General features: G+C 63.2%; 865 protein-coding genes, 5 tRNA genes, 1 other RNA gene, 17 pseudogenes, 3 riboswitches and 1 other annotated feature (2 of these 892 only partly in view). Of the genes and pseudogenes, 465 read left to right on the top strand and 423 right to left on the bottom strand.

Features of this window, described 5'->3' with window-relative positions; all coding sequences use genetic code 11:
- Nucleotides 1–858, top strand: the 3' portion of a protein-coding gene (locus tag ACFB49_RS17465) for a hypothetical protein (RefSeq protein ID WP_380872564.1). It extends 84 nt beyond the left edge of the window; the window shows 858 of its 942 coding nt (coding positions 85–942); the start codon falls outside the window, past its left edge; the stop codon is at nt 856–858.
- A gap of 137 nt (nt 859–995) precedes the next feature.
- Here the strand turns inward: ACFB49_RS17465 and ACFB49_RS17460 are convergent, their stop codons facing one another.
- The 13 genes from ACFB49_RS17460 to flgB form a co-directional block, all read right to left on the bottom strand.
- On the bottom strand, nt 996–1964 hold the full coding sequence (locus tag ACFB49_RS17460; RefSeq protein ID WP_380872563.1) for a flagellar motor protein MotB: 969 nt from the start codon (nt 1962–1964) through the stop codon (nt 996–998).
- Nucleotides 1965–1967: 3 nt separating this feature from the next.
- Nucleotides 1968–2831, bottom strand: coding sequence for a flagellar motor stator protein MotA (motA, locus tag ACFB49_RS17455; RefSeq protein WP_380872562.1), 864 nt, complete (start codon nt 2829–2831; stop codon nt 1968–1970).
- 144 nt (nt 2832–2975) lie between these two features.
- Nucleotides 2976–3833, bottom strand: coding sequence for a flagellin (locus ACFB49_RS17450; RefSeq protein WP_380872561.1), 858 nt, complete (start codon nt 3831–3833; stop codon nt 2976–2978).
- Nucleotides 3834–3844: 11 nt separating this feature from the next.
- A complete protein-coding gene (flgK, locus tag ACFB49_RS17445; protein ID WP_380872560.1) occupies nt 3845–5203 on the bottom strand; it encodes a flagellar hook-associated protein FlgK in 1359 nt (452 codons plus the stop codon).
- A complete protein-coding gene (locus ACFB49_RS17440) occupies nt 5200–5553 on the bottom strand; it encodes a rod-binding protein (RefSeq protein WP_380872559.1) in 354 nt (117 codons plus the stop codon). Before ACFB49_RS17440 ends, flgK begins: the two co-directional genes overlap by 4 nt.
- Nucleotides 5550–6659, bottom strand: a complete 1110-nt coding sequence (locus tag ACFB49_RS17435) for a flagellar basal body P-ring protein FlgI (protein WP_380872558.1) — start codon at nt 6657–6659, stop codon at nt 5550–5552. The genes ACFB49_RS17440 and ACFB49_RS17435 overlap by 4 nt, the downstream gene beginning before the upstream one ends.
- Before the next feature lie 2 nt (nt 6660–6661).
- Complete coding sequence (locus ACFB49_RS17430; protein WP_380872557.1) at nt 6662–7336, bottom strand: flagellar basal body L-ring protein FlgH; 675 nt, start codon at nt 7334–7336, stop codon at nt 6662–6664.
- A 4-nt stretch (nt 7337–7340) separates the two neighbouring features.
- Complete coding sequence (gene flgG, locus ACFB49_RS17425; protein WP_380872556.1) at nt 7341–8129, bottom strand: flagellar basal-body rod protein FlgG; 789 nt, start codon at nt 8127–8129, stop codon at nt 7341–7343.
- Between the two features lie 24 nt (nt 8130–8153).
- Nucleotides 8154–8900, bottom strand: coding sequence for a flagellar basal-body rod protein FlgF (gene flgF / locus ACFB49_RS17420; RefSeq protein ID WP_380872554.1), 747 nt, complete (start codon nt 8898–8900; stop codon nt 8154–8156).
- 25 nt (nt 8901–8925) lie between these two features.
- Entirely contained in the window at nt 8926–10233 is a 1308-nt protein-coding gene (locus ACFB49_RS17415) for a flagellar hook protein FlgE (RefSeq protein ID WP_380872552.1), read from the bottom strand.
- 44 nt (nt 10234–10277) lie between these two features.
- The gene (locus ACFB49_RS17410) at nt 10278–10940 is read right to left on the bottom strand and encodes a flagellar hook assembly protein FlgD (RefSeq protein ID WP_380872550.1); all 663 of its coding nucleotides are present in this window, start codon (nt 10938–10940) and stop codon (nt 10278–10280) included.
- Nucleotides 10937–11341: a flagellar basal body rod protein FlgC gene (gene flgC, locus ACFB49_RS17405; protein ID WP_380872549.1), complete on the bottom strand. Its 405-nt coding sequence runs from the start codon at nt 11339–11341 to the stop codon at nt 10937–10939. The genes ACFB49_RS17410 and flgC overlap by 4 nt, the downstream gene beginning before the upstream one ends.
- 2 nt (nt 11342–11343) lie before the next feature.
- Complete coding sequence (flgB, locus tag ACFB49_RS17400) at nt 11344–11697, bottom strand: flagellar basal body rod protein FlgB (protein ID WP_380872548.1); 354 nt, start codon at nt 11695–11697, stop codon at nt 11344–11346.
- Between the two features lie 240 nt (nt 11698–11937).
- Here flgB and ACFB49_RS17395 point away from each other — a divergent pair, with 240 nt between their 5' ends.
- From ACFB49_RS17395 to ACFB49_RS17365, 7 genes are all read left to right on the top strand, one after another.
- Nucleotides 11938–12609 carry a MotA/TolQ/ExbB proton channel family protein gene (locus ACFB49_RS17395; RefSeq protein WP_380872547.1) on the top strand — a complete coding sequence of 224 codons (672 nt, stop codon included), beginning with the start codon at nt 11938–11940 and terminating at the stop codon, nt 12607–12609.
- Nucleotides 12606–13088 (top strand): OmpA family protein, encoded by a 483-nt coding sequence (locus ACFB49_RS17390; RefSeq protein ID WP_380872546.1) that lies wholly within the window; start codon nt 12606–12608, stop codon nt 13086–13088. The genes ACFB49_RS17395 and ACFB49_RS17390 overlap by 4 nt, the downstream gene beginning before the upstream one ends.
- 47 nt (nt 13089–13135) lie before the next feature.
- Nucleotides 13136–13669 carry a flagella basal body P-ring formation protein FlgA gene (locus ACFB49_RS17385; protein ID WP_380872545.1) on the top strand — a complete coding sequence of 178 codons (534 nt, stop codon included), beginning with the start codon at nt 13136–13138 and terminating at the stop codon, nt 13667–13669.
- 68 nt (nt 13670–13737) lie between these two features.
- Nucleotides 13738–14028 carry a flagellar biosynthesis anti-sigma factor FlgM gene (locus tag ACFB49_RS17380; RefSeq protein ID WP_380872544.1) on the top strand — a complete coding sequence of 97 codons (291 nt, stop codon included), beginning with the start codon at nt 13738–13740 and terminating at the stop codon, nt 14026–14028.
- A gap of 68 nt (nt 14029–14096) precedes the next feature.
- The gene (locus ACFB49_RS17375) at nt 14097–14342 is read left to right on the top strand and encodes a hypothetical protein (RefSeq protein ID WP_380872543.1); all 246 of its coding nucleotides are present in this window, start codon (nt 14097–14099) and stop codon (nt 14340–14342) included.
- Between the two features lie 139 nt (nt 14343–14481).
- Nucleotides 14482–16614 (top strand): flagellar biosynthesis protein FlhA, encoded by a 2133-nt coding sequence (gene flhA, locus ACFB49_RS17370; protein WP_380872541.1) that lies wholly within the window; start codon nt 14482–14484, stop codon nt 16612–16614.
- A 36-nt stretch (nt 16615–16650) separates the two neighbouring features.
- Nucleotides 16651–17379: a sigma-70 family RNA polymerase sigma factor gene (locus tag ACFB49_RS17365; protein ID WP_380872540.1), complete on the top strand. Its 729-nt coding sequence runs from the start codon at nt 16651–16653 to the stop codon at nt 17377–17379.
- Here ACFB49_RS17365 and ACFB49_RS17360 read toward each other — a convergent pair.
- The 3 genes and pseudogenes from ACFB49_RS17360 to ACFB49_RS17350 all read right to left on the bottom strand — a co-directional run.
- Nucleotides 17327–17935: a hypothetical protein gene (locus ACFB49_RS17360; protein WP_380872539.1), complete on the bottom strand. Its 609-nt coding sequence runs from the start codon at nt 17933–17935 to the stop codon at nt 17327–17329. The genes ACFB49_RS17365 and ACFB49_RS17360 overlap by 53 nt on opposite strands.
- A 112-nt stretch (nt 17936–18047) precedes the next feature.
- A pseudogene (locus tag ACFB49_RS17355) lies at nt 18048–18299 on the bottom strand (flagellin); the annotation flags it as partial.
- A 1350-nt stretch (nt 18300–19649) separates the two neighbouring features.
- Nucleotides 19650–19982: pseudogene (locus tag ACFB49_RS17350) on the bottom strand (flagellin FliC); the annotation flags it as partial.
- Between the two features lie 339 nt (nt 19983–20321).
- On the opposite strand from ACFB49_RS17350, the gene ACFB49_RS17345 reads away from it, so the two are divergent.
- The 17 genes from ACFB49_RS17345 to ACFB49_RS17265 all read left to right on the top strand — a co-directional run bounded on the left by ACFB49_RS17345 (nt 20322) and on the right by ACFB49_RS17265 (nt 34946).
- Nucleotides 20322–21596, top strand: coding sequence for a sigma-54 interaction domain-containing protein (locus ACFB49_RS17345; RefSeq protein WP_380872538.1), 1275 nt, complete (start codon nt 20322–20324; stop codon nt 21594–21596).
- Nucleotides 21597–21607: 11 nt separating this feature from the next.
- Nucleotides 21608–21967: a flagellar hook-basal body complex protein FliE gene (locus ACFB49_RS17340; RefSeq protein ID WP_380872537.1), complete on the top strand. Its 360-nt coding sequence runs from the start codon at nt 21608–21610 to the stop codon at nt 21965–21967.
- A gap of 3 nt (nt 21968–21970) precedes the next feature.
- Nucleotides 21971–23734, top strand: a complete 1764-nt coding sequence (gene fliF, locus ACFB49_RS17335; protein ID WP_380872535.1) for a flagellar basal-body MS-ring/collar protein FliF — start codon at nt 21971–21973, stop codon at nt 23732–23734.
- Nucleotides 23727–24761 carry a flagellar motor switch protein FliG gene (gene fliG / locus ACFB49_RS17330; RefSeq protein WP_380872534.1) on the top strand — a complete coding sequence of 345 codons (1035 nt, stop codon included), beginning with the start codon at nt 23727–23729 and terminating at the stop codon, nt 24759–24761. The genes fliF and fliG overlap by 8 nt, the downstream gene beginning before the upstream one ends.
- Nucleotides 24754–25395 carry a hypothetical protein gene (locus ACFB49_RS17325; protein WP_380872533.1) on the top strand — a complete coding sequence of 214 codons (642 nt, stop codon included), beginning with the start codon at nt 24754–24756 and terminating at the stop codon, nt 25393–25395. Before fliG ends, ACFB49_RS17325 begins: the two co-directional genes overlap by 8 nt.
- Complete coding sequence (locus tag ACFB49_RS17320) at nt 25392–26723, top strand: FliI/YscN family ATPase (protein WP_380872532.1); 1332 nt, start codon at nt 25392–25394, stop codon at nt 26721–26723. The genes ACFB49_RS17325 and ACFB49_RS17320 overlap by 4 nt, the downstream gene beginning before the upstream one ends.
- The gene (locus ACFB49_RS17315; RefSeq protein ID WP_380872530.1) at nt 26720–27148 is read left to right on the top strand and encodes a hypothetical protein; all 429 of its coding nucleotides are present in this window, start codon (nt 26720–26722) and stop codon (nt 27146–27148) included. Before ACFB49_RS17320 ends, ACFB49_RS17315 begins: the two co-directional genes overlap by 4 nt.
- A complete protein-coding gene (locus ACFB49_RS17310) occupies nt 27145–28806 on the top strand; it encodes a flagellar hook-length control protein FliK (protein ID WP_380872529.1) in 1662 nt (553 codons plus the stop codon). The genes ACFB49_RS17315 and ACFB49_RS17310 overlap by 4 nt, the downstream gene beginning before the upstream one ends.
- Nucleotides 28807–28819: 13 nt before the next feature.
- The gene (gene fliL / locus ACFB49_RS17305) at nt 28820–29404 is read left to right on the top strand and encodes a flagellar basal body-associated protein FliL (protein WP_380872528.1); all 585 of its coding nucleotides are present in this window, start codon (nt 28820–28822) and stop codon (nt 29402–29404) included.
- Nucleotides 29405–29456: 52 nt separating this feature from the next.
- Complete coding sequence (locus ACFB49_RS17300; RefSeq protein WP_380872527.1) at nt 29457–30389, top strand: flagellar motor switch protein FliM; 933 nt, start codon at nt 29457–29459, stop codon at nt 30387–30389.
- A 1-nt stretch (nt 30390) separates the two neighbouring features.
- The gene (gene fliN / locus ACFB49_RS17295) at nt 30391–30708 is read left to right on the top strand and encodes a flagellar motor switch protein FliN (protein WP_380872526.1); all 318 of its coding nucleotides are present in this window, start codon (nt 30391–30393) and stop codon (nt 30706–30708) included.
- On the top strand, nt 30705–30986 hold the full coding sequence (locus ACFB49_RS17290) for a flagellar biosynthetic protein FliO (protein ID WP_380872525.1): 282 nt from the start codon (nt 30705–30707) through the stop codon (nt 30984–30986). Before fliN ends, ACFB49_RS17290 begins: the two co-directional genes overlap by 4 nt.
- Nucleotides 30976–31797: a flagellar type III secretion system pore protein FliP gene (gene fliP, locus ACFB49_RS17285; RefSeq protein WP_380872524.1), complete on the top strand. Its 822-nt coding sequence runs from the start codon at nt 30976–30978 to the stop codon at nt 31795–31797. Before ACFB49_RS17290 ends, fliP begins: the two co-directional genes overlap by 11 nt.
- 145 nt (nt 31798–31942) lie before the next feature.
- Nucleotides 31943–32215: a flagellar biosynthesis protein FliQ gene (fliQ, locus tag ACFB49_RS17280; RefSeq protein ID WP_380880012.1), complete on the top strand. Its 273-nt coding sequence runs from the start codon at nt 31943–31945 to the stop codon at nt 32213–32215.
- Nucleotides 32212–32994 carry a flagellar biosynthetic protein FliR gene (fliR, locus tag ACFB49_RS17275; RefSeq protein WP_380872522.1) on the top strand — a complete coding sequence of 261 codons (783 nt, stop codon included), beginning with the start codon at nt 32212–32214 and terminating at the stop codon, nt 32992–32994. The genes fliQ and fliR overlap by 4 nt, the downstream gene beginning before the upstream one ends.
- A 70-nt stretch (nt 32995–33064) precedes the next feature.
- Nucleotides 33065–34201, top strand: coding sequence for a flagellar type III secretion system protein FlhB (gene flhB, locus ACFB49_RS17270; RefSeq protein WP_380872521.1), 1137 nt, complete (start codon nt 33065–33067; stop codon nt 34199–34201).
- A gap of 76 nt (nt 34202–34277) precedes the next feature.
- On the top strand, nt 34278–34946 hold the full coding sequence (locus ACFB49_RS17265) for an FABP family protein (protein ID WP_380872520.1): 669 nt from the start codon (nt 34278–34280) through the stop codon (nt 34944–34946).
- Between the two features lie 10 nt (nt 34947–34956).
- Here the strand turns inward: ACFB49_RS17265 and ACFB49_RS17260 are convergent, their stop codons facing one another.
- Nucleotides 34957–35712, bottom strand: a complete 756-nt coding sequence (locus ACFB49_RS17260; RefSeq protein ID WP_380872519.1) for an O-methyltransferase — start codon at nt 35710–35712, stop codon at nt 34957–34959.
- A gap of 295 nt (nt 35713–36007) precedes the next feature.
- Here ACFB49_RS17260 and ACFB49_RS17255 point away from each other — a divergent pair, with 295 nt between their 5' ends.
- The 3 genes from ACFB49_RS17255 to ACFB49_RS17245 are packed head-to-tail and all read left to right on the top strand — an operon-like array spanning nt 36008 to nt 39354.
- Entirely contained in the window at nt 36008–36868 is an 861-nt protein-coding gene (locus ACFB49_RS17255) for a beta-1,6-N-acetylglucosaminyltransferase (RefSeq protein ID WP_380872518.1), read from the top strand.
- A gap of 13 nt (nt 36869–36881) precedes the next feature.
- The gene (locus tag ACFB49_RS17250) at nt 36882–37859 is read left to right on the top strand and encodes a glycosyltransferase family 2 protein (RefSeq protein ID WP_380872517.1); all 978 of its coding nucleotides are present in this window, start codon (nt 36882–36884) and stop codon (nt 37857–37859) included.
- On the top strand, nt 37852–39354 hold the full coding sequence (locus ACFB49_RS17245; RefSeq protein WP_380872516.1) for a lipopolysaccharide biosynthesis protein: 1503 nt from the start codon (nt 37852–37854) through the stop codon (nt 39352–39354). Before ACFB49_RS17250 ends, ACFB49_RS17245 begins: the two co-directional genes overlap by 8 nt.
- Here the strand turns inward: ACFB49_RS17245 and ACFB49_RS17240 are convergent.
- Together ACFB49_RS17240 and ACFB49_RS17235 are read right to left on the bottom strand one after the other, a co-directional pair.
- Nucleotides 39351–40364, bottom strand: coding sequence for a polysaccharide pyruvyl transferase family protein (locus tag ACFB49_RS17240; protein ID WP_380872515.1), 1014 nt, complete (start codon nt 40362–40364; stop codon nt 39351–39353). The two genes, ACFB49_RS17245 and ACFB49_RS17240, sit on opposite strands and share 4 nt — an antisense overlap.
- Before the next feature lie 14 nt (nt 40365–40378).
- Nucleotides 40379–41311: a glycosyltransferase gene (locus ACFB49_RS17235; RefSeq protein WP_380872513.1), complete on the bottom strand. Its 933-nt coding sequence runs from the start codon at nt 41309–41311 to the stop codon at nt 40379–40381.
- 169 nt (nt 41312–41480) lie between these two features.
- Between ACFB49_RS17235 and ACFB49_RS17230 the strand changes: the two genes are divergently transcribed.
- From ACFB49_RS17230 to ACFB49_RS17195, 8 genes are all read left to right on the top strand, one after another.
- On the top strand, nt 41481–42167 hold the full coding sequence (locus ACFB49_RS17230) for a PEPxxWA-CTERM sorting domain-containing protein (protein ID WP_380872512.1): 687 nt from the start codon (nt 41481–41483) through the stop codon (nt 42165–42167).
- 146 nt (nt 42168–42313) lie between these two features.
- A complete protein-coding gene (locus ACFB49_RS17225; protein ID WP_380872511.1) occupies nt 42314–43039 on the top strand; it encodes a sugar transferase in 726 nt (241 codons plus the stop codon).
- A gap of 18 nt (nt 43040–43057) precedes the next feature.
- On the top strand, nt 43058–44194 hold the full coding sequence (locus tag ACFB49_RS17220; protein WP_380872510.1) for a glycosyltransferase: 1137 nt from the start codon (nt 43058–43060) through the stop codon (nt 44192–44194).
- Nucleotides 44191–45339 (top strand): glycosyltransferase family 4 protein, encoded by a 1149-nt coding sequence (locus ACFB49_RS17215; protein WP_380872509.1) that lies wholly within the window; start codon nt 44191–44193, stop codon nt 45337–45339. Before ACFB49_RS17220 ends, ACFB49_RS17215 begins: the two co-directional genes overlap by 4 nt.
- Complete coding sequence (locus ACFB49_RS17210; protein WP_380872508.1) at nt 45339–46337, top strand: glycosyltransferase family 2 protein; 999 nt, start codon at nt 45339–45341, stop codon at nt 46335–46337. Before ACFB49_RS17215 ends, ACFB49_RS17210 begins: the two co-directional genes overlap by 1 nt.
- A 16-nt stretch (nt 46338–46353) precedes the next feature.
- Nucleotides 46354–46917, top strand: a complete 564-nt coding sequence (locus tag ACFB49_RS17205) for a polysaccharide biosynthesis/export family protein (RefSeq protein WP_380872507.1) — start codon at nt 46354–46356, stop codon at nt 46915–46917.
- An 8-nt stretch (nt 46918–46925) separates the two neighbouring features.
- Entirely contained in the window at nt 46926–48212 is a 1287-nt protein-coding gene (locus tag ACFB49_RS17200) for an outer membrane beta-barrel protein (RefSeq protein ID WP_380872506.1), read from the top strand.
- 5 nt (nt 48213–48217) lie between these two features.
- Nucleotides 48218–50416, top strand: coding sequence for a GumC family protein (locus ACFB49_RS17195; protein ID WP_380872505.1), 2199 nt, complete (start codon nt 48218–48220; stop codon nt 50414–50416).
- A 21-nt stretch (nt 50417–50437) separates the two neighbouring features.
- Here the strand turns inward: ACFB49_RS17195 and ACFB49_RS17190 are convergent, their stop codons facing one another.
- Nucleotides 50438–50626 carry a hypothetical protein gene (locus ACFB49_RS17190; RefSeq protein ID WP_380872503.1) on the bottom strand — a complete coding sequence of 63 codons (189 nt, stop codon included), beginning with the start codon at nt 50624–50626 and terminating at the stop codon, nt 50438–50440.
- A 175-nt stretch (nt 50627–50801) separates the two neighbouring features.
- Here ACFB49_RS17190 and ACFB49_RS17185 point away from each other — a divergent pair, with 175 nt between their 5' ends.
- Nucleotides 50802–51932, top strand: coding sequence for an acyltransferase family protein (locus ACFB49_RS17185; RefSeq protein WP_380872502.1), 1131 nt, complete (start codon nt 50802–50804; stop codon nt 51930–51932).
- Nucleotides 51932–53278, top strand: coding sequence for a hypothetical protein (locus ACFB49_RS17180; RefSeq protein ID WP_380872501.1), 1347 nt, complete (start codon nt 51932–51934; stop codon nt 53276–53278). Before ACFB49_RS17185 ends, ACFB49_RS17180 begins: the two co-directional genes overlap by 1 nt.
- Here ACFB49_RS17180 and opgC read toward each other — a convergent pair.
- The gene (opgC, locus tag ACFB49_RS17175) at nt 53182–54294 is read right to left on the bottom strand and encodes an OpgC domain-containing protein (protein ID WP_380872500.1); all 1113 of its coding nucleotides are present in this window, start codon (nt 54292–54294) and stop codon (nt 53182–53184) included. The two genes, ACFB49_RS17180 and opgC, sit on opposite strands and share 97 nt — an antisense overlap.
- A gap of 171 nt (nt 54295–54465) precedes the next feature.
- On the opposite strand from opgC, the gene ACFB49_RS17170 reads away from it, so the two are divergent.
- The gene (locus tag ACFB49_RS17170) at nt 54466–55407 is read left to right on the top strand and encodes a glycoside hydrolase family 26 protein (protein WP_380872499.1); all 942 of its coding nucleotides are present in this window, start codon (nt 54466–54468) and stop codon (nt 55405–55407) included.
- Nucleotides 55408–55410: 3 nt separating this feature from the next.
- Here ACFB49_RS17170 and galE read toward each other — a convergent pair whose 3' ends face one another.
- The gene (galE, locus tag ACFB49_RS17165) at nt 55411–56400 is read right to left on the bottom strand and encodes a UDP-glucose 4-epimerase GalE (protein ID WP_380872498.1); all 990 of its coding nucleotides are present in this window, start codon (nt 56398–56400) and stop codon (nt 55411–55413) included.
- 288 nt (nt 56401–56688) lie between these two features.
- Between galE and ACFB49_RS17160 the strand changes: the two genes are divergently transcribed.
- The 4 genes from ACFB49_RS17160 (at nt 56689) to ACFB49_RS17145 (ending at nt 59760) form a co-directional block, all read left to right on the top strand.
- A complete protein-coding gene (locus ACFB49_RS17160) occupies nt 56689–56979 on the top strand; it encodes a hypothetical protein (protein WP_380872497.1) in 291 nt (96 codons plus the stop codon).
- The gene (locus tag ACFB49_RS17155; protein WP_380872496.1) at nt 56976–58301 is read left to right on the top strand and encodes a hypothetical protein; all 1326 of its coding nucleotides are present in this window, start codon (nt 56976–56978) and stop codon (nt 58299–58301) included. The genes ACFB49_RS17160 and ACFB49_RS17155 overlap by 4 nt, the downstream gene beginning before the upstream one ends.
- A gap of 63 nt (nt 58302–58364) precedes the next feature.
- Entirely contained in the window at nt 58365–58835 is a 471-nt protein-coding gene (locus tag ACFB49_RS17150) for a hypothetical protein (RefSeq protein ID WP_380872495.1), read from the top strand.
- A 46-nt stretch (nt 58836–58881) separates the two neighbouring features.
- Nucleotides 58882–59760, top strand: a complete 879-nt coding sequence (locus tag ACFB49_RS17145; RefSeq protein WP_380872494.1) for a caspase family protein — start codon at nt 58882–58884, stop codon at nt 59758–59760.
- 18 nt (nt 59761–59778) lie between these two features.
- Here the strand turns inward: ACFB49_RS17145 and ACFB49_RS17140 are convergent, their stop codons facing one another.
- Together ACFB49_RS17140 and ACFB49_RS17135 are read right to left on the bottom strand one after the other, a co-directional pair.
- Complete coding sequence (locus ACFB49_RS17140) at nt 59779–60075, bottom strand: hypothetical protein (RefSeq protein WP_380872493.1); 297 nt, start codon at nt 60073–60075, stop codon at nt 59779–59781.
- Nucleotides 60072–60521, bottom strand: coding sequence for a DUF983 domain-containing protein (locus tag ACFB49_RS17135; RefSeq protein ID WP_380872492.1), 450 nt, complete (start codon nt 60519–60521; stop codon nt 60072–60074). The genes ACFB49_RS17140 and ACFB49_RS17135 overlap by 4 nt, the downstream gene beginning before the upstream one ends.
- An 83-nt stretch (nt 60522–60604) precedes the next feature.
- On the opposite strand from ACFB49_RS17135, the gene ACFB49_RS17130 reads away from it, so the two are divergent.
- The gene (locus ACFB49_RS17130) at nt 60605–61978 is read left to right on the top strand and encodes a PLP-dependent aminotransferase family protein (RefSeq protein WP_380872491.1); all 1374 of its coding nucleotides are present in this window, start codon (nt 60605–60607) and stop codon (nt 61976–61978) included.
- Here the strand turns inward: ACFB49_RS17130 and ACFB49_RS17125 are convergent, their stop codons facing one another.
- A complete protein-coding gene (locus tag ACFB49_RS17125) occupies nt 61979–62605 on the bottom strand; it encodes a phosphatase PAP2 family protein (RefSeq protein WP_380872490.1) in 627 nt (208 codons plus the stop codon).
- 82 nt (nt 62606–62687) lie between these two features.
- Between ACFB49_RS17125 and ACFB49_RS17120 the strand changes: the two genes are divergently transcribed.
- From ACFB49_RS17120 to ACFB49_RS17095, 6 genes are all read left to right on the top strand, one after another.
- Nucleotides 62688–63953 carry a hypothetical protein gene (locus ACFB49_RS17120; RefSeq protein WP_380872489.1) on the top strand — a complete coding sequence of 422 codons (1266 nt, stop codon included), beginning with the start codon at nt 62688–62690 and terminating at the stop codon, nt 63951–63953.
- Nucleotides 63946–64470, top strand: a complete 525-nt coding sequence (locus tag ACFB49_RS17115; RefSeq protein WP_380872488.1) for a DUF2141 domain-containing protein — start codon at nt 63946–63948, stop codon at nt 64468–64470. Before ACFB49_RS17120 ends, ACFB49_RS17115 begins: the two co-directional genes overlap by 8 nt.
- Nucleotides 64471–64544: 74 nt before the next feature.
- On the top strand, nt 64545–65138 hold the full coding sequence (locus tag ACFB49_RS17110) for a TetR/AcrR family transcriptional regulator (RefSeq protein WP_380872487.1): 594 nt from the start codon (nt 64545–64547) through the stop codon (nt 65136–65138).
- A gap of 12 nt (nt 65139–65150) precedes the next feature.
- Entirely contained in the window at nt 65151–65642 is a 492-nt protein-coding gene (locus ACFB49_RS17105; RefSeq protein WP_380872486.1) for a hypothetical protein, read from the top strand.
- Nucleotides 65632–66159 (top strand): carboxymuconolactone decarboxylase family protein, encoded by a 528-nt coding sequence (locus ACFB49_RS17100; RefSeq protein ID WP_380872484.1) that lies wholly within the window; start codon nt 65632–65634, stop codon nt 66157–66159. The genes ACFB49_RS17105 and ACFB49_RS17100 overlap by 11 nt, the downstream gene beginning before the upstream one ends.
- A gap of 18 nt (nt 66160–66177) precedes the next feature.
- Nucleotides 66178–67587: an FAD-binding oxidoreductase gene (locus tag ACFB49_RS17095; RefSeq protein WP_380872483.1), complete on the top strand. Its 1410-nt coding sequence runs from the start codon at nt 66178–66180 to the stop codon at nt 67585–67587.
- 5 nt (nt 67588–67592) lie between these two features.
- Here the strand turns inward: ACFB49_RS17095 and ACFB49_RS17090 are convergent, their stop codons facing one another.
- On the bottom strand, nt 67593–69311 hold the full coding sequence (locus ACFB49_RS17090; protein ID WP_380872482.1) for a diguanylate cyclase: 1719 nt from the start codon (nt 69309–69311) through the stop codon (nt 67593–67595).
- 305 nt (nt 69312–69616) lie between these two features.
- Between ACFB49_RS17090 and ACFB49_RS17085 the strand changes: the two genes are divergently transcribed.
- Together ACFB49_RS17085 and bluB are read left to right on the top strand one after the other, a co-directional pair.
- Entirely contained in the window at nt 69617–71839 is a 2223-nt protein-coding gene (locus tag ACFB49_RS17085; RefSeq protein WP_380872481.1) for an EAL domain-containing protein, read from the top strand.
- Nucleotides 71840–72169: 330 nt separating this feature from the next.
- Entirely contained in the window at nt 72170–72817 is a 648-nt protein-coding gene (gene bluB, locus ACFB49_RS17080; RefSeq protein WP_380872479.1) for a 5,6-dimethylbenzimidazole synthase, read from the top strand.
- Nucleotides 72818–72838: 21 nt separating this feature from the next.
- On the opposite strand, the gene ACFB49_RS17075 is transcribed toward bluB, so the two are convergent.
- Nucleotides 72839–73309 (bottom strand): MucR family transcriptional regulator, encoded by a 471-nt coding sequence (locus ACFB49_RS17075; RefSeq protein ID WP_380872478.1) that lies wholly within the window; start codon nt 73307–73309, stop codon nt 72839–72841.
- Between the two features lie 226 nt (nt 73310–73535).
- Here ACFB49_RS17075 and ACFB49_RS17070 point away from each other — a divergent pair, with 226 nt between their 5' ends.
- On the top strand, nt 73536–74990 hold the full coding sequence (locus ACFB49_RS17070; RefSeq protein WP_380872477.1) for a CHAD domain-containing protein: 1455 nt from the start codon (nt 73536–73538) through the stop codon (nt 74988–74990).
- A gap of 54 nt (nt 74991–75044) precedes the next feature.
- Here ACFB49_RS17070 and ACFB49_RS17065 read toward each other — a convergent pair whose 3' ends face one another.
- Nucleotides 75045–75521, bottom strand: coding sequence for a MucR family transcriptional regulator (locus ACFB49_RS17065; RefSeq protein WP_380872476.1), 477 nt, complete (start codon nt 75519–75521; stop codon nt 75045–75047).
- A gap of 100 nt (nt 75522–75621) precedes the next feature.
- On the bottom strand, nt 75622–76842 hold the full coding sequence (locus ACFB49_RS17060; protein WP_380872475.1) for a TetR/AcrR family transcriptional regulator: 1221 nt from the start codon (nt 76840–76842) through the stop codon (nt 75622–75624).
- Nucleotides 76843–77007: 165 nt separating this feature from the next.
- Between ACFB49_RS17060 and ACFB49_RS17055 the strand changes: the two genes are divergently transcribed.
- Nucleotides 77008–79302: an arylsulfatase gene (locus tag ACFB49_RS17055; RefSeq protein ID WP_380872474.1), complete on the top strand. Its 2295-nt coding sequence runs from the start codon at nt 77008–77010 to the stop codon at nt 79300–79302.
- Nucleotides 79303–79308: 6 nt separating this feature from the next.
- Here the strand turns inward: ACFB49_RS17055 and ACFB49_RS17050 are convergent, their stop codons facing one another.
- The 3 genes from ACFB49_RS17050 to ACFB49_RS17040 form a co-directional block, all read right to left on the bottom strand.
- Nucleotides 79309–80136, bottom strand: a complete 828-nt coding sequence (locus ACFB49_RS17050) for a hypothetical protein (RefSeq protein WP_380872473.1) — start codon at nt 80134–80136, stop codon at nt 79309–79311.
- Nucleotides 80133–81869 (bottom strand): amidohydrolase family protein, encoded by a 1737-nt coding sequence (locus ACFB49_RS17045; protein WP_380872472.1) that lies wholly within the window; start codon nt 81867–81869, stop codon nt 80133–80135. The genes ACFB49_RS17050 and ACFB49_RS17045 overlap by 4 nt, the downstream gene beginning before the upstream one ends.
- 148 nt (nt 81870–82017) lie before the next feature.
- Nucleotides 82018–83364 (bottom strand): MFS transporter, encoded by a 1347-nt coding sequence (locus ACFB49_RS17040; protein WP_380872471.1) that lies wholly within the window; start codon nt 83362–83364, stop codon nt 82018–82020.
- Nucleotides 83365–83613: 249 nt separating this feature from the next.
- On the opposite strand from ACFB49_RS17040, the gene ACFB49_RS17035 reads away from it, so the two are divergent.
- The 3 genes from ACFB49_RS17035 to ACFB49_RS17025 are packed head-to-tail and all read left to right on the top strand — an operon-like array spanning nt 83614 to nt 88857.
- Nucleotides 83614–84747, top strand: coding sequence for a hypothetical protein (locus tag ACFB49_RS17035; RefSeq protein WP_380872470.1), 1134 nt, complete (start codon nt 83614–83616; stop codon nt 84745–84747).
- Between the two features lie 17 nt (nt 84748–84764).
- The gene (locus tag ACFB49_RS17030; RefSeq protein WP_380872469.1) at nt 84765–87116 is read left to right on the top strand and encodes a hypothetical protein; all 2352 of its coding nucleotides are present in this window, start codon (nt 84765–84767) and stop codon (nt 87114–87116) included.
- A 37-nt stretch (nt 87117–87153) separates the two neighbouring features.
- Entirely contained in the window at nt 87154–88857 is a 1704-nt protein-coding gene (locus tag ACFB49_RS17025; RefSeq protein WP_380872468.1) for a hypothetical protein, read from the top strand.
- Nucleotides 88858–88869: 12 nt separating this feature from the next.
- On the opposite strand, the gene ACFB49_RS17020 is transcribed toward ACFB49_RS17025, so the two are convergent.
- Together ACFB49_RS17020 and ACFB49_RS17015 are read right to left on the bottom strand one after the other, a co-directional pair.
- The gene (locus ACFB49_RS17020) at nt 88870–88995 is read right to left on the bottom strand and encodes a hypothetical protein (RefSeq protein ID WP_380872467.1); all 126 of its coding nucleotides are present in this window, start codon (nt 88993–88995) and stop codon (nt 88870–88872) included.
- Between the two features lie 671 nt (nt 88996–89666).
- The gene (locus tag ACFB49_RS17015; RefSeq protein ID WP_380872466.1) at nt 89667–90626 is read right to left on the bottom strand and encodes an MOSC domain-containing protein; all 960 of its coding nucleotides are present in this window, start codon (nt 90624–90626) and stop codon (nt 89667–89669) included.
- Between the two features lie 354 nt (nt 90627–90980).
- Here ACFB49_RS17015 and ACFB49_RS17010 point away from each other — a divergent pair, with 354 nt between their 5' ends.
- Together ACFB49_RS17010 and ACFB49_RS17005 are read left to right on the top strand one after the other, a co-directional pair.
- Nucleotides 90981–91346, top strand: coding sequence for a RidA family protein (locus ACFB49_RS17010; RefSeq protein ID WP_380872464.1), 366 nt, complete (start codon nt 90981–90983; stop codon nt 91344–91346).
- A gap of 31 nt (nt 91347–91377) precedes the next feature.
- Complete coding sequence (locus tag ACFB49_RS17005) at nt 91378–92223, top strand: LysR family transcriptional regulator (RefSeq protein ID WP_380872463.1); 846 nt, start codon at nt 91378–91380, stop codon at nt 92221–92223.
- 103 nt (nt 92224–92326) lie between these two features.
- Here the strand turns inward: ACFB49_RS17005 and ACFB49_RS17000 are convergent, their stop codons facing one another.
- A complete protein-coding gene (locus ACFB49_RS17000; protein ID WP_380872462.1) occupies nt 92327–93355 on the bottom strand; it encodes an MsnO8 family LLM class oxidoreductase in 1029 nt (342 codons plus the stop codon).
- Between the two features lie 560 nt (nt 93356–93915).
- On the opposite strand from ACFB49_RS17000, the gene ACFB49_RS16995 reads away from it, so the two are divergent.
- On the top strand, nt 93916–94383 hold the full coding sequence (locus tag ACFB49_RS16995; protein ID WP_380872460.1) for a hypothetical protein: 468 nt from the start codon (nt 93916–93918) through the stop codon (nt 94381–94383).
- A 200-nt stretch (nt 94384–94583) separates the two neighbouring features.
- Here ACFB49_RS16995 and ACFB49_RS16990 read toward each other — a convergent pair whose 3' ends face one another.
- Nucleotides 94584–95087 carry a CbrC family protein gene (locus tag ACFB49_RS16990; protein WP_380872459.1) on the bottom strand — a complete coding sequence of 168 codons (504 nt, stop codon included), beginning with the start codon at nt 95085–95087 and terminating at the stop codon, nt 94584–94586.
- 596 nt (nt 95088–95683) lie between these two features.
- On the opposite strand from ACFB49_RS16990, the gene ACFB49_RS16985 reads away from it, so the two are divergent.
- The 3 genes from ACFB49_RS16985 to ACFB49_RS16975 all read left to right on the top strand — a co-directional run bounded on the left by ACFB49_RS16985 (nt 95684) and on the right by ACFB49_RS16975 (nt 96714).
- Nucleotides 95684–95941: a type II toxin-antitoxin system ParD family antitoxin gene (locus tag ACFB49_RS16985; RefSeq protein WP_380872458.1), complete on the top strand. Its 258-nt coding sequence runs from the start codon at nt 95684–95686 to the stop codon at nt 95939–95941.
- A gap of 2 nt (nt 95942–95943) precedes the next feature.
- Nucleotides 95944–96258 carry a type II toxin-antitoxin system RelE/ParE family toxin gene (locus tag ACFB49_RS16980; RefSeq protein WP_380872456.1) on the top strand — a complete coding sequence of 105 codons (315 nt, stop codon included), beginning with the start codon at nt 95944–95946 and terminating at the stop codon, nt 96256–96258.
- A 135-nt stretch (nt 96259–96393) separates the two neighbouring features.
- Nucleotides 96394–96714, top strand: a complete 321-nt coding sequence (locus ACFB49_RS16975; RefSeq protein WP_380872455.1) for a hypothetical protein — start codon at nt 96394–96396, stop codon at nt 96712–96714.
- 92 nt (nt 96715–96806) lie between these two features.
- Here the strand turns inward: ACFB49_RS16975 and ACFB49_RS16970 are convergent, their stop codons facing one another.
- Both ACFB49_RS16970 and ACFB49_RS16965 read right to left on the bottom strand, forming a co-directional pair.
- Nucleotides 96807–97229: a hypothetical protein gene (locus ACFB49_RS16970; RefSeq protein ID WP_380872453.1), complete on the bottom strand. Its 423-nt coding sequence runs from the start codon at nt 97227–97229 to the stop codon at nt 96807–96809.
- Nucleotides 97230–97412: 183 nt separating this feature from the next.
- The gene (locus tag ACFB49_RS16965) at nt 97413–97808 is read right to left on the bottom strand and encodes an endonuclease domain-containing protein (RefSeq protein WP_380872452.1); all 396 of its coding nucleotides are present in this window, start codon (nt 97806–97808) and stop codon (nt 97413–97415) included.
- Nucleotides 97809–98446: 638 nt separating this feature from the next.
- Between ACFB49_RS16965 and ACFB49_RS16960 the strand changes: the two genes are divergently transcribed.
- The 3 genes from ACFB49_RS16960 to ACFB49_RS16950 all read left to right on the top strand — a co-directional run bounded on the left by ACFB49_RS16960 (nt 98447) and on the right by ACFB49_RS16950 (nt 101824).
- Nucleotides 98447–99085: a hypothetical protein gene (locus tag ACFB49_RS16960; RefSeq protein ID WP_380872451.1), complete on the top strand. Its 639-nt coding sequence runs from the start codon at nt 98447–98449 to the stop codon at nt 99083–99085.
- Nucleotides 99086–99623: 538 nt separating this feature from the next.
- Entirely contained in the window at nt 99624–100010 is a 387-nt protein-coding gene (locus ACFB49_RS16955) for a hypothetical protein (protein WP_380872450.1), read from the top strand.
- 872 nt (nt 100011–100882) lie between these two features.
- Nucleotides 100883–101824, top strand: coding sequence for a hypothetical protein (locus ACFB49_RS16950; RefSeq protein WP_380872449.1), 942 nt, complete (start codon nt 100883–100885; stop codon nt 101822–101824).
- Between the two features lie 277 nt (nt 101825–102101).
- Here ACFB49_RS16950 and ACFB49_RS16945 read toward each other — a convergent pair whose 3' ends face one another.
- Nucleotides 102102–102734 carry a tyrosine-type recombinase/integrase gene (locus tag ACFB49_RS16945; RefSeq protein ID WP_380872448.1) on the bottom strand — a complete coding sequence of 211 codons (633 nt, stop codon included), beginning with the start codon at nt 102732–102734 and terminating at the stop codon, nt 102102–102104.
- 934 nt (nt 102735–103668) lie between these two features.
- Between ACFB49_RS16945 and xth (ACFB49_RS16940) the strand changes: the two genes are divergently transcribed.
- The 7 genes from xth (ACFB49_RS16940) to ACFB49_RS16910 all read left to right on the top strand — a co-directional run bounded on the left by xth (ACFB49_RS16940) (nt 103669) and on the right by ACFB49_RS16910 (nt 108442).
- Nucleotides 103669–104499, top strand: coding sequence for an exodeoxyribonuclease III (xth, locus tag ACFB49_RS16940; RefSeq protein WP_380880010.1), 831 nt, complete (start codon nt 103669–103671; stop codon nt 104497–104499).
- Entirely contained in the window at nt 104480–105139 is a 660-nt protein-coding gene (locus ACFB49_RS16935) for a DUF6766 family protein (RefSeq protein ID WP_380872447.1), read from the top strand. The genes xth (ACFB49_RS16940) and ACFB49_RS16935 overlap by 20 nt, the downstream gene beginning before the upstream one ends.
- 48 nt (nt 105140–105187) lie before the next feature.
- Complete coding sequence (locus ACFB49_RS16930; RefSeq protein WP_380872446.1) at nt 105188–105793, top strand: hypothetical protein; 606 nt, start codon at nt 105188–105190, stop codon at nt 105791–105793.
- An 84-nt stretch (nt 105794–105877) separates the two neighbouring features.
- Nucleotides 105878–106126, top strand: coding sequence for a GlsB/YeaQ/YmgE family stress response membrane protein (locus ACFB49_RS16925; protein WP_380872445.1), 249 nt, complete (start codon nt 105878–105880; stop codon nt 106124–106126).
- 94 nt (nt 106127–106220) lie between these two features.
- Nucleotides 106221–107069, top strand: coding sequence for an SDR family NAD(P)-dependent oxidoreductase (locus ACFB49_RS16920; RefSeq protein ID WP_380872444.1), 849 nt, complete (start codon nt 106221–106223; stop codon nt 107067–107069).
- Nucleotides 107066–107989, top strand: a complete 924-nt coding sequence (locus ACFB49_RS16915) for a glycosidase (RefSeq protein WP_380872443.1) — start codon at nt 107066–107068, stop codon at nt 107987–107989. Before ACFB49_RS16920 ends, ACFB49_RS16915 begins: the two co-directional genes overlap by 4 nt.
- 282 nt (nt 107990–108271) lie before the next feature.
- Nucleotides 108272–108442 carry a CsbD family protein gene (locus ACFB49_RS16910; protein ID WP_380872442.1) on the top strand — a complete coding sequence of 57 codons (171 nt, stop codon included), beginning with the start codon at nt 108272–108274 and terminating at the stop codon, nt 108440–108442.
- A 261-nt stretch (nt 108443–108703) separates the two neighbouring features.
- Here the strand turns inward: ACFB49_RS16910 and ACFB49_RS16905 are convergent, their stop codons facing one another.
- Both ACFB49_RS16905 and ACFB49_RS16900 read right to left on the bottom strand, forming a co-directional pair.
- Nucleotides 108704–109519: a transglutaminase family protein gene (locus ACFB49_RS16905; protein WP_380880008.1), complete on the bottom strand. Its 816-nt coding sequence runs from the start codon at nt 109517–109519 to the stop codon at nt 108704–108706.
- 13 nt (nt 109520–109532) lie between these two features.
- Nucleotides 109533–110465 (bottom strand): transglutaminase N-terminal domain-containing protein, encoded by a 933-nt coding sequence (locus ACFB49_RS16900; RefSeq protein WP_380872441.1) that lies wholly within the window; start codon nt 110463–110465, stop codon nt 109533–109535.
- 17 nt (nt 110466–110482) lie between these two features.
- On the opposite strand from ACFB49_RS16900, the gene ACFB49_RS16895 reads away from it, so the two are divergent.
- From ACFB49_RS16895 to ACFB49_RS16875, 5 genes are all read left to right on the top strand, one after another.
- Nucleotides 110483–111262, top strand: coding sequence for an N-formylglutamate amidohydrolase (locus ACFB49_RS16895; protein ID WP_380872440.1), 780 nt, complete (start codon nt 110483–110485; stop codon nt 111260–111262).
- Nucleotides 111263–111420: 158 nt separating this feature from the next.
- Nucleotides 111421–111951 carry a hemerythrin domain-containing protein gene (locus ACFB49_RS16890; protein WP_380872439.1) on the top strand — a complete coding sequence of 177 codons (531 nt, stop codon included), beginning with the start codon at nt 111421–111423 and terminating at the stop codon, nt 111949–111951.
- Between the two features lie 48 nt (nt 111952–111999).
- Nucleotides 112000–112479 carry a hypothetical protein gene (locus tag ACFB49_RS16885; RefSeq protein WP_380872438.1) on the top strand — a complete coding sequence of 160 codons (480 nt, stop codon included), beginning with the start codon at nt 112000–112002 and terminating at the stop codon, nt 112477–112479.
- Nucleotides 112476–113252, top strand: coding sequence for a transglutaminase family protein (locus tag ACFB49_RS16880; RefSeq protein ID WP_380872437.1), 777 nt, complete (start codon nt 112476–112478; stop codon nt 113250–113252). The genes ACFB49_RS16885 and ACFB49_RS16880 overlap by 4 nt, the downstream gene beginning before the upstream one ends.
- A gap of 156 nt (nt 113253–113408) precedes the next feature.
- On the top strand, nt 113409–113819 hold the full coding sequence (locus tag ACFB49_RS16875; RefSeq protein ID WP_380872436.1) for a hypothetical protein: 411 nt from the start codon (nt 113409–113411) through the stop codon (nt 113817–113819).
- A 73-nt stretch (nt 113820–113892) separates the two neighbouring features.
- On the opposite strand, the gene ACFB49_RS16870 is transcribed toward ACFB49_RS16875, so the two are convergent.
- The 10 genes from ACFB49_RS16870 to ACFB49_RS16825 form a co-directional block, all read right to left on the bottom strand.
- On the bottom strand, nt 113893–115893 hold the full coding sequence (locus tag ACFB49_RS16870) for an ATP-binding protein (RefSeq protein ID WP_380872435.1): 2001 nt from the start codon (nt 115891–115893) through the stop codon (nt 113893–113895).
- The gene (locus ACFB49_RS16865; RefSeq protein WP_380872433.1) at nt 115886–116524 is read right to left on the bottom strand and encodes a chemotaxis protein CheX; all 639 of its coding nucleotides are present in this window, start codon (nt 116522–116524) and stop codon (nt 115886–115888) included. The genes ACFB49_RS16870 and ACFB49_RS16865 overlap by 8 nt, the downstream gene beginning before the upstream one ends.
- A complete protein-coding gene (locus tag ACFB49_RS16860) occupies nt 116521–116904 on the bottom strand; it encodes a response regulator (RefSeq protein ID WP_380872432.1) in 384 nt (127 codons plus the stop codon). Before ACFB49_RS16860 ends, ACFB49_RS16865 begins: the two co-directional genes overlap by 4 nt.
- Nucleotides 116905–116989: 85 nt before the next feature.
- Nucleotides 116990–117223, bottom strand: coding sequence for an STAS domain-containing protein (locus ACFB49_RS16855; RefSeq protein WP_380872431.1), 234 nt, complete (start codon nt 117221–117223; stop codon nt 116990–116992).
- Nucleotides 117220–119148: a chemotaxis protein CheA gene (locus ACFB49_RS16850; protein ID WP_380872430.1), complete on the bottom strand. Its 1929-nt coding sequence runs from the start codon at nt 119146–119148 to the stop codon at nt 117220–117222. The genes ACFB49_RS16855 and ACFB49_RS16850 overlap by 4 nt, the downstream gene beginning before the upstream one ends.
- Nucleotides 119148–119990 (bottom strand): CheR family methyltransferase, encoded by an 843-nt coding sequence (locus ACFB49_RS16845; RefSeq protein WP_380872429.1) that lies wholly within the window; start codon nt 119988–119990, stop codon nt 119148–119150. Before ACFB49_RS16845 ends, ACFB49_RS16850 begins: the two co-directional genes overlap by 1 nt.
- Nucleotides 119987–121081, bottom strand: a complete 1095-nt coding sequence (gene cheB / locus ACFB49_RS16840; RefSeq protein ID WP_380872428.1) for a chemotaxis-specific protein-glutamate methyltransferase CheB — start codon at nt 121079–121081, stop codon at nt 119987–119989. The genes ACFB49_RS16845 and cheB overlap by 4 nt, the downstream gene beginning before the upstream one ends.
- Nucleotides 121078–122469 carry a chemotaxis protein CheW gene (locus ACFB49_RS16835; protein WP_380872427.1) on the bottom strand — a complete coding sequence of 464 codons (1392 nt, stop codon included), beginning with the start codon at nt 122467–122469 and terminating at the stop codon, nt 121078–121080. Before ACFB49_RS16835 ends, cheB begins: the two co-directional genes overlap by 4 nt.
- 2 nt (nt 122470–122471) lie before the next feature.
- Nucleotides 122472–124403, bottom strand: coding sequence for a methyl-accepting chemotaxis protein (locus tag ACFB49_RS16830; RefSeq protein ID WP_380872426.1), 1932 nt, complete (start codon nt 124401–124403; stop codon nt 122472–122474).
- A 279-nt stretch (nt 124404–124682) separates the two neighbouring features.
- Nucleotides 124683–125414, bottom strand: coding sequence for a Crp/Fnr family transcriptional regulator (locus tag ACFB49_RS16825; RefSeq protein WP_380872424.1), 732 nt, complete (start codon nt 125412–125414; stop codon nt 124683–124685).
- A 177-nt stretch (nt 125415–125591) separates the two neighbouring features.
- Here ACFB49_RS16825 and ACFB49_RS16820 point away from each other — a divergent pair, with 177 nt between their 5' ends.
- From ACFB49_RS16820 to ACFB49_RS16810, 3 genes are all read left to right on the top strand, one after another.
- Nucleotides 125592–125879 (top strand): hypothetical protein, encoded by a 288-nt coding sequence (locus ACFB49_RS16820; RefSeq protein WP_380872423.1) that lies wholly within the window; start codon nt 125592–125594, stop codon nt 125877–125879.
- 113 nt (nt 125880–125992) lie between these two features.
- On the top strand, nt 125993–126643 hold the full coding sequence (locus ACFB49_RS16815; RefSeq protein WP_380872422.1) for a response regulator: 651 nt from the start codon (nt 125993–125995) through the stop codon (nt 126641–126643).
- A 429-nt stretch (nt 126644–127072) separates the two neighbouring features.
- Nucleotides 127073–127375, top strand: coding sequence for a DUF6894 family protein (locus tag ACFB49_RS16810; RefSeq protein ID WP_380872420.1), 303 nt, complete (start codon nt 127073–127075; stop codon nt 127373–127375).
- A 422-nt stretch (nt 127376–127797) separates the two neighbouring features.
- Here the strand turns inward: ACFB49_RS16810 and ACFB49_RS16805 are convergent, their stop codons facing one another.
- The 7 genes from ACFB49_RS16805 to ACFB49_RS16775 all read right to left on the bottom strand — a co-directional run bounded on the left by ACFB49_RS16805 (nt 127798) and on the right by ACFB49_RS16775 (nt 137353).
- Nucleotides 127798–127965, bottom strand: coding sequence for a hypothetical protein (locus tag ACFB49_RS16805; RefSeq protein WP_380872419.1), 168 nt, complete (start codon nt 127963–127965; stop codon nt 127798–127800).
- A 237-nt stretch (nt 127966–128202) separates the two neighbouring features.
- Nucleotides 128203–129483, bottom strand: coding sequence for a DUF1214 domain-containing protein (locus tag ACFB49_RS16800; protein ID WP_380872418.1), 1281 nt, complete (start codon nt 129481–129483; stop codon nt 128203–128205).
- Between the two features lie 185 nt (nt 129484–129668).
- On the bottom strand, nt 129669–131006 hold the full coding sequence (locus ACFB49_RS16795; RefSeq protein ID WP_380872417.1) for an erythromycin esterase family protein: 1338 nt from the start codon (nt 131004–131006) through the stop codon (nt 129669–129671).
- Nucleotides 131003–132625, bottom strand: coding sequence for a serine hydrolase domain-containing protein (locus ACFB49_RS16790; protein WP_380872416.1), 1623 nt, complete (start codon nt 132623–132625; stop codon nt 131003–131005). Before ACFB49_RS16790 ends, ACFB49_RS16795 begins: the two co-directional genes overlap by 4 nt.
- Complete coding sequence (locus ACFB49_RS16785; protein WP_380872415.1) at nt 132625–133659, bottom strand: DUF1611 domain-containing protein; 1035 nt, start codon at nt 133657–133659, stop codon at nt 132625–132627. Before ACFB49_RS16785 ends, ACFB49_RS16790 begins: the two co-directional genes overlap by 1 nt.
- The gene (locus ACFB49_RS16780) at nt 133656–135167 is read right to left on the bottom strand and encodes an amidohydrolase family protein (RefSeq protein ID WP_380872414.1); all 1512 of its coding nucleotides are present in this window, start codon (nt 135165–135167) and stop codon (nt 133656–133658) included. Before ACFB49_RS16780 ends, ACFB49_RS16785 begins: the two co-directional genes overlap by 4 nt.
- Nucleotides 135168–135196: 29 nt before the next feature.
- Entirely contained in the window at nt 135197–137353 is a 2157-nt protein-coding gene (locus ACFB49_RS16775; protein WP_380872413.1) for a TonB-dependent siderophore receptor, read from the bottom strand.
- 193 nt (nt 137354–137546) lie between these two features.
- On the opposite strand from ACFB49_RS16775, the gene ACFB49_RS16770 reads away from it, so the two are divergent.
- The 4 genes from ACFB49_RS16770 to ACFB49_RS16755 all read left to right on the top strand — a co-directional run bounded on the left by ACFB49_RS16770 (nt 137547) and on the right by ACFB49_RS16755 (nt 142698).
- Nucleotides 137547–138491 carry a MurR/RpiR family transcriptional regulator gene (locus ACFB49_RS16770; RefSeq protein ID WP_380872412.1) on the top strand — a complete coding sequence of 315 codons (945 nt, stop codon included), beginning with the start codon at nt 137547–137549 and terminating at the stop codon, nt 138489–138491.
- Nucleotides 138492–138580: 89 nt separating this feature from the next.
- Entirely contained in the window at nt 138581–139714 is a 1134-nt protein-coding gene (locus ACFB49_RS16765; protein ID WP_380872410.1) for a dipeptide epimerase, read from the top strand.
- A 140-nt stretch (nt 139715–139854) separates the two neighbouring features.
- Nucleotides 139855–140346, top strand: coding sequence for a VOC family protein (locus tag ACFB49_RS16760; protein ID WP_380872409.1), 492 nt, complete (start codon nt 139855–139857; stop codon nt 140344–140346).
- Nucleotides 140347–140397: 51 nt separating this feature from the next.
- Nucleotides 140398–142698: a TonB-dependent receptor gene (locus ACFB49_RS16755; RefSeq protein ID WP_380872408.1), complete on the top strand. Its 2301-nt coding sequence runs from the start codon at nt 140398–140400 to the stop codon at nt 142696–142698.
- A gap of 12 nt (nt 142699–142710) precedes the next feature.
- On the opposite strand, the gene ACFB49_RS16750 is transcribed toward ACFB49_RS16755, so the two are convergent.
- Nucleotides 142711–143157 (bottom strand): nuclear transport factor 2 family protein, encoded by a 447-nt coding sequence (locus tag ACFB49_RS16750; protein WP_380872406.1) that lies wholly within the window; start codon nt 143155–143157, stop codon nt 142711–142713.
- 28 nt (nt 143158–143185) lie between these two features.
- Here ACFB49_RS16750 and ACFB49_RS16745 point away from each other — a divergent pair, with 28 nt between their 5' ends.
- Nucleotides 143186–143647, top strand: coding sequence for a VOC family protein (locus tag ACFB49_RS16745; RefSeq protein ID WP_380872404.1), 462 nt, complete (start codon nt 143186–143188; stop codon nt 143645–143647).
- An 8-nt stretch (nt 143648–143655) separates the two neighbouring features.
- Nucleotides 143656–144390 carry a hypothetical protein gene (locus ACFB49_RS16740; protein ID WP_380872403.1) on the top strand — a complete coding sequence of 245 codons (735 nt, stop codon included), beginning with the start codon at nt 143656–143658 and terminating at the stop codon, nt 144388–144390.
- Here the strand turns inward: ACFB49_RS16740 and ACFB49_RS16735 are convergent.
- Nucleotides 144368–144883, bottom strand: coding sequence for a TetR/AcrR family transcriptional regulator (locus ACFB49_RS16735; RefSeq protein ID WP_380872401.1), 516 nt, complete (start codon nt 144881–144883; stop codon nt 144368–144370). The two genes, ACFB49_RS16740 and ACFB49_RS16735, sit on opposite strands and share 23 nt — an antisense overlap.
- 22 nt (nt 144884–144905) lie before the next feature.
- Here ACFB49_RS16735 and ACFB49_RS16730 point away from each other — a divergent pair, with 22 nt between their 5' ends.
- The 6 genes from ACFB49_RS16730 (at nt 144906) to ACFB49_RS16705 (ending at nt 150333) form a co-directional block, all read left to right on the top strand.
- Nucleotides 144906–145865, top strand: coding sequence for an SDR family NAD(P)-dependent oxidoreductase (locus ACFB49_RS16730; RefSeq protein ID WP_380872400.1), 960 nt, complete (start codon nt 144906–144908; stop codon nt 145863–145865).
- Nucleotides 145866–146829: 964 nt separating this feature from the next.
- Complete coding sequence (locus tag ACFB49_RS16725) at nt 146830–147117, top strand: co-chaperone GroES (protein ID WP_380872399.1); 288 nt, start codon at nt 146830–146832, stop codon at nt 147115–147117.
- Between the two features lie 48 nt (nt 147118–147165).
- Nucleotides 147166–148773: a chaperonin GroEL gene (gene groL, locus ACFB49_RS16720; protein WP_380872398.1), complete on the top strand. Its 1608-nt coding sequence runs from the start codon at nt 147166–147168 to the stop codon at nt 148771–148773.
- 86 nt (nt 148774–148859) lie between these two features.
- Nucleotides 148860–149048 (top strand): hypothetical protein, encoded by a 189-nt coding sequence (locus ACFB49_RS16715; RefSeq protein ID WP_380872397.1) that lies wholly within the window; start codon nt 148860–148862, stop codon nt 149046–149048.
- A gap of 158 nt (nt 149049–149206) precedes the next feature.
- Nucleotides 149207–149467, top strand: a complete 261-nt coding sequence (locus ACFB49_RS16710; RefSeq protein WP_380872396.1) for a hypothetical protein — start codon at nt 149207–149209, stop codon at nt 149465–149467.
- A gap of 5 nt (nt 149468–149472) precedes the next feature.
- Nucleotides 149473–150333, top strand: a complete 861-nt coding sequence (locus ACFB49_RS16705; protein WP_380872395.1) for a transglutaminase N-terminal domain-containing protein — start codon at nt 149473–149475, stop codon at nt 150331–150333.
- A gap of 210 nt (nt 150334–150543) precedes the next feature.
- On the opposite strand, the gene ACFB49_RS16700 is transcribed toward ACFB49_RS16705, so the two are convergent.
- The 4 genes from ACFB49_RS16700 to ACFB49_RS16685 all read right to left on the bottom strand — a co-directional run bounded on the left by ACFB49_RS16700 (nt 150544) and on the right by ACFB49_RS16685 (nt 154118).
- On the bottom strand, nt 150544–151632 hold the full coding sequence (locus ACFB49_RS16700) for a calcium:proton antiporter (RefSeq protein ID WP_380872394.1): 1089 nt from the start codon (nt 151630–151632) through the stop codon (nt 150544–150546).
- 947 nt (nt 151633–152579) lie between these two features.
- Complete coding sequence (locus ACFB49_RS16695) at nt 152580–152897, bottom strand: hypothetical protein (protein WP_380872393.1); 318 nt, start codon at nt 152895–152897, stop codon at nt 152580–152582.
- A complete protein-coding gene (locus tag ACFB49_RS16690) occupies nt 152894–153304 on the bottom strand; it encodes a hypothetical protein (RefSeq protein WP_380872392.1) in 411 nt (136 codons plus the stop codon). Before ACFB49_RS16690 ends, ACFB49_RS16695 begins: the two co-directional genes overlap by 4 nt.
- 229 nt (nt 153305–153533) lie before the next feature.
- Nucleotides 153534–154118: a DUF4142 domain-containing protein gene (locus ACFB49_RS16685; protein ID WP_380872391.1), complete on the bottom strand. Its 585-nt coding sequence runs from the start codon at nt 154116–154118 to the stop codon at nt 153534–153536.
- A gap of 761 nt (nt 154119–154879) precedes the next feature.
- Here ACFB49_RS16685 and ACFB49_RS16680 point away from each other — a divergent pair.
- Nucleotides 154880–155176 carry an SEC-C metal-binding domain-containing protein gene (locus ACFB49_RS16680; protein ID WP_380872390.1) on the top strand — a complete coding sequence of 99 codons (297 nt, stop codon included), beginning with the start codon at nt 154880–154882 and terminating at the stop codon, nt 155174–155176.
- Between the two features lie 828 nt (nt 155177–156004).
- On the opposite strand, the gene ACFB49_RS16675 is transcribed toward ACFB49_RS16680, so the two are convergent.
- Nucleotides 156005–156499: a hypothetical protein gene (locus ACFB49_RS16675; RefSeq protein WP_380872388.1), complete on the bottom strand. Its 495-nt coding sequence runs from the start codon at nt 156497–156499 to the stop codon at nt 156005–156007.
- Nucleotides 156500–156529: 30 nt separating this feature from the next.
- On the opposite strand from ACFB49_RS16675, the gene ACFB49_RS16670 reads away from it, so the two are divergent.
- Nucleotides 156530–156892, top strand: a complete 363-nt coding sequence (locus tag ACFB49_RS16670; protein ID WP_380872387.1) for a hypothetical protein — start codon at nt 156530–156532, stop codon at nt 156890–156892.
- On the opposite strand, the gene ACFB49_RS16665 is transcribed toward ACFB49_RS16670, so the two are convergent.
- The 3 genes from ACFB49_RS16665 to ACFB49_RS16655 are packed head-to-tail and all read right to left on the bottom strand — an operon-like array spanning nt 156886 to nt 160722.
- Nucleotides 156886–159207 (bottom strand): TonB-dependent receptor, encoded by a 2322-nt coding sequence (locus ACFB49_RS16665; RefSeq protein WP_380872386.1) that lies wholly within the window; start codon nt 159205–159207, stop codon nt 156886–156888. The two genes, ACFB49_RS16670 and ACFB49_RS16665, sit on opposite strands and share 7 nt — an antisense overlap.
- Before the next feature lie 14 nt (nt 159208–159221).
- Entirely contained in the window at nt 159222–159539 is a 318-nt protein-coding gene (locus ACFB49_RS16660) for a 2Fe-2S iron-sulfur cluster-binding protein (RefSeq protein WP_380872384.1), read from the bottom strand.
- On the bottom strand, nt 159532–160722 hold the full coding sequence (locus tag ACFB49_RS16655) for a cytochrome P450 (RefSeq protein ID WP_380872383.1): 1191 nt from the start codon (nt 160720–160722) through the stop codon (nt 159532–159534). Before ACFB49_RS16655 ends, ACFB49_RS16660 begins: the two co-directional genes overlap by 8 nt.
- Before the next feature lie 297 nt (nt 160723–161019).
- On the opposite strand from ACFB49_RS16655, the gene ACFB49_RS16650 reads away from it, so the two are divergent.
- Nucleotides 161020–161742, top strand: a complete 723-nt coding sequence (locus ACFB49_RS16650) for a helix-turn-helix transcriptional regulator (protein WP_380872382.1) — start codon at nt 161020–161022, stop codon at nt 161740–161742.
- Between the two features lie 132 nt (nt 161743–161874).
- On the opposite strand, the pseudogene ACFB49_RS16645 reads toward ACFB49_RS16650, so the two are convergent.
- Nucleotides 161875–162505: pseudogene (locus ACFB49_RS16645) on the bottom strand (tyrosine-type recombinase/integrase).
- On the opposite strand from ACFB49_RS16645, the gene ACFB49_RS16640 reads away from it, so the two are divergent.
- The 4 genes from ACFB49_RS16640 to ACFB49_RS16625 all read left to right on the top strand — a co-directional run bounded on the left by ACFB49_RS16640 (nt 162504) and on the right by ACFB49_RS16625 (nt 166707).
- The gene (locus ACFB49_RS16640) at nt 162504–162854 is read left to right on the top strand and encodes a type II toxin-antitoxin system ParD family antitoxin (protein ID WP_380872381.1); all 351 of its coding nucleotides are present in this window, start codon (nt 162504–162506) and stop codon (nt 162852–162854) included. The pseudogene ACFB49_RS16645 and the gene ACFB49_RS16640 sit on opposite strands and share 2 nt — an antisense overlap.
- Nucleotides 162851–163177 carry a type II toxin-antitoxin system RelE/ParE family toxin gene (locus tag ACFB49_RS16635; RefSeq protein ID WP_380872380.1) on the top strand — a complete coding sequence of 109 codons (327 nt, stop codon included), beginning with the start codon at nt 162851–162853 and terminating at the stop codon, nt 163175–163177. Before ACFB49_RS16640 ends, ACFB49_RS16635 begins: the two co-directional genes overlap by 4 nt.
- A 602-nt stretch (nt 163178–163779) precedes the next feature.
- Nucleotides 163780–164121 carry a hypothetical protein gene (locus ACFB49_RS16630; protein ID WP_380872379.1) on the top strand — a complete coding sequence of 114 codons (342 nt, stop codon included), beginning with the start codon at nt 163780–163782 and terminating at the stop codon, nt 164119–164121.
- A gap of 1542 nt (nt 164122–165663) precedes the next feature.
- Nucleotides 165664–166707, top strand: coding sequence for an IS110 family transposase (locus ACFB49_RS16625; protein ID WP_380872378.1), 1044 nt, complete (start codon nt 165664–165666; stop codon nt 166705–166707).
- 345 nt (nt 166708–167052) lie between these two features.
- Here ACFB49_RS16625 and ACFB49_RS16620 read toward each other — a convergent pair whose 3' ends face one another.
- Nucleotides 167053–167712 (bottom strand): sigma-70 family RNA polymerase sigma factor, encoded by a 660-nt coding sequence (locus ACFB49_RS16620; protein ID WP_380872377.1) that lies wholly within the window; start codon nt 167710–167712, stop codon nt 167053–167055.
- A 544-nt stretch (nt 167713–168256) separates the two neighbouring features.
- On the opposite strand from ACFB49_RS16620, the gene ACFB49_RS16615 reads away from it, so the two are divergent.
- A complete protein-coding gene (locus tag ACFB49_RS16615; protein WP_380872376.1) occupies nt 168257–168901 on the top strand; it encodes a response regulator in 645 nt (214 codons plus the stop codon).
- Between the two features lie 785 nt (nt 168902–169686).
- Here ACFB49_RS16615 and ACFB49_RS16610 read toward each other — a convergent pair.
- Entirely contained in the window at nt 169687–169959 is a 273-nt protein-coding gene (locus ACFB49_RS16610; protein ID WP_380872375.1) for a hypothetical protein, read from the bottom strand.
- 1039 nt (nt 169960–170998) lie between these two features.
- Between ACFB49_RS16610 and ACFB49_RS16605 the strand changes: the two genes are divergently transcribed.
- Both ACFB49_RS16605 and ACFB49_RS16600 read left to right on the top strand, forming a co-directional pair.
- On the top strand, nt 170999–171553 hold the full coding sequence (locus tag ACFB49_RS16605; protein WP_380872374.1) for an outer membrane protein: 555 nt from the start codon (nt 170999–171001) through the stop codon (nt 171551–171553).
- A gap of 360 nt (nt 171554–171913) precedes the next feature.
- Nucleotides 171914–172387: a hypothetical protein gene (locus ACFB49_RS16600; RefSeq protein ID WP_380872373.1), complete on the top strand. Its 474-nt coding sequence runs from the start codon at nt 171914–171916 to the stop codon at nt 172385–172387.
- A gap of 598 nt (nt 172388–172985) precedes the next feature.
- On the opposite strand, the gene ACFB49_RS16595 is transcribed toward ACFB49_RS16600, so the two are convergent.
- From ACFB49_RS16595 to ACFB49_RS16565, 7 genes are all read right to left on the bottom strand, one after another.
- Complete coding sequence (locus ACFB49_RS16595) at nt 172986–174191, bottom strand: MFS transporter (RefSeq protein ID WP_380872372.1); 1206 nt, start codon at nt 174189–174191, stop codon at nt 172986–172988.
- Between the two features lie 14 nt (nt 174192–174205).
- A complete protein-coding gene (locus ACFB49_RS16590) occupies nt 174206–175621 on the bottom strand; it encodes an aldehyde dehydrogenase family protein (protein ID WP_380872371.1) in 1416 nt (471 codons plus the stop codon).
- Complete coding sequence (locus ACFB49_RS16585) at nt 175618–177219, bottom strand: GMC family oxidoreductase (RefSeq protein WP_380872369.1); 1602 nt, start codon at nt 177217–177219, stop codon at nt 175618–175620. Before ACFB49_RS16585 ends, ACFB49_RS16590 begins: the two co-directional genes overlap by 4 nt.
- On the bottom strand, nt 177219–179372 hold the full coding sequence (locus ACFB49_RS16580; protein WP_380872368.1) for a TonB-dependent receptor: 2154 nt from the start codon (nt 179370–179372) through the stop codon (nt 177219–177221). Before ACFB49_RS16580 ends, ACFB49_RS16585 begins: the two co-directional genes overlap by 1 nt.
- Nucleotides 179373–179684: 312 nt before the next feature.
- On the bottom strand, nt 179685–180677 hold the full coding sequence (epsC, locus tag ACFB49_RS16575) for a serine O-acetyltransferase EpsC (protein ID WP_380872367.1): 993 nt from the start codon (nt 180675–180677) through the stop codon (nt 179685–179687).
- Between the two features lie 33 nt (nt 180678–180710).
- Nucleotides 180711–181643: a serine O-acetyltransferase EpsC gene (epsC, locus tag ACFB49_RS16570; protein ID WP_380872366.1), complete on the bottom strand. Its 933-nt coding sequence runs from the start codon at nt 181641–181643 to the stop codon at nt 180711–180713.
- A gap of 12 nt (nt 181644–181655) precedes the next feature.
- On the bottom strand, nt 181656–183026 hold the full coding sequence (locus ACFB49_RS16565) for a dicarboxylate/amino acid:cation symporter (protein ID WP_380880006.1): 1371 nt from the start codon (nt 183024–183026) through the stop codon (nt 181656–181658).
- A 461-nt stretch (nt 183027–183487) separates the two neighbouring features.
- Between ACFB49_RS16565 and ACFB49_RS16560 the strand changes: the two genes are divergently transcribed.
- The 3 genes from ACFB49_RS16560 (at nt 183488) to ACFB49_RS16550 (ending at nt 186117) form a co-directional block, all read left to right on the top strand.
- Nucleotides 183488–184678, top strand: coding sequence for an esterase-like activity of phytase family protein (locus ACFB49_RS16560; protein WP_380872365.1), 1191 nt, complete (start codon nt 183488–183490; stop codon nt 184676–184678).
- 127 nt (nt 184679–184805) lie between these two features.
- Nucleotides 184806–185624 (top strand): DUF1206 domain-containing protein, encoded by an 819-nt coding sequence (locus ACFB49_RS16555; RefSeq protein WP_380872364.1) that lies wholly within the window; start codon nt 184806–184808, stop codon nt 185622–185624.
- A 151-nt stretch (nt 185625–185775) separates the two neighbouring features.
- Nucleotides 185776–186117, top strand: coding sequence for a hypothetical protein (locus tag ACFB49_RS16550; RefSeq protein ID WP_380872363.1), 342 nt, complete (start codon nt 185776–185778; stop codon nt 186115–186117).
- A gap of 292 nt (nt 186118–186409) precedes the next feature.
- On the opposite strand, the gene ACFB49_RS16545 is transcribed toward ACFB49_RS16550, so the two are convergent.
- Both ACFB49_RS16545 and ACFB49_RS16540 read right to left on the bottom strand, forming a co-directional pair.
- On the bottom strand, nt 186410–186802 hold the full coding sequence (locus tag ACFB49_RS16545; RefSeq protein ID WP_380872362.1) for a hypothetical protein: 393 nt from the start codon (nt 186800–186802) through the stop codon (nt 186410–186412).
- A gap of 221 nt (nt 186803–187023) precedes the next feature.
- On the bottom strand, nt 187024–187647 hold the full coding sequence (locus ACFB49_RS16540; protein ID WP_380872361.1) for a response regulator: 624 nt from the start codon (nt 187645–187647) through the stop codon (nt 187024–187026).
- Nucleotides 187648–187997: 350 nt separating this feature from the next.
- Between ACFB49_RS16540 and ACFB49_RS16535 the strand changes: the two genes are divergently transcribed.
- Together ACFB49_RS16535 and ACFB49_RS16530 are read left to right on the top strand one after the other, a co-directional pair.
- The gene (locus ACFB49_RS16535) at nt 187998–188198 is read left to right on the top strand and encodes a hypothetical protein (RefSeq protein ID WP_380872360.1); all 201 of its coding nucleotides are present in this window, start codon (nt 187998–188000) and stop codon (nt 188196–188198) included.
- 230 nt (nt 188199–188428) lie between these two features.
- Nucleotides 188429–188716 (top strand): hypothetical protein, encoded by a 288-nt coding sequence (locus ACFB49_RS16530; protein WP_380872359.1) that lies wholly within the window; start codon nt 188429–188431, stop codon nt 188714–188716.
- Between the two features lie 374 nt (nt 188717–189090).
- Here ACFB49_RS16530 and ACFB49_RS16525 read toward each other — a convergent pair whose 3' ends face one another.
- From ACFB49_RS16525 to ACFB49_RS16510, 4 genes are all read right to left on the bottom strand, one after another.
- Nucleotides 189091–189735, bottom strand: coding sequence for a PEPxxWA-CTERM sorting domain-containing protein (locus ACFB49_RS16525; protein WP_380872357.1), 645 nt, complete (start codon nt 189733–189735; stop codon nt 189091–189093).
- Between the two features lie 619 nt (nt 189736–190354).
- On the bottom strand, nt 190355–191473 hold the full coding sequence (locus ACFB49_RS16520; protein WP_380872356.1) for an AI-2E family transporter: 1119 nt from the start codon (nt 191471–191473) through the stop codon (nt 190355–190357).
- A gap of 228 nt (nt 191474–191701) precedes the next feature.
- Complete coding sequence (locus tag ACFB49_RS16515) at nt 191702–191899, bottom strand: hypothetical protein (RefSeq protein WP_380872355.1); 198 nt, start codon at nt 191897–191899, stop codon at nt 191702–191704.
- A 136-nt stretch (nt 191900–192035) separates the two neighbouring features.
- Complete coding sequence (locus ACFB49_RS16510; protein ID WP_380872353.1) at nt 192036–192323, bottom strand: hypothetical protein; 288 nt, start codon at nt 192321–192323, stop codon at nt 192036–192038.
- A gap of 176 nt (nt 192324–192499) precedes the next feature.
- Here ACFB49_RS16510 and ACFB49_RS16505 point away from each other — a divergent pair, with 176 nt between their 5' ends.
- A complete protein-coding gene (locus ACFB49_RS16505) occupies nt 192500–193258 on the top strand; it encodes a Crp/Fnr family transcriptional regulator (protein WP_380872351.1) in 759 nt (252 codons plus the stop codon).
- 84 nt (nt 193259–193342) lie between these two features.
- On the opposite strand, the gene ACFB49_RS16500 is transcribed toward ACFB49_RS16505, so the two are convergent.
- The 6 genes and pseudogenes from ACFB49_RS16500 to ACFB49_RS16475 form a co-directional block, all read right to left on the bottom strand.
- A complete protein-coding gene (locus ACFB49_RS16500; RefSeq protein ID WP_380872349.1) occupies nt 193343–193801 on the bottom strand; it encodes a PA2169 family four-helix-bundle protein in 459 nt (152 codons plus the stop codon).
- A 443-nt stretch (nt 193802–194244) separates the two neighbouring features.
- Nucleotides 194245–194628 (bottom strand): VOC family protein, encoded by a 384-nt coding sequence (locus ACFB49_RS16495; RefSeq protein ID WP_380872347.1) that lies wholly within the window; start codon nt 194626–194628, stop codon nt 194245–194247.
- A 25-nt stretch (nt 194629–194653) separates the two neighbouring features.
- Nucleotides 194654–194788: pseudogene (locus ACFB49_RS16490) on the bottom strand (S-(hydroxymethyl)glutathione dehydrogenase); the annotation flags it as partial.
- A gap of 89 nt (nt 194789–194877) precedes the next feature.
- Nucleotides 194878–195045: a hypothetical protein gene (locus ACFB49_RS16485; RefSeq protein WP_380872345.1), complete on the bottom strand. Its 168-nt coding sequence runs from the start codon at nt 195043–195045 to the stop codon at nt 194878–194880.
- Between the two features lie 319 nt (nt 195046–195364).
- Nucleotides 195365–195838 carry a Fur family transcriptional regulator gene (locus ACFB49_RS16480; protein WP_380872344.1) on the bottom strand — a complete coding sequence of 158 codons (474 nt, stop codon included), beginning with the start codon at nt 195836–195838 and terminating at the stop codon, nt 195365–195367.
- Complete coding sequence (locus ACFB49_RS16475) at nt 195828–196217, bottom strand: MerC domain-containing protein (RefSeq protein ID WP_380872343.1); 390 nt, start codon at nt 196215–196217, stop codon at nt 195828–195830. The genes ACFB49_RS16480 and ACFB49_RS16475 overlap by 11 nt, the downstream gene beginning before the upstream one ends.
- 90 nt (nt 196218–196307) lie before the next feature.
- On the opposite strand from ACFB49_RS16475, the gene ACFB49_RS16470 reads away from it, so the two are divergent.
- From ACFB49_RS16470 to istB (ACFB49_RS16435), 8 genes are all read left to right on the top strand, one after another.
- Complete coding sequence (locus tag ACFB49_RS16470) at nt 196308–198347, top strand: TonB-dependent receptor domain-containing protein (RefSeq protein WP_380872342.1); 2040 nt, start codon at nt 196308–196310, stop codon at nt 198345–198347.
- A gap of 54 nt (nt 198348–198401) precedes the next feature.
- Nucleotides 198402–199145 carry a hypothetical protein gene (locus ACFB49_RS16465; protein WP_380872341.1) on the top strand — a complete coding sequence of 248 codons (744 nt, stop codon included), beginning with the start codon at nt 198402–198404 and terminating at the stop codon, nt 199143–199145.
- Between the two features lie 383 nt (nt 199146–199528).
- Nucleotides 199529–200116: a LemA family protein gene (locus ACFB49_RS16460; protein ID WP_380872340.1), complete on the top strand. Its 588-nt coding sequence runs from the start codon at nt 199529–199531 to the stop codon at nt 200114–200116.
- Nucleotides 200113–200898 (top strand): TPM domain-containing protein, encoded by a 786-nt coding sequence (locus ACFB49_RS16455; protein WP_380872339.1) that lies wholly within the window; start codon nt 200113–200115, stop codon nt 200896–200898. The genes ACFB49_RS16460 and ACFB49_RS16455 overlap by 4 nt, the downstream gene beginning before the upstream one ends.
- Complete coding sequence (locus ACFB49_RS16450; RefSeq protein WP_380872338.1) at nt 200898–201569, top strand: TPM domain-containing protein; 672 nt, start codon at nt 200898–200900, stop codon at nt 201567–201569. Before ACFB49_RS16455 ends, ACFB49_RS16450 begins: the two co-directional genes overlap by 1 nt.
- 338 nt (nt 201570–201907) lie before the next feature.
- Nucleotides 201908–202111, top strand: coding sequence for a hypothetical protein (locus tag ACFB49_RS16445; protein ID WP_380872337.1), 204 nt, complete (start codon nt 201908–201910; stop codon nt 202109–202111).
- Nucleotides 202112–202693: 582 nt separating this feature from the next.
- On the top strand, nt 202694–204259 hold the full coding sequence (istA, locus tag ACFB49_RS16440; protein WP_380871757.1) for an IS21 family transposase: 1566 nt from the start codon (nt 202694–202696) through the stop codon (nt 204257–204259).
- A complete protein-coding gene (gene istB, locus ACFB49_RS16435) occupies nt 204192–204926 on the top strand; it encodes an IS21-like element helper ATPase IstB (protein ID WP_380871756.1) in 735 nt (244 codons plus the stop codon). Before istA (ACFB49_RS16440) ends, istB (ACFB49_RS16435) begins: the two co-directional genes overlap by 68 nt.
- Here the strand turns inward: istB (ACFB49_RS16435) and ACFB49_RS16430 are convergent.
- From ACFB49_RS16430 to ACFB49_RS16415, 4 genes are all read right to left on the bottom strand, one after another.
- Complete coding sequence (locus tag ACFB49_RS16430; protein ID WP_380872336.1) at nt 204904–205374, bottom strand: transposase; 471 nt, start codon at nt 205372–205374, stop codon at nt 204904–204906. The genes istB (ACFB49_RS16435) and ACFB49_RS16430 overlap by 23 nt on opposite strands.
- Nucleotides 205375–205594: 220 nt before the next feature.
- On the bottom strand, nt 205595–206974 hold the full coding sequence (locus tag ACFB49_RS16425) for an ATP-binding protein (protein WP_380872335.1): 1380 nt from the start codon (nt 206972–206974) through the stop codon (nt 205595–205597).
- A 271-nt stretch (nt 206975–207245) separates the two neighbouring features.
- Nucleotides 207246–208730 carry an ATPase domain-containing protein gene (locus ACFB49_RS16420; RefSeq protein ID WP_380872333.1) on the bottom strand — a complete coding sequence of 495 codons (1485 nt, stop codon included), beginning with the start codon at nt 208728–208730 and terminating at the stop codon, nt 207246–207248.
- Nucleotides 208731–209338: 608 nt separating this feature from the next.
- Complete coding sequence (locus ACFB49_RS16415) at nt 209339–210631, bottom strand: Hsp70 family protein (protein ID WP_380872332.1); 1293 nt, start codon at nt 210629–210631, stop codon at nt 209339–209341.
- 313 nt (nt 210632–210944) lie between these two features.
- On the opposite strand from ACFB49_RS16415, the gene ACFB49_RS16410 reads away from it, so the two are divergent.
- The 9 genes from ACFB49_RS16410 (at nt 210945) to ACFB49_RS16370 (ending at nt 220067) form a co-directional block, all read left to right on the top strand.
- Nucleotides 210945–211340, top strand: coding sequence for a polyketide cyclase (locus ACFB49_RS16410; protein WP_380872331.1), 396 nt, complete (start codon nt 210945–210947; stop codon nt 211338–211340).
- Nucleotides 211341–211659: 319 nt separating this feature from the next.
- Nucleotides 211660–211872 (top strand): type II toxin-antitoxin system Y4mF family antitoxin, encoded by a 213-nt coding sequence (locus ACFB49_RS16405; RefSeq protein ID WP_380872329.1) that lies wholly within the window; start codon nt 211660–211662, stop codon nt 211870–211872.
- On the top strand, nt 211869–213083 hold the full coding sequence (locus ACFB49_RS16400; protein ID WP_380872328.1) for a type II toxin-antitoxin system HipA family toxin: 1215 nt from the start codon (nt 211869–211871) through the stop codon (nt 213081–213083). Before ACFB49_RS16405 ends, ACFB49_RS16400 begins: the two co-directional genes overlap by 4 nt.
- Nucleotides 213084–213295: 212 nt before the next feature.
- Nucleotides 213296–214051 carry a helix-turn-helix domain-containing protein gene (locus tag ACFB49_RS16395; RefSeq protein ID WP_380872327.1) on the top strand — a complete coding sequence of 252 codons (756 nt, stop codon included), beginning with the start codon at nt 213296–213298 and terminating at the stop codon, nt 214049–214051.
- A gap of 308 nt (nt 214052–214359) precedes the next feature.
- Nucleotides 214360–216648 (top strand): TonB-dependent receptor, encoded by a 2289-nt coding sequence (locus tag ACFB49_RS16390; protein WP_380872326.1) that lies wholly within the window; start codon nt 214360–214362, stop codon nt 216646–216648.
- An 11-nt stretch (nt 216649–216659) separates the two neighbouring features.
- Nucleotides 216660–217079 (top strand): nuclear transport factor 2 family protein, encoded by a 420-nt coding sequence (locus tag ACFB49_RS16385; protein WP_380872325.1) that lies wholly within the window; start codon nt 216660–216662, stop codon nt 217077–217079.
- A 20-nt stretch (nt 217080–217099) separates the two neighbouring features.
- Nucleotides 217100–217636, top strand: coding sequence for a nuclear transport factor 2 family protein (locus ACFB49_RS16380; protein WP_380872324.1), 537 nt, complete (start codon nt 217100–217102; stop codon nt 217634–217636).
- Nucleotides 217633–218889, top strand: coding sequence for a sulfotransferase family protein (locus tag ACFB49_RS16375; protein WP_380872323.1), 1257 nt, complete (start codon nt 217633–217635; stop codon nt 218887–218889). The genes ACFB49_RS16380 and ACFB49_RS16375 overlap by 4 nt, the downstream gene beginning before the upstream one ends.
- 2 nt (nt 218890–218891) lie before the next feature.
- The gene (locus ACFB49_RS16370) at nt 218892–220067 is read left to right on the top strand and encodes a DUF1214 domain-containing protein (protein ID WP_380872322.1); all 1176 of its coding nucleotides are present in this window, start codon (nt 218892–218894) and stop codon (nt 220065–220067) included.
- A gap of 193 nt (nt 220068–220260) precedes the next feature.
- Here the strand turns inward: ACFB49_RS16370 and ACFB49_RS16365 are convergent, their stop codons facing one another.
- Nucleotides 220261–220614: a hypothetical protein gene (locus tag ACFB49_RS16365; protein ID WP_380872321.1), complete on the bottom strand. Its 354-nt coding sequence runs from the start codon at nt 220612–220614 to the stop codon at nt 220261–220263.
- Between the two features lie 58 nt (nt 220615–220672).
- Complete coding sequence (locus ACFB49_RS16360) at nt 220673–222970, bottom strand: TonB-dependent receptor (protein WP_380872319.1); 2298 nt, start codon at nt 222968–222970, stop codon at nt 220673–220675.
- Nucleotides 222971–223287: 317 nt separating this feature from the next.
- Here ACFB49_RS16360 and ACFB49_RS16355 point away from each other — a divergent pair, with 317 nt between their 5' ends.
- A complete protein-coding gene (locus ACFB49_RS16355) occupies nt 223288–224001 on the top strand; it encodes a helix-turn-helix domain-containing protein (RefSeq protein WP_380872318.1) in 714 nt (237 codons plus the stop codon).
- Nucleotides 224002–224148: 147 nt separating this feature from the next.
- A complete protein-coding gene (locus tag ACFB49_RS16350) occupies nt 224149–224922 on the top strand; it encodes an SDR family NAD(P)-dependent oxidoreductase (protein ID WP_380872317.1) in 774 nt (257 codons plus the stop codon).
- On the opposite strand, the gene ACFB49_RS16345 is transcribed toward ACFB49_RS16350, so the two are convergent.
- The 7 genes from ACFB49_RS16345 to ACFB49_RS16315 form a co-directional block, all read right to left on the bottom strand.
- Complete coding sequence (locus ACFB49_RS16345; RefSeq protein ID WP_380872316.1) at nt 224879–225637, bottom strand: hypothetical protein; 759 nt, start codon at nt 225635–225637, stop codon at nt 224879–224881. The two genes, ACFB49_RS16350 and ACFB49_RS16345, sit on opposite strands and share 44 nt — an antisense overlap.
- Nucleotides 225638–225651: 14 nt before the next feature.
- Nucleotides 225652–225915, bottom strand: a complete 264-nt coding sequence (locus tag ACFB49_RS16340) for a hypothetical protein (protein WP_380872315.1) — start codon at nt 225913–225915, stop codon at nt 225652–225654.
- A gap of 10 nt (nt 225916–225925) precedes the next feature.
- Complete coding sequence (locus ACFB49_RS16335; RefSeq protein WP_380872314.1) at nt 225926–226087, bottom strand: hypothetical protein; 162 nt, start codon at nt 226085–226087, stop codon at nt 225926–225928.
- A 21-nt stretch (nt 226088–226108) separates the two neighbouring features.
- A complete protein-coding gene (locus ACFB49_RS16330; RefSeq protein WP_380872313.1) occupies nt 226109–226378 on the bottom strand; it encodes a hypothetical protein in 270 nt (89 codons plus the stop codon).
- Between the two features lie 373 nt (nt 226379–226751).
- Complete coding sequence (locus ACFB49_RS16325; protein WP_380872312.1) at nt 226752–227306, bottom strand: recombinase family protein; 555 nt, start codon at nt 227304–227306, stop codon at nt 226752–226754.
- A 29-nt stretch (nt 227307–227335) separates the two neighbouring features.
- A complete protein-coding gene (locus tag ACFB49_RS16320; RefSeq protein WP_380872311.1) occupies nt 227336–227740 on the bottom strand; it encodes a hypothetical protein in 405 nt (134 codons plus the stop codon).
- Between the two features lie 146 nt (nt 227741–227886).
- On the bottom strand, nt 227887–228297 hold the full coding sequence (locus ACFB49_RS16315; protein ID WP_380872310.1) for a hypothetical protein: 411 nt from the start codon (nt 228295–228297) through the stop codon (nt 227887–227889).
- A 75-nt stretch (nt 228298–228372) separates the two neighbouring features.
- Here ACFB49_RS16315 and ACFB49_RS16310 point away from each other — a divergent pair, with 75 nt between their 5' ends.
- Both ACFB49_RS16310 and ACFB49_RS16305 read left to right on the top strand, forming a co-directional pair.
- Nucleotides 228373–229014 carry a hypothetical protein gene (locus ACFB49_RS16310; protein WP_380872309.1) on the top strand — a complete coding sequence of 214 codons (642 nt, stop codon included), beginning with the start codon at nt 228373–228375 and terminating at the stop codon, nt 229012–229014.
- A 509-nt stretch (nt 229015–229523) separates the two neighbouring features.
- Nucleotides 229524–230153, top strand: coding sequence for a hypothetical protein (locus tag ACFB49_RS16305; protein ID WP_380872308.1), 630 nt, complete (start codon nt 229524–229526; stop codon nt 230151–230153).
- A gap of 144 nt (nt 230154–230297) precedes the next feature.
- Here ACFB49_RS16305 and istB (ACFB49_RS16300) read toward each other — a convergent pair whose 3' ends face one another.
- The 4 genes from istB (ACFB49_RS16300) to ACFB49_RS16285 form a co-directional block, all read right to left on the bottom strand.
- A complete protein-coding gene (gene istB / locus ACFB49_RS16300; protein WP_380871756.1) occupies nt 230298–231032 on the bottom strand; it encodes an IS21-like element helper ATPase IstB in 735 nt (244 codons plus the stop codon).
- Nucleotides 230965–232530 (bottom strand): IS21 family transposase, encoded by a 1566-nt coding sequence (gene istA, locus ACFB49_RS16295; protein ID WP_380871757.1) that lies wholly within the window; start codon nt 232528–232530, stop codon nt 230965–230967. The genes istB (ACFB49_RS16300) and istA (ACFB49_RS16295) overlap by 68 nt, the downstream gene beginning before the upstream one ends.
- Nucleotides 232531–232638: 108 nt before the next feature.
- The gene (locus tag ACFB49_RS16290; protein ID WP_380872307.1) at nt 232639–233022 is read right to left on the bottom strand and encodes an Arm DNA-binding domain-containing protein; all 384 of its coding nucleotides are present in this window, start codon (nt 233020–233022) and stop codon (nt 232639–232641) included.
- 164 nt (nt 233023–233186) lie between these two features.
- A tRNA-Leu gene (locus tag ACFB49_RS16285) sits at nt 233187–233273 on the bottom strand.
- 108 nt (nt 233274–233381) lie between these two features.
- Here ACFB49_RS16285 and ACFB49_RS16280 point away from each other — a divergent pair.
- The 5 genes from ACFB49_RS16280 to ACFB49_RS16260 all read left to right on the top strand — a co-directional run bounded on the left by ACFB49_RS16280 (nt 233382) and on the right by ACFB49_RS16260 (nt 241602).
- Nucleotides 233382–234314 carry a complex I NDUFA9 subunit family protein gene (locus ACFB49_RS16280; protein ID WP_380872306.1) on the top strand — a complete coding sequence of 311 codons (933 nt, stop codon included), beginning with the start codon at nt 233382–233384 and terminating at the stop codon, nt 234312–234314.
- Between the two features lie 81 nt (nt 234315–234395).
- Entirely contained in the window at nt 234396–235199 is an 804-nt protein-coding gene (locus ACFB49_RS16275) for an undecaprenyl-diphosphate phosphatase (RefSeq protein ID WP_380872305.1), read from the top strand.
- Nucleotides 235200–235358: 159 nt separating this feature from the next.
- Nucleotides 235359–236816: an NAD(P)-dependent oxidoreductase gene (locus ACFB49_RS16270; protein WP_380872304.1), complete on the top strand. Its 1458-nt coding sequence runs from the start codon at nt 235359–235361 to the stop codon at nt 236814–236816.
- Nucleotides 236817–236856: 40 nt separating this feature from the next.
- Nucleotides 236857–241401, top strand: coding sequence for a glutamate synthase large subunit (gene gltB / locus ACFB49_RS16265; protein WP_380872303.1), 4545 nt, complete (start codon nt 236857–236859; stop codon nt 241399–241401).
- A 124-nt stretch (nt 241402–241525) separates the two neighbouring features.
- A tRNA-Arg gene (locus tag ACFB49_RS16260) sits at nt 241526–241602 on the top strand.
- Between the two features lie 46 nt (nt 241603–241648).
- On the opposite strand, the gene ACFB49_RS16255 is transcribed toward ACFB49_RS16260, so the two are convergent.
- Nucleotides 241649–242800, bottom strand: coding sequence for a putative zinc-binding metallopeptidase (locus ACFB49_RS16255; RefSeq protein ID WP_380872301.1), 1152 nt, complete (start codon nt 242798–242800; stop codon nt 241649–241651).
- Nucleotides 242801–242886: 86 nt separating this feature from the next.
- Nucleotides 242887–244410 (bottom strand): hypothetical protein, encoded by a 1524-nt coding sequence (locus ACFB49_RS16250; RefSeq protein WP_380872299.1) that lies wholly within the window; start codon nt 244408–244410, stop codon nt 242887–242889.
- A 335-nt stretch (nt 244411–244745) separates the two neighbouring features.
- Here ACFB49_RS16250 and ACFB49_RS16245 point away from each other — a divergent pair, with 335 nt between their 5' ends.
- Entirely contained in the window at nt 244746–246338 is a 1593-nt protein-coding gene (locus ACFB49_RS16245; RefSeq protein WP_380872298.1) for a hypothetical protein, read from the top strand.
- Here ACFB49_RS16245 and ACFB49_RS16240 read toward each other — a convergent pair.
- Nucleotides 246335–247585 (bottom strand): dicarboxylate/amino acid:cation symporter, encoded by a 1251-nt coding sequence (locus ACFB49_RS16240; RefSeq protein ID WP_380872297.1) that lies wholly within the window; start codon nt 247583–247585, stop codon nt 246335–246337. The genes ACFB49_RS16245 and ACFB49_RS16240 overlap by 4 nt on opposite strands.
- 203 nt (nt 247586–247788) lie before the next feature.
- Nucleotides 247789–248109 (bottom strand): GIY-YIG nuclease family protein, encoded by a 321-nt coding sequence (locus ACFB49_RS16235; protein ID WP_380880004.1) that lies wholly within the window; start codon nt 248107–248109, stop codon nt 247789–247791.
- Nucleotides 248110–248390: 281 nt separating this feature from the next.
- Between ACFB49_RS16235 and ACFB49_RS16230 the strand changes: the two genes are divergently transcribed.
- From ACFB49_RS16230 to ACFB49_RS16210, 5 genes and pseudogenes are all read left to right on the top strand, one after another.
- A complete protein-coding gene (locus ACFB49_RS16230) occupies nt 248391–248864 on the top strand; it encodes a VOC family protein (protein ID WP_380872296.1) in 474 nt (157 codons plus the stop codon).
- A gap of 114 nt (nt 248865–248978) precedes the next feature.
- Entirely contained in the window at nt 248979–249554 is a 576-nt protein-coding gene (locus ACFB49_RS16225) for an OmpA family protein (RefSeq protein ID WP_380872295.1), read from the top strand.
- A gap of 415 nt (nt 249555–249969) precedes the next feature.
- Nucleotides 249970–250278 (top strand): annotated as a pseudogene (locus ACFB49_RS16220) (antibiotic biosynthesis monooxygenase family protein); the annotation flags it as partial.
- A 37-nt stretch (nt 250279–250315) separates the two neighbouring features.
- Nucleotides 250316–250663 (top strand): GFA family protein, encoded by a 348-nt coding sequence (locus ACFB49_RS16215; RefSeq protein WP_380872293.1) that lies wholly within the window; start codon nt 250316–250318, stop codon nt 250661–250663.
- On the top strand, nt 250660–251457 hold the full coding sequence (locus ACFB49_RS16210) for a DUF72 domain-containing protein (RefSeq protein ID WP_380872292.1): 798 nt from the start codon (nt 250660–250662) through the stop codon (nt 251455–251457). The genes ACFB49_RS16215 and ACFB49_RS16210 overlap by 4 nt, the downstream gene beginning before the upstream one ends.
- On the opposite strand, the pseudogene ACFB49_RS16205 reads toward ACFB49_RS16210, so the two are convergent.
- From ACFB49_RS16205 to ykgO, 3 genes and pseudogenes are all read right to left on the bottom strand, one after another.
- Nucleotides 251450–251887, bottom strand: a pseudogene (locus tag ACFB49_RS16205) (DUF1810 domain-containing protein). The gene ACFB49_RS16210 and the pseudogene ACFB49_RS16205 overlap by 8 nt on opposite strands.
- Nucleotides 251884–252459 carry an HAD-IA family hydrolase gene (locus tag ACFB49_RS16200; RefSeq protein WP_380880002.1) on the bottom strand — a complete coding sequence of 192 codons (576 nt, stop codon included), beginning with the start codon at nt 252457–252459 and terminating at the stop codon, nt 251884–251886. Before ACFB49_RS16200 ends, ACFB49_RS16205 begins: the two are co-directional and overlap by 4 nt.
- 65 nt (nt 252460–252524) lie before the next feature.
- Nucleotides 252525–252650, bottom strand: coding sequence for a type B 50S ribosomal protein L36 (gene ykgO / locus ACFB49_RS16195; protein ID WP_004210176.1), 126 nt, complete (start codon nt 252648–252650; stop codon nt 252525–252527).
- Between the two features lie 169 nt (nt 252651–252819).
- Here ykgO and ACFB49_RS16190 point away from each other — a divergent pair, with 169 nt between their 5' ends.
- From ACFB49_RS16190 to ACFB49_RS16180, 3 genes are all read left to right on the top strand, one after another.
- Nucleotides 252820–253419, top strand: a complete 600-nt coding sequence (locus ACFB49_RS16190) for a DUF4136 domain-containing protein (protein WP_380872291.1) — start codon at nt 252820–252822, stop codon at nt 253417–253419.
- 17 nt (nt 253420–253436) lie between these two features.
- Nucleotides 253437–254555, top strand: a complete 1119-nt coding sequence (locus ACFB49_RS16185) for a M14-type cytosolic carboxypeptidase (RefSeq protein WP_380872290.1) — start codon at nt 253437–253439, stop codon at nt 254553–254555.
- Between the two features lie 132 nt (nt 254556–254687).
- Nucleotides 254688–255188 carry a nuclear transport factor 2 family protein gene (locus ACFB49_RS16180; RefSeq protein WP_380872289.1) on the top strand — a complete coding sequence of 167 codons (501 nt, stop codon included), beginning with the start codon at nt 254688–254690 and terminating at the stop codon, nt 255186–255188.
- A 13-nt stretch (nt 255189–255201) separates the two neighbouring features.
- Here the strand turns inward: ACFB49_RS16180 and ACFB49_RS16175 are convergent, their stop codons facing one another.
- The 3 genes from ACFB49_RS16175 to ACFB49_RS16165 are packed head-to-tail and all read right to left on the bottom strand — an operon-like array spanning nt 255202 to nt 258337.
- Nucleotides 255202–255987 (bottom strand): TadE/TadG family type IV pilus assembly protein, encoded by a 786-nt coding sequence (locus ACFB49_RS16175; RefSeq protein WP_380872288.1) that lies wholly within the window; start codon nt 255985–255987, stop codon nt 255202–255204.
- Nucleotides 255984–256568, bottom strand: a complete 585-nt coding sequence (locus tag ACFB49_RS16170) for a TadE/TadG family type IV pilus assembly protein (RefSeq protein ID WP_380872287.1) — start codon at nt 256566–256568, stop codon at nt 255984–255986. The genes ACFB49_RS16175 and ACFB49_RS16170 overlap by 4 nt, the downstream gene beginning before the upstream one ends.
- Entirely contained in the window at nt 256568–258337 is a 1770-nt protein-coding gene (locus ACFB49_RS16165) for a pilus assembly protein (protein WP_380872286.1), read from the bottom strand. The genes ACFB49_RS16170 and ACFB49_RS16165 overlap by 1 nt, the downstream gene beginning before the upstream one ends.
- 130 nt (nt 258338–258467) lie before the next feature.
- Here ACFB49_RS16165 and ACFB49_RS16160 point away from each other — a divergent pair, with 130 nt between their 5' ends.
- Both ACFB49_RS16160 and ACFB49_RS16155 read left to right on the top strand, forming a co-directional pair.
- Nucleotides 258468–259109 (top strand): hypothetical protein, encoded by a 642-nt coding sequence (locus ACFB49_RS16160; RefSeq protein WP_380872284.1) that lies wholly within the window; start codon nt 258468–258470, stop codon nt 259107–259109.
- A 48-nt stretch (nt 259110–259157) separates the two neighbouring features.
- On the top strand, nt 259158–259622 hold the full coding sequence (locus ACFB49_RS16155) for an EF-hand domain-containing protein (protein WP_380872283.1): 465 nt from the start codon (nt 259158–259160) through the stop codon (nt 259620–259622).
- On the opposite strand, the gene trmFO is transcribed toward ACFB49_RS16155, so the two are convergent.
- Nucleotides 259619–260941, bottom strand: coding sequence for a methylenetetrahydrofolate--tRNA-(uracil(54)-C(5))-methyltransferase (FADH(2)-oxidizing) TrmFO (trmFO, locus tag ACFB49_RS16150; protein WP_380872282.1), 1323 nt, complete (start codon nt 260939–260941; stop codon nt 259619–259621). The two genes, ACFB49_RS16155 and trmFO, sit on opposite strands and share 4 nt — an antisense overlap.
- Before the next feature lie 51 nt (nt 260942–260992).
- Here trmFO and ACFB49_RS16145 point away from each other — a divergent pair, with 51 nt between their 5' ends.
- The 4 genes from ACFB49_RS16145 (at nt 260993) to ACFB49_RS16130 (ending at nt 262914) form a co-directional block, all read left to right on the top strand.
- Nucleotides 260993–261382, top strand: coding sequence for a VOC family protein (locus ACFB49_RS16145; protein ID WP_380872281.1), 390 nt, complete (start codon nt 260993–260995; stop codon nt 261380–261382).
- Nucleotides 261364–262002: a DUF2306 domain-containing protein gene (locus ACFB49_RS16140; protein WP_380872280.1), complete on the top strand. Its 639-nt coding sequence runs from the start codon at nt 261364–261366 to the stop codon at nt 262000–262002. Before ACFB49_RS16145 ends, ACFB49_RS16140 begins: the two co-directional genes overlap by 19 nt.
- Nucleotides 262002–262436: a DUF488 family protein gene (locus ACFB49_RS16135; protein WP_380872279.1), complete on the top strand. Its 435-nt coding sequence runs from the start codon at nt 262002–262004 to the stop codon at nt 262434–262436. The genes ACFB49_RS16140 and ACFB49_RS16135 overlap by 1 nt, the downstream gene beginning before the upstream one ends.
- Before the next feature lie 175 nt (nt 262437–262611).
- On the top strand, nt 262612–262914 hold the full coding sequence (locus tag ACFB49_RS16130; RefSeq protein ID WP_380872278.1) for a zf-TFIIB domain-containing protein: 303 nt from the start codon (nt 262612–262614) through the stop codon (nt 262912–262914).
- Between the two features lie 106 nt (nt 262915–263020).
- Here ACFB49_RS16130 and ACFB49_RS16125 read toward each other — a convergent pair whose 3' ends face one another.
- Nucleotides 263021–264643: an amidohydrolase family protein gene (locus ACFB49_RS16125; protein ID WP_380872277.1), complete on the bottom strand. Its 1623-nt coding sequence runs from the start codon at nt 264641–264643 to the stop codon at nt 263021–263023.
- Between the two features lie 91 nt (nt 264644–264734).
- Between ACFB49_RS16125 and ACFB49_RS16120 the strand changes: the two genes are divergently transcribed.
- The 3 genes from ACFB49_RS16120 (at nt 264735) to ACFB49_RS16110 (ending at nt 267306) form a co-directional block, all read left to right on the top strand.
- Nucleotides 264735–265037 carry a hypothetical protein gene (locus ACFB49_RS16120; protein WP_380872276.1) on the top strand — a complete coding sequence of 101 codons (303 nt, stop codon included), beginning with the start codon at nt 264735–264737 and terminating at the stop codon, nt 265035–265037.
- A 7-nt stretch (nt 265038–265044) separates the two neighbouring features.
- Nucleotides 265045–265710 carry a response regulator transcription factor gene (locus ACFB49_RS16115; RefSeq protein WP_380872275.1) on the top strand — a complete coding sequence of 222 codons (666 nt, stop codon included), beginning with the start codon at nt 265045–265047 and terminating at the stop codon, nt 265708–265710.
- A gap of 285 nt (nt 265711–265995) precedes the next feature.
- Nucleotides 265996–267306 (top strand): ATP-binding protein, encoded by a 1311-nt coding sequence (locus tag ACFB49_RS16110; protein WP_380880000.1) that lies wholly within the window; start codon nt 265996–265998, stop codon nt 267304–267306.
- 2 nt (nt 267307–267308) lie between these two features.
- Here ACFB49_RS16110 and ACFB49_RS16105 read toward each other — a convergent pair whose 3' ends face one another.
- Both ACFB49_RS16105 and ACFB49_RS16100 read right to left on the bottom strand, forming a co-directional pair.
- Complete coding sequence (locus ACFB49_RS16105; protein ID WP_380872274.1) at nt 267309–267539, bottom strand: hypothetical protein; 231 nt, start codon at nt 267537–267539, stop codon at nt 267309–267311.
- Between the two features lie 84 nt (nt 267540–267623).
- Nucleotides 267624–267746 (bottom strand): hypothetical protein, encoded by a 123-nt coding sequence (locus ACFB49_RS16100; protein ID WP_380872273.1) that lies wholly within the window; start codon nt 267744–267746, stop codon nt 267624–267626.
- A 209-nt stretch (nt 267747–267955) separates the two neighbouring features.
- Here ACFB49_RS16100 and ACFB49_RS16095 point away from each other — a divergent pair, with 209 nt between their 5' ends.
- Nucleotides 267956–269359 carry an aldehyde dehydrogenase family protein gene (locus tag ACFB49_RS16095; protein ID WP_380872272.1) on the top strand — a complete coding sequence of 468 codons (1404 nt, stop codon included), beginning with the start codon at nt 267956–267958 and terminating at the stop codon, nt 269357–269359.
- A gap of 222 nt (nt 269360–269581) precedes the next feature.
- Here the strand turns inward: ACFB49_RS16095 and ACFB49_RS16090 are convergent, their stop codons facing one another.
- The 4 genes and pseudogenes from ACFB49_RS16090 to ACFB49_RS16075 form a co-directional block, all read right to left on the bottom strand.
- Nucleotides 269582–270103: a CarD family transcriptional regulator gene (locus tag ACFB49_RS16090; RefSeq protein WP_380872271.1), complete on the bottom strand. Its 522-nt coding sequence runs from the start codon at nt 270101–270103 to the stop codon at nt 269582–269584.
- A 328-nt stretch (nt 270104–270431) separates the two neighbouring features.
- Nucleotides 270432–270770: a ferredoxin FdxA gene (fdxA, locus tag ACFB49_RS16085; protein ID WP_380872270.1), complete on the bottom strand. Its 339-nt coding sequence runs from the start codon at nt 270768–270770 to the stop codon at nt 270432–270434.
- 83 nt (nt 270771–270853) lie between these two features.
- A pseudogene (locus tag ACFB49_RS16080) lies at nt 270854–271142 on the bottom strand (RNA-binding S4 domain-containing protein).
- Nucleotides 271135–273678 carry a helicase-related protein gene (locus ACFB49_RS16075; RefSeq protein ID WP_380872269.1) on the bottom strand — a complete coding sequence of 848 codons (2544 nt, stop codon included), beginning with the start codon at nt 273676–273678 and terminating at the stop codon, nt 271135–271137. The pseudogene ACFB49_RS16080 and the gene ACFB49_RS16075 overlap by 8 nt, the downstream one beginning before the upstream one ends.
- Before the next feature lie 220 nt (nt 273679–273898).
- On the opposite strand from ACFB49_RS16075, the gene ACFB49_RS16070 reads away from it, so the two are divergent.
- The gene (locus tag ACFB49_RS16070; RefSeq protein ID WP_380872267.1) at nt 273899–275455 is read left to right on the top strand and encodes a M23 family metallopeptidase; all 1557 of its coding nucleotides are present in this window, start codon (nt 273899–273901) and stop codon (nt 275453–275455) included.
- Here ACFB49_RS16070 and ACFB49_RS16065 read toward each other — a convergent pair whose 3' ends face one another.
- Nucleotides 275456–275860: a DUF1761 domain-containing protein gene (locus ACFB49_RS16065; RefSeq protein ID WP_380872266.1), complete on the bottom strand. Its 405-nt coding sequence runs from the start codon at nt 275858–275860 to the stop codon at nt 275456–275458. It abuts the gene before it with no gap.
- Nucleotides 275861–276016: 156 nt separating this feature from the next.
- Between ACFB49_RS16065 and ftsE the strand changes: the two genes are divergently transcribed.
- The 4 genes from ftsE to ACFB49_RS16045 are packed head-to-tail and all read left to right on the top strand — an operon-like array spanning nt 276017 to nt 278827.
- Nucleotides 276017–276724: a cell division ATP-binding protein FtsE gene (gene ftsE, locus ACFB49_RS16060; protein WP_380872264.1), complete on the top strand. Its 708-nt coding sequence runs from the start codon at nt 276017–276019 to the stop codon at nt 276722–276724.
- A complete protein-coding gene (locus ACFB49_RS16055; RefSeq protein WP_380872263.1) occupies nt 276721–277605 on the top strand; it encodes a cell division protein FtsX in 885 nt (294 codons plus the stop codon). The genes ftsE and ACFB49_RS16055 overlap by 4 nt, the downstream gene beginning before the upstream one ends.
- Nucleotides 277602–278132, top strand: coding sequence for a YdcF family protein (locus ACFB49_RS16050; protein WP_380872262.1), 531 nt, complete (start codon nt 277602–277604; stop codon nt 278130–278132). The genes ACFB49_RS16055 and ACFB49_RS16050 overlap by 4 nt, the downstream gene beginning before the upstream one ends.
- A 5-nt stretch (nt 278133–278137) precedes the next feature.
- A complete protein-coding gene (locus ACFB49_RS16045) occupies nt 278138–278827 on the top strand; it encodes a lysophospholipid acyltransferase family protein (protein WP_380872261.1) in 690 nt (229 codons plus the stop codon).
- 164 nt (nt 278828–278991) lie between these two features.
- Here ACFB49_RS16045 and ACFB49_RS16040 read toward each other — a convergent pair whose 3' ends face one another.
- The 4 genes from ACFB49_RS16040 to ACFB49_RS16025 form a co-directional block, all read right to left on the bottom strand.
- The gene (locus ACFB49_RS16040) at nt 278992–279285 is read right to left on the bottom strand and encodes a GIY-YIG nuclease family protein (protein ID WP_380879998.1); all 294 of its coding nucleotides are present in this window, start codon (nt 279283–279285) and stop codon (nt 278992–278994) included.
- Nucleotides 279286–279557: 272 nt separating this feature from the next.
- Nucleotides 279558–280220: a PEPxxWA-CTERM sorting domain-containing protein gene (locus ACFB49_RS16035; protein WP_380872260.1), complete on the bottom strand. Its 663-nt coding sequence runs from the start codon at nt 280218–280220 to the stop codon at nt 279558–279560.
- Between the two features lie 233 nt (nt 280221–280453).
- On the bottom strand, nt 280454–282589 hold the full coding sequence (locus tag ACFB49_RS16030) for a sodium-translocating pyrophosphatase (protein ID WP_380872259.1): 2136 nt from the start codon (nt 282587–282589) through the stop codon (nt 280454–280456).
- A 352-nt stretch (nt 282590–282941) separates the two neighbouring features.
- Nucleotides 282942–283685 carry a TorF family putative porin gene (locus tag ACFB49_RS16025; RefSeq protein WP_380872258.1) on the bottom strand — a complete coding sequence of 248 codons (744 nt, stop codon included), beginning with the start codon at nt 283683–283685 and terminating at the stop codon, nt 282942–282944.
- Between the two features lie 277 nt (nt 283686–283962).
- On the opposite strand from ACFB49_RS16025, the gene ACFB49_RS16020 reads away from it, so the two are divergent.
- The 17 genes from ACFB49_RS16020 (at nt 283963) to ACFB49_RS15940 (ending at nt 296473) form a co-directional block, all read left to right on the top strand.
- Nucleotides 283963–284736 (top strand): hypothetical protein, encoded by a 774-nt coding sequence (locus ACFB49_RS16020; protein WP_380872257.1) that lies wholly within the window; start codon nt 283963–283965, stop codon nt 284734–284736.
- 183 nt (nt 284737–284919) lie between these two features.
- Nucleotides 284920–286422, top strand: a complete 1503-nt coding sequence (locus tag ACFB49_RS16015; protein WP_380872256.1) for an arylsulfatase — start codon at nt 284920–284922, stop codon at nt 286420–286422.
- A 278-nt stretch (nt 286423–286700) separates the two neighbouring features.
- A complete protein-coding gene (locus ACFB49_RS16010; RefSeq protein ID WP_380872255.1) occupies nt 286701–287048 on the top strand; it encodes a DUF2200 domain-containing protein in 348 nt (115 codons plus the stop codon).
- Between the two features lie 57 nt (nt 287049–287105).
- Entirely contained in the window at nt 287106–287432 is a 327-nt protein-coding gene (locus ACFB49_RS16005; protein WP_380872254.1) for a DUF1905 domain-containing protein, read from the top strand.
- Between the two features lie 83 nt (nt 287433–287515).
- The gene (locus ACFB49_RS16000) at nt 287516–288241 is read left to right on the top strand and encodes a sterol desaturase family protein (protein WP_380879996.1); all 726 of its coding nucleotides are present in this window, start codon (nt 287516–287518) and stop codon (nt 288239–288241) included.
- A complete protein-coding gene (locus tag ACFB49_RS15995; protein ID WP_380872253.1) occupies nt 288132–288599 on the top strand; it encodes a DUF2141 domain-containing protein in 468 nt (155 codons plus the stop codon). Before ACFB49_RS16000 ends, ACFB49_RS15995 begins: the two co-directional genes overlap by 110 nt.
- A gap of 202 nt (nt 288600–288801) precedes the next feature.
- Nucleotides 288802–288909: riboswitch (TPP riboswitch) on the top strand.
- 27 nt (nt 288910–288936) lie between these two features.
- Nucleotides 288937–290799 (top strand): phosphomethylpyrimidine synthase ThiC, encoded by a 1863-nt coding sequence (gene thiC, locus ACFB49_RS15990; RefSeq protein ID WP_380872251.1) that lies wholly within the window; start codon nt 288937–288939, stop codon nt 290797–290799.
- Nucleotides 290800–290868: 69 nt separating this feature from the next.
- The gene (locus tag ACFB49_RS15985; protein WP_380872250.1) at nt 290869–291336 is read left to right on the top strand and encodes a DUF1579 domain-containing protein; all 468 of its coding nucleotides are present in this window, start codon (nt 290869–290871) and stop codon (nt 291334–291336) included.
- Between the two features lie 368 nt (nt 291337–291704).
- Nucleotides 291705–292181 carry a RidA family protein gene (locus ACFB49_RS15980; protein WP_380872249.1) on the top strand — a complete coding sequence of 159 codons (477 nt, stop codon included), beginning with the start codon at nt 291705–291707 and terminating at the stop codon, nt 292179–292181.
- A 238-nt stretch (nt 292182–292419) separates the two neighbouring features.
- On the top strand, nt 292420–293154 hold the full coding sequence (locus ACFB49_RS15975; protein ID WP_380872248.1) for a hypothetical protein: 735 nt from the start codon (nt 292420–292422) through the stop codon (nt 293152–293154).
- Between the two features lie 195 nt (nt 293155–293349).
- Nucleotides 293350–293631, top strand: coding sequence for a hypothetical protein (locus tag ACFB49_RS15970; RefSeq protein WP_380872246.1), 282 nt, complete (start codon nt 293350–293352; stop codon nt 293629–293631).
- Between the two features lie 25 nt (nt 293632–293656).
- Nucleotides 293657–293884 carry an AbrB/MazE/SpoVT family DNA-binding domain-containing protein gene (locus tag ACFB49_RS15965; RefSeq protein WP_380872245.1) on the top strand — a complete coding sequence of 76 codons (228 nt, stop codon included), beginning with the start codon at nt 293657–293659 and terminating at the stop codon, nt 293882–293884.
- A 9-nt stretch (nt 293885–293893) separates the two neighbouring features.
- Nucleotides 293894–294295 (top strand): type II toxin-antitoxin system death-on-curing family toxin, encoded by a 402-nt coding sequence (locus tag ACFB49_RS15960; RefSeq protein WP_380872244.1) that lies wholly within the window; start codon nt 293894–293896, stop codon nt 294293–294295.
- 31 nt (nt 294296–294326) lie between these two features.
- Nucleotides 294327–294731 carry a nuclear transport factor 2 family protein gene (locus tag ACFB49_RS15955; RefSeq protein ID WP_380872243.1) on the top strand — a complete coding sequence of 135 codons (405 nt, stop codon included), beginning with the start codon at nt 294327–294329 and terminating at the stop codon, nt 294729–294731.
- Between the two features lie 125 nt (nt 294732–294856).
- Nucleotides 294857–295183, top strand: coding sequence for a LysR family transcriptional regulator (locus ACFB49_RS15950; RefSeq protein ID WP_380872242.1), 327 nt, complete (start codon nt 294857–294859; stop codon nt 295181–295183).
- Nucleotides 295184–295493: 310 nt separating this feature from the next.
- Nucleotides 295494–295853, top strand: a complete 360-nt coding sequence (locus ACFB49_RS15945; protein WP_380872241.1) for a hypothetical protein — start codon at nt 295494–295496, stop codon at nt 295851–295853.
- A gap of 71 nt (nt 295854–295924) precedes the next feature.
- The gene (locus tag ACFB49_RS15940) at nt 295925–296473 is read left to right on the top strand and encodes a 2'-5' RNA ligase family protein (protein ID WP_380872240.1); all 549 of its coding nucleotides are present in this window, start codon (nt 295925–295927) and stop codon (nt 296471–296473) included.
- A gap of 9 nt (nt 296474–296482) precedes the next feature.
- Here the strand turns inward: ACFB49_RS15940 and ACFB49_RS15935 are convergent, their stop codons facing one another.
- The 3 genes from ACFB49_RS15935 to ACFB49_RS15925 form a co-directional block, all read right to left on the bottom strand.
- Nucleotides 296483–296911, bottom strand: coding sequence for a VOC family protein (locus ACFB49_RS15935; RefSeq protein WP_380872239.1), 429 nt, complete (start codon nt 296909–296911; stop codon nt 296483–296485).
- 3 nt (nt 296912–296914) lie between these two features.
- Nucleotides 296915–297646, bottom strand: a complete 732-nt coding sequence (locus ACFB49_RS15930; protein ID WP_380872238.1) for a hypothetical protein — start codon at nt 297644–297646, stop codon at nt 296915–296917.
- 67 nt (nt 297647–297713) lie between these two features.
- Nucleotides 297714–298016, bottom strand: coding sequence for an alkylphosphonate utilization protein (locus ACFB49_RS15925; RefSeq protein WP_380872237.1), 303 nt, complete (start codon nt 298014–298016; stop codon nt 297714–297716).
- A 107-nt stretch (nt 298017–298123) separates the two neighbouring features.
- Between ACFB49_RS15925 and ACFB49_RS15920 the strand changes: the two genes are divergently transcribed.
- The gene (locus tag ACFB49_RS15920; RefSeq protein ID WP_380872236.1) at nt 298124–298477 is read left to right on the top strand and encodes a DUF1428 domain-containing protein; all 354 of its coding nucleotides are present in this window, start codon (nt 298124–298126) and stop codon (nt 298475–298477) included.
- 27 nt (nt 298478–298504) lie between these two features.
- Nucleotides 298505–298711: riboswitch (cobalamin riboswitch) on the top strand.
- Between the two features lie 97 nt (nt 298712–298808).
- Nucleotides 298809–299432 (top strand): cob(I)yrinic acid a,c-diamide adenosyltransferase, encoded by a 624-nt coding sequence (cobO, locus tag ACFB49_RS15915; RefSeq protein ID WP_380879994.1) that lies wholly within the window; start codon nt 298809–298811, stop codon nt 299430–299432.
- On the opposite strand, the gene ACFB49_RS15910 is transcribed toward cobO, so the two are convergent.
- Nucleotides 299429–300229: an ABC transporter substrate-binding protein gene (locus ACFB49_RS15910; RefSeq protein WP_380872235.1), complete on the bottom strand. Its 801-nt coding sequence runs from the start codon at nt 300227–300229 to the stop codon at nt 299429–299431. The genes cobO and ACFB49_RS15910 overlap by 4 nt on opposite strands.
- Before the next feature lie 53 nt (nt 300230–300282).
- Here ACFB49_RS15910 and ACFB49_RS15905 point away from each other — a divergent pair, with 53 nt between their 5' ends.
- The 5 genes from ACFB49_RS15905 (at nt 300283) to ACFB49_RS15885 (ending at nt 305318) form a co-directional block, all read left to right on the top strand.
- Nucleotides 300283–301269, top strand: a complete 987-nt coding sequence (locus ACFB49_RS15905; protein ID WP_380872234.1) for a FecCD family ABC transporter permease — start codon at nt 300283–300285, stop codon at nt 301267–301269.
- Nucleotides 301263–302039 carry an ABC transporter ATP-binding protein gene (locus ACFB49_RS15900; RefSeq protein ID WP_380872233.1) on the top strand — a complete coding sequence of 259 codons (777 nt, stop codon included), beginning with the start codon at nt 301263–301265 and terminating at the stop codon, nt 302037–302039. Before ACFB49_RS15905 ends, ACFB49_RS15900 begins: the two co-directional genes overlap by 7 nt.
- A gap of 21 nt (nt 302040–302060) precedes the next feature.
- Nucleotides 302061–302253: riboswitch (cobalamin riboswitch) on the top strand.
- A 133-nt stretch (nt 302254–302386) separates the two neighbouring features.
- Complete coding sequence (locus ACFB49_RS15895; RefSeq protein ID WP_380872232.1) at nt 302387–304348, top strand: TonB-dependent receptor plug domain-containing protein; 1962 nt, start codon at nt 302387–302389, stop codon at nt 304346–304348.
- Between the two features lie 12 nt (nt 304349–304360).
- Complete coding sequence (locus ACFB49_RS15890) at nt 304361–304909, top strand: hypothetical protein (protein WP_380872231.1); 549 nt, start codon at nt 304361–304363, stop codon at nt 304907–304909.
- 1 nt (nt 304910) lies between these two features.
- Nucleotides 304911–305318 carry a DUF1636 domain-containing protein gene (locus ACFB49_RS15885; protein ID WP_380872230.1) on the top strand — a complete coding sequence of 136 codons (408 nt, stop codon included), beginning with the start codon at nt 304911–304913 and terminating at the stop codon, nt 305316–305318.
- Nucleotide 305319: 1 nt separating this feature from the next.
- Here ACFB49_RS15885 and ACFB49_RS15880 read toward each other — a convergent pair whose 3' ends face one another.
- Nucleotides 305320–305889 carry a TMEM165/GDT1 family protein gene (locus tag ACFB49_RS15880; protein ID WP_380872229.1) on the bottom strand — a complete coding sequence of 190 codons (570 nt, stop codon included), beginning with the start codon at nt 305887–305889 and terminating at the stop codon, nt 305320–305322.
- A gap of 303 nt (nt 305890–306192) precedes the next feature.
- Between ACFB49_RS15880 and ACFB49_RS15875 the strand changes: the two genes are divergently transcribed.
- Nucleotides 306193–306849 (top strand): hypothetical protein, encoded by a 657-nt coding sequence (locus ACFB49_RS15875; RefSeq protein WP_380872228.1) that lies wholly within the window; start codon nt 306193–306195, stop codon nt 306847–306849.
- Between the two features lie 3 nt (nt 306850–306852).
- Here the strand turns inward: ACFB49_RS15875 and ACFB49_RS15870 are convergent, their stop codons facing one another.
- Together ACFB49_RS15870 and ACFB49_RS15865 are read right to left on the bottom strand one after the other, a co-directional pair.
- Entirely contained in the window at nt 306853–307968 is a 1116-nt protein-coding gene (locus ACFB49_RS15870) for a PQQ-dependent sugar dehydrogenase (RefSeq protein ID WP_380872227.1), read from the bottom strand.
- Between the two features lie 15 nt (nt 307969–307983).
- Nucleotides 307984–309270 carry a class I SAM-dependent methyltransferase gene (locus ACFB49_RS15865; protein WP_380872225.1) on the bottom strand — a complete coding sequence of 429 codons (1287 nt, stop codon included), beginning with the start codon at nt 309268–309270 and terminating at the stop codon, nt 307984–307986.
- Between the two features lie 210 nt (nt 309271–309480).
- Between ACFB49_RS15865 and rimP the strand changes: the two genes are divergently transcribed.
- The 5 genes from rimP (at nt 309481) to rbfA (ending at nt 315509) form a co-directional block, all read left to right on the top strand.
- Nucleotides 309481–310005 (top strand): ribosome maturation protein RimP, encoded by a 525-nt coding sequence (rimP, locus tag ACFB49_RS15860; RefSeq protein ID WP_380872224.1) that lies wholly within the window; start codon nt 309481–309483, stop codon nt 310003–310005.
- Between the two features lie 10 nt (nt 310006–310015).
- A complete protein-coding gene (gene nusA / locus ACFB49_RS15855; RefSeq protein WP_380872222.1) occupies nt 310016–311623 on the top strand; it encodes a transcription termination factor NusA in 1608 nt (535 codons plus the stop codon).
- On the top strand, nt 311610–312407 hold the full coding sequence (locus ACFB49_RS15850; protein ID WP_380872221.1) for a DUF448 domain-containing protein: 798 nt from the start codon (nt 311610–311612) through the stop codon (nt 312405–312407). Before nusA ends, ACFB49_RS15850 begins: the two co-directional genes overlap by 14 nt.
- A 21-nt stretch (nt 312408–312428) precedes the next feature.
- Nucleotides 312429–315044 (top strand): translation initiation factor IF-2, encoded by a 2616-nt coding sequence (gene infB / locus ACFB49_RS15845; protein ID WP_380872220.1) that lies wholly within the window; start codon nt 312429–312431, stop codon nt 315042–315044.
- Between the two features lie 69 nt (nt 315045–315113).
- Complete coding sequence (gene rbfA, locus ACFB49_RS15840; RefSeq protein WP_380872219.1) at nt 315114–315509, top strand: 30S ribosome-binding factor RbfA; 396 nt, start codon at nt 315114–315116, stop codon at nt 315507–315509.
- Nucleotides 315510–315554: 45 nt separating this feature from the next.
- On the opposite strand, the gene ACFB49_RS15835 is transcribed toward rbfA, so the two are convergent.
- Nucleotides 315555–316331, bottom strand: coding sequence for a PEPxxWA-CTERM sorting domain-containing protein (locus ACFB49_RS15835; protein WP_380872218.1), 777 nt, complete (start codon nt 316329–316331; stop codon nt 315555–315557).
- Nucleotides 316332–316496: 165 nt separating this feature from the next.
- On the opposite strand from ACFB49_RS15835, the gene ACFB49_RS15830 reads away from it, so the two are divergent.
- The 5 genes from ACFB49_RS15830 to pnp all read left to right on the top strand — a co-directional run bounded on the left by ACFB49_RS15830 (nt 316497) and on the right by pnp (nt 321239).
- Nucleotides 316497–317063 (top strand): GNAT family N-acetyltransferase, encoded by a 567-nt coding sequence (locus tag ACFB49_RS15830; protein ID WP_380879992.1) that lies wholly within the window; start codon nt 316497–316499, stop codon nt 317061–317063.
- Between the two features lie 21 nt (nt 317064–317084).
- Complete coding sequence (locus ACFB49_RS15825; RefSeq protein ID WP_380872217.1) at nt 317085–317483, top strand: DUF6491 family protein; 399 nt, start codon at nt 317085–317087, stop codon at nt 317481–317483.
- Nucleotides 317484–317548: 65 nt separating this feature from the next.
- Nucleotides 317549–318454: a tRNA pseudouridine(55) synthase TruB gene (gene truB, locus ACFB49_RS15820; protein WP_380872216.1), complete on the top strand. Its 906-nt coding sequence runs from the start codon at nt 317549–317551 to the stop codon at nt 318452–318454.
- Nucleotides 318451–318720, top strand: coding sequence for a 30S ribosomal protein S15 (gene rpsO / locus ACFB49_RS15815; RefSeq protein ID WP_380872215.1), 270 nt, complete (start codon nt 318451–318453; stop codon nt 318718–318720). The genes truB and rpsO overlap by 4 nt, the downstream gene beginning before the upstream one ends.
- Before the next feature lie 194 nt (nt 318721–318914).
- On the top strand, nt 318915–321239 hold the full coding sequence (gene pnp, locus ACFB49_RS15810) for a polyribonucleotide nucleotidyltransferase (protein ID WP_380872214.1): 2325 nt from the start codon (nt 318915–318917) through the stop codon (nt 321237–321239).
- A 74-nt stretch (nt 321240–321313) separates the two neighbouring features.
- Here pnp and ACFB49_RS15805 read toward each other — a convergent pair whose 3' ends face one another.
- The 5 genes from ACFB49_RS15805 to ACFB49_RS15785 form a co-directional block, all read right to left on the bottom strand.
- Entirely contained in the window at nt 321314–321583 is a 270-nt protein-coding gene (locus ACFB49_RS15805; RefSeq protein ID WP_380872212.1) for a hypothetical protein, read from the bottom strand.
- A 127-nt stretch (nt 321584–321710) separates the two neighbouring features.
- Nucleotides 321711–322091: a transfer-messenger RNA gene (gene ssrA / locus ACFB49_RS15800) on the bottom strand.
- A 5-nt stretch (nt 322092–322096) separates the two neighbouring features.
- Nucleotides 322097–324760 carry a pyruvate, phosphate dikinase gene (gene ppdK, locus ACFB49_RS15795; protein WP_380872211.1) on the bottom strand — a complete coding sequence of 888 codons (2664 nt, stop codon included), beginning with the start codon at nt 324758–324760 and terminating at the stop codon, nt 322097–322099.
- An 88-nt stretch (nt 324761–324848) separates the two neighbouring features.
- Nucleotides 324849–326867 carry a glycine--tRNA ligase subunit beta gene (gene glyS / locus ACFB49_RS15790; RefSeq protein WP_380872210.1) on the bottom strand — a complete coding sequence of 673 codons (2019 nt, stop codon included), beginning with the start codon at nt 326865–326867 and terminating at the stop codon, nt 324849–324851.
- Between the two features lie 121 nt (nt 326868–326988).
- Entirely contained in the window at nt 326989–327861 is an 873-nt protein-coding gene (locus tag ACFB49_RS15785; protein WP_380872209.1) for a glycine--tRNA ligase subunit alpha, read from the bottom strand.
- Nucleotides 327862–327983: 122 nt separating this feature from the next.
- On the opposite strand from ACFB49_RS15785, the gene ACFB49_RS15780 reads away from it, so the two are divergent.
- From ACFB49_RS15780 to ACFB49_RS15735, 10 genes are all read left to right on the top strand, one after another.
- Complete coding sequence (locus ACFB49_RS15780) at nt 327984–328889, top strand: TraB/GumN family protein (protein ID WP_380872207.1); 906 nt, start codon at nt 327984–327986, stop codon at nt 328887–328889.
- A 111-nt stretch (nt 328890–329000) separates the two neighbouring features.
- Complete coding sequence (locus ACFB49_RS15775; protein WP_380872206.1) at nt 329001–329618, top strand: 50S ribosomal protein L25/general stress protein Ctc; 618 nt, start codon at nt 329001–329003, stop codon at nt 329616–329618.
- 18 nt (nt 329619–329636) lie between these two features.
- The gene (locus tag ACFB49_RS15770) at nt 329637–330059 is read left to right on the top strand and encodes a hypothetical protein (RefSeq protein WP_380872204.1); all 423 of its coding nucleotides are present in this window, start codon (nt 329637–329639) and stop codon (nt 330057–330059) included.
- A gap of 39 nt (nt 330060–330098) precedes the next feature.
- On the top strand, nt 330099–330671 hold the full coding sequence (gene pth / locus ACFB49_RS15765) for an aminoacyl-tRNA hydrolase (RefSeq protein WP_380872203.1): 573 nt from the start codon (nt 330099–330101) through the stop codon (nt 330669–330671).
- Entirely contained in the window at nt 330668–331168 is a 501-nt protein-coding gene (locus ACFB49_RS15760; protein WP_380872202.1) for a GNAT family N-acetyltransferase, read from the top strand. Before pth ends, ACFB49_RS15760 begins: the two co-directional genes overlap by 4 nt.
- Nucleotides 331169–331232: 64 nt before the next feature.
- On the top strand, nt 331233–332243 hold the full coding sequence (locus ACFB49_RS15755; protein WP_380872201.1) for a CorA family divalent cation transporter: 1011 nt from the start codon (nt 331233–331235) through the stop codon (nt 332241–332243).
- 52 nt (nt 332244–332295) lie between these two features.
- Entirely contained in the window at nt 332296–332898 is a 603-nt protein-coding gene (locus ACFB49_RS15750) for a TIGR02466 family protein (RefSeq protein WP_380872199.1), read from the top strand.
- 71 nt (nt 332899–332969) lie between these two features.
- Complete coding sequence (gene ychF, locus ACFB49_RS15745) at nt 332970–334070, top strand: redox-regulated ATPase YchF (protein ID WP_380872198.1); 1101 nt, start codon at nt 332970–332972, stop codon at nt 334068–334070.
- Between the two features lie 11 nt (nt 334071–334081).
- Entirely contained in the window at nt 334082–334537 is a 456-nt protein-coding gene (locus ACFB49_RS15740; RefSeq protein ID WP_380872197.1) for a MaoC family dehydratase, read from the top strand.
- 67 nt (nt 334538–334604) lie between these two features.
- Nucleotides 334605–335036 carry an OsmC family protein gene (locus tag ACFB49_RS15735; protein ID WP_380872196.1) on the top strand — a complete coding sequence of 144 codons (432 nt, stop codon included), beginning with the start codon at nt 334605–334607 and terminating at the stop codon, nt 335034–335036.
- Here ACFB49_RS15735 and ACFB49_RS15730 read toward each other — a convergent pair.
- From ACFB49_RS15730 to ACFB49_RS15710, 5 genes are all read right to left on the bottom strand, one after another.
- Nucleotides 335008–335898 carry a diguanylate cyclase domain-containing protein gene (locus tag ACFB49_RS15730; protein WP_380872195.1) on the bottom strand — a complete coding sequence of 297 codons (891 nt, stop codon included), beginning with the start codon at nt 335896–335898 and terminating at the stop codon, nt 335008–335010. The genes ACFB49_RS15735 and ACFB49_RS15730 overlap by 29 nt on opposite strands.
- A gap of 268 nt (nt 335899–336166) precedes the next feature.
- Nucleotides 336167–337756: a bifunctional phosphoribosylaminoimidazolecarboxamide formyltransferase/IMP cyclohydrolase gene (purH, locus tag ACFB49_RS15725; protein WP_380872194.1), complete on the bottom strand. Its 1590-nt coding sequence runs from the start codon at nt 337754–337756 to the stop codon at nt 336167–336169.
- Nucleotides 337757–337960: 204 nt separating this feature from the next.
- Nucleotides 337961–339700, bottom strand: coding sequence for a heparinase II/III family protein (locus tag ACFB49_RS15720; protein WP_380872193.1), 1740 nt, complete (start codon nt 339698–339700; stop codon nt 337961–337963).
- A gap of 2 nt (nt 339701–339702) precedes the next feature.
- Nucleotides 339703–340365, bottom strand: coding sequence for a ribulose-phosphate 3-epimerase (gene rpe / locus ACFB49_RS15715; protein ID WP_380872192.1), 663 nt, complete (start codon nt 340363–340365; stop codon nt 339703–339705).
- Nucleotides 340366–340428: 63 nt separating this feature from the next.
- A complete protein-coding gene (locus ACFB49_RS15710) occupies nt 340429–340959 on the bottom strand; it encodes an NUDIX hydrolase (protein ID WP_380872191.1) in 531 nt (176 codons plus the stop codon).
- 63 nt (nt 340960–341022) lie between these two features.
- Here ACFB49_RS15710 and ACFB49_RS15705 point away from each other — a divergent pair, with 63 nt between their 5' ends.
- Nucleotides 341023–341442, top strand: a complete 420-nt coding sequence (locus tag ACFB49_RS15705; protein WP_380872189.1) for a hypothetical protein — start codon at nt 341023–341025, stop codon at nt 341440–341442.
- A 3-nt stretch (nt 341443–341445) separates the two neighbouring features.
- On the opposite strand, the gene ACFB49_RS15700 is transcribed toward ACFB49_RS15705, so the two are convergent.
- From ACFB49_RS15700 to ACFB49_RS15665, 8 genes are all read right to left on the bottom strand, one after another.
- Nucleotides 341446–341928 carry a hypothetical protein gene (locus tag ACFB49_RS15700; protein ID WP_380872188.1) on the bottom strand — a complete coding sequence of 161 codons (483 nt, stop codon included), beginning with the start codon at nt 341926–341928 and terminating at the stop codon, nt 341446–341448.
- A 79-nt stretch (nt 341929–342007) separates the two neighbouring features.
- Nucleotides 342008–343000 carry a type II secretion system F family protein gene (locus ACFB49_RS15695; RefSeq protein ID WP_380872186.1) on the bottom strand — a complete coding sequence of 331 codons (993 nt, stop codon included), beginning with the start codon at nt 342998–343000 and terminating at the stop codon, nt 342008–342010.
- Nucleotides 343001–343015: 15 nt separating this feature from the next.
- Nucleotides 343016–343990 carry a type II secretion system F family protein gene (locus ACFB49_RS15690; RefSeq protein ID WP_380872185.1) on the bottom strand — a complete coding sequence of 325 codons (975 nt, stop codon included), beginning with the start codon at nt 343988–343990 and terminating at the stop codon, nt 343016–343018.
- A gap of 5 nt (nt 343991–343995) precedes the next feature.
- A complete protein-coding gene (locus ACFB49_RS15685) occupies nt 343996–345270 on the bottom strand; it encodes a pilus assembly protein CpaE (protein WP_380872184.1) in 1275 nt (424 codons plus the stop codon).
- A complete protein-coding gene (locus ACFB49_RS15680) occupies nt 345270–345914 on the bottom strand; it encodes a CpaD family pilus assembly protein (RefSeq protein WP_380872183.1) in 645 nt (214 codons plus the stop codon). Before ACFB49_RS15680 ends, ACFB49_RS15685 begins: the two co-directional genes overlap by 1 nt.
- 8 nt (nt 345915–345922) lie before the next feature.
- On the bottom strand, nt 345923–347416 hold the full coding sequence (locus ACFB49_RS15675) for a type II and III secretion system protein family protein (RefSeq protein WP_380872182.1): 1494 nt from the start codon (nt 347414–347416) through the stop codon (nt 345923–345925).
- Nucleotide 347417: 1 nt separating this feature from the next.
- Complete coding sequence (gene cpaB, locus ACFB49_RS15670; protein WP_380872181.1) at nt 347418–348425, bottom strand: Flp pilus assembly protein CpaB; 1008 nt, start codon at nt 348423–348425, stop codon at nt 347418–347420.
- Between the two features lie 31 nt (nt 348426–348456).
- Nucleotides 348457–348948, bottom strand: coding sequence for a prepilin peptidase (locus tag ACFB49_RS15665; protein WP_380872180.1), 492 nt, complete (start codon nt 348946–348948; stop codon nt 348457–348459).
- A 54-nt stretch (nt 348949–349002) separates the two neighbouring features.
- Here ACFB49_RS15665 and ACFB49_RS15660 point away from each other — a divergent pair, with 54 nt between their 5' ends.
- From ACFB49_RS15660 to ACFB49_RS15610, 11 genes are all read left to right on the top strand, one after another.
- A complete protein-coding gene (locus ACFB49_RS15660; RefSeq protein ID WP_380872179.1) occupies nt 349003–349953 on the top strand; it encodes an alpha/beta fold hydrolase in 951 nt (316 codons plus the stop codon).
- Nucleotides 349950–351044 (top strand): NAD(P)/FAD-dependent oxidoreductase, encoded by a 1095-nt coding sequence (locus ACFB49_RS15655; RefSeq protein WP_380872177.1) that lies wholly within the window; start codon nt 349950–349952, stop codon nt 351042–351044. The genes ACFB49_RS15660 and ACFB49_RS15655 overlap by 4 nt, the downstream gene beginning before the upstream one ends.
- Nucleotides 351045–351121: 77 nt before the next feature.
- Nucleotides 351122–352120 (top strand): GDP-mannose 4,6-dehydratase, encoded by a 999-nt coding sequence (locus ACFB49_RS15650; RefSeq protein WP_380872176.1) that lies wholly within the window; start codon nt 351122–351124, stop codon nt 352118–352120.
- A gap of 102 nt (nt 352121–352222) precedes the next feature.
- A complete protein-coding gene (locus ACFB49_RS15645) occupies nt 352223–352666 on the top strand; it encodes a nuclear transport factor 2 family protein (RefSeq protein ID WP_380872175.1) in 444 nt (147 codons plus the stop codon).
- A gap of 162 nt (nt 352667–352828) precedes the next feature.
- Nucleotides 352829–353590: an SDR family NAD(P)-dependent oxidoreductase gene (locus ACFB49_RS15640; protein WP_380872174.1), complete on the top strand. Its 762-nt coding sequence runs from the start codon at nt 352829–352831 to the stop codon at nt 353588–353590.
- Nucleotides 353591–353606: 16 nt separating this feature from the next.
- On the top strand, nt 353607–354503 hold the full coding sequence (locus ACFB49_RS15635; RefSeq protein ID WP_380872172.1) for a TIGR03619 family F420-dependent LLM class oxidoreductase: 897 nt from the start codon (nt 353607–353609) through the stop codon (nt 354501–354503).
- 11 nt (nt 354504–354514) lie between these two features.
- Nucleotides 354515–355285 carry an SDR family NAD(P)-dependent oxidoreductase gene (locus ACFB49_RS15630; RefSeq protein WP_380872171.1) on the top strand — a complete coding sequence of 257 codons (771 nt, stop codon included), beginning with the start codon at nt 354515–354517 and terminating at the stop codon, nt 355283–355285.
- Between the two features lie 4 nt (nt 355286–355289).
- On the top strand, nt 355290–356999 hold the full coding sequence (locus tag ACFB49_RS15625) for an FAD-binding protein (protein ID WP_380872170.1): 1710 nt from the start codon (nt 355290–355292) through the stop codon (nt 356997–356999).
- Complete coding sequence (locus ACFB49_RS15620) at nt 356999–357910, top strand: TIGR03619 family F420-dependent LLM class oxidoreductase (RefSeq protein WP_380872169.1); 912 nt, start codon at nt 356999–357001, stop codon at nt 357908–357910. The genes ACFB49_RS15625 and ACFB49_RS15620 overlap by 1 nt, the downstream gene beginning before the upstream one ends.
- A 55-nt stretch (nt 357911–357965) precedes the next feature.
- Nucleotides 357966–358040 (top strand) — tRNA-Gln (locus ACFB49_RS15615).
- Between the two features lie 198 nt (nt 358041–358238).
- On the top strand, nt 358239–359567 hold the full coding sequence (locus ACFB49_RS15610) for a tyrosine-type recombinase/integrase (RefSeq protein WP_380872167.1): 1329 nt from the start codon (nt 358239–358241) through the stop codon (nt 359565–359567).
- 33 nt (nt 359568–359600) lie between these two features.
- Here ACFB49_RS15610 and ACFB49_RS15605 read toward each other — a convergent pair whose 3' ends face one another.
- Nucleotides 359601–359813 carry a helix-turn-helix transcriptional regulator gene (locus tag ACFB49_RS15605; protein WP_380872166.1) on the bottom strand — a complete coding sequence of 71 codons (213 nt, stop codon included), beginning with the start codon at nt 359811–359813 and terminating at the stop codon, nt 359601–359603.
- A 254-nt stretch (nt 359814–360067) separates the two neighbouring features.
- Nucleotides 360068–360274 (bottom strand): hypothetical protein, encoded by a 207-nt coding sequence (locus tag ACFB49_RS15600; RefSeq protein ID WP_380872165.1) that lies wholly within the window; start codon nt 360272–360274, stop codon nt 360068–360070.
- A gap of 119 nt (nt 360275–360393) precedes the next feature.
- On the opposite strand from ACFB49_RS15600, the gene ACFB49_RS15595 reads away from it, so the two are divergent.
- The gene (locus ACFB49_RS15595; protein WP_380872164.1) at nt 360394–360882 is read left to right on the top strand and encodes a hypothetical protein; all 489 of its coding nucleotides are present in this window, start codon (nt 360394–360396) and stop codon (nt 360880–360882) included.
- A complete protein-coding gene (locus tag ACFB49_RS15590) occupies nt 360875–361210 on the top strand; it encodes a sigma factor-like helix-turn-helix DNA-binding protein (protein WP_380872162.1) in 336 nt (111 codons plus the stop codon). Before ACFB49_RS15595 ends, ACFB49_RS15590 begins: the two co-directional genes overlap by 8 nt.
- Nucleotides 361211–361242: 32 nt before the next feature.
- On the opposite strand, the gene ACFB49_RS15585 is transcribed toward ACFB49_RS15590, so the two are convergent.
- Both ACFB49_RS15585 and ACFB49_RS15580 read right to left on the bottom strand, forming a co-directional pair.
- Nucleotides 361243–361461: a conjugal transfer protein TraD gene (locus tag ACFB49_RS15585; protein WP_380872161.1), complete on the bottom strand. Its 219-nt coding sequence runs from the start codon at nt 361459–361461 to the stop codon at nt 361243–361245.
- A 31-nt stretch (nt 361462–361492) separates the two neighbouring features.
- The gene (locus tag ACFB49_RS15580; protein WP_380872160.1) at nt 361493–361801 is read right to left on the bottom strand and encodes a conjugal transfer protein TraD; all 309 of its coding nucleotides are present in this window, start codon (nt 361799–361801) and stop codon (nt 361493–361495) included.
- 171 nt (nt 361802–361972) lie between these two features.
- On the opposite strand from ACFB49_RS15580, the gene traA reads away from it, so the two are divergent.
- The 3 genes from traA (at nt 361973) to ACFB49_RS15565 (ending at nt 366813) form a co-directional block, all read left to right on the top strand.
- Nucleotides 361973–364885, top strand: a complete 2913-nt coding sequence (gene traA / locus ACFB49_RS15575) for a Ti-type conjugative transfer relaxase TraA (RefSeq protein ID WP_380879990.1) — start codon at nt 361973–361975, stop codon at nt 364883–364885.
- A 9-nt stretch (nt 364886–364894) separates the two neighbouring features.
- Nucleotides 364895–365515 (top strand): DUF6118 family protein, encoded by a 621-nt coding sequence (locus ACFB49_RS15570; RefSeq protein WP_380872158.1) that lies wholly within the window; start codon nt 364895–364897, stop codon nt 365513–365515.
- Nucleotides 365516–365796: 281 nt separating this feature from the next.
- A complete protein-coding gene (locus ACFB49_RS15565) occupies nt 365797–366813 on the top strand; it encodes an IS110 family transposase (protein ID WP_380872157.1) in 1017 nt (338 codons plus the stop codon).
- A 566-nt stretch (nt 366814–367379) separates the two neighbouring features.
- Here the strand turns inward: ACFB49_RS15565 and ACFB49_RS15560 are convergent.
- The 12 genes from ACFB49_RS15560 to ACFB49_RS15505 form a co-directional block, all read right to left on the bottom strand.
- Nucleotides 367380–368608 (bottom strand): IS3 family transposase gene (locus tag ACFB49_RS15560; protein WP_380872155.1). Its coding sequence is split into 2 segments (ribosomal slippage): nt 367380–368320 and nt 368320–368608, totalling 1230 coding nucleotides; the frame shifts between segments, so codons are not numbered across the junction.
- Nucleotides 368211–368327 (bottom strand) — a sequence feature (AL1L pseudoknot). Its footprint overlaps the gene before it by 117 nt.
- 596 nt (nt 368609–369204) lie before the next feature.
- Nucleotides 369205–369573 carry a monovalent cation/H(+) antiporter subunit G gene (mnhG, locus tag ACFB49_RS15555; RefSeq protein WP_380872154.1) on the bottom strand — a complete coding sequence of 123 codons (369 nt, stop codon included), beginning with the start codon at nt 369571–369573 and terminating at the stop codon, nt 369205–369207.
- Entirely contained in the window at nt 369570–369851 is a 282-nt protein-coding gene (locus ACFB49_RS15550; RefSeq protein ID WP_380872153.1) for a K+/H+ antiporter subunit F, read from the bottom strand. The genes mnhG and ACFB49_RS15550 overlap by 4 nt, the downstream gene beginning before the upstream one ends.
- Complete coding sequence (locus ACFB49_RS15545) at nt 369848–370336, bottom strand: Na+/H+ antiporter subunit E (RefSeq protein ID WP_380872152.1); 489 nt, start codon at nt 370334–370336, stop codon at nt 369848–369850. The genes ACFB49_RS15550 and ACFB49_RS15545 overlap by 4 nt, the downstream gene beginning before the upstream one ends.
- A complete protein-coding gene (locus tag ACFB49_RS15540) occupies nt 370333–371922 on the bottom strand; it encodes a monovalent cation/H+ antiporter subunit D (RefSeq protein ID WP_380872151.1) in 1590 nt (529 codons plus the stop codon). Before ACFB49_RS15540 ends, ACFB49_RS15545 begins: the two co-directional genes overlap by 4 nt.
- 1 nt (nt 371923) lies before the next feature.
- Nucleotides 371924–372262, bottom strand: a complete 339-nt coding sequence (locus tag ACFB49_RS15535) for a Na+/H+ antiporter subunit C (protein WP_380872150.1) — start codon at nt 372260–372262, stop codon at nt 371924–371926.
- Entirely contained in the window at nt 372262–375177 is a 2916-nt protein-coding gene (locus ACFB49_RS15530) for a monovalent cation/H+ antiporter subunit A (RefSeq protein WP_380872149.1), read from the bottom strand. The genes ACFB49_RS15535 and ACFB49_RS15530 overlap by 1 nt, the downstream gene beginning before the upstream one ends.
- Before the next feature lie 165 nt (nt 375178–375342).
- Complete coding sequence (locus tag ACFB49_RS15525; protein ID WP_380872148.1) at nt 375343–376302, bottom strand: universal stress protein; 960 nt, start codon at nt 376300–376302, stop codon at nt 375343–375345.
- 63 nt (nt 376303–376365) lie between these two features.
- A complete protein-coding gene (locus ACFB49_RS15520) occupies nt 376366–376584 on the bottom strand; it encodes a hypothetical protein (protein ID WP_380872147.1) in 219 nt (72 codons plus the stop codon).
- A gap of 366 nt (nt 376585–376950) precedes the next feature.
- Nucleotides 376951–378210 carry a Glu/Leu/Phe/Val dehydrogenase gene (locus tag ACFB49_RS15515; RefSeq protein ID WP_380872146.1) on the bottom strand — a complete coding sequence of 420 codons (1260 nt, stop codon included), beginning with the start codon at nt 378208–378210 and terminating at the stop codon, nt 376951–376953.
- 31 nt (nt 378211–378241) lie between these two features.
- Nucleotides 378242–378655 (bottom strand): nucleoside diphosphate kinase regulator, encoded by a 414-nt coding sequence (gene rnk / locus ACFB49_RS15510; protein WP_380879989.1) that lies wholly within the window; start codon nt 378653–378655, stop codon nt 378242–378244.
- Between the two features lie 242 nt (nt 378656–378897).
- The gene (locus tag ACFB49_RS15505; protein WP_380880141.1) at nt 378898–379215 is read right to left on the bottom strand and encodes a hypothetical protein; all 318 of its coding nucleotides are present in this window, start codon (nt 379213–379215) and stop codon (nt 378898–378900) included.
- Between ACFB49_RS15505 and ACFB49_RS15500 the strand changes: the two genes are divergently transcribed.
- On the top strand, nt 379111–380046 hold the full coding sequence (locus ACFB49_RS15500) for a rod shape-determining protein (protein ID WP_380879988.1): 936 nt from the start codon (nt 379111–379113) through the stop codon (nt 380044–380046). The genes ACFB49_RS15505 and ACFB49_RS15500 overlap by 105 nt on opposite strands.
- Here ACFB49_RS15500 and ACFB49_RS15495 read toward each other — a convergent pair.
- The gene (locus ACFB49_RS15495; protein ID WP_380872145.1) at nt 380015–380287 is read right to left on the bottom strand and encodes a hypothetical protein; all 273 of its coding nucleotides are present in this window, start codon (nt 380285–380287) and stop codon (nt 380015–380017) included. The two genes, ACFB49_RS15500 and ACFB49_RS15495, sit on opposite strands and share 32 nt — an antisense overlap.
- A 431-nt stretch (nt 380288–380718) precedes the next feature.
- Between ACFB49_RS15495 and ACFB49_RS15490 the strand changes: the two genes are divergently transcribed.
- Nucleotides 380719–381120, top strand: coding sequence for a hypothetical protein (locus tag ACFB49_RS15490; protein ID WP_380872144.1), 402 nt, complete (start codon nt 380719–380721; stop codon nt 381118–381120).
- A 715-nt stretch (nt 381121–381835) separates the two neighbouring features.
- Here ACFB49_RS15490 and ACFB49_RS15485 read toward each other — a convergent pair.
- Nucleotides 381836–382522: a uroporphyrinogen-III synthase gene (locus ACFB49_RS15485; RefSeq protein WP_380872143.1), complete on the bottom strand. Its 687-nt coding sequence runs from the start codon at nt 382520–382522 to the stop codon at nt 381836–381838.
- Nucleotides 382523–382541: 19 nt separating this feature from the next.
- Nucleotides 382542–382892, bottom strand: coding sequence for a hypothetical protein (locus ACFB49_RS15480; protein WP_380872142.1), 351 nt, complete (start codon nt 382890–382892; stop codon nt 382542–382544).
- A gap of 710 nt (nt 382893–383602) precedes the next feature.
- On the opposite strand from ACFB49_RS15480, the gene ACFB49_RS15475 reads away from it, so the two are divergent.
- Nucleotides 383603–383854: a hypothetical protein gene (locus ACFB49_RS15475; protein WP_380872141.1), complete on the top strand. Its 252-nt coding sequence runs from the start codon at nt 383603–383605 to the stop codon at nt 383852–383854.
- Between the two features lie 319 nt (nt 383855–384173).
- Here ACFB49_RS15475 and ACFB49_RS15470 read toward each other — a convergent pair whose 3' ends face one another.
- The 5 genes from ACFB49_RS15470 to ACFB49_RS15450 all read right to left on the bottom strand — a co-directional run bounded on the left by ACFB49_RS15470 (nt 384174) and on the right by ACFB49_RS15450 (nt 390523).
- Nucleotides 384174–384347: a hypothetical protein gene (locus ACFB49_RS15470; RefSeq protein ID WP_380872139.1), complete on the bottom strand. Its 174-nt coding sequence runs from the start codon at nt 384345–384347 to the stop codon at nt 384174–384176.
- Nucleotides 384348–385319: 972 nt separating this feature from the next.
- Nucleotides 385320–385499, bottom strand: coding sequence for a hypothetical protein (locus ACFB49_RS15465; protein ID WP_380872138.1), 180 nt, complete (start codon nt 385497–385499; stop codon nt 385320–385322).
- Nucleotides 385500–386047: 548 nt separating this feature from the next.
- Nucleotides 386048–388144 (bottom strand): TonB-dependent receptor, encoded by a 2097-nt coding sequence (locus ACFB49_RS15460; RefSeq protein WP_380872137.1) that lies wholly within the window; start codon nt 388142–388144, stop codon nt 386048–386050.
- A 360-nt stretch (nt 388145–388504) separates the two neighbouring features.
- Nucleotides 388505–389848 carry an SRPBCC family protein gene (locus tag ACFB49_RS15455; RefSeq protein WP_380872136.1) on the bottom strand — a complete coding sequence of 448 codons (1344 nt, stop codon included), beginning with the start codon at nt 389846–389848 and terminating at the stop codon, nt 388505–388507.
- 21 nt (nt 389849–389869) lie between these two features.
- Nucleotides 389870–390523, bottom strand: coding sequence for a nuclear transport factor 2 family protein (locus ACFB49_RS15450; protein ID WP_380872135.1), 654 nt, complete (start codon nt 390521–390523; stop codon nt 389870–389872).
- Nucleotides 390524–390646: 123 nt separating this feature from the next.
- On the opposite strand from ACFB49_RS15450, the gene ACFB49_RS15445 reads away from it, so the two are divergent.
- Nucleotides 390647–391309, top strand: coding sequence for a TetR/AcrR family transcriptional regulator (locus ACFB49_RS15445; RefSeq protein WP_380872134.1), 663 nt, complete (start codon nt 390647–390649; stop codon nt 391307–391309).
- A gap of 188 nt (nt 391310–391497) precedes the next feature.
- Nucleotides 391498–392318, top strand: a pseudogene (locus ACFB49_RS15440) (IS110 family transposase); the annotation flags it as partial.
- Nucleotides 392319–392734: 416 nt separating this feature from the next.
- On the opposite strand, the pseudogene ACFB49_RS15435 reads toward ACFB49_RS15440, so the two are convergent.
- Both ACFB49_RS15435 and ACFB49_RS15430 read right to left on the bottom strand, forming a co-directional pair.
- A pseudogene (locus tag ACFB49_RS15435) lies at nt 392735–392893 on the bottom strand (IS30 family transposase); the annotation flags it as partial.
- Between the two features lie 37 nt (nt 392894–392930).
- Nucleotides 392931–393995: a helix-turn-helix domain-containing protein gene (locus ACFB49_RS15430; protein WP_380872133.1), complete on the bottom strand. Its 1065-nt coding sequence runs from the start codon at nt 393993–393995 to the stop codon at nt 392931–392933.
- Between the two features lie 130 nt (nt 393996–394125).
- Here ACFB49_RS15430 and ACFB49_RS15425 point away from each other — a divergent pair, with 130 nt between their 5' ends.
- Both ACFB49_RS15425 and ACFB49_RS15420 read left to right on the top strand, forming a co-directional pair.
- The gene (locus ACFB49_RS15425) at nt 394126–395313 is read left to right on the top strand and encodes an epoxide hydrolase family protein (RefSeq protein ID WP_380872132.1); all 1188 of its coding nucleotides are present in this window, start codon (nt 394126–394128) and stop codon (nt 395311–395313) included.
- The gene (locus ACFB49_RS15420) at nt 395310–396107 is read left to right on the top strand and encodes a metal-dependent hydrolase (RefSeq protein WP_380872131.1); all 798 of its coding nucleotides are present in this window, start codon (nt 395310–395312) and stop codon (nt 396105–396107) included. The genes ACFB49_RS15425 and ACFB49_RS15420 overlap by 4 nt, the downstream gene beginning before the upstream one ends.
- Nucleotides 396108–396346: 239 nt before the next feature.
- Here ACFB49_RS15420 and ACFB49_RS15415 read toward each other — a convergent pair whose 3' ends face one another.
- Both ACFB49_RS15415 and ACFB49_RS15410 read right to left on the bottom strand, forming a co-directional pair.
- Complete coding sequence (locus ACFB49_RS15415) at nt 396347–397207, bottom strand: SDR family NAD(P)-dependent oxidoreductase (protein WP_380872130.1); 861 nt, start codon at nt 397205–397207, stop codon at nt 396347–396349.
- A 161-nt stretch (nt 397208–397368) separates the two neighbouring features.
- Entirely contained in the window at nt 397369–397956 is a 588-nt protein-coding gene (locus ACFB49_RS15410; protein ID WP_380879986.1) for a TonB-dependent receptor domain-containing protein, read from the bottom strand.
- Between the two features lie 29 nt (nt 397957–397985).
- On the opposite strand from ACFB49_RS15410, the gene ACFB49_RS15405 reads away from it, so the two are divergent.
- Nucleotides 397986–398456, top strand: a complete 471-nt coding sequence (locus ACFB49_RS15405) for a hypothetical protein (protein ID WP_380872129.1) — start codon at nt 397986–397988, stop codon at nt 398454–398456.
- Here ACFB49_RS15405 and ACFB49_RS15400 read toward each other — a convergent pair.
- The 4 genes from ACFB49_RS15400 to ACFB49_RS15385 form a co-directional block, all read right to left on the bottom strand.
- Nucleotides 398449–398862: a hypothetical protein gene (locus ACFB49_RS15400; protein WP_380872128.1), complete on the bottom strand. Its 414-nt coding sequence runs from the start codon at nt 398860–398862 to the stop codon at nt 398449–398451. The genes ACFB49_RS15405 and ACFB49_RS15400 overlap by 8 nt on opposite strands.
- A 245-nt stretch (nt 398863–399107) precedes the next feature.
- Nucleotides 399108–401531 (bottom strand): TonB-dependent receptor, encoded by a 2424-nt coding sequence (locus ACFB49_RS15395; protein WP_380872127.1) that lies wholly within the window; start codon nt 401529–401531, stop codon nt 399108–399110.
- Between the two features lie 189 nt (nt 401532–401720).
- A complete protein-coding gene (locus tag ACFB49_RS15390) occupies nt 401721–402107 on the bottom strand; it encodes a helix-turn-helix transcriptional regulator (RefSeq protein WP_380872126.1) in 387 nt (128 codons plus the stop codon).
- Between the two features lie 107 nt (nt 402108–402214).
- A complete protein-coding gene (locus ACFB49_RS15385) occupies nt 402215–402769 on the bottom strand; it encodes a hypothetical protein (RefSeq protein WP_380872125.1) in 555 nt (184 codons plus the stop codon).
- A 222-nt stretch (nt 402770–402991) separates the two neighbouring features.
- On the opposite strand from ACFB49_RS15385, the gene ACFB49_RS15380 reads away from it, so the two are divergent.
- From ACFB49_RS15380 to ACFB49_RS15365, 4 genes are read left to right on the top strand one after another with little or no spacing between them, the layout of a single operon-like run.
- Nucleotides 402992–404269 (top strand): phytanoyl-CoA dioxygenase family protein, encoded by a 1278-nt coding sequence (locus tag ACFB49_RS15380; RefSeq protein WP_380872124.1) that lies wholly within the window; start codon nt 402992–402994, stop codon nt 404267–404269.
- 29 nt (nt 404270–404298) lie between these two features.
- Nucleotides 404299–404913: a nuclear transport factor 2 family protein gene (locus ACFB49_RS15375; RefSeq protein ID WP_380872123.1), complete on the top strand. Its 615-nt coding sequence runs from the start codon at nt 404299–404301 to the stop codon at nt 404911–404913.
- Nucleotides 404910–405143 (top strand): hypothetical protein, encoded by a 234-nt coding sequence (locus ACFB49_RS15370; protein ID WP_380872122.1) that lies wholly within the window; start codon nt 404910–404912, stop codon nt 405141–405143. Before ACFB49_RS15375 ends, ACFB49_RS15370 begins: the two co-directional genes overlap by 4 nt.
- Nucleotides 405143–407269, top strand: a complete 2127-nt coding sequence (locus ACFB49_RS15365) for an FAD-dependent oxidoreductase (protein WP_380872120.1) — start codon at nt 405143–405145, stop codon at nt 407267–407269. Before ACFB49_RS15370 ends, ACFB49_RS15365 begins: the two co-directional genes overlap by 1 nt.
- Nucleotides 407270–407756: 487 nt before the next feature.
- Here ACFB49_RS15365 and ACFB49_RS15360 read toward each other — a convergent pair whose 3' ends face one another.
- Nucleotides 407757–408779: an IS110 family transposase gene (locus ACFB49_RS15360; protein ID WP_380872119.1), complete on the bottom strand. Its 1023-nt coding sequence runs from the start codon at nt 408777–408779 to the stop codon at nt 407757–407759.
- Nucleotides 408780–408986: 207 nt separating this feature from the next.
- Between ACFB49_RS15360 and ACFB49_RS15355 the strand changes: the two genes are divergently transcribed.
- The 6 genes from ACFB49_RS15355 (at nt 408987) to ACFB49_RS15330 (ending at nt 413963) form a co-directional block, all read left to right on the top strand.
- Nucleotides 408987–410024, top strand: coding sequence for an IS110 family transposase (locus ACFB49_RS15355; RefSeq protein WP_380879984.1), 1038 nt, complete (start codon nt 408987–408989; stop codon nt 410022–410024).
- 694 nt (nt 410025–410718) lie between these two features.
- Nucleotides 410719–411867: a 3-keto-5-aminohexanoate cleavage protein gene (locus ACFB49_RS15350; protein ID WP_380872118.1), complete on the top strand. Its 1149-nt coding sequence runs from the start codon at nt 410719–410721 to the stop codon at nt 411865–411867.
- Nucleotides 411868–411945: 78 nt separating this feature from the next.
- Nucleotides 411946–412134: a hypothetical protein gene (locus ACFB49_RS15345; RefSeq protein ID WP_380872116.1), complete on the top strand. Its 189-nt coding sequence runs from the start codon at nt 411946–411948 to the stop codon at nt 412132–412134.
- Between the two features lie 62 nt (nt 412135–412196).
- Nucleotides 412197–412856: a carboxymuconolactone decarboxylase family protein gene (locus ACFB49_RS15340; RefSeq protein WP_380872115.1), complete on the top strand. Its 660-nt coding sequence runs from the start codon at nt 412197–412199 to the stop codon at nt 412854–412856.
- A complete protein-coding gene (locus ACFB49_RS15335) occupies nt 412853–413263 on the top strand; it encodes a DUF1622 domain-containing protein (RefSeq protein ID WP_380872114.1) in 411 nt (136 codons plus the stop codon). The genes ACFB49_RS15340 and ACFB49_RS15335 overlap by 4 nt, the downstream gene beginning before the upstream one ends.
- 505 nt (nt 413264–413768) lie before the next feature.
- Nucleotides 413769–413963 (top strand): hypothetical protein, encoded by a 195-nt coding sequence (locus ACFB49_RS15330; protein ID WP_380872113.1) that lies wholly within the window; start codon nt 413769–413771, stop codon nt 413961–413963.
- 639 nt (nt 413964–414602) lie between these two features.
- Here ACFB49_RS15330 and ACFB49_RS15325 read toward each other — a convergent pair.
- The 6 genes from ACFB49_RS15325 to ACFB49_RS15300 form a co-directional block, all read right to left on the bottom strand.
- On the bottom strand, nt 414603–415373 hold the full coding sequence (locus ACFB49_RS15325; RefSeq protein WP_380872112.1) for a DUF2971 domain-containing protein: 771 nt from the start codon (nt 415371–415373) through the stop codon (nt 414603–414605).
- 266 nt (nt 415374–415639) lie between these two features.
- Entirely contained in the window at nt 415640–416194 is a 555-nt protein-coding gene (locus ACFB49_RS15320; RefSeq protein WP_380872111.1) for a toll/interleukin-1 receptor domain-containing protein, read from the bottom strand.
- 7 nt (nt 416195–416201) lie between these two features.
- The gene (locus tag ACFB49_RS15315; RefSeq protein WP_380872110.1) at nt 416202–417653 is read right to left on the bottom strand and encodes an SIR2 family protein; all 1452 of its coding nucleotides are present in this window, start codon (nt 417651–417653) and stop codon (nt 416202–416204) included.
- A 19-nt stretch (nt 417654–417672) separates the two neighbouring features.
- A complete protein-coding gene (locus ACFB49_RS15310) occupies nt 417673–418170 on the bottom strand; it encodes a TIR domain-containing protein (RefSeq protein WP_380872109.1) in 498 nt (165 codons plus the stop codon).
- Nucleotides 418171–418408: 238 nt separating this feature from the next.
- On the bottom strand, nt 418409–419578 hold the full coding sequence (locus ACFB49_RS15305) for a hypothetical protein (RefSeq protein ID WP_380872108.1): 1170 nt from the start codon (nt 419576–419578) through the stop codon (nt 418409–418411).
- Between the two features lie 123 nt (nt 419579–419701).
- Nucleotides 419702–420178, bottom strand: coding sequence for a hypothetical protein (locus ACFB49_RS15300; protein WP_380872107.1), 477 nt, complete (start codon nt 420176–420178; stop codon nt 419702–419704).
- A gap of 496 nt (nt 420179–420674) precedes the next feature.
- Here ACFB49_RS15300 and ACFB49_RS15295 point away from each other — a divergent pair, with 496 nt between their 5' ends.
- From ACFB49_RS15295 to ACFB49_RS15265, 7 genes are all read left to right on the top strand, one after another.
- Nucleotides 420675–421388: a type IV toxin-antitoxin system AbiEi family antitoxin domain-containing protein gene (locus ACFB49_RS15295; RefSeq protein WP_380872105.1), complete on the top strand. Its 714-nt coding sequence runs from the start codon at nt 420675–420677 to the stop codon at nt 421386–421388.
- Nucleotides 421381–422244 carry a nucleotidyl transferase AbiEii/AbiGii toxin family protein gene (locus ACFB49_RS15290; RefSeq protein ID WP_380872104.1) on the top strand — a complete coding sequence of 288 codons (864 nt, stop codon included), beginning with the start codon at nt 421381–421383 and terminating at the stop codon, nt 422242–422244. Before ACFB49_RS15295 ends, ACFB49_RS15290 begins: the two co-directional genes overlap by 8 nt.
- Entirely contained in the window at nt 422241–426284 is a 4044-nt protein-coding gene (locus tag ACFB49_RS15285) for a hypothetical protein (protein ID WP_380872103.1), read from the top strand. Before ACFB49_RS15290 ends, ACFB49_RS15285 begins: the two co-directional genes overlap by 4 nt.
- Nucleotides 426285–426298: 14 nt before the next feature.
- On the top strand, nt 426299–427333 hold the full coding sequence (locus ACFB49_RS15280; RefSeq protein WP_380872102.1) for a hypothetical protein: 1035 nt from the start codon (nt 426299–426301) through the stop codon (nt 427331–427333).
- A 168-nt stretch (nt 427334–427501) separates the two neighbouring features.
- The gene (locus ACFB49_RS15275) at nt 427502–428344 is read left to right on the top strand and encodes a hypothetical protein (protein ID WP_380872100.1); all 843 of its coding nucleotides are present in this window, start codon (nt 427502–427504) and stop codon (nt 428342–428344) included.
- A 920-nt stretch (nt 428345–429264) separates the two neighbouring features.
- Entirely contained in the window at nt 429265–430479 is a 1215-nt protein-coding gene (locus tag ACFB49_RS15270; RefSeq protein WP_380872099.1) for a tyrosine-type recombinase/integrase, read from the top strand.
- A gap of 388 nt (nt 430480–430867) precedes the next feature.
- Nucleotides 430868–431419 carry a MucR family transcriptional regulator gene (locus ACFB49_RS15265; protein ID WP_380872098.1) on the top strand — a complete coding sequence of 184 codons (552 nt, stop codon included), beginning with the start codon at nt 430868–430870 and terminating at the stop codon, nt 431417–431419.
- 293 nt (nt 431420–431712) lie between these two features.
- Here ACFB49_RS15265 and ACFB49_RS15260 read toward each other — a convergent pair whose 3' ends face one another.
- From ACFB49_RS15260 to ACFB49_RS15250, 3 genes are all read right to left on the bottom strand, one after another.
- A complete protein-coding gene (locus ACFB49_RS15260; RefSeq protein WP_380872097.1) occupies nt 431713–431961 on the bottom strand; it encodes a hypothetical protein in 249 nt (82 codons plus the stop codon).
- A gap of 879 nt (nt 431962–432840) precedes the next feature.
- Nucleotides 432841–435159 (bottom strand): TonB-dependent receptor, encoded by a 2319-nt coding sequence (locus tag ACFB49_RS15255; protein WP_380872096.1) that lies wholly within the window; start codon nt 435157–435159, stop codon nt 432841–432843.
- 52 nt (nt 435160–435211) lie between these two features.
- Nucleotides 435212–436273 (bottom strand): nuclear transport factor 2 family protein, encoded by a 1062-nt coding sequence (locus tag ACFB49_RS15250; RefSeq protein ID WP_380872095.1) that lies wholly within the window; start codon nt 436271–436273, stop codon nt 435212–435214.
- A 143-nt stretch (nt 436274–436416) separates the two neighbouring features.
- Here ACFB49_RS15250 and ACFB49_RS15245 point away from each other — a divergent pair, with 143 nt between their 5' ends.
- The 6 genes and pseudogenes from ACFB49_RS15245 (at nt 436417) to ACFB49_RS15220 (ending at nt 442233) form a co-directional block, all read left to right on the top strand.
- Nucleotides 436417–437424, top strand: coding sequence for a helix-turn-helix domain-containing protein (locus ACFB49_RS15245; protein ID WP_380879982.1), 1008 nt, complete (start codon nt 436417–436419; stop codon nt 437422–437424).
- A gap of 309 nt (nt 437425–437733) precedes the next feature.
- Nucleotides 437734–438273, top strand: a complete 540-nt coding sequence (locus tag ACFB49_RS15240; RefSeq protein WP_380872093.1) for an RNA polymerase sigma factor — start codon at nt 437734–437736, stop codon at nt 438271–438273.
- A pseudogene (locus ACFB49_RS15235) lies at nt 438270–438404 on the top strand (FecR/PupR family sigma factor regulator); the annotation flags it as partial. The gene ACFB49_RS15240 and the pseudogene ACFB49_RS15235, both read left to right, overlap by 4 nt.
- A 123-nt stretch (nt 438405–438527) precedes the next feature.
- A complete protein-coding gene (locus tag ACFB49_RS15230; RefSeq protein WP_380879980.1) occupies nt 438528–439256 on the top strand; it encodes a FecR family protein in 729 nt (242 codons plus the stop codon).
- A gap of 68 nt (nt 439257–439324) precedes the next feature.
- On the top strand, nt 439325–441766 hold the full coding sequence (locus ACFB49_RS15225) for a TonB-dependent receptor domain-containing protein (RefSeq protein ID WP_380872092.1): 2442 nt from the start codon (nt 439325–439327) through the stop codon (nt 441764–441766).
- Nucleotides 441767–441777: 11 nt separating this feature from the next.
- A complete protein-coding gene (locus ACFB49_RS15220; RefSeq protein ID WP_380872091.1) occupies nt 441778–442233 on the top strand; it encodes a nuclear transport factor 2 family protein in 456 nt (151 codons plus the stop codon).
- 249 nt (nt 442234–442482) lie between these two features.
- Here the strand turns inward: ACFB49_RS15220 and ACFB49_RS15215 are convergent, their stop codons facing one another.
- Nucleotides 442483–443091, bottom strand: coding sequence for a TetR/AcrR family transcriptional regulator (locus ACFB49_RS15215; protein WP_380872090.1), 609 nt, complete (start codon nt 443089–443091; stop codon nt 442483–442485).
- Nucleotides 443092–443369: 278 nt separating this feature from the next.
- On the opposite strand from ACFB49_RS15215, the gene ACFB49_RS15210 reads away from it, so the two are divergent.
- The 3 genes from ACFB49_RS15210 (at nt 443370) to ACFB49_RS15200 (ending at nt 452400) form a co-directional block, all read left to right on the top strand.
- The gene (locus tag ACFB49_RS15210) at nt 443370–445307 is read left to right on the top strand and encodes a serine hydrolase (RefSeq protein ID WP_380872089.1); all 1938 of its coding nucleotides are present in this window, start codon (nt 443370–443372) and stop codon (nt 445305–445307) included.
- Nucleotides 445308–445347: 40 nt separating this feature from the next.
- Entirely contained in the window at nt 445348–446922 is a 1575-nt protein-coding gene (locus ACFB49_RS15205) for a serine hydrolase (protein WP_380872088.1), read from the top strand.
- 582 nt (nt 446923–447504) lie between these two features.
- Complete coding sequence (locus ACFB49_RS15200; RefSeq protein WP_380872087.1) at nt 447505–452400, top strand: autotransporter domain-containing protein; 4896 nt, start codon at nt 447505–447507, stop codon at nt 452398–452400.
- Here the strand turns inward: ACFB49_RS15200 and ACFB49_RS15195 are convergent.
- Nucleotides 452387–452563 (bottom strand): P-loop NTPase fold protein, encoded by a 177-nt coding sequence (locus ACFB49_RS15195; protein ID WP_380879978.1) that lies wholly within the window; start codon nt 452561–452563, stop codon nt 452387–452389. The two genes, ACFB49_RS15200 and ACFB49_RS15195, sit on opposite strands and share 14 nt — an antisense overlap.
- Before the next feature lie 674 nt (nt 452564–453237).
- Here ACFB49_RS15195 and ACFB49_RS15190 point away from each other — a divergent pair.
- A complete protein-coding gene (locus tag ACFB49_RS15190; protein WP_380872086.1) occupies nt 453238–454068 on the top strand; it encodes a hypothetical protein in 831 nt (276 codons plus the stop codon).
- Between the two features lie 311 nt (nt 454069–454379).
- Here ACFB49_RS15190 and ACFB49_RS15185 read toward each other — a convergent pair whose 3' ends face one another.
- The gene (locus ACFB49_RS15185) at nt 454380–454799 is read right to left on the bottom strand and encodes a hypothetical protein (protein ID WP_380872085.1); all 420 of its coding nucleotides are present in this window, start codon (nt 454797–454799) and stop codon (nt 454380–454382) included.
- A gap of 28 nt (nt 454800–454827) precedes the next feature.
- Between ACFB49_RS15185 and ACFB49_RS15180 the strand changes: the two genes are divergently transcribed.
- Together ACFB49_RS15180 and ACFB49_RS15175 are read left to right on the top strand one after the other, a co-directional pair.
- Nucleotides 454828–455583 carry a hypothetical protein gene (locus ACFB49_RS15180; protein WP_380872084.1) on the top strand — a complete coding sequence of 252 codons (756 nt, stop codon included), beginning with the start codon at nt 454828–454830 and terminating at the stop codon, nt 455581–455583.
- Between the two features lie 439 nt (nt 455584–456022).
- Nucleotides 456023–457303 (top strand): MucR family transcriptional regulator, encoded by a 1281-nt coding sequence (locus ACFB49_RS15175; RefSeq protein WP_380872083.1) that lies wholly within the window; start codon nt 456023–456025, stop codon nt 457301–457303.
- 97 nt (nt 457304–457400) lie between these two features.
- Here ACFB49_RS15175 and ACFB49_RS15170 read toward each other — a convergent pair whose 3' ends face one another.
- The 3 genes from ACFB49_RS15170 to ACFB49_RS15160 form a co-directional block, all read right to left on the bottom strand.
- Nucleotides 457401–457616 carry a hypothetical protein gene (locus ACFB49_RS15170; RefSeq protein WP_380880140.1) on the bottom strand — a complete coding sequence of 72 codons (216 nt, stop codon included), beginning with the start codon at nt 457614–457616 and terminating at the stop codon, nt 457401–457403.
- Nucleotides 457617–457805: 189 nt separating this feature from the next.
- Complete coding sequence (locus tag ACFB49_RS15165; protein WP_380872082.1) at nt 457806–461474, bottom strand: FecR domain-containing protein; 3669 nt, start codon at nt 461472–461474, stop codon at nt 457806–457808.
- A gap of 24 nt (nt 461475–461498) precedes the next feature.
- A complete protein-coding gene (locus ACFB49_RS15160; protein WP_380872081.1) occupies nt 461499–462824 on the bottom strand; it encodes a tetratricopeptide repeat protein in 1326 nt (441 codons plus the stop codon).
- Nucleotides 462825–463169: 345 nt separating this feature from the next.
- On the opposite strand from ACFB49_RS15160, the gene ACFB49_RS15155 reads away from it, so the two are divergent.
- Complete coding sequence (locus tag ACFB49_RS15155; protein ID WP_380872080.1) at nt 463170–466220, top strand: CHAT domain-containing protein; 3051 nt, start codon at nt 463170–463172, stop codon at nt 466218–466220.
- A 53-nt stretch (nt 466221–466273) separates the two neighbouring features.
- Here ACFB49_RS15155 and ACFB49_RS15150 read toward each other — a convergent pair whose 3' ends face one another.
- From ACFB49_RS15150 to ACFB49_RS15115, 8 genes are all read right to left on the bottom strand, one after another.
- Nucleotides 466274–466828, bottom strand: a complete 555-nt coding sequence (locus ACFB49_RS15150) for a hypothetical protein (protein WP_380872079.1) — start codon at nt 466826–466828, stop codon at nt 466274–466276.
- Nucleotides 466829–467058: 230 nt separating this feature from the next.
- Entirely contained in the window at nt 467059–467214 is a 156-nt protein-coding gene (locus ACFB49_RS15145; protein WP_380872078.1) for a hypothetical protein, read from the bottom strand.
- Between the two features lie 173 nt (nt 467215–467387).
- A complete protein-coding gene (locus tag ACFB49_RS15140) occupies nt 467388–468305 on the bottom strand; it encodes an MBL fold metallo-hydrolase (protein WP_380872077.1) in 918 nt (305 codons plus the stop codon).
- Between the two features lie 126 nt (nt 468306–468431).
- The gene (locus tag ACFB49_RS15135) at nt 468432–470456 is read right to left on the bottom strand and encodes an ATP-binding protein (protein WP_380872076.1); all 2025 of its coding nucleotides are present in this window, start codon (nt 470454–470456) and stop codon (nt 468432–468434) included.
- The gene (locus tag ACFB49_RS15130; RefSeq protein WP_380872075.1) at nt 470453–470854 is read right to left on the bottom strand and encodes a response regulator transcription factor; all 402 of its coding nucleotides are present in this window, start codon (nt 470852–470854) and stop codon (nt 470453–470455) included. The genes ACFB49_RS15135 and ACFB49_RS15130 overlap by 4 nt, the downstream gene beginning before the upstream one ends.
- Nucleotides 470855–470938: 84 nt before the next feature.
- The gene (locus tag ACFB49_RS15125) at nt 470939–471586 is read right to left on the bottom strand and encodes a response regulator transcription factor (RefSeq protein WP_380872073.1); all 648 of its coding nucleotides are present in this window, start codon (nt 471584–471586) and stop codon (nt 470939–470941) included.
- Between the two features lie 220 nt (nt 471587–471806).
- Nucleotides 471807–472205, bottom strand: coding sequence for a hypothetical protein (locus tag ACFB49_RS15120; RefSeq protein WP_380872072.1), 399 nt, complete (start codon nt 472203–472205; stop codon nt 471807–471809).
- 109 nt (nt 472206–472314) lie between these two features.
- The gene (locus ACFB49_RS15115; RefSeq protein ID WP_380872071.1) at nt 472315–473526 is read right to left on the bottom strand and encodes an NAD(P)/FAD-dependent oxidoreductase; all 1212 of its coding nucleotides are present in this window, start codon (nt 473524–473526) and stop codon (nt 472315–472317) included.
- Nucleotides 473527–474174: 648 nt separating this feature from the next.
- On the opposite strand from ACFB49_RS15115, the gene ACFB49_RS15110 reads away from it, so the two are divergent.
- Nucleotides 474175–475182, top strand: a complete 1008-nt coding sequence (locus tag ACFB49_RS15110; RefSeq protein ID WP_380872070.1) for a serine hydrolase domain-containing protein — start codon at nt 474175–474177, stop codon at nt 475180–475182.
- Nucleotides 475183–475191: 9 nt separating this feature from the next.
- Here the strand turns inward: ACFB49_RS15110 and ACFB49_RS15105 are convergent, their stop codons facing one another.
- Genes ACFB49_RS15105 through ACFB49_RS15095 form a run of 3 tightly spaced genes read right to left on the bottom strand, consistent with a single transcriptional unit; the run spans nt 475192 to nt 477086 of the window.
- Nucleotides 475192–475563 (bottom strand): limonene-1,2-epoxide hydrolase family protein, encoded by a 372-nt coding sequence (locus tag ACFB49_RS15105; protein ID WP_380872069.1) that lies wholly within the window; start codon nt 475561–475563, stop codon nt 475192–475194.
- A gap of 19 nt (nt 475564–475582) precedes the next feature.
- The gene (locus tag ACFB49_RS15100) at nt 475583–475900 is read right to left on the bottom strand and encodes a hypothetical protein (protein ID WP_380872068.1); all 318 of its coding nucleotides are present in this window, start codon (nt 475898–475900) and stop codon (nt 475583–475585) included.
- A 1-nt stretch (nt 475901) separates the two neighbouring features.
- Nucleotides 475902–477086 (bottom strand): cytochrome P450, encoded by a 1185-nt coding sequence (locus ACFB49_RS15095; RefSeq protein ID WP_380872067.1) that lies wholly within the window; start codon nt 477084–477086, stop codon nt 475902–475904.
- A 121-nt stretch (nt 477087–477207) separates the two neighbouring features.
- Here ACFB49_RS15095 and ACFB49_RS15090 point away from each other — a divergent pair, with 121 nt between their 5' ends.
- A complete protein-coding gene (locus tag ACFB49_RS15090; protein ID WP_380872066.1) occupies nt 477208–478296 on the top strand; it encodes a helix-turn-helix transcriptional regulator in 1089 nt (362 codons plus the stop codon).
- On the opposite strand, the gene ACFB49_RS15085 is transcribed toward ACFB49_RS15090, so the two are convergent.
- The 5 genes and pseudogenes from ACFB49_RS15085 to ACFB49_RS15065 all read right to left on the bottom strand — a co-directional run bounded on the left by ACFB49_RS15085 (nt 478297) and on the right by ACFB49_RS15065 (nt 484070).
- Nucleotides 478297–478785 carry a YbaK/EbsC family protein gene (locus ACFB49_RS15085; RefSeq protein WP_380872065.1) on the bottom strand — a complete coding sequence of 163 codons (489 nt, stop codon included), beginning with the start codon at nt 478783–478785 and terminating at the stop codon, nt 478297–478299.
- 60 nt (nt 478786–478845) lie between these two features.
- Nucleotides 478846–479967, bottom strand: a complete 1122-nt coding sequence (locus ACFB49_RS15080; RefSeq protein WP_380872063.1) for a glycosidase — start codon at nt 479965–479967, stop codon at nt 478846–478848.
- A gap of 162 nt (nt 479968–480129) precedes the next feature.
- Nucleotides 480130–481854 (bottom strand): annotated as a pseudogene (locus ACFB49_RS15075) (amidohydrolase family protein); the annotation flags it as partial.
- 10 nt (nt 481855–481864) lie between these two features.
- Nucleotides 481865–482785, bottom strand: coding sequence for an alpha/beta hydrolase (locus tag ACFB49_RS15070; RefSeq protein ID WP_380872062.1), 921 nt, complete (start codon nt 482783–482785; stop codon nt 481865–481867).
- A gap of 136 nt (nt 482786–482921) precedes the next feature.
- Nucleotides 482922–484070, bottom strand: a complete 1149-nt coding sequence (locus ACFB49_RS15065) for an LLM class flavin-dependent oxidoreductase (RefSeq protein ID WP_380872061.1) — start codon at nt 484068–484070, stop codon at nt 482922–482924.
- 112 nt (nt 484071–484182) lie between these two features.
- Between ACFB49_RS15065 and ACFB49_RS15060 the strand changes: the two genes are divergently transcribed.
- Complete coding sequence (locus ACFB49_RS15060; RefSeq protein WP_380872060.1) at nt 484183–484851, top strand: TetR/AcrR family transcriptional regulator; 669 nt, start codon at nt 484183–484185, stop codon at nt 484849–484851.
- Here ACFB49_RS15060 and ACFB49_RS15055 read toward each other — a convergent pair.
- Nucleotides 484817–485410, bottom strand: coding sequence for a TetR/AcrR family transcriptional regulator (locus ACFB49_RS15055; RefSeq protein ID WP_380879976.1), 594 nt, complete (start codon nt 485408–485410; stop codon nt 484817–484819). The genes ACFB49_RS15060 and ACFB49_RS15055 overlap by 35 nt on opposite strands.
- The gene (locus ACFB49_RS15050; RefSeq protein WP_380872059.1) at nt 485407–486567 is read right to left on the bottom strand and encodes an LLM class flavin-dependent oxidoreductase; all 1161 of its coding nucleotides are present in this window, start codon (nt 486565–486567) and stop codon (nt 485407–485409) included. Before ACFB49_RS15050 ends, ACFB49_RS15055 begins: the two co-directional genes overlap by 4 nt.
- A gap of 142 nt (nt 486568–486709) precedes the next feature.
- On the opposite strand from ACFB49_RS15050, the gene ACFB49_RS15045 reads away from it, so the two are divergent.
- The 4 genes from ACFB49_RS15045 to ACFB49_RS15030 all read left to right on the top strand — a co-directional run bounded on the left by ACFB49_RS15045 (nt 486710) and on the right by ACFB49_RS15030 (nt 490302).
- Nucleotides 486710–487744: a zinc-binding dehydrogenase gene (locus ACFB49_RS15045; RefSeq protein ID WP_380872058.1), complete on the top strand. Its 1035-nt coding sequence runs from the start codon at nt 486710–486712 to the stop codon at nt 487742–487744.
- Nucleotides 487741–488187 carry a cupin domain-containing protein gene (locus ACFB49_RS15040; RefSeq protein WP_380872056.1) on the top strand — a complete coding sequence of 149 codons (447 nt, stop codon included), beginning with the start codon at nt 487741–487743 and terminating at the stop codon, nt 488185–488187. The genes ACFB49_RS15045 and ACFB49_RS15040 overlap by 4 nt, the downstream gene beginning before the upstream one ends.
- Complete coding sequence (locus ACFB49_RS15035) at nt 488184–489440, top strand: MFS transporter (protein ID WP_380872055.1); 1257 nt, start codon at nt 488184–488186, stop codon at nt 489438–489440. Before ACFB49_RS15040 ends, ACFB49_RS15035 begins: the two co-directional genes overlap by 4 nt.
- A gap of 208 nt (nt 489441–489648) precedes the next feature.
- Nucleotides 489649–490302 (top strand): choice-of-anchor C family protein, encoded by a 654-nt coding sequence (locus tag ACFB49_RS15030; RefSeq protein ID WP_380872054.1) that lies wholly within the window; start codon nt 489649–489651, stop codon nt 490300–490302.
- A gap of 71 nt (nt 490303–490373) precedes the next feature.
- On the opposite strand, the gene ACFB49_RS15025 is transcribed toward ACFB49_RS15030, so the two are convergent.
- The 9 genes from ACFB49_RS15025 to ACFB49_RS14985 all read right to left on the bottom strand — a co-directional run bounded on the left by ACFB49_RS15025 (nt 490374) and on the right by ACFB49_RS14985 (nt 500905).
- Nucleotides 490374–490925: an NADPH-dependent FMN reductase gene (locus tag ACFB49_RS15025; RefSeq protein ID WP_380872053.1), complete on the bottom strand. Its 552-nt coding sequence runs from the start codon at nt 490923–490925 to the stop codon at nt 490374–490376.
- 11 nt (nt 490926–490936) lie between these two features.
- Complete coding sequence (locus ACFB49_RS15020) at nt 490937–492337, bottom strand: efflux transporter outer membrane subunit (RefSeq protein WP_380872051.1); 1401 nt, start codon at nt 492335–492337, stop codon at nt 490937–490939.
- A 5-nt stretch (nt 492338–492342) separates the two neighbouring features.
- Nucleotides 492343–493458, bottom strand: coding sequence for an ABC transporter permease (locus ACFB49_RS15015; RefSeq protein WP_380872049.1), 1116 nt, complete (start codon nt 493456–493458; stop codon nt 492343–492345).
- Nucleotides 493458–494582 (bottom strand): ABC transporter permease, encoded by a 1125-nt coding sequence (locus ACFB49_RS15010; RefSeq protein WP_380872047.1) that lies wholly within the window; start codon nt 494580–494582, stop codon nt 493458–493460. Before ACFB49_RS15010 ends, ACFB49_RS15015 begins: the two co-directional genes overlap by 1 nt.
- A 256-nt stretch (nt 494583–494838) precedes the next feature.
- Nucleotides 494839–496548, bottom strand: a complete 1710-nt coding sequence (locus tag ACFB49_RS15005; protein ID WP_380872046.1) for an ATP-binding cassette domain-containing protein — start codon at nt 496546–496548, stop codon at nt 494839–494841.
- A 1-nt stretch (nt 496549) separates the two neighbouring features.
- Nucleotides 496550–497551: an HlyD family efflux transporter periplasmic adaptor subunit gene (locus tag ACFB49_RS15000; RefSeq protein ID WP_380872045.1), complete on the bottom strand. Its 1002-nt coding sequence runs from the start codon at nt 497549–497551 to the stop codon at nt 496550–496552.
- Nucleotides 497548–498207 carry a CerR family C-terminal domain-containing protein gene (locus ACFB49_RS14995; RefSeq protein WP_380872044.1) on the bottom strand — a complete coding sequence of 220 codons (660 nt, stop codon included), beginning with the start codon at nt 498205–498207 and terminating at the stop codon, nt 497548–497550. The genes ACFB49_RS15000 and ACFB49_RS14995 overlap by 4 nt, the downstream gene beginning before the upstream one ends.
- Before the next feature lie 62 nt (nt 498208–498269).
- Nucleotides 498270–499211 carry a copper resistance protein B gene (locus tag ACFB49_RS14990; protein WP_380872043.1) on the bottom strand — a complete coding sequence of 314 codons (942 nt, stop codon included), beginning with the start codon at nt 499209–499211 and terminating at the stop codon, nt 498270–498272.
- Nucleotides 499208–500905 (bottom strand): copper resistance system multicopper oxidase, encoded by a 1698-nt coding sequence (locus ACFB49_RS14985; protein WP_380872042.1) that lies wholly within the window; start codon nt 500903–500905, stop codon nt 499208–499210. The genes ACFB49_RS14990 and ACFB49_RS14985 overlap by 4 nt, the downstream gene beginning before the upstream one ends.
- A 185-nt stretch (nt 500906–501090) precedes the next feature.
- Between ACFB49_RS14985 and ACFB49_RS14980 the strand changes: the two genes are divergently transcribed.
- The 6 genes from ACFB49_RS14980 (at nt 501091) to ACFB49_RS14955 (ending at nt 505432) form a co-directional block, all read left to right on the top strand.
- Nucleotides 501091–502236 (top strand): epoxide hydrolase family protein, encoded by a 1146-nt coding sequence (locus ACFB49_RS14980; RefSeq protein ID WP_380872041.1) that lies wholly within the window; start codon nt 501091–501093, stop codon nt 502234–502236.
- A gap of 21 nt (nt 502237–502257) precedes the next feature.
- Nucleotides 502258–502662, top strand: a complete 405-nt coding sequence (locus tag ACFB49_RS14975; RefSeq protein WP_380872040.1) for a RidA family protein — start codon at nt 502258–502260, stop codon at nt 502660–502662.
- A gap of 16 nt (nt 502663–502678) precedes the next feature.
- The gene (locus ACFB49_RS14970) at nt 502679–503476 is read left to right on the top strand and encodes an SDR family NAD(P)-dependent oxidoreductase (protein WP_380872039.1); all 798 of its coding nucleotides are present in this window, start codon (nt 502679–502681) and stop codon (nt 503474–503476) included.
- Between the two features lie 77 nt (nt 503477–503553).
- The gene (locus tag ACFB49_RS14965; RefSeq protein ID WP_380872038.1) at nt 503554–504918 is read left to right on the top strand and encodes an OprO/OprP family phosphate-selective porin; all 1365 of its coding nucleotides are present in this window, start codon (nt 503554–503556) and stop codon (nt 504916–504918) included.
- Nucleotides 504919–505004: 86 nt separating this feature from the next.
- Nucleotides 505005–505199, top strand: coding sequence for a DUF5818 domain-containing protein (locus tag ACFB49_RS14960; RefSeq protein ID WP_380872037.1), 195 nt, complete (start codon nt 505005–505007; stop codon nt 505197–505199).
- A 29-nt stretch (nt 505200–505228) separates the two neighbouring features.
- Nucleotides 505229–505432, top strand: a complete 204-nt coding sequence (locus ACFB49_RS14955; protein WP_380872036.1) for a hypothetical protein — start codon at nt 505229–505231, stop codon at nt 505430–505432.
- Nucleotides 505433–505527: 95 nt separating this feature from the next.
- Here the strand turns inward: ACFB49_RS14955 and ACFB49_RS14950 are convergent, their stop codons facing one another.
- Both ACFB49_RS14950 and ACFB49_RS14945 read right to left on the bottom strand, forming a co-directional pair.
- Nucleotides 505528–505794 (bottom strand): DUF2171 domain-containing protein, encoded by a 267-nt coding sequence (locus ACFB49_RS14950; protein WP_380872035.1) that lies wholly within the window; start codon nt 505792–505794, stop codon nt 505528–505530.
- 12 nt (nt 505795–505806) lie between these two features.
- The gene (locus ACFB49_RS14945) at nt 505807–506415 is read right to left on the bottom strand and encodes a DUF4142 domain-containing protein (RefSeq protein WP_380872034.1); all 609 of its coding nucleotides are present in this window, start codon (nt 506413–506415) and stop codon (nt 505807–505809) included.
- Between the two features lie 512 nt (nt 506416–506927).
- Here ACFB49_RS14945 and ppk2 point away from each other — a divergent pair.
- Nucleotides 506928–507737, top strand: coding sequence for a polyphosphate kinase 2 (gene ppk2, locus ACFB49_RS14940; RefSeq protein WP_380872033.1), 810 nt, complete (start codon nt 506928–506930; stop codon nt 507735–507737).
- Between the two features lie 5 nt (nt 507738–507742).
- On the opposite strand, the gene ACFB49_RS14935 is transcribed toward ppk2, so the two are convergent.
- The 6 genes from ACFB49_RS14935 to ACFB49_RS14910 all read right to left on the bottom strand — a co-directional run bounded on the left by ACFB49_RS14935 (nt 507743) and on the right by ACFB49_RS14910 (nt 516433).
- Nucleotides 507743–508924: an acetate/propionate family kinase gene (locus ACFB49_RS14935; protein WP_380872032.1), complete on the bottom strand. Its 1182-nt coding sequence runs from the start codon at nt 508922–508924 to the stop codon at nt 507743–507745.
- A gap of 49 nt (nt 508925–508973) precedes the next feature.
- The gene (locus tag ACFB49_RS14930; RefSeq protein ID WP_380872031.1) at nt 508974–509942 is read right to left on the bottom strand and encodes a phosphate acetyltransferase; all 969 of its coding nucleotides are present in this window, start codon (nt 509940–509942) and stop codon (nt 508974–508976) included.
- 65 nt (nt 509943–510007) lie between these two features.
- Nucleotides 510008–511447, bottom strand: coding sequence for an efflux transporter outer membrane subunit (locus ACFB49_RS14925; protein ID WP_380872030.1), 1440 nt, complete (start codon nt 511445–511447; stop codon nt 510008–510010).
- Between the two features lie 12 nt (nt 511448–511459).
- A complete protein-coding gene (locus tag ACFB49_RS14920; RefSeq protein WP_380872029.1) occupies nt 511460–512587 on the bottom strand; it encodes an ABC transporter permease in 1128 nt (375 codons plus the stop codon).
- Between the two features lies 1 nt (nt 512588).
- Nucleotides 512589–515333: a ribosome-associated ATPase/putative transporter RbbA gene (gene rbbA, locus ACFB49_RS14915; protein WP_380872027.1), complete on the bottom strand. Its 2745-nt coding sequence runs from the start codon at nt 515331–515333 to the stop codon at nt 512589–512591.
- The gene (locus tag ACFB49_RS14910; RefSeq protein WP_380872026.1) at nt 515333–516433 is read right to left on the bottom strand and encodes an HlyD family secretion protein; all 1101 of its coding nucleotides are present in this window, start codon (nt 516431–516433) and stop codon (nt 515333–515335) included. The genes rbbA and ACFB49_RS14910 overlap by 1 nt, the downstream gene beginning before the upstream one ends.
- A 288-nt stretch (nt 516434–516721) precedes the next feature.
- Here ACFB49_RS14910 and ACFB49_RS14905 point away from each other — a divergent pair, with 288 nt between their 5' ends.
- The 6 genes from ACFB49_RS14905 to ACFB49_RS14880 all read left to right on the top strand — a co-directional run bounded on the left by ACFB49_RS14905 (nt 516722) and on the right by ACFB49_RS14880 (nt 524342).
- A complete protein-coding gene (locus tag ACFB49_RS14905; protein WP_380872025.1) occupies nt 516722–518296 on the top strand; it encodes an L-serine ammonia-lyase in 1575 nt (524 codons plus the stop codon).
- Nucleotides 518297–518306: 10 nt separating this feature from the next.
- Nucleotides 518307–519569, top strand: a complete 1263-nt coding sequence (locus tag ACFB49_RS14900) for an MFS transporter (RefSeq protein WP_380872024.1) — start codon at nt 518307–518309, stop codon at nt 519567–519569.
- A 29-nt stretch (nt 519570–519598) separates the two neighbouring features.
- Entirely contained in the window at nt 519599–521854 is a 2256-nt protein-coding gene (pflB, locus tag ACFB49_RS14895; RefSeq protein WP_380872022.1) for a formate C-acetyltransferase, read from the top strand.
- Nucleotides 521855–522697: a pyruvate formate-lyase-activating protein gene (gene pflA, locus ACFB49_RS14890; protein ID WP_380872020.1), complete on the top strand. Its 843-nt coding sequence runs from the start codon at nt 521855–521857 to the stop codon at nt 522695–522697. It abuts the gene before it with no gap.
- Between the two features lie 32 nt (nt 522698–522729).
- A complete protein-coding gene (locus ACFB49_RS14885; RefSeq protein WP_380872019.1) occupies nt 522730–523266 on the top strand; it encodes a CYTH domain-containing protein in 537 nt (178 codons plus the stop codon).
- 71 nt (nt 523267–523337) lie between these two features.
- Nucleotides 523338–524342, top strand: coding sequence for a hypothetical protein (locus ACFB49_RS14880; protein WP_380872018.1), 1005 nt, complete (start codon nt 523338–523340; stop codon nt 524340–524342).
- A 91-nt stretch (nt 524343–524433) separates the two neighbouring features.
- On the opposite strand, the gene ACFB49_RS14875 is transcribed toward ACFB49_RS14880, so the two are convergent.
- From ACFB49_RS14875 to ACFB49_RS14785, 19 genes are all read right to left on the bottom strand, one after another.
- Nucleotides 524434–524733, bottom strand: a complete 300-nt coding sequence (locus ACFB49_RS14875) for a DUF1330 domain-containing protein (protein WP_380872017.1) — start codon at nt 524731–524733, stop codon at nt 524434–524436.
- Nucleotides 524734–524898: 165 nt separating this feature from the next.
- Complete coding sequence (locus ACFB49_RS14870) at nt 524899–525615, bottom strand: class II aldolase/adducin family protein (protein WP_380872015.1); 717 nt, start codon at nt 525613–525615, stop codon at nt 524899–524901.
- 23 nt (nt 525616–525638) lie between these two features.
- Nucleotides 525639–526796, bottom strand: a complete 1158-nt coding sequence (locus ACFB49_RS14865; RefSeq protein ID WP_380872014.1) for an LLM class flavin-dependent oxidoreductase — start codon at nt 526794–526796, stop codon at nt 525639–525641.
- A gap of 13 nt (nt 526797–526809) precedes the next feature.
- Nucleotides 526810–527754 (bottom strand): LLM class flavin-dependent oxidoreductase, encoded by a 945-nt coding sequence (locus ACFB49_RS14860; RefSeq protein ID WP_380872013.1) that lies wholly within the window; start codon nt 527752–527754, stop codon nt 526810–526812.
- Complete coding sequence (locus tag ACFB49_RS14855) at nt 527751–528359, bottom strand: nitroreductase family protein (RefSeq protein WP_380872012.1); 609 nt, start codon at nt 528357–528359, stop codon at nt 527751–527753. Before ACFB49_RS14855 ends, ACFB49_RS14860 begins: the two co-directional genes overlap by 4 nt.
- Nucleotides 528359–529207: an ABC transporter ATP-binding protein gene (locus ACFB49_RS14850; RefSeq protein WP_380872011.1), complete on the bottom strand. Its 849-nt coding sequence runs from the start codon at nt 529205–529207 to the stop codon at nt 528359–528361. Before ACFB49_RS14850 ends, ACFB49_RS14855 begins: the two co-directional genes overlap by 1 nt.
- 14 nt (nt 529208–529221) lie before the next feature.
- Nucleotides 529222–530001 carry an ABC transporter permease gene (locus tag ACFB49_RS14845; protein WP_380872010.1) on the bottom strand — a complete coding sequence of 260 codons (780 nt, stop codon included), beginning with the start codon at nt 529999–530001 and terminating at the stop codon, nt 529222–529224.
- Nucleotides 529998–530756 carry an ABC transporter permease gene (locus tag ACFB49_RS14840; RefSeq protein WP_380872009.1) on the bottom strand — a complete coding sequence of 253 codons (759 nt, stop codon included), beginning with the start codon at nt 530754–530756 and terminating at the stop codon, nt 529998–530000. The genes ACFB49_RS14845 and ACFB49_RS14840 overlap by 4 nt, the downstream gene beginning before the upstream one ends.
- A complete protein-coding gene (locus tag ACFB49_RS14835; RefSeq protein WP_380872008.1) occupies nt 530753–531934 on the bottom strand; it encodes an MFS transporter in 1182 nt (393 codons plus the stop codon). The genes ACFB49_RS14840 and ACFB49_RS14835 overlap by 4 nt, the downstream gene beginning before the upstream one ends.
- Nucleotides 531931–533058, bottom strand: coding sequence for an ABC transporter substrate-binding protein (locus ACFB49_RS14830; protein WP_380872007.1), 1128 nt, complete (start codon nt 533056–533058; stop codon nt 531931–531933). Before ACFB49_RS14830 ends, ACFB49_RS14835 begins: the two co-directional genes overlap by 4 nt.
- Before the next feature lie 60 nt (nt 533059–533118).
- A complete protein-coding gene (locus ACFB49_RS14825) occupies nt 533119–534168 on the bottom strand; it encodes an ABC transporter substrate-binding protein (protein WP_380872006.1) in 1050 nt (349 codons plus the stop codon).
- Nucleotides 534169–534179: 11 nt separating this feature from the next.
- Entirely contained in the window at nt 534180–536597 is a 2418-nt protein-coding gene (locus tag ACFB49_RS14820; protein ID WP_380872004.1) for a TonB-dependent receptor, read from the bottom strand.
- Nucleotides 536598–536686: 89 nt separating this feature from the next.
- Nucleotides 536687–537727 (bottom strand): ABC transporter substrate-binding protein, encoded by a 1041-nt coding sequence (locus ACFB49_RS14815; RefSeq protein WP_380872002.1) that lies wholly within the window; start codon nt 537725–537727, stop codon nt 536687–536689.
- Nucleotides 537728–538239: 512 nt separating this feature from the next.
- Nucleotides 538240–539829, bottom strand: coding sequence for an ATP-binding protein (locus tag ACFB49_RS14810; protein WP_380872001.1), 1590 nt, complete (start codon nt 539827–539829; stop codon nt 538240–538242).
- Entirely contained in the window at nt 539820–540533 is a 714-nt protein-coding gene (locus tag ACFB49_RS14805; protein WP_380872000.1) for a response regulator transcription factor, read from the bottom strand. Before ACFB49_RS14805 ends, ACFB49_RS14810 begins: the two co-directional genes overlap by 10 nt.
- A gap of 25 nt (nt 540534–540558) precedes the next feature.
- The gene (locus tag ACFB49_RS14800) at nt 540559–541071 is read right to left on the bottom strand and encodes a hypothetical protein (RefSeq protein ID WP_380871999.1); all 513 of its coding nucleotides are present in this window, start codon (nt 541069–541071) and stop codon (nt 540559–540561) included.
- Nucleotides 541068–541853 (bottom strand): archaeosortase/exosortase family protein, encoded by a 786-nt coding sequence (locus ACFB49_RS14795; RefSeq protein WP_380871998.1) that lies wholly within the window; start codon nt 541851–541853, stop codon nt 541068–541070. Before ACFB49_RS14795 ends, ACFB49_RS14800 begins: the two co-directional genes overlap by 4 nt.
- Nucleotides 541850–544228, bottom strand: a complete 2379-nt coding sequence (locus ACFB49_RS14790; RefSeq protein ID WP_380871997.1) for a VIT domain-containing protein — start codon at nt 544226–544228, stop codon at nt 541850–541852. Before ACFB49_RS14790 ends, ACFB49_RS14795 begins: the two co-directional genes overlap by 4 nt.
- 75 nt (nt 544229–544303) lie before the next feature.
- Complete coding sequence (locus tag ACFB49_RS14785; protein WP_380871996.1) at nt 544304–544525, bottom strand: hypothetical protein; 222 nt, start codon at nt 544523–544525, stop codon at nt 544304–544306.
- A gap of 49 nt (nt 544526–544574) precedes the next feature.
- On the opposite strand from ACFB49_RS14785, the gene ACFB49_RS14780 reads away from it, so the two are divergent.
- Nucleotides 544575–546533, top strand: a complete 1959-nt coding sequence (locus ACFB49_RS14780; protein WP_380871995.1) for an amidohydrolase family protein — start codon at nt 544575–544577, stop codon at nt 546531–546533.
- A gap of 66 nt (nt 546534–546599) precedes the next feature.
- Here ACFB49_RS14780 and ACFB49_RS14775 read toward each other — a convergent pair whose 3' ends face one another.
- From ACFB49_RS14775 to ACFB49_RS14710, 14 genes are all read right to left on the bottom strand, one after another.
- Nucleotides 546600–549635: a Dyp-type peroxidase gene (locus tag ACFB49_RS14775; RefSeq protein ID WP_380871994.1), complete on the bottom strand. Its 3036-nt coding sequence runs from the start codon at nt 549633–549635 to the stop codon at nt 546600–546602.
- On the bottom strand, nt 549632–550849 hold the full coding sequence (locus ACFB49_RS14770; protein WP_380871993.1) for a cytochrome P450: 1218 nt from the start codon (nt 550847–550849) through the stop codon (nt 549632–549634). Before ACFB49_RS14770 ends, ACFB49_RS14775 begins: the two co-directional genes overlap by 4 nt.
- A gap of 434 nt (nt 550850–551283) precedes the next feature.
- Complete coding sequence (locus ACFB49_RS14765; protein ID WP_380871992.1) at nt 551284–552942, bottom strand: M28 family metallopeptidase; 1659 nt, start codon at nt 552940–552942, stop codon at nt 551284–551286.
- A 115-nt stretch (nt 552943–553057) separates the two neighbouring features.
- Entirely contained in the window at nt 553058–555247 is a 2190-nt protein-coding gene (paoC, locus tag ACFB49_RS14760; RefSeq protein WP_380871991.1) for an aldehyde oxidoreductase molybdenum-binding subunit PaoC, read from the bottom strand.
- A gap of 3 nt (nt 555248–555250) precedes the next feature.
- Nucleotides 555251–556201 (bottom strand): FAD binding domain-containing protein, encoded by a 951-nt coding sequence (locus tag ACFB49_RS14755; RefSeq protein ID WP_380871990.1) that lies wholly within the window; start codon nt 556199–556201, stop codon nt 555251–555253.
- Nucleotides 556198–556833, bottom strand: coding sequence for an aldehyde dehydrogenase iron-sulfur subunit PaoA (gene paoA / locus ACFB49_RS14750; RefSeq protein ID WP_380871989.1), 636 nt, complete (start codon nt 556831–556833; stop codon nt 556198–556200). Before paoA ends, ACFB49_RS14755 begins: the two co-directional genes overlap by 4 nt.
- A 195-nt stretch (nt 556834–557028) precedes the next feature.
- A complete protein-coding gene (locus ACFB49_RS14745) occupies nt 557029–558723 on the bottom strand; it encodes a DUF4166 domain-containing protein (protein ID WP_380871988.1) in 1695 nt (564 codons plus the stop codon).
- Nucleotides 558681–559112, bottom strand: coding sequence for a thiol-disulfide oxidoreductase DCC family protein (locus ACFB49_RS14740; RefSeq protein ID WP_380871986.1), 432 nt, complete (start codon nt 559110–559112; stop codon nt 558681–558683). Before ACFB49_RS14740 ends, ACFB49_RS14745 begins: the two co-directional genes overlap by 43 nt.
- On the bottom strand, nt 559109–560353 hold the full coding sequence (locus ACFB49_RS14735) for an FAD-dependent oxidoreductase (RefSeq protein WP_380871985.1): 1245 nt from the start codon (nt 560351–560353) through the stop codon (nt 559109–559111). The genes ACFB49_RS14740 and ACFB49_RS14735 overlap by 4 nt, the downstream gene beginning before the upstream one ends.
- 340 nt (nt 560354–560693) lie before the next feature.
- Complete coding sequence (locus ACFB49_RS14730) at nt 560694–562235, bottom strand: cation:proton antiporter (protein ID WP_380871983.1); 1542 nt, start codon at nt 562233–562235, stop codon at nt 560694–560696.
- Complete coding sequence (locus tag ACFB49_RS14725) at nt 562232–563452, bottom strand: flavin monoamine oxidase family protein (RefSeq protein WP_380871982.1); 1221 nt, start codon at nt 563450–563452, stop codon at nt 562232–562234. The genes ACFB49_RS14730 and ACFB49_RS14725 overlap by 4 nt, the downstream gene beginning before the upstream one ends.
- A 37-nt stretch (nt 563453–563489) precedes the next feature.
- Complete coding sequence (locus tag ACFB49_RS14720) at nt 563490–564308, bottom strand: VOC family protein (RefSeq protein ID WP_380871981.1); 819 nt, start codon at nt 564306–564308, stop codon at nt 563490–563492.
- A gap of 142 nt (nt 564309–564450) precedes the next feature.
- A complete protein-coding gene (locus ACFB49_RS14715) occupies nt 564451–564753 on the bottom strand; it encodes a UBP-type zinc finger domain-containing protein (protein ID WP_380871980.1) in 303 nt (100 codons plus the stop codon).
- Nucleotides 564750–566393, bottom strand: coding sequence for an FAD-dependent oxidoreductase (locus tag ACFB49_RS14710; RefSeq protein WP_380871979.1), 1644 nt, complete (start codon nt 566391–566393; stop codon nt 564750–564752). Before ACFB49_RS14710 ends, ACFB49_RS14715 begins: the two co-directional genes overlap by 4 nt.
- 539 nt (nt 566394–566932) lie before the next feature.
- On the opposite strand from ACFB49_RS14710, the gene ACFB49_RS14705 reads away from it, so the two are divergent.
- The 9 genes from ACFB49_RS14705 (at nt 566933) to ACFB49_RS14665 (ending at nt 579159) form a co-directional block, all read left to right on the top strand.
- Nucleotides 566933–569281 carry a TonB-dependent receptor gene (locus ACFB49_RS14705; protein WP_380871978.1) on the top strand — a complete coding sequence of 783 codons (2349 nt, stop codon included), beginning with the start codon at nt 566933–566935 and terminating at the stop codon, nt 569279–569281.
- A gap of 44 nt (nt 569282–569325) precedes the next feature.
- Nucleotides 569326–570588 carry an MFS transporter gene (locus ACFB49_RS14700; RefSeq protein WP_380871977.1) on the top strand — a complete coding sequence of 421 codons (1263 nt, stop codon included), beginning with the start codon at nt 569326–569328 and terminating at the stop codon, nt 570586–570588.
- Between the two features lie 126 nt (nt 570589–570714).
- On the top strand, nt 570715–571905 hold the full coding sequence (locus ACFB49_RS14695) for an amidohydrolase family protein (protein WP_380871976.1): 1191 nt from the start codon (nt 570715–570717) through the stop codon (nt 571903–571905).
- 121 nt (nt 571906–572026) lie between these two features.
- The gene (locus tag ACFB49_RS14690; protein WP_380871975.1) at nt 572027–572962 is read left to right on the top strand and encodes a LysR family transcriptional regulator; all 936 of its coding nucleotides are present in this window, start codon (nt 572027–572029) and stop codon (nt 572960–572962) included.
- 132 nt (nt 572963–573094) lie between these two features.
- A complete protein-coding gene (locus tag ACFB49_RS14685) occupies nt 573095–574093 on the top strand; it encodes a Rieske 2Fe-2S domain-containing protein (RefSeq protein WP_380871974.1) in 999 nt (332 codons plus the stop codon).
- A gap of 83 nt (nt 574094–574176) precedes the next feature.
- The gene (locus ACFB49_RS14680) at nt 574177–574983 is read left to right on the top strand and encodes an acetoacetate decarboxylase family protein (RefSeq protein WP_380871973.1); all 807 of its coding nucleotides are present in this window, start codon (nt 574177–574179) and stop codon (nt 574981–574983) included.
- The gene (locus ACFB49_RS14675) at nt 574983–575849 is read left to right on the top strand and encodes an SDR family NAD(P)-dependent oxidoreductase (RefSeq protein WP_380871972.1); all 867 of its coding nucleotides are present in this window, start codon (nt 574983–574985) and stop codon (nt 575847–575849) included. Before ACFB49_RS14680 ends, ACFB49_RS14675 begins: the two co-directional genes overlap by 1 nt.
- A gap of 11 nt (nt 575850–575860) precedes the next feature.
- Entirely contained in the window at nt 575861–577219 is a 1359-nt protein-coding gene (locus ACFB49_RS14670; protein ID WP_380871971.1) for an MFS transporter, read from the top strand.
- Nucleotides 577220–577428: 209 nt separating this feature from the next.
- The gene (locus ACFB49_RS14665) at nt 577429–579159 is read left to right on the top strand and encodes an amidohydrolase family protein (RefSeq protein WP_380871970.1); all 1731 of its coding nucleotides are present in this window, start codon (nt 577429–577431) and stop codon (nt 579157–579159) included.
- Between the two features lie 896 nt (nt 579160–580055).
- Here the strand turns inward: ACFB49_RS14665 and arsH are convergent.
- From arsH to copC, 10 genes are all read right to left on the bottom strand, one after another.
- Nucleotides 580056–580796, bottom strand: coding sequence for an arsenical resistance protein ArsH (gene arsH, locus ACFB49_RS14660; protein WP_380871968.1), 741 nt, complete (start codon nt 580794–580796; stop codon nt 580056–580058).
- Nucleotides 580796–581227, bottom strand: coding sequence for an arsenic resistance N-acetyltransferase ArsN2 (arsN2, locus tag ACFB49_RS14655; RefSeq protein WP_380871966.1), 432 nt, complete (start codon nt 581225–581227; stop codon nt 580796–580798). The genes arsH and arsN2 overlap by 1 nt, the downstream gene beginning before the upstream one ends.
- Nucleotides 581224–582300: an ACR3 family arsenite efflux transporter gene (gene arsB / locus ACFB49_RS14650; RefSeq protein WP_380871965.1), complete on the bottom strand. Its 1077-nt coding sequence runs from the start codon at nt 582298–582300 to the stop codon at nt 581224–581226. The genes arsN2 and arsB overlap by 4 nt, the downstream gene beginning before the upstream one ends.
- A complete protein-coding gene (arsC, locus tag ACFB49_RS14645; protein WP_380871964.1) occupies nt 582297–582737 on the bottom strand; it encodes an arsenate reductase (glutaredoxin) in 441 nt (146 codons plus the stop codon). The genes arsB and arsC overlap by 4 nt, the downstream gene beginning before the upstream one ends.
- Entirely contained in the window at nt 582734–583270 is a 537-nt protein-coding gene (locus tag ACFB49_RS14640; protein ID WP_380871963.1) for an arsenate reductase ArsC, read from the bottom strand. The genes arsC and ACFB49_RS14640 overlap by 4 nt, the downstream gene beginning before the upstream one ends.
- Before the next feature lie 12 nt (nt 583271–583282).
- Nucleotides 583283–583621 carry an ArsR/SmtB family transcription factor gene (locus tag ACFB49_RS14635; RefSeq protein ID WP_380871962.1) on the bottom strand — a complete coding sequence of 113 codons (339 nt, stop codon included), beginning with the start codon at nt 583619–583621 and terminating at the stop codon, nt 583283–583285.
- A 60-nt stretch (nt 583622–583681) separates the two neighbouring features.
- Complete coding sequence (cueR, locus tag ACFB49_RS14630; RefSeq protein ID WP_380871961.1) at nt 583682–584068, bottom strand: Cu(I)-responsive transcriptional regulator; 387 nt, start codon at nt 584066–584068, stop codon at nt 583682–583684.
- Nucleotides 584065–586446 carry a heavy metal translocating P-type ATPase gene (locus ACFB49_RS14625; RefSeq protein ID WP_380871960.1) on the bottom strand — a complete coding sequence of 794 codons (2382 nt, stop codon included), beginning with the start codon at nt 586444–586446 and terminating at the stop codon, nt 584065–584067. The genes cueR and ACFB49_RS14625 overlap by 4 nt, the downstream gene beginning before the upstream one ends.
- Before the next feature lie 75 nt (nt 586447–586521).
- Nucleotides 586522–587454: a copper homeostasis membrane protein CopD gene (gene copD / locus ACFB49_RS14620; RefSeq protein ID WP_380871959.1), complete on the bottom strand. Its 933-nt coding sequence runs from the start codon at nt 587452–587454 to the stop codon at nt 586522–586524.
- A gap of 3 nt (nt 587455–587457) precedes the next feature.
- A complete protein-coding gene (gene copC / locus ACFB49_RS14615; protein WP_380871958.1) occupies nt 587458–587844 on the bottom strand; it encodes a copper homeostasis periplasmic binding protein CopC in 387 nt (128 codons plus the stop codon).
- A 132-nt stretch (nt 587845–587976) separates the two neighbouring features.
- On the opposite strand from copC, the gene ACFB49_RS14610 reads away from it, so the two are divergent.
- The 15 genes from ACFB49_RS14610 to ACFB49_RS14540 all read left to right on the top strand — a co-directional run bounded on the left by ACFB49_RS14610 (nt 587977) and on the right by ACFB49_RS14540 (nt 602289).
- Complete coding sequence (locus ACFB49_RS14610; protein ID WP_380871956.1) at nt 587977–588255, top strand: hypothetical protein; 279 nt, start codon at nt 587977–587979, stop codon at nt 588253–588255.
- The gene (locus tag ACFB49_RS14605; RefSeq protein WP_380871955.1) at nt 588252–588692 is read left to right on the top strand and encodes a periplasmic heavy metal sensor; all 441 of its coding nucleotides are present in this window, start codon (nt 588252–588254) and stop codon (nt 588690–588692) included. The genes ACFB49_RS14610 and ACFB49_RS14605 overlap by 4 nt, the downstream gene beginning before the upstream one ends.
- A complete protein-coding gene (locus ACFB49_RS14600) occupies nt 588689–589252 on the top strand; it encodes an RNA polymerase sigma factor (protein WP_380871954.1) in 564 nt (187 codons plus the stop codon). The genes ACFB49_RS14605 and ACFB49_RS14600 overlap by 4 nt, the downstream gene beginning before the upstream one ends.
- A gap of 51 nt (nt 589253–589303) precedes the next feature.
- The gene (locus ACFB49_RS14595; RefSeq protein ID WP_380871953.1) at nt 589304–591142 is read left to right on the top strand and encodes a copper resistance system multicopper oxidase; all 1839 of its coding nucleotides are present in this window, start codon (nt 589304–589306) and stop codon (nt 591140–591142) included.
- A complete protein-coding gene (locus ACFB49_RS14590; protein WP_380871952.1) occupies nt 591139–592284 on the top strand; it encodes a copper resistance protein B in 1146 nt (381 codons plus the stop codon). Before ACFB49_RS14595 ends, ACFB49_RS14590 begins: the two co-directional genes overlap by 4 nt.
- 50 nt (nt 592285–592334) lie before the next feature.
- Complete coding sequence (locus tag ACFB49_RS14585; RefSeq protein ID WP_380871951.1) at nt 592335–593000, top strand: hypothetical protein; 666 nt, start codon at nt 592335–592337, stop codon at nt 592998–593000.
- A gap of 53 nt (nt 593001–593053) precedes the next feature.
- A complete protein-coding gene (locus ACFB49_RS14580; RefSeq protein WP_380871950.1) occupies nt 593054–593497 on the top strand; it encodes a DUF305 domain-containing protein in 444 nt (147 codons plus the stop codon).
- 133 nt (nt 593498–593630) lie between these two features.
- Nucleotides 593631–594077 carry a DUF411 domain-containing protein gene (locus tag ACFB49_RS14575; protein WP_380871949.1) on the top strand — a complete coding sequence of 149 codons (447 nt, stop codon included), beginning with the start codon at nt 593631–593633 and terminating at the stop codon, nt 594075–594077.
- Nucleotides 594078–594088: 11 nt separating this feature from the next.
- Entirely contained in the window at nt 594089–595057 is a 969-nt protein-coding gene (gene dmeF, locus ACFB49_RS14570) for a CDF family Co(II)/Ni(II) efflux transporter DmeF (protein ID WP_380871948.1), read from the top strand.
- A gap of 76 nt (nt 595058–595133) precedes the next feature.
- A complete protein-coding gene (locus ACFB49_RS14565; protein WP_380871947.1) occupies nt 595134–595508 on the top strand; it encodes a hypothetical protein in 375 nt (124 codons plus the stop codon).
- A gap of 103 nt (nt 595509–595611) precedes the next feature.
- Nucleotides 595612–595896, top strand: a complete 285-nt coding sequence (locus ACFB49_RS14560; protein WP_380871946.1) for a hypothetical protein — start codon at nt 595612–595614, stop codon at nt 595894–595896.
- 135 nt (nt 595897–596031) lie between these two features.
- Entirely contained in the window at nt 596032–597261 is a 1230-nt protein-coding gene (locus ACFB49_RS14555; RefSeq protein ID WP_380879974.1) for a TolC family protein, read from the top strand.
- A complete protein-coding gene (locus ACFB49_RS14550; RefSeq protein ID WP_380871945.1) occupies nt 597258–598748 on the top strand; it encodes an efflux RND transporter periplasmic adaptor subunit in 1491 nt (496 codons plus the stop codon). The genes ACFB49_RS14555 and ACFB49_RS14550 overlap by 4 nt, the downstream gene beginning before the upstream one ends.
- Nucleotides 598745–601882: an efflux RND transporter permease subunit gene (locus ACFB49_RS14545; protein WP_380871944.1), complete on the top strand. Its 3138-nt coding sequence runs from the start codon at nt 598745–598747 to the stop codon at nt 601880–601882. The genes ACFB49_RS14550 and ACFB49_RS14545 overlap by 4 nt, the downstream gene beginning before the upstream one ends.
- Before the next feature lie 17 nt (nt 601883–601899).
- Nucleotides 601900–602289: a copper-binding protein gene (locus ACFB49_RS14540; RefSeq protein WP_380871943.1), complete on the top strand. Its 390-nt coding sequence runs from the start codon at nt 601900–601902 to the stop codon at nt 602287–602289.
- Between the two features lie 136 nt (nt 602290–602425).
- On the opposite strand, the gene ACFB49_RS14535 is transcribed toward ACFB49_RS14540, so the two are convergent.
- Entirely contained in the window at nt 602426–602764 is a 339-nt protein-coding gene (locus ACFB49_RS14535) for a hypothetical protein (protein ID WP_380871942.1), read from the bottom strand.
- Nucleotides 602765–603575: 811 nt separating this feature from the next.
- On the opposite strand from ACFB49_RS14535, the gene ACFB49_RS14530 reads away from it, so the two are divergent.
- A complete protein-coding gene (locus tag ACFB49_RS14530; protein ID WP_380871941.1) occupies nt 603576–605510 on the top strand; it encodes an FTR1 family protein in 1935 nt (644 codons plus the stop codon).
- On the opposite strand, the gene ACFB49_RS14525 is transcribed toward ACFB49_RS14530, so the two are convergent.
- Genes ACFB49_RS14525 through ACFB49_RS14510 form a run of 4 tightly spaced genes read right to left on the bottom strand, consistent with a single transcriptional unit; the run spans nt 605496 to nt 607790 of the window.
- Nucleotides 605496–606041 (bottom strand): MAPEG family protein, encoded by a 546-nt coding sequence (locus ACFB49_RS14525; protein WP_380871940.1) that lies wholly within the window; start codon nt 606039–606041, stop codon nt 605496–605498. The two genes, ACFB49_RS14530 and ACFB49_RS14525, sit on opposite strands and share 15 nt — an antisense overlap.
- 12 nt (nt 606042–606053) lie before the next feature.
- Nucleotides 606054–606698, bottom strand: a complete 645-nt coding sequence (locus tag ACFB49_RS14520) for a class I SAM-dependent methyltransferase (RefSeq protein ID WP_380871939.1) — start codon at nt 606696–606698, stop codon at nt 606054–606056.
- Nucleotides 606695–607330 carry a cation transporter gene (locus tag ACFB49_RS14515; protein WP_380871938.1) on the bottom strand — a complete coding sequence of 212 codons (636 nt, stop codon included), beginning with the start codon at nt 607328–607330 and terminating at the stop codon, nt 606695–606697. Before ACFB49_RS14515 ends, ACFB49_RS14520 begins: the two co-directional genes overlap by 4 nt.
- 55 nt (nt 607331–607385) lie before the next feature.
- The gene (locus tag ACFB49_RS14510) at nt 607386–607790 is read right to left on the bottom strand and encodes a helix-turn-helix domain-containing protein (protein WP_380871937.1); all 405 of its coding nucleotides are present in this window, start codon (nt 607788–607790) and stop codon (nt 607386–607388) included.
- A gap of 75 nt (nt 607791–607865) precedes the next feature.
- Between ACFB49_RS14510 and ACFB49_RS14505 the strand changes: the two genes are divergently transcribed.
- The 14 genes from ACFB49_RS14505 to ACFB49_RS14440 all read left to right on the top strand — a co-directional run bounded on the left by ACFB49_RS14505 (nt 607866) and on the right by ACFB49_RS14440 (nt 622128).
- The gene (locus ACFB49_RS14505; protein ID WP_380871935.1) at nt 607866–608528 is read left to right on the top strand and encodes a cation transporter; all 663 of its coding nucleotides are present in this window, start codon (nt 607866–607868) and stop codon (nt 608526–608528) included.
- 18 nt (nt 608529–608546) lie between these two features.
- Nucleotides 608547–608882, top strand: coding sequence for a hypothetical protein (locus ACFB49_RS14500; protein ID WP_380871934.1), 336 nt, complete (start codon nt 608547–608549; stop codon nt 608880–608882).
- 65 nt (nt 608883–608947) lie between these two features.
- The gene (locus ACFB49_RS14495) at nt 608948–610213 is read left to right on the top strand and encodes a TolC family protein (protein ID WP_380871932.1); all 1266 of its coding nucleotides are present in this window, start codon (nt 608948–608950) and stop codon (nt 610211–610213) included.
- A 122-nt stretch (nt 610214–610335) separates the two neighbouring features.
- Nucleotides 610336–611502 (top strand): efflux RND transporter periplasmic adaptor subunit, encoded by a 1167-nt coding sequence (locus ACFB49_RS14490; protein ID WP_380871931.1) that lies wholly within the window; start codon nt 610336–610338, stop codon nt 611500–611502.
- Complete coding sequence (locus ACFB49_RS14485) at nt 611499–611921, top strand: hypothetical protein (protein WP_380871930.1); 423 nt, start codon at nt 611499–611501, stop codon at nt 611919–611921. Before ACFB49_RS14490 ends, ACFB49_RS14485 begins: the two co-directional genes overlap by 4 nt.
- Complete coding sequence (locus ACFB49_RS14480; RefSeq protein WP_380871929.1) at nt 611918–615175, top strand: efflux RND transporter permease subunit; 3258 nt, start codon at nt 611918–611920, stop codon at nt 615173–615175. The genes ACFB49_RS14485 and ACFB49_RS14480 overlap by 4 nt, the downstream gene beginning before the upstream one ends.
- A gap of 14 nt (nt 615176–615189) precedes the next feature.
- A complete protein-coding gene (locus tag ACFB49_RS14475) occupies nt 615190–615549 on the top strand; it encodes a DUF190 domain-containing protein (protein WP_380871928.1) in 360 nt (119 codons plus the stop codon).
- A complete protein-coding gene (locus ACFB49_RS14470) occupies nt 615546–618080 on the top strand; it encodes a heavy metal translocating P-type ATPase (protein WP_380871927.1) in 2535 nt (844 codons plus the stop codon). The genes ACFB49_RS14475 and ACFB49_RS14470 overlap by 4 nt, the downstream gene beginning before the upstream one ends.
- A complete protein-coding gene (locus tag ACFB49_RS14465) occupies nt 618073–618558 on the top strand; it encodes an SRPBCC family protein (RefSeq protein ID WP_380871926.1) in 486 nt (161 codons plus the stop codon). Before ACFB49_RS14470 ends, ACFB49_RS14465 begins: the two co-directional genes overlap by 8 nt.
- 69 nt (nt 618559–618627) lie before the next feature.
- Complete coding sequence (locus tag ACFB49_RS14460; protein ID WP_380871925.1) at nt 618628–618972, top strand: hypothetical protein; 345 nt, start codon at nt 618628–618630, stop codon at nt 618970–618972.
- 20 nt (nt 618973–618992) lie between these two features.
- The gene (locus tag ACFB49_RS14455) at nt 618993–619679 is read left to right on the top strand and encodes a ZIP family metal transporter (RefSeq protein ID WP_225011152.1); all 687 of its coding nucleotides are present in this window, start codon (nt 618993–618995) and stop codon (nt 619677–619679) included.
- Nucleotides 619680–620148: 469 nt separating this feature from the next.
- Nucleotides 620149–620787 (top strand): RNA polymerase sigma factor, encoded by a 639-nt coding sequence (locus ACFB49_RS14450; protein WP_380871924.1) that lies wholly within the window; start codon nt 620149–620151, stop codon nt 620785–620787.
- 310 nt (nt 620788–621097) lie between these two features.
- Entirely contained in the window at nt 621098–621577 is a 480-nt protein-coding gene (locus ACFB49_RS14445; protein WP_380871923.1) for a helix-turn-helix domain-containing protein, read from the top strand.
- Nucleotides 621578–621636: 59 nt separating this feature from the next.
- Entirely contained in the window at nt 621637–622128 is a 492-nt protein-coding gene (locus ACFB49_RS14440) for a MucR family transcriptional regulator (protein ID WP_380871922.1), read from the top strand.
- A gap of 91 nt (nt 622129–622219) precedes the next feature.
- Here ACFB49_RS14440 and ACFB49_RS14435 read toward each other — a convergent pair whose 3' ends face one another.
- From ACFB49_RS14435 to ACFB49_RS14410, 6 genes are all read right to left on the bottom strand, one after another.
- Nucleotides 622220–623848: an RNA-directed DNA polymerase gene (locus tag ACFB49_RS14435; protein WP_380871921.1), complete on the bottom strand. Its 1629-nt coding sequence runs from the start codon at nt 623846–623848 to the stop codon at nt 622220–622222.
- A gap of 150 nt (nt 623849–623998) precedes the next feature.
- Nucleotides 623999–625711, bottom strand: coding sequence for an ATP-binding protein (locus ACFB49_RS14430; RefSeq protein WP_380871920.1), 1713 nt, complete (start codon nt 625709–625711; stop codon nt 623999–624001).
- 140 nt (nt 625712–625851) lie between these two features.
- Nucleotides 625852–627123 (bottom strand): SIR2 family protein, encoded by a 1272-nt coding sequence (locus ACFB49_RS14425; RefSeq protein WP_380871919.1) that lies wholly within the window; start codon nt 627121–627123, stop codon nt 625852–625854.
- Nucleotides 627124–627515: 392 nt separating this feature from the next.
- Nucleotides 627516–628430 (bottom strand): nucleotidyltransferase, encoded by a 915-nt coding sequence (locus tag ACFB49_RS14420; RefSeq protein WP_380871917.1) that lies wholly within the window; start codon nt 628428–628430, stop codon nt 627516–627518.
- Nucleotides 628431–628483: 53 nt separating this feature from the next.
- On the bottom strand, nt 628484–629044 hold the full coding sequence (locus ACFB49_RS14415) for an RES family NAD+ phosphorylase (RefSeq protein WP_380871916.1): 561 nt from the start codon (nt 629042–629044) through the stop codon (nt 628484–628486).
- Nucleotides 629045–629050: 6 nt separating this feature from the next.
- Nucleotides 629051–629593: a hypothetical protein gene (locus tag ACFB49_RS14410; RefSeq protein ID WP_380871915.1), complete on the bottom strand. Its 543-nt coding sequence runs from the start codon at nt 629591–629593 to the stop codon at nt 629051–629053.
- A gap of 244 nt (nt 629594–629837) precedes the next feature.
- On the opposite strand from ACFB49_RS14410, the gene ACFB49_RS14405 reads away from it, so the two are divergent.
- A complete protein-coding gene (locus ACFB49_RS14405) occupies nt 629838–630371 on the top strand; it encodes a hypothetical protein (protein ID WP_380871914.1) in 534 nt (177 codons plus the stop codon).
- Here ACFB49_RS14405 and ACFB49_RS14400 read toward each other — a convergent pair.
- From ACFB49_RS14400 to ACFB49_RS14300, 21 genes are all read right to left on the bottom strand, one after another.
- Complete coding sequence (locus tag ACFB49_RS14400; RefSeq protein ID WP_380871913.1) at nt 630368–634093, bottom strand: conjugal transfer protein TraG N-terminal domain-containing protein; 3726 nt, start codon at nt 634091–634093, stop codon at nt 630368–630370. The two genes, ACFB49_RS14405 and ACFB49_RS14400, sit on opposite strands and share 4 nt — an antisense overlap.
- A gap of 14 nt (nt 634094–634107) precedes the next feature.
- On the bottom strand, nt 634108–635535 hold the full coding sequence (locus tag ACFB49_RS14395) for a conjugal transfer protein TraH (RefSeq protein ID WP_380871912.1): 1428 nt from the start codon (nt 635533–635535) through the stop codon (nt 634108–634110).
- Nucleotides 635536–635588: 53 nt separating this feature from the next.
- Nucleotides 635589–636170 (bottom strand): hypothetical protein, encoded by a 582-nt coding sequence (locus tag ACFB49_RS14390; RefSeq protein WP_380871911.1) that lies wholly within the window; start codon nt 636168–636170, stop codon nt 635589–635591.
- Nucleotides 636167–637036, bottom strand: coding sequence for a conjugal transfer protein TraF (locus ACFB49_RS14385; protein ID WP_380871910.1), 870 nt, complete (start codon nt 637034–637036; stop codon nt 636167–636169). The genes ACFB49_RS14390 and ACFB49_RS14385 overlap by 4 nt, the downstream gene beginning before the upstream one ends.
- Nucleotides 637037–637071: 35 nt before the next feature.
- Nucleotides 637072–637677 carry a S26 family signal peptidase gene (locus ACFB49_RS14380; RefSeq protein ID WP_380871909.1) on the bottom strand — a complete coding sequence of 202 codons (606 nt, stop codon included), beginning with the start codon at nt 637675–637677 and terminating at the stop codon, nt 637072–637074.
- Nucleotides 637649–638506 carry a type-F conjugative transfer system pilin assembly protein TrbC gene (locus tag ACFB49_RS14375; protein ID WP_380871908.1) on the bottom strand — a complete coding sequence of 286 codons (858 nt, stop codon included), beginning with the start codon at nt 638504–638506 and terminating at the stop codon, nt 637649–637651. Before ACFB49_RS14375 ends, ACFB49_RS14380 begins: the two co-directional genes overlap by 29 nt.
- A complete protein-coding gene (traN, locus tag ACFB49_RS14370) occupies nt 638478–639584 on the bottom strand; it encodes a conjugal transfer protein TraN (RefSeq protein WP_380871907.1) in 1107 nt (368 codons plus the stop codon). The genes ACFB49_RS14375 and traN overlap by 29 nt, the downstream gene beginning before the upstream one ends.
- Nucleotides 639581–641443, bottom strand: a complete 1863-nt coding sequence (locus ACFB49_RS14365; RefSeq protein ID WP_380879972.1) for a hypothetical protein — start codon at nt 641441–641443, stop codon at nt 639581–639583. Before ACFB49_RS14365 ends, traN begins: the two co-directional genes overlap by 4 nt.
- A gap of 266 nt (nt 641444–641709) precedes the next feature.
- On the bottom strand, nt 641710–642726 hold the full coding sequence (locus ACFB49_RS14360; protein ID WP_119749715.1) for a TraU family protein: 1017 nt from the start codon (nt 642724–642726) through the stop codon (nt 641710–641712).
- Nucleotides 642723–643421, bottom strand: a complete 699-nt coding sequence (locus ACFB49_RS14355) for a conjugal transfer protein TraW (RefSeq protein WP_380871906.1) — start codon at nt 643419–643421, stop codon at nt 642723–642725. Before ACFB49_RS14355 ends, ACFB49_RS14360 begins: the two co-directional genes overlap by 4 nt.
- On the bottom strand, nt 643411–643644 hold the full coding sequence (locus ACFB49_RS14350) for a hypothetical protein (protein ID WP_380871905.1): 234 nt from the start codon (nt 643642–643644) through the stop codon (nt 643411–643413). The genes ACFB49_RS14355 and ACFB49_RS14350 overlap by 11 nt, the downstream gene beginning before the upstream one ends.
- A complete protein-coding gene (locus tag ACFB49_RS14345) occupies nt 643641–643973 on the bottom strand; it encodes a hypothetical protein (RefSeq protein ID WP_380871904.1) in 333 nt (110 codons plus the stop codon). The genes ACFB49_RS14350 and ACFB49_RS14345 overlap by 4 nt, the downstream gene beginning before the upstream one ends.
- Complete coding sequence (locus ACFB49_RS14340) at nt 643973–646495, bottom strand: TraC family protein (protein WP_380871903.1); 2523 nt, start codon at nt 646493–646495, stop codon at nt 643973–643975. The genes ACFB49_RS14345 and ACFB49_RS14340 overlap by 1 nt, the downstream gene beginning before the upstream one ends.
- Complete coding sequence (locus ACFB49_RS14335; protein ID WP_380871902.1) at nt 646492–647103, bottom strand: TraV family lipoprotein; 612 nt, start codon at nt 647101–647103, stop codon at nt 646492–646494. The genes ACFB49_RS14340 and ACFB49_RS14335 overlap by 4 nt, the downstream gene beginning before the upstream one ends.
- A 35-nt stretch (nt 647104–647138) precedes the next feature.
- Nucleotides 647139–648344 (bottom strand): TraB/VirB10 family protein, encoded by a 1206-nt coding sequence (locus ACFB49_RS14330; protein WP_380879970.1) that lies wholly within the window; start codon nt 648342–648344, stop codon nt 647139–647141.
- 104 nt (nt 648345–648448) lie between these two features.
- Nucleotides 648449–649231, bottom strand: coding sequence for a type-F conjugative transfer system secretin TraK (locus ACFB49_RS14325; RefSeq protein WP_380871901.1), 783 nt, complete (start codon nt 649229–649231; stop codon nt 648449–648451).
- Nucleotides 649215–649850, bottom strand: coding sequence for a TraE/TraK family type IV conjugative transfer system protein (locus ACFB49_RS14320; RefSeq protein ID WP_380871900.1), 636 nt, complete (start codon nt 649848–649850; stop codon nt 649215–649217). The genes ACFB49_RS14325 and ACFB49_RS14320 overlap by 17 nt, the downstream gene beginning before the upstream one ends.
- A 5-nt stretch (nt 649851–649855) precedes the next feature.
- Nucleotides 649856–650122: a type IV conjugative transfer system protein TraL gene (locus ACFB49_RS14315; protein WP_119749732.1), complete on the bottom strand. Its 267-nt coding sequence runs from the start codon at nt 650120–650122 to the stop codon at nt 649856–649858.
- 112 nt (nt 650123–650234) lie between these two features.
- Nucleotides 650235–650552 (bottom strand): hypothetical protein, encoded by a 318-nt coding sequence (locus ACFB49_RS14310; RefSeq protein WP_119749734.1) that lies wholly within the window; start codon nt 650550–650552, stop codon nt 650235–650237.
- 223 nt (nt 650553–650775) lie between these two features.
- Nucleotides 650776–651552: a DsbC family protein gene (locus ACFB49_RS14305; protein WP_380871899.1), complete on the bottom strand. Its 777-nt coding sequence runs from the start codon at nt 651550–651552 to the stop codon at nt 650776–650778.
- Nucleotides 651536–651838, bottom strand: coding sequence for a hypothetical protein (locus ACFB49_RS14300; protein WP_380871898.1), 303 nt, complete (start codon nt 651836–651838; stop codon nt 651536–651538). Before ACFB49_RS14300 ends, ACFB49_RS14305 begins: the two co-directional genes overlap by 17 nt.
- A 290-nt stretch (nt 651839–652128) precedes the next feature.
- On the opposite strand from ACFB49_RS14300, the gene ACFB49_RS14295 reads away from it, so the two are divergent.
- The 6 genes from ACFB49_RS14295 (at nt 652129) to ACFB49_RS14270 (ending at nt 656647) form a co-directional block, all read left to right on the top strand.
- On the top strand, nt 652129–652635 hold the full coding sequence (locus tag ACFB49_RS14295) for a hypothetical protein (RefSeq protein WP_380871897.1): 507 nt from the start codon (nt 652129–652131) through the stop codon (nt 652633–652635).
- 130 nt (nt 652636–652765) lie between these two features.
- Nucleotides 652766–653185, top strand: coding sequence for a helix-turn-helix domain-containing protein (locus ACFB49_RS14290; RefSeq protein ID WP_225011178.1), 420 nt, complete (start codon nt 652766–652768; stop codon nt 653183–653185).
- A complete protein-coding gene (locus ACFB49_RS14285; RefSeq protein ID WP_380871895.1) occupies nt 653185–653826 on the top strand; it encodes a GntR family transcriptional regulator in 642 nt (213 codons plus the stop codon). The genes ACFB49_RS14290 and ACFB49_RS14285 overlap by 1 nt, the downstream gene beginning before the upstream one ends.
- A gap of 172 nt (nt 653827–653998) precedes the next feature.
- Entirely contained in the window at nt 653999–654139 is a 141-nt protein-coding gene (locus ACFB49_RS14280) for a benenodin family lasso peptide (RefSeq protein WP_182914057.1), read from the top strand.
- A 55-nt stretch (nt 654140–654194) separates the two neighbouring features.
- Nucleotides 654195–654863, top strand: a complete 669-nt coding sequence (locus ACFB49_RS14275; protein ID WP_380871894.1) for a lasso peptide biosynthesis B2 protein — start codon at nt 654195–654197, stop codon at nt 654861–654863.
- Nucleotides 654864–655024: 161 nt separating this feature from the next.
- Nucleotides 655025–656647 carry an asparagine synthase-related protein gene (locus ACFB49_RS14270; RefSeq protein ID WP_380871893.1) on the top strand — a complete coding sequence of 541 codons (1623 nt, stop codon included), beginning with the start codon at nt 655025–655027 and terminating at the stop codon, nt 656645–656647.
- Here ACFB49_RS14270 and ACFB49_RS14265 read toward each other — a convergent pair.
- The 8 genes from ACFB49_RS14265 to ACFB49_RS14230 all read right to left on the bottom strand — a co-directional run bounded on the left by ACFB49_RS14265 (nt 656644) and on the right by ACFB49_RS14230 (nt 666301).
- Entirely contained in the window at nt 656644–658722 is a 2079-nt protein-coding gene (locus ACFB49_RS14265; RefSeq protein ID WP_380871892.1) for an Atxe2 family lasso peptide isopeptidase, read from the bottom strand. The two genes, ACFB49_RS14270 and ACFB49_RS14265, sit on opposite strands and share 4 nt — an antisense overlap.
- Nucleotides 658723–658760: 38 nt before the next feature.
- Complete coding sequence (locus ACFB49_RS14260) at nt 658761–661367, bottom strand: TonB-dependent receptor domain-containing protein (protein ID WP_380871891.1); 2607 nt, start codon at nt 661365–661367, stop codon at nt 658761–658763.
- Between the two features lie 92 nt (nt 661368–661459).
- Nucleotides 661460–662515, bottom strand: a complete 1056-nt coding sequence (locus ACFB49_RS14255; RefSeq protein WP_380871890.1) for a FecR family protein — start codon at nt 662513–662515, stop codon at nt 661460–661462.
- 7 nt (nt 662516–662522) lie between these two features.
- Nucleotides 662523–663065: an RNA polymerase sigma factor gene (locus ACFB49_RS14250; RefSeq protein WP_380871889.1), complete on the bottom strand. Its 543-nt coding sequence runs from the start codon at nt 663063–663065 to the stop codon at nt 662523–662525.
- Between the two features lie 284 nt (nt 663066–663349).
- Nucleotides 663350–663697, bottom strand: coding sequence for a MarR family winged helix-turn-helix transcriptional regulator (locus ACFB49_RS14245; RefSeq protein ID WP_119750458.1), 348 nt, complete (start codon nt 663695–663697; stop codon nt 663350–663352).
- Nucleotides 663698–663748: 51 nt separating this feature from the next.
- The gene (locus ACFB49_RS14240) at nt 663749–664654 is read right to left on the bottom strand and encodes a phytanoyl-CoA dioxygenase family protein (RefSeq protein ID WP_380879968.1); all 906 of its coding nucleotides are present in this window, start codon (nt 664652–664654) and stop codon (nt 663749–663751) included.
- A 16-nt stretch (nt 664655–664670) separates the two neighbouring features.
- Complete coding sequence (locus ACFB49_RS14235; protein ID WP_380871888.1) at nt 664671–665297, bottom strand: acyl-homoserine-lactone synthase; 627 nt, start codon at nt 665295–665297, stop codon at nt 664671–664673.
- A gap of 77 nt (nt 665298–665374) precedes the next feature.
- Nucleotides 665375–666301, bottom strand: a complete 927-nt coding sequence (locus tag ACFB49_RS14230; protein ID WP_380871887.1) for an autoinducer binding domain-containing protein — start codon at nt 666299–666301, stop codon at nt 665375–665377.
- 356 nt (nt 666302–666657) lie between these two features.
- Between ACFB49_RS14230 and ACFB49_RS14225 the strand changes: the two genes are divergently transcribed.
- The 10 genes from ACFB49_RS14225 (at nt 666658) to ACFB49_RS14180 (ending at nt 678488) form a co-directional block, all read left to right on the top strand.
- On the top strand, nt 666658–667293 hold the full coding sequence (locus ACFB49_RS14225) for a toprim domain-containing protein (protein ID WP_380871886.1): 636 nt from the start codon (nt 666658–666660) through the stop codon (nt 667291–667293).
- Nucleotides 667294–667325: 32 nt separating this feature from the next.
- Nucleotides 667326–667565 (top strand): hypothetical protein, encoded by a 240-nt coding sequence (locus ACFB49_RS14220; protein ID WP_380871885.1) that lies wholly within the window; start codon nt 667326–667328, stop codon nt 667563–667565.
- A 146-nt stretch (nt 667566–667711) separates the two neighbouring features.
- Nucleotides 667712–669754: a ParB/RepB/Spo0J family partition protein gene (locus ACFB49_RS14215; RefSeq protein ID WP_380871884.1), complete on the top strand. Its 2043-nt coding sequence runs from the start codon at nt 667712–667714 to the stop codon at nt 669752–669754.
- Between the two features lie 221 nt (nt 669755–669975).
- Entirely contained in the window at nt 669976–674295 is a 4320-nt protein-coding gene (locus ACFB49_RS14210; RefSeq protein ID WP_380871883.1) for a strawberry notch-like NTP hydrolase domain-containing protein, read from the top strand.
- Nucleotides 674296–674446: 151 nt separating this feature from the next.
- Nucleotides 674447–674752: a hypothetical protein gene (locus ACFB49_RS14205; RefSeq protein ID WP_380871882.1), complete on the top strand. Its 306-nt coding sequence runs from the start codon at nt 674447–674449 to the stop codon at nt 674750–674752.
- Between the two features lie 72 nt (nt 674753–674824).
- Nucleotides 674825–675286 carry a hypothetical protein gene (locus ACFB49_RS14200; RefSeq protein ID WP_380871881.1) on the top strand — a complete coding sequence of 154 codons (462 nt, stop codon included), beginning with the start codon at nt 674825–674827 and terminating at the stop codon, nt 675284–675286.
- Nucleotides 675279–675782: a hypothetical protein gene (locus ACFB49_RS14195; RefSeq protein ID WP_380871880.1), complete on the top strand. Its 504-nt coding sequence runs from the start codon at nt 675279–675281 to the stop codon at nt 675780–675782. Before ACFB49_RS14200 ends, ACFB49_RS14195 begins: the two co-directional genes overlap by 8 nt.
- 320 nt (nt 675783–676102) lie before the next feature.
- Entirely contained in the window at nt 676103–676396 is a 294-nt protein-coding gene (locus ACFB49_RS14190) for a hypothetical protein (protein WP_380871879.1), read from the top strand.
- A 92-nt stretch (nt 676397–676488) separates the two neighbouring features.
- Entirely contained in the window at nt 676489–677679 is a 1191-nt protein-coding gene (locus ACFB49_RS14185) for a DUF932 domain-containing protein (RefSeq protein ID WP_380871878.1), read from the top strand.
- A 56-nt stretch (nt 677680–677735) separates the two neighbouring features.
- Nucleotides 677736–678488 carry a sigma factor-like helix-turn-helix DNA-binding protein gene (locus ACFB49_RS14180; protein WP_380871877.1) on the top strand — a complete coding sequence of 251 codons (753 nt, stop codon included), beginning with the start codon at nt 677736–677738 and terminating at the stop codon, nt 678486–678488.
- A 216-nt stretch (nt 678489–678704) separates the two neighbouring features.
- Here ACFB49_RS14180 and ACFB49_RS14175 read toward each other — a convergent pair whose 3' ends face one another.
- Both ACFB49_RS14175 and ACFB49_RS14170 read right to left on the bottom strand, forming a co-directional pair.
- Nucleotides 678705–679031 carry a YnfA family protein gene (locus ACFB49_RS14175; protein ID WP_380871876.1) on the bottom strand — a complete coding sequence of 109 codons (327 nt, stop codon included), beginning with the start codon at nt 679029–679031 and terminating at the stop codon, nt 678705–678707.
- The gene (locus tag ACFB49_RS14170; RefSeq protein ID WP_380871875.1) at nt 679031–679474 is read right to left on the bottom strand and encodes a helix-turn-helix domain-containing protein; all 444 of its coding nucleotides are present in this window, start codon (nt 679472–679474) and stop codon (nt 679031–679033) included. The genes ACFB49_RS14175 and ACFB49_RS14170 overlap by 1 nt, the downstream gene beginning before the upstream one ends.
- Before the next feature lie 104 nt (nt 679475–679578).
- Between ACFB49_RS14170 and ACFB49_RS14165 the strand changes: the two genes are divergently transcribed.
- Both ACFB49_RS14165 and ACFB49_RS14160 read left to right on the top strand, forming a co-directional pair.
- Nucleotides 679579–679941, top strand: coding sequence for a hypothetical protein (locus ACFB49_RS14165; protein ID WP_380871874.1), 363 nt, complete (start codon nt 679579–679581; stop codon nt 679939–679941).
- On the top strand, nt 679938–680297 hold the full coding sequence (locus tag ACFB49_RS14160; RefSeq protein WP_380871873.1) for a hypothetical protein: 360 nt from the start codon (nt 679938–679940) through the stop codon (nt 680295–680297). The genes ACFB49_RS14165 and ACFB49_RS14160 overlap by 4 nt, the downstream gene beginning before the upstream one ends.
- Nucleotides 680298–680345: 48 nt before the next feature.
- On the opposite strand, the gene ACFB49_RS14155 is transcribed toward ACFB49_RS14160, so the two are convergent.
- Both ACFB49_RS14155 and ACFB49_RS14150 read right to left on the bottom strand, forming a co-directional pair.
- Nucleotides 680346–680573, bottom strand: coding sequence for a GDCCVxC domain-containing (seleno)protein (locus ACFB49_RS14155; protein ID WP_380871872.1), 228 nt, complete (start codon nt 680571–680573; stop codon nt 680346–680348).
- Nucleotides 680566–680934: a mercuric transporter MerT family protein gene (locus ACFB49_RS14150; protein WP_380871871.1), complete on the bottom strand. Its 369-nt coding sequence runs from the start codon at nt 680932–680934 to the stop codon at nt 680566–680568. Before ACFB49_RS14150 ends, ACFB49_RS14155 begins: the two co-directional genes overlap by 8 nt.
- A 73-nt stretch (nt 680935–681007) precedes the next feature.
- Between ACFB49_RS14150 and ACFB49_RS14145 the strand changes: the two genes are divergently transcribed.
- On the top strand, nt 681008–681436 hold the full coding sequence (locus ACFB49_RS14145; protein ID WP_380871870.1) for a helix-turn-helix domain-containing protein: 429 nt from the start codon (nt 681008–681010) through the stop codon (nt 681434–681436).
- A gap of 429 nt (nt 681437–681865) precedes the next feature.
- On the opposite strand, the gene ACFB49_RS14140 is transcribed toward ACFB49_RS14145, so the two are convergent.
- Nucleotides 681866–682894 carry a hypothetical protein gene (locus ACFB49_RS14140; protein WP_380871869.1) on the bottom strand — a complete coding sequence of 343 codons (1029 nt, stop codon included), beginning with the start codon at nt 682892–682894 and terminating at the stop codon, nt 681866–681868.
- Between the two features lie 138 nt (nt 682895–683032).
- On the opposite strand from ACFB49_RS14140, the gene ACFB49_RS14135 reads away from it, so the two are divergent.
- Nucleotides 683033–683644 carry a hypothetical protein gene (locus ACFB49_RS14135; protein WP_380871868.1) on the top strand — a complete coding sequence of 204 codons (612 nt, stop codon included), beginning with the start codon at nt 683033–683035 and terminating at the stop codon, nt 683642–683644.
- Entirely contained in the window at nt 683641–684105 is a 465-nt protein-coding gene (locus tag ACFB49_RS14130; RefSeq protein WP_380871867.1) for a hypothetical protein, read from the top strand. The genes ACFB49_RS14135 and ACFB49_RS14130 overlap by 4 nt, the downstream gene beginning before the upstream one ends.
- On the opposite strand, the gene ACFB49_RS14125 is transcribed toward ACFB49_RS14130, so the two are convergent.
- The gene (locus tag ACFB49_RS14125) at nt 684102–685013 is read right to left on the bottom strand and encodes a DUF4238 domain-containing protein (RefSeq protein WP_380871866.1); all 912 of its coding nucleotides are present in this window, start codon (nt 685011–685013) and stop codon (nt 684102–684104) included. The genes ACFB49_RS14130 and ACFB49_RS14125 overlap by 4 nt on opposite strands.
- Before the next feature lie 239 nt (nt 685014–685252).
- On the opposite strand from ACFB49_RS14125, the gene ACFB49_RS14120 reads away from it, so the two are divergent.
- From ACFB49_RS14120 to ACFB49_RS14085, 8 genes are all read left to right on the top strand, one after another.
- Nucleotides 685253–686140 carry a hypothetical protein gene (locus ACFB49_RS14120; RefSeq protein WP_380871865.1) on the top strand — a complete coding sequence of 296 codons (888 nt, stop codon included), beginning with the start codon at nt 685253–685255 and terminating at the stop codon, nt 686138–686140.
- The gene (locus ACFB49_RS14115; RefSeq protein ID WP_380871864.1) at nt 686130–690362 is read left to right on the top strand and encodes a HEAT repeat domain-containing protein; all 4233 of its coding nucleotides are present in this window, start codon (nt 686130–686132) and stop codon (nt 690360–690362) included. The genes ACFB49_RS14120 and ACFB49_RS14115 overlap by 11 nt, the downstream gene beginning before the upstream one ends.
- A gap of 553 nt (nt 690363–690915) precedes the next feature.
- Nucleotides 690916–691431: a DUF736 family protein gene (locus tag ACFB49_RS14110; RefSeq protein ID WP_380871863.1), complete on the top strand. Its 516-nt coding sequence runs from the start codon at nt 690916–690918 to the stop codon at nt 691429–691431.
- Between the two features lie 83 nt (nt 691432–691514).
- Nucleotides 691515–692564 (top strand): DUF2493 domain-containing protein, encoded by a 1050-nt coding sequence (locus tag ACFB49_RS14105; RefSeq protein WP_380871862.1) that lies wholly within the window; start codon nt 691515–691517, stop codon nt 692562–692564.
- A gap of 13 nt (nt 692565–692577) precedes the next feature.
- The gene (locus ACFB49_RS14100; RefSeq protein ID WP_380871861.1) at nt 692578–692808 is read left to right on the top strand and encodes a DUF6117 family protein; all 231 of its coding nucleotides are present in this window, start codon (nt 692578–692580) and stop codon (nt 692806–692808) included.
- A gap of 137 nt (nt 692809–692945) precedes the next feature.
- Nucleotides 692946–693152, top strand: coding sequence for a hypothetical protein (locus tag ACFB49_RS14095; RefSeq protein WP_380871860.1), 207 nt, complete (start codon nt 692946–692948; stop codon nt 693150–693152).
- Between the two features lie 17 nt (nt 693153–693169).
- Nucleotides 693170–693427 (top strand): hypothetical protein, encoded by a 258-nt coding sequence (locus ACFB49_RS14090; RefSeq protein WP_380871859.1) that lies wholly within the window; start codon nt 693170–693172, stop codon nt 693425–693427.
- A 130-nt stretch (nt 693428–693557) separates the two neighbouring features.
- The gene (locus tag ACFB49_RS14085) at nt 693558–694754 is read left to right on the top strand and encodes a DUF2493 domain-containing protein (protein WP_380871857.1); all 1197 of its coding nucleotides are present in this window, start codon (nt 693558–693560) and stop codon (nt 694752–694754) included.
- Nucleotides 694755–694953: 199 nt separating this feature from the next.
- Here ACFB49_RS14085 and ACFB49_RS14080 read toward each other — a convergent pair whose 3' ends face one another.
- Entirely contained in the window at nt 694954–695193 is a 240-nt protein-coding gene (locus ACFB49_RS14080) for a hypothetical protein (RefSeq protein WP_380871856.1), read from the bottom strand.
- Nucleotides 695194–695636: 443 nt separating this feature from the next.
- On the opposite strand from ACFB49_RS14080, the gene ACFB49_RS14075 reads away from it, so the two are divergent.
- The 5 genes from ACFB49_RS14075 to ACFB49_RS14055 all read left to right on the top strand — a co-directional run bounded on the left by ACFB49_RS14075 (nt 695637) and on the right by ACFB49_RS14055 (nt 703545).
- Entirely contained in the window at nt 695637–695939 is a 303-nt protein-coding gene (locus ACFB49_RS14075; RefSeq protein ID WP_119747601.1) for a hypothetical protein, read from the top strand.
- Entirely contained in the window at nt 695936–697981 is a 2046-nt protein-coding gene (locus ACFB49_RS14070; RefSeq protein WP_380871855.1) for a type IV secretion system DNA-binding domain-containing protein, read from the top strand. Before ACFB49_RS14075 ends, ACFB49_RS14070 begins: the two co-directional genes overlap by 4 nt.
- Complete coding sequence (gene mobF / locus ACFB49_RS14065; RefSeq protein WP_380871854.1) at nt 697978–700932, top strand: MobF family relaxase; 2955 nt, start codon at nt 697978–697980, stop codon at nt 700930–700932. Before ACFB49_RS14070 ends, mobF begins: the two co-directional genes overlap by 4 nt.
- Nucleotides 700910–701500 carry a lytic transglycosylase domain-containing protein gene (locus ACFB49_RS14060; protein ID WP_380871853.1) on the top strand — a complete coding sequence of 197 codons (591 nt, stop codon included), beginning with the start codon at nt 700910–700912 and terminating at the stop codon, nt 701498–701500. The genes mobF and ACFB49_RS14060 overlap by 23 nt, the downstream gene beginning before the upstream one ends.
- A 473-nt stretch (nt 701501–701973) precedes the next feature.
- Nucleotides 701974–703545 carry a recombinase family protein gene (locus ACFB49_RS14055; RefSeq protein WP_380871852.1) on the top strand — a complete coding sequence of 524 codons (1572 nt, stop codon included), beginning with the start codon at nt 701974–701976 and terminating at the stop codon, nt 703543–703545.
- Here ACFB49_RS14055 and ACFB49_RS14050 read toward each other — a convergent pair.
- The 3 genes from ACFB49_RS14050 to moaA form a co-directional block, all read right to left on the bottom strand.
- Nucleotides 703529–703603 (bottom strand) — tRNA-Asn (locus ACFB49_RS14050). The two genes, ACFB49_RS14055 and ACFB49_RS14050, sit on opposite strands and share 17 nt — an antisense overlap.
- A 90-nt stretch (nt 703604–703693) precedes the next feature.
- Nucleotides 703694–704470, bottom strand: a complete 777-nt coding sequence (locus ACFB49_RS14045; protein WP_380871851.1) for an NAD kinase — start codon at nt 704468–704470, stop codon at nt 703694–703696.
- A complete protein-coding gene (moaA, locus tag ACFB49_RS14040; protein ID WP_380871850.1) occupies nt 704467–705486 on the bottom strand; it encodes a GTP 3',8-cyclase MoaA in 1020 nt (339 codons plus the stop codon). The genes ACFB49_RS14045 and moaA overlap by 4 nt, the downstream gene beginning before the upstream one ends.
- 248 nt (nt 705487–705734) lie before the next feature.
- On the opposite strand from moaA, the gene ACFB49_RS14035 reads away from it, so the two are divergent.
- Nucleotides 705735–707402: a putative bifunctional diguanylate cyclase/phosphodiesterase gene (locus ACFB49_RS14035; RefSeq protein WP_380871848.1), complete on the top strand. Its 1668-nt coding sequence runs from the start codon at nt 705735–705737 to the stop codon at nt 707400–707402.
- A 60-nt stretch (nt 707403–707462) separates the two neighbouring features.
- Nucleotides 707463–708137, top strand: coding sequence for a hypothetical protein (locus ACFB49_RS14030; protein ID WP_380871847.1), 675 nt, complete (start codon nt 707463–707465; stop codon nt 708135–708137).
- On the opposite strand, the gene recN is transcribed toward ACFB49_RS14030, so the two are convergent.
- The 7 genes from recN to ACFB49_RS13995 form a co-directional block, all read right to left on the bottom strand.
- Nucleotides 708134–709795: a DNA repair protein RecN gene (recN, locus tag ACFB49_RS14025; protein WP_380871846.1), complete on the bottom strand. Its 1662-nt coding sequence runs from the start codon at nt 709793–709795 to the stop codon at nt 708134–708136. The genes ACFB49_RS14030 and recN overlap by 4 nt on opposite strands.
- A 36-nt stretch (nt 709796–709831) precedes the next feature.
- Nucleotides 709832–710611, bottom strand: coding sequence for an outer membrane protein assembly factor BamD (locus ACFB49_RS14020; protein ID WP_380871845.1), 780 nt, complete (start codon nt 710609–710611; stop codon nt 709832–709834).
- Nucleotides 710612–710700: 89 nt separating this feature from the next.
- Nucleotides 710701–711084: an MTH938/NDUFAF3 family protein gene (locus ACFB49_RS14015; protein ID WP_380871844.1), complete on the bottom strand. Its 384-nt coding sequence runs from the start codon at nt 711082–711084 to the stop codon at nt 710701–710703.
- A 7-nt stretch (nt 711085–711091) separates the two neighbouring features.
- Nucleotides 711092–712069 (bottom strand): protein translocase subunit SecF, encoded by a 978-nt coding sequence (gene secF, locus ACFB49_RS14010; RefSeq protein WP_380871843.1) that lies wholly within the window; start codon nt 712067–712069, stop codon nt 711092–711094.
- 14 nt (nt 712070–712083) lie between these two features.
- A complete protein-coding gene (gene secD / locus ACFB49_RS14005) occupies nt 712084–713682 on the bottom strand; it encodes a protein translocase subunit SecD (protein WP_380871842.1) in 1599 nt (532 codons plus the stop codon).
- Between the two features lie 8 nt (nt 713683–713690).
- Nucleotides 713691–714026: a preprotein translocase subunit YajC gene (gene yajC / locus ACFB49_RS14000; protein ID WP_380871841.1), complete on the bottom strand. Its 336-nt coding sequence runs from the start codon at nt 714024–714026 to the stop codon at nt 713691–713693.
- A 114-nt stretch (nt 714027–714140) separates the two neighbouring features.
- A complete protein-coding gene (locus tag ACFB49_RS13995; RefSeq protein WP_380871840.1) occupies nt 714141–714623 on the bottom strand; it encodes a PaaI family thioesterase in 483 nt (160 codons plus the stop codon).
- Between the two features lie 135 nt (nt 714624–714758).
- Here ACFB49_RS13995 and ACFB49_RS13990 point away from each other — a divergent pair.
- The 4 genes from ACFB49_RS13990 (at nt 714759) to ACFB49_RS13975 (ending at nt 718190) form a co-directional block, all read left to right on the top strand.
- Nucleotides 714759–714835: transfer RNA gene (locus tag ACFB49_RS13990), tRNA-Pro, on the top strand.
- Between the two features lie 267 nt (nt 714836–715102).
- Nucleotides 715103–716284: an acetyl-CoA C-acyltransferase gene (locus ACFB49_RS13985; RefSeq protein WP_380871838.1), complete on the top strand. Its 1182-nt coding sequence runs from the start codon at nt 715103–715105 to the stop codon at nt 716282–716284.
- A 22-nt stretch (nt 716285–716306) separates the two neighbouring features.
- Nucleotides 716307–717068 carry an SDR family NAD(P)-dependent oxidoreductase gene (locus ACFB49_RS13980; protein ID WP_380871836.1) on the top strand — a complete coding sequence of 254 codons (762 nt, stop codon included), beginning with the start codon at nt 716307–716309 and terminating at the stop codon, nt 717066–717068.
- Nucleotides 717069–717098: 30 nt separating this feature from the next.
- Complete coding sequence (locus tag ACFB49_RS13975) at nt 717099–718190, top strand: branched-chain amino acid aminotransferase (protein ID WP_380871835.1); 1092 nt, start codon at nt 717099–717101, stop codon at nt 718188–718190.
- 54 nt (nt 718191–718244) lie between these two features.
- Here ACFB49_RS13975 and ACFB49_RS13970 read toward each other — a convergent pair whose 3' ends face one another.
- Nucleotides 718245–718841 (bottom strand): M23 family metallopeptidase, encoded by a 597-nt coding sequence (locus tag ACFB49_RS13970; protein ID WP_380871834.1) that lies wholly within the window; start codon nt 718839–718841, stop codon nt 718245–718247.
- A gap of 291 nt (nt 718842–719132) precedes the next feature.
- Between ACFB49_RS13970 and ACFB49_RS13965 the strand changes: the two genes are divergently transcribed.
- The 12 genes from ACFB49_RS13965 to ACFB49_RS13910 all read left to right on the top strand — a co-directional run bounded on the left by ACFB49_RS13965 (nt 719133) and on the right by ACFB49_RS13910 (nt 733018).
- On the top strand, nt 719133–719936 hold the full coding sequence (locus tag ACFB49_RS13965; protein WP_380871833.1) for an aldolase/citrate lyase family protein: 804 nt from the start codon (nt 719133–719135) through the stop codon (nt 719934–719936).
- 61 nt (nt 719937–719997) lie between these two features.
- Nucleotides 719998–720822 carry an inositol monophosphatase family protein gene (locus ACFB49_RS13960; RefSeq protein ID WP_380871832.1) on the top strand — a complete coding sequence of 275 codons (825 nt, stop codon included), beginning with the start codon at nt 719998–720000 and terminating at the stop codon, nt 720820–720822.
- Nucleotides 720823–720851: 29 nt separating this feature from the next.
- Nucleotides 720852–722792 (top strand): SLBB domain-containing protein, encoded by a 1941-nt coding sequence (locus ACFB49_RS13955; RefSeq protein WP_380871831.1) that lies wholly within the window; start codon nt 720852–720854, stop codon nt 722790–722792.
- Complete coding sequence (locus ACFB49_RS13950) at nt 722789–723913, top strand: capsule biosynthesis protein (RefSeq protein ID WP_380871830.1); 1125 nt, start codon at nt 722789–722791, stop codon at nt 723911–723913. Before ACFB49_RS13955 ends, ACFB49_RS13950 begins: the two co-directional genes overlap by 4 nt.
- 19 nt (nt 723914–723932) lie before the next feature.
- Nucleotides 723933–724868, top strand: coding sequence for a glycosyltransferase family 2 protein (locus ACFB49_RS13945; protein WP_380871829.1), 936 nt, complete (start codon nt 723933–723935; stop codon nt 724866–724868).
- Complete coding sequence (locus tag ACFB49_RS13940) at nt 724865–726196, top strand: hypothetical protein (protein ID WP_380871828.1); 1332 nt, start codon at nt 724865–724867, stop codon at nt 726194–726196. Before ACFB49_RS13945 ends, ACFB49_RS13940 begins: the two co-directional genes overlap by 4 nt.
- Entirely contained in the window at nt 726193–727254 is a 1062-nt protein-coding gene (locus ACFB49_RS13935) for an NAD-dependent epimerase/dehydratase family protein (RefSeq protein WP_380871827.1), read from the top strand. The genes ACFB49_RS13940 and ACFB49_RS13935 overlap by 4 nt, the downstream gene beginning before the upstream one ends.
- Nucleotides 727251–729071: a thiamine pyrophosphate-binding protein gene (locus ACFB49_RS13930; protein WP_380871826.1), complete on the top strand. Its 1821-nt coding sequence runs from the start codon at nt 727251–727253 to the stop codon at nt 729069–729071. The genes ACFB49_RS13935 and ACFB49_RS13930 overlap by 4 nt, the downstream gene beginning before the upstream one ends.
- Complete coding sequence (locus tag ACFB49_RS13925) at nt 729068–729535, top strand: GtrA family protein (RefSeq protein WP_380871825.1); 468 nt, start codon at nt 729068–729070, stop codon at nt 729533–729535. Before ACFB49_RS13930 ends, ACFB49_RS13925 begins: the two co-directional genes overlap by 4 nt.
- Nucleotides 729523–730293: a glucose-1-phosphate cytidylyltransferase gene (gene rfbF, locus ACFB49_RS13920; protein WP_380871824.1), complete on the top strand. Its 771-nt coding sequence runs from the start codon at nt 729523–729525 to the stop codon at nt 730291–730293. The genes ACFB49_RS13925 and rfbF overlap by 13 nt, the downstream gene beginning before the upstream one ends.
- Nucleotides 730257–731390, top strand: a complete 1134-nt coding sequence (gene rfbG, locus ACFB49_RS13915) for a CDP-glucose 4,6-dehydratase (RefSeq protein ID WP_380871823.1) — start codon at nt 730257–730259, stop codon at nt 731388–731390. The genes rfbF and rfbG overlap by 37 nt, the downstream gene beginning before the upstream one ends.
- Complete coding sequence (locus ACFB49_RS13910) at nt 731387–733018, top strand: ArnT family glycosyltransferase (protein ID WP_380871822.1); 1632 nt, start codon at nt 731387–731389, stop codon at nt 733016–733018. The genes rfbG and ACFB49_RS13910 overlap by 4 nt, the downstream gene beginning before the upstream one ends.
- A 126-nt stretch (nt 733019–733144) precedes the next feature.
- On the opposite strand, the gene ACFB49_RS13905 is transcribed toward ACFB49_RS13910, so the two are convergent.
- The 3 genes from ACFB49_RS13905 to ACFB49_RS13895 all read right to left on the bottom strand — a co-directional run bounded on the left by ACFB49_RS13905 (nt 733145) and on the right by ACFB49_RS13895 (nt 735818).
- Complete coding sequence (locus ACFB49_RS13905) at nt 733145–733705, bottom strand: DUF4272 domain-containing protein (RefSeq protein WP_380871821.1); 561 nt, start codon at nt 733703–733705, stop codon at nt 733145–733147.
- Between the two features lie 489 nt (nt 733706–734194).
- Complete coding sequence (locus tag ACFB49_RS13900; RefSeq protein WP_380871820.1) at nt 734195–734542, bottom strand: DUF5076 domain-containing protein; 348 nt, start codon at nt 734540–734542, stop codon at nt 734195–734197.
- A gap of 394 nt (nt 734543–734936) precedes the next feature.
- Nucleotides 734937–735818: a class I SAM-dependent methyltransferase gene (locus ACFB49_RS13895; RefSeq protein ID WP_380871819.1), complete on the bottom strand. Its 882-nt coding sequence runs from the start codon at nt 735816–735818 to the stop codon at nt 734937–734939.
- Nucleotides 735819–735928: 110 nt separating this feature from the next.
- On the opposite strand from ACFB49_RS13895, the gene ACFB49_RS13890 reads away from it, so the two are divergent.
- The gene (locus ACFB49_RS13890; protein ID WP_380871818.1) at nt 735929–737509 is read left to right on the top strand and encodes a winged helix-turn-helix domain-containing protein; all 1581 of its coding nucleotides are present in this window, start codon (nt 735929–735931) and stop codon (nt 737507–737509) included.
- Here ACFB49_RS13890 and ACFB49_RS13885 read toward each other — a convergent pair.
- The 6 genes from ACFB49_RS13885 to ACFB49_RS13860 form a co-directional block, all read right to left on the bottom strand.
- Nucleotides 737504–738256 (bottom strand): Crp/Fnr family transcriptional regulator, encoded by a 753-nt coding sequence (locus tag ACFB49_RS13885; protein WP_380871817.1) that lies wholly within the window; start codon nt 738254–738256, stop codon nt 737504–737506. The genes ACFB49_RS13890 and ACFB49_RS13885 overlap by 6 nt on opposite strands.
- Nucleotides 738253–738618 (bottom strand): response regulator, encoded by a 366-nt coding sequence (locus tag ACFB49_RS13880; protein WP_380871816.1) that lies wholly within the window; start codon nt 738616–738618, stop codon nt 738253–738255. The genes ACFB49_RS13885 and ACFB49_RS13880 overlap by 4 nt, the downstream gene beginning before the upstream one ends.
- Before the next feature lie 8 nt (nt 738619–738626).
- The gene (locus ACFB49_RS13875; protein ID WP_380871815.1) at nt 738627–740516 is read right to left on the bottom strand and encodes a PAS domain-containing protein; all 1890 of its coding nucleotides are present in this window, start codon (nt 740514–740516) and stop codon (nt 738627–738629) included.
- 137 nt (nt 740517–740653) lie between these two features.
- Complete coding sequence (locus tag ACFB49_RS13870; protein WP_380871814.1) at nt 740654–742192, bottom strand: methyl-accepting chemotaxis protein; 1539 nt, start codon at nt 742190–742192, stop codon at nt 740654–740656.
- 77 nt (nt 742193–742269) lie between these two features.
- Complete coding sequence (locus tag ACFB49_RS13865; protein WP_380871813.1) at nt 742270–743727, bottom strand: UdgX family uracil-DNA binding protein; 1458 nt, start codon at nt 743725–743727, stop codon at nt 742270–742272.
- On the bottom strand, nt 743724–744968 hold the full coding sequence (locus ACFB49_RS13860; RefSeq protein WP_380871812.1) for a putative DNA modification/repair radical SAM protein: 1245 nt from the start codon (nt 744966–744968) through the stop codon (nt 743724–743726). The genes ACFB49_RS13865 and ACFB49_RS13860 overlap by 4 nt, the downstream gene beginning before the upstream one ends.
- Nucleotides 744969–745095: 127 nt before the next feature.
- Between ACFB49_RS13860 and ACFB49_RS13855 the strand changes: the two genes are divergently transcribed.
- From ACFB49_RS13855 to ACFB49_RS13810, 10 genes are all read left to right on the top strand, one after another.
- On the top strand, nt 745096–745545 hold the full coding sequence (locus ACFB49_RS13855) for a pyridoxamine 5'-phosphate oxidase family protein (RefSeq protein ID WP_380871811.1): 450 nt from the start codon (nt 745096–745098) through the stop codon (nt 745543–745545).
- A gap of 89 nt (nt 745546–745634) precedes the next feature.
- Nucleotides 745635–747740, top strand: a complete 2106-nt coding sequence (locus tag ACFB49_RS13850; protein WP_380871810.1) for a BamA/TamA family outer membrane protein — start codon at nt 745635–745637, stop codon at nt 747738–747740.
- Nucleotides 747740–751951: a translocation/assembly module TamB domain-containing protein gene (locus tag ACFB49_RS13845; RefSeq protein ID WP_380871809.1), complete on the top strand. Its 4212-nt coding sequence runs from the start codon at nt 747740–747742 to the stop codon at nt 751949–751951. The genes ACFB49_RS13850 and ACFB49_RS13845 overlap by 1 nt, the downstream gene beginning before the upstream one ends.
- A gap of 82 nt (nt 751952–752033) precedes the next feature.
- Nucleotides 752034–752804 carry a molybdate ABC transporter substrate-binding protein gene (gene modA, locus ACFB49_RS13840; protein ID WP_380871808.1) on the top strand — a complete coding sequence of 257 codons (771 nt, stop codon included), beginning with the start codon at nt 752034–752036 and terminating at the stop codon, nt 752802–752804.
- A 9-nt stretch (nt 752805–752813) separates the two neighbouring features.
- Nucleotides 752814–753509, top strand: coding sequence for a molybdate ABC transporter permease subunit (gene modB, locus ACFB49_RS13835; RefSeq protein ID WP_380871807.1), 696 nt, complete (start codon nt 752814–752816; stop codon nt 753507–753509).
- Entirely contained in the window at nt 753499–754134 is a 636-nt protein-coding gene (gene modC, locus ACFB49_RS13830) for a molybdenum ABC transporter ATP-binding protein (RefSeq protein WP_380871806.1), read from the top strand. Before modB ends, modC begins: the two co-directional genes overlap by 11 nt.
- Nucleotides 754135–754186: 52 nt before the next feature.
- Nucleotides 754187–754393 (top strand): molybdopterin-binding protein, encoded by a 207-nt coding sequence (locus ACFB49_RS13825; RefSeq protein WP_380871805.1) that lies wholly within the window; start codon nt 754187–754189, stop codon nt 754391–754393.
- A gap of 3 nt (nt 754394–754396) precedes the next feature.
- Nucleotides 754397–754786: a winged helix-turn-helix domain-containing protein gene (locus ACFB49_RS13820; protein ID WP_380871804.1), complete on the top strand. Its 390-nt coding sequence runs from the start codon at nt 754397–754399 to the stop codon at nt 754784–754786.
- A gap of 231 nt (nt 754787–755017) precedes the next feature.
- On the top strand, nt 755018–757435 hold the full coding sequence (locus tag ACFB49_RS13815) for a TonB-dependent receptor (RefSeq protein ID WP_380871802.1): 2418 nt from the start codon (nt 755018–755020) through the stop codon (nt 757433–757435).
- 65 nt (nt 757436–757500) lie between these two features.
- On the top strand, nt 757501–758571 hold the full coding sequence (locus ACFB49_RS13810; protein ID WP_380871801.1) for a cupin domain-containing protein: 1071 nt from the start codon (nt 757501–757503) through the stop codon (nt 758569–758571).
- Nucleotides 758572–758761: 190 nt separating this feature from the next.
- On the opposite strand, the gene ACFB49_RS13805 is transcribed toward ACFB49_RS13810, so the two are convergent.
- Nucleotides 758762–759922 (bottom strand): aminotransferase class V-fold PLP-dependent enzyme, encoded by a 1161-nt coding sequence (locus ACFB49_RS13805; protein WP_380871800.1) that lies wholly within the window; start codon nt 759920–759922, stop codon nt 758762–758764.
- 26 nt (nt 759923–759948) lie between these two features.
- Nucleotides 759949–761334, bottom strand: coding sequence for a sodium-dependent transporter (locus tag ACFB49_RS13800; protein WP_380871799.1), 1386 nt, complete (start codon nt 761332–761334; stop codon nt 759949–759951).
- A 119-nt stretch (nt 761335–761453) separates the two neighbouring features.
- Between ACFB49_RS13800 and ACFB49_RS13795 the strand changes: the two genes are divergently transcribed.
- From ACFB49_RS13795 to ACFB49_RS13780, 4 genes are all read left to right on the top strand, one after another.
- Complete coding sequence (locus ACFB49_RS13795; RefSeq protein WP_380871797.1) at nt 761454–761948, top strand: MarR family winged helix-turn-helix transcriptional regulator; 495 nt, start codon at nt 761454–761456, stop codon at nt 761946–761948.
- 28 nt (nt 761949–761976) lie between these two features.
- Nucleotides 761977–762384, top strand: a complete 408-nt coding sequence (locus tag ACFB49_RS13790; RefSeq protein WP_380871796.1) for a VOC family protein — start codon at nt 761977–761979, stop codon at nt 762382–762384.
- A gap of 108 nt (nt 762385–762492) precedes the next feature.
- A complete protein-coding gene (locus ACFB49_RS13785) occupies nt 762493–763878 on the top strand; it encodes an amidohydrolase family protein (RefSeq protein ID WP_380871795.1) in 1386 nt (461 codons plus the stop codon).
- Nucleotides 763875–765299, top strand: a complete 1425-nt coding sequence (locus tag ACFB49_RS13780) for an amidohydrolase family protein (protein ID WP_380871794.1) — start codon at nt 763875–763877, stop codon at nt 765297–765299. The genes ACFB49_RS13785 and ACFB49_RS13780 overlap by 4 nt, the downstream gene beginning before the upstream one ends.
- 30 nt (nt 765300–765329) lie before the next feature.
- Here ACFB49_RS13780 and ACFB49_RS13775 read toward each other — a convergent pair whose 3' ends face one another.
- Nucleotides 765330–765785, bottom strand: a complete 456-nt coding sequence (locus ACFB49_RS13775) for a cupin domain-containing protein (RefSeq protein ID WP_380871793.1) — start codon at nt 765783–765785, stop codon at nt 765330–765332.
- Nucleotides 765786–765939: 154 nt separating this feature from the next.
- On the opposite strand from ACFB49_RS13775, the gene ACFB49_RS13770 reads away from it, so the two are divergent.
- The 7 genes from ACFB49_RS13770 to ACFB49_RS13740 all read left to right on the top strand — a co-directional run bounded on the left by ACFB49_RS13770 (nt 765940) and on the right by ACFB49_RS13740 (nt 775341).
- A complete protein-coding gene (locus tag ACFB49_RS13770) occupies nt 765940–767394 on the top strand; it encodes a diguanylate cyclase domain-containing protein (RefSeq protein ID WP_380871791.1) in 1455 nt (484 codons plus the stop codon).
- Nucleotides 767395–767473: 79 nt separating this feature from the next.
- Nucleotides 767474–769156, top strand: a complete 1683-nt coding sequence (locus tag ACFB49_RS13765) for an amidohydrolase family protein (RefSeq protein ID WP_380871790.1) — start codon at nt 767474–767476, stop codon at nt 769154–769156.
- A gap of 91 nt (nt 769157–769247) precedes the next feature.
- On the top strand, nt 769248–770804 hold the full coding sequence (locus tag ACFB49_RS13760) for a hypothetical protein (protein ID WP_380871789.1): 1557 nt from the start codon (nt 769248–769250) through the stop codon (nt 770802–770804).
- A 132-nt stretch (nt 770805–770936) separates the two neighbouring features.
- A complete protein-coding gene (locus ACFB49_RS13755; protein ID WP_380871788.1) occupies nt 770937–772001 on the top strand; it encodes a phosphotransferase in 1065 nt (354 codons plus the stop codon).
- A gap of 170 nt (nt 772002–772171) precedes the next feature.
- Nucleotides 772172–772960 carry a formate dehydrogenase accessory sulfurtransferase FdhD gene (fdhD, locus tag ACFB49_RS13750; protein ID WP_380879966.1) on the top strand — a complete coding sequence of 263 codons (789 nt, stop codon included), beginning with the start codon at nt 772172–772174 and terminating at the stop codon, nt 772958–772960.
- 10 nt (nt 772961–772970) lie between these two features.
- Nucleotides 772971–773966: a porphobilinogen synthase gene (hemB, locus tag ACFB49_RS13745; RefSeq protein ID WP_380871787.1), complete on the top strand. Its 996-nt coding sequence runs from the start codon at nt 772971–772973 to the stop codon at nt 773964–773966.
- Between the two features lie 245 nt (nt 773967–774211).
- Nucleotides 774212–775341 (top strand): IS3 family transposase gene (locus ACFB49_RS13740; protein WP_380871376.1). Its coding sequence is split into 2 segments (ribosomal slippage): nt 774212–774473 and nt 774473–775341, totalling 1131 coding nucleotides; the frame shifts between segments, so codons are not numbered across the junction.
- Nucleotides 775342–775446: 105 nt separating this feature from the next.
- Here the strand turns inward: ACFB49_RS13740 and ACFB49_RS13735 are convergent.
- Both ACFB49_RS13735 and ACFB49_RS13730 read right to left on the bottom strand, forming a co-directional pair.
- Nucleotides 775447–777543: a malate synthase G gene (locus ACFB49_RS13735; RefSeq protein WP_380871786.1), complete on the bottom strand. Its 2097-nt coding sequence runs from the start codon at nt 777541–777543 to the stop codon at nt 775447–775449.
- A gap of 8 nt (nt 777544–777551) precedes the next feature.
- On the bottom strand, nt 777552–777980 hold the full coding sequence (locus ACFB49_RS13730; protein WP_380871785.1) for a heme-binding protein: 429 nt from the start codon (nt 777978–777980) through the stop codon (nt 777552–777554).
- 166 nt (nt 777981–778146) lie between these two features.
- On the opposite strand from ACFB49_RS13730, the gene ACFB49_RS13725 reads away from it, so the two are divergent.
- Nucleotides 778147–779067, top strand: coding sequence for a LysR family transcriptional regulator (locus ACFB49_RS13725; RefSeq protein WP_380871784.1), 921 nt, complete (start codon nt 778147–778149; stop codon nt 779065–779067).
- 162 nt (nt 779068–779229) lie between these two features.
- Here ACFB49_RS13725 and fdhF read toward each other — a convergent pair whose 3' ends face one another.
- The 6 genes and pseudogenes from fdhF to ACFB49_RS13695 form a co-directional block, all read right to left on the bottom strand.
- Entirely contained in the window at nt 779230–782085 is a 2856-nt protein-coding gene (gene fdhF, locus ACFB49_RS13720) for a formate dehydrogenase subunit alpha (protein WP_380871783.1), read from the bottom strand.
- Between the two features lie 86 nt (nt 782086–782171).
- The gene (locus tag ACFB49_RS13715) at nt 782172–782303 is read right to left on the bottom strand and encodes a formate dehydrogenase accessory sulfurtransferase FdhD (RefSeq protein WP_380879964.1); all 132 of its coding nucleotides are present in this window, start codon (nt 782301–782303) and stop codon (nt 782172–782174) included.
- A gap of 142 nt (nt 782304–782445) precedes the next feature.
- Nucleotides 782446–782514: pseudogene (locus tag ACFB49_RS13710) on the bottom strand (hypothetical protein); the annotation flags it as partial.
- Between the two features lie 140 nt (nt 782515–782654).
- Nucleotides 782655–784133, bottom strand: a complete 1479-nt coding sequence (locus tag ACFB49_RS13705) for an NADH-ubiquinone oxidoreductase-F iron-sulfur binding region domain-containing protein (RefSeq protein ID WP_380871782.1) — start codon at nt 784131–784133, stop codon at nt 782655–782657.
- On the bottom strand, nt 784130–784579 hold the full coding sequence (locus ACFB49_RS13700) for an NAD(P)H-dependent oxidoreductase subunit E (protein WP_380871780.1): 450 nt from the start codon (nt 784577–784579) through the stop codon (nt 784130–784132). Before ACFB49_RS13700 ends, ACFB49_RS13705 begins: the two co-directional genes overlap by 4 nt.
- Nucleotides 784580–784649: 70 nt before the next feature.
- On the bottom strand, nt 784650–785555 hold the full coding sequence (locus ACFB49_RS13695; protein WP_380871779.1) for a LysR family transcriptional regulator: 906 nt from the start codon (nt 785553–785555) through the stop codon (nt 784650–784652).
- A gap of 62 nt (nt 785556–785617) precedes the next feature.
- On the opposite strand from ACFB49_RS13695, the gene ACFB49_RS13690 reads away from it, so the two are divergent.
- Entirely contained in the window at nt 785618–785755 is a 138-nt protein-coding gene (locus tag ACFB49_RS13690; RefSeq protein WP_380871777.1) for a hypothetical protein, read from the top strand.
- A 57-nt stretch (nt 785756–785812) separates the two neighbouring features.
- Here ACFB49_RS13690 and ACFB49_RS13685 read toward each other — a convergent pair whose 3' ends face one another.
- Entirely contained in the window at nt 785813–786739 is a 927-nt protein-coding gene (locus tag ACFB49_RS13685; RefSeq protein WP_380871776.1) for a MucR family transcriptional regulator, read from the bottom strand.
- A gap of 429 nt (nt 786740–787168) precedes the next feature.
- Between ACFB49_RS13685 and ACFB49_RS13680 the strand changes: the two genes are divergently transcribed.
- Complete coding sequence (locus ACFB49_RS13680; protein ID WP_380871775.1) at nt 787169–787714, top strand: hypothetical protein; 546 nt, start codon at nt 787169–787171, stop codon at nt 787712–787714.
- An 826-nt stretch (nt 787715–788540) separates the two neighbouring features.
- Here the strand turns inward: ACFB49_RS13680 and ACFB49_RS13675 are convergent.
- The 7 genes and pseudogenes from ACFB49_RS13675 to ACFB49_RS13645 all read right to left on the bottom strand — a co-directional run.
- A complete protein-coding gene (locus ACFB49_RS13675; RefSeq protein WP_380871774.1) occupies nt 788541–788705 on the bottom strand; it encodes a type II toxin-antitoxin system RelE/ParE family toxin in 165 nt (54 codons plus the stop codon).
- Between the two features lie 126 nt (nt 788706–788831).
- A complete protein-coding gene (locus ACFB49_RS13670; protein WP_380871772.1) occupies nt 788832–789080 on the bottom strand; it encodes a type II toxin-antitoxin system ParD family antitoxin in 249 nt (82 codons plus the stop codon).
- Nucleotides 789081–789330: 250 nt separating this feature from the next.
- On the bottom strand, nt 789331–789657 hold the full coding sequence (locus ACFB49_RS13665) for a hypothetical protein (RefSeq protein WP_380871771.1): 327 nt from the start codon (nt 789655–789657) through the stop codon (nt 789331–789333).
- Between the two features lie 242 nt (nt 789658–789899).
- Nucleotides 789900–790202 carry a hypothetical protein gene (locus tag ACFB49_RS13660; protein ID WP_380871770.1) on the bottom strand — a complete coding sequence of 101 codons (303 nt, stop codon included), beginning with the start codon at nt 790200–790202 and terminating at the stop codon, nt 789900–789902.
- Between the two features lies 1 nt (nt 790203).
- Entirely contained in the window at nt 790204–790473 is a 270-nt protein-coding gene (locus tag ACFB49_RS13655; RefSeq protein WP_380871769.1) for a GlsB/YeaQ/YmgE family stress response membrane protein, read from the bottom strand.
- A gap of 567 nt (nt 790474–791040) precedes the next feature.
- Entirely contained in the window at nt 791041–791541 is a 501-nt protein-coding gene (locus ACFB49_RS13650; RefSeq protein ID WP_380871768.1) for a hypothetical protein, read from the bottom strand.
- 156 nt (nt 791542–791697) lie between these two features.
- Nucleotides 791698–792138 (bottom strand): annotated as a pseudogene (locus ACFB49_RS13645) (hypothetical protein); the annotation flags it as partial.
- Nucleotides 792139–792788: 650 nt separating this feature from the next.
- On the opposite strand from ACFB49_RS13645, the gene ACFB49_RS13640 reads away from it, so the two are divergent.
- A complete protein-coding gene (locus tag ACFB49_RS13640; protein WP_380871767.1) occupies nt 792789–794087 on the top strand; it encodes a methyl-accepting chemotaxis protein in 1299 nt (432 codons plus the stop codon).
- A 626-nt stretch (nt 794088–794713) separates the two neighbouring features.
- Here the strand turns inward: ACFB49_RS13640 and xth (ACFB49_RS13635) are convergent.
- On the bottom strand, nt 794714–795532 hold the full coding sequence (xth, locus tag ACFB49_RS13635) for an exodeoxyribonuclease III (protein WP_380871766.1): 819 nt from the start codon (nt 795530–795532) through the stop codon (nt 794714–794716).
- Nucleotides 795533–795801: 269 nt separating this feature from the next.
- On the opposite strand from xth (ACFB49_RS13635), the gene ACFB49_RS13630 reads away from it, so the two are divergent.
- The gene (locus tag ACFB49_RS13630) at nt 795802–795996 is read left to right on the top strand and encodes a hypothetical protein (protein WP_380871765.1); all 195 of its coding nucleotides are present in this window, start codon (nt 795802–795804) and stop codon (nt 795994–795996) included.
- Nucleotides 795997–796101: 105 nt separating this feature from the next.
- Here ACFB49_RS13630 and ACFB49_RS13625 read toward each other — a convergent pair whose 3' ends face one another.
- The 3 genes from ACFB49_RS13625 to ACFB49_RS13615 are packed head-to-tail and all read right to left on the bottom strand — an operon-like array spanning nt 796102 to nt 796998.
- Nucleotides 796102–796368 (bottom strand): DUF5985 family protein, encoded by a 267-nt coding sequence (locus tag ACFB49_RS13625; RefSeq protein ID WP_380871764.1) that lies wholly within the window; start codon nt 796366–796368, stop codon nt 796102–796104.
- Nucleotides 796368–796640, bottom strand: a complete 273-nt coding sequence (locus ACFB49_RS13620; RefSeq protein ID WP_380871763.1) for a DUF5985 family protein — start codon at nt 796638–796640, stop codon at nt 796368–796370. The genes ACFB49_RS13625 and ACFB49_RS13620 overlap by 1 nt, the downstream gene beginning before the upstream one ends.
- Nucleotides 796641–796644: 4 nt before the next feature.
- The gene (locus ACFB49_RS13615) at nt 796645–796998 is read right to left on the bottom strand and encodes a hypothetical protein (protein WP_380871762.1); all 354 of its coding nucleotides are present in this window, start codon (nt 796996–796998) and stop codon (nt 796645–796647) included.
- 169 nt (nt 796999–797167) lie between these two features.
- On the opposite strand from ACFB49_RS13615, the gene ACFB49_RS13610 reads away from it, so the two are divergent.
- Complete coding sequence (locus ACFB49_RS13610; protein ID WP_380871761.1) at nt 797168–802270, top strand: HAMP domain-containing protein; 5103 nt, start codon at nt 797168–797170, stop codon at nt 802268–802270.
- A complete protein-coding gene (locus tag ACFB49_RS13605) occupies nt 802267–804372 on the top strand; it encodes a response regulator (RefSeq protein ID WP_380871760.1) in 2106 nt (701 codons plus the stop codon). The genes ACFB49_RS13610 and ACFB49_RS13605 overlap by 4 nt, the downstream gene beginning before the upstream one ends.
- A 29-nt stretch (nt 804373–804401) precedes the next feature.
- Here the strand turns inward: ACFB49_RS13605 and ACFB49_RS13600 are convergent, their stop codons facing one another.
- Nucleotides 804402–805139, bottom strand: coding sequence for a BON domain-containing protein (locus ACFB49_RS13600; RefSeq protein WP_380871759.1), 738 nt, complete (start codon nt 805137–805139; stop codon nt 804402–804404).
- A gap of 315 nt (nt 805140–805454) precedes the next feature.
- Between ACFB49_RS13600 and ACFB49_RS13595 the strand changes: the two genes are divergently transcribed.
- The 3 genes from ACFB49_RS13595 to istB (ACFB49_RS13585) all read left to right on the top strand — a co-directional run bounded on the left by ACFB49_RS13595 (nt 805455) and on the right by istB (ACFB49_RS13585) (nt 808641).
- Complete coding sequence (locus tag ACFB49_RS13595; RefSeq protein WP_380871758.1) at nt 805455–806300, top strand: cation diffusion facilitator family transporter; 846 nt, start codon at nt 805455–805457, stop codon at nt 806298–806300.
- Nucleotides 806301–806408: 108 nt separating this feature from the next.
- The gene (gene istA / locus ACFB49_RS13590) at nt 806409–807974 is read left to right on the top strand and encodes an IS21 family transposase (protein ID WP_380871757.1); all 1566 of its coding nucleotides are present in this window, start codon (nt 806409–806411) and stop codon (nt 807972–807974) included.
- Complete coding sequence (gene istB, locus ACFB49_RS13585; protein WP_380871756.1) at nt 807907–808641, top strand: IS21-like element helper ATPase IstB; 735 nt, start codon at nt 807907–807909, stop codon at nt 808639–808641. The genes istA (ACFB49_RS13590) and istB (ACFB49_RS13585) overlap by 68 nt, the downstream gene beginning before the upstream one ends.
- Nucleotides 808642–808919: 278 nt before the next feature.
- Here istB (ACFB49_RS13585) and ACFB49_RS13580 read toward each other — a convergent pair whose 3' ends face one another.
- Nucleotides 808920–811457, bottom strand: coding sequence for a CheR family methyltransferase (locus tag ACFB49_RS13580; protein WP_380879962.1), 2538 nt, complete (start codon nt 811455–811457; stop codon nt 808920–808922).
- On the opposite strand from ACFB49_RS13580, the gene ACFB49_RS13575 reads away from it, so the two are divergent.
- The 11 genes from ACFB49_RS13575 to ACFB49_RS13525 all read left to right on the top strand — a co-directional run bounded on the left by ACFB49_RS13575 (nt 811446) and on the right by ACFB49_RS13525 (nt 818078).
- The gene (locus ACFB49_RS13575; RefSeq protein WP_380880138.1) at nt 811446–811667 is read left to right on the top strand and encodes a hypothetical protein; all 222 of its coding nucleotides are present in this window, start codon (nt 811446–811448) and stop codon (nt 811665–811667) included. The two genes, ACFB49_RS13580 and ACFB49_RS13575, sit on opposite strands and share 12 nt — an antisense overlap.
- A 49-nt stretch (nt 811668–811716) precedes the next feature.
- Nucleotides 811717–812136 (top strand): DUF6894 family protein, encoded by a 420-nt coding sequence (locus ACFB49_RS13570; protein WP_380871755.1) that lies wholly within the window; start codon nt 811717–811719, stop codon nt 812134–812136.
- A gap of 254 nt (nt 812137–812390) precedes the next feature.
- On the top strand, nt 812391–812654 hold the full coding sequence (locus ACFB49_RS13565; protein WP_380871754.1) for a hypothetical protein: 264 nt from the start codon (nt 812391–812393) through the stop codon (nt 812652–812654).
- Between the two features lie 359 nt (nt 812655–813013).
- Nucleotides 813014–813193: a DUF3008 family protein gene (locus ACFB49_RS13560; RefSeq protein WP_380871753.1), complete on the top strand. Its 180-nt coding sequence runs from the start codon at nt 813014–813016 to the stop codon at nt 813191–813193.
- A 696-nt stretch (nt 813194–813889) separates the two neighbouring features.
- Nucleotides 813890–814213, top strand: a complete 324-nt coding sequence (locus ACFB49_RS13555; RefSeq protein ID WP_380871752.1) for a polyhydroxyalkanoic acid system family protein — start codon at nt 813890–813892, stop codon at nt 814211–814213.
- A 299-nt stretch (nt 814214–814512) separates the two neighbouring features.
- Complete coding sequence (gene xth, locus ACFB49_RS13550) at nt 814513–815340, top strand: exodeoxyribonuclease III (RefSeq protein ID WP_380879961.1); 828 nt, start codon at nt 814513–814515, stop codon at nt 815338–815340.
- Nucleotides 815321–815980, top strand: coding sequence for a DUF6766 family protein (locus ACFB49_RS13545; RefSeq protein ID WP_380871751.1), 660 nt, complete (start codon nt 815321–815323; stop codon nt 815978–815980). The genes xth (ACFB49_RS13550) and ACFB49_RS13545 overlap by 20 nt, the downstream gene beginning before the upstream one ends.
- A gap of 148 nt (nt 815981–816128) precedes the next feature.
- On the top strand, nt 816129–816659 hold the full coding sequence (locus ACFB49_RS13540; protein ID WP_380871749.1) for a hemerythrin domain-containing protein: 531 nt from the start codon (nt 816129–816131) through the stop codon (nt 816657–816659).
- Nucleotides 816660–816748: 89 nt separating this feature from the next.
- Complete coding sequence (locus ACFB49_RS13535) at nt 816749–817354, top strand: hypothetical protein (RefSeq protein ID WP_380871747.1); 606 nt, start codon at nt 816749–816751, stop codon at nt 817352–817354.
- A 97-nt stretch (nt 817355–817451) separates the two neighbouring features.
- On the top strand, nt 817452–817637 hold the full coding sequence (locus ACFB49_RS13530; RefSeq protein WP_380871746.1) for a hypothetical protein: 186 nt from the start codon (nt 817452–817454) through the stop codon (nt 817635–817637).
- A 192-nt stretch (nt 817638–817829) separates the two neighbouring features.
- A complete protein-coding gene (locus ACFB49_RS13525; RefSeq protein WP_380871745.1) occupies nt 817830–818078 on the top strand; it encodes a GlsB/YeaQ/YmgE family stress response membrane protein in 249 nt (82 codons plus the stop codon).
- 17 nt (nt 818079–818095) lie between these two features.
- Here the strand turns inward: ACFB49_RS13525 and ACFB49_RS13520 are convergent, their stop codons facing one another.
- The 3 genes and pseudogenes from ACFB49_RS13520 to ACFB49_RS13510 form a co-directional block, all read right to left on the bottom strand.
- Nucleotides 818096–818533, bottom strand: coding sequence for a DUF3597 family protein (locus ACFB49_RS13520; RefSeq protein ID WP_380871744.1), 438 nt, complete (start codon nt 818531–818533; stop codon nt 818096–818098).
- Between the two features lie 151 nt (nt 818534–818684).
- Complete coding sequence (locus ACFB49_RS13515; protein WP_380871743.1) at nt 818685–819260, bottom strand: DUF4142 domain-containing protein; 576 nt, start codon at nt 819258–819260, stop codon at nt 818685–818687.
- A 776-nt stretch (nt 819261–820036) separates the two neighbouring features.
- Nucleotides 820037–820226 (bottom strand): annotated as a pseudogene (locus ACFB49_RS13510) (integrase); the annotation flags it as partial.
- Nucleotides 820227–820325: 99 nt separating this feature from the next.
- On the opposite strand from ACFB49_RS13510, the gene ACFB49_RS13505 reads away from it, so the two are divergent.
- From ACFB49_RS13505 to ispH, 3 genes are all read left to right on the top strand, one after another.
- Nucleotides 820326–820787, top strand: coding sequence for a pyridoxamine 5'-phosphate oxidase family protein (locus ACFB49_RS13505; protein ID WP_380871742.1), 462 nt, complete (start codon nt 820326–820328; stop codon nt 820785–820787).
- Between the two features lie 14 nt (nt 820788–820801).
- The gene (locus ACFB49_RS13500) at nt 820802–821311 is read left to right on the top strand and encodes a DUF2945 domain-containing protein (protein WP_380871740.1); all 510 of its coding nucleotides are present in this window, start codon (nt 820802–820804) and stop codon (nt 821309–821311) included.
- 146 nt (nt 821312–821457) lie between these two features.
- The gene (gene ispH / locus ACFB49_RS13495) at nt 821458–822387 is read left to right on the top strand and encodes a 4-hydroxy-3-methylbut-2-enyl diphosphate reductase (protein WP_380871739.1); all 930 of its coding nucleotides are present in this window, start codon (nt 821458–821460) and stop codon (nt 822385–822387) included.
- On the opposite strand, the gene ACFB49_RS13490 is transcribed toward ispH, so the two are convergent.
- Nucleotides 822384–823025, bottom strand: coding sequence for a PAS domain-containing protein (locus tag ACFB49_RS13490; RefSeq protein WP_380871738.1), 642 nt, complete (start codon nt 823023–823025; stop codon nt 822384–822386). The two genes, ispH and ACFB49_RS13490, sit on opposite strands and share 4 nt — an antisense overlap.
- A gap of 404 nt (nt 823026–823429) precedes the next feature.
- On the opposite strand from ACFB49_RS13490, the gene ACFB49_RS13485 reads away from it, so the two are divergent.
- From ACFB49_RS13485 to ACFB49_RS13465, 5 genes are all read left to right on the top strand, one after another.
- Nucleotides 823430–823909, top strand: a complete 480-nt coding sequence (locus ACFB49_RS13485) for an Hsp20 family protein (RefSeq protein ID WP_380871736.1) — start codon at nt 823430–823432, stop codon at nt 823907–823909.
- 135 nt (nt 823910–824044) lie between these two features.
- Complete coding sequence (locus ACFB49_RS13480) at nt 824045–824230, top strand: YdcH family protein (protein ID WP_380871735.1); 186 nt, start codon at nt 824045–824047, stop codon at nt 824228–824230.
- 66 nt (nt 824231–824296) lie between these two features.
- On the top strand, nt 824297–824545 hold the full coding sequence (locus ACFB49_RS13475) for a hypothetical protein (RefSeq protein ID WP_380871734.1): 249 nt from the start codon (nt 824297–824299) through the stop codon (nt 824543–824545).
- Nucleotides 824546–825038: 493 nt separating this feature from the next.
- On the top strand, nt 825039–825593 hold the full coding sequence (locus ACFB49_RS13470) for a hypothetical protein (protein WP_380871733.1): 555 nt from the start codon (nt 825039–825041) through the stop codon (nt 825591–825593).
- Nucleotides 825594–825707: 114 nt separating this feature from the next.
- Complete coding sequence (locus tag ACFB49_RS13465) at nt 825708–825863, top strand: hypothetical protein (RefSeq protein ID WP_380880136.1); 156 nt, start codon at nt 825708–825710, stop codon at nt 825861–825863.
- Between the two features lie 32 nt (nt 825864–825895).
- On the opposite strand, the pseudogene ACFB49_RS13460 reads toward ACFB49_RS13465, so the two are convergent.
- Nucleotides 825896–826144 (bottom strand): annotated as a pseudogene (locus tag ACFB49_RS13460) (DUF6894 family protein); the annotation flags it as partial.
- Nucleotides 826145–826150: 6 nt separating this feature from the next.
- Here ACFB49_RS13460 and ACFB49_RS13455 point away from each other — a divergent pair.
- The 4 genes from ACFB49_RS13455 (at nt 826151) to ACFB49_RS13440 (ending at nt 828994) form a co-directional block, all read left to right on the top strand.
- Entirely contained in the window at nt 826151–826768 is a 618-nt protein-coding gene (locus ACFB49_RS13455) for a class I SAM-dependent methyltransferase (RefSeq protein ID WP_380871732.1), read from the top strand.
- A gap of 80 nt (nt 826769–826848) precedes the next feature.
- A complete protein-coding gene (locus ACFB49_RS13450) occupies nt 826849–827769 on the top strand; it encodes a Ku protein (protein ID WP_380871730.1) in 921 nt (306 codons plus the stop codon).
- A 3-nt stretch (nt 827770–827772) separates the two neighbouring features.
- On the top strand, nt 827773–828030 hold the full coding sequence (locus ACFB49_RS13445) for a hypothetical protein (protein WP_380871729.1): 258 nt from the start codon (nt 827773–827775) through the stop codon (nt 828028–828030).
- Nucleotides 828031–828082: 52 nt separating this feature from the next.
- Nucleotides 828083–828994: a GNAT family N-acetyltransferase gene (locus ACFB49_RS13440; RefSeq protein ID WP_380871728.1), complete on the top strand. Its 912-nt coding sequence runs from the start codon at nt 828083–828085 to the stop codon at nt 828992–828994.
- Between the two features lie 105 nt (nt 828995–829099).
- Here ACFB49_RS13440 and ACFB49_RS13435 read toward each other — a convergent pair whose 3' ends face one another.
- Nucleotides 829100–830341 carry a DUF763 domain-containing protein gene (locus ACFB49_RS13435; protein ID WP_380879959.1) on the bottom strand — a complete coding sequence of 414 codons (1242 nt, stop codon included), beginning with the start codon at nt 830339–830341 and terminating at the stop codon, nt 829100–829102.
- A 354-nt stretch (nt 830342–830695) separates the two neighbouring features.
- Here ACFB49_RS13435 and ACFB49_RS13430 point away from each other — a divergent pair, with 354 nt between their 5' ends.
- The 5 genes from ACFB49_RS13430 (at nt 830696) to ACFB49_RS13410 (ending at nt 834680) form a co-directional block, all read left to right on the top strand.
- On the top strand, nt 830696–831271 hold the full coding sequence (locus tag ACFB49_RS13430) for an SRPBCC family protein (protein WP_380871727.1): 576 nt from the start codon (nt 830696–830698) through the stop codon (nt 831269–831271).
- A gap of 4 nt (nt 831272–831275) precedes the next feature.
- A complete protein-coding gene (locus ACFB49_RS13425; protein WP_380871726.1) occupies nt 831276–832487 on the top strand; it encodes a zinc-dependent alcohol dehydrogenase in 1212 nt (403 codons plus the stop codon).
- A complete protein-coding gene (locus tag ACFB49_RS13420) occupies nt 832477–833265 on the top strand; it encodes an SDR family NAD(P)-dependent oxidoreductase (RefSeq protein WP_380871725.1) in 789 nt (262 codons plus the stop codon). Before ACFB49_RS13425 ends, ACFB49_RS13420 begins: the two co-directional genes overlap by 11 nt.
- 99 nt (nt 833266–833364) lie before the next feature.
- Nucleotides 833365–833616, top strand: a complete 252-nt coding sequence (locus ACFB49_RS13415; protein ID WP_380871724.1) for a hypothetical protein — start codon at nt 833365–833367, stop codon at nt 833614–833616.
- A gap of 164 nt (nt 833617–833780) precedes the next feature.
- Nucleotides 833781–834680, top strand: a complete 900-nt coding sequence (locus ACFB49_RS13410; protein WP_380871723.1) for an iron-containing redox enzyme family protein — start codon at nt 833781–833783, stop codon at nt 834678–834680.
- 194 nt (nt 834681–834874) lie between these two features.
- Here ACFB49_RS13410 and ACFB49_RS13405 read toward each other — a convergent pair whose 3' ends face one another.
- Nucleotides 834875–835051, bottom strand: a complete 177-nt coding sequence (locus ACFB49_RS13405; protein ID WP_380871722.1) for a DUF3606 domain-containing protein — start codon at nt 835049–835051, stop codon at nt 834875–834877.
- 253 nt (nt 835052–835304) lie between these two features.
- Between ACFB49_RS13405 and ligD the strand changes: the two genes are divergently transcribed.
- From ligD to ACFB49_RS13390, 3 genes and pseudogenes are all read left to right on the top strand, one after another.
- Nucleotides 835305–837092 carry a DNA ligase D gene (ligD, locus tag ACFB49_RS13400; RefSeq protein ID WP_380871721.1) on the top strand — a complete coding sequence of 596 codons (1788 nt, stop codon included), beginning with the start codon at nt 835305–835307 and terminating at the stop codon, nt 837090–837092.
- Nucleotides 837089–837913: pseudogene (gene xth, locus ACFB49_RS13395) on the top strand (exodeoxyribonuclease III). Before ligD ends, xth (ACFB49_RS13395) begins: the two are co-directional and overlap by 4 nt.
- Nucleotides 837897–838556, top strand: a complete 660-nt coding sequence (locus ACFB49_RS13390) for a DUF6766 family protein (RefSeq protein WP_380871720.1) — start codon at nt 837897–837899, stop codon at nt 838554–838556. Before xth (ACFB49_RS13395) ends, ACFB49_RS13390 begins: the two are co-directional and overlap by 17 nt.
- A gap of 444 nt (nt 838557–839000) precedes the next feature.
- Here the strand turns inward: ACFB49_RS13390 and ACFB49_RS13385 are convergent, their stop codons facing one another.
- The 12 genes and pseudogenes from ACFB49_RS13385 to ACFB49_RS13330 all read right to left on the bottom strand — a co-directional run bounded on the left by ACFB49_RS13385 (nt 839001) and on the right by ACFB49_RS13330 (nt 850459).
- Nucleotides 839001–839174 (bottom strand): hypothetical protein, encoded by a 174-nt coding sequence (locus tag ACFB49_RS13385; RefSeq protein WP_380871719.1) that lies wholly within the window; start codon nt 839172–839174, stop codon nt 839001–839003.
- Nucleotides 839175–839326: 152 nt separating this feature from the next.
- Complete coding sequence (locus ACFB49_RS13380) at nt 839327–839641, bottom strand: hypothetical protein (protein WP_380871718.1); 315 nt, start codon at nt 839639–839641, stop codon at nt 839327–839329.
- A gap of 3 nt (nt 839642–839644) precedes the next feature.
- The gene (locus ACFB49_RS13375; protein WP_380871717.1) at nt 839645–839833 is read right to left on the bottom strand and encodes a DUF3606 domain-containing protein; all 189 of its coding nucleotides are present in this window, start codon (nt 839831–839833) and stop codon (nt 839645–839647) included.
- A 141-nt stretch (nt 839834–839974) separates the two neighbouring features.
- Nucleotides 839975–841111: pseudogene (locus tag ACFB49_RS13370) on the bottom strand (glycosidase).
- Nucleotides 841108–841863 (bottom strand): SDR family oxidoreductase, encoded by a 756-nt coding sequence (locus tag ACFB49_RS13365; protein ID WP_380871716.1) that lies wholly within the window; start codon nt 841861–841863, stop codon nt 841108–841110. Before ACFB49_RS13365 ends, ACFB49_RS13370 begins: the two are co-directional and overlap by 4 nt.
- A complete protein-coding gene (locus ACFB49_RS13360) occupies nt 841860–844100 on the bottom strand; it encodes a hypothetical protein (protein ID WP_380871714.1) in 2241 nt (746 codons plus the stop codon). Before ACFB49_RS13360 ends, ACFB49_RS13365 begins: the two co-directional genes overlap by 4 nt.
- A 159-nt stretch (nt 844101–844259) precedes the next feature.
- Nucleotides 844260–844460 carry a hypothetical protein gene (locus ACFB49_RS13355; RefSeq protein ID WP_380871713.1) on the bottom strand — a complete coding sequence of 67 codons (201 nt, stop codon included), beginning with the start codon at nt 844458–844460 and terminating at the stop codon, nt 844260–844262.
- Between the two features lie 286 nt (nt 844461–844746).
- The gene (locus tag ACFB49_RS13350; protein WP_380871712.1) at nt 844747–847860 is read right to left on the bottom strand and encodes a TRCF domain-containing protein; all 3114 of its coding nucleotides are present in this window, start codon (nt 847858–847860) and stop codon (nt 844747–844749) included.
- Nucleotides 847857–848411, bottom strand: a complete 555-nt coding sequence (locus ACFB49_RS13345; RefSeq protein ID WP_380879958.1) for a PRC-barrel domain-containing protein — start codon at nt 848409–848411, stop codon at nt 847857–847859. Before ACFB49_RS13345 ends, ACFB49_RS13350 begins: the two co-directional genes overlap by 4 nt.
- A 294-nt stretch (nt 848412–848705) precedes the next feature.
- Nucleotides 848706–849251, bottom strand: coding sequence for a hemerythrin domain-containing protein (locus tag ACFB49_RS13340; RefSeq protein ID WP_380871711.1), 546 nt, complete (start codon nt 849249–849251; stop codon nt 848706–848708).
- A 252-nt stretch (nt 849252–849503) separates the two neighbouring features.
- Complete coding sequence (locus tag ACFB49_RS13335) at nt 849504–849710, bottom strand: hypothetical protein (RefSeq protein WP_380871709.1); 207 nt, start codon at nt 849708–849710, stop codon at nt 849504–849506.
- Nucleotides 849707–850459, bottom strand: a complete 753-nt coding sequence (locus tag ACFB49_RS13330; RefSeq protein WP_380871708.1) for a Crp/Fnr family transcriptional regulator — start codon at nt 850457–850459, stop codon at nt 849707–849709. The genes ACFB49_RS13335 and ACFB49_RS13330 overlap by 4 nt, the downstream gene beginning before the upstream one ends.
- 263 nt (nt 850460–850722) lie before the next feature.
- Here ACFB49_RS13330 and ACFB49_RS13325 point away from each other — a divergent pair, with 263 nt between their 5' ends.
- Nucleotides 850723–852951: a catalase gene (locus tag ACFB49_RS13325; protein ID WP_380871706.1), complete on the top strand. Its 2229-nt coding sequence runs from the start codon at nt 850723–850725 to the stop codon at nt 852949–852951.
- Between the two features lie 9 nt (nt 852952–852960).
- On the opposite strand, the gene ACFB49_RS13320 is transcribed toward ACFB49_RS13325, so the two are convergent.
- From ACFB49_RS13320 to ACFB49_RS13275, 10 genes are all read right to left on the bottom strand, one after another.
- Nucleotides 852961–853890, bottom strand: coding sequence for an NAD(P)/FAD-dependent oxidoreductase (locus ACFB49_RS13320; RefSeq protein WP_380871705.1), 930 nt, complete (start codon nt 853888–853890; stop codon nt 852961–852963).
- Between the two features lie 64 nt (nt 853891–853954).
- Complete coding sequence (locus ACFB49_RS13315) at nt 853955–854485, bottom strand: hemerythrin domain-containing protein (RefSeq protein WP_380871704.1); 531 nt, start codon at nt 854483–854485, stop codon at nt 853955–853957.
- A gap of 738 nt (nt 854486–855223) precedes the next feature.
- Complete coding sequence (locus ACFB49_RS13310; RefSeq protein ID WP_380871703.1) at nt 855224–855772, bottom strand: hypothetical protein; 549 nt, start codon at nt 855770–855772, stop codon at nt 855224–855226.
- Nucleotides 855773–855877: 105 nt separating this feature from the next.
- Complete coding sequence (locus ACFB49_RS13305; RefSeq protein WP_380871702.1) at nt 855878–857068, bottom strand: tyrosine-type recombinase/integrase; 1191 nt, start codon at nt 857066–857068, stop codon at nt 855878–855880.
- A gap of 576 nt (nt 857069–857644) precedes the next feature.
- Nucleotides 857645–857884 (bottom strand): hypothetical protein, encoded by a 240-nt coding sequence (locus ACFB49_RS13300; protein ID WP_380871701.1) that lies wholly within the window; start codon nt 857882–857884, stop codon nt 857645–857647.
- A gap of 231 nt (nt 857885–858115) precedes the next feature.
- Nucleotides 858116–860212 carry a malate synthase G gene (locus ACFB49_RS13295; RefSeq protein ID WP_380871700.1) on the bottom strand — a complete coding sequence of 699 codons (2097 nt, stop codon included), beginning with the start codon at nt 860210–860212 and terminating at the stop codon, nt 858116–858118.
- Between the two features lie 8 nt (nt 860213–860220).
- Complete coding sequence (locus tag ACFB49_RS13290; protein WP_380871699.1) at nt 860221–860649, bottom strand: heme-binding protein; 429 nt, start codon at nt 860647–860649, stop codon at nt 860221–860223.
- Nucleotides 860646–861956 (bottom strand): glycolate oxidase subunit GlcF, encoded by a 1311-nt coding sequence (gene glcF, locus ACFB49_RS13285; RefSeq protein ID WP_380871698.1) that lies wholly within the window; start codon nt 861954–861956, stop codon nt 860646–860648. Before glcF ends, ACFB49_RS13290 begins: the two co-directional genes overlap by 4 nt.
- A 3-nt stretch (nt 861957–861959) precedes the next feature.
- Nucleotides 861960–863120 (bottom strand): glycolate oxidase subunit GlcE, encoded by a 1161-nt coding sequence (gene glcE / locus ACFB49_RS13280; RefSeq protein WP_380871697.1) that lies wholly within the window; start codon nt 863118–863120, stop codon nt 861960–861962.
- Nucleotides 863120–864613: an FAD-linked oxidase C-terminal domain-containing protein gene (locus ACFB49_RS13275; protein WP_380871696.1), complete on the bottom strand. Its 1494-nt coding sequence runs from the start codon at nt 864611–864613 to the stop codon at nt 863120–863122. Before ACFB49_RS13275 ends, glcE begins: the two co-directional genes overlap by 1 nt.
- A gap of 108 nt (nt 864614–864721) precedes the next feature.
- On the opposite strand from ACFB49_RS13275, the gene ACFB49_RS13270 reads away from it, so the two are divergent.
- The 3 genes from ACFB49_RS13270 (at nt 864722) to ACFB49_RS13260 (ending at nt 867455) form a co-directional block, all read left to right on the top strand.
- Nucleotides 864722–865615 (top strand): LysR family transcriptional regulator, encoded by an 894-nt coding sequence (locus ACFB49_RS13270; protein ID WP_380871695.1) that lies wholly within the window; start codon nt 864722–864724, stop codon nt 865613–865615.
- A gap of 282 nt (nt 865616–865897) precedes the next feature.
- On the top strand, nt 865898–866440 hold the full coding sequence (locus ACFB49_RS13265) for a TetR/AcrR family transcriptional regulator (protein WP_380871694.1): 543 nt from the start codon (nt 865898–865900) through the stop codon (nt 866438–866440).
- A gap of 46 nt (nt 866441–866486) precedes the next feature.
- Nucleotides 866487–867455 (top strand): quinone oxidoreductase family protein, encoded by a 969-nt coding sequence (locus ACFB49_RS13260; RefSeq protein ID WP_380871693.1) that lies wholly within the window; start codon nt 866487–866489, stop codon nt 867453–867455.
- Here the strand turns inward: ACFB49_RS13260 and ACFB49_RS13255 are convergent.
- A complete protein-coding gene (locus tag ACFB49_RS13255; protein ID WP_380871692.1) occupies nt 867445–868419 on the bottom strand; it encodes a LysR family transcriptional regulator in 975 nt (324 codons plus the stop codon). The genes ACFB49_RS13260 and ACFB49_RS13255 overlap by 11 nt on opposite strands.
- Nucleotides 868420–868547: 128 nt before the next feature.
- On the opposite strand from ACFB49_RS13255, the gene ACFB49_RS13250 reads away from it, so the two are divergent.
- The 4 genes from ACFB49_RS13250 to ACFB49_RS13235 are packed head-to-tail and all read left to right on the top strand — an operon-like array spanning nt 868548 to nt 872525.
- Nucleotides 868548–869708 (top strand): acyl-CoA dehydrogenase family protein, encoded by a 1161-nt coding sequence (locus ACFB49_RS13250; RefSeq protein WP_380871691.1) that lies wholly within the window; start codon nt 868548–868550, stop codon nt 869706–869708.
- Nucleotides 869708–870823, top strand: coding sequence for a CaiB/BaiF CoA transferase family protein (locus ACFB49_RS13245; RefSeq protein WP_380871689.1), 1116 nt, complete (start codon nt 869708–869710; stop codon nt 870821–870823). The genes ACFB49_RS13250 and ACFB49_RS13245 overlap by 1 nt, the downstream gene beginning before the upstream one ends.
- On the top strand, nt 870820–871665 hold the full coding sequence (locus ACFB49_RS13240) for an acyl-CoA dehydrogenase (protein WP_380871688.1): 846 nt from the start codon (nt 870820–870822) through the stop codon (nt 871663–871665). Before ACFB49_RS13245 ends, ACFB49_RS13240 begins: the two co-directional genes overlap by 4 nt.
- Nucleotides 871662–872525, top strand: coding sequence for an HpcH/HpaI aldolase/citrate lyase family protein (locus tag ACFB49_RS13235; protein ID WP_380871687.1), 864 nt, complete (start codon nt 871662–871664; stop codon nt 872523–872525). The genes ACFB49_RS13240 and ACFB49_RS13235 overlap by 4 nt, the downstream gene beginning before the upstream one ends.
- Before the next feature lie 154 nt (nt 872526–872679).
- Here the strand turns inward: ACFB49_RS13235 and ACFB49_RS13230 are convergent, their stop codons facing one another.
- Together ACFB49_RS13230 and ACFB49_RS13225 are read right to left on the bottom strand one after the other, a co-directional pair.
- Nucleotides 872680–873543, bottom strand: coding sequence for a MaoC/PaaZ C-terminal domain-containing protein (locus ACFB49_RS13230; RefSeq protein ID WP_380871686.1), 864 nt, complete (start codon nt 873541–873543; stop codon nt 872680–872682).
- A gap of 196 nt (nt 873544–873739) precedes the next feature.
- Nucleotides 873740–874648: an alpha/beta fold hydrolase gene (locus ACFB49_RS13225; protein WP_380871684.1), complete on the bottom strand. Its 909-nt coding sequence runs from the start codon at nt 874646–874648 to the stop codon at nt 873740–873742.
- Between the two features lie 162 nt (nt 874649–874810).
- On the opposite strand from ACFB49_RS13225, the gene ACFB49_RS13220 reads away from it, so the two are divergent.
- The gene (locus tag ACFB49_RS13220) at nt 874811–876103 is read left to right on the top strand and encodes an MFS transporter (protein ID WP_380871683.1); all 1293 of its coding nucleotides are present in this window, start codon (nt 874811–874813) and stop codon (nt 876101–876103) included.
- A 273-nt stretch (nt 876104–876376) separates the two neighbouring features.
- On the opposite strand, the gene ACFB49_RS13215 is transcribed toward ACFB49_RS13220, so the two are convergent.
- Both ACFB49_RS13215 and acs read right to left on the bottom strand, forming a co-directional pair.
- Nucleotides 876377–877054: a TetR/AcrR family transcriptional regulator gene (locus ACFB49_RS13215; RefSeq protein ID WP_380871682.1), complete on the bottom strand. Its 678-nt coding sequence runs from the start codon at nt 877052–877054 to the stop codon at nt 876377–876379.
- A 121-nt stretch (nt 877055–877175) separates the two neighbouring features.
- Nucleotides 877176–879116 (bottom strand): acetate--CoA ligase, encoded by a 1941-nt coding sequence (gene acs, locus ACFB49_RS13210; RefSeq protein ID WP_380871681.1) that lies wholly within the window; start codon nt 879114–879116, stop codon nt 877176–877178.
- 210 nt (nt 879117–879326) lie between these two features.
- Here acs and ACFB49_RS13205 point away from each other — a divergent pair, with 210 nt between their 5' ends.
- The 3 genes from ACFB49_RS13205 to ACFB49_RS13195 all read left to right on the top strand — a co-directional run bounded on the left by ACFB49_RS13205 (nt 879327) and on the right by ACFB49_RS13195 (nt 882046).
- A complete protein-coding gene (locus ACFB49_RS13205) occupies nt 879327–879683 on the top strand; it encodes a hypothetical protein (RefSeq protein ID WP_380871680.1) in 357 nt (118 codons plus the stop codon).
- Between the two features lie 157 nt (nt 879684–879840).
- Nucleotides 879841–880860, top strand: a complete 1020-nt coding sequence (locus tag ACFB49_RS13200; protein WP_380871679.1) for an acyl-CoA dehydrogenase family protein — start codon at nt 879841–879843, stop codon at nt 880858–880860.
- A 10-nt stretch (nt 880861–880870) separates the two neighbouring features.
- Nucleotides 880871–882046: an acyl-CoA dehydrogenase family protein gene (locus tag ACFB49_RS13195; RefSeq protein WP_380871678.1), complete on the top strand. Its 1176-nt coding sequence runs from the start codon at nt 880871–880873 to the stop codon at nt 882044–882046.
- An 88-nt stretch (nt 882047–882134) separates the two neighbouring features.
- On the opposite strand, the gene ACFB49_RS13190 is transcribed toward ACFB49_RS13195, so the two are convergent.
- Both ACFB49_RS13190 and ACFB49_RS13185 read right to left on the bottom strand, forming a co-directional pair.
- On the bottom strand, nt 882135–883601 hold the full coding sequence (locus ACFB49_RS13190) for an aldehyde dehydrogenase (protein WP_380871677.1): 1467 nt from the start codon (nt 883599–883601) through the stop codon (nt 882135–882137).
- A 62-nt stretch (nt 883602–883663) separates the two neighbouring features.
- Nucleotides 883664–885064 (bottom strand): MFS transporter, encoded by a 1401-nt coding sequence (locus tag ACFB49_RS13185; protein WP_380871675.1) that lies wholly within the window; start codon nt 885062–885064, stop codon nt 883664–883666.
- A 380-nt stretch (nt 885065–885444) separates the two neighbouring features.
- On the opposite strand from ACFB49_RS13185, the gene ACFB49_RS13180 reads away from it, so the two are divergent.
- The 12 genes from ACFB49_RS13180 (at nt 885445) to ACFB49_RS13125 (ending at nt 898374) form a co-directional block, all read left to right on the top strand.
- Nucleotides 885445–886659, top strand: a complete 1215-nt coding sequence (locus tag ACFB49_RS13180) for an LLM class flavin-dependent oxidoreductase (RefSeq protein ID WP_380871674.1) — start codon at nt 885445–885447, stop codon at nt 886657–886659.
- Between the two features lie 7 nt (nt 886660–886666).
- Nucleotides 886667–887653, top strand: a complete 987-nt coding sequence (locus tag ACFB49_RS13175; RefSeq protein WP_380871672.1) for an alpha/beta hydrolase — start codon at nt 886667–886669, stop codon at nt 887651–887653.
- A 15-nt stretch (nt 887654–887668) separates the two neighbouring features.
- The gene (locus ACFB49_RS13170) at nt 887669–888874 is read left to right on the top strand and encodes a cytochrome P450 (RefSeq protein ID WP_380871671.1); all 1206 of its coding nucleotides are present in this window, start codon (nt 887669–887671) and stop codon (nt 888872–888874) included.
- A 40-nt stretch (nt 888875–888914) separates the two neighbouring features.
- On the top strand, nt 888915–889706 hold the full coding sequence (locus tag ACFB49_RS13165) for an SDR family NAD(P)-dependent oxidoreductase (protein WP_380871669.1): 792 nt from the start codon (nt 888915–888917) through the stop codon (nt 889704–889706).
- 20 nt (nt 889707–889726) lie between these two features.
- Complete coding sequence (locus tag ACFB49_RS13160) at nt 889727–890473, top strand: SDR family NAD(P)-dependent oxidoreductase (RefSeq protein ID WP_380871668.1); 747 nt, start codon at nt 889727–889729, stop codon at nt 890471–890473.
- Nucleotides 890474–890517: 44 nt separating this feature from the next.
- Nucleotides 890518–892035 (top strand): class I adenylate-forming enzyme family protein, encoded by a 1518-nt coding sequence (locus ACFB49_RS13155; RefSeq protein WP_380871667.1) that lies wholly within the window; start codon nt 890518–890520, stop codon nt 892033–892035.
- Nucleotides 892036–892070: 35 nt separating this feature from the next.
- A complete protein-coding gene (locus ACFB49_RS13150; RefSeq protein WP_380871666.1) occupies nt 892071–892856 on the top strand; it encodes a SirB1 family protein in 786 nt (261 codons plus the stop codon).
- A 120-nt stretch (nt 892857–892976) separates the two neighbouring features.
- Nucleotides 892977–894137 (top strand): acyl-CoA dehydrogenase family protein, encoded by a 1161-nt coding sequence (locus tag ACFB49_RS13145; protein ID WP_380871665.1) that lies wholly within the window; start codon nt 892977–892979, stop codon nt 894135–894137.
- 13 nt (nt 894138–894150) lie between these two features.
- The gene (locus ACFB49_RS13140; protein WP_380871664.1) at nt 894151–895221 is read left to right on the top strand and encodes an acyl-CoA dehydrogenase family protein; all 1071 of its coding nucleotides are present in this window, start codon (nt 894151–894153) and stop codon (nt 895219–895221) included.
- A gap of 66 nt (nt 895222–895287) precedes the next feature.
- The gene (locus ACFB49_RS13135) at nt 895288–896094 is read left to right on the top strand and encodes an SDR family NAD(P)-dependent oxidoreductase (RefSeq protein WP_380871663.1); all 807 of its coding nucleotides are present in this window, start codon (nt 895288–895290) and stop codon (nt 896092–896094) included.
- A 151-nt stretch (nt 896095–896245) separates the two neighbouring features.
- The gene (locus tag ACFB49_RS13130) at nt 896246–897163 is read left to right on the top strand and encodes an SDR family NAD(P)-dependent oxidoreductase (protein WP_380871662.1); all 918 of its coding nucleotides are present in this window, start codon (nt 896246–896248) and stop codon (nt 897161–897163) included.
- A 14-nt stretch (nt 897164–897177) separates the two neighbouring features.
- Nucleotides 897178–898374, top strand: a complete 1197-nt coding sequence (locus ACFB49_RS13125; protein ID WP_380871661.1) for an acetyl-CoA C-acetyltransferase — start codon at nt 897178–897180, stop codon at nt 898372–898374.
- 287 nt (nt 898375–898661) lie between these two features.
- On the opposite strand, the gene ACFB49_RS13120 is transcribed toward ACFB49_RS13125, so the two are convergent.
- From ACFB49_RS13120 to ACFB49_RS13110, 3 genes are read right to left on the bottom strand one after another with little or no spacing between them, the layout of a single operon-like run.
- A complete protein-coding gene (locus ACFB49_RS13120) occupies nt 898662–899450 on the bottom strand; it encodes an SDR family NAD(P)-dependent oxidoreductase (protein WP_380871660.1) in 789 nt (262 codons plus the stop codon).
- 28 nt (nt 899451–899478) lie between these two features.
- The gene (locus ACFB49_RS13115; RefSeq protein WP_380871659.1) at nt 899479–900264 is read right to left on the bottom strand and encodes an enoyl-CoA hydratase/isomerase family protein; all 786 of its coding nucleotides are present in this window, start codon (nt 900262–900264) and stop codon (nt 899479–899481) included.
- Between the two features lie 47 nt (nt 900265–900311).
- Complete coding sequence (locus ACFB49_RS13110) at nt 900312–901742, bottom strand: aldehyde dehydrogenase family protein (RefSeq protein ID WP_380871658.1); 1431 nt, start codon at nt 901740–901742, stop codon at nt 900312–900314.
- A 292-nt stretch (nt 901743–902034) separates the two neighbouring features.
- On the opposite strand from ACFB49_RS13110, the gene ACFB49_RS13105 reads away from it, so the two are divergent.
- The 3 genes from ACFB49_RS13105 to ACFB49_RS13095 are packed head-to-tail and all read left to right on the top strand — an operon-like array spanning nt 902035 to nt 905073.
- Nucleotides 902035–902832 (top strand): enoyl-CoA hydratase/isomerase family protein, encoded by a 798-nt coding sequence (locus tag ACFB49_RS13105; protein ID WP_380871657.1) that lies wholly within the window; start codon nt 902035–902037, stop codon nt 902830–902832.
- Nucleotides 902833–902854: 22 nt separating this feature from the next.
- Nucleotides 902855–903298 (top strand): nuclear transport factor 2 family protein, encoded by a 444-nt coding sequence (locus ACFB49_RS13100; RefSeq protein WP_380871656.1) that lies wholly within the window; start codon nt 902855–902857, stop codon nt 903296–903298.
- 56 nt (nt 903299–903354) lie between these two features.
- Nucleotides 903355–905073, top strand: coding sequence for a tannase/feruloyl esterase family alpha/beta hydrolase (locus ACFB49_RS13095; RefSeq protein WP_380871655.1), 1719 nt, complete (start codon nt 903355–903357; stop codon nt 905071–905073).
- Nucleotides 905074–905079: 6 nt separating this feature from the next.
- Here ACFB49_RS13095 and ACFB49_RS13090 read toward each other — a convergent pair whose 3' ends face one another.
- Together ACFB49_RS13090 and ACFB49_RS13085 are read right to left on the bottom strand one after the other, a co-directional pair.
- A complete protein-coding gene (locus ACFB49_RS13090) occupies nt 905080–906189 on the bottom strand; it encodes an NADH:flavin oxidoreductase (protein ID WP_380871653.1) in 1110 nt (369 codons plus the stop codon).
- A 113-nt stretch (nt 906190–906302) separates the two neighbouring features.
- Nucleotides 906303–907517 carry an amidohydrolase family protein gene (locus ACFB49_RS13085; protein WP_380871652.1) on the bottom strand — a complete coding sequence of 405 codons (1215 nt, stop codon included), beginning with the start codon at nt 907515–907517 and terminating at the stop codon, nt 906303–906305.
- Between the two features lie 294 nt (nt 907518–907811).
- Between ACFB49_RS13085 and ACFB49_RS13080 the strand changes: the two genes are divergently transcribed.
- On the top strand, nt 907812–908474 hold the full coding sequence (locus ACFB49_RS13080) for an SDR family NAD(P)-dependent oxidoreductase (RefSeq protein ID WP_380871651.1): 663 nt from the start codon (nt 907812–907814) through the stop codon (nt 908472–908474).
- 36 nt (nt 908475–908510) lie between these two features.
- Here ACFB49_RS13080 and ACFB49_RS13075 read toward each other — a convergent pair whose 3' ends face one another.
- The 5 genes from ACFB49_RS13075 to ACFB49_RS13055 form a co-directional block, all read right to left on the bottom strand.
- Nucleotides 908511–910139, bottom strand: a complete 1629-nt coding sequence (locus tag ACFB49_RS13075; RefSeq protein WP_380871650.1) for a GMC family oxidoreductase — start codon at nt 910137–910139, stop codon at nt 908511–908513.
- Between the two features lie 99 nt (nt 910140–910238).
- Nucleotides 910239–910589 carry a putative quinol monooxygenase gene (locus ACFB49_RS13070; protein WP_380871649.1) on the bottom strand — a complete coding sequence of 117 codons (351 nt, stop codon included), beginning with the start codon at nt 910587–910589 and terminating at the stop codon, nt 910239–910241.
- 147 nt (nt 910590–910736) lie between these two features.
- Complete coding sequence (locus tag ACFB49_RS13065) at nt 910737–912224, bottom strand: MFS transporter (protein ID WP_380871648.1); 1488 nt, start codon at nt 912222–912224, stop codon at nt 910737–910739.
- A gap of 20 nt (nt 912225–912244) precedes the next feature.
- The gene (locus tag ACFB49_RS13060; RefSeq protein WP_380871647.1) at nt 912245–914614 is read right to left on the bottom strand and encodes a TonB-dependent receptor; all 2370 of its coding nucleotides are present in this window, start codon (nt 914612–914614) and stop codon (nt 912245–912247) included.
- A 318-nt stretch (nt 914615–914932) separates the two neighbouring features.
- Nucleotides 914933–916147 (bottom strand): amidohydrolase family protein, encoded by a 1215-nt coding sequence (locus tag ACFB49_RS13055; protein ID WP_380871646.1) that lies wholly within the window; start codon nt 916145–916147, stop codon nt 914933–914935.
- A gap of 274 nt (nt 916148–916421) precedes the next feature.
- Between ACFB49_RS13055 and ACFB49_RS13050 the strand changes: the two genes are divergently transcribed.
- Together ACFB49_RS13050 and ACFB49_RS13045 are read left to right on the top strand one after the other, a co-directional pair.
- Entirely contained in the window at nt 916422–917336 is a 915-nt protein-coding gene (locus ACFB49_RS13050) for an alpha/beta hydrolase (RefSeq protein WP_380871644.1), read from the top strand.
- Nucleotides 917337–917414: 78 nt separating this feature from the next.
- Nucleotides 917415–918005: a TetR/AcrR family transcriptional regulator gene (locus ACFB49_RS13045; RefSeq protein ID WP_380871643.1), complete on the top strand. Its 591-nt coding sequence runs from the start codon at nt 917415–917417 to the stop codon at nt 918003–918005.
- Here the strand turns inward: ACFB49_RS13045 and ACFB49_RS13040 are convergent.
- The 3 genes from ACFB49_RS13040 to ACFB49_RS13030 all read right to left on the bottom strand — a co-directional run.
- Nucleotides 917990–920110 carry an acetate--CoA ligase family protein gene (locus ACFB49_RS13040; protein WP_380871642.1) on the bottom strand — a complete coding sequence of 707 codons (2121 nt, stop codon included), beginning with the start codon at nt 920108–920110 and terminating at the stop codon, nt 917990–917992. The two genes, ACFB49_RS13045 and ACFB49_RS13040, sit on opposite strands and share 16 nt — an antisense overlap.
- 141 nt (nt 920111–920251) lie before the next feature.
- Nucleotides 920252–922600 carry an enoyl-CoA hydratase-related protein gene (locus ACFB49_RS13035; RefSeq protein ID WP_380871641.1) on the bottom strand — a complete coding sequence of 783 codons (2349 nt, stop codon included), beginning with the start codon at nt 922598–922600 and terminating at the stop codon, nt 920252–920254.
- A gap of 99 nt (nt 922601–922699) precedes the next feature.
- Nucleotides 922700–922746: the 3' end of a FadR/GntR family transcriptional regulator gene (locus ACFB49_RS13030; protein ID WP_380871640.1), read on the bottom strand. It continues 754 nt past the right edge of the window; only the last 47 of its 801 coding nucleotides appear in the window; its start codon lies beyond the right edge, outside the window; its stop codon occupies nt 922700–922702.

Raw genomic sequence — 922746 nt, 5'->3', positions numbered from 1 at the left:
CGCACCGGCGCGGACTTCACCTATCTGCTCAACCAGGCCAAGAGCGAGAGCGGCCTCAACCCCTACGCCAAGGCAAGCACCTCTTCGGCGGGCGGGCTTTACCAGTTCATCGACCAGAGCTGGCTCGGCGTGCTGAAGCAGCACGGGACCGAGCATGGCTATGGCTGGGCCGCGGATTCGATTCAGTGGCGCGGCGGGCGCTGGCAGGTCGATCCGTCGGCGCGACAGGCGGTCTTCGGCTTGCGCAACGATGCAGATGCCTCGGCGCTGATGGCGGGCGAATTCGCGAAAGACAATGAAGCCGGGCTGGAAGCGGCGCTGGGCCGCAAGCCGACATCGGGCGATCTTTATTTCGCGCATTTCCTGGGCCTTGCCGGTGCCAAGAAGTTCCTGAAGGCCGCGCAGTCGAGCCCCGACGCGGCGGCCGCATCGGTCTTCCCGCGGGAAGCCGCGGTCAACCGGTCGATCTTCTACACGCGATCGGGCGAGGCGCGCAGCCTGGCGCAGGTCTATGCGCTGATGGCGAAGAAGGTAAATGGCCCGAGCGAGATTGCACCCACCGGCACACGGATGGATGCGCCGTTGCAGATGGCGGCCCTCGATACCTCGGTCGCGATGACGGGGACGCCACTGTCGGCGACGCCGCCCTCCGACGTGCGGCTGGTCGACCTGCCGGCTTCGACCGCGAAGCAGGCTCCGTCGCGCGAGACGACATCCGACACGATGATGGCGCTCGCCGACCGCGCCGGCGCGGTCAATGTGCTGCGGCCCAATCCGCAGTTCGCGACGCTCGCTTATCTGCTGGTGGCATCGCCCTTCGACACCGATACCGATCGCGACAACGAGCGGGCGATCTAAACCGCCTTCTGTCATGCTGAACTTGTTTCAGCATCCATGTGGGCGCCTACTACGGCGATCGATGCCCGACTTCGATTTTGGCGACCGGCGCGGGCGGCGCACATGGACCCTGAAACAAGTTCAGGGTGACAGCCAAATCAATGCCCCGCTTGCGCCAGCTCGGTCTCTGGCTGCGGGCCGTCGAAAAATGGGCGGTCCTCCTCCGGTTCGGGCGCGGGCAGATCCGAGCCGCCCGCCGTCCAGGCGAGCGTGACCGACATGCGGCGGTTGCGCGGATCGTAGAGGTTCGACGGGATATAGGGCTCGCGCGAGGCGACGCCTTCGATGCGGGCGAAGCGATCGTTCGCGATCCCCGAATCGCCGAGCGCCTGGCGCGTCGCTTCCGCCCGCGCGGTAGAGAGCGTCCAGTTGTTGACGCTGCGGCCCGCGGCATAAGGCAGCGCATCGGTATGGCCGCGGACGATCACCTCATTCGGCACGCCTTCGATGACATGCGCCACTTCACCCACCAGCTTGCGGGCATCGGGCAGCAGCGCATTGGTGCCGAGCGAGAACATCGCGAAATCGGCCTCGTCGACCAGATCGATGCGCAGCCCCTCGCGGGTTTCGACCATGCGGATATTCTTGCGCAGCTTGGCGAGCCGCGGATCGCTTTTCATCCGCGCTTCGAGCTGCTTCTTTAGCGCCTGGAAGCGCGCACGATCACGCGAACGGATCGCGGCCGCGCCTTCCTTGGCGCCGCCGGTCGCATCCTTCGGGATCGTCATGCTGCGCGTGCCGGTCTGCGTCGCGGCGTGCGGATAATTGTCCTTGGAGACGATGGAATCGCCGCCGAACGGGCCGTTGGAACCCGCACTCTTCTGCCGCATCTCGACCAAGGTGGGCGAGAAATAGTCGGCGATGCCCTTGCGCTGCTTCTCGGTCGTGGCACCCAGAATCCAGAGCAACAGGAAGAAGGCCATCATCGCGGTCACGAAATCGGCATAAGCGACCTTCCATGCACCGCCATGATGACCGCCATGGCCGCCATCGACGATCTTCTTGACGATGATGACGGGCCGCGGTTCGGGCTCGTTCTTGCCGCGCTTGGGGGCTGCGCTCGCCATGGATCAGCGCCCGCGCATGCCATCGAACACGTCGGCGAAGGCCGGCTGGTTCGAATGGCTGATGCTGGACCGCGCGGCTTCGATCACCAGCGGCAGCGGATGGCCGTGGAGCGAGGCGATGATGATCTGCTTGACGACATGATAGATGGCGGCGTCGCTTTCGATCACCTGGCGGCAGCGGCCGGCGAAGGGACCGACGATGCCATAGGCGAGAAGCACGCCGAGGAAGGTGCCGACGAGCGCTGAACCGATCATGCCGCCGAGGATCGACGGCGGCTTGTCGATCGAGCCCATCGTCTTCACGACGCCGAGCACGGCGGCGACGATGCCGAGCGCGGGGAGCGCGTCGGCAAGGTTCTGCAGCATGTCGGCCGGGCGGATCTCGTCATGATGATGCGTCTTCAGTGCATTATCCATCACCTCCTCCACCGCGTGCGGATCGAGCGTGCCCGACGACACGACCACGAGGCGCAGGGTATCGGTGATGAGGTGGACGAGCGTGTCGTCCTTCAGGAGCTTGGGATATTCCTGGAAGATCGTCGAGGACTTGGCATCCTCGATATGCGGTTCCAGCGCGACGGGGCCGTCGGTGCGGAGCATCTTCATCAGCTTCGAAACCAGGAAGATGACGTCCAGGAAATCCTTCTTGTTGTATTTCGGGCCCTTGAACACCTTGCCCAGCCCGCCGCCGAGCTGCTTCAATTCCTTCATCGAATTGCCGGCGATCACGGCGCCGATCGCGGCGCCGCCGATGATGAGCATTTCGTGGGGAATGGCGTGGAGGACCGGTTCCAGATCACCGCCGGTCATGGCGAATCCGCCGAACACCATCACCAGGAGGACGACCAGACCGATTGCCGCGAACATGCATACCCCCACGAAGCCGAAGAAGAACACAGGAGACGGCGGTGAATCCTGGTCCTTTCAATGAGGGTTAACGGCGCGATTTTCGAAGGCTTTATGCTTAAATTCGCGTTAGCCAGAAAATAGTCGCGCAGGCTGTCTTCACGGTCAGCCGAGCAGATCGAACAGCGTCTGCTTGTTGATCCGCGTGAACACCGCCTGCGCAGCGTCCAGCGACAATTGCTTGGCCTGGAGCTTGGCGACGGTTTCAGGGATGTCGGTGCCGACCAGCTTGCCGGCCTCCTCGGAATTGAGGAGAGCCGAACTGGCAAAGCGTTCGCGGGCCGTGTCGAGACGGGCCGCGCGGACGCCCTGATCGCCGCGGACGATGGCGGTATTGTCGACCGCGAGGACGACTTCATCGAGCGAGGCGGCGCTTGCCAGCTCGCGCTCGGCCTTGTCGGTCAGCTCGATCGCGTCGGCGGCGTCGTTGATGAGCTGCGCCAGATCCTTGGGGCCGGCGGCCGTCTGGATATTGGTGAAGAGGCCATCGCTCGACACGGAGGGCGATACGAACACGCCATTGCCGATCGGCACGGCCAGCGAAGGGCCGGCCGGGAACAGCAATTGCCCACGCGAATCCTTGGTCTGCGACAGATCAGCAATCTCCGCCGCCATGGCGCGTAGTTCGACCGCGAAGGCCTTGCGATCATTGTCGTTATAGGTGCCGGTCGTGGCCAGGGTCATCAGTTCGCGAACGCGATCCATCGTGGTGGTGACGCCATCAAGGGTCGAATCCGCGCGCGTGGCGAGGGCCGAGGCGACATCGATATTCTTCGTCCACACATCCTCGTTCGCCTGAGCGCGACGGATGTCGGCGTAGCGGGCCGTGGCGGCGGGATCGTCCGACGCGCGCTGAATGCGGGTCTCGTTCGAAATATCCGACTGGGCGCGGGCGATCTGCGCGGCCAGCTTCTGCTGGCGGGAGATTTCGGCCGAAAGGTGATAGCGGGTGCTGTTGATCATGGCCGGACGCCTCAGAACAGATCGAGGATGGACTGCATGGTCTCGCGCGCGACCTGAATGATCCGCGCCGAACCGTTATAGGCTTGCTGGAACCGGATCAGTTCGGCCGCTTCGCGATCGAGATCGATGCCGGTGATTTCATCGCGCGAGGAAAGCGCGGAGTCGCGGCGCGTGCCGGTGACATCGGCCTCGGTCCGCGCCGATGCGGTCAACTGCGCATGACCTGCGATCAGCGCCGCCATCCGGTCTTCCGCTCCACCGGCGCGCAAGCCTTGCAGCGCGAGAAGATTGCCGTTGGCGGTGACGGTGGTGCCATCGGTGCTGGCGGCAGGAACCGCATCGGGATCGGTGACGGCGAGGGTTAGCGAGGATGCGCCGGCGGCGCCGATCGTCATCAGCGGCTGGCCGGGATTGCCGGCGGTGTCGATGCCGCCCGCCGACCAGGTGTTGATCGTCGTCGCGAAATCCGCGGCGATGGCGTCGAGGCTGGCGCGGCGATCGGCGACGGTGGCCGCGACATCGATCAGCCCGCCGATCTTGCCGCCGGGTAATGCCACCGTCTGGGTGCCGCCATCGACCGAGGCGAACAAGGTCAACTGGCCGTTCGCAGCCTGCGCGACGGCGATCGGATTGGAGATCGGCCCTTCGACCAGCGAGGACAATTTGTTGCGGGCAAGTTTCAACGTGACTGTGCCGTTCTGGCCGAAGCTCGCGTCCACATCGAGATGCTGGGAAACCTCGTCGACCAGCTTGTCGCGCTGATCGAGCAGGCTGGCATGCGATGCGGTGCCGGGATCGGAACGCAGCAAGGCTATATTGAGCTTGGCAAGCGCGTCGATGGTGCCGTTGACGGTGTCGACGCTCGCCTGCGCATCCTTGGAGATACCGTCGGCGGTGCGGGCGAGCCCCTGTGCGGTGGTGCGGAACGCGGCGGCGGTTTCGTCGAGCGCGTTCAGGAAGGCGCGGCGCGGCATCTGATTGCCGGGATCGGCAGCCAGCGTATCGGCGGCATTATAGAACGCCGTGATCCGCGCGCCGACACCATAATCGCTGTCGTCGAGCGCGTTCTCGGCCGTCTCCAGCCATTTGGCACGCACCTCCGCCCGGCCGGATTCGGCGCTGGCGGCGTGAACCTCCTGATCGCGGAACTGATCATAAGCGCGCGTGATCGAGGTGATCTGCGTGCCGGAGAAGACCGTGCCCGGACGATAGGTGGCATGCATCGGCAGCGATGCGACCTGCTCGCGTTGGGTCGTCCCACGGCGGGCGAAGCCGGGCGTTTCCGAATTGGCGACATTGTCGCTGATCGCGGAAAGGGCCGTCTTATAGGCCGAGATGCCCGAGGCGCCGATGCTGAGGAGATCGCTCATTTGTCAGTCTTTACGACGCTGGCCGTCAAACCTTTAGAAAGTGTTGCCGGGGCCAGCGGATCGTCGGTCTTGCCGACCTGGGGCACGAACTGCTTCATCAGCATTTCGGCGATGCCGAGCGCGCCCTTTTCCGCCATGGAATCGGCCGTGCGGGCGTCGCTCATGTCGCGGAACTGATCGCTGGCGGAGGATCCGAGTATGTCCTCGCCGAGGCTTGCCGATCGCATCGACGAGATCATCTGGCGAAGGAAGACCGCCTCGAACTGCTGCGCAGCCTTCTTGAGACCCGCCTGATCCGCCTGCTTGGGCGCAAGGCTAATGGCGTTTGAAAGGGCGATGGGCGTCGTCATAGCACGATCAGCTCCGCTTTCATGGCGCCTGCCTGCTTCAGCGCCTCGAGGATGGCGACGAGGTCGGCCGGCGAGGCGCCGATCGCGTTCACCGTCTTGACGATGTCGGCCAGGCTGGCGCCGGGGCGGAAATCGAACATCGGCTTGCGCTCCTCCTCGACGGCGATGGTGCTCGCCGGTTCGAGGGCGGTCTGGCCGCGTGAGAACGGCGCTGGCTGGATGATCGCAGGATCTTCATCGACGCGGACCACGAGCTTGCCGTGGCTGACGGCCGCCGGCGCGATCCGCACCGCGCCGTTGATGACGACGGTGCCGGTGCGCGCGTTGACGATGACGCGCGCGGGCGCATCCGCCGGGTCGACGGGCAGATTTTCGATCTGACCCATCAATGCGGTGCGCGCCTCGGCACCCGCCAAAGCGCTGATTTCGATCGTGACGGCATCGGTGGCGCGCGCGCGACCGGGCCCGACCGCAATATTGATGGCGTTGGCGACGCGGCCGGCGGTGGTGAGATCGGCCTCGGCGAGGTTGAAGATCAGATAGGGGCTGCTGGCGAAGCCGGCATCGACTGCGCGTTCCACCGTTGCCCCACCCGGAATCCGGCCCGAGGTGGGGATGTTGACGGTGAGCTTGGAGCCGTCGGCCGCATCGATGCCGAGGCCGCCGACCGCGAGATTGCCCTGTGCCATCGCGTAGATCTGGCCATCGGCGCCCGAAAGCGGTGCCATCAGCAGCGTGCCGCCGCGCAGCGACTTGGCCTTGCCGAGCGCCGAGACGGTGATGTCGAGCCGCTGGCCGGGCTTGGCGAAGGCGGGCAGCTCCGCCGTGATCATCACCGCGGCCGCATTCTTGAGCTGCGGGTTCACGCCCGCCGGAAGATTGAGGCCGAAGCGTGAAGCCACGCCCTTCATCGCCTGCGTCGCATATTCCAGGCTGTCGTCGCCGGTGCCCGCCAGGCCGACGACGATGCCGTAGCCGGTAAGCTGGTTGGGACGGACGCCCTGGAAGGTGCCGAGATCCTTGATCCGCTCGGCATGCGCCGGGGCGACGGAAAGAACCAGCGCGGCGAGCGCGGCGAAGATGAAACGGATCATGAGATCAGGCATCCTCAAAAGGGGCTGATGATCGAGAAGAAGGAATTCAGCCAACCCGGACGGCTGGCGCGTGCGACATCGCCCTTGCCCGAATAGCTGATGCGGGCATCGGCAACGCGAGTGGAAAGCACGCGATTGTCGGTGCTGATGTCGGCGGCGCGGACCATGCCGGAGATGCGGATCATCTCGTCACCGCGGTTGAGCGTCAGCAGCTTTTCGCCGCGCACCAGATAGGTGCCGTTGGGATAGACCGCGGCGATCGTCACGCTGATCTCACCCGAAAGCTGGTTCGACTGGGTGGACTGGCCCTTGCCGTCGAAGCCCTGAGCGCCGCTTGAAGCGATGTCGGTGGGTTCGAAGAGCGACAGCGGGCCAGTGGTCGGCGGAGTGATGCTGATATTGCCCGAACGCTGGGTGTTGCCGGCCGCGCTCTTGCTGGCCTGGGTGCGTTCGACGAGCAGGATCGTCAGCACGTCGCCGACCATCGAGGCACGGGCGCCGCTGGTCAGCGGAGCATAGCCGTTCACGGCCTGAAAGATCGCGCCATTGGCCGGCGCCGGCATCGGCGCGGGCGCCACCGATGGCGTATAATCGGGCTTCGGCTGCTTGGACCCGAACAGCCCGGCCGAGGCCGGCGCCGCGGCGAGGCCGATCGTTGCGATCATGCCGAGGAGAATGGAGGCGCGCATCGGCTTAGAGCTGCTGGTTGACATATTGCAGCATCTCGTCGGTCGCCGAGATCATCTTCGAATTGACCTCATAAGCGCGCTGCGTCTCGATCATGTCGACCAGTTCCTCGACGACATTGACGTTCGACGATTCGAGCGAGCCCTGGCGGATCGCACCGCGGCCATCGAGACCGGCGGTGCCGACCTGCGGCTGGCCGGACGCCGGCGTTTCGGCCATCAGATTGTTGCCCAGCGATTCGAGACCCTGGGGATTGGTAAAGCGCGCCGTTTCGATGCGGCCGAGTTCCTGCAGTTCGGACTGGCCGGGGAGCTGCGCGGAAACGGTGCCGTCGGTGCCGATGGTGATCGACTGGGCGCCTTCCGGAACCTGGATCTGCGGCACCAGCGGCATGCCATCATCGGTGACGATCGTGCCGTCGGCGGAAAGCTTGAAATCGCCGGCGCGGGTGTAGGCCGTGCGGCCGTCGGGCGTCTGCACCTGAAAGAAGCCGGCGCCTTCGATCGCCAGATCAAGCGCGCCGCCGGTGGTGTTGAGCGTGCCTTGCGTGTCGATCTTGGCGGTGCCCTTCACCTGCACGCCCGAACCGAGCGAGGTGCCGGTCGCATATTTATTGTCGGCCGAAGACGGCGCGCCGGGCGCGGTCATCGACTGATAAGCGAGCGTCTCGAAGCTGGCGCGGTCGCGCTTGAAGCCGGTGGTGTTCACGTTCGCGAGGTTGTTCGCGATCACGCGCATCCGGAGATTCTGGGCGTCCAGCCCGGTGCGGGCGACGTGGAGAGCGGCGTTGGTCATCGGATCCTATCCTTGGTCCAGGGCTCAATCGGGCAGGCGCATCAGATCCGCCGCCGAACTGTCCATGTCCTTGGCGGTGGTGACGAGCTTGATGTTCATTTCCCAGGAGCGGCTGGCGTCGATCATGTCGACCAGCGCTTGGGTGGCGTTGACGTTGGAACCTTCGAGGCTGCCGGCCTTGAGCCGCGCCTGCGGATCGGAGGGCAATGAACCGCCGTCACGGACGCGAAACAGGCCGTCGAGGCCCTTTACGATCTGCGAGCCGACGGGGCTGACCAGCTTCAGCCGATCGAGTTGCTGCATCGGTTGGATCGGGTCCGCGCCCTGCGGCCGATACCAGATGACGCCCTGGTCATCGATCTTGACCTCGTCGGCCGGCGGCATCGTGATCGGGCCGGTATCGCCGAGCACGGGCGCACCATCGCCAGTGGTGAGGAGGCCACTCGCCGCGATCGTCAGATCGCCGCGGCGAGTATAGGCTTCCTCGCCCTCTTCGGATTGGACGCCGAGCAGGGCATCGCCGTCGAGCGCGACATCGAGGCTGCGCCCCGTCTGGGTGATGGCGCCAGCGCGCATGTCCGCCGCCGTCACTTCCTCTGAAGAGGGAGCGCGGCTCTCGAAACCCTCGCCCTTGAGCCACAACGGGCGGACCGACGCCATTTCAGCGCGGAAGCCCGTGGTGTTGGCGTTGGCGAGGTTGTTCGCCGTCGTCGCCTGGCGCGCCATCGCGCCACGCATCGCCGAAAGCGAACTGTAGATCAGACGGTCCATGGCGCTATGCCCCTAGTCCCCGGTCTTAGTTGCGCAGGTTGATGATCGCCTGGGTCATCGTGTTCGCGGTCTCGATGGCCTTGGCGTTCGCCTGGAAGTTGCGCTGCGCGGAGATGAGCGCGACGAGTTCCTCGGTGATGTCGACGTTCGAGCGTTCGAGCGCGCCCGACTGGATCGTGCCGAAGCCGTCCGCCGATGCGGTGCCAACGATCGGATCGCCCGAATCGCCCGTTACCGTCCACTTCGCGTCGCCGATCTGGCGCAGGCCCGACGGGTTGGCGAAGTTGGCGAGGATCAGCTTGCCGAGCGGCTGCGTTTCGCCGTTCGAGAAGCTGGCGGTAACCAGACCGTCGGGCGCCACGGTCACGCCATCGAGCTGGCCGGCGGCAAAGCCGTCCTGACTGACCGACGAGATGGTGAAGGGCGCCGAAGCCTGCTTGGTGGAGAGGCCGAAATCGATGCTCATCGACAGGGGCGCGATGGCGCCGACCGGCTGCGCATCGGCATAGAGCACCGGATTGAGCGGCGTCTGGATCTGGCCGGCATCATTGAAGGTCAGCGTGAGCGGCGTCGGCGGGGTGGGGTTCGCCGGATCGGAGCTGATTTCCTGATCGCCGATGAACAGGCGCGCTTCCCACTGGCTGGTGGGATCGGCCGAGGTCGGCAACTTGGTGCGGGTAAAATAGAGCGTCGCCGGCAGCGCGTTGCCGACCGCGTCGTAAACGGTGGTCGCGGTCGACTGGTTGTAGCTGTTGGCGTCGAAGCGGCTGAACTCATAGGGCGTGTCAACGGTATACATCGGACGCGAAGAGGGCACGTCCGCGCTTACCGGCAGCGTCACTGCCATCTTGAGCAGGCTGGTCGCCTTGGGCTGGCCCGAGGTCAGCGGCAGCTGGAGATTGCGGGTGGCGTCGAGGCTGGTCGCGGTGACCGAGCCGCGGCTGTCGACCGGGAGCACCTGCAGGAAGGCGCCCGACGAGTCAGTCACGAACCGTTCCTTGTCGACCGAGAAGGTGCCGTTGCGGGTGAAGGCGACCTGGCCGCCGGTGATGCCCGAACGCGTGACGAAGAAGCCCTGACCCGACAGCGCAAGATCGAGCGCGCGATCCGAGGTTTCAAAGCCGCCCTGCGTGAACTGCTGGGTGATAGCGCGCAGGCGCGTGCCCTGGCCGGCGATCGACGAGGACTGGAGCGGCGCGGCCGAGATGATGTCGCCGAATTCGGTCTTGCTCTTCTTGAAGCCCGTGCTGCCGACGTTGGCGACGTTGTTCGAGACGACCGAAAGATCGGTCTGCGCTGCCTTGAGGCCGGAAAGCGAGGTGTAGAAGGACATTGCGGGTCTCCGTGTCGAATTTCTTGAAAAGGGTCAGCGGCGGGTCAGGCGATGCGCATCGCCTCTTCGGGCTTGACGATGCCGAGTGGAGTGATGAGTTGGGCGGCGCCGCCGGCGGCGGGCGACTGGACGCCGTTGATCATCGTCCAGCTGGAAATGGTCGGCTGCATCGCGCCGCTCGCGCCATAGGCACTGATCATCACCTTGAGCGGACCCGTGGCGAGCGGCTTGCCGTCGGCATCCTGGGCGTCCCAGGTGTAGCCGACCGTGCCCTTGGCCTCGTCACCGAGATTGGCCGAGTGGACGACGGCACCCGACGCATCGACCAGATCGATCTGGACGTTGGTCGCGTCCTCGGGAAGTTCGGCCTCGAAGGCGTAGCTGCCGTCGGCGAGCGGCGTCGCGGTGGACGAACCCACCAACGCGGCCTTGCCGATCCAGGTGGCGACATTGCCGATCCGCGCCGAGGCGAGGTCGGTCGCCATCGACTTCAGGCTCGAATTGATCTCGGCAATGCCCGAGACCTGCGAGAATTGCGCCATCTGCGCGACCATCTGCGTGTTGTCGACGGGATCGAAGGGATCCTGCGTCTTCAACTGCGTGGTCATCAGCGTCAGGAACGAGTTCTGGTCGAGCGTGCCGTTCGGCGCCGCCTTTGTGGTGCTACCCAGCGTCTCGAGATAGCCTTGTCCGGTGATAGACGTCATTTGCCGAGCCTCAATGTATCGAGAGTGAGGGTCTTGGCGGTCTGCAAGACCTGGACATTGTTCTGATAGGCGCGCGCCGTCTCCAGCATCTCGACCATCTCGGCCGCGCTATCGACATTGGCTTCCCACACATCGCCATTGGCATCCGCGAGCGGATGATCCGGCGAATGCTTCTTCACCGCCTCGTTCTGGGAGGTGAGGATCGAGCTCACCTTGACGGTGGCGACGCCGGCGCGATCGGTGACCGGCATGAACACCGGCTTCAGCGCCTTGAACGCGCTTTCCTTGGTGCCCGACACCGAGCCGGCGTTCGCAAGGTTCGACGCGGTCGTGTTGAGGCGCACCATCTGCGCGGACATCGCGCGGCCGGCGATGTCGAAAACGGAGAGCGGGTTCGCCATGGTCATTCGCCCTTAAGCGCCGTCATCAACGTATTGATGCGGCCGTTGAGGAAGGAGAGCGTGGTGCGATACTGCACGGCGTTCTCGGCGAAGATCGTCTGTTCGGTGGAAAGCTCGACGGTGTTGCCGTCCTGCGTGGGCTGCAGCGGCACGCGATAGCCCGTGGCGGTGCCGGCGGCGGCATCGGTGGCGGTGCCAGCCTGGGCCATGTCCAGCGCCTTGGTGAAATCCAGGTCGCGCGCCTTGTAGCCGGGCGTGGAGGCGTTCGCGATGTTGGAGGCGAGCATGGCGAGCCGCTGGCTACGCAAGGCCAGCGCGTCTCCATGCACCCCAAAAATCGTATCGGACGTCACCATGACGAACTTTTCCTCTAAAAGTATCGGAGAAGCGGCCGTTCCTTCAGGTGTCGGACAGCGCCTTTCCGGGCGTGCCGGTATCAGCAAGGGGCGTGCCAGTCCGGGAAAAGCCCGGAAATCTGCGGGTCTTTGCTGCAAGCGTGGGGGCGACCGGCAAGCTTTTGCCGGGGGCGGCAATTTTTTGCCGCTCGACCGGCAATGCGTTCGCGCGGGCCGGATCGGGCGGGCGGGACCGGATCAATGGCTTTGCTCGACCAGATTGGCCGCTTCTTCGATCCGATATCGATCCTGATCGTTTTTGGCGGCGCGCTGGCCATCGCGGTAGCGCGGTCGGCCGCGGGCGATGTCGCCCGCGCCTTTGCCGCATTGGGGCCGATGGTCCGCAACGATCCCGACGCCGATGCCGCCGCGGCGACGCGCGCCGCCAATGCGATCGAGGCGGTGGCCCAGGTCAAGGGAATCGCCTGCGCCGATCGGGTGCAGACCGCGGGCCGCTTCCTGCGGCGCGCGGCCTTCCAGCTTTCCAACGCCAGTTCGCCCGAAAGCTTCGCTTTGTGGGCGCGCACCGAGATCGAGGAGCGCCGTCGCCGTCATGCCGGCGCGATCGGTTTCTGGAACGCGGTGGCCGATGCCGCGCCGGCCATGGGCATGATCGGCACGATCACCGGCCTGGTCGGCATGTTCGCGCAGATGGACGATCCCGCGCGGATCGGCCCGCCGATGGCGATCGCCTTGCTCACCACGCTTTACGGCATCGCGCTTTCCAGCGTCATTGCCGGGCCGATCGCGGCGCGGCTGGAGCGCCTGTCCGAAGTCGAGCTCGCCTGGCAGCGCCGCGTGCTCGACCGCTTCGAAATGCTGGCGCGCGCCGAGTTCACCGAGGTGCGGCCGATCCTGCGGGTGGCGATATGAGGACGGCCCGCACGCCGCGCTGGGCCGTCAGCTTTGCCGATCTGTGCCTGCTGCTGCTCGGTTTCTTCATCCTGATCCAGGCGCAGGGCGGGCGGCCGGAGCGGCTGGCTGCGGGTCTGCGCGCCGCCTTTGGCGAGAATGAAGGCGAACAGCGGCGCGACAATGCGTTCCGCGCGGCCGGCCTGTTCCAGTCGGGCGAGGCCGTGTTGACGCCGGCGGCGGCCGCGACGCTGCGCAAGATCGGCGCCCGTGCGCGGGCGGAAAATGCCGCCGTGATCGTGATCAGCGAAGGGAGCGATGCCGGCGCGCATCGTTTCGACCGGTGGGAACTGGCGGCGGCACGCACCGCCGCGATCGGCCGCGCCATCCGCGAAGGCGGGGTGGACGAGGCTCGCATCGATATTTCGATCCCCTCGGTCAGCGGTGCGAATGCCGGAAAAGGCCAGGAAATCACGGTTAGATTGGTGGCTGCGCGATAATTGGCGCGCTTCTTGCTTTTATCCTGTCGAATAACAGGATTTGATCGATGCGACCCAGTTACATTCTCATTTCCGGGCTTTTTGCGGCCTCGACCTGTCCCGCACTTGCACAGGTGGGGCAGTTGCAGAACCTCGATGCGCTCGAACGCCGGCTGGTGATTGCGCTCGGCGCCGATATTGGCGAGCCCGGCGGCCCGATCGCGCCGATCGACCGGCGGATGAAGCTTTCGGCCTGTCCCGGCGCGGTGGCCATCGAGCCGCCGGTTGCCGGCGCCGCGGTGCTGCGCTGTGCCGAAATCGGCTGGCGCATCCGCGTGCCCGTGGCTGCCGGCGGCGCCGTCCAGCAGGCGGCAGCGCATATCGCGGCGCCCGTCCGCACGGTGCGCGCCGAGCCGGTGATCCGCCGCGGCGATCCCGTCGAGATCCGCGCGACCCAGGCGGGTTTTTCGATTTCGAACCAGGTAATCGCGGAGCAGGATGGCGCCCCGGGCGACCGGATTCGCGTGCGTTCGGACCCGAAAAGCCGGCCGATTACCGTCGAAGTTGTCGATTCTGGCGTGGTTCGCGTACCGGGTATTTAAAGAAATCTGAAACCTGCCGTTAAAAGCAGATAGTAGATGAAGGTTATGAGCACCCGAAGGATGGAAAGATGATCAACAGCATCGGACCGAAGACCACGGGAAGGGTTGATTCCAGTCGCGCTGGGGGGATTCAGCGCGGCACGGCGGGCGAACAGGTCGCTGCGGTTCCGGGTGTCACCGGGGCCGAGGAGGCGCCTGCGCCGGCGAATCCGGCCAAGGATCTCGCCGCTGGTGGGGCGCCGATCGATTTCGCGCGCGTGCAGGAAGTGCGCGCCGCCATCGCCAACGGTGCCTATGCGCTGGAGGTGAAGGCGATCGCCGCCAAGATGATCGCGCTCGATCTGCCGCCGCGCGGATGAGCATCGCCCTTGTCGATCGCTTAACGGAATCCGGGCGCGCGTTGGTTCGCGCGCTCGATTCACATGATGTGGACGCCATCGAAGCGATGTCCGCTGCCTTCAACGACGCTACCATCGCCGTGCGGAACGCCGGCGGCTGGCATGCCACCCCGGACCTCAAGGCGCGCGTTGCCGAGGCGATGGCGCAGACCGAAGCGGCGCGGCTGCGCTGCGCTTATTATGGCGATGCCGCGCGCCGCCGGCTGGAAGGGCTAGCTGGACTGGGTGCCAATGTGACCCCCGCCATTGCTTATGGGCGCCAAGGCAAGATCTGATTGCCTGCCGCCGCGGGCGGCCTTTCCCATGATCGCCCAAAAATAATGCCGGCTTCTGCCGGCATTATTTTTGTCTTTCGCCGCGCAAAAGTTGGCACGACCCTTGCTTCTTTATGCCCGAATATTCGTGGGAAGAAGCATGGCGACCAACGCTTTGAATAAGACCATCTGGGCCAATGCGGGCAAGGGCGCTATCCTGCCCTTCGCCACCCTGATGCTGGTCGGGCTGATGATCGTGCCGGTGCCGTCGCTGGTGCTGGACATCGGCTTCATCACCAATATCATGATCAGCCTGGCCGTGCTGATGGTCGCGCTCAATGCCGCCAAGCCGCTCGACTTCTCTTCTTTCCCCACGGTGCTCCTGTTCGCGACATTGCTGCGCCTGTCGCTCAACGTCGCATCGACACGCGTCGTGCTGGTCGACGGGCATGAGGGCTCGGACGCCGCCGGCCATGTCATCGAAGCCTTTGGTCACTTCCTGATCGGCGGCGACTGGGCGGTTGGCATCTTCGTCTTCGCGATTTTGATGATCATCAACCTGGTCGTCATCACCAAGGGCGCGGGCCGCGTGTCGGAAGTGTCGGCGCGCTTCACCCTCGATGCCTTGCCCGGCAAGCAGATGGCGATCGACGCCGATCTCAACGCCGGCCTGCTGACGCCGGACGAAGCCAAGGCCCGCCGCGTCGAGGTGACGACCGAAGCCGACTTCTACGGATCGATGGACGGCGCGTCGAAGTTCGTGAAGGGCGATGCCGTCGCCGGCATCCTCATCCTCGTCATCAACATTCTCGGCGGCCTTGTGCTCGGCGTGATGAGCCACGGCATGACGATGGCGGACGCCGCGCAGACCTATGTGATGCTCGCGATCGGCGACGCGCTGGTCGCACAGATCCCGGCGCTGCTGCTGTCGATCGCTGCCGCCGCCATCGTCACCCGCGTCTCCTCGCCCTTCGATCTGTCGGGTCAGATCACCAGCCAGTTCGGTTCGGCCAAGGCCTGGGTGCCGGTTGCCGGCATCCTGTTCCTGCTCGGCGTGATGCCGGGCATGCCGCACCTCATCATCCTGCCCGCCGCCGGCATTGCCGGCTGGATCGCCTGGCAGCTCCGCAAGCAGCCGGCCAAGGAAGCCGCGGCGATGGCCGCGGCCGAAGCCGAGGCTGCCGAAGCCGCCGCCACCAGCGATCCGGTGCCGGCGACAATCGGCTGGGATGAGGTTTCGGACGGTGCCGTGCTCGGGCTGGAACTTGGCTACGGCCTCATCGCCATGGTCGACGAGCGCAAGGGCGCGCCGCTGATGGCGCGGATCACCGGCATCCGTCGCCAGTTGAGCCGCGAGCTCGGCTTTGTCGTGCCGATGGTGCGGGTGCGCGATAATCTGTCGCTGGAACCCAACGCCTATCGCATCACCGTCGCCGGCGTGATCATGGGCGAGGACGAATGCTGGCCCGAAGATCTGCTCGCGCTCGACAGTGGGGCGCTGGAAGGCACGGTCGAAGGGCGCAATGTCCGCGATCCGAGCTTCGGCCTCGAAGCCGTGTGGATTTCGCCCGACAAGCGCACCGAAGCGGTGGTGGCTGGCTATACCGTCGTCGATCCGGCGACGGTGATCGCGACGCATCTCAACCAGATCATCGCCAATGCCGCGACCGACCTGTTCGGCATGGACGAAGCGCAGAAGCTGCTCGACGCGCTGAAGGATGCCGCGCCGCAGCTCGTGCAGGGCCTGACCCCGCAGCCGCTGTCGCTGGGCCAGATCACCGGCCTGTGCCGCGGGCTGCTGGCCGAAGGCGTCCCGCTCAAGGATTTCCGCCGGATCGCCGAAGCCATGGCCGAATCCGCGCGCGAGGAAAGCGATCCTTCCGCGATGCTGGAGGCGGTGCGCATGCGCATCGGCCCGATCATTATCCAGACATTGGTGCCGATCCGCATGCCGTTGCCGGTGGTGACGCTCGACGGCGGACTGGAGGCGCTGCTCGCCCAGGCCGTGCGCGCGGGGCCCAATGCGACCCATCCGTTCGAGCCGGGGCTCGCCAATCGCGTCGTCAGCGCCGTCAGCGAAGCGGCCCAGCCGCTGCTGGCCGAAGCGCGCCAGTTCGCGATCGTGACCTCGCCGCTCGCGCGCCGACCGCTCGCGCGCCTGCTGAAGCCGCATCTCGCCGATGTGCCGATCCTCTCCTTCCTGGAGATACCAGACGGCAAGCCGGTCGAAGTGGTGGCGGTGGTCGGTGGTGCGAATGCGTCACCCCACCAAGAACGCGAACTGGTGCGGTGATGATGTTTATAGCGACTTTCGTGAAGGGGGCAGAATATGGCCTTCGGTAACGCCGCCGCCAGCCAGACCTATCAGCGGCGGCCTGCAAAGACCGCTCCGGGCGAACTCGCGCGCGAGCATATGCCGCTCGTCCGCCGTATCGCCTGGCACGTCCATGGCCGCGTCTCGAACGCGATCGATGTCGAGGATCTGATCCAGATCGGCATGGTCGCGCTGGTCGAGGCGGCGAACAATTTCGAGGATCGCGGCTTCGCTTTCTCGACCTATGCGACGATGCGCATCCGCGGTGCGATGATCGATCATCTGCGCCGCCACGCCACGATCTGCCGATCGGCGATGGGCCGACGCCGTGAGATCAGCGCGATGCGCGCAAAGGTGGAGCAGACACTGGGCCGCCCGGCGACCGACGCCGCGATGGCGGATGCCATGGGCATGACCGCCGACGAGTATCGCGAGGCCGTCGACAGCACCGAATCGATCCGCCAGGAATCGCTCGACGAGGTTTATTCAGACCAGTCGATGTGGTTCGCCGATGTCGAGGAGCGGGTGGACCAGACCCTGGAGCGCGATGAGCTCCGCGATCTGCTGGCCGGCCATATCGCCGACCTGCCCGAGCGCGAGGCGCTCGTCCTGCAGCTTTATTTCGTCGAGGAAATGAACCTCGACGAAATCGGCATGACGCTTGGCGTCGGCGCGGCGCGCGTCTGCCAGATCAAGAAGGCCGCGCTCGATCGCCTGCGGGGGAAGCTGGCCGACTACCGTTGATGCGGCGGTCGATCCGGTCGACCTTCTCGGCAATAGCGTTCAACCGGTTGGCGAGTTCGCCCTGGCCGTCACGGATCGCGTCCACCCACAAGGCGTTGCCGCCCATATTCTGATAGCGCGCCAGATCCTTGCGGAAATCATCGAAAGCGGCGCGGACATCCTGTGCCGTCGCAGCGCCGCCGGTGGGCGAAACAGCCGCCGGCACGCCATGGGATTGCGCCGGAAGGACCTTGGGCGCAGCCGCTGCGCGCTCCACCACCTTCTCAAGAGCCGCGATGCGCTGATTGGCTTCGGCGACATTGCGGCTGGCGACCAGCAGACCGATCGTGGCGATCAGGCTGGTGAAGATGCCGAGCGTGGCGATCACCATCGGCAGATTGTTCTTGAGGCCGGCCAGGGGATTGCGCTTGCGGCGCGGGGTGGCGGCGGGTTGGTCGCCGGCTTCGGCCTTCTCTTCACCCTCGGCGGCCGGCATTTCGGCCTGGACGGCATCCTCGGCGGGATCGGTGAAGTCCACGGCGTCGTCGAACGCTTCGGCTTCCGGTTCCTTGTTCATGCCCGATCCCTTCCCAGCCAAGCCCCCACCGGCTTCCAAAAAAGTTGAGGCTCCCGGCGCGTGGGGGTTGCGCCGGGAGCCCCGTTTTTGCCCATTAAGGAGGACCAGTTCCTTAGCGGAGCAAGCTCAGCACACCCTGGGCGCTCTGGTTCGCCTGGGCGAGCATCGCGGTCGCGGCCTGGCTCAGGATCTGAGCCTTGGCGAGCGAAGTCGTTTCCTTCGAGAAGTCGGTGTCCTCGATGCGCGACCGGGCTTCGGTGATGTTGGTCTGCGACGAGGTCAGCACGTTCACGCGGGTCTCGAGGCGGTTCTGGATCGCACCGAGGTCACCGCGGGTCGCGGAAACCTTGTCGATCGCCTTGTCGATCGCCTTGAGGGCGTTCTGCGCGCCTTCCTTGGTCGTGATCGACAGGCTGCCGGCGAGCAGCGCGTCATCGCCACCCTGGGTAGCCAGGCCGACCTTGGCCACCGAAGCCGAGCTGCCTTCGACGCGGATGGCGGCGCCATCGGCCGAAGCGAGCGTGATACGGCCACCGATGGTGATGCCACCGCCGCCGAGCGTGCCGGTGCCGGCTTCACCTTCGAAGGAGGTGACGCCCGTGATCATGCTGTTGGCGTCTTCGACGGTGATGTTCGCACCCTGATCCGAAGTCAGGATCAGCGCACCATTGTCGTCCGAGGTCGCACGGACGCCGTTGATGCCCGCGCCGTTGATCGAGGTGACGACATCCGCGAGGTTGACGGCGGCCGAAAGATCGACGGTCGCGCCGTTGATCACGACACCGGCGCTGGCGGCAGTCAGATCGACCGCAACCTTGACGACGGTCTTGGCAGTGGCCTGGACACCGGTCTGCGAGGACACCGCGTTGATGGCGGCAGCCTTCGACAGGGCCGAACCATCGGTGGACTTGCCGACGGCGACGCCGTTGATCTTGACGTCGTCGGTGGTGGCAAGCGCCGCCGTGGTGTCGACCGCCGAGCTCGAGAATTTGGCGCCGTCCGACGTTTCGTTCAGGCCGAGAGCCTTGACGTCGGCGAGCGTGCCGGCGCCGCCGACGAAGCCGTTGGCGTCGTTCTTGGCCTGGACCTTGATGTCCGAACCGTCGACGCTGCTCAGCGCCACATAGCCACGATAGGTGTTGGCGGTGAAGCCCGCGCTCGTCGGCGCCGTACCGGCGATGACGATATCCGCACCCGTGTCGTTCGACAGCGAGATCGTGCCGTCGTCGTTCAGCGCGGCCGTGACGCCCGAGGCATCGCGGTTGATGTTCTTGACCAGCTCTTCAACGCTGCCCGAGGCACCGATGCTCTGGCCGTTGACGGTGAGCGCGCCGGCCACGAACGTCGTCGCGTTGGGCTGTGCGCCCTTCAGCGTGTTGTAGGCAGTCGCCTTGACGTTGGTGTTCGACGTGTTGGTGTTGATCGCGGTGGCGAGCGCCGTCGCGGTGTTGGCAGTCGGTGCGGTGGCGAAAGCCGCCTTGCCGTTGATCAGCACGTCATCGGTGGCGAGGCCCGAAACGGTGCCGACGCGGCCGGTGGTGAGCTGGCCATCGACCTTGTAGCCGTTGAGGCCGAGATCCTTGGCAGACGTGCCACCGATCGAGAAGCTGACCGTGTCGCCCGCCTTCGTGCCGGTCTGCAGCTGGACGTTCTTGGAAGAACCGTCGAGCAGCTTGATGCCGTTGAACGAGGTGGTGGCGGCAACGCCGTTCACTTCGGAGACGAGCTGCGTAAGCTCGGCCTGGAGGGTCTCGCGGTCGCTGGCGGAGTTGGTGCCGTTGGAGGACTGGACGGCCAGTTCGCGCATGCGCTGCAGCATGTTGGTGACTTCGCCCAGCGCGCCTTCAGCCGTCTGCGCCATCGAGATGCCGTCATTGGCGTTGCGGATGGCGACGGCGAGGCCCTTGACCTCGGAGGTCATGCGGCTGGCGATGGCGAGGCCGGCGGCGTCGTCCTTCGCGCTGTTGATGCGCTTGCCGGTCGACAGGCGCTCCATCGCGGTCTGAAGAGTCTGGTTCGCTACCCGCGAACCGTTCTGGGCGCGCATTGCGCCAACATTGGTGTTGATGACAGTCACGGTCGTTCCTTTCCCGCTTCGATAAGCTAGGCTGTCCGACCACTGGTCCATGGCAGCCACGATCCGGATAACGGCGGGCCCGGGAGGAGTTTTAGGGGAGGGGGGCAGCAATTTTTTCAGGCGCTGCGACCGGATGGACGAACAGTGTCCTACGCGCGTGTTCGCGCCTCACATGCGGGCCTGCGTAGCGGCGCGAGCGCGGAAACAAAGCTAATTAACGAAATTAAGTCGTTGGTAACCATCTGAGCTTATTTTTTCTCCTGTGAGGGAAGCGCCATCAGGTCGATGGCCGACACAGGGGGTTCGCGAATGCGGATGATCGGTCTCAGCGAAAGAGCGGCGGAAGCCAATCCCACGCTGGCGAGCTGGCTCCAGGGGGTCGGTTTCGACGCGGCGATCGTCGCCGGTGGCGAGCCCCGCGAGCGCGACGAGATCCGCATCCTCGACGCCGGCGAAATCGCCGTCGCCACGCATCGCGACCTGATGGTCGAATTCACCCCCGGATCGCCCGAATATCACCCCGCCGCCAACGGCATGCCGGCACGGCTGCGCTTCGGCTTCGAGGACATGGCGTTCGGCCATGCGTTGATCGCCGAACTGGTCCGCCCGGCCTCGCGACCTGCGTGCGGCGAGCCGGAAAGCGCGAAATTCCTGGCACTTGCCACCAAGGTCGCCCGTTCGGACGCGACCGTGCTGGTGCTCGGCGAAACCGGCACCGGCAAGGAAGGCGTCGCCCGTTATATCCATGCGGTCAGCCCGCGCGCGACCAAACCGTTCGTTGCGGTGAACTGCGCTGCGCTCCCTGAAACCATGCTCGAAGCGATGCTGTTCGGGCACCAGAAGGGCAGCTTCACCGGCGCCGGTGCGTCGGGCGAGGGTCTGTTCCGCGCCGCCGATGGCGGCACGCTGCTGCTGGACGAGGTGGCCGAGCTGCCGCTCGCGCTCCAGGCGAAATTGCTGCGTGCGCTGCAGGAACGCGAAGTGCTGCCGGTCGGCGCCACCAAGAGCGTGTCCGTCGACGTCCGCATCATCGCCGCCGCCAACCGCGATCTCGCTGCCGAAGTCGCCGCCGGCCGCTTCCGCGCCGATCTTTACTGGCGGTTGAACGTCATGCCGCTCAACCTGAAGCCGCTGGGCGAGCGTCGGCTCGACATCCGCGCGATCAGCGCCGCGCTGCTGGTGCGCCATGTGCCGGCCGGCGACGCCTTCGCCTGGCCGACCGCCGCGGCGCTGGATCGGCTGATGGCGCACAGCTGGCCGGGCAATGTCCGCGAGCTTGAAAATGTCCTCCAGCGCGCGCTGCTGCTGCGCGAGGGTGATCGCATCGAAGCCGACGATCTCAGCATCGAAGTGGCCGTGACCGAGCCGGTCTGCGCGCCCAGCCTGCACAGCCTGGTCGTGCAGGAAGCCATTGCCGAAAGGCCTATCCGCCGCCTCGCCGACATCGCCCGTTCGCTGCAGGCGAAGGCGATCGAGGACGCGCTGGCTGCGACCGGCGGTCACCGCGTCCGCGCTGCCGAGCGGCTGGGCATCAGCGAGCGCACGCTCCGCTACCGCCTCGCCGACATGCGCGTCGCGGCCTGAGGGAATAGGGCATGAGCCGTATCGACAGTTCCAGCCTGCTGCAGATGCGCAGCGCGATCCTGCAGCAAAATGCTGCACTTCAGCGCGCCGCCCAGAAGCCGGCTGATGCCGCTCCGCTCGCCGCGCCCGGCGTCGGTGATCCGCAGAAACCCGCGGATTTCACCAGCGCGATGGGCAAAGCGCTGTCGGCGGTCAACGATCTCCAGTCGAAAGCCGGTGCCGCTTCGGAATCCTTCGAACGCGGCGAGACGACCGATATTGCTGCGGTCATGCTGCAGCGCGAACAAGCCAACCTGGGTTTCCAGGCCACCCTCCAGGTCCGCAACAAGCTCCTTGCTGCATACAAGGACATCATGAGCATGCCGGTATAATCCATGGCCGAGATCGCAGCCCCCGCCGCCGCCGCCATTCCTGGTCGCGCCCTTGCCATTCCCGCCGCCGGGCGCCCGCCTGCGGGACAGATGATCGATCGGCTGAAGGGTATGATCGATCAGCCCGCCGTGCAGCGCAGCCTGCCGATGATCGGGCTGATCGCGATGCTCGGCCTCGCCGCGCTCGCCTGGATGGCCTTTTCGCAGGCGCCGCAGCGCGATCTGTTCCGCGGCCTCGCCGATGCCGACAAGGCCGCCGTCGCCGATGCGCTGACGTCCGCCGGTGTCGACTATGCGATTGACCGCAACACCGGCACGCTCACCGTTTCCGACGCCGATTTCTACCGCGCCAAGATGCTGCTGGCCCAGCAGGGCCTGCCCAAAAGCGCGCCCGACGGCGATGCCATGATCAGCTCGCTGCCGATGGGCGCGAGCCGGGCCGTGGAAGGCGAACGTCTGCGCGGCGCGCGCGAGATGGATCTTGCCCGCACCATCGAACAGATCGATTCGGTCGCCGCGGCGCGCGTCCATCTTGCGGTCGAGCAGCCGAGCGTATTCCTGCGCGATGCCAAGCAGTCGGCCGCGTCGGTGATGCTGCAGCTTCAGCCCGGCCGCTCTTTGGGCGATGCTCAGGTGCGCGCGATCACCCATCTCGTCGCATCCTCGGTTCCGGGGCTCAGCCCCGACGATGTTTCGATCGTCGACCAGACCGGCAAGCTGCTTTCGGGCGCTGGCGGTGATTCGGCGACCGATGCCAGCGAGCGCCAGATCGAGATCCAGGCCAAGATGGAGCAGCGCTATCGCGAAGCGCTCGACAAGTTGCTGATCCCGATCGTCGGGGCCGGCAACTATACCGCCGAGGTTCATGCCGATCTCGATTTCGCGGAAGTGCAGGCGACGCGCGAAAGCTATCCCAAGGATCTCGGCACGGTTCGCGCCGAACAGGGCGGCTGGACCAAGGAAGGCGGCCCCGCCGGCCCCGAAGCTGTCGGCGGCGTGCCCGGCGCCATCTCCAATACTCCGCCCCCGGCCTCGCAGGTTGCGGCTGCGCCCAATGGCGCGGTGACCCCGCCGGTGCCTGGTGCGCCCGATGCCGCCGCCGCGACCGCAACCGGCGCGCGCGACCGCACCAACGAGAATTACAGCCGCACCTTTGAAGTGGGCCGCGAGGTTTCCGTCACCCGCAATCCGGTCGGCACCGTCCGCCGCCTTTCGGTCGCGGTCGCGCTCAAGGATTTGAACGGGAAAACGCGCCCCCGTGCCGAGCTCACCGCGATCGAGGATCTGGTGAAGGGCGCGGTCGGCTTCGACCAGAACCGTGGCGACACCATCGCTGTCAACAGCCGCAAGTTCGCCGACGTCAATGTCGAGGCGGCCGGCAGCAACTGGTGGGATGCCCCCTGGGTGTCGCTCGCAGCCCGTAACCTTTCCGCGCTGCTGATCGCCGCGCTGCTGGTGTTCGGCGTCGGCCGTCCGCTGCTCAAGCGCCGCGCTGCCGTTGCCACCCAGCGCGCCGAGCAGGCTGCGGTCAGCCGGGAAGCGACGCGTGGCCAGGTAGGCCGTGAAATCGCCGCCGCGGTTGCCCAGGAAACCCGCATCGACCCGAGCCGTCCGGTGACGCTCGACATGATCGAGGCGACACCGGGCTATGCCGATCGCGCCGAACTGATCCGCAGTTTCGTTCGCCAGGATCCGTCGCGCGCCGCGCTCGTCGTCCGCGACCTGATCCGTACCGACACCCCCGCAGGAGACGCCCGCAATGGCTGAGGCCGATACCCTTTCGCGTGAAGCCAGCGAACGTATGCCCGCTGGCTGCGAAGCCGCGGCGATCCTGCTGATGCTGCTGTCGGAAGAGGAAGCCGCCGACGTGCTGGCCCGCCTTGATCCCGAAGAGGTACAGGCGTTGGGCGGCGCGATGTTCGGCGTGGCCGACGTGACCGAGCATCAGGTGAACGGCGTGCTCGACCTGTTCGTCGATCGCGCCCGCGCCCGCACCACCATCGGCTTCGCCGCCGATCGCCATATCCGCGGCATGATGGAACGCGCGCTGGGCAATGACCGCGCCGATAATATCATGGCCCGCATCACGCCGCCGACGCGGACCAACACGCTCGACGCGCTGAAGTGGATGGACCCGCGCACGATCGCGACGCTGATTGAAAGCGAGCATCCGCAGATCGGTGCGCTGGTGCTCGCCCATCTCGATCCGCCGATCGCGGCTGACGTGCTGCAACTCGTCGACGAGGAGGCGCAGACCGACCTCATCTATCGCATCGCCAAGCTCGGCCCGGTGACGTCCGAAGCGCTGGAGGATCTCGAGCGCGTTCTGCTTCGCCAGCTCGGCGCGACGATGCGCGGCGGCACCACGTCGCGTCGTGGCGGCGCGAGCGAGGCCGCGAAGATCGTCAACAATACGCGGACCACCGCAGAGCAGCGGATCATCCGCTCGCTCAACAAGCTCGACAAGACGCTCGCGCGGACGATCGAGGACGAGATGTTCGTGTTCGACAATCTCAACGCGCTCGACGAGAAGAATCTCGGCACGCTGCTGCGCGGCATCGACAATTCGATCCTGGTCGTGGCGCTGAAGGGCGCGGACGAGAAGCTGCGCAACAAGATGCTCGGTTGCATGTCGAGCCGCGCCGCCCAGTCGATCGTCGACGAAATGGCCGAACGCGGCCCGATGCGCCTGGCCGATGTCCAGGACGCGCAGAAGGAAATGCTCGGCATCGCCCGCCAGTTGGCGGCAGCCGGCACGATCAGCCTCGGCGGCAAGGGTGACGACTATGTCTGATATGTGGAGCGCCGCCACCGGCATCGCCGCCGCGCGTCTGGGCGATTTTGCCCGCGACGCGAACCCGACAAGCTTCACGCCCTGGGCGACCTCGCGATCGGCCGCGCCGCGCGTGATCGAGCCGATGGTGCGTCATGCCGCTGCGCCGGAACCTGTCGAAGATATGGCCACGATCGAGGCCGAGGCTTTCGCCGCCGGCTTCGCGGAAGGGCGCCGGACGGTCGAAATGGAGTTCGCCGCCGAACGCGACGCGATCCTGCGCCTCGCCGAGACGCTGGAGGTGCTGCGCCCCGAGCCGCATCACGAACTGGGCCTGCTGCTGGCGGAAACCGTCGAACGGCTGGTCCGCCAGATCGTCGGCGAAGTGACGCTGGACAACGACATCATCCTCGCCCGGGCCAATGCCGCGGCCGAGCTGATCGCCGAAGAATCCACGCCGGCCCGGATGCGGCTGTCGCCGGACGATTTCGAGCGGCTTCAGGGCGCAGACCTGCCGGTCCAGATGGTTGCGGACGAGAATATCGTGCCGGGCATGGTGCTGGTCGAAACCGGTGAGGGCTGGATCGAGGATGGCCCCGAAGTCGGCCTGGAAAAGCTGCGCATCGCGCTCGACAAGATGGGCGTTCCGCGGTGACGGGCGCGCTCGCCAGCCATGCGGCGTCGCTGCTCGGCAGCATCGACATCACCCATATGGGCCCGCGCCGGATCGGCAAGCTTGCGGCCTATGACGGGCTGATGCTGGAAGCGACCGGCTTCCACCAGCCGATTGGATCGGGCGCGCGCGTGATCGATGCCGACGGCAATGCGTGTCGCGCTGAAGTGGTCGGCTTTCGCGGCAACCGCACGCTGATGATGGCGCTCGACAGCGATGCGCCGCACATCACCGGCGCGCGGGTCGAGCCGGACAGCAAGGGCGGATCGGTTGCGGTCGGCGTCGAACTGCTGGGCCGCGTCATGGATGCGCTGGGCGAGCCGCTCGACGGCCTCGGGCCGATCACCACCGGCCACCGCTGGCCGCTGGCTGGTCGACTCGGCAATCCGCTCGATCGGGCGCGCGTGACCGAGCCGTTCGACATGGGTGTCCGCGCGATCAACGGCCTGCTGACCGCTGGTGTCGGCCAGCGTATCGCGATCGCGGCGGGATCGGGCGTCGGCAAGTCGGTGCTGATGGGGCAGATGATCGCCGGCGCGGAATGCGACGTCATTGTCGTCGGCCTGGTCGGCGAGCGCAGCCGGGAGGTTTCGGACTTCCTGGCGACCAAGCTTTCGGGGCCGGTGCGGCAGAAGAGCGTCGTCGTGGCGGTGCCGGCCGACCATCCGCCGCTGCTGCGCCTGCGCGCCGCGATGCGCGCGACCGCGATCGCCGAATTCTTCCGTGAGGCGGGCCTGCGCGTCCTGCTGCTGATCGACAGCCTTACCCGCGTCGCCCATGCGCAGCGCGAAATCGGCCTGTCGCTGGGCGAGCCGCCGACGATGAAGGGCTATCCGCCCTCGGCGCTCGGCCTGATCCCGCGTCTTATCGAGCGTGCGGGTGCGGATGCGCGCACCGGTGGTTCGATCACCGCACTCTATACGGTGCTGGCCGATGGCGACGATACCGACGATCCGATCGTCGATACCGCACGCGCCATCGTCGACGGGCATATCATCCTGTCGCGCAGCCTGGCCGAGCAGGGCGTGTTCCCCGCGATCGACGTCGGCAAATCGCTGAGCCGTGTCATGTCCGACATCGTTGAGCCCGAGCATCAGCGCGCGGCGGCCAATCTGCGCCGGCTGTGGGCGGTCTATGAGGAGAATCGCGATCTCATCCTGATGGGCGCCTATCGCGAAGGCAGCGACGCCCAGATCGACGAGGCGATTGCGCGCCATCACGATATCCACGCCTTCATCAAGCAGGGCCAGAAGGAACGCGTCGATTACGCCCAGTCCGGCGCCATGCTGCAACATGGGTTCGGCCAGTGAAGTCGGTCGTCAAGCGCCGCCAGCGGATCGTCCGCGTCCGCCGCGTCCAGCATCTGCAGGCGCAGGCGGTCGTGGCGCAGGCCGAGGGGCGACTCGCGTCGCTGGAAAACAGTTCGGACCGGCTGCGCATGCTGCGCGACAGCCTGGAGATCGAGCCGGGCATGGTTTCGGGCGCGAATCTCGCCAATGCCGGCGAAATGGCGATGCGGCTGGATAGCGCCCGCGCGGGCCTGACCGATGCGATCGTCGGCGCGAAGGCGGCGGTCGACAAATCCGCGGCGCTGCGGCTCGAAGCCCGCATCCGCCAGGAAAGCGCCGAGCGGCTGGGGGAAAAGGCCGCGCGCGCGCTCGAAGCCTATCGTGAGCGCCGCGCCGCCGGCGCCGGCCGCCGCCGCACGCTGGGGGTTGAGGGGAAAAACGCATGATCGGCAACGCCTCCACCGCACTCGGCAATTTGTTCGCCGGCCTGCGCCTCACGTCTTCGGGTGCGAAGCAGGGGGGCGAGGCGGGCGCGATCGATTTCGGTTCGGTGGTTGCCGGCCTTGGCCAGCCCGAAGGTGGCGAGCAGGCCGCGATTCTGCTCGGCGATGCGGGTGTGGTTCCGGGTGCGATTGCGGTCTCTGCCGCACCCGTCGATGGATTGTCGGTCGAAGGCGCGCCGACGGCTGCGAACGACGAGGCGGCGGCGCCAGAGCTGCTGTCGCTGATCGAACAGCTTCAGGGCAAGCCGGTGGCACCGCCGACGATCCTGCCGGTGGCCGAAGGGCTTCCGGCCGGCAATGCCGCACCGGTTTCGCCGGAAACGCTGCTGCCCGCTCCAGTCAAAGGCAAGAAGCTGCTGGCGGTCGAACCGACCGAGCTGCTTGCCGAGGGTTCCGTGGAGGTGACGCGTGGGGGCGTCATCTCCACGGAAAACGAGAGTGCTGCGGACAGCGATGAAGCAGACGCGGACCCGATTGCTACCTTGGCGGTGCAGGCCGACGTCGAGCCTGCGCCGGCTGTGGTCGCGCTGTCGGTCGCCCCGACGATCATCGCGCCGTTGCGTGCCGGGCGCACGATCTACACGACCGCAGCGCCGGCTCCGGCGACGCCGGCCGATCGGGCCGCGCCGAGTGCGCAGCCCGTTCCCACGCAGCCCGCAGCCGCGCCGATTACTGCAGCGGCGACGCAAGCCGTGGATTTCGTTCTGCCTGGCGATCAGGCGTTGCCCGCCACGGCGCAGGCGACCCCGGTGGCGCCCGCCGCGACGCCGGAGAGCACCACCAGCGACGGCATAATCTGGGAGCCCGTGCCCGCGCGGCCCATCTTCGCCGCCGCGGCTTTCGCACCGCCCGCCCCGCTCGCCGTCGATCAGAACGGCGCCGTCATCGCGCCGCCGGTCGACCAGCCTGTTACGGTGCCGGTGGATGTAATAACGGCGACCGCGGCTGGTATCGAGCCGTCCGGCGACTCCGCTGCGACGCAGGATGCCGCCGCCCCCGCAGCAGCGCCGGCCCGCACCGATTCGCTGCTCGCCATGGCGAACCAGCCCGCGCCTACCCCCGCGGTGGTGGCATCGCCGGCTCCGGTGGTCGATCTGCAGGCGATCTCCGCCGCGACTGTTCCCGCCAACACCGATATGACCCAACAGGTCATCGGTCATCATCTCGATCTGGCGCGGGACAGCGCCTGGCTCGACCAACTCGCCCGCGACATCGTTTCGGCTGGCGCGAACGACGCCAAGCTGCAGTTCAAGCTCAATCCCGAGCATCTCGGATCGCTCCATGTCGAGCTGATCCGGGGAGGCGACGGCGCTTCGGTGCGGATGACCACTGAAACCGAGGCGGCGCGATCGGCGCTGTCGGACGCGCAGGGCCGGCTGATTGCCGAAGCCCGCGCCCAGGGCATGAAAATCACTGAGACGCATGTCGATCTCAGCCAGCAGGGGGGGCGTGACCAGGGGCAGCGCGGCTGGGCGGATGGCCAATCGGGCCAGTCGCAATCGCAGCCGCAATCGTCACGCGTAAACGCGACGGTAACCATGAAGGCGCTAGACGCGGAACTGGCCGATCGCCGTGCCGCCTCCCACGAACGATATGCATGACGGGAATTGAAACGTGAGCGACGACAGCAAGCAGGCGCCCAAGAAGAAGGGCAAGCTGAAGACGATCATCATGGTGCTGCTGGGCGGCGCGATCCTGGCCGGCGGCGGCGTCGGCGCGGGCCTCTATGCGGCTGGCGCGGGCCTGGCCGGAGGCCACAAGGCCGAGCCGGAAGACCCCAACAAGCCCAAGCTGGTGCCCAAGGATGAAGCCGCCGGCGAAGGCGGCCATTCGGGCGAGAAGGCGCCGCGCGCGATCGAGGAAGCCATCGATCCGGGCAAGTATAAGGCGAGCTATTACGACCTGACCCAGAACTTCACGTCCAATCTGCGCGATTCGGACGGGTTCATGCAGGTCTCGCTCGGCATCTCGACCTTTTATGACCAGCGGGTGATCGATCGCGTCAAATCGCATGAGATGGCGATCCGCTCCGCCGTGCTGATGACGCTGGCCGATCAGGACTCGTTTGTGATTTCGACGCCCCAGGGCAAGAAGGAGCTTCAAAAAGCGTTGAAGAACGCGATAAACGAGGTCCTTGTCCAGAAAGAGGGCTTCGGGGGCGTGGACGACGTGTATTTCACCAATTTCATCATCCAGTGACGTCATGACGGACGAAAACTCCCTCCTCGGAGACGACGCCCTCGGCGCCCTGATGGCCGAGTTGACGGAGGTCGAGAGCGGCGGCGCCGGCAATGGTGCGGCCGGGGATTCGGTCGTCCGTCCCTTCACCTTCGGGCAGGACAGTTTCGCCTCTGCCGATCGCCTGTCGGGGCTCGAGCGGATGGCCGAACGGCTGGCGCGTCATTTGCGCACCGTGATCGAGCCGTTCGCGCGCACCAAAGTGCAGGTAACACCGGAACATCATCAGACGATGCGGTTCGATCGGTGGCGTGCCGACCTGCCGAGCTTCACCAGCCTCAGCCTCTATCGCCTGCGCCCGTTGAAGGGTGGCGTGCTGGCGATGATCGAGCCGGAATTCGTGACCGCGATGGTCGATGCCTTTTACGGCGGCAGCGGCACGGCGGTGAAGCATCGCGCGCGGGAATTCACGCCCACCGAGGAACGGCTGCTGAGCCGCATGGCGGATGGCGCGATGGAAGGCGTCGTCCAGGTCTGGTCGGATGTGACGACATTGTCGCCCAGCTTCGTGTCACGCGAGACCAATGCCGCTTATGCGAGCCTGGTTCGCGCCGATGAGCCGGTGGTGGTGCAGCGCTTCATCATCTCGCCAGGCACGGGCCGTTCTTCCAGCCTGTCGATCGTCTATCCGTTGGCCTCCCTGCGTCCCTATGAGACGCAGCTTGCCGCCAAGGTACATGCCGATCATGGGCCGGCCGACAGCGAATGGCGCGGCCGCATGGTTCACGCACTGGCCAATGTCCGGTTGCCCGTGCGCAGCGTGCTGGCGCGGCCCGAACTCACCGTCGCAGACCTGATGGCGCTGAAAGTGGGTGACGTCATCCCGATCACTTTGGCGCCCAAGGTTCCGCTGATTGTCGCGAACCGCAGGCTGGCCTATGGGACGATCGGGGAACAGGAAGGCCGGGCCGCTTTGATGGTCGAACATGTCGAACAGGGACAGTGAGATGAGCGAGACGAGCGAAGCCATGGCGGTCGCCGCCGATCCGCTCGCGGGTCGCAATCTGCGGATGCTCGCGGATATTCCGCTGCGCCTGTCGGTCGAGGTGGGGTCGACCTCGCTGAAGCTCAGCGAATTGCTCGACCTGGCCGAAGGCAGCGTCGTCGAACTCGATCGCCAGGCGAATGAATTGCTCGACATCCTCGTCAACGGCACCTTGGTGGCGAAGGGCGAGGTGGTGACGGTGAACGGCCGCTTCGGCATTCGCATCGTCGATGTCGTCGCCGCGGATGCGCGGCTCGCGGGGCTCGAACGCCGGGCATGATGACCGCTTATATCCTGCGCCTGCTGATCCTGCTGCCGCTGGTCGCAGGCATGGCCTTTGCAACCCTGTGGCTGTGGCGGAGGCTCCAGCCCGGCATGACGATGGGATCGCGCGAGCGCGCGGTGAAGGTGGTCGATGCGGTGCCGATGGGCACGATGGGCCGGCTCGCCGTCGTCGAATTTTCCGGCAAGCGCTATCTGGTCGGCGTATCGCGCGGCCGGATGGATCTGATCGCCGAAGGCGAGATCCCCGAGGGTGCGGCAGACAATGCCGGCTAAGGCGCGCCGCCGTTCCGGCCTACTAGCGCTGCTGATCCTGTTTGCCGCGCTGGCGGCGGCGTTGCTGTTCGCACACCCCGCTTTCGCGCAAGCCGTTCCCGCGGTCCCGCCGACCGTTCCGCCACCGGGTGGCCCCGGCGCACTCGATCGCGCGCTGAACACGATTTCCGGCGACGGCCGCCCGCTCTCGCTGTCGCTCCAGATCCTCGTCCTGATGAGCCTGCTGACGGTGCTACCGTCGCTGGTGCTGATGATGACGAGCTTCACCCGCATCATCATCGTCCTGTCGATCCTTCGTCAGGCGCTGGGCCTGCAGCAGACGCCGCCCAACCAGGTGCTGGTCGGCCTCGCGCTGTTCCTGTCGTTGTTCGTGATGCGGCCGGTGATCGAGCAGATCAACACCACCGCCTATACGCCCTATGGGGCCGGCCAGATCGGCATCGAGGATGCGATCAAGCGGTCCGGCACGGCGCTCCATGGCTTCATGGTCAAGCAGACGCGGCAGACCGACCTCAAGCTTTTCGCAGACCTTGCCGAAGCACCGCCCTTTGCCAAGCCGGCGGACATCCCCTTCACGATCCTGCTGCCGGCCTTCGTGACGAGCGAGCTCAAGACCGCCTTCCAGATTGGCTTCCTGATCTTCCTGCCCTTCCTGATCATCGACCTTGTCGTCGCATCGACCTTGATGGCGCTCGGCATGATGATGCTGTCGCCGTCGATCGTGTCGATGCCCTTCAAGCTGCTGCTATTCGTGATGGTCGATGGCTGGGCGCTGACGATGGGGTCGCTCGCAGGGTCGTTCGTCACATGATCGTAGCCGCCAACTTCTCCACCACCGTTTGTGTCGAGCGCAGTCGAGACACGTCTTCGAGCGAAGTCGAGAAGCCCTCGACTTCGCTCGGGCGGTCCCTCGACTTTGCTCGGGACAAACGGGTGGTGGCGGAGCCGGCAAGATGATGGCGAGCCCCGATTATTTCGTTGGGGTGGCGCAGCAGGCGCTGTGGGTGCTGGCGCTCGCGTCCGCGCCGATCCTGATTCCGGCGCTCGCCGCCGGCCTGATCCTCGGCATGATCCAGGCGGCGACCTCGATCAACGAGCAGACCTTGAGCTTCGTGCCCAAGCTGATCATCGTCGGCATCGCGCTCGCCATCTTCGGCGGGGCGATCCTGCTGCTTGTCGCTGATTTCACGCGGGACATGTTCGCCCGCATCCCGGATCTGATGCGATGATCCCCACCGGCTTCGCCGGGGTGGAGGCGCAGTTGTGGTTGTGGATGCTGGCGATGATCCGGCCGGGTGCGGCCTTCATCGCCGCGCCGGTGTTCGGCAGCCCGCAGGTTCCGGTCCAGCTCCGGCTGATCGTGGCGCTCGCTGTGGGTATTCCGGCGACGGCGGTGGTGCCTTTCGGCCTGCCCGATGCCGGCATTGTCTCGATCGAAGGTTTTGCGCTGGTCACGGGCGAGATCCTGATCGGCCTCGCCATGGGCTTTGCCGTCCAGATCGGCTTTTCGGCGGCATTGCTCGCCGGCGAAACGATCGGCAACGCCATGGGCCTTGGTTTTTCGAGCATGATCGATCCGCAATCGGGCCAGGCAAGCCCGGCGCTCGGCCAGTTCCTGTCGATCCTCGGCACCTTCCTGTTCCTGTCGATCGGCGGCCATCTCGCGCTCGCGGCGCTAGTGTTCGAAAGCTATGTCGCGCTGCCCCCCGGACAGGCCTGGCTTGGCGCGGCGAGCCTGAAGGGATTGGTCGATTTCGGCGGGATCGTCTTTTCGGCTGGCGTTGCGATCGCGCTGCCGGTCGCCTTCGCCATCATACTCGTCCAGGTGGTGATGGGCATGCTGTCGCGCTCGGCGCCGGCGATGAACCTCTTCTCGGTGGGCCTCCCCGCAGCACTGCTCGCCGGCATCATCCTGCTCGCCATCGCTGCGCCGGTGATGGCCGAAGCGATCCTGGCGGCGATCCAGCGCGGCCTTGAAATGGCCGGCGAACTTGCCCGCGGCGGCTGATGTCGATCGCATTTTAGCGCTTCGTTAACCATCCTGGCGCACTGCTGTTTCTCCATTTGCGGAGGAACGGGTGTCCGAGGGCGCCGACAAGGACCAGAAAACCGAAGCCCCGACCGACAAGCGCAAGCGCGAGGCGGTCGAGAAGGGTGACGTCCTTCAGTCCAAGGAATTGGGCACCGCGCTCGTCGTGCTGGCAGGCGCGGCGTGGATGGCGCTGGCCGGGCCATGGATGGTCGGCGCGCTGGAGGAGATGCTCCGCGCCTCGCTCACCTTCAACAGCTCCGCTGTTACCGATTTCGATCCCGGCCGCGCCGTGCTTTCGATGCTCGGCATCGTCGCTTTGCCGGTGGTGGTGCTGTTCGGCCTCACCCTGCTGGCGGCGATCGGCACGCCCGCCGCCCTGGGCTCGCTGGGCTTCCGCTGGGGGGCGGTGGCGTTCAAGGGCGATAAGCTCAACCCGCTCAACGGCGTGAAGCGCATCTTCGGCGCGCAGGGGCTGATCGAGCTTGGCAAGTCGCTCGCCAAGGTGATCGTGCTGGGCGCGGTCGGCTGGTGGCTGCTGTCGCACCAGGCCAATGCGATCGGTGCGCTGGGATCGCAGGATATCCGCCAGGCGATTCAGGATCTCGGTGGAAGCTTCAGCTTCGCCGTGCTGGTCATGGCGCTGGCGCTGGTTGCGATCGCGGCGATCGATATCCCCGCGCAGATCATGCAGCGCGGCGGCCGCCTGCGCATGACCAAGGACGAGGTGAAGCGCGAGCATAAGGAGAATGAAGGCTCGCCCGAACTAAAGGCGCAGCAGCGGCGCAAGGCGCATGAAATGGCTACGTCTGGTCGCAAGGCGATGTCGGAGGCGACGGTCGTGCTGACCAACCCGACCCACTTTGCCGTCGCATTGCGTTACCGCCCCGGCTTCGACACCGCGCCGGTACTGGTGGCGAAGGGCCGCGGTGTGACCGCAGAAGCGATCCGCGAGCTGGCCCGCGAAAATGCGGTGCCGATGCTGAGCTATCCGCAACTCGCCCGCGCCATCTATTACACGACGCGCACCAACCAGTTGATCCGCGACGATCTCTATCTGGCGGTCGCGACCATTATCGCCTTCGTGTTCAACATCGATCGCGCCATGGCAGAGGGCATCGCGCAGCCAGAGATCAGCGTGCCCGAAGGTGCCCGCTTCGACGAAGAGGGGCGCGCGACCGGTTGAGGTGCCAATGGATCGCGTTGGCCATCGACCGCTCTTGCCCTAGCTTGGCCGCATCGACCGGGTGCAGGAGGCCAGCATGAACCCCTTTCCGCAGGACATCTTCACCGAACCGAGTGACGTGGACCCGGACACGCTGGCCAATCTGGGGCCTCTGGCGCGGCTGGCCGGGCGGTGGGAAGCCGAGAAGGGGGTCGATATCAATCCCAAGGCCGACGCGCCCGAACGCCGGGTGTTCGTCGAGCGGATCGCGTTCGATGCGATCGACCCGCAGGCCAATGGGCCGCAACTCTTCTACGGTCTTCGCTATCATATCCACATCACGACCAAGGAGGAGGACATCACCTTCCACGATCAGGTCGGCTATTGGTTGTGGGAACCCGCCACCGGATTGATCCTGCAGACATTGGCGATCCCGCGGGGGCAGGTGGCGCTTGCTGCGGGCCAGGCCAAGATCGGCGACGACCAGCTGACGCTGACCGCGACACGCGGGCAGACCCAGGACGGCATCTGCTCGACCGCCTTTCTGGAATATGGCTTCCGGACCGACAATTACCGGATCGACGTGACATTCCATGGCGATGATGCGTGGAGCTACGACATTCGCACCACGCTGATGGTCCATGGCCGTTCCGAACCGTTCGAGCATCATGACCAAAACAGGCTGAGGCGCGTCGCCGCGGGCAAGCCCAACCCGCTCAAGCAGATATTGGATCGGCGCGCGAAGCAGGCCCCGCCAATATCATAACGCCGGCCGCTTACGGCCTGCTGCCGCCGAGTTCCACCAGTCCGACCCGGTCGCCAAGCTGATAGCTCGACACGATTTCAGGACGATAGGCCAGGTCGCGCCAGCACTCGCCCATGTCCGGTGAAAAATCGACGTCGTCGAACAGGACGAGGGCGTCCGCCTTCAGATAGGGTTTCAGCTTGTCATATTGCGCATAGACGAAATCCGAAGTGTGGATCGCGTCGATGAAGGCGATGTCTACCGATGCTTCGGCCAGCGTCGCGGCGGCGCATTCCTCGAATATGCCGCGGGTGAGGGTGAAGCGGTCGGAAATCGCGCGGAGATTGCTTTCGGCGATATCCGCCCAGATGAGATTCGGTTCATAGGTGAACAGCCGGCCACGCCCGCCCGCGAGCGCGAGGCCGGTCAGCCAGAACATGCCCGATATCCCGAACGCGGTGCCGAACTCGACGATCATGTCCGGCCGGCGCCTACTTACCAGCCAGGCGTAGAAGGCGCCCATATCCTCGGCCGTGCGCACCTGTTCGGACGTGCGGTTGCCGCTGGTGGCGTATGGATAATCCTTGACCTCGCTATAGCCCTCCCAAAGCGGCTGTTCGCCGAGCCGGCCGGTCTGTTCCGCACGGATGCGGACGCCCGACACGTCGATTTGCGACGGCGAAAATGTGGGTGGCAGCGTTGACTGCAACCAGCCGGCGCCCTGCTTCATGGGCCTGAGGCTGATGTCGCGCCGGCCAAGCAGTCGTTCTCGAAACTTCCTGAACATCGCAGTCTCCCGGCCTGGTCGCGGGGGTGGACGGACATTGTGTGAAATCGAGCGATGCAACGGCCGGCTAATCGAGTCGAGGTTGCACGAGGGAAGCTGACATAAGTTGCCGCGCTGCGCCATGGGCGGAAACGGCGGGAAGCCCCAATGTCGCGATGATGTGTCGGCAATAAATCTCGGTTTCGCATGCGTAATGCGGGCCGGGTTGCAGCAATGCGACGACGGGCCGATACGCTCCATGTTGCGACGCAGCGAACCGGGGGCTATCACGTAAGCGGGGCCAACATGGGTCGCGATGGCGAAGATAGCTTATTTCATCATGGTTCATCAGAAGCCCGCCCAGCTCAACTGGCTGATGCGGGCTATCGATGACGAGCGTGATCTGTTCCTGATTCATGTCGATGCGAAATCGGTGTTGGGCCTGCGCCCTCAGTGGCGCGGCATCTGGGGCGATGTGAAGCGCATCGTTGCTGGCAATCGCAATGTGCGGATGATGCGACCGCGCTTCACCAACTGGGGCGGGTGGACGCTTTCGCGCATCCAGCTCGACGCCATCCGCCAGGCTCTTCGTGCCGACCCGGACTGGACCCATTTCGTCAACCTCAGCGGCCAATGCTATCCGATCAAGCCGATGGCGGAGATCCGCGCGGCGATGGATGCGGCGGGCGACCGGCCGATGGTGGAGATGCGGCCCTTCGCTTCGCTGCCGCAGGATGACTGGCACCTGCGCTGGCACCCGATGTTCGAAACGCCGGTGAAGGCCTATATCCGCAAGGGCCGCAAGACGCCGCCCACCACGTTCCGACTGGAGCATAAAGGATCGCAATGGTCGATCCTGCCGCGATCCTTCTGCGAACAGGCGATCGCCAATCCGCTGTTGCCGGAGATCAAGCGCTATTTCCGCACCCTGCTGCTGACCGACGAACTGTTGATGCAGACGCTGGTCGCGAACGGCCCAGGCGCTGATGCCGTCACCCCACATTATGGGCGGGAGATCATCTGGCCCGGCCCCAAGGTGCTGGACATGGGCGATCTGCCCCGCCTGCGCGCCAGCCCCGGCCTGTTCGCCCGCAAGTTCGATCTCGATACGGATGCCGCGCTGATGCAGGCGATCGCCGGCGAATGCGGCTTCCGCCCCGGCCCGATGCCGGCATGAGGCGCGGCGGCTGATGCCCCTCGTCTCCATCATCGTACCGGCGTTCGACGCCGAACCCTTCATCGCAGCGACACTGGCGAGCGCATCGGCGCAGACGCTTCGCGATATCGAGATCATCGTCGTCGACGATGTTTCGCATGACAGGACGCCGGAGATCGTGGCGGCGGCCGCAGTGCAAGACCCGCGCATCCGCTTGATCCGCCAGCCGCGCAACGGCGGCCCATCCGTGGCGCGCAACACCGGCATCGCTGCCGCCACCGGAACGTGGATCGCGCTGCTCGATGCCGATGACCGTTATGAGCCCGATCGGCTCGAGCGCATGGTCGCCTGCGCCGAACGCCATGACGCGGACCTTGTCAGCGACAATCTGCTGCTGGTGCCGGAGGAACGGCCGGACGACACGCGGCCGATGATCCCGCCTGCCATCCTTGATAGCGAACGGACGCTTGGCATTGCCGAATTTGTTCGCCGCAACATCGCCGATCCCGAGGCGCCCGACGCCAATTATGGCTTCCTGAAGCCGCTGATGCGGCGCGCTTTTCTAGCGGAACATGCGATCCGCTATGACGAAAGCGTGCGCTTTGCCGAGGATTTCGCGCTTTATGCGCACTGCCTGCGCGCGGGCGCGCGCTGGTGGATGATGCCGCAGCCGCTCTACCGCTATCTCGTCCGCAAGAACGGGCTGACGCAGGTCCAGACCGTGCATGATCTGGGCAAGCTCCGCTCCGTGCAGCGGGTAATGCTGGACGAGGCGAGCCGGGCGGCGGATGCCGGGCTGGTCCGCCTGATCCGGCAGCATATGCGCGTGGTCGATCGCTGCTACCATTATCGCGCCTTCACCGATGATCTGAAGGCGCGCCGTTTCGGCCCGGCCATGCGCCGTGTATTGGCAGGGCCGCGCACGGCGGGGCTGATCGCGGAAGAATCGCTGCGTCAGGTGCCCATCATCGCGGCAAAGGCATTGCGTGGCGGCTACCGATCCCATGGCTGAGGCGGAGGCCGAAGGCGCCGATCGCTTCACCCCCACCGGCACCGCGAGCGAGCTCAAGCGGCGCTCGGCGATGGGAGCGCTGATCACGCTGGCCGTTCAGGGCGCCAAGATGGTGCTGCAGTTCGGCGCGCAAGTGGCGCTGGCGCGACTGCTGATGCCTTCGGATTTCGGCCTGGTAGCGATGGTGCTGCCGCTGATCAGCGCGATCCAACTGCTCAACGATCTCGGACTTTCCGCCGCGACCGTGCAGCGCAAGACGGTGACGCACGAGCAGCTTTCCGGACTGTTCTGGGTCAACACCGTCGCGGGCTTTTCGATGATGCTGCTCGCGGTTTTGCTGTCGCCGCTGGTCGGCGCCTTCTATGGCCGGGACGAACTGGTGTGGATCGTCATCGCCATGTCGGCGACCCTGCTGCTGTCGGGCCTGACATCGCAGCAGATGGCGATCCTGACGCGCGGCATGCGCTTCGGAGCCCTGTCGATCATCGATTTCGTCAGCATCCTTGCGAGCATCATTGCCGGCATCGCTGCGGCGTTGGCAGGCTGCGGCTATTGGTCGCTGGTGATCATGCAGGTGGTGAACAGCCTCACCATGCTCACGATCTGCTGGTCGATTTCGGGCTGGCGGCCTTCGTTCCCGCGCCGCGGCGTCGGGCTGAAACAGATGCTGGCCTTTGGCGGGCATGTCACCGCCTACAATATCCTCGGCTATCTCATCACCAACCTGCACAGCGTGCTGATCGGCGCGAAGCTGGGCCCGGCAGCGCTCGGCCTCTACGACCGGTCCTATCGCCTGGTCTTCCAGCCTTTATGGCAGACGACGACGCCAATCCTGCGCGTCGCGGTGCCGCTGCTCAGCCGCTTGAACGGGCAGGACGCGGAATATCGGCGATCCTATCTGTCGTTGCTGGGCGCGATGCTGATGCTGACCACGCCGGGCATCGTCGCCGCGATCGCGCTGTCGCATCCGTTGATCGTGGCGCTGCTCGGCGAGCGATGGGCGGAAGCGGCGCCGATCTTCGCCTGGCTCGGCGTGGCGGCGCTGACCTTGCAGTTGCGGCAGGCGGCGACCTGGCTCTACCAGAGCCAGGACCGCACGCGCGAGCAGCTCCATTGGGGCGGGATTGGATCGCTGGCGATCATATTATCCTATCCGATCGGCCTTCATCTGGGCGGCGTGGTCGGCGTGGCGATGGGCGCGGCGCTGTCGGGCCTGCTGATCCAGACGCCGCTTTTGTGGTGGAACGTGACCAGCAAAGGGCCGGTGCGGCTGGGCGATTTCCTCAGGCTTTCGGTCAAGATCTTTGGCGGCGCGATTCTGGGTGGCTTGGCTCTCCACTGGTTGCAGGCGGAGCTTGGCTGGACGGCGCTGTGGCAGATGGTGCTGCTGGTCGCCGCGTCCTACTTGATCTTCGGCCTGCTGACGGTGCTGTTGCCGTCCGGCCGCCGTTCGATCCGCGATATGGCGGCGTTCGCGCGCAAGCTTCGCGCCTAGCTGGCGACCGCCTGGCGGAAGGTGTCGACGGCCGCCTGCAACTGCTCCACCTTGTCCTGGAAAATCGTCTCGGCGCTCAGCCATTGCGGCCCTTGTGCAACCGCTCGCAACGCCTTGGCGGCGCGATCGGTGGCGGGGCCATCGAACAGAGGAATGATGCGCTTCACTACAGCTTTCACGCCTGCCGACGCGGGCACGCTGTCGATCAGCTTCACCTCGCCGGCATAGCGTTTCTGGAAATCGGCGATCAGCGCGTCATCGTCGCTGTCGCTGGAAAGCGATCCGCTCGGCACCTGGCCATCGGTCTCGGTCAGGCGTGTGATGCGATCGTAGCGGAAAGCTTCCAGTCGCGCGGTCGGCGGCAGGTTGACCGGGCGGTAGGGCAGACCTATCGACCCCAGCCAGTCGCGCCACTTGAAGACGCTTACCTCGGGCGAGATGATGACGGGAATCCAAGGGATGCGCAGCGTATCGGCGACGATCGCGCCGTGCATCGCCTCTGTCACCACCAGCCGGGCGCGGCCATAGGCTTCGAGGATGCGTTCGGGCCGCCCGCACGGATCGACGAACTCCATTCCCGCGCGCTCGGCCGCCTTCTGCCAGTGGCTGTTCACCAGCGTCCGATGGTGCGGCATGAACAGGATGGCGTCGCGCTTTGCCGCACGCGGGGCGAGCTCTGGTAGGGTCGCCAGCAAGGCCGCGCTGTCGGTAATGGCGGCTTCCGGCCGATGGATCAGCTTGCCGGTCAGCGGGCCGCGCACCGCGAGATAGGTCCAGTCCTGATACCCATCCGGCAGCCGCCCATAGGCGGCTCCCGAGCCCAGCACGAAGACGCGCTTGCCGGCCGTGTCGACGTCGCGGAAGCGATCGGTGTCGAGCAAACTGCCTATCCCGACCAATATGACGTCGTCGGGCACCTGGGCCGTTTCGGGGATCAGGCGCGGCCAGATCAATTCGTTGAGGTCATCGCCGAAATTGCCGACGGGATCACGATAATAAACGATACGCATGGTGCGGAGCCTATCTATTGCACCTGCGAACGGAAATATCCGATCAGCAGTAGCAGTCGCAAAAAAAGGTCGTCCGATCGCCGCGCGCGCCGAAAGCCGGCGGCGGAGACCGAAGCGAGGCGCTCGGCGAGGCTGCCGTCGGCCGCGCGGATGAAGCGCTCGATCCGCGCGCGGTCTGCCACGGACATGCGCTCGCCATAACGCCGATGAAGCTCGCGCACCTGCGACAATAGCGGATGCTGCCCCCGAAGCCTGCGGATCCGCGCCAGCCGATCCCGCCAGATACGGAAGTCCGAAGGCGCGCCGATCATGTTCGCACCATGCTGGCGGTAATGAAGCACGACGTCCTCGACGCGGATGATGGTGCCGGTGAAGGCGATCACCTGTTCGACCCACCAGTCGTGCATGAAGATGCGGTCGGCGGGTGGCAGATTGGATGCCACCAGCTTGTGCGCCGCCTGGTTCATCACCATCGTGCAGCCGGGCACCTGGTTTTCGCTGAGCAGGGCACCTTTGTCCGGCAGCGGCGGGAGTACGGGATCGCCGTCGATCGGTGCGCCCCTGGCATTGACGCGCAGGAAGGCGCCGAAGCAGAGCGCGGGCTGATCTGCCGGCAGGGCGGACAGCGCGGTCAGCTGCCGCGCCAGGCGGCCGCGCGGCCAGATATCGTCATGGTCGGCAAAGGCGATGAACGGGGCTTCGGCCGTCTGCTCCGCCTTCAGCAGTTCGAAGACGCTGCCGACGACGCCGAGATTTTTTCCCCGAATCAGCATGATCCGCGAATCAGTCGCGGCCAGCTCTTGCAGCATGGACATCGTATCGTCATCGGAACCATCGTCCCGGACGATCAAACGCACTTCCACCTCATCCTGCCCCACGATGGATTCGAGCTGCTCGCGGATGAAATCGCGACTGCGAAAGCTGGAAAGCAGAACGATTGCCTTCACAGGAAGCGTTTCTTTTCCATGACTTGTCCTTGTACGGCGACCATGCGGTGTGTCAGCGGAGACGACGATTTGTTGCATGTGCACAACGCACTTGCAACAAAGCTGGTTAATGTTACCTTCATCCTATTCGACGGCCCTTTACCCCCTCTGGTTGAAAGGAAAGTCTCGAATGAGCAGGGTTATTACCGGAACATTGGTCAGCCTCTTTCTTGGGGCATCGGCCGCCCATGCGGCAACTTTCGTCACTTCCTTCGCAGGTGCACCAGATCCCGGCGCGATCGGAACGGTGCTTTTCGATTTCGAGACGCCGGTCGTTGCCGGCCAACTCGGCCACGGCGTCACGATCGCCGGCGAATATCAGATCTATACCGGTGATGCGCCGCCCAATGCGGCCGCCCCTGCCGGCGATGCAACGGCTTATCTGGCGGTGCCCGGCACCAGCTATAGCGGCTTCGCCACGCTCGACTTCACCGGCCTGACTTATGGGCCGGGCATCGGCGGTTTCGATTTCTATTGGGGCTCGATCGACAAGGGCAACCGGATGGCCATTGTGACCAGCACCGGCACCTACACTTTTACGGGCGCGGACATTATTGGCTCCGGCCTGGGATCGACGACTACGGCGCAGGCGAACCGTCGGGTCATATTCGATCTCGGCCCTGGCGAGATCCTCCAGCAGATCCGCTTCTATTCCGATCTGCCGGCATTCGAGCTGGATGATTTCGCGGTCGTCGCGGTGCCCGAGCCTTCGACCTGGGCGATGATGCTGGTCGGATTCCTGTCGATCGGTAGCATGCTGCGTCGGCGAGATTCGGCGCGCCGAGGTGGCGTGACGATGCCGAAACTGACGTCATGAAGGCAGTCGTCCCGGTTTCCCGGTCGGCTCGTCGTTTATTGTGCGAAGCGACATAGAAACGCAGTATTCATAGTCTGAAACGGCAGTTAGCAGGTTCCGCAATGACGAGGGGAGGCGTCGTTGCAGTGCAATAGATGGGGTGTACCATGTCATCCAGCAGCAAAGTCCCCCAGGGTATGTCCTTCCTGAACGATTTCACTGCCGACGATCCCGACCGGGGCCTTCGGGTGCTCGCGGAACCCGCGGCTCCGGCCCGGCCGGAGAGCGAATTGCTAGGCCGTGCGCTCGATATAAGCGTCGCGGCGCTGATCCTGCTGGCGGTGCTTCCCGTCTTCCTGATCCTGTGCCTGGCGATCTGGGCGCATGACGGCGGCGCCCCCATCTTCATGCACCGCCGCATCGGCCGCGGTGGCAAGATGTTCCCCTGCCTCAAGCTGCGGACGATGGTGGTGGATTCGGAGCAGCGTCTGCAGGATCTGCTGAAATCAGATCCGGCGGCCGCGTTCGAATGGCATGTCAGCCAGAAGCTGCGCAATGATCCGCGGATCACGCCGCTTGGCGCCTTCTTGCGCAAATCGAGCCTTGATGAACTGCCGCAGCTCATCAACGTCCTGTTCGGCCAGATGAGCCTGGTCGGCCCACGCCCGATCGTCATGGCGGAAGCCACGCGCTACGGCCGCTATTTCAAATTCTATTGTGCGGTGCGGCCGGGCATTACCGGTCTGTGGCAGGTCAGCGGCCGCAACGATGTGAGCTATCGCCGCCGCGTGGCGCTGGACACGCTCTATGCCCGCTCGCGCAGCGTTGCCATGGATCTGGCGATCCTCACCCGCACCGTGCCCGCTGTCCTTTCCGCCCGGGGGTGCTCCTGAACCAAGTCGGGAGCACCTATGACCATTCTCAAAGGCCTGCTGGTCGATCCGTCGCTGTTCACGGCGCCTTATGACGGCGCTCTGAGCGAAGGGCTTGAAGCCAATGGTGTGACACCGTTGTGGCTCACCCGCCGCCTGCGCATCAATGAGGCGCCGGAGATTTCGGCCGCGAACGTCCGCCCGATCTTCTACGGGCTGACCGATGGTCCGCGTCGGCGGCAGGGCAAGCCGTGGCAGTTGCTGAAAGGCGTCGAGCATATTGCGGGCCTTCGCCAGACCGCGCGGATCGCACGCAGCGGCTATGACGTCGTCCATTTCCAATGGGCCGTGCTGCCGCGCATCGACGTGCGCGCGATCAACGAGATGCGCCGGCATGTGCCGGTGGTGCTGACGGTGCATGACACGACACCGTTCAACGGCAAGGCGGTCAGCCGGATGCAGACCGACGGGCTGCACGGCGTGATGCACGCCGTCGACGCGCTGATCGTGCACACCGAGGGCGGGCGCGAGACGTTGCGCGCGGAGGGTATCGACGCGCGCCGCATCCATGTCGTGCCGCACGGGCCGCTTCGGCTGCGCGGATCGAGCGGCGAGCCGCGCCGCGCGGGTCGCTGGCGGATCGTCATGTTCGGCCGGCTGCAGGCCTATAAGGGTCTCGACGTGCTGATCGAAGCCGCCGGGTTGCTCGACGCCGAGACGCGGGCCCGCATCGAAATCATCATTGCCGGCGAGCCGATGATCGACCTGGCGCCGCATTGTGCGCGGGTGGCGGCGCTCGGGATGGACGACCTGTTCGATTTTCGTCCTCAGCGCCTAGATGACGACGCCATGTCGGCGCTGCTCCATTCCGCCGACACCTTCGTCTTTCCCTATCGCGCGATCGAGGCGAGCGGCGTGCTGTTCCTGGTTGCCGACCTCGGCAAATGGATGGTGGCGAGCGACCTTGGCGCCTTTCGCGAGATGATTTCGGACGGCGGCAACGGGACGCTGGTCGAACCGGGCGATGCTGTGGCGTTGGCCGGGGCGCTCAAGGCTTCGATCGGGCGCGAAGTGAACGAAGGGCCGGCAAAGGCGCCGGACTGGGCCGAGATCGGCGGGATGACGCGCGCAATCTACGAACGGCTGATCCATGACCGGCGGGAGCTTGCGGCATGAGCGGCGGTCGGCTCCTGATGCTGCATGACAGTCCGCAATTCGGCGGGCATGAACTGATGCTGCTGAACCTGTTGCCCGGCGTGATCGAGGCAGGGCATTTCGACGAGATCATCGCCTGCTTCCCCGAAGGCAATCGCCGGCTGGCAGATGGGCTGGCGGCATTGGGCGGACCGATCCGGCTAAAGCCGTGGAATTTCGAAAAGCGCTGGGCAGAACCCTATCTCGGCTACCTGCGGCGCGATTATGCACGGGCAGCGCGTCGCATCATCGCGGAGGAGCAGCCGACATCGACATTGCTGGTGCAGGGCCGGATCGAGAATCTGGTCGTGCCGATGCTGGCGATCCCGCGCGACCGCTTCGTCGTCAGCTATGTGCCGATGGCGCATCGGCTGGCGGATATCGGTCGGAACGGCTGGGTGGGCGATACCGCGCGGCGGCCGCTCTACCGCCGGCCGGATCGCTTCATCGTGCCGTCGCGTTCGGTCGCGCGCCAGATCGTGGCGGCAGGCGGGCGGGGCGAAGCGGTCGTCGCCGACAATTTCGTGAATGTGCCGCCACGGGTGGATCAATCGGACGCGCGCCGCGCGCTCGATCTGCCGGAAGGGCGCAAGATTGCGTTGTTCCTGGGTCGTCTCGACGTCACCCAAAAGGGCCTCGACATCCTGGCCGATGCGCTGCGCCGGAATAGCGCGCATCTGGGCGACTGGCTGTTCCTGTTCGTTGGCGATGGCGAGGGGCGCGGCACGATCGACGCGCTGGCGCAGGACGAGGCGGGCCGCCTCGACATCCGCACCGTGCCGTGGACCGACAAGGCGCATCTTTATCTTGCCGCGGCAGACCTGCTGCTGATGCCGTCGCGCTGGGAAGGCGTGCCGCTGGTGATGCTGGAAGCGATGGCCTGCGAATTACCGATCCTCGCGTCCGACATCGATGTGTTTCGCGAATATCTGCCGGCTGAAAACTGTGTCGACTTTACCGCAGCGGATATGCCGGCGCGGATGGAATGGCTGGCTGGCCCCGAGGGCCGGGCCTGCTTCGCCCGCGCCGTCTCTGGCCGCGGCGGAGAGTCGGTTCGCGAGCGGGCTCGCGCCTGTTTCGCTGCCGCCCTGGTGCCCGGCGCCATCCAGATCGAGGGACACGCCTGATGCCTCGCACCGCCGTGATCATCCCGACCTTCAACGAGGAAGCCCATATCGGCGGCCTGCTGGACCAGCTTGTCCAGCAACCCGAAGCCGTGATCGCGGAGATCATCGTCGCCGATGGGCGCAGCATTGATGCCACGCGCGCGATCGTCGGTGAGCGTTCGATGCGCGATCCACGCATCCGCCTGGTCGACAATCCCCAGCGGTTGCAGGCGTCGGGCGTCAATCTCGCGGTGAAGGCGCTGCCTTTCGCGATCGTCCGCATCGTCCGCATCGACGCCCATTCGCGCTATCCGGAAGATTATGTGCCGCGGCTGATCGATGCGATGGACCGCAACGAGGCGGACAGCGTCGTCGTCCGGCTCGACAGCATCGGCGGCGGGGCGACGCAGCGCGCCATTGCCGCGGTATCGAACAGCCGGATCGGCACGGGCGGGTCGGCGCATCGCGTCGGTGGCTATTCGGGCTTTGTCGATCATGGCCATCACGCCGCCTTCCGCCGCTCGGTGTTCGAGGCGGCCGGTGGTTATGATCCCAATTTCGAGGCGAACGAGGATGCCGAACTGGATGTCCGCATTCGCCGCATGGGCGGGCGCATCTGGCTCGCCGGCGATATCGAGGTGGGCTATTTCCCGCGCACCACGCTGACCGGGCTGGCGCGCCAATATTTCCGCTATGGCAGCGGTCGTGCGCGCACCTGGCTGAAACATCGTGAGGCGCTGCGGTTGCGCCAGATGGCGGCGCCGGCGCTGGTGGTGACGATGGCGCTTGCGCTGATTCTGGCGCTTTTCACGCCATGGGCGCTGCTGATTCCGGCTGCCTATCTCGCGATCCTCACGGTCTATGGCACTGCTCTTGCGATCCGGCGCCGAAGCGCCTGCCTGTTGCTCGCGGCGCCCGCTCTGACCGTGATGCACATCGCGTGGGGCGCCGGATTCATTCATCGCCTGCTGCTGGGACGGCCCAAGGCCAAGGTCCGCTATGGCGCGGCGGTGCAATAAGATGGAGAGGCAGACAATGTTGTCCCGATTGCTGGCCCTGTTGATGGCCGTGGCTTTGCTGATCCCCACCGCCGGCGTGGTGGCGGCCGATCCCGTGCCCACCCCGACGGCATCGCAAGTGCCGGTCTATCGCCTTGGCGCCGACGACAAGGTGCGCATCAACGTCTATGGCGAGGATGCGCTCAATGCCGAATATCTCGTCGGTAGCGACGGCAATATCTCCTTCCCACTGCTTGGCATGGTCGAGGCCAAGGGGCTGACGATCGCCGAACTGCAGGCGCTGCTCACCCGGCGGCTCGCCGAAACCGCGATCAACGATCCCAAGGTCAGCGTCGATGTGGTGGAATATCGGCCCTTCTATGTGCTGGGCGAGGTGCAGAAGGCCGGCCAATATCCCTATCGCACCGGCATGACGGTGATGGCGGCGATCGCCACCGCCGGCGGCTTCACCTATCGCGCCAATGAAAAGACGGTGATGATCCAGCGTTTCGGCGAGACGGTGGAAAAAAGCTTCCCGCTTTCTCCCCAGACGATCGTGCTGCCCGGCGACACGATCCGCGTGAAGGAGCGTTACTTCTGAGCGCGCGCATGAAGGCGAGGCCGCCCCGGGCGGTGCTGCTGGCAGCGGCGTCGATCGGCTCGATCGCCGCCGGCAGCGCGCATGCGCAGGTCTTGCCGCCGCAGGGGCCGTCGCTCACCGAGCGCTACACTGCCGTCCGCGACCGCCGTCATCCCGACCTGGAGGCGCCGGGCGTGCCGGTGGCATCGTTCGTCCTGCGGCCGTCGCTGGGCGTGGCCGGCATCTATGACGACAATGTGCTGGCGACCGAGACGGAAGAGCAGGACGACGTAGCGATTCGCATATCGCCGCAACTTCTGTTCCAGTCGAACTGGGGCGGCGATAATCGCATGAACGTCCGCCTGGCCGCGCAGGCCGAGCGCTACGCCGATCTTACGACCGAGAATGGCACCGATCTTGATGCCGCGACCGACGGCATCGCCGCGGTGGGGCCGGATACTACCGTGCGCTTCGCGGCGCGCTGGCAGCGGCAGCGGGAATCGCGGCGATCGCAGGATGTGTTCGTGCAGACCGAAAAGCCCGTGCGCTTTTCGACCACCGGCGCGGGCTTCGGCGTGACGCACAACTTCTCCAGGCTTTCGCTTTCGGGCGAAGCCTCGATGCAGCGCTTCGATTATGAGGATGCGCGGCTGGCCGATGGCACGCCGATCGACGAGGATTTCCGCGACAGCGATCTGCTCCGCCTGCGCGGCCGCGCGACCTATGCGCAGTCGCCGGCTTTGAGCTGGTTCGGCCAAGTCACATACGACCAGCGCGACTATCGCCAGCAGACAGCCGGCGTTCAGCAGCGCAATTCCGATGGGTTCGAGATATTGGGCGGCGTCGTGTTCGAGCCCGCTGTGCTGGCGCGTGGCGAGATCGGCGTCGGCTATCTCACGCGCAACTATGACAGCCCGGTGTTCGAGGATTTCTCCGGCTTCGCCATCAACGGCAAGGTCGAATTCTTCCCGACCCAGCTCACCACCGTCACCGTCACCGCGAAGCGAGAAGCCAATGACGCCGGCATCCCGCAGTCGACCGGCTATATCACGACGGGCGGCGAACTGACGGTCGATCACGAACTATTGCGATCGCTGATCCTGTCCGGGTCCGTTTCCTATGAGACCGACAATTTCAACGGCATCGACCGCAAGGACAAGCGCTGGGCTGCGCGCGCGGTCGCCGATTACAAGATGAACCGCACCTTCTCGCTGCGTCTCAGCTACGACTATCTCGATCTGAAGTCGGACGGGGTCGATCGCTACAAGGCGTTCAAGGACAACCGTATCCTCTTCGGCATCACGGCAAGGCTATGAACGATATGAGCGAACATCCGCTTGACCTGCCTGGTCCGTCGCCCATTTCGCGCAGGCAGACGATGATCCGCACGCCCGTGCGCGAGGATGCCCATAGGCCCGATCGCGGTGGCGAGGTGCGCCGGCTGTTCGCCATATTGCGGCGGCGCTGGATGGTCTTTGCTGCCGTCTTCCTGTTCGTCGTCTTCATGGTCGGGCTGTTCACGCTGCGGCAGACGCCGCTTTACGCCGCAACCGCAAACCTGATCGTCAATAGCCGGCTGGTGAATGTCGCGACCAAGGAAAAGGAGGTCGTGCCCAGCGCATCGACCGACGAAAGCGCGGTGGACAGCGAGATCCAGATCCTCAAATCCCCCGCGGTCACCAACCGCGTCGTCGAGGATCTGCAGCTCGATCGTCGGCCCGAATTCGCCAAGGACGTGCAGCAATTGTCGCGCGAGGACGCCATCGCGGCGATCGGCGGCATGCTGCGCAGCCAGCTTCTCGTCGAACGTCCCGGCGGCACCAACGTGCTGGCCATAACCTATACCTCGCCCGATCCGGTGCTGGCGGCGCGCGTTTCCAATTCGGTCGCGCGGCAATATCTGGCGGTGAAGGCCAATACCCGCGTGCAGGCGGCGCAGATGGCAGGGTCGGGGCTCGGCAAGGAGATCGATCAGCTCCGCGGCAAGCTGGAGGCGGCCGAACGCGATGTCGCCAGCTATCGCGCCGCCAACAATCTACTGAGCGCGGATGGCGTGACGCTGACCGAGCAGGAGATCGCGCTCTACAAGCAGCAGGATGCGCAGGCGCGCGTCGCGCTGGCTGAAGAACAGGCGCGGCTTAATACCGCGCGCAGCCAAATGGCGCGTGGTTCGCGTGGCGACGATGTCGGCGAGGCGCTGAACTCGCCGGTGGTCGAGCAGTTGCGCGGCAAGCGGGCGGAGACCAGCGGCAAGCTCGCCGAACTGCAGGCGCGGTATCGCCCCACCCATCCCGATGTCGTGAAGGCGCAGCGTCAACTCGAAGATATCGACGCCGCCATCCAGGCCGAGATCGGGCGCGTCGTTTCCAATCTGGAGGCGCGCGTTTCGGTTGCCCAGCAGCGCGCCGGGACGGTCAGCGGCATTTCCAGCGGTGCGCGTGGCCAGCTTGCCGCCAGCAATGCGGCATCGGTGCGCTTGAACGAACTGGAGCGCAGGGCCGAGGCCTATCGCTCCAACTATGCGGCGATGCTGGAACGGCAGAATGCGGTTTCGACGCAGGCGCTGGTTTCGGATGATGATGCGCGCCTCTTCTCGCCGGCGCTGGTGCCGCAGCAGCCGAGCTTCCCCAACAAGAAGCTCAACCTGCTGCTGGGCGCACTCGCCGGCCTGATCGCCGCCGGATTGACGGTGTGGCTGCTGCATTTCTTCGATCGCGGCCTCGCCAGCTCGCATGATGTCGAAGAGAAACTGGGAATCCCGCACGTCGCCAATCTCGCCGAGGTGCGGACGATCGCGGAGCGCGAAGATCGTGATATGCCGCCGATCGATTTCGTCGTCGAGCGGCCGATGGCGTTGCTGGCCGAAGCCGTGCGCGGCCTCAGGCTGCATATCGAGAAATGGGAACATGAGGGGCCGGGCGGCCAGGTGATCGGGCTGACATCGGCCTCGCCCGGCGAAGGCAAGTCGACGCTGGCGGTGATGCTGGCGCGCGTCTCGGCTCTGGCTGGCCGCCGCACCTTGCTGATCGACGGCGATCTTCGCCGGCCGAGCATCGCCAAGCTGCTCAACCTCAAACCGAAGCTCGATCTGGAAGATGTGCTGAACGGCAAGGCGTGGATTGAGGAAGCCTGCGTGCTCGACGAGAAGAGTGGCGCCTGGGTGCTGCCGACCATAGCCAAGCCCTTCACCCATGCCGAGATCGTCGGGCGCGAGGTGATGGAGGTGCTGCTGCTGGAGGCGCGCCGCCGGTTCGACCTTATCATCATCGATGCCGCGCCGGCGCTGGCCGCGGTCGATGCGCGTGCGCTGCTGCAGCATGTCGATGCGATGCTGATGGTGGTGCGCTGGAACGTCACGCCGCTGCCGATGATCCGCGCCGCACTCAAGAAATTGCGCCCGCTCGGGATCGAGCCGGCCGGCATCGTGCTCAGCCGCGTCAATATGAAGGCGATCGCGGCTTATGGCGTCGACGATGTCGACTATCATTACCGCTCTTATGCCAATTATGGGGCAACCTGAGCCGTGGTCGCCGCGCCGTGTTTAGATCAGGCCCAGGCCGTAGGCGATGCCCGCCCAGATCGCGCCGCCCACGATGATCGCGGCAAGCCAGAAGCGGAACATGATTCGCTTCTTGCCGATGGGCAAAACCTGGCTGACCGCCGCTTCGCCATAGTCGCGAGCAGCATTGGCGGCCGGCGGTGGATTCGGCCCAAGGTGTTGATCATGCATAGGCATTGTTCGTCGATACATAGGAACACTTAAGGAATTTACCACCGATGGAAGGCTGCCCCCGGCCCCGGCGAGAAATTCGGAACGCCCTGCGGCGCTCCTTCCGATTTATCGTTAATTTAGCACAGCCCATCGTTCCCGCAAGCGCGCCCGCTTCAGACGGGAGCGTTGGCCGATGAAGCCTGGCAAGGCCCTCAATCCCAACGTCCATGGCGCGCGCGGGCTGTTCGCCTTCGCCGTGTTCGTCTTCCATGTCGTCAATTCGGGCTTGCCGACCTTCCCTGGGCTCGCCGGTTCCTGGTTCGAAACCTATCTGCTCGAAAGCCTGAAGTTCGGCGTCGAACTGTTCTTCGGCATCAGCGGTTATGTGATCGTCGGTGCGCTCGCCCGCGCGCCGACCTTGCGCGCCTTTGCCTGGGATCGGGTCACGCGGATTTATCCGGTACTGTGGGCATCCTTGCTCGTCATCACGCTGCTGGCGCTGGTGACGGGGCGTTGGCGGCCCTCCCTTGGGGACTGGCTGCTCAACTTCGCGGCCCCGCCGCCCTTCATCCATGTTCCCCAGATCAATCCCGCCGCTTGGTCGCTCGGCTATGAGATGACCTTCTATGCCCTGTGCGCGGCGGCTTGGTGGCTCAAGGGCAAGGGCGTGCGCTGGTGGCTGCCGATCGCGATCGCAGTCGGCGCGCTGCTGGTCGTCTTCTTCCCGCGCGCGATCCTGATGGGTGCGGGCGTCGCCATCGCCGCCCACCATCTCGATGGTCCGCGCTGGCGCTGGGTGGGCGCGCTGCCGCTCACCAGCCTGATCCTGTTCCTGATCGTGTGGCGCGCGATCGAGGCGCAGTGGGGCACGCCGATGCTCTATGTCTCGCCGGCACTGCTGCCGTTCGGGCAATGGCTGACGATGGTGCCGGCGATCCTGCTGGGGGGCCTGTTCGGCACGATGGCGCTGAAGGGCATTGTCGATGGTCGTGGGCCGTTCGTGGCGATGCTGAGGACGCGACCGATGCTGTGGCTCGGCACCGTCAGCTACAGTTTCTACCTCTGGCATCCTGTGGTGATGGCCGGCGCAAAGCAGGCGATGGTGAAGTTCGGGCTGGTGGCGCAGGCGGGTCCGGCGAGCCAGTTGCTGTTCGCGCTGATCGCGATCGGGCCGACCCTGGTCGTTTCGCATTACAGTCAGGTCTATCTGGAAGCGCGGCTGACCCGCTGGCTGCGGCGGCGGGTGGAGAAGGATGCGGCGCATGCGCCGGTGACCGCCGATGCGGACTTCTCCGAAACGGTGGCGCTGGACCGCGCCGGCTGATGGCGACGATCGCGCCCGGCGCTGCGGCGCCAGCCACGAGCCGTATCGGCACGGCCTTGCCGGACAGCACAGTCGATCGGCGCCGTAGCCGGCTGTTCGTCCATCTCGCGCTGATTTCCTGCCTGTGCCTCCAGCGCTTCGGCCTGGTCATCGGCGGCGGCACAATCTTCTTCAGCCTGCCCTTGTTCCTGGCGCTGATCGGGCTGATGCTCGTGTCTGGCTATGGCCGTATCCGCATGGTGCCTCTGTTCGTCTTCGGGCTGTTCGCGCTCGAGGGGCTGATCGCCACGCTGGTCGCGATCAACGTGCCGGAGACGCGCCAGCAACTCAGCATCTTGTCGCTCTTCTCGCTGCTTTCGATCTATCTCTGCCTGCTGGTCGGCCCGTCCGGCCGCTTCAACCGCGACGATGTGATCGACATCTTCCTATTTTATGTCCGGCTGTGTGCGGTGCTCGGCATTGCGCAATATCTGCTGCAGTTCGTCGGGGTCCGCATATTCTCGTTCATGCTGACGTTTCCGGCGCTCAATCCGATCCTGATCGAGTCGCTCTACAACTATAATCCGATCCTGAGTTACGGTTCGAGCATCATCCGATCGAACGGCTTCTTCCTGATCGAGCCCAGCGTTTTCTCCCAGCTTCTCGCGCTCGGCATGGCGGTGGAGTTTTTCCTCAAGCGCCAGCTCAAATATCTGCCGCTTTATGCGGTCGCCTATCTCTTCAGCTTCTCGGGCACCGGCCTGCTGGCGCTGGGGCTGAGTATCGGCATCCTGATGCTGGCGGACCGTCGCTATACGGTGCGCGTGCTGTTGTTCGTGCTTGCGCTGGCAGCGCTGGCGACGATCGCCGCCTTCGTCTTTCCCGATCAGTTCGCCTCGCTCGCGGGGCGTGCGGGGGAGGCGAGCTATAGCGGCAGCAGCGGCTATGCCCGCTATTTCGCCCAGTTCGAATTTATCGGCCAATATACCGACAAGACCCGGTCGCTGATCGGCTTCGGGCCCGGATCGATGGAGCGATCGGGCTTTTTCTTCACGGGCAGCGGCAACCCGGCGCTGAAGCTGTTCATCGATTACGGGATCATCGGATCGATCCTGTTCGCCACCTTCATGGTGATATCGTGCTGGCGGCGCGACATCGCGATCATATCGATCTTCTGCCTGGTCAATTTCCAGATGGGCGGCGGCAACCTGCTGTTCCCGCCGTTGATCATCTTGATCGCGATACTGTGCGTGTGGAGCGGCGATCCGGATCAGGCGGCCGCGCGCCAGGGCTCGGCCTTGAACCATCCGAAAAGCCGGGCGGCCAGAAGCTCGGCGCCGATCAGGCCGGTCAGCACCACCCAGTAAAGCGGCATGGATTGCGGCGCATGGCCCATCAGATGCGCGCCGAGATAGACGAGCACATTGCTCAGGCAGAAGCATTCGAGTGAGTTCTGCCCCACCGCGATCACCGCGCGCGTCAGCCGGAACCGGCCCAGCCATTGTGACGACGGCAGCAACAGCAGCGCCGCCCACAGCACCAGTGCGGCATGGATCAGCCGGAGCGGTCCGACGTCGGTCTTGTTCGCGCCAGGGACAAGCTCGGCGTGGAATTGCGGAAAGACGATCAGCCGGAAGGCGAAGGCGCCCGCCAGCAGCGCAAGACAGATCGCGATCTGCACATTGTGGCGGGGGAATTGCCATTCCGGCAGCGGCTTCCAGATCGCGATCGTAGCCCCCAGAAAGAACAGGAACTGCCAGGCGAACGGGTTGAAGGTCGGATAGGAGAGATGCGTCGTGAGCCCGGTCTGGTGGGCGAGCCACACCACGAAGCTGATGAGCAAAGGTAGCCACACCCGGATCCGCGCAAGCCACAGGAAGATCGCGACCAGCGGGATGAAGAAGATATAGTTTCGCAGGATCTCGAAGAACGCCAGATTGTCCTGGAAGGTCATGAAATCCCGCATGAAACGCGCGGGGTTCTCGACCAGCCGTTCGACCCCGCTGACGGCGTAGAGCTTCGATTGCGGATCGAACAGGAAGCCGACGCAGGCGGCGACGACCGCGAACGAAAAGACGTTGAAGATATAGAGGCTCCACGCGCGGTCGAGCGTGCGGGCCTGGGTCAGCCAGAAGCCGATCTTCTCCGTGTGCCGCGCCAGCACCAGCGCCATGACATAGCCCGAGAAGAAGACGAAAAACTCCGCCGGGCTCGACAGGCCGACGCTCGGCAGGCCGTAGAAGCGCAGCGGTGATTTGAACCCCGCGACATCGGCGAACCAGGTGAAATGGGTGCCGCAAAGATGCAGGATGAAGAAGCCGCGGAGGAAGTCGATCCGCAGGTCCCGCGGCGGCCGAATTGCTGCTGACTCGCCGGTCGCCATCGATCTCGGGTGACTGACCGACAAATCATGCTCCAAAACCAATGGCTTCGCCGACCGAGCGAAACGGGTTGCCGCAACCATATTGCGGCGCACAAGGTTTCGATAGACGCATATTGGCATCAGGCCGCGCAAATCGGTCAACCGGTCCCCGATGCTGCGAAGGAGGCCGCCATGGCTTCTCGACCCTTATTCCTGATTGCCCTGACGCTTGCCGTTGCGGTCCTGCCATCGGCTGCTACGGCGGCGGAGCTTTTCGTCTATCGCGGCGGTGGTTGCACGGGCCGGGATCGGTTGCCCGCCTTCATCGCGATGGCGGGACGCGAGCCTGACGGCGTGGTTGCCTTCACCGAGCGGACGAGTTGGCAGAACATGCTCAATTCGGTGACGTGGAGCATCAATTGCTGGGCGGGCACGCCCTATCGCGTGTCACAGGCGGTGCCGATGCTACTCGACAAGGGCACTACCCTGAAAGAGGGCGCCGACGGGGCCTATGACGCGCATTTCGCGCAACTTGGCCGCAACCTCGTCGCCAAGGGCCGGGCCAATGCCTATCTGCGCATCGGCTGGGAATTCAACGGCGACTGGTATGCCTGGTCGGCGGCGAAGGATCCGGAATCCTTCGTCCGCTATTTCCGTCGCATCGTGAAGATATTCCGCAGCGTGCCCGGCCAGCAGTTCCAGATCGTCTGGAACCCGGCGCGCGGTCAGCAGAAGATCGCACCCGACAGGGTCTATCCGGGCGACGACGTCGTCGATGTCATCGGCCTCGACCTCTATAATTCATCCTGGCGGAAGGAAGATGTCGACCCTGAGATACGGTGGCAGAACCACCTTACCCAGCCCTACAGCCTGAACTGGCTGAAAGAGTTTGCGGCCCAGCACAACAAGCCGATCGCCCTGCCCGAATGGGGCACCGGCACCTCGCCCAACGGGCAGGGCCAGGGCGACGATCCGCTGTTCATCCGCCGCATGGCGGAATGGATCAAGGCGAACAATGTCGCCTATCACGCTTATTGGGATTATGCCGCGCCGGACTATAATGCCGAGCTTTCCGGCGGGCGGCAGCCGCAGAGCGCCAAGGCATTCCGCGAGGCGTTCGGCCCCGCGGAATAAAGCTCAGCGCGCTCTGCCATTCCTTTCCCAGGCAAGCGCATGGGCGACGATCGTCGCCAGATCGTCATGGCGCGGCGTCCAGCCCAATGCTGCGCGGATCTTGCCGCTGTCGGCGACGAGCGCCGGCGGATCGCCTGGTCGTCGCCCTTCGAGCCGGCGGTTGACCGACGTGCCGGCGACCTGCTCCACCGCGTCGAGCACTTCGGTCACCGAGAAGCCGTTGCCATAGCCGCAGTTGAACAGCAGCGATTGGCCGGGTGCGTCGAACAGCCGGTCGAGCGCCAGCACATGCGCATCGGCGAGATCGGAGACGTGGATATAGTCGCGGATCGCGGTGCCGTCGCGCGTCGCATAGTCGGTGCCGAACACGGCGATGCCGTCGCGCTTGCCGGCAATCACTTCGGACGCGACCTTGATCAAATGGGTGGCGCCGGCGGTGGACTGGCCGGTGCGGCCCTTGGGATCGGCGCCTGATACGTTGAAATAACGCAGCACCGCATAATCGAAATCATGGGCCGCGGCGGTATCGCGCAGCATCCATTCGGTCATCAGCTTCGATGAACCATAGGGGTTGATCGGCTGCTTCGGTGTGTCCTCGTCAATCGGTGTCCGGTCGGGCTCGCCATAGACTGCCGCGGTGGACGAGAAGACGAAGTGGCGGACATTGTGCTCGACGGCCTGGGCGATCAGGCTGCGACTCTTCACCGTATTATTGTCATAATATTTGAGCGGGTTGGTAACGGATTCGGGAACGATGATCGATCCCGCGAAATGCATGATCGCCTCGATCCCGCGCTCCCCGATGATCCTTTCGACAAGCGCGCAGTCCGCTATGTCGCCCTGGTAGAAGGCGCACGTGTCCGGCACGGCGGAGCGAAACCCGGTGGAAAAATCGTCGATCACCGACACGCTGTAGCCTGCGTCCAGCAGGGCCAGCACGGCATGACTGCCGATATAGCCGGCCCCGCCGGTCACCAGCACGGATCTCGCCATCTTCGCTCCTTGGGAATGGGTTTCGATTCAATCGCCTGCCAAGGTGCGCGACCATGTTGCGTCGCACAAGCCCGGACTTCGACGATATGAGATGAGCTTGCGATAAAGGGTTTTGGCGAATTCGGTTCGAGTTTTTGACGGTTGGATCGCCGATTTTCTAAATAAATCAGCAAAAACGCCAAGTCGACTTAATCAAATTCGGGATCAGCACTCCATTTTGAACCAGTCTCCCGACGCTGATCGATACTGAGGCGATATATCCGGCCGGTATTGGAGCGGGAGGATGCAATGGCTGATCCGGAGCAGATTTATGCCTGGGCCGAAGAGGCGGTGGGGCGCGAAATCGCGAAGGCCAGGCCGGACCTGCAATATAAATGGCGAGCCGTCGCCCCCAAGAATCTGGGGCTCGACGTGGACAACTGGCTGATACTTTCCCAGAAGATGATCAAGCGCTTCAATGCGCTTGCTGCCGATATACCGCATATCTGGATGTCGGAGCCGTCGCGTGCGTCCTTTCATGGATCGCCGCTCATCAGTTTCGTTACCGCCATCGCCGATCTGGCAGATCAGATTCCGTGAGGGGGCGTTGGGGGCTGGCCGGCCTGCACCTCTTCGGCAGCATTGCGGTTATGCCGCTTGCTGCGGCGCAGGCGCAGGAACCGACGGAAATCGAAATAGCGACGCGCGGCGTGGAACGTGCCTGCCAGGACATGGCAGGTCGGACAATCCAGCGGGTCAGGCTCGAACAGGCACTCCGAACGGAGGCGCGCCTGAACGAACTGGCGCCAGACGTTGTCGCGCTTTCAACGCCCGACTTCGCCGAAAGGCTCAGCGATCGCAGCAATCGGTTGCGGGGCGCCACGGCCTTGCTGCAGGAGCAGCTCGCGCAATCGGACACGGACCTTGCCAATGCTTTGCAGGTGAGCCCCAAGCCCCCGCCAAGGGGAGAAGCGGGTTTCAACAATTGGCTTTTCCGGCTCGAAGGAGGCCCGCCTTATAAATTGACCTGCGCACCGGCCAGCCCGGAGAAGCCCGCGCGGTTCACCAGGCTCAACCCCGTGGTCATTCGCGGTTCGGTGGACGAACTGGACGATGTCGGCGATGACCGGCTGGCGGCGTCTGCGGCCCGGGTGGGCTGGGACAAGTTGCGCAGCACCAATCTGAAGGGCGAAACTACAAGCACGACGACGGTGACGATCGATGCCGCTGCCGCCATCGCGTTCGGCAATATCGACCGCTACGGCATGGTTTACGCCGACTATAGCTACAGCCGCGTTCGCACGAAGACCTCGCCGGTGGCTACGCCCGCGGAGGATGATGGACGCGCGGATGACGTCGATGCGCTGGAACTGGGCGCTCTCGGCACGATACGGCCGGCAAGCTGGCTTCGGGCAACAGGGCGGATCGGCGCGACCTTCGATTATGTTACCGACGCCAAATTCCTGCATGGCGCGGCGAGCCTCGTCCCGATCACAGGCGGGGTGCCTGATTTCGGTTTCTGCAATCTCAACATGTTCAAGGCGATCGGCTTCGGCATTGAGGGGCGCTGCAACGTCGCTGCCGAAGCCGACATACGCTATGTCTTGAAACGGGGCTCCGCGGACCTGGACGAATCCGACACGCTCTTGGGCCTTGGCGGGCTGATCGGCGCAAGCTTTCGGCGGTCGCTGGATGCCAACGGCAATCCCCAGGACGGCCTCGTCGCCAGCGTCAACTACCGCTATCTGCCGCTCGTCGATGGCGACGGTCCGGACATCGACCGGATCGATGCGTCGCTCGGTTATCGCTGGTGGGCGGGCGAGATCGGCTTCGAACTCGGTCTCACTTATGCCGACGGCACCGAAATCAAATCTCTCGCCGACGAACACCGCGTCGGCATCACCTTCGGGGTCATCCACTGATGAGCGCCGCCTGGCGCGGCTGATTGCGAGGAAGCGAAGATGCCAAGGTTGAGACCGCGTGCCGTGTTGACCCCGACGGACCTGCCCCAGGTGCAGGTCGCTATCGAGACGCAGCCAAAGACTGTCGGACGGGCGGCGCCAACGGCGGCGCCACCGCAAACCGATCCGGGTGCTGGCGGCTATCTGGGGCGGCTAATCACCTACATACCCGGCGAGGTCATCGCGGCCTATCAGGTGCTGATCGGGTTATGCGAGGGAAATATCGGCGCTCAGAAATGGGTCGGTGGCCTGCTGGTCATTGCCACGGCACTCTGGGTCGCCTTCGCCACGCGCGAGCCGGGCGAAGCCGTCCCGATCCACCAGGTGATCAATTCGACGCTTGCATTCATGGCCTGGCTTTACGCCACGAAGAGCCCCTTGGTCGAAGCGCTGGGGCTGACATGGTCGGCGCAGGTTTCGGCCCTGCTCCTCGCCGGATGCGTGCTGCTGCTCTTCCCGCTGGTGGAGGCGATCGTGAAGCGCGTCTTCCCATGATCGGGACAAGCTGAAGTCCCGACAAGACCGGCAACAGGAGGTCGGAATGGCAAAAGCGAAAGAGAATGCGGCGGCGGGGCCCCGCGGACAATCGCTGCATATCGGGCTGAACTTCGTCGACCCGGCCCATTATGCCGGGTGGGACGGCGAACTGAATGCGTGCGAATTCGACGCCGAGGATATGGAAGCTCTGGCGAAACAAGCCGGCTTCGCAACGAGTAACCTGATTCGCGGAGCGGCGACGCGGGCTGCGGTCGTCGCCGCCATCGGCAATGCCGCTGCGGTGCTCAAGGGGGGCGATATCTTCCTGATCACCTATTCCGGCCACGGCGGCAGCATTCCCGATCCGAGCGGCGACGAGCCCGATGGGAAGGATGAGACCTGGTGTCTGTATGACGGTGAATTGATCGACGACGAGCTTGGTGAACTATGGACGAAATTCGCTGCGGGTGTGCGCGTGCTGCTGATTTCCGACAGTTGCCACAGCGGGACGATCTACAAGACGCAGGGGGCAAGCAAGCTCGTGCTGACCGCCGACGAGGTCAGCGAAGATTGGCGAGCGACTCCACGGGCGATGCCGCTGTCCATCGCAGGGCGCACCTACAGGCAGAACCGCGAATTCTATGACGAGTTACAGCGGGGTTTGGCCGAACGTGGTGCTCGCGATGTCGCGGCCCAGATTGCCTGCACGGTCCGGCTGATCTCCGGCTGCATGGACAATCAATATTCCTATGACGGGGTAGCGAACGGGCTATTCACCGAAGAATTGTTGCGGATATGGGCGAACGGCCATTTCAGCGGCGATTATGCGCTGTTTTATCAACGCATCCTGGCCAAGATGCCGAACGAGCAATCTCCGCAGCACAATGTGATCGGGGTGCCTAATGGCGGTTATGACGCACAGAAGCCGTTTGCCATCGCCTGAGGGCCGGTTGGATCGGCGTCAGTGCGTTGCGAGGGCGGCGCGGGCGATGGCGCCGCGGTCGGTGAGGGCGGGGGACAGGTCCGCGCCGGCTTCATCCCAGAAATCCGCGTCGGCATAGGCGGCGAGCGCCTGTGTCTGGCGCTGGCGGTCGCGGGCCTCTGTGTCCAGCAGATTGAGCGCGATGCGGACTTCGGCGAAATCGTCGCCTTCGCCGGCGAGCACAATCGCCGCCTCGCGATCATAGCCCCGATCGCGCAGCAGCTTTCCGGCGGCCCGGCGGGCAGCCTCGATAGGAGAGGGCGTCATCGCGCTCACCAGAGCCGCTTGGGGGACGTGACGCCGGGGCCGTCGGGGCCATAGGGATACCAGGTGCCGACGATCCGCGCCTCACGCGCCTTGAAGAAATATTGGCTGCATACGAGCCAGCCCTTGAGCGGGCGGAGCGGCAGCAGGCAGGTCACCAGCAGGAAGGGCAGGGATGTCAGCAGGTGGACCCACCAGGGCGGATCGAAGGCGATCTGGATGCCCAGCGTGAAGATCACCGCCGGCACGCAGCCGAAACAGATGACGAAGAAGGCCGGCCCGTCGGCGGGATCGGCAAAGGCGTAGCTCAGCCCACACACCTCGCAATCGTCGCGCAGCTTCAGGAAGCCGTCGAACAAATGGCCCTGTCCGCAGCGCGGGCAGCGGCCGCGGATGCCCGTGGGGATGGGGTCCAACTTCGGCCATTCCCGGTCCGTATCAGCTTCCGGCACGTCCATGATTCGGCTCCAGCAGCATTGCCTGGCGCTCAGATATGCCGCATATATCCATACAACAACCATACATAATGCGACGTTGATCCATGCAAAACTGGTTGCCCGATCTGGGCGCGGAATCCGGTCCCAAATATCGCGCCATTGCCGATGCGATCGGTCGCGCGATCCGCGGCGGCGTGCTGCGCGCCGGAGAGCGTCTGCCGCCGCAGCGTGACCTTGCCCGTCTGCTCGGCGTGGACCTGACCACGGTCACGCGGGGCTATGGCATCGCACGGGAGGCGGGGTTGATCGAAGGTGCCGGGCGGCTCGGCAGCTATGTCCGCAATTCAGCGGCGCCGGTTGCGGATGGGGCTTCGGACGATACCGGCATGAACATGCCGCCGCAGCCTGGTTTCGGCCTGCTCGACGAGGCGATCCGCACGGGCACCGCGGCATTGCTCCGCGCCGGCGGCCGATCGCCGCTGCTGCAATATCAGCCGAGCGGGGGTAATGCGCACGATCGCGCGCAGGCGGCCGAGGCGCTGGTGGCACGCGGCATTGCGACGACGGAGGATCAACTCGCCATCACCGCGGGCGGACAGAATGCCCTCCATGCGATATTGGGCACGACGCTTTCTGCCGGCGACCGGATCTGTACCGGCGCCCATACCTATCCCGGCCTGTTGGCACTCGCTGCGCGGCTCGGCATCCAGCTATCGCCGGTCGAAATGGATGCGCAAGGCATGGACCCCGCCGCACTCGAACAGGCGATCGCGGGCGGGGCGAAGGCGATCTATCTAGTGCCGACCAACGACAATCCGACGGCGGCGACGCTGGGCATCGAGCGGCGCCACGCAATTGCGGAGATCGCCCGCCGTCATGGCGCGACGATCATTGAGGATGATGCTTATGGCCAATTGCCGTCGCAGCCATTGCCATCGCTCGCCAGCCTCATCCCCGAACGGACCTGGCATATTGCCAGCACGTCGAAGGTGATCTCGCCGGTGCTGCGGGTGGCGCATCTGCGCGCGCCGACGATCGGTGACGCCTGGCTGCTCGCCAGGCAAGTTCATGAGACGGCGGTGATGGCGCCGCCGCTCAATGCCGCGTTGGTCTCCGCCTGGCTGCGCGACGGGACATTTGCCGAACTGGTCGCCGGGGTGCGGGCGGAAGCGGTCGCGCGCCAGCGCATCGCCGCGCGCCATTTGACGGGGCTCAACTATGCAGCGCATCCCGAAGGCTATCATATCTGGCTGAAGTTCGATGGCGAGCGTGTCACGGGCGCGGAACTTGCGGCCGGGCTGCGCTCGACCGGGCTGTCGATCGTGCCCGGCGAGGCGTTTTCGCCACGCAAGGACAAAGCGGTCGCCGCGGTCCGCATATCCATCGGCGGAGCCATTGATCATGACCGGCTGGGGCGCGCTTTCGAGCGGGTGGCGGCACTCCTCCACGGTCGCGCCAGCGGCAGCGCCTGGATCTGATCAGGCGCGACGCTGCCGGGCGAAGGCAAGGCATAATGCCAGCCAGGCGACACCGACGCTCCAGCCCGCAACCACGTCGGTCAGCATGTGGACGCCGAGATAGATTCGCGTCAGCCCGATGATTCCAACGAGCAGGATGACGAAGGCCATCGCGCTGCGCCTGTAGCGATCGTCCATGCAACCGATCACGATCGCCAGCGCGCCATAAGTGACGGTCGCGCCCAGTGCATGGCCGCTGGGAAAGCCGGTCGACGTCACCTGTTGGAGGTGCGGCATCAGATCTGGCCGGGGCCGCGCGAAGATCAGTTTGAGCAGGCCGGTAAGGATCAGTCCGCCCGTGACCGCAACCGCAATGAACCAGGCGGCGGGGAAGCGCCGAACAGCGCAGAGCAAGGCGACGGCAACCAGCGCCACCGGCAGCCGCACGATGCTGGCGCCGATATCGGTGATCGCTGTGATTGCGCTGACGGTGGTGGCCGCAGGCTCGCCGCCGCGGAGCGCCAGCATCGAAGCACGGTCCAGCCCATCCGTCACGCCGGTGGCGACACAAACCGCCGTCGCCGCGAAGATGATCGTGGCGCTGATCCCCCAGACCTTGAGGTTCGCGGCCCCCGCCTTTCCCGCCATCCTGTCTCCGGTTTCGGCCTAAATTGTTTGTTGCGGCCGATTCATGGTAGGTTCGCTGTGCGCAGTGGGCAAGGAGTGCCGGATGTCGAAGCCGTTTTGGCCGTTCGGCAGACCACGCTTTCCAAGAAGATCATCGGACAATTCCGATCGCGATGTCCAATTGTTCGACACCTATGCGAGGTCGCTTCACGCCATGGCGGTCGGTGCCGATCGGGACGATCCGCGCATGCATGAACTCACCGACCGGATTGCCGCTTTGTTCGACGGGCGGAACGGCGTGGCACGCGCGACGGCCGACTTCTCCCAACTCGTGGCCTGCGAGATGGAACTGGTGCGGCTGCTGCCCAAGGAAATGAAGATCCGGGCTTGCTGGAATATCCGTGAGCGGTTCGAACGGGTGGCGTCGGCACGTTCGGTCGATCAGTATCGCGCGTCCAAGCCGCCTTCGCTCGCCAATCCCGATCGACTGTCCGACGAGGCGATGACGTTGGTGGAAGCCGACGCCATCACGCTGCTGGGCCAGATCAACCGCATCTTCCTGATGAACCGCGAAGGGGAACGCACGATCAACGATCTCCAGCGCTGGGTGGGCTGGACGATCGTCAGGGACATTTCGATCTTCCTTGTGTTCGTCGCCATCACCTACGTTCTCATCAAGGCATTGTTCGGCCGCGGCAGCGATATGTCCTCGGTCCACTTTTCGAAGATCTTCCTCGTCGGCCTGATCATGATCATGTTCATGGGCTATCTGGGCGCGGCGATGAGCACCATCCGCCGCCTGCAGGCCGCGGTGGGCGAAGGGAACCGGCGCCCCGATCCCTATTTCGAACTGGCGCCGCTGCGCTTTGGGCGGCGCGGCATCCGGCTGGGCATGATCAGCGGCAGCATCTTTTCGCTGCTGCTCTATTTCATCTTCGTTTCGGGCGCGGGTGAGATGCTGGGGGTGAAAGGCGGCATCTTTCCGCGCCCCGTCGATGCCGAGGCCAATCAGGTGCTGGCCGCAAAGCTGAGCTTTAACCTGGCCGCAGCGCCGGAGGGCGGGGTGCGGGCAGATGGGCAGGCGACGCCGATCGCCATCTCCCGCCGGCCCGACAAGGACAAGGTCGAAAAGGGTGTCGAGCCCGAGCCGATCAAGGATTGTTACACCGCCGCCGGCCCCTCCTGCGGCTGGTTCGCCTTGCTGGCCGGCCGAATGGGCTTTGCCGAGCCGGGCGACTTCTTCAAGATGCTGATCTGGGCGTTCATCGCGGGCTTTGCCGAACGGCTGGTGCCCGATGCGATCGACCGGCTGGTGAGCCGATCGGCGCCGGGTCGTCCGCCACCGCCGGAAGGGAGCGGCAATGAATAGACCGACCTGTCTTGCTCTGACCACCGCATTGCTTTTCGGCAGCAGCGCTATTCCGGCCCAGGGGCTTCGCGAAGGATCGCAGCCGCCCGACACCCAAGCCTGCGTGGCGGGGGCTTCCGGCCCCGCGGTTCGCCTTCGCATCCAGGGGTTCAAGAACCGCGCGGGCGGGCTGATCGTGCGCCTCTACAGCGATCGGAAGGAGGATTTCCTGGCCAAGGGACGCAAGCTCAAACGCATCGAACTGCCGGTGCCGCCTTCGGGCGATGTGGATGTCTGTGTCGCGCTGCCGGGGCCGAACCGTTATGCGATTGCTGTGCTGCATGACGCCAATGGCGATACCGATCTTTCGACCAGCACCGATGGCGTCGGCTTCACGAACAATCCGAAGCTGGGGCTGGGTAAGCCGCCACTGGCCAAGGTGGTGTTCACCGCGCAGCCCGGCGTCAGGACCATGCCGGTGATCCTCAATTACAAGACCGGCTTTTTCAGCGTCGGGCCGATCGCGAACGCACGCTAGGCGCACGCGTTGACAGGACGGGCACCGGCATTTACAGAACAATCATTCTGAATTGAGGGCGATGCGAACCCATCATGTCCCGGCCGATAGCTTATGATCGCGAAGCGGTGATCGAACGTGCGACGTTCCAATTCTGGGAGCACGGTTTCGCCGACTGCGATGTCGATACGCTGACGCGATCGGCCGGCGTCAATCGTCACAGCCTCTACAAGGCGTTCGGCGGCAAAGCGGGCCTCTTCACCGACGCGCTGACATTCTACATCGCCCACATCGCGGCGCCCTATATCGCGCTGATCGAGAAAGGCGACGGGCTCGACGCGATCATCGCCTATTTCGAGGCGGCGACCGGCGCTGCGAACGATGCCGTCGTGCAGGGCTATGATCTGCGCGGCTGTTTCATCACCAACACGGTTGCCGAACTCGGCCGCTCCGATCCGCAAGTCGCCGCGATCATCGACGGCTATTATGCCCGTATGGAGCGTGCCTTCGCGGCGCTGATCGAGCGTGGGCAGGCCGGCGGCTCGATCCGCGCTGACCTCGATCCCGTTGCGACCGCGCGATGGTTGTTGCTCACCACCCAGGGCATCAGCGTTTCGGCGCGCATGGGCGCACCCGCCCCCGATTTCCCCGGCGTCGTCCGCGCCGCTCTTGCCCCGCAATCCGCCTGAAAGGAAGCGCCGATGACGGATGTCATAACCAGTATCAGCCTCGACGATGCCCTCGCCAAGGCCGGGCCTGCCGCTGCCAGTTTTGCGCGGCTATGGGCCAGCCTGTGGAAGCAGGATCATGTGCCGGTCGAACTGCTCGAACTGTGCCGGCTGACCTTTGCGCGGCTGCACCAGAGCGGCGCGGAAATGGCCGCCACCAATCCCTTGCTGGTTTCGCCCGTGACGGCAGGTCGTCGTGCCGCGGTGCTAGCAGGTGCTGCGCTCGACGATCCGGCCTTCTCGCCGAAGGACAAGGCGATCCTGCTCTTCGCCGAATATTATTGGGTCGATCCCCAGTCGATCACCGATGAGGTGGCCGATGCGGTGAAGACGCATGTCGGCGAGGCCGGCTTTGTCTTCCTGATCGAAGCACTCGGCTGCATCGACGGCCGTATCCGCGCGGCACGCTGCCTCAGCGACATGGCCGTTTATGTTCCAGCCAAGGAGGTCGCTTATGTCGGCTAAGCCCCGCGCCAACGGCCCCGGCACCCAGACCGGGAATGTGATCCGTGATAGCGCCCTCGGCCTCGTCGGCGAGACGGTGGACGAGGTGATCGCGCTAAACGGCCACGTCTGGAAGGACAGCCTGGTCTCGCCCTCGCTGCTGGAGATATTGCGCCTGCGCAATGCCCGCACCGTGAACTGTGTGTTCTGCAAGGCTGTGCGCTACGATGTTGCGCGCGCCGACGGGCTTTCCGAGGACCGCGCTGAAATGGTGGCCGATGGCTATCAGGACAGCGCGCTTGCCGATCGTGAGAAACTCGCGATCGCACTCGCCGATTCCTATCTCGGTTTCCCGGCGGGCATGGATGCGGAGACTGCGCGCCGCCTCAGCGACGAATATGATCCGGCCGAGATCGCGTCGATGCTGGTGGCGCTGATGACGTTCAACTTCACCTCGCGCGGAGCCGTGAGCATCGGCGGCATGCCCGAAGATCCGTTGCCGATCATGGAAGTGTCGGTCGCGATTTCGACGGGTTGAGGGTGTATAGGGGTGGGCATGACGACCCTTCTCGATTCTCCGCCCGCGACATGCCTGCCCGAAGCCGCGGTGGCCGCCCTCTCTGATCGGTTCGGCGACCGCTTCACCCAGAACCAGGCGCTGCGCGACCAGCATGGCAAGGTCGAAACCTATCATGCTGCGCGCAGCCCCGATGCGGTGCTCTTCGCGCAATCGACTGAAGAGGTGGCGGCGGCCGTGGCGATCTGCGCCGAGCACAGCATCCCCGTGATCGCTTATGGCGCGGGCACCTCGCTCGAAGGCCATATCGCGGCGGTGCGCGGCGGCATCACCATCGACATGACGGGCATGAACCGCATCGTCGCGGTGAACGAGGCGGATCTCGACTGCACGGTTGAGGCAGGCGTCACCCGCGAGGATCTCAACCTGTTCCTGCGCGACAAGGGCCTGTTCTTCCCGATCGACCCCGGCGCGAACGCTACCCTGGGGGGCATGGCCTCCACGCGCGCATCGGGCACCAATGCAGTGCGCTACGGCACGATGCGGGAAAATGTGCTGGCGCTGAAAGTGGTGACGCCCGATGGCCGCGTCATCACCACCGCGCACCGCGCGCGCAAGTCCGCCGCCGGCTACGATCTCACGCGGCTGTTCGTCGGTGCGGAAGGCACGCTGGGCATCATCACCGAAGTGACGCTCCGGCTCTACGGCATTCCCGAAACCATATCGTCGGCGGTGTGCGCGTTCGACGATCTGGAGGGCGCGGTCGCTACCGTGGTCCAGGCGATCCAGATCGGCGTGCCGCTGGCGCGTGTGGAACTGCTCGACGACGTCCAGATCCGTGCCGTCAACCAATGGGCCAAGACCGACCTTGCCGAAAAGAACACTTTGTTCTTCGAATTCCACGGCACCGAGGCCCATGTTCGCGAGCAGGTGGAGATTGTCGGTGCGATCAGCAGCGACCATGGCGGCGGCGAGCTCAACTGGGCCTCCTCGACCGAGGAACGCAACCGGCTGTGGAAAGCGCGCCACCAGGCCTATTATGCCGCGCTCGCGCTTCGCCCTGGCGCGACGGGCTGGTCGACAGACGTCTGCGTGCCGATCAGCCGGCTTGCCGAATGCATCCTCGCCACCAAGGCGGACATCCAGGCGAGCGCTATCCCTGCGCCGATCGTGGGGCATGTCGGCGATGGCAATTTCCACGTCGTCTTCGTGGTCGATCCCGATCGGCCCGAGGAACTGGCGGAGGCCAAGCGTCTCAACAGCGTCATGGTCGAGCGCGCCTTGGCGATGGGCGGCACCTGCACCGGCGAGCATGGCATCGGCCTCGGCAAGATCGATGCGCTGGAGGCGGAACTGGGCGACGCCGTCGATCTGATGCGCGCGGTGAAGCTGGCGTTGGACCCGCGGAACATCATGAACCCTGGAAAAATCTTCCGCCTGCCGGCTTAGCAGGATCAGGCGCGGCTGGCTGCCTTGCCGGGCGATGCGGTAGCCGCTGCCTTGCCGTGCGCCACCCGGTTGCGACCGGCGCGCTTCGCTTCATAGAGCGCCCGATCGGCCGTCTTGTAGAGCGCCTCGAAACTGTCGCCGGAACGCGCATCCGCGATGCCGATGCTGACGGTCACCCCCGCGCCGTCGGGTAGCAGATCGGCATAGCCATGATCGGCGATGCCGATCCGCACGCGATCGGCGAATTTGCCGAGCGGACCGGCGCCGAGGCCGCGGACGGCGAGGATGAATTCCTCCCCACCGAAGCGGCCGGCGATGCAGATATCGCCTTCCCATTGCCGCAGCCGATGGGCGATTCGTTGCAGAACCGCATCGCCGATATCGTGGCCGAAGCGATCGTTGATCGTCTTGAAATGATCGACGTCGATCAGCAGCAGCCCGAACGCGGTGCCCTGCTCCTCATCGTCATTGAGTGCGTCGCTCGCCGCATCGATGAAGCCGCGGCGGTTGAGCAGCCCGGTCAACGGATCGCGCCGGGCGAGTTCGTCCATCTCTGCCTCGGCGGCGCGGGCAGCATCGCGTTCGGCGCGCAGCCGCGCGAAACGCAGCGTCACCGCCAGCGACAGCCAGGCGGTCTGCAGGGCCGACGCGATCAGCACCGCGATCTGCGGGCCGCCGCCGAGCAGGCGATCGCCGATGTCGATGAACTGGGTGAGCGCCAACGTCGCCATCGGCGGGGCCCAGGCGAGCGCGAAATCCCGCGCCTCGGGGCTGCCGCGGCGCCAGGCCGAGATGATGCAGATCGCCACCAGCAGCAGATCGGCGATGATAAGGATGCCAAGCACCGCGCCCACCATGTCGATCGCGGTCGTGCGGATGAACGCTGCCACCAGGCCGAGCAGGCTGATCGACACGCCAAGCATCAGCCCGCCGATGCGCACCGCCTGCGGCAGCAAATGCCGTTCCAGCGAGGTGATCGCGCTGACCGTCGCAAAGGTGATCGCGAGCGTCGAAAGGAAGGTGCAGAGTTGCGCTGCCGGCGCGCCCGCCACCTGCGGAACGACGAGCAGCGCGAGTTGCGACCACAACAGGCCCCACAACAGCACGCAGGCGGCCCAGGCGCCGTGCCAGGCGATGAACTGCCGCCGCACCGCACGCGCGAGCGACAGATTGTAGAGTGCACCCAGCAGCAGCAGCGTCAGCGCCCCACCGATAAGGGCCGCCACCACAGAGCTTTCGGTATCGGCGGCGCCCTTTTCCATGATTCGGATGCGCAACAGGTTGTGGCTGGCCAGCTTGTCGATGCGCATCGTCATGCCGACGAGTGCGACATTCCGGTCGGGCGCCTCGAACGCGATCTGGCCGCCGACGCGCCAATGCGTGCCGAACGCGCCCTCGCGCACTTCGGCCGTCCGCGTCGAGCCGTCGGCATAAGCGAAGGTGACGGCGAGCCGTTCGAATCGGGTCTGGTGGACGAGCAGTGTCAACCCGTCGTCCTTGTGCGGCGTGGCCTGCAGATCGGTGCGCAGCCACAAGGTGCCCGTGGAATAGCCGGCAGGATCGCCTTCGCAGTGGAATGATGTTGCGGCGGGCGCAACTCCGACGGCGCTCTCCGCCGAAACGGCGTGGCACAGCGGCTCGTTGATCCGGAGGATGACGGGCGCGGCCGCAGCCGGGCCGAAGAGACCGCAAAGCAGCAGCAAGGCGACGAGAATCACGCGCACTTTCAATGCCTACCCCTTTCCCCTGCTGTGCATCGGCATCCGCGGAACGCGTTACGGTTATCCTATTATAGTAATCAAAGCCTTGCGGGCACGCTGCCTATCAGACGGTTCCGCCCCTCGCCACCCCGGGAAAGTGCGGTTCCGGACGGTGTCGTTTCCGTTTCGCTAAGGATTTTTGTTCAAGAATGGATTGAAAGGTCAAAGACACAGGCATGGGGTCGACACCATCCTCTCAACACGCGCCGTTTAAGGGGCGAAATCTGCGCATAATTTGCGCCGCGCTCCTCTTTGGCCTGGTGGTTGGCGTGGTCGGCCTGCTCGAACCGCTCGAATTTGCCGGCAAGACGGTGCGGGCCAAGATGCACAGCGGCCCCGCCAGCGGCCAGTTCGTCGTGGTCGGGATCGACGACCTCAGCCTCGCTGAAATCGGTCCCTGGCCGTGGCCGCGCGCGCGGCTGGGCGAGATCGTCACCAGGCTCCGCGAAGCCAAGGCCAAGCATATTCACCTCGGCGTCGATCTCTTCGCGGCTGGCACACCGGCGGATGATGCGAAGCTTGAAGCGGCGTTGCGTGCATCGCGAGGGCTGGTGTCGCTGCCCGGCCGACTTTCGGTCGACATGGTTTCAGGCGCGGAAGCGGACAGCCGGCCGATCGCCCGATTCTCCCAATATGCCCGCACGGCGAACACCAATTTGTGGGTGCTGCGCGACAGCAAGGTTTGGGAGCATCCCTATGCGCTGGCGCTGGCCGACGGAAAGATGCCGTCGCTGGCCAGCTTGCTGAGCGGTGTGCCTGGCGAACCGGAAACCCGCTTCCCGATCGACTATTCGATCGATGTGCGCTCGATTCCCGTGGTCAGCGCCCGTGACATATTGTCGGGGCTCGGCAATGAGAAGGCGATCGCCGGCAAGACCGTCATCATCGCGCAGACGTCGGGCAGCGTGGACCATTATTTCGCGCCAGGTTACGCCTTCGTCCCGGCCATCTTCTTTCATGTCCTCGCTGCCGAAACGCTGAGCGCCGGGCGTCCGATCATGCTTGGCTGGCTGCCGCCGATGATGATCGCCACGGCGCTCGCGGCGGCCTTCCTGACGATCCGCAACCGTCCGGCGGCACGAATCGCCTTGGCAAGCGGTTATGCCCTCTTCCTGCTCGGTCCGGTCATCCTGGAGATCCGGCATATCTTCCTTGAAGTCACACCCGCGCTGAGCGTGCTCACGGTCGTTGCGGGCGTTCGTCTCTATGGCAATGTCCGGCGGAAATATCAGGTCCGCGGGCTGACCAACCCGATATCGGGACTGCCCAATCTCAACGCGCTGCGCCAGGAAGGCGCGGGTGCGCAGGGCACGATCATCGCGGCGCGCGTGCAGAACTTCGCCGAGATCACCACCGCGCTGCCGGAAGATTATGAAAAGGAACTGGTCGAGCAGATTGCCAGCCGGTTCAGCTTCGGCGCGATCGGCTCGCCGATATATCAGGCCGATGAGGGCATCTTCATCTGGCTTGCGCCTGCGCAGCGGGATGAAGCGCTGGTCGAACAGCTCAACGGCCTGCATGCGCTGTTCCGCAGCCCGGTGATCGTCTCGACGCAGCTCGTCGACCTCTCCGTCACCTTCGGGCTCGACAATGATCCGTCGCGGCCGCTGATGCAGCGCGTGTCGAGCGCGCTGGTCGCCGCCGACGAGGCTGCGAAGGAGGGCCAGCGCTGGGCGACCTTCGACCCCGCTACGCTGGAGGATGCCGAATGGAAATTGTCGCTGCTCGGGCGCCTCGACCAGGCGATCGACCGCGGCGAGATCTGGGTCGCCTATCAGCCCAAGCTCGACATCAGCGACGATAGCATCATCGGTGCCGAGGCTCTGGCGCGCTGGAAGCATCCGGAAAAGGGTGAAATCTTTCCCAGCCAGTTCATCGTCGCGGCGGAGCGGAGCGGGCGGATCGAGAATCTGACCGCGCATATCCTGGACTCTGCCGTCGCAACTGCTGCCCACATCAATCGTCGCGGCCAGCGTTTCACCATCGCGGTGAACCTGTCGGTGCGACTGCTCGACAAGCCGGGACTGGTGGGAATGGTGGAGCGGACGCTCAGCCGCCATGGTCTCGCGCCGGAACTGCTCACGCTTGAGGTGACGGAGACCACTGCGATCGCGAGTGCCGACGAATCCTTCGCGAATCTCCAGCGGTTGAGCGCGATGGGGGTTCAGCTTTCGATCGACGATTATGGCACCGGGCTGTCGACGCTCGAATATCTGAAGAAGATTCCGGCGGGCGAGATCAAGATCGACCGCAGCTTCATCGGCATGCTCGATAAGTCGCAGAGCGACCGAATCATGGTGCACTCGACGATTCAGCTCGCTCATTCCCTGGGTCGCAAGGTGGTTGCCGAAGGCGTCGAGAACGCGGCGACGCTGGCCGAGCTTCGCCGCATGCAGTGCGATTATGTCCAGGGTTACCATACCGGCCGGCCAATGCCGATTGCAGCGCTGCTGAGCTTGCTGATGCCAGGGGAGATCGAGTCCGCCGCCTGATATGATTATCGCCTTGTTAACTATTACCATTAATGGTAAATGCCCTCTCGCGGGAGCCGTTGGCTCGCCCGCGGAACACGGGGGATATCATGGTAAACAAGACGGGTCAGGTTCGCGGTACTCAGCCGGTTCGCAGCATCTGGGATTGGATCTTCGGTGGCGGCCAGTGGCGCTGAAATCGGTTTGACCGAATCGATTTGATGGAAGCCCCGCTCCGGCGGGGCTTTTTTTTGCCCGCCGCCGGCGTGGATTTGCGTCGTTAGATGGCGCTTGCCGGCGGCCGGAATATCGTGTTGCGCTGCCTTTGCACGCTGCTCACGAGGTTCGAAATTGCCGCCCCACGCACCCGAATTCAGTGACGACTTCCGGGCGGATCTCGCCAGATTGTTCGCATGGCGGCGGGACGTGCGGCATTTCCGCACCGATCCTTTGCCGGACGGAGCGTTGGAAGAACTGCTCCATTTGGCATCACTGGCGCCCTCGGTCGGCAATGCTCAGCCTTGGCGATTCGTTCGCGTCAAATCCGCCGTCTTGCGTGAGACGTTGGCCGGACATGTCGATGCGGAGGCCGAACGTGCCGGCGCTCGTTACGCGCCGGGCGATCGCAAGACGCTCTACCACTCGCTCAAATTGCATGGATTGCGCGAAGCGCCCGAGATCGTCGCGGTCTATTCGGACGAAGCGCCAGGAGCAGGTTTCGGCCTCGGCATCGCGACCATGCCGGAAGCACTGCGTTACTCGACGGTGATGGCAATCCACAGCCTTTGGCTTGCCGCCCGCGCGGCCGACATTGGCGTCGGTTGGGTGTCGATCGTCGATCCTGCCAAGGTTTCCGAACTGCTCTCCGTGCAGCCCTCCTGGCACTTCATGGCTCTGCTTTGCATCGGTTACGCAGATGCAGCATCGACCGTGCCCGAACTGGAACGGCGCGGATGGCAGGGGCGCGACGATTGGCCCGGCAACATCATCGACCGCTGATACGTTGCCGGTCCTTCGCGATCAGTTCGGTGTGGCGGGCTTTCGCGGGCGTCGTGAAGTGGTCGCCTTCGCGGCAGGGCGCTGGCCCTTCTTGCGGCCGAGGCCGAGTTCCTTCGCGACCGCGCGGCGGCGCTCGCTATAGGCCGGAGCGACCATCGGGTAACTGGCCGGCAGGCCGAAGGCCTCGCGATAGCTTTCGGGCGTATAGCCGTGGCGGGTGATATGCCGCTTGAGGCTCTTATAGGGCTTGCCGTCGATCAGGCTGATGATGTGCTCCGGGTTCGACAGCGACTTGCGGATCCCGACCACGGGCACCGGCCGATCCGCTTCGCCGCCTGCAGCGCCATTTCCGCCGGCAGCCTTGGCCAGCGCGTCATGCACCGAACGAATCAGCACCGGCACATCGCCTGCGGCAACATTGTTGTTCGACAGATGTGCCGAGACGATATCTGCTGTAAGTTCGATCAGCGCTGCATTGCGGTCGTCAGTCATGCCATTCTCCAATGTCGATGCTGCCGAGAGTCGGCTCGCGGGGCCGAATAGTTATTTTCATTCTAACGCGATTCCGCTCATAATACTATGATATTCCAGCCATGATGAGTCACGATGCCTTTCTGGCGTCCCGTTCCGCTGAGAACTGATATTGGCGAACCGCGTGCGCTGCGGCTTGACATGCGTTAAGTGATGTGTGCCCTCGCAGAGGAGGAGGCCGGGCCTCGTGATCTACAACGACGAGCTCGAACTGAAACTTGATGCTGCGCCGGATGCGGCGGCGGCAATCGAAGCGTCGCCTCTGCTTGCCGAACTCCCGTCGCAACAGAAAAATCTCCATTCAATCTATTTCGACACCCGCGACCATGCCTTGCGGAGCGTGGGGCTTTCCTTGCGCGTTCGCCATGACGGCGAACGATATATACAGACGCTGAAGGCTACCGACGCGCCCGCAGTCGGTCTGTTCGCGCGAAAGGAATGGGAGCGGGAAATCCCGGACAACGCCATTGTGATCGACGACGTCTTGCCGCTCGGCGCCTGGCTCGACGGCTTCGATGCGGCGGCGGTGGGGCCGCTGTTCGAGGTTGTGGTCAGTCGGCGAATCTACGACGTCGAGCAAGGCGGTGCCAGGTTTGAACTCGCCATCGATCACGGATCGGTGAGCGCCGAAGGCTCCACCCGATCCTTTTGCGAGTTGGAACTCGAACTCAAGGACGGGCCGCCGGCCGCCTTGTTCGAATTTGCGCGGCGTCTGGATGCGATCGCGCCGTTGCGCTGTGGCGTTCTCAGCAAGTCCGAACGCGGTTACCGGCTCGTCGATCAGGAGGATTGCAAGGCCAGCAAGGCCGGGCAATTGAATCTGGCGGCCGGCACGACGGCGGGCGAGGGGTTCGCGGCCATCGTCAAGGCCTGCATCAAGCAGTTCCGGTTGAACGAAGCCCTGTTTCTGGCGAACCGCAATGCGCGGGCACTTCATCAAGCGAGGGTCGCACTGCGGCGGTTGCGCTCGGCCCTGTCGACCTTCAGGCCGATGCTAAAAGGTGTCGAACGTCGGAAAGAACTGGCTGACGGACTGCGCCGTCTCGGCAATGCATTGTCGCAGGCGCGCGGTCTGGATGTCTTGCTGGATGGCTTGCCCGAGGAGGATCGCGCGTCGCTGGAGCGGACGCGCCGGGCGGCCTATGACGCCGCGGTTGCCGCATTCGATTCCGCGCGCACGCGCGGCTTGATGATCGATCTGGCGGAGTGGATCGCGACGGGCGCCGCAATGTCGTCGCCAAGGGCGGCAGCGCCGCTCTCGCCTTTGGCGGTGGATGCTCTCGATCGCTTCCGTCGGCAGATCAAGCGTGCCGGCAAGCTGGATGAACTCGACGACGAAGCGCGCCATCATGTGCGCATTGCTGCCAAGAAGTTGCGCTATGCGAGCGAATATTTCTGCGGGCTGTTTGCGGGCAGGAAAGCCGGCAAGCGATATGACAGGTTCATCGCCGCGCTGGAAATTCTGCAGGACCGGCTGGGAAGGCTGAACGACATGGTCACCGCGCCGGATCTGCTGCGCCAGATCGGGATGGACGAGTTCGAGAAGCTTGTGCGCATCGACCCGGTACGATGCGCCGATCTGATCGCCGAGGGCGAGGACGCGCGCAAGAAGTTGCTGGATCGCAATCGCTTCTGGCGGTGAGCGATCACCGGCAGCCTTCCCCGCAACCGTCGGCAGCGGGGAAGGCGAGACGGATTATTTGGCGCGCGGCGCGGGCTTGCGCGGCTTGCGCACGGCCTTGGCGGGAGCGACGACTTCAGTCTTTTTGCGGCCCAGGCCGAACTGCTTGGCGACGGCGCGGCGATGTTCGCTATAGGCGGGTGCCACCAGCGAATAGTTCGCGGGCAGGCCGAAAGCTTCGCGATAGCTTTCCGGCGTATAGCCATGACGACCGATATGGCGCTTCAGGCTCTTATAGGGCTTGCCGTCGATCATGCTCAGGATATGCGCGGGATTTGATGTCGACTTGCGAACGCTGACGGCCCCAACGGGCTTCTCGGCAACTTCCGGTTCGGCCTGGTGCGTCGCACCACTGGACAGTTTGGCAAGAGCGCCGTGAACGGCTTGAATGAGCTGCGGCACATCAGTGTTGCTGACGACATTGTTCGACACATGCGCGGAAACGATATCGGCGGTAATTTCCACGAGAGTACGGTTGAATTCGTCGGTCATTCGGGGCTCCGGAACGCTTGACTGATTGGGCAGTACGATTCTGTTGGAATCGGCCTTGCAGTTTAATCTCTAACCAGATCATCGAGTTTCCTGCACCTGACTATTTTAAGTCGGTTGTACCGAACTGGTACGGAATTAGGCCGCGACATATAATGATGGCGGCCTGCCGCGACACAACTTCTCTTTCGTTGGAATGCACTGGTCGCGGCGCCGCAATGTAACGGACGCCGGATGTTACCAGTGTATGGACACAACGCAGAACTGCTGGCGTCGGCCGATCAACTCCTTCTGTTGCGAGAATCGCAACAAATGGATCAGCGACGCTCCTCACTTGCGTAGCGTAAAAGGCGCGCGCTACTTCGGGGAATGCCTCCGCCTCCTCGACGAGCAGGTGATGAAGCGCGATCGAGCGGGGTTCGAGATGTCGATCGAGCGCCGTCCGCGTCAAGATTGCGATGCGCTGTTCCAGATTAGGTGCAACAGGCATCGGCAGTGGCTGCTGCGCGATCCGATGGATCTCGCATTCCATGACATGGCGGAACAGGCCATGCTTGTTGCCGAACTGGCGATAGATGGTCGATCGGCTGACTCCTGTCGTCGCGATGATCCGGTCGAGGCTCGCGCTTTCGAAGCCATAAGCGAGAAACTCGTCCGCGGCCGCGGTACAGAGCGCCGCAAAGCGCTCCGGCTTCAGGCGCAATTGCACGCCCCCGGCGGCGGCGGGTGGTGCCGATGGCAGAGGGGCGTCGTCGGGCAGTTGCGATCCATCGGCTTTGCGCCAGCCATGTAGATAGATTTCCACCGCAAGCCGCGCCTGTGCCTGGCGTTGTGCGCGCGTCGGCAGCGGATAACCCAGGAAATGGCGACTGCCTTCCACCGCCATCGCGCCGAGCCGGGTGGCGAGATCCAGCGGATCGCCTTCGATCGGCTGCAACCGGCCGTCCGTCGCCAGGTCGTTAAGATAGGTGGAGAGCCCGCGGCTGGCGCTGCGGCGATAATCGTGGAGCGCGGCCGCAAGCTCCGGGAAGGCGCGCGTCGCCATGATACTGGCGCGAAACAATCCGTAGTTGCGCGGCGTCGCGAAACTTTCGACCAGCAGGATGGCGAACTGCTCCAGTGTCGCCTGCACATCGCCCTGCAGCGGCAGTCCGTCCGAGAAATTCTCGAGCAGTTCGGCGCGCACGACCTGTTCGAACAGATCCCCCTTGCCGCGGAAATATTCGTAGATGGCTTGTTTGCTGACCTTGGCCGTGGCGGCGATGCGATCCAGGCTGGTTCGCTCGAAGCCGTCGCGCAGGAAATGCACTGCGGCTTCCGCCATGATCCGTTCTCGGCGATCCTGCTCCTGTCGCATTCCGGCGCGCGTCATCCCGTTGGCTCAATGTCCGTCTTTAACGCGCGATGCCCGTTCCGCACGTCAAATCCGCTTGCAACTCACATCATACGGTACTGTATAGTATCGTACGAAACAACGGAGGATAAGTGCGTGGGCAATAAGGCGATACGGATGGGCGCGTCGGTCGGTGCGTTGGTGATTGCAACCTGGGGCAGCGTCGGAATGGCGCAATCGGCAACGCCCGCGGCGCCCGCGGTTCCAACCTACCAGCGCACGGCTCCCGCCGGCGCGCCCAATATCGTCCTCGTGCTTCTTGATGATGTCGGGTTCGGTGCGACCGCTACCTTCGGCGGCCCTGCCGCAACACCGGCGCTTGATGCTCTCGCGCATGAAGGGCTGCGCTACAACCGCTTCCACACCACCGCGATCTGCTCGCCGACGCGATCCTCGCTGCTCACCGGCCGCAACCCGCACGCCACCGGTATCGGCGCGGTGATGAATGGCGTCGATGCACGGCCGGGCTATTCGGGTTTCCACACCAAGGACACCGCCACCATCGCGGAGATCCTTCGTGAGAACGGCTACAGCACCGCCGCCTTCGGCAAATGGCACCAGACGCCCGATTGGGAAGTGTCGCAAAGCGGCCCGTTCGATCGCTGGCCGACGGGCGAGGGCTTCGACAAATTCTACGGCTTCCAGGGCGGGGAGACCGACCAGTTCGAACCGACGCTCTATGACGGGACGACGCCAGTGCTGCGGCGTCCGGGCAAGAATTATCACCTGACCGAGGATCTCGCCGATCGCAGCATCGAATGGATGCGCTCGCAGCATTCGGTGACGCCCGAGCGGCCCTTCTTCCTTTATTTTGCGACCGGCGGCATCCATGCGCCGATCCAGGTGCCGGAGCCGTGGATCGAGCGCTATCGTGGCAAGTTCGATCAGGGATGGGACAAATTGCGCGAGGAAATCTTCGCGCGCCAGAAGAAGCTCGGCGTGATCCCCGCCAACACCAAGCTGACGCCGCGCCCGGAGGGACTCCCCGCCTGGGACAGCCTGACCCCCGACCAGAAGAAGATCGCGTCGCGATTGATGGAATCCTATGCCGCCTTTCTCGCCCACACCGACGCCCAGGTCGGCCGGCTGGCGCAGGCGCTGAAGGATAGCGGCCAGTTCGACAACACGCTCTTCGTCTATATCGTCGGCGATAATGGCGCGAGCGCTGAGGGCGGGCTGGGCGGCAGCCTCAATTATATGGGGCCGCTCCAGGGCATTCCGGAATCGGAGGCGACCAAGCTCGCCGGCATCGACCGGATCGGTGCGGCGGACAGTTACGCGCATATCAATTCCGCCTGGGCCTGGGCGACCAACGCGCCTTTCCAGTGGACCAAGACGATCGCATCGCATCTCGGCGGTACGCGCAACGCGATGGTCGTCACCTGGCCGAAGAAGATCACCGACAAGGGCGGCCTGCGCAGCCAGTTCGGTCATGTGAACGATATCGCGCCGACCATCCTCGATGCCGTGGGCATCAAAGCGCCGGAGGAGGTGAACGGCGTGCACCAGAAGCCGATGAACGGCGTCAGCCTCACCTACAGCTTCAACGACGCCAAGGCGCCCGAGCGGCACACGACCCAATATTTCGAGGTCTTCGGGCACCGTGCCATCTACCATGACGGCTGGATGGCGTCGGCCTTCCACAGCCGCCTGCCCTGGGGCATCGGCATGGACCTCAGCGCCAAGCCGTTCGAGGCCGACAAGTGGGAGCTTTACAACCTGCGCACGGATTATTCCCAGGCGAATGACCTTGCGGCCAAGCAGCCCGCCAAGCTCGAGGAGATGAAGGCGCTTTTCATGCAGGAGGCGGCGGCGAATAATGTTCTGCCGCTGAAGGGCCAGCAGATGAGCCAGAAGGGCCTGCCCGATCTTTCGGAAGGGCTGAAGCGCGCGACCTATTATGAAGGCACCGTCAGCGTGCCGGAAAAGGCGGTGCCCCGCATGACCAACCGCTCCTGGTCGCTGGAGTCTGCTGTCGACGTCACCGACAAGGCCAGCGGCGTGATCGCCACGATCGGCGGCACCGCGGCGGGTTGGTCGCTTTATATCGATGCGCAACGCCGTCCCGTCTTCACCTATCGGCTGTTCGACGTGAAGACCGTCGATCTCGTGGGCCAACCCCTCGCGGCCGGCCGCAACACGCTGCGCGTTGATTTCAACTATGACGGCCTCGGCTTCGCCAAGGGCGGTCAGCTCAACCTGCTGGTCAACGGCACGCAGGCGGCGGCGGACACCATTCCGGCCAGCCCACCGGCCTTCTTCTCGATCAACGAAACCTTCGATGTCGGCGTGGACACCGGTTCGCCCGCGGGGCGCTATCCGGAAGGCGCAGCGCTTGGCTACGCGATCTCCGGGGCGAAGATCGACGGGGTGACGATCGAGCAGCGCTGAGATTTGTCAGGTGTGGGCGGCTTCCCGTCCCGCCCACACCATCGACGGGCCGGTCGTGTCGACGAACTCGGCCTCATGGACGTCGAGCGCGAGCCGCGCTTCTTCGAGCGGCAGGTGGAACACGGGCTCATATTTCGCCATGAACAGCGGGCCCGATGCGTGGCCGCATTTCATGCCGCGCTCCACCGCATTCTGGCAGGTCTGCCACACCGTCGGATAATGCAGCAAAGTGCGGATCGAATAGCGCATCGTCACGAACAGATAGCTTAGCGACACCTCGGTCGCGAGTTCGGGGCTCAGATGCTTGAACTGGTTGGTGATGCGGAACCAGGCCGGCACCAGCTCACCCATATAATTGAAGTCGCCGCCGGTCAGGATATGCTCCAGATCGTGGTTCTGGCCCGAACGGAAGAGGAAATATTCGAACTGGGTCTTCGGCTGCGGCTTCTCGTAGATGATGATCTCGAAATTCTTCTCGATCACGTCGCGATAGAAGATGTTGCCCAGCGTGCCTTCGGCGAACTGCTTGAAATAGTCGGCGTCATAGTCGGACAGGTGCCACTCGTTGAACCAGGCGTCGAGCGCCGGGTTCTTCGTGCGCTCCGCGGTGAACATCTCCTCGATGCGGTCCTTGTCCTGCAACTCGTCGAGCAGGCCGATCAGCGGATACATCTCTGCCTGCGCCGGCATGTCCGGCCCGTTGCGCTTGAGCGATATATTGGCGATCCATTCGCGCAGCCGCGGATCGTTCAGATATTTGGACGAGCTGACCAGCACCGAGCTTTCGGTGGTCATGGGTTGCACGCCGCGCAGCAGATAGGGGACGTCGTTCATTCAGCGGCCTCCAGCACGGGTGCAGCCTGGGTGCCGCGGACCAGCTTGCCGGGCCTGGCGTCGGTCGGCGTGTCCCTTTCGGCGATGATCGCGCCCGATACGATGGTCAGGTCGAAGCCTTCGGCCCGCTGATCGAGCCGGCGGCCGCCGGCCGGCAGGTCGTAACGCACCTCCGGCTTGCACAGCCGCACGCGATCAAGGTCGATGACATTGATGTCCGCCTTATATCCGGGGGCGATCAGCCCGCGATCCAGCAGCCCCACGACATGGGCCGGATCATGTGCGAGCATCTTCACCGCTTGGCCCAGTGGCATCCGCGATCCCGAACGATCGCGCACCCAATGCTGCAGCGTGAAGGTGGGGAAGCTTGCGTCGCAAATCACCCCATAATGCGCGCCGCCATCGCCAAGGCCGACGACGACATTGGGATGATCGAGCATCTCCTGCACCGCATCGAGCCGCCCTTCAAAGAAGTTGCCGAGCGCGATCAGCAGCATCGCATGGCCGTCATCTTCCAGCAGCAGATCATAGGCGACCTCTTCCGGCGTGACGCCGCGCGCCTTGGCGATCGCCGATATACTCTTGTCGAGCGACGGCTCGTAATCGGCTTCCTCGGTCAGCAGGAACATCCAGTCCCAGGCGCGGCCCATCTGGGTCAGCGGATGGCCATCGGCCGGCGCCTCGCTCACGAGTTTCGCGCGGAGTGCCGGATTGCGCATCGCCGCCACCTTTTCCGCCAGCGGCAGGCCCGCGATCGGCTGGAAGCTCGGGCACAGGCAGAAGGGGTTGGTCGAAAGCTCCAGCCCCGCGATCATGCCGATCGGACGCGGGAAGACCTGCGCGCTCAGCTTTTGGCCTTCGGCACGGGCGTCGTCGAGCATGGCGAGCACCGGTTCCCACAGGCGCGGCCCCTGGTTGGGCGCAGCGAGGGTGAAGGTGGCGGGCCGGCCGGTGCGGCGCATCACTTCGCGCAGCATCCCGATCTCGTCGTCCCAGCTTCGCGTCGGCACGTCGAGCACCGCCTGGATGATCCCGTCGCCGGCATCCGCCAACCCCATCGCCACCGCTTCCAGCTCTGTCTGCGAGGCATCGAAACTCGGGATCAGTTGGCCTGCAGCAGTACGGTGAATGAAGGTCCGTGACGTGGCGAAGCCGAGCGCGCCGGCCTCGATCGCCTCCTTGGCGATGCTCCGCATCCGCGCCAAGTCATCGTCATTGGCGGCTTCGCGCGCGGCGCCGCGATCGCCCATGGCGAAAACGCGCAGCGGGCTGTGCGGCAGATAAGCGGCGATATCGATGTCGCGCGGTTTGGCGTCCAGCGCGTCGAGATATTGTGGGAAGCTCTCCCAATGCCAATCGAGCCCTTCGGCCATGACGACGCCGGGGATGTCCTCCACGCCCTCCATCACGTTGATCAGCAGGTCATGGTCGCCCGGCCGACAGGGGGCGAAGCCGACGCCGCAATTGCCGACCACCACCGTTGTCACGCCATGCTGCGACGATGGGTTCAACCGGTCGGACCAGATCGCCTGCCCGTCATAATGGGTGTGGATGTCGACGAAGCCGGGGGTGACGACGCGGCCGGCAACATCGATCTCGCGCGCCCCTTCACCTTGGAAGCTGCCCACCGCGGCGATGCGATTGCCGACGATCGCCACGTCCCCACGGACGGGTTCGCCACCGCTGCCATCGGCGATCAAGCCGCCACGCAGCACCAGATCGAAATCAGCCATACTCTCTCACCCATGTTGCCGAAGTCGGGCGTGCCCGCTTCGTTCTTTGTCGGGGGAGTATGCCGGATGGACGGGTGACTAAGCGATAGTCCTAAGCCGTCATATTTGTTCGCAGCGACTCAATTTCGCGCGACAGGTCGCGAACATGTCAGATCTCGCTCTGTGCCAAGCCCTCACCGCCGGCCGCCATTCGCCGGCCGGGCATGTGCCGATCGACCAGCATCACGCCGACGCACAGCAGCAGCAGAGCGGCGCCGACCATCAGGAAAAAGAACAGGCTGCCTTGCGGCAGGCCAAGGATGATGCCCGCGCCGAATGCGCTCAATATCGCACCGATCCGGCCGATGGTTATCGAATAGCCGATCCCGGCCGATCGACATTCGACCGGGAAGACATGCGCGGAAAGGGTCAGCAAATGCACCTGCAAGGACAGCACGGTCGCGCCGGTCAGCGCCAGGCCGATCAGGATCGCACCCGGCGAAGCGCCGGGCATGTTGAGCAAGGTCGCCCAGATCGCCAGTGCCACCAGTCCGGCGCAGATCGTGCCGATCAGTGTCGCGCGCGAACCGACACGCAGGCTGATCGCGGCAAGCCCGAACGACGCGAGCACCCCGCAGAGATTGAGTATCATCGCGCCACGGATCGCCTGGTCCATCGGGAATCCGGCCTTGGACAGCAGCACCGGCACCCAGCTCAGCAGGGTATAGACCGCCATCAGCGAGGCGAAGAAGGCGACGCCCATGCCGATCGCCGACCGTCGGAGCGCGCCGCTATAGACGCGGCCGCCGCCGGGCAGTTCGGGCGGCGGCACGAACGGGCCGGTTGCGGTGCCGCCCGCCTTGGCGAGCAGCCGGGCGATCCGCGCATCCTCGCCGCCGCGCCGGGCGAGAAGGGCGGGCGATTCCGGGAGGCTCCAGATCAAGGCGACCGCGAGCAGCAGCGGCAGCGCGCCGCCCAGCAGGAAGGCCGATGGCCAGCCATGAGCGGGGATTAGCCAGGATGCGATGCCCGCACCGATGATGCCGCCGCACGGCACGCCCACCGAGATCAACGTCACAGCATAGTTGCGGGTCCGCACCGGCATCCATTCGGCGACGAGCGCCGTCGCGTTCGGAACCGCGGCGCCGAGACCGATACCGGTGATGAAGCGCAGGATGGTCAGGCTCGTCACATCCCAGCTCAGCGCGGTGAACATCGCCAGCACGCCGAACCACAGCACCGCGCCGATCAGCGCGAGACGGCGACCAAGCCGATCGCCGATCCTGCCGCCGACACTGGTGCCGATCGCCATGCCCATCAGCGACGCGGCCATCACCGGCGCCAGCGCGTCCGGCCCCACCTTCCAGTCGGCCAGAATAGCGGGGCCAGCAAAGGCGGCCAGCTGGATATCGAAGCCGTCGAGCAGGATGATCGCCATCACCAGCGCCAATAGCCGCCAGTGGAATCCCCGCACGGCCAGGCCGTCCACCACGTCCTGAACCGGAACAGCCCCCATTTTCCCTCCGCCGACAATCGCCCCGTTGCGGGGCTAGGCCTAGCTGACATTGCACCGCCCGTCGACAGAGCCGCGCGTAGAGGCCGTCGGGTGTCGTTCCGCAATCTCCCCGCCCCGCCGTCAAACAATATCCATATCCGTTCATTCAACATCGTTTCTGGATAGATATGATGTTGATGCAGTCGCGATTAGCTGCCTAAATCCGATGGCATTCACTTTCGACGTAAGAACAATCGACGGAGGGGCGCTGTGCGTATATTGGCACTGGGCATTCTTTGTCTTGTTCTTGCCAGCTGCGGTATCCCGCGCCATTCCATCCTGCTGTTTCCAGGCGAACCGCCATCGTCGATCCACGGGCATGACATATCGGCGGAATGGAAGGGCCGTTTGGTCCGGATGCGTGCCGCGGACCAGCCCAACGCCTTGGGCGGCGCGGACACCCACGTCCACGTCCTTGCCCATCAGCATCGCGCGGAATCCCTGGCGACGCAGGATCTTCGCAAGCCGCTTGGCGTCCGGAACGTGACGGCGGACGCGACCCACCGCCACCAGGTCGAAAGTCTGGATACCACGCCCGGCGACACGCAGCCGGCGGAGCATCTCCCTCCGGCCTTCGGGCTCAACGCCGTCATGCTCGATCGCGGGTTACAGAAGCCGGTTCCGGGCCTGGTCGCCGGCTATGTCGGCATCGCCCTTCCGGAAGGCTGGCTATGGTGTGACGGTGCCGATGGCACGCCGGACCTGCGCGATCGATATATTCTGCTCGATGGCGCGGCTGGCGCTTCCGGCAAAGCCGAGCACAGCCATCAGGCGTCGCACGTCCACCATTGGGCGACGGCCGCCAATGCCGATCATCCCGGCTATTTCGGTGACATCGCGACGCCCGTCGATCCGGTCCTGCATGCGGCCAGCCGCGTTCATCGCCATTCGGCCGGAGCGGAGACGGTTTCCGAAGGCATCACCACCGCCGCGGCCAATGCGCCGCCGGCGGTCGGCATGCGCTTCGTCATGGCTACCGCGGCCGCGCGCAAGCTGCCGGATGGCATCGTCATCGCTTATACGGGCAACCGCGTCCCCGCGGGCTGGCGCACCCTGGGCGGCGACGCGTCGAGCGAACTATTAGGGCGGTTGTGGAAGGGCGAGGCGACCGGCGAAAGCTATCGCTTGTCCGGCAGCGCGGCGCACGATCATGTGCTGCACTCGGGCCATGTTTTCGACTTGCTGGCCGCCGAGGGCGAGGCGGGACGGGATCGTATCGGCCAAGGCCCTGACGTGCCGATCGCCGGCCATCGCCACAGGGTGGAGATAGACGAGCAGACCCCGGTGGCCGCATCGGCCGCGATGCCCCGCCATGTCGATCTGCTTCTCATCGTCAAACACTGATCAATCGGGAGAGAGCCATGCCTTCTGGCCATATTTCCTATCGGTCCGATTTCGGTGTCGCGCTTCACGAAACGGGGCTCAATAGGCTCAGCGCCGGGCTGCGTGCGGAGAAGCCGGAGCTGTTCGCTTTCTCGACCGAAATTCCGATCGTGCGGCCTTCCCCGACCGATCCGGGCCACGTCCTTACCCTCTATGCCGTGGCGGACGAGCCGATCGCCTTCAACCTTTACCCCGTTCAGCAAACGCCGGCGATCCAGCAGGACGGCTTCTTCATTTCGGCCAATATATTGTTCACCTTGACCGATAGTCGACTGGGCGCCGTCACCCGCATCAGAATCCATGTCGAAGCGGCGGGCCAGGTCGTGCGGGCGAAGGATCAACTCAAGGTCCGGTTGCTGGCCAAACCGGATGGCTCGCCCTGGTTCGACATCACCAGCATCGAAGGCGAGCATCCCGCGGCACTGAAACTGTTGGAAGGACGTGTCGACGGGGACCTGTCGCTCGAGGCGGTTTTTCCGTCCCGTGGCGACGATGAGACGGCGCGCAGTTTCCGCGCGATCATGAACTATCTGATCACCCTGTTCCTCAAGGAAGGGCTGACCAAGGTGGTGACGGAATTTCCGTTGCCGAGCCTCGCCAAGCTTATCGAGGCCGGCCCGCTCGGCACGATAGCGGGGCGCGAACTCTACGTCCGCAATGACGCGATCTATCTCACGCTGGGTGACGAAAATCCCGGTCCCGGCGGCTTTCCGGTGCCATTCCCGCCGGCGGATATCGCGATCGGCGTCAGCGAGCGCGGGCTGCAGCGCATCATGGACGCCATGTCGCCTATGGCCATTCCCATCGACGTTGGCACCGATGATACGTCCTTCCGCATGCGATCCAGCAATTTCCGGATCCGCACGATCAAGACCAACCTGCTCCCCGGGCACGACCATCTTTTCGGGCAGGTCTATTTCGGTGGCACACTGGATATCCGCCTGCAGTTCAAGGCTTTCGGTCATTGGGTCCGCACGCCCTGGCTGCCGCTGCCGATCGACGACACCTTCAGCCAATATGCCGGCCTGATCCGCCCCTATATCGGGCGATCGAACATCGGCGCGCCCAACGAGAAGTTCGAGCTTCGCATGGAGCCCGATTCCAAGTTCATCGAGCTTTGGGCCATCCTGATCGTCACCAACTATCGCGGCTATTTCCGGGATCTGTTCCGGCGGATGGTGGAGTCGGTCAAGGATCAACTGATCTACAAAAAGCTGAAGAAGATCCCGATCATCGGCTGGATCATCGATGCGATCATCGATCTGACGGGCGACATATTGGCGTGGGCGCTGGGCAGCTTGTTCGACATGTTCATGTCGACCACGTTGACCGCGATCATCAATACGGTCGGGCGCATCGCCTTGCAGTTCATGAAGCGGCAGGAGTTCGTCGCGCTCAAGATCGAGCAAGCCATGGTCAAGAGCATGACCGGCCTCGAGATCAAGAGCGGCGATGTGCTCCAGCTGGAAGATGGGCGGGGTGGCGAACTGTTTGTCGGGCTGTCCTTCGCCCAGGGGCAGTTCCCGCCGCCGCCCGCGCCGACCCCCATTCCGCCGGCACCGGGGCCGCAGCCCTTGCCTGATCCGCCGCTGCCTGGCCCCCAATTGCCTTCACTGCCCGAATATGGTGCCGGCGATTTCACGCCTCCATTCGCCTTGGGGCAGCCCGACTGGTCGGACGGAGACGTCCAGCGGTATGAGGTGGAGATCAAGACCAGCCGGCCGATGCGCGGCGAAATGACGCTCCGCTTCGAGAGCGTCGCCGGCGGGTGGCGGATCACCAAGAGGCTCGCCATCCAGGGCCTGCCGGCGGATGTCGTCGCAGTTGCGGAATATACGGCTGAGGGTCTGCCGATCCGGGCAAACTATCATCAGGAGGGGGGCCTGAATACCGGTGCTCCCACCGTGGAGTTCACCCAGGTCGCGGATTTCTCGGCGCCCGGCACGGCATTGACGTCAACCGCGCTGGGTCCGCTGGCATCCTTTGAACGCCGCATCGCGGTCATGGATCGCGCTAGGCTCGATTTCGATGAGTTCTGGCCGTTCAGGCTGGCGCATATGATATTGGCTGACGGAGCCGCGGGCGTGTTCGGGCGGATCGAGTTCGCGGACCCGATGGAAGTGGAGAACTGGTCGCGGCAGGTTCCGGTACGGCTGAGCGTTGCCGCGACGGGGATTTCGCTGCCGGGTCAGCCTGGTCCCGTCCAGGGCTTCGCCATCACCGCCTCGGACGAGGATGGAAAGACGAGCGTTGCGGTCGCGCCGGGACGAGGCGTCGTAGAAATGCGTGCGCAAGGCAAGGAAACCGAGGTCGTCCTGCGTAGGGTATGACGTTTGCGATGGGTGGGAGCCGGAAGGGGGCATGAGGATGAAAGATTGGAGTGTCGAGCGGCGGGAATTTCTTGCGACCGGTCTTGCTGGTTTGGCTGCCGTTCCGGCAAGCGCCGAGGGGCAGGCCCAAAAGGAGGGCGAGACGCGTATCGATATTGCCGATGCGCACGCCCATTTCTTCAACGGAGCGGATCTGCCCGCCGCAGCCTTCATCCGCTATGTGGTGGCGCCGGTCTATCTCGCCAACGCGCCGGACGTGCTGTTGGCGATCATCGACATCGGCGTCAACGTGCTCAAGCGGCTGTCCATTACCGCGGACGACGAATTGCGGCGAATGTCTCCGCCCTGGCGCGATGGCGACGATGTCTCGATCAAGGACTTTGCCGAAGGAATGGTGGCCGCGGCAGAGGCGCAGATCAACCGTCGCGGCTTCGTCGGGGAACTGAAGCGGCGTCCATTGGATGATGTCGCCGATAGCTATTATGCGCTGGCGACGCTGATCGAGGACGAGCGTGCACGGCTGGGCGGCCTGTCCAAACCGGCCGAGAAAGCCTTGAGCGCGTCGGCGGAACAGCAACGCTTCGAAGTCGCGCGCAGCATCGATCAACCGACGCTCGAACGGATCCTTGCCGAAGGGGGTGACCTCCTCGACACAGGACCGCATTGGTATCTGGATCGCGGCCTGAGCCCGGCCGACATCTGGGCGGTGCTCAAATGGGCGCGTGTCATGGCGCAGTCGCGTTCGGCGCATGTCCGCCGTTACCTGGAAACGATGACGAGCGACCGCACCCGCACGACGCTGGCCGTCAATCTGCTGATCGACTTCGATCAATGGCTCGGCGAGCGGCCGAAAGACGGTTCGGATCAGGAACGGCAGGTGGCGTTCTGGAGCGCTTATGCGCGGGCGGCCGCCGGCCGCATCCGCATCGAGACATTCGCCGCTTATGATCCGTTGAAGCATGTCGAACAGATGCTCGCGGGCGGGCCAACCAGCTTTGAGGCGTCAAAGGGCTGGGCGCTGGCCGGGCCGCAGGCGACGCATCGCGTTACCGGTTTCAAACTCTATCCGCCGATGGGCTTCAATGTGTCAGCGAACCAGCCGCTGCCTTCCGGCGATGCCGCGGGCGGCGCCAGGATCGTTCGCGACCGCTGGAAGCAGAAGGGGTGGGACGTGGATCGGCTGCCCGCTTTGCTCGACGATGCGCTCGACACATTCTTCGCTTTCTGTGTCGAGCATGACATTCCGCTCTTCGCGCACGCCCGCGACAGCAACATGTCCTTCCCCGGCGGCGGCCTGAACGCCCATCCGCAATATTGGCTCGATCGCGCGAAGAGGATGGCTGACGCGAATCCGCGGCGCCCCGTCCGCGCCTGCCTTGGCCATTATAGCCCCGAAGATTTCGGCTTCGACGACGCGATGGAGAAGATCCTCGATCTCAATGCCGCGGGGCGGGCGCGGATCTATTTCGATCTGTCCTTCGACGAGCATATCTTGAAGGATGTCGCCACGGCGGCCGAACGGCTCAAGCATGTCGAGCGCATCTGCACCGCGCACAAGAATGGCGCGGACTATATGATGTTCGGCACCGACTGGATCATGCTTGGGCAGCGGCCCCGCCACCAGAAATATGTCGCCAATCTGATGGCCGCGATCGACGGCAATATATTCTGGAAAGAACGGCGCGAAAAATTGCTCGGAGGCAATCTGCGCACCTTCCTGACCCGCATCCCGCCAGGCTGATCGAGCGAAGGGTCAGGCGGCCGCGCTGGTCGCGCTTGCCATGCGCCCGCTGATCACGTCGGCGGTGCGCTGCGCCAGCGCCAATATCGTCAGCGTCGGATTGGTCCAGCCCGATGTGGGAAATAGCGAACTCCCCACGATGCAACTCACCGTAGCAAAAAAAAGGGCCTCATCAATGGCAGTTTTCCGGGATTTTCCGCCCGATGATGGGCCATTTTTCCCGTAGCAGTTTGCTGTAGAAAACGCCCTCTGGGGACCGTCTCTTCGACGATCCCCGAGCATTTTCAATGCTTTGAGAGTAGCTGGTGCCCAGAAGAGAACTCGACCATCAATCCCATGAAATTGATAAGAAAAATCTATATCGATTCACGGAAATTCAAATATCCAAAAAAATATCTAGTGATATAATTTGGGACTGGATGCGGGTCCCTAACGGGTGGATTTTTTCGTTTCTGTCCGACCGAATATATATAGGGGAGCGACATCGTTAAGTCCAGTATAGATTGCAGCCGTCCACTGACATTTTCAGGATTCCGATGTCACACTATTGCCTGCGTCGCGAGGCCGCGACCCTCTCGCGGGGTTACTTCGGCTGAGGGAGACCAGGGGCGGTCGATGTAGTCGGCCAAGCTCACGCTGGCCTGTGCCAAAAAGGGGTGCCGACGGGACTAGTGAGTTGTTTGTTCCGGCACGCGTCGCCCGGAGTCATTGGGCAGGAGCCGCCCACATAGCGGTCATCCACGGGTGCGGACTTAAGGCCTGATATCCGACGTTCATTAAGGTTCGGGCCACGATGATCGAAAATCCGGCTAGGTGACCATTTTGGCGACGTCGCCAACTCTAACGCGTCCCGGCGTAGCAACGGTGCAATACGCACTCATCAGCTGACGCATCTCCTTCACGAGCGTGCGGGTTATGCTGCTGTTCTTGGCAATCCCGCCATGTTGTTCCGCTGCAATGATCGTGCAGCGCGGGGATTCCATCACGGCATCGAAACTCGCCTTCCCAAGCGCGATGGTCCGCCCGATCCACTCGCGTTCGCGTATGGCATCCGACGCACCGGCGTCGTCCACGAGAAAATTCGGGCGGAACCTGCGCACTTCGAGATTCACGTCGGGAAGAAAGCGCTGGAGATAGCGGATCGAGGATGTCGTCAGAATGTCGATCGGAAACGCGTCGAAATAGGTGCCGCGCGGCGCGCCCAACTCGCTGAGTTCGCGCATCAGCGCGGGTGGAAGTTGGCTCATGTCGGGAAGCGGCTCATTGTCTGTCAGTCCGAAGAGCATGCGTATCTCCGTCTCCATGCTTCCGGTTACGAGTGCTTCCGGCCCGAGGCGGAGATGATCGATCTCATCATCCGGTTTGAGTGACATGAGGGTCAGATCCTTACCCATCGCATCCGACAGCCGGTGATGAACCCTGTCGTCATCGGAGTTGATGGTTGATCCGTCAGGCAGGGTAATGGCGACGTGGGGCACCAGGCCGGCGCTGGTTCCCGGCAGGTAGCGTGCCGAACAGAGCAACAACCGCGGGATGTAACGGGCGCTGCGAATGGCGCCGGCCTTGTTGTCGCGAACGGCCCATCCGCGGTCGCCATAGATGCCGCGCGGACCTACGTCGGCCTGGTCGATCCGTTCGCCGCCCATCGACTTCACGGGGTAGCGCCATATCTCCGCTACGCGGAGCTCCTCATCGTTCGACATCAGTTGGCCACACCGGCTCTTGGCATCGATGCCGATGGAATGCTGGCTGATGGTCCAGTTGGCCAATTGGTCCAGATGAAGATCAGTTCATCTCGGGATGGACGATGATGCGCACCGATCATTCCGGCCTCTCCTCCAATGTTGGCTTTGACTTGCGATGACTGCCTTGGCCGACGCGACGTATCCAGCAATTGAGCCTGATTTCCTTCTCGCCTCGCCCCTGTCAACGCGTGTTCCCGCACGGTGGGGTGCGGGAATAATCATTTTGCAGACGTGGAGACCGCCTTATCTCCACGGCCGGCGGCGTGTCGTATCGCCGGCATTTATCGAGGTCCGTGTACCGACCAAATCACGCTACGGCAGCACGCATCCTGGCGTGCGGTTGCCGTCGACTTAAAGAGCGAGCCTAAGGAGGAGCATTTGAACAGCAACATCGAAACGTCACCACCATTCGCCAATGCCGTTCGTGCAGGGGATCTGCTGTTTTGCTCGGGGATGATCGGGCTCGAAGCCGATGGGACCGTTCCTTCGGAACCGGCCAGGCAATTCGCTCTCGCCTTCCAGGCGCTGCGTGAAACTCTGGCGCACCATGGCTGCGGAGCGGAAGACGTCGTCGACCTGACGACCTTCCATGTCGACTTCCCCACCGACATGGATCGCTTCATGCTTGCCCGCAGCGCTTTCCTCGATGAACGCAGCTCGGCGTGGACCGCGGTCGGCGTGGCCGCGCTGGGCTATCCGGGCTCAATCGTTGAAATCAAGGCGATCGCGCGCGTCAGGGGATGACAGCCACCCCCGAGACTTGCGAATAGGCGCAATGCTCGATTGGGATGATCTCCGTTTCTACCGCGTGGCCGCTCAGGCTGGAACGGTCACGGCCGCGGCCGAAATGCTGCGCGTGAGCCGGACAACGGTGACGCGACGGGTGGAATCGCTGGAGCGGAGTCTGGGCATCACCCTTTACGAACGAACCGCCACCGGGCCGGGCAGCACGGATGCCGGCAGGCTCGTTCTCGCATGCGCCCGCGATGTCGAAAGCCGCATCGACGAACTCCTGCGCACCCTTGCGCCCGATGCGCCGGAACCCGCGCCGATACGGGTATGTGTCCCGGCCGAACTCGGTCTCGATTTGGTCGATCTCGGTGCAGGCATGTCTCGTGACGTATCCGGGACGATACTCGAATTCGTGCAAGCGGCCCGACCAGATGTTGAACTTCACGAACGCCGTTCGCTGATCGGTTTATGTATCGCTGATGATTTGCCACCCCACATGAATGGACGTGTGCTGTCATCCTTGACCCAGCGCGTCTACCGCGCAGCGGCGGTCGACGCGCCCTCCAGCGATGCCTGGCGCTGGATAGGCTGGGGACGGGACCTGGATCATGCAGCATCCGCCCGGTGGATCGATGCGCATGTCGAAAGCAGCCAGGTGGCGATGCGCGTAAACTCGGCCATCGACCTCAAGGAGGCAACGCGTCGTGGTCTGGGTGTCGGTTATCTCTGGGATCAGCTTACGGAGGATGTCGACTTGCTTCCCGCGGAGGACGCCGGCCCTGTATTCAACAGCAAATTGTGGCTGTGCATGCATGAAGATGTACCGCCGGCCCCGCACGTTCGCGCCGTACTCAAACTCCTCGGAGATTATGTAAGCTCCAGGTTTTGACGGAAGTGCCGCCAAACGCGACAATCGTAGAGTTGTGGGCTATTCCCAATTGCGGACGCCAAAGCTGGTTCTGGCGTCAACCAGAGATAGCTCGAGCGGAGCCTCACGGACCAATGTCCTGGGCAAGGCCAAACGCCTTCGCCAACCTTTCGTGCGATCGATGGCGGTCGGTTGGGTCAGCCATCATGTCTTGAACGATCAACTCGTTGGCGCCGCTCTGGTCGATCATTTGCTCAAGCGTCATTCTGACCTCTTCGGCGCTGCCGGCGACGAAGCGGGGCCAGCGCTCGCCCACGATTTGCGTGGGTTCGGCCCACTCCGCCTCACCAAGCTCACGCTCAGCTTCTTCGATGGTGGGAACGAAAGCCGTGGCGCCTAACCTTGCGAGGCGCTGGTAATACCCCTTGACGCACAAAGCGAGGCGCCGGCCATGCTCAGCATCTTCTCCCACACTGACGTTGACCCCCAGCATCGCGCGCGGCGCGCCTGATCCGAATGGTGTCGCGACGAAATGTTCGCGATAGCTGCGCAAGGCGAAAGCCGCGGCCTGCGGATTTATGAAGCCGGCGAATGAATAGCCGATACCGATCCGGGCTGCCAGTTGAGCTCCGCCGGGGCTCGATCCCAGCAACCAGCTTTGGGGCAATGTGTCGACGGTTGGCATCATCTGCTTGCCTGCGAACGGATGACCGGCCGGGAAAGCCTGATGCAGCCAGGCTACGGCTTCAGAAACTTGTGCGGCATGATCGTCGCCAGGCTGCACATTGCGGTCCCGACGCAGGGCCATGTCGATGACCGGTCCTGCCGTGGCCCGGCCCATGCCAAGGTCGATGCGTCCCGGGAACATCGCATCCAGCTGTTTGAACATTTCAGCCACCTTGAACGGGCTGTAATGGTTCATCAGCACCGCACCGGATCCGAGCCTGATGCGCCCGGTCTGCGTTCCTGCCGCGGCGATCAGCAATTCCGGATGGTGCGATGCCTGGGCCGGCGCCATGTGATGTTCAGCGAACCATATCCGGTGATAGCCCAGTGCATCCGCGCGGCGAGCCGTCTCGAGGGATTGCGTCAATGCATCGCTCGCTGTCTCGCCGGGCTTGATGGTGGATAAATCAACGATCGACAACTTCATGGGGCCATCCTGGCTTGCTCGAGCAGCGCGGATTGAAACAGCTAGCGGAGTTTGATGGTAGAGCCGACAGCCTCCATCAAGTTTGCAGCCCGTTTCCACAACATCGGCTCGACGTGCTGGCTCAGGGCGAAGATGCTAAAATTGGAATTGCCGGAGAGACACGCCAGCGAGCTCCGCCTGCGCAGGTGACCAATTGAAGGCTCCTTACTGCGGTGACGGCAGGCGCCGCCAAAGCCGCCTTTCCGCGGACAATTTTGGCCGCCTGACAGCTTCCGTTCGTTCAAATTTGGAACGGAGGCCGCTTTCAGGCGGTCCCCTTCTCCGCGATCGCGTCGGCCTTGTCGGGGTGTCCGGATAGGCCGTTTCCAGACGGTGAACGCGCGATAGATGCCGTCAGTGCACGGGCGCGCAGGCCAACACTTGCTGCGGTTAGGACCGGCGCGTAGCTTTCGTCCGATCACAAGCGGAGAGGGCGAACAGACAGGCTCGCAAGGTGGCGGATGTTTGGTTTTGGGCGACTGAGGCGAACAGCCACCATTCAGGCCGAAGCAGCGGCACGGATGGGGACGATGCCGTTTTTTTTTGATCCTCTGACAAGAGAATACGACTCCCGCATTTGGAATGACCAGTACGTCCTCGGCGTGATCCACGGCATGGTGAGTGGAAGCCTGGTCATTGGCGGTTACAGCCTCAGCACAAAAGACAAAGGCCGTGTCGTCATCGACGTGTTTGCTGGACTTGGCGCGGAGCCTTGGGTGGCGCGGTTTGCGACAGAAATGGTGCTGAATGGTGATGCCGACTTTCAGCGGGGTAGTGATGATGCGGTGTGTTCGGTGATGATCGGTGCGTCACGCCTCAAATCGGACTTGTACGCGCAACCAGACATCGCAAACGCATTGGCTGATGCGCCGGCATTTCAACGTGAGATGCAGGCGTATTCAGATAGCCGTATGGTGCCTCTCGAAGAAGCGCACGCAGCCGCGTTCCTCTTCAGGAAAGTGCGCGCGCACCAAGGTACAAGCTATTGAGCTTGGGAAATCCGTCTTTCGAAAGCTCGGGCGCTGTCCGCTGTCCCCAATCGTTTATGTGAAGGAGCGTCGGCCTTCGGGATGCTTCGTTTTCGCATCCAATGAAAGCTCAGTCGGTGTGTCCTGACAGGCAGGATTTTTCCAGCCTTGCTGGCGGTTATGGCGGAAAAGTCGGGGGAAGCGGACTTAGCAACTAGCGTTTAATCATGATCAATAACCACGCGATACCGTGGACCATCAACCTCTTTGAAGATGAGGGCATATGGGCTTGGCGCGCATTTTAACCCGAACCCCTCAAAGGCTTCCGACATAGCGGCTCGTACTTCTGGCAACGCAATCAGGTCCTTTTCGTTGCCGTATCCCATGAACGCCAAGGGAATACCGTCGAGTACCGGCCAACTGAATGGATTAAAACACGCAACGCCGGGGGTTCGTTTGAGCAGTTCCTGTTCCAGCGATGGGTCCGCACCGTCGATTTCAATGTCGTGCAACGTGAAAAAATCATCGCGGAGGAACGCCTCGAGTTCCCCATCTGCTATGCAGCGCGCACAAACAGTCGGCGTCGTCAGCGAATAAATATTTCCAGTGTACGTCCACACACAAGGCTTTGAGCAAACCTCGCAAATCTCCTGCGACGGTTTCAACGAGCGTTTTTCGTCGTAAGCGCCGGGATTGAACCGGAACAACGGTTGATCGGCGGTCATCATCTCTCAATGCCCGCAGTGGGATATGTCCGCAAAGTCGGCGGGTCCGGACAGTCCGGATTTTTTGTCGCCGCAGGGTTTGCCGCCGTACCGGTATCTCAAGTGAGCATCGCTCGACTCGCGCGCGAGAGGAGGGCGTAGCGGAGATGCAGCGGCGTGAATCACCCCCGAATCACTAGCCAACTTCGTGTTGACGAACGAGCGGTCCGCCATCAAAATGTGTCCTGACAGTGCGATCGGACTTCCGATAAGCTCTTGAAAATACGCCTTTTATGGTCAGAACGGGTGCGTATGGTGAAAGACACGTGCGCTAGGTGCATGACGACCACGCTCGCCTCTTCGTCCAGATGAATTTCGGATGGATACCCCATATGCTGGGCGCGCTGCCCTACCATTGCACCTCGGCGAGGTGACAAGTCCGCGAATGCGACCAGGCCAGGACTGGCCGAAAAATACCCCGGATCTGGTAGCGCACTGCCAACGGCTGAGCCGTTAAAAATGGCGGCAAACATCCGTGTGGGAGCGGGTGGCGAAGACGCGAACCCACCTTGCATTTGTCCACAATATTCCATATTATCTGGACAGGAGAATGGTCTATGAACAAGCCGCTTACATTGAATGTCCGCATCGGTGGCGCGCTCAGCGATTTCGTTTCGGCCAACGTCGGCGAGCACGGCAGCTACGAAAACGTAAGCGAATATGTCCGCGATCTCATTCGCCGCGACAAGGAGCGTGTGGAAGCGGGGCAATTTGAACGTCTGAAAGCCGAACTTACCCGCGCTTTCGCGGCCGACGAGGCGAGCTTTGCGGTTCTCGACGCGGGTAGCGTGATCGCACGTAACGCCCGAAACTGACCATGACGACCTTTCTGGTTTCCGCTATCGCCGGCCAGCGGCTCGACGAGATATTTGCCTATACCCGCGAAACTTGGGGACAGGATCAGGCGGAAACATACATCCGCGATCTCTTTGCATGCTTTGAGCGCATCGCGAGCCGAGCCCTGGTCTGGCGCACGGTGCCGGCCGAATTCGGCGTCGAGGGCTTCTATACACGGTGCGAGCAGCACTACGTATATTGGCGCATCCTCTCGAACGGTGCTGTGGGTATTGTCACGGTGCTTCACGAACGCATGCACCAGATTTCCCGTTTTCGCGAGGACGACGGAGGCTAATTGCATCCCTCGACGGCTACCGCCCGCTTTGCTGCCCTTGCGCCTTGCCACGCCTGAAAAATCCGGACTGTCAGGACACGCCGACATTGCGGACGCTCTTCCAGGTCGTAAAAGGCTCCATGGGGAGGGTTCTGCATGGCGTGGTTTCGGAAGAAAATAAAAGAGAGCAACTTGCTATTGGGCCGTTGGACCATCGACCCGTCTCACCTCGAAACTCAGCAAAATCTCGGCAATGTGAGCATGGAATTCGATGCTGACGGCAATCTAATATACATCATCAAATCATCCGGAAAAAACGAGGCGATCTTGATGACCTATCGTCTAGACGGGGCGTCGATCATCACAGATCAGCCTTCCCATCCAGGCCCCCAGCGGACCGCTTACAGTTTGTCCGACGACGGAGTTCTCACACTCGCCTTCGGAGGAGAAACTTCCCGATTTGTGCGAGTGGGGTGAACCCAAACGTCCGCTCCCCCCGACTTCTCGGCCTTTCCCCATCGCATCGCCGAAAAATTCCTGACTGTCCGGACCCGCGACATAGCCGACCTTCAGCTTTCCGGCTGAATGATCGTGCTCATGGCCCTCGCGATTGCGGCATCCGCCTCCGTCAGGAGCGCCGCCATCGCTTCGTTCAAATCCCTGGGCGAGGGTTTGTCCCAAGCCAGAGGCCAGCTACCTTGCTGTCGAAAGTTGTCCGCGCTCACGCCGCTCCACATCCGTGCCTGCCAGCGCCCTTCGAACAAGGAGGGAACCCCCGGCGCCGGTGCGTTTAGCGCGACTTCCGCGGTCGTGCGCCGCTTTTCCGACCCGTCTTCATAGGATCGCTCAATCTGGATGCTCCACCACGGCCAATCTCGATCGGACCGATTGGAGGTGTCACGGACAATTCCGACGGCGAACACTCCCTCGCCCCGACACTGCTCTACAATTGCGTCAAGATCAGCCATCCGAGAAAAGAAAGCATCGGTCATCGCTCATCCGCCGAGTGTAATTACCGCGTTGGTTGATAGCATTGCGAGCAGGCTCAGCAATGACCGCTCTCCCCGACGTAGCGGACGATCGCTGGCCGGCGGAGACGTCCCAATTGCTGACGGTCGGGAATCAGGCGCGCCGAACCGGCCACGGTAGGTCCGGTATGTCGGGGGAAGCGGACGTTAGCCCCTCTTCCTCCCCTCCCTGGAAGGGAGGGGCTGGGGGTGGGGCCCGCCGAGGCACTCGGCGGTCTTTGCAAGGATTGCCTCAGCCACACCGTCGGGATTGGCGAGAACCTCGCCGTTCCAGAAGCGAATGACGGTCCAGCCATTGTCCGCCAGCAATTGGGAGCGCCGCGCATCATAGTCCTCGGCGCCGAGGTGCTGGCTACCGTCGAACTCGACCGCCAGTTTTACCGATCGGCAGGCGAGGTCGAGAATGTCGGGGCCAACCACCAATTGCCGGATGAAGCGCGGTCGAAAACGTGACAGCCGTCGCCAGATCATGCGCTCGGCTTCGGTTTGGCCGTTGCGCAGGGCACGCGCATTGGCTGTCATATGCTCGGGCACCCGCGACATGACGCAATGTTAGTAAGGCGCGCTCCGCACGCCAACCCACCCCCAACCCCTCCCTTTCAGGGAGGGGAGTAGAAGGTCCGCTATGTCGCGTGTCCGGAATGGCCGGAAATTTTCGGGGGATCGGGTTAGCAGGCGTCCCGATTGCGCAGCGAGGCGATCGCCGCTCTTAACGTCCAGACCGTGAACAGAGGCCAAGCCAAGGCGCTGGCGCCTGCGACCGCCGCGAAAGGGTAAACGATGGCCGGACGCTCCATAACATGACCGAATAGGAGCATGATCAAGCAGCAAGCCACGAATGTCCCGCCTGAAATCGCGAGACCGATCAAAGAAGTCTTTAGCTTCACGAGCGGCGTTCTGATGAACGAGCCTGGGTTCGTCAATGTCGGCTTTGTCCGCGTGTCCCGACAAACCGCTTTTCGATGCCAGGCGGAGTGAGCGGACGCTCTGGACCCCGAATTCTCGATGGTTGCGATAACGGCCAACTCGGACGCGAATCACTTACCGAACTGCCCGTTATCGTAAATATCGCCAGCGTGACGGCGAGGCGTGCAGTGCGGCACGCAGAAGGCCATTGCCGAGGCGGATCGAGCGAACTAGCACCGTCGCCGACCAAGGGGGTCACAGGGGGGATTATCGAAATGAAGGCAGCTATTCTGCCGGCATTTATGCTGGCTATCGTCACACCTGCATTGGCGCAGGACGCTCAAGTTCAGCAAGCTGTCGCCACGGCTCCGCAAGGAAACGTTTGGATCTTGCCGGCGAATACCGAGCTAACCGTCACGCCAAACAGCGGTGTGTCGTCCAAAACCATGAAGGAAGGCGACGTTTTTACGATCAGCACGGTCTATGACGTCCTGATGAACAACTATATTGTGCTGCCCAAGGGCACCCGTGGCCAAGGTAAAGTTACGTGGCGCACAGGCAAGGGTGCATTCGGTAAGTCTGCCAAGATGGATATCGCGTTCGAGTGGATCGAAATCGGCGGCCGGCGGATTACGATCGAGGGGAAACACCGTCAGGAAGGTCAGGGCAACACAGCCGCGACGATCGGTGCCGTTGTGGCCGTCGGCCCATTTGGTGCGTTCGTCACGGGGAAATCGGCGGAAGTGCCAAATGGCATGCAGCTGAAGGCCTTCACGGCCGAGCCTATTCAGTTCCAGGCGAATGGATTGCAGGCGGCACCGCAGCAGGCTTCCCTTGTTGCAGGCGGACCGGCGGTTTCTCAGGGGACATCGCCGTTGGTGACGCCCGTGGCGTCCGGAGATCACGCTCAGTGAAAGAAGCCATGTCCGCCAGATTATTGGCGGACATGGCAACCAAGTTCCCTAGTGTCCAAAACCGCATCGCGAAGACGGATGGTCCCTAAGACGTCGCGGTCGACGGATGAGAGGAAGGCGCTCCTACCCAGCGCGCTGTAGGACTCGAAGGAGGGGGGCGATCCAACGATCGCCCCCCAATTTTTTGAGCAGCAATGTCCAATTCGATTGTGAATCGATCGGCGAACTGGCTGTTACCGTAGGTTCACGGCGGCGAGCGAATGGCAGCTAGCGCACATTGCTGCCTGTCGGGACACGCCGACAAAGCGGACATTCTGGCCGTTCTCGCCCGTGGACATGCGGTTGTCGAAGAGGCAAAAAAATGGTGTGATACGGCATGAATAATTATGCCGCGCTAATTTCGCTGACGATAATCGGTGCTTCGCTCTCTTCGGCGCCGACTAACGCGCAGCCAGCCGTAAAGATAGTGCCTGTAGAGCCGCCGCCGTCCCCGACTCCCGCTAGCCTAACTGAACCTATATTTACGCTGGAATGTGACATGGTCGGTGAAAACCGACGCTGGTTCAATTCTAAAATAACTTTCACTGGACGCAGAGGATACTATATCATTCGGAAGAACGGGCGAAAAAACCTATCTCAAACGAACGTCAAGTACGAGATATCATCAGAAAACCCATTGTTCTCTAAGTGGCATCAAGTCAAAAATCTCAGCGGCATGAGCGGGGTTACATTTAGCGGCTTGAACGGCCTCGCTGCCACTCTTCAGGTCGACGAAGACATGATAAGGTCTAGGTACGGCGAATTGATGGTAAATATCTATGTCTCTGAGAACTTGCGCGCTACGCGCTTCACCCGCTTTACAGGTTTCTGCAGCGTATCAAAGCATAGCCAGCTTCCCGCTCCAGATATTCAGGCAGATTATTGATCAACTGCATGGAGTGGTCCTCGCGCCCGCTTCCCCCGACATTTCGGTCGTTCGGCACTGGCCTTCGCTCGCCTAATTCCTGCCAGTCCGGATTCAGGGTGTCGCTGCCGCCGCTGGAACGACCGAAAAGTCGGGGTTTGCGGACGGGCGGATTTTGGAACAGAAGCTAGATACCTGTCGCGCGGATGGTGATCCAAAATGAAATTGTTGCTCGCAATGCTGCTTTTGATGCAGTCGCCAGCTCCAGAATGTGCATCGACGCTCACGCTGCGGGGGGTTGGCTCGACCGCCGCTCGCCAGGTTGGCCCCTACGTGGACTGCCTAAACTCGAAAATCGCGACGGCAGAACACATTAGCGCAGCTTGTAGTGGAGCACGCGAGAAAGCAGCCGGCTATCACGGCTCCACTGGCACGAAATCGAAAGTAGATCGAGCTATACATTGGCTCGATGCAATGGTGCGAGAGCGAGCTACTTGCGAAACTCATCTCGAGGTTAATGCGTGAATGCCGGAAGGCGTCCGCTTTCAGCGGAGATAGCGGTAAGTGCAACTTCCGTAACGTTGCGCGTCCCGACCGGCAGCTCAGTGAACAGAAATTTGGAAAGCTGCCGTTAGCCCCCTCCGGCCTGCGTTGGAAACCGGCCAGGCCCTCCCGATCGGCAATATCGCGGCGTGATATTGTGCCTACGACAACGATGTTTTCGAACAGGCCGTGTTGAAGGCAACTGAGCCATTCGACACGATTTGAACTTGCTCCAAGCAAACGCGGAAATTGATATGTCGACAGCACCGGACAAGCCGATCTTCCTGGAAGGCGCTCACATCTCAAGGCCGTGATCGCCGAGGCAGGGGCGCCCCCAGGACGTTATACGAATGCGCGTTTATTTCGTAGACCACCAACCTGAGAAGCTGGACGGCATTCTGCCCGAACTGAGCGCATCTAACGCTGACGGACCGCCGCCGCCGAACTTGATCATCGGCGTTGCGACGTTCGCGCTGTCCATTCCTCAACGAGATCCAGGTCACGGTGACGCTGCGATGACGGCACTTCCCAACGATCTTCCACCGTCGACGCTTTCCAATGAAAGGCACCGCATAATGCGTTTTTCCCTCGCCAAAAAACTCGCCCTTTCCCTGATGATGCTCGCAGGCGTCGCGAGTGCTGCCGGCGCGGCGGGGCCGACAGCCACAACAAGCACTGATGTCGAGGGCCTCTGGCTGTATACTGGCCTCGTTTCCAAGGGCAGGGACATGCCGCTAACCGGCGTGTTCCTGTTCAAGGGTGGTGAGCTGCTGCAGCAGGCGGTGTTCAACGGCGAACCTGCCGACCAGCAAGCGGCGATGGCGCATGCGGGCACCTACGCACCGACGCCGATCGGAGTGAACCTCGTGACCGAGCAGCTGATCGGCATCGCTCCGACGGCGGCAATGCCGCTAACCTTCAAGCCCGACGTCAAGCATACCCTCAAGGTCGAGCGCGCGGCGGACGATCTGAAGATCACCTTCGGAAGCGGCACCGTCCAGACCTTGCGGCGCGTCGGATCGGGCAACGGCAAGGTTTATAAGGTGCCGAATGGACGCTTCGCCTTTACCGATGGCTATTTCGTGATCGTGGCCGGTGACGGAAGCGCAGCGGTGACCGGCTATGGCCAATATGAGGCGGCCGGCAACGATTATCGCCTAAAGGTCATCCGCTGGGCCGAAGTGGCGGACGGCAAGGTCGCCTATCGTGCCGAGGGCGAGACCGTAAAGGTGCGCTTCGACGGAACGACGCTCACCCTTCCTGGCGGCCAGCACAAGACGGTGACCAAGTAAGCGACGGCGGCGGATATGCGGGCAGCGCCTCCTTCAAATGCTGCCCAAGCAACTGACAGGTAAGGGCAGGATGGTAGCGAAGCGGTATGAGCAAGGCCGCCGCCAACCCCTTTCGCTACTTCAATTCATCGCCGGATTTGATCTGTCTGGTGGCGATGAGGTACGTTCGCTTCCGCGCCGTTGCTGCCATTCAAGTGGGCTTGAGGGATGCCGAAAAGCGGACGCCTGTTCATTGCGCCGTGGATCGGCTCCTCGCCGGAGTGAGGAGCCGCCCAGGTTAGATCTCGGTGCGCTCGGCAAGGATCAGGGCGTCATCGATATCGACACCGAGATACTTGACGGTGTTCTCGATCTTGCTGTGGCCGAGCAGGATTTGAACGGCCCGCAGATTGCCGGTGGCCTTGTAGATCATCGAAGCCTTGGTCCGGCGCAGCGAATGGGTGCCATATTCTGCGCCGTTCAAACCGACCGCAACGACCCACTCGTCGACCAGACGTGCATATTGGCGCGTGCTGAGATGGCCGGTGTAGTCGACCCGGCTTGGGAACAAGTAATCGCCAGCCCGACCACGGCGCTGCTCCAGCCATGCCGATAGGCTTGCCCGAGCATTGGTCATCAGCTCGAACTGAACAGGTCGCCCGGTCTTCTGCTGAACGACGGTGGCTCGATCCCTGATGCTGTCCCCGGCAAAGAGATCGCAGATTCTGATTTTCACGATGTCGCAGCCGCGCAATTTGCTGTCGATCGCCAGGTCGAATAGGGCGCGATCGCGTAGGCGCCGGTGTTCGTCGAGAAAGAAGCGTATGGCCCAAACATCCCTCGCTTTCAGAGGGCGCTTGGGGCCGACAATCAGCCCCGCGTTCCAGGCGCGCCGCTCGCGCGGGGGCGGATCCAGATCTGAATGTCCCATGGTTCATCTCCTTCGGCCGGAACCGGCCGCAGAGATTCTCGCTCCATTTCCGAACGCGGGCTCGTTCAAGGATCTTGCCAACCCAGCGTGACATGCCAATCATGGATGACCCAACCAGGAAACTGAACGGCATACGCCGACAAAGCGGCCGACCGCGTCTTCAATTTGGCTTCCCCAAAGCGGCCATTCCGTAAGCTCGATTTTTGGCGTTGCACGGCAAGTCCAGCCAACCACTGTCACCGCAATATGCTGCGGACCTCGGCGGCGCGGTCCAACCAGACTCAAAGGGACGATCGGTTTCCGGGCGGCGATGCAGAAAGAGAGTGCGGGAGCGCGCTAGGAGATGGGGGGTAGAGCGCTCCCGCTTTCAACCGGTCGAGGGGGGCATCGATCGGATGATCTTGTCTTGTCGGTCGGTTGGCCGGTGAATGCCATTAGGTAAAAACCGAATCGTGCGGGTGGTGATCAAAGCAAAACATATAATCATTACGCTGATTATTATTGTGTCTCTAGTGCCGCACAGCCATCACACTTCATTCGATATTGATCCAGATCATGTTCCTGCTGCTGGACGATCCTCGTCCGGCATGAAATGACGCACCTGGGTTCCGGTGTGGGGTGAGCCCAACGAGCGGCGCCCCGACCAGAGGCGCCGCTCGTTTTACGTCGGGAACTGGGAAGCCGACACATGGGTGGATCCGCCAGGATATCCCAGGCCGGACGAAGGCTCGACTACTCCACACGTTCAATGATCGAGATCTCCGGAACGACTTCTGCCCTCGCAGCGTCTGGGAGACATGGCAAAAACAGATTTTCCAAGGCGGCGGAACCAGGCAGTCAGGCCAGTTTCTCGTCTTGGAGCGATCAGATTCCCGCTTTTCTGGCTCGAGAGGCTTGCCCGATGGGAGCGCGCCGATCAGGCGCCGCCCCGCCGGTGAAGATCGCCACCTATAATGTGAACGGCGTGAACGGCCGACTGCCTGTCCTTCTGCGCTGGCTGGAAGAAAGCGCGCCAGACATTGTCGTCCTACAGGAGCTGAAGGCGCCCCACGAGAAATTTCCGGAACGAGCGATCCGCGACCTTGGCTATGACGTCATTTGGCACGGCCAGAAGAGCTGGAACGGGGTCGCGATGCTAAGCCGCGTGGGCGAGATCCACGAGACACGGCGCGGACTGCCACTGGACCCGGACGAAACGCAGAGCCGCTATATCGAAGCCGCGGTCAACGGCATCCTGATCGGTGGTCTTTATCTCCCCAACGGCAATCCGCGGCCGGGCCCGAAGTTCGACTACAAGCTGCGCTGGCTCGACCGGCTGATCGACCAAGCGGCCGACCTGCTGGGTTCGGGACTTCCGGTGATCCTTGCCGGTGACTTCAATGTGATGCCGACCGACCTCGACGTCTACAAGCCCGAGCGGTGGCTGGACGATGCCCTGTTCGCGCCAGAGGTGAAGGCCGCCTATGCCCGGCTGCTCGAGCAGGGCTGGACCGATGCGCTGCGTGCGCTCCACCCAGGAGAAGCGATCTACACCTTCTGGGATTATTTCCGGAATGCCTATGCACGCAACGCAGGCCTGCGGATCGATCATCTACTGTTGAGCAATTCCCTGGCAGGGCGCCTCGTCTATGCCCAGGTCGATACGCATGTGCGCGGTTGGGAGAAGACCCGCGACCATGCTCCGGTCTGGGTTCAACTGGCCGACAAGCCAAGAAGGAAGCGATCACGGAAAGAGAGCAACGATCATGCGGTGGCTTCGCGATAACGGACTGACGATCGTCCTGCTTCTGCTCTTCGGCGGAAGCATTCTGGGACAATGGGTGGCGGGCTGGCATGTCGCCAACGACGACGCGCTTCGCCACAATCTCCCGCTCATGAGCCTGTCGGCCTATGCGGTCAGCCCGGAATTCCTGTCGTCGGTCTTCGAGAACTGGGAAAGTGAATTCCTGCAGATGTCGGCCTATGTCGTCCTGACCGCAATCCTGGTCCAGCGCGGCTCCGCGGAATCGAAAGACCCCGACGAGCACGATCCGCGCGACGACAATCTGGAGGGGCAGGCGCACAAGCCGGGCGCGCCATCGATCCTGCGCTGGGGACCGATCTGGCGCGCACTTTACGCGCGCTCGCTCGGGATCGCCCTTGCGCTGTTGTACCTGGCCTCATTCGTCATCCACTGGACGCAAAGCGCGAAGGTCGCAGCACAGGAGGCGCTCGCTCATGGCGAAGTGGCGCCGACGACTCTCGCCTATCTCTTCGATGCCCAGCTCTGGTTTGAGTCTCTCCAGAACTGGCAGAGCGAGTTCCTGTCGACGGCGGTATTGGTCGTGCTGTCGATCTTCCTGAGACAACGGGAATCGCCAGAATCCAAGCCGGTTGCAGCACCGCATGCCCAGACCGGCGCCTGAGAAGAGCCCGGATGTACTCGCCTTGCTTTCATCGGTTGGCGTGACCCGATGACGCGCCGGCAGAAACTCAAAGTCTATCGGACGCCTATCGGCTTCCACGATGCCTATGTGGCGGCTCCCAGCCAGAAGGCTGCGCTGGCTGCGTGGGGAAGCGACAACAATCTTTTCGCCCAAGGGTTGGCTGAAGAGGTCAAGGATCCTGAACTCATGGCAGAGCTCTTGGCTTCGCCGGGGGCGGTGATCCGTCGCTCTCGCGACTCGTCACAGGAACAATTGGCGGCGATTGGAAGAGCGTCCCCTCGTTCCAGGTGCCCAGAGCAACGAGTTCGAACCAGGCCAGCGCCGGAAAAGGAGCGCCCCGTCGAGAAGGCTGCTCTACAGCAGAAGGCAAGGCCAACGTCGCGTCCACGCAGTGCGGTGCCGCCACGACCCTCCCGAGCTGCCGTCGAGGCGGCGGAGGCGGCGCTCGCGGAAAGCGAGCGTCTTCATGCGGAAGAGCGGCGGGAACTCGCCCGTCGGCAGGCAGAGCTCGCGGCGGCAAAGCGAACTCTCGAGCGAAGACAGGGCGCGGAGCATGCCCGATTGGAACGCGCGGTCGAGAAAGCGCGGGAGCGCTACAGGCAGGCGCTGAGCAACTGGAGCAAGAAAGGCTAGTCGGTCTTGACTGGTCTTTCGTTACGGAACCGGTGCCGCACCGAGAGCGTCTAACTGCGATATAGAAACTCGACGGAGGACATCATGGGCCTGATCATCATTCTGATCGTGGGCGCGCTCGTAGGTTGGATCGCCGGCATGATCATGCGCAGTGGCGGTGGCATCTTCTTCGACATCGCGATCGGCATAGTCGGGGCCGTCATCGCAGGCTTTCTGTTCGGTGGCGGTGCGTCAATCATCAATGCGCCGCTCAACATGGTCGCGATCCTCTATTCGCTGGTGGGCGCCATCATCCTCCTGGCGATCGTGAAATTGATCCGTCGAGCTGCGTAGATTTCGGTTCGCAAGGCGGGGCGGTCGTCGGTACCGAGGTCGTATGCGCGAACTTGCCTGTCATTGGATGTCCGCCCGGCGCTTCACACACTGAATGACCACGGAAGAGAGCGCCGGCGGGGAACCACGGGCAACTCAGGGTTCGCAACCAATTGACGAGCTTTCGCGTTCCACAGCTGTGGATCATTGCGCAATCGTCACCGGAGGAGAGTCCGGAATTGGCAAGGCTTGCGCGCTGGCACTCGGCAAACGCGGCGCGGCAGTTACGCTCAGCTGGTTCAAGGATGAGCAGGCCGGCCAGGCAGTAACAGCAGAAATTGCCCGTGCCGGAGGTCGAGCCATTTCCCGGCAAACGGATGTCGGCGACGAGGCGGCCGTCGAGGCACTGTTTGCCGCTGCCGAGGCAGCGTTCGGGCCAGTGCGATTGCTGGTCAATTCGGCCGGTCTCAATATGACCGGGACACCTGTCTCCGACATGAGCCTGGCTCAGTTCGATCGCGTGCTGCGCGCAGATCTCTACGGGCCGTTCCTGACCTGTCGACGCTTCGTGCGCGGTCTCAAAGACAGCCCGGGCGGCGGAAGGATCGTCAATATTTCGTCGATCCATGAGCGCTCACCGCGTCCGGGCGGTGCCGATTATGACAGCGCCAAGGGCGGCTTGGCTCAACTCACGGCAACCCTCGCGCTGGAACTCGCGCCTCAGCACATCGCCGTGAACAGCGTCGCCCCAGGCATGATCCTGACGCCGATGAATCAGCGCGCGCTCGACGATGCGGAAGAATTGCGGCGCAAGGAGGCCGCGATCCCTTGGGGGCGTGCCGGAACTGCCGAGGAGGTTGCCGAGCTCGTGATGTTCCTGCTGTCGGACAAGGCCGATTATATTACAGGGGCGACGATGACGATTGATGGCGCGCTCTCGCTGACGGTGGCGCAAGGGGCATGAGGAAGATGCTGCTCGATTATGCCGTCGAACGTATCGACGTGGTGCAACTCGACATCGCCCAGCGACCCGACGGATTGCTTGCCGGCCACGACCTGATGAGCCCCTATGTCTGGGAGGCCGAGGGCCGCATGCATCTGCTCGTCCGAGTGCTCGACAACCCGCTCGGTCCCAGCGATGCAACCGGAACCATCTATGCGGGCGAATCGAGCGATGGTTTGTTCTTCAAAATGAAGTCCTCGCCCGCCATCGCCCCCGGGCCGGACGCTGCCGATGCCGGCGGGGTCGAGGATCCTACCGTGGTAATCGACCACAAGCCGCACCTGCTCGTATTCTATACGGGCGTGGACACCAGGCGCAAACAGGGATCGCTCCTGATCGCCGCCGGAGCGGATTTGCGGCACCTGACGAAGAAAAAGGTCCTGCTCAAGGCGCCCGAGGGCGAAGGCAATATCAAGGAGGCGACGGTCGCGCAGGGTGCCGACGGCCGCTACCGGATGTTTTATGAATACGCGAAGGACAACGCCTCGCGCATCGGGCTGGCGCTGGCCGATCGATCAACGGGGCCTTGGAACGTCGTCGAAGACCCCTTCTCGATCCGCCCCGATCTCTGGGATTCATGGCATCTCTCGACGGGCCCGATACTCTCGCGTGAAGGTAAGCCGCCCGTGATGTTCTATAACGGCTCGACCGCCGATGCCCGCTGGCGCATCGGCTGGATTGCGTTCGATGAGAATTTCACGAAAGTGGTCGATCGCTGCATCGAACCGCTTCTTGTGCCGCCGCCGCCAAAGGAGCGCGCGGGGATCGATATCGCATTCGCCGCTTCATTGCTCGATCATCAGCCGGACATCTTCATTTACTACTCGCTTGAGGACCGGCTGCTTCGACGTGCCCTCGTGCGCGAGCTGCGCCCGATCTGAATAGCGGATTCCGTTCATAAATCGGACCTCGACCAACCAATGCTGACCAGGGCTGCGAAGCGCGCGGACAGCCGCAGCTCGGAGATGCCCGACGAAATCCGAACGGGACAAGGGAAAGCGCCACCACCCAGGTGGAAAGGCGTGTGCTGTCTCGAGCGCCGCTTGCACAACCGTCGCCGGCAACTCGTCCTTTCCGGTTAAATCCTTGGGCACCGGAGTGGATTTTCAGGAACGGTCAGGTCCCACAATTCGTTTCAGGAAATACCACAAAGGAGATGTTCGATGGGTGAACTTACTGACAAGATCAAAGGCAACGTCAACGAGGCGATCGGCAAGGCCAAGCAGAAATCCGATAATCCCGAAACGCGCGATGAAGGCGCCGCCCAGGAGGTGAAGGGCAAGGCTCAGCAGCTTGAAGGCAAGGTCAAGGGCGCACTGGGCGACGATATCTGATCGGCAAACGGCAGAATTGTTTCGGATCGCCGAGACACACTGAACTGATGCCGCATTGTGCCCTCGCAAATGGGCATACACGGCATCAGTTTCCGCCGCGAAGAGCGTGCTTCGTGACGGTCGTTCACTTGTTACCCGCGTGCTCCCCGTGGATCCATTCAACCGGGGTTGAGTTGTATTCGGCAACAATTAATCCGGCGGCGGATAGAATAGCGGACTGGCGAGATAGCCGCATCCCGCAAGACGATGACGGATACGGGTCTAAGTGACCGTCTCGACCTCTTCGGTATGCACCTGGAAAGATACCAGTTCGGCAGGCCCAAAGGCGGTGGTCAGCGCCGTGTCGATGGCGTCCCGTCCGCACGCCATAAGGATGCGACCGATCCGACGCCGATTGTGGCGAGCATCGAAAGTGTACCAGTCGCCATCAAGATACGCTTCGAACCAGGCACTGAAATCCATCGGCGCGTCGACCGGAGGGACGCCGATATCGCCGAGATAGCCCGTGCAATAACGGGCCGGGATGTTCATGCATCGGCACAGCGTGACCGCCAGATGGGCAAAGTCCCGGCAGACCCCTTCCTGCTCCTGGTAGACATTCCACGCCGTCTTGTCGGACCGGGCATGCTCATAGTCGAAGCGGATATGGTTATGGACATAGTCGACGATCGCTTCCACGCAGGCACGACCGGACGGGAACCCTGCGAATTGTGCCCAGGCAGCGTCCATCAGGCGGTCGGTTTCACAATATCGGCTGCCCAGGAGATAGACGAGGATGTCGTCGGGAAGCGCCTCCACAGGCTCTTGCGGGACATAGGCCGGCTCCGCATCGGGTTGGCCGTCGTCCTCTATCGTAAAGTCAGTGGTAAGCGTCACACCGCCAGCAGGCACGGTCAGCCGCGAGCAGATGTTTCCATAAGCATCGACATAATCGTAGATCGGGATGTCGGGGGAAACCTCGATCCGATGCGGCGACTGCAGGTCCTTGTTGCGGGAAGGGTGAATGCTCAGCATGGCGAGCATTGCTGTCGATGCTTCGGCTTCGAAGCGGATCTCATAACCGGCGCGGATGAGCATCAGGGCAATTTCCTCAAGGGGCGCCGTTACGGCTGTTGACGGCGAGCGGCGCAATGGAAACGCCGGAGAGAGCCGTCGGGTCCAGACGGATCTCGACGTCGAGCTTCATGCCGATATAGCTGCCGGGAAGACCCATGAACGTGCCCGACAAGGGGATAGCCTGATAGGGATCGCGCGCGACTGCCACCCGGACTAGGCCGCGATTGCCGACAATCCCGTTGGTGGGGTCGAACTCCACCCAGCCAGACCCCGGCAGAAAGATGCGGACCCAGGCGTGCGTGTTGCCGCCGCCCACCCGACCTTCGCCGCGCGATGGATTATAGACATAGCCGGATACGAACCGCGCCGCGAAGCCGAGCGCGCGGACGGCCTCAATCATCAGCACAGCAAAATCGCGGCACGTGCCCTGGCGCTTTTCGAGCGTCTCGATCGGTGTCTGCGTCCCCTTGGCGTGCCGGGGGACATAGGTGAAGTCTCTTTTGATGCTCGCAGCAATGTCGCCGAGCATGGCGAGCGTTTCGGTCTTGGCATCATCCCGCACGAAGTGCCGGGCCCATGTGTCGATCTTGCGCGAGGGGTCGAGATAATGGCGCTCGATCGAACGCAAAAGGTCTGGCATGTCCTCGGACGAATAGGTGAAGGGAAAGCAGCGGGCGTAGTCCTCGATGTCGATCTGGTCGCCTGCGAGCGGGGCATGATCGAGCCGGACATGGCTCGCCACGCACAATTTCGTGGCGCGGTGATTGAACCGGGCGATCGCCACTGAGTTTCCAAAGACATCATGGAGCCAGCGCAGCTCGGATGGCTCGGGGTCGATCTCGAGCCGGGCATGGATCAGATGCTGGTCATAGCTCTCGCGCGGCCGCGCCATGATGCGATGCTCGCCGAAGGAAACGGGTTGGCGATACTCATATTGGGTGACGTGACGGATGCTCAACAACGGCATGACGAGGTGATGTCCCGATGACGCGGCATGGCCGCGAGGGGCTGCTCGGTGCCGATGACCCTGCACCCGTGCAAAGTCTGAACTCAGGCGGCCGCTCTCCGTTCCTTCTGATCGGTGACCATGCCGGGCGGGCCATTCCTAAAAAGCTAGCGGATCTCGGCCTCAGTCTGTCGGACCGGACGCGACATATTGCTTGGGACATCGGCGTCCAAAGCCTGGGAGAGCAAATGGCGGCACGTATCGATGCAGCCTTCCTCTACCAGGCCTATTCGCGGCTGGTAGTTGACTGCAATCGGGATCCCAAACGCACGGACGCCATGCCGATATGGTCCGACGGAACCTTCATTGCCGGCAACGACGGGCTCACGGCCCATGATCGGGCCGAGCGCGTTGCAGCCATCCACGAGCCCTATCACCTCGCCATCGCCGCCGAGATCGATCGCCGTGTGGCGGGCGGGTACACCCCCGTGCTGGTGTCGTTGCACAGCTTCACACCCCGGCTTTCATCGATTCCTCGGCCGTGGTCGGTTGGGGTCCTCCACGATGGCGGGGAGACCGGCTTTGCCCATCGCGTCCTCGCCGGGCTTCGTCGGGAGTTTCGTGACGCGATCGGCGGCAATGAGCCCTATCGGATGGACCGAACGGATCACACAGTGCCGCGCCATGCCTATCCGAGGAAACTTCCTTACGTCGAACTCGAAGTCCGGCAGGACGTCATCGAAGTCGATGACGGACAGGCGCGATGGAGCGCCATCCTCGCACGAGCCCTGACGGCCGCCCTCCGCTATCGTCCCTGAGATAGCAAAAGGATCTCTCCTTCGTTCGCTCGGCCCCGACAGGACAAAAATGCCGCCTCGTGCTGAAAGTGATTCCAGTACCGGCACCAAAGCCTGCGCTCGCGGGTTGTGGGGTGAAGGCAGGGACACTCCCGACCCACTCTGAGAAGGAATGACGCATGGCCAAATCCGGTCAGGATGCGATCGCGCTGTTGAAAGCCGATCATCGCGCGGTCGAAGCTCTGTTTGAGGAGTTCGATGCGACCAGCTCGAAGCCCAAGCAGAAGAAACTCGCGACCCAGATCTGTACCGAACTCGTCATCCACACGATGATCGAGGAGGAGCTCTTCTATCCAGCGCTCAAGGGCAAGATCGACGACGACACCCTCGACGAGGCCTATGTCGAGCATGATGGCGCCAAGTTGATGATCGGCCAGATCATCAACGGCGAGCCGGGCGAGGATTTCTTCGAGGCCAAGGTCACGGTGCTCTCCGAAGAGATCGACCACCATGTCGAAGAGGAGGAAAGGCCGAAGGAGGGCATGTTCGCACAGGCGCGTGACACGGATGTCGACCTGGTTGCGCTCGGCGCGGCAATGGCGGAGCGCAAGGCGGCGCTCAAGAAGGAGTTCGACGCGAACGGCCTTCCGACACCCAAGGCGCGTACCCTTTCTGCCGTCGAGATCGAGCTCGGAGAGCCGGTCGCCTGACGGTCACCAATGCCGAAAATTCCATACCGCGGCCCCGAGGATCCGAGCATGATCAATCCCTATGCCAGCTGGTCGCGCGTGATGGCCGCCGGCCTCGACATGCAGCAAACCTGGATCCGCGCGGTCGAGACGCTGGGGGCCTCGGCGACGGTCCTGGATGCGCGTACGGGTCTGATCGCCAGCGCGGCACGGTCACCCATGACCGCCGATCTCGCCGAGCTGTCGAAGATGGTGCCGGAGAAACTCGAGGCGTTCGGCCGAAGCGGCCATTCGGTGCTGGCCGACATGGGCAAGATCCAGACGGCCTGGTGGGCGCAGGCCCAGCGCATGGGTGGCATGATGATGGCCGGACGAATGCTGACACCGGCCGAGTTTGCTGCCTTTGCCGCGGGCGTCGGCGACTATGCGCTGGATTCCGCGGATGCCAGCGCGCGGATGAGCGGCTCGGCGCTGGCGCCGGTTCACAAAACGGCGACTGCCAATGCGCGACGCCTTGGCCGCACCCGGTCCAAGCGCAAGAGATCATGACTCTCAGGATCCGCGCCCAGCTCGATTATGCGTTCGAGCAGCCCACCGACATCCTACTGCACATCGAGGCTGCCCTGATCCCGGAGCAGACGGTAGAGAGCGCCAATATCGAGATCAGCCCGACCGAGCATTTTGCGAGGGTCCCCGCCCAGGACATGATCGGCGAGCGCATCTGGCTGCGTGTCCAGGGTCAGTTGCTCGTCGATTATCAGGCCACCGTTACGATCGAGCGCCTGCTTGGCGACTGTGCCAATCTGGATGTCATCCCTCCCCATCAGTTGCCCGGCGAGACCGTCCAGTATCTGATGGCGTCGCGCTATTGCCCGTCGGACCAGTTCCAGCCCTTCGTGGATGCTGAATTTGGCGACCTCACCGGCGGAGCCAAGGTCGTTGCCATGCGCGACTGGATTGCGGGCCATATCGCTTACGTTTCGGGTTCCAGCAATTGCGGCACCACCGCGCTCGAAACCTTCGTCAAGCGACAGGGCATTTGCCGGGATTATGCTCACGTCATGATCACGCTGGCGCGGGCCGCCGGGATTCCCGCGCGCATTGCTAGCGTATACGCGCTTGGCGTGGATCCACCGGACTTTCATGCGGTTGCCGAGATTTTCCTCGGGGGCGCCTGGCATCTGGTCGATGCGACCGGCATGGCCAGGGAGCGGGACATGGCCAAGATCGGCGTAGGACGAGACGCCGCCGATATTGCCTTCATGACCGCGTTCGGGCGGACGATGCTGAATAGCCAGAGCGTGTCGGTGGAGCGCGTCTGATCGCGCCCCGTGGCCCTTCGGCTGTTGCCCCCCCTTGCTGGCATAAGCGCGCCGGACCACGCTTCCTAAATCGGGACCGTCCGCTTTTATTGCCGAGCATCGCTTAGTGTAAAAGCCCAACATCCTCCTTGCCTTGAGCCGCATTGGAAGCTCCACTTGATGCGGTACGCTTGTTATCGTCGCTTCTCTCGCGAACATAAAAAAAGAACAAAGCTGGGCGCAATATCCTCGATGACCTGCCGAATTTTCATCAGCGGCGAAATCCGGATCATCCTTAATTGTCCCGACGAATATCGGGATATGGAACTCGGACTATCCTGCCGAGTTGGCGAAGCGTCGATGGCGAACGAAAGTGGGACGTCTGCAATGGTCGAAGTTCTTCGTTTGAACTTTCTGGAAAGGCGGGAAGCCGAATGCCGGGCAATGGCTGCCGATATAGCAGAGCCCTCGATCAGGACCGAGTATCTTCGCTTTGCCGATCAATATGCACAGGAAGCAAGAGGCCTTCGCGATCGCTTGGTCGTACAGGACCGTCAGGCGGCGCGGCTCGCAGCAATCGCTACTTAGCGCGCATACCGTTTGACGGGCTACGGTACCGTGCCATGGGGCCGGCAAGCGTCTCGATGGATAATGTCATTTATCAGAGCGCTTGGCGTACGTCACTATCCCTACGATCAAGCAGCTCGCGAACCTTTGCTGCTAGCGTCGCGTAGGTGAAAGGCTTCGAAAGCAGGTCCACGCCCGCCTCGAGCCTGCCGTCGCGCATGATCACGTCGCGCGTGTACCCGGACGTGAACAGGACCTTCAGACCAGGGGTTAATTGGAGTGCGGTACTTGAAAGCTCGCGACCCGACATCTTGGGCATGACCACGTCGGTCAAAAGGAGTTGCACTGCGCGCTCCCGACGCTCGAGCAGACGGATCGCGGTGGCGCCGTCATGCGCCTCGATCACCCGGTATCCCAATTCGCGCAGGACGCCGACGCTGTAAGCCCGCACGTCATCATCATCTTCGACAACGAGGACGGTTTCCGAAGGCCGAGCCAGTTCGGGTTTTTGATCCTGCCCTTCAGCCTCTTGCCGTGTGCCGGGCAGCGTGCGCTCAAGGAACAAGCGTACGGTCGTGCCCTCGCCCTCGACCGATTCAATTGCGACATGGCCGCCCGATTGCTTGACGAAGCCATAGACCATCGAGAGACCAAGGCCCGTGCCCTTGCCCACTTCCTTGGTCGTAAAGAAGGGGTCGAACACCTTCGCCACGGTCTCGGAGGACATGCCCGTTCCCGTGTCCGAGACGGAAATCATGACATGATCCACACAAGCCAGATTGGTGACCATCCCGGCATCGTCGGCGGGCAGATTGCGGGCATCGATTGTCAGCGATCCGCCTTCAGGCATTGCATCGCGGGCATTGACGGAGAGATTGAGAATCGCATTCTCGAGCTGATGCGGATCGGCCTCGATGGTCCATAGATCAGGCGCTGCCTCGATCTGAATGGCAATGGCTTCGGGAATGGAGCGTGTCAGTAGATCCGACATCCCCGAGAGCAGCTTTGCCGCATCGATCGTCTTTGGATCGAGCGGTTGCTGACGCGAGAAGGCAAGAAGCCGCTGCGTCAGCGACGCAGCGCGCTCCGCCCCCATCATGGCATTATCAAGCGACCGGCGAATTCGCGGCTCGCCGGCACCGTCAAGCCGGCGAAGCACCGTGTCGATACTGCCGATGATCACGGTCAAGAGATTATTGAAATCATGCGCGATTCCACCGGTCAGCTGGCCGACGGCTTCCATCTTCTGTGCCTGCCGCAATGCATCTTCCGTCGCCCGTCGCCGCGAAACTTCCCGCTCGACCCGCATTTCCAGGGTGTCGTTGAGCTCGCGGAGGCGCGCTTCCTGTTCCTGCGATGCGGTAATGTCGTAAATCACGCCGATCAGGCGATATCCCGTGCCCTCGCGGACGATTTCGCCGCGACGTGCGATCCAGCGATCGGCGCCGTCATCGCCTCGTGCAATCCTGAAATTTCCATCCAGTGTTTCGGGCGCAAGCCGGTCGCCTGGCAGAGGTATGAGCGGGCCAAATCCGTCTTGAACGACATTGTTGATGGTGCGGACCGGTAGCGCCGGGGCAGGATGAAGGCCGAGCAGGCGACAGAACTCGCTTGAGACCGTCGCGGTGGCAAATCCGTCCGTATACTCAAACGTCCCAATTCCGCCGGCCGATTGTGCAACCCGAAGCCGCTCTTCGGTGCGCTTTCTTTCCGTGACATCGACGAGCAGGCCGGAGAAGCGCACCGGCTGCTCGTTGGTATCGAAATAGGATCGCCCGCGGCCGTGCATCCACGATATGGATCCATCCGGCGTGATGACACGAAATTCCTTGGAAAAGAGTTCCGCGCCGGCAAGCATGCCAGCGACCGCGATACGCATCCGTGGCTGGTCGTCGGGATGTATGGCGGAATAGAAAGTCCGCGTAGGCACACCGGCCAAGGCCTGTTCGGGGTCGAGGTTATAAAGCGCAGCGAAACGCGCATCGACATGCAGCAGGTCCTTGACGATGTCCCAGTCCCAGGCACCGCTGGCGCCGTCAGTCGCGACGACCGACCAGGGTCGCTCGGCCGTTCCGGCTGTCGGATCGTCAGTCATCGGTTCCCACGACGCGCTCGATAAATTCGGCGAGCAGCTCCTTGAGGATCGTCAACGACGGCAAGTCGAGGATCATCGCAATGTAACCGCGAATATCCCGCTTGCGGACCGCGAAATCGATATAGAGGAACAGGACCAGCCCGTCCGCAGCGCTCGCCTCGTCAATTTCAAATAGCTTTGCGCCGTCGCCGCGCAATACTTCCGGAATTGTCATAGACAGCGAGCGCTTGAGCATATTGGCCATCGTGGCGAGGCAGGAATTGAGGATGATGTTGCCTGTCTCGGCCAGCGCCTCGCTCTCGATATCTATGACTTCGTCGGCACTCAGTTCGTCGCCGGTTACCGCCCGGACCAACTCGAGGCTGTTGGTTTCCGGAAAGATCAGAAGCGCGCGCCCTGAGAAGGGGCCTGTAAAATCCTGCCGCACGGCGACGAGCTCGGCGACTTCCCGCTCGCTGATCAGCCGGGCTGCGCGTCGCTGGCTGACGACATCGATCGAAGGGACCGAGAGCGTCACATGGTCGCCAATCATCTTGCGCAAGCTCGAGGCCGCGCGGCTGACGCCGATGTTGACGATTTCGGTCAGCGCGTCGCGCTCGAGCTCCCCGAGAGCGATGGCCTCGGGTCTCATGCCTTGGCTGATCGCAACTGTAAGGCGGCGCCCGACAGAAAGCCTTCCAGACTTTCCGCATTGACCGGCTTGGCGACAAACGCGGCACCGATCTCTCGTGCGCGCGAAACGATCTCGTCCTGGATGTTGGCGGTGATGATTGCGATCGGCATGTCGGGTCTAAGAGCGCGCAGTTCGGCGGCGAGTTCCAGACCGTCTTTCTCCGTCATGTTAAAATCGATCAGCGCCAAGTCGACATGTTGGCTGGCGACGATGTCGCTGGCCTGCGCAGCACTCCCGGCCTCGACTTTTTTCCACTCCGGCTGAAGCTGGGCCAAGGCCTTGCCGGCCACGATGCGCGCAAGCTTGCTGTCGTCCACGATTAGAACGGTAACCGACATTCGCAACTCCAGGGAGAAAAATGGTTCGAAACAGCGCGCAGGGCGCGGCCCTTGGGCCAAGCCTTAGCGCGTTCCGGCCCGGCTGTCATGGCAGCAGCGTGCTCAGGTGATGTGCAATGACCGGATTGTCCGGCGTGCCTCGAACGGGCCGTCCGGTGGCCAGCAGGATCTGCACGACTGCCAGATGCAGTTTCTCGACGCCATCCACGTCTACGACACATTCCGGACCTTCCCGAAGTGCCGTGAGCAGCAACTCTGCGTCCTCGGCAAGACAGCGCCCCGACAATCGGATGATATTTCCGTCTAGATGAACGGTCATGCGGTCAACTCGGGTAAATCAAGGACCAGCAACACGCTGCCATCGCCCAGCAGCGCCGACCCGCTGACCATGGGAATGGTGGCGAGAAGACCGCTCGGCGGGCGCACGATTGTGTCGATACGATCGGCAAAGCCATCGACACGCAAGGCCACGCGATCTCCTCCCGATCGGGTGACGAGGAGCTTGGCATTCGGGCCGGGCTGCTGGTCATCGCCAAGCAGTTTCGCAAGACTCAACACCGGCACCGTCTTGCCGCGCAAAATGCAGGCCAGGCCTTCGCCGACGGGTATCAAGGCATCGTTTGCGACGCGAACCGTCTCGACGATCTGGTCGAGAGCTACACCATATCGATGCTCGCCGACGGCGACGACAAGCAATCGCGTAGTCAGCGAAGTGGCAGGCAGCCGCAAGCGAAAATGGGTGCCAACCCCGCTCGTGCTCTCGATTTCGATGCTGCCCCGCAGTTTCTCGACTGCGGTCTCGACAGCATGCATACCAATGCCACGCCCGGAAATCGGCGTGATCTCGGTCGCGGTCGAAAAACCTGCAGCGAAGATCAGGCGGAGAGCCGCCCGATCGTCCAGTTGCGCTGCCGCATCAAGGGTCAGCACGCCGCGAGCAATCGCCACCTCGCGCAGGCGGCTGGGGTCGAGCCCCGCGCCATCGTCCGAGAGGGTGAGTAAGATACCGTTGCCGTCACGCTGCACGCCAAGCGAAACTTTGCCCTCGGCGGACTTTGCTGCCGCACGCCGGCCATCACTGTCTTCGATTCCATGGTCGATGGCGTTGCGAACCAGATGGAGCAGCGGCTCAAAGACGCCGTCGGCGATTTGCTTGTCGACCTCGATCGCATCGCCCGTCATTGCAAAGACCACGCGCTTGTCTAGGCTCTCGGCGATCTCACGGACCATCCTGGGCAGACGGCGGAGAGTGGGTGCGAGCGGCACGAGGCGGACTTGGCCAATGCTGCGATGCAGATTGGCGATCTGGCCCTCGATTCTGGCCTGGGCGGCGCGAATGCGCGATGCAAGTGCGCCATCCATTCGCGCTGCATCCTCGGCAAGCGACGCCAGTGCATTCGCCGAAACGACCAGTTCGCCGAGTCCATCCGCAAGGGCATCGATCCGACCGACGTCAACACGCAGCACGGTCGCCGCACCGGCATTCGGGTTTCCGGCCTCACCAACATGTGCGTGGGGTTCAACGAGCTCAAATTGTACCTGATCGGATACTAGGCGAAACGCCGCGCGGACCTCGTCGAGCGGCGCAGCACTCAGGCCTTCGAGGATCGACACACAAATAAAAGGCTCGATCCCGTCCAGCCCGGGCCACGCGCCGTCGCGCGGAAGGATTTGGAGCGAAACCAGCCCGGGGACGGCTGCTGCGATGGCCAGTGGATCATCGCCGCGAAAGAAGCAATCAGCATGCGGGGCATAATGGAACGCGACGAGCCGCGACGACGCCTCAAGTAGCGGCTCCGCAGAGCGATCGACCAATGCGTCGAGCCATGTGGCCGCCCCGTTGGTTGTTGTTTCCGTGAACTCGCCGTCCGTTCCCAGTAGCGCCGCGATGGCCATGGCCGCTGCGCGGTCCGCTTCAGGGCCTACGGTACCGGACTGCTCAAGCTCATCGATCCAGCGATCGACAAGATCGACACATGTGACGAGACCGAAGACGGCATCCTCGTCCAGCGGCAGGGTACCTTTGCGCGCCTGCTCGAGAACATCTTCGGCGGCATGGAGCACGCGCTCGGCGGGACCCATTGGGAAGATGCCGACAGACCCCTTGAGCGTATGAATGGCGCGAAACGCGCTGTCGATCACGGGTCGTGCGCCGGGGTTGTGCGCAAGATCCGCGAGGTCGGCCGACGCTTGGGCGACAAGATCGCGGCCCTCGATGAGAAATTGCGCCAGCAGCTCGTCCATCACGGCCTACGATATACGATTGCGTCTTCAAGGCGAGCCATTGTGAAACGGTCGCTCATCCGGGCCATCGACTCACTGTGACCAAGGCAGACATAGCCACCAGGCGCAACACAAGCGTAGAGATTCTCCGCAGCAATCCGCCGCGATTCGTCATCGAAATAGATGAGCAGGTTGCGACACAGGATGACGTCGAAGCGGCCAAGGGGGGCAAGGCTCGGCCCGTCAATTATATTCGCCGGCGCGAAGTGCACGGATTCGCGGAGATCCTCGATGATCTGGCGCCGATGATTGCGCTCGGGTTCGAAATAGCTTTCGGCCACCACAGCAGGCAAACGGGCGAGCGCGCGTTTGCCATATCGTCCTTCGCGGGCCTGGGTGAGCGCATGCGTGTCGATGTCCGAACCCACAATCTCGATATGATAGGCGTCGACCAGCGGCCAATTTTCGAGCAGCCAGATTGCGATGGAGTAGGCCTCTTCGCCGGTTGAGCACGGCATCGACCATATCCGCACAAGATCGCCCGGACGTTTGGTGCGGACAATTTCGGGCAGGATCTCGCGGGCGAGGGCCGCAAGCTGATGCTTCTCACGATAAAAGTAGGTCTCGTTGATCGTGAAGGCGTTGATCAGGGCCTCGCGTTCGCCCGTATGGCCAGAGACGAGGCTAAGATAAGTCCGCGCGTCGGCGATTTGGTTGCGCGCCATTCGCTCGCCGACACGACGCTCAATATAATAGCGCTTCTTCTCGCCGAAGATCATGCCGGTCCAGCGATAGAGAAGGTCGCCGATTCGCTTGAGTTCCTCGGTCGTCAGCGTGATCGCAGGGGTGAAAGCATCGTTCATTCCGCGAGCAGGGCCATCAGCTCGCTCGCGACGCGACCGAGCGGGGCAATGATCGACGCTCCGCCGGCCGCAACCAGCGCACCGGGCATACCCCACACGATCGCGGTTTCCTGCGCTTCGGCTATTGTGGAGCCGCCATTCTGCTTCAATGCGCTCATGGCTTTCGCTCCGTCTGCCCCCATGCCGGTCAACAACACTCCAATCAGGCGTTCGGGTGCGACCACGCGCATCGCGGTGGTGACGAGGCGGTCGACACTTGGATGCCAGAAATAGTCTTCGCTGGCAGGTGCGGCGAGCGCGGTCAAAGTGCCCGCGCGACGAGAAATGATAAGGTCTGCGTCGCCCCGGCCAATATAAGCGTGGCCCGGCAGCAACGGCGCCGCAGTCGTGACTTCGGAGATGTTCAAGGCGCTGAGCCGGTCGAGCCGCCGCGCGAGCGGTCCGGTGAAGCTAGCGGGCATATGCTGGGCAATGACGATCGGCCAGGGGAAATTCTCAGGAAGCGGCCCGAGCAGGGCGTCGAGCGCCGGCGGGCCACCGGTTGAAGACCCGACCAGGACCAATCCTTCGCCTTTGACCTGTCGCGGCATGGGGAGCCTGGATGGCGGTTGTGCGCGCCGCGCCTTGGACGAGGAGCCTGGTATGGTTCCTTCGACACGCGCACGCACCCGGTCGCGCAGCCGCGTCGTTCGCGAAATTCGGGCGCCCGCGGCCGCACGAACCTTCTCGACGAGAGCGGGCGCCAGCGCATCAATCTCCAGCGACACCGATCCGCGTGGCTTGGGGATGAAGTCGACCGCGCCGAGGGCCATTGCCTCAAGCGTCTCGTCCGCCCCTTCGGCGGTGAGCGAAGATACCATTACCACCGGGCAGGGCCTTATCAGCATGATCTGGTCAAGGCAGGCCAGACCATCCATCCCCGGCATGTGGATATCCAGCGTCACGACGTCGGGCGCGAAATTGGGGATGCGCTCGATCGCCTCGGCGCCATTGCGTGCGACTTCGATCTCGAAATCGCCGGCTGCGGCGAAGATCTCGGTCAGCAGCCGTCGCATCAACGGCGAGTCATCGACGATCAAAAGCTTGATCACGAGGGCGCCACACCTCGTGCGGCGAGGTCAAGAACCAGGTCACGCTCAACCCCGTCGAGCAATTCGCGCGGGCTGACGATCAGGACGATGCCGGCATCCACCCCGCCCGCCACGACCCGTTCGAAGACACGAGTCTCGTCGACGCCGAGCTCGGGCGCCGGATGGAGCGCCGATGGCGCCAGCCGACGCACCTCGGACGCGGCATCGACGAGAAAGCCGACGCGATACTCACCTGCTCGGACGATCAAGACCCGTTGCTTGCTGCCTGACGCAGCCGCCGTCCCAAATCGTCTGGATTGCTCAATGATCGGGACGGCATGTCCGCGCAGGTTCATCACACCGAGAACGAAGTCCGGGCTTTTCGGAAGGCGCGCGAGCTTTGCCGGGAGATTTGCCACCTCCTCGATGGCCTTGATCGGCAATCCGAATTCGCCTTCGCCGACTCTGAATAGAAGGAATTGCTCCCATGTTTGGGATGGCCCGTTTGGAGAGCGACTTCGCTCCGCCGCGCCGCCAAGGAGCAATTGCGCGGTGATGTCGCCGCGCACCAAATGCGCTGGGGCGAGCACCGAGACCAGCCTGCCGTCGCCGATTCGGCAAATTGCCTGGATGACAGCTTCTGCGTCTCCTCGCGTAAGGACGATCGGCACCGGATCTACATCATCGTCCGAAACGCGCGCGATCGCTTCCATCGCATCGACCGCCAGCCCAATCCAGTGACCACCAATCCTTGTGACCACAACGCGCGACCGCCTCGACGTGGCGGCGGCCGGCAGCCCCAGCAGCGCTGGCAGCGAAAGGAGCGGCAGCAGCTCTCCGCGAACCTCGAAGCTCCCCAGAACCACGGCGTCACTGCGCGGCATCACGGCGATGGCGGACGGATAATGCAGGACTTCATCGACCGAATTGGCGGGTAAACCAAATAGCTGTCGACCGATTGCAAACGTGACCAGCGAGAGTCTGTCGGTCGCGATTGCCGCCGCGGCACTCTCATGGGTTCTCGAGAGCAACCGGGAACGCTTGTGCTTGGACGCGACGGTCCTCGCGATCAGTGCCGGCGCGTCGACCAGTTCCATCGCGACCTTGGTGGTTTCCTGCGGGTCGAACAATTCACCGATGCCATCGACCGCCAGCGCTACGGGTTCATCTTGGGCCAGGACCAACAACCGCCGCTCGTTCCCCGCCGAGCGCTTCATCAAGGTTGCGAGTGACAGCACGGGAATGACCGACCCGCGTACATTCGCAAGTCCCATGATCTCGGGCGGCGCATTTGGCAGCGGGGTCAAACGAGGCAGCCGGGCAACCTCACGGACGAGCCTCGCTGGAAGGCCGTATCGCTGCCCATCGGCGTCCACGGCCAGCAATTGCCCGGTGGCGGTGGACCCCACGATCAGCCCGCCTTGTCCACCAATATGGCGGCGATGTCGGCGATCTCTTCGATAGCCGCCGCGAGGGCTTCAGCAGCCTGAGCTTGCTGCCGGGCGGCCGCACTCGCTTCTCGCGCCGCGTTCGATGCAATATCGGCGGCCTCGGCGATCTGGCCTGTGCCGCCACGGATCTCGCGTGCCGACCGAAGGATATCCTCCGACCCGGCCTGGATGGCCTGGTTGGCTGCCCTGGCAACCTCAAGGTCGTCGGCGATCCCGGCGAAGCGGGCGACAACGGCGCGATTGCGCCCAATCTCGCTCTCGGCTGCACCCGCAATCTGCTCAAGATCCCGGCGGATTGTCGCCACCTGATCCTGCATCGAGCGAACGCCGTCCTTGGCATTTTCGCCGTTTGCGGCGGCGTCGCGGGAAAGCTTGCGGATATCACTCGCCACCGTGGCGAACCCGCGCCCTGCTTCGCCCGCCCGGGTCGCCTCGACCAGCCCACTGACGCCCAGCATGCTGGTCTGAACCGAAACGAGGGCCAGATTGTCGGTGATCTTTTCCATGCGCCGCGCGGTGTCGTTGAGGATGGCGAGGAGTCCGAGAACCTCCCGCACCTCGGAAAGATTCGCATCGACCCCCTTGGCCAGTCTATCGATCGTGGCGCTGCTCTCGACGACATTTGCCGCAATCGCCGCGATCCGGTCCGTTGCGCGCGTCGCGCGTGTCATGGCGAGTTCCGCCGATGTCTCGATCTGCCCCATCGCGGCATTTGCCTCAGCGGTCGCCGAGGCCTGAATCTGGGCACCCCGACCGATCTGCTCGAGTGCGACCAAGATCTGTCCCGAAGCGCCGGACAGCTCCTGGACAGTTGCCGACAATTCCTCGGCAGCGGCGGCCACCTGTTCGACGGCCTGCTGGTCGCGTTCATTACCGCGCAGATCCTGCGTGAGGCGGCCCAATGCTTCGGCTGTCTGCTGGCTTTGTTCCAGCGAGGCACTCTGTTGCTCGACAGCATGCTGGGCCTCGGCCGCTGCGGCCGATTGCTCCTCTGCCGCGCTTGCGATGGACTCGCCTCCTTTCTCCGCCTCGCGCGCGGCAATTTCGGCCTCGATGGCCGCGACGACGATCTGCTGCGCCCCTTCGTTAAGTTCGCCAAGGGCTTCTGCAGCCTCGCCGAGTTCTGCGATGACGCGTCGCGCGATGGACGCCTCATCGATGGACAGGGTGGAGGCTCCGCGAAACCGGGCGGCTATGGCCTTGATTTCCAACGTGACAGACCGAGCCAGTTCCTGCATCTCGCCGGCACTTGCTTCGGATGCTTCCGCGAGCACCCTGACCTCATCAGCGACTACCGCAAAGCCTGCGCCGATCTCGCCTGCACGCTCGGCCTCAATGGTTGCATTGAGCGCGAGCAGGCTCGTCTGGTCCGAAATGTCGGCAACCGTTCCCCCTATCCCGCTGATCATGTCCGCATTCACTTCGAGCGAGGAAATGACTTCGAGGGTCGCAAGCTGGCGCTGCGCGTTTAGTTCGATAGCCGCGACCGAGCTGTCGATCTGGGCGCCGACCTCTGCAAATCCCGATCGGGCGGCTTCGGCCTGACGCTGCGCTCCTTCGGCGCGCTCGCGTGCTTCCCTGAAGCGGCTATTGAGAACACCAATTAGGCCCATGGATTCCTGTGCGGCACCAGCCGCTTCCTCGGCGCCTGACGAAATCTGGTCCATCGACCGTTGGAGCTCGGATGCAGCAGCCGATGCCTCGCCGATGCCCGAGGCCAGTTCCTGTGCTGCCTGGTCGATCCGGTCGATCGAATTGGTCGAACGTTTTGCCAGCGGTTTGCTGGGTACCGTAGCCTTTGGAAGCCGGGGTCCCTCATTCGGGGTCATTTGGGCGCTTTTCGCTCGCGCGGCGGCACGCGATCCTAAGGTGGACTTTTTCACAAGCGCCATCGGGATCCTCGGCTGTTCGCGGCTTCGATCGTCAAGCTGTAGTCGAAGGCGATCGGATGCGCCATCGGCCTTCGTGCCGAGACGTGCGCTGGGGCAGGAAACGTCGAAGCAAACGTCTTGGGCCGCTACACGACCGCCCCACCGACTTTCCGGACATAACGCTCCTGCTCATACTGCCCAATAGCCGGCCTTGGTTCATCGACGTCGTTGCGTCCCCTTGTCGCTCCCTTGAAAAGCTTGCCTGCGGGCGAAGTCAGCGCTTGGATCTCGAGAGTTTGCCTAGGAGTCAGCATTGGTAGATCGCAGCCGGCGGTGCAGGTAATTCTCGTCAAAGCCAGCGATATGGACCAGTTTCGCCGGATCGGTGATCAGCAGGCTGCCGCGCTTGAGCGTCATGGCGCCGGCGGACCGGAGCGTCTTCAGGACCCGATTGAGATGAACCGGGGTCATGCCCAGCGAGTCCGCAAGCAAGGCCTGGGATAAGGGCAACTCCAATTGGGAAGCCTGTGTCAGGCCGATATTGCGGGCTCGCAGATACAGTTCGCACATCAGATGGGCGACGCGCTCGATGCTTGTCCGTCGTCCCATGCTGGTGATCCACGCACGCATCGTGCCTTCGTCGATCAGCTGTGAGACATACATCGCGTTCGCGATACCACGATGGCGAGCCATCAACGCGTCCATGTCACCGCGTGAGATCGTTGCCACCTGAGCCGGCACGATTGCCTGGATGCTGTGATCCATCTCCGCGATCAGCCCGGTGTGAAGGTCGCAGGCGTCGCCGGGCATAAGGAAGGCAAGCACCTGCCGGGTGCCGCTCGGCAGGATCTTGTAGCGGCATGCCCAACCTTCGAGGACGACGAAGACCGGCCCTGGCCGGTCGCCTTCGCGGATCAGGTCCTGGCGCGCGGCAAGCGTTCGCGGCGTCGACGTGGCGGCGAGAAGCGCTTCGATTTCAGCTGCATCGAGCGCTGCAAAGCCGCGCAGCTTTTGGATGAAGCGGTTGGACATCGCGTCACCATTCCACGGCAAACTGCATTTTAATATTGTCCAAAGTTAATGTCGAAAGTTGATTTGGGTGATGGACGTCCTCGCCGATTGCGCTATCCCTTTCCGATCGTCGGTGAAATCCAGGCTCCGGCGGCTGAGAGACCGGCACGCGCTCTCGCCTGATGCGGAGTGCGGGTCATGGATGAGTTCCCAAACGACAATGGCGAGCAGCGCGACGACCGAAATCGGCTCGAGCCGGATGCGCACGGTCAGGCTGCTCTGCTGCTCGTCGAAAGTCTGATTCACAGCCTGGTCGCGCGCTCCATCATCAGCGTGGCGGATGCGATAGAAATCGTGGAGGTGGCTGCAGACGTCGAGTCCGATTTCGCTGCCGACGCCGGGGAGCCTTCGACGAACGTTTCGCCATCGCTCGCGCTGCTCAACGCCCTGGGCAGCAGCTTGAAGTTCGATCTCCCGAAAGACTGAGCGGCCCGGGTCGGATTGGATGATGACGGCATCGGATGCTTCGCGGGTGGTGAACCAGGCTTCTCCAGTGATCGGCAGCACCAATGCTCGCTGCAGCTTTTGCGTGAGAAGCTATGAATAGGAAACTCCTCAAGATCCTGATCGCGGATGATCACGGCGCCATGCGGCGTGGCCTGAGCGATTTGCTGGTCGACAACCCGCACGGGCGCGTTGTTGCCGAGGCCGCCGATGGCAGGGAGGCGCTGGAGCTGGCGCGGGCGAAGCGGCCCGACATTGCGATCGTCGATTACTCCCTGTCATTGCTGAACGGGCTCGACCTGACGCGCGCCCTGATTCGCGAAATCGCCGGTATTCAGATCCTGATATATACCATGCATGATCGGGAGGAGATCCTGGCCGATTTGCTGCGTGCGGGTGCGCGTGGATATGTGCTGAAGTCGGATCCTGAAACGCACCTGAAAGCCGCCATCGCGGCTCTTGCCGAGGGACTCCCCTATTTTTCAGGCAAGGGTTCGGAGGCGCTTCTCAAACATTATCTCAACGGCAAGACGTCACCCACGGGGCTCAAGGTCCTGACTTCTCGCGAACGCGAGATCGTTCAGCTCATTGCCGAAGGCCAGATCAACAAACAGATCGCCCGCAAACTCGACATCAGCACGAAGACGGTGGAAACGCACCGTGCCGCTGCAATGCACAAGCTTCACTTGAGGACGACCGCGGAGCTGGTTCGCTACGCTCTGCGCAACAACATCGTCGAGGCCTGAAGCTGGCTAGTCTGGCGGCTGCCCATGCTTATCCCAATGCGTTGAGGCATTCATATCTGTTTGCGTGCTGCAGGAGGTATTTCACCACCTCCCGTTTCCGGACGGCGGGGCGAGGGACCTTGCCGGTCCCGCTACCCGCAGCGTTGCCTCCTGACCATGCGCGTCCGGGGCCAGTCGGATGAGGCTGGAACGGATCGTCGTTATCGTTGAGATATTTCCCCGACGTCTGATCTCCACGAGGGTAGAGCGCTCCGTGCTCCAGCCGGGGGAACCCAAGCATGCGCGACGGTCAGGTATCCACGAGCGTAAAAACGCGCCTCGGTTAAATGAACTTTCGATATTAACTTCAGACAATGATCTTGATGCAGGTTGCTGGCGGTGCGCGTGGATTTCTGCTACGCTCCGCGGCGCATCGAGGAGCTATGTCCAATGGCCATGTTCTTCTTCCACCTCACGGAAGGGGATGAAGTCATCCCCGACACGGAAGGGCTCGATCGCGCCGACCTTGCTGCCGTCGAAAAGGAAGCCGTCGCGGGAGCGAGTGCGCTCGTCGCCGAAGCTGTCCAGAATGGCGAGACTGATTATTGGGGGCGGCTGGACGTGGAAAATGTCAGTGGGGAAAGATTACTCAGCCTGACTTTCGCCTGCTCGATCCACATTGACAACGTGCGGGCACAGCCGGGGTGCACTGAGTCGCCCCGGGCTCACAGGCAAGCAGATCGGCTCTGCTGACGTCCCTGCGGCCAAAATCGCATCCGATTCTTGATGTTTACCACGAACACCTCGAGACCCGAGCATAAAGGGAGCGATAGCGGCGGCAGCCGCCGACATAGCAGTCGTCCACGCCATCTCGCGGTCTCCCCGAAACCCGCCCTCTGTTCATGCCGGATCCTGTTCGGCATTGTTCTTCTGCTCGTGATCGACATTGAGCGACCCACGTCGGGCGGAATCGCTGAATCGCAGGTGCCGATGATGCAGCTTCGCGATTTCATGAGTCACAGCCGCCGGCATCGTTCGACCGCTTCAATCTGGGCGGCCCACTACCCACCTCCGCGCGATAGCGGTGTGTCATGGAGCGGGTGTGATCGCCCGTTGATCGCAAAAAAGGGAGCCGGCCATGAGAGGGGGGGTAACTCATGGCCGGCGTCAGGCTGTCACGCGGGCACCGATAGAACCCGCCCCTCTTCTATCGCTTGAATTTTCCGTTCAAATTGCCGAGCGAGCTGCCGGTGGATCTCGCGCGCTTCGAGGCATGTGGACGCCTCGACTGCGGCCTGTTCTTCACGAAGACGGCGCTCCAGATATGCGCGGTCATCGAACATCGCTACCTCCATCATTCCAAATGGCAGGAGCGCCGTCCTGGTCACGGCACTCCCACCGATCCCCACGTCGAAAAACTAACGCGGTCTGCGGCCGATTCGCAAGAATGTGGATCAAACACATCGACTGCTGCCGCCCACATAACGGTATCCACACCGTCTGGCGGGCTCCCCGAAACCCGTCCACTGTTCATGCCTGATTCCTTACAGCCCACGTGCCGACAAGTGCTGCGACATTCCTCAGCGCTTGATCAGCGACGGCGGAAAATAGCTGCCATCCGCGACACCCCCGCGGGGGCCATAGAAACGGAAGGTGAGGCTCCAGGGTTTGCCTTTGGTGGGGAGCCAGTTGCCTTGTGGTGCGACGGTCGGCTGGTCGGGCGCAAAATAGAGGGTCAGGGAGCCGTCGTCCGAATAGGTCAGCTTCGACTCCTTGTTCAGAAGAAAGCGATCAAGCGGGTTGGGCAGAACGCGGCGGTGAAGCCGATCGACCGCGATCACCGACCAGAAATATTTGGCATATTTCGACGGCAAATCGTCGGCGGGGAAGGTGAGCGTGTAGGTTCCGTCGGCCTCCAGATCCTTGCCGTCGCTATCCAGCGCGCCGCGATAATAGAGCACTTCCTCAAACACGTTGGCCCAGATGCCACCATAATTGACGGTGGTGCGCGTCAACCAGTCATCACCCCAATGGCCGCAACATGCTGGACGGGCCCAACCGTTCCGGATTGATCCACGGCCGATATAGGGGGCAGCAGCGGCGAAATCCCGGTGTGCTTTTTGCCGAACGATCCGGTCGATCCGTTCGCGCTCGACCGGATCTTCGATAGCGGCGGCGATCGCCCGGCTATTGGCCTGGAGCGTTTCCATACCGGGGCTCAGATCTCGTTCGGTATCGAGCGCGAGCGCGGCGGAATCGAACGCCTCGACGCCGGGGAGCGCTGCCATGTCGAAGATCACCGTTCGCGGGATGGCCGGCAGTTCGGGATTACCATGGATCCTGAACTTGAACTGGTGCTGGAGCGCGATGGCCTCATCCCAATTGGCACCGAGCTCCACCCGGAGAAGCACGCGTGAGACTTTTACAGGCACATCTACGCGCTGCGCGCCGATAGGAATCTCGACATTGCTGCCCTCGAGGCAAACCGCGAACAGGCCGTTCGGGTGATCGGGATAAACGCGCTCGTTGATATTGGCGACGGTCTCGCCCCAGCCGTTCAGAAATTCGACGACATAATAGCGGCCCTCGATGACGGGCACCGTAACCAGCAGGAAACTGTGCGCGTCGATCGCCACCCACGCCTCGGAATAAGCGACGTCGAGATTAGGGTTGGGCCAATCGACCTGGCCGGGTTTGCGATGGAGCAGCTCGTTCCAGACAAAGCCTTCCTCGTCGAAATCTACCTGTTGCTGGCGGGTGATCAGGAGGCGGCCGAGCAGGTAGATCCAGGCGTCGCTGATGTCCTGATCACTGAGCCGGGCAGCCACCGACTGCGTGGGCTGGCGTTCGACGGTGGTCATCACTGGCGCTCCGATCCGTACAAGGAGAGTTCGGAACCGTAAGATGACAGGCGGATCCGTTTCTTCACTCCTATCGGGCTGCAGTCATGCTTCAATCGGGCGTGTCACTGAGATCGGGCAGGGATTTCCCTTACACGCTCACCGTCCTGCTTCGCCGACAGAACGGAGGCTTTATCGTCTCCGGGTCACTGTCGGGTAGCGTTCAGGCGCTCGAAGAAGACGACTGCGTCAATCGCGGATTCCGGAACAATAATATTCTCGCTTGTGAAATTTGAACGTAAAGTCTGCTCTTGCTCGATCCACCCTGCTGCGGAACTCTCGGTTCCGGCCCGGAGGTCGAGCAGGAAGTGCTCGATCCCGGTTGCTTCGAGCGCCCGGTCGACAGTTCCGGCCTCTCTATCATCAGGCGGAAGCCCCGGGCCATTGCGCCCGGCTGAGGTGCCGAGGATCATTATGCTCTGCTTCAGGCTCACGCGCAGATGCTGGCCCATTGATTTTGGTGGGTGGCGATAGATCGACCAAATGCCCCCCCTAGTGGGTGCATTCACGATATGCCCGTTATGGGCGAACAGCAGCACGCGCCCAGTTTTGCCTTCCTGTTCCAGTACCCATTCGAGATTGTCCGCCATCGCCGTGTCGCGCACGGCATCGGCTTTGTAATCGTCGGGCTGCAGGTCATCGCCGGTTGATGGCACGCGCGACACGCGGAACATGGCCTCGAGCTGTCGCGCGAGCACCAGATTACGCCTTGCCCAAGCCCAATCTCTTTCTGACGATGCGGCCACGAGGCCGGCCTTTTCGCGGTCGAAGAAGCGTGTCAAATTGAGGATGGCAGATTGCAGCCTCACCTGCTCTGCTGCTGGGAGAGCCGTATAACCGGGCTGGGTGAACCGACCGACAAAAGGCTTGATCGCCTCGACACTGCTCGCGGAGAGCTGCGGCGCTACACGCATGAGATAGGCGATACTGTCGTCCAGCGTGACCCGCGCATTGCGCCATTCGCCGCTGCGCTCTCCACCGCTCATATCGATACCATAGAGGTGGATCTTCCGCTCATGCCTGGGATCGGCATTGTAGACGTGGATCCACTCGATCAGCTCGACATTCTCGCCGAACCGCCAGAAGCCCCAACTCAAGCCTTCGCGAGCAAGCTGGCGGGCATCGCCGGCACCACCTGACAGATAATCCTGCAGCCGGCGGGATTCGTTGAGGCCGGATTCGATCGCGATCGCGGTGAAGCCGTGATGTTCGACCAGATAGCGGAACAGGCAGTTACGAAAGGCGAGCGGCTCATGCGCGCCGTGTGCCGGCTCGCCCAGCGCGACGACACGAGCGTTGCCTACGATAGCGCCAGTGGCCTGAAGGGCATTCGACGCCGATTGCGGGCTGCACTCGGGCAACGGCACGGCATGTTCGCGCGCCCATTCGATGAAGGCATTCGCATCCGAGGCCGAAGCCCGCTGAGCCAGCGCCGGCGTGGCAAGCAGGCTTGCGGCCAGCGGCGCGAACCACGCCCACTTCAAGGCAGATCGATCCGGTACAGCGGCACGCCGCTCAGCATCAGCCGCTGGGCCTGCCCGTCGATCATGGTGTCGACGCTGAGCCATTCCGGCGCGAAAGCCGGTTCGGCAAAGCGGAACCGGCCTGGCTTGTCCTCCACCAGCGCCGTCGGCGGCGCGTTCGAATCCGCATAGATCATCATCAGCTGCCCGTTGCGCACGAAGATCCGCACGCCGGGACCTTCCTCGCCATGGGCCATGTAACGGCCGGTCAGCGGCCGCCAGCTTTCGGGCTCGCGAGCGACGTGGGTACCGTCCTTGACGAAGCTCGATATGCCTTCGGAAACGTCTGTCACCGTTCCCGCAGCATCACGAAAGAAGTGGAAGGTGCGCGGGCCGCTTGTCGCCAGATAGGCGCCCCAGAGATCCCTCGCCAAACGGGTCAATGGTAGCGAAGCACCTCCTTCGCGAAGGACCAGCCCACCGCCCGGACCGGTCTCGAACACGAGTTCCTTGCTCTCGCCGCCTGCGAAACGCCCTGCGAAACTCGTGGCCGGTGCGAACGGGCGTGGTGCCGTTTCCCGGCTTTTGCGCGGTTGGCCGCTCGCACCCTCGGTCAAGCGCGCAATGATGCGGTCGCGCAAGGTCCGGTCGATCGGCCCGTTGCCGAGGAAAATCACGGCGAAGCGATTGGCGAGATCTGCGTTCAGATAGGCTTGAAATCCCGCGATCGATCCGCTGTGCGCGAGCACCCGACCACTATCGAGCACATCCACGCCATAGCCGTAATCGTCAAGAACCGGCGTCGAGAACCGGTCGAACGCCCGCGCCGAGATCAGTCGGCCGGAGGGCGTCTCACCCCGGCCGAGCAGCATCCGCGCATAGCTCCCCATGTCCGCCGCCGTGGAGACGATGCCGCCGTCCGCCGAGAGATAGGAAAACCACGGCGCATCGCGACGACTGCCATCGGGTGCCCGGACATAGCTTCTCGCGATATGGCCGATCAGCCGATCGTCAATCTGGGGGCTGGTGGCAGCCATGCCCAGCCTGTCCAGCACCCGTCGTTGCAGGATAACCGGAAAGGGCTGACCATCAATCCGCTCGGCGGCATAGCCAAGGAGTTGATACCCGGCATTCGAATACCAGAAATGCTCGCCCGGCGGATAACGCAGCTCGCAATCGTTCAGCGCCGCGATCAGGAAGCGCATTGATGCCAGATGATGCAGATAATTGGGCAGGCCCGACGTGTGCGTCAGGAGCGCATGACCGGTGATCGACGGAAAGGCCGATCGCGGCCGGAAACCGAGCAGATAATGCGCGATCGGCGCCGAGGGATCGAACCGCCCCTCATCCGTCATCTGCATCAGGGCGATGGCCGTAAACGACTTGGATATGGATCCGATCGCAAAGCGGGTGTCGGCAGTGACGGGCAGGCGCCGATCGATATCGGCATAGCCATGTGTTGCCACCATGCGCATCCGGTCGCGATCGGTGACGGCGACCACCAGCCCCCACTCGTCCGGCACCGCTTCCACCATTGCGCGAACATCGGCGAGCGCGGCCTCGAAGCGCGCTGGTTCGGCGGCGTGCACTGCATCGGTGCCGAAACCCAGCACCAGCAAGAAGGCGAGAAGGGTGCGCATCAGCCGATACAGGCCTCCACCAGCCGATCGAAATGCGGGCTGGGGCGCATCGGATCGGCGACCGGCAATCCCCATTCATCGATGCGACGGGCAATCAGTGCGGTGGCATCCTCATCGGACAGCCCTGCGGTGTTGAGTGAAACGCCGGCACAACGCACGTCCGGGTTCGTCAGTCGCGCAAGCCTGAGCGATAGCGCCACGGCTTCCTCGATCGACGGCAGAGGATAACCATCCAAGCCGACGATAAGCTCGCGCCCATGAGCGTGGCAGAGCACCAGCATGTCGGGCTGCGATCCGTGCATCAGCCCCAGCGACACGCCGGCATAGGACGGATGGAAGACCGATCCCTGTCCCTCGATCACGTCCCAATGGTTGGGAGCGGCGTCCGGGCTCAGCGCCTCCGCCGCACCCGCGACGAAGTCGCTGACAACGGAGTCGATCGGAATGCCTGATCCTGCGATCATGATGCCCGTCTGCCCTGTCGCCCGGAAATCCACGGCAAGCCCGCGCGCCCGGAACGCGCCAGTGAGGGCGAGCGCGGTATATTTCTTGCCCAGCGCGCAATCGGTGCCGACCGTCAGCAGCCGCTTGCCCGATCGGCGACGTCCGGTGGCGATTGGCAGACCTGGGGGTGGAGTACGCACGTCGATCAGGCGCCGGCCAAGCGCGTCGGCGGCCGACCTCAGACGCGGATCGGCGGAAAGCCGGTCATGCGCGCCGCTGATGATATCCAGGCCCGCCTCCAGCGCTTCGACGAGGCACGGAATCCACGCCGGCCGGATCCTGCCACCGATCGAGGCCGCCGCAATCACCACTGAGCGCGCGCCGGCGGCATAGGCCTGTCGTGGGTCCATAAGCGGCAGCCCCAGCGTCGCACGGGCGCCGTCGCATTTATGTTCCGCCACGCACAGGTCCGGCGCCCAGTCGCGTAGGCCCAGTCCCGTCTTCAGGAAGGTGGTGTCGTCGGCATCGCCGACGAAGAGAAGATAGGGGCGCGGTAGATCGAGCACCACGGTCAGGGGCGCGTCACTCACGGCTTGATCTCCGAACGGATCGGCCGGCCAGGCCGTACATCGGGTACGAGTTTCCCCTGATCGACGACCAGCACGCCATTCACCATCACGTAGTTGAATCCTTCGGAATAGCGCGCCGCATCGCCATACGCCGCCCGCGCGCCAACCTTGTCCGGATCGAACAGCACGATATCCGCATCCGCACCGGCCTGAAGCCTGCCCTTGCGACGCATCGCAGGCACGAAGGCCTCCAACCGCTGCGCCGGCATCAGCGCCATCCGGCGGATCGCTTCGCTCCAGGCCAACACGCCTGTCTCGCGCACATAATGGCCGAGTATGCGGGCGAAGGTGCCGGCGGAGCGCGGATGGCTGTTGGGGCCGGCGATATCGCCGCCGTCGCTCGCGACCATCACCATCGGATCGCGCAGCAGGGCTGTGATCGTCGCCTCGCTGTTCATGTGCATGATGACGCCGTCGTCAGCCGTGCCGCCGCGCAGCGCATCGAACTCCGCCTGGGTCAGCCGCTTGCCGGTACTGCGGGACTGCAGGTCGCCGACGGTGACGCCCCAGCGTTTCTCCCAGCCGGGATCGAAGATGACGCTGCGGATCGAATCCACTGACCCGCCCCACGGGTAGATCTCGGTCGAAACGTCGACACCACGGTCGCGCGCCCCGCGCATCAGGTCCACCATCAGCGGCGCATCCGACATCGCCATGCTGTTGATGTGGACGACATGGACACAGGCGCCGGTCGCTGCGGCATTGGCGATGCTTTCCTGCACCGATTCCAACGTGCTGTCCGGTTCGACCAGGCTGCCGTAGCGGACATGCGTGAAGACGCAGGTGTGCGCCTTGCCGGCAACCCGGGTAACGTCCAGCATCTCCTTGTAGGTGATGCCGGGCGCATATTGCGTGCCGCTGCCGATTCCGATCGCGCCCTCGCGCAGCCCTTCCTGCAGCAGCGGTGCCAATTGACCATAAGCGGCGTCGGGAATGGGTCGGTCGATCTCCGGTCCAGAGAAGAAGGCTTCCCTTCTGCCGAGGGCTTCAAGTCCCGCTGCACCGCCGCCCTTCTGCAGGAAATAGCGGATCGGCGTGTGTCCGACGCTGGTGCCGTAGTTCAGGAGTTCGCGGCCCTGCCGCACCTCGTACCAGCGCCTGACGGGATAGGCGCCGATCTCCAGTTCCAGCCGCGTGGTGACGCCGTCCTTCGCCTGATAGCCAGCCGCTTCCGCATTGGTGGCGTGCGAATGCAGATCGATGAAGCCGGGCGCGGCGATCAGCCCGCGCGCATCGATCATCCGCCGCCCCTTGACCGGATCGGCGGTGATGGTGGTTATCCGGTCGGCATCGACCGCAATGTTGCGAACGGCATCGAGCCCGGTCTCCGGATCTATCGCCCGCGCGCCGATATAGACGACGTCGTGGACGATCGCCGATGCGGGAGGCGCCGCGAATGCGGGCTGCACGGACAGCCACGCCGCCGAGAGCGCTGCGAAGCCGGGCAGGTGGCACTTGTGCACCGTCATCACACGCTCTCCCACGCCGCCCGCTCGCCCTAGAAGTTCGCCCGCACGGACACCGCGAAACTGCGCGGTTCACCGACGACATTGCCGTAGAAGAGCGTCTCGTAATTGTTGATGTAATAATGCTCGTCGAAGATGTTCTTGACGTTCAGCTGGACCCGATAGCGATCGAAATCATAGCCGATCGACCCATCGACCAGGAAATAGGACGGCAGATCCTTGGTCACGCGATCGAAATCGGTTTTCACCGAATCGACATAGCGAATGCCGCCGCCCACAAAGGCACCGCCGCCAAACTCATAGCTGGTGTAAAGGCTCGCCGTGCTCTTCGGCAGGAAGGGTACGGTCTTGTCGATGACGTCCGGATTGTCATCGCGGGTGATCTTGGGGTCGAGCAGCGCGAAACCCGCATGGATCTGCCAGGCCGCGGTGATCTGCCCAACGGCTTCCAGTTCGAGCCCGCGATGCCGCGTCTTGCCCACCGCCTTGTAGCGATCGGTGCCGTCGGGGCCCTGCTCGACGAACAGCCCCTTATTCTTCTGGTTGAGATCGAACAGCGCCGCGGTCAGTAACAGGCGCCGGTCGGGCGATACATATTTCACGCCGATCTCATACTGACTGCCCGTCAGCGGCGGCAGCACCGCACCATCGACATCGACGCGCAACTGCGGCTGGAAGGATTCGCTGTAGGACGCATAGACGTTGAGCCCGCTGATCGGCTCAACCGTGATCGCGCCGCGATAGCTCATCTCGCCGCCGCGGCTGTAATCGACCCATGGTCCGTCGAGCCGGCTGCTGACGTCGGGCTTCGACCAGGAAAGCCCGGCAAGGAGCGTCACCGGATCTGCGACCTTGATCACCGCCTGGCCCGAAAGCGTCAGATATTCGAGCCGCTGGCCATATTCATACGTGAAGCCCGGCAGCTGGGCGGTGTTGATGATCGCTTCGATCGCCTTCACGCCGTCGAATATGTTCGCCTCGGCAACGGGCCCCTCCGGAAAATCAGGAAGGCCGCCGACCGTGGTGAGTTCGGTGTCCTGATAGAGCGCGGAGACAGAAATGAAGCTGTCCATGAGCCCGGTCTCGTCGAGCTTGTAGATCGAGGAGAGGCCGACACTGAAATCCTCGCGCTTGTTCTTGAGGAAATTCTGCGCCGCGATCAGGAAATCGCCATCTTCCTCAAGCCCGAAACCGAAGGCTGAGGGGCCGTCCGTATCGGTGTTCTGGTAGTTTGTCTTCAGGCTGATCGACCAGACCGGCGAAACTTCCCAGTCGAGTCCCGCACTGACGCGGCCCACCTTGCTGGTGAGGTTGAAATCGTGCGAGCCGATGAAGAAGGAGCGGCCGACCGGCGCTGGCGAGCCATCAGGCAGGGTCGGAATCCCGTCGAATGCCGAGCGGCGATAGCGGTCATAACCGCCATGGACATAGCCGGTGAACCCGTCGGCAATGTCGAAGTCGAGCCCGGCATAGATCACCGTCTTCGACGAATTGGCGATCTTCATGAAGCTGTCAGCTTCCTCGTGCGCCGCGATGCCGATCGCGCGCACCGTGCCTTCCGCATTGAGTGCGCCGGCAAGCTGTCCTTCGATCCGCCACCGGTCCCACGAACCGCCGAGCGCCTCGACATAGCTTGCCGTATCGGCTTTCGCCGACTTGGTGACGAGGTTGATAAGCCCGCCTGGGCTGGCCGCACCATAGACGACCGATGCCGGCCCCTTGACGATTTCCATGCGCTCGATCGTCGCATAATCGGGCTCATAATCGAGCGAGCCGACCGTCAGGCCGTCGATCGCGGTACCGCCGGTGAAACCGCGCAGCTTGACGACCGATCCGAACCCTTGCGGATTTCCCGCGAAGATCGCACCCGGCGTGTGCTGGGCAACCTCGCCCAGCGTGCGAAGATCGGCCGCCTTCAAGAAATCCTCGCTCACGAGGCTGATCGCCTGCGGCACCTTTTCTACCGGCAACGGGAGATTGGTCGTGCCGCTCGTATCCTCGCTCAGATAGCGATAGCCGGTGACGATGATATCGCCGTCCGCGGCGGTGGACGGCTGGGTATCCTGGGCATGCGCGGTTCCGGCGAGCGCGGCCTGCGCAGCCATCCCGCCGGTCGCCAGCAACCGCGCCAGCCGGCCCATCCGCGGCCACGCGTTCGCCATGCCGGGATTTCCATCGAACATCTTCATCGCGTGGCCCCTCGTCTTCGATCGAAACTGGAAAGAGCCCCTCCGGCTCGTCCGCCTTCGACACCCCTTGCCCCGATGTCCCCCCAGGGCACCGCGAATGAAGCGCCATGTGACATATTTCTGTCAATTGATAGTTTGATTGAAAAAACTAACATTCCGCGCTAGTCGATGTTCGCAGAACGGGAGGCAGCGAATGATCGACGATCAGGATGCACGGAACGGCGGAACACAGGTGATGCCCGCAATCCCCAATGTGCCGCTGCTGCGGCGACTGCAGACGGAGATCGACAGCTACACGGCGGCCGACCGGGCCGTCGCGGCCTATATCCTCGCTCATTGTGCGGTGCTCGGCTTCGAGACTGGGGATTCGCTGGCGGAGAAAGTGGGCGTCAGTGAAATCACCATCGGCCGCTTCGCTCGCAAGCTCGGCTACCGCAACTTCAAGGCGCTGAAGAACGAACTGAAGGACAGCACGGCGGAGGCGTTGCCCTGGCTGATTGGCGAAGAGTTCGTCGAGTTCGTCGACCGTCCAGGGCATCCGAGCGAGCATGACAGCAACTGCCAGCGGGAAATCAACGCGCTGCTCGCAGTCTATCGACTGGCAGAGACGCCCGGCTGGACGCAAGCGGTGGAGCTGCTCGCGCACGCCCGCACCGTCCATGTCGCGGGCTTTCAGAGCGAGCGCGGCATCGCGATGCTGCTCGCCAATCGGCTCCAGTATATGCGGGATGGCGTGCAGCTCGTGGATCTCGGCGCCGGCAGCTATGCGGACGTGTTTGCTGGCGACGGGGAAGATCGCTGCCTCGTCATCGTCGATGTTCGGCGCTATTCCCGTCAGTCCTGGCTGATGGCCGAACAGGCGAGCCAGCATGGCATCCCAACGGTCATTCTCACCGACGTCTATTGCGATTGGGCGTCGCGGTTCACCCCGCATGTTATCGCGGTGCCGACGCAAACGGGCATGTTCTGGAGCTCGCCGGTCACCCTCGTCACTGCCGTTCACCTTTTGCTGAACAATGTGGTCAAGCTGATCGGAGCGGATGTCGAACAAAGGCTCGACAAGCTGACGCGCCTGCACAAGATCTTCACCGGCTATGCGGGCCACCAGCCTCCGCGCCCGCGGCGATCGACGTCCTGATCTGCCGATTCGCGAAACAGGCAGGTATGACAGTTTTGCGATATCACTCCATCATAGACAGAAAAGCTAACGTCGCTTAGCCCGGGCCTATGACAGACACCGAATCCATTCGAGCGCCGGCGCCCGATCTCGATGCGGTGCTCGCCCGGCTGGAGCCTTGCCGACCCCGCATGGAGGTCGGCCGCATCCGCCTGCCGCTGCGCGAACCTTTCCGGATCAGCGATCATGTGTTCCACGATGTGGAAACGATCGAGGTCCGGTTGGAATCGGATGGCCATGTCGGCGTGGGCGAGGCAGCCGGCGTCTTCTATCTGGGCGACGATCCGGAACGGATGACGCGCACGCTCGATGAAGCACAAGACTGGATCCGGAACGGGCTGGATCACAATATTCTCACCGCACGAATGCCGGCCGGCGGCGCGCGCAACGCGCTCGACTGTGCATTGTGGGATTTGCAGGCGCGGCGGGCCGGTGCGCCGGTATGGCAACTGCTCGGCATGCCGCAGCCAAGACCGCTCCTGACCACCTTCACGGTTGGAAGCGCGAGCCCGGCGGCAATGGCAGAGAAAGCGCTGGCTTATACGCAGGCTCGCGCGATCAAGATCAAGCTCATTGGCGACGGCGACGACGCAGACCGCATTTTCGCCATTCGCGCCGCCCAACCGGACGCGTGGCTCGGTGTCGACGCCAATCGCAGCCTGACAGCCGAAACGCTGCAACAGTTGATGCCGGCTCTGATAGCGTCTGGCGTCCAGCTCATAGAGCAACCCTTCCCGGTCGGCCGCGACGCGCAACTGGCCTCGCTGGATCTCCCTATTCCCGTCGCGGCCGACGAGAGCATCCAGATCGCGGCCGATATCTACCGGCTCGCCCCTTTCTACCGGGTCGTGAACATCAAGCTCGACAAGTGCGGCGGCCTTACCGAAGCGCTGCGGATGATCGCCCGCGCCCGGACGCTCGGGCTGGAAGCCATGGTCGGAAACATGATCGGTAGTTCGCTGGCAATGGCGCCGGCATATCTGGTCGGCCAGTTCTGTTCGATCGTCGACCTCGACGGCCCGGTCTTCCTCACCGCCGACCGGACACCCGGCGTCGAGTATTGCGACGGCCTCATTCATGTCCCGGAAGCGGTTTGGGGCGGGAGGCGCTCGCATGAGGAACAGGTCCGGCGTCGCCGACAGAAGCAGACGGTCGGTGTCCGATTTCGGTTACCCAATCCCTGACGTTCATTCAGATTTATGGGGATGCGTGGTTCGCGATGGCAGCGACTTGGAGCACCTGGAAAACGGAACTGACCATAATTATATTGTAATTGACCAAAAACGATGATTTACTCCAATCGCACTTAGACTGGAGGTCGCTCATGGTTGAGCCTGTCGTCCGATTGGGACCGGTTTCGCATATTGGCATCGCCGTGGAAGATGTGGACAAGGCCGCGGCCTTTTATGAGCGCGTCTTCGGCATGGGCCCGTTCCACATCCAGGATTATGAGATGGGGGAGACGGCCGAATATTATCTGGTCGATGGCAAGCCCGCGAAACCGTCATTCCGGGCGGCGCTCGCTTTCTACGACAATTTCTTCATCGAGATCGTCCAGGTCACCAAGGGCGAGACCACCCACACGCGGTTCCTGAAGCGGCATGGCGAAGGTCTCCAGCATCTCTGCTTTCTGGTCGAGGATACGCAGTCCATTCTCGAGAAACTCAAGGCCGAGGGCATCGAACCGGTCATCGACTACCAGTTTATCGGCACGCATGACGGCAAGAAGACCAAGATACACGAGGTGTATCTCAACACCGACATGATGCCCGGCGGCACAATGATCCAACTGCTCGAATATATACCCGTAGAGTAAGCATGAAATCCATCGGACCCATCGAAACGATGGGCCAAGGGGAGAGGCGCCATGAGGAACCGGGGTCGGCCATTTTGGCCGGGCGTTCTTGCGCATGCGCTGGCTTCGGTAGCGACCTGCTGCGCGCTATCGACGACGGCATCGGCCCAGACTGCGCAAGCGCCTTCGGGTGAGCGCGCGATCGAAGCTGAAGGGGCCGACATCGTCGTCATCGCGCAGAAGCGCGAGCAGGCATTGCAGGACGTGCCGATCGCTATCACGGCTTTCAGCGGCGATGCGCTGGAGGACCGCAAGATCCAGACGGCCGAAGACCTATCGCTATTCGTTCCGAACCTGACACTGATCCCGCAGGCTTCGGGCAATACGACCTATGCGATCAGCATGCGCGGTATCACCCAGACGGATTCTGTCATCACTGCCGACAGCCCGGTCGCCGTCTATATCGATGGCGTGCTGGCGCCCAAGCTTGCCGGTGGGATCTTCGATTTCATTGATCTTGAACGGGTCGAGGTGCTCCGCGGCCCGCAGGGGACGCTCTATGGCCGGAATACGCCGGCGGGCGCGGTCAATCTGGTGACGCGCAAGCCGAGCGGCAGCTTCCATGTCGATGCCATGGTTGGGCTGGGCAATTATGACTCGCGGGAGTTGAGGTTGGGTGTCGACTTGCCATCGGCCGATCTCGGCGGGCTCGGCACGTTGGCGGTGCGCCTGGGCGGGCGCTATTTCGATCGCGACGGTTGGGTCAAGGATCTGGGTGCGGACCGCACGGCCGACAGCCGGCACCGCTATGGTGGACGCGCAGCCTTGCGATGGATGCCGGGGCCGGACTGGACGATCGACTATACGTTCGACCGACTCCACATCCGGGAGACGCCGCCCGCCAATCAGCTAGATACCGACTTCACCGGACTGCTTACCCAATATCAGACCGACAGCCGGCAAAAGGAACTGACCTTCGGCTATAATGCCGATCCTGCCGCCTTTGCGGACGGCACCAAGACCGAACTGGACGTCTGGATCCATGCGCTGACCGCGGAGTGGCGCGCGTCAGAGAATCTGACGCTGCGATCGATCACCGCGCAGCGCAAGGTGCATGATAACGAACCGACCGATTTCGACGGCACGCCGCTCGCGATGGCCGACTTCGGCAAGATCAACAAGCTGAAGACCTTCACGCAGGAGATACAGGGCGTCGCGAGCTTGCTCGACGACCAACTCTCAATCGTGGCGGGCTTCTTTTACTATGAGGAGGATGGCTTCACCCATGCGACGGGCGTGTTCGGCGCGGGAACCGTCAAGCAGGACAGCACCTTCAGCATCGATAACAAGGCCTATGCGGTTTATGGTCAGGTTGAATGGAAGCCGGCCTTCCTGGACGGTCGCGCCACCATCGCCGCTGGCCTGCGCTACACCACTGAGAAAAAGATTCTCGAGGATGTCACCGTCCTGATCAACGACGTGTTTCCGATTGCGTCGCTCGATCGCGCGTCCGAGACGTTCGACAAGCTCTCGCCAAGTGCCTTCCTGAGCTACGAACTGACGGACGATCTCACCGCCTATTTCCGTTACGCCCAGGGATGGCGCAGCGGCGGCTTCAACGGCACGTCGGCGACGAGCGAGCAGTTACGCACGCCTTTCGACGACGAAACGGTCGATTCCTATGAGCTGGGGCTGAAAGGAAGTTTCTGGGATCGGCGCGCGACGATCGCGCTGGCCGGTTTCATCAGCGATTATAAGGATCTCCAGACCGTCCTGACCGAGCCCAGTGTCGGTGGAGTAGGCTTTCAGACGACCAATTCGAACATCGGCAAGATCCGCATCAGCGGCATCGAACTGGAGGCTTCGGTCCGGCTAATCCCGATCCTGCAGCTCAATGGCTCCTATGCCTATCTCCACAATGACGTGAAGGATTTCACCCTGTGCGTGCCGGTCGGCCAGCCCGGCTGCGAATTCACCAATGTCGGCAATGCGCGGGTCCAGCCGCTGACGCCCAAGCATAGCGCCAGCTTCGGCGCCGAGCTCACTTTGTTAGACAATGATTCGGGCCGCCTGACGGCGCGCACCGACGTGGCATGGCGCGGGGACTCCATCGGTGGTGGCCAGGCGCTCGCCAAGAGCCCGTTGAGCAGCGACCTGAGTTTCATCCCCGATTATACGCTTGTGGATGCGCGCCTTGCCTGGGGCAATATCGCGGTTGGCGGCGGCACTATTGAATTGGCCGCCTGGGCCAAGAATCTGTTCGACGCCGATGGCCCGCAATTCTCGCTCGACCTGTCCAACTCGCTCGGTATCACCACCAAGCGCTATCTGACGCCGAGGACATATGGGCTCGACCTCACCTACCGTTTCTGAGCCGCCCTCCGCTCACAGCGAGATATTGAGATGATGCGACACGTCGCCGACCAAGCCGACCTCGATATGCTTGACCGCGTAGCGCCAGTCTCTGTCACCGCGCGTGAAGCGATCGACATATCGGCCGCAGACGATCGGCTGAAGCGGCAGTTCTGGCCGCTGCTGAAGGACGACGAAGCAGGAGCGCACGATGGCCGAGGCGTTCGTGAGCTCTTCAAATTCCAGATTGGTGACGATGTGCAGCGTCGAAGCCCCGCTATCCCCATAACTTTTGTTCGTCCGGCCGTAGAATTCGGCGATGGCGCCCGCGCCGCGCAGGGGCTCGCCACCGCGATTGGCGGTGATCTCGCCGGCCTCGAACATGGCGCCCAACTCGTCATAGGCCGCCAGGTCCACAAGGCGGGTGTAACGCGCAATGAGCGCGGATATGGCAATATAGCTTTCAAAGGCTGCGTCCACGGCCCTCTCCTCAAAGGTGAGAATGAAAATGGATAATGGCTTTCTATCACTGGCAAAACAAATTGGCTATGCAGTTCGTGATATAGATGAACAAATTGGCCGAATTTCAAAATTCGGTGTAGATGTTGGCAAATTCAATATATTTGAGGTCAGCCTTAATTCTGGAGACGGATATAGATATAGAGGAATCAATTCAGATTGCCTTCTCAAGATCGCACTGGGAAACTTCGATGGCATGGATCACGAATATATCCAGGTGCTCGATGGCGATCATCCCGCCCGCGATTTCCTTGAAAGCCATGGCGAAGGGATCAACCACCTCGGCTTCTATGTCGACGATATCGCTCCCTGGGTCCGCCGCATGACCGATGCCGGCTGCGATACCGTGATCAACGGCGGCTTCCATCTGCCGGACGGACGGCGGGGCAGTTTCGCCTATCTGGCCCTTCCGTCGAGCCCGTCGCCGATGTTCGAGTTCATAGCCATGTAGGGAGCGACATGGAGAAGCTGTGCTTCGTGTTCCGGCATGACGACGGGCCATCGCCGGATCGGCTGGCGAAGGCCAGGTCGTTCGCCGAGGTCGCGCGGGATCTGGCGCGGGCGGTGACCCTTCACGTCGCCGATCCGCCCCTTGCCACCCCGTCGGCGACTTTGGGCTCGGACGATCCGGCGGACATGGCGATCTTCGATCCGGCGCTCTATGCGCTGGCGTCGATCTGGATCGACACTATCGACGATCGAGCGCCGCTGGAGGCTGAAGCAGCGCTGCTGCCAGGGCAGTTTGGCGTCTATCTCGTCACCGAATCCGCGGTGCTGGATTATGATTCCATGTCGTGGGCTGTCGGGGAGCCGAGCCCGGGCAAGACCCTGGTCGCGCTGTTTCGTCGCCACCCCGCTTTGACGCCCGAGCGCTTCCGTCAGCGCTGGGCGGCGCATAGTTCGATGTCGTGCACGATCCATCCGCTGAGTCGCTATCTGCGCAACGATGTCGTCCACTCACTGGCGGGGGATGCAATCTGGGACGGCGTCGTCGAGGAGCGCGTTGCCGACGTGCGCGATCTGGCACCCGAACGATTCTATATCGGCGAAGGAAGCCGCGAGTTGGCGGCAAAGGACATCGCCGAGTTCATCGATGTCGAGAATGGTATGAAATGCAGCTTCATGACCGAGATCATCTACAAGCCGCCGCCCTGGCTCGCACAGGACCCACCTAGCGAGGCGTTATGCCGTTGAACAGCACCTCGATCGCGCCATCGACAAGGTCTTCCAGGTTCTTCTGCTTCGGCGCCCAGGACAATCTGTCGTTCTGGGCATGGATCAGCGTGTCGTGGGTGGCACGCCACATCAGGATCAGCGTGTCGAGATCGAGATCGTCGCGGACGCTGCCTTCCTCGATCGCTTCCGCAAGCAGGCGGCGGAAGCCTTCATCGTTCAACCGCCGGATCTCGGCGCGGACGCGCTCGCTGTCAGGCAATATGACATTGCTGTCCTGGGCCATGATTGCGCGGCAAATCGGATCATGAGCCGAATAGAGAATGGAATATTTGAACGCCTTCTTGAGCGACAGGATCGCCGGTTCGTGATCCGTATCAAGATGGGCGAGCGTGGCTTTCAACCAGCGATCCACCGCTCGGAGGTGAACTCCGTCAAGCAGGTCCTGCTTGGAGGGGAAATAGACGTAAGGCAGCCCCTTGCTCACGCCGGCGGCGGCCGCGACCTGGGACATGGTGGTTCGCGCGAAGCCTTGCGTGGCGAAGAGATCCGATGCGGCGGCAAGAATTTGCTCAGCAGAGGCCGGTCGGGTCATTTCGTCCCTATCGCTTGGTCAATATCTGGCCACGAAGATTCAGTTTGGTCGATATGCCCTTGCCGAAGGACAGGCAAGTACCGGCGCTCACGGCGATGGCCATCAAGTGCGGAGATTTAATATGGTTGACGGAAGGGTCGCGATCGTCACCGGCGCTGCGAGCGGAATGGGCAAGGCGATCGCCGCAAGACTGGACCGGGAAGGCGCGATCGTCATAGCGACCGATCGCACGATCGACGGCATCGCAAGCCCGATCGGCACCGGTTCGCACGGCCTGTTCGAAAAGCTGGACGTCACCAACCAGGATGATTGGTCGCGCGTGGCGGAACTGGCAAACGCTCGCTTCGGTCCGCCGAGCATCCTCGTCAACAATGCCGGCATTCTCCATTTCAGCGCATTGCTGGAAACGACGACGGAGCAGCTCCGCGCCATCATCGACGTCAATCTTATCGGCGCATTCATCGGAATCCGGACGATTGCTCCTTTTATGGCGGCCAAAGGGAGCGGTTCGATCGTCAATATCTGTTCGATCGATGCGACGAAGGCGACCAATGGGGCGTCCGCCTATGTCGCCAGCAAATGGGGATTGCGCGGCCTGACGAAGGCGGCAGCGCTGGAATTGGGGCCGCTCGGCATCAGGGTCAATGCGATCCACCCCGGAGGGATTAGCACGCCGATGGTACGGGATGCGGCAATGACAGACGAAGCCTTCGATGCCATCTACCACGACATTCCGCTTCAACGTGCCGGCTTGCCTGAGGAGGTGGCGGAGGCCGTTTTATATCTCGCCAGTGATCGATCATCCTACTGCGCCGGCACGGAAATTCTTGTAGATGGCGGCGCTACAGCGGGAAAATACTATGCCCAGCTGCCCGGTGCGCCCCCGTTTGCGAGCCCTTGAACGGATTTTGGCCACGATCTCCGGACATGCTGCGCGCGAAGGCTCGAAGATCTGTAATGACCAATGTTAGATATGATTTGAATTCACCGTCCGTCAGACCAAACGTCAGGCTATTATTGTCGCAATCGTCCATGGCGGACCTCGCTTGGCGAAGCGCATTTCAAACCAGAGGCTGTGTTCCGGTTTCCCTGACTTCAGGGGACTGTCCCGGACCTGAACACCGTCTTCGTGGGGTTGCCAATGCGAGCCATTCCGTGTTGGATTTGCGACGTTTCGCGCCGCGTGGATTTTTATCGAAGTGGGTGCATCGGCGCCATCTGGCTTCGAACCGTCGGCTTCCCGACGAAATAGGGGTGTCAAGGAACAGGCCGGGCTGAATCACTGCCAGCCGCCGCCGCCTAAGGAGACGTTAGGATAGACTTGCGAGCTGCCCGAAAGCGGCCCTTCGGTCATGTCTGCAAAAATGACGTCGAATTGATGGTCTGCGTAATCAGCCTTGCCGGTCGCGGCTATTCCAGCGGACGCTCGCTCTGGTGCAATTCAATTGCACCCGCGTACAGGGGCGCAAGTTGTTCGTGGGCCAGCGCGCCTCGCCTGATTTTGCAGCCTCCGCACGCATGAGTGAAATCTGGCGGCGGCGATATAGGTAATTATAGCCCGCTGGCCTGCTCCTGCGCGCTGTAAGCGGGAGCACATGTTGCGCCTCAGCCGTCGGCGCCTGCTGATCACAAGCGTACGATGATCGTTCATCACACAGATGCGAGATTTCATGGCGGGAATCTCGCTTTGTTGCCCGCGCCGCTCGTTCATGCGTGGGGGGCGTCCTTGATTATCGCTACCCGCCCCCCATCTAGAGCTGGTTGGCGCTCGCTTGTACGGAGTGCCAGATCGCAATAGGCAGCGCTGGCTCCCCGCTTGTGAAAGCGACGATTTCGTCGCGGCCCAGCGTGAGGAAAGCTGCCCCATGACATTCCGTCCCTTGCATGATCGCGTGCTCGTACGCCGTATCGACGCCGCCGAGAAATCCGCGGGTGGCATCATCATTCCCGACACCGCCAAGGAGAAACCCCAGGAGGGCGAGATCGTCGCCGCGGGTACGGGAATCCGCGCCGAGGACGGCTCGATCACGCCGCTCGACGTCAAGGCTGGTGACAGGGTTCTGTTCGGAAAATGGTCGGGATCGGAAGTGAAGGTCGATGGAGAAGACCTCATTATCATGAAGGAAAGCGACGTTCTCGGCATCGTCGGCTGATCCTACGGAGCAGTCCCACCGCATACCGAACAGAAGGAATTGCAGACCATGCCGGCCAAGGACGTCAAATTCGCCCGCGAGGCCCGAGAGGGCATCGTGCGTGGTGTCGATATTATCGCCAATGCGGTCCGTGTGACCCTCGGCCCCAAGGGCCGCAATGTCGTCATCGACAAGGGCTACGGCGCTCCGCGCATCACCAAGGACGGCGTCACCGTCGCCAGGGAAATCGAACTCAAGGACAAGTTCGAGAATATGGGTGCGCAGATGGTGCGTGCTGTCGCTTCGCGGACGCACGACCATGCCGGCGACGGCACTACGACTGCGACCGTGCTTGCGCAGGCGATCGTGCGCGAGGGCATGAAATCCGTTTCAGCCGGGGTCAACCCGATGGATCTGAAGCGCGGCATCGACCTCGCCGTCATCAAGATTGTCGACGATCTCAAGGCACGATCCAAGCCCGTCGCCAACAATGAGGAAATCGCCCAGGTCGGCATCGTTTCGGCGAATGGCGACGAGATCGTTGGCCGCAGGATCGCTGAAGCGATGGAAAAGGTGGGCAAGGAAGGCGTCATCACCGTCGAGGAAGCCAGTGGCGTGGAGTTCGAGTTCGACGTGGTCGATGGCATGCAGTTCGACCGCGGGTATCTCAGCCCTTACTTCATTACCAATTCCGAGAAGATGACGGTGGAACTCCAGGATCCCTACGTCCTGATCCACGAGAAGAAGCTCTCGAACCTCCAGGCGCTGTTGCCGATCCTCGAAGCGGTGGCTCAATCGGGCCGTCCGCTGTTTATCATTGCCGAGGATATCGAGGGGGAAGCGCTCGCGACGCTGGTCGTCAACAAGCTGCGCGGCGGCCTGAAGGTTGCGGCGGTCAAGGCACCCGGCTTCGGTGATCGCCGCAAGGCGATGCTGGAAGACATCGCGATCCTGACGGCGGGCCAGGCCATATCGGAAGAGCTGGGCACAAAACTTGAGAATGTGACGCTCGACATGCTCGGCACCGCCAAGCGCGTGATCATCGACAAGGACAACACCACCATCGTTGATGGAGCCGGCTCTCCGGATACGATCAAGGGTCGGGTCGATGTGATACATGCGCAGATCGAGAACAGCACCGGCGATTATGACAAGGAGAAGCTCCAGGAGCGCCTGGCCAAGCTTGCTGGTGGCGTCGCCATCATCAAGGTCGGCGGCTCGACCGAGGTGGAGGTCAGGGAGCGCAAGGACCGTGTCGACGACGCACTGCATGCAACCCGTGCTGCGGTCGAGGAAGGCATTGTCGCCGGTGGCGGCACTGCATTGCTCTATGCGTCAAGGGCACTGGATGATCTCAAGGGGATCAACGACGACCAGACGCGCGGCATAGATATCGTCCGCAAGGCGCTGCAGGCACCGCTCCGCCAGATCGTCGAAAATGCGGGGCACGATGGCGGCGTGATCGCGGGTCGGCTGATCGACGGCAACGACCAGAATTTGGGCTTCAACGCCCAGACCGAGCAATATGAGGATCTGGTCCGTTCAGGCGTGATCGATCCCACAAAGGTCGTCCGATCCGCATTGCAGGATGCGGCGTCGGTTGCCGGACTATTGATCACGACTGAGGCCGCGGTAGCTGAATGCGGGGAAGAAAATATGCTCATACCGAGCATCTGAGCCGTCGACATGAACTTCAACGTAGAAAACCGACCGGACGACGGTTTTCCGGGGGGCGGGCGGGCCAATCCATCGAGGAGCAGCACATGGGCATTCTTCTTGCGCAGACAGAAATTGAGGCCGCCGAACTTATGACTAACCTCGGCATCACCCGCGTCCCTGCGGATCAGTACCACTACAAGGCCTGGCGATATTCCAACCTGGGCGACGCGGTCGCCCAGGCAAAGCGAGATCTCTTGTCGCCGAGCCTCAATCAACCGAAGGATACTGCATGAGCACAAGTCAACGCAGAGGAAACAAGGAAGCCCGAAAGCCGAAGAAGCTGGCGCCGGCGAAGGTCAACGCGTCTCAGCCATCCCTGAAGGGTATTGTCACCACTCTGGCCAAGGGCTGATGGCACAGCACACCTGTCTTATTGGGAAAGGAGAACGCCATGAATCCATCCTCTGTCTTCTGCCGAGCTCAGGAAGCGCTTCAGCTTGAACGCGCCGCCGGTGCTTCACTTGCAAATGTACGGTTGATTGCCGAGAAGGCGGCCGCAAGTTGGAAAAAGGAGGCCCTCAACGCCGACAAACGCGAGCAACGCTTTGATCGACGTTTGATTGCGACAGGCATGGCGAAGGAGCAAGTGTCGCAGGGCCAGGGCGATCGAACGTCCAGCGAGAACCCGGATCGCGGCTTCGCGAGCACCTGATCCCGATGGCGCGGCTCTTCATACGGCACCGGACATCTTATCGCTATCGTCAGCCGGTGAGCCTGGAGCCCCATCGGTTGATGCTGCGCCCCCGCGAAAGCTGCGACGTCAGGCTCGTTGCGTTCGACATGACCATCACGCCCGCGGCCATCGTCTCCTGGGCGCACGACGTCTTCGGCAATGCTGTCGCCACAGCGACATTCACCGACAAGACCGAGCGTCTCGTCATCGAGACCGTCGCGGAACTGGAATTGGAGGCGGTCGCCTGGCCGGTCTTCGACATTGCGGCCTCGGCTATCTCCTATCCTTTTCGCTATTCCGACGAGGAAAGAATCGACCTCGGCGCGCTTGTTGAACCGCTTGATGCCGATCCGAGCGGACGATTGCGCGATTGGGCCCAGGCGTTCGTAGCCGGCAACCCCACCAACACGCTTTCCTTGCTCAAGGACCTGAGCGTGGGCGTGCCAGGATGGATCGGTTATCAACCTCGCGATGAGGAAGGTACCCAGACGCCGTTGCAGACGCTCGATCGGGGATGGGGTTCATGTCGGGATTTTGCCGTATTATTTGTGGAAGCCGCACGCAGCCTCGGTTTTGGCGCACGGATTATCTCGGGCTATCTTCATAATCCCGAGGGCGACTTGATGGGCGGGAAAATCGATGGGACGACTCATGCCTGGGCAGAAGTGTATATTCCAGGCGCCGGCTGGATCACCTTTGACCCAACCAATCGCGGGGTCGGAGGTTTTAACCTTGTTCCCGTAGCGGTCGCCCGAACCATTGACCAGGCGGCGCCGGTCGCGGGCAGCTACGTTGGAAATCTGAACGCGTTCGAATCCATGACTGTGGAAGTGTCGGTCTCGTGAATCCCGCATGCGGTTAGAGCCTTGCCCGATTTTCAGCTCGCGCATGTTCGAGAACCACTTGAAAGCATCGGCTCTACAATCCCAGGGGAGAGACCCACGGGCTCGCGATCGACTCAACGGTGGATATGGGGTCTCGCCCGACGGAAATGCGCCTTTAGAGGCGTTGCACGCGCCGAGGCGGCGGCCAAATCCACCCCGCACCTTGCACCGTTACGGGCTGAACACCAGTACCAGATAGACCAGGAACAAGGATAGGTGCGTGGCACCCTCCAACATTGTTGTCCTGGTGCCGGAAAAGGTCAGCGTGTTCAGCATCAGTGTCACCGCCAACAACACCATATTGGCGGAAGACAGGCCGAGAACGATCGTTTGGTCGGTCAGCAAGCCTATCAGCAGGATCGCCGGCACCGTTAATCCGAGGGTCGAAGTTGCGGCGCCGAGACACAGATTGATCGCGCGGGTGAGCTCGTTTGCGGCCACCGCTTTGAGCGCTGATATTCCTTCGGGCGTGAACACGATCATGGCGATAACGATGCCGCCGAGCGCGGGTGGTGCGCCGGACTGCGTGATGCCTTGATCCAGTATTGCGGCAAGGCTCTTGGAGAGGATGATGATCGGGAGGATGTTAGCGAATAGCAGCACTATCCGGCTGGCTGTGCTGCCTATGGCACGAACATGTTTTGGCAGCGCATGCTCGACAGCATCGCCGGGAATGCCCGGTGCAGCTACGAAAAAGCCTCGATGTCGCCCTGCCTGGAGGCACAGGAAAAGGCCGTAGAGGGCGATGGTGAACATCGAGAAGAACGCTGCCTGGACGACGGAAAGCTTGCCGCCGACCGCCGAGGTCGTGAAATTGGGAAGAACCAGCGCAATCACGCTGAGTGGGATTATGAGCGCGAGATAGGCGCCGGCGCCCTGGAGATTGAAGCTCTGCAGACGATAGCGCAGACCGCCGATGAGCAGGCATAGCCCTACGACACCATTCAGCACGATCATCAGCACCGCGAACATGGTATCGCGGCCGAGCGTAGGAACGCCGTTGTGGCCCAGCATCACCGCGGCGATCAGCGCGACCTCGATGATCACAATCGAGAGCGTCAGCACCAAGGTGCCGAAGGGCTCGCCGAGCCGCTCGGCAATCTCTTCGGCTTCCTGGACGACCCCAAAGGCGGCCCACACAATCACCGCCAGCAACCATGCGAACAGGAAGCAAGTGCCGAGCGGATGTGTACCGGCGATCATCGCGTCGCCAATCAGGAGGAAGATAATTACGCTGGTCCATCCAGCGACGAGGCGCAATACAGGTGTCATTCGGACATATCGCTCAGCTCAGCCTCGTAAGTGTGCAACGACGATCGCGATCCAACCGCTAGAGGATCCTTCGGCTCCCACAGCCGTCGCGACAAAGCCGTAAGGGTTGCCCTTGATCGGGACAGCCAATTTCAAGCACCCGCCGACGCAGGGGGGCCGCCGACGGGTGCCCGGCGAGGCAGCGGTTGGCGCGCCCCACACCTCAATTGGTGCTGTTGCTCGTAGCCGAATTGGGAGGCGAGAAGTGACCCATCGGCCGCGAAGAGACGATGGGTCACAACCGGCGCTGGCGATCCCCCACGATCACCAACTGCACTCGCATAAGCGACAAAAGATCAGTCAGCGCGACGGCCTCCCTCATTCTCCCATCGGTCGATCGCGGGATTGAGCCGGGTTCGTTGCGGTTCAGGAAGCCTAGGCCTCAGCGCATCGCGAGCAGGATTGTTCCGGTCCAGATGGGCTGCGTAGGCTTTTGCCAGACGTTCGTGGACGATGCGCACGGAAGAATGCGCCGCCGCATTTGCGGCTGCTAATTCAGTCCGGAGCCGATGGGTAAAATATGGGACATCCATGACGCGACTCCACTACGAGCGGGAGCGCGAAGGTCTCTCAGTCACAGGATGCTCGGGGCGAGTCCGGTAATGCACCTCTATACCACCGACCATGTCCTTCCCCTAATGATCGGATGGCACGAGGCAGGAGCCGCCGGCGTTGCGGCCGTAACGTGGTGGCGGACCGCCGCCCGAAAGCCGCCATTTGGTCGTGGGACGGATATCGGCTGTATGATCAGGTTCGACGGGTCCGCGCTTGCCACGGCAGGCCTGGGAGCTTCTCCATCGCGCAGCCGCACACGGAACATCGGCTGACAAAGTAGCCGCGGTCCCAGCGATTGCAGGCCACGTCCGCCACATGAGCGCCAAAGAGCTTGTGGATGATCATACCCGCGCTCCATCGGGCGCCGTGACTCTCACGAGAATTGCGCCAGACGTAGCGCTTGCATGGTTGCCCATAGCCTCTTTCCCTGGATCCTCATCACGATCGTCCTCAAGCTTGAATTCCAGTGCTATCGCCGCGTCAGCCTCGTTCAGGATGCATCCCGATCCGGCGTCGCGCGCTTCGGCATCTTCGGCCGCGAGAGCCCATGCCGCCGCCGCCGCTAGTGCCACTCTGCGGACATTTTGCAGACCTGCATCCATTGCAATCTGACGATGAAGCGTCTCCTGCTGTCGGCACATGATGGCGGAATTGATCATCGGTCTTTCCGATCGAGGCGATCCCTCGCCACTGTCCGGATCCACATCGGTATGGAGCGCCATGGTGAAATGCCCGCCACTCCGTGCGGTGCCGCGGTCGGCGGATCTGCTGAGGTGTCGACTGATCCGAATAGCGTGGTGGGGATCACATCCGTGGAGGCCATCCGGATCTCGCGATCCCTTTCGAGGGCTGCGGCAAGTTCGGTCGGATCAACCGGATGATGCTCTATCTCGGTAGCGGTTTGAACGCGCAGTGTCGTGGCGACACGGCGATAAACCGCCCGGCTCGCGGTTTCGATCACGTCCTCATCGGTCTCGACATGATATTTTCCGGCCGGCAGATTCAATCCCCCAACGCTGAATGGTGCGTCAAATTCCACCGTCGACGACGTGGTACGAATAGTCATGAAGAAGTCGCCCTGTTACGGGCGGGATCAGCTGCTGTGAAAGACATCGCTCCATCTCCCGATTTGCAAGCGGGAGCACGATGGTCTCTCTGTCACGATTTGCCTGCGGCACAATAAGAGTGATGAACCCTTTTAGCACATCAGAGGCAATGTCGCATCTATTTCCCGCCATCACGCCGTGGGAGTGAGAGGCCGGGCAAGGCTTCACACGAGTCCGGCCTCTCATCGTTCAGTCGGTCGAAAGCGATGCGGGCAGGAGCGCATGTCCCTGACGAAGCTGCTGCTCGATAAGCGCTACGCCGTTGCCCGCCACCTGCTTGAGCGGCTGATCGGTGCCATCCTGGGAATAGCCCTTGTAACTCGCCCAAGCCGACTGCTGAACTTGCGCCGACTGCCTGAGGTAAAGATTGTCGAACGATCCCTTTGGCGTCTTTTCGAGCATCCTGAGCATGGACGCGCGATCGGCGGACAGGCTGGACGTCGGTTTGGCGATCTTGCGCTGGTCGTTGCTCAACGAGGCCATCAGAGTCTTCTGCGCGACCTCGGATTGCGAGATGATGCCCTTGGCATAGTCCTTCACGTCACTTCGCTCCGAACGCGTCAGACTGAGGCGGCCTGCCGCAATCTGGAACTGGTTGGCGTCGGAGGCAGCAGCCGAAAAAGCCGGTGCGTCAAGCCCCTGAACGGGACTGATCTTCACGTCCGTCCCTGTATATACAACCGCGACGTCGGATGCTGTGGTCTGGGCAGCCGCGGCAGTGGCGGCACCAATTGCTGCCGTACCCAGCAGGGCGCCAAGAATAATGCGTTTCATGGGGTGGATCCTTCGTCGCGCGTCGCACGGGAAATTCCCGTCAGAAAAACACGCAGGCCCTTCGAAGTGAGACATGCCGCATGTGTTGGCGAATGATCACTGAGCCGACATCAAACGAAATTGTTCGATCAATGTTCCAAAATATTGCGATCTTGCGAAATATATTATCTAAGTATATTTGAAGTGGTCATTTTTATTATCATTAATCTGACATGTAATCACTTTGACTGGCTATCCTGAGGGGAAGCAGATCGACGGGCGCGGCAGTGGTCGTCATTGTCGGCGCGCATCGGCCGATATGTGCACGTATCACACGAGTTGCACCGGGTTATGACAGGTGGGCGGCGTGCGATGACATTCCTTCAGGTTAGTAGTTCCAAGCACCCGCCGACGCAGGGGGACGGCGACGGGTACCCGGCGAGGCAGCGATTGCCGCGCCCCACAAGGCGGAATCGCGATTGATGGTGTGGCCCCGGGGCGAGTTGGGAAGTGGGAAGTGACCCATCGGCGCTCTCAGGGGGCTAATGGGTCACGACCGGCGCTGGTGATCCCCCACGATCACCAACTGCACTCGCATAAGCAACAAGACATCAGGCGGCGCGACGCCCTCCCTCATTCTCCCATCGATCGATCGCGGGATTGAGCCGGGTTCGTTGCGGTTCAGGAAGCCCAGGCCTCAGCGCATCGCGAGCAGGATTGTTCCGGTCCAGAAGGGCTGCGTAGGCTTTTGCCAGACGTTCGTGCACGATGCGCACGGAAGAATGCGCGGCCGCATTTGCTGCCGCCAATTCAGTCCGGAGCCGATGGGCAAAATAGGGAATTCCATAACGCGTCTCCACCACGAGCGGGAGCGCGAAGGTCTCTCAGTCAAGCGCGGCCTGCGCAGCATCCGGGGCGGTCAAGTCGAACTGCTTGAGAAGCTGGGTCGCAACGATCCTTGCCCCTGCCTCTCGGGCAAGAGACTTCAAGCTTTGTTGCATGAAATTGCACAACCGCCGACACCTCTTTCAGAAAACGCCCACATTGCCGCCATTCAGAGCTCGCTTTTGACTGCCTAATAGCTGCCCTCTGTGCAGATTGAGAACGATGGCCGGTCGCGGGAAGCATTCAGAGGCGGAAAGCCGTCAGCCTTGGTCGGGGGCTCCATACCGTCCGGCCTGTGGCGATGGGGCGGCTTTTACGCCGTTCAGTCTCCGCCTATCATCCCGCGCCTAGCCGGGGGACGAGCGTGTATCGCATTATGATCGAATGTGATGGATCAGTGACGATCTCGGTCCGGCGGCTGCGAGCGACATAGAACGGGAGTTTCGCGAACACCGGCCTTGGCAATCAGAGCCTCATTGCGAGTATCGGAATGGTAAGCTCATCCTTTCAACAACGAACGATTTCGATATTAATGGGAAGGCGCTGCTGGACGAATTTTGGGACTGTCTCGCGGCATATGTGGGAGCGCATGGAGGAATGAAGATCCGGAGCCTTCAGACCGTTTAATCCCGCCTTCCCAGTGTCAGCTTTCAGGCAAGCCAGTTCGGACCTGAATGGTAGCAAAGTCGGCGACTCCCGAACGGCGGCTCTGGTGCCGAAAATGCGAGGCGCCGAACCCGCCGACTAATGCCTTCGTGTTGAAGTCTGCGACAGACCGCCCACACGACATCGGTCCGGTTTTTGGGAGTTTTGAAAACGAACGCTCAGTGTCCGCTATGTCGCACTCCTGAACGGCTGCTTCGTGTGCAGAAATGTTGAAACCGGACCATGGCGCCGCACCGTCCCGTCCGCTGGGCTCCAGGAAGCAGCAGCCGCCATTGCAGACGATGAGGGATTGATGCGGCATACCTAAAAGCTGCCAAAGGCGGCAGTGATCCCGTTGGCGCGCGGCCGGCGACGAACTATGTGCGACTGCAAACTTCGGCAAAGACTGTCCGGCCAATATCGACGAGATAGCCCGCCTGTTGCCATCGATCGCCCGTTTCGATCTCAAGGCCCTCGGCGTTCCTTTGGGTCGGCGCGAAATATAGATGCTGCGCGATACCATTAAAGTCCGCGATCCACGGCAGGAGCTCGGGCGCGAACGCAATCTCTTCGGCCGGATCGGCGTGCGCCAGAAAACCGAAAAAGCACTCCCGCCACAGTCGCCGATAGTCGTCGACGAATGGCCGGGCGTCATCGGCTCCCGTCAGATTTACTTGCATGCAGGTCGGTGTTCCTATCCGTCCCTGGATCAGCCTCACTCGCTCGAAGAATGGCGAGAGAAATGCCGCCTTCGCGTCGAAGTCACCGCTTGGCAGATCATGACCGACATACCAGGGTGAAAGATCGGCCGTGAAGCGCAGTTCAGGAAAGCGATAGATCGCATCGATTGTCCTGCGGATATTCTGCGTCATCGATGCGCGGTGCGTCTCGATTAGCAGTGGATGGCCGTATCTTTCGGCGGGCTCGACGATGGCAGCACACAGGCCATCCACGTCGCCATCGGCCTCCAGTCCGTGGCCCGCGATCAACGTTGTTGCGGCGAAGCCGGCGTCGCGTTGCGTGCGGGCTATGGCATCGGCCTCATGCGGCTCAGTCAGGCGCGCGACCCCGAAAGCTGCCATTCCTGCCGCCGCGGCACCTTCCGACGAAAGTCCCTGAATCGCGGCATAGCCAGCCGCCTTGAGCTTGGTCAGCAGGTCCGGGGCGTCCATCTCAGGGCCCGTGGAATAATCGGGCAGCCCCCACAGGCTGAACAGGTTCAGGCAAGGAACGAAGCGATCGGAAGCCTGCCCATCCATCAGTAGGCAATCTTGAGATCGACGCCGAAGCGGCGTGGCATTCCGAATACCCGACCGGCAAAACCGAGTGCGCCGAAATCGATTCCGGAGGCGACATTGTTGCGATCGGTGAGATTCTCCCCCCACAGCGCCAGTTCCGCCCTGGCATTGCCCAGGGGGATATCCGCCAGGGCAACGCGCGCGCTCAGCCAGCGTTGGCCGGGATCGGCGATCAGATCGCTCAGGGGGTTGGCGTTCGGCAGGTTGAGCGGATGGAAGTAGCGCTTGCTCTGGGTCGAATAATCCGCCCGCACGTTCAGCTGGCCGAACGCGAACGGCGCGAAGGCGTAGGAAGCCCCCGTGTGCGTCGTCCACTTCGGCACATAAGGGAATTTCGCCACATCCTTGAAGTCGCCGACGGTTGCGCCGGTCGGATCGGCGGGATCTGCATAGGGAAATTTGGTGTAGCTGGGATCGACATAGCCGATGCTGCCCTCAAGCCGCAGACCTTCGACCGGCGCCGCAAGGATTTCGACCTCGAACCCGGGATAGCGGGCATTGGCATTATCGGTCACACCATTGGTGCCGGTATATTGCGCCACCTGCAGGTCGCGGTAGCGCGTATAGAAAGCGGCGGCATTGATCCTCAACCGGCGATCGAACCAGTCGGACTTGATGCCGGCCTCGAAGCTGAGCGCCTTTTCGGGCTCGAAGGTGAAATTGCTTTGCGCGGCCGACGCGCGGGCATTGAAGCCGCCGGAGCGATATCCGCTGCCGATACGCGCGTAGAACAGCAAGTCTTCCTGCGCCTTGAAGCTTGCGGAAACATTGAACGCCAGATTGTCGAACGTGTCCCTGGCGGCGCGGTTCAGCGGCGCGGAGGTTGGCGTCGAAGGGTTGTGCTGGTCGACGGATTTCCGATCCTCGGTATAGCGCAGGCCTGCCGTCAGCTCGAGCCGATCGCCCAGCATCGCGGGCGTAAAGCTCGCCTGGCCAAATGCCGCATAGGATTTTGACGTGCCGTCATAGGCCTGTGTCGCGGTGAGGTTGAGGCCGGCCTGTCCGCCGGGAAGCGCGACGGTGTAGAAATTGGGCGTTTCCTCCGCGACATTCTCCTCGAAATAATAGAGGCCGGCGACATATTTGAACCGGTCGCCGTGACCGAGGATCTGAATTTCCTGCGAGAACTGGTCCTGATCGAGCGTCGAGGCGCCGCCGAACAGGCTGACGGGGCCGACACCCGCAGGAGCGAAGCTGACCGGATCGAGCAGAAAACCGAGCAGACCGGGCGGGCTGGTGTGGAGCGGCTGATAGGCGTTCCACTTGCGCCACGCCGTGATGGATTTCAGGGCCGTTGCGTCACCGAGTTCGAATTCACCCGTCAATGAATGGCCAGAGGACCGGCTCTTTTGCTGAATGTCGGGATCGACGTAAGTGATGCTGCCGAGCCGATCGAGCGAGACTCGGAGTGTGCTTCCGCCGAAAAAGGGAGAGGTGCCGAAATAGGCCGCGGAATCCGAGGATTGAACTGCCGGCTGGAAGGCGGGCTCCATGCCCTCCAGATCGGTATAGTCGTAGGAATAGGTGAGCCGCAGTCGGCCCCACTCGCCAACGACCTTGGCCCATATCGCATCGCTGACGAGTGCGCCCGGATCGTGCGAGTCCCGCGCGAGTGGATTATCGACATAGCCGTCGCGTTCGCGATGCTGATAGACGAGCGTCGCGCGAAGGCCCGTGCCGCCGAGTTCTCCGGTATCGACACGCGTGCGGGACGACCATTCGTCGAAGCTCGCATAGCTGAGCTTCGCCTCGAAGCCGAGTGCATTGGTGGGATCGCGTGTCACGATGCTGACTGCGCCGCCGGTTGTGTTGCGGCCGAAAAGCGTACCCTGTGGGCCACGCAGCACCTCGATCCGCTCAACTTCGGCAAGTTCGATATTGGATGATGCCTGCCGGCCGAGATAGACCCCGTCGAGATAGACACCGACCGGCGTGTCGATCGTCGTCAGCGGATCCTGATTGCCGATACCGCGGATGAACGGGGCGAGACCCGTCAGCCCGCCCGGTAACTGGGTTAACGATACGTTCGGCGTGAATTTGGCAATCTGACTGAGCTCAACGACGTTCAGTTGATCGAGCAGTTTGCCGTCGAGTGCCGAGATCGACACGGGCACATCCTGCAACTTTTCTTCCTGTCGCCGCGCGGTAACCACGATGTCGCCGAGGCCGTTTTCGGCCCCGGCGACACCCGCCTCCTTTTCCTGTGCGTTCGCCGGCATGGCGGTGGATGCAATGGCAAGCATGGAACATGCGGCCAGGTGCGCGCGGACACGCGTCGTCATGATATTCCCCCCGATTATTTCTGGTCTGGTAGATGAATGATCAGCCCTGCGTGCTCGTCCGCGATACGGATCTGGCACCCCAGCCGACTGTTGGGTCTTCGATCGGCGACAAGCTCGAGCATTTCGGCCTCTTCGTCGCTCGGCGGATCGATGCGCTCCACCCAGGCGTCGTCGACATAACAATGGCATGTCGCGCAGGAGAGAAGCCCGCCGCACATGCCGTCGATGCCCGGCAGCATGTTGAGGAGCGCACCTTCCATGACGGTCTGGCCCGTCAATGCATCCACGCGATGGCTGGAGCCGTCCGGCTCGACATAGATGACCTCAGCCACCGGTGATCTCCCCCAATGCTGTGGATGGCGCGAAGTTTACGGGAAGGTGGCTGTAGCCCCGCACGTTGGCGGAATGGACGCGCCGTGCCCCGGCTTCGTCCACCACATAGTCCGGCATCAGCGCCAGCAATTCCTCGATCGCAATCCGCGCTTCAAGCCTTGCGAGCGGGGCGCCGAGGCAACTGTGAAGGCCATAACCGAAGCCAATATGATCGCGCGCGTTGCGGCGGATGTCATAGGTTTCCGCATCGGCATATTTGCGGTCGTCCCGGTTGGCCGAACCGAACAGGATGGCGACCCTGGCACCGGCAGGAATTGTGCGCCCGTGCATTTCGAAATCGCTCAGCATGGTGCGCGCCTGAAGCTGCACCGAGGTGTCGAAACGGACGGTTTCCTCGACGGCGGCCGCGATCAGTGACGGATCGTCCAGCAGCCATTGTCGTTGCTCCGGATGGCGGAACAACTGGTAGATCATGTTGCCGATGAGCTTGGTCGTCGTCTCGTGCCCGGCGAAGGACAGGATCTGCATATAGCCCATCGCCTCGACATGGCTGAGGCGACCTTCACGTATCGCCGCGATCAGCGCGCCGACCAGATCATCGCGGGGCGGTCCGTCTGCCCGCCGACGCAATACCGCGTCATTGTAGTTGTTGATGCTGGTGAGCGCCTCCAGGCCCGCTGCTGGAAGCGCCTGAACCCCTTCGTCGCGATGGATCGTGGTGTTCGTCCAGTTGAGGAGCATTTCGTCATCCTCGGGCGGATGGCCGAGCATCCGGCTGATGACGAGCATCGGCAGGCGGCAGGCGAAATCGTCGATGATGTCGATGCGACCGATCTCGGCATGGCAGGCGAGGAGCGAGCGTGTGGCGGCGCGCACCATATCTTCCAGCCTTGCGATCTTCGTTGGCTGGAAGAGTGGGCTCATCACATGGCGCAGGCGTGTGTGATCCGGTGGATCGCTGCTCAATACATCCTGCAAGGCGGGAGTATCTTCCAGCGTAGTGCCCGATGCATTCGAGAAGGCAGAGAAGTTGCGAAGGGCGGCCCGGCAGTCGTCGTAACGTGAAACGACCCAAAATCCTCGCTGCTCGTTGAAATAGAGAGGCGCCTCATCCCTCAACCGTCGATAAACGGGATAGGGATTGTCATGGGTCGCATAACTGTACGGATCGAACTCAACCAACTCGCTTCTCCTCTCGGGCGGAATTTGCGCGAGAGGTGGCGAGGACGGCAATGCGTGCGGATGGCGCCATTCGGCCAATAGATGCTGCACGATGGCCAAATCGCATCCCGCGGCGCGGCGCACCTTGATTCAGACATGGATTATGCGGAAGCTGCAGCCACAGCGGCGAAAAGAGCGCGAATGGAGAGGAACTGGCAGGTAGAAGGCGGCCTTTCGGCCGGCGGCTTCGCCTTCGAGCTGCGGCGCTATCAGTGGCCGTCGCCGAACGAACTCGTGCATGAACAGCCGGCGCCCATATTGGGCCTGGCGATCGGCCCACCCCCCGTAGGCGAGAGCCGGCTGCACGGAGCGGGTTCGCGCGCGCGTTTCCGCAAGATCGGGCGGCTGGTGTTCACGCCGGCAAGTGTGCCCTTCGATATCCGTGGCAGCGGTGGCGAAGTTCTGGTTGCAGCCTGTTCGATTTCGGGCGGCCTGTTTCGGCGCCTGTCGGGCGATCTTGCCTGGGACGAGAGGCTGCTCGAAGCATGTAGCGACATTTACGGAACGCCCATCGAAGCGGCGATGACGCGTCTGCTGGGAGAGGCATCGTCGCCCGGATTTGCCAGCGACATCATGCTCGAGGCTGGCGGCGCGATGATTGCTGTCGAACTGACCCGATTCTTGCGCAGGCCAGGGTGCGGCGAACGTCCAAAGGCGCGTCGACTCTCCGCGCAACAGATTGCGCTGATTGAGGAGCTTGCTGATGAAAGCGCGACGACGCTGGAGGAAATCGCTGCCCGGAGCGGGCTCAGCATCCGGACGCTGACACGCAACTTCAAAGCCACCACCGGACGAACAATAAGCGCGCTGATCGAGGAAGCCCGCATCCGGCGGGCACGGGCATTGCTGAGCGATCGCTCACTGCCTCTTAAAGTTGTGGCCCACCGTAGCGGCTTTGCCAATGCCGGGAGCTTCGGAGCTGCGTTCCGGCGTGCCACGGGGCAAACGCCAGGGCAATTTCGCAGCGGCGCGATCTCATGATCGAGGATCCAATCGAGTGCCTGGAGCCGCCGACATAGCCGACATTCAACGTCCCTGGAGTGAGCCCGAAAAGCGGACGCCTGTTCATTGCGCCGTGGATCGGCTCCTCGCCGGAGTGAGGAGCCGCCCAGGTTAGATCTCGGTGCGCTCGGCAAGGATCAGGGCGTCATCGATATCGACACCGAGATACTTGACGGTGTTCTCGATCTTGCTGTGGCCGAGCAGGATTTGAACGGCCCGCAGATTGCCGGTGGCCTTGTAGATCATCGAAGCCTTGGTCCGGCGCAGCGAATGGGTGCCATATTCTGCGCCGTTCAAACCGACCGCAACGACCCACTCGTCGACCAGACGTGCATATTGGCGCGTGCTGAGATGGCCGGTGTAGTCGACCCGGCTTGGGAACAAGTAATCGCCAGCCCGACCACGGCGCTGCTCCAGCCATGCCGATAGGCTTGCCCGAGCATTGGTCATCAGCTCGAACTGAACAGGTCTCCCGGTCTTCTGCTGAACGACGGTGGCTCGATCCCTGATGCTGTCCCCGGCAAAGAGATCGCAGATTCTGATTTTCACGATGTCGCAGCCGCGCAATTTGCTGTCGATCGCCAGGTCGAATAGGGCGATCGCGTAGGCGCCGGTGTTCGTCGAGAAAGAAGCGTATGGCCCAAAAATCCCTCGCTTTCAGAGGGCGCTTGGGGCCGACAATCAGCCCCGCGTTCCAGGCGCGCCGCTCGCGCGGGGGCGGATCCAGATCTGAATGTCCCATGGTTCATCTCCTTCGGCCGGAACCGGCCGCAGAGATTCTCGCTCCATTTCCGAACGCGGGCTCGTTCAAGGATCTTGCCAATTTTTGCCAAACACGCTATTTACGGGACATGAGCACGATGAACATCTCGCTGCCTGAGGCGCTCAAGTCATTCGTTGACCAACAGGTCTCGGGTCGTGGCTTTGGGACGAGCAGCGAGTATGTCCGGGAACTGATCCGGAAGGACCAGGATCGCCAGTATCTGCGAGGGCTCCTGCTGGACGGTGCGGCTTCAGCGCCGACGGAAGCGGTGGATGCCGGATATTTCGATCGCTTGCGTGATCGCGTTCGACGTCGCGTCACGAAGTGACTGCCAAGCCAGTGATCCCGCGCGCGTTGGCGGCGCGGGATGTCGATGAAGCTGCGGACTATTATGCGGACGAGGCAGGCGGGGATGTTGCCCTGCGCTTCATTGATGCGCTTGAGCAAGCATATCGACTGATTTCAGCAAGGCCCGCGACAGGTTCGCCGAGATACGCCCACGAGCTGGATCTGCCGGGATTGCGCAGCCGCCAGCTGGCAGGCTTTCCGTATCTCGTTTTCTATCTTGAACGGCAAGATCACATTGACGTCTGGCGCGTGCTTCATGCCCAGCGTGACATCCCATCGTGGATGACCGAAACGGGTAGCTGATAGGCGCTACCGCCGCCAAAGCCGCCTTTCCGCGGTCAATTTTGACCGCCTGATAGCTTCCGTTCGTTCAGATTCGGAACGGTGGCCGCTTTCAGGCAGTCCCCTTCTCCGCGATCGCGTCGGCCTTGTCGGGGGAAGCGGTCATTGCGGGATAGGTCACGCTCCGGCATTGTTTCGTCATGAACTTGCCAATCCGAGCAATCTTAATCGCAGCCTTTCCATTCGTCGTGGCCGGGTGCGGAGGCCAAAAAGCAGCCACACCATTTAATGTGGTCGTTCGCGGACCTGCCTCGTCATGCACCATCGAAGTTGAAGGCCGCAAAGTCACAACAGATGAACTGCTAGCGATCGCTCGCCCGGAAGCGAAATCAGGACGGTGCGCCCACGTCGATTCGGATATGGCAGAGACGCCCTATCGATGCTTGGGCGGCGTGATTTTCACGTTACAAAGGGCGGGTTTCGAAAACGTTGGATTTGTTGCGGAGCCACCTCCTCAACAACCTTAGAAAAACGTCCGCAATGTCGGCGTGTCCCGACAGGCAGGATTTTTCCAGCCTTGCCGGCGATTATGGCGGAAGTGTCGGGGGTAGCGGACATCGCCCTTGGCAGCGGTGCTCGAAGTCTGCAATTATCGAAGAATGCCTGAAATTGTAACACTTCACCTAGCGCAAGCCGTTGCCGCGGATGTCAAAGGCTATCGTGCGGGCGCTCGTCACGCGATGCTGATATTCATTCGTGGCGAGCCTTCAGATCAGGATAATGCACGCGCTCGCGAGGTTGCTGGTAAAGCTGGGTGGATCTTCGTTGAAATTCAGAGATCCAAGGAGCTTGGCGGCGACGTAGAATTGATCGAGGACGATACACTGCGAGACGCCGCTGAACATGCTCTACAACATGGACAGTGTATCGTCACCTATCGAGACGAGTTGCCGCCGGACAGCTAAGGAATGTCCGCAACGTCGGCGGGTCCGGACTGGCAGGATTTATTCTGGCGATGGGCGGGCGATACCGCCCAAAAGTCGCGTGCGGTCGCTAGTTCAGCAGCATGATGGTGCCCTGCACGCGCTCCAAGCGGTTTCCGGCACCTGTGGACCAAGATACGACCCAGCTTACTCCGCCCACGCCTTCCCAACTCTGCCATTCGCCACAGCGCTGATGATCGCACCCGAGCGTCGGGCCAATCCTAAACCCCTGCTGCTTAAGAGTGGCAACGACACGGCTCTCGGGTGTTCCCGCCGGAAACTGACTTTGCAGGCGCGCCTGCCAAACAGCATGATCTTCCACTCCAGCAACGAGTGGCGGGGGCTCGTGCCTGCCGCAACCCAGCAGGATCATCGGCAGCAACGCAAAGGCCAAGTATCGCTTCCGGATCATACGCGAACAATAGCGTCTCTTTTGGCGTCCGCTATGTCGGCGTGTCCGGAAAGGCGGCTCTGGCGCCGAGAATGCGAATAGCCGACCTTAAGAGGCACGCCAGCAGCCAGAGTCTCACTAGTCGGGAGAAACGGTCATTGGAGTGAAACCATCCTCACGATAGGATGGCCAAGTGGGCAGTCGACTAGCGAGATTTCATAAAGTTGCGGCGCTCGCTGAAGAGCCGACGCCACTCCGCAGATTTGTCGCCGCTGCCGTTGCCGGGGTTGGCGCCCTCATTTCAACTCAACTTGTCTTGGGCATAATTTGGGGCGCCGGTTGGGGCGCCGTGCCGTTCGCGACGGTGGCGATGGCTGTGGCAGCTGCCATCGCAGCTTGGACCACGAAGCGTGCGATGGCGATCGTTTTTGGGATCCTCGCCACCATTTGGCTGCTCCTTGAAGGATTGATCTTGTTGATTGTCTGCGTTGCCGCGGCCTTAAGCTAGGGCGAGTCCAGAAGGTCCGCGCCGACTTTCCGCGTAACCGCTTGCCTGCCATCGGAGACAGCCTTGTGATCGGTGGCGCCGCCTCTTGAATGGCTAAAAGGTAACGACGCTCCACGACTTGAGAGGGGCGCCTATTTCTTCGGTCATGCCACCTCATCCTGAGGCGCAGCCCTAAATCCTCGAATGATCCATGACGTCGCGACCACAGCAATGACGAGTGCCACAGACAATCCTGTAAAGCTCGTAATCCCATCAACCATGCTCAGAAACGCTCGGCGCCTTGCTTCCCAAGCGACATCCGCGTCATTGCATGCCATCGCATTTGGATAATACAGCGAGATTCCACGGAGGCACGTGAGGACCGAGTAAGTTCCCCACAGACCCAGCGACGAGACGGCAGCAACAAGTGCGATACGCTTGCTGCCACGTTTCACGTTTCTTTTCATCATGACGTTCTATCATGAAAATTGGAAAGCAAATGCCAGTCGGTTCCGCACCCGCCGACAAAGATGGTGTATCGCGGCGGCTGCGATTTTTAGCGCAGGCGAAGTTGCAGCCCCTTTACGTACGATGCGGTAGTCGGGGTCGATCCTGACCTCGTGCATCGAGGGAAGGAGTGATGGCGATGGCGCAATTCGCAGGTCTGGATGTCTCGGTGAAGGAGACGTCGGTATGCGTGGTGGACGATGCCGGCACGGTTCTTTGCGAGCTGAAGGTAGAGACCGAGCCCGACGACATTGCCACCCTGCTGGCATCAGTCGGCGATGACTATGTTCGGGTGGGGGTCGAGGCTGGCCCTCTATCGCAATGGCTGGTGAGCGCTCTGATCGAGGCAGGCTTACCCGTGGTGTGTGTCGCGACCAGGCACATGAAGGCACTCCTCAAGGCCCAGCAGATCAACAAATCCGATCCCAATGACGCCCGCGGCATCGCGCAGATGATGCGCGTGGGGCTGTTCAAGCCGGTGCACGTCAAGACGCTGGCCGCTCAGGAGCACCGGATGCTGCTGACAAGCCGCAAGCTCGTTCAGCGCAAGTTGCTCGACATCGAGTGCGACCTGCGGGGCACGCTGCGCAATTTCGGGTTGAAGGTCGGCCCCATCAGCCCGAGCGGATATGACGCTCGTATTCGGGACTTGGTCGAGAACTTCCCCATGCTTGCCGCGATCGTCGAGCCGTTGCTGAGCGTTCGGCGCGTGATGCGCGAGCAACTCGCCGTCCTCCACAAGATGGTGCTCGAATTGGTTCGCCATGACCCGGTTTGCAGGCGCCTCATGACCGTACCCGGTGTCGGCCCCCTTGTGGCGCTTACCTATCGGGCGTCGGTCGATCAGCCGCACCGGTTCGTTCATTCGCGGGAAGTGGGCGCGCATGTCGGATTGACGCCCAGGCGACATCAGTCGGGCGAGATCGACTACAACGGCGGCGTGTCGAAATGCGGCGATACCATGCTGCGTGCGGTGCTTTACGAAGCGGCGCAGTCGATGCCCTGTCACAGCCAGAAATGGTCCTGGCTGAAGGCATGGGCTGTGCGGGTCGCCCAGCGCCGGGGCATGCGCCGCGCCACCGTGGCGCTCGCCAGGCGGATCGCCGCCATCCTCCATCGCATGTGGGTTGACGGAACCGACTTCCGCTGGAGCAACGATACCGTGCTCGCACCGACGGCCTGACTTACCGCAATACGAAACGAAAGGTTCTGCCTCGGCAGGATGATGTCCTCACGGGGACGACGGGTGGGTGAGTTCGTAACGTCCGCAGATCCTGCCGCTCCGGAGGCAAGGGCGCGACAAAGATTGAACCGCTCCATCCTTCTTACCCCATCATGAGGCGGCCCGGTGCCGACCTCGAAGAGAAGCGAGAGCCTCGTGGGACAACGTCGGCCGGTACTGACCCAAACACGGAGGTCACCTCATGCCGTGAGCGAACCCCCTTGACCTCGGCCGCGATAGAGAAGCGGTCGTTGACGGGGCTATCCGAACTTCCCTTTAGCGGACTTCCATTCAGGTCGGGATCTATCAGATGGCAAGGGCTTCTGGATCTGGCGAGGGCATGTTGGCGCGAGCGCCGCTTCGAGCTCGACCTTCCTCGACTTCGGCGGCCAATAGAAGGATTGGATCACCGCAGTTCTCCTTGAATGACCGCGGCGACGAGAATCTGCCACTGGCAAGAATTTCCTCCAGTGCCTTCCGTGCCCGAGTGAGCCGACTTTTCACTGTGCCGAGGCACACGTTTATTACCTCCGCGGCCTCTTCGTAGGAAAGTCCGCCCGCTCCTATGAGAACGATCGCCTCGCGCTGTGTCGCGGGTAATTGCTGGAGTGCGCGATAAACATCCTGGAGTTCGATCACGCGTTCCTGCGAGGCCGGGCGCGCAAGCGCTATTTCGGCGGCGAGATCGTTCCATTCCCCAACGAAACGTTTCCTGCGCATCTGGCTTAGGAATGAGTTGCGGAGAATCGTGAAAATCCAGCTCTTGAATTGCCGCCGGGACTCGTAGCTCCGGCGGGCAGCCCAGGCTTTCAGTAAGGTGTCCTGCACAAGGTCATCAGCCAGCGCTCGATCTCCGGACATGCTGCGCGCGAAAGCGCGAAGATCTGGAATGACCGATGTTAGATCTGCTTTGAACTCACCGTCCGTCAGACCAGATCTCGGGCTATTATTCTCGCAATCGTCCATCGCGGACCTCGCTTGGCGAAGCGCATTTCAAACCAAAGGCTGCGTTCCGAGTTCCCTGACTTCAGGGAACTGTCCCAGACCTGAACACTGTTTTTGTGGGGTTACCAATGCGCGCCATTCCGTGTTGGATTTGCGACATTTTGCGCCGCATGGATTGCATGTACGAGGAAAGCGCATGGCTACGTGGAAGCGACACCGCCCCCGATCGGCATTTGAATCCCCATGCCAAGGTTGCCACGGAATAGGCGTTGTTAGGGGGATTGCACCCGAGACCATGAGGTTCCTGCGCCAGGCGGATGACCGGTGGCTCGAGTGGACCGGCTCTGATGGCCGTAGTCGCTTGCTGTCACTTGAAGTCGTGAAAAGATATTGCTGTGTCGGGCGATATTTTCCTCTTCATTTGTGATATATCCCAAATCGTCGGGATATAGTTTGTTTTGGAATCGCAGTCTGGCGCGGCAGGAGCGATGGATAAGAGGTGCCTATTCAATTCCTTCAGGCCAAGGCATTGGCGCATTCCACTTCGCCGGCGCAGGCTTAGATCATGCCGACGGGGCTCAGAATTCTTATCGCGGAAGATCATGATCTCATGCGTTGTGGCGTGCGAGCGCTGATCGAAACGCGTGCGGGATGGGAGGTCGTCGCGGAAGCATCAGATGGTCACACGGCGATTGGGCTCGCGGCCGCGACGTTGCCAGATCTCGTTATCACTGATTATTTGCTGCCGAGGTTGAATGGCCTCGAGCTTACGCGGCGCCTGAAACAGGCATTTCCGGACATCCCGGTGCTGATCTACACCATGCACGATCGGGAGGACATCGCGCTTGAGGCCCTTCGCGCCGGCGCGCGCGGCTATGTGTTCAAGACAGATACGGCTGCCCAATTGATGGAAGCGATCGAAGTGCTTTCGACGGGCAGCCCGTATTTCACCGGATCAATTGCCGAGAGCCTGCTCGACCAATTCCAATCATCCGCACGTGCCGAATTGTCCACGCCGCTCACTCGGCGAGAAGTCGAGATCGTTGAGCTTGTCGCCGCGGGCAGGACCAATCGGGAGATCAGTGGGCTTCTCGATATTCGGCTTAAAACCGTCGAGTCGCACCGACTATCCGCAATGGATAGACTGAATGTAAAGGGGACAGCTGAATTGGTTAGGTACGCGGTTCGCAACGGGTTGATTGAAGCCTAAGACGCCGACGATCCGCGGTGGCGCGAGAATAGCCTTCTTAATACGGCGATGATGTCGCGAGACTGGCCAACCAACGGCCGTCAGCCTGGACGCTCAAGCTGATACTGTTTGTCTCGGCACCAAACTTGAGAATGGGCGTTGAGGCCGCAGGGAGACAAGCCCTGCGCTGCGTATCATGCGCGAGCGGGTCGCCACCCCCCCCGGCGGCCCGCTCATCCATCCTGCACGCTAGAGCACCAATCTGCATGGCGGTTGCCGCCGACATAGCTGCCATCCAAGGTTCGAACACGCCTGCCCAAAACCCGTCGCTCATTCAGATTAAATGACGGGTGACTCCGTTATTGACCAGCCAGCAGTGGGCACGGCCAAAGCTGAATTCGCGCGCGCTGAGAACTTTCACGGCTATATGACGCCCCGAGTTCGGTTATGTTCGTCCGCCAGCCTGCGGGTATAGTGCTTGGCGAATTCGTGATGAATCCGCCCAATGGCAGGATCGATTGCGGCGCGAGCCTTCTCTTCGGACGTGCGACGGCGATTTTCGAGATAATCTCGTTCACTTTGCTGGGGCATGAAAGAGTCCGGCTCAAAGCGGCAGCTCTCCAATTGCTGTCAGGCGGCGCATCGCTTTAGGATTGAAAGCGCCGATAAACGGGACATACACCAAAACTTTGTGCCCCTGCGCTGATGCACATCAACCCTCATTGACCACCACGAAACCCATTCGGGCGCCGTCATGCCGTCTGCCGATCACGGAATTGAGATAATATGCTCGGCATTCGGAGGGATCATGGTTCGCTTCCCGCGCTCGTCTGAGCAGCGCCGAGGAAATGCCCCTTGCGGTCGATCTCACATTGAAATCCAATCGGGACAGCGCCCGGGCGCTCGAGGGTGCCCGTGATCGCCCAGCTTCCATCCGCGCGACGGGCAGGCGGCCGTAGTTTCAACCGCTCGGCGCTTGTCTCGAATTGTTCGAGAACATGGGTCTGGCAAGTCTCGACCATCGAGACAGTGGTATCTGAAGGAGCGGCCAGCAAAGCAACAAGCCCGAAGATGTACATCCGAAATCCTTATTAATGCGCCACTGAACATGTGCCGCTAAACGAGCAAGCCCGTTCGCAGGTCCGCTCGGGCACGCCGTCCACCAACAAGCAATCCACCGCGAGGGCCGTTTTGCCCCGTACCCTCTTGTCAGTCTGCCACCAGAACCGGGGCGTCCAGGGTTGCCACCAGCAGATGTGACGCGCAGATGTCAGCGGTCGCGTCGGTGTGGATTGGGGCCGGCTGGTCTAAAAGCCCAATTAATGAACTGCTTGCACGCAGGGCGTTGAGGAAAAAGGGCCATCGGGGAGCGGCGTGATGTCTGAAAGAAAATCATCCGCCAGCCCTGCGACGAGGTCCAGCGATGTCCGGTTTGCCCATATACGAGATGCGCTCCAATCCTGCTTTTCGTCAGGATCGTTCAACCAGGAACTGGACGCGCTTGTTTCGGTACTCAACGACATTCCGATCAGTAGCCTGGACAGGAAGATCGACCCGGACGCGTGGAAGGATTAGGCTCGGAACAATTCAACCCATGCCTGGCGCGGCGTAGAACCGACGCGCCCGGCTCTCACACGCGCCGCATCCGGTTTGGCAATAAAGGGGCTCAGGTAGTCGTTCACCGCGTTAACGGCCAATGGGCATCACTGCGGTAATCGACGCCCATCGGTGGCATTTTGACGCGACAGCGAGATCACGGTTCGAACGAGCTGTCCGACAATCTTTTCGTTCTTAGCTCCTGGCTGATTCGGGAGGTCGGAACCCGAGGATGGGTTCGAGCGCTTATAGTGAACTCTGCGGCAGTCACCCCCCTTTGCCCGGAGATATTTCGGCCCGCCGACACCCCCCCGTCGGCGGGCCGTTCCATTTCCGCATGCCCTCCTAAGTGCGGTGAACACTCTCGGAAACAGGCCGTCGCGCGATGGCCTGTGTCTATTATGTCACTGATAAGATTAGCTTTGGCCGGATGAAACTCCGAGAATAAGCGGATGGTTATCGCAGTCCCGCCTGTTGCGGGAGACAGCCCGGCTCGCCGGGATCATCTGTGGAGAGTACCCAATGAAATTTGCCCTTATCGCGGCCGCTTTCGCGGCATCGATCGGCAGCGCCGCCGTCGCCCAGTCTACCTCACCTGACGGCAGCGAACCCGCCGTCGGCTTCGAGCCCTATGTCGGGGTGCTGGGCGGCTACCATAATTTCGACCGCAGCAGCGAGTTCGGAACCGTCGGCTCGCGCGGCAAGATGGACGGTGCCCTGATCGAGGGCGTTGCCGGCGTCAACATACCCTTGGGACCCGTCTTTGTCGGCGTGGAGGGCAATGTCGCCAAGGGCTTCAAGGACATCGACTGGGAATATGGCGTTCGCGGTCGTGCCGGCGTTCGCGCAGGCCAAAGCGGCCTGATCTATGCGTCGGCTGGCTATCAGTGGGTCAATGGCCGGAAGGGCTTCTCGGACGAGAAGGCCTGGACCTATGGTCTCGGCGTCGAAGTTGGTCCGAAGGAAATCGGCATGGCCGGGATTTTCGGCGAGGCTGGCCCGAGGCTCCGTCTCCAGGCAGACACCTATGACTTCGACAGCATCCGCCCGATGGCGGGTGTGGTTTTCGCCTTCTAATCGCTCGGTTCCGCGCCTTATGCGAGGCGTGGAACCCCTTGATCTATAGGTTACCGGCAGCGGCCAATGGCATTTGGAAGCGATCAGCCGACCGGTCCATGTGGATGTTGCCGGCTCCTGCGACTAAACGAACAGCCAAGCCCGATGAGACATTCAACGGTTTTCAGGTCGAGCCGCTTGGTTGCGAAGGCGAGGCAGATTGTGCTGGCGACCAATCTCGTGAAGACTGCGGCGCGCATATTCTCCAGCAAGCTCGCGCGGCGTTTCATGTCGCTCTTGCCGCAAAATCGCGTCTTGCGGAGCGATTTCCAGATTGACCATCGTGCCCGCCGCATGACCTTCTTGCCATAGGAGTGAAGCATGGCATTGATCGACGCCGATGCGCAGGTTCCCCAGGTTGTAGACCTTCCGTCTGACCTAGCGCAGCGCGCGCTGCACGCGATCAGGCACATATATCTTGAATCGCACGACGATCTGGAAGGGACGCTTGGTACCCTTGTTCAACACCCCGTTTATGAGCTCCACCCGATCGGGCTCAAAATGCAGGGTAAGGCGCTCGTCCGTCGCTATTATGAGCATTTCTTCGGCGAAGCGCGACGGCACGTCGTGGACTATGTGGTTCATGGCTATTGTTATGGCGAAACATCGATGACCGTGGAGGTCACAATAAGCTGGCGCTACGACGACGGTGTGATCCGGAATTTCCGCAATCTGACCGTGCTGCCCTATGGTTCAAATGGCATCACCGGGGAACGCATGTATGCCGAGGACGAGTTTTTCCGTGTCCTGTTCGGACCTATTCTGACGGAACTTGAACATCTCCACGTCGATTGATCGGCCCGAGCCTCGCAGCCGCTGTCGCCGACATTCCGGTCGTTGAAGTCGCGCATTCGGCGCCCTAATTCCTGCCGGTCATTCAGCTTAGCCCGATCGGCCTCCGGCAAAGACAGAGTCGTTGCGCCTGAATCAACTTGGAAAGAGTGAGGGGTGGCCAATGGCCACCCCTCTTCCGTCGCGAACGAAGCATGGGTAGTGCCTCTCTTGTTCCGCCGATGGCGCACGATCCTTAGGGGGACGATAGGCCATGGTTGGCGGCAATTCTCGCGCTGGAATTCGTGCTATTGATTGGCCGCCGGACCTGTTGGAGCAAGGGCGGTCGACGCCGGGGCTGATACCGGGGTGACAACCGCAGTTGGAGCAGCCTCGACAGTCAAAGGCTGAGTGGTGGCAGAGGCGAACGCGAGCTGCACGTCCTCGTCAACGAAACCCTTAACCGCCGCCCCGACGGGATCCGACTACGTGCCAACATGCCCCGATTTACTGCTTGCATCCGAAGGGGCGTCCACAGATGTCGTTTGTTCGCGCCGCGCTCGGGGGGAGCGTCCCTACCGCAAGACCGCAGAAGGCGCCTGATGGGGTCAATCTGGCGAGATCATTGTGGATCGGTAGCTTCAACTCGCCAGCCCGGACATTCATCGCCACGCCGGGAGGCTTTCCGCCGCAGGAATATGAGCGGCAGGCCATAAGCGATGACGACAGCCAATATCAGCGGCAGGCGCGATGGCTGCGCGAGGATGAAGAACATGAAGGACGGGCCGATCGCCATCCCGAGGTAGAGCAACTGGCTGACCGCGCCGCCTGTCGCACCGACGCGCGACGGATCGGGCGCGACCTTGGGAATGTTGGTGGTGATCCAGGCGAAGAGCAGGCCGCCGCTCACCGCACCGACGAACTGCGCAGCAAGCGCGAACGAGGTCGGCATCGATGGCGCATAAACCAGGAGCGTAGCGACTGCCGAGACCAGGGCGCCGGAGGTTGCGACCAGCTTCACATTGGCGCCGCGGTTGAACAGGAAGCCGGCGATGATCCCGCCTCCGACCGAACAGGCGATGCTGCCTGCCGAAATCACGCCGATCCAGGCGGGCGGGACGCCATGTTCGTTCATCAGGAAGGTCGGCAGTGCCGAGCCCGCGCCGAGCTTGAAGATCTGCAGGAAGATGATCGCGCCGAGGAAGCCGAGCACGGCGGGGTAGCTGTAGATCGACAGCGCCGAGCGGATCGGTTCCCGGACGACGGGCCGCGCCGGTGCCTCGGGAAGAAACGGCGTCAGGAACAACGCTACGAGCAGCAACACGGCGTGGCCGGCAAACACCCACTGCCAAAGTGGCGTCCCTGCGATCGGCGATACGGCTGCGATGGCGAGGGCGCCGCCCATCGGTGACGCGACCGACCAGAAGGCGAGGGCGGTCGTCTGGCGTTGACCCTCGGTCGTACGGATCAGCAGTGCCAGCGCGCCAAGCACGACCGCGATATAGCCGATCCCTTCGAACAGGCGGCAGGCGATCAGCACGTCGAAGCGGGTGGCGAAGAAGCCGGCGGCGCTGCCCGCGGTTGCAATGACGAGGCCGAAGCGAATGGCGCGAAGTTCACCCAGTCGGTCGATCAGCCAGCCGCCGACTGGCGCCGAGATCGCGGCGACCACGGCGACGGCCCCGATCACCCAACTGGCCGTCGGCGCATCGACGCCGAAGGTCCGCACCACGTCCGGCACCAGCGCCAGACTCTTGCCGTGGCATGCCGCGATAAGCTCGGCATAGAAGAAGATAAGCAGAATCGAACGCCAGCTTCCCGCCTGCATCCTGGCCTCCCTGATCAATTTGCCGAAGGCGCGGGGCGCGCAAGGGCGGTTTGTGCCCGCACGAAGCGCTCATAGCCCCATCGGCCGCCTTCATAGCCGATGCCGCTTTGCTTCCAGCCGCCCTTGGGCGTGCCGGGAAAGACTTCCATGTGGCTGTTGGTCCAGACGAGTCCGGCGTCGAGCTGGCGCGCAACCGCTGCACCTGCTGCCGCGTCGGCGGTCCACACGGATGCACCCAGGCCGAACTCGGTATCGTTGGCAGCGGCGATCGCATCCTCGACCTTGCTGAAGCTCAGGATCGGCAGTGCAGGGCCGAACTGTTCTTCCACGACGAGACGGGATGCCGGATCGACATGAGTGAGAAGTGCCGGCCGGAGGAAGTTGCCCTCGGCCAATGGCCGCCCGCCGCCGACCCGTCTCGCGCCGCCCTGCTCCGCTTCAGCAACCAGTTGCTCGACCCGGTCGCGCTGCGCGGTGACGGTGAGCGGGCCGAGTTCGGTCGCGGGATCGAGGCCATTGCCGATCACGGTGCGATCGATGCGGTCCGCGAGATGCCGGACCAATTCATCGTGCCGGCTTTCATGGACATAGAGCCGCTTGATCGCGAAGCAGATCTGGCCACTATTGGCGAAGGCCGCCCAGAATAGGGCTTCGGCGATATCCTTTATGGGGGCGTCGGCCAGGATGATCGCGGGATCGTTGCCGCCCAGTTCCAGCGTGACGGGGGCGAAATTGGCCGCGGCGGCGGTTGCGATCTTGCGCCCTGTCGCGACGCTGCCGGTGAAGCTGACATTCGCGACCTTCGGGTGCGATGCCAGCAGCGCGCCGGTGATGCCGCCACCAGCGATGACGTTCAGCACGCCGGGCGGAAAGACTTCCGCCAGCAGTTCCACGACCCGCAGGGTGGAGAGCGGAGTATGTTCGGAAGGCTTGACGACGACGCTGTTGCCGGCCCGCAGCGCCGGGGCAATCTTGTGGAAGAGCAGCAGCAGCGGCACGTTCCACGGCGTGATGGCCGCCACCACGCCATAGGGGCGCTCGATCACCTGAACCGATCGCCCGGCATCCGCGGCGAAGGATTCTGGCTGCCGCTCGAACCGGGCCATGGCGTCGAGGATGCCGGCGCTGTGGGTGACTTCCGCCACAGCCTGCCGCAGCGGCTTGCCCTGCTCGCGGGTCAGCAGCTCCGCAATCTCGCTTTCGTGCGCGCGCAACCGAGCGGCGGCGGCTGCCAGCACTGCACGGCACCCCGCTTCATCGGCAGCCCATGCGGGAAAGGCGGATGCTGCCGCATCGACGGCCGCGTCCACCTCGGCCTCGCGGGCGCGGGCTGCGAAGCCGATCAGCTTGCCCGTGGCGGGATCGACCACGGCATCGCTGGTTTCGGTCCTGACCGGCTGGCCGGCGATCAGCAGCGGATAGACGGTCATGCGGCTTCCTTCACGACAAGATCGGCGATCCGCTCCGCAGCCATGATGACCGGAAGCATGATGTTGGCCGTTGGTATGGTTGGAAAAATCGAAGCGTCGACGACCCGGAGCCCGGCTATGCCGTGCACCCGCCCGGCACCGTCGACGACAGCTAGGGGATCGGATACGCGCCCCATCCGGGCGGTGCCGCTGGCGTGCCAGACACCCTTGGCGCTGGTTCGCAGAAATGCGGTGAACCCATCCTCGTCAGCCAGCAATTCCCGCAGCGGAACGGAATCGCCGACGCAGACGATCCCGGTCAGGGAGGCGCGCGGATTGGACACCAGGGGGCGCAAGGGCGGCTGATCGATCAGGGCGGCAATGAAGCGGAAGCCGTTCTTTACGGCGTCCACATCCCGTTGCTGTTCCAGAAGATTGAATGTCGCATGTGCGGTGATGCCGTCGTCCACCGGTCTGAACTCAAGGCTGCCCAGCGAAGCCGGTTTGTTGAGCCAGAGTCCGAAAGAGGCGCCCGCACCGTCCGGAGTCGTTCCGAAGACATGGTAGAGATCGGAGGCAGGGGCGGACGCGGCCGATGAGGAACGGCGGAGAGCGATCTGGTGCGGCGTGTCGATCTCGGGGCGCGCCGCCGCGCCGACGGCGAGGTCGACGGCTATTCCGAAGGCGGCATGGTCCATCAGGTTCCGGCCGACGCCGGGCCGATGCGCGGTGACCTCTATTCCCAGCCGATGCAGGAGCGCGCCGTCGCCGATGCCGGCGGCAACCAGCAGCGCGGGCGATCGCAGCGCGCCGGCGCTCAGGATTGTCTCGCGACCGTGGACATGGCGTTCACCGGCTTGGGCGTCGCGCAACACGACGCCGCGGACGGTGGCGCCGTCAATGATGAGGCGCAGCGCCTCGCTGTTGGTCAGGATGGCAAGATTGGGCCGGGCGCGGACGGAGCCATCGAGATAGCCTTCCGCCGTGGATACCCGCCTGCCATTCTCGCTATTGTTGGCCGGCGCGAAATAGCCGTCGTCGAAGACGCCATTCTGGTCGGCGATGTTGCGATATCCCAGCGCTTCCGCCGCCCCTGCGACGGCATGAGCGAAGCCCGACCAGTTGCGTGAGCTGCCCCGCAGGATCGGCAGGGGGCCCTCGTCGCCATGGAGTGGGCCGGAATGATCGCAGTCGCGCTCCAGCCGCCGGAAATAGGGAAGGACGCCGTCCCAGTCCCATCCTTCAAGGCCGAGCTCCGCCCATTCGGCATAGTCGCGCGGGAGGCCGCGATTGGCCGATGTCATGTTGATGCTGGTGCCGCCGCCCAGCACGCGGGCCTGCTCATAGGCGCGCGCTGCCGGCTGGCCGTGGCCCAGCACAGCTTGATGCCCTGGCCAGATGAAGCGGTCGCCCGCCTCCAGCGGCCGGCGCGGGCGCAGACCGTCGAGGATTTCGGGCGGGCCGCTTTCGGGCGGCGTGTCCTCGCCCGCTTCGATCAGCAGCACGCGGCGCCGGCCGTCTTCCGACAGCCGGCTGGCAAGGACGCAACCCGCGGCACCGCCGCCGACTATGATGATGTCATAGTCGGCGGCCGCCACCTGTCCTCCGGCCCTGGCCATCAGAAGCGCACCGCTACCGAGCCGCCATAGGTCCGCGGCTGGCCGTAGACATAGGTGTAGAAGCCCGAGAGATAGGGCAGGCCGAGCAGCAGATATTTCTCGTTGCCGACATTCCGCACGAAGCCGGTGACGCGGATCCTGTCATCCCGCGTCAGGAAGCTCAGCGAGAGATTGCCGATGCCATAGCCATCCTGGGCCTGGTTCGGATCATTCTGCGCATTCGACGTGAAATAAGTCGTGCTGCGATAGGACCAGTCGGCCTGGGGCAGGATCGCGTGGCCATCGCCGATGTCGATGCGATATTCGGCGCCGAGGCTGGCGGTATAGCGGGGCGCATTGGCAAAGGAGTTTCCGTTGGCCGGCGCGCCCCCGGTTTCGAAATCGGTATATTTGGAATCGAGAAAGCCGAAATTGCCGTAGAGCGACAGGCCCTCGATCGGCGTCGCCTTCAGCTCGACCTCAAAGCCCTTGGCGCGGCCCTTGCCGGCATTGCGCAGCCGCGACACCAGGCCCGCGGGGCCGGTGGTGAGCACGTTCGCCTGGATATTTTCATAGTCGTAATAGAAGGCCGTCAGGTTGGCGATCAGCTTGCCGTCGAACAATGTGCTTTTCAGGCCCGCCTCATAATCGGTGACGGTTTCGGGATCGACCGTTGCGACCGCGGACTGGATGAAGGCGCCGCCATTGAAACCGCCCGAACGGAAGCCGCGCGCAAAGCGCAGGAAAAGGAGCGCGTTGTCCGCCAGGTCAAACTGCGGCGTGAGGTCCCAGGTCGTCCCATCCCAGCTCTTCTTCTCATCCTGAGTGGCGCCGACCACCAGCGGCGTGGTGACCGCATCAGTGCCGAGCCGCGGATCGAAGCGGGAGAAGCTGGGATTGCTGCCGACATAGGCGTTGAGATCGATCTTCTTCGTTTCCCACGTCTGCCGCAGGCCCGCGGTTATGCGGAGACGATCGCTTATCGACCAGGTGGCATTGCCGAAGATCGCGTAGCTGTCAGTCTTCTGATCGATCTGGACGCTGCGATAGGATTGGGTGTTGCTCGGGTTGGGGAAGATGGCGCGATTATTCTCGGCGCCCAGATTCTCATGGAAATAATGCGCGCCGACGATCCAGTTGAATGTGCCGCGCTCGTCCGACACGAGGCGGAATTCCTGGCTGAACTGGTTCTGGTCGATCCCCGCAAAGGCGCGGACGGTATAGTTGAACGCATCGACATTCTGGAGCGCTGCGCGGTCGAGATCGTCATAGGCGGTGATCGAGATCAGCGAAACGCCGCCCAGATCGGCATCGACCTGGATCTGACCGCCGAAATTCTCGACATTGTCGTAATTGTCTGCCGCGGAATCGCCCACCGTGTAGCGATCGATATGGCCGACATCGCCGGGCTTGGTCACGCCCGTCGGCGCCGCGACGCCGATGAAATAGGTGTTCGGTCCACGATAGTTGCGATAGCGGCCGATGGCGGTCAGTTGCACCGTCTCGCTCAGGTCCGCCCGCAGCGAAAGGCGCAGCGCATCGTCGTTGAGCTTGCCCACATCCTTGCGGGTGGTGGCGCTTTCGACCCAGCCACCATTTGCCTCCGATCGCCCGGCAATGCGGATGGCGAGCTTGTCCGGGATGACGGTGACGTCGGTGGCGCCCTCGAAGATCCGGCTCTGATAATTGCCGATCTCGACCGAGGCATAGCCGTCGCTACGATAATCGGGCTTGCGCGAAACGAAGTTGATCGCGCCGCCGGTGGTGTTCTTGCCCCACAACGTGCCCTGCGGGCCGCGGACGACCTCGACGCGTTCCAGATCGAACAGCGGAAAACCCTGAGCGTAGGGCGAGTTCAGATAGACGTCATCGACATAGACGCCGACCGGGCTGACGACGAGAACGCCCGGATCCTGCGATCCGACGCCGCGGATATACCAGCGCGGCTGGACGCGGCCGGTGACGCCGTTGGCGATGAGGTTGGGGACGACCCGCTCGATGCTCCCAGCCGATTGGATGCCCTGCAGGAGAAGCGCGTCACCGCCGACAGCGGTCACTGCCGCAGGCACGCTCTGGATATTCTCCTCACGGCGATTGGCGGTGACGACAATATCTTGCGAATCTATTGAGGCATCGCTGCTGCTTTCGGCTTCTATCTCGGCGGAAAAGGCCATTGATGGTGCGGCGAGTGAAATTGAAGCAATGATAGCCAGCGAAGAAACGTGAACGACCCCCAGATTTTTCACCACTTATACTCCTTAGAGAAACAAAGGACGGTTCCGTTTCACGAGCGAGCGAAACGGTGGCGGGAATCGCGTCCCGCGGTTCATGCGTAATATTCAGAGCTCCCGGCATGTCGGGTGCGCTTAAAACTCTACTAGATTAGTAGAGTTTTAAGCGCAAAGGAAGCTAATCTTTGGGAAACAATAGGTTGCCTTGGTGCGGCGATCCGCACGGGCGGGGCGGATCAACGGCGTGCGTGCAGATCAGGCTTCGCCGCCGTTGATCTTGCCGACCGGGAGCGTGCTTCGCCTCACCTTCCAGGGGGGCACGCTGCGTGCGGCGGGGTCTCGCGTCAGGCTGGCCTGGGTGACATGGCTTCCCGGTGGCAGGCTTTCGGTGAGCCAGACATTGCCGCCGATCACCGATCCCGCGCCGATGATGACGCGGCCCAATATGGTGGCACCGGCATAGACGATCACATCATCCTCGATGCTGGGATGGCGCGCCTCGCCCTTGCGCAAGGAACCGTCGGCCTCCGCGGCGAAGCTCTTTGCGCCGAGTGTCACGGCCTGATACAGCCGGACCCGATCGCCGATCACGGCGGTCTCACCGATAACGACTCCGGTGCCATGATCGATGAAGAAGCTCCGGCCGATCCGTGCGCCGGGGTGAATGTCGATCCCGGTTCGCGAATTGGCGATCTCGGACATCAGCCGGGCAATCAGCGGCGCGCCGAGATCATGAAGCCGATGGGCGAGGCGGTGATGGATGATCGCCGAAACGCACGGATAGCAAAGCAGCACTTCGTCAACGCTCCGTGCCGCCGGATCGCCGGCATAGGCCGCCTCGACATCGCTATCCAGAATCTCGCGGATGGCGGGCAAGGAGTCGGCGAAATCCCGTGCGATCACCCGCGCACGAATCTCGATTTCCTCGGGCCGATGGCCTGCCTCGCGCATGCTGTAGCGAAGCTCCAGCCGGAGCTGGCCGAGCAGGCTGTTGAGCGCTCCGTCCAATATGTGGCCAACATAATAATCTTCCTGGTGAAGCCCCAGGTCTGGCGGACCGAGCCGCTGGGGAAACAGCGCACCGCTGATGTCGGCGGCCAGCCGCTCGACCTCCGCCCGCGAAGGAAAGCCTCTTGGCCCGAGTTCGCGATGGCGGGCCTGCTTGTGTCGCCACGCCTCCCGCGACGAACGCAACTCATCCACCAGCCGTTCGATCTGCCAATGCGGTTCCGCACTATCCGTGCTCATCGGAATTGCCCCCAATGGTGAGATGATTCGCCTTCAGCGATGACTTCGGATCACGGGCTCGGGCGCCTCGACGATGGTGTCGGCAGGCACGTCCCGCCGCAGCCAGACATTGCCGCCGATCCGTGATCGCGCGCCGATCGTAATCGGGCCCAGCAGCACGGCCCCGGCAAAGACCACTACATCATCGTCGATGGCCGGGTGTCGGCGCCCTTCCGGCGAAGCTTTCGTGTGGGCGGCGCCGGGCTCGATCGGCTCGCCGCCCAGCGTGACGCCCTGATAGAGCCTGACGCGATCGCCGATCACCGCGGTCTCGCCGATGACGATGCCGGTGCCATGATCGATGAAGAAGCTTCGGCCTATCCGTGCACCGGGATGCATGTCGATGCCGGTTTCGGTGTGGGCATGTTCGGTGATGACGCGCGCAACGAGCGGAGCGCCCAAGGCGTGCAGGCGATGGGCCAGCCGATAGTGGATGATCGCGACAAGCGATGGATAGGAAAGCAGCACCTCATCGACGCTGCGGGCGGCCGGATCATTGGCGTAGCCGGCCTCGACATCCTGATCGAGCATGCGCCGGATAGAGGGGAGGCTGGCGGCGAATTCGGCGATGATACGCTGAGCCTCAAGACCCTCTTCGGCCGGACTGATGCCGGGCCGCGCGATCCGCAGCTCTAGTGCGATCTGTGCCGCAAGTTGCGCCAGCACCAGCTCGAGCGTTGCTTCGACCCAGGCATTCTCATTTCCGACGGTCAGCTCGGGCGGGCCGAGCCTCAGCGGAAACAGGGCCGCGCCAAGCTCTTGCAGGATGCGGCCGAGCGCCCGGCGGGAGGGGAACTGGATACCGCGCTCGGCATGGCGCTCATGGCCCGCGCGCCAGTCGAGCCGCGCCTGCCGCAGCCCTTCAAGCACGACCTCCAGCTCGCGCGGGAAAGCGATGGCCGGTGCGGATTCAGTCTTATCTGTCATGTTCGGGGTCCATCAATGCGTGGCGAGCGAAGGGGCGAGGTCGTTGTCCGCTTCGGCGTTTCCCCGCCCAGTCCCGTTGGGAAATTTTGAACGGTCGAGAATGCCGGCGCGCTTTGCCACGATGGTTGGGACAAGCGCCTGGCCGGCGACGTTCACGGCGGTCCGCCCCATATCGAGGATCGGGTCGATCGCGAGCAGCAGCCCCGCGCCTTCCAGCGGCAGGCCGAGTGTCGACAAAGTAAGGGTCAGCATCACCGTCGCGCCCGTCAGGCCGGCGGTGGCAGCCGATCCGATCACCGAAACGAAGGCGATCAGCGCGAAATCCGCGAGATGGAGCGGTAGGCCGTAGAATTGCGCGATGAATATGGCGGCGACGGCGGGATAGATGGCCGCGCATCCGTCCATCTTGGTGGTGGCCCCCAGCGGCACCGCGAATGCCGCATAAGCGCGGGGCACGCCCAGGCGCTGTTCCACCACATCTTCTGTTACCGGCAATGTGCCGATAGAGGATCGTGAGACGAAGCCGAGCTGGATCGCCGGCCACGCGGCGCTGAAGAAACGCATCGGGCTGAGCCCGTTCAGCGCCAGCAGCGCCGGATAGACCAGCAACAGCACCAAGCCCAGGCCGAGATAGACGGCAAGCGCGAACGAGCCCAGCGCCGAGAGCGCGTCCCACCCGTAGCGAACGACCGCGTCACCGATCAGCGCGGCGGAACCGATAGGCGTCAGCGCGATCACCCAGTGCAGCAGGCGCCGGAAGATCGCCAGGGCCGAGGCATTGAAGGCGAGAAAGGGCGCGCCCGCTTCGCCGGAACGCACTGCCGCCGTGCCTAAGGCAATCGCGACGACGATGATCTGGAGCACGTTGAACGAAAGGGCGGTGGTGGCCTTGCCGTCGCTCATCGTAGTCACGGCGGCGATCCCGGCAAAATTTGCTGGCACCAGACCTTTCAGGAAATCGAGCCAATTGCCGGCGGCCGACGGTGCCACGGCCTTTGCCGGATCTACTCCGGCGTGGAGGCCGGGCTCAAGCAGGAGGCCCAGCGAGATACCGATCAGGACGGCGATGAGCGCCGTCAGCGCATACCAGCCGAGCGTGCTGAGGATGAGCCGGGTCGCGTTTTCGAGATCGCGGAGGGCGGCGATCGACGCGACGATGGCGGTAAAGACCAATGGGGGGACAAGCGCCTTCAGGAGCTGGATGAAGATTTGGCCGATCGTGCGCAGCCCTTCCGCGGCGAAGGCCGCAGCTGGTAGGTCATGGCCCGCGCCGCGGATCATGAGCCCGAGAACGAGGCCCGTAACGAGGCCGAGCGCGACGCGGGCGCCAAACCCCGACCACCAGGGCAGGGGTCTAGACGTGCAGGTGGTTGAGGCTGCGATGCTCGCGTTTGGCGACTGAGTTGATCCCGGGGATAGGCGTCCAATGAAAGGCATGTGTGGAAAGATATTCAATCTCATCGATAGACAAAGAAACATCTTCTTCGCGCCGCCGATCCAGAAATTGAGCCGTACGCAGTGCGCGGCTCGGCTGCCTCAAGAGCGCTCTGCGATTCTGAACAGACCGGCTGGACTCTTCGGTCGGGACCCGCCGCCATTGCCGCCATGGGAGCGGGCTTTTGCATATCCCGTTGCTGCCGGTGGTTCAGATTGAGGACGATACCCAGTTTCAGGAGGCCCCCACCGTCCGGTGGGTAGCTGCGCGTCCATCAGCGATGTCATTGAAGGTGACCGCGGCGAAATAGCTTTAGCCGATGGGGGATTGGGTTAGACTTGCCTCCATGAAGCAGCGGAAGAAGCGTCGACCAAAATGCAAGGTCGTGCGGCTTGCCTGGGCGGATCCAGTGCTCGGCTCATTCGACTTTCCCAAGGCCTGCATGACGGTGCGCGCCGGGTTCGGTTCGGGACTGGCGCGCCGGCAGGGGGATCCCGAGGGGAGGATCTGGGCGATCGGTGATCGCGGCCCCAATCTCAAGGTCGAGGCCGCGGTTGAAATATATGGCTTGGAAGCCCTCGCACCGCTTTCGAAGGTGGATGGGGCGAAAATCATGCCGCGGCTTGATCTCGGGCCGATGCTTGCCGAACTTCAAGTGCTCGAGACGACTGTCGAACTCGTACAGACCGTTCGGATTGCCGGGGAAGACGGGACGCCGGTCTCCGGCGTTGCCATACCTGCCAGCGACCATGTTCTCGCCGAGCCCGTGTTCGACCTGGAAGGCAATCTCATACCATCGGACCCGAACGGCCTCGACACCGAGGGCGTAGCGGTCACCCGGGATGGCCAGTTCTGGGTCGGCGATGAGTTCGGACCGTCCCTCATCCGGCTCAACGCGCAGGGAAGGGTGATCGAGAGGCTCGTCCCACATGATGGGGCCGTCGCCAAGGATGATGCGCCCGGAAGGACACTTCCGGCTATTGCGGCCAAGCGTCGATTGAACCGCGGGTTCGAGGCCATCGCCTTGTCGAAGGACGAGCTGAGCTTGTTCCTGGCTTTCCAGAGCCCGCTCGCCCATCCGGACGACGAAGCCTTTAGGAAGGCCCGACATGTCCGGATCTGGAGGCTAGATAGGGCAAGCGGTACGGTTGGCGCCCAGTTTCTCTACCCGCTGGATCCGCCGAAAAGCTTCAAGCGTGACAATGCAAAGGGCAAATTCGAACGCAGCGACATCAAGGTAAGCGAGATCGTCTGGCTGGCCGAAGATGCATTGCTCGTGCTCGAACGCGGCTCGGCAACGACCAAGATCTATGTCTGCGATCTCGATGAGGCCGCAGCACTGTCGGCCCCGCATCTCGACATTGCGACCCGCCCGACGGTCGAGGAGCTGAGCGGCGCCCGCAAGGCGTTCCCGCTGCCGGTGCTTGAAAAACACCTGTTGTTCTCGACGGACGATGTGCCCGAAATCACTGCCGATATCGAGGGCATGGTGATCTTGTCCCCGACAGAATTGCTGCTCGTCAATGATAATGATTTCGGGGTCGAGGGCGCCGAGACCAGCTTCTGGAAGCTCGTGTTCGAGAGGCCGGTTCTCCGCTGAGCCCCATATCCGTGCCCGTGGGCTCATTCTCGCGCCGGTGGCCCGCGAGCGCGCGCGAACGCCGGAGCATGCCGAAGGAACCGGCCGGCTCGCGAACCATTGAGGGGGAACGGAAAGGCGGCGCTTCATGCATGCTTCGCATCGACTGACGCTATTGGCCCGTCTCGGCTTCGCGGCGAGAGGAGTGGTCTATATCCTCGTCGGATGGTTTGCCCTCGAAGCGGCGCGCACCGGCGGCCAACCAGTAGATAATCAGGCGGCGCTCGCCAGCCTGGTCGACGAACCGCTTGGGCGCGCCCTTCTGCTGGTGATAGCGCTTGGACTGCTCGGGTACGCCATGTGGCGGCTACTCGAAGCAGCTCTTGATCCGGAGCAGCGATCCAAAAGCACCAAGGGGAAGCTCGAGCGCGCCGGTTCTGCCATCAGCGGCATCACCCACCTGATGCTGGCCGTCTATGCGGTTCGTCTCGCCATGCACGACACCGTCGCGGGTGGCGCAGCGCCGGGCGACAGCAGTGCCCAGGGTTGGTCGGCCTGGCTGATGGCCCAGCCCGGTGGAACACTGCTGTTGATCCTCGTCGGTGTGGTCCTGTTCATTGTCGCGGCCGCGCAAGCCACCAAATCCTGGAAAGCGACGTTCATGCGCGATCTGGACGGCGGCGCGCCCGTTCCGGGTTATGTGCGGATCGCAGGCCGTATCGGTTATGGGGCTCGTGCTTTGGTCTTCGCGCTGATCGGCTGGTTCTTCATCAGAGCCGCCTTGCACGCGAACCCCGACGAAGCCGGCGGAATGGGGCAGGCCCTGCGCGAACTTCAAGGGCAGCATTATGGGCCGGTGCTGCTCGGCCTCGTTGCTGTCGGCCTATTCCTGTTCGGGCTGTTCAGTCTTGTTGAAGCACGTTTTCGGCGGCTCAAGGTCGTGGCTCCGACGAGCGGCATCGGCTGATCAGCTGAACGATTATGGTGCGGAAGAGGCTCCTTACGCCGACAAAGCCGCCATTCCGAGCTCGATTTCGGCTGCCTGAGAGCGGCCACCCGTTCAGATTGAGAGCGATGACGGCTTTTAGGAGGCGTCTCGTGGGGCCTGAATATCAGCCTTGTCGGGATTCCAGTCAGACAGCTTTGACGCTATCAAAGGCTGGAAGCGGACGAAAACGACTGAAGAGAAAATCAAAATGAGCAACATGGATTGGCCGGCACTTCTGATCGCAATGATCAGCGGAGTGTGCTTTGTGGGCGGTCTATTTTTTGCTTTTAAATATCGTGAAGAAATGGAATCGGACCGCAGTAAATCAAGTCAATCAAAAATGTCTGCATTCATTGATGGCTATCCAGATCCGAAGAATCGGCCGGGTGGATTCTGGCTCATTCAATCATGCTTTGCGCTCATTTTTGCTATGGCGGCTTGGCGCGTCGCCGGAAGTCCAATTTTGATCTAATCGTAGGTTAGTTCGGCCGCTTTCGGGGTTCGACATTACAGCGACGAACGGCACGAGTGTCGGCGACTCCGGAAAGGCAACTCGGCGGGTGAAATTGCGAAAAGCGGACCTTAGCGCCGGCCTAGCGCACCCGGCGGTCATCAGGCGGAAGCCGCCGCCGTAGCGGTCATGCACTTCATCTCGTCGGTTTCCCGAAACCTGTCGCTCCGTCATGTGCGAGGCGTCGACAACAAACAGACAGAGGCGAAGAGGTGTCCGTCGCTCGGCGCGTTCGCTCGGTGGGGCTTTGGGCTTAGTCGGCTTTTTTAGGCCGCGTATAGGGCACGAAATCGCCAAGGAAGACGACACCCGAGAACATCTGGCTAGATGAATCGACGAGTTGGACGGTGTCGATATTGCAGAGCTGGTCCGAATAGTTGCGGGTGACCAGCGTGTCGGACGTCTCGAGGCTGGTCTGTCCCGCGCGCGGGCGGTTTACATAGATCGTGCGGCCGGCGTCATAGAGAATCGCGGTGCGATCGATGATGCGCTTATTGCGGACCTCGCGCAGATAAATGCAGTCGACGGGCTCGCCGGCCACCCGACCCTGGAGGGCGCGGGCCAGCTTCTCCTCGGGATCGCGCGGTGCTGCCGTCGCGGTTCCGGCGATTGACACCATCACGGCGCCCAGCCAAGACCCGGTCAATGCAACCTCCTCGACGATATCCTGGATCTTCTATCACCTGTTCGGTCTGAACATGGGCTGAGGATCAACGAGCGGACATGGCATGCCGGCGCGTCGCCCCTGCGGTCTAGGGGAAACCGGGGGCGATGCGGTGGCTACCGTTGCCGCCGCAAGAGCCGACATCGCCGTTGGGAACACCGTCCCAGGAAACTGTCCCGCGCTGTCGCGTGCTGGCCGGAAAGTCACGGCTCCACGAGATTGTGGCGCATGGCATAGCGAACCAATTCGGCCGTCGATCGCAGCTCGAGCTTGCTCATCGCCATGGACCGGTGCGTTTCGACAGTTTTGGCGCTTATGCCGAGCAGTCCGGCTATATCCTTGTTGATCCTGCCCTCGGCAATCAATTGCACGACCTCCCGTTCACGCGGCGTGAGGTGTGACGGGCTCATGGCCTGGTCATGGCGCAGCACGCGTTCAAGCAGGCTTTGGGAGACCACACTCGAGAAATAGGGCTTGCGCGCCGAGAGCGCGTGGATCGCAGCCAACAAATGCTGCGCTGGCTCGTGCTTGAGGACATAGCCGCGAATGCCGGCATGCATTGCCTCGGCAATCGTGTCCTCCCGATCGTGCATGGTATAAATCAGTATCTCGATGTGCGGCAGTTCGCGTTTCAGCCTTCGCCCAAGCTCGATGCCATTCATGAGTGGCAGCGAATAATCCAGGACGGCGATGTCGGGTGTGGTCTCGCGAGCAAGCTTGATTGCCTCCTGGCCAGAGGCGGCTTCTCCTACGATATGCCAGTCGGGACGCTCCTCGATCATCCGACAGACGCCACGGCGCATCACCTCATGGTCATCGGCAACCATGATCCAGTGACCTCGCGGGTTCAGATCATGCCCTTTTGGGCGACTTGGGACAGTTGAAACATTCACGCCTGCAACATCCCGATCGAACTCGGCACCGGACCGCGGTGAACCTCAAGGATCTCGAGGATTTCACAGGAAGAATGCGCTTTGCATCCGGGATAACCCCCATATTCGGCCAATTTTCTGGAAAAATGGCATTGATCCCGCACACCGACGGCGGTCGCTTTGCCCACTTAGCCTAAGTCCGCTGAGGACGGCCCCTCAGCCTTGCCTCGACAACGCAGCCGCGAATTGAACGATTGGCACAACAACAGGTGCGAACCGCTTGCTGAATAGCGTAGGAGATGAAAATGGCGGCGGACCGTGTGGTCAGCGTGGGATTTCTTACCGCCCAGGATTTAATGATCCTTGGAGCCGGATTCCGACGCCATTTTCCTGTGCCCCACGACGACGTCTTTGAGCGACTTCTTGAGCAACTCGACAGGCTTGAAGCGACACCCTTGGCCGACGGCGTCGTCCTCAAGGCTGCTCCGCCGAAACCCGTGACATGACATTCCTGGTCCCAGCTGCAGACCCAACACGCGGAATCGAGCAGCTCATCGACGATCGGGCTGGGGGTCTCACTGATCAATGCCGGTTAGAATGCGGGAAGCGGGCCAAAGGACGGCGGAGGCTGCTGACATTCAAAAATGTTTAGGACGCTTGCCTGCAGCGCGCCAGGTGGACAGGCTTGTAGAGAACGTCCACCATCAGCGCGGACAAGGTTGTGAGACATTGAGCCATGCCGATCTATTTCGAGCTGGGATCCGGCCGCGAGGCGGATGGAGAAATCATTACGTTTCAGGGCACCTACTTCGACAAGCCCGTGCTCGACTCTATCACCCGTGAAGCCGTCGAGGAGCTGTGGGGATCGGATCCACTGACCGATAACTGGGTCGATATGTTCGCGGTTCTCGAAAAGCAGGTCTTCGACCTCACTGGAGCGAAAATCCGGCGCGGCATGGTTGAGCCTGATGGCTCCGTTGTCGTCCGCATCGGCGACCGCCAGTTGTTGCAAGCCAGTGGATGACTTCACATCGGCACGACCACAAATGATGTTGGCGCCCAATTTATCGGCTGATCTCGCCGACATAGCGGTCGTTTAACGCTCAAGATGGCATTCCTAATAGCTGCCGATCATTCACGGGACGGCAAAGGTGGTGGCGCGCTCGGCCGCTTCGCGCGAGTTCATGACGACGTATCAGACCTCCAGCCTCCGCTAACATCACGATCGTTGCAGGAAAGTTGCTCCCGTAGCCAGATCGCGCCTTGTCATATATGCGATATTGCTCTCGTCGCTTTCAATCGGCCGACCGAAACCGCAGTCAAGGCTAAGCGGTTAGGCGCCGAAAAGCGACAGCGCCACCGGATCAAGGGCCGGTGGCGCTGTCGATTCAAAACGTGTCAGGCGAAGCTGGTCTTCGAGGGGCGCCGACGCATAGACGATCCAACGACCCCGAACCCGATCAGCATCATTGCCCAGGTGGCCGGCTCTGGAACCGCGACGATATCGGCGGGCGTCAATCGAATCTGGCGAACGTCCTGAAGATCCAGGGCCGAGGTGATCACGACTTTGGATATGATGGTCGAACCATCCGCGATGGCGGAAACCCAGTCGCTGCCCTGACCCAATTGGAAATCGACTAGCGAGGTGGCCACGCCGAACTGATCGTAAAAATCGATCGTGGCGGTGCCGTGGGTCGGCCCGTTTGGATCGGTGAGATCGAATTCGACCTCGCTCATGCCCTGGGTAAGATCGGTAAGGAAGAAGGTGAGCGACGTCAGCCCGCCATCGTCTCCAGTGATCCTGGCCTGCCCGCTCGAAGGGGTGAACAGCAGTTCATCAGAGGTGAAAGTTATGCCCGTGTCCTGGTTGGTCAGCGCCAGAAGAGGGTTGGCGGGATTGGGCAAACCATCGTTGAATTGCACGTTTTCGCTGGGCTGAACGGCGCCGGGGTCGTCAGCAAAAATTGTGATCGCGGCCGACGCTGACGTCGTTGTCCCAAGGACCGCGGCGACAGCCGCCCCTGCAAGCAATAAGTTTCTCATGTCGCAACTCCAACACTCATCGGGAGATCTGGATCGCGCGTTCCCGACGGCACGCAGCAGGGTGCTACAGCAATTATGGGGCGATAGCATAAACTATGATAAGATTATTAAATTATAATCGTCCATTTATCACAATTTATATGATAAATTACTACACAGCGCCGTTTTAAATATTTGACGATAGCCGCAGCAAACTATTTAAAATAGGCAGTGCCCCATTTTAGGACGATTATTATGTAGAAAGGCTGATCGTCGAACCTCTCAAGTTGTTGATGACCAGGCTATCTATTTGAGGTTTATTTTTCATTTGAAATCAATGGGCTCGGAATCGGTTTGCTAGTGATCGCTCCATAGGCCTCTGTCTGGATTGTTGCCTGAGGGGTGCCGGCGCGCGGTGGCGAGGCGGACTGAACCCCGCTGGCTCAGCTTGAGATGATCACTTTCAAGCGGGGCATGCCATGATCAAGTGCCAGTTGGCGATCCTTGAGAACGGGCAACAGGTTTTCGCGGTCCAGATTAGCACTCCTCCGCCTCTTGTATACGGTTCGTCTAACCATGAACGGGCATCAGCCGCGCAGATACCATTGAGCCCGATTTTTGGATTGCCATCGAGCAGCCTTCAGGCCGCACCGGATGACCAGCCAGGCGGATTGTCCCCGCTCGCCAACACCTCCTGCTTGTCCTCATGGAGGTAGAGGCGACGGATGAGAACGAGCACTACGATCGTCAGCGGCGTGGCGAGAAGAACGCCCGGCACCCCGAACAGGATGCCCGATGCGATGATGCCAAAGATTGTGATTGCCGGGGGCAAGTCGACCATCCGGTTCTGGAGGACAGGCATGACCAGATTGCCTTGCAACTGCTGGACCGCGATCAACACGCCCATTGTCCAGAGCCCGGTACTGGTGCCTTGGCCAAAGCCGAGCACGACAGCCGGAATTGCAGCAAGAAAGATGCCTGCGTATGGAACAAACTCAGCCAGGCCCGCCACCAGTCCGATAGCCCATGCTGCCGGCACTCCGACAAACCACAAGCCTGTTCCGGTCGCGACCCCGACGAAGAGCATGCCCAGCGCTTGTCCCTTGAGCCAGTTGCGCAGCGATATGGCAACCGCATCGAGGGTCTCCGCTGCAGGCCCACGCGCACGAGCGGGAATCATGCGGAGCAGTCCGATGGAGTAGAGCGTTGGCTGCGCGGCAAGATACAAGCCACCAACAAGGACGATAGCCAGCCCCGACAGCGCTCCGCCGACAGCGGCGAGTGCGGTCGTCGCAAGGTTGACAATGGCCTGCCCACTGGGTGCCAGCTCCTGCGCTTTCAGGAGGACAGCAGCTCCGAGAGGCGACATCTGCATCCTTTGCTGCACGCTGGCCCACGCATCCGGCAGGCGGTTCGCAAGTTCCGCGAATTCTCCCTGTATTGTCGCTCCAAAGAAGGTGACGGCCGCCCCGAGAAGACCAATTATCGCCAGCACGACCAGGCCAAGGGCTATGGCGAAGGGCAGATTGCACCGTCGCCGGAGCGCATGGGTCAGGGTCAGCAGGATCAGCGAAACCAGCGCGCAAGCGAACAGCAACAACAAGAGGTCTATCAGCATCCACACCACGTAGGTGGCCGCACAGGTTGCGATAACGACGGTACAGATGCGAAACACACGGCGTTCGAGACTGTCACGCGTTGCGGAAGGCGGAACCTCTCCGGCCTTCATGGCCTCCGACTGTTCGGCAAAGTTCGACATGGGTGGTCCTTGACTGCCCGCCGGATGGTATGATGGCGACGATGGCGCGGGCGCCTCATCAGGAATAACGCGCTGGGAGGCGCAGAAGTCCCGGCCCCGTCAAGCACCAGCCGACGTGATAAGCAGGAACACGGATAGCGGAGTGCCGCGGCCATCCTGCCTCAGCGCCGATATCTAGTGAGGCAAATTCCTGTGACTTGAGCGATCAATCGCGCCCGGCGCGTTGCATCATGCGCGAACCCGCCACAGCTTTGCACTGACGAAATCATCGCGAGAAGCCGCTCGTCCTCTCAATGTCCTGAGCCGGCGTTCAAATGCGATGCCGAGTTGTTGGAGTGCGGTCCGGGCTCCCGGACAATTCGCTGCTTCGGCGGCATCGGCTTCCTGTTCGATCCGACGCAGCAGATAATCGCGGTCGGCGGGCATTTCGAATTCCTTCCATTCGGCGGGCGGCTCCCGGTAGGCATTGGACGCCGCCCGCCGACAGCCCCACGCACAGGCCGCTATGCGGCACGGCGATCGCGCTTTCATTCACATTGATCAATAATGGCGGGTGTGGCTGTCAGCTACGCGGAAGATCCAGCTTCAGGCTGGCGCTGACCGCGTCGAGCATCGCAAGCGACCGTCTCATGGTCGAAGGCGAGTCACCGAGATCGGCAGCGATCTCCGCTTTGACCTCGGCCGCTATGTCCACAATCTCAACCGCGTCAGCTACGCTGATAATCGAACGCGCGAGCAGGCCATGGATCAGGCTCTCGACCAGCAGCATCGCCGCCTGACCATGCGCATCCGGTTCAGCTCGGTTTTCCCGGGGGCGGGCCGCTTCATTGTCGTTGAGGGTTTCATCCACCACGCGCACTCCGCAGGAGGCGAGAGCGCACCACGTCTCCCAGCCGCCGGAGCCTGAAACGTGCCGACGATCAGGCAATGATAGTCGAAATGCGAGCGGCGACCATCATTCAAATCAACTTTCGACATTAACTTTGAACAATATTAAAATATGGTCTCGCGTGAAATGGTGGAGATATGTCCAACCGCTTCATCGATAAGCTGTGCGGCTTTGCACCGCTGGATGAGGAGGAAATCCAGGCCCTCCTCTTCGCGACTGCCGCACCGCGGAAGATAGCCGCACGGCACGATCTGATCCGGGAAGGTGATAGACCCGGGCCGGTATTCGTTATGCTTGAGGGCTGGGCGTGCCGATACAAAATCCTGCCGAGTGGCACGCGACAGGTGCTGGCCTATCTGATGCCTGGGGATTGCTGCGATCTTCACACCGGGCTTCTTGCGGAAATGGACCACAGCATCCAGACGATCGCACCCGCTTCGGTCGCAACGATCTCGCGCGCCGATATGAACGCGCTGATGGACCGTCATCGCGGCATCGCAAACGCCATGTATATCGCCCAACTGATCGACGAGGGCATCATGCGCGCCTGGATCACCAGCATGGGGCGCCGCACGAGCATCGAGCGCGCTGCTCACCTGATGTGTGAGCTCTATCTAAGAGCCCGCAATATCGGCCTGACGGTAGATCCCGAACTGGAATTGCCCCTATCTCAGGCGCTGCTTGCCGACTCACTTGGCATGACCCCGGTTCATCTCAACCGGATCCTGAAGAAGCTTCGATCTGCTGGTGCCATGACGCTTAAGCGCGGCAGCCTTCTCATCACCGACCCGGCGAAGCTGGTTCAGATCGCCGGCTTCGATGAGAACTATCTTCATCGCCGGCTGAGGACTCCCGGCCCGATCATCAAGGCAAGGACGTCCGGACCAAGGTTGTGACTTTCACAAGCGGGCTCCGGACCCGGCATCTGCGAGCCGGATCCGGAGCCCAATATACGCCTGGTCGAACAGCGCGCGAGCGCACTAGGCCGGCGTGTCAAGTGAGTGCTTCAGATCGCGCATCTGGTCGTGCCCCTGCCTTACCGAAGCGTAGGCCCGTTCGATAGCGCCTCGGGTTTGAGGCGTCAGTTGACCGTCCTTAAGCGCATCCTCGAATTTCGCCTTTATGTGATCTTCGCCGCGCTCGACCTCATTGACGATGGCCTTGTCGTCCTTGCCCGTCACAGCAGACTTCAGATTAAGAAAGGCGCGGTGCGCTCCTGCCAGCGCGGTACCATCGTCCTCCGGGTTGCCGCCGAGGCGAACTACTTCGGCCTGCAAATCAGTGGCGCACTGGCGGCGTTCTGTGGCCCGGCTGGAGAAAATGGAGCCGAAACGTCCACTTTCAGTGTCGCTGGCGGCTTCGGAATAGCCGTTGATGCTGTCAATCGTTGTTGCGATGAGCGAATTGAGCGTGCGGATGTCGTGGCTGGTCTCGGTCATGGAACGCTCCTTATTGGGAAGGTGCTCAACGGTTCGAGGCTTCCGAATATCCAACGATATTTTCAGAAGGCGGATCTCGCGCCCCACGGCGTGTGTCACTGGGCAGATGGTAATACGCGCGTGCCAACGGCTCGCTGCATACTTCCGGAGATCCGGTATAAAAGCCGGGGCGCCAACTCCGGCCAAAATTTAACGGTCAGGAGCCGCCGACACAGCTGTCATTCCGAGCTCGATTTCGGCTCCCCGAAACCTTCCCTACATTCATTTTCTTGAGAGTGGCGGGTTATAAGTGGCGCCGTGAGGACGGTATAGGAGGGTTGGTGCCGGAGCATCGGGGTTCTCGAAGGATCTGCCTGAACGTCCATAGTGGTTTTGGCTTATTGATTCCCGCTCATGACATTCCGATGGAAAACTGCCCCGGCCAAAGCCGGGGCTTTGGCATCTCACTGCTCCGGGCGGTGCAAGGCGCAGAGCTTGTTGCCGGCAGGATCGCGCAGATAAGCGAGATAATATTTGCCGAACGGCGCCTCGCGATAGCCGGGTGCATTCTCGCAGGTCGTACCGCCATTGGCGACGCCGGCGGCGTGCCAGGCGTCGATCTGTTCAGGCGACATCGCACCGAAGCCGATCGTGCCGCCATTGGCATGAGTCGCGGGCTCGCCGTTGATCGGACTGGTGATCATGAACATTGCATTTTCGTGCACGTAGATCACCCGGCCCTTGTCGTCAGCGAAGCCGGGCTTCGCGCCCAGCGCGCCCAGCACCGCATCGTAAAAGGCCTTCGACTGGTCAACGTCGTGCGCGCCGACCATTACATGGGAAAACACCGATATCTCTCCTTGGCCTGTTGTATCAGAACATTACGACGGATCGGACGCTCTCGCCCGCATGCATCAAGTCGAAGCCCCTGTCGATCTCTTCCGGGCTCATGACGTGGGTGATCATCGGATCGATTTCGGTCTTGCCGTTCATGTACCAGTCGGCGATCGCAATCGTACGGGCGATGCAGGACATAATCGAGAACCGGCCGGCGCTTTCACGCTGGTACCTCGATTATCAGCAGGCCTTTGCAGATTTCATGACGCGCCAGGCGAAGCGTACTCCAGGCTGACCGCCTGATTTTCAAACTCGCATGCCCGATTCTCATATCGACGTTCTTCTGTCTGGTTCGCCGCCTGGGACGCCCGGCGGCGTTCTTCATCGGCCCTCAACCGGAAATACGCCCGGTCAATTTCGTCGAACATGATACGCCTCCTAAGCAACGCCGGGCATTGTTTTGCCCGGTCTGTTCAGGTCACCGAACAAGATGTGGACGCGACTGAAAACGCCACAGGCATACCGTTCGGAAATCGACCCTTACGACCTCCACATTGCAGAACTGCGGCATTTCTGCGCTGATCGAGGTTATTCTCCAGACTATCTTAGGTAGTAGTGGTGCGATTGTGAGCGTAGGCGTGGAGCAAGCCGCTTGGGTGCGGGTAAGATAGTGCCGGGGGCCGCCGACGTTCCGGCCGTTCAAGCCGCGCATTCGTCGCCCCAATACCTGCCGGTCATTCAGCTTGCTCATCGAGCTTCGCCGTTCGCTTGCCGGCCTTCCGCTGATCGCTGGGTGCAGTCGAAGCAAACTCCGACTGCCTCAATGAACGGCCGGGACTCGGCAAACCCAAGCTTGGAGGCAAAGTCTTCAAGCTCGAGCATGAGGGTATCGCCGGGCAGCTCCGCGATCGAACGACATGCCTTGCAAACGAGGAATATCGGCCGTTCGCATTCCGTTATTACATAGGCGGACAGGCATTCGATGCGACGAACCCGGCCTTCCGCGATCAGCCGATCGAGGACGCGATATACCTGCATGGCGCTCAACGACTTCCCTAGCGCCTCGCTCGTGGCCGCGATTTCATATGCCGTTGCTGGCTCTGGCATCTGGCTCATCAGGGCGATGACGAGTTCGTTCAGCGCGGCGGGAGTGCGATGCTGCTTCTTGCGGTGATGGCCTGGACTGGCAGTTTGATCGATCGGCAGCACTTCACGCGGCATGGACGCGCAGCCTCCAATTTCGCAGATGACCGGCAAACAGCAACAGACTTCCGACGACAGTTAGGAATGTCTGGACAGCCGGCGGGAACGGCGAGATCCCGGCGGCGAGACAGCCGATGCCAGCTACACCGAGAGCTGCCGGAACGCGGTGCCCATGATGCTGGTAGCCGATCCAGAAGGCCGCGAGGGCGAACGGAGTCACGCTCGTAAGCAGCAAGACGTGAACCTCTTCCGAAAGGGCAAAGGTGGCCAGCGCAGCGGGAAGGGTGAGAAGGAGCAGCGGGAGCGCAAAGCAGTGGAGGAGGCACAGGATCGACGCCGATGCGGCCGTTCCCTCGATAAGGTTGGCGAAGACAGATCGGATGCGTCCTCGACCCAAGTGATTGTTGCGCAGCGTTCATCTCCGCCGGTTGCATGATGATATAACGTCTCCTATAGCGACGCCCTCCGTTGTGAAAAGGGGTCCGTCGTGACAATTCGTTTCTTCCTGTTGTCTGCCACTTCGCTGCCTGCGCTTGCCCCCGAGATCGCCTTCGCGGCACAGGCCGGCAGCAACGCCACAGCCGATATCGTGATCACCGCAGCACCGCTCGATCTTAATGCGGACGAAATGGCGACACCCGTCATCACGCTTTCGGGACGCGATCTCGTTCATCGCCGCCAAGCCACGATCGGCGAGACATTGGCAGGACAGCCGGGCATCAACTTCGACAATTTCGGCGGGGGTGCGAGCCGCCCGGTCATCCGCGGGCAGACGGCACCGCGGGTGCAGTCGCTCTCGGACGGTGCCAATATCCAGGACGCGTCGGTGATTTCGCCCGATCATGCGGTGACGACCGAGCCGCTTCTGCTGCGGGGAATCGAGGTTCTGCGTGGTCCCGCCGCATTGCTCTATGGCGGCGGCGCGATTGGCGGTGCGGTCAACCTGCTCGATGAGAAGGTGCCCACCGCGCTTCCTGAAGGCGGCATCGCCGGTGTGGCCGAAGGCCGGATCGGCACCGGGGACGATGAGCGCTCGCTGGTTGGCGGCCTGACAGCGGGCGTCGGCCCGTTCGCCGTGCGCGTCGAAGGCGTGCACCGTTCAAGCGACGATTATCGCGTGCCCCGCGGGTTCGGCGAGAAGCGCGTCGACGGCTCCTATAACGACACCTCGACCTTCAGCGCGGGCGGCTCATGGATTGGCGAGGGGGGATATCTCGGCGTTGCTTATACCCGTCAGCGCAGCGAATATGGGTTGCCGGGGCACAGTCACGACTATGAGTCCTGCCACCCGCATGGCAGCAGCCTGCACTGCGGCGGTCATGGCCATGCGGACGAAGATCATGACCATGATCACGATCATGAGCATGACGAGGTGCCGTTCGTTAAGCTCAGGAGCGAGCGCTTCGATATCCGCAGCGAATATCGCGATCCGCTGCCCGGTTTCGAGAAGATCCGCTTCCGCATGGCCTTCACCGATTATGTACATGACGAGATCGAGGGCGACGAGATCGCGACGACCTTCAGGAACAAGGCGCGCGACATTCGCCTCGAACTGACCCACAAGCCGATTGCAGGCCTGCGCGGGGTGCTGGGCGTCCAGCATTCGCAGAGCGATTTCAGCGCGCTCGGCGAGGAAGCCTTCCTGCCGGAAAGCGACACGACCAACACCGCGCTGTTCCTGATGGAAACAGCCCAACTCGGGCCGGTGCGTGTTGAACTGGCTGCCAGGCAGGAATGGCAAAGGATAGAGACGACGCTCGGCCGTAAGGTCAGCCACCGACCATTCTCCATCTCTGGCGCTGCTGTCTGGGACATCAGTGACGGTTATTCGGTGGCGCTCTCGCTCGCGCGCTCCCAGCGCGCGCCCAACACACAGGAACTTTATGCCCGCGGCATTCATCTTGCGACCAACACCTATGAGTTGGGCACAGCGACCCTGGGCAAGGAGACTGGGAAATCCATCGACCTGACGTTCCGCAAGGTCGCGGGCAAGACGACCTTCACGCTCGGCGCCTATCATCAGGATTTCGACGACTACATCTTTGCCGACACCCTCGACCAATATGAGGATTTTCGCCTCATCCGCTACACGGCGGCAGACGCTAGCTTCACCGGTGTGGACGGCGAAATCCGGCATCAGCTGACGACTGACTTCGCGGTATCGGCGTTCGGCGATTATGTTCGTGCGAAGCTCGACAACGGGCTTGGCAATTTGCCGCGAATTCCGGCGGGACGCCTGGGCGCGAGGGCCGATGGGCGTTGGGGTGCCTTCTCTGGTGAACTCGAATATTATCATGTTTTCGAGCAGGATCGGATCGCCGCCTTCGAAACCCGCACGCCGGGCTACGACATGATCAACGCGACTTTTGCCTATCAGCTTCGGCTGGGCGCCAAGGCCGACGCGGAACTGTTCGTCCGGGCGACGAACCTCACCAATGAACTCGCGTTCAACCACGCCTCCTTCATCAAGACCGCTTCGCCGTTGCGGGGGCGCAATCTGGTCGTCGGCTTGCGGACCCAATTCTAGGCGATGACGAGCCGCGCGCCGTCGTCCGCCGTTGAACGGCGGACTGAATCAGGCTTGTTTCGCTGCATCGAGGACCTCCAGGGCAACCAGCCCTGGGGCTCCTTCCTCGATGCCGGTACCGGCACCAACTCCATCTCCTGGGTTTCCTCGCTCGAAACCGACCGCTGGACAGCCGTGACCGGCGCGGAGGAGCATGCGATCCAGGTGCGCGACGCGATCGAGAAGCGACAACGGAGGCAGGACCGGATCGTCCTCGGGAACTGGGCGGACGAGGCATTGCTGGAGGGCGAGCACTACGACACGGTGCTGGCCGACTATCTCGTCGGTGCGATCGAAGGATTCGCGCCTTATTATCAGCCCTATCTGTTCGAAGGCCTGCGCAAGCTGGTGGGCCGCCGCCTCTATGTGGTCGGCCTTGAACCCTATGCTACGATCGAACCCGAGTCGGCTGCGGGTAAGCTCGTCTGGGAGATTGGGCGATTCCGCGACGCCTGCCTGCTCCTTTCAGGTGAGCGGCCGTATCGCGAATATCCGGCCCAGTGGGTGGCGGATCATCTCGAAGCGGCGGGCTTTCGCATCGTCGCCGCCCGACGCTTCGCGATCCGCTACAAGGAGCGGTTCGTGAACAGCCAGATTGATATGTGCGCTTCGCGCTTGGTAGCTTTAGCGGATCGCGCGCTCGCTGAAGCCCTTCGCAGCCGGGGTGAGGACCTTCGAGCCCGGGCCCTGGGAAAGGTAGAGGGGGAAGGCGGATTGAACCATGGCTTCGATTATGTCTTTGCGGCAGTACCGCAGTGAGGATGCCCCTTCGCAGCCGCGCAACCCGTCAGCAGGCGCCGACATAGCCGACATCCGGAGCTCGATTTCGGCCGCCTGATACCTGCCCTAAGTTCAGATTGAAAACGATGACCGGCTTCGGGAGGCGCTCAGATGCGTAGAGGCGCCTTGCCGTCGCGTCGGGTGGACGGCATGCAGGAGCCGCCGACGCTTCAGCCCTAATCCAGCGCACTGCCGGAGCCCGAATGCTCACGTCCACATATGGGCGCTTTGGTTGAGCCGCATGCAAGGCCGGCTCGCCATCACGCGGGTCCGACACGGGCGCGCAACGAACCAGGCCTTGCAACGTTACAAGGGGCAATCTCGCGGCAGTCCATGTGCCGCGACCTGTTCGGGAGAACCCCATGGGCATACACCGTCTCGCGAAGGTTGTATTGGCATCCACGCTGATGCTGGTCGCTTCGTGCGGTATCAACTCGATACCGACGGCCGAGGAAACCGCGAAGGCCCGATGGGCAGATGTCCAGAACGAATATCAGCGCCGGGCCGACCTCATCCCCAACCTTGTCGCCACGGTGAAGGGCTATGCTGCCCAGGAAAAGGCCGTGCTGACGCAGGTGACGGAGGCGCGGGCCAAGGCGACCGCAATCAACGTTACGACCGACGATCTGTCCAATCCTGAACGCCTTCGGCAGTTTGGCGAGGCGCAGAACCAGCTCACCCAGGCTCTCGGCCAGTTGCGAACCGTGGTGGAAGCCTATCCGGACCTGAAGTCCAACCAGAATTTCCTGACGCTTCAGGCGCAGATCGAAGGCACCGAGAACCGCATTTCGGTTGCGCGTCGCGACTATAATGCGGCGGTCCAGGACTATAACACGAAGATCCGCACCTTTCCGGACGCGATTGGCGCCAAGGCAATCTACGGCGCCAAACCCATGGTGACCTTCGAGGCCGCAGGCGGTGCCGACAAGGCGCCATCGGTCGCCTTTTGAAAGCGTTCTTCGCCCTATTCGCCTTGCTGCTGACCGCGACCGCAGCACCGGCACACACCTTTCCTGCATTGTCCGGGCGCGTCGTGGATGCGGCGAACATCCTGTCCGCCCAGGAGGAAGCCGCCCTCACCACGACGCTCGCCGATCTCGAAAAGCAGAGTGGCCGACAGCTTGTTGTCGTTACGATTGCCGATCTTAAGGGCTACGCAATCGAGGACTATGGCTATCGACTCGGCCGAAACTGGGGGATCGGTTCGGCCAAGGCCGATGACGGCGTGCTCCTGCTGGTGGCGCCCAGGGATCGCAAGGTGCGGATCGAGGTGGGCTATGGGCTGACGCCCATCGTGACTGATGCGCTTTCGAGCATCATCATTCGCAATGCCATATTGCCGCATTTTCGGCAGGGCGAGTATGGCCCTGGCATTCGAGCCGGCGTGGACGCGCTGGTCGACGTACTGAGGCTGCCGGGCGATCAGGCGCGCGCGCGCGCCCAGCAGATCGTCCAGGCCGGGCAGGAGCAGGGAGCCCGTTTCGATCCCGGGCAGCTCTTCGTCCTGCTCGCCTTCGGTGTGATCTTGCTGCTTTTCCTGTTTCGTCATCGGCGTGCCGGGGCCGTTCACCGCGGCGGCCGCGCGCCTGTCATCGTCTGGGGCCCGGGTACGGGCGGCTGGGGGCAGGGGGCGTGGGGCGGAGGGACAGGCGGCGGCGGATTCACCGGAGGTGGAGGTTTTTCCGGCGGTGGCGGCTCCTTCGGGGGCGGCGGCGCGTCGGGGAGCTGGTGATGAGACACGACTCCGTTGATCATGAAAGGATCAAGGCGGCGATCGAAGCCACTGAAGCCCGTACCGATGGTGAATTACTGGTGATCCTGTCACCACAATCCGACAGCTATAATGATGTCGCGGCTAATTGGGCCGTCGTCCTTATGGTGACCGCTCTTGGTGTCGTTGCAATCTGTCCGGACATCTTCATTGGACTGGCCGAATCCTTCGCCGGTGGCTGGAGCGACGGCTTGTCGCGACGCAGCCTCCTCCTGCTGCTGTTCTCGGCGCTCGTAGCAATCTATCTGCTGGCGCGGATTGCCTTGCGCCGGACACCCTTGCGTTTTGCACTTGTGCCGGGTGCAATCAGGACGCGCCGGGTACGCCGTCGCGCAATCGCGCTCTTCAAGGTCGGAGCGGAACGCCGCACGAAGTCGCGCACGGGTGTCTTGCTGTATCTCTCGCTAGCGGAGCGGCGGGCGGAAATCGTGGCCGACGAGGCCGTTCACAAGCGCGTTTCGCCGACCGTCTGGGGCGACGCGATGGTCCTGCTGATCGATGCCGTGCGCGCTAATCGCGCAACCGAAGGCATGGTCGCCGCCATCGATTCCATTGGTGACATTCTCGCGAAGGAGTTTCCCTACACGGGCACGGACCCCGCCGAATTGCCCAATCATCTGATCGTGGTTTGAGTGTCGGCTGCACCTGTTCAAGTCTGAATTTCGGAATTGGAGTCCGTTCCTATTGGCCAGAGTGTCGCGGCAACCTTCGCCGACATTGCCGCCGTTAACGGGGGCAATGCCAGCTCCCGATTGCTGCCCTACATTCAGAATGCGAACGATGACCAGTTTGAGGAGACGTGCTGTCGGGCGCAAGATCGTGCGCTGATAGCGATACGTGTTGAAAGGCTCCCGCTTAACCCAAATCATTGCACTGCGATCCATCAAATCAATATTTGCTCCGAGCGTGGGAGAGTCGGCGAGCGGCGCCTGTTACCCCGGTGCCGTCCGCCCATTTGGAGTACGCTGAAATGTTCGGGGACCGCACTTACCTTCAGCGCCGGCATGAAGAGGAAGTTGCCGCCGCTGAGTCCGCCAAATGCACGGAAGCACGTGCTGCGCATCGGCAGCTCGCCCAGGAATTCGAGCGAAAGCTGCGCGCGCTCGACGAACCCCGAGCTACGCTGAGGCTGGCCAGTTCCGGCGATCGATCCGCTGATCTGATCGATTTTTGAGCGCCTCGCCCGGTATCGCCCCAACGGCGGCTGAAATCGCGGCTCGCCGTTGGGGCAGCATTTCTGAACATCGCTGGCACGCTTCCAGACCATTTCTCAGGCCAATCGGATTTCGCTGCCATCGACTGTTCAAACACGAAATGAAGGCCTCGACATCTGCTGCCCGTCAACTGCCCTGATCGACCTCCGGCAGAAACAGGACAGGCTCATATTGAGACATGCCATTGATGGGTCGAAGTCTTTAACATGGTTGAATCCCTCGCTCCTTTGAAACGTGTAATAATGCAGCGGCACGGCCGGTGACCAGAACCGCGCTGTACGCTAGGTCTGCCAAGCCACCTTCGGGAGACCTCGCCTGCAGCAAGGCCGCCCTGCCGCGTAAAGCCGCGCGCTGCGCTGATCGTGGCGCGCGGCTGTTTTCTGTATCGCCGCCAATTTCGACGGTCCGGAGCCGCGTTCGGCCCTCCATTGTGAATCGGCGTGGAATATTGACCCCGTTTCTGGGGTGATCGGCGTGCAAAATTGACCCCCTGAACATGGCCGGTTCAGGCTTTCGCGCTTTGGCGCGGGAGCGAGCGGGGGATGCTGATCGTGGAGACGGTAGCGCGGATCCGCCGCGAGTTTTTCGTGAAGGGCAAGTCGATCAAGGAGATCGTGCGCGATCTCGGCGTATCGCGGAACACGGTGCGCAAGGTGTTGCGTTCGGGCGCGACGGCATTTGCCTATGAGCGGACGGTGCAGCCGTTGCCGAAGCTGGGGCCGTGGGCCTCGGAGCTGGAAGGGTTGCTGGAAACGAACGAGCGCAAGGCGCGGCGCGAGCGGCTGACGATGATCCGGATCTTCGAGGAGCTGCAGGGTCTGGGTTATCGTGGCGGCTACGACGCGGTGCGCCGATATGCGGCGGGCTGGCATCGCGGGCGGTCGGCAGCGACGGCCGCGGCCTATGTGCCGCTGAGCTTCGACCCGGGCGAGGCTTACCAGTTCGACTGGAGTCACGAGGTTGCGATCATCGGTGGTGTGCCGACGACGGTGAAGGTCGCGCACATGCGGCTGTGCCACAGCCGGATGTTCTATGTGCGTGCCTATCCGCGCGAGAGCCAGGAGATGGTCTTCGACGCCCATGACAAGGCGTTCGCCTTCTTTGGCGGGGCCTGCCAGCGCGGCATCTACGACAATATGAAGACGGCGGTGGACGCGATCTTCGTCGGCCGCGAGCGCCAATATAATCGCCGCTTCCAGCAGATGTGCGCGCACTATCTGGTCGATCCGGTGGCCTGCACGCCGGCGTCGGGGTGGGAGAAGGGACAGGTCGAGAATCAGGTCGGCTTGGTGCGGGAGCGCTTCTTCACGCCCCGGCTGCGGTTCAAGAGCTATGGCGAGCTCAACGCCTGGTTGGAGGATCGCTGCCTGGCCTATGCCCGCCGCGCAGCGCATCCCGAGCTCAAGGCGCAGACGATACAGGAGGTGTTCGAGCAGGCGGACCGCCCGGCATTGATCGCCTATCGCGGGCCGTTCGACGGCTTCCATGCGCTGCCGGCATCGGTATCGAAGACGCTGCTGGTCCGGTTCGATTACAATAAATACTCGGTCCACGCGAAGGCGGCAGGACGGCCGGTCGAGATCCATGCCTATGCCGACCGCATCGTGATCCGCCAGGACGGCGAGAGCGTCGGCGAGCATGTTCGGCGGTTCGGGCGCGAGCAGACGATCTACGATCCGTGGCACTATGTGCCCGTCCTCGCGCGCAAGCCGGGCGCGTTGCGCAACGGTGCCCCCTTCAAGGAATGGGATCTGCCGCCCGCGATCGAGCGGGTCCGGCGGCGGCTTGCCGCCCATGCCGATGGCGATCGCCAGATGGTCGGCATCCTCGCGGCGGTGGTGAGCGACGGGCTGGACGCCGTGGATGCGGCCTGCGCCGAAGCGCTCCTTGGCGGCCCGATCAGCCGCGATGTCGTACTCAACATCCTGACCCGCCAGCGGCAGCCGCCGGCGCCGCTCAACATCGCGACGCCCGAAGGGCTGCGACTTGCCCATGAACCTATTGCCGACTGTGCCCGATATGACAGCCTGAGGAGGTCTTATGGAACGCCACGAGATCCTGGACATGATGGCGACGCTGAAGCTGGCCGGCATGCGCCATGCCTATGACGAGGTCGTCGCCGATGCGGTGAAGCGGCAGCACTCCGCCCAGCGCGTGATCGGCGACCTGCTCAAGGCCGAGATCGACGAAAAGCAGGCCCGCTCGATCAAATATCAGATGACGATTGCCAAGCTGCCGCTGGCGAAGGAACTGGCCGGCTTCGACTTTACCGCCACCCCGATCAACGAGCCCCTGGTCCGCGACCTTGCCACCGGCGGGTTCCTGACCAGCCAGCGCAACGCCGTCCTGGTCGGCGGAACCGGCACGGGCAAGACCCATCTGGCCATCGCGATCGGCTGCGCCTGTGTGCGCAGCGGTGCCAGGGCCCGGTTCTACAATACCGTCGACCTGGTGAACCGGCTCGAAGCCGAAGCGCGCGCCGGCAAGCCGGGGCGGATCGCCGACCATCTGTCGCGGCTCGATCTCGTGATCCTCGATGAGCTCGGCTATCTGCCGTTCGCCCTCTCCGGTGGCCAGCTCCTGTTCCACCTCGTCAGCCGGCTCTATGAGCAGACCTCGATCATCGTCACCACCAACCTTGCGTTCGGCGAATGGCCCAGCGTGTTCGGCGACGCCAAGATGACCACCGCACTGCTCGACCGACTGACCCACCATTGCGACATCGTCGAGACCGGCAATGAGAGTTGGCGCTTCAAGAGCCGCGAAGCCGCCTAACCCCTTCCCCCGGACCCCCATCCCCCGGGTTGACCCGGTGGGCCCACAGGTACCTCCCACGGACGCCGCCGCCAGCGCTCCTGACGGCGCGCGGCGTCGTCCGCGGGGCCCTCCTATGGACTACCGGGACAACCCGAACTGCCATTATCCGGGGGTCAACTTTGGACGCCGATAGGGGGTCAACTTCCAATGCCGTTTGACACGCGTCCTCGATCATCACGGCCGCGGCGAAATCGGGAGCTGGCAAATCTTCAGGAGCCGGTTCGGCATGGGCCTCGCGCAGTTTACGTCGCCAGGTGTAGATCAGGGCCGAAGAAATATCATGGCGCCGGCATACTTCGGCAACGCGAGCACCGGGCGCGAACGCCTCCCTTAGGATATCCAGCCGCTCCTCGTCGCTCCAACGACGCCGCCGCTCCGGGCCGGAAAACACCGTGATCTGCCCCATCGACCGCTCCTAAGTGCACTCTTAAGAGCGCTCTTAAGACCGGTCGTTCACTCCACCGACAAGGCGGGATCCGCCGGACGGGTACTTCTTATGGGAATTCCCTTCTCGTTCTTCCGAGAGCCGAAGGGCCTGGCGGATATGGGCGGTCGCTCATCCAGCATGTCTTGGACGGCGGTGCAACACGGCATCCGGCTTTTCCATCGAGCGTGCCGACTGCGTCCTATGCTCCAATCAATCGAACGATTTTGTCGTCGACGTCGACCAGCGCACCCAAGGCGTTGGCAATGTCCGATTGATTGAATGGTTTGGCGAGACGCGCCAGATGTTTGGGCAGATCTACGGCGGTGCCGGTGTAGCCGGTGATGATGAGTAGGGCGGTTTGTGGACGCAATTCGCGCACGCGTTTCGCAAGCTCGGCGCCGTTCATGCGAGGCATTTTATAGTCCGAGATCACGACATCAACCTCGAGTCCTTCGGTCAGCTTCGCCAGTCCTTCCGACCCGCTTGCCGCCTCCGCGACAAAATGGCCAAGATCGCGGATCATTTCCGCCGTCGCGACGCGAACGATTTCCTCGTCGTCTATCAGCAGAATCCGAAGCGGGCGGCCGGCCACGTGGGTGACCTTTCGCGCTACGTTGGTTTCGACAACGTCTTTGGCCTCCGCAACCGGAAGGTACAGATCGCAACGCGTACCTTCTCCCGGCACACTGGTGAGCGCGAAAGAGCCGCCAAGCTGTGCCGCCAGGCCATGAACCATCGACAGGCCGAGCCCAGTGCCGCGTCCGGTTTCCTTGGTCGAAAAGAAGGGTTCGACGGCTCGAGTCAGCGTTTCCGCATCCATGCCCGTCCCGGTGTCGATGACCGACAGTTTGAGATAGAGACCTGGAGTGAGATGGGGCGCATCGCGAGGGCCGATCGCGACCCTCTCTGTCATGACACTCAGCACGCCACCTTGTGGCATGGCATCACGCGCGTTCACGCAAAGATTGAGGATCGCGAGCTCAAGCTGGTTGGGATCAGCCGATGCCAGCCCTGCGTCCGGATCCGTTTGCATGTGAAGTTCGATCGTCGGCCCAATCGAGCTGGTGATCAGATCGCGCATACCGTTGAGCAGGCCGGACAAGTCGACAGCCTGGGTCTGCAAGGCCTGACGCCGTGCGAAACCCAGCAGGCGCTGCACGAGGACGGTTGCACGATCGCTCGCCAGCAGCGCATTGGAGAGAAGCCTCGCGGAGCGCGGATCCTCGTTGCCATAGCGGCGCTGCAGAATGTCGAGGGCGCCCGCGATAGGGGTGAGCAGATTGTTGAAATCGTGCGCCACACCGCCCGTCAGCTGGCCAAGGGTCTCGAGTTTCTGGGCCTCATGCAATTGGGCCACGGCGGCCGCATGTTCGGCCGTGCGTTCTTCGACGCGTTGTTCCAGCACCGCCGCAAGCTCGCGAAGCTGGTCGAGACGGGCGCGCGCCTCATATTGACGGCGCCTGCCACGAAGTGCCGATTGAGCAAGACTGATCAGTGTCGTGGGGTGAAAGGGTCGCTCCAGAAATGTCACGTTACCGAGCGCATGGAGATATCGACCCGCGGCCGGGTTGCGCTCCAATCCCCCGCCACGCTGCGTGATCAGGATGAACGGAAAGTCCGACCATTCTGGCTGCCCGTTAATCCATCGGACGAGTGGCTGGACGTCTGCACTTGTCAGCGCTTCCTCAGCGACCAGGCCGAAGCCGGCTCCCGCGGCAGCAGCGCAACGAATTCGGGTAGAGTCTTCGCAATCTCACAACGAAGCCTGGCTTCGGCCAGCATGGCGCATGCGACCGCGGCATCCCGACCCTGCGGGGCGAGCACGATCGCACGCTCGGAAAGATGCGGAATCACGCGACCGGTTCGATCAGCGTCGACGTTTCCCCGACCAGGGTCGGGACACCGCGTAAAACACCCTGGAACCCCATGATGGGCTCGCCAAGGGTTATTCCGCGCTGGTCGATCCGATATTCGCGGATCGTGTCCTCATGCGCGCCCGTGCGCTTCTTGATGACCGAGATCGCGCGCCGCACCCGTCCAAGCGCTTCGAAATAGCGCAGCAGGACGACCGTGTCGGCCAGATAGGTCACGTCGACGGGCGCTTTCATGTCGCCGACGAGCCCATGTTGCGCCACAGTGAGAAAGGTCGAGGCGCCCTGCCGGTTCAGATATTGCAACAGCTCGTGCATGTGCAGAACGAGCGCCTGCTCTTCCGGCATGGCGGCCTGATAGCCATTGAGGCTGTCGATCACGACGGTCTTGGCATCATTGTCCTCCACGCAGCGGCGGACGCGTTCGGACAATTCGCCCGGAGTGAGTTCTGCTGCGTCAACCTGTTCGATCGCGAGACGACCCGTATCGACCATCGCCTGCAAATCAATGCCCAACCCGAGCGCGCGCTGGAACAGCAGGCCCAGTTCCTCGTCGAAAACGAACATGGCCGCGCTTTCGCCGCGGTTGATTGCCGACACGACGAACGTCAGCGCGAGCAACGATTTTCCTGTGCCGGCGGGACCGAGGATAAGGACACTTGACCCACGCTCAACCCCGCCTCCGAGCAAGGCATTCAGCTCTGGCAATCCACTCGGCAGCACCTCGCGATCGAAGTTCGACTTGTGTTCGGCTGCAACGAGCCGGGGAAACACGCGGACGCCGCCGGTATCGATGACGAAATCATGATGGCCGCCGCGATAGCGCTGCCCCCGATATTTGATGACACGAAGCCGCCTGCGCTCAGCACCATATTCCGGGGAGAGCTCTTCCAGGCGGATCACGCCATGCGCGACGCTGTGCATCGTCCGGTCGTTCGCCTCGCTTGAAAGGTCGTCCAGCATGAGGACCGTTGCCGTACTGCGCGCGAAATAATGCTTGAGGGCGAGGATCTGGCGGCGATAACGCAGAGACGACTGCGCCAGCAGCCGGATCTCGGACAAGCTGTCGAGGACCACGCGCTCAGGTTTGATCCGCTCGAACGCCTCGAATATGCGCTTGGTCGTCTCGCCCAGCTCCAAATCTGACGAATAAAGCAGGCTCTGCTGCTGATCGTCATCAAGCAGGCTCTCAGGCGGGACCAGTTCAAAAATCTCGATGCCCTCGAGCGACCATCCGTGGGATGCGGCACCAAGTCGCAACTCATCCTCGGTTTCTGAAAGGGTAATATAAAGCGAGCGCTCCTCGGCGGCCACGCCCGCCATCAGGAACTGGGTCGCAATCGTTGTCTTGCCGGTCCCGGGACTGCCCTCGAGGCGGAACAGTCGGCCTCGGGCCAATCCGCCCGATGTGATGTCATCCAGTCCCGATATTCCGAAATTGGCCTTGTCCCCGCGCTGCGGCATTCAGATCTCCGCCGTTATTCTGCTAGTTCCAACGCAGCCTGCATTGAAACGATCCCCCGTCTGACGTGGTCGAGAGGCTCATGCCTGGACGCAGCATGCACGATCCGGGGCGAGTGGACCGGAGGATTGAGAGGGAAAGCAATGCCTCGCAAGCCGCCCACCGCCGAGGGCTGGCCATAGGTCACGCTTGCGCTGGCGGGCGCGGGGATTGGGTCTGTGCTTCTCCCGTCCTGCAATAAGTCGGGGCGACTGGTTCCGTTACCCGTCGGCCCCGTCCAATCGCGCTCGGCTCCCGGCGGGATCGGAGCCTGATGGATCGCCACAAAACTCCTCAGTGGTCCGACCCTATCGGGAGCAACTCGGCGCGACCGGACGCTCGCTGAGCCCATGTCCGCAAGCCTTGCCGATGCCTGTCACACCAACGGATCGCCAGCTCTCTGCTCAAGTGCTTTCCTATCCACGTAGGCATGAAGCCGACTGTCAGGAACGACCGACGAAGGGGACGAAACGAGGCCGCGAGCAGAGGCGGAATCGAACCGCCGCTTCAGGCGATTGCTTGCCGATTCCTGCCTGTCCGGACCGTCCGACAGAGCCGTCATCCCATCCGCTCAATCACTGGCCCACTCCGCCAAATTCTCCTCCTGACCGAGCAACGCGAGGCCGTGAGCGATGGATGTAAGTTCACCGCCGGTGGCGATCCGCTCGGCACCGAACCGCCGTTCGAACAGCCAGTGTATCGCCGGGATCAGCGATGATCCGCCGGTGAGAAACACGCGGTCGATATCGGCCGGCAATGTTGAGGCATTGGCAAGCGCCCGATCCACGGTCGCCTCGATCCTCGTCACATCTTCCGCAATCCAGCTCTCGAACTCCGCGCGGGACACCTCGGCCTCGATTGCGAGCCCCCCGCCCGTAAATCGGAACGGCGCGTGATGGTCGGTGGATAGGGTCTTCTTGAGCTGCCCGACCGCATCGTAGAACGGATAGCCCAGTTCATTGTCGATCAGCGCGATCATCCGGCCGATGGCGTCGGGGTCTACCGCCGCCTTCTGAAGCCGGCGAAGCTCTTCCATCGTCCGGCGATTGCGCATGAGCGCAAGTCGCGACCAGTCCGCAAAGTCGGCAAAATAGCCCCGCGGGATCTCAAGCAGCTTGTCGAACGATCGATAATTGCCACCCTTGCCCAGCATCGGCAGGATCAAACGGTCGACGATGCGATAGTCGAACCGATCGCCGGCGATACCGATGCCAGCCGATCCCAGCGGCACGCAGCGGCGGGTCGTGCCGGGCGCTCCGATCCGGACGACGGAGAAGTCGCTCGTGCCGCCGCCAAAGTCGGCGACGAGGATGGTGGCAGGCTCGGTCAGCCGGGACGCATAGCTGAATGCGGCGCCGAGTGGTTCATGGACATAATGGATCTCCGTCCCGAACCCCTCGAACATGCGGTCGTAGCGCTCACGGGCAAGCGACGCATCGGGACGGGCTCCGGCATATTCGACCGGCCGGCCAACAATGACTCTCTCAGGCCTGTCGTCGAGGTTGCCTCCGGCATGGGCAACCAGCCGCTCGAGGAACAGTCGTCCCAGTTCTTCGAAGCGGAAGCGTTTCTCGAACACCGAAGCGTGCTCGAAGGAAGCGCTGGCGGCGACCGACTTGAACGACTGGATGAAGCGGCTGTCCTGGGGATATTCGAGATATTCGGCGATGGCCCAAGGCCCGGCCTCGTGGGCCAGGCCACCGCGCACGCCTTCGTCATGCCAGAAACATAGCGCGGAGCGGAAAACCTCGCCGGTTGCCTGTTCGCCGGCAAATGTCACCAGTTCCGACTGACCTGCATTTCTGCCGAGCGCAGCGACGCTGTTGGTTGTGCCAAAGTCGAGGCCGAGCGCCGGACGGGACATCGAATGGGCTCTCCGGGAGTGTTGCTATAGACGGTTGGGGCGGCGCCTATGAACCGGCGATGCGCACGCCACAAGCCACGATCGTCGCAACTCTCGTTAATGGCGAGGCGATGCCGGTCGATCAGCGCCTCAAGGCCTTCGACGCGCACAAGGGTCATGGCGCCGATCTTCAACCACCGCTCAAACCGATGCCATTCACCTGTGGACGCGCAGACCATTCGGTCGATGAACGCAGACCGGGCCGACTTCCCGTCCGTGACAGTCCGCAGACATCGGCGTACGGGCCATGCCTCGCGCCCCAATGGAGAAGATTATGCTGCCGTCGCGCACTTTCAGCGTCTCGATCAACCGGGAATGGCGATCGCTTTACGACCAGATCTGGCGGCCGGAATTCTTCCCGAAATGGGCGTCGGGGTTGGCGCAATCCGAGTTGCGGAAGAATGACCAAGGCTGGCTGGCGGACGGAGCCGAAGGGACCGTCCGCATCCGCTTCACGCCCTATAACGACCATGGCGTGATGGACCATTGGGTGGAGCTCGACGATGGGAGTGAGATCTATGTCCCATTGCGCGTGATTCAGAATGGGAGCGGCGCCGAGGTGATGCTTACTCTGTTCCGGCAGCCCGACATGGACGACGAACGCTTCTCGGCCGACGCCAAATGGGTCGTCCGCGATCTCAAGCGATTGAAGGAAGTGGTCGGCCGCTAGGCCACCTTGGCGAGCGTCTCGAGGCACCGTTCGCAAGCTTCGCGAACGAGCGTCTGCAGCAGTTGCACCCGACCGCCGAGCCACCTCCGTTGCTCGGCGGTGTATCGCTTGAGGGTAACCAGCCTCACCGCATCGCCATCCGTTCGGCGCTAGATGGCGCTAGGGCGCGCGCACGCATTCTGCTCAGCGGAGTGAAGGAATAGGTTTTACCGATCGGGAAAATTTTTTGAATCGGCTGCCTCCGTGAGAGAAATATTCCTGATCGGGAATATTGCGGTTGCTTTCAACGGAATTGTGCCCGATATTCCCGATCGGGAATATGGACGCGTTAACGATAGGCGGCATCGTTCGAAAGGAACGCAAGGCACAGGGCCTGCGGCAAGAGGAGCTTGCCGCGGCAACCGGTGTCGGCGTGCGCTTTATCGTGGACCTCGAGTCCGGCAAGCCGACCCTTCAACTCGGGAAGGCGTTGCAAGTCCTGGCGACACTCGGCTGCGAAATCTCGATCGCGACACCTTCAGGTAATCTGTGAGCGACGCACTTTCAGTATGGTGGAACGGCAAGCTCGCGGGAACACTGCAGCTGGACGAGATTGGCGAAATGCAGTTTGCATACGCGTCGGCTTGGCTGGAGGATAGCGAAGCACGCGCTCTTTCATTTTCACTGCCCAAGCGCCGGGAGCCTTTTGGCCGTCGCGAATGCCAACCATTCTTCGAGGGCATGCTGCCCGAAGATTCGCAACGCGTAGCCATTGCCAGGGCCCTGGGCGTCTCCGCAGGCAATGACTTCCGGTTGCTGGAGCACTTGGGCGGTGAAGTCGCGGGCGCTCTGATGCTTTTGCCGCAAGGCGAAACGCCACCGGCGTGGAGCGATGGACAGCCCGATATTCTTGATGACCACCGCTTGGTAGCGTTGCTTGATCGCCTGCCGATCAGGCCGATGCTCGCCGGCGAAGGTGGACTTCGCCTGTCGCTGGCCGGTGCCCAGTCCAAGCTTCCAGTCCTGCTGGTCGACGGTCGGATCGCGCTGCCTGCTCCCGGGCAGCCCACGAGTCATATCCTGAAGCCCCCGATCGCGCGTTTCGAAGGAACGACCGAGAACGAATTCTACTGCATGACGCTCGCGGCTGCGATTGGTCTCGACGTAGCACCCGTCACTATGCATACGGTCGAGGACAGGTCCTTTCTTCTCATCGAACGCTACGACCGCCAGGTCGATGGCGACGGGCGAATGATCCGTCTGCACCAGGAGGACTTCGCGCAGGCGCTCGGCGTGCCATCGCAGCGCAAATACTCGAGTGAAGGCGGACCAACGTTCCGGGACATCTTCGCGCTCCTGCGCAAAGCGGCGACACGCCCGGCCCGTGACATACTCAAACTCACTGACGCTGCGATCTTCAACCTGATCATCGGAAACGCCGATGCGCACGCCAAGAATTTCAGCCTGCTGCACGTCGGCGGGCTGGTCCGGCTCGCACCCCTTTACGACCTGTTGTCGACTGTCGCTTATGCCGAGCTATCGGCCAAGCTCGCGATGAAGATCGTCAAGAAGGCAAAACTGGAAGAGATTGAACCGCGTCACTGGGACCGTTTCGCCGAGGAGATCGGAATTGGTGCGCCCTATCTCCATCGAAGGATCAGGCAATTGTGCCAAGCCGTCCTAGATCAAAACTCCGCAGCAGACAGCGTCCTGGCCGACTTGGTCAGCGAGCGAGCCAAACTTCTCCTGCGCAAGACTCACTGATCAGGTTTTAAAAAAACCGGAGGCCTTCAAAGAACTTTACAATGACACCCTCTCTACTTCGAGGAATGGCCATTCATAGCATGTAGTGTTGCAGCGAATTAATGTCCGTAAAACCTACCGAATGCTCCGTCCCAAAGTCGTGTCCCGCTACAGGCGGCTTGCGCCAATGTTACCCTCCTCCTCAAAATTAAGGACCCGGAAGGAGGCGAGTGATGCAGCACTTCGAAACAACGGGCCAGAAGCGCGACGTCGAGAGGTTGCTCTCTGCCTTGAGGCGGACCTTTCGCGACCGAGGAATTCGCCAGGCGCAAATCGCTGAAGAGCTCGGGGTGAGCGAAGTGACTGTGCGCCGATATCTATCGGGCAAGGGCATGTCGCTCAGCATCCTCGAAAAGCTCTGTCAGATCGCGGACATCCGCATAATCGATCTAGCCGAAATGGCGCTGAATGGCGAGCAGGGGCTCATCCATCGGTTGAGCGACCAGCAGGAGCGGGGTCTCGCGCAAAACGTCATGCGGGCATTCGTATTCTATATGCTGCGCTACGGGTGGACGCCCGATGAAGTGCGCCGTGAATGCGGGCTAAGCGAGACGGAGTTGATCTCCCACCTAGTTCAGCTGGACCGGCTGGGACTCATCCGCCTGATGCCAAACAACAAGGTACGCAGTCTGACGGTCAAATATCCCGACTGGCATCAGGGCGGACCGGTGAGACGCACATTCGATCGATCAGCCCGCGAGCTGTTCGCTACGATGGACTATAACGGCCCGAAATCCATGTGGGAGCTGGAGACGGTCAAGTTATCGCCGGTTTCGATCGTCCAGCTTGATCTTCTGATGAAGGATTTTGTGGCGTCGGTCCGCGCGCTCGCGCTCGACGACCGTCGTCAACATCGCGCGCAGACAGAATGGCACTGCGTGATCACGGCCGCCCATCCAGTAGAACTGCGACAGATGCTGCAAGAATGAGCTAAAAATCCCGCGAGCGTTTGTCTTACCGGTCAATATCTGATCGCTTTTCTCAAACTACGCTGATCGCTTGCAGAAAGGCATTGCGGGACAGGGCCGCGATATAGCACCCACCCAACGTGGATGAGCCGAAGGCCATTCACTCACCAGAGCGACCTGATCGGTAAAAAGCCGCTCAACGCGCAATCGCGCGATGGGAGGCTTGTACCTGACGCAACTCGCTCCGGTCGCGACGGCGACGACAGGCTCCTCGAAGGGCCAGCGTCCGAAGGCATGGGAGAGTGGGGATGAAAAGGCGAATAGTTTGCGTGTCGTTGCGTGCGATTGCTTTGCTCATGCTTGGCGGCTTCAACACGCAGTTCCTGGCTCAAGCCCAAGGATCGACTCCCGAAGCCGGCACGACAGAAAATGGCTTCGAGGACATCGTCGTGACTGCGCGGCGCCGTGAGGAAAAGCTACAGGACACCCCCCTTTCGGTGACGGCTCTTACGGGATCGGCCCTCGAGAGCATGAACATTCGCTCAAGTGACGATCTCGATGCTCGCGTCCCCAATCTCAGTCTGTCCGTCAGTCCGGGTAATGCTGCCTCGACACTGGTCGCCTACATCCGCGGCATCGGCGAGTATGCGCCGAATTTCACGAATGACGCGTCGGTCGGCGTCTATATCGACGGCGTGTACCGCGCGCGCATGTCAGGCAATCTGCTCGACCTTATCGACCTGGAGCGAATCGAGGTCCTGCGAGGGCCGCAGGGTACGCTCTTTGGCCGCAACACGACCGGCGGTGCGCTTAACATCGTTAGCCGTGGGCCGGCCGCCGACCTGGGCGGTGATGTCCGCCTTGGCTATGGCAGCGATGACGAACTGGTGGCGAGCAGCTCCATCGATACGGGTTACCTCGGTTCATCCGGAGTCAAGGCTCGCTTGGGCCTCTATCGGCGGCAGCGCGATGGATTCGTGGACAATGTCCTGACGGATGCGAACGACGATCCGGGCTCGGTCCGGACGACGGGCGCAACCGCTGCGGTGATCGCGGAGCTGAGTTCGAACTTCACGCTGGATTATCGCGGCGACTACACGCGCACCCACGCGGTCAGCAATGCATCGCAGATTCGCGCGGCATCCCAGGCAGTGATAGATTATTTTTCGCGGTCCCCAAATTATGGTGGGGCGCCCTTCGTCGTGTCGGAGCGTTACCTTTCCAGGCTTGCGCAAGCCGGAACGCTGCCGCCGTCGAAGATCATTGCCTATGGCAATGCATTGACGGCCGAATATGCCGTGAGCGACGCCCTCAGCCTCAAGTCCATCACCGCGTGGCGGAGCTTGTCGATCCGCGAGAACACTCAACTCGATGGCAATGGGCCGTTGCTGGGCGAGGTGCTTGGGATTTCCGGCGCGGTCCCGGTGAGCCCTTATGCCGCGCTTCCATCCTCCGAGCGTAAGCAGGACCAATTTTCACAGGAACTTCAAGTTCTTGGGGAAGCTGAAGACCTGAACTATGTTGCCGGCCTCTACTATTTCAACGAGAATGTAAGCGAATTCGCACCTTATTTTCTGACGTTCGTTCTGGGCGGCGGTGCCGCGCTCAATATCCAGCCAACCACAGCCTATTCCGCCGACGCAGAGTCCTTTGCGGGGTTCGGCCAAGCCAGCTGGCGGCCATCGTCATCGGACGGCCGTCTCGAGCTGACGCTAGGCGGCCGCTACACGCATGACCGGCGCGCTATGGACCAACAGAACAGTTCGGATGGCGTTCCACTGCCGGCCCGATCGCTGCATCGCTCATTCGACAATTTCAGTGGAACGGCCTCTGTGAGCTACAAGTGGACGCCCGATGTGATGACGTTTGCGCGGATCGCGAGCGGCTACAAGGCCGGCGGTTTCAACCCGCAGAGCGTCAATGACGGATATGGTCCCATGAAGGCGTTATCGGGGGAGCTTGGCATCAAGGCCGACCTGGCCGATCGCCGCCTTCGGTTCAACGGCACGATCTTCTACACGGATTATGATGATCTTCAGGTCACCCAATTTGTTGCCGGATCGAGCGGAACCACTAACGAAACTGTCAATGCGGGCAGAGCGACGTACCAAGGCTTCGAACTCGAGGTCGCGGCACTCCCGGTCGACGGACTGCGCCTCGAGGCATCGGTCGGCTATGTCGATCCGAAGTACAAGGAGTTCCTGTATCGCGATCCTGTAACCGATCAGGTGATCGACGTCGCCGATCAGGCGCGCTTTGCCTATGTGTCGAAGACCACCGCAAGCCTAGCCGCACAATATCAGGCGCAGGTCGGCATCGGTGAACTCTCCTTGCGCGTCGACTATAGCTATAAGAGCGGTCGCTACTGGAATGTCCTCGACCGGGACAGCCCGTTCAACGCTGCCATCGCTGGCGGTGCGGACAATGATCTCAGCGCCCGTATCGCGCTTGGCGACATATCGGCGGGTAGCGGAAAAGTGGAGATTTCCGCTTGGGTTAGTAACTTGTTGAACAAGCACGTTATCATTGGTGGCATCGACTATGGCTCGCTGGGTTTCGGCGGGGTCACCTACAATCGCCCGCGCAATGGCGGCGTCCAACTTCGAGCAAGTTTCTGAGGAGAGGCGTGATGCTGCGTGACCTTTTTCTGGAAACCTATTCGGCGATTCCTGCCCACTCGACCAGGGCTCATATCGAGCGTGTCGTGCACGCCTATCTGTCTTCCTATGCTAGCGACGACATCGCGGGTCGCGTCAGCCTTTTTGCCGAAGATGTAGTTGTCGAAGAGCCCGTAGGCGCACCCGTGATACGAGGCCGGGACGCACTCGTCACCTTTTGGCATGGAAGTATCGAGGCCGGTTGGCAGTGCTCCAACGAATTGGAGCGCCTTGTTGTAAACGGCGACGAGGCCTTTTTGTGCTTTCGATCGAACCTTTCGCTTCGTGGCGAAGGGACGGTTTCGCTGAGCGTCTTCGAAACACTTACCTTCAACGAGCATGGCCTGATCCGTCAGCTTCGGGCTTTCAACGACGAGACTTGCCTCAGCTAGAAGGGACGAGGGAGAGGAAGATGAGCTATTTTCAGCAGGATATGACCGATACTGTCGAGCGGCTGATCGCGGCATTCAAGGAAAGCGAGCAACGAAACAGCTGGGGTTGGCTTGCGGATGAATTCTATCACGAAGACTGCGTTTACAATTGCGACTATGGCGGCGTCATGCCGGTCGTCGCGAACGGGCGTGAGGAAATCAGGCGCACACATTATGGCCGGGACATGGATGTCGGGTCGGGCTGGGAAGGCTGGACCTTTCCCTATGTGAGCTATGCGATCAACGGCGACCAGATCATCACGCACTGGATGAATAGAGGGCCCGGTCTCCGACCAGACGGTCGCCACTACGAGACGCACGGCGTTTCGTTCATCACATATGGTGGCGAGGGCAAGTTCATTCGCCAGACGGATATGTTCGACATCGGCCATCAGATGGTCCTTTGCGACGAGCTCGATGCGGCAGGTCTGCTTTCACCGCGCCTTAAGGAGGAATGGGTCGAACCGATGAAGGCTCGGATTGCTGCGGCGATGAAGCCATCGGGGGCATCCCAGTGAGTGGCGCGTCACGTTACTGGCTGCCGCCGGAACGGCCCGGCTGGCTGGCGGCGATCATTGACGAGAGCCGGCATATGGATCCAGCGGCGATCGTTCCGCTCGATGCGGAGAACCTGATCGAGACCGCCAGGCGACGTACCGGCCTGTCGGAGTTCGGCGAAAACGACTGGCGAGAACCCTTCGAAATACTGACGCGTTCGCTCGACGATGATGCCGATCTTCACCTGTTCGGCCGTATTATGACACGGAACGAACTTCTCAATCTCCTCGAAGCGCGATTGCGGGTTGAACATGCCTACCGGCTTCACCCCGAGATTGATGACGAGGTGATCGATGCGCCCGTCATCATCACGGGCCTCGGACGCTCGGGCACGTCGATACTATTCGAACTCCTGTCCCAGGATTCGCAGTTCGGCGTTCCGAGCAGCTGGGAGGCGATGTTTCCGTGCCCTCCACCCGAAACTGAAACCTATCGAAGCGATCCGCGCGCCGAGGCGGCTCACCATCTGCTAACGCAATGGGGACGAGCGGCACCGCCATGGCAGGCCATGCACGAAAGCGGGGGCTGGATTCCGGCGGAATGCGTGGCCGTCTATGAAGCCTCCTTCCGCAGCGACAATATGCCGTCGAAGGCGCCGATGGCCAGTTACAGCATGTGGCTTGCGAGTGCCGACATGACGCCGGCGCTGGAATATTATCGCAGGGTTCTCAAGCTCTTGCAGTGGCGCAACCCGAGGCGACATTGGCTGCTCAAGTCGCCGTCGCATCTCGGCTATCTTCCTACGCTATTCAACGTCTTTCCTGACGCGCGCCTGGTCGTGACCCACCGCGACCCGATCAAGGCGAACGCCTCGATCACCAATATGCTGGCGACCTTGTACTGGATGCGGAGCAATCAGCCGTTCGATGTGATGGCGTTCGAGGCGCTGATGACGCCCGAAGCGACAGCGGCGAGGCTGAACCAGCTTATCGATTGGGTCGAGTCAGGTGCGGTTCCCGCCTCGCAGATATTCGCCTCCCGCTATGCCGATCTGATCAATGATCCTGAAGGTGCCATCTCCGGACTCTACGAGCGAATGGGGATCACGCTCGATGCCGGTGCGGCAGCTGCGATGGAGAGCTATCTTGAGGGTAAGCCCAAGGGAAAGTTCGGTGCGCACAAATATGGTGTTGGCGAGGATGCCGAAGTGCGTCACCAGCGCGACCTCTACAGCAGATACCAGCAACGATTCGACGTTCCCGATGAGGACTGACCATGGGAGATGATATCGCGGCCCTCCGTTCGGGGTGGAATGCCTTCTGTGAGGAACTCAAACGAGCCGGCGAGAATGCCTTCCTCCCTTCGGCGCCAAACGGAGGCGTGGATCGGGCAGCGGGGCTTCGACAGGTCGCCCGCAACATTGCCTTGGCCTTGCAGTTCGAACTGGAGAATGCCGACCCCTTGCATCCCGAGCTGGCGCACTATTTCGATCCCGTCCGCAAGCAGGGAGGTGATAACCCGGACGCGCTCTATTTGGGCGCGCCGATCAACGGTCTCGACCACTACCGAATACAGGGGCATCGCGGAACCGCGGACTATGTGGCGATAACCGCGGTGGAGAAAGGGGAAACGCCCTTTGGCGGACGGGCCGCTGCCATCCTGTTAGGAGATGAGCTGGAAGTCGCGGCCGACGGCAGGTTCGAGCTGAACATCGGGCCGGACCCCTGCGGACCAAACTGGCTTCGATCCTCACCGGATACCTACAGGGTGACCATCCGCCAATTCTTCTCCGATTGGGAGAATGAGCAACCGATGCGCGCGATGATCGAGCGCATCGGTTGCGATGCACCGCGGCCGGTTCTGGCGTCGCAAGAGCTTCTGCAGGGGCTGAAACGCTCGGCCACGTGGCTCGGTCCATCGGTCCGCTACTGGACGGAAATGCTTTCCCGATGGAAGGCAAGACCACACACGTTTCTGGCTTATAGCGAGCTGGAAACCAACGAAGTCGACGCCACACCGGGCGGTGAGCCGGTAATTGCCTATTGGCAGCTTCAGCCCGATGAGATCCTCGTTATTCGCGTGAAACCACCAGCCGCGCGGTATTGGTCGGTCGAACTGGGGAACGCGTGGTGGGAGAGCATGGACTATCGCGACCGCTTTTCGAGCACCAACCGCCATTATGCGGAGCTCGATCCGGACGGAATGATGACGATCCTGATCTCACACGATGATCCGGGCGTTCCCAACTGGCTCGACGCCTCTGGTCACTCCGAAGGCTATATAACATTCCGCTGGATTGGCGTGGACAGACCACCGCGGCCAATGATGACACGGCTCACCAAAGATCAGCTCGGCGACTCGATGAAATCCTGCCGCCGCGTCGGCAGGCAGGAACGAATGGAGCAACTTGATCGACGCCGGTGGGGCTTGCTCAACCGAGGCATGCTCTAGCGGAAGCCGCGAGAAGACAGGCCTCAATCCGTGTCGACCCGGCCAATGCGAATGAGCGATTCAGCTACCCTTGTCTGCGAGAGCCCCTTCCGCAAGGCGTCGATGGCTTGCTTTGGGAACACCTAACCGCTGACCACGTCAAGCCAGGCTTGGCGGGGTGCCACCGGCTCAACGCGGTTGGGCTGGATCTTCATCAGCGTTCCGTCACGCGCGGGCCAAGCGGCACGTAGAGGCTGCAATCAACTCGTGAAGAGTCGAATGCGTCGGATTTCCTGATGCGGGCAATGTTCGATGGCGCCCAGAGGACCTCGCGTGTGTGCTCCAAACTCTCAGACTCGATCTCATATACCGTCAGGTATCGGAACTCCGGTTTGAGGTAGCCGGGATAATCGGCGGGTGAGACATCCGAAATCCGGAAGCGTTGAGCGGCAACAAGCGTCGGCGTCATCAAGAGTTCGGGTACGTGGAACTCATCATACCAGCGGTTATATTCTTCGTCCTTGCCTGGCGTGGCGTTGGACCGGACAGTCATCAGGAATTTCGGCATCTTTCGTCCTCCTGTTTCGGAAACCCGGGCAGTGGCCCCGCCCGCTTATGCTGGAATTCTAGAATTCCGCGCGCACGTTCAGGCCCACCGTGCGGCCGCGTTCGTACACCACCGTCCCGAACGATCCGAAATCGAGCCCGGCGGCGCGGACGAGTTCGTCGGTGATGTTGTCGACCCACAGTTCGAATCCCAGCTTGACGCCAGATACCTCCACATCGGACAGCGCCAGTCGTGCGGCGAGATTGTTGCTCGCTCCGGCGGCCACGTCGGGGTTGTAGGGTGTCAATCTCGTTAGCGGGAACCAGTATTTCTTGCTTCTGTACGAATAGTCCATGCTGAACGTCAGAAGGCCCACATCCGAAATCATTGTAGAATATTGGAAGCCGGCAGCGGCGTTGACCTTGGAAACGCCGTTGAATTTTGCCTCGTCGGAAAGATCGATCGAATCGCCTGTAACAGGATCAACAAATAGATAGGATTTATACTTCGGGTCCACATATCCTATGCTCGCCTGAAGCTGCAGGTCCCGCACGGGCATGACTGTCAGTTCCGCCTCCGTGCCCTGGTAAACCGCTCGACCCGCATTGGTGACGACCGGCAGGCCCTGGATCGTATTTTGTATCTGCAGATCCTTGTAGTTGGTCCGAAAGATCGACGCATTGAATCGCACGCGGCTGTCGAGCCACTCCGATTTTATGCCGGCCTCGTAGGCGATGGCCTTTTCCGGATCATAGCTGCCGACTGTGTTGGGAACGAAGCCTCCGGCGCGATAAGCAGTAGAAACCCGCAAGTAGGTGAGTAGATACGGTGTCCATTTATAGCTTATCGAGCCGAGGCCAGATACATTATCCCAACTATCGGATGCTTCCCGGACGTTTGTTGGAATTTCATTGAATGTGGTGTTTTCCTTGATCCTCTTCTTGTCGGACGTGTATCTTATGCCTGCACTGAGCTCGAGTCTTTCATCCATGGAGCCAGGTTTGTATGTAACCTGGCCGTAGCCCGCATAGGATCGTGTCTTTAATTTGAATCGGCGTGTCAGATTCTGGTTTATACCGATGGTTCCGCCCGGCAATACGAACGTGAAAAGGTTGGTATTGATGAGCGACCCATCTGATTCCAGATAGAACAAGCCCAGAGTGTAAGACAGATCCCCTGATTTGCCGATGAGCTGAAGTTCATTGGTGAATTGATCGTCGCTGGTGTCGTTATGCGGCAATGTCCATGGCGTGACATCGCCCACGCTGGTCGTGCCGCTTCCCGGATCGAGGACGATCCCCTTGAGGCGTCCCTGCCCACCCAGATTGCTGTGCTCGTTGATGGAGTTCGACCTGAAGCCGGTGATATTCCGGATAAGAATGTCGTCCGACACGTCATAATCAACTTTGAGGGATGTGCCGAAGAATTCGCTGTGATCAGCAGGCTGATATCCCGCAAAGGCGCGTTTGACGCGGCCCGTTCCGAACTGGAAGGGATCGCCTCCAAGCGCCTCGGAGTTCGAGAAATAGGTGATGACGTCATCGTCGGCGGCGACGATCTGCGAAAGCGGCTGCTGGGCGCGATAGTCGGAATAGTCCAGGTTGAGCTGGAAGCTCAGATTATCCGCAAGATCGCCACGCAGGCTTGCCCAAATCGCGTCACTGTCCAACCACCCCGGATCGCGACTTCCGCCACGGTTAAGGTTGCGGACGTAGCCGTCGCGTTGTCGATGAGAATAAGCAAGCTTGGCATATAGGCCCGAAGAGCCGATCTCACCGCTATCGATCGCGGTGCGAAAAGTGAATTCGTCGTCCGTGCCATAACCGACCCGCTGTCGGAATGACGCCCGATCAAGCGGCGCCTGGGTCGTCATGTTGATCGCCCCGCCCGTCGTGTTGCGGCCAAATAGCGTTCCCTGCGGCCCGCGCAAGATTTCGACGCGTTCGAGATCGACGAGATCGAACAGTGCCGCACCTGGTCGCGCGATGAGAACGCCATCAATGTAGATCGAGATCGGGGGATCTGTGTAGATCTGGTAGTCATAGGTACCGATCCCGCGGATATAGATGTTGGCGGCCGTGGTACTGCCTGCAGTGACCGCGATATCGAGATTGGGCACGATGTCCCCTATCGCCTCGAGATTGGCGACATTATGTCGCTCGAGCGTGGCGGTGCCGAGCGCCGTCACTGACAGGGGCGTGTCCTGAAGCGCTTCGTTTTGACGACGCGCCGTCACAACGATCTCTTCGAGCTTGTCGGTGCCCGCCTGGTTCGGTTGCCCGGTCATTTCGGAAGATTGCGCGATGCACGGCGTTGAGAGAGCGATGATCGACGACAGCGTGCAACTGCCTCGAAATATCCTTCGCCAGATAGCCATTCCTCTCCTCCCCCGGACAATGAAAGCAAGGCATTTGCTGCCTTTGATCCACGCCGCTTTGGCGGAGCCCGCCAGCCTGTCCCGGCCCCGCTTCATGTGTGAAATTGCGTGGAAATCAGGCTGCACAGAAGGGTGGGGGCTCGCAAGCGAGCAGGACGCACCGGCGGGGAAAATCTGGGAAGGGCCATGTCGTGACGCTGGGACCGGCAATTTGTGGCCCTTCGGCGTAGCCAGCACCGCTTGCGACGCCGTTTTCGTTGCGTCAGTCTCCTGCCATGCAAGAGCGCACGACAGACCAAGTCCCTCGGATCATGGAGATGCTCAAAAACCTGCTGCGGGCGAAGGGGCTAAGATATGCCGACGTCGCGCGCGAGCTTGGCGTCGGAGAGCGAACCGTCAAGCGTTACCTGGCCGGTCACGGCATGACGATCGAGGTTCTTCAGCGCTTTGGCGAGTTGGTCGATCTATCGCTCTCCGAGCTTACCCGGCTCGCCGAGCAGGAGGTCGATCCTCGGCCGGCGGTCCTTACCGACGAGCAGGAGCGCATTCTGTCGGAAAATCTATTCAACGCCTTCGTTTTCCGGATGCTGAGATATGGCTGGCCGCCTGAGGACATCAGGAGAGAATTCGAGCTGGACGAGCCGGAGTTTATCCAGTGCCTCGTCTTTCTGGACCGCTTGCGGCTTATCGACCTACTGCCGGGCAATCGCGTCAAGCTCCTTACGCGCAAGGTGATCGAATGGCGGCCCGACGGACCGGTGCGCCGCGCTTTCGACAAGGTCGTAAAGCAGGGCTTTGCCGAGATGGATTACTCGCAGCCGTCCGCCATGTGGGACCTCAAGACCATAAAACTTTCGCGATCGGAAGCCGCAAGATTGAAGGCCATCGTCACCGAATTCTCCGCCGCGGTCATGGAATTGGGCGAGGAAGCCCGGACGGTGCATCGGCAAGGTGATGTCTGGTATGCGGTGCTGATGGCGATCAGGCCCGTCGAGCCCGCCGATCTGAGGGGCCAGGACCCGTCGCTATGATCGGTGGGCCGATATGCGTCCCCTGCACCATCCGTTCGATGGCCCTCCAAAATTAGGCGCGCGGGCGGTCACGCGTGTCGCTTGGCGTGATCCTGCGAGCCTGACAAATCACAGCTTCGAAACATGGCTTGTGAAAGCGGAGGACCAATGACCGGCAGGAGATTTCCCGATGGGTGCGCTCTCATCATTGGCGGCAGCGGGGGTATCGGCGGTGTCGTCGCCCAGGAATTCGCGAAAGCGGGTTCCCCGGTCGCGATCACTTATCGGCGCCGTAAAGAGAAAGCCGATCAGGTGGAGGCAGCCATCACTGAATTGGGCGGCAACGTAACCAGTCACCGCGTCACAACTGGTGAACGGGCGACAATTGATAAGCTCGTCGAAGATGTCAGAGCCGCGCATGGTCGCATCCACACCGTCGTCTACGCCGCTGCCATGCTGACGGCGCAGGTCGATATCGCCGACGTGACCCACGACCAGTGGAACGAAGCTGTCGAGCAGGACGTCAACGGCTTCTTCAATGTCGTGAAGGCGACCCTCCCGGAACTTCGTCGCTCCGGGGGTGGATCCTATGTCAATCTCGGTTCGGCTGGTGACTTGTGGTGGCCGCAAAAGGACGTGCTTTCCGTTGCACCAAAGGGTGCGATCGAGGCACTCGTCCGTGGGATAGCGAAGGAAGAAGGCGTCAACGGCATCCGTGCCAATTCCGTGCTGGTCGGCGTGATCGAGGCCGGCATGTTCAAAGAACTGACGGCGGCAGGGGTCTTCGACGAGGCGTGGACGAGGGACGTTCAGAAACTCTTGTGCTTGAAGCGATGGGGGCAGCCAGAGGAAATCGGCCACGCAGCCGTCTTCCTCGCTTCGAACCAGGCGGGCTACGTCACAGGTCAGCGGATAGCGGTGGCAGGCGGCTTTGGTGTGTAACGGGCGCGGTCAGTAATTGCCATCGTAAGCATTGGATCTTACGAATTATTGCGCTTCGCACGGGTTTAGCGGGTTCCGGAGTGGGACCTAAAACGGGCGGGCAGAGAGTCGGGTGCATTCCGGCGCGATAGCCATGGCGAAGAACGCGCATGGTGCTGTTCGGCGTGACCAGTTTGACGGGGCCGTCAAACTGGTCTTGGACTGTGCCATAACCTTCGAAGGACCATTGGTAGAAGGCTCCTTGCCATCGGACCCAGATACGCTTCTCACCGTCGATAACCATTGCCGCATCGGGCAAATCATTACCAAGGATGGGGGCGCGATCTGCGATGGCCGTGGTGCGGTCTCGATGCATCACCTTGTCGATTTCCTTCACGGTGAGCTTCTCATCCATGGGCAGTTTGTGCGCTTGTTTCGACGCCGAGATGAACGCGGTGTAGTTGTTTCGACGGCATTCCCAACACGGCCTATGACCGGCCGCTAATGCGGTGGCTTCGTCGAGGAAGAAGAGTTCGGTATAATTGCGGGGAGCCATGAGCTCGCGTTTCCGACCATTGAAGCTCAGGGCACAGGTGACCCAGCTATGCGTGGTCCATCGTTTTCCAGCGATCTGCTTCTGGTCATCGTGGAGGCATCCGCGATTGCCCATGAGCATGCCGCGAGAGTCGTTGGCGACGATATTGTTGAGCGGATCGACACGGTTTTGAAGGGGCATGAACGATCCTCGGATCAGTGCAGGGTCTCGGCATCGCTCCCGTCAAGGAAGGTCTCGACTCCCTCTTCGGCGAGGGCCGTTTCAAACGCGTCGAGCGCGGCTTGTTCGGTTTCGAACGGATCGTCCCAGACCGTCGATGTGCCGATTTCATTCACGACTTCGAGCGTCCATTTCGGATCGTGTTTGAGCCGATAGATGTGGACCGTTACGGTGATGCCATGGCGGGTGACGGTGCGGGAGAGATCGGAGTCGATGATCTCGGGATCACGGTCTGGCACGCATCGCTCCTTACGATTCCGAGGGGTCTTTTCGGGGCTTCCCTGCGTCGTCGCGTTTTCCGCGCCAGCGACCATCGGCATTCTTCGCGCGGGTCAGCCCTTTGTTCGGCCCATTCTTCACCTTCGGGCCATCCTTGGTCCGATCATTCCCGTTACGGTCGAACAGTCCCATTCTTCGCTCCGTAGCTCGGTGCTATTCAGTGTCCCGATCCTGCAAGGTTTTGATGAGGAGCACTACCCCAGCGCCGAGGGCAGCTCCTGTGGCGATGCTCAGCAGAGGAAGGGCGAAGCCGATTGCGCCGCCTGCTACAGCGCCGGTTGCCAGTCTCTTCCCGGCTTTGGTTCGAAGGGCTGAGCGGCCTGTTTCATAAACCTGCTTGGCTGCCGGTTCGGCGCGTTCCTTGGCGACGGCCAGTCCGTTCTCGACACTTGCCTTGACGCCCGAGAGATCAGGTTTTTTCATGTATCCCCTCATGGTGGTTCACGATTTTCAGCGATTACTGCCGGTGATTATACCGGACTTCGGCGGTTGTCGTGGTGCCCATTGAGGCCCATTGCTTCATGCCGGGACTGTAGGTGGGCAGGTCTTGAACATGGCTGGCTCTATCTACGCCGAGGATCAAGGTGCTGACTGGGTGGTCGGCGGCTTCGGTGTTCCGGGGTGCGGGACATCGCCACGATAATCCCAAGCGCCCCGATGATGGTGACGCTAGCGGCTATGATGGCAAGCGTAGTGGCGAGGTCGAGCATCAGGTCTCCATGAGATGTCTGTTACCCGCCTACGCCCCTGATCCTGAGGCCATCGCCTGATTGCTGCACCGCGGGCAACCACATGCTCACGCCGACAAGGCCCGATAGACCGATGCGCGGCCGATCTTGAGACGCTTGGCGATCTCAGTTGCGCCGAGACCCTGCTGGCGAAGTTCCTTCACAGCGTCCGAGCTGATCGTCACCGGACGGCCCCTATAGACCCCCTTCAACTTCGCAGCCTCAATGCCCCGGCGCTGCCTCGCCTTGATGAAGTGCTTCTCCATCATCCCCACCAACCCGAAAACGGTCAGCATCACCTCGGCCATGATATCGGTGCCGTCGAGTATGATGGTGGGATCGTTGATCCGCAGCACCGCCTTCTTCTCGATCACCCGTTTGGCGATGGTCAGCAGGTCGGCGGTATCGCGGGCAAGACGGTCAGGATGGAGGGCCAGCAAGGTGTCGCCTTCATCGAGCAAGCGAATGGCGGCTTCCAACTGGTCACGACCGTCGAGCGACGATCCATTGCCGACATCGACGAACACCACTACCGCGCCCAGCTTCTCCAACATCGCCTTCTGAGAGGCGATATCCTGCCCCTGATCCGAACTGATCCGCGCGTAGCCCAGCGTCTTGCCCATCGGTGCTCCTTGTCCAGTGGCCGTGATCATCATGCTCCTTGCTCTGGGGCCAACCGAAGCCGCCAGTAGGAGATGAACTTCTGACGCTTGTAGGCAGGCACCTTTGGATCGAGGAGCGTGCGACCACGATGATCCCAAATCGCCCAATGCCACCTCTCCCCTTCCTGCCGGGGATTCATCTTGATGAGGGCCGGGCAATCGAGATCGAGTTCATCCGGCCTGCGCCTGCCGATCCAGCGGCCTCGGCCCTCGATCTGCACGCCATGTTGGCGCATGATCTCCTTGAGTTCCGAAAGCGCCGTGCCCTCCACCTTGTCGCCGGGCTTTTTGCCGCACACCCGGCGATAGGTCTTCGCCACAACCGCATAGGTGGTGCCCGCCAACATCGCCACGCAGGCGATGCCACATCCCTCCTCATCCTTCTGCGTAACCAACCGCATCGCGTCTTCTGTGTCTCGCATGGCTCTTAGACCCTCTCACAGATCGCTGTTTCGTCAAGAAAAACGATCCATATGAGACGCGGATCGTGTCTCAGCCGGTGTGCCGGATAGGGTTACCCAAGTGGGGCAGGAGATGACGATCAAACCGCCAATGTGGCGAGCATCCTGTCGGTTGCGTTGAGCGATAGGCGCTGGATCAGTGTGTTTTTGTCGGCGGGATCCATGGGGAGCCATTGGAGGCATAGGTGAGGTTCGCCCACGATTATGATGTAGGCGGGCCGCCCATGTTCTCCGGCATACCATCCGGGGAAAATCACCCTCAGGCCAAAATCTTCCGTAACGGCTTCGAGGCAGGCGTGATCCCCAATGTTTCCCACCGAACACGGCACGCCCCTGACCGTGAAGCTCGGACCAAGTTCGTCGGCGGTCAGCATGAGGTCGATAAGGCTGGGACAGTCAGTGAGGGAGATCGGTGTCGGCATACCGATATTTAGGTCGCCAGCTTGATGATGGTGGGCGGCCTTCCATGATGGTTTCACCGTCCTATCCACGCCTCCTCTCATCCGACATCATTATCCGGGGGGGCAGCGATTCATCCGGCCCGCACTGACGCAGGGGGATCGTTGATGCACATAGAAGATATTGTCACCTTCTGGCGCGGGCAACAGGAGGTCGATGATCAAGGGCAGTGGGGACATCGGTTAGACCGTAAGGTGCTCGATGCTGGTCCTCACACCTTCAACCTCGACTATCCGGTCAGTCCATATGTCGGGCATGTCCTGACCGCCCCCGTGATCATTCTTGGAGCGAACGCCAAATATGATCCGGCCATCACCCCCAGTGAGTTTTCCGACGAAGCGGCTATCAAGGCTTATGTTGCGCGGATTGATGATCCATCGCACGCCGATTGGTCATTCGTCTCGCGCTACTATGACGACACCAACTACGGTCACCTGATCGGTCCCGGAAAGGTCGTGGTCGTCAATGCCTGCACCTATCGCAGCCCCCGCCTCAGCCAAGAGAAAGAAAATCAGCGGATGATCCCACGCCTTCCATCGTCGATTTTTATACGCCGATGGCTGCTGGACGCCGTGTTCCCTCTGGCGAAGCAAGGTGACCGGCTCATCATCAATAATCGCGGGCAGCACTGGCGGCTCGGTCCTGCGGCTACCGCAACGGGGGTTGTCAGAGACCCATGCCCGGCCAGCCCCCTGATTACGAGTAACGCCTTCAGTGCAATGAACGACTTCCTCGCCAACCGGCCCTAACCCATTCCACAACCCACTGAATTACGAACGATTTCCAGAACTCGTCCCCACCCCGGTTTTGGAAAACGAGCCTCCGTCAGTCCGAGGTGGGTTCCGCCATGGTTTTGGAAAGTGTCCCGGCGACCATCGATCTCCGAATCTCACCAAGAAACTGATGGCGTTGGCATGCTGGGGCATGCCGCCGACATCTGCGCTAGAATGGAAGTCGAAGAAGTAGTCCCGGTTGGCGTGATGCGATGGGAATGTAGGGCGTGTATTTTTCGGCAAACCCACCCGTAAGGACAGAACCCATATATATATATAAGGAACCAGTCTTATGAGCGGGTTTTGCCCGCTTCTACCCAATCCCACATCCAATCGCATCACGCACTCCATGAATATTGCGGGCGACGAATCCGGCATGGTAAAATGCTCGCGACGGGATGCTCTTGGAGTCATGTCCGCGAGATCACGGTTGGAACCACCCTCAACTATCTCCCGTCATCCACTGAATGGGTGTAGGGTAGAACATGAAGGATTTTTTAGAATACGCATCCGTCGTATTGGGGCCGAAAGAGGTCCGCCAATTCAAGAACGCAATCGAGTTTTCCATGGGGGAGTTTCACAATCGAGTGGTTGCCCCGCAGTTTTTCCAGCCTGCCCAGCAATTCTACTTAGGGGTGGCGCTGGATAAGTTTGTCGCGGGAAAAAACCATCTTCTCGCCCAGACCATGCTCCAATTCCCGGATGCTTGGCATGGGCTGACCTACTTCACCAATCCGCTATCGATCCCACCACCCCCGGTCATCGTGGACGGTGAAGAAAAATGGGTCGCACCCAAGGATCGTGTCGTCTGGGGCCAATTTCAGGTCATGACCTACGAGTTCGACCAGACCGATCTCCCCTTCTTCAAAAGGCAAATGGCGTGGTGCCGCAGCCACGACGGAAAGCCTCTGAATTGCGCCGTGGGCAGGCTCTACAAGGCGTGCTCGCAGTGGATCGACTTCGAGGGAATCACGGTCAATTACTCGGGCAACAAAGGCTTCCACATCCAGATCGTGTTCACCACTGGGCACGCGAAGGCACTGGGTATCGCGCAGAATGTCAAACGGCATTGGAAGTTGACCCCCTATCGGCGTCCAAAGTTGACCCCCGGATAATGGCAGTTCGGGTTGTCCCGGTAGTCCATAGGAGGGCCCCGCGGACGACGCCGCGCGCCGTCAGGAGCGCTGGCGGCGGCGTCCGTGGGAGGTACCTGTGGGCCCACCGGGTCAACCCGGGGGATGGGGGTCCGGGGGAAGGGGTTAGGCGGCTTCGCGGCTCTTGAAGCGCCAACTCTCATTGCCGGTCTCGACGATGTCGCAATGGTGGGTCAGTCGGTCGAGCAGTGCGGTGGTCATCTTGGCGTCGCCGAACACGCTGGGCCATTCGCCGAACGCAAGGTTGGTGGTGACGATGATCGAGGTCTGCTCATAGAGCCGGCTGACGAGGTGGAACAGGAGCTGGCCACCGGAGAGGGCGAACGGCAGATAGCCGAGCTCATCGAGGATCACGAGATCGAGCCGCGACAGATGGTCGGCGATCCGCCCCGGCTTGCCGGCGCGCGCTTCGGCTTCGAGCCGGTTCACCAGGTCGACGGTATTGTAGAACCGGGCCCTGGCACCGCTGCGCACACAGGCGCAGCCGATCGCGATGGCCAGATGGGTCTTGCCCGTGCCGGTTCCGCCGACCAGGACGGCGTTGCGCTGGCTGGTCAGGAACCCGCCGGTGGCAAGGTCGCGGACCAGGGGCTCGTTGATCGGGGTGGCGGTAAAGTCGAAGCCGGCCAGTTCCTTCGCCAGCGGCAGCTTGGCAATCGTCATCTGATATTTGATCGAGCGGGCCTGCTTTTCGTCGATCTCGGCCTTGAGCAGGTCGCCGATCACGCGCTGGGCGGAGTGCTGCCGCTTCACCGCATCGGCGACGACCTCGTCATAGGCATGGCGCATGCCGGCCAGCTTCAGCGTCGCCATCATGTCCAGGATCTCGTGGCGTTCCATAAGACCTCCTCAGGCTGTCATATCGGGCACAGTCGGCAATAGGTTCATGGGCAAGTCGCAGCCCTTCGGGCGTCGCGATGTTGAGCGGCGCCGGCGGCTGCCGCTGGCGGGTCAGGATGTTGAGTACGACATCGCGGCTGATCGGGCCGCCAAGGAGCGCTTCGGCGCAGGCCGCATCCACGGCGTCCAGCCCGTCGCTCACCACCGCCGCGAGGATGCCGACCATCTGGCGATCGCCATCGGCATGGGCGGCAAGCCGCCGCCGGACCCGCTCGATCGCGGGCGGCAGATCCCATTCCTTGAAGGGGGCACCGTTGCGCAACGCGCCCGGCTTGCGCGCGAGGACGGGCACATAGTGCCACGGATCGTAGATCGTCTGCTCGCGCCCGAACCGCCGAACATGCTCGCCGACGCTCTCGCCGTCCTGGCGGATCACGATGCGGTCGGCATAGGCATGGATCTCGACCGGCCGTCCTGCCGCCTTCGCGTGGACCGAGTATTTATTGTAATCGAACCGGACCAGCAGCGTCTTCGATACCGATGCCGGCAGCGCATGGAAGCCGTCGAACGGCCCGCGATAGGCGATCAATGCCGGGCGGTCCGCCTGCTCGAACACCTCCTGTATCGTCTGCGCCTTGAGCTCGGGATGCGCTGCGCGGCGGGCATAGGCCAGGCAGCGATCCTCCAACCAGGCGTTGAGCTCGCCATAGCTCTTGAACCGCAGCCGGGGCGTGAAGAAGCGCTCCCGCACCAAGCCGACCTGATTCTCGACCTGTCCCTTCTCCCACCCCGACGCCGGCGTGCAGGCCACCGGATCGACCAGATAGTGCGCGCACATCTGCTGGAAGCGGCGATTATATTGGCGCTCGCGGCCGACGAAGATCGCGTCCACCGCCGTCTTCATATTGTCGTAGATGCCGCGCTGGCAGGCCCCGCCAAAGAAGGCGAACGCCTTGTCATGGGCGTCGAAGACCATCTCCTGGCTCTCGCGCGGATAGGCACGCACATAGAACATCCGGCTGTGGCACAGCCGCATGTGCGCGACCTTCACCGTCGTCGGCACACCACCGATGATCGCAACCTCGTGACTCCAGTCGAACTGGTAAGCCTCGCCCGGGTCGAAGCTCAGCGGCACATAGGCCGCGGCCGTCGCTGCCGACCGCCCGCGATGCCAGCCCGCCGCATATCGGCGCACCGCGTCGTAGCCGCCACGATAACCCAGACCCTGCAGCTCCTCGAAGATCCGGATCATCGTCAGCCGCTCGCGCCGCGCCTTGCGCTCGTTCGTTTCCAGCAACCCTTCCAGCTCCGAGGCCCACGGCCCCAGCTTCGGCAACGGCTGCACCGTCCGCTCATAGGCAAATGCCGTCGCGCCCGAACGCAACACCTTGCGCACCGTGTTCCGCGATACGCCGAGATCGCGCACGATCTCCTTGATCGACTTGCCCTTCACGAAAAACTCGCGGCGGATCCGCGCTACCGTCTCCACGATCAGCATCCCCCGCTCGCTCCCGCGCCAAAGCGCGAAAGCCTGAACCGGCCATGTTCAGGGGGTCAATTTTGCACGCCGATCACCCCAGAAACGGGGTCAATATTCCACGCCGATTCACAGCCAATGAACTTTCTCGAGGGTGACTTCCGCCCGACCCTCCCGAGTGATTTTTTCGACCCACTCCTCGGCGACCGAGCGGAAAGTGTTGCCAGCATCGAGTTTGGCGAGCGCGCGGCGGCGCTTCTTCTCGGCAAGTGGATCGATGCCGTCCGCAATCTGCTTGCGAGCGGCGTCGCGTTTATCGCGGGCCTCGGCAAGGCTGACGTCAGGCCATACGCCGAGCGCGAGCGTCCTGTACTGCTCGAGATGGCGATATTGTAGCCGCCAATATTTCGATCCGTTCGGGCTGACGAGCAGGTAGAGTGAGCGCTCGTCCGCGAGCTTGTAGGGTTTGGAACGAGGGCGGGCATTCTTGATCGCAATGGCCGTGAGCGCCATGGGTATCTCCATCCGAAAACCGGGTGGAAGATGACCCCGAGATAACCCCAAAATGGGGTTATCTGTCGGTAAACCCACCCGAACCAAGCCGGACAGAATAGTGGAAATTTTCCTTATTTCCGATCCACTTGACGGACGCCGGTGGACGTCCTCGGATCGGAAAATGGTGCCCAGAAGAGGACTCGAACCTCCACGACCTTGCGATCGCCAGCACCTGAAGCTGGTGCGTCTACCAATTCCGCCATCTGGGCACGGGGTAGGCGGCGGCCTTTAGGGGAGGCTCTCGGTGCTTGTCAACACGCGCTGTGCCCGGCATTGCAGTTGCGAACGGAAATTTTCACGACATTCGGGAAACGGACATGACGGCACTTGTTACCCTGTTCGGCGGCGGCGGTTTTCTGGGCCGCTATGTCGCGCAGGAATTGTTGAAGGCGGGCGCCCGCGTGCGCCTGGCGGAGCGCGATCCCAAGCGCGCCTGGTTTGTGAAGACGCTGGGTGGCCTCGGCCAGACCCAGTTCGCCGCGGCGGATATCACCAAGGCGGATAGCGTCGCCCGCGTCGTCGCCGGGTCGGATGCGGTGATCAATCTGGTCGGCATTTTGAAGGGCGATTTCGATTCGCTGCATGTCGCCGGCGCCCGAAACATAGCCGAGGCCGCGCGCGACGCCGGCGTTGGCGCACTCGTCCAGGTTTCGGCGATCGGCGCCGATGCGACGGCCGAATCGCATTATGCCCGTTCGAAGGGCGAAGGCGAGGCGGCGGTGCGCGCGGCCTTCCCCAACGCGACGATCATCCGTCCGTCGATCATCTTCGGGCCCGAAGACCAGTTCGTGAACCGCTTCGCCAACATGGCCCGCCTGCCGGTGCTGCCGGTGATTCGGGGGCAAGCGAAGTTCCAGCCGGTGTTCGTCGCGGATGTCGCCCGGGCGATCGCGATGGCGGCGCTCGATCCGACCACGTTCGGCGGCCGCACTTTCGAGCTTGGCGGGCCGGAGACGATCTCGATGGCCGATCTCAACGCCTGGATCGCCAAGGCGGCTGGCCGCGATCCGGCGATCCTGCAGATCCCCGATCAGGCCGCGCGGCTGATGGCGCGGATCGGCGGCTGGGCTCCGGGCGCGCCGATCACCTGGGATCAGTGGCTGATGCTGCAGAAAGACAATGTCGTCGGCGCCGGCGCCGAAGGCTTCGCGGCCTTCGGCATCCAGCCATCGCCGCTGGAAGCGATCGCGCCGGGCTGGCTGGTCCAGTATAGGCGCCACGGCCGCTTCGCCAAGCCAAGCGCCGCCTGATCCGGCGAGGGGCATCCCGGCCCCTCGCACCTCCCCAGAGGTCCGCACTCCCGCGCCCCTCCCGGCCGAAAGCTGTTGCCGATGCTTCCTGCGCTTCTCGTCGTCATCCTCCTTGGCATCGTCGAGGGCCTGACGGAGTTCATCCCCGTCTCCTCGACCGGGCATCTGATCCTCGCGGGCGAACTGCTGGGTTTCAATTCGGCAGCGGCCGGCACGTTCGAGATCGTCATCCAGCTCGGCGCGATCCTCGCCGTGATCGTCCTCTACTGGCGGCGCTTCTGGGATGTGTTCCTCGGGTTGACCAGGGGCGATGCCAAGGCGATCGCCTTCACCCGCAATATCGCTTTGGGCTTCCTGCCGTCGGCGGTGATCGGGCTGATGGTCTACAAGATCGTCAAGGCGATGCTGGAAACGCCCGAGATCGTCGCGGTCGCGCTGATCGTCGGCGGTATCGCGATCCTACTGATCGAGCGGTTGGTGCGCCAGCCCACCACCCATACCGTCGAGGAGATGACGTGGAAGACCGCGCTCGGCATCGGCATGGTCCAATGTCTGTCGATGATCCCCGGCGTCAGCCGTTCGGGGGCGACGATCATGGGCGCGCTGGGGCTGGGCGTCGAGCGCAAGACGGCGGCGGAGTTCAGCTTCTTCCTCGCCGTGCCGACGATGCTCGCGGCTTCGGGTTACGATCTCTACAAGAGCGGCGGTGCGCTCGGCAGCGATGACTGGTCGGCGATCGCGGTGGGCTTTGTCGTCTCCTTCGTCGTCGCGCTCGTGGTGATCCGCTGGTTCATCGGCATCGTCAGCCGCTACGGTTTTGCGCCCTTCGCCTGGTATCGCATCGTCGCCGGAACCATCGCTCTCGTCTGGCTGCTGGCGCGATAGGACCGAAACGGACTTATAAAATTACACGGAGGCGATCTCGCCGTTCATCTCAAACGGAATATCTAAATAATAGGTCTCATATACTGACCTATTGCGCAGATTCGACGTGACTCTGTTCTTTCGATGCGTCATTGGGCCGCTCGACAGGAGAATGGTTTCATGGCGAACGACCCCATGCTCAAGTTTGTCCGGGTGGGTCAGGACTATCCGGCCAAGCGGCCGGCGGATGAGCGCAACGCGGATTTCGGCGAGATCGCGCGCAAATATGAAGCAGTGAAGGCCGAGGAGCAGTCCTCGCGCTGCTCGCAATGCGGCGTGCCTTATTGCTCCACGCACTGCCCGCTCCACAACCATATCCCCGATTGGCTGCGGCTGACCGCCGAAGGCCGGCTGCGCGAAGCCTATGAGCTGTCGAACGCGACCTCGACCATGCCCGAGATTTGCGGCCGCATCTGCCCGCAGGACCGGCTGTGCGAAGGCAATTGCGTCATCGAATTTTCCGGCCATGGCGCCGTCACCATCGGCTCGGTCGAAAAATACATCACCGATACGGCGTGGGAGCAGGGCTGGGTCGAGCCGATCCGCCCGCTGCCCGATCGCGGCCAGTCGATCGGCGTGATCGGCGCGGGGCCGGCCGGCCTCACCACCGCCGAACTGATGCGCGCGCGCGGTTATGAAGTGCATGTCTATGACCGGCACGATCGCGCCGGCGGGCTGCTGACCTATGGCATCCCCGGCTTCAAGCTGGAAAAGCATGTCGTCATGCGCCGTGTCGAGCGGCTGGAGGCGGCCGGCATCACCTTCCACCTCGGCTTCGAGGTCGGTCGTGACGCGACGATGGAAGAACTGCGCGAGCGGCACGATGCTATCCTGATCGCCACCGGGGTCTACAAGCCGCGCGCGATCAAGGCGCCCGGCGTCGGATCGTCCGGCGTGGTCGATGCGCTCGATTATCTGATCGCGTCCAACCGCAAGAGCTTCGGCGATGCGGTGCCCGCGTTCGAGGATGGCAGCCTCAATGCCGCGGGCAAGAATGTCGTCGTCGTCGGCGGCGGCGATACGGCGATGGATTGCGTTCGCACCGCGGTCCGCCAGGGCGCCAAGTCGGTGAAGTGCCTCTACCGCCGCGACCGGGCGAACATGCCGGGATCGCAGCGCGAAGTGGCGAATGCCGAGGAAGAAGGCGTCGAGTTCGTCTGGCTCTCCGCCCCGGAAGCGTTCGAGGCTGACGGCAAGGACGGCAACGTCTCCGCGGTTCGTGCCGCGAAGATGCGGCTCGGCCAGCCCGACGCCTCGGGCCGCCGCGCGCCGGAACCCGATCCCGGCAGCGAGTTCCGCGTCGATGCCGATCTCGTCGTCAAGGCGCTGGGCTTCGATCCCGAGGATCTGCCCAAGATGTTCGATGCCGAGGAGCTTTCGGTCACCCGCTGGGGCACGCTGCGCGTCGATCACAAGACGATGCAGACCAGCCTCGAAGGCGTGTTCGCTGCCGGCGACATCGTCCGCGGCGCCAGCCTCGTCGTCTGGGCGATCCGCGACGGGCGCGATGTCGCCGAACGGATGCACGCCTTCCTGAAGGCGAAGGCCAGCGTGGCCCGTGAGAAGGTGGCGGCGTGATCCCACGCGCCAACGGAAGCAAGAATACCCCCGAGGGGATATGAAGATGACCTACGACCAGCCCAACCCCGTCCTCGAAGCCGAGCGCACCCGCCTCGCCGCCGAAGGCATGTATCACCCCGAGATGGAGGGCGATGCCTGCGGCGTCGGCCTTGTCGCGGCGACCGATGGCAAGGCGTCGCGTCGCGTGGTGACGGCCGCGATCGATGCGTTGAAGGCGGTCTGGCACCGCGGCGCGGTCGATGCCGATGGCAAGACCGGCGACGGCGCCGGCATCCATGTCGACCTGCCGGTCCGTTTCTTCGACGATGCGATCGACGCGTCGGGCCACCGGCCGATGCCGAACCGTCTCGCCGTCGGCATGATCTTCCTGCCACGCACCGATCTCGCCGCGCAGGAAACCTGCCGCACCATCGTCGAGGCCGAGATCATCGATTTCGGCTACACCATCTATGGCTGGCGCCAGGTGCCGGTCGATGTTTCGGTGATCGGCGAGAAGGCGCAGGCCACCCGCCCCGAAATCGAGCAGATCATGATCGCCGGGCCGACGCCCGAGGAGATGGATCAGGCCGAGTTCGAGAAGAATCTCTACCTCATCCGCAGGCGTATCGAGCGCAAGGTGATCGAGGCCCAGATCCAGGGCTTCTACGTCTGCTCGCTGTCGTGCCGGTCGATCGTCTACAAGGGCCTGTTCCTCGCCGAGGAACTGTCGGTCTTCTACCCGGACCTCAAGGACGAGCGCTTCGTTTCCCGCGTCGCGATCTTCCACCAGCGTTATTCCACCAACACCTTCCCGCAATGGTGGCTGGCGCAGCCGTTCCGTAATCTCGCCCATAATGGTGAGATCAACACGATCCGCGGCAACAAGAACTGGATGAAGAGTCACGAGATCAAGATGGCCTCGCTGGCCTTCGGCGAGCATTCGGAAGAGATCAAGCCGCTGATCCCGGCCGGCGCGTCGGACACTGCCGCGCTCGATGCCGTGTTCGAGGCGATCTGCCGCTCGGGCCGCGACGCGCCGACCGCCAAGCTGATGCTGGTGCCGGAAGCGTGGCAGGAAGCCGATCTGCCGCAGCCGCACCAGGACATGTATTCCTATCTCGCCTCGGTGATGGAACCTTGGGACGGCCCGGCCGCGCTCGCGATGACGGATGGCCGCTGGGCGGTCGCCGGTGTCGATCGCAATGCGCTGCGTCCGCTCCGCACGACCCAGACCGCGGACAATCTGCTGATCGTCGGTTCGGAAACCGGCATGGTTGTCGTCCCCGAAAGCTCGATCATCCGGAAGGGCCGGATGGGCCCAGGCCAGATGATCGCGATCGACCTCGAAGAGGGCAAGCTCTACGACGACCGCGCGATCAAGGATCGCATCTCGGCCGAGCAGCCTTATGGCGAATGGGTCAAGGATTTCCTCGGCGTCGATGATCTGCCGGCGGTGGCCGACGCCACGCCGCGTTACGAGCGCGCCGAACTGATCCGCCGCCAGGTCGCAGCGGGTCAGACCATGGAGGATATGGAACTGATCCTCGCGCCCCAGGTCGAGGATGCCAAGGAAGCCATCGGTTCGATGGGCGATGATGCGCCGCTGGCCGTCATCTCGGATAAGCCGCGGCTCGTCAGCCATTTCTTCCGGCAGAATTTCAGCCAGGTGACCAACCCGCCGATCGACAGCTTGCGCGAAACGCAGGTGATGTCGCTCAAGACGCGTTTCGGCAACCTTGCCAACATCCTTGATGTCGAGGCGCAGCAGTCGAACGTGCTGGTGCTCGATTCACCGGTGCTCGATTGTGCAGACTGGGCGCGCCTCAAGAGCCATTTCGGCAGTCACGCGGCCGAGATCGATTGCACCTATGCGGTCGATGGCGGCCCGGATGCGCTGCGCCACGCGATCGCTCATGTCCGTGCCGAGGCCGAAAAGGCCGTTCGCGAAGGCAAGACCGAACTGTTCCTGACCGACGAGAATATCGGCAGCGGCAGGATCGCGATCGCGATGATCCTCGCGGCTGCGGCGGTTCACACCCACCTCGTCCGCAAGGGGCTGCGCTCCTACGCGTCGATCAACGTGCGTTCGGCCGAATGCCTCGACACGCATTATTATGCGGTGCTGATCGGCGTCGGCGCGACGACGGTGAACGCCTATCTGGTCGAAGCCGCGATCGTCGATCGTCAGGCCCGCGGCCTGTTCGGCGATCTCAGCCTCGAACAATGCCTGAAGCGCCACCGCAAGGCGATCGACGATGGTCTGTTGAAGATCATGTCGAAGATGGGGATCGCGGTGATCTCCAGCTATCGCGGTGGTTACAACTTTGAGGCCGTCGGCCTGTCGCGCGCGCTCGTCAACGATCTGTTCCCCGGCATGCCGGCCAAGATCTCGGGCGAAGGCTATGCCTCGCTCCAGCTCTCGGCGAAGATGCGCCACGACGCGGCCTTCGACGAAGCCGTGGCGACGCTGCCGATCGGCGGCTTCTATCGCCAACGCAACGGTGGCGAGGCGCATGCCTATTCGGCGCAGCTCATGCACCTGTTGCAGACGGCAGTCGCGACCGACAGCTATTCGACCTATCTGCAATTCGCCCGCGGCGTGAAGGATATGCCGCCGGTCTATCTGCGCGATCTGCTCGAATTCAACTGGGCGCGCGAAGCGATCGCGATCGATTCGGTCGAGGCGATCACCGAGATCCGCAAGCGCTTCGTCACCCCCGGCATGTCGCTCGGCGCGCTGTCGCCGGAAGCGCATGAGACACTGGCGATCGCGATGAACCGCATCGGCGCCAAGGCGGTGTCGGGTGAGGGCGGCGAGGACAAGTCGCGCTACCAGCCATACGAGAATGGCGACAATGCCAACTCGGTCATCAAGCAGATCGCGTCCGGCCGCTTCGGCGTCACCGCCGAATATCTGAACGCGGCCGAGGAGATCGAGATCAAGGTAGCCCAGGGCGCCAAGCCCGGCGAGGGTGGCCAGCTTCCCGGTTTCAAGGTGACGGCCCAGATCGCCAAGCTCCGTCACTCGACGCCCGGCGTGATGCTGATCTCGCCGCCGCCGCACCACGACATCTACTCGATCGAGGATCTCGCCCAGCTCATCTATGATCTGAAGCAGATCAACCCGCGCGCGCGGGTCTGCGTGAAGCTGGTCAGCCAGGCGGGCATCGGCACGGTCGCGGCCGGCGTCGCCAAGGCGCATGCAGACGTGATCCTCGTCTCGGGCCATGTCGGCGGCACCGGCGCGTCGCCCCAGACCTCGGTGAAGTTCGCGGGCACGCCCTGGGAGATGGGCCTCACTGAAACCAACCAGGTGCTGACGCTCAATGGCCTGCGCCATCGCGTCAAGCTGCGCACCGACGGTGGCCTCAAGACCGGGCGGGACATCGTCATCGCCGCGATCCTGGGCGCGGAGGAGTTCGGCATCGGCACGCTGTCGCTGGTGGCAATGGGCTGCATCATGGTCCGCCAGTGCCATTCGAACACCTGCCCGGTCGGCGTCTGCACGCAGGACGAGGCGCTCAGGAAGAAGTTCGTCGGATCGCCGGAAAAGGTGATCAACCTGATGACCTTCATCGCCGAGGAAGTGCGCGAGATCCTCGCCAAGCTGGGCGTCCGCTCGCTCGACGAGATCATCGGCCGCACCGAACTGCTCCGCCAGGTCAGCCGCGGCGCCGAACATCTCGACGATCTCGATCTCAATCCGGTGCTCGCCAAGGTCGATGCGCCCGATGACAAGCGCCGCTTCAACATCCCGACCTTCCGCAACGAAGTGCCGGACAGCCTCGACGCGCAGATGATCGCGGACGCCAAGGCCGTGTTCGGGCGCGGCGAGAAGATGCAGCTCACCTACACGGTGCGCAACACGCACCGTGCGGTCGGCACGCGCTTCTCGTCGGAAATCGTCCGTCGCTTCGGCATGGAAAAGCTTGCCGACGGCCATGTCCATGTCCGCCTGCGCGGCTCGGCCGGCCAGTCGCTCGGCGCCTTCGCCTGCAAGGGCCTGACGCTCGAAGTGTTCGGCGACGCCAATGATTATGTTGGCAAGGGCCTGTCGGGCGCGATCATCACGGTGCGTCCCACCGTGTCCTCACCGCTCGAAAGCAAGTCGAACACGATCCTCGGCAACACCGTGCTCTATGGCGCAACCTCGGGCCGCCTCTATGCGGCGGGCCAGGCGGGCGAACGCTTCGCCGTCCGCAATTCGGGCGCGACCGTCGTCGTCGAAGGCTGCGGCGCCAATGGCTGCGAATATATGACCGGCGGCACCGCGGTGATCCTCGGCAAGGTCGGCCAGAATTTCGGCGCCGGTATGACGGGCGGTATGGCCTTCGTGCTCGACGAGCAGGGCGATTTCGCCGATCGCGCCAACCCGGAAAGCATCCTCTGGCAGCGGCTGGCATCGACCTATTGGGAAACGCGCCTGAAGTCGCTGATCGCCGAACATGCGGTGGCGACCGACAGCAAATGGTCCAACACCGTGCTCGACGATTGGGATCGCTGGCGCCACCATTTCTGGCAGGTCTGCCCCAAGGAAATGGTCTCCAGGCTCGATCATCCGCTCAGCGACGAGGCCGAAGCGGCCGCCGTCGCGGCCGAGTAAAAAGGCGCACCGTCCGCTGCCCAGAGGTTTCGTTCATCTACGAAAGCCTCTGGCCCTTGTGTCGCGATTTCCGAGCCGCCGGGTTCCACCCGGCTCGAAATCGCTCTAAGGCGGCGGACGGCACGCGCCCGTAGCTCAGTTGGATAGAGCACGAGCCTTCTAAGCTTGGGGCCGCAGGTTCGAATCCTGCCGGGCGCGCCATTCCTCTATCGAAGCAGGTGCCGGCTCAAAAGGTGATGCCGCGCCCTCAAAGCTCCATGTCGAGCGGCGCCTCCGATACGACCATCTGCACGAAATGCAGCTTGGCGACCGCGGGGTTGGACAGCACGAACGGATAGATGTCGGGCTGGCCCATCGAGCGCGACAGCTCGTTCAGCACCAGCGTCACCTCCAGCCATCCGTTGAGCATGCGCAGGAAATCGTCGGCATCGGGGTCGTCGGCTGCGTAAAGCGCATCCTTGCCGAACGGGACGATCGCGCACTCGGTATCGTCGGCGCTCAATCCGAAGCTCATCGCCGTTTCGACGCTGTCCATGATGTGCATGTAATGCGCCCAGGTTTCCGCCCAATCCTCCCACGGGTGCATCGTCGCGTAAGAACTGATGAAGGATAAAGGCCAGTCCGGCGGCGGCCCCTGTTCATAATTGCGCTTTAGCGCCTCGGCATAGCTGGCTTGTTCGTCGCCGAACAACGCGCGGAACGGCTCCAGCCACTTGGTCCCCCAGATCAGCCGGTCCCAGTAATAATGGCCGATCTCGTGGCGGAAATGGCCGAGCAGCGTGCGATAGGGTTCGCGCATCGCATGGCGGATCTGCTCGCGCCTTGCATCGTCGGCTTCCTCGGCATTGACGGTGATGACGCCCGAGGCATGCCCGGTCATCACCTGCGGTCCGCCGGGGGGCGAGCGGAGGAAGTCGAAGAATGCGCCGTTCTCCGCATCCTCCCAATTCGAACGGATCGGCAAGGCGAAGCCGATCAGTTGCGAAACCATGCGGCGCTTGGCCTGCTCCATCTCGCGCCAATAACGCGCATTATCCGGTTCGGAGAGGTTGGGGATCGTCCGATTCAGGCGGCAAGATATGCAGTAAGGCGATGGTGTGTCGGCGTTGGTCAGCCAGTTGCAGCCGGCCGGGGAGTCATGATTGGCGCAGAATGCCAGCACCTCGTCGCGGTCGTGCGTGGTCCAGGTGCCCGGCCGCGGCCCGGGGTCCAGCGTCACCACCCGGCCTTCGTCAGGCAGATAGCCGAGCTTCGCATTGCACGGCAGGCAAAGGCTGTTGTCGAAGAAAATCGGGTTGCCGCACCGGCAGTTGAACGCCCGCGTCGACCGCGCCCGCTCCCTGGTCTGGGCGCGATGCGTGTGCAACCGGCTGCTCAGCGCGTGAAGCAGATCGCCCATGGCACGAGTCTCTCCGCGCCGGACTTTGCGCCTTTCACTTCCGCCGGGCCAGTAGGTAAATCCTCGTTTTCCGCCACCGTCGCCGATCAGTGCCGGATTCGATAGAGCGCGCCGCCTTCGCCTTGCCATGCCGGCACCAGGCCGGGATCGTGCGGTCGGGCATCCGGGGGCACGTTGATCAGCCATAGATAATCGAAGGCGGGCCGCGGCAGCTTGGCCACGACATGCGCAAGCGAATAGCTTTCGGTTTGGCGGCATCTTGCGGGCTGGAGCAGTTCGGTGGGGTCGATCGCGAAGCCCGCCGCCGCGCTGTGGGTCACGCTGAGCAGGCGGCCGCCGGGCATCGGCCATTGCCCGTTGACGAAGGCTTCGCGGCGCACGACCGCCATCTGGCCGAGCTGATCCATCCGCGGCGCGTTCCACACGCTGGAACAGGGTGCGCCTGCCATCGCGAAGACGCGTGCCCCCATCGGGATATGCTCGATCGCCGCCAGCTGCGCCTGATAGCCGCGATCCAGCTTCCAGTAGGTCCATGTCTGCACGCCGAGCCTGGTCGCACAGAATAGCAGGCCGCCGATCGCGATGATCCTGGACCATTTCGGATCGTCCGATACCGGCGCCAGAGCGAGGATGCTGATCGCGATTGCATAGGGTGCCAGCCGCATATCGGCATAAGCCGCACCCATCAGCATGCCGGGAAGGGCGAGAAAGGCCAGGAACAGCAGCAGACCAGCAAGGCCGAGGCGCGGATCGAAGCGCAGCCCCAGCGGGCGGATGCCGTGCCAGAGCAGGATGTAGAGCAGACCGGCGCTCAGCATGTCGAAAATCTGGGAGCTGTTTCTCAGGATGCTGAGAAGATGCCCGATCTTCACGCTTAGGCGCCAGTTGCCGCTGAAGGCATCGGTCGTGCGGTTGGCCCACCAGTCGGCCATCAGCAGCAGTGGTGGCGCCAGCGGCAGGCAGGCGAGCATGCCGAGCCATGCGGCCTCAAGCCAGCCGCGTCCGCGCTGTCGGGCCGTCATGGTTTCGATGGCGAAGATGGCGAGCCCGAACATGCCCCAGGCGATGCTGTGGGCCAGGAAGATCGCGAAGCTGATGGGGACGAAGATCAGGGCGCGCCGGCGTGCGCGGCCGGGATCGCTCAGGTGCAGCCACAATCCGACGCCCAAAAACATCAGCGCGATCGACAGCGTGAAGTTCACGAAGCCGAACTGGAAGGGAAAGGCATAAGCCAGTGGCAGCGCGAACAACGCCGTCGGCGGCACGCGGCCATGGATTTCGCGCGCGATCCACAGCATGCCGGCAACCGTAAACGGCGGTATGGCGGTCACGATCAGCCTGACCGCCGGCTCCAGACCGATGATCCGCGCAAGCGGCACCGCCAGCAGGTCGACGCCCAGATTGCCCACCAGCGCCCAGTGATAATCGAAATAGCGCGCAAGATAGGGAGAGTGATCGAGGTCGAGCGCGACCTTGTAGCGGGCGATATGGCCGGGCAGGTCGGTAAGCGGCGGAAGCGATGGCCAGAGCAGTGGCAAGGCTGCCGCGATCACGAAGATCAGCAAGGCGCTGCGGCGCGACCACCATTGCAGATTGTTCGTGCCGCTCATGACCGACGGGTTACGCCGGCGTGGTTAACGATCCTTTATCCGGCCGCTTATGGTCCGATGCGGCAAATGCGGAGCGCCATGGCAGCGTTCCGCAGCACACCGCAGGAAAACGGCAGAATATCGCCGAAATGCGCTGCTTCACCGCACTTACGTAGGTTTACGTATTTATCGTTAAATCGAAAATAACCACTCGTCCCGCATCAGTCGCAGGTCATTGCGACCAGGCGTGCCCATCCTGGTGCATGCGGGGAGTCGTGTAGCTTATTATGTATAATCTGGTTTTTCGCCCTGTCCCGCGGGGGGCATGGCGGCGGCTGGCTGACAACGCCGCCATAGTGACGACGTGCCTCCTGCTCGCAGCCTGCGGTGGAGGCAGCAGCGATGGCGCAACGACGACCCCTCCGGTCGCCGATCCCGCCCCCGCGCCTGATCCCGCGCCCGATCCCGATCCCGATCCGGCGCCTGCGGATCCCAAGCCGACGCCGCCCACGACGATCTCGGGTCTCGGCGTCAATCTGTCCGCGCCCAATTATTACATGCAGGATCGCGCGCTGATGAACCTCGCGCAGGGTGCAGGCTGGGGCAGCCAGCGGAAGGGCGTTGCGGGATCGACCAACTTCGATCCGGCCCGGCTGGACGTCGACGGCAATGTCACATCGCTTGAATCGGGCGAGCTGGCCTTCATGCTGCTGGTCCCGCCGGAAGCGTCGATGGGGTCGAGCCCGGTCCGCATCCGCTGCACCTGGGCCGGCAAGGGCACGCTGGCGCCGGGCGGTTCGGCCAGCGGCACGGTGCAGGGCGCCAACAGTTTCGAATTCGATTGGGCGCCGTCAGGATCGCCCAAGGCCAAGTCGGTGTGGGTGTCGCTCACCCAGACGGATACGGCCGATCCGATCCGCCAGATCGATTGCCGCGAAAAGAGCGTGTCGGCGACCGCCTTGTTCTCGGCGGATTTCCTGCAGCAATTGCAGGGCTATGAGATTCTGCGCTTCATGGATTGGCAGAACATCAACGCCAACGCACCGGTGACGTGGGCGACGCGGGTGACGCCGAAGGCGCAGAACCAGGCGGGCAAGCTCGGTGCCTCGGTCGAATATATGGTGGCGCTCGCCAACCAGACCGGCGCGTCGCCGTGGTTCTCGATGCCGTGGAATGCGGACGAGGACTTCATCCGCCGCTTCGCCATCTATGTCCGCGATAATCTCGCGGCCGATCGCAAAGTCTATGTCGAGCTGTCGAACGAGGTGTGGAACTGGGGCTTCCCGGTGACGCTGCAGGCGCGCGACGAAGGGCTGGAGATGGGCCTTTCGACGTCGCCCGGCGACGCCGCGATGTACCGTTACTCGCAGAAAACGGCGTGGATGCAGAAGATCTGGACCGACGTGTTCAAGGCGGACCCGTCGCGGCTGGTGCGCGTGGTTTCAAGCCAGAACGCCAATCCGTGGGTGGCCGAACAGATCCTGAAATATGGCGATACTGCGCAATATGTCGACGCCCTGGCGACCGCACCCTATTTCGGTGGCGGCACCTTCGGCGGCACGCGGGCGACGATCACCGATCTCGCCAACATCTTCGGCTATCTGGGAACCGACGTCGACGCGACGATTGCCAAGGCCGTGCAGAACAAGGCGGTCGCCGACCGTTACGGCAAGCGCATCCTCGCTTATGAAGGCGGTCAGCATGTCGTGAATTCGGCCGACGTGCCGATGGTGATGAGCATCAACCGCGATCAGCGCATGTACGGCCTCTACAAGCAATATCTGCAGGCGTGGAAGAAGCAGGTCGGCGGCACCATGGTGCTGTTCAACTCGACGGGACCGATCAGCCAATTTGGTGCCTGGGGCATGCGCGAATATGCCGGCCAGCCCTTGTCCGAAACCCCCAAGCGCCGCGCCGCGATGGAGTATATGGGCACCGCGATACCCTAGGTTTGGGGCCGATCTCCCGGCGTCATCCGGTCGACCAGCGTAGCGGCGGCCAGGTTCATCGTGACGTTGCTGGCGGTGCGGAAGATGTCGGGAATCGTCTCGACCGCGATCAGCAGCGCCAGCAGCTCGATCGGCACGCCCATCGCGATGCAGATCGGCGCGATGAGGGCGACGAACGTCACCTGGCTCGCCACGCTCACCCCGCCGAGCGACACCGCGATCGCCACCGCGCCGCCCGCGGCGATCGTCGCGGGTGTCAGCGCGATCCCCATGATCGACGCGATATAGATCGCCACTGCCAGATTGGCGGCGGGGCTCGTCGAACGATAGAGCGATGCCGCCAGCGGCAAGGTCACACCGGTGATCCGGTCCGGCAGGCCGAGCTGGTTGCGCGCCGCCGCGATCGTCGCCGGCAGTGAGGCGAGTGAGGATTGCGTGCTCACCGCGATCCCTTGCACCGGCGCCGCCGCGCGGGCGAAGCGGCCGATCGGTACCCGCGCCCCGATCGCGGCCAGCGGGTAAGCGCACAGGCCGATCAGCACGCAGATCGCCGATATGATCAGGATATAATGGGCGAAGGCGCCGACCGCGGCCATGCCGGTCCGCGCCGCCACCGCTAGCGCCAGCGCGAAGGCGCCGGCGGGCGCCGCCCACAGCACCCAGCCGACCATGATCAGCATGATCTCCGCTATGGCCATGAACAGGCCGTCGATATGGCTGCGCCGCGCATCGGGCAATCGCGATGCGGCAAAGCCGAAGAACAAGGCGAACACGACCAGCGGCAGCATCGCGCTCTCGGCGGCCGCAGCGATCGGATTGGTCGGGATGATCGATCGCAACATCGCGCCGGCCGATGGGGCAGGGGGCAGGGCTTCGGCGGCCGCGCCGGTGATCGCGTGGCGCAGCGCCTCGGCCGATCCGGCGGGCGCCGGTATGGCCGCCAGCAGCGCCGGTGTCGCAATCGCGCTGATCGCGGTCCCCGCCGTCAACAGCACCAGGAACAGCCCGATCGACCGTGCGGCGATCCCGCCTGCCGTCGCCGCGCTCGCGGTCGAAACCACCCCGCTCACCACCAGCGCAAACACCAAAGGCACGATCGTCATCTTGAGCGCGTCGAGCCACAGCCCGCCCACCGTCGCCGCCACTGATGCGACATCCTCGCCGAACGGGGCGTGCGTCGCCGCTAGGCCAATGCCGACCGCCAGCCCCGCGGCCAGCCCCAGCAATATCCGCCACCCCTGCGTCATCGCGCCCCCTGTTTGCCACGACTATGGCGGTCGCCCTTGCCGGTGGCAAATGGCGGCTCGCCGCACCCTTGGCCGCGTGAACAAAATCCGGAGCCGGTGACCATCTGCTCTCAGGCGATAGAATGAAGGGGCGGAAGGACCGCAGAGTCGGGGGGAGTGGACATCCGCTCTTCGTCACCCCGGACTTGTTCCGGGGTCCACCGTCACGCGGGCGACGCGGCCAGGGGTTCCAGCCCGAACGACACCGCCAGATCAAGCCATGACTGATTGTCCCGCTCGATCAGATTACGTTTCCAGTCCCGTCGCCAGCGCTTGATCTGCTTCTCGCGCGGGATCGCAGCCTCCATCGTGCCTGCCGCCTCCCAATAGACCAGGCATTTTATGCCATGTCGCTTGGTGAAGCCGTCAAACATGCCTTCACGATGCTGGGCGACACGGCGAAGGAGATCGGAGGTTACGCCGATATACAGCGTTCCGTTAAAGGCGCTGGCGAGGATGTAGACGCAAGGCCGTCGCTCGATCATCGACATCAATGAGTGCCGCACGGTGGACCCCGGAACAAGTCCGGGGTGACGAGGGGAGTTCGTATCGTCGACGGCGACCGCAATGTCGTCGCGTCCCGACAGTCCGGTTTTGGTCGCAAAACACCGATGACCGGCCATCGAACCATCACCATCCCCGGCACCCTGAATTTGCTACACGCTCTATGGAACAAAATTCGCGCTCCAGTGTCGGGTCACCCATGTCTCGTGCGTCCTTGGGTTGGCCGCCATGATTTCGCGCGGCTTCGGATCAGGAGAAGCTCATGTCCAAGATCACCCCCTGCCTCTGGTATGAGAGCGAAGCCGAGGAAGCGGCCAATTTCTATGTCTCGCTGGTGCCGGATTCGCGCATCCTCCACGTCCAGCGCAATCCCGTCGACGCGCCCGGCGGCAAGGCGGGGACGGTGCTGCTTGTCGAATTCATCCTCGGCGGCGGCCGCTTCACGGCGCTCAATGGCGGCATGAAGTTCGAATATACCCATGCCATCTCGCTCCAGATCGATTGCAAGGATCAGGCGGAGGTCGATCATCTGTGGGATGGCCTGTCCGCCGGCGGATCGACCGAGCAATGCGGCTGGCTCAAGGATCGCTACGGCGTATCGTGGCAGATCGTGCCGAGCATGCTGGCAAAGCTGCTGTCCGATCCCGATCCGGCGCGGTCGCAGCGGGTGATGACGGAGATGCTCTCCCAGATTAAGCCCGACATCGCCGCACTCGAAGCCGCGCATCGGGGATGATGGCGGCCATATCGGACGGACGGAAAATCCTCCGATGACGTGATTTTATCGGATCACTGGCAAAGGAGGTTGATATAGCCGGACCCGGCCCGGTGGATTCAGGAGACAAGCGCGATGCAGTTCGTTGCCAGATGTGCCTTCATCATGCTTGTCCCTATCGGCGCGCTGGGCCTGAATGCCTGCGGTGCCGAGCGTGAAGAGGCGGCCGCCAAAACAGAAGAAAGCGCGCCGCAGCTGGATGTTATCGGCTTGCCCAATGGTGCGACCATCTTGGCCGCACGCGGATCGCCGGGTTTCGAAATTGCGAATTACCTGGCCTCGGAAGATGTCAGCTCGCGCAGTTTCATTCTCGGCGGTTCGGAATTCGCGCCCTGGTCTGCAAAGCCCCAACCCGAAGCCGAAGCCCGGCTGGCGACCCTGGCCCAGTTGCTCAGCGCCTACCCCAACGCCAAGGCCAAGATCGTTGGCCATACCGATAATGTCGGCACGGCGGAGGAGAATCGCAGGCTGTCGCTCGAACGCGCGCAGGCGGTTGTCGAACTGTTGGTCGGGCGGGGTGTGAACAAGGATCAGCTGGAAGCGCAAGGCATGGGTATGGACCAGCCGATCGCGTCTAACGATACCGACGCCGGCCGCTCGCAAAATCGGCGCATCTCCATCATCCTGGATCGGGTGGAAGCCACCGACTGATCGCAGCATGCGCGGCATCGCCGCACTCGAAAGCGCGTGTCGCGGGTGACTGGCTGAATTCCTCCCCTCCCTTTTCCGCTGTCCTATTTGGATTTCATCTGATCCATTCTGTCGGATGAACAGACACTTCAGACCATAGGACGCTTCTCCTTCGCGCGACCGTCGCCCCGCAGTCGCTCGGCTGGCGCGCGGGTGACGCGTCACTGGCGCGTGCGTGTCGCTCTGGTGTCGCCAACCTGTCGCCTTACCGGCCCAATCTGTCGCGTCGCGGGCGCGTTTCGGGGGCAGACAGGGCAAAAGCGCACAGAGACCTCAACTTCCTCAACTTCGTCAGAGGGCCGTGCGGCAAAGCCATGCGCCCTGACGATGAACCCGCTATCCTGTCGTGCGTATCTCTCCGCGAAGGAGGAAGCCCATGTTCGTCGCGGTCTATTGGTGGCGCGTGCACCCCGGCAAGGAGGATCAGTTCCGTGCGGCCTGGCGGCGCGGGACGGAACTCATCAACATCATCTACGGCAGCTATGGTTCGCGCCTGCACCGCACCGCGGACGGACGCTTCGTCGGCGTGGCCGAATGGCCCGACGAAGCGACCTGGCGCCGCGCGTTCGACGCGAAGATGGTCTATGACGAGCCCGCCACGCGCGCGGCCTTCGTTGATGCCATTGCCGATGCCCCGCGCGAACCGTTGCTGGCGATGGAAGTGACCGACGATCTGCTCCAGCGCACCCTGCGCTGGTCGACGAGGATGAGGGGAGAGGGTGATGCTCAACGGAAGCTGCCATTGCGGTGCAGTGACCTTCACGGTCGATGCCGATCCGCCCGCCGAGGTGATAAACTGCAACTGCTCGCATTGCCGCCGAAAGGGCTTCCTGCTCGCTTTCTATCCCGTGGAGCAATTCACGCTGACCAAGGGCGAAGCCGCGCTCCAGAGCTATTTCTTCAACCGCCACGTCATTGAACATCAATTCTGCCAGACCTGCGGGTGCGAGCCCTATGCCAAGGGGGTCGGCCCCGATGGCAAGCCGGTCCGCGCGGTCAATCTGCGCTGCGTCGAAAATGTCGATCTCGACGCGCTTTCCGTCCGGCAATTCGACGGGGCGAAGCTTTGAGCGCGGGCCGCATCCATATCGGCATCGGCGGCTGGAACTTCGAACCGTGGCGCGGCACTTTCTATCCGGAGAAATTGGCCCAGGCGAAGGAACTGGCCTTCGCGGCCGGCAAGTTGACCGCGATCGAGATCAATTCGACCTATTACAGCACGCAGAAGCCCGAAAGCTGGCAGAAATGGGCGGATGCGGTGCCCGACGGCTTCGTCTTCGCCGTCAAGGCATCGCGCTTCTGCACCAATCGCCGCGTGCTGGCCGAGGCGGGGGATTCGATCGCGAAGTTTTTGGGGCAGGGCATGGACCGGCTGGGCGACAAGCTGGGCCCGATCCTGTGGCAGTTCATGGCGACCAAGAAATATGACCGGGAGGATTTTGCGGCGTTCCTGAAGCTGCTCCCACCCAGGCTGGGGGATCGGCCGCTCCGCCATGCGATCGAGGTGCGGCACGAAAGCTTCGTCGAACCGGGCTTCGTCGATCTCGCCCGCGACCACCGCGTCGCCATCGTCTTTGCCGACCATGCCGAATATCCCGGCATTGCCGATCTCACCGCCGATTTCGTCTACGCCCGCCTCCAGCAGAGCGAGGAGGGCGAGCCCACCGGCTATGCGGGCGCAGCGCTCGATCATTGGGCCGATGTCGCGAAAAGCTGGGCGGGCGGGCATCAGCCGCAAGGACTGGACTATGCCGCGCCCCGCGGCCCCGCGGCCGACGGGCGCGACGCTTACATCTTCTTCATCAGCGGCGCGAAGGTCCGCAACCCCGCCGCGGCCATGGCGCTGATCGAAAGGGTCAGGTGATCAGCGCCAAAGTTCGCTCGTCGCGCTCACCGTCATAAAAGGTGGCAAGCGCCTCCGCGAAAGGCTCAGCGGCCGGATCATCGGCCACCGCATCGAACAGGGTCAGTGAAGAACGGAGCTTGATGGCATCGATCCCGCCCATGATCGCCTCGGCATCCCTGCCATGATGACCGAGCAGCGCCCGCACACAGGCGCGCAGCCGATCGCCCAGCACCGGATGGGCGAGATAGGCGCGTGCCTCCGCCAGCGACTGGATCGCATGACGCTGCGCCATCGGGCTGAAACCCAGCCCTGCGATCTGGGGAAAGATGAACCACATCTAGTGGCTGCGCTTCGCCCCGGCTTCCAGTTCGGCCAGCGCGGTCTCGTAAATGCCGTCCTGTGCAGCAAGGAAGCGGGCGAGATCGAAGGATCGCCCGCCATCGCTCAATCCTTCAGCAATCCCCGCGCCACGAGATCGGCGCGCAGGGTTGGCGCATCGCGGAAGATATGGCCGATCAGCCCCGCATCTTCACCGGCGGCAACATTGTCGGCGCGATCGTCGATGAACAAAGCTTCTCCGGCCCCCATCCCGAATCGGCGCATCGCCAGATCGAAGATTTCGGGATCGGGCTTCACCATCCTCTCCTCGCCGGAAACGAGGATATCACGGAAGCGATCGAAGATGGCGGCGTTCTCGACGCGGAACGGCGCCCAGAATTCAGCGGAAAAATTGGTGATCGCGAACAGCGGCACGCCGGCATCGTCCAGCGCTTCGACGATTTCGATGCTGCCGGGAATCGGGCCGGGAATGGTCTCGCCGAATCGCGGACCATATTCGGCGATCAGTTGGACATGTTCGGGGTAGAGCGCGGCAAGCTCCGCGCTGGTCTCGGCAAACGGCCGCCCGGCATCATGCTGGCTGTGCCATTCGAAGGTGACGACGCGCGCAAGAAAATCCTCCAGCGCCGCCGGATCGGGGATCAGGCGGGCGTAGAGGTTGCGGGGATGCCAGTCGAACAGGACATGGCCGACGTCAAAGACGACCGCTTTGGGTCGCTCCGCGACGACGGCCCGGAGCGGATTGCTCAGCCCTGGCGCGCCTTGAAGCGACGGTTCGTCTTGTTGATGACGTAGGTGCGGCCACGACGACGGATCACGCGATTGTCGCGATGACGCCCCTTGAGCGATTTAAGCGAATTGCGGATCTTCATGGCTCGAACGCCTGCCTTATCTATATCGTCAATCTGGAAAAGCGAGGCGCTCCCCTATTCAACGGTCGCCCTTGAGTCAAGCTTGTGCGGGACCATGCAGCAAAAGACGTTGGACAAGCGTTTCGATCCACGTCCATGTGATGTCCGGATAGGAACAGGAACCTTCGCCATGTCGCTTCGCCACCTCGCAATTTTGGGCTCGGCACTCTTCGTCGCGGGGTGCGCATCGTCGGTGCCTTCCACGCAGGTCACGCGCTTCCACCTCGGCCAGCCGCTCGCCCGCGGGGAGATCGTGGTCGAGCCGCTCAACGCAGCGCAGGCCAGCAGCCTGGAATTCCGCGATCAGGCCGAAGCCGTCAGCGCCGAGCTCGCCCGGCTCGGCTTCAAGCTGGCGCCCGGCATCGCCCGGTCGGAACTGGTGGCGGTCGTCGATGTTCGCGAACAGACCCGCCAGGATTATGATGGCGGCGGCTCGGGCATGTCGGTCGGGGTCGGTGGCGGCAGCGGCAGCTATGGCGGCGGAGTCGGGGTCGGCGGATCGATCAGTTTTCCCATCGGCGGCTCGAAATCGCGCGACTGGGTGTTGACCGAGCTCTCGGTTCAGATCAAGCGGCGCTCCGAAGGCACGATGGTATGGGAGGGCCGTGCGCGCAGTGAGGCGCGGTCGGGCACGCCCTATGCCGCACCATCGGCGACGATACGGCGACTGGCGACGGCTCTGTTCAAGGATTTCCCGGGCCAGTCCGGGCAAGTTGTGACGGTGAAGTAGCAGAAGTGGGCGTGGACATGGCTTTGGGCATTTCGGCAGCATTCGACAGCGGCAATATCATTGTCCTCGGGCAGGATGGTGACGCCTTCGATCTGGAGATCGCCCGCGACCATGAATCCGACTTCTATCAATGGTTCCACTTCCGTTTGACGGGGGCTGCGGGCCGCGAAGTGACGCTGCGCATCCGCAACGCCGCCGGCTCGGCCTACCCTGGCGGCTGGCCGAACTATCATGCGCGCGTGTCCGAAGATCGCGAAAGCTGGCGCCACGCCGACACCAATTATGCCGATGGCGTCCTGACGATCCGCCACCGCCCGGCGACCAACAATGCCTGGTTCGCTTATTTCGCGCCTTATTCGATGGAGCGGCATCACGATCTGGTGGCGCGCATCGCCAGCCGGCCTGGTGTCACCCACGCCTCGCTCGGCCGCACGCTTGATGGGCAGGAACTGGATTGCCTCACCATCGGCGACGGGCCGAAGCAGGTGTGGCTCTATGCCCGCCAGCATCCCGGCGAGACGATGGCCGAATGGTGGATGGAAGGTGCACTCGAACGGCTGACCGACGCCGAGGACAGCGTCGCCCGTGCGCTCCGCAAGGCTGCAACCTTCCATATCGTTCCGAACATGAACCCCGATGGTTCAAGGCGAGGTCATCTTCGCACCAATGCGGTGGGTGTGAACCTCAACCGCGAATGGCATGAACCCTCGCTCGATCGCAGCCCCGAGGTCTATCACACGCTCGCGCGCATGGCAGAAACCGGCGTGAACTTCGCCATGGACGTCCATGGTGACGAGGCAATCCCCCATGTCTTCATCGCCGGCTTCGAAGGCATCCCCAACTGGACGGACCGGCAGGGCGAACTCTACCGCCGCTTCCGCGACACGCTGGCCGCCCGCACACCCGATTTCCAGACGCGCCATGGCTATGAGACGGCGGCGCCCGGCAAGGCCAATCTGTCCATGTCGACCAACCAGCTCGCCAACCGCTTCGGCGGCGTTGCGATGACGCTGGAAATGCCGTTCAAGGACAATGACGATCTGCCGGACGCCGATTTCGGCTGGTCGCCGGCGCGCTCGAAGCGGCTGGCGGAAGATTGCCTCGCCACGCTGTGCGAGATGATTGACGCCGTCTAAAGGGCCACGAATTTGGTTTCCCCGTCACCCTGAGCTTGTTTCAAGGTTCATCGTGCCACAGGGGAAGGTGGCGCGTGCGGAGAAATGGATGCTGAAACAAGTTCAGCGTGACGACCGCAATGGGAGAGGTACATGACCCTGCGGCTGGAAGATATCGAGCTCATCAAGCAGCTCAAGCATCGCTACATGCGGATGCTCGACAGCGGCGACAATGATGGCCTCGCCGGCTGCTTCGTGCCCGAGGCGACGATCCGCTACGAAGGCGGCTCCTACCTCTATGAAGCGGGCAACCGAGACGAGATCATCTTCATGCTCAGCCAGATGCAGAACAACCAATATGTCGGCATGCATCTGGCGCTGATGCCCGAAATCACGGTCCATGACGCCGATGCTGCGGAGGGACGCTGGACGCTGGTCGATTGGGCGGTGAACATGGCCACCAACCGCATGACCCACGGCACCGCGCTCTATCAAGATCGCTATGTCCGCCGCGACGGCGAATGGCGGATCCTGCATTCGGGCTATGTGCGCCTGTTCGAGCGCGTCGAGACGCTGGAAAAGCCGATCGAGCTCAAGAGCCACGCCTTCGCCCGCTTCGGCGCGCCGATGCTGGGTGGCGTGCTGCCGCGCTGAGTGCGCGCGTCGTTCAGACGTAGCGACGGCTGCAGGTAGACCAGGATGTTGCCGCGAGCCCGCCCGGCCTGAGCACCTGGTCCGCGCGCTGGCGGACGTTGAAGGCGATCGTGTCGCGGATTGTCCGTTCGCCGATCAGGCTGCTCCAGAAGATCGGCTTGTAGTCATAGACGACCTCGACGAACAGCACGGCGGTCCCGGTCAGCGCAGCAATGCGGTTGGCGTTCGGGCCGATACCCGTCGGCGACGCGGTTGCGCCCATCATCGGAACCGATTTTACCTGGTCGCTCGGCGCAGCGGACGCCTGGGCCGGGTCGCTGCGCTTCCACGCCTCCGATCCGTCGGTGATGACGGCGTCGGCTGCGGTGCGCGGCGCACCATAGGCCGAGGCCACGTTCTTCATGCCATAGCAACGCTGCCAGCGGATCCACTGGTTGGGCACTTCCTTGCCGCCGACGGTCGTCGTCAGCGGCGCCACCGTCCGTGGCTCGATGCTCGACAGGATGATACGGCCTTGGTCGGCAAAATGGATACCCTGGCCTGCCAGCTTCGCGCCGATGAACATCTCGTTGATGTCATGTTCGTCGATCGTGTCGCGAACACGCGCGGCATTATCCGCGGTCGCCATCGCGATCTGGCCGATGCGCACGTTGGCGATCACGAAATTGACGGTTTCGAGGCCAGCGAGGCCGAGGAAAAGCGTGGGGATCATGAAGAGCGCGAACTCGGTGAGCGCCATACCGCTCTCGTCGTGCTGCAGGCGCCCCAGCCATCCGCTCCGTGGTCGTTGGCGGTTCATGTGCATTTCACCGTTGGAATGGTTTGCGCGGCATAAGGCTGGTTGCGGAGCACCGTGCTCCGGGTCACCTTTTCCTCGCCCGAAAATCCGAACAGTTTCACCAGCGGCATCAATTGATGATAGGTCGCCGTCACCTTGTAATAGACGACGTCGTCCGATCCGCCGAGGCCGGTGCGGCCCGCGACAGTATCGTAGACGCCGTTTCCGTTCACATCTTCATAGCAGTCGCCGACATTATAGACACCCAATGGGTCGGTATCCTGCTTGATCTTCTCCGGCTTGCCGACGCCGGAATATTCGTAATAGCTCTTCTTTTCGATTTCGATCGGCGCATTTTTCGAAAAACCGACAAGCTGACTTTGGATATATTCGTCGACCTTGTTGGCAGAAAGATTGCCGATCGCCGACATCCGCGCCGCACGGTGAAGCGTGCCTTCGATGACGGAACCCAAATATTGCCGATAGCCGAAATCGAACAGCGCCAGGATGATGCCGACCAGCGGCAAGGCGACGAACGCGAACTCCACGGCGGCAGCGCCGCGGCTATCCTCGCGCAGGCGCGCCCGGAATTGACGCAGCATCACTGGGTCAACCTCAACGAGCCGATATTCTTGCCGATCTCCACGAACTTGTCGATCAACTGCTTCTTGTTAGCCGACGTGGAGGCTTGCGAGCTGCTGCTGGCACAGGTCTTCAGTGAATCGTCCAGGGTGGAGTCGAAAGCGATCACCCAGATCGACACATTCATTCCCTTGGTCGCATTGCACGCCATCAGGAAGCGCTGTTTGTGGCGTTCAAGCTGGTTGGGCGCGGAGGAAGAGCCGGTGACCCTTTGGTCATAGGTTTCCACGCCATAGGCGGTGTAGGTGTCCGTGTTGGGCGCTATCGCGCCGTCCGTCATGTAGATGACGAAGCGGCTGACCGGCATATTCTTGAAATTCTCGGGATTGTCTGCCGAAAATATGCCGGTGCGCGATAGCATCCGCGCGCCCCAGATCATGCCGATGTCATGATAGGTGCCGCCTACCGCGACGAGCGAGTTGAGATAGGCATTGAGGTCGTCGCGCGTCCAGGGCTGCAGCCTCTTGGCTTCGGTCGGGCAGGCGACATACGCACTGTCCGCGCTTCTGGTCGGCTGATAGGTGCCGTTGCGCAGATAATTGACCTCCGGCCAGAACGGCTTCCACTTGGTGGTGCGGTCGCTCGTCGGGACCATATCGATCTTCAGATCGTAGGCGGCGGCCGGAATGGTGTAGCCAGAACTGGCAACGATCGAACTGACGGTCTGCCGTTCCTCGATACAGCCGCGCCAATAGGATTTCTCGGTGCCCGTCGTCGGATGGCGCGAAGGTGTGGCGACCTGCGTGCTCGACGTGGCCGTGACGAAGCTCGACACGTCGAAATTGGCCTGCTGGTAATTCCAGCCGCCGAAGCTGCCATAGGAGGAAGAGGCGCTGTTGGAGACGCAGGTGCCCGTTGCCGGATTGACGCCGCTGCCCGATGTCTTGTTCCAGGTGGGGGCAGGCGTCCCGCCACGGCCGGTGCACGTCGTTTGCGTCAGCCCCGTTTCCGTCTTGGAATAATAAGGCTTGCGGGACTGATAATCGGCGTTGTCCGATATGATGTAGCTGGAATTTACGGCCTGAACGACTTTGCCGACGTTCACGTTGCTCGAATAGGGAACGATGCTGTAGCGCAGGCGCAGGCCGGCCGCTTCCAGTTGGGTCTGGACTGGCCTCAGTTCGTCATAAAGCGCCAGCACGGCCGATCGGAGTGCTTCGATCCGGGTCGGGTCTGCGACTGCCGGATCGCCATCGTCGACCGTGTTGGTCATGGAGCCCGTCGTGTCCAGCACCAGGATGATGTCGGTGTTGACGAAGTCCTGGCGCGCGTTGCACGTCGCAGAGATCGGCAGCGATCCGAAACCGAAGATCTTCATGATCGAGGTCGGGATCGTCGTTGACGCGGTCACCACGACGGATGTCTTGTCGCCCTTGGATGTCGCGGGCGTAAACGCTTTTGTCTGGAAGCTGCCTTGCGGGAAGTTGAAGTTGAAGAATTTGGTGACCTCGTCCCGCACCGTCTGATCGACTTCACCGTTGAGCATCGCGCGCCGGCCGGCGAGCGATGCGGCATCGCAGGCGACCTGCATGCGTGCCTGCGCAGCATAAGCGCGGCTGATGTCGACGCCGGAACCGATCAGGCAGACGAGGGGGATGATCGCGGCCGCGGTGATCACGGCGACGTTGCCCGATGCATCGTCGCGCAGCTTTGCGAGAAAGCTCCGCTTGTGCCCCACTGCGGCCTTCACGTCCTGGCCGCTGTCTCTGCTCTTGGCTGTTTGCGCCATCAGGATTGCCCCGTCCCGCGCCGCCACAGGCGCCCTAGCGCACCGCGATATCGAAGAAGGGCTAACGCATGCTGAATCCGGACGGTTAACCGAACATTGCGCCTCTTTCGGTCTGCGCTAAAGGAATGTGATGCTTCAACCCGAAGATCCCGAACGCGCGCTGGCGCTCGTCTATGCCCCGGCTGATCGGCGTGAGGCGCTGGCGGTATTGTGGCGGGTCGACGAGCGGCTGGGCCGGGTGCTGGAGGTCGCGCAGGAGCCGATGATCCGCGCGATCCGGCTGGCCTGGTGGCGCGAGGCTCTGGAGGCGCTCGACGATCGCCCCGCCCCCGACGAGCCGCTGCTGCACGATGTCGTCACCCACATCCTGCCGCTGGGCTTGAGCGGCGCCGATGTGTCTTCGCTTGAGGAAGGTTGGGCCGCGCTCGCTGACCTGCCGCCCGATCTCGCCCGCCAGGCGCGGGCGCGGGGGCGGGCTTTGTTCGGCCTGTCCGCGCGGCTGCTCGGCGCGGCGGACGATCGTGCTGTCGGCGATGCCGGGGAAGCGTGGGCGCTGATCGATCGCCTTGCCGAGGGCGATGGCGGGGAGGAGGCCGTGGCGTTGCGCGCCCGCGCGGCAGAGCTTCTCCGCCCGGTACGACTGCCGCGCCCGCTGGCCGTACTGGCAGCGCTCGCCCGCCGCGACGCCCGTCCCGGCGGGCTGGAAAATCGGCGCCAGGGTTCGCCGCGCCGCGTGTTCCGCGCGCTTGCTGCGGGAATATTTGGCCGCTGAGCCGCTTATGGGTTAGCTTCGTCCCTGGGGAATATGGGGGGAGCGATGATGGGGCGTTTCGTCGCAGGTGTGGTTTCGGCCTTGTTGCTGGCCGGCGCGGGGCTTTTCTGGTGGAGCGGGGGCCGCGCGGAGAATCCGATCCCGGCTGCACCTCTTCTCGGCGCTCCCGCCACCGCGCAGACCGCCGAGGCGCCGCCGCAAGCCAGCGAGAAGACGCGCGAGGAGCGTCGCTTCGCCCGCTACGACAAGGACAAGGATGGCGGTGTCGCCCGCGCCGAATATCTCGTCGCGCGGCAAAAGGCCTTCGCGAAGCTCGACACGAACGGCGACGGCCGCCTCTCGTTCGACGAATATGCCGTCAAGACCAGCGAGAAGTTCGCGAAGGCCGACGCCGATGGCTCGGGCGTGCTCGATGCGACCGAATTCACCACCACTCGCGTCGTCCGCAAGACGCCGGCCAAGCCCGATTGCCCGCCGACCGCGCCATCGCGCGACGAGGCGGACGAAGGCTAGGCCGCGGCCTCCAGCCAGCCCGCCAGCTTCTCACGCGCCCGCGCCGTGTAGAGCAGCTTGCGGTCGGCCTTCTTGGTCCGGCCGATCCCGGTCAGCGGCGGCATCAGCCCGAAATTGACGTTCATCGGCTGGAAGGTTTCGGCCTCCGCGCCGCCGGTGATATGGCCGAGCAGCGCGCCCAGTGCGGTTTCCACCGGTGGCGGCGGCATCGTCTTGCCCGCCAGTTCCGCCGCGGCGAAGCGCGACGCCAGCAGGCCCACCGCCGCGGACTCGATATAGCCCTCGCAGCCGGTGATCTGCCCGGCGAAGCGCACGTTAGGCGCACTCTTCAACCGCAATTCGCCGTCCAGCAGGCGCGGCGAATTGATGAAGGTGTTGCGGTGCAGGCCCCCGAGGCGCGCGAACTCCGCCTTTTCCAACCCCGGAATGGCGCGGAAGATGCGGACCTGTTCGGCATGTTTCAGCTTGGTTTGGAAACCGACGATGTTCCACAAGGTGCCGAGCGCATTGTCCTGCCGAAGCTGCACCACCGCATAGGGCCAGCGCCCGGTGCGCGGATCATCGAGCCCGACCGGTTTCATCGGGCCGAAGCGCAGCGTATCCCGTCCACGCTCCGCCATCACCTCGATCGGCATGCAGCCGTCGAAATAAGGCGTGTCGGCCTCCCACTCCTTGAACGCGGTCTTCTCGCCCGCCAGCAGCGCGTCGATGAAGGCGAGATACTCGTCCTTGTTCATCGGGCAGTTGATGTAATCCTTGCCGTCGCCCTTGTTCCAGCGCGACTGGAACCAGGCTACGTCCATGTCGATCGTGTCGCGATGGACGATCGGCGCGAGTGCGTCGAAGAAAGCGAGTTCCTTCTCACCTGTTTCCGCCAGGATCGATTGTGCCAGCGACGCCGCGGTCAGCGGGCCGGTGGCGATGATCGCCGGACCTCGCGGCAGCGCGTCCACCCGCTCGCGCACCAGTTCGATCCGCTCATGGCTCGCAACGGCCTGCGTGACCGCGCCCGAAAAGCCGTCGCGATCCACCGCCAGCGCCGATCCCGCCGGTACGCGATGCTTATCCGCGCAGGCCATGATCAGCGATCCCATCTGGCGCAGCTCGGCATGAAGCAGGCCGACGGCATTGCTGTCGGCATCGTCGGACCGGAAGCTGTTGGAACAGACCAGTTCGGCAAGGTCGTCGGTCTTGTGTGCTGGCGTGCCCTCTACGCCGCGCATTTCGGACAGGCGAACGCGGAAACCCGCTTCGGCGATTTGCCACGCGGCTTCGGAACCGGCGAGGCCGCCGCCGATGATATGGATGTCGTGAGTCATGGCGAAGTGCGATAGAAGCATCCGCCCAAGGATGCGAGTGGGAGAAGGCTTATGCTCGATCATGTCGGTTTCTCGGTGTCCGACATCAAGCGTTCCCGCGCTTTCTATGAAGCAGCGCTGAAACCGCTCGGCATCACCATCCTGATGGAAGTGACGCCGGAGATGACCGAATCCGGCGGCACCGCGCTCGGCTTCGGCAAGAACGGCAAGCCCTTCTTCTGGGTCGGCGATAATGAGCAAGTGGGGCAGGGCACCCACATCGCCTTCGCGGTCGATGATCGCGCCACGGTCGATGCCTTCCACGCCGCGGCGCTGGCAGCCGGGGGCAAGGATCATGGCGCGCCGGGCCTGCGCCCGCATTACCACCCCGATTATTATGCGGCCTTCATCCTCGATCCGGACGGTCAGAATATCGAAGCGGTATGCCACAAGCCCGCCTGAGCCGCCGCGGCTGGGCGCTGTTCGCGCTCGCCGGCCTGCTCGCATTGGCTGTGTCCGCTTATGCGGCCCGCTATGTGATCGTCGGGCCCGATGCCTTCGCGCCCAATCTGCGCGACAGTTTCCTGAAGACCATGCCCGGCATCTATATCCATGCCGGCTTCGGCGCGGTCGCGCTGGCGACTGGCTTCATCCAGCTCAACCCCGCGATCCGCGCGCGGAGCTACAAGCTCCATCGCTGGTTGGGCCGCATCTATGCGACGGCGGCGCTGGCCGCCGGCACGGCCGGTCTTTTCCTCGCACCGTTCGCGGGCGCCGGACCGATCGCGCAGACCGGTTTCGGCCTGCTCGCGGTCGCGACGATCCTGACTACGGCGATCGGCTGGCTCCGCATCCGCGCCCGGCAGATCGAGGCGCACCGCCGCTGGATGGTCCGCAGCTATGCCCTGATCCTCGCCGCGGTCACGCTCAGGATCGAACTGCCCTTGCTGGTGATGACGTTCGGCGAATTCGATCCGGCCTATCGCATCGTCGCTTGGGCCTGCTGGGTGCCCAATCTGCTCGTCGCCGAATGGTGGCTGCGCCGCTCGCCAGCTCTCATTGCGGGGGAGGCACTGGCCTGATGCGCATCTTCACCATCGGCTATGAAGGCACGACGCAGCCCGATTTCATTGCCACGCTCAAGGCTGCCGGCGTCGAACAACTGATCGACGTTCGCGCGGTCCCGCTCTCGCGCAAACCCGGTTTCTCCAAGAATGTGCTCGCCGCGCGCCTCAAGGAAGCCGGCATTTCCTATGTCCATCTGAAGGCGCTCGGCACCCCGCCCGAAGGCCGCGAAGCCGCGCGCAAGGGGGACCATGCCGGCCTGGAGCGTGTCTATGCCGGCCAGCTTGAACTGCCCGAAGCGATGGTACAGGCCGCGCAGATGCTCGAAATGGCCGCGGAAAAGCCGAGCGCCTTGCTCTGCTTCGAACGCGATCCGCAGCAATGCCATCGCAGCCTGTTGCTGGCCGCAGTCGCGCCCGATGCCGAGGTCGTCGATCTCTTCACACAATAAGTTACGAAGCGATCGTTGAAATGCCGCGGGGCCGCGCGCATCTCGCCCATGCGGGCCGGGCCCCTCTGGCGGTTGCAGACAGGCAGCCGCGATGTCGGACCGCATCGAGTGCGCTCGATGCTGGTCGGTGATATCTTGGCGCCAGTGTCGGGTTAATGTCAGGAGACCCGTAGAGATGACCAATCCCGCTGCCGGAATGCCGTGTCCGGTCTGTCGCGTCCCGCTGGTGATGAGCGAGCGCCAGGGCGTCGAGATCGACTATTGCCCGCAATGCCGCGGCGTCTGGCTCGATCGGGGCGAGCTCGACAAGATCATCGAGCGCAGCGGCCAGGACGCCGCCCCCGCCCGCGCCGTGTCGCCGCCGCCCCAGCAGCAGCCGAGCCCGTGGGATATCGGCCACGGCCTCGGCGCCTCGCACACACCGGGCTATGGCTACAAGAAGCGCAAGAAGTCTTTTCTGGAGGAACTCTTCGACTGAGGCGCTGACGCTTCACCCAAACTCCCCGTCATGCTGAACTTGTTTCAGCATCCACCGTGGAACAGGCGTCGCCATCGCGCTTGGAAAGGTGGACCCTGAAACAAGTTCAGGGTGACGGCGCGGAGGCGGCTGCGGTCCGCTTCGCCTTCTCCGCTGCCACCATCGCGCGGACGTCGGCCAGCAACTTCGCCGCGTCGTAGACGATGCCGTCCTTCACAGTCCACTTCACGCCGCCGACGCGCTCCTGCTTGTCGGTGGCCGGGTTCAGCCGCAGATGGCCGGTGCCGTAGAGGGTCTTGAAATTGGCCAGCGGATTTTCCGGCACGATGACGAGGTCGGCGATCATGCCGCGGCGGACGAGGCCGAATTCGGGCTCCTTCCCCTTGGGCTCCATGATCGTCCGGGCGCCGTTGATCGTCGCGGCCTGCACCACCTCCAGCGGGGTGAAGCCTGCCTCCTGCAGCATCTCCAGCTCCTGGATATAAGCGAAGCCCCAGATCTGGTAGATGAAGCCGGGGTCCGATCCGGTCGTCACCCGTCCGCCCATATTTTTGTAGTCGTTCATCAACCGCATCCACGGCACATAGAAGCGCTTCCACGCCACCTCGCGCGCGGTGGTCCAGTCGAAGAAATAGCTGCCATGGTTCACGCGCGAGGACTGGAAATAGTCCGAGAGCTGCGGCAGCGCATATTCGGCCTGCCAGTCGGCATTGCGCGCGCGCATCAGATCGCGTGAGGCGGAATAGATGTTGAAGGTGGGGTCGAAGGTGACGCCGGCCTCCTTCTGTGCCTTCAGATAGTCGATCCATTCCGGGCTGCCCGGTTCGACGATATCGTTCCAGATCTCCGCCGCCTCGCCGAAGCGCGCCTGCTCGTCATCGAAATTATAGTCGGCGGGCAGGGGCTGGAGCCGGTTCTGCTTCAGCAGCGCTTCGAAATGGCCGTAAAAGTGCGTGACGGTGCCGAGCCCCGCCGCGCCTGCGTCGCGCGCGTTGAACTGGCCGACGCCGGGCTGCGATAGATGGGCGACGGTGCCCATCCCATGCTTCTTCGCCTCGTCGATCGCGGCGCGGATGATCGCCGGGGTCTCGTCGCCGCGGTTGAAGAATTTGATGCCGTCGACGCTGGCACCCGCCGCCCAGCGCACCCAGGTCCGCGCTTTTTCGGGCGTGTCGACGCGGCCCTGTGTCCACCCATCGCCCAGAGTCAGATAGGCGAAGAGATGCGGCGCGACGATGCGGTTCTCCGCGCTCAGCCGCTTGTCGTCGAGCGAGCGGTTGGGCGTGCCCCAATAGAGCGACACCCCGCGCACCGTCGTCACGCCATGGGCCAGCCACAGCTTATAGCCATAGCTGGGATTGGGCGCCTTTTCGGGATCGCCATTATGGCCGTGCATGTCGACGAAGCCGGGCAGCACATACATGCCGGTCGCGTCGATCTCCTGGTCGAAATCGCGCGGGCTCCGGTTGGGCTGCATCTTCAGCCCCGGCGTGCCGGCCGAAAGGATGTCGGTGATGCGATTGCCCTCAATGACGATGTCGACCGGCCCGCGCGGTGGGGCACCCGATCCCTCGATCATGGTCGCGCCACGGATCACCAGCTTGCGGAACGGGCCCATGCCTTCGTTCGGCCCGCGGGTCGGCACCGGTTCCATCGCGTGCTGCGTCATGGCGGCCGAAGCCATTCCGATCAGCGCCGCCAGCGCCAGCGCCTTCAGGCCTTTTCCCATCGCCTTTGCGATCCCTGTTAGATGAACGCCCGCCCCCACGGATATTCATCACCTATTCAACGCGCCAAGCCTATGCCACAAGCCCATGCCGATGAAGACCTTAGTTCTGCCCTGCGTCGCAGGTGCCCTTGCCATCACCTCGCTGGCCGCGCCGGCCGAGGCTGGCCGCCGCGATCAGGACGCCGCCTTCGAGGCCGTGCGTGAAAAGCGCAGCCTGCCTTTGCCGATGCTCGAAAGCCGCGTGCTCCCGCAGATCAGGGGCGACTATCTCGGCCGGCCCGAATATGATCCGGGAGCCAATATGTATCGCATGAAGTTCATGCGGAATGGTTCCGTGATATGGATCGATGTGGACGGACGCACCGGGCAGATCCTCCGCCGTTCGGGAGAATGACTGAAATATGCGCGTACTGATTGTCGAGGACGAGCCGAATCTCGGCCGTCAGCTCCGCGCCACGCTCGAAGGGGCAGGCTATGCGATCGATCTCGCCACCGATGGCGAGGACGGTCATTTCCTGGGAATGACGGAGAATTACGACGCGATCGTCCTCGATCTGGGCCTGCCCAAGCTCGACGGGCTGACCGTGCTCGATCGCTGGCGCAAGGATGGCAAGGAAATGCCCGTCCTCGTCCTCACCGCGCGCGATAGCTGGTCGGACAAGGTGGCCGGGCTTGATGCCGGCGCCGACGATTATCTCGCCAAGCCCTTCCAGACCGAGGAACTGATCGCCCGGCTGCGCGCGCTGATCCGCCGCGCCTCGGGCAATGCCTCGTCGGAACTGATCGCGGGCGATGTTCGCCTCGACACCCGCTCGGGCAAGGTCACGCTCGCCGGCGAACCGGTGAAGATGACCGCGCAGGAATATAAGCTCTTGAGCTACCTGATGCATCATAAGGGCAAGGTGGTCAGCCGCACCGAACTGATCGAGCATATCTACGATCAGGATTTCGATCGCGATTCGAACACGATCGAGGTTTTCGTCACGCGCATCCGCAAGAAGCTCGGCCAGGATGTCATCACCACCATCCGCGGGCTCGGCTACAGCCTTGAGGATCCGGACGCCTGATCGTCCGGATGGGCGTGGAGCAGCCACCTATTCTTCACCGTCATTCCCGCGAAGGCGGGAATCCATATTCTCTGACGTCGCGGCTCCATCGCGAACGCGGAGTTAATGGATTTCCGCCTTCGCGGGAATGACGGCTATGGTTTGTTCGTGAACGATCAGCCTCCACCCGCTTCCACACCAGAAGCAGCGGCGCGGGCGCGCCTGCCGGCTTTCCTCCGGCTGCTCCGCGCGCGGCTGAGGCCGACGCCGGCCACGGAGCGATCGACCGGTTCGCTGACGCGCCGGATGATCGGCATCTCCGCGCTGTGGATCTTCCTGCTGCTGGTGGGTGGCGGCATCGCGCTCGATCGCGTGCTGACGTCGGCGATCACCCGCAATTTCGACGCGCAGCTCGAATATGTGCAGACGGCGATGATCGCCTCGTCGGAAATCGGCCCCGATGGGGAGGTCCGCTTCAACCGGCCGCTCGCCGACCAGCGCTTCCTGGAACCCTATTCGGGCCTCTATTACCAGATCAGCGGCCGCGGCTACGAAACCTTCCGATCGCGCTCACTATGGGATCGCGCGCTGACGGTGAAGGCACAGCACAGCGACGACGACATCCATATCTATGACAGTCGCGAATTTGCCGATGAGCCGCTGCGTATCCTCGAACGCGACATCCGCTTGCCGGGATCGACCGTCCGCTGGCATTTCCAGGTGGCACAGGGGCGCACCGCACTCGACGAACAGATCGCCACGCTGCGCAAGACGCTGGTCCGCGCCTTCGCCTTGCTGGGGCTCGGTCTGATCGTCGCCTCGGCGCTGCAGACCGCTTATGGCCTCTGGCCGCTCCGCAAGATCCGCCGCGGCATCAGCCAGGTGCGCACCGGCCAGATCGCGCGCATCGACGACGCGCTGCCGAACGAGATCGCGCCGATGGTCGAGGAACTGAACGCGCTGCTCGCCCATAATGAAAAGCAGGCGGAGGAGGCGCGCCGCCACGCCGGCAACCTCGCCCATGCGCTCAAGACGCCGCTCACCGTCATTATGAACGAGGCGACGGCCAACAGCCCCGATCTCCAGGCCGCGATCATCCGCGAGGCGACGACGATGCGCCGCCAGGTCGATCACCACCTTGCCCGCGCCCGCGCGGTCGGCCGCCGCGGTTCGGCGCAGAGCCGGTCGGAAGTCTGGCCCGCCTTGAAGGCCGTCGAACGCGCGGTCTCGCGCCTCCATCGTCACGTCACCGTCGATCTGGCCGGGGTCAAGGACGCCGCGGTCCGCGTCGAGCATCAGGATCTGGAGGAGATGGTCGGCAATCTCATCGAGAATGCCGCCAAATACGGCCAGGGCCGCGTGTTCGTGGAGGTGCAGCGTGACGGCGACGATTTCGTCGACATCCTCGTCGAGGATGACGGCCCCGGCATTCCCGAAACCGAACGCCGCAATCTGTTCGTCCGCGGCGCCCGACTGGACACGGGCAAGCCGGGCACCGGTCTCGGTCTCGCGATCGTCCGCGATGTCGTCGAAATCTATGGCGGGACGATCAGCCTCGAAGAGAGCGAGGATCTGGGCGGACTGCTCGTCCGCCTGCACCTGCCCGCGGCGATCTGACCTTATGAGCGGCGCGAACTGGCCATCACGAATCGCGGTTCCCGCGTCACGGCACCGGTGATGATCTGGGATTTCATCTTTTTGCGAAGCGCGAGCGCCCCTTCGCTGGTCTGGCAGACGACGCGGGTTCCCGACGGGATCAGCGCCTCGATCGTCGTCGTCGCTATGTTGAGCGACTGGCAGGCGGCGGTGACTTCAGCCTTGGTGGACGTCAGGTTCATTGCGCGGGACATGGGATTCTCCTCCGCCCGTCGGCGGTGATCGCGGAATTGCGACATAAAGGCCGGGCGGCCATCGCGGCGCGCCCTGGGGTTACGCTATTTCCGGAACACCGCCAGAACGGGTTCCTTCGTCGAAGGATTGGATGCGTTGCCTTTGGGCGCGCCTTCCTTTTTCGGCTTGCGCGCTTCCTTGGTCTTTTTTTGCTGGCCCTTGGCCATGTCCTTGCTCCTCGTCGGCGTTCGAGCCTGGCGGCCAACGCTCTGATCCGGAAGTGGAGCAGCTTTGCCGTCATAGGCCGATGCGCCATGGATAGCCAGCGCGACGGGCAAAGCCTTCGTCCCGTCCAAACGGACTAGGACCGGGCCTTCCGCATCGCATAGCCTCCGCGCCGACGACCGGCCCAGCCGGCAAGCAGAGGATGAGGAAGATGGCCGAACACCAGATGTTGATCGATGGCGCGCTTTCGGACGGATCGGAAGCGCTCGACGTCGTGAACCCCGCCACCGGTGCCCCTTTCACCAGCGTCGCGCGCGCGTCGGAAGCCGATATGCTGCGCGCGATCGCCGCGGCGAAGCAGGCGCAGCCGGCATGGGCGGCCACTCCGATCGCGGACCGTCAGGCAGCCCTCGTCCGCCTTGCCGACGCCATAGATGCCAACGCCGCCGATCTCGCCCGCAACCTCGTGATGGAACAGGGCAAGCCGCTCGAACAGGCGCAGGCCGAAACCGCTTATGCCGCCATCTTCCTGCGCTATTTCGCCCAGCAGTCGCTGGAACCGGAAACCGTGCAGGATGACGAGGCCTTCTTCATCCAGTCGCACTTCCGTCCGCTCGGCGTGGTCGCCGGCATAACGCCGTGGAATTTCCCGCTGCTGATCGGCTGCTACAAGCTCGCCCCCGCCGTCTTGCTCGGCAACAGCTTCATCTGGAAGGCGGCGCCGACCACGCCCGTCACCGCGCTGATGATCGCCAAGCTCGCCAAGGACGTGTTCCCCGCCGGCGTCGTCAACGTCCTCGTCGACAAGAATGATCTGGGCGCCGTCCTCACCGCGCATCCCGATGTCGCCAAGATCAGCTTCACCGGCTCCACGCCGACGGGCCGCAAGGTGATGGAGGCGGCGGCCTCGTCGCTGAAGCGCCTGACGCTCGAACTCGGCGGCAACGACGCCGGCATCGTCCTGCCCAATGCGGACATCGCCAAGACGGCGCAGCGCGCGGTGGGCAGCGCCTTCAACAATGCCGGCCAGGTCTGCATCGCCTTGAAGCGGCTCTACGTCCACCGCTCCATCTATGAAGAGATGTGCGACGCGCTGGTGAGCGAAGTTGCCCAGCTCGCGCTCGGCGACGGGCTGGAACAGGGCACCCGTGTCGGCCCGCTCCAGAACGCGCAGCAGTTCGAAAAGGCCAAGACCTATCTCGCCGCCGCCCATGCCGACGGCAAGGTGATCGCGGGCGGCAATGTCCGCGAAGGCGGCGGCTATTTCATCGAACCCACCTTGGTCCGCGACATCGCCGAAGGCTCGCGCTTGGTCGATGAAGAACAGTTCGCGCCGATCCTGCCGGTCATCGCCTATGACGATCCCGCCGACGTCATCGCCCGCGCCAACAACTCCGAATATGGTCTGGGCGGTTCTGTGTGGTCCGAAGATGTGGATGAGGCGCTGGGCGTCGCGGCGCAGATCGAAAGCGGCACGGTGTGGATCAACCACCACACCCATTTCGGCCCGCACATCCCGTTCGGCGGCGCCAAGCAGTCGGGCCTCGGCGTTGAATTCGGCAAGGAAGGCCTCACCGAATTCGCGCAGCGCAGCGTCGTCAGCGTGATGCGGTAACCGTTAATCTCCCCTCCCTGAAAGGGAGGGGATTAAGGGGTGGGTGGCGAGCGGAGCGAGCTTCTTCCGGTCGACGCGGAGAGCTTCGCCAACGGGCATCGAGCCCGTCGGCTGCGCGACCCACCCCCGACCCCTCCCTTCCAGGGAGGGGGGAGTGCTGAAACAAAAAAGGGCGGCCCCGCAGGACCGCCCTCTTTGATCTATCCGATCCGAAAAGGCCGATCAGGCCTTGTTGTGGATCGCCGCCGCTGCGCGGAGGATGTCCAGGATCTTGTCCTGCGCCGCCGGCTCGTCGGTCTGTTCCATCGCTGCGAGTTCGCGGGCGAGGCGGCTGGTGGCCGCTTCGAAGATCTGGCGCTCCGAATAGCTCTGCTCGGGCTGGTCGTCGGCGCGGAACAGGTCGCGGACCACTTCGGCGATCGACACCAGGTCGCCCGAATTGATCTTCGCTTCATATTCCTGAGCGCGGCGCGACCACATGGTGCGCTTCACCTTGGGCTTGCCCTTCAGCGTCTGCATCGCTTCCTGCAGCGTCACGTTGGAGGAAAGCTTGCGCATGCCAACGGCCTCGGCCTTGTTGGTCGGCACGCGGAGCGTCATGCGCTCCTTTTCGAAACGGAGAACGTAAAGCTCCAGCTTGGCGCCAGCAATTTCCTGGCTCTGCAGCTCGACCACGCGGCCAACGCCATGCTTGGGATACACCACATAATCGCCGACAACGAAGCTCAGCGCCTTGGCAGCCATCAATTTCGACCTTTCCTTTGGAATTGCCATCATGCCCAGCACGGGTTAGCCCCCCGGTTACGGGTGACTTTCCGGCAGCAGCAAGCGACGGCGAATCTCTGCGTCCCGAATGGTATGCGTTTACACCACGCACTTAACGGCGCGGAGTGTAACAGATTCGCCAGAAAAAGGCCAGCGCTGCGGACAGCGGTGTCAGCAGTCCGTCGCATTCGCGTAACCGAACGGCAATAATGCCGGGAATACGCGGCGCTTAGAGCCTGACATGCTTAATGAAAAGCGCTTTTCCGCTTCCGCCGGGCGGCGCTTCGGCCGCCAAGGATCAAGCGTCTTAGTCGCCCTGGCCGGGCTCGGCCGAGAAATACTTCTCGAACTTGCCCTCTTGGCCCTTATGCTCGTCGGCGTCGGCCGGCTGCTCGCCCTTGCGGGTGATGTTGGGCCATTGCGCGGAGAAGGTGGAGTTCAGCTCCAGCCACTTCTCCAGGCCGCCTTCGGTGTCGGGCAGGATCGCTTCGGCCGGGCACTCGGGCTCGCAGACGCCGCAGTCGATGCACTCGTTCGGATTGATGACGAGCATATTCTCGCCTTCATAGAAGCAGTCGACCGGGCAAACTTCGACGCAGTCCATATACTTGCAGCGGATGCAGGCATCGGTAACGACGTAGGTCATGGTCGGTATCTCTCCTCGAACGCCGCCCTGCTATGGTGCGGAAACCGGCGCGTCAATATTCCGCGGACAACTGCGAGACGTTCTCAATCTTCGGCCACCGCCGATTCCGGCGACGGCGACAGATCAGTGTAACAGGATTGCGCTTCCGGTGCTGGTCCCCGCCGTTCGGGAATGGCCTCCACACGGATGACGCGAACCCGCCCGTTGAGCGGAAAAGTCAGCACATCGCCGATTCGCACCCCGCTGTGCGCGCGTTCGATAATTCGGCCGGCCAGCCGCATACGCCCGTCCGCGACGATCGCCTGGGCCGCGCTGCGCGTCTTGGCGAGGCGAATGAACCAGAAATTTGTCGATGCGGATCGTCTCACTCATGCGCGCGGATCGCGGCCAGCGCGGCGAAGGCATTGCCCGGCCGGGCGCGCTCCTCCCGTCGCGGCCGCTTGGCGCCCTTCCAGGTCCAGCGGGGGCGGGCATCGCCATCGGCCTCGGCGGGGCGGAAGCCGAGCGCCAGCATCAGTTGAGCAAAGCTCGGCGGCCGAAGCCCCAGCGAGGTCGCGAGCGACGGATCGGGGGCGAAGGCGGCGCGGCCATTGCCGCTCTCGCCCATCCGCCGGTCATGGGCGATGCGCGCCAGCCGTTCCGCAAGGTCGACGCGCAACATCTGCGCGCCCAGCGGTCGATATCCGGCGCGGGCGAAGGCGGCAAAGGCATCGCCGTCCGCCGGCGTCGCCAGCGCTGCCGCGCCGGGTGGGGGCAAAACGGGCATCACGCCATTGTCGAACGCGGTCGCCAGCGCCAGCCGCCAGCGCACCGGCTCGGGCTTCAGCAGCGCCGGGAAATAGACGTCGAGCGTGCCGAGCTTCAGCCCCGTCTTCGCTGCCGCCTGCCGCATCTCCCGGTCGATCGCGGCGATCGCGGGCTCCAGCGTCTGTCGCGCAGCGACCCCGCCGGCTTCGGCCAGCGGCGCATAAAGCCCGCGCAGCGCCGGCGGCACCGCCTTGTCGCGCGCCGCGGTGCCGATCTCGACCAGCGGTTTCAGCACCCGGTTCACCTCGAAGGCGATCCAGCGCGCCAGCCGGTCGGCCACGGCCTTGCGCTCGTCGGGCGAAAGCGCGTCGAGCGCCTTGTAGAGCGTGATCTTGGGGGTCAGCAGGTCGCGGCCCTTTTCCAGCCGCGCGACGATGTCGCCGCGCCAGAATATGGCCACCGGCCGCCCGGCATCGGTGTCGAGGCTGAACGCCGGGTCGCCATCCTCCACCAGCGCCTTCGCGCGCCTGGAAAGCTCACCGCCCAGCCGCCGTTCGGCGGCTGCCATCAGCCGCTTCATGTCATGATGGCGGGCGAGGTGATCGGCCTTGAAGCGGAAGCCTTCCAGCCGCCCGATCGTCTCGCCGTCGACCGCCACCGCGCCATCCTCGGCAACGGTGACGGGCAGCGCATCGACGCCCCGCGCGCCGAGATCGCGCATCAGCACCGCGGTCCGCCGGTCGACGAAGCGCTGCGTCAACCGCTGGTGGAGCGCGTCGGAGAGTTTCTCTTCCAGCACGCGCGTCCGCTCCGCCCATTTCAGCGGCTCGTCCAGCCAGTCGGCGCGGTGCGCGATATAGGCCCAGGTCCGCGCCGCCGCGATCCGGTCGGACAGGGTCTCCACATCGCCCTGCACGCTATCCAGCCGGGCAATCTCGTCGGCGAACCATTGCGCCGGGATATGGCCATTGCCCTCGCTCAAGTGGCGATAGATTCGCGCGACCAGCCGGCCATGCGGCTCCGCCCCGGTCTTGCGGAAATCGGGCAGGCCGCACGCCCCCCACAGCCGCTTCACCAGTCGCTCGCCGCGCGTCCGCTCGCGCACCCAGCCTTCGTCGGCCAGCCGTTTCAGCACCGCGAGGTCGATCGCCTGGGGTGCCATCCGCAGCACCGCCGATGTGGGGCGCTTCTCAAGCGATGCGATCAGCGCGTCCACGCTGGCGAAATCGGGCGCGCCCTCCCGCCAGTAAAGATATTCGAGCGGCGGGAAATGGTGCTGCTCGATCGCCTCGACTTCTTCTTCGTCGAAGCCGCCGCGCCCGCCTTCCACCGCCAGCGTGCCGAAGGTGCCGTCGCGCTGGTGGCGGCCGGCGCGCCCGGCGATCTGCGCCATTTCGGAAACCGTCAGCCGGCGCGATCTTTTGCCGTCGAACTTTTTGAGCGAGGCGAAGGCGACATGGGCGACATCCATGTTCAAGCCCATGCCGATCGCGTCGGTGGCGACCAGATAATCGACCTCACCCGCCTGGAACATCGCCACCTGGGCGTTGCGGGTGCGGGGGCTGAGCGCGCCCATCACCACCGCCGCGCCACCGCGCAGGCGGCGCAGCATCTCGGCGACGGCATAGACCTCTTCGGCCGAGAAGGCGACGATCGCGGATCGCGGCGGCAGGCGCGAAAGCTTGGCCGGTCCCGAATAGGTCAATGTCGAAAAGCGTGGCCGGTTGATGATCTCGGCATCGGGCACCAACTGGCGCAGCATCGGCCGCAGCGTTTCCGATCCCAGGATCATCGTCTCGTCGCGGCCGCGGGCGCGCAGCAGCCGATCGGTGAAGACATGGCCGCGCTCGGGATCGGCGCTGAGCTGCGCCTCGTCGATTGCGACGAAAGCGAACTCGCGGTCCAGCGGCATGGATTCGGCGGTGCAGCAGAACCAGCGCGCATGGTCCGGCAGGATCTTCTCCTCGCCGGTGATCAGCGCCACGCGCTCGCGCCCCTTGATCGCGACGATGCGTTCATAGACTTCGCGCGCCAGCAGGCGCAGCGGAAAGCCCATCATTCCTGATGAATGGCCGCACATTCGCTCGATCGCGAGGTGGGTCTTACCCGTATTGGTCGGACCCAGCACGGCGGCTACGGGCGAAGCGGCGAAGCGCGACATGACCCCAAGATTGTCCGCCCATGTGACAAACACAAGGGGGAGGGGAGGGTGCGGTGTCATCTTCTGCGCTTTATCGTGGTTCGCCCCCGCCCCGTCGCAGCGACTCCGCAGAAATCCGCGCTTTAATTTGACTTTAACCCCTTTTCGCAAGATTCCAGTTGCCGGTCGCGTCGCCTGATGGCGCGCGGCGGGGGTACGCAACAGGCGGGGACAATCAGCCTTGTATCAGCGCGGTGAAGCCGGATTCGGCCATGGGGGCGGTGCAGCAGCACTCGCGCTCGATGGCGGGTTGCGCCGCTCGTTCGGCGTCACGGCGCCGGTCCTGCCCGAACTCACCGGCTGGCGCGCTGCCGTCCACGATCTCGATCTCGTTGTCGATCTCGGCGCCCGCATCGGCAGCAAGGATTGGTTCCGGGGTGTCGCGACCTGCCTCGCGCTCTGCGCGCTGCCCATCGCTTTCTTCCCCGATTTTGGTCCGGTTGAAGGTGGCGCGCCTGCGCCGCTGGCCGAAGCGCAGTGGCAGGAAGCCCGCGCGCTGGCGATCGCGCCGATCGGCCTCGGCGCCGATACCGGCCGCCGCATGGCGCCCACCGACGCCGCCCAGCCGCTTACCGACACGCCCGAGCGTCCCTCGATCGATCTCGTCGCGACGATTGGCCAGGGCGACGGCTTCGCCCGCGTCCTCGAACGCGCTGGCGTGGCCAAAAGCGAGGCGCAGGATGTCGCCAAGATGGTCGCAGGCGTTGTCTCCTTGGGCGATCTCAAGCCCGGCACGCGCATGGATGTCACGCTCGGCCGCCGCGCCCGCAAATCGGATGCGCGCCCGCTCGACAATCTCCTGTTCCGCGCCCGCTTCGATCTCAAGCTCGGGGTCGAGCGGATTGACGGCCGCCTCGCGCTCAAGCGCATTCCGATCGCCGTCGATGATACGCCGCTCCGCATCCAGGGTGCGGTAGGCTCCAGCCTCTATCGCGCGGCCCGCGCCGCGGGTGCGCCGGCCAAGGCGGTTGAAGGCTATATCCGTGCGATCGGCAGCCGCATGTCGATCGGCCGCGACGTCCGCTCCGACGATCGCTTCGACATCATCGTCGAACATCGCCGCGCCGAAACCGGCGAGGTCGAAGTCGGCAAGCTGCTCTACGCCGGGCTCAATCAGGGCAAGCGCCAGACGCGGCTGATGCAGTGGACGGCCGGCGGCAGCACCCAATGGTATGAAGCCTCGGGCGTCGGCGAGAAGAAGGGCATGATGCGCATGCCCGTGGTCGGCCGGATGACATCGGGCTTCGGTATGCGCCGCCACCCGCTCCTCGGCTTCAACCGCTTTCACAAGGGCCTCGATTTCGGCGCGGCTTATGGCTCACCGATCCTGGCGGCGACCGAAGGCACCGTCGCCTTCGCCGGCCGTCATGGCGGCCACGGCAATTATGTGAAGCTCAACCATGGCGGCGGCATGCAGACCGCTTATGCGCATATGAGCCGCATCGTCGCCCGGCCCGGCCAGCATGTCGCCCAGGGCCAGGTAATCGGCTATGTCGGATCGACCGGCATGTCGACCGGCCCGCACCTCCATTACGAAGTCTACAAGAACGGCGTGGCGATCAACCCGAAGTCGATCAGCTTCACCACCACCTCGCAACTCGCCGGCGGCGATCTCGCCCGCTTCAAGGCAACGCTCGGCCGCCTGATGGCCGTCAAGCCCGGCGCCGCTGCAGCGCCAGCCCCGACGGAAAAGACCGCCGAGGCGAAGCCGACCACGAAGCCCGCGCCGAAGGGTTGATCAGCCCCCGAACGCCCCCAGCACCGCGCCCATCAGCGCATAGGTCACGATCCAATATCCGGCGTCGATCGCGAACAGCGCCAGCTTCCGCTGCGCGAACAGATAGTTCACGCCATAGGCTGGCACGATGAAGCCGATCGCGACGCCCAAGGCGATCAGGATCGATTGGCAGAGGCCGATATCGCCGTGCAGGCGATAGATCTGCGCCAGCACGAAGGCGGAAACCAGGTTGAGCAGGAAGGACAGGCCAAAGATCGTCGGCGCATGGCCCTTCTGCGCCGTCTCCTCGGTCTGGCCATTAGCGCGCAGCCAAGGCTTCAGGAACAGCGGCCCATACCATAGCCCGCCGACCAGAAAGGCCGAAAGCGCCGCCGCCACGACGGCAATCCAGTTGATGCTCCACATGGATCTTCCTCCCCCTCTTATCCCCTTCGTCCATGCTGCCATGGTCCGTGGCGGCACGTCCATATGTCACCGCCGCCTTTACCTTGGCCGCCCCCCCGTGCCATGGAACTTCACGGGGGTAAGTCCACGTAAAACAGGGGAGCAGACGGGGCGCGCATGGGCGGGATCGTCCAGTTCGATAATGTCGGTCTGCGCTATGGCACGGGCGCGGAAACGCTGTCCGATGTCAGCTTCACGCTTGCGCCCGGTTCCTTCTATTTCCTCACCGGCCCGTCCGGCGCGGGCAAGACGTCGCTGTTGAAGCTGCTCTACCTCGCCCAGCGGCCCAGCCGTGGCCTGATCCAGCTGTTCGGTGAGGATATCGTGACGATGCCGCGCAGCCGGATGCCGGGCTTCCGCCGGCGGATCGGCGTCGTCTTCCAGGATTTCCGGCTCGTCCCCTATCTTTCCGCCTACGACAATGTCGCGCTGCCGCTGCGCGTCGCCGGCGTCAGCGAAAAGGAACTGGACGGGCCGGTGCGCGAGATGCTGGCCTGGGTCGGCCTCGCCAACCGCTCGTCGGCGCGCCCCGCCACGCTGTCGGGTGGCGAGCAGCAGCGCGTCGCCATCGCCCGTGCCGTCATCGGCCGGCCCGAACTGCTGATCGCCGACGAGCCGACCGGCAATGTCGATCCCGAAATGGCGGGCCGGCTGATCCATCTGTTCGATGCGCTCAACAAGCTCGGCACGACGATCATCGTCGCTACCCACGACATCCATCTGATTGGCCGCATCGGCCATGCCCAGATGATGCGGCTCGATCGCGGCCGGCTCGCCGATCCCACCGGCGCATTGCTCCACCCACCGACACGGCCCGGCGCATGAGAACGCCCCGCTTCGCTTTCGCCGAGAGCCGGCTCTTGCCCGACACGCGGATTGCCGGGCCGATGCCGTGGGTGATCGCGATCATGATGTTCCTGATGGTGCTCGTAGCCGGCGGCGGCTTGGCGCTGGCGCAGGCGGCGCGGACGATGGGGGGCGATCTCGCCAACCGCGCCACCGTCCAGATCGTCGAGGCCAATGGCGATTTCCGCGAAGCGCAGGCCAAGGCGGCGGCCGCCATGCTGGCGCGCGATCCCGGCGTCTCGTCCGTCCGCCGCGTCAGCGATGCGGAAATGGCGACCTTGCTCGAACCCTGGCTCGGCGGCGATGCGCTGAAAGGCGATCTGCCGGTGCCGGTGCTGATCGATGTCGAGCTGCGCCCCGGCAACCAGGCCGCTCGGCTTGCGCCGCAGCTTTCCCGCGTCGCGCCGGCCGCGCGGATCGACGATCATGCCCAGGCACTCGCACCGCTGACCAAGCTCCTCGCCGCGCTCAAATGGCTCGCGGCTGCGCTCGTGCTGCTGATGGCGGCCGCCACCGCCGCCGTCGTCGTCCTAACCGCGCGCAGCGCGCTCAACACGCATCGCCAGACGATTGACGTGATGCACCTGCTGGGTGCGACCGACGTGCAGATCGCCCGGCTGTTCCAGCGGCGAATCGCGGTGGATGCGCTGGCCGGCGGATTGCTCGGCCTTGCCGGGGCGGTCGCGGTGCTCGTCGTGCTCGGCAAGCGGTTGGCCGCATTGGGCTCCGAACTGGTCGGCTCTGTCGCGCTCGCGCCATGGAGCTGGGCGCTGCTCGGCGCGCTGCCCCTGGCCGGCATGGCGCTGGCGATGCTCGCCGCGCGCTGGACGGTGGTTTCGGCCCTGAGAAGAATTCTATGATCACCCGCATCCTTGCCGCCGGCATCCTGCTCTGGATGATCGGCTTCGCCTGGTTCGCAATGACCTTGCCCGGCCCGGCGGATGAGAGCCCGACCGACGCGATCGTCGTCCTCACCGGAGGCCCCGGCCGTGTCCAGCGCGGCCTCGGCCTGCTCGAAAGGGGCAAGGCCAAGCGGCTGCTCGTCTCGGGCGCCGATCGTCGCGTCCGCCCGCGGGAACTGGCGGCTGCCAACAATGCCCCCGAAAAGCTCGTCGATTGCTGCGTCGATCTCGGCAACGAAGCGGTCGATACCCGCTCCAATGCCGAGGAAACGGCGCTATGGGTGACGCAGCATCATTATCGTTCGGTGCGGCTCGTCACGACCGACTGGCATATGCGCCGCGCCCGTTTCGAACTGTCGCGCGTGCTGGGCGACGATGTCCGGCTGGTCGCCGATGCCGTGCCCAGCGAGCCGGGGCTGGGATCGCTGTTCGAGGAATATCACAAATATCTGCTGCGCCGCGTCGCCGCGCCGCTCGGGGTCTGAGGGTGATGGATCTGCTCCGCTCGCTGCTGTTCGCTTCGATCTTCTATCCCGGCACGGTGGTCGCCGTGTTGTGGGCCTTCCCCGTCGCCCTGGTTCGCGGCCCGCGCGCCCTGCGCAGTCACGCCGTCGGCTGGGCGCGCTTTCACGGCTGGTGCGCGCGCAACCTGCTTGGCATCCGCACGAAGGTGGAAGGCGTGATGCCCACCGGCACCGTGCTGTTCGCCGCCAAGCACCAGTCGATGTACGAGACGCTGGAACTGCTCCGCCTGCTCAATGAGCCGGCCGTGGTGCTCAAGCGCGAGCTGGCGGACATGCCCGGCTGGGGGCGCGTGGCGCGGATGTATGGCGTCATCCCTGTCGATCGCGAAGGCTCGTCCTCTGCCTTGCGCACCATGCTCAAGGCGGGCCGCGCGGCAATCAACGAACAACGCCCGATCCTGATCTTTCCGGAAGGTACGCGCGTTCCGCCCGGCGAACAGCCGCCGCTCCGCGCGGGCTTCGCCGGGCTCTACAAATCGCTCAACCTGCCGGTGGTGGCGATCGCGCTCGATAGCGGCCGGCTCTATCCGCGCCGCCGCTTCGTCCGCCATGCCGGCACCATCACCTTCCGCTTCTCGGAAATCCTGCCCGCCGGCCTGCCGCGCCCCGAGATCGAGGCGCTGGTCCACGAACGGATCAACCTGCTCGATCGGTGAACATGCGGAGCGGCCTCGACCGCGAGGTTGGTGAAGTGCGACGCCGTCGCAGGGCACGATGACTGGCAGGTTTCAGGCAGCCATCCGGCAACGCTGAACGACGGAAAGGTCGGGGGAGGGGATATCCGCTCTTCGTCACCCCGGACTTGTTCCGGGGTCCACCGTCACGCGGGCGACGCGGCCAGAGGTTCCAACCCGAACGCTACAGCCAGATCATTCCATGAGGGATTGTCCCGTTCGATCAGGTTCCGTTTCCAGTCCCGCCGCCAGCGCTTGATCTGCTTCTCGCGCAGGATCGCAGCCTCCATCGTGCCTGCCGCCTCCCAATAGACCAGGCATTTGATGCCATATCGCTTGGTGAAGCCGTCAAACATGCCTTCACGATGCTGGGCGACACGGCGAAGGAGATCGGAGGTTACGCCGACATACAGCGTTCTGTTAAAGGCGCTGGCGAGAATCTAGACGCAAGGCTGTCGCTCGATCATCGACATCAATGAGTGCCGCACGGTGGACCCCGGAACAAGTCCGGGGTGACGAGGGGAGTTCGTATCGTCACGACCTCCGCTATGCCGTCGACTCCTGACAGTCCGGTTTTGGACGGGAACCTTTATTTCCGGACGTCGGGTCATCCCCGCGCCGGGCAGCTAAGCCCGCAACCCCGTCCATCAATTAAAGAAAACCCCGCCCGGATCGCTCCGGGCGGGGTCTTTGCTTCCGCGAAGATCGCGTGTCAGGCGGTCGCCAGCGTCTCACGGCGGCGGGTGCGCATCGCGCCGCCGACCATGCCGAAGCCGGTGATCATCATCGCCCAGGTGGCGGGTTCCGGCACCGGCGCGATGTCGAGCGAGACGTTATCGAGCAGCGCGCCGATATTGTCCGAACCTGGCGTGCCCGGATCGGCGCGGATGAACAGCTTGAACGAACCGTCGAAACCGAAGCTCGTGCTGGTGAAGACGTTGCTGAACGGATCGGACGCTTCCAGGATCAGCGGATCGCTTTCCGCCAGCACGCCGTCCGGATCGGTGAACAGGAAGCCGATCACCACGCCGTCGGGGCCGGTGCGCTGGCTGCCGCCCAGATCCAGCGTCAGCGTGAACTTCTCGTAGGACTTGATGTCGAAGATGCCCTTCGTGATCAGCACGCCCGGATCGCCGGTCGAACCGTCAAGGTCGACGCACGAGCCGGAGCCGCCTGCGCAGGTCAGGCCGAACTGGTTCGGCGTGTTGAGCAGATCGACGGTGCCGTCGATGACGTCCCAGTTCGCGAAGCCGTTATAGTTCAGAACGGTCGCGCCGCCGGCTTCACCTTCGAAATTGTCTTCGAAAACGATCGCGGCACTCGCAGGCGCAGCAAAGGCGGTGGCTGCCGCAAGGGCAAGCAAAAACTTACGCATAAATTCTATCCCTCATTGGATGCCGCCCGAGAACGCCGACGGCTTGCAACAACCCGCGTCGGATAGTGAACGGGCCATCAACCATTCGGACCTGCCACGATAGTCGCGGCAAGATCAAGCGTCGGAAGATGATGAATCCGCACCTTTTTCGATCCCAAAACGGGACTGGCGTCACAGACAAAAGAAAACCCCGCCCGGATTTCTCCGGGCGGGGTGCGAGTATTTGACCTGGATCAGCCGGCGTGGGCGAGGGCCGCGAGCAGCAACAGCGCCACGATGTTGGTGATCTTGATCATCGGATTGACCGCCGGGCCGGCCGTATCCTTGTAGGGATCGCCCACCGTATCGCCGGTCACCGCGGCCTTGTGGGCATCGCTGCCCTTGCCGCCATGATTGCCGTCCTCGATATATTTCTTGGCATTGTCCCAGGCGCCGCCGCCCGACGTCATCGAAATGGCGACGAACAGGCCGGACACGATCACGCCCAGCAGCAATGCGCCCAGGGCCGCAAAGCCGTTGGCCTGGCCCGCAACCGCGGTGATCGCGTAATAGACCACGATCGGCGCCAGAACCGGCAGCAGCGACGGGATGATCATCTCCTTGATCGCCGCCTTGGTGACGAGATCGACGGTGCGGGCATAGTTCGGCCGGCTGGTGCCTGCCATGATCCCCGGATTGTCGCGGAACTGCGTGCGGACTTCCTCCACCACCGCACCCGCGGCGCGGCCCACGGCGGTCATGCCGAAAGCGCCGAAGATGTAGGGCAGAAGCGCGCCGAGCAGCAGGCCGACGATCACATAAGGATTGCTCAGCGAGAAATTGACGCTGAGTTCGGGGAAGAAGATGCCAAGGTCGGTGGTGTAGGCGCCGAACAGCACGAGGGCTGCCAGGCCCGCCGATCCGATCGCATAGCCCTTGGTCACCGCCTTGGTGGTGTTGCCCACCGCGTCGAGTGCGTCGGTCTTGACGCGGACGCTGTCGTCCAGGCCCGCCATCTCGGCGATGCCGCCGGCATTGTCCGTCACCGGGCCATAAGCGTCGAGCGCCACGACCATACCGGCCAGCGCCAGCATCGCGGTCGCCGCAAAGGCCAGGCCGACGATGCCGGCAACCTGATAGGCGAACACCGCCGCCACCACGATTACCAGCGTCGGCAGCGCCGTCGCCTCCAGGCTGATCGCCAGGCCCTGGATCACGTTGGTGCCATGCCCCGTCTCCGAAGCCTTGGCGATCGAGCGGACCGGGCGGTAGTTGGTGCCCGTATAATATTCGGTGATCCACACGATCACGCCGGTGACGACCAGGCCGGCGATCATGCACCAGAACAGGTCCATGCCGTTGAAGGTGATCGGGTTACCGGCGAAATCGGTGATGGAGAAGGTCGCCCCCAGGCCGCCGAAGCTGCCCAGCGCCCAGTCGGTCACGAACCAGAAGGCCGGAACCGCCAGGATCGCCGATGTCAGGAAGCCCTTGTAGAGCGCGCCCATGATCGACTGGCTCTTGCCCAGGCGGACCATATAGGTGCCGATGATCGAGGTGATGATGCACACCCCGCCGATCGCCAGCGGCAGCGCCATCAGTGCGCTGATTTCGGCAAGCGGAGCAGTGATGAGAAGGGCGATCGAAACCATCGTCACGCCCAGCGTCACGACATAGGTTTCGAACAGGTCGGCCGCCATGCCCGCGCAGTCGCCGACATTGTCGCCTACGTTGTCGGCAATCACGGCCGGGTTGCGGGGGTCATCCTCGGGGATGCCCGCTTCCACTTTGCCGACAAGGTCCGCGCCGACGTCGGCCGCCTTGGTGAAGATGCCGCCGCCGAGACGCGCGAAGATCGAGATCAGCGACGCGCCGAAGGCCAGCGCCACCAGCGCATCGACCACCACGCGCTTCTGTTCGGGAATGTCGAGCGACATGCCGCCCGGCCCGGTGAGATACCAGTAGAAGATCGCGATCGCGAGCAGGCCGAGGCCCGCCACCAGCATGCCCGTGACGGCGCCGGCGCGGAAGGCGATGGTGAGGCCCCCTTGCAGGCTGCCACGCGCGGCCTCCGCGGTGCGGACATTGGCGCGCACCGAGATGTTCATGCCGATATAGCCGGTGATGCCCGAAAGCAGCGCGCCGATCACGAAGCCGATCGCCGAAACATGGCCGAGAAAATAGGCGACCAGCCCTGCCACGATCACGCCGACGATGGCGATCGTGCGATACTGCCGGCCGAGATAGGCCTGCGCGCCTTCCTGAATGGCGGCGGCGATGTCCTGCATCTTCTCGTTGCCCGCGGACGCCGCGAGCACCTGTCGACTGGTAAGCAAACCGTACAATATGGCGATGACGCCACAGGCAATTGCCAGATAGACGATAGGCATCCGATCTCCTTCCCCTGTTGGGGCGTGAAGATACGACCGGCGTTCTCTTGCGTCCGTGCCGCCCCTTCCCGCTGGCGGGGGAGAATAGGGGCCGTTGCGGGTTTGGCAATCCCGGCCGGGACGGGCCTAAATTGCTAAATGCACAAGCGTTTCGCTGGGAGGACTTGCAGTTGCGGAAAGCGATGCCGCCATCGCCGCGCAAAGCATCCCGCAGACGAGCCCGGCCAGCGCGATGCCGGCGCGGCGGATCAGGGGCATGGAGGAGCGGCTCTGCATGCGCTAACCTTGCGCGCATTTGGTGAACCAAAGGTAAATCGCGGGGCCGCGCGGTTCGACGCGGCCCCGCTGCGGATCAGAAGGCTGCGCCCACCGAGAAGACGACGCCCGCCTTCGAGATGTTGCGGCCGCTCGGCGAATAGAGCGACTTGTCGGTGTCGACATAGCTCAGGCCGAACGTCACCGGGCCGGTGGTGTAGGTCGCGCCCAGGCTCCAGTCGGTATATTCGTCGCCGATCGTGAGGTAGCTCGGGCCGAAGCTGTGGCCGAGATGCGCCGACAGGCCGAAGCCGGAATCGCCGATGCCGCCCGACAGGTCGAGCGCGGTGTAGAGATTGTCCTCCTTGCCGTTGCCGATGCTGAGCGCATTCGCCTTGGGCGCATAAGCGGCCGAGACCTTGGCGGTCGCCGGGCCGAACGTGCCCTTCACCGAGGCATAAGGCTCGAAGAAGTCGGTGTTCGCGCCGCCCGATCCCGGATAGTAATAATAGAGCACGCCGACATCGATCGTCGCGGCGCCGACCGTGGTCGAATAGCCGGCAATCAGATCGAGTTCCTGGTCGCCGCCGGCGGCGACATAATCGTCGATCGAGGAACCCCAGACCGAGGCATAGAGGCCCGATTCATGCGTCACGGTAATGCCGCCCTGCAGCGCGAAACGCTTGTCGGTCTGCGAAATGCCGCGGAAGCGATAGTCGCTCACCACCGTGGCATTGCCCGAAACGGTGATGGGCTTGGCGGGCTCCTCTTGCGCCAGGGCCGGTGTGGCCATGCAAGCGGCGAACAACGTGGCCGAAAGGCCGATAATGGACGTACGCATAATATCCCCCAATGAGGTTGTTGCGATCGTCCTCCTGCGGTCCTTACGCCCGGCCTCTCTCCTTGCGGGGGGCTGGTTCGTAACGACCGCCGTCACCCTTATCCCTCGTGCTGCGACGCACAAGTGAGTCCGGCGACTCCCTGCAACTATGTGAAGTTTTGTTGCTGCATTGCAACAGTATGTAAATGGCGTGACGAATTGGCCATTTCGCTGCGTCCGCAACGGGCTGTCGACGGCCCGTTGCGGGCGGTTCGCCGGCGCTGTAGTCACCGCGCGAATGCTCCGGACCTCTTTCCTGTTTCTGCCGGATCAGCGCGGCGTGCCGCTGTGGCGCCGCGCGGCGACCTTGCTCGTCGTCCTTTTGCTGCATGCGCTCTTGATGCTGCTGCTGCTACGGCTCGCCCCGCCGCCGCCCACGTCGCGCTCCTCGCCTTCTGGGCCGATCAGCGTCAGCCTGCTGCCCGACAAGCAGGCGACGCCCGAAAAGAAAGCGAGCAAGGCCGCCAAGCGCCCCCGCACCGCAGCGAAGCAGGCCACGAAATCGCCCGTCACCGCCAAGCCCGCGCCGGTGGCGCCGCCGTCGAGCGTCTGGTCGCAAGTGGTGCCGCTCACCAGCGACGATTATGCCAAGTCGGACATCGGCAAGATGCGCTCGCAACAGCAGGATCAAGGGCAGGATACCGAGGTCGCGTCCGCAACCGGCGCCGGCTCGGGCGGGTCGTCCAAGGGCGGCGGCGGCATCGGCGAACAGCTTTTCGATGCCGACTGGTATCGCAAGCCCACTCATGCGGAGCTTTCCGCTTATATGCCGTCCAACGGCAGGAGGGTCGGCTGGGGCATGATAGCCTGCCGCACGATCCCGGATAACCGCGTCGATGATTGCCGCGAGATCGGCCAATATCCCGAAGGCTCGGGCCTTGCCGGCGCGGTACGCCAGGCCGCCTGGCAGTTCCGCGTGCGCCCGCCCCGCATCGGCGGCCGCGCGCTGATCGGCGCCTGGGTACGCATCCGCATCGAATATACCGAACGTGGCGATACCAGCGTGAATTGAGCGACACGCTTCAACAGGGTGCGGCTTCTGCCACTGCGCCCGCTTCCACGGGCCAATCGGCCCGCCGCGGAAAGGCCTCGCCCAGGCAAATCCTGGGAAAATGCCAGGGTAAATCCGGATACCTCACCCACCCGCCAGACGCCTAAATCGGCGCGCGACGGGGTCAAGTGAGGAGAGCTTTCGATGGCAAAGACGCAGCCCAATATTCTCGTCATGTGGGGTGACGATATCGGTCAATCGAACCTCAGCTGTTTCACCAAGGGGATGATGGGCTATCGCACGCCCAACATCGATCGCGTTGCCCATGAAGGCATCACCTTCACCGATTATTATGCCGAGCAGAGCTGCACCGCCGGCCGCGCCAGCTTCATCACCGGCCAGAACGGGCTTCGCACCGGCCTCACCAAAGTCGGCATGCCGGGCGCGAAGGAAGGCATGAAGGATTCGATCCCGACCATTGCCACCGTGCTCAAGGCGCAGGGCTATGCGACCGGCCAGTTCGGCAAGAATCATCTCGGCGACCGGGACGAGCAATTGCCGACCATGCACGGTTTCGACGAGTTCTTCGGCAATCTCTACCACCTGAATGCCGAGGAGGAGCCGGAAAATCCCGATTATCCCGATCCCAAGGAATTCCCCAATTTCAAGAAGCGCTTCGGCCCGCGCGGCGTGCTCCACTGCAAGTCGGACGGCAAGGGCGGCCAGAAAATCGAGGACACCGGCCCGCTGACCAGGAAACGGATGGAGACGATCGACGACGAGGTGACCGTGAAGGCCGTCGCCTTCATCCGCGCCCAGGTGAAGGCGGGCGTTCCTTTCTTCGTCTGGTTCAACACCACCCACATGCACTTCCGCACCCATGTGAAGCCGGAAAGCAGGGGGCAGGCCGGGCGCTGGCAGAGCGAATATCATGACGTGATGATCGATCATGACAAGGCGATCGGCGTCCTGCTCGATCTCGTCGATGAACTCGGCATCGCCGACAACACCTTCGTCATGTATTCGACCGACAACGGCCCGCATTGCAACAGCTGGCCCGATGCCGGCACGACGCCGTTCCGCTCGGAAAAGAATACCAGCTGGGAAGGCGCCTATCGCGTGCCCGCGCTGGTGCGCTGGCCGGGCAAGATTCCCGCCGGTGAGATTTCGAACGACATCGTGTCGCACCTCGATTGGCTGCCGACCTTCGCCGAAATGGCGGGCGCGAAGAACATCAAGGAGGATCTGAAGAAGGGCACCACGCTCAACGGCAAGAAATTCAAGTCCTACCTCGACGGCCACAGCCTCGTCGGCCACCTGACCAAGGGCGAGAAGAGCCCGCGCAAGGGCTTCATCTACTTCACCGATGAGGGCGAGGTCGCCGGCCTGCGCATGGACAATTGGAAGGTCGTGTTCATGGAGCAGAAGTGCCAGGGTACGCTGGAGATCTGGGGGCGGCCTTTCACCACCGGCCGCATTCCCAAGCTCTTCAACCTGCGAACCGACCCTTACGAATTCGCCGACATCACCTCGAATTCCTATTGGGACTGGTATCTGGACCGGGCCTTCATCCTCGTCCCCTGCCAGGACATCATCGGCGAGTTTCTCGCGACGCTGAAGGACTTCCCGCCCGCCCAGAAGGCCGGCAGCTTCAATCTCGAGAAGGTGATGGATACGTTGCAGTTCGGCGCCACCGGCGGCGCCTGAAGTCTGGATGCGGGCACCGTCGTCGCTTCGTCACGGCGTGGCGACGACGGTGCTGCGTAAAGCCGCCCGCCTCGCATCGATCAGCCGCCCTCGAAAATATCGATCGAGGCATTACCCCCCCCCGGCGCCACGTCTGCCCAACCGCCGGGCGAGGGGCTAAGCGGCGATGGCGAGGCCGATTCCCGCTACCGCGCGTTCGCTGTGTATCAGCGGGCGACGGGCGCCTGCCCCGCGACGAAGGCGCGGGCCGCCGAGGCAAAGGCAGTGCAGGAGATCGCATGACGCATCGCATCTATTCGGTCAGCGTCGCGAGCGTTTATCCCCATTATGTCGCCAAGGCGGAGAAGAAGGGGCGCACCAGGGCCGAGGTCGACGAGATCATCCGCTGGCTGACCGGCCACAGCCAGGCGACGTTCGACGAGCAACTGGCCAAAGGCACGAATTTTGAGGATTTCTTCGCGCAGGCGCCCAGCATGAACCCCGCGCGGTCGCTGATTACCGGCACGGTCTGCGGCGTGCGCGTCGAACAGGTCGAGGAAGCGACGATGCGCGAAATCCGCTATCTCGACAAGCTGATCGACGAACTCGCGAAGGGCCGGCCGATGGAGAAGATCCTGCGCCGATAGCGGAAGGTTGGGAGCCTCAACATCGCCACCTACGCCAAACCCCGCTAACCCGTACCCATGATCGCCGACGATGAACCTCTGGCCGACATCGCCTTCGCAGGCGACGTGATCCACTGGCGGGGGCCATCCCCCTTCCATTTCGTCGCGGTGCGGGAAGCTCAGGTCGGCGAGGTGCGCTACGCCGCCCGCATCGCCAGCTATGGCTGGGGCGTGGTGCCGGTCGAGGCTAGCGTGGACGGCGTGGATTTCCGCACGTCATTGTTCCCCAGGGACGGCGGCTACCTCCTGCCGCTCAAGGATGCGGTCAGGAAGGCGGCCGGCATCCGGCTTGGCGATCGGGTTCAGGTGCGCATGCGGGTAATCAGCCGATCTGCCCGCGCCTGACCCTCTCTTCGGACATTTCCGTTTCCGGCCCCGCGGCCTAGAAGGACGTCGTGCTGACGGCCCTCATCCTTTCCGCGCTCGCGATGACTTTGATCGTCGCGGTCCGCTATCTCATCGTCAGCGGGGCCTTCGCCTGGGGCACGGGCCGTCGCCATCCCGGCCTTTATGCGGGGCAGGGGGCGCAGATCCGGCGGGAGATCTTCTGGTCGCTGGCTTCGGCCGCCATTTATGGCGTGCCGGCAGGCATTGTCGCCTGGGGGTGGGACCAGCATGGCTGGACACGCATCTATGCTGATGTGGCGGATTATCCGCTCTGGTGGCTGCCCGTTTCGGTGCTCGCCTATCTCTTCGCGCACGACACTTGGTTTTACTGGACGCATCGCTGGATGCATCGTCCGGCCCTGTTCCGCGCCGCGCATGCTGTCCACCACGCCAGCCGCCCGCCGACGGCCTGGGCGGCGATGGCTTTCCACCCGTGGGAGGCGCTGACCGGTGCGGTCGTCATCCCCGCTTTGGTCTTCCTCATCCCCATTCATGTCGCCGCTTTGGGCATGGTGCTCACCGTGATGACGGTGATGGGCGTCACCAACCATATGGGCTGGGAGATGTTTCCGCGCTATCTGGTCGACGGTCGGGCCGGGCGCTGGCTGATCACCGCTAGCCATCACCAACGCCATCACGCTGATTACAGGTGCAATTATGGTCTCTATTTTCGCTTCTGGGATCGGCTCTGCGGCACGGATCGCGGGCTTGGCAGCTTCGGCGCTGCTGCTGGGGGCGGGCGCGCCGGCCACGACGACGCGGCTTGACGTCGGGATCGAGGGGCTGCGCTCGGCCAAGGGCAACATCCTCGTCTGCCTGACGAAGGATCCGAACCATTTCCCCGATTGTTCGGGCGATCCCGCCGCGCGGACGCTGACGATCGCCGCGAACAAGGCCAGCGCCGCTCATTTCGCCGATCTCGCCGCGGGCCAATATGCGCTGTCGCTGGTCCATGACGAAAATGGCAACGGCAAGCTCGACACCCGCTTGGGCATTCCCCGCGAAGGTTTCGGTTTCTCGCGCAATCCCAAGATCGGCTTCGGCGCGCCCAGCTTCGCCAGCGTCCGCTTCGCGGTGACGGGGGCCGAGATGCGCCAGCCGGTGAGGATGAAATATCTGTTCTGACCGCAGGCCAAAAAAAGGGGCCGGTCCCGGAGGGCCGACCCTTGAAAGTTTTAGGAGAGGATGCCTGAAAGGCCCGCTCTTTGTGCATCTGCGAACGTAATGCTGCAAGTGCGAAATAAACCGCAGTAATTGCAAAAAATGCAACCGACGTCTTCCCCGCGCGTGATTGGCGGTGGACCCGCCGCGCTCAACCGCCTACAAGGCCTCATCCCCGGGGGACCGCGCTCAAGCGGTTGAGACTTGGCTGAAGCCATGACCCGCTGAACCTGATCCGGCTGACACCGGCGTAGGGAGGGAGTGGGCCGCCCGCTCTCCTTCCATATTGGAGAGTAGAGATATGGCCGATATCCCCGTCCGCACCGAAATGAAGGTCACGACCGGCCCGATCCGCGGCAGCCGCAAGGTCCATATCGGCCCGCTGGGCGTTGCCATGCGGGAGATCGACCTGGAGCCAAGCTCGGGTGAACCGTCCTTGCGCGTCTATGACACGTCCGGACCCTACAGCGATCCCGCCGCCCGCATCGACATCATGGCCGGCCTGCCCGAGCTTCGCCGCGACTGGATTCGCAACCGCGGCGATGTCGAGGAATATGATGCCCGCGCCGTGAAGCCGGAAGATAACGGCCTGAAGGGGCCCGATCGCTCGGCCGGCGTCCAGCCCTTCCCCAATGTCCGCGCCCGCCCCTTGCGTGCAAAAGCCGGCATGAACGTCTCGCAGATGCATTATGCCCGCCGCGGAATCATCACTCCCGAGATGGAATATGTTGCAGTGCGGGAAAATCTCGGCCGCGAGATGCTCCGTGAGAAGCTGATCCGCGACGGGCAGGATTTCGGCGCCTCCATCCCCGATTATGTGACGCCCGAATTCGTCCGCGACGAGGTCGCCCGCGGCCGCGCGATCATCCCCAACAACATCAACCACCCCGAATCCGAGCCGATGGCGATCGGCCGCAACTTCCTCGTCAAGATCAACGCCAATATCGGCAACTCGGCGGTCGCCTCCGACGTCGCGTCCGAAGTCGACAAGATGGTCTGGTCGATCCGCTGGGGCGCGGACACGGTGATGGACCTCTCCACCGGCCGCAACATCCACGACACCCGCGAATGGATTCTCCGCAACTCGCCCGTGCCGATCGGCACCGTGCCGATCTATCAGGCGCTGGAAAAGGTCGGCGGCGTGGCCGAGGATCTGACGTGGGAAATCTTCCGCGACACGCTGATCGAGCAGGCCGAACAGGGCGTCGATTATTTCACCATCCACGCCGGCGTCCGCCTGCCCTACATCCCGCTCACCGCCAAGCGCGTCACCGGGATCGTCAGCCGCGGCGGATCGATCATGGCGAAATGGTGCCTCGCCCATCACCGCGAAAGCTTCCTGTACGAGCATTTCGACGAGATCACCGAGATCATGAAGGCCTATGACGTGGCCTACAGCCTCGGCGACGGCCTCCGCCCCGGATCGATCGCCGACGCCAATGACGAAGCCCAGTTTGCCGAGCTCTACACGCTGGGCGAACTCACCAAGCGAGCCTGGGACCAGGATGTGCAGGTGATGATCGAGGGCCCCGGCCATGTGCCGATGCACAAGATCAAGGAGAATATGGACAAGCAACTCGAAGCCTGCGGGGAGGCGCCCTTCTACACATTGGGGCCGCTTACCACCGATATCGCGCCGGGCTATGACCATATCACCAGCGGCATCGGCGCCGCGATGATCGGCTGGTACGGCACGGCGATGCTCTGCTACGTCACGCCCAAGGAGCATCTGGGCCTTCCCGATCGCGACGACGTGAAGGTCGGCGTCGTCACCTACAAGCTCGCCGCCCACGCGGCCGATCTCGCCAAGGGCCACCCCGCCGCCAAGCTCCGCGACGATGCGCTCAGCCGCGCCCGCTTCGAATTCCGCTGGCGCGACCAGTTCAACCTGTCGCTCGATCCCGACACGGCCGAGCAATATCACGATCAGACCTTGCCCGCGGAAGGCGCCAAGACCGCGCATTTCTGCTCGATGTGCGGGCCGAAGTTCTGCTCGATGAAGATCACGCAGGAAGTGCGCGATTTCGCCGCCAAGCAGAACGCGTCCGCCGAAACCTTCATCGCCGCCGAGGAAGCCGAAGCCGGCATGGCCGCGATGTCGCAGCTCTACAACGAGAGCGGCCGCGAGCTCTACATGGGCCAGGGCGACCGCGAGCACGACTGATACGTTCCATATATGTTCCATCCTGTGGGGATCGTGCTAGGCTGCACCGTCCCCGCAGGAGAAGCGCCAATGCCGCATTGCCCCGATTTCGATTTCCAGCAGGGCCGCTGGACCGTGCGGCACCGCCGCCTCAAGGCCCGCCTCACCGGCTGCACCGACTGGGAGGAGTTTGACGGCACCAGCGAGCAGCGCCCGATCCTCGGCGGCAATGGCAATGTCGAGGATAATCTGCTCCACCTGCCCGACGGCTCCTACCGCGCGGTCGCGCTCCGGTCCTTCGATCCGGCGAGTGGCACCTGGGCGATCTGGTGGCTCGACAGCCGCAGCCCCCACGCGCTCGACGTGCCGGTGATCGGCCGGTTCGAGAATGGAGAGGGCAGCTTCTACGCCGACGATCTGCTTGATGGCCGCCCCGTCCGCATCCGTTTCCTGTGGCTCGGCACCGACGGTGATACGCCCCGCTGGGAACAGGCCCTGTCGGATGATGGCGGCAAGAGCTGGGAAACCAACTGGGTGATGGACTTCACCCGCGCGTGATCCCCCAAAAATCCTCCCCGAGCTCGCGCGGGGAGCCGGCTTCGCGGCTGTGCGAGCCGTCGGCAAAGCATGGTGGAGGGGCCTCGTCCCATTCGCCGTCACGATCGATCAACAACCAGTTTGATGCGAGCGAATTGCCCATAAAGTCGTCACCCCGGACTTGTTCCGGGGTCCACCGAGGCCGCGGGCGCCCAGGTTCAAGCTTCTGGCCTATGGATTTGCCGCCCGGCGGACCCCGGCCTTCGCCGTAGGCGAAGTTTATGCTGAGCGACGCCGCAGGCGGCGTCGAAGGGCCGGGGTGACAGTCATCGGCCCCGATCCTATGCTCCCTCAATCCGGCCGATCGCAGGCCGGGCAGGGGAGGCCGCATGAAACCCTTCAACGTCGCCGCCGGAATAGCCATCGCCGCCGTCACGATCGCCACCGCCGCCACGCCCGCCGCGGCGAAGCGCGATCCCGCCAACGTCCTCATGCCCGAAGCTGCCGACAGGCGGGCGGTGCATGAGGACTATGGCTTCGCGGAAGCCGTGATCCATGGCGACGCCGTCTATCTCTCCGGCGTGGTCGCGGGCCTCCGCCCCGGCGAGACCGACCCGTCCGTCGCCTTCGATCGCGCCTTCCGCGCCATCGGCGAAATCCTGAAGCGCGCCGGATCGAGCTGGGATGATGTGGTCGACATGACCACCTACCACACCGATCTTCCCGCCCAGATGGAATCCTTACGCGCGGTAAAGGCCCGCTATGTCCACGCCCCATACCCCGCCTGGACCGCCATCGACGTCGATCGCCTCGCCCCCGAAGGCGGGCTGGTGGAGATCAAGGTGGTGGCGAAGCGGGGGAAGTGAGGTGGGTATGATGCGGTGTCTAAAACGAGAGGAAAATTTAAGAAAAATGTTACGAAATCTATCCGTTTGTTGAATGGTGGGGATAATACATGAGCGATATAGCGTACGGTGGTTCAGGTGGAAGTCGTGAGTGGAGTTCTCGCGCATTCCCCGAAACGCCATTACATGCATCAAGCCTGGCGACCACCCCTTTAGAAATTTTGGATCTTAATGGTGATCGTTTTACGGCACAGGTTTTGTGTATCGTATCGATGGATCTGTATACCTAGTAACTGCTTGGCATGTTGTATCTGGCAGGAATTTTTTCACCCGTGAGCTAAACCCACAGGGATTGATACCAAAGGCGTTGCGATTCTTCGTTCCATCTTTCCGGCAAGAAGGCGAGGCGCTGACAGTTGGCTCAGAAGGTATTGTATTGGAATTAAAGGAAGATGGCCAAGACATACTCAAGTCTCCACCTGAGCCATTCGGCTTTCCGGTGGATGTTGCTGTAGGAAAACTCCCCATAGAGATTAACAAGGATGGAACATTCACGAGCAAGGGTCTAAATAAATTTGAATGGGGTTTTCGACCAAGAACGGAAAAACCTATCCAATCCATGATCGGCGCGGACGTATTTGTCCTAGGATATCCTTTGATGACATATGAAGGGATGCGAACACCTCTGTGGAAGAGAGGGGCCATCGCGAGCGAGCCTTGCTTTGAGATTTCTCCGCGAGGGGCATTTCTTATTGATGTGAACAGCGCGGGAGGGATGTCTGGAGGGCCGATTATACGGAGAATTAGTGCATTTGCCGCAGAAAATAAGGATAATGGGGTAATTCAGGAATATTACGATGAGAGTCTAATTGGAATATATAGCGGGAGAGCCTTGTCTATATCAGAGAGTAGCTTTGTGCTTGGCTATGGCTGGCCAATTGATATGGTGCATAAAATAATTATGAATAATCAATGTTTTTCGGGCAAAACATAATGATCTATCAAGTGACTCCGCGAGTTTATTGGTAGGAGCCCGAGCAAATGATGCTCGCATGATCCGCCGCAATGCTATCCGATAGCTCGAGCCTCCCGATCCGCCGAAACTGATCACCCACGCATTCCTTGCCGCTACCTCTCGGCTTGATACTATCCGCCACCCGTCCATCCGCCCCGGAGGCCGCGCGCCGTCATGCCTACCGAACCGCACCCGCTCGCCGCACCGCAGGTCACCCGCGCCACACTGCGCATAGGCGACAAGTTCCTGATGGAGGCGGAGACGCGGACGACGCCGCTCGGGCTGCTAGCGATCGGCGGGCTGGTGGCGGCGATCCTGCTGTCGGTGCCGCCGATCGTCCGCGCCAAGCGCGCCCGCCGGCTAGCCAGCGTAGATCCTGCGTTTCCGGCCGATGGCGTTCCTTCTGCGCGGCTCCTGATAGAAGATTCGTCGGGAGCGCCCGAAAATTGCGGGTAGTACGCACATCTGTTATAATATGCGTATGAATGCCACGCTCAAAATCACCCGCATTGGTAATAGCGCCGGCGTCATCTTGCCGAAGGAGTTGCTCGCCCGCCTGCGTGTGGGGCCGGGGGACACGCTGTATCTTACCGAGGCGCCGGACGGGGTGCGCATCACTGCCACCGATCCAGGGTTCGAACGGAAGATGGCGCTTGCCGAGCAGATCATGCGCGACGATCGCGACATATTGCGCGCGCTCGCCAAGTAGCGTGACTGCGTGACCGACGCGGCACGCGCCGAACCCGTCTGGATCGAGGTGCAAGTCGCCCTGGCCGTCCACGACCGGCAGCTTGCCGAACATGGCGGCCCTTCGGGCCTGCGCGATTCCGGGATGCTGGAATCCGCGCTCGCCCGCCCGATGAACCAATGGACCTATGGCGAGGACGATCGCTGCCGGCTCGCCGCAGCCTATGCCTTTGGCATCGTGCGCAACCATCCCTTCGCGGACGGCAATAAGCGCACCGGCTGGGTGCTTGCCCGTCTGTTTCTCACGCTCAATGGCCTGACGCTGCGCTTCGCCGCGGCCGATGCCACCCGCACCATGTTGGCATTCGCTGCCGGCGATATGGCTGAAGCCGATCTTGCCGATTGGTTCCGCATGCGCATTGCGCCCGACTGACAATTCACCCCCAAACGGCTAAGCCCCGTTCATGACCGCCACCGCCGAAATCGCCATCCGCGCCCGCCGCGCCGCCTTCAACCGCGCCATTGCGGAGGGCGACACCGCCGTCATCGGCCCGATCCTCGCCCGCGATTGCGTGATGGTCACGGGCACGGACAGCGCCGTCATCGCCGGGCGCAACGCGCAGTTGAAGGTGTGGCAGCGCGAGTTCGCCGCACCCAAAGCGGGTTCCGGTTCCCGCCTCGTCTATGTCCGCACGCCCGGCACCATCACCGTCTCGCCCGTGGAGCCGATCGCGCTCGAACAGGGCGAGTGGCAGGGCAGCGAGCAGGCCGGCGGCCCACCCGCCGCATCGGGCCTCTACTCCGCCAAATGGCGCGAGCAAGGCGGGCAGTGGGTGATCGAGGCGGAGATCTTCGTCACGCTCGGCTGATGGGCGGCTAATCGGCGGCTGGCAGGCGTCTGATGGATGCCCGCACGCAACACCAGCGGCTCAATCCATCCAACATCGCCTGTTCCCGCTGTCCTATTTGGATTCCGCCTGCTCCATCCTTGGCGATGAGCACGCATCCCCACCCCATCGCCCCGGAGCCCATCACTCCGAACGTCACCCAACCAACGCCGCCCGCACCGCCGGATCGTGCGCAGTGGACGCCGGCCAAGCAGCGCATCTTTCTCGTCGCGTTGCTCGAATGCGGATCGGTCACGCGCGCGGCGATGGCTGCGGGCATGTCGCGGTCGAGCGCGCATCGCCTGCGCCAACGCCTTGCCGGCACGCCTTTCGTCCGCGCCTGGGATCAGGCGCTCGCTCATCATGCGCGCCAACTGGCCGATCCCTTCGCGCGTGATTCGCTGGCGCCCGTCGCCCCGCCGGCGCGCCGCTGATGCGTCGGCGGCGCAGCGATGGCGCGCCGCCGACGCAGGCCTGTCGCGCGTCCGGGGCCTCAATGTCGCATCACTGTCGCGCAGGTGTCGCGTTACCGCCGCATCGCTGTCGCCTCACGGTCGCCATTCAGCCGCTTCGCCGGCGCGATCCGGGCAAAAGCGCGTGGAAGCCTCAACTTCCTCAACTTCGGTGGTGGGGGCGTCTCATCCGGATCAGATCGGCGGCGCAACCGATGGGCGGGATGTCCGTTGTGCCGATGCCGCGGGGCTCAGCCTTGCCGCCTCGCGCCACATCAAAGGAGTGTGGAGAATGATCAGGCCGCTAATCGCCGCCACCATCCTGGCCCTGCCGCTCGCTGCCTGCGGAAAGCCCGCGTCGGAAGGCGGAACGGCGTCCGCCAACATCACCGTGCCCGCGGGCGATTATGCCGAGCGGCTGCGGGCGATGACGGATACCGAACGCAACGCCGTCTTCTACCGCGCGATCCATGATGCCGGCCGGCCATGCCAGCAGGTGACGGAAGCCACCGCGATCCCCGACGTCAACGGCCAGCCGGCCTGGGCCGCGACCTGCGAGGACAAGAGTCGCTGGGTCATCATCCTCGGCAATGCCGGTGTCGTCCAAGTGGCGAGCGCCGCGGAACTGGAGGCCGCGGGCAAGGCGCGGTAGCGCGGGGAGATTCGACAGAGGTCGCGATTGAGAACATAATGGGAACATCCGTCCGATTCGGAGAAGTTTCCGTGGCTGCCGATCTCCATCGCTATTTCTTCGCCTTTCTGCCGCCCGATCAGATGGCGCGGCAGATGGTGCAGGAAGCCGTTCGGCTCGATCCCGGCGCGCAGCACCAGCGCGCGGATCGCGTGCATTCGACGATCGGGATAACCGATGATTTCCCCAGCCCCCGGCCGGAAGTGGCGGCGGCATTGCTGGCGGTGGGGCAGGGGATCGCGGCGGACCCCTTCATCTGTCAGTTCGATCGGATCATGGCCAGGCCGGGTTATATGGCGCTTCGGCTCAGCCGCCGCAGCCGGCCGATGGGCGATCTGTTCCGCCAGATCGAATCCGGCATGCGTCGCAAGGGGTGCAAGCTGCGTGAAGGCTACGCCCACGATCCGCACATCACCTTGTCCTATCGCGGCGGGCTCAGTTGCAATCGGCTGGTGCCCGGCTATCGCTGGTTGGTGGAGGACTTGGTCCTGATCCACAGCCATGTCGGCGAAACGCGGCACGACATACTCGGCCGCTGGTCGCTGAGCGGGGCGGAAGGCCCGCAGCTCAGCCTGTTCTGATGGGAGCGATCAGATCCAGCCCGGCGCGTGGACCAGCTCCAATTTCATGCCGTCGGGGTCTTCGAAGAAGACGGCATAATAATCGCCCGAATATTGCGGATAATGCGCCGGCGGATCGAGCACCGTGATGCCCCGCTCGACCAGCAGTTCGTGCAGTCGGTCCACATCCGCCCGGCTCTCCGCCCGCCAGGAAAGATGATGCAGGCCGGGGGCGTAGCGCTTGTGAACATGATCCTTCAGCGCCGGATCGCACTGCAACAGGCCGAGCGAAGCGCCGCGGCCTTCGCCGGGCAGGTCCCACTCGCAGCCGCCGGCATCATCCTTGACCAGCTTGTAACCGAGGAATTCCAGCACCGGCCCGTAAACAGCCTTCGCCGCGGCAACATCGCTGACATTGAGGTCGACATGATGGAAGCCGCCGCGGATGGGATCGGCCATGGCTCAGCCTCCGACGATCAGCGCGTCCGGTATCTCATAGCGTTCGGGCCCGATCGTGACGATGATCAGGTCGGGCGCCTTGCGGATGCCCTTCACCGCATATTTGGCCGATCCGTCGGCCTGGCTGGTGTCCGCCCCGCTGACATTGGTCTTGGCGTCGAAGAACAAAGTCCGCGTGCGCTTGTCGGGCCAGGTGACGGTCAGGTCGGCGCTGCCGTCGGTTTTGCGCACCACGCCCGCCTGGCAACGGCCCGCCGCCTGCCCGTCCGGCAGGCCCGAACAGGCGACATCGCCGGTGGCGTTGAAGTTGGTGCCCTTCACCTTGGCGTCGACGCTCTCGTCCACCTGCGCCGCTCCCGCCGCCGGCATGCCCTGGTTGGCGTCGCCCATCGGCACGGAGATCAAGGTCACGCCGTCGACCTCGCCAACCACGCGGCCGCCCTTGGAGGAGATCAGCGCCTGCGCCTCCGCTCCATCCGGCGTGCCCGGACAGCCGACCAGTACCGCGGAATCATCCAGATAATTGGACGTTGCGGCGGACTCACCCACCCGGCGGCAGTTATTCCCCGCTACCGGATAGCCATCGCCGATCGGCCGCAGCGATGCCGGCCAGGCAAAGCTGGTCGCGGCAGGCGCGGCGGCGTTGTCCGCGTTCGCTTCCTTCGTGGGAGCGCCGCCGCAGCCGCTCAGCAGCAGCGCGAACAACAGAGCGGGCGGAGTCAGGATCTTCACCACGATGCGGCTCCCTGTCCATGGGGTGGCAGGAAATAACATGGCCGAACCAGGCGGCCAATCCGGCGCCTCAGCGTTTCTTGACGAACTCCGCGCGGAGCACCAGGCCCTTGATCCCCTCGAACCGGCAATCGATCTCCTGCGCGTCGCCGGTCAAGCGGATCGACTTGATCAGCGTGCCGCGCTTCAATGTCTGGTTGGCGCCCTTGACCTTCAAATCCTTGATCAACGTCACCTGATCACCGTCGGCCAGCAGATTGCCGACTGCGTCACGGACCTCGACGCCGCCCGTCGGCTGCCGCGCGGCGGCCTCGGCCGGGCTGATCCATTCGCCGGATGCCTCGTCATAGACATAGTCTTCGCCGCCGCTCATGCCGCTGCTCCTGTGATCGCGAGAGCGGGCCACCTATACCGCGCCCGGAACCATGTCACCCCCGACCCGTTGGCTGGCAAGCCAGCCAAAAGCAGAAGGAGAGAGCGATGCCCTATGTCGACGGTTTCATCGTGGCGGTCCGCAAGGATAAGATCGAGGATTATAAGAAGCTCGCGACCCTCGCCGGCGAAGTCTGGAAGGAACATGGCGCGATTTCCTATGTCGAATGCCTCGCCGATGACGTTCCCTATGGCGAGCTGACCTCCTTCCCGCGCGCGGTGCATCAGGAGGAGGGCGAGACGACGATCTTTTCGTGGATCACCTATCCGTCGCGCGAGGCGCGCGATGCGATCAACCAGAAGGTGATGGCCGATCCGCGCCTGAAGGGGCAGTCGGACAATCCGCCGTTCGACGGCAAGCGCATGATTTACGGCGGCTTCCAGCCCATCATCGAAATGTGATTTGGCGGCACCGGCGAAAGCGGCTAGGACGTGGCCCAACGCGCCGGTGCCCCTTCTCGGGGCTTTGAAAGGGAATGCGGTACGGGCGGCATCTTCCGCCCAAATCCGCGGCTGACCCTGCAACTGTAAGCGGCGAGCCAGCGGGCCATTTGCCATTGGGATAACTCCCGAGAAGGCGGCCCGCCTGGCCCTGACCCGCGAGCCAGGAGACCTGCCGGCGCGGGTCGCTCTTGCCCCGGCCCAGGGAATGGTCGTGGCGCGGTGCTCCGTCTGGGCGACGTGGAGCGGCGGGCGCGATGTGCCCGTCGCGATCGTTGGGCAGGGGGATCGCATGGAGAAGACCGATACGGTCACTGAGGCGGAGGCCGAGCGCCACACCGCCAAAATGAAGAAAGTGCAAGCTGCACAACGCCGGAAGATCGCCGCCAAGACGATCGAGAAGGGGCTGCTGATGGTCCACACCGGCGCCGGCAAGGGTAAGACCACTGCCGCGCTCGGGCTTGCCATTCGCATGATGGGCCATGGCCGCAAGGTCGGTATCGTCCAGTTCATCAAGGGTGCGATGAGCACCGGCGAGAAGGTCGTACTCGACGCCTTCCCCGATCTCGTCGAGTTCAAGCCGATGGGCGAAGGCTTCACCTGGGACACGCAGGACCGGGCGCGGGACATCGAGGTGACGCGCGCCGCGTGGGACGAGGTGAAGCGGATGATCGCCGATCCCGCTTATTCCATGGTCATCGCCGATGAGCTCAACATCGTCTTGCGTTACGACTATCTGCCGGTGGATGAGGTGCTGGACGGGCTCGCCGCCCGGCCGGCGATGAAACATGTCGTGGTAACGGGACGCAACGCACCCGCGGAACTGCTGGAGGTTGCCGATCTCGTCACCGAGATGGCGCAGGTGAAGCATCCCTTCCGCGCAGGCGTGAAGGCGCAGGCGGGGATCGAGTTCTAGTGGCGGGCCTGCAACTGCGCCGCGAGGCTCTTTGCGGCCAGCACATAGGCCGGGCCGCCGCACACCGTCCACGCCTGCGGCAGTGCAAGTCGCGGGATCGGGCGGAGCGCCGGATGGTGGAGCATCTCGGTCCCCTGGTCGACGACCTTGTCGGCATTGCTTTCGACAATCAGGAAATCGGGCCGCGAGGCGACCATCTCCTCAAGCGAGATGAGGGCCAGCGCAGGCTTGTCGAGCTTGTTGGCAAGATTGACGAGGCCAATCCGCCCCATCAGCTCGTCGATCAGCGTGCCGGTTCCAGTCATGTAACCGCGCCGCTGATAATAAGCCGCGACCCGGCCGCGGCCGCTGCGCGGGATCGTGGCGAGTTCCGCATCCATCTGCCGGATCAACGCCTCGCCACGCGCCGGATGGCCGACCGCGCGGGCGACCAGGCGGATCTGCTCGACGATCGCGGCATAGCTTTCCGCCGGCGGGACATCGATCGTCATCTTGCCGCTGCCATCGACTGCGGCGAGCGCTTCACGCCGGCGGAACGGGCTGGCGAGGATCAGGTCGGGGTTGCGCGCCAGCACTTCCTCGGCATGGCCGTTCGCCACCGGCAGGCTGCGCGCCCTGGCTGCGCCAGCGGACATTACCGGATCGCGCGCCAGCGGGGTCAGCGCGGCGATCTGATCGGGATCGGCGAGCGCGATCAGATATTGGTCGGCGCAGAGATTGAGCGAGACGATCCGTTGCGGCCTCGCCTCGGCCGTCGCGGCGGCAAGGCAGAGCATCAGCGGCAGCAGGCGGATCATATGCGCGATCATCGCCGCGCGGCATGGCAAGAAGTGTGGACGGAGACAAGCGGATGAACCGTCTTGTCCTGATTCTGGGCCTGACCTTGCTCGCCGGCGTGGCGGGGTTGCTGTCGCTCTGCGTGGGGGCGGTGCCGCTCGGCTGGTCGCGTATCGGCGCGGTGCTCGCGGGGGACGGCGATGCGATCGCGCGCACCATTTTGATCGAATTGCGTCTGCCGCGGGCATTGCTGTCACTATCGGTGGGCGCGATGCTGGGCGTGTCGGGTGCGGCTCTGCAAGGCTATCTGCGCAACCCGCTGGCCGAACCGTCCGTTCTCGGCGTCTCAAGCACCGCAGCGTTGGGCGCGGTCGGCGCGCTCTATTTTGGCGTGGCGGCGCTGCATCCGGTGATGCTGCCACTGCTCGCCATCATCGGCGCCTTTGCCGGCCTCGCGGTGCTGGCCATGCTCGCCGGCCGGTCGGAAAGCCCTTTGACCCTGATCCTCGCCGGCATTGCTCTCAGCACATTGGCGGTCGCGGCGACCAGCCTCGCGCTCAACCTGTCGCCCAATCCCTTTGCGGCGATGGAGATCATGACCTGGCTGATGGGTTCGCTGGAGGATCGGTCATTCCAGCATGTCTGGATCGCGCTGCCGTGCATCTTCGTCGGCGTCGGGTTGCTATTGTGGAATGGCCGCGCGCTCGACGCGCTGACCTTGGGCGAGGATGGCGCAGCGTCGCTCGGCGTCGATCTCAAGCGCGTGCGGTGGCGGCTGTTGCTGGGCGTGGCGATCGGTGTTGGTGGAGCGGTCTCCATCTCCGGCGCGATCGGCTTCATCGGCCTGATCGTGCCGCATATCGTCCGCCCGCTCACTGATCGGTCGCCCTCGGCGATCCTGCTGCCGTCGCTGCTGGCCGGCGCGGCATTGCTCACCCTGGCGGATGTCGCGGTGCGGATCATCCCGACATCGTCCGAACTCAAACTGGGTGTCGTCACCGCTTTCCTGGGCGTGCCGATCTTCCTCGTCCATCTGATGCGGGAGCGGCGGCTATGGTGACGATCAATATCGAAGCGCTCGATGTCGCGCTTGGCCGGCGGTCGGTGCTCCACGGGGTGAGCACGACGCTCGAACCCGGCGCGCTGATCGGCGTGGTCGGCCCCAATGGCGCCGGCAAGTCGACGCTCGTCCGGGCGCTGCTCGGCCTGGTGCCCGCGACTGCGGGCGCAGTCCGCGTGGATGGCGTGCCCGTCGATCATATTCCCCGGAGCGATCTTGCCCGGCGGATAGCTTATCTGCCGCAGGGGCAGACGTTGCACTGGCCGCTTACGGTGGAACGGCTCGTGGCATTAGGGCGCTTGCCGCATCTCGCGCCCTTCTCACGGATCGGTGAAGCCGATCGCATCGCGATCGAGCGGGCGATTCTCCAAGCCGATGTCGGCCATCTGCGCGATCGCCCGGCGACCGAATTGTCGGGCGGCGAGCGCGCGCGTGTCCTTTTGGCCCGGACGCTGGCGGTCGAGGCCTCGGCGCTGATCGCCGATGAGCCGCTGGCGGCGCTCGATCCCGGCCATCAGCTTGAAGTCATGGCCCTGCTGAAGCGTCAGGCGCAGGCCGGCGCGCTGGTGGTGGCGGTGCTCCACGATCTGACGCTCGCCGCGCGGCATTGCGATCGGTTGATCCTGCTGCACGAAGGCCGGCTGGTCGCGAATGGCCCGCCCGATGCCGTGCTGACGGCGGGGCGGCTGGCCACGGTCTATGGCATTCGCGCCTGGATCGGCGAGGCGGAAGGCGGGCGGCTGATCGTGCCGCTCGATCATCACGGTTGACCGCGATGGCCCGCCCGGACTATCGGCGCGGTCGCGACAGGTTCCCCGGCGACGGGGATGAAAAGGGAACGGGGTTCAAAACCCCGGCTGCCCCTGCAACTGTGAGCGGCGAGCCATCGGGCCACATGCCATTGGGACTTCCGGTCCCGAGAAGGCGGCCCGAACCGGTGATGACCCGCAAGCCAGGAGACCTGCCCGTCGCGGTCGTCTTTCGTCCGGCCAGGGTGCGCCGAACGGACGGGTCAGAACCCGAGCGACGACATCGTAGCCGCGTTTTCGCGGGGGCGAGGTCGTGGGCCGATCCCTTGCGATGGCGTGGCATGTCCGTGTCACAGGGGTTTCGTTCAATGTTCAGACCATTCATTCTTTCCAGCCTGTTGCTCTCGACGTCCGCTTTCGCCGCACAGGTGGCGCCGGCGCCCGACGCCGCAGTCGCGCCCGAAGCGGGTGAGGGCGGCGCGATCATCGTCACCGCCACGCGTGCGGCGACGAACATCGATCGGGTGGCTTCGTCCGTCACGGTGCTCGACAAGGCGGCGATCGACCGCGCGCAGGATATCGGCGTCACCGAATTGCTGATCCGCACGCCCGGCCTCTCCATGTCGCGCAACGGCGGCTATGGCACCACGACCTCGGTCCGCATCCGTGGCGCGGAAGCCGATCAGACGGTGGTGGTGATCGATGGCGTCAAGCTCAACGATCCCTCCTCCACGGGCGGCGGCTTCAACTTCGCCAATCTGCTGGTCGGCGATGCCGAGCGGATCGAAGTGCTGCGCGGGCCGCAGTCGATCCTGTGGGGCAGCCAGGCGATCGGTGGCGTCGTCAACATCGTGACTGCCGAGCCGCAGGAAGATCTGGAGGCCAGCTTCGATATTGAGGCCGGATCGCGCGAGACGGTCAACGCCCGCGCGGCGCTGGGTGGGCGCACCGGCCCGCTCGCCTGGCGGATCGGCGGCACCGCCTTCACCACCGACGGCATCTCGGCGATCAAGCCCGCCACCGGCAAGGGCGAGGCCGACGGCTATACCAACCGCACGGTCAGCGGCCGGGCCGAACTCACCATTGCGGAAGGCGTCAGCGCCGATCTGCGCGGCTATTATGCCCGCGGCCGTGTCGAGATTGACGGCTTCTCGGGGGACACCGCCGAATACGGCATAAACCGCGAATTCGTGGGCTATGCCGGCCTCAATGTCGACCTGCTGAACGGCCGCTTCCGCAACCGTATCGGCTATGGCTACACCGATACCGATCGCGACAATTATGATCCGACGCGTCAGCGCCCGCAGACCTTCGATGCTGCCGGCAAGAACAAGCGGATCGAATATCAGGGCACCTTCGCGATCACGGATAGCTGGACTGCGTTGTTCGGCGCGGAAAATGAGCGGTCGAGCTTCCGCAGCGTCTCGCCCGCGGGCTCGCTTTCGATCCCCGTGCCCGATCCGATCCGCGGCAAGGCCGAGATCACCAGTTTCTACGGTCAGTTAAGTGGCGAGTTGCTCAGCGTTCTTACCCTCACCGGCGGCGTCCGCCATGACGATCACAAGACCTATGGCGGCAAGACCCTGTTTGCCGGCGGCGCCACGGCGAAGTTTCCCACCGGCACAATTCTGCGTGCCAATTATGGCGAGGCGTTCAAGGCGCCGTCGCTCTACCAGCTCTATTCCGAGTACGGGAATACCGGCCTCTCGCCCGAGCGCGCCGACGGCTGGGAAGCGGGCGTGGAGCAGCGCCTGTTCGACAATGCGTTGACCCTTGGCGCCACCTGGTTCGAGCGGAAGACCAAGGATCAGATCATCTTCAATAGCTGCCCGTTCCCGCCGCCGGCCGATCCGACGCAGGGCGATCCGCTCTGCCTTGTGCCGGGTACGACCGACCTGCGCTTCGGCTATTATCTCAACCTCGCCCGCGCCAAGGCCGAGGGCATTGAGGCGACGGCGTCGCTGCGGATCGGCGATCGGCTGCAGGTCGACGGCAATTATAGCTGGGTGAAGTCGATTGACCGTACCACCGGCAACTGGCTGCCGCGCCGTCCGCGCGAAACCGCCAATGCTTCGGTCAGCTACGACTGGCCGTTCGGCCTCACCACCGGTGCGGCGGTCCGCTGGTCGGGTAAGAGCTATGACAATGCGTCCAACACGACGCGCCTGGACGACTATACCCTGGTCGATCTGCGCGCCGAACTGGAGGTTCAGGATGGCGCCCGCCTGTTCGCCCGCGTCGAGAATCTGTTCGATGAAAATTATCAGACGATCAACCGCTACGGCACGCTGGGGCGCAGCTTCTACGCTGGCGTCCGCGCGCGTTTCTGACGGGAGGACAGGATGACCAAATCCCTTGTCGAAAAACGCGCATCGACGCTCTGGATCATGCTCCTGACCATCGCCAGCACGGTGACGACGCTGGCGCTGGCCTGCGCGACGCCGTTCCCGGCTTTGTCCGCTCTGGCTGCACTGCACATGCGGCGCAGCGATGGCGTGTGGTTGGCGGTGGCGGCCTGGGTGGCGAGCCAGGCGGTGGGCTTCGGCCTGCTCGGCTATCCGCATGATCCCTCCACCCTCGGTTGGGGGATCGGCCTCGGCTGCGCGGCGGTGATTTCGGCCCTCGCAGCCCATGCGGTTGCCGATCGCTTTGCAGGGCTTGGCATCGCCATCCGGCTCGGCCTTGCTTATGTCGCCGGTTTCATCGCGTTCAAGGCGGTGATCGCGCTCTTCGCACTCAAGCTTGGTGGCATGGCGATCAGCCTGTCGCCCAGCCTGATGGTCGAGCAGTTCGCGCGCAATGCCGCGATCCTGCTGGGCTTGCTCGCGCTCTATCGTGGTCTGGTGGCGATCGGCATGCCCGCGCCCACCGGCCGCCTCAAGGCCGCCTGACATGCTGACGCGCGTTGCCGATGGCCCGGCGGTGGTCGTCTGCAACACCTGCCGCCACTCGGCCGCATCCCCAACGGATGCGGCCGGCGTGCGCGGCGGGGCGCGGCTGGCGGAAGCGCTCCGCTCCGTCCGCGGCGCAAATCCAGCATTCGGTGGCGTGGCGGTCCAGGAAATGCCCTGCCTTTTCGCCTGTACCGAACACTGCACCGTCCATATCCGCGCACCAGGAAAGATCGGCTATGTCCTCGGCCGGTTCGAGCCGAGCGAGGACGCCGCCCGCGCCATCTTGGATTATGCCGCGTGCCACGCCGCAAGCGAGGAAGGCAAGGTGCCCTATCGCGACTGGCCGGAAGGCGTGAAGGGACATTTCGTCGTCCGCGTCCCGCCCGCCGGCTTCGTCGCCGATTGATTTAGAGCCAGCCCGCGGTTTGCGCGATCAGCCACAGGCCGATCGCGAGGAAGAGCACGGCAGCGACGACGTGGACCGTGCGCATCGGCACGCGTTTGATCAGCTCATTGCCCAGGAACACCGCTGGCACATTGGCGATCATCATGCCGAGCGTCGTGCCGATGGTGACAAGCACGACATCATGGAAGCGGGCGCCGAGCGCGACCGTCGCGATCTGCGTCTTGTCCCCCATTTCGACCAGGAAGAAGGCGATCGTCGTGGTCAGGAAGGCGCCGAACCGCGCCGGCTTGTCCTCCAGATCGTCGATCTTGTCGGGAATCAGCGTCCATGCGGCCATCGCGATGAAGGACGCTGCGATCAGATAGCGGAACCACGCGCCGTCGAGCAGTGATGCGACCTGCGATCCGACCAGTGCGGCGAGGAAATGATTGGCGATGGTCGCGGCGAAGATGCCGGCGATGACCGGCCAGGGCCGCTTGAACCGCGTCGCCAGCAGGATCGCCAGCAACTGCGTCTTGTCACCGATTTCGGCGAGCGCAACCAGTGCGGTCGAGGTGAACAGGGCTTCCATGAACAGACTCTCCGGGGCCGGGCGGCGAAGATTCCAACGACACCACACCTCCCGCCCGGCCAGGCGAAAGTGCGGTGTCATTGGTCTCGCCCGAATGGTCCACCGCGATGGTGGTCCGTTCCCGCTGCGCCATGGCCTCTCAGCCAAGTATGTTGACGCGGCGGCCCGCCTGTTGGGCGGCTGGCTACTCCCCAGATGACGGCCGCCCAATAGCCGCGATCATGGCCCCGCGCAACCATCAGCGGGAACCCGATGCCGTGCTCACCGGTATATGCGGGGACGAAACGATAACGGAGAACAGAAATGCGGGTCGCCATTATCACGCCAGCCCTACTGGGGCTGGTGCTGTCCGGCTGCGGACAGAAACAACTCGCTCTGCCCGACGATCCCATCGACCGCGCGGCGACCTGCGGCGTCGTTGCGGCAGCGGGCGCACGGGCCGGCACCAGCAATATCGCGGCACCCCTGCCGTTCGAGCAGCAGGGCAAGACCATGCATTATGCGATGCTGGAGGCATCCGAAGGCAAGGCGTTCGATACGACGCGGGCGGCCGCTGTGGTCGATCGCATGCCGCAGCTTGAAGGCAATATCACCGGTGGCAAATGGCAGGAACTCGCCAAGCCCTGCGCCGATGCCTATCCGGCGACGCAGATCGCGACGCCGACGCTGCCCGCCGATACGGCGCTGGCGCGACGCGGCTGCTATGCGCTCGGCGCCTTCCTTGCCAGGGCGCTCGGATCACAGGACGCGGCTTATGGCGATCGGCTGACCGAATATGGCAAGATGAACCGCGCGCTCGATCCCAAGCTCGGCGCTGATCTCGCTGCCAAGGGCATCAAGAGCGACAGCGACCAGGCGACAGAGCTTCGCAACACTGCGCTCGCAACGATGGTGAAGGCTGGTCAGCCAATGGCAGTGATGACGAGCTGTCTGGAAAAGTTCGGCGACAAGGCCGCTTGAAGCTCAGCCTTTCGGCGTGAGCTTCAGCAGGCGTCCCTTGGACCCGTCGTCGCCGTCCTCCAGCAGCCAGACGGCGCCGTCGGGGCCTTGTTCAACCTCGCGGATGCGCTGGCCGTCCATATCCCACTGGTCGGCCTTGCGTGCATTGGTGCCGTCGAGCTGGACGCGGACCAGGCCGGGCGTGTTCATCGCGCCCAGGAAAGCGCTGTTCTTCCAGGCCGGGAACATGTCACCATTGTAAATCATCAGCCCCGCCGGCGAGATGGCCGGGTTCCAGAACACCTTGGGCGCTTCCAGATCGGGGCGGGTGTCGTGATCAGGGATCACGCGGCCATCATAATGATCGCCGTTGGAAACGATCGGATAGCCATAATTGCGGCCCGGAAGGATCAGGTTGAGCTCGTCGCCGTGACGCGGGCCCATTTCCTGCTCCCACAGATTGCCTTGGGCATCGAACGCGATGCCCAGCAGGTTGCGATGGCCATAGCTCCAGATCGCCGGGTGAAAGCCCTTGGCGGCAAGCGGATTGCCGGCGGCCGGTGTGCCATCGTCGTTCAGCCGCAGCACCTTGCCGAGCGTCGATTTCGGATCCTGCGCGGGATCGAATTTCTGCCGTTCGCCCGCGGTGAAGAACAGATAGCCATCGGGTGAGAAGGCGATCCGGCCGGAATAATGGCCATTGCCTTCGACGAAGGGGCTGCCCCGGAAAATGACCGCAACATTTTCCAGCGCCGGCTTGGGACCGTCCGCGAGGGTGCCGCGGGCGAGCGCGACGCCCTTGCCGGTTTGGCCCTTCTCGGAAAAGCTGAAATAGACCAGCCGGTTCTCGGCGAATTTCGGGTGCAGCACGACATCCATCAGCGCGCCCTGGCCTTCGCTGTCGACCGCCGGGATGCCGGCGAGCGGCGTCGCTTGCTTGCCGTCCGCCGAAACGAGCAGCATGCGGCCGTCCTTCTCGGTCACAAGCATGCGTCCGTCGGGTAGGAAGGTCATCGCCCAAGGCGACACGAAGTCTGCCACCACCGTCGTCTGGAAGGGCTTGTCAGCCGCGACGGACGGTGTCGAGCCGCAAGCGGCAAGGCTGATAAGGGCGCAGGCGACCCAACGTGCGCGGTGCATGTGACGTTTCCTCGGTTATTCTGCCGCCAACGTCTTATTCGCGGCGGCGGTTGCAAGGAAAGACCGATGATCGTCCGTGCGACGTAAAGCCCCTTCGCTTTCAAGCATATAGTCTCGCGTCAACGGCAGCGCGTCGCGGCGCCGGATATATTGAAGTTGATAATTGCACATACCGCCCCGGCGGAACGCGGCCGCCGCCCCGGCGAGATAGAAGAGCCAGAGTCGATAGAAGCGCGCGTCGTAGATCGTCTCGATCTCGTCGCGCGCATCGACAGTGCGGTCGTACCAGAGATCCAGCGTGTAGGCGTAATGCAGCCGCAGCGTTTCCATGTCGGAAAGGATCAGCTTGGTCCGCTCGCTGGATCGCACCACCTCCGACAAGGCGGGGATATAGCCGCCGGGGAAGATATATTTGGTGGTGAAGGCATCGGTAGTTCCGGGCTTCCCCATCCGGCCGATCGTGTGGAGCAGCATCACCCCGTTCTCGGCCAGCAGCGACCGGCACTTGCGGAAGAAGGTGTCGTAATGCGGGGGGCCGACATGCTCGAACATGCCGACCGACACGATCCTGTCGAACGTCCCCGTCACGTCGCGATAGTCGACCAACTCGAACTTCACCCGATCGGCGACGCCTGCTTCCTCCGCGCGGCGCCGGGCGATGGCGAGTTGCTCTTCCGACAACGTGATGCCGAGCACGTCGACGTCGGCGACGCGGTTGAGATAGAGCGCCATGCCGCCCCAGCCGCAGCCGATGTCGAGCACGCGCAGCCCCGGCTTCAGGGCGAGCTTCGCGGCGATATGGGCCTTCTTGTCGGCCTGGGCCTGCTCCAGCGGATTATCGGGGTCGGTGAAATAGGCGCAACTATATTGGCGATCGGCGTCGAGGAAGAGATCGTAGAGGCGGGCGTCGAGATCATAATGGTGCGCCACGTTCCGCTTCGACCGCCGCGCCCAGTTGATCCGGTCGAGCCGCGAGGCGACCGCATGGATCATGCGCTTGGACGGGCTCGACTTGAGCTTGTTGCCGCCCTTTTCCCAAGGCGCGTTGGCGCGCAGCAGATCGATCAGGCCGCGTATATTGTCGCCTTCGACCTTCAGGCGACCATCCATCCAGGCTTCCGCTGCGCCGAGCCGCGGGTTGCGGGCGATGAAACTGGGGGCGCCCTTGTCGGTGAGGGAAATCCGGATCGTCGGCCAGCCGGCCTCGGCCTTGCCATAGGTCCTCGTCTGGCCATTGGCATAGCGCGCCATCAGTTCGCCACGCTTGATGATCCGACGCAGCATCCGATCCAGCAACCACATCGCGCGTTTGACTCCGCCGTTGGTCCCCCCGGTCTCGTGAATAGAACGAGGATTCAGCCGATTATCAAGCCCGATGGGGCATGACAGACTCGGCTTGCCGAATGCTACGCCATCGCCTATATCGCAGCCTCTCTCGACATTGGTGACATTGGCGAGGTCGGCTCCACCCCGGGGCCGGCGCCGGAGCCGCATGGTCGTTTAAGGAGCAAGATGGCGGACATTGCCGCGTTGACGAAGCTGATCGAACCGGAAGCCCAGGCTCTCGGGTTGGCGCTCGTGCGTGTCGCGATGTTCGGTGGCAAGTCCGATCCTACCTTGCAGGTGATGGCCGAGCGCCCGGACACCCGGCAGCTGGATCTTGCCGATTGCGAGGCGCTGTCGCGCCGCATTTCCGACGTGTTCGATGCCGCCGACCCGATCGAGGAAGCCTATCGGCTCGAGGTCAGCTCGCCGGGGATCGATCGGCCGCTCACGCGGCTTCAGGATTATCAGGATTGGGCTGGGTTCGATGCCCGCATCAAGGTTGTGCCGCCGCTCGACGGCCGCAAGCAGTTCGATGCGCGGCTGCAGGGACTCGAAGGCGATGTCGTGAAGGTGTATGCCGAAAGGGTCGGCGAAATCGCGATCCCCTTTGGCCAGATCGCCAGCGCCAAGCTGATCCTGACCGATGCACTACTGAAGGCAACCGCGCCGCTTTCGACCGAAGGCGCGGACAGAATTTCGAAGGAAGGATAGGATCCAAGTCATGGCCACCGCCATTTCCGCCAACAAGGCCGAGCTGCTCGCGATCGCCGATGCCGTTGCGCGCGAGAAGCTGATCGACCGCGAAATCGTGATCGAGGCGATGGAGGACGCGATCCAGCGTGCGGCCCGTGCCCGCTACGGTGCGGAGAACGATATCCGCGCCAAGATCGATCCGCGGTCGGGCGACATGCGCCTGTGGCGCGTCGTCGAGGTGGTCGAAGCGGTTGACGACTATTTCAAGCAGGTCTCGGTCGTCGATGCGCAGAAGCTGCAGAAGGGCGCCGCCGTCGGCGACTTCATCGTCGATCCGCTGCCGCCGATCGAATTCGGCCGCATCGCCGCGCAGGCTGCCAAGCAGGTGATCTTCCAGAAGGTCCGCGATGCCGAGCGCGAGCGCCAGCATGAGGAGTTCAAGGACCGGGCCAGTGAGATCATCACCGGTGTCGTCAAGCGCGTCGAATTCGGCCATGTCGTCGTCGATCTCGGCCGCGCCGAAGGCGTCATTCGCCGCGACCAGCAGATCCCGCGCGAAGTGCTGCGCGTTGGCGATCGCGTCCGTTCGCTGATCCTGTCGGTGCGTCGCGAAAACCGCGGCCCGCAGATCTTCCTTTCGCGCGCGCACCCGGACTTCATGAAGAAGCTGTTCGCGCAGGAAGTGCCCGAAATCTACGACGGTATCATCGAGATCAAGGCGGCCGCCCGCGATCCGGGCAGCCGCGCCAAGATCGGCGTCATCTCGCATGACGGCTCGATCGATCCGGTCGGCGCCTGCGTCGGCATGAAGGGCAGCCGCGTCCAGGCCGTCGTGCAGGAGATGCAGGGCGAGAAGATCGACATCATCCCCTGGTCGCCCGACACTGCGACCTTCGTAGTCAACGCGCTGCAGCCCGCCCAGGTCGCCCGCGTCGTCATCGACGAGGAAGAAGAGCGCATTGAGGTGGTCGTGCCCGATGACCAGCTTTCGCTCGCCATCGGCCGTCGCGGCCAGAATGTCCGTCTCGCCAGCCAGCTTACCGGCAAGGCGATCGACATCCTGACCGAAGCTGACGCCAGCGAGAAGCGCCAGAAGGAATTCGTCCAGAACTCGGAGATGTTCCAGAACGAACTCGACGTGGACGAGACGCTGGCCCAGCTCCTGGTCGCCGAAGGCTTCGGCAGCCTCGAGGAAGTGGCCTATGTCGAGGCCGACGAAATCGCCGCGATCGAGGGCTTCGACGAAGAACTCGCCGCCGAGCTGCAGAGCCGCGCCCAGGAAGCGCTCGACCGCCGTGAACAGGCGAACCGTGACGAGCGTCGCGCGCTTGGCGTCGAGGACGGTCTGGCCGAACTGCCCTACCTCACCGAAGCGATGCTGGTGACCTTGGGCAAGGCGGGCATCAAGACGCTCGACGACCTCGCCGATCTCGCCACTGACGAGCTGATCCAGAAGAAGCGCGCCGAGCCGCGCCGCCGCGCCGAAAGCGCGCAGAAGCGCCCCGAGGACAAGGGTGGCGTGCTTGCCGAATATAATCTGTCCGAAGAGCAGGGCAACGAGATCATCATGGCCGCGCGTGCCCATTGGTTTGCCGACGAGACGCAGGAGGACGCGTCCGCGGATGGCGAACAATGATCGTCTTGAGGATCTAGATCCGAACGCCCTCCCGCCCGACGGCAAGTCATCGGGCGGGAAGCGTGCACATCGTGGCTCGCGTCCGCGGGTCACGAGTGAAGGTGGTGCGTCCGACACGGATCGCGCTCCCGAACGCCGCTGCGTGCTCTCTGGCGAGCATGGTGCACGGGACGGGCTGATTCGTCTCGCGCTCGGCCCAGATGGCACCGTCGCGCCGGACATTCGCGCAAAGGCGGGTGGTCGTGGCGCTTGGATCGCTGTCGATCGGGCGGCTCTGGAAACGGCGATCGCGAAGGGCAAGCTCAAGGGCGCACTCGCCCGTGCCTTCAAGACGGCGAGCTTCCTGATTCCCGATGATCTGCCGGCGCAGATCGAACGCGCGCTGGAACGCGCGGCGCTCGATCGGTTGGGCCTGGAAGCGCGCGCCGGTCATCTGCTGACTGGCAGCGAGAAGATCGTCGATGCCGCGCGCAAGGGCACGGTTTCGCTGCTACTTCACGCCCGCGATGCCGCTGCGGACGGCACGCGGAAACTGGATCAGGCGCTGCGCGTCGGACTGGATATGGAAGGCACGGATACGCGGGGACTCGTAATCCCGGCGAGCCGCGCCATATTGTCGATGGCTTTGGGGCGCGAAAATGTGGTACATATCGCGCTTATCGCGCCGGCTGCCGCCGCGCGCGTCTCCGATGCACTTGGCCGCTGGCGCGGCTTTATTGGACGGAACGGCAGCGCCGAACCTTGCGATATGGCTTCGCAAGGTTCATCGGCGCTACGAAATTGAACTGAGGGGTTCGGGTACTCGATGAGCGATAACGACAAGCCGAAACTGGGTATGCGCGCACCTCTGGGTCTCAAGCGCACGGTCGAGACGGGCAAGGTGAAGCAGAGCTTCAGCCATGGCCGCTCGAACACCGTTGTTGTGGAGGTCAAGCGCCGCCGCATCCTCGGCAAGCCCGGTGAGGGCGAAACGCATGTGCAGGAAGCGGTTGTCGAGCCGACGCCGGCGCCGGCACCTGCACCTGCGGCTCAGCCCGCTGCGGCGGCACCCGCTCCGACGCCTGCTGCGCCGGTCCATCAGGTTCAGGCCAAGCCAGCGGTGCCGGCCCCGGCCCGGCCTGCTGCTCCTGCGCGCCCGATGACGCCGCTCGAACGGCGCGAGCAGCAGGAACGCCTGCTGCGCGAGGCCGAGGAAGCGCGCATGACCGCGCTCGAAGAAGCGCGCCGCCGTGAGGATCGCGAGAAGCAGGAGGCGTCCGAAGAGGAACGCCGCCGCGCCGAAGATAATCGTCGCGCCGAGGAAGAAGCGGCCAAGATCGCTGTGCAGGAAGCTGAGGCCGCTGCCGTCCGCGCTGCGGAAGAGGTTGCAGCGCCTGTGACCGAGCCTGCTGCCGAGACGGCCGAAGCCGCTGCGCCGGCCGAGCGTGGATCATCCGCGCCGCCGCCGCGCCGCTTCACGCCGGTCGTCGCGCCGAAGCGTCCCGAGCCGGCCAAGCCGTCGCGCGATCGCAAGGGCGGAGACGATCGCCGTCAGTCCGGCAAGCTTACCGTTACCCGCGCGCTTGATGACGGCGACGGCGGCGCGCGTGCGCGCAGCCTTGCGGCGCTCAAGCGATCGCGTGAAAAGGACAAGCGCGCACATCAGATGGGCGGCCCGGCTGCCAAGCAAGTGCGCGACGTCGTCGTGCCGGAGACCATCACGGTTGCCGAACTGGCCAATCGTATGGCCGAGCGCGGCGCGGACCTCGTGAAGGCACTGTTCAAGATGGGCATGCCTGTCACCGTCAATCAGACGATCGACCAGGACACGGCCGAACTGCTGGTCACGGAATTTGGTCACAACATCAAGCGTGTGTCCGAAAGCGATGTCGACATCGTCACGTCCGAGGACGTTGATGCGAACGAGACGCTCCAGTCACGTCCTCCGGTCGTTACGATCATGGGCCATGTCGATCACGGCAAGACCTCGCTGCTCGATGCCTTGCGCGGCACCGATGTGGCGTCGGGCGAAGCGGGCGGCATCACCCAGCATATCGGCGCCTATCAGGTGACGGTGAAGGATGGATCGAAGATCACCTTCCTGGACACGCCGGGCCACGAAGCGTTCAGCGAGATGCGCGCGCGCGGTGCCAACATCACCGATATCGTGGTGATCGTGGTCGCCGGCGACGATGGTCTGCGCCCCCAGTCCATCGAGGCGATCAATCACACCAAGGCGGCCGGCGTGCCGATGATCATCGCGATCAACAAGATGGACAAGCCGGGCAGCAACGCCCAGCGCGTGCGTGAAGCGCTGCTCCAGCACGACGTTCAAGTCGAAAGCATGGGTGGCGACGTGCAGGAAGTGGAGGTCTCAGCGCTCAAGAAGACCGGCCTCGACGAGTTGATCGAGAAGATCGAACTCCAGGCCGAAATCCTCGAGCTCAAGGCCAATCCCGATCGTGCGGCCGAAGGCACTGTGATCGAAGCCAAGCTCGACAAGGGGCGCGGTCCGGTGGCGACGATCCTCGTCGGCCGCGGCACGCTCAAGGTTGGCGACATCTTCGTCGTCGGCGCGGAAAGCGGCAAGGTCCGCGCGCTCGTCAACGATAAGGGACAGCAGGTCAAGGAAGCCGGCCCGTCGACTCCGGTCGAGGTGCTGGGTCTGTCTGGTGTGCCGGGTGCGGGTGATCCGCTGTCGGTTGTCGAGAACGAAGCGCGGGCCCGCGAAGTCGCGGCCTATCGTGCCAGCGTCATTCACCAGAAGCGGACGACTTCGGCTCCGGCCAGCCTGGAATCCATGTTCTCGGCGCTGCGCGACAAGCAGGCCCAGCAATATCCGGTGGTGGTCAAGGCCGACACGCAAGGGTCGGTCGAAGCGATCATCGGCTCGCTCAACAAGATTTCGACCGACGATATCCAGGTGCGGATCCTGCACTCGGGCGTCGGCGGCATCACCGAGAGCGATGTCACGCTGGCCGCGGCTTCGAAGGCGCCGATCATCGGCTTCAATGTCCGCGCCAATGCCAAGGCGCGCGAATTCGCTACGCGGGATGGGGTCGCGCTCAAATATTATGACGTGATCTACGATCTGCTGGACGAGATTCGCGCGGCGATGGCAGGCCAGCTCGGGCCGGAATATTTCGAAACGGTCGTCGGCCGCGCCGAAATCCGCGAAGTCTTCTCCGCCGGCAAGCATGGCAAGGCGGCGGGTCTGCTCGTCACCGACGGCTATATCCGCAAGGCCCTGCGCGCCCGTGTCACGCGCGACGACGTCATCATCTACAACGGCTCGATCGCCTCGCTGCGTCGCTTCAAGGACGACGTGCCCGAGGTTCGCGCCGGTCTGGAATGCGGCGTCACGCTGGAAGGTTCGACCGACATCAAGCCGGGCGACTTCCTCGAAACCTTCGAAGTCGAGGAGCGCGCCCGGACCCTGTAATCGCGTCGTCGGCGGAGGCATCTCGCTTCCGCCGGCCCGCGGTGGGATTGGGCTGAAAGGTCAGCGCCGATGCGTCGTAACGAAACCCCCGAAGGCAAGTCCGTCCGTGTGCTCCGCGTCGGTGAACAGGTGCGCCATGCCTTGTCCGAAGTGCTGATGCGCGGGGATGTGCATGATGATGTGCTGGCTAAGCACAGCGTATCCGTTACCGAAGTCCGCATGTCGCCCGACCTGCGGCACGCCACCGCGTTCGTGAAGCCGCTGCTCGGCGCCGATGAGGGCGTGGTGCTGAAGGCGCTGCGCACCAACACGGCCTATCTGCAAAGCGAGGTCGCGCGGCGGGTGAACACCAAATATGCCGCCAAGCTGAAATTCCTGGTCGACGAAAGCTTCGACGAGGGCAGCCATATCGATGCGGTGTTGCGTCGGCCGGAAATCGCCCGCGATCTCGACAATGAAGACTGACGCGAAAAGGCCGCCATCGCATCGCGACAGCGGCCTCCCAGCAAGTCAGGCGTAGCGGACGGTCACGTTCCGCTGGCCGTAACGGCGCATGGTTGCGCCGATCAGGCCGAAGCCCGCAATCATCATCGCCCAACTTGCCGGTTCGGGCACCGGCGCCGGCGAGGACGCGCCGAGCCATGCTGCGATATTGTCGCGGAACACAGGCGCGGGATTATCCTGCAGCACGTTGAGGTCCATCACCGTCAGCAGATTATCGCCCCACAGGGTTGCGAAATTCTGGTCGAACAGTGCGAGGCCGCTGCCACCCGAGACAATTCCGGCGCCCTGAATATGGACTGAGGTCACGCCATTGGTCAGTTCGTGCGTGGCGATCGCATTGGCGGTGGTGTTGACGTTGCCGCCAACGGTGGCGGTACCGCCGCTCGAGAAGTCGATGATATTCTCGCTGAACAGATTGAAGAAGAAGGCGCCTTCACCGATCAGCGCGACGCGGCCACCGGTTGCGAGAAAGTTCGTGAGGTTGGTGATCTCCGTGGCGGACAGCGTCGGTGCGGAACCGAAATTGGAGCGCGCGACGACCAGGATGGCGTCTGCACTGGCGACATCCGCCGCATTGCCGAGATCGCCGATCGCATAGCCATCCGGCTGGGCGCCGAGCGCTGCCGTGAACTTGGTCCAGTCATAGCCCCCGACCGAATAGCCGCCATAAGGCTCCTTCTGGTCAACGAGGATCTTCGCCTGGGCAGTGCTGGTCCACGCCAGGATCGTAACCGCCGCGGCCATCATCAGCCCTAAGCGGCGTCGCAATTGCTTGAGTTCCATCTCGTTTCTCCCCTGCCTTCAACATCGAACGCGGGGACGGGGCTCGCATGGCAGGCATGATGCGGCAGTGACTCGACGATGACTGTTTTGCGTCATTCAAGGAGAGTCCCGTTTTGGATCGAAAGGCGCTAGCAGTCGGCCGCGTTGGAAAAGGATTATGTGACGATGGTCGATGCTGATCGCCTGCTCATCCCCCTGCAGGCCGGTGAAGTGGCGCTTAAGCCGCTGGAGGAGGACCATCGCGAGGCACTACGCGCAGCATGCGCTGCGGACAGCGAGATCTGGTCGATCTACAACGTCTCCTATGATCCCGATCATTTCGACGAGAGCTTCGACGTGCTGCTCGCCAACCCCGCGCGGTTGGCGTTCGCGATCCTGCATGACGGGCAGGTGGTCGGCATGACCGCTTATCTGGGGGTCGATGCCGGCAAGGGGCTGCTGGAGGTCGGCAACACCTATATCGCGCCGGTCATGCGGGGAACGGGCTTCAACCGGCGGGTCAAGGAATTGCAGATCGACCACGCGATCGCCTGCGGTTTCCGGCGGATCGAATTCCGCATCGATGCGCGCAACGCGCGATCGATGGCGGCAGTCGCTAAGCTTGGCGGCGTCAAGGAAGGTGTAATGCGACAGGAACGCGTCACCTGGAATGGGCATCTGCGCGACACCGCACTCTATTCGATCCTGGCGGATGAATGGCGCGATAACGCCGCCCTCAACAAAGGTTCATGATCTCAAGCGCATGAAGGCGGAATGACCAGGCATCCCCACCTTACTTCGCTCGCCATGGGCGTTGCGCTTGTCGCGGCGAGTTCGGGCTTATCGGTAGTCGCTCATGCCCAGCCGGCCCCGGCGACAGCGACCAAGGAGGCATCGATACCCTTTGTCGGATCGGGTTCGATCCGCAACTATCGCGCGATCGATCGCCGCACGCTGCTGGTCGAGGATGTTCACGGCAAATGGTATCGCGCTGAACTGATGTCGGATTGTCTCGACCTGACCTATGCGCAGGCGATCGGTTTCGACGTCCGCGGCACCAACAGCTTCGACAAATTCTCGTCGATCATCGTGCGCGGGCAGAATTGCCCGCTCAGGAGCCTGGTGCCGAGCGAGGCACCTCCGAAGAAGGCGAAGAAGAATAGCAAAGGCTGACCAAGTGGCAGCTCCGCCGTGTGTGACGGCTGGACAAAGCTGCCATCACGCCTAAACGGCCGCCGATGGACGGATGGATCATCATCGACAAGCCGGTGGGCATCGGCTCGACGCAGGTCGTCTCGGCGGTCAAGCGGGTGCTGCGGCAGGGCGGCTATGGCAAGCACAAGGTCGGCCATGGCGGCACGCTCGATCCGCTGGCATCCGGCGTGCTGCCGATAGCGATCGGCGAGGCGACCAAGCTGTCGGGCCGGATGCTCGATGCCGACAAGGCCTATGATTTCACCATCAGTTTCGGCGCCGAAACCGATACGCTGGATGCCGAGGGCAAGGTGATCGCCACATCAGAGGCGCGGCCGACGCGTGACCAGGTGCTGGGCGTGCTGTCCCGCTTCACCGGTCCGATCGATCAGGTGCCGCCGGCCTTTTCCGCGCTCAAGGTCGAGGGCGCGCGCGCTTATGATCTTGCTCGCGCCGGTGAGGAGGTGGTGCTCAAATCCCGCGCGGTGACGATCCATTCGTTCGATCTGGTCGATTGGACGTCCGACTCCGCGACGCTCTCTGTTCGCGTGTCGAAGGGCACCTATATCCGCAGCCTCGCCCGAGACGTGGCTTATGCGCTTGATACGGTTGGTCATGTCACCATGTTGACGCGCACGAAAGCGGGGCCATTCACGCTGGAATCGGCGATTTCGCTGGACAAGCTCAACCAAGTCGCTATGGGCCACCCGCTTGAAGAACTACTCCTGCCATTGACGGCGGGGCTGGACGACATCCCGGCTCTCGCAGTCAGCCTCGATCAGGCAAGGGCGCTTCGTGAGGGGCGGAAATTGATTGGGGCTGCCAAGCATCAAGGCCTCCATCTGGCGATTTCGGGCAATGTCCCTGTCGCTCTCGTGGAGGTTTCTAGCCCGGAAATACGGGTGGTGCGCGGCTTCAACATCGCGATGTCGAAGGAAGAAAACGAATGACGATTACCGCTGCTCGCAAGGCCGAACTGATCTCCACCCATGCCCGCGCCGAAGGCGACACCGGCAGCCCCGAGGTCCAGGTCGCGATCCTGTCGGAGCGCATCACCAACCTGACCGAGCACTTCAAGACCCACGCCAAGGATAACCATTCGCGTCGTGGTCTGCTGATGCTGGTCAACAAGCGTCGCAGCCTTCTCGATTATCTGAAGCGCGAGGACAGCGCACGCTACGCAGATATCATCGCCAAGCTCGGGCTTCGCAAGTGAGCTTGAGCCACTGATTGAAACGGCCCCTTCCGGGGCCGTTTCTCGTTTCGGCGACTGCGGATGCGGCGCCGGAACACCCCTGGACCCGACACTCGGTCGTGGTCCGGACTCGGGCAGGACGCCCGATCCTGGGGCCGGAGGGCCGGCCCCTACAGGCCCCGCCGGCATAGGGCCGGCGGCAGGAAGGAAAACAGATGTTCGACATCAAGAAGCAGGAAATCCAGTGGGGCGGCCAGACCCTCACGCTGGAAACGGGCCGTGTTGCCCGTCAGGCCGATGGCGCGGTGGTCGCGACCCTCGGCGAAACCGTTGTGCTCTGCGCCGTCACGGCTGCGCGCAGCGTCAAGGAAGGGCAGGATTTCTTCCCGCTCACCGTCCATTATCAGGAGAAGTATTTCTCGTCCGGGCGCATCCCCGGCGGCTTCTTCAAGCGTGAACGTGGCGCGACCGAGAAGGAGACTTTGGTCTCCCGCCTGATCGACCGCCCGATCCGTCCGCTGTTCCCGGAAGGTTTCTACAACGAAATCAACGTCATCGCTCAGGTGCTGAGCTATGACGGCGAGAATGAGCCGGACATCCTGGCGATGGTCGCCGCGTCCGCTGCGCTGACGCTCTCGGGCGTGCCCTTCATGGGCCCGATCGGTGCGGCCCGCGTCGGTTACAAGGATGGCGAATATATCCTGAACCCGACCGACACGCAGGTCGCCGAAGGCGAACTCGATCTCGTCGTTGCCGGCACGCATGATGCGGTGATGATGGTCGAATCCGAAGCCAAGGAGCTTTCGGAAGACGTCATGCTCGGCGCCGTCATGTTCGGCCATCGCGAAATGCAGAAGGTGCTCGACGCGATCATCGGTCTCGCCGAACAGGCTGCCAAGGATCCGTGGGAACTGGCTGCTCAGCCGGACACCAGCGCGATGAAGACGAAGCTCAAGAAGCTCGTCGGCAAGGACATCACCGCTGCCTACAAGCTGACCAACAAGTCGGCTCGCTCGAACGCGCTCAACGAGTCGCGCGCCAAGGCGAAGGCCGCCTTCGCCGATGCGGTCCCGCAGGATCAGATGGTCGCGAACAAGCTGGTCAAGAAGCTTGAGGCGGAAATCGTCCGCACCGCGATCCTCAAGGATGGCCGCCGCATCGACGGCCGCGACACGAAGACCGTCCGCCCGATCGTGGCGGAAGCGCACTTCCTGCCGCGCGCCCATGGCTCGGCGCTGTTCACCCGCGGTGAGACCCAGTCGATCTCGACCTGCACCCTTGGCACCAAGGATGCGGAGCAGATGATCGATGGGCTGAACGGCCTGCGCTACGAGCATTTCATGCTCCACTACAACTTCCCGCCTTATTCCGTCGGTGAAGTTGGCCGCTTCGGCGCGCCGGGCCGTCGCGAAGTCGGCCATGGCAAGCTGGCGTGGCGTGCGCTGCACGGCGTGCTGCCGACCAAGGAGGAGTTCCCCTACACGATCCGTCTGACCTCGGACATCACCGAGTCGAACGGGTCGTCGTCGATGGCCACCGTCTGCGGCGGCTCGCTGGCGCTGATGGATGCCGGCGTGCCGATCAGGCGCCCGGTTTCGGGTATCGCCATGGGCCTGATCCTCGAAGGCAAGGACTTCGCCGTCCTGTCGGATATCCTGGGTGACGAAGATCATCTTGGCGACATGGACTTCAAGGTCGCAGGCACGTCCGAAGGCATCACCAGCCTGCAGATGGACATCAAGATCGCCGGTATCACCGAGGAGATCATGAAGGTCGCGCTGCACCAGGCGAGCGACGGTCGCGCGCACATCCTGGGCGAAATGGCGAAGGCGCTGGATCACACCCGCACCGAGCTGTCGGCGCATGCGCCGCGCATCGAGACGATGAGCGTTCCCAAGGACAAGATCCGCGACGTCATCGGCACGGGCGGCAAGGTGATCCGCGAGATCGTTGCCCAGACCGGCGCGAAGGTCGACATCGAGGATGACGGCACCGTCAAGATCAGCTCGTCCGACCTCGACAAGATCGAGGCCGCGAAGAACTGGATCATCGGCATCGTCGCCGAGGCCGAAGTCGGCAAGATCTACACCGGCAAGGTCGTCAACCTCGTCGATTTCGGCGCGTTCGTGAACTTCATGGGCGGCAAGGACGGTCTCGTCCACGTCTCCGAGATCAAGAACGAGCGCGTCGCCAAGGTCTCCGACGTCCTGTCCGAAGGGCAGGAAGTGAAGGTCAAGGTGCTCGAGGTCGATCAGCGCGGCAAGGTCCGTCTGTCGATGCGCGTCGTCGATCAGGAAACCGGCGCCGAGCTGGAAGACACCCGTCCGGCGCGGGAACCGCGCGAAGGCGGCGACCGTGGTCCCCGCGGGGATCGTGGCGATCGTGGTGATCGCGGCGGCGATCGTCGTCGCGAGGGCGGGGATCGTGGCCCGCGTCGGGACCGTGGCGATCGCGGCCCGCGCCGTGAGCGCGACGGCGGCAATGATGACGGCCCCGCGCCCGAATTTGCGCCTGCGTTCCTGAAGCGCGACGACGACTGATCGGCCGCAAACTGCACACATGGAAAAGGGGGCCATTGGCCCCCTTTTCTTTATCCGGCGCTAAAGCGAACGGATCAGTGCGTGTTCACCGCGGCGGCGTTGACATCGGCCGCGTCGATGGCGTCGGCCTTGTTGTCGCCTTCTTCGCGCAGAGCGTCGGCCTGATCCTCAAGCACATCCGATTGCGCTTCGTTGGTGGTGTTTTCGGCGATCGCGTCGAGCTGGTCGGCCTGGTTGTCATAGGCTTGCTCGACATTTTCGGCCAGCGAGTCATCGCCCTTGCCGCCGCACGCGGCAAGCGCGGCGAAGGCGGCGATGGCGGTGAACTTGATCATCCGGTTCATGCAAATCCCCTGCTTAATACGGCTCGGGCCGCCCTTGCGCGCGGCCGAAAAAGGGAAAACCACGACGCAGCGAACGGTTCCCTAAATCGCGACGAAGCGAGGGGGAAAGCAGGGTGCAATGCAAGAAAGTGGGGGGCTTCTGTTGCCCGGTGCCCCCCGGACCGCTGGATTCCGCTTCTGTTGCCCGGTGCGGACCGAACCGCGCTAAAGCTTTGTAACTTCGTCCGTGAGGACTAGGTTACGCGGCAATCGCGAGCGCCTCGTTGTCGTTGGCACTTGTAGGTTTTGAACGGTTTTACGGCGCATTCAGGCCGGGCAAAAATATCGTCTTTGAACACACGTCGATCCTAGTTCGGCCCCGTCAGGAGCCCCGCAAGCGGGGTTTCTGGTGGAGCCGCCGGGTACCGCCCCCGGGTCCGCTGCATCTATTCCACGACATCGTTTATCACCATAGCCGGGCGAACCCGGCCCGACCCATATAGGGCGGCCGGGTGCCGTTGAGAAGGGCTGACGTCAGCCCTTCTTCAGCGCCGCCTGCGCCGCCGCAAGCCGCGCGATCGGCACGCGATAGGGTGAGGCGGAGACGTAATCCAAGCCCGTCTGCTCGCAGAAGGCGATCGAGGCGGGATCGCCGCCATGTTCGCCGCAGATGCCGAGCTTGATGCCGGGGCGCGTCTTGCGGCCACGCTCCGCCGCCAGCTCGATCAGCTCGCCGACGCCCTCGATATCGAGGCTGACGAAGGGATCGCGGGCATAGATGCCCTTGTCGACATAAGTGGTCAGGAACCGGCCGGCATCGTCGCGCGACACGCCCAGCGTCGTCTGGGTAAGGTCGTTGGTGCCGAACGAGAAGAATTCGCCAACCTCGGCGATCTCGGCTGCCTTCAATGCGGCGCGCGGCAGCTCGATCATCGTGCCGACCAGATAGTCGAGCGTGCGGCCCTTCTCGGCGAACACGGCCTTGGCGGTGCGATCGATGACGTCCTTCATCAGCTCCAGCTCGCGCCGGGTGGCGACGAGCGGGACCATGACTTCCGGGATCGGCGCGGCGCCGCTCTTCTCGGCGACCTCGACCGCGGCCTCGAAGATCGCGCGGGCCTGCATCTCGTAGATTTCGGGGTAGGTGACGCCGAGGCGGCAGCCGCGATGGCCGAGCATCGGGTTGAACTCGTGCAGTTCGGCGGCGCGGCGCTTCAGCGCCTCGATGCCGACGCCGGCGGCCTCGGCGACCTCGCTGAACTCCTCCTCGGCGTGCGGCAAGAATTCGTGGAGCGGCGGATCGAGCAGACGGATCGTCACCGGCAGGCCGGCCATGATCTCGAAGATTTGGGCGAAATCGCCGCGCTGTTCGGGCAGCAGCTTGTCGAGCGCTGCGCGCCGACCCTTTTCGTCCTCGGCCAGGATCATCTGGCGGACCGCGGTGATGCGGGCGGCATCGAAGAACATATGCTCGGTGCGGCACAGGCCGACACCCTCGGCGCCGAAGCTGCGCGCGACCTTGCAGTCGAGCGGCGTTTCGGCATTGGCGCGAACCTTGAGGCGGCGGACCTTGTCGGCCCATTCCATCAGCACGCCGAAATCGCCGGCCAGTTCCGGCTCGACGGTCGCGACTTCGCCGACCATCACTTCGCCGGTCGATCCGTCGATGGTGATGATATCGCCTTCGCGGACCTCGCGGCCGGCAACCCGGAACGATTTGGCCTTGGCGTCGATGGCGAGGCTGCCCACGCCCGACACGCAGGGGCGGCCCATGCCGCGCGCCACCACGGCGGCGTGGCTGGTCATGCCGCCACGCGCCGTCAGGATGCCCTTGGCGGCGTGCATGCCGTGAATATCCTCGGGGCTGGTTTCGGTGCGGACGAGGATGACCGCTTCGCCCAGCTCCGCGCGATGCTCGGCCGTGTCGCTGTCGAACACGGCGATGCCTGATGCCGCGCCGGGCGATGCGGGCAGGCCCTTGGCGATCACGTCGCGCGGGGCATTGGGGTCGAGCGTCGGGTGGAGAAGCTGGTCGAGCGCGGACGGATCGACGCGGGCGACGGCCTCCTCCTCGGTGATCAGCCCTTCACTCGCCATGTCGACCGCGATCTTGAGCGCGGCCTTGGCGGTGCGCTTGCCCGAACGAGTCTGCAGCATCCACAGATGCCCGCGTTCCACCGTGAACTCGATGTCCTGCATGTCGCGATAATGGGTTTCGAGCAGGTCGAACACCTTGGCGAGCTGGCCGTAAACCTCCGGCATCGCCTCTTCCATCGACAGCGGCTTGGCGCCGGCGGCCTCGCGCGCAACCTTGGTCAGATATTGCGGCGTGCGGATGCCGGCGACGACGTCCTCGCCCTGCGCGTTGATCAGGAACTCGCCATAATAAGCCCGGTCGCCCTTGCTGGGATCGCGGGTGAAGGCGACGCCCGTGGCCGAGGTGTCGCCCATATTGCCGAACACCATGGCCTGCACATTGACCGCGGTGCCCCAATCGGCCGGAATGTCATTGAGCCGGCGGTAGACCTTGGCGCGTTCGGACTGCCAAGATCCGAACACCGCGCCGACCGCGCCCCAAAGCTGTTCGTGGACATCCTGCGGGAAGGGCTTGCCCCACTGATCCTGCACGATCGCCTTATACTGCTTCACCAGCGCCTGCCAGTCGGCGGCGGAAAGCTCGGTATCAAGAGTGAAACCCTTGTCTTCCTTGGCGATCTCCAGTGCTTCCTCGAACGCGCCATGATCGAGTTCGAGCACAACATCCGAATACATCTGGATGAAGCGGCGATAGCTGTCCCACGCGAAGCGATCGTCGCCCGAGATCGCGGCGAGGCCGACCACGGTTTCGTCATTGAGGCCGAGGTTGAGGACGGTATCCATCATCCCCGGCATCGATGCGCGGGCGCCGGAGCGGACCGACACCAGCAGCGGATCGGCGGCGACGCCGAACTTCTTGCCCGTCACGCCCTCGATATGGGCGATGCCGTTGGCGACTTCCGCCTTCAGGCTGTCGGGGAAGACCTGGCCGTCCTCATAATAACGGGTGCACATCTCCGTCGTGATCGTGAAGCCGGGAGGCACCGGCAGGCCGATCGACGCCATCCCGTCGAGATTCGCGCCCTTGCCGCCGAGGAGATTCTTGTCCCCCTTGCCGCCATCCGAAACCCCGCCGCCGAAACGGTAGACGTACTGCGTCATCAACTCTCACCCTCATTGAGCCCGACCGAAGTTGAGGAAGTTGAGGATTGCGTGTTCGCCCTCAACTTCGCCCGCTGGCCGATGCGATTCAGCCCTCGATCTTCGAGAAATCCGCCACTTCATGCACTGCCGCGCGAATGCGCGAGAGCAATCCCAACCGCGCCGTCCGTTTGGCGGGGTCGGCGGTGTCGTTCACCGTCACCTTGTCAAAGAAAGCGTCGATCGGGCCGCGAAGGCCGGCCAACGCCTGCATCGCGCCCTCGAAATCCTCCGCCGCGACGGCAGCGGCCGCCTTCGGCTCGGCAACGTCGAGCGCCGCGATCAGATCAGCCTCTTCCTTTTCGGGCGTGTAGGACAGCGATTTCGTCGCCTCACCCTCGAACGCTTCCTTCTTCAGGATGTTCGCGGCACGTTTGTAACCGGTCAGCAGGTTCGCACCGTCCTCGGAGGCGACGAAACCCTGCAACGCCTTCACGCGGGCGAGCAGGCGGACGAGATCGTCCTCGCCGCCCAAGGCGAACACCGCATCGATCAGATCGTGGCGAACGCCAGCCTCGCGCTGCTGGACCTTGAGGCGGTCGGCGAAGAAGTCGAGCAGATCGGTGGGGATAGAGAAGCGCAGTCCGTTGTCGGTCAACAGGCGAATGATGCCCAGTGCGGAACGACGCAAAGCGAACGGATCCTTGGATCCAGTAGGCGTCTCACCGATGGCAAAGAACTGCTGGAGGCTGTCGAGCTTGTCCGCCAAGCTCACCGCTAACGTGACCGCCGCGGTCGGGACTTCGTCGCCCTGGCCGACCGGCTTGTAATGATCGCGGATGGCGTCGGCGACGGTATCCGGCAGGCCTTCGGCGCGGGCATAATAGCCGCCCATGATGCCCTGCAGCTCGGGGAACTCGCCGACCATGCCGGTGACGAGATCGGCCTTGGCGAGACGCGCGGCCTGTTCGGCCTGATCGGCGTCCGCGCCCTTGACGATGCCTTCTTCCACTAGCCAACGCGCCAGCTTTGCCACGCGATCGACCTTGTCGGCGACGGTACCGAGCTTTTCGTGGAAGACGATCTGGTCGAGCTTCTTCGCGCTTTCGGCGAGCGGGATTTTCAGGTCCTGTTCCCAGAAGAAGCGCGCGTCCGAAAGGCGGGCGGCGAGCACCTTGCCGTTGCCGGCGGTGATCGCGGCTCCCCCATCCTTCGCGTCGATGTTGGCGACACAGATGAAGGCTGCAGCGAGCTTGCCGGCGCCATCATTCAGCACGAAATATTTCTGGTTGGTGCGCAGCGTAAGCTGGATCACCTCGCGCGGGACGCTGAGGAAATCCGTGTCGAAATGGCCGAGCAACGGCACCGGCCATTCGGTGAGGCCGGCATTTTCCGCGACCAGCCCTTCGTCCGGCACAACCGTCAGCCCGGTCTCGGCGGCCAGCGCCGCCGCGCGATCGCGGATGATCGCCTGCCTTTCCTTCGGATCGAGGATGACGTGGCAGGCGCGGAGCTTCGCGGCATAATCGTCGGCATTGCCGATCGTAATCTGGCCGGGATGATGGAAGCGGTGGCCGAGCGTGGCGGAGCCGGAGCGGATGCCGTCGACCTCGCAATCGACCACATCGTCGCCGAACAGGGCGATGATGCCCTGCAACGGGCGGACCCAGCGCAGCGACGAAGTGCTGGCAGACGCCGTGCCCCAGCGCATCGACTTGGGCCAGGGGAAGGCGGCGACGATCGCGGGGATCGCCTCGGCCAACACCGCCGGCGTCGGCCGGCCGGGCTTGTCGATCACCGCGAACAGCACCGCCGCGCCCTTGGCGTCGGTACGTTCGACCAATTGTTCGCGGGTCAGGCCGGTCTTCTTGAGGAAGCCTTCCAATGCCTGCGGCGGCGCATCGGCGCGGGGGCCTTTCAGTTCCTCGCTCACCGCCGCGGTTTCCGCGGGCAGGCCGCGTGCGATCAGCGCGAGGCGGCGGGGCGTTGCATAGGTTTCGATCGCGGCAGCCTTTAGCCCGGCCTTGGCGATCTCGGCCTCGAACAAGCGGGCAAGATCGGCGCACGCCTTCTCCTGCATCCGCGCAGGAATTTCCTCGGACAGGAGTTCGAGCAGGAAGTCCGTCATGCCCGGGCCTCCTTTTCCGTCACCCCAGCGAAGGCTGGGGTCTCGTGCGGCATGCGCGCCGAGATGCGGAGGGAGATGCCAGCCTCCGCTGGCATGACGAGGTTGTGGGAAGCCGCCATCTTCACGCCTCCCACCCGTTATGCGCCATCCAGGCGGCGCAGCAGCCCTTCGCCAGTTCGCGGACACGGCCGATATAGGCTTGGCGTTCGGCGACGGAGATCACCCCGCGCGCCTGCAGCGTGTTGAAGATGTGGCTCGCCTTGATCGCTTGGTCATAAGCGGGGAGGGGCAGGGGCTTGTCGCGCTCCAGCAGCGCGCGGCATTCGTCCGCGGCCTGGGTGAACTGGCCGAACAGCACTTCGGTGTTCGCTGCCTCGAAATTATAGGCGCTGAACTGCTTTTCGTTCTCGAGGAAGACGTCACCATAGCTGACGCCATCATCGTTGAAGGCGAGATCATAGACGTTGTCGACGCCCTGGATATACATCGCGAGGCGCTCCAGCCCGTAGGTCAGCTCGCCCGAAACCGGCTTGCAATCGAACCCGCCAACCTGCTGGAAATAGGTGAATTGCGACACTTCCATGCCGTCGCACCACACTTCCCAGCCAAGGCCCCAGGCGCCGAGCGTCGGGCTTTCCCAATCATCCTCGACAAAGCGGATGTCGTGGAGCAGCGGGTCCACGCCGATCGCCGCCAGCGAACCGAGATACAGGTCCTGCAGATTGGGCGGCGAAGGCTTCAGGATCACCTGATATTGGTAATAATGGCCCAGGCGATTGGGGTTTTCGCCATAGCGGCCATCGGTCGGCCGGCGCGACGGCTGGACATAGGCCGCCTTCCATGGCTGCGGCCCCAAAGCGCGCAATGTTGTTGCGGGATGGAAGGTGCCGGCGCCCATTTCCATATCGTAGGGCTGGAGAATCACGCAGCCCTGCTTGCTCCAATAATCATGGAGCGTGAGGATAAGTCCTTGAAAAGATAGCGGCTTTGCCATTGATCCCCGATAATTCTTCGCATCCGCACAAAATCGCGGCGGACCCTAGCCGCGAGACCCCCTTGCGGCAAGCCGCTGCCGGCCCGCTTGCGGCATCTGCTGCAACACGGGATAAGCCGTGCATGAGCATGTATCGGAAATTGCTGTCGACCTTCGTTGCCGTCGGCCTTGCGGCCTGCAGCCCTGCCAACAGCCCGCCCGCCGCGGCGCCCGCGCCCAGGGAAGCGCATCCGGCGCTGTGGAAATTGTCGGATGCGGACACGACCATCTGGTTGTTCGGCACCATCCATGTGCTGCCGGCGGGCTATAAGTGGCGGCATACGACGATCGACAAGGCGGTTGCGGAATCGGACGGGCTGGTGATCGAGGCGATCCTCGACCGCAAGGAGCCAGCCAAGGCTTTCGCATTGCTCAACAAGCTGGGCGTATCGCCCGGGTTGCCGCCGTTGGTCGAGCGCGTGCCGCAGGACAAGCGCGCCGCGCTGACCGCGCTGATGGAAAAGAGCACACTGCCCAAGCCCTTCCTCGACAGTCTGGAAACCTGGGCCGGTGGGCTGATGCTGATGCCGGTGCTGCTCGGCGACCTCGGCCTCAAGGGCGGCAAGGGGGTCGAGGAGGTGCTGGAGGAGGATTTCAAGGCGGCAGGCAAGCCGATCGAAGGACTGGAGACGGCCGAACTGCAGCTTCGCGTGCTCGATGGCATGTCGGAGGATGCGCAGCGCCAGTTCCTGGTCGCGATGGTCGACGACAAGGATGAGAAGCTGGATTTCAACAAGATGCTCGCCGCCTGGGCGAGGGGCGACGAGAAGGCGATTTCCAAGAGCTTCGACAAGGATATCCGCATCTCGCCCGAACTGCGCGAGGCTTTGCTGGTCCAGCGCAACGCCCGCTGGGCCGATTGGCTGCAGGCGCGGCTCAACAAGCCGGGGACGATCTTCGTCGCGGTGGGCGCGGGGCATCTGGCGGGCGAGGAATCGGTGCTGAGGATGTTGAAGGCCAAGGGGCTGAAGGTGGAGCGGGTGGAGTAGCGCCCTCGCTTTGACTCTTCGCGCTCGCTCCGCTATGCGCGCGCCTCCCCGATCCGGTCATCCCTGGAGGCGGTTCGGGTATTTGAACCCAAGCGAAACTGGAGACATGATATGAGCGACACGCTCACCCTGTCGGCCGAGACGCGCGAACGGGCAGGCAAGGGAGCCTCCCGTGCTGTCCGTCGCGAAGGCCGCGTCCCCGCCGTGATCTACGGCAACAAGCAGGAACCCATCTCGATTCACGTCGAGGAAAAGGGGCTGATCAAGGCCATGTCGACCGGCCACTTCATGAACAGCGTCGTGCTGATCGAAGTCGGCGGCAAGCAGACCCGCACCCTGCCGAAGGACGTCCAGTTCCATCCGGTCACCGATCGTCCGCTGCACGTCGATTTCCTGCGTATCGGCGAGCACACCACCGTGCACGTCAACGTGCCCGTGCAGTTCATCGATGAAGATGCCGCCCCCGGCATCAAGCGCGGCGGCGTGCTCAACATCGTCCAGCACGATATCGAGCTGATCGTCGATGCGGCGCACATTCCGGACGACATCACCATCTCGTTGAAGGGCCTCGACGTCGGTTCGTCGATTCACCTCGCCGACATCGCGCTGCCCAAGGGCGCGAAGGCCGCGATCACCGATCGCGACGTCACCATTGCAACAATCGTTGCACCGTCCGCGCTTAAGAGCGAAGAAGGTGACAACGAGACTCCGACCGAGGGCGGAGAGTAATCTGAACGGGAGGGCGATGTGCGCGGTGCCATGATTGCAATCGGGGCCGCGAGCCTCGCCCTCCTGCCTCAGCCGCTGCTGGCCCAGGCGGCCACACCGGCGAAGCCGGCCATCAAGCCGGCGGACCGCGACGCATTCTGCTTCGTCGCCACCGCGCTCAGCTCCTCGGCGCTCCGTCAGAACGAGGCCAAATTGTCCGAACAGGACAAGAAGGCGATCCCGCAGCTCACGCAGGCGATCCCTTATTATGCCGGCCGCACCACCAAGCGGCTGTCCGGCTCGGCCCTCGTCGCCGCGCTCAAGGTCGCGGAAGGCGAATTCAAGACCAGCAACCGCGGCGTCGAGACCGCCACTTGCATGAACGCCTTCGGCTCGGACATGAAGACGATCATCGCCGCGAGCCAGCAGGCCGGCCAGGCGTCGGCTCCAGCCAAGAAATAATCGCGGTCTGCCGGCGACGGCGACCGATCAGGACCAATCATGCAGCAGCTCTGGGTCGGCCTCGGCAACCCCGGCGCGCAATATGCGCTCCATCGCCACAATGTCGGCTTCATGGCGGTCGATGCGATCGCCGAGGTGCATGGCTTTTCCCCCGAGAAAAAGGGATTCCAGGGCTGGACGCGCGAGGGCCGGATCGGCGGCCAGAAGATCCTGCTGCTGAAGCCCGCGACCTTCATGAACGAAAGCGGCCGCGCGGTGGGCGATGCGATGCGCTTCTACAAGCTCGGCGAAGCGGACGTAACGGTCTTCCACGACGAACTCGATCTCGCGCCCTTCAAGGTGAAGGTGAAAACGGGCGGCGGCACCGCCGGCCATAACGGCCTGCGATCGACCGAGGCGCATATCGGCAATGCCTTCCGCCGCGTGCGGATCGGCATCGGCCATCCCGGCCACAAGGACAGGGTGACCCGCCATGTCCTCGGCAATTATGCCAAGGCGGAGATGGACGACCTCGCCGACATGCTGGGCGCGATTGCCGGCGAGGCGAAATGGCTGGCCGAGGGGAATGATGCGCGCTTCATGAGCGACGTGGCGCTGCGCCTCCAGCCATGAGCTTCGTGCTGCGTGAGGATGAGGCGGCCATCGCCGCGATCGCGCCGGGTGGGATCGCCTTGCTCACGGAACGCGCGACGACCACCTTCGATCGCGATGATCTGACCGAGGAGCAGCGCGCGGCCAACCGCCGGGTCGTGGCGATCTCCACAGGGTGCTGCGAGGATGCGGCGCGCAATTCGCATCAATATTTCGCGGCCGGGTTCACCGATGAGGGCGCGCTGGCCGGCTATGTGATCGCCACCCGCCATGGCCCCGACGACCATGAACTAGACTGGCTGATGGTCGCGCCCGAGCATCATGGCAGCGCGCTTTCGCGCCTGTTGATGGAGGCAGGGGTGGACTGGCTGGGACGCGATCGGCCAATGTGGCTGAACGTGATCCGCTTCAACGCCCGCGCTATCGCTTTCTATATGAAGTTCGGCTTTGCCGTGGACCCAGATGCGCGCACCGCCCACGCCGTGCCGCACTTCATCATGCGGCGCCCGCCCGACTGAGCCTGCCGGCCCCTCGCGACTGGCGGCGGTTCCATGATAGTCTGCGCTGACCCGGGGGAACGCCATGGACGAGACGCCGCCCGAAGCCGATCCGCTGACTGCGTTCGGCAAGACAATCCTCCAGCCCGGGCTGATCTGGGCGTGCGGTATGGTCGACGGCCATGCCGAACTGATGGAGGATAATGCGCCGCCCGCGGACTGCGCCTTCCGCTGGATTCACCTCAATCTTTCCGACCAGCGCAGCCTTAGCTGGGTCGAACGGTCGGTCGCGCTGCCGCCGGCGATCCACCAGGCCTTCATCGCGCCGGAAGATGGCCAGCGCGGTATGGCCGCCGCCGGCCATATCGCGCTTGTCCTCCATGATTTCGAGCGCGATTTCGATCGGCTCGATACCGGGCGGACGGGCGCGCTCCACATCGTCGCGGGGCCGGGGATATTGCTCACCGGCCGCCGCCATCCGCTGCACAGCGCCGATATCGTGCGCCGTCGCATCGCCGGTGGGGCGCGCATCGAGGATGCAGCGAGCGCGCTCGATCTGCTGCTCGGCACGCTGGCCGACACGCTCGACAGCCGCGTCCGCGACGTGACCAACGATATCGTCGCGGCCGAGGATGATCTGCTGGGCGACGGCAGCGCGCCCCAGATGCGCGAACTGGTGACGGCGCGGCGGCTCTGCGCCCAACTCCATCGCATGATCGCCGGCGCACGGACGGCCTTGCAGCGGGCCGAAGGCGAGCCGGAATTTCCAGTCGATCTCGCGAGCCCGATCGCGCGCGCGGTGCAACGCCTCTCCGCGCTAGATGCCGATGTCGTCTCGGCCCAGACCCAACTTCGCCTGCTGCGTGACGAGCTTGATCTGCAAGCCGCGCAGCGCACCAACCGCAACATCTATTTCCTGTCGATCATGACCGCGCTGATGATGCCGGCGACGCTCATCACCGGCTTCTTCGGCATGAATACCGGCGGGCTGCCCTTCCATGGCGCGGCGGGCACCTTGTTTGCCGGGATCGCGGCCGTGCTGTCCTCGCTCGGCACCTATTTCGCGCTGCGGTTGATGGGTTTCGTCCGCCAGTGACGCGGTCGCCTGCGACCGCTATGCGCCATGCGACGCCGCCCCGGAGACGATGATGCCCAGCCGTTCCCTGTTCGCCACCCGCTTCTATGAAGACAATATCGGCGACGACGCCCTCGTTGCCGAGCTGGAGGATGCGGTGCGCGCGCTGGTGGCGGAGGACAAGGCCGGGCAGCGCTGGTCCCGGGAGCATGGCTATCGCGGCTATACGAGCTATGCCTCGCTCGCCGATCTGCCGCATCGCGACCCACGCTTTGCCGATCTGGTGCGTATCCTCAACCGCCATGTCGCCCGTTTCGCCGCGGACTGCGCCTTCGATCTCGGTGGCCGCAAGCTCAAGCTCGACAGCCTCTGGGTCAATCTCCTGAAGCCTGGCGGGATGCATTCCGGCCATATCCATCCGCACAGCGTGGTATCCGGCACCGTCTATATCGCCGTCCCGCCCGGTGCCGGCGCATTGAAGCTGGAAGACCCCCGGCTGACGATGATGATGGCCGCGCCCCAACGCACGCAGGATGCGCCGGAAGACCTGCAGACCTTCGTTCGTGCCGAACCCGCGCCGGGCACGATCTTCCTGTGGGAAAGCTGGCTGCGCCACGAAGTCCTGTCGGGGGACGGCAAGCCGGACCGGATCAGCATCAGCTTCAACTATCGCTAAGTGCGTGAGGCTGGCGTCAGCCGGCCATTCCGCCTATCGGGACCGATCTTTCGATCACGGGATTCTGGGTAATGGGTTTTCGCTGCGGTATCGTCGGTCTGCCGAATGTCGGTAAGTCGACCCTGTTCAACGCGCTCACGGAGACGGCGGCGGCGCAGGCGGCCAATTATCCCTTCTGCACGATCGAGCCGAATGTCGGTCAGGTCGCCGTGCCCGATCCGCGCATGACGGAGATCGCTGCGATCGCCGGATCGGCCAAGATCATCGAGACGCAGCTCGCCTTCGTCGACATCGCCGGCCTGGTCCGCGGCGCCTCCAAGGGCGAAGGCCTCGGTAACCAGTTTCTCGCCAACATTCGCGAGGTGGACGCGATCGTCCATGTGCTGCGTTGCTTCGAGGATGGCGACATCACCCATGTCGAGGGCAAGGTCGATCCGATCGCCGACGCCGAGACGGTCGAGACCGAGCTGATGCTGGCCGACCTTGAATCGCTCGAAAAGCGTGTGCCCGCCTTCGCCAAGAAGGCTGCACAGGGTGACAAGGAAGCCAAGGCCGCGGCCGCCGTGCTCGGCCAGGCGCTCGGCCTGCTGCGCGATGGCAAGCCCGCGCGACTGACCCAGCCCAAGGATGATGATGAGACGCGCGTCTTCTCCCAGGCGCAGCTCCTGACCGCCAAGCCGGTCCTCTATGTCTGCAATGTCGACGAAGGTTCGGCCGCGAACGGGAATGAATTTTCGGAGCGCGTATTCGCCAAGGCTGCGGCCGAAGGCGCCAAGGCCGTCGTCGTCTCGGCGGCGATCGAGGCCGAGATCGTGACCCTCGCGCCCGACGACCGCGCCGAATTCCTGTCGGATCTGGGCCTGCACGAAACCGGTCTCGCCCGCGTGATCCGGGCGGGCTACGATCTTCTTCACCTTATCACCTTCTTCACCGCCGGCCCCAAGGAAACGCGGGCATGGACGGTCGAAAAGGGATCGAAGGCGCCGCAGGCGGCCGGCGTGATCCACACCGATTTCGAGCGCGGCTTCATCCGCGCTGAAACCATTGCCTATGACGATTATGTCGCGTTCAAGGGCGAGACCGGCGCGCGCGAGGCGGGCAAGCTGCGTTCTGAAGGCAAGGAATATGTAGTGCAGGACGGTGACGTGCTGCTGTTCCGCTTCAACGTCTGAGGAGCGAAGGGGTGACGTTCTTCGAGGATTATGAGGTCGGCCAGATCGCGCGGTTCGGCGCCTATCCGGTGACGCGTGAGGAGGTGCTGGAATTCGCCTCCAGATATGATCCGCAGCCCTTCCACCTCGACGATGCCGCTGCCGCCGCTAACCCGATCTTCGGCCGGCTTTCGGCGAGCGGCTGGCATACCGGCGCGATGGTGATGCGGATGATGGTCGATGAAGGCCAGAAGACCGGCCATTTCTCGATGGGCTCGCCGGGGCTCGACGAGATGCGCTGGCTGAAGCCTGTCTATCCCGGCGACACGCTGAGCGTGGAGACCGAAGTGATCGACAAGAGCGCGCCGAAATCGCGGCCCGATATCGGCTTTGTCAAGTTCCGTATCACCTGCTTCAACCAGCATGGCGAGCCGGTGATGCGCCAGATTGCCAGCAACATCCAGCCGCGCCGGCCAGCGGAAGGCTGATCGGAACGGGACTTTCGTCCGTAACCGGTTGATCGCATGATGCCGCTTCATTTGAAGGAGTCGGCGCATGAAGATCGTGAGACAGGGTTCGGCGCAATGGTCGGGCGGACTCAAGGACGGGCGCGGGGCGATCAGCACCGAAAGTGGCGCGCTGGACGCCTATCCCTATGGATTTGCCGCGCGGTTCGAAGGGCAGAAGGGATCGAACCCGGAGGAACTGATCGGCGCCGCGCACGCTGCCTGCTTCACCATGGCGCTGTCGCTGATCCTCGGCGAGGCAGGGCTGACGGCCGAAAAGATGGAGACCAGCGCCAAGGTGACGCTCGAGAAGCTCGACAGCGGCTTCACCATCACCGCGAGCGCGCTGACGCTGACCGCGAAGATTCCCGGCGCGACCGATGCGCAGTTCCAGGAACTGGCGGCCACCGCCAAGGCGAACTGCCCGGTATCGAAGCTCTACAAGGCCGACATCAGCTTGGTCGCGACGCTGGAGTCATAAAGCCGATCCCGTTCGCCGGCCCGCTCTGCCGCTTCGCCGCGGCCAGCGCGGCTTCGGCGGCGGTGAGCATGGCTTCGGCATCATAAGCGAAGGGATTTTCGGCGAGCGCCATCCCAACCGTGGGGTGGACGTGGACAAGCGCGCCGTCCCAATAGATCGGCAGCGCGAGATCGGCGAACAGGGCGTCGATGCCGCGTTCGAGATCGGCAACGAGGCGATGGGCGCGGGTCAGCACGGCGAAGCGATCGTCGCGGATGCGCGCAATCATCAGCGCGTCGCGAAAGCCCGTGGCGATCCTGGTCGCGACCGCTTCGAGGCATGCCCGGCCGGCTGCGTGGCCGTGCGTGTCATGGGCCAGCCGGACACCGTCGACGTCGATCAGCACCAGCGCACCGAGCGGCCACAAGTCAGATCCGCTGATGGGGGGATCGAGGAAGCGGCTGTCGAAAGCGCGACGGCTGGCAAGGCCCGTCACCGAATCCTGATCGACGAGTTGGCGAAGCGCTTCCCATTTGGCGCGCTCCTCGGTGATGTCCTGCTTCAACCCGTAGAGCTTCACCGTCCGCCCGTCGCGGCAACTGACGGTGGCCGTAAGCCGCATCCAGCGGCGGTGGCCGTCGGGCCGCGCCACCTGCGCATCGAGCGTGAAGCCGCGGCGGCGCGCCAGCGCATCGGCGCGCAGCCATTCCATCGCCTCGCGCGATTCCTCGCAATACATCTCGACGATGTCGGGCCGCTCGACCGCCTCGTGGCGGGGCAGGCCGAAAATATCGAACACGCCGGTCGTCCAGGTCAGCGCTTCGGTGGCGAGATCGCATTCCCAGGCGCCGATGGCGGCCAGCGTCGATGCGCGATCGAGCAAATCATCCTGCTCGAGGGGTGGCGATGGCCAGACGGGGAGGGGGGCACGGCCACGCGCGCGCCGTGAACGGGAAAGCGGGCCGCGCCGATGCTCGATCCACCGCCCGCTCATTGCGGACTGTGGCTTCGCAGCGTCAGTTCTGAACGGTTGCTCGACATGCGGCCAAGCTAAACGCCCAAGGGTTAAGATCAAGCCTTCGCTACGGCCAATGCCCTGTAAAATGTGAGAGTCACGGCCGCCGCACAGGCAGGCGGCCGTTTATCTCGCCTCAGTGACGGAAGTGGCGCATGCCGGTGAAGACCATGGCGAGGCCCGCTTCGTCGGCCGCCGCGATCACTTCCGCGTCGCGGATCGAACCGCCCGGCTGGATGACGGCGGTGGCGCCGGCTTCGACGGCCGCCAGCAGTCCGTCAGCGAAGGGGAAGAAGGCGTCGGAGGCGACTGCCGAACCGATCGTGCGCGGTTCGGCCCAGCTCGCCTTCTCCGCCGCATCCTTGGCCTTCCACGCGGCGATGCGCGCGGATTCGAGCCGGTTCATCTGGCCCGCACCGACGCCGGCGGTCGATCCGCCCTTGGCATAGACGATCGCGTTGGACTTGACGTGCTTGGCGACGGTCCAGGCGAACAGGCAATCTTCCAGTTCCTGTGCTGTCGGCTGGCGCTGGGTGACGACCTTCAGCATGTCACGGGTGACGCGGCCATTGTCGCGCGACTGGACGAGCATGCCGCCGGCGATCGTCTTCATCGTCAGGCCGGGGCGCGCGGGATCGGGCAGGTCGCCGGTGATCAGCAGGCGGAGATTCTTCTTCTTGGCGAACACCGCGCGCGCGGCGTCGTCGGCGGCGGGGGCGGCGACGACTTCGGTGAAAATGCCGGAGATGGCTTCGGCGGTCGGCCCGTCGAGCGGGCGGTTGACGGCGATGATGCCGCCGAAGGCCGAAACGCTGTCGCAGGCCAAAGCGGCCTCATAAGCCGCGATCAGCGTGTCGGCCGAAGCAACGCCGCAGGGGTTGGCATGCTTGACGATGACGACGGTCGGCGGACCGTCGCGGAATTCACTGACCAGTTCGAGCGCGGCATCGGCGTCGTTATAATTGTTATAGCTCAGTTCCTTGCCCTGCACCTGTTCGGCCTGGGCGATACCGCGCGCCGACGGGCCGGTCGGCAGATAGAGCGCGGCGGACTGGTGCGGGTTCTCGCCATAGCGGAGTTCCGCGCCCTTCTTGAGCGGCACCGAAAGCGCGGCCGGGAACATCTGCTGCTGGTCGGCGAAGGCGAACCAGGAGGAGATGGTCGCATCATAGGCGGCGGTTGCGGCGAAGGCGGTGGCGGCGAGGCGGCGGCGCAAGACCAGAGAGGTGGCGCCGGCCTTCTCGTCCATCTCGGCGATCAGCGCGCCATAATCGGCCGGATCGGTGACGATCGCGACGAAGGCGTGGTTCTTGGCGGCCGAGCGGACCATCGACGGGCCGCCGATGTCGATATTCTCGATCACTTCGTCCCGCTCGGCGCCCTTCGCCACGGTCTGCGCGAAGGGGTAGAGATTGACGATCACGAGGTCGATCATGCCGATCGCATGCTCGGCGGCGGCGGCCATATGGGCTTCGTCATCGCGCACGGCGAGCAGGCCGCCATGGACCTTGGGGTGCAGCGTCTTGACGCGGCCGTCCATCATTTCCGGGAAGCCGGTGAGATCGGAGATGTCGCGCACCTCAAGGCCTTCGTCGCGCAGCGCCTTGGCGGTGCCGCCGGTCGAAACCAGCTCGACGCCATGGCGGGCGAGCGCGCGGCCGAGATCGGCGAGGCCGGTCTTGTCCGACACGGAAAGGAGGGCGCGTTTAATCTTCACGTCAGTCATGACAGCAGCGATTCCTGATGGGGATTTTGGCGCACCCGTTAGGGCAATGGGCGCGCTAATGCCACCGGAGTCTTGAAGCTGCGCACATGGCCGTCATGCTGAACTTGTTTCAGCATCCATATGAGCGGTGTTTCGACGAAAGAGAATGGCGGCTCGCATGGACCCCGAAACAAGTTCAGGGTGACGGACTTGGGATGTGCGTGCCTAGCTTGCCCGCTTGAACAGCCAGCTTATGGTTGATCCGCCGCCCGCGGCCTGGCCTTCGACGACGAGTTGCAGCGTTTCCCGCGGATGGCCGGCGGGGTCGATCCAGATGCTTTCCTCCAGCGCCATCGTCCCGCCGCGGCAGCGGAACTGCCACAGCCGTCCGTCGCTCATCCGTAGCAGTGCGCCGAGGCCGTCGGCGGTCTGCGTCACTTCGACATCAGGCGCGAGGTGGAAGCGGACGGCGAAGGACGTGCCATTACCGCGACGTCGCCGGCCGGCGGGGAGCAGCACGTCCTCACCACGCAGTTCGCGGCCATCGGCGGCCAAAGCGAGCTGGCGCTGGTGGAGGAAGCCGAAGCGGCGGACATAGCCGTCATGGCTGGCCTCCACCCGGCTGCCATTGTCGCTTTCCTGACGATCCAGCTCGACCTCGCCGACGCCGCGGCCCAGCGAGCCGTCGGCATGGATCGCGGTGGAATTGCTGTCGGCCATTACCAAGGTCGAATGTGCCGCCGTTGATCGCAACGCCTCGGCCAGCGACGGCGGCAGCCGCAGTCCGCCGCGCGTACCGCCGCAATTGACGATCAGCCGCTGGCCGCCATCCGAAAGCTCGAAAGCCAGCGTCGATGCGCAGCCGCCATTGGCGAGGCGCGAAACCGGCGGCGGCGCGGCGTCGATGACAAGGATCGTCTGCCCGCAGGAAAGGCGCTGATAGCCCCAGTCGCGCGCCTGCCGCAGAGGCCGGGTGCGCACCGTCGACGCTTCCACCGCCGCGCTGATCCGCTGGGCTGATACGGGGGCGCCGCCCTGCCAGCTCGAAAGGCCGCCATCGCCCATGATGACGCCCAGCAGCGCCGGAACCGCCCGGCCAAGCATGTCCTCGATCAAAGGAGGCGGATCTCGGCGGCGGGCGAGATAGACGTTGCGAAGCTGGGACAGCAATTCGATCAGTTCAAGCTGCGCGACCGGCGAACGGCTCGCCACGCCGCCGTCGCCGTAAATCGCCTGGGCAAGCGCGCGAGCCAATCCCGCCTCGCCATGCTGAAGCCGTTGCTCGCCGCCGGGAATGAGCAATCCCGCCGCGACCACGCCGCACCATGCGGCGATACGCGCCGGCCCCTGCGGCGCCTTGTCCGCGCCGCGATCGAGATGGCGGGCGCCGCGTGCGAGGCCGTTGAGCACGGCGGACCGATAGACCAGATCCCCGCTCGACAGGATGAAGGGGGCATAAGCCGCCCAGAACAGGATGCGCTGGCCCCACAGGTCCGCCCGCCAGGCAGGCTCCGCGACATGGTTGCCGAAGGCCGCGATCCATTGCTTGAGCAATTGTTCGGCGATCGGCGCGGCGCGTTCGCGCGGGGCGGCCGCGGCGATATCGCGCAGCCAGGCGAAGCTGTGGAGATGGTCGGCAAATTCGGTCGATACGCCCAGCGCCGAGAAATCGAGGCTGGCCAGATCGATCGATTCGCCGCGATATTCCATGCGGCCGCTGAGGATCGTGGCGCCCGCCGCCGCATCGCCGGCGATCGGATCAAGCGGCACGGCGAGCAGCTTCAGCGGATAACGCCCACGCAGGCGCAGCGCGTGCAACGGAGTGCGCCAAGCCAGCTTGTGCAGTCGGTTGGCGAGGCGTTCGGCCAATGACAGTCCCTGGTCGCCGGCGACGCGGATCAGCCGCTTGCCGGGTTCTATCCCATCCTGCCCGTCGATCGCGGGCGGATCGACCGGGCCGGCCATGCTCAAGCGGCCTTCAGGGCCGCGATGTTGGCAGCGTAGGCCGCAGGTCCGCCCCGGAAGGTGGCGGTGCCGGCCACGAAGACGTCGGCACCCGCATCTCGTGCGCTGCGGATCGTCCCCACGTCGATGCCGCCGTCGACTTCCAGGTCGATCGGCTTGCCGAGCTTGTCGATCGACTTGCGGATCGCCTCGATCTTGCGGAGCTGGCTCGCAATGAAGCTCTGGCCGCCGAAGCCCGGATTGACGCTCATCACCAGGACGAGGTCGATCTCCTCCAGCAGATAATCGAGCATCTTGGCGGGCGTCGCCGGGTTGAGCGAGATGCCGGCCTTCTTGCCGAGCGCCTTGATGCGCTGGACGGTGCGGTGCGTGTGCGGACCGGCTTCGGGATGGACGGTGATGATGTCCGCTCCGGCCTCGGCAAAGGCTTCCAGATAGGCATCGACCGGCGAGATCATCAGATGCACGTCGAACGGCTTGGTGGAGTGCGGGCGGAGCGCCTTTACCACGGCGGGGCCGATGGTGATGTTGGGCACGAAATGGCCGTCCATCACGTCGACATGGATCCAGTCGGCGCCGGCGGCGTCGATGGCGCGTATCTCCTCGCCGAGCTTTGCGAAATCGGCGGACAGGATGGACGGAGCGATGCGGATGTCTGCAGTCATTGACACATCCGCTTAAAGGCCCCGACGCATGGGGGCAAGCCGCCTGTCAGGCGTTTACCGACGTTAAGAGGAGGTTGGGCCGATCAACCCCGCGCCGAGCAGCAGCAGCAGCTTCACATCCATCATCATGCCGGCCTTTCGCTTCGCCTCGATGAAGCGCGCAACGTCCGCCAGCGCGACCCGGTGGACGATGATATCCTCGCCCGGAACGCCGCCGCCGGGGCCGACCTTTTCAAGATCATGCGCGACGATCAGCGTGAAGGTTTCGGAGACCATGCCGGGTGAGGAAGCGAAGCGGCCGGCATTTTCGAGGCGGCCGGCGCGATAGCCGGTTTCCTCTTCCAACTCGCGTCCCGCTGCGATCTCGATCGCCTCGCCAGCTTCCTCGTCGCCCACCAGGCCCGCGGGCAGTTCCAGGCAGGATGCGCCGAGCGGCATGCGATATTGCTCGACCAGCAGCACATGGCCGTCATCGACCGCCAAGATCACCGCCGCTTCGATGCTGCGGGCGCGCCCGACATATTCCCACTTCCCCTGGCGCTTGGCTTCGATGAACTGGCCGCGCCACATGATTTCGATCGGATCGCTACTCATGGCCCGCTCGTTAGGGGAGCGTCCGGCCGTCCGCAACCTGGGCAGCCTGGAAGGAGGCAATCGATGCGCCATTGGCTATCGGGTGGACTATTGATGCTGGCGGCATGCGGATCCAGCGAGCAGCAGCGCGAACAGCAGGATCCGGACGCAGCGCCGATCACCAATGCTGCGCAAACGGCACCATCGACCGCGCCCGCGTTCGAGTGGACCGGGGATTGGGCGGCCGATGCGAAACTGTGCGAAGGCGGTCGGTGGCGCATGGCACGCGATCGCATTGCCACCGCGGGGGAGACGAGTTGCCGGGTCGATGCCGAGCGAACCGAGGTCGACGGCGTGATCGCGCTCGATCTGGCCTGTACGACGGAAGGTCATGCAACTACCGAGCGCTGGATGCTCGATCCCCTGGCCGATGGCCGCATGAAGGTGACGCGGGTGAGTGGCGGCAATGTCTTTGCCGAGGTCACGCTCGGCCGTTGCGGCTGACGATCAATAGAATCTGCGGCGGTGATCCTCAAACCGGCCGGCGAGCAGCATTTCCGCCTGTTCGCTCCAATGCTGGCGGGCGATATGCCCGGGCTCGTATCCGAAGCGCGCTTCCAGGGCGGCTTCATCGGCCGGCCGCATCGCTGCGATGTCGCGCAGACTGAAATAGCCGGCATCGTTGAGGCGGACCTCTTCGTTACGATCGATCCCGCGGATCAGCGTCAGATCGTCAACGCCTTCGCGCGCCGAACCCAGCGGGGCGACGGCGGGGGCAGGGGTACGAACGCGCTCTCGTTCGGTGATCCGGGCGTTGGCGGCGGCGACGCGGGCGTCCTGCGCTTCGGCGAGCGCCAGTCTTTCTGCATGTTCCTGCTCATAGGCCCGCCCCCATTTGCCACTCCCGGACCGCGAAGCCAGGCCGAGCAGCCAGCCCAATAACAGGACCAGGACGAGCACCACCCACTGGTTTGTCGAAAAGCCCATCATCACGCCTCTCCTCGATTGGAAGAGGCAACGGTCCGACGGGACGCTCGTTCCCGCCGGACCTTGTTCGCGATTAGCGGGATCAGCTCTTCAGCAGATTGTCCGAGATCGAACAGGCTGCCGGACCAAGGATGACGATGAACAGCACCGGAAGGATGAAGCAGATCAACGGCACCGTCATGATCGCGGGCAGACGGGCGGCCTTTTCCTCGGCACGCATCATCCGTTCGTTGCGGAATTCGGCGGACAGCACGCGCAGCGCCGACGCCAGCGGCGTGCCGTATTTCTCCGTCTGGATCATTGTGGTGACGACGCCGCGGACCGAATCCAGATCGACGCGCATCGCCAGATTCTCGAAGGCGGCACGGCGATCGGTCAGGAAACCCAGTTCGATGGCTGTCAGCGCGAATTCGTCGCCCAGCTCGGGATAGGCCTTGCCGAGTTCCTTGGCGACACGATGGAAGGCGGCGTCAACCGTTAGGCCGGCTTCGGCGCAGATGACGAGCAGGTCGAGCGCGTCGGGCAATCCCTTGCGGATTGCAGCCGTGCGCTTGCTGATTGCGTTGTTCACGTAAAGGTCGGGTGCCTTATAGCTCAGCAGCAGCGAGCCGGCGGCCACGCCGAATCGTTTGATCGGGGTCCAATCCTCGAGCCAGCCGAAGGCATAGATCGCCAGCACCACCCCGCCACCGATCACGATCGGCAGCACCAGCCGGCCGAAGATCACGGCGACGGCCGCGTCCTTGGATCGGATGCCGGCCTGCATCAGCTTGATCTGGGCCTGCTTGAGCTGTTCGTCCTGCAGAACCTTCAACGAATTGAGGAAACTGCGCATCTTGTCGGCAGTTTCGTTCGTCGCATTCAGCTTGGCGCGCCGCTTGCCGGTCGACGCGGTGATCCCGGCCTTGAGCTGCTCGCGGCGTTCGTTGAGCGCCTTGACCCGCTTGGCCATCGGATCGCGTACCGAGGTTGCAGCGTAGATCGCCAGGAGCAAAGCGAAGGTTGCCACCGCGGCCAGCATGGTGGCCACTGTGTAGACGTCCACGCCCAGTAGCGTCGGGTTCTGCGGTTCCATGATCCCTTCCCCCGATCAGATCTCGAAATTGATCATCTGGGCCATGATGAAGGCGCCGATGCCCATCCACACCAGCCCGCCGCCGCCGGCGATCATCAGTCGTTCGTCGGTGACAAATTTGCCCATATAGTCCCAGTTGATGTAGCTGATCAGGGCAAAGACGATGAAGGGCAGCGCGCCGATAATATAGGCCGATGCCTTTGATTCCGACGACATCGCCTTGATCTTCAGCTTCATTTGCGAACGCTTGCGCAGCACATCGGCCAGGTTCGCCAGCGTCTCGGCAAGGTTGCCGCCGGTTTCGCGCTGGATCTGCAGGGTGATCGTGAAGAACTGAAATTCGGGCGTGCCGAGCCGATCGGCACTTTCCTGAAGCGCTGCGTCCATCGTCCGGCCTATCTTCATCTTGTCCGAAACCGCACGGAACTCCTCGCCTACCGGGCCGGGCACTTCGCTGGCAACGACGCCCATCGTTTCGGAGATGGGAAGGCCTGAACGCAGGCCGCGCACTAGCAACTCGATCGCATCGGGAAATTTTGCGGTGAACTTGGCAACACGCCGACTGATCTGGCTGCCGACAAGCATGTGCGGAAGGCCGAGCCCCACCATCAGGCCGGCGAATAGCGCCAGCAGCAGCGGCGCCCCTTGGCTGGCTATGGCCGCCCCTATGACCGCTGCGATAACGAGCGACGTGACCGCATATTTGCCGACCGTCCAGCCTTTGCCGGTCATGTCCAGCCGCTTCTGCAACTGGGCCGGATTCGGGATGAAACGGGTGAAGGCGAGGTCGAGCTTGGTTTCGCGTTGGGCGAGGATGCGACGCATCTGCGCCTCGACCGCGCCCGTGCTGCCACTGCCGTGGCGTTCGCGGATGTCGGTCAGCCGGCGGGTCTGCGACTTGTTCGTCGCGGGCCCGGAAAAGGCGGCGACGATCAGCAGCAGCATGCCCAGCAGTGCCGCACCCATCACGATCATCTGCGTGACCGCCATAGCGCTCAGCCTTGCTTTTGCTTCTTGGCGGGCAGGATGCCCTTGAGATCGCCCAGCTTGCCCATGAGCGATTTGCCCGAGCTCTTCGCGGGCGCTTCGCCCCCGTCGACGATCGCGACCAGCTGATTGGCGATTTCGCCCATCACAGGCCCCAGCTTTGCCGTCTTACCGACCTCTGCCAGCGGCTTGCCCAGCTTGGCGGCCTGTGCAGCGGTCTTCTGGTCATAGGGCAGCACATAATCTACCGCCCGCTCGATCGAGCTTTCGAAATCCTTGCGGCCGATTTCCGGCACGCCGGCCACCGGCATGCGGTTGGCGACGACGATGACACGGGCCTGCGGCGCGTTGGACTTCAGCCAGGAAAGCAGACGGATCGTATCGCGCGTCGCGGCCAGCGTGAACTCGGTGACGACGACAACCGCCTGTACGTCGTGGACGAGGTGCGGATGCTGGATCAGCATCGAGCGCGGCAGATCGACTACCGTGCATTCGAAGCTGGTGCGCAGCTCTTCCTGAAGCTGGTGGAAGGCCGAACCGTCGGACAGCAGCGGCTGGCTGATCGGCGCTTCGGCCGAAAGCACGGCGAGCTTGTCGTTCGCCTTCACCATCGCGCGTTCGATGAACAGGCCGTCGATGCGGCTCGGATTTTCGATCGCGTCGGTCAGGCCGCGTCCCGGCTCCAGGTCGAGCGCCAGCGCACCCGTGCCGAAATGGATGTCGAGGTCGAGCAATGCGGCCGTCCGGCCCAACTTGGCGCCGAACAGCCAAGCCGTCGACGAAGCCAGCGTCGATGCGCCGACACCGCCGCGAACGCCGATGAACGCGGTCGACAGATGCGGACGATCCACCACCGCCTCGCCGTTGCGCGGTCCGGCGAGCGTCATCTGCGCATTGGCAAACGCGTCGCGCAACTGATCCGGGTTAAAGGGCTTCAGCAGATAATCCTGGATGCCGGACGCAACGAGATCGCGATAGAGCCGGACATCGTTTACCTGGCCGGCGGCGATCACCACCGTGCCCGGCTCACACACTTCGGCGAGCGAGTTGATGTCGTTCAGCGGATCGCCCGATTCCGACATGTCGACGAAGAGGATGCCGGGGCTCGCCGAAACCGAGAGCGACTGAACGGCGTTGCGCAGGCCACCCTTGCTCACCTTTTCCGGCGGCCAGCCGAGTTCGCCGACGACGAGCCGCACCAGTTCGGCCGTCGCGTCATCGCAGACAAAAGCGGAGAACGGATCGCGAAGCGCGCTGCCGCGCGAATGGAAGGGCGCGTTCATTATTTGCCTCCGGTCGAATCGGTCTTCAGGGCCTGCGCACCGGTGGGCGCGGTGTCGCGATATGTCTTGATCGCCTTGGTCACGGTGCGGGCGTCGGACCCGCGCGCTTCCTGGCCGCGCACCAGATCCTCGGGATTGGCGACCATCTGGACGAGGTTCGTATTCACCGCGCAGCCGAAGTTGGACATAGCCGATGCATCGAATTCGGGTTGCGAGGGGCGATCCCAATTGGGGCAACCCGGCACGCCAGCCGTCGATCGGCTGACGACGACGCGCATCCCGCCATCGGCCTGTGCACCCGGCGTCACCGGCGTGGCATCGCTCAGCAGCAGGCCATGATCGGCCAGCACGGCGCCGATCGTTGCGCGCGCCTCTTCATGCCCATAAGGCAGCGGATCGTCGATCGAGACGCGATCGCCATAGCCGAGATTCAGTGCCGCGAACCATGCGTCGAGGCGCTTGGCCTCGGACGATCCAGGCGCCGCCAGCGCCGCCGCGTTGACGTCCAGCACATAGTCGGCGCGGCTGATGACCGGCTGGTTCACCGACTCCACGCCGCGATTGACCGGCCCGCAGGCCGCGAGCGCGAAGGTGGAGGCGAGAATGCCGGCGGCGAGGGTGCGGCTCATGTTGATCTTCTTCATGGCGGACCTCAATTGAACGAGAAGCCGGGGGCAGGGAGCGGCCCCTTGGCCGCCACCGGGCCGCCGATCGGCGCTGCCGCCGCTGCTGGGCTGCCGGACACGCTGGGCGTCACTGTCACTGGCGGCGCCGTCGTCGGCACTGGCCGCTGGGCGCCGGTCTGGCCCATGAAGGTCTGTCCGCCCAGGATATGCTCTGCGTCGGTCGGCGCCTTGAAGCCGTCGGTGGGCAGACGCGCCTGGTTGGCCGAGATCGGCTTCACCAGATAAGGTGTGACCATGATCACCAGTTCGGTTTCGCGGCGCTGATATTTGGTCGATCGAAACAGCGCGCCGAGCACGGGCAGGTCGCCCAGGAAGGGCGCCTTGTCGAGAGCGTTGTTCGTGCCGTTCGAGAGCAGGCCGCCGATCATGAAGGCCTGGCCGGAGCCAAGCTCGATCGTCGTTTCCGCACGGCGGGTGGTGAAGCCCGGAATGTTGAAGCCGTTGAGCGTCACCGAGCCGGCGGTCGAAAGCTGGGAGACTTCCGGCCGAACGCGCAGCGAGATGCGGCCGTCGGCCAGCACCGTCGGGGTGAAGGCAAGGCTCACGCCATATTGCTTATATTCCACCGACAGCGTGCCGAGCGCCTGGCTGATCGGGATCGGCACCTCGCCGCCGGCCAGAAAGCTGGCGGTCTCACCCGAAAGCGCCGTCAGGTTCGGATTGGCAAGCGTCGTGACGAGACCATCATTTTCGGCGAGGTCGAGCGCGGCCTGGATGTCCATGCCCAGGAAACGATCGATCAGGCCGACCGTGCTGCCAATGCCCGAACCCTTGACGGTGACGGCGCCGGTCAATGGATTGACTTCGATCGCGTCGGCGCGGCCCTGGGTGATGAAGAAATTGCCGTCGGTGGCCAGCAGGTTGACGCCGATCGCCTTCGAGAAGTCGCGGCTGACCTCGGCGATGCGGACCTGCAGGTTCACCTGCATCGGCGTCGCCGTCTGCAGGCGACTGATGACCTGGGTTTCCTTGCCGACAAAGGCCTGGACGAGCTGCTGCGCTTCCTCGACATCGCCCGGCGTGCCGACGGTGCCCGTCAGCAGCACGAGGCCGTTCATCGGGATCGCGCTGATCTGTGCGTTGGGCATCGCCACCTTCAGCATCTGCCCGACATTGCTGTAGTTCGCGCCGACGCGGACATTGGCCGAATAGACGACCTGGCCGGCCTTGTTGGTGGCGTAGACCGTGGTTTCGCCGGCGCCCTTGCCGAAGATGTAGAGCTGGGTGGGCGATCGCACCTGCACGTCGGCGATGGCGTCGTTGGCGACGAACAGATCGCTCATCGCGCCGTTCAGCTTTACCATCTGGCCGGTGCCGACCGACAGCGTCACGCGGTCGGAAGGCGCGCTTGCGCTCGGCGCGGCGGCGACCGGCGCCGGGTCGACAGCCGCCAAACCGGCTGCCAGCACGGCGGCGAGCGCGAGCCCGAGCGCGTGGTGGTTCTTACGAGTGATCCGCATCTTATTTCCCCCCCACGGGAACGACGGTGACAGTGTTGCCGCGGGCGACGCGGACGACCGGGCCGGCCGGCGCGGCGGCATAGCCCCCCGTCGCGGGCGCGGCGCCGGCGGCGGGCTGTTCGGCCTTGGCGGGGACGCTGCGGCGCTGGAAGCGCGACACGTCTGCGCCCACGGTGAAGGTGGTGTCGGTATCGACCGGGCGGTTGGCGATCGCCAGCAGCATCTGCTTTTCCGCCTTCGGATCGGCATTATCGGGGACGCTCACCTCGCCGGCGGCGATGGCGCGCTCCAGTTCTGCGGTGTTGTCGGCGATCGAGCGCAGCGACAGCGAGAGCTGGCCGATATTCTGCGCGACCGCGATCTTCTCGGCGATCTTGGGCGTGGCTTCGAGCGTCACCGTCGAGAAGGTGGCGACAACGGTCTTGCCCTCTTCGTCGACAGTATTGTCGGTGCGCTGGTCGGTCGCGAGCACGCGCAGGTTGCGGATGATCGTCTCCGAAGCCTTGAGCGGCTGGCCATCGCCGCCGCCGGGCACGTCTTGGGTGAGCACCAGATCGATGCGGTCGCCCGGGAAGACGAAGCCGGCAACGCCCGACTGGGCCGAAACCGGAACGGTGACGGCGCGCATGCCCGGCCCGAGCGCCGCGGCCAGGAAGCCGCGATCGCCGGGCTTGACCAGCGAGCCTTGCGTGATCGGCGAGCCGGCGGTGACCGCGACACGCACGACGGTGCCCGTCAGCGTGGTGAGATCGCTCTCGCCCTTGATGAAATAGGCCTTCTCGACCAGATCCTTCGGCCATGGCTGATAGCGGAAGCTATCGGGCTCGATGATCGTGCCGACCGGCAGGGCGCGGGTTGCGACCAGCACCTCGGGGCCGTTGACCTGCGGTGCGGCCGCGGCATTCGCCTGCGGCGCGGCAGCGCCGGTGAACATGCTTTTGGCCATGAAGGCAGACACACCTGCCAGCAGGAGCGCACCGATCAGCAGTGCCAGTTTCTTGACGTCCATCTGCCTGTGGTCCCTTCGGGCCTTTGCGGAATTAACCGTGATATGAAACGGGAGTGGTTAAGATATCGTTGGCCAGCACCCACAGGGCGGCGAACGAGATCGCCAGCCCATAGGGAACCTCCGGTCGCCATCCGGCCTTGCGGGCGCGATGGAGCGCCATCATGACGATGGTGAGCACGCCGCCGGCGAGCGCCATCACCGTGATCATGCGAAAGAGCGGCAGCGGCGGCAGCCATAAGGCGAGCGCTACGAGCAGCTTGAAGTCGCCGCCGCCCATCATGCCGAAGTGGAAGCAAAGCGCGAAGATCGCGAACACCGCCGCTGCCGTGCCGAGCTGCCAGCCGATCCCGGGCCAGAAGGCGATGTCCTGCGACGGCCACCAGGCGAGCCACCAAAGGGGCGCCGCCAGCGCGATCGCAGCATTCAGCCAGTTGGGGATGGTGCGCGTGCGGATATCGCCCCACGCCACATAGAGCAGCGCGATCGCCAATATGCCAGCCAGCAGAAGTTCAGCCACACCCATGACAAGCGAGGCTAGACGGCGACCCTTGCCAAACCGTAACCAGCCCCGATGGACATGCCGAAGCATCTGGAACGCGAAAAATGGCGCAGTTTGCCGCCGGATATGGCGGTCAGCGAGTGGAAGGCGGCGGACGGCTGGACGGTCCGGCGATTCGATTGGCCGGCAGCTCCCGGCTTGGCGACGTGCGGCAGCCTGCTGTTTCAGGGCGGACGCGGCGATTTCATCGAGAAATATCTGGAGGCGATCGCGCACTGGCGTGACCAGGGATGGCATGTCAGCGGCTTCGATTGGCGGGGGCAGGGCGGCTCGGGTCGCCTCCTCGCCAACACCGCTATCGGCCATGCCGACAGTTTCGATCGCTGGCTCGACGATCTCGATGCCGTGGTGACGCAGTGGATCGCGGATCGGCCTGGGCCGCATGTGCTGATGGGCCATTCGATGGGCGGGCACCTCGTCCTGCGCCTGCTGGCCGAACGGCGGCCGGCGGTCGATGCCGCGGTGCTGGCGGCGCCGATGCTGGGCTATGCGGCCGGACCGTTATCGGCGCGCGCGGTCCTGTGGATTTCGCGCATGGCTTGCCGGCTCGGTCTTACGGAACGATCGGTGTGGGGCGGCAGACGGGGGCCGGAAGCCGTGCCGGCCCACCGCCAGCGCAACCTGACGCATAGCGCGGAACGCTATGCCGACGAATTGTGGTGGCGGTCGCGCCATCCCGAACTCGCCGTCGGCGCACCGAGCTGGGGCTGGATGCGGGCGGGCGCGGAATCCATGGCGCGACTCGCATCGCCGGGCGTGCTGGAATGCGTGCAGACGCCCTTGCTGATCGTTGCCACGCCGCAGGATGGTCTGGTCGCGGCCGATGCCATCCGCAATGCCGCGGCAAGGCTGCCCCAAGCCGAACTGCGCTGGTTCCCAGGTGCCGCGCATGAATTGCTGCGCGAATCGGATGACGTGCTGGCTGAAGTCTTCGCCGCGATCGACGCGTTTCTGGAGACGGTCGCTTGATCCGCGCCGATATCGCCATTGTCGGTGCGGGCATGGCGGGCGCCTCGATTGCCGCCGAAATCGGATCGACGGCGCGGGTCGTGCTGATCGAGGGCGAGAGCCGGCCGGGTTATCATGCCACGGGGCGCTCCGCGGCCTTCTGGTCGGAAACATATGGCGGCCCGGCGGTGCAGCCATTGACGACGGCTTCGGGCGATTGGCTGCGCAAGGGCGGTTTCCTGCGGGACAGGGGCGCGTTGCACATCGCCGATGCCGAGGGCGAAGCCGCGCTCGCGAAGATGCAGGCGGAATTTGCGGATAGCGGCGTTGCGCTTCACCCCGTCGATCGCGCGAGGCTCGAAACCGTGCTTCCGGGGCTGGCGGCGGAGTGGCGGATCGGCCTGGCCGAGCCCACCTGTTCGGATATCGACGTGGCTGCGCTTCACACCCATTATCTCGGCATTGCGCGGCAGGCCGGTGTCGATCTGCTTGCCGATGCCGCGGTTATGGCAATCGAGAAAGGTAGCGGCGGCTGGCGCATCGAAACGCGCGCCGGCTTGGTCGAGGCGGCAATCCTGATCAACGCGGCCGGCGCCTGGGCCAGCGAAATCGCCGCGATGGCTGGCGCCGGCCCGATCGTCATAACGCCGTATCGCCGCACCATCGTGCAGCTTGCCGTGGACCCGCCGGCTTCTTCCGATCTTCCGCTGGTCGTCGACGCGCTCGGCCGTTTCTACTTCAAGCCGGAGGCGGGCGGGCGGCTGTGGCTCTCCCCGCATGACGAGGCGCCGAGTGCGGCCTGCGACGCCGCGCCAGAGGAAATCGATGTTGCGATCGCGATCGACCGTTACGAACGGCTCGGTCTGTGCCGCAGCATCGTCAAGGAGCATGCCTGGGCCGGGCTGCGCAGTTTCGCGCCCGACCGCGCGCCGGTTTATGGCTTTGACGACCGCGCGCCCGGCTTCTTCTGGTTCGCCGGACAGGGCGGCTTCGGCATCCAGACCGCACCTGCCGCCGCCATGATTGGCGCGGCGCTGGTCATGGGGCGGTCCTTGCCGGAACCCGTCAGCTCGATCGATCCGGCGCGCTATTCGCCGACACGTTTTCGGTAGGACAGGAGCGGCGATTGCGTCCGTCATGCAGTTTCGCCAATGACTACAACCGAATGTGAGACAGGGGGTAGGGCGGAATGACGATTCTCGTGACCGGCGCCGCGGGGTTTATCGGCTTCCATGCCTGCCATCGCCTGCTCGCGCGCGGCGAACGCGTCCTCGGCATCGACAGCCTCAATAGCTATTATCAGGTCGGCCTGAAGCAGGACCGCATCGCCGATCTGCAGGCCCGGCATGGCGACGCTTTCCGCTTTGCGCAGGTCGATTTCGCCGATCATGAAGCGCTGGCATCGGCGCTGGCCGGCACCGACATCTCCGGCATCGTCCATCTCGGCGCGCAGCCCGGCGTGCGCTACTCGATCGAAAATCCGCGCGCTTATGCGCAAGCCAATCTCGTCGGGCATCTCAACATGCTGGAGGTCGCGCGCGAGCGGCCCGGCGTGCCGATGGTCTACGCGTCGTCCTCTTCGGTCTATGGCGCGAACGACACGCTGCCCTTCCGGGTCGAGGATCGGGTCGATCATCCGATCTCGCTTTATGCCGCGACCAAGAAGGCTGATGAGCTGATCAGCGAGACCTATGCCCATCTCTATCGCATTCCGCTGACGGGTTTGCGTTTCTTCACGGTTTATGGGCCGTGGGGACGTCCCGACATGGCGGTGTGGCTGTTCACCGATGCGATCCTGTCCGGCCGGCCGATCAAGGTCTTCAACGGTGGCGATATGCGCCGCGACTTCACCTACATCGACGATATCGTCACCGGCGTGGTCGCGTCGCTTGATAATCCGCCGTCCGATGATGGCGCGGAAAAGGCGGGCGGCAGCCGTTCGCCCCACCGCGTCTACAATATCGGCAATCACCGATCGGAAGAGCTTGGCAAGCTGATCGACCTTGTCGAAGCTGCCTGCGGTAAGCCTGCGATCCGCGATTTCCAGCCAATGCAGCCGGGCGACGTCAAGGAAACCTATGCCGATATCTCGGCGATCCAGCGCGACCTGGGTTTCGCGCCGACGACGAGCATCGAGGTCGGCATTCCGCGCTTCGTGGAATGGTACCGCGGCTATCACACTATCTGATTAGGGACATGGATCAGGCGGCAATCGGGCCATTCGCCCGATCGCCCTTGCCTTGACGCCGGCGCGCCGGAACAAGCGCCGCAGACAAGGAAGGATGTTCCGATGAGCGACGCCGCACAGGACCGCGCAGCCATTCGCGCGCTGGTTGAGGACTATACCATTGCCGGGGACGCGGGCGACGGCGAGCGCTTTGCCGCCCTGTTCACCGACGATGCCGTGATCGTGACGCCATATAACCGGATGGAAGGGATCGACAGCATTCGCAATATTCCGGCAATGCTCGAACAGATGTTCCAGCGGACCCTGCATCAGGTGTTGTCGCAAGACGTGACCGTCAGCGGCGACGGCGCGAAGGGCGAAACCAAGAGCTACGCCAATCACATCACCGTCAATGATGATGGCACGGCCAGCAATGATATGTGGTCGATCCGCTATCAGGACGAGTTCCGCCGCGAGGCCGGCGCGTGGAAAATCGCATCGCGTACCCTGCTGATCGACTGGACTGAGCTCAAGGCGGTGAAGCCGGGGAACGGCATCACCGGTTGAACGCCGTCAGCGGTGCCATAATTCACTGATCGGGCCATCGCTTTCCGTAATCCCGAGTCTGGACTTTTCCGCAAGGTGGCGCTCATCTAGACCCTCAGCGGCGGAACGAGCGATATTCCGGCCACGGGAATACGCAAACCGCGTTGGCGGGGGAGAGGTCGGATGGGCATTCTCGAAGGGCGCGTGGCAATCGTCACCGGCGCGGGGCAGGGCGTAGGCCAGGGCATCGCTCTGGAACTGGCGCGCGAGGGCGCATCGGTCGCCGTTACCGGGCGGACCGAGGCGAAGCTGCACGATACCGTCGCCAAGATTAAGGCGCTTGGCGGCAAGGCGCTGTCGATCCAGGGCGACGTCAAGGATCCGGCCGATATCGCCCGCATCGTTGATACGGTGGTGCGCGAGCTTGGCGGCATCGACATCCTGGTGAACAATGCGCAGGAAGTGTTTCTCGGGCCGCTGCTCGACCAGAGCGACGAGGGTTTCATCGCCGGTTTCGAATCCGGCCCGCTCGCCACCTTCCGTTTCATGAAGGCGGCGCATCCCCATCTCAAGAAATCCGGCCGCGGCGCGATCATCAATCTCGCCACCGCGGCGGCGGTCCGCTGGGACATGTCGAGCTATGGCACCTATGCCGCGGTGAAGCAGGCGATCCGATCGCTGACCCGTGCGGCCGCCGCCGAGTGGGGCCCGGACAATATCCGCGTCAACGCGGTCGCGCCCTTCGCACTGTCGCCGGCGCTTGAAGGGTGGGAGCGCGATCGGCCGGAAGAGGCGGCTGAATTCAAGAAGACCGTGCCGCTCGGCCGGATCGGCGACTGCGCCAATGATATCGGCCGCGCGGTCGTGTTCCTGTGCGGCGACGATGCCCGCTACGTCACCGGCATGACGATGCCGCTCGACGGCGGCCAGGCCAATTTCGATTGATCGGGGATAAGACGTCATGAAATTCTGGCTGGTTCTGATGGCGGTGGCGGAGCTCGATCAGTTGGTCGAGCTGTCCCAACATGCCGAGGCGTGCGGTTTTCACGGAGTGACCGTGGCCGACCACCTCGTCATGCCGACGAAGTTCGACACCAAATATCCCTATTCGCAGGATGGCGAATGGTTCTGGCCGATCGAAACCCCCTGGCCGGACCCGTGGGTGACGCTGGGCGTGATCGGTGCGGGCACCAAGCGCATCGAGCTTGCCACCAATATCTATCTCGCCGCGTTGCGCGATCCCTTCACGGCCGCGCGCGCCATCTCCACGGTAGACGTCTTTTCGTCCGGCCGCGCGCTGTGCGGCATTTCGGCCGGTTGGCTGAAGGAAGAATATGACGCGGTCGGCGTGCCCTTCGAGACGCGCGGACGGCGCATGGACGAGATGATAGCCGTGATGCGCAAGCTGTGGACTGGCGACAATGTCAGCCATGACGGCGAGTTTTTCGACTTCCAGGATGTGATGATGCGTCCGGCACCCGTGCGGCCTGTGCCGATCATGTGTGGCGGATCGGCCAAGGCCGCGCTGCGCCGCGCGGCGCGCAACGACGGGTGGCTCGGTTTGCCGATGACGGTCGCGCAGAATCTCGAGACGGCTGCCGCGCTGCGTGCTCTCCGTGTCGAGCAGGGCCTGCCGGCCGACGGGATGCGCATGATGTTTTCGCTGGCAGAACCCTTGACGGCCGATGCCGTGCGGCAACTCGATGAGGTAGGCGGCGAGCTTTCCGCAATCCCGTGGCTGCCGACGCCCTGGGACGTCGAACGCTTCACCGACGACGGCGCGGATTTCACCAGGCTTCAAGTCAAGAAGGACGCGATCAGCCGTTATGCCGATCGCATCATCGCCAAGAATTCATAGGAGACAATGGAATGAGCAAGGATTTTCCCGAAGGCGCGGTGATGGTGTTCGGCGGCAGCGGCGGCATCGGCCAGGGTGTCGCGATCGAATTCGCCAAGTCCGGCACTGCCGTCGCGATCTGCTATCGCTCCAAGCAGGACGTCGCTGAAAAGACTGCCGAGGCGATACGCGCGCATGGCGTGAAGGCGTCGATCCATCAGGTCGATGTGCGGGACAAGGCGCAGGTCGAAGCCGCTGTCGCCGCAGCCGCCAAGGAGCATGGCCGCGTCCATTCGATGGTGTGGGGTGCAGGCCCGCTGGTGCCGCAGATCCACATCGCCGAATGGACCCAGGATCATTACCGCAACGCGATCGAGGTCGAGGTGTTCGGCTTTTTCACCGCATCGCAGGTGCTGATCGAGCATTTCCGCGCCAATGGCGGCGGCTCCTTCGTCCATCTGGGTTCTGCCGGGCATGATTGGTGGCCGGCGATGGACGGGCTTTCGGTCGCGCCCAAGGCTGCGAACGAGGCGCTGATCAAGGGCATCGCCAAGGAAGAGGGCAAGCACGAGATCCGCGCCAACTCGGTTCTCGTCGGCGTCATCGACGCGGGCATGTTCCATGAACTTACCAAGCAGGGCGTGTTCGACGAGGCATGGGTGAAGGAGACCCACAAGCTGCTCGCGCTCAAGCGCTGGGGCCAGCCCGAGGATATCGGCCAGGCGGCGGTCTTCTTCTGTTCGAACCGCGCGCAATATGTGACGGGCCAGACGATTTCGGTTTCCGGCGGCTTCGGGGTCTGATCGAATGGCGACGGCGGCGAAGGCCCAGGAGGTCGGTCTCGATGTCGAGGATCCGTTGATCCTCGACCATGTCTCGTCCCACAAATGGGATGAGGAGGCCGATCTCGTCGTCGTCGGCCTGGGCGGTGCGGGGGTCTCCGCCGCACTGGAAGGGCTGGAGCGCGGCCTCTCGGTCATCGCCGTCGATCGCTATGAAGGTGGCGGGTCGACCGCTGCCAATGGCGGCATCTTCTATGCCGGCGGCGGCACCGTCATCCAGAAGGAAGCCGGCGAGGAAGACACGCCGGAAGAGATGTATAAATATCTGAAGATGGAGGCCGGCGAGGTCGTCGCCGACTCCACGCTTCGGAAGTTCGTCGACGAGAGCGTCTCGACCGTCGACTGGATACTGCAGCACGGCGCCAAGCTGAAAGGCACGGTGTGGAAGAAGAAAGCGAGCTATCCGCCGCTCGATCGCTTCCTCTATCACCCGGACAACACGCTGGTCGCGCGCTACCGCAAGGTCGCGAAGCCTGCCGCGCGGGGCCACCGCGCCAATATCCTCAACGGCAAGAAGGCATGGGGTGTCGGCATCGGCATCTACAACCCCTTGCGCGATTCCGCGCTCAAGCATGGCTTGAGGTTCCGCCAACTCACCGAAGCGCGACAACTCGCGATCGACAGCAATGGCCGCGTCGTCGGCGTCAAGGTGCTGTCGATCCCCGAAGGATCACAGGATGCGCGCGATTTCATCAAATATATCCGCCGCGCGAACGTCTTCCTGGCGATGCTGCCACCGGCATTGCCCTTCGCCGCGATCACCATCGGCATCGGCAATCATTATCTGAAAAAGGCGATGCAGATCGAGGCGCATGGCCGCGAGACTCGCTGGATTCGTGCCAAGGAAGGAGTGCTGCTGTCCACCGGCGGGTTCATCATGAACCCGAAGATGGTACAGCATTATGCGCCGGCTTATTCTGCCGGCATGCCCAATGGTACGCTCGGCGATCAGGGTTCGGGCATCGTCATGGGGATGACGGCGGGCGGATCGACCGCGCTGATGGGTAAGGTATCCGCCTGGCGCTTCATCAACCCGCCCAAGGCATGGTCCGACGCGATCGTCGTCAATGCCAGGGGTGAACGCTTCGTTGACGAGACCGTCTATGGCGCCACCATGGGCGAACATATCGTCGACCATCATGGTGGGTCAGGCTGGCTGATCTATGACGCGGCCTTGCGCAAGCAGGCGTTCAAGCAGGCGTTCGATCCCATCCTCGTGCCGTTCCAGCGCGATGTGACGCTGCTCAACCTTATCGCCAACTATAAGAAGGCGCCGACGATCGAGGCGCTGGCCGATCGCATCGGGCTGGATCGGGAGACGATCAAGGGAACGATCGGCGCCTATAATCGTGCGGCCCGTGGCGAGGAGCCCGATCGGTTCGAGAAGGAGCCGGCCGATATGCAGCCGATCGAGCAGGGGCCTTTCTACGCCATGGACATTTCGATCGCGAGCCGCTTCCTGCCGCTGCCGGTCATCACCTTCGGCGGCCTGCGCGTCGAGGAGAATACGGGGCAGGTACTCAACGAGAAGGGCGTGCCGATCGCGGGCCTTTATGCCGCCGGCCGCACCGCCGTCGGCATTGCCTCGCAGACCTATGTCTCCGGTCTGTCCTATGCCGATTGCGTATTTTCCGGCCGCCGCGCGGCGCGCCATGTCGCCAAGGCGAACGTCTGATGTCCGATATTCGCGTCAGCCTCGGCCTGATCGGCCTTGAAACCTTGTTCGGGGGCGACATTCGCGCTGCGGTCGAATGGTTGGCCGTCGCGGAGGAGATGGGCGTCGACGGCGTCACCCTCACCGATCATGTCGTGATGGGCGAAGCGCTCGATAAATATCCCTATGGCCCCTTTCCGATGCCGCTCGATTGGCCGTGGTGGGAGCCGATCACTTTGCTTTCCGCCATTGCGCTCGCGACGAAGCGACTGCGGTTGCAGACGGCGGTGCTGATCTCGCCGCTGCGCCCGGCGGTGCTGCTCGCCAAGCAACTGGCGACGCTCGACGTGATCTCCGGCGGCCGCGTCTCGATCGGCCTCGGCGTCGGCTGGCAGAAAGAGGAATATGAAGCGAGCGGCGTGCCCTGGGAGGGGCGCTTCGGCCTGATGATCGAACAGATCCAGGTCTGCCGCACGCTATGGCGTGACGCGCCGGCCGCCTTCCATGGCAAGATGGTGAGCTTCGATCGCATTCACAGCCGGCCCTTCCCGGTGCAGGGTGACCGCATTCCGATCATGCTCGGCATCGCGCCCAATGATCGCAACGTCGCGCGCATTGCCGATCATGCCGATGGCTGGCTGCCCATCCAGGCCGACGTGCCGAGCATAAGGGAAGGCATCGAAAAACTTCGTGCCGCCTTTGCCGAACGCGGCCGTGATCCCGACAGCCTGATGGTTCGCGCCGTCCCCCGCGCGGTGAAGGGCGATGACGGCCGGCTGGATATGAGCCGCACGCTCGACAATGCCCGTGAGATGATCGAGGCGGGCGTCACCGAGATCGAACTCTTCCCGCTCCACTTCGCTCGCGACCGCGCCGGGGCGGAGGCGCTGGTGGAGAAACTGGCCGCGTTCAAGGCATCGCTCGCAAGCTGATCGATCCCCCTTTTCAAGGGGGTTTCGGTCGCTATAAGGGCGCCTCCCGCGCTATTGGGGCGTCGCCAAGTGGTAAGGCACCGGTTTTTGGTACCGGCATTCGCAGGTTCGAATCCTGCCGCCCCAGCCAGACCCTGATTTCACACAGGTTCAGACCCCTCCAAGACAGCTCAGAATGACCCGACAAACCCGCCATTTTGGCGGGTTTTGGTCTCATGACGTGCCGGGTGCCCCCCTTGCAGCCCACCGCCAGCGATGGCAATTTGTTGGTAGAACTTCAGCGCCTACCAACAACCCCCGTCACGCACGGGATTCGAGGCTGGATACCATGCTGACCGACATCGCGCTCAAGGCCATGAAGCCTGCCGAGCGGCCTTACAAAAAGGCCGACGGCGGCAGCCTGTTCATCCTCGTCCAGCCAGACGGGAAGAAATATTGGCGGTTCGCCTATCGTTTCGACGGCAAGCAGAAGCTTTTGTCGGGCGGGCGCTATCCGCAAATCGGAATTAGGGCGGCACGAAGCTGGCGCGATGCCGCCAAGGCGCAGCTCGCCCGCGGCCTTGATCCTTCGGCCGAACGCAAGGCCGACAGGTCGCTGTTGGCGACGAGCGTCTCCAACAGCTTCGAGGATGTCGCGCGCGAGTGGCTGGAAACGCGGACGCTCGGATGGTCGCCACGCTATGCGGCTCTTGTCGTCGGGCGCCTTGAGGCGGACGTGTTCCCCTATCTCGGGTCGACCGAGATCAGCGCGATCGCACCGCGCGCCATTCTTGACGTGGTCCGCCGGATCGAGGCGCGCGGCGCCGTCGAAATGGCGCATCGGGTCAAGAACCATCTCAGCGAGATATTCCGCTACGCCATTCCAGATGGCCGGTGTGAGAGCGACCCATGTCGTGATCTCACCGCGGCCATGACCAGGCCGAAGCCTGTTCAGCATCGCGCCAAGGTAAGTGCGCGCGAGCTTCCGGACTTCTTCCGGAGGCTGAATGCCGATGGAGGCGAACGCATGAGCCACCTGGCGCTCCGCTGGACGATGCTGACGATGGTGCGCACCCAGGAGACGCGCTTTGCAGAATGGTGCGAGTTCGAGGATCTCGACGGCGCCGAACCGCTCTGGCGCATTCCACCGGAGCGCATGAAGATGCGATCCGAGCATCTCGTACCCCTCTCCCGGCAGGCGGTAGCGACCTTGCGCGAAATTCACGGGATGAATGTCTTTCGCAAGGCTGGGAACATGCGGCTCGGACGTTTCCTGTTTCCCGTGGCTAGTGCGCGGTCGTTCGTCATCAGCGAGAACCGGATGCTCGACATCATGTATCGGCTGGGGCTTCGCGGAAAGGCGACGGTCCACGGGTTCCGGGGGCTGGCCAGCACCGTCCTCAACGAGAGTGGCAAGTTCGAGGGCGACTGGATCGAGCACCAGCTTGCGCACCAGCCGCGCGGCGTCCGCGCCGCCTATAACTCCGCGCGCTACCTCCAGCACCGCCGCCCGATGATGCAATGGTGGGCAGACTATCTGGAGGCGGCCGAGAAGGCGGGCCAGGAGGGCAACACTATGCCGTCGCTGCTCGCGACGCCCCAGGCGCCGCGGGCTTCGTCCGTCATGTTGCCATGGGATGATCAGCCGGCGTCCGCAGGTCTATCGTGCGCCGGCTGACTCTTCCTGGCCTCGCTGACGCTCGGCCCTCACTCAAGGCGAGGGCGCATCGTCGACATGATAATAGATCGGGTTGCGCATCCACGCGGCGACGGAGGATTCCCGCCAGCCGGTGCAGCGCGTGCTGATTGCGACGCCCTTTGGAAAGGTGCCGCGTTCGATCTTGCGGTAGAGGGTTGAGCGACTGAGGCCGGTACGCTCAAGGACAGTGGGCAGGCGAAGGAAGCGATCGGGATTGTCGGACATGGCTGTTCCTGCAAAACAGGAGGGCAGCCCAAGATGATCAAAGTCTAGAATCAATCAAGGTCAGTCCATCGCGGTCAACGTCCGGATAGATCAGGAAACAAGACCCAGGGAGTCCGTATAAGACCCCAGCAGTATCAGGCGGTCCGGTAAAAATATTTTGTTGGTTCGTCTCAGGACGTCTCATGCGAAGTGCAGATCGCGGTTTTGCGGCAGCCCTAGGGCGCTAACCGCGAATCACTTCGACGAAAGCAGGCTCAATCCTTGCTCTTTTCGCGGCGGAGAAGTTCGTTTTCGATCGCCTCGCGGATGAAGCTGGCAAGCTGGCGCGGCTTGCCTTCCACCGCCTCGATACGCCGGATCGTCTCCGCTGGCAGGCGGATCGTCGTCTGTTTCATGCCGAGCGGCGGGCGTCCCATGTCGTCGCTCGTATGCGGCAAAATGACGATATCCAAGACTTTCATGCGATCGCGCTCCACATAAGCAATAAACGATATCGTTTACTCTATTTACGATATCGTTTATAGGCAAGCCACGATCATGTGCGCACGGCCCCACAGTGCGAACGCGATGGAGGCGAACGATGAACAGACCCGAAAGGCTTGCGTGCGACCTACGGCGCGATCTGCCGGTGCGAGAGCGCCTGGCGCACCTGATTCCGCGCAAGCAGCAGGAAATCGAGCGAGCCGTTCGTCTCCTCCGCTGCTGTTTTGAGGACCGCCGAAAGCGCTCTCCCAAAAAGGGAGTCCTTCATCGGCTCATGATTGTTGGCGAGTTTGCCAGACGGTCGCGTGGGCCAGACCGCGAAACGGGCCAGATTAACGAATACGAGCTTTGGGCCTTCGTCGATTTCCCACAGTATCGCGGTCGCAATCGTCATTGGGGCAAAGCCCGACACGCCTTAGCCACTGAGCTTGCGGGCAGGGCGACGGTCGACCTTTCGGTGTTCACGTCCGACGAGGTTGAACGCTGGCGCGATGGCGGCAATCGCTTCCTCGCCGAAAAGTTCGACCGAGGGTTGGTTCTGTGGGAGCGCAGCTCCAACCGTCAGGAGGCTGTCGATCATGACTGAGGCCCACCTCGGCCTGGATCGGGATGCGCTGCGCGCGCGGATCGGTGTGGCGATCGAGCACTTGCCGCGGCTGACAAGGACCATATTCCTGCTCAGTCGACTGGACGATCTCACTTATGACGACATCGGTTGGCGCTGTGGCGTCAGCGTGGATGAAGTGACCAACCGCATGGGTGCTGCACTTTATCAAATCTATGTCGAAGCCGTGGATGAAGAGGTTTCGGTCATCGGGACGCTTCGACCGACATGCCGACAGTGGCGCGCGGCCTGGGCGAGCTACGTAAGACAGAAGCATGATCGCCGACTTGGCATCGGGACAAGGCGGTAGAGCCTCAATCCGTTGGTGACGGCGGGCGTTCGTCAGCGAGCATTTGATTCCTCGCTGTCGAACGCCCGCTTGCCGCGCCTGCGCCAGAGCAGAAGCGATTGTTCGCGATCCTCGCTTCGGAGACGTGCGGCAACTGCGAGGAACGCGCCGTAGAGCGTGGCGCGATCATCATCGGTGAGTTCGACAAGCCCGGCCTTGGTGACGAGGCCACCTAGTTCGATCAGCTGGCGCGTCCGCTCGCGCCGCTTCACGACCCACTCGCGCGTATCAGTTCGAGCACGTTCAAGCTCGAGGCGATGGCGGCGGGAGATCGAGCGGCAAAGTGCCATTCGGCTTCTCTCCAGTCTTGCGAGCTGGCTTTGCCTTCTCGCCGCGAAAGAAAGCCGCGCCGCGCGAGCGCCACGCCTCCTTCGTTTGTGTGCTGGCATCCTTCAGTGACAGGAGCGCGCCGGCAAGCTGTTCGGATGATAGCGCGTCGGCACCGCATGCAATCACCAGTTCGCCCAACTGGCGCACGCGCCGCTCCTTGAGCTTCCTGGCCTTGTCGTCGAGCGCTTTCAGTTCGGCGTCATAGTCCCGCGGTTTACGCATCGTCGCCCAGCCTCGTAATGCAAGTGGGCATTCCAGTTATCGCAGCACTCGATCAGCCACAACCGCCTGAAATCTCGTGAGACAATGCAGTCCCGAAATTGATGAAATCTTTTGAGGGCGCGCTTATACGTCGTGCCGACGTCGCTTCAGAAGTGTAAATGGATTGCCGCCATGGCGATCTACCACTTCTCCGCAAAAGTCATCAGCCGCGCCAACGGCTCGTCTGCGCTCGCATCTTCGGCCTATCGCGCTGCCACCCGGCTCTATGACGAGCGGCTCGATCGTCATCACGACTTCTCCAACAAGGCCGGCGTCGTCCATTCCGAAGTGCTGCTGCCGAACGGCGCGCCGGAGGCGTGGCAGGATCGCGAGAAACTCTGGAATGCGGTCGAGGCGGCGGAGGTTCGCAAAGACGCGCAGCTTGCCCGCGAGGTCGAGTTCGCCATTCCACGTGAGCTGGACCACGCCGAGGGCATTCGGCTCGCCCGCGAGTTCGTCGCGCGGGAATTTGTCGAGCGCGGCATAGTCGCCGATCTCAATGTGCATTGGGACATGGGCAGCGACGGGCAACCGAAGCCCCACGCCCATGTCATGCTCACGATGCGCGCCATCGAAGAGGATCGATTTGGTCCGAAGGTTCGCGAGTGGAATGCCAATTCCCTGCTGGAGCATTGGCGCGAGGCCTGGGCCGACCATGTCAACGAGCGGCTGGCCGAACTCGATATCGACGCGCGGGTCGATCACCGATCGCTAGAAGCCCAAGGAATCGACCTTGAGCCGCAGCACAAGATTGGTCCGGCGGCCTCGCGCATGGCGGCGAAGGGCCTCGATCCGGAGCGCCTCGCAGAGCACCATGCGATTGCGCGCGCCAATGGCGAGAAGATCATCGCCAATCCATCCCTCGCCCTCGACGCGATCACGCACCATCAGGCGACCTTCACCAAGCGCGACCTCGCCATGTTCGTCCATCGCCACAGCGAGGGGAGGGAGCAGTTCGAACAGGTGATGGCAGCGGTGAGAGCGTCGCCGGATCTGATCGAGCTTGGCAAGGACGGGCGTGGCGAGGTCCGGTTCACCAGTCGCGAGATGCTGGAGGTCGAACGCCGGCTGGAGCGCGGCGTCGATGCGCTGGTCGAACGGACGGATCGTGGTGTCGCCCGCCAGCGGATCGATCGGGCGCTCGCGGCAAGTGCCGCGCAAGGTCTGGTGCTGGGGGATGAGCAGCGCACCGCACTTGAACGGCTCATGCGTCACGATGGCCTGGTCAGCGTCATCGGCTATGCCGGCAGCGGCAAGTCGGCGATGCTCGGGGTCGCGCGGGATGCGTGGGAAGCCGAAGGCTATCGGGTGACGGGGCTCGCCTTGTCCGGGATCGCCGCCGAAAATCTCGAACATGGATCGGGCATCGCATCACGAACGATCGCGAGTGCCGAACATCAATGGGCGGCAGGACGCGATCTCCTGTCATCGCGCGATGTGCTGGTCATCGACGAGGCCGGCATGGTGGGCGCGCGCCAGATGGAGCGCGTGGTGCGCGAGGCTCAGAAGCGCGGCGCCAAGCTGGTGCTGGTTGGCGATGCCGAACAGCTTCAGGCGATCGAGGCGGGTGCTGCCTTCCGTTCGGTCACGGAACGGCATGGCAGCGTCGAGATCAGCGAGATCCGCCGGCAGCGCGAAGGCTGGCAGCGTAACGCCACGCGCCACCTTGCAACGGGGCGCACCGGTGAGGCCATCCTTGCCTATGACGAAGCGGGTCATGTCCATCCCGCCACCACACGCGAAGTAGCGCGAGCAAGCCTGATCGATCGTTGGGACCGCGATCGGCAGGCGGCGCCGGAGGAAAGTCGGATCATCCTGTCGCACACCCGCGCCGAGGTGGCTGAACTCAACCAGGCGGCGAGGGAGCGTGTCCGGGCTACCGGGGGGCTCGGCCAGGATGTGGAAATCCAGACAGCACGCGGCGGCCGTCAGTTTGCAGCGGGCGACCGGATCATGTTCCTTCGCAACGAGCGAAGCCTGGGCGTGAAGAATGGCACGCGGGGAACAATCGACAGCCTGAACCCGACACGCATGGCGGTGTTACTGGACGATGGCCGGAGCGTGGCCTTCGACACCAGGGATTATGCCGACTTCGACCATGGTTATGCTGCGACCATCCACAAGACCCAGGGAATGACCGTCGATCGCGTCCATGTGCTGGCCACACCCGGTCTCGATCGGCACGCCACCTATGTGGCGCTGTCCCGGCATCGGTCGAGCGTGGATCTTCATTATGGCCAGGACGAGTTTGCCGATCGCGGCAAGCTCATCCGCACGCTCAGCCGCGAGCGCCCCAAGGACATGGCGAGCGATCACGTCCGCGATTTCGCTGACCGCCGCCAGATCATCCGACTTGGGCGCGACGTCGATCAGCCGACGCCGGAGCCCAAGTTCGAGCGGAAGAGCATCTTCGCGGGTCTCCGCCTGCCATCCGAGCCCCAGCAGCGAATGCTTCCCGGCTTGCGGCTTGATCCCACGCCATCGCGTCCTGTGGGACGAGGGGAGGGGGCTGCGCTGGGCCAAGCGGTCCAGCGCTTGGCGCGGGCGACTGCGGATATCAGGCAGACACGCCAGCGCGGCCTCAGTCCACTGCCGCATCAGCAGGATGCGCTACGCAAGAGCCGCGAGCTGCTCGACAACCTGAAGCCCCACGCATCGCACGATCTGGCCAATGCGTTCGGGCGCGAAGCTTCGCTGGTCGAGGATGCGGCCAAGGGCAATACCGCCAACGCCATACGTGCGATGCAGCTTGAGGCTGAGATCCGAACCGATCCGGAGAAACGGGCCGATCGGTTCGTCGAGGATTTTCGGAGGCAGTATCGGGCCTATGAGCGGTTTGCGGCGCTTGGCAAGGAGCGTGCTGCTGCCGCGGCCCAGGACGAGGTCATCGGTATGGCCAAATCGCTGGAGCGCGATCCCCAACTCGAGTCGCTCGTCCGGCAGCGCAAGGAGGAGCTTGGAATTCGCGTATTCGAAGAGCGCCAATTGTCTCACACGCTGTCAGAATGGTTCGACCGCTCGAAGGACCGTGGGCTTTCGCGCTAGACCTCGAGGATGGATCGAAATGCTTCACCAGAGGCGGACGCGGCGCGGGCGTTCGAGGATCTTCGCGGCGAGGTGGCGCTGCTGCGGCGCGCCACCGAGCAGCTTGCGGCAGAGCATCAGGCTGTGCCGGATTATTCGCGAACACTCGTCGAGATGAGCACGCGGCTCAAGGACATCAGCGAATGGTCGGGGCATATCGCCAGTCTGCCAGCAATGCGGCTGTCGCCCGTCCAACTCGTGCAGGAGCTGGAAAAGGCGGGGCAGGGCGCTCGTCGCGAAGACAGCCAGACGATCCGTGAGGCAGGCGCCCGGTTGGATGAGCAGGTGAAGCAGTTGAAGACCGCGCTTCAGGGCGCGCGGAATGAGCGCGAACAAGCGAGAACCGTTCGCCGATCCGCGGGCTACGCGTTCGCGCTTGGCGTACTGCTGTGGTCCTTCCTGCCGGGGACAATTGCCCGGATGCTTCCTGTAAGCTGGCATCTGCCTGAACGGATGGCCGCCGGAATCATGAACACTGATCGCTGGGAAGGTGGTCAGCGGATGATGGCCAGTGAAAAGCCCGCGAGCTGGAATCGCATAGGTGATGCGGCGCAAAAGGATGCAGATGCCAGGCCGGAAGGGGCGCAGTAGGCTGTTCGGGCCTTTCACGTGTCCTGAATGAACCCTTCGCCGAGGCCGAGCCGCCGCCGGTGGCGCTTTCTTTAAAACGCCGGAATGGGACGACAACAAAAATCCTGCCAGTCCGGACCCGCCGACAAAGCGGTAGGAGCGCGGCGGTGCAACGCTTCCCAGGATGCGTTATTTGCGCCTGAAAATATAACTGCGGCCCTTGACCTGATGGGATGGACGGCCCCTGCACCAGCGTAGCTGTGCGATGATGGCCGTAGAGCCACGTCTAGAGGAGCCGTCCCATGCAGGAGATAGTGACCGTCGGATTGGATCTGGCGAAGAACGTATTTCAGGTTCACGCGATCGACGCAGGAGGCAAGATTATCGAGCGCCGGCAGTTGCGGCGTGCGGAAGTCTTGAAGTTCTTTGGCGGATTGCCGCCCTGCCTTGTCGGCATGGAGGCGTGCGCGTCGGCGCACTACTGGGGTCGGGAGTTGATGAAGCTGGGTCACGAGGTGCGGTTGATGCCGCCGGCATACGTAAAGCCTTATGTGAAGCGGGGGAAGACAGACGCCGCCGATGCCGAGGCGATTTGCGAAGCCGTGACTCGACCGACCATGCGCTTCGTTGCCGTGAAGACGCCAGAACAGCAGGCCGTGTTGATGCTGCACAAGACCCGCGACCTTCTGGTCCGGCAGCGCACCGGTCTCATCAACGCCCTGCGGGCGCACCTGGGCGAGTATGGCATCATCTCGAGCAAGGGCCTTGGCGGTGTAACCACGCTGGTGAAGCTTGTTCAAGAAGCAAAGGATCTCGTGCCGGCACATGCGCGATCTGCGTTGCATACTATCGCGGCGCAGCTCCGAGCTCTTGCTGGCGAGATCGAGCAGTTGGAGACGCAGATCGTCGCCTGGCATCGCAACGACGGCGCAAGCCGGCGCCTCGCAACCATACCCGGCATCGGGCCGATCACCGCCTCGGCGATTGCCGCTGCAGTGCCGGATGCATCGATGTTCCGATCCGGCCGCCAGTTCGCGGCATGGCTGGGCCTGACCCCTCGACCGCACAGCTCGGGCGGCAAGGAGCGCTTGGGCGGGATCAGTAAACAGGGAGATGGCTATCTCCGACGCTTACTCGTCGTCGGCGCCACGGCGGTCATGCGGATGGTTCGCAAAGATGCCGGCAGGCACCCATGGGCAGCGCAGCTCCTGGAGCGTAAGCCGGTGAAGATCGCTACCGTCGCTTTTGCCAACAAGACGGCACGCGTCGCTTGGGCCGTGATGGCTCGGCACCAGACTTATCAGCCTGCAGTTGCATGATCGCCATCGGCTGAGAACGAGATGGCGTAGGGGTCTTTGAAGTGATGACAGACCGGTCAGACCGGGGATCGCGATAACCCAGGGGAGCAGAGTGCCACAGAGCACGATGACGTGATTAGGGAAGCGATCCGCGGATTACATCAGGGCCAGCAGCCATGCGGCGCTGCATGAACAGGCCGAACACATGGATGCACCCGACCAGTGCTGTCGCTCACCCCCAAATACCTCTTGCGCCGCAGGGGCCGTCCACACATGGCTCTACGGCCATCATCGCACAGCTACGCTGGTGCAGGGGCCGTCCATCCCATCACGTCACCCTCGGCGAAGTTGGCGACGTCGAACGAAGTTGGATAATTGGGATTGTCAAACCGCAGCTTGTAAGGTTGCCGGCCACCTAAAATCACCTGATCCCGCGCTAGTGAAATGCTATCGGCGGGGATCGCAAAGAGGCCCACGTTGTCTCGACCGAGCGTAAACGAGACCCGTTTTCCATCAATGCTTGTAAGACCGTTCTGAAGAACGATGTCTGAACCGCGCCGGGTCTGCCGGAGGCGTTGGGTTGTGAGTCACGCTGCCATATCGATGTCGTTCGCGGCAGCATAATATTGCTCTTCGGCTTCGGCAGGCGGGATGTTGCCGATAGTCTCAAGCAGTCGACGATGGTTGAACCAGTCGACCCATTCGAGCGTGGCGTATTCGACGGCTTCGAAGCTGCGCCACGGCCCACGCCTGTGGATCACCTCGGCCTTGTAGAGGCCGTTGATTGTCTCGGCCAAAGCGTTGTCGTAGCTATCGCCGACGCTACCGACCGACGGCTCGATCCCGGCTTCGGCAAGGCGCTCGGTGTACTTGATGGATACGTATTGCGACCCGCGGTCGCTATGATGGATGAGGCCGCCCCGATGGGCCGGCCGTCTATCGTGAAGCGCCTGTTCCAAGGCGTCGAGGACGAAGCTGGCATGTGCCGTCCTGCTGGCTCGCCAGCCAACGATCCGCCTGGCGTAGGTATCGATGACGAAGGCGACGTAGACGAACCCCGCCCAGGTCGCGACGTACGTGAAATCCGACACCCACAGCATATTCGGCGCTGGCGCGTAGAACTGGCGGTTGACGTGATCGAGCGGGCACGGCGCCGCTTTGTCGCTGATGGTCGTGCGCACCGGCTTGCCCCGGATCACGCCTGCCAAGCCCATCTCACGCATCAGCCGTGCGACCGTGCAGCGGGCGACCAGAAAGCCTTCTCGGATCATCTGCCGCCAGACCTTGCGCACGCCGTAGACCGCGAAGTTCTCGGCGAACACGCGCGCGATCTCGGGCTTGAGAACCTGATCTCGCTGCGCTCGCGCCGATAGGCGCATTGGATTCCGTCGCTGCGCGACACGCTCGAAATACGTCGATGGGGCGATCGGCAGAACGCGGCAGATCGGCTCGACCCCATAGGCATCGCGGTGATCGTCAATGAAGGCGATCATCGCCGGAACGGGCGGTCGAGCTCCGCCTGCGCAAAATATGCCGACGCCTTGCGGAGAATCTCGTTGGCCTGCCGCAACTCGCGGACCTCGCGTTCCAGTGCCTTCACCTTGTCGGCAACTTCGGTCGGGACACCAGCACGCTTGCCGCTATCGACCTCAGCCTTCTTCACCCACTCAAACAACGTCTGCGGAACGCAGCCGATCTTCTCTGAGATCGAAACGATAGCAGCCCAGCGTGACGGATGATCAGCTTCGTGGTCCAGCACCATCCGTACCGCGCGCTCGCGCACCTCGGGCGCAAATTTGTTCGTCGTCTTGCTCATACAGGCTCCACCTTCTCAGGAGTTGGAGCCTCCGGCCAACCCGGTGCGGTTCAGTCCGAGCAGCACGAGTTGGCGTAAGTGCCGTCTACGAGAGCGACCGGGATCGGGGTGGGCGGCCAAAGGATCGATTTGGTCCCTGCCACGACAAGTCCACTTGCCACAAACAATGCGCCAATCAGTCCTAAGCGCTTTCTGGAATTATTCTTGCGGTCCATCGTCGATGATCTGAGTGAAGGCGGGCGCACCTGTCAACGTTCGCTAACCCCGACAGGGCTGCCGCTCGACGGCTTCAGGCCCTCGCGAAAACCGCCATCGTTCTCAAGCTCAATCAACGGCAGCAATCCTTCGCCATTGCGGTCGTTCAAAGCTCGAACTCGACCGCCTAAAAGCTTTCGTCGGCTCATAATGAGAACAATGACTCGATTCGGGACGAGTCGAGAAGCGCAAATAGGCCGGCCTTGTCGCGTATGAGCTGGCTGTTGAAACCCGTTCCGTGGACATGGGGCAGGGACAGTCAGATGAAGCAACCGCGCGGCAATAGCGCCGCATCTGAAAGGCATTGGGCGCGGGCGACGCCCCGGCGCTTGCCAAGGCGATCACTCTGGCTGCGTAACCCGCTTCGCATCCTGAGCCGGAACGAGTTCGCTCCCTTCCGTACGGTCACGATAAAGTGATGCCCGCGCCAGAAGCATCAACGTGATGGGCGTTGTCACCGCCATGAAAGCAATGATCAGCAATTCATGGACGAGCGGCCGGGACTGGAGGACTGAGAAACACAGCATAGATCCCGCGACGATGCAGCCGGTGCCCATGGTTGAACCTAATGTCGGCGCATGCGCGCGCTCGTAAAAGGATTTGAGTCTGAGCAGCCCCAAGGAACCGATGAGGGTGATGCCAGCGCCGAGCAGAACCAGCAGAGCGACGATCAGTGCCGCCCAGGGGGGGAGATCCGGAGCTTGTATCATTCGATGACCTCACCGCGCATGAGGAATTTGGACAGCGCGACCGTGCCGGCAAAACCGAGGAGAGCGATCGCCAGGGCGGCTTCGAAATAATGGGTTCGGCCGGTCTGTATTCCGAAAGTCAGCATCAAAAGCATCGCGTTCACGTAAACGCTGTCGAGACCGAGAACGCGATCCTGCGCGCGAGGACCTGACAGAAAGCGGGTCGCTACGCAGGCCATGGCGAGGCCCAGCATGACCTGAGAGGCGGTCACCGCCCATGCCAGGAGAAGCGTCGTCATTCGAAGATCTCCATGAGGGCTTGCTCGTAGCGATGTTTGATCAGGCGGATCCAGGCCTGTTCGTCCACAACGTCCAGAATGTGGACGAGGAGTTCGCCGGTGCGACGATCGAACTGGACCCACAGAGTCCCGGGGGTTGCCGTTATAATGCAAGCGAGAATCGCCAGCCCATACTGGTTCGTCATGGCGAGTGGCAGCCGCACGAAACCCGATACCCGGTCGGGCCGGGCAGGGGAGAGGAGGATTTTTGCCACGGCCATATTTGAGCGGACGATGTCCACCAGGACGGCCGCCGCGAGCCTTGGGGCAGGCCGAAGGGTCCGGATCCTGACGGGCTGCGGTCGAAGCGCCGCCATGGCATGGCAGGCCGCGATTGCAACGACTGCTCCCAGGACCAGCTGACTGGCTGCAATCGATTGATTAAGCAGCAACCACATGATCAGCAATCCGGTGGCCAGCACAGGATAGGGAACCAGTCGTCTCATTGCGGAATCGCGCCTGCGGTGGGCGAGCCGAATGCGCGAACCGGTTCGACGACGGTCGCATTCAGCAGGCGGGCGGTTTCCGTCATGGCCTGCAACGCGGGACCTGCGAACAGCATCAGCCCGAGGCAGGCCATTAGGAGCACTCCGATCGCGAGAACCTCAGCCACGCGCAAGCCCTGCGGCGGATGGTCTGCGGCCCAAACGAGCTCGATACCGGCACGGCTCGCGGCGATGATCGTGGCGAGGCCCGAAAAAACAATCATGCCTATCAGCGTCCAGCTCGCCGGGCCGGTTCCGGACCTGAGCAAACCGTCGATAATCGCAAATTTGGCGACAAAGCCCGTTAGCGGAGGCAGCCCTGCGAGAAGCAGGGCGCAGAAGAGGAATGCTCCCCCCAGTACGGCGAGTGTGACGGGGATTACGACGCCGACCTCCTCGTCGCCATTCTCATTCACCATGCCGGCATATTCATCGTCGAAAACAGCATCTGCAGCCGTCGAGGTTGCCGCGGGTTCGCCGCGCGCGAGCAGTTCGGCAAGCAGATAGAAGGCGCTCACGGCCAGGCTTGAGCTGACGAGATAGAAGAGGGCCGGACCCAGCACAGCCTCGCCCGCGCCGATCGTCGCCAACAGCGTGCCGGATGAAATGATGAGCGAATAGCCCGCGACGCGCGATAACGTCCGGGCCGCCAGGATGCCGATCGTGCCAAAGGCGACCGTCGAAATGCCTCCCAGGGTGAGAATCCCGTCAACAAGAAAAGCAGATCCGGGAGCATCCGGGGGAATTATGGAGACTAGCCGCACGATCGCATAGACCCCGACCTTGCTGAGGATCGCGAACAGGGCTGCCACGGGAGGGGCTGCGGCTGAATAGGTCGTGGGCAGCCAGAACCCTAAAGGCCACATCCCCGCTTTGATGATGAAGACGATCCCCAGGATCAGAATGCCGCCCTGGAGGAGCGCCAGATCCGCGGCCGACACGGCACGGAAATGCTCGGCGAGATCGGCGAGGTTCAGTGTTCCCGTCACACCGTAGATGAGGCTGGCCCCGATCAGAAACAACAGCGATGCCGCAATGTTGATCGAAATGTAGTGGAGGCCTGCGGACACACGATCGCGGGTCGCCCCATGGAGGAGGAGGCCGTAGGACGCCGCGAGGACGACTTCAAAGAATACGAAAAGGTTGAACAGATCGCCTGTAAGGAAGGCGCCATTCAGGCCGACGAGCTGCATCATGAAAAGCGCATGAAACCGCGGCCCCGCCCGATCCCACCTAGCGGTGGCGTAACATAGCGACGTAAATCCGAGCATGTTCGCGAGGACCAGCAGCGTCGCGGATAGCCGATCGGCGACTAGCGTGATGCCGAAAGGGGCTGGCCAATCTCCCAGAAGATAGATCTGCGTAGCCGTGCCGCCCACGGTGTCCTGGAGCAGCGCCGCCGATATTGCGAGCAACGCAAGCGTCGTCAAAATGCCGATGCCGCGCTTCAGCGCGTATTGCCGCTCGTCGAGCAGGAGCATTCCGGCGCCTGCCGCCATCGGCAGCAGGATCGGCAAGACGATGAGATGATCCGACCAGGTGGCCATCCTATCGATCCTCGCCATCGACATGGTCGGTGCCGCTGAGGCCGCGCGACGCAAGAAGGACGACAAGAAGGAGCGCCGTCATTGCAAAGGAAATGACGATTGCGGTCAGGACCAGCGCCTGCGGAAGCGGGTCCGTAAATCGGGATGGGTCGGCCCTCGCGCTGCCTTCGATCAGGGCCGGCGCGTCAACGCGCAGGCGGCCCATGGCGTAGATGAACAGGTTCACGGCATAGGACAGGAGCGACAGGCCGAGGATGACCTGAAACGTGCGTGGCCGAAGGATCAACCAGACGCCTGAGGCGGTGAATACGCCGATGCCAAGGGCGAGAACCAGCTCCATCACCGGTCCTCCCGGCCGACAGTGGCCGTATCGATGCGAACGAGCGGCTTGCGGATGGACTGATGCGCGATTGCGATCAGGATCAAGGCGGTTGCCCCGACAACGAGCACGAACACCGCGAGATCAAAAAGCAGGGCGCTCGCTAGGGGAATCTGACCCAGGACCGGCACATCCAGATATTCGAAGTAGGACGTCAGAAAGGAGTGCCCGAAGAGCCACGCCGCCGACCCGGTGGCCAAAGCGAGGAGCAAACCAATTCCGATCCAGCGGATCGGCTCGATCCGCAAGCGCGCTTCGACCTGTCGGGTTCCCGCGGCCATATACTGCACGATAAGCGCGATCGAGAAGGTGATGCCGGCCGCAAATCCGCCGCCGGGCATGTCGTGACCGCGAACCCATAAATAGACGGAAAAGAGCAGGAGAACTGGAAAAAGCCACTCCATTAAAACTCTTGGTATCAACAGCGCGTCGCCTAGCGTGTCGCCGATATTTCGGTCCCGGCTGGCCCTGTCACTGGCGTCCTGAACCTGTTGCTGTTGCGGCGCCGGTATGCTTTCCGGGGCTGGCCGGAAACGGCGCAAGAGGGAAAAGACGGTGAGGGCGACGATTGCCAGCACGGTGATTTCGCCGAGCGTGTCGAAACCGCGAAAGTCGACCAGGATGACATTCACGACATTCGATCCGCCGGCCTCCGAATAAGCGCGCCCGACAAAGAAGCTGGACACGCTCTGGACGACGGGGCGAGTCATAACGGCGTAGGACAGGAGCATCATGCCAAGCCCGGCCGCGATTGCGATCGAGAGATCGACTGCGCGGCGCCGGGAGACGGAGAAAGGCGTGGGACCCTCGGGCCGCACTTCCGGGCGGCGCTGCGGCAGCCACCGCAACCCGAGCAGGAGAAGCACGGTCGTGACTGTCTCCACAAGAAGCTGTGTCAGGGCGAGATCGGGCGCAGATAGCCAGAGGAAGCTGATGCAACTGACCAGCCCCGCCCCACCGGCCAGTATCAGGGCTGCCAGACGGTGATATTTGGCCTGCCAGGCGGCGCCGATGGCGCAGGCGCCGCCGACGATCCAAATCAGCGCAAAAACAGGGTCGACTAAAGTGTTTTCGATCGGCCCTGGCGAATAACCGAGTCGCAGAAAGGGGACGGTTCCCGCAAAAATCGCGGCACCGGCCAAAAGGCGCAATTGGGGCTGAAGTCGGTGGGTTCCCAGGTGCCGTTCGAGGCTTCGCGAGGTTGACATAAGGATGGCCAGCGCGCCTTCGAAAAGGCTTCGGGCGCGGATGGCGCGAAGAAGGGGGGGACCATCAGACCGGTTCAGGGCCTCGCGGCACACAAAATAAATGAGCGAGCCCGCCAGCATCGCGGTCATGCTCATGAACAGCGGTGCGTTGAACCCATGCCAGATTGCGAGGCTGTATGCAGGCGTTTCGGCCTGGAGCACGGACCGAACCGCGGTATCGAGAAACGGTCCGATCGTTACAGCCGGCATGATGCCCACGAGCAGACAGGCAATGACTAGAATTTCTATCGGTACGCGCATCCAGCGTGGCGCCTCGGCCGGCTCGGCAGGCAGGTCCGTGGGGGCAGGCCCGAAGAACGTCTGGTGGATGAATCGCAGTGAGTAGACGACGGCAAATATACTGGCGAGAGTCGCCAGAAACGGGAGGGCCTGGTCGATGAGCGATCCGCTATGCTCTTCCAGGGATGCCGACAGGAACATTTCCTTCGACAGAAAGCCGTTGAGCAGGGGGACCCCGGCCATTGCGCCAGCGGCGACCATGGCCAGCGTGGCGGTGACCGGCATGAAACGGTAAAGGCCGCTCAATCTTCGGAGATCCCGCGTGCCGGTCTCGTGATCGATGATGCCCGCGGCCATGAAGAGCGACGCCTTGAAGGTGGCATGGTTCACCGCGTGGAAGATCGCCGCGGTCGCCGCGAGCGGCGTCCCGAGCCCCAGCAAGAAGGTCATCAGTCCGAGATGACTGATCGTGGAATAAGCCAATAGCCCTTTGAGATCCTGCTGGAACATCGCTGCCCAGGCGCCGACCAGCAAGGTCACCAGGCCGGTGGAGGACACAAGCAAATACCAGGCTTCCGTCCCGGCCAGTACGGGCCAGAGGCGGATCAGGACGAAGATGCCCGCCTTCACCAGTGTCGCCGAGTGAAGGTAGGCCGAAACGGGCGTCGGCGCGGCCATGGCATGCGGCAGCCAGAAGTGAAACGGCAGTTGCGCGCTCTTGGTGAACGCGCCGATCAGGATCAGGATGAGCGCGGGAAGATAGAGATGGCTCGCTTGCACGCGATCGGCCGATGCCAGGACGACGTCCAGATCATAGCTGCCGACAATCTTGCCGATCAAAAGAACGCCCACCATCAGACTGAGCCCACCGGCGGCGGTCACGATCAGCGCCATGCGGGCGGAGCTGCGGGCCGCCCGATTATGATGCCAGTAGCCGATCAGGAGAAAGGAAAAGAGGCTTGTCAGCTCCCAGAAGAAGACGAGCTGGATGAGGTTCCCCGACAGCACAAGGCCGAGCATCGACCCCATGAACGCGAGTAAAAAGCAAAAGAAACGGGGGACTGGATCTTCCGACGACATATAATATCGAGCGTAGAGGGCCACCAAGGCGCCTATCCCGAGGATGAGTACCGAGAAGAGCCAGGAGAGGCCATCGAGACGCAAGATGAAGTCCAGCCCGAGCGAAGGCAGCCACGGCCCGGCCCTTCGCAGGACAGCGGCCTGCGACAGCGACGGGTAAAGCAGGACGATCAGGGCGAGCGCAAGGAGCGCGACGGTTCCGGTAAGCACGGCGGCCGTAGTGCGCGCTCGCGATGGGAGGAAACCAGCGACAAGGGCGCCAGCGAAGGGAAGTGCAAGAATCGTAATCAGGAGCGGTTCGTCCGCCATCTCCTCAAATCCCCCGCGATCCGAAATGCGTCTTGGAAACTCCGGGCCAATTCTTGCGAAACCTGATCGGGTTGCAGGGCATCCATGCTCGCGCGGTGGCAGTCCGGAGAGAGGCTTTCATCCGCCCCGACGAAGTTGAAAGATGCGGGAGATCGCGCAACAGCGTCATCCTTGCGGGATCACAAGCACGTCAGCCTCTGAATCGGCGAGCACCTCTTCTGCAACACTCCCGAGAAGAAAGCGCCTCAATCCTGTCCTCTGGTTGGTGCCGACAACGACAAGCGCCGCATTCTCCCGGCTGGCGGTTGCGAGGATCGTGGGGGCGACCTTACCACTAATTGGCTGTAATACCCGGCGGGCGGCGTGCATTCCAATGTCGTTGAGCATGTCCTGGAGCTGCTGATCCGCCCGGCGCTCTTCACTTGCAACATAGTGGTCGACCGCTTCGGGCTCGCTCAGCGCACGCTTCATCATGCCCTGAGCGGGTGCATCGAATGCATGCATGGCCAATATCTCGACTTTCTGGAGGATGGCCAACTCGCGCACGAGCTTTCCCGCCGCTTTCGACGCCTCGTCCATATCCAGCGCCACGAGGGCCCGCCCGTGGGGGCCGGATGGCACGCCGGCCGCCATCAGGACTGGAACCCGACTGTGGGCAATGGTCCGCTCCGCCGTCGTGCCGATGAACGCGTCCCGGAGCTGTCGGCGATGCGGACCAAGCACTATGAGGCTCGCTCCGAGTTCCTCGGCGGCCCCCAGGATGCCGGAAAATACATCGCCTGAGGCCAGCGTTGCCTGCGCTGAAATGCCGTCGATTTGGTCTATGGCGCGCGCCGTTTCCTCCAACAGCGGACGGGCCGCCGCCATCTGCGCATCGACAAGATATTGGGGCTGATCATTATCAACGATGTGAACAAGTGACAGGGCTGCCTCGGTTTGCTTTGCCAATATGATCGCACGTCGCAAGGCCCGATCAGATCGGGGGGAAAAGTCGGTTGCTACGATGATGTGCGGGTCCATTGCGATTCTCCCTGTGGCCGTCACTTTACCCTCAACCCCAATTGTCTGAACCATCCGCCGCGACGATTGAGCCAGAGCGCCGACGGTATGTGCTTCCTTAACCATCGAGACGGCCCTGTGCCCTGAACCTCCGTTTCATGATTCATCGTTCGGATCTGCGAAATGGCGTCAATTGAGCGCCCACCAGAGGGTGAACAGGGCCAAAAGCAGCGGGAGCGTGAGGACTGCGATCAATTCGGCCAACGGCGCGCGGAATTTGTCGCCGTGATCGCGATCGAAATCGGCGAGCTTGCGCGCAAGCTCGCCATCTCCACTGACCATCCTTTTGTCGAGCAAGGTCATGTTGGGAAAGAGTTCGATCAACTCTGCAAGTTCGCGCGCCGACACGCCGGGTAGCGGGAGAGCAGAGTTGCGACGCGAGATGAAGATTGCGCTTCCGGCTTCAGCCGGGCGTAAGAGGATGGCATGCCGATTGTCCTATCAAGCGGGTGGGCGCCTCCGATGAGGCTCCTGACGGGCATCCAGGAAAGATGGCTTGGGGGTACGCCTCGGTGTCAAGCCGACGTCCTGGTGCCTGCGAGAGCCCGGACGCCCGCCGATGGCAGGCGTCCGGCTATCTGCCGATCATCAGGCGCTGAGGCTCCCGAACGTCAGGAAGGACACGTCTATGCATGGCTTGAAGATGGGCTTTTCCGACTGAAAATCAAGGCTCGAACCGCAATATGCAGCCGCGCGAAGCGGCCCGTCCAGCCTTCACGTAATGAAGAATTGCTGGGTTCCGTGGGCCTCGATGGCTTCGGCCAGCCGGCCGAGGGCATGAACATAGGCAGCGCTGCGTGGCGATATCATTCTTGCGCGCGCGAGTTCCCACACGGCGCGACCTTCGGCTTCCATCGTGGACTTCAGGCGGCCGTGAATTTCTTCGACCGTCCAATAATAGCCTTGCCGATTTTGCACCCATTCAAAATAGGAAACCGTTACACCTCCGGCGTTGGCGAGGATGTCGGGAAGCACCATCACACCGTTACGTTCCAATATCGCATCCGCTTCCGGCGTCACCGGGCCATTGGCCAGTTCGACAACGACCTTTGCAGTCACGGTCGCTGCGTTTCCGGCATGGATCAGGTTCTCGAGCGCGGCAGGAACCAGGACATCGCAATCGATGCCGACGATGGCATCGGAGGCAATGGCTGTAATGTTGTCGCGGCGGCCCGCGACGCTCATGAGTCCATCGCCTTTCTTGGCAGCGAGCAGACGGTCAACATCGATCCCGTCTGGCGCATGTATCGCGCCTCGCGAGTCTGATACAGCCACGATCCGGTAGCCTGCGCCGCTGAGCAGTCGGGCCATATGGCTGCCCGCATTACCAAACCCCTGGATGGCAACCCGTGAATTCGGCCCCAGGCCAAGTTCCTGTTCCAAGTGGCGCAGCAGGTAGAAGCCTCCGCGTGCGGTTGCGTCATCGCGACCCAGGGATCCACCCAGCGCAATTGGCTTCCCGGTGATGACGGCCGGTGTGACCCGCCCCATGATTGAGGCATATTCGTCTGCCATCCAGCCCATGATCATGGCGTTGGTATAGACGTCGGGCGCCGGGATATCGCGATCGGGACCGATGATGTTCGAAAACGCCTGCATATAGGCCCGTGACAACCGCTCGAGTTCGGACTTGGAAAGGCTGTGGGGATCGACCTGCACGGCGCCCTTGCCGCCACCATAGGGCAGGTTCATCACCGCGCACTTGAAGGTCATCCAGAATGCGAGCGTCTCGACTTCGTCCATAGTCGCTTCGGGATGGAAGCGAATGCCACCTTTGGTGGGGCCGCGCGTATCGTCATAGCGGCACCGCCACGCCATGAATGACTTGCGCGAGCCATCGTCCATGCGGATCATCAGCCGGGTCTTGGTTGTCTCGCGCGGATATTTGAGCTTCTCAAGCACATCCTGATCGAGGGTAAGGTGTCGGGCGGCATCATCGAGGCGCGTGAGGGCCTGGTCGAGCATGGAGGACATAAGGAAATTTCCTGATCGAGGTGTGTGATGGTCAAGCGGGCGTGCAAGCCGGGGTTACTTTGAGGATGGTGAGCGTCCGCTCATGGCCGTCCCTGTCTGGCCAAAGGATGGATTGTCCTTCACGTAAGCCGATGAGGCCGGCGCCCACGGGCGTCAGAATCGAGATTCGCCCACCGGAAATATCCGCCTCGCCGGGGTAAACGAGCTGACAGGAATAGCTCTTGCCATTGGCTTGATCGGCAAACTGGACGGTCGCGTGCATCGTGATCAGGTTCGCGGGCACGCGATCCGCCTTGTGAACCTTCGCGCGCGTAACTTCGCGCAGAAGAAGCCTGCTCACCTGAGGCAGTCGTTCCTCGACGCCCATCGCGAGGTCTGCGATTATGTCAGCCTCGGTATCGATCATATGGATAGCGGGCCGCCGGCTCGCTTTGCTGGTCATCATCATGCTGTTTCCGGTGCGAGGCAACGCGCTGCGGAAAGAGCTGCGCGTCATGGAATTTCAGCCCCGGAGTCCGGGGCGAACTGCACCGGATCCCGGGGCTAGTTGCCCGCGAGAAGCTGCCCTGCGTGAAGCCGGATGCGATGATGATGCCGCGTGGTGGACATCCCGCCATGATGTCCGGCGCGCGCCGCCAAGTCAAATGTCCATGCATGATGGTTGGAGGGCGCCGTCGAAAGGGAGGGTCAAATCGCCAGATGGCCGCGAGTGGATGCAATATATTCGCCCCGAGCCTGCCCCCGATCGGCATTCTCGCGCTGGCCCTGATTTGTCGACACCGCGCAAAAACGGTCACGGGAGACAAAGGCGGCAGCGCCTGATAGAGGGCTGATGTGATTTCTCCCTTTTCCTGGAGGCGAACCGAACTCGCTATCGATTTCGGAACCGCCAATCTGCGCGTGATCCGGCGCGACGATGGTATTGTCTTCGACGAACCGTCCTTGTGCTGTTTCGCCGAAGTCGACACCCGACCCAGGCTGATGGCGGCAGGCCTTGAGGCGCACTCGATGGTCGACCGGACTCCGCGAAGCCTCAAGGTCAGACAGCCGCTCCGGCGGGGCGTCATGCACGATATCGATGCTGCGCGGGATTTGCTGCGATATGCTGTGCCAAGGGCTCTTGGGCGAAAGCGCATTGGCGGTGTCAGGGCCATGATCGGTGTGCCGCTTGACGCAACCCAGGCCGAGCGCAGCGCAATGATGACGGCAGCGCGCGATGCAGGACTCGGCTCGATCCAGTTCATCGCAGAGCCGTTTGCTGCAGCGGTTGGCGCGGATCTTCCAGTCGGTAAACCGACGGCAACGATGGTAGTCGAATGCGGCGCCGGCACGACCGAGGTCGCGGTTCTTTCACTGGGCGGCATGTGTCTTGCGCGTTCGGTCCGCCTGGGTGGCGGATCGTTAGACCGGGCGATAGCCGATCATCTTCATTTCGAGCACAAGTTCCTCGTCGGTGATCTCACGGCGGAAAGGATCAAGCAGGAATATGTCCGGCTTCGCCAAACTGGACTGGAACCGGGGCTCTCGGTCGAAGCAAAAGGGCGGGATATCGCCTCCGGCGTGCCGGCGGCACTCACCGTCACCGTTGCCGAACTGGACGATGTGGTGACGAGGCATGTCCGGCCGATCGTCGATCTCATTTGCGAAACCCTGAGCCATACGCCGCCGGAGCTGAGCAACGATCTTCACACGAGTGGAATCGTGCTGACTGGCGGTAGTGCGTTGATGCCGCGTCTCCGCGAAATGATCGAGGAAGCGACCGGGCTGCCGGTCGCCGTCGCCGACCACCCCGCCCACTGCGTGGCTAACGGACTGCATCGCATGCTGCAGAACTAGGTGACGTCGACGCGTCCGGCATGCACGCGTCTGAAGGCCCCGACCGCGGGCTGATGGCGATCAGGAATCCCATCAGCAAAAGGCTCACAATGGCTGTGGAAGCCCAGCCAAACCACGGGCGTCGCGTGAGTGCAAAGACCAGGCTGTAGAGGCCGACAACACCCAGCACCAGGATTAGGCCGAGCACGTCTTCGAGATCGAGGTTCCAGCCGTCCGCCAGATCACGGGCAGCGCCCAGCATTCCTGTACTCCTCGTGTTTCGGATGATGGAAGGATCGACGTGCAAACACATGCGCTGGGCGGATGTGGCCCAGACAGTCGGGGTTGCGGCCATCGCTATTGAGGCGTGGTTTTGCTGCACCTCGTAACATCGTCGACGCTTCTCGATTGGTTGCACAGAGCATCCCGGCGGGCGCACAATATCGTCACCATCGCCAGCATGGTCCGCCGTGCGGACAAGGATGCGTCAATCCTCGGGTCACACCACAGATCGGCATAGAGCGCAGCGTGGCTTGCGAGTTCGGCGCAAAGCTTGCTTCCGCGCGCCCTCAGCCGGCGCTCGAGCATCGCCGCAGCCATGGCCGCGCGTTGAGCGGGCAGTTCGTCGCCCACGCCAGGCCAGATTGCCCGCCTCTGGGCCTCGACCGCGAAAGCTGAAGCCGGCCGGCGGAAATGATCGCTCAGGTCTGCCAGGAGAGGGCGATCCCGACGGTCCTTTCCGCCCCCGCGCAGAGCGATGGCTGTAAGTTGATCTTCGGCGAACGGCGATTGCGTCCGGCGCTCGATTTCACTCAAGCCATCGTCGCTAAGCGTACGGACCCGAACCGGTCCGTCCGGTGCCGCGAGCAGAGCCTCCGCCTCGTGCGCAGCGTCATACAAAAGGCGCCTCAACAGCGCCTGCTGTTCGGCAGGTCCGTTCACGTCGATATCCTTTCTCGTCAGAGCCGGGTGACGCAGCTCAGGCTGCGCGCGGTGGCTCTGGAGGTTCAGGAGGCCGGGGCAGGGCCGACGATCGTGGCGACCGTGCAAACGGCAGAATGCGTCCGCGATCCTCGCCACTATCAGGTCGGTTGATCGCGTCCGCAGGAACGGCGGAATTATCAGGTTTGTCGCTGGTCATGGCTCACTCCGGCACGGCCTGCTGCCGTGTCACCCGTTTGAAGAGGAACGCACCCCGGACCCGCACCGTGCGGGACCGGGGCGGCTAGCCCTCGAGCAGCCGGCCCGCGTGGTGCGCTGAACGCCTCAAGACAGCAAAGTCGCACATGACGCCCCCAGCATGCCCCGGGGCACCGGAAAGTCAAGCCGACGGGAAAGGGCCGCTTTCCTCGGATCTTGAACGGCGGAACCGCGGGTACCATATCAAACTTATCATGTTGGTTCTCCCGCCAAGGCGGTCGCACATGTTTCGCTCAGGAAGCATTGTCGCAGGCCCTTCGGCCCCGGCCTGGCGCACAGCGTAGGTTCGGGGCGGACCCTGGCCAAGAATGTCGCATGTGCCGACGGCTCGACAAGCCGTGGGTCAAGCGAGTGGAGATTCAGATGTCGAGTTCCTTTGTTATCGAAGTCGGCCGGCGCGTAGTCGGTCTGGCAGTGCGCTGCCGGCGCGGGTTCCAGTTCTTTGCCTCGGACCCCGCTTATCGTCCCCTCGAACGCCAGGTCTTCAGGCGTGCGCGTTCGCTTGCTCATGCGGTCAGGGAGTTCAAGCGGCGTGGTGGCGAAGCACCCGCGCGTTGAGGCTTTCGCGAAGTGCCGCTAGCCACGTTTCTTCACAAGATGGAAGACATTGTCAGCCGGGCGATCCGCTGAAGAGCGGCGCCAGCAACGATCGTTCGTCCGGAACAGCCGCGACGCGGATCTGTGCACCAGAAAGTGTGGCGAAGGGGCGCGCTGCCGCGGGCGAAATGCAGAAAATCTCGCCCCGCCACGCGGCCGCCTCCTGCTCCAGCCAGGTAGCGATGCGCTGGCCTGCCCTGGGGGAATGGATCAGGATCTTGTCGATCTCCCCTATACGTCCGGCCACCCATTCGAGATCGAGCGGTCCCGCTTCAACGACGTCGTAAACGACCTGATGCCGGACGTGGAATGTGCCTGGCGGCAACAGGAAACGAAGGTCCCCCGCCGGTCGGGCCGCACCAATGTGCAGAATCGTCGAACCGGCATCGAGGGCGAAGTGCAGCAAGCGGCAAAGATCCCGGACATCGCCTGCGGCGGACACCGCATGACGATATCCGCGAGCGCGTGCCAGGCGCGCACTATGATCGCCCACCGTGAACGTGGGCACGTCCGCCAGCGACGGCAGGAAACGGTGCAAGCGAATGCCCTGAAGGCTGGTGAAGACCAGGGCTTCCGGAACAGCGACAAGCCTGGGCGTATCGCGCCGCAGTACGCGCAGTGCCGGCGCGATCACCGCGTTATAGCCGGCGATCTCGAGATGTTTTGCCGTGAGCCGGTTAAACGGATCGGTGCGCGTCACCCAGACAAGGCTTCGGCCGTCAGTCCCGGGCCAGTTCATCGCGAACGCCCCGCCAATATCCATCGACGCAATGTGCGAGAAAGGTGATCGGTTGATCGGAGCCGAAGACGTCCTTCAGGACCGGCACGAGCCCGTCTCCGAAGCGGCTGAGATAGCGCTGTTGGATGGTCCCGCCTTTGGAGGGAGGGAAGGCTGCGCCGCCTAGCGAGGCGATCACAAGATCGAACAAAAGCCTGGCTGCAGCCCTGTCCTCACTTCCGGGCGCAGAACTTCCCTGTTCGGCAAGGAACCCCGCCATTGCCTCCTCGAAGGCGCCGCGGCGGCTGCCGAGGCAAGTCAGGATGTCGCTATCAATCAGCTGGTTGGACACGAAAGCATCTCCCTTGGCGGGATTGCGGTTGCTGGAGGAAAAACGGCAACCCGCATGAGCACAGGAAAAGCCGACGGACGCGGTGTCGTCGACTGTCGGTAAGCCTCGGCCCGCAGCGGGCGCACGATCAGTGGCCGCGCTGCTCCGAGGGGGGCAGGCGTGTCATGAGGCTGCTTCCATGCGCGTGAAAGCGAAGAGGGGTCGAAACCCGGTTCATGACGAGAGGATAACATGGTTGTCCCGCAAGTCCATCGCGGGAGGGGGCTGTACGGCGTAAAGGTGATCACGCGGCGTTCCCTCTCACTGGCGGCAGCGTACCATCATGCTCGCCATGCTCCGCTAGTTGGCGGCGCCGCGATCGGCGCGATGCTGCGAGGGGAATTCGCCGAGGCGCCTCAGATCGTGGGCCTCGCGATGTTCTCCACGTCTCAGGCATTCGCCGGCCCAAGGTTGATTCCTGAAACCGCGGCATTCGACGAGCTAACTCGATTAAGGTAGCTGCCGACCGACTTTTCTGCCGTTGGTTGTCCGCTCGTTAATGACTAGCCGCTGCCGTGCCCCGGTCGCCGAACCAGTCGCCTGACAGCGTTTCGACGGTCCAGTCGCGGCTTGGGCACGTCGAGGGCATGCTTCCGGAACCGAAAGCCAACGGATCTTGTTAAGACATAATAGGACAGCCGCGCTGTGGACCCCTCGGAGGAAGGAACGAAGTGGCGATTGATCTGGATGCGCCTGCCATGTTGCTGATCGGGCCAGAAGTGGCGCTCGCAAGTTGCGCGCTACGTGAAGCGTTGGCCGTCGCGATCGCGTTGGACGAGAGTGAATTGCGGCGCGCGGCAATCCTTTATTTTGGGGGAGACGAGCTGACCATGCCGGGCATTTTGGCGGTCGCCGAGGCGAGCAACATCAAACTCCATAACGGCGAACTCCCAAGGTCAGCGCGAGCCACAATCTCATCGTGATTGGCCGAATCCGACGACAGAGTCGAAGTGGACAACGCGATTTCGATTGCTTGATACCTGTATCTCGTTCAGTTTCTGAAAGATTTGATCCAGGCAACGCGGAATTGATGGTGCGGCGGCGAGGGACAGACGCCAGTCCGCTGGAACGCGGCGCAGGTAATCGAGTATCTGTCGAGCGCCTCATCCATGGCGACTTCTACATTCTTTGCCCCGATGGCGAGCTGACGCACGGAGATTTACGCAATCGCATGGCCCGGGCGATGCAGAACGCAATCGAGAGCCGGCCAGCGCATTTACGCTTGTATCCCATTATCAGCAGTCAGCTTTCATAAGCGCCAGGCGAAGCGCACCCGAGGCTGACTGCCTGATTTTCAAACTCGCACGCCCGATTTTCATATCGACGTGCTTCCGTCCGGTTGGTCGCCTGGGACGCCCGGCGGCGCTCTTCGTCGGCCCTTAACCGGAAATACGCCCGGTCAATTTCGTCGAACATGGCACGCCTCCTAAGGAACGCCGGGCATTGTTTTGCCCAGTCTGTCCAGGTCACCGAACAAGATGCGGACGCGACTGAAAACGCGACAGGCATCCCGTTCGGAACTCGACCCTTACGACATCCATATTGCAGAACCGCGGCAGTTCTGGGCTGATCGAGGTTATTCTTCGGACTATCTTAAGTAGTAGTGGTGCGATTGAGAGCGTAGGTGTCGAGCAAGCCGCTTGGTGGGCGGCAACATAGTGTCGGGCGCCGCCCACACAGTCGCCGATTGGACCAAGTCGGGCCATGGCAGCAGAGGGCCGATCGTTCGGCTGAGCGGTCGCGCCTGCGTGAGGCGCTCCGTACCCTTGCGTAGGGGCGAAATTCGACGCCAGCCGCGGCAAGATCGCAAAAATGATCTTTGACATCGCCGATGACCGTTAAGTCGATGTCGAACGGCAAGTTGCTCCGGCGATTGCCGCGCGACTGACCAACCGGAAGCCGTCCCGCTGAGGGCGCAAGGCTGATACTCGATACGGCACCAAGCTTTTGGCCGGGCGTTGAGGCCACGGGGAGAAAATTCCCTGCGCTGCGTATCACGCGCGAGCGGGCCGCCAACACCACCCGGCGGTCCGCTCATTTCCCCTGCGCATATTGAGCATCGGTCGGTTTGGCTCTTTTCGCCGCCAAGGCTGCGACGCCTGCGGCGTTATCAACGATGCGCTAAGGAGGCGATGAGCTCCGTAAATGTACTCGCTTGAACAGCCGCGGGAGTTGGTCATTGTGATGAGTTCCGGCGCAATTTTCAGGGGGGCGTATTGTCAAATGGGCAATTGGGCGATGGTCCCATCCCCTCGATCCACTCCCGGGATTCGCGCATCGCTCGGCTGGGGCAGACTCTCAAATCCTGCTACTCACCTGGGTCGTTCAATCAGGATCTCGATGCGCTTGTTTCGGTCCTCAATTGCTTTTCAGCCGGGCCTGACGTGATCAGCCGAACGATCGACGAACCCGATGCTTGAACTCTAAACTCCGAGCCCCCTCGGTCGATTGCTCCGGATTGCTCTGGCGTTCGATCACCGGCGGCAACTGCTGGCCGTCCGCGCGGGCAATGTCGCGGTACGTCTGGCCGGGGAAATGCTCGCGTTGCAGCTGGGCAATATCGCTCATGCCTCATCCTCTCGCGGCCCAAGGGGCTCCTCAGTGAGCCACCGATTTCGGTCGAGGTTTGCCCCGCAATGGCGCCGGCGCAATGAACGCTATTGATAGGTGGGCGTTGTTCGGGAAGCGAGGCGACGGATCGTGGAGACAATTCGACCGGATAGCGAGATCCACGGAGGTTCAATCGCCCTGTCAGTTTGGATCAGCTTGAGCCGTCCGAAATTGGTCGGTCCGCGGACAGGATGGCTTGATGGTGAACGTTTCGAATTCCTGATCTGTGCAGGCGTCAATCTGTGCGCGGCGTCAGTCGGCGACTTTGCGGGGCGCCAACGCATCGTTCCCGGGAATCCAGCGATCGGGCCCTGAAGGCGTTGATGGGCTGCGTGAGCAGGGGCTACGCTGGGCCAGCACTTCAGCATTCAAACGTCTTTGACGAAGCGGGCGTCGGATCCGCCTCAGACATATTCATAGCTTCCCCCGCAAAAGGGCCCCCGTCCGATAGCAGACGGGGGTCAGAGGGGAGGACATGCCGCAACCGGGGCTGGTATCGCCAGGCTCTAAAAGCGAAACTTCAGGTCGACGCCATATTCTCGTGGATTTCCGAGCGAGGCGAGCGTCGCAATGCCGCTCAGCGTGATCTTCTGACCGTAATATTTTTCATTGAAGATATTGCGTCCATAAATCCCGACAGACCACGCCTCGCCATCCGGAGACCAGCTGATCGAGCCGTTGACCAGATTGATGGCCCCGACTTTCTCGGTCGGAAGATCCGTGAAGTTTGTGAACTTCGAACTTGTATAGCTATATTGCGCCGACGTCGTGAGATTGCCCGGACCGACCGGAACTTCCCAGTTGAAGCCCAATATGCTATTCCATTTGGGGGCGTTCATCAGGCGGTTGCCGGCATAACTCACCGGTACCAGCGCACCGGTCGCCGGATCCAGCACGCGCGTGTCATAATCCGTATAATAGGCATCGAGGTAAGCAAGCGACGCCGAGAGCGTCAGGCCCTCGACGGGCAGCGCGGTGACCTCGAGTTCGAAGCCCTTGGTCTTGGCCTTGCCCGCATTCGCGATGGAGGCCGAGTTGGCGCCGCTCGGATAAGTGATGTTCTGAGTGACCTGCATGTCATTGTAGAGATTGTAGAAGGCAGCGACATTCACGCGCAGGTGACGGTCGAGGAGGTCAGCTTTTGCGCCGATCTCGAATGTGTCGAGATGTTCGGGATCAAACGGACCTATATCTTCGGCGACGGCTATGCGGCCGGTGAATCCGCCCGACTTGAAGCCACGTGCATAATAGCCATAGAGCAGAATATCGGGGTCGATCCGGTAATCCAGGCCGATCTTGTAGCCGACATTGTCCCACGATTTCTTGCCGGTGGCTTCAATGAGGCTGCCCGGGATGAGCGGATCGTCGAAGCTCGAAAGCCCTCCGGGTGTCGTCGTGAAGCTGTTCGCGGTGGTCGAGAGGGCGCTGGTCTTTTCGTGGCTGTACCGGATGCCTGCCTGTAGCCGAAGATCATCGGTCAGATCGATATAGAGCTGTCCGAACGCCGAGATCGACCAATTCTTCTGGTGCTGCTCCTGAGGTTGGCCGAGGCCTCGCAGGAAGCCGTCCAGCTGCGTAGACTGAATCAGATCATATTGCTGCTGGAAATAGAATCCGCCGACGATCAGCTGGATGGTGTCGCTCAGATCGACATGATCGCGCAGTTCCTGGGAAAACTGCCACTGGTCGGACACGCGATGCGTCTGGAGAAGCTGAAGGGTTGTTGCGTCATCATCCGAATAGAGATCGCTGTCATACTGCCGGTAGTTCGTGATCGAGACGAGCTTTCCGATGCCCGTTTCGAGATTTTGCGTGAACGTGATGCTGTAGGTATCGCGATCATTCTTGTCGGGAAGGTCACTATTATGGCCCTTCCGGAAATTGATGCCCTGGTCGGTTTCTCCCGACGTGTAAAAGAGCTCGCCGGGGCCTGCGATCGACACACCGGTCTGCGCTCCGTTGCGCGACCGGTCATATTCGCCGATCAATGTGCCGTCATAATTGCCGCTCTCATATCTGAGATAGGCCCTGATCGAGGTCATATCCCGTTCGCCGAGCCGCTTGCCGTCTGCGTAATTGCGGAAAAACCCGTCCGATTGCGTGTGCAGCAGGCTCACCTTGCCGGACAATGCGTCGGTAATCGGAAAATTGATCGCGGCGTTGAGATCGAGCCGGCCGTAATTGCCCCAGATGACCTGGCCTTCGCCGCCCAATTCACCTGTTGGCTGCTTGGTGATGATGTTGACGACGCCACCGGTCGTGTTCGCACCGAACAGCGTGCCCTGTGGTCCACGCAGGATTTCCACGCGATCGATGTCGAACAACGACAGCAGGGCGGCGGTGTTGACCCCCACGACAACGCCATCCTGGACGACGGAGACCGTCGTGCCGACATAGGGATCGGCATCATTCACACCGATTCCCCGGATCGTGAACACCGCAGAATCGGGTGAGTTGGAAAAGCTGTTGATCTGGACGTTGGGGATGGAGTTGGCGAGGCCCTGGATGTCGTTGATCTTCGCGTTCTCGATGGCCGCTCCCGTGACTGCTGTCACCGAAATCGGCACATTCTGGAGATTTTCCGCGCGCTTCTGCGCCGTCACGACGATCTCCTCGAGGCCTCCCGTTTCGGCCGGCGTCTGGCCGCTCCGAGCTGTTTCCGCCGTCGTCGCTTGCTGGTCCTGCGCAAGTGCTGGAGAAATCAATGCGAGGGTTGAAATTCCCGCGTTCAATATCCATCGCATAGCAATCATCCCTCCCTCATGTTCTTTCGATAATCGCATACATTCCAAGTCGAATTGCCCATCATGTCGATGATTGAAACTACGACTTTTATTAGTCGGATCGATTAGCTGTGATGTAACTATACTTCACGGAATAGGTGTCGCGCGAATGGATCCGGCGTCGCTAGTCGAGCCGACCAGCATTTTTCTGCAACGCCTTCCCGCGCGGTTCGCGAGGGCTTATCGACGACCCTCAAGATAGTCGTTTATCACCTCGTGGAAACGGGCCACGCGGGCTTCCTGTTTCGACAGATAAGCGCTTTCGAACGCCATCGAACGGAGGCCCTTTTGCTGCGTCACCGCCAGCGAGAGATCCTGCGCCAGGAAGTCGCCCTGCGCGATCGTCGCCTCATACTCGGCAAAGTCGCCGTCCTCGAACTCGGCCTCTTCGTAAGGTCGCATTCCATAAAGCGTCGCGACCTCGTCGGCGCCCTCGATCTTCGGCACCAGATACCAATAATCGAAGGTCGACCAGTTGGGATCGTCGCCAAGGGGTTGGGTGCGGAAGAAATGCAGTCCCTCCGGCGTGCCGGTCAGCGTGACGTTGGGAAACAGCGTATGGTGGAACTGATCGGTCAGTTCCCAATCGCTTAACTGGCTGAAATGGGCATGTCCGCGCGCCGGTCCGAGCTGCCGCCGCGCCTGCTGCAGGGCGATGCGTGCCTCCTGGGCGCGGTCCGCATACGCCTGTGGATCGATGTCCCATTCCGAAAGGACCTGTGCCCAAAGCGGTTTCATCTGCTCCGCATCCGGGTAGCGGCTGGACGGCTGAAATTTCTCGATCATCCGGTTGTGGCCGTTGGGGTATATTTCGAAGACCGTCGTCGAATAATGATCGTCGATCATCGGCATGAATTGCGGATGCACGGCAGGGATATGGTAAGCCTCGTTGAAATTGTCCGAGGCGAACTTCCAGTTCGTGTTGACGCGCAGCTGGCGCCAGACGACCCGGGTCCAGTTATCCAGATCCCGATTGCCCAGAAGGTCGGGAATCGGGCTGAGGAACTCGCGCAGCGGCTTTGCTTGCGGATCGAAGCTGAACCAGATGAAGCCACCCCACGTATCACATGGCAGTTCTTTCAGGCGTAGCCGGCCGCATGGATTGACTTCGAAATCCTCTGGATCCTGGACATCCTTCAACGCGCCGTCGATTCCCCACTTCCATCCGTGATAGGGACAGGTGAAGCGGCCCGGGACGAAACCTTCTGGCGCTTGCAGCAGGCGGTTGCCGCGATGCATGCAGACGTTGAAGAAGGCGCGGATCGTGCCGTCGTCCTGCTTTACGAGGATGACGGACTCGGTCTTGAACTCGTGGGTGACGAAGTCACCGGGTTCCTCGAGCTGAGACGTGCGTCCGCCGACATGCCAGACGCGCTTCCAAATATGGTCCCATTCGCGCTCGGCAAAGTCCTTGCTCCAATAGCGATCGCCGGTGATCGCGTCGCCGCGCGGGCTCGGTTGTGCGGCGTCCGGCGAGGTGGGATAGGGGCTACGCTCGGTGGGGGATTTCGCAATGGTGGCCATGCCGTTACAGCTCCTTCCCACTCAATGTTCGCCGTGGATTTCGTCAAGCGACGCCGGTAGCGGCAGCATTGGCGTGATGGTGTAGTGCCGGCAGCGCCAGCCGCCTTGCCGGCGCACGCATTCGAAGCCGTAGCACACATGGACTTCGACGCTGTTTCCGTCGCGCGAGCGACCCAGCCCGATCACATAGGCCGTCATCGCCGCCTGATCTCCGTCATAGGAGACCGGTCGGAAATTGGTGATGTAGTGCGCGTGGTGGCTCATGTCGGCGAAGACCGCGTCGAAGAACTTCTTGATCTCCCCTCTGTCGTTCATCAGGGGCAGACCGATCGCCGAGAAATCGGCGACAGCATCCTCGGTAAACACATCGAGAAGGTCATCGATGCGGGTCAGCGCATCAACGGCGTAGCAGTAATCGGTCATGAGATCTTGAAGGGCGAGGCGAACCTCGAAGGGCATTTCTGTCATGCATCTGCTCCTGTCGCCGCATTCCGCTTCGGGAAGTACGGGTTGCTCGCGGCCAAGATTTTTCGCGCCGGGACGAGGTGCGAGCCAGGTCTTTGCGCGGCTGGTTTTCACGGTCCCGGCGCGACTGGCCGGACGATGTGCGTCGGTACGGCAATGCAGGAGCTGAGGCCGATCAATCCCTTCGTTGCGCCGCGTCCGATTCTTCATTGATTGGTTGACCAACCAAATTTGCTAAACGGTTCCTGATCTGTCAATCGATCCGCGCAGGAACTACGACTTTGCATAGGTGGAGTGCGGACAATGGGATCAGGTTTGGGAGGCGATCCGCCGGTGCGCAGGCGCGCAGAGGGGACACGTCAGCGCATCCTCGACAGTGCGGAAGCCTTATTCTCGCAGAACGGTTATCATGCGGTGTCACTTGCCGACATTGCCGCAGCGGCACCGGTGCGCGTGGCACTCCTCCACTATCATTTTGGAACCAAGGAAGAGCTTTTCGCGGCGGTGATCGACAGGCGCGCCGCAGAGAATGTGACCGGACTCGAAGCGGCGCTCGACACGGCGTTGGTGACGCAAGGCTCCCCTGCCGAACGTCGTGCCGCGATCATCCAGGCATTCGTTGCCCCGGTCGTTGAAAAGTCGATGCGGGGCGGGGAGGGGTGGAAGAATTATATTCGCCTGCTCGCCCGCCTGGCCAACCTGCCGCAGGAGGAAAGCTTCCTCTCGCCTTACAGAAACAGCTTCGATGACATCGTGGACGCCTATGTCCGCGCCCTTCGCGCGCTCCACCCGGATATGGTGCCGGAAGACGTCAACTGGGCGTTCTATTTTCTTCAGGCGGCGACAACCCACGTCCTTGTGGAAAGTGGTGTCCTCGATCGTCAGACGGGCGGCGCGCTCAGATCAAGCGATCTGGACCGTGTGACCGAAAAGCTCGTCGCCTTTTGCACTGCGGGCTTCGAAGCGTTCATTCCCCATCCGCGCCCACGATCCTGAACATTGGCAGCCAATTGGCGCGTCGGTAGCCGAATTGCGGATTGCGGATTGCGGATTGCGGATTGCGGATTGCGAATTGCGAATTGCGAATTGCGAATTGCGAATTGCGATGCAGAGGCGAACTGACGCCAACGCAGTTGCTTCAAGTCACTGCCGGAAGCGCCGACATAGATGGTGTATCGCGGCGGCTGTGCGTCGAGACGCGGCACATGAAGGCGCTGCTTCAGGCTCAGCAGATCAACGAATCTGATCGCAATGATGTCCGCGGCATTGCCCAGATGATGCGGGTGGGTCTGTTCAAGCCGGTTCATATAAAAACACTGGCTGCTCAGGAAGAACGGATGCTTCTGACAAGCCGCCGGCTCATCCAGCGCAAGCTCATTGATATCGAGAGCGACATGCGCGGCACGCTGCGCAACTTCGGCTTGCGGATCGGTGCCGTCAGCCCATCTGGCTACGAAGCGCGGGTGCGCCACTTGGTGGAAGGCTTCCCGGAACTTGCCGCAATCGTCGAGCCATTGCTCCGGGTTCGACGCGCGAAGCGCGAGCAATTTGCCGCGCTTCACAAAATGCTGCTCGACAGGGTCCGGCATGATCCGGTGTGCCGGCGTTTCATGACCATTCCCGGCGTCGGTCCCGTCGCGGCATTGGCCTATCGGGCATCCGTGGATCAACCGCATAGGTTTTTTGCACTCGCGCGACGTCGGCGCGCATGCAGGTCTGACGCCCAGACGCCATCAGTCGGGCGAGATTGATATGACGGCAGGATCACAAATGCGGTGACCCGGCGCTGCGAGCCGTGCTCTACGAAGCGGCGCTGCCGATGCTCACGCACAGTCAGCAGTGGTCATGGTTGAAAGCATGGGCCATGCGCGTTGTTATGCGTCGGGGCATGCACCGTGGAACCGTCGCACTCGCCAGAAGGCTGGCTGTCATCCTGCACCGTATGTGGGTCGACGGCTCTGACTTCCGCTGGAGCAACGGCACCGCCGAGACAGCGATCACCTAAGACCAAAGCCGATCACAGGGAGATTGACGGTTCTGCTTCGGCAGAAAGGTGTCCCCACAGGGACGACGGGTGAGGTGAGTTCGTAATGGCGGCGACCCTGCTGCCTCGGCGGTAAGGACGAGACATAGATTGAACCACTTCATTCTTCTAACCCCATCATGAGGCGGCTGCCGGCCGACCTCGAAGAGAAGCGAGAGCCCCGTGCGGTGACATCAACCAGGCAGAACGAAAGCGAGGATGGCGTCTATGGCCAAACAGATCATCACTTAACGACGGCCGCGATAGAGAAGCCGCCATTCGCTGTGCCTTTGGCGACGCCTGAAAGCTGCCGGTCATTCAGATAAAGAACGATTACCGGTTTCGGGAAGCGTCCAGAGGTGCAAGAACGTCAGCGTTGTCGGGGTGGGTTCAATCGGTCATTGCAACACCTTCTTGAGCCTATCGGCCGGGGTCTCGAAGTCCAATGTTTTTCGAGGGCGCTGATTGAGGCGCAAGGCAATAGCGTTGAGTTCAGTCTGAGAGAAGCGCGATAGGTTGGTGGCTGGCGGGAAATATTGCCGAAGCAGGCCGTTGGTGTATCAGGTTTTACCGCCACACCCGCGTAGCAAACTGCTATTTCCTCTTGCGGAATTCGGAGGGGCGCTGACCGGTCCAGTCGATAAAGGCGCGGCGGAACGTGCGCGCGTCGTGAAAGCCGGTTCGCCGCGCAATCGCCGGAACATTCAATATGGTCAGGCCAAGGAGATGCTTCGCCATTTTCTGCTGCCATGCGGATCGTAGAGCGAGGAACGAAGTTCCTTCGTCCTTCAGGCGACGATGAAATGTCGACGGACTGATCTGCAGGTGCTCGGCGGTCGCGATGCGATCGGGGATCGAGGTTTCCGCCAACTCACATTCAAGAAACAAGGCATTGACACGGCTTGATATCGGCGCACGCTTGCGCACGGAGAATAGCGGATCGTGGGCGACAAGCTCCATGAACTCTGCCGCGACAAACGGACGGCCAGAGACGCCTTCATCGAGCGCGCCGGGAGCGAACTGAAGATATGTTCGTCTCTCGCTGAGTGAAACGGGGATATCCATGGCCAGGAGGCACGGATCGATGATCGTGTTCTCTTCTTGGGTGAGGCCAATTTTGACGATCTTAGGTTTTGTCCCGCCAAGCCAGGTCAACACGTTCACGAGGAAGACCATGCCTGCGGCTGTGAGGCTGCGGGGGGGATCCTGCAATGTCGATGACAAATCGACGACCAGCTGGCCGCCATCGTCGCCATCGACAAGAGTGATGCCGATACCGTTCTGGGCGATTGCCGCATTGAATTGGGCGATCCGCTCCACCGCCTCGCGCAAGGTTGTGGAAGGCGCGAGAGCGGTGACGAGCATGGCGATCACGTCCCTGCGGGCGGAGAATTTGACAGGGGCTTCCCTCCCGATCGCTTCTGCAAGCAGGATCGCGGCAGCGCCGTAAATGCGGGCGAAGTCGCTACGCGGCAGCGCGAGAACCGCCTCGCCCGATACGATCCCTGCTAGAGGTAGGTCGTTTTCGGCTGCGGCCAATATACTGAAACGACCTTCACCACGCATCGCCAGATCGCGTAGCAGCGGCTGCAACATGCGGCCTGGAATTACATCCTCAGCGGCGCGGACGTTCATATTGTTCGATTGGGTGGTTACCATGGCCTGACAAATTATGTCCCCCTTCTGGCAAGATTCAAGCGCTAGCCGCGCTGTCGCGCGATGTTCATTCGTCAGCCACGGAACAACGAGCATCGATCTGGGCGGCAATGCCGCCGCGACGGGGACGAGAATGAAGCCTGAACCTTTTATGATTCACGCCGAGCAAGCGGTGCTCGATGATCTTGGGAGACGTCTGCAGGCAACCCGCTGGGCAGACGACATCGCCAATGACGATTGGTCTTCCGGAACAAGCGCATCCTATCTGCGTGAGCTGACCGACTATTGGCTCAATCACTTCGATTGGCGGACGCAGGAAAGAGCCATCAACGCTTTTCCTCATTTCCGTGTCCTTCTTGATGGCATTCCGATCCATTTCATCCACCAGAAGGGAGTGGGGGATCATGCGATGCCGCTGATCCTGACCCACGGCTGGCCCTGGACGTTTTGGGATTTCGCGAAGGTGATCGGTCCGCTGACGGATCCGGCGGCGCATGGCGGCGATCCGGCAGACGCCTTTGACGTCGTTGTGCCATCCTTGCCGGGGTTCGGCTATTCAAGTCCCCTCCGGCAATCCGGCGTGGATGCCCGCGTAACGGCCGATCTGTGGCGCAAGCTGATGGTCGAGATATTGGGCTATCCCCGCTTCGCGGCGCATGGCGGCGATTGGGGCGCGTTCGTCACTGCACAGCTCGGGCATAAATATCCGAAAGACGTGCTGGGCATCCACATGATCGGCGGGGCACCGCTCGATTGCTTCGGGAAGCCGCTGCCCGACGCCTCGGCCTATGCGGCGGATGAAGCTGGCTGGCACGCCAGGACCCAGGCTTTCTTTGCAACGGAAAGTGGCTATTCGGCGGAACAGAGCACCAAACCGCAAAGCCTTGCTTATGGCCTGCAGGATTCGCCCGTCGGTCTTGCGGCATGGCTGGTCGAAAAGCGCCGTGGCTGGAGTGATTGCGGCGGCGATGTTGCGCAACGTTTCACCAAGGACGAGTTGCTCACGTCGATCATGATTTACTGGCTTACCGGCACGATCGGTACGTCGGCGCGATACTATTACGAAAATCGCAAAGCTGGCTGGCAGCCGTCGCATGATGGTGCCCGCATGGTCGATGTACCGACGGGCTGCCTCAAACTGGAGGCAGACGTGTGTCATTGGCCGCGCAGCCTGATGGAAGCCAATTTCGATCTGCAGCGCTGGACCCGTTCAGCCGAAGGCGGCCATTTCGCGCCCGCGGAGGTGCCCGATCTGGTCGTTTCCGAGATACAGGACTTCTTCCGACCCTTGCGCCGCAACCAGCAGGAAGATCAGCGATGAAAGTGCGTCGGCCCACGCTCGATTTTGCGAAATCCCTGCCGCTCTGGATGAAGGATCGCGAATTCTGTCACATCCTGAACGCGTCGTCGGTCGTAATCATGCAGCTCGAGCCCTATCTGAACAAGGTCATGCTGCGCGCGCGGACAACGTTGCCGTCCGACGATCCGCTCCAGCCCGATCTCAAAACGTTCGTCCAGCAGGAAACCGCCCATTGCCAGCTGCATGCACGCTATAACCGCGCGCTGTACGAGGCGGGCTATGATCGCCTGAAATCGTTTGAGGCAGCCATCGGGGCCGATTATGAGCGCTACCTCGACACAAAATCGATGAAATTCAACCTCGGCTACTGTCAGGGTTTCGAATGCCTGGGCCCGCTATATGCAGAGCTGATCTTCGAAGGCCTCGACGATCTCTATGAAGGGGGTGACGAGCAGGTCATCCACCTCTGGAAATGGCACCTGGCCGAGGAATATGAGCACCGCATGGTCGCCCACGACACATATTACCGTTTTGGGGGTAACTGGCTGCACCGGTTGTACAGCACCTACACCACGCTCCGGCATCTCAAGAAATATAGCGGCATGATTGCGGCGCACATGCTTAAGACCGATCGAGCGAGCATGTCGTCCGTAGAGGTGCGACAATCGAGGCGGGCAGCCAAGCGCGCGCGGCGGCGCCTGGCCTGGTTCCTCCTACCCCGCTTCTTGCCGCTCCTTTCGCCCTTCTACACGCCCGCGCGCCACCGACCGCCTAATGGAGTGCACAACTACCTTGGTGCGGCGTCGCAAATATGAAGAGATGACGTCGGATCGCCACCCGCGAGGTTCGCGGCTATTCCAGCGTTCGGCTGACATACGTGATAGGGCAGCATCTTTCACGGACGTCGTTCCGACTTCCGCGACGCGTCCGAAAGCTGCGGTTCCTACGAGCAGCGCGGGATCACGTCGGATAAGCTTTCGTAAGCGTGCGCGTCACACCATGAGCGGTTCCGATCAACTGACCAGATTGACCTCAACTGCCTCGAACCAGTCGGCTAGCCGGGATGCCGCAACATGCCACCCTCCACGCGCATTGCGGCTCCATTCGTGGCGGATGCCTGTCGTGAGCAAGCATAGACAATCATGTTCGCCACTTCTTCTTCGGTGGCAAAGCGTTGCAGCAATGTCGTGGGGCGCATGGCCATCACGCAATGGCGTTCGGCCTCTGCCCGGGGCACGCCGTGGATTTCGGCATAGTTATCCAGAAAAGCCGCGGACCCGCTCGACGCTGTTGGCCCAGGAAGCACGCTGTTGACAGTTACTCCGCTTCCGGCCGTCAGTTCCGCAAGCCCACGGGCCAGCGCAATCTCGGCCGCCTTGCTCACCCCATAATGGATCATGTCGGCCGGAATATTGAGGCCGGACTCGGATGCCACCATGACGATGCGCCCCCAGTTACGGTCCAGCATATCTGCCAGATAATGCCGGCACAAACGCACGCCGGACAGAACATTGACGTTGAAATGGCGCAACCAGTCCTCGTCGGACGCGGCGAAGAAATCGGTCCAATCGAATGTCGCCGCAGTGCTGACTAGAATGTCGATCTTCGGTTCTGCAGCAATCATATGGTCGCAGCCGTCCGCAGCGGCAATGTCCGCCGCAACGCCTCGAAAATCGCCATCTTCCACATCCGCACGCAATTTGACGAGGGCGGAGTCGACTGCATCCTGTGTCCGGCCGTTGACGATGACGCTGGCACCACCCTGCGCGAGTTTCCGGGCGATGGCATAACCGATCCCCCGCGTCGAGCCGGTCACCAGAGCAGTCAATCCGTGGAAGCTTATCTGCATCTTGCGTGAGGTCATCCCGGAGTAACTGGTTTTTCTGTTTCGTGATTTCTTCAAGCATTCGTCCATGCCAATCCGAGGTCATCGGCGAGAAACGGGTGGTGGGGGACACCAACCACCTTCAGTTCCACAATTTACACCGGCAAAAAGCAAAACGGCGAACGCCAACGAAGCGGACAGCATGGTTGCCGGTATCTCCCGACAGTTGCACCCTCGGCAGCCCCCGTCGATCAATAGCTGAACTTCACATCGATGCCGAAGCTGCGCGGCTCGGCGAAGCTCGCCCCACCAAAGCCGAGGCCTCCAAAGTCGATTCCATAGAGTAACTTGTCGTTGTCGGCGAGGTTTTCACCCCACGCGGAGATCTCCATCATCGCGCCAGTGCCGCCCAACGCAATTTCGGACAGCGTCAGCCGCGCCGACAACGTTCCTTGCCCTGGGGAAGCAATATCCTCATTGAAGATATTTACTCGGTCGAGCGGGAAGAAGTACATTTTGCTGCGGTAGGAGTAGTTTGCTTGCGCTAGCAATTCGCCGAAGCCAAAGGACGGAAATTGGTACTGGGCGCTGACGTTGTAGTTCCATTTCGGAACGTTAGAGAAACGCGCTTCATCGGCAACATCTATGATCATATTGGTCGCGGGGTCTCGGAAGGCGAACTCCTTGAACTTCGGATCGGTGTAGCCGACCGACCCGGAAAGCGTCAGTCCGTCGACCGGCACCGCCGTCGCTTCGAATTCGACGCCTTGGATGCGCGCTTTGCCGGCATTCAGGATGATCGAGGTCGCTCCGCCCGTACCCGAGGCGAACTGGTTGATCTGCTTGTCCTTATAGTCCGTGTAGTAGAGTGCGACGTTGGTCCGCAGGCGGCGGGCAATTCGATAGCAAGCTTGCCCTCGTCTGCGCCGTTGCCAATGACTTTGTGCCGAAGTGGCGCCCCGTCTTCGACGCCCTGATGGCGCTCGAGGGGCCTCACGTTGCAGAACTTGAGCAGTGGGCGACCTTCTACATCAACTTCCATCGCGAAAATGCGGCGATCTGCGGATTGTTGACCCAGGTGGCCGGGCTCGAAGACCGCCTGTATTGGCAGCTTTCCGAGCAGCGCGATGACCTGATCGACGATCTGGGCCGTCGTTTTAGCGCGTTCCGCCGAGCCGCCGACGATCAGGCAGTGCGCCTGCGCGCCCGCTTGTTGCTCGGCCAGATCGACGAAACCTGTTTTCTCATCGTTCACAGGCGCGTGCCTGACCCTGGGCAGCATGCGCCACGGCTGATCGCCGAGCAAATTCATGCTCTCCTGGACTGTGCAGCTACATAATCAAGACGTCGATGACGCGATAGGTGCCGGCGCTGTGCCACGCCATGCGGATCAAGAAGGGGCCATAATGGCCATAGGTGGCCGGCAACCAGGGCCGCGACGTCGTCAGCACCTTGCGGATATCGACCTTGACCGCGTGGAGATCGAGCGACGCGAATTCTTTGGCATAGTCGAAATCCGAACCATAAGCGCTCGACTTCGCCTCATTCTGGCGCAGCGCCGAAAGATCCAGAATCTGGGGCCGCCAGTCGCGGTTGGTCATGCCTTCGGGTTTCGTGCCCGCTGTGCTTGCTGCGGGGCCTTCCGCCGTTTCCGCCGCAAACGCCGCGGTCACCAGCGTGGATAAGGTCGTGCTAAGCAACGCGGTAATAGTATCGATCTGACGGCCATATGGTCCGTCCTCCATTCTGCGCGCCCTCTTGGGTTCGCGTCGTGAGTGAAGGACCGCCGCCACTCCTTCAGATCGGGAGACGTGACCGCTTTTGGGTTGCGTCGTAACGTTCTCCGCGCAACTCAATTCGGAAGTCCGTGTTCGGCATAGGTTGAACTGCCTTCCCGTGCATCAAATGCTTCTGGATCACCACGGACAGCGGACTGCGACAAAATCGCAACCCGCCACGATCTCGGGGCGCGCCGCTGAAAATCAGGAAATCAGTATGACAGTTTGAAGTCGACGCCGATCGTGCGCGGCTTGCGGAAGTGAGAACCGCCGTAACCGAGGCCACCAAAATCGATTCCGAAGGCGATGTCCTCTTCGTCGGTCAGATTGTCGCCCCACAAGGATACCATCGCCTTGGCCCGCGGACCCATCGAGATTTCGGATAGCGTCACGCGTGCTGCCAGAGTGTACTGCTCACCCGCCGCCACATCCTCGTTGAACGGGTTCACGCGGTCGAGCGGATGGAAGTACATCTTACTGCGATAAGAGCCGTCGACGCGTGCCGAAAGCTGGCCGAAGCTGAATTCTGCAAAATCATATTGAACGCCAATATGGGCATTGGTCTTGGCAACCTGAGCGAAACGCCCTTCATCCGCGACATCGATGATTTGATTGGTTGCCGGGTCGCGGAACAGGAAGCTGTCATATTTTGGATCGACATAACCAAGCGATCCGTCGATTGTAACACCTCGGAACGGTAGCGCCACGACCTCGAGCTCGAACCCTTTGAAGTTCGCTTTGCCGGCATTGAGGATGAGGGTCGTCGCACCGGACGAGCCTGATGCGAACTGCTGCACCTGCAGGTCGTCATAGTCGGTGTAAAAGACGGCTAGGTTGGTGCGCAGACGCCGATCGAACCATTCCGCCTTGAGCCCCGCCTCGTAAGCGAGGGCCTGTTCCGGGTCGAAGCGATTAAGGATCGCCGCTCGGGGGTTGAAGCCGCCGGATTTGTACCCCGTCGAAACTCGCGCATAGGCCATCACTTCGTCTATGAGCTTGTAACTCACCGAACCCAGCCACGAGAAATTGGTATAGTCGGCGTGCCCGCTCACACTCGGCTGCACGTCGCCGCGCAACTCGATCGTCTTATAGTCCCAAGTATACCGCAGGCCGCCAGTCAGCTCGAGCCGATCGTCCACAGCGGCCGGACGCCAGCTTACCTGTCCGAACACAGCCATCGACTCCGATGTCCCGCCAAAAGCCTGAACCGGCGCGGCGTTGATGCCGATGAGATCGAGGCCAGGGTTGAGCGCCGCGACCGCATCTGCAAGCGCGGTCGGGAAGCCGTAATTGACAAGGCCTGCCGGCGTCGTGACGAGCGTGAGCGCCTGCCGATTATCTTCCGAAGCTTTCTCGTGGAAGTAAAAGGCTCCGATCAGGTAGTTCCAGTCACCAAGGTCGCCGATAGCCTGAAATTCCTGGCTGAACTGGTGCTGCTTTTGCGGGGCGTTGTTGCCAGTGAAGGGAATGACAGACTGCACCGACGTCAGGGTAGGCGAAGTGGGATCAAACGCGATGCCTTTCAGCTCACCGTTGCCGGTCAGCGGCTCGGTCGTATCCTGAAAGAACGAACGATGGGCGGTGATCGACTTGAGCGTAAGGAGGCTGTTGGCCTCATATTCGAGGATCAGCGAATGGCCCTTTGTCTTGGAGCGCGCGTCGAAGCGATAGTTGCCAAAGCGATCGACAAATCCGGCCTGCTGGCCTTCGTCGAGCCGCTCCGATCCGACGGCATAAGGCGCGCCGCCGAATTGAGGCGAGCGCCCGTAATAATTAATTGCGTCGGATGATGCCGCGATCGTCTGGAAAAACGGCGGCACGCCCACGCGATGATTGTAATCGAACGTGTAATCGGCCGTCAGTTGGCCGAATTCGCCGCGGACGGTCAACCAGACGGCGTCGGAGTTGAGCGCGCCTGGATCCTTAGAGTCAGGAGTCAGCAGATTGTCGACATAACCGTCGCGCTCGCGATGCATGAAGGAAAGCATCGCCTTGATCGGCAACCCCGCTAAATAGCCAGTGTTGATCGCTCCCTTGGCATACCACTCGTCGAACGAAGCATAGCCACCCTTTGCCTCAACCCCGAATTCGTTCGTGGGCCGCTTTGAAACCAGCTGGATGGCGCCGCCGACGGTGTTACGACCAAAAAGCGTACCCTGCGGCCCGCGCAGTACCTCGATGCGTTCAAGGTCGACAAGGTCGAACACAGCGCCCGCGGTACGGGCGATATATACTCCGTCGAGATACAATCCGACGCCGGCCTCCGCGACTGAGGACGGTTCGGTCTGGCCGATGCCGCGAATGAAGAACGATGCCGCCGTCGTGCTCGACGGCTGTTCGTTCACCACCAGATTGGGCGTGAATTGCGCAATGGTCCCGATCTGCTGGACGTTCTGCGTCTCGAGAAACTGCTGCGAAAAGGCGGAAACCGCCACCGGAGTATCTTGCAGTGCCTCGCTAGTGCGCCGCGCCGTCACCACGATATCGGCGAGCCCTGCCGGCGGCAGATCTTCGTTCGCCTGCTGGGCGGCGGCGCCCGCAGGTTGCGTGCTGGACTGAGCGATAGCGTTGGTGTTGGCGGAAACTGCGTACAGTAGAGCACCAGACGCAAGCAGAGCAGCGCGCTGTACGATCATCTATTGAATTCCCCATCCCGAGAGCCTGCCAGGTTGACCCTGACTTCTGAGCTTGTCTGATGTAGCTCCATGCGTCGTTGTTCGACGCAGGACGAGGGCGCTATTTCGCCGAGGAGGGGACATTTTAAGTCACGCCCGTTTGCCGGATCGCGATGCCACGCGCCCGGTATTATCCCACAGCGAGCGTGCTCATGCGTCGGTCGGAAACTGTGATTGCGAACGGAAGGTAGAAGGTAGGACGCCTGTCCAGTTCTGAAAGGCGCGCCGGAAACTGCGCACATCCCAGAAGCCAAGGCGCTGTGAAATCTCGTGCATGCTGAGATCCCCCTGTCGCAGGAATCGCTTGGCCGCAGCCTCCTGGCAGGACGATTTCAGGTCCTGGAAGGATGTATTCTCCTGCCTCAGGCGGCGCGAAAGTGTGGATGGGCTGATGCCGAGATGCTGGGCAACGTTAAAACTATCGGGAAAGTTGCCTCCACCCTGAATGAACTCCCCTATAATATGCCTGATCTTATTGGACATCGGTTCAAATGATTGCATGTAAAGCAGAGGGTCATAGGCGATGCGATCAACCATTCCACGCAAGTCATCATGCGACCTAACGATCTTCCTGGTGAGGTTGAAAGATCTGAATCGAAGGTAGTTTTGACCATTGCCGTAAATGATATTGGTATTAAGCGTATCTATACACGGATTTTCGTCAGGTTGATGAAGGTGAGAAAATCCGACCTCAATAACGTCACCGGTGTCGCAGTAAGCCATGAAAACAAATTGTAAAAGTATATAATGGAAGAAGATACAATCGACAAAGGAGGATGGGCCATCGATGGGTTGAAATCTATTGAGAATTTAGCTGTGTCATCTTCGGCACTAAGATGAATGGAATAGCCACGCTCTTCAAGAAAGGCATTGAATTCCGCAGAGCGCTCGCATGCTTCCTTCAAGGTGTCGGCGGCCACGACAAAATTCAAGAAAGCCTCAAGGGCCTTGCTGCGATTCTTGCTCTTGGCTTGACTATGACAGCTCGCCTGTTCGAGCAGCAATGTGCACAATCCGTATGCGTGGACGAAATCCCGATGGTCGAGTGAGACCATGTCGCCTGACAATATGGGCGCAAGTGCCAGTCGCCCGCCCGGGCAGTCGAGAACTTGATCGACGGCGACGTCGCGAAGCTGAAGATCCCGCAGCATAGGGATCAGCAGCTTGGCTGGAATGCGGTCAACAGTCGGCATCGTCACTGAGTCTCGATTGCACCATCTATCACACTTGCAAGGAATCTAGCCGTGTGCGCTTGCCATGCAAGCACTCGTCTGCCGAGAGTAATGACCCGAAATGTCCCCTCGAGGTTGGAATGGCACCCTACACGTCGATCTGACAGGAGCGTAGCTTCAAGGCCGCGGTCAAGCTGGCCCAAGGAATGAAAGAGTATCAGCTTAGATCACCGAGTTCGGGAGAGCAAGATGAATGACATGACTGCGGTTCTCGCGAAGCGAGATGTGAATGTGGGTTCAGCCAAAAGTCTGGGTCTGTCACCAGTCGACTTCAAGGCAATGCACGAGATTATCTTGCCGCATCGCCTGCGTCGCGGCGTCAGCGACGAGATTGCCTGGGACGTAGCGAACGCGGCGCCAATTGCGCTTCAGACGCCCCAGGGCCTGGCCTACACCTATGTGTGTCAAAGCAACGGGGTACGGATTGTGCCCGGCGTGTCGGCGGATGCCGAACTGGTGATCGAGCTGTCGAGCGACGCCTGGCAGAACTATTATTACGAACTCAGAACCCGTTACGGCCTGCTTTATGAAGAGGCTGTGCGCTTCGTTCGCGGTAAGTTCCGCCAGTGGGACGCTTGGGAGCCGGCCTTGCGCTGCCTGTACAGCGGCACGCCGATCTACAATCCTAAGGCACTCGATCTGCGCGACCGCGATGGGTCGCCGCTCGATCTTCGCAAATCCTTCGATCGCGACGCCGATCCGGAAGCGATGGCCCATTATTTGCGCACTACGGGCTACCTGCATGTACGCAGCGCTTACACGCCGGATGAGATTGAGCGCCTCTCCGAGGAAACCGACCGCCTGCGCGACAGTTCGGTCGAAGGCGATGTTTTTTCGCGTTGGGCGTCCAACAGCGACGGCATCAAGAAGGTCTGGGACCTTCACTATATGGCACTCAATTCGGAACTTATGAATTCGCTCGATACCCATCCGGTGACGAAATTTCTCACTGGGTTGTCGCACGAACATGTAATTCCGGCCCATGATCGTGACAACGGCACACACGCTATTCTCCGGGAGTTCACCAGCGGCGCCGCCAATTCCGGTTCGAATTATTCGCTGGGTTGGCATCAGGATTGCGGCCTGGGCGGCTGTCCGATCACCTGCCCCCGCGTGCACGTCGGCATTCAGCTGGACGCGGCAACGCCGGAAAGCTCCCAACTCTTCTTTCTGGCCGGAAGCGCGGGACGCACCTGTCATGACCAGTTCTCAAAGGAAGAATGGGATCAATTGCCCGTCGTGACGTTCGAGACGCAGCCGGGCGATGCGACCGTACATCTCGGTTGCGGGTTGCATGCGGCTCCCGCGTCCAATGGACATCTGCGTCGCCGCACTCTCTATCTGCGGCACCAGAATCGGTTGACGCAGGAGCTTCTGGGCAAGTTCCAGACCTTCGATCAGGTCATCCCTCACGTCCACGAGATGCCGACCGTCGCTGAAATGGCCGCCAAGGTCGAGGAAGCCTGACAAAAGCGGCACCGGGCGTCGTCCCCTGGATGACGCCCGCCATCCTTGCCTGGGGCGCTTGCGGGCGGCAGCGATGGCTGTGGATGCGGCCGCCTCCAACGTCAGACCCGCGCTCCCCTGAAGTGTCATGCCAGGTCAAAGGCAATAAACGTCAAAACCGTTATTGGGACAGCCATGCCATGAGCAACAGCGCCACAGAAATCGCGAATCTTCTTTATCGCTATAGCGAGTTGTTCGACAGCGGCGCTCTGAAGGAAACGGCCGCCCTTTTTCGTCAGGCGCGCATCAAGGTCAGATACAGCGACGAACCAATTGACGATGCCGGGTTGCTCGAGGTCTGGAACACGTACGTGATGATCTATCCTTGTGGAACGCCCCGCACCAAGCACCTAGTGACCAACCCGATCATAGAGATAGACGAGGAGGCCGGCACTGCGACGGCACGCTCCTACTACACTGTCTATCAGGTCACCGATGACCTGCCCCTGCAACTGATCGCGTCGGGCCGCTATCATGATCGCTTCGAACGCGCCGATGCAGGCTGGCACTTTGTTTACCGCGACTATTCGCTGCTCGATTTCACTGGCGACATTTCCGCTCACCTTAAGGTCCCGCTGAACATCCAGGCGGAGTTGCAAGCATGATCACGTTCCGCCCGGCGGCGCCGAAGACGAGTATGCGCGACTGGGAGACTCCAGTCGCCATGATGACCGGCGCCCTCAATCCAACAAAAATTCAGATGGTTTCCCTACGGAGGAAGGCGGACGTCGCGCGGTTCGTTGAGATGCCTGTGGATGAAGAGTTTTCGCAAAACTATCTTGCTACTCATCGATTAGCCCTTGAGAGCGTCAACAGCATGCCGGAGATGAAGTGATGACGCGCGCCTTTCCACATCTTCTCGCCCCCGGCCGCATCGGCAGCCTGGAACTGCGCAACCGCATCGCGGTGACGGCGATGGGGGCGAGCCTGGCAGAGCCCGACGGACATATCGGCGAACGCATCCTGCGCTATCATGAGGAACAGGCGAAGGGCGGTGTCGGCCTGATCATCACCGGCGTCGCCGGGGTCGCCTGGCCGGTGGGCGGCAACCAGGTGAACCAGATCGCGATTTCGGACGATCGCTTCCTGCCCGGTCTGACGCGGCTGACCGAGACGGTGCATGGTCATGGCGCGAAGATTGCGGCGCAGCTCCATCATGGCGGGCTGGTGGCGATGGAGGACATGCTGGCAGGTCGGCCAGTTTGGACGCCGAGCTTCCCCGATGCGCCCGACGGCGACTTCACCGAGGCGTTCCTGCTGGAGGAACTGGCGGAGGCCGCGTTCAGCCGGATTACCAGCGTCGAATTCAAGGTGATGACGGTGGAGGACATCCAGACCGTCATCGGCCAGTTCGCGGCCGGGGCGGTGCGGGCGAAGACGGCCGGCTTCGACGGGGTCGAGATCCATGGCGGGCATGGCTATCTGCTGTCGTCCTTCATCTCGCCCAAGACGAACAAGCGCACCGACGAATATGGCGGGCCGCTGGAGAACCGGGTGCGCTTCCTGCTGGAGGTGGTGCGCGCGGTTCGGGCCGCGGTCGGCCCCGACTTTCCGATGTGGTGCAAGCTCGATTCCCGCGAAGTCGGCAAGAAGGGCGGGCTGGAGATCGACGACGCCATCGCGATCGCGCGGATGGTGGAGGCGGAAGGCGCCGATGCGATCACCGTCACCGCCTATCACGATACGGCCAAAGCCAAGCTCCATTCGGGATCGCACACGCCGCATGAGCCGGCGCTGAACCTGCCTTATGCGGCTAAGATCAAGGCGGCAGTCGGCATTCCGGTGATCGCATCGGGCCGGGTGGACCCCGAGGTGGGCGACGCGCATATCGCCAAGGGCGGTGTCGATTTCATCTCGATGGGCCGCAAGCTGCTGGCCGATCCGCATCTGCCGCGCAAGCTGACCGAGGGGCGTCCGGAGGACGTGCTGCCCTGCATCTATTGTTACACCTGCATCAGCGCGATCTATGTCTGCCAGCCGCTGCGCTGCGCGGTGAACCCGGAGACGGGGTTCGAATATCTGCGCCCGACAATGCAGGCGGGCGGCAAGCGCGTCGCGGTGATCGGCGGTGGGCCGGGCGGCATGGAAAGTGCGCGCCGGCTGGCCGCGGCTGGGCATGATGTGGTGCTGATCGAGGCGAGCGATCGGCTGGGCGGCACGTTGCAATTCGCGTCGCTCGCTTATCCCGCCAATGAGCGGCTGCTGGATTGGCTGAAACTCCAGGTCGGCAAGGCGAAGATCGACGTGCGCCTCAATACCCGCGCTACGCCCGATCTTCTGCGATCGCTGAAGGCGGATGCGGTGGTGGTGGCTACGGGCGCGGTGCGCGACATGCCACCGATCCCCGGCGGAGACCTGCCGTATGTGCTGAGCGGCGACGATATGCGCCGTCTGATCCTGGGCGAAAGCTCGGCTGAGCTGAAGCGCAAGGTGGGACTAGGCACGCGGTTGCTGACCAAGGTGGGCGCCGCGACCGGCATGACCGCCAATCTCGATTTCGTGCGCAAGGCGAGCCACCAGTGGATGCCGCTGGGCAAGAATGTCGTGATCGTCGGTGGCGAGCTTGTCGGGCTGGAACTGGCCGAATTTCTGTCCGAACGCGGGCGGACGGTGACGGTGGTGGACGATGCACCGCGGTTCGGCGCGGGGCTGACGATCGTACGGCGGATGCGGCTGCTCGACGAGCTTCGGGAGCATGGGCTGGGGCTTTACCCATCGGCCGCGGACATCCGCATCGAGGAAAAGCGCGTGCTGTTCACCGACAAGGATGGCGCGGCCCAGGCGCTGCCGGCGGACCATGTGATCGTCGCCAAGGGCGCGCATGGCGACGCCAGCCTGGCGGAGACGTTGCGCGCCGAGGGCTTTGCCGTGCATGAAGTCGGTGACTGCACCGGCGTCGGCTATATCGAAGGCGCGATGCGTGGGGCGGCCCGCGCGGCGGCGGAAATCTCGTTGGCCTAAAGCTCCCTCCATTTTCAGAGTGCGCGGGCCAGCTTTTGCGGCATGGTGGCGCCGACAAAAAGGGAAACAGGCATGCGCGCAGTGTGGCGCATTCGAGTCAATTGGCCGGGAAGGCGGCCGATGTGGGGAGGATTGTCGATGGCAACTTGGCGGGCCACTTCCGCGGATGAGGTCGTCTAATCGCATGCCTTAAGGCAAGTCATTTCGGCGCAGATCGTTTGCCGGGTGCATGGTCGTCTTCGGGGTCGGCATCGGCCGCCACATGATGGGGCTTCGCGGGTTGAGACTTCCAATGTGGATGACGCACTTTGCTATTCAGCTGTGCACCTCATCTGGCGGAATGGCTCTGCCCACGTCCCGGCAGGGACGTATCGGCGCGTGGATGACGCACTTTGCTATTCAGCTGTGCACCTCATCTGGCGGAATGGCTCTGCCCACGTCCCGGCAGGGACGTATCGGCGCGTTCGGGCCGAACGCTATCCGATTCCTATGTAGCGGCTGCAGACCGGTTAAACATCTCCCCGGACTTCAGCATCGCATGCATCAGGACAGCGAGCTTACGCGCGACGGCAACAGCTGCGCGCTTGAAGCCGACGCGTTCCCTAAGCTTGAGACCCCACGTCCGTAGATCGCTATCTGCCGAGGAGCGGGTGAGGATTACCGTCGCCGCTTCGTAGAGGAGACCGCGCAGGTGACGGTCACCTCGTCGCGATATGTGGCCGTCATAGTCTACTTCTCCGGATTGGTAGCGCCGGGTCGTCAGCCCGAGCCAGGCGCCCACGGAGCTGGATTTCTTGAAGTTGTTGGGATCTTCGATCGCAGTCGCGAAAGATGTCGCGGTGATCGCGCCTATCCCAGGGATCGACATGAGGATTTGACACGCTTCGCTCGCGCGTGCGTCGGCGACTAGCTGTCGCCCGAGTTCGGCTGCTCTAATGCGTATGCTACGCCAAGCCTCCAGCATCGGCAGCAGGATAGCGGCAAGACCCATTTGATCGACGAGGAGGTTCCGAACATGCTCCTCGAACTTGCTTCCCTTGCCCGCGGGTACGAGCAGGCCGAACGTCTTCATGAGTCCCCGGATCTGGTTCGAGAGCTCGGTTGCAATCCGGACCAGCCGGGTGCGTGCCGCAACCAGTGTCCGGGCCAGCATGCTGTCGAACCCCTTTACGCGCACTTCTCTGAAGAAGCCGACCTCCGCCAGATGTCCTAGACCATCCGCATCGTTCGCGTCGGTCTTGTTCGCCGCCATGTCGAGTGCAGCCTTGGCATGGCGTGCATCGATGCAGATCGCCGGTAGCCCCTCTGCGCGGAGCGCATGGTAGAACCACACCGATAGCGGCCCGGTCTCGAAAACCACCCGCCTCGCTGATGGCGCGCGCTTGCGTATCAGCTCCGCAATGAGCTTGGGATCCGACGCACACTTCCCACGCCAAATGCGCTTGCCTCCACGCCGCACCGAGACGGCCGTCTCTTTCATCGACACGTCGAGCCCGATATACTCTTCCATGGCTGTTCTCCGTCAGATGCTTGGGCCCGGCGTCCAGTCGTGAGCCCGTATTTCCATCTTATCGGGGAGCAGCCACCCGCTTCCATGCTGCGACTGCATTAGGGCGACTCGCTCCCGCGATTACCCCATGTGGATGGCTCCCGCTCACGGCATCTGAGTGCCAAGATGGGTTGCTGTCGAGCGACCCGAGCAGAGGAGCCATCCGCCATGGAGATTAGCACGATCGGCCTGGATTTGGCCAAGAACGTCTTTCAGGTTCACGGTGTCGATGCGGCCGGTTCGGTCGTAGTGCGTAAGATGCTGAGGCGCGGGCAGGTTCTGCCCTTTTTCGCGAAGCTTTCGCCTTGCCTTGTTGGCATCGAGGCATGCGGGACATCGCATCACTGGGCGCGCGAACTGACGAACCTGGGCCACGACGTGCGGCTGATGCCGCCTGCTTATGTGAAGCCCTATGTAAAGCGTGGCAAGAATGACGCGGTCGATGCGGAGGCGATCTGCGAAGCCGTAACGCGTCCGACGATGCGGTTCGTCGCCGTCAAATCGCGCGAGCAACAGGCGGCGCTGTCGCTGCATCGAGTGCGCCAATTGCTGATCGGGCAACGCACCCAGCTGGTCAACCTGATGCGTAGTCAGCTTGCCGAGTTCGGAGTCGCCATTCCCATAGGCCTGCAGCATGCATTGCAGACCGCGCGGGAGATCGTCGATGATGAGGCCACGATCGATCTACCGACGCAAGCGACCGAAGTGATCGCAATGCTCGCTCGGCAGGCGCTTGAGATCCACGTGCGACTTCGCGACCTCGATCGTCGCCTAGACGCCCTCCAGCGCAGCGATGCGGTTGCGCGTCGCCTGGCGACGATCCCGGGCATCGGGCCCGTCGGAGCGACCGCGCTGGCGGCATCGGTGGCCGACCCACATCAGTTCCGCTCGGGACGTCAGTTTGCCGCCTGGCTTGGCCTGACCCCGCGACAGAAATCCAGTGGCGGCAAGGAGCGCCTGGGACGCATAACGAAGATGGGCGACAGATATCTGCGACAACTGCTCGTCATCGGTGCGACCTCGATGATCTGTCGAGCGAAACGCAAGCCGGACGCTGTCGATCCGCGCGTTGTCGCTCTCCTAGCCAGGAAGCCGGCGCGTGTTGCCAGCGTAGCCATGGCCAACAAGATGGCGCGGATCGCCTGGGCAATGATGACCCGCGGCCAGGATTATCGGGCGCATCATGCTCCGGTGCTGGCCGCATGATATCGGATCCGGCTGAGGAGATCGGCCGAACGAAGTTGTGAGCGCAAAGAGAAGTGATGGCGAAACCGGTCAGACCGGAAACAGGGACACCCCGAGCTAAGTCACAGGCGCAACAGCCTGCTCCGCCGATAGGGACCCTGTTCGCGGACTCCATCAGGGCCAGCAGTCCTCACCGACTGCATCAACAGGCCGGACAGACGACTGCACCCGACCGATCGCCAGACCTCAATTAGCGCTTGCAACGCGGGAGCCATCCACAGACGACATAGCGGCCATACAGAGGCCGATCTCGGCTGCCTGATAGCTGCCCTCCGGTCAGATTGGGAACAATGACCGGTCTCGGGAAGCGTGCGGAGGCGTATGAACGTCGGCGTTACTGTTCTAACATCCGCTTTGGGGGAAAGGTGCTGTTGTCATTACGGTTTTCCCCGGTTGGCAGGCCGTGGTCATTGGCGTCTGCGCGGCGGGATCGTCGTGCGGGCCGAAGACGGGCGCCCGATGGCTTATGATGGACTGTCTTATGCCCGCTCCGGCCCGCGGATGGTCGATCCCTAAGCGCCCTCGCGCCGGGTACTTCAACTCGCGGCATCGGCTTTCGATAGTCTCAGGGTCTGTACTGTACTTTTCCCCGTTCAAACCCTGATGGCGCGGCACTCGGGATCATGACTGATTATGTCGGGAAGGGAGACATAACATGTATTTCACCGACGACTCGCTGCTTCCGGAAAACATGCCGCCTTTGATGATCACGGCAGCGCCGTACGGGCCCATGTGGATGCCAGAGGATTGCACACCGGAAAACAAATTCCCCGTCACCTGGGATGAACAGACGCAGGCTGCTGTGGATTGCTATAACGCCGGGGCGACACTTCTGCACATCCACGTACGCGATCCCGACACCGCCCATATCTCCAAGAACTTCAGGCACTATGCCGAGCAAATCGGGCGCCTTCGCGAGGCCGTGCCCAAGATGGTCCTGCAAGTCGGCGGGTCGATCTCCTTTGCTCCGGAGCCCGGTGAAAAGGCACAATTCGGAAGCTACGACGCGCGCCACAAACTGTGCGAAATAGACCCCAAGCCCGATCAGATCACTGTCTCCTGCGGCTCCACACTGTACGATCACACGGCGATCAACCGCCTGGATGATGCCTGGGCCGGCACCCGCTTTACGAACCCGGCCATGTCCAGTGCCATGGCCAATCTCGTGGCTGACGCGACGCCCGAATTCTATCTGGAGAACATAAAGCGCTGCGTGCAGAACGGTATCCAGCCTTACTTCGCCCTCCCCCACGTCCACTCGCTCGAGCTGGTGGAACGGCTGATCCGCAAGGGGTATTACAAGGGGCCGGTGAACGGTTTCTTCAGCATGGGGGTCGGCGGTGCCTGCGGAGTGAACCCCTTCGACATGATGGAGCTGGTCAGGCGAACGCCGCACGGTTCCCATTTCACATACCAGAGCACGTTCCGGTACACCTATCCAGTGTCGATGATGATGATCGCCCTGGGACAGCACACGCGAGCCGGCATTGAAGAAAACCTCTGGGGGCCGACGAAGGGAGAACGCTTCAGCTCGGTCCAGATGATCGAGAAACAGGTCCAGATGGCCGAGCTTATCGGTCGCCCCATCGCAACGGCCGAGCAGGCGCGCGAGATGCTGAAGATCGGCGTCACCTACGAGACCACCGAGGAAACGCTCGCCAATCTCGGTCTGCCGCCGAACCGTCTAGACGGCAACGCGGGATTCCACGTGCATGTGACCGACGGAAGGCTTCCCAAGGCGCGGTTTGGCGGTTCTGACGGGCACATGGTCGTCGGCGAGGAGGTCGTGGAAGAGCACGTCTAGGCGCTTCCGTACGAATGGTGACAGTCCGTTCACAATGGCACTCTGGATGGGTGTCTCGTCACCTGTCCCGAACACGGCATGCGCTTCGACGTCACCACCGGGGTTGTTTCCGGCGGCGGGCTGAGCGTGAACAAGTTCGAAGTGCGCATCAAAAGGCAACGACGTGATGGTCGGGATTTGAGCCTGCCATCGGCCAACGGCAGTGACCAGGCCAACCACCCGCCGTCTGCACACGCCTCGCTTCCCACAGAGGGTAAAACCCGATGACCAACGACGTAGCCGCGGCGACGACAAATGCAGACAATCCGTGGGATTCATCGCTCGCGAAGATGAAGGAATGGGATCCGCAGGGCGCAAAGGCTCTGCTCCGCGTCGGCAATAACCCGTGGACCAATGGCGTCCTGCCGCGCAAGGAAGTTGAACTGATCTCGCTCGCGCTCCACTGCGCCTGCAGCAGTCTCAACGAGACGGGAACGCGCCAGCACATACACGGCGCGCTGGAGGCTGGCGCCACCCGCGACGAAGTGCTGGTGGTTCTGAAGATGGGCGCTGCGCTCGCAATTCATTCATGCAGCCTTGGCGCGCCGATCTTGCTGGAGGAGATGGCGGCGGCAGGCGTGACACCAAGCGATACGCCCAAGCCGCCGACTCCGGCGTCCGACAGGATGCGTGAGATCGGGCAATGGAACGCCGCGTGGGATCCATTCTACGAGCTTTCCCCCGCCTGGACGGATGATTTCTTCGCCCTCGCCGCGGGAATCTACCAAAGCGGAATATTCACGCCGCGGTTTGTCGAACTGCTCAGCATCGCGTTCGATGCGTCTGTCACGCACATGTACACACCCGGCACGCGACGGCACATCAAGGGGGCGCTGGCCGCTGGCGCGACCCCGGAGGAGATTATGGCAGTCTTGCATCTTTGTGTCTCGATGGGGCTTCAAAGTTGCGTCCTGGGCGTCTCCATTCTCGAAGAGCTCGAAAGGTCATGAGCGGGACAGCCAGTCACGAACTCGTGCGTGTCATTCACGCCTCGATCGAATGGGCGGCCCTGGGGATCGAAGTGCTTGCGGTCGCGATTATCGTTGCCGGTGTCGTCGTCATGGCGGTCAAAGCCGGGACGGTGCGCTATCTTTTTCGTCTGACAGACGAAGGTTCTCTCAGGACCTACAAGCAGCAACTCGGCAGGCCCCTCTTGCTCGGACTGGAGCTACTGGTGGCTGCTGATGTGATCCGAACCGTAGCCTTGGAGCCGACGCTCAGCAATGTTGCAGTCTTGGGACTCCTGGTCCTCATTCGCACCGTGTTGAGTTGGTCCTTGTCCGTTGAGATCGATGGACATTGGCCATGGCAAGGGAACGCCATAGCGCCCGATCGCCGGCTGAATGGGCACCCTTGAGTTTCAATCATAATCGGTCAGTTCGACGGTGCCATCGTCGGCCCACAGATGATGAGCAATGGTGCTGGTGCGATGTCTCTTGAACCAGGCGTCACTGCCAATATTCCGGTGAGGTGCGATGCAAGTTGAGGCCACCGCGAAGACTCGTCCGCCCGAACTCACCGGTGTTCCGATCCATCTCGGCGGGTCCGAACCAAGCCGGCAACGACTTCGGATCGGTCATCCCATCGAGGACCTTTTAACCGGGATCGGAACCCGCAATTCGTATTCCAATGTGCCGCGACTTCGGCTTCGGCCGTCCCCACGCTGGGCGCGAGAGCAGTCGCTCGACCCGCAGCCTTCAAGTGCGTGGGTAGCATGACGGCGATTCGCTTCGACAAGGTGTCGGATTTACCGAAGTCATTGCACTGCGGACCTAGCAAAATTATCATCTGCTTCGAGCGTGGGGCGTCGGCGAGCGGCGCCTCCTTTCCCCGGTGCCGTCGCCCATTTGGAGGACGCCGAAATGTTCGGGGACCGCACTTATCTTATGCGTCGGCTGGACGAGGAAATTGCCGCCGCTGAGTCCGCCAATTGCGCGGAGGCGCGTGCTGCGCATCGGCAGCTGGCGAAGGAATTTGAGCGAAAGCTGCGCGCGCTCGACGAGCCACGGGCGACATTGACGCTGACTTCTTCCGACGATCGATCCGTAGCAACTTGATCGAATTCTATTGGATCGCCTAGCGCATAGCTCCAACGGCGGCAGAAAGCCTTGCTCGCCGTTGGGGCAACCCTGCAGCATGCTGCCACAGGCTGTAATCGCATCACGTGGCCGGATCAGCTTCGCTGCCATCGGCTGTGCAAATCACAAAATGCGCGCCCCAACATCGATTGTCCGTCACCCACCCTGATCGCTCCCTGCAAAGGCAGATCGATCCATTCTGAGACATGCCGATGACGTGTCAGAGACCTTAATCTGGTTGAATCTCGCGTCCAATGCGAGCGTGGTAACAATGGTGCGGCACGGCCGGTGACCAGAAACCCGCTGTACGCGATGGCTGCCAAGCCCCCTCCGGGGGACCTCGCCTGCAGCAAGGCCGCCCTGCCGCGTAAAGCCGCGCGCTGCGTTGATCGTGGCGCGCGGCAGTTCTTCTGCATTCGCCGCCTAAGCGGACGTGCCCGCGCTCAGAAAGGCTTCCCGAAAGCGGCCATTCGTTTATCACCAAAGCATTCGCGGTGATCGGTGAATTTTGGCGCTAAGGAAAGCGAAAAATCGAGAAATATACGAGGCTCTGGCCGGGGATACCCTTGTCACCCTCCCTACGCGGCGGAACCACCGGATCAGTTCCGGTCCGCCTGATCAAGTGCTGCCGCTGATCTTCTCCGCATCCTTTATGTAACGCCCCAACAGATTATAGCGGTCGAGTATTCTGTAGGGATTGCGGCTGGCAGCATTGATTTCATCTTGCTCAGTAATGCTGCACCAGGGGCACAGCTCATGGCCTTCGGCGACAGGCTCCGCGCACGTTTCGCAGACATAAGCGGCCGCCTCGATGCATTCGTCACCGAAGACGAATGTCCTGCCGGAGCCGTTCTTGAAAAAGGGCAATCCGTGCGATTTTCCTATGACGGCCTGGTACCAGTCCAGATCGTTCGCCTCGGCCAGCTTGACGCTCGCCTGAAGCGCAGGGACAGCGATCTTGTGCCCTGCGATGACGGACGTCACGCATTCGATCGGAACGAAAAGGATACGGTTTCCGGCGATGTCTTCGCTGAAATCGTGCTGATCGACCAGCCGGCATTCCTGCTCGTAGGTCCACGACGTATGCTTAGAAAAGTATGCATGATGCAACACTGCTTGCCGCAGCCAATAGACATGTCTCGGTTTAGCGATCGCTGCAGCGCGTTCGAGATGTTTGACGATGCTCGTATCGGGCTCGTCCCTATACGTCACGTCCTCAACCGCGACCCCGTCGAAGTGCCCGCGAAGCGCGTCGGCGTCGAATTCCAGTACGAAGCCGGAGTGGTCTTTGCCGTAATGCGCCCACATCGGCGTCACGATCGGCGATTTCGAGAAGCAGGTGGTGGGATACTGCGGAAGGTCCTGCACGGTGTCGCGATAGGTCGCCAAGAGGTCGCTCGCCACTGAGAGGTCTACGCCGAGGAAAAGCTCGAAAGGATCATTGTAGTCCTGGGGGAGAGAGCATTTGATGCCACAAAGCTAGACGTTGACAATGAACATTTGGTGATGGGGCGGCAGGGCCGCGCCGGGAACGGCGCGCCGTGGCCTTGATGGCGGCATTCTGCAGGTCCCAGAATACATTTATGTTTGTAAAGGAGCTTTCGCCATAAAGGTCCGTGACTATCGCGAGGCGTCGCCGGTTCGATAGCTGCGAGCTAGTAACGTTTCAACCATTCGCTCAGTTCAACGCCAGTGTTGCGCTTCTCGTCAATTACCATCCAGACTTCTTTCTGATATCCTTCGAGCTTTCCCCAGACAATGCGGTCATAGAGCCCGAGATATTCCCACGAGGCCCAGGCTTTGTCGAAGCTGGAATCCGATGCTGGAAAGAGTGCAATCTTCGATGGAGATTTTACGCCATCGGCGATGCCGAGTTCCCAAGGCACCCACTTGCTTTCCTTGCTGTTCTTGCTCGCGAGAAGGACGAAGCGGCTCGTGTCACGGATGCGCGATTTCAAAAGAGCGGCCGTCTCCTCGCTCGTGTAGGGAGGCATATCCGGATCGATCTCATCGACATAGACCTTCGCGCCGTGATTCTCGAGCACCCGGATCGCACCCGCGACGAGTTCCTCATCTTTGCTGGAATGCGAAAGGAAGGTTGAGCCCGCCAACGATCTCGAAGCTGCTGCCCGGCGTACTCTCGCCGTTTCGACCGCCCCCAATTCGGTGGCGACGCTGCGAAGTGCGTCGCGAGTAATATACTGCGCCATCGGTTTCTTAGGTCCGCTTGTCGATGCGCGTGAGGATCGCGGACACCAGCTGCACTATCTTTCCAACGGAGATGTCGGCGCGCGCAAGTTCCTTCAGCTCTTCGTCGGTGGGACGCATTGCGTTCGGCCCCGACGCGTCGATTGCCGAACCGATGAGGCTATCCGAGATTTGAGCCGCAGCGCCACCGGTTGAGCCGACAGGAATGACGAAGCAGTCTGCCGCCTTCGCAGCCTCGAACTCGTCGAGCACGCCGCCTGCCACCATAACGGAGCCGGTGTCGGGATCGACCTTCATGCCGCCGACGAACACCACGATGCCCGCTATCCGTGCCAGCTCCGCCCGCAACGCAGCCCACTGGACCCCGTCCGGCGCCGCGCCGGGGATCGGCTGAGGGAAGGGTCGGGCGATGAGCCGGCGATCGAGGTCCCATCCGCCGCTCGAACGAAGCGCGTCGAGGAAGCCCGCGATTGAGGCCGATCCGACGACGAGACCCGCGCCGCTGACGAGATCGCGGCCGCGATTACCCACGAGCTGGCCGATGGCCTGCGCGACGCCGTAGACCTTGGCGATTTCGGCACCCGCCTCGGGGGGCCAGCTGCCACTTACCCATACACGCCGCGCGGCCACCCGCCGCTCGACCTGGCGTAGAAGCTCGGGCAGCTCCGCGTAGTCGTCGATCTCGACCACTACCAGACCGTAGCGCTTCAGATCGCGGCTCCAGAGTCTATGTTGGATGCTTCGCGTCTCGAATTCGGCCTCCGACCTGTAGTCGCCACGGTGCGGCGGGCGCACGATAGCGAAGTGCTCCGGCGGCGCCGATATGAAGCTCTCACGGATCAACGACAGCACATGCCTGATGTTCGGATCGGTGAAGCTGATTCCGAGGAAGAGCATCGACATGCTCGAAAGGTGCGCCTGCAGGAGTGGAAGGAACGCCCCGCGCTTCGAACGGTAGAGCTCGTAGTCGTCGGTGGAGATGACGACGTCGTCGAGGCGCTCAATCGAGCCATGCATCTTGAAGAGGCGTGAAGCGCCGGGCGTCGCGCGCAGGGCGAGATCGGCCGCCCCGGAGACTGTGTCGATCGGGCGGTTCACTGCCCCAAATGCGCGTTCGACCAGCCGGTCGTAGTTGGTCGTCCAGATGTATTTGACAGGTAGTCTCGAGATGATCTCGAGCGTCGGAGGAACCGGGTATTCGACGCCGATCTGCTCCTTGATGACATTGCGGACCTGCGTAGCCGATCCGTTCTCCTGAATGCTCCACTGGGCCAGCGCCGCCAGATCGTGCAGTTCGCCCGACTTCACACCGAGTTCCTCGCCGACCTCCGTCAGTAGCGACGCCCACGACGGATAGCCGGCCCCCATGGAGACGCCGGCGCCGACGAAAACGGCGCCGGCTCCGCCGATGAGCGCCTCTGGATAATCTTTCAGGAATCGCTTCGTTGTGGCCGCGACCATCTCGCCTGCTCCCAGCGTGTCAGTTGCGGCCGCGAATGGAGATCGCGTCCTCGATCCACTTCTCGATACCGTTCGAGATCGAAGCATACGCGGTTTTGCTGTCCGTGCCTGTGGGCGTAATCAACTGGGCCACTGAAGACAGCTTCCGGCCGGTGTTGCCGAAGGTGATATCGTCGAATGGGTTGGCTCCGGCGACGGACGTCTGACTATTGCGATCGAGCAGCTTGTTAACGCGGACGCCGACGACGCCCTTCCCGTCGTTCCAGGCCTTGATGATCTCATGCTTGACCCAAGGGCGGCTCGCCGTCTGGGAGCCGACCAGAACGACGACGCAGCTCTTGCCGTACATGTTGTCGGCGATCCAATTCTCAATCGCGGTCTTGCCCCTGCGCTTCACTTCCTCCCATGCATTGGGAGTACACAGTGGCTGCCCCTCAAGAGCGCCCATGTTTCTGATCTGCTGCGTGCGCCAGTAATCGTTGTCGAAGTGGAAGCTGAAAAAAACACGACGAGCCACGCAATTCTCCATGCTTGTAGTAACGGTTAATCTGGCGTCACAGACGCGAATTGCAAGCGTAACGACTTTATCTAGGTGCGATCTGCTAATGATAAGAAAGGTACCATGCCCAGGGCTGCCTTATGTCGCCAGCCCAACGAACGGATTTTTGTCGGGTGAGCCCAGCGAGCCGACCCCGATACATCGATCTCGATCCCGCCACTCCGTTCGCGGGGATGGCGACGAGTTCGCCGCCATTTCAGACGTTCCCGATATCGAGCGAGGTACCTAAAACCTGCCCTTCGTTCGGGCTGCTCTGGTTGGAGGACGCAAGATCATCCGCAGCGATTAGAAGCGCGCGATGTTCACTCATCCGAATCAACGAGCGAGGGCTCAGAAATTCCGCGCCCACCCGACCGAACAAATGACTGCCGATTGCAAGGTATTCGGGGACGCTTGGGCCAAGTTCCTTCGGTGGAAAAACTATCAGGGGCGTGTCCAGATTCTGTCCGGGTTCTGCACGAAGCGCCGCGCCACTCAACCTCGCGACCTTGTAAAGGTCAATCGAGATAAGAATAACGACGCGCCCGAGATAGAAATCGAGGGTGTGGGCCGGGTCGTCGAAAATCAGCGGAAAGGGGAAATAGCCAAGGCCCTGCCGCTTGGCATCGTTCGCGAACAAGCTGATCACCGGTCCTTCGGGTCGACTTAGCTTGTCGATAAGTTCGCCCGACGGGTTGTCCGTGAGCAAGCAATAGAAGACTCCGGGCTCGACCTCGCGCATTGCCTCTTCACCATGAGCTTTGAGAAGCGAGAACAGGCGATTTATAGCGCGAACGTGATAAATCAGTCTTTCACCGACCGAGCGGCGGATGAGCGGTTGGCCCATGATTACCCCTTCGTCACGGGCGAGATAGTCAAGAATCGCCTGTGCATTGACTTGCTGACGCGCCGCGCGATGACGATTGCCTCCGCTCCCGCTCTTCGCCTCAATGATGTGGAAATAACCCGCCCGGTTGAACGCGGTCACGTCGCCATGGCGCAGCGATCCCGTAAGGTCATTGAGCACCGCAGAATGGCCATCGTTGTAGAGCCGCCTCAGGATCGCCCGCTCGAGCCGCGCCCCCTTTTTGTTGGTGATGTCGCCCGGCGGTTCTTTCTGGGCAAGCGGCTTGATGTCCCACCGGTCAGCATAGAGAAAGGCGATGCTGTCGCCGATATCGCGGCAAAGCCCGATTAGTGCTTTGTCACGCCCGATGGCGTCGGACGCGCGTCCGATTTCAGCCTTGCGGCGCGATGCTTCGTCTTTTGACACGCGGTTCGCCAGTTCCTGCTTGGCGCGCTTAGTTTTTCCCCGCCTTGCGGTGATCCGCCGTTCGGCATTTGAGATGAGTGTGATGAGCCGCTCTTGGATCGCCAGTCCCAACATTCGCGATCGCCAGGGGCGTCGCTGCAACTGTTTCAGGTCGGTAAGAATTTGGTGGAGGCACGCCTCCTGCCGCGAGCGAGTCATGCCGGCTCCATAGCGATCACAATATGCGGCGGCGGGTCGTCAATACACGTCGAGCCACAACTCCTTGCTTTGGCCTTGACCACCATCGTCATCCCACATCAGCCTCACATGAGCCCGCCGTGAAGATTTCAAATGAACGTAGCAAAGCAATTCCACATATTGCTGCCATTCCAGTACAGGCAGCGGGAACTTTTGTTGCAGCTCGCTATCACCGATCAGGCCGTCGCCGGCGAGCATTTCTAATCGCACGTTGCGGGCCGCCCCCGCCCCTCTGTTGAACACCTTTAAGCGGTAGTTGCTTTTGCCGATCTTCACGAAATTAGCCGATATGTCCGCCTTCCGTTGCAGTTCGGTCTCCGCTGCGTCCCGTGTGATCAACAGTTCGTTCAAACGCTGCGCGGTTTCGGCGAACGCATTCTGCCTTTTATTGAACCGCGTGGTCTGGATCGCCGACCATATCGCCACGCCCAGCGCCAGGAAGGCGGCAATATCCGAAACTGTAACAGAAATAGCCATCACTTGATCCGTATATTCTGGGAACCCTTGAAGGCATTCAGCAGGGTGTCGCGAAACTGCGTCTTCACGTCCTTGAGAACGGCGGCCTTCAAATCGTCTATTTCGGTTTCGATGACTTCCCCGTTTTCCCGGATCAGTTCTTCACGCGAGAGGCGTCGGTCGCAACTCACGCAGCGCAACGGCCCTTCTGTGTTCTCGTATTCGAAATCCTCGTGGCCACAGGTCGGACAAAATGAGCGTCACCTGCCGGTGGTATTTCTCTGCATCCATGACCATCCCTCACTCCAGGCTTGGCGAACATAAACAGAACATTGTTGTTTGGAAATATCTATTTGAAGTGTTACTTACGACGTCCTCTCAATGTGGTAAGCGGCTTGGAACCGCGAGGGGGCCTCTAGGATTGCGTGGTTCGCCAACGCCCGCTTATTGATCCTGCCGACGGTAAGGCCGCTGTCTTTCCGGGGCTAGCGCACTTAGTTTTGGCCTAGTCTACGCATTGGCAGTTCACCGGTGGGTTGCATCGGACTCGCAATGTAAAAGGGAATGTTATAAAACCTCGGACGCCATGGCCGGAACTCCGAGGAAAACTAACAAATCCGAATCCGGGACTCAGCGCCAGCGCGCGCTGGCGCTGCTCGATCGCCATGGGATGATGCGCACGCGCGAACTCGTAGCCGGGGGCGTCGCCGCGACCACGATCAGTCGCATGGAGAAGGATGGGAGCATCCAAAAACTCTCGCGCGGTCTGTACCAGCGCATCGACGCGCCGACCGATACCAACCATGATCTCGCCGAGGCCGCCAAGCGTGTCAGCAAGGGCGTCGTCTGTCTGGTTTCGGCGCTTGCCTTCCACGATCTCACCGATCAAATCCCACACCGCGTCTGGCTCGCGATCGGCGCCAAGGACTGGCAGCCTGGCGAGCACGGGCCGCGCCTGAATATCGTCCGGCTCAAGGAACCGCTGCTAAATAGCGATATCGAAACACATCTGATCGAGGGCGTGCCCGTCCGGATCTTCACCATCCCGCGCACGCTCGTCGACTGCTTCCGTTTCCGCAAATCGGTCGGCCTAAACGTCGCAGTCGAGGCGCTGCGCGACGCACTGCGCAACCGTCGGACGAACCCCGCCGAAATCGCCGAGCGCGCACGGCAATCCGGAACCTGGACGATCATCCGTCCCTATCTGGAGGCCTATACCATTGATGTCTAAGGCGCCGCGCAACATGGGCGCCTCGGTACGCGCGCGACTGCTCGCCCAGTCGAAGGAGAGCGGTCAGCAATTCCAGCTCGTCCTCACGCGCTACGCCCTGGAACGCCTGCTCTACCGACTAAGCCTGTCACCCCATGCAGGCCGGTTCATCCTCAAGGGCGCGATGCTGCTCACATCCTGGTTCGACTTGCCGATGCGCCCGACACGTGACGTCGATCTACTGGGTTTCGGCGATGCCGACAGCGAGGCGATGCTCGAGACCTTCCGAGAGGTCTTTGCAATCGAGTTTGACGATGGCGTACGGTTCGATCGTGCAGCCCTCAAGGTCGAGCGTATCCGCGACCACCTCGCCTATGGTGGCGTGCGCTTGCGAACCACGGCCAATATCGACGGCGCTGTCGTTGCGGTTGTGATCGATGTAGGTTTCGGCGATGCGATCGAACCGGGCGCCGAAGAGATCGACTATCCGGTCATGCTCGATCAGCCCGCGCCGCGCCTACGCGCCTATGCCAAAGAGACCGTGATCGCCGAAAAATTTCAGGCGATGGTCGATCTGGGACGCGCCAACACCCGACTGAAGGATTTTTTCGACATCTGGTTGATGACGAAGAGCTTCAGCTTCGAAGACGAACGTCTGGCTCAAGCGATCGCAGCGACCTTCGCCCGCCGCGAAACGGCGATCCCGCAGGAACTGCCTGACGCTCTCACGCAGGATTTCGCCAATGATCGCGAGAAGGTGGTCCAATGGGCGGCCTTTACGCGCGACCTTGCGATCGATGCCGGCCCCTTGTCGGAGGTCGTCGGTCGCCTTGCCGATTTCCTGATGCCCCATGCCGAGGCAGCAAGGCGCCTGTGAGCCGTCTTGAGACAGATTCCAAGCGGCAGGCCAAGGATGCCCTGCGCGGTTATGTGTATCAGATCCTACGCAGCCTGCTGGTGTGGATCGATCTGGGCGACCGCGATGAGCTCATTCTCGAAGGCGCTGAGGATATCGATCTGATCATCGATGGTGACGCCCTCGTCGAGCAGGTCAAAGATACGGCCGCTTCGGGCCCGATCACGCTCAGAACGCCAGCGGTGCGGGACGCCATCGGCCATTTCTGGGAGCACCGCCGACGCAACCCCGAGTATCAGATACGCTATCGCTACCTGACCACGGCCGAGATCACAGTGGAACAGGGCGCCCCCTTCGGCACCGGGCGCGCCGGCCTAATACTGTGGTCGGCGATTCATGATGATCCGACGTCGCCGCACGCAATTGAGCAGGCCAGCACCATGGCTGCTTTTCTGGCCGCGGACCCGGCGCTGCCCGACCCCGTCCGCGCCTTTTGCAACGCCGCTGCACCGAGCGAAGTGATCGACCGCCTATTTTTGCCCATGAGCTGGGTCGTCGGGCAAGGCGATTGCGACAGCCTCGTGCGGCGGATCAAAGACCTCCTCGTCCTCCACGGGAAAACCGACAACCTGCCGGCGGTCGAAGCCGAAAAGGCCTTCGATCCACTTTACGTCGCCGCTCTCGAGGCCGCCCGGGCCAAGGACGGGCCACCGCTCACCCGCGCGGCGTTCCTGCGGATCTTCGATGCGGCGACCTCGATCCAGCTGCGCACGCAAGATTTCACTGCGCTGATCCAGCGCGCGATGGCTGCTCCGATGCCCGCCAACGCGATCAGCATCGCAAGCACCGAGGCTATTCTCGAAAACCGTCCCCCGCTTGGGCCGCGCTATTTCCCCCGCGTGACGCTCGAGGCGCAATTCCAGACTCTTCGCGTCGCTGGTCCAGTCGTGCTGCAAGGCTCGACCGGGACGGGCAAGACCCTGCTCGTGGCGAGCGCGCTACGAGACGAAGATCATCCCGCTTGGGTGAACCTGCGCGACCTCGACCCGTCCGGCGTGCGGGCGCGCCTTATCGCCGTCCGCTCCGCCGTCATGGCCGGGGGCAAGCCGGTGACGCTGGTTCTCGAGGATCTCGACGGGACCACCGACCCGAGGCCGTTCGAATCTGCACTGTCGTCGCTCGTGGTGGCGATCAAGGAACAGGGCGGTCAGCTGATCATCACAAGCGCCCATGATTTGTCATCGCGGCTTGTCCAGTTGCTCAGCCTCGCGCCCGGCTCCACGCTCCCAATGCCAGCCTTCGAGGATGACGAGATCAGCGCCTTCCTTCAGCGCGAAGGCTGTCCGCCGGACCATCTGCAATTGTGGTCCACCATCATCACCGCGACGACCAATGGACATTCGCAGCTTGTCCACGCGCGGATCGCCGCGCTGTCCGCGGCCGGCTTCCCACGGCCGTCGTCGACCGACCTGATGGGCTCGACCCCCGATGTGGATGCTGTTCGCAGTGAGGCGCGCCGTTTAATCGCCGCGATGCCTGATGGCCCGCGGGAAATGCTGTACCGTGTCAGCCTCATCACGAACCGGGTGACCCGCCGTCGCTTGATGGCGGTGGCGCGGGCGGATCCGCCCATCGTAGAGCCCGGGACCGCGATCGACATCATCGGCGGTCCGTGGCTCGAAAAGACCGATGCGGACGAATATCGTGTGTCGCCGCTCGTTCGGGAATCTGCGGTCGCCGCACGCGGATTGCCTTGGGCCCGCGACATGCACGGCAAGATCAGTTGGGTGTACCTGCTCGAACGGACGATCACCCCGCTCGATATCACGGCTATCCTGACTCATTGCCTTTTGTCGGGCAGCGCCGGCCCGCTCGCCTATCTGATGCAGAGTCTCTTTTCGGCCTCGGACGAGGTCTGGCAGCACATCGCCGAAGCCAGCGAAATGTTCGCGATCCTGGGGCTCGTGGAGGGAACCGAATTACCCTTCAGCAAGCCGATAGACCTCTTTATCTTCCGCCATTTCCAATATCGAATCGCGGTCTACACCGCCCCTGAGACCGCGATGCGCATCGCCGCGCGTTTCGAGCAGGAGGCAGCCGCCGTCGAGACCAACGAGGCGGCCCGTTTCTTCCGCTTCCTGTTTGTCAGCCAGCTGCTCGCCCAAACGCGCGTAACCTACCCTATGGCCACGCTCGTCTATTACACCCGCGAATTCCATCGGCTAGCGCTGGTGATGGAGACAAGTTTCCCCGAGCGTCTTACCAAAGCCAGGCTCGAGTTCAGAGGCGGCGAAACGCCCCCGGATTATGACATCTTCATCGCCTATCCGCTGATGCACCGCATCAAGGATATTGACCAGATCACTGAGCTACTCGACGCGCTAGATGGCCTGCCCGACCCGGACATTGTCCGGAGTCTGACCGCCTTTGCTGGCGTGCGGGCGCAATCATCGCTGATCATCGATCGCGTCTGGCTCGCCGAAATCGAGAAGGCCGAGGGCCGCTGGCCACTCGTTGTGGCTCAGTTTCGGCGGCTGCTAGATCTCGCCGTGCGTCTAGACATCACGCCCCTCGCCCTTGCCATCGCGCCATCGCTCGTGCGCACCATCGACGAAAATCTGGATGACAGCGCCGCTGCGGCCGCAGAAGCCGAACGCCGCCAGGCGCAGCTTGGCGACGACGCCATCCTGATGTGCGCGATGGCCAAGGTAAAGAAACGCGCCGGGCAGGTAGAGGAGGCGTTGGAACTGTGGACCACCTACCTGCCGCGCCGGACCGACGAGGAGGGGATGCTCGGTACCGCCTATGACTACCGCGTCGCCGCCAGCGCCGCCGGTGGCGCCGGCGACTGGGTGAAGACCGAGAGTTTTCTGCTGGCGGGCCTGACGCTGGTCGACACCTCCACCCACCCGCTGTTGGCGTTGGGAATGCGGATGGACGCTGCCTTTGCCATGTTCATGGTTGGCCGACATGAAGAGGCGCTTGAGCGCTTTGAACAGGTGATCGCTAGTCTCGAACCGCTACAGGCCGATGTGGAGACCGAGCCGGTGCTTTCGTTGCAACGGCGGATCGGTGGCACCTTTTCGGCGATCAATCATATTCGGGACGGCAAATTGCCCGCCAGCGCTGCGGGCAATCTGGCGGGCTTCTGCTCAATCCCGGATCGCTTCGATACCGACGCGCCCCAAGTTCCGCCGCTCGATTTGATTATCCGCGACCTGCTCGAGCTCGAACTCACGCACGCGAAGGCTCTTGATCGGGCGAAGCACTATGCCGCGCGGCTGCGCCGCTCGCCCTATGTGGTTTTGCATTCGCTCGACGCGGTGGAACTGTTCAAGCTCGCGACGCAGACGGGCGATTACACCGCTGTCGTCGCCGATGGTGTGAGCCAGGCGCGTGCAGCTGCGATCACGCTGCAGGCCCGGAACGACGCAATATATTCGCCGCTGATGCTGATCGGCGATGCCGACCCGGACTGGCCGGAGGATTTTGATGCGTTGCTGCTCGTCCATATCGTGGTGGCCATGTTGTGGATGGCCAGCAACGGTGCCGCCGCCAGTGCGCCGGTCGCCGCCTGGCGCCACGCGCTGCCGAACCGCGACCACGCCCGTCGGGCGCGCCAACTGGTAAACCTGATCGACGGACTGTTCGTCGCCGCGACCTTCGATCCCTGGACAGCGGTAGTTGATCGCGAGCACCCGCATTGGGCCCACCACATGCTGGCGGCGCTCGCGGCAACCACCGAGCAGGCCCGCTCCCCCGAGCAACTGTTACGCTGTCATGGCCTCTGGGCCCATTACTGTTCCGGTCAGCCGGTCAAGGACATGGCGGGCGAGCCAATTGTAGAGCTCGTTGCCTATCAATGGGCCAATATGAGCCTCTTTTCCTCCGAGCTAGCAAACCCTGCGGGAGGGATTCCCGCGCTTCGCCGAGCTATCGCGACCCCGGCCCCACCGTGGCAACGGCTCAAGGCTATCCTCTCAGCGGCGGTCGTTGCGGTGGGCCTCGCGCCTGGCGACACCGCGCGGGCCGCAGTGGACGCCATCGTCGTCGAGCCGTGACAGCGCTCAATGCAATGTCGCGCAAGCGCTTGATCCTCGCGGCCAAGAACCGCGTGGGGCGGTGGTATGACCATCAGGGCGAGCCGACGACCGACCGGCGTGCGTTGCTCGCCGCAGTCGATACCTTCTTCGCCGAACTCCAGACACGCGACGATCAAATCGAATGCCGGACGGTGCTTCTTGGAGACGCCGGCGCGCCAAGGTTTGCTGCTTCGACTCCGCGGTGCCGGATCATCGCCTGCCAGCAAGGCCTCGCAGTAGCCGCGCTCGGCCCCGACTGGGCCCATGGCTGGCGACGCGTGATCGCCGACGACCATGCCGAATTTATCCTGTCGTGGTTCGCCCATTATGCGAGGCAATATGTCCATCGCGGCGAGTTTGCGCGGGCGCTGATGATGGCCTGGGAGCGCAACGCAGTGACGCTTCACATGTTCGGATCGGCGGGGACCATGAGGCGCTATGGCAGCGAGTTTGCGCCGACCGGAAATGCATGCACCGCCCTTGCGGTCGCGGCAACCGAGGCGGCCATAGAGTGGGGGGCATGCCCAGCATCGGTGCCGGTCAGCCGCTCGCCCTGGCTTGGGCGCAATACGCTCGATCCCGGTATCCATCAGGGGATATTCCATTTCCTGCGTGGCCAAGAATTGCGCAGGTCTGGCTTCGAGGTAGAGGCGCTGGTCGCGTTTGACTGTGTCATCCATGCGCTGCAGGCGATGCCATGGCCATCGGCCCGCGCGACTGGCTCGGCGAGCCGGCCCGATCTCTTCCGGGAGCTCAGGTTGCGACCACCCTCGATCGCCACAGCCGAGCAAATCTATTTCATCCGCAAACATTTTGGAGCCCATGCCGGTGGTTGGCGTTGGTGGGATGTGGGAGATGAATATGAAGACGACTTCCTCGACAAAGCGAGCCACCTCGTCTGGCGGATGCTCCGGCGCGCGGCCGATCTCGAACCTGAGATCAGGGTGCTCGAGCCGGATCCGCCACGCTGGAGCGACTGGCTGCTCGAGAATTTCGTGCAGATCTGGAATATCGTCTGGTTTCGCTGAGGCGGTGAGCGTGACGTTTGCTGGTGACTGGTGCCTCAGTCGCGCGATGGACGGGCCATGAAGACGGCACCGAACACGACTAATCAAGGCAGTGTCCCAGCGCTCCTGAGCCTTGCCGTCGCTGCTGGCGAAATTGCATAGAGGCCGCGCACGGCATAAGCTTGTGCGATGGCCAACGCGCTCTCCAACTTGCTGAAAACGGAAACCGTAACGCGCAACGTCCAAGCCTATGAGGATGTGTTCGACGATTATATTGTCTTTGCCGGCGGCCAGCGGGTTGCTGCGGTGGCGGAGATTCCGCAAGCCGCGCTCAACGCAGATTATGTTCTCGAGGCCGCCGAAGCGCAGCTGGTCATCGAGCTCAAGCAGGTCAGCAAGTACCAAGCCTCGAACACCCTCGATGAGTATTTTAGTGACCTGCTGCGCCGAGGCAGGATCCACAATCCAAACTTCACGGGGCCGGGACAACTGCGGCTGGACCCCGCGTCGTTGAGCGTAAACGATTGGACTCGCTTCTATCGGAAGTTCCGGCCGCGCATCCCCGAGGCGCTGGACAAGGCTGCCAAGCAGATCAAGGCGACCGCGCGGCTATTACCCAATACCAAGGAGCGCTTCGTCGGGGTCGCCGTCCTCCTCAATACCGGCGACTATAATCTCCCGGTCGACCTGATGTTTCGGATCGCCGAGCGGCACGCCAACGCAAAATGGAAGGCAGGCCGGTTTAGCGCGCTCGACGCGATCCTCTGCCTATCAATGGATATGGTCAAAACCGGGCAGCATCCTCTGCGCGGCCATGCGATCGTGCGTGATGCAGCCGACACGGTGATCGCCGGCAGCGCGCGTTACCTCTATGACCGCTGGGTCCATTATGGCGCTGCCGCGGTTGGCGCCGAGGTTGAATTTACACCGGGCGAGGTCACGCCTGATGCGCTGGATCTGAGCGGTGGCATCGCTGGCAAGATGCGATGGACACCGGCAATCTCAGCGATAGCCAATTCCGCCGACGCATAATTTACGGCGAATCAGGTCCGCATAAATTGCGCGTTTTGGCGCGGTGCAGTCATGTCCAAGTTGACGTGACAGCTGTGCGCGAGGCGCTTCCCGATTCCTCACAGGGGGCAGCGTCCCACGTAGCGGCCGATGGCCCGCCGATGTTTGTGAGGATGAACGAAGGGCTGCTTGTGCCCACCCGCGCCTAATTCCTGTCTGTCCGGACTGTCCGACTGAGCCGACTTTCCAGACCGTGACTCCAAGTTTTCTATGGATGGCAGTCGTGCCGCCGCGGTGGGCATACGGCGCATTCCGGGTCTCTGGCACCCGTGGGCTGCCTGAGCGTTACCTTTCCCATTCGGCACATTCCCGCGCCGACAGGAGATATCCATGGCTGACTCTGCCCAAGTTCGAGCATCAAACGATAAGACCGCGCTTACGGACGACTTCCGAACTCACTTCGCGGGGGAGGGGCCGCTGACAGATAAGGCGAAAGCCTTCGCCAAAGCGCGGCCGTGGACGAGTGCAGCGCTCGTAGGCGTAGCAGCAATCGCGCTAGTGAACACTTTTCGCGGCGTCCGGGGCTAGGCGGATCTCGCCTTGTCGCAAGATTGGCACGACGCGGCGTAAAGGGTGGTGCCCCTCAGTAAGTGTCACAACCCGTCACTGCAGCCTGCAGCCAATCAGGTAGAAGCGATGGTACAGACCACGCCATACGCTCAAATCGACGTTACTTTTTAATAGGTTAACTCTGGGGCGGCTTGCCTGCCGCCCCAGCCAACCGAATCCTCAAGATTCGGCTGTAGGACAACAAGTTACGACTAGATTGAGCACTCTAGGAAGTTGGACCGGGTTAGACCTGATTCGACCCGGTTTGACCCCTCTTGTGTACCGATTTGTGTCCCGATTTTGTGTCCTGCCAAAGGCCGCCAGGGATCGGTATGGCAAGGCAAAAGGCACTTACCCCGGGCGTGATTGACGCTCTGAATTGTGTACGCGTTTGCGACCCTCAGACACCGGGGCTGCAGATTGAAGCGCTGCCCGGCGGCAGGAAGCGTTGGCAATACCGACGGCGGCTGCCGCGAACATCAGTGGTAGTGAAACTAGTTCTAGGGACCTTTCCGGCTCACAGCATTGCTGCTGCCCGCGAATGGGCGGCTGTACTCAATGAGCAGGTTGAAGCCGGCATTGATCCCAGAGAGGAGCGAGCGCGGCTGAGCATGACCGTCGCGCGTGCTCACGGTCTCTATATGCAGGCAGTTCGGGAAGGACGCTCCTCGCGCGCGAAGCGAATCAATAAGCCACGGACGATCGCGGAGAAGATAGAGATCTTCCAGCGGGACGTTGCGCCGACGATCGGTCAGCGGGTCATTTACGACGTCACTGAGACTGATCTCGTCCGTCTCGTCGATCGCAAAGGCAAGACAGCGAAAGTCCGCGCAAATCGGCTCGCGGTTGAACTCAAGGTATTCTTCGGATGGGCGGCGTCGTTGCGTGGCACCGAGGTTGGACTCGAAATCGACCCAGCTCGTCGACTTGGTGACCTGAAATACCCTGAAACCCCGCGCACCCGCACCCTCACGCTCGAGGAGATTGGCTGGTTTCTGCAGGGTTTGGTTCATGAGGAGCACCACTTCCAGCGCGGAATGCTGCTTTGGCTACTGACCGCCGCGCGACTGTCAGAGGTCATCCGTGCGCGGTGGGAAGAGATCGTCGACGGCATTTCGACGATACCGGCGTCCCGCGCGAAGAACACTGTCGCGCACACGATCGCACTTGGGCCATTGGGACGAAGCCTTATGCAAACCAATGACGAATGGGTCTTTCCAGCAGAGAAATGCGAGGGCCCCAGAACGACCGGATGGTATAAGGCCCGCGATCGAGTGCGGCTGCGCATGGAGCAGCAGGCCGGCCGGCCGATCGAGCGCTTTACGCCCCATGATTTTCGGCGAACGGCCCGATCCAACACCAAGAGGCTCAACGTCGACTATGAAACGGCGGAGGCCATGCTGAACCACGTCAAGAAGGGCATGGAGCGCACCTACGACCTGTACGGGCTCGAAGAAGAGAAGCGGGCCTGGTTTTTGAGGTGGGAGAATGAAATCGCGGGCATTGCCCGTCGCGTCCGTGTGGCTGGCATGCTTGGACTACCGTGAGGCGGTATGCGTCGACAACGCCGCCATTCAGTAGCCGATTGACGGTTACTGAAAGCTGCCTTTCATTCATCGAGAGAAAAGGCCGGATGAGTCGCCGATTATACGGCGACCGAGCGGGCGCTCATGCGTCAAGCGGCAGTGGCACGCTGTTGAAGTCGGAGTAATTTCAAAAAAATCACGTCAATTTCTTAAATCAAGTTTTTAGATAAGTAAATTCGCACTGAGAACGATATTTTTTACTCATGTCACATACCATATGGACATGGATATTTGTAATTTCAATTTCAACTTCCAGCAGAAGCGAAAACCACAATTTCCTAATCGTTGAATGAAAGCGGTGGTCGGACTATGTTTGTAAGGTCCGTGTCGGGACTAAAGAGGAAAATCCATGTCTGACGAAAATAAAGAAGCGCTTATCGCGCTTACCGCTGACATCGTGTCGGCACATGTCGCTAACAATTCGGTCGCTGTGAATGATCTTCCCAGCCTTATCGCCAATGTTCATGGAGCCCTGTCTGGCCTCGGCGGCCCGGCTCCCGCGGCGGAAGCTGAGAAGCCGGTTGGCGCGGTGTCGATCAGGAAGTCGTTGGCCAACCCTGATGTCATCATCAGTATGATCGATAACAAGCCGTATAAGAGTTTGAAACGCCACATCGGCCGCCACGGCTACACGCCGGAAAGCTATCGTGAAGCGTTTGGCTTGCCTGCATCCTATCCGCTTGTTTCGCCTGCCTACAGTGCTCATCGCCGCGAAGTGGCTATGAAGCTCGGTCTGGGTCGGAAGAAGGGTGAGACGTTTGCTACCAAGCCTACGGCTGAGGCTCCCGCAAAGGCCGCTCCGAAGGCCGAAGCTGCAAACCCACCGGCGACTAAGCCCGTGCGTAAGCCTCGCACGTTGAAGGCGGCTGTGGCTGCGGCCAAGGATCACTTGGGAAGCTGAATGACGATGGGGCCATCGTCAGTCTAAACGATGGCCCCGCTTGTTCGCAAAATCGTCGCGTTATCAGTTCCCGATCATGGCTTTTTGTGCCCGTAGCTCGCAAGTAGCTCTGCGGCCGCTACCGCCGACGAAACCGACCTTCCGGGCTCGAATTCGCCTGCCCATTAGCTGCCGGCCGTTCAGATCGGGAACGAGGACGGGATTCGGGAGTGGGGCAATGCCGGCGAGGGTCAGCCCTGTCGGGGGGAAGCCGTCAGTCAGCTTGCGCGTCACAACCTCTGCATTGCTGCCGCTCACAGAAGCATCAGCAGCGCCGAAGTCGCCCGCCAAGCGATCACAAGCGCGCCGAGTGCCGCCACGACGCAGGCACCGAGCGTGAGTTGCGCAGTGATATGCCCCGGTCCGTCGCTGACACCGACGGCAAGAAATGAATAGAACGTGCCGAAGCAACTGGCGATCAGTGCCGCCGCCGCTATTACAAGCCATGCACTCGGGTGCTTACTAATCAAGGCTTCTGCACTCCTGCGACGGCTATCGGGCATGTTATCATCGCCGTGCAAGGGCAACAACGCCGGCGAGTCCGCACCGGCAGGATCTTTCTAGGCTACGCCGCGGGTTGCGGTGAACGGCCGGATTGTCGTTAGCGCGCAATGAAAGGACATTTAGGGGCAAGCACTGTCAGAAAAAAGATAAATGATACGAGCCCGAGCCAAGGCGCGAGAACAAATTGCAGACCCCCGCGCAGACTGGTGGGTTGTAGCTGCCGCCATGCCGCCGCCGACGCTGATACGAAGACAGCACAGATCGACCCCAGGACGATCAGGTCGATGTCGTTGATGCCGCAGTTCCACTGCCCTCGAGCCGCTACGAAGAATGAGGCAAGGTAGAGGCATGAAATCGCGGCAAGGAGGATCAACAGATAGGTTAGGGGTCTACGGATCACGCCCCAATTTGCATGACGCAGCGCCGTCCGCAATGTCGTCGACTCCGGAAAGGCAGCTCGACGGGCGAAATTGCGAAAAGCCGGCCTCGCCGCCCGACACGTGCCCCCATGGATCATCGGGCGGCGGCCGCCGACATTGCTGTCATTCGCCCGCCGAAAGTGGATGCTTAAAAGCTGCCGGTCATTCAGGTCGAGAACGATGCCGCACTCAGGAGCGTTTGAAGCGCACTAACGTCGACGTTGTCGTCAATTGCGCTCGGGCCGACATTAGCAAAATTCGCGGCTAGGTTCCGCTCTGCCAATCGAGCGGCGTTAGGCGGCAGCCGTCCGCCTGTCAGATGACCCGCACAGGGCGAGTATCTCAACGAACGACCTACGGCGGACGGTGAGTGGGCGGCGATGATCGAACCAGACTGACCACTCGATCGGAACCTCCGACGATCTAGTTGTCCAAATGGCAGCCTGCTATTCGCGCCGACTAGTAGGTCAGTTTCACGTCGATGCCGGCACTACGTGGCGGCAGGTAGGTTACGCCGCCGAACCCGAGTGAGCCAAAATCAACGCCAAAACCGAGATTGTGCGCGTTAGTGAGATTTGCGCCCCACAAGGAGGCTTCCAGACGCGTGCGTCCCGTGCCGAGAATTACATCGGACAAGGTTAGGCGCGCCCGCAAGTCGCGCACTTCGGGCGAACTAATCTCCCGATTGAACGGGGCCTGCCGGTCGAGCGCGAAGAAATAGATGCGGCCCCGCCAGGAATAATCGGCGCGGAGAGTAAGCTCGCCAATATCTCCGACCTCCCATTTATATTCCGCGCCCATCGTCCAGTTGCACTTCGCGGCTTGCGGCATCCGCGCTTCATCGGCGACGTCGATGATCTGGTCGGTTGCCGGGTCCCGATAAAGGAAGCTCTTATAATTGGGATCGGTATAGCCAAGCGCTGCAGATAGCGTCAGCCCCCGTACGGGGACCGCAGCGACTTCCGCCTCGAAGCCCTGGAAAACGACCTTGCCGGCGTTGACGATGAGGCTGCTGGCCCCCGACGATCCCGCGGCAAATTGCTGGATCTGAAGGTTGTCATAGTCGGTGCGAAACGCCGCCAGGTTCAGGCGAAGTCGCCGATCGAGCAATTCGGATTTCAGGCCGACCTCGAAGGCTACCGCTTCTTCGGGCTCGAAGGGTGCAATGACGCTGGCACGGGGAGAAAATCCCCCGGCCTTGAACCCGCTGGATGCCTTGGCATACGCCATCACGTCGCCCGTAAAGCGATAATTTGCAGCCGCGGTCCACGAAAGGTTGCTGAAGTCACGGCGGCCCGTTCCGGTCGCCGTCGGCGCGCCGAAGATCGAGCTGTCGAGCGTGATCCGCTTCTTGTCCCAAGTCTGCCGAAGTCCTCCGGTCAATTCGAGTTTGTTGTCCAGGGCGTCGGGCCGGTAGCTGACCTGCCCGAACAGCGCATAGGAAGTCGACGTGCCGTCGAAGCCCTGGAAGGGCGGTAGATTGACGCCGAGTCCGCCGCCCGGCAGCACAAGTGTGAGTTCCTGCTGGAGCGCTTCCGAACCATTTTCGCGGAAATAAAAGGCACCGGCGACATAGCTGAACTGGCGGCTGTTACCGAAAAGCTGGAATTCCTGTGACACCTGATGCTGCTTGACGCGATTGAACCCGTTGAACGGAACGACGGGCTGTACCGAGACACCGGCCGGATTGCTCGCGTCGACAACCAGCCCGAGAAGCCGGCCGTTCCCGCTCAGTGTCTGCGTCGAATTCTGGCTGAACTCGCGATAAGCGGTGATGGATTTGACTGCCACATCGGAGGTCGCCTGCCAGTCAATCGTGAGCGCATTTCCCCACGATTCCGATACGGCGCCGAAATTCCCGTGATAATCCACCTGTTCGCCGGTTTCCCTCCGGCCGGGTGCCACCGTGAAACTTGCCCCACCATAGCTTGGTGAAGCACCAAAATAGGCAAGAACATCCGGCGTGGCGGCAACGAGCTGGAAGAAGTCGGCAACCGCAAACCTCTTGCTGTAATCGAAATTGTACCGGATTCTGAATGTTTCTGAAGCCTGGGCCGACACTGCGACGGAGAGCGTGTCGCTGTTCAACGCGCCGGGATCTTCGGAGCTCGGCGCGAGCAGATTGTTTACGTAACCGTCGCGCTGACGATGAAGATAGGCGAAGCTGGCCTTGAGGCCGGAGTCGTCGATCAGGCCTGTATCGAAGCGCGCGCGGGCATACCATTCGTCGAAGCTGCCATAGCCGGCTTTCACCTGCGCGCCGATAGTGTCGTCGGGCTCACGGCTGATCAGTTGGATCGCACCGCCCGTGGTGTTTCGGCCGAACAACGTCCCCTGCGGGCCGCGCAGCACCTCGATACGGGCAAGATCGACCAGATCGAACACCGACCCCGCGGTACGGGCGATATACACGCCGTCGAGATAGATGCCGACGCCGGCCTCGGCCGTAACCGCCGGTTCCTGCTGGCTGATTCCCCTGATCGAGATGGTAGCGGCGGTGGCGCCGGTCGATTGCGGCAGGATCTGGAGGTTGGGCGTGAGCTCAGCGATCGCCGTCACTTGCTGCACGTTCAAATGATCGAGCAGTCGCGACGAAAAGGCAGTCACTGCGACGGGTGTCGTCTGCAATGCCTCGGACTGACGGCGCGCAGTTACCGTAATGGTCTCAAGCTGGTCGTCGACGCCAGTTGCCTTCACGTTCTGGGCATGAACGGCGGGCGATCCCGCGAAGCCCAGCAGAAGCGCCATCGCCGTGCCTTCAAAGGCCTGAATGCGCATAGTCCCCTCCCTTATGCGATCAATAGCGGCGGCGCCTCCGCGCTCGCCTTTCTCAGTTCTCGAGCGTGAGCAATTGTTCGGTCTGGTCCCGGCCGAGCGCACGGCGACGGGCCTCCAGCCAGCGCACGATCATCTCGCGCATCCGGTTGGGGTCGTAGATGTCCTCCTCCATGGAGAACTGGCCATTCCCGCCATATTTGAGCCGCGTGTAGGATCGCTCCTCGAAATGCTCGCCATTGCCCGGGTCCTCCATCTGGTTCCGCCATTCGAGCACGATCCAGCCGCGGGCTTCGTCAATGACGTACCAACCGATTGGAAACTGGGTCTGGCTGTCGATCGGAAAGCGATTGAAAACGGTGTTTATCCAGTGCCGGGCCGCTTCCTTGCCGCGCATCACCGGCAGGAAAGAGCCGTCCATCTGCATGGCCAGTTCCTTGTAGACGACGTCATCGGTGAAGCAGTCGACCCACTCCTCATGATCGTGGCCAAGAAAGGCGCGGGCACAGACGGCGTCAAAATGTTCGACCGCCGCGATCATCTCGGCGCGCGGCCAGCTACGATCGGGCGGCTCGTCGGCAGGCGAAAGCCCCTGTCCCCAGTGGAGGTCGGGTTCAGGTATTCCCAGCCCAGCCTGTTCGGCAGCGCGGCGTGCATCCCGCCAGGCCGCCATTACCATCCGCTGGGCTGTGCTGTTGTAGATTTCCTCGACGAACCGCCACTTGCCGTTACCGCCATAAATTAGCCGCGCATAACAGCGCCATTCATGGACGCTACCATCGCCGGGATCACGAAGCCGGTTCCGCCATTCGCAAACCACCCAGGCCTTGGGCCCATCCACGATGTGCCAGGGGACAGGGCGATAAAGTTGATGTTCCTGATATGGCTGGGTGCGCAGCGCCTCGATCCATGTGCGCACTTCGGCCAACCCATGGGCTTGCCGGTTCCAGCCGGAAATGCCGTTACCGCGTTCGCTATAGATGATGTCGGGCGTGAAGCAGGCCAGCCAGTCGGTGAAGTCACCCGACAGGAAGGCCCGGTCGGCTGCTGCGACCAATGCGGCGAAGGCGACTTCCAGTTCATCTTGCGACCAAAGCGGATCAGCCTGCTGCGACACATTTCACTCCCTGATGCTTGTGACGCGAGAGTTAGCGGCGCGTTGAAGGCCGCGGAGGGACCGCATCGGTCGATCGGGCGGACCGAAACGTTCAAAAGGCCGGCATTGCAATTGACCGCTTACGGAGCATCATTGTGGAACTGATGGGGGAGGGCCCGATGGATGAAGCGAGGATTTCGCTCAGCCACGTCTCGCAGATGTTCTCGGTACTCGATCAATGGAGCGGCGCCCGACGGCACGTCTTCCATGAAGCGGGATTGTCGCCGTCGTCGCTATCGGATCATGATGCCCTGCCGGCGAACGATTTTCTAAAGCTTTATAGTGCAACCGTCCGGCTGCTTGAGGAGCGGACGCGGTCGACCCCGTCGACGTTTCGTCACACTCAGGACATGTCGGACCTCCTTGGTTACGCCGTCGTTGGCAGTGCCACGCTTGAAGACGCCGTCGGCCGCGTAGGTGTGTTCAACCGCTCGATCGTTACGGGGGCACATGTCGAGCTCAAGGTCCGCGGACGTCGTGCGCGGCTCTACTTCGACACGCATCGGCGCGAGGCTGATGAAGCGAGCAGGCTCGTCGACGGGTCGGTGGGCATGATCTACCACAAACTGTTCGGCTGGCTTTTGGGCCGGCCAATCCGACTGTATGAGAGAGAAGAAGGCTCAGGCGCCCATGAGCCTGGAAGTCCGGGCGCTGTGATCGAGTTCGATCGGGAGTGGCTCCGCGCTCCCGTGATTGCGACGCAGCGGGATTTGGCAAATTGCCGCGGACTGTTCCCGTTCACATTATGCTTCGAACCAACCCTCGGGCGCAGCAATAAGGCAATCGTTTCTGCCATCATGGCCCAGGCCGTCGCCCAAGGTGCACCAGTGCCCGCTTTCGTGCGGATAGCCGATCGCCTCAACATGGGTGAGCAGAGCCTGCGTAGACGCCTCGCCGCGGAAGGGACATCGTTTCAGCAACTGCGCGATATTGTTCTACGGCAGCGTGCGGAAATATTGCTGAAATCCGGGATTTCGGTAGTGCGGGTAACCGAGCAGCTTGGCTTCAGCGACGAGCGTGCATTCCGACGAGCCTTTCGCAGGTGGACCAGGCTTAGTCCGTCATCGTTTCGTGATGCCGAGGTTGGTATTGCCCGTGACCCGAGGGAGTAAGCTCCGAGGGTGATCGGGCAAATGGGCGACGGCTCACAAAGCGCTCCATTAACGGCAGCTCGAGACGCTGATTTGCGGTCCTTCGAAGCGCCGCGAAGACGCAAGGGCTTTTGTAATATTATCGTCCGATGCTCGGTATGAAATTGGACGAACATCTTCATAGGCATCTATAAGCGACATTTCAAAACCCGCTCGGCACCGACAAATTGCTTAGAAAGGGCCAAGAAAACAGGACGCCATCGTCGCGGCGCGCCGGTTATTCTTACCAATATACGACTCATGCCGTAATTCGGGCTGACGCCCGCGACAATGATCGCAACCAATCGCGGCAAGGACCAGATGGCAATCGAGCCGCTCCAGCCCTTCGATAATCTTGTCCCCGAAGCTATCCAGCTACGGCCTGCATTGCGACGTTTCCTGGCGCGCAGGGTGCCCCCGGGCGACGTCGACGATCTTCTTCAGGACGTGTTTCTCAACCTCGCGAGGTCGCGATCCCAGGCGCATGTTGCAAATGTCGCCGCCTATCTGTTTCGGACTGCGGCGAACGTTGTCACGGCCCATGCCCGGCGTCAGCGATCCATGATGGTTTCGGGCGAGCCGGATTTAGGGTTAGTCGACGATGAGGGGTTTGGCGCGGATCGCATCCTTATATCGAAAGAGGAATTGCGATCCGTCATGGACGACATCATGGCTCTGCCGGAAAGGTCGCGGGACGTGTTCTTGCTGCACCGTTTCGAACAGATGAGCTATCCCCAGATTGCCCGGGCGTTCGGGATATCCGTAAGCGCGGTCGAAAAGCATATGATCAAGGCGTTGCGACGCCTCAACGCTGCGGCAAAGACGCGATGAACGAAGATCGGGACACGATCCGCGAGCATGACGCGGCCGATTGGCTGGCGAGATGCCGCTCGGGTGATCTGAGTGACACGGACCGGGAAGCATTCGAGACCTGGAAACAGGTGCCTTCGAATGCTTCGGCCTTCCAGGCTTTATCGACGCGATATGAGAGACTGGACGACATCGCCGCGGAAGACCCGATTCTGCGCGCGCGCGAAGCCGCCCTCCGCCGCGCCGGCAGGCGCGCAGGACTGCAGAAACTGGCGATGGCCGCCTCCATCGCATTCGCGGGACTCACAGGCATCGGCTTGTTCATCGGCACCTTTGATGGCGCTCCCGCTCCGACCGAAGAGCGGTTCGCGACTCGCGTGGGCCAAGGCGCAAGTGCGACGCTTGCGGACAGGAGCCGGGTTACGCTGGATGCCGACAGCGAGATCCTCGTCCAGTTCGAACAGTCGGCGCGGCACGTCAGGTTGCTGCGGGGCCGTGTCTATTTCGAGGTGGCGAAGGACAAATCCCGGCCCTTCGTGGTCCTCACGCGTTTTGCCTCCGTAAGGGCGACGGGCACAGCCTTTTCGGTCAGCAGCCGATCGGATGAGCTCGATGTGGTATTGCGGGAAGGCAGCGTGAGGGTCGCCGTCGATCCGCGCACGATTGGCCGCCCGGCCGCGCCGATCGACATGCAGCCTGACACGAAGCTGACGGTCGGTGACGGCGGATGGTCGTTGCGTCACGTCCCGTCCGACAGTGCGCTTGCCTGGACGCAGGGCTTCGTCGTGTTCGACAATCGGAAGCTGGGCGACGCCATTGAGGAATTGAACGCCTATTCGCACCGCAAGATCGTGATTGGCCCTGGCCTCGACGAGCGACCAATCAGCGGGACGTTCCGCGCCGGAAGGCAGGAGGATTTTGCCAGGGCACTGTCGGCTTATGGAATTGCCCGCATCGAAAGCAACACGGTCAACCGGATCATCCTGGCGGCCCCGACAAAATAAATTCCGCGGCGGGGGTGAGGTGTTCTCGCCCGTACGCATCTCTCTCTTCAAAAACGAGGGAGGATGGAATGCTGCAAAGGATCGGTCTCGCCGGATATGCTGCCGGAGCAGCGCTGACCATATTGGCGACGCCGGCATTCGGACAGCCCATCCGGATCGATATTGATGTCCAGCCCCTCGGCTCCGCGCTCAACCGCCTGGCAGTGCAAGGCCAGCGGCAGATTCTGTTTACGCCCGATCTCGTGGCAAACCAGCGCGCGCCCGCGGTCCATGGCACGATGCCAACCGAGGCTGCCCTCACACGCCTTCTCGACGGCACCGGGCTGCAGTATCGAAGCCAGGACAATGTGCTGCTGATCGAGCGGGCTCCCGCGCCTCGATTTCAGCCGACCGTCGTCCCCCAGGCCGTAATGTCGTCCCGGCCATCGACCGACGCGGCCGAAACAACTCCGCACGACGACGATCAACTGGGCGATATCGTCGTAACCGCGGAAAAGCGAAGCGAATCGCTACAGAACACGCCAATTTCGCTCACCGCGCTCGACGCGACCTTGCTTGCCCGCAACGGCATCTCGAACGTCGGAGATCTGGCATACCGGGTGCCATCGCTTTCGACGACACCCTTCCCGAACTCACCGAATGCGCCACGTCTGTTCATCCGCGGGATCGGCACGGGCGATCCCCAGGTGACGACCGATGTGTCGGTAGGCGTCTATCTCGATGGCGTCTATCTCGCGCGCTCGATCGGGCTGGGCATGGACGTCGCCGATATCGCCCGGATCGAGGTGCTGCGTGGACCTCAGGGAACGCTCTATGGCCGCAACACAACGGGCGGCGCGATCAATATCGTGACGGTTCGGCCGGGACCCGATCTGACGTTCAGCCAAGATTTGACCGGCGGCAATTTCGGCCTGTTCCGATCCAAGACCGTCGTCAACGTCCCGCTCAGCGACAATCTCTACGTCAAGGGCGCGCTCCTTTATGATCGGCGCGATGGACTGGTCGAGAACACCGGCGTAGGCAAGGATTTCGGTGCCTATGAAAAGATCGCTGGTCGCCTCGACGTGCGCTGGCAGCCGTCGTCGTCGGTCACGATCGACTATAGCTATGACCGGTCGCATGCCGACAATACGTCATATTATTATCAGCTGCTGGAAACGTCGCCCTTGTTCGAGGGCGTGCTTCCCGAAAATAGCGATCGCTTGAAGCGCGCATCGCTTCCGACGCCCTACCTGTCGGGCGACTCCGATACCAGCGGTCACGCGCTAACTGTGACCATCGAAACCCCGCTGGGCGAGCTCAAATCCATTTCAGCTTATCGTGAGCTCAACGATTTCGCCTATCAGGACTATTCGGCGAACTCCTTCCTGAGCGTTACGGGCGGGACGCAGGCTACCGATCAGAACCAGTTCAGCCAGGAACTCCAGCTGGTCGGCGCGAGCGTATCCAATGCATTCGAATATGTCGTGGGCGCCTATTTCTTCCGGGAACGTGGGCGCGTGAAGTTGCTCGATACAGTCGATCTGATCGGCTTTTCGGCTTTCAAGGATGTGACTGCGGTCAACGAGGCCTATGCCGGCTATGCACAGCTTGGCTGGAGGCCAGGCGGAGCATCGCCATTCTCGCTTACGCTGGGCGGCCGATACTCGATCGATGACCGCCATGCCGACAACCATCTTGGCGATCGTGTCGGCGCCTCGTTCGAACGCTTCACGCCGTCGATCATGGCGGAATATGCGATCGGCCGCGATGCCTTGGTCTATGCAAAGATCGTCACCGGCTACAAGTCCGGCGGATTCAATCTCCGTTCCGCCTTCTTCAGCGACAGCTTCGAGCCAGAGACGCTGACATCCTATGAAGTTGGCTGGAAGACCGAATGGCTGGACCGGCGTCTGCGCATAAACGGCGCGGCCTTTTACGCCGACTATCGCGATATCCAGCTCGACATCGTCATTCCAAACCAGCCCAACCCCACGCTGACGCGAACGGAGAATGCCGGCAAGGCCAATGTGAAGGGCCTGGAACTGGACATCGACGCTCTGCCCGCGCCCTGGCTGCGCCCGTCGCTATCCTATTCCTATTTAGACGGCGAGGTAACGAGCGTCATCGGCGACGATGTGGCCTTCTACCGCCTGCAGAATATGCCGCGGCACCAGCTGACGGCGCGGGTCGATGCCGACCTTGCGACGCTGCCGTTCGGAACAGTGACGATGGGCGTCGACTATAATTACAAGGACCATATCTTCACTTCGGCTCGTCCTAACCCGCCTGGCCTATATCCGCCGGGGGATTTCATCCCGTCATATTCGCTAGTGAACGCCCGACTTTCGATCAGCGGCGAAAACTGGCTCGGCAAAGGTCGTTTCGAGCTTTCCGCCTGGGTTCGGAACCTGTTCGACAAGGAATATCTCATCGAGGGTCAGGGCAGCTTCTATCAGCTTCACGCCACCCGCCTTGGCGTGTTCGGTGACCCTCGCATGGTGGGCGTTGACTTCCGGTTCAGCTACTGAGGAGAGAGTGCATGACTGCAATCGATCAAGAATTCCGGGAAATCGAGCAGCTTCTCTACCGTTATGCCTGGATGGTGGACAGGCGCGAATGGTTCCTGATGGACGAAGTCTTCGCGCCGAACGGCACGATCGATTATGCCAGCACCGGCGGCCCAGGTCGTTTGCCCTATGAGGACGCACTGACTTGGCTCGATAAAGCGCTTTCAGAATATCCTATCAATCTGCATCACATCACAAATATCAGCGTCGACATCTCCGGAGATACCGGCAAATCGCGCTGCTACTTCACCGCGCCGATGGGCCGGAAGGAGCCAAACGGCGGGTCGCTGTTCGTCACCAACGCAGGATATTATTTCGACGAGTTGGTGCGGGTGAACGGAGCTTGGCGGATTGCAGCCCGCTTCTGCGATATGACGATCCAGATCGGCTCATTGCCTGCCGGTCATGTTATCCCGCCGGTAGATTGACATGGGGCGATGGCGCCATCGTAGAGGTTCGACGGCGCTATCGGCTTCATGCGCCCACATAGCGGGCATTCCGCCGCCTGGAATGGATGCCCAAATGCTTCCATCTGTTCATAGGCGGCCGGGCAACTGCCAGATTGCTGTCCCATGTTAGACCCTCTTCGAAGCCGTGAGCGCCGCCTCTAACTTCCGAGACATTTTGAACGCATCACCTGAAGAGATATTGGCTCGGCCGTTGATCTGGGGCCGACTCTAAAACTCCTCTAGGGTATCTCCGACTTCGTCCGTCGAGTGAACGAAACAGGATATGGTCGCGGCGATATCGGCTTCGATCTGGTCGAGCGGGCGGTCGAGCGCCAGGCCGCTCCACATCATGCCATCCCTGATCGCGCCTATGGCTAGCGCCGTCCGTAGCGGACTCATGCGCAGCCGCACGCAGCCGTTCCTTTCCATGGTCGCGAGATGCCGTACAATGAGGTCCAGCGCGCCATCTATGATCGGTTTCAGCAAATCGTGCAGAGGGCCGGGCCGGATGCCACTGGCGAAAACCTGAAGTTGCATTCGAGCGACCGTGGCGGCATCGAAGCCATTGTCATCGGCCGTGCTCGCGACCGCCGTTGTGAAGTCAGGCCAGTGATCCGGTAGATAGGCTTCCTTGACCGAAGCAAAGCGCAGCGCCTCGGCGACGAGTGCCTCCTTGTTGGCGAAGTGCGTGTAGAGCGCGCCGGCGCTCAAGCCTGCCTCCTTGCGGATCTCCGCGATCGACGTGCGCTCGATACCCAGTTCGCTGATGCAACTCAGTGTGGCGCGGAGGATGCGTTCGCGCTGCGCTTCCATGTGCTCGGCCGGTCGCTTCGGCATCAGCGGCCCTCATCACGTGTCATATGCGTGCAATACACCCTTGACAATCGCCTTAAAAAGAATGAACGTTCATTTTCTTTGTATCACTGGCCAGCACCCGCTGTCCAAGGAGAAGTGCCATGATCGTGATCCAGGATGGCAGGACGTCCGCTGCCGGACAAGCATGGGGGCCTGCCATGCAGGGCGCTCGACGGGCCGTGGCCCGGTTATCGACCCGCCTCCGGACGATGCGCGCTTCCGGCCTTCTTCAGATACTCGCGCTTTGCGGGATGACTGGCATGGCCGGCCCGGCTGTTTCGCAGCAACCGCAGCCGGCGCCGCTGGCCCCGCCGATCTCCGCGCAACGTAAGGCCGATAGTCCCGCGCCGGCGCCGCAACGGGTGCATCCGCTCCAGGCATCGGATCTCGAAAGCTGGCTCGACGGTATGATTCCCGCCACCCTCCAGCAAGGGAAGGTCGCTGGCGCCGTGGTGTCGGTGGTCAAGGACGGCCAGATACTGCTGGTCAAAGGCTATGGCTATGCGGACATGGCGCGCAAGACGCCAATGGATGGGCAGCGGACGCTTGTCCGTCCCGGCTCGGTGGCCAAACTGTTCACATGGACGGCTGTCATGCAACTCGTCGAGCAGGGCAAGATCGACCTGAACGCCGACGTGAACCGCTATCTCGACTTCAAGGTGCCCGAACCCTTCGGTCGCCCGATCACGATCAATGACCTGATGACGCACAGGGCGGGCTTCGAAGAGGGGCTCAAGGACGTCCTCGTCACCGATCCGAAGCAGATGCAGTCGCTCGGGGATGCGCTCAAGCAGCATCAACGGCCTGTGCTCTATCGCCCCGGCACGGTGCCGGCTTACTCGAACTATGGAACGGCGCTGGCCGGCTATATCGTTCAGCGGGTTTCGGGCGAGCCACTGGCCGATTATGTCGCGCGCCATATTCTGGCCCCTGTCGGCATGAACCATTCGACCTTTGTCCAGCCGCTGCCGTCGTCGCTCGCGCCGCACATGTCCAAGGGCTATTACAGCGCCGCCAATACGCCGCATGCCTTCGAATTGCTCTCCCAGTCCCCCGCCGGCGCGTTGAGCGCCACGGCGGAAGACATGGCCCGATTCCTGCTGGCCCATCTTCAGGATGGCCGCGTGGGCGCGGGCCAGATTCTGCGGCCCGAAACGGTACGTCTGATGCACAGCCCCAGTGTCGTCCTGCCGGCCGGGTTCGATACGATGGCGCACGGCTTCTTCCTCGGCCAGCGCAACGGCCGGACCGTCCTCGAGCATGGTGGTGATTCCGTTCTCTTCCACAGCGACCTGCAGATCATCCCTCAGGAGCGCGTGGGCGTGTTCATCAGCTTTAACAGCCGTGGCGAAGCGGATGCGGCCTACGGCATCAGGGAGCGCTTCATGACCGCCTTCATGGACCGCTATTTCCCTGCGCCGCCCGCGGCCGAAGCCCCCACCCTGTCGACAGCCAAGGCGCACGCGCAGGAGATCGAGGGCCGTTATGAAAGCTCGCGGCGGGTGCAATCCGGCTTCATGAGCCTGTTCTACGTCCTGCAGGGACAGGTGGTTGTCAGCGTCAATCCCGACAACACGATCAGCCTGTCGTCCGCGCCCGACAAGAGCTTCCGCGAAATCGCGCCCCACGTCTGGCGCGAGGTCGGAGGTGATCGTCTCCTCCAACTCGCATATGTGGAAGGGACGAAGACGATCGTCGACGGGCGCAACCCGGCCGGCGTGCTGCAGGCGGTGCCGCTGAAGCGAAACTCCGGTGTCAATCTGCCGATCTTCCTGTTCGCGCTTCTCACCCTGATCGTTGCCGCCTTTGCCTGGCTCGCTGCCGAGGTGTCGCGCCGATATTATCGCCAGCCGCCGAGCCTGAGCGGCCGGCCGCTGCTGATCCGCAGGCTGACGCGGATCGCGACGGTGGCGGACCTCGCTTATCTCACCGGCTGGTTCCTGATCCTCAAGCCGATCCTGAGCAGCGACGTCGCCTTCTACACAAGCGCGCTCGATCCGGTCATCCGGCTGCTTCAGGTAGCGGCCATCGTGCCGATCGCGGGTGCCGTTCTTGGTGTGTGGAACGCGTGGCTGTCCGTTCGTTCGCAACGGCGTTGGGTGTTCAAGGCCGGCAGCATGCTCCTCGCTTTGGCCCTGCTCGGCACAGTCTGGATCGCCTATGTTGGCGGCCTGATGGACTTCACCCTCAACTATTGATCGATCTGCCGGTCGTCACCGCATTCCATTTGGAGACCGTATGAAATCACGCATCATGCTCGCGGCCCTGCCGATCGTGGCCCTGACCATGCCGATGGCGCACGCCGAGGTGCCCAGGGATTTCGAAGCCAGGGTGGAGCAGCTCCGCCAGCAGACCGGCACGCCGGGCATCGCGATCGCGATCGTCGAGGATGGCAAGGTGGTGCATGCCAAGGGCTATGGCGTGCGCAAGCAGGGTGCGCCCGAGAAGGTCGACGCCGACACCATCTTCATGATCGGGTCCACCGGCAAGGCGTTCACGGCCGCGGCGCTCGCCACGCTGGTCGACGCGGGCAAGCTTAAATGGGATGATAAGGTCGTCGATCATCTGCCCGACTTCCAGATGTATGATCCCTGGGTCACGCGCGAGATGACGGTGCGCGATCTTCTCGTCCATCGCAGCGGGCTCGGGCTCGGAGCCGGTGATTTGCTCGTCATCCCGCGCGGCAATCGGTCGCGCGAGGAGGTGGTCCGCAGGCTCCGCTATCTCAAGCCGGCGACGAGCTTCCGCAGCGGCTATGCCTATGACAATATCCTCTATGTCGTCGCCGGCCGGCTGACCGAGGTGGTCAGCGGGCAGAGCTGGGAAGATTATATGCGCGAGCATGTCTTCACTCCCGCCGGCCTGGCTCACGCCGCCGCGGACGACCAGCATCGTTTCGGCAATCCCAACCGCGCCCAGCCGCATGGCCGTGTCGGTGGCCCGGTGCGCGGCGACGGGCCACAGAAGCTGCTGGACGAGCGTGACCAGCTTGCCCGCGCCTCGGCACCCGCCGGGCTGCTGGCGATGAGTGCGAACGATATGGCGCGCTGGCTGCAGATCCAGCTCGCGAACGGTGCGACACCGGAGGGCGGAAGACTGTTTAGCAAGGAAGCATCGCGCGAGATGTGGGCGCCGGTGACACCGATGCCGCTCGCGACACCTCCCGCGCCGATCCAGGGCACTGCACCGCAATTCCAGGCTTATGCGCTCGGATGGGAGGTGCGCGACTATCGCGGCACGAAGATCCTGTGGCACGCAGGCGGCCTGTTCGGCTTCACATCGGTCGTCGTGCTGATCCCGGAAAAGAATGTCGGCTTCGCGATCGAGCTCAATGCCGAGGAGATCGAGCCACGCTTCGGGCTGATGTACGAGCTGCTCGACCATTATCTCGGGCTGCCCAAACAGGATTGGCCGGCCAAGTTCGGTGCCTATCGCCGGGCGCGGATCGCCGACGCGCAGGTCGCGATCCGGCAGAAGGCCGCGTCGCCCGCCGCTGTCGGCCCCTCGCTTTCACTCGATCGCTATGCGGGGCGTTTCAGCGATCCCTGGTATGGCGAACTGATCATCGGCAAGGACGGCAAGGACCTGACTGTCGATTTCACGCCAACGCCCGGCATGAAGGGCCATCTCGAACATTGGCAATATGACAGCTTCATCGCGCGCTTCGACGACCCCGCGATCGAGGCTGCCTATCTCATCTTCGCACTCGATGCGGATGGCAAGGTGGCGCAGATCACGATGAAGCCGGTGTCACCCATCGCCGATTTCAGCTTCGATTATCAGGACCTGCGCTTCACGCCGCAAAGTCCCTAAGAAGCGGTGTGCTGCTGATTTCGCCGATAGTCGGCATCCAGAGCTCGATTTCAACTGCCCATTACCGGTCTTCGTTAAGGCTCAACGGTGGGCGGTTTCATACGCCCGGTGAGCAGGCCCCTCGGCTACATTTGCGACAAGTGTGCAGTAGCAGGCAACAAGGCGCCCATAGCTCGGGGAAATTGACTAGGTAATTGTCCCAAATTGAGTTTTTGTTCGATTTGATGACACATCAGCGCCGCCCGACGCGCGGAGGCGTTAATGCTCAGCAAACGGTGCGCATGGTTTGATCGTTCGACACCTTCCCGGGTTTCGCGTGCGGGGGCGACGAAATTCGCGCGTTTCTTGTTGGGCACATCAACGACCGCGATCAGCGGTGCGATCTTCCTCCCAACACTCACGCATGCTCAGACTTGCCCTGCCACGTTTGCGGTTGTGGGGACGACATGCACGATAACCACCGGTGCCACGATTCCGGTTTCGACGTCGAGTGCCACAGGGGTCAGCGCAAGCGGCAGCCAGGGGCAGGTCAATGGCGACACCGTAACGATCAATCTGGGCGCTGCCGGAACCACTGGCGCCGTGGCGGCTTCTGACGGCACAATCTTCCTCACTGACAGCACGGTCAAGACTTCGTCCACTACCGCTGCGGCCAGCACCGGTCAGACGGGAATCGTTGCAACCGGCGCCGGAAGCCAGCTCAGTTTTCTGGGCGGGTCCGTTTCCATGGGCACGGGTACAACGGTCATCAACAATCTTCTGGCCGTGCGTGCGGCGGCTGGCGGCCTCGTCACGCTGACCAGCAGCGCGATCAGCACGCGTGGCGGTGCCACAGGCGCTGGCAATGACGGACTTCTAGTCACCGGCCAGGACAGCGTGATCGACATGTCTCACGGTTCGGTGAGCACCGTGTCGAGAGGTTCGACCGTCGTCCACGCCGAAGCTGGCGGTGAAGTCCGGATCTTCTCGGCATCGGTAAGTACGACGACAAGCGCGAACGGTCAGCGTGGGCTGATGGCTACAGGCGCCGACGGTACGGGAACGGCCAGCAAGATCAGTATGAGCGCGGGCACGCTGACGATGGGCGCCGGGACGACAGCCGCCAGCGACATGGTCGCCGTTCACGCGTCAAACGGCGGTGACATCGCCCTGATGGACACGACCGTCCTCGTGCAGGGCGGCAACAGCGGGACGACGAGCTTCTCCAACCATGGGCTGGTCGCGATGGGCGCGGGCAGTTCGATCTCCCTCTCCGGTGGATCCGTCACCACCACATCGCGCGGATCATTTGGCGTTCGGGCCGAAGGGGGTGCGCTCATTACGCTGGGCGACAGCGCAACGGTGAGCACGACGGGGGCGGCATCATCTGCCGCCTCCCTGCCACCGAACACCGGCAGCCACGGCCTGACCGCCATCGGAGCGGCAAGCCGGATAGAGGCAAATGGCATCTCCGTAACTACGGCGGGGACTTTCGCCAATGCCGCGCGCGCCGAGGATGGCGCCGTGATTGCGTTGGCTGATACGACCTTGGGCACAACCGGCGCCAATGCGCATGCCCTGTTCGCCATCGGAGCCGACAGTTCCATCACCGGCTCGAACCTTACTGTCGCCACGACCGCGGGTGCGGCAAGCGGCGCGCGGGCCGAGGCCGGCGCGGAAATCTCGCTCACTGGTGGCGGTAGTCTGACGACATCGGCGGCCGTCAGCCATGCGCTGATCGCAACTGGCAGCGGCAGCAAAATCGAAGCGGCTGGCATCGCGATCAGCGCCGGTGGTTTGAACTCCAACGCGGCGCGGGCCGAGGATGGCGCAACCGTAATGCTGACCAACGGGGCGCTTAGCACAACTGGAGGAGGTCAGGGCGAAGCACTCAACGCCGCCGCGGCCGATGTTCGATCCGGTGGACAGATGGAACTGGATGGCGTTTCGATCACGACATCGGGTGCGCGAGGCGATGGCCTGCATGCTGAAGGAAGCGGATCGCGGATCGATGGCCGCAATCTGGCAGTCTCGACCAGTTGGACGCAAGGCAATGCAGCGGCCAACGCGGTCGACGTCCAGAACGGTGGGGTAGTCGACCTGGCCGACAGCAGTCTCATGGCCGTAGTGACGGCGGTGAATGTCGGGCTGGCTGCCGACACGGTAGCGGCGCAGTTCAGTGCATCGAACACCAATATCACCGCGACCGGCCCGACGGCTGCCGGATTGCGGGCCGTTGGCGGCTCCACCGCCAGTCTGACCGTAGGTTCGGTCACGACCGGCGGCATCAATTCGGCGGCGCTCGAAGCCGGTGGCGCGACGATTCTAGCCAACAACGTCGCCATCAGGACAACGGGCAACGGCCGGTCCTATGGCGTAGCGTCAGTCGGCAACAGCCTGGTTACGCTGACCGGCGGTTCGATCGTGACCGAGGGTGAACCGGAAAACCCGTTTACGGCCAATGCGCGTCGTCCGTCGGGCCTAACCGCTTTCAATCCCGGCGGCGTGCTGCATGCGACGGATACGTCGATCACGACCCGTGGGGTCGAGGGGTTTGCAGTTGTAGCCGACGACGGCGGCATCGTCTTGCTGAATGGCAACGATGTGTCGACCACGGGTTTGGCCGCGATCGGGCTTTATGCGGGCATCGATCAGGAAGGCACGCAGTTTCTGGTCGATCTGACCGGAACGGATGTGACCGTCTCGACGCAGGGCCAACGCGCCTATGGCGCCTATGTATCGCGTGATTTTCACTCTGCCACTGCGACCATGGACCTGACGGGCGGATCGATCACGACCACCGGCATCAGTGCCACAGGCCTGCGCGCTATCGGTGGTGCAGTGCTCGCTGCACGGCAAGGAACCGTCACGACCAGTGGCGCGGGCGCCTATGGCGTCCAGGCGCGATATTATGACGATGCGGTCGTCGCTGACCCGCGCGCCGAACCGACGAGCGTCACGCTGGATGGCATGACCGTGACGACAAGTGGTTCGTCGGCCCACGGCACTCTGGTGCAGAATGGCGCCCGGCTTACGGCCGGTGATGTCGACGTGACAGCCACCGGTGGTGGGGCAATGGCGCTTTTTGCCGTGGGTGAGTTGGCGCCCGCCACCGCGAGTTTCACCGACAGTCGTCTCATAAACGCGCAAGGCACGACCGTCGGTATAGCCGGTGCAGCGCAGATCTCCTTTACGCGCTCGGTCGTCGGACGGCCGGTGGCTGAGGGCGGCAATGCCCAGTGGTTGCTGGTCGGCAGTCTCGACGACTTCCCGCCGCTCCTCACTCTGCCGCCCGTGCTGGGTTTTCCGAACGAAATCGACGAGACTCCGCTCACGGCGCTGGCGAGCGATCAACAGTTGATGGTCCCGCTGGCGCTGCCAGGAGCCGCCACGATCACAATATTTGCCTCGGCCGTCACAGGCGCTGCGACGACCATTACAGGCAGCGTGTCCGACGTGACGATGAACGAGCATAGTGTATGGGACATGACGGGTAGTTCCAACTTGACCCGTCTTGCCAATATCCAGAGCAGCATATTCTATTCGGCGCCAGCCGGTGATCCGGCATCATTGGCCAGCTACAAGACGCTGACGACCGTCAACTATATGGGGGCGGGCGGGCTGATTGGGCTGAATACCTTTCTCGAAGGCGATGGTGCGCCATCCGATCTCCTGGTGATCGATGGTGGCGGGGGAACGGGCAGCACGCGCTTGCGCATCACAAACAGCGGCGGCCTTGGCGCACTGACCACGGGCAACGGTATCCTTGTCGTGGATGCGATCAACGCGGCTACAACGGAGACAGGCGCATTTGCATTGGCCAATGTCGTGATCGCCGGCCCCTATGATTATCTACTTTATCGCGGCAGCGTTGACGGAAGCGCTCCCGACAGCTGGTTTCTTCGTAACACCTTGACACCGACACCGACACCGACACCGACACCAACGCCCACACCGACGCCAACGCCAACGCCAACGCCAACGCCAACGCCAACGCCAACGCCAACGCCAACGCCAACGCCAACGCCGACACCGACGCCAACGCCAACGCCAACGCCAACGCCAACGCCAACGCCGACACCGACGCCCACACCGACGCCAACGCCCACACCGACACCGACACCGACGCCGACACCGACACCGACACCGACGCCGACGCCAACGCCAACGCCAACGCCAACGCCAACGCCAACGCCAACGCCAACGCCAACGCCAACGCCAACGCCGACACCGACGCCCACACCGACGCCAACGCCCACACCGACACCGACACCGACGCCGACACCGACACCGACACCGACGCCAACGCCAACGCCAACGCCAACGCCAACGCCGACACCGACGCCCACACCCACACCCACACCGACGCCAACGCCGACACCGACGCCCACACCGACGCCAACGCCGACACCGACGCCCACACCGACGCCAACGCCGACGCCAACGCCAACGCCGACACCCACGCCGACGCCAACACCCACTCCAACGCCACGGCCGACGCCCAATTTTCGGCAGGAGACATCGGTCTATTCAGCCATTCCGGCGGTGATGGGCATTTATGGCCGGGAAATCCTCGACACGCTCCACGAGCGGGTCGGCGAGGAGGAGCAGATTCGCGGCAATCCGGCGCTCGCTGATTCACGCAAATGGACCAACGGTGCCTGGGGTCGTGCAATCGTCCACAACGGCAAGGCGAGGGGAGAGCCGCTGACGCTCTTCCCCGATTCCGGCCCTTCCTATGATGTCGACATGTTTGCCTTCCAGTGGGGCCTCGACGTCTATCGTCATCAGGACGTGCGTGAGGACGGCAGCATTGGCGATCGCGACCACGCCGGTCTGATCGTCACTTGGGGCAATGTCGACGCCGACGTCGATCACAACCTGCTCGGCTTCCGTTTCCCCGCCGGCAAGATTGCCATCGACAATTATTCGCTGGGTGCTTTCTGGACGCACTTCGAACCCGATGGCGCCTATCTCGATCTGGTTGGGCACGTGACGAAGAGCGACATCAGCATCCGCTCCTTCCGGATGAGCGAGATCAAGACTGATGGCTGGAGCATCGCGCTCTCCGCCGAGGGCGGATATCCCTTCGTGCTCGACGAGAATTGGCGGCTCGAGCCGCAGGCCCAGTTCATCTATCAGGGCTTCGACATCGACGGCTTCAACGATGGCGGCGCGCAGATACGCTTCCGTGATCTGGATTCGTTGGTCGGCCGGGTCGGCTTGAGGTTAGCCCATAATGGCGATTTACAGGGCTGGCTGCGCGGCAATATCTGGCATGAATTTCTCGGCGACGCGAAAGCGGAATTCTCCTCCGCCGACGGCTACGTTCCCTTCCGCGCCAACCCGGACGATACCTGGTGGCAGATCGGCGTCGGCACCAACATGCTCGTCCGGCCGAACCTCACGTTGTTCGGGCAGGGCAATTACGAGTCCAGCTTCGACGGCGATGCCCATGCCTGGGAAGGCAAGTTTGGTTTCCGCATCAATTGGCGGTGATCGGGCTGGACAGGTACTCCCTGACCATCGCCAGCGTTGATGTTTTCCCGTCACCCCATGGCCCATAGACTCCAATGACAAGGCTCGAGGGGTCGCCTCTGCGCGCAATGGTCTCTGCGATCTGCTGGGCGAATGAGGCGATCGAATATATCTTCGGCAACACTTTTGATGGGCCGATCGACTTGGACCGACAGGCCCTTGTCGGCCGTTTCAGGAGGTTTTTCCTTCCGAGCCGGTGATTGGGCCGTTGTGTCAGCAGTGCCAAAGAATCGCTTTAGTATCTTCATATCCCAGATCTAATCCGACTCCGACGTGATCGACGACTATGCAGCGATGATGGCGACAGCTCCATAGGCAGGTATTTTATCATGGGCCAAATGCTCGGCGTGTTTGAACGAACGCAGCAACTGGGATCGCCATATGGCCGCCGGAACGCCGGGAATTAAAGCGCGAAACTAGCATGTGCTAGATCGTCGCCCGGAATGTCCGTTATCCCAGTCGGCGTTCCTGTAGGCCGCCGTATCGGATCGTCGTCGAGTCTCGACAGGCCTATGCTGAGCCGAAGCGCACTGGGTAGTGGAAATGCTCGCGCCTGATGTCACCGCCGTTCAAGTCATTCCAAGTTAAAATTGAGCCCCTGCTCATAGACAAGGGCAAATCGCTCAGGCGTCAAGCGGAGTGCTGGATTTGGCCGGTCTTGCACCGTTCCGGATCCCGACACTGGACGGGATGGCGCGGGATGGTAAGTCTCCGGCTTGGCGGGATAATACGCGCTGTCGTTTGGCCGGAGCACCGCCGTCGCGATCGCAAGAGTTGCCGTGTGGCGTTGGGGGATGAATGAGCAGTCAGTTTGCTAGGCGCACGGTCATTGCTGCAATCGATGTGTTCGAAAGCCAGTGGTATCAGGCTGATTTTACGGCATTCGTCACCGAACTGGGGCCGACAATCTATCAGCAGATCCGCGACGTTCCGGTCAGCCTGAAGAACCGGCTCAGCGACCTCAAACGATATATCGACATGAACCCCGGGACGATCGTTGACGGGACGCCGCTTGAGCAGTTGGTTGTTGAGCGCGCCGTCTCACTGTTCCCGGCACCACGCCAGTCCATCTTCTCGACGCCTGCGCCGCTGCTTCCGATCCTGGAGCAATTCAAGCGCGTCCTCGAGCTTGACGGCTTCACCATCACCGAAGGCGCGCTGCGCCGGATACTCCCCGCTGATATCGGACTTCCGGAAACCGAGTCCGAGCTGATGCGGCTTTTTGCAGCCCATGGCTTGACGACGGCCAAGGGACATCTCGAGCAGGCCATGGACGCCCATGCGCGTGGCAATTGGGCGGGGGCCAACGCGCAGATCAGGACTTTCCTCGATGCCTTGCTCGACGAACTTGCCGCGCGGGTCGATCCGACTGCACAAACCGTTTCCACGGGGCAGCCGCGTCGCGCGAAGCTCGCTGCGAGCGGTTTTCTGAGCGTGCCGCTCAACGAATGGGCCGATGATGGCAAGGGCTTCCTCAACGGGCTCACGAAGCGCCTTCACCCGCAAGGGTCGCATCCAGGCCTTTCGGATGAAGATGACAGCACCTTCCGTCTGCATGTCGTGCTCCTGACCGCGACGCTCCTTCTCAAGCGGTTTGACCGGGGCTCGAACTATGTAGCGAGGTCCTGAAATGCCGGTGCCGTATCGCGAGGACAGCGACGTGATCGAAGCAGAGCTGGTGAGACGGGACCTTTCGCAGGAGATCGCGGCCTCGGCACGGGCGCTCGTGGCGTTCCTCGACGCGAATGTGAAGACGCGCACGCTCCGCTATACCTATCATTTCTGGTTCCCGAGGAACTGCTGCGAGGGTGCGTCGATCATCTTCAAATATCTGCTTGAGGAGAAATATGGCCTCGCGGATGCGCGGGTTATCCGTGGGACGGATCCCCGCAATGGCGAGCGCCATTTCTGGGTGAGGGCGGGTGGCCTCGCCTATGACCTCACGGGCGCACCAGTTCGACCGCTCGAAACCGATCATTGGCGCGTCCAGATATCCGTTGAGCGGCAGGTTTCGGGACCAGGACGATGTCGTCCAGTGGGACATGATCAATCGCGAGCGCGTCGTCGACCTGTATCGCTCTGCCAAGATAGGGTTCTAATGCCATCGCGCGGTGTGCCACAGGGCACCGCACGCATTGTACCTTGGAGGAAATTCTAGAGGAATGCCGAAGCCGCTGAGCCCGGAATAACTCGGCGAAGTTGGCGAGCGCCTTTTCGCGGCAATGTGCGCACAAGCCGGCCTTAAGCGGTTCGAGCTGGTCGATGTTCGCCCCGGCGTCGCCGATCTCGATGCATATAGCGCGGAGCCGGCGCGGATGAACCAGATCACAATTCTCATCGATCCCCGGAACCTTGTTCAAGCCAGCCGTTCGTTTGAGGAGGGGTGATATGAGTCAGCAGCCAGGCCTAAGCTGCAGAGCGCCGGGTTGCGCGGCGACCGTCCTCTGCAAGGCCCACATTATCCCTGCCGGTTTTGCGCGTGGATTGAGCTCACCTGGCGGGCATAATATCGCACTACGACCGGACCGGGCGAAACCGGCGAACCAGCCCCTCGGCGCTTTCGACACCGCGATCTTGTGTGCCAGCTGCGATCGGCGGCTCGGTGTCTACGACGAATATGCGATTAAATTCTGCGGCGCGCTGCCGATGACCGCATCGACACCAATGGGCGAGATCTTCCGAGTGGCCGACTTCGATGGTGCCACTTTCGCCCGGGCGGCACTCGCGATCCTCTGGCGTGCCTCGATCAGCGCGCGCGACGAATGGGCAGATGTGTCATTGGGTCCGTATGAGGCGAGGGCAGGCGAAGTGCTGCTCGGGGAGTTTTTATTGGGCACCCTGCCGGAGTTCGAAGTGGTGCTGATGCGCTATGCATCGAGCAATCATGACGCCCGAAAATTCGTTTACAATCCACTGCGCATTGATTCCGGCGGACTGGATGCTTTCATTTTTGGACTTGGCGGGTTCCAGATCATCGCCAAGATCGACCGACAGCCGATGCACGCCCTCTTGCGCCCCTTCGTGATCAATGAGGCGACGTCCCTTCGGGCATATTGTCTGCCTTTAGAGAGCACGGCGGAGTTTGCCGATATGGCGAACATAGCTGCGGCAGAGCGTGAGCGCGAGAAAGACCGTAGAGGTTGACTGTCGTGCAGTAGGCGGTGGGTTGCGTATGACCATTCATGACCGGTGCACAGACATGACCACAACGAATGGCCGGTAAGCCACGTTCGCTCCCCGAATCCTGCCAATCCGGATCGTCCGACGGAGCGGCCGTTGGCGGACCGATCTGGGGGCGATGAACGAAGGGCAGCTTCCTCCAATTTCACGTCCAAATCCTGACTATCGGCAACGTCCGACTAAGCGGCCAACCACTGTAGGCGTGAACGAAGGTCCGCTTTCCTGAAACGGTGGCCGAACCCTGCCAGTCGCCATCGTCCGACGATGGCGACATTAGTCCGATCGGACCAGGATCATCACTGACAGGGATCCGCATACTGTCATCCAAGCGCGATGCAGAGGCAAAATTGACGCAAGGCCGCGTGCCATATAGCTGAGTCATGTCGCAATTGGAGTATCATTGATGTCTGACCAGCCGGGTGATGAGAAACGCAACCCGATCGAACTGGCCACCGAGATCACGATCGCCTGGCTCAATAATCCTAACTCGCGGGTCAGCGCGGATGACGTGCCGGCATTCTTCCAGAAGATGCACAGCACGATCATGGAGATAGGTAAGGCGGTCAAAGAGGCCGTCGAGGTTGTGGTCGAACATCTGCCGGCTGTGCCGATCCGCTCCTCGGTCAAGCCGGACCATCTTGTCAGCCTGATAGATGGAACCAAGCTCAAGACGCTGAAGCGACACCTCGCCAAGCACGGCCTGACGCCCGCCACCTACCGCGAGCGCTTCGGGCTGAAGGCCGACTATCCGATGGTCGCTTCGAGCTATGCCGAGATGCGTCGGGAAGTCGCCAAGCGGGTCGGGCTCGGTCGCAAATCGACCACTGCAAAAGTGACCACACCTGATGCCGGAACAGCTTCGAAGCCTGTGGCCGTCAAACCAAAGGTTGGCAATGGAACGGTTGCACAAGCCGCGACGCCTGCACCGAGCAAGGCAAAGAGTGCGGCCAAGCCCAAGGCGATCGCTACCAAGCCTGCGTCTGTTCGTGGCAAGGGGGCAGCATTGGCTTCACCTGCTGTCGATCCAATCGTGGCGTCGTCGGTGATTGTTGCCAAAGCCAGCAAGGCGCGCGCGGGCAAACCGAAACCGGCGGCGCCAGTTGCCGCACCGGCAAAAGCTAGAACGCGGACCAAAGCCAGGACTGTAGCAGCAGCTTCGGCACCAAGCGGAGCCACCCCAGCTGTTGATGCTCCGCCCGTTCCGGTTTCTGCCGAGGTGTCACCGGCATCTGCCAAGGCTCCTGCGAAGCTTGCGCGCAAGGCCAAGACTTCAAGCGGCGAGGCAACTGCGTCTATATTGAAGGCGAAGCCGGCAGCGAAAGTGAAGCCTGAAACGGCCGTGGCGCCAGCCGCGACGAAAGCGAAACCCACGCGGACCAAAAGCGCGAAGGCCAATGCAGCGAAGCCGGTCACGTCCCGGGCGTGGCCTGTTGTGAGGCCGCCTTCTGGCGGTGCCCCTTTAGTTAAGGTCAAAGCGGCCAAGGCTGCAAAGGCAGCTACTGCCAAGACGCCAAATACCTCGACCAAAAAGCTTGATGACGTGGCGAGCAAGCCTGCCGAGAAGGATGGCAACCCAGGTGCGAAGCCGATGGTGGTCGCAAGGCCGGCCAGTATTTCGCAACCCGTCGCCGTGTCGAAGCCGCGAGTAAAATTGTCTCTGCGTCACGGTGTCAAGAAAGCTTAGCCGACGAGCTAAGCCGAGAAACTCGCCTGGCTACCCCACGCCCTTGCGCGCGTCCAGCTGCGCAAGGGCGTTCTTTTGGGCATTCCATTCGGACCGGCTAGGCCGTCGCTTCGCCGCAGCCGCGAACTGCGCGATCCTCTCGCTGCAGACGGCGTGAACGACGCGGCATCGACTCCGCCAGCAGCTTCTTCAGCCGACGGTTCTCGTCCTCCAGCGTGCGCAACCTCGCCGCTTGCGACACGGTCATGCCGCCATAGCCGCCGTTCCGCGTTTGACTTCGGCCGCCCAAAGCCTGCCGGCCATTCAGATCCAAGGGCATCACCAGTTTATGACAGCACCTCGCTCGGTGGGAGCGCCTGAAAGGTCAAATGTAGCAACCTAGGCTCGTCTGAGCATTCGAACCGGCGACGGCGCTGACAAGCGAACGCACGGCCACGGTAGCCCCTCAGAGCAAATCCCGACGAGACAATATGAGACCGGCTTTGCCGTCACCATGTAATTGCTAATTGGAAATGCGATCTCCCCCGAACGTCCCATTGGCCTGATAGGTCGCGTCCACCCCGCGGATCTGGAATTGGCCGATGGTGCCGCCCGGAACCGCCGTCGGCGACGCGACACCGACCAATTCGCCGCTGATCTTCGCCTGCCGATCGTTCACGACGGAGGAGAGGCCGCCATAAGCAAGCCCGGTGCTGCCGGAAATCGACAGCGCCGTATTATTGAACTGCTGCCCGTCGAAGTTGAGGTTCATCGTTCCGGAGCGGGCGTTTAGATCCCATTGCTGGGTGAAACTGCCGACCCGCGTCGCGATTTCCGGATCGGAGCCGCCGACCTGGGTGATGACTGTGCCGATGGCGTGGCCGGCGAAGCTCACCGATCCCCGCATCGCCGAGTCCGCGCCGATCTGATCGTTCGGGCCGGTATAGCGGCGCCCCGCCACCCAGGTCGAAAGCGCGGTGTGGTTGCGCCGCTGCGCGCCCGGATCGCCCGAGGGCAGCAGATCGCCGAAGAAGAAGCCCCATTGCACATGCTGGTAGGTCGCGATTGCCGCACCGTCCGCGCCCAGCCCCGCCTTGACGCTGTCACCTGCGATCACCGCAGCGCTGGCGCCATTGCTTTCGGCCGCCGCGCCCCATGCGCCCGGCCGGATATAGGCGCTTCCCTCGCCCGCCTGCTCGCCAAGCGAAAGCGTGCGGGCCGCACCATCATCATAGCCGATCGTGGCGCTGGCCGTGTTGGCAACCGGATCGAGATCGAGTGCGATCGTGCCGAGATAGGGCCGCCCGGCGACGATATTGTCCGCCGTCACCTGTTCCACCGCACCGGCCACATAACCGGTCATCGAAGCGGTGGTCGCGCCATCGATCAGGTCGTCGTCGGCGACACTGGTCGATCCCGCTGCCAGCCGCATATAGCCGAACGCATCGGCATCGGCCGCGCCAAGCTGCGAAGACGTACCCGAACTGATACCACCGCCGGAAAGATTGGCGACATTTTCCAGCACCAGATAGCCGGCATAGCCATTTCGCAATGTCCCTCCGCTGGCGCTGTTCCAACTACGTCCGCCGCCCGTGGCGGTGGAGGCCAGCAGGCTGGTGAACAATGTCGCGGCGCCCGTCGTTCGCGTCGAACCGATCGTCGATCCCGCGACGCTCACTTTCGATCGCGGATCGGTGACGTCGATCACGGTTTCCTCGGGCACCTCGATCGGATCGTCATAATTGGGCACGCGATCGGGATAGCCATTATCGTCATAGGTCAGTGCGCCGAAGGTAGCCGAAATCGTGCTGGTCTTGCCGTCTGCGGAAAGGCCGAGATCGGCGTGGAACAGCCGCGACGTGCTCACCACCTCGCCCGAAGCCGGATTGGCGACGAGCAGGTTCGTCTGCACGACATTGGCGGCGTCCAGCCCGGCGACGCTCGCCTGCGGCAGGAAGGCGCGGAACGCCAGCGATGCGGTCGGCGAGCTCAACTGCGCCTCATCCGCAAGTGTCAACCCGCGGCTGAGGCCGAACGTGTCGATTGAGGGTCCGCCGGTCCGGCCCTTGCCGACATCGCCGGTCGAAAACACAATCGCTCGGCCATCGGGATCTTCCAATTGCACGAACATGAAATTGTCGCGCGCGCGGTTGCCCAGTTCGTTGGCGTCGTTGGGGCCTTCAAACCCGGCTAGCAGCGTCGCGGCGTTGTAGGATGCGCTGCCGGTGAAGCCGTCGCCACTCGTCACCTTCACCAGTGGCGTGCGGATGATGCTGTCGATGTAGTCCGTCAGCGAATTGTTCGCGTCGGAAAAGCTGGTGTAGCTTCGACCAGCCAGGAAGGCATCGAAATCGCTCTGTTCGAAGAAGCTGAAAAACACGGCCGCTACTTCGGTCGGCGTCGTGCTTCGCGTCACCTGATTGCTGGATCCGAGCGCCCCTTGTGGCAACAGTACCGAGCCGCCGAAATAAGAACTGGCGAAATCCAGCGTCACGGACCCGCCGAGAACAAGCACGGCATCGCCCGCATAGCGCGATCGATCGGGAACGATGGGCAGGATGACATAGGTTTCGCCGCCGTCGGTGCGGCGGTAGATCGTTTCCGGCCCGTTGTCGTAGAACTGGCCATCGACCGACGTGAATTCGACGCCACCGAAGGTGATCGATGCGGGAAAATCCGTCCCATCCGCCGGATCGCCGATGATGTCGGGCGTGATGCGGATTTCGGGAGGCTGCTCGATCGTGTCGAGCCCATCCAGCCGCGATAAGCCGTTCGAGAAGGCATAGCTGATGCCGGGCGCGCCGAACGACGGCGTGCTTGCCAGTGAATCGGCGGCATAGTCGAACCCGCCCGCAGGCAGCAGCCGGCTGGTGGTCGGGGTCTGGGCGCGCTCGGCAAAGCTGCCGTCACCGCCGAGACCATAATCGGTAATCACGAAATTCTGCGCGAGCGCGATATCGTCTGCGGCATCGCCGGTGCTGCCGACGCCACCCGGCGCCGCGGTGCCTGTCGAGGGCAAGCCCAACGGCAGATCGCCGCCGCCCGCGAACGGCACCGACGTATCCCCGAACGCGATCGGCGTGGGCACGGGCGTCGGAACCGGCGTTGGGACCGGTGTAGGCACCGGGGTGGGCACGGGTGTTGGCACCGGCGTTGGAACGGGCGTCGGAACCGGGGTGGGCACGGGTGTTGGCACCGGAGTTGGCGTCGGTGTCGGCGTTGGGGTCGGAGTTGGAGTTGGAGTTGGGGTTGGGGTTGGGGTTGGAGTTGGAGTTGGAGTTGGCGTTGGCGTCGGAGTTGGAGTTGGCGTTGGCGTCGGAGTTGGGGTTGGGGTTGGGGTTGGGGTCGGCGTTGGGGTCGGAGTTGGGGTCGGAGTTGGGGTTGGAGTTGGAGTTGGAGTTGGAGTTGGAGTTGGAGTTGGCGTTGGCGTTGGCGTTGGCGTTGGAGTCGGCGTCGGAGTTGGCGTCGGTGTCGGCGTTGGCGTATCGATCGCGGCGACTTCGGTTCGCGTCAGCGATCCATCCTGGGTTTCCTTGACCGCGGCTTCGGCCTGCGCGCCGATCTCGACACGCGCCAGCCCGCCGGAAGTGAGCCCCGGATTGACCCGCGAGGCATCGGCATAGGCTTGCCCGCGGGCCTGCCGGTGCGGCATTCCTGGCGAGCCATCAGCGGCGAAGACGGCCTCGAAACCCGGCCGCACGATCTCCTGCGTCTTGCCGCCACTGGCGAGGCGAAGCGGCCCGCCCAGCAGCAAGGCCGCCCGCAGCCCGCCGGTTTCCTGCGCCACATAAGCACCGCCGGCCGCCAGCGACAATTCGGCATCGCCTGCCCGCAGCGTCACCGGCGCAGCGGCGCCCGCCAGCAGCCGGATCGCGCCGGAAAGCAGGGTGATGCGCAACTCGCCCTTGCCGTCGGCAAAGGCGAAACTGTCGATCATGATCGCGGATCCCGGCCCGATCACGATCGAGCTGCCATCGGCCAGGATCACCTCCAGCGTCTGATCGGCGGAGGTTTCCAGCCGTTCCGCATTGGCGGCCGACCGTTCGATGCGCAGCACCGTCCGCTTGCCGGCCTTCTCGCCCAGCTCGCGCGCCGAGGGCGCATCAGCTTGCGCCGGGGCGGCGGCGAGTGCGGTGACCGAAACCGTTGCCAGCAGCGCCAGCAGCGAACGGGAGACGGAACGATGGGTCATGGTCGTGCTCCGGTTCATGTCGCTTCAGAATCGATAGGTCAGGCCGAACCCGCCCTGCGTGTTGTTGAATTCGTAATTGGGCAGGTTCGAATTGTTCCAGGTCTGGGCGAGCCGCAGGTCCAGCGAGAGGAACTTCGCCACCGGAATGGCGAGCGTCGCGACCAGATCGATGCGATCCTCGTTCCGCTTGACGGCGGCATCCACCAGCGGGTCCGGTTCGGAATAGTCGCTGCGGCGATAGGCGCCCGAAAGCCGTGCCACCCAACTGTCCCCGCCCGCCGAAGAGGCGAAGGAATAGATCAGGCCCATCTGGCCGCCGAGCGTCGTGCGGCTCCAATAATCGCGATCGGCCTCCGCACCTTCGAACAGGAAGGAGGCGCTGCCGCGCAGGCGCGTCGACACCTGTTGCGAATATTCGAGCACGCCGGAAACATAGTCACCGCTCTGGTCATCGGCCGTCGGGCGTCGGTTGGAATTGTTATAGTCGCGCCGTTCGTAGCCGAGTTGGCCGGTGATGTTCGCGCCGAACGACGGCCGGAACAGGAATTCGCCACCGCCGCCAAAGGCAGCGAAATAGCGCGCATGGCCGAGGGCGAGGCCGGTGGCGGAGATGAAGGGCCGGATATAGCCGGTCGGCGACTGCGTCGATCCGGTGAAGAAGCGCGGGCCGATCCGCGCATCGAGATAGGTGGCATCGAGATCGGTCGTGTCGGCATAATTGGTCTGCGACATGTAGAGCGCGAGCACGACATCGTCCGGCCGTTGCCCGCCGAGGCCGTGGCGGATCTCGAACGCACCGGCGAGATTGACCGAAATGTCGCTCCCCCGCGGGATCGCGAGATCGTCGCCCGAGACGATGATCGGCAGCCCGCCCGGTCCGATCACGCTGACCGATCCCGGCGATCCGTTAGGGTTGGACTGGACCTGGAAGCTGCCGAACACGGTGCCACCGATCGTGAAACCGCCTGATGCGCTCGACGCTGCACCCAGCGCCAGCCGCGCCCGCTGCCGCGCCGCTTCGGGCGCGTCGGGCGCATTCACCGCCTGACGCAGATAGGATCGCGCGAGATCGGCATTGCCCGCCCGCAGATAGAGCAGGCCGAGTTCGAGCTTGATGTTCGACAGGTCTGGATTGTTCTGCAGGATGCGTTCCAGCGCCGCGATGGCGCCGACGATATCGCCCTCCTCGGCCGCCTTCGCCGCATAGCGAAAGGACTCCTCGGCATCCGCCGAGTTTTGGGTGGCATCATTATCGGCCGGAGACCCCGCCTGGGCCATGACCGGCGCGGCCACGAAGATCGAACACAGCAATGCGAGCGTCGCGCTCGCCCCCCCAGATGCAAGGCGCACGAATCCCCCTTCCGCCAAAAACGGGGAGATCGGTCTGCGACCCACGCCAATCCATTTGCCCCCTGACCCGCCTTGGCGAGTCGAGTTCATAGTCCGTCAAAAAACGACTTAAGGGAATAGGCGAATTGCCTAACATGAATTACATATTTTCAAATATGTTACTTGTAACCGCGTAGATCGATCTGGGGGCGGATGATGGTGCGGTCATGGCGCGGACATGGACTTATCTTTCCGCTTCTTGCCCTTCTCCTCCCACCTCCCGCCTCCGCGGCCACACCGGTCGAGCTTGTCCAGGCTGCACGCGCCAAGGCGGCCCAGTGCGACATTGCTGGCGCGCTGGCCGGGATGGATCAGGCGTTTGCCGCGGCGAAAGCGGAGTGGAAGCCTGATGCGCCCGGCTTCCTGGCGATCCATCACGACATCGCGACCTATGCCAACGGTCTGTTTGACTATCGCCGCGCGGAAACGAGCGCCCGGACGGCGGTCACGCTCGCGATCGCCCGGACGGGACCGAACGGTGCCGAACAGGCTCTCGTCTCCCAGAATCTCGCGGTGGCTTTGGCCGGCATGGGGCAGAGGAACGAAGCAGCGGCCATATTCGCGCGGATCGTGCCGCAGCTGGATGCCGGTGCCGACCGCGCAGCCGCCGCCAATGCCGAGATCGCCTATAGCGATTTCGAATATACCGCCGGCAGGCCGGCAGCCGGGCTCGATCATGCCCGCCGCGCCGCGACGATCGCCCGTGGCGCGGACATTCCGGCCGGACTGAAGGCGAGCGCGCTGCTGCGTCTTGCCGACGCCAGCCGCCGCGCCCTGCAATTTGCCGAGGCGAATGCCGCCGCGGACGAAGCCGCCGCGGCGCTCAAAGCCGCCGGAGGCGATACGCCGCCCCGTCTCACCTTGGTCCGCGCGGCGATCGCCTATGAGCAGGGACGGCTGACCCGCGCGCTCGATCTCGTCCAGCAGGCGGAGAAAGCCGCGATCCGTCCCGACCCCTGTGACCCCACGCTCGCGACCGACGTGGCCCAGCGGCGCGGCACGATCCACATGATCCGGCGCGAACTGCCCGAAGCCTCGGCCTCCTTCACCACCGCGCTGGCCGCGCTCGCTGCGCTCAAGCTCGGCAACAATCCGCGGGAGGGCGAGATCGTCTATGGGCTTGCCGTGGTCGCGGGCATGTCGCGCGATTTCGATCGTTCCGCCTCCTTGTTCGACGGCGTCGTCGGCCTCGCCCGCAAGGCCTATGGCGATGGCAGCGAAGCCGAAGCGCAGGCGCTGATGGAAAAGGCGCTGATGCTGGGCGAGGCGCAGCGCGCCAAGGAGGGCGTCGCCGCAGCAAAGGCCGCGCTCGCCATCCTTGAACGGCCCGTCGAACAGGCGCCGTTGACGCTCGCTTATGCCCATGCCTCGCTCGGCCTCGTGTCCCGCAAGGCTGGCGATCTGCCGGCGGCCGAGCGGGAGCTGGGGCTCGCCCTCACGGCATTCCGCGATGCCCGCGGCGCCAAATCCTTCGATCTGACACCGGGGTTGAGTGCCTTGGGCGAAATCGCGCTCGAACGGCGCGATGCCCCGCGCGCTGAAACCTATTTCCGCCGCGCGCTCGCCATCCAGCGGCGTTGGGGCGGGGATAGTGCGCTCGCGCTGGGCGTGACCCTGTCGAACCTCGCCTCCGCACGCGCAGCCCAGGGCGCGACCGGCGATGCGCTCGATCGCAGTCAGGAAGCGGTCGACGTGCTGCGCAAACGCCTTGCGATCGGCGAGGCGCGTCCCTGGAATGACGCCCAGGCCGAACGACGCGCCGCGCGTAATATTTTGACCCGCGATCTCGCGCTCACCACCGCAGGCGTCAAACCCGGCGAGCCCGTCCGCGGCGATGCGGCGGTGCGGCGGATGCTCGCGACGAACCAACTCGCCAATGCCGCCAGCACCGGTGGGGCGATCGCCCAGATGGCGACGCGGCTGCAAGCCGCCGATCCGGCGCTCGGCGCACTGCTGGGTGAGCGCAACGATCTCTCCGCCGAATGGCGTTACATCCAGGACGAACTGGTCGGGAGTCTCGCTGCCGGGGTCGAGGATGACGACGCCCGCCGCGATGCCCTCCTCACGCGGCAACAGGCGGTTGCGTCACGCGTCGCGGAAATCGACGCGCAGCTTGTGGTCCGCAATCCCCGGCTCGATCTGCTCATCAAGTCGCGCGTCGTCGATCTGCCTGATCTTCAGCGGACACTGCGGGATGGCGAGGCAGCGCTGGCCTTCACCGTCGCCGACGACGCAACCTATGTGATCGCCGTCCGGCGGGACGCCGCGATTGCCTATCGCGCAGCGCTCGGTCGTCAGGAAATGACGCGCCTGGTCGAAAGCCTGCGCGCCACGCTCGATCCGTCCCGCTGGAAGACGGAATTGCCGACCTATGACGCGGCCGGCGCCTATCGGCTCTTTGCGGCCTTGATCGCACCCGCCAATGATTTCCTTCAGGCCAGTGATACCTTGCTCGTCGTCCCCGACGGCCCGTTGGCAAGCCTGCCCTTCGCGGTCCTCGTCACCGAAGCGCCGCCGGCGATCAATGGCGACGCCGCGGACTATACGAAGCTAGCTTGGCTCATCCGCCGTGCGGCGATCGTCAACTATCCCTCGATCGCCTCGATCGTTGCCCTCCGTGCGGTCGAAGGCGGCATGGCGCCACGCCGGACGATGCTGGGCGTGGGCGGGGCTCTGTTCGCCGGCGCCGCCAACGATAATGCGCAACGCGGTGCGATCCTCCGGGGAATGGCCCGCACCCGCCTCGCCGATGTCGGATTGTTGCGCCAACTCACTCCGCTGCCCGAAACCAGCGACGAACTCGGCAAGATCGCGGACTCGATCGGGAGATCTGGCGCCAAGCTGCTGCTCGGGCGCGATGCCAGCGAAGCCGTCATCCGCTCGACCCCGCTCGAAGGGTTCGGCGTCGTTGTCTTCGCCACCCATGGCCTCGTTGCCGGTGAACTCAGCGGCTATGCGGAGCCCGCGCTCGCGCTCACCCCGCCGCCGGTTGCCAGCAGCGCGGACGACGGCCTGCTTTCGGCGAGCGAGATCGCTTTGCTCCGGATGCGCGCCGACTGGGTGATCCTGTCTGCCTGCAATACCGCTGCCGACGATGGTTCGCCCAATGCGGAGCCGCTGTCGGGCCTCGCCAAATCCTTCTTCTATGCGGGCGCGAGATCACTGCTGGTGACGCACTGGCCGGTAGAATCCGACGCGGCCGCCATCATCACCTCGGCCACCGTCCGCCGCACGGCAGAGGGCGATACGCCAGCGAAGGCGCTGCGCAAGACCGCGATCGACTTCATCGAGGATCGCGATGGATCGCTCAAGACCCACCCCTTCTTCTGGGCTCCCTTCAGCCTGACGGGTGGATAGGGCGTCATTCGAAGTGTCTTTTTAACCCATAACTCGCTCGGACTTGGGGCTCTCTAGCGTGTCAATTCGCAAATCCAGTTTACTTCCCATGTTTTGCCGCCATCGTCCGAGAAAGACTGCTCCATCCGCGCTTCTCTGGGAGAGATGTCGAGCCAGACATAACGCACGAGCACTGCTCGGCCTTTCCATAGCTCCTGATCGTAAAACTCGCCCCGTTTGCCATTAAATTGACCAACGACGGGAGGCAGCTGGAGCGTGCCAGCATTCACGTCGATCAGAAAAATAGACCATTGTCGGCTCTCCGGATTGTAAAGCCGCAGAGTTTGCGCCTTAAGGTGCCCGGCGGGGCCATCCACTTCGAATTGCTCAAAATTGGCGTTGCTATCCAGCAGCTTGTGATGATTCGAAATCCCGTCATAGACGTCCCACTTTGTCGATCCGACCAGTCGATCAGGCAGCCGCCGAACGTGCGCCTTCCAATTGCCAATTAAAAAATCGAAATCGTGCGATCCATCGCGCTCGACCTTCCGAACCTCGTTGGGCGGTGCGGCGAACGCGGCTGGGGAAAATGTCACCACTGCCCAAAGTAGCGCCGTCAGTGCCTTCATCGCACTTTGCTCCCACTCGCCTGGTTCGTCGGACCATGCCCAAACGGGCATTCCTCATGATATCCCGCTTTCGGGTGTCTGCCTAAACCAAGCTTATGCCCGTGATCGCCGCCATAGCCGACGTAGAAGCATGTTTCCCGGCGCCTGATTGCTGCCGGTGATTCAGATTGAGAACGATGCCAGCTTTTGACGCGGGATCGTGCGGTTTAGCGCGCGGGTCCACCAGTCGTTCAGGCCATACCCAGATCGGATGGCGGCAGCGGCAGGGCATCGCGATGGGCCAGAACGGGCGCGAGGACTGCCAGCACGATCAGCCCGAATGCGAGCCGGTAACGAATGGGGCGCGAGCGGATCAGGAGGAATCCGCCTGCGACCATGACCAGCAAAATGGAGGCAGTAGCGCATCAACCATGGTTCGTACCAATATTGAGCGAAAGCCGGGATCAACCGATCTTGCGCTCATGCCCCTTTGCTGTCCAGCGGAAGCGGACGGACCAGGGCGCCGGCACATTCAACGCGCTGCGCATGCGCCCTGGTTCGACCTGGGCTCCGGGAGCGATCAATAGTCCCAGATCGCCGGCACCCAGCGGAAGGCGTCACCGTCAACGGCCACCCGTCCGACGGACGGGAAGGACAGATGCGTCGCCACCAGCAGCTCGCCGCTTGCCGCAGCTTCCTGCAACAGCCGGATGCGAACGCGGGTAGCCTCTTCAGGGTCGTGTTCGAAGCCGTTCTGCCAATCCGGGCAATCAAAGCCGACCTGAAATATGGCGTCGCCAACGAAGGCCAGCCGTTCGCCGCCGGAGGTGATGCGGACGAGGCTGTGTCCGGGAGTATGACCGCCGGTGCGTTGAGCGATCACGCCGGGCGCCACCTCATATTCCTCCGCGAACATGCGCACCTGATTGCCATATTGCTCCATGAACCGCTTGGCCGCCCCCCGCAGTGCATCGGGGAAACCGGCAGGCATCGCCGTCCGCGAGAAATCGGGCGATTCCCAGAACCTGACCTCGGCCTCCGCAACATGAACGCGTAAATCCGCACGGAGCCTGTCGCGCATTCCGTCGACAATCAGCCCTCCGATATGGTCCATGTGCATGTGGGTCAGTACCACGTCGGTCACCGACGCAAGCTCGATCCCGGCGGCTTCCAGTCGTTCAGCCAGACGTCCCGACTTCGCCAGCTTCAGGTTCGGGTCCGCCCCGAGCCCCGAGTCGACGAGAATGGTCTGATCGCCACTGCGCACCACAAGGACATTCAGCGGCCAGTGGGCCACATCGTGGGGCAGAAACTGTTCGTCCAGCCAGCCTTCGAAGACGCTTGGTTCGACATTGGCCGCCAGAACTTGGGGCGATATTGGCAGCACGCCGTCGCTGACCACCAGCACGTCAATCTCGCCGACCTGCAGCGCGTAGCGCGACGGAACCAGCTCTTCGAGCCCCGCACCGGCGGAGCGTGCGATATTGTCCAGCTTCATGTCTCTATCCTCATGACCGCCGCCTCGATCGCGGCGTGGACGAGGCTAGGTCGAGGCTCGTTTTCGGTCGATTGGGTGGAGGAGTTGGACAGACCATACAAGGGTATAGGTCTTGCCATTCGATAGCTATTGCGCGCCCGATATGTGCTCCGGAATGGTGAAGCGAAACTCCGCGCCGCCATCGGGATGATTGCCAGCGGTGATACGGCCGCCATGCGCGATGATGATCGACTGGCATATGACGAGACCGATGCCGAGCCCGCTTTCCTTCGTCGTGAAGAAGCCCTCGAAGACACGTTCGAGATTGGCGGCATCTATGCCAGGACCGGTGTCGCGCACGGAGAGGCACACCAGGCCCTTGTCGTCCATGCTGGTCCCGAGAATGATCGCGGATTCGGCACCATTGCCGGTTTCAAGCGCCTGGATACCGTTCATGAGCAGGTTGACGATCACCTGCTGCAGCTGGATGCGGTCGCCGATCACCGCGGGCAATTTCTCGGCGAAGGCCGTGGTGATCCTGATCGAACGGGACTCGATCTCATGGCGCAGGAACAGCATGGATTCCTGCGCGACTTGATTGAGGTCCAGCGCGATTTGCTCGGGCTGGTGCTTGGCCGCCATGCCCCGGATGCGCTGGACGATGTCATTGGCGCGATTGGCGCCGGCCGCGATGCGGGCCGTCAGTTCCTTGACCTTGGCGATATTGGGTTCTTCCCGTGCCAGCCAGCGCAGGCTGGTTTCCGCATTGGTGAGGATCGCGGCGAGCGGCTGGTTGACCTCATGGGCGATGGATGTCGTCAGTTCACCGAGCGTCGATATGCGCGCCGCATGCGTGAAATCCGCCTGCAACTGGCGGAGCTGGGTTTCCATCTGCAGCCGGGCCGTCACGTCCTCGACGCTGAAGATGGTGACGTCCAGCTCGGTCGACGAGATCGGGTAGGTGACGGACAGTTGCACGTCCAGTGTGCGGCCGTCGCACGTTTGCACCTTCGTCAATTCGCTGTGACTGGTCTGGCCGTTGAAGCGGCCGATCATCACATTCCGCAACGTGGCGCGGTTGGCGAGGAGCAGATTGCCGACCGGCCGGATGAGATCGTGCGCGCTCGCCCCGCCGAACATTTCCACGGCCCTGCGGTTGACGTCCGTCACCCCCACGGTTTCGGCGGCGAGTTCCACCAGTTCTGGATGATCGTCCAGATATTGGCTGAAATCCTCCACGCCGGCAGATCGAAGCTCCAGATAGATCTTCTTCATGTGGCTGGCGTCGACCTGCAGCAGCGCGGTCGGCATATAATGGACCAGCTTGCGGTAGCGCGCCTCGCTCGCCCGGAGATAGAGGTAGGACCGGTCGTCGTCCGCCGTGCCGTTCACCGCCACGAATATCCGGTCCGGATTCTCCCCCAGCCACAATGTCACCACCGGATCGCGCAATATGCCGTCGGAAGGGATCTGCCGCCTGAACGTCTTGCCGGGATCGCCGGCGGTGACAGCTTCGATGATGAGCTCGCCCAGCATCGCCCGCCGTTCGATCGGCCAGAATGCTGCGAGAGACTGGCCGATCATCACTTCCCGGCCCCGGTTTCCGCCCAGCAGGCGTGCCGCCCGGTCGTTGACATCGGCCACGCGGCTCGCCTGGATCAGCGCGAGCATATGTCGTTCGTGAGCGTCCGGCTGGACGTCCACAGCGGCGGCAATCAGCGATTGTGCGCCCGCTATGTCGATTTCCCAGCTCGCCGCCATCAGCCGGTCGGGGATGTGCCAGTCCGTTCCGGCCTGTTCGCCTTCCGCAAGCGATCGCCGCCCATATTCGACGACATCGCGCGGCGTCCCGTCGCCATGGAAGCGAACATATTGGCGGACGTCGACCACGACATGCTCGCCGGAAAAGTCGCGACGGCTGATCTGCCCCAGCCAGGTACCCTCGTGCAGCAGCTGCTGCCAATGCTCATAGTCGGTGCCGGTCTGTTCGGTCAGATCGTCGATGCCCCGGCCGATCATGCTGAGCGACGGCCAGCCGTACAGGGCCTCGGATGCGGGATTCCAATATTGGATCCTGCCCTCGCTGTCGAAGATGATGACGCTTTCCGAGGCCAGATCGGCGACATGGAGATCGGCCTTCGCCACCCCCGCGTCCGGCACCGCAGGCGTCATTCCGCTGACCCTTCCGGCAGGATGACGTCCCGCCCCTGTATCGCCAGCCTCAGTTCGTTGAGCAGCACCTTGTCGGCGACCGGCTTGCCGAGCCATGCGCGCGCGCCGAGCGCCAGCGATCGCGCCCGGCTATGTTCGTCCACGACCGACGTGAGCACGATGGCGGGAAGGTCCGCGCCGCGATCATGCAGATGTTCCAGCAGCTCGAGCCCGCTCATGCCCGGCATTCGCATGTCGGTGATCAGGCAGTCGAACGGCGTGCGCCCGATCTCGGCCAGGAAAGCCGACGCCCCTTCGAAGGAACGACAATCAAAGCCTTCCAGCATCAGCAGGTCCGACAGGGCGTCGCGGATGGCTTCGTCATCGTCCACGATCGCAACGGTGGGAATTCTGGACAAGCGGCTCGGTCCTCATATTGAGCGGCCTTCGGCCGATTGGCCCTGTTTCGCTCAATTTCGAGGACTTTATAACCATACCAAGGTCTAGGCCGTCTGGCCCTGGCGCAGTTCCACGGGCAGCATTTCCCATGCGCGGATGAGTTCCCCGACCGACGCCGCCTGCATCTTCTTCATCACATTGCTGCGGTGAAGCTTGACCGTGATTTCCGAGATGCCGAGGTCGAAGGCGATCTGCTTGTTGAGGCGGCCCCGCGCCACTTCCCGCATGACCTGGCTCTCGCGCGGCGTGAGGGTCGCGAAACGATCGACGTGCTGCTGAATGATTCGAGCATGCGCGCGCTGGCTGGTGTCGCGTTCGACGCCCGCGATGACGGCATCGATCAGGGTCTGGTCCCTGACCGGCTTGGTCAGGAAGTCGATCGCGCCCGCCTTCATCGCCTGCACCGACATCGGGATATCACCATGTCCGGTCAGGAACACGATGGGCCGCGATATTCCCGCGGCACTCAGGCGCTGTTGCAGGTCGAGGCCGCTCGAACCGGGCATCCGCACATCGAGGACAAGGCAGGCGGCCCGATCGAGCAGAGGGGATTCGACCAGATCCCGCGTCGATCCGAAACCGTGCGCTTCCATCCCCACGGACAGCATCAGTTCCTCGATCGCCGTCCGCACCTCCTCATCATCGTCGACGACGAGGACGAGCGGCGTTGCGTCGGCCGGGACGGTGCTCATCTTGTTCCTCCGATATTGGCGTTCCCGGCCTTGTCCAGCGGACGCCAAGCCTGTCGTCAAACCAGTCGCTGGCGTCTCAGGGAAGGCGGCCGGCGGGCTGCCTGATATCGATAACCCGATAACGGATATGGGTTATATTGATCCGCATCAAGCCGAACAATGTCTGCCGACATGGTTGCGACGAAAGGACTGCGGCCCCACACCTGCGGAGCTGAGATCTTTACCAACCGAGCGCGACGAGCTTGCCTGCTTCCTTCAGTGCCGCTTCCGAAAAGCCGGCCGCCCGCACCCTGTCATTTTCCTCGGCAGCCGGCGATCCACCCGCCTCGCGCAGCAGGATGCAATAGCGCCGCAGCGCTTCCAGTCGCTCGTCTGCCAATTGGTTCGGGAGTGTGGTTCCGAATGCCCAGACCAGGAAGCGCGCCAGCGCACGCGGCGGCTCGATGCTGGACGGATGATCGAACAGGGAGATCGCCACGACGCCTTGCTCCAGTGCGGTCAGCGGGGCCGGTTCCGGTGCCGTCCTGCCGAAAAATGGATCGGACCGGAGCCATGAATCATAGGTCGATGCCGTCGCGACATAATCGCTGTTCGACCAATCCTGATTTTCGAGAAGCATCGAACTCTCCGTTCCATCAAGGATGTGGATCGCGTTCCTCCGATCCGGCTGGTCCGACAGCGGGGAGCATTTCCCCGCTGTCGCCGGCTTTCATCGCACGACGCCGCCGTCAGAAATCGACGGTGCGGGCGGTAAGCACATTCTCGTAAGCGGCTGCCCGCTCGGCGGCTGGCGGGTAGATCCACACCTCGTTGATCTCCTTCTTGACCGCTTTGGCATCCGCGCCGGTGATCTTGACCTGCGAATCCCATCCCCGCGTGAAGATCGCCGCGTCAGGGCCAAGGTCGAGACAGGTCACATAGACGGGCTGATCATAGGGAAGCGTCGGCTTGTCCAGCAGATCGGCCGCGGCATTATGCCCGGCGAAGGCGCCCAGGCGGCGGGCATGCTGGCAGGACATGGCGGCATAATTGCCTTCCCCGTCGGTCAGCGCCTTGGCCGTGTCCCCGGTCGCGAAGATATTGCCGGCCCCCGGCACCCGCAGATCGGGCTCCACGATGATACGGCCCAGATTGTCGCGCTCGGCCGGCAATTGCGCGGTCAGGGGCGAGGCGCGCATGCCGGCGGACCAGATCACCGTGGAGGCTTCGATCCGGTCGCCATTGCCCAGCGTCACGCCATTTTCGTCGAGCGCCGCGATGCCGACATTCATCCGGGTCTCGACGCCGAGCGCGTGCAACCGTTCCTCGATGAAGGGCCGGGGCTCGACCCCCATCGCCGGTGCCACATGCTCCGACCGGTCGACGATGATGACGCGGACATCGGCATCCTCGCCCAATATCTCGCGCAGACGCCCCGGCATTTCGGTCGCGACTTCCAGTCCGGTGAAACCGGCACCGCCGACCACGACCGTATTGCGCGCCGGAGAGGCCGGCTTTGTCGCGAGCGCGTGCAGATGGCGATCGAGCTCGACCGCTTCGGCGAGTTGCGTGGCGGCGAAGCCGAATTCGGAAAGGCCGGGGATCGGCGGCGCGAAGCCATCGCTGCCCGCCGCCAGGACCAGCCGGTCATAGGGCAGGGTCGTCGTGGAACCATCCGCCGCAACCACGCTGATCGTCGATGCGGTGCTGTCGATCGTCTCTACGCTGCCCTGATGATAGTTGATGTCGGTCGCGGCGAACAACTCGGTCAGCGGAGCGACCATCTGTTCGGGATTGCGCTCGTAGAGCCGCGGGCGGATGACCATTTCCGGCGCCGGCGAGACGACGGTGATCGCCAGCTCGTCAGGTGAAACGCCCTTTTCATGGCGCAGGCGGGACGCGCCGAGCGCCGCCATCATTCCGGCGAAGCCCGAACCGATGATCACAATATTCCTGGACATGATGACCCTCCTCATCCGTGTTGAAGGCGATGGTGATGAACAGCCGGCCATTCCGCCGGCACGAATATCCGATGCCCGCATGCGAGCATGCCAAGTGGACTGGCGAAACCAGTCGGAAAGCAGCACTGAGTTTTGTCGCCGGACGCCGCCCGCAGATTTTTCGGGCGTTCATCCGTTCGGGGTGCCGGGATGGTGGGCTTCGTTGCCGCACCGCCTCTTCACCGCAGCCGATCGGGAAATCCTCTCGACGCCTCCTTTATACGGAAGCTGCTCGGGGACTGTCGAGCATGAGGCACCCTATGCGAAGGTTCAGGATGTTCTTTCCGGGGTATAGGCGGAGCATGCTTTCAGATCCCGCCTCTCCAGCCTTGCCGCCTGGCCATCTCGGGCCGCATCGGCGGGTGAAGGTCCCCCTCATCATCGGGTTATGCTATTGAGATAATGGCCTGTTAGAATTTTTCCGAGCGGGGCATATGACGCTGGCGCGCAAGCGAACGGACTTCTGGGGAAAAGGACCGCCGTGGCGCGAAGCGGGCGCCATCTTCGCACGGGTCCGGCCGCGTGGCGAAAGCGTCATGATGTTTCGCCGATACAAGATCGCAGCGACGAGCATCGCTAAGCCCGTCACGAACATACAGGGAAATCAGATTGTACCGGATATTTCTGGCATTGATCCTCCTCACCGCTTCGCATGCCGCGCGGGCCGAGGATCAACGCATCGCGGCGACGCTGGAGCGATGGGATGCGGATTCGAAGCATGATCTGAAGGGCGTGATCGTGCTGAAGGATGGGCGCGTCGTGGCGGAGCGTTATTATGCGGGCGCCGACGCCGACACGCTTCATGATGTCCGGTCTGCGGGCAAGAGCGTGACGTCGCTGCTGTTGGGCATCGTCGTCGATCGGGGCGGAATCCGCAGCATCGACGATCCGGTGGCGCGCTATTGGCCCGAGGCGAAGGGATCGGCGATCGGCAGCGTGCCCATCCGGGATGTGCTGACGATGCGTTCCGGCCTCGCGGCCTTCGATGCCGATCCGGATTCGCCCGGTAATGAGGATCGGGTGGACGAGGCACTTGATCCCGCCGCATTCATCCTCGGCCTGCCGCGCGCGGACGCGCCCGGCACCCGCTATCGATATAATTCCGTGACCTCCACCGTGGCGGGGATCGTCACGGCAAAGGCGAGCGGCCAGCGCATGGACGAGTTCGCCGCGCAGCATCTGTTCGCGCCGCTCGGCATCAGCCGCTGGCGCTGGGAGGCGGATCGTTCGGGCTACACCAAGGGGCAGGGCAATTTGTCGCTGACGCTGCGCGGCTTCGCGGCGATCGGCGAGATGGTCCGCAATGGCGGGCGATATCGCGGCAAGCGCGTGGTGAGCCGGGCGTGGATAAGCCAGGCCCTCGCACCGCACGTCGCGATCGGCGATGTCGATCCCTATGCCGATAGCTATGGCTATTTCTGGTACGGCAAAACCCAGGGAGTGGGCGACCGACAGATCGCGGTATCGTTCGCATCGGGCAATGGCGGCAACAAGATCTACGTCGTTCCAAGGCTCGGCATGGTCGTTGCCGTCATGTCGAGCGCTTATGGCCGCGGCTATGGCCAGAAGCGCTCGGAGCAGATCCTGAAGGACATTCTCGCCGACGTCGTGGAGTGATGCCCGCCGTCATTCCGCCGGCTGCGGCGCGAACTGGCCCATGTCGAAATAATCGAGCCAGCGCGCGATCAGCCCGTCCTTCAGCTTGAAGCTGCCCATCACCGGCAGCGCGACCTTTCCGGCCGCCGTGACGAACCGGTCGACACGCTCGGTCAGCACGGTGCCGTCCGCGGCTTCCGCGATGGTCAGCATCTCGAACTCGACGCTGCTGGCATCGCCCAGGAAGCCGCGGATGAACTCCGCGATCGCCGCGCGGCCGACCACCGGCTCCATCGGGACATTGTGGTAGAAGCAGTCCTCGCTCACGAGCGCGGCGATGCGATCGGCATCGCGCGATTTCCAGGCTTCGCAAAAGGCGATCACGGTCGGGATGTTGCTCATCATAGTCTCCAATTGATCGTCACACCTGCGATACCGGAACGATGAAGGTGATGCCCTCCAACTCCGGCGCCAGCACCACCTGACAGGTCAGCCGGCTCGTCGCACGCGTATCGATGCAGCCTTCGATCATCTCGCGTTCCTGAAATCCCGGCTCGGGCAGCGTCGCGCCTGCGGGGGGATCGGCGTAGCAATGGCAGGTGGCGCAGGCCATCGCCCCGCCGCATTCGCCGAGCACGCCGGGGATCAGCGCGCGGGTGGCGCAACGCATCGCGCTCTCGCCAGGCTCGCCCTCGACAAGATGTTCCCGGCCGTCGGGATCGATGAAGCGGACCAGCACCTCACGCCTCCCCATAAGGCTGGACGATCACCGCACGCGGGCCGCGGAACACGGCGCCGACATAGTCTATGGTCTGGCCGGGCTTCAGGCGGATATTCGGGAAGCGCTGGAACACCACACGGAGCGCCGTCTCCAGTTCGCGCCGCGCGACGTGCATGCCCAAACAGAAATGGCTGCTCCGCCCGAAGGTCAGCAATTCGCGATTGTCGCGGGTCGGATCGAAGCGGCGCGGATCGGGGAAGACCTTGGGGTCGCTGTTGGCGGCGGTGATGCCGAACAACGTCCAATCCCCCTCGGCGATCCTGACGCCGCCGCACTCGACATCCGCGCTCGCTCGCCGCGGCAGAAAGGCGACGGGCGGCTGCCAGCGCAGCCCTTCGGCGACGATCGCCTCACGATCCTTGTCGCTCCCCCGCGCCATCGCACAGAGTTCGGGATCAGCCAGCAGATGCGCGAACAGGCTGCTGCCATTCTTGTAGGCGGTGTCGGACCCTGCCGGGAACAACAGCCCCAGAAAGGCCAGGATGCGCTCGTCGGAAAGCCGCTGGCCTTCATATTCCGCACCCGCCAGCAGCGACACGAAATCGCCATTGGGGTTGCGGCGGCGATCATCGATGAAGCCTTGCATATAGGCGTCGAAGTCGGCCTTGGCGCGGATCGATCCTTCCGGGTCCCACGGAAAATCTACCATCTTCAGCGCCCATTGCAGGAAGCGCGCCTCGTCATCCACCGGAATGCCGAGCAGGCGGGTGATGATCAGGAAGGGATAGGGCCGGGCGAAGGCGGCGACGAAATCCACCTCGCTCTGACCTTCCATCTGGTCGCACAGTTCGTTGGCGATCGGCTCCATCAGCGCCTCGACATAGGCGCGCACCTTCACCGGCATGAACAAGGGGTTCACCAGCCCGCGGTTCACGCGATGCTCGTCGCCGGCCATCGTCTGCAAGGTCTTGCCCTGCGACGGCTCGGAAATCTGCTTATAGCCCTCGGTCGCGTCGAAATGCTCATAATCCTCGAACGCGGCTTTCAGCAGCGCATGATCCATGATCAGCCAGACCGGCGATCCGTGATAGCGCACCGGCACCACCGGGCCATGGCTGCGCAACTCGGCGATCAGCTCGTGCAGGTTGGGCACCTCGTCATGGGCGAAGTCGATGTCGGGCATCAGCGGCGTCACGGCATTCATGCTTGGCCTGCCTCGGCTGTTGGCGTTACGCTCCGATCCATAATCTGCCGTGCGGCACCCCGCTGTCCCCATATGGGGACGATCTGCGGATCACCGTAGCGGCGCATGGAATGGAGAGGCCATGCGCGAGAATATGATCGCGGCGATCTATGACGCACCGATCGCCGAACGGCCCTGGGCGGGGCTCGCCGGGCGGGTGCGGGAGGCCTTCGAAGGCTCTGCCGCCATGTTCCAGTTCGCCCGTGCCGGCGCTCCCGATGGACGGACGCGCTTCATCTTCGATTCCGCCTGGGATGCGCATGAAAGCTGGCCGCTCTACGATAGCGTCTATCGCCACCTCGATCCGACCCGCCACCGCGCGATGGAGGTTGGCGCAGTCTATGATTTCGCCGCGATGATGCCGGCCGTGTCGGTGGGGGAGGGCGAACGCTTCCTCGCCTTCTGCCGGCGGATCGGCGCCGATCATGCGCTGTTCGCTTATCTTGGCGAGCAGCAGGGCGTCGGCGGCTGGCTCTCGATCAGCCGCGATCAGGCGCGTGGCCCCTTCGGGCCGAATGACGCGGCGGAACTTGCCGGCCTCGTCCCCCATCTCCACCGCGCGTTGGCGATCCACGCCCGGCTGGATTCGCAGCGCAATGCCGCCGCGATCCATGCCGCCGCGCTCGCCGATCTCGGCGTTGGCGTGATCCTGCTCGATCAGGCGGGCGCGATCCTTGGCACCAATGCGCTGGCCGATGCTTTGCTCGATCGCGGCACCGCGGTCGCGCGCGATGGCGATCGGCTCAAGCTGCGCGGGCAGGGCGGCGCGGCACTCCGCCGATCACTCCGCCAACCGGCCGGCGGCGCGATGCTGGTGGCGGGCGAAGCCGGTGGCAATCCACTCCATCTCCTGGTCCGTCCCTGGCAGGATGAGGAGGGCGACGGCGCTGGGCCGAATTATGTCGTCTATCTCGACAGCGCCGCCGACCAGCCGGCCTTGGGCGCAGATGCGCTCCGCCGCCGCTTCGGTCTCAGCCTTGCCGAGGCGCGAATGGCGGCTTTGCTCGTGCGCGGCCTTTCGGTCGATGCCTGCGCTGCCGCGATGGGCCTCACCCGCACCAGCGCGCGCACCTATTGCAAGCGGCTGCTCGCGCGGATGGGCGCCGAACGCCAGGCCGATCTGATCCGCATGATCCTGTCGAGCGTCGCCCGGCTGGATCGTCCGCACTGATCATTCGGCGGCTTCGGCCTCCGCGGTCGCCTGCTGGCAGACGTCGACCCATTTGGCGTTGACGAGCGCCGCCAGCCGCTCCGGCGTCAGCATCACCGAACTCGTCGTCGATCCCGCCGCCGGATAGACCTCGGCAAAATCCTTGAGCGAAAGGTCGCAATAGACCGGGATCGGCGTCGCGAGGCCGAACGGGCACACCCCGCCGACCCGATGCCCGGTCAGTTCGAACACCTCGACCGCGCCCAGCATCCGCGGCCGCCCGCCGAACGCCGCCTTGGTCTTGCGATTGTCGAGCCGCGCGTCACCCCGCGCGACGATCAGCACGACCTCGTCGTTGATGCGGACCGACAGCGTCTTGGCGATCTGCCCCGGCTCCACGCCCAAGGTCCGGGCAGCATCCGCGACGGTCGCGGTGCTCTCGCCCTGATCGATGATCGCGATGTCGGGGGCGTTGGCGGCCAGCCATGCCTTCACCGATTCCAGGCTCATTGACGTCCTCGCAATATCCGGCCTCGAGCCATGCAAGGCGCGGCCGACACTGGCAAGCCCTCAGGTGGGGAAGGCTGACTTGGGTATATGCGTGATCCGGCACGCAAGGTCCGCCTCGCCCGACGCCACGACAACATGGTCGCCCGCATCGGCGATGCCGGTCGTGAACACCACATCGCGCAGATACATCAGATGCTCGATCGGCCGGGTAAGCTCCGGGTCCGCCTCCAGCAACGGCCCTTCCCCCGTGGCGATGACGCAGGCGGGATCGTCGCGATCGAGGATCGACCAATAGGTGCGATAGATGCCGACGATCTCATGCGGCTCGACGCCATGCCACAGGGTCAGCCAGCCATCCTTTGTCAGGATCGGCGGCGCGCCGCCCCCGATCCGCGCCGTCGCGACGGTCCCCGATTGCGGGCGGATACCGGGCTTCCGATGCGGCTTCCAGTGGAGCGCATCGGGCGATGTGGCGAGGTTGATCGAAGGCCCCGCGCGCCATTCGCTGCCCGGTGGATAAGCGAAATAAAGATCGCCCAGCGGCCGCGTCTGCGCCCAATACTGCCCGCCGATCAGCCCCTCGAAGATCAGCATGTCCTTGTTCTGATGATCGAGCACGACATCTTCGAACCGCCAGTCGAGCCCGTTGTCCGAACTGTAGAGCGTGGTCGAATGGCGCTCGGGGCTGACCGAACAGGTCGTCATCAGCCAGCGGTTCCCCACCTTGCTGATCCGCGCATCCTCGACGCCATAGCATTGCAGGTCGTTCTCGGGCGCGATCGCGCGATCATAATGGACCGCCACCACCTCCAGCCCGTCCGCCGAAAGCTCCACCGGCAGCAGCCAGGACAATGAGGTCAGCGCCATCACCTTCCAGCCGCCGCCATGGAGCATGAATTTGCGCGGATCGGACGTGTCGGCCTGATCGACCGGCCAGGGATCGAGTTGATAGCGGCCATCCGACCAGCGGATTGCGTGGACGTGGCCCTCACGGATCGGCTCGCGCAGCGCCTCGGCCACGCGCACCATCATCAGCAGGTTGCCGTTGGGCAGCCGCGTCAGGCCGGGGTTGAACGCGCCCAGCACATAGGTTTCGGCATCAAGATGCCCCGCCAACGGCGACCGCGAAAGATCGACATCGCCGGGCGCGAAGATCAGGCGATCGGTTGCGAAACGGCTCATGGCGCGAGCGTGCCGCAGGCGGGCAGGGGTGGCAAGCAAGGTGCGACGCCCACCCCATTTTCCCCGTCATGCTGAACTTGTTTCAGCATCCACCGTGCGACAGGAGAGTCCCGTATGAGCTGAGAGGTGGACCCCGGAACAAGCCCGGGGTGACGAGATAGTCTACGCCGCCACCCGCTGCGCGCTACGCACCAGCCGCCCCGGCAGCGCCCCGGTCGCCACGCCGTCGCGCTGCACCGTCACGCCGTTCAGGATCGTCGCGCGATAGCCGTCAGCCGCCTGCGTCAGCCGCTTGCCGCCTTCGGGCAGATCATAAGCGATGCGCGGGCCACGCAAGGTCAGCCGGTCGAAGTCGACGATATTGATGTCCGCCCGATAGCCCGGCCGCAGTAGCCCGCGATCATTCAGCCCCACGGCCGCGGCGGGGCGGGCGGAAAGGCCGGCGATCACCTCCTCCAGCGGCAGGCGCGCACCGGCTGTCCGGTCCCGCACCCAATGCTGCAGCATGTAGGTCGGCAGGCTCGCATCGCACAGGAAGCCCAGATGCGCGCCGCCGTCGCCCAACCCGTAAACCGTGTTGGGATGGCGCAGCATCGCTTCGGCCGCCGCCAGCGATTCCCCGCCGAAATTGGTGGTTGGCAGCATCAGAACCGCGCGGCCGCCTTCCTCCAGCATCAGATCATAGGCATGTTCGGCCGGCGTCACGCCCAGCTTTGCCGCCTGTGCAGCGACATTGCTGCCGGGCGCGAATTCGTAATTCACCGGCGCGCCGAGTGGATACATCAGCTGGAACTGGCGGATGAAATCGGCGCCGATGAAATCGCCGGCATCCGGTGTCTCGCTGGTGATCGCTGCGCGGATCGCGGGATCGCGCAGCGCGGCCAGCCGCTCCTCGATCGACAGCCCCAGCAGCGACTTCCAGGTCGGCGTGTAGCTGAACGGGTGGTAGCTCAGCTCATAGCCCAACAGCATCCCCACCGGCCGGCCGCTCACCTGCGCCCGCACTTCCAGCCCGCCGGCATTGCAGCTCTCGATCCAGTCGAGCACCTCGCGCCAGCGATCGGGCGTCGCGTGGATCTGGCCCAGCGACACAGAAAGTGGCCGCCCCGCGCGCTCCACCACGCGGCGCAGCATCCCCAGTTCACGCTCGGGATCGTCGAAATCGGACACCACCTGCAGCACGCCCTTGCCGGCCGCGCCCATTGCCTCGCCGATCGCTGCCAGTTCCTCTTCGGCGGCGTCGAGCGTGTAGACGAGCGTGCCGTCGCTCGCGCGGTGGTTGATCGTCCGCGACGTGCCGAAGCCGATCGCGCCCGCTTCCATTGCCTCTTTCGCAAGCCGCGCCATCGTCGCACGATCGGCTTCGGTCGCCTGCTCGCGGTCGATCGCGCGGCGGCCCATCGCAAAGACGCGCAGCGCCGCATGGGGAAGCTGGGCGCAGACGTCGGTATCGAACTGCCGCGATCCGACGAAATCCAGATAGTCGGGGAAGCTTTCCCACGCCCAGGGCAGGCCGGCGGACAGCACGATCTGGGGCAGATCCTCGACGCCCTCCATCAGCCGGATCAGGTCTTCGCGATCCTGCGGGCGGCACGGTGCGAAGCCGATCCCGCAATTGCCCATCACCGCCGTCGTCACGCCATGCGCCGACGATGGGTTGAGCCGGTTCTCCCACGTCACCTGGCCGTCATAATGGGTGTGGATGTCGACGAAGCCGGGCGTTACGATCAGCCCCTTGGCGTCCACTTCCTCTGCCCCGCGCGGCAGGCCCTTGCCGACCGCGGCGATCCGCCCGTCCTTGATCGCGACATCGGCCTCTTGCATCGCCCCACCGCTGCCGTCGACGACGGTCCCGTTGCGGATGACGAGATCCAGGTCGGCCATGTCGCTCTCCTTTTTATGCCGTGCCGAACGCCTTCTTCAGCGCCGCCGCCGCATCGTCGACCGCCTGATCAGCTTCCGCGACGATCCCGAACATGCTGACGAAGCCGTGGAAGACGCCGGAATAGTCCGTATAGGCCGCGGGCACGCCCGCATCACGCAGGCTTTGCGCATAGTTGCGGCCTTCGTCGCGCAAAGGGTCGCATTCCGCGGTCAGCACTGTGGCGGGCGGCAGGCGCGAAAGGTCGGCCGCCCGCGCCGGCGACGCCCAGGGGTGCGCGCGATCGGCCGGGTCGCGGACATAGGCCGAGATGCAGAGTTCGGAGAAATCCTTGTCGAGGAAATAGCCCTGCGCGAACTCGCGCGCTGACGCTGTTTCGCCCACCATGTCGGTGCCGGGATAGATCAGCAGTTGATGCGCGATCGCCGGGCCGCCCTCGTCACGCGCGCGTGCCGCGACCACGGTCGCCAGCGTGGCGCCCGCGCTATCGCCGCCCACCGCCAGCCGGCTGATGTCGAGGCCATAATGCGCACCATTCGTCGCCACCCAGCGCAACGCCGCCAGCGCGTCGTCGACTGCTGCAGGGAAGACATGCTCGGGCGCCAGCCGGTAATCGACCGACACGATCGCGCATTCGGCCAGCCGCGCGAGGCGGTGGCACAGCCGGTCATGGCTTTCGATGCCGCAGGCGATGTAGCCGCCGCCATGGTAGAAAACGAGCACCGGCTCCGCGTCGCCGGCTTCCTCCCGCCGATAGATGCGCACGGGCACGCCGTCGGCATCCACATCCTGCGTGACGATCCGGTCCCCCGGATCGGCGGGCTGCACCATCTGCGCGCTATAGGCGCGGAACTCGATCGGCCCGATCGCCTTCATGTCGGGGGCGCTGGCGTTGAGATGATTGAGGATGGCGGATGAAGTGGCGTTGAGGGGCATGGGCTTCCTTCTGCTTTCTTCCGTCATGCTGAACTTGTTTCAGCATCCACTTCCCCACTTGCGCCGTTGGTCGACTTGGAGAGGTGGACCCCGGCCTACGCCGGGGTGACGATGATGTGTGGGGTGACGGGCAGCCTCAGGCCGCCCGCGCCTTGGCTTCCTTCTCGCGGAAATAAGGGATCACCGTCTCGCCCATGTGGCGGATCGTCTCCATGATCGCCTCGTGCGGAACGGTGCCCATCTGCATCAGCATCAGCACCTCGTCCGCGCCGGCCTCCTCCAGCCGTTCCAGATAGGCGATCGCGTCCTGCGGCGTGCCATAGGCATGGTCGACATTGTACATATCGGTCGCGGCCGGCGTGACGGGGATCTTGGCCTCGTTGAGGTAAGCAACCGTCATCGCCTCGGCCTGCCTGAACGCATTTTCATGCTCGGTGGCGGATGCCTCCTCGACATGGATCTCGGGCTTGCCGCCGCCGCCATACCAATGGTGGATCGCCTGCGCGAAGAAACGCTGGCCGCGCAGGCCGATCCGTCGCGCCTTTTCGCGATCGTCGCTGATGATCGTCGGGCAGCCGACGCACAGCCATTCGTTGGGGAAATAGCCGACCTGTTTGGCCGGATCGCGGCTGGCGAAGGCGTCGCGATAGAGGCGGTTCTGCCGCGCCGTATCCTCGGGCGTGTTGAAGCCGAGCACCATGCCGCCTAAGCCGCGCGACGCCGCCGTCACCAGCGATTCATCGCGCGTGCAGGCCATATACATCGGCGGGTGCGGCTGCTGGTACGGCTTGGGATGGATCGGCCGGCGCGGGATCTTGATATATTTCCCGTCATGCTCGATCTCCTCCTCGACCATGATCTTGGGGATCAGATACATGCTCTCGTCGATCATGGGCTGCAGTTCGGCGAGATCGTAGCCGAAGGTGCCGGCTTCCTGCTGGGTGCCGCCCTTGCCGACCCCGAAATTCACCCGCCCGCGCGAAAGGATGTCGAGCGTCGCCACCCGCTCCGCCACCTTCACCGGATGGTTCATCGCCGGCGGCAGGCAGATCACGCCATGGCCGATGCGGATGCGCTTGGTCTGCCCGGCGATGAAGGCGAGGAAGGTCTCGGGCGCCGACATATGGGCATATTGGGTCAGCGCGTGATGCTCGACCGCCCACACCCCGTCGAAGCCCATCTCCTCGGCATAGAGCGCCTGGTCGACCGCCCCATAGAAGGTGCGCTGTTCGGATTCGCGCGACGTATCGACCATCTGGGCTTCGAAGCAGATCGAGAATTTCATCGACTCTCTCCTGGCAATGGCTCTTTGGCCTTTCCCGATTTATAGCATGCTATAATTTGATGCCAAGTCCGCAGTCGGATATGCGGAAGCGAACAGATGCAAGGCGGGAATGGTGACGGCGAAGCGGGGGCATGCGGGGATGGAGCGGCGGCGACAGGCGATCCTCGTCGCCGCGCGCGCGATGCTGAACCGCGAGCCCTTGTCGATGCGGCGGCTGGCGGAGGCCGCCGGCGTCAGCCCGGCCACGCCCTATAATTTGTTCGGCACCAAGCGCCGGCTGTTCGTGGCGCTCTACCATGAACAGCGCGCCGGCCTGGTCGATCGACTGGCCGCCAGCCATCAACCCAATGCCTTCGCGCGGATGTTCCACGCCATCCACCTGTTCGGCCGCGAACTGGCCGAGGAGCCGGCTTTCTTCCGCGCCCTCTTCGCCACCCTCTATGCCAGCGATCCCGAAGACGAGATGGCCGATGGCGAGGATCCCGGCGCTGCCTTCTGGCGCGCGATCGTCGCGGACCTCAAGCGCGAAGGGCTGATCCGCGACACGGTGGACGTCGACGCCTTCACCGCGAACTTCGTCTATCTGATCGGCGGCGCGACGATGGATTGGGTGGAGGCGCGGATCAGCGTCGATCGCTGGGAAGTCGCGGTCGGCTACGGCCTCGCGCTCGCCTCGCTGACGGTGGCGACGCCAGGTGCGCGGGCCGATCTGGAAAGCAGGCTCGCGGCCTACGAACAACAGATCGCTACCGCGCCACCCCGTTCAGCACGATCTCGCTGATCGCATCCACCACCGCGTCGGTCGGCGTTGCGGCGCTGACGAGCATGCGGAACATGATCGATCCGATCGCGATGTCGAACAGGGCGTCCGCATCCACCTCGTCCCGCACCACACCCAGCGCCTTGCCCTTGGCGATCACGGCGCGCAGGTCGGCGCGGGCGTCGCGCTCCAGCGGGCTGTGCAGTTCGTCGCGCAACGAAGGCTCGCGCTGGTAGGAAACGATCATGCCGATCGCGGCCGCGCCGATGTCCGGCTGGCTGTAGCGTTCGTGAAGCTGGGCCACGAGCGCGCGGATCTCGGCCGCGATCCCCTCCGTTTCGATCACGTCGGGCAGATGGCCGCCGCCGCCATTGGCGATCTCGCTGGCGAGATGCGCCTTGGACGGCCAGCGGCGGTAGATGGAGACGCGCGAAATCCCCGTCGCCTGCGCGATCGCCTCGAAGCTCAAGGCCTCGAAGCCGCCGGTCGCCAGGATATGCCGCGCCGCATCGATGATTGCGGCGTCGGTATCCGGGTTGCGCGGGCGCCCCCGCGTGCGAACGGGCGTGGGATCGTTCAGGCCGCTTTCTCCTGCGCTTCTTCCTCCGCATGCTTGGCGAAGGCCTTCTGATTAGCCGTCATGATCGTATCGATAAAGCCGTCGCGCTTCTCGCGGCACCAGTCGAAGCTCTTGCGGCGCGCGGCATTGTCGCCATTGACTTCGGGCAGCACATAGCGCGCGAACATTTCCAGCGAGCGCTTGCTGTCTTCGGTGCTCGCCCAGTTCTTTTCCAGCAGCAGCAGGCAGCCGAAATCGGGCACCTTCTCCTCCAGCCGGCGGATCTGCGCGACGGCATCGTCGGGCGTGCCGACGACGATCTCCTGCCGCTCGATCAGATTCTCCAGCGTGTCGTGCGCGGGCGAATCCTTGAGCTGTTCGGACTGGTTCTTGATGTAGAGCAGATAGCGCTCATAGCCGCGGCGCACCTGGTCCATCGCCTTGTCGCGGGTGTCGGCGATATGCATCTCGGTGGCGCAGCGGATGCGCGCGGGCGACATCGTCCGTCCCAGCTTGGCGGAACTATCCTGCGCGATCTTCCAGTTGGTCGAAAGCGCGTCGAAGCCTTGATACATGGTGGAAGCGAGGCACAGCATCCCCGCATCATATTTGGCCGCGAGCTTGCCGCCATTGGGCGAGAAGGTGCTGGCGACGCAGACTTCCATGTCGCGATTATAGGGCAGCACCTGGCAATGCGCCTCGCGCAGATCGTACCAGGAGGATTTCTCCGTCACCCATTCGCCGGCGAGCAGCCGGGTGATGACGCTCAAGCCCTCGTCCAGCTTGCCGCGCGATTCGACGGCATCGAGGCCGAGCATATGCGCGTCCGATACCAGCAGGCCCGGCCCCGCGCCGAAGATCAGCCGGCCGAAGGTGAGATGGTCGAGCTGGGCGATGCGGTTCGCCGTCATCAGCGGGTTGTGATAGGGGAGCGAGACGACGCCGGTGCCGAGCTTGATGCGCTTGGTGCGCTGGGCGGCCGCCGCGATCATCAGTTCGGGCGAGGCGCTGTTCTCATAACCGCCGCTATGATGCTCGCCATACCAGAATTCCTCGAAACCCAGTTCGTCGACGAAACTTGCAAGCTGCAGGTCGCGCTCGAAGGTGAGCGTCGGATTCTCATCGAGCGGGTGGAAGGGCGCGAGGAAAACACCGGCCCGAAGCTTCACATTGCGCATCGTCTCTCCTTTCGACTCGTCGGTCGCTTGGGGGAACGATATTATTTACGTTACACACTGTAAATATAATTTGCAGCGTGCCCGGTGATGTGGAATCTTCCTCCATCAGAGACTCCGAACGGAGCGAGCGAGGAGAGAGCCCTTGAAGGCAGCGAACTATATCGATCCGGGCCAGATCGAGATGCGCGGCGATGCCACGCGGCCCGTGCCGGCGGCAGGCGAAGTGCTCGTGGCGGTTGAAGCCTGCGGCATCTGCGGCTCCGATCTCCATATGTATCGCAACGACAGCTACCGCGATCGCCTCGCCCGCAAGACGCCTGAAGGTTATGAGGTGCCCGGCCACGAATTTGCCGGCCGCATCGCCGAACTGGGCGAAGGCGTCACCGGCTGGGAAGTGGGCGAGCGCGTCGTCGGCGTTACCGGCCTCGGCGGCGGCATGGCCGATTATGTCACCGTGCCGGTCAATCCCTATCAGCTTGTTCGCGTCCCCGAAGGCGTGAGCTTCGTCGAAGCCGCGACGACCGAGCCGATGGCCGATGGTCTGCAGATGGTCCGCAAGGCCGCGATCCAGCGGCAAGAGAATGTCGTCGTCTTCGGTGTCGGCATTATCGGCCTGGGCGTCATCCAGGCGATCCGCGCGCAGGGGATCGAGGCTGGCCGCATCGTCGCCATCGACGTCCAGCAAGCGCGGCTCGAAAAGGCGCTGGAGATCGGCGCGACCGACGTGGTGAATGCGCGCGACGGCGATGTCTTCGCCGCCGTCGCTGCTATCTGCGGCACGGAGGAAGGCTATCGCGGCATTTCCGCCAACGTGCCCGTCATCTTCGATTGCGCGGGCTATATCGCCCATATGTCCGGCCCGCCGCCGCTCGAAACCGCGCTCCGGCTGGTGTCGCTTACCGGCGGGCGGATCATCTGCTTCGGCGGTTTCGAAGGGGCGATGACGATCGACATGGGGCCGATCATCCAGAAGGAACCGGTCATCATGGGTTCCAACGGCTATGCGCCCGAGGAACTGGTGCAGGCGCTGGATCTGATGCGAACGGGCAAGGTCGATCGCAGGACGCTCATCTCCCACCGCTTCCCGCTCGCCGAAATCTCCGACGCGTTCGAGATGCAGTGCCAGCCGCAAGCGGTGAAGGTGGTGCTCGATATTCGCGATCAGGTCGCGGCATGAGGCGCATCGTCACCGAAAACGGCCCCGACGGCCGGTCGCGGCTGCTGCTCGCCGAGGAGGTGATGCCCTTCCAGAAAATATGGGAATCGGACGCGTCGGCATGGCTGGGCGGCGATCCCGCGGCGGACGGTGAAACCCTCGATTTCCGCCCCGACAGCCTGTCCGCCCGCCTGATCGAGATCCCGCCCGATACGGTGATGGCCGAATATCTGGCGCAGGGTGTGCCCGGCCTCGACGCCAAAGGCTTCCATCGCACCGGCACGCTGGATTACGTCATCCTGCTCGAAGGCCGGCTGGTGCTGGAACTGGACGACGGCAAGGTCGAGGTCCGCCCCGGTGACGTGGTGGTTCAGCGCGACACCAATCATGCCTGGCGCAACCCGGAAGAAAGCCCGGCGCGCTGCCTCTGCATCATCTCCTGCCCCGCGGAGACGGCGGCGTGACCGGTGGCGACGCGCGGTTCCTGGGGCCGCGCATGGTGGCGATCGCCTTCATCGCGCAGAGCCTCGCCATCGGCTCGACCTATGGTGCCTTCGGGCCGCTGGTCGCCGAATTCGAAAGTCATTTCGGCATGTCGCGGACGATGGTCTCGCTGCCGCTGTCGCTGGTCGTGCTGGCCACGGGACTGCTGTCTCCGGTGATCGGCGCCTTTGTCGGCCGCTTCACCATCCGTCGCACGATGATGCTGGGGGCGACGCTGCTGACCTTCGGCTATGCCGCGCTCGCGCAGGCGACGACGGCGATGCAGGTGCTCGCCATCTATGGCCTTATCATCGGCCCCGGCGTGGCGATGATGGGGATGCTGCCCAACGCGACCCTGGTGTCGCACTGGTATGCCGAACGGCAGGGGCGGATGATCGGCATGGTCAATATGCCATTGATGGTGATGGCGGTTCCGCTCGCCGTGCCGCAGCTTCTACCGGTGCTGGGTTTCCATGGCGTGCTGCTGGCGCTGGCGGCGATCCATGCCTTCGCACTGCCCGTCCTGTGGTTTGTGGTCGATCGGCCCGAAGCCGTAGGCCAACGGCCTTTTGGCGAAGCCGCGCCGCTGGCCGTCAGCGGCGATGCCACACCGTCGCGCCCGATCCCGATGTTGCGCCTGCTCGCCATTCCCGCTTTCCTGCTGATCGTGCTGGGATCTGCGCTCGCGGTGGGTGCGGGTGTCACCAAGTCCGTCCATCTCGTCCCCCTGGTCACCGAACGCGGCTGGAGCCTGGAGCAGGCGGCCTTGCTCGCCTCCATTTCCGGCGGCACCGGTATCTTCGGGTCGTTGCTGTTCGGCTGGCTTGCCGATCGCTGGGGCGGCAACGCGGCTCTGATCGCCAATTGCCTGATCCAGGGGCTCGTCTGGATGATCCTGATCCTGCCGGTGGGTTTCGGCGTGCTCGTCATTGATGCGGTGGTGATCGGCATATGCGGGGGCGGCTTCATCGCGGCCAAGGCGGCGCTGGTGAACCAGTGGTTCGGCCGCCAGTCCTTCGCCCAGGTGATGGGGCTGTCGGGGTTGCTGACAGTGCCTTTCCTGTTCGGCATGTCGCCCTTCGCGGGGTGGCTACGCGATCTGACCGGCGATTACCGGCTGGCGGTGGCGACGCATATCGCGGGCTTCGCGATTGCGGTGCTGTCTTTTGCGCTTGCGGCATGGATGCTGCGCCGCCGCCCGCAGCTCGGCGATCCGTTAACGAAGGCGGCATGAAACCGCCACATGGCCGCCTCAATCATGGTTAATAGGGTTCGCGTCCGATGAGTCCGTCGGATAATTTTACGAATTCCTAACCATGCTGCGCGTATTAACCATTCGCAGCCGCGGAAAATCAGGATTTCGGAAAATGGCACGCCCATTGCTTGTGCTTGGGTGCCTGGCCTGGCGTCGTGGGGACGAAGGCTTTTGAAGGGGTGTAGTGATGGTGCGTAAATTTCTGTTGGGCCTCGCGGCCGCGACCTTGATGTCTGGTGCGGCGAATGCGGCGCTCCTTGTCAACGGCAGCTTCGAACTGGGTAACCCGCAGCCGGGCTCGGGTGGTTTCTCGACTCACGGCGCTGGCGATACCTCCATCACCGGCTGGACCGTCCACAGCGGCTCGGTCGACTGGATCAACAACTATTGGGATGCCTATGACGGCACCCACAGCATCGATCTCGCCGGCAACGAGCCGGGCTCGATCGAGCAGACCTTCGCCACGGTTGCTGGTCAGGTCTACACCGTCACCTATTTCCTGTCGGGCAACCCCGATGGCGGCGACATTGCCAAGCAGGGCCTCGTTGCGGCGATCAACGGCTCGGTGATCGCCAGCGACACGATCCTCGGCATCAAGGCGCCGGCGCGTGACGACATGCAGTATCTGGAAAACATGTTCCAGTTCACCGCGACCGGCACGTCGACCACGCTGCGCTTCTCGTCGAACTCGGGCGAAGGCGCTTACGGTCCGGTGCTCGACATGGTTTCGATCTCGCCGGTTCCGGAGCCCGCTACCTGGGCGATGATGCTGGTCGGTTTCGGTGTCGTCGGTGCCTCGATGCGCCGCCGCGTCGCCATTCGTCCGGCCCAGCTCGCTTAAGCTGACCGAACCTACTGAAACGGGGATGCCGTCGATCGCAGGATCGGCGGCATCCTTGTTTTTGGGGCGGATCAGGCCGCGAGTGATGCGGCGAAATCGGCGATGAACTTCTCCAGCCGTCCGGCGACCACCTCGTCGACAAGCTCGCCTTCCGCGTCGAACGCCTTGCCCGCGCCCGACACCAGCAGCCGCCCGCCGGACCAGTGGCACGCGCCTAACGTGTGGAGCACCGGCAGCCAGCCATTCTGCGCCAGAATCGTGCCGAAGCCGCCGGGCGACGCGCCGATGATCGCGACCGGCTTGCCCGCGAATATGCGGGCGGCGTCCGCGGGCGGGCGCGACAGCCAGTCGATCGCATTCTTGAACACGCCGGGAATGCCATTGTTATATTCGGGCGTCGCCAGCAGCAGCCCGTCGGCGGCGGCAATCCGGTCCTTCAGCTCCGCCACCGCTGCCGGTATCCCCTCGGCCGCCTCCACGTCATAGTCGTAAAGCGGAATGCCGTGGATCGTGCCGATGTCCAGCTCCACGCCCGCCGGCAGCCGCTTCGCCGCCGCGCGCAGCAGCCCCGCATTGTAGGAATGGCGGCGGAGACTTCCCGACACCGCGACGATCTTGACCATGGCACTCCCTTTCACTTCGATTCCCAGCCGCCGCCCAGCGCCTTGTAGAGTGCGGTTGCGGCTAGAAGCTCGGCGGCGCGGGCCTCGATCGCCAGCGCTTCCGCCGCGCTATAGGCCGATTGGGCGTCGAGCAGTACCAGCAGATCATCCTCGCCCGCACGATAGCGTTGCCGCGCCAGGGTCAGCGCCTCGGCGGCGCGGTCGCGCGCGGCTTCGCGGTCGGCGCGGGTCGATTGCGTCGCGGCATAGCGGTTGAGCGCGCCTTCGCTATCGGCGAGCGCGCCGAGCACGGCCTTCTCGTAGCGCGCCGCCGCGGCGTCCGCCCGTGCATCGGCGGCGCGGATCTGCGCGCGGATCGTGCCGCCCGAAAAGATCGGCCAATGCAGGCTCGGCCCCACCGAAAAGCGCGTGCTGCCACTCGACGCAAGATCATCGCCCGATCGCGCCTGCTGGCCGATCGACCCGATCAAGGCGATCCGCGGGAACAGATCGGCGGTCGCAACGCCGACGTCCGCAGTCGCCGCGGCGAGCCTGCGTTCGGCCTCGCGAATGTCCGGCCGGCGCTGCAACAGCTCCGATCGCAGGCCCGCCGCGATCCGTTCGGGGCTGCGCGGCATCGTGCCGGGCGCCAGCAATTCGCTCGCCAGTGCCTCGGGCGGCTGGCCGGTCAGCACCGCCAGCCGATAGGCCGCGCCCCGCGCATCCGCATCGAAGCGCGCGATCGCCGCCTGCGCACCCTGCGCCTGCGCGTCGGCGCGGACGAAATCGAAGCGCGCGGATTCCCCGGCGCGATAACGCTGCTCGGTCAGCTTCGCGATCCCGCCCCGCGCCTCCGCATCCGCCCGTGCGCTCGCCGCCCGCTCCTGGGCATTGCGCAGGTCGATATAGCTGCGCACGACCTCCGCCACGACCTGCAGCGCCGCTTCCTGCCGCGCCGCTTCCGCCGCATCCGCCCGCGCGTCCGCCGCCTCGACCATGCGGTCATTGTAGCCCCACAGGTCCACCTCCCAACTCGCGTCGAAGCCCAGATCGAACAATCCGAAACTCCGGTCGAAACCGGGGATGTTGCCGAGCGGAATCTGCCCGTTCTCGCTCAACTGGTTGAGCGTCGCCGATCCCGCCGCATCCACCTGCGGCAGCCGGCGCCCCGCCGCCGCATCGCGATTTGCGCGCGCCTCGCGCAGCCGGGCGTCGGCTTCGCGCAGGTCGAGATTGCGCGCCACCGCCGCCTCGACCAGCCGGGTCAGCACCGGATCGTCGAGCCGCTGCCACCAGGCCGTGTCGATCGGCTGGGTATCCGCCGCCTCGATCCATTTGCCGGCGTCACCCGCAACCACAGGCCGCTGATGCTCCGGCCCGACGGTGCAGGCGGCGAGCGCGAGGATCGGGAGGGACAGGAGAAGAAAACGCATCAAAGTCACTCCATCCTGGCGCGGAACAGCAAAGTCGCGGCGGTCAGCGTCACCGCGGCGATCGCCATCAGCGGCCAGGTATTGGCAAGAATGTCGCGCGCCGGCATCGCCTTCAGGAAGACGCCTTCGCTGACGATCAGGAAATGCTTGGGCGGGTTGAGCTGGGCGATCACCTGCAGCCAGCCCGGCATATTGTCGATCGGGCTCGCATAGCCCGACAGCAGGATCGCCGGCACCGTCGTCAGGAACATGCCGAGAAATGCCTGCTGCTGCGTCTGCGAGAGAGAGGAGATCAGCATCCCCACCCCGATCAGCGACAGGAGATAGAAGCTCAAGGCGATGTAGAAGAGCGGCACCGATCCGGTCAGCGGCACGCCGAACAATGTCGGGATCAGCAAGGTATAGAGGATTGCGTTGGCGAGCCCGATCAGGAAGGGCGGCACCATCTTGCCGATCAATATCTCATGCAGCCTGAGCGGCGAGACCATCAACTGGTCGAACGTGCCCAACTCGCGTTCGCGCGCCACCGATTGCGCGGTGACCGACATGGCCGATACCGCGCCGATGATCACGATCAGCGACGGCATGGTGAACCACAGATAATCGAGATTGGGGTTGAACCAGTGGGTCGTGATCGACCGCCCCGCGGCCTTGGCCATTTGCGGGCGGATCGTCGCGCCAAGATCATTGGCGATGCGGCCGAGATAGGATGCGACGATCTGCGAGGCGTTGGACCGACGCCCGTCGAGGATCACCTGGATCGTGCCGGGCCGCCCGGCGGCGATGTCGGTACTGAACCGGTCGTCGATCGCCACCGCCGCGATCACCTTGCGATTGTCGATCGCGTCGCGCAGTTCCGCGGGCGAATGTATGGGCACGATGCTGCGGATGTTCGGGCTGCCCGCCAGCCGCATCGTGAATTCCTGCGCCCAGACGCCGCCGTCGCGGTCGTAAAGCGCCACGTCGACATTCTTCACTTCCAGCGTCGTCGCGAAGCCGAAGACGAACAATTGCAGCAGCGGCGGCACCACCAGCACCAGCCGTGCATGCGGATCGCGCAGCACCGCCCATAATTCCTTGACGATCATCGCCCATAGCCGGGTCAGCGCCGCCTGGTCCATCAGGCGATCCTCCGCCGCGTCGATCGGAAGGCGAGCGTGAAGAACAAAGCGCCGAAGCCCAGCATCACGGCGATGTTGGGCAGGAACAGCCCCCACAGGTCGCCCGCCACAAACACCGTCTGCAGGGGCGGGATCAGATAGCGCGCCGGCACCGCATAGGTGATCACCTGGATGATCTTCGGCATGGACGAGATTTCGAACAGAAAGCCCGAAAGCAGCATCGCCGGCAGGAAGGCGGTCAGCAGCGCCACCTGGCTCGCGACGAACTGGTTCTTGGTCGCGGCCGAGATCAGCAGCCCCTGGCCGAGCGCGGGGATAAGGAAGGCGGACGCGATGCACAGCAAGGCCAGCGGCGATCCGCGGAACGGCACGCCGAAGGCGAAGATCGCCAGCAAGGTGCAAAGCGTCATCGATCCCAGGCCGAGCAGGAAATAGGGGATCACCTTGGTCGCCAGGAACTCGCTTATGCCGATGGGCGTCGCCATGATCGCCTCCATCGTGCCGCGCTCCCACTCGCGCGCGACGACCAGGGCGGTCAGCAAGGTGCCGATCATCGTCATCACGATCGCGATCGCGCCGGGGACGAGGAAGTAACGGCTCGCCAGTTCGGGGTTGAACCAGTAGCGCGTGGCAAGCTGGACGGGCGGCGCGATCGCACGGCCGCCCTCCTGCATCCGGCCCGCCTGCCAGGTCGCCCGCACGCCTTCGGCATAAGCGGCGACGAAATTGGCGGTATTGGGCAGCGATCCGTCGGTGATGACCTGGATCTCGCCGCCACGCCCTTCGGAGATCCGCCGGCTGAAATCCTGCGGGATGACGATGACGCCACGTATGTCGCCACCGATCAGCGCGCGGCGCGCCTCCTGCACGGCGGGGGCTTCCTTCACCTCGAACCAGCGCGATTGGCGGAACGCCAGCGCCAGATCGAGCGCCGGCGCCCCGGCATCCTCCACCACCAGCCCGACGCGGGTTCGCGTCGTATCCAGCGACACGCCATAGCCGAACAGGAACAGCAGCAGCAGCGGCAGCAGGAAGGCGATCAGAAAAGTCGATGGATCGCGCAGGATCTGCAGCGATTCCTTCACCAGCATGGCGCGGAAGCGCTGGCGGTTGAAGGCGCTCATGCCTCGCCTCCGCTCCACCCACCGCTCCCGTTTGTGTCGAGCGAAGTCGAGACACAGCCCCAATCGCCGCGCCAGCATGTCTCGACTTCGCTCGACACGAACGGAGGAAGGGGACGGATCACCGTTCGCGGGCCTTCACCTTCGCCCACCCATTCTGTTTGTGTCGAGCGCAGTCGAGACACAGCCCCAATCGCTGCGCCAGCGTGTCTCGACTTCGCTCGACACAAACGGAGGAGGGGGAGGAGCACGATCTCCATCACGCCGCCTCCCGCGCCGCGTCGGACGATTCAATCAATGCGATGAAGGCGTCCTCCATCGTCGGATCGTCCTTGCCGTTCGCCTGCGCGGCTTGCGCCTTCAGTTCGTCCGGCGTCCCCATCGCGATCTCCTCCGCGCGGTAGATCAGGGCGATGCGGTCGCAATATTCGGCTTCGTCCATGAAGTGCGTGGTGACGAGGACGGTGACGCCGCGTTCGACCAGCCCGTTGATATGCGCCCAGAATTCGCGGCGGACGATCGGGTCGACGCCCGACGTCGGTTCGTCGAGGAACAGCACCGGCGGCTGGTGCATGACGGCGCAGGCCAGCGCCAGCCGCTGCTTGTATCCCAGCGGCATCGTCCCGCTGTTGACGTCCAGATAGTCGGCCAGATGAAAGATATCGGTCACGCGCTCGATCGCGTCGCGCCGCTCGCGCCCGCTCAGCCCATAAGCGCCCGAAAAGAAATCCAGATTCTGCTGGACGCTGAGATCGCCATAGAGCGAGAATTTCTGCGCCATATAGCCGAGAGACTGGCGCGCATCGGCGCGGGCCGTGCGCAGGTCGTGCCCGGCGACACGGCCATTGCCGGCACTCGGCGTCAGCAGCCCGCACAGCATCTTGAAGGTCGTCGACTTGCCGGCGCCATTGGGGCCGAGCAGCCCGAAGATCTGGCCGCGCGGCACCGAAAAGCGGATGTCGCGTGCCGCGGTGAAATCGCCGAAACGCTTGGTCAGTCCTTCGGCCAGGATCGCCGGCTGGTCGCTTTCCGGGATCTGCCGATAGGCTTCGGCCAGCCGGCTCGTTCCGGGCGGCCCGCCGCCCAGCAGGTCGACGAAGGCATCCTCGAAACGCGGATCGACCGGCTCCGCCTGCACGCCCGGCTGGTGGGGCGGGGCGGCGCCATCGCGCATCACGATCCTCAATGACGCGCCCTGGATCGTGCCGTCGGTCACGTCCTCGCGATCGAGCATCTTTTCCAGCAGATGACGGCGTTCCTCGGGCGGAACGGCCAGGCGGAAGATGCGTCCCGCCACCTTGTCCGTCAGCGCCTCCGGTGGCCCGCCATGCAGCAATTTCCCTTCATTCAGCAGGAAGACGCTGTCGCATTTCTCAGCCTCGTCCAGATAGGCGGTGGACCAGAGCACGCCGATGCCTTCACCGGCCAGTTCCTGCACCATCGCCCATAATTCGCGCCGCGAAACAGGGTCGACGCCGACACCCGGTTCGTCGAGCAGCAACAGCCGGGGCGTGCGCACCAGTGCGCAGGCGAGGCCCAGTTTCTGCTTCATCCCGCCGGAAAGCTTGCCTGCCAGTCGCGGCTTGAACCGGGCGAGATCGGTGAACTCCAGCAGCCGATCGAACTGCGCCTGCCGTTCGTCATGCGGCAACCCGCGCAGATCGGCATAGAGCGTCAGATTCTCGAGGACGCTCAGATCCTCATAGAGGCCGAAACGCTGCGGCATGTAACCGATCATCGTGCGGTCGGCCTCGGTGGCGGGCTTGCCCAGCACGTCGATCGTCCCGCCATCGGCATCGAGCAGCCCGGCCAGCAGCCGGATCAAAGTCGTCTTGCCAGCGCCGTCCGGCCCCACCAGGCCGGTCATCCGGCCCGCGACGATATCCATGTCCACGCCGTCCAGCGCGGCCGGCCCGCTCGGCGCGAAGCGCTTGGTCACGCCGCGCGCGGTGGCGACGCTCTCGGCCATCTCAGTCGGCCGCCGGGCGGGCGTCGGGCACCGTCACCGTTACCGGCTGGCCCTGGCGCAGCGCGTCATCGGGATCGGTCACGATCACGCGGATGCGGTAGACCAGGTCGCTGCGCAGATCCTGCGTCTCCACCGTCTTGGGGGTGAACTCGGCGGTCGGCGAAATGAAACCGATCGTGCCCTGATAGGTCTTGGCATTGCCGTCCGCTGTCACGCGAACCTTCATGCCCGGCGAAATCCGGCTCAGGTCCGGCCCGGAAACGAAGGCGCGCACGCGCATCGGCCGGTCGATCGTCAGCGTGAACACCGTCTCGCCCGCCTGCACGATCGCACCGGGTTCGCGCGCGCGGGTCAGGATCGTGCCGCCGGCGGGCGCCGTGATCGCCGTGTCGGAAATGTCCGTGCTCGCCTTGTCGCGCTGGGCGATGGCGGCCGATCGCTGCGCGCGCGCGGCCTCGACATCCTCGGTCCGCGCGCCGGCCTTCTGCAACGACAGCGCCTGTTCCGCCGCGCGAAGCTGCGCCTGTGCGGACAGATATTCGGCCTTGCTGGCATCGAACAGCGCCTGGCTTACCGCGCCTGTCTTCACCAGTTCGGCGCGGCGCTGATAATCCTCATTGGCCTTGGCGAGCGCGGCCCTGGTGGCGGCCACTTCGGCGGCGGCGCGCGCCACGTCCTGCGGGCGGTTGCCGTTGATCCGCTTGTCGAGTTCCGCCTCGGCAACGCCGACCTGCGCCGTGGCCGCGTTCAAGGCGTCGTTGAACGGGCGGTTGTCGAGCCGGGCCAGCACGGCGCCGGCGGCGACCTTCTGCCCTTCCTCCACCGGCATGTCGGCGATCCGGCCGGGGACGCGGAAGCCAAGGTCGACCGATCTGATGTCGACATTGCCGTTCAGCGTCAGCGTGCCGTCACGCCCGTCGAACAGCCCGAAGCCTTTGGTGAACAGGGCTGCCAGCACCAGCGCCAGAATCAGCACCAACGTGATCAGGCGACGACGATTCATGGGCGATCTCCACGCAGATCGTTCAATATGGCGGTCATATGGGTGCGCACGGTGGCGCGGACGGCGGCGGCTTCGTGCGGGCCGACTTCGCTCCATCCCGTCAGGTTGATTACGGTGGCGCGGGCGACGCGGAATACCAGCACCTGGCCGAACATCGCCAATACCCGGACCTTTGCCTCGGCTTCGTCGATCCGGCCGCCCGAAATTGCGATCAGCAGGCCCACGCCAAGCCCGGCCACGCCGCGCATCATCTCGCTATAGAGTATTTCGAATGCCGCGGTCGGCGCCATCTGCTCGCGCACGATGAAGCGGGACCAGGCTGCGCTTTCGGCGCTCGTCATCACCTGGACGAAGCCGTCGATGATCTTCAGCAGCGCCGCGATCGCGCTGTCGGCATCGGGGCGGGCCTCGATCCGCGCGCGCGCCTCGCTTACTGGCCCCGCCATGCGCTCGCGCACCTTGCCGGCGATATGGTGCGCGGTGGCGATGTAGAGCCCTTCCTTGCCGCCATAATGGTAAGTGATCGACGACATCGCCGTCCCCGCCGCCGCCGCGATCGCCCGTGTGCTCGCGCCGTCGAAGCCGTGCCGGCCGAATTGGTCGACCGCGGTCTCCAGCAGCCGCTCGTCTATCGCAATGTCATGCTTCCGGCACATTGCCGCAGATTAGTTCGATCGAACGAACATCGCAAGTGCCCACCCTTCGCTCCAGGATTCTGTCACAACCAGACTCTCAACCCAACCAGCGCCCGCCAGCCGCCCTCATTCCCACCGTCCCGGTTCTGCCGCTCATATTCGACCCCGATATAGGGTGCGAACTCGGGCACGAATTCATACCGCACCCGCACCCCCGCCTCGATCGACGACAGCCCCGCCTCGATCCCTAACTCCGGCACATCCTGCGCCGCCAGATCGATTTCGGCCCGCGGCTGCACGATCAACTTCTGGGTGATCCGCTGGTCATATTCCGCCTCCAGTCGCGCGGTAAGGTCACCCTTGTCCGAAAGGAAGAGCGCGCCGTCCACCTCGAACCAGTAAGGCGCCAGGCCCTGAATACCTACCACGAGATGCGCGCGTTCCGGCTCCGGCTTCAGGTCGGTGCGGATGCCGAGTTGCAGGTCGAACCAGGGGTCGATCGCATGGCTCCACAGCGCTTGCACCTCGGCCTGTTCCAGCGGCCCGCCAAATTCGCTCTCGCCCTCGGTCTTCACCCAAAGCTTGTCCACGTCGCCGCCATACCAGCCCTGCGCATCCCACAGCCAGGCATCAGCGCCGTCGCCGATCCGCGCCTCCAGCCGCTCGATCATCAGCACATGGTTCAGCCCGCCGCCATGCTCGCGCTGCAACTGCCGCCGCGCGGCCGCCATCGCTGCGGGATCGAAACTGCCATCGGCGGCATATTTGGGTCCGGCCAGCGCGCCCGGCGGCGGCGGTGCGATCGGCGTCGCATCGGGTGCCGCCATATCATGGCCGGCGTGCGGGTCGACGGGCGGCGTCGCGCTCATATCATGGCCCGCATGGGGATCGGCGGGTTGCGCGGTGCCCATATCATGACCGGCATGGGGATCAGTGGGCGGCGCGGCCGACATGTCATGTCCCTGATGCTGCGCCAGCGCAGGGGCTGCGATCGTTAGTAGCAAGGCGAGCAGCACGGGCTTCATGCCGGCTCCCCGTCCAGCGGGCGGACGCTGACGATGCGGAACATGCCGGCGTGCATGTGGAACAGCAGGTGGCAATGGAACGCCCAGTCGCCTGGCGCATCGGCCGTCAGGTCGAAGCTCACCTTGCCGCCCGGCAGCACGTTCACCGTATGCTTCACCGGATGGTTGCCGGCATGGCCGTTCACCACCTCGAAAAAATGGCCGTGCAGGTGGATCGGATGGGCCATCATGCTGTCATTGACCAGGTCGACGCGCACACGCTCGTTGCGCTCGAAGCGGATCGGCTCGGTCACTTCGCTGTAGGTCTCGCCGTCGAACGACCACATGAAGCGTTCCATATTGCCCGTCAGGTGGAGCTCCAGCCGCCGCGCCGGCGGGCGCGTGTCGACATTGGGAGTCAGCGAAACGAGGTCGCGATAGGTCAGCACCTTGTGGCCGACATCCTCCAGCCCCAGCCCGGGATCGCCGGTACGGTCGACCGGCATGGCCGCGATCGAATCCACGCCGGGGCCGACCTTCATCGTCGTCGGCGCATTGGCCTTGTCGCGCATCTTCATGGAGCCATGGTTCATCCCGCCATGGTCCATCCCGCCCATCCCCATATCCTTCATCGACAAGGTGGGGCGGGGCCGAAGCGGCGGCACCACCGCGCTCATCCCCGGCCGCGGCGCCAGCGTGCCGCGCGCCATCCCCGAACGGTCCACGGCTTCAGCCACCAGGGTGAACGCCTTGTCCTCGGTCGGCGTCACGATCACGTCGAAAGTTTCGGCGACGGTGATCTGCAATTCGTCGACGGTGACGGGGCGGACATTCTGGCCGTCCGACGCCACCACGCTCATCGGCAGGCCGGGGATGCGAACGTTGAAGATCGTCATCGCCGATGCGTTGATGAACCGCAGCCGCACCCGTTCGCCCGGCCGGAACAGCCCGGTCCAATTCTCGCCCGGCCCATGGCCGTTGATGAGGTAGGTGTAGGTCGTGCCCGTGACATCAGAGATGTCGCTGGGGTCCATCCGCATTGCGCCCCACATCGCGCGATCGGCGGCGGACATCGCTTCCCCGTCGGTCAGCGTCTGCTTCTGGCGATTGAAGTAGCCGCCCTGCGCCTTCATCTTGCGGAAGATTTCGTGGGGGTGGAGGAAGCTCCAGTCCGACAGCACGATCACATGTTCACGATCATAAGCGACGGGATCGGCGCCGGCCGGGTCGATCACGATCGGCCCATAATGGCCCATCTGCTCCTGCAGCCCCGAATGGCTGTGATACCAATAGGTGCCCGATTGCCTGATCGGGAATTCATAGGTGAAGGTCTCATTGGGCTTGATGCCGGGGAAGCTCACGCCCGGCACCCCATCCATCTGGAAGGGCAGGATCAGCCCGTGCCAGTGGATCGAGGTATCCTCATCGAGCGTGTTGGTGACCGCAAGGCGCACATTCTGCCCCTCGCGCAGCCGGATTAGCGGTGCGGGCAACGAGCCATTGACCGTTATCGCATGGCCGGTGCGGCCGCCGACGGTGAAGGATGAATGGCTGATCGACAGCGCGATGTCGGTTCCGCTCAGCATCGGCATCGCCGGCGTAAGCCCATCCGCACCGCTCTGGGCCCAGGCGGGCAGGACGGCGTTCAACGCCAGGCCCCCGCCGATAAAGGACGCACCGCGCATCACCCCGCGACGGTCGATCATTTGCTTCATGCGCATTCCCAATATGGCCAGCAGCTTGGCGGTCGGGCCATTTTCACGATGATTGTTTCGCCCTGTAATCGGGCCGCTTCGCGAAGTCAGGAGATTTCGGGCAGGCCGACCGCGCAGTAACAGCTTGTCATCGTTAGAGCGCGCTATAATTTGGCCGGCGAGTCAAGAAAGAGAGGGGCCAGATGATGAGTGTCACACCCTTCCGCATATCCGTGCCGCAGGAGAAACTGGACTGGATCGCGCGCCGGCTGCGCGAGGCAAACTGGCCCACGCAAGCGGCGGGCGATCCCTGGGCCTATGGCGCCAGCGTTCCCGATATGCGCGCACTCGTCGAACATTGGCTGAACCAGTATGACTGGCGCATGCGCGAGGCGGAACTCAACCGCTTCCCCCACTTCCTCGGGGAAGTGGAGGTGGATGGCGCGCCCTACACCGTCCATTTCATCCATGTGCAAGGCAATGGGCCGAACCCAAAACCGGTGATCATCACCCATGGCTGGCCCGGCTCCTTCGTCGAGTTCATGGAGGTGATCGAACCCTTGACCGATCCGGCGCGCTTCGGCGGCGATCCGGCGGACGCGGTGTCGGTCGTGATTCCGTCGCTGATCGGCTACGGCTTCTCGTCGAAGCCCGCCAAGCCGATCGGCCCGCGCACCATCGCCCGCGCCTTCGACAAGCTGATGCGCGAAGAACTCGGCTATTCGAGCTATGTCGCGCAGGGCGGCGACTGGGGTTCCTCCATATCCGGCTGGCTCGGTTATGAAGGCGCGGGCTGCACCGCCGTCCACCTCAACTTCACCTTCGGCTGGACCAATCCCGCCGCACAGCCGGAAACCGAAGAGGAGATCGCGGCCGCCCAGAACCTCCAGCACATCTGGCGGTTCGAAGGCGGCTATATGGCGATCCAGTCGACCAAGCCGGTCACGCTCGATCATGCGATGGCGGATAGCCCGCTGGGCGTAGCGGCGTGGATCGTCGAGAAGTTCCACACCTGGTCCGATCTCGTCGACGGCGATCTGTGGTCGGTCTATTCGCGCGACCGCATCCTCGACAATATCATGGTCTATCTCGTCACCGATACGTTCGGCACCGCATCCTGGCTCTATCGCGGCGTTTTCGACGAGCAGGTGCCCGCCGGCGCCCGCGTCGAGAAGCCCACATCGATCGCCAACTTCCCCGGCGAGCTCGGCAAGTTCCCGCGCAGCACGGTCGAGAAGAGCTACAATGTCGTCCGCTGGACCGAACTGCCCAAGGGCGGCCATTTCGCGGCGATGGAGCAGCCCCAGTTGTTCGTCGAGGATCTGCGCGGCTTCCTGCGCGAACAAGCCTGACCCCCAAATTTCGGAGCGTATATGAGCGTCCAGCACATCAATCCCGACAGCCTGTTCAAGCTTGACGGCTTCGCGCAGATTTCCGTGCCGCCGCCCGGAAAGCGGCTCGCCTTCATCGCCGGCCAGACCGCGCTAAACACCAATTTCCAGCTTCCCAGCACGGATTTTCACGATCAGGTCGTGCGCGCTTTCCAGAATGTCGCCCACGCGCTCGATGCCCTGGGTGCCACCACTGCGGATGTGGTCAGCATGAATTTCTACATCGTCGGCCTCAGCGACGAGAAGTTCCAGCGCTTCACCGCGGCCATGAATGTCGCGCTCGACGGCAAGCCCTTTCCGGCGAACGCATCGTCGGTGATCGGAGTGGAGCGGCTGGCGCTGACCGGTCTGGAGATCGAGATGACGACCGTCGTCGCGGTCGACTGAAACGAAGGAGAGGATGATGGGGCAGGGCAAGCTCGCCGGTCGCACCGCGCTGATAACCGGCGGCGGCGAAGGCATTGGTCGCGGCATGGCGCGACGCATGGCGGCCGAAGGCGCCAATGTCGTGATCGCCGATTTTCAGGCCGAACTTGGGGAGCGCACGGCGCAGGTGCTGCGGGACGATTTTGGCATAGAGAGCCTAGCGGTGGCGACAGATGTTCGCGATCGCGGCCAGCTTCTCGCCGCGATCGATGCCGCTGTCACCCGCTTCGGCGCGGTGGATATCCTCGTCAACAATGCCTGGGGCGGATCGACCGTCGCGCGGCTTGAAGACAAGACCGAGGAGATCATGGCGGGCGGCCTACAGATGGCGCTGTGGCCGACCTTCTGGGCGATGCAGGCGGTGTTCCCGGCGATGAAGGAGCGCCATTGGGGGCGCATCATCAACCTATGCTCGCTGAACGGCGTCAACGCGCATCTTTATTCGGCCGAATATAATGTCGCCAAGGAAGCGGTCCGCGCGCTCACCCGCACCGCGGCGCGCGAATGGGCCAAGCACGGCATCACCGCCAACGCCATCTGCCCCGGCGCCGCATCCGCCGCCTACGAACGCTATGCCGCGATGAGCCCGGAGAATGCGGCCAAGACGGCCGCCGCCGTGCCGATGGGCTGGGTGGGGGATCCCGAATGGGATATCGGCCCGGTCGCCGTGTTCCTGGCGTCCGACGACAGCCGCTACATGACGGGCAACACCCTGTTCGTCGATGGCGGCGGCCATATCAACGGCGTGCCATGGGAGCCCCAGCTTCCGGAATGACCTCCTGGACGCTCATTAACATTTCGACACAATACTCGGTCCGTCCAGCAACAATTGATACGTAGGGGCTGGCGCCCATGTCGGCGCCTCTCTCCCGAATCCTGTCTGCCACGCTTCCGCTCGCGCTGATCCTGGCCACGCCCGCTTTTGCCCAGACCGTTTCGCCGGCCGAAGCCGACGCGCTGCGCGAGGAGATCAAACTGCTCCGGGCGCATGTGCAGAAGCTGGAGGAGCGGCTCGACAAGCAGGAGGCGGCCGCGCCTGCGCCGAAGCCCGCAGCGCCGGCCACCACGATCCAATGGAAGGGATCGCCGCAATTCGTCAGCGAGGATCGCAGCTTCAAGGTCAAGGGGCGGATTCAGGCCGATGCCGGCTACGTCACCCCGCCGCCGGGCAGCAGCGACCAGGGTTTCGGCTCCACCAGCGAATTCCGCCGCATCCGGCTGGGTGGCGAAGGCAAGCTCGGCAGCGGCATCGGCTACAAGCTCGAAGTCGAGCTGTCGGACAACAGCGTCGATCTGGTCGACACCTTCGTCACCTATGAAACCAAATCCTGGCTGCTGGCGATCGGCAACCAGAACCAATTCCAGTCGCTCGACGAACTGACCGGCGACACCAGCGGCTCGTTGATGGAGCGCGCCGCCTTCACCGACGCCTTCAATTTCGAACGGCGGCTCGGCCTTTCGGCGCAATATCGCCACAAGGACTGGCTGTTCCAGGCGGGCCTCTTCTCGGACGACATTTCCGCGCTCGCCAATGACAGCGACGGCGTGGAAGGCGGCGACGAGAATAACAGCTATGGCGTGGACGGCCGCATCGTTTATGAGCCGCGGGTCGATGGCACCCAGCTCCATTTCGGCGCATCCGGCCATTGGCGCGAGCTGAACCGTCTGGCCGATGCACCGACCCGCTATCGCCAGCGCCCCTATCTTCACGGCACCAACAGCCGCGTTCTCGCGACGCCATCGCTGCCGGTGGAGCGGGAACTTCACTACGGCCTGGAAAGCGCTTTCATTCGTGGCCCCTGGCATGGCGCGGCCGAAGTCCACTGGCTGCAATCGACACTGCGCGATGCACCCGATGCGCGCTTCTTCGGCGGCTATGCGGAGATCGGCTATTTCTTCACCCGCGGCGACAGCCGGAGCTACAAGAACGGCATATTCGGCGCGCTCAGCCCGGAAACGCCGCTCGGCGACGGTGGTGTGGGCGCGGTCCAGTTCAACCTGCGCTACGATTATCTCGATCTCAACGATCGTTCGGCCGGCATCGTTGGCGGCCGCCAGAATGCGCTTCTCGCCGCGCTGATCTGGGCGCCGATCGACAATCTGCGCTTCAACCTGAACTATGGCTATCTCGCCTATGACGATGCCGCGATCGCATCGACCAAGGGCAATGATTACAGCCTTCACGTCATCGGTACGCGCTTCGAACTGGATTTCTGAGTCTCATCATCATCATTGGATGGTGTCGGCGGCACCATATACGATCTTCCGCGTTGGGCTCTCGATAACGAGGGGATCCCATCGGAATGCGTTCGCTCCCGATCGACGAAACCGGGCTGCTGCTTCGTGAGCAGGGCCTTGCCTTCAAGCGTGACCGTGGCGGCCAGTGGCGCCTGAGTGTACGGCGCATTCCCATCGAACTTATCGGCAGCCGTGTGCGTGTCGTGGGGCGAACAACCGACGCCGATTCTGTCGAGGTTCGACACATCGAGCGGTGCTGACGTCGGGAGCTTCCGCGGCCGGGTATGGGATGGGGCCTGCGGGTACGCATGCCGAACTCGATCGCTACATCGGCTATCGCGATCTTTATCCGACAAGCCATCAGGCGCTCGATGCCGCCCTCCAATGGCAGGTTCGCAACGTCGCCCTTACACTCGTTGAAGCGCTACGCGCTCGTTGTGCCGGCCGGATGAAGCAGGCGGGATGCAATGTACCGGAACCGCGGCTGGAATAGTCGGCCGCTCGCTATCCCTCATCCGTGCTGAACTTGTTTCAGCATCCATATTAGCCCCGTCGGGCTCACATGGATGCTGAAGGCGAAGATTGGTTTCACGAACGCCTGTCGGCCAGTGGCCCGCCGTCTTCCTCTTCTTCCAGCAGCGCTGCATCGGTGCCGGCTCCCGAAAGCCGCACCTGATTACCTTCCACGGCGGCGACAAGTCCTCCTGAAATATAGTGATGATGATCGCCGTGAGATCCGCTGTCGGCCTTGATCATCTTGATACGGTTGCCTTCGACATGATCGACGGTGCCCAGGTGGACGCCGTCGGCGCCGATAATTTCCATATGCTCCGAAATTTGCGTCAGATCGGCCATGATCGGCTCCTTCTATCGAGTCTTGTCCAGCGCCTTGGCTTGATCGAGATGATGCGAGACGACAGGCGCGATCTGCCCGGCGGCGTCGCGGAGCGGCCCGACTTCGCCGTTGCTTGCATAGGTCTGCATCAGGGCCAGCGCATCCTGATGGGCATCGACCTGGCCGTCGATATATTCCTCGTCGAACTTCGCGCCCTTCAGCTTGCCAAGTTCGGCCAGATCTTCCTGTTGATCGGCGGTCAAAGCCGCATCGGGTATGAGTGCCGGTTGCGCATTGCTTGCGGCCGCCTTCATCTTCGCCGTGGAATCGGTGTGAGCTTTCACCATTTCGGCGGCGAACGCCTTTACGTCGGCAGACGCTCCATTGGTCTGGGCGAGCTTGGCGGCGGCGATCTCGAACGCGTCGCTTTTCGCGGCTGTGTTGAGGAAATCCTGACCGGTCGGCGTCGGTGTGACGGCGGCTGCGACATCGGATGCCGCGTTTGAAACGGCCGATCCGGTTGCCTCCATGCCTTGTTCGACGCTGTCGGCGGCAGCGTCGGTCTTTTGCTCGGCCTTAGGGCCGCATGCAGCCAACGCCAGCGCCGCGATCAGCGGCGTGGCGACAGTGATCCTCACCATCTTAAGCCTCCATGATTTTGGCGTTTCAACGCGCCATGCTGCACGCCGTTCCTGCATTCGCCAGATCGCTCGCGACGCGATGGAATCGGGGCGCCGTGTGATGTCATGCAGCGTCACGCTGTCGCGTCGGTTGCGCGTCACTGCCGCGTTGTGGTGCGCTCATGTCGCACTACGGTCGCTTCGATATCCGTTCCGGGCGCGGCGCTGTCGCGTGGCAGGCGCGTTGCTGCACGATCGCGTGACGCTGTCCTACAGGACATCGCATTGCTATAATCGCCTCTGACGTCCGGATTTCCGCCATTTTCCGGCTCTTTCAGATCGTCGTGCAATCCCGTGCGGGGGCCTGGAGACCGCCCATGGCAGTCTTCAATTTCCTCAACTTCGCCGCAATTCACCGATGCCAAACCCCTTTCTCAAGGCCGATCATTGTAAGGTCGAACAATTGTTCGAGGCGTTCGAACAGCTGGAGAAATATGATAGAAGGAGCCGGTGGACTTTAGGGGGCCGGTGCCATGGCAAAAAGCTCTAAGGCAGAAATCTCCGAAAAGATGCAGCGCAAGGATTATGAAAAGGAGCTTGGCCGCCTTCAGGCCGAGCTTTGCGAACTGCAGGAATGGGTGAAGCACAAGGGCTTGCGCGTCATCATCGTGATGGAAGGCCGCGATGCCGCCGGCAAGGGCGGTACGATCCGCGCCTTGACCGAACGAGTGAGCCCGCGTGTCTTCCGGACGGTGGCGTTACCCGCGCCGTCCGACCGCGAAAAGACGCAGATGTATATGCAGCGCTACATGCAGCATTTCCCTGCTGCGGGTGAAATCACGATCTTCGACCGGAGTTGGTACAACCGCGCCGGCGTCGAATATGTCATGGGCTTCTGCACCGAGGAACAGCATGACCGTTTCCTCCAGCTCTGTCCGGAGCTGGAGCAATACATCATCGAATCCGGCATCGTCCTGCTCAAATATTGGTTGGAGGTGAGCGACAAGGAGCAGGAGCGGCGCTTCAAGGCCCGCATCACCGATCCGCTCCGGCAATGGAAGCTGAGTCCGATGGACCTGCCGGCACGCGAGAAATGGTACGCTTATTCGCGCGCGCGGGACATGATGCTTGATGCGACCGACACGGTTCACGCGCCTTGGTATGTGCTGCGTTCGGACGACAAGAAGCGCGCGCGCCTGAACTTCATCTCACATCTGCTGAGCCGCATCCCTTATGAAAAGCTCCCCGATCCCGACATCAAGCTGCCGAAGCGGTCGAAGAAGGGCGCTTATGACGATCAGGCGACTTTGGCCGGCCGCCGCTTCGTGCCGGAGCGTTACTGACGGCCCTACCAGGGCACACCCAGCAAGGTGCTGGTGTGGCGCGCGACGACAAGTTCCTCGTCGGTCGGGATCACCCATGTCGCTACCCCGACATCGGGGGCGCTGATCTCACCCTCTCCTCGCCGGTTGGCCTCCTCGTCCAGCCTCACGCCCAGCCAGGCGCAGCCGGTGGCGATGGCCCGCCGCGTTTCGGCATCATGCTCGCCAATGCCGCCGGTGAAGACCAGGGCATCGAGCCCGCCCAAGGCCGCCGCGAGCGAGCCGATTTCACGGACGATGCGGTAGACGAACAGGTCGATCGCCTCCGCCGCGTTCGGGTCTTGCGATGCCCGCAGCGCCCGCATGTCCGAAGAGACCCCGGACACGCCGAGCAGGCCCGAGCGGCGATAGACGAGATCCTCCAGCGCGCGGGCATCCATGCCGCGCTCGTCCATCAGATAGATGAGAACGCCGACGTCGAGCGATCCGCAGCGCGTGCCCATCATCAGCCCTTCGACCGCGGTGAAGCCCATCGTGGTCGCTTGGCTCTTGCCGCCATGGAGCGCGCACAGGCTCGCGCCATTGCCGAGATGGGAGATGATGACGCGCTTGTCGGCTAGGTCCGGCGCCAGGGTCCGCAATCGCCCGCTGACAAATTCGTAAGACAGGCCGTGGAAGCCGTATCGGCGGATGCCGGAATCGGTCATCTCGCGGGGGAGCGCGAAGGTCTGGGCCAGTGGCGGCTGTGTCTGGTGGAAGGCGGTATCGAAGCAGGCCACCTGCGGGATATGCGGGGCGGCCTGTCGGATGGTGCGGATCGGCGCGAGATTGTGGGGCTGGTGGAGCGGCGCCAACGGGGAGAGTTCGGCGAGCGCGGCCAGCACCGCATCGTCGACCAGGGCGGGAGCGGCGAACTGCGTGCCGCCATGGACGACGCGGTGGCCGACGCCGGCGACGGGAAGCCCGTCGAGCAGGCGGATCGCCGTTTCCAGGATCACTTGGGTTCCCGCCGCATGATCCAGCCGATCGTCGGGCCAGCTCCGATCCTCGACGGAATTGCCGGCCGCGTCGGCGATATGAAGGCGGGGCGCGACGCCGATCTTTTCGAGTTGGCCGTCATAGAGCAGGGGCTCGGTCTCGCCGGGCTGGTAGAGAGCCAGCTTTATACTGGATGAGCCGGCGTTCAGCACCGCGACGCACTGGGTCATGATGGCGGTTTCCAACAGTTCATGTGGCGACGCACGCGCCGGATGGGTCTCACTGGAGGGCGGCGGCGGCGCTGACGCGGCGCGCGGCGGCCAGCATGACCGCAACCGCACAGGATGCGAGCCGGGTCAGCAGCGCGTCGGCGCGGCTCGTCAGGATGATCGGTACGCGTGCACCCAGCACGATGCCGGCGGCATCCGCCCCGGCCAGGAAAGACAGGCTTTTGGCGAGCATGTTGCCGGCCTCAAGGTCAGGGACGATCAGCACATTGGCGCGGCCCGCGACGGGTGAGGCGATCCCCTTCACCGCCGCCGCCTCCGGACTGATGGCGTTGTCCAACGCCAGCGGGCCATCGAGCACCGCGCCCGAAATCTGCTTGCGATCGGCCATCTTGCAGAGCGCGGCCGCCTCGATCGTCGATGGCACGTCGGGGTTGACGGTCTCCATCGCGCTCAGGATCGCCACGCGCACCTCACCGACGCCGAGCGCCTTGGCGAGATCGATCGCGTTCTGGACGATGTCGATCTTGTCCTTGAGGCTCGGCGCGATGTTGACCGCGGCGTCGCTGATGATCAACGGTTGGGGATGGCCGGGCACGTCCATGATGAAGCAATGACTCACCCGGCGTGCGGTGCGCAGCCCGGTGTCGCGCGCCACGACTGCGGCCATCAACTCGTCGGTGTGGAGGCTGCCCTTCATCAGTGCATCGGCGCGCCCCTCGCGCACCAGTGCCACCGCCTTGGCCGCGGAATCATGGCTGTGGCTGGAATCCATGATCTCGTAGCAGCTAATGTCGAGCCCGGCCTGATCGGCGACCGCGCGGATGCGGCGTTCCGGCCCAACCAGGATCGGCTCGATCAGCCGCAGTTTCGCTGCCTCGACCGCGCTTTCCAGTGAAACCTCGTCGCAAGGGTGCGCGACCGCGGTCCGCGCGGGCGGTTGCGATTGCGCGCGCTCGACCAGTTGGCGATATTTATCATGTGCGTCGTTCCGGCGCGCGGACGCATCAAGCTCCGGCATTGATGGTCTCCATCATCGGGGCTGAGGTTCCGTTTTCAGTTGCGACCATGGGACGTCCTCCTCGATCAGCCGGGCTTGGCCCACTGATCGTCCGTCAGCTTCCATCCCCCTCCCAGGGCCTTGTATAGATTGACCACGGCAACGAGCTGCGCTTGCTGGACGCGGGCGAGCTGATCCTCGGCCGGGAACAATTGTTGTTGTGCTTCCAATACTTCGAAATAGGTCGCCCGCCCACCCCGGTAGCGGATCATTGCGAGATCGACCGACTGGCGCAACGCCGCGACCTGGGTTTCCAGCGCGGCGCGGCGATCGACCAAGGTCTGCTGGGCGACGAGCGCGTCGGATGTTTCGCGGAAGGCGATCAGCACGGTCTGCTTGTAGCTCGCGACCGTCTCGTCCCAGAAAGCCTGGCGCTCCTTGTAGATCGCCTCGAGCCGACCGCCGGTGAAGAGCGGGCCCGACAGCGCCGCGCCGGCGCGCCAGAAGTTGAAATCTCCGTCCAGTCCATTGTCGGCGTCGATGCCGATCATGCCGAATACCGCGGACAGGCCGATTTTCGGATAGAAGCTGGCGACCGCGGCACCGACTTCGGCATTGGCGCGAACCATCTCCTGCTCGGCTTTGCGGATGTCTGGCCGTCGGCGTAGCAGATCGGTGGTGAGGCCGGCAGGGATATTGGGCGGCATTGTCTGCGCCGTCAGCGGTGCGCCGCGCTCGATCGCGCGGGGATACCCGCCGGCGAGGACGCTGAGCGCATTTTCCTGCTGCGCGATCTCGCGCTTCAGGTCCGCGATAGAGGCGGAACTTGAATCAAGCGCGGCCTTGGCGCGCTCGCTCGGCAACCGGCTGTCGCGACCATTTTCATAGCGCAGCGAGAACAGGCCGTGCGTGTCGCGATAGGCGGTCTGGCTTTCCTGCGCGATGGCGAGTTCGCGGTCGAGCTGGAGCAGACGGAAATAGCCGCTGGCAATGTCGCTGACCAAGGTCAGCATCACGCCGCGGCGCACCTCCTCCTGGGCCAGCAGATTGGCTTCGGCGGCTTCGGTGGACCGCTTGATTCGACCCCATATATCCAGCTCCCAGGCGGCATTGATGGCGCCCCCGATCGAGCCGAAGCGCGCGGTGTCGATCCGCTCATTTTCCGGCGTCACCGTCTTGTCGCCGCCGGCAAAGGCGCCATAGCCGATCTGTGGCAGCCCTTCCGATCGGGCTTCGCCCACCATCGCGCGCGCCTGCTCGATGCGAGCGACCGCCACCTGAAGATCGTAATTGTGCGTCAGCGCGTCGGAGATCAGCGACTGGAGCGCGGTATCGTTGAACACCTCCCACCAGGCGAGATCCGCGAAAGAGGTCGCATCGGTGCCGCTGATCTGCGAGCGGAACTGGTCGGGCTGGGCCATCTCCGGCTTCTGATAGTCGGGCCCCATGACACAGCCGGCTACCAGGAACGGCAACAGGGCGGATGCCAGTGGCTTCGCCAGCAATGTCCTCGAACGTCTTACCACAATCGCCTCCATTCACTGGATGGCCGCAAGCATTTTCCTGAACCGGGTGAGCGTGAAGAAGGTGTAGGCGGCCCCGATCGCGAACATCTTCAACAGCTCCGGCCACACCATCACCGGGGTCGCATTGCGGAACAGCACCGCCTGCGAGAAGCTGACGAAGTGGGTGGACGGCACGAACTGCATCACCTTCTGCAGGAAGATCGGCATGCTTTCGAGCGGGGTCTGCCCGCCCGACAGCAGGCTCATGACGATGAAGACCGGGAAGGCCAGCAGGCCGAATTGCGGCATCGACCTGACCACGGTCGCCAGCATGATACCCAGCGCCGTCACCGAAAAGAGATAGACGGCAAGCCCGAAGGCGAAGAGCAGTATCGATCCCGCGATCGGCACCCCGATCAGCCCCTTCACGACGATGAACAGCGAAAGCAGGGCGGCGACGATCACCACCAGCCCGTTCGACCAGATCTTGGCGAACATGAGCTCATAGGGTTGCAGCGGCATGACGAGCAGATGTTCGATATTGCCATGTTCGCGTTCGCGCAGCACCGCGGCGCCGCACAGGAAGATCGCCAGCACCGAGATGTTGTTGATCACCTGGTTGACCGCGACGAACCAGCTCTGCTGCATGTTGGGGTTGAAGCGGGCGCGGCTTTCCAGCTCGATCAGCGGGCGATTGTTGGGATCGTTGCGGCCCGGCCAGAAAGGCTCGATCGTGTGGTTGATGATGCGCTGGATATAGGTCGGTCCGCGGCCGGCCTGGCTCATCGCGGTCGCATCGGTGATGATCTGCACTTCCGGCTTCAGCCCTTCCTCGATATCCGACTGGAAATCGGGCGGGATGTTGACAACGAAGGTATATTTTCCGCGGTCCATCGCCGGATTGATCTCGGCGAAGGAGATCGTCGACGGCGTCAGGAAGAGCGGCGGCAGCATCGCATCGCGAATGTCGCGCGCTGCCCGGCTGTCATCCTCGTCGACGATCGCGATCGAAGCGTTGACCACGTCCATCACGGCACTCTTCGACGGCGTATAGACCGAGAAGGTGAAGGTGTAGGCAATTAGGAACAGCAGCACCGGATCGCGGTAGAGGCTGATCAGTTCCTTGATACCCAGATGGAAGATGTGCCAGGCGCTGCGCATGTCACGGCTCCTGCTTCTTGAGGAGCAGGGCGGAGAGAATGAAATAAATGGCGGCGATGATCGCCAGCGCCAGGATATTGGTCCACACCGCCCAGAAACCGAGCGCCTTGGTGAAGGTGCCGACGGCGATCGCCTGGAAGTAGGTGCTGGGGAATATCTGCGCCGCGAACCAGGCGCCTCCCGTCAGTGACGAGGTCGGCACGAACATTCCCGAGAATTGCACGGCGGGCAGGATGGTGATGATTGCGGCGGCGAAGATCGCGGCGGTCTGCGTCGATGCGAAGACCGAGATCAGCAGGCCGAAGCCGGTGCTCGCCAGCACATAGATGATGCCGCCGAGCATCAGGGTAAGGACGCTGCCCTTCACCGGCACCTGGAACAATATCACCGCCAGCAGCACCAAAGTGATGAACTGGATCAGTGCGACGCCGATATAGGGAAGCTGCTTGCCGAACAGGAATTCGGCCTTCGTTGCCGGTGCCGCGTAGAAATTGGCGATCGAGCCCAATTCCTTCTCGCGAACCACGCTGAGCGCGGTCAACATGCTCGGGATCAACATCAGCAACAGCATGATGTCGCCAGGCACCATCGCGTAGACGCTCTCGAACGACTGGTTGTAGAGCGCGCGCGTCTCGACATTCGCCGGCTTGGCGATGGGCGGGATACCCTTTTCGTCACGCAGTAACGCTTCCTGCTGACTGTGCGTGTTTTCGATATAGCCGCGGGACGTTTCTGCGCGGAAGGGGATGGCGGCGTCGATATAGGCATTGACGACAGGCGCCCGGCCGCGCTGCACATCGCGTTGATAACCAGCAGGAATTTCCAGTGCGAACCGCAGTTCGCCATTGCGCAGACGCCGGTCGAGCTCGGTATAGCTCGTGATCGGGTCACGTTCGTCATAGTAGATCGAGCCACGATAGGAGTCCGTGTAGGATCGGCTGGCGGCCGTATTGTCGAAGTCGAGCGTCGCGAACTTCAGATGCTCGACGTCGAGCGAGATGCCGTAGCCGAACACCACCATCAGCAGCAGCGGCCCGAGCACGGCAAAGGCCAGGCGCACGGTATCGTGGCGCAGCTCAATCGCTTCACGGCGGGCGAAGGCCCAGACGCGGCTGAAGCTGAACTTGCCCGGCTCGTCATGGGCCTGCTCCTCGCCCGTCTTGGCGACCTCGGTCGCTGGCACCTCAACCGACGGCTGGGCGACCTTGGCGGCCTCGTCCTCCAGATAGCCGATGAAGGCCGTTTCCAGGTCGGGCGCGTTGCGCTGACGGACGAGCTCTGCGGGTGGCCCCTGCGCCAACACCTTGCCCGCGTGCATCATCGACATGCGATCGCAGCGCGCGGCCTCATTCATGAAGTGGGTGGAGAGGAAGATGGTGACATTATCCTCGCGCGACAGGCGGATCAGCAATTCCCAGAAGCCGTCGCGGGCGACCGGATCGACGCCCGACGTCGGCTCATCCAGGATCAGCACCTCGGGCTCGTGCAGCACGGCGACGGCGAGCGAGAGGCGCTGCCGGATGCCGAGCGGAATATCCTGGGCGAGCGTGTCCGCCACATTCTGCAGGCCGAACTTTTCGATCAGGCTGTTGACCCGCGCCTCGCCCTCGGCCGGCGGCAAATCGAATAGGCGGGCGTGGAGAACGAGGTTCTGGCGGACGGTGAGCTCGGTATAGAGCGAGAAAGCCTGCGACATGAAGCCGACACGGCGGCGGGCCTCGATATCGCCGCCCTTCATCGGATTGCCGAACAGCAAGGCGGTGCCGTCCGTCGGCTCGAGCAGCCCGGTCAGCATCTTCATCGTCGTCGTCTTGCCGCAGCCGTTCGAGCCCAGGAAACCGAAGATCTCGCCGCGCTCGATGCGGAAATTGACATGGTCGACGGCGGTGAAGTCACCGAACCGCTGGGTCAGACCCTCCGCCTCGATCGCGGGTGGCCCGCCGGAAGGCTTGAAGGGCAGGATCTGCGGCTCGCGATGCCCCTTCTTTGCCTCCTCGGGCAGCATCTTGATGAAGGCCTGCTCGAGCGTGGTGGAATCGGTCTTCGTCCGCACCTCCTCCGGCGTGCCGGTGTCGAGGATCTGGCCGCCGTTCATCACCATCAGCCACTCGAACCGCTCGGCCTCGTCCATATAAGCGGTGGCGACGAGCACGCTCATGTTGGGGCGGCGTTCGCGGATGCGGTCGATCAGGTCCCAGAATTGCCGGCGGGCGAGCGGATCGACGCCGGTGGTCGGCTCGTCGAGGATCAAGAGATCGGGATCGTGGATCAGCGAGCAGCAGAGACCGAGCTTCTGCTTCATGCCGCCGGACAATTTGCCCGCCGGGCGATCGCGGAAGCGGGTGAGGTCGGTGCTCTGGAACAGATCGTCGATCCGCCATTCGCGCTCCTCGCGCGACTGGCCGAACAGGCGGCCGAAGAAATCGACATTCTCGAAGATCGAAAGCGTCGGATAGAGATTCTTGCCGAGGCCCTGCGGCAGATAGGCGACGCGCGCCGCGATCGAGGTGCGGAAGGCGGCGTCACCGATATTGCCGCCGAGCACCTGGACGTCACCATCCTGAATCTTCCGCACGCCGGCGAGCAGGCCCAACAAAGTGGACTTGCCGACGCCGTCCGGCCCGATCACCCCGATCATCTTGTTGGCGGGGATCTCGATGCTGACATTGTCGAGCGCGACCACATCCCTGTAGCGATGCGTGACCCCCCGCACGCTCGCGGCGATGGTGAGGCGATCGTCCGACATTATTTGCCTGCCGCGCTACCGGTGGGCTGCCACAGGTTGGTCGGCATCTTCGCCGGCGGTTCGAGCTCGGCGGGCCACGCCTTCTGCGTGTCGTAGCGGACATAGCCCAGGCCCGGCGTGCCGGCCTTCACCAGCGCCTCATATTGCTTCAGCCGCTCTTTCGGGATCTGCAGCTTGACGCGGAAGGTGAGGTTGTGGCGCTCCTCCTGCGTCTCGACCGTCTTGGGCGTGAATTGCGCGAGCGGCGACACGAATGAGACGAAGGCGCGGATCGGATATTGCGGAGCGGCATCGAGGACGATGCGCGCTTCCGAGTTGAGCTGGATCTTGCCCGTCACGCGTTCGGGCAGGAAGACGTACATATAGACGTCGCTCAGATCGATCATCGAATAGACGCGGCCGCCGGCGGCGAGAACTTCGCCGGCTTCGGCCAGGCGGCTCTCGATCCGGCCGCGCACCGGCGCCACCAGCACGCTGTCCTTGATCTGGGCGCGGATGCGATCGACCTCGGCAGACGCTTCGGCAATCGTCGCTCCCGAGCGGCCGACCATCGCCTGCGCGCCGACATAATCGGACTGCGCGGTTGCGATCTCGGCCCGGGCGCCGGCCACCTGGGCGCGTGTCGTCAGCATCCGGGCGGAATCGGTTTCCGCCTCCTGCTCGCTCACCGCACCGCGGCCGACCAGCCCCTTGGACCGGCTGAACTGCTGCTGTGCATAAGTGAGGTCGGCCTGGCGGGCGGCCAGTTCGGAGCGCCGCGTGTCGATCTGCGCGCGCTTGGCGGCGACATCCGCTGTCGCCACGCGTTCGCTGTCCTGCGCCTGGCGGATTTGCGCCTGTGCCTGCCGCAGCCGTGCCTCAAGCTCCTCGGTGTCCAGCCGGGCGACGACCTGGCCGGCCTCGACCGTGTCGCCTTCGTTGACCAGCACCTCCTTGATGCGGCCTGGATATTTGGCGGCGACATAGAGCTCGTTGGCTTCGAGCCGGCCATTGCCCGCGGCAAAGCCGTCGGGGATCTTCGATCCGCCAAAGATCTGCCAGGCAAGGAAGCCCAGCACCACAACGGCGATAGCGATAAAAATCAGGTTGCGCTTTGACATGGCCGTACCCCGATTCGGCAGCCCTGTCACAAGATTGGCATGGAGCGCTTCATAGTAACATCGGGACTAGTCCCTATCGAACCCGCGGGAATATTGGTAGTTACCCCGCATTCCTTAGGGGGATTTACCGATTTATTCCTTACCCGTCACATGATAGCACTTTAAATTGCAGACATGGAATTAATTATCAGGCATTTCGGACAGTTACGGCAGGTGCGGGGATCGCCGTAAACCGACTCGGCGATATCGCCTGCACCGGCCTTTCCTGTTCATCCGTGGAGAGACCAGATGGCCGACATGATCGCACCATATCCGGTTCCCGAACTGGACCATAGCGAACCGCCGGCCGGTTCCGACCGGCGCGCCTTCATGATGCGCAGCGCGCTGGCGCTTGCGATCGTTTCGGTCGGCGGCAGACCGTCCGCGCTGGCGGCGGAGGTTCCGGCCAAGGATCCGCCGCTCGATCCCAATCTTCAAGTGGTGCGGAAGTCCAAGGGACCGGTGATGACCACCGCCGAGGAATTCTACAAGGTCGGGCCGGGCCCGTCCTCATCGCACACGATCGGCCCGATGCGGATTACGTATGATTTCTATCAGCGCTGTACCAAATTGCCGGCGGACCAGCTCGCCCAGGCGACGGCACTCAAGGTCCACCTCTTTGGAAGCCTGAGCGCGACCGGCAAAGGGCATGGCACCGAACGTGCGTCGCTCGCCGGGCTTGCGGGCAACGAACCCGCGACGATCGATCCGGCGATCCTGGACGGGATGGCGGCCAATCCCGACCAGGTCTTTCCGGTGAAACTCGGATCAAAGACGATCAGCGCCTCGCTGAAGGACATCGTCTACGACGCGACCAAGGGCGATTTCCCGCACCCGAACACGATGACCTGCAAGCTGATGGCGGGCGACAAGGTGTTGCTTGAGCAGGAATATTATTCGGTCGGCGGCGGCTTCATCGAATGGAAGGGCTACACGCCGCCCAAGAAGAACCCGCCCAAATATCCTTATGAGACAATGGAAGAACTGCTCGCCCATGCCGAACGCGACAAGATCAGCATAGCGCAGTTGATTATGGCCAATGAGGTCGCGATCACCGGCAAGAGCGAGGCGGAGGTGAACGCCTTCCTCGACAAGATCATGGGCGCGATGCGCGCGACCGTGAAGACCGGGCTGGCAGCACCGACCGCGACGTTGCCGGGACCGATCAAGCTCAAGACCAAGGCGCACGACGTCTATACCAATGCACTGAAGCAGGAGGGGCCGGCACGGCAGGCGATCGGGCTGGTCAGCGCCTATGCGCTGGCGGGGTCCGAGGAAAATGCCCGCGGCCATCTCGTCATCACTGCGCCGACAGGTGGATCGGCAGGCGTGATGCCGGCGGTGCTCTATTCGCTTGGCCCCGACGGCGCCAAGCTATCGGACGATGCGCTTCGTGCCGGGCTGCTGGCCGGCCTGGCCGCCGGCTATCTCTGCAAGCACCGCGCAACGCTCGCCGCCGCAGAGGGCGGGTGTCAGGCAGAAATCGGCGTGGCCTCGGCAATGGGGGCAGCGATGATCGGCCAGGCCTATGGCACCCCGAACCGCGTCATCGCCAATGGTGCGTCGGCCGCGCTCGAGCATCATCTCGGCATGACCTGCGATCCGGTGGCCGGTTTCGTCCAGGTGCCCTGCATCGAGCGCTGCGCGTTCGGGGCGGTCAAGGCGTGGACCGGTCATCTCATCGCCAAGAACGAGATTCCGATCAATCGACGGGTGGCCTTCGATTCGGTCGTCGAGGCGTTGGCGCTAACGGCCAAGGACATGAATCCGAAGTATAAGGAAACTTCGGAAGGCGGGCTGGCTCTGTCGGTCACGCTCTGCTGAGGCCCGACCGATGGCCGCTTCCGCCCCCGGCCATTCGGGCAGCATCGGCCGCGCTGCCGTGGCGGCATGGCTGCTGACGTCGGTCTATTATTTCTATCAATATGTGTTGCGTTCGGCGCCCTCCGTGATGATGCCGCAACTCGGCGACGCCTTCGGCCTGACGGCGGTCGGCGTCGCCTCCTTGGTCGGCCTCTTTTATTACGGCTATGCGCCTTTCAGCCTGGTGGCGGGTGTCGGCATGGACCAATTGGGTCCGCGCAAGGTGATCCCGCTGGGGGCGGCCGTTGTCGGCGTCGGGACTCTGCTTTTCGCGACCGGCGATTCCATGCTCGGCGGCATCGGCCGCTTCCTCCAGGGCGCTGGCGGCGTCTTCGCGCTGATCGGTGCGGTCTATATCGCCACCAATTATCTGCCTGCCGCCCATGCGGCGACCCTGATCGGCGTCACCCAGATGTTCGGCATGGCCGGCGGATCGGCGGGGCAGTTCGTGGTCGGTCCGGCGATCCAAGGCGGGCTCCCCTGGGACCGCTTCTGGCTGATCATGGGGCTGGCCGCCTTCCCGATCGCGATTGCCCTGTTCGTCCTCATGCCGCGGAGCGAGGCCCCCGCCGCGGGGCGCGAGGGGCTGAAGCGTGCGGGCGAGGCGATCGGTGCGGTGTTCCGCAACCCGCAATCGATCATGTGCGGGCTGATCGCCGGCCTGCTCTTCATCCCCACCACCATCTTCGACATGGTGTGGGGCATCCGCTTCCTCGAGGAAGCGCACAACATGCCCTATTCGCTGGCGGTGCTGCGATCGGCGTCGGTGCCATTCGGCTGGATCATCGGCTGTCCGTTGATGGGTTGGCTGTCGGATCGGATCGGCCGCCGCAAGCCGGTGATCATCGGCGCCGGCGTGGTGCTGTTCGCCTGCCTGGCCTTCATCCTCTATGGCCCGACCGGCCTCTTCCCGCCCTTCACGCTCGGCCTTGTCGCCGGCATCGCGTCGGGCGCGGCGATGATCCCCTATACGGTGATCAAGGAAGTAAACCGGCCCGAACATAGCGGCACCGCCACCGGCGTAATCAACTTCGTCAATTTCTCGGTCACGGCGCTGCTCGGCCCCGTCTTCGCGCGGCTGCTGGTGCGTGCCAGTGACGGCGGCGATCGCGAGCTCGTCCATTACCAAGCCACCTTTTCGCCGCTGCTGATCGGCGTCGGCATCGCCATCCTTCTCACCTTTGCCCTCACGGAATCGGGGCCGGCGGGGCGGTTGCGGCGCGCGCATAATTAGCGGCGGGGAAGCTCGAACGGAGATTTGCGATGTCCACAGATGTCCTCGAAGCCCGCCCCGCCAGCGCTGCGCCCGACATGGGCTTCGCATCCGGCCTGTGGACCAAGGAAATCAATGTCCGCGATTTCATCCAGCAGAATTTCGAACCTTATTATGAGGATGAAAGCTTCCTCGCGGGCCCGACCGAGCGGACCAAGGCGATCTGGGCGAAACTAGAGGCGCTGTTCGTCGAGGAGCGCAAGAAGGGCGTGCTGGACATCTCGCTCGTGCCCAGTTCGATCACCGCGCACGACGCCGGCTATATCGACAAGGATCGCGAGATCGTCGTCGGGCTGCAGACGGATGCGCCGCTCAAGCGCGCGATTATGCCCAATGGCGGGTTCCGGATGGTGCTGAGCGGGCTCGAAGCCTATGGTTATGAGGCCGATCCGGCGGTTGTCGAGACCTTCACCAAATATCGCAAGACCCACAATGAGGGCGTGTTCGACGCTTACACCGCGGACGTGCGGCGCTGCCGCAAGTCGCATGTCCTGACCGGGCTTCCCGACGCCTATGGCCGCGGGCGGATCATCGGCGATTATCGCCGCGTCGCGCTCTACGGCGTGGACCGGCTGATCCGCCGCAAGAAGGAGGAGAAGGCCGCGCTCGATCTGGAATGGTCGACCGACGACATCATCCGCGATCGGGAGGAGCTTTCGGAACAGATCCGCGCGCTCGATGAACTCAAGGCGATGGCGGCCAAATATGGCTACGACATCTCAGGCCCGGCCCGGACCGCGCGGGAGGCGGTACAATGGCTCTATTTCGGCTATCTCGCGGGCGTGAAGGAACAGAATGGCGCGGCCATGTCGCTCGGCCGCGTCTCCACCTTCCTCGACATCTATTTCGAGCGCGAACTGGCGGCCGGCAGCATCACCGAGGAGGAGGTGCAGGAGATTGTCGACGATTTCGTCATCAAGCTTCGCATCGTTCGCTTCCTGCGCACGCCCGAATATGACGAACTCTTTTCCGGCGATCCGACCTGGGTGACGGAATCGATCGCCGGCATGGGCGATGACGGCCGGCCGCTGGTGACGAAGACGAGCTTCCGTTTTCTCCAGACGCTCTACAATCTCGGCCCGGCGCCCGAACCCAATCTCACCATCTGGTATACGCCGCAACTGCCCGAACCCTTCCGCCGTTTCGCCGCGAAGGTCGCGATCGACACCAGCTCGATCCAGTTCGAAAGCGACGAGATCATGCGCGCCGCCTGGGGCGACGACGGGGCGATCGCCTGCTGCGTATCCCCCATGCTGATGGGCAAGCAGATGCAGTTTTTCGGCGCGCGCTCGAACCTCGCCAAATGCCTGCTCTATGCGATCAACGGCGGTCGCGATGAAATGAGCGGGGAACAGGTGGGGCCGAAGGCCGATCCCGCCAGTGGCGACTATCTCGACTTCGATGACGTGCTGGAGAAGTTCGATCGCATGATGGACTGGCTGGCCGGCGTCTATGTCAGCGCCATGAACGTCATCCATTATATGCACGACAAATATGCCTATGAGCGCATCGAGATGGCGCTGCACGATTATGCACCGGTGCGGACGATGGCGTTCGGCATCGCCGGCATGTCGGTGGTGGCGGACAGCCTTTCGGCGATCAAGCATGCGAAGGTGAAGGTGATCCGCGACGAGACCGGCCTGGTCGTCGATTATGAGACGGAAGGCGATTTCCCGGTCTTCGGCAACAATGACAACCGGGTCGATCATCTCGCGAGCTGGCTGGTCAGCACCTTCATGAGCAAGCTGCGCAAGTTCAAGACCTACCGCAACGCGCTCCACACCCAGTCGGTGCTGACGATCACGTCCAATGTCGTCTATGGCAAGGCGACCGGCAACACGCCTGACGGCCGCCGCCAGGGGCAACCCTTCGCCCCCGGCGCCAACCCCATGCACGGTCGCGACAGCCACGGCATCCACGCATCCGCGGCGTCGGTGGCCAAGATTCCCTATCGCGACGCGGCGGACGGCATCTCGCTCACGTCGACGCTGGTGCCGAGCGGGCTTGGCCATGCCGAGGAAGATCGCGTCACGAACCTGACGGCGATGCTCGACACCTTCTTCGGCACGACCGGTTACCACATGAACGTCAACGTGCTGAACCGCGAAACCCTGCTCGATGCGATGGATCATCCGGAGAAATATCCGAGCCTGACGATCCGCGTGTCCGGCTATGCGGTGAACTTCATCCGGCTGACCCGCGAACAGCAGATGGATGTCATCAACCGCACATTCCACGGAGGCTGAATGCCCACCGGGCGTCCCGATGCGCCGCTGGAGGCGAGTTCGCCCTTCGAGATGCGGGTGAAGCTGGGCGAGCATGTGCCGGAGACGGATGTGCGCACGGCGCTGCGGACCGGTGATCTCGGCTTCCTACATTCCTTCACCACCGGATCGGCGGTCGACGGGCCCGGCATCCGGCTGGTCGCCTGGACGACATCCTGCATGTTCCGCTGCCAATATTGCCACAACCCGGACACCTGGACGCTTACCAACGGCATCCCGGTCTCGCTGGAACGGAGCATTGCCGAGATCCGCAAATATGCGAACGCGCTGAAATCGATGCATGGCGGCTTCACGCTTTCGGGCGGCGAGCCGCTGATGCAGCACCGCTTCGCCGCGCGGCTGTTCGCAGCGACCAAGCGCATCGGCGTCCACAATGCGATCGAGACCAACGGCTTTTATGGCGACAAGCTTTCGGACGATGAACTGCACGATATCGACCTCGTCATCCTCGACATGAAAGCCTTCACGCTCGAACAGCATAAAAAGGTGACCCAGGGATTGGGCAATCAGGAGGTGCTGGACTTCTGCCACCGCCTCTCGCGGCTCCGGCGGCCGATGTGGCTGCGGTATGTGCTGGTCCCGGATCTCACCGACGATCCGGCGGAGATCGATGCGGTCGCGCGATTCGGCGCATCGTTGGGCGTGGTCGAGCGCGTGGAGGTGCTGCCCTTCCACCAGATGGGCAAATATAAATGGGAGCGGCTGGGATTGAGTTATCGTCTGGTCGACACCAAACCTCCGTCTGCCGAGTTAACCTCCCGAACCATAGAGATTTTTGCAAGCCACGGCCTGAACACCGTCTAGACTGTTCGGCACATGTGCGCTGAGGGTGGACCATGCCCATAGAGATCGAACGGAAATTCCTGGTCAGCGACGATAGTTGGCGCATCGGCGCGATGGAACCGGTCCGCATCACCCAGGGCTACTTCTCCCGGCAAGATCGGCTGATCGGCCGCGTGCGGAAAATTGGGGGCCGCGCCTTCCTGGCCATCAAGGAAAAGAAGGTCGGGCTTTCGCGGCACGAATTCGAATATGAGACCCCTAACGAGGATGCGGAGGAGATGCTGGCGCTCTTCTGCAAGGATGCGTTGATCCACAAGGATCGCTTCACGAGCAGGTTCGATGGGAAGCCCTGGACGATCGACGTCTTCGATGGGGACAATAAGGGGCTTGTCGTCGCCGAGATCGAGCTGGAGAGCGAGAATGAAAAGGTCTCGTTGCCGACGTGGATAGGAGCCGATATCACCGGCGTCGCCCGCTATCGCAACTCCAATCTCGCGCGCTTTCCGTTTCAGGCGTGGAGCCGGCCGGAAGACTGGACGGGCCGGCAGTTGGAAAGCCTGCGCGCAGGCCATATCGCGATCAAATGTTAGCGCGGCTCGCCGCTGTCCTGGCCTTCACGACCGCAAAGTCTTGGTGAACTGGCGTGCCCGGTGTCTCCGACATGATGCTTCTGATCGTCGGACTCTCGCTTGCAGGCGTCACCCTTAGCGATGTTATCCGGACGGTGCTGGTGCCCGGCGACAGCCAGGCCACGCTCCGCACGCCGCGCCGGCTCGCTTTTCTGCTCCTTCCACTATGGCGACACATGAATCGCCGTGGCCTTTCCGGCATGTTCGCGCCAATCGTACTGATTGCATCCTTCACGGTTTGGATGAGCCTGCTCGCGGCCGGCTTCGGCATGGCTGCCTACGCGCTCAGAGCGGCGTTCCAGCCGGCGCTGACCAGCTTTGCCGATGCCTTCTATCTTGTCGGCAGTTCGCTGGTGACCGTCGGTATCAGCGAAACCGAAGTGACCGGCGGGGCGCGCTGGATCATCCTCGGTTCGGGCTTTTGCGGGCTTGCGGTGATGACGATGGCGGTCACTTATTTTCTGCAGGTGCAGAGCAGCACCGCGCGGCGTGACGTCGACGTCTTCAAGCTTGGCACGTCTGCCGGTGATCCACCTTCGGCGCTGATCCTGCTTGAGCGCTTTGCTTCGATACACAACCAAAGCGAGCTTGGCGCAGTGCTGCGCGAGGGGCGGACCTGGTGCGCGACAGTGCGACAGAGCCATGCCACGCACCCCTCGCTCATCTATTTCGATTCAGCGGGGACCGGCTCCGCCTGGCCTGCAGCGCTCGGCGCGCTGCTGGATCTGGCGCTCATCATTCAATTCTATATCGACGATGATCGTCTGTATGGGCCGGCGGTGCTGTTGCGCGACGAAGGCACACGGATGGCCAAGATCCTCGTCCGGCTCGCGGGGCTGGAAGCAGGGGCGCCGGCGACGGACAAGGCGGCGCTGGAGCAGGTGGCTTCCCGCCTGGCGGCTGCTGGCTATCGGCTACGCGACGAAATCGATTATCAGCAGGCCGCGTCTGCGCGGACCGAGCATCAGATCCATGTGGCAGCGCTTGCCGAGCATCTCGGAAAGCCGACGGCGCCGCTCGTGCCGCCGGTTAATTAACAGTGACCGTTTTCGCCAGCGTGGGCCGAAGCTTATCGCCGCACGCGATCCTGCGCGCTACCCGGGCCAAGTGCGGCAACTCCGGGGCCGCTCAGCGAGCACCGTCCGCCCCCTCGATCAGAAATACGCTATAATCGCCACCCGCTTGGCGATAGGCCAGGGCCTCTTGATAGGCCGGGCTATGATACCAGGCGCGCGCTTCGGCCATGGTGGGGAAGGATATGATGACGGCGCCCTCAGCCGCGTCGCCCTCAAGCTGCTCATATTCGCCATAGAGCGCGAGCGGCGTCAGCGCATGCCCGGCGCGGGCCGCCGTCGCCTTTTCGGCATAGACGCTGAGTGCCCCAATATCCTTGGTCTTTTGCCTTACGAGTACGGCATAAGCGGTCATCATATTTCCTCGGCTTGGGCAAATCGGGTGCGAACGGGTTGCCCAAAAATGCGCGCCGTGACCAGCCAAGGTCGGAAATTATGGCCGCAAATCCTCACGACAAGCGAGCAATCGTGCCGGCGTGCCGGATGCGTGCGCCGACACGCAGCGGCGCACGCACAGCATTCATTCTGCCGCGATCGCTTCCGGTTCGTCGAAGCGGTCGGTTTCGCGGATCAGGCCGGACATTTTCCACTGCTGTTCGAGCACGCCGGGGCCATAGGGTTTGGAACCGCCCAGCGTCTCGGCCAGCGCCTGGAAGCGGGCGCCTTCCTCTAGCAGCACGATGTAGCTGGCGAGCTGGAGCAGGCCCTTGCGGCCCCAGGCTGTCGAGCCGCCATTGGCTTCGAGGATCGCGGGCACCTGGGCATCCTGTGCCAGCACGTCGAGGATGAAGTTCGCTTCACCCTGGCGACGGTCGATATAGATGGGCAGCTCGCGCGCCCGCGTCCAGCGCTGGACGGGGACGTAGCGGATCGGCAGCGCGCGGTGGCTCTGCGACCAGGCGCCGAGATAGACGGTGTGGACATGGCTGACGGTGGTGATGTCGTCGTGCGCGCGGAAGATCGGCAGATAGCGGTTGCCACCGAGATTGCCCTTGGGATCGCCGCCCAGCACGTCACCATCGAAGTTGAAGATGGTCGGCTTCAGATCGGCATCGGGGGCGAAGGGGCCGGGATAGCCGATCGAGACGACCGCCTGCTCGCCGGGCACGCGCTCGACGAAGTTGACGGTGCCCGAAGGCGAGATGGTGCCGGTGTCACGCAGGCCACGGAAGGCGACGGCAGCATCGCGGGCTGCGGCTGCGGCGAAATCGGAAATGGTGGAGTTGAGCGTGGTCATGAATCTACTCCTGAAATGAAGAATTATTCGGCGGCTTGTTGCAGGGCGGACGCGGAGCGGCCGAGCAAAGGCAGCACCTCCTCACCGATGCGATAGGCTTCCTCCAGATGCGGCGTGCCGGCGAGGATGAAGCCGTCGGCGCCGCGGGAGATCAGTTCGTCGAGCTTGGCGGCGCATTGCTCGTAACTGCCGACGATGCCGAGCGCGGGGCCGCCGCGGAGCAGGTTGAACCCGCCCCACAGGTTCGGGCCGACGATCAGTTCGTCATAGCGCTTTGCCTCGGTCGGCTTCAGCGCCGCCTGCCGCGCCGCGCCGACGGAATCGGTGGGCTGGCCGCGCCAGCGCGCGCGGGTCTCGTCGCTGACATTCTCGAAGCCGGCGCGGATGTCGCGCCACGCCTCCTCCTCGGTCGGACGCGCGACGAGATCGACGCGCACGGCGCATTTCTGCTGACGGCCGAGTGCTGCGGTGCGCTCTTTCACGCGCGCGAATTTTTCCGTGAGCTGGTCGAACGGCTCGAGCCAGGAGAGATAATAATCCGCATGTTTCGACGCGGACTGGAGCGCGGCATCCGATGAGCCGGAGAACCAGATTTCGGGGAGCGGCTCGCTGCCGAGCAGCGGAGAGAGTCCGCCTTCGCGGACCTGGTAGAAGCGGCCATCATAGCTGAAGTCGCCGCCCTTCCAGACGCCCTTCAGGACATCGAGAAATTCGGTCGTGCGGCCGTAGCGATCGTCATGCGAGAAGCTGTCGCCCCACCAGAGCTGGGAAGGGCCGCCGCCGCCGGTGATGATGTTGTAGACCGTCCGCCCGCCGGTCGCGCGCTGCAGACTGGCCGAAAGGCGTGCGGCCTGCACCGGATTCAGGAAGCCCGGCTGGAAGGCGATCATGAAGCGGAAGGTCTTGGTCTCGCGCGCCAGCAGCGGCGAGATCACCCAGGGATCGTCGGTGTTCGGAAAAGACGGGATCAGCCCGCCGATGAAGCCCGAAATCTCGGCCGCATTGGCGATTTCCGCCAGATGATCGATGTAGCGGAAGCCATCGTCCTGGCCGTCGCGATTGAGGCCCGGCGACTGGTTGTAAGGACTGATCGGCGACCAGTCGCCACGATCATAGGAACCGCGACGGACGCTGCTGTGGCAGCCGTGGGTCGGCAGGCGCCAGTAAAAGTCGATCGACATGGGATATCTCCTGTCAGGCGGCGGCGCGCGCCGGATCGGCGGCTGCGCGGAAACGGGGAAGGACGAACTGCCCGATGCGGTAGGCCTCTTCGAGCGAGGGCGAGGCGGACAGGGTGAAGTGCTGAATGCCGATGGCGGAGAGCGCGGCAAGCTGGGCTGCTACGCCTTCATAGCTGCCGGCGATGTCGGCGGTGCCGGCTTCCCGTGCTTCCTCATCGCTTTCGCGGGCAAGGACTGAGGCGACGACGCCAAATTCGATCGACCGGCCGGCGGCAAGCGCCTGGCGATCGAGCGCTTCGATGGCGTGGCGCAGGACGTCGACGGGAGCGGCCTCGAACAGATGGACGTCCGCGTGGCGGGCGGAGAGGCCCCAGGCTTCCTCGCCCTCGTCGCGCAGGAAGACCTTGGGGAAGGCGACACGGTTGAGCGGTTCTTCGAAGCCACCGCCTGCGACCTCGAAATATTGACCCTTGAAGGTGAAGGGGCGCGTGCCGTGGACGCCGCGGGCGACGGTCAGGAATTCCTCCGTCCGGGCGACCAGATCCTCGTCGGCGACATGATCGCCGATCCGGGTACGATCTTCCGAACCGGCATCGGGAGCGATCGCCCAGCCGAGCCGGCCATGGGCGAGACGCTGGAAACTGACGGCCTGCTTGGCGGCATAGACCGCCGAACCGACGGAGGCGGGAAATTCCGGCACCAGCAGCAGGCGTGGCGTGGCGCGGGCGACGGCTGCGGCGATGATCTGGCTGTCGTCATGCGGTTCGCTGTGGCGGACGAAGAGCCCGTCAAAGCCGGTAATCGCGGCGGCGCGTGCGATCTGGGCATAATGATCGTAGCGATTGAGCGCAGCGGTGCGGACATCGCGGATCACCGGTTGCCAGCGCGGTCGCTCGCCGGCTTCGGACCGGCTCGGCTCGGCGGCGGGATCAAGCTGCCAATAGGTCTGGGTGGTCATGCGGCATTCCTCTGTGGGGAAAAAGCGGGCGCGCCGAAGCGCCCGGAAAAGACCGTTTGGACAAGCGGGCGGCGATCGTTGGGGCTTTCCTGCGCGTGGAAATCGGCATGAAGGCCGGCAAGGTCCGCCTGCTTGCCGAGCGCCAACATCGACTCCACGGCGAAGGCTTCGGGTATGCCGAGCAGTTCGCGCGCGGCGTCCCGATCGAAGCCGCCGATGCCGTGGGTGTGCCAGCCGAGCAGCAATGCCTGGTGCGCGAAATTGGCCCAGGCCGCGCCGGCATCGAAGCTGTGGCTGACATTGGCGACGACCTCACCCCGGCGCTCCACATCAAGCGCGGAGACGATCAGGATCAGCGCTGAGGCTCGCTCCGCCCACAGCCGGTTGCGCGGCAAGAGGAGACTGACGAAATCGGCCCACTCGGCATCGCCGGGTCGTGCGACGATGAAGCGCCAAGGCTGGGCGTTGGAGGCAGACGGCGCCCAGCGGGCGGCCTCGAACGCGCTCTGCAACACCGCATCGGGCACCGGTTCGCCGGTGAAGCTGCGCGGCGACCAGCGATCGACGAACAATGGATCGACGGGATGATCGGGAATGCGGGGCATCAGCGGTCCTCCGTGCCTGGGAAGCGGACGAGATTGGCGGGATCGGGTGCGCCGGTGAGCTCGGCCAGGATCTCGTCGCGGAGGCGATGAAGGATCGGCGAGCTGCGATCGCGCGGGTGCGGCAGATCGACATCGACGATGCGGCGGATGCGGCCCGGATTGGGGCTCATGATGATGACCCGATCGCCGAGATAGAGCGCTTCTTCCACGTCGTGCGTGACCATCAGCATGGTCGAGCGTTGTTGCATCCAGATGCGCTGCAATTCCTTCTGAACATGGACGCGCGTGAGCGCATCAAGCGCGCCGAGTGGTTCGTCGAGCAACAGCAGCTTGGGTGCGGTGACGAGCGCGCGGGCGATCGCGGCGCGTTGGGCCATGCCGCCCGAAAGCTGGTGGGGATAGGCTTTCTCGAAACCCGAGAGATTCACCAGCGCGATATGATCGGAGACGATCTGCGCGCGGCGATCCTTCGGGATGTCGGTGTTGAGGAGGGCGAGACCGACATTTTCCTCCAGTGTCATCCACGGAAACAGGCGGTGATCCTGGAAGACGATGCCGCGATCGAGGCTGGTGGTGGCGATGCGATGCCCGTCCAGCTTGATCTCGCCCGAATAATCGGTGTCGAGCCCGACGATCAGGCGCAGCAGGGTCGATTTGCCGCAGCCGCTCGCGCCGACGATGCTGACGAATTCGCCCGGCCGGAGCGTGAGATCGATGCCGTCGAGCACCGGCAGCGGCTTGCCGTCGATCGTGAAGCTCTTGGAGAGGCTGCTGATCCTGAGCGCGCCGCTGGCCGGTGGCGATGCGGTGGGAGTGGGCGCGGACGTGACGCGGGCTTGGGCGGTCATTCGGGGAACTCCTTTCACGCAGACGCGCCCTGCCAGCGCAGCAAATGGCCGCGCAGCCGGGCAAAGAGGTGGTTGAGGGTGAAGCCGAGCAGGGCCGTCACGAGGATGGCGACGAGGATGATGTCCATCCGCTGCTGCGCCTGCGCCAGGCCCATGGTCGAACCGAGGCCACTGCCCGATCCGAGCAGGATTTCGGTGCCGATCGTCGCGATCCACGCGAAGGCAAGCGCCTGGGTGATGCCGGTCAGGATCAGCGGCAGCGCGGCGGGCAGCAGAATCAGGCGGAAACGCTGAGCCGTGGTGAAGCCGTAGATGCGGCCGACCTCCAGGTAGCGCCGCTCGACATGGGCGACGCCTTCATAGCTGTTGAGCACCGTCGGGTAGAATGCTGCGAGGCTGACGATCAGCAGTTTCGCGCTGTCGCCATTGCCCAGCCACAATCCGATCAGCGGCAGCCAGCCGAGCAACGGCACCTGGCGGATGGCGTGGTAGAGCGGCCCTACCAGCCGATCGAGCAGCCGAGACGTCGCCATGGCGACGCCGAGAGCGACACCGGCGATGCCACCGATGATGAGCCCTGTCACGGCGCGCGACAGCGATGCCAGCGCGTCATCGAACAACTGGCCGCTGGCGGCGAGTTCGGCGAAGGCATCAGCCACCGAACCGAGCGGAGCGAAGGCGAGTGCGCGGGTGCCTCCGGCCTGTGATTGCGCCTGCCACCAGAGCAGGATCGCGAGCGGGGCGACCAGGCCGATGGCGATGCGCGCAGAGGGGTTGCGAAGAAGCGTGCTCATGCCGTCCTCCACCGGGTCGCGCGACGCTCGATCCACTTGGCGCCGCGATCGAGCGCGAAGCCGATCAGGCCGCTGACGATCACGCCGGCCAGCACGACATCGATGCGGAACATCTGCCGGCCCATCTCCATCATCTGGCCAATGCCGCTGTCGGCGGCGAGAAGTTCGGCCGCGACCAACACTAGCCAGGCGCGCGACAGCGCGATGCGCAGGCCCGTCAACACCGGCGGCACGGTGGCGGGGATGAGGATGTGCGTCACCAAGGCGATTGGCGGCGTGCGATAGACGCGGGCGACTTCGAGCCAGCCTTTGGGAATGCCACGCACGCCATCGAAGGTCGCGAGTGCCACCGGGAAGAAGGTGGCGACTGCGACGATGGTGATCTTGAAGCCTTCCTCGATCCCCAGCAGCAGCACGAATACCGGCACGAAGGCCAGCACCGGCACCTGCCGCACCGCCAGGAAGAGCGGCGAGAAAAGCGCCTCGGCCCATTTGGAAAGGGCGAGGATGGTGCCGAAGGCCAGGCCCGCAGCGCCGCCGATCGCAAAGCCGGAAAGCAAACGGAACAGGCTCTGCGCAAGATGCGATGTCAGTTCGCCATTGGTGGTGAGCGCGACGAGCGTCGACGCAACCTCGCTCGGCGGGACGAGCACTTGCGGGGGGAAGAGGCCCGTCGCCGACGCTGCCTGCCACGCTGCTACCAGCAGCACGGGCGGCAGCAATGCCGGAATGAAGGCAGGCAAGGGGCGCGTCATTCGGCGGCCTCCGTGGCAAAGCTGGCCGCTTGCGGGCGGCGCTGGTGGATGATGCGGACGGCGATCGCGCCGAGCAGGAGCAGCGGCAGCCAGATCAGGTAGATGGACTGGAGCGGCACGGCCCGGCTCATCAGCCCGCCCGCGATTGCGCCGAAGGAGGAACCGGTCATCGACGCGAGGTTATACAGACCGGCGATCTTGCTCTTGCCGCCCGGCAGCGCCGCCAGCATCCGCATATTGACGAGGTGGACGATCGCCGAGCCCGCGCTCAGCAGCACCGCGCCGAGGGCAAGGGTGGTAAACCCACCCGCCAGCCCGAAGGCGAACAGCGCGCCCGTGGCGAGGGCGAGGCCCAGCCCATAAGCCGTCCGCGTCCTGAAGCGATCGACCAGCGAGCCGCCGAGGAACAGCATGGCGACCGCCGTCACCCCCTGAAACAGCATGACATGGATGCCATCCTGCGCGGTCAGTAGCGGCAGTGCCGCGGCGAGCAGGATGATGAAGGTGCCGAACAGTGAATTGGTGGCGCTGCTCAGAAACTCGATCAGGCAGCTTTCGGCGATGTCTGCATTGGCGACGATCATGCGCAGCTCCTCAAGCACGCCGGGCGCACCTTCGACCGGGGCTTGGCGGGCGGGCATGAAGGACAGGCTGAACAGCCCCATCAGGCCGAACAGACCGGCGACGAGCAGGAAGCAGATGAAGGGGCTCAATCGCTGGGTGAGCAAGGTCGCGGCGGCGGGGCCGACGATCGCCATGCCGCCGGTCAGCGTGCCGCGATACCAGCCGGCCTTGGCGGGGCCGAGCGTCTTCAATCGCTCCAGGAACGCGCTGTTCATGGAAACGATGCGGAAGGGGATGCACAATCCGATCAGCCCGCGGCCGATCGCAAGGCCGATCCACGATGGGCTGAACGGCAAAGCGAGATTGACGAGCAGCGGCCCGAGGCTCGCGACGAAATAGACGCTGCGCATGCCGTAGCGGGCGATGATGAAGCCCGCCGGCACGGTGACGACCATCATGCCGATCGATTCCATCGCGGAGACGACACCCACCTGGAAAGGCGTCGCCCCCAACGACAGCGCGTAGAGCGTGGTGACGATCTTGCCGAGGCCGATCGTCAGCCCGCTCACCAGCGACAGGAAGATGAAATTGGCGAGGAAGCGGTTGTCGCTCATGAGCGGGGCGCACCCGGCTTTTTCGCGTCCGCGCTGTCCGTCGCCGTCGGCTGCCAATAGTCCTCGAGCCCGAGATTTTTCAGCGCCTGGGCCGCGAAGCGTCGATCGAGCAGCGTATCGACATCGACCTTCTGGCGGACCAACCCTTGCGCGAAGGTATAGTCGGCGACCGAGCGGTAATGACGCACCATGAAATCGTCGAACAGCGGCGAGAAGCGATCGCGCCACGTGACGCGCGGCTCATCATAATCCTTCTCGACGACGCTGACCGGAGTATCGCCCCGCGCGGCTTCGTCGATCACGGCGGCCCGGTTCTCGGGCTGCGATGACCAATGGGCGGCGCGGATATAGGCATCGGCGACGAGCTGGGTGAGTTCGGGATGGCGATCGACGAAATCGCCGCGTGCGAACAGTTCGGCGCGCATCTTCCAGTCGGACGGCGCGGTCTTGGTCGACCAGATGATCCGCCCGGCGCCTTTCTGTTCGAGCAGGATGGCGTCGGACAGCAGGAACACCGCATCGACATCGCCCGAGGCGAGCGCTGCATGGCTGGCGGGAGGATTGATATTGAGGATCTTGAAGTCGGCCAGTTTCAGGCCGTTCTCGTCGAGCAACTTGGAGAATGGCAGTTCCCATGGTCGCCCGCGATGGAGCGCGATGCGCTTGCCCTTGAGATCGGCGATGCTGTTGGCGGTCAGGCCCTTGCGGACGATCAGATAGGCGTTCTGACCGCGACCCACTGGCACGACCAGCTTGAGCGGCACGCCGCCCGACGCCGCGATGATCGCCGGGAAATCGCCATAGCTGGCAAAGTCGATGCGCTTGCCGGCGAAACCTTCGTTGATCAGCGGGCCGCCGACGGCTGTCGGCACCGGGAAGAAAGCGAGCTCGACGCCCTTCTTCGCCAGTTGCTCCTTCAACCAGCCTTGCTCGATGATCCGCTGGGTGAGGCCGGCATAGGTCTGCTGACCCTTATAGGGATAAGCGATGCTGGCGATGGTCAGCGTCTTGGGCAGGCCGCCATCGGCCGTCTCCACCCCGCTGCGCCCGCGCAATTGATAGGCGAGCAGGCCGCCCACGCCGAGCAGAACCAGAACTGCAATGGCCAGCTTCTTCAACGACATCGTAACAAGCTCCTGGTCGCGGACGGCCGGACGAGCGCTGCCCGGCCGCCCGCGTCTCGTTCAGGCTGCGTTGCGCGCCTGGTTATGGGTGATCGCCTCGAACGGGCGGCGGTCGATCCATGCGCCGACATCGAAATGGTCGGGCAGAAAGCCGCGCTCGAAGAGGAAGGTGGTGAATTCGCCGAGCGCCTCGATCGAGGCTTCCGACAGATCGGTCTTGAGCCGGCGGTGGAGCGTGTCGCCGCCATAGGCCGCGCGCACGAATTGCTCGGGCGACCCGGTCTCGCGGGTGAGATAGGCAAGCGCCTCGGCCGGATGGCTTTCCGCCCAGTCGCCCGCGGCGATCACATTACGGAGCAACCGTTCGGCGATCTCGGGATATTGCTCCAGCGTCACCGCATCGACGGTGAGGGGACGTGGCGCGCCGTTGTTGACGCGGATCTTCGGGTCCGGGTGGAAGCCGGTATCGACCACGACATGCGCGCCCGCCAGGAAGGCATATTCCTGGCCCAGCGAGCCCTTGACGTGGATGGCGTCGACCTCGCCGCGGACGAGCGCGTGGAACTCCGCGGTGTAGAGCGGGCGCCCGCTCCAACTGCGGCGCGCGGCATTGCCGACGAACGCTACGCCCAGCGGATCACTGGCATCAATGTCGACCCACTCGACCTCATTTTCGCCGACGCCGCCAAGCGACAGGCCGGCGAGCAGGGCGCGGAGCGCGGTGGCGCGGAAGATGTCGATCTTCTGGTCGCGCCGCAGCGGCAGGCCGATCCGCCGGCCCTTCAGATCCTTCACCTCGCGGATGCCGGAGCCCGGCAGCGTGATGATCGCTTGGCTTTCATCGACCCAGCTCAGGCCGATGACTCGGGTGTCGGCGCCCGCCGCCCGTGCCCAGATCGCCGGCACGCTGCCGCCCTGGCGGAAGCTGTGGGCAAGGTGATGGTCGATATGGCTCGCCCGCTTGTCCGGGTCGGTCGTGTCCTGGATCGAATTCACGCGGACACCGAGCGGCTCCAGATCGCGCTCGATCAGGCCGAGATTGATGGCGATGCCGAGCGGCGTCGGCACCGGGCAACGCGTGTACCAGATTTCGGATGGATAGGCCGTCATCTTCGTTCCTTTCAGAACCGGGTCGTGACCGAGGCGCCATAGGTGCGCGGCTCACCAAGCGTGGTGAGCCGGGCGCCCTGCTGGGTGCCGAAGGTCAGGATCTTGAAGGTCTTGTTGGTGAGGTTGCGGACGAAGAGCTGGAATTCGAGCCGGTCGTCGCCGTCCGAAAAGGCGATGCGGGCGTTGCCGATGCCGTAGCTGTCCTGCCGCTGGTAGCGGCTGACGTTATAGTCGTTGGCGGTGGGGTCGGTTTCCTGCGCATTGACCGTGAAATATTGCGCGGTCCGGTAGCTCCAGTCGGTGCCCAGGCTCAGATCCCAGCCGCCTACCGGCACCGAATATTCGACGTCGATATTGCCGGTGAAGTGGGGTGCGCGGGTGAACTGGTTGCCTTCACCGAACAGCAATCCGGTGTTCGGATTGTTGGGGATGAAGTCGTCGGTATATTTGGTGTCGAGCAGGCCGATGCTGCCGTTGATGCGCAGCCCTTCGATCGGCCGCGCCGACAGGTCGAGTTCCAGCCCCTGCGACCAGCCCTTGGCGTTGATCAGCCGTGCAGCGAAGACGGTGGTGCCGCCGGACTGCACCGGCACGCCCTGCACCAGCACCTGGATTTGCTTATAGTCATAATAGAAGGCGGCGAGGTTGGCGGTCAGCTTGCCGTCCAGCCAACTCGTCTTCACACCCGCTTCGTAGGAGTAGAGATCCTCGGGCGCGATGCCGTCGGGATCGAACTGCACGGCGGACGTGGCGCTCGCCTGGAAGGTGCCCGAGCGGAAACCGCGCGCGAAGCGGGCATAAAGCAGCGCATCCTCGCTGATCTTCCATTGCGGGGTGATATCCCAGGTGAAGCGGTTCCAGGTCTTGGACGGTGACGAGATGAAGGGTGTCGTCGGCGTACTCAGCAGCACTGAACTGCGGAGCCACCAAGTCGTCGGATCGACGAATGTGACGAGCGGGCGGGCTGCCGTCCCCGGTGTCGTCGGGTCGACGGTGTTCAGTCGCCGCGAGGCATCGCCGATCGGATTATAGATGTTGACCGTCGCCGATCGCTTTTCGGACGTGTAGCGGGCGCCCAGCGTCAGGCTCAGCGCATCGGTGAAGTTGAAGGTGCCGCTGCCGAAGGCCGCATAGCTTTCCGCCTTCTGGTCGTAGAGCACGTTCTGGTAATAGCTGTGGCGCCAGCGCTGGGGGCCGGTGCCGCGATCGAGGTAGGTTGTGGTGCCGACGGTCGCGGTGGTCGCGTCCGAATGGAAATCCTCCCAGAAATAATGCGCGCCGACGATCCAGTTGAACCGGTCCTCGCGCGGGCTGGTCAGGCGAATTTCCTGCGTGAACTGCTCGCTCGAAAGATCGGTGCGCGAACGCGAGCCTTCGAAATTGGTATAGTCGGCGTCGGCAAGGCTGAAATTGTCACCCTTGTCCCAGGCGGTGATCGAGGTCAGCGTATAATCGCCCGGCGTCCAGTTGATCGTCAGCGTCGCGCCACGCTGCTTGGTCTTGGATATGCCGGGGACGTTTGCCTCATAGACCTTGTCGCTGCCGGTGGGCGTGTTGCCATAATCGTCGGCCGGTGCGGGCGCGCCCTTCAGCGTCGCATTGTCCGGGTAAGCCGGCACGATGAAGCGCGGGATCGGCGTGCCGTCGTAATTGCGCACGCGGCCGGAAACCAGGATGTCGAGATCGTCGGTCGGCGTGAACAGCAACTGGACCCGGCCGGCATAGTCGTCGAACCGGCCGGTGCCACTTTCGCCGCTACCGGCATTTTCCCACACATCGCCACGACGTTCGTAGAAGAAGGAGCCGCGGGCGGCCACCTCGTCCGGGATCACTGTGCCGCCGAAGCCGCCCTGGGTGAAGATGGAGCCATAATTGCCGATGCCGGCGCGGACATAGCCCGACGTATCGAATTCCGGCTTCCGGGAAATGTAATGGATCGCGCCGCCGACGGTGTTCTTTCCCCACAGCGTGCCCTGCGGCCCGCGCAGCACCTCCACCCGTTCGAGATCGAACACGGGGAAGGCCTGGAAGAAGGGCGAATTGACGTAGACCTCATCGAAATAGACGCCGATTGGGTTGACCACGTTCGCAGCCGGATCGTTCGAGCCGACGCCGCGGATGAACCAGCGGGGGCGCGAACGGCTTTCGGTCTGCGCGGCGGACGCGTTGGGGATCAGGCGGACGACTTCGGCCGCGGAGCGGATGTCCTGACGTTCGAGCGCGTCGCCGCCGACGGCCGTGATCGCTGCCGGCACATCCTGGATATTCTCTTCCCGCTTGCCGGCGGTGACGATGATCTCGCCGGCTGTCGCGATGGCCGAGGCGTCCGGCTCGGGCGCTTCGATTTCGGCGAAAGCGGGATTGACCTGCAGCGCGGCGAACGAAACCGCGGCAGAGAGCAGGATCTTCTTGTTCGGAACGAAAACCAAAATATTCCCCCTTGGAATGGAAGGCCTGCCGCCACACCCGTTTCCGGGGCGCTCTGTGGCGGCGAGGCGATGCGTATCGGTGATGGTCGTCAGGCGACCTTGCGGGTGTAGAGTTCGATGGCCTCGAACGGCCTGCGGTCGATCCACGTCGCGACATCGAAGTCGTTGGGCAGGAAGCCGTGTTCGAACAGGAAGTCCTTGAAATCGGTGAGGGCGGAAATGGCCTCACGGTTCAGGAAGGTGCCGAGATTCTCGTGCGCCTTCTCACCATAAGCGGCACGCACCCAATCGACGGACGATCCCGCCTCGCGGGCGATATAGGCCAGGGTTTCGTCCTGATGGCGACGTGCCCATTTGCCGGCATCGACGACGCGGGCGAGGAAGCGGGCGACGAGATCGGGATGCTCATCGATCAACGCCGCGTCCACGGTCAGCGTCCGCGGCGTGCCATTGTTGATCCGCACCTTTGGGTCGGGATGGAAGCCGATGTCGGTGACGATATTGGCGCCGATCAACCGTGCGGTTTCAAGCCCCAGCGCGCCCTTCACATAGATGGCGTCGACATCGCCGCGCACCAGCGCCAGCGTTTCGGCGCGATAGCCGTGGCGACGGCGGGTGCGCAGCCCCTCGCCGGTCGCAATGCCGGTGGCGCCTTCGCCGTCATTTTTCGTGTCGATCCGCTCAACATCTTTCAGATCGGCGCCGTCCAGTTCCAGCGCCTTGGCAAAGCCGCGCAGGGCAGAGGCGCGGTTGAAATCGATCGAGACGGGGTTGACCGGCAGCGCGATGCGACGGCCCTTGAGGTCGCGGGCGCGTTCGACGCCGCGCCCCGGCAGGCTGAGGATCGCCTGGAACTCGTCGGTCCAGGACAGGCCGATGACGCGGGTATCGGCGCCGCGCGACCGTGCCCAGATCGCCGGGATATTGCCGCCCTGACGGAAGCTTGCGGGCAGGTTGTGATCGAAATGGGATTCCTGGGCCTTGGGATCGTTGCTCTCCTGAATGGAGCGCAGTTCGATCCCTTCGGGTGCGAATTCCTCGGCGAACCAGCCGAGCTGGACGGCGATGCCGAGTGGCGTGGGAACGGGACAGCGTGTGTACCAGAGCGCGTCGAGCGTCGATGCGGCCATAAATCTCTCCTTGGTGCGCCGCGGGCGCACGTCTCCCTTCGCGAACCTGCTTACGGGCCGCGTCTGTTGATCCGAATCTCTGTTGTGGTGGCGCTACTTAAGCGGTGGAGCGGGCGGGCGGCGTCATTCGATCTTTCCTTTCGTTTCAGGAAACACGAGGCCGGATCCGCCCGGACATCGTGCGCTTTAGCCTTTGGTCACGCGGGGCAAGCTGCATTCCATCAAAAGCCGCGGGAGCGAGGATCACTCCGCGATCTCTATTGAAACAGTAGACATTGAGTCGTCAATCAAACAATGGCTTTGTTAGTGTGAAGCCCGCCTATGTCAGGCGTTTCGCTGAATTTGTGGGCGCCTATCGGCCCAGCTGCCGATGTCCTATGCCACCCTTCATTCGGATTCCTGCTCAGGTAACAGGGGGTGAATCCTTATTCCGAAAACAATCCACGCATATCAATCCGCACAAGTGTTGACTGTCCGCGTCTCTGGCCGGCAATTAATCGCAAAGCGGCCGATTAGCCGCGAGCCGGATCGATACTCGATGGGCTGAGAATGATTTCGAACGCTGCGCCAGACTTACTGTCCGACACTTTAATCACGGCGCCGTGAGCCTCCAGAAGCGATCGGGCGATAGGCAGGCCAAGGCCCGTCCCACCCTTGTCGCGCTTGGCCGTGAAGAAGGGCTCGAAGATGCGGTGGCGGTCGACTTCGGCGACGCCCGATCCATTGTCGATGACGCTTAGTCTGGCCGTATCGGCAAGCATTCGCGCGCTCACATCGATCTGGCTGGCACCGGCCTGCCGACTATTTTCGAACAGGATGGACAGCACTGTCTCGATCGCGTCGGCCGGCACATTCGTAGGCGGCAGCATGGATGGCAGATTCAGCCTGACAGACAGCGAGGGAGACTGGAACAGGGCGGCAACCTTGCGGACTACCGATGCGACGTCGGTATGATGTGCGGCGTCATCCGTCGCGAGATCCGCCCGAGCGAGATCGAGCAGTCGATCGAGCAGACGCGTCATGCGATCGGCGTCCGCCGCGGCATTGGCGATGAACCGCCGGCGATCTTCGACCACCATCGCGTCACCATGGTCCTCCAGCAATTCCATGACCCCGCGGATGCCGGAGATGGGGGTCTTGAACTCATGGCTCATCGCGGCCGCAAAATCGCGCAAGTAGCGCGATCTTTGCTCCACGCGCTCCGCCATGACCGCGAAATTCTCGTAGAGTTCGCGGATTTCGATCGCCGCGGTCGTCGGCGGATCGGGCACTGTGACGCTTCCTCGTCCAACGTCCTGCGTGGAGCGGGACAATGTCTCGATCGGGCGTACTATGCCTCGGGAAAGCAGGCCGGCGAGGATCAGCAGCATGGCAAAGATCAGCACCACGCCGAGTGCGATCTTGCCGCGATCCTGGTACATGCCCAGGAACAGCCCCCGCGGGCTCCGCGAGAGCATGACAAAGCCGACGATCTCGCCATTGACCAGCACCGGACGGACGTGGTGGACACGCAGTGCGGATGCGCGACTGAAGACTTCGAGCATATAGCGGGGCTGGTAGCCGCCCCGCTCGCGCAGGACCGTGACGGCCTCGTGCGCCTTCGCCGCCAGTTCCACCTCGGGCAGCGCCGCATAGCTGCGGCGAATGTCTTCGCGACCGAACACCACGACACCGTGGAAATCGAGCAAGCGGACGGCGGCGAGCGTGACGGCCCGTGCATCGGCGATGATCGGCGCGATCGCGAAGGCCGCGCGTCGCGCCTTCATATCCGAAGGGGCCGCCGGCACGGCATCGGGCTGCGGCGGAAGCACGCGCATCGTGCGCAGATCGACGATCGGCCGCTCCGGCGCAATCGGCCGCGCTTCAACATCATGGGTTCCGTTGCGCCATGCCGACTTATAGGCTGCCGCCAGGACGGCGGACTGCGCGATCAGTTCCGCCTCGGTCTGGCGGACCAGGGTGTTTTCATAGACGCGCAGGAACACCGCACCCACGCCGGGCAGGGCAGCGACGAACAACAGGGTGCCAAACAGGATGGCTCGCAGGTGCAGCGCCGGCCAATGGCGCTTCACGACCTCCTTGGCTGCGCGGATCAGCCGCATTCGCCGATGCGGTAGCCCACGCCCGCGCGCGTTTCGATCAGGTTGGCGCAACCGGCCGCTGCGAACTTGGCGCGCAGGTTGCGGACGTGGCTGTCGATCGTCCGGTCGGTGATGGCAAAGCCGGGGCCATGCAGGCGATCGATGATCGCATCGCGTGAAAACACCTTGGAAGGCAAGGACGCCAATAGCAGCAGGATCTGGAATTCCGTGGCGGTGGTGGTGATCGCGGCTCCGTCCCAGCGCGCCTCCCACGCATCGGTATCGAGCGTCAGACGATGATGCGTTACATTGCCTGTGGCGCCGGAACTTGCCAGTCGCGGTGCGCCGCGCTTCAGGATCGCGCCTACCCGCGCCACAACCTCCCGCGGCGAAAAGGGTTTTACGACATAATCGTCGCCGCCGATTTCGATGCCGATGATGCGATCGATCTCGTCATCGCGCGAAGAGAGAAACAGGATCGGCAGGTCTGCTGCGGCGCCATTCGCGGCGCGCAGTTTGCGGCAAAGGTCGAGGCCGTTGAGCCGTGGCATGTTGATATCGAGCACCATGAGGTCCGGCTGGTTGGCCGTGACGGCCGCCAATGCTTCCTCGCCATCGGCAGCCTGCTCGGCGACCATGCCTGCCTTGCCGAGCGCGAACACGAGAAGGTCGCGGATATGTGGGTCGTCATCGACGACGAGAATGCGGTGGGTCATTGCGTACATCAGTGTCATCCCGATGTGGGGGCGGTCAATCGGCCACCGGTTCGATGGTTGTGATGGCCAGCCAGGGGCCGTCCGATCCTCCGAACAGCGCGGGCCAATACCAGGAGGAAATGTCCGGCCAGCTCTGGCCCTCGGCGTCGCGAACCTGTTCGCAAACCAGCAGGGCCCGCCCATTGCGGCTTGCTCTGAAACAGGCCGAAGGCTGCTTGTTGCCGGCGAGCCTCATCGGCGCAGGGGCAATGACATATCCAGTCGCGCGAAAGCACTCGCGGGCCGGGTGCAACCATCGCGTCGCCCGGCCGACGTTCCGCAAGACGATCTGGCGATGTCCGTCGCTGAAGCGAGCGATATGGCCGGGGAAGCCACGAGTAAGCCGCGCATCCTCTGGCGCCGCGGGAATGCGGCTCAGGGGCAGGCCTTCAAAGCTGGTGGGCCAGGTTGGGGATGCGTCGGGATCGGGAGAATGCAGCGAGGTGGCGGCGAGCGGCGCTGCGGCTGCCAACAGGCAAAACAGCGCGAAGATGGACGAATGCCTCATGCGCGCCTCCATTCACGCGGCGCCACCAGCCATGCCGTGCCAGTGGCGAGTATGGCAAAGGCTGCGATGCCAACAGTCTCGTGGGCTGCCGGTCCCGCAAAGGTCGGGGTGAAACCGTTCTCGACATAGAAAAGGCTGGCCGCCCGCAGCGCATTGCCCAAGATGGTTGCCACTAATGCGACGATGATCGCGCTACCATAACGCAAGAGGCTGAACCGTCCCGCCAGCGCGATCGCACTGACCAGCAAAAGAGCCGACCAGAGCATCCGGAGGCCGCTGCAAGCCGCATCGAACAGCAGCAGCGTGCCATCCCAGTCGAGCGCGATACCCTTCACCGTCACCTCGACGCCATTGAGCCGGAGCATCATGGCCGTGAGGCCTGCGCAGATCCGCCGCATCGGATAGGCCAGATAGAATTCCAGGCTGGGAAATAGTGGCAACATCAGCAGAAGGATGCCGATCATCGGCGCGGGCAGTGCGCCGCGTTTGACCGATGACCAGCCGGCCCAGCCGAGCCCGGCGACGGCCGCGGCCATCTGGGGAAGCGCCCAGCCGGTTGCTGCCGCGACGGTATAGGTTGCGAGGATCGTGCAGAGTGGGAAAGCGTCAACGACGTGAAGGCGGGATCGTCGCAGTCGCCACCCTGTGGCCGCTGCTACCAGGGCGATCATCGCCGCCAGCTGCCAATCGCCGACATCACTGCCGAGACGTGCGACCATCAATCGCCAGGCGTCCCAGAAAGCAAGGATCAACGCGGGAAAGACCAGGGCCGGCGGGATCATATTGCGACCCCGCGGGGCAGACGTTTGCGCATCCACGCCAACAGCAGGAAGACGATCAGCAGCAGAGCCCAGGTGCCAGGCTCCGGCAAGGTCGGCACGTCGCCGGCTGGGGGGACCGGCAGGCCCGCTTCCTTATAGTCCTTGTCCGTCTCCAGAACGACGGCTCCACTGACTGGCGTGACGATATTCAGCCGATGGGCAAGCGTGATCGCATCGTCCCGTGCCTTGCCGGCGGCCGACGGCAGGGCGGCGATCTCATCAGCCGCCCACAGGCGCAGGATATGGGACGAGCCGACGGGCAGGGCGGCGTCTGCCGCGGTGGCGGGCCGGCGCGCGACCTTCCAGCGGGCTCCGGCGTACGCCGCATCGCTGACCAGCGAGGCCAGATCGAGCGCCATGTTGCCGGAGGGCTGAACCGATTGAGCGGTGTCGAACCAGCTTTCGCCTTCGATCGTGAACGCTGGCCAATTGGCGGGCTGATACCGGATAAGGCGCGGCAACAGCGTCTGCCTGTCGAGGACCTGCTGGATCGTGGCACGCGACGCGTTGAACGACACCGGCTGCGGCCCATGGACCCAGATCAGGGTGGAGGATGCCTCCCCGGCGAGTTCCAGCGCCCGGGCAAGCGCCGGCGCATTATCCTTGCCGCCCGTGAACGAGGTGGCATCGATCGCGTGACGAATGCGATCGCGCTGTGCGCTCGACCAGGGCGCCGCAGGCACGATCACCGGTTCCTCGTCAGCGATCACGAGAGCGACCGATTGTCCCGCAGTTATGCGATCCAGCGCGGTCCGCAGGGCCAAGGCGGCGGGCCGGTTCGCTGCTGATCCATCGAGCAGGAAGGCGAGTGTCCGCGGTGGCGTGATCTGCTGCCGGTCTATCGACTGCACGACCGAAATTGCAGGCTCCTTGGCTGTTGCCGACAGCGTGGCGATCTTCTGCACGGGCGCGGCGATCTGTGGAGCGAGGATGCGAATGCCGCGCGCCTGGAGCATGGCATCGACGATCGATCCCCGCATCCGGGTGTCGCCGTCGGCCAGATGGTCCCGCGCGAACGGCGCTCCATTGGCGCTCAAAGGGCCATCACCTTCGATCCACACGGCATGATGCAGGCTGTCTGCGACGTTGAAATTGCGTTCGACGATGGCGGGCAGGGCAACTTTGCGCCGGCCATCGGCCGCGATCTCGAGGGGAGCGGTGACGCCGACGCGCAATTTCAAGCTGCTTCCCGGTTGCACCGGAAAGGCCTGCACAAGGGCGCGGCCTGCGCCATCGGTCGTGACAAGCAGTGGATCACGGCTGGCGGAAACGACATTCTGATAAGCTTGCCTGGCGGCGCCGCGCCCGGCGATGCTCGCCTCCCTCGGCTCGCCGTTCACCCACAGCGTGGCGCGGGAGACGACGGCACCCTCTGGAAGGCCCAGCGCCAGACGCGCCTCCTGCTGGATGGCCGAAGCGTTGGCGAATTCCATGGTCCATTCGAAATAAGCGAGATTGTCCTGGGATGCGATCGACGCGTCCAGCCGGGACGACGCCAGGGACAGATCGCGAACGCGGCCGGCCACCTGTTCGCCGCCGCGATCCTCATCCCACATGAAGCGGGTATCGTGTCGGCTCCGGGGGCGCTCGGCGTGGTTGAATGGCTGGCCGGTAGCGCGGAAATAGAGTTCTCGCGCAGCCGCTGTGCTGGTGCCGCTATCGCCGCTGAAGAGGCCGGTCCGCCAGGATGACAGGGCAAATGTGAGCGGTCCGTTGGCGACGCGATTGTCCTCATAGCAGAGGCGCAAAAGTGCATCCTCGTCACCGATCGCGCGCATAAGCGCGACGCCGCGTGTTGCTTCGGCCCCGCCCCGGAGCGACCAGGTAACGGCAAGCTGCGTCGCCGCAGATGGCGTATCGACAAGCAGCAAGATGCAGAAGCCAAGCGCCGCGCCGGCAAAACCGCGCCGCAACACATGGTCATGATGTGCGGCCAGCGCCCCGGTCAGCCGGCACGCTACGATCATTGCCAGAACCGGCGCAAAAGGCAGCAGGCCGATCCCGACGAAAAGGATCGCAACGAGCGCGAATGGCAGGATTGGCAGCATCATCAGCGAATAGATCGCGGCGATCGTCGTCGCGGCACCGCCGGCCACGATCAGCGTTCCTACATGGTGCGGTTCCTCGCCTTCCCGTCGTGCAGCCATCCACAGTGCGAAGTTGATCGCAGGAACCAGCAGGACGACAACGACGTGGCCCGCCGTCGGCAGCGGATCGAACAGGACGCCCGCACAGAGGCCAGTCGCCGCTTCGAGCAGCACGACAAATATGGGAAACAACACACCCAGATTAAGGGCTGGCGTTCCGGGAATGCGCGGTGGATCAAGATAGGACATGCGGGGCCCCTGCCGATGATGGTGAAGCCAATCATCGCGGGGGCATGTGGAGCGTTGATCCGGCAGCTATCCGGATCAGATGAACGCAATGTGCAGAACCGGTGCAGGCGGTGCGGTGATCAGGCAGGCATTCGTCAATCCAGCCAAAGGCGCCGCGCTTGCCGCTTGTGCATAGCCGATCAACTTCCAGTTGCGCGATTTGGTGTGGTTTGTCAGGCTGATGCCATTCAAAGGGGGGAACATGATGCGTCGGATGATAGTTGCGGTTCTGCTTGCCAGCGCATCGATGATCTCCACTGTGTCGCCTGCAAATCCTCCGGCGCCCATGGCAAAGGAGCAACTTCTGGTGCCGCCCGCTGGCGCGCGCCACTTCGTGATCAGTTCGACCGCGGCAAAGCATGGCGACATTTGGTCGTGGACGATGCCGGACGGCCGTATCGCTTATCGTATGTCGATGTCGCTGCGCGGGTGGATCACCGAGACCGATGAATTGATCACGGTTGGCAATGACGGCCGCGCTACGACGATCGCGATCCGGGGCTTTACGGATTCCGGCGATGCGACCGAAGACTTCACGGTCGACGCAAATGGCACCGCGCGGTGGAAGACTGCAGTCGACTCAGGTTCGGCACCGTTCGCTGGCAAGCGTTACAACACATATGGCGGTCCGCTTCTGGCTGCCGAGCGAGATGTCGAGGCCCTGGTCACTGCAGGCGACAAGGGCATCGATCTGTTGCCGACAGGCCACGCCAGCATCACGATCGGAGAATCCGTCGAGCTCGCGGGGCCGCGGGGAGCCAAGACCGTCAAGCTCGCCTTCATCAAGGGTTATGGCTTCGCGCCGTCACCGGTCTGGCTTGACGGTGACAACAAATATTTCGGGATTGCGGGCACGATCTCGCTCCTGCCGGAAGGCTATGAGGCCAATGGTCCGAAGCTGAAGGACGTTCAGGACAAGGCAACTGCCGCCATGGTGCGCGCCGTGGCCCACAAAATGCTGGTCCCTGCCAATCGCACGCCATCGCTTATCGATCATGTCCTGATGTTCGATTCGACGACGGGCCAATACTTGCCGGAACGCGCGGTACTGATCGTCGATGGGAAGATTGCCGCCGTGGGTGCGGCCGGGTCTATCAAGGCGCCGTCGGGGGCAACCGTCATCGACGGACGCGGCAAGACGCTGACGCCCGGGCTGTGGGATTCGCACCTGCACGTCGGCGGAGATGACTGGAATCTGCTGCAGAATGTCGCGACCGGGATCACCAACTATCGCAGCCCCGGATCGACCATCGAGGACGCGCAGGATATTTTCAAACGGCGTGCTGCGGGCGACTTGATCGCACCTGATGGCAAGGTTGCCGTCATCATCGATCGAAAGGACCCGCTGGCGGCCCAGGGTGCGCTCGCCGTCTCGTCGGCAGAAGAAGCCGTTGCGGCCGTCGACAAGATCAAGGCGGCAGGCTTGTGGGGCGTGAAGTTTTACACGTCGATGAACCCTGCCTGGATCGCACCGGCCGCGGCCGAGGCGCATAAGCTGGGGCTTCACGTGCTCGGCCATGTCCCTGCGGGCATGCGTCCGCTGGACGCTGTCCGGGCCGGCTATGATGAGGTGACGCATATCAACTTCATCATGATGCAGGCGATGCCGCAGGATGTGGTCGACAAGGCCAATACCGCGGCGCGGCTGGAAGGGCCTGCCAAATATGGCAAGGACGTGGACCTCGATTCGCCCGAGATGAAGGCCTTCTATGCCGAATTGGCTAAGCGACGCTCGATAATCGACCCGACATTGACGGTCTGGGAGCCATCGTTGACGTCGGACGGCAGCGCGATTTCACCCCCGTATGCGCCCTTCGCGGATGTCGCGCCGGCATCGGTCGTTCGCGGATGGAAGATCGGCGGCTATCCTTTATTCGACGGGCTGACGCGAGACGACTTCCGCAAAAGCTTCCGCAAGATGGTCGATCTTGTCGGCAGATTGCACACTGCCGGGGTCACGGTTGTCGCGGGCACGGACGGGTATGGCCTGGAACTGGTGCGCGAACTCGAACTGTATGAGCAGGCGGGCCTCAGCAACGCGGAGGCGCTTCAGAGCGCGACGATCATCCCTGCCCGGATGACCGGAATGTTCGACCGCACGGGCTCGATCGAACCTGGCAAGACAGCGGATATCATCCTGGTGGATGGCGATGTCTCGAAGGACCTTGCTAATCTTCGCCATGTCCAGACTGTCTTCCTGGATGGTTATCGTCTCGACGGGGCTGCGCTCCGCCAGGCGAGCGGACTCAATGGAGTGCCGAAATAGCAATCCCGGCCCATTCAGGATTTTCCCGAGCCGTCGCCAAATATCGCCGCCTTGAGCCGTAAGCGCTCAAGGCGACGAGGCAAGCCAATCCAGCAATTGCTTGCCGGGCAGGAAGAAATAGCCGCCGCCGCGCATGGTGACGAATTGCGGCATGGGGTTGAGCGCGATGGGGCCAGCGCGCGTCGGCACCGTGAACCCGCAGCGCCCGGTTTGGCCGTCGCTCACGATCGGATCGGTCTCGACATCTAGGCCGTGGAACTTTGTGCTGCCCATCCAGGTCTGCTGGATGAACTCGAACTGCCGCTCGATATCGCCGGCGAGGCACATGAACATCAGGCCTGCGGGCTGATCGACCGTGCCCCCATAGCCGCGGCCGACGCGGATGATGCGGTGGCGATTGGTGATCGTGATCTGCTCGTTGGAGCCGGGGTCGAGGCTGTCGCGCGGGTTGGCGCGGCGGATGTGCGAACCATAGGGGCAGCGCAGACCCTGGGGGTCCTCGGTGCCGAACAGGAAATCATTGTCGGGGCGGATCGGCGAAGCGCCTCGCTTCTCTGCCGGTGACGCCGGTGCGGGTGGGGAGGCCGCCTGGATGGCAGTCGCCAGGGCGTTCGCAGGGTTCGCCTCGGGCCGCGCGGCGCCTTCGCTGGGGTCATTGCCGACCAGTTCCTTGAGGCGGGTGGCGGAGACATAGGGGAAGCGGACCAGCGACGATCCGTCCTTCCAGCGGCCGATCAGCTTGGCGCCGACATAGTCGGCAAGTCCGCGCTCGTGATCGAGCGGCAGGTCAGCAACATGCGGGGCGAGGCGCTCGCCTTCGGCCTCGCAATAGGCCTGGAAACGATCGACATGCTGTTCGAGCTGCCGGATCACCAGGAAGCTGCCATTATGCCCGATCATCCGGGGATTTTCCGCGATGCACTCCGAAAAGCCCTGGTCCTGACCGGCAATCGGCAGTCTCAGATCCGCATCGAAGCTCGCGTCGAGTGTCGGCCCCGGGGGCACGTTGCCGCGATTGTCGGGATAACCGAGTACGAACTCGCCCGGTTCGACGAGATGGATCGGGTCGGAATTTCTGAGGCCTCGATAGGTGCCGCGGATCGCCGGCTGCGACACGCCATCGACAAAGCCGAAGGGTTCGATGCGGTCGCTGACGGTCTTGCCGACGGGCGTAAGCCGGATCTGATGACCGAACCGTCCGCCATGAACCTGACAAAGCGTTTCGATCCGGCTCATGAGCGACGCCACCGCATCATCGCTGTCACCATAGATCAGCAAGGCCAGGTCCGCGCCCTTATCTGCCCACCACCAGTTTTCCGGCGCATTTTCGCCGATGTCGCCGAGGATGCGATCGCGGCCCGGCCCAGCCATGCCCGCGGTGAAGGCGTGCGGGAAGGTGGCAAGCCCCTGCGGCGGCAGCCCCAGCTTCTCCAGCCCCGATGCGGTTGCCGCCAAAGTCAGCACGGCGGGCGCCTGGGCGTAACGGCCATCGTTGAAGGCGATGTCGGGCATCGCGGCTGTAAGCCAGGCGCGATTGGCGCTCCTGTCGGCACCAAGTTCGATCGTGACGAATTCGCCATAGGGCTTGAAGCCCAGCCCGCCGAACACGAGGCTCTGGATCTGTGTCGTCTCCAGCTTGTCCTTCGGGCGCGGCATGGAGCCGAACAGGGCCAGCCACCGCACCGCCTCATCCTCGCTCATGGCAGAGGCCAGCCCGCGGCGGATAAGGCTGTTGGTGCGGATATTGGCGGTCGTAAGTCGCGGATAGGCGCAATACCAGAAGGGCGTATGGAGCATCGACTGGCGCGCATAGCGCTTGAAGCGTTCGCCATCGGTCGCGCCATCGGCGAACAGGTTGCGCGTGTGGGGAAAGCCAACCGTGTTCGACCATATCGCGGTCAGGCCCTGATGCGCCTTGGTGATGAAATCTTCGAGATAGCTCTCCCAGCTGCCGCCATAGTTGGAGAAAAAGAGGAAATCGCGCGTGCCCGGCAGGTTGATCCAGCGGGCGAAATGGATCGTGCCGATATCGTTCAGATGGCCCGGCTTGGGATTGAGCGCAGTGAGCCTTGAGATCGCGAAGAAGGCCAGCCGGACCGTCAGTTTACGGAGCAGTCCGGGCTTGAGCACGGTGTGCGACACCATGTGGTTCTGGACATGGCCGTCGGCATTTTCGCGGGCGAAGATCGCCGCGAGTTCCTGGGCGTCAGGCGCGCGCTCCGAAAGCCAGTCGCTCTTCTCGGCGCGGCGGAGCGCGAAATAGGACAGTGCCAGCGCAAGCGCCAGACCCGCGCCAGCGAAGCACAGGATCTTGAAGACGAACCAGAGGATCTGGATGGCGGCGCGCACCCAATCGCCGGCCGCCATCGGCTGATGCGCCTGCCAGACCCAGCTTTCGGGCCACAGCAGCCACGCCCCCAATGGCACAAGCAAAAGCAGCAGCGGCCAGGCGAAGGTAGTAAGAAAGGGAACAGCGAGCGCGCGGATCTTGTCGCCGGTCGTCGGCTGGGAGGCCGGAGCGGCAATCGGCGGCGATGCGGGCTCCAGTGCCCATTGCCAGCGTTCATCGTCGCCAAGCGTGCGACGCACATCATGGAGGCGTCTGAGCGGCGAGAGGCCGGCAGGCTGCCGTTCCAGCAATGTCGCGATCCGCCGCGCCAGGCGCTCCTCCTGGTCGATGACAGGGACGGACTTGCCCGGCGTGCCGCAGAAGGCGAGGCCGACAGTGTCGAAGATCCGATGGCCGATCTCGACGCGGTGGTTGGTCATGAAGATCTCGGCATCGTCATTGCGACGCCAATCGGGGGAAAGCGCGAAGATCGGGCGCAGCGCCTCGCCTAGCCGGGTTGCCACAAGGCGTATGGCTTCGGCGGGCGATCTGTCGGCGGAGAATTCCAGCACCAGAAAGCCCGATGTCTGATCGCTGCCTTCGATCGCATGCAGGCTGGCAAAATGGAGGAAGGCACTCTCCACATCCGGTGCGATCGCTTGCCGGATTGCTGGCGTCGCCGGGTTGCCGAGCGCTTCGATCAGCCGTCGCGCTTCGACGACAGCCGGGCGCGGGATCGGCGCGACGATCGTGACCATGGACTGGACGGTCATGCAGGCTCCGCAAGTCTGATGGGGAGATGATCCGGAAATGGTCCGGCCCAGCGGAGCGCGCCGTTGCGGCGCACCCCCCGGGCGAGCAACGGACCGACGAGCAACGGGAGTTGTTGCGCGTTGATACGTCGCCCCGCGCAAGGATGGAGTCCTCCGCCGAAATGGAGATAGCTTCCCCACGACCGATCGGGGCGGATCAGGCCGGGGTCCGGGAATGCCTCGGGATCAAGCATCGCGGCTTGCGTCCAGAGCGCCACCCGATCGCCGGCACGGACAGTCGTTCCGGCAAGCTTTGTGTCGGCCGCGACGTTCCGCAGGACGAGCGGGTTATGCGGCCAGCGCCGCAGCGCTTCAAGGCAGAGGCCATATATGTCCTCGCCTCTGTTCCACGCAGAGGCCAGTGCATTCCGTAGTGGCGGAGTGTTGACGGCGACGATCAGGATCTTGGCCAAGGCCGTGACGGTCGTGTCGATGCTGCCGACCAGCATGCCGCCCAATGTCCGTCGCACACCGTCATCGTCGAGATCCGCACGGGCGAGGAGGCGACCCATATAATCCTGCCCCGTCTCGCCACGACGGCGCCGGGCGGCGATCTCGTCGCCGAGCCATTGGCGCAGGATGGGAGCCGCGGCGAGTGCGCGGCGCTCGATCGGCTTTTGATTGCCTGGGTTCAGGAAAGTGTGCGCGAAGATCGCCCGCGCAACCTCGGCAAAGAGTGCCTCGTCTTTCGGGGCGATGCCGAACAGGTCCATCGCCGTTGCCGCGGCGAGTGGCCGGGCATAGTCGCTGATCGCGTCGAAATTCTCGCCCAGCCCCGCCAGGCGGTTGTTCATGCGTTCGCGCATCCGCGCCGCCAGGGCTGCGACATCCACTTCTTGCAATGCGGCGTAGAGGGCGTGGCGCTCGCGCTCCAGCCGGTCGGATCGATCCATACCCAGCACGAACGGGCCGTTGACTGCCTCGATCTTCGCCTCGTTGACGGGCGCGATGATGAAATCCACATCGCGGCGCAGCGCTTCGGCAACATCGGCGTGGCGCGCCACGATCACGGTCTTGAAGAGCCGCCAGGGCCGTCCGCGCCGCCGGGCGAGGGCAATACCAAGTCTTGCGGCGATCGCAGGAAGGCGTTGGCCAGTCAGCAGCGCCGCAAGCGGAGCGAAGCCGCGCGCGGGCGTTCTGACGTCTTCCATCGCGTGGCTAACTGGCTCGGACACACTGGCCACCCCATCGCCCCGCCCAAATATTTATGATTGGGACGTCAGAGTCGAGCGACAACTGTACGGAGGTCGGTGGTCATCGCCCTTAAATTTCCCCTCCCGGCGTCGAGGGAAGGGGAAATCTGGCGTCGCTCCAGTTAGAGAGGGCTTTCTCCGAGTTTGTAGGTGAGCTGCAGGTAAAAGCTGCGGCCGACACTGTCGAACCAGGATCGGTCGTGCATCTTCCGACCGGCACCGTCGAACGGCCCAGCTTCAGGCGCGATTATGCAGTCGAGGCAGGGAAGGTCATGGAGCCGGTCGTCATTTCAGCGGTTTCCAATCGCTGATGCTGCCGGGTGCCCTGCAATCAGCGCGACGCGGACGAACCGCGGTCCGCAACGCTACTCCGACAAGTCGGCGGGCCGGCAGATTAGCCTGCCGGCCCGGCAGGTTCAGCGCTTGGGCGCGCGGGGGCTGGTGGGGGCGAATGTGTCGCCGAAAAAGTCCTTCGCGTACCAGAGCGGTTGTGCGTCGGCGTCAGCCATGGCGCGCATGATGCGGTAGTTTGCTTCGGCGAAACGCGCGCCCGCGGTCCAGTCGATCTTCTGGGTCATGTCGTCGCCGGGGTGGTGGTAATTGCCGCCGAGGAACTCGCCCCACGCCTTTTCGCCGCCATTGGCAAAACCGGTCGCCAGGAACACCGCCGGCACGCCCTGCTTCACGAACATATAATGGTCGGAACGGACGAAGATGCTTTCCTGGGGCATGGGATCAGGCGAAAGCTTGATGCCCATCGGCGCCACCGCGCCGGCCACGATCGGCCCCAGTGACGAATGATCCGCACCGAAAGCGGTGACGTCGGTGAAAGGATAGAGCAGCAGCGGCATATCCAGATCGACATTGCCGACGATCGAACGGATCGGCACGCTGGGATGGCGCGCATAATAATCGGCGCCGATCAGGCCCTTCTCCTCGCCGGTGGAGGCCAAGAAGATGATCGAGCGACGCGGCTTCACCGGCAACGCGGCCGCCGCGCGGGCCACTTCCAGCATGGTGGCGATGCCGGCGGCATTATCCAGCGCACCATTGTTGATGCGATCGCTGTCGGGTTTGTCGCCGGGCTTGGCCGGGCTGATGCCTATATGGTCGAGATGGGCGGACAGCACGACATATTCGGCCGCCAGCTTCGCATCGGATCCGGGCAGAACGGCAACGACATTGGGGCTGGTGACCCGCCTGGTGGTGCTATCATTCTGGATGCGGATGGTGGATTTCAGCGCGAAACCTTTCGGCCGACCGCCTGCCTTGTCGGCCTCCGCACGGATGGCGGCCAGTGTTTTGGGGGCGCCAGCGAACACCGCTTCGGCCGCCGGATCGTTCAGCCCGGCCCTTGCGCGGATAGCCGGCGCCTCGTTGAAGGGCTGGCCTTCGGGGCTGACCCAGGTGAATTCGGGTTCGTCGGAGAAGTGCACCATCTTCGCCCACGGCACGGTCTTCATCGACAAGAGCGTGCCGACCGAAACCATGCCTATGGCGCCATGCGCCTGGGCGGCTTCGCGCTTGGTGGTGCTGACATGGGCACCCTCTTCGCTGGGCATGCCCTTGGGAAAGCCACGCAGCGCGACGACGATCTTGCCGCGCACGTCCAGCCCCGCATAATCGTTGATACCGAGCTTCTTGTCCTCGATCCCGTAGCCCACGAAGACCAGCGGCGCGGAAATATCCAGATGGCTTTCGCTGGCACTGAGGCCGATCAGGACATCGCTGCCATGCTTCCACGCCTTTTGGCCCGCCGGGCCGGTGACAGTGACGGTGCCGGGCGTCTCGGTGGGGCTGGTCTGTTGCAGGGTGACGCGCTGATACCAGGTGCCATTGTCTCCGGCCGGCTTCAGGCCGTATTCCTCGAACCGGCTGGCGACGTAGCGGGCGGCGATTTCATGGCCGCGGCTTCCGGTATCGCGGCCTTCCAGCAGATCGTCCGACAGGAAACGCACGATCGAGCGAACCCCTTCGGCGGTGAAGGCGGGATCGGTCGGCTGGGTCTGCGCAGAAAGCGGCGATGCGAGAATGGCGAGCGGCAGCGTGGCCGCCAAAGCGGAACGAAGTTTCAAGAATAGCCCCCTCAAGACGATGAATGGCGGAACGTATCAAAGACGTCGGGCCTGTCCAGTGCCGCAGACGGCGGCGGTCGCCTCGCCAAGTTTCATGCGCGCTGCGCCGCCAATATTATATGGCCGGCAGTCCTGCGATAAGCTTGTCGAGTGTGATCGGATAATCCCTCACGCGGACACCGGTAGCGTTATGGATCGCATTGGCAACCGCCGCGCCTACGCCGCATATGCCGAGTTCGCCGACGCCCTTCGCCTTCATCGGCGAGGAGATGGGATCGACCTCGTCGAGGAAAATCACCTCCTGATGCGGGATATCGGCATGGACAGGCACCTCATAGCTGGCAAGGTCGTGATTGACGAAGAAGCCGAAGCGCTTGTCGACGGCGAGTTCCTCCATCAGCGCGGCGCCGACGCCCATCGTCATCGCCCCGATCACCTGGCTGCGCGCGGCCTTCGGATTGAGGATGCGGCCGGCCGCGCATACCGCGAGCATGCGTCGCACGCGGGTCTCACCGGTGAAGCGGTCGACCCCCACCTCCACGAAATGGCCGGCGAAGGTCGATTGCTGATACTTCTTGTGGAGGTCGCCATATTCGATGAGGTCTTCGGCCGAGATCGGCCCGTCCTTCACGGCGTCGGTAAGCTTCATCGAACGATTGCCGCTGCCGACGTGGCCGTCGGCAAAGTCCGCATCGGCATTGAAGCCGAGCTTTTGCGCGATCGCCTCGCGCAGCTTGACGCAAGCCGCATAGACGCCGGCCGTCGAGTTGTTTGCGCCCCATTGGCCGCCCGATCCGGCCGAGACGGGGAAGTCTGAATCGCCGAGTTTCACCACCACCTGATCGAGATCGACGCCCATCATCTCCGCTGCGGTCTGCGCGATGATCGTATAGCTGCCCGTGCCGATGTCGGTCATGTCGGTTTCGACGGTGACGCGGCCATCACGTTCCAGCCGGACGCGCGCGGCGGATTTGGTAAGCAGATTGTTGCGGAAACCCGCGGCGACACCCATGCCGACCAGCCAGCGGCCATCCTGCACAGTGCCCGGCTTCGGATTGCGCCGGTTCCAGCCGAAGCGCTGCGCACCCTGGCGCAGGCATTCGATGAGCTGGCGCTGGGAGAAGGGGCGATCGGGTGCCTCCGGATCGACCTGCGTGTCGTTGAGGATGCGGAACTCAACCGGGTCCATGCCCAGCTTCTCGGCCATTTCGTCGATGGCGACCTCGAGTGCCATGAGGCCCGGCGCCTCGCCGGGCGCGCGCATGGCGTTGGCCTCGGGCAGATCGAGCACGGCGAGCCTGAGCTTCGTCATCCGGTTAGCGCCGGCATAGAGCAAGCGTGTCTGTTGCACCGCCGTTTCTGGGCCGCCGCCCGGCAGATCGCCCGACCAGCTTTCATGGGCGATCGCGCTGATCTTGCCGTCCTGCGTCGCGCCGATGCGAATGCGCTGGATGGTGGCCGGACGATGCGTCGTGTTGTTCGCCATCATCGGCCGGGTGAGCGCGACCTTGACCGGTCGGCCCGCCGCCCTGGCGCCAAGCGCCGCCAGCACGGCATCGGCGCGGACGAACAGCTTTCCGCCGAAGCCGCCGCCGATATAGGGGGAGTCCAAACGCACCTGTTCCTTGGCGATGCCGAGATTTTTGGCGACGTCACCTCTGCCCCAATTGATCATCTGGTTCGATGTCCAGAGCGTCAGCTTGTCGCCCTGCCACGCGGCGATGGTGGCGTGGGGCTCCATCATCGCGTGGCTTTCGTCGGGTGTCGTATATTCGGCGTCCAGCTTGATTGGCGCGGCGGCGAAGGCGCCATCGAAATCGCCGATCAGCGAATCCTTCTCACCTTCGGGCAGCGTCGCGGAATCCTTCGCCGCGGCGAGATCGAACGCGCCCTTGCCCCGCGTATAGCGGACGCGCACGAGATTGGCCGCGGCGCGGGCCTGTTCGAAGGTCTCGGCCACGACCACGGCCACGGCCTGGTGATAATGCTCCACCTCGGGCCCGGCGAGCAGCTTTGCCGTGTTCATCCTGCCCTTGCCAAGCGGGCCGGCGGTGTCCGCGCTGACCACCGCGAGCACGCCGGGCGCTCCTTTCGCCTCGCTGAGGTCGATCGAGGCGATCCGGCCCTTGGCGATCGCCGATCCGACGACATAGCCATAGGCCTGGTTCGGCACGACATCATGACGCTCATAGGCATAAGGCGCCATGCCGGTCGTCTTGAGCGCGCCGTCGATGCGATCGGTGGGCTTGCCCAGCACCTTGCCGCGATCGAGGGGGTTGGGGCCCGCGGGCGTGACGAACTTCATGGCTCAGCCCTTCGCTTCGGAGAGGACCGCGGCGATCGTGCGCTCGGTCAGCGGCAGCTTGAAGGCGTTGTCGTGGGTGGGCGTGGCACCCGCGAGGAGGCGGGCCGCAACCGGCTTCGCTCCGCGCGGCAGATCGGCTTCCGCCGCCTCGACCCGCCACGGCTTGTGGGCGACGCCACCCACAGCGATACGGCCACTGCCGTCACGCTGGACCACGGCTGCGACCGACACCAAAGCGAAGGCGTAAGAGGCTCGATCCCGGACCTTCTTGTAGACATGGCGACCGCCGAGCGGCTTTGGCAACGTGACCGCAGTGATCAGCTCGGCCGGCTCGAGCGCGGTTTCGATATGCGGGGTGTCGCCAGGCAGGCGATGGAAGTCGGCGATCGGAATCGCGCGCGTCTCGCCGCCGGGCTTGACCGTCTCCACCGTCGCATCGAGCAGCCGCATTGCCACCGCCATGTCGCTCGGGTTCGTCGCGATGCAGGCATCGCTCACGCCGATCACGCCGAGCTGCCGACTATATCCGCCGATCGCCCCGCAACCGCTGCCTGGCTGGCGTTTGTTGCAGGGCTGATTGGTGTCGTAGAAATACGGGCAGCGGGTACGCTGGAGCAGGTTGCCGGCGGTGGTCGCCCGGTTGCGAAGCTGGCCCGAGGCACCGGCCAACAGGGCGCGGCTGAGGACCGCATAGTCCCGCCGCACCCGCTTGTCGGCAGCGAGATCGGTGTTGCGCACCAAGGCGCCGATGCGCAGGCCGCCGTCCCTCGTCGCCTCGATGCGATCGAGCCCGACACCGTTGACGTCGATCAGGTGCATCGGCGTCTCGATCTGCAGCTTCATCAGATCGAGCAGATTGGTGCCCCCGGCGATGAAGCGGGCGCCCTGCACGCGGGCGGCCGCGGAGGCAGCCTCGGCCGGAGATCCGGCGCGCTCATAAGTGAAGGGTTTCATGCCTTGATCCCCGCGACTTCGGCCATGGCCTCGGCGATATTCGAATAAGCGCCGCAGCGGCAGATGTTGCCGCTCATCCGCTCGCGCAGCTCCACATTGGTGATCTTGGGGCGCGCCTCGAGATCGTTCGTGACATGGCTCGGAATGCCGGCCCGGATTTCTTCGAGCACGGCAACTGCCGAGCAGATCTGCCCCGGCGTGCAATAGCCGCACTGATAGCCGTCATGCTTGATGAAGGCCGCCTGCATCGGATGCAGCTTTTCGGGCGTGCCGAGGCCCTCGATGGTGGTAATCCGGCTGCCCTCGTGCATGACCGCGAGCGTGAGGCACGAGTTGATCCTGCGTCCGTCGACGATCACCGTGCACGCGCCGCACTGGCCATGATCGCATCCCTTCTTGGTGCCGGTAAGGCGGAGATGCTCGCGCAGCGCGTCGAGCAAAGTCGTCCGCGTGTCGAGCTCGAGTTCGCGCCTTTGTCCATTCACTTCGAAAGCGGCTTTGACCATCGTTGATGCACTGCGGGCAGGTATCTCGGCGGCAGCCGATGGCGGCGCTGCCGTTGCCGCGACCGACGCGGCGCTACCCACGAGCATCGTCCGGCGTGTGAGCTCGAGATCTTCCGCGTTCTGCATGATCTGCCCCCATGTCCGTCGTGATCTTCTTGCCTGCGGTGATGGAAACGCGATCCTGTGTCGATTGTACCGTCATCAGGATGTGCCTTGACGCGTAGTTGGAAGAGCGAGAGGCGCTTCAGAACCATGTCATAGATGGCTCGGCTTGAAAATTGGGGTCACCTTGGTTCCGGACGACTTCGATCGTCGACGGTATCAAACGTGCGCTGCACTTGTTTGGTTGCCGCCGTCGCCATGCAGTTGCCCCCGATAATGTACGATCCGGCCCAAAAAGGGCAGCGCGATCGGGACATCGAAGTGGAAACGCCCATCCTCTTCCCATTCGCGCGCGCGCGAGCGCGGGGCCAGCGCCAATGGAAGACGGAATGGGCCGATCCACCAGCGGCGCATGACCATCGTCAGTCCATGTTCGTCCGATGGCAGGTCGAATCCGAAGCGGAAGACGCCGAAGCTTTCGACGAGCCACTGTCCCTTCTGGCTCAGCCGGCTGTGGAAGCGCTTGCCGCTGAACGAGCGCGTCCAGGTCTCCGTGCCGTCATTCTCCTCGAACGCGACGTGGAGATCGTGCGTTCCGGCGCGGGGAAATCCGACGATATATGCGATCGTCGCGGCCAGAATGTTCGTCGGTCCCGTCACTTCGGCAATGCCGTGCGCTCCGCCGTCGCGGAGCGCTTCGTGCATCGCGCGGACGGCGGGTGGCAACCGGTCGAAACGCGCGCCCATTACCCGCCTGTAAAGCGGGGGAGGGAGGATGTGCTCGGTCACCCCATGGCGGATCGCGAGTCCGTCGAATTGCGGCTGATAATCCACCAGATCTAGGCTCAGGCCAGCATTCCGGGCGCCGGTCGGCTCAAGGCCGGCAAGGATGCGGGCAACCAGTGGCGGTACCGAGAGGGCAGGAATTTCCGGCCCGTCGCCTTGGCTGGCGATGAGCGTCCAGCGGCGTTCGACGCGCTGTCCTTCGGTCATGCCGAACAATCGCACGATCATCGCCGAGCGATCGCTCCCCATCCACCCGGTCAGCCGTTGGAGCGGCCGCAATAATCCCGCCAAGGGTGCAAGGCTCGATATCAACTTCCATCGAACCAGCCAGCTTGCGATCCACAGTGCGAAAGTCTGAAATCCGAGCTCGGTGCCGGCACGGAAGGTGACGGCAGGCCGACCCGGCAGCCTTTGCGGCAGCAGCCCATGGTCAGGAACATCGACCAGCGCCACCAGGCGATGGCCCAGTGATGCCTCCCCGGCTACGGCGAAATGTTCGCGGCGCAGTTCCTGCCATCCTCTTCGCTGGGTCCAGCGTCGACTGCGCCAAAGCTTAAATGGCTGGCCAAGCTGGGCGAGGATCGCTTCGGCGACGGCTGGTCCTGCTGTGGCGCGATTGGACGCGCTGATGGCCATCTCGACCGCCCGTACATCCTCCATGCCCGCTGCGAGTTGGCGGACTGCGGCGCCGGATAGGGCAGGGACGCTGGAGGCGCCGGAGATGACGGTCACACCGGCAACCTTTGCGGCCGCATCAAGCTCTGCAATTCCGCAGACGAATTCGCGAGCATCGGCAATATCGACATAATGGACACCGGCCGCGATGCAGGCGGCAGGCACGGTGTGATCCAACCGCTGAAAAGGGCCGGAAGCATCGACGAGCAGAGCCGGCCGATGTTCAGACAAGGCGGCAGCGATGGCCGCGCGATCGATCGCGATCGGCGTCAGCCCCGATTGATCCATGCAGAAGGCTTGCGCCTTGGCGAGATTGCGCCCCGCCACAAGCACATCATGTCCAGCGGCGGCCAGCCGTCGGGCTATACGCCCGCCGAAACCGCCATAGCCGCCGAGGACGAGAATATGGCTCAAAGCAGTCGTGACGCCTGTTCGGGGTTCGGCAGCCAGCATGTGTCCCGCCTGCCGAACAGCCGATAACGATGGCGCGCGATCCAACGATAGATGGGATCACGCAGGCCGCGCGGCACGAGCCGCAGCAGGCCGAGCAGTCGCCACGGCGAGCCAAGTCCGGTCCAGATTGCCAAAACCGCATCGCTGTCGCGAAGGGCGCGATCGCCATCGACCACGATCAAGGTATCCGGGTCGGCCGGATCGATGCCGAACCGGCGATATAGCTCGGCGCCGACCGTACCCTGCATCGATGCAAGCCGGAAGCGTCCGGCACGATCATGGCGCAGCACGAATTGCGCGTTGGCCGAACAGAGCACGCACAGCGCGTCAAAGACGATGATCGGGCCCTCGGTCGCAACGGCAGCTCGGTCGCCGATGTCCTCGCTCATGCGGCGTCCCGCAGCGGCACGGTCCTTGGCTCGGTGCAGGGCATGGCGAGACCAAGCGGTCGCAACGGGTTGCCGATCAGTCCACTCACCATTGCTGCCTGTATCCAGGTCGCGGGCCACAGCTTGGACAGCGGCCCGACGAGCCGGTCGCGGATAAAAGGTAGAACCAGACTGTCGGACTGATAGACCGGCGTAAACACGGCGGTCAGCCACTGATAGAGATGGATATGTCGCCGTCTCCGGGCGACTGCGTGGTCAAGCCCTTCCGCCACACTCGCACTTTCGCGGAGGCCCTTGGCGAGCGCCCACGCGTCGAGCAGCGCCATATTGGCGCCTTGGCCGAGCTGCGGACTTGCCGAATGCCAGGCGTCTCCAATGTGAATGAGCGCCGGTTCGGCAGCCTGCCGCAATGTGCGATGCGCATAATGGGCAAAGGTGAGCTGATCAGGATCGATGATCTGATCGAGCAATGGCGCGCAGGCGGGCCAGAGCGCCAGCACTTCGGCTTTCCATGCGTCCAGTCCGCCAGCGCGCCACGCCTCCAGTTGGTCGGCTCGCAGCGACCAGAAGAAGGCGGCCTGCGGGCGTGGGGCATTTGGCGGCGTGCCGATTGGCAGAACTCCGACCATGGTGCTCGCCCGCCGATACCGCTGTTCGAGCGCAGCCATGTCGAATCTCGATCCGTCGGGCCAGTCAAGGCTGGCCCACAGCGCGCCATAGGTCAGCGCGTGGCCCGTTGGCGGTGCGAGTGGAGTGCGGGTTCCGAGCGCATCGACAACCAGATCAAAGGGGCCGGCGATGTCACCGTCGGCGAAACGCAGATATCGCTTCGCGCCGTCCGCATCACTGCCCGCGACCGTGCGTCCCGTCACGATCGGAACGCCGGCTGCCGTCACCGCATCATGGAGCAGCGCGAACAGACTCGCGCGATGGATGCCTATGCCGAAAGCGGTCGGGCGCCCGAGCGCAGCATAATTCACGTCCAGCACGACGGGCCCGGCGGCGCCTGCCTGTCCGATCAGGCGATCGATGCGAGCCCCACTTTGGAGCACGACGTCATCGAGCCCCAATTGCTCCAGAACGGCGAGGCCGGTCGGCTGTATCATGAGGCCCGATCCGATCGGTCGTGGTACCTCGAACCGTTCGAACAGCGTCACGCGGTGCCCGTCCCGCTTCAATAGCAGTGCAACGGCCAGTCCCCCCGGTCCGCACCCAGCGATAGCAATGTCTAGTGGCCCCATTCGCGTCTGCTAGCGCGAAAATCCTTTCCAACCAATGGCAGGCATCGGCGACCGACGTCGACCCAATCGCCCAGCCCGGCTGGATCGTCCGCCAGCGCTTGCGGTCAGGACGGCGAGCTTGAACGCGAGCAGGGGGTCTGGCGCGATGGCCTGTTGCCGCAGATCTGCAAGGCCGCGCTGGGCATGTGGTCGCCGCGCGAACGAACTGTCCCCTTATTCACATTGTTCGTGCAACGTGGGGTTGCGGCGGACAAGTTAAGGTGTGGAGCAGGCGGTGCGCCGTTCCTCGGTAATACGGCTTGAGGGGCCTCCAGCACACGTGTCGCCCGCGGTGACCCGGCTAAAGTTCCTCGATCCGCCGTTCCTCCTCGGTGCGCAGGCTCAATTCCGCGAAATCCAGTTCTTCCTGGAGGATGAGGAAAGCGTCAGGGCCGACGCGTTCTGCGGCGCGCAGTTCCTCAAGCCGCTCGCGCTTGCGCTGCGTAGCGGCAAGGCCAAGTCTTCGCTTCTCCTCGGCTGCGGACCCGTCACCGTCGGGCAGCAGGCCTTGGCGTCTCACCTCGAAACCATAGCGCCAGTGATCGGCGGCCGCACCGGCCTGGTTTTCCAGGCTCGCGAGTGCGGCCTCCGTCATGTCGGCTCGCGCTTCCGTCAACTCGATCGCCAGCCCATCCTCGCCATCCAGCCCGAGCCAGCGGACCATCGGGGAGAGCGTCAGGCCTTGCAGCACCAATGTGCCCAGCACGACCGCAAAGGCCGTCAGTACGATGAGGTCGCGCTGCGGAAAATCGCCGGGCAAGGCGAAAGCGGTCGCGAGCGTTACGATGCCGCGCATTCCACACCAGCCGACGAGTATGGCCTGACGGAAAGTTGCGGGCCGATACCCTCCGCGGAGCACATGAAAGCGGTGGGTCAGCCGATTGTAGAGCAGCACCCAGGCCACCCGCACGACGATGACGCACGCGACGACCGCGCATGCGAACCAGGCCGCTTCGCGCAGGCGATCGGGGCCCATCGCACCGATGATCGTCCGGGCCTGGAACCCCATGAGGAGGAAGGCGAGGACGTTGAGCAGGAACACCGCCGTCTCCCACACGGCGAAATCATGAACGCGCGAGCGGGGAGGTGTCGTCAGTCCGGCCGTGCGCGCGAGCACCATTGCGAAGGTGACGAGGCACAGGACGGCCGACAGGCCCAGCCGCTCGGCGAGAATCCAGGCGCCGAAGCCCATGACGAACTGAAGAAGATTGCCGCTGAGCGTGCCGGAGACGAGCGGCTGGAGGCGGATCATCAGCCAGGCGAGGACCAGGCCCAGCGCAATGCCGCCGGGCACGGCGATACTCACCTGTAGCGCGAGTGCCGCATCCACGCCGCCATGGCGCTCGATCAGGATCGCGGTGCTGAACAGCAGTAGTGCCGACGCGTCGTTGAGCAGGCTTTCGCCCTTGAGCAGCGAAACCGTCCGGCGCGGCATCTTCACGCTGCTCAGGATCGCGGTTGCCGCCGCGGCGTCCGGCGGGGCGACGATCGCGCCGAGTGCCAGCGCCGCAAAAAAGGGCAGGCCGGCAAACTCCATTCCCACCCATGTCACCGCGCCGGCGGTCAGGATGACGGCGATGATCGCGAGCGCGACCAGCGGACGCCAGAACTGGCGGACGGTGACCATGGGGAAATCGAACGCCGCATCGACCAGCACGGGCGCGATGAACAGCGCCAGCGCAGTATGCGGATCGAGCATGATCGTGGGAGCGCCGGGGATCAGAGCGAGCGCCACGCCTGCTGCGGCCAGCAGCGCTGGATAAGGAATGGCGGTCCGCCGCGAGACCTGAAGCAGCAGGATCGCAATCGCGAGCAGTGCGAGGAGACTTTCGAAGAAGGTCATGGCGGAAGCATCCGATCTATCCATCGCGCCGCGGCGATGCCGCTGTCCCAGGCCCCGTGCGCGGTGGAAAAATCCTGTGGCGAGCAGGCCTCCCCGGCAAAGATCAGGTGATCGCTCACCGGCCGGGCGAGCACCTTGCGGGCATCGGCTTGGCCCGGAAGCGCATGGCTGTAGGAACCGAGGATCGTGGGTTCCTTGCCCCAGCGGGTGACGGCCAGTGGCGAGAGTGCCTTGGCGAAGTCGGCGCCCAACAGACCGCCAAGCTCTTCGATCGCAAAAGCCGTCGCATCCTCATCCTCCAGTCGGCGCGCTTCGGCGCCGCCCACGAAGCATTCCACGATCGGTCTTCCCAGCGGACGCAGATAATAGCTGCCGGTGCCGGCCTGATCGAACCGGCCGAGCAGGTGCGATTCAGGTGGAACCGCGTCGGGGTCGGCCATCTTCAGGAACAGCTTGTTGGCAAGGCCCAATGGCAGTTGGGCGGCGGCGTGGAGTTGATCGTCGGCCGAAGGCGCAAAGCGGATCGCACCCTGGGCGAGCACCGTCGTGGACAGGGTGACGATCGCGGCCGAAGCGCGGAGCGTGCCGCGGTTCGTGTCGAGCCTTACGCCGTTATCTTCCGTGATCGCGGTGACACGCGTGTCGAGCGCGATCGGCAGGCCTGCACCGAGCGATGTGATGAAGGCACCATAGCCGCCCGGCAGGCGCCAGTTATTATCGCTTGCAGCCGCGTCGTAGGATGTGAAGTCGCGGGCGGAAAGGCCGTCGGTCTCCACCCCGTTTATGAAGCTGCTGAGTCCATCGATAAAAGGGCGCCAGCGGTCACCGCCGGGGATCGCATCGCTGGCGCGGTCGCTCTGCGGCGCGTTCGTCGCGAGCGCATGGACGAAGCCCTCATAAGCCTGCCATGCATCCCGCTGTGCCGCTGCGGTGATATGCAGGTCGTGCAATTGATCGCCCCAGGCCGCGTCGCTGCGGTCGATTGTCCAACCGTTCGCCCCGGCAAGCGCGGCGAGAGGATTGCGCTCCCCCGAATGAAGCCAGCCGCAGCCGAAATCGAGCGTCATCCCCCCGAGCTGGACGCTATGGGCGCGCCCACCCAGTCGCGATAGCGCCTCGATGATCAGGACGGATCGACCAAGGCTCGCGAGATGTCGCGCCGCGGCGATGCCCGCTGCGCCGCCTCCCACGATTGCCACGTCGATCTGATCCGCCATCTATTTCCCGCTTGATGAGTGACGCCCGGCCGGTTCCTTACCGGGCAACCACCAGCTTGCGGCGCGCCGCCAGAGCATCGTCGAAGGTTTTCTTCACGGGCCCGAGCGCCTGCACGAATTCGAGCTGCTCTCCTTCGGGGCCCTTGCAATAGATCAGGCGCCAGCCATTGGATTTGCCCTCGGTGATCGGATTGCTGTTGGCCTCCATCGGCGCGGCCAGCCGGTCCTTCTCGGACGTCACCGTCATCACCCGGTTGGCACGGACCTGCGTCATTCCGCGTCGGGTCGATTCCGTCTCCAGATCATGGATGAACCGGTTGAAATCGACATCGTCGCGAATGTGGAAGCAGATGTGCATCATCCGCGGAAAGGCGGGGCTCATGTGATCGAGCGGTTCGGCAAAGCTCTTCGGTCCGCCCATGGGCTCGCTGGCATCGCGATATTGCAGCAGCTCGATCACGACATTGTCGAACTGGACGAAGCGGACGTCGAGCCGCTGGCTGCCGCCCAGAAGGTCCGGCACGCCGATCGTGCGCGGATTGACGCCGCGCTCGCGCGCCTCGATTTCCTGATCGGTCAGCAGCGTATTGTGGATGCGTTCGCCCTGAAAGTCGCCGTCGCGCATCACCTCGGTCCCGCCCAGCACCTCGGTATAAAATTCGAACGCCCGGTCCATATTCTGGACCGTCAGCCCGAAATGCTGGACGCCCTGCAGGCGTGCGCCCAGTGCCGAGGAGTTGCGGTTGGCGGCTTGAAGAGGCGCGGGGACGAGGCCCGCCGCGAGTGCGGCGCCTCCCGCCAGCAACATCTCGCGACGCTCCAGACCTGCAGCGTCAGGCTCCTTATCATCCATCATCGACTCGACCTCCTGAATTAGCCAAGCGGAAACAGCGGATGCTCACCACGGAGCGGACCGGCGCGGCAGTTAAATGAAGTTAAAAATGGCACGAAATCCTGGCGGCCTCTGCCGATCGACCAAATCTGATAGTCGAACGCATTCAAAAATATCGCGGGATCGGTCCCACTTGCGGTGTCTGGTCAGGCAGGTCGACGACAATTTCGTCGACATAGCACCATCCCCAGCCTTCGGGCGGGTCATATCCTTCGATGATCGGATGTCCCGTCGCGTGGAAATGCGCCCGCGCATGGCGTCCGGGCGACTGATCGCAGCATCCGACATGGCCGCAACTCCGGCACAATCGCAGATGCACCCAGCGCCCGTCTTCCTTCAGGCACTCTTCGCATCCGCGCGAGCCCGGTGTGACGCTGCTCACGGTCGCGCTGTGCAGGCATTCGGTCACGATGATCCCCTTGCTGCCGAATTGGCGATCTTGGCATGGATCTGGGCGACGACGGCCGCCCCTTCGCCGACGGCCGCGGCCACCCGCTTGGTCGATCCCGCGCGGACGTCGCCGATGGCGAAAACACCGCTCTTACTCGTTTCCAGCGGGTGCGGGCCCTGGCCGGTTATGACGAACCCTCTGTCATCCGTATCGACACAGCCCTGAAGCCAGTCGGCATGGGGGTCGGCGCCAATAAAGAGGAACAGGTGCCGCAAGTCGCAGCGATGGGTCGACCCGTCGGCCAGGTTGCGGAAGGTCGCATGGGCAAGGCCGGAGCGCGCATCGCCTTCCAGAGCGATGACCTCGCTGCCGACATGCATCTCGACATTGGGTAGTGCCGCGATGCGGTCGACGAGGTAGCTCGACATCGTTTCCGACAGGGGGCGCCGCGCGAACAGGTGCAGGCGCTTCACGTGCGGCGCGAGGAAAGCCACGGCCTGGCCGGCCGAATTGCCGCCGCCGACCAGGGCGATCTCTTCGCCCGCACAAAGTCGCGCTTCGATCGGCGAAGCCCAATAAGAGACGCCGTTGCCCTCGAAGATATTCAGATTCGGAACATCGGGCCGCCGATATCGTGCACCCGATGCGATCACCACAGTCCTTGCCGTGATGCGTTGATCGTCGACCAGTTCGATCGCCAGAAGTTCGGCCGAGCAATCCAGCCTTTCCACCTTCAGCGGTATGGCCATTTCCGCGCCGAACTTCAGCGCCTGGCTGAAGGCGCGACCCGCCAGGGCCTGCCCGGAAATGCCCGTAGGGAAACCCAGATAATTCTCGATCCGCGCCGAAGCACCGGCCTGACCGCCGGTGGCGCGTTCGTCGAGCACGATGACCGACAATCCTTCTGATGCGGCATAAACGGCCGCTGCCAGACCGGCAGGCCCTGCACCGACGATGGCGACGTCATAGGTCGTGTTGCTGTCGAGACTCGGCACCATGCCCAGGCAGGCTGCCATTTCGGAAACGGCAGGATTCCGCAAAAAGCCGCCGTCGGGACAGACCACCAGGGGCATTTCTCCGGGCAGGATGCCAAGCCGGTCGACCATGGCCCGGCCCTCGGGATCGGTATCCACGTCGAGCACCAGGTGGGGATAGGCGCTGCGTGTGAGAAATCCCTGGAGCGCCAGAAGATCAGGGCTTCCGGGCGTGCCGATCAGGATCGTGCCGGCGCCGGCATCCTCGATCAGTTCCACCCGCCGCAAGATGAGTGCACGCATCACGATCTCGCCAAGCTCGGCCGATCCGATCATCAGCGCCCGGAGATGGGCGGGATCGAATGGGAGAGCGGTGCATCCGTCTGGTCCGGCGCGCCCTCTGGCGATTGAGGGGCGCCCGGCCAGCTGATTGATCTCGCCGCTGAACTGCCCGACCTTGTAGGTCGTGACGGCTACTTCCTCATTCAGCCCGTTGCGGCGCAGAACATCGACGGTGCCGGCGACCACCAGCCATGAAGGCGCTCCCCGTTCGCCGATCGCGTAAAGGCTCTCACCGCTCTCGAAATGCCGTTCCGGGCCGCTGGCAAACCGTCGTGCCGTCATCATCTGTGCTGCATCCAGCACCGGAAACATCTGATAGGCTCGTCGGTCCAGCGTGCTCACATCCGACTTCCCAGTTCAATGGCCACGATCAAGGAATCGCCGCCTATCATTGCGCCAGCCGGTACCGATGGGAACCATTTATTCGACTTCCACCGCTTCCGGTGCGAGCGCGATCAGATCGGCAAGTTCCGGGATATGGGCCAGATAATTCCGATAATGCGGTGGGGGCGGGGCGCTTCGGCGGCGCGATACCGCTCGCCGAACCTTTAGGGGCACGGTCCTCAGCCCGCTAGGGTTTGGCATGCTAACTGGCAGGCATGCCGATACTGGTTTGTGGGGGCGGCCCAGGGGACGGCAAGCGTGTCTTCAGCGGCTGCATATTGCTTGCGATTGTTCCTGCATGGAAACAGTCTGATCATCCGCGCGATCTTGTTGCCATGCGGCTCATCCGCAAGGATGCGCTGCGCTTTTGGCATCGGCAACCGCTCCCATGTCCAAAGTGCGAAAATGACCGCGAAAATTGCGGCATGGCTGGGGAGGTAAGGGTGGTCGCCGCGTGCTGCGGCGCTTGATCCCTCTTGCCATCAGGAGGAGGGATGATGAGGCACCGCAATTTACTGATCGCTCTGATGAACAGTGTCGCTTTTGGGGGGATGGCAGCGCCGGCTTTGGCGCAGGACGCCAAGGCGGATGGCGCGGGCATGCTCGACGATATCGTCGTCACCGCCCAGCGCCGCGAAGAGCGGCTGATCGACGTGCCGATCGCGATTTCCGCGATCAATGAACAACGTTTGGAAAATGCCGGCGTCACTACCGTCGCCAACATCGGCACCGTCGTCGCCAACATCCAGATCAACGAGACGGTCGGCAACAGCTGGAGCCCGCTGATCTCGATCCGCGGCCTTTCGCCCGCCGGCGACACCAGCCTCGGCCGCGATCAGCCGGTCGGCATCTATATCGATGGCGTGCCGGTGTCGAAATCGACCGGCGCTGCGTTCGACACCGTCGATCTCCAGCGGGTTGAGGTGCTGCGCGGGCCGCAGGGCACGCTCTACGGCAAGAATACGATCGGCGGCGCCGTCAACCTCGTAACCCGCAAGCCGACCGGTGAGTTCGGCGGCCAGGCCGTGGTCGGGATCGGCAATTATGATCAATATACCGAGAAGATGTCGGTTGATCTTCCAGCGCTGGAAGGCGGGTTTGGCGCGCTCAAGATGAAGTTTGCCGTATCCGGTCGCCAGTCCGAAGGTTTCTACGACAATACCGGCCCATCGCGGCCACATTTCGGCGAGCAGGACCAGTTCGCTGCGCGGGCCGATCTGGTGTGGGAGGCGACCGACAATTTCTCGATCGGCTATTCCTACGACATCACGGACAATGACGGCACCGGCGTCATGCTGGCGCTCAGCGCGCCGGGGCTGATTTCGCCAACGTCGGCAGTGCCGGCGCTCCGCGCGCTCTATCCGCTGATCGCCAACTCGATCTATACCGATCGCCCCGATGAGATCGGCACCGACGCAACCGGGCGCAGCAATTTCGGCGTCAACGGCCATGCGATCACTGCGGAATATGATGCGGGCACGACGGCGCTCGGCGACGTCACCTTCAAGTCGATCACCGCCTGGCGCAATCTCAAGACGCGCAGCAACAGCGATTTCGACGGCACCGTCTATGATCTGCTGCGTTTCACGCTCGACAATAATTATCACCAGTTCACGCAGGAATTGCAGGCGATCGGGACGGGCAAGGACGTCCGCTACACGATCGGCGCCTTCTACATGAACGACAGCTACAGTGTTTATAATCCGCGCTGGTCGCTCCGCTTCGGTAACGACAATCGCTATGATCTGAGCGACCGCGGCGCGGACAACGACTCCATCGCGGGCTATGGCCAGATCACCTGGAGCCCCTCCTCGCTCGACAACAAGCTCGATCTGACGGCCGGCCTGCGCTGGACGAAGGAAACCAAGCGCGTCCGCAACCTGTTCTTCTCCTACAACAACTATGCCACCAATCCGGCCAATCCGCTGTCGGGCGTGTTCCAGCGCGACGCCAACGGCAATCCGATAACGGTCAGTGGCGGCCCAGCACTCGGTGCCCTACCGGATAGCGGCGGGCCGGGGCCCTATGATCTGAGCCCGCTGGAAAACAAGAAAAGCTGGTCGCGCTTCACACCGGAAGCGAGCATTTCCTACGCGATCCGTCAGGATTTCAACATTTATGGCCGCTTCGCGACCGGCTTCAAGAGCGGCGGCTTCAACGATACCGCGGCGACCAACGATGCGTTCAATACCGCATTCGACCCGGAAAAGCTGACCTCGTTCGAAATCGGTTCCAAGGGCATCTTCGCGAACGGACGGTTGAGCCTGAACCTTGCGCTCTACCACAGCATCTACAAGGATTTTCAGGCCGGCGTGTTCGTGCCGACACTGATCACCACCAACATCATCAACGCGGGCAAGGCCACCTTCACCGGCGTCGAGGTGGAGGGGCAGGCGCGACTGTTCGACAATCTGCTGATCAACTTCGGCTACGGCTATACCGACGCCAAATATAAGGAATTCATTCTGCCTTCGGGCGAGGACGTGACCGACACCTATGTCGTGCCGCTGGTGCCCAAGCATAATTACCAGATTGGCGGCCAGTGGCGGATCCCGATCGGCGATCTCGATCTGACACCAAGCCTCAATTATTCGTGGCGGAGTTCGCAGCAGAGCACGATCGCGCCCGATCCGCTGACCAAGCGCATCGCCTATGGCGTGCTCGACGGTCGGATCACGCTGGGTGGCATCGATCTCGGCCGCGGCACCCAGGCGGAGTTCGCCTTGTGGGGCCGCAACCTGGCCGACAAGGAATATTGGACGGCCGCGATCAATCTCGGCCTGTTCACCGTCCGGCAGTGGGGTGATCCGCGCAGCTTCGGGGCGGAAGCCAGGATCAAGTTCTGACGCAGCCCGTTCATCCGTCCAGCGTATCGGGATCGGACATAAAGATGGCAGCACCGTCCACCGGCCTGTCGCGAATGGCGTTTGCCGCGCTGTTCGCGACCACGCTCGCCGCGGCGATCGGCAATATGGGACTGGTTTCGATCATGCCGGCGATCGGCCGGGAACTCGGCATTTCGGATTTCCTGATCGCCAGCATCTTCTCGCTGTCGGCGCTGATGTGGGCGATCTTCTCGCCTTTCTGGGCGGCGCGGTCGGACGTGCATGGGCGCAAGCCCTATATCCTGATCGGGCTCGGCGGATTCATATGTTCGATGCTCGGCTGCGGCCTCGTGGTGGCGGCGGGCTCGGTCGGCTTGCTGGCGCCGACTTTGGTCTTTGTCGCCTTCCTGCTCGTCCGATCCACCTATGGCATCTTCGGCTCGGCCTCGTCGGCGGCGCAGGCCTATGTCGCCGATCATAGCGCGGGCGAGCACCGTGTCCGCGCAATCGCCGGGCTGGGCGGTGCGCTCAGCCTCGGCACGATCCTCGGCCCGGCGCTGGCGCCGTTCCTGATCCTGCCGCCGGCGGGCCAGTCGGCACCCATGTTTATATTCGCGATTGGCGGCGTCCTGATTGCCGCGCTCGTCGCCGCGGTGCTGCCGCGCGACCGCGCACGACTTCACGTCGACGCCCCGACGCAACAGCAGGGTATGTCTGTAACCGCCATCTGGCGACATACCCGCGTGCGGCCTTATCTCGTCTACGGCCTCCTGATGAGTTCGGCGCAGGCCGCCAACACCTATACGCTGGGCTTCCTTGTCATCGATCGGCTCGGCCTGCCGCCCGTGCAGGCGCAGGGGGCCATCGGCATCGCCATGGTCGCCGGTGCGGTGGCCGGGCTGGTTGCGCAATGGGGGCTGATCGGCATGGGCGGACTGATGCCGCGTGCGTTGCTCCGCTGGGGCGCGGCGCTGGCGTTCGCCGGCAATATCGCGTTGGTGGCGCTGCCGAGCTTCACGGCGCTGGTGTCGGCCTTTGCGATCATCAATCTCGGCTATGGCCTCGCCCGCCCCGGCTTTTCGGCGGGAGCGTCGCTGGCCGCCGGCGAGGAGGCGCAGGGCGCCGTGGCTGGCGCGGTCAGTTCGATCGCCGGCGCCTCGATCGTCGTCTCGCCCGTGCTCGCGGTCGCACTCTACGAAATCGTGCCGGACGCGCCCTTCATTGTGCTTGGCGGCCTGATGATGGGGCTGCTCCTCTACAGCCTGTTCAGCCCGCAACTGGCGGAAACGCGGCGGCGCCAGCCGTCGATCGTTTCCTGTGAGCGATAGTTTGTCCGCGGTGGTTGCCTTGTGATGGCGGGTCCGCCCGCGATAAATTCCGGGTCGATAGAGCGCCGGGAGACGCCCCGCGAAGCCGCCTCTCCGACGCGCCAATATCTTCAGGAGAAGAATGTCATGGATCGCTATCTCGTCATCTCGTCGGACGGCCATGCCGGCCTGCCGCCCGAACGCTATCGGGACTATCTCGAAAGCCGTTTCCATGCCGAGTTCGACGAGCGCCTGCAGCGCGAGATCAAGGCGCGCGAGGAGCATGAGAAGCTGTTCCTGCTCGACGATTTCAACACCAAGTGGCGTGCCCGTGTGGGTGACGGGCTGGAAGGCGCGTGGGACCCGGTGATCCGCAATCGCGTGCTCGACGAAGATGGCGTCGCCGCCGAAGTGCTGTTCCCCGACGGCATCACCGAACGCAATGCCCCGCCGTTCGGCGCGGACGTGGGCTTGCGTCCCTTCGGCGTCGCGCCCGAGCTGCAATGGGCCGGCGCCCGTGCGCATAATCGCTGGATGGCCGATTTCTGCCGGGATGATCCCGTGCGCCGCATCGGTCTCGCGATCATCCCGGCGCTCTATGACGTCGAGGAAAATCTGAAGGAGATACGCTGGGCGCGCGAGGCCGGGCTGAAGGGCGTCTTCCTGCCCTCCTTCACGGATGGCTTCGCGATGTACAATCATCGCAAATATTATCCGATGTGGGATCTGCTGCAGGAACTGGGCATGCCGGTCCACTTCCATTCGGGTGCGGCGCCGGCTTACGACACCAGCCAGCCCGGCTGGATCGGCACTTACCTGTCCGAATTCGCCTTCTGGCTGACCCGCCCGATGTGGAGCATGATCTTCGGCGGCGTATTCGAGCTGTATCCGAATCTGAAGGTCGCCTTCACCGAGGCCGGCGGCGAATTCTGGTTCCCGTGGATGATAGAGCTCATGGATATCCGTGCCTCGGTCAAGCACACCAGCGGCAAGCTGGGCGATTACAATTCCAACCTGACAATGAAGCCGAGCGAATATTTCGCCCGCAACATCTGGGTCGGCTGCTCGGCGCTGCCGGATGAGGAAACCACCGAATCCTATTACAAGATCGGCATCGACCGGATCATGTGGGGCACGGATTATCCGCATCCCGAAGGCACCTGGCCGGCGACGCTCGAGAAGATGAGCCTCAGCCTCGGCGGATTGCCGGAAGCGGACATCCAGAAGATGCTCGCGGGCAATGCGCTCGATGTCTACGATGTCGACAAGGATGCACTCTGGGCGCTGGCGGGCAGGATCGGGCCGCGCAAGGCGCAATTCGTCAAGCGTGCCGCCTGACGACGAAGATTTGGCCCGGATTGTGAACAATCGGGGCCGCGACGCCTTTCCGTCGTCGAACCGAAACGATAGCTTCCTGCACAAAGCCGCATTCGATGCGGTGGTGCAGGGAGCGCGACTGGTGACGTGGCGGGGTATCGAGGAATTTCTCGCCGTCGTCGAAACGGGGAGTTTCACCGCGGGCGCGGAGGCGTTGGGCGTCTCCAAATCCTATGTCAGCAAGATGGTGAGCGAGCTTGAGGTGCGGGTCGGCGCCCAGCTTCTGCTACGCACCACCCGCAGGCTTTCGCTCACCGCCGCGGGCGATCTCTTCCACCAGCGTTGCCTCGACATGCGCTCCTCGCTGGTCGATGCTGAACGCCAGATGGCGCAGTTTCAGGAACGCCCGGTGGGCCGGCTGCGCGTGGGCCTCAGCGACATTTTCGGCGTCACTTTCATGTCGTCGATCGTTGCCGAGTTCGGCGCGCGGCATCAGGAAATCTCGCTCGAGGTCGTCGCTTATCTGCGCGAGGCAGATCTCGTCCAGGAGCAGTTCGACGTCGTCATCCGCTATGGCAGGCTGATTGATTCCGGGCTGAAGGCGCGGCTGTTCGGCTATCTATCCTACTGCCTGTGCGCATCGCCCGATTATGTGGCGCAGCATGGCTGGCCGCAAAATCCCGCCGACCTCGCCAACCACGCCTGCCTCACCGATCTCGGCGGCTGTTTCCATTTCAATGACGATGGCGCCGGCAATGATCGCATCAAGGTTTCCGGCCCGTGGAAAAGCAATAGCGGGATCGCGCTCGCCTCCGCCGTCCGCCATGGCCTCGGCATCGCGCAGCTGCCGATCAGCATCATCCGCGACGAACTGATGGACGGGCGGCTATTGGCGCTCGATCAGGAATGGGCCTTCTATGACAAGGAAGTATGGGCTGTTTTCTCGCCGGGGATGATGCCGGTCGCGACCCGCGCTTTCATCGATCATCTCGCGGTCAGTTTCGAGCATCGCAAGCTCAGGCCCTGGATGCGTCCGGCGATGACCGCCCTTGGCGAACATATCCGGCCGGTACGCTGAGATTGTTCACGACTGTGAACGGTGCATCCCTGCCGGGCGCCTTCACCCTTGATGTCGAACGGTTATTCTGCCGCCATCGCCTGAAGGCGGCGCCCGGACCGGCAAAAGCCGGCTGGATTTAGGAGAGGACGGATGCTGCAACGCTTTCCGATGACCATACCGTTCGGTTGGTTCTTCGTCAGCTATAGCGACGAGATCGCGGCGGGCGAGGTGAAGCCGCTCCATTATTTCGCGCGCGACCTTGTCATATTCCGCGGCGAATCCGGCGTGGTCGGGCTGCTCGACGCCTATTGCCCGCATCTCGGCGCGCATATGGGCCATGGCGGCAAGGTGGAGGGCGATCTGCTGCGCTGCCCGTTCCATGCCTGGGCCTATAAGGCGGACGGCTTCTGCGCCGACATTCCTTATGCGCGGGTGATGCCGCCCATCTGCAAGCGCGAGCCGATCGCGCGGCCTTATCCCGTCGTCGAAAAGAATGGCGTGGTCTGGGCCTGGTATCATCCCGACCGCGCGGCGCCCGATTTCGATGTGATCGAACATGCGCCCTTCACCGAAGCGGGGTGGAGCAAGCCGGTCCGCCGTTTCTGGTCCTTCGCGAGCAACCCGCAGGAAATCGCCGAGAATGGCGTCGATTTCGCCCATTTCGAATATGTCCACGGGATGCAGGCGGTGCCCGAGGGCAAGACCACCTATGACCGCCATATCCGCCGCAGCGACGCCCATGGCGAACGCGCGGTGGCGATGCCCGACGGAACGACGAAGATCATCCCGTCCAGCGTTCAGACCATCCAGAACGGCGCCGGGCAGAAATTCACCCAATTGAAGGGCGTCGTCACTTTGTCGCTGATGGTGCTCGCCACGCCGGTCGAGGCCGATCAGGTGGAACTGCGCTTCTGCTTCACCTTTCCCGAAACGCCCGAAGGGTCGCCCCAGCACCAGGCCGCTTTGACCGCGATAGACTATACATGCGGCCAGACCGGCGTCGAAGGAGACATCCCGATCTGGCATCACAAGATCCATCGCGTCGAGCCTTTGCTCTGCGATGGCGACGGCCCGATCCTGCGTTTTCGGCGCTATTTCGCGCAATTCTACACCGACGATCAGACGCCGCAGCGCATGGCCGCAGGCTAGGCGGCCCCGCATCACGAAGAGATGGCGTGCGGGGGCATAGTTCACGCGCGACCGGAGAAGCATTGCTGACAGGAGAGACGGATATGGCCAGGCTACGCTTTGTTCAGGGTCCGGTTGCCGCCCCGGCAACCTCGGGGCTCAACAACACGGTGCGCACGGTGCGCGTGCTCTATGAAACCGATCCGGCGATCATCAACGCCCTGCTGCCGCGCCCGCTGGTGGCTGCGGCCCGCCCCGAAATCTATCTGCAGTTCGCGCATGTCGCGATGCATGTCAGCCCGGAAACCACGATGGAAATCGGCGCGCTGACGCTGGCGGTGATGTGCGAGCATGAAGGCACGCCGGGCGGCTATGTCTTCCACATGGCGATGGAGGGCGAAACCGTCGTCACCGGCGGCCGCGAGCGCTTCGGCGAGCCCAAGAAGGTGGCCGAAACGACCTTCGAGAAGAATGGCGACCGGCTGCGCGCCACCTGCTCGCGCCACGGCATCACCTATTTCGATCTTGAAGGCACGATCGGCGACGATCAGGGCAAGCCCGATCCGTTTGAGGAATATTTCTACTGCTACAAGGGTCTCCCCTCGATCACCACGCCCGGCGAATTCGATGGTGACGTCTGGCTGACGCGGCTCAACTGGAAGCGGGACTATAGCCTCAAGCGCCGCTTCGATGGCGCCATCCGCTTCCATGAATCGGCCTATGATCCGCTGGTCGACGTGCCGATCCGCCGCATCGTCAGCATGGATTATGTGGAGGGTGCGACCAACACCAGCGGCCAACTCCTCCGCACGGTGCCCAGCGAATGGATCGCGCCCTTCTGGGTGGGCCGCAACGACGCGCCGTCCAACCCCGGCATTGATGTCGCGCTGACCGACGCGCAGGCTGCCTGATGCGGGAGTTCAGGGATCGCGTCGCCGTCATCACCGGCGGCGCGAGCGGGGTAGGGCGTGCGCTCGGCCAGCAGCTTGCGGCCGACGGCGCCCGCGTCGTTCTTGCCGATATCGATCAGGCCCGGCTCGACGCGACCGCGGCGGAGATTGCGGGTGAAACCGGCGCTGACGTGGTCGGCATCAGGGTCGACGTCACCAAGGCGGAATCGGTCGAGGCGCTGGCGGACGCGGTCTGGCAGCGCCACGGCGCCACGCACCTCTTGTTCAACAATGCCGGCGTCGGCCTGGGCGAAGCGCAGCGGTCGATCTGGTCACTGCCCGCAAACGACTGGCATTGGGGCTTCGACGTCAACCTGTTCGGCGTCGTCTATGGCATCCGCGCCTTCGTGCCGCGGATGCTGGCGTCGGGGGAGGAAGGCGTCGTCATCAACACCTCTTCATCCAATGGCGGCCTGCGTTCGCTTCCCAATACGCCGATCTATGCTGCGTCGAAGGCGGCGGTGACGAGCGTGAGCGAGGTGCTCTACCAGCAACTCCTGCGCGAGGGCGACAAGGTGCGCGCCGCTGTGCTCTTCCCCGGACCGCATGTCGTCAACACCTCAATCCTCGCCTCCAAGCGCAATCGCCCGGCCGACTATGGCGACGATGACGGCAACAAGCCCGCTTATGAAACGATGGAGGATCTGGTCCGCACCACCGGCCTGAAGATGGCGCTCACCGAGCCCGAAGAGGTCGCGGCCTTCGCGCTCGCCGGCATTCGCGCCGGCCGCTTCTGGCTGCTGCCGGAAAGCTCGGAAAATGACGAGAAGGTGCGTGAGCGGGTGACCACGATGCTCGATCGCGCCAACCCCGTTTCGGCCTGGTAGGGGACGGGCAGATGGCAACCACAGCGATCGGCGAGCAGGCGAAGGCAGCGGAACCGGCGACCGCCTATCGCTGGTATGTCGTCGGCGTCCTGTCGCTGGCTTATTGCTTCAGCGCGATCGATGCGCGCGTGCTCACCCTGCTGGTGGTGCCGATCAAGCAGGATCTCGGGCTCAGCGATTTCCAGATCAGCCTGCTCCAGGGCTTCGCCTTCGCCTTGCTCTACAGTGTCGCGGCGATCCCGATCGGACGGTTCGTCGATACCAGCGGAACGCGCACGCGGATCATCATCGTCGGCGTCGCCTTCTGGTCGGTGATGACGATGGCCTGCGGGCTTGCGCGCAGCTTCGGCCATCTCTTTCTCGCGCGGATCGGTGTCGGCATCGGCGAAGCGACGCTCAGCCCCACGGCCTATTCGCTGATCAGCGACTATTTCGATTCCAAAAAGCGGGCGTTGGCGATCAGCTTCTACGCGATCGGCTATCCGATCGGCGGCGGCCTGGCGCTCATCATCGGTGGTGCGCTGTTGCAGCATTTCACCGCGGCCGGCGACAACAGCCTGCCCTTCTTCGGCGCGATGCAGCCGTGGCAGATGGTGTTCGTGATGGTCGGTCTGCCGGGCGCGGTGATCGTTGCCTTGCTGCTCACCATCCGCGAGCCCGTCCGGCGCGAACTCGCCAAGGGCTATGAAAGCCGCGCTATGCCGCTTTCGGAGACGTTTGCCTATTTGCGCGCGCATTGGCGCGTCTATCTGATGCTGATCAGCGCGATCTCGCTGATCGGCATGCTCTCGATCGGCGTGTCGCTCTGGTATCCGACCTTCCTGATCCGCACCTACGGCATGTCGGTGGCCGAGGTCGGCCTCTATTACGGCACGCTGATGCTGATCTGCGGCACGATCGGCACACTCGCTGGCGGCTGGTTATCGGGCCGATTGATGCGCGCGGGTCGGGCGGACGCCAATATGCGCATCGTGCTCGCTACGACGCTCATCAAGGCTTTACCGCTCATCATCGGGCCTTTGATGCCCAATCCCTGGCTGGCGCTCGCCTGCATGGCGGTAGGCACGCTGATCGGCCAGGCGGCGCAGGGGGTGATGATCTCCGCCATCCAGGATGTGACGCCAAACCAGCTTCGCGGTCAGGTGATGGCGCTCACCCTGCTATCGGTGAATCTCGTCGGGCTGGGGCTGGGCGCCAGTTTCATCGCCGCGATCACCGATTTCGTCTTCGCCGACGAAGCCGCGCTGCGTTACTCGATCGCGGTCGCCGGCGTGATCTTGCTCCCCATCATCATATTCATCCTGATGCTCGGCCTGCGGATCTACCGACGTCGCCTTGAAGAAATGAGCCTTGCCGTAGACGCCATTTGAGGATTCAGCGCCAAGGCGATTGGGCCGACTGGAATCGCCCTTCGCCGATCGTGCCACCGCAGGCGATAAGCATCGGCAATTGGGGACGAGTTCCCCGCATAGCTCGCGCCACCTGCCGCTTACTCCAAATGAGGGTGGCCCCTGCATCCGACGATGGCACTTTCATCCGGCAAAATGCGCAACGGCGCAAAAAATTTGGGAGTGGTTGGATGGCGGACTTCGACCTGGTCGTTCGGGGCGGCACCGTGCTCGACGGAAGTGGCTCCGAGGCCTTCGAGGCCGATATCGGAATTCGTGGCAGCAAGATCGTAGAGATCGGCACGATCCGGGGCCGGGGTCGGGAGGAAATCGATGCGCACGGATTGCTGGTTACGCCCGGCTTCGTCGACATCCATACCCATTATGATGGCCAGATTACATGGGAAGAACGGCTTGCGCCGTCCTCGAACCATGGCGTCACCACCGTTGTGATGGGCAATTGCGGTGTCGGCTTCGCGCCTTGCAAGCCCGAACATCGGGACATGCTGATCCACGTGATGGAGGGTGTCGAGGATATCCCCGAAGCGGTGATGGCCGAGGGGCTTCCCTGGACGTGGGAAAGCTTCCCCGACTATCTCGATATGCTCGATACCCGACGAAGCGACGTGGATTTTGCGGCCCAGCTTCCGCACGCACCCGTGCGCGTCCACGTTATGGGAGAGCGGGGTGCCCGGCGTGAACCAGCGACGGATGCCGATCTCGAGGCGATGACCAGGATCGTGCAGGAAGCGGTGTCGGCGGGTGCGTTGGGCGTGACGACGTCACGGAGCCTCGCGCACCGCACCCGCGAGGGCGAGCTTGCCCCGACGGTAACGTCGGAGGAGCGCGAACTGCAGGCACTCGCGCAGGGGCTGAAGCTTGCGAATGCGGGTGTGTTCCAGCTTATTCCGGGCGCGCAGGATGGTGCTGCAGACCCGGCCGAGGAAATGGCTTTATTCCGACGGATCACCCAAACATCTGGACGGCCACTGTCCTTCTCGCTGCTCCATCAGGCCCAACGGCCGGGCAATACAGCCCGTGTCCTTGAACTGCTCGAGCAGGCCAATGATGACGGTCTGCCGATCCGGGCCCAGGTTTTCCCGCGGCCGGTGGGTGTCCTGTTCGGTCTCGATCTGTCGTTTCATCCGTTCCGGTTCCGGCCAAGCTATGCCGCGATCGAGCATCTGCCGCTGGCGGAACGCGTGGCGGCCATGCGCGATCCGGAAATGCGCCGCCGCCTGCTGAGCGAGGAGCCCGAACACAGCAACGAAATCTTCCTCTGGTTTTCGCGGCAGTCGGCGGAACTTTATCCACTGGGCTGTTTGCCTGATTATGAACCACTGGCTGATCAGAACGTCGGTATCCGGGCCGCCGCTCTCGGCGTCCGCCCCGAAGAACTGGCCTATGACCTGCTGCTCGAACAAGAGGGGCATGCGACGCTGTTGCTGCCGGCGTCGAACTATGTCGATGCGAGCTTGGAACCCGTGCGCCAATTGCTCGAGCATCCGCATACACTGGTGGCTCTGGGTGACGGTGGTGCGCATTATGGCATGATCTGCGATTCCAGCTTTCCAACCTCGGTGCTGGCCTATTGGACGCGGGATCGGTCGCGCGGGCCGAGGCTCGCTTTGCCGGATGCCATACGGCGCCTTTCGCGCAGCAACGCGCTTGCGGTCGGCCTTGAAGATCGTGGACTGATTGCGCCCGGCCTGAAGGCCGATATCAATCTGATCGACTATGCGGCACTCCAGCTCGATGCCCCGCGGGCGGTCTACGATCTGCCCGGCGGCGGCCGGCGGTTACGCCAGGAAGCGCATGGCTATCGGGCAACGATCGTAAGCGGCGAGGTTACCTATCAAGACGGGATGGCGACCGGGGCGCTTCCCGGTCGGCTGGTGCGCGGAGCCTGGACCAGGCACTAAAGGCCAGGGCGGAAGCAGAACTCATCATCGGAAATTGTTCGCCCAAGCTTCCGCCAAATCTCCGACAGCCTGCCGCGTGGTCACAGGGTCTGGCGGCTGCTGACAGGGGACAAAGCCGACATAGGGAGATCGCGTAAGGCCGATCCGTCACCGGACAAAATCAAACTTCTGAGGACCGAAACACGCTTGATAAGATCGAGGGCCTGCGCACGGAAACGATCAATACGCCCTCAGCTGTCCGACTCTCGGTAGCGTTTGCTGGAACGCCTGTGGGAATATGTGTGGGAATGCCGCTTGGGCAAAGCTCCGCCTGCTCGAAAATCGCTAGGTTTTCTGAGGGTTTGGAGTGGCTCCCCCGTTAATCCACATTGCGAACTTCTTTCGGCTTCCTACGATGGAAGCTAGGAAATTGGTCACGCGTTACCGTGCCGCGTTCAAGAACGCGGCTTGAGATAGATCTATACGACGAACAATACGTCATTCACTGTCCAAAGTGGCGCAAGAAAACTTGCTATTCCCCGTTTTGGGGTGGCTGTTGTCTTGCGCTTGGAGGCAATAAATCAGCGTTCAATTCTGATCGTGGCACGAGGTCTAGCGGTTCATCGCTCGTGAAAACGTGTAGCTCGGCTCTCTCTCGGTTCGATCTGAAAGTGGTGATGGCTCAGGATTTTGATCGCCGCAAGGGGGAGGGCACTGAAGTGCCGCTTGCGCATCAATGCGAACAAAAGGGCTTAAATCTACCTTTTATGCGCTAATCAGCCCATGGTCAGGATCGTGAACTCAAAGGTGCTGCCGATCAGTCCGGGCATTTGCAGCAGAAGCACCAAATTCTGGGTTCCGTGTCGGCGTAGCTTTTGGGTTGTATGCGTGCGCCGCGGCTCAGGTACCGCAGCAGTTCAAGCGATCGACTGCGAAGCAAGATCCTGTGCCGCGTGCCGTTTGGCGGCCGCCGATTTGCGTTCGGAGTAACGATCGACGAGCTGTTCCGCGTGGCCGCGCGTCAGCACTGTGAACCGGACCAGTTCCTCCATTACGTCGACGATGCGGTCATAGTAGCTCGACGGTCTCATGCGCGCGGCTTCGTCGAACTCCTTGAAGGCCATGGCGACGCTCGACTGGTTGGGGATGGTGAACATCCGCATCCAGCGACCAAGCAGGCGAAGGGTGTTGACTGCGTTGAACGATTGCGACCCGCCCGATACCTGCATCACCGCGAGCGTCCGGCCTTGGGTGGGTCTCATGCCGCCGAACTCAAGCGGCAAATGGTCTATCTGCGCTTTCATGATGCCGGTAATCTGGCCGTGCCGTTCCGGGCTGCACCAGACCTGACCCTCCGACCACAAGGCATGCTCGCGCAGTTCGTGCACCGCGGGGTGATCGTCGGCCTTCACTTGATCGGGCAAGGGCAGGTCGCTCGGGTCGAAGATTCGCACTTCCGCTCCGAAGAGGATCAGCAGTCGCGCCGCTTCCTCGACCGCGAGTCGGCTGAATGAACGCTCACGGAGCGAACCATATAGCAGCAGGATTCGCGGCGGATGGTCGAGCGAGCCGAGGCCGGTCGCGAGATCAGGGCGAACCACGTCGCGATCGAGCGCCGGCAGGTAATCAGGGTCGGCAAGGATACGAAGACGCGACATCAGGCAATCCGTTTGAAAAGAAGGGCAGCACTCGCAGGGCAAAGCACTCGAAACTCGGCCGACCCAGCGATGGCGTCCGGCGCAGCGGCGCGTTCGGTGGCTTCATAGCCGTGCCGCCGGAAGAACGGTTCAGCCGTGGTGGTAAGCAGATAGAGGGCAGCGACACCCTCATCGGTTGCCGCCTGCTCGATCGCGCCGAGGATGGCAGCGCCCAAACCGGCTCCGCGTCGCTCAGGTCTTACGACCAAGGATCGCAGCAACCGGTGAGGTCCGTCACCCTCGATTCCGCCATAGCCAATGACGCCGGCGGCATCCTCGAAGCGAAAGAAGCGACGGTCCGGGTCGGCAAGATCGCTGGATGGCAGACCGGCGTCAGCCAGTTCGGCCGCCAGGTCGGACAGCGACGCGGTATTGACTAAGCTTGCGATCATGCCGGCACGCGTTGCTCGTACCAGGGCCGCGTCGCCTTCACGATCTTGACGACCGACAGCATGACTGGAACCTCGACCAGCACGCCCACCACGGTCGCCAGTGCCGCGCCCGAGTTGAGCCCGAACAGACTGATCGCGGCAGCGACCGCCAGTTCGAAGAAGTTGGAGGCGCCGATCAGTGCAGCTGGAGCGGCCACGCACCAGGCGACACCGAACCGGCGGCTCAGCCAATAGGCGAGCCCGGCGTTGAAATAGACCTGGATGAGGATCGGCACCGCGATCAGCGCAATGACTAGCGGATGGCCAATGATCGCCTGCCCCTGGAAGCCGAACAGCAGGACCAGCGTCGTCAGCAGTGCGACCAGCGACACAGGACCCAGCCCCGCCAGTAGCCGGTCAAGCGCAGACTGCCCGCCCGATGACAGCACCGCGCGGCGGATCAACTGCGCGACTATCACCGGCACTACGATGTAGAGCAGCACAGATATCAGCAACGTATCCCATGGGACGGTGATGGACGCGACGCCGAGCAGCAGGCCCACCAAGGGCGCGAAGGCGAACACCATGATGATGTCGTTCAGCGCGACCTGGCTCAGGGTGTAGGTGGGCTCGCCGTCGCAGAGGTTGGACCAGACGAACACCATCGCCGTGCAGGGGGCGGCGGCCAGCAGGATCAGGCCGGCAATATAGGAGCTGATATCGGCGGCAGGCAGGAGCGGCCGAAATAGCCAACCCAGGAACAGCGTGCCGAGCAGCGCCATGGAGAACGGCTTCACCGCCCAGTTGATGAACAGCGTCACCCCGACGCCCTTCCAGTGCTGCCTGACCGATCCGAGCGCGCCGAGATCGATCTTGAGCAGCATGGGGATGATCATCAACCAGATCAGCACGGCGACCACGAGGTTGACCCTGGCGACCTCAGCGGATGCAATGACCGCGAACAGACCTGGCAGCGCATAGCCGAGCGCGATGCCAACCACGATGCACAGCGCCACCCAGACGCTGAGATAGCGCTCGAACAGGCTGATCGCCGGCCTGGCCGGCGCCAACGCTTCAACAGTGGTGGTGTTCATGATGCGACCCGCTGGCCGCTGTCATCGATGACGCGCTCGCCGTCCTCCTTCGTGAACGCGCCGCGCTGATCGCACGGCAGCAGGTCGAGCACCTCTTCGGACGGCCGGCACAGCTTCACACCGAGCGGCGAGACCACGATCGGCCGGTTGATCAGGATCGGATGCTCCATCATCGCATCGATGAGCCGGTCGTCGCCGAGGGACGCATCGTCGAGCCCCAACTCGGCGAAGGGCGTGCCCTTCTCGCGCAGCAGGGCGCGTGGTGGGCTACCCATTCGATCGAGGAGCGACACCAGCATCACTCGCGACGGCGGGGTCTTCAGATATTCGACGACATGCGGTTCAATCCCTGCGTTGCGGATCATCGCCAGCGTGTTGCGCGAGGTGCCGCACTCGGGATTGTGGTAGATGACGATGTCGACCGCGGCGCTGCTCATGCGCTTGGCGCCTTCTCGCCGGTGACGTCGGCGCGATCCTGCTCCTTGCCGATGCGGTTCAGCCTCGTCTGGAGGCTCATCTTGTCCAGGCCTTCGAAAGGCAGGTTGGTGAACAGCGATATGCGGTTGAACAACATACGGTAGGTATCGAAGAACGCCGCGTGTTGCACCGTCTCGGTATCGTCGATCGAAGCCGGGTCGGGCACGCCCCAGTTGGCGGTCAGCGGTTGTCCTGGCCAGACAGGGCAGAGCTCATTCGCGGCGTTGTCGCAGACAGTGAACACGAAATCCAAGGGCGGCGCGTCGGGTCCGGAGAACTCTTCCCAGCTCTTGGAGCGGAAGCGGCTCGTATCGTGGTTGAGCTTCTCCAGAAGGTGGATGGTGAAGGGATGAACCTCGCCCTTTGGTTGACTTCCGGCACTGAACGCCTTGAAGCGGCCAAGCCCCTCGCGGTTGAGGATGGCCTCCGCCATGATCGAACGGGCCGAGTTGCCCGTGCAGAGAAACAGGACGTTCAATAGTCGTTCGGTCATGACGAGGTCCTTTCAGGCGGCTCGACAGGCAAGAAGATCGTCGGCAAGCGGGTGGCAAAGCTCGGCCCGTCCGCCGCAGCAGTCCTTGACCAGGAAGAGCATCATCGAGCGGAGTGCATCGAGATCGGCGCGATAGTTGATGATGCGGCTGCGCCGTTCCGCGTGGATCAGTCCGGCGCGCGCGAGCGTCGCCAGATGCACCGACATGGTGTTCTGTGGCACGTCGAGCGCCCGCGCGACCTCGCCGGCGGCGAGCCCGTCCGGCTCGTGCCGAACCAGAAGACGAAAGGCGTCGAGGCGGGTGCCCTGCGCGAGCGCACCGAGGGCGACAATGGCCGAATCATTATCCATATATCCACAATAGTAGATATTAGGGCATTGTCGAGGGCAGCGGTTCCAGGACAGGGCAGATCAGGAGGAGAGCTTGGCCAAGATTGGGCAGTCAGGCCGATCATCACCGTGGCAACGCGCCGCCAGATCGAGCAACGCGTGGCGCATCTCCTGGAGGGCGTCGGCCTTCCGGCCAAGGTCGGCCGCGCGCGATTCCGCCAACGCCTTGACCTCAGAACTGGTGCGATCGCGATCGGACCAAAGCCCAAGCAGCTTTCGGATCTCTTCGATCGGAAAGCCGAGATCGCGGGCATTGGCTATGAAGCGAAGGCGATGGACGTCCGCGTCGCTATAATCGCGATAGCCACTATCCCGTCGCGGCGCCGACGGGATCAGACCGATCTTCTCATAGTGGCGGATCATCCGCTGCGAAACCCCGCTTGCGCCCGATGCACCGCCAATGTTCATAGCGTCACCCGATTGAGGCGCAGCGCATTGGCGACCACGCTGACCGAGGATAGTGCCATCGCTGCCGCGGCGATGATCGGCGAGAGCAGGATGCCGAAGATCGGGTAGAGCAGACCCGCCGCGATCGGGATACCTGCGGCGTTATAGATGAACGCGAAGAACAGGTTCTGGCGGATATTGGACATGGTCGCTTCGCTGAGCCGGCGCGCGCGCACAATGCCATTGAGATCGCCCTTCAGCAGCGTCACGCCAGCGCTTTCAATCGCGACATCCGTGCCGGAGCCCATCGCGATGCCGACATCGGCGGCAGCGAGCGCGGGCGCGTCGTTGACCCCATCGCCTGCCATGGCGACGATGCGCCCCTCGCCCTTCAATCGCGCGACCACCGCGCTTTTCTGATCCGGCAGCACTTCGGCTTCGACATCGTCGATCCCGAGCTTGCGTCCGACCGCTTGCGCCGTGGTGCGGTTGTCGCCGGTCAGCATCACGACCCTTATGCCCTCCTTGCGGAGCGCGGCGATGGCCTCGGCCGATGTCGCCTTGATCGCATCGGCAATGGCGAGGATCCCGGCTGCTTGCTTATCGATACCGATGAAGATGGCGGTCGCGCCGTCCTGGCGCAGCTCGTCTGCCTGTCGCTCAAGAGCACCGACGTCAATTCCGCTTTCGGAGAGGAAACGGGCATTGCCGAGCGTGATGCGCTTGCCATCCACCGTGCCGAAGGCGCCCTTGCCGGTTGGCGAATCGAAGTCCGTGACTTCGGGAAGTGCGATCCCCCTGTCCTTGGCGGCGGCGACCACGGCCAGCGCCAGCGGATGCTCCGACGCCCGTTCTACGCCCGCGGCGAGCCGCAGCACCTCGGTCTCTTCATAGCCCGGTGCGGGAATGATGCGGGTGACCGATGGCCGCCCCTCGGTCAGCGTGCCTGTCTTGTCGACGACGAGTGTGTCGACCTTCTCCATCCGCTCCAGGGCTTCGGCATTCTTGATGAGCACGCCAAGCCCCGCGCCCCGGCCGATGCCGACCATGATCGACATCGGCGTCGCAAGCCCCAATGCGCAGGGGCAGGCGATAATGAGGACGGCGACGGCGGCTATCAGGCCATGGGCCAGACGCGGTTCCGGCCCCCAGATACCCCAAACGCCAAAGGCAATGAGTGCGATCAGCAGGACGGCGGGCACGAACCATCCGGCGACTTGGTCGGCCAATCGCTGGATAGGTGCCCGCGAGCGCTGCGCGTCAGCGACCATCTGGACAATGCGCGCCAGCATCGTGTCGCGGCCCACCTTCTCGGCGCGGATGACGAGCGCCCCGCTCTGGTTGATCGTTCCACCGATGACCACGTCACCGATCGACTTCGTGACGGGCATCGATTCTCCCGTCACCATCGCCTCGTCGAGCGAGGATCGACCCTCCTCGACCTTGCCATCGACCGGCACCTTTTCGCCCGGCCGAACACGGAGCCGATCGCCGACAACGACCTGGTCGAGCGAGACCTCCTCGTCATTCCCGTCGGCACCAATGCGGCGCGCGGTCTTGGGGGCGAGGTTGAGCAGCGCCTTGATGGCGCCCGAGGTCCGCTCGCGGGCACGCAGCTCGAGAACCTGTCCCAGCAGGACCAGGACTGTGATGACGGCGGCGGCCTCGAAATAGACCGCGACCGACCCATCGGCTGCGCGAAACGCCTGCGGAAAGGCCGAAGGGACAAGCGTCGCCACGACGCTATAGCCCCAGGCGACCCCGGTCCCCATCGCGATCAAGGTGAACATGTTGAGGTTGCGCGTGCGAAGCGAAGCCCAGCCGCGCTCGAAGAAGGGCCAGCCCGCCCACAGCACGACGGGCGTCGCAAGGACGAACTGGATCCAGGTTGAGATCGTTGGCGGCACGATGTGATGAAGGGCGGGGAACAGATGTCCGCCCATCTCCAGAAACAGCACGGGCAGGCTGAGCACCAGCGCGACCCAGAAGCGCCGGCTCATGTCCTTGAGCTCGGGGCTCGGCCCGCTGTCGGCCGTGACCATGGCGGGCTCGAGTGCCATGCCGCAGATCGGGCAGGCGCCGGGATGGTCCTGCCGTATCTCGGGGTGCATCGGACAGGTCCAGATCGCTCCCGGCCCAGCCGCGACCGATTGATCGACGCGATCCGTCAGGTACTGTTTCGGATCGGCCACAAATTTCGAACGGCAGCTTGCGCTGCAGAAATGCCAGGTCTCGCCATCATGATCGGCATGATGCGGTGTCGTCGCCGGATCGACGGTCATCCCGCAGACGGGATCGATCACATGATCCGGGCCCGCACCGTGGGTCTTCCCGTTCGCGTGACCGGCGCAGCAGCCATGATCGTGACCGGCGTGCGCCGTGGATTTAGACTCGGACATTCCCGTTCTCCTTCTCGACGCGATCCCATCTAGGGTCTGACATCGTGTCAGGGTCAAGGGTCGCAATGATATTGGCTATCCGGTGCTCACCGGCTCGAGCGTGCCGAGCCATGCAACCAGCCCCAGGATCCCGACCGCCATTATGGTTTCCAGTGCGAGGCTGCGCCGCAGGGTCGAGAGCGCTTGCGCATGATCCCGGCGCTCGATTGCCCGTTCAAGGCTGGGTGTCAGCCGGAAGCGGTTGGCCGCAGCCATCGCCAGCATGCCGAGAAACAGGACGATCTTCGCCAGCATCAACTGGCCCCAAAGGCCGCTTGCAGCATGCGTCACATTGTCGATGCCGACGAGGAACAGCCCATTGACGAGCCCGGTGACGACGATCAGCCCGACAATGGCGGTGCCGACGCCGGCGAAGCCATCCAGCGCCCGGTGCAGCGTTCGGACCGGCGCAGCGCCGTCCTTCGGCGAGGCCCGCGACACCATGAGCAGCAATGCAAACAGGGCGCCGATCCACGCACCCGCCGCAAGCAGATGCAGGATGTCCGCCCCGAGATGGACCATTCCCGCGCCGCCCTCGGTGGCCGCGCCATGGCCTGACCAGGCGAGGCTCGAGAGCCCGACCCCTGCGGCGACCGAAATCGTGCCGAGCACGGCAACGGGATGACGCGGAAGAAAAAGGCTAGCGAAGAGGCAGACGGCCAGCGCGGCCATGCGAACCAGAAAGGCGGTGCCGACCGACGTCTGGGCGAGCAGCATGGTCAGTGTGCCGGGCTCGACCTGGAGAGGGCTGGTTCCGACCATGGCAGCGGCCATCGCGACGAATCCGATCGCGGAGAGGGCGATGCCGGCGATCGCCAAAGCCCCGGCAAGCGGGCGGAGCGGCAGCAACCCGGCGTGATGCCGCTCCCCGCCCCGAAGCCCGTAGAGGCCGAAGAGCGGAAGCCCAAAGAGCAGGGCCAGGTCGCCATAAAGCGCGAAGCGCGCTGCAATGACGATCCAGTCATTCACGTCTCAGCGCACCGTGAAGGTCAGATGGCCTTCGACGCGATGCGTGTCGTTGGAGACGACATGCCAATGGGCGTCATAGGTGCCGGCCGGAAGCGGCCTGGGCAGCGCGGCGACGAGACTCTTGCCGTCCTGCGACACGCTGGTCTTGAACCCGGCAATCTTCATCGGCGCATGACTGGCCATGCCAGGCATCCCGGTCATGACCAGATCCAGGCCCGACATCTGCGGCATCAGCGTCTCGCTGAAGGTGAGCGTGATCTGGGTCGGTCCGCTCACGGTCGATCCGGCGACGGGCGTCGCCGACACCAGCTTGGGATGCGCCAGAACGGGGGTGGCGATGGCAAGGGTCGCAACAGTGGCTGCGAGCATGAAATTTCGGAAGCGCGCCATGAGATTCTCCGTGGGGGTGGTACGGGGAATACGCGCGCCCGCGGCCAATCCCTCATCAGGTGATTGCGATGCTGCTATGAGGGATCGGGGACGCCGATGCGTAATATCGGCTGAGAGCGTGGAGAATGACGCATGACCAATATTGACGCAGAACTGGCGCGACTGCGCGAGATGCCTGTCCACCCGCGACTGGCGTCGATCGACGCGGCCGTCCTGGCGGGCGTGGCCATTCACGCCGCGGGCTCGCGTCCGCTTTCCGGCACGGTCTTCGGAATGGCCGCGCTCGCGGCGCTCACGATAGGGATCGCCGGCTCGGCGCTGCCCGGCGCGCCCGTCAGGGCGGCATCTATCGCACCTTTTGGCGCTCCGCCCGCATTGGCGCCCTCGTCCTTGCTGGGCGGCGGCGAATGAACGACCGCCGCCGCCTGCTGCTAATCGCACTGATCGCCTTTGCCGCGGCGATCGCGGGGGTTCTGGTCGGGCGCGCCTATGTCGCACGGCAGACGCCGGTCGAAACCGAGCTGCACACGCTGCTTCATAGCCAGCTCGAATTGGATGTCAGTCAGCATACGAAAATCGAGGAGATCGAGCGGCGGTTCGCCGTGCGCAAGCAGGCGCTCGAATTCGAACTGCGTGCCGACAATGCGCGCCTCGCCGATGCGATCGAGGCGGAGCATGGCTATGGGCCGCAGGTCAGCGCGGCCGTCGATCGGTCGCACCAGGCGATGGGCCAGCTCCAGAAGGAGACGCTGGAACATATCTTCGCGATGCGCGGCGTGCTCCGTCCCGATCAGGCCGCCCGGTTCGACCAGGCGGTGGTCAAGGCACTGACGGCCAAGGAGCGGTGACGCTCGATCTCGCCGGCTGCTCGGACGGCGAACTGGCCGCACTGGCGCTCGCCGGCCGGCAGAGCGCCTATGGCGAACTCATGCGACGCCACCGCGATCCGGTGTACCGGCTGGTCCGGGGGCACGTCGGCGATGCCGATGCCGCGCTCGACGTCACCCAGCAGAGCTTCATCGCGGCCTTTTCCGCGCTGGGCCGCTATGACGGAACACGCCCGTTCCGGGTCTGGATGGCCCGGATCGCCATCAACAAATGCCATGACTGGACGAGGCGGCGCGCCGTCCGCAGGCTGTTCTCCTTCGCGCTGCCGATCGACGCGGCAAGCGATGTCGCCGACGAGGCCGCGACGCCGGAGGGGCTTGCCTCGGATCGCCAGCAACTCGAGCGGACGATGACGGCGATCGCCGCCTTGCCCGATTCGCTCAAGGAGCCGCTGATCCTGCGCACGATCGAAGGACTGTCGCAGGCCGAGACGGCGCTGGTGCTGGGGATCAGCGAGAAGGCGGTCGAGACGCGCGTCTATCGCGCGCGCGCCAGGCTGGAGGAAAGTTTGAGGGATTGACGCGGTCCCTGCGTATTTCCCGGTAACGGCGTCAATAGGGGTTGCCCAGTCATGCGTTCATCGAACCTGGATCGCCGCGCGTTGCTGCGTGGCGCCGCGCTTGGCGGCGCGGGGCTGGGCCTTGCCAGCTGGTTTCCGGCCTGGGCGCAGCCGGTATCGGCCGGGATCGCGCGTCCGCTGCCGACGATCAGTGGAACCGACATTGCGCTCAGAATCGCGCACCAGATGATGATGATCGACGGGCGCGAGAGCCACGCGATCGGTATCAACGGCACGATCCCGGCGCCGCTCATCCGGCTGCGGCAGGGCCAGACGGTCCGGCTGTCGGTCACCAACGACCTCGATGACGAGGACAGCTCGATCCACTGGCACGGGCTACTCGTGCCGTTCCAATTCGACGGCGTTCCCGGAATCAGCTTCCCGGGCATCAAGCCGAAATCGACCTTTGTCTATGAGTTCCCGATCATCCAGTCGGGCACCTATTGGTACCACAGCCACTCAGGCCTTCAGGAGCAGCTCGGCCATTATGGTCCGATCGTGATCGACCCCGAGGGCGAGGATCCGATCGCGTCCGATCGCGAGCATGTCATCGTGCTGTCCGACCACAGCCAGATGCACCCGCATGCGATCTTCCGTAAGCTCAAGCAGCAGGCCGGCTATTTCAACTATCAGAAGCAGACGCTCGCGCGCCTGCTCGCTGGAAAGGATCAGCCGCTCAAGGATCGGCTGGAATGGGGCCGGATGCGGATGGATCCCTCCGACATCTCCGACGTGACCGGAGCGGCCTATACCTATCTCGTCAACGGCCATGGGCCGAAGGATAATTGGACGGCATTGTTTCGGCCGGGCGAGCGGGTGCGCCTGCGCATCGTCAACGCATCGGCGATGACCAATTTCAACGTGCGGATTCCCGGCCTGCCGATGACGGTCGTGCAGGCCGATGGCCAGAATGTCCGGCCGGTGACAGTCGATGAGTTCCAGATCGCCATCGCCGAAACCTATGATGTCATCGTCACGCCGCCCGACGAGCGTGCCTACACGTTCGTCGGCGAGGCGGTAGACCGCTCGGGCCTTGCCCGGGCGACACTTGCACACCGCGAGGGCATGGCGGCCGAAGTGCCCGCGCTGCGCGAGCGGCCGCTCGTGACGATGAAGGACATGGGAATGGACATGTCCGGGATGGATCACGGCGATAGCGGCGGTACGCTCGACCTCAGCGCGCCCGACCCCGCCATGCCGGCAATGGATCATGGCGCGATGGCGGGCGCGACCGCCCCTGGGCAATCCGGCTCGAAGATGCCCGGCATGGACCATGGCGCGATGGGCGGGATGAGCATGAACATGCGCGATCCCAAGAATGCGCCGCAGGTGAAAATCGGCCCGGGCGTTCAGACGATCGCGCCGATGCCGATGGATCGCACCGGCGAGCCCGGCACCGGGTTGGAGAATGTCGGTCACAAGGTGCTCGTCTATCGCGACCTGATGGCTCTGACTCGCAACCCGGACGTTCGCGCGCCCGACCGCGCGATGGAAATCCACCTGACTGGCAACATGGAGCGGTTCATGTGGTCGTTCGACGGCGAGAAGCTCAGCGAGGTGAAGGCGCCGATCCCGTTCCTCAAGGACGAGCGCGTCCGGGTCACGCTGGTCAACGATTCGATGATGTCGCATCCGATCCACCTGCACGGACACTTTTTCGAGCTGGTGACCGGCCACGCCGAATATGCGCCGCGCAAGCACACGGTGAATGTGCTGCCGGGTGGCAAGGTGACGTTCGACGTGACCGCGGACGCCGTCGGCGATTGGGCGTTCCACTGCCATATGCTCTACCACATGCATGCCGGGATGATGCGGGTCGTCTCGGTACGCCCGCGCGGAGAAGCAGCATGAGAGGGATTCTGCTTCTGGCGGGCGTCGCCCCCCTGCTGTTCGCCATCCCGGCCATGGCGCAACAGGCCGATCATTCGAACATGCCCGGCATGCAGATGCCTGCGCCAAAGAAACCGGCAGCCAAGCCTAAACCCAGGCCCCAGGCCAAACCCGTGCGCCGGGCACAGCCGAAGCCCGCGCCGAGCCCGCCCGCTGTAACTCCCGCAGCTCCGGCACCCACGGCCGACCCACATGCCGGCCATGGCATGCCGGTGACGCGGGGCAGGGACATGCCCGACATGCAGACCCCTGCGGCCCCTGGCGCGCCGGACCCGCACGCTGGGCATGACATGTCCGCAATGCCTGGCATGCCGGGAGGCGATGCAGCGACGCAGCACGGGACAGTCGGCACCGCATTGCCAGCCGGAAACGCACCGGCCCCGCCACCGCCTTCCGACCACTATGCCGATCGCGTCTTTCCACCCGACGAGATGGCGCGCGCGCGCTCGGCGCTGACCCGCGAGCATGGCGGCACCTCGACCTATCAGGTGATGCTCAACCTCGCCGAATATCAGGTGCGTGACGGTCGTGACGGCTATCGTTGGGACGGTGAAGCGTGGTTCGGCGGGGACATCAACCGGCTGACGCTCAAGTCGGAGGGCGAAGGCAGCTTGGGCAACGGCGTCGATGGCGCCGAAGTCCAAGCGCTCTACAGCCGTGCGCTCGACGCCTATTGGAACCTGCAGGCGGGCGTCCGCCACGACTTCCAACCCAAACCGTCGCGCACCTATGCGACGATCGGCATCGAGGGGCTCGCTCCCTATTGGTTCGAGGTCGAGGGCGCGCTGTTTCTGTCCGACAAGGGCGATGTCCTGGCCCGCGCCGAGGGTTATTATGACCAGCGCATCACCCAGAGGCTGATCCTGCAGCCGCGCGTCGAACTGAACTTCGCAGCGCAGGATGTTCCCGAAAACCGGATCGGGTCGGGGCTCTCCAATGCCGAACTGGGATTGCGCCTGCGTTACGAGATCCGACGCGAGTTCGCGCCCTATGTCGGCATCTCCCATGAGTGGAAGGTCGGCGATACCGCGCGCTATGCGCGCGCGGATGGCGAGCGAACGCGAGCTACGAGCTTCGTGTTCGGCATCAGGACCTGGTTCTGAGGAGCGCTCGCCTCCGCACCCATGTGACGGCGAGCCGTGTGCATCGCTGGTTGGCCGTCATCGTCGGCGTTCAGCTGCTGATATGGTTCACCAGCGGCCTCGTGATGAGCGTCCTGCCAATCGAGCGGGTTCGCGGCGAGCATCTTGTCGCGAAAGAGTCGGCCCGACCTTTGCCCGTGGAGGCGGCACATCTTCTGTCGTCGCTCCCGCGCGAAGAGGTCCCGATCGCCACGCTCACGCTCGGAATGGTGCTCGACCGGCCGACGGTCGCCATTGGCTATGTCGACGGCCGCCGGCGGCTTCTGGACCTGACCAGTGGCCGCGAGATCAGGATTGACCGGTCTCTTGCCGAGCGGATCGTCCGCGCGGTCTACAGGGGACCGGCGGTCATGGCCAGGACCCAGGCGGTGACCAACAACTCGACCGAATATCGCGGCGCGTTGCCAGCCTGGCAGGTAGCGTTCGACGATGCCGACGCCACCCGCGTCTATGTCGAGGCGGCGACCGGCCGCATTGCGGCCGTCCGAACCAGCACCTGGCGCCTCTATGATTTCTTCTGGGGCCTCCACATCATGGACTGGAAGAATCACGAGGACTTCAACACGCCCTGGCTCATGGCGTTCGCTGTGGGGAGCCTGGGGCTGGGCGTGGCCGGGAGCGTCCTTCTCTACATGCGGTGGCCGAGGCGATCTCGACGTCGCCGGAGTGCCGTTTGACGGCTTGGGCGTTCACGACAGGGGGAGAAGCGATAAACAGGAGAAGCAGGACGATGAAGAACCCCTATCTCAGCCTGGCCGTCCAAACGGTCGCCAGCGGCGTCATCATGTATCTGGTCATGTTCGTGATGATCGACGGGCTCGACAGCTTCTACAACAATCTCAACATGCTCTACATGACGCTGATGATGGTCGCGCCGATGGTGGTGCTGATGATCCTCGCCATGCGGCACATGTTTCCGTCGCGTGGCGCCAATGCTGCCCTGCTGCTGGGCTCCCTCGTGGTTTTCCTCGGTTGCTTCGCGCTCATCCGCACGCAAGCCACCATCGGGGATCGCGCCTTCCTGCGATCGATGATCCCGCATCATTCGGGGGCTATCCTGATGTGCAAGGAGGCGTCGCTCACCGACCCGAAGATCATCAGGCTGTGCGGCGAGATCAAGGAATCGCAGCGGCGCGAGATCGACGAGATGAAGGCCATGCTCGCGCGGCGATGACAGACACTGCGGTTGCAGCGGATCGCGCCTCGCAATATTTCGAGGGATGCGCACCTGCTGTGCGTATTGGGCGAAGACAAGTGGCGAGAGCGTCCAGGCCGCCTCGGTCGCGCCCCGCAGGAAGGAACGGACAATGAAGCTGACCCGCCGGCTCGCCATACTACTCATGCTCGGCGTGCCGTCGCTGGCCATGGCGGCATCGGACATCGTCGTTCATCGCGATCCCGGCTGCGGATGCTGCGAGCAATGGGCGGCGCAGGTCCACCGGCAATTCGGACGCCGCGTGACGATGATCGACGACCAGCGGCGCGCAGCCTTCCAGCGCGCCCAAGGCGTGCCGACCCGGCTTGCCTCGTGCCACACCGCGATTGTCGATGGCATGGTCTTCGAGGGTCATGTTCCGATCGCGGACATGAAGCGTGTGCTTGCGCAGCGACCGCGCGGAGTGAAGGGTCTCGCGGTTGCCGGCATGCCGATCGGATCGCCCGGCATGGAAGTTCCGGGCCAGCGGGCACAGGCCTTCAACGTCATCGCGTTCGGGTCCGGCGGAGAAACGATCTTCGCGCGCCATAACAGCTAGGGAAGCAGGACATGCATAGCGAGACCGCCGCAGCACATCGGCACAGCCACATCTTCCTTGGCGCCGGGCACGACGAGCACGAGCGGCGCACCCGCTGGGTCGTGGCCCTGACCGCTGCCATGATGGTCGTCGAGATCATCGCCGGCTGGATCACGGGCTCGATGGCGCTCCTCGCCGACGGCATGCACATGGCAACCCATGCCGGCGCGCTCGGCGTGGCGGCGATCGCCTATGGGTTCGCACGCCGACATGCCGCAAATCCGCGCTTCATCTTCGGAACGGGCAAGGTCGGCGATCTCGCCGGGTTCGCGAGCGCGCTCGTGCTGGCATTGATCGCGCTCGGCATCGGCGTGGAGTCGTTCCAGCGACTGCTTGCCCCGGCGACCGTCGCCTACACCGAGGCGCTCTGGATTGCCGGACTCGGCCTCATCGTCAATCTCGCGAGCGCCTGGCTGCTGTCGGGCGGAAGCGGGCATCATCACGGCCATGACCACGGTCACGCGCACGCGCCGGCGCACGGCGACGGTCATCACGACAACAATCTCCGTTCCGCCTATTTCCATGTGCTTGCGGATGCCCTGACCTCGGTGCTCGCAATCGCCGCCTTGTTCGCCGGCCTCTATTTGGGATGGCGCTGGATGGACGCGGCAATGGGCATTGTCGGCGCGATCGTGATTGCCCGCTGGTCATGGGGCCTGCTGCGCGACACCGGCGCGGTGCTGGTCGATGCCGCCGCCAATCCCGGACTCGAGGCCGAGATCCGCGAAGCGATCGAGGATGGCGACGCCCAGATCGCCGACCTTCATGTCTGGCAGGTCGGCCCCGGGCGCTACGCCGCGATCGTCTCGCTGATCGCGGCAAATCCAGACTCACCGGGCGCCTATGCGGCTCGGGTCACGATCCACGAGGAACTGGTCCATGTGACGGTCGAAGTACACCGCTGCGAAGGCCACCACGCGACTCGGCTGCGCGCCGCATGAACTGGGCTTCAACCGACATGCGGGCAGACAAGATCGAATTGTCTCACCGACATCTTTCGGCTAGACTGCTGGCGACGTGAAACGCGCGCTTCGTCTCTTTCTCCTTCTGGGAGCCCTGATTGGCCTGTTCGGCCAGGCGGTCGCTTATGCGTCCGCCCCGCCTGCGGTGTCCGCGTCGATGGCGATGTCCGGGATGGCCGATTCAGGCATGTCCGAAGACTGCATGAAGATGATGGCGCAGCAACAGCAGCCCGCGCAAAAGCCCTGCAAGGGCATGACCCTGGCCTGCATCGCGGCAATGGGCTGCGTCGTTCCCATGGCCGTGCGGAATGACGCACCGGTGCTGGCGGCGCGCGCGGCTGATCCGTCCCTGGCCTTCTGGACGACCACCACCGTCCTGCACGGCAGCGAGCTTACTCCCGAACCGGAACCACCGACTCTCCTTGGCTGATCGAACCCGGCTGTCAGGCTGACAGGATCGGTGCGCCTATCGCGCACCCAGACATCCTGTCCGACCTGCGGCCACCACGATGATTTGCCAAAGGATTACAGTCATGAAAAACCGTGTTTTCTATGCCCTGCTGGGCGTAGCCCTTGCCGTACCTGCCGCCGCATTCGCCGGCCCGTCCGACCACAGCCAACAATCCGGTCATTATGAGTGGAAGTCGGTTCCGCAATATGGCCCGCGCGCCACGGGACCGGCTCAGCGGCGCGTCTGGGTGCCCGATACCGCCCAGGTGGCAAGCTGCAACTGCGACATGATGAAGATGAGTGCCGCAGACTGCATGAAGGAGATGCATAGCATGGCGTCGCCTTCGTCGGCCTCTTCGGTCGGCTAGGCACAGGTTCTGGCCGCTTCAGGTCGCATAGACGGCTAGGCCAGCAGTGGCGGCGGGATTCCCTTCATTCCGCCGCCACTGACATGCCCGTCATATTGCACGATGCTGGCCCGACCCTCCGATCAGGAGTTTTTCATGCGATTGTTTCTTTGCGCGCCGCTGCTCGCGGCAATCCCAGCCGTTGCGTTCGCCGGTCCGCTCACCTTCGAAGCCGCGCTCCAGCGCGCCCGACAGGAAGCGCCGTCGATCAAGGCCAAGGCGCTCGGCGCCGATGCCGCGCGTTCCGCGCGCGGCGCGGCCGGCGCGCTGCCCGATCCGACACTCGGCGTGAGCATCGAGAGCTTCCCGATCTCGGGACCGCTCGCGTTCGAGCCCAGTCAGGACGATTTCACCATGGCGCGGGTCGGCGTGTCCCAGGATATTCCCAACCTCGCCAAGCGCCATGCCCAGCAGGCGCGCGCCGATAGCGATATCAAGGCGGCCGAGGCCGATACTGCCGCCGAGGCGCGCACGGTCGAGGTCGGTACTGCGCTTGCCTGGATCAACCTGGCCTATGCCGAACGCAGGCTTGCCGCGCTCGACGATGTCCTGTCCCGCCTCGAGCACGTGGTGGGAACGACGCCAGGCGCGGTTGCCTCGGGCAGCGCGCGGCCGGCGCAGACGCTCGCCGGGCATCAAGCCATAGCCGCGATGCAGGATCGCCGGAGCGAGCTGGTGTCGAACGTAGCACGGGCACGCGCGACGCTGACTCGCTGGACCGGCGAGACCGCCCCAGAGATTGCCGGGCCAATCCCCGATTTTGCGGTCGATGCAGCAGTCCTGCGAGCGGGCCTCGATCGTCAACCGACGATTCGGATGATCGATGCTCAGGCCGGCCAGGCGGATGCCGATGTCCGCGTGGCCGATGCCGGCCGACGCTCCGACTTTGGTGTCAACCTGGCCTATCAACGCCGCGATCCCCGTTTCGGCGACTATGTCTCCGCCGGGGTGACGGTCAGCCTGCCGTTCTTCACCCGCAATCGCCAGAATGCCGGGATCGCCGCGGCCCAGGCCAATGCTGGCCGCATCCTGGCTGAACGCGAAGCAGCCCGGCGCGCGCTCGCCGCCGACCTCGAGGCCGATCTGGCCGATCACGTCATGCATCATGAGCAGTGGATGCGCGCGCGGGACACGTTGCAGCCGCTTGCCGAACAGCGCGTCAAACTGGAAACCGCCAGCTACGCGGCAGGGCGGGCCAGTCTCGTCGATATCGCCGACGCCTATGCCGTGCTTGCCGACGCTTCTCTCAACACCCTTGATCGCGAGGCCCTGGTCGCCGCCGACGGTGCCCGATTGACCCTCACCTACCGGAGCGAAGACCGATGAGCCTTGAGATATCGCCCCGTGTCCGGCTGGGTCTAGCCGCCGCAGCGCTCGCACTCCTCGCCGGTGGCGCGGGCTATGGCATTGCCCATCTCGGCGGGAGCGAAACTGCTCCTGCGCAAACCGCCGATGCCGGCCGCAAGCCGCTCTACTGGTATGATCCGATGGTCCCGTCGCAGCATTTCGACAAGCCGGGCAAATCGCCGTTCATGGATATGCAGCTTGTCCCCAAATATGGCGATGAAGGAGGCGGCGATGCCCCCGGCGTCCGGATTGATCCGGCTACCTCGCAAACGCTTGGATTGCGCACGGCTGCTGTCCGGCGCGGCGAACTGGCGAGCAGCATCACCGCCACCGGCACGATCGACTTCAACCAACGCGATGTCGCGATCGTCCAGGCGCGCGCAGCAGGCTTCGTCCAGCGGGTTTATGGTCGCGCGCCGGGTGACGTGGTCGGCGCGGGGGCGCCGCTCGCCGATATCCTGGTGCCGGAGTGGGGCGGCGCGCAGGCCGAGTTTCTCGCGGTCCGCCGCACCGGGAATGCGGCGCTGACCCAGGCGGCGCGCCAGCGGCTCATGCTGCTCGGCATGTCGTCGGGCACGATCGCATCGGTCGAGCGGACGGGGCGGCCGCACAATGTCGTGACGATCTCCACGCCAACCGGGGGTGTGATCAAGACGTTGGACGTGCGCGCAGGCATGACCCTGACGGCAGGACAAACGCTCGCCGAGGTGAACGGTCTCGGCACGGTCTGGCTCAATGCCGCCGTGCCCGAGGCGATCGCCGGTCCGCTCAGGCCCGGGCAAACCGTGCAGGCAACGCTCGCGGCGTTCCCCGGCGAGACCTTGTCGGGCCGTGTTTCCGCGATCCTGCCTCAGACACAGGCCGACAGCCGGACGCTGACCGTGCGGATCGAGCTTCCCAATCGCGGTGGTCGCTTGCGGCCCGGCATGTTCGCCACTGTCTCGTTCGGTGGCAGCGCGCAGCCTGCGCTGCTGGTCCCATCCGAAGCGCTGATCCGCACCGGCAAGCGGACATTGGTGATGCTGGCGCTCGACAAGGGGCGCTTCCGGCCTGCCGAGGTTCAGACGGGCCGCGAAGCCGGTGACGACACTGAAATCCTGGCGGGCCTAGCCGAAGGCGAGAAGATCGTCGCGTCGGGGCAGTTCCTGATCGATTCCGAGGCGAGTCTTTCCGGTATGGAAGCACGGCCGATCGGTGGCGGTACGCCGCCGGCGGCTGGCAAGCCCGCCGCTCCAGCCGCGCTCTACGAGACGGTCGGCAAGATCGAGCAGCTCACCGCCAATTCGGTGACGCTCAGCCACGAGCCGGTGCCCGCCATCGGCTGGCCGGCGATGACGATGACCTTCCAGCTTCCCGATCCGATGATCGCGCGTGGCCTGAAGACGGGCGATCGTGTCCGCTTCGGCTTCGATCGACCGCCGGCGGGGCCGACCGTGCGGCGCATGGCCAAGGTGGCGGGCCAGTGATCGCCCATCTCATCCGCTGGTCGGTCAGGAATCGCTTCTTTGTCCTGATCGGCATGCTGGCGCTGGTTGGCGCCGGTCTATGGGCGGTGCGCTCGACGCCGATCGACGCCTTGCCCGACCTGTCCGACGTGCAGGTCGTGATCCGCACTTCCTATCCGGGACAGGCGCCGCAGATCGTCGAGAACCAGGTCACCTATCCGCTGACCACCACCATGCTCTCGGTGCCGGGCGCCAAGACGGTGCGCGGCTATTCCTTCTTCGGCGACAGCTTCGTCTATGTGATCTTCGAGGACGGTACCGACCTCTATTGGGCGCGCAGCCGCGTCCTCGAATATCTCAACCAGGTGCAGGGGCGCTTGCCGGCGAGCGCCCGCAGCGCGCTGGGGCCGGACGCGACCGGGGTCGGCTGGGTCTATGAATATGCGCTGGTTGATCGTAGCGGGCGCCACGACCTGTCGCAGCTCCGTGGACTTCAGGACTGGTTCCTGCGCTACGAATTGAAGACCGTGACGGGCGTCGCCGAGGTCGCCAGCATCGGCGGCATGGTCAAGCAATACCAGGTGCTGCTCGATCCCGTGAAACTCGCCGCCTACGGCATCACCCATGCCCAGGCCGTCGATGCCATTCAGAAGGCCAATCAGGAAGCGGGCGGCTCGGTGCTGGAGATGGCCGAGGCCGAATATATGGTCCGCGCCTCGGGCTATCTGAAGTCGCTCGACGACTTCCGGGCGATCCCGTTGAAGACGACGGCCGGTGGCGTGCCGGTGCGGCTAGGTGATGTTGCCAATATCCAGATTGGTCCCGAGATGCGGCGCGGCATCGCCGAACTGAACGGCGAAGGCGAGGTCGCCGGCGGCGTCGTCATCCTGCGTTCCGGCAAGAATGCCCGCGAGACGATCGCGGCGGTCAAGGACAAGCTCGCCGAGCTCAAAAAAGGCCTGCCGCCCGGCGTCGAGGTGGTGACGGTCTATGACCGCTCGCAGCTCATCGACCGTGCGGTCGAGAATCTCACCCACAAGCTGGTCGAGGAGTTCATTGTCGTGGCATTGGTCTGCGGCCTGTTCCTCTGGCACGTCCGTTCGGCATTGGTCGCGATCCTGACCCTGCCGCTGGGCGTGCTCGCCGCGTTCGTCGTCATGCGATTCCAGGGGGTGAATGCCAACATCATGTCGCTGGGCGGCATTGCGATCGCGATCGGCGCGATGGTCGATGCGGCGGTGGTGATGATCGAGAACGCCCACAAGAAGATCGAGCGCTGGGAGCATGACCATCCCGGCGAGACGCTGGCCGGCGAAACGCGCTGGACGGTGATTACCGATGCGGCTGCCGAGGTCGGACCGGCCCTGTTCTTCAGCCTGCTGATCATCACGCTCTCCTTCATTCCGGTGTTCACTTTGGAGGCGCAGGAAGGCCGGCTGTTCGCGCCGCTCGCCTTCACCAAGACCTATGCAATGGCGTCGGCGGCGATCCTGTCGGTGACCCTGGTGCCGATCCTGATGGGCTGGCTGATCCGGGGCCGTATCCCGGCCGAGCAGGCCAATCCAGTCAATCGCTGGCTGACCAACCTCTACCGCCCCGCGATCGACTGGACGATGGAGCGGCCGAAGACCGTGCTGCTGATCGCGGCCTTGGTGTTCGCGACCACGGCTTGGCCGCTCACCCGGCTCGGCGGCGAGTTCATGCCCAACCTCGACGAGGGCGACCTGCTCTACATGCCCTCCGCGCTACCTGGGCTGTCGGCGGCGAAGGCCTCGCAACTGCTCCAGCAGACCGATCGGTTGATCAAGACAGTGCCCGAGGTCGAGAGCGTGTTCGGCAAGGCCGGCCGCGCCGAGACCGCCACCGATCCGGCGCCGCTCGAGATGTTCGAGACCACCATACAGTTCAAGCCGCGCGACCAATGGCGGGCGGGGATGACGCCCGAGAAACTGGTCGAGGAGCTGGACCGGACAGTGAAGCTTCCCGGCCTCGCCAATGTCTGGGTGCCGCCGATCCGCAACCGCATCGACATGCTGGCGACCGGCATCAAGAGTCCGATCGGGGTCAAGGTGTCGGGTGCCGATCTCGCCCAGCTTGATCGCATCGCGCACGATGTCGAGACCGTCGCCAAGACCGTGCCCGGCGTCAGCTCGGCACTGGCCGAACGACTGACCGGCGGACGCTATGTCGATGTCGATATCGACCGCGCCGCCGCGGCGCGGTTCGGGCTCAACATCGCCGACGTGCAATCGATCGTCTCGGGCGCGATCGGCGGCGAGACCATCGGCGAGACGGTCGAGGGGCTGGCCCGCTATCCGATCAGCGTGCGCTATCCGCGCGAATTGCGCGACAGCCTGGAGGGGTTGCGGACCTTGCCGGTCCTGACGCCATCGGGCCAGCAGATCACGCTCGGTACGGTGGCGGACATATCGATCGCCGAAGGACCGCCAATGCTCAAGACCGAGAATGCGCGGCCCTCGACCTGGGTCTATGTCGACGTGCGCGGGCGCGATCTCGCCTCGGTCGTCGGCGACCTGCAACGCGCAGTCGCGAAACAGGTCAGGCTCTCGCCCGGCGTCAGCATCGCCTATTCCGGCCAGTTCGAATATCTCCAGCGCGCGGTCGAGAAACTCAAGCTGGTCGTACCCGCGACGCTGCTCATCATCTTCGTCCTGCTCTACATGATCTTCCGGCGCTTCGACGAAGCGGCGCTGATCATGGGCACGCTGCCGTTCGCGCTCACCGGTGGCATCTGGATCCTCTACCTGCTCGGCTTCAACCAGTCGGTCGCGACCGGGGTCGGGTTCATCGCGCTCGCCGGCGTCTCCGCCGAGTTCGGCGTGGTGATGCTGATCTATCTTAAGAACGCGCTCGAAGAGCGGGGCGTCGATCCGGATGCCGGGCAGGTCGAAACGGCGGTGCGCGAGGGCGCGCTGCTTCGCGTCCGGCCCAAGGCGATGACGGTCGCTGTGATCCTTGCCGGCCTGCTGCCGATCTTGCTCGGATCGGGCGCCGGCTCTGAGGTCATGAGCCGGATCGCGGCGCCGATGATCGGCGGCATGCTGACCGCGCCGCTGCTGTCGATGTTCGTCCTGCCCGCCGCCTATCTGCTGCTACGCCGGCCGAAAACCAAGCCGATACCTCAACCCGTTTAACCTGCAAGGAGAAGACCATGAACTATGCACGACTGACCATTGCCCTCGGCCTTGCCGCCCTGACTGCCGCGTGCGGCAAGAAGGCGGAGACGCCAATCGCGACCGAGACCAACCAGGCGGCGCCCGCCGCAGCCATGAGCAGCGACATGGGCAACATGGCGATGGCCCCGGCGTCCACGGCGCCGATCATGGCCAAGGGCCATGGCACGGTCACCGCGATCGACAAGGCCGCGGGCACGATCACGCTCGACCATGGCCCGATCCCCGAAGCCAAATGGCCGGCGATGACGATGGCGTTCAAGGCCGCGCCAACGATCACCGATGCGGTCAAGGTGGGCGACAAGGTCGCCTTCGATCTCGCGCTCAAGGACGGCGCCGGCGAGGTGACGGCCATCCGGAAGCAGTAGACAGGGACAAAATGCCTCGGGAGGAGCCAAAAAAAGGCGCCTCCCGAAGCGCTCCAACAAGTTTGGAACAGGCAATATCGCCCGATCCATGATCGACGGCGAGGGCGAGTTAGCACCTCGCCGTCACATCACGCCATCAGCAGACATCGCTCCCATCGACCCAAACGCGGACCGGCCCCTGCAGAGGCGCGCGCGGACCATATTGCGGCCGCGACCGCCACACATAACGGCCAGTCTTGCCGGTATAAGCGGGATCGCATTCCGGTCCGCCGATCCCTGTCATCTGATCGCGCGGGTCGGCGACCTTCTTGCAGACCCGCGCACTCAGCGGCGCACGCGGACCAGGAGCCTGGGGTTGCCACTCGCATTTGATGGTGGCCGGTTTCTCGACATCTGCCTGTGCCAATGCCGGAATCGGGACGGCGACGAGCATCGTGAATGCGGCCGCCGAAGCGCTGAATATTAAGGTTTTCATCATTCCTCTCCTTGGACTGAAAGTGCCTTGGGCAAACCGGCCCCAAAGGGTGGGCAGCGCGCGGCGCTGTCCAGTGCTTAGGAGAGTTCGCCTGGCGAATTCAGGCCAAGGGGTTGGGCGGATGCTGTTCGGGCTGAGCCGATCGTCCCTGTAGTGTCGGGTAGGATGGCGAAATGAGCAGCAGATCCACGCTCACCATTTCCGGCAGGGGGGATGACCGGCTGTCGAGCGCAAATAGGGGGAGACAACCCATGCCAGCCAGGCAAGCAAGGGTCATCTGCTGGCAAGGCAGCGACTTCTCACCATCGCTTTGCATCATTCCGACACAGTCCATGGGCATCGCCGCTGGCGCAGTTCTGCTCATGGCCGTTGCCATAGTAGGACTTGCGGCGACTGTGACAATCTGTCCGAACAGGCCGAATAAGACGCCTAAGATCAGCGCAAATTTTAGCGCTCGTCTCATGCACACATTCTCTGCCTGTTGCTGAATCGAGTCAAGTTCAGGCACCCCGAAAACCGGCTATTCCGAGGCCCGCGGGCGCGCCATCATCCGCCGGTCGCCAGTTTTGGAATGCCACGTCCGCCGATTAACACGGCCCATTCGGCACCAACAGCAGCTCCGGGTCGTTCGCAGTCGTCTCGGCCAATTCGGATGAATGTCTGGGCTCTGATCGCCGGTTGTCGGAAATTGGGCTTGACCCTCTAGCTGCTAGAGGGTGCAAACCGCGAACGATTCTTAACAAGAGACTCGTCGATGCGCTCCGGCCACCTTGCTGCCTCCAACGCTGTTGTCGCTCATCGGCCGTTCCCGATGCGATGGCTCATCCTGATCTTCGCGGCGCTGACGCTGTCGCTGCCCGCACGCGCGTCGGCCAGCGATGCCGAAGTGCAAACGACCTGGCGCCTGCTCGACTATGTCGCGGTCGACTATTCAGGGGCGGTTTCAGACGGCAGGGTGACCAGCACTGCCGAATATGCCGAGATGACCGAATTTGCCGGGCAGGTCGAAGCGAGGATTCGGGCACTGGCTCCAACTTCGGCCAAGGCGGATCTGCTTCGCCGGTCGGGGACGCTGCGCAATGCGATCGCCGCCAAGGCGCCGCCGGCGACAGTGGCGGAACAATCACGAGCGCTCGCCGCTGCGCTGCTAGCGGCATATCCAGTACCGCTCGCGCCCAGTTCGCCACCGGATTTGACGCGCGCCGCTGCGCTCTACGCGCAGAATTGTGCCGCCTGCCATGGTGCCAGCGGTAACGGCCACGGGCCCGACGCCGCCAAGCTCGATCCCCCACCGATCGCCTTCACCGACAAGGCGCGCGCCGATCAGCGCAGCCTTTTCGGCCTCTATCAAGTCATCAGCCAGGGCCTTGACGGCACGGCGATGCAGAGCTTCGAAGCACTGCCCGACGCCGATCGTTGGGCACTGGCCTTCCATGTCGGCCAATTCGCCTATCCCGAGGCCGCCGCGCGCGACGGCGAGCAGTTGTGGCGCGGCGATGCCGCGCTCCGCGCCAAATATCCCAATCTCGCGGCCCTGATCGGCGTCACCCCGGCCGCGCTGGCGGCCGATATCGGCCCGGAAAAGGCGGCTGCGCTTTCCGCCTTTCTGCGCCGCCATCCCGACGCAGTGACCGTGCGCGTCGATGGCTCGCTTGCCTTGACGCGCGAACGGCTCGACCAAAGCCTGGCAGCCTATCGCGCCGGCGACCGCAAGGCCGCAGCAGATCTCGCGCTTTCCGCCTATCTCGATGGCTTCGAGCCGGTCGAGCCGGTGCTTGCCGCGCGCGACGCGGCACTGATGGCGCGGATCGAGGGGGCGATGGCGAAGCTTCGCGGGGCGATCGGACAGGGGCGACCGGCAAGCGAAGTCGAAGCGGCGAACCGCGCGCTGGCCAGCCTGTTCACCGAGGCTGAAGCCGCGCTGGCGCCTGAGCGGGCGAGCAGCGCGTCCAGCTTTCTCGGCGCGTTCGGCGTGCTGTTGCGCGAAGGGCTCGAGGCGCTGTTGATCGTCGTCGCGATGATCGCGTTCCTCAAGAAGACTGAGCGCCCCGAAGTCCTGGGTTTCGTCCATGGCGGATGGATCGCCGCGCTCGCGGCCGGTGTCGCCACTTGGTTCGTCGCGACCTATTTCATCAGCGTGAGCGGTGCATCGCGTGAACTCACCGAGGGCTTCGGCTCACTGTTCGCGGCGATCATCCTGCTCACCGTCGGCATCTGGATGCACGGCAAGAGCAACGCCGAGGCGTGGCAGCGCTATGTGAAGGCAAAGGTGACCGCGGCGCTGTCGCGTCAGTCGGGCTGGTTCCTGTTCCTGCTGTCTTTCGTGGTCGTCTACCGCGAGGTGTTCGAGACGATCCTCTTCTATGCGGCCCTGTGGGGGGAGGGGAATGGCGCGGCGATGCTGGCCGGAGCCGGCGCGGCGACCGGACTGCTCGCGCTGATCGCGTGGATCATGCTCCGCTTCAGCGCCCGGCTGCCGATCACCCAATTCTTCTCGTGGAGTTCGATCCTGATCGCGATTCTTGCGGTCGTCCTCGCTGGCAAGGGCATTGCAGGACTGCAGGAGGCAGGCATCCTCGGCGTGGCGCCGCTGGCCGATGTACCGCGCATCGAGCTTTTGGGGCTGTTTCCAACGACCGAGACCGTGCTTGCGCAGGCCGCGACGATCCTCGTGCTCGTCGCCGGCTTCTGGTACAGCGGGCGCAGCGCGGCCACGGCCCGCTCGCCGGGGTCACCCGCCGAATAGGCGACCGAGGAGCATCGCGAGCGCGACCAGGTAGCAGGCCAGCGACGCGAGCGCAGTCGTCGCCATCCCGAAGGCACGCGCCCCGGCGCCGCCCGGATAGCAACGATAGAAGCTCCATCGGCCGATCGCGAACAATATGGACGACGCAACCAGCAGTCCCAGCCACCGGCCACCGGTGACCGAGGCGAGCAGCAGATGCGCGCCGACGCCCAGAAATGCCTGCTCCAGCGTGTTCTGCAGGAACGCGGCCTTGACCGCGAGCGCGGGGCTCGGTGGCCCCTTGGCCGCGCCGCCGATGTCGGCGGCAGACCGGTAGCGCCCGCTCGAGACCATGCGGACGGCGAGCAGGACGATGGCGAAATGGACGAAACTCGTCTGGATCGCGAAGGCAAGCCGCGCGCCGATCTCCGACGGGAAGGAGATCAACCTGGGCAGGAAAAGGACGCATGCGACCGAGATCGCCGCACACAGCAGAAAGGCCAGCAAGGACTGCTTCCTGATTTCCTTCTGCTCCGCTTTCAGGTCTGTCATGGCCGTGCCCCGTCAGTCTGGCCGATCCGCCGCGATCAGCGCGATCGTGCCCGTCACCGTGTGGATGCGCGCTGCTTCGCGCACATTGTCGAACCCCGCCGCGCGGACGAGCTCTGGAAGCACGCCGTCGGCATTGGGCTGGGTGTCTGCCACGCCGTCGAGCTGCTGGATGATCAGGCGGAACAGCAGCCGCATCAAGCCCCGTTGCCGCCCGTAATCGGCGATCACAAGCCTGCCGCCGGGGCGGAGCGCCGCGTGCATCGCTGCGAGGCCCGCCCGCTTTTCCGCCATCGGCACCTGGTGGAACATCAGGCTCGACACCACGGCGTCGGCCGAACGGGAACCAATGTCCCGCGCGAAACCGCGTTCCCAGTGGAGGTCCGCGCCCGCAGCGTCGCCCTTCGCGCGAGCGATCGCCAGCGCTTCTTCGTCGGGATCGATGCCGATGACCCGCACGCGAGGCGCGGCGGCCTTGAGCATGACCGCGAAGCTGCCGGTGCCGCACCCGACATCGATGACGGTCTCGCCGGGGCGAGGCGCGAGCAGCTCGATCATGGCGCTGCGCCAACGCATCTCTCGGGTCCAGCGCCGGATTGCGCGATCGTAATCCGCGGTGTCACCGGTCCCGAGCGGCGGCGTGTAGGCGCTGTCGTTCATGCCCGTGCCCTCGTTGCATGTTCCGCCAGCTCGCGGCGCGCGTCGCGAATGATGTCGTAAGCGGAATGGAGGAACAGCAGCGCGATCACGCCGGCGACGACGAGATCGGGCCAGGCCTGTCCCGTCCAGGCCACCAGCGCGGCAGCGGCGATCACGGCGATATTGGCAAGGGCGTCGTTACGCGAGAACAGCCAGATGGCGCGCGACGTCGCATCTCCCTGGTCGCGGAACCGCGCGAGGACCAGGGCGGCCGATACGTTGACGACGAGTGCCGCGATACCGATCCCGCCCATCAGCTTGGCTTCGGGCGGGATCGCATGAAATGCGCGCCACGCAGCGAACCCGATGACGCCGAGCCCGAGGCTTGCGAGAAAGATGCCTTGCACGAGCGCGACGCGGCTGCGCGCGACCGCAGCCCAGCCGAGCGCGATCAGCCCGACGAGCGTGATCGATCCGTCACCGATGAAATCCAGCGAATCCGCTTCCAGCGCCTGGGAACCGGCAATGAAACCGCCGACCAGCTCGAACAGGCCGAACCCGACGTTGAGGATGACCACGATCCACAGCGCACGCCGATAGGCCGGATCGGTGCCCGCCCGCTTGGTATCCGCCTCACATCCGCAGTCGCTCATCGTCACCTCCGCAGCGAGTCGCGGGGATGTTCTGCACCCTGTAGCGGCTACAGGGTCAATGCCCTGCGTAGCTTGGCGGCCCCAACGCTTCGATGATTCGGCATTCGGAGATCGCACCCTGGCTGCACTGGCCGATCAGTTCGTCGAGCTCGCGGCGAAGTGCGCGAAGATCGGCGATCTTCTGGTCGATCTGCGCGAGATGCGCGCGCGCAACGCTGTCCACGGCGCTGCACGAGCGGCTCCGATCGTCGGACAGGGAAAGAAGCGCGCGCACCTGATCGAGCGTGAAACCGAGGTCGCGCGCGCGGCGGATGAAGGAGAGCCGCGCCAAATGGGCGGCCCCATAGTCGCGGTAGTTGCCTGCGGTACGCCCCGGTTCGGGAAGCAATCCAATCTTCTCGTAGAAACGAATTGTCTCGACCTTGGTCGAGGTCGTTCGTGCCAGTTCACCAATCTGCATCAGAAATCCCGCTTGACCCTATAGTTGCTACAGGCCGCATATAGCGCATGACATCGAGTCGTTCGAGGTAATGAAATGGCCTGCAACAGTTGCGCATCCGCGAAGCCGGACCCATCCAACGATCCGCGCTGGCGCCGCGTGCTCTGGATCGCGCTCGTGATCAATCTGGCGATGTTCTTCGGCGAGATCGTCGCGGGCATCGCTTCGGGATCGCGCTCGCTGCAGGCGGACGCGCTCGATTTTCTGGGCGATTCCGCGAATTATGCGATCAGTCTCGGGGTCGCCGGCATGGCGCTGGGCTGGCGGTCGCGCGCCGCGCTGCTCAAGGGGGGCACGATCCTCGCCTTCGGCCTCTATGTGCTCGTCACGACGGTCCTTGCCGCATTGGGTGGGGGCGTGCCGCAGGCTGAGACGATGGGGATCGTCGGGGTGATCGCGCTCATCGCCAACGGCAGCGTCGCGCTCATGCTCTATCGCTACCGTGCTGGCGACGCGAACATGCGCTCGGTCTGGATCTGCTCGCGCAACGACGCGATCGGCAATCTCGCCGTCCTGCTCGCGGCTGCGGGCGTGGTCGGCACAGGCACGGCCTGGCCGGATCTCGCGGTCGCCCTGATCATGGCGGCGCTGGGTATCTGGGGCGGCCTGCAGATCGTCAGCCAGGCGCGCGCAGAACTACGTCGAAAACCATCAAATGAAGGCCCGGCACAACATTCGCTGGCCTCTACGAGCCTGTAGTTGCTAGAAGGAGCGTAGATGCATCGATTGACGATCCTTTTTGCTTGTCTGGCCGTGTTCCTGACCCTTGGGGTGGGATCGATCACGCATGCAATGGAACCGATCGTCTGCATCGATGCCAACAGCGCCGCCGAAATCGGTCATACCGATGGCGACGGCGACCAGGTGCCCGCCGATAGCGACAAGGGCTATCCGCACCATCATGGCAGCTGCCATGGCCATCATGTCGCCGCGCCACTTGCGAAAGCCGACGCCGTTGGTCAGGATAAGAACGCATCCATCATGCGGCCGACACAGGAAATAGCCCTGACGGCTGCGCCAGCCGACACGGCGTTACGACCTCCACAGGCCTGACGATTCCCTAGCTCCCTCCGGCGTCGACCGGTGGGCTCTCAAGGTTCGTCAGGAGTTCTTCATCCATGCATCGTGTCATCGCGGCCTTACTGGCCGTAACGTCCTGCGCGTCGATCGCGCAGGCGCAGACGGCCACATCGCCACCATCTGCCAATCAACCTGTCTTCACACTGGACCGTGCCCGCACCATCGCCGGGGGTAGCTCCCCCAGTATCGATGCTGCGAGCGCGGACCTGCGCGCCGCTGGTGCCGCGCGCACTATCGCTGGGCTCCGACCCAATCCCGAAATCCAGGTGCAGACGGAGAATGTCGCGGGGTCCGGCGACTATCGCGGTCTTCGCAGCGCCGAGACGACGGCAAGCCTTGCCTTGCCGATCGAATTGGGCGGAAAGCGTTCGGCCCGGATCGCAGTCGCCGATTCCCGCAGCAATCGCGTTCGCATCGACGCGGCCATCGCGCTTGCAGACCTCAATCTGCGCATATCCCAGACCTATATCGAAGCCGCCGCCGCCGAGCGGCGCGTGGAGGTCGCACGCCAGCAAGCCGAGATCGCGGGCAATGCCTTCCGGGCGGCGCGCGTCCGCGTGACTGCCGGGGCAGGGGCGCCGATCGACCAGCAGCGCGCCGATGTGCTGCGCGTCAACGCCGAGCTTGGACTGGAAAAGGCGATCCGCGAGGCCGAAGTGGCGCGCGGCAATCTTGCGCGCCTGATCGGTCAACCGATCGACGGTGCACTTGATCTGGCATGGTTCGACCGGGTTGGCGGCTACGGGCCGACAATGCCGATCACGCCCGAAGGAACACTGGCACTTGCCGCCGCGCAGGCGGACGTGAGTACCGCCAACGCCCAGGTACGGCTCGCACGATCCCAGCGGGTGCCCGACATCACGGTCAGCGCCGGCGCCCGGCGCCTCGCGGCGACCAACGACATGGCGGCGGTGGTGGGGATCGCCATTCCCTTTCCCGTCTTCAACAACGGGTCCGCAGCCGTCAGCCAGGCGCGGGCCGAACAGGATCGCGCCGACGCCAATCGCAGGATTGCGATCATCGAGGCCGAGCAGGCCATCGCTGGCGCACAGGCCCAACTCGCCAATGCGGCGGCAACGGCCCGATCGACGGGCGGCCCCGGCCTTGCCGCGGCGATGGAGGCGGCGCGGATTGCCCGTGTCGGCTATGCCCAGGGCAAGTTCAGTCAGCTCGACCTGCTGGAGGCGGAAAGAACGCTTGCCGAAACGCGCGCTGCTTTCACCGATGCGCTGGCGGCCTATCACGATGCCGAGGCTCGCCTTGAGCGACTGACCGCTCCCGCGCCGGAAGTGGGGGAACGCTGAGCGATGCAGCCTTCCTTCTCAGCGGTGCAGTTCATCACGCACTTTCCCAACATGACGGCGGCCTCTGCGCCGTCGATCGCCGGGCCGTCGCGCCTTGGCCAGCCCCATTCCGGAGATATCCTATGATCCAAGACAAGCGCCTTTTGGGCGGCGTGGCGGCCGCCGTGTTGCTCGCCGCTATCGGCGGTTTTTCCGTCGCGCGCTGCACGAGCGACACCCCTGCGGCCACGACCGAGAATGCCGCGAAGAGCGAGGAGGCAGAGGGCGATGCGCCCGCCGATACGATCACGATGACGGCGGCCGCGATCAAGGATGCAGGCGTCGTCACCGAGACGATCAGCGCGGGCGGGCTGGGCGCGGAGATTGTATCCCAGGCGATCATCACTCCTTCACCGACCGGCGAGGCCATCGTGACCGCTAGGGCGGGTGGTGCCGTAACGCGCGTCCTGAAGCGGCTCGGCGATCCGGTTCGCGCCGGCGAGGCGCTGGCGGTGGTCGAAAGCCGCGATGCCGCGCAGATCGCGGCGGACCGTACCGCCGCTGGTGCCAAGGCAACGCTGGCGCAGAAGGCGTTGGCCCGCGAACGCTATCTGTATGACCAGAAGGTGTCCGCACGGGTCGATCTGGAGACCGCGCAGGCGGAAGCTGCATCGGCCGCCGCGGAAGCCCGGCGCGCGGCGGTTGCAGCGGGTGCCGCCAACATCACGTCCGACGGTCGTGGCGTTGTCCTCGCAAGTCCGATCTCGGGTCGCGTGACCGCAATGAAGGTCAGTCTAGGTGCCTATGTGCAACCGGAGACCGAATTGTTCCGGGTCGCTGATCCGCGTCAGATCCAGATCGAGGCGGCGGTCGGCGCGGCCGATGCGGCTCGCCTCGAAGCGGGCGACAAGGCGATCGTCGAACTGCCTGATGGCCGTACCGTGGATGCACGGGTGCGGGCGGTGACCCCCACGCTCAGCGGCGAGACGCGCGCCGCCACCGCCGTCCTGGACGTGACCAGCGGCCTCCTTCAACCCGGCCTTGCGGTCCGCGTGCGGATGATTCCGAGCCGGGGCGCGACGACCAGCGCGATCGTCGTTCCCGAAGAAGCGGTGCAGTCGGTCAATGGTCGCGACGTGGTGTTCGTTCGTACCGCCAACGGCTTCAAGGCGACGCCCGTGACGACGGGGCAACGCAGTGCCGGCCGGATCGAGATTGCGTCGGGTTTCCCTGCTGGCCAGGCCATCGCCACCCGCAACGCCTTCCTGCTCAAAGCCGAGCTCGGCAAGGGCGCGGGGGAAGAGGAATGAGGCGCGCCACAGCCCTGCAAATCGTTGCAGGAGGCGCGGTCGGCGTTTTGACGTCGGCCTGCGCCCACAATCCAGCGCTCGCTATCACGCCCGATACGAGATCCGGCAAATCGCTGAAAATCTGGAGCGTCCATGCCGAGGACGCCGGTGACACCGTTCTGGTCCACGGCCTGGTCCGGCGCCCCGCATTGGCCCTTGGCATGCTTTACGGGCATCTGCATGTCGTTGCCCGTTTTTCGGATGGTCGTCCCGACGTGATCGCCGATACACGCTGGAGCAGGATCGCCCCCAGAGGCTCACGCACCGGTTCATATGCCGTGCGCTTGCCGATCGCGGATGCTGCCGCTGTCTCCCACATCACCGTGTCCTACGCCCCAACCGCTGACGCAGCGGACACGATCCCAGGAATGAACCCATGATCGCGAACCTTATGGCGCTATCCGTCCGCGCACGCTGGGCGGTCGTTCTCCTCTTTCTCGTCGTTGCCGGCTTCGGCGCGTGGCAGCTCACCAAGCTGCCGATCGACGCTGTTCCCGACATCACCAACAACCAGGTCCAGATCAACACGGTCGAGCGCGGGCTCTCGCCGATCGAGATCGAAAAGCGCGTTACCTTCCCGATCGAGACCGCCCTGGCCGGCATTCCCGGCCTTGAAACCACGCGTTCGCTCTCGCGCAACGGGTTCAGCCAAGTGTCGGCGATCTTCACCGACAAGACCGACCTCTATTTCGCGCGCCAGCAGGTGAGCGAACGGTTGACCCAGGCCCGTGACACCCTACCCGATGGCGTGCAGCCGCAGATTGGCCCGGTTACGACGGGTCTGGGCGAAGTGCTGATGTATTCGGTCGACTTCGCCAATCCCGGCGGGAAGGGCGCGACCATCCGCAACGGCCAGCCCGGCTGGCAATCGGATGGCAGCTTCCTCACGCCAGAGGGTGCTCGGCTGACGGACGAAGTGGGCCGGGCCGCCTATCTGCGAACCGTGCAGGATTGGATTATCCGTCCCCAGCTCCGCACCGTCCAGGGCGTCGCTGGGATCGACTCGATCGGCGGCTACGCCAAGCAATATATCGTCGAGCCCGATCCGGTGAAGCTGTCCTCCTATGGCATCTCCTATTCGGAACTCGCCAAGGCACTGGAAGCATCCAATCTTGCTGTGGGCGCCAACTACTTCAACCGGGGTGGCGAGGCGTTCCTGCTCCGTGCAGACGCGCGCATCCGCGACATGGACGAGATCGAGGATGCCATTGTCGCAACGCGTGGTGGTTTACCCATTTTCGTAAAAGACGTCGCCAATGTGAAGATCGGCGGCGAACTGCGCACCGGCGCGGCCAGCCAGAACGGTCATGAGGCCGTGATCGGCACCGCGCTGATGCTGATCGGCGAGAATAGCCGCGTTGTTGCGCGCAATGTCGGTGAGCGGCTGGATGGCATCGGAAAGTCGTTGCCGCCTGGCATCAAGGTGACGACGGTCCTCGACCGCTCGAAGCTGGTCAACGCGACCGTCGCAACGGTGCAGCGGAACCTGATCGAAGGCGCGATCCTCGTCGCCGCCGCTCTCTTTCTGTTGCTCGGCAATGTCCGCGCCGCGATCATCGCCGTACTCATCATTCCCTTCTCGTTCCTGATGATGGCAATCGGCATGAACGCCTTCCGCGTGCCGGGCAATCTCATGAGCCTGGGCGCACTCGACTTCGGCCTGATCGTCGACGGCGCGGTGATCATCATCGAAAACTGCCTGGCGCGGCTCGCGCACCGGCAGGAGCATGAAGGGCGGCTGCTCAACCTGCGCGAACGTCTCGAAGAGACCATGCGGGCGTCCCAGGAGATGATCAAGCCAACGGTGTTCGGACAAGGAATCATTCTGCTCGCCTTCGCGCCATTGCTCATGTTCACGGGCGTCGAGGGCAAGACTTTCTCTCCGATGGCGATCACGATCATGCTCGCGCTGGTGGCGGCGTTCATCCTGGCCCTCACATTCGTGCCTGCAATGGTGGCACTCCTGATCCGGGGCAAGGTCTCGGAGAAGGAAGTGTGGATCATCGCCAAGACCAAGGAACGGTACTTGCCCTTGCTCGACAAGGCGGTAGCGCGGCCTTGGCCGTTCATCGGTGCCGGCTTCGCCTTCTTCGCGGCGTCGATGCTGGTGTTCGGTCTCCTTGGGCAGGAGTTCATCCCCCAGCTCGACGAGAAGAATGTGGCGCTTGCCTCGACCCGCGTACCTTCGGTGTCTCTCGAAAAGTCGTTGCAGATGCAAAGAGAGGTGGAGCGCGCTGTCACCAGCCTGCCGGAGGTGGAACTCATGTTCTCCAAGACCGGCACCGCAGAGGTGGCCACCGACCCGATGCCGCCGAACATTTCCGATGGTTTTGTTATCCTCAAACCACAAGAGGAGTGGCCTGCGGGCGTCACGTCGAAGGCCGATGTGCTCAAACGCATTGAGGAGAAGTCGGGCACGAAGATCGGCAATGCCTTCGAGGTGAGCCAACCGATCCAGCTCCGCTTCAACGAGCTGATCGCGGGCGTGCGCGGTGATGTCGCGATCAAGCTCTATGGCGACGATCTCGACAAGATGGGGGTGGCAGCCCAGCAGATCGTCCGCGTGCTCCAGAGCATCCCTGGCGCCGCCGACGTGAAGGCCGAGCAGACCAGCGGTTCGCCAACGCTGGATGTGAAGTTCGATCGTGCCGCGATCGCGCGCTACGGCCTGACGATTGAGGAGGTCGCCGATACGGTGGCCGCTGCGATGGGCGGGCGTGAAGCGGGGTTGCTCTTCGAAGGAGATCGACGCTTCGAAGTGACGGTCCGCGTTCCCGACACGACCCGGCTCAGTCTCGACGCACTTGCCGCCCTTCCGGTTCTGCTTCCACAGGATGGGGACGTGGTTCGGGGTTCCGTCCCGCTGTCGCAGGTGGCGCAGTTCCGGTTCAGCGAAGGACTGAACCAGATCAGCCGCGAGAATGGCAAGCGGCGCGTGGTCATCCAGACCAATGTGCGCGGTCGCGATATCGGATCATTTGTGCTCGAGGCGCAGGCCAAGGTGGACAAGGTAGCGGTGCCAGCCGGCTCCTATCTGGAGTGGGGCGGTCAGTTCCAGAATCTCCAGGCGGCGTCCGACAGACTGTCGATCGTCGTGCCCTTGTGCTTCGTGGCAATCTTCGGGCTGCTCTACATGGCGCTGGGCGGGATTGCCCGCGCAGCGGCCGTGTTCCTGGCCGTCCCGCTGGGCCTTGCAGGCGGCGTCTATACGCTGTGGCTGACAGGCATACCTTTCTCCGTTTCGGCGGCGGTCGGCTTTATCTGCCTTGCTGGCGTCGCAGTTCTCAACGGTCTCGTCGTGATGTCGGCCATTCGAGAGCGCCTCGAAGGCGGACTCGAACTGAGTCAGGCGATCATTGATGGATGCAGGGAAAAGATGCGTGCAGTCATCATGACCGGGTTCGTGCCCGCGATCGGCTTCGTGCCGATGGCGCTCGCTCATGGCACGGGCGCCGAGGTGCAGAAGCCGCTCGCGACCGTCGTGATCGGGGGACTGATCGCGGCGACGATCCTCACCCTGCTCGTGCTCCCTGCCATCTCCAAGGTGGTGCTGGGCCTGGGCGAGCGGATCTCGCGCCGGAATCCCAAACAGCATGACGACGCGACACCCGATGCCGCGCCGGCTGCGCTCTGAGAGAGGAAATGAAGATGAACGAACAAGCAAAACTGCTGCGCATCTATACTGACGAGGCCGCTTATTTCGGTGACCGCAAGGTATTCGAGGTGGTTGCGACGCGCGCGCGCGACGCGAAAATGGCCGGGGTGACGGTGCTTCAGGCGTTGGTCGGCTTCGGCCGATCAGCATCCCATGTCCATCGCCATCATATTCTTGAGGACGATCAGTCGCTGGTTATCGAGATCGTGGACGAGGATGCTCGGCTTCGAGCCTTTGTCGCTTCGCTCGCCGATGTGACCGGCATCGGCCTCATGACCCTTGAAGTCGTCGAGATCGTGGGGGGCGAAGCCGCAAGCTTCGCCCCGAGCGACACGCCGGGCGATGAGCAATGACCGAAAAGCTGCGCCTGGAGTTGCCGCTCCTCCTGCCGGAGGTCGAGGACACGGCCGACGGCTGTGTGGCGCGCCTCGTGGCCAATCTGAGCGCGCGCGAGGGCGTTCGCGACGCCCATATCGTCGCGGCGGAAGGCGATGCGCCGGCAAAGCTTTGTGTCCACTACGACCCCGATTTCCTGTCTTTGCCGCGCATTCGTGAACTCGCACAAAGTGAAGGCGCGAAGATCACCGAGCGATTTGGGCATCTGCGCTGGAATGTGGACGGGCTCTCCAACCAGCGCCGCGCGCGTACTATCGCGGAACGACTGCTACGCGCTCCAGGTATCGTCGAGGCCGATGCGTCAGCGTCAGGCGTGGTGCGGTTGGACTTCGACCGTGAGGCAATCTCAGAGAGCGATATTCGTCAGCTGCTCGGGGAGATGGGGCTCGGCGTCCGTGCTGAGCCGGGGAGGGCGCCGTCATCGCCCGCGGCGGCGGACGTTGCCGACGCCCATGCCGGCCATGATCATGGCGATGAAAAGGGTCACGAGCGGCATGACCATGGCGCCGGCAAAGAAGGCGAGGGGCATGATCACGCGCATGGCGGGATGATATTCGGTGCGAATACGGAAATCATCTTCGCCATCATGTGCGGCGCATCCGCAGCTGCCGGTTTCGCCGTGGAGAAGCTCTCTGACGGCCCCGCCTGGATACCGATGGCGTGTTACATTCTGGCCTATGGCCTGGGCGGCTATTTCACGCTGCGCGAGGCGATCGACAATCTGCGCATGAAGCGGTTCGAGATCGACACGCTCATGCTCGTGGCCGCTGCCGGCGCGGCCGCGCTGGGTGCCTGGGCGGAAGGCGCGCTGCTGCTGTTCCTGTTCAGCATGGGGCATTCGCTCGAACATTATGCGATGGGCCGGGCCAAGCGCGCCATCGAGGCGCTCGCTGAGCTCGCGCCTCAGACCGCGCTTGTGCGGCGGGACGGGCAAACCCGGGAAATCGCTGTCGAGGAGCTTGCCGTCGGCGACATCGCGATCGTCAAGCCCAATGAACGCATGCCTGCCGACGGGTTCGTGGTCGTCGGTACATCGAGCGTCAACCAGGCGCCTGTCACCGGCGAGAGTATGCCGGTGGACAAGCGGCCGGTCGATGACCCAGCGGGCACGGCCGCACAGCCGGACAAGGTTGCGGCGGCGCACCGGATCTTTGCAGGGACGATCAACGGCGCAGGCGCGATCGAGGTACAGGTAACGCGCCTGTCGAAGGACACGACGCTAGCCAAGGTCGTGCAGATGGTTGGCGAAGCCGAGGCGCAGAAGTCGCCGACACAGCGCTTCACCGATCGTTTCGAGCGGATCTTCGTGCCCTCCGTCCTGGTGCTCGTCGTGCTGCTGCTGTTCGCCTGGGTCGTGATCGACGAACCATTTCGTGACAGCTTCTATCGCGCCATGGCGGTGCTGGTGGCTGCCAGTCCCTGCGCTCTTGCGATCGCGACGCCGAGCGCGGTGCTCTCGGGGATTGCCCGCGCCGCGCGCGGTGGCGTGCTGGTCAAGGGCGGAGGGCCGCTCGAGAATCTCGGAACCCTGCGGGCCATTGCCTTCGACAAGACTGGCACGCTGACCGAAGGCCGGCCCCAGATTACCGATGTTATTCCCGCCGACGGCGCCACCGAAGCGGATTTGCTGCGCATTGCCATCGCCGTTGAGAGCCTGAGCGATCATCCGCTCGCCGCCGCCGTTGCTTCTGGCGGTCGTGCGCGGCTCGGCGAGGTGGCGATCCCGGCCGCTACCGACCTGCGCAGCATCACGGGTCGGGGTGTCCAGGCGATGGTCGAAGGGGAGGCGGTCCACATCGGCAGTCCCAAATTATTTGGAGAGGTGGACGGTGCTCCGTTGCCGGAAGGGCTGCGCGATGCCGGTGTGAAACTTGAGGAGACGGGCCGGACAACGATGATCGTCCGCAGGGGCGAGCGTTATCTTGGCGTGATCGGCTTGATGGACACGCCCCGTGGCGCCGCGGTCGCAACACTCGCGCGGCTGCGCAAGCTCGGTATCACGCGCATGATCATGATCTCGGGTGACAACCAGCGCGTCGCCGACGCGATTGCCCGGCAGGTGGGCCTGGACGAGGCCTGGGGCGATCTCATGCCCGAAGACAAGGTCGAAGCTATCAAGAAATTGAAGGCGCAAGACAAGGTGGCGATGGTCGGCGATGGCGTCAACGATGCGCCGGCCATGGCCAACGCGACCGTCGGCATCGCCATGGGTGCAGCGGGATCGGACGTGGCGCTCGAGACGGCCGACGTCGCACTCATGGCCGATGACCTAGCGCATCTGCCGTTCGCGGTTGGGCTCAGCCGCCAGACGAGCCGGATCATCCGCCAGAACCTCTATATGAGCCTTGGCGTCGTCGCTGTGCTGCTGCCGGCAACGATCCTGGGCCTCGGTATTGGTCCGGCGGTGCTGGCACATGAGGGCTCGACGCTCGTGGTCGTGTTCAACGCCTTGCGGCTGCTTGCCTTCAAGGATCGCGACCATGTTTGAGGTAGAGCGTGTGACGTGCCTATCGACGTCACCGCTGCGTGTGTGGACGGCGGTGTCCGACCTCGGCGGCTTTGCGCGGTGGCACCCGTTCATCCGGCTGTCCGGTGTTGCCGCGGAAGGTAGCGCGATCGGGTACACATTCACCACCACCTTCATGCGCAAGCCCCTGACGGCGCCTGCGACGATCACGCGCTTGCGCAAACCCGCGGAAATCGGCTGGAAGACAGGGCTGCGGGGCCTGTTCATGCTTGAGGAAGCCTATCAGATCGACGCGACATCGTCCGGAGCACAGGTGCGGCACACTACGCGCTGCTGGGGCCTCGTCTCGATTTTGGCTGCGCGCAAGATGAAAGGTCGCATCCTGGCCAGTATGGAGGAATCGGACCGGGCACTTGAGCGCTACCTCAGACCCGGCTCCAAGGCTGCACGCCCGCTTTCGCGCGGCGATCGCCGCGTTGCCAAGCGCAAGGCCCATTAGATGTTCGCCCCGCCCATGGAAATTGGGCCGACAGCGAGGCGGGTGCCCCGACGCTTGCGACCTTCAGGGGTGTCTCTCCTTGCCGCAGCCCTTATTGTATTGAGCGCGACAGGTTGCTCCAGCCAGGCGCCCTCGTCCAATCCGCACGACGAAGATCATTTCGCGGGCACGAACCCGCAGATCATCGGACGACATATCTATGCATGCGATGACGGCGCGAAAATCACCGTCGACTTCCTTGCCGATGGCCTGACTATCGAGATGCGCAGTTCGACCGGCGGAAAACCGGCGCGGCTTACGGCTCCGGGCCAAGGGCTGCGCTATATCGGCGATCGGATCACGGCCGACGCAACCGGCGGGCAGATGACGATCAACCGTCAGGGGTATGCTGCCCAAGCCTGTCGTCGGATCTAGGGCTCGCAGGAGAACGAAATATGCTGGCGCTGCAGTACACGCTCATCCCAGTGCTGGCCGTGATCCTGGGCTCGATATGGGCGAGTTGGCGTCAGCCGAGCGCCGGGTTCGTGAGTGCCATGCAGCATCTTGCCGCAGGCGTGGTGTTCGCAGCCGCCGCTGCGGAAATATTGCCGCAGGTCATGCACGAAGCGTCCCCCGTGGCGACCTTCATCGGCGGCGCGCTCGGCGTCTCCGTCATGCTGTCGCTCAAGGGACTGGAGGGGCGGACCAAGGGGCCGGTGGCGATGCTGGGTGCCATTGGTATCGACATCCTCATCGATGGACTGGTGCTCGGGCTGGCGTTTGTTGCGGGCGCCAAGGCGGGCCTCTTGCTGACGATCGCGCTCACGCTCGAGGTGCTGTTCCTCGGACTGACGGTGACAGCCGAGCTCGGGGAGACGGTCCGCTCAAGGCGCAAGGTGATCGCCATAACCGCCGCACTGGCACTGCTGCTTCCCGTCGGGGCGCTGGTCGCGACCCCGGTTGCGGCCTTTCCGCCGATCGTGATTGCGGGCTTCCTGAGTTTCGGACTCATGGCCCTGCTGTATCTGGTCACCGAGGAACTGTTGGTCGAGGCTCATGAGCGGCCCGACAGCCCGCTGATCAGCGCCATGTTCTTTGTCGGCTTCCTGGGCTTGCTGCTCATCGAGGAGATTATCGGCTAGGGCGATCCGCCGGCAAATCATCACTCGCACGCCATTCCGCGGGCGTGCGGGTTCAAGATGCCGACGCCGCATGTAGCCGGACCAACTTGGCCCGTAGTTTTGAGGACTGCGTGCCTGCTGCGCTCAAACCTCGAATTACCATGCAATTCATGTACGTTCTGGGAGGCAGAAGCTCTCGGTCGACGCAGGCACCCTGACCGCCTGTCACGTTGTATCGAGGAATAGCAGCAGCTATGTTGTTGAGATTGACTCGCAAGTTGGAGCGCGTGCCAGATTGGGAGATCGACCACGCGCTGACGCCGCTGGTCGCGCTACCCTGGAGGATGGACGTTCCCTTGCCCAATGAGCTCACAATATCGCGGCTCTGTTGCACTGGTCGAGATCTCTCGATCGACGGGCTTTGGGGCGCCCATTGCAGGAACGAGGTCCATCCCGAACGGTCAACGAGGCGGCTATGCCGAGGGAGCGCGTGAAGGACAGCGGCGCTTTACCTTTTCGCGGGCAACGCGGCGCTTCTGAACAGCGGAGCCTTGCGGTTTCCGGCGGCTCATCCCGTTCCGAGCCCATTGCGGACGAGGCTCTCGAGCGTCTGCTTGCCCTGCTGGAGACAGAATATGATTTGCTGCTCGTCAGGCTCAGCGGCGCGTTGCGATCGCCAGATGCCGCGGCGGAGGCGCTCCATGACGCCTATCTCAAGCTCGAGAGGGGCCCGGCCGTCGGAGAGATCAGAAATCCGCTCTCCTATCTCTATCGAATGGCAATCAATCTGGCGAAGAATCGGCGGCGTCATGAAATGCTGTTCACGCCTGCCGATGCCGCCGCAGTCGTCGATCTCACCGACGACGCGCCGGATCCCGAGCGCGCGGCAACCGCAAGGCTTGCTCTGGCACGGGTGCTCGACGCGCTCGAGACCCTGCCAGCGCAGCGGCGCGACATCTTCCTGGCGGCCTGGCGCGACGAGAAGACGCAGGTCGAGATCGCTGCCAAATTCGGGCTCCACAAGCGTACCGTCCAGAAGGAATTGGCTCGCGCTGAACGGTATCTGCGGACGGCTCTTTGTGGCGAGCCTTCCCGCGACTCTGCATCCGCTACCACTACGTCACGGTAGTGCCGGAGCACTCTGACCGCTGACCGCAACGCGCGGACGATGCGCAGGATTCGGGCCCCCGCGATCACGGGTTCTCCAAACACCTCCGTCTCCAAGAAATATTTTGAACAGGAAGGACCGCCTTTTCGTCTCGCCAAGTGTCAGGGACGACAGGGAGTATAGGGTCCTCACGCCGTGTCCTGACACGGGCGCCCTTTCCAGGCGCCTATGTCCCACGCGTGGCGACTATTGGGATCGGCGATCAGACCGCGTTCCGCGTCCGTAGCCTGCCCATTGTCCCTCCGGGGGTCGCGATGGCGGCAAGGCGCGGTTGAAGGCCGGCGAGTATCCCAACGCGCGCGTTTCGCGGCGGGGCGAGTGCGCGCCGTCTCTTCTGGCACAGACGGGAAGGCGCGAGCGCCGGACGGCCTATTCGCCCGCAGGGCCTCGCCTGGCGTCGTGGCAGGAGCGGCTGGCGAAGGAAACCATGAGCGCGAACCTCGGGGAAACCATTGCGATCTCCGACCTCGCGCGCGCTTGTCGGTTGTCGATGAGCTATTTCGTCCGGGCTTTCACCAACACGGTCGGGATCGCGCCGTACACCTGGTTTATCGGACAGAGGATTGTTCTCGCCAAGGACCTTCTGGCACAATCGCATTACCCGCTGGCAGAGATCGCGCTCGAATGCGGCTTTGTCGATCAAAGCCATTTCACCAACACCTTTGTCCGGCGAGTTGGTACAACGCCGCTTCAGTGGCGACGAGCGGCATGGGGTGATCGATCATTGCCAAGACGCACCCGTTCGAAATAGCATCGGCCACCAAAGGCGGCTGCCCCGGCCGCGACGCTTTTCCGTCACAAAGGAAGCTCATGAACGACACGACCGGCAGTACGCTTGATCTTCTCGCGCTCACGGCTGACATTGTTTCCGCGCACCTCGCCAACAACAGCGTCGCGGTCGGTGATCTTCCGGTTCTCATTGCCAATGTCCACGGCTCGCTCGCCGGCCTCGGCGCTGGGCCGGTACCAGTAGCGGAGGAACAGCAGAAGCCTGCGGTTTCCGTCCGCACATCGATCAAGCCGGACTTCATCGTCTGCCTTGAGGATGGAAAGAAGCTGAAGATGCTGAAGCGGCACCTCATGACCCATTATCAGCTGACGCCCGATGCCTATCGCGCGAAGTGGAATCTTCCAGCGGACTATCCGATGGTGGCGCCGAACTATGCTGAGCAGCGCAGGAGCCTTGCCAAGAAGATCGGTTTGGGCCGGAAACGGCGGGGGACGGGGCCGCTCCCCACGCCTGCGCCAGTAACGCCAGCGCCCAAGCGGCGCGGCCGGAAACCCAAGGCGACCGCATCCTGATCGCGGACCAGCTCGCAACCGCACTCAGACGGGAGTGGCAAGCCCATCGAAATAGAATGAGGGGTGGAAATCTCGTGTTCGAGCGCTTCACTCAGAAATCGACTTCGATTTCGTCCTCTTCCTCATTGTCATCCTCATCGCCTTCGTCGTCGTAGCTGCTACGCTCTTCGATTGCGTGCTCAACCTCGCCGAATTCATCTTCGTCGAGGTCGCGGAAAACGGATGGCAGTTGAGTGGCATCGAAGATGGAGATGTTTTGACCGATGAGTTCCTCGATTAACGTATTGCGCGGAACCAGAAAGATTCCCTCGGGCCACCCCCTTACCCGCCACTCGAGAAATAGCGGCCAGTAAGGGCCAGAGGCATCTTCGGCGATAATGAGATTTTCCGTCTCACCAAAAATTGCCTGATCGACAAGGCCTATTTGCGCGGCGGATAGCAATGCCACGATTGAGATAGCACCGCAGTTTTTCGAGATCTCTGAAGCGACGGAGAGCGGGATCGGAATGCCCAGGCGCAGGGCAGCATAGAGAGCCCAGCAGACCTCTCCATCGTTCCCGAGGCGGCCATGTCGGTCAAGCAGTGCAGCAAGGATACTGCCCCATGCTTGGATGTCGAGGTCACGTTTGGCGAGGTGTCGCCATACAATAATGCGTGCCACGAAATCGATGGTGTGCCCATAGTGGACTGCGGCACGCTTTAGGAATGGCTCGACCACCTCCCACTGCGCTGCGGGCAGATTGGATTTGTCCAAATAGCGCAGAGTGTACTTCAGAATGCCGTCGTCGCCGCCCGCTACTGTAAGCGCGAACGCATGCTCAAGTGCGGCGCGCAGACGCTCTGATACTCGCCTTGGAGGAGAAGCAAGCGCGAACTCAATTCGGGAAGCAACGTCGCTTGGCCAGCTATCGGAGAAGCGAAAGCTTTCAGAGTAAATGTGCGTCTTCGTCTCGTTGATGTCGAGCTCGAACGCTCGGATCGCCTCGCGATACTTGTAAAGTGCAGCCTCAGCTTCGGCGTGTGAGTTGGCGCCGATCCATACATCATCCACGTGGCGTAAGACCGCGCACCCGGCGGCCCCGCCACGTGCGACAAATTCCTGATCAATAGCGGTGCAGATCACTTCGGCAATGTAGCGGGAGGCGTCCGGCCCAACTGGAATTCCGATTGTCTGTCCATCTTGCCCAGCGCGAAGGATAAGATCTAGACGGTTCATAAAGAGGTTGGCGGAGTTCGCGCGCCGATCTGCTTTAGAAGCCGCCTTACCGTGAAAGGCCCATGGGATAGAGTGGGTGTAGATCGAATGATAAAATCGTGAGATGTCCGTCTTTGCGACGAAACGGTAAGGCGCGAGCCTCGCTAGCCGGGCCGACTCCAATTCCGAATGCGTTGCAATTTCTACGGCGCGCTCACCATCGGGCGTCACGCGGGGTACAGATAGGCTAAACTGACTTTGTTGAAAGAATCGAGTGAGTTCAATTTCCCGATTTGAAATGAACTCTGCTAAATCGTGGCCGGTTTCGGGATGCACGAGTGAAAAAACTCGCCGTGTCATTCCGCGCTTGGACGCATTGTAGGTAGCCGCGCGAACAGCATCGCGAGACTGGGAATACCAAGTGCGCTTTTGTGCTAGGTAAATACCAAGCGCTTCCGTCGTAAATGTCGGAGGAAGGTTCTCAGGAAGGTAACCCTTCCTCAATAGGTCGTCTTTGATCGGCATCCGTCAATCTACCCTGTCGCCGTCTACCTGCAAAGATCATGCATGTTTGTTATATATCTCGAAGCTTATTCGCCAATCGTACTTCAAGTTGTGGTCTGGTTATGCGCGAACGAACAATCAGATCCGGCCCGCGGGCCAGCGTAGCTCCGCCTAGAACGGTATCTCATCGTCAATATCGCCATCAAACTGCGGATCCGCCGGAGCGGCCGCCGGAGCAGCGATAGCAGCGACAGCGGCAAGCACATTCGTAGGCTCCGCCGCAATTAGCGCGCCACTCGCATTTGCAGGGGGCTGGGCTGAGGCCAGAGCAGCCCGAGCGCGCCGCGCTTTCCAGAAGCTCTGGAATTCTGGCCCCTTTGAGTCAGGCGGATATTCCGGCGGGTGGATGAACAGCGGAACAGGGGCAGGAATGTCAGGGCCAATCACGACAGCTTCACCCGGCGCCAGCATCGGAACAAACTGGGCCGCGCCGCGATCGAGGTCACCGCAGGCCCGCTCGACCGTTTCACGGTCCTGATCGTTGGTCAGGCGATGGACAAACAACGTCCCGAGTTGGCTCATGACATCCTGCGGGATGTCGCGCGGGCGCTGAGTGGCGAGAACGCATGTCAGGCCATATTTGCGGCCTTCCTTGGCGATCAAACCAAAGGAATCTAATTTCACCGCGCTATAATCGTCACCGACCGAGCGTCCGAGAAACTGATGCGCCTCGTCGAGGAAAACGACGAGCGGCGATGTCCTGAACGCGCCGCCACGCGCCTCAGCTAGCAGGAAGCGGCCGATCACGTTGAGCAGGATCTCGCGCGTATTGTGCTCGAACCGCACATCCTTGAACGAGATGACCGCGATATCCCGGCTGTCATTCGCCAGGAATGCACGGAGCTCGGCGACGAGGGACGTACCGCGCGTTCGGAAAATGCACTCGAGTTCGCGTGATGCGAGGAGGGTGTTGATCCGCGCAATCAAGGATTCACAATAGCCTAGTGAATTCTGATCAGTATTGCCGAACGCACCGGCATTGTTCTGCGCGCTGCCCCAGACGCACTCATTCTTCACCTGTTCGGCAAGGTTCGTGATGTCGAACTCGCACGCCGGATCATGCAGCTGGGCGGCATGCGCGTGGAGTGCGTTGAAATAAGGCGCCCGCTGCCGCCCTGCCTTCTCGATCAGGCCGTTATTGATGATCAAGCCCTGAGGCACCGCCGCGCCGACCGCCGCGACGAGCTTGAGACTCTTGATCGCCTCTCGTAGCCGCGGACCCTGACTCTGACCCGATGGCCGGAACAGCGAGAACAGATCATCCTCGGTGACCTGGCGATAGGGGAAGTGGACCAACTTCGCTGCGCCGACGGGTGCATCGAAGACGAAGACATCGTCGACGTTGCCCATGTCGGCGAACTCGCCGGTGGGATCGAGGACGATCGCGCGGCCACCGGCTTTCTTGAGCTGTTGCACCAGCGTGGCGACCGTCCAGCTTTTACCGCCGCCGGTGGCACCGAACACACCGCAGTGCCGCCCGAAGATTTTCTCCGGCGGCAGGCAGACATCGACGCCATCGGCGGCATCGATCCGGCCAATGCTCAACGTCAGCTCATCTTCATTCGCGACGGCATTGCGGATAAGCGTGGCTAGCTGACTCGGCTCGGCCAGATACACCCCGTCGCCGATCCTCGGAAAATCCGGCAGGCCGCGCCGCAGCTTGTTCGAGCGTTGCTCGACCGCGGCGAGGAGCTGCACGCGGCCGATCGGGTTGGTGACCGCCGTCTTCCCGAGCGACGGCTCAACCGTGAGCCTCTCGGAATCGGGTATTTTCGTCTCGACGATCCTGCCCAGGATCTGAAACCGCTCGCAGTCGACGAACACGAAATCGCCGACCGCGCCCAGCGAAAGCCCGCGCCGCTCCGGGACCGCTGCAGCGTTGGGCAGATTCACATGCACATAAGAGGCCGTCACCTGTGTGATTGTGCCGATGTAGCGATCGGGATTGATCGGATTGACGCGCGTCACGCCTTGACGTCCATGCCGTCTCTGAGCGTGCGGACACGCTGCATATGCCGTTCACGATCAGTCTCGCCGATCAGATCTGGCATGGCCGAGACTAAGTCCTGGAACCGACCGTTGATCAGATGGATTCGCGCGTCGCCGCCGGTCACCATGCGGTTGAATGCCGCAAGGAATTGGTTCTTGGGCTCCGCCACCGTCGTCAGCGACTGATCTCCTCCGTCCAGATCGGCTGAGGGGATGAAGGCGGGATCGCAGATCACCAGCCGAAGCGACATATTGGCTTCCACAGCCGACAGGATCGGCCGGCTGATATGATCGTCGTTGAACCCGAATCCCGATATCAGCACCGCCGTGTCGGGCTCGCGCAGCGCCGCCTGAAACGCGCCAATCATGTCGAGATAGGGCGCTTCGAAGCTTTCCTGATATTTGCTTGAGCGGGGATAGATGAGGACCGGATTACCCTCGGGGCCGCGTGAGCGGAAAATGTCCGATGCCTGCCTGCGCCAGTCGAGCGAGCCGTGCAGTTTGTAGAGATGGAAGACATTCTCGATATAGTCGGGCGCGTCGCGCTGGCCCGAACGGCGGACAATGTCGAACTCAAAGTGGCTGCGGTCGTAGACCTGATCGAGGCCGTGCGAGAAACCGTCGATGATGGTGAAACGATGCCGGCGGGCTGCTTCCTCGAAGCAGAGATCATAGTTGGTCGTGAACAGCTTCGAGCGCGCCTTACGAACGCCGCGACGACCGATTTTCTGGATGAGGCCAGCGTGCGCGTCGAGATTGGTGATCCGATCGACGAAGTCGACACGGGCGAGGATTGCCTTCTCGGCCGCCTTCACGAACCCGTCGATTCTCTGATAGGTTGCATCCTCCACGGCCGTCTCGTGCAGTTCGAGATAGAGTTTGCAGAGCGTCAGCAGCCGTTCGATATTATCCTCGATCTTGGCGCTGGCGAACGTATCGCACACAGCCTTGAAGGCTTCAGCGCCGACCTTCGCTTCCACGGCTTTCCACACATCCCACATGCCGGCCGGCGTGAGCTTGTCAGCCGGGTTGGATGCGGCGAACGATGATCCCGTTCCGGTCAGAACGACGACGTTCGTGGCATTGAGCACGTTCAGGAGACTGCTTTCAATTGCGCGCTGCGTGCCTGGCTCCTCGACGCGGTCGCCTTCCGCGTTCATCTTGTCCTTAAACGCACGCCAGCCATCGCCGGGGACGAACAGCCGCAGCTGTGCCGCGTCGGCAACCTTGTCATTCCAATATGTCATTCGCCCCCAAACCATCCCTTTTCTGCTCGTCTCGGCTCTAGCATCTTTTAGAATGCCCGACAGCCATGAACTCGGGCTCGTGCAGTGGACGATGATTATGCTCGGGGATTATGGTTGGGCCTGCGGCGTCTGCTTTTTCACCTACAGTTGCCCTGCAGACAGTCGAGAATTCCCAGAGCCGGTCGTTCGCACAACCCTCGTTCGGACGATTGATCGTGATGAACGAAGGCGGCTTCGAACGTGACCGATGTCGAGCTGGACGATAGGAAAGCAAAGCGGTCGATCACCACAGGCGGCTCCTGCCGTAACGGGCCAGCCCGGACGCGGGCCTTTAGGGATCTGCCGGGTGGGTACTGTCGCGTCAGGACTGCAGTCACCACGGTCACGACTGATCACAATGCTGCGCGTAGCTCAGCGATGCGCGCGGTGCAGACCTCATGGACGAGCGCGCCTAGCTCTTCGACACGTTCGGCAAGCCAGGATAATTCCTCCTCAGTAATACGGTAATGTTTTGAGAAGCGCGCCTTCACATATGCATCCCTCAGCTTGATGAACTGAGCCTTTTGCTGCCGTGTTTCTCTCGGCCATGCGTGGATAAGGCGTGCCGAGGTACGCTCTGCCTGCGTTCGCAGGAACTTCAGATTGTGGACGTGCGGGGTATAGAAATTCATCACCAACAGCACGCAATGGTAGAGCCGTTCGCAGGCCTGATTGAGAGTGAAGGCGGCATCTCGATACGCCTTCTGGGAAAGGAAGAAGTGGTATCCCTTCTGCGCATCTGTCGCCGCGGAAAACCAGTCATCGAAATATTCCTGGGCCAATTCGTAGGCTTGTTCCGGCGTCTTGGGTTTTGGCAGGAGAAGCTCCGTATCGTCGACCTCATAGAGCACAATTCCGTCGCGCCTGACGTCGATGAAGAAGGATCGACCGTGAGCGAGGCCATCATTCACCTCCTGCAGGGTGTGGATGATGAAGTTTACCGGCGTCTTCAAATTCTGGGTGATCGTTCGTTCACGGTCGAGGCGTTCGTCTGCCTTCTCCCAGTAATCAAACCGATCGGTCAGTTCCTTCTGATTGACGATAATCAACAGGTCGAAATCCGACTGATATCCTTTCGCCGTGTGCGGTTCATCGACCCAGCCGCCCCGTGCGTATGAACCATAAAGGATGATTTTCAGGATGCGGCCGAGCTTGCGCTGCCCATCCGGCTTGCCGTGCGCGTCTTCGAATTCTTCAAACAGAATCTGAACCACGCGATCGAGCTCGCGTCGCTTCGCTAGTGGGAGATGATCGAGTTCTATTCGCATGGTGATCCTGATTCTAGCTCTTGGCGACTATGCCGCATTCCTCCGGTGTCGCATCATGGTTCGATATATTGCTTGCCGAAATGCTCGGCGAGTTGTGTCGCCTGTGCTGGTGTTATGGGTATCTTCCGGATCGCGGTCTCGGCGATGGCGTCCGATGCCCGATCGAAAAGGGCGACACAGCGCTGATTGTCGAAGCGCGACGTGTAGAGGATGCCATCGGCAATGGTCGTGGCATAAACCTCTGCACTTACCGCCCAGGTCTTCTTGTATGCATCGCCGTGCAGGTCCGTGAAGGACAGGCCATGCGCCGACACGCCGGCATCGACCAAGGGATAGAGTTTGAGCGCTCTGGTGGTTTCAAGTTCGCTGCGGACACGCGCTTCGACCGCGCTGGACAACACATAGGAAACCGCGGGCAAGCGGACCAAGGTCTCTCCAAAGGCCGTCTCGAGCGATCGCGCCGCGTAAAGCACCTTGTAGCTGCCGTCCGGAGAATCATATCGGAACTCGGGGGGAGCCCCCGCTGGACCGAAGAATATCGGATCATGGGCGGTGCGGTGGATGCGATGCAGGCGCACCCCGGCATCGATCCGCCGCAGTCGAACTCCTGCCACGGGCGGCTAGGCCGACCAGCTTGAGGCCAACGCGACAAGCTGGCGCAGCGCCCCGGCATCCGGTCGCTTGGCCAGCAGTTGCAACACCGTCTCGGATCGCTCGCCATATCCGTCGAGCGGTGTCGTCAACAGCATGAGCTGCTCCCATGGGTTCATATCGCCGAGTGCTTCCAGTACGAGCTTGAGATTGCTGACCGTCTCGCCGTCCACGAACTGGGCGGCCGGATAACGAGTCTCGGTCCCATAGGGCACGCCCAAGATCTGGCGGCGCTGGCGTTGCTTGTCGATGGCAGCCGCGCTCACGCCAAGCATCGTGGCAACATGCGCGCGATCGAGCATCCCACCCGCTCGATCCGCCATTTCCTCGCGGAACCTAGCGGTCTTGTCGCGCGCAGCCTTGATGGCATCCATATCGGAAGGTGAGTCTGGCGCGATATCCCTGCGCGCCACGCTGAGCGCGTGCCGCGCGTCGGCGTCGCTACCGACAATATCGGCCAATGTATCTTCGCTGGCAGACTCGACGGCCTTTGCGATAGCCTTGGTCAGCACTTCAAGCGCCCGGCGACGGAGCGTATCATTCGCCCCAACTGACGCCGTAAGGCGCGATCGGGAGACTGGGCGACGTGCCGGTATGGGTGCGGTAGTGGCCATATCTGTCCTTCCTGTCTTCCATATAACAATAGATGACAGGTGGGACAAGTGCATTGGCTCAGCCATGGCTGGCCACGCGAGCGCATTGCATCGACCAGATATCCGGAGGGGAGGGAGCGGTCGTGGCTTGAGGAGGTTGGCTATGCGCCACGAATTTTTCCCATCGAATCCAGATCGGCGATTCCAAAAGCGTGCGGATTTTGCTATAGTCGTCATGCACAGGAACGCGGATCAAATGTCGCCAGATTCTGCCACGAATACGGATGAACCAGTCGTCCCGGCCGAGGAGCGGGTTCGACCGCGCGCCTCGGACTATCTGTGGCGGCCGTGGTACGCGAAGCTTTGGTGGGCTGCGATCCCGATCTATTGGGCCGGGATGGCAGCGTCCTTGAAGGTTCCACCACTGCAGGACTTCTACGCAAGCGCGCTCGCCGGATATTTCAACGTCTTGTTCTTCCCGATGACCGCGCTGATGGTGTTGGGCGTTGGATATGCGCGCGTCGTCCTCGATCGCTTGGCAGAGGAATCCGTTCCCGGCGAGCCAAGTGATCATGACTTCCGACCAAGGCGTCGAGTTGGAGCGCCACCTCCGGGCTTCGATCCACTGGATCCCCGCTCTGGCGCGCTTTGGAGCGGCAACCCATTGAATATTTTGAGGCAATATCCGCGCCACTAACGCTTCTTGAATTCGGAATCGCCATCGAACGGTCCATGAGCCAGGTCGTTGGAAAAGCGGCCGCTACCAAGCACCGACGATTGCTCAATCGACGTTAGCGGTCCAGTCAGGTCAGCCGTTCCGCGGCCTGAATCAGCTTCCCCAAGATAGCGATTCCGAAGCCCCTCTGGCCCCAAAATCCGGCCGGACAACGTGTCGGTGAAAGTCTGCTCCGGATTTGGGCTGCGCGCTGCGGCGCGCTCTGCCTCCGAAATCGCATTCCGAACATCATAGTTTATGATATCGAGATTGGCCTGAGCCGTTTCACTCGTGGCCCCCGTATCGGTGCTGCTGAACCCTAATTCGCCTCCGATCTTCCCTGATGTTGTTTTTGCTGTTTTTCCCTGGCCACCGCGACCGCCCGATGTTTGTGTCGTGTCGACACTCCCACCAATCTGGGCACCAACCGTCGTTCCCATGATCGTTTGGTCCTGAGCGCTCCGCGTAACGGACCGCTGCCAACCGGTCTGAGCGATCACGGCCTGAACATCACGCTGAAGCGTGTCGGCAACCTGCGGCTTCAGCCGCCAATCGCCCTTTCGGTCCATCTCGAACCCGCCTTGCAACCAGTTGGCCATGGCGTTGTGCCCTTCCTCGCCACCGCCCATGAAATGCTCGATCGTATCTGGTCCGGCTTGTTTGCCTGCCTCGAACCGGGTGCTGGTGTCATTGCGCGCGGATTGCTGAAACCCGGCGCTGCTGGATACGAGCAGGTCATTCTCGGCAAAGCTGAAGCGGGCATGACCTCCCTGCGCAAGCGCACCAAACTGACTGTCGTTGATGAGCCCGGCACGGAGCAACTGACCTGCCTGATCCGCGGTCAGGTTCATCGCGAGATCGCCATTTTGCGCCATCGCCAGCTCGCGCTTCGACATGGTGATGCCGTGGCCGCGTAGCAGCCCCTGCATTCGGCTGAGCCGCTCGTTCTCGACGATGCGCGACATGCGTTCGTTACCGGCGCGATCGGCGATACCGGCGGCGCCGCCTTCCGCCATATCGACCTGATTGCCGGCCGTTCGGCTCAGCGCCTGGATGAAGCTGTCGAGGCGCGCAGCCTCGCGCGTCGAGACGCCGGCCGCTGCGGCACCTTCGGCAAACCCGAAATTATCGGACTGCCGGCGCTGCTCCCCGATCCGCGCCGCCGCGCGCGTGCCGCCGGTTCCCACCTCGCGTTGCGCGTCGAGCTTGCCCGAGCGCTCCGCGAAGTCAAAGCCAGCGGCCTCGCGTGTCCGGCCATAGACACTGGTGCCCTCACGGCCTGCCTCGGCCGTTGCGCCGTCAGCGGTGCCGACCTGGGTTGCGGCATTGTAGGTTTCGAGGGCCTGAAGCACCTGCGCCTCGTTGCGGCCGGTGGCGCGGGAGAGTTGGGAGATGGCGGAGCTGCGGGCTTCGCCGGAAAGCGCGTTGACGAAGCCGATGCGGCGCGCGGTCTCCTGCGGGGAGAGGCCGAGCATCTGCGCGGCGTCGCGTTGACCCTGGTTCGTGCCGGAGCGCAGCGCCTGCTCGGTTGCAACATTTCCGCGCTCGAGGCCTGCGACATTGTCTCCGGCGAAGTCCCTCCGACCTTCCATAGCGCCGACATGGACCTGGGCCGACGTCAGATCGTTGGCGAGCATCTGTTCCTGGTCATAGGTATTGGCAATCAGCTTGGCGAAGGTCGGATCGGATTGCGCCTCGCCGATCACGCCCGACGCCTTCAACTCGGCATCCTTCGCCGAATAACCGCCCCGCTCGAAATGCCGCGTCGCCGCCTGCATCATCATACCGTAGGCGCGCTGGTCGCCGAACGCGCGCCATTGGACCAGATTCTGCGCAAATGCGCCGAACGCCTTCTCGCCCGCCTCGCCGCCGCCGAAATAATTGGTGCCAAGACGCCGGAGCGAGTCCTTCTCCGCGAACTGGTGGATCGCGCTGGTTGCGGCATTGGCCTGGACCGCGCGCGCTACCTGCGGGTCGCCCAGGTCGCGACCGTTCAACGCGGGCGCCAAGCTGCCCATCTGCCGAGCACCCTCGATGCCGCCGAGCGCGAACGCCGTGCCTCCGGCCGTGCCGGGCCGCTCCCCGAGGATTCGGTTGGCTTCGCCGAAGGCGCGGTTGGTGCCGAAGGTGGAACGCTCGCCGAAATCCCCGAAGCTCGTGGCCGCACCAGCCCGAGCGCGGGTGCCGGAGGCCGACGCCTGGCTCTCAAGCGCCGACGCATAGCCCTCGGTCGTTGCCATGGGAGCCGCCGCAGCGGTGCCCTGGCCGGCGACGCCAAGCGCACCGCTCGTGAAGGACGTGAAAACATTGCCGGAGAACCGGAACACGGTGAACACGAACGCGCCGGCGAGGCCCGCTGCCGCCGTGCGGAAACTGCCGAAGATCGCCAGGGCCTTCATCGAAGCTGAAGGCGCCAGCAGCCAGGCATTGGCGCCGAGCGCGTTCGACCGCATTTCCTCGAGTACATCGGCGGCGCGGCCGAGCGTCAGCTGGTAGATGCCAGCATCGATAACGCCCCAAAGCGCGACGAACACGAACAGGCCGAGCGCGAAGCTTGCGACCCGCAGGTTGATCGGCGTCAGGATGAACAGCAACGCGACCGGGATCATGAACAGCATGATCCCGAACACGGTCGCGCGGATCGTCGGCATCCATTCGTTGGCGACCGACATCGTCGCGAGCCCGTTCGAGACGACAGCGCGATTGGCCATGACACGCGCGGCCGTTGCGGGCGAATCCTCAAACAGCACGTCGCCCACGGTGTTGCCGAGCAGTATGTGGGTCATCAGCGTCTGCGTGGTGAGCGGGCGACCGAGCATCATCTGTCCCATCTCGCCCAGTTGCTCGCGGCATCGCGCGAGCTGTTGGGCGTTGCCGGTATCGAACCCGGTCCGCGCGCAAACCTGGCGGCTATAGCCCTCGAACAGGGCCGGGTCGGACAGTCGATCCGAGATATGCACCCAGGCGTCGGTGCAGCTCACCGTCGTGCCGCCCTTGTCGGACTCCGTATAGACCGTCGAGAAGGTCGCCGGTCCTGCCATCGCCGCAAAGGCAGCCGGAAGGTCGGTGGTCGTGCGGAACAGCTTATCATCATCGACGCCATAGGCAGCCGAAACGCGCGCTACGGGATAGCATTGGCGGACATAGTCCTTGATCGTCGCGTCGAGGAAGGTGTCGGTCATGGGACCGCGTGGACTGACGGCGTTGAGGAAAAGATCGAACGAATGACCGCCGGCGCCGAACTCGATCTTGGCATCCGGATCGAGCGTATTGTCGTCGATCGTCTCGACCAGCGCACGCTCGATCATGTTGGTCGCGCCCGCCACCAGCACCAGCAAGACCGGCACGTCGCCGACCGGCTGATAAGCATTGCGGACGCGGTCATAGACATGGACCGTCCCGGTGGTGGCGACGAGCCCGACGAACAGCCCGACGCCGATGAGGATCTGGAAGCCGAACGCGACCAGTCCCATGCCGGAACCGCGGACGCTGGCGAGCAGCGCGCCCAGGCCGATGCCGACAGTCGCGACGATTAGCACCAACGTCTCATAACGCGGGTCGGCGAAGATCATCGAGACCAGGCGGAACGCATCGACGGTCTCGGCAAAGCCGTCATAGGTGTGGAAGCTGGTATCGACCGCCAGCGCCGGGGTCGCGGCAAGCAGCGCGGGCAGGGAGGCGAGAGCCTTGGTGAGGCGGCGCACGGCGATCTCCTCGGCTATTGGTTGCGTGCGGCGGCGGCGCCGGCGGCATCGCGCGCATCGCGGTCGCGCTGGCGGATCAGGCCCGCATAGTTGGCGGAGAGGTTCGCCTGGTCGAGCGCCGCCATATAACTCTGGCGCATCTGCGCGCGCTGACGAAGCACCTCATCGCGCAGGTCGCGCAGCTGCTCGATCCCTTTGACGAGAATCCGCGTCTGGCAAATATTGGCGCTATTGCCGTCCGCTGCACCCGCCGCGCTGGCGCCCCGCTCTGCGTTGCTCACGGCGAAGTCGATGGAGCGCGTGAGATCGTTGAGCATCTGATACGCGAGGGTCAGCGCCACCAGCTCATCGGTGTCGCCAATGACCGAGTCCACCACGCCCTGCCGAACGCCCCATTCCAGCATGCGATAAACCGGCAGCGTCCGGACATTGGCGACGAACTGCCGCTCCTCGGCGGAGAGCGCCGCGCGGGTGCGAATCTTGGTGGCGATCGACTGCATCCGCTCGCGCGCAAGGACCAGCGCGCCGCGGCCGGGGCCATCCTGCGAACAATCGGCGCCGGTCGGCGGCACGTTCAATGTTCGCTTCTGCACGCGTCCGGTCAAGAAATCCTGCGCACTTTCGGTGTCTTGTGCAGGGCATTGGGGAATGGCTGTGAACAGCGGAACTTTGTCCGCGGGGTCCCAGCGCATATAGACGTCGCCGACCCTGGCGCGCATGACGCTCGCCCAGTCGCCCGCGCCGACGCGGGTGGCGGCATGGCTGAGGAGCGAACCGGTGCGGAAGATCTCGGTCACTTCGGCCGGGCAGTTGGTCAGAGAATCGCGCAGATCCTCGGTCGGATTGTTGTTGTTCGCCTCGATCCGCTCGCGGCTCTGCTGATAGCTCTTCGAGAAGCCTTGCTTGACCGAGCGATAGCCAGTCATCTCCTCGATGATGCCGGACATATTATCGTCGCCCTTGGCGATCTGGACCATGCGATTGGCGAGCCGGCAGTCGTTGACCTGGATCGAATTGAGGAAGTTGGTCGCCGCCTCCATCTTCGAGATGATATTGCCCATCTTCTCGTCGAGCGTTTCGAGCAGATACTGGAACGCGACGGCGGGCGCGGCCTGGAGGATGCTCTCCAGCTTCTGGACCAGATAATCGGGATCGAGAAACGACATGCCGCCCAGGAACATGTCGATGCCGCCGCAGCCGGCCTTCACCTTGGGCAACGTCACCGACATCAGATAGTCGTTGTGGACATCGACCCGGCCTGACATCCCGCCGGCCGTCACATAGCCGCGGGTCTGATCCTCGAAGCTGCCGGGGCTCGTATAGGTGACGTTGTCGAACCAGCTCTCGGCCCAACTTTGCGCGCTCGCCGGCGCGGCGCTCGCGCCGATCGCGAGGATCAGCCCCGTGAAGAGGATGCGGACGCGGGCAAACGCTAGAAACATGGCGGGCTCCTGTTGAGATCGAAGGGGAGGGGAGGTGCTGCGCCCGCCATTGCTCAGCGCCTTCCCTGTGACCGTGTCGGCACCCCGACGATGCCGGTGAATTTGGACATCGCGCGCACGCCCACTGCGGGCCGGACGCCCGTCAGCATCTTCGCCGCCAGATAGAGATTGCGCGCGAGATTGGGTCCGTGATCGGTTCCGACCGCGATCGGCACGACGCGGCCTGCGTCGGCGATCGGCCGTGCCCAGGCGACCGGGTTCCCCACCCAGGGCAGGCCCAGCCGTCCTGAGCGGATCATCGCTTCCTGGGCGCTGATCGTTCGGACCTGCCAGCCATAGCGCTGTCCGAGCGTGGTGAGCTTGGTCCAGAGATCGCCACATGGAACGCAACCCGGGCTCGTGGTCATCTCGATGACGAACGCGGGTCCCTGGCCACGCAGCGTGGCGTTGAAATCGTCCGGGAAATCACGCGTCACCGGAACCCGCGACAACCAGGCCTGCATGGTATTGCTGTCCGCGACCGGATGGATCGCGGCCCGCATGGCCTGCTCGCGCGTAACGGTCTGGGCAGCCGCAGCCGGCCCGGTGGCGATGACGATCCCGGGGATGCCGATCAGGGCGGCGAGCCGGATCATCGATCCGGCCCCACGCTGGCCTCGACGAGATCGCCACCCAAGGCCCGCGGGTCGGTCGCCGAGACCGGTCCATTGCCGAGCGCGTCGAAAAATCCGTCATCCTCGCCAGGACCGGTCAGGAACTGTTCGGGGCGAATGTCGCCGCGCAGCAGCCGCACTGCCTGATAGGCCATCTGCGCTAGATTGGGGTACGCCTCGACGCCGCTCGCAATCACCATGCGCTGCGGGCTGCCGCGGCGGATGACCATAGTCGTCGGCGTGATCTCGACACCGAACCGCTGCCCGACCTCGGGCCGCTTGCCGACGTCCATCAACGTGACCTGCCAGCCCATCTCCTCCTGGAAACGCTGGACGATGGGCCATTGGACGCGGCAATAGCCGCAGGTCGATCGCGAGAACATGACCAGCGCGAACTCGCCCGCATGCGCCCGAAGATAAGCACGGCGGATCGCGTCCTTTTCCGCGGTGAGTTCGGCGCGGGCATCGCCGACCATCGGGTTGGCCGACTTCGAATTAAGCTCGGGATGCTGGAGCATCGCCAGTTGTGTGACGCCGGCGAATGCCCGTGCCTTGCGCCGCGCAAAGTCCTGCAGCCGCCAGAAGTCGGCGACCGCGTCGACCGTCAGCACGGTCGCGGCATAATCGCGCTGCTGCTCGATCAGCTTGCGGATCTTGGGCGGGGTCCAGGTCGCGAGTTCCGCCATCGGTGGGATGGAGGGCTTGTCCAGCGCGTCCGGGTCATCCGGCGGCGGCGAGGCCGGTTTGGGCGCTTCGTACCACCAATAGCCCTGCTTGAGTGTCGGGCGCGGCGCGGGCGTGGCGGCAGAGCTTTGCGCAAGCGCGGCCGTGGCTGAGAGCAGACCCATGGCAGTCGCCACGATGATGCGAGTGTGGCGCGCGTTCACAGCAGCCGCTCCATCCGCGTCAGCGTGGCTGTGGGCACCAGGCCGAAATAGCGGCTGTCGAACCCGCGGGGATGGTGCGAGCCGACATAGATCATGCCGGGAGGGATCACCCCGCTCCACTGCATATGCTCAAGCTTCAAGCCGTGAATGCCATAAGGAAGACTGACCCCAAGGAGCTGGCCGTCGCAGAAATAGTGACCGTCCCATGCCTTGGGCGCGCTGATCGACGGCGTCTCGATCATGGTCAGGCGCTCACCTGGCATGCACAGGGCATATTTGGTCACATTGACGGGCTTGGGTCCGGCGATCGGGTGGCGAAGCGTGAACATCACATAGTCGCCCTTGGCGATTGTCCCGGGCGCCTTGCGTACCGCAAAGGCTTCGATCGAGGGGCTCATCACCAGGCTGACCTTGGGAAGGGCGATTGCGGCGAGCAGGGCCACCGGCAGCACGAAGGCGAGCGCCCGCCACAGTTGCGCCGGTCGCGCCGGCTCGCCAAGGCCGGGCGCGCCAAGCGCGACCGCGGCCTTGCCCGGCAGCCGCCGGAGCCGCGGCCAAAGCCCGAGGAGGCCGCTAGCGAGCGCCCAGAAGAGCCTGAGCATCGCTCACCTCCTTGTCGCCGCCCAACCGGGCATATTCCTCGAACAGACCCGAGAGCGCGCTGTCGCCATAGACGACGTGGCGTGCTCTCGGGCTCTCATCCTCCCGCTCGCAATAGGCCTGGGTCGGGTCGCCCGGAATCATCGCCAGTGCCGGCACCCTGCTGACGCCATGCTGGCGGAACACGATCGGATCGACGATGAGCTGGACGCCCCGCATCGCGCAGGATGGCCCCTCGCAGCCGGGATCGATCCGTAGGATCTCGGCGGACAGTTTCGCCATCGGCCCCACCTTGTGAAGACCGCCCGGCATCCCGCGAAAGGCAAGCACGCCATGCACCCGCTCGAGCTGCGCGGCGTAGGTTCGCAGGATTGGGACCGGGATCGACGATGAGACGAACAGCACCGGCACCCACGCCTTGACCCTGGGGGAGGGGCCTGCCCTGGCCACCGCCTCCATCTCACCGGGTTCAAGTCCGAGTGCCTGGCGCAAGCGCTTGGCTTGCGCCTCGCGCTCCTCTGCCATCCGCGCCTCGCCGGCAGCCAGCGCGGCGCGGGCGCGCGCGTCGAGTGTTGGCGACGAGACCCGGCTGCGGAGCCCCTCGAACGCGCGTCGACGTTCCGCCTCGCCTGGGGTTGGTGGCAGCTTGGGATCCGGCACGTCAGCATGCCCCTCCTTGGCGCGCGTGACAGCGCCTTTCACGCGCTCCATCGCGGCATCGCCCTGATCCTGGATACGCTCGCGCGCGGAATCCTGGGCGAGCGCCACGGTCGCGATGGCGAGCCCGGCCAGGACGAGGGCGCTATTCGCCGACCGCCTTGAGATACGCATCGACGCGCTCCTTCATATCGATCTGGATGTCGGACTGGGCGCGAGCCTCGATGTCCGCATAATATTCGGAGAGATCCATCTTGCTGAAGTCCAGCGCCTGGAACTCTTCGGGCGTGAAACCCCGGCACATCGGCTTCTTGGGCGTCCCCCACAGATTGCCGTTGAACGCTTTGAGTTGGGGGCGGCCCTGCTCCTGGATGATCCGGCCGAGCTTGGTGTTGAAGCAGCAATGGCCGCGCGCCTTTTGCAGGCAGATGCCGAGAAAGCTCGAGGTGCAATAGCTGCCGACCTCATGGCACATGCCCGAGCCGCGCAGCATGCCGACCTCCATATCCTGCTGGTCGCAGCCCTGGAGCAGCACCTCGATCATGAAGTTGACCGCGAGGCTGATCGCGATCGAGGTCGGATCGAGGCCGATGATCAGCGCATTGGCGCCGGCGTTCGCCGCCTGGCCGGCCGTCGCCCCGGCACGGAAAGCTGTATAAGCCGCGCTCATGCCGGTGAAGACGCCCTTGGCGACCGCGATCTTGGTGCCGATCGAACCGACCGACGACCCCATTCCGTCCTTGACGATCTTGCCCTTGTCCTTGCAGCAGTTTGAAAGGGTGGTGCTGATCCCAGGGGGCCGGCAGCGCATCGCGCGACCGCCGAAGATCTCGACCGTGCCCATGCAATTGCCATCGGCATCGACCGGACCGTCGGGTGCCGTCCCGGGATCCTCGATCGGGGGCTCCTCGATGATCGGGTTGCTCGCGACATCGGCGCAGGCGTGCGGTGAACAGGTCGCGCCGCCATTTTTGGGCAAGCAGGAAAATTGTGGTCCGAGCGGGCAGCTAAAGTCCCCGCTAGGCGCAGCCAAGCAGGCGGTCTCCTCGATTGGGCACTGGTACTGACCGCTTGTCGTGATGCTGCAATAGGCCATCTCGCCGGCGTCGGCCGCGTCGCCGTTCCCGTTCAGATCGGCAGCGCACATCTGCTGTGCGTAGGCCGGGCGCGCCTGGCACGCCGCGACGAGGACACAGGCGAAGAGCATGGAATGCGCCGCGCCGCGCGGCGAGAGGAGCCAGCTCGCGATCATCGGACCGTTCCCGTGCAGACCAGGTCGGCGCCGCCGAGGCGCACGGTCTGCATCATGACGACAGCCTCGGGAAAATCGTCGAGGCAGCCGCAGGCCGAGACGATCTCCTCGCCAGGGCCGATTGGACAGACATTATCGGTTCCGCAAGCATGATAGAAAGTGTCATAGGCGGTGGGATTGTTCTGCAGGCTGCCGACGACCCCGGCAGGGGCCGCGGCGGTATTCACGCGGCGCGCGCGGGTCTTGCAGATGGACTCGCACGCCGGCACGCTGCCGCGATCGGGCAGGCTGAACGGCCGCGTCGTTTCCGCAAAACTGCCATCGCCCTGGCGTGCCCGGTCGGCCAGCATCGTCTCGGTCGAATGGTCGATGATGTAGGTGCCACGGCTCGTGTCTGGTTTCGGGAGTGCGTTGCTGTCGATCTCGCAGCGGTAGGTTCGGTCCTTCTGGAAGAAGTCCCGCGTGAGCGATACCGGGCAGGTTTCCGTGCCGAGGAGTCGCGTCTGGGGCAGCGGGCGCAGTCCCGTGCTGATGCCGTTGCGGAAGGTCTGGACGCCGTCGACCAGTTCGCTGTCGACCCGGCATTTGGGATCGGCGGCGATCGCGCCGCAGTGGTCGACCAGTTGCTCGACGGTCTTGCAGCTATCGTCGATAACGACATGCACCTGGCCCAAGCCCTCGCCGCCATTGGCAACGGCGACGCGCAGCCAGATTTCGTGGTCACCGGCCGTGAGCCAGGGTTTCAGGTCGAGATTTGGATAGGCATAGAAGGTCTTCTTCTTCTCGCATCCGCTGGGCGGGAAGCCGGTCGACGTCCATGGGCTCGGACCGGACGCGACGAGCGTCCCGTCGATCCGGACCTGCGCCCAATCGTCCGCATAATATTGTGCAAGCCGTGCTTCGACGATCCGATCAGGATCCCCGACGCGCAACGTCATCCTGAAGTCGAACAGCCGGCAGCTTCCGCCCCCGAGGCTGTTGTCGTTGGGTGAGCCGAGATAGAAATCGAGCGAAGTGCCGTCCTTGATCGTCGCATAGCCACCGCTCGTGCGGCTGATGACGTCGTCGGCGCCGGTCTTGATCACGGTCACTTGGCGCTCGATCGTGCAGTGACGCATCTGCTGGGCGGTGCCCATCCCGACGGGCGACCCGGCAAGCGCCTGGAAGACTGTGTTGCCGCTCGACACGACAAAGGCATCGCCGGCCAGCGCGGAAGGGTTGGCACGATAGCCGGTCTGGGCAAGCGAGGGATCGCTGGTGCAAGCGGTCGACTGGGCGCCGACATAGCGAATCGCGGGTCCGTCGATCACCGCTTGCGCGACACCAATGCGCGGGTCGGCCGTGGTGAGGGCGCCGATCATGCCGCCGCCCAAATCGCCGAGTACCGAGGGCATGTTGGACCAGGCGAGATTGGTGCCGCAGCTATTGTTGATGCAGTAGCAGCCAGCGAGCTCGGGCATATCGACCTGTGTGAGCTTCAGGGTGCGGGCACTATCGACGTCCCATCGGAAATAGTTGCACTGGTTCCATGTGCCGGGCTGGCACGAGATCACCCCATTCGCGCAAATCCCCGAGACCGGCACGGGCAGGTTGATGCGGCTGTCGACCGTGCCATCGAGATCGGTATCACGCGCGATCTGGACCGTTCCAAGATCGCCGGAGGATGCCGGCTGCACCAGCACCTCCATCAGCGTCGCCGTCTTCTGGCAGGCGAGATTGGGCGTAAATGCCTTGCTGGTATCGACCGTCGTGATCGGCTGGCCCGACAGACCCGGCGTCACATAGTTGCGCTGGATCGCCTCGCTGTCCCCGGACTTGGCGCGCGCGGCTTCAGCTGCGGTTCGCGCCCGCTCCTCCATCGTCTGGGCGAGCACGGGTGCGGTGGAGAAAAGGGTGGCCAGCGCGGTCGCTTTCACGGTCCAGGCCAGGGGGAGCAGCCCGGACCGCCAGGGGAGCGTGACGGCCGCGCTGGCCGTAGGTGGAGCGACGCCGCGGGGGGACATCGGCGCCGCTCCCGCCTCGCGTGCGCGCCAGCGGCCGTAGAGGCCTTGGCGGACAGACCCCCGGTTATTGCCGGCGGCGTGCGCGAGACGTTCGAGATGGGATTTGGGGGGAAGTAATCCGCTCATGGCACGGGGATCCCGGCGCAGCAGATCATTTTTTCGAAAAGCATGAACTGGGCGTTGTCCTTGCCGGGCGCATGCTTGCCGCTGGTCCAGAGCGCACCGGGCCGGCCGATATTGACGCACTTCCCGCCTTTGACGGGCTCCATCAATTGGAGCTTGTAGCGGGACTTGGTCCAGATCGGGCTGGGCTTGAACGAGCAGCCATCGGACGAGCTGATCGTAAGCGCCCCCAGGCGGCCCATCATGAACGTGCCGCGCGCGGCGAGCCCGGCCCAGGCCTCGACGCTGTCGTCGAAATGAATGTCGCCGGCGATCGGATAGGTCGCGCCCCACGACCCCATGCACCAGAAGAGCGGATCGATCACCTTGCCAGCGGCGGCTGCCGCGCTGTCGCCCATGCAGGCGAGGCCTGCTGCGGGGTTGCCGAACAATATGCCCTCGGGCTGGATGATCGCGCCCAATGTGCCCGACTGCCAGGTCGGCAGGATTTCCGTGATCAGGGCCACGTCGAACCCGTCATCTTCCAGGCATGGGAGATCGGTGAACATGTCGAGCATCGCCCAGACCGGCGAGATGTAATAATGCATCTGCGCGAACATCTTGCGCGTATTCGTTCCATCCGAGATCGAGGATTGACTGCCCTGGAGCTTGCCGCCGGTGGGCATGAGATCGGCGCCGAGCGCCATCATGCAGCCCGGCTCGGTCACGACATCGACCATGCGGTTGGGCGACCAGTAGGAGACCTTGACGCCGAACCAGAACTGGACGCCCTTGCGGCAGGCGCAAAGCGGCTTCGATGCAGACTGCGCATCCAGCGCCTTGTCGAGCTTGTCGAAGCTGCCGATGCGAACGCCGCCGACCGTGATCGGGAAGATGCAGGTCCAGCGCACCTTGGTGATCGGATTGAAGACCGTGCCGGTCTCGCATTTCGAGGCATGGGCCTGGCTCGGCCAGGCGAGCGTGCCCGCGAGGCCAATGGCGAGGCCGATGAGGAATATCTGCCAGCGCCGGATCATTGTGCGCCTCCCGTGGCACCGAGGGGCAGCCTTCGGCTGCGCGGCCCGAACTCGGTCAGCACCAGCTTCTGGCCTGCCTGCGCGACCACAACCGGTGCGACCGTCAGCCCGAGCCGTTCCTTGACCCGTTCCTCCAGGATGTAGATCGCGCGGCCGGTCTTCTCGGTGAGCGTGATCGGATCGCCGCTTTCGCCGCCCAACGCCGTCAGCAGGATGAAGTCGCTCGGGCGTGCGGTTCGCAGCGCCCAACCCAGGTCGCGCGGATGCACCACCACCAGCCGCTGCGGCAGCTTGACGAAGGTGAGCGGGTTGAAGGTGAAGCCCTTGGGGTAGAGCGTCTTGCCATCCGGCAGTTGGATGTCGAAGTCGAGGGTATAGAAAGGGACGACGGTCCGCACACGATCGGCGGTAGCCGGCGCCAGCGCCGCCGACTTAAGGGCGCTCCACTTCTCCCGCGGGCCGAAAGCCTTGGACATGTCGCGCGGCAAGGTGGCGACCTTGGCCTCGATTTCCGACAGCGCGTCGGGCTCGGCGATCGGCCACGTCCGGCCAATCGTGCTTCGTCCGGTCGGCGCCGTCTGCGCGTCCGCGGCAATGGCGAGTGCGCCCGCGGCGAGGATGAGCGCTGCGACCGTTGCCGCTTGGCCAAGTGCGACAAGACGCGCGCGGGGCGGGAAGGGGAGATCAGCGGCCATTGTGGCGCCTCCAGTCGGTGGGGGGAGGATCCGGCAGGCCAACGAGCGCGCCGATCAACGATGCCCCGGAGACGAAAGTCACGAGCCAGACGATCATCCGCAGGTGCGTCGCAATGCCGGGCGCGAGCATCAGCAGATAGGTCTGCACAAACATCAGCACGAACCCACCAACGGCGAGACGCACCGAGCTCGGCGATGGCTTTCCAGACAGCAGACCGCTCATGACGCCCTCCACCGCTTGAACCGGGTCAGCAGGCGCGCGCTCCAGGCCGAGAGGCCGAGCAGCAACAGGCCGCTTGCGAAGCACGAGGCCGCGACCAGCACGGCGGCGCGGGCGACCATCATGCCGGGCTGGTCGAGGGCGATCCCTGCGGCGGCGACAAGCGCGCCCATCATCACGGTCTCGATCGCGACCAGACGGAACTTCCAGCGGACCGACTCCGCTTCGCAGCGCGCTGCGACACGGGCCTCGATCTCGCGTTCGAGCCCGTCGACAGACAGTTCGAGCGGCAACTGGTCGGGGTGAGACAAATGAGTGCGGCCCATCGCCATCACTCAGCCGCCTGCCGGACCGGGTCAGGCGTGCCGAGGATCTCGGCGGGATCGACGCCTGCCAGGCGGCAGACCGCCTCGAGGGGTGAGAAGCCCTGCCGCAGCAGGCCCTCGAAGGCGGCCACCTCGTCCGGCGCGGAAGTGTTGATCCAATAGGAGAAGGGATCGACCACGAGCCGCGCAATGCCGAGGCCCAGCGGGGAGTCGATGAACACCTCGCTATAGTTCGGCTTGGAGTTGCGGACCGATTTCAGCAGGTCGAGGACGAATCCCGAATAGTCGAGGATCTTGTTCTCGACGGCGCGGTCATAGGTCGACCCCTGCAGCAGGAACCTGGTCGCGGCATTCTCGAGGATCACCTGGCCCGTGCCGCCGAACAGCATCAGGTCGTTCATCGACTGCAGCACGATGCCGAACGAGCCGCGATATTTGCGCGCGCGCCGGTAACCCTGGCCGAACGCCTCGGCGAGGCGGCTGAGATCCTGCCCTTCGGTCCGCGTCATGAACTGCGCGGCCTCGTCGCACAGCACGAAGCGTGGACGGTCGCGGGCCGAGAGATAGAGCTCCTGGGTGACGGCGTTCACCACCACCATGACGATGACGTTGAACAGGTCTGGCATGGACTTGAGGCGCTCGAGTTCGAGCACGACAAACTCGTCCGAGCGGATGTCGAGGGTGGAGGGGCCGTTGAAATAATGGCCATAAGCGCCATCGGAGCCGAAATCGCGAAGATTGAAGGCCAGCTCCCGGGCGACGGGCACGAGATGCTCGACCCGGTCGAGATCGCTGCCGGCATGTCCGGGATAGGTGCCGAGCCACTCGCGGACGGAGTCGATCCCATGGTCGGCACGGCCCGTGTCGATCGTCCATTGAACGGCGGATTTCAGCAGGTTCCATTCGGAGGTCGAGACGCCCTTGCGGGTCGAGGCATTGGCCATTTCGGCGACGATTGCCACCGCCATGGTGATGGCGGACTGCTTGTCGTCCCCATCGAGCGCGAGACCCATATCGAACGGGTTGAGGACCAGCTGTTCCTCGCCGATGTCGATATAACGGCCCGAGCACAATGTGCAGAGCTTGCGGTAGCTCCCGCCGATGTCGATGATGCGGATGAGCGCGCCGCACGCGAAATATTGCTGGCACAGATTGTTGAGCAGGAAGCTCTTGCCCGCGCCCGATTCCGCCGAGACGATGAAATTGTAATTGTTGATGCGTGGGTCGAACAGGTCGAGTGTGATGAGCTGGCCCTTGCGCCCCGTATAGAGCAGCGCCGGCCGCCCGCCGCCCCGGAAGTCGGTCTGGATCGGCGCCATCAGGACCGCCGCCTTGACCGGCATCCGGAAGTCGCGCTCGAGCATGCGCAGCGTCGTCCGGTCCGGGTAGAGCCCGAAGGGCAGGCTCATCGCCAGCAGCGTCGGATTGAGATAGCTCTCCTCCTGCATCGAGAAGGGAAGCGGCTCGCTCTCCCACAAGCGCTTGGCGCGCGCGGCGAGATCGCGGGCATGGGCGCGGTCGCGGCCGAACACCCAGACTGTCGGGATGACGCGGACGAACTTGGAATTGCCCGCCTCGTCGAGGATCCAGCCTATCTCCTCGATCTGCTTGCCGACCTCCACCGCGAACGAGCCTGCCGCCTTCTGGGCCGAGAGGATCTGCGCGCGCTTGTGGATCTCAAACTGCGAATGATCGAACAGGATGTTGAGTGTGTAGAGGAACGGCCCGCCGATCTGGTCGCTATCCTCGGCCGAGCCGCGCATGCCGCCCAGCAAGCGGTTTGCGCGCTCGGCGGTGATGCGCCGTGCCGGCGCCTTGGGCGTCAGGCAGCGCGCGACCTGGTTGCCGAGAAAGACCTCCTGGCCTTCGAACACCAGGTCGGGACCAGCATCGATGATCTGCTTGGCGAGCGGCGGTGCGCCTATCGTCCCTCCATCGGCGAACACGCCGGGCGCGGGCTGTGCGACACCGTTGAAGATGCGCCGGTAGAAGGCGATCATCTCCTCGGGCTCGAGCCGGCGAATGCCGAGCTTGGCGAGCTGTTCTTCAATCTGGCGGCGCAGGTCTTCGCCAAGCGGTCGCCGGGTCTTGACCGACAGCAAGGTCCGGAAGTTGCGGATGGGAATGCCGTGCAGCGCCTTCAGGCCATGGCGACCTCGGCTCAGATATTCGCGCGTCCGCCGCGCGGACGCCTGGATCAGCGGATCGTCGCGGGTCTTGAGGTCGAGAAAGGCGTCGAGCGCATCGTCAATCAGCGGATCGGCGAAGGTGTGGAGCTGGAGGACCGTGCCATCGGGGAAATGGATGTTGAGCAGGCCCTGAAGCGCACCCTGGACATGCGCGAAGAGGTACGCGGTCGGCACGATCTCCCAGGCATGGCCCCAGCAGTCGTCGATGCACAGGAACGCCTCGGTCTCCGCGTCCCAGGCGACGAGCGGCAGATAGTCCGAATAGGCGTCGCGGCGCACGGCATTGCGCATCCGCGCGTAAGTGAGCCCGCCACCGCTCTTGGATCCGAGCACGGTCATTGCCGCGGCTCCGTCGCGGAGGCGATCGGCGCTTCGGGCGGGTCACTGGCCGCCGCCGCCGGTTCCTGAACCTGGCCGAGGATCGGCGCTTTCGATGCCTGGTTCGGCGGGGCGACGAGCGTGCCTCCGACCACCCAGACCGGCTTGTCGACGATCGAATAGACATAGCGCGGCATATAGAGCCGATCGGGCCGCTGGCGGTCGGCATAGGGAAGGATCAGGGTCCGGACCGTGCGCGCGGGCTTGAGCATCGGCGTCACCGGCGCCTCGATCAGCCCCTTGAGCTCCTGATAGACACTGTCGCGGTAGCTGCCATACGCACTCGGTGCCGTGGCCCGGCGACCGCTTCGTGCACGCTCTGCTGCGGATTGATCGCGCAGCATCTTGCGGTCGTTGGTGACAGCGGGATCCGACTTCGATGCGACGCCGGCGACCGCATCTTCGTATGCGCGATCGGGATGGATGCACTGGCCGTGATCGTCATTCTTGCACGAGAATTTCTCGCTATAGGGCGACATGAGCGACCCCATGGTCGCGCAGCCCGAAAGGAGCAGGCTGACTCCGGCGGCGAGCGCAAGCGCTCCGCCGTGCATGGCGTGTTTGGGCATGGATGGTGCTCCCTGGAGAATGGTCGATCGGCGCATCAGAACTTGGCTCCAACCGCGGGTTTGATCTCGAGCGCTAGGCCCTCCTGGATGACGACCACGACGTCCTTGGCGGCGCCCACCTCGACCACCGGCCCGGCCTGGCGGGCAAGATCGAGATAGAAGTCCGTGAGCTTGTCCGAGGATCGCGACAGTCCGCCGGCGATGCCCGTTTTGGCCGCGTCGCCAGCATCGAGGGTCCGCACGCTGCCGAGCGCCGATGTCGAGACATCGCCGAACGTGCCCTCGACCGATTGCGCGATCCCCGCGATCGTGCCGGCGATGAACGAGCGCGCGAGCGTCGCACCGGCGCGGGTTACGACCTTGCCGGACAGGCCCTTCTTGCCGTCGGCATCGACGAAGAAGCCCTTGATAGGTTGGTCGACGATGGCATGCTGGTCGAAATCGACGCACGAGATCGAGACGAGTTGGATCTCGACCCGCTCCTTGGCGAGGCTGCCGGTCGCATTGCCGATGACGAAGCACCCGGACAGATTGGCCTTCACGTCATTCGGCAGCACGGCGGGGGCCTGGACGCGCGCGATGATCGGTTCCGGATTGCTCGTCGCATCGCGGCTCGCGAGCGCGTCGATCCCGGTCAGCAGCCGCGCCTTCATGAAACCAGGCGGCAAATAAATCGTCCGATTGGCTTTTTTTGATCGCGCCCCGCTGGCTGCGCCTCCTTCGCCGGCAGCCGTGATCGCGGCGCCGATTGCACCGACCTGGCGCTCGGTCGGCGGCGCTGGTGGAGCCGGGGGTGCCGTGGGGGCCGCAGGTGGGGGCGGCAGCGACCCGCCATCCGAATTCGCCTCGGGCGGTGCGGGCGGATAGGCAGGCGCCTCCCCAGGCAAGGCCGGCGGCAATCCCGCGTCGGTGCCATCTGGCAGTGCGTGGCCCGCAGCGCCTCCGCCCGGTACGATCTTGCCTTCCTCGATCGCGGTGACTCGGTCGCCGAGCAGCGACTGACCATCGAGGATCTTCTGCAGGTCGCCCCGCATCTTCACCTCGAGACTGTCGCCCCGCAGGCCGGCGCCCATGTCCAACTTGGAGGCTTCGGGCACTGGCGCCAGATCCTTGGTGCCGCTGTTGCTCGCCGAATAAAGGCCATAGCCGACCAGGGCGATCGTTGCCGCGACACTGATCTGCTTTGCGCGCAGCTTCTGGTCGGAGGTCAGACGCGACCATTGGGCGCGCATGTCGAGCATGGCCGGGCGGTCGGTATCAGCCTCGATGGGTGCATCCGTGGAAGCGCCGCCGAGCGGTTCGGGTTGGGGCGCGGCATTGGTCGCGCCCGGGTCCATTGACGCGGTCATTGGCCGACGCTCCGGCGCACGACAATCAGACGCGCGCTATCGCCCTGGCCAAGCGCGAGCCGGTCGAGCGTCACGGCGAAAATGTCCGGGCCGAACGCGCTGTCGAGAAAATTGCGCTCTTCAAGCGCTACCTGATTGCTCGTGCTCACCAGATACTCGCTGGCCGAGAGCCCCGCACCCTCGATATCAAGACGGCGGCGCTCGCTGATCGTGATGCTTGGCAGGTCGGGTAGCGTCAGCCGGTCGCGGCTTGGAGCGACTTCGGAGAAAGAGGCGGGAACGCGGTCCTGCAGCAGCGCCAGCACGATGCCGACCGCGCGCTCTTCCTCGACCAGCGGGCCCAGCAGCGCGTCATTGGCCCGCGCCCGCTGGGCGGCGCCTGGCACCAATGTCACCGTCTGGGCCGGCATGTCCGCCGGCTCGGCGTAGAGCGGGTAGATCGCGCCGTTGCACGAGACGAAGAATTCGGACGGCGTCGTCACATAGGTCCGGGTTTTCGCGCCGCCCCCTTCGATATTCGGGTCATCGGTCTCGAGCACCAGGAACTTGACCCAGGCGTCGGAGCCGCCGCGCTCGACGGCCAGGCCCTTCTCCGCGGAGAATTTGACGTCGTCGATGTCGCCACCGACACACACGATATGATTGACGTCACGGTTGGACAGCCGGATGCGGCTGGTCTGGTCGGGCAGGGCCGCGACCGATTGGGCGAGCGCCGGCGCTGTGGCGGTGAATGCCGCCAGGGCGCAGGCAAGCCTCAGGCTTCTACCGAATCTCGGCACTGAAATTCTCCTCCTGAAGGGCGGTTAGCCAGAAACGGCCGTTGTCGATTGCGTAGCGAATGCGCAGATTTCCGCGGAACTTGCGGATCACGCCGCCGATGACGCGGACCTTTTCCACGGGCACGACGATCTCGGTATCGGTGTAGGTCACCGGTTGATCGGCCCGGATGTAGGTGGCGATCGAGAGCGTCGGATTGCTGTTGAGCTCGTCGAGCAGCCGGTTCAGGCTGTCGCGCAGGCCATTGAAGGCGCTCGGATGGACGAGGCTCAGCAGCTCCTGGAATTGCCGGTCGGCCGAATAGGATGAATAGGTTCCCGCCATGCTGACGATGTTGCGGGTGATGGTGCGCAGATAGGTCGCCGACGGCTTGTTGCCCGTGACATAAAGGTCACCGCCCGCACCGAAGGGTACGATCACGGTCCGCTGGTTCTGGTTCGACGTATAGAGGACCGTGCCGAGCACCGCGGTGATTCCGAACAAGCCGGCGATCGCGAACTTCAACAGCCGGTTCTCTTCGAACAGGTTGGCCGAGCCCTGCAGATAGCGGTGAAGGTGCCAGCTTGGCCGTGTGTCGCCGATCATGTCGGCAGCGACCTGGCGTCTGAATGGATGCCCCATGCGCTCTACTCGAAGAAGCGGGTCTGTGTCGGACCCGGATAGTTGCGGAATTTGAGCAGGCCCCAGCGCCAGGCGAGATGCGGGATGAAACCGCGCGGCTTGCTCCGTTTCCAGGGAATGAAGAGGAGAAGGACGCCGAGGAGCGCCCAGCCGATCATCCCGCCGACAATCACGGCGACGAAGATGGTCGACATGACCACGATGAATTCCTGGGAGTCGAACCAGAGGATCTGGACCGGCCTGTGCAGGAATTGTGGAAGACGTTCGTCCAACGCCCTTCTCCCTTGCTTCATCACGCGTCAGCGTGACCTCCGAGGGATGACCACCACCCCCCGTCTCGGAAGGCGCGACCGCGCCGGCAGCGCCGGCCCGGCACGCCGATGCTCAGATCACCATGCCGAAGGTCTGGAGGATGCTGTCCGCCTTGATCAGGCAGACGGCAGCCACGATCGTCGGAATGCCGATCATGATGTTGCTGAACAGGCGACTGACGCCGAACAGGAAGGCGGCGACGCCCGCTACGAAACCGAGCGGACCCTTGACCCCCTGGTTCACGACGATGTCGTAGATGTCGTAGCCGAGGTCGCCCGCGGCGGGCGCCGTGAACGCATGGGCGACGGTGGTGCCGGCCAGCGCGGCCAGAAGGATCAGGACGGCCGCGTCGATCGTGCGGAAGGTCCTGCCCCGAAGCAGTTTGAGCATTGATGGTCTCCTTGGAAGCGGAGCCGTCCGAACACATGCCTGCCGGCACCGATTGAAATCGTTGTCGGCCGACGGCGACGCTGGACGGCTCCGAAGGAGCGCGACCGCCGGCATCCCGGCCCTCGCACCACCCGGCGCGCGCTCGGGAGAGCGGTCGCGCGGGGCGGGGATGAGGCCCGCCAGATTGAGGTCAGCGCGGTCGCCTACGACCGCGAACCTAGTGTCAGGGGCGCGCATCTGCGTTCCCCTGCTTTTGCTCGAGGAACGCCTCGAGTTCGGCCTGTTGAAAGCCGGAGATCAGCTTACCGTCGACGAACAATGTCGGTGTCCCCGAGACACCCATCTTCTTGACGGTCAACGCGTCCTTGGTGACCTTATCCGCCCCCGCGGCGCATTTGAGCAGTTCGGCGGGTCGGGCACCGGCATAGACTGCTTTGAAAGCCGCGACCTTGTCGGGCGAACACAGGATGTGCTCGGCCTTCGCCGCGGCTTCCGGATGGATGCCGCTGACGAAATAGATCAGACGCTGCACGACCTTGCCTTCGGCAGCCTTCACCGCCCAGAACCGCTCGAGCGCCTGGCAATAGGGACAGTCGGGATCGGTGAACTCGATGACCTTTGGCGCGCCGGCCGGGCCGATGACGAGTGCCTGGGTTGGGTCGATAACGTCGAGCCGCTTCCGCGCGCTTGCATCCTGCGCCATCGCGGTGACGTTGAGGCCGTTCTTGTCGTAAACCGCAGCGAACAGCAGGTGCCCGCTCTCCGGCGCGAAATAGATGATGCGCCCGCCTGCGGCCGCCTGATAGATTGGCCCCTTGACGGGCGCCGGCCCGAAATCCTCGAAGCTGAGGTTGGTGAAGGTCTGGCGCAATTGACGCTGGGCGTCCGCAGCCGCCGCGGGCAGAGGATCGGTCGCCGGCGCCACCGGTGCATCCTGCGCAAAAGCGGATGTCCCGGCGATCAGCAGCGAAGCTGCCAACAGTTCAGCGGCGCGGCGCACGCGAAACCTCCTTCGCGGTGCTGGCGGCGAGCGCGAAGATCTTCGCGTCTACCGTGAGCGCTGCGCCGATCGGGATGACGGACGCAGCCGCCACCTTGTCGGTCTGTGTGTGCGGCTGGTGGCGGATCGAGTAGCCCTGATCGTCCTGAACGACCGCCAGGCGGTCGCGAGCAGCACAGGGATAACCTTCGGCGTCAGGCCGATAATTTTGAGCCTGAGCCTGGGGCGCGAGTAGGCTGGTCGCCAGGATCGCAACAAGCCCGGTCGATAGGCGTGGAAAGGTCATGAGACACGTCTCCTCGTGGCGCGAATCCGCGCTTCGGTTCAGGGTTTGGAAGGTGCGGATCGAGGGACTGCGGACGTTAGCTAGAGCCGCCCATGACCACCGATCCGGTGTGCCACGAGCAATGCCGATGTCTTGAAATGCCTGCAATAGGGAGGGCACTGAAGTGCCGAACCGGCGAAAGAAAGCTTATAAGTCCGCAACTTGAATATTGGAGACCATCACGCGCTCAATTGGACGCTAAATGGACCCGAGCGGCACTGAAGTGCCGCTTTGGTCATGGTTGGAGTAGGGTGAAGGCCGACTTTCGCCCCGAAACAGCAGCAAATCGCCATCGGGAAGGGGGTAGCAAGCGAATGGGCCGAGCAACACGAACCTTCAAACTCCGGCTCTCGCCGGCCGGGATGGATGTGCTCATCGACTCGCACTGCCATCTGATTCGCACGACACGCTGTCTGCTTGCGTGGGGCACGACCCTGCATGTGGCTGTGAACTATCTCGATACGGTCCCTGCGAGCGCAATCGTCGATTCTTTGAATGCCCTCCGAGCAGCACCATTGAGCGGATCGGAAGAGCATCACGTCGGTGCGCCGCATCGCCTTTGGGATATTGCTTCTCAGATTGCCGAGCGCGTTCGACGTGCCACGCCGGATCGTGAGGCGCCCTCTCTTGGAAGCATCTACATTCTCGCGCTTCAGCATCTTGCGCGGGCGGATGGCGCACAGCTCCTGGCTGCCTTCGAGCGCGCACGGCCGCCGGTGAAGAGACCGCCCATCGCCGATGGCGAGATTGCTCAATGATTTCAGAAAGCTGGCAGTCAATGCTTGGCCAAATTGGCGGCGGTTCCGTTTGACAGTGGTGGTATGCACACCTAGCAATAGGGTCCGGAATGGCCTTGGCGGGCGGTATCTCCCGTAAGGAGACGCGGAAATGTCGCTGGATTGCGCGGCTTCCGTTGCTGATGCACCGCTCTCGTATGTGAAAGAACAGTCGGGACGGCAGATCGAGGAAGCACGGAAGAAGATAGGTATCACGCAGCGCGAGCTGGCAAGGAATCTCGGCATGGGAGTCCGCTGGTTGCGTGAGATCGAGTCCGGAAATCCGAAGTCGAAGCTCGATGATCATCTGCGCTGTACATATCGGCTTGGCCTGTCGACCGGCCACATTCTCATCCCCCTGTTGTTCGCGGGCCAACGCATGTGCTTCCCCAGGCAGCTCGCGGCCGGCGATCTTTGCGATCTCGAGCGGCTGTGCGTTGAAGTTGTCGCGGAGCGGAATCTCAGCCAACTGACCAATGCCTTGACGCCTCGCTGGCAGTCCTCGCCGCTCGTGGCGGGAGCGAGCTCATGATGTCTGCCGCCGATCCGATCACGCAAGAGCGCGTCTATCGGGCCTTGAAAGCGGATTATCTCGCAGGACTCTTCCACGCCGGCGAGAAGCTCGAAATCCAGGATATCGCAGACCGCCATGGGGCGAGTAAAACACCGGTGCGAGAAGCCGCCTGTCGACTGATGGGTGAAGGCCTGGTCGAGCCGGATAGCACCGGTGGATTTCGGGTCACGCTCGCAACCCCGCTGGAACTGATCCACCTTTATGCCTGGAATACGCATCTGCTGCTGGGCTTGGCCCAGAAGTTGAAGAAATCGGTTCTCAGCCAGACGCTGGACCGTTTCTCGGGTGTCGAGTTCGGCAGCACCCCCATTGAGATCGCCACACTTACCGGGGCGATCTTCCTGGCGTTTGCCGAAGCCACAGGCAATTCGGAGGCCATGGCCACGATCGCGCAGATCAACGAGCGCCTATTCTATCCGCGAGTCGCTGGAGTGGCCAAGGTCACGGAGGCCGCTCGAGAGCTGCGTACAATGACAAATTCCGCCGTGGCCGATGTCCATAAGAGCATCCACCGGCGCATCGAGTCGTACCATGAGCGGAGAATCATCCATCAACAGGACATTATCCAGAAGCAGGCTCCAAGATTATTCGATAATTAATTCACGTATTTAGAAGGTAGATATGCCCGCGGTCCTCAAGCTCGGGTCAATCCCAATGGCCGTGCGCGGATATCGCGCCAATTTGTCCAGATATACTTGCAACATCTGCGGAATTGGACGGAGTAACTCGGGACTGTCGTGGATTCACACGACAGATCAAGAGGAGCATATCATGCAGCGCAACGACCAACATCGCGACGACGAGCTGATCGACCTCGGCGGTGTCATCGAAGAGACCAAGGGTGGCGCCCCGAATCTCAACGATACCGCAGGCCAGCAGCAGCCTTTCGGCGGCGCGCTCACCGACGACTGAAACCTTGCGTGCGCTCTCCGTGCGGGGAGCGCACGTTTCCAGGCTCGATGCTGTCATGCGCTATAGTCTCGATCACAATCTCCACAGCTGCATGGTCAATGGGAAGGTCATCTTTCTCGATGCCCTGGCCGGTCGCTACTTTTGTCTCCCCGATCGACTGGAGGGCGTTTTCGTTGAAGCGGCCCGGGGAGGGCAGATCAACGAACGCGGGCCCGAAATTCAGGAGTTGATCGGAAGAGGCCTGCTCGTTGTAGACATGCCGAATCCAAAGCCGTTACTGCCCGATTTAGATCCCCCCGCTCTGTATCGCGATCTATCCGACAATCGCTCTCGCCCTTCCTTGTCGGATGTGGCCACGGCTGCCGCAGCACAGGCCCGTGCGGCCATCGTTCTGCGAACTAGGCGTTTTCAACAGATTTTGCGCATGTTGCAGAGCTCGCGCAATGCAGCCCAAGCGCTGCAGCCCGGGAACGACGGTGCAACGGCCATACGGCTCGCAACAGCGCTTCAAGCAACCAGCCTGCTCTTTGGTTCATCTGACCGATGCTTGAATCGTTCGCTGGCATTGCTGCAGCTATGTTACCGGCGCGGAAGCACGCCAACATTCGTCATAGGTGTTCGCACCAACCCTTTTGTCGCCCACTGTTGGGTACAGCAGGGCGATCTCGTCTTGAATGATCGATCAGAACATGCCCGACTTTTTGCGCGCATTTTCGCCCTATGACGAACGTCCGGTATCTCCTCCTCATCTTTCGAGACGAAACCAGCCGGCACGACAAAATCGCCGATATCCTGAATCGCACAGGGCTGGCTGCGAGCCACTCTGCTGGCCCGATCACAGCAGTCGTCAGTGATCCGCGTTGGTTGTTGGCCCTTCCGCTAGGCATGGCCATCGGCACGCTGTTTCCTCGCCGCGGCCCGGGCCGCGCGATCGATCATGGTGATGCCCACCTCTTGGCTGACGTCCAACGGGACGGAGAATCGGCGCTGCTTGACCACTATTGGGGCAATTACGTCGTTGCGCTCCAGACGTCTGGGCGCGTCTATATTCAGCCCGATCCCACCGGAATGATGCCGAGCTACTTTGTAGACTTTGGTTCGTTTGTGGCGTTCTCCTCGGACCCGGCTCTCCTGCAGGATGCAGGCTTGCTCGACGTGGCAATCGATTGGGAGGGGCTCTCAAAATATCTCTACTTCGCAGATCTTCCTATCCGACAGACCGCACTTGATGGGTTGTCCCGTGTCCTTGCAGGATCAGCGGTCATAGTGACGCCCAACGGGCTTCGGATAGAGGACTGCTGGTCGCCATGGGAATTTGTCGATCGGGCTCCATCTGATCGGCCTGAGCAATATGCCGAGCGACTTGAACGGACCGTTTCGACATGCGTTACGGCGCTAAGCTCTCCGTATTCCTCGCTTCTGCTTGCCGTCTCCGGCGGGCTCGATTCCTCGATAATAGCAGCCTCACTGTCTGCCCGATCTGACAAAGCATGTATTACCGTCGCGACGGATGATCCGTCGGGCGATGAGCGATACTATGCGAGAGCGCTGTGCGAGTGGCTTGAGACAAAACTGCTTGAGGACTTTTACTCGATCGACGACATTGATCTGCGCCGCTCCTGTGTCGCTCACAAGCCCTATCCCTGCGGCCGTTCGCAATCACTCGCCTACAACGCTGCGGTCAGAAGGGCGGCGACGGCAACTGGCTCAAAGGCCGTGTTGACCGGAAATGGTGGAGATAATGTTTTCTTCCACAGCCAGTCGGCAAGGCCCATTATCGATCGGTTTCAGGCCGAAGGGCTCAGCGTGGGCATGCTCAGGACGCTTAGCGACATTTGCTCGTTGACGGGGTGCAGTGCTTTCGCTGCCTTAAAGCAAGCCGTCGCAATCAGCCGACAGCCAACCCGGAGTTACCGGTGGCGTTTCGACCCAAGATTTTTGAGCGGCAATCTCGTCACCCAACTCTCAAAAGACTCACCTACCCATCCGTGGCTCCGGGCGCCCGCCGACGCATTTCGCGGCAAGGCTGCCCATATTGCAATGATCCTGCGCAGTCAGAACCACCTCGAAATGATGGATCGCTCAGAAGAGATTTGCGTAATCAATCCCCTCATCTCTCAACCCATTGTCGAGCTTTGCCTGGCAATACCGACTTGGCTTTCCTGTACCGGGGGGCGCGATCGTTCCATTGCGCGATCTGCATTCTCCAAGCGTCTTCCCGACCTCATAACCACCCGGCGCACCAAAGGCGGCCCTGATGGATTTGCTGCACGGATTCTCAAGCAATATTGCGCCGATATTCGCGAGCGTCTAATGGACGGACACTTGGCGTCCAACAACATCGTTGATCGGCAGGAAATTGAGACGGCCACGCGTCCAGATATCGGAGATCAGGGCGAATCCTATGTCCCGCTTCTCTTTCTCGCCGACACTGAAGCCTGGATCGATCACTGGCGCACCAGACAGCCGTCTACCGCACAAGATTGCGTTGGCGACGGCGGGCACTAGCCCGGACCGCGTCGTTCCGCCAATTTCATCGCTTCCCACCTCTTGGCCTCCACGGCGAAGGGACCTGAGACAGGAATTTTGGCCTTCAGCCAAAACTCAAACCAGGCGACATTTCGGTCATAGACAGCCTGCCTGTGTGAAGCCTGCCACTTGAAATGATGTTCATCCGGGAACACAAATAGGTCGACAGGTTTGCCAGCTTCTTTCAATGCCGTGAAGCTCTGCAGTGCCATGAGATATTCCTCATCGGCCATTTGCATCAGTATTGGGAAACGAACGCGCCTTGCATTCTTTGAGATCGACAGTCTGTCCCAGATTCTGTTGCTGCTATCTGAGAGTCTGGGCCACCCCGATCGTTTGAAATGATTGCCAATCGCTTGTCCGAGGACAACTTCTTGATTAGGCTCCCAGCAACAGCCGCTGACCGAACCGGCAGCAAAGATATTGCTGTTGAGGGCGGCGAATTGCACTGTTGACGATCCGTCGCTCAGACCCGAAATACCGATGCGGCCCTTGTCTACGATACCGCGCCGCACAAGTCCCTCGACCGCAGATTCAATCGCGGAAAGCACACTGCGGCGGTCACGGAGATCCCGTAGCAGCATTCGGTCAACTTCATATGCGTCCTGGGCCCCTCTTGCGAGGGGCAGTGGACTTGGCCGTTGGAGGCTGAGGACCGCAAAACCGCGATTTGCAAGGGCTTGGATTGGTACTTCGTCGCCAGTTCCTCCGCGGAGAAAGCCGCGAGAGGTATATTGCGTAATCACCAACGGGTAGCGTTTGGCTCGGTTGTAATCTGTTGGATATACAATATCGCCAAAGACCTCTAATCCAAAAATATTCGTCCACTTCAGCCGCTCTATACGTCCCGTTGCCAAGCCGGCAAATTCCGGGTTTGGATCGAAAAGTATTGTGGCATCTTTGAAGTCTTCCGTAAATTTGACAATGCGTCGCGGTTGGACAGACCCTTCTATCACACAGATGGATTCGTCTTGAGGAGCAACGCAATCGTAGAGCAAGTCGGTCGTGCGGTAGATCGGCCGCGTTCGGTCGGAACCCGGCTCCCAGACATAGATCACCGTGATGCTTGCAGCCCATCCCTCTCGACGAATGAAATAAATCCGCTGGAGGTCTGGCGAACTCCACATCACGGACTGCTCGCCGAGGCAGGCCGCCGCCGAGCATTCCATGATTGAACCAGCAGCATTCTCGATCGCCAGGCGGCTGCGTGCGGGAAAACCGGTGTTTGGTGTTATACGCCAAACCGGACGCCCGCCGCGAGCTCGGGGCGCTGCCACATACCCTTGCGGCACCGTATCACTCAATTCGGCAATCTGCGGTTGCGTCGCAACCATGGTGTGGTTCGTCCGCAAATCGAGTGCATCGTATCGTTTTGTGATGCCGGATCGTGGGAATGGGTTCGAGCTTGCCGAAGGGAAAAACCGCTCATCGTAGTGAAACCCGGTATTCCCTTCAGTCTCGATATCGGAGCGAGCCTGCATGATGTCCGGTCGAGAGACGTAGACGAGCGTTGTCCCGTCTCTGCCGATCGCAAAATCGTCGATATCCGCAGAGCTGTCGGTGAGCGGCCGGCTTCCCGAACCATCTGCCTGCACACGCCAGACTTGGGTGATGCCATCAACGCGCTTTAGAAATGCCAACCACGTACCATCCGGCGCCCATTTGGGGGTGATCGTTCGCGGCGTGCCTACTGCGAGATTTGCTCTCCCGAGTTGGTCGGAGCGGTCGAGCAGAAGGTCGCCACCATGATCGATCTCTCGAGCAAGTCCGGGCGAATGGACGCTGCTGATGAATACCCCAAGACAATACCGGTTGTGATCAGGATCGGCTTGCCGGACCTGAAAGGCAATCTCCTTCCCGTCGGGCGAGACGGTGAACATCGGCGCACCCGGCAAGGGATAGACCGAACCAATATCTCGCAGACGCACGAGATCCCGAGTTGTCAGGGGCCGCTTTGCGGCGGCGGCCCCGTCGCCAGTTGTTGCCTGCTCCCAACAGGCCTCTTCGGTTGTCCGCGCAAACGCCCCGCGACTACATCCTGCGAGGATGATCATTGGAAGTGCGAGGTATGGGAGAGCGCGCTGATTGCGCGTCACCATTCCTTACGCACCGTCAGGCTCACCGCGCGGCCGATGCTTGAATAGTTCGTAGAATCGAAGGGGATTGCGGCGGCGCTGGTCGTCCGTATCGTTGCCGGCTTCTCATTGAAGAGATTCAGGATCGATAACTCGAAGGTGATTCCCGATAATACGTCGTGGCCGTCTGCCGTGCGGATGCGGCTGTTGATATCAACTGCCGTAAAACTGCCGATTTCAACAGTAGGCGCGAAGCGGCTATCTTGTGTTCCACCGATATAGCTAAGTGCAGCTCCCAATCTGAATGTTGCACGTTCCCAGCCAATAGCGGCTCTTGCACGCCAATGCGGCGGGTTGAACACAGTCCCCGAAAGATCCTGAAACGGACGCCCTTCAATAAGCTGCTGCGAACTCTTGAGGTAGCTTGCTGAACCATTGAAATCGATGGAGTCCGATGCGGTGACTTTGCCGACATATCCGACCGATAAATCAACACCTTCGATCTTTTGCCGGGCGGCATTGACCAGTGCGTTATCGACGATAACGACCACCGATCTCGGATCGAACGGAGCACCAGTCTGGTTTATGAGGCCCTCGGGGACGTTCGCAGCAACGCCAAGCACGTCTTGTAAACTTGGATAAAGCGTAACGAACGATTTGTAGTCTGGCCCAAGCGCAGCAGCCAGGTTTGTGATGGGAGTAACCACCCGATCGCGATAGCGAACCCGAAAATAGCTGGCTTGAACTGTCAGGCCTCGCACAAAGCTTGGCGTATAAGTCATGGTCGACGTCCAGGTCTCGGCCTTTTCCGGCGCCAGCGCAGCTCGCCCGCCGAGCAGGAAGATGGCGGCGCCCCCGCCCGGGGCAGGGGGCACGAATATCGATCCCGGAACCACATATCCCTGCAAGCCACGCCCTGTCTGGAACAGCGTCGGTGCTTTGAATGATCTGCCCCATGAACTGCGGATCGCCACATCGGCAACCGGTCTGAAAACGACCCCAAACTTGGGCGTGACCAGATCGCCGAACCCACTATTGTTTTCGTAGCGTACCGCTCCGGTAAACAAGAGTTCACTAGCAAAGGGGATCGTCTGGCTTGCGCCGATCAGCGGAACCGACAGCTCTCCATACGCAAAGACCGTGTCTCTCTTTTGCGTGTAGACCCAGATCGGGGTCGTCACGCCGCCCACCGTCTGGCGATAATCGGTATCCTGCTTCGTCGACCGATAGCCGCCGCCAAAGGCCAGCCTGGCATCGCCTCCCGGCGCCCGGAAAAGTGCGCCTTCAACACCGAGCTCGATGCTGTCGAGTTGGTTGTCATATTGCGGATGGAAGGTCGCCGTCGTCGCGCCCCGAGTGAAGCTCGACGTTTGAACCTCGGTTTCGCTGATGGCATGGGTGCCGTTCAGCTTGACTTGCCAGCCATTGGAAAGATCGGCGATCAGCGAGGGCGAAATGGCCCATGATTTGACGTCTCGGTCGATGAAAGAGCCATTGATCCGACAACTGCTTGTCGCCAGGGCCGCTGAGCAGACCTGCGAACTGCGCTTGTTGAACTGGCCGTCCACTTCGAAGGAGAGCCAATCCGAAATCTGCTGATGTCCTGCGACGACGGCGCTGAACTGCTTTTGACCGGCGAATAGCGTCGCTTGGCGATCCAAGCCTTGCGTGTAGCTTCGTTGCCCGGCCACAATCGGCGAGGCGTGGTTGTATTCAAGCGTCACCACAGCACCGCCGGAACCCCAACGGTGGCCGCCCAGGAATGTATATTGTTGCTCGACATCGCCGCCGTCGGTAGCCGCGCCAAGCCGGGCCGCCGTCTCGACCCCCTTAAAGTCGCGCCGCAGGATGACATTCGCAACGCCGCCCACCGCATCCGAACCGTAAAGGGCCGAAGCGCCATCGGTAACCACTTCCACACGTTCGACAGCCGCCAACGGAATTGCCGAAATGTCGACACCTTGGGCAACCGCATCGTAGGCGCTGCGATGCCCATTTACGAGGGTGAGCGTCGCATCGGGGCCAAGACCCCTTAAGTTCAACGCAGACGAGCCGTTGGTATTCTCAGATTGTCCCTGAGACCCAACGACACCTGGATTCTGACCTCCAGAGAAGTTTTGGGTCAAAGATCGAAAGTACGATCCAAGATCGGTCTGGCCTTCGTTGACGATCGTTTTGCGCGATTTCGCTACAATTGGCGATGGACTCTGGGCGCCGCGGATACGTGAACCGGTTACGAGGATGTCGCTCTGTTCCGCCGGGCGATCGGTTACCTCGCCCGACGCCTCCGATCGCCCCCGGATGAGGATGACATCCTTTCGGAACTCGGCGGTGAGGTCGCTGCCCTCCAGCAACGCCCGGACCGCCTCGTCCGCACTGTAGGTTCCGCGCAGGCGGGGAGCATGTTTGCCCTTGACCGCCTCCGCACCGAAGATGATTTCGCGACCCGAAAGGCGGCTGACGGTTCTTAGTGCGGCGCCAAGATCCCCAGCCTCGACATTATATTCCTGTCGCTGGCCATTCTGCGCGCTCGCCGGCGGGGCGATCGCCAATGCACTGATCGCCACCGCTGCGAGCAGTCGAATCCGAACCCCATTCCGCACTAACCCCATGATTTCCCCCATGCTGATCTCGCCATTATGGCGAGGCTTTCTGGGTGCATCGCAGCAAGGCCGCGAACTACGGGGTCACTATTGCAATATTTTCTTCACATTGTTCATCGGGGCCGAAGGAGAATCTCATCCTGGCGGGTGCGATCGACCTCCAGATCGAACAGCGTAGCGAGCCGATCGGCAACCCGTTCCGGATTGTCGATGCGGAACCGGCCCGAGACCTTGATCGCTCCAACCGCCGGATCGGAGACACGGATCGGGATCCCTGATCCCCGGTTGGCTTCGGCGATCACCTGGGACAATGGCACCATGTCGAACTCCTTGGCCGCGGCGATGTCCGGCAGCGAAACGACAGCGACGGCATCGCCAACCCTCGTGGCCGAGGCGAGATCGGGAAGCCCGCTGATTCCGAAGCTCAGCTCTTCGCCGGGTGCCAGGCGTGTGATGGCCTGCTTGTCTCTGTCCGCCCCGCCAGTCTTACTTGGGCGCTCGACATCCACCGCGCCGCGCAACAGCCGCACCGTCACGCCATCGTCCCGGTTGAGGATGACGTCGAAGATCGTTCCGCGCGCGGTTACGCTTCCACCGCCGGCAAGCACCACGAACGGCCGGGTTTCATGGGCGACGTCGAAACGCGCGCGTCCCTGCTTGAGGCGCAGCTCGCGCCGCTGGCCGTCGAACGCTGTCGAAAGAACGCTTTCGGCGTCCAGGGTGACCGTGGAGCCGTCGTCCAGCCTGAAGTTGCGACGCGTGCCTCCCACCGTCGAGAACAGTTGGCCGTCGGGCGCCGCTGCCGGGCGCACCGAAGCGATCTCGCTGGTTCTGCCAAATATGTTCGAGAGGGAGTCCCGCCCAACCCAGGCGCCAAACCCGACGATCATCAGGAAGCTGGCGAGCAGCGCCAATCCGCGCCAGCGCGAAGGTGTCGGCTCGCCATCATCGTGATCGCCGTCGGTCGCCGCATTCGGCGACTCGGCGAGGAACTTTCCAAGGGCAAAAATCTCCCCGGCGCGGTTATAGGCGCCGAGATGCGCGGCTCCGAGGGCCAGCCAGGCGTCAAAATCTGCGCGATACTGTTCCGCGTCCGGACCGCGCATGCGCGCGAACCAGAAGGAGGCCTCTTCGAGCAACTGATCCTGCCGGGGCGCGTTGCCCGGCATCTCATTCTCACCCATCGGCATTGATGCTCTTGCTGATCCGAATGATTGCCTGAGCCACGTGCCATTCCACTGTGCGGATACTAATTCCAAGCCTCTCGGCGATCTGCTTATATTCCAGTTCGTCGGCTCGGTGTAGCATATAGACCTCACGCGTTTTCGGCGGGAGGGTATCGACAGCAGCGCGGTAACGCTCGCGCATCTGGTTTATCTCGGCTGCCGCGTCGGGACCAAGCGACTCTGGACCGATCGCCACATCCAACATGGCGTGCGATCGGGCCCTGGCCCATCGCCGTACCCGGTCGGCGAGCAGGTGCCGGATAATTCCCTGCAGATACGCCCCCGGGTTCTGCGACGCCGCGCCCGATTTGGACTCGGCGAGGCGGGTGAAGGCCTCCTGGACGATATCGTTGCGGTCGTCCTCGATCCAGATCTTGCGCTTGAGCAACCGTCTGAGGCGCGGCGCCTCGGTGCGATAGACCGCTTCGAGCTGCTTGCGATCGATGCCCTCGGGCTCCGTGCTGTGGCCGTCGCCACCGTCAGGCTCCAGCATCGCGTCAAGCACAGGTCCGCGAGGGCGCAGACCGACGCGCGCCGCCGAGGATGTCAGGGAATCTGGTCACGACGGATCCGTCCAGGCAGGCCGGCCTACTTAAGTCCAATGCGCGCGCCCAACCGTCATGGATCGGCGCATTTTATGCCTGGTAGGTTTATCCTGCAGACGGCTTCCAGCCTGTTTCCGCACTGCGTCCTAGATGTGCATTAACGCCATTTCGGATGCAAGGGACGACGTCACGAAACTGCCCCCGAAAGGGACCGGGGCGTGGCCACCATGATTCATGGCGGGCATTTCCTCAGTTCCGGCTTCGCAACGATGTCGAGAAGGCCATCGAAATAGGCGTCGAGCAGCTCAGTTCCCTCGGGCGATAGCTCAACATTGATCCGACGCTGATCACGGGGGTCGGGTGTCCGGACGAGTAGATTGCGCTCGATCATTCGATGGATCATTCGGAGCGCGGTCCGGGCCGGCGCCTTCGATGCGCCGCAAAGGCTGGTCAAGGATCTGGGCCGACGATCCTGGCGCGCATACAGATCGAACAGCATGTTGAGAGCCGGCATTGAGAACAGGTCGCTGCCAAATCGGTTGCCGAGAAGGCAGTGAGCGCGAACGGCAAGGCTGATCATCACGCATCGGTCGAGCGTTGCTATGACGCTGGGCAGAGCGCCACTCACGGGTCACATCCGATCCGCCAGCCGCAGCCCGGCCGGCAATGTTCCAGCGTAAAATTGCTCGATAAGGGCCTCCTGTTCTGGCCTCAGCGCATCGACTGCGCCGAATTTCCCAGTTCCCTCCGGGTCGAGCAGCATCGAGGGGCAGCGACCCTCGAACGTGCCGAGATTGGGCCGATGGGCACGATAGCCCGCAAGCGCGGCGAGGCCTGCAGGAAAGGCACGCGCGACCTCGGGGGGATAGGCCAGCCACGGCAATTCATAGGGTTTGAGCCAGCCCAGGCTGTAGCTGATGATCATGCCGCGTCGCGAAATCGCCGTTCGGTTCGCGCCACCGCCATGCAGCGTCGAGCCCAGAAACAGGAGGGCGGCTCCGGGGTCGATCTCGGCGGGGATAGCTTCCACGGGATCGATGAGGATCTCATCCTGTCGACGATGGCTCCCCGGCCAAATGCGCGTGGCGCCATTTGCTTCGGTGTACGGCGTGAACGGCCACATCACATTGACCAGATATTCAACGCCAGGCGTCCGCACCGGCCACATATCCTGGTCCCGGTGTGGAGGCTGGACTCGACCGCCGGGGAGGATTTCGATTGCCTGGGTCAGGTTGAGCTGGATGCTATCGCAACCGGCCCCCAGGATGCTCTCGACGATCCTCAGCACGAGCGCGTGACGAACGAACGCATCCATGTGGGATGATCGCCGCAGCAAGCCATGAAAGCGCTTGGTCCATTCGCCGTAAAATGGCCCCGACGCATGTGGCGTTCTGGCGAAATCATCCGCAAGATCGGTGGCGAGAGCGTCCACCACGACCGGCGAAATCGCGTCGGGGATGATGCAATAGCCCTCAGCGGACAGTGCTTCCACCCAGTTCGCGACGGCAGCGTCCCTTGCGTCAGGGATGGGCTCCATGAGCATGGTCGCCTCCCTAAGCCGCAAGCGGCGTTGCGACGCCACCGAGTTGGAGGCGGACCGAAGCATAGGTTCCGGCTTCGCGGAGCTGCTCGATCGTCCGCCCCGAGATATGGATCTGCAGCGCGCCGGTGGTGGCGCCGGCAATCGTTCTCGGCTCACCCAGCGGCTCGCAGTTCCATCCCAGCGTCAGGATCTGGGTCAGCCATCCTGAATCGGCGACGCAGACGAAGCGCGTGATGCCGTGCAGAAGCGCATATTGCACCGCGGCCGTCGTCAGGCGATTGCGAACGCGCAGCCGTTCGGTAGCGCGCAGGCGTGGCGAAAGGCAGCCGCGGGTGATTTCCCAGATATCCGCTCCGGACGGGGGCGGCCCGTCGCACAGGTGAGGGAAGACCGAGCCCAGCAGATGCGGCCGGTCGGTCGGCAGCAGGCGGATCGATCCGAAATGCTCGCCGTCCTCCGCCGCGCTGATCAGATAGACGGCATGCTCGCCATCGAACTGATCGATCTCGAACTGCCCGTCGATGACCGGAACTTCCCATTGGCGCATGTCGACGAACACGCGCTTCCGGTCGCGGTGCATATTGTCGAGTGTCGCCGATGCGCCCGGGCCGGCATGGCCCGCGAAATATTGAATCATGGAGCTTCTCCCGCTGGTTAGCGGAAGAACAGCTCAACCAAAGACGCCTCGGTCGCCACCCGCTGATCAGGGGGTTGTCAGCGTCCAAACACCTCCGAAAAGGAGATCTGGCCATCGAACAGCGCCCTCGCGATCAGGAGCGGGCGCTGCGCATTGCCATAGGCGCGCCGGACATTCTCGACATGCTCGTGCGCCGTCGCTGCCGAAATTCCGAGCAACGCACCGATCTCGGGATCACCCTTGCCGCGCGCGACCAGAACCAGCGAGTCCCGCTGCCGCTCGGTCAGTTGAGGGAGTTCGTCCAGCCCCGCGGGCAATGCTCCACGCGAGCGCATGATGCGGCGTGCCGCCTCGAACGCATAGGTGCCGATCATATTGGCGATGGGCAGCGCGTTCGGACGCAGCCGCTCGAATGAATCCGCCCCGAAAGAGCAGGTGCCGCGATATTCCCCGGGGACATGGACGGGGATCGTATAGCCTTCGGAGAGACCATAAGGACGGGCTGCCTCGAGAACGGCTTTCTGCCGCTTCGTCAGCCGGATCATCGTCGGAACGTCGGTCCAGAGAAACCCCGTGGCAGTTCGCGTGCTTGCCTGGTGTACGGGATCGTAGAGGAAATAGCCTTCGCCGAGCGACCTTTCTATCCACGCGGGGTGATAGTTTGTGATGCGGATCGCGTCCTGCGGTGGGCCTGCAAGATCGACATGATGGCCCATGGCGAATTGCCGGAAACCAAGATTAAAGGCGCACGCCTCCAAATGGACGTGCAATTGTTCCTCCATTTGTGCGCAGAGAAAACCACTAATCATGCCTTTGAAATCGAACTGATCAACCATTTGCTCGCTCCGGAAGTTGAGCGGCCGAGCATCTCCCTTTGGCGTCAGGCTTCTTGTAACATTTTGCGCTGAAATTCGCCGTTTACCGAAACAGTGTCCATTCCGGATCAAGTCACTGCGCCGGGTTTCAGCCGGCCAGATTCTGGAGATGGACGACCGCCGCGCCATGATGATCGAAGCGGGAGAGGGGGATCGGGGTTGGAGCCTGAGATGAGGCTCTCTTGACCAATGGTTCCATGTCCATGACCAATTCAGCCCATAATCTAGCGCTCGAGACCGCTGCGGCCGAGCTTGTCCGGAAGCTTGGCGGCGTCTGGCGCCCCAATGGTGGAATGTGCTTGTGCCCGGCTCATGAAGACCGCACGCCCAGCCTGTCAGTCCGGGTTGGCGACCGAAGCTTGCTCTTCAAATGCTTTGCCGGCTGCACTGGTCTCGAGGTGTTGTGTGCCATCCGCCGGCTGAAGCTTGATGTGCCCGTGGACAACAGGGCGGTCGCCCGGCCGCCAGCGCGACTGGATCTGGCCATGGCTGAACGTGCCAGGGCGATCTGGGCCGAGGCTCGGTCGGCGGTGGGGACTCCGGTTGCCCCCTATCTTTCGGCGCGAGGGATCACCCATCTGTCCTCGGCCGTGCGCTTCCATCCGCGGACCCCGTTGGGTAGAGGAGCCTCCGTCTCGTTCAGGCCCGCCATGGTTGCGGCCGTTTGCGACGATGCGGGCGTCACGGCGGTTCAGCGTGGATTTTTCGACCGAGCGGGGCCTTGGCTCGCGTCCGACCTCCCAAAGGCCAAGCTCACATTGGGTCGGCCGCTCGCCGGCGCGGTGCGACTATATCGGCCTGCTCATTGCCTGGGGCTCGCCGAGGGCATCGAGACCGCCCAGTCCGCCGCCCTGTTGCTGAACATTCCCGTCTGGGCCACGCTTGGAAACGAGCGGCTTGCGCGCATCGCCATTCCAGAACGAATCGATCGCCTCGTCCTTCTGCCGGATAATGATCCAGGAGGGCGCCTGGCGGAACAGCAGGCCCAAGCCGCTTATGCGCGTCCCGGCCGCTCCATCGTGACCATCTGGCCATGGCATGGGCTGAACGACTGGAACGACGTGCTGATGGAGGAGCTGGGACTGACGAACAAGGGCGCCAGGGGACGGGTCGCAGCTTGACTCAATGTTCCTTATTTGTTCTCAATGTAGTCATGATGCGAATCGATGAAGATGCCCTGTCCCTCCATATCGAGGTAGCGCTCGCAAGCTCGCCGCGCACCCTGCTGGACGATCTGGTCAATGTGGACCGGCACCGGCGTAACCTCGCTGTGTCGGCCCTTGCCCGCGAACTTGCTGAACGGCTGCGTTGCTTCGACATCCAGTTCGTTGACCAGCCCCCGTCAGTGTCCGCACAGCCCACGCTCTTCCTCGACATGGGACCGATGGGCTGACCTCCTAATTGCCTGCTGACCGGTGCCGCGGTGCGACAATGCCGGCGGCGACCACAGCACCGCCAAGCCACGAAGGAGGGAAGGGGGAGGGGATCCGATGCGGTTGGAGGCCTGATGGTCAGGTCGCCCCGCATTGGAGAAATATGATGACCTATCCGACCATCGTCTATGCGCGCGCCTTGGATTGCCACAAGTCGCCGCACAATGTCCGCACCCAGAGCGATGCAGACGCCGATGCCGAGCTTGAGGCCAATATTGGCGAGACCGGCATCATCCTTGAAAACCTGATCGGCGTGGCCGTTGCCCGCAAGAAGGGCAAGTTCGAGATCTATGGCGGTGGCCGGCGCCTCGACGGCACGCACGCCAACATCGCAAAGGGCAAGCTCGACGAGGATTTCATGGTTCCCGTCCTTGTCGCGAAAAACGCCCGGGATGCGATCGAGATGAGCCTGGCGGAGAACTACTTCCAGTTGCCCATGAATCCCGCTGACGAATGCCGCGCTTTCAAATCGATCATCGAACGCGAGAAGAAGGTGCCGGCCGATCTCGCCAAGCGCTTTGGCAAGACCGAGCGCTTCGTTCTCGGCCGCTTGCGCCTCGCCGATCTGGCGGAACCGGTGTTCAACGCCCTGCGGATGGGCGAGATCACGCTCGAGGTCGCCACCGCCTATGCCCATACGTCCGACACCGACCGCCAGGCCAAGGTGTTCGCCCAGATGGATCAGGGCTATTATCGCCACAATCCCAACGAGATCCGCAGGGCGGTTGCCAGCGGCTCCTACAAGGGTGGTGATCCCAAGGCGATCCTTGTCGGCCGTGACGCCTATCTGGCGGCTGGCGGGGGCATCGATGCCGATCTGTACACCAACCAGTTCACCGAACTGTGGCGTGATGGGGATCTGGTCGACAAGCTGGCCGAGGAAGCGCTCGCGCAGGCGGCCGCAGCGATCCGCGAGCGCGAAGGCTTTGCCGAGGTACGCACGATCCCGGCGACGACCATCCCCTATTCCGAGACCTTCCAGCTGACCCGGCTCGTTGGCGAACCTGCACTGCTCGCGCCGGAGGTCGAGGCCCGCAAAGCGGAGATCGAGGCGGAACTCGCCGAGATCGAAGGGCAAGCCGAGGAAGCCGATGGGTATACCGAGGAGCAGTCGGAACGGATCGAGGCGCTCGAGGAAGAGATCGGCGCGATCATCGACACGGCGGAGGTCATCACGGACGAGCAGAAAGCTTCGGCGATCGCCTATGTCATGATCGGCAAGGACGGCCAGCCTTGCGTCTACGAGGAACTGTTTGTCGCGGTTTCGGAGGACCCGGACGAGGTCGACGAGGACGAAGACGTGGATGGCGACGACGAGACGATCGAGACCGGCGAGGACGAAACCGAAGCACCGGCGGCCGAGCATTACAGCCAGAAGTTCAAGGACGAGCTGGCGATGATGAAGACGGAACTGCTCGCGCTCCACATCGCCAACGACCCGCACTTCGCTCTCGATCTCGGCACCTTCATCATGGTCGATGATGCCTGCCGCCTGGGCTATTATGGGATGCCGAGCGAACTTCGGGCGAGGGCGCCGAGCCCGCGTGTCTCCGGCTTCACGAGCGACACTCCGGCCGCGCAGGCCTGGGCAAAGCTCGATGACGCTCTTGACCGCAGCTGGATCAATCACACCGAGATCCATGAGCGGTACGACGACTTCTGCGCGCTCGAAGATAGTGCCCGCGCGGCCTGGCTCGGTTGGGCGGTCGCCCGGACTTTGCACGCCGTCCCCGAGGGGATGACCGGCAGCAGCTTCCTCAATCATCTCGGGGCCAAGCTCGGCATCGACGTCGCAGCCTGGTGGCGTCCGACCGCGCGCAACTTCTTCGATCGCATCACCAAGCCTGCGATCCTGAAGCTGTTCGAGGCCATTGGCGGCCGCGAGTTGAAGAACCGCTACGCGGCGTCGCGCAAGTTCGATCTCGCGGCATCGTCGGAGAAGCTCTTCGCCGGCCAGATCATCGCCGACGCGGAAGTCAAGGAACGGGCGCTTGCCTGGCTTCCCGGACCGATGCGGTTCGCCGTGGAGGATGCAGAAATCGACGCGACTCTGTTCGGGGACGCGCCGGTCGCGGCGAACGATCCGGCTCCGGTCGGGCCAGAGCAGACCCAGGACGAAGAGCCGATCACGCTGCCCAAGGCCGCTTGATCGAAAAGCAACATTGGGGCCGTGGCTCGCGCTGCGGCCCCTCAAGCGCAGATCCGCGACTTGATCGAAAGCGGGGACCTCGATCATCACGAAATCACCGATGCATGGATCGAGCAATGGGCGGCCGACATCTACCGCGCGGCGTCCGAGCAGTGAGGAGGGAAGGGGGGACGGCGAGGTGAGGGCCCGGGGGCTCTCGACCATTCGCTGGAGAACCGCCCATGTCCTGTCCGCTCTTCGCTGCGCCCGCCGCAGCCACCGAACTCTCTGCCAAGGCAACCTCGCTCCTCGACGTCGCCAGGGTCCTCGTCGATCGCCTTGCCGATGGTACGAGCGTCTCCCGCCAGACGCTCAAATCCCTGATGCGCCAGCACTTTGGCGGCTCGGACGCCTGGGGCGACTGGTCGATGCGCGACGCCTATGAGGCGCTCGAAGCGGCCCAGGTCCTGCTGGCCCTCAATCCGGCCAGCGGTCTCATCGACTATGACGACCCTATCGCCGCGACTGCCGCACGCGACCGCCTTTCACGATTGCTGCCGACCCAGAGTTATCGCAGCGAACGTCAGGTCGACCTGCAGCAATTCTCCACGCCGCTGCAACTGGCCTGGCTCGCCGCGCACGCTGCCCGGATCACCGATGCCGATACGGTACTCGAGCCCTCGGCCGGCACCGGCATGCTCGCAGTTCATGCGCGACAGGTCGGCGCGCGCCTGATTCTCAATGAGCGCGACCCGCTGCGCGCCGACCTTCTGGCACTGACCCTCGACCAGCCGGTGAGCCGGCACGACGCCGAATTCATCCATGACATGCTCGATCCCGCCGATCGCCCCAGCGTCGTGTTGATCAATCCTCCCTTCTCGCGCAGCGAGGGCCGAGGCCGGGATCGCCATGCCGGCGCACGGCATCTTCGTTCTGCCTTGCTGCGCCTGGCCGACGGTGGTCGCTGCGCCGCGATCATGTCGCCCGCCTTTGCCCGCGATGGCACCGGATCGAAGGGCTATGATGCCGTCACGTCGCTTGTTCCGGCGCGGTTCGAAATCACGATCAACGGCCAGCCCTATGCCAAGCATGGCACCGCAATCTCGATCAGGCTGGTGATTTTCGACAAGGGCTGGACCGGCGAGCCTGAATGCCACGTCGTCGCTGATCTGCGCGACGCGCTGTCGATCGTCCTCGACCTGCCGCCGCGCCTGGACGCCGGCGAACCGCCACTGCCGCCCGCGCCGCTCGCGCAGTTCTTGCCGGCCAGACCAATTCTGGCGCCGCCGGCGCGCGCTGGTGGATTGTTCTCGCGCGTTGAGCCGCTTCGCCCAATCGCGCCGCCCCCTGCGCCAACCGTCGCCGGAGAGCCTGAATTGCTCAGCTACGAGGTGCTGGATGTACCCTCGGCAATTAGCGAACAGATCGGCATCTACGCCCCCTGGCGGCTTGCCCGCATGGCCTTCACCGATGTCAGTCCGCACCCGGACCAGTTGGTGGAGTCGGTGGCAATGTCGTCAATCCTTCCGCCACTGCCAACCTATCGGCCGATGCTGCCGCCGCGCGCGGTCGAAGCGCTGTCCGACGCGCAGCTCGAGACGGTCATCTATGCCGGACAGTCCTTCGCGCGTGACCTGCCGGGCTATTATCTGCCCAATCAGGCCGGCACGCTGCTCGAACCCGATGCCAATGGCCACGTCTATCGTCTCGGCTATATGGTCGGCGATGGAACGGGTGTCGGCAAGGGTCAGCAGATCGCCGCCTGCATCCTCGATCGCTGGTGCCGCGGTCAGCGTCGTGCTGTCTGGATATCCAAGAGCAGCGCGCTCCTGGAGGATGCGCGTCGCGACTGGACCGCGCTGGGCGGCATGGCGATCGATATCCAGCCGCTCGACGCGTTCGCCTTTGGCGCGCCGATCACTATAGAAAGCGGTATCCTGTTCCTGACGTTCGCGACGCTTCGATCCCAGCGGGATGACGCGCAATCCCGGCTGCAGCAGATCCTTTCCTGGCTTGGCGAGGACTTCGACGGTGTCATCGCCTTCGACGAGGCCCACGAACTCGCCAACGCCGCTGGCACCGAAACCCAGTACGGCACGCAGAAGGGCTCCGAGCAGGGGCTGGCGGGCGTGCGGCTCCAGAACCTCCTGCCGCGGGCCTGCATCCTCTACAACAGCGCCACCGGCGCCACCGATCCCGCCAATCTCTGCTACGCCAGCCGCCTCGGCCTATGGGGCCAGGGTTCCGCCTTCGAGACCCGCGAAACCTTCATGGCGGCGATCGGCAGCGGCGGGATTGCGGCCATGGAAATCGTCGCCCGCGACTTGAAGGCGCTCGGACTCTATACTGCGCGCGCGTTGACGTTCCGCGGCGTCGAATATGATCCGCTCGAGCACAAGCTCGCTGACGACCAGATTGCGGTTTATGACGCCTATGCCGACGCGTGGGCGCTGATCCACCAGAATCTCGACGAGGTTCTCGAAACGACCAACATCGTCGATGGCATGAATGGCCGTGCGCTCAACGCCCAGGCCAAGGGTTCGGCGCTGTCGCGCTTCGAAAGCGCCAAGCAGCGCTTTTTCGGTCAATTGCTGGTCGCTATGAAGCTACCAACCGTCATTGCTGCAATCACGAAGGACGTCGCCGAAGGGCGGCATGTTATCGTCCAGTTGGTCACGACCGCCGAGGCAATGCTGGACCGACGCCTGGCCAGCCTTTCGGCAGACGAGCGCGCCCATCTCGATATCGAGCTCAGCCCGCGGGAATATATGATCGACTATCTGAAATCCGCCTTCCCGACCCGGATGATGCGTGTGTTCAAAGGGGCCGACGGCGAACCGCGCTCTGAACTGATGGTCGATGAGGACGGCAATCCGGTCCACTCCCAGGCCGCGCTTCAAGCTCGCGACGACCTCATCGAGCGCCTGTGTTCGATGCCCGCGATCCCAACGGCGCTCGACGAGCTGATCCGCGAATTTGGTACCGATGCGGTTGCCGAGGTGACCGGACGGACCCGCCGGTTGGTCATCGACGGCAGCGGCCGGCAGCAGATCGAACGCCGGACGGCGCGCAGCAACATCGGAGAGTCCGACGCCTTCATGACCGGTCGCAAGGCGATCCTGGCTTTCTCCGATGCTGGTGGGACCGGCCGCAGCTATCATGCCGACCGCAACTGCCCGAGCGCCGACCGCCGCCGCGTCCACTATCTGCTCGAACCCGGTTGGCGTGCCTCCAGCGCGATCCAGGGCCTGGGCCGCTCGAACCGGACCAACCAGCTCACCGCGCCGATCTTCCGCCCGGTGACGACCGATTGCCGGGGCGAACGGCGCTTCATCAGCACGATCGCGCGCCGCCTCGACAGCCTGGGCGCCCTTACGCGGGGACAAAGACAGACGGGTGGTCAGAATTTGTTCGATCCGGCGGACAATCTGGAAAGTGACCATGCTCGTGACGCGCTCAGCCAGTGGTATCATCTGCTTTATCGAGGCAAGCTCACCAGCGTCACGCTAGACGATTTCACCCGTATGACCGGGTTCAAGCTCGTCGATCAGAATAGCGGTGGCCTTCTCGAAACCCTGCCCCCGATCCAGCGTTGGCTGAATCGGCTGTTGGCACTGCGGATCGGCACCCAGAACGCCATCTTCGAGGAATATATGGCGCTGATCCAGGCACGGATCGATGCCGCGCGCGATGCGGGGACTCTCGATGTCGGTGTCGAGACGATCATGGCTGAGCGGATCGTGCCGCTCGACGAGCAGGTTCTGCGCCGCGACCCGGTGACCGGCGCGGAAACCAGGCTCTGCCGCCTCGAGCTTCATCATCAGCGTCGTGCGACTCCCTTAGCACGCGTCATGGAAACATGGTCCGGGACGAAGGGCATCGCCTTCTTGAAGAACGGTCGTTCGGGCCGGATCGCCCTCAGGGTGCCGTCTTGGTCTATCCTCGACAATGATGGGCACTCCATCCAGGTCTGGGAGCTGATCCGGCCGGTCGGATCGGAGCGAATCCGCCAGTCTGCACTAGCCGAGAGCCATTGGCGCTCCATCGATGAGGCCAGCTTTCGCGAGGCCTGGGGCGTGGAATGTGCGGACATCGCGACCCGGATCGATATCGAGACGATCAACATCGCGACGGGTCTGTTGCTGCCTGTCTGGAATCGGTTGCCCGACGACGACGTCCGCGTCTGGCGGATTTCTGATGCCCAGGGCAATTCGCTGCTGGGCCGCATCGTCTCGCCCGCCGGGTTCGAGAAGCTCGCCCAGTCCTTCGGCGTGACCATGGCGATCGCCTTGTCTTCCGCAGAGATGGTCGCCGCGGCGCGAGCCCGCGACGGTGTCGCAATCCCCGCACTACCGGGAGCCCGGCTACAGCGTTCCTATGTGAACGATGAGGCGCGGCTGGAGATCAAGGATTTCCCGCCCGCGCAGCGTGAGCGGCTGAAGGCGCTCGGCTGCTTCACCGAGATTATCAGCTACAAGACCCGGCTGTTCGTTCCCACCAACCGCGCCGAGGATATCCTTTCGGCAATCGCCGCCCATTCCGCGACCGCCATCGCAGCCTGAATGCGGCCGGCGGTGTGAGGAAGTCCGAACCGTCCGCCATTAGCGGCAATCTCGACCCACGAGCCTGTGGCGGACCAGCGCTCTTGGGGAGGGAAGAGGGGGAGCGGATGTGGTCCGCGAGTGGTTCGCCGGACCGCACCGGAGATTTCCTATGACCGACCCCGATCCGATCGGCGCGCTTTTCGTCGAGAGCTTCAACCTCGACCTCGCGGCGCTTCATTCCGCCGCCCGTGTCGCGCTGCCATCGAGCGGCAACCATCCTGATATGCTCGAGCTCCAGGACGACGAGGGCATTTTCCTCAGCTTCGTGCCTGCCGATGCATCGCCTGAAATGGTGGCGATCGCCTACCGGCTCTACGGCCAAGGCCTCAATCACGGTGTCCGCGCCGGCGAGGCAGCGGCATGGGCGAAACTGCGTCACCTGATCGGTGCCGCTTCGACCGGCGACACCATCTGAACCATCGCGCCGCCTCGCTGGACGGAAGGTCCAGGGCGGCTTCTATGATCCATTGTCCGCAGGAGGCCTATCATGGCTGACCGTGTTTCCGTGACTATCCGCATTGGTGGCTCGCTGCCGCGCGCCCAGCTTGCCGACTTCATCGCCGCTATCGAGAATGAAGCGCTCACCGATCCCCTCGGCGAGTATTTCTCGATGGCGCAGATCACGGGCTTTGGTCCGCTCGAACTGGCGGCCGATGAAGTTGCCTGGGGTCGCCTCGAAACTCTCGAGGCTTTCTGTATCGACAATCGGCTGCAGTTTGAACGCTGGTGTGGCAGTTATCCGGGAAGCTGGGAAGCCGAGCGGATCGTCTTCGACGGCACGGCCGACCCACGCTCCTACACCGTCACCGATAACGACATCGTCGTGGTCACCGAGCCGGAGGTTCGCTCCCTCGGCACCTTCGAGGCTGTCAGCGCCTATCTTCAGTCGGCAAGTCTCACACTGCCTCCGCTGACCATCGTCGATGAGGGGGAGCAGGGGCATGGCTGACACCTATATTCAAGGCTGCTTTGCCTTCTCGTGCTTTCCGGCGGAGATGGCGCTGTTGGAGGAAGCCTTTCAGGCGAGCTATGGCTTAGGCGAGGGCTACAACCCCGACACGGTGAATCCGAGCCCCGAGTTCCTGGCGTTGTTCCCCGCCACCGAGCACGATCGTTGGGCGGGATTTCGTGACATCTTCTCCGATCGCGATTTTCCATCCTTCGGCGCGGTTCTGACAGGCAGCAACCTCGCTGATCCCTTGATGGTCGACGCCATCGTCACATCGGAAATCGCCCTCGACCCCGAGGCAATAGCCAAGCTCATCCAGCGCTGCTGCGCGGCAACGCTCCTCACCGGTCCGATCGGTTTCGAGTGGAGCGTCACCTGTTCGCGAATGCGGGTCGGAGAATTCAGCGGGGGGTGGTGCGCGATCTTCCATGATCGGATCGAGATCGAAACCACCGGCGAAGCCCTTGCAGCATCGCTTTCTGGCGGCGTCCTCTGAATTCGCCCGGCCGCGGAAGATCATCATGGCTCATATCGTCAAAGGCGCAGCTCATTGCGTAAAGCCGGGGTGTGATCGGAGTTGGGCGCGCGATCCCGTGTTGGAAGTCGCGTGTCCCCACTGCGGCGCGCCTGTCGGGGCACGCTGTCGGCGGCCGAGCGGCCATTGCCGGTCCACTCATCGATTTCCACGCCAGCCGCGACATTCTGGCGGATCGGGATGGGCATTACGGTCGGTGCCCGTTCGGCATCTGCGGCCTGGACCAGATGCCCATGCAGGCGAGCCTCCCGCTGTTCGACTGATCGTCAAGGAGACCTCCTATGAATGAACCCACAGTTGAGATGTGGCGGGCGCTGCTCGATTTCCGGGAGCGCCATGGACGCTATTGGAAGCGTGCCCTTTCGCTCAAATGGATGAACGGGAGCGACGAGTTCGAGCATTTCTCGGCATCGCTGCGGATGACGCGCAACCAGCTCGGGCCGACCTGGCTCTACGCCCTTCGGCCCGCCGCCCTCGACGCCGCCGCGCGTCGTCTCGCCACCCTGGATTCAGAACCTGACAACTGCCCGGCCGAGCCCGTGGTTAGCGGCGAACCTTGCCCGAACGATCACTGACGCCGGACCCGCGAAGGGAAGGGGGCTTGGGGGATGTGCGGCGGACGGAGGAGACGACGTTCCGTGCGCGCAGCCAGCATCAGGAGGTCCCCATGAACATGCTCGCCACCGTCGATCGCCCCATATCGGGCGCCTACAAGGTTGATATCAGCCGCGGCCGCAACATCAGTCGCGTTTCCTCGGAATGGTTCTCGCGCCCCGAGGACGAGCGCTACCTTTCGCTCACCAGTCTCTATGATCGAGTGCGTGCCCGCGCCGAGGCGGCGTCAACCCGTGTCGTCGAAAGCCGGGCTGTCCGTGTCGAGGCGCGCAGCGACAATCCCGAGCGCCTCTCCCTCCTGTTGCCTGGCAGCGACGAACCGGTTGCGCCAACCAACTGGTCGTTCGGCCAGATGTGCAGCCTGGTCGGCGCGCCGGCCTCCTATCTGCGCGATCTGCCCGCAGCGCTCGCCGGCATCAATCTCCAGCACGGCCTGATCGCGCATCGCGGCGAGCAGGTGAAATTGCTCCAGACTCATGATGGCCGCACAGAACTGCGGGCGGTTACCGGCCCCGACTATGGCCGCATCTGGGATCATGAACTGGTCGCGGCGGTGATGAAGTTCGCAGGCGACGGTGTTGGTGACACGCGCTGGAAGGTGCCCGGCGTGCTCGACTGGGGCACGATGCGCTATAACCCCTATGTCGATGTCAGCCGTGACACGACCACCCTCTATGCCTCCGATCGCGACGTCTTCCTCTTCCTAGTGGACGATACCCATCCGATCGAAGCCGGCCGGCTGCCCAACGGTGATCCGGACCTCTACTTCCGCGGCTTTTATTGCTGGAACTCGGAAGTCGGTTCGAAGGCGCTCGGCATCGCGACCTTCTATCTCCGGGCGGTGTGCATGAACCGGAACCTCTGGGGCGTCGAGAATTTCGAAGAGATCAATATCCGCCACTCGAAATTCGCGGCCAATCGGTTCGCGCAGCAGGCGGAACCTGCCCTGACCCACTTCGCGGATTCCTCGCCAACGCATTTCATCAACGGCATCCGCACCGCGCGGGACCGTATCGTCGCGCGCACCGACGAGGATCGCATGAGCTTCCTGCGCAACCGTGGCTTCTCCAAATCCGACACCGCAAAGGTCATCGCCACCGTTCTGGACGAGGAGGGGCACCCCGCAGCGTCACTCTACGACTTCGTGCAGGGGATCACCGCCGTCGCGCGCCACAAAGCCCATCAGGACGACCGCCTCGAGCTTGAGGGCAAGGCCCGAAAGCTGATGGAACGCGCCAACTGACCGCGTCGGCGCCGGACATAGACCGGCGCCACGCTTCCAGATTCTGGAGACTTGCCATGACCGAGAATTCGGTAGCGCCGACGCGCGCCTATCCCGTCACCATCGACTTCCTGAGCGGCGACCAGTGCTTCGGCAGCGAGCAATATGATTTCGAGGCTGAAGATACCGCCGAGGCCATCCGCCTTGCTCTCATCCGGGCAGAGGACAGTATTTACTACGATCCGCGTGTCCCCGAGTTGGGCCTTCGCGCCCATGTCGGGCCGGTCACCGACGGAGATGATCCCGATCCTCAATCGCCCTGTCCCGCGGCTGCGCAGAAGCCAGTCTGTCCGAACTGCGGAAGCGATGGGATCGCCCGCGACGCCACGGCCAGATGGGATCCGGACGATCAGTGCTGGTCGATCTCAGGACTCTTCGACAATGAAACCTGCGACGATTGCGGCGCCGAAGGGGATGACTTCGCCAATTGGGTCGCCGTCACTCCCAAGCCGCCCGTTGACCGTGCCTTGTCTGTTGGCGCTAGAGCCCTTTCAGATGCCGGGCGGGGGGCGCTCGAAATCACCCCTGATCATCTGCCTGCCGAGATATTGTCCGTTCAGGCGATCGACGCGACCGCTTATCGCATGGCGATCGGCGCATTACCTCCGAACCGCCGGGCGATCTTCGAGCTGCACCAGCTCGGAGGCCTGCCCTATACCGAGATCGCCGAACGCACCGGCACTTCAATCGCGGACGTCGAGCGCGAAATCGCTGCGGCGCTGACCCATCTGACGCTAGCCCTCCAGGGCGATCTGGACCGCCCGGTGTGAAGCCGTTCAAGTCCAAGTCGGTTCGTCCAGGGCGGCTCGATCGCCGGGCCATCTCCGCCGCCGCGGCTCGTGGTGCCGGGCCGATTCGACCGCTGTCTCCACAATTAGTGATCACCTGATAGATACTTGGGAATGGTCTGAAACTGCGCGACGGCGGACCCCATTCCTGTCCGCCTATGCGTGCACGAATGATGGCGAGGCCTTGAGCATCCGCATCTAGGCGCCGCGGGGGCCGAGAAGGATGATTCCGGTGCCGATGATGCACACGAGGCCGCCGGTAATGTCCCACCGGTCGGGCCGCACTCCTTCGACCGCCCACAACCAGAATAGCGACGCGCATATGTAGATGCCGCCATAGGCGGCATAGGCACGGCCGGCTGCGTCGCTGTCGACGCGCGTCAGCAGCCATGCGAACAGGGCTAGCGACACCATCCCCGGCGCGAGCCACCACGGGGACTTACCAAGCCTCAACCACGCCCAGAATGCGAAGCAGCCGCCTATCTCGGCGAGAGCTGCACCGATATACGCCAATATCGTCGGCATCAGGCAGCCGCACAGCAGGAGGATGCAACCGGGCTCTTTCCAGACAGATCGTCGAGGATGACGCAATCGGGGCCTGGGCCGCCGACACACTCGGCATCGCAGACCTCTACGAACTGGGCGATGCTTTTCTCCAGCGCCCTGAGTTCGCGCAGCTTCGCACGAATGGTCGCCAAATGGATTTGGGCCAGATCGCGCGCTTCCATGCAAGATCGTGACCGGTCCTGGACGAGCGACGCCAGTGTGCGCACCTGCTCTATAGAGAACCCGAAGTCCCGGCAGCGCCTGATGAATGTCAGCCGGCGCACGTCGTCGTCACCATAGCGGCGCTGGTTGCCCTCCTGTCGGTCGGGGCGCGGCAGCAGATCGATCTGCTCATAATAGCGAATGGTCGCTGCGTTGGTCCCGGTGCGCTCGGCGAGCGCACCAATTCTGTGTCCTGCCATGACGCCCTCGAAATTAGTGCTTGAACCTAAAGTTACTTGAACTTGTATAGCATGGCCAGCGAGGAAACTGGCGTCGGTGACGATGCCCAGTGCAGGAGCAGATGATGACCGAAACGACCGCCGTAACGCCGATAGTCTGCATGCTGGACAGAAGCGGCTTCAAAGAGCGGATGGCCTGGATCGCCGACCTCAACATGCGCGCGCTCAGGATGTCGCGGCGCGACGATCTTCGCCTCGAACTCGACTATGCGGCCGATGCGATCGCCGACGTCCGTCAGATGATCGCACAAGAACAGGCGTGCTGCGGCTTCCTCACCTTCGACCTGACCCAGCGCTCCGATGCCCTGATCATCGCGATCACTGCGCCGGAGGCTGCACGCGACGCTGCCGAGATTGTCTTCGGCCCGTTCCAGGAAAAGACACCGCAATCCGCAGTGTGTGGCTGCACCGGCGGATGCGGCGCATGAACACCGACGCGAAACCACAGAGCAATCGAACAGTTGGCACTGTCGCCGCCACCGCCTCGACGGCCGCTCTTGCCTGCGGTGTCTGCTGCGTTCTTCCGTTGGCCATCCCTGCCGCGATGCTCGGATCGGTCGGCGGCATCCTGGCCTGGTTTGCGAACGCTCATCAATGGATCACGCCCATCGCTATTGTCGCGGTGATCGCTGGGTGGCTGTGGGTGGGTTACCAGTCGAAGCAGACCGGCAAGCGGCCGGCGAAAGCGACGTTTCTCATCATGGGCTTCGCCACGGTCATGATGACGCTGGCCTATATGTGGCCGTTGTTCGAGGGCCTGATCGTATCGATGCTTCGGCGCTGACTGACCCCGCTGCCGCGCGATACAAGTGCTCGCGCATTTAGTGGAGGATCAGCCGCAACAGGCTGCGCCCTTGCCCGCGATCTGGATCGGCGGGCATGGCACGGTTCCGTAAGAGCAGAATACGCAACAATCTCCGGGCGTTGGCCTGAGCACGGTGCCGCAACCTGAGCAATCGTAGAAAAACTGGCAGGCGTTCGTCGGCATGGTCTCGGTCTTGGCGGTACCGCAGTTCGGACAGGTGATCGTCGAACGCAGCTCAGGCGTCAGGTCAGACATAGTGATAGCCTAGCCAGAGCAGCGCGGCGCCGATCAGCAGCCCGACAAGCGTAGCGCGGCGCATGGAGAGAGACATGCAGGTCTCGCCTGGACCGCAACGCGTTGCGGCAATTTGCTGCCGAAGCAGTAGCGTGGCGCCGCCGAGCAGGCACAACGCTCCGATCGCAAGCAGCGGGTCGCGATAAGGCTGGGCGGCCATCGCGATACCGACAAGCCAGGCAGATCCGATGCCGAGTGACGCCAGCACTATCGGCAGGCCGCAGCAGGAAGCGACACCGAACGCTGCTGCGATGCCACCAAAGGTCAGGGACGCTGAACCCAGGCCTTTCGGTGCGCCCGCAGACGATGGTGGTTCGGACATATCGACTCCTTGTGTGATGTTCGATCCCGTCCTAGCGTCTGTAGCCGCTACAGACTCAAGCGGTAATTTGAACATGGCAATGCCTGCAATCACGATCGCGATCGGCGAACTCTCTCGCCGCACCGGGTGCAACATCGAGACGATCCGTTATTATGAGCGGATCGGCGTGCTTCCAACACCACTGCGGCGGGGTCGCTACCGCACCTATGATCCCGCGGATGTGAAGCGGCTGTCGTTCGTGCGACGAGCCCGGGAACTGGGCTTCCCGATCGACGGTGTGCGAGCCCTTCTGGCGCTTGCCGACGGTGGCTCGGCTTCGTGCGGCGATGCGCGTGATCTTGCAAAGGCTCATCTGAACGACGTGCGGACCAAGATCGCTGATCTTCGGCGAATGGAGCATGTTCTCGACAAAGCTGTCGGGGCCTGCGAGACCGGAGATAATACCGGTTGTCCGCTGCTCGATGCGCTTTGCGTGGGCGGCGGCGGTATACCCAGTTCATAGCCCCCTCAGCCGATATGTTCACCCGAGGCAGTTATACGATGGAGGTGCTCCGGACCGCGCCGGCACTCGGCGATCAGAGCCTCATGCTGCTCGAAACGCTCCGAACAGGACAGGAGGTCGATGTGACCATTGTGCCGCCATCCGGACCAACCCCTAGCGGCAGCGCCTGAAACCTCCAACGGCGCCCTGGTCGTGATGGTTGTTGGGTGGTGTCGCGGGACAATTGCATATCAGATCTGATTTAGACTAAGCTGCGCGTAACCGGTCGGGTGAGCTTGCCGACCGGCCAGGGCCAGCCGGCGTCTTGAGAAGCGTCGGCGCGCCCGCTCGCACAGCTTATGGTATCCTGTCGCTGACGCCAAACCGGCTGGATTGGCCTGCCAACTTCATTCAAATCACGCGCATGATGTGCATCGAACGGCCATGCCTTCAGGCGGTCTTCGGCATCGCGTCATCATAGGCTGCGCTAAGCCACCCATCGCGTTCCTCGCAATGCTGGCGCCAGTACGTCCGAAGCTCCTTGATGCGACCGTCTGGCACGAAGACGCTTGCAAGATGCGCGAACTGGTCATGTTGGGGGACGGGGACTGCGCTGCCGCGCCATTCTCCATAGAGGAGACCCGCCGAAATCGCCTGCAGCACACCGAGGAGCAGGTAATGGGCCCGCGCAAATTCTTCGAGATTGAGGCCCTGTCTCAGACCGGCCGCCTGCGCCCGTGAGAATGTGTCCGCGGCATGGGCAATCGTCTTGTTCCTCAGCGCCAGGACATCAGTGAAGACCTGATCATCGAGCATGCTATCCAGCCGGTCGAGTACCGCGTCACCCAGCCGGTCCCTACGCGATCGCACTTGAGGATCGGTCTGCGACAACATGTCGAACAGTTTGTGCTGCTGTTGTGCTGTCATCCAAGCATCTGGCCCCTGGGTCGGTAGCCACTGCATTTGCACGCCCTCATTCGGGTCGTGCTTTGCCATCCACGCCGCAACACCCCTTTCACGGGCGGCTTCCCAGTCATACGGCAAGCCATCCTGGCAAACGAAGATTTCCCGAGTGAACAGATCTCGGTGGGCGCGGATCTCGTCTGCAATCCGACGTAGCGACACAACACCGCGCTGTGGCTGTCGGGGATTTGATCGCTCGAGGAGCCGACCGATCGCAATCACCTGTCCCGCGACATAACCACGGTCGAGCATGGCGCCAAGAATGGGCGCGACGGAAGCATTGGGACCATCTTCCTGTGCATAGCGCCGCGCTTCATTGGCCATGCGCCAAGCAGCATCCTGCCACAGCATGTCGTTGAACTGCGAAGAGATCGAATGCGCGGGATCACCTCGCAACAGTTCCGACCAGCCTTCCGAGCGAGCGCGGAACCGCAGCAGCGCGTCCCGGTCTTCTACATCACAGTCCTCAACCGTGTGGGACCAGATCCTGGACTGGACGGGCGGTTTCGCGGCCATGGGCCTCCTTATTCTTGCACCTGAGTTGCAGGTATAGTGCGGGACAGCGACCTCTATGACCAGCAGGCAGTCCAAGTATCGGTCCGCCTCGCGCCGCAAGGGCATCGCAAATATCCAAGCACGCGATAGGATGGCGCGATGGACGCCGATATTTCCTTCCTCAGTCTCACGCCGCGCGGCGAGCCGCTGGTGCTTCCGTGGCCATCACCAGGCCTGCCCGGCGGTTTCATGCAGTTCGAAACCGGCGAGAGCTGGCGGGGGTTCGTCATGGGTCTTGCGATCGACCCCCTGATCCCGATGATCGTGCAGGCCAAGTTTGCCCGTGCGCAGAAGCTGTATGTTCTGGCATGGCTAGAGAACGACCTTATCAAGGCCGGTGAACTGGCAGCACTTGTCGCGCTCGAACTCGCGCTCAATGACCGATACGGCCAGCGCTTCTGCAAGCCCGGCAAGCGCAAGAACTTTGCCGACCTGCTCAAATATATGGTCGTCGGGGACGGGCTGTCCGACGCCGCAATTCCGATTATCGCCAGATGCGGTGGCACCGCCGTCGGCCTCCTCCTTGGCGAACGAAAGCCAAGCCTCGCGGCCATTCGCAATGGCATGGCCCATGGCGATCCATTCGACGCATTGCCCTATGGCGGATTGCTCGAATTGGTCAGGGATCTGATCGGTTACGCCTATCGGGATTACATCGCGGAAGGCCGGGCGGCCGGCACGCCGTCGGTGACCGGCCATGGTGCGATATGACGCTGTCTGCAACCACGGTGGATGTTACCCAGGATTGGTTCTGGGAAGGGAATATTGCCGATGCCGTGGCCGGCTTCCTGCTCGCCTGCGGTTGGTCGATCCAATCCAAAGCCGACACGCGCACCAAGGAGCGCGGCATAGATGTTCACGCGAACAAGGGCCCGGTCGCGTTATATGTCGAAGCCAAAGGCTGGCCGTCGAAAACCTATCGGGATCCACGCCGAGCCGGCCAGTCAAAGCCGACCAATCCCACGAACCAGGCCGCCCATTGGTACGCGCAGGCAATGCTCAAGGCCCTGCGGCTTCAAACGGCCCATCCGGACGCGGTTATCGCGATTGCGCTCCCCGATGTCCCTCGATATCGGCACCTCTTCGAGGAAACCCGCGGCGGACTGGCAAAGCTGGGCGTTGCCCTGCTCTTCGTGAGTGAAGGTGGGCAGGTTGACCCGGTCGGCCTCTAGCCGGGTAGCTTGCGGTATCTGAACCCCTGATTTGTCCGCAATTCGATGCGGTAGCCCGCCCATTCAAGATCGCTCTCAATGTGCCGATCTTCCGCCAAGATGTAGCGGACCGACAGGGCTTCGAGCAGTTGCACCAGATAGTGACGGTTGAGCCCTTGCGCGCTGTCGTCCGGGATCTCTGCGTTGGAATAACCGGTGAAAGATGCCCCAAGAGTCATCACCACGCCGCAGTGAGGGGTAAGTGGAAGCCACCATGCCCGGGCGGCATCGCCATTGGCGCGCTTGCGCCCCGCTTCTTCGCCCGGCAGGCCAATGGCAATGACGGGGTTGGTCGAAGTTCGAAGCCGCAGCCCGGTTCGATAAACCAGCATGCCCAGTTCCGCCGCATCGTTCAGATAAGGCGCCTCCTGCAGAATTCCTTCGTGAAAGAAGTCCCGGACGGCATTGGGATGCGCGGCAAGTGCCATGTGCATTGCTCGCTCTTCTTCACTGTCGTCAGCCGAGAATCCATGGCGTCGAATGCGCTCCTGCTCCATCTCGATGAAGCGCAGCGCCTCCAGATTGCGGCGTTGAAGATGATGGATGAGCCCATAGAGCGGCTCGATATCGGACTCGTCCAACTCAGCGGCGCGGCCGGACGCGACTTTGCGCCATGTGCTTCCCTGCGTGAACGGGGTCTCGATCTGATCGTTGATGGTCCCTTCGATCGACCGCTTCTCTCCCTTGAACTCGTAGTCGTGCAGTTTCTCTTCATATCCGATCCGGGAAATCGACTTCCGTTCGGCGACAATGTCACGACCGTTATAGGCGGCCAGCGTCGTGACTTTATTTTCATCATCATGGCACGCGAACTGGCTCAGATAGAATTGCGGCACATAATGATGGCGATGGGGATCGTTGGACGTCATGGCACGCAAGGTGCCCTTGCGCCGATCGGAACACAATGTTCAGGCATCGATCTCGTTACCGCGCATCAATATGGTCTCCCCGACAACATCTGGGGTCACTGATCCCTGCGAATTGAAAGCAAAGGAGCGCGAACGGTGGCGCCGTCGACCCGGGCAATGGAGATCACGCTGTGAATCTGTCAGCGACATAAGCTATGCCCTCGGTACGAGACAAATAGCCGAGGCCGCGATTGCCGATAATGACTGACGACTATTTCACGGATCGCGAATTCGGCGCTGTCCCGCGTGCCTCAGAATCGATCGACGAACGCCTCTGGGGCGGCCTTCACAGCCTGATCGAAACCCGTCTGGACGATGCCTCTTTCGGCTATCGGTTCCCGTTGGCGTGTCCGGACGCGGGGAAGCGCCCCTGTGGCTGCGACCGATCGGCCTTCGCCCTCATGCTCGAAGCGGAGGTCCCGCAAATCGAGTGGCCCTTGCGCCCCAACAAGTTGCCCGAGACGCCTGTCATCCTCGATCTTCTCGAATTCTGTGCGAGAGCGGTTGGGCAGCCCGTCGAGGGCAGCTGGCATGGCTTTTTCGATCATTATCACCTCGCCTGGGACCGCGATGCCGGTCTCGCGGCCTTTGTCGCCGATGTGAATCGCGTCTTCGCGCGCAACGGTCTGGCCTTCGAGATGATAGCGGAAGGAAGGATCCAGCGACTTTTGCCGGCGCCGCTTCGCGACGCCTTGATGCAGGCGCGGTTCGCTACCGGCGACGCCGAAACCGATCGTCTCCTCGAGACGGCACGATTGCGTATCCTCGCACCCAAATATGAGGATCGTAGCGACGGCCTCGAGAAGCTCTGGGATGCCTTCGAACGCATCAAGACGCTTGAGCCGGGCAATGACAAGCGCCTCGCAGCCGATGCCATGCTGAACTATGCCGCACGGCCTGGATCAAAGCTGCGCGCGACCCTGGGCATCGAGGCTGACGCGCTCACCAAGGTCGGCAATACCCATCGAATCCGGCACTCGGAAATCTGGCAGGAGCCGCTAGAGACGGCCTTGCAGATCGACTATCTCTTCACCCGGCTGTTCGCCTTCATCTATCTCCAACTCAAAGCCAGCAACCGTGCCGCCTAGCAGCGGCACAAAAGCTGCTGCTGGAACGCTACGTCCTGCGTCCGCGGGCACTGCCGGCAATCCGAGCTATGCCGCCTACGACTATCAAATCGACGTCACGATCTGGATCGCGCTCGAGATCATGCTCGCCAAGGGGCTGAGCGATGAGATCGAGATTGAACCGCCATCCCATGAGGATGCTGAAGCATCGTTGAAGAATCCCGACCTGGCCTCACTCGGCGTCTCTGCCGGCACGCGCGACACCCGGCTTATCGTGCAGATCAAGTCGCGCACGACCGCGCCATGGACGTCCAAGGCCTTCGCCGATGTCCTCCTGGGAAAAGAGGCTGAGACCAAATCGAAAGGGAAGGCCAGGGGGCCGGCGCCTCGTGTTCGCCCGCTCGATATGTTGGTCGCCGACCCAACCGCCAAATATTTGTTCATCACCAATGAGGGTTTGGAATCGGGCCTCCGGCCACATCAGAACATCGCGTTGCTGTCGTTCCCCGACCTCGGAGATCTGCCGCCCTATTGCCGCGCGGGGCGAACAGCGACCGAGAAGGCCGCCTTGGCGAAGCGCATCGGCATTTGCGACACCATCACCCTGGAGATGCTGGAATCCCGCATCTTCAAACTTGTCGACGAACACGGAAACGTCCCGCCCCAGAAGCTGCTCAAATGCCTCAATGACATGCGTGATGCGGTGCGCAAACGCCTAGGGGGCGCACATGGCGGCCGCTGGACGATGGCGGATCTCCTTGCAACTATCATCGACAATGGTGGCTCACGTCTCGCGCACCGGCGTCACGATCAGTTCGTGCCGCCGCGATCCTTTCTTTCGATTGAACAGGCGCTCCGCGATGCACACGCGGTGATCATCGTTGGCCCGTCGGGCACCGGCAAATCGCTGGCCGCGGATGTCCTTGCGGCAAAGCTGGCGCGCCAGAGCCCGGCGTTCCTTGAGCGCTTTGTCCTGGACGCGGGCGAAGCGAACAGCGCACTCACAGATCCCGGCCCGCTGTTGATCTACCTCAAAGATCCTTGGGGAGATTCTGCACCATCGATCGAAGCCGCACGATGGACGTCCAAGCTCCCGGGCCTCCTCCGGATGGCCGACGATGCTCACAAATTCCTGATCACGACGCGGTACGACATTTTTAAACGAAGCGAGCCGGGTGAGGCCCTCGAATCCTACACGATCGCGATCGAACCCGAGGACTATACTGCGGATCAGCGCGCGCTGATCTACGACAATCATGTTGGCGATCTGAGTGGCCATGCCCATGCCCTCGCACTCGCTCATCGCGATGTGGTCCTGAGCCGGGTTCGTCGGCCCTATGAGATCGAACGGTTTCTGGCGGCGCTCCCTCGCGAGAAGGAAGAGAGCCCACGGTCCGTCTATGAAATCCTCGATGCCTCCTCGATTGAAGCCATCTCCTCGGTCATTCGCGACCAGGTGCTGGGTTGGGGCGAGGACGGCGTTGCTTGCGCCGCGGTCCTCTGGGGCCTGATCAGGTCCTCCGGCTCCTTTGACCTGGCCGACCTTCGTCGGGCGCTCCGGATCCTGCGGAACACCTACGGTCAGAAGCCCCATGTCGAGGGGTTTATCGACTTTCTCGGTGCTGGCCGTAATCTTCGGGTAGGCGACGATTCCATCAGGCTCCAGCACCCGCGGGTCGAGGAGGGCTTGCGCCTAGCGCTCGCCACGAATCGTGCCGAAACAGAGGCGGTGTTGACCGCACTCGCCGAGACGCTTCTGATCATCGCTGGCGGTGCCGAGGGCTGGGCATCGCGCGGCGCGGTGGAGATCGTTCGCGCGGCATCTAGCCTGGAGGCGGTCGAGATCGAGCTTGCCGCTTCGGCCCAGGCCGGCCTTGACGCGGCTCTCGCCGCCCGAGTGACGGCTCCCAGCGGTAGCGGGTCGTTCGAACGTGCCTTCGCAGACCTATCGCAATTTGCGTCACCCGATTTCGCTCCGCGTCAGTTTAGCGAATATCTCATGCGTCTTCCGCCGCGCGAAAAGGGTGCTTGGCCTGGCCAAACCTGGATACCGCCAGAACTGTCAGCCGAAGAGATCGAGCGCTTCCGGGAGAATCCAAGAACCGGCAGCCTGCTGCAAACCTTCATTCGCGGCGTGTTGCCCTTTACCGACGGCGACTATGAGGAGGACTTCCTCTCGTTCGCGGGCTTGTTCAGCCATGACCTTGGCGGCGCTTTCGGCGCTGCCGTAGAAACGCTCGCCAGTTTGCAGGCGCCCGGTGATAACATCGACACAATTGTTGCCGGCGCCGTCGCGCCGGGAGGGCCTGGTCATGATTTCGTCATCGACACCTTCATCGAGGCCGAAAATGAGGTGGACCGCTGGTTCGAGAACTACGCAAACAACGAACAACGACGCGCGCGCGAACACGAGGTTGACGCGATTGGCGCTGATCGCATTCTCGAGGAGCCCGGCGAGCGTTACTATACCGCTGACGCGGGCCTCAAAGCGGTAGCCCTTTCACGCCTGGCGGCGGAGGGGTGGGACTGGCTGGAGGGGCATAAACACGGCGCAGCGATGGTCTATGCACTCGCCTCTGCTCAGAGCAATGCGCGTGGGAATTTCTCGGCACCCTATCTTCAGACCCTGCTCAAGCATGCGGATGATCGGGCCTTGCCGCCTGTCTGGTCATTGATCGAGAAGAACTGGCATGACGAGCTGCGGCCTGAACTCGAAGCGGCCTTGTTACGAACGGACCTTGGCAGCAAGAGCTTGCGCACCACGCTCGCCAAGCTGTCGTTCATTGCCTCGCCGCCCAATGGCACCGATCTTCTCGCTGGCCTGATCGACAGAATGACACCGGCTCGCAGATTGGAGCTGGTGCTCGATCTAGACCGCGCTTCCCCTAATGATATCGATCCTGAGTTCGCGCCCGCACGCGTCTTTGCCGATCGGTTGGATCCAACCGAGCGGGCCATTGCGCACATTCTCGTCGAGATCGATAGCGAAACCGGGATCGGTCAGCTCATGCAAGGGCGCAGTCCGGAAGTCCGCCGACGCATCGCCGAACTGTGTCTGGAAAGCCCACCCGGCCTAGCGGGAATCCTTATCTGCCTTGCTGCAACCGGCGAAGGCGACATTCTGGAGACCGCCCGGTGGTTACTCGCAACCGGCGATGAAGATGACGGGATGCCAGCAATCATCGCCCTGCGCATTCGGGGTGGGGACGAGGAGCGCCCGCTCATTCGGCATGCGCTTGGCCATCCGCGCTACCACGTCAGGCGTGCCGCCATGACATATCTGGTCGAGGAGAACGACGCCGAAGATCGGGCGGCCCTGCTCAAGATGGCGGAAGATCCGGGAGCAGATGTGCGCCTGGCCTGGGCTGAGCTGATGGGCGGTCATAAATGGAGCGAGGCAGAACCATTGCTGGTATCGCTCCTTTCCGACGATCGGGATTTCAGCCTGGATCGGTACCATGGCCCCAGCCGGGGTTGGCCGCGCTATTCGGTCGCGCGAGCGGGGGCCCGAGCGCTGGCCGCATTTGAGACGCTGACAGAACCCTCGATCGATGCCCTGATTGCTTCGCGACGCTCGGAAGATCCCTTCGTCTTCTGCGCCGCCATCGGCGCTCTTGCCAAACGTAGTGATCCTCGAGTCCCAGCCGTTCTCCGCGAAGCGCTGGATGACCCGGGACTTCATGACGATGCCGACCATCGGGTGATCGCGCAGGCTGCGGCCTGGGGATTTTTCGACCGCGCCGTGAATGATCTCGCCATTGGACCAGCGGAAATTGAGAAGCTTCGTCGGATTGCCCTGATAGAGCCAGGTTGGATCGCTGGACCCGCTCTCGTTGCGCTCGGAATATGCGGCGGCGCCATGAGGGAGCAACTCCATGACGACCTCACAGCGGCAGCCAAAACGGAGCGCGCGGACTTACTGCAGATAGCAGCGGCCCTGATCCCGCTGCCCTTCGGCAATCACTCCCAGGTGACCGCGATCGTCGCTCGCGTCGAAGCCTTGCAGGAAGACGAGGCGTCCCCGGAACCAGATCCGGACCTCGTCGCCTGGTACGAAACTCTTGGCGGCACTGACGTCGCATGGCTGACCGGTTGGGTCGTCGCGGTTTGCCTCCAGCTTGATGGATCCAAGCAAGTCAAGGATCCGCGCGCCTATCGCATCCCGAAGGTGGTTCCGGTCTTGACGATGTACTCGATGAGCCCGGATCGGGAAGAGGAGCGCGGTCCAGACGAAGGCGATTGATCGAGATCTCATCAGCTCGCGTTGGTCGCATACCGGGGTAGCGAATTGATGGCGATTGCCCGCTGACGCGGGCACCGGCGCTCTATCTCCGCTTCGCTCCGACCGAGCTTCGGCTGCGCCGAATCTCGGCCCTGCGGGTTACGATCACCATATCGCAAGAAGGGGAAGGCGCGGGGCGAAAGAGCGGCCGAGATCAGGCGCGCGGCGCGCGGGCGCGTTTGCGGCTTGTGCGCTCGAATTCTGCGGCCGTTACCTCAAGGTCTGTCGCGAGCTGATGCAGGGCACGTGAGGCGCCCAGCCGGGACATGCCATCGCCCTGCGCGGCCGAGCCACCGCCTCGTTCCGCCCGTGATCGGGCGATCTTCGCCACTGCGCGTATCGTCTCCGCGTCCATCTGGACAGTCTATCCGATTCGGGCGCGGGGGAACAGTCGCTCCCGGGTCGCGGCAGCGTTTCATCTTCGGCCGTTCACCCGGCGGAGCGTCCGGCGCTGGAGAGAAGAGGAGGCTCTTTGAGAGTGTCGCATGAGCGACATTTTAGAGGAGTGAAGATCATGTCCAAGACTGTTGGAGAGTTCCGGAACGTCAATGGCCAGCTGCTGGGGTTCATCGCCAGCGGCGAAATCGACCTGCAGCGGGCACGGCTCAAGCCGATCGCCAGCAACAACCCGCGGGCGCCCAAGTTCGAGGTCGAAGCGATCAACCGCAACGGGCGCTGGGTGCCCTATGGCGCGCTGTTCGAAGCGACCGCGATCCACACCACCGGGGAGATTTTCTACTCCGGCGAGCTGGACGACCAGTCCTGGCGCTTCCCGATGCAGATCGCCTTGTTCGGGACCGCCGAGGAGGGGTTCCGGGCCTCGTGGCGCCGCGATGACATGGGGCGTCCGGCCGGTGGCAGGGCGGCCCGCACCCGCAATGGCGACGATGACGAGGGCGAGGATCGCGGCTTCGGCGGCGGCGAGCGCGGCCAGTTCGGTGGCGGGTTCGGTGGATCGACCGCCCCGATGGAGGGGGCCGGCGCGCGCGGTGGTTTCAGCAACGATCTCGATGAAGAGGTCCCGTTCTGAGGCCAGCCCGATGGAGCCGGGGGGCGCTGCGCGCCTCCCGGCTTCTTTCTGTCCGTTCCCGTCTTTCAAGAAGGACCTGTCCGATGACCAGGCACGAACCCGTGCGCAGCGTCGATCGCTTCGCCGACCTCAAACAGCTCTATGCCGAGATGACCGCCACCCCGGAATTCCAGGCTGCCTTTGGTGACCCCATGCCGCTCTCGATCGTCGAACCCGGCGAGGAGCCGGGTGAACATGGCATGCCCGAAGAACTGGCGGCGCAGGCCGACAGCGCGGGCGTCATCGCCACCATCTTCGACCTGTTTACGGCCACGCGGCTGGAGCCGCTGGCCGCCGAGATCGCCTGGGGGTTCGTCAACTCCTTTCACTTCGTCGCCAACAAGCTGGAGCGGCGCGAGGACAGTCTCGCCGTGGAAATCGCTGAGCTGGCCCGGCACCCCGATATGAGCGAGGTCTATAATCGCGAGCTTGAGGAGAAGCAGCTCCTTTGCCAGTCGACCGCCGAACAGCGCCTCGCGATCGAGACGATGCGGGATTATGCCGCCGAAATGTACCGGGCGATGTCGGGATGGCCTTGGTCGCCTGCGCGCGGGAGCCGCGCTTCGCGCATCTCGACCGCCAGCCAGATTGCCGCGATCGACTTCCTGCGCGCCCGCCAGCTCGATGTCCGCGACCGGCATAATCCGCAGGGACCGATCGTGGTCTTCTCGGGGCCGGCGATCTGGCACGATGTCGACCTGCTCTGGGAACGGCTCGATCTGGTGAAAGAGCATATTCCGCATATGGTGCTCATGACAACCGCGCAGCGCAGCGGCGCCGACCTGATCGCGGAGAAATGGGCCGCCAGCCGCAAGGTGCAGACAGTCCGGTTCAATCTGCTCGGGTCGGGCATGAAGGCCGCTTTCGCCCGCAATCGAAAGCTGCGCGATCTGAGGCCCGTGATGGCGGTCCTGTGCGAGGGATCGGGCGTCCAGGCCAATCTCTATGAAGAGCTGGCTGGCGCGGGCGTGCCGATCCATGCCTTTCGGAAATCGGATCAGGCCGCCGACAAGGGGATGCCGGCACGCCGGTTCCCTGACGCGCGTCGGACGGCGCGGGCGGAAAGACGCCGTGCTGCCGCGGCAGCGGTTTGAGGGGGAAAGGGGCATGGCTATTCCAGACGCCTTTCGGCGGAACTTCTCGACGCTGCTTCAGGCTGCGGAAGCGGGAGACCTCGCGCTTGTCGAATGCACCGACACGGAAACCGGCGAGCCTCGCTATGTCATCTGCGCGGTCGGACGGGAGGGCGGCGATTATGTCATCACCCCTTTGGGCCATCTCCATGACGGCAATCCGTTCGATGCCTACCGGCCACCGACGGACTCGGTTCTCCACTGACACGGAACATCCGTGCTGGCCATCGGGGTTCGCTCCGAGGTCAGTGCGGCCATCATGAAGCATTTCGATCTCGGGGGCCGGCTGCTGCGCAAGCCGCCTCCGGGCCAGTCTGGAAAACCGGAAAGGGAGCAAACCCGATGACCATCGTCCGACTTGATCTCAACGTCTTCGATCCCGCTGCACTTCACCAGGCCGCGCTGGTTTCCTTCGGGAAACTGGAGGCGGCGGCGGACCGCTTCGGCACCCCTGACGCCCCTGACGTCGCCACCTGTATCGTTGAGCTGCTCTGCGAGCACATACCGGTCGATGCGGGCTTTGAGGTGGTGAACTGGTCCGGCATCTGAACAAAGGAGCAAGAGCCATGATCGAGCGCATGCTGGTCCTGTCGACCGCCAACGTCACCGCTGAGACGTGTAATATCTATCTGCACACCGCCCCCTTCGCGGCCTTCGAGAAGGGTGATTATGGATGGTTCGTCTACGTCGCCACCGACTTGCCCGATGACCTGCCCGCTGATCTTGCTGGCTGCTTTGACATCGCAAGCAGGGACGGCGTGGACTGGATTATGCTTGACCGCGATGCGCAGGAGCATCCCGACCTGCCCGCCTATGACTGGTGAGATGATGGCGTCTTCCGCCCGCTAACTTTGGCTGCGCATAGAGCTGCCCCATGGGCATCGAGCCCAAGGGGCAGCTTTGGCACCCAGCGGCACCGTTCCGTGTAAAATATCTCTCTCAACAAGTCTTATGATGGCACGGGGACAGCACCGGCCTCAAGGACGGCGGGGCCCCACCATTTTCTTTGGCGAACAGAGGGCAGCGCTCTTCCGCACACCTCGCGCGGCGCCAAAGAAAATCGTGACCCCCACCGCCGCTAAAGCGGTCGCTTCGCGATCCTTGACCCCGGCGCTCGGAGCCCGTGCAGGGGAAATGACCTCTTTCAAGAAACAGGAGGTCATCATGACGAACTTCAAGCGCACCATCCGGGACTTCACCGAAATCGCCGATCTCATCGCCGAGGAAACAGCCGCGCCCAGCAACGACTTCACCGCCGCCTTCAGCTCCGACCTCGATGGCATCCGCGTCGCGCGGGGAGAGGACGAACGCCTCGCCGACATGCCCGATCCGATGCAGGTGCAGCTGGCGACCGAACTCCTGATCGGCACCGTCTTCGATGTCCTGCGCGACACGAGACTGGAACGCGTCGCCGAGCGCATCGCCTGGGGCATCGTCAACAGCCTGCACAGCACGGCACGGGGCCTGGCAGGACAGGCCGACGACGCCGCGCGCGCGGTGAAGGATCTCATCCGGTGCGCGGACGGGAGCGAGGTGATGATGAACGAGCTGGAGGAGGCGCAGCTGAAATGCCGGGAACTCGATGAAGCGAACGACGCCATCGCCTGCATGCGGGACCACGCCGCCGCATCGTTCCGGGCCGAGACCGGCAAGCCATGGTCCAGTGCGCGCGGATCGCTGGTGTCGAGCAAACGCACCGCCTCGGTCATAGACGCAACCGACTTCCTCGCAGCTCGCCGCAATCGCAGGATCGACCAGCACCATCCGCAAGGGCCGATCGTGGCCTTCTCGGGCGGCGCGGCATGGGACGATTATCGACCGATCCACGCCGCGCTGGACAGGGTGAAGGCCTTCATACCGAACATGGTCCTGCTCACCACGGCGCAGGATACCGGAGCGGACGCCATCGCTGAAAGCTGGGCCGCATCGAACGACGTCAAGCTGGTCAGGCTCGGCCTTCCAAAGGGTCTGGGCAAGCGCGCGGGGTTCGTCCGCAACGACCGCATCGCCGCGCTGCGTCCGGCCGACGCGATCGTCTGCGAAGGGTCGGGCATCCAGGCGCATCTCGCCCGCGTGCTGGGGGAGGCGGGGGTTCGTCCGCGCCTCATCAGCCGCAACGGCGGAGCGCCAGTCTGGGCACGAACGCGGTGAGGTCCGCGCCATGGGGACGGTTCGGGTCATGCCCGGACCGTCCCCCATTTTTTCGGGCGAACAGGATCGTCGGGCTCAGGGACCCGGCAGGAAGTGCCGGGTCCGTCGCCCGCCGATGCGGCGCCGGAAGGGGCGCCGGCCTCCTGCGCGTGGCTCCGCCATGCTCGTCGCTGGGCCGCCCTGCGGGCGACTTCATCGATCAGCGGGGAAGAGCCGGCAGCGCCTTGAGCGCTGCAAGCGCAGGGGCACCACCCGCGCGGATCGCTTGGCCCAGAAGGTCGCGGAACTCTCGTTCGGTCAGCGTCTCCACCGCTAGTTCGGGAACCAAAGCAGCATATTTGCCGCGCAAGGCGCGGCGGGCAATCTCGACTTCGTCATCGAGCTTGCGACGCCGGGATTCGAGATCGGCAAGGCGTTCGCGGTCGGTTTGTTTCGGCATATCCATGGTCCTTCTCATGGGTCTGCCCGCCGAGCGTCATCATCCAAAAGCGCGCGCTCGCGCGCAAGGCCAAAATTGCATTGAGGCCCCTTCGGGGGAGCCGCGCCCCTTCCGGTGCGAGGCTACGCAGCGACGCTGTCGCAGCGAAAGGGAGGACGCACGCCCTGGGGCGTTTGTAATGCACCCCACGCACGGGTGCTGCGGCGCAATTTCTGCCGGATTTATAATATCTTGCATGTGTCACAGATCGGCAGCCATTTTGGCGCAGTTTGGCTGCCCGTGGCAGCCACGCGATAGGCGTGATCGAGCCAAGTGTTTGATCTTCCTTGGCACAATGTGGCTGCCAGCGGCAGCGACCATAAATCCTTGAGATCAAGCGCTAATTCTGGTATAAGAGCTGCGCTTCATCACGATCGTCAGGGTGCCAGACCGGAGTCTCGCCCTTGGCTCGCATTACAATCCGCGTCGATGACGCCCTTTTCAGGCGCCTCGATGCCCGTGCCCGCGACGCGGGAACGCCCACAGCAACCTACTGCCGCGACATCCTCGATCGCCATGAAGGCACGGACCCGACCGGGTATCACGCCCGCTTCGATGAACTGCATGCGACCGGTATACAGACGCTCGCAATCCTCGCTGCGTCGGTGGGCAAGCGCACGCCAGATATCCTTGAACAGGGCCTCGCCGATGCCCGCCGCCTCCTCCGGGAAAGGGGGCTGCTCGATCCCGAGCAGGATCGGCCATGAGCATCTTCCGGCACGATACGCTGGGGAGCTGGACGCGCGGCGGCCAGGCGATCGTCCACAATGTCCGGATGACCACGCAGGTCTTCTATCAGACCCTGCTGGCGGGGCTGGTCATCTGGATCGGCGGGATCATCTGGTACGGGTTCGAGAAGTCCACCGAATATGAACGCTATGTCCTGCTGAAGCTGGGGCAAGCGACCTTCATGGGGGACGCGGTTCCGGGCAATGCGACGCCCATATTGTTCAAGACGCCGGCCGGCCGGGAATATTGGACGACTCCGAAGGGACTTCTCGACTCCGGGGTCGCACACACCACGCTGGAGGCGTTTGAACGCTATCTCATCCACGGGGCGGCGCTCTCGGGTGTGTTCGCGCTGGCCATGCTGTTCTGGGCCTGGTTCTATTTCACCCGGACGGGAAGGGGCCTCGGCTCCAACCAGTTCTTGCGCGGCGCCCGGTTCGGAACTGTGCGGGAAGTACGCCGCGCGCTGTGGCGTCATGCACGGGGCAGCTTCGAGATTGGCGGGGTCAATGTCCCGGATATCTTCGAGCCGGAGCATATCCTGATCTGCGGTGCTCCGGGCACCGGCAAGACCAACATCATCATCAAGATGCTCGCCGGCATCCGCAAACGCGGTAAGCGGGCGATCGTCTATGATACCGCCGGCACCTTCGTCGAGAAATTCTACCGCCCCGGAATTGACGTCCTGCTCAACCCGCTGGACGTCCGATCCGACTGCTGGTCCCCCTGGGTCGATGTCCCCAAGGACTATCATTATGACCAGATCGCGGAGTCCACGATCCCGGACAAGGCGGGCGATCCCTTCTGGGCCAAGTCTGCTCGCGGCACCCTGGTGGCGGTGCTCCGCAAACTCGCACGCCAGCAACGCACGCTCGTCTCGATCCTTCTCGATACACTGCTGCGCTCCAAGCTGAAGGATCTCGCCGCCTTCGCGCAGGGGACCGACGCGGCGGCATTCATCTCCATGGAGGGAGAGCGGACTTCGGCCGGCATCCAGGCTGAACTCGCCTCGGTGATGCGGTCGTTTGCCTATCTGGACGACACCGAGGATGGGCTGTCGATCCGCGACTGGGTGGCGAATGAGCGGGACGACAGTTGGCTCTTCATCACCGTGAAGGCCGATCAGCTTCCCTCGCTCCGTCCCCTGATCACGGTATGGCTCGATATCGCGATCAGCGCGATCATGAGCCTCTCGCCCGACCGGGCACGGCGCCTCTATTGCGTTATCGACGAGCTTCCGTCGCTCCAGAAATTGCCGAGCCTTTCCGACTTCCTGGCCCGCGCCCGGAAATATGGCGGGTGCGGTATCCTCGGCTTCCAAAGCTACCCGCAGCTCGAGGCGACCTACGGCATCCAGGATGCCGCGGCGATCACCGGCTACTGCTCAACCTGGGTGGCGCTGCGCGCGAATGACACCCCGACCGCGAAGCATGTCAGCGAGAATCTCGGCCAGGTCGAGCAGGTCGAAGCGAATGAAGGCATGTCCTACGGCGTCAATGATATGCGGGACGGCGTGAACCTCTCGCGGATGCAGGTGACCCGGCCGCTGGTGATGCACACCGAGGTCACCAACCTTCCCAATCTTTGCGGCTATCTGCGGTTCGGCCGCAATCTGCCCGTGGTGCGTTTCGAGGACAGCTATAACCGCATGCCCTCCATCGGAGCCGCGTTTGAGGAGCGCACGACCGGTCCCGTCCGGATGATCTTGGAGCCGCTCGCACCACCCGAGCCGCCCGCCGAGCCACCGCCGCCGCCCTCGCGTCCGACCACGCGGCGGCGGCGCTCGTCTCCTGCGGACAGCGTACCCGAACTGCCGCTGGGCCAGCCCGCTCCTTTACCACCAACCGAAGCGGTGGAACCGATCGACGCGCCGATTGCGGAGGCGGCCGACCCGGGCCGCGCCGGAGATGTCGCACAGCCATCGTCCCCACCGCTCACGCTTTACGGGAAGCCGACCGCTTCCCGGCTGCGCCAGCATGGTCGCCATAGTGGCGACCGGAACTCGGCGAGGCCGGCATGATCAATCCCATCCGCCTCAAGGGCACGCCCGCCAATATCAGTCGCTATTATACGGTCGGCGATTATTACACCAAGGGCACCGACGAGCATTCGGAGTGGGGCGGCCAGATCGCCGCCGAACTCGGGCTGGAGGGTAAGGTCGACCCGGCCGTGTTCCAGGATCTGCTTGCCGGGAAGGTGGGCGATCTTCAGCTTGGCCGTCACCGCGCCGAGGGGAAGATCCAGCATCACCCTGGCTGGGATTTTGCGGTCAATGCTCCGAAGTCCGTCTCGATCATGGCGCTCGTCATGGGCGACGAGCGTATCCTCGCTGCCCATGAGAAGGCCGTCGGCGTAGCGCTCGACTATCTCGAGGAACATGCGTCCTTGCGGCACCGAGTCGATGGCGAAATCGTCCACGAAACGACCGGTCGGCTGATCTTCGCGCGCTTCACCGAACATGCATCGCGGGAACTTGATCCGCACCTCCACACGCATGTCGTCGTCATGAACATGACCAACCGCCAGGACGGCGATCGGATGGTCAGTCTCGAAACCAGGGCGATGTTCGTCGAGCAGATCGTCGCCGGCCAGGTCTATCGCAACGAGCTGGCGCACGACCTTCGCGCGCTTGGCTATCAGATCGACTTCGACCCCCGCAAAGGTCTTTTCGAAATCCGGGGGATACCGTCCGAGCTGGCCAAGGCCATGTCGCAGCGGGCCGAACAGATCAACGCGCATGCCAAGGAGCATGGCCTGACCGGACAAGCCGGCCGACAGAAATCCTTCTATGCGACGCGTGGTCCGAAGGAGAAAATCTCGCTGGAGCAGTTGCACGACCAGTGGGCATCCCGATCGGCGCCCTATCGGAAGGCGCTCGACGCCACGCGAGAAAGTGCAGACCGCAGCGAGCATGACATCGGGGGCCCGGATGATCGCACCTCGGCCCGCGCAATGCTGTTCGGTATTCGCCAGGCAGAGACCCGGGAAGCCGTCAACAATCTGGGACGCATGTTCCGGCTGGCGCTTGCCTCTCATGTCGGAGAGGTTCGGCTCTCGGATATTCGCCCCCTGGTCGAGGAGCATGAAAACCGCTTCAAGCTGCTTGCGACGAGGCATCAAACCGGAGATGAAATCCACACGCGAGGGCGCACCACTCGGCGCACGGCTCGCCTGGAACTGGCCCTTTCCGAGCATCTCTCGCTTTCGCTGGGCGACGCGACGCCCATTGCGACGGCCGAACGCATCCGGGCTGTCATGGCCGAAGCTGGCCTCAATCCTGCCCAGGAGGCAGCGCTCATTCACATCGGGACGACCGGGGACCGTCTTGTCGGGGTCCATGGCGTCGCTGGTGCGGGCAAATCGACGCTGGTGAAGTCATTGAACGACACCGCGCCACAAGGAATGACGCTGATCGCGCTCGCGCCAACATCGTCGGCGGCGGCCAAACTTGGCGCCGACGCACGGATCGATTCCCGGACGGTCGCCAGCCTCGTCGCCGGGGGCGGGCGCAACATCGATGACAGCTATGTCCTCGTGCTCGACGAGGCGGGCCAGCTCGGCAACCGGCAGGCGCTACGTGTCCTCGAAATCAGCCGCTTAACCGGTGCTCGACTGATCATCCTCGGAGACAACAAGCAGACGGGTGCCATCGAACAGGGAAAGGCCTTCTGGCTGTTGCAGAAGCTGGGCCTGCCGACGGCCGAGCTCACCGAGTCCGTGCGCCAGGAAACGCGCATGATGAAAGCCGCGGTCACGCAGGCCCGGCTGGGCAACTATGCCGCATCGCTCGAGAACCTCGACAAGGTGGTCAGCGGTGGGGATGCCGAAGCGCTTGCCAAAGGACTGGTCGGCGAATGGACCAGGCTCAAACCGGAGAACCGCGCCAACACCAATATCCTCGTGCTGGAGAATGCCACCCGCCTGATCGTCAACAGCAAGATCCGGGAAGCGCTGAAAACTGAGGGCGCAATTGCGGCGGAAGACGCTCGCCTCCCAGTGCTCACGCCCGCCGGGATGACGGATCAGGAGAAGCACTTCGCCCGCTTCTATTCGGGCGGGCAGGTGCTGATCTTCTCCCGCGACAATGCCGGGCTCGGGATTGCTCGCGACGCCGAATATCGGGTTGTCGGTATCGGCCGTGACGCGAACGGTCGGCAGGTGGTCCGGATGGTCGACGAACATGGTCGGACCATCCGGTGGGACCCTCGTATCGGACGCGCTTCGCAGGTCAATGTGTTCCGCAGCGAAGAGCGCGATTTGGCCACGGGTGACCGCATCCAGTGGCGTTTGGTGAACCATGACCTTGGCTTGAAGAACGCCGAGCGGGGGACGGTGGAGCGCCTGGATGGAACGGTCGCAACGATCCGCTGGGACCGGGAAGGGCGGGTCCAGGACATCGACCTTTCGCAGCACAAGAGCTGGGATCATGGTTATGCGGAGACGGTCTATTCCGCACAGTCGAAGACCTATGACCGCGCCTATGTGCTGGCACCGGTGAACTCCGGCCTAGTGAGCGGTCAGAACTATTACACCGCGATCACGCGCGCTCGCTACGGCGTGAAGCTGTGGACCGAGGATCGGGAACGGCTCGTCGAGAAGCTTGAACGCCACTCCGGCGAGAAGACCTCCGCACTAGAAGGCCTCGGCAGGCTCGATCGCGACAGCCACAGGGCCCGCGAGGAGCGCCACGGAGAGCGCTGGGACCGACTCCGGGATCAGCAGCGCGGCGATCGCGAGGAGCGCAAGGATCGGATGCGCGCGGAGCGAGAGGCTCGCGAGCGCCCGGAACCAGATGGCCTTGCCCACGCGCTTGCTGGTCGAGCGCAATCTGCGGTGGAGGTCGTGGACCGGTGGCTTACGAACATCCTGACCCGGAATGTCGAGGAGGGCCAGCACGCCCCGACGGCGCCCTCACGTGCTGATCCGGCCCCCGCACAACAGCACGACCATGGGGCTGGCCATGATCACTAGGGCCGCTTTTGCGCCCAGGTTCGCGCCGATCTTCATCAGGGCGGTCTTGGCTGCCCTGGTGTTCGCATTCCCTGTCCATTCCCTGGAAGCCCGAACGACCCAGCAAAACACGATCGACGAGCAGATCGTCGCGACGTGCATCGCCCGGTCAGCCGCCGGCCGCAACTGGCTTGCCAAGACGCTCTGGGGATTGCGAGATCAGGAGGGCGGCTGGATAGGCGCGGAAGTCGCAAACAGCGACGGCAGCCACGACCTCGGGCCATTGCAGGTCAATAGTTGGTGGGTACCGCGGCTGGCGGCGATCACCGGTCGGCCGGAGCGACATGTCCGCCATTGGCTGAAACAGGATGCCTGTTTCAACGTCGAAGCCGCGCGCTGGATATTCCTCTCCGGCTTGGCCGCCACGCGCGATTATTGGAAGGCGATCGGCGTCTATCATAGTCCCACAGAGTGGCGGCAACAGCGCTACACCTCGAGCGTCATTGTTCATTTGCGGCGGCGGTTCGGGTCCAGCCTCTTCGCTCGGCCGTCAAAAGGGACGCCGCCAGTTTCCGAGGTCGTTCCATGAGACGGCGTCGTCGGCCCAAGATTTCGGGAGCCAGTCCACCGCTCCCGGCGGCCGCAGAGGCTGGAACTGGCGCCTCACCGCTAACTCTCGATTCCGAGCACGATTCACAGCCCATCGAACCTCCATCGCTACCATCGGCGACTGTGTCGTCCGGGATGCAAGACACATCGCCTAGCTTTGGAAGGCGACGGGTTTCCAGGCGTGCGATGTTCTCGGCCGCCCTAGTCGCTGACGCCAGAGCGTATTTCGAACAGCACCTCGATCGTCCTGTCAGCGACGATGAAGCGAGAAACTTTCTGGGGGATTTCGCGGATTTTTTCACCGCCTTCGACAGTCGCAAATAGGATCGTGGCGGGAACCGCCAGCTGCAAGGAAAATCAAATAACCCCAAGTAATACACATATCGAACTTTTCGGATGACTTTCAAAAACGGGAGGATGGATGGTATATTGGGGTAAGGAGGATCAATTGAGATGACGAGACCCCGCGCAAAGATCGTACAGGCGAAGGCAAAGCGTATCATTCAAGAACGCAATAAGGCCGTTATGTACGCACGAGTATCAACCAGCGAGCAGGAGAAGGAAGGGTTTTCTATCCCGGCACAGCAAAAGTTGATGCGAGAGTATGCGGCTCAGAACGGCATAACGATCGCCTCTGAACATGTTGACGTGGAGACCGCGAAGCGCGCCGGTCGTACCGGATTTGAGGAAATGCTTCGCTACATCAGGTCCCATCCGAGCGTCAGAACGATTCTGGTCGAGAAGACCGACAGGCTCTACCGCAACCTCAAGGATTGGGTGACGGTCGACGGATTGGATATCGAGATCCATTTCGTGAAGGAGAATGTCGTTCTCTCCCGGGATTCGAGATCGTCGGAGAAGTTCATGCATGGCATCAAGGTTTTGATGGCCAAGAACTATATCGACAATCTCTCTGAGGAGACCCGCAAGGGGATGCTCGAAAAGGCAGAGCAGGGGATTTGGCCGACCTTCGCGCCCCTCGGCTATGTGAATGTGATGGGCCCGCTCGGCAAGAAGGTCATCACAATCGATCCGGATATCGGTCCGTTGGTGACCCGCGTGTTCGAATGGTTCGAGAGCGGGCAATATTCGCTCAAGGAAGTGACCCAATTGGCCGTCAGGGCTGGCCTCCGGTACCGCAAGAGCGGAAAACCGGTGGGCGTGAGCACGATCAACACAATGCTACGCAGCCGGATTTACACGGGCTCGTTCGAATGGCTGGGCAAACTCTACAAGGGCTCGCATACTCCGCTGACGACCTTTGCCACCTGGTCCAACGTGCAGGAGATCCTGGATGGCCGGAGCATCTCCAACGTCCACGGCAATCGGCTTCAATTTGCTTACACCGGACTGATCACCTGCGGTCACTGCGGTTGCGCGGTCACGGCCGAGATCAAGAAGGGCCGATACATCTACTACCACTGCTCCCGGTTCAAGGGGCGTTGCCCTGAGCGGTATATACGCGAGGAGGCCCTCGACGATCAGTTCGCAGCTGTCCTCAGGCGCCTTCGGTTGGATGATGCGTCATTCCGGCTCATTGAGCGAGCGATCCGCGAGAGTCATGCAGACGAGCGGCGCGACCGCGACGAATCGGTTGAGCGCTTGCGAGCTGAGGCTGATCGCCTTCAACACCGATTGGACACCCTCTACCTCGACAAGCTCGATGGGCGGGTCACGGTCGAATTCCACGACCGGGTTTCAGCGACCTGGCGTGAGGAGCGGGATCGGACTCTGCGAGACATGGAGAGCTTGCATAGCGCAGAGGACGACCTGATTGATGATGGTCTGGCGCTGCTGGATTTCGCGAGGACCGCCCACAACCAGTTTGCGGATCAGCCCTTGGCGACCAAGCGGCGGGCTCTGAATTTGATATTATCGAACTCGTCATTCGCGGGTGGAGCGCTGACCGTCACGTTCCGCGAACCGTTTGGAATTCTTGAAAAAATCGGCGAAACTGGCGGTTCGGGCCCAACACCAAAAGGGGGCAAAAAACCCCCATTTTTAGAATTGGCTCCCCGGGCCTGATTCGAACAGGCGGCCGTCCGATTAACAGTCGGATGCTCTACCGCTGAGCTACCGGGGAACACTCTCTCGCTGCGACCAAGGCGTCGAAGCGAGGCGCGCCTATAGCAGCGGCTTGACGCGGGTGGCAAGCCCCCCTTTGACGCCTTTTTCAGACGGCGAACTGCTCCATCGTGATGCGGTCGTCGAGCGCATGTTCCGGGTCGAAAAGCAGGGTGAGCGTGCTGGCCCGGTCGATCGCCACGGATACGGTCGAGACATCGCGCACTTCGCGCTGGTCGGCGACGGCGCTGACCGGGCGCTTCACCGGATCGAGCACGCGGAAACCGATTCGCGTGCGTTCCGGCAGGATTGCGCCACGCCAGCGGCGGGGGCGGAAGGGGCTGATCGGGGTCAGGGCGATCATCGCCGAATCGAGCGGCAGGATCGGCCCTTGCGCCGACAGGTTATAGGCGGTCGATCCTGCGGGCGTGGAAGCGAGCACGCCGTCGCACACCAGTTCGGGCATCACCACGCGATCATTGACCATTACTTCCAGCTTGGCCGTCTGACGGGTTTCGCGGAGCAGGGAGACTTCGTTGATCGCTGGGTATGAGACCTTCTCGCCATCCACGGTCACGGCGTCCATGCGCAGCGGCGTGACCGTGAAAGTCTTGGCCCGCGCGATGCGGTTTTCCAGGAGGTCGGCGCTCCATTCGTTCATCAGGAAGCCCACCGTGCCGAGATTCATGCCGAACACCGGCAGGATGCGTCGTCTGTCGAGCATCGCGTGCAGCGTCTGCAGCAGGAAGCCGTCACCACCCAGCGCCACCGCCAGCGTCGCCTGTTCGATCGGCACCCATTCATACCGATCGCGCAGGATACGCGCCGCGGCCTGCGCAGCTTCGGTCGGGGAATGGATCAGGGCAATCTTATGTTCTGCGGTCATCCGCCGGTGACGCTCATGTGCCGTACAACCGCGGGTGCGGCCTCTCTCTCGTCTATACGGAAATCATGGCGTAATGGTTTCAATGCCATAGCCTGGTCGAGCAGCGCATCCAGCGCCTCCGGCCCGCCGCTGCGCAGCGCCGTCTTCAGGTCGACCTTGTCGTCATGGCCGAGGCACATATAGAGCCGGCCCGTCGCTGTGATGCGCACCCGGTTGCAGCCCGCGCAGAAATTTTCGGTCAGCGGCGTGATGAGGCCGATCCGCGTGTCCAGTTCCTCTACGCGATGGTAGCGCGCCGGGCCACCCGTCCGGTCGGCGAGCGGCGTCAGCGTGAAACGGCTGGCAAGCGTGTCGCGCACCTGATCGAGCGGCAGGTAGCGATCGGTGCGATCCTCGTCGATCATGCCGAGCGGCATGGTTTCGATGAGCGTCAGATCATGACCCTCGTCGGCGCACCAGCGCAGCATCGGTTCGATCTCGTCCTCGTTCAGCCCTTTGAGCGCGACCATGTTGATCTTGACGCGCAGACCCGCAGCCTTGGCCGCGGCGATGCCCTCCAGCACCTTGTCGACATCGCCCCAGCGGGTGATGTGGCGGAACCGCTCGGGATCGCGGCTGTCGAGGCTGACATTCACGCGGCGCACGCCTGCGTCGACCAGCGCGGGTGCGGTGCGAGCGAGGTTGGTGCCGTTGGTGGTCAGCGTCAGCTCGTCGAGGTCGCCGTTCGCGATATGGCGGCCGATGATCCCGGCCAGTTCGGGTACGCCCTTGCGGATCAGCGGCTCGCCGCCGGTCAGCCGGATCTTGCGGACGCCGCGCGCGATGAAGGCGTCGGCGATCGCGGCAATCTCCTCGAGCGATAAAATCTGGTCGCGCGGCATGAAGCTCATCGCCTCCGCCATGCAATAGCGGCAGCGCAGGTCGCAGCGGTCGGTCACCGAAATACGCAAATAGGTGATTCGACGGCCGAAACCGTCGATCAGGGGCCTGACGCCGTCCTGGACCACTTGAGACATGAGGTGAAGCTAGGGCCGGGCGGCCGCCGGGGCAAGTCCGCGGCCGAATCAAGATCATGTTGTTAACGTGAGCCCGGCCGATTTTCCGCCATTGGCGCGCGGCCTTAAGCGCATTAGCATTGGACGGAACTCGGACCAAAGGAAGCACGCCAATCGCGTCCCGCCAACCAAGCGATGCGGAACATGGTCCGGGGGGGCCGCCCGCGATCTTCCTCATCTCCTTCCGCCATCGCGACGAGGTCGCCGGGATGGTCGAGCGGGCAGGGTGGCGGACGGCGGCGATGGGCCGTGGCGGCGATGGCATGGAGCGCCGTTTCCTCGCCAGCGGCGCCCCCGTGGCCGTCGTCGATGCGCGGGGTGCGCTGGAAGAGGGGCTGGCGGCCGCGCGGCTGCTCGCCGATCCGGTCGAGGCCAATGCCGCCGCGATGCTCGTCTTGATCTCGCGCGGCGACGTCGGGGCGCTGGAGGCGGTTCACGCCGCGGGCGCGACACATTATCTGGCGAGCCCCTTTGGCGAGGCGGAATTTGCCCAGATGCTTCGCTTCGCCGATCGTCATGCCGATCGGCTGGCTGGCGGGCGTCGGGCGGCGATCGTGGAACAGGGTGGCAGCGGCAATGGCCGTGATCGCCGCAGCCGCGATGCGCTGACCGGCCTGGCCGATCGCGCCGCGCTGCGCCGCTGGATCGATCGTCACGCTGGTGTCAACGGTGAAAAGCGCGATCTCCCTTGCGTGCTGATGCTGCTGGCTGTCACCCGCTTCGAGGCGATCAACGCCGCTTTCGGTGTCGCCGCGGGTGACAAGGCGTTGCAGGCGGTCGCGCGGCGCATCGAGCGCCAGCTTGATCCGTCGATCGCGCGGCGTGGCTGCGTGGCCCGGGTGGCGGGTGCCGAATTCGCCATCGCGCTCCCGTCTCCATCATGTCTGGACGATGCACAGCGGCTGGCGGAAGAATTGTCGGACGCCATCGTCAGACCCTTCGTGATCGATCAGCATATCGTCTCGCTGTCATGCCGTATCGGCATCGCGGTCCGCGGGGATGGCGAGGAGGGGGCGACGTTGATCCGCCGCGCCAGCCTCGCCCTTGCCGAAGCCCGTGCCGGCGATCCCGGCACCGCGAGGGCGCTTGATGCCGGCGGCGAGGCGCAGGCAGTGCGCAACAACCAGCTTGAGGTCGATTTGCGCGTGGCGCTTGATCGCGGCGATATCGGGATACTCTTCCAGCCCCAGTTTTCGGTCACGACGGGGGAGATCGTCGGCGTCGAGGCGCTCGCCCGCTGGCGGCATCCCGGACTTGGCGAACTCGGCGCAGGCACGCTGTTCGCTGCGGCCGAGCGCTCCGATTATCTCGTCCAGCTTTCGGAGCATGTGCAGCGCAAGGCGATCGGCACCGCGGCCGCCTGGGAAGGCCCGCTCGCGGATCTGAGGCTGGCGGTGAACGTCACCGCGGCGGATATCGCCCGGCCGGGCTTCGCCGACCGCTTCCTGGCGATGGTCGACGGGGAGGGCTTTCCGCGGTCACGGCTGACGGTCGAGGTCACCGAGAGCGGTCTTATCGACGATCTCGGCCAGGCGGCTGCCTTTCTCGGTGAGTTGCGCGCCGGTGGCCTGCGCGTCGCGATCGATGATTTCGGCACGGGCTATTCGAGCCTCGCTTATCTGAAGGCGCTGCCGCTCGATTATCTCAAGATCGATCATCATCTGGCGCAGGACATCACCGGATCGGCGCGCGATCGGGTGGTGGTGCGCGGCGTGATCGAAATGGCGCGCTCGCTCGGCCTCGCCGTGATCGCGGAGGGCGTGGAGACCGAGGAACAGCTCGCGCTCCTCGCCGCCGAAGGCTGCAACATCTACCAGGGCTTCCTGCGGTCGCCGCCGCTGGAGGAAGAGGCGTTGAAGGCGATCGTGAGTGCGTGATTTTTTGGGGAACCGCGCGATTTCGCGTGCGTAATGATGGGGATGATGAATTTGCGAAGCATGGCAGCGGCCGCATGCGTTTCCACGATGCTCGTGGCGGCCCCGGCCGTGGCGGAATCGCCGCGCGAAACGCTCGTTTCGGCTGCGTTCCAAGCCTCCGATAAAGATGCTGCGGTCGCTTTGATCAACAAGGCGATCCAGCAAGCGGACGCCATCCTTGCCGGTCAGCCAGGCAATCGTGAAGCCTTGCTCCAGCGTGCGATCGCGATCGGCTATCGTGGCAAGCTGACGAGCAACGCCGCCGATGCCAAGATGGCGCTGAAGGGATTCGAAGCGCTGGTGGCGTCGGACCCGCGGGATGCGGAGGCGCAGATGGCGGTGGCCGGCTGGCACCTCAATGCCATATCCCAGCTTGGCGCCATGGTGGCGCGTGCGGCGCTCGGCGCGAAACGGCAGGCGGGGGACGAGGCGCTGGACAAGGCGGTTGCGCTTGGCGGCAATCGCGCATTGTTCCCCGGCATGGCCGCGATCATGCGCATTCGCCAGGATCACAGGAATATCGCCCTCGCCCTCAAGCTGGCGGAAACTGCCGCCGCTGCTCCGGCGCCGACCTCGCTCGATCGCTATGTGAAGCGGGCTGCGCAACTCATGCTGCCATCGCTGCGCGCCGGCGACGGCAAGACGGCCGCCGCGCTGGCAAAGCGGCTCGCCCCGTTCGGCCGGATTAAAGTCTAAGCCGCTTCCAGCAGGCGTGCGGCCTGCGCGCGGGCTTCGTCCGTTACGGCGGCGCCGCTCAGCATCCGGGCGATCTCCTCGCGGCGCTCCGCGGCATCCAGCGCGGTCACGCCGGTGCGGGTGACGGTGCCGTCATGGCTCTTGGCGATCAGCCAGTGCGAATCCGCGCGCGCCGCCACCTGCGGGCTGTGCGTGACGACGAGGAGTTGGGCCTGGCGCGCGAGCCGTGCCAGCCGTTCGCCGATCGCGCTCGCCACCGCGCCACCGACGCCACGGTCGATCTCGTCGAAGATCATCGTCCGGGCGCCGCCTTCCTCCGCCAGCGCGACCTTGAGCGCCAGGATGAAGCGGCTGAGTTCGCCACCGCTGGCGATCTTGATCATCGCCGCGAACGGCGCGCCGGGATTGGTCGAGATCTCGAACTCCACCCGGTCGCGCCCCGATGGTCCCCATTGCGCCTCGGGAAGCGGCTCGACGACGGTGCGGAAGCGGGCTGCGTCCAGCTTCAACGGCGCGAGTTCGCTCGCTACGGCGGTGTCCAGCCGGGCAGCCGCCGCCGTTCGCGCTTCGCTCAAGGCGGCGGCAGCAGTGGCATAGGCTGCGCGCGCCGCGGCCATTTCGGCCTCCAGCTTTGCCAACCCCTCGCCACCGGCCTCGATCCGCCCCAGTCGCTCGCTTAGTTCCGCGGCCAGCGTCGGCAGTGCATCCGGCTCCACCCGATGCTTGCGGGCCATGGCGCGCAGCTCGAACAAGCGGGTTTCGGCATCCTCCAGCCTTTGCGGATCGAAGGCGAGGGCATCCTGTGCGGCCGCCAGCCGATCCTCCGCCTCGGTCGCCTCGATCACTGCGCGATCCAGCGCCGCCAAGGCATCAACCAGCAGTGGATGTTCGCCCGCGATCCGGTCGAGACGTCGCGCTGCCTGGCGAAGCTGGGCCGCGCCACCGTCCGATCCTTCGAGATGGTGGGACACCGCGGTCAGGTCTTCGGCCAGGCGCGCGCCCTTCTGCATGTCGGCGCGCGCGGTCGACAGCGTCTCTTCCTCGCCTGGCTCGGCGCCCAGCGCGGTCAGCTCCGCCACCGCATGTTCCAGCCATTCCCGGTCACGCGCTGCCGTTTCCAGCTCGTTTCGGGCCTGCTCCAGCCGTTCTTCTGCGGCGCGCCAGTCGCGATGGGCGGTTGCAGCAATACCCGCATCGATCCGCCCGAAAATGTCGAGCAGCGCCCGGTGGCCGCGTGGGTTCAGCAGGCCGCGATCATCGTGCTGGCCATGGATCTCGACCAGATAGGGGGCCAGTTCCTTGAGCAAGGTGGCGGATGCCGCCTGGTCGTTCACCGTCGCCCGGCTGCCGCCGTCTGCCTTGACGATGCGGCGGATCACCAGCGGCTCGCCCGGTTCGGCGGAAAGACCGTTCTCGCTGAGCAGTTCCGCAGTTGCGTGATCGTCCGGCAGGTCGAAGCTTGCCGTCACCACCGCCTGCGTGGCGCCACGCCGCACTAGGCCGCTGTCCGCGCGTGCGCCGAGCGCCAGTCCTAGCGCGTCGAGCAGGATCGATTTGCCGGCGCCCGTCTCACCGGTCAGCGCGCCCAGGCCGGACGCGAAATCGAGGTCGAGCGCTTCGATCAGCACCACGTCACGGATGGAAAGCGCGGTCAGCATGGCTTTCCAGCCGCGAGGATCACGCGCCCGCGCGCGTCACGCAGGATGCTTCTGGACCAGCTCATAGGCACGCTCGTACCATTTCGAGCCGGGATAATTGGCGCCCAGCACCGCGGCTGCTTTCTTTGCTTCCTCAGGTACGCCCAGCGCCAGATAGCATTCGGTAAGGCGCATCAGGGCTTCCGGGGCGTGGGTGGTCGTCTGATATTCGTCCACCACGGTGCGGAAGCGGATCGTCGCGGCCAGCCAGTCGCGCCGGCGCTGGTAGAAGCGGCCGATCTCCATCTCCTTGCCGCCAAGATGGTCGCGGACAAGGTCGATCTTCAAGCGCGCATCGGCGGCATAGGCCGTGTCGGGATAGCGGCGGACAACTTCGCCCAGCGCGTCCATTGCCTGCTGGGTGATCTTCTGATCGCGGGTGACGTCCTGGATCTGCTCATAATAATCGATGCCGATCAGGTAGAGCGCGTAAGGGGCGTCCTTGTTGCCGGGGTGGATCGACAGGAAGCGCTGCGCCGACTGGATCGATTCGGGATATTGCCGCGCCAGATAATAGCTGAACGCGCTCATCAGCTGCGCGCGCCGCGCCCAGGCCGAATAGGGGTGCTGGCGCTCGACCTCGTCGAACAGTGCCGCGGCGACCTTGTACTGGCCCTTGTCCAGCCGTTCCTTGGCCGCGTTGTAGAGTGTGTCGACGTCGCGGGCGACATATTTGGTGTCGGCCTTCTTGCCGCCGCCATTGGAGGCGCAACCCGCAAGCGGGGCGATCAAAGCGATGGCGATGGAAAGGGCGATCGGTCGGGCAATTCTACGCATGGGGCGAGGTCTTAACCCAGGCTTTGCGGCCCGCCAAGCGCGAAGGCGGTGGCGTGACGCAGGTTGATGTCGATTGCCCGGACAATGGGCTAAAAGGGCAGGAGCGCGGCGGCGATCCATCGGCCTTCGCCGCGCAGCACGCCCCAGGCGCGGGCGGCGGCGCGGCTGTCCATCGCCTCGATGCCGATGCCGCGTGCCTCGATCGCCCGCACGAAGGCGACGGGTGGCTGCGCCATCGTCGCGCCGGTGCCGATCAGGATGAATTCGGGCGGCGGCGTCATCGCTACCAAGTCCGCCAAGTCGGCCTCGACAAGGGTGGCGATGTCGGTCGCGGCCCAGTCACGGGCGTCGTCGGGGGTCAATTTCAGCCCGCCGGGAACATAACGGTCGGAAACCAGATAGCCGTGCCCACGGAAGCCCCGGACGACGGGGCCTTCGGGCGCGGCGTCCCGATCCATGTTGGGGCCGGCCATACCGGCCTCAGGGGACCGCGCCGTCGTCGGCCCGGCGGGTGACGCGTTCGGCTGTCGCCGTCTCCTCCTTCGGCGCGAAGCTGCGCGTCGTGACGCCCAGCGAGATCAGCAGCGAGGAGGAGACATAGACCGACGAATAGGTGCCGACGACGATGCCGAGCATCATCGCCGCGGTGAAAGCCTGCAGCACATGGCCACCGAAGATCAGGAGCGCGCCGAGTGCCAGCATGATCGTGATCGAGGTCATCACCGTGCGCGGCAGCGTCTCGTTGACCGAAAGGTCGATCAGAGCCTTCATGTCCATCTTGCGGTATTTGCGCATATTCTCGCGGATGCGATCGTCGATCACCATCTTGTCGTTGATGGAATAGCCGATGATCGTCAGCACCGCGGCGACGGTCGAAAGGTCGCATTCGAGCTGGGTGAGCGCGAAGAAACCCAAGGTCATCAACACGTCGTGGACGATGGCGACCGCCGTCGAAACGCCGAACTGCCACTCGTACCGGAACCAGGAGAAGATCGCGATGCCGACGATGGCCAGCACCACGGCCAGGGCGCCGTTGAAGATCAGCTCTTCCGAAACCTTGCCCGAAACCGCTTCGGCGCGGTTGAAGCGCACGCCCGGATATTCGGCAGTAAGCGCCGTCTGAACCTGCCGCACCACGGCGTTGGTCGCGCCCTCGTCGGTGGATTCGGGCAGCGGCAGGCGGATCGAGACGGTGCGCGGATCGCCGAAGGACTGGAGCTGGCTGGTGCCCACGCCCAGCCGATCGACCGAGCTGCGCACCTTTTCCAGATGAATCGGCTGTTCGAACTTGGCCTCGATCATCAGGCCGCCGACGAAATCGACGCCGAGATTGAGGCCGCGCGTGAACACCAGCGCCAGCGCGGCGATCGTCAGCAGCGCGGTCAGCGCGAAGGCGATGTGGCGAACCCGGACAAAGCCGATATTGGTATTGTCGGGGACGAGCTTCAGAAGTCGCATTATGCCCGGCCTTCTTAGATGATGATCTCGGTCGGCCGCTTCCGGCGGAGCCAGCCTGCGACGAGCATGCGGGTGAACAGGACGGCGGTGAACACCGATGTGGCGATGCCGATCAACAGCACGATCGCGAAGCCCTTCACCGGGCCGGAGCCCAGCGCCAGCATGATCACGCCGGCGATGGCGTGGGTCACGTTCGCCTCGAAGATGGTGCGGCTGGCTTCCTTATAGCCGCGCTCCACCGACTGGACGACCGAAAGACCGCGCCGGCGCTCCTCGCGGATGCGCTCGTTGATCAGCACGTTGGCGTCGACCGCGGTGCCCAGCGTCAGCACGAAGCCCGCGATGCCCGGCAAGGTCAGTGTCGCGCCCATGACGGACATGACGCCAAGGATCACGAGGATGTTTATCACCACCGCCATGTTCGCATAGACGCCGAAGCGGCCATAGGTGACGAGCATGAACAGGATCACCGCGACCGCCGCGATCACGCAGGCCAGCACGCCGGCGCGGATCGAATCGGCGCCGAGATCAGGACCGACGGTGCGTTCCTCGACCACCTTCAGCGCGACCGGCAGCTTGCCCGACTTGAGCGCGATGGCGAGCTCGTTCGCCGACTGGACGGTGAAGTTGCCCGAGATCTGCGCGCGACCGCCCTGGATCGGCTCGTTGATGTTCGGCGCGGAAATGACCTTGCCGTCGAGGATCATGGCGAAGGGCTTGCCGACATTCTCGGTCGTCACCCGCGCGAACTTGCGCCCACCCGAATTGTTGAACTCGATATTGGTGATCGGGCGGCCCTGCTGGTCGTAGCCCTGGTTGGCGTTGATCAGTTCGTCGCCGCTCACCATCACGCGGCGATAGACGGCGATCGCCGGCACGCCGCCGGGATTGTCGGGGTAAGGCAGGATCTGGCTGCCGGGGGGGGCCCGGTTGGCGGCGATGTCCGCCGCGCTCACCGTCAGGTCGACCAGCTTGAATTCCAGCTTGGCGGTCTTGCCGAGCAGCGACTTCAGCGCCTGCGGGTCCTGCAGGCCCGGCACCTGAACGACGATGCGGTCATTGCCCTGGCGGATGATCGTCGGCTCGCGCGTGCCCATCTCGTCGATGCGGCGGCGGACGACGTCGGTGGCAACGCCCATCGCGTCGTTGATCGCCCTGTCGATGCCCGTCTTGGTCGGCGTCAGCACGATCCGGGTCGAATCGACCACCGCCACGTCCCAGTCGCGCTGGCCGGTCATCCCGGCCGGCTGGGTGAGCGTGCGGATACGTTCGACCGCGGTATCGAGCTTGGTCGTATCGCGGACGAAGAAGCTGAGCTTGCCGCCCGAGGTGGAGATGTCGCCGATATCGATCTTGGTGTCGCCGCGCCGCATTTCGGTGCGGACGCTCTCTTCCATCAGCGCAAGCCGCTGCTTGGCGACGTCGTCCGTGTCGGCTTCCAGCAACAGATGGCTGCCGCCGGCAAGGTCGAGACCAAGATTGATGCGGGGAAGGCTGCCGAGGCCGACGCTTTTCAGCGCCGCTTCGGGAACCAGGCTCGGGATGGCGAGCAAGATGCCGACCATCACGACGGTGACGATCGACAGGACCTTCCAGCGCGGGAAATCGAGCATGACGGGGCTCAGTCGTTGGCGGGCTTGGCGCCGCCGAGCGGCTGGACGTCGGTAAGCGTCGCCTTGACCACCTTGATCTTGACCTGGGAGGCGATTTCCACCTCGACCTCATGATCTTCGACCTTGGTGACCTTGCCGATGATGCCGCCGCCGGTGACGACGGTGTCACCCTTCTTCACCGCGTCGATCTTGGCGCGATGCTCCTTCAGCTTCTTCTGCTGCGGGCGAAGGATGAGGAACCAGAAGATGGCGCCGAGCAGGACGAACTGGCCGATCAGCATCACGGCGCTGCCGCCAGAAGATGCGCCGCCGGCGGCCTGGGCATATGCGGGAGAAACGAACATCGGGGATGGGCTTCCTGGAAAGCGCGGCCGTCAAACAATGGCCCGGGAAAGGCGCGCGCCTATCACGGGAAGGGCAACCCACGCAACGGGGGCCGCGTTACGAGAGGTTTCCCGTCACCCCTCCGGCGCGAACACCATCAAGGTCGACGTGCCGTGCGCCAGGATGCGGCCGCGCGAATCGGTGATGCGCGCATCGGTGGCGATGATCCTCCGGCCGGCGGTGATGACGCGGCCTTCGGCGCGCACCTTGCCGCTGTCGGGGTTGATCGGCCGGGCGAAGTTCACCTTGGTCTCGATCGTCGTGTAGCCGAAGCCGGGCGCCAAAGTGCTGTGGGCGGCGCAGCCCGCGGCGCTATCGATCAGGGTCAGCGCCCAGCCGCCATGGATGATGCCGAGCGGGTTGAGCAGGTCGGCGAAGGGCTCGCCTGCGAAGATCGCCAGGCCGTCGCCCACCTCGACCAGATCGAAGCCCATCAGCCGCGCTATCGGCGCCGCCGGAAGCTCGCCCGCCAGCATGGCTTCCAGCACCTGTCGGCCGCTTCTGCCGGCGATCTGTTCGGGCGTGGCGACGCCATAAGAGCGGGAACGATCGGCCATGATAAGTTTCCTTTTGCTACTTATCATCTAGTCCGACATCTCGGTCGGGGCAATGCTGGACATGCGGCTTGCATGTCCCGACCGACCTCAGTAAAGCGCGCCGCCTAGGGTCTGGATCAGGCCCTGTCAGCAGGTCGGGGCGTAGCGCAGCCTGGTAGCGCATCAGACTGGGGGTCTGGGGGTCGCAGGTTCGAATCCTGTCGCCCCGACCATTTGCTGACTTCAGGGTGTTCCAGTGGCGTCAGGTCGCCCTGGCGCCCTCCCCAACACCACCACCGGCCAGCCGTTCTTTCCGCGACAAGCAGGGGCTTGATCGGGCGCGCGCGATCGCCACCTTGCGCCCATGAGACGCGGTTATGGGCTGGTGACGAAGCGGGCGATGGTGGATTGCGCTGAGGACAAGCGCGCACGCCGGCATTATGAGGGCACGTCCCATTTCCACCGTCTCGTCATGTCCCGCAGTTCGTGAAGGTGTTTCCATGTCCGATCCCGTCGTCATCGCTTCTTATGCCCGCACGCCGATGGGCGGCTTCCAGGGCGCGCTTGCCGGTGCGTCCGCAACCGAGCTCGGCGCCGCGGCGGTAAAGGCGGCGGTCGAGCGCGCGGGCGTTGCGCCCGCTGCGGTCGAGCGCATCTATATGGGCTGCGTGCTGCCGGCGGCACTCGGCCAGGCGCCGGCGCGGCAGGCGGCGCTGGGGGCGGGGCTACCCAAGTCGGTCGAGGCGACCACCGTCAACAAGATGTGCGGATCGGGGATGCAGGCCGCGATCATGGCGGCCGAGGCGCTGGCCGCGGGATCGGTCGACGTGATCGTCGCGGGCGGCATGGAAAGCATGACCAACGCGCCCTACGCGCTCCCCAAGCATCGTTCGGGCGCGCGGATCGGCCATGACACCGTCGTCGACACGATGATGTTGGACGGGCTGGAAGATGCCTATGACCGCGGCAAGCCGATGGGCGCCTTCGCCGAGGATACGGCGCGCGACTATCAGTTCACACGGCAAGAGCAGGACGAATATGCCCTCCGCTCGCTGTCCCGTGCGGTCGCCGCGATCGAGAGCGGCGCCTTCGATCGCGAGGTCATTCCCGTCGAAGTGCAGAGCCGCAAGGGTGCAGTGACGGTCGCCAAGGATGAGCAGCCGGGCAACGCGAAGCCGGACAAGATCCCCGGCCTCAGGCCTGCCTTCGCCAAGGACGGCACGATCACCGCGGCCAGCTCCGCCTCGATTTCCGACGGCGCTGCCGCCTTGGTGATGACGCGCGAGAGCGTCGCCAAAGCGCAGGGTCTCAAGGTTGCGGCGAAGGTCGTCGCGCACGCCGCCCATGCGCATGAGCCGGCGCTCTTCACCACCGCGCCGGTCGATGCGATCCGCAAGGTGCTCGACAAGGCGGGCTGGTCCGTTGGTGACGTCGATCTGTTCGAGGTGAACGAGGCGTTCGCAGTGGTGGCAATGATCGCCGCCAAGGATCTCGGCATCTCGTTCGACAAGCTCAACGTCAATGGCGGCGCCACCGCGCTCGGCCATCCGATCGGCGCGTCGGGCGCGCGGATCATCGCGACGCTGATTGCCGCGCTCGAAAATCGTGGGCTCAAGCGCGGTGTCGCCAGCCTCTGCATCGGCGGTGGCGAGGCGACCGCGATCGCGATCGAACTGGCATAACAGAAACCCGGAGGGGATCGTCATGGACTATGCGAACAGCGCTGCCATCGTCACGGGCGGCGCATCGGGGCTGGGCGCCGCCACCGCGCGGCTGCTGGCGGCAAAGGGCTGCAAGGTCGCCATCTTCGACCTGAACGAAGAAGGAGGCGCGGCGGTGGCGGGGGAAACCGGCGGTCGCTTCTTCAAGGTGAACATCACCGACGATACCGGTGTGGCCGATGCGGTGGCGGCGGCCGAGGCTGCGCATGGCGTCGCCCGCATCCTCGTCAACTGCGCGGGCGTCGCGCCGGCGATCAAGACCTTCTCCCGCGATTTTACGCCGCATCCGCTCGATGCCTTTCGCAAGGCTGTGGAAATCAACCTCATCGGCACCTTCAACATGATCTCCAAGGTTGCCGCTCGGCTGGCGCAGGCCGATCCAGTTGGCGAGGAACGCGGCGTCATCGTCAACACCGCCTCGGTCGCCGCCTATGACGGCCAGATCGGCCAGGCGGCTTATGCGGCGTCAAAGGGCGGCGTCGTCGGCCTCACCTTGCCGATCGCGCGCGACCTCGCCCAGCACGGCATAAGGGTGATGACTATCGCGCCCGGCATCTTCTGGACGCCGATGCTCGCCGGGCTTCCGCCGGCCGCAACAGAGTCACTCGGCAAGCAGGTTCCCTTCCCGAGCCGATTGGGCAAGCCGGAAGAATTTGCACAAATGGTCGACAGCATCCTTGCCAATCCGATGCTGAACGGCGAGGTGATCCGGCTCGACGGCGCGATCCGTATGGCGCCGCGCTAAAAGGGGCATGTTAAAAGGAGATCGAGTGTCATGGCTGACAAGCCGTCGTTCCGGCTTATTCCCCACTCCAACCCCGTTCCCGATGCGGAACGGGCACAGCTGATCGCTGATCCGGGGTTCGGGAAGATCTTCACCGACCATATGGTAGTGATTCGGTGGAGCGTGGGAACCGGTTGGCATGACGCCGAGATCCGGGCACGTGAGCCCTTTCAGCTCGATCCTGCCAGTGCCGTGCTGCATTATGCGCAGGAAATCTTCGAAGGGATGAAGGCCTATCGCACCGGCGACGGCCGCGTCACCCTGTTCCGGCCGGAACAGAATGCCCGGCGCTTCAACGAGTCCGCGCACCGCATGGCGATGCCCGAGATTCCGGAGGAAATGTTCCTCGAAGCGATCGAGAAACTGGTCGCGCTCGACAAGGCATGGATTCCGGCAGGCGAGGGCAGCCTCTATCTGCGCCCCTTCATGTTCGCGAACGACGTGTTCCTGGGCGTTAGGCCCGCGTCCGAATATATCTTCTGCGCGATCGCCAGTCCCGTCGGCGCCTATTTCAAGGGTGGCGCCAAGCCGATCAAGGTCTGGGTTTCGCAAGATTATAGCCGCGCCGCGCGCGGTGGCACGGGCGCTGCCAAATGCGGCGGCAATTATGCCGGAAGCCTGCTGCCTCAGGCTGAGGCGATCCAGCGCGGCTGCGACCAGGTCGTCTTCCTCGATGCGGCCGAGCATCGCTGGGTGGAAGAGCTTGGCGGCATGAACATCTTCTTCGTGATGGATGATGGGTCGCTCATCACCCCGCCGCTTGGCACGATCCTCCCCGGTATCACGCGGGATTCGGTCATCACGCTCGCCCGCGACAATGGCCTTGTCGTCAGGGAAGAGAATTACGGCTTCGATCAGTGGCAGGCCGATGCTGCCAGCGGGCGGCTGCGCGAGGTGTTCGCGTGCGGCACCGCTGCGGTGATCGCGGCGATCGGCAAGGTCGAATCCAAAGGCAGCGAGTTCATGGTCGCCAACGGTGAAACCGGCGCGGTGACGGAAAAGCTGCGCGACGGCCTCGTGCGGCTGCAGCGTGGCGAGAGCAATGACGGCCATGGCTGGCTGCGGACGATCCCGCTCGATTGAACCATGATGAGGCAGCCCGCGCCCGCCCTTGGCTCGGTCGGCGTGGGTTGCCGCCTATTTCTGCGCTCGCGCGAATGTCGATAACAGTGGCGCGCCGGGCCGATGCGGCTGAGCCGCCTCCACGGATTGCCCGCCCGCGATCGGATCGACCGGCAGGCCTGATCGCCGCACTTCATAATGCAGATGGCTGCCGGTCGAGCGGCCGGTAGAGCCCGCTTGGCCGATCACCTGGCCGGCCTGCACGCGCTGGCCGGGCATCACCAGAATTCGCGAGAGATGGGCATAGCGGGACTCCAGCCCATCGGCATGACGGATCGTGACCAGCTTGCCATAACCCCCGGCCGTCGCGGCGACCCCGATATATCCCGCGGCTGACGCATGGACGGGTTCGCCGGGTGCCGCCGCCAGATCCACGCCGGCATGGCGCGCACGGCCGCCGTGAAGCGGATCGGTGCGCATTCCGAAGCCGGATGTGATCTGCGGCCTCGCCACCGGAACCATGCTTTCCGACCGTTGCGGCGCCTCGGCCGGCGCGTTCTCGCTCCAGTCGAGCATGCGCGCGCGAAACTGGCCATCGGCGCCGATCGGCAGACTCGCCGGCGTCTCGGCGGCGGTGTCGTCGGCTCGCGCCGTGCTCGGCAAACATGCCATGCACAGCATCATGGCGATGCCGTTGCACCATCTCATGGGCGCGGATCGATTGGGCATGGCCGGATAGATATCTGGCAGGCGTGCGGAAAGAAAGACGTTGCGCCGTCGCGTGGGTGACGCTTCATCTCATCTTGCCTATAAAAAACAACGCTTCATCGCCGATCGCAAATTGTCGCTGCGGGTTTGGGCTCACCGCTCCGTCATCGCGATGTTGGGACCGGAATGACTGTGGCCTTATCGGTTCGGTCATCGTCGGATAATGCGCCCGACAGCTAATATTCTGAGGGTCCCATGAACCTGGCTGAGATAAATCTTCTCGAAAATCTGAAGCGCGGCCGCGACGAATACGGCGTCGTCGCTGTCAAGGCCGAGTTCGAGGCGGAAGGGACCCGGCCGGATGAGTTGTTACGTCTTCTTGAGGTCGCACAGAGGGCGGATATAAAAGTCGCTCTCAAGATCGGTGGCTGTGAAGCTGTTTCAGATTTGCTGGCATCTAAGCTTTATGGTGCAGATTATATCATAGCGCCTATGGTGGAAACGCCATACGCCTTGACAAAATTTATAGAAGCAAAGACAAAAACTCACGATTCACGCGGAAATACGACGTCTTTTCTGTTCAATCTTGAAACGGAAACTACGCTGGACAATCTCGATGCGATGCTGCCCATCGCGCGCTCGGGCGTCGACGGCATCGTGTTCGGCCGCGTCGATTTCACCCTGTCGCGCGGGCTGGCGCGCAATCAAATCAATGATCGGGCGATCACCGACGCGGTTCTCCAGGTCGCGCACAAGTGCCGCGATAACGGGCTGGAGCTGGTGGTCGGCGGATCTGTCGCCATCGAGGCGATCCCGGCGCTCCGCGAGATCCGCCAGGTGCGGCTCGATCGCTTCGAAACGCGCAAGATCGTCTTCGATGGTGCGGCGCTGGATCATCGCCGGATCGAGGACGGCATCATGCACGCCGTCGCGTTCGAACTCGCCTGGCTCAAGAACAAGCGCGATTATTACAACAGCATCGCCAAGGAAGATCTCGCGCGCATCGCCATGATGGAAGCGCGGATGCCGCAGCCCAAGGTCATCCAGCACGCTGCCTGAAACAGGCTGGCCGGGCGGGCAGGGTGATCCTGCCGCCCGCCGCCACGACGATCGGTTCCCCATGAACAGATATCAGCACCTCGACCGTGCCGTGGCGACGCTTGTCCGTGCGGCCGGCGCGGCGGCGATCATGCCGCGTTTCCGTGGTCTTGCGGATGGCGACATCATCGAGAAGACGCCGGGCGAGGTGGTGACCATCGCCGATCGCGCAGCCGAAGCGATGCTGACGGAGGGTCTCACGCGACTCGACGCCGGCATCCGCGTAGTGGGTGAGGAGGCTTGCGCGGCCGATCCCGGCCTGCTCGACGGGCTCGATCGCGGCGCCGTCTGGCTGGTCGATCCGCTCGACGGCACCGCCAATTTCGCGGCCGGCCGCCGCCCGTTCGGCATCATGGTCGCGCTGCTGGTCGACGGCGTCACCGAAGCGGGGTGGCTCTATGATCCCGTCGCCAACCGTATGTGCCACGCGATCCGCGGTGGCGGCGCCTTCATCGATGGCGATCGCATCCGCGTCCATCCGGTAGCATCCGGACGCCCGTTAGCGGCGCTGGCGACCCAGTTCATGCAGGCCGAAGAGCGCGCCCGGATCGAGAGTCGCGCGGCGGAGGCCTTCGATCTCGTGCCGATCCCGCGCTGTGCGGCCGAACATTATCCGCGGCTGTGCCTGGCGGATAACGAGATCGCCATGTTCCAGCGGACGTTGCCCTGGGACCATGCGGCCGGCGCGCTGCTGTTGCAGGAAGTCGGCGGCTGCGTCGCCCGCTGGGATGGTTCGCCCTATCGTGTCGCCGATGGCCGGAACGGCCTGATCGCCGCGCCCGGCGAGGCGCTGTGGGGCCTCGCGCAGACGGCCTTGTTCGGCCACGTGGCCGCTGTCGCCGAATGACCGCCCGCCGCCTCAATACAGAGATGAAGATGCCCTCTCCCTTTCCAGCCGCGCGACAGCACCACTTCCTCGGCGCGGTGGCGACGTGGCTGCTGCTCGCACCCTTGCCGGCGCAGGCGCAGTTCCTGCCGCTCGGACCGCAGGATTCCGCGGCGACGACTTCCCCTGCACGCGCCATCGGCCCGGCGGCCGCGGCAGCGCAGATCGGGGCCGGCGCTGCCGACTCCACTGCTCCGCTGGCGCCCGTCGAGATCAGCCCCGCCGCGCCGCGCCCCGAATCCCTTTCCGGCCGGCAGTTGCGCGAGGAGGGCACGGCCGAAGCCGAGCGCGATCGCGCGATCGCCGCGGCCCGGCCGCGCCTGCCGAGCGAGTTCGAAACCTATGTGTCGACCGTCGTTGACAAGCCGCTGCGCCGGTTCGGCAGCGATCTGCTGGTGCCCGGCGCGCGCGATTTCACCAGCCCCCCCACCACCACGGTGCCGCCCGATTACCGGCTGAATCCGGGGGACGAGATCGTCATCGGGCTGGCGGGGTCGGTGCAGGCGGACGATCTGCGCCTGGTCGTCGACCCCGAGGGGCGCGTCTTCCTGCCGCGTGCCGGCGCGGTGACGGTTGCCGGCGTTCGCTATGCCGATCTGCAGGATCTGCTCGCCCGCCAGATGTCGCGCTTCTATCGCGATTTCCACCTGAGCGTCGCGGTCGGCCGGCTCCATGGCATCACCGTCTATGTCACCGGCTTCGCCGCCACGCCCGGCTCCTACACGGTCAGCAGCCTATCGACGCTGGTGAATGCAGTGCTGGCTGCGGGCGGCCCTTCGGCGGGCGGCAGCTTCCGGTCGATCCAGTTGCGCCGTGGCGGCCAGCTCGTCTCCGATTTCGACCTCTACGATCTGCTGTTGCGCGGCGATAAGGCCGGCGATTTCGCGCTCCAGAATGGCGACGTCATCTATGTCGCGCCGGTCGGCGCACAGGTCGCGGTGGTCGGCAGCGTCAACCGCGAGGCGATCTTTGAAGCCGCGCCCGGCGACTCGCTTGCCGATCTGCTCCTCTATGCCGGCGGCGCCAACACCGTCGCCGATGATGCGCGGCTGATGGTGCTGAACCCGCTCGCGGGATCGACCGGCGGCTGGGAGGAGTTGACGCCGGCCGAAGCGAACGCGCGCAAGGCCGGCCGCAGCGAGATCGTCCGCGTCCTCTCGGCCGTCGGTATCGCCCGCCCGCTCGGCCAGCAGCCGGTGCTGGTCACCGTCGGCGGCGAGGTCGCGCGGCCGGGGCGTTATTATTTTCAGCCCGGCACGGCGATGGGCGATGTCATCGCCAAGGCCGGCGGCCTGACCGGCCACGCTTTCCCTTATGCGACCGTGGTGACGCGCGAGAGCGTCCGCCAGCAGCAGCGATTGAGTTTTCAGCGCGCGATCCGTGACCTTGAGCTCCAGTTGACGACGCAGCCGCTGGTCTCGATCAACCGCGCCGATCAGATGCAGCCAGCCTATCTGCAGGCTGTCCAGTCGGTGATCGCACAGTTCCGCAGCCGCGAGCCCGATGGCCGGCTGGTGCTCGACGTGTCCGCCGATGCGACTTCGCTGCCCGGCGATCTCGTGCTCGAAAATAACGACACCATCTATATTCCGCCGCAGCCGGTGACGGTGGGCGTGTTCGGTGCGGTGCCGAGCTCGGCCTCGTTCCGCTACGCACCGGGCCGCACCATCGGCGATTATCTGAAGAACGCCGGCGGCGTCAGCAAGATGGGCGACAAATCGACGATCTTCGTCGTGCGCGCCAATGGATCGGTCGTCACGAAGCGGAGCGGTGGCGGCACGGTCACCGGCGCACCCGCGCTGCCGGGCGATCTGGTCTATGTGCCGATCGAGACGGGCCGTGGCGAATTCTGGGCGCGGCTGCGCGATATCACCAGCACATTGTTCGGCGGCGTTGCTGCGGCGGCGTCGATCAAGGTGCTCGCGGAATGACGAGCCTCGCTTCCCTCGCGCATGCCGTCCGGCGCGGCGTCGCGGACGCACGCCAGCGTCGCCGCGGCTATGCGATTGCGGCGCTGGTGCTGCTGGTCCTTACCATCTGGCCGCAACCCTTCCTCGCCCGCGCCAAGATCATGCCGCAGGATAATAGCAGCGGCGGCGTCTCCTCCATGCTCAACGCGCTGGGCAGCCAGATGTCGGGCTTCGCCACGCTGCTCGGCGGCGGACGCCCGCCCATCGACGTCTATCTTGCCGTCGGGCGGAGCGACGATGTGGCGCTCGACGTCATCCACCGGCTCAAGCTCGTCGGGCCGTCGGCGCCTTATGCCACCACCGAAAAGGCCAGGCTTGCGCTCGCCCGCAAGGTCGATGTCCATTCGCTGCCGGGCGGCATATTGGAGATCGAGACGACGACGCACGAAGCGGCCGAGGCGCGGGCGCTGACGCATGCCTATGTCGCGGCGATCAGCGATCGCATCGGCACGCTCGGCCAGGAACGGATCATCACCAAGCGCAAGGTGGTCGACCGGCGCTTTGGCGAGGCGGTCCGCCGGCTCACCCAGACGCAGGCTGCACTTAACGAATTTCGTCGCCGCAACCGGCTGGCGGAGCCCGAAGCCCAGTTCGGCTCTGCCCTGATGCAGCGGGCCGATCTCGAAGCGCGGCTGCAGGCGAAACAGGTTCAGCTCGAAGCGATCCGGCGCATCGCCGGCCCGGAAAATGTCCAGCTCCGCCAGCTCGAAGCGGAGGCCGCGGCGCTCCGCGCGCAGGTCCAGCGCAGCACTACGCCGACGCAGGGGGCGGGCGGGCCGAACGTCGCGGGCCTGGCCGAGGTATCGGCCGAATATCTCAATCTCTATCGCGACTATCGCTTCGCCCAGGCGCTCTATGAAGCCTATTCGCGCCTGTCGGAGCAGGTCGCGGTCGATGAACTGACCGCACAGAGCGCCGCCGAGGTGCAGATCCTCGAACAGCCGCGCCTCGATGCCGGCCGCCATTTCAACATTCCGGCGGTCGCCCTGCTTGTCCTGCTGGTGGTGTTGGCGCTGTTCACCGAACTTTACGCCCCTTCCACCGGCATCGTCTTGTTCGGCGACGCCCGCCGTGAGGACTGAGGCGATGCCGGAACTCTCAGTGGTTATCCCGTGCTTCAACGAGGAGGAGAATGTCCGCGCCATCCACGCCGAGGTGAAGGCGGTGGCGGAACGGCATGCGACCTCCTACGAGATCATCTTCATCGACAACCAGTCGCAGGATCGGACGCGCGATCTGCTGCGTGAGATCTGCGCCGCCGATCCCCACACGCGCGCCATCTTCAACAACCGCAATTACGGCCAGATGCGTTCGCCGACCCACGGCATCTATCAGGCGCGCGGCGATGCGGTGATTGGGATGTGCGCGGACTTCCAGGACCCGCCGGCGATGATCGGCGAATTCCTGCGGCTGTGGCGCGCCGGCGCGCAAGTGGTGCTGGCGCAGCGCCGCAGCGAGAAGACCGGTCCGCTGCTCCACCTGATTCGCCGGGGCGGATACAGCTTTCTCGGCCGTTTCGCCGATTATCCCGTGGTTCCGGGCGCGACCGGCTTCGGTCTGTTCGATCGTGCCGTGGTGGAGGAATTGGCGCGCTGGAACGAACCCGAGCCCTTCTTCCGCGGGATGGTCGTCGAAGCCGGCTTTCGGCTGGCGATCGTTCCCTTCGATCGGCCCCAGCGCGCTGCCGGCGAAACCAAGAATGATCTCGGGACGCTGGTCGATTTCGCCATTTCGGGCATCGCCGGTTCGTCCAAGTCGCTGCTGCGCTGGCCGATCAAGGGCTCCGTCTATGCCGGTGTCCTTGCCGTCCTGCTGCTCTGCACCGGGTTGGGCGCGGCGCTGCTCGGCGCATCCGCCTGGCCCTTCCTCTCCTTCGGCGTCCCGATGGCGATGTTCGCCATGCTGATGCTGTTCGTCGGCCTGATCGGCGAACAGGTTCGGATGATCTCCGAACGCACCCGCAACGTGCCGCTGGTGATCGAGGAGGAACGGCTGAATTTCGTGGGCGAACGCGCCGCCGCGGACGTCCGGCCGTGAAGGACGTGCGGCCCACGGCACGCCCCATCGCGGAGATGCTTCTCGCCGCGCTGGTGGTTGCAAGCTTCGGCTGGCTGCTGTGGGCCTTCTTCACGCGCGGCTATCTGCCGCAGCCCTTCCTCGTCGACACCAACGACACGTTCATGGATTGGTTCAACACCGCTTACTGGTCCAACAACGAAGGCGCCTATGATGTCTGGCGGACGGTCTATCCGCCGCTTTCCTTCACGTTCCTGAAGCTGTTCAGCCTGCCCGGCTGCTACATCAATTCGCCCTTCCAGGGGCGCGATTGCGATTGGTTCGGGCAGCTTGCGATCCTCGCGTCCTACGCGATTAGCGTGGTGCTCGCCTGGGTCGCCTTCCGCCGCGCCGATCCCCGCACGGCGGCCGTGCGCGGTATCACCTTCGCGCTCGGCCTGCCGATGCTGTTCGCGCTGGAACGCGGCAACCTCATCCTGCCCTGCATGGCCTTCTTCGTGATCGCGCATGGCGATATCGTCCGCTCTCCGCGCTGGCGGGCTTTTGCCGCCGCGATGACGATCAACTTCAAGCCCTATCTGCTGCTGCCGGTGCTGGCGCTCGGCCTCAAGCGCGACTGGCGCGCGCTGGAACTGGCCGGGATCGCGACCCTTGCGATCTACCTCGTCACCTATGCGCTGGTCGGCGCCGGCAGCCCGATCGAGATCGTCGACAATATGCGCAACTGGGTCGTCACTTTCGTCGGCGGCAATGTGTGGGAACAGATCTATTATTCGACCACCTACGCATCGCTCCTACCGATCTGGTCGACGCCGATCCCGATCCTTGCCTACCTGCCGTCGCGCACGGTCGAGGCGATCATGTGGGGCGTGCCGATCCTGATCCGCACGAGCCAGGCGCTGGCTCTCCTTTGCCTGTTGGGCGCCTGGCTGCAGCCGCGGGCGTTGCCGATCGGTCGGGTATCGGCGCTGCTGCTGGCGGTCTCGCTCGCCAGCCAGTCGCCCGGCGGATACACCCAGGCGTTTCTGATCTTCCTCGTGTTTCTGGAGCCGTGGCGGCGGCCGGGGCCGATCATCGCCATCATCGCCGCTTATCTGCTGTCCATATCGGCCGATTGGATCATCTCGCCCTTCCCGGACATGGTTTCGCGGAGCTGGCTGAGCGGCCAGCCGGTGATCGGCCATTTCGGTATGGCGATCGGCCAGTTCGTCCGTCCCGGCCTCATCCTTCTCATCCTCTGGGCGCTGGCGCTCGACAGCCTCTGGCTGATCTGGCGCGCGCACCGCGACCATGCCCCGTCCTTGGGGCTGGCGATTGCGCCCAACCATGAAGGAGCGCTCGCCGCATGACGGTGATGACGCAGGTGCAGCGCCCCTGGGCGTTCGCCGACGATCTCGATGCGATGTTCGCGGCACTCGGCCCGCTCTGGCCCGAACTGCGCGGCGCGCGCATCTTCATGACCGGCGGCACCGGCTTCATCGGCCGCTGGATGCTCGAAGCGCTGGTCGATGCCGAGCGCCGGCTGGGGCTGGGCATCGAGATCCTGCTGCTCAGCCGCGATCCCGACGGCTTCCGGCGTCGCTGCCCCCATCTCGCGCAATCGCCGCTGGTTCATTGCGTTCCGGGCGACGTGTCCGATTTCTCGGAGGGGGAGGGCGACTTCACCCACATCATCCACGCCGCGACCGACGCCAGCGCCGATCTCAACCGCCACGATCCGCGCCGGATGTTCACGACGATCGTCGACGGCACGCGCCGCGCGCTCGATTTCGCACTCGAACGCAACTGCCACCGCTTCTTCTACCTCAGTTCCGGCGCCGTCTATGGCGCGCAGCCGGCGGGCATGTATCATGTGGCCGAGGATTGGACCGGCGGCCCCAACTGCCTCGATCCGCTGTCGGCCTATGGCGAGGGCAAGCGCGCGGCAGAGATGCTGTGCGCGATCTACGGACGCCAGTTCGGCCTCGACATCGTCAACGCCCGCATCTTCGCATTGCTCGGGCCATTGCTGTCGCTCGACATCCATTTCGCGGCCGGCAATTTCATCCGCGATGCGCTGAACGGACGGAAAGTGCGCGTCGAAGGCGCGGGCACGGCGGTCCGCTCCTACCTCTACGCCGCCGATCTCGCGATCTGGCTATGGACGATCCTGATCCGGGGGGAGACGGGCGCCACCTTCAATGTCGGATCGGAAGAAGCGGTCTCGATCGCCGATCTCGCGCGCCGTGTCGCTGCGATCCTGGGCAATGCCCCGGTCGAAATCCTCGGCAAGCCCGATCCCGGCTGGAATCCGGGGCGCTACGTGCCCTCGACCGCGCACATTGAGGGCGCGCTTGGCGTGCGCCCGATCGTCAATCTGGATGAAGCGATCCGCCGCACGGCGATCTGGAATGGATGGCAATCATGACATTGATGAAACTCTCGGACTGGGTGGCCGGACAGGTGGCAGCCCGCGGGATCGAGCATGTCTTCATGCTTACCGGCGGCGGTGCCATGCACCTCAACCATTCGCTCGGCACGCATCCGCGACTGCAATGCACCTTCACCCATCATGAGCAGGCCCTGGCGATGGCGGCCGAGGCCTATTACCGGCTGACCAACCGGCTGGCGGTGGTGAACGTGACGTCAGGCCCCGGCGGCACCAACGCGATCACCGGCGTCTATGGCGCCTATGTCGATTCCATCGGCATGCTGGTGATTTCCGGCCAGGTGAAGACCGAAACGACGGTGCGGTCGACCGGGCTGCCGCTTCGCCAATATGGCGATCAGGAACTCGACATCGAGGAACTGGTCCGCCCGATCACCAAATATGCAGTGATGGTCACCGATCCCCGGTCGATCCGCTACCATCTCGAAAAGGCGATCTATCTGGCCACCTCGGGGCGGCCGGGGCCGTGCTGGCTGGATATCCCGCTCGACGTGCAGGCCGCCAAGATCGATCCCGACGATCTGCTGCCCGGCTTCGATCCTGCCGAGCTGGACGAGCCGTGGAAGCATACCGACCTTGATGCCACCGCCGAGGAGATCCTGGCGCGCCTGCGCGCGGCCGAGCGACCGGTTATTTTCGCTGGCGGTGGCGTCCGTCTGAGCGGGGCCTATGCCGATTTCCTTCAACTGGTCGAACGCCTGGGCGTGCCGGTCGTGACCGGCTGGAACGCGCATGACTTGTTGTGGAACGATCATCCGCTTTATGCCGGGCGGCCGGGCACCGTGGGCGATCGCGGCGGCAATATGGTGACGCAGAGCGCGGACTTCCTGCTCATCCTCGGCAGCCGGCTCAACATCCGCCAGGTCAGCTACAATTGGAAGACCTTCGCGCGCGCCGCCTACAAGATATGGGTCGACATTGATCCGGTCGAAATGCGCAAGCCGACCGTGACGCCGGACATGCCGGTCGTCGCGAACCTCGCCGATCTCATCCCCGTGCTGCTCGCCCAACCCTATGACGGCCCGACTGAAGCGCATCGCGAATGGCTCGGCTGGGCACGCGAACGCGTCCGGCGTTTCCCTGCGGTGCTGCCCGAATATCGCGATCATGCGCTCGTCCACCCCTATGTCGCGATGGCGGAACTGTTCGACCAGCTCGACGAGGATGACGTGGTCGTCACCGGCAATGGCAGCGCCTGCGTGGTGAGCTTCCAGGCGGCGACCCTGAAGCGCGGCCAGCGGCTCTGGACCAATTCGGGCTGCGCGACGATGGGCTATGACCTGCCCGCGGCGATCGGTGTCTGCGCGGCGACCGGGAATAATCAGCGGGTGATCTCCCTCGCCGGTGACGGCAGCATCATGATGAACCTGCAGGAATTGCAGACGATCGCGGGTGCCAATCTGCCGGTGAAGGTCTTCCTGCTCAACAATAGCGGCTATGTCTCGATCTTCCAGACGCACCGCAACTTCTTCAACGGTGTCGAGGTCGGCGGTGGGCCCAAGAGCAATGTGACCTTCCCTGATTTCGGCAAGGTCGCCGCCGCCTTCGGCTTTGCCTATTTCCGCACCGCCAGCCACGACGATATCGCCGCGACCTTCAAGGCGGCGCTGGCCGAACCGGGGCCGGTGATCTGCGAGATCTTCCTGGACGAGAATGTCTCCTTCGCGCCCAAGCTCGGGGCCAAGCAGCATCCCGACGGCCGGATCACCTCGCCCGCGCTTGAGGATCTGTCGCCCTTCCTGCCGCGCGAAGTGCTGCGCGAAAATATGCTGATCGAGTTGATCGAGGAGGCATGAGATCCTTGCGATCATGGATCGGCGCGATGTTGCGCGACGGCGGGCGGCCCCTGCGCTTCCTGATCGCTGGCGGCGCGAACACCGTGTTCGGCCTGTCGATCTTCCCGATCCTGTTGTGGGCGAGCCCGCTGCTCCGCGTCCATTATATGGTGGCGCTGCTGATCGCGCAGGCGGTCAGCCTGCTGTTCGCGTTCACGACCTACAAGTTCGGCGTCTTCCGCACCCGCGGCAATGTGCTGCGCGAATTCGTGGCTTTCTCCTCCTTCTACCTCGCGAACTATGCCGCGAACTGGCTGGCGCTGCCGCTGCTCGTCGAGATCGCCGGGCTGAAGCCGGTCATCGCCCAGCTCGGCTTCGCGCTCATCGTCATCGTGGGCTCCTATTTCTGGCACAGCCGGATCAGTTTCCGCCCGTCTTATTCCCCCATGCAGGCAAGCTCTCAGGAGATGAAATGCGAACCGTAATACTGGCCGGTGGCCTCGGCAGCCGCCTTGGCGAGGAAACCTCCACCCGGCCCAAGCCGATGGTCGAGATCGGCGGCATGCCGATATTGTGGCACATCATGAAGATCTATTCGGCCGCGGGGCTGAACGACTTCGTGATCTGCCTCGGTTACAAGGGCTATATGATCAAGGAGTTCTTCGCGAACTACTTCCTTCATACCGCCGACGTTACCATCAACCTCGGCAATAACGAGCTGGAGGTCCATCAGACCCGCAGCGAGCCGTGGCGTATCACACTGGTGGAAACCGGCGCCCACGCCATGACGGGCGGCCGGCTGAAGGCGATCCAGTCTTACCTGCGGCCGGGCGAGCCCTTCTGCTTCACCTATGGCGATGGCGTCGCCGATATCGACGTGGCCGAACTGGTCCGTTTCCACCGCTCGCACGGTCAACTCGCGACGATCACCTCGGTCGCGCCTCCCGGCCGCTTCGGCGCGCTTGAGTTCAACGGCGATCGCGTCGTCAGCTTCCGGGAAAAGCCGGCGGGCGATGGCGGCCAGATCAACGGCGGCTTCTTCGTCGCGGACCCGTGCGTGCTCGATCTGATCGAGGGGCCGGACACCACCTGGGAAGCAGCACCCCTCGAACATCTCGCGCGAACCGGCGAGCTGGTGGCCTATCGCCATGGCGGCTTCTGGCAGCCGATGGATACGCTGCGTGACAAGCAATATCTGGAAGGGCTGTGGCAGACCGGCCAGGCGCCGTGGAAGCGCTGGTGATGCCATCCGAAACATGGCGCGGCCGGCGCGTTCTCGTCACCGGCCACACCGGCTTCAAGGGGAGCTGGCTTTCGCTCTGGCTCCACCAGATGGGTGCCGAGGTGACGGGCTTTGCGCTGCCCGCGCCCACCGATCCCAGCCTGTTCGAAGCCGCGCGCATCGCCGATCTGATCCGTCATGTCGAAGGTGACGTGCGCGATCTCGCCGCGGTCGAGGCGGCGATGGTCGAGGCGAAGCCCGAAATCATCTTCCACCTCGCCGCGCAGCCGCTGGTGCGCCTGTCTTATGCCGAACCGGTCGAAACCTATGCCACCAACGTGATGGGCACGGTCCATGTGCTGGAGGCTGCGCGGCGCGTCGGCGGCGTTGCGGCCATGGTCTGCGTCACCAGCGACAAATGCTATGAAAATCGCGAATGGGTCTGGCCCTATCGCGAAGGCGATCCGATGGGCGGGCACGATCCCTATAGCAGCAGCAAAGGCTGTGCGGAGCTGGTCGTCGCGGCGTATCGCAGCTCGTTTTTTAACGCGGACGACGCGCCCGCTCTCGCCTCGGTCCGCGCCGGCAATGTCATTGGCGGCGGCGATTGGGCGTTGGATCGGCTCGTGCCTGATCTCGTGCGCGCCTTCCAGCAGGGCGTCTCGCCCATGATCCGCTCGCCCCAGGCAGTCCGGCCCTGGCAGCATGTGCTCGAAGCACTGGGCGGCTATCTCCAGATCGCCGAACGACTGCTTGGCGGCGAGCGCCGCTTCGCCGACGCCTGGAATTTCGGCCCGGCCGATGACGATGCCCGCCCGGTCGGCTGGATCGTCGATCGGATGCGCCGCGCCTGGGGGGATGGCGCGCTGGAATCCGCTGCCGATGATGGCCCCGCACCGCATGAGGCGGGCCTGCTCCGGCTCGATTGCTCCAAGGCGAGGGCCGCACTCGGCTGGCGCCCGTCGCTACGGCTGGAAGACACGATCGACTGGATCGTCCAATGGCACCGCCAGGTGGATGAAGGCGCCGATGCCCGCACGGTGACGCTGGCACAGATCGCCGAATATCGACGGCGCGTCGGGATGGCCGGACAGTCGATGGAATTGTCCGCGGCATGAAAATCGGCCGCACCGGCTTGCTGCTGCTTGCGATTCTTGGCGTCGCACTGGCCGTGCGGCTCTATGGCATCGGCTTCGGCCTGCCCGCCTTGCTCGATCCGGACGAGCCGCTATTCGTCGTCAGCGCGCTCAAGCTGCTGAAAGATCAAACGCTCAACCCCGGCTGGTTCGGCCACCCCGGCACGACCACGATCTACGCGCTGTCTTTGATCGACATCCTCGTTTTCGGCCTCGGCCATTTGACCGGGCGATTGCCCGACACCGCTGCCTTTGCCGCCGCCATCTATCATGATCCATCGATCGTGGTGCTGCCGGGCCGCACCTTCGTCGCCTTGTGCGGCGTCGGCTGCGTCTATCTCTGCTTCCTGATCGGGCGCCGACTATATGACGATCGCGTGGGGCTTCTCGCGGCGGCCCTGCTGGCGATCAATCCGTTGCACATCAGCTGGTCGCAGGTGATCCGCACCGATGTGCAGGCGACGGTCTTCATGCTGCTCTGCGTGCTGTCCTCAATCGCCATCGCCAGGCAGGGCCGGCTGCGGGATTATCTGCTCGCCGGCATCTGGGTGGGGCTGGGCACGGCGACCAAATGGCCGGCGGCCACCATCATCGCCTGCGTCGCTGGCGCCGCCTTGCTGCGCCTGCGGGATCATCCGGGCGACCGTCCCCAAACCATCGCGCGTCTCGCAATCGCCGCCGCCGCCGCGGTGGCGACCTTGCTGATCGTGTCGCCTTATCTGCTGATCGATCACGCCACCGTCCTCGCCAATCTCGGCCGGGAGGCCCGCCCCCAGCATCTCGGGGCGACCGGCGGTGGTCTCATTGCCAACCTCGGCTGGTATCTGTCAGAACCGATGCGCGCCTCGCTCGGGCTCAGCGGTCTCGTCTTCGCGCTGGCTGGCCTGATGCTGTCACTGCGCAATGCCATTGCGCGCTGCGTGCTGCTGCCGGGCTTCCTGCTGTTCCTGCTGGCCATTTCATCGGAATCGCTGATCTGGGCGCGCTGGATCGTCCCGCTACTGCCCTTCCTTTGCCTGTTCGCAGCGCTGGCGATCCGTGACGCCGGCGCCTGGATGGGCCGCGTCGGGCTGCTCAGCGGATGGGCGGCGCAGGCGATGATCCTCGGCCTCATCGCCACGCCGCTTGCGCTGACGGTGGAGGCCAATGCGGCCGAGCGGCGCAATGACACCCGCACGCTCGCCGCGGATTGGGCGCGGCGGCACATTCCCGCCGATGCCCATATCGCGATCGAGCATCTGGCCTTCGACATGCTGGGGGCAAAGCGGGGGTGGACCTTCCTCTTCCCTGCCGGCGAATATGGCTGCATCAACGGCAATCAGGCGCTCGCAGGGCAGGTGCGCTTCGGCGACACCGAACGATGGCGCAAGGGTCGTTCGATCCTCGATCTCGGCACGATCAATCGCGATCGGATGGACACGTGCCGCGCGGACTATGCGATCGTCTCGCACCTCGATCGCTACCAGCGCGAAGCCAGCCTCTACCCGCGGGAGATTGCCACCTATCGCGCGCTGCTCGGCCAGGGGCAGGTGGTCGCGAGTTTCCGGCCCCGCACCGGCCACATCGGCGGCCCGGCCGTACAGATCGTCCGCCTCGACAAGGCTCGCTAGACTGCTTGGGCGAATGCCGGCACCCACGACGGTGGCTTTCGGCAAATTTTCAGCGAAACCGGCCTGTCAGGACACGCGACGAAGGGGACATTGTTCGAAACGGCAGCTCGCGCCCCATTCCAGCCACTAGGTGTCGGTGGTTACCTCATCCCAAGGTAGCCCATCGTAGCCAATCACCCAGTTGATGGCATGATGTCGTTCCTGAATGATCCCCAAGTCGACGTTGCGCGGCGGACGATCATGTATTCTCGCGTCTCGCGCTTCCCAGTGGAGGTTAAGAATTTGATCCGCCATAGCGATCAACTCTTCCTCACTCCGCAGTTTTGCAGACTTGATGAAGTCTCTTTCGCTCACTTCAGCATATGGCGGCAATCTGTCCTGCAACAGGGAAGTATCGCATTGCTCATCAGCCGGTGGCATCGATGCAAGGTCGAGCGCCCAAAGGAGGGCTATCAAACGCTCAGAATACCAACTCGCGTTTATGATTTGACGCTCGGATGGCTCAGGATCTTCGATGAACCGAGCCTCCACGGGTGAAAGCTCTTCAAACAGGTCGTTTTCCCGTAGCCATTCGATGATTTCCTCCCGGTCCGCGCCCAATCCGACCGCAACTACGGCAAAGAGAGTAAGCGCACGTCGCGCGACGTCGACCGGTGAACGTATCTGATCGGGTGTATCATTTTCCATGTCTGCTTCTTACGAAAGCACCGACCCGACGCAATGTCTGCTTTCCACCCAGGCCGGACGTCGCGGAGGCCAATGGCAACGTCCGCTCCCCCTGACATAGCAGACCATCCCTGGCCGACGGCGATCTCCCAATTGCTGACGGTCGGGAATCAGGCGCTCCTAACCGGCCACCCTAGGTCTGCTATGTCGGGGGAAGCGGACGTCGCTCCCTTCTACTCCCCTCCCTGGCAAGGGAGGGGTTGGGGGTGGGTCGCGAAGCCGAGGGGCTCGATGCCCTTCGGCGTAGCCTCGCGCGACACGCGGCAAAGGCTCGCTGACGCTCGCCAACCCACCCCCAGCCCCTCCCTTTCAGGGAGGGGAGGAAGAGAGGCTGACGTCCCCCAACCCCGACATAACAGACGATCGCCGGCCCAATTGCTGACGGTCGGGAATCAGGCGCGTCGAACCGGCCACGCTAGGTCCGCTATGGTCGGGGAAGCGGACCCTTGATTAATCGCGGAACGCCCCCTCTTTCCGCGATGTGGGCTTATTCAACTCATCTTCCATAGAGAGACGGATGGCGCTCAAAGCCGCATCTCTGTCTCGACCCGTGAACGACGAAACGGCGTCGGCAAGATGCCTGGCTGCGTCGGCCAGTACGATGCCCCAAGCCCTTTCCTCGCCAATGCCTTCACTTTCATAAACTCCGACCTTCAACGCGCAGTGTAGTCCGCGCTCGGCGACCCATACTCTCATCAGTTCCCAAGATTGATCGTCGCGTTCGGCCGCTTGGGGCACGCCAAGTTCGTTCACTTCATTTCCTTCGTCGGGCAAACTTTCAACCACCGTGGCAGACACGGCCTTGTGTCTGCAATGTCGGCGTGTCCCGACAGTCCGCAATTGGGCAAAAAATCGCGTTAGCGCCATACCAGTCAGAAGCGGTTTCAGAACGGAAATACGTAAAATTTCCGTATTGCGTCCGCATTTTTCGTCAAATATCTTGCATTTTCATTCGCTTAAAATTGCGAAAAATAGCCGAAACACCTCCCTTTCAGGGAGGGGAGGAAAAGTCCGCAACGGCGTCGTGTCCCGACAGTCAGGAATTTGCCGCCACTACGCGGGGAGGGGGGGTAAAAGACCCAACCTTTCCGTCATTCAGCCCCTGATCGAGGCGTCCCGAAAGCGGACGAGTCCTTCAGCCTGGAATTTGTCCATGCACCCAGGAGGGTAAACCAAGCTTCCCCCTCGCGGATCACTTGCTGACGATCACTTTCAGATAGGTTGCCGCTATCTCGGTGCGATCCGCGCCGCCCCGATTTTCCGAAAGGAACAATTGCTCCAACTCGGCCTGCAGTTCCGCACGCCGTCCGCTCCGTTCCGCCGCCTCGAACGCATTCATCGTCGGGCCGTAATAGTCGCGAAAAATGCCCAGAAATGCGTCTGGCGTTCCGGCGTAGCGGAACACATAGGTCGCGCGCTCGCACTGAATCCTGTCATCGGCGATCCCCGCTGCGCCGAAGCGTTCGCGGACCGTCTCTTCCTGCCCCCAGGTCACCGGGCTGACGAAGTCCTCGGGTGGGGGCGGCGTATAGGCGGCGCAGATCTTCAGCACGCGCGCGATCAGCGTGGGATCGCCGGGGATCCAGTTGCCCATCACGATGCGACCGCCGGGTCGGGTGACGCGCACCATCTCCTTCGCGGTATCGAAGGGTCGCGGCGCGAACATCGCCCCGAAGATGCTGACCACCAGATCGAAGCTGTCGTCGGCCAGCGCGTCGAGGCGGGACGCATCCCCTTCCTCGAAATGAAGATTGGCGAGGTTGGCGGCGCGGGCGCGGAAATTGCCGGCCGCCACCAGGTTTGATGCGATATCGACGCCGAGCACATTCGCCCCGCGCCGGGCTGAGGGCAAAGCGGTCGTCCCGTCGCCGCAGCCGAGGTCCAGCACATCCATGTCGGCGCGCACATCCAGGCCGGCGATCAGTTCCTCGCCACTGTCGCGCATCGTCGCGGCCAGGCGGGTGAAGTCGCCCTTTTCCCAAAGGGCTTTGTTCGGATTGGTCGTCGTTGTAGCATCGTGCCCAAGCGGGGACGCCTGGCCGGCAAGCGTCCTGGGTGCTGTATCGAGCGGCATCACATTCTCCTTTTGCGGGGACCGCATCGGTCGGGTCCATGTGCCGTTGATAGGCTTTCCGCACGTCCATGCTTGAACTTGGCATGGAGAAAGCATGGAGAAGGACGGTTTTGGTTACGGACTCGTCGCTGATCTACCGGTTTGGGGATTTCGAGCTCGATCCAGCCAGGTTCGAGCTTCGCGCAGGCGGCGATGCCCGGCATCTCGAACCGCAGGTTCTCTCCTTGCTGCTGCTGCTCGCCAGCAATGCCGATCGGATGGTCAGCAAGGACGAGATTATCGAGAAGATCTGGGGCGGCCGCGTGGTTTCGGAAGCCGCGGTGGCGTCGCGGGTCAAGGCAGCGCGGCAGGCTTTGGAGGACGACGGCCACCAGCAGCGCTTCATTCGCACCATCCATGGCCGCGGCTTCCGCTTCTGCACTCCTGTGGCGTTCGATCATGTCGATCAGGTGCCGGCCTCCCTATCGCGCCGCGATGATCCACCGCGCGCTGCACCCGTGTCGGAGGAGCGGCCGTCCATCGCCGTGCTGCCCTTCCAGCTATTGGGAGATGCTGGGCCTTTTGCATTTCTTGCCGACGCACTCGCCGACGAACTGATCGCCGATCTGTCGCGGTTGCGCTGGCTGCTGGTGATCGCGCGGGCCTCCACCTTCCGCTTTCGCGATCGGACGTCGAGCTGCGAGGAGATCGGCGCCGCGCTCAAGGTCCGCTACTGCCTGACGGGAACGCTGGAGGAGGCCAAAGGCGGCATCGTCCTTTCGGTCGAACTCGCGCGGACCAGCGACAGCGCCGTGGTGTGGGCCGAACGCTTCATCGCCGGGCCGGACGAACTGCACGATCTCCGGCGCGAGATGCTGGCCGCGATCGTCGCCCGGCTCGAAAGCCATATCGTCCAGCATGAGGTCGAACTGGCCCGACGGACGCCCGAAGCGGCGCTTGATGCCTGGTCCGCTTATCATCTCGGGCTGGATCATATGTTCCGGTTCAACAAGGCGGATAATTTGCGGGCCGCGGGGCTGTTCGAACGCGCCTTGTCCTTCGATCCCCATTTCTCGCGCGCTTTGTCCGGCCTGTCCTTCACCGCCTTTCAGGATTGCTTCCTGCAATATTCCGATCGTCGCGAGGTTATGGCCGAGCGCGCACGTTCGCTGGCTGAGCAGGCGTTGCAATGCGATCCGTTGGACCCCTTCGCGCATCTCAACCTCGGCCGCTCGCTCTGGTTCGACGACGCGATCGGTGAAAGCGTCGAGCGGCTGGGCCAGTGCATCGCGCTCAGCCCCAATTATGCGCAGGCCATCTATTCCAAGGCCTGGGCGGAAATGGCGCAGTGCGAAGGCGGGCGGAGCGACGCGGACGCCGCACTCGCCCTGCGGCTCAGCCCGCTCGATCCGTTGCGTTACGCAATGCTCGCCGTCCATTCGATCAACGCGCTGCTGCGCGGCGATCCTGCCAGCGCGGTCGATTGGGGCGAAAAGGCCGCCCGATCGCCAGGCGCGCACAAGCATATCGCGATCATCGCGGCACTTGCCGCCAATGCGTCCGGCAACGGCGATCGCGCCGCCCTGTGGATCGACCGCGCGCGCCAGCTCGATCCCGATATGACACGCGCCAACTTTTTGAAATCATTTCCGTTCGTGCCATCTGGGGAGCGCGAGACGATCGAACGCGGCCTTCACGATGTTGGATTATGATTGAGAGCGATTCAGCCTGAACCTGTCTCTTAACTGGACGGCCGATACGCGTGCCGGGCTTCGGCCGATCTGGCGTGCCAATTCTGCCGGATTGATCAGTTTCACCCGGCCATTACGCCACTGCAGATCGCCTTGGCGCCGCGCGATCTGCAGCATGCGGTTGACATGAACCGAAGTCAGGCCGAGCGCGTCGGCCATCATCTCCTGAGTCAATGGTACGTCGAAGGCGCCAGCCTCTGCCATACCGTTGAGTTGCAATCGTTCATGGATTTCAAGCAGCAGGCTGTAGATCCGCTCCTGCGCGCTCAGGCGGCCAAGCCGGGCGATCTGATCAAGGAGATAAGCGCTCTCCAATGCCAAGCTCATCGTATAGGCCTGCGCAAGCGCCGGCGCCTCGCACGCCGGGGGCAAGGGGCAGACGCCGATCTCGGTAATCGCGGTTACCGTCGACACCGCCAGCGGAGACGGTTGATTGCAGACGCCGATCAGATCACCGGGTAACAGGAAGCTCAAAATCTGGCGGCGCCCGTCCCCCAGCAGGCGAACGCGCGCTGCCCATCCGCTGACGATCATGCGCGGATTGGTGATCGGTGTGCCCTCGGTCAGAATATCGCGACGGGCCCGCACATGCAGGGTTTGGCCAAGCGCCAAGCGGATAGTGCCGATCGACATGGCGTCCAGCGGCGCGAGCGCCGACAGACGCTGAAGAGCATGCGATTCGACCGGACGCGGCGCGGCACGCATCATCGCGAATGTTCAGGAGTAACGAGTGTCACCATGGTGTCGACGACGCTCATCATCGAAAATGGTTTCGCGATGCGGGGCAGCCGATCATATTCTTTGGGCATCGACCAACCGTCATAGCCGGTCACGAACAAGTAGGGCACAGCCAGTTCGGTGAGGCGATCGGCCAGCGGATAGGACATCTTACCGTCCAGATTCACATCCAGAATCGCTGCATCGATCCGTTCCGAATTAGCCAGCGACATACCCTTTTCAAGTTGGCCGACTGGCCCGATCACAATCGCACCTTCTCTCCCCAACGCGCGGTTCAGATCCGACGCGATGAAGAATTCGTCTTCGACGACGAGGATGCGCTTGCCGGCCAATCTGCCCGTCATCGCCAGCCCGTCTTCCCCGGACCGACCAGATCTACGGCTTTTTCGGGCAACGGCACCGAGATGGTGCAGCATATTCCGCCGCCGCGGAATTCCAGCTCCGTCTTGGCCCCCAGCCGATAGGGTAGTGCCTCTTCGATCAACTCGCTGCCGAACCCATAATGGATCGCCCCAACAGGGACTGCAGGCACCCCGTGTTCCGTCCATGTAAGGTCAAGCCGGCGCTCTCCGCCATGATCCAGATCAGTCCGCCAACGAATATCGAGTTTTGCGCCAGGCACCTTAAGCGCGCCATATTTGATGGCATTGGTCGTCAACTCATGGATTGCCAGACCCAGCGATTCCGCGGCCTTGGCGTCGAGAAAGACCTCTGGCCCCTCAATGCTGAGACTGGGCCCATCGCTTGATGCCACGCTCAACAGTTCGTCCCGGATGAGATTTTCCAGGTCGATTTGTCCACCGGGATTGCGTGTCACCACGGTCTGGGTGCGGGCGAGGCTGTCAAGGCGGCCTTTGAAATGATCGCAGAGTTCCTCGATCGGTCCCCCGCCGTCCATCGTGCGCGCAAATACGGAGCGAACCACGGTCAATATGTTGCGCACCCGATGCTGCAATTCGGCCAGCAGCAATTGCTGCCGCTCCTGAAGCTCGCGAAGCTCGTCGATGTCGGTCGAAGTGCCGAGCCATTCGATCGCGTCCTTGTCGCCGACAGGCAAAGCGCGCGTCTGGAACCAGCGATAGCGCCCTTCGGCGGCGTGTCGGATGCGATAGTCGCTCGTGAATTGACCGGTTTCCCCGGCGTGCGTCCAGGCAAAGGATATCCGGTCATGATCGTCGGGATGGACCATCGCCAGCCATCCCGATCCATGACCATCCTTTTCCGCCTGTCCGGTGTAATGCGACCATTGGGGGCTGGTCCAAGTCCATTGGCCGCCTTGCGACGCACGCCAGACGAGTTGGGGCACGCCCTCTACCACCGATCGGAACCGCTCCTCGCTGGCGCGCAACTCGGCTTCCGATCGTTTGAGCTGGTCGATGTCGTTCATGACCGTCGCCTGCCCGGCAATTTGGCCATGGTCGCCCTGAATTGGTACGGTTGACACGCTGGTCCAGCGAGGTTGGTCGTCATCGCCGGTGTAAAGCATTTCCAATCCGGGGACGGTGGATTCGCCTCGTAAGCCTCGGGCGCTGGGGAAGTCCTGTGGCGCTATGGGCTGCCCCTGCACATCGAAAGCCCGCCAGCGCCACAGGCGTTCGGGGTCGTTGGAGGGCATCAACGCTGTGGGCGTATAATGATGCATGGCAGTATTCATGATGATGATCTTGCCGCCGGCGTCCGTCACAGCCACGCCGATCGGCAGGCTGTCGACCACCGCGGCGAGGCGCGCCTCGCTTTGTCGCGCGGCCTCCCGCGCGTTTACAGCGTCGGTGGTTTCGAGCACCGTGTCGATGAAGCCGAGGACTGTGCCATTCGCATCACGGACGGGACTGTAAGAGAAGGTAAAATATGCCTGCTCGCGTTGATCGGAACGATCGATGGCCAGGGGATAGTCGGCGATGAAGGTAGACTCGCCTGCCATCGCCCGTCGCGCGATAGGGCCGATCTCTGCCCACGCTTCCTGCCAAATCTCGGCGAAGGACCGGCCGAGCGCATCGGGCTTGGCGCCCAGGATAGGGCGGAAGCCATCGTTGTAGATGGTGACGAGATCCGGGCCCCACACGAGCGCGCTCGGAAATGCGCTGGCGAGAATAGTCGAAACCGCCATCTTGAGTTCCGGTGACCAGCCAGGGATCGCGCCCAGCGGTGTCCGCGTCCAATCAAAATCGCGGACCCGCCCGGCCATCTCGCTGGCATCGAATGGCCATGTTGCCTTCGATCCCGTCTGCATCATTGCGTCGCCTATTCCATCATATCTGCAGACCTAAACGTCTGATAACGCGAAGGGATGCGTGCCGATCGCTGTCTGCGAACGGGATGGCGCGACAACTCCGTTATCAGGCCTGTTCGGCAAATATAGGCTCTTACCTAGAATTCCGCCCAATCATTTTCTTGCGCCGGATCCATAGCGAGCGCGAGGTTGCCTGCGACGCGCGGAGTAGAATGTCGGCGAGCCGCCTTGCGTGGGGACGGCGCGTTGCGCGCAGGCGATCCGCCGCCACTCAACCGAAAACGCTGGACGAGCGCCATCAATTCGTCGGCCTCCGATTCCAGGCTCCGCGCCGCCGCCGTGGTTTGCTCGACCATCGCGGCATTTTGCTGCGTCATCTTATCCATGTCGGTGACGGCGATGTTGACCTGCTGCATACCCGACGCCTGCGTTTCCGCCGAAGTCGAAATCTTGCCCGCCAGATCGGCGATCTCCGCGATCTTGGCGAGGATGCGGTCGAGCGCCTGGCCGGTCTGCCCGACCAGATCCACACCCGTACCGACCTGCTTGGAACTGGTGGCGATCAGGCCCTTGATGTCCTTCGCGGCGTCGGCCGATCGTTGGGCCAGCGCCCGCACTTCGTTGGCGACCACGGCGAAGCCCTTGCCGGCATCGCCGGCGCGCGCAGCTTCCACGCCTGCGTTCAGCGCGAGCAGGTTGGTCTGGAAGGCAATGCCGTCGATGACGCCGATGATCTGGGCGATTTCCTGCGAGCTCTTCTCGATCCCATCCATGGCGCTGATCGCTTCGCGGACGATGCGACCGCCCTCGGTCGCGTCGCCTTGCGCTTCGCCCACCGAATTTCTGACATGGACCGCGCCCTGGGCAGTTTCGCGGACAGCCGAGGTCATCCGATCCATGGCCGCCGCCGTTTCTTCGAGCGAGGCGGCCTGCTGTTCGGTACGGCGTGCCAGATCTTCCGATGCGCGACTGATTTCGGACGCACCCGTGTTGATGGTGTCCGAGGTTTGCGACACTTGGGTCAGCGTCTCGCTCATCTTGACCCGCATCGAATTGAAATCCTCGACCAGCTTGGCGTAGCTGTCCGGCAGGCCCTTCAACTCTCCCGTGAAGTCGCCTCGGGCGAGCTGGTCCGTCGCCTCGCCCACCTTGGCGATCACAGCCATCCGTTCAGCCTCTTCGGCGTGGAAATAAGCGGAAAGCGCGATGTCCATGTCGAGCAGCGCGCATTTCACCAGCGTCCCGATCACACGCGAAAGCTGTTTGCCGGCAAGGCGCGCGCGGAGAGAATCGGTCAGGAGCTTGCCGATCATCTCCTCCAGCACCAGCGCATAGCCGCCGATATACCAGGTCGGATCCAGGCCGATGCGGGCGTGGATGTTGCCGATCGCTTCCGCCTTGGCGAAATAGCGTTCGTCTGGCTTGCGGGCGAACAGGGCGCGCCAATGGTCGAGTTGCTTGCTCTTGGCGTGCTCCATCATCGCAGCGGAGGAGAAATAGCGTGCAGCCTGCGGCGTCGCCTGAACCTTGCGATAGAAACGCTCGAGCGCCGCGGGCGCGGCCTTTTCGACTGCCGTCGCGATTGCAGGGAAAGCGGCATAATTCGCCTCGTCCAAGTTGAAATAGCTGAGACGGATGGCGATCCCATTATCCCCGCTCGTGTTAGTCGTTTGCATTGGTTCCTCCGACTGCAGGGCGACCCAACGCAGAGAGCGGTTAACAAACGGTTTGAAATGAGACGGGATGTGCACCGTCACTTATTGCGATCAGTTGCGTGCGGAGCAACGGTGTCTCCGGCCCGCCTGAGATCATCGACGAATCGTCCATATTCGGTCACCGCTTCTGCCGGGTCGGGCAGGCGCAGCAGAAAGCTTGGATGGATCGTCACCAGCAGAGCGCTTTGCTCGTCGAGCGGTATCGCCTGTCCGCGAACCTCGACGATCGTAACAGGGCGGCCAAGCAGGGATCGCGCGGCCGTGGCGCCGAGCGCGACGATCATGCGCGGGCGGACGAGCAAGCGCTCCTGATCTAGCCACCAACGGCATGCCTCAATCTCACCCGCATTGGGCCGGGCGTGGAGGCGGCGCTTGCCGCGCGGCTCGAACTTGAAATGCTTGACCGCGTTGGTGAGGTAGAGGCGCGCGCGATCGAGCCCGGCGTCGACCAGCGCGCGATCGAGCATCTGTCCGGCGGGCCCGACGAAGGGCATGCCGGCAATGTCCTCCTGATCGCCCGGCTGTTCGCCGACCAGCATCAGTTCGGCATCGGCCGGCCCCTGGCCGAACACGGTTCCGCTGGCCGGTCGATGGAGGGGGCAGCGCGAGCAATGCTGGGCCTCCTCGCCGAGCGCGCGTAACGCCTGCGCCGCATCGCCGGTCGGCGCGACGCGGGCTTGCGCAATCATGCCGGTTTCCCGCGCCTGCGCCGATGCGAGCAATTCGGGGATCAGCGCGGTCTCGGGCATATTCTTCCAGTATCGGCGCGGCATCTCCTTGAGCATCGCATCGACCTTGACGCGGGCGGGGTTGAAGATGCTGGCATAATAGGTCTTCCAGACCGCCTCGACGGGATCGTCCTCGGGCGCGTCGGCCCGCGTCGCGCCCGGGCCTTCGTTCAGCCCTGCGCCGTCCCAATGGATCGACAGCTCCGGTGTCAGGATCGACCAGCGCATATTAGCGAAGCGGTTGACGAAGAAGCGGGCGTTGGCGCGCAGGATATGATGGTCCGGCTCGAACCAGCCGACCATGCGAAGAGTGCCGCCGTCATCGACCTCACGAAAACGCAGGAAGGCACGCATCTTGTGGATGTCCCGGCGGACATTCTGCGCCAGGCTTTCCAGCTTTCGGACGAGCGGGTCGGTCTGATCGCCCAGCAGGCCGGGCATATCCTGCAGACGGAAGACCAGCGCATAGAGGTCGGAGAAGCGATTAGGGGCGTTGGCCAGCACCACCTGTTGCGCGAGATTGAGAAACGCCCGCGGTACGGAAAAATGCCTGTCCACAGGTGCGGGCGGCACAGGCTCCGCGTCGACGAACAGTTCGGGCTGATGGTCATCATCGACCTGCCAGATGACCTGTTCCGGGCGCACCCCTTCGGCCAGCAACGCCCGCGCGCCGTTCCGCCAGGATTCGAAATCGTCGGCGGTCGCGATGCGGACGAGCCGGAGGGCGGGGACATCGCCACCGACACACCGGGGTGCTGCGGCGCTCATGCAGCGAACAGTTCGAGCTGCTGGGTAGCCGGCTTCAGGCCGGGCAGTTCCGCGCGGTCGGCCAGCGCCACGGGCCGCCAGTCGGCCGCGATGATGAAGGGGCGCAACCGATTGGCCGAGCGGGTCAACCGCCCAAGATCCTCCAGCCGCAATCGGCGAAGGCGACGGGCGACGAGGATCGCGTCCACGGCCTTCACGCCGAGGCCGGGAATGCGCAGCATCCGTTCTCGCGGCGCGCGGTTGATGTCGACGGGGAATTGATCGCGGAACTTGAGCGCCCAGGCGAGCTTGGGGTCGATGTCCAGCGGGAGCATGCCGGTCGCCGGATCCGCCGCCTTTACCACTTCGGCCGGCGCGAAGCCGTAGAAGCGGACCAGCCAGTCCGACTGGTAGAGTCGATGCTCGCGCATCAAGGGCGGTCGCTTGAGCGGTAGCACCGTGCTGGCATCCGGGATGGGGCTGAACGCCGAATAATAAACGCGTCGCAGGTTGAAGCGGTCATAGAGCGCAGACGCCCGCGCGATGATGTCGCCATCGGTGGCGGCGTCGGCACCAATGATCATCTGGGTCGATTGGCCGGCTGGCGCATGAGCGGGCGCCGATCGGTAACGTGCGGCCGCATCCTCGCGATCGAGAATGGCGGTCTTCACGTCCGCCATCGTCCGTTCGATGCGGGCGGCGTCCTTTTCGGGGGCCAACCGCTTCAGACCCGAACGGGTCGGCAGCTCGACATTGATCGAAAGCCGATCTGCAAAGCGGCCAGCGCGATGGATCAGTTCGGGATCGGCATCGGGGATCGATTTCAGATGGATATAGCCGCGGAAATCATGATCCTCACGCAACGACCGCGCCACTTCGACGATCTGCTCCATCGTGTAATCGGGGGAGCCGATGATGCCCGAGGAGAGGAACAGACCTTCAATATAATTGCGTCGGTAGAAGGACACAGTGAGGTCCACCACCTCCTGGCTGGTGAAGCGCGCGCGCCGGACGTTCGAACTTTTGCGGTTGATGCAATAATGGCAGTCGAAGATGCAGCTGTTGGTCAGCAGGATCTTGAGCAGGCTGATGCAGCGGCCGTCAGGCGCATAGGCGTGGCAGATGCCCATGCCCTCGGTCGATCCCAGTCCCTTGCCGCCGCGTGAATTGCGGGAGGAGGTGCCCGAGGACGCGCAGGAGGCGTCATATTTGGCGGCATCAGCGAGGATCGCCAGTTTGCCGCGAAGATCCAGACTCGCCATTTGTTCTTTATATGTTCTCATGCCTGACAGGTCCAGCGGTTAGCGTCACCTGCGCGACAAGCGGTCGCGTGAGGCTTTCGCCGGGCTCGCGCGTTGATGATCGCCCAGGTGGAAAAGGATGTCAGCGATGACGATGACGCTGGAAGACCTGTCGGAAAAGATGCGCGATATCGATTTCGCGATGCTGTCCACCCACACCGAAGGCGGCGCAATCAGTCTCCGGCCGATGAGCAATAATCGCGAAGTCGATTTTGACGGCGACAGCTGGTTCTTCGCTCATGAATCGACGCGGATGGTCAATGATATCAAGTGTAATCCGAAGATCGGCCTCGCTTATCAGGGAAGTTCCGGCCTGCTCGGTATGCGCCCCTTCTTCTTGGCGATAGAAGGCCTGGCAGCATTGATCCGCGACAAGGCGACCTTGGCCGAGCATTGGACCAAAGGGTTGGAACGCTGGTGGCCCGACGGGATCGACACGCCTGGTCTGGTGCTGATCCGCGTCACGGCCGAACGGCTGCACTATTGGAATGGTGAGGATGAAGGCGAACTACTGCTAACGCCTGCGACGACAATCTGACCGGTTATGCTACAGAACAAGGGACGGAACCCGGCAAGCCTATGAGGTGTTTGGCTGTTTGGTGAAGGCTCGGGGGCGCGACGAATGCAATGCTGATCAAGCAGGCGAGGGCAGGTCGGCCGCTCATCGCCTTGGCCATGATGGCGCTGCCCGCGTGCCCGGCGGTCGCGCAACAGGCTGTCGTGTCAGCAAAACCTCCTGCCACCGAACCTCCCATCGTTACCGATGACGAGTTTGACGCTCGACTACCGACGCCATCGTCCGATCAGGAGGGCGCAGAAGCACTGCCTTCCATCGAAAGCTATCTCGACGCCCAGATGCCGCAGTCGGAGCCGATCGCAGACCTGCCGCCTGCGACCGAACCGCCGGTGGAGGCTGAACTCGCGCAGCCGTTACCGCCGCTCGACAGCATCTCCGTGCCCGCGCAGTCCGCCGCGCAGGAAAGCCCTCAGCAAAAGACCCCCACCATCCGCTACAGCGTTGTGATCGACGGCCTCAAACCTATCGGCTTGGAGGACGATTTCCGCGAAAGTTCGGCGCTGATCGATGGCGATGGCCGCGCGGAGACCGCGGCGATGGTGCAGGCGCGCGCCAAGGAGGACGAGGCGCTGGCCGTCCGCCTGCTCCATTCCAAGGGCTATTATGATGCCACCGCCTTGGCGTCGCTGGAACAGGCCGGAGACGGCGGCGCCCTGAAAGTCGTGCTGTCGGTGACGCCGGGCAATCGCTATCGGCTGGGCGCGATCACCGTAAAGGCGGGGCCGACCATCCCGCCGAACCTGATCCGTGACAGCCTGCCGCTCAACAGTGGCGACTTCATCATCGCCGACAAGGTGGAGGGGGCCGAGGCCAATGTAGCTTTGGTGCTGCCCGAGCATGGCTATGCTTTCACCAAGGTCAATGAGCGCGACATCCTGCTCGATCCCGCGACCATGACCGGAGATTACACGCTGCCCGTCGATACGGGACCGCGCGGCAGCTTCCGCGCCATCACCACGACCGGCGAGAAGCAGGTCTTCAAAATTGACCACATAGAAGTCATCGCGCGCTTCAAGCCCGGCGAGCTGTATGACAGCCGCAAGGTCGATGATCTCCGCAAGGCGCTGGTGGCGACGGGCTTGTTTTCCAGCATCGCGGTCGATCCCGTGCGGACGGGGGAGCCGGGACCCGATGGCACCGAATATGTCGATCTGAAGGTGGAGCAGGAGGCGGGGCCGTCGCGTCGACTGGCAGGCGAAGTGGGCTATGGCACGGACCAGGGCATCCGCGCCGAAGGGAGTTGGACGCTGCGCAACTTCTTCCCGCCCGAAGGCGCCCTCATCCTTGGCGTGATCGCGGGCACGCAGGAGCAGGGGGTTTCAGGCACGTTCCGGCGTTCCAACGCGGGCAAGCGTGATCGCACCTTCCAGGCCGGGATCAATGCGAACCACCAAAAATATGACAGCTATGAGGCGTTCACGCTGGGCCTTAGTGCGAGCATGTCGCGCCTTTCCACACCAATTTTCCTGAAGCGGTGGACCTACAGCTATGGCGCCGAACTGCTGCTCTCCAACGAAAAGACGACGATCGACGAGACCACCGGCGAGAGCAACCGGCTGACCTATTTCATCGCCGCGTTGCCCGCACAGATTGGCTATGACCGGTCGGACGATCTACTCAACCCGACACGAGGTGTCCGCGCCACCTTGCGCGTCTCGCCGGAGGCATCGCTTCAGGGCAATGTCACGCCTTATGTGCGCAGCACCTTCGACCTTTCAGGCTATTATCCCGTATCGCCCGACATCGTCCTGGCGGCGCGAACCCGTATCGGCTCGATCGTGGGCGCCGAACGCGATGACATAGCGCCGTCGCGGCGGGTTTATGCCGGCGGCGGCGGCTCCGTTCGCGGCTTCGGCTATCAGGAACTCGGGCCGAAGGATGTCAACAATGATCCGGTCGGCGGGCGATCGGTCAACGAGTTCGCCATCGAAGGCCGCTATCGCTTCGGCAATTACGGGATCGTGGCCTTCGTCGATGCCGGCCAGGTCTATGAAGGTTCGACGCCCAAATTCTCCAACATCCGCTACGGTGCGGGCATCGGCGGGCGTTTCTACACCAATTTCGGGCCGTTCCGCGCGGACGTCGCGATGCCCATCAACCGGCAGCCCGGCGAGTCCAAATTCACCATCTATATCGGCATCGGGCAGGCGTTCTGATGGCGGACGAAAAATCTCCCGCGCCCTATGCGGCTGATGCACCGGCAAGGCGCCGGCCGCTTTGGGCGAAGATCGCGATCGGCATGGGCGGCCTGGTGGCGGTGCTCGCAATGCTGGTCGCCGGCCTGATGCTCTTCCTCAACACCCAGCCGGGCAAGGGCTTCCTGGTGCGGCAGATCGCCGGGCTGAAAATGGAATCGGGCATGGTCGCAGAGATCGGTCGCATCGACGGTTCGATCTACAGCGACATGGTGATCCGCGACCTTGTTCTGCGCGATCCGAAAGGCGTGTTCGCCACCAGCCCGGAACTGCGCCTGGTGTGGCGCCCGTTCCGCTACATCCGCAATCACGTCTCGGTGCAGCAGCTCGAAAGCCCGCTCATTACGCTGAAGCGCTTGCCGGAGTTCAACCCGACCGAGAGTGACCCCAACGCCCCGGTCCTGCCCGATCTCGACATCGACGTGGATCGGCTCCGCGTGGCGAAGCTGGTGCTCGAAAAGCCCGTGATCGGCCAGCGGCGGGAGATCGCGCTCAACGGCGCGGCGCATATCGCCGATGGCCGGGCTCAGGTCGACACGCGCGCCGTGGTCGACAGCGGCGACCGGCTGGAAGCGAAGCTGGATGCCGTGCCGGACGACAACCGCCTTGCCATCAAGGGCAAGCTGACCGCGCCGGCCGGCGGGCTGATCGCGGCGATGACGGGCCTCACCGACGGCGCGACCGCGACGATCGACGGCGGAGGAAGCTGGAAGAAGTGGGACGGAAGCCTTGTCGCGGCCTCGCTCAAGGGAGAGTTTGCCAATATCAAGCTGAGTGCGCGCGATGGCGTCTTCACCGCCAAAGGGCCGGTTCGCCCCGGCCTGCTGTTTGCGGGCAGTGTCGACCGGCTGACAAGCCCCGCGCTCGATGTCGACCTCGAAACCGCCCTCAAGGAACGGCGCGCGACGGTGAAGGCCACGCTACGCTCCCCGGCGCTGGCGGCGACTGCGCAGGGGCTTGTCGATCTCGGCGAAAGTCGCTTCGAGAAGCTTCGCATCGACGCGGCATTGCTGACGCCTGGCGCCATCGCCGAGAAGGTCAGCGGTCGGGACGTCCGCGCCTCCGTCATCCTCGACGGGCCGATGGCGACGCCGTTCATCGATTATGATGTCAGCGCCGCGCGGCTGGCCTTCGATGCGACGGGGATCGAGGAGTTGAAGGCGAGTGGTCGTGCGGTGATCGATGCCGATCGTATCCGCATTCCCGTCAGCGCCACCGCCCGGCGCGTGACCGGCCTCAACGCGGCTGCCGGCGGTCTCCTCGAAAATCTGCGCGTGAAGGGCGACTTCGCTTATTCGGCCGGCAAGCTGATCAGCGACAATCTGAAGATCGACAGCAAGCAGATCGACGCGACCGCGATCATCCTCGCCGATCTCGAAAACGCCATCTATCGCGGCGCGCTCAAAGGTCGGGTCAATGACTACCGGATCGACGGGGTCGGCATCGTCAATCTGACGACGGACATCGATATCGTGCCGGGCGCCAAGGGTGGTTTCGGCATCAAGGGGCGCTTCGCCGCCCGCACGGCGCGCTGGGAGAATGCCTCTGTTCGCGATTTCCTCGGTGGTAATGCCGCGGTCGCCGGGCGGATCGGAATGACGCCCGAAGGCACGTTCACGCTGGCTGATTTCAGCGGGAAGGCACCTAATTTCACCGTGCATTCGGGCGCCGGCAGCTATGCGACCGATGGCCGGATCAGCTTCGATGCGCGGGCGACCTCACGCCAATATGGTCCGCTGCAACTCACCGTGCGCGGCACGATGGATCGGCCGCAGGCGGTTCTCCGTGCGCAGCGCCCCAATGTCGGCGTCCAGCTCAGCGATGTCGTTGCCAAGCTGAATGGCGAGGCGGCAGGCTACCGTCTCGAAGCCACCGGTGGTTCGCCTTACGGCCCATTCTTCGCCAATGTCCTCATCCGCACCGCGAAGGGCCCGTTGACAATCGACATCAGTCGCGCGCGCTTTGCCGGCGTCGATATGGCCGGCACCATTCGCCAGACGACTCCAGGGCCCTTTGCCGGTCAGCTGTCGATGAACGGCTCCGGGATTAACGGCAGAGTGCAACTGGCGGCCGCAGGCCAGAACCAGGCCGTGACGGTTAAGGCCACCGCCAACAATGCCAAGCTGCCGGGAGAGGCCGATGTCGTCATCGGCCGCGCGCTGATCGATGCCTCGATGATCCTGACCGAACAGCCGCAGATCGTGGCGGATATTCAGGTCGGCAATGCGGCTTATGGCGACATGGTCGTGCGCAAGGCGCGCGGGAAGATCGACTATCGCGGTGGCCGCGGCACGGCGATGCTGGTGGCGGATGGCTCGAGTGCCGTTCCCTTCTCGATCGCGGCGAATGCGGCGATCCGGCCGGACCTTGCGGCGGTGCTGGTGCAGGGTAAGGCCAGCACCGTCGATTTCCGCCTCGCCAAGCCCGCGGTCATCCGCTTCGAGCCGAACGGCTATCGGCTGGAGCCCGCGACGCTGGTCATGCCGCAAGGCCGTGTCGACCTCGCCGGCCGTTTCGGCGACCAGACCAGCCTGCAGGCGCGGTTCAAGGATTTCGACCTCGCCATCGTTAACCTGATGAGCCCCGGCATCGGCGTCAGCGGTCGCGCGACCGGCGCGGTCGATTACACGCAGGATGGCGATGCCTTCCCGACCGCGACCACACGGATGGCGATCAATGATTTCCGCCGATCGAGCCTGGCCGCCGTATCTGATCCGGTCGCCGTGTCGTTGGAGGGGCGGCTATCGGCGGCCGGCGGCGACTTGCGCGGGCTGATCCGCGAGGGCAATGCGACGCTCGGCCGCTTCGTCGCCACCACCGGCGCGCCGGGTGCGGGCGCAAGCTGGAGCGAGCGGTTGATGGCTGCGCCTTTGAGCGGCGGTATCCGCTATTCGGGGCCGGCAGACGTGCTCTTCTCCTTCGCAGGACAGGCCGATCAGCAATTGACCGGCGGTATTGCGCTCGCCGCCGATTTCAGCGGCCAGGCGCAGGCGCCGCGGATCAACGGTCTGGTCCGCGCCAATGCGCTGACCTACGAGAATGAGACATTCGGCACGCGCGTCACCCAGATGCGCCTCGACGGCCGCTTCACGAATGATCGGCTGGAGATCAGGGATTTCTCCGGCAACGCCGGTGATGGCACCGTGCAGGCCAGCGGTACGGTGGGGCTGGCCGCCGCAAGCGGCTTCCCCATGAATGTGCAGGTAAAGCTTGCCCGCGCCCGGCTCGCCCGCAGCGAGGCGGTGACGAGCGTCGTCAGCGGTACGCTGGACATCACAAACAGCGCTGCCGTCGGCGGCCTCATCAAGGGTAATCTGACGCTGCCCGAAACGCGCTATCGCATCGCCTGGCAGGGCGGCGCCGAAATCCGTCAGCTCCAGGGCGTGCGCCGCAAGGGCGAGGGTGTCGATGTGCTGGATCAGCGCGTGGCAGACCGGGCCGCCGCTACTCCAGCACCCGCCGCCTGGAAACTCGATATCCGCGTGCGCGCCGACAACGAGATCTATCTGACCGGCATGGGCCTGGATTCCGAATGGAAGACCGACATGCGGATCACCGGCACCACGGCCGATCCGCGGGTCATCGGCAAGATCGAGGTCATTCGCGGCCGTTACAGCTTCTCGGGCCACCAGTTCGATCTGGAACAGGGCGTCATCACCTTCAACGGCCCGATGATGAACCCTGCGATCGCCATTCGTGCGGAAACCGATGTCGACGATGTTCGCGCCGGCATCGCTGTCAGCGGCACGGCGCAGAGCCCCGACATCACCTTCGTCTCGGCGCCTACCTTGCCGCAGGACGAAATCCTTGCGCGCATTCTGTTCGGCGCCAGCGTCTCCAACCTGTCGGCCACGCAGGCGATCCAGCTTGCCGCGGCGCTCAACGGGTTGCGCGGCGGCGGGGGCGGCCTCAACCCGATGGGCAAATTGCAGAACGCATCGGGCGTCGATCGCATCGGCATTGTCGGCGGAGATGAGGCGACCGGCCGCGGCACCTCGCTCGCCGTGGGCCAGCACATCTCGAATGATATCTATGTCGAGGTCATCACGGACTCGAAGGGTTTCACCGCCACGCAGCTCGAAGTCGCTCTGTCGAAGACGCTGAGCATATTGTCGAAGACCGGAACCAACGCCGGCTCTTCCGCAGCGCTGCGCTACTCAAAGGATTATTAATCCGCGCGAGGGACGTCACCGGCGCTGGCATCGGCCGGCCAACGCTGTATATGCCGAAATATAACGCTACACGGGAGGCATCATGGCCAGATTGATCGGCCGTCTGTTGTTGGCGCTTGCGCTGTTGGGTTCGGCCCTCGCGGCGGCTGCCGCCCAGGTCAAACCGCCGGTGGTGCTTGCCGCTGCGAGCCTCCAGGAATCGCTGACCGCCGCCGCCGATGCATGGGTGGCCAAGGGCCATGCCAAGCCGGTGCTGTCCTTCGCCGCATCCTCGGCGCTGGCGCGGCAGATCGGTTCGGGCGCGCCCGCCGATCTCTTCATCTCGGCCGATGAGCCGTGGATGGACGATGTCGCGAAGAAAGGCCTGATCCAGCCCGAGACCCGCGTCTCCTTCCTGCGCAACCGGCTGGTGCTGATTGCGCCCGCCAAGCAGCCGGTGAAGATCGCGATCAAGCGTGGCTTCCCGCTGGCAAAGTTGCTGGGCGAAGGCAGGCTCGCCATGGCGGATCCGGATGCGGTGCCCGCGGGCAAATATGGCAAGGCCGCGCTCACCAAGCTCGGCGTCTGGTCTTCGGTCGAGGCACGTGTCGCGCGGGCAGAGAATGTGCGCGCCGCGCTCGCGCTCGTCGAACGTGGCGAAGCGCCGCTCGGCATCGTCTATGAAACCGATGCCAAGGCATCCAAGGCCGTGACGATCGCGGGCGTATTCCCGGCGGACAGCCACCCGCCGATTACCTATCCGGTGGCGGTGCTCAAGACCGCGACCAGCCCGGATGCGGAGGGCTTCCGCCGCTTCCTGCTGTCGGGGCAGGGTAAGGCGATCTTCGCCCGCTATGGTTTCGTCGCCAAGTAAAGCGAGCCTGTGCTGACGCCTGACGAATGGGGGATCATCCACCTCTCGCTCAAGGTGAGCGCGGTCGCTGTGTTGCTTACGCTTCCCGTCGCCTTCGGCCTTGCCTGGCTGCTGGCGCGGGTTCGGTTTCCGGGCAAGTTCCTGGTGGATGGCATCATCCACCTGCCCCTCGTGCTGCCGCCGGTGGTGACCGGATGGATGCTGCTGCTGGCGTTCGGCAATAACGGCCCGGCCGGCCGTTTCTTCGAACAATGGTTCGGCCTGACCTTCATGTTCCGCTGGACCGGGGCCGCCTTGGCCGCCGCGGTGATGGCGCTGCCGCTGATGGTCCGCGCGATCCGGTTGTCGATCGAGGCGGTCGATCGACGTTTGGAAGGGGCGGCGCGCACATTGGGCGCCAGCGTGGCGCATACCTTCTTCACGATCACCGTGCCGCTTTCGCTGCCGGGCATCCTTGCCGCGGCGGTGCTGGGCTTTGCGCGGTCGATCGGCGAATTCGGCGCGACCATCACCTTCGTCTCGAACATTCCGGGCGAGACCCGGACGCTGCCGATCGCGATCTACACCGCGCTGCAGATACCGGGCGCGGAGGACGTGGTGACGCGCCTTGCAATCATATCGGTCATCCTGTCGCTCGCCGCGCTGGTGGCGTCGGAGGCGTTGGCAAGGCGGGCCGGCCAGGGGCAGGGCGGCCATGTCCTTTGAGATCGACGTAACGCGCCGGTTGGGCGATGCGGCGATCCGGCTGGCGCTGCGTTCGGACGCTGGCCTGACCGCTTTGTTCGGCCCCTCAGGTGCGGGCAAGACGAGCGTACTCAACATGGTGGCCGGCCTGCTCCGGCCCGATGCCGGGCGGATCGCCGTCGATGGCGAAGTGCTGTTCGACAGTGACAGCCGGATCGACCTGCCGCCCGAACAACGTCGCACCGGCTATGTTTTCCAGGACGGACGGCTCTTCCCCCACAAGCGCGTGCGCACCAATCTCGTTTATGGCGAACGGCTGGCCGATCCGGCGCATCGCTGGATCGGGTTTGACGAGGTCGTCGCCTTTCTCGGCATCGGCCATCTGCTCGATCGGTGGCCGCGGACGCTTTCGGGCGGGGAGGCGCAGCGCGTCGCGATCGGGCGCGCTTTGCTCTCCGCGCCGCGCTTCCTGTTGATGGACGAGCCGCTGTCGTCGCTCGACGCCTCGCGGCGGGAGGAGATCATGACCGTGATCGAGCGCATCCGCGATGAACTGCGACTGCCGATCCTCTATGTCAGCCATGACCGGGCCGAAGTCGATCGGCTGGCGACCAGCGTCATCCCCGTTGGCATGACGGCGGGGTGACGACAGGCCGGTTTGCCGCTGCTAGACTGGCGGGATCAACCGGGAGGTCGCCATGAAGATCAGCGCTCGCAATCAACTGGCAGGAACGGTGCTTTCCGTGACGCCCGGCGCCGTCAACGGCACGGTGAAGGTGGATATTGGCGGCGGCAACATCATCACCTCCAGCATCACCGAGGAAGCGATCGCCGATCTCGGGCTGGCGGCGGGGGATCGCGTGACCGTGCTGATCAAGGCGAGCGACGTTCTGATCGGCAAATAGACCATGAGCGTTGCGCGCGTCGGCCCCCTCAAGCTCAAGGCCCAGATCTTCTGCGGGGATGAGCCGGCCATCGGCCCCGGCAAGGCCGACCTGCTGGAAGCGATCGACTGCGAAGGATCGATCTCGGCGGCGGGGCGGGCGCTGGGCATGAGCTATCGCCGCACCTGGCTCCTGGTCGACAGCATGAACCGCTGCTGGGTTGAGAGACTGGTTGAGACTATTGCCGGGGGAAGTCGCGACCGCGGGGCGCGGTTGACCGATACCGGGCGGGCGGTGCTGGCGGCTTATCGCCTGTTGGAAAGAAGGATGGTCGACGCCGCGGCGGGCGATGGCCTCGATCCTCTGACAGCGCTGCTGCGCGATGCGCCGCTGCCGCCGGCTACGGCTACCTGAATCGACCGACTCCTGCTGTGTGATTTTTGTGACACGTCGGTGACATATCGGCGGGTCATTCCGGCCGTGATCTCCAGATAAAATCGATCTAAAACAATTATATAACGTGCAATTTTGCGCGCTGCGACAAGCCACTTGCTTCAAGCTTAAACAAAACATACAAATATGAAAAAGCATATATATTCGCTTGGAACGAAACGGGACAACAATAGCCCAAAGGGGGAAGCGCACATGCGTCGACAAGCTCGCAAATATGTATCCGCAGCATCAGTGATCGCGTTCGCCGTCGCCACCAATATGGCCCTGCCGGCCATGGCGCAGGATCAGACAACTTCCCCGACAGCGCGGGCCGACGAGCCGGCGGCGGCAACCATGCGCGCCGAGCCTGGTGTGGAGGGCGACATCGTCGTCACCGCCCGCAAGCGCGGTGAGGAGCGCCTGCAGGACATTCCCGCCGCGATCAGCGCGATCGGCGCCGGCACGCTGGAAAAGATGGGCGCGACCGGGTTCGAGGATTTCGCCTATCAGGTGCCCGGCCTGACCTTCACCGATCAAGGCCCCGGCCTGAAGCGCTACACGCTGCGCGGCATCCAGTCCGCCGGCCAGGAACAGGTCGCGGTCTATTATGACGAAGTGCCGGTGCCCGGCATCCAGAGCTCGACCGGCGACAGCGGATCGCAGATCGGCGATCTCCAGCTCTATGATCTCGAGCGTGTCGAGGTGCTGAAGGGGCCGCAGAGCACCACCTTCGGCGCCAATTCGCAGACGGGCGCGGTGCGCTTCATCCTCAAGAAGCCGAACGTCAATGATGTCGAAGGATCGGTAAAGGCGGGCGCCAGCTCGGTTTCCGGCGGCGGCGTCGGCGCCAACATCTACGGCATGATCAACATGCCGATCGTTGCCGATACGCTCGCCCTGCGCGTCGTCAGCTATTATGATCGCACCCCCGGCTATGTCGACAATGTCCGGCTGGGCAACAAGAACATCAATTCGGACGACACGTCGGGCATCCGCGCCATGCTGCGCTGGGAACCGTCGCCCGACTGGTCGATCGACGCGATGGCCTGGTATCAGCGCCGCAACACCCACGGCGCCAGCGAATACAGCCCCTATGACAGCTTCCGCGAACGCGGTGACCCGAGCGATCCGGGTTGGAACGATCGCGTGCCGAGCTTCGCCTATTTCGAAACCGGCAAGTTCAATACGGGCAGCTATGTGAAGTCGCCGCGCCCCGACCGGCAGCAAATCTACTCGTTGACCGCCAATGGCGATCTGGGTTTCGCAGCGCTGACCGTCACGGGATCGATCTACAAGCGCAAGCTGCAATTCTATCGCGACAATTTCGTCTGGTCGCTGGGCGTTGGCCCGGCCGGCGAGATCTGCCCCAGCGGCAATCCGTGCGTGCGGCCTGACCTGGTGCCCGAATTGACCGACCAGACCCAGGATCTCAACCAGAAGACGTTCGAGGCCCGCCTCAACTCCACCACGGACGGCCCGTTCCAGTGGGTCGCCGGCGTCTTCTACCGCGACCGCGATTCGGGCTTCCGCAGCTTCTCGCCGATGGTCGATGAAAATGGCGACCCGATCGTCGCCAGCACGCCGCCGACCGGCTTCTCGCAGACTCCGGGCGCCGGCATTCCGGGCTGCAACCCCTGCGCCTTCGCCCGCGTCAACGAACGCGGCATCAAGGAGAAAGCGGTGTTCGGCGAAGGCACCTTCGCGATCACCGATAGCATCGAGATACTGGGCGGCCTGCGCTGGTTCGAGGCCAAGCAGCGCGACCATGGTGAAACCCTGTTCCAGTTCCCGACCTTCGGCAGCACCTTGCCGCCGCCTTATGATCGCAAGGTCGACGAGGACCGCTGGATTCCCAAGGCGCAGATCTCGTTCAAGCCGAGCGACGATGTCACGGTCTATGCGCTGGCGTCCAAGGGCTATCGTCTGGGCGGCACCAACCAGTCGGCGGCGGTTGCCGTGCCCGACGGCTATGACTCGGACTCGCTGTGGAACTATGAGCTTGGCCTGAAATCGGCCTGGTTCGATCGCCGGCTGATTTTCAACGCCGCGGTCTACCAGATCGACTGGAGCAACATCCAGGTGACGGGCCGCGATCCGACCAACTCCTTCGGCTTCATCGGCAATGCCGGCGCGGCGCGCATCCGCGGCCTGGAGGCGGAGATTCAGAGCCGGCCGTTCGACGGCTTCGACCTGAATGCTGGCTTCAACTGGCTGCCCGAGCGCGAACTGACCGAGGATCAGGTGAGCGCCGACATTTCGGCGCCGGGCCGCAAGGGCGACAAGATCCCGCGCATTCCTGCGTTTACGGCCAGCCTTTCGGGCCAATATACGATGGATCTGGGCGCCGATGGCTGGAGCGGCTGGATCCGCGCCGATTACAGCTACAAGGGCAAGTCCGGCACCGAGCTGCGGCCGACATCCAGCATCTATCGGACGCAGCGCGACTTCAGCATCGTCAATCTGCGCGTCGGCGCCGACGATGATGACAATGGCCTGGGCTTCGCATTGTTCATGGACAATGTGTTCGACGTGCAGGGCGACGTGTTCCTGGCGGCGGCGGCCAATGTGCCGACCACCAAGATCACCAACCGCCCCCGCACTGTCGGCTTCGAGGTCAGCAAGCGCTTCTGAGATCGACGACAGGACAAGAGGAAAGGGGGAGCAATGGCTCCCCCTTTTCGGTTAGGATCATCGCAATGACTGGACATGCCTGCACTGGAAGCTGCCCCTTGGTCGCCAGCCGCAAGCCTTATTATCGGGAACTTGCGGCGGGGCGGACCTATCTATGGTGCGCCTGTGGCCGATCGAAACGTCAGCCCTTCTGCGACGGGCGCTCGCATGAAGGCACCGGCTTCGAACCGATCCGCTACACCGCGACGAAGGATGGCGAGGAAGTGCTGTTCTGCGGTTGCAAGCACACCGCCACAGCACCTTTCTGCGACGGCGCGCACAGCAACCTCGCCGGCGGCTATCGCGATGAAGGGGAGGCGGCCGATGGCCCACGCCCGGCGATCGTCGCGGCCGATGCGGCGGGTGTGGCGCGGGTCGATGGCCGCTGCTTCGTCATCTCGCCCGAGGCCGAGGCGGATGCGTCTGCGCGCTACAGCCTGCGCACCCTGATCTCGCCATCGCGCGGATCGGAGCATCAGTCGCAATTCCACCTGATGCTGCGCGACGGCGCCACGCCGGTGCTCGCTGCGCCGGGGGTGGATGCGATCCTGTGGGTCCGCGCCGGCGAAGGCGAGGTCGAGATCGGATCGCGACGGCTGGGCTTTGCCGGCCCCTGCGGCATCTATGTCCGCGCGGGTGAAGCCTTCCGGCTCCATGCCACCGCCCCGATCAAGGCCTATGTGTCGGCATGCCCCGGCGTCGAGCAACTCGACGAACTGGCGGATATGCCCGAGTATTTCGACGCCGTTTGGCCCGACCGCATCGTCCCCATCGACGAAAGCGAGCGCACGGCGATGGGGCCGCGCTGGTTCCAGATGCTGGTGGACAAGACGATCGGATCGACCACGGCCGCCCAGTTCATCGGCCATATCCCCAAAAGCCGCGCCGAGATGCATCGCCACCTTTATGAAGAGGCGCTGATCATCATGTCGGGTGAAGGGATCATCTGGAACGAAGGCAGCGCCGCCAGGGTCGGCGCCGGCGACGTGATCTTCTTCCCGCGCAAGCATCTCCATTCGCTGGAATGCACGTCAGCGGAGGGAATGGATGTCGTCGGGCTGATCCATCCCGGCGACAATCCGGGGATTAATTATTGAGAGCGGGCGCCTCCCCAACCCCGTCATGCTGAACTTGTTACAGCATCCATGCGCGGCATTGGTGGAGGCGCCCAGCGGCGTGGTGCGGGCGCGCCCTCGGGCCGATTCCAACACGGTGGCGTTTCGCATGGACCCTGAAACAAGTTCAGGGTGACGGGTGGGCGTGTGGTTCGCCCGCCCGTCCCACCCTTCACGCCAGCAGCGCGCGATTATCCGTGAGGGCGCGGACCAGCCGCTCCACATCCGCCTCATCATTGTAGAAGTGGAAGCCCGCGCGGACCTTGCCGTCGCGGCTGGAGGTCATCACCTGCTGTTCGGCCAACCGCTCGACCAGCGCCACCTCGTCCTTGCTGCGAATGGCGAGCAGCGGCCCACGGCGGGCATCGTCGAGCGGAGTAGCGAGGGAGATGCCTTCCGCGGCGAAACGGTCGATCGCCAGCCGGGTGATGGTGCGGACATGCGCGCCGATCGCATCCAAGCCGATGCCGAGGATCAGATCGAGGCCGGCGCCGGCGGCATAGAGGTTGGGCACGGGCGGTGTTCCCGCCTCGAAGCGGCGCGCCGATGGGCTCGGCACGTTGGCGAAGATGTCCATGGCGTTGGGATCGGCCTGTGCGAACCAGCCGCTCGCGCGCGGCGTTAGCCGGTCGACCAACTCGCGGCGGACATAGAGATAGCCGATGCCGCCGGTGCCGAGCAGATATTTGAGCATGCCGCCGACGCAGACATCGACATCGAGCGCGCGCGGATCGATCCGTTCCGATCCGGCGACCTGATAGCAATCGAGTATGACGATCGCGCCATGGCGATGCGCGGCCGCGGCGATGGCGCGGATATCGTAGTCGGGGATCTTGCCGCCGTGGCGGTAGCAGACGTGCGACAGAGCGACGACGGCGGTGCGATCGTCGATCGCGTCGAGGAAGGGCTGGAGCGGGATCGTGCCGTCTTCCTTCTCGGCGATATGCACGACTTGCGCGCCGACGGGCGATTGCGCGTGCCAGATCTGGCCGCTGGTCGGGAATTCGAAATTGGACGCGACCACCTTGTTGCGCGGGCCGGCGAAGTCGAACGCGCTGGCGATCGCATTGAGCCCCGCCGAGGCGGAGGCGGTGATCGCGATCTCGTCCGTATCGACGCCGAACAGGCTGGCGACCTGGCTGCGCACCTGTTCCAGCCGGTCGACCCAGCCGCCCCAATAAGCGCCGTTTTCGACGCGATCGGTCAGATAGGTTTCGAACGAGGCGCGCACGCTATCCGACAGCAGGCCGTAGGAACCGCTGCTGAAATAAGCCAAGCGCGGCAGCGAGGCGAAGCGCGCGCGGACGGCAGCGAGATCGGGGATCAGGGTCAAGGCGGATAACTCCGGTAGAGGCTGGATCAGGCCAGGATGTGGATCATCAGGCCGATGATCGCGGCCGGGGCGAGGATGGCGAGGACGAAATGCCAGGCGCGGAAGGCGCGCGGCGACATGTCGGTCTCCGCCGGCGTGATCGTGCGACGGATCGCCCAGCCTGCGAACAAGGCGATCAGCAGCGCGTTCAGCGGCAGCAGGAAATCGGCGATGCCGAAATCGAGCACGTCGAAGAAGGTCTTGTTCGCGAAGGGCGGCAGGAAACCGAGCGGATGCACATCCTTCAGCAGGTTGAAGGAGAGGAGCGAGGGCAGGCCGACCATCCACACCGCGAAGCCGGTCATGAAAGCGAGCGGCGGGCGGCGCCAGCCGGTGCGTTCGATCAGCCAGGCGACCACCGGCTCCAGCATGCCGACCGCGGTGGTGAAGGCGCCGAGCGCGATCAGGCAGAAGAAGGCGATGCTGACGATGCGGCCGCCCGGCATCCCGCCGAATGCGACCGGCAAGGTCACGAAGATCAGGTTCGGCCCCTCGGTCGGTTCGAGCCCGTAGAACAAGACCGACGGGAAGATGGCGAGGCCCGCCATCATCGCGATGAAGATCACCGACCCGGACACCATCATCGCCGATTGCGGCAGCGACACGCCCTTGGGCAGATAAGCGCTGTAGGTCATCAGCACGCCAACGCCGATCGCCGTGGAAAAGAGCGCCTGGCCGAGCGCGGTGAGCACGCCGGCGGCGGTGATCGCGCCGAAATCCGGGTAGAAGAGGAAGGTGAGCGCCGGGCCGAGGCCGACGGTGACGGCATTGTAGAGGACCAAGCCGGCGAGGATGACGAACAGCGCCGTCATCTTGATCCGCGAGACCACCTCGATCCCGCGGCGGACGCCGAGCGCTACCACCATCGATACCGCGGCGATGAAGCTGAACTGGAACAGGGCCTGCCGGCCGGGCGAGGCGATCAACTCGTCGAAGATCGCGAGCGAACCCGGAGCGTCGACGCCGGCGAAGCCGCGGAAGATCGCCAGCCGGGCATAATCGACGCCCCAGCCGGCGACGACGCTGTAATAGCTCAGGCCGAAGAAGGGGATCAGCAGGCTCAGCCAGCCGATCACCCGCCATGCGGGCGAGGCGCCTTCGGCCTCGATCAGGCGGCGCATGCTGCCGATCACGCTGCCATGGCCGCGGCGGCCCATCGCCATTTCGGCGATCATGATCGGCACGCAGATCGCCAGCACGAAGGCGATGTAGAGGAGCACGAAGGCGCCGCCCCCGTTCGCGCCGGCGACATAGGGGAAGCGCCACAGGCTGCCGAGGCCGATCGCCGCGGCGGCGGCCGCGAGCAGGAAGGCGAGCTTGGACGTCCAGACTTCTCCGCCTGCCGATCCTGCCGATGCCGCTTGCGATGCCATTACGTCCCTTTCCCGCTTTTCGCCGCCTATATATTCAAAAATATATCCCTTTGAATATAGATTTTATGGCAAATGCGTTTAGATGGATAAACGGGGACAGGATGGGGAAGCGGACGGACATGTCCAGGAAAGGAAAATCGGCGGAGAACGCCGCGGGCACGCCGGAAAGTTATGAGAAAGGCGACGGCTGGCTCGACGATTATCTGCCCTATCAGCTCTACCGCGCGACCAACCGGCTGAACGTGCGGCTGCAGGGGCGGCTACGCACGATCGGCATCAATCTTTCGCAATGGCGCGTGCTGAGTGTCCTGCGCTCCTACGGCACGCTCACCATCGGCCGGATCGTCGAAGCGACACTGATGGAGCAACCCACCGTCAGCCGCGTCGTCGTCCAGCTCGAACAGGAGGGGATGGTGAGCCGCCGCGTCTCCGAAGAGGATTCGCGGATGGTCGATATCACCATCACCGCCAAGGGAGCGGAGGCCTTCGATTCGATCCGGTCGTCCGCCTATCGGCACGAGAAACTGGCGTTGGAGGGGCTCGACCAGAAACAGCTCGACGCGCTACGCGAAACATTGCTGCACATCGAACGCAACATCGACCTCTATGAGTGACGTCGATATTGCAGTTAGATGTCCAGCAATGGCCGAGTCCCCGTCTACCCGCCCGCCGCTGCCGCCGATCGATGGCGTGCTCACCATGTTCTATTATGAGGATCTCGCCCAGGCGGTGAACTGGTACGAGGAGGTCATCGGGTTCGAGAAGGTGATGGCCTTCGACGATTTCGCGATCTTCGCGATCCATCGCGGCGCGCATCTCGCGCTGGTCGGCAATGGCATGGGCAGCCAGGTGCCGATCCGCAGCACCAACAAGGGCGCGATCCTGTCGATCCAGACGCGGGCGCTGCAGGCCTGGCACGAACGGCTGTTCGGCCATGCCGTGCCCGGCACCGGCGAAGGGTTCCATGTCGGCTGCGACGGCCGGACGATCGAGTTCAAGGTGCGCGATCCCGAAGGCTATACCATCGAATTTTTCGAATGGATCGAATGAGCCGCCGCGGCCCATGTCGTGCTGTCCAATATAATATTCATTTTCATATTTGATTTTCACATAATTCGCATTAGCTTCGGCCGCGCCGTCGATGAAACGGGGGAATATATGAAACTTCGTCTGGCCAGCGCGATCGCTCTGGCTCTTGCCTCGGCGGCCGTCGCCCGGGCTGAAACCACACCCGTTCCGGGCACGCCGCCGCACCCCACAGCACCGGTGGCGCAGACGGCGATCATCCACGCCGGCAAGCTGCTCGCCGTTCCGGGCGAGGCGGTGGCGAGCAACGCCACGATCGTCACCGAAGGCGGCAAGGTGCGTTCGGTCCATTCGGGCTTCCAGGATGCCGCCGCGCTGGGGCTGCCGGCGGATACGCCGGTGATCGACCTTTCGGGCAAGTTCGTGCTGCCGGGCTTCATGGACATGCACGTCCATCTCAGTTCCGGCGGAGCGGCGCGCAGCCCGATGACGCGGCTGCGCGAAGGGCCGGAATATTATGCGGTCAACGCCTATGCCAATGGCTATCGCACGCTGATGGCGGGCTTCACCACGGTCCGCGACCTGGGATCGCCGGGCGATTCCCTGTTCGGCCTGCGCGACGCGATCCGCGATGGCATCGTCGCTGGCCCGAAGATCATTGCCGCCGGCGAAGGGATCAGCCCGACCAACGGCCATGCCGACGCCCACGGCCTGCGCCGCGACCTGATGGAGGCGCAGATCCGCCCCGGCGTGTGCAACGGCGCCGACGATTGCCGCCGCGCCGTGCGCGACGCGATCAAATATGGCGCGAACGTCATCAAGGTGCATGTGACGGGCGGCGTGCTCGATGAATCGGATGCGGGCACCGGCCAGCAATTCACCGACGAGGAATTGAAGGCGATCGTCGATGCCGGCCACGCGATGGGCCGCAAGGTGACGACGCACGCCCATGGCAAGGCCGGCATCGATGCCGCGATCCGTGCCGGATATGATTCGATCGAACATGCCATGTGGGCGGACGAGGAAAGCCTGAAGCTGATGAAGCAGCACGGCACCTGGCTCGTCCCCACCGTCTGGCCGATCACCTGGGTCGGCGACACGCCGGAAAAGGTGCGGCAGGGGCCGTTCAAGGATCTCGCGCCCAATTCGCTTGCCAAGCTCTACCAGCTTGGCGACCAGCCCAAGAAGATGGTGCGGATGGCTATCAAGCTCGGCGTGCCGATCGCGCTCGGCACCGATAACGGCATCGCCCCGCACGGCACCAATGCCTATGAGATGCTGGAATATGTCGAAGCCGGCATGACGCCGATGCAGGCGCTGAAGACAGGCACGGTCAACGCCGCCTTGGCCGGTGGCGTGCCCGATCGCGGCAAGATCGCGCCCGGCCTCGCCGCCGACATCGTCGCGCTCGACGCTGATCCGCTGCAGGACATTCGCGCGGTGCTCGGGGTCGATTTCGTGATGCGCGACGGCATCGTTTTCAAGAGTGGCGGCAAGGCCACGGGGATCATTCAATGACAATCCACAAGCTGTTCCGCGCGACCCTGCTGGCCGCGACCATATTCGTCGCGCCTGCTGCGGCGCTGGCCGAAGACTTCATCGTCGACAATGTGACGCTGGTCGACGGCACCGGCCAGCCCAACCAGACCGCCATGTCGATCGGCGTGGACAAGGGGAAGATCAGCTTCGTCACGCCAACCGCGGTGGCACCCAAGGTGTCCGGCAAGCATATCGACGGCTCCGGCAAATATCTGATGCCGGGCCTGATGGACGTCCACATCCATCTTCAGGGCGCGCGCGGCGGCGATGGGCACCGCATGGTCGGCACCGATCCCAAGAACCCGTCGGCGCCGGTTCCCGCGACCGCCCAGGCCGATGCGAAGGCGGCGCACGAGGCCGGGCTCCGGGCGCTGGCGAGCTATCTCTATTCGGGCGTCACCACCGTCTATGATGCAGGCAATGTGCCCGAGCACATATTGGGCCTGCGGGCCGAGGAGCGCGCGGGCAAGATCCTGTCGCCGCGCATCTTCGCGACCGGCAACCTCATCACCTATCCCGGCAGCCATGGCGCCAGCATGGCGATCGAGATCGACAATTGGACCGAGGACAAGCCCAAGCTCATCAAATATCTGGAGGAGCAGAAGCCCGACATCGTCAAGCTGACGCTCGACGAGCATGGCTGGGGCACGCGCCCGCTGATCACGCTGCTGCCGCTCGATCTGATGGAAGAGATCATCCTGGAGGTGAACCGCCACGGCATCCGCACCACCGCGCATACCTCGAGCGAGTTGCGCGCCACCCAGGCGATCTTTGCGGGTGTCGACAGCCTTGCCCATCCCGTCATCCAGGGGCCGATCACCGGGGAGTTCGCCAAGCTGATGGGCGCCAAGAAGGTGCCGATGGCGACGACGCTGACGATCGGCGAAGGCTATAGCCGGCTGGTCGAACATCCCGAATATCTCGATCAGCCGCTCTATCAGGCCGCCTACAGCCCCGCCGAGATCACCGAGCTGCGCTCCAAGACGCTGCCGGCCTGGAAGGAACGCGGCTGGACCTGGTGGATGAAGCTGATGACCCCGGTCGCGCAGGAGAATCTGCGCATGATCGACGCGGCCGGCGGCGTGATCGCCATCGCCACCGATCAGACGCTCGGGCCGGCGGTGCATCGCGAGATGGAATTGCTCCAGGCGGCCGGCGTGCCGGCATCGCGGATCGTGACGATCGCCACGCTCAACGGCGCCAGGCATCTCGGCAAGGATGATGTGCTGGGATCGATCGAGCCGGGCAAGCTCGCCGATATGCTGTTGCTGAGCGCGGACCCGACCGCCGACATCAACAATGCCAAGGCGATCGTTGCGGTCATCAAGGGCGGCCAACTGGTCGACGAGGACAAGTTGCCGCTGGCGGGTGGACCGCGGCCGAAGCGCCGGACCTTCTGATCATCTGACGGTGCGCGAGAGGGGCGGGGCCTATCCGTCCCCTCGCGCCACCATCACGCCCCAGAAGATCGCCGGCTCGTCGGTCATGTTCTGCCAAGCATGGCTGGTGTTGCGCTGGATCACCACGTCGCCGGCGCGAATGGTCGTCCGCGCATCGTCGAGGACAAGATCGACCTCACCTGCCAGCATCAGGATATGGTCGATCGTCCCGGTGCGGTGAAAGCCTTGCGCGTCGAGGCCCGGGAAGCCCCCGGCCTCGACATCGGCGGCCATATCTTTCCACGGTGGCAGCACGACGCGCGAACAGCGGCTGCCGCCCCGCGGCGGCTCCAGATAGGGCGCGGTTGAAGGCAGCCAGGTGCCCGGATCGCCGCCTTCTCGCCAGACGAGACCATCCGTTTCCCCGGCGTCGTTACTGATCAGCTCGTCGCTGACGATATGGGACCGGCCACGCGCATCATTGCCGGTCACGACTCTGCGAACCATCGCCGTCTCCCTTGGTGATGCGGTTGGCCTGTTTCATGAACATGGGCAAGCGGCTGGGCAATCCATGGCCAACCGTGCCGACCCTGTTCAATCGATAACGTCAATTTAACCATGGCCCCTGATACGGGTCAGGCAGGGCCGCGTGGGAGCGTATGTGAGTTGGCGTCGGGCGATTCGGGAGTTGCTGGCGACCCAGGAAGCGATCGCCGGGGCGTGTGACGATGCCGATCAGGTGTTGCAGGCTGTGGTGGCGGGGGCTTCGCGCATCTTCACGCATGCCCGCGGCGCGCTCATCGAAATGCGCGACGGGGCGGAACTCGTCTATCGCGCCGCCAGCGGTGAAATGGCGGAATGGGTGGGCTTTCGTTTGCCGCTGGTGGGCAGCCTTTCCGGCCAGGCGATCCTGTCGGGCGAGGCTTTGGTCTGCGCTGATACCGAGAAGGATGGCCGCGTCGATCTGGAGGCGTGCCGCCGTCTCGGTATCCGTTCGATGGTGGTGGTGCCGCTGCCGTTCCAGACGGAACAGGTGGGGGTGCTCAAAATCTATTCCGCCGAGCCGGATGCGTTCGACGAGATCGATATTGCGGTATCCAAGCTGCTCGTGAGCCCTTTCGCCTTCGGCCTCGCCAGCGCTTCGCAGGCGGCCTATGCGCGGGCGCACGACCAACTCGCGCTGCGGTTCGAGGCCACCTTCCATCAGGCCGCGGTGGGCATCGCCCATGTCGCGCCGGAGGGCCGTTTCCTGCAGGTCAACGACCGCTTCTGCGAAATCGCCGGACATGATCGGGACAAGCTGATGGAACTGGGTTTCCAGCACATCACCCACCCCGAAGACCTCGACGCGGACCTTGCCCTGCTCACTTCGCTCGTGGCCGGGCAGATCGATCATTATTCGATGGAGAAGCGCTACATCCGCCGCGGTGGCGAAATCATCTGGATCAACCTGACGGTCTCGCTGGTCCGCCATGGCGGCGAACCGGATTTCTTCGTCGCCGTGATCGAGGACATCTCCAAGCGCAAGCGCGCCGAGCAGATGGCCTTTGTCGACATGCTGACCGGCCTGCCCAACCGTCGCGCGCTGTTGCAGGATCTGGCTCGTCTGTTCCGCACCGACGTATCGGATGATGTCGCGGTCGGCGTGCTGTTCCTCGATCTCGACTCCTTCAAGCAGGTCAACGACCGGTTGGGCCATGCCGAGGGCGATCGCTGCCTGATCGCCATGGCGCAGGCGCTGCGTCGCGCCGCCCGCACCTTCGATCGGCTCTATCGCATGGCAGGTGACGAATTCGTGCTGGTGGTGGAAGATGCGACCGAAGAGGCCGTGGGCGAGCTTTCGCGGCGCCTGCTCGAAGCGGTGCTGGAAGCCTCGACCGAAGGCGGTTGGCAGGTCGGGCTCAGCACCGGCGCGGTCCTCGTCGCCGAACGCAGCAAGGTGGAGGTTTCCGCCGTGCTCGATGCGGCGGACAGACTGATGTACCGCGTCAAGCGCCGTGAACTCGCCCAACCCGCAGTCGAATGGCTCGATGTCGATCCGGCGGAATTGTCCGACGTCTATTTCGCGATGAGCCCGCCTTCGCGGCGCAAATCCGACGCGCTTTCGCTGCGCTGACCATTCCCTTTCCGCTGGCGGTATGAATTGCCGCGCTTGCCGTTAGGATCGGCGGAAACAGGGAAGGGGCAATTCACCCATGCGCATCCGCCATTTGCTGCCGCTTGTCGTCTCGACCGCTTTGTGCGCCACCGCGGCGCCGGCCGAGACCTATGACGTCGTCATCCGCAACGGCACGCTCTATGACGGCAGCGGCGCACCCGGCCGGGTCGGCGATCTCGCGATCAAGGGCGACAGGCTGGTCGCGGTCGGCAAGGTGGACGGGCGCGCCCGGCAAGAGGTGGATGCGAAGGGCCTCGCCGTCGCCCCCGGCTTCATCAACATGCTGAGCTGGGCGACGGAATCGCTGATCGCCGACGGCCGCGGCCAGAGCGACATCCGCCAGGGCGTCACCCTGGAGGTGATGGGGGAGGGCGATTCGATGGGACCGCTCAGCCCGGCGATGAAGGCCGATGGCCTCAAGCGGCAGGGCGACATCAAATATCCGATCAGCTGGACGACGCTGGCCGAATATCTGGCGATGCTGGAGAAGAAGGGCGTCTCCACCAATGTCGCCAGCTTCATCGGCGCCGCGACGGTGCGCGTGCATGAACTGGGCGAAGGCGATGTCGATCCGACGCCCGATCAGCTTGCCCGCATGCAGGCGTTCGTCACCCGCGCTATGGACGAAGGCGCGATGGGCGTCGGCAGCTCGCTCATCTACGCGCCGGGCACCTATGCCGAGACGCCCGAGCTGATCGCGATCACCTCTGCCGCGGCGAAATGCGGCGGCATGTATATCTCGCATATGCGTTCCGAAGGGGACCGGCTGATCGAGGCGATCGACGAGCTGATCGAGATTGCGCGGAAGTCGGGCGCACCGGCCGAAATCTACCATCTCAAGATGGCCGGCCGCGACAATTGGGGAAAATATGATCAGGCGGTCGCGCGGATCGAGGCCGCCCGCGCCGAAGGGCTCGCCATCACCGCCGACATGTATCTCTACCCCGCCGGCGCGACCGGGCTCGATGCCGCGATGCCGACCTGGGTGCAGGCGGGCGGGCTGGAACAATGGATCGCCCGGCTGAAGGACCCGGCGACGCGCGCACGGGTGGCGGCCGAAATGGCAGCGCCGGGCAATGGATGGGAGAATTTCTTCCACGGGGCGGGGCCGGAAGGCATGCTGCTCGTCGGCTTCAAGAATGAGGCGCTGAAACCGCTGACAGGCAAGACGCTGGCCGAAGTCGCGAAGATGCGCGGCAAGAGCGCGGCCGAAACCGCGATGGATCTGGTCGTCGAAGATGGCAGCCGCGTCGGCACCGTCTATTTTCTGATGGACGAGGCCAATGTCGCGAAGCAGGTCAAACTGCCCTGGATGAGCTTCGGTTCGGATGGAGAGTCACAGGCACCCGAAGGCGTTTTCCTGAAATCGAGCACGCATCCGCGCACCTACGGCAATTTCGCGCGACTGCTCGGCAAATATGTTCGTGACGAGAAACGGGTGCCGCTGGAAGATGCGATCCGGCGGCTGACGGCCCTGCCGGCGAGCAACCTCAAGATCGCCGATCGCGGCATGCTCAGGCCGGGTAATTTCGCCGACGTGGTGATCTTCGATCCGCAGAAGATCAGTGACCACGCGACCTTCGCCGAGCCACAGGTCTATGCCACCGGCATGCGCGACGTGTTCGTCAATGGCGTCCAGGTGCTGAAGGACGGTGAGCATACCGGCGCCACGCCCGGCCGCGTGGTCCGCGGGCCGGGCTATGGGCGCTGCAAGGGCTAGCCCCAGCAGCTCTCCCCATCTTTTTGCACCCTTTGCATCTACCCTGTTGATTTCTAGGGTAGCTTTTCCGGCATTCGGGGGAGGGGTAAGGATGCGGTGGATCGCTTTGGCGATGGCAGGGGCTCTATGCCTGGGCGGCAGCCCCGCGCGCGCGGAATGGATGCAGGCGTCGAGCGAGCATTTCGTCATCTACACGGACGACAATGAACGCGATCTGCGCCGCTTTTCGGAGCAGCTCGAACGCTATCATTCAGCGCTCGCTTTCCTGACGCATTCGCAATTTCCGCCGCCCAGCCCATCCAACCGCGTCACCGTCTATATCGTGCGCAGCGAGGCCGCCGTCCGCGATCTCTATGGGCAGAATGCCCAATATATCGGCGGCTTCTATATTTCCCGTGCCGGCGGATCGCTGGCGATCATTCCGCACGTCAACTCCGGCACGGGCAAGGCCGATTTTTCGATGATCGTGCTGCTGCACGAATATGCGCATCATTTCATGAACTCGGCCAGCAGCCGGTGGATGCCGCGCTGGCTTTCGGAAGGCGGGGCGGAATTCTTTGCGACCAGCAGTTTCGAGGCCGACGGCACCGTCCTGATCGGCCGCGCGGCGCAGCACCGCGCCGGCGAGCTGTTTTTCGAGGAGGATATGAAGGTTTCGGCGTTGCTGGACCCGCCACCGGAAAAGCCCGGCCGGCGGAGCTATGACGCCTTCTATGGCAAGAGCTGGCTGCTCTATCATTATCTGACGTTCGAACCGACCCGGTCCGAGCAACTGCCCAATTATCTGTCGCTGCTCGCAAAGGGGAAGAGCCAGCGCGACGCCGCGCTTGAAGCCTTTGGGGATTTCGCCAAGCTGGACAAGGAACTCGATCGCTATCTGATGCGGCGACGGATGTCCGCCCTACGGTTGACGCCGGACATGCTGAAGGTCGGCCCGATCGAACTGCGCAAGCTCAGCCCGGGCGAAGCCGCGATGATGCGGGTGCGGATCCGTTCGCGGCGCGGTGTCGACGAAGCGCAGGCAAAGGCATTGGTGGTCGAAGCCCGCGCGATTGCGGCCCGTTTTCCGAAGGACCCGGAGGTGTTGTCCGCCTTGGCCGAAGCCGAGTTCGACGCCGGCAACGACAAGGAAGCGATCGCTGCGGCCGATAAGGCGCTGGCGCTCGATCCCGGCCAGGTGAATGCCTATGTGCAAAAGGGCTATGCGCTTTTCCATATGGCGGAGGATGCCGAGGACAAGGCGGCCGCCTACAAGCGGGCGCGGGCGCCCTTCATCGCGCTCAACCGCCGCGAAAACGATCATCCGCTGCCGCTCAAATATTTCTACCTCAGCTTCGCCGAACAGGGCCTGGAGCCGACGCCTCTGGCGATCGATGGTCTCGCCCGCGCGGTCGATGTCGCGCGCTTTGATCTTGAACTGCGGATGATGCTGGCGACGACCCTGATCCACGCCAAGCGCCCTAAGGAGGCCAGGTTCGCGCTGGAGCCCATCGCCTATAATCCCCATGGCGGCAGCCTGGCGGACAGCGCGCGCAAGATGCTGGATCGCCTCGACAAGCAGCCCGGCTGGGACGGCAGCGATATGGCCGAAGTCGTTGCGGCGAGGGACGGAGAGGATTCGGGCCAGAGCGACGACGGTCAGCCCTGAACGGCGCAAAACTGGCTGCCTCGCAATAGGCGACCTTGCCGCCGGCTTGCGGGTATGCCGGCCCTGTTGTTAGACGGGCCGGGTTGCAATCGAGGGGCCACAAGCGCTCCGCCAGTATGGGAGAGCGGTCGCTTGGAGAGCCGTCAGGATCAGAATAGCGGCACCACCGCGGTGCGCGAGGCGCATCGTTTCGATGAGGCCCGGCTTGCGGAATGGATGGCTGCGAATGTCGCGGGTTATCAGGGGCCGCTGACGGTCGAGCAGTTCAAGGGCGGGCAATCCAACCCGACCTACAAGCTAGTCACGCCCGCCCGTTCCTATGTGCTGCGCCGCAAGCCGCCGGGCCAGTTGTTGAAGGGCGCGCATGCGGTCGAGCGCGAGGCGCGCGTGCTCTCGGCGCTGGCGACGGTCGATTTCCCGGTGGCGCGGGTCCATGGCCTGTGCACCGACGATGGGGTGATCGGCACCTGGTTCTACGTGATGGACATGGTGGAAGGCCGCATCTTCTGGGACGCGACCTTCCCTGAAGTCAGCCGCGACGATCGCCCGGCCTATTTCGACGCGATGAATGCGACGATGGCGCAGCTCCATTCGATCGACCCCGATGCGATCGGGCTTGGCGATTATGGCAAGCCCGGCAATTTCTTCGAACGCCAGATCGGCCGCTGGAGCCAGCAGTATCGCGATGATGTCGAGGCCGGCCGCAATGCGGACATGGATGCGCTGATCGGCTGGCTCGAAGCGAACATGCCGGCGCAAGCGGGCGAAACCCGCATCACCCATGGCGATTTCCGCTGCGACAACATGATCTTCCACCCCACCGAGCCGCGCGTGATTGCGGTGCTCGACTGGGAATTGTCGACGCTGGGCGATCCGCTGTCCGATTTCGCTTATCATCTGATGATGTATCGGCTCGCCCCGCCGGTCGCGACCGGGATTGCCGGCCATGATCTCGCGGCGCTCAACATCCCTTCGGAGGCCGATTATGTCGCGGCCTATTGCGCGCGGACCGGGCGGGCGGGGATCGACAGTCTGCAATTCTACACCGCCTTCAACATCTTCAGGCTGGCGGCGATCATCCACGGCATCAAGGGCCGCGTCGTCCGCGGCACCGCCGCCTCCACCCACGCCCGCGAAATGGCGGACAAGTTCCCGGCACTTGCGGCGGCAGGCTGGAAGGCCGCGCAAGGGGGCTGACGACGCCCACACAGGGAGCGTCACCCTGAACTTGTTTCAGGGTCCATGCGATTCAATCGCGGGCTGCGAATGCGGCCATATGGATGCTGAAACAAGTTCAGCATGACGATGGAAGAGGTTGGAGCCAGCCTTCGCTGGGGTGACGAGTGATATTTGGTTATAGCGGCGACATGAACCCCGCCGCCGATCGCCATTTCACCCGCCTTACCCCTGCCGGCGAACGCGCGCCCATCACCCGCACCGTCGCGGTCGAAATGCCGATCGCGATCGAGATCAATGGCCTCGGCTATGCGGTGATGATGGCGACGCCCGCGGATCTCGGCGATTTCGCTTTGGGCTTCTGCCACGCCGAACGCCTGATCGACGCTGCCGCCGATCTGGTCGACGTCTCGGCCCACGAAGCGGAGCGTGGCCTGATCCTGCGCATCACCCTCATCCCCGATCGCGTCGATCGCGTGGCGGATCGGGTGCGCCACCGCGTTTCTGAATCCTCCTGCGGTCTCTGCGGCATCGAAAATCTCGAACAGGCACTCCGCCCACTGCCGCGCGTGACTGCCCGATCCGACATGGCCGACGAAGCGTTGTTCCGCGCGCTCGATCGGCTCGGCGAATATCAGCCGCTCAACCGGCTGACCGGCGCCGTCCATGCCGCCGCCTTGTGCAGCGGCGACGGATCGATCCGCCGGGTGCGCGAGGATGTCGGCCGCCACAACGCGTTCGACAAACTGGTCGGCGCGATGCTGGCGGGCGGTTTCGGCTGGGACGGCGGTTGCGCATTACTCACCGCGCGCTGCTCGTTCGAGCTGGTGGAGAAAGCGGTGCTGGCGGGCTGCCCGCTGCTCGTCACCGTCTCGGCCCCCACCAGCCTCGCGCTCGATCGCGCGGCTGAGGCCGGGTTACGCCTCGTCACGCTCGCGCGATTGGATGCCGCGCTGGAAGCGGAAGGGCAGGGGCGCTAGAAGCGCGCGCATGACTCACGCCCGCTTTCCCGCCCTCCGCCTCCGCCGCACCCGAGCCACCGCCTGGAGCCGCGCGCTCGTCGCCGAGACGCATTTGTCGCCCGCGCACCTGATCTGGCCGCTGTTCGTGACCGAGGGGCAAGGCGTCACCGATCCGGTGAAGACGCTGCCCGGCGTTTCGCGCCATTCGGTCGATCGCATCGGCGTGGTGGCGAAGGAAGCGAAGGCGCTTGGCATCGGCTGCCTTGCGCTCTTTCCCAACACTCCGCACGACCGCCGCACCGATGATGGGCGCGAGGCGCTCAACCCCGACAATCTGATGTGCCGCGCGATCCGCGCGATCAAGGATGCGGTGCCGGATATCGGCGTCCTCACTGACGTCGCGCTCGATCCTTATACCAGCCATGGCCATGACGGGCTGGTCGATGCTGCAGGTTACGTCCTCAATGACGAGACCAGCGAGATCCTCGTCGGCCAGGCAATGGTCCAGGCCGAGGCGGGGGCGGATATCGTCGCGCCTTCGGACATGATGGATGGCCGCGTCGGCGCGATCCGTGCGGTGCTGGAGCGCGAAGGCCATCGCAACGTCCAGATCATGGCCTATTCGGCGAAGTATGCGAGTGCCTTCTATGGCCCGTTCCGCGATGCGGTGGGCTCCGGAGGGCTGCTCAAGGGGGACAAAAGGTCCTACCAGATGGACTATGCCAATGCGGAGGAGGCGCTGCGCGAAGTGGCGCTCGATCTCGCCGAGGGTGCAGACAGCGTGATGGTGAAGCCGGGCCTGCCCTATCTCGACATCATCCGCCGCGTGAAGGAGCGGTTCGAGGTGCCGGTGTTCGCCTATCAGGTGTCCGGCGAATATGCGATGATCGAGGCCGCGGCAGCTGCGGGCGCAGGTGATCGCGATGCGCTGGTGCTGGAAACGCTGACCGCCTTCCGTCGCGCCGGCTGTTCGGGCGTGCTCACTTATCATGCCGCCCATGCCGCGCGTTTGCTGAGCGACTGATACAAGACGCATGATTACCAAGTAGTGGCACGCGCTCGCGGCGTCGGCCTCGGCGTTTATCTTGCTGATCAGACGTCCGCTGTTGATGATCCAGCTTCCTGCAACGCGGGATCGCGATGATCTGCTCATCGGTAAACCTGCTGCGCTTCATCGTCGTCCTCCTCATTGACGTCCTCCCTGTTTTTTCATCCATGCTGAGTGAGAGTTTTCCGGCCCTTTGACGCCCACGAGCAAGGAGCTGGGACATGAAGAAGACGCGCTATACCGAAGAGCAGATCGCGTTCGCGCTGAAGCAGGCGGAGACTGGCACGCCGGTGGCCGAGGTCATTCGGCGGATGGGCGTTTCAGAGCAGACCTTCTATCGCTGGAAGAAGGTGTATGGCGGGCTCGGTGTGGGCGAGCTGCGGCGGGTGAAGCAGCTCGAGGACGAGAACCGCAAGCTCAAGCAGCTGGTCGCCGACCTCAGTCTCGACAAGCACATCCTGCAGGATGTCCTGGCAAAAAAGCTCTGACGCCTGGGCGACGGCGCGAGATCGTCGCGCACGTCCAGGCGTCCCATGGTGTCAGTGAGCGGCGTAGCTGCCTCGCGCTCGGCGTCGACCGTTCGTCGGTGCGCTACGTGTCGCACAAGCCGGATCAGGCGCCGCTGCGGCTGCGCATCCACGATCTGGCGGCGACACGGGTACGCTACGGCTATTTCCGAATCTACATCCTGCTGCGCCGCGAAGGATGGCTCGTGAATCACAAGCGGGTCTACCGGCTTTACAGGGAGGATGGATTGAGCCTTCGGCTCAGGCGCCCCCGCCGCAACGTCAGCGCCGCAAACCGCCAGCGGCAGCCTGCGGCGTCGGCGCCGAACGAGATGTGGTCGATGGACTTCGTCTCGGACGCGCTGTTCGACGGGCGGAGGTTGCGGGCACTGACGGTGGTCGATGCGTTCACGCGTGAGGCGCTGGCGATCGACGTCGACCAGGGCATAAAGGGTGAGCAGGTGGTGGCCGCGATGGCGCGGATCGCTTCGGTGCGTGGTGCGCCGAAGACCATTCGGGTGGACAATGGGCCGGAGTTCATCTCAAAGGCGCTCGACCGCTGGGCCTATGAGAATGGCGTGACTCTCGACTTCTCGCGGCCGGGCAAGCCGACCGACAACGCCTTCGTCGAGAGCTTCAATGGCCGCCTGCGCGACGAGTGCCTGAACAGCCACTGGTTCCTGTCGCTGGCGGATGCGCGGGCCAAGATCGAGGCCTGGCGACGGGACTATAATGAGAGCCGCCCTCACACGGCTCTTGGCTGGCTCACGCCAGCCGAATATGCTGCATCCGCCGGGGTTAACCCCGGCGGATGCAAGCCGGAAGCTCGCATCACGCCCGGATGAGAAACCGGGGGACCGTCATGCAAGCCGGAAGCTCGCATCACGCCCGGATGAGAAACCGGGGGACCGTCAACTCAATGAAGGACTCTAACTCAAACTGGCGGAATTTCAGGGGAGCACGTCAACCTTCACTCGCGCGCGGAATTGGTGGAGCAGAGGCTCGGTATAACCGCTCGGCTGTGCGACTCCTTCAAACACAAGTGTCCGTGCCGCCTGGAAAGCGACGCTGATATCCTCGTGCCCTACCATCGGGCGGTAGGCCGGATCGGTTGCGTTCTGGCCGTCGACCTTGGCGGCCATGCGTCGCAACGCCCCGTCCACATCTTGAGGCGTTGCGACGCCATGGAGCAGCCAATTGGCCATATGCTGCGATGAGATGCGCAGCGTCGCGCGATCCTCCATCAGGCCAACATCGTGAATGTCCGGCACCTTGGAGCAGCCGACGCCCTGATCCACCCAGCGCACGACATAGCCGAGTATGCCCTGTGCGTTGTTGTCCAGCTCCTCCGCCACCTCGTCGGGATGCCAGTTGCGGCCAGCGGCGACCGGAACCGTCAAAAGCCGGACGAGGGACGCCACCGGCTCGGCGGCGCGCTCGGCCTGCCGGGCAAAGACGTCCACCTCATGATAATGGGTCGCGTGCAGCGTTGCCGCGGTGGGTGAGGGCACCCAGGCGGTGTTCGCGCCGGTGCGGGGATGCGCGATCTTCTGTTCGAGCATGTCGGCCATCCGATCGGGCATCGCCCACATGCCCTTGCCGATCTGCGCCTTGCCGCTCAACCCGCAGGCAAGGCCGATCTGGACGTTGCGATCCTCATAGGCCTTGATCCAGTCGGCATTCTTCATATCGGCCTTGCGCACCATCGGGCCGGCGCGCATCGCGGTGTGGATCTCGTCCCCCGTGCGATCGAGGAAGCCCGTGTTGATGAACACGATCCGCTCGCGCACGGCGTGGATGCAGGCGGCGAGATTGGCGGAGGTCCGCCGCTCCTCGTCCATCACGCCAACCTTGATGGTATGGCGTGCGAGGTCCAGCAGATCCTCCACCGCATCGAAAAGCCGGTTGGTCAGGGCGGCCTCGTCGGGGCCGTGCATCTTCGGCTTGACGATATAGATGGAGCCCGCACGGCTGTTGGTGAAACCGCCCAGCCCGTTGAGATCGTGGATCGCGGTGAGGCTCGTCACGATCGCGTCGAGAATGCCTTCGGGCGCTTGCGTGCCGTCGGGCAGGCGGACCGCCGGCGTCGTCATCAGATGACCGACGTTGCGGATGAAGAGCAGACTGCGGCCCGGCAGCACGAGTTCCGATCCGTCGGTCGCGACATAGCGGCGGTCGGCATCGAGCGCGCGTGTCATCATGCGGCCGCCCTTCTCGAAGCTGGCGCTGAGATCGCCCTTCATCAGCCCGAGCCAGTTGGCATAGGCGGCGACCTTGTCCTCCGCGTCGACTGCAGCGATCGAATCCTCGAGATCGCAGATCGTCGTCAGGGCGGATTCGAGGATGATGTCGGCAAGTCCCGCCGGATCGTCGCGCCCGATCGGATGAGCGCGGTCGATCACCAGCTCGATATGCAGGCCATTGTGCCGAAGCAGCAGGTTGTCGCCCGCGCGGCCGACCAGTTGGGTGGGATTGGCGAGCGCGGGATCTCCACCCTTCCAGTCCGTCCATGAGCCTGCGGCAAGTGGTGCGGCCCGGTCGAGGAAGGCCTTGGCCCAGGCAATCACCTGCGCGCCGCGCGCCGGATCATAACCCTTGCCGGCTGGTGCGCCGGAGATGGCATCGGTGCCGTAGAGCGCGTCATAGAGGCTGCCCCAGCGCGCATTGGCGGCGTTGAGCAGGAAGCGCGCATTGAGCACGGGAACGACAAGTTGCGGCCCCGCGAGCCGTGCCACTTCGTCATCGACATTCGTCGAACTGATCGCGAACGGCACCGGCTCGTCGACCAGATAGCCGATCTCGCGCAGGAATGCCTCGTCGACGGGCGCGCCGGCCTCGTAGCGGGCATCGATTTCAGCTTGCATGTCGTCGCGGACCGCGAGCAGGGCGCGGTTCTCGGGTGTGAAGCGCGCGAAAATGTCGGCCGTGCCCTGCCAGAAGCGAGCCGTGTCGACGCCTGTGCCCGGCAGGGCCTGTTCCTCGATGAAGGCCGCGAGCTCGCTTGCAACCTGGAGCCCCGCGCGATCGGTGTAATTGGTGTCGCTCATCTCGATCCTCACGCCTGCGCGTTGAGGCCGGCCGCGGCGATACCCGCCAGCGCACATGCCTCGTCATTGTCCGAAGTGTCGCCGGTGATGCCGACCGCGCCGATGGGGAGGTCTGCATCGTCCACGATGATCACGCCGCCCGCCGCCGGCACGACGCCATGGGGTGCGATCGGCCCGAGCGAAGCGACGAAGGTCGGCCGGTCCACGGCCATGTCGCCGATCTTGCGCGACGAGACGCCGAGGCTGAGTGCGCCGCCGGCCTTGGCGCAGGCGATCTGCGGCCGCAGTGTCGAGGCACCGTCCTGGCGCTGGAAGGCAAGGAGGTGCCCGCCGGCATCGAGGACCGCAATGCTGAGCGGTTTGAGGCCGAGTTCGCTGCCCTTGGCGAAGCCGGCGGCGATGATTGTGTTGGCCTGATCGAGGGAGATGCGGGTCACGATGCTTCCTTGCAATCAATAGAGGAACTGGCCTGAGCCGCTTGATCCATGGACGCCTGGATGGAGGTAGGGTTACGGTTCGGCTCAACCAATCGCTACTCTAGGAGTCGTCAGAACAGCGCGGTAGGCTATAAAAAGTTCAATCACTTTTTCGTGTAGGGAAAAGATGACCGTGGATGCCGACTATGCCCTGTTTGCTACGGTGGTTGAAACCGGAAGCCTGTCCGCCGCAGGTCGGGCAATGCTTATTTCGCCCTCGATGGTCTCTAAGCGACTGGTCCGCCTCGAGACGCGCCTTGGCGTCCCGCTGATCCATAGAACGACACGCAAGTTGGCCCTGACGGATGCGGGTGAGCGCTTTCATGCGGATGTGATGGCGATCCTGCAATCGATCCGTGAAGCTGAGGACCGGATATCGGGCATCCGCCGTGAGCCCGTTGGACCAGTCCGCGTTTCCGCGCCAACATCGTTCGGTCGACTCCATATTGCCCCGAGGTTAGGTGCGTTCCTGGCACAATATCCTCATGTTGAGCTCGAGCTCATTCTTTCCGACACCTATGTCGATCTTCTTTCCGAGCGAATTGATGTGGCGGTTCGTATCACGACGGAATTATCGCCAAGTCTGGACGGTCGGCGACTTGCGACAAATCGGCGCGTGCTCTGCGCGAGCCCCGGCTACCTTTCCGCCAAGGGTAATCCTTCGGTTCTCGCCGATCTGCGTAATCACAGCTTGCTCGCTGCAGAGGGGCAATTGCCGTGGCGCCTTGTCAACGGCCGGCAGCGACGAAGCATCGATGGATGCAGTCACGTTCGCACCAATTCGAGCGAGATCGTTCGTGAACTTGCAATCGCCGGCGTTGGCATAGCGCTTCGTTCGTTATGGGACGTCGGCGATGCGCTTGTCGACGGTCGCCTCGTCCAGGTGTTGCCGGGTTGGGAAGGTCCGACCGATCTTGGCATCTTCGCAGTGCATCCGCGCTCGGTGTCGCAGCCGGCCGCAATCCGTGCTTTCATTTCCTTCCTCGAGCAGGCCTTTTGTCCAGCACCCTGGGAGAACCGGACAAGCAAGGGTCCGCCTTCGGGGTGAGCTCGCATCCCGCGGACGGCGGCCGCATTGAGTCCGCTGAGGTCCCGCCCGCGTTCTACCCTGCCCTTCTCGAAACGGACCAATCCGGCGCTAACCCAACGAAGCTTCGCACGAGATTGCGGGCGATCTGGTTGACCATGTGGATCAACTTGTCGATGCCCGTCATTCCGCGGCCTCCAGTGGTGCGATACGCCGGGAGCGCTCGCCCAGCGCCTCATAATCTTCCTGCCAGTCCGTAGGGCCATTCGACGGCATCACCTGGACTGCGGTCACCTTATATTCGGGGCAATTTGTGGCCCAGTCCGAATAGTCGGTGGTTACGACATTGGCCTGGGTCACCGGGTGATGGAAGGTCGTATAGACGACGCCAGGTGCCACGCGGTCGGTGACGAGTGCGCGTAACGTCGTTTCGCCGGACCGGCTCGCAAGCCGCACCCAGTCGCCATCGTGCAACCCACGGTCATCCGCATCGACCGGATGAATTTCGAGGCGATCTTCCGGATGCCAGGCGGTATTGGCGGTGCGTCGCGTCTGAGCGCCGACATTATAATGGCTGAGGATCCGCCCGGTTGTCAGCAGCAGCGGAAAGCGCGGCCCGGTCTTCTCGTCGGTGGGCACGTAATCGGTGACGACAAATTTGCCCTTGCCGCGGACGAAGCCGTCAACGTGCATGGTCGGCGTGCCGTCGGGTGCATCGCTGTTTACCGGCCATTGCAGCGAGCCTTCCTCATCGAGGCGCGCGAAACTGACACCGGCGAAACTTGGCGTCAGGCGCGCAATCTCGTCCATGATCTCGCTCGGGTGCGTGTAATTCCAGTCAAGTCCAAGCGCTTGGGCAAGGGCCTGGGTCACTTCCCAGTCGGCAAAGCCGTTGAGGGGCGTCATGACCTTTCGCACCGGCTGGATACGCCGTTCGGCATTGGTAAAGGTGCCGTCCTTCTCGAGGAAGGTCGAGCCTGGCAGGAAGATATGGGCGTAGTTGGCCGTCTCGTTGAGAAAGAGATCCTGGACGATCACGCACTCCATGGCCGCGAGACCGGCCGACACATGCCTAGTATCCGGGTCCGACTGGAGGATGTCCTCGCCCTGTATGTAAAGCGCCTTGAACGTCCCATCGACCGCGGCGTCGAGCATGTTGGGGATGCGCAGGCCAGGCTCGGGATCGATGGCGACACCCCAGTCCGCCTCGAACAGAGCGCGCGCCTCGGCGTCGGCAACATGGCGATAGCCGGACAGCTCATGCGGGAAGCTGCCCATGTCGCAGGCGCCCTGGACATTGTTCTGGCCGCGTAGGGGGTTCACGCCCACGCCTTCGCGTCCGATATTGCCGGTCGCCATTGCGAGATTGGCGATTGTCATCACCGTCGATGATCCCTGGCTGTGCTCGGTGACGCCCAGGCCATAATAGATTGCGGCATTGCCGCCGGTCGCATAGAGGCGCGCGGCCGCTCTCAATTCGGCCGGGTCGACGAGCGTGACCGCGGCCAATGCCTCGGGGCTGTTCTTGTCTTGGCCGACAAACTCAGCCCAGTCCTGATACTCATCCCAGTCGCAGCGCTCGCGAATGAAGGACTCGTTCGCCAACCCCTCGGTGACGATGACATGCGCCATCGCCGTCAGCACCGCGACATTGGTGCCCGGTCGCAGCGGTAGATGATGGTCTGCCGCGATATGGGGGGAGCGCACGAGATCGGTGCGGCGCGGATCAATGACGATGAGCCGGGCTCCCTGCCGCATGCGCTGTTTCATCCGGCTCGCGAATACCGGATGCCCATCGGTCGGATTTGCTCCGATCACCAGGATCACGTCGCAATGCTCGACGCTGTCGAAGTCCTGTGTTCCCGCCGAAGTGCCGAACGTGGTCTTCAGGCCATAGCCGGTGGGAGAATGACAGACGCGAGCGCAGGTATCGACATTATTGTTGCCAAAGCCCGCCCGGATCAGCTTCTGGACGAGGAAAGTCTCCTCGTTGGTACAACGTGACGAGGTAATGCCGCCGATCGAACGCTGGCCATATCGGGCCTGGATACGCTGCAGTTCGGACGCCGCGTAGGTCAGGGCCTCGTCCCAGCTCACCTCGCGCCAGGGTCGATCGATGCTCTCCCGGATCATCGGCTTGGTGATGCGTTCACGGTGCGTCGCATAGCCCCAAGCGAAGCGGCCCTTGACGCAGGAATGTCCGCGATTGGCCTTGCCCTCCTTCCACGGCACCATGCGGACGACCTGCTCGCCGCGCATCTCGGCGCGAAAAGTGCATCCAACCCCGCAATAGGCGCAGGTAGTGACCACCGCGCGCTCAGGCGTACCGATCTCCACCAACGCCTTTTCCGAAAGCGTCGCCGTCGGGCATGCTTGGACACAGGCTCCGCACGACACGCATTCCGATGACAGGAAATCATCGAAGTTGGTTCCGGCCGAGACCTTGGAGTCGAAGCCGCGACTCTCAATGGTGAGCGCGAAAGTGCCCTGGACCTCATCACAAGCCCTCACACAACGCGAACAAACAATACATTTTGACGGATCGAAGTCGAAATATGGGTTCGACTTATCCTTGCCCTGGCCAAGGTGCGTCGCGTTCTGCACGCCCGGAGCGTCATAGCGAACTTCGCGCAGACCCACCGCGCCCGCCTGGTCCTGCAACTCGCAATCCCCGTTGGCTGCGCAGGTCAGGCAGTCAAGCGGATGATCGGAGATATAGAGTTCCATCACCCCCTTACGCAGTTTGTGAAGCTGCGGAGTCTGGGTGCGCACCACCATGCCGGACTCGACCGGCGTCGTGCAGGAAGCTGGCGTTCCGCGACGTCCGTCGATTTCGACGAGGCAGAGCCGGCACGAGCCGAACTGCTTCAGGCTGTCCGTCGCGCAGAGCTTGGGGATTGCTGTCCCGATCTCGGCTGCCGCGCGCATGACCGTCGTGCCGGCCGGCACCGTCGTTACGCGGCCGTCGATGACGAGCGTGACCGTCTCGGTCGCCGGCGATGCCGGGGTGCCGAGATCGGCCTGAGGTTCATATCCCATGATGTGCCTCCGAGCGCTGGGCCGGTGCGAGCGCGTGTATAAAGCCGGAACCGAAGACGGCCGCGATGGGGTTCACTGCGGGCGGTTCATTGAAGGGTTCCGTGAGGGGCATTGACGATCAATGCGGAATCCGAACGGGCAAGGCTTACCAGCGTCAGTCCCGCGGCACGCGCGCGTTCGACGGCAAGGCTTGTCGGCGCGGAAATCGTGACGAGCATCGGGCATCCGATGCCAACTGCTCTCTGAAATCCTTGACCGGACCCGGTTGATCACCGGACCGAGTCGATGGGGCGGGAGGGTGACACGCACGATCCATCCGCCCTCCGTTGCAACTGTATCGACCGCTTCGACTTCGCGGGCATGCTCTATCGGACCTTCGCTCAGCGTCAGGCCCAAGACGAATTTCTCGAGATCGGTCGGCGTGGCCATCATGACGGCGAAGCCGAGGCCATTATATTCAATGGCAACCGGAGCCTCGATCGGTACGCACCGCTCGATATTTGCATCGCATGGTTCGGCGAGGCCTAGTCGGTGCACCAATACGGTGCGTTCAAGTTCCCGCGCCTGGCTCACGCCGCCGCCTTGCGGCGAGCGCGTTCAAAATCATCCGGAAAATGGCGAATGGCGCTCATCACGGGATGGGGTGTGAACCCGCCCAGGGCGCAGAGGGACCCGAACTGCATGATGTCGCAAAGATCAGCGACGAGCGCGAGATTGTCGGCGCGGTTTTCGCCAGCGAGGATCCGGTCGATAGTCTCGAGGCCGCGCGTCGAACCGATCCGGCACGGCGTGCACTTGCCGCAGCTTTCGGCCGCGCAGAATTCAAAGGCGAAACGTGCTTGCATCGCCATGTCGACGCTGTCGTCAAACACGGTGATGCCACCATGACCGATCAGACCATTCGCGGCCGTGAACGCTTCATAATCGAACGGTGTATCGAACAGGGCAGGGGGGAAATAGGCCCCCAGCGGCCCCCCCACCTGCACTGCCCGTATCGGACGGCCGCTTGCGGTGCCTCCGCCGACAACTTCGACCAATTCCTTGACCGTGACGCCGAACGCCGTTTCGTAAAGGCCGCCGTTACGGACATTGCCGGCGAGTTGAATTGGCATGGTGCCGCGTGAACGGCCCATGCCATAGTTCGCATAAGCCTCGGCTCCTTCTGCCAGCACGAAAGGCACGGCAGCGAGCGTCAGCACATTGTTTATCACTGTCGGGCAGCCGAACAGGCCTTCATGGGCCGGAAGGGGCGGCTTTGCCCTGACTTCGCCGCGCTTGCCCTCGAGACTATTGAGAAGGGAAGTCTCTTCCCCGCAAACATATGCGCCAGCCCCAACGCGAATCTCGATCTCGAACGGAGCGATAATTGGCGCTGCCAGGCGAACCGCGGCTTCCATCTTGGCAACCGCATGGGGATATTCGGAACGGATATAGACAAAGCCCTTGGAGGCGCCGGTCGCCAGGCCGGCAATCGCCATGCCTTCGATGAGACAGAAGGGATCGCCCTCCATCAGCATCCGGTCGGCGAAGGTGCCGCTGTCGCCTTCGTCGGCATTGCAGACGATATATTTGCGCACGCCGCGGGCATCGTGGACTGTCTTCCACTTTATGCCGGCCGGAAAGCCGGCGCCGCCGCGTCCGCGCAAGCCAGATGTCGTGACCGCTTCAATTACAGCCAGTGGCGAGATGGTTTGCGCCGTCCGGAGGCCCTTCCACCCGCCTGTTGCCTCATAATCGTCCAGGCTGAGGGGCCTCGTCTTTCCTGCACGTGCGAAGGTGAGGCGAGTCTGGCCCGCAATGAAGGGATGGTCTGCGATCCGGCCGATGCGCAGGGCGTCCGCAGTTCCAGCGAGAATCGCGGCAACGTCCGCGCTCGTCACCGGCCCGTAGCCAATTCCGTCGAGCTCTACGAGAGGCTCGAGCCAGTGCATCCCCCAGCTCGAAACCCGCTCGATCCGGGCATCCGGCGACAGTGCCTTGAAGGTCGCCGCCACCTGATCGGCGCCGCAGGCAATCGCCAGGGCGTCACCGGAAATCAGGATCTTCATGCCATCGCCTCGAGCAGGCGGCTGAGCGAGAGCTTGTCAAGCCGGGCATGGGGTACGCCATTGATCATCGCGTTGGGGCCGACGCTGCAGAGACCCAGGCAATAGACGGTTTCTATGAGCGCTCGCCCCTCGGCCTGGCTTTCGAGCCACGAGGCCAGGGATTCCGACCCGCGAGCCTGGCAGGCTTCGGCGCGGCAAAGCTTCAGAACGGGACGCGTTGCCGGTGTGAGTCGAAAGTCATGGTAGAAACTCGCGACGCCATACACTTCGGCGCGGCTGAGATTCAGTGCAGCGGCAATCGATCTAATGGTGGGTTCATCAATCCACCCAAATTCGTCCTGAAGTGCATGGAGGACGGGCAACAATGGCCCCTCGCGGCCACGGTGGTCATCGACGATGGCCGCCACCAATGTCTGGTCGATACTTGGATCGTTTTGCCCATTCATACTGCGCGCGATCCGCGTTTGTCATTCGATAGTCAAATTGGAATCACGTATGATTGATTGGATATGTCTATCAAGTGCGCTCAAGTTCGATTTGCACGCGCGCAGCTTGCGCGGCCGCGATTGCCGCAGCAATGAGTGGGGCGAGGGGTTCTTGGCCGAGCGCAACCAGCCCGATTGCACTCTGCGGCCTGGGCGGTTCGATCTCGATCAGCCGAATATGAGAATGGGCACCCACGAACTCCGCATGGCTACTGGTGATGATGCTCGAGAGACCCCCATGCGCGACGCTCGACAGCAGCGCTATATAGGAATCGGCCGTCACCACCGGGGAAACGGAATAGCCGATCTTCGCAAGATGGGCGTCGAGGATGCGGCGATTCTGCATTCCCGAGTGGAGCAGGCACAAGGGCTGGCGGACAATTTCGGTCCACGCGATGTGCTGCCTCGCCCCGAACTCCGATTCCGCATGCGTCGCGAAGACATACTCTTCAGAATAAAGCGGAACCGTCCGGACATCGCTCGGCGTTTCGTCTTCGAGATAGGTAATGCCGACATCAAGTTCAAAGTCCCGCATCGCGCGGTCGATGCCTTGCGACGTGAGCGAGCGCAGCGTGAGCTGAAGATCCGGATGCTTGGCGCGAAGCGCATTTACGAGAAAGCCTACTGCGGGCATCGCGGCAGGAATGGCCCCTAGCCGCAATTCTCCCTTGAGTGCGCCCGTTGCGGTATCAGCGGCCTGGCGCAGGAGATCATGATCAGCAAGCAAGCGACGCGCATATGGCAGGATGGCCTGGCCTTCGGCGGTCAGGTCGATAAATCGACGGTTTCGTACGACCAGCCTCTTGCCGAGCAATTCTTCGAAGGATGCAATTCCCTGGGACAAAGTGGGTTGTGCCACGTTGCATGCGGCGGCCGCGCGCGCGAAATGCCTTTCACGGGCCAGGGCGACAAAATATTCGAGGAAGCGGATCTGCATCGTTTCAAACTAGCGCAATGTTGGCCTTTCAACGGATGGAAAATCCTTCGCCCTTCGAGAGCATGGGTCGCGCTCCGCGCGGCTTGGGTTGGGAATGGGTGAATGCCGCCATTGGCGTGTGGGGACGGGACGCGCGTTGGATGGATCGCGAACGCGAGCGGATCGTCGCCAAGGACGATGATGAACGGCTGAGCTTGTAAAGAAAGAGCGGCCTCGAATGTCGAGACCGCCCTTTTCATTCACAGGCCTTTGCGCCCTCATTCGGTCGGAGACGACCCGTCCGATGGTGCCGGTGAGGCGGCCCTCGCTGCCACAGCTTTCTTGGCCACGGCTCGCTTCGGGGCAGCCTTGCTCGCGGGCGCGGGCTTGCCGGTAGCCGCCTTCGCGGGCGCAGCTGCCTTCGGCCCGTTTGCCTTGGTCGGCGCAGGCGTTGCCGTCGCCGGCTTTGTGGACCTAGCCGGGGCTTTGGGCGCCTCTGACTTCGCTGCCGCTGCAGGTTTGGCGGCCGCGCTCTTCTTTGCCGTGGGCGCTTTACCCGTCGATTTGGTCGCCGGTGCTGAGACGGTTGCGATAGGCGCGGCGGCGACTTGAGCAGCGCGAGCGGCCGTGGCAGCAGGAGCCTTTTTCGGAGCCGCCTTCGGCTTTGCAGCCGTCTTTGCCGCAGTACGCGGAGCCTTGGTTACTTCCTTCATCTTCGGCGCCTCGACGGCAGCAGCGGACTTTGCCCCATTTGCGGGCGCATTCCTCGATGCGCTTGGCGCGGCCTCCGCTACCGCTGCCTTCGGTTTACGCCCAAGCCCCCGGGCGACCGCGATCGCACGGCGATGCTCGGCATAAGCGGGTGCCACCATGGGGTAGCTCGACGGAAGATTATAGCGTTCCCGATATTCTTTATCGGTCAGCCCATGAGTAGCGAGATGACGGCGCAACGTCTTGTATGGTTTGCCATCGATCAAGCTGATGATGTGTTCGCGCGATCCAAGGCTTTTGCGTGGCGTGACAGCGGGCACATATTCCGGCTTCTCCGGTTCCACTGGCGCTGGCCCGCTTTCGGTCGCAACCAAAGCGGCATGCGTTTGCTGTATCAAAGCGGCAAGCTGTTCGCTTGGTACAGAGTTGTTCGAGACGTAAGCGCTCAGCAAGTCGACCGTCAGCACGGTCAGATTGTTCGTTTGTGGATCCATGGAGACTGACTTTCTTGCCCTAGGTGCTTCATTCTCGATGAAGCTTGGATCGCACTATAGCAAAATCACCTCAGCATTGCCCTCGGCAAATCACTCTATGTGATTGTCTTCTGGAGAAGGCTTAGTTGCGAAGTCCAGCTGGTTGATACAATTGCAAAACTGGATTTGCGGCCGTCGTTCCGCGATGAAAGTCGGTGCAGGCCGCACCTGTAAGGGCAAGTCCCAGATAAGAGCTGGCCTCTGGAAGATGGTCGCTCTCAAATGGTCGAGAGCGACAGTTTCAGGAGTGAAAGTCACGAACATCGGTGAATTTCGCAGCGTCAACGGTCGTCTCTAGGGTTCGATCGCAACGCATACAATCGATCTGCCGCACGTTGGGTTGCGGCCGGAGAGCGAGAATGATCGCACACCGGCCTTGGAGGTCGTCGCATGAACTTCGGCAATCGCTGGGTCCAGATCCGCGCATTGCGGGAAGCGACCGCCAACAGCAGTGGCGAGATCTTCTTCCAGGGATCGCTCGACGACCCAAACCTCGATGAATCTCTGCCGATTGTGCTCTGTGGGACCGAAGAAGAGGGCTGTCGCGTGGCGTGGCGCGGGCGTGATGCGCGCGACGACTTTGGCTCTTCTCGGCGGGCAGGTCGCGTGACGAGGATGTCGGGCATGGCGTCTTTGGCGACAGCGCTCCCGGAGAAAACGCGGCCCGCGACCGCGACGACGATCGCATGCCGTTCTGAACCCCTTTGGGTCGGAGGTCTCGGCCTCCAGCCCATTCTCTCTCTCCCCAGGATGGACATCATCATGTCCGGCATCACACGCGCGCCGAACAAGACCTCTGCCGAACTGTTGGGCGCTGCCGACGCGCGCCGTTACTGGCAAACGGTCGGATGGCATTCTGTGGATGCGCTTGGCCGCCTACTCGATGACGAGTTCCGGCTTCCGATCCCGGAAGACCTTGAGACCCGACTCGGTTAGGCGTGTCGGGGTACGCACGTGGGGTGCGCAGTGACAAAATCAGCTCTCAGAAGCGCCTGATTTATAACGCTTCTGGCTGAGAAATAAGTGGCGGAGAGGGTGGGATTTGCACTAAAGCTCTAAGCAATTGAAACAAAGAGCATTTTTGCTATTCCATATTCTCCGGTACCACCAATCTGCCACCAATTTAAGTAAAATTTTTTCGCTTCAAAATCGCAGCTTTGCAGAATTAAAGTGATAGAACGTCCGGGAATCGAATTCAACAGTTTTCTTCAATGTCAATTGCCCCCATTTAGGCGCGTCTTCTGACCGATTTTGATGCGTGAAGGAGGCGCTATTGTGGGTTTGCGGAAAGGGTAGTCACATCATCGCGAAATCCCCGATCGTGACGCATTTGCGGGTGCCACAGATCCTTCAGACAATTGATTGCGGTCGATGCCGATGACTCTGAGGAATTTGCGCTTCGGCGAGCGGGTGAACTTTCGCATCATAAGCGTTCTTATCCGTCTTATGATGGCTGGGCAGCGTAGGGTGAATCTAAAGCTGGATGTGCTGCCTGTGCCGTCCCGCACCCTCACACCCCATCGAATTGCCCGATGAGTTGATTTGGCCGGTGCCCGTCTGTCGCGCGTTCCAGGCCCGTCCCTGACCTGTCACGATAAGCTTGGAGCAGTGCGTGGGGTCTGCCATGCAGACCGTTTGCGGATATGCGTCTGTACGATCCCGGACCGACAGAAAGGAAATCCCTGAAAATCGTCGGATCCTGACCGGCGGGTATCAGATGTCAAGCATTCTGCATGTCGGTGCCCTGGTGACTAGGGTCAGGTCAGCTGGGGAATAGGATCGAAAGATAGTCGCGCGCACCATGTAGGATATGGATCACCACCATCTTCTGCGCTTCGACCCGGTAGAAGATCAAATAGTTGCCATGTCCGCGGCATCGCACGCCCGCGGCTTCATAACGCGGCACCAATCTACAGCGCTCGGGCATATCGGCGAGCGCGAGACAATTGCAGTGTAACTCCTGGACGAGGGCGACGGCCGTGCTGGACTGGCCAGCGCGATGTAGTCAGCGATTCGTTCGAGATTTGGTGGGCTTCCTCCGCCAAATGGACGATCATATATCCAAGGCGCGGTACTTCGCCTCGAGACGATCGAACACAGTCTCAGCCCGCGTAGTCCGCGCAGCATCAGCGTCCGCTAAGGCGCGCGCGATCGATACATCCAGGGCAGCCAGCCGCGCCTCGCGGTCCTGAACGAGCCCTTCGCCTTCGCGGAGAACCTCACTCTTGGAATTATCCCTTCTTGACTCCACAAGGCGGGTAGCGAATTCCTCGAGTTGCTGCCCCAGATCGGCGCTGATCATAGTCATTTCTCCTCGCACGGTCGGTATCATATTATCAACTGTCGATAACCGTGGCATGCCGTCTGAAGGTAAGAAGCAGGCGCATCGAGTGTGAGCTTTCTAGAACGGATTTAGTCCCAAGTCGGGTTCCATTTCTCGCCACTGAGAGTCGACGCTGCATATCTACCGACAAGTGCCCCGCCTGGCGCTTATCGTTTGGTGCCATCGCGACCCGCTGCCGAGAGCAGAAATATTACGCTCGTCGTCGACGTCAGTTGAGCGAGGGGCTTGCTGTCCCTTCAGAGCGAGCGGCCTCGAGCAGCTGCGTGAACTTACTGACCCCGGTCAGCTCATGCTCGATACGGAGCGCACGGACATGCCCATCGATACGCTGCGCCGCCGTGGCGACGCCGAGACTGAGCTCGGCATCAGTCTTCAGGTGGCGATCATTTTCGATCACCGTCGCAGTCGCCAATGCAAAGAGATCGAGCAAATCGTCCGCCGTCACCTCCGCCGCTTCCGAGCAGGCGCCAAGGGCCTGCATGATGGGATCGATGAGCACCGACAGGATCTCGATCTGCTCTTCAAGCGTCGCCATCGTCGTTCGCTCCGTCAGACTGATCTTGCGAGGCGCTGCGAGGGGTGCGGTTGCGAAACATCAACATAGTTAGATTGGACCGATGGCATCGCCATCAATTCAGCAATAAGCGAAGTATATCCACGGACCGACGGCCGGCCTGGCTCAGACGGCTTCCGCTGCCCGGCGACCTCAAGAGTTTTTTGCCTTCAACAGGAAAGCCGGAGGCTTAGCGCGCCCCCGGCCCCCAGATTTGCAGGTCTTCAGTGCGCTTTATCGACAGCGACGGTGGGAACCTTCACGTCGGTTTTGGTGGTGCCCACTTCGACCTTGGGAACCTCGATCGCCGTGTCCTTTGTCCCGACTTCAACCTTCGCAGTATCCACATCAAACTCTGGCGCTTGCCCGCCTTCGACCGCGATCTTCGGTGCCTCGAGTTCCCGGGTCTGATCGATGTCGACCAGCCCGAAAGCGAATGCCGCAACGATCGCGAAGACAATCGCGGCTATACCGACGATCCAGGGCGTAGCGCTGGACCGAGGGCGTCCATCAGTTTCATACGCCACCTTAGCGCACCGCGCCGCGACGGACGAGATTTACGATCGCAAGCAGGATGACCGCGCCCACAAATGAAATCAGCAAGGTGGGAACGGTGATCGCGCCGCTGGTAATCGGCGCCACTCCGAGGAGAGGCGAGACAAGAAAGCCGGCAATCAGCGAGCCAACGATGCCGACTACGACGTTGAGCAGAATGCCCTGCTGAGCATCGGTGCGCATCACCAGACTGGCAAGCCAGCCAATAATCCCGCCGACGATGAGTAGAATGAGCAGACCCATGACATCCTCCATTTCTGAACAGCGGCAATACGCTTGATGCGGTCGCGCGTTCCGGTGATGTCATCGGAAATTTTACTGAGAGAGGATTTGATATCTCGGAGCCGGAAACGCCGCGACTATTTATCTGATATTCGTGCATTTCGATGGCCGGCTCCGCGTTCAGATTTTTTTCGTCCCGAAACTCATCGATTTGTTTCAATTCGGGGCAGCCTTCGAGTGACCGCAGTCTGGGAAGACGCGTCCACCTCCCTAAGCAGCGCCGTCGGCTCACAAGCAATTTCTGGGTTCCAGGTAAAATGCGGCAGGACCGGCGGAAAACTCCTCTCCATCCGCGCTTATAACGAGCGTTGGTGCAGTTGAGGGCCGAGTATCCGCCGACAAGGCATTTCAGCGCGCTGGCCGGCGGAATACCCCGGTGAGACGACACCCCACGTATCGTCTCGACGCAGGTCAAAAGCGTCCGGCGGGCCGAAGTGGTTCCGCCAGTCATTCAGGCGGCTCGGCCTGCACGCATTGCCATTGAGAGGATTTGCTCCCGAATAGCGTCAGAACCGCGGATCTGGGCCTTCATTCGTCAAAGGGGTCACGACGACGCTTCTTTAGGACCGAAGCTTCGCAGCGCCGTAGTGCGGCGATGGCCTTGGCGGAACCTTCCAATGGAACGCTGCCGACAAGCTTGTCCCGGTACCAAAAGCCGAGCTTTGCGCTTGCAGCAATGTCGGAGAGTATCTCCTCCCCGCTGAATACAACCATAAAGCCCTGCTTGCCGTCCCTGCTCACATTGCCCGTCGCGGCTCTTTCGCTCCAGCCCATGTCGAGCTTTCCCGCCTTAAGAAATCCGACCTGGATTTTATAGTCCTTGCCCTGGGCGATCGATTTGAGTTCAGGCGATCGATACAACATCAGGCCTGCTCGTTTGCGTGGCCTCCAGTGGAAGCTGACATCGCCGCCACTCATGAACGATGCCGTCATAACACATTCGTTTTTCTCAGGATTAGGAAAAACGGTCCAGCCATGAATCTGTTCGACATCGCCTTGCGCCACAAATGCCATGGCAAGGATGAGCATCACAGATCTCCCCTCTGGCCCTGCTTTCGGGGGCGCGCGAAAGCAGCACATCTTGGCAATGGAGCAACTCCAGAAACGCTGGGCGAATAGGGGGTATCGCTGAAACAGCGGAAGCGGACTGCATGCCGCATTGCGCGGCGCGATGCCGTTCGCTCGCTATCGGGGCGAGGCGCCATTTATCATGTCCTGAACGCGCAAGCGGGGGAAAACTACTTCCGGCGGCATGGTATCGGGCAATATATAGACATATCCACCCTTCTCCCGAAAAAGCGGACGGATGCTCGTGTTGTAGAAGGTCCTGGGCACATTGATGCACCCAAATGTTATGCGGTTGTCATCCGCAGTCGGTGATAGCATCCGCTCGCGGCGCCGTTCCTTCTTACTGGCACCCGTCGGGATAGGATGCAGTGCAACGGACGTGGCATAATCCACCCAAAGGACCTTTTGACCTCCCGCAGCCATTCCGTATTTGGCGAGGAAGCGCCCGGCAGGCGTCGTCCTCTCGGCAGGCCCGATCTCGGAAAGATCCTTGCTGCCGACGCCGGGAGTAGCGGCATCGCCAACGGCGATACCGATCAACACCGGGGCCTCGCCTAGCGGGTGAGCGCCGCGTAGCGAAGCCGACCTCCAAGACACCAGTTCCATGAACAAGCAACAGCGGAAAAATGAAAAAATAGGCCCGCGCGCCGGAATCTGGCGCGCGGGCCAAAGCGACCGTGGAGTGGCTGCTCCCTGTCGTCCTGCGAAGCGCTGGGGACGACAGGCCAGATGGTCGCGGCCATGATGCCGCTGCCCACAAAAGCGGGATATAAACAGGATCAGTTTCGGGACGGTTAATCCCGAGCGGCCATTTTGCTTCCGTGAAGCGCGCGCGATATCGGCCGGAGAAGTTCACGGGAAAATTTGCAAGGCATTTGATTTATTTGGAAAAAACCTCGTTGGAGTGCGATGCGGCCGGGAAGACGTCGAGGCGCATTGCTCAATCGGGTCGAAGCGCCGATACTGGTCAGATTGATATAAGTTAAATGGAGCAACGGCGATGTGTGATCGCGCTAGTCGTTAAGTCTCTACGTAGGCTGAATAAGCCAGTCAGCTCGTCGCATTTCACGAGGAAATAATTTGATCGGATCTGGTCGGAGGCATCGGCTCGTCCGTCGCTCCTCTATAACCATCCTATGATCTCACGCACCGTGCGGGGGAGCACCCGATGACGCATGTCCGGCAATAAGATCAAGGGATGAGCAAGGATGCACTGGTTTATCGCGAACGCGCCCATTCGACTCAAGCTCCTTATTGCGTTCGGGATGATGACATGCCTGGTCGCAGTCGAACCCTTGACGGTAATATTGGCTGGAAAAGGTGCAGCGATCCTGACTGGCGCCGTGGCAACATTCGTCGCGATTTGCCTTGCCTGGTGGTTCCGCGGCGCGATCGCCGGGCCCTATGTTCGGACCGTCGTTCGCATGGAAGCGCTCGCCGCTGGAGATCTGGATAGTCCGATCGCCCATACCGACTTTCGCGACTGCGTCGGGCGCATGACGACCGCAATGTTCACGTTCCGCGACAATGCCCGCGCCCAGATCGGCCTGAACAAGGAAGCTGAACGTAATGCCGTGATTGTTCGGGGCATGACCAATAATCTCGAGCGGCTTGCCAATGGCGATCTCACGGCGGACATCGTTGAAGACTATCCGTCAAGCTATGTCAGGCTGCGAGATGGCTTCAACACGGCACTGTCCTCATTGCGCGATCTCGTCGGCGCGGTCAGCGACGGGGCGCACAGGATAGATGGTGGTGCGCACGAGATTGCACGTGCTTCGCACGACCTCGCCCGACGCACCGAGGCCAATGCCGCCAGCCTCGAGCAAAGCTCGGCGGCGCTTACCCAGATGGACGATCGGTCACGCCAGGTTGCAGAGGCCGCTACGCGCACGGTCAAGCGCGCTGATGCAGCGATCGAAGTTGTGCGAAGAGGACGTCAGACCGCCGACCATGCTGTGGAGGCCATGGGTCGGGTTGCGGACAGTGCCAAGGGTATCGATGCGGTGATCGAGGGCCTCGACAAGATCGCATTCCAGACGCGCGTTCTGGCGATGAACGCGGCGGTCGAGGCAGGCAGGGCGGGAGAGGCGGGCCGCGGATTTGCGGTAGTAGCCGATCTCGTTTCCGCCCTTGCCATGCGGTCCGAGGAGGAGGCCAAGCGCGCGCGGGAGCAGCTTACCGCGACGCAGGACGATATCGGCACCGCCGTCAATGCAGTTAAGGGCGTTGACACCGCTCTCGCTGATATCGTGACGGATGTCGCTGATGTGCATGCACTGCTGGAGTCCATGGCCTCGGACAATCGCGCGCAAGCTGCGACCATCAACCAGATCAATGCGGCAATTGGCGAGATGGATCGGTCGGTGCAGCAGAATGCTGCCATGGTCGAGCAATGTTCGGCGGCCGCCGCCAGCCTGACCACCGAGATTTCCGGATTGCGAGCCCGCACCGAGGCGTTCGTCGTGTCTGATTGTGCGGGGTCGCCGATGCGCCGACGCGCCTGAATGGGTTCCGCAAAGCCCCGGAGCTATGTTCGCATCACGAGCCGGTGCGAGAGGATTTCGAATAAGGAGGCGCTCCTTCCATTTTCGTCACCCTGCCGTCGTCCAGATCGCAGCCGGCGATATTGGCGGGCAATGCCAGCGTCAGGAGGCAATCCTCGATGGACGGGTCACACCGCGGTCCGATCATCTCCTCGATATCGTCGGGGCTCAAACCCGGGATTGCGGTGCAGCGCCGCGCAGCGGCTTCCCACAGGACAGTGGCGCTCGTCACTGTCAACATCAGTGTAAGTTGATATTGATCAGGCGTTATACTGTTCATGTCAGGACAACACGGAATGATGATCGATTAAGACAAATCTTAACATAGTTTAGTTTGCAATTTGCGCCATTTATATCTGCGATTCGTGCCAGTTATATCTGATATGCGGTGAAATCCAGTGGCTATGCGGTGAAATGATCATGTCCGTTGCTGCTATGGTCAAGATCGTGTTTATCAATATATTTGCTGCATCCGATGCCAGGATGTCGGCGCGGGCGGCCATCCATCACTGACCAGAAGAGAAGCACCTCGGGCGCGGAACAATCTTGCTTCGCAAGGACTTGGCTATTGCGCCGGCGCGACGGCGTCAGCGGGATCGACCTGCGCGACTTGCTTCTGGCTTGGCCGATTGCCCCTCGCCGAGCTTGATCCAGACAGGTGCGTGATCGCTGGTCTTCTCCCATCCGCGTGGCCGCCTGTCGACGTCGGCCCGCACCAATTGCGCTGCCGCCACGGGATTGAGCAGGAGGTGATCTATCCGCAGACCGACATCCCGTTCGAACCCACCGCGCCAATATTTCCAGAAGCTGTAGATGGTCGCGTCGGGATGAAGTTGGCGGATGGCGTCGGTCCATCCCTGATCGAGCAAATCCTGGAAGGCTTGCCTGACCTCGGGCGCAAACAAGGCGTCGTCCTGCCAACGTTCGGGCACATAGACGTCTATGTCGGTCGGCATGACGTTGAGGTCGCCTGCGACGATGACCGGAACCTCGAGACCGACGAGCGTCGACAGGTGCCGGCGGAGGCGCTCGAACCAGCGCAATTTGAACTCGAATTTCGCGCCCGGGCGTGGATTGCCATTGGGCAGATAGAGGTTAGCGACGAGAATGCCGTTTACAGCTGCCTCGATATAGCGACTTTGAACATCGTCCGGATCGCCCGGCAAACCGCGTCGGGTCTCGCAGATCACGCCCACCCGGCTCAGCAGCGCCACGCCATTCCAGCGGCTCTGTCCGTGCCATATGGCCTCATAGCCCGCCCGGCGAAGTGCCTGGTCGGGAAATCGATCCTGCGGCGCCTTCAATTCCTGGAGGCAGACGATGTCCGGTCGGGCAAGATCCAGCAAGCGCAGCAGCACCGGCAGACGACCATTGACGCCGTTCACATTATAGGTCGCGATCTTCACGGGTTCGGCCGGTCCAGGCTGAGGTCGGGGGCGTTGCACCAGGCTCGCCGCCACGGTTGCCGCGGGATGTGGCCGAGTGGTCGACGCGACGACCTGATCCTTGCCGCGCAGCGGTTCAGTACAGGCCTGCGCGGGTCGAGAGGGCAAACAGATGCCGGACGCGCCATGCGCTCAAAGACTCGCAGCATTCCCCATCGTTCCCGACAGGAATGTGAGCAACGGTCTTGAAGTCCGGACGTTGAAGCGGTGCGCCATCAAGGAGAGCGACCATGACCGACACCAGCACCGCGCATGAGCCTGCAGACGAGGCGCCCGGTCAACCCGTCGAGAAACCGGCTGCCAACGCGATCGGCCCGGCGGGCGTCATTGCCAATACCGACGTCGGTGACATTGTTTCGGGGCAGCCCGCCGGCGGGCCGCACGATCTTGGCCGCAAGGCCCATGAGGATAACGCCACCGATTGATCCGTCGGGTCCGGACGTCCCTGCCGCAGTTAGACCGTTCGACCCCGGCGCCTCGCTCCGGTGGGGCCGACGGGATCAGCGAGCCTTCGCCGTCGAACGGCTCGCTCAGCTTGTTGGCCTGTTCTTGCCGATGATGGCCGAGACGATGAGGGCGAAGGCCAGAAGTCGGAGCACATAGATCCAGCTTCGCTCCTCGACGGGGATGTCGAGCAGGACGAGGAGGCTCTGCGCAAGCGCGAGCAGCCAGAAAGCGAAGGCAAAGGTCCTGAACAGGCTGTCGCCGGTGCGCTTCCAGAAGCGCAGGAAGAACAAGCCGGCGACCAGGAAGGTGCAGGCCACGATGCCTCCGAGAAAGGGGACAAGATTGGCCATCAGTCTTCGTCCAGCTTCCAGATGAATCCGAATATGAGCGCGCCACCGGCGATGAGCGACAGCGCAAGCCTGAGCAGCTGCAGATCTGCCGCGGGTCCGATCAGCACGTCGATGATCACCACGACATGGTTGAGGGTGAGCAGGCTGAAGCAGATCGCGCTCCAGAAGATGAGGTCGCTCCTCTGCGCAGCATGAGCGCGCCAGAGGAGAAGCGCGCACAGCCCGCTGCCGAGAAGGCAGAGCCCGTAGACGATGGCGGAAAGCAGTCCCATGGGCTCAGTCCTTCCTCAGCCGGAAGGCGTCGGCCAGCGCAATCGGACTGTTGGGGTGGGCGGTGATGATCAACCTGCGCACTTTGCCGGGGCTCGACTGGTAGAGGCTGCGCGTCTCATCGACACGTTGCGCAAGCTCCGGCGTCAGCGGCCGATAGGACAGGCCTCCGTCCGCGATCTGGAGAAGGCCGGCGCCCGCCAGCCGCTGGGTCGATTGCCGGACGATGAGGTCGCTCGCCCGCAAGGCGGCCACGATTTCGCCATTTGTCCAGATCCGGTTGGGTTCTGACGCCAGCAACAGCAGCATTTCAAGCGACCATATCGATGGAAAGGTCGCTTGGATGAAGGTCTCGATCATCTTGGCCGACTATTTTCGACGCTCAACCACTGCATGTCGACTTCATAGAAAATGCGACACGCCGAGTGCAAGTTTAACCACGATCAATATGACTTAGCTTGTTGAGGGTGGGGTGAACTGTGCTATGCACGGGACGAGCGGGTTTCTGGGGGGGGCCAGGGAGCCGAGGTTGAACAGGGAAACGCCGCACGACTTTCTCGACCGTCGTCAGTTGGTATCCGCACTGCGGAGCCTGAGGCGCGGCGACTTTTCAATCCGCCTCGCCGAGGACGCGCCGGGCATGGATGGAGAGATAACGCGTCTCTTCAACGAGATCGTCACGCTCAACCAACGGATGACCGAGGAGTTTGAGCGACTCTCGATGGTTGTCGGCAAGGAAGGCAAGATCAACCAGCGCGGGCGCGTGCGGGCGGCAACCGGTGGCTGGGACAGCGCGCTGCGTGCGGTAAACGATCTCATTGAGGATATGGTGCAGCCGACCGCGGAGGTCGCACGCGTCATCGGTGCGGTCGCCAAGGGCGATCTCTCCCAGTCCATGTCGGTCGAGATCGATGGACGGCCGTTGCGCGGCGAGTTCCTGCGGATCGGCAAGGTCGCCAACACCATGGTCGAGCAGCTGTCCTCCTTCGCATCCGAAGTGACGCGGGTCGCGCGCGAGGTCGGCACCGAAGGCAAGCTTGGTGGCCAGGCGACGGTGCGCGGGGTTGCCGGCACCTGGAAGGACTTGACCGACAATGTGAACGCCATGGCCACCAATCTGACCGGCCAGGTGCGCAATATCGCCGAAGTGACGACGGCGGTCGCTTCCGGAGACCTGTCCAAGAAGATCACCGTCGAGGTGAAGGGCGAGATCCTCGAGCTCAAGAACACCATCAACGTGATGGTCGATCAGCTCAATTCCTTCGCGTCCGAAGTGACGCGCGTCGCCCGCGAGGTCGGCACCGAGGGCAAACTTGGCGGCCAGGCGCGGGTGGAAGGCGTTGCCGGCACCTGGAAAGACTTGACCGACAACGTCAATTTGATGGCGGACAATCTGACCGGGCAGGTGCGCAATATCGCCGAGGTCACGACGGCCGTGGCATCGGGCGACCTGTCGAAGAAGATCACCGTCGACGTGAAGGGCGAAATTCTCGAGCTCAAGAATACCATCAACGTCATGGTCGACCAGCTCAACGGCTTCGCGTCCGAAGTGACGCGCGTCGCGCGCGAGGTCGGCACCGAGGGCAATCTCGGCGGCCAGGCCCAGGTGCCCGGTGTCGCCGGCACGTGGAAGGATCTTACCGACAACGTCAATCTGATGGCGGCCAATCTCACCGGCCAGGTGCGCAATATCGCCGAGGTGACCACGGCGGTCGCGCGCGGCGATCTGTCGAAGAAGATCACCGTCGACGTGAAGGGCGAGATTCTCGAGCTCAAGAACACGATCAACGTGATGGTCGACCAGCTCAATTCGTTCGCATCCGAAGTGACCCGCGTCGCGCGCGAAGTGGGTTCGGAGGGCAAGCTCGGCGGCCAGGCGCAGGTGGAAGGCGTCGCCGGCACGTGGAAGGATCTCACCGACAGCGTCAACCTGATGGCCGGCAACCTGACCGGCCAGGTCCGCAATATCGCCGAGGTGACGACCGCGGTCGCACTGGGCGATCTGTCGAAAAAGATCACCGTCGATGTCCGGGGCGAGATCCTCGAGCTCAAGAATACCATCAATGTCATGGTCGACCAGCTCAACGGCTTCGCCTCCGAAGTGACCCGCGTGGCGCGCGAAGTGGGCTCGGACGGCAAGCTTGGCGGTCAGGCGCAGGTGCCCGGCGTTGGCGGCACCTGGAAGGATTTGACCGACAATGTGAACGCGATGGCCGCCAATCTGACCGGCCAGGTGCGCAACATCGCCGAGGTGACGACCGCGGTCGCTTCGGGGGATCTTTCGAAGAAGATCACCGTCGACGTGAAGGGCGAGATCCTCGAGCTCAAGAACACCATCAACGTGATGGTCGACCAGCTCAATGGTTTCGCTTCGGAAGTGACGCGCGTGGCGCGCGAGGTCGGCACCGAGGGTAATCTCGGCGGCCAGGCGCAGGTGCCCGGTGTCGCCGGTACCTGGAAGGATTTGACCGACAATGTGAACCTGATGGCCGCCAACCTGACCGGCCAGGTTCGCAACATCGCCGAGGTCACGACCGCGGTCGCGCGCGGCGACCTGTCGAAGAAGATCACGGTCGACGTGAAGGGCGAGATTCTCGAACTGAAGAACACCATCAACGTGATGGTCGACCAGCTCAATTCGTTCGCATCCGAAGTGACCCGCGTGGCGCGCGAAGTGGGCACGGAGGGCAAGCTCGGCGGCCAGGCGCAGGTGGAAGGCGTCGCCGGCACCTGGAAGGATCTCACCGACAACGTCAACCTGATGGCGACCAATCTCACCAATCAGGTGCGCGGCATCGCCGACGTCGTGACCGCGGTCGCGCAGGGCAATTTGAAGCGCAAGCTGAGCGTCGATGCCAAGGGCGAGATTGCGGCGCTCGCCGACACGATCAACGGCATGATCGAGACGCTCGCGACCTTTGCCGACCAGGTCACCAACATGGCGCGCGAGGTGGGCGTCGAAGGCAGGCTCGGCGGTCAGGCGCGGGTGCCGGGTGCTGCGGGCCTCTGGCGCGACCTCACGGACAATGTGAACCAGCTCGCGGAAAACCTCACCAATCAGGTGCGATCGATCGCCGACGTCGCCACCGCCGTGACCAAGGGCGACCTGTCGCGATCCATCGCGGTCGAGGCGTCGGGCGAGATGGCGGCGCTCAAGGACAATATCAATGAGATGATCGTCAACCTGAAGGAGCAGACGCTCAAAAATGCCGAGCAGGACTGGCTCAAGACCAATCTCGCGCGCTTCTCACGCATGCTCCAGGGCGAACGCGACCTCGCCACGGTCTCCAATCTCATCATGTCGGAGCTCGCGCCGCTGGTGAACGCGCAATATGGCGTTTTCTATGTGGCACGGCGCGAGGAAAGCGAGACGATCCTCGATCTTGTCGCAAGCTATGGCGCGGAGGGCCGCGACGTCCTCAAGCCGAGCTTCCGACTGCGCGAGGGGTTGGTCGGCCAGTGTGCGGCCGACAGGCGACCGATATTGCTGGGGAATGTGCCCCCGGATTTCGTGCGGATCGGATCAGGCCTAGGACACGCCTCACCGACCAATGTAGTCATCCTGCCGGCGCTCTTCGAGGATGATGTGAAGGCGGTGATCGAGCTCGCTTCCTTCAGCATGTTCAGCGAGACCCACCAGACCTTCCTCGACCAGCTCATGGAATCGGTCGGCATCGTCCTCAACACGATTGCCGCCACCATGCGGACCGAGGGCCTGCTCAAGCAATCCCAGCTCCTCACCCAGGAATTGCAGGCGCGCCAGACCGAACTCACGACCAAGCAGGAGGAACTGCACAACACCAACGAGGAGCTTCAGGAGAAAGCCCAGCTCCTCGAGAATGAGAAGCGGCAGGTCGAAGGCAAGAATCTCGAGATCGAGATGGCGCGCCGCGCCGTCGAGGAGAAAGCCGAGCAACTCGCCCTCACATCCAAATATAAGTCGGAGTTCCTGGCCAATATGAGCCATGAGCTGCGGACACCGCTCAACTCGCTGCTGATCCTCTCGCGGCTCCTGGCCGACAATCCGCAGGGCAATCTCAACGACAAGCAGATCGATTTTGCCCGCACGATCAACGGAGCTGGTTCGGATCTGCTCAACCTGATCAACGATATCCTCGACCTGTCGAAGATCGAATCCGGAACGGTGTCGATCGAGCTTGGCGACATGCCGCTGAGCGCCCTCAAACTGCATATGGAGCGGACCTTCCGCCAGCTGGCGGCCGACAAGGCGCTCGACTTCCGCGTGGACTTTGCCGACGATCTCCCGCTTGCCATCCGCACCGACGACAAGCGGCTCCAGCAGGTCATCCTCAATCTTCTGTCCAACGCCTTCAAATTCACCTCGAATGGCGGTGTCACGCTCGCCGTGCGCCATGCCTTCAGTGGCTGGAGCAGCAATCACCCCGTCCTGCGCGCTGCCTCGAGTGCGATCGAGATCGCGGTCACCGATACCGGTATCGGCATCCCAAAGGAGAAGCAGAAGCTGATCTTCGAAGCATTCCAGCAGGCGGACGGGACGACCAGTCGCAAATATGGCGGTACGGGGCTCGGCCTTTCGATCAGCCGGGAAATTGCCCGATTGCTTGGCGGCGAACTCAAGGTCCATTCCGTGCCGGGCGAAGGCTCGACCTTCACGCTCTTCGTGCCTCTCGAGGCGCCCGCAGCGGCGGGCGAGGGCGGGGCACCCGCCCGCTATGACAATAGCGGCGCTCTCGTGCCCAATGCCCTGCCCGACCAGTTCGAGGTCACCGACGACCGCGATGCGCTTGGCGACAGGCCCTTCGTGCTGATCGTCGAGGATGATCCTGCCTTCGCCTCTATCTTACTCGAATTCGCGCGGGAGGCCGGCCTGAAAGGCGTGGTCGCGACCGCAGGTGCCGGTACCCTTGCCACCGCGCGCAAGCTCCTACCCTCCGCCATCACCCTCGACCTCGGCCTGTCCGACATCGACGGTTTCGTGCTCCTGGATCTGCTCAAGCATGATCCGGCGACGGCGCATATCCCGGTGCATGTCATCTCGGGCGCGCAGGCGCGCGGCTCGGCGGCGGAGCTCGGAGCGACAAGCGTGCTCGAGAAGCCGGCCAGCCATGAGGATCTCGCTGCCACCTTCACCCGGATCGCTGATCGGCCTTCGCATCCACGCCGGGATGTCGCTATCGTCACCCTTGACGAGGGCACCGGCATCAGCCCGTCGACCGTGCCGGAAATCGAAGGCGCTCGGATCTTGATCGTCGATGATGACATCCGGAATATCTATTCGCTGACGAGCGTGCTCGAGACCTATGGGGTCGAGGTGCTCCATGCCGAGAATGGCCGGGATGGCATTCTCATCCTGGAGCAAACACCACATATTGATGCGGCGCTGATCGACATCATGATGCCCGAAATGGACGGCTATGAGACGATGCAGCGGATCCGCGCCCGTCCGGAACTTGCTCAGCTGCCGCTCATCGCGGTGACCGCCAAGGCGATGAAGGGCGATCGGCAGAAATGCCTGGATGCGGGCGCTTCGGACTATATCGCCAAGCCGGTTGATATCGAGCTTCTGCTGGCGCTGCTGCGTGTCTGGCTGGCGCGAGGTCGCGCTGGAGCCACCGTCACCGCCACCCTCATTTCGGCGTCGGCCGAATGAGCCGCGTCGTCGAGAATCCGGTCACCATTCCGGACGATTTTGTTCCTTCGCCGGTTGCTACCGGGGAGGGCGAGGCTGCGCCGGAGCGGGCGCGTATCCTTGTTGTCGACGATGACGAGCGCAATCTGCTCGCACTGGGCACGGTCCTCGAGGATGTCGCGGAGGTTGTGACCGCGCGATCAGGGACGGAGGCCCTGCGTCTCCTCCTGCGCGAACAGTTCGCCGTGATCCTGCTCGACGTCTACATGCCCGACATGGACGGCTATGAAACCGCCCAGCTCATTCGCAGTCGCGACCAGACGCGCCGCATTCCCATCATCTTCCTCTCGGCGGTGAACAAGGAGGCGCAGCATCTTCAGCGCGGCTATGCGATGGGTGCAGTCGACTATGTCTTCAAGCCCGTCGAGCCCCTGGTCTTGCGTTCGAAGGTTTCGGTCTTCGTCGACCTCTACCAGATGACGCGCGAGATCCAGCGCAAGGCCGAGCAGGAGCAGCGACTGCTTGACGCAGCGCTGAAGGCCAAGGCGGAACATCTCCAGGCCGAGCGCAAATTGCGCCTCGCCGAACAGCGCCAGGCTGCGATCATCGAATGCCTGCCGATCATCCTCTATCTCGAGGATATCGGGCCCTCGCGCGCCCCGACCTTCGTCAGTGGCAATTTCCAGGCGCTGACCGGCTTCACGCTCGAGGACGTGCGAGCGTCACCGACCTTCTGGGCCGACCGTCTCCATCCCGAGGACCGGGAGAAAGTGCTGGCGGAAATCGGTTCAAGGCAGGACCGACCGAGCTTTGCGGTCGAATATCGCTGGAAATGCGCGAGCGGCCAGTATCGTCATTTTCTCGACCAGGCGATTCTGCTGCGCGACGTGCACGGCGAAGCCATGGAATATGCCGGCACGCTTCTCGACATTTCCGAACGCAAGGAACTTGAGGGCGAACTTCTCCACGCGCGCAAAATGGATGCCATCGGCAAGCTGACCGGTGGCATCGCACATGATTTCAACAATTTGCTGGCCTCGGTGCTTGGCGGTCTCAGCATGATCGAGCGCCGCGTCGAACTGGGCGACAAGGAGCGCAAGCTCGTCGAGATGACCCGGCACGCGGCCGAGCAGGGCGCCGAACTGGTCGGCCGTCTCCTGGCTTTCGCGCGCAAGCAGAAGCTAGAGCCGGGCCGAGTCGAGTTGCGCGACCTCTCGCGGTCGATCGAACAATTGCTCGACCACACGCTCGGCGGACTGGTGCGGATCGAATGGCAGCCGGTCGGTGCGATCTGGCCGGCCTTTGTCGACGGCGCGCAACTCGAACTTGCGCTTATCAACCTCATCATCAATGCGCGCGACGCGATGCCGGAGGGCGGCGCGATCATCGTTCGCGAGGTCAATGAAAGCCTGCCGGACGGAAACGACCTTGGCCTCGTGGCGGGGGATTATGTGAGCCTGACGGTAGTGGACAGCGGCTGTGGGATTCCAGCCGATCTCATCGACCGGGTGATGGAGCCCTTTTTCACAACCAAGGAAGTGGGCAAGGGCACAGGATTGGGACTGAGCATGGTCTTCGGCTTCGTGCAGCAGTCGGGTGGCGCTATGCGGATCAGGAGCAATCCGGGGGTCGGCACCGAGGTCCAGATATGGCTGCCGCGGGCCCCGGACCTGGCGTTGGTCCCCAAGCTCGCGCCAGCGCATGCGCCACTGGTCGAGAACCCTCTTCGACTGCGCATTCTGCTAGTCGACGATCATGACGGAGTGCGGGTGACGACCGCCGCGATGATCGAGGATCTGGGCCATGATGTGCGGATCGCCGCGGACGGCAAGACGGCGTTGGAATTGATGGCGGCCGATCCGCTCGCCTTCGATCTCATCGTCACCGACTATGCGATGCCGTCCATGTCCGGCCTCGAATTGCTGACCCGCATTCACGCGCTCCATCCCGAGCTCAGGGCATTGGTGGTCACCGGCTATGCCGAAAAGGACGACATTGCGGTGAACCAGCCGCTGACGCGGATGCTGGCCAAACCCTTCACCCAGGCCCAGCTCTCCAATGCGATCGCGGCATCGATCGAGCCGCTGACCGTCGTGCCCGAAAAGGCACCCCCGGAAAGCTGAGCGCCGGGGCCAGGCTGAAGGAGGGCGCGCTAGTGCGCGCCGCCCGCCTGGTCGAAGGCACGCGCACGCAAATTATTCTGGACGTTGGTCACGCCCATCACAGCATCCGCGCAATCTTCCGCGCGCCTTTTCGATGAGCGATCGAAGACCGTGCCCGTCAGGGTCACCTCGCCACGATCCACCTGTACCTCGACGTCCGAAGCATCGAGCCTGGGATCCTCGGTCAGGCGATCGCAGACATCCTCGCGGATGCGATCGTCCGAGCGACTATAGCCCTTGGGGCCACGGCCACGGTGCATGTCAAACCGACGCCGCGCATCGGCCTGTTCGTCCCCAAACCAGGACCGGATCTCGTCGCCTGCCCGGTCGAACCACCCGCGTTCCTGGCGATCGTCGGGGTCAAAATTGCGCTCGCCTTGCCAGGTCGGAGAAGCACGGCTTTCGTCATAGCCGCTCCAGGCGCCACCGGCATGACCCACGCCATAGCCCGGATCATCGCCGCCATACGGCCCACCGGCCCACCCGACGCCCTGGCGATAGCTCTCTCGATCGTCATAGCGCCGCTGGGCAGTGCCGCGATATCCGTTGGTCCGATCGAGCCGCGACCTGTCCTCACCTTCCCGCGCCTCATAGAAGGCATCGATCCGGCGTCGCCACGCGCGCTCGTCGTCGTCTGGCCCGTAACGGTTGGCATAGCGCGCATAGGGGCCGACCCGCTCCCGATCTTCACGGTCCCGGCGTCGCTCTTCGCCCCACCAATGTCTCATCTCCAGACCTTTCCCAGATAGGGTTCGTGCCGACATTCAACGCGTAGCGGCCGCAGAAGAGACACTGCACCCCTTCGACCGATCGACGTCCGCACGCGTGGGCGAAGAAACAAGGGGGGGCAGCCCTTCTCAGCGGGTCGGCGAAATCGCATCACTGGCCGTCCCGAGCGCGAACCCTTTGCCCTGTGGGACAGTTATCGCCCTGGCCACCTGTGAGGGCCGGGAGCGACCTATGGCTTTGGCCACAAACTCTGACACGTCGCGCTCATCCTGGCGGCCGGATGTCGCGAACCGGACCAGAACTGGGAGGCCAGCATGACCGGGGCGACGCCGGGCACATTCGCGCGGGCGATCAGGGCCAACCTCGTCCTTTATGGCGCGCTTGCCGCCAATCTCGGTATTGCCCTCGCGAAATTCGCGGCAGCCTCGGTCACCGGCTCCTCGGCCATGCTCACCGAAGGCGTGCACTCGCTTGTCGACAGCGGCAATCAGCTTCTCCTGCTTTATGGGCAGGCCAAGGCAAAGCGGCCAGCGGATGCCGCGCATCCCTTCGGCTATGGTCGCGAGCTCTATTTCTGGGCCTTCATCGTGGCGATCCTGATCTTTGCACTCGGTGCCGGGGTATCGATCTATGAAGGATGGCGGCATGTCAGCGCCCCCGAACCGCTGCGCGATCCCACCGTCAATTATGTCGTGCTCGCCGTGGCGCTCCTGCTCGAGGGCATGTCGTGGGGGATCGCGGTCCGAGAATTCAACGCCCGGCGCGGGGCGAGCGGCTGGTGGCAGTCGGTGCGCCGGTCGAAGGACCCGGCGGGCTTCATCATCCTCTTCGAGGACAGCGCAGCGCTGGCGGGGTTGCTGATTGCCGCGCTGGGCGTCTGGGTGAGCCATCATCTGGGCGACGCACGCTTCGACGGGGTCGCCTCGATCGCGATCGGGCTCATCCTGGCTACCGTTGCCTTGCTGCTCGCGCGTGAGGCGAAAGGCCTGCTGATCGGGGAAAGCGCCGACATCGCCATCATCCGGACCGTTTGGGATCTGCTCGACGAGGAGGCATGCATCACTGCGGTCAATCATGTGCGCACCATCCACACCGCGCCCGACGCCGTCTTTGTGGCGATCAGCGCCGACTTTGACGACGCGTTGACGATGGGCGTGTGAATCGGCGTGGAATATTGACCCCGTTTCTGGGGTGATCGGCGTGCAAAATTGACCCCCTGAACATGGCCGGTTCAGGCTTTCGCGCTTTGGCGCGGGAGCGAGCGGGGGATGCTGATCGTGGAGACGGTAGCGCGGATCCGCCGCGAGTTTTTCGTGAAGGGCAAGTCGATCAAGGAGATCGTGCGCGATCTCGGCGTATCGCGGAACACGGTGCGCAAGGTGTTGCGTTCGGGCGCGACGGCATTTGCCTATGAGCGGACGGTGCAGCCGTTGCCGAAGCTGGGGCCGTGGGCCTCGGAGCTGGAAGGGTTGCTGGAAACGAACGAGCGCAAGGCGCGGCGCGAGCGGCTGACGATGATCCGGATCTTCGAGGAGCTGCAGGGTCTGGGTTATCGTGGCGGCTACGACGCGGTGCGCCGATATGCGGCGGGCTGGCATCGCGGGCGGTCGGCAGCGACGGCCGCGGCCTATGTGCCGCTGAGCTTCGACCCGGGCGAGGCTTACCAGTTCGACTGGAGTCACGAGGTTGCGATCATCGGTGGTGTGCCGACGACGGTGAAGGTCGCGCACATGCGGCTGTGCCACAGCCGGATGTTCTATGTGCGTGCCTATCCGCGCGAGAGCCAGGAGATGGTCTTCGACGCCCATGACAAGGCGTTCGCCTTCTTTGGCGGGGCCTGCCAGCGCGGCATCTACGACAATATGAAGACGGCGGTGGACGCGATCTTCGTCGGCCGCGAGCGCCAATATAATCGCCGCTTCCAGCAGATGTGCGCGCACTATCTGGTCGATCCGGTGGCCTGCACGCCGGCGTCGGGGTGGGAGAAGGGACAGGTCGAGAATCAGGTCGGCTTGGTGCGGGAGCGCTTCTTCACGCCCCGGCTGCGGTTCAAGAGCTATGGCGAGCTCAACGCCTGGTTGGAGGATCGCTGCCTGGCCTATGCCCGCCGCGCAGCGCATCCCGAGCTCAAGGCGCAGACGATACAGGAGGTGTTCGAGCAGGCGGACCGCCCGGCATTGATCGCCTATCGCGGGCCGTTCGACGGCTTCCATGCGCTGCCGGCATCGGTATCGAAGACGCTGCTGGTCCGGTTCGATTACAATAAATACTCGGTCCACGCGAAGGCGGCAGGACGGCCGGTCGAGATCCATGCCTATGCCGACCGCATCGTGATCCGCCAGGACGGCGAGAGCGTCGGCGAGCATGTTCGGCGGTTCGGGCGCGAGCAGACGATCTACGATCCGTGGCACTATGTGCCCGTCCTCGCGCGCAAGCCGGGCGCGTTGCGCAACGGTGCCCCCTTCAAGGAATGGGATCTGCCGCCCGCGATCGAGCGGGTCCGGCGGCGGCTTGCCGCCCATGCCGATGGCGATCGCCAGATGGTCGGCATCCTCGCGGCGGTGGTGAGCGACGGGCTGGACGCCGTGGATGCGGCCTGCGCCGAAGCGCTCCTTGGCGGCCCGATCAGCCGCGATGTCGTACTCAACATCCTGACCCGCCAGCGGCAGCCGCCGGCGCCGCTCAACATCGCGACGCCCGAAGGGCTGCGACTTGCCCATGAACCTATTGCCGACTGTGCCCGATATGACAGCCTGAGGAGGTCTTATGGAACGCCACGAGATCCTGGACATGATGGCGACGCTGAAGCTGGCCGGCATGCGCCATGCCTATGACGAGGTCGTCGCCGATGCGGTGAAGCGGCAGCACTCCGCCCAGCGCGTGATCGGCGACCTGCTCAAGGCCGAGATCGACGAAAAGCAGGCCCGCTCGATCAAATATCAGATGACGATTGCCAAGCTGCCGCTGGCGAAGGAACTGGCCGGCTTCGACTTTACCGCCACCCCGATCAACGAGCCCCTGGTCCGCGACCTTGCCACCGGCGGGTTCCTGACCAGCCAGCGCAACGCCGTCCTGGTCGGCGGAACCGGCACGGGCAAGACCCATCTGGCCATCGCGATCGGCTGCGCCTGTGTGCGCAGCGGTGCCAGGGCCCGGTTCTACAATACCGTCGACCTGGTGAACCGGCTCGAAGCCGAAGCGCGCGCCGGCAAGCCGGGGCGGATCGCCGACCATCTGTCGCGGCTCGATCTCGTGATCCTCGATGAGCTCGGCTATCTGCCGTTCGCCCTCTCCGGTGGCCAGCTCCTGTTCCACCTCGTCAGCCGGCTCTATGAGCAGACCTCGATCATCGTCACCACCAACCTTGCGTTCGGCGAATGGCCCAGCGTGTTCGGCGACGCCAAGATGACCACCGCACTGCTCGACCGACTGACCCACCATTGCGACATCGTCGAGACCGGCAATGAGAGTTGGCGCTTCAAGAGCCGCGAAGCCGCCTAACCCCTTCCCCCGGACCCCCATCCCCCGGGTTGACCCGGTGGGCCCACAGGTACCTCCCACGGACGCCGCCGCCAGCGCTCCTGACGGCGCGCGGCGTCGTCCGCGGGGCCCTCCTATGGACTACCGGGACAACCCGAACTGCCATTATCCGGGGGTCAACTTTGGACGCCGATAGGGGGTCAACTTCCAATGCCGTTTGACAACGCGGTTTCCAATTCATGCTCGTGCGTCATCCGATATATCTCCAGAACAGATGTGCGACGGGGCGTCGGATCAGCCTATGGTTCCCCAAGCTCTGTCTCCACGCGCATGCGGGCGGTGTCGAGGGCCGTGCGGTCGGCGCCGCTGTCGATGGCGGCTTCCAGCAGCTTGTCGGTCATCCTGCGGTAGCGCTCCTCGCTTCGCCGGAGGGCATCCACGGCAGCGCGTCGCTCGGAGATCTCGACAAAGCTCACCACCACGCCGTCGATCCGGTCCTCGACGGTGCGATAGGGCCTGAGACGCATCACAAGCCAACGGCCGTCTTTCGTCTCGACCTCGCCTTCGAGCGGCGCGAGGTTTTTCAGAACCTGCCGCGCATCATGCTCGACACCGTCGTAAACCAGCTTGTGGGTAAAGTCGGTGATGGGCCGGCCGATATCGGAATCGGTCACGCTGAACAGCTTTTCGACGGCCGGGGTCAGCATCTTGATGCGCAGCTCCGGGTCGAGGAAGAGGGTTCCGATCTCGGTGGCATTGACGAGGTTCTGCAGGTCGCTGTGGGCGTTGGCGATATTGTCGAGCTTGCTCTTGAGCTCGCCATTGACCGTCTGCAGCTCCTCGTTGATCGACTGAAGCTCCTCCTTGCTGGTCTCGAGTTCCTCGGCAGTCGAACGATATTCCTCGTTGACCGACTGGAGTTCCTCATTGGCAATCCGCAATTCCTGGATCGCGCCTTCATGCTCGCGACGACTGGCGCTGAGACGCTCCTGGGCGGTCCGAAGCTCCTCGCGCAGCCGGCGAATCTCGACCGTGCCCAATGTCGCCTCGTTCTCATCCTCGCTTTGCGCTTCCTCGACCGGACCGCCATCCATGAACATGACCAGCGCCAGTGGCGCCTCGCGCTCCTCCTCGACCGCGGCCGAGATGTGCATGACCACACGATGGCGATAGCCATTGAACGCGACATTGACGGGAAGGGTGATGGTCGGCTCGTGCGCCGTGAACGCCCGGTGGAGTGCGCTCCGCAGCTCGGCGCGCAGTTCGGGCCGGACGAGGTCGGGCAACTCGTGGCTCATCGGACCTTCTGGCGGCAGCAGGAACCGGCCGGCATTGGCCGAGAGGTTAATGATGCGATGATCGTCGTCGACCAGCGCACTGGGCGGTGCGGCCTTCTCGAGCGTCCCCGCGTGGGCGGTCCCGGGGGAGCGCTCACGGCGTGGCTGCGCGCGCAATGCGGGTATGTCCTTGCGGTGCTCGCTGGGAAGCTGACTGAACAGCTCGACCGCATTCGCCGTGCGGGCCTTGGCGGAATAGATGCGCGACTCGCGGTCCAGCGGCAGGAAAAGGTCGGTTCGCGCGTCGGCGCTCTCAGCCGAACCGAGAAACAGATAATTGCCCGGGCGCAGCGAATAATGAAATAAAGCCAGCAACTGCTGCTGCAGGTCGCGCTCGAGATAGATCAACAGGTTGCGGCAGGTGACCAGGTTCATCCGCATGAAGGGCGGATCCTTGAGGGTGCTGTGATGGGCGAACAACACCAGATCGCGCACCTCCTTGCGCACGCGATAATGCTCGACCTCCTCGACAAAATAATGCCGAAGCCGTTCCTCGCTGACGTCGGCTTCGATCGCCCGGGGGTAACGGCCCTCGCGGGCGGTCGCGAGTGCGCCTTCGTCGAGGTCGCTCGCGAAGATCTGGATATTGGGTCGAATGTCGCGCTTATGGCCTTCTTCGAGCATCAGGATGGCCAGCGAATAGGCCTCCTCTCCGGTCGCACAGCCCACCGTCCAGACCCGGATCGTGTCCTCATGACCGCAGGCATCAAACAAGGTTGGAATGACCGATTTCGCCAATACCTCGAAGGCCCCAGGGTCTCGGAAGAATGACGTCACCGAGATCAGCAGATCGCTGAACAGTTCCTGGGCTTCCTCGGGGGTCTCGGTGAGATAGCGCGCGTAATCGGCCAGGCTGTCCTGGCGAGTGACTTGCATCCGGCGACCGATCCGGCGGCGGACGGTCGCGGACTTGTAGCTGGCGAAGTCATGTCCGGTGCGCGCGCGCAGGAAGGAGACGATCCGCATGATCTGGTGTTCGGTCTCGCGCTCCGCGGTATCGGCCAGGATGCGCTTGCTGTGCAGCAGCTCGGCGATCCGCCGCGGCATGTTCTTCACCGGCTCGATGAAGTCGGCGGCTCCTGTAGCAATGGCGCTTCGCGGCATCGCCGGAAATTCTGCCTCAAGCGGATCCTGCACCAGGATCAGACCGCCCGCCTCCTTGACCTTGCGCACGCCGATGGATCCGTCGGACCCGGCTCCGCTCATGACGACCGCGAAACCGTCGCCCCGCGCTTCGGCGACCGACTCGAAAAAGCGATCGACGGGTGCCCGGATGCCGCGCGGCTCGGTGAAGGGGCGCGCCTGGATGTGGTCGCCTTTGATCACAAGTTCGCGGTCGGGCGGAATGACATAGACGCAGTTGGGCTTGAGCTCGGGCGAATCCTCGACCTGATGCACGCCCATCTCGGTAGCGGTGGCGAGGATCGCCGCCAACTGGCTCGGATGATCCGGCGACAGGTGCAGGATGACGACATAAGCGATACCGAGATGGGGATCGATTTCGCTGAAGAATTGCTGCAGCGCCTTGATCCCGCCAGCAGAGCCGCCGATCGCGCAGATTGGGATCAGGCCTTCGCCACCCGCCTTCTTGCTCGACTTGGCCATATCGTATCTCCGCCCGATCCAGGGCCGGCCATAGAGCCTTTTTATAGCCGATGGATAAGAAAGTTGGCATTAACCCGGGTTGTTGAAATCGGTTGCGATTCTTGACAGCTTCTCTGCGCTTCATGTCGCACCGGCTTAATTTGCGGAGGATTATATGCCTCGCTTCTTCTACGATTTTTTCGACGGCCAGACATGGTCGCAAGACGACGAAGGCATTGAGCTTCCCTCCGCCGAGCAGGCCTTTGTCGAGGCATTTGCGGGCGCCCATGGCATGTGGCACGAACTGGTGGACGACCGTTCTAATCCACTCGCCTGTGCTTTCGACATCCGTGGAGAGGGTGGGCAGAGCCTGTTCCGGTTCGATTTCACCGAACTGCTCGGGAGGAAGGCGCGAGCGTCGGTCGCCAGTCTGCCCATCGGCCGGATGGTCAGCAAATTGGAGGAAACGCATGCCAGGGCCAGCCGGGCAAGGGTCGACCTGAACCATTCGCTCGAACAAACATTGCGCTCGCTTAGGGAAGCGAGAACTATGGTTGCCCGGCTCGAGCCGTTCGGGCGGCCGCGCTACCAGTAAGCCCGAAATTATTGTGGGCGGCGTGTATAGCCAACTCCGATTTTGGCGGGCACCTGAGATCGCGCCATACAAAGAGTCCCGGATTGGGGGAGGAATAGATGCCGGCCTGGACTTCGCGGGCCACTTGGTGAACGTCTGAGGTCTGCCAATTCCGTCTCGCATGATCCGTTGGATCGAACCGAAATTGACCAATGTTATTGTGACGGTCGTCTGACGCGGTCACGCTCTTGCCATCGCATATGAGGAGGGCAGCCATGGCAATCGAGCTTGAAGCGCCGGCGATGCTGTTGGTCGGGCCGGAAGTAAGGCTCTCAAATTGTTCCCTGTGTGAGGCGTTGGCCGCCGCGATCGCCCTGGAAGAAGGCGAGTGGGAGCGCGCCGCGATCATTTATGACGGCGGTGATAAACTGAATCCGGCAGGAATTCTGGCGGTCGCTGAGGCGAACAACATCATCGTGGACGACCGGTTCTGGGCCAGGCGTACACGTCCGACCGATCCCGATCGAAGAACGGCTTAGGAGCCAAGGGCAGCGGGCTGGGCGCGGCAACCATATGAGCGTCGGGAACAGGCTGCCGGGATTAACATTGTTAAATTTTCGCTTGCTCGGCTCATGGTAGAAATGGCCTGGCACGGCCGGTGGCAACCCGGCTGCACATGGCGGTCGCCAGCTCACCTCCCGGCGAACGTCGTCTGCAGCTACGCGCCTTGCCGCGTAAAGCCGCGCGTCGGGCTTGCCCGGCGCGCGGCAGTTTGCGGACATGCCTAAGCGCAGTGACATTCCTGGGACGTCGATGGCCACCACCCGTCCCCCGCCACGAGGCTGGAACAGCCACCTTCATGGCGGGTTTTTTCTCGGACGCGAGAAGGAGAGATCACATGCCCCCCAAATCCGCAGCACAACAGAAGGCCGCTGGTTCAGCCCTGTCCGCGAAGCGCGGCGATACGCCCAAGAGCGCACTCAAGGGTGCATCGAAATCCATGGAAAAGTCGATGACCGAAACGGAATTGAAAAAGATGGCGTCGACCAGTCGCAAGGGGAAACCTGAACATAAATAATGGAGCCGACCCACGGCCATAGGAAGGGGGCTCGCCCGCCTTGGTTGTCGGCAACCTGCTTGGTGTTGTTATCGGCGTCGCGGCCGACAAGGCCCGTGAAAGCTACCGGCAAGCGCTGACGGCTTGGAGGAGGTGTACCTGGTCGGAAGACATGTGTGGGAGAGCCCATGATGGAAAGCCCCAAATGTCATCGTCGCCAACTACCGGGGTGGCAAAATTGGATTCGTTCGATCGCCGGGTCCATGCTCCGTAAGCCGGTCCAGTTCGGCGATCAAATCGCCGAATTCACCGGGGTCATCTGGAATGGGAAAGTGTCGCGTAAAAGCCGCGCCCAGTGTTTCCAGATCGCGCTGGGAAAGGAGGCCAATGGCAATGGGTCTGTCAGGGTCGGTCATTGTTACCCAACTCTCTGTCGCTTCCAAAGTGCCACGCAATGACAGCTGACTGGCTATCCGGAAGGCAATCCGGTGACGCTGGCATCGCCGCCTGGGCGTTCCTTCCCGTCAGCTTGAACTGCTGGGGACGGAATCGCCGGCAAAGCGGTCTTCCAGAGCTCGATTTCGGCTGCCTAATAGCCGCCCTGTGTTCAGTTTGAGAACGATGACCGGTCCCGGGATGTGTCGAGCGGCTGAAGTCACCGATATTAGCCGACATATGAGCATGGGTCGGTGCTTCCATGCGGCCGGATACCACGCCATGCTGGGGCGTTTGATGGATATGGCGCAGCCTATTATCGTCGACATCCCCCACAAGGTGGGCCGCGCCGAGGCCAGGCGGAGGTTGGACAAAGGACTCGGACAGCTCACGGCGTTCGTCCCAGGCGGTACGATCGTAAGTCGACAGTGGGATGGGGATAAGCTCACTTTTGTGCTCGAGGCACTGGGGCAGCGTTTGACAAGCTGTCTCGAGGTGTTCGACGACAAGGTCCACGCGATTATCGACCTTCCGCCGATCCTGGCACTTGCAGCGGCCAAAGTGCAGGCCGGCCTGGTCGAGCGCGGTAAGAAATTACTCCGTTGACCGATGTCCGTGGGTCAGAAGCTGGCGCCGGTTGAGACGCAGAAACCGCGAACATTCGTGCTCTTCAGAAAAGTGCCGGCGCAGAGTTTGGGGGTGAAGTTCCGCGCCCAACACGCCGGTCGGCCTTGGAATTGATGGTGTTGTGGTGGTGATGCCGACAATATCTGTGTCCGTCCGCCGCGCCGGACGGGTGATAGTCGGAAACCTTTCGGAACGACTGTTCCCGCCCCGCGTCTGGCAGGCATGGCAAGAACAGCTCATGCAAGGCGATGGGAAAAAGCCTCACGCCGCCGCGAACCGTGAAAATCGCCACCTACAATGTGACCGGAGTGAACGGCCGACTGCCGGTGCTGCTGCGCTGGCTGGAAGAAAGCGCGCCAGACATTGTGGTGCTGCAGGAGTTAAAGGCCCCGAACGAGAAATTTCCGGAGAGGGCAATCCGCGACCTTGGCTATGACGCCATCTGGCACGGCCAGAAGAGCTGGAATGGGGTCGCGCTTCTCAGTCGTGCCGGTGAGATCCACGAGACACGACGCGGGCTGCCGGAGGATCCCGACGGGACGCAAAGCCGCTATATTGAAGCGGCGGTCAACGGCATCCTGATCGGTGGTCTCTATCTTCCCAACGGCAATCCGCGACCGGGGCCGAAGTTCGATTACAAGCTCCGCTGGTTCGATCGGTTGATCGACCATGCGGCCGAGCTGTTGGGTTCGGGCCTTCCCGTCATGCTGGCCGGGGACTTCAACGTGATGCCGACCGACCTTGATGTCTACAAGCCCGAGCGTTGGCTGGACGATGCCCTCTTCGCGCCCGAAGTGAAGGCGGCCTATTTCCGGCTGCTGGAGCAGGGCTGGACCGATGCACTCCGTACGCTCCATCCGGGCGAGGTGATCTACACATTCTGGGATTATTTCCGGAACGCCTATGCCCGCAATGCTGGGCTCAGGATTGACCATCTCCTGCTGAGCCAGTCGCTCGCCGACCGCCTCGTCGACGCCCAGGTCGATGTCCATGTCCGCGGCTGGGAGAAGACAAGCGATCATGCGCCGGTCTGGATCGAACTTGCCGACAAGGCGAAGCGGAAGCGCCCGGGCAAGGAGGAGCATCATGCGGTGGCTGCGCGATAATGGGCTGACGATCGTTCTGCTGCTGCTCTTCGGCGGAAGCATAGCGGGACAATGGGTGGCGGGTTGGCATGTCGCCAACGAGGACGCGCTCCGTCATGGCATGCCGCTCATGAGCCTGTCGGCCTACGCCATCAGCCCGGAATTCCTGTCCTCGGTCTTCGAGAATTGGGAAAGCGAATTCCTGCAGATGTCCGCCTATGTCGTCCTGACAGCCATCCTGATCCAACGTGGTTCGGCTGAATCCAGGGATCCGGACGAGAGCGAGCCCCGTGACGCTCGGCTGGAGTTGCAGGCCCATAAGCCCGGGGCGCCCTCAATCCTGCGCTGGGGACCGATCTGGCGCGCACTTTATGCCCGCTCGCTCGGTCTCGCGCTCGCCTTGCTGTTCCTTGCCTCATTCCTGCTCCACTGGACGCAGAGCGCGAAGGTCGCAGCGCAGGAAGCGCTGGAGCATGGGCAAGCTGCCCCGACCACGCTCGCTTATCTGTTCGACGCCCAGCTCTGGTTTGAGTCTCTCCAGAACTGGCAGAGCGAATTCCTATCGACGGCGGTGCTGGTCGTGCTCTCCATCTTCCTCAGGCAGCGGGAATCGCCGGAATCGAAGCCGGTCGCAGCACCCCATAGCCAGACGGGCGCCTGATTGACCTCAATCGCTATCGGGATGCAGCGCTTCCCGATCATGCGCGCGTCCCTGAGCCCCTTTGCCACGGCACCCAAGACCGGCCTCGAATGTTATGCGTCTGGCAGTCCGTCGCTGCCGCACCAACATCAGTAGCGAAGGGTATATCATGGCAGCCAAGTCACCCGATGCGATCGCCTTGCTGAAGGCGGATCACCGTGCCGTCGAGGAACTGTTCGAAAAGTTTGAAAGCGCGAAATCTGCCGAAAGGCAGCAGGCGCTCGCCACGCAGATCTGCACCGAACTCGTCATTCATACGATGATCGAGGAGGAGCTCTTCTATCCGGCGCTCAAGGGCAAGATCGAAAACGATACGCTCGAGGAAGCCTATGTCGAACATGACGGCGCCAAGCTCATGATCGCGCAGATATTGGATGGCGCCCCGGGCGAGGATTTCTTCGAGGCCAAGGTCACGGTCCTCTCCGAAGAGATCAAGCATCACGTTCATGAGGAGGAGATGCCGAAGGAGGGCATGTTTGCGCAGGCGCGCGCCACCGATGTCGATCTCGACGCGCTCGGCGCTGCGATGGCCGAGCGCAAGGCGGCGCTCAAGAAGCAATTCGAGGCAGGCGGGGTTCCGACACCGACCGCCCGCACTTTGTCACCCGTGAAGCTCGAACTCGGCGAGCCGGTAGCCTGAAGAATATGTGATCGTTCAAGCCGGCGGCCCCGCTCGGGCCGCCGGCCCTTTTCACCGGTCACCTAGTTCCTTCGATCTGGAATGATCCCATGGCGCGTCGGCACAAGCTCAAGGTCTATCGTACCCCGATCGGCTTTCACGACGCCTATGTGGCGGCGCCCAGTCAGAAGGCTGCCCTCGCTGCCTGGGGGAGCGATAATAATCTTTTCGCCCAGGGTTTGGCCGAAGAGGTCAAGGATCCGGACCTGATGGAGGAGCCGTTGGCATCGCCGGAAAAGGTGATCCGGCGTTCCCGTGGTTCGTCGCAGGAGCAATTGGCGGCGTTAGGAAAGGCACCCGCGAAATCCCGGCCTGCGACCCGCCGTGGAAGCGCCAAGTCTCAGAGGGATAGGAAACGTCGCGAGACGCCGATAGTCCAGCAGCAAGCGTCAACGCGAAAGGCGCCAGCGAAGCGTCGCCTGCCACCCAAGCCTTCCCGAACGGCCGTGGAGACGGCCGAGGCTGCACATGCGAATATGGAGCGCCGCCATGCGCGGGAGCAACAGGCATTGGTCCAACGGGAAGCAGAACTCGCGGCGGACAAGCGGGCGCTTGAGGAGCGACAGGCTACGGAAATCACCCGTGCGCAGCGCGTCGTCGACAAGGCGCAAGCACGGTATCGGCAAGCACTCTCCAAATGGAGCCAGGGTAAATAGTCGATCGGGGCCGGGCAGCTTCGCAATCTGACCCGAAATCCAGCGCCGGGGATAGCAGGAATTAGGCGCGAGCGCAGGCATCGGCTAGGTGCGCCCGATGTCCCTGATCGAATCCTATCGCGCCCAGGCCGCCGCGCAACGCGAAGCGGCCGCCAGGACCAACTTGCCCAATCGCCGCATGCTGCACGAGCGTTCGGCATTGACCTGGGAGGCGATGGCTGCCAGCGCCGAAGACACCGCCCAACGTGCCGAGGTGAATGAGGCGGCCAAAGCGCAACGCTGATCCTGGCCCGTGCTCCACGCCAAGCCATATTGATGCGGGCATGGACCTGGAACCACGCTGCTGACCTCCGGGAAGCTTGGCGTTGCGTGTCGTACGAGCTTTGCGGCTTCCGCGGTCGTAGTCCGTTACGGAACCGGATCAGGTGCCTGAGCGTCTGTTAGCTACTTGAGTTTTGACGCATCGGAGGACGCCATGGGCCTCATTATCATTCTGATCGTCGGCGCGCTTGTCGGTTGGGCGGCCGGCATGATCATGCGCAGCGGTGGCGGCATCTTCTTCGACATTGCCATCGGCATAGTCGGCGCCCTCATTGCGGGCTTCCTGTTCGGCGGCGGCGCGTCGATCATCAACGCGCCGCTTAATCTCGTCGCGATCCTCTATTCGCTGGTCGGCGCCATCATTCTGCTGGCGATCGTGAAACTGATCAGACGCGCCAGCTGATAGAGGGACGGGCCAGCTCAATCGCGCAGGCTGTCGGGCACAACTCCGCCATTTTCCGCGAGCTTGCGCATCACCGCCTTGTGAAGCGCGATATTCTGCTCGGCGCTACCATCTGCGCCAGCCCGGACGCCAAGCTCTTCGGCCAGCTCATGACGTGCTTCCCGACTATGGTCGAGGTCGAGGAGCGCCAGAAGATCGACGATCGACGTCCGCCAGTTGCCGCCGCCGCCCTTGAGCGACGCCATTTCGACGAGCACGGCCTCGACGTCTACAGCCTGCGGCGGAGATGGCGGGGGAGGGGCCGCGCCCGCCGCAGCGGGAGGTGCCGAGGGTTGGGAAGCCGCGGGTGCTGCGGTCGGCGCCGCAGCCGCGGGGGCGGGTCGCGGGGCAGCGGCCGGCGTGGCGGCGGGCTCGTGCTTGAAGATCTTGTCGAAAATGTTGCCGAAGATGCTCATGGTCGCCCTTTCGATGGCTCGACCCGCAGCGATCGCATTGCGCCAGCGGATCAGACTTCGGGATTGATCCTGCCTGTACCGTCGTCGCATCCTGGAAATTCGGGGCAGACACGCGCTATCGCGGGTCGGCCGGCGACGAAGGAACGTCTCGTCAAGGTTTCAGCGCCTTTGCCATGTTCAGATGCGCCGCGACGATTGGTGCGGTCGTCGTCGCAAACTGGCCGAGTGCTGGCTCGTCCGGAGCGGCCGCATAGCTGCGGAGCGTATCGAGTGCCGCCTGATGGGCGGCGACCTGTTCGGCCGCATAGGCCGTATCAAAGGCGGCACCGCTCTTGGCCTGGAGCGCGGCCAGCCTGTCTTGCTGGGCTGCGGTCAAGGTCGCATCGGGCGTAACCGGAGTTGGAGCACTGGCGGCTGCCGATTTCAGCTTGGCCGTGGACTCGGTGTGGGCCGCCACCATCTTTTCGGCGAAGGATTTGATGGCCTTGGATTGCGCCTTTTCCAATGCAAGCTTCGATGCGGCGATCTCGAACGCGTCGCTCGCCGCAGCGGCATTGGCGAAGGCCTGACCGGGGACCAGGGCGGGGGCTGGGGTTGGGGCGGGCTGCGCTTCGCTGAGATTGTCGAGGGATGTGCCGGTCGGCTCGGCAGGTTCGGTCTTCGAGCCACAGGCCATGAGGGAAAGCATGCCGACCGCCGTCGTCAACGAAGCCATGACGCGTTTCATGATGGCTGTCCTGTTGTCGGTAAGGAAGGATGACAGAACGTGCTTAATGCCCGCTACGTTCCGCTTGCTCGTTCCAATGCGAACCCTGCGCCAGGCGGGTCGTTGAACAGGCGGGCAGCCGAATAAGACTGCGCGATGACCGGGTTCCGTCTGATCGGGACGAGCTTTCTGACTTCGCGCTATCTGGTGAAGCGGACGCTCTCACCCTGCCGGTCGCCAGCAATACGTCGCCTATCTACGGTGGTCTGAGCCGATTGCAGTTTCAGCGTCCTGCCGCGCAACGAGTCAGGCCTTTTCGCGTTTACGAAGTCGATGGCTCCGAGCCCGGTGCTGGCTCGATGAGCCTGATTTCGGAGGAGGGCTATGATCACTATCTCTGATCTCAATCATCATTTGCGCCGGGAGAAAGAGGAGCGTGCGCTAGCCGACGCGGCGACCGATCCGGCAGCGCGGTGTTCGCATCTCGAACTCGCCGAAAGCCATGCACGTCGCGCGGCAAGGGCCAAGGCCTATCTGGAGCGCGAAACGCAATCGCAGGGCTCGAGACCGCAATTGGCAACCTGAAATAGCTCCGTCGCAGACGGAAAGGTAATGGCCCGGCCGGTTGCTCCGGCCGGGCCTTCTTCGCTTGAGTTGGGTTGGTTGAAGGGTCGGGCGGCGCATAACATGTTCACGCGCGGTGCGACTGTTGGCAAGATCGACGGAGTAGCGATCGGCTTCATCGTCGCCGGTTGCGCCGTGGACCGGCTCCTCGTGGAAACGAGAAGCCACCCAGGTTAGATCTCGGTACGCTCAGCAAGGATCAGGGCGTCATCGATATCGACGCCGAGATACTTGGGTGTTCTCGATCTTGCTGTGATCGAGCAGGATTTGAACTGCTCGCAAATTGCCGGTGGCCTTGTAGATCATCGAAGCCTTGATCCGGCGCAGCGAATGGGTGCCATATTCTGCGCCGTTCAAACCGATGATGACAGATGCTTCGGCGTTACCTCCTTTAGCCCATATCGCGGCACCTTGTCGGATGCCTTAGCGTTGGTTTGGGATTGCTGGCTTCAGGAGGCTCCCATGGCAAAGCTGACGCTGTCCGATCTTGCGAAGAAGATGCGCGATATCGACTTCGCCGTCCTTATGACCCGAACGGAGGACGGCTCAATCGCTGGCCGCCCGATGAGCAACAACCGGGACGTGGAGTTCGACGGCGACAGCTGGTTCTTCACGCTCGAAGAGACGCGTACCGTCGGCGATATTCGCCGCGACGGCAATGTCGGCCTCGTGTACCAGTCGAAATCCGGACTCATCGGCACGAGGCAGTTCTTCCTGACCCTCGAGGGGCGCGCCAGTCTAATCCGAGACAAGGCGAGCTTTACGGAACATTGGACCAAAGATCTCGCGGCATGGTTCGAGCAAGGCGTGGACACGCCAGGACTGGTGCTGATCAAGTTTGAGACCGAGCGGCTTCATTACTGGGACGGGATGGATGAGGGCGAATTGAGTCTCGCCGACGCGACCGCCCGGGAACCGGGTTGAGCGGAAGATAAAGGATGGCGGACAATAACTTCCGGTCGAGCGATGGCGTCAGTTGGAATAGCCGCGACGGAAAAGCCCATGGAAGGGCGGTTAGAAAGACGACGACGGATATGCGCATCAGGAGCCACGTTGCCGCAGCGAGCGGAGAGAACCCGCAATATGGCGTGGCGACCAACGATGGAAAGCGCGCGGTGCATAAGCCGACCGCGTTGACCCGGGAGCATGCGATGCCGGCCGGTAGCTGCAGACCAACCGCAAAGACGGCGGACAACGCCAGGCATGATCTCCGTTTGCGCGAACGCTTCGGCCGCGGTGGAACCGAAGTGAGCGTCCGCCAGGCCCGCCGGCTCGCCGGGCGCAAACAGATGTACAGCTTTTTCGCTGGCCACGCCGTCGACAAAAGGACGTCCCGGCACCGCTGGGAGTCTGACGAGGATCCTTCCGCAGGATTCACCGCCTGGCTGTTGTGGGGTGGGGACGAGGGCAAGAGTTGGGTCGATCAACAGCGCGCGAACCTTTTGTGATGGGAGAGCCCGTTCCCAATCGATCCTGTCACTCGGCGAGGATGTCGAGACGAGAACCGCTTGCGGCACCGGGAAGGGCCTTGTCCGGACTACCCGCCACCCCACCAGACAGGAACCGCGCACCGACAGAAGCCGTCGAGGAGCGATTGCCCGAGATCGAACTGCTGCTGGCGGCGCCCCGAGGATTCTGCGCGGGCGTGCGGCGCGCGATCGACGCGGTATCCGATGCTATCGACCGACATGGAGCCCCGGTCTATGTCCGGCGGCCGATCGTGCACAATCTTGCCGTGGTTCGGCGTCTGGAAGCGCAGGGCGCAATTTTCGTCGAAGAGCTGGATCAGGTCCCGCGAGGCGCCGTCGTACTCCTTTCCGCTCACGGCGTGGCACCCGCAGTCGCAGAAGAGGCGAAGGCGCGCGGGCTTGTCGTGTACGATGCAGTCTGTCCGCTCGTCGCCAAGGTTCATCGTGAGGTCGAACGTCATCGGAGGGATGGTCGTCACGTTCTGCTCATAGGCCATTCCGGACATCCGGAAATCGAAGGAACGCTCGGCCGCCTTCCAGCCGACCGGGCCACGCTCGTCGGCAGCATATCCGACGTGGAGAAACTCAACATCGGCGCTGACCAACCGGCGGCTTACGCGGTGCAGACAACCTATTCGGTTGACGACGCAGCCGCCATCATCTCCAGTCTGTCGGCGCGCTTCTCCGACCTGGCAGCGCCTCCCGCCAGCGACATCTGCTACGCGACGACCAATCGTCAGGCCGCCATCCGCACCATCGCCGCTCGCGCAGATGCGGTCATCGTTGTGGGCGAGCGTTTCTCGTCCAACGCAAACCGGTTGGCCGAGGTTGCGGCAACGCATTGCGGTTCGGTGCAACTCGTGGCCCAGGCGAGCGAACTGGAGTGGAGTAGGCTTCCCGTGAACGGCACGATCGGTGTCACGGCCGCCGCATCCGCCCCCGAGGAGTCGGTGACCGAAATCCTCGCCAGCCTCGCTGACCGCCGTCGGCTTCGCATCCGTGAGGTTTCGGTAACGGACGAAAGCATCTCATTCAGAAGGGTAAATATCGGTTAGAGCCGACCAACGACGCGACGTCCAAGCCCCGCCTCGACCCCGATGCGGATCGCGTCGGCGGATGTTGGTGCCCCGAGTCTGGTGAGCAACCCCTTGCGATGCATCTTCACCGTCTTCTCGCTGATGCTCAAAAAGCCCGCAATCTGCTTGTTGCGATAGCCGGCGATCATGAACTTGAGCACCTGTAAATGGCGCGGCGTAAGCATTGCGACCTTTCTTTCCGCTTGTGAGCGGGGAAGCTCCAATGATGCGGCGCGGTTGGTGACGTCCATCTGTGAACCCACGAACCAGGCAATCTTCCCGTCCTCGCCCAGCAACGGCGCTATCATCACCGCGTTACGGAACGCCGTGCCGTCCTTGCGATAATTGGTGAGTTCCACCAGTTCTGGTCGGGCCTCCGCGACTGCCCGGCGCAGAGCGGCGCGTGGCGCGGGTTCGGTTCCCCGTCCGCTGAGGAAGCGGCAGTTCCGTCCGAGAATTTCGTTCAGGGCATAGCCGGTTAGGGTGCAGAAGGCGTCGTTCGCAGCAATGACGGGATTATCGCGGATACGGGGATTGGTGACCACTGTCGCGATCGGCGTGGCCTCGATCAGGGCACACAAGTGATCGGTTCGCATATGTTCCCGGATTTCATTCATACGCTTTGCCTAGCGCTGCCATTGGAAGCGCGCGAGATGCAATCCGTCAAACCAATAGCGTCTTTGACACCCGACATTTTCGGTTTTCGCCGCCAAACAGGCTATTCAACGTGCGACCGGCGCATCTTGCAAGCCGCCCGTCGTTCAGGAAACGGATCACGGTTCTTTCAATCGGCACCGTCAATGCGATTTGCCGAACGACCGCCATCACGGCCGGGTTGAACCACGACCGTGTGCGACCAGGCGGATCACAAGCGTGACAAACGGCCCTCTTGACCTCCCGGATTTGATTCCTAATTTTATTCCGCCGGGTGCCCGCTCGGGGATCCGGTTGGGATTCGAGAGCGCCGGCTCTCTCTGGCGCTTCTCATGCCCAAATTGCTCAACGCAAGGAGGATTTGGCTATGAGGACACAATTTGATTTCTCGCCGTATCGGCGGTCGACTGTCGGGTTCGACCGCCTGTTCGACCTGCTCGAAACGGGAATGCGTAGCGAGTCAGGTGATGGCTATCCGCCTTTCGACCTGGAGAAGACCGGCGACAACGGTTACCGGATCACACTAGCCGTCCCCGGCTTTGGTCGCGACGAAATCGAGGTGACGGCGCAGCAAAATCAGCTTGTCGTGAGCGCCAGCAAGCGCGAAGCAGAGACGGACGATCAACGCTATCTGTATCGCGGTATCGCTACGCGGCCATTCGAGCGGCGCTTCCAGCTCGCTGATTTCGTGCAGGTTCGCGGTGCAGCTTTCGAGAACGGTCTGCTCAGGATCGAGCTCGAGCGCGAAATACCCGAGACCATGAAGCCGCGGAAAATCGCCATCGGCCAAGCCGAAGCGCCGCGGCAAATTGAAGGGCGGGCGGAATCGCAGCAGCAGGCCGCCTAGCCGACCGGGGGCGTTCACGAGCCGAGCGCGGTCTCGGCGATAGACCAGCCTGCGACCGTGATCATGTGAACGCCCCGCTTCGCCGGCCTCGCTCGTGGCTTGGTTGCCACTCTCAGTCGAATGGAGGTTATCCCTATGTCCAACGCATGGCTGGACTATCTTAAAAAGGAACATGCTCGCCTGGAGGCGGAGATCGGACGGAAAGGTCGTGCGACCAGTGCCGATGCGTTTGAAATCGCGCGTCTCAAGAAGATGAAGCTCGCAATAAACGATCAGATCGTCGCATGGCACAAGGATCTGCTGCACGAGACAGCGGGATAGCGTGCCGAATACGAAACCTATATCAATAAATTGTTCGCTCAGAAACTTTAAATCCAGGAGAAGATCATGCCCGGCAAACCCGTCGGATCAGCCCGGCATCCTTTCACGATTGCCGCCCATCCCACGCTGGAACCTGAAGTGAAACGGGCCATCCTGGCCAACTGGGCTTCGGATGTGCACGCCGTTGAGTCCTGCCCAACGCTGCGACAGCCGCCGGGGCTCGATGAACCGGTGTCCCTCGATGCTGTTTTGGGAGCACTCAAGAGCGTCGGTCGGGAAGGTCTTCCGGGAGACATCCTGGCTGATCGCGATTGATCGCGGCGTTCTCCGACCTTTGAAGGCGACTACGTTTCCATCAAGCCCGAGCCGCGGCACATCGAACCTGCCGCGGCTCCGGTCTCGAGCGCGCGCGGTTGGCCGGTATGCGGCCTGAGTGGCTCTTTGCCGCGCTCGTCGCTGACCATGGGGATCCGAAATGCCGGCGTGCCTCATTTCTCTTTCGACAACCTGGCGGCGATCGCCGAGGTGACTTCCACACCTGACATGCGCGAGCTGGACGATAAGCGGATGTATGAAATAGCCGCTATTGCGAGATCCGGGGGGGGCGACCTGCCCAATTATCACTCAGCTTCAATAGATGCGTTGTGGCTCTCGCCCACATTGCCGACCTTCAGAGCTCGATTTCGGTTGCCCGATTCCTGCCGCGTCTTCAGCTTTGGAACGAGTAGATCCATGGCCGCCTGATCGAACGGAGGGTCGGCGTTGTCCCGTCGGCGCGCGCGGATTGTAAAGATCGATGCAAGTTTGCATGCTGACCGGCATGATAGCTCTGCTCATCCTTGCCGCAGTGGTCGTCCCTGATGAAGGGACAGCGGAATTGCCGGTTTGCGTGCCGGCGCCTTCGGACGAGAAGGTGGGGACGAATTCCGCCCTCGATGAGCATCGGATGCTCCGGCGCGCCTTGGCCGAGCCGATGCCGGACGCCCCCATGATGGTGATGCTGCATGGAAAAGGGGGGCATCTGTCTACTGAAGAATACAGCATAATTCTTGCCCGGGACGCCGATGGTCATTGGCGGAGCTCAGCCGTTGGTCGCAGTCAAATAGGAGTAGCAGGCGCGCCGTTTATTCCCATGAAACGGCAAGATTGGGTGCTTGACCAGGCAAATGCGCGGCGTCTTGAGAGCGTAATTTCTCGAACCTGCCCTCGCGATCGAAAAAGCACCTCTTCCGCTAACTCCGGACCACCACCAGACTACATCACGGAAACGATCGATATAATAGTCGCGGGCCATACCACGACCTCGTTCTTCGTGAGCGACGAGAGTGCTCAGCTTGCGGCGCTTGTTCGGCCGCCCCAATAGGCTCACTGTTGAGCGTCAGTCGCATGTCAGCGCTCTTGGTCTTCGCGGTCCACCTCGGGCACAGCAGGAGCCGCCCACATAGCCGCCATTGAAGGGGACTTTTTAGGCTCCTGATTGCTGCCGGTGGTTCAGTTAGAGAAAGTGACGGCGCAATCGGTCATCATGCTGGAGGGCGAAGCAGATTATCTCGCCATTCAGGAAACGTACCGGGCGCCATCGATCCGCATCGTCAGCGCATCGGCGAACCCGACCCTGAACAGGAGTTCGTGAGCCTCGTTTTCGACAGCGATGAAGAGCATGAGGTCGAGATGGCCCTCGCGCACGTCCTCCGCAATGACGTCGCGTGCTGCAGCGATCGCTTCTTTCCGGGCCGCTTCGATGTCGGGCAGTTCTCGCCCCTCGTCGCCGTGATGCCGTTCCCCTTGGCGCGGTCCGGGTGGGGTGTGACCCGGCGCGGACCCGGTTGGGGTGCCGATCGTTGGATCGCTCGAGCAGGGAAGCCGCCAGGCTGGGCGAATCTGATCTGCTCGCGAGGTGTCGAAGGAAATCAAACCATCATGACCGCACGAACTGCTGCCGAAAATCCAAAGATCTCTGGTGCGGGCGTTTCCGGCTTGGGGCTTTCCATCCGGGAGTTCTTGCGCGAACCGCGCCTGGTCGGGTCGGGATTTCCCGCGTCGCGCTACCTGGTCGAGAAGCTGCTTGCTCCTGTAGACTGGAGCGGCGTGCGGCTGGTCGTGGAATTTGGCCCAGGCACAGGCCCACTCACGCGTGCACTCCTTGCCCATATGCCACGTGCGAGCCGGTTGGTGGCGATCGACGTGAGCGATCCATTCACGGCCTATCTGCGTCGCACGATCCACGATCCGCGTCTGATGGCTGTCACCGGTTCGGCGGAGGACGCTGCCGGCCTCCTCAAGGCCCGCGGAGTCGGCCAGGCTGACCTGATTGTGACCGGCATTCCCTTCTCCACAATGTCGAACATCCAGGCCGATCGCATCATGGACGGGAGCCTCCAGGTCCTGCGTCAGGATGGCATGTTTCTCGCCTACCAGATGCGCAGCGCAATCGCTCCGCTGCTGCACGCCCGCTTCGAGTATGTTCGCAAATCCTATGAGTGGCGCAACATCCCGCCGTGCCACCTCTATTGGGCGCAGCGTGAAGCCAGGGCCTGACGGCCGCGGCCGCGACGATTACGGGGAACGTGAGGACGGTATCGAGGATTGAAGAAGCTCGCGCCGTTAGGAGATGACAGATGGCCGCACGCCCCTATTGGAGAGGCCAGATCCGACTGGCCCTGGTGTCGATTCCCGTCGAAATCTATTCGGCGACAAGGAGTGGGGCGACGATTGCCTTCAACCAGATCCACGAGCCTTCAGGCAAGCGGATCAAATATGAGAAGGTTGTCCCCGGCATCGGACCCGTCGACGTCGACGAAATCGTCAAGGGCTTCGAATATGCCAAGGGCGAATATGTTCTCCTCGACGAGAAGGAGATCGAAGGCGTGAAGCTCGAGAGCAAGAAGACGCTCGAGCTGACGCAATTCGTCGATGCGCACGACATTGACGCCATTTATTTTGAAAAGCCCTATTATGTCGTGCCTGCCGACGATCTTGCCGAAGAGGCCTTCGTCGTATTGCGCGAGGCGCTCCGGCGTACCCGCAAGATCGGCCTGGGCCAGCTTGCGATGCGCGGCCGCGAATATGTCGTCAGCATCAAGGCCTGCGGCCGGGGCATGGTGATGGAGACGCTGCGCTACGCGGATGAGGTCAACAAGGCGTCGAGCTATTTCCGCGACATTGGCGACGCTGATCCGGACGAAGACCTGCTCGATCTCGCGACGACCCTGATCGACAAGAAGACGGGCAAGTTCGACGCGAACGACTTCCACGACCGATATGTCGACGCGCTGAAGGAGCTCATCGAGCGCAAGAAGAAGGGCAAGACGCTCAACATCGACAGCGACGACAAGGATACCGACCCGCGCGGTTCGAATGTCGTCGACCTGATGGCCGCGCTGAAGAAGTCGCTTGGAAGCTCCGGTGGCGCCGGCAGCTCCGGTAGCGGGAGGAGCAAGGCGGCGGCCAAGAAACCGGCAGCCAAGGCTGCGCCGAAGACAGCCGCAAAGAAGGCCTCCAGCACGGCGGGCAAGGCTCCCGCGCGCAAGCGGGCCTGAACCATGCTGAACGGATCGGACGCGGCTCCGGCAGATGCCGATAATGACGCTGCCTTCGCGGAAGGTGCCATCACGCTCTGGGCCAATTTGCTGGCGTTGATCGGCACCCACCTGCGGGAAGCCGGGACATCGCGTGAGGAGATTCTCGAGATGCTCGCCATGCTGCACGAGACCAATCAGGCCACGATCCGGTCGCCACGCGCCCGGGCAAGTGCGTCGCGCCACCTGATGTCGGTCTATCGTGCTCTGGGCGAGGCGTAAGCGTGACCCGATTGGAGCGCGTTGACCGATCGAAACAAAGGGACATTGCTGGATGGCGGTTGAGATCAGCGACGTCGAGCTTCAAGAGATGGCGCTGCATCGGGGGCTGAAGCTCGTCAAATCGCGCAGACGCAAACCTGGGACCGGCGACTATGGCAAGTTCGGGCTGACCGACGCGGCCGGAAAGGCGTTGCTCGGCATCGACGAGAGTGGGCTCACCGCAAGCGCCACCGACATTCAGGACTATCTGCGCACGAGCGCGCTCGGAACCTGGAAGCAATCGGCCGAGACGACGCCGGATCGGCCGGTCGCGCCGCACAAACCTCTCTTGACCGAGCCGACGGACGACGAGGCGCCCGTTCGGCGAAGATCGAAGCGCATCCCGGCACCGCGGGGGACGCACCCGGTTGGGGAAAAGCCAGCACCAGCAGCGCGCGGGGAAGAGCGAGGAAACCGCCCGAAGCCCGCGCTCCGGCTCGTTCCGAAGGCCGAACCTGCGCGTGAGCTCGAGCGAACGCCTGAACCGCCACCCGAACCGAAGACACGCGTCCGTCCCGCGACCATCGACGACGCCAAAGCGCTTGCCCGACTGCTGTGGCAACTTGACGGCATATCTGTGAAGCCTGGAGAGATTTCCGCCAATCTGGTAGCGGCGCGCAAGCTCAAGGGCGGGATGGTCGTGGCCGAGCGCGACGCAGTTGTGGGTTGCTGCGGCTGGGCCGTCGTCCCCACCGTGCATCGCGGCCCCGTCGGACGGCTGACCGTCCTGGTCGTCGACAGGGCGCATCGGCGCGCAGGTGTCGCGTCCGTGATGCTGGCCGCGGCGGAAAAAGCGCTGGCAAAGGCTGGTTGCGACCGGATCGAGGTCATGAGCGACATCGCGATCAACAATAGCCACGGTTTCTTCCGCTCATTGCAATTCGAGCAGGTGAGTTACCGCTTCGTCCGCGGCATCGGCCCGTAAAGGAAGATGCCGCGGGGCGTCGCGATCTTCGGAGATCCGTACAAGTGATAGTTCGGGTCGCGCCATTTCTTTGAGCCGCTCGCGCATCGACGAACGCAACGGCGACTAGGAAAGGGCTTCCCGAAATGCCGATCGCGCGGGTGGCGGCTCGAACCCAAACACGCTTCGGCCGCCAAAGGCATGGCTGGCGACGCGCTCCTGGGCGATGAGCGCGTCGACCGAGGGTCCGGTGGCGTCGCGTTCCAGCTTTCGCGCCTGCTCGTCGAGCCGGCGGATCGCCGCCAGTTCCTCGGTGTGGCCAAGCCGCGCTCTTACGATGGCGTTCTTCATGACAGTAATCGTATGACCGTAGACCTTGAGGGGCACAGGATAAGGATGGCGGTCCTTTCCACCATGCGCGAGCGAGAAGCGCGCGGGGTCAGTGAACCGGCACGGTGCGCCATGGACAATTTCGGCGACCAGCGCGAGCGCACGCACCGTCCTCGCGCCCACGCCCGGCACCATGAGGAGTTCGGCAAAGTCCTGGGGCGCACGATCGGCTGCGGCCGCCAGATTTCCATGCAGGCGGCGGGTGACGATATTCTCGGGCCGCACATCATGGTGATCGGGCATGACGAGGTGGGGAAGCATCGCTTGACTTGGTGCGGCCTCTGCGCCAGGCGGCCCGGTCTCGATCCGGGAAAGCTCGCGTGTGATCCCGTCCGGGCCGAGTGTCGCGAGAAGATCGAGCTGGCCCAGCCGCGACGCCTTTGCCCGCGCGTCGGTGAGATTGACGATCATGCCTTGGGCATGCCCCTCGATGGCCGCGTGCGGCGCATCGAGGAAGCTGTTGAGGCCCTCCGAGAGCCAGTGATAGCGTCGCGCCTGCCGTCGATCGCCATTCATGCCTTGCTGGACGACCACCCATCGGCCGTCGTCGGTGACGATGAAGCCGTGTAGGTAAAGGTCGAAGCTATCCTGGACCGCTGCGCTGTCGACCTTCGCGACGAGCCGGCTCGCATGCCCAAGCGCTGCGCCATCCACGCCGACGCGATCGCCGACGGCCGCCAGTTCATCGGGCGTCCTGCGCGAGTGCTTGCCCCGTCCGCCGCAGACATGGATGCCAAGCTCGCCAGACAAGGGCGTGAGCCCTCGTTTCAGCGCGCCCAGCACGCTTGTCGTGATCCCGGACGAATGCCAGTCCATCCCCATTACCGCGCCGAAGGACTGGAACCAGAAAGGGTGGGCGAGCCGCCGGAGCAACTCGTCGCGACCATATTCAAGGACGATCGCTTGCGCGATGACGGCGCCCAGGCGGGTCATGCGTTGCCCAAGCCAGGCGGGAACCCGTCCGCCATGAAGCGGCATATCCGCGCTTCCGGATCGGCGCGTCATCATCGTCCCCGCGCGAAGGGCCAGAGAAGAAGCTTCGACCTGAGCATGGATCCTCGCTACCACTGCAAGAACGGAAAGGGAACATGGTTCTGGTCGCGGTGGAACGAGGAAATGGAGAAATAAGGCCAATGGCGCGAAGTGCGGCTCCAGGTCGGTCCACCGTCCGAAATTTTCTCCCCGACCCCGGTCCCTTCAGGCGGAATGCCGCGTTAAGCACATCATTCACGCTCATCCGGGCCGCCGACACTTCGGACAGGCCCGCACTTCGCCACGAGGCGGGTGCGGGGATGCCGTCTCATGTCCCGGCTCTCGGCACTGGAGACGCGCATGTCAGATTTCATGGACGACGCCCCGCCCACCACCTCCAAGGATCGTCAAGCGGGGGAAAAAGGGACCGCATTGGAAGGTGACACGGGAAACCAACTGGTCGGCCGTTCGGTGACCATCAACCGGCCCCGGGACGAGCTTTATCGATATTGGCGCGATCTCGCCCGGCTTCCGAGCTTCATGGACAATGTCGAACGGATCGACGTCCTCAGTGCCGAACGCTCGCATTGGGTGGTGAAGGCGCCGGCCGGCAAGACGGTCGAATGGGATGCGATCATCACCGAGGAGGTGGAAGGCGAACGGATTGCCTGGACTTCGGCGGAGGGCGCTGACGTCCCCAATAGCGGGCGGGTCGAGTTCCGGGACGCTCAGGGGGGCAGGGGCACGATCGTCTCGGCGACCATCCTCTATGATCCGCCGGCAGGCATCGTCGGCAAGATCGTCGCCAAGCTGTTCCAGCGTGAACCGGCGATCCAGGCGCGCCGGGATCTTCGGCGTTTCAAGCAATTGATGGAGACGGGTGAGATCGCGACCGCTGCGCGCACGTCCGCACAACTCGCCGAAGAAAAGGAATAAGCCGATGCGCGCGCTCACCTGGCATGGAAAGCACGACGTTCGCGTCGACACCGTCGACGATCCCGAGATCCTCAATCCTCGAGATGCGATCATCCGGATCACCTCGACCGCAATCTGCGGATCCGACCTCCATCTCTACGACGGCTACATTCCGACGATGCAGGCGGGCGATATTCTTGGCCACGAATTCATGGGCGAGGTCGTCGAGACCGGCCGCAAATCCACGCTGGAAAAGGGTCAGCGCGTGGTTGTGCCGTTCACGATCGCTTGCGGGAGCTGCTATCATTGCGGCAAGCACCAATATTCCGCCTGCGACAACGGCAATCCAGCCGACAATCAGGATATCGGGCAGACACTCTACGGCCAGCCGATGTCGGGTCTGTTCGGCTATAGTCACCTGACCGGCGGCTATGCTGGCGGACAGGCGGAATATGTACGCGTGCCCTTTTCAGACATCGGGCCCATCGTCATCCCCGAAGGACTGGATGATGACGAGGTGCTGTTCCTGTCGGATATCCTGCCGACCGGATGGCAAGCGGCGGAGAATGCCGACATCGAGCCCGGCGACACGGTGGCGGTGTGGGGCTGTGGCCCCGTCGGCCTGTTTGCCGTGCAGTCGGCATTTCTCCTTGGCGCCGAGCGGGTGATCGCCATCGATCATTTCCCGCGCCGGCTGGAACTCGCCAGAAAATTCGGTGCCGAAACGATCAATTTCGAGGAATCGAAGACCTATGAAGCCTTGATGGAGATGACGGGCGGAATTGGCCCCGACGCTGTGATCGACGCGGTGGGCCTGGAGGCTCACGGTTTCTTCGTCGACAATGTGATCGACCAGATCAAGGTTTCCACCTTTCTCGGTACTGATCGCACCCATTCCATTCGCCAGGCGATCATTGCCTGTCGCAAGGGCGGGTGCGTCTCCATGCCGGCTGTATATGGCGGCATGGTCGACAAATTCCCGTTGGGCGCCTTCATGGAAAAGGGGCTGACGCTCAAGACCGGGCAGACCCACGTCCAGCATTATATGCCGGCGCTGCTGAATGCGATCGTCGAGGGGAAGATCGATACGACCTTCCTGATCAGCCACCGCCTGCCGCTCGAACAGGCGGCCGAGGGCTACAAGATGTTCCACGACAACCAGAATGAGGTGACCAAGGTCGTGCTCAAGCCCGGTCTCGCGGTTGCTGCCGATCGGGAGAATTCTCATGGCCGATAAATTCGCAATCATCACCGGCGCGTCGACCGGCATCGGGTTCGAGCTGGCGAGCATCGCGGCGGAAAATGGCTATGACCTGCTGGTCGTCGCCGATGAGCCGCTGATCGAGGCCGCCGCAGCGGACTTCGAGCGGCATGGAGTGAGCGTGCGATCGATCGAGACCGATCTCGCGACGATCGAGGGCGTGGACAGCCTACTGGCGGCGGCAGAAGGGCGTCGCGTCGATCTGCTCTGCGCCAACGCGGGGCGCGGCTTGGGGCATGCCTTTCTCGACCAGAATGTCGATGACTGGCGCCGGGTGATCGACACCAACGTTACCGGCACCCTCTATCTGCTGCAGAAGGTGTTGAAGGACATGGTGGCCCGCGACGATGGCAACGTGCTGATTACCGGATCGATCGCCGGCTTTATCCCGGGGAGCTTCCACGCCGTCTACAACGGCACCAAGGCGTTTGTTGACAGCTTTGCCGACGCTATCCGCAACGAGATCAAGGATTCCAAGGGGGTGACGATCACCACCCTGATGCCGGGCCCGGTGGAAACCGAATTCTTCGAACGAGCGGACATGCTCGACACCAGCGTCGGAGCGTCCGAAAGCAAGAGCGATCCGGCGGATGTCGCTCGCGATGGCTGGGATGCGCTGATGAAGGGCCAGGCCCACATCGTATCGGGCTGGAAGAACAAGGTGCAGGCGGCGGTCGCTCATGTGACGCCTGCAGCCATTCTGGCCGAACAGCATCGCAAGCAGGCTGAGCCAGGATCGGCGGCGGATGACTAGGCGCGCCCGACCGGAGTTTCAGCAGGCGTCCTTGGTGCCCCGAGCAAAAGATGCGTCGCCGGAACCCATGGAAGCTGACGTTCGATGAGGAGAAGCAAGATGATCGATGATCAGAAGAACAGAGAGGACCCTGCTGCACAATTGGCAAATCCGGGCGCGGAAGCTGACCTCGTCGACGCCGATGAGACGGAAATACCGGGCGAAGGAGATGCTGGGGGCGATCCAATCAATGCGATGGGTCCGGCGGGAACCGTTGCTAATACCGACGTGGGAGACGTCGTCTCCGGCCAGCCTGCCGGCGGCCCCCACGATCTCGGCAAACGGGCCCATGAAGAGAATCCGCCGGCGTGAAGAGTGAGCTGCGAGCCAACCCACGATCGAATCCGGAGGCGACACTTGCGGCTCGAGCGCCGTAAAACCCGACGTGCGATACTCCTTGATACGTATCAATATAATCACAGGAACCTGGTCCCTGCTCGAAAGGTTTTCTCGGGGAATTCTGAACAGGTGGGCTTATGACGAAATATCTTGGTGTTGCGGCGCGCGGTACGCAATCACAATTTCTCACTAATAGTTTTCAAAGGGAGCTTGCTCACTGGAATCGCGAGCGTCTCGCACCGCAGTTTCCCCACGCCGACTGGCAGGCTACAATGGAACGCGACACGCGCATGCTCCGGCTCGAAGGTGGCTTTATCGAGGAACTGCGCAGCGCCGTCCGGGCAGACGCGGCCCGGGCTCCGACCGATCCAGACGCGTTTATCGGCTGGTTTGAACGATTGAAGGAGGTCGGGCCGGGGCAGGGGGACAGCCTCTTCCCATGGCTCGCCGAGGAAGCGTCGCGTGATGAGTTGCGATGGTTCTTCGAGCAGGAAGCTGCCGGCGAGGCCGGCTTCGATGATCTGGTTGCCTTTACGCAGGTGAAGCTCCCCACGCCTGCGAAGCTCGAACTGGCCCGCAATTATTGGGATGAGATGGGGCGGGGGAATGCGAAGGGCATGCACGGACCGATGCTCGACGCGCTTGTCGAGACGCTGGAGGTCGATCCGGTCATCGAAAACACGGTGTGGGAGAGCCTTGCTCTCGCCAACGCGATGACGGGGATGGCGACGAGCCGTCGCTTTGCCTGGCATTCGATTGGTGCGTTGGGCGTCATCGAACTGACCGCACCCGGACGGTCTGCTATGGTCGCGCAGGGTCTGAGGCGAATTGGCCTGAGCGATCGCGAGCGTCGCTATTTTGACCTGCACGCCGTCCTCGACGTCAAGCACAGTGCCGACTGGAATCGCGAGGCGCTGCGCCCGCTCGTTGTGGAAGATCCGCGACGCGCCGCGGCTATTGCGGAAGGCGCTTTGATGCGCCTCATGTGCGGCGCGCGCTGTTTCGAGCGCTATCGTTCCGAATTGTGGGGCGGTTGATCCACGGTCCATTCAGCCGGACATAAATAGGGCCGCCCCTCACGGAGCGGCCCTCTTGCCAATGGAATAGGGCGGAGTCTCACGTCGAGCGACTTGCGGTTCGCGACAGGCTGGTGCCGATTTTGCTCAGCCTCGTTGGCTCATTGCATGGGTGGGGCACCGCTGACACCCCACCGATGCAATGAGGCCAATGTTCAGCCCTTCAGATGCTTCTCCACGGCAGCGGCGCCGTTTCCCACTGCGTCCACGGCCGCTTGCAGCCTGTCGCGGCTGACGCCAAACTTGTCCGTCCAATATTCGACCTCATAATCCTCGCTCATCGCGATCCGCGAGGCGTCCTGCGGCGATCTTAGATTCTTGTTGTCGGCCATGATGCGCTCCAATTCACAACGTGTTGAGAAAACGCAGGCCATTGGCGAGCGTTGCATCGCGACGCTGCCGCGCAGCGGCCTCTCGATGAATTGAATCGCTTATGCGCCGGAACGACTTCCACCTCCGCGGCGTCTAGGACATATGGCCAAGCCAGCTCCTGCGAAACGATCGGGACGAGCCGCAACACAGGCATCCGCCGGCGCAGCTGCAACGCTGAAGTCTCCGCCCTTCCGCCCGGTCCAACTGGCGACCTTGGTTGATACCGTGCCAACCGGTGCGAACTGGCTGCATGAGATGAAATATGACGGATACCGGCTCGAGGTCGCAGTCGGCGGAGGTGGTGCGCGCGCTTACACGCGGTCGGGCCTCGACTGGTCGGAGCGCTTTGCCGGCATCGCCGAGCAGGCAGCGAAGCTCAAGGTCCGCTCGGCGCTCATCGATGGCGAGGCCGTCGTCATGGACCAGGATGGCCGGTCGAGCTTCCAGGCCCTCCAGAATGCCTTGAAGGGTGCGCCGGGCAAGATCGACTATTTCGCATTCGATCTGCTTGAACTGGACGGCGAGGATCTGACGGCTCTCCCGCTCACGACCCGCAAGGCCATGCTGCGCAAGATCCTGCCGAAGAACGACGCGCGCATCCGTTATTCCGAACATATCGAGGGCAATGGCGAGATGCTCCTGCACAGCTTCTGCGACGCAGGACTCGAAGGTGTCATCTCCAAACAGGCAGATGCTCGCTATATCGGCGCGCGCTCGGGCGCCTGGCTCAAGACCAAATGCATCAAGCGTCAGGAATTCGTGATTGTCGGCTGGACGCCTTCGGATAAATCGCGCGCATTCCGTTCGCTGATCCTCGGCATCCACGAGGGTGGCGCACTACGCTATGCCGGCAAGGTCGGCACCGGCTTCACCATGGACGAGATCCGGCGGCTTATGGAACGGATGGAGCCGCTCGACCGGAAAGAAGCGACGGTGAAGGCGCCGCGAGCCGAGGTGCGTGGAGCCCATTGGCTCGAACCCCGGCTGGTCGCCGAAATCGCCTACACCGAAATGACCAATGAGGGGACGCTGCGTCATCCCAGCTATCTCGGCCTCCGTGAGGACAAAAAGGCCGAGGCTGTGATGCTCGAAACCGAGATGCCCGTCACCAGAGCAGCGCGTAATGTGTCTCCGACGGCGAGCGAGGTGACGATCAGCAACCGCGAGCGGGTGATCTTCCCGGAATCGAGCATCACCAAAGGGGAGCTCGCCGATTATTATGCGGCAGTCGCCCCGGTAATGTTGCCCTGGGTCGGGAGCCGCCCGATCAGCCTGGTGCGATGTCCGCAAGGGCGTGCCAAGAAATGCTTCTTCCAGAAGCATGATGCCGGAAGCTTCGGCGAGGCGGTCAAGCATGTCGGCATCGTCGAGAAGGATGGCCATGAGGAGCCCTATCTCTTCATCGACACCGCCGAGGGGCTTTTGACGTGCGTCCAGATGGGAACCATCGAGTTTCATGGCTGGGGCGCCCGGATCGAGGATGTCGAGAAAGCCGATCGCCTGGTGTTCGATCTGGACCCCGACGAAGGTCTGGATTTTGAAGCGGTGCGGGACGCCGCCTTCCATTTCCGCGAGATCCTGCGCTCGATCGGACTGGAGACCTTTCCGATGGTGACGGGCGGCAAAGGCATCCACGTCATTGCGCCGCTCGTCCCCGAAGCGGAATGGCCCGAGGTCAAGGATTTCGCCCATCGCCTGGCACAAGCAGCCGCGCAGGCCGAGCCGCAAAAGTTCACAGCTGCCTTGCCCAAGGCCCAGCGCAAGGGCCGAATCTTCGTCGACTATCTGCGCAACCAGCGCGGGGCGACCGCGGTCATGCCTTATGCCGTTAGAGCCCGTCCCGAGGCGCCCGTTGCGGCACCCGTCACCTGGAAGGAGATGGAGACGATCGACAGGCCATCCCACTTCCATATCGGCGATGCAAAGGAACTGGTGAAGCGGGCGGCATCGAAGGCGCTGACCCGCTGGGGGCGCGCCGATCAGGTGCTTCCTGACCTGTGAAGATCGCCACCTACAATGTGAATGGCGTCAACGGGCGATTGCCCGTGCTTCTGCGCTGGCTCGAAGAAAGCGCCCCCGACATCGCGGTCCTCCAGGAGCTCAAGGCGCCCGACGAGAAGTTTCCGGAAAAAGCTGTTCGCGACCTTGGCTATGACGTGATCTGGCACGGGCAGAAGAGCTGGAATGGTGTGGCGATGCTGTGCCGCGTGGGCGAGATCCACGAGACACGGCGGGGCCTGCCCGAGGATCCGGATGGAACCCAGAGCCGCTATATCGAAGCGGCGGTCAACGGCATCCTCGTCGGGGGGCTCTATCTGCCCAATGGCAATCCCAGGCCAGGTCCCAAATTCGACTAGAAGCTTCGCTGGTTCGAGCGGCTGATCGACCACGCCGCCGAGTTGCTGGGTTCAGGCTTGCCCGTCATGCTCGCCGGCGACTTCAACGTGATGCCGACCGATCTCGATGTCTACAAACCCGAGCGCTGGCGCGACGATGCGCTGTTCGCGCCGGAAGTTAAAGCCGCTTATTTCCGGCTGCTCGATCAAGGCTGGACCGATGCGCTCCGCACCCTTCACCCCGGCGAGGTCATCTACACCTTCTGGGACTATTTCCGGAACGCTTATGCGCGCAATGCGGGGCTGCGGATCGATCATCTGTTGTTGAGCAAGTCGCTCGCCGACCGTCTGATCGACGCCCAAGTCGACACCCACGTCCGCGGCTGGGAAAAGACCAGCGACCATGCCCCTGTCTGGGTCGAACTGGCCGACGCGCCGAAGCGGAAGCGAGCACATAAGGGGGAAGAAAATGCGCCGGCTTCGTGATAACGGGCTGACCATTGCGCTGCTCCTGCTCTTCGGCGGCAGTATCCTGGGTCAATGGGTCGCGGGCTGGCATGTCGCCAATGACGACGCGGTTCGTCACGGCCAGCCGCTCATGAGCCTTTCAGGCTATGCGTTCAGCGCCGAATTCCTGTCGTCGGTCTTCGAGAACTGGGAAAGCGAATTCCTCCAGATGTCGGCCTATGTCGTGTTGACGGCGATGATGTTTCAGCGGGGCTCAGCAGAATCCCGGGATCCCGACGAGAGCGATCCGCGCGACGATCATCTGGAGCTCCAGGCCGATAAGCCCGGTGCGCCGTCCATCCTGCGCTGGGGGCCGGTCTGGCGCGCCATCTACGCGAGATCGCTTGGCATTTCATTGGCGCTCCTCTTCATCGCCTCTTTCGTCATCCATTGGACGCAGAGCGCGCGGGTCGCGGCCGAAGACGCCCTGGCGCATGGCGAAGCGGCTCCGACGACACTGTCTTATCTCTTCGATGCCCAGCTGTGGTTTGAGTCGCTTCAGAACTGGCAGAGCGAATTCCTGTCAACGGCAGTGCTGGTCGTTCTTTCGATCTTCCTCAGGCAGCGGGAATCGCCGGAATCCAAGCCGGTCGCAGCATCCCACGCCCAGACGGGTGCGTGATCCCTGCGTCACGGCGTTGGCACGCGCAACAACTATAACATGGATGAATCTTTCACCGTTCGATGCGTGGTAGAAACAATGTGCACGGCCGATTACGTGCTGCACATGATGGCTGCCACGCCACCTCCGGGGCACCTTGTCTGCAGTGAGGCCGCCCTGCCGCGTAAAGCCGCGCGCCGCTTCACTTGCGGCGCGCGGTAATTTGCCCTTCTTGGTTCAATTGGGCGGCTTCCCTTGTCCCCATTCCGCCGGTCGACATGCTATCGCGTCGAGCCCGAACCATGTTCAGCCGCGAGCCCGCCGCGTTATTGACCTCCATCGGACCGGTCGAATGGGCATCGACATCGTCAGCGGAGCGTTGGGGTGTCGTACGGCGATCAAGCTGCGTCATCGACCGGACGCGATCCCTTCGACGTGGGTTTCATTGGTTCGAAATGCGGACCTTCAGCGGCTATACGGCGTTCCGGGTTTGTTGTGCTCGTTGGCCAGCCTGCGCGTGTAGTGCTTGGCGAACTCCTGATGAATCCGACCGATGGCCGGATCGAGTGCAGCGCGCGCCTTCTCTTCGGATGTGCGGCGGCGAAGCTCGAGATAATCTCGTTCACTCTGCTGGTGCATGAAAGAGCTCCGACTTGAAGCGCCAGCTCTCCAGATGCTGTCAGTCGGCGCCACGCTTGGAATTGAAAGCGCCAATCAGAGGATCTTACGCTACCCCCTGCGGTCCTGCGCTGATGTACATCAAGGCTCCTCCCGCTCCCCGGCCCGTAGGGTCACGGACCTTCGTGTAGGGGATCTGTGCCCGGTTCGGGCGGCTCGAATGGCCGGACAATGGAGGCGGTAAATCCATTCCCGAGGGCCGCGGCGATCATGCGCTCCCAGACCGCCGGATCGCCTGCCGCTGCCATGATTTCATCGGGCTCGCGCAGCGTCTTGAGGACCGCCAGCGCATCGTCGCAATAGTCTGACCAGGCAGCATCGACATCGGGGGCGGCCGATGGTTCAACGCCGCCCGCATTGGCGCTGAGCCGTTGACCAGCGAGGACACGGGCAATTCTCTCGAGCGCCGGCGTCTTTGCGATATCCATGGCTCAGGTCCCTTTCAAGTTGGGGGCGGGCACGTCGAGCCTGTCACGGTCATGGCCAACACTCGTAATGAATGTTGTGGCCTGTTTACGGCTGATGCTGTCCGTGCGCCCGAAATAAGCGTGGTCATAACCCTGCATCGCCGCAACCTGCCTCCGCTCCGGGCCGGCATGCCTGGTCCTGTCGTTCGCCATTACGGTCTCCTTCACCAGCTAGAAATCGCCAGCGAGTAAGGGGTTCCGATGCTCCGATCGCAAGTTCCAATCTGCGCGCCGCAACAGTCGCTCGCGGCGGAAAACCAAGCCGGCGGCGACCGCTAGGGTCGACCTGCTCCTTTAGGTCCCCACGAACCGTGCCTTGGTAATGTGCGTGATGCGGCAGGCCAGGTCCGCCTCGCCGGACGCGACGACATAGTGATCGCCGCCATCGGCGATACTCGTCGTGAACACGACGTCCCGGACGTAAAGCTGATGTTCGATCGGGCGGGTCAATTCGGGCTTGGCTTCGAGCAAGGGCTCATGGTCTGTGCGCACCACGATGCTGGGATCATGCGCATCAAGGAGCGACCAATATGTCCGGTAAATCCCGACAATCTCCTTGGGCTCGACACCATGCCACAAGGTCAGCCAGCCATCGTCGGTGAGGATCGGCGGCGTGCCGCCGCCCATGCGCGCAGTCGCGACTGTACCGGCGTGAGGACGTAGTCCCGGCTTGCGATAAGGCTTCCAGAAATGCGCATCGGGTGACAGCGCCAGATTGATCGATGGTCCGGCGCGCCACTCGCTCGTCGGAGGATAAGCAAATTAGAGATCGCCGAGCGGACGGGTCTGCGCCCAATAATGACCGTCGATGAGCCCTTCAAAGATCAGCATGTCCTTGTTCTGATGATCGAGGACGATGTCTTCGAAGCGCCATTCAAAACCGTCGATCGAGCTGTAGAGCGTCGTCGAATGGCGCTCGGGACTGACGGAACAGGTCGTCATGAGATAGCGGCCGGCAACGCGACTGATCCGGGCGTCCTCCACACCATAGCATTGGAAATCATGTGCGGGCGCGACCGCGCGGTCGTAATGGATCGCGACGATGGCCAGACCGTCAGCTGTCAGTTCGACCGGCAGCAGCCAGGACAAGGATGTGAGCGCCATGATCTTCCAGCCTCCGCCGCGCAGCAGGAATTTCCGCGGGTCGGCCGTATCCGCAAATTCGAGCGGCCAGGCATCGAGCACATAGCGCCCACCGGCACGGCTTGCCTCCCAGCGTATCGCATGGACATGACCGTTGCGGACTGGCTCGCGTAGCGCCTCGGCCACGCGCACCATCATCAGCAAATTGCCGTTGGCCAGGCGCGTCAATCCCGGATTGAACGCGCCGAGCACATAGGTTTCGGCATCGAGGTGTCCCGCCAATGGAGAGCGCGCCAGGTCGATATCGTCGGGAACGAGAACAAGGCGGTCGACCGCGAAATCGCTCATGGGTGCTTGAGCCGGGTTTCGACCCGCATCAATGATACCGCGGTCCGACGCGGCTGGGTCAGCATGAAGTGCGCGGCAACGGCAATGTCCTCGGCGCGCAGCATGGTCTCTTCGTTGATCAGCTTGACCTGCTCTTCCGGACCGAATTCCGGATATTGGAAGTCGGCGCCGGTGAAGCCAGGCTCAATCAGGCCGACCTTGATGTCCTGGTCGGCAAGCTCCTGGCGCAGGGAAGTGGCAAAGCCCTGGATACCCGATTTGGCCGCGACATAGATCGATGCTCCGGCCTTGCGCGACACGGCGGACATCGAACCGATGAGAATGATGTCGCTTCCCGCTTCCATCCACTCGGCCGCCGCCTGTGCCGTCGCGAGATAGGCAGTAAAATCCGCGGCGATCTGGTAGCGCATCGTCTGCTCATCGGTGCTGGCCAGCTTTTCCGCGGGAACTGCCGCGTTGACGATCGCGATATCGAGCCCTCCGAGATAGTCATCAGCTCGGGCGAAGAAGTGCGCGAGCGCCTCGTCCTCGGTGAGATCCAATGCGACCCCGTCGCCTTCGCCAACCTCGCGGATCCGCGCGAGCGCGTCGGCCAGATGCTTCGGATCGCGACCGCAAATGAAGACCTTGGCACCATAACTTGCCAGGAGGACGGCGATCGCCCGGCCGATGCCGGTCGTGCCGCCGGTGATGATGGTGCGGCGCCCTCGAAGGGTTGGCTGTTCGGTATGGGCGTCAGCCAGGTCTGTCATCTCGCTTCCTTCCGCTTTTTCCAGCTCACTGTGACGCGACCATTGGCCGGGATGGCGTAGTCGACCCGATCGTCATGAAGTTTTGGCCGAATGCGATCGCCGCCGGCGGTCTCGACCGTGAAGACGGGCAACGGAGCCCGGCCACGCCGCACAAGGCTCAAGCGGGCAAGGCACGCATCGCCGCCGTCGAGGCGGAAGCTCAGCGAATGCTCGCCATTGCGTTCGTTGGCCATGAGGAAGTGATCGCAGAACATTTCAAAGGTCTCGCCGCTGATCCGATGAAACGCCCGGCTGGCGAAAACGAACGCGGCGCCCGCACCATAAATCTCCTGGCCGACCTGCCCGGCGGGCTGGCCGTCATGGTAGAGATCCTCAAGGGGGAAGGAGAGCTTGGCGTCGATATGGCCGTTGCGCACCTCCTTCGCGAGGATGTCGGCGGGAAGCGCGTCAGGATAATAGAACCAGGCCCGGTAGAGGGCATATTTGCAATATTCGCTGATCAGCATCCGCGCCGTCGGATCGAGATCGGGTCCGCTGTCCTTCAAATAGCGTTCGAATGCGGCAAAGCTGTCGAAGCATTCGTAGACCGCCATATAGGGCGCATCGTGCAGGCAGGTGACGCCGAGGAAATTGCTGTAGTGCTTGGCCGCTTCGATCTGCGATTCCCAGATCGCACTGTTGTGGAAGAAGCTCGCGAGATAGACGTAACTCTGGCGGAGATAATATTCCTCGTTGGTGATGCGCCATAGGCGCATGCAGGCCGAAGCCCCCCATGCCGTCAGGTTCGCTTGGTAGTTGAGATCGAAGCGCATGTTCTTCACGGCATCGATCGCGGCGCGCGCTTCGCCGAGATAGCGGTCGTCTTCGGTCAGTTCATAGGCCTGCAGCATGACATAGGCATAAAGACCGCCCACGTCGGTCTGGCCGAGCCCGTCATCATTGCGCGCTTCGACGATGACGCGGAAATCGTCGACTTTGAACTGGATTGGCCAGGCATATTTGAAATGATGCGCCGCCTTGATCGCGTAATCGAGCGAAGCGGTGAAAAGGCGGTTGGCCCGCCTGTCGCCATCAATCGCCATCCGTCCAAGATTGAGGAGCGGATGATATAGATACCAGCTGTCGACGGCGTCCTTGTCCTTGTCCTTGCCGACATTGGGCAAATAGCGGCGCATCGTCTTCAATTTACGATCATGGAATTTTGCCAGACCCGCAGCGAATTCGGTCTCGAGCGGTATCGGCGCTTTGGTCCACACGGCAAAATCCCTGAGCGCCGTGATGAGGGACATCTGGACCATGATGTCGGGATATTCAGCATCAGTGTAGGGATGCGCGTAGCGATGCCCGTAATGCCGAATGGTCGCTTCTGGAGCAGTGTCGAGATGTCGCAATGTGCGCTCGGCACGGACAACCCAGTCGCGATACTCGGTCGCAGGCAGGTCGAGCTGGCGATAGGCGGCCCCGAGCATCTGCATGAACCGTAACGCCGAGTCCTGCTCATCGCAGGCGGCATCGTCGTGAAAGACGAGCAACGCATCCGAGATCGTTACATCCTTGCCAGCTGGCAGCGGATCGGTTGGCGGCGTGCCGCTTTGCGGCGGTGTCGGCGGCAGATAGCCAATCTCCGGCCATTCGCCCCCCACGGCGCCATCAGGCTTGGTTTTCGTCGCGAGGAAATAGTCCGAAAGCGCGGTGAAATTCTGGAAGTAGAGGACACTGCCGAACGCAGGCTGATCGATGTGAAAATAGGAAACGCCGGTATTGAGGCCCCGTTGAGCCGCCTCGACCCGGCCCTCCGCAAGAAGCGGATCGTCATTCTCGCCCAGAGGATAGAGGTCGCGGGGGAGGAACGGCACGAGCAGGGGAACATGTGGCGTGAGCGACACCGTGACCCGCAGGACATCAAGATCGGGCGCATGCGTCTGAAAGATGATCGTCTGGATTCCGATTGCGCTTTCAACCTCCAGACTGAGCGCGTCTTCAGGACCAGCGGCGCGCTTCTTGACGCGGGTTGCTCCACCCGGAACATGAGCGGCCCGCAACGCTAACCCGCTCTTGCCCGCACGGCGCACGATTGCCCACAGCGCCTCGCGTCCCTCGCATATCTCGACGTCGCGTCCTCGCAAGGCAATGCTGCCCAAGCTGCGCATCGTGCCTTCGGTCAGCTCCGCGCGCAGAGCCAGCACTTGTGGGCTTGCACCGGGAAGCGATCTGGCAAGGATAGCGATCTTGCTCATATTTCTTTGCTCCCGAAGTTTCCACTGCCCCTACCGGGCGCAGGGGTGATCGGCTGAACAGGGTGGATATCGCCGACAGACAGTGGAATCTGTTCGCACCCCCGCAGAGCTTCAAAAGAAGAGGCCGCTCTCGCGGCCTCTTCTCTGGATATTCAGCGATTAATTGTCTTCGGGGCCTTCGTCCTCGGGCCGATCGCCGTTCATATCCTGATCTTCAGGGCGTTCGTCCTGGCGTTCCTGGTCCTGACGCTGATTCTGTTGCTGCCGGTTTCCGGGAAACTGGCGTTCCTGCTGCTGATCCTCGCCGGGGCGGCCGGTTTCTAGCCCGGGATTTTGCTGATCGCGGTTGTCGGTACCCATCGCAACTCTCCTCTCGAACATGAGTTCTTCAAAACGAGTGGAGGAATGCGGCGTTCCTATTGTGTCGCGCCCGAAGCAACTTTGCCGGCTTGTCGCCGACTTTCGATAAATGTCCCCAACAGCCTCAGCTTGACTCGGATCATAAGTGAGAAAGTAATTCCGCAGGGTGCCGGTTTCGCGTTTGAAATAACGTCGACCGGCCACGGCCAGCACTTTCAGCGCGACACTGCACGGCAGGCTATCGGGTCGAAGAGGATAAGGGTGCTATGGTGGACTGGGCGCGGCCTCAGGCTGCGAGCGCTTCAATCAAAGCCTGGACGCGATCGATACGCTGCTCTTCTGGAATGGCTTCGGCCAGAAGAAAGCGGTCCATCTTTCGGGTCAGGCCGATGGCGGCGGTGTCGCCCCTGAAGTCGCGCCGCGGGGTAATGGCGATTGCCGCAGGCCCCGCGTCGATACGCGCGATACGCGCCGATCGGGCCGCCAGGCGCACACGCGCATGCACCATCAACCGCTCCGCGGAGGCCGGCAGGGGGCCAAAGCGGTCGATCAATTCTTCTTCAAAGGCATCAAGGCCCGCCTCGCTTTCGAGCCGGGCGAGCCGAACATAGAGCGCAAGGCGCGCATCGGGCTCCGGAATCCAGCTTTCCGGCAGGCAGCCGCTTGCTCCCAGATTGAGTTCGGGCGACCAGCGTTCGATCGTCTCGCCTCGCGCAGCGCGCAGCGCGAGGCCCAGCAGATGTTGGTAAAGATCCACGCCGATCAGTTTGATGTGGCCGGCCTGGCTTTCTCCCAGAAGCTCGCCACCACCCCGCATGTCGAGATCGCTGGCGCTGATGTCGAACCCGGCACCCAAGCGGTCGAAGGCTGCCAGCGTCCTGAGGCGTTTCATCGTGCGCTCAGCGATCCTGTCTTCGCCAGCCGTCAGCAAGATGACCTGACCGCGGCGATTGCCGCGGCCGACACGACCCCGCAACTGATGCAGTTGCGCCAGACCGAAACGGTCCGCGTTCCAGATGATCATGGTGTTGGCGCGCGGAACGTCGAGCCCCGCCTCGATGATGTTCGTTGCAAGAAGGACGTCTCCGTCGCCCTGCGCGAAACCCACCATGACCGCATCGATATCGGAGGTGGCCATCTTGCCATGCGCCGCGACGATGCCGAGTTCCGGCACGATGCGCCCCAGCCTTTCCGCCAGCTTCGCCATGTCCTCGATCCGGGGAACGACGAGGAAGCTTTGCCCGCCTCGCCCTTTTTCCCGCAGAAGAGCGGTTCGGATTCGGCCGTCGTCGGGTTGGTCCAGACTTGTCCGGATCGGCTGACGCCGCGCTGGCGGGGTCGCAATGATCGAAATCTGCTGGAGTCCGATCAGCGCCGATTGCAACGTGCGAGGAATGGGCGTGGCGCTCAAGGTCAGCAGATGCATGTCACCGGACCCTCGCATTCGAGCCTTATCCGCTGCGCCGAAGCGCTGTTCCTCGTCGATTACGATGAGTCCTGGCCGCGCATAGCGCACGCTTCCGGCCATCACGGCTCCGGTGCCGATGACGATCCCGATCGAGCCATCGGCAAGTCCGGCTTTCACGGCCTTCTTCTCGGCCGCGCTGGACAGTCGCGAAAGCCCGGCCACAGTGATGCCGAATGCTTCGAAACGCGTCCGGAAGCTTGCGAGGTGCTGTTGGACGAGCACCGTGGTCGGTGCCGCGATGACGACCTGATATCCGGCGAGGGCGGTTAGCGCCGCAGCACGCATCGCGATCTCTGTCTTGCCATATCCGACGTCGCCGACAACCAGCCGGTCCATCGGCTTGCCCCGCGCAAGATCGTCGCACACGGCGGTGATGGCTCGTGCCTGGTCCGCGGTTTCGTTGAAGGGGAAGCCGCTTACAAACCGCTCATAAGCGGCCGGATCCGGATCGATGACGGGTGCAACAAGGCGCTCGCGCGCTTCGGCCAGTGCTGCAAGATCTGCGGCGCTTTCCGCAATTGCTGCGTCGATCGCATCGCGTCGTTTCCGCCACGTCGAGCCGTCAAGTTTGTCCAGCGTCACGGCGTCCGTGTCGGCGCCGTAGCGCCAGATCCGGTCGGCCTCGTCGGACGCGGTCAGGCGCCTCCCCCCGCCTGCGAATTCGAGCGCGATCATCTCACGAGATTCATCACCCGACGGCGCGGGCTCGAGGCCTGCGACGATCGCGACACCATGATCCTCATGGACGACCACATCGCCAATGCGGATGTCGCCGTCACCAGACCATCCAGTTGAGACAACCGCATCCGTCCCGTTTATGAGTGCCCGGCTCCCGAGCAGGTCGGCCGCCGCAACGAAGAGCCGGTCATCATCAACGAAACCGCGATCGGCGGGCATTTGGATACTGGCTGCCTCACCCGGGACGAGGGCCTGGATATCCTGCCAACTTTCAAGAAGCGGGAGATCACTGGAAAGGCGCTTGCCGAGCCGCCCACGCAGGAAGCGAAGGTCGCGTTCGCTCCCGGCTAGGACGAAGGCCCGTCCTTTATCCATCAGGGGTTTCGCGAACCGGTAAAGGGCGGCGAGCGGCGAGGGCGATTCTGCGAAGCGAGGGACGGCCGAGAAGCGTTCATCAGGTCGAACCAGCCGCCAGCCGGACAGGGCGGTCTCCCAGGCTGCCTGGCCGATCGCGTCTACCTCACGGCGACCACGAGCGGCGTCGGTGGCAAGCTGGATGAAACGCCGTCGGCGATCGTCAGCCTTAGGGGATAATGCAAGGCGGGCGCTCCCGAGGTGCGCGAGAATCGACGTCGCGCGCTCGAGTGGCGGTTCCGCGGCGCGACCTATTTCGAGCGCCTCAAGCTCGCCGATGCTGCGTTGGGTGACGGGATCGTATGAGCGTATCGCGACGATCCTCTGGTCTGCGATATCGATCCGCGCCGGCAGGCCCGCGTCTGCCGGAAAGATATCTATGACATCCCCACGGAGAGCCATTTCGCCCGGCTCATCGACACGGTCGTCGGCGACGTAGCCGATTTCCGCCAGCAGGCTAGTGACTTCTCCGGCCTCGATGCTCTCCCCGACCGTCCAACGGGGCAGCGCGCGCCCGAAGGCCTCGGGCGGGGGATAGCGCCGGGCGGCCGCTTCGCCGCTCAGAATGCAGGCGAGGCGGCTTCGGCCGACGGATTGCTGATGCATCCGCAACGCGCGAAGGACGGCAACGCGAGCACCGACATTGGCCGGCGAAGCGGGCGCGCTGTCGCCGGGAAGAGCATCGCTCGAGGGCAGGAAAAAGACTGCCGCATCTGGGCAAAGCGCCTTCAGCGCTGCGGCCAGCGCCTCGGCCTGCTGGTCATCGTCGGCGAGCCAGACGATATTCTCCTCTTGAAGATGCCCGGCGATCCGTGTCGCAGTGAATGCGATGCTGGTCATACGCGATCCCCGGGGCAAGCGGTGATCTGGGCCGGCCAGTTTCCGGCCGCAAGTTCTGGCAGCTCCTGGAAAGCCTCTTCCTCGATATTCAGGCGGAACCGGTCCTGTCGGAATGCGACCTGATCGCGGGGCACGGCGCGCAGCACCTCATCGATGCCGCCGACACCCCCCGAGGCGACGACCACATAGCTCACACATCCTGTCGCGCATTCGATCAGTCCCTCGACGGTCGTGCCGAGAACCTTGCCGTGAACATCCTCGACCGACATGCCGGCAAGGCATGTTGCAGGAAAGAGGGTGGGGGCGGCTGAGCGCGCGCTTTTCCGGGCCGCGGACTGGCCGCCATCTTCATAGGCACGCTGTCGCCCAAGCCACCGCCAGATGCCGACGCCGTTGACCAGTGTCAGGAAGGCATTCGTCGCAAGGAGGTTGGGCTGATCACTCGTCAGCCCGACGATCGACCAGCCGACCGACCCCACGGTAAACACCACAAATCCCCAGCCGGTCACGCGGGCGCCAAGATTGGCTGCCGTCATCATCGCTGCGATCATCGTCGCGATTGGCGCGACCCATCCAGCCATCGTCTCCAGCGTATTTTCCTTCCAGTGGGGTGGAGTTTAGAGGCTTCGGGAGCCAAGGCGGGGCGTCACCTCTCGTTGCCCCCCCGGATCAAACCGACCCGCTCAACTTGTCCGTCATCTCCGATCGTCCACGGTGCCAGGAAATTCGGAACGGCGGCGTTGCGACGACTGCGATCCCGATCATGCGCCATCGACGGGATGCGACCTCAGGATCGAGCTCGGCTCTCGTGAAGAGCTCACCGCCCTTTGCGGGTCGACCAACGATCAGGACAGCGCGTCTGGCCCGACGTAGCGGCTATATTCGTCCGCGTAGCGCTTCGTGAGCTTCGCCTGGTCCGCCGCGGAAGACGTTTCCTTCAGGTCAAGGAACCAGTTGCCTTCTTCTGCATAGATGTGGTGCGCCACCGCTCCTTCGATATGTTCGAGCTTGGCGATAAAATCCTTGCTCATGGGATCGAGCTTCTCCAGCTGGGCCATCTGGATCTTGACCATCGCTTGCTCTTTATAGCCGGCGGTGGCGTGAGCCCTCTCCCCGTCGGCGGCCAGGACCGGATAGATGGCGGCTTCCTCCGCGATCGCGTGACCGGTCAAAATAATTCCAAGCTGTCGGAGAGCGGCTGTCCGGGCTGCGGCGCTGGTTGCGGTTTTCACCTCGAGGAATGCATCCTCAATGTCCATATGATGCTGGAGGATCTGGTCCAGCCAGTCTCCAGGCATTGCGGCGGCGGTCGCCTTCTTTCGTGCCTCGTAGCGCGCTTCATCGCTTTCCGGAGGCGTGACAGCGGCTATCAATCGATCGATGACGGACATGAACTTTCTCCCGCGGGCGGCAAGCAGATTGCTACGGTTGTTCCAAAAACCGGCGCTTGCGAGTGGCGTTCCGTGGGGTCTGATGAAATCAACATGGATCAGTACGAATCTATCGGGCGGGCTCTTCGCGGCCAGTCACGGTTGCCGAAAGGCACCTGTCGCCACCCGTCGTGGCCGGACAATCATGTGGGACGCTTGCGTCGAGCAATGCGACCCCAGCCATTCCGCAGTTCATCGACCTGAAAAAGTCGGTCAAGGATCGTTAGTCGCGTCATTGTCGTTCAACTGCACTCGGGCGATGGCGGCCGCGGAGATCAGACTGTTTCCGGTTTGCGTTGCCGCATCGGCCGTCATGGTCACCGCGACGCCATCCGGACCATCGAGAATGACGACGCCGTCTTCGGCGTTCGCTACACCGGGGTCGCGTTGCGGCTGCGGAACGGAGATGAGTTCGGTCATGGTATTGGCCCTGAAGTGGAGGAGGCGGCCTCGAACCGCGGGTCGTCGATATAGAGATAGGCAGGATCGAACTGACCGCGCGCCTTGAGGCCTTCAGGGGCGAGGATTTCGACAAGGGAGGAGCGAAACACGCATAGTCGTTCGTCGCGCAACTGGCGCATGACGCGGTTCACATGCACATTGGTCAAGCCACAAATCTCGGCCAGATCGGTCTGGGTGAGCCCGAGGGCGAAGCGGCGGCCATCGCTGAGCCCGGCCGCGACGAGCCGGGCATTGGTCTCGCAAAGGAAATGAGCCACGCGCCCGACCGCATCGAGGCGCCCGAGACGGAAGAGCCACGCACGATGGATCGCAGCATCGATCAACGTCGCGAACCAGAGCTTGCGGGTGAGCGCTGGCAAGTCGCGGGTGATGGCGTCGAGTTCGGCGTGCGGCACCGTCGCCACCGTCGCCGCTGTCATCGTCGCGACGTCATGATCGAGAAGCTTCAAGGGATAAGCGTGGAGATCGACGAAGTCGCCGGGAACGTGGACGGCGACAAGCTGTCGCAGCCCATTCAGGTCGTCGATATAGCGGGACATGATGCCTTCGACGAGCAAGGTGCTCTGGCTTAAAGGCTCGCCGGCCCGGACGATCGTGGTGCGGGGGGTAAGCGTTCGCACCTTGCGGATCCCGGTTTCCAGCCTTTGACGTTCCGCGGCCGTCAGGCTGACACCCTTCTTGTCTCGCAGGAACCGATCAAAAAACATCGCTGACCACCTCCATCGGCCGGCATGCATCTGCGCGGTCACCCTGTGCCTTCTCTTAACAAGGGAGTTCGCAGTCAGTTGCGATGGCACGGTCCGCAATCGTGATGACACAGGTTAATTTCCGGAGGGTGCCAGCAACTTCGGCGCGTCCAACGGGTTCAATTTTCAAACCGCATGCCCGGCGTTGAGATCACTCGATCCGGAAAACCCCACGTCGGCATGCGACCAGCAAGCACCCAAATCTCAGCGACAAGGATCACAGAATGGCCAGGAAGCCCGTAGCGTCCCAAGCAGCCTCCAAATCCTGTGCGACGCCCGCGACACCCGACGTGGCAGGCGGGGACAAAGGTGGAGAATCTTCGGCCAAGCGATCGCCGGTTCCGGACGATGCAGATCTCGCGCCGTCTTTTGGGGAGGCACAGGGCGAGGGTGGCGAGACCCACCAGATTGCCCGGAGCGACGTCGCCGCGCTCACGACCCAGCAGGGGATCCCGGTCGCGGACGACCAGAACAGCCTGCGACAGGGCGAGCGCGGGCCGACACTGCTCGAGGATTTTCACTTTCGCGAAAAGATCTTCCATTTCGACCATGAACGCATTCCCGAGCGCGTGGTCCACGCCCGCGGCTACGGCGCGCACGGCTTTTTCGAGCTGACCGATAGTCTTGCCGACGTGAGCCGGGCCGACATCTTCCAGCGTGTCGGCGAGCGCACGCCAGCCTTCGTGCGCTTCTCGACCGTCGCCGGAGCCAAGGGCTCGTTCGATCTGGCTCGCGACGTGCGCGGCTTTGCCGTCAAGCTTTACACCCAGGAGGGAAACTGGGATCTCGTCGGTAACAATATCCCGGTCTTCTTCATCCAGGACGCGCTCAAGTTCCCTGACCTGGTCCATTCGGTAAAGCCCGCGCCGGATCGCGAATTCCCGCAGGCGGCGTCCGCCCATGACAATTTCTGGGATTTCGTGAGCCTTACGCCCGAGAGTTTCCACATGATCATGTGGACCATGTCCGACCGGGCGATCCCGCGTTCGTTCCGGACGATGGAAGGGTTCGGCGTCCACACATTCCGGTTGATCGATGCCGAAGGCCAATCGACCTTCGTCAAGTTTCACTGGAAGCCCAAACAAGGGCTCCAGTCGGTCGTCTGGAACGAAGCGGTCAAGATCAACGGCGCCGACCCGGACTTCCACCGCCGCGACCTTTGGGACGCGATCAACGCCGGCGACTTTCCCGAGTGGGAGCTCGGCGTTCAACTGTTCGACGACGCCTTTGCCGACAGCTTCGATTTCGATGTTCTGGACGCCACCAAGCTCATCCCTGAGGAACTGGTCCCGGTTCGCATCGTCGGCCGGCTGGTTCTCGATCGCGTCGTCGACAATTTCTTCGCGGAAACCGAGCAGGTCGCCTTCTGCACGCAGAACGTCCCCCCCGGCGTGGATTTCTCGAACGATCCGTTGCTCCAGGGGCGCAATTTTTCCTATCTCGACACCCAGATCAAACGTCTGGGTGGCCCCAACTTCACCCACATCCCGATCAATGCGCCCAAATGTCCGATGGCCCATTTCCAGCAGGACGGGCATATGGCGATGCGCAACCCGAGGGGGCGTGCCAACTATGAACCCAATAGCTGGGGGCCGACCGAGGGCGGCCCCCGTGAAGATCCGGTGCGCGGCTTTTCAAGCTACGCGGAGACCGCGGACGGTCCCAAACAGCGCGTAAGGGCGGCAAGCTTCGCAGATCATTACAGCCAGGCGCGGCAGTTCTTCACAAGCCAGACGGCGATCGAACAAAAGCATATCGGCGATGCGCTGGTGTTCGAGCTCTCGAAGGTGGAACGTCTGGACATCCGCTCGCGCGTTGTTTCGCATCTGCTCAACATCGATGCATCGCTCGCGGCAAAAGTTGCAGATGGCCTGGGCCTCAGCCTGCCCGACCCGGCGGCAGCGGCAAGGCCGACCGTCACTAATCTACCGCCGTCCGACAAGCTCAGCATCATCAAGAATGGACCCGAGAGCTTCAAGGGGCGCAAGCTCGGCATCTTGCTGACCAACGGGGCGGAGGCAGCGATGTTCCAGGCGCTGACGGCGGCGGTGGAAGCGGAAGGGGCTGTTTATGAGGTCGTGGCGCCCCAGATCGGCGGCGTGACGCTCTCGGACGGTTCGACGGTCGCAGCAAAGCACAAGATCGATGGCGGGCCGTCGGTACTCTTCGATGCCGTCGCGATCCTCGTTTCGGCCGAGGGCGCGGCTTTGCTATCGCGCGACGCGGCTGCCAAGGACTTTGTCACGGACGCGTTCGCGCATTGCAAATTTATCGGCATCGCCGCTGAAGCGGAGGCGATCTTTGCCAAATCGGGCATCGCCGAGGAGCTTGACGAGGCCTGTCTGCCGCTCGGCCGACCGGCGGATGCCAAGACCTTCATTGTAGCATGCCGTTCGCTCCGTCATTGGCCCCGGGAGCTGGCGGTCGATCTCGATGCGCAGCCCGTGCCCTGAGTTGGTGACCTAACGGAGGAGAGGCGCGTTCCCGGCCAGGTCGTTGCGGATCGTGGTCGCGGCAACGCCGCCTTCGCCCATCGCATGGCTGATCTGGTCGAGACCGAGGACGACGTCGCCCGCGGCATAGAGACCAGGTACATTGGTGCGCTGATGCGCGTCGACGATCAGGCAGCCTTGTTCGGAAAGCCCGGCGCCGAGCGCTTCGGCGAGTTCGGAGCGGATATCCGAGCCAAGCGCGGGATACAGCGTGTCGAAAACGGCGGGAGCCCCATCGACTTCGAGTTCGATGCTGTCGCTCCCGACCCTGATGGCGCCACATCGCCCGGCAACGTCGATGTGACACTCGCCAAGGGCTGCGCGCTGCTCCGCACTGAGCTCATGTTCATTACCCGGCGCAATGAGCGTGACATCAGCCGTATAGCTCCTCAGGAACCGTGCTTCGGCAACGCCTCTATCGCCCGTCCCTAGAACGGCCACCCGTAGATCAGTCACCTCATAGCCGTCGCAAATCGGGCAATATCTGATAAGACCCGCTTCGACCCCCCGGTCATGGCTCTCCGCGTCGAGCATCTGCGGCCGCCGGTTGGCGACGCCGGTGGCGAGCAGGACCGTTTTCGATCGTAGAGACGTGTGGACCGACGCGGCGAAGAAGCCGCCTTCCGTCCTGCCAAGCGCGGTGACCGTGCCCTCGCGGAGGTCCGCACCATAGAGCCGTGCCTGGCAGCGCATTCGCTCGAGCAGGTCGCGGCCCGAAATTCCCTCGGGAAAGCCGGCATGGTTGCGCGTCATCGGAATCTGCGCGGCACGACTGAGACCGCTGTCGACGACAGTCACGGCAAGGTGGAAGCGAGCGAGGTAGATCGCAGCGGTAAGGCCTGCGGGGCCCCCGCCAACGATCAGGCAATCGCGTTCGGCCACGTCGCCTGATTCTGTCATTCGCGAGCATCCTGATTGGCAAAGGGGTGCGGTGCGTCATGGCTACCGCACCCGGACGAAAAGCCTATTTGCTGGCCTGAGCCATCAATTCCGCTTTGCGCGCCGCCAGTTTTGCGCCGAGCGCCTTCAAATCCAGGTAGCTGTCGCGGCACTCGGGGAACATCTCGCTTTCCTCCTCCTCGACATGATGATTGATATATTCACCCAGGACGAGAACCTTGGCGTCAAACAGCCGGTCTCCGGCCGTCATCGCTTCGATCTCGGAGATAAGCTGCTTGGCGGAGGCGTGTTCCACCTCAGCTTCGTCGAGAAGATCGTCATCGTCGATCGCCTCGCGCGCCGCAGGATAGAAAATTTCCTCCTCGATCCGGGCGTGGACCGTCAGCGCGAGGCAAATCTTGTCAGCCAGCACCTGTTTATCTGAGTCCTTCTCGAGCTTCTCATATTGCTGGAACCACGACTTCACTTCCTTATGATCATCTTTGAGGAGCTTGATGGCGTCGGCGGGCTTGGCCGCGGCGCGCTCGGTCTTGCGTGCGGCTTTGGAGGCCGGCTTTGCCTTCGTCGGGCGCGTTGCGGTCTGGGTAGCGGCCATCCTCATTCTCCAATTGCTGCTCGCCCGGCGATGGGCGCCGAATGTGAGGAGGAAACGCCTTGGCGGCCAGGGAAGACCCGCAATCGGTCTTCAAATTAACTTCGGTCAGTACGATTTGCAGTCACGCGGATGACCTGTTGCATCTGCGGCGGACGCCTTTGCGGACGGGCAGCGGCTAATTGCGGGGTTTGCTGTTGCCACTACGGCCGAAAAACTGGCGCAAATCGATTGAAGGGTTCCCGTCCAATTTTCCGTGGATTGCCCAGACATTCATAATTTTGTGTATCTGCAGTCTGTCCTGTTCGCTGGGGACTATTAAACGCAGAGCGAATTTAAAAAGCCGCTCTCATCTCGGTGGAGGAAACCATCGGATGCCTCGGCCACCACCGCCCAATCGGCTCGACTCTCGACGTAGGTTGAACGCTCCTGCGCATCGGTTCATGATCATCTGCGAGCAGTATGCGACGTTGGCGAGAGACTGTTGTGCCATCTGACGCGTCACGTCTTAGCCTTGCGTGGTGATTGCCGTCGCTTCGCCTGCCCACGATCGGTCCTCGTCGTCGGGGCAATATGCACCCCCAATGCTGAGAGAATGCTCGCCGTGCCATGCATCGCCAATCGGGGTAAGTCCGGACCCGCGGGTTCCTGACGCCCTAACTATGAGAGAGGATCAGGCGACTGGCTACGCCGACAAACCCGCCATTCAGAGCGCGATTTCGTCTCCCCGATACCTTCCTTTCATTCATCTTCTTGAGCGTGGCGGGTTTCGGGTGGCGTCTTGACCGAGGGGAGGGTCGGCTTGGTCGGGGGAAGCGGACGTGTTAATCTTACGCTGCTGGACGGAACCGCTCTCCAGTGACGTTCGCAGCCGCTTATGGTCGCCTTATCATCGCCTGCGCCCCCCGACTTGGGATCACAAGCAACGGCATGGAGATTGAGTTCAAGAATTACTCCATCACTGCGCCAGACTTGGCGCTTGGGCTTTGCCGAGGCCAAGGCGTTTTGTGACTTGAACCGACACCGGAATGCCAGCTCGCCTTTGATGTTGAACGACGTGCGTTCTGTTGGGTTGATTGATCTGCACGTCTCATCCTTCACCCACACCCGATATATGTTGATGGGAGGGCAGGCGGCATCAGGCTCCGATCCGATGCAGCTATCATCGAAGCGAATGGCGGTTACCGCCATGCTGATTTCATCCGCAGTCGGCCCCGCTGCTTCGCGCTGATCGGCCATCACCGACGAACCCAGATCGACAAGCAGCATCATCGCGGAAAGGCTCAGCATGGCTCAAGAAAATCATAGACCCGGATTGTCTGCAATGTCGGCGTGTCCTGACAGGCAGGATTTTTCCAACCGTGCGGGCGCTTACGGCGGAAACGGTCGGGGGAATCAGACATCGCTCGATCTACGTGGGCGGTAACCCTGAAGCGTAGTCCAAGCCGGCTCCGTTTCGAACAACGATATTCGAAAAGCCCACGCCGCGCACATGATCGTGGAGAATGCCGCCCGGAACCCGTGTGGCACATGATGGCCATGATAACCTGCACGATTGAGGAGATAGCCGATCGCGTTCTCGCTCATCGGGCGGTGGGGGAACCGGGTGCATGGAAACAGGAGGTCGCCCCAGCCCGTCAGCGGCCATAGCGCACGGAGGACGGCCATCGCCTGCAACGTAATAGGCACGAGATGATCGCCGCCTGATTCAGTCTTGCGTTCTATGTCGCCTTTCATGCGGGCCGCGGGGATCCGCCAATGTGGCAGCTTGCCATTGAGATCCTTGAATTCGTCCCAACGCGCGCCCCGCAGTTCATTCGGCCGCACGGCAGTCAGCGCGAGCAGGCGTAAGGCCAGGCGCGTGATCGGACGGGCATGATCCTCCTCTGCGTCCTTGATCATTATCCGGAGGCGATCGAGATCGGTGATTGCTGGCTGGCGCCCTTTCCTGATCGGCTTAAGCACAATGGCCAGCTTTTCGGCAGGGTCGCTCGTCGCCATGCCCTTGGCGATCGCGAACGCAAAGACGGCCGAGATCCTTTGGCGAACGCGCTTCGCCGATTCGATGGCACCGCGATTCTCGATCGCCTCGAGTACCTTGAGGATGCTGGGAGGGTTCAGTTCCCCCACCGGCAGCTTGCCGATCTTCGGGAACACATCGCGTTCGAGGCTCCTGAGCACATCCGCGGCATGGACCTTCGCCCATTGTCCCCTGGTTCGCTCGTGCCATTCTCGCGCGGCGCGTTCGAAGGTGTAGCGACTGGCTTCGAGGTTCGTGGCGATCGTGAGCTTCCTGACGACCATCGGGTCACGTCCCGCGTCCAGCAGATCTCGGGCCTCGTCCCGCTTCAGGCGGGCAGCGGCTAGCGTCACCATCGGAAAGATTCCGAGCGCCATGGACTTCTCCATGCCGTCATATCTGTAGCTCCAGCGCCACAACTTGGATCCGTTCGGGGTGACGAGCAGATAGAGGCGAAAGCTGTCAGTGAGTTTGTAGGCCTTGGGGCGCGGCTTGGCCGTGCGCACTTTTTGATCGGTCAACAACGTCTGTCTCCGGTACCACCATTTCAGGGTGCCGGTACCCACGCTCCGTACCACCAGTCACAATTTTACGTGCGGAGGGCTACGGACGGTACCGGCCCGCAAAGCCTTGCTTTTCTATCGAAAAACACCAGATCGGTGGACTGTTGTGGAGGGCTCCGGAGGAGCCTCTGGCGGAGAGGGTGGGATCCGAACAGAAACGTCAAAACACTGAGCTTCGACGATAATTTTCAGTCAAATCCGACCGGTACCACGACTAGCACATTGGAAAAATTTCACTTCAAAAATCAATGCGTTGTAGCCTCACTACGATAGACGGGGTAGCAGTCGAATTCAACGAATATCTATTCGTTTTTGCTGTGAAAATCGGCACTCCGCGAAGTGGGCTCTTCCGCGATTGGGATTTTCACCGCCTTCGTCGACATGCGATGCAGTTTGATCTTCCTCGGCTCCACCATTTCCCTTTGATTTCATCGAGTTTTTTTGACGAAGAGCCTTGCGTCCTAACTTGAGCTGCGAGCCAGCGGCCCATTTGATTCGCAAAACTTGGCGAAGCGCCCGCACCGACGTCCAAACGCTCTGCTCGTAACCGCTGAAGAGCGTTCAAGCGTGCGGACGACCTCATCTGATTTCCGATTCCTCGACCACGGAGCGGCTCTCGCGTGTGCCGCGCATCCGCGAAGCGTGGTCATCCGGACTGGCGCTGATGATCACATGGTCCTCATTGACGTCGAGAAGCGTGCCCGCAAAGGGGAAATCACTCAGGCTACCGGTCACCCGATAACTGACGACGTCACCGACCTTGAACGTTGCAGGATCGAAGTTGAACGCAAACGGACAGGATTCGCCCATCGACTGCATTGTCATTTCCTCGCCATGGCCGCGTTCGTCTCACGGCGGTAATGCCATGATTACCAGCTCTGTAACGGCAATAAAGGGATTGTGAGAGATAGCACATCGTATGGGCGAATTGTGATGGGCATCTGATAAGGGGGGCTCGGCCGCGAACGAACTCAAACTGGGCCGGACTGACGTCGGCCTAATTGAGTTGTGGCCGTGCCGCGCGGGGCGCCCAGAGGCGCCCCGATAATGTCAGGCGGCTTCGTCGACCTTCACTTGACCGCGGAACAAATGAAGTAGTGGCTCGGTATAGCCGCTCGGCTGCGTCACCCCTTCAAACACGAGCGCCCGCGCCGCCTGGAAGGCGACGCTGATATCCTCGTGCCCTGCCATCGGGCGGTAGGCCGGGTCAGTTGCGTTCTGGCCGTCGACCTTGGCGGCCATGCGCGACAATGCACCGTCCACATCCTGAGGCGTTGCGACGCCATGGAGCAGCCAATTGGCCATGTGTTGCGATGAGATGCGCAGCGTCGCGCGATCCTCCATCAAGCCGACGTCGTGAATGTCGGGCACCTTCGAGCAGCCGACGCCCTGATCCACCCAGCGCACGACATAGCCGAGTATGCCCTGTGCGTTGTTGTCCAGTTCCTCGGCCACCTCGTCGGGATGCCAGTTGCGGCCAGCGGCGACGGGAACCGTCAAAAGTCGATCGAGGGACGCCACCGGCTCGGCGGCGCGCTCGGCCTGGCGCGCGAACACGTCCACCTCATGATAATGCGTGGCATGGAGCGTCGCCGCGGTGGGTGATGGCACCCAGGCGGTGTTGGCGCCTGTGCGCGGATGGGCGATCTTCTGTTCGAGCATGTCGGCCATCCGATCGGGCATCGCCCACATCCCCTTGCCGATCTGCGCCCTGCCGCTCAACCCGCAGGCAAGGCCGATCTGGACGTTGCGATCCTCATAGGCCTTGATCCAGTCGGCATTCTTCATATCGGCCTTGCGCACCATCGGGCCGGCGCGCATCGCGGTGTGAATCTCGTCCCCCGTGCGATCGAGGAAGCCGGTGTTGATGAAGACGATCCGTTCGCGCACGGCATGGATGCAGGCAGCGAGATTGGCGGAGGTGCGCCGCTCCTCGTCCATCACGCCGACCTTGATGGTATGGCGTGCGAGACTGAGCAGATCCTCCACCGCATCGAAAAGCCGGTTGGTGAAGCCGGCCTCGTCGGGGCCGTGCATCTTCGGCTTCACGATATAGATGGAACCCGCCCGGCTGTTGCCGAAGCTGCCCAGCTTCTTGATGTCATGCATCGCGGCGAGGCTCGTCACGATCGCATCAAGAATGCCTTCGGGCGCTTGCGTGCCATCGGGCAGGCGGATCGCCGGCGTCGTCATCAGATGACCGACATTGCGGACGAAGAGCAGACTGCGGCCCGGCAGCACGAGCTCCGAGCCGTCGGTCGCGACATAATGGCGGTCGGCATCGAGTGAGCGGGTCATCACCCGGCCGCCCTTCTCGAAGCTCGCGCTGAGATCGCCCTTCATCAGCCCCAGCCAATTGGCATAAGCGGCGACCTTGTCCTCGGCATCGACCGCCGCGATCGAATCTTCAAGATCGCAGATCGTCGTCAGCGCGGATTCGAGGATGATGTCGGCAAGGCCCGTCGGATCGTCGCGCCCGATCGGATGGGCGCGATCAATCACCAGTTCGATATGCAGGCCATTGTGCCGGAGCAGGAGGTTGCTGCCCACGCGGCCGACCAATTGCGTGGGATCGGCGAGCGCGGGATCACCGCCCGTCCAGTCGGCCCATGAGCCCGCCGCGAGCGGTGCGGCCCGGTCGAGGAAGGTCTTGGCCCAGGCGATCACCTGCGCACCGCGCGTCGGATCATACCCCTTGCCGGCCGGCGTGCCCGGGATGGCGTCGGTGCCGTAGAGCGCATCATAGAGGCTGCCCCAGCGTGCATTGGCGGCATTGAGCAGGAAGCGCGCATTGAGCACGGGAACGACAAGTTGAGGGCCGGCGAGCCGTGCGACTTCGTCATCGACATTCGTCGAGCTGATCGCGAACGGGGCCGGCTCGTCGACCAGATAGCCGATCTCGCGCAGGAATGCCTCGTCGACAGGTGCGCCGGCCTCATAGCGGGCATCAATCTGTGCCTGCATGTCGTCGCGGATGGCGAGCAGGGCGCGGTTCTCGGGTGTGAAGCGCGCGAAGATGTCGGCCATGCCTTGCCAAAAGCGGGCGGTGTCGACGCCCGTTTCCGACAGGGCCTGTTCCTCGATGAACGCTGCAAGCGGGTTTGCAACCTTTAGGCCGGCCCGATCGGTGTATTTGGTGTCGCTCATCTCGATCCTCATGCCTGCGCGTTGAGGCCGGCCGCGGTGATCCCCGCCAGCGCGCATGCCTCGTCATTGTCCGAAGTGTCGCCGGTGATGCCGACCGCGCCGATGGCCAAGCCAGCATCGTCCACGACGATCACGCCGCCAGCCGCCGGCAGGACGCCATGGGGAGCAATCGGCCCGAGCGCTGCGACGAAGGTCGGTCGGTCGGCCGCCATGTCGCCGATCTTCCGCGACGAGACGCCGAGGCCGAGCGCGCCGCCCGCCTTGGCGCAGGCGATCTGCGGGCGCAGCGTCGAGGCACCGTCCTGACGCTGGAAGGCAAGCAGATGTCCGCCGGCATCGAGGACGGCGATGCTGAGCGGTTTGAGGCCGAGTTCGCTGCCCTTGGCGAAGCCGGCAGCGATGATCCTGTTGGCCTGATCGAGCGTGATCCGGGTCAAGCGATGTTCCTTTCCTGAGAATGTGTGAGAGCGTGGGGGCAGGGGCCTCCCGTCGCCCAGTCGATAAGCTCTATGGTGTGGACGACCGGAACAGCGGCGCGCTGGCCGATCTGCATGGCGCAGCCGATATTGCCGGTAGCGATGATGTCGGCGTCGAGCCTTGCGAGATTGGCGACCTTCCGATCACCGAGCTGGCCCGCAATCTCCGGCTGCAGGATATTGTAGGTGCCGGCCGAGCCGCAGCAGAGATGCGCTTCCTGTGGCGTGCGGACCGTATATCCTGCTGCCTCCAGCAGCTTGCGAGGCGCATCGGTCACCTTCTGGCCGTGCTGCAGAGAGCAGGCTGCATGATAGGCTACGGTAAGTCCGCGCGGGTGAGTGGCCGGCAGTTCGGCACCGATCAGCACCTCGCTCACATCCTTTGCCAGTGCGGAGATGCGCGCTGCCTTCTCCGCATAAGCGGGATCGTCGCGCAGCATGAAGCCATAATCCTTGATGGTCGTGCCGCAGCCGGAAGTGGTGATGACGATCGCGGCCAGCCCGTCCTTCTCGATCTCGGATGTCCATGCGTCCACGTTGCGCCGCGCGGCGGCGAGGCTGGCGGCATCCTTGCCCATATGGTGGACCAGCGCGCCGCAGCAGCCTTCTCCGCGGGCGAACACCACGTCGAAGCCAGCGCGATTGAGAACGCGGACGGTCGCGTCGCGGATTTCGGGGCGCAGCACGGGCTCTGCACAGCCTTGAAGTAACGCCACGCGGCTACGCGATCGCGGGACTGGAGCCGGCTTTGTCACTGGTTTCGGCAGGGCATGGTCGGGTGCCAGCGCGAGCATCGCAGCCAGCGGCCTTAATGCCGCGATCCGATCCACAATCGGCGTGGCCGGCTTGGCCAGTCGTGCCAGGCCGAGTGCGAAGCGAAAGCGCCCTGGATAAGGCAGCACGGCGGCCAGCAGTGCGCGAAACAGTCGGTCGCGCCACGGCCGGCGATAACGTTCCTCGATATAGGCCCGCGCATGATCGACGAGGTGCATATAGTTCACGCCCGACGGGCAGGTCGTCATGCAGGACAGGCAGGACAGGCAGCGATCGATATGCTTGACCACTTCCGCCGTCGGCTCGCGCTCATTCTCGAGCATGTCCTTCATCAGATAGATGCGGCCGCGCGGGGAGTCGAGTTCATCGCCGAGCAGGACATAAGTGGGGCAGGTGGCGGTGCAGAAGCCGCAATGGACGCATTTGCGGATCACCGCCTCCGATGCGGCCATGGCGGGATCGGCAAGCAGAGCGGGCGGGAAGTTGGTCTGCATGGCTTAGAAGCGCCCCGTCTCGAAAACGCCTGCGGGATCGAAGGCGCGCCGCACGCGGGCTTCGAGCGCGGCGACACCGGCGGGCTGCGGATGGAATGCGGGGACGGTGGCACGGATCGCTTCGGGCGCCCGCACCAGCGCAGCATGCCCGCCGGCACCGGCGGCTGCGGCACGAACGATCTCGGGATCTGCATTCGCAGTTAGCCAGATCAGCCCGCCCGCCCAATCGAGCAGCCATTGCGCGCCGAGCGGACGAAGCGCCGCGATGACGGCGAGGCTCGCGCTGGGCGCGACGCTGATCCGCCACAAGAGGCCATCCGCCGGCAATGGTGCCAGCGTCCTGAGCTCGTCCCAGAGGCCCTCGGCCTCGACTTGGTCGAGCGGCGTGACCCTGCCAATCGGTGCGAGCAGCGCTTCGAGCATCGCCGCACGGGCGCCAACCGACGGGCCGAAACCCTGAATGCGGAAGGCGGTCAGTGAGCCACCGTCGCGGACATGTTCGGGCACATGCGCGGCGGCGGCAATCTCGGTCGGTGATCCCATGGCTGCCGCCATCGCCTTCACCGCCTGGGCATCGTCGAGCCCCTCGATCACCCGCGTCGTGCGGACGCGCGGGCGCGGCAGCACCTTGAGCGTGAGCTCGGTCATCGCGAACAGCCGGCCCCAGCTTCCCGCGGCGAGCTTGGGCAGATCATAGCCGGTGACGTTCTTGACCACCTTCGCGCCCGCCACGAAGGACTCGCCACGCCCGGAAACCGCCCGGAAGCCGAGCAGATGATCGCGCGCGCTGCCGTGCGACACACGCTGCGATCCCGCCACGCCTGCCGCGACGATACCGCCGATCGTGGCGGCTCCATTGGGCTCACCATAGATCGGCCCATGGTCAAAGGGTTCGAAGGCGAGCATCTGGTTCTGCGAAGACACCAACGCTTCCACCTCGGCGAGCGGCGTTCCCGCGCGGACCGTCAGCACCAGCTCGGCCGGATCATAATCGACAATGCCCGTGAAGCCGCGCAGCGACAGCAAGCGAGCATCGACCGGCGCACCGAATCCCGCCTTGCTGCCGCCGCCAGTGATCGACAGCCGGTCGCCATCGCGGCCCGCGTCTGCGATCGCATCGGCGATCTCGTCCTCGCGCGTGGGAAGGATTTGCTGGTCATTCATCAGAAGCGCGGCAGATCGGGGAAAGGCACCTGACCGCGGTGGACGTGCATGCGGCCGAGTTCCGCGCAGCGGTGAAGCTCGGGGAACATCTTGCCAGGATTGAGCAGCAGTTCGGGGTCGAAGGCGCATTTCACGCGCTGTTGTTGCTTGAGGTCCGTCTCGGTGAACATCTCGGGCATCAGGTCGCGCTTCTCGACACCCACGCCATGTTCGCCGCTCAGCACGCCGCCGACCTTGACGCACAGCCGCAGGATGTCGTTGCCGAATGCCTCCGCGCGTTCGAGTTCGCCGGGCACATTGGCGTCGTAGAGGATCAGCGGATGGAGATTGCCGTCGCCGGCGTGGAAGACGTTGGCGACGCCGAGGCCGTATTGGCTCGACAATTCCTCCATCCGTTCGAGCACCTCTGGCAGGCGACGGCGCGGGATCGTGCCGTCCATGCAATAATAGTCCGGCGCGAGCCGGCCGACCGCCGGAAAGGCCGCCTTGCGGCCGGCCCAGAAGGCGATCCTTTCCTCTTCGCTGGTCGAGATACGCACCGAGACCGCGCCATTGGCAAAGGCGATCCGTTCGACCTCGTCGAGCAGATGCGCGCATTCCGCCTCGACGCCATCAAGTTCGACGATCAGCAGCGCTTCAACGTCCAGCGGATAGCCGACATTGACGAAGGCTTCGGCCGCGTGGATCGCGGGGCGGTCCATCATCTCCATGCCCGCCGGAATGATACCGGCGGCGATCGTATCGGCCACGCACTGCCCGGCGCCCTCGACGGTGGTAAAGCCGATCAGCAAGGCGCGCGCCGTCTCCGGCTTGGGCAGGATACGAACGGTGACTTCGGTGACGACGCCGAGCAGCCCTTCGGACCCGACGACCACGCCCAGTAGATCGAGCCCGGCGGGATCGAGCTGGCGCCCGCCGATCCGCAGCACCTCGCCATCCATCAGCACGATCTCGCAGCCCAGCACATTGTTGGTGGTGAGGCCGTATTTTAGGCAGTGCACCCCGCCCGAATTTTCCGCGACATTGCCGCCGATCGAGCAGGCGATCTGGCTGGACGGATCGGGGGCATAATAGAAACCGCGATCCTCCACCGCTCGCGTGATGGCGAGATTGGTGACGCCCGGCTGCACCACCGCGATGCGGTCGTCATAGTCGATTTCGAGCACGCGGTTGAACTTGGCGAGGCCAAGCAGCACGCCGTCGGCAAGCGGCAGTGCGCCGCCCGACAGCGATGTACCCGAACCGCGCGGCACCACCTTCACCCGGTTTGCGTGGCACCAGGCGAGGACCGCCGACACCTGCGCGGTGGTTTCCGGCAGGACGACCACCATCGGCGGCTGGCGATAGGCGGTAAGCCCGTCGGACTCATAGGGGCGCAGGCCGTCGGGATGGTCGATCACGCCTTCGCCGGGCACGATCTGCCGGAGCGCGGCGACGATCTCCGCGCGGCGCCCCAGCGTGGCCTGGTCCGGTTCCGGCATGGTCAGCGACACGACGTGTCTTCCTTCGCGCGATACTCGTTCGGCGACACTATAGAACCGGCTTGACTGGCGCAGTAGATTAGAAAGAGTTCAATCACTCTTTCTTCCAGGGAAAAGATCGTGGACCCGGACTATGCCTTGTTCGCCAGGGTCGTCGAGACCGGCAGCCTTTCCGCTGCGGGGCGGGCGATGCTCATTTCGCCGGCGATGGTGTCGAAGCGGCTGGCTCGGCTGGAGGCGCGGCTTGGTGTACGGCTGATCCATCGCACGACCCGCAGGCTGGCGCTGACCGACGCCGGCGAGCGTTTTCATGCCGACGTCATCGCCATCCTGCAGTCGATCCGCGAAGCCGAGGACAGGATCACCGGCGTCCAACGCGAGGCCGCGGGGCCGTTGCGGGTTTCCGCGCCGACCTCGTTCGGACGGCTGCATGTCGCGCCCCGGCTCGGCGCATTCCTGGCCGAATATCCGCGGATAGAGCTGGAACTCAATCTGTCCGATTCCTATGTCGATCTGCTTTCTGAACGGGTGGATCTGGCGATCCGGATCACGGCCCACGTTCCGGCTACGCTGGAGGCGCACCGGCTCGCGACAAACAGGCGTGTGCTCTGCGCCAGCCCGGCCTATCTGGCCGCAAGAGGCGAGCCAGGCGACCTCGCCGCGCTCAACGGTCATCATCTGCTCGCGGCGTCGGGGCAGATGCCGTGGCGGCTGGTCAATGAGCGGCAGCGTCGAACGGTGGATGGTCGCAGCCATGTCCGCACCAATTCCAGCGAGATCGTTCGCGAGCTTGCGATCGCAGGCGTCGGCATCGCGCTTCGATCCTTGTGGGATGTCGGCGATGCCTTGGCGGATGGGCGGCTGGTGCAGGTGCTGCCCGACTGGGAGGGGCCTGACGATCTCGGCATCTATGCCGTTCATCCGCGCGCCCCCAATCGGCCTCCGGGGATCGACGCGTTCATTGCTTTCCTCAAGTGCTCGTTCGATCGAGCTGACTGGCAGCGGATCGGATGAGGAGCGACTGACGCCGTTGAGCGGCCCTTTAGAGTGCGGTCCGCAATCGTGTCCGCAATCGTGAAGGCGATCCGCTCCTCACCTTTTGTCGCCTGGAGAAATCGCTGCATGGCGCCCTTAGCGTCTCGATAGGAATTGGCGCTGGTTTGACCGCGAGGTGCGCGCGGCTCGCCGTTACCGTGCCAATCTCGTGGATCAATCGAATGTACGCTATTCAGTCAATCTTGAACGATCATTCCAATATGCTATCTATCTCATATGGTACGACCCAAGGAATTCGACGTGGATGCTGCCGTTCGGGCTGCGGTGGCGGTGTTTCGAGAACACGGTTTCGAGGGCACCTCCGCGCAGATGCTTGTCAGTGCGATGGGCATCGGCAGACAGAGTTTGTACGATACGTTCGGCGACAAATGGGGCATCTACCTCGCAGCGGTAAAGCAGTATTCGCAGGGCGAGTTGCGCACCCATGCCGGGATGCTGATGAGCCGCCAGCGGGCCGTCGAGGGGATCCGTGCGATGCTCGATCGGGTGGCGGGCGAGGCGCATCATGCCTGTCTCGGAGTGAGTTCGACGGTTGAGTTCGGCTGTTCAAGGCCCGACCTGGTGAAGGCGCGGGAAGCTTCAAGTGCGGTCTTGGTTCATGCGATCAAGGAGGTGCTCGCCAAAGCGAAAGAAGAGGGCGATGTGTCGGCCGACCTCGATCTCGATCAACTTACGACCTTCCTGATCGCGAGCATCTCCAGCATCCGGCTGGCCGCGCGAGGTGGCGCCGGTTCGGATCACGTCTCCGGCCTGGTCGATCTAGCGATGAGGGCGTTACGCTAATTTTTTTACTTGATTTTGGAACGATCATTCAATCTGGAGTTCGAGCGTGAAAACTGTGATGATGACGGCAATTGGCGGGTCAGACGTGTTGCAAGTCATGGATTTGCCCCAGCCGGTTCCCGGACCCGGTGATGTGTTGGTGGACATTGCCGCGATCGGCGTGAACTTCATGGACATCGGTGTGCGCCAAGGCATGGCATGGCATGAATTACCCTTGCCTCGGGCGCTGGGTGTCGAAGGCGCTGGTCGTGTCGCGGTGCTGGGCGAGGGGGTAACGGACTTCAAGGTGGGACAGCGTGTTGCCTGGGTTTATGCACCGGGCAGCTATGCCGAACGGGTCGTTATACCGGCCCTATCACTCGTGCCGCTGCCCGACGATATCGACGACCGCACCGCCGCCTCGTTGATGATGCAGGGCCTGACGGCCAGCCACTTCGCTACGGAGTTCTATCCGGTCCAGCCGGGTGATTTCGCACTCGTCCACGCGGCGGCAGGCGGATTGGGCCAGTTGCTCACCCAGATCATCAAGCTGCGCGGCGGCACGGTAATTGGTCGCGTCTCAAGCGCGGCGAAGATCAAGGTCGCCAGAGCCGCGGGTTCGGATCATGTCATCGTCGATGCGGTGGGAGATTTCGCCGCCGAAGTGCTCCGCCTGACCGGCGGTGAAGGCGTGCATGTCGTCTTTGATGGTTCCGGCCCGGCGACCTTTGAAGGTTCACTTGCCTCGCTCCGTTGCTCAGGAACCTTCTGCTGGTTTGGTCCGGTGCTGGGTGCCCCCGACAGGATCGACATCATGAGCCTGCCGCGAAGCGTCAAGCTCGGCTATGCGGTCTTTTCCGACCATATCCGTACACCGGATTTGCTGCGTGCTCGTGCTGCTTGTTTGTTCGATTGGGTGCGCGAAGGAAAGCTGCGGATATCGCCCGCCACCGACTTTTCCTTGGCTGATGCCGCAAAGGCACACGCAGCGATGGAGAGCCGCGCGAGCACTGGGAAGCTGCTCCTTATTCCATGAGGGTCGAATGCTTGGTTCCGGCACCCGTGGAGCGCGGTCCTGCATTGCTCACCCGCCAGCCGCCTTCTCTCGCGACAGTGAGAATTGTCTCTTTGAGAAGCGCGGCAATCTCCCGGCTGCCAATAGCGTCCGGCCGCTGGGTCGCGGTTGCTATGATCAGTGGCCGAAATAGTGGCGGATCGCCAATTTGCCACGCACGCAGCTGCCCTAGGGCCAGCTCCTGACGAACCGCTGACTCAGGCAGGATAGTCAACGCTGCACCTTGCCGCACGAGTGCGATCGTAGCGTCGAGCGAGTCGAACTCAAACATGACGTTCAGCACGGCACCGGCAGTCGCTGCATGGTCCTCGATCATCATGCGCAAGCCATGCGACGGGGTCGGAAGCACCAGCGGTCTGCCCGCCACTTGTGACATCGAAATGATTTCGCCAGGCGGAAAGGGCGCATCTTCGACGGCGCCAAGGATTGACAGAGGTTCCCGTGCGACCAACTCGGATCGGATGATTGCTGAAGCGGGCCGGTGGTAGAGGATGGCCGCATCGATCCTGCCGGCCTGCAGCCATTCGAGCAGGGTTCCACTAAACGCTTCGGCAATTCGCAATTGCAAACCCGGAAAGTCCAACTGAACCCGTCGTGCCAGGGGCAAAGTCAGCAAGCGACCAATCGTGGGTGAAAGTCCGATCGTGGCCTCACCCGTTAATCTGGTGCCCAAACTTCTGATGTGACGGCTTATTCGGTCCGCTTCTTCAAGTAGCTGCAGAGCTTCTGCGAAAAGCGCCCTGCCCGTGCTTGTCAGCGAAACTCCGCGACCATTACGAAGAAAGAGCTGGGCACCCAGCTCATGCTCCAGCACGCGAACCTGGCGGCTCAGTGCCGGTTGCGCGATCCGCAAAATCGCGCTGGCCGCCGAGATGCTGCCGGACTCGGCAATCTGACGAAAATAGCGAAGCTGCCGAAGTTCCATAAGCTTGCATAGTCGGGAGCGGAAGTGAACGCCAGCCATGCCGTACAGGCATATCCGAAAGACCGCGCTTTGCTTGGACTGGAGCCTTCGAACAGGAGAGATTGCGTCGTCCAGGCTAAGGGAATTGCATGAGCGACGAGCAGGAGAGTTTTCCGGAGATTCGCGAGTCGGTGCGCAGGCTTTGCGCCAACTTTCCGGGAGAATATTGGCAGCAGTTGGATCGCGACCGGGCTTATCCGACCCAGTTTGTGAAGGCTTTGACCGACGCTGGATTTCTTTCAGTCCTTATACCGGAACTGTATGGCGGCTCGGGCCTGGGGCTACAGGCCGCTACCGCAGTGCTCGAGGAAATCCATCGTTCGGGATGCAATGGCGGTGCCTGTCACGCTCAGATGTACACCATGGGCACTGTGCTCAAACATGGATCGGAGGACCAGAAGCAGAAGTATCTGCCCAAAATCGCGTCGGGTGAATTGCGCCTGCAGGCCTTCGGGGTAACCGAGCCGACCGCTGGTACCGACACGACCCGTATTCGTACCTTTGCAAAGCGGGTTGGCGACAAGTTCATCGTCAACGGCCAGAAGATCTGGATCAGTCGAGCGGAGCATTCAGACCTGATGGTCCTGCTGTGCCGAACGACTCCGCGTGAGGAGTGCGCCAAGCCATCGGACGGCATTAGCGTGTTACTCGTGGACATGCGTAAGGCGGTTGGTAGAGGGCTCACGATCCGACCGATCCGGACAATGCTCAATCATGCGACGACGGAGCTCTTCTTCGACGATCTCGAAGTCCCGGTTGAAAACCTGATCGGCGAACTGGGCCGAGGATTCCGCTACATCCTGTCCGGTATGAATGCGGAGCGGATTCTGATCGCGAGCGAGTGCATCGGCGACGGCCGCTTCTTTGTTGACCGTGCGACAGCTTATGCGAAGGACCGGCACGTTTTCGGCCGCGCCATAGGTCAAAATCAGGGAATCCAGTTCCCGATCGCGCGGGCCTATGTGCAATTGGCGGCAGCGTCCGAGATGGTCGACAAGGCCGCGCGCATGTTCGACGACGGCGCCAATTGCGGGACCGAGGCGAATATGGCCAAGATGCTTGCCTCAGAGGCCAGCTGGTTCGCGGCCGACATGTGCGTCCAGACTCACGGCGGCTTTGGATTTGCCGAAGAGTATGACGTCGAACGCAAATTCCGCGAGACACGGCTTTACCAGGTGGCTCCCATATCGACAAATCTGATCCTGAGCCACGTAGCAACCCATAAACTCGACCTGCCCAAGAGCTTCTGATGGAGTTGGCGGACATCCTTGTTGTGTCGCTCGAGCAGGCCGTCGCTGCACCGCTATGCACGCAGCGCCTGGCCGATGCGGGTGCGCGCGTTATCAAGGTGGAGCGGCCGGGCGGTGACTTTGCCCGTGCGTACGACGCCGCAGCACGTGGCAACAGCTCATATTTCGTGTGGCTCAACCATGGAAAGGAATCGCTCGTCCTCGACATCAAGGATGCCGACGATGCGGCGCTTTTGCACAGGCTTCTCGCGAACGCAGATGTCTTCGTACAAAATCTGGCGCCGGGGGCAGCTGCCCGGGCCGGCTTCGACTCAATTGCGCTGCGTCAACGCCACCCGCGTCTGATAACCTGCGACATATCGGGTTATGGCGAGCATGGCCCCGCTCGCGGCATGAAGGCTTATGATCTGCTCGTTCAGTGCGAGACCGGTCTGGCGGCAATAACCGGGGCGCCCGAGGCTGCCGGCCGCGTGGGCGTCTCGATCGCCGACCTCGCCTGCGGCACAAACGCCGCCATGGGCATCTTTCAAGCTCTTTATGAGCGGGAGCGCACAGGCGAAGGAAGGGGATTGGCTGTTTCGCTGTTCGACTCGCTGGCCGAGTGGATGGCGGTACCCTTGGTGCATCATGATTATGCCGGTGCAGCCCCTGTCAGGGCGGGCCTCAACCATCCCTCCATTGCACCATATGGCCTGTTCCACTGCCTGGGCAGCGAGCCGATCGTCATAGCGGTTCAGAATGATCGAGAATGGCGTTCGTTTTGCCGGGAAATTCTCGACCGACCCGAGTGGATTGAACATGATGCCTATCGCGATAATGCCGCGCGCGTATCCAATCGACCATCTTTGGAGCGCGGCATTGGCGCCATATTGGCTGAGTGCGATCGTTCTGACCTGGTCATACGGCTGACGGATGCGGGCATCGCGTTCGGGGCGCTCAACGGCGTGGCAGAACTTTCGCGCCATCCTCAATTGCGCCGAATCCGCGTCGATGGATCGGCCGGCGGGATTGAGTTACCCGCGCCGCCACTCCGCTGGAGCTATTTTCGTTCGGAGAAGCCGGCTGTGCCTGACATCGGAGAGCATGACGCGCGCATCAGAACGGAGTTTGCATGATCGACCTCCAGGCATATGTCGGGCGGCAGGAGTTTCACCGCGATTTTACGGATCGCCAGCGTATCGCCAGACTGGCTGCTCTCCTCGACCATCTGGAAATCCTCTGGGCTCCAGACGTGCTTCCGCCGTTGGCTCATTGGCTTTGTTTTTTACCGGACGAGCGTCAGTCGCTGATCGGGCACGATGGACATCCGCTGCGTAGCGAGAGTGGCTTTCTCCCGCTTGTCGACTTGCCTCGCCGGATGTGGGCAGGAAGTCGCATTCGCTTCCTACGCGAAGTCCCGATCGATAGTCCGATTACGAAAACATCCACGATCCTTGCTGTAGAGCCAAAGACCGGACGATCCGGCAATATGCTATTTGTTACCGTCCAGCACATGATTGGCGAAGCCGGTGGCTCGGCCTCAATCATCGAGGAACAGGACATCGTCTATCGCGAAAGCGGTGCACCGGGTGCAGCGGTCAAGCGCCCTACGCTGGACTATGATATTCCCGATCCGGTGATACGCCATATCATTTGCGACCCTGTCATGGTGTTCCGCTATTCAGCCCTGACGTTCAACGCGCACCGGATTCATTACGATCTTCCCTATGCGCGCGAGGATGAGGGATATCGCGAAAGGGTCGTCCAGGGGCCTCTGATCGCGACCTTGTTGCTCCATCACGCCTTAAGTCGAGCAGAAGGCCGCCGCATTGAGACATTCCAATTCAGGGCAGTATCTCCGCTCTTCGTGGGCGAGGAGATGCGACTTGGGCTCAGGGATGACGACCGGACGATTGCCCTGCGTGCTGTCGGGCCGGACGGCGTCGCCGTCACGGCCGAGGCTGGATTTGCATCATGAGCCGAGGGTGGCGCTCCCTACTTTTTGTGCCCTGTGACGATCAGGTCCGTCTGGCGAAGATAGCCGACAGAGGGGCGGATGCCGTCATACTCGACCTTGAAGATTCCATTCCGTCCGAACGCAAGCCGCAGGCACGCGCGGGTCTGCCGACGATCATCAGGACACTTGCGGAGCGCCATTGCCCGCTCGTCATTCGCGTCAACACTTCCTGGCGGGACATTTATGCCGACCTTGAAGTCGCCGTTCAACCTGGTGTCGATGCGATTATGGTGCCCAAAGTCGAGGCGGCTCCGACACTTGCGATAATCACCGAAATGTTGAGCGAGATCGCCAGTTTTCGTGGCCTTGAGGTTGTTCCCGGATTGATACCGTTGATCGAAAGTCCCGCCGGACTTGCCGAGGTTTATGAGATCGCCCGCATTCCCAGTGTCATCGGGCTGGCGCTGGGAAGCGAGGACTTCTCATTGGCGCTGGGTGTTCCACCATCGCCCGTGGCTCTTGATCTGCCCTGCAGGCTCGTCGCATTAGCTGCGGCACGATATGACCGACTGGCACTTGGTCTGCCGGTTTCAATAACTACCATTGATGATGAGGCGGCCTGGAGAGCCGGCATACAAGCCGGCCGCTCGGTCGGCATGACCGGAGCATTATGCATTCACCCGCGGCAGGTCGCGGCCGCAAATCAGGGCTTTTCGCCCGACGCAGCGGAGGTCGAGACGGCGCAGCGCATTCTCGATGCCTGGGTTGCAAACGGAGAAAGCGGCGTGACACGCCTTGACGGCAAGATGATCGATCTGCCGGTCGTGCTTGCTGCCAAGCGACTTCTACTCAGCAGTCGTATCGGCGTCACCTCTCCTTAGGGGAGGCCCGGCTGATCAAGCCAAAGGCACGCTCCGCAACTAAAATGAAGCCGCAGTCCGGGTAGATTCTCGGAGAACTCCTTGCTGGGTTCCCCGGTTCAAGGCGAACGCAGATTGGGTACTGTCGGCCGGCTATCCGTGGAATGCCGCCTGCTCATGGTACAGTCCGGAGCTGGGTCTTGCCGTTCCTGATCACCGTGGAGGCTCTTTCAGGTACCGACGCTTCGAACGACACGATGTCTCCATCCTGCCAGAGGTCGATGCGCACTGTCTCGCCTGGATAAACCGGAGCTGCGAACCGGGCGGCATGGCTCGCAATACGCGACGGATCATAGCCGCAAACCGCTTGCAGCACGGCCCGGCAGGTCATTCCAAAGGTGCAGAGTCCGTGCAAGATCGGCCGATCAAAACCGGCTGAGCGCGCCGCCTCCGGATCGATGTGAAGCGGATTCCTGTCTCCGCACAGACGGTACAACGTGGCTTGATCGGACCGTGTCGTCATCATGATCGACGTATCGGGAGCCCGCATTGGCACAGCGTGCGGGATGGGCGCTGGATCAGGAGAGCCACCGCGCCCGCCATCGCCGCGCGCAAAAATCGTGCGGTTGACCTCGCAGAGCATATTATGGTCCGACGCGGTTCGCACCACGGTTCGCCTGACGACAATCGCGCCCTTGCCAGGACCTTTGTCATAGACCTGGGCAATGTCACTATCGACGATGATCTGGGCGGAGGCCGGTAGCGGCCGATGCAGGATGATCTCCTCTTGGCCGTGCAGCACCTGACGATAGTCCAGGCCGAGATCGGCGGTGCTGCAGCCGGCGTGCCAGGCGATCATTGTGGCAAGCGATGGAACTGCCTGCAGGTCACGCTCGTACGTGAAACGCAGCTCCTTTTCGTTGAGCGGATCTCGGCCCATGCCGATGCCCAGTGCATAGAGCATTACGTCACGATGATCGTAACTCAGGCGCCGCCCATTTTCGCGCATCGACAAGATGGCCGGATACTCCAAGGGCATGATTTCTCCTATGTGAAGGGTGTTGCGCCGCTGTCCGCCAGCATCGATTAGTCCACTATTACAGATAACTCTATATCAAGCGCGGCTGAGTTGACCCATGCGTTGGTGGCAATCAAGCCCGGTGGCCTTCGAGTGGCGGCGTCTGATAGTTCAGGCCCGACACACGTCGCCGATCATCAGTGTCCGACGGTGCGGCTCAGCCCGATGCCACTGCAGCCAGGCGCCGCGCGGCTAGAACAGCCTCTGCAAATCCTTTCGGATCTTCCTGGGGTGGGTTATGGCCGACGCCCGCGAGCAGACGATACTCGCGCGGGCCGCGAAAATGGGACGCAAGATCTGCGCGATACCCGACGGGCATCACGCCGTCGGAGTCGCCGTCGATCGCGACGGTCGGCACGTGGATCGGTGGACGCTGGCCGAGAACCCGCTCCATTTCCGCGTATGCCGGGTCCCCGCCAACCATGCCGAAACGGTGACGATAGCTGTGGATCACCACCTCCACAAAGTCGGGATTGTCGAAGGCTTGGGCGCTGGCGTCGAACGCTCCCTGGTCATATTTCCAGTTAGGCGACCATGCCGACCAGAGACGCTGACAGAATTCCTGTCTATGCCGCGCGAGTCCTTTCGGTCCGCGCGGTGACAGAAAGTACCAGATGTACCAACGTCGAAGTTCGTTTTCAGGTGTGTCGGCCAGTTCCGCCATATTCTCACGGAGAATATTGTAGCCCATTGCCGACACAAGCGCATGGACGCGCTCGGGCCAGATCGCTGCCACGACGCAGGCTGCCCGACCGCCCCAGTCGAACCCTCCAAGTATCGCCCGATCGATATGAAGTGCGTCCATGAAGCAAAGCAGATCTGCTCCGAAGGCGGCCTGCTGCCCCGAACGAAGCGTATACGCTGATACGAAACCCGTCTCTCCAAAGCCGCGCATCCACGGTGTGATGACCCGGGCCCCGGAGGCTGCCAGCAGCGAAGCGGTCCCGGCATAGCAAAGCGCATCGTAAGGGAAGCCATGGACGAGGATCACGGGCCAGCCGTCCGAGGGGCCAATTTCTCTATAGGCAATATCAAGCACGCCTGCGCGCACGATACGGGTCGTCATCCTTCCTCCTTTCGGGCGGTGCCGGCATCCACTCCCGCACATTTGAGTTGCATGCGGAAAGCCTCTTGCAAGTCGAACCCGCATGATAAACAGTTATCTCTATAACAGGTGATGCCGCCACTTACAGGGGTGAGCGGCGATACAAGCTGGACGGGAAAGCGGATGACATTCTCCAGGCGATCCGACGATGCGATCCTTCAGCAAGATGGCAATTCAACGGGCATCGCCGATCAGGCCTCGCATTCCCCCAATCGTCGCGAAAGCGTCAGTGATTGGCTTGTCGTCCTCAGCGCATTCATCGGCCTGGCTGTGTCAGTCATGTACGTCTATTCCATGGGCCTCTTCTTCGCGCCGCTTCAGGCCGAGTTCGGCTGGCAGCGCAGCGAGATCGCGGCCGGCATGACAATCGTGAGCGTGATCACCGTCATCGTCGCACCGTTCGTGGGGATCGCCGTTGACCAATTTGGATCACGCGTAATTGCCTGCTTCGGCCTGTGCTTGCATTGCGCGGCTATCGCGCTCCTTGCCACAACCGGCGGATCGATCTGGAATTGGTGGGCGCTGTGGGGGTTGGTGGCGATAGGTGCAGTTCTCATCAAGCCGACAGTCTGGATGACGGCGATCGCCGGACGTTTTTCCGCGCGGCGTGGGCTGGCCATCGGTCTGGCAATGAGTGGCATTGGTGCCGGATCGGCGGTCATGCCGTGGCTCACGTCGACCATGATCGATCGTTGGGGATGGCGAGTGGCTTATGCGCTCTTCGGCGGCGGCGGCGTGCTGCTGGCAATGCCCATCCTTCTCCTCTTCTTCCGTGACTCGGGACAGAAGGAAAGGGGCGCGCCTCTGATGCGACGTCCGCTCAACGGCGTTTCGCGTCGTGACGGGCTGCGCTCGCGCGTGTTTCACAAAATGGCGTTGGCGAGCTTCCTGGCCACGTTCTCAACGATCGCCGTCACTGTGCACTTTGTCCCGATACTCACCGACGCAGGTGTCCCAAGGGAAACCGCCGCCCTTCTCGCCGGCGTCATCGGCACAGCCTCGATCGCGGGAAGGCTTGGAACCGGCTACCTTCTGGATCGAGTTAACGCGACCATTGTCGGCGCGGTGGGATGTTTTCTACCTATCGTGACCGCGCTGATGCTGCTCAACTACACCGGAACCTGGATTTACGGAGTGGTCTGTGCCGCTGTGCTCGGCGTCGCAATCGGCACCGAGGTCGATGTTCTAGCGTATCTTTCAGCGCGCTACTTCGGCATGCGCAACTATGGAATGCTCTTCGGCACGCTTGCGGGAATGCTCGCTTTGGGAAGTGGAACGGGCGCCGCATTCGGCGGTCTGATGTACGATAGCTTTGGATCCTATCACGCGCTCTTGATAATCCTGGTCCCGGTATACGCCACAACGGCGGCTCTTATCGCGACGCTCGGGGAGCCGCCAAAGATATTCGAGCTGTAAAAAGCGCCATCGAATGCGGTCAAGATCGGACCACTGGAAGGTGAAGGGAAACCTGTCCGCAGACGGTTTGCCGGCGTCGGTAGACAGCCGGTTTGGTAGGAGGAGGAGGCTTCACCGCTTGTCGATGTAAGGCGGTCCGCTTCGGCCGCTCTTTAGATGCACTGCAAGTTCGGCGCCCAGGCACCCACGCTCGCTATGTCGTTGCCTGGTATGTCGCACCAAGGACGCCATCAGTGCTGCGAGGTCGCCTCGGAAGTGTCCCCCTGGACCTGATCACGCGCCATCAGAAGCAAGCCGCCGGCGGGAAGGGGGTTTGCCCCTCTGGCCGAAGGCGGCAAGGAACGTGCGCCAGCGAAGATTGAAGACGTCGGCCACGGTTGTCCCCCCGATCAGTGTATCGGCGTGGCGCACCCGCGTGACAGCGCCTTCGAGAAGGTCAACTAGGATCGCTCCTGCGGACTCGGGGTCACCCGCGGCCAGTTCCTTGCCTGCGATCGCCTCGTTGACAAGCGCTAGCAATGGCTCAAGCGCGCGCGCTGCCCAACGGATCAGGCGCTCGCGTATCTCTTCCGAATGAGCGGCTTCAGCATTGGCAACGAGATAGAAGACAGCATTTCCCGCGACACAGCCATAGTCGAAATAGGCTCGCGCGGCCCGCTCCAGCCTGTCCAGAGCGGGAGTCTCTTGCGCCTGTATGTCTGCCAACATTGCGCGGAATCGCTCCGTGTCCCGATTGGCGACCGCATCAAGCAAGGCAATCTTGTCGGGATAGCGTCGATAGACGGTGTGCTTGGAGACCTGCAGCTTCGCTACCAGGGTGTCGATCGTCGTGGCTGCAAAACCCTGCGCCGCGAACAGCGCCTGCGCGGCATCGAGAATCTCGCTGTCGATGTCTTGTACCGTCTCCTTGCGAGGACGCCCGAGCGATCGTCTTTTTACCGTCTGTTCCACTATATCTCCCTCGCCGGCTGAGCCGGTGCAGAGCGCTTATGGCAGATAGTATCGGTGATTGCCGACAAAAAAAGCTCGATACAGTGCCATATACTTGTCGGTGCCCTAGCGGCCGCGGGCCTCAATTCTCCCGTGTCCTGGCATTTATCAGATCATCGACTACCGTGGGGTCGGCTAGAGTCGACGTGTCTCCAAGGGTTGACACATCGCCTTCAGCGATCTTGCGCAGGATGCGCCGCATAATTTTCCCCGAGCGGGTCTTCGGAAGCGCCTGGGCGAATTGAATTTCATCAGGGGTCGCGATCGGACCGATCTGACGGCGTACCCACCGGGTCAGTTCGGCGCCCAGGTCTGCGCGTGGCGCCTCATCAGCCTTGAGGGTTACATAAGCATATATGCCCTGGCCCTTGACGGGGTGAGGGAACCCCACGACCGCGGCCTCTGCCACGCCTGGATGGAGGACGAGAGCGCTCTCAACCTCCGCGGTTCCCATGCGATGGCCGGAAACGTTGATGACATCGTCGACGCGACCAGTAATCCAGTAATAGCGGTCATCGTCGCGGCGCGCGCCGTCGCCGGTGAAATAGAGACCGGGAAATGTCGTGAAATAGGTCTGGAAGAAGCGCTCATGATCTCCCCAGACAGTGCGCATCTGGCCGGGCCAGGAGCGTGCGATGCACAGATTGCCTTCTCCCGACCCCATGATCTCCAATCCTGCTCCATCCACCAGCCGCGGCTCCACCCCGAAAAAGGGTAGGGAGGCTGCGCCTGGCTTGAGCGCGGTGACACCAGGCAGCGGCGTGATCATGTGCCCGCCCGTCTCGGTCTGCCACCATGTATCGACGATCGGGCAACGACCATCACCGACCACTTCATGGTACCAGCGCCATGCTTCCGGATTGATCGGCTCACCTACCGAGCCCAGCAGCCGCAGCGATGTGCGGCGGGTCGACTTCACCCAGCCATCGCCCTCCCGCATTAGGGACCGCAGGGCCGTCGGAGCGGTATAGAGGGTCGTGACCTGGTGGCGATCGACGACATCCCACATTCTCGCCGGTGTCGGCCAGGTAGGCACGCCTTCAAACATCAAGGTCGTCGCGCCGTTGGCCAAGGGGCCGTAGACGATATAACTGTGTCCCGTGACCCAGCCGATGTCCGCCGAGCACCAGAAGATGTCGTCGACACGATGATCGAAGCTTAAATCGAAGGTCATGGCCGCCCAGAGCAGGTAGCCGCCGCTTGTGTGCAAAACACCCTTGGGTTTTCCCGTCGAGCCAGACGTGTAGAGGATGAAGAGCGGATCCTCCGCATTCATCGGTTCACACGGACAATCCGGCGCAACGCTCGCAGCCGCTTCATCATACCAGAGATCCCGGCCCGGGCGCATCATTATTGGCGCGCCGGTAGCCCGGACGACAATGATCGTCTCAATCTCCGATGCTATTTCAGCGGCCGCATCGACATTGGCTTTGAGCGGGATTCTTCTTCCCCCGCGCCGCCCCTCGTCGGCCGTGATGACAATGCGGCTTCCGCAATCCCGGATCCTGTCCGCCAGCGCCTCGGGGGAAAACCCGCCAAACACGATCGAATGGATCGCGCCGATGCGGGCGCATGCCAGCATCGCGAAAGCCGCTTCCGGGATCATCGGAAGATAGAGTGTGACCCGGTCTCCCTTCCGCACACCGGCATCCAGCAGCACATTTGCAAAACGGCATACGTCTGCATGGAGCTGGCCGTACGTGATGGCGCGGGGTTCATCTTGCGGGTCATCGGGCTCCCACAGGATTGCCACTTTTTCGGCATGCTCGGACAGATGCCGATCAAGGCAGTTTTCCGACACGTTAAGCAGCCCGTCGGCGAACCAGCTGATCGCGACGCGGTCCTGTCCGAACAGGCTCTCGTCTGCCCGGGTTGGGAATTGCCGCCACTCGAGACGCCGTGCTTCGCCCAGCCAGTAATTTTCAGCGTCTTCAAGTGACTGGCGATAGCCCGCGCGATAGCTGTCGGGATCGATCTTTGCTTCGCGGGCCCAATCTGCTGGAACGGGAATGAGACCGGACACGCAAATCTCCTCGGTTGTGGCTTTCAGTGTGCAGGCGCTGCCCGCTGGCCCGTCCTGGTGCCGACAGCAGGATGCCAGCCGGAAATCGGGGCGGAAGAAAGACGGGCGACCGGGTCCGGGCCGCAGCCGTCCGACAACGGCTAGGCCATGTGTCCGGTCGCACAGGTATTGGGAGAACGCCGAGAATGCGAATAATGTCGGGGCAATTGCATGCAGCGCCGGGTAATTGCTCTACCGGCTAACTGCGCTAGTTGCCTGGACGGGATTTGCGCTGGCGGGCTGCCGGTTCGCATTCTCAACGTCGGCCAATGCGATTGTGCTGCCCCCGAGGGGGCTTTGGATCACGACATTCTGCCGTCCGCGCTGCAGCAGGAAATGGCCCATTTCGATTGCCCGGTCCATTCCTGCGGTCCGCACGCGAGTGCTGCCGCAGCCATCAAAGAGCAGTTCGAAAAACATCGATTCCTCTCCCATAGAGTTTTCTCTATATACGAGAAAAAAGCACCGACCACACCCCTTTTTTTTGTGAATATGGCCATTTTATCGCCAAAATGCCCGCGACCATGAGTGGATGAGTGAGAGTTGGCATAAAAAGAGATAATTGAATTGCCGGCCGGCAGGCCCTATGCGAAACGGGGTCGGACCGGCTCATGGCGACATGATAGGATCTCGTCACGGCGCTGGGCATACCAATTGAGGCCAGACCTCGCAGGAGCGGATATCGATGGATCTTGTCCCCGATGGCGAACAGCAGCAGATCATCGATATTGCGGCCGATGTCCTGCGCGGCGAGCTCCCGCTCAGCCGCTTGCATGACGGTATCTTTGATCCGGCCGTGGCCCGGGAACAGCGCTTCAAAATGGCAGAGCTCGGCTGGATCGGCATCGGTCTACCGGAGGCGGCCGGCGGAGTCGGGATGACCGTCCTCGAGGAAGTGCTTCTTCTTCGCGAGATTGGGCGAGTGGTCGGACCCACTGCAATCATTCCGGCCATTCTTGCGGCCAAGCTCGCCTCTTTGCTCGGGCTTTCTTCCTTGTGCGGACGCTTGCTCGCAGGAGAGGCGGGCGCCGCTCTGGCGGTCGCCGAGGCGTCGCTCGAAGCCTCTGCGCTGGCTGTTCGGGGCGTGGCCCGCATCTATGACATCCAGGACGCAGCGTGCATCATCGTAGCGGCGGGCGAAGAGGTACTGCTTCTCGACGCTACCGGCGGTACGTTATCCCCCGTCCCGTGGCTCGACGCCTTTACGCCGGTGGCCCGATGTGACTTGGGCGCCTTTCCGATCATTGGTCGCGCGGACTTGCGGCCGACGCTGATTAACGGGCTTTTGCTGACCGCAGCAATGCTGACTGGCCTCGCGGAGGGCGCGGTCGCGATGATCGCCGATTACGCGAAGATCCGGGAGACGTTCGGACGAAAGATCGGAGCCTACCAAGCCGTCCGGCATCCGATTGCCGAAGGCGCCGCCCGCAGTGACCATGCGAAGGCATTGCTCTACTTTGCAGCGCTAGCGAATGTCGAGGCGCGTGAGGATGCCGAGCTTCAGGCGCGATCGGCGAAGATCATTGCTCATCGGGCAGCTACGAGAAATGCCGACATCAATATTCAGCTGCACGGGGGGATCGGCATAACCGCCGATCTGCCGGCTCATCATTTCATGAAGCGGTCGCTCATGCTCTCATCATGGTTCGGGGATCGCAAATCTCATCTGGATGCGCTGCTCGAGCAGCCTCTTCTCACCATCTGAGGACGGCGCGATGGACCTGAATTATACTGCCGACGACGTCGCATTCCGTCACGCCGCAAGAGAATGGTTGGCCGTGAACGTCCCGGCAGAAACGCGCCCGGCCGATGTTCAGGGTGGCGCCGACTTCGATCGCGCCTGGCAGCGGCGTCTCTATGACGGGGGATGGGCCGGAGTGAACTGGCCCAAGGAATATGGCGGACTGGGCCTCTCGGGGGTTCGGACACTGATCTGGTGGGAGGAATGTGAGCGCGCGAGCGCGCCCGGCTATGAGCGATCCACCATCGCGTTGACCCATGCGGGGCCGACACTCATCACCCGAGGAAGCGAGGCGCAGAAGGCGCATCACCTGCCTCTCATCCTGAAGGGCGACGTTTTATGGTGTCAGGGCTTTTCGGAGCCCGGTGCGGGGTCGGATCTTGCGGCTCTCAAGACCAGGGGCATCATCGAGGGCGACTATCTTGTGGTCAATGGCCAGAAGACCTGGACGTCGGGCGCCGCGACGGCCCGCTATCAGGAACTGCTTGTCCGCACCGAGCCTGGATCCGAGCGCCACAAAGGGCTGACGTGGATCATCTGCGACATGGCAACGCCCGGCATTGAGGTCAGGCCGATTCAGACGATGATGGGCGAGAGCGACATCAACGCCACCTTCTACGACAATGTCCGCATTCCCCTGTCCAATGTCGTGGGCGAGGTTGGCCAAGGCTGGTCCGTTGCAATGTCGACGTTGGATTTCGAGCGGGGCAACACCTTTTTGCGCGACCAAATCTCCATGTCGGGCAAGGTGGAGCGTGCCATCGATCTTGCGCGCCGCTCGTTCCTGGCGGACGGGAAGCCCGCCATCGAGGATCGCGAGATCGCCCGCAAGCTCGCGGAGCTGAAGGCGGACGCGCTAGGATTGAGAGCGATGGCCGTCGTCAATGTTTCCAATATCGATCGGAACGGTAGTCCGGGGCCCGAGGGATCGATGGTGAAGCTGCTCGTATCGCAAACGAACAAGCAGCTGAACGACGTCGTCGCGGAAATCGTCGGCCAGCAGTTCCTCGAATATGACGGAACGAAAGCCAGCAACGAGCGAATGTTCGACTATATGTGGGGCTGGGTTCTAACTATTGCCGGCGGCGCGACAGAGATCCAGAAAGAGATCATCGCGGACCGCGTGCTGCAATTGCCGCGCTCACGCTGATGCGGGGCCTCTCCGCTTCCTGAGGATTAAACGCGATCAATGCAAAAGGCGGTCGCCGGACTTTGGTCCGGCGACCGCCTTACGATCGCTATTCCGCTGCTTCCAGTATCGGCTCGACTCCCATGGGAAGGGTTACCGACTTGAGATAATAATGGTTGTACAGACCTTCGAGGCCCTGCTCACGGCCGATTCCCGACTGCTTGATGCCGCCGAACGGGCCGCCGCCGCCGCCTGGTATACCTTCGTTGATGACACAGCTTCCGGTCTGGACTTGCGCGGCAACAGCAAGGCCACGGGCGATGTCCGCCGAGTAGATGGCGCCGCCGAGGCCATAGTCCGAGGCATTGGCGATACGGATCGCTTCATCCTCATTCTTGTAGCGGATGATCGAGAGAACCGGCCCAAAAATCTCTTCGCGTGCAATGGACATATCATTCTCGACGCCTGTGAAGATCGTCGGTTCGACATACCACCCCTTCGCGATATCCGGCCGTCCACCCCCGAGCGCGACTTTGGCACCAGCATCGCGGCCCGCCTTGATGAAGGCCTCGACACGTTCGCGCTGACGTTGAGCAGCGAGCGGACCAAAATCCGTGTCAGCCTCGAAGGGATTTCCGACCTTCATTTTGCCGACGCGCTCCACAAGGGCATCTACCAACTCGTCGTGACGACGCTCGGAGACCAGGATACGGGTGGTTGCGATGCAAATCTGGCCGGTGTTGGTGAGCGAGTTGCGTTCGAGGATCGGCAACGTCTTCCTCAAATCGAAGTCGTCGAGGAGAATGGCTGCCGACTTGCCTCCCAGTTCCAGCGTTGCCGGTTTGATCTGCTCGCCGCAAATCATGCCGATCTGGCGCCCGGCCGCAGTGCTGCCGGTGAAACTGATCTTGTCGACGCCGCGATGCCGCACGAGATGCTCGCCGACCTCGCGACCTGCCGGGATGATGCTCACGGCCCCCTCCGGCAGGCCGAGTTGCGCCAAAGCGTCGGCGATAATGTAGCAGCTCAATGGGCTTTCGGGTGCCGGCTTGAGAATGATGGGGGTTCCGGCCAGCATTGCCGGCAACATCTTGATCATGAGCGCTGCAACAGGGGTATTCCAGGGGATGATCGCGCCGACGACACCCAGTGGCGTCCGCGATACGACGACTTTTCCATAGGATCCCTGGCGCACCTCCTGCAGCGTCGCTTGCTTGGCGACTGAGATGGCTTCGCGGATGCGCGGGCCGAGCATTGCCGGTGTCTGGGGGCCGTAAAGTTTGAGCGGCCCCCCCATTTCCGCGATCTGCAGATCTCTTGCCTCATCGATGTGAAGCTCCAGAAGCCCGATCATCCGTTCGAGATAGTCGCCACGTTCCTCGATTGACATTCTCGGCCAAGGACCTTCCTCAAACGCGTGGCGAGCCGCGGCTACGGCGCGGTCGATATCCGCCGCTGTCGCGAGCGGCACTTCTCCGATCACCTCTTCGGTAATGGGAGAAATGACCTTGAGCAGTTCGGTGCCGGCGGGATCGACGTATTGGCCGCCGATAAGGAACTTGTCGCGCCGGATCATGAGCGCGCCCTCACCACCGGAGTTCCGCATAGAATCGTGTCACGGATGGCCATAACGTCTCCCTAGATAGACCTATTCAGGTATCTTAATGTCGAAGTGTCCACAATAGTCCATGTGTCGCTCCTGGCTGGGTCCGTCACTTCGTTTTCGCGAATTGCAGCCTGGGCGAGCGCTCTCAAAAGGCTCCGTCTCGACCATATCAGGAGCGCAATTCCCAGAGGAATAATGACAGAAGCCAGCGCTATGAGGGCAATTCCAAGCCCGTTTGCTCCAGGGAACATGCGATCGGACAAGAATGCGACCGCAGCCGGGCCGATGCCAAGGCCGATGGCGTTGGCAACGAGCAGGTAGATTGCCGAGACCTGCGCGCGCATATTGGCTGGCGGTAAAAGAGGTACTGTTGTTGTGCACATGATGCCCATCCCGAAGGTGATCAGGTAGGCCGGGGCCGAAAATATCAGTGATCCGCTCAGTGAGCCCGCTGAGAGGCACATATAGATGCATGGCGCGAGGGCGAGCAGCGCGCAGATCCCGGCGCGCATGAACCCGTCATTATATCCTTGGCGTCCGAGCAGGTCGACGATTCCCGGCAGGAGCACGCCGCCCGTGAGTGTCGCCGCTATGCCGATCAGGCCGAACGCATAGCCTGCCTCGGCCGCATTCAGTCCGTAACTGCGCACGAGATGCGTCGGATACCAGCTGAGAAAGCTCAGGCTGAGAATCGAAACGAGGCCTGAAAGGCTGAACACGCCAACATAACAAGGGGCGAATTCGCGCAGGTGGTGGCCGATATCTCGCAGCGTCGCCCGTGCCGTCGCGCCGTGGGCAACTCGCGGCGGTTCGCGCACCGCGGCGGCGAAGACGAGCGCGACGAGGATGCCTGGCAAGCCGATGAAGAGCAGCGTCAGTCTCCACGGCGCGAGGTCGCCGATCCATGGAAGCGCTTGCACCCAGGGAGAGCCGACCAGTTGCAGGCCGGCCGCGCCGATGATCAGCGCCGCCGAACCGCCACTGGTGCCGACGCCAAGGAAGACGCTCGTAGGCAGGTTGCGTCGGTCTCGCGTGAAAAGGTCGCCGATCATCGAGACCGCCGACGGGATCAGAACTGCCTCGCCCAAAGCAACGCCCAGACGAAGGAAAAGAAGCGTTTCGAAGCTCGCCGCGAAAGCTGATGCTATGGTAGCCCCGCTCCATAGAAGCACGCCTGTGACGATGAGGTTGCGCCGGTTGGTCCGGTCTGCGAGACGCGAGATGGGAAGCGCAAAGAGCGTATAGAAGGTCGCGAACGTCGTTCCGATGAGCAGTCCTATCTTGGTGTCCGTCACACCGAGATCGCCTTTTATGGGTTCGACCAGCAGCGACAGGATGAAACGGTCCGCGAAGGATATCGCCAGGAACAGCGCCAAAAAACCCACAGCTGTCCAGGGGGCGAGGCGGTCCTTGGTCTTGGCTTCTCCGCTCATCCAGTTTTCCTTCCCTTTGCTGGCACGGCCCCGAGTCGCACCCACTACGCTTCTTATACAGATTACTCTTTTACCGGCCATTGCGCGAAAATGGGGTCGTATTCCCCATGTTTGGCGCGATTTTGCGGCTGTCTGCTCAAATAGAGGTGCATCAAAGGTTATAAAAGCTCAAAATCGTGCTTTTAATCGATGGCGGCTCGCGCTAGAAGAGTGAAAGCGCAAATCCGGTTGCGCGGGGATGAAGGGCTCCTGCCTGGACGGAGGGATGTGGCGGGCCTCGCTCCGCGGCTGGTTGTCGTTCCTCCGCAAGGCCTGGTGGCCCGGATCGCGGCGGACGGCATGCCAATGCCGCCGGATGTAGGTGGAGAGGTGAGCGACGCATGTTCCTTGATATTTTTTCCGAGATGCAGCGCGCGCAACGGTGGTCGCCGGCGAGCGAGGCTATGGTTATTCGCAATGCCCTCGACCAGGCGCGTATCGCAGACGACCTCGGTTATGGCTGCTGGTGGAGCGTGGAGCATCACGGTGCCGGTGAGTTCAGTCTCTCTGCGGTGCCCGAGATGTTCAACGTGGCCCTTGCCATGTCGACCAAGCGTTTGCGCATCGGCCATTCCGGGGTGCTTACACCCTTCCAGATCAACCATCCCATACGTGTTGCTGAGCGCGCGGCCTTTGTTGACCTCCTGAGCGATGGCCGCCTCGAGATGGGGCTGGCTCGATCCTCGGCGTGCGAATGGGACACCTTCGGCGTCGCCAAGGATGACACCCAGCCGCAGTTCGACGAGCTTACGCGGATGCTGCCAAAGATGTGGTCGAATGAGCCTTTCTCGTGGGACAGCAACGTCATCTCCGTTCCGTCGATCAACATCGTTCCCAAGCCCCAGCAGAAATTTCCTCGCATGTGGTGCATGGGTATGAGCGAGGAGGGGGCCCGCACGGCTGGCAGGCTCGGGGTTGGCTTCATAGGCACGACCGTCATGGAGCCCGTCGCCAAGACGATGAAGCTCTTGAAAGTGTTCGCCGAAGGCGGCGAGGGACGGGAAGAGGAGATTTCCGCTCCGAATGACGGCTTCGGACTGTTCACCTTCGTTCATTGCGCCGCGTCGCGGGAGGCTGCGATCGAAAGCCGCGCCGCCGAGGCGGCGATGTGGTATGTGAACGCGGCGCCCGGCGTGCTTAAATTCCCTCGTGACCGGCTCATGGCGGCGATCCGCAGCGAGCCGATTCCAGGTGGTCAGAGTTGGCGCCAGGCGAGCGTCAACGGCGAGGATGTGCCGGACTGCGATCCGAACGATCCGCACCCCGTCATTCGCCAGCTCAACAGGCAGTTTCTGGGTATGCCAATCGACGCCGAAGAGGCCTATGAGGCCATCACCAATGTCGACTCGGTGATTATCGGCGACGCGGAGGTCTGCTACGACAAGATGCTGAAGTTCAAGGCGGCCGGCGTCGATCGGCTGCTATGTCTTCAGCAGTTCGGCCAACTGTCGCATGAACAGGTCTGTTCAAGCATCCGGCGCGTTGGCGAGGAGATACTGCCCTATATCTCCGCGCCAGGTGTCAGTTCGGCAAATTTCCCGAACAGGGGTCTTTAGCTTCGCCATGACCGGGCCGGTCGAGCAAGCGCGTTGGGAGCGCGTTACATTCCGCAGTGGAGGCGAGACGTGTGTCGGTGACCTGTTTCATCCGCCGGGAGCGGCGCCCGATGAACGGCTTCCTCTCATAATCCTCGGCAACGGCTATGGCGGGTTGCGCGGCCCGGTGTGTCCGGTCGCAAAGCTCTTCGCGCAAAGCGGGTATCGGGCCCTCGCGATCGACTATCGCTATTTTGGCGAAAGCGGCGGCAGTCCGAGGGGCAGTCTGTTTCCGCTCGATCAGGTGGAGGATTTCCGGAACGCAATCAGTGCGATGCGGCGGCGGACCGATGTCAATGCTGATGCGATTGCCCTGTGGGGCACGAGCTTCGCGGGCGGGATCGTGCTGTATGCGGCGGCGATAGATCTGCGCGTGAAAGCGGTAATCGCCCAGGTGCCAGTGGTCGACGGCCACAGCTGGCTACGCACGATGCGCGATCCAGCGAGCTTTGAGGACCTGCTGCAGGCTGTCGCGGCGGACCGCGAGACCCGCCACCTGGGAGCGCCCTCTCTTACGATCGCCAAGTTCGCTTCATGTCGTGCCGGAACATTGTGCGGCCTGGCGGCTGACGATCAACTGGCACTATTCATGGAAGCCGGTGCACGGATGCGGATTGCCGCCGGCGAGGAGACTGCCGATCGCATCAGCCTGGAGTCGATCGAGAGGATTCTGGAATTTTCAGCCGAGCGATTCATCGATCGCATCGCACCCCGGCCGATCCTGATCGCTGCCAACCTGGGACGGGATTCCGTGCATCCTTACGGTGACATCATGCGCGCCTACAATGCCGCGCTTGAGCCCAAGACCTTTCAGCCCCTGCCGATGGCGCAACTCGACGTTTACACCTCTCCGGGTCTCGAAGCGGCGAGCGCGGCGCAAATCGACTGGTTGTCGAAAGTCCTGCCCACCACCGGGAAGAGTGCGGGCGCTGTCGCCCAGCGAGCTTCGGCATAGTAGAAGGAAAGCATCATGGCTGATGGCCATTTGACGCCGCTCGCTTCGCTCGAGGGACGCGATCCCTTCGGTGCTTACGAGCATTATCGAGCGGACGGACCGGTTATCTGGGACGATAGTATGCAGGCGTGGCTCGTTGCTTCGTACGACCTGTGCCGGTTTGTCATGGAACGTGAGGATCTGTTTCCGCCCAAGAATCCGAATAATCCGATCTTCGTCAAAGTTCGAGGCGGCCCGCGCAATGTGGTCATCCGTCAGGGAGACGAGCATCGTGCCACGCACATTCTCCTGATCCGGCTGCTTTCGCCCAAGGTGGCAGCGCAATATCGAGAGAAATATATCCGACCTGTCGTTGCATCGGTGATTTCCCGCTTCGCTGGCAAGGGGCGTGCCGAACTGGGCTGGGACTTTGCGCACGCGCTGGTTATTCGTTCCTTCCTGGCGGTGTGCGGCCTGGCCTGGGAGGATGATGCACTCGCGCAGAAAGTCTACGATCTCCACATGCCGATCGTGCACTGGATCGAAGGTGGGGCAAAGGGCGATGGCGAGGAAGCCCTGGCTGCCGCCGAGCAGATTCGTGAATTCGTCATGCCGATCATCGAAGCCCGGCGAGATGGAGAGGGCGACGACCTCATCAGCCGCATGTGGCGAGAAGGGCCGCAGGTCGTCGACGGTTTTACCGCGGATGATGTCTACGCGAATGTTCGGGAGCTTTTTCTAGCAGGCACCGATACGACGGCGATCGCGATTGCAAATGCAATCTATCTGTTGGTCAGCAACGAAAATATCCGGCGCAGTCTCAAGGAGAGCGGTGCAGACAAGATCGCTGTGTTCGTCGAGGAGGTACTGCGGCTCTATGGCGCAGTTCAGTTCCGGTTCCGGATGGCAAAGCAAGACTATGTCCTAGGTGACAAATCCGTCCGCGCCGGCGACACGGTCATCGTCATCAATGCTGCCGCGAACCGCGATCCGCAGCGCTTCGGCTGCCCTGCGCAACTTGACCTGGAACGGCAGCGGCCGCGCCAGCATCTCGCGTTCAATGCCGGACCACGCACTTGCGTGGGTGCGGCACTGGCCCGTGTCGAACTGATCGAGGCGGTTACGCAAATTCTCGATCGCACAGAAAATCTTCGCTTCGACCCGGAGGCAAGCCCGCCCAGTTTCGGAAATCTGCTGCTGAGATCGCATGAACCGCTGAATGTCTTGTTCGATGAGGCCTGAGCGGGATGCCGGCGATCAGGAAATTTATGAGGATAAGCTGATGAAGGGCTTCGTGCGCGATCTGTTGTGCCTTGAGGGCAAGGTTGCGGTCGTGACGGGAGGCGCGCTCGGGATCGGCCGCGCGGTCGCGCGGCGGCTGGCCGAGGCCGGCGCGGCAGTGTTGCTGACCGATATAAACGGCGAGGCTCTGGCCGAAGCGGTCGACCATATGACGGCTGAGGGGCTCGCTGTTTACGGAATTGCCTCCGATGCCTCGCTTGCGACTGCGGGTGAGACGGTCGTGCAGGCCGCCCTCGATCGCTTCGGCGGTATCGATATCCTGGTCAATAACGCCGGCATCTACCTACCCGGCGCGGTTCTCGAGGTGAGCGAAGCCGAATATGACCTCATGGTCGATCTCAATATCAAGGGGATGTACTTTCACGCTCAGGCCGCGGCGCGCGTCATGGTCCGGGAGAAGCGTGGTGGACGCATCGTCAACCTCTCATCACCTGCCGCGGTACGACCGAACCGGCTTCTTTCAGTCTATGCAACGACCAAGGGTGCGGTGAACTCTGCGACCAAGGCCATGGCCAAGGAGCTTGGCCAACATGCTATCACGGTCAATGCGGTACTTCCGGGCAGCGTTGATACCCACGGCACCGATGTCGCACGCGCCCGCATGATCGAGCGTCTCGGCGAGCAGCGCTTCACCAATGATGGTGGCCCCACCGTTCTGGGGCATCGCGGCGATCCCGTCGATGTCGCCAACGCGGTCTTGTTCCTGGCGAGCGACATGGCCGGCTACATCACCGGAGCCTCGCTGTCCGTCGACGGCGGCTATCAACTCTAGCCTGAAGAGGAGAGGCGAGAATGAGCACGCCGCAGGACCGCAACTTCGGCTTCGATACAGGCACGGTAATCATCACCGGCGCGGCGAGCGGGATAGGTCGTGAAACGGCTCTCGAGGCCAAACGCCAAGGTCTGGGTGTCATTGCCTGGGATATCAATGCTGCAGGTCTCGAGGGACTGGCTGGGGAACTGCGCGCAACGGGTCGCGTGCAGCTAGTCGAGACAGCGGTGGTCGATATCTCTGATATCGACGCCGTTGCGGCCGCGATGCGCGCCGTTACCGCCGCCCACAAGCCGCGCTACCTCGTCAACAATGCCGGCCCCCCCAGCGGTGCCGATCTGCCCTTCGAGCGGGCGATCGCGAATTCCCTTGTCGCGACGCGCGAGATCACCCGTCTGTGGCTCGACGGAGAACCGTCTGATCCGGTCGCCGTTAACGTCGCGTCGGTGGCCGGCAACCTTCTGGGCCTTGGCGAATGGTATAGTGCCGCCAAGGCGGGCATTGTCGGCTACACCCGGTCGCTAGCGGTATCGCGGCCTGGCGGCTTGCGCGTCAATGCCGTTGCACCCGGACTTATCGACACCGCCCGGCTCCAGGCGACGCTTGAGACCGAACGCGGCAAGGACATCGTCAAGCGCAATCCGCTGGGTCGCGCGGGACGACCGGAAGAAGTCGCCGCCGCGATCATGTTTCTCCTGTCTCCGTCGGCCAGCCTTATCAATGGCACGCTCTTGGTGTGCGACGGCGGCTCGTCTCTGGTTTTGTGACGCGCGCATGGGTCAGGGCTGTGACGTCCGAAAGGCACAAGTAAATGACTGATCTGGCGACCGTGGTTGAGAAGGTTCTTGCGATCTCGCCGACCTCACAGGCGGTGGAATTCAACAATATTTGGTGGTCGTGGGGTGATCTCGACCGCAAACGCAGGCGGATCGCGGCGATTATCGAGGAAAGCGGTTTGGCACCCGGGACGAGGATAGGCGTCTTGATGCGAAACCGCGCAGCGTTGATCGCTCCGATCCTCGCCATATTCGGCGCCCGGCATTGCCTTGTAGGTTTTAATCCCAACTATCCCGACGCCCAGCTGTCACAGGATGTGGTGACCGTATGCCCACCCGTCATCGTGGGAACTCTCGAGGACTGGGAACGCCAGCCGCTTCTAGCGGCCGCGCGATCGATCGGCGCATTGTGCATCGCGATCGACGAGGCGCCTGACGGCGACGTGCGAGTGATCGCCCGGTTTGCTCCGGACCTTGCTCCCTACGAGAGCCGGTCAGCGCCGGGTACCAGTCTTGAAATGCTGACGAGCGGTACGACCGGCACACCGAAGCGTATTGCCATGCCGTGCCGGAATTTTGAAACCGCCATACTCGGTGCGTCGGTCTTCGAGGCAGGCCGCCGGGACGATAGTCCGGCCAGGTTGCGCAGCGGCGTCCAACTGTTGATGGCGCCTTTTGCTCATATTGGCGGACTGCTCGCGCTGATGAACGCCATCGTGGCGGCGCGACGCTCATGCCTGCTGGAGAAATTCTCCGTGGCGCCGTTCCGCGATGCGGTCACGCGGCATCGACCCAAGGTGGTGTCCATGCCGCCCGCCGGGCTGCGAATGATTCTTGACGCGAAGATTGCAATTGAAGATCTCGCGAGCCTTTCTGCAGTGCGCACGGGGACCGCGCCCCTGCCTCCGGAATTGGCCGAAGAGTTCGAGCAATTCTACGGCATCCCGGTCCTGCAAAATTATGGAGCAACGGAGTTCGGTGGCGTCGCAGGCTGGACCCTCGATGATCACCGCAGTTTCGGGAAATCAAAACAGGGTGCGGTTGGACGGCTCAATCCCGGAGTGGATGGCCGGGTTGTCGATCTTGATACCGGAGAGGTCCTTCAGGCCGGTGAGACGGGAGTTCTTGAACTGCGGGGTCGTCAGATTGGCGATGGCCTGGCCTGGGTTCGCACGACGGACCTTGCGGTTGTAGATGCCGACCGCTTCTTGTGGATCAAGGGGCGGACCGATGATGCGATCATCAGGGGAGGCTTCAAAATCCAGCCGGACGATATCGTCAAGGCGATCGAAGCGCATGAGGCGGTGCTGGAGGCTGCCGTCGTCGGCGCACCCGACCCGCGTCTGGGACAGATCCCGGTTGCAGCCTTCGTCGCGAGGGCGGGTATCGCGACGCCCGATGCCGAGGCGATGCTTGACTATCTGCGCTCGCGCTTGCTCCCCTATCAGATGCCGACCCGGATCCTCGAAGTTCCCGAGCTTCCCCGAACCGATTCCATGAAGGTCAGCCGGCCGCGCCTGCTGGCACTCTTCACTGCCATATCGGACGCCTGAGCTGCATGACTGACGCGCTCGCCAGGATCGGTGTGATGAACGACGAGGCCATAGAGCTCGACGTCGCCGCGTTGGAACTTAGCGCGCTTGATCATCCCGGGACGGACCTTGGAGCTTATCTTTCGCTTTTCGACGATATTGCCGCAGCCCTCGTTTCCGAAGGACCGAACGCTCAGACTGGAGAGGCGCAGGCAACGGCACTGCAGACTGTCTTTTACGAGCGATTTCAGTTTACCGGTGATCGCGACGCCTATGACGCGGTCATTAACGCCGACATGATCCGCGTGATGGACCGGCGGCGCGGTTTGCCGGTTAGTCTTTCGATCCTCTACGTCGCCCAGGCGCGGCGGATGGGGTGGAGCGCCTATCCAATCGACCTTCCCGGTCATGTGCTGGTGCGCGTCGGGCCCTCCAACGACACCCTATTGCTCGACCCCTTCCACGACGGGAGGCGTTTTGCGGTCGAACAGCTGGCCGCCATGATCGGAAAAATTGTTGCCAGTGGCCATGAACCGCCAAACATCGCCCCGATGTCCAATCGAGCGGTCCTCATGCGCCTGGTCATGAACCAGGCAAGCCGCGCGGAACAGGATGGCGACCTTGAGCGCGCAATCATCTGCATTGAGCGGATGATCCAGCTGGGGCCACTCTTCCCCCATCCCCGTTGGGAGCTCGTCCGCCTGCAACTGCGCGCAGGCCTTTTTGACGGAGCCCGGGCAACGCTGCTCGCGCTTCTTGGACTGAACCCGACAAATGAGGCGCGCGAGCGCATCATGACGGCGCTCGCAGGCCTTCGCCGGACATCGAGTGACGATAACTGATCATATCAAAACATTGAAAATGCGTATTTAATTAAATTGAGATTACTCTTTTATTTGGCGCATTTTCGCCCTAGGAATGGACCTGCGCCGGCTGAGGCAGGAAAGAAAAAGAGACCTACTATGGACCTTACGTTCAGCGCAGCCCATCGTCAGTATCGCGACGACCTGCGGGCATTTCTCGCCTCCAGCTGGAAGCCCGGGGACATTGCGAGCCAGCAAAAGGTCGCAACCTTCCGCGCACTGGCGACCAAACATGGCTATCTCTATCGCGCGGTCCCTTGCCGGTTTGGCGGCTCCGAGCAGCCGGCTGACGTTTTGCGCGCGCAGATCATTGCCGACGAGTTCAACCGCGCGCGCGCACCGCGGGAAGTTTCCGGCAACGGGATGAGCATGCTGGTGCCAGTGCTTCTGGAGCTCGGCACGGAATGGCAGAAGGAGTATTTCATCCCGCGCACGCTCACGGGCGAATTCGAGTGGGCGCAGGGTTATTCAGAGCCCGGCTCGGGAAGTGACCTGGCCTCGCTCCGGACCAGCGGAGAACTCGTCGACGGCGAATGGGTTATCAACGGCCAAAAAATCTGGACGACCCGGGCGCATCAATCAAATTATATGTTCTGCTTGGTGCGGACCGAGCCGGGTGCTCCCAAGCATCAGGGCCTTTCCTATATTCTGCTGGATTTCAAACAGCCGGGCATCACTGTTCGGCCACTTCGCCAGATCAGTGGCGAAAGTGAGTTCAGCGAAGTGTTCCTCGATAATGTCCGCGCACCCGCGGACTGGATCGTCGGCGAACGCGGCAAGGGATGGGACGTCTCCCGTGTGAATCTCAAGCACGAGCGGGCCTCGGTTGGGTCGGCTGCGCGCGCAACCCATCTTCAGCACAATCTGCTCAAGATCGCGCGCGAGACGACGATAAATGGGCGGCCTGCAATAGAGGATCCGGTGATACGGGAGAAGCTCGCGATCCTCGACGGGTTTGTGCAGGCCCAACTTTGCGCAAGCCACTACCAGACGACCCTCGCTGTGCGTGGGGACAGTCCCGGCGTCCTCGGGCTGTGCAACAAGCTGAACAATACCAATATTGCCCAGCTCGTGTCGCAGATCGCGTCCGACATTCTGGGCGACACTATCCTCTGCATGCCGTCTGAGGAGGGTTCTTCAGGCCCCGAGAAGTGGAACCGCCAGATCATGGGCTCACTCGGGCTTTCGATCGCAGGCGGTACCTCGAACATTCAGCGGAATATTATCGCGGAGCGGGGCCTCGGGCTTCCGCGTGAATGAGGTTGCGCACTCCATGTATTTCGATCTGACAGACGAACAGAGAGCCATCGGCGAAGAGCTTTCGAAGCTCCTGCGCGATCGATTGCCGCCGGACGGCGTCGTCAGCACGTTCGATAAGGGCGACCTTGATGACGCCCTTTGGCAATCACTCAACGAGATGGGCCTCGGTGCGATGATGGTGCCTGTCGAGTCAGGCGGGCTGGGGCTCGGCTTGCTCACGCTCGCGGTTGTCGCCGATGCGCTAGGTGAACATGGCGCGACTGTCCCTGTCATCAACAATGCGCTCGCGGGATGGCTTGTCTCCACCTTTGGGACCGGCGCGCAACGCACGGCCTGGTTGGAATCGCTCCAATCCGGTGAAATTGTCGCGGCCTTCGCGCTCGCGGAGCCGGGAGGCGGTTGGCAGCCTGAGGAATGGCAGGCGACGGGTTTCCCTTTCACTGGGACCAAAACCAATGTCGAGTGGGGCCAACAGGCCAGTTTGTTCATCGTCGGCATGGCCGGCGGCGCGCTAGGCCTCGTTGACGGGCGTGATCCCGGGATCAGGCGCGCCATGATATCCCCGCTGGACAGGACGCGCCCTTTGGCGGCCATCGATTTCGACCAGGTCAGGGTCGATCTGCTGACGCGCGACGTCGAGGCCGGCGGGCTACTGCGCGATGCTTTCCTCGTCCTCCTCGCGGCCGATGCGCGGGGAGCGGCTGACCGGGCGCTGAGCCTTGCGGTCGGCTATGCAAAGGAACGAACCCAGTTCGACCGGCCGATCGGGGCGTTCCAGGGACTGAAGCATCAGATGGCGAACGCGGCTGCAGAACTGGAGCCTTGCCGCCCGCTCGTCTGGTATGCAGCTCATGCGTGGGACGAAATCCCCGACCGGCGAAGCTATATGGCGGCGCTTGCGAAGGCCCATGTCACTGACATGGCTGTGCGTACGGCGCGCCTCGCCGTCGAGATGCACGGCGGCATTGGCTATACCTGGGAATATCCCCTCCATGTCTTCCTGAAGCGAGCGATGTTCGATCGGCAGGCAATGGGGCTGCCCGCAGCCCAGCGCGTCCGCGCGGCGGCGCTGGCGGGATGGTAGCGCCCGATAGCCGCAACTTTTCAAGCCAAGATGATGGGACGCGCTCGCCCGGAGAGAGGAAAGCACATGTCTAGCCAGATATTTGAAGGTCGCGTCGCCATGATTACAGGGGGCAGCGACGGGATAGGCCTTGCAACCGCCTCGCGGCTTGCTGCCGGCGGAGCCAGCGTCGTCATTTGCGGCAGGCGGGTGGAAATGCTGGAAAAGGCGCAGGGCGAAATCGAGGCCGCTTGCGGCCGATCCGTCGAGACAATCACGCTCGACGTCGCCGATCTGGAACACCTCTCTGCCACGATCGCAGGGGTCGCCGAGCGGTACGGCCATCTCGACCACTATGTCGGTAACGCCTTCGCGGCGACGTTCAAGCCGACGGTGGACATGACCATTGAGGAATGGCGGCGGGTCTTTACCGTCAATATGGAAGCCACCTTTGTCGGTACCAGTGCGGCACTGCGGGTCATGTACCGGCAGCGGCATGGTTCCATCGTCAATGTCGGTTCACAGGCCGGCAAGGTCGGCATGCCCTATCTCAGTGCCTATTCCGCATCGAAGGCGGCGCTCGCTCACTATTCAACCGTCGTGGCGATGGAGGCGGCCGAATATGGTGTGAGGGTGAATACGATCGTGCCTGGCAGCACTCATACCGCCAATCATGCCGCGCGCGAGGCCGCCGATCCTGCCCTGGCTGCGGCCGCCGCTGCCGAGATACCGCTCGGCCGGGAGGGCTCGACGGATGAAATTGCCGCCGCGATCGCTTTCCTCCTCTCCGATGACGCCGGGTTCATAACCGGGACCGAGCTTGTTGCCGATGGTGGCTATATTCCGATCAAACGGTCTGTGAGCGTTACGACAAACCGTGAGGCCAGAATGTAGGGAAGCCTTCGAAACATTCGCTGCGGGGCATCTGCTTCGGGACAGGAGTGACGGAGGGCAGGATCCTCATCCTTGCAGCAGCAAGGCGGCCGATCGGAGCGACAGCTTCAGGCTCGGACCATGAGACTTCAGATGCGTGCTGGGGACGGTAATGGGCATTCTCAACGGAAAAGTAGTTCTGGTCACTGGCGCAGCCGGCGGAATCGGTCGGGAGTGCGCCCTGCTAGCCGCACGCGAGGGAGCCAGGGTGCTCGTCAACGATGTTGGTCAGGGTGTCCTGCCTGACGAGCCGGAAACAATCTCTACGGCGGAAACGACCGCGGCCATTATTCGAAGCGCGGGTGGCGAGGCAGCTGCCAACAGCGACAGTGTCACCGATCTCGACGCAGTCATGGGCATGGTCCGGCAGGCGATCGACCTGTTCGGAGGTCTCGATGCAGTCGTGAACCCGGCTGGCATTCTTCGCGACCATATGTTCCATAAGATGGTGGAAGCCGATTGGGACAGTGTGATCGCTGTACATCTGCGCGGCGCCTACAACATTTCTCGCGCCGCGATTCAGCATTTCCGTGACCAGGGGGGTGGCTCCTTCGTGCATTTCGGATCGACTTCCGGTCTGATCGGTAATCTTGGCCAAGCCAATTATGCTGCCGCTAAAATGGGGGTTGTCGGCTTGTCGCGGATCCTTGCCATGGAAGGCGCTGCCCGCGGCATTCATTCAAATGTTATTGCCCCCTTTGCGTGGACCCAGATGACGGCAAGCATTCCGGTGACCGATGAAGCCTCTCGTCAGCGCGTCGCACGGTTTCGGGAAGGGATGCGCGCAGACCAGGTCGCGCCACTGGCGGTCGCCTTGGCCTCCGGCGCGGCAGCAGGTGTCACCGGCCAGATTTTCGGCGTCCGTGGCAACGAGGTGATGGTCTTCAATCAGCCTCGGCCGGCCGGTTCGGTCTTCCGTCCGGAAGGCTGGAGCGCCGGCAGTCTCGTCGAAGCTGGGCTTCCCGCACTACGCTCACGCTTTACTGACCTCGGGGCCTCTGCCTCGGTCTTCAACTACGACCCCATCTGAGCCTGGAGACTGCCGTGAGACGCGCAGCCATCGTCGCCCCGGTCCGCACGCCGATCGGCAAATTCCTTGGTTCGTTGAGGACGCTGCCGGTCGGCGATCTTGCCAGCATCGTGATCCAGGCCGTGGTCGAACGAAGCGGCATTGATCCGGCCAGGATCGAAGACGTGGTGTTCGCCCAGAGCTATGCGAATGGGGAAACGCCCTGCGTCGGCCGCTGGGCAGCGCTTGCCGCCGGGCTCCCGATCGAGGTTCCCGGACTTCAGATCGACCGTCGCTGTGCGGGAGGTCTCCAGGCGCTGACAACTGCCGCCATGATGGTTCAGACTGGCGCTGCCGATGTTGTGATTGCCGGCGGCGTCGAGAGCATGAGCAACATCGAATATTATACCACCGACATGCGCGGCGGCGCCCGCGCCGGCTCGGTCACACTCCATGATCGCCTCGAACGTGGACGGGAGCGATCACAACCTGTCGAACGCTTCGGTGTCATCTCGGGGATGATCGAGACCGCCGAGAATCTGGCCAGAGATCATGCGATTACCCGCGAAGCGTGCGACGCCTATGCTGTCGAAAGCCATCGCCGCGCGGCAGCAGCGATAGCATCCGGCCGGTTTGATCAGGAAATTGTACCCGTGCTCGCCGCACAGCGCCGCGGGGAAGCTAAACTTGTCGATATCGACGAAGGGGTGCGCGGCGATACCACGATCGAGACGCTTGCCGCTCTCCGGCCCATGATGAGGAACGGCGTTTCGACGGCCGGAAACTCGAGCCAGCAGAACGATGCGGCTTCGGCCTGCCTGGTTGTAGCAGAAGACCAACTCGCAACGCTGGCGCTGGAGCCGATCGGCTTCCTTGCCGGCTGGGCAGCCGTCGGATGCGACCCAGCACGCATGGGGATCGGCCCTGTTCCGGCGGTCGAGCGCGTCTTCGCCAAGACCGGCCTCGGGTGGAACGATATGGACCTCGTGGAGCTCAATGAGGCCTTCGCCGCGCAGGTTTTGGCCGTTCTAGCGGGCTGGGGCTGGAATGATCCCGAACGGCTCAACGTCAACGGCTCGGGCATCTCTCTCGGGCATCCGATCGGAGCAACCGGGATGCGCATCATGACCTCGCTGCTGCACGAAATGAGGAAGAGGGGCGCCCGCTACGGTCTGGAAACGATGTGCGTCGGCGGTGGACAAGGGATGGCGGCCATTTTCGAGGCCGCTTGACGCGCCAGCGCCACGATCATGACCAACGCTGGTGTCCGCCGGCTTTCACGGCCTCCAGCAAAGCTCTGCCATTTGCAACATGGATCTGACGGTGATCCAGGAAATCTGGATTGGCGCACCGACGATCTCGCGTGGCTCGTTTTGACGGCCAGACGGGAAGTCTCGTCCGATGATAATTTGCCGGGAGGCACATGCGTATTTTTGTGGATCAGGTTCGGCGGACCGGGCTCTCGCGGAGGGAGCCGGCTCTTGGTTGCCCGATTTCGGAATAGTGCGCGGTCGCCTGGTCAGTAGAGTTGCGACGAGATTCCGCCGTCAACGACGAGCATCTGTCCGGTAACATAGGCGCCGGCGTCCGAAGCGAGGAATACCGCCGCGCCGGCTATTTCCCTTGGCTCTCCCCACCGGCCGAGCGGAGCGCGCCGCGCGACGATGTTCTTGCGCGGATCCGCTTTTGCGGCCTCGACCATCCGCGCGTTGGTTTCTGTTGCAAAGGGGCCCGGCAGAATGTCGTTGACCGTGATATTGTCCGCTCCCGCCTCGGCCGCGAGCGCGCGGGTGAGGGCGCTGACACCCCCCTTGCTGGCGATATAGGCTGGATCCCCCTTGATCCCCTTGATCGCCGACGTCGTCGACAGATTGATAATTCGTCCCCATTTCTGACCGCGCATGACCGCGATCGCCGCCCTGGACGCTGCATAGACGGCAACGAGATTTACGCTCAGCAGATCGGCGAGGATCTTGTGGTCGATCTTCTCGAGATTGGCCCGATGGCGTTTGCCAATATTATTGACGAGGATGTGAAGCGCGCCCGCTTTCTCGATGATATAGGCTACCGCCTGATCCGCAGCGTCGGGATCGCCGAGATTGAAAGGGCAGGCATCGACGTCGAGACCCTCCTCGCGCAGCGCGCTGACAGCGGGGGCGACCTCGTCGGGCGAACGCCCGCTGATGAATACCTTCGCCCCCGCTTGCCCGAACGCACGCGAGATTTCGAAGCCCAGCCCCTTGCGTGCACCGGTCACCAGAGCGACGCGGCCTTGCAGTGAGAACAGTTCCTCAATCGGTTTGGACATAGCTATTCCTGGCCCCTGTTTCAAAGCTTCAGGCGCCAATGAATTTTGGCTGGCGGCGCTCGAGTGCGGCGCTAAGGCCCTCGCGATAGTCGGATGAACCGATGAGCACATTCTGGGCGAGAAGGTTGAGCGCCCAGCCTTCATCAAAGCTCGTCTCGAGGCCCCTGCGGAGACTTTCCTTCGCCGCCGCATAAGCAAGACGCGGCTTTGCGGCGAGTTCCAGCGCAAAGTCGTGCACCACGTCCTCAAACCCTTCTTCCTCCAGGAGCCGGGTGGCCAGCCCGATCTCGACCGCCTCGGTGCCCTCGACCGGCTTGCTGAGGAGCATCATCTCCTTGGCGCGGCCATAGCCCACAAGGGCAGGCAGCGCTTTCATGCCACCAAGCGGCGCGAGCAAGCCCATGCGCAACCAATTCTCGTGAAACACGGCGCTGCGGGTGACGAGGCGGAAGTCGCACGCCAATGTCAGTTCGCATCCAACAGTGATCGCTGCACCTCGCAGGGCGGCGACAGTCGGCTTGCTGAATAGATGCAGACGCTTGGCCGCGCCCTGGAAGTGCGCGTAGATCTCATCGCGGACTTGCACGGGGGTAAAGGTCTTCAGTTCCTGAAGCAGTCCGAAATCGGCACCTGCAAGGAAATGCTTGTGGCGATGGCTGAGCACCAGCGCATGTACTTCCGGGTTCGCCTCGGCATCATCCAGTACGCGGCACATCTCGCGGACAGTCTGGACCCGCGCCGCGTTGCTGACCTCTGGGCGGTTCAACCAGATCCAGCAGATGCCGTTGGTGATCTGGGTTTCTATGTCTTGCAAGGCTTTCATCCTTCCAGAATTGTGAGGCAGGTATCCGGTGGCTTGGATCACTTCCAGCCAGCGATACCCTTCACCTCGAGATAGTCTTCGACACCATAAGCGCCCCACTCGCGGCCATTTCCGGATTGCTTGTAGCCACCGAACGGGAGAGTGAAGTCAGCCGGGGCTCCACAAATCGAGATGGACCCCGCTCGCAGCCGCCGTGCTACCGACTTCGCCCTCTCGGGATCCGAAGACTGGATGTAAGCAGCCAGGCCGTAGGGCGTATCGTTGGCGATGCGGACCGCATCGTCGACATCGTCATAAGGAATGAGCACCAGGACCGGTCCGAATATTTCCTCGCGTGCGAGGCGGGCTTCGTTGGACATATTGGCAAAGATCGTCGGGCGGACATAATAGCCCGCCTCGAAGCCATCCGGGCGCCCACCGCCCGCGGCGAGATCGCACCCTTCCGCGACACCCGCTTCGATGAGGTTCATGACCTTGCGATACTGGGCGGCATTCGCCAGCGGGCCAAGCGCGCCTCGTTCTGCAGCGTCCGGCGCCATCACCTTCATCGCATTGGCGGTCGCGACCGCGATCTCGCGTGCCTCGTCGTGAAGAGCGCGCGGGACGAGCATGCGCGACGGCGCATTGCAGCTCTGGCCCGAGTTGACCATCTGCTGGATGACGCCGTTGCGCACTGCCTTCGCGAGATCCGCGTCGTCGAGCACGATGTTGGGCGATTTGCCGCCCAGCTCTTGGGTGACGCGCTTGACGGTGTCGGCAGCGCCTTTCGCAACCGCGACGCCGCCAGCTGTCGAGCCGGTAAACGAGATCATGTCGATGCCGGCATGGCGCGCCATGCTCGCGCCGACGCCCAGGCCGTCACCATTGACCAGATTGAAGACGCCCGCGGGTGCGCCGGCCTCATCGATGATCTCGGCAAGGAGGAGCGCACTCAGCGGCGCGAGCTCGGATGGCTTGAGGATCATCGTGCAGCCCGCGAGCAGCGCGGGGCCGATCTTGCAGGTGACCTGATTCAGAGGCCAGTTCCATGGTGTAATGAGGCCACAGACGCCGATCGGCTCCTTGAGGACGACGCCGCTGTCATGGATACGCTCCTCCAGATCATAGGTTCGGCCGTACCGCACGACTTCAGCAAGGTGAGCGGCACCCGACGGAACCTGCGCTCCTGAAGAGAGCCAGGCGGGGGCTCCCATTTCCATCGTAACCGCTGACGCCAATTCGGCTGAACGGCGGGAATAGATTTCCAGAATTCGCTCGATCAGGGCGATCCGGTCCGCCAAGGGCGTTGCTGAAAATTCCGGTAAAGCCCTTCTTGCGGCAGCCACTGCGGCATCGACATCGGCCTCGCTTCCGATCGCGACCTCGCTGATCACCTGCTCGGTTGCGGGATTGACGACGGGCGCGTGCCGGGCGCCGGGAGCGGGACTTACCCAGCGCCCGTCGATGTAGAAAGTCATCGCGTTGGACACGTGCGTCTCTGCCTCCCTTGATGTTCGCACCACGCCCATGAGGGCCGGCGCCGACTCTTACGACCCCATCGGGTCTAGCGCAATAGAGTAATCTGAATATGAGCTGCCGGCAGTTCCCTGGCAGAATATTGCGCTCGATAGCGCACATATTCGCGTGTGAATTGCGGGGTCAGGAGACGAGGGAAGAAAAATGGATAACTTTATTATTGATCCGCTTCCCTGAGTTGGGGATATAGGATCGAACAGGCGAGCCTTGCGCCGTCGAGAAATGCGATCGTTTTGGGAGTGGTTCATGGGCCATGTGACGGATGCGCTTGTGGTCGAGCGTGAGGAGCATATCCTCAAACTCACGCTCAATCGGCCCGAGCAGTTGAACGCGCTCAACCGGGACATGCAATATGCTCTCGAGGCGGAACTCAGCGCGGCCGGTGAAGATCCGGACGTGCGGGTGATCGTGGTCACGGGAGCGGGCCGGGGTTTCTGTTCGGGAGCCGATATGGGCGGTCTGCGCAACAGTGCGGAAGCACCGCCCGATCCGAAAACCTTCGTCGTGCCGAAATTTACGAACCGGCAGTGCGGGATCTTCAAGCCCACAATCTGTGCGGTAAACGGTGTTTGTGCCGGTGCTGGCCTTCACTTCGTGGCGGACAGCGACATCGTCATCGCCAGCGAGGCGGCTAATTTCGTCGACACGCATGTGAATGTCGGGCAGGTGACGGCGCTGGAGCCTATCGGGTTGATGCGACGCATGCCGATGTCGGCGGTTCTGCGCCTGGCTATCCTGGGTAAGGCCGAACGACTGAATGCGGCGCAGGCACTCGCCAGCGGCATGGTGTCGGAAGTGCATCCCGCTGACCAGCTGATGGCGCGCGCGATGGAACTCGCTCAAATCATTGCCGCGGTGTCCCCGGCTGCGGTTCAGAAGTCGCTGAAAGCGATCTGGGATTCGCTCGAGATGCCTCTGGCACAGGCCTACGACAATGGCTTCGATCTCCTGATCCGTCATCGCGCCCATCCCGACGCGCTTGAAGGACCCAAAGCCTTCGCCGAAAAGCGGGCTCCGGTCTGGACCGCCGACAGCGTGTCGTAGCGCTGGTCGTGCCACGGGCAATATGAGGTCGAAGATAACAGAGCTTGATCTGCCGGCGCTCGAGCAAATTCGCACGCTGAAGTCGCGCTATCTGCGTTTTGTCGATACCAGGGACTGGGATGCACTCGCGAGTCTCTTCACCGACGACGCGGAACTTGAGCCGGCGGGAACGGGTGCGGGGGGGCGGCCGCCGGTCGTCCTTGGCCCGTCTGCGATCGTGAACTGGATACGCAATGGGCTTTTGAACGCACAGTCGATCCACCATTGCTTCATGCCCGACATCAGCCTGACGGCATCGGACAGGGCATGCGGTATCTGGGCGATGGAGGACAGGATCAGCTGGCCTGACCGGTCGCTTCATGGCTTCGGCTATTATCACGATCGCTATGTGCGACAGCACGGCATCTGGCTCATTGCTGCATCGCGGCTCGAGCGCACAAAAATCACGATCAATAAGGCACGATAGAAACTGCTCCGGCAGGCACCCGGAGCCGCTCGATCAACCGGTGGAGAGGAGGGCGAATGATCAGTCCGTCGAACAAACGGCGCAAGCGCCTGCTGTCGGGAACGATGATGTTGAGCCTGGTTACCGGCGCTTATGCGGCCAGTCCTCCGTCCACGCCGGCGTCCGGGGATGGCGGCTCGCGGACCTGCGCCCCTGCCGCCTTTGCGATACGCGGCCTGGTTGTCAGGACGGCCAGGCGCGAGGCGACACCAGGTGGCGCGGCCTATTGCCGGGTCGAGGGAGAGGTTGTCACGCAGAGTGCCGACGCGCCCGCGGGGTCGGCGGTCTTCATGCTCAACCTGCCGGACAATTGGAACGGGAAGATGCTGTTTCAGGGCGGTGGCGGGTTCGACGGCGTGCTCCCGCCGCTTGATGTGCAGCAACTGACCCGCGGCTATGCCATCATCGGCACCGATTCCGGTCATGTCGGCAGCCCGGACGCACTGCTCCCGCCTTTCGATACAACCTGGGCGCTTGATGACCAGGGCCGGCCAAACGAGGCTGCGCTCGCAGACTATTTCTATCGGGCCCGATATGCCGTGAACGCAGCCGTCCGGCCGCTGATACCGCATTATTATGGACGCCCCCTGGAGCGGGCCTATTTCGCCGGCTGCTCGGGCGGCGGTCGCGAGGCACTCATCGAAGCCGAACGGAACCCGGACGACTATGACGGCTTTATCGCCGGCGATCCGTCAACGGACCCGTATCGCGGCATATCGGCCTTGGCCACAATCAACCTGCTGCTGCGTTCGCCCATCCCGCTGGGGCGACTGCCGGCAATCGATAGGGAAGTGATGCGCCAATGCGACACGGCGGATGGTGTCCGAGATGGCCTGATCCAGAATCCGGCGGCGTGCAATTTCAGGCCGGAGGCACTTGTCGAGCGTCAGATACTGACGAAGCGCCAGGCTGACGCCCTGAAGGACTATCTTTCCGCTGTTCAGGACGAAGAGGGTAAGCCGGTTGCCTATGGCGCGCCGCTGAGCGGGCTTGGTTACAAGGGCAACATCTATCCCGGCGTACCGAGCATGATGGGATTGAGCGTCTCAGCATCCGACCCTTCGCCGCCGCCATCCGGCGGCCAGCCTTGGGGAAGCGTCATGAAGGCCCCCTTGGGATGGATCGTAGGATATGGTTCGGTCGCGAATATCGTCTTCCGACAGCCCGGGATGAACGTACTTGGTAGTGACGTGCTGAACGGCAAGGGGCAGGTGACCATCAGATCTCGGCAGCTCTCGCAGCAACGGTGGGCCGCTGGAGTGGTTGCGCCGGAGCGGATGTCCCGTTTCTTTAAGCGCAATCGCAAGCTGCTGATTTATCACGGCTATAGCGACCATGTGCTCAATCCCTATTCGACGATTGAGATCTATGACAAGATGAGCCGGACCGCTGGCGACGAGCAGGCGCTCCGTCGCAATGTTCGTCTCTTCATGGTCCCCGACATGCAGCATTGCGTCGGTGGCGCAGGACCCAACACGCTCGACCTGATGCCGGTCCTCGAAGACTGGGTCGAGCGCGGAGTGGCGCCGACACAGATCGTCGCGGCCAAGCATAGCGGCGATGATCCTTCAAAGCCGGTCGAGCGCACAATGCCGATTTGCCCCTATCCGGCGATGGCCCGGTACACGGGCTCAGGCAATCTCAACGATGCGCGGAGCTGGCAGTGCGACCCCGATGACCGCAGAGCGCTCGAAACCGGCAGCGCAGGGCGCGCTGCCGGTTTACCGGCAAAGTGAGCGGGCTTATGTGAGTTCGTCCATTGCGGCGGGTGCATAAGGCAGGATGGTGTCCAGCTGATCCTGCCTGACCTTGCGGGCCCAGTTTGGATCGACCAGCAGGGCACGGCCCACCGCGATCATGTCGAAATCGCCTCGCTCGATCATTTCGATGAGCTTGTCGATCCCGGCAACCCCGCTTTCGGTACCGGTCCGCGTGGTCAGGAAGTCGACCTGGAGGCTGACGGAGCCGACAGAAATGCTCGTCCGGCCCGTCAGCTTCTTGGCCCAGCCGGCAAGGTTGAGTTCGGAATCGAACTCCGTCTCCCAGAACCGGCGCTGTGAGCAGTGAAATGCATCGACGCCGGCTTCAGCCATAGGCTCGAGAAGGTCTGCGAGCTCCTGTGGGGTTGATGCGAGCTTTGCCTGATAGTCGTGGATCTTCCACTGGGAAATCCGCATGATGATCGGGAAATCCGGGCCGGTCCGGCGGCGGATCTCGCTGACAACCTCACTGGCAAATCGAGCGCGCTTGCGTGCGTCGCCGCCATAGGAATCCGTGCGTATGTTGGTCACGGCCCAGTTAAACTGATCGAGAATATAGCCATGCGCCCCATGAAGCTCGACGCCGTCGAAACCCATGTCGAAAGCCGTGCGAGCAGCGGTGGCATAGGCGTCGATGATCTCGTCGATCGTCTTTTGACCAGATGGGCTGGCGACCCGGTTGGGCATATGCCCGATCACTCCAACCATACCCGATGGCCCGGCCAGGCGCTTGTCATAGGCTGCCTGGTCCGGGAAAGCCGCTTCCTCGCCTGGCAAGTGCGTCTGCCCGACGTGCCAGAGCTGCGGAACGATCCGGCCGCCGGCGGCATGAACTTCGTCGACCACATGCTGCCAGCCGGCGAGCGCGGCCTCGCCATAGAAGTTAGGGGCATCGGCGCCATTTCCGGCAGTGGCATGCGGTATCCATGTGCCTTCCGTGACGATGAGACCGACTTCGCCTTCTGCGCGCCTGCGATAGTAAGCAGCGACGTCCGGACCGGGAATTCCGCCGGGGCTCTTCCGGCGGGTCATGGGAGCCATGACGATGCGATTGGCGAGTGTCAGGCCATTGATCCGGTGCGGCTCGAACAATTTGGAGGCGCGATATCTGCTGCTCACCTCTGTCATCCCCTCGTACAGGTCGTGTCGGACTGAGCCGGCGGGGGAACGGATTTGAGGTGCGTTCCCGCGCGGCTGGATGTGGATTAGTGGGTGCTCTTTGGGGTTCCGACCTTGATGCCGTAGATGCGTTCGGCATTTTGGTAGAGGATTTTGCGCTGTGTTTCGACGGGATGATGGCCGAGGGTTTCCTGGGCCTTTTCGCGGACGTCGGGATAGAGCGAGGAGGGGTGGGGGAAGTCGGTCTCGAACATGAGGTTGCTGTCGCCGAACTCGCGGATGAAGGTGTCGACGCAATTGGCGTTCTCGAACCAGTAGGAGGTGTAGATCTGGTCGATGAACATCTCCTTGGGCTCGCGCTTGAAGCGGGCCCGCTGGGCGGGCGAGAGCATTTCCTTGAAGTTATGCTCGACGCCCTGGATGAGGAACGGGAGCCAGCCGGCGCCACTCTCGACGACGACGAAGTTGAGTTTGGGGAACTTCTCGAGCACGCCGGTGAGGATGAGGTTCATCACATCGACCGCGATCTGCATGAAGCCGGAGACTGCGGTGAAGGTGGCGAGTGGTCCGTTGAGCGAACGGTCGGGCAGCCGCGAGGTGCGATCGGGGAGCCACCATTTCTCCTTGTCGCCGTCGAAGGATTCCCCCGAACCGATATGGAAGTTGATGGGCAGGCCGAGATCCTGACAGGCGGCGAAGAGCGGATCCCAGGCATCCGAGCCGAGCAGCACCTGGCCGAAGTCACCCGGCTTGTCGGACATGGCGACACCGGTCAGGCCCATCTTGCGGATGCGCTCGAGTTCCTTCACCGAGGCATCGATATCCCATAGCGGCAGGGCGGCCTGCGGAAGCAGGCGGCCTTCGCCTTCGCGCTGCAGGTCGACGAGCGCGTCGTTATAGGCGGTGACGTGCCAGTGACGCAGTTCGACGTCGTCGCTGACTTTCATCAGCCGCTGCGCGCCAAAGCCGATGATGTTGGGATAGAGGATCTGGGTGCCGACCCCCACGCTGTCCATGAATGCAAGCCGCTCGGCTGCATGGGTCGCCGAACGCGACATCTCCGAAAATCGCGGAAGCGTATAGGTCGCCAGTTCCTTGCTCATGTCCGGACGGATCACCGCAGGCCCGATCATGCCAACCTCGTGGTTGCCCAAGAACCACGCCTGGTTGTTCAGATCGTTCTCCCGCACGTGCAGAACGCGGTCCCGATACTTGCTCGGCGCACGCGACGTCCACAAATCCGCCGGCTCCGCATAATGCGTGTCGATGTCGAAAATCGGCATCCGGCTCAACTCTGTCATACCTTCCCTCCAAAACTTATAGAGTTATCTCTAGATGGCTACCTGTCTTGAGATGCTCGACCATCCGTGGACCGCCGCAAAAATCTTTGAAATCAATAAGAAACGGAATTTGATTGCAAATTTTTTATGCCTACCCGCCGTCCTTCCATGCGTATCGCGGCGACTCGCGGCTTGCATCTGACCTTCCTCAATCCTAAAACAGATACCTAAATGGCTTTCGTCAATACCGCAACCACGTTTGCTGCTCGCCAGCGACGATGTGGAACGCAGGGCCGTCGAGGGGAGAATTGGATCATGATCATCGTGACCGGCGCCGCAGGAATTTTGGGCCAGGCCGTCATGCGCAGGCTCATTGCCGACAGACACGATGTTGCTGCGCTCGACCTGAGCCCGGACATTGTTGATGTCGGCCAGAAGGTCTCGTTGACGGGCATGGATCTCAACGATCGCGACGCGGTCGGCCATGCAGTCTCGGATCTCGCCGGAACCTCCGGCGTGAGCGGCCTCGTGAATGTTGCCGGCGGCTTCCGCTGGGAAACGGTGGGCGACGGGGCGGCCGACACTTGGGACCTTCTCTACCGGATCAACCTGCGCTCTGCCGTCAACGCGATCCATGCAACGCTGCCTCCCCTGCGGTTGAGTAAGGGGGTTGTCGTCAATGTCGCTGCCCAGGCCGCACTACGCGCCGCCGCCGGCATGGGCGCTTATGCGGCCAGCAAGGCGGGTGTGATGAGGCTCACCGAAAGCCTTGCTGCCGAAGAGATGGACAATGGCGTCCGCGTCAATGCGGTGCTCCCGTCAATCATCGATACGCCGGCCAACCGCGCTGATATGCCAGAGGCCGACACGGACCGGTGGGTCACGCCCGCAGCCCTCGCCAATGTCATTGCATTCCTCGTGTCGGACGCAGCCAATGCCGTCACCGGGGCCTGCATTCCCGTAACGGGGCGGTGCTGATCCCGCCCCGGCGGAGCAACAGCGCCGGTAACGTCCTCAACCTTGAGCCCGGGCCTCTTCCTTGATGAAGGCGGCAGCCCGTTCCCCGATCATCACAGTCGGACCCGTCGTGTTTCCGCTGACGAGCTCCGGCATGATCGAGGCATCCACGACCCTCAGTCCGCAAACGCCGCGGACCCGAAGCTGCGGGTCGACCACGGCATGGCTATCGCTGCCCATGCGGCACGTGCCACTGGCGTGATAGCCGATGCCAGCCGTGTTTCGGACAAATTGCTCCCAGTCCGCATCGGATCGAAGCTCGGGTTCGAGGCGGTCGACCAGGAGTTCGCCCAGGCCTGGACTGGCTGCGATCCGTTCGAGCAGCTTGCCCGCCCGCACAAGCGTATCGACATCGCGACGATCGCCCAACAGATTTGGCCGGATGACCGGCTGATCGCGCGGATCGGCGCTGCGCAACGCGATCTCGCCACGACTGAAGGCCCGATTGACCGAGACGCTCATCCCGATCGCGGGATGAGCATGCAGTGGATAAACGATGGCGGCCTTTCCCAGCGGCGGCTTTGTCGTGTCGAAGACGAAAGAGATGAAATTCACCTGCACGTCGGGATGCGGCAATTCCGGAAGCGTCTTTGCGCCTGCAATGGCCTGGATCATGGGCGAGGTGAGGATACCATCGCGCCGAAACAGATAACGCAGCATCTGCCCGGCTTTTTGGGGGAGCGTCTGCATCTGTGAATTGAATGTCGGCTTGCTGACCAGCCAGCGAAGGCGGATGTAAGGATGCTCGAGCAGGTTCTGACCCACATTCCTGCTGTCCGCGACAACCGCCACGCCGTTCGCCTTCAGATGTTCGGCGGGACCTATCCCGGACCGCATCAGGATAACCGGCGATTGTGTGGCCCCGGCGCTGATCAGAACCTCGCGGCGCGCGCGCACGTCGATCGTCGATCCATCCTTGCGCCGTGCGTTCACGCCGACGGCGCGCAGGCCTTCGAAAATGATGTGATTGGCTTGCATGTACGTGAGGATTTCGAGATTGGGCCGGCTGCGGGCCGGTTCGAGAAAACCCTTGGCGGCGCTGCAACGCTGGCCTGCCCGCTGGAAGGTAAGGGCCTTCCACACTCCATCGATCTCGCCCCCGCACGGATCGTCGCGAAACGGTAGGCCGGCGCTCTCGCAGGCCTTGATGAAAGCCGGCACCAGGGGGCTCGGGGTTCGAATTGGTGAGATGGCGAACTTGCCCGTGCGCCCATGCGATTGATAGTCGCGCTCGCCCTGCCAGTCCTCACCCTTCAAGAAATAGGGGAAAATGTCGTTGAACGACCAGCCGGGGCAGCCGGCAGCCTCCCAGGCATCATAATCGCTGCGCAGGCCGCGATTATAGGCCATGCCGTTGAGCGCGCTGCCACCGCCGAGCATCTTGCCGGCGTTCCACATGACCTGACGGTTGTTGATCGAGGGGTCGGGCTCTGCCGTATAGCACCAGTCGGTTTTCGGGTTGCCGACCAGCTTGATCACGCCAGCCGGCATGTCGACCCAGAAACCTCGTCCGCTTCCGCCGGCTTCGATCAGAATGACCTTGATGGCCGGATCCTCGGACAACCGTGCCGCAAGGACGCTGCCCGCGCTTCCGCCCCCGACGATGACATAATCCGCTTCAATCATGTTGATGCCTGCTCAGACGATTCCATTGCGCTCGATCAATTTTGACGGCTTCCCGGGCCTCCGGCGATCACACCGCCGCGGTCGACCGATGCCCTTTTGTCAATCGGGTGCGGAAAAGAAGTCGGGCCGCGGTTTGCCCGTCGCGTCGAGAACGGGTTCGAAATGATCGACGCGATATTTGGTGCTGACAACGCTGATCGGTCCGGCTGCTTCGAGCAGCTTGCGCAGGCCGCGCACGCCGGGCATCGCGAAATGGCGGGCAAGCGCCTCCGAGTCCGTATATTGCTCGAAGACGTGCACCCGGCCCGGACTGAAGGGATCGAGCGCCCATGTGTAAGCCTGGCAGTCGGAATCGGCGAGCACTTCCTCGACAACGGGGGCGAGGCTTCGCAGGATATTTTCCGCATGAGCCGGATCAAGTTCCATGACTGCGGAGATCACAACGGTCATTATCAATCTCTCCTTTTCAACATTCTGGCTGCAAGATGCTGTGAGCGCTGCAAGCACGGGGCTTGGTCGAGCTCCGCCGCTTGACCGGGAATGCCGAGATTTCGGCGATCAGATGGTTTTCATCGTTATGCCAATTCAGATACCTGATTAGCTCGGAGCGCGCAAGGCGCCGGGTGAAGCCCGGTCCCCCGTCTCATCGTTGCTGCTTCGCAATCTGGTGTCGCCAGGGATAAGCAGGGCGGCGATCATCGCTGCGCCACTCATCAGGATGAACACGATAAGTGCAGCATGATAGGCTTGAGATGCGGGGAACGTGCCAGGGCCTCTTGACCCATCGGTCACGGTCGTGGTGGCGAGGGCGATGACAAGGAATTGGGCACCGGCGGCGCCAGTCAACGAGCGTACGACCGCGAGCAGGCCCGTGGCTTCACTGACCCGTCCGGCCGCGACGCGCGCTATGATGACGGCGGGGACGCCTGTATAAAGAACCGCAGTGCCGAGCGCTGCTGACGCCAGCGCCGGGACAAGCCAGTTCAGGTCCGTGAACCGGGCGAGCGTCACGATCCAGGCTCCCGTGCAGAGCAGGGCGCCGCCGGCGATCACTGCTTTTCCGCCGTAGCGACCGCACAGCCAGCCCGCGATCGGCGCGCCGATGATCACGCTGAAGGTCGAGGGCAGCTGGAGCAGACCGGCGGTTGTCGCGGTCAGGCCGAAGCCTGCCCCCGTCCATGCCGGCTGCTGGAACAGCAGCGTGAAGAACGGAACGACCTGAAACGTGCCGAGCGCGGCAAACATGAGCGCGGCATAGGCCATGAGAATGGTGCGATCCCGTAATTCGCGAATTTTGATGAGCGGATCGGGATGGCGCAATTCATGCCACGTCCAAACTGCCAGCAGCAACAGGCCGCTCACGAGGCTGGCTGAAGTCCAGTGGCTCGACCAACCCCAGGCACCGCCCTTGCTCACCGCCAGCAGTACCAGGCCCACCGCCGGCGGAAAAAGGAGGGCGCCCGGCATGTCGATGCGGATCTCGCCCCCGGCTCGGTGCGACGCGGGCAGCATCAGGTGCACGAGGAGGGCTGCAATGAGTCCGATGGAAGAACTTACCCAGAAGATTGAACGCCAACCAAAATGGTCGACCACGGCCCCGCCACCGATCAATCCCGCCGACGTGCCGATCGCGCTGACAGCTGTGATCAGCCCGATGCAGAACGGAACCTGGCGTTCGGGCAAATGCTCTCGCAGCAGTCCGAAGCAAAGCGGCAGAATTGCGACGGCCACGCCCTGGACAGCGCGGCCGAAGATGATGCCGGGCAATGTAGGAGCCAGCGCGCTGACAAGCGAGCCCGCGACGGCAACAAGGATGGTCGCCACCAAGACCCGGCGTCGCCCAACCAGATCGCCGAGCCGCCCCACGACTGCGGCCGTTCCCGCAGCGACCAGCAAATAGGCCGTCACCAACCACCCGCTCGTTACGGGATCCCCGAACTCCTCCAGAACCGATTTAAATGCGGCATGGACCATTGTGGTTTCAAAGCTTGCCACCAGGTCGGCCACCGCCAGGGGAAGCACGATCCAGATCGATCGGCCTATCCCGCTGTCGGGAGCCTGGTTCCGGGAGAATGTGTCCGGCATATCCAGCCTCCGTCCAGCGATCAGAAGCGAACCGAGGCCTGCACACCATAAGTGCGCGGCTCGCCGTAGATGAATGTGGTCATGCCCGAGGAGCTTCCCTGCGGCACACCGCCCACCACGTAGAGTTTGTCGGCGAGATTCTTCCCCCATAAAGCGAGGTCGAATGCCTTGCCGGCCACCTGTCTCCATTCGAGGCGGCCGCCGAGCGTGGCGTAGCCGGGCGCGAAGCCTTCGTAGTTGAGCACCGTATCGGAATCGAGCGCGACGCGGCTCGTCGCATAAAGTGTGGCCGAAGCAATGAGGGCATCGCCCCGGCTGCTCAGGTCATGCTCCCAGCGTGCGGTGAAGCCGCCGCTGTGGCTGGGCACGCCGATAAACTTGCTGGCCGAGACGTCGATGCCGGCGTCGATGAAGCCGCCGTCATAGGTCGCCTTCAAATAAGCGTAGAAGGCTGAAAGGGAGAAATCGCCGGCCTGGATGAGGCCCTCTGCCTCGAGCCCACGGATCCGTCCATCCCCGACATTCTGTATGACCGCCGTCGTCGGAAGTCCTCCGGTGATCTGCCTCTGAATATCCTTATACTTGCTCGAAAATGCGTCGACATTGAGCCGCCCGCGGGCGGACCCGATTTGGTAGGTCCATTTCGCGCCGATTTCATAGTCGATAACCGTCTCGGGGCGGTATTCCGGATCGTTCGCAGAGGCGATGATCGTGTTGAAGCCGCCGTCCTTGAAGCCTCGCCGGGTGGTGGCGTAGAGGAGAAGGCTGTCGACCGGCTTCCAATCAATGCTGAAATTGTAGCCGAGATCCTCATATTTACCGGTCAGTATTCGATAGCATTGGGACGCGGGCGTCATGAGACTGATGCCGATGCCGGGCAAGGTGCAGGTATAGCTGGACAGTGGCAGCGGTGTATTGATGGGGCCATTATTGACCAGGCGGCCGAAGCTCGATTGACGCGTATCCCACGTATAGCGCAGGCCGGCCGTGATCGAGAACTCCCGGTCGGCGCCCATATGATAAGTGGCCTGAGAGAAAACAGCCCGACTGCGATCCCTGAACTGGAACGTCACGAAGTTGGACGAGGTGGTTGTCGGCGACGACCCCGTATTGCCGACACGGCCGGCCCGGAATGTATTCAGGCCTCCAGGAGATTCTCCAAGGAAATAGAAGAGTCCAGCGATGTAATCGAGCCGATTATCGAGGGCGGTTCCACTGACTTGGAATTCCTCGGTGAATTGCCGGAGATTCATATCGGGATACATCTTGACCCCGGAACCGATTGAAAAAATCGTCGGAAGACTTCCGTTCTGGGCATATCGCACATCTGTCCCATCGGTATCGGAGCCGAAATTGACCTTGACCCGCTCAAAGGCGAGGATGTTCTTGAGAGTCACATCACCGAGCTCGAGCCGTGCGGTGTCGGTGATGAGATGGATGGTGCGCGATGCGCCCAGTCCTTCCTGGGTGTTGCTGACGGTTCGCGGCCCCCGCTCATTCTGCTGGGCGAGCGCGGTCAGGAGACCGCCGCCATCATAGGTGGACGTGATTTTGCCAGGGCGGATGATGGACAGGATGAACGCGGATCCCGCCTCATCGGCATCTAGGCCGGTATAGACCAGGTCATTGGTGAAATTATCGCTGGGTTCAAACCTCAGAAACACGCGCCAGCTGTCCTGATGCTGGTCATGGAAGTCACGCCCTGCGAGATTTCTCACATAAGGATCGCGCCTGATCAAATTTCCCGACAGCCGCAGTCGGAGGGTGTCCGTTATTGGCAGATTGATCGCGCCGCGAAGGTCGAGGGCGTCGAGATTGCCGAAGGAAGCATCGAAATAGCCCCCGAAATCGGCTTTGGGTGCTGTGGGCGTCAGCAGCACCGCGCCTCCGTTCGTGTTGCGACCAAACAATGTTCCCTGGGGCCCGCGCAAAACCTGGACGGAATCGAGGTCATAGAGCGCGAAGGCGGCGCCGCCCTGGGATTCGAGTGGCACTTCAGCGAAATAGGCAATGACGCTTGGAAGCGCGCCGCCAAAGGTCTGTCCCTGGCCGCGGATGTTGAATTGCCCGCTCTGCTGCTGGCCGCTGCGCGACGTGAGCGACAGGCTCGGCGCCAGATTCTGGAGATCCTGAGCCGATGTGATCCGTTGCTCCTTCAATATGGCCGGGGTTGCAGCGGTCACGGACAAGGGCACCGACTGAAGACTTTCGTCTCTGCGCCTGGCCGTTACGACGATGTCGTCGGCGGGAGCAGGAAGTCCGGAGACAGTTGGGGACGCGGTACCGTCGATCTGTGCAAAAGCTTCAGAGGATATCACGGCGGAAAGGCAAGTCCCGGCAAGCCAAACGAGACAAATATTGTTGAGACGCGTGGATGCATCAAACCCCATTATCCCCTCCGATCCCTAATCATTGTAATTTTATGTGCAAATCAGGATGCCGAGGTTGATCCTCGATCTTTCGAGATTTTGCGGGAAAGCTTTACGGTCTGCATTCCTGCAGGTGGATTGCCTGGATTGATCCGGCCTGTTCGAGATCATCTCTGCAGGGGAGCCGAGAATGCGGGATTGCCGGGGACGTCAACGCGGCATCACCATCAGGCAGCGAATCAGATAACTCTATTGGATAGGGGTATCTGATTCGCTGCGTAGTGACAAGAGCCGGCGGGGGAACGGATTTGGGTGCGTTCCCGCGCGGCTGGATGTGGATTAGTGGGTGCTCTTTGGGGTTCCGACCTTGATGCCGTAGATGCGTTCGGCATTTTGGTAGAGGATTTTGCGCTGTGTTTCGACGGGATGATGGCCGAGGGTTTCCTGGGCCTTTTCGCGGACGTCGGGATAGAGCGAGGAGGGGTGGGGGAAGTCGGTCTCGAACATGAGGTTGCTGTCGCCGAACTCGCGGATGAAGGTGTCGACGCAATTGGCGTTCTCGAACCAGTAGGAGGTGTAGATCTGGTCGATGAACATCTCCTTGGGCTCGCGCTTGAAGCGGGCCCGCTGGGCGGGCGAGAGCATTTCCTTGAAGTTATGCTCGATGCCCTGGATGAGGAACGGGAGCCAGCCGGCGCCACTCTCGACGACGACGAAGTTGAGTTTGGGGAACTTCTCGAGCACGCCGGTGAGGATGAGGTTCATCACATCGACCGCGATCTGCATGAAGCCGGAGACTGCGGTGAAGGTGGCGAGTGGTCCGTTGAGCGAACGGTCGGGCAGCCGCGAGGTGCGATCGGGGAGCCACCATTTCTCCTTGTCGCCGTCGAAGGATTCCCCCGAACCGATATGGAAGTTGATGGGCAGGCCGAGATCCTGACAGGCGGCGAAGAGCGGATCCCAGGCATCCGAGCCGAGCAGCACCTGGCCGAAGTCACCCGGCTTGTCGGACATGGCGACACCGGTCAGGCCCATCTTGCGGATGCGCTCGAGTTCCTTCACCGAGGCATCGATATCCCATAGCGGCAGGGCGGCCTGCGGAAGCAGGCGGCCTTCGCCTTCGCGCTGCAGGTCGACGAGCGCGTCGTTATAGGCGGTGACGTGCCAGTGACGCAGTTCGACGTCGTCGCTGACTTTCATTAGCCGCTGCGCGCCAAAGCCGATGATGTTGGGATAGAGGATCTGGGTGCCGACCCCCACGCTGTCCATGAATGCAAGCCGCTCGGCTGCATGGGTCGCCGAACGCGACATCTCCGAAAATCGCGGAAGCGTATAGGTCGCCAGTTCCTTGCTCATGTCCGGACGGATCACCGCAGGCCCGATCATGCCAACCTCGTGGTTACCCAAGAACCACGCCTGGTTGTTCAGATCGTTCTCCCGCACGTGCAGAACGCGGTCCCGATACTTGCTCGGCGCACGCGACGTCCACAAATCCGCCGGCTCCGCATAATGCGTGTCGATGTCGAAAATCGGCATCCGGCTCAACTCTGTCATACCTTCCCTCTCCTTACTGGCCGGGCCGTCCGGCGGTTCGGGCCGTCGCGCGATCGTCTTTCAGCGGTTGCTGCAGCGGCTCGATCGATTCGCATCTAGCGGTGGTCCAGCGACTTTACACCAAAAATCGTTCAGTATATCGGGTAGACCGTTCAGGGCCTGTGTCGGCGCGTCATATGCCCCGGACAGGCTCTTGCCGGCCAATCCAGAACGAAAGTAACGCCCCGTGACCGACAGCTTTGAACGACCGCCAATCGCCGCCGAGCTCGCGGCATTGCTCCCCGCGCTGGACGGCTATGTCCCGGTCGGCATGACACAAGCCGACCTTCCGCGTTTTCGCGAGCTCAGCACGGTTGAGCGGGCCGACCTGATCGGCGATGCGCCCGTCAACTGCGTCGATTATGTTATTCCCGGCTTCGACGGCGCGGAGATCACAGTGTCGGTGATCACCCGCAAGGATCACGCAACTGCCGGCCCGGGGATCTACCACATCCACGGCGGCGGCATGGTCATGGCCAACCGGTTTGCCGGCGCCAGCGCTCTGGTCGACTGGGCAATCAAGTTTGACGCTGTCTGCGTCAGCGTGGAATATCGGCTTGCTCCCGAGCATCCAGCCCCGATCCCCGTGGAGGATTGTTACGCCGGTCTGCAGTGGATGGGGGCCAATGCCAGCATGCTCGGATTTGCCCCCGAGCAACTCGTGATTTTCGGAGGAAGCGGGGGAGGAGGGCTTTCGGCCGGGACGGCCTTGATCGCCCGTGACCGGGGTGGTCCGCGGCTCATGGGCCAATTGCTTCAATGCCCGATGATTGATGACCGTGACTGCACGGTTTCCTCGCGCCAATTTGACGGTGTGGGAGTTTGGGATCGAACGAGCAACAATACGGCCTGGAGGATGATCCTCGGCGACCGCTGCGGAACGACGGACGTGTCCGCTTATTCCGCTCCGGCGCGCGCTGCCGAACTTGGCGGCTTGCCGCCCACCTTCATCGATGTCGGTGCCGCCGAAGTCTTCCGTGATGAGGCGGTCGCTTATGCGTCGGCCATATGGGCTGCGGGCGGTGATTGCGAACTTCACGTCTGGGGCGGCGCGTTTCACGGATTCTACGACATCGCGCCCGCGTCACGACACGCACAGGCTTGTGTTGCAGCTCGCGAGTCCTGGCTCGAACGACTGCTTCGCCCTTGACCCGGCTTTGATATTGCTATCCGCCACATCGGCCGATAGGCGAAGGCCATGGTCACGGCTTCCAGTAGCAGCGGCAGGATGGGACGGCCGCGGGACAAGAGTGTCGACCGGCGTATCCTGGCTGCGGCGATCGAACTTTTTGTCCGTGCGGGCTGGCAGGACTTTGCCATCGAGCAGGTCGCGCGGCGTGCGGGCGTCGGCAAGGCTTCCATCTATATTCGATGGAGCGACAAGGAAGCGCTGCTCCAGGATGCCTTGCTCACCTTCTTCGCGCCATGGCCGGTAGCCCCGACCGACAATTTCCGTGATGATCTGCGCGCGCTTGTAACGCTCGTCCTCGACGAGCTTTCCGCGGATATCGGCTGGTCGATCAGCCGTGTTCAGTCGGATCCCGTCATTCCCGAAAGCGTGGCTGGCCTATGCCGGACGCTGATAGCGCAGCGCGTGGCGGTCGTTGAACGCCTGGTCGAAGCAGCCAAACAGCGCGGAGAAATCCCCGCCAGCGCGCCGACCCGTCTCATCATGGAAGCGATCACCGGCGCTGCACTGGGCCATGCCGGCCTGGCGCGTTATGGCGAGCCCCTCCCGCAAAAAGGAGAAAATCACGACGACTTTGCGCGTATCCTGGTCGACTTCCTTTATCCGGCATTCTGTCAGCGGGCGGGCTGACCAGACCAGATCGCAAGCGCGTCGAGGCATTCAACGTCGCTGCCATGGACCCGCAGCGGGTTGATCTCGAGCGATATGAGATCGGGCCCGAGTGCGATAGCGGCGTCACCGATGGCGGCAATCACCTCCGCGAGCCGCGCCCGGTCGACCGCTTGCTGACCGCGATATCCGTCCAGCAGCTTCTGTGCCTTCAGGCGGCCCAGCATTCTCTCTACCTGCGGTGCCGTGACGGGCAGGACGGCAAGATCGGCATCCTTCAATATCTCGACCCAGATGCCGCCGAGCCCGACGGCGAGAACCAGACCCCATTCGGGATCTCGGGCCACGCCGACGATGAGTTCTACGCTCGCGTTACGCATCGGCGACATGATTATGCCCTCGATCGTGGCATGGGGTGCGCGAGACCGAACTCGGGCGAGCATCGCATCATATTCGTCCACGGCGGCGTCCACCCCGGAGACATTGAGCGTGACCCCGCCGACGTCGGTCTTGTGCGCGATATCGGGCGAAAGGATCTTGAGAGCCAGCGGCCCGCCGATCTCGCCAGCGAACTTCGCTGCATCTGCCGGCGACCTTGCGATCCGGGCCGGTATGACAGGCACGCAGCGCGAGGCCAGATAATCCAGTGTCTCGCGCTCGTTGAGGGGGCGGCAGTCTGCAGGAGATGGATCGGCATCCGGATTCCCATCCGGACCCACATCCACCCCTTCGCGCGCCTTGGCCGACCAGCGGAAGGCTGCACCGACGGCGGCCATCGCATGGCCAAGTCCTGCGGACGATAGCGGCATCCCGGTCTGACTGAGCGTGTCACGGCCATAATCGCTTACGCTGAGATAGGTTTGCGGCATCAGAAAGCCGGGTACGCCTGACCGTTCGATGCCGGCCTTGAGATGCGCGATCACCGGGCGGCCCAGAACATCTCCCTCCGGTGTGCGCGCCAGATCGTAGCACGCCGCCACAAGTGCGACGTCGGGGTCTTCGCCGACGAATGCCAAGGCATCCTCGAACGCCTGCAGGTTCGAGAGAACACCACCCGTCACGTCGAGCGGATTATGCCTCGAAGCGTAAGCGGGAAGCGTGGCGGCGAGCTTTTGCTTCGTCGCCTCGGCAAGTGTAGCGAAGCGAACGCCCTGGGCTTCACCCAGATCGGCTATCATTTCGCAGGCTCCGCCCGACATGGACGCCGCGGCGAAGCCGCCTTCACCGAGAACACCGGTGGTCGCGATAAGGTTGGCCGTCTGGAGCAACTGTTCAATAGTGTCGACACGGATAATGCCGAGATCGCGGCATATGGCGTCGAATATCCTGTTGTCGCCGACCAACGCGCCCGTGTGGGCCTGTGCGACCTGCGCTGCAAGTTCACCGACGCCCACCTTCAGCAAGACGATCGGCTTTTGCGCGGCAAGGGCGCGCCGGGCTGCCCGGATGAAGTCATCAGGGCGACGGACGGATTCGGCGAAAACCGCAATGGCGCACGTTGCAGGATCGTCGACCAGGAAGTCGATCGCGTCCGACATGTCCACCATAGCCTCGTTGCCCAGCGCGATCACATGCGTAAGGGCGACATTAGTGGCATGAGCCGTGTTGCTGATGATGGCTGCGGTCGCACCGCTCTGGCTTAGGACGCCAACCTTCGGGGCAGGCAGGATGGGAAGCGTCAGCGGGATGGCCGATAGCGCGACCCTGTCGACCAGATTGACAAAGCCGAGGCTGTTGGGTCCCATCAGCGTCAGGCCAAGCGATCGCGCAAGGTCGAACAGGCGAGCCTGCTCGGTCGCGCCTTGTGCGCCGAGCTCCGCAAAGCCCGACGTGACGACAACGCCGTTCATAATGCCGGCACTGGCCATATCGTGGAACGTGTCCTCGATCGCGGCGGCAGGTACCATCACAAAAGCGGAGTCGACCGGATCGCCGATTGCGGTGGCACTTTGCGCCACGGTGCTGCCATGGACGGATCCGCCGCGAGGATTGACCAGATGAACCGGGCCGCCGAACGAGATCCGTTCAAGGGTCGTGAGGACGAGTCTCGCCCAAGGGTTCTTCTCTGATGCGCCCAGGATCGCGACGGACCGCGGCGCGAAAAGATCCCGCAAGGATGTGCTCATAACCTCTCCATCGCCCGTTCAGTTTGCACGCCGAGCGCTTCTTCGCGCAGATAAGGGGCCAGCCATCCAGGCGTGACACCATCTGCTCCTAAACAGGTATCTCAATCAAGTCCAACCTGGAATGTGCTGGCCAAAACGGAGTTAGCGATTTTTCCAGTTCGGCGGACGCTTCTGCGCAAACGCCGTCATGCCCTCGATCATGTCCTCGCTGGCCAGCAAGGCGTCAAGGGCGGAAGAATGAAGCATGGGCGCTGCGGCATCGTCCGCGTCGGCGCAGCGGTCACCTTCGGCGATCAGCTGAAGCAGCACGCGAACGGATGTCGGAGAAACCGCCGTGATCTCCCGCGCCAGGGCGCGCGCCTCCTCCAGTACCTGGCCCGGTGCGGAAACGCGATTGATGAAGCCCAGGCTCCGCGCCTCCGCCACATCCATGCTCCGGCCGGTCAAAAGGAGCTCCATGGCAATCTTGCGCGGTATCTGGCGCTGGAGCCGGATCGCGCCGCCAGCGCCAGGAACGACGCCCACGCGCACTTCCGAAAGGGCGAAGCGAGCCGCGGGATCGGTAACGACCAGATGTGCCGCCAAGGCAATCTCAAGCCCGCCTCCGAAGGCTGCCCCGTTGATCGCGGCAATGAGCGGCTTGGTCCACCGGCGGCTGGTAATTCCCGCAAATCCGGCGAGGGGAAAGATCGTACGGCCGTTCGCCGCTCCCTTGAGATCTGCGCCTGCGCAGAAGGCCTTTTCGCCGGCACCCGTGATGATTGCCACCCACAGATCCCGGTCGGCCTCGAAGGCATCGAAGATCTCGTTCAGCTCATCATGAGCGGTCTGCGAAATGCTGTTGCGCTGCTCCGGCCGATCGATCGTCACTTCGAGGATGTGATCCCGGCGGTTGACGATGACGGTTTCGTAATTGTCGCGGAAGCCGGCGGGGTCGACGGAAAAGGCCGCGTCCAGAACCTGCTCATCGAATGCGAAGCGATTTCCTTCGGGGCGATGGCAGACCGCAATTTCGCGGCCGATCGGATCATTTCGCGACATCTCGGCCAGCGTTGCAGGATCCGCCGGATTGGCCAGAAAGCGCTCCCCGGTGCGAAGTTCGCCGATCACGAGCCCGAGCGCGGGCATCCCCTTATCGTACTGGACCGTATAGGTGAGGATATGTCCCTTTCCGTCAGGCATCTTGGCAATGCGTGGTGCCGGACGGCGATCCAGGGCGATCTGGGCCGCCGCACGGGCGGCCGGGCGCCACTCGCAAGGCTCAATAGAAAGGATCATCGCGCCATATTTTGTAAGATATCCCCCATTCGCCCCGACGAGGCCGAAATCGCCAGGGGATGCGCGCAGCAGCTCCATCATGGTCGCGACCGCATGCATCGAATAGTTGTTGCCGGGGCCTCCGAAATAAGGAAGGCCGCCCGTGACGGTGAGGCGCCGCGGATCGTCCCGCGCCAGGCCCAGGCCGTCAATCGCTGCCGCAAAGACGGCAATCGGGAAGCAGCTGTAGAAATCGAAATAGCGCATATCTGCGGGCGACTTGCCGGCGATATCGAGAGCGGCCTGGAGTGCCGCACCGATGGCAACGGAGCCACCGAGATCCTCGCGCTCCAGGAGATCCCGCTCCTGGGCGAGAGCGAAGCCATGAATGAACACCCAGCGGCTCTCGGGAACTCCGAGCTCGCGCGCTTTCGCGACCGACATGACCAGGACGGCCGCCCCCTGGTTGACCTGATCGCGCGCAACCAGCCTGAGCGGATAGGGGTCTGCAATCATGCGATTGCGCTCGCCAGGGGTGATCAACTGCTCGACTGAGAGAGCCGGGCCATCAGCGCTCGAATAGGGGTTGGCCGCCGCGACTTCGCTAAACGGTCTGAAGAGCTCGCCCATTTCCCGGCGATATTCCTCGATCGACAGGCCAAGCCGCGCCCTGCGGGCATTCTCGATCAAGCCGTATCCGGCGGGGGCGGAGCGCAATCCGTGATCCACACCTTGTCGCGTCACGAGCCCCTCCAGCCCGCGACCCTTATCCTCCATTTCTCCGTCAATCCGTTCGGACCAATCGGGTGTCTCTCCGGTCGACTTCAGCTGGCGAACGGTCGAGAGTGCCTCGCCGCCAAAAGCCAAGGCCACGTCTGCTTGTCCGCGGGCAATCCGGTCGGCTAGTTCCCCTAGAAGAGCGACGGGCGATTGCCCTCCGGTCTTCTCCAGAATGGCCGCGGTGGGGCTCAATCCAAGCCGCTTTGCCACAGCCAAAGGAAATTTGTCGGGCTTGCCGAAGACGGACGGGGCAGATGTTGCGTCCTCGAACGTGCGGATGCCTCCGACGAGATCGATCTCACCGATAAGCCTGGCAGCACCGCAGTCGGCGAGCGCTGCCTTTGCCGCAGCCGCTGCAATCTCAACGGGAGAATATCCGCGATAGTCCGCCGAGCCAATTCGATCCACCGCCTGGCCCGCACCGACCAGGACAGGCGTTCTATCGGAAACCATGCAGTACCCCGGAGCTTCTTCAGTCGACCTAAAAGAGATCACTCAATAGCCCTCTGTCAAGAGGGGCGTACGCTTTTCCGCGAGCTTTGGTCCTCATCGTCAGCGACGGACCTGCGCGGTGCTGACGGCGTTGCCCGCGACCGTTT

Origin of the sequence: Sphingomonas sp. DBB INV C78, assembly GCF_042693015.1 — a bacterium.
Lineage (GTDB): Bacteria > Pseudomonadota > Alphaproteobacteria > Sphingomonadales > Sphingomonadaceae > Sphingomonas_E.
This window is presented reverse-complemented; position numbering and strand designations above follow the sequence as displayed.

Coding starts and splice junctions, on each gene's coding strand:
- ACFB49_RS17460 (WP_380872563.1), bottom strand. CDS start 1,964: ATGGCGAGCGCAGCCCCCAAGCGCGGCAAGAACGAGCCCGAACCGCGG.
- motA (WP_380872562.1), bottom strand. CDS start 2,831: ATGTTCGCGGCAATCGGTCTGGTCGTCCTCCTGGTGATGGTGTTCGGC.
- ACFB49_RS17450 (WP_380872561.1), bottom strand. CDS start 3,833: ATGATCAACAGCACCCGCTATCACCTTTCGGCCGAAATCTCCCGCCAG.
- flgK (WP_380872560.1), bottom strand. CDS start 5,203: ATGAGCGATCTCCTCAGCATCGGCGCCTCGGGCATCTCGGCCTATAAG.
- ACFB49_RS17440 (WP_380872559.1), bottom strand. CDS start 5,553: ATGACGACGCCCATCGCCCTTTCAAACGCCATTAGCCTTGCGCCCAAG.
- ACFB49_RS17435 (WP_380872558.1), bottom strand. CDS start 6,659: ATGCCTGATCTCATGATCCGTTTCATCTTCGCCGCGCTCGCCGCGCTG.
- ACFB49_RS17430 (WP_380872557.1), bottom strand. CDS start 7,336: ATGCGCGCCTCCATTCTCCTCGGCATGATCGCAACGATCGGCCTCGCC.
- flgG (WP_380872556.1), bottom strand. CDS start 8,129: ATGACCAACGCCGCTCTCCACGTCGCCCGCACCGGGCTGGACGCCCAG.
- flgF (WP_380872554.1), bottom strand. CDS start 8,900: ATGGACCGTCTGATCTACAGTTCGCTTTCGGCGATGCGTGGCGCGATG.
- ACFB49_RS17415 (WP_380872552.1), bottom strand. CDS start 10,233: ATGTCCTTCTACACCTCGCTTTCCGGCCTCAAGGCAGCGCAGACCGAT.
- ACFB49_RS17410 (WP_380872550.1), bottom strand. CDS start 10,940: ATGACGTCTATCACCGGACAAGGCTATCTCGAGACGCTGGGTAGCACC.
- flgC (WP_380872549.1), bottom strand. CDS start 11,341: ATGGCGAACCCGCTCTCCGTTTTCGACATCGCCGGCCGCGCGATGTCC.
- flgB (WP_380872548.1), bottom strand. CDS start 11,697: ATGGTGACGTCCGATACGATTTTTGGGGTGCATGGAGACGCGCTGGCC.
- ACFB49_RS17395 (WP_380872547.1), top strand. CDS start 11,938: ATGGCTTTGCTCGACCAGATTGGCCGCTTCTTCGATCCGATATCGATC.
- ACFB49_RS17390 (WP_380872546.1), top strand. CDS start 12,606: ATGAGGACGGCCCGCACGCCGCGCTGGGCCGTCAGCTTTGCCGATCTG.
- ACFB49_RS17385 (WP_380872545.1), top strand. CDS start 13,136: ATGCGACCCAGTTACATTCTCATTTCCGGGCTTTTTGCGGCCTCGACC.
- ACFB49_RS17380 (WP_380872544.1), top strand. CDS start 13,738: ATGATCAACAGCATCGGACCGAAGACCACGGGAAGGGTTGATTCCAGT.
- flhA (WP_380872541.1), top strand. CDS start 14,482: ATGGCGACCAACGCTTTGAATAAGACCATCTGGGCCAATGCGGGCAAG.
- ACFB49_RS17365 (WP_380872540.1), top strand. CDS start 16,651: ATGGCCTTCGGTAACGCCGCCGCCAGCCAGACCTATCAGCGGCGGCCT.
- ACFB49_RS17360 (WP_380872539.1), bottom strand. CDS start 17,935: ATGAACAAGGAACCGGAAGCCGAAGCGTTCGACGACGCCGTGGACTTC.
- ACFB49_RS17345 (WP_380872538.1), top strand. CDS start 20,322: ATGCGGATGATCGGTCTCAGCGAAAGAGCGGCGGAAGCCAATCCCACG.
- ACFB49_RS17340 (WP_380872537.1), top strand. CDS start 21,608: ATGAGCCGTATCGACAGTTCCAGCCTGCTGCAGATGCGCAGCGCGATC.
- fliF (WP_380872535.1), top strand. CDS start 21,971: ATGGCCGAGATCGCAGCCCCCGCCGCCGCCGCCATTCCTGGTCGCGCC.
- fliG (WP_380872534.1), top strand. CDS start 23,727: ATGGCTGAGGCCGATACCCTTTCGCGTGAAGCCAGCGAACGTATGCCC.
- ACFB49_RS17325 (WP_380872533.1), top strand. CDS start 24,754: ATGTCTGATATGTGGAGCGCCGCCACCGGCATCGCCGCCGCGCGTCTG.
- ACFB49_RS17310 (WP_380872529.1), top strand. CDS start 27,145: ATGATCGGCAACGCCTCCACCGCACTCGGCAATTTGTTCGCCGGCCTG.
- ACFB49_RS17300 (WP_380872527.1), top strand. CDS start 29,457: ATGGCCGAGTTGACGGAGGTCGAGAGCGGCGGCGCCGGCAATGGTGCG.
- fliN (WP_380872526.1), top strand. CDS start 30,391: ATGAGCGAGACGAGCGAAGCCATGGCGGTCGCCGCCGATCCGCTCGCG.
- ACFB49_RS17290 (WP_380872525.1), top strand. CDS start 30,705: ATGATGACCGCTTATATCCTGCGCCTGCTGATCCTGCTGCCGCTGGTC.
- fliP (WP_380872524.1), top strand. CDS start 30,976: ATGCCGGCTAAGGCGCGCCGCCGTTCCGGCCTACTAGCGCTGCTGATC.
- fliQ (WP_380880012.1), top strand. CDS start 31,943: ATGGCGAGCCCCGATTATTTCGTTGGGGTGGCGCAGCAGGCGCTGTGG.
- fliR (WP_380872522.1), top strand. CDS start 32,212: ATGATCCCCACCGGCTTCGCCGGGGTGGAGGCGCAGTTGTGGTTGTGG.
- ACFB49_RS17265 (WP_380872520.1), top strand. CDS start 34,278: ATGAACCCCTTTCCGCAGGACATCTTCACCGAACCGAGTGACGTGGAC.
- ACFB49_RS17260 (WP_380872519.1), bottom strand. CDS start 35,712: ATGTTCAGGAAGTTTCGAGAACGACTGCTTGGCCGGCGCGACATCAGC.
- ACFB49_RS17255 (WP_380872518.1), top strand. CDS start 36,008: ATGGCGAAGATAGCTTATTTCATCATGGTTCATCAGAAGCCCGCCCAG.
- ACFB49_RS17250 (WP_380872517.1), top strand. CDS start 36,882: ATGCCCCTCGTCTCCATCATCGTACCGGCGTTCGACGCCGAACCCTTC.
- ACFB49_RS17245 (WP_380872516.1), top strand. CDS start 37,852: ATGGCTGAGGCGGAGGCCGAAGGCGCCGATCGCTTCACCCCCACCGGC.
- ACFB49_RS17240 (WP_380872515.1), bottom strand. CDS start 40,364: ATGCGTATCGTTTATTATCGTGATCCCGTCGGCAATTTCGGCGATGAC.
- ACFB49_RS17230 (WP_380872512.1), top strand. CDS start 41,481: ATGAGCAGGGTTATTACCGGAACATTGGTCAGCCTCTTTCTTGGGGCA.
- ACFB49_RS17225 (WP_380872511.1), top strand. CDS start 42,314: ATGTCATCCAGCAGCAAAGTCCCCCAGGGTATGTCCTTCCTGAACGAT.
- ACFB49_RS17220 (WP_380872510.1), top strand. CDS start 43,058: ATGACCATTCTCAAAGGCCTGCTGGTCGATCCGTCGCTGTTCACGGCG.
- ACFB49_RS17215 (WP_380872509.1), top strand. CDS start 44,191: ATGAGCGGCGGTCGGCTCCTGATGCTGCATGACAGTCCGCAATTCGGC.
- ACFB49_RS17210 (WP_380872508.1), top strand. CDS start 45,339: ATGCCTCGCACCGCCGTGATCATCCCGACCTTCAACGAGGAAGCCCAT.
- ACFB49_RS17205 (WP_380872507.1), top strand. CDS start 46,354: ATGTTGTCCCGATTGCTGGCCCTGTTGATGGCCGTGGCTTTGCTGATC.
- ACFB49_RS17200 (WP_380872506.1), top strand. CDS start 46,926: ATGAAGGCGAGGCCGCCCCGGGCGGTGCTGCTGGCAGCGGCGTCGATC.
- ACFB49_RS17195 (WP_380872505.1), top strand. CDS start 48,218: ATGAGCGAACATCCGCTTGACCTGCCTGGTCCGTCGCCCATTTCGCGC.
- ACFB49_RS17190 (WP_380872503.1), bottom strand. CDS start 50,626: ATGCATGATCAACACCTTGGGCCGAATCCACCGCCGGCCGCCAATGCT.
- ACFB49_RS17185 (WP_380872502.1), top strand. CDS start 50,802: ATGAAGCCTGGCAAGGCCCTCAATCCCAACGTCCATGGCGCGCGCGGG.
- ACFB49_RS17180 (WP_380872501.1), top strand. CDS start 51,932: ATGGCGACGATCGCGCCCGGCGCTGCGGCGCCAGCCACGAGCCGTATC.
- opgC (WP_380872500.1), bottom strand. CDS start 54,294: ATGGCGACCGGCGAGTCAGCAGCAATTCGGCCGCCGCGGGACCTGCGG.
- ACFB49_RS17170 (WP_380872499.1), top strand. CDS start 54,466: ATGGCTTCTCGACCCTTATTCCTGATTGCCCTGACGCTTGCCGTTGCG.
- galE (WP_380872498.1), bottom strand. CDS start 56,400: ATGGCGAGATCCGTGCTGGTGACCGGCGGGGCCGGCTATATCGGCAGT.
- ACFB49_RS17160 (WP_380872497.1), top strand. CDS start 56,689: ATGGCTGATCCGGAGCAGATTTATGCCTGGGCCGAAGAGGCGGTGGGG.
- ACFB49_RS17145 (WP_380872494.1), top strand. CDS start 58,882: ATGGCAAAAGCGAAAGAGAATGCGGCGGCGGGGCCCCGCGGACAATCG.
- ACFB49_RS17135 (WP_380872492.1), bottom strand. CDS start 60,521: ATGGACGTGCCGGAAGCTGATACGGACCGGGAATGGCCGAAGTTGGAC.
- ACFB49_RS17130 (WP_380872491.1), top strand. CDS start 60,605: ATGCAAAACTGGTTGCCCGATCTGGGCGCGGAATCCGGTCCCAAATAT.
- ACFB49_RS17125 (WP_380872490.1), bottom strand. CDS start 62,605: ATGGCGGGAAAGGCGGGGGCCGCGAACCTCAAGGTCTGGGGGATCAGC.
- ACFB49_RS17120 (WP_380872489.1), top strand. CDS start 62,688: ATGTCGAAGCCGTTTTGGCCGTTCGGCAGACCACGCTTTCCAAGAAGA.
- ACFB49_RS17115 (WP_380872488.1), top strand. CDS start 63,946: ATGAATAGACCGACCTGTCTTGCTCTGACCACCGCATTGCTTTTCGGC.
- ACFB49_RS17110 (WP_380872487.1), top strand. CDS start 64,545: ATGTCCCGGCCGATAGCTTATGATCGCGAAGCGGTGATCGAACGTGCG.
- ACFB49_RS17105 (WP_380872486.1), top strand. CDS start 65,151: ATGACGGATGTCATAACCAGTATCAGCCTCGACGATGCCCTCGCCAAG.
- ACFB49_RS17100 (WP_380872484.1), top strand. CDS start 65,632: ATGTCGGCTAAGCCCCGCGCCAACGGCCCCGGCACCCAGACCGGGAAT.
- ACFB49_RS17095 (WP_380872483.1), top strand. CDS start 66,178: ATGACGACCCTTCTCGATTCTCCGCCCGCGACATGCCTGCCCGAAGCC.
- ACFB49_RS17075 (WP_380872478.1), bottom strand. CDS start 73,309: ATGACTGACGACCGCAATGCAGCGCTGATCGAACTTACAGCAGATATC.
- ACFB49_RS17065 (WP_380872476.1), bottom strand. CDS start 75,521: ATGACCGACGAATTCAACCGTACTCTCGTGGAAATTACCGCCGATATC.
- ACFB49_RS17060 (WP_380872475.1), bottom strand. CDS start 76,842: ATGGCGGAAGCCGCAGTGCATTTCCTGCGCGACGGCTTCGAGCGAACC.
- ACFB49_RS17050 (WP_380872473.1), bottom strand. CDS start 80,136: ATGAACGACGTCCCCTATCTGCTGCGCGGCGTGCAACCCATGACCACC.
- ACFB49_RS17045 (WP_380872472.1), bottom strand. CDS start 81,869: ATGGCTGATTTCGATCTGGTGCTGCGTGGCGGCTTGATCGCCGATGGC.
- ACFB49_RS17040 (WP_380872471.1), bottom strand. CDS start 83,364: ATGGGGGCTGTTCCGGTTCAGGACGTGGTGGACGGCCTGGCCGTGCGG.
- ACFB49_RS17030 (WP_380872469.1), top strand. CDS start 84,765: ATGCCTTCTGGCCATATTTCCTATCGGTCCGATTTCGGTGTCGCGCTT.
- ACFB49_RS17025 (WP_380872468.1), top strand. CDS start 87,154: ATGAAAGATTGGAGTGTCGAGCGGCGGGAATTTCTTGCGACCGGTCTT.
- ACFB49_RS17005 (WP_380872463.1), top strand. CDS start 91,378: ATGCTCGATTGGGATGATCTCCGTTTCTACCGCGTGGCCGCTCAGGCT.
- ACFB49_RS17000 (WP_380872462.1), bottom strand. CDS start 93,355: ATGAAGTTGTCGATCGTTGATTTATCCACCATCAAGCCCGGCGAGACA.
- ACFB49_RS16995 (WP_380872460.1), top strand. CDS start 93,916: ATGGGGACGATGCCGTTTTTTTTTGATCCTCTGACAAGAGAATACGAC.
- ACFB49_RS16990 (WP_380872459.1), bottom strand. CDS start 95,087: ATGACCGCCGATCAACCGTTGTTCCGGTTCAATCCCGGCGCTTACGAC.
- ACFB49_RS16985 (WP_380872458.1), top strand. CDS start 95,684: ATGAACAAGCCGCTTACATTGAATGTCCGCATCGGTGGCGCGCTCAGC.
- ACFB49_RS16980 (WP_380872456.1), top strand. CDS start 95,944: ATGACGACCTTTCTGGTTTCCGCTATCGCCGGCCAGCGGCTCGACGAG.
- ACFB49_RS16975 (WP_380872455.1), top strand. CDS start 96,394: ATGGCGTGGTTTCGGAAGAAAATAAAAGAGAGCAACTTGCTATTGGGC.
- ACFB49_RS16970 (WP_380872453.1), bottom strand. CDS start 97,229: ATGACCGATGCTTTCTTTTCTCGGATGGCTGATCTTGACGCAATTGTA.
- ACFB49_RS16965 (WP_380872452.1), bottom strand. CDS start 97,808: ATGTCGCGGGTGCCCGAGCATATGACAGCCAATGCGCGTGCCCTGCGC.
- ACFB49_RS16960 (WP_380872451.1), top strand. CDS start 98,447: ATGAAGGCAGCTATTCTGCCGGCATTTATGCTGGCTATCGTCACACCT.
- ACFB49_RS16955 (WP_380872450.1), top strand. CDS start 99,624: ATGGTCGGTGAAAACCGACGCTGGTTCAATTCTAAAATAACTTTCACT.
- ACFB49_RS16950 (WP_380872449.1), top strand. CDS start 100,883: ATGCGCGTTTATTTCGTAGACCACCAACCTGAGAAGCTGGACGGCATT.
- ACFB49_RS16945 (WP_380872448.1), bottom strand. CDS start 102,734: ATGGGACATTCAGATCTGGATCCGCCCCCGCGCGAGCGGCGCGCCTGG.
- ACFB49_RS16935 (WP_380872447.1), top strand. CDS start 104,480: ATGCGGTGGCTTCGCGATAACGGACTGACGATCGTCCTGCTTCTGCTC.
- ACFB49_RS16930 (WP_380872446.1), top strand. CDS start 105,188: ATGACGCGCCGGCAGAAACTCAAAGTCTATCGGACGCCTATCGGCTTC.
- ACFB49_RS16925 (WP_380872445.1), top strand. CDS start 105,878: ATGGGCCTGATCATCATTCTGATCGTGGGCGCGCTCGTAGGTTGGATC.
- ACFB49_RS16920 (WP_380872444.1), top strand. CDS start 106,221: ATGACCACGGAAGAGAGCGCCGGCGGGGAACCACGGGCAACTCAGGGT.
- ACFB49_RS16915 (WP_380872443.1), top strand. CDS start 107,066: ATGAGGAAGATGCTGCTCGATTATGCCGTCGAACGTATCGACGTGGTG.
- ACFB49_RS16910 (WP_380872442.1), top strand. CDS start 108,272: ATGGGTGAACTTACTGACAAGATCAAAGGCAACGTCAACGAGGCGATC.
- ACFB49_RS16905 (WP_380880008.1), bottom strand. CDS start 109,519: ATGCTCATCCGCGCCGGTTATGAGATCCGCTTCGAAGCCGAAGCATCG.
- ACFB49_RS16900 (WP_380872441.1), bottom strand. CDS start 110,465: ATGCCGTTGTTGAGCATCCGTCACGTCACCCAATATGAGTATCGCCAA.
- ACFB49_RS16895 (WP_380872440.1), top strand. CDS start 110,483: ATGACGCGGCATGGCCGCGAGGGGCTGCTCGGTGCCGATGACCCTGCA.
- ACFB49_RS16890 (WP_380872439.1), top strand. CDS start 111,421: ATGGCCAAATCCGGTCAGGATGCGATCGCGCTGTTGAAAGCCGATCAT.
- ACFB49_RS16885 (WP_380872438.1), top strand. CDS start 112,000: ATGATCAATCCCTATGCCAGCTGGTCGCGCGTGATGGCCGCCGGCCTC.
- ACFB49_RS16880 (WP_380872437.1), top strand. CDS start 112,476: ATGACTCTCAGGATCCGCGCCCAGCTCGATTATGCGTTCGAGCAGCCC.
- ACFB49_RS16870 (WP_380872435.1), bottom strand. CDS start 115,893: ATGACTGACGATCCGACAGCCGGAACGGCCGAGCGACCCTGGTCGGTC.
- ACFB49_RS16865 (WP_380872433.1), bottom strand. CDS start 116,524: ATGAGACCCGAGGCCATCGCTCTCGGGGAGCTCGAGCGCGACGCGCTG.
- ACFB49_RS16860 (WP_380872432.1), bottom strand. CDS start 116,904: ATGTCGGTTACCGTTCTAATCGTGGACGACAGCAAGCTTGCGCGCATC.
- ACFB49_RS16855 (WP_380872431.1), bottom strand. CDS start 117,223: ATGACCGTTCATCTAGACGGAAATATCATCCGATTGTCGGGGCGCTGT.
- ACFB49_RS16850 (WP_380872430.1), bottom strand. CDS start 119,148: ATGGACGAGCTGCTGGCGCAATTTCTCATCGAGGGCCGCGATCTTGTC.
- ACFB49_RS16845 (WP_380872429.1), bottom strand. CDS start 119,990: ATGAACGATGCTTTCACCCCTGCGATCACGCTGACGACCGAGGAACTC.
- ACFB49_RS16830 (WP_380872426.1), bottom strand. CDS start 124,403: ATGGCGCTTGTGAAAAAGTCCACCTTAGGATCGCGTGCCGCCGCGCGA.
- ACFB49_RS16825 (WP_380872424.1), bottom strand. CDS start 125,414: ATGTCCAACCGCTTCATCCAAAAGCTGCGCGGCTTTGCAGCGCTCGAT.
- ACFB49_RS16820 (WP_380872423.1), top strand. CDS start 125,592: ATGGATGAGTTCCCAAACGACAATGGCGAGCAGCGCGACGACCGAAAT.
- ACFB49_RS16815 (WP_380872422.1), top strand. CDS start 125,993: ATGAATAGGAAACTCCTCAAGATCCTGATCGCGGATGATCACGGCGCC.
- ACFB49_RS16810 (WP_380872420.1), top strand. CDS start 127,073: ATGGCCATGTTCTTCTTCCACCTCACGGAAGGGGATGAAGTCATCCCC.
- ACFB49_RS16805 (WP_380872419.1), bottom strand. CDS start 127,965: ATGTTCGATGACCGCGCATATCTGGAGCGCCGTCTTCGTGAAGAACAG.
- ACFB49_RS16800 (WP_380872418.1), bottom strand. CDS start 129,483: ATGACCACCGTCGAACGCCAGCCCACGCAGTCGGTGGCTGCCCGGCTC.
- ACFB49_RS16790 (WP_380872416.1), bottom strand. CDS start 132,625: ATGCGCACCCTTCTCGCCTTCTTGCTGGTGCTGGGTTTCGGCACCGAT.
- ACFB49_RS16780 (WP_380872414.1), bottom strand. CDS start 135,167: ATGACGGTGCACAAGTGCCACCTGCCCGGCTTCGCAGCGCTCTCGGCG.
- ACFB49_RS16775 (WP_380872413.1), bottom strand. CDS start 137,353: ATGAAGATGTTCGATGGAAATCCCGGCATGGCGAACGCGTGGCCGCGG.
- ACFB49_RS16770 (WP_380872412.1), top strand. CDS start 137,547: ATGATCGACGATCAGGATGCACGGAACGGCGGAACACAGGTGATGCCC.
- ACFB49_RS16765 (WP_380872410.1), top strand. CDS start 138,581: ATGACAGACACCGAATCCATTCGAGCGCCGGCGCCCGATCTCGATGCG.
- ACFB49_RS16760 (WP_380872409.1), top strand. CDS start 139,855: ATGGTTGAGCCTGTCGTCCGATTGGGACCGGTTTCGCATATTGGCATC.
- ACFB49_RS16755 (WP_380872408.1), top strand. CDS start 140,398: ATGAGGAACCGGGGTCGGCCATTTTGGCCGGGCGTTCTTGCGCATGCG.
- ACFB49_RS16745 (WP_380872404.1), top strand. CDS start 143,186: ATGGATAATGGCTTTCTATCACTGGCAAAACAAATTGGCTATGCAGTT.
- ACFB49_RS16740 (WP_380872403.1), top strand. CDS start 143,656: ATGGAGAAGCTGTGCTTCGTGTTCCGGCATGACGACGGGCCATCGCCG.
- ACFB49_RS16735 (WP_380872401.1), bottom strand. CDS start 144,883: ATGTCCCAGGTCGCGGCCGCCGCCGGCGTGAGCAAGGGGCTGCCTTAC.
- ACFB49_RS16725 (WP_380872399.1), top strand. CDS start 146,830: ATGACATTCCGTCCCTTGCATGATCGCGTGCTCGTACGCCGTATCGAC.
- groL (WP_380872398.1), top strand. CDS start 147,166: ATGCCGGCCAAGGACGTCAAATTCGCCCGCGAGGCCCGAGAGGGCATC.
- ACFB49_RS16715 (WP_380872397.1), top strand. CDS start 148,860: ATGGGCATTCTTCTTGCGCAGACAGAAATTGAGGCCGCCGAACTTATG.
- ACFB49_RS16710 (WP_380872396.1), top strand. CDS start 149,207: ATGAATCCATCCTCTGTCTTCTGCCGAGCTCAGGAAGCGCTTCAGCTT.
- ACFB49_RS16705 (WP_380872395.1), top strand. CDS start 149,473: ATGGCGCGGCTCTTCATACGGCACCGGACATCTTATCGCTATCGTCAG.
- ACFB49_RS16695 (WP_380872393.1), bottom strand. CDS start 152,897: ATGATCAATTCCGCCATCATGTGCCGACAGCAGGAGACGCTTCATCGT.
- ACFB49_RS16690 (WP_380872392.1), bottom strand. CDS start 153,304: ATGACTATTCGTACCACGTCGTCGACGGTGGAATTTGACGCACCATTC.
- ACFB49_RS16685 (WP_380872391.1), bottom strand. CDS start 154,118: ATGAAACGCATTATTCTTGGCGCCCTGCTGGGTACGGCAGCAATTGGT.
- ACFB49_RS16680 (WP_380872390.1), top strand. CDS start 154,880: ATGCGCGGCCGCATTTGCTGCCGCCAATTCAGTCCGGAGCCGATGGGC.
- ACFB49_RS16675 (WP_380872388.1), bottom strand. CDS start 156,499: ATGACGCAGAATATCCGCAGGACAATCGATGCGATCTATCGCTTTCCT.
- ACFB49_RS16670 (WP_380872387.1), top strand. CDS start 156,530: ATGGCCGTATCTTTCGGCGGGCTCGACGATGGCAGCACACAGGCCATC.
- ACFB49_RS16665 (WP_380872386.1), bottom strand. CDS start 159,207: ATGACGACGCGTGTCCGCGCGCACCTGGCCGCATGTTCCATGCTTGCC.
- ACFB49_RS16640 (WP_380872381.1), top strand. CDS start 162,504: ATGGTTCATCTCCTTCGGCCGGAACCGGCCGCAGAGATTCTCGCTCCA.
- ACFB49_RS16625 (WP_380872378.1), top strand. CDS start 165,664: ATGGCGCAATTCGCAGGTCTGGATGTCTCGGTGAAGGAGACGTCGGTA.
- ACFB49_RS16620 (WP_380872377.1), bottom strand. CDS start 167,712: ATGGACGATTGCGAGAATAATAGCCCGAGATCTGGTCTGACGGACGGT.
- ACFB49_RS16615 (WP_380872376.1), top strand. CDS start 168,257: ATGCCGACGGGGCTCAGAATTCTTATCGCGGAAGATCATGATCTCATG.
- ACFB49_RS16610 (WP_380872375.1), bottom strand. CDS start 169,959: ATGTACATCTTCGGGCTTGTTGCTTTGCTGGCCGCTCCTTCAGATACC.
- ACFB49_RS16605 (WP_380872374.1), top strand. CDS start 170,999: ATGAAATTTGCCCTTATCGCGGCCGCTTTCGCGGCATCGATCGGCAGC.
- ACFB49_RS16600 (WP_380872373.1), top strand. CDS start 171,914: ATGGCATTGATCGACGCCGATGCGCAGGTTCCCCAGGTTGTAGACCTT.
- ACFB49_RS16595 (WP_380872372.1), bottom strand. CDS start 174,191: ATGCAGGCGGGAAGCTGGCGTTCGATTCTGCTTATCTTCTTCTATGCC.
- ACFB49_RS16590 (WP_380872371.1), bottom strand. CDS start 175,621: ATGACCGTCTATCCGCTGCTGATCGCCGGCCAGCCGGTCAGGACCGAA.
- ACFB49_RS16585 (WP_380872369.1), bottom strand. CDS start 177,219: ATGGCCAGGGCCGGAGGACAGGTGGCGGCCGCCGACTATGACATCATC.
- ACFB49_RS16580 (WP_380872368.1), bottom strand. CDS start 179,372: ATGGCCTTTTCCGCCGAGATAGAAGCCGAAAGCAGCAGCGATGCCTCA.
- epsC (WP_380872367.1), bottom strand. CDS start 180,677: ATGAGCACGGATAGTGCGGAACCGCATTGGCAGATCGAACGGCTGGTG.
- epsC (WP_380872366.1), bottom strand. CDS start 181,643: ATGACAGATAAGACTGAATCCGCACCGGCCATCGCTTTCCCGCGCGAG.
- ACFB49_RS16555 (WP_380872364.1), top strand. CDS start 184,806: ATGCATGCTTCGCATCGACTGACGCTATTGGCCCGTCTCGGCTTCGCG.
- ACFB49_RS16540 (WP_380872361.1), bottom strand. CDS start 187,647: ATGGTTGCCGATGACCATGAGGTGATGCGCCGTGGCGTCTGTCGGATG.
- ACFB49_RS16535 (WP_380872360.1), top strand. CDS start 187,998: ATGGCGGCGGACCGTGTGGTCAGCGTGGGATTTCTTACCGCCCAGGAT.
- ACFB49_RS16530 (WP_380872359.1), top strand. CDS start 188,429: ATGCCGATCTATTTCGAGCTGGGATCCGGCCGCGAGGCGGATGGAGAA.
- ACFB49_RS16525 (WP_380872357.1), bottom strand. CDS start 189,735: ATGAGAAACTTATTGCTTGCAGGGGCGGCTGTCGCCGCGGTCCTTGGG.
- ACFB49_RS16520 (WP_380872356.1), bottom strand. CDS start 191,473: ATGTCGAACTTTGCCGAACAGTCGGAGGCCATGAAGGCCGGAGAGGTT.
- ACFB49_RS16515 (WP_380872355.1), bottom strand. CDS start 191,899: ATGCCCGCCGACCGCGATTATCTGCTGCGTCGGATCGAACAGGAAGCC.
- ACFB49_RS16505 (WP_380872351.1), top strand. CDS start 192,500: ATGTCCAACCGCTTCATCGATAAGCTGTGCGGCTTTGCACCGCTGGAT.
- ACFB49_RS16500 (WP_380872349.1), bottom strand. CDS start 193,801: ATGACCGAGACCAGCCACGACATCCGCACGCTCAATTCGCTCATCGCA.
- ACFB49_RS16485 (WP_380872345.1), bottom strand. CDS start 195,045: ATGTTCGACGAAATTGACCGGGCGTATTTCCGGTTGAGGGCCGATGAA.
- ACFB49_RS16480 (WP_380872344.1), bottom strand. CDS start 195,838: ATGCCGCGTGAAGTGCTGCCGATCGATCAAACTGCCAGTCCAGGCCAT.
- ACFB49_RS16460 (WP_380872340.1), top strand. CDS start 199,529: ATGGGCATACACCGTCTCGCGAAGGTTGTATTGGCATCCACGCTGATG.
- ACFB49_RS16450 (WP_380872338.1), top strand. CDS start 200,898: ATGAGACACGACTCCGTTGATCATGAAAGGATCAAGGCGGCGATCGAA.
- ACFB49_RS16445 (WP_380872337.1), top strand. CDS start 201,908: ATGTTCGGGGACCGCACTTACCTTCAGCGCCGGCATGAAGAGGAAGTT.
- istA (WP_380871757.1), top strand. CDS start 202,694: ATGCTGATCGTGGAGACGGTAGCGCGGATCCGCCGCGAGTTTTTCGTG.
- istB (WP_380871756.1), top strand. CDS start 204,192: ATGGAACGCCACGAGATCCTGGACATGATGGCGACGCTGAAGCTGGCC.
- ACFB49_RS16430 (WP_380872336.1), bottom strand. CDS start 205,374: ATGGGGCAGATCACGGTGTTTTCCGGCCCGGAGCGGCGGCGTCGTTGG.
- ACFB49_RS16420 (WP_380872333.1), bottom strand. CDS start 208,730: ATGCCGCAGCGCGGGGACAAGGCCAATTTCGGAATATCGGGACTGGAT.
- ACFB49_RS16415 (WP_380872332.1), bottom strand. CDS start 210,631: ATGTCCCGTCCGGCGCTCGGCCTCGACTTTGGCACAACCAACAGCGTC.
- ACFB49_RS16410 (WP_380872331.1), top strand. CDS start 210,945: ATGCTGCCGTCGCGCACTTTCAGCGTCTCGATCAACCGGGAATGGCGA.
- ACFB49_RS16405 (WP_380872329.1), top strand. CDS start 211,660: ATGGACGCGTTAACGATAGGCGGCATCGTTCGAAAGGAACGCAAGGCA.
- ACFB49_RS16395 (WP_380872327.1), top strand. CDS start 213,296: ATGCAGCACTTCGAAACAACGGGCCAGAAGCGCGACGTCGAGAGGTTG.
- ACFB49_RS16385 (WP_380872325.1), top strand. CDS start 216,660: ATGCTGCGTGACCTTTTTCTGGAAACCTATTCGGCGATTCCTGCCCAC.
- ACFB49_RS16380 (WP_380872324.1), top strand. CDS start 217,100: ATGAGCTATTTTCAGCAGGATATGACCGATACTGTCGAGCGGCTGATC.
- ACFB49_RS16370 (WP_380872322.1), top strand. CDS start 218,892: ATGGGAGATGATATCGCGGCCCTCCGTTCGGGGTGGAATGCCTTCTGT.
- ACFB49_RS16365 (WP_380872321.1), bottom strand. CDS start 220,614: ATGCCGAAATTCCTGATGACTGTCCGGTCCAACGCCACGCCAGGCAAG.
- ACFB49_RS16360 (WP_380872319.1), bottom strand. CDS start 222,970: ATGGCTATCTGGCGAAGGATATTTCGAGGCAGTTGCACGCTGTCGTCG.
- ACFB49_RS16355 (WP_380872318.1), top strand. CDS start 223,288: ATGCTCAAAAACCTGCTGCGGGCGAAGGGGCTAAGATATGCCGACGTC.
- ACFB49_RS16350 (WP_380872317.1), top strand. CDS start 224,149: ATGACCGGCAGGAGATTTCCCGATGGGTGCGCTCTCATCATTGGCGGC.
- ACFB49_RS16345 (WP_380872316.1), bottom strand. CDS start 225,637: ATGCCCCTTCAAAACCGTGTCGATCCGCTCAACAATATCGTCGCCAAC.
- ACFB49_RS16335 (WP_380872314.1), bottom strand. CDS start 226,087: ATGGGACTGTTCGACCGTAACGGGAATGATCGGACCAAGGATGGCCCG.
- ACFB49_RS16330 (WP_380872313.1), bottom strand. CDS start 226,378: ATGAAAAAACCTGATCTCTCGGGCGTCAAGGCAAGTGTCGAGAACGGA.
- ACFB49_RS16325 (WP_380872312.1), bottom strand. CDS start 227,306: ATGGGCAAGACGCTGGGCTACGCGCGGATCAGTTCGGATCAGGGGCAG.
- ACFB49_RS16310 (WP_380872309.1), top strand. CDS start 228,373: ATGCACATAGAAGATATTGTCACCTTCTGGCGCGGGCAACAGGAGGTC.
- ACFB49_RS16305 (WP_380872308.1), top strand. CDS start 229,524: ATGAAGGATTTTTTAGAATACGCATCCGTCGTATTGGGGCCGAAAGAG.
- istB (WP_380871756.1), bottom strand. CDS start 231,032: ATGGAACGCCACGAGATCCTGGACATGATGGCGACGCTGAAGCTGGCC.
- istA (WP_380871757.1), bottom strand. CDS start 232,530: ATGCTGATCGTGGAGACGGTAGCGCGGATCCGCCGCGAGTTTTTCGTG.
- ACFB49_RS16290 (WP_380872307.1), bottom strand. CDS start 233,022: ATGGCGCTCACGGCCATTGCGATCAAGAATGCCCGCCCTCGTTCCAAA.
- ACFB49_RS16280 (WP_380872306.1), top strand. CDS start 233,382: ATGACGGCACTTGTTACCCTGTTCGGCGGCGGCGGTTTTCTGGGCCGC.
- ACFB49_RS16275 (WP_380872305.1), top strand. CDS start 234,396: ATGCTTCCTGCGCTTCTCGTCGTCATCCTCCTTGGCATCGTCGAGGGC.
- ACFB49_RS16270 (WP_380872304.1), top strand. CDS start 235,359: ATGGCGAACGACCCCATGCTCAAGTTTGTCCGGGTGGGTCAGGACTAT.
- gltB (WP_380872303.1), top strand. CDS start 236,857: ATGAAGATGACCTACGACCAGCCCAACCCCGTCCTCGAAGCCGAGCGC.
- ACFB49_RS16255 (WP_380872301.1), bottom strand. CDS start 242,800: ATGGGCGATCTGCTTCACGCGCTGAGCAGCCGGTTGCACACGCATCGC.
- ACFB49_RS16250 (WP_380872299.1), bottom strand. CDS start 244,410: ATGAGCGGCACGAACAATCTGCAATGGTGGTCGCGCCGCAGCGCCTTG.
- ACFB49_RS16240 (WP_380872297.1), bottom strand. CDS start 247,585: ATGACGCAGGGGTGGCGGATATTGCTGGGGCTGGCCGCGGGGCTGGCG.
- ACFB49_RS16235 (WP_380880004.1), bottom strand. CDS start 248,109: ATGATCGAGCGACGGCCTTGCGTCTACATCCTCGCCAGCGCCTTTAAC.
- ACFB49_RS16230 (WP_380872296.1), top strand. CDS start 248,391: ATGTCCAAGATCACCCCCTGCCTCTGGTATGAGAGCGAAGCCGAGGAA.
- ACFB49_RS16225 (WP_380872295.1), top strand. CDS start 248,979: ATGCAGTTCGTTGCCAGATGTGCCTTCATCATGCTTGTCCCTATCGGC.
- ACFB49_RS16215 (WP_380872293.1), top strand. CDS start 250,316: ATGCTCAACGGAAGCTGCCATTGCGGTGCAGTGACCTTCACGGTCGAT.
- ykgO (WP_004210176.1), bottom strand. CDS start 252,650: ATGAAGATCCGCAATTCGCTTAAATCGCTCAAGGGGCGTCATCGCGAC.
- ACFB49_RS16190 (WP_380872291.1), top strand. CDS start 252,820: ATGTCGCTTCGCCACCTCGCAATTTTGGGCTCGGCACTCTTCGTCGCG.
- ACFB49_RS16185 (WP_380872290.1), top strand. CDS start 253,437: ATGGCTTTGGGCATTTCGGCAGCATTCGACAGCGGCAATATCATTGTC.
- ACFB49_RS16180 (WP_380872289.1), top strand. CDS start 254,688: ATGACCCTGCGGCTGGAAGATATCGAGCTCATCAAGCAGCTCAAGCAT.
- ACFB49_RS16175 (WP_380872288.1), bottom strand. CDS start 255,987: ATGAACCGCCAACGACCACGGAGCGGATGGCTGGGGCGCCTGCAGCAC.
- ACFB49_RS16170 (WP_380872287.1), bottom strand. CDS start 256,568: ATGCTGCGTCAATTCCGGGCGCGCCTGCGCGAGGATAGCCGCGGCGCT.
- ACFB49_RS16165 (WP_380872286.1), bottom strand. CDS start 258,337: ATGGCGCAAACAGCCAAGAGCAGAGACAGCGGCCAGGACGTGAAGGCC.
- ACFB49_RS16160 (WP_380872284.1), top strand. CDS start 258,468: ATGCTTCAACCCGAAGATCCCGAACGCGCGCTGGCGCTCGTCTATGCC.
- ACFB49_RS16155 (WP_380872283.1), top strand. CDS start 259,158: ATGGGGCGTTTCGTCGCAGGTGTGGTTTCGGCCTTGTTGCTGGCCGGC.
- trmFO (WP_380872282.1), bottom strand. CDS start 260,941: ATGACTCACGACATCCATATCATCGGCGGCGGCCTCGCCGGTTCCGAA.
- ACFB49_RS16145 (WP_380872281.1), top strand. CDS start 260,993: ATGCTCGATCATGTCGGTTTCTCGGTGTCCGACATCAAGCGTTCCCGC.
- ACFB49_RS16140 (WP_380872280.1), top strand. CDS start 261,364: ATGCCACAAGCCCGCCTGAGCCGCCGCGGCTGGGCGCTGTTCGCGCTC.
- ACFB49_RS16135 (WP_380872279.1), top strand. CDS start 262,002: ATGCGCATCTTCACCATCGGCTATGAAGGCACGACGCAGCCCGATTTC.
- ACFB49_RS16130 (WP_380872278.1), top strand. CDS start 262,612: ATGACCAATCCCGCTGCCGGAATGCCGTGTCCGGTCTGTCGCGTCCCG.
- ACFB49_RS16125 (WP_380872277.1), bottom strand. CDS start 264,643: ATGGGAAAAGGCCTGAAGGCGCTGGCGCTGGCGGCGCTGATCGGAATG.
- ACFB49_RS16120 (WP_380872276.1), top strand. CDS start 264,735: ATGAAGACCTTAGTTCTGCCCTGCGTCGCAGGTGCCCTTGCCATCACC.
- ACFB49_RS16115 (WP_380872275.1), top strand. CDS start 265,045: ATGCGCGTACTGATTGTCGAGGACGAGCCGAATCTCGGCCGTCAGCTC.
- ACFB49_RS16110 (WP_380880000.1), top strand. CDS start 265,996: ATGATCGGCATCTCCGCGCTGTGGATCTTCCTGCTGCTGGTGGGTGGC.
- ACFB49_RS16105 (WP_380872274.1), bottom strand. CDS start 267,539: ATGTCCCGCGCAATGAACCTGACGTCCACCAAGGCTGAAGTCACCGCC.
- ACFB49_RS16100 (WP_380872273.1), bottom strand. CDS start 267,746: ATGGCCAAGGGCCAGCAAAAAAAGACCAAGGAAGCGCGCAAGCCGAAA.
- ACFB49_RS16095 (WP_380872272.1), top strand. CDS start 267,956: ATGGCCGAACACCAGATGTTGATCGATGGCGCGCTTTCGGACGGATCG.
- ACFB49_RS16090 (WP_380872271.1), bottom strand. CDS start 270,103: ATGGCTGCCAAGGCGCTGAGCTTCGTTGTCGGCGATTATGTGGTGTAT.
- fdxA (WP_380872270.1), bottom strand. CDS start 270,770: ATGACCTACGTCGTTACCGATGCCTGCATCCGCTGCAAGTATATGGAC.
- ACFB49_RS16075 (WP_380872269.1), bottom strand. CDS start 273,678: ATGTCGCGCTTCGCCGCTTCGCCCGTAGCCGCCGTGCTGGGTCCGACC.
- ACFB49_RS16065 (WP_380872266.1), bottom strand. CDS start 275,860: ATGTGGAGCATCAACTGGATTGCCGTCGTGGCGGCGGCGCTTTCGGCC.
- ftsE (WP_380872264.1), top strand. CDS start 276,017: ATGGGCGGGATCGTCCAGTTCGATAATGTCGGTCTGCGCTATGGCACG.
- ACFB49_RS16055 (WP_380872263.1), top strand. CDS start 276,721: ATGAGAACGCCCCGCTTCGCTTTCGCCGAGAGCCGGCTCTTGCCCGAC.
- ACFB49_RS16050 (WP_380872262.1), top strand. CDS start 277,602: ATGATCACCCGCATCCTTGCCGCCGGCATCCTGCTCTGGATGATCGGC.
- ACFB49_RS16045 (WP_380872261.1), top strand. CDS start 278,138: ATGGATCTGCTCCGCTCGCTGCTGTTCGCTTCGATCTTCTATCCCGGC.
- ACFB49_RS16035 (WP_380872260.1), bottom strand. CDS start 280,220: ATGCGTAAGTTTTTGCTTGCCCTTGCGGCAGCCACCGCCTTTGCTGCG.
- ACFB49_RS16030 (WP_380872259.1), bottom strand. CDS start 282,589: ATGCCTATCGTCTATCTGGCAATTGCCTGTGGCGTCATCGCCATATTG.
- ACFB49_RS16025 (WP_380872258.1), bottom strand. CDS start 283,685: ATGCGTACGTCCATTATCGGCCTTTCGGCCACGTTGTTCGCCGCTTGC.
- ACFB49_RS16020 (WP_380872257.1), top strand. CDS start 283,963: ATGCTCCGGACCTCTTTCCTGTTTCTGCCGGATCAGCGCGGCGTGCCG.
- ACFB49_RS16015 (WP_380872256.1), top strand. CDS start 284,920: ATGGCAAAGACGCAGCCCAATATTCTCGTCATGTGGGGTGACGATATC.
- ACFB49_RS16010 (WP_380872255.1), top strand. CDS start 286,701: ATGACGCATCGCATCTATTCGGTCAGCGTCGCGAGCGTTTATCCCCAT.
- ACFB49_RS16005 (WP_380872254.1), top strand. CDS start 287,106: ATGATCGCCGACGATGAACCTCTGGCCGACATCGCCTTCGCAGGCGAC.
- ACFB49_RS16000 (WP_380879996.1), top strand. CDS start 287,516: ATGACTTTGATCGTCGCGGTCCGCTATCTCATCGTCAGCGGGGCCTTC.
- ACFB49_RS15995 (WP_380872253.1), top strand. CDS start 288,132: ATGGTCTCTATTTTCGCTTCTGGGATCGGCTCTGCGGCACGGATCGCG.
- thiC (WP_380872251.1), top strand. CDS start 288,937: ATGGCCGATATCCCCGTCCGCACCGAAATGAAGGTCACGACCGGCCCG.
- ACFB49_RS15985 (WP_380872250.1), top strand. CDS start 290,869: ATGCCGCATTGCCCCGATTTCGATTTCCAGCAGGGCCGCTGGACCGTG.
- ACFB49_RS15980 (WP_380872249.1), top strand. CDS start 291,705: ATGAAACCCTTCAACGTCGCCGCCGGAATAGCCATCGCCGCCGTCACG.
- ACFB49_RS15970 (WP_380872246.1), top strand. CDS start 293,350: ATGCCTACCGAACCGCACCCGCTCGCCGCACCGCAGGTCACCCGCGCC.
- ACFB49_RS15965 (WP_380872245.1), top strand. CDS start 293,657: ATGAATGCCACGCTCAAAATCACCCGCATTGGTAATAGCGCCGGCGTC.
- ACFB49_RS15955 (WP_380872243.1), top strand. CDS start 294,327: ATGACCGCCACCGCCGAAATCGCCATCCGCGCCCGCCGCGCCGCCTTC.
- ACFB49_RS15950 (WP_380872242.1), top strand. CDS start 294,857: ATGAGCACGCATCCCCACCCCATCGCCCCGGAGCCCATCACTCCGAAC.
- ACFB49_RS15945 (WP_380872241.1), top strand. CDS start 295,494: ATGATCAGGCCGCTAATCGCCGCCACCATCCTGGCCCTGCCGCTCGCT.
- ACFB49_RS15935 (WP_380872239.1), bottom strand. CDS start 296,911: ATGGCCGATCCCATCCGCGGCGGCTTCCATCATGTCGACCTCAATGTC.
- ACFB49_RS15925 (WP_380872237.1), bottom strand. CDS start 298,016: ATGAGCGGCGGCGAAGACTATGTCTATGACGAGGCATCCGGCGAATGG.
- ACFB49_RS15920 (WP_380872236.1), top strand. CDS start 298,124: ATGCCCTATGTCGACGGTTTCATCGTGGCGGTCCGCAAGGATAAGATC.
- cobO (WP_380879994.1), top strand. CDS start 298,809: ATGGAGAAGACCGATACGGTCACTGAGGCGGAGGCCGAGCGCCACACC.
- ACFB49_RS15910 (WP_380872235.1), bottom strand. CDS start 300,229: ATGATCCGCCTGCTGCCGCTGATGCTCTGCCTTGCCGCCGCGACGGCC.
- ACFB49_RS15905 (WP_380872234.1), top strand. CDS start 300,283: ATGAACCGTCTTGTCCTGATTCTGGGCCTGACCTTGCTCGCCGGCGTG.
- ACFB49_RS15900 (WP_380872233.1), top strand. CDS start 301,263: ATGGTGACGATCAATATCGAAGCGCTCGATGTCGCGCTTGGCCGGCGG.
- ACFB49_RS15895 (WP_380872232.1), top strand. CDS start 302,387: ATGTTCAGACCATTCATTCTTTCCAGCCTGTTGCTCTCGACGTCCGCT.
- ACFB49_RS15890 (WP_380872231.1), top strand. CDS start 304,361: ATGACCAAATCCCTTGTCGAAAAACGCGCATCGACGCTCTGGATCATG.
- ACFB49_RS15885 (WP_380872230.1), top strand. CDS start 304,911: ATGCTGACGCGCGTTGCCGATGGCCCGGCGGTGGTCGTCTGCAACACC.
- ACFB49_RS15880 (WP_380872229.1), bottom strand. CDS start 305,889: ATGGAAGCCCTGTTCACCTCGACCGCACTGGTTGCGCTCGCCGAAATC.
- ACFB49_RS15875 (WP_380872228.1), top strand. CDS start 306,193: ATGCGGGTCGCCATTATCACGCCAGCCCTACTGGGGCTGGTGCTGTCC.
- ACFB49_RS15870 (WP_380872227.1), bottom strand. CDS start 307,968: ATGCACCGCGCACGTTGGGTCGCCTGCGCCCTTATCAGCCTTGCCGCT.
- ACFB49_RS15865 (WP_380872225.1), bottom strand. CDS start 309,270: ATGTGGTTGCTGGATCGGATGCTGCGTCGGATCATCAAGCGTGGCGAA.
- rimP (WP_380872224.1), top strand. CDS start 309,481: ATGGCGGACATTGCCGCGTTGACGAAGCTGATCGAACCGGAAGCCCAG.
- nusA (WP_380872222.1), top strand. CDS start 310,016: ATGGCCACCGCCATTTCCGCCAACAAGGCCGAGCTGCTCGCGATCGCC.
- ACFB49_RS15850 (WP_380872221.1), top strand. CDS start 311,610: ATGGCGAACAATGATCGTCTTGAGGATCTAGATCCGAACGCCCTCCCG.
- infB (WP_380872220.1), top strand. CDS start 312,429: ATGAGCGATAACGACAAGCCGAAACTGGGTATGCGCGCACCTCTGGGT.
- rbfA (WP_380872219.1), top strand. CDS start 315,114: ATGCGTCGTAACGAAACCCCCGAAGGCAAGTCCGTCCGTGTGCTCCGC.
- ACFB49_RS15835 (WP_380872218.1), bottom strand. CDS start 316,331: ATGGAACTCAAGCAATTGCGACGCCGCTTAGGGCTGATGATGGCCGCG.
- ACFB49_RS15830 (WP_380879992.1), top strand. CDS start 316,497: ATGGTCGATGCTGATCGCCTGCTCATCCCCCTGCAGGCCGGTGAAGTG.
- ACFB49_RS15825 (WP_380872217.1), top strand. CDS start 317,085: ATGACCAGGCATCCCCACCTTACTTCGCTCGCCATGGGCGTTGCGCTT.
- truB (WP_380872216.1), top strand. CDS start 317,549: ATGGACGGATGGATCATCATCGACAAGCCGGTGGGCATCGGCTCGACG.
- rpsO (WP_380872215.1), top strand. CDS start 318,451: ATGACGATTACCGCTGCTCGCAAGGCCGAACTGATCTCCACCCATGCC.
- pnp (WP_380872214.1), top strand. CDS start 318,915: ATGTTCGACATCAAGAAGCAGGAAATCCAGTGGGGCGGCCAGACCCTC.
- ACFB49_RS15805 (WP_380872212.1), bottom strand. CDS start 321,583: ATGAACCGGATGATCAAGTTCACCGCCATCGCCGCCTTCGCCGCGCTT.
- ppdK (WP_380872211.1), bottom strand. CDS start 324,760: ATGACGCAGTACGTCTACCGTTTCGGCGGCGGGGTTTCGGATGGCGGC.
- glyS (WP_380872210.1), bottom strand. CDS start 326,867: ATGACGGACTTCCTGCTCGAACTCCTGTCCGAGGAAATTCCTGCGCGG.
- ACFB49_RS15785 (WP_380872209.1), bottom strand. CDS start 327,861: ATGGCAAAGCCGCTATCTTTTCAAGGACTTATCCTCACGCTCCATGAT.
- ACFB49_RS15780 (WP_380872207.1), top strand. CDS start 327,984: ATGAGCATGTATCGGAAATTGCTGTCGACCTTCGTTGCCGTCGGCCTT.
- ACFB49_RS15775 (WP_380872206.1), top strand. CDS start 329,001: ATGAGCGACACGCTCACCCTGTCGGCCGAGACGCGCGAACGGGCAGGC.
- pth (WP_380872203.1), top strand. CDS start 330,099: ATGCAGCAGCTCTGGGTCGGCCTCGGCAACCCCGGCGCGCAATATGCG.
- ACFB49_RS15760 (WP_380872202.1), top strand. CDS start 330,668: ATGAGCTTCGTGCTGCGTGAGGATGAGGCGGCCATCGCCGCGATCGCG.
- ACFB49_RS15755 (WP_380872201.1), top strand. CDS start 331,233: ATGGACGAGACGCCGCCCGAAGCCGATCCGCTGACTGCGTTCGGCAAG.
- ACFB49_RS15750 (WP_380872199.1), top strand. CDS start 332,296: ATGCCCAGCCGTTCCCTGTTCGCCACCCGCTTCTATGAAGACAATATC.
- ychF (WP_380872198.1), top strand. CDS start 332,970: ATGGGTTTTCGCTGCGGTATCGTCGGTCTGCCGAATGTCGGTAAGTCG.
- ACFB49_RS15735 (WP_380872196.1), top strand. CDS start 334,605: ATGAAGATCGTGAGACAGGGTTCGGCGCAATGGTCGGGCGGACTCAAG.
- purH (WP_380872194.1), bottom strand. CDS start 337,756: ATGACTGACGTGAAGATTAAACGCGCCCTCCTTTCCGTGTCGGACAAG.
- ACFB49_RS15720 (WP_380872193.1), bottom strand. CDS start 339,700: ATGGCCGGCCCGGTCGATCCGCCCGCGATCGACGGGCAGGATGGGATA.
- rpe (WP_380872192.1), bottom strand. CDS start 340,365: ATGACTGCAGACATCCGCATCGCTCCGTCCATCCTGTCCGCCGATTTC.
- ACFB49_RS15710 (WP_380872191.1), bottom strand. CDS start 340,959: ATGAGTAGCGATCCGATCGAAATCATGTGGCGCGGCCAGTTCATCGAA.
- ACFB49_RS15705 (WP_380872189.1), top strand. CDS start 341,023: ATGCGCCATTGGCTATCGGGTGGACTATTGATGCTGGCGGCATGCGGA.
- ACFB49_RS15700 (WP_380872188.1), bottom strand. CDS start 341,928: ATGATGGGCTTTTCGACAAACCAGTGGGTGGTGCTCGTCCTGGTCCTG.
- ACFB49_RS15695 (WP_380872186.1), bottom strand. CDS start 343,000: ATGGAACCGCAGAACCCGACGCTACTGGGCGTGGACGTCTACACAGTG.
- ACFB49_RS15690 (WP_380872185.1), bottom strand. CDS start 343,990: ATGGCGGTCACGCAGATGATCGTGATGGGTGCGGCACTGCTGGGCATG.
- ACFB49_RS15685 (WP_380872184.1), bottom strand. CDS start 345,270: ATGAACGCGCCCTTCCATTCGCGCGGCAGCGCGCTTCGCGATCCGTTC.
- ACFB49_RS15680 (WP_380872183.1), bottom strand. CDS start 345,914: ATGAAGAAGATCAACATGAGCCGCACCCTCGCCGCCGGCATTCTCGCC.
- ACFB49_RS15675 (WP_380872182.1), bottom strand. CDS start 347,416: ATGCGGATCACTCGTAAGAACCACCACGCGCTCGGGCTCGCGCTCGCC.
- cpaB (WP_380872181.1), bottom strand. CDS start 348,425: ATGGACGTCAAGAAACTGGCACTGCTGATCGGTGCGCTCCTGCTGGCA.
- ACFB49_RS15665 (WP_380872180.1), bottom strand. CDS start 348,948: ATGGGTGTGGCTGAACTTCTGCTGGCTGGCATATTGGCGATCGCGCTG.
- ACFB49_RS15660 (WP_380872179.1), top strand. CDS start 349,003: ATGCCGAAGCATCTGGAACGCGAAAAATGGCGCAGTTTGCCGCCGGAT.
- ACFB49_RS15650 (WP_380872176.1), top strand. CDS start 351,122: ATGACGATTCTCGTGACCGGCGCCGCGGGGTTTATCGGCTTCCATGCC.
- ACFB49_RS15645 (WP_380872175.1), top strand. CDS start 352,223: ATGAGCGACGCCGCACAGGACCGCGCAGCCATTCGCGCGCTGGTTGAG.
- ACFB49_RS15640 (WP_380872174.1), top strand. CDS start 352,829: ATGGGCATTCTCGAAGGGCGCGTGGCAATCGTCACCGGCGCGGGGCAG.
- ACFB49_RS15635 (WP_380872172.1), top strand. CDS start 353,607: ATGAAATTCTGGCTGGTTCTGATGGCGGTGGCGGAGCTCGATCAGTTG.
- ACFB49_RS15630 (WP_380872171.1), top strand. CDS start 354,515: ATGAGCAAGGATTTTCCCGAAGGCGCGGTGATGGTGTTCGGCGGCAGC.
- ACFB49_RS15625 (WP_380872170.1), top strand. CDS start 355,290: ATGGCGACGGCGGCGAAGGCCCAGGAGGTCGGTCTCGATGTCGAGGAT.
- ACFB49_RS15620 (WP_380872169.1), top strand. CDS start 356,999: ATGTCCGATATTCGCGTCAGCCTCGGCCTGATCGGCCTTGAAACCTTG.
- ACFB49_RS15610 (WP_380872167.1), top strand. CDS start 358,239: ATGCTGACCGACATCGCGCTCAAGGCCATGAAGCCTGCCGAGCGGCCT.
- ACFB49_RS15605 (WP_380872166.1), bottom strand. CDS start 359,813: ATGTCCGACAATCCCGATCGCTTCCTTCGCCTGCCCACTGTCCTTGAG.
- ACFB49_RS15600 (WP_380872165.1), bottom strand. CDS start 360,274: ATGAAAGTCTTGGATATCGTCATTTTGCCGCATACGAGCGACGACATG.
- ACFB49_RS15595 (WP_380872164.1), top strand. CDS start 360,394: ATGAACAGACCCGAAAGGCTTGCGTGCGACCTACGGCGCGATCTGCCG.
- ACFB49_RS15590 (WP_380872162.1), top strand. CDS start 360,875: ATGACTGAGGCCCACCTCGGCCTGGATCGGGATGCGCTGCGCGCGCGG.
- ACFB49_RS15580 (WP_380872160.1), bottom strand. CDS start 361,801: ATGCGTAAACCGCGGGACTATGACGCCGAACTGAAAGCGCTCGACGAC.
- traA (WP_380879990.1), top strand. CDS start 361,973: ATGGCGATCTACCACTTCTCCGCAAAAGTCATCAGCCGCGCCAACGGC.
- ACFB49_RS15570 (WP_380872158.1), top strand. CDS start 364,895: ATGGATCGAAATGCTTCACCAGAGGCGGACGCGGCGCGGGCGTTCGAG.
- ACFB49_RS15565 (WP_380872157.1), top strand. CDS start 365,797: ATGCAGGAGATAGTGACCGTCGGATTGGATCTGGCGAAGAACGTATTT.
- mnhG (WP_380872154.1), bottom strand. CDS start 369,573: ATGATACAAGCTCCGGATCTCCCCCCCTGGGCGGCACTGATCGTCGCT.
- ACFB49_RS15550 (WP_380872153.1), bottom strand. CDS start 369,851: ATGACGACGCTTCTCCTGGCATGGGCGGTGACCGCCTCTCAGGTCATG.
- ACFB49_RS15545 (WP_380872152.1), bottom strand. CDS start 370,336: ATGAGACGACTGGTTCCCTATCCTGTGCTGGCCACCGGATTGCTGATC.
- ACFB49_RS15540 (WP_380872151.1), bottom strand. CDS start 371,922: ATGGCCACCTGGTCGGATCATCTCATCGTCTTGCCGATCCTGCTGCCG.
- ACFB49_RS15535 (WP_380872150.1), bottom strand. CDS start 372,262: ATGGAGCTGGTTCTCGCCCTTGGCATCGGCGTATTCACCGCCTCAGGC.
- ACFB49_RS15530 (WP_380872149.1), bottom strand. CDS start 375,177: ATGGCGGACGAACCGCTCCTGATTACGATTCTTGCACTTCCCTTCGCT.
- ACFB49_RS15525 (WP_380872148.1), bottom strand. CDS start 376,302: ATGGTTAAGGAAGCACATACCGTCGGCGCTCTGGCTCAATCGTCGCGG.
- ACFB49_RS15515 (WP_380872146.1), bottom strand. CDS start 378,210: ATGTCCTCCATGCTCGACCAGGCCCTCACGCGCCTCGATGATGCCGCC.
- rnk (WP_380879989.1), bottom strand. CDS start 378,655: ATGATGACCAGCAAAGCGAGCCGGCGGCCCGCTATCCATATGATCGAT.
- ACFB49_RS15495 (WP_380872145.1), bottom strand. CDS start 380,287: ATGCTGGGCGCTGCCCGTGATCTGGCGGACGGCTGGAACCTCGATCTC.
- ACFB49_RS15490 (WP_380872144.1), top strand. CDS start 380,719: ATGATCGCTCAGGTCTGCCAGGAGAGGGCGATCCCGACGGTCCTTTCC.
- ACFB49_RS15470 (WP_380872139.1), bottom strand. CDS start 384,347: ATGTTCGACGAAATTGACCGGGCGTATTTCCGGTTAAGGGCCGACGAA.
- ACFB49_RS15465 (WP_380872138.1), bottom strand. CDS start 385,499: ATGAGCGATATTGCCCAGCTGCAACGCGAGCATTTCCCCGGCCAGACG.
- ACFB49_RS15455 (WP_380872136.1), bottom strand. CDS start 389,848: ATGGCCACCATTGCGAAATCCCCCACCGAGCGTAGCCCCTATCCCACC.
- ACFB49_RS15450 (WP_380872135.1), bottom strand. CDS start 390,523: ATGAAGAATCGGACGCGGCGCAACGAAGGGATTGATCGGCCTCAGCTC.
- ACFB49_RS15430 (WP_380872133.1), bottom strand. CDS start 393,995: ATGGTAACCACCCAATCGAACAATATGAACGTCCGCGCCGCTGAGGAT.
- ACFB49_RS15425 (WP_380872132.1), top strand. CDS start 394,126: ATGAAGCCTGAACCTTTTATGATTCACGCCGAGCAAGCGGTGCTCGAT.
- ACFB49_RS15420 (WP_380872131.1), top strand. CDS start 395,310: ATGAAAGTGCGTCGGCCCACGCTCGATTTTGCGAAATCCCTGCCGCTC.
- ACFB49_RS15415 (WP_380872130.1), bottom strand. CDS start 397,207: ATGGACGAATGCTTGAAGAAATCACGAAACAGAAAAACCAGTTACTCC.
- ACFB49_RS15400 (WP_380872128.1), bottom strand. CDS start 398,862: ATGGAGGACGGACCATATGGCCGTCAGATCGATACTATTACCGCGTTG.
- ACFB49_RS15395 (WP_380872127.1), bottom strand. CDS start 401,531: ATGATCGTACAGCGCGCTGCTCTGCTTGCGTCTGGTGCTCTACTGTAC.
- ACFB49_RS15390 (WP_380872126.1), bottom strand. CDS start 402,107: ATGGTTGATCGCATCGCCTATGACCCTCTGCTTTACATGCAATCATTT.
- ACFB49_RS15380 (WP_380872124.1), top strand. CDS start 402,992: ATGAATGACATGACTGCGGTTCTCGCGAAGCGAGATGTGAATGTGGGT.
- ACFB49_RS15375 (WP_380872123.1), top strand. CDS start 404,299: ATGACGCCCGCCATCCTTGCCTGGGGCGCTTGCGGGCGGCAGCGATGG.
- ACFB49_RS15370 (WP_380872122.1), top strand. CDS start 404,910: ATGATCACGTTCCGCCCGGCGGCGCCGAAGACGAGTATGCGCGACTGG.
- ACFB49_RS15365 (WP_380872120.1), top strand. CDS start 405,143: ATGACGCGCGCCTTTCCACATCTTCTCGCCCCCGGCCGCATCGGCAGC.
- ACFB49_RS15360 (WP_380872119.1), bottom strand. CDS start 408,779: ATGGAAGAGTATATCGGGCTCGACGTGTCGATGAAAGAGACGGCCGTC.
- ACFB49_RS15355 (WP_380879984.1), top strand. CDS start 408,987: ATGGAGATTAGCACGATCGGCCTGGATTTGGCCAAGAACGTCTTTCAG.
- ACFB49_RS15350 (WP_380872118.1), top strand. CDS start 410,719: ATGTATTTCACCGACGACTCGCTGCTTCCGGAAAACATGCCGCCTTTG.
- ACFB49_RS15345 (WP_380872116.1), top strand. CDS start 411,946: ATGCGCTTCGACGTCACCACCGGGGTTGTTTCCGGCGGCGGGCTGAGC.
- ACFB49_RS15340 (WP_380872115.1), top strand. CDS start 412,197: ATGAAGGAATGGGATCCGCAGGGCGCAAAGGCTCTGCTCCGCGTCGGC.
- ACFB49_RS15335 (WP_380872114.1), top strand. CDS start 412,853: ATGAGCGGGACAGCCAGTCACGAACTCGTGCGTGTCATTCACGCCTCG.
- ACFB49_RS15330 (WP_380872113.1), top strand. CDS start 413,769: ATGTTCGGGGACCGCACTTATCTTATGCGTCGGCTGGACGAGGAAATT.
- ACFB49_RS15320 (WP_380872111.1), bottom strand. CDS start 416,194: ATGGCGCAGTATATTACTCGCGACGCACTTCGCAGCGTCGCCACCGAA.
- ACFB49_RS15315 (WP_380872110.1), bottom strand. CDS start 417,653: ATGGTCGCGGCCACAACGAAGCGATTCCTGAAAGATTATCCAGAGGCG.
- ACFB49_RS15305 (WP_380872108.1), bottom strand. CDS start 419,578: ATGTTGGGACTGGCGATCCAAGAGCGGCTCATCACACTCATCTCAAAT.
- ACFB49_RS15300 (WP_380872107.1), bottom strand. CDS start 420,178: ATGGCTATTTCTGTTACAGTTTCGGATATTGCCGCCTTCCTGGCGCTG.
- ACFB49_RS15290 (WP_380872104.1), top strand. CDS start 421,381: ATGTCTAAGGCGCCGCGCAACATGGGCGCCTCGGTACGCGCGCGACTG.
- ACFB49_RS15280 (WP_380872102.1), top strand. CDS start 426,299: ATGTCGCGCAAGCGCTTGATCCTCGCGGCCAAGAACCGCGTGGGGCGG.
- ACFB49_RS15275 (WP_380872100.1), top strand. CDS start 427,502: ATGGCCAACGCGCTCTCCAACTTGCTGAAAACGGAAACCGTAACGCGC.
- ACFB49_RS15270 (WP_380872099.1), top strand. CDS start 429,265: ATGGCAAGGCAAAAGGCACTTACCCCGGGCGTGATTGACGCTCTGAAT.
- ACFB49_RS15265 (WP_380872098.1), top strand. CDS start 430,868: ATGTCTGACGAAAATAAAGAAGCGCTTATCGCGCTTACCGCTGACATC.
- ACFB49_RS15260 (WP_380872097.1), bottom strand. CDS start 431,961: ATGCCCGATAGCCGTCGCAGGAGTGCAGAAGCCTTGATTAGTAAGCAC.
- ACFB49_RS15255 (WP_380872096.1), bottom strand. CDS start 435,159: ATGCGCATTCAGGCCTTTGAAGGCACGGCGATGGCGCTTCTGCTGGGC.
- ACFB49_RS15245 (WP_380879982.1), top strand. CDS start 436,417: ATGGGGGAGGGCCCGATGGATGAAGCGAGGATTTCGCTCAGCCACGTC.
- ACFB49_RS15240 (WP_380872093.1), top strand. CDS start 437,734: ATGATCGCAACCAATCGCGGCAAGGACCAGATGGCAATCGAGCCGCTC.
- ACFB49_RS15230 (WP_380879980.1), top strand. CDS start 438,528: ATGGCCGCCTCCATCGCATTCGCGGGACTCACAGGCATCGGCTTGTTC.
- ACFB49_RS15225 (WP_380872092.1), top strand. CDS start 439,325: ATGCTGCAAAGGATCGGTCTCGCCGGATATGCTGCCGGAGCAGCGCTG.
- ACFB49_RS15220 (WP_380872091.1), top strand. CDS start 441,778: ATGACTGCAATCGATCAAGAATTCCGGGAAATCGAGCAGCTTCTCTAC.
- ACFB49_RS15215 (WP_380872090.1), bottom strand. CDS start 443,091: ATGCCGAAGCGACCGGCCGAGCACATGGAAGCGCAGCGCGAACGCATC.
- ACFB49_RS15210 (WP_380872089.1), top strand. CDS start 443,370: ATGGCCGGCCCGGCTGTTTCGCAGCAACCGCAGCCGGCGCCGCTGGCC.
- ACFB49_RS15205 (WP_380872088.1), top strand. CDS start 445,348: ATGAAATCACGCATCATGCTCGCGGCCCTGCCGATCGTGGCCCTGACC.
- ACFB49_RS15190 (WP_380872086.1), top strand. CDS start 453,238: ATGAGCAGTCAGTTTGCTAGGCGCACGGTCATTGCTGCAATCGATGTG.
- ACFB49_RS15180 (WP_380872084.1), top strand. CDS start 454,828: ATGAGTCAGCAGCCAGGCCTAAGCTGCAGAGCGCCGGGTTGCGCGGCG.
- ACFB49_RS15175 (WP_380872083.1), top strand. CDS start 456,023: ATGTCTGACCAGCCGGGTGATGAGAAACGCAACCCGATCGAACTGGCC.
- ACFB49_RS15165 (WP_380872082.1), bottom strand. CDS start 461,474: ATGACCCATCGTTCCGTCTCCCGTTCGCTGCTGGCGCTGCTGGCAACG.
- ACFB49_RS15155 (WP_380872080.1), top strand. CDS start 463,170: ATGGATCAGGCGTTTGCCGCGGCGAAAGCGGAGTGGAAGCCTGATGCG.
- ACFB49_RS15150 (WP_380872079.1), bottom strand. CDS start 466,828: ATGAAGGCACTGACGGCGCTACTTTGGGCAGTGGTGACATTTTCCCCA.
- ACFB49_RS15140 (WP_380872077.1), bottom strand. CDS start 468,305: ATGAAGCTGGACAATATCGCACGCTCCGCCGGTGCGGGGCTCGAAGAG.
- ACFB49_RS15135 (WP_380872076.1), bottom strand. CDS start 470,456: ATGACGCCTGCGGTGCCGGACGCGGGGGTGGCGAAGGCCGATCTCCAT.
- ACFB49_RS15125 (WP_380872073.1), bottom strand. CDS start 471,586: ATGAGCACCGTCCCGGCCGACGCAACGCCGCTCGTCCTCGTCGTCGAC.
- ACFB49_RS15120 (WP_380872072.1), bottom strand. CDS start 472,205: ATGCTTCTCGAAAATCAGGATTGGTCGAACAGCGATTATGTCGCGACG.
- ACFB49_RS15115 (WP_380872071.1), bottom strand. CDS start 473,526: ATGTCCAGGAATATTGTGATCATCGGTTCGGGCTTCGCCGGAATGATG.
- ACFB49_RS15105 (WP_380872069.1), bottom strand. CDS start 475,563: ATGAGCAACATCCCGACCGTGATCGCCTTTTGCGAAGCCTGGAAATCG.
- ACFB49_RS15095 (WP_380872067.1), bottom strand. CDS start 477,086: ATGAATGCCGTGACGCCGCTGATGCCCGACATCGACTTCGCCCATGAC.
- ACFB49_RS15090 (WP_380872066.1), top strand. CDS start 477,208: ATGCGCGAGAATATGATCGCGGCGATCTATGACGCACCGATCGCCGAA.
- ACFB49_RS15085 (WP_380872065.1), bottom strand. CDS start 478,785: ATGAGCCTGGAATCGGTGAAGGCATGGCTGGCCGCCAACGCCCCCGAC.
- ACFB49_RS15080 (WP_380872063.1), bottom strand. CDS start 479,967: ATGAGCCGTTTCGCAACCGATCGCCTGATCTTCGCGCCCGGCGATGTC.
- ACFB49_RS15070 (WP_380872062.1), bottom strand. CDS start 482,785: ATGCCCCTCAACGCCACTTCATCCGCCATCCTCAATCATCTCAACGCC.
- ACFB49_RS15065 (WP_380872061.1), bottom strand. CDS start 484,070: ATGAAATTCTCGATCTGCTTCGAAGCCCAGATGGTCGATACGTCGCGC.
- ACFB49_RS15050 (WP_380872059.1), bottom strand. CDS start 486,567: ATGCGCAATGTGAAGCTTCGGGCCGGTGTTTTCCTCGCGCCCTTCCAC.
- ACFB49_RS15040 (WP_380872056.1), top strand. CDS start 487,741: ATGAGGCGCATCGTCACCGAAAACGGCCCCGACGGCCGGTCGCGGCTG.
- ACFB49_RS15030 (WP_380872054.1), top strand. CDS start 489,649: ATGGTGCGTAAATTTCTGTTGGGCCTCGCGGCCGCGACCTTGATGTCT.
- ACFB49_RS15025 (WP_380872053.1), bottom strand. CDS start 490,925: ATGGTCAAGATCGTCGCGGTGTCGGGAAGTCTCCGCCGCCATTCCTAC.
- ACFB49_RS15020 (WP_380872051.1), bottom strand. CDS start 492,337: ATGCGTTTTCTTCTCCTGTCCCTCCCGATCCTCGCGCTCGCCGCCTGC.
- ACFB49_RS15015 (WP_380872049.1), bottom strand. CDS start 493,458: ATGGACCAGGCGGCGCTGACCCGGCTATGGGCGATGATCGTCAAGGAA.
- ACFB49_RS15010 (WP_380872047.1), bottom strand. CDS start 494,582: ATGAGCGCCTTCAACCGCCAGCGCTTCCGCGCCATGCTGGTGAAGGAA.
- ACFB49_RS15005 (WP_380872046.1), bottom strand. CDS start 496,548: ATGGCCGAGAGCGTCGCCACCGCGCGCGGCGTGACCAAGCGCTTCGCG.
- ACFB49_RS15000 (WP_380872045.1), bottom strand. CDS start 497,551: ATGAATCGTCGTCGCCTGATCACGTTGGTGCTGATTCTGGCGCTGGTG.
- ACFB49_RS14995 (WP_380872044.1), bottom strand. CDS start 498,207: ATGTGCCGGAAGCATGACATTGCGATAGACGAGCGGCTGCTGGAGACC.
- ACFB49_RS14990 (WP_380872043.1), bottom strand. CDS start 499,211: ATGAAGCCCGTGCTGCTCGCCTTGCTACTAACGATCGCAGCCCCTGCG.
- ACFB49_RS14985 (WP_380872042.1), bottom strand. CDS start 500,905: ATGAAGCAAATGATCGACCGTCGCGGGGTGATGCGCGGTGCGTCCTTT.
- ACFB49_RS14980 (WP_380872041.1), top strand. CDS start 501,091: ATGAGTGTCACACCCTTCCGCATATCCGTGCCGCAGGAGAAACTGGAC.
- ACFB49_RS14975 (WP_380872040.1), top strand. CDS start 502,258: ATGAGCGTCCAGCACATCAATCCCGACAGCCTGTTCAAGCTTGACGGC.
- ACFB49_RS14970 (WP_380872039.1), top strand. CDS start 502,679: ATGGGGCAGGGCAAGCTCGCCGGTCGCACCGCGCTGATAACCGGCGGC.
- ACFB49_RS14965 (WP_380872038.1), top strand. CDS start 503,554: ATGTCGGCGCCTCTCTCCCGAATCCTGTCTGCCACGCTTCCGCTCGCG.
- ACFB49_RS14960 (WP_380872037.1), top strand. CDS start 505,005: ATGCGTTCGCTCCCGATCGACGAAACCGGGCTGCTGCTTCGTGAGCAG.
- ACFB49_RS14955 (WP_380872036.1), top strand. CDS start 505,229: ATGGGGCCTGCGGGTACGCATGCCGAACTCGATCGCTACATCGGCTAT.
- ACFB49_RS14950 (WP_380872035.1), bottom strand. CDS start 505,794: ATGGCCGATCTGACGCAAATTTCGGAGCATATGGAAATTATCGGCGCC.
- ACFB49_RS14945 (WP_380872034.1), bottom strand. CDS start 506,415: ATGGTGAGGATCACTGTCGCCACGCCGCTGATCGCGGCGCTGGCGTTG.
- ppk2 (WP_380872033.1), top strand. CDS start 506,928: ATGGCAAAAAGCTCTAAGGCAGAAATCTCCGAAAAGATGCAGCGCAAG.
- ACFB49_RS14935 (WP_380872032.1), bottom strand. CDS start 508,924: ATGACCCAGTGCGTCGCGGTGCTGAACGCCGGCTCATCCAGTATAAAG.
- ACFB49_RS14930 (WP_380872031.1), bottom strand. CDS start 509,942: ATGCCGGAGCTTGATGCGTCCGCGCGCCGGAACGACGCACATGATAAA.
- ACFB49_RS14920 (WP_380872029.1), bottom strand. CDS start 512,587: ATGCGCAGCGCCTGGCACATCTTCCATCTGGGTATCAAGGAACTGATC.
- rbbA (WP_380872027.1), bottom strand. CDS start 515,333: ATGTCGGACGATCGCCTCACCATCGCCGCGAGCGTGCGGGGGGTCACG.
- ACFB49_RS14910 (WP_380872026.1), bottom strand. CDS start 516,433: ATGTCAAAGCGCAACCTGATTTTTATCGCTATCGCCGTTGTGGTGCTG.
- ACFB49_RS14905 (WP_380872025.1), top strand. CDS start 516,722: ATGGCCGACATGATCGCACCATATCCGGTTCCCGAACTGGACCATAGC.
- ACFB49_RS14900 (WP_380872024.1), top strand. CDS start 518,307: ATGGCCGCTTCCGCCCCCGGCCATTCGGGCAGCATCGGCCGCGCTGCC.
- pflB (WP_380872022.1), top strand. CDS start 519,599: ATGTCCACAGATGTCCTCGAAGCCCGCCCCGCCAGCGCTGCGCCCGAC.
- pflA (WP_380872020.1), top strand. CDS start 521,855: ATGCCCACCGGGCGTCCCGATGCGCCGCTGGAGGCGAGTTCGCCCTTC.
- ACFB49_RS14885 (WP_380872019.1), top strand. CDS start 522,730: ATGCCCATAGAGATCGAACGGAAATTCCTGGTCAGCGACGATAGTTGG.
- ACFB49_RS14880 (WP_380872018.1), top strand. CDS start 523,338: ATGATGCTTCTGATCGTCGGACTCTCGCTTGCAGGCGTCACCCTTAGC.
- ACFB49_RS14875 (WP_380872017.1), bottom strand. CDS start 524,733: ATGACCGCTTATGCCGTACTCGTAAGGCAAAAGACCAAGGATATTGGG.
- ACFB49_RS14870 (WP_380872015.1), bottom strand. CDS start 525,615: ATGACCACGCTCAACTCCACCATTTCCGATTTCGCCGCAGCCGCAGCC.
- ACFB49_RS14865 (WP_380872014.1), bottom strand. CDS start 526,796: ATGTCGATCGACTTTTACTGGCGCCTGCCGACCCACGGCTGCCACAGC.
- ACFB49_RS14860 (WP_380872013.1), bottom strand. CDS start 527,754: ATGACCACCCAGACCTATTGGCAGCTTGATCCCGCCGCCGAGCCGAGC.
- ACFB49_RS14855 (WP_380872012.1), bottom strand. CDS start 528,359: ATGCCCCGCATTCCCGATCATCCCGTCGATCCATTGTTCGTCGATCGC.
- ACFB49_RS14850 (WP_380872011.1), bottom strand. CDS start 529,207: ATGACCGCCCAAGCCCGCGTCACGTCCGCGCCCACTCCCACCGCATCG.
- ACFB49_RS14845 (WP_380872010.1), bottom strand. CDS start 530,001: ATGAGCACGCTTCTTCGCAACCCCTCTGCGCGCATCGCCATCGGCCTG.
- ACFB49_RS14840 (WP_380872009.1), bottom strand. CDS start 530,756: ATGACGCGCCCCTTGCCTGCCTTCATTCCGGCATTGCTGCCGCCCGTG.
- ACFB49_RS14835 (WP_380872008.1), bottom strand. CDS start 531,934: ATGAGCGACAACCGCTTCCTCGCCAATTTCATCTTCCTGTCGCTGGTG.
- ACFB49_RS14830 (WP_380872007.1), bottom strand. CDS start 533,058: ATGTCGTTGAAGAAGCTGGCCATTGCAGTTCTGGTTCTGCTCGGCGTG.
- ACFB49_RS14825 (WP_380872006.1), bottom strand. CDS start 534,168: ATGACGGCCTATCCATCCGAAATCTGGTACACGCGTTGCCCGGTGCCG.
- ACFB49_RS14815 (WP_380872002.1), bottom strand. CDS start 537,727: ATGGCCGCATCGACGCTCGACGCGCTCTGGTACACACGCTGTCCCGTT.
- ACFB49_RS14810 (WP_380872001.1), bottom strand. CDS start 539,829: ATGCGGCTGATCCGCGCAGCCAAGGAGGTCGTGAAGCGCCATTGGCCG.
- ACFB49_RS14805 (WP_380872000.1), bottom strand. CDS start 540,533: ATGTACGCAATGACCCACCGCATTCTCGTCGTCGATGACGACCCACAT.
- ACFB49_RS14800 (WP_380871999.1), bottom strand. CDS start 541,071: ATGAGGCATTCGTCCATCTTCGCGCTGTTTTGCCTGTTGGCAGCCGCA.
- ACFB49_RS14795 (WP_380871998.1), bottom strand. CDS start 541,853: ATGATCCCGCCGGCCCTGGTCTTTCCCGCGTTGATCCTTGCTTTCTGG.
- ACFB49_RS14790 (WP_380871997.1), bottom strand. CDS start 544,228: ATGTCCTATCTTGATCCACCGCGCATTCCCGGAACGCCAGCCCTTAAT.
- ACFB49_RS14775 (WP_380871994.1), bottom strand. CDS start 549,635: ATGACCGTCCAGTCCATGGTCACGATCGTCGCGCCGATCCCGCGCCCG.
- paoC (WP_380871991.1), bottom strand. CDS start 555,247: ATGAAGTTCGTCACGCCCGCGGGCCCCAACCCCCTCGATCGCGGCAAG.
- ACFB49_RS14755 (WP_380871990.1), bottom strand. CDS start 556,201: ATGAAACCCTTCACTTATGAGCGCGCCGGATCTCCGGCCGAGGCTGCC.
- paoA (WP_380871989.1), bottom strand. CDS start 556,833: ATGCAGAACGCGGAAGATCTCGAGCTCACACGCCGGACGATGCTCGTG.
- ACFB49_RS14745 (WP_380871988.1), bottom strand. CDS start 558,723: ATGCTGGCTGCCGAACCCCGAACAGGCGTCACGACTGCTTTGAGCCAT.
- ACFB49_RS14740 (WP_380871986.1), bottom strand. CDS start 559,112: ATGAGCGAGGACATCGGCGACCGAGCTGCCGTTGCGACCGAGGGCCCG.
- ACFB49_RS14735 (WP_380871985.1), bottom strand. CDS start 560,353: ATGGGGCCACTAGACATTGCTATCGCTGGGTGCGGACCGGGGGGACTG.
- ACFB49_RS14730 (WP_380871983.1), bottom strand. CDS start 562,235: ATGACCTTCTTCGAAAGTCTCCTCGCACTGCTCGCGATTGCGATCCTG.
- ACFB49_RS14725 (WP_380871982.1), bottom strand. CDS start 563,452: ATGGCGGATCAGATCGACGTGGCAATCGTGGGAGGCGGCGCAGCGGGC.
- ACFB49_RS14720 (WP_380871981.1), bottom strand. CDS start 564,308: ATGATGGATGATAAGGAGCCTGACGCTGCAGGTCTGGAGCGTCGCGAG.
- ACFB49_RS14705 (WP_380871978.1), top strand. CDS start 566,933: ATGAGGCACCGCAATTTACTGATCGCTCTGATGAACAGTGTCGCTTTT.
- ACFB49_RS14700 (WP_380871977.1), top strand. CDS start 569,326: ATGGCAGCACCGTCCACCGGCCTGTCGCGAATGGCGTTTGCCGCGCTG.
- ACFB49_RS14695 (WP_380871976.1), top strand. CDS start 570,715: ATGGATCGCTATCTCGTCATCTCGTCGGACGGCCATGCCGGCCTGCCG.
- ACFB49_RS14685 (WP_380871974.1), top strand. CDS start 573,095: ATGCTGCAACGCTTTCCGATGACCATACCGTTCGGTTGGTTCTTCGTC.
- ACFB49_RS14680 (WP_380871973.1), top strand. CDS start 574,177: ATGGCCAGGCTACGCTTTGTTCAGGGTCCGGTTGCCGCCCCGGCAACC.
- ACFB49_RS14675 (WP_380871972.1), top strand. CDS start 574,983: ATGCGGGAGTTCAGGGATCGCGTCGCCGTCATCACCGGCGGCGCGAGC.
- ACFB49_RS14670 (WP_380871971.1), top strand. CDS start 575,861: ATGGCAACCACAGCGATCGGCGAGCAGGCGAAGGCAGCGGAACCGGCG.
- ACFB49_RS14665 (WP_380871970.1), top strand. CDS start 577,429: ATGGCGGACTTCGACCTGGTCGTTCGGGGCGGCACCGTGCTCGACGGA.
- arsH (WP_380871968.1), bottom strand. CDS start 580,796: ATGTCGCGTCTTCGTATCCTTGCCGACCCTGATTACCTGCCGGCGCTC.
- arsN2 (WP_380871966.1), bottom strand. CDS start 581,227: ATGATCGCAAGCTTAGTCAATACCGCGTCGCTGTCCGACCTGGCGGCC.
- arsB (WP_380871965.1), bottom strand. CDS start 582,300: ATGAACACCACCACTGTTGAAGCGTTGGCGCCGGCCAGGCCGGCGATC.
- arsC (WP_380871964.1), bottom strand. CDS start 582,737: ATGAGCAGCGCCGCGGTCGACATCGTCATCTACCACAATCCCGAGTGC.
- ACFB49_RS14640 (WP_380871963.1), bottom strand. CDS start 583,270: ATGACCGAACGACTATTGAACGTCCTGTTTCTCTGCACGGGCAACTCG.
- ACFB49_RS14635 (WP_380871962.1), bottom strand. CDS start 583,621: ATGGATAATGATTCGGCCATTGTCGCCCTCGGTGCGCTCGCGCAGGGC.
- cueR (WP_380871961.1), bottom strand. CDS start 584,068: ATGAACATTGGCGGTGCATCGGGCGCAAGCGGGGTTTCGCAGCGGATG.
- ACFB49_RS14625 (WP_380871960.1), bottom strand. CDS start 586,446: ATGTCCGAGTCTAAATCCACGGCGCACGCCGGTCACGATCATGGCTGC.
- copC (WP_380871958.1), bottom strand. CDS start 587,844: ATGGCGCGCTTCCGAAATTTCATGCTCGCAGCCACTGTTGCGACCCTT.
- ACFB49_RS14610 (WP_380871956.1), top strand. CDS start 587,977: ATGACCAATATTGACGCAGAACTGGCGCGACTGCGCGAGATGCCTGTC.
- ACFB49_RS14605 (WP_380871955.1), top strand. CDS start 588,252: ATGAACGACCGCCGCCGCCTGCTGCTAATCGCACTGATCGCCTTTGCC.
- ACFB49_RS14595 (WP_380871953.1), top strand. CDS start 589,304: ATGCGTTCATCGAACCTGGATCGCCGCGCGTTGCTGCGTGGCGCCGCG.
- ACFB49_RS14590 (WP_380871952.1), top strand. CDS start 591,139: ATGAGAGGGATTCTGCTTCTGGCGGGCGTCGCCCCCCTGCTGTTCGCC.
- ACFB49_RS14580 (WP_380871950.1), top strand. CDS start 593,054: ATGAAGAACCCCTATCTCAGCCTGGCCGTCCAAACGGTCGCCAGCGGC.
- ACFB49_RS14575 (WP_380871949.1), top strand. CDS start 593,631: ATGAAGCTGACCCGCCGGCTCGCCATACTACTCATGCTCGGCGTGCCG.
- dmeF (WP_380871948.1), top strand. CDS start 594,089: ATGCATAGCGAGACCGCCGCAGCACATCGGCACAGCCACATCTTCCTT.
- ACFB49_RS14560 (WP_380871946.1), top strand. CDS start 595,612: ATGAAAAACCGTGTTTTCTATGCCCTGCTGGGCGTAGCCCTTGCCGTA.
- ACFB49_RS14555 (WP_380879974.1), top strand. CDS start 596,032: ATGCGATTGTTTCTTTGCGCGCCGCTGCTCGCGGCAATCCCAGCCGTT.
- ACFB49_RS14550 (WP_380871945.1), top strand. CDS start 597,258: ATGAGCCTTGAGATATCGCCCCGTGTCCGGCTGGGTCTAGCCGCCGCA.
- ACFB49_RS14540 (WP_380871943.1), top strand. CDS start 601,900: ATGAACTATGCACGACTGACCATTGCCCTCGGCCTTGCCGCCCTGACT.
- ACFB49_RS14535 (WP_380871942.1), bottom strand. CDS start 602,764: ATGAAAACCTTAATATTCAGCGCTTCGGCGGCCGCATTCACGATGCTC.
- ACFB49_RS14530 (WP_380871941.1), top strand. CDS start 603,576: ATGCGATGGCTCATCCTGATCTTCGCGGCGCTGACGCTGTCGCTGCCC.
- ACFB49_RS14525 (WP_380871940.1), bottom strand. CDS start 606,041: ATGACAGACCTGAAAGCGGAGCAGAAGGAAATCAGGAAGCAGTCCTTG.
- ACFB49_RS14520 (WP_380871939.1), bottom strand. CDS start 606,698: ATGAACGACAGCGCCTACACGCCGCCGCTCGGGACCGGTGACACCGCG.
- ACFB49_RS14515 (WP_380871938.1), bottom strand. CDS start 607,330: ATGAGCGACTGCGGATGTGAGGCGGATACCAAGCGGGCGGGCACCGAT.
- ACFB49_RS14510 (WP_380871937.1), bottom strand. CDS start 607,790: ATGCAGATTGGTGAACTGGCACGAACGACCTCGACCAAGGTCGAGACA.
- ACFB49_RS14505 (WP_380871935.1), top strand. CDS start 607,866: ATGGCCTGCAACAGTTGCGCATCCGCGAAGCCGGACCCATCCAACGAT.
- ACFB49_RS14500 (WP_380871934.1), top strand. CDS start 608,547: ATGCATCGATTGACGATCCTTTTTGCTTGTCTGGCCGTGTTCCTGACC.
- ACFB49_RS14495 (WP_380871932.1), top strand. CDS start 608,948: ATGCATCGTGTCATCGCGGCCTTACTGGCCGTAACGTCCTGCGCGTCG.
- ACFB49_RS14490 (WP_380871931.1), top strand. CDS start 610,336: ATGATCCAAGACAAGCGCCTTTTGGGCGGCGTGGCGGCCGCCGTGTTG.
- ACFB49_RS14485 (WP_380871930.1), top strand. CDS start 611,499: ATGAGGCGCGCCACAGCCCTGCAAATCGTTGCAGGAGGCGCGGTCGGC.
- ACFB49_RS14480 (WP_380871929.1), top strand. CDS start 611,918: ATGATCGCGAACCTTATGGCGCTATCCGTCCGCGCACGCTGGGCGGTC.
- ACFB49_RS14475 (WP_380871928.1), top strand. CDS start 615,190: ATGAACGAACAAGCAAAACTGCTGCGCATCTATACTGACGAGGCCGCT.
- ACFB49_RS14470 (WP_380871927.1), top strand. CDS start 615,546: ATGACCGAAAAGCTGCGCCTGGAGTTGCCGCTCCTCCTGCCGGAGGTC.
- ACFB49_RS14465 (WP_380871926.1), top strand. CDS start 618,073: ATGTTTGAGGTAGAGCGTGTGACGTGCCTATCGACGTCACCGCTGCGT.
- ACFB49_RS14455 (WP_225011152.1), top strand. CDS start 618,993: ATGCTGGCGCTGCAGTACACGCTCATCCCAGTGCTGGCCGTGATCCTG.
- ACFB49_RS14440 (WP_380871922.1), top strand. CDS start 621,637: ATGAACGACACGACCGGCAGTACGCTTGATCTTCTCGCGCTCACGGCT.
- ACFB49_RS14435 (WP_380871921.1), bottom strand. CDS start 623,848: ATGCCGATCAAAGACGACCTATTGAGGAAGGGTTACCTTCCTGAGAAC.
- ACFB49_RS14425 (WP_380871919.1), bottom strand. CDS start 627,123: ATGACATATTGGAATGACAAGGTTGCCGACGCGGCACAGCTGCGGCTG.
- ACFB49_RS14420 (WP_380871917.1), bottom strand. CDS start 628,430: ATGCGAATAGAACTCGATCATCTCCCACTAGCGAAGCGACGCGAGCTC.
- ACFB49_RS14405 (WP_380871914.1), top strand. CDS start 629,838: ATGCGCCACGAATTTTTCCCATCGAATCCAGATCGGCGATTCCAAAAG.
- ACFB49_RS14395 (WP_380871912.1), bottom strand. CDS start 635,535: ATGTTTCTAGCGTTTGCCCGCGTCCGCATCCTCTTCACGGGGCTGATC.
- ACFB49_RS14390 (WP_380871911.1), bottom strand. CDS start 636,170: ATGATCCGGCTCGCCGCCCTGATCGGCATCCCCGGGATCGTCATCGCC.
- ACFB49_RS14385 (WP_380871910.1), bottom strand. CDS start 637,036: ATGGGTCTGCTCTCAGCCACGGCCGCGCTTGCGCAAAGCTCTGCCGCC.
- ACFB49_RS14380 (WP_380871909.1), bottom strand. CDS start 637,677: ATGCTCAGGCTCTTCTGGGCGCTCGCTAGCGGCCTCCTCGGGCTTTGG.
- ACFB49_RS14375 (WP_380871908.1), bottom strand. CDS start 638,506: ATGCGTATCTCAAGGCGGTCGGCGAATAGCGCCCTCGTCCTGGCCGGG.
- traN (WP_380871907.1), bottom strand. CDS start 639,584: ATGATCGCGAGCTGGCTCCTCTCGCCGCGCGGCGCGGCGCATTCCATG.
- ACFB49_RS14365 (WP_380879972.1), bottom strand. CDS start 641,443: ATGGAGGAGCGGGCGCGAACCGCAGCTGAAGCCGCGCGCGCCAAGTCC.
- ACFB49_RS14360 (WP_119749715.1), bottom strand. CDS start 642,726: ATGATCCGGCGCTGGCAGATATTCCTCATCGGCCTCGCCATTGGCCTC.
- ACFB49_RS14355 (WP_380871906.1), bottom strand. CDS start 643,421: ATGGCCGCTGATCTCCCCTTCCCGCCCCGCGCGCGTCTTGTCGCACTT.
- ACFB49_RS14350 (WP_380871905.1), bottom strand. CDS start 643,644: ATGAGCGGTCTGCTGTCTGGAAAGCCATCGCCGAGCTCGGTGCGTCTC.
- ACFB49_RS14345 (WP_380871904.1), bottom strand. CDS start 643,973: ATGGCGATGGGCCGCACTCATTTGTCTCACCCCGACCAGTTGCCGCTC.
- ACFB49_RS14340 (WP_380871903.1), bottom strand. CDS start 646,495: ATGACCGTGCTCGGATCCAAGAGCGGTGGCGGGCTCACTTACGCGCGG.
- ACFB49_RS14335 (WP_380871902.1), bottom strand. CDS start 647,103: ATGCCCAAACACGCCATGCACGGCGGAGCGCTTGCGCTCGCCGCCGGA.
- ACFB49_RS14330 (WP_380879970.1), bottom strand. CDS start 648,344: ATGCTCGACATGCGCGCCCAATGGTCGCGTCTGACCTCCGACCAGAAG.
- ACFB49_RS14320 (WP_380871900.1), bottom strand. CDS start 649,850: ATGGGGCATCCATTCAGACGCCAGGTCGCTGCCGACATGATCGGCGAC.
- ACFB49_RS14310 (WP_119749734.1), bottom strand. CDS start 650,552: ATGCTCAAACTGCTTCGGGGCAGGACCTTCCGCACGATCGACGCGGCC.
- ACFB49_RS14300 (WP_380871898.1), bottom strand. CDS start 651,838: ATGACCTTTCCACGCCTATCGACCGGGCTTGTTGCGATCCTGGCGACC.
- ACFB49_RS14290 (WP_225011178.1), top strand. CDS start 652,766: ATGTCGCTGGATTGCGCGGCTTCCGTTGCTGATGCACCGCTCTCGTAT.
- ACFB49_RS14285 (WP_380871895.1), top strand. CDS start 653,185: ATGTCTGCCGCCGATCCGATCACGCAAGAGCGCGTCTATCGGGCCTTG.
- ACFB49_RS14280 (WP_182914057.1), top strand. CDS start 653,999: ATGCAGCGCAACGACCAACATCGCGACGACGAGCTGATCGACCTCGGC.
- ACFB49_RS14275 (WP_380871894.1), top strand. CDS start 654,195: ATGCGCTATAGTCTCGATCACAATCTCCACAGCTGCATGGTCAATGGG.
- ACFB49_RS14270 (WP_380871893.1), top strand. CDS start 655,025: ATGGCCATCGGCACGCTGTTTCCTCGCCGCGGCCCGGGCCGCGCGATC.
- ACFB49_RS14265 (WP_380871892.1), bottom strand. CDS start 658,722: ATGATCATCCTCGCAGGATGTAGTCGCGGGGCGTTTGCGCGGACAACC.
- ACFB49_RS14260 (WP_380871891.1), bottom strand. CDS start 661,367: ATGGGGGAAATCATGGGGTTAGTGCGGAATGGGGTTCGGATTCGACTG.
- ACFB49_RS14255 (WP_380871890.1), bottom strand. CDS start 662,515: ATGCCGGGCAACGCGCCCCGGCAGGATCAGTTGCTCGAAGAGGCCTCC.
- ACFB49_RS14250 (WP_380871889.1), bottom strand. CDS start 663,065: ATGCTGGAGCCTGACGGTGGCGACGGCCACAGCACGGAGCCCGAGGGC.
- ACFB49_RS14245 (WP_119750458.1), bottom strand. CDS start 663,697: ATGATCAGCCTTGCCGTTCGCGCTCACTGCCTTCTCGGCAACCGATTT.
- ACFB49_RS14240 (WP_380879968.1), bottom strand. CDS start 664,654: ATGGAGCCCATCCCTGACGCAAGGGACGCTGCCGTCGCGAACTGGGTG.
- ACFB49_RS14235 (WP_380871888.1), bottom strand. CDS start 665,297: ATGATTCAATATTTCGCGGGCCATGCCGGCCCGGGCGCATCGGCGACA.
- ACFB49_RS14230 (WP_380871887.1), bottom strand. CDS start 666,301: ATGGCGCGGCGGTCGTCCATCTCCAGAATCTGGCCGGCTGAAACCCGG.
- ACFB49_RS14225 (WP_380871886.1), top strand. CDS start 666,658: ATGGCTGAACGTGCCAGGGCGATCTGGGCCGAGGCTCGGTCGGCGGTG.
- ACFB49_RS14220 (WP_380871885.1), top strand. CDS start 667,326: ATGATGCGAATCGATGAAGATGCCCTGTCCCTCCATATCGAGGTAGCG.
- ACFB49_RS14215 (WP_380871884.1), top strand. CDS start 667,712: ATGACCTATCCGACCATCGTCTATGCGCGCGCCTTGGATTGCCACAAG.
- ACFB49_RS14210 (WP_380871883.1), top strand. CDS start 669,976: ATGTCCTGTCCGCTCTTCGCTGCGCCCGCCGCAGCCACCGAACTCTCT.
- ACFB49_RS14205 (WP_380871882.1), top strand. CDS start 674,447: ATGACCGACCCCGATCCGATCGGCGCGCTTTTCGTCGAGAGCTTCAAC.
- ACFB49_RS14200 (WP_380871881.1), top strand. CDS start 674,825: ATGGCTGACCGTGTTTCCGTGACTATCCGCATTGGTGGCTCGCTGCCG.
- ACFB49_RS14195 (WP_380871880.1), top strand. CDS start 675,279: ATGGCTGACACCTATATTCAAGGCTGCTTTGCCTTCTCGTGCTTTCCG.
- ACFB49_RS14190 (WP_380871879.1), top strand. CDS start 676,103: ATGAATGAACCCACAGTTGAGATGTGGCGGGCGCTGCTCGATTTCCGG.
- ACFB49_RS14185 (WP_380871878.1), top strand. CDS start 676,489: ATGAACATGCTCGCCACCGTCGATCGCCCCATATCGGGCGCCTACAAG.
- ACFB49_RS14180 (WP_380871877.1), top strand. CDS start 677,736: ATGACCGAGAATTCGGTAGCGCCGACGCGCGCCTATCCCGTCACCATC.
- ACFB49_RS14175 (WP_380871876.1), bottom strand. CDS start 679,031: ATGCCGACGATATTGGCGTATATCGGTGCAGCTCTCGCCGAGATAGGC.
- ACFB49_RS14170 (WP_380871875.1), bottom strand. CDS start 679,474: ATGGCAGGACACAGAATTGGTGCGCTCGCCGAGCGCACCGGGACCAAC.
- ACFB49_RS14165 (WP_380871874.1), top strand. CDS start 679,579: ATGACCGAAACGACCGCCGTAACGCCGATAGTCTGCATGCTGGACAGA.
- ACFB49_RS14160 (WP_380871873.1), top strand. CDS start 679,938: ATGAACACCGACGCGAAACCACAGAGCAATCGAACAGTTGGCACTGTC.
- ACFB49_RS14155 (WP_380871872.1), bottom strand. CDS start 680,573: ATGTCTGACCTGACGCCTGAGCTGCGTTCGACGATCACCTGTCCGAAC.
- ACFB49_RS14150 (WP_380871871.1), bottom strand. CDS start 680,934: ATGTCCGAACCACCATCGTCTGCGGGCGCACCGAAAGGCCTGGGTTCA.
- ACFB49_RS14145 (WP_380871870.1), top strand. CDS start 681,008: ATGGCAATGCCTGCAATCACGATCGCGATCGGCGAACTCTCTCGCCGC.
- ACFB49_RS14140 (WP_380871869.1), bottom strand. CDS start 682,894: ATGGCCGCGAAACCGCCCGTCCAGTCCAGGATCTGGTCCCACACGGTT.
- ACFB49_RS14135 (WP_380871868.1), top strand. CDS start 683,033: ATGGACGCCGATATTTCCTTCCTCAGTCTCACGCCGCGCGGCGAGCCG.
- ACFB49_RS14130 (WP_380871867.1), top strand. CDS start 683,641: ATGACGCTGTCTGCAACCACGGTGGATGTTACCCAGGATTGGTTCTGG.
- ACFB49_RS14125 (WP_380871866.1), bottom strand. CDS start 685,013: ATGACGTCCAACGATCCCCATCGCCATCATTATGTGCCGCAATTCTAT.
- ACFB49_RS14120 (WP_380871865.1), top strand. CDS start 685,253: ATGACTGACGACTATTTCACGGATCGCGAATTCGGCGCTGTCCCGCGT.
- ACFB49_RS14110 (WP_380871863.1), top strand. CDS start 690,916: ATGTCCAAGACTGTTGGAGAGTTCCGGAACGTCAATGGCCAGCTGCTG.
- ACFB49_RS14105 (WP_380871862.1), top strand. CDS start 691,515: ATGACCAGGCACGAACCCGTGCGCAGCGTCGATCGCTTCGCCGACCTC.
- ACFB49_RS14100 (WP_380871861.1), top strand. CDS start 692,578: ATGGCTATTCCAGACGCCTTTCGGCGGAACTTCTCGACGCTGCTTCAG.
- ACFB49_RS14095 (WP_380871860.1), top strand. CDS start 692,946: ATGACCATCGTCCGACTTGATCTCAACGTCTTCGATCCCGCTGCACTT.
- ACFB49_RS14090 (WP_380871859.1), top strand. CDS start 693,170: ATGATCGAGCGCATGCTGGTCCTGTCGACCGCCAACGTCACCGCTGAG.
- ACFB49_RS14085 (WP_380871857.1), top strand. CDS start 693,558: ATGGCACGGGGACAGCACCGGCCTCAAGGACGGCGGGGCCCCACCATT.
- ACFB49_RS14080 (WP_380871856.1), bottom strand. CDS start 695,193: ATGCCGAAACAAACCGACCGCGAACGCCTTGCCGATCTCGAATCCCGG.
- ACFB49_RS14070 (WP_380871855.1), top strand. CDS start 695,936: ATGAGCATCTTCCGGCACGATACGCTGGGGAGCTGGACGCGCGGCGGC.
- mobF (WP_380871854.1), top strand. CDS start 697,978: ATGATCAATCCCATCCGCCTCAAGGGCACGCCCGCCAATATCAGTCGC.
- ACFB49_RS14060 (WP_380871853.1), top strand. CDS start 700,910: ATGGGGCTGGCCATGATCACTAGGGCCGCTTTTGCGCCCAGGTTCGCG.
- ACFB49_RS14055 (WP_380871852.1), top strand. CDS start 701,974: ATGACGAGACCCCGCGCAAAGATCGTACAGGCGAAGGCAAAGCGTATC.
- ACFB49_RS14045 (WP_380871851.1), bottom strand. CDS start 704,470: ATGACCGCAGAACATAAGATTGCCCTGATCCATTCCCCGACCGAAGCT.
- moaA (WP_380871850.1), bottom strand. CDS start 705,486: ATGTCTCAAGTGGTCCAGGACGGCGTCAGGCCCCTGATCGACGGTTTC.
- ACFB49_RS14035 (WP_380871848.1), top strand. CDS start 705,735: ATGGTCGAGCGGGCAGGGTGGCGGACGGCGGCGATGGGCCGTGGCGGC.
- ACFB49_RS14030 (WP_380871847.1), top strand. CDS start 707,463: ATGGCAGCGGCCGCATGCGTTTCCACGATGCTCGTGGCGGCCCCGGCC.
- recN (WP_380871846.1), bottom strand. CDS start 709,795: ATGCTGACCGCGCTTTCCATCCGTGACGTGGTGCTGATCGAAGCGCTC.
- ACFB49_RS14020 (WP_380871845.1), bottom strand. CDS start 710,611: ATGCGTAGAATTGCCCGACCGATCGCCCTTTCCATCGCCATCGCTTTG.
- ACFB49_RS14015 (WP_380871844.1), bottom strand. CDS start 711,084: ATGGCCGGCCCCAACATGGATCGGGACGCCGCGCCCGAAGGCCCCGTC.
- secF (WP_380871843.1), bottom strand. CDS start 712,069: ATGCGACTTCTGAAGCTCGTCCCCGACAATACCAATATCGGCTTTGTC.
- secD (WP_380871842.1), bottom strand. CDS start 713,682: ATGCTCGATTTCCCGCGCTGGAAGGTCCTGTCGATCGTCACCGTCGTG.
- yajC (WP_380871841.1), bottom strand. CDS start 714,026: ATGTTCGTTTCTCCCGCATATGCCCAGGCCGCCGGCGGCGCATCTTCT.
- ACFB49_RS13995 (WP_380871840.1), bottom strand. CDS start 714,623: ATGGCCGATCGTTCCCGCTCTTATGGCGTCGCCACGCCCGAACAGATC.
- ACFB49_RS13985 (WP_380871838.1), top strand. CDS start 715,103: ATGTCCGATCCCGTCGTCATCGCTTCTTATGCCCGCACGCCGATGGGC.
- ACFB49_RS13980 (WP_380871836.1), top strand. CDS start 716,307: ATGGACTATGCGAACAGCGCTGCCATCGTCACGGGCGGCGCATCGGGG.
- ACFB49_RS13975 (WP_380871835.1), top strand. CDS start 717,099: ATGGCTGACAAGCCGTCGTTCCGGCTTATTCCCCACTCCAACCCCGTT.
- ACFB49_RS13970 (WP_380871834.1), bottom strand. CDS start 718,841: ATGGCATGTTTGCCGAGCACGGCGCGAGCCGACGACACCGCCGCCGAG.
- ACFB49_RS13965 (WP_380871833.1), top strand. CDS start 719,133: ATGAACCTGGCTGAGATAAATCTTCTCGAAAATCTGAAGCGCGGCCGC.
- ACFB49_RS13960 (WP_380871832.1), top strand. CDS start 719,998: ATGAACAGATATCAGCACCTCGACCGTGCCGTGGCGACGCTTGTCCGT.
- ACFB49_RS13955 (WP_380871831.1), top strand. CDS start 720,852: ATGCCCTCTCCCTTTCCAGCCGCGCGACAGCACCACTTCCTCGGCGCG.
- ACFB49_RS13950 (WP_380871830.1), top strand. CDS start 722,789: ATGACGAGCCTCGCTTCCCTCGCGCATGCCGTCCGGCGCGGCGTCGCG.
- ACFB49_RS13935 (WP_380871827.1), top strand. CDS start 726,193: ATGACGGTGATGACGCAGGTGCAGCGCCCCTGGGCGTTCGCCGACGAT.
- ACFB49_RS13930 (WP_380871826.1), top strand. CDS start 727,251: ATGACATTGATGAAACTCTCGGACTGGGTGGCCGGACAGGTGGCAGCC.
- ACFB49_RS13925 (WP_380871825.1), top strand. CDS start 729,068: ATGAGATCCTTGCGATCATGGATCGGCGCGATGTTGCGCGACGGCGGG.
- rfbF (WP_380871824.1), top strand. CDS start 729,523: ATGCGAACCGTAATACTGGCCGGTGGCCTCGGCAGCCGCCTTGGCGAG.
- ACFB49_RS13910 (WP_380871822.1), top strand. CDS start 731,387: ATGAAAATCGGCCGCACCGGCTTGCTGCTGCTTGCGATTCTTGGCGTC.
- ACFB49_RS13905 (WP_380871821.1), bottom strand. CDS start 733,705: ATGGAAAATGATACACCCGATCAGATACGTTCACCGGTCGACGTCGCG.
- ACFB49_RS13895 (WP_380871819.1), bottom strand. CDS start 735,818: ATGCCGCTCGATACAGCACCCAGGACGCTTGCCGGCCAGGCGTCCCCG.
- ACFB49_RS13885 (WP_380871817.1), bottom strand. CDS start 738,256: ATGATGCGTGCCGCGCCGCGTCCGGTCGAATCGCATGCTCTTCAGCGT.
- ACFB49_RS13875 (WP_380871815.1), bottom strand. CDS start 740,516: ATGCAGACGGGATCGAAGGCAACATGGCCATTCGATGCCAGCGAGATG.
- ACFB49_RS13870 (WP_380871814.1), bottom strand. CDS start 742,192: ATGCAAACGACTAACACGAGCGGGGATAATGGGATCGCCATCCGTCTC.
- ACFB49_RS13865 (WP_380871813.1), bottom strand. CDS start 743,727: ATGAGCGCCGCAGCACCCCGGTGTGTCGGTGGCGATGTCCCCGCCCTC.
- ACFB49_RS13860 (WP_380871812.1), bottom strand. CDS start 744,968: ATGGCGAGTCTGGATCTTCGCGGCAAACTGGCGATCCTCGCTGATGCC.
- ACFB49_RS13855 (WP_380871811.1), top strand. CDS start 745,096: ATGACGATGACGCTGGAAGACCTGTCGGAAAAGATGCGCGATATCGAT.
- ACFB49_RS13850 (WP_380871810.1), top strand. CDS start 745,635: ATGCTGATCAAGCAGGCGAGGGCAGGTCGGCCGCTCATCGCCTTGGCC.
- ACFB49_RS13845 (WP_380871809.1), top strand. CDS start 747,740: ATGGCGGACGAAAAATCTCCCGCGCCCTATGCGGCTGATGCACCGGCA.
- modA (WP_380871808.1), top strand. CDS start 752,034: ATGGCCAGATTGATCGGCCGTCTGTTGTTGGCGCTTGCGCTGTTGGGT.
- modC (WP_380871806.1), top strand. CDS start 753,499: ATGTCCTTTGAGATCGACGTAACGCGCCGGTTGGGCGATGCGGCGATC.
- ACFB49_RS13825 (WP_380871805.1), top strand. CDS start 754,187: ATGAAGATCAGCGCTCGCAATCAACTGGCAGGAACGGTGCTTTCCGTG.
- ACFB49_RS13820 (WP_380871804.1), top strand. CDS start 754,397: ATGAGCGTTGCGCGCGTCGGCCCCCTCAAGCTCAAGGCCCAGATCTTC.
- ACFB49_RS13815 (WP_380871802.1), top strand. CDS start 755,018: ATGCGTCGACAAGCTCGCAAATATGTATCCGCAGCATCAGTGATCGCG.
- ACFB49_RS13810 (WP_380871801.1), top strand. CDS start 757,501: ATGACTGGACATGCCTGCACTGGAAGCTGCCCCTTGGTCGCCAGCCGC.
- ACFB49_RS13800 (WP_380871799.1), bottom strand. CDS start 761,334: ATGGCATCGCAAGCGGCATCGGCAGGATCGGCAGGCGGAGAAGTCTGG.
- ACFB49_RS13795 (WP_380871797.1), top strand. CDS start 761,454: ATGTCCAGGAAAGGAAAATCGGCGGAGAACGCCGCGGGCACGCCGGAA.
- ACFB49_RS13790 (WP_380871796.1), top strand. CDS start 761,977: ATGGCCGAGTCCCCGTCTACCCGCCCGCCGCTGCCGCCGATCGATGGC.
- ACFB49_RS13785 (WP_380871795.1), top strand. CDS start 762,493: ATGAAACTTCGTCTGGCCAGCGCGATCGCTCTGGCTCTTGCCTCGGCG.
- ACFB49_RS13780 (WP_380871794.1), top strand. CDS start 763,875: ATGACAATCCACAAGCTGTTCCGCGCGACCCTGCTGGCCGCGACCATA.
- ACFB49_RS13775 (WP_380871793.1), bottom strand. CDS start 765,785: ATGGTTCGCAGAGTCGTGACCGGCAATGATGCGCGTGGCCGGTCCCAT.
- ACFB49_RS13765 (WP_380871790.1), top strand. CDS start 767,474: ATGCGCATCCGCCATTTGCTGCCGCTTGTCGTCTCGACCGCTTTGTGC.
- ACFB49_RS13760 (WP_380871789.1), top strand. CDS start 769,248: ATGCGGTGGATCGCTTTGGCGATGGCAGGGGCTCTATGCCTGGGCGGC.
- fdhD (WP_380879966.1), top strand. CDS start 772,172: ATGAACCCCGCCGCCGATCGCCATTTCACCCGCCTTACCCCTGCCGGC.
- hemB (WP_380871787.1), top strand. CDS start 772,971: ATGACTCACGCCCGCTTTCCCGCCCTCCGCCTCCGCCGCACCCGAGCC.
- ACFB49_RS13735 (WP_380871786.1), bottom strand. CDS start 777,543: ATGAGCGACACCAATTACACCGATCGCGCGGGGCTCCAGGTTGCAAGC.
- ACFB49_RS13725 (WP_380871784.1), top strand. CDS start 778,147: ATGACCGTGGATGCCGACTATGCCCTGTTTGCTACGGTGGTTGAAACC.
- fdhF (WP_380871783.1), bottom strand. CDS start 782,085: ATGGGATATGAACCTCAGGCCGATCTCGGCACCCCGGCATCGCCGGCG.
- ACFB49_RS13715 (WP_380879964.1), bottom strand. CDS start 782,303: ATGCTCGTCACGATTTCCGCGCCGACAAGCCTTGCCGTCGAACGCGCG.
- ACFB49_RS13705 (WP_380871782.1), bottom strand. CDS start 784,133: ATGAAGATCCTGATTTCCGGTGACGCCCTGGCGATTGCCTGCGGCGCC.
- ACFB49_RS13700 (WP_380871780.1), bottom strand. CDS start 784,579: ATGAATGGGCAAAACGATCCAAGTATCGACCAGACATTGGTGGCGGCC.
- ACFB49_RS13695 (WP_380871779.1), bottom strand. CDS start 785,555: ATGCAGATCCGCTTCCTCGAATATTTTGTCGCCCTGGCCCGTGAAAGG.
- ACFB49_RS13690 (WP_380871777.1), top strand. CDS start 785,618: ATGGGTCGCGCTCCGCGCGGCTTGGGTTGGGAATGGGTGAATGCCGCC.
- ACFB49_RS13685 (WP_380871776.1), bottom strand. CDS start 786,739: ATGGATCCACAAACGAACAATCTGACCGTGCTGACGGTCGACTTGCTG.
- ACFB49_RS13680 (WP_380871775.1), top strand. CDS start 787,169: ATGAACTTCGGCAATCGCTGGGTCCAGATCCGCGCATTGCGGGAAGCG.
- ACFB49_RS13675 (WP_380871774.1), bottom strand. CDS start 788,705: ATGCCCGAGCGCTGTAGATTGGTGCCGCGTTATGAAGCCGCGGGCGTG.
- ACFB49_RS13670 (WP_380871772.1), bottom strand. CDS start 789,080: ATGATCAGCGCCGATCTGGGGCAGCAACTCGAGGAATTCGCTACCCGC.
- ACFB49_RS13665 (WP_380871771.1), bottom strand. CDS start 789,657: ATGGCGACGCTTGAAGAGCAGATCGAGATCCTGTCGGTGCTCATCGAT.
- ACFB49_RS13655 (WP_380871769.1), bottom strand. CDS start 790,473: ATGGGTCTGCTCATTCTACTCATCGTCGGCGGGATTATTGGCTGGCTT.
- ACFB49_RS13650 (WP_380871768.1), bottom strand. CDS start 791,541: ATGCTCATCCTTGCCATGGCATTTGTGGCGCAAGGCGATGTCGAACAG.
- ACFB49_RS13640 (WP_380871767.1), top strand. CDS start 792,789: ATGCACTGGTTTATCGCGAACGCGCCCATTCGACTCAAGCTCCTTATT.
- ACFB49_RS13630 (WP_380871765.1), top strand. CDS start 795,802: ATGACCGACACCAGCACCGCGCATGAGCCTGCAGACGAGGCGCCCGGT.
- ACFB49_RS13625 (WP_380871764.1), bottom strand. CDS start 796,368: ATGGCCAATCTTGTCCCCTTTCTCGGAGGCATCGTGGCCTGCACCTTC.
- ACFB49_RS13620 (WP_380871763.1), bottom strand. CDS start 796,640: ATGGGACTGCTTTCCGCCATCGTCTACGGGCTCTGCCTTCTCGGCAGC.
- ACFB49_RS13615 (WP_380871762.1), bottom strand. CDS start 796,998: ATGATCGAGACCTTCATCCAAGCGACCTTTCCATCGATATGGTCGCTT.
- ACFB49_RS13605 (WP_380871760.1), top strand. CDS start 802,267: ATGAGCCGCGTCGTCGAGAATCCGGTCACCATTCCGGACGATTTTGTT.
- ACFB49_RS13600 (WP_380871759.1), bottom strand. CDS start 805,139: ATGAGACATTGGTGGGGCGAAGAGCGACGCCGGGACCGTGAAGATCGG.
- ACFB49_RS13595 (WP_380871758.1), top strand. CDS start 805,455: ATGACCGGGGCGACGCCGGGCACATTCGCGCGGGCGATCAGGGCCAAC.
- istA (WP_380871757.1), top strand. CDS start 806,409: ATGCTGATCGTGGAGACGGTAGCGCGGATCCGCCGCGAGTTTTTCGTG.
- istB (WP_380871756.1), top strand. CDS start 807,907: ATGGAACGCCACGAGATCCTGGACATGATGGCGACGCTGAAGCTGGCC.
- ACFB49_RS13575 (WP_380880138.1), top strand. CDS start 811,446: ATGGGGATCGATTTCGCTGAAGAATTGCTGCAGCGCCTTGATCCCGCC.
- ACFB49_RS13570 (WP_380871755.1), top strand. CDS start 811,717: ATGCCTCGCTTCTTCTACGATTTTTTCGACGGCCAGACATGGTCGCAA.
- ACFB49_RS13565 (WP_380871754.1), top strand. CDS start 812,391: ATGGCAATCGAGCTTGAAGCGCCGGCGATGCTGTTGGTCGGGCCGGAA.
- ACFB49_RS13560 (WP_380871753.1), top strand. CDS start 813,014: ATGCCCCCCAAATCCGCAGCACAACAGAAGGCCGCTGGTTCAGCCCTG.
- ACFB49_RS13555 (WP_380871752.1), top strand. CDS start 813,890: ATGCTGGGGCGTTTGATGGATATGGCGCAGCCTATTATCGTCGACATC.
- ACFB49_RS13545 (WP_380871751.1), top strand. CDS start 815,321: ATGCGGTGGCTGCGCGATAATGGGCTGACGATCGTTCTGCTGCTGCTC.
- ACFB49_RS13540 (WP_380871749.1), top strand. CDS start 816,129: ATGGCAGCCAAGTCACCCGATGCGATCGCCTTGCTGAAGGCGGATCAC.
- ACFB49_RS13535 (WP_380871747.1), top strand. CDS start 816,749: ATGGCGCGTCGGCACAAGCTCAAGGTCTATCGTACCCCGATCGGCTTT.
- ACFB49_RS13530 (WP_380871746.1), top strand. CDS start 817,452: ATGTCCCTGATCGAATCCTATCGCGCCCAGGCCGCCGCGCAACGCGAA.
- ACFB49_RS13525 (WP_380871745.1), top strand. CDS start 817,830: ATGGGCCTCATTATCATTCTGATCGTCGGCGCGCTTGTCGGTTGGGCG.
- ACFB49_RS13520 (WP_380871744.1), bottom strand. CDS start 818,533: ATGAGCATCTTCGGCAACATTTTCGACAAGATCTTCAAGCACGAGCCC.
- ACFB49_RS13515 (WP_380871743.1), bottom strand. CDS start 819,260: ATGAAACGCGTCATGGCTTCGTTGACGACGGCGGTCGGCATGCTTTCC.
- ACFB49_RS13505 (WP_380871742.1), top strand. CDS start 820,326: ATGGCAAAGCTGACGCTGTCCGATCTTGCGAAGAAGATGCGCGATATC.
- ACFB49_RS13500 (WP_380871740.1), top strand. CDS start 820,802: ATGGCGGACAATAACTTCCGGTCGAGCGATGGCGTCAGTTGGAATAGC.
- ACFB49_RS13490 (WP_380871738.1), bottom strand. CDS start 823,025: ATGAATGAAATCCGGGAACATATGCGAACCGATCACTTGTGTGCCCTG.
- ACFB49_RS13485 (WP_380871736.1), top strand. CDS start 823,430: ATGAGGACACAATTTGATTTCTCGCCGTATCGGCGGTCGACTGTCGGG.
- ACFB49_RS13480 (WP_380871735.1), top strand. CDS start 824,045: ATGTCCAACGCATGGCTGGACTATCTTAAAAAGGAACATGCTCGCCTG.
- ACFB49_RS13475 (WP_380871734.1), top strand. CDS start 824,297: ATGCCCGGCAAACCCGTCGGATCAGCCCGGCATCCTTTCACGATTGCC.
- ACFB49_RS13470 (WP_380871733.1), top strand. CDS start 825,039: ATGCTGACCGGCATGATAGCTCTGCTCATCCTTGCCGCAGTGGTCGTC.
- ACFB49_RS13455 (WP_380871732.1), top strand. CDS start 826,151: ATGACCGCACGAACTGCTGCCGAAAATCCAAAGATCTCTGGTGCGGGC.
- ACFB49_RS13450 (WP_380871730.1), top strand. CDS start 826,849: ATGGCCGCACGCCCCTATTGGAGAGGCCAGATCCGACTGGCCCTGGTG.
- ACFB49_RS13445 (WP_380871729.1), top strand. CDS start 827,773: ATGCTGAACGGATCGGACGCGGCTCCGGCAGATGCCGATAATGACGCT.
- ACFB49_RS13440 (WP_380871728.1), top strand. CDS start 828,083: ATGGCGGTTGAGATCAGCGACGTCGAGCTTCAAGAGATGGCGCTGCAT.
- ACFB49_RS13435 (WP_380879959.1), bottom strand. CDS start 830,341: ATGCCGCTTCATGGCGGACGGGTTCCCGCCTGGCTTGGGCAACGCATG.
- ACFB49_RS13430 (WP_380871727.1), top strand. CDS start 830,696: ATGTCAGATTTCATGGACGACGCCCCGCCCACCACCTCCAAGGATCGT.
- ACFB49_RS13425 (WP_380871726.1), top strand. CDS start 831,276: ATGCGCGCGCTCACCTGGCATGGAAAGCACGACGTTCGCGTCGACACC.
- ACFB49_RS13420 (WP_380871725.1), top strand. CDS start 832,477: ATGGCCGATAAATTCGCAATCATCACCGGCGCGTCGACCGGCATCGGG.
- ACFB49_RS13415 (WP_380871724.1), top strand. CDS start 833,365: ATGATCGATGATCAGAAGAACAGAGAGGACCCTGCTGCACAATTGGCA.
- ACFB49_RS13410 (WP_380871723.1), top strand. CDS start 833,781: ATGACGAAATATCTTGGTGTTGCGGCGCGCGGTACGCAATCACAATTT.
- ACFB49_RS13405 (WP_380871722.1), bottom strand. CDS start 835,051: ATGGCCGACAACAAGAATCTAAGATCGCCGCAGGACGCCTCGCGGATC.
- ACFB49_RS13390 (WP_380871720.1), top strand. CDS start 837,897: ATGCGCCGGCTTCGTGATAACGGGCTGACCATTGCGCTGCTCCTGCTC.
- ACFB49_RS13385 (WP_380871719.1), bottom strand. CDS start 839,174: ATGCACCAGCAGAGTGAACGAGATTATCTCGAGCTTCGCCGCCGCACA.
- ACFB49_RS13380 (WP_380871718.1), bottom strand. CDS start 839,641: ATGGATATCGCAAAGACGCCGGCGCTCGAGAGAATTGCCCGTGTCCTC.
- ACFB49_RS13375 (WP_380871717.1), bottom strand. CDS start 839,833: ATGGCGAACGACAGGACCAGGCATGCCGGCCCGGAGCGGAGGCAGGTT.
- ACFB49_RS13365 (WP_380871716.1), bottom strand. CDS start 841,863: ATGACAGACCTGGCTGACGCCCATACCGAACAGCCAACCCTTCGAGGG.
- ACFB49_RS13360 (WP_380871714.1), bottom strand. CDS start 844,100: ATGAGCAAGATCGCTATCCTTGCCAGATCGCTTCCCGGTGCAAGCCCA.
- ACFB49_RS13355 (WP_380871713.1), bottom strand. CDS start 844,460: ATGGGTACCGACAACCGCGATCAGCAAAATCCCGGGCTAGAAACCGGC.
- ACFB49_RS13350 (WP_380871712.1), bottom strand. CDS start 847,860: ATGACCAGCATCGCATTCACTGCGACACGGATCGCCGGGCATCTTCAA.
- ACFB49_RS13345 (WP_380879958.1), bottom strand. CDS start 848,411: ATGATCGCAGCGATGATGACGGCAGCCAATCTTGGCGCCCGCGTGACC.
- ACFB49_RS13340 (WP_380871711.1), bottom strand. CDS start 849,251: ATGTCCGTCATCGATCGATTGATAGCCGCTGTCACGCCTCCGGAAAGC.
- ACFB49_RS13335 (WP_380871709.1), bottom strand. CDS start 849,710: ATGACCGAACTCATCTCCGTTCCGCAGCCGCAACGCGACCCCGGTGTA.
- ACFB49_RS13330 (WP_380871708.1), bottom strand. CDS start 850,459: ATGTTTTTTGATCGGTTCCTGCGAGACAAGAAGGGTGTCAGCCTGACG.
- ACFB49_RS13325 (WP_380871706.1), top strand. CDS start 850,723: ATGGCCAGGAAGCCCGTAGCGTCCCAAGCAGCCTCCAAATCCTGTGCG.
- ACFB49_RS13320 (WP_380871705.1), bottom strand. CDS start 853,890: ATGACAGAATCAGGCGACGTGGCCGAACGCGATTGCCTGATCGTTGGC.
- ACFB49_RS13315 (WP_380871704.1), bottom strand. CDS start 854,485: ATGGCCGCTACCCAGACCGCAACGCGCCCGACGAAGGCAAAGCCGGCC.
- ACFB49_RS13310 (WP_380871703.1), bottom strand. CDS start 855,772: ATGCTGAGCCTTTCCGCGATGATGCTGCTTGTCGATCTGGGTTCGTCG.
- ACFB49_RS13300 (WP_380871701.1), bottom strand. CDS start 857,884: ATGCAGTCGATGGGCGAATCCTGTCCGTTTGCGTTCAACTTCGATCCT.
- ACFB49_RS13295 (WP_380871700.1), bottom strand. CDS start 860,212: ATGAGCGACACCAAATACACCGATCGGGCCGGCCTAAAGGTTGCAAAC.
- glcF (WP_380871698.1), bottom strand. CDS start 861,956: ATGCAGACCAACTTCCCGCCCGCTCTGCTTGCCGATCCCGCCATGGCC.
- glcE (WP_380871697.1), bottom strand. CDS start 863,120: ATGAATGACCAGCAAATCCTTCCCACGCGCGAGGACGAGATCGCCGAT.
- ACFB49_RS13255 (WP_380871692.1), bottom strand. CDS start 868,419: ATGGAACTTCGGCAGCTTCGCTATTTTCGTCAGATTGCCGAGTCCGGC.
- ACFB49_RS13250 (WP_380871691.1), top strand. CDS start 868,548: ATGAGCGACGAGCAGGAGAGTTTTCCGGAGATTCGCGAGTCGGTGCGC.
- ACFB49_RS13245 (WP_380871689.1), top strand. CDS start 869,708: ATGGAGTTGGCGGACATCCTTGTTGTGTCGCTCGAGCAGGCCGTCGCT.
- ACFB49_RS13240 (WP_380871688.1), top strand. CDS start 870,820: ATGATCGACCTCCAGGCATATGTCGGGCGGCAGGAGTTTCACCGCGAT.
- ACFB49_RS13235 (WP_380871687.1), top strand. CDS start 871,662: ATGAGCCGAGGGTGGCGCTCCCTACTTTTTGTGCCCTGTGACGATCAG.
- ACFB49_RS13230 (WP_380871686.1), bottom strand. CDS start 873,543: ATGCCCTTGGAGTATCCGGCCATCTTGTCGATGCGCGAAAATGGGCGG.
- ACFB49_RS13225 (WP_380871684.1), bottom strand. CDS start 874,648: ATGACGACCCGTATCGTGCGCGCAGGCGTGCTTGATATTGCCTATAGA.
- ACFB49_RS13220 (WP_380871683.1), top strand. CDS start 874,811: ATGACATTCTCCAGGCGATCCGACGATGCGATCCTTCAGCAAGATGGC.
- ACFB49_RS13205 (WP_380871680.1), top strand. CDS start 879,327: ATGCAGCGCCGGGTAATTGCTCTACCGGCTAACTGCGCTAGTTGCCTG.
- ACFB49_RS13200 (WP_380871679.1), top strand. CDS start 879,841: ATGGATCTTGTCCCCGATGGCGAACAGCAGCAGATCATCGATATTGCG.
- ACFB49_RS13195 (WP_380871678.1), top strand. CDS start 880,871: ATGGACCTGAATTATACTGCCGACGACGTCGCATTCCGTCACGCCGCA.
- ACFB49_RS13190 (WP_380871677.1), bottom strand. CDS start 883,601: ATGATCCGGCGCGACAAGTTCCTTATCGGCGGCCAATACGTCGATCCC.
- ACFB49_RS13185 (WP_380871675.1), bottom strand. CDS start 885,064: ATGAGCGGAGAAGCCAAGACCAAGGACCGCCTCGCCCCCTGGACAGCT.
- ACFB49_RS13180 (WP_380871674.1), top strand. CDS start 885,445: ATGTTCCTTGATATTTTTTCCGAGATGCAGCGCGCGCAACGGTGGTCG.
- ACFB49_RS13175 (WP_380871672.1), top strand. CDS start 886,667: ATGACCGGGCCGGTCGAGCAAGCGCGTTGGGAGCGCGTTACATTCCGC.
- ACFB49_RS13170 (WP_380871671.1), top strand. CDS start 887,669: ATGGCTGATGGCCATTTGACGCCGCTCGCTTCGCTCGAGGGACGCGAT.
- ACFB49_RS13165 (WP_380871669.1), top strand. CDS start 888,915: ATGAAGGGCTTCGTGCGCGATCTGTTGTGCCTTGAGGGCAAGGTTGCG.
- ACFB49_RS13160 (WP_380871668.1), top strand. CDS start 889,727: ATGAGCACGCCGCAGGACCGCAACTTCGGCTTCGATACAGGCACGGTA.
- ACFB49_RS13155 (WP_380871667.1), top strand. CDS start 890,518: ATGACTGATCTGGCGACCGTGGTTGAGAAGGTTCTTGCGATCTCGCCG.
- ACFB49_RS13150 (WP_380871666.1), top strand. CDS start 892,071: ATGAACGACGAGGCCATAGAGCTCGACGTCGCCGCGTTGGAACTTAGC.
- ACFB49_RS13145 (WP_380871665.1), top strand. CDS start 892,977: ATGGACCTTACGTTCAGCGCAGCCCATCGTCAGTATCGCGACGACCTG.
- ACFB49_RS13140 (WP_380871664.1), top strand. CDS start 894,151: ATGTATTTCGATCTGACAGACGAACAGAGAGCCATCGGCGAAGAGCTT.
- ACFB49_RS13135 (WP_380871663.1), top strand. CDS start 895,288: ATGTCTAGCCAGATATTTGAAGGTCGCGTCGCCATGATTACAGGGGGC.
- ACFB49_RS13130 (WP_380871662.1), top strand. CDS start 896,246: ATGGGCATTCTCAACGGAAAAGTAGTTCTGGTCACTGGCGCAGCCGGC.
- ACFB49_RS13120 (WP_380871660.1), bottom strand. CDS start 899,450: ATGTCCAAACCGATTGAGGAACTGTTCTCACTGCAAGGCCGCGTCGCT.
- ACFB49_RS13105 (WP_380871657.1), top strand. CDS start 902,035: ATGGGCCATGTGACGGATGCGCTTGTGGTCGAGCGTGAGGAGCATATC.
- ACFB49_RS13100 (WP_380871656.1), top strand. CDS start 902,855: ATGAGGTCGAAGATAACAGAGCTTGATCTGCCGGCGCTCGAGCAAATT.
- ACFB49_RS13095 (WP_380871655.1), top strand. CDS start 903,355: ATGATCAGTCCGTCGAACAAACGGCGCAAGCGCCTGCTGTCGGGAACG.
- ACFB49_RS13085 (WP_380871652.1), bottom strand. CDS start 907,517: ATGACAGAGTTGAGCCGGATGCCGATTTTCGACATCGACACGCATTAT.
- ACFB49_RS13080 (WP_380871651.1), top strand. CDS start 907,812: ATGATCATCGTGACCGGCGCCGCAGGAATTTTGGGCCAGGCCGTCATG.
- ACFB49_RS13075 (WP_380871650.1), bottom strand. CDS start 910,139: ATGATTGAAGCGGATTATGTCATCGTCGGGGGCGGAAGCGCGGGCAGC.
- ACFB49_RS13070 (WP_380871649.1), bottom strand. CDS start 910,589: ATGACCGTTGTGATCTCCGCAGTCATGGAACTTGATCCGGCTCATGCG.
- ACFB49_RS13065 (WP_380871648.1), bottom strand. CDS start 912,224: ATGCCGGACACATTCTCCCGGAACCAGGCTCCCGACAGCGGGATAGGC.
- ACFB49_RS13060 (WP_380871647.1), bottom strand. CDS start 914,614: ATGGGGTTTGATGCATCCACGCGTCTCAACAATATTTGTCTCGTTTGG.
- ACFB49_RS13055 (WP_380871646.1), bottom strand. CDS start 916,147: ATGACAGAGTTGAGCCGGATGCCGATTTTCGACATCGACACGCATTAT.
- ACFB49_RS13045 (WP_380871643.1), top strand. CDS start 917,415: ATGGGACGGCCGCGGGACAAGAGTGTCGACCGGCGTATCCTGGCTGCG.
- ACFB49_RS13040 (WP_380871642.1), bottom strand. CDS start 920,110: ATGAGCACATCCTTGCGGGATCTTTTCGCGCCGCGGTCCGTCGCGATC.
- ACFB49_RS13035 (WP_380871641.1), bottom strand. CDS start 922,600: ATGGTTTCCGATAGAACGCCTGTCCTGGTCGGTGCGGGCCAGGCGGTG.